821 protein-coding genes, 11 tRNA genes, 1 other RNA gene and 19 pseudogenes (2 of these 852 only partly in view) are annotated in these 908,837 nt (G+C 66.9%); 373 read left to right on the forward strand and 479 right to left on the reverse strand.

The window, feature by feature from the left end; genetic code table 11:
• The 3 genes in view from pqqC to pqqA are tightly spaced (at most 44 nt apart) and all read right to left on the reverse strand, a layout consistent with a single transcriptional unit that may run on beyond the window.
• Positions 1-709: the 5' portion of a pyrroloquinoline-quinone synthase PqqC gene (gene pqqC, locus PHLH3_RS20795; protein ID WP_021222616.1), read on the reverse strand. The gene continues 44 nt to the left of window position 1, outside the view; 709 of the gene's 753 nt are visible here — the first part of the coding sequence; it begins with the start codon at positions 707-709; its stop codon lies beyond the left edge, outside the window.
• A gap of 29 nt (positions 710-738) precedes the next feature.
• Positions 739-1,653 (reverse strand): pyrroloquinoline quinone biosynthesis protein PqqB, encoded by a 915-nt coding sequence (pqqB, locus tag PHLH3_RS20800; RefSeq protein ID WP_213625619.1) that lies wholly within the window; start codon positions 1,651-1,653, stop codon positions 739-741.
• Between the two features lie 44 nt (positions 1,654-1,697).
• Positions 1,698-1,769: a pyrroloquinoline quinone precursor peptide PqqA gene (gene pqqA, locus PHLH3_RS20805; RefSeq protein ID WP_003243383.1), complete on the reverse strand. Its 72-nt coding sequence runs from the start codon at positions 1,767-1,769 to the stop codon at positions 1,698-1,700.
• A 408-nt stretch (positions 1,770-2,177) separates the two neighbouring features.
• Here pqqA and PHLH3_RS20810 point away from each other — a divergent pair, with 408 nt between their 5' ends.
• Positions 2,178-4,127 carry a sigma-54-dependent Fis family transcriptional regulator gene (locus PHLH3_RS20810; protein WP_213625620.1) on the forward strand — a complete coding sequence of 650 codons (1,950 nt, stop codon included), beginning with the start codon at positions 2,178-2,180 and terminating at the stop codon, positions 4,125-4,127.
• Positions 4,128-4,190: 63 nt separating this feature from the next.
• On the opposite strand, the gene aldA is transcribed toward PHLH3_RS20810, so the two are convergent.
• From aldA to pedF, 15 genes and pseudogenes are all read right to left on the reverse strand, one after another.
• Complete coding sequence (aldA, locus tag PHLH3_RS20815; RefSeq protein ID WP_213625621.1) at positions 4,191-5,627, reverse strand: aldehyde dehydrogenase; 1,437 nt, start codon at positions 5,625-5,627, stop codon at positions 4,191-4,193.
• 59 nt (positions 5,628-5,686) lie between these two features.
• On the reverse strand, positions 5,687-7,855 hold the full coding sequence (locus tag PHLH3_RS20820; protein WP_213625622.1) for a PQQ-dependent dehydrogenase, methanol/ethanol family: 2,169 nt from the start codon (positions 7,853-7,855) through the stop codon (positions 5,687-5,689).
• A 645-nt stretch (positions 7,856-8,500) separates the two neighbouring features.
• Positions 8,501-10,021, reverse strand: a complete 1,521-nt coding sequence (locus PHLH3_RS20825) for an aldehyde dehydrogenase family protein (RefSeq protein WP_213625623.1) — start codon at positions 10,019-10,021, stop codon at positions 8,501-8,503.
• 279 nt (positions 10,022-10,300) lie between these two features.
• Positions 10,301-11,860 (reverse strand): methyl-accepting chemotaxis protein, encoded by a 1,560-nt coding sequence (locus tag PHLH3_RS20830; protein ID WP_213625624.1) that lies wholly within the window; start codon positions 11,858-11,860, stop codon positions 10,301-10,303.
• A gap of 264 nt (positions 11,861-12,124) precedes the next feature.
• A complete protein-coding gene (locus PHLH3_RS20835) occupies positions 12,125-12,868 on the reverse strand; it encodes a SapC family protein (protein WP_213625625.1) in 744 nt (247 codons plus the stop codon).
• A 29-nt stretch (positions 12,869-12,897) separates the two neighbouring features.
• Positions 12,898-14,535 (reverse strand): ShlB/FhaC/HecB family hemolysin secretion/activation protein, encoded by a 1,638-nt coding sequence (locus PHLH3_RS20840; protein WP_213625626.1) that lies wholly within the window; start codon positions 14,533-14,535, stop codon positions 12,898-12,900.
• Between the two features lie 2 nt (positions 14,536-14,537).
• On the reverse strand, positions 14,538-29,837 hold the full coding sequence (locus PHLH3_RS20845; RefSeq protein ID WP_348529849.1) for a hypothetical protein: 15,300 nt from the start codon (positions 29,835-29,837) through the stop codon (positions 14,538-14,540).
• Entirely contained in the window at positions 29,834-33,739 is a 3,906-nt protein-coding gene (locus tag PHLH3_RS30485) for a leukotoxin LktA family filamentous adhesin (protein ID WP_244862919.1), read from the reverse strand. Before PHLH3_RS30485 ends, PHLH3_RS20845 begins: the two co-directional genes overlap by 4 nt.
• Before the next feature lie 113 nt (positions 33,740-33,852).
• Positions 33,853-34,581 (reverse strand): response regulator transcription factor, encoded by a 729-nt coding sequence (locus PHLH3_RS20850; RefSeq protein WP_213625628.1) that lies wholly within the window; start codon positions 34,579-34,581, stop codon positions 33,853-33,855.
• Between the two features lie 65 nt (positions 34,582-34,646).
• Positions 34,647-37,355 (reverse strand): ATP-binding protein, encoded by a 2,709-nt coding sequence (locus PHLH3_RS20855; protein WP_213625629.1) that lies wholly within the window; start codon positions 37,353-37,355, stop codon positions 34,647-34,649.
• A gap of 142 nt (positions 37,356-37,497) precedes the next feature.
• Positions 37,498-39,275 (reverse strand): annotated as a pseudogene (locus PHLH3_RS20860) (PQQ-dependent methanol/ethanol family dehydrogenase).
• Positions 39,276-39,681: 406 nt separating this feature from the next.
• Positions 39,682-40,608 carry a quinoprotein relay system zinc metallohydrolase 1 gene (locus tag PHLH3_RS20865; RefSeq protein ID WP_213625630.1) on the reverse strand — a complete coding sequence of 309 codons (927 nt, stop codon included), beginning with the start codon at positions 40,606-40,608 and terminating at the stop codon, positions 39,682-39,684.
• A gap of 2 nt (positions 40,609-40,610) precedes the next feature.
• Positions 40,611-41,366 carry a quinoprotein dehydrogenase-associated SoxYZ-like carrier gene (locus PHLH3_RS20870; protein ID WP_213625631.1) on the reverse strand — a complete coding sequence of 252 codons (756 nt, stop codon included), beginning with the start codon at positions 41,364-41,366 and terminating at the stop codon, positions 40,611-40,613.
• Positions 41,367-41,397: 31 nt separating this feature from the next.
• Complete coding sequence (locus PHLH3_RS20875) at positions 41,398-42,276, reverse strand: transporter substrate-binding domain-containing protein (RefSeq protein ID WP_213625632.1); 879 nt, start codon at positions 42,274-42,276, stop codon at positions 41,398-41,400.
• 5 nt (positions 42,277-42,281) lie between these two features.
• Positions 42,282-42,719, reverse strand: coding sequence for a cytochrome c-550 PedF (gene pedF, locus PHLH3_RS20880; protein WP_173172415.1), 438 nt, complete (start codon positions 42,717-42,719; stop codon positions 42,282-42,284).
• Between the two features lie 309 nt (positions 42,720-43,028).
• Here pedF and exaA point away from each other — a divergent pair, with 309 nt between their 5' ends.
• From exaA to PHLH3_RS30705, 3 genes are all read left to right on the forward strand, one after another.
• Entirely contained in the window at positions 43,029-44,900 is a 1,872-nt protein-coding gene (gene exaA / locus PHLH3_RS20885; RefSeq protein ID WP_213625633.1) for a quinoprotein ethanol dehydrogenase, read from the forward strand.
• A 57-nt stretch (positions 44,901-44,957) separates the two neighbouring features.
• A complete protein-coding gene (locus PHLH3_RS20890; protein WP_213625634.1) occupies positions 44,958-45,638 on the forward strand; it encodes a pentapeptide repeat-containing protein in 681 nt (226 codons plus the stop codon).
• A 134-nt stretch (positions 45,639-45,772) separates the two neighbouring features.
• Positions 45,773-47,089, forward strand: coding sequence for a PAS domain-containing methyl-accepting chemotaxis protein (locus PHLH3_RS30705; RefSeq protein ID WP_213625635.1), 1,317 nt, complete (start codon positions 45,773-45,775; stop codon positions 47,087-47,089).
• Positions 47,090-47,565: 476 nt separating this feature from the next.
• Here the strand turns inward: PHLH3_RS30705 and PHLH3_RS20900 are convergent, their stop codons facing one another.
• Both PHLH3_RS20900 and PHLH3_RS20905 read right to left on the reverse strand, forming a co-directional pair.
• Positions 47,566-48,201 carry a response regulator transcription factor gene (locus PHLH3_RS20900; RefSeq protein WP_173172407.1) on the reverse strand — a complete coding sequence of 212 codons (636 nt, stop codon included), beginning with the start codon at positions 48,199-48,201 and terminating at the stop codon, positions 47,566-47,568.
• A gap of 19 nt (positions 48,202-48,220) precedes the next feature.
• Entirely contained in the window at positions 48,221-49,471 is a 1,251-nt protein-coding gene (locus PHLH3_RS20905) for a HAMP domain-containing sensor histidine kinase (RefSeq protein ID WP_213625636.1), read from the reverse strand.
• Between the two features lie 272 nt (positions 49,472-49,743).
• Between PHLH3_RS20905 and PHLH3_RS20910 the strand changes: the two genes are divergently transcribed.
• From PHLH3_RS20910 to PHLH3_RS20940, 7 genes are all read left to right on the forward strand, one after another.
• On the forward strand, positions 49,744-50,958 hold the full coding sequence (locus PHLH3_RS20910) for an ABC transporter substrate-binding protein (protein WP_213625637.1): 1,215 nt from the start codon (positions 49,744-49,746) through the stop codon (positions 50,956-50,958).
• Between the two features lie 23 nt (positions 50,959-50,981).
• Positions 50,982-51,950 (forward strand): YVTN family beta-propeller repeat protein, encoded by a 969-nt coding sequence (locus PHLH3_RS20915; RefSeq protein WP_213630635.1) that lies wholly within the window; start codon positions 50,982-50,984, stop codon positions 51,948-51,950.
• Positions 51,947-52,678 (forward strand): ABC transporter ATP-binding protein, encoded by a 732-nt coding sequence (locus tag PHLH3_RS20920; protein WP_213625638.1) that lies wholly within the window; start codon positions 51,947-51,949, stop codon positions 52,676-52,678. The genes PHLH3_RS20915 and PHLH3_RS20920 overlap by 4 nt, the downstream gene beginning before the upstream one ends.
• Positions 52,675-53,472, forward strand: a complete 798-nt coding sequence (locus PHLH3_RS20925) for an ABC transporter permease (protein WP_213625639.1) — start codon at positions 52,675-52,677, stop codon at positions 53,470-53,472. The genes PHLH3_RS20920 and PHLH3_RS20925 overlap by 4 nt, the downstream gene beginning before the upstream one ends.
• A 107-nt stretch (positions 53,473-53,579) precedes the next feature.
• Positions 53,580-54,125 (forward strand): PQQ-dependent catabolism-associated CXXCW motif protein, encoded by a 546-nt coding sequence (locus PHLH3_RS20930; RefSeq protein WP_244862920.1) that lies wholly within the window; start codon positions 53,580-53,582, stop codon positions 54,123-54,125.
• 49 nt (positions 54,126-54,174) lie between these two features.
• Complete coding sequence (agmR, locus tag PHLH3_RS20935; RefSeq protein ID WP_173172393.1) at positions 54,175-54,840, forward strand: response regulator AgmR; 666 nt, start codon at positions 54,175-54,177, stop codon at positions 54,838-54,840.
• A 111-nt stretch (positions 54,841-54,951) separates the two neighbouring features.
• Entirely contained in the window at positions 54,952-55,479 is a 528-nt protein-coding gene (locus PHLH3_RS20940; RefSeq protein WP_213625641.1) for a transposase, read from the forward strand.
• A 545-nt stretch (positions 55,480-56,024) separates the two neighbouring features.
• On the opposite strand, the gene nahK is transcribed toward PHLH3_RS20940, so the two are convergent.
• The 4 genes from nahK to pqqF form a co-directional block, all read right to left on the reverse strand.
• Positions 56,025-58,661 carry a hybrid sensor histidine kinase/response regulator NahK/ErcS' gene (gene nahK / locus PHLH3_RS20945; protein WP_213625642.1) on the reverse strand — a complete coding sequence of 879 codons (2,637 nt, stop codon included), beginning with the start codon at positions 58,659-58,661 and terminating at the stop codon, positions 56,025-56,027.
• Entirely contained in the window at positions 58,591-59,754 is a 1,164-nt protein-coding gene (gene nosP, locus PHLH3_RS20950; RefSeq protein WP_213625643.1) for a nitric oxide-sensing protein NosP, read from the reverse strand. Before nosP ends, nahK begins: the two co-directional genes overlap by 71 nt.
• A gap of 469 nt (positions 59,755-60,223) precedes the next feature.
• Positions 60,224-61,405, reverse strand: coding sequence for a porin (locus PHLH3_RS20955; protein WP_213625644.1), 1,182 nt, complete (start codon positions 61,403-61,405; stop codon positions 60,224-60,226).
• 276 nt (positions 61,406-61,681) lie between these two features.
• On the reverse strand, positions 61,682-64,153 hold the full coding sequence (gene pqqF, locus PHLH3_RS20960) for a pyrroloquinoline quinone biosynthesis protein PqqF (RefSeq protein WP_213625645.1): 2,472 nt from the start codon (positions 64,151-64,153) through the stop codon (positions 61,682-61,684).
• A 373-nt stretch (positions 64,154-64,526) separates the two neighbouring features.
• Between pqqF and PHLH3_RS20965 the strand changes: the two genes are divergently transcribed.
• A complete protein-coding gene (locus tag PHLH3_RS20965) occupies positions 64,527-65,024 on the forward strand; it encodes a DUF2165 domain-containing protein (protein ID WP_213630636.1) in 498 nt (165 codons plus the stop codon).
• A gap of 57 nt (positions 65,025-65,081) precedes the next feature.
• Here PHLH3_RS20965 and PHLH3_RS20970 read toward each other — a convergent pair.
• Positions 65,082-65,158: transfer RNA gene (locus tag PHLH3_RS20970), tRNA-Arg, on the reverse strand.
• A 119-nt stretch (positions 65,159-65,277) separates the two neighbouring features.
• Here PHLH3_RS20970 and PHLH3_RS20975 point away from each other — a divergent pair.
• A complete protein-coding gene (locus PHLH3_RS20975; RefSeq protein WP_244862921.1) occupies positions 65,278-65,754 on the forward strand; it encodes a GNAT family N-acetyltransferase in 477 nt (158 codons plus the stop codon).
• Between the two features lie 75 nt (positions 65,755-65,829).
• On the opposite strand, the gene PHLH3_RS20980 is transcribed toward PHLH3_RS20975, so the two are convergent.
• Positions 65,830-66,885 (reverse strand): Glu/Leu/Phe/Val dehydrogenase, encoded by a 1,056-nt coding sequence (locus tag PHLH3_RS20980; RefSeq protein ID WP_213625647.1) that lies wholly within the window; start codon positions 66,883-66,885, stop codon positions 65,830-65,832.
• A gap of 73 nt (positions 66,886-66,958) precedes the next feature.
• Positions 66,959-70,426: an indolepyruvate ferredoxin oxidoreductase family protein gene (locus tag PHLH3_RS20985; protein ID WP_213625648.1), complete on the reverse strand. Its 3,468-nt coding sequence runs from the start codon at positions 70,424-70,426 to the stop codon at positions 66,959-66,961.
• Between the two features lie 198 nt (positions 70,427-70,624).
• Here PHLH3_RS20985 and PHLH3_RS20990 point away from each other — a divergent pair, with 198 nt between their 5' ends.
• The 4 genes from PHLH3_RS20990 to PHLH3_RS21005 all read left to right on the forward strand — a co-directional run bounded on the left by PHLH3_RS20990 (position 70,625) and on the right by PHLH3_RS21005 (position 71,967).
• On the forward strand, positions 70,625-71,092 hold the full coding sequence (locus PHLH3_RS20990) for an Lrp/AsnC family transcriptional regulator (RefSeq protein WP_173172375.1): 468 nt from the start codon (positions 70,625-70,627) through the stop codon (positions 71,090-71,092).
• Between the two features lie 238 nt (positions 71,093-71,330).
• On the forward strand, positions 71,331-71,567 hold the full coding sequence (locus PHLH3_RS20995; RefSeq protein WP_146603018.1) for a hypothetical protein: 237 nt from the start codon (positions 71,331-71,333) through the stop codon (positions 71,565-71,567).
• A gap of 9 nt (positions 71,568-71,576) precedes the next feature.
• Entirely contained in the window at positions 71,577-71,753 is a 177-nt protein-coding gene (locus PHLH3_RS21000; protein WP_213625649.1) for a hypothetical protein, read from the forward strand.
• Between the two features lie 28 nt (positions 71,754-71,781).
• The gene (locus PHLH3_RS21005) at positions 71,782-71,967 is read left to right on the forward strand and encodes a PA3371 family protein (RefSeq protein WP_213625650.1); all 186 of its coding nucleotides are present in this window, start codon (positions 71,782-71,784) and stop codon (positions 71,965-71,967) included.
• Position 71,968: 1 nt separating this feature from the next.
• On the opposite strand, the gene phnN is transcribed toward PHLH3_RS21005, so the two are convergent.
• Positions 71,969-72,532, reverse strand: a complete 564-nt coding sequence (gene phnN, locus PHLH3_RS21010) for a phosphonate metabolism protein/1,5-bisphosphokinase (PRPP-forming) PhnN (protein ID WP_213625651.1) — start codon at positions 72,530-72,532, stop codon at positions 71,969-71,971.
• Positions 72,533-73,054: 522 nt separating this feature from the next.
• Between phnN and PHLH3_RS21015 the strand changes: the two genes are divergently transcribed.
• Positions 73,055-73,381: an Arc family DNA-binding protein gene (locus PHLH3_RS21015; RefSeq protein ID WP_031287390.1), complete on the forward strand. Its 327-nt coding sequence runs from the start codon at positions 73,055-73,057 to the stop codon at positions 73,379-73,381.
• 123 nt (positions 73,382-73,504) lie between these two features.
• Here PHLH3_RS21015 and mgtE read toward each other — a convergent pair whose 3' ends face one another.
• Entirely contained in the window at positions 73,505-74,947 is a 1,443-nt protein-coding gene (mgtE, locus tag PHLH3_RS21020; RefSeq protein ID WP_173172367.1) for a magnesium transporter, read from the reverse strand.
• A gap of 316 nt (positions 74,948-75,263) precedes the next feature.
• On the opposite strand from mgtE, the gene PHLH3_RS21025 reads away from it, so the two are divergent.
• Entirely contained in the window at positions 75,264-75,773 is a 510-nt protein-coding gene (locus tag PHLH3_RS21025; RefSeq protein WP_213625652.1) for a DUF4124 domain-containing protein, read from the forward strand.
• Between the two features lie 297 nt (positions 75,774-76,070).
• Here the strand turns inward: PHLH3_RS21025 and PHLH3_RS21030 are convergent, their stop codons facing one another.
• The 22 genes from PHLH3_RS21030 to PHLH3_RS21135 all read right to left on the reverse strand — a co-directional run bounded on the left by PHLH3_RS21030 (position 76,071) and on the right by PHLH3_RS21135 (position 93,733).
• Complete coding sequence (locus tag PHLH3_RS21030; protein ID WP_213625653.1) at positions 76,071-76,454, reverse strand: hypothetical protein; 384 nt, start codon at positions 76,452-76,454, stop codon at positions 76,071-76,073.
• Positions 76,451-77,080: a glycoside hydrolase family 19 protein gene (locus tag PHLH3_RS21035; RefSeq protein ID WP_213625654.1), complete on the reverse strand. Its 630-nt coding sequence runs from the start codon at positions 77,078-77,080 to the stop codon at positions 76,451-76,453. The genes PHLH3_RS21030 and PHLH3_RS21035 overlap by 4 nt, the downstream gene beginning before the upstream one ends.
• Positions 77,081-77,187: 107 nt before the next feature.
• Positions 77,188-78,495 carry a hypothetical protein gene (locus PHLH3_RS21040; protein ID WP_213625655.1) on the reverse strand — a complete coding sequence of 436 codons (1,308 nt, stop codon included), beginning with the start codon at positions 78,493-78,495 and terminating at the stop codon, positions 77,188-77,190.
• Between the two features lie 348 nt (positions 78,496-78,843).
• Positions 78,844-80,649 carry a hypothetical protein gene (locus tag PHLH3_RS30500; RefSeq protein ID WP_244862922.1) on the reverse strand — a complete coding sequence of 602 codons (1,806 nt, stop codon included), beginning with the start codon at positions 80,647-80,649 and terminating at the stop codon, positions 78,844-78,846.
• Between the two features lie 240 nt (positions 80,650-80,889).
• Complete coding sequence (locus PHLH3_RS21050) at positions 80,890-81,387, reverse strand: DUF4376 domain-containing protein (protein WP_213625656.1); 498 nt, start codon at positions 81,385-81,387, stop codon at positions 80,890-80,892.
• On the reverse strand, positions 81,387-82,976 hold the full coding sequence (locus PHLH3_RS21055; RefSeq protein WP_213625657.1) for a phage tail protein: 1,590 nt from the start codon (positions 82,974-82,976) through the stop codon (positions 81,387-81,389). The genes PHLH3_RS21050 and PHLH3_RS21055 overlap by 1 nt, the downstream gene beginning before the upstream one ends.
• On the reverse strand, positions 82,973-83,611 hold the full coding sequence (locus tag PHLH3_RS21060) for a DUF2612 domain-containing protein (RefSeq protein WP_213625658.1): 639 nt from the start codon (positions 83,609-83,611) through the stop codon (positions 82,973-82,975). Before PHLH3_RS21060 ends, PHLH3_RS21055 begins: the two co-directional genes overlap by 4 nt.
• Positions 83,608-84,753, reverse strand: a complete 1,146-nt coding sequence (locus PHLH3_RS21065; RefSeq protein ID WP_213625659.1) for a baseplate J/gp47 family protein — start codon at positions 84,751-84,753, stop codon at positions 83,608-83,610. The genes PHLH3_RS21060 and PHLH3_RS21065 overlap by 4 nt, the downstream gene beginning before the upstream one ends.
• A 65-nt stretch (positions 84,754-84,818) precedes the next feature.
• Positions 84,819-85,172, reverse strand: coding sequence for a hypothetical protein (locus PHLH3_RS21070; RefSeq protein WP_213625660.1), 354 nt, complete (start codon positions 85,170-85,172; stop codon positions 84,819-84,821).
• Positions 85,173-85,182: 10 nt separating this feature from the next.
• Positions 85,183-85,824 carry a Gp138 family membrane-puncturing spike protein gene (locus PHLH3_RS21075; RefSeq protein ID WP_173172340.1) on the reverse strand — a complete coding sequence of 214 codons (642 nt, stop codon included), beginning with the start codon at positions 85,822-85,824 and terminating at the stop codon, positions 85,183-85,185.
• Positions 85,817-86,677 (reverse strand): hypothetical protein, encoded by an 861-nt coding sequence (locus tag PHLH3_RS21080; RefSeq protein ID WP_213625661.1) that lies wholly within the window; start codon positions 86,675-86,677, stop codon positions 85,817-85,819. Before PHLH3_RS21080 ends, PHLH3_RS21075 begins: the two co-directional genes overlap by 8 nt.
• Entirely contained in the window at positions 86,674-86,991 is a 318-nt protein-coding gene (locus PHLH3_RS21085; RefSeq protein WP_173172336.1) for a hypothetical protein, read from the reverse strand. The genes PHLH3_RS21080 and PHLH3_RS21085 overlap by 4 nt, the downstream gene beginning before the upstream one ends.
• On the reverse strand, positions 86,988-87,740 hold the full coding sequence (locus tag PHLH3_RS21090) for a phage baseplate protein (RefSeq protein ID WP_213625662.1): 753 nt from the start codon (positions 87,738-87,740) through the stop codon (positions 86,988-86,990). The genes PHLH3_RS21085 and PHLH3_RS21090 overlap by 4 nt, the downstream gene beginning before the upstream one ends.
• A gap of 15 nt (positions 87,741-87,755) precedes the next feature.
• Positions 87,756-89,174, reverse strand: coding sequence for a hypothetical protein (locus PHLH3_RS21095; RefSeq protein ID WP_213625663.1), 1,419 nt, complete (start codon positions 89,172-89,174; stop codon positions 87,756-87,758).
• 16 nt (positions 89,175-89,190) lie between these two features.
• Positions 89,191-89,355, reverse strand: a complete 165-nt coding sequence (locus tag PHLH3_RS21100) for a hypothetical protein (RefSeq protein ID WP_173171722.1) — start codon at positions 89,353-89,355, stop codon at positions 89,191-89,193.
• Positions 89,352-89,759: a phage tail assembly chaperone gene (locus PHLH3_RS21105; protein ID WP_173172329.1), complete on the reverse strand. Its 408-nt coding sequence runs from the start codon at positions 89,757-89,759 to the stop codon at positions 89,352-89,354. Before PHLH3_RS21105 ends, PHLH3_RS21100 begins: the two co-directional genes overlap by 4 nt.
• A 2-nt stretch (positions 89,760-89,761) precedes the next feature.
• The gene (locus tag PHLH3_RS21110; RefSeq protein ID WP_213625664.1) at positions 89,762-90,193 is read right to left on the reverse strand and encodes a phage protein; all 432 of its coding nucleotides are present in this window, start codon (positions 90,191-90,193) and stop codon (positions 89,762-89,764) included.
• A 62-nt stretch (positions 90,194-90,255) separates the two neighbouring features.
• Entirely contained in the window at positions 90,256-91,755 is a 1,500-nt protein-coding gene (locus PHLH3_RS21115; RefSeq protein WP_213625665.1) for a DUF3383 domain-containing protein, read from the reverse strand.
• A gap of 1 nt (position 91,756) precedes the next feature.
• A complete protein-coding gene (locus PHLH3_RS21120) occupies positions 91,757-92,290 on the reverse strand; it encodes a hypothetical protein (protein ID WP_213625666.1) in 534 nt (177 codons plus the stop codon).
• Between the two features lie 100 nt (positions 92,291-92,390).
• Positions 92,391-92,666, reverse strand: a complete 276-nt coding sequence (locus PHLH3_RS21125; RefSeq protein WP_213625667.1) for a phage holin family protein — start codon at positions 92,664-92,666, stop codon at positions 92,391-92,393.
• Entirely contained in the window at positions 92,659-93,033 is a 375-nt protein-coding gene (locus PHLH3_RS21130; RefSeq protein WP_111261889.1) for a putative holin, read from the reverse strand. Before PHLH3_RS21130 ends, PHLH3_RS21125 begins: the two co-directional genes overlap by 8 nt.
• 169 nt (positions 93,034-93,202) lie before the next feature.
• A complete protein-coding gene (locus tag PHLH3_RS21135; RefSeq protein ID WP_213625668.1) occupies positions 93,203-93,733 on the reverse strand; it encodes a hypothetical protein in 531 nt (176 codons plus the stop codon).
• Between the two features lie 189 nt (positions 93,734-93,922).
• On the opposite strand from PHLH3_RS21135, the pseudogene PHLH3_RS21140 reads away from it, so the two are divergent.
• Positions 93,923-94,632 (forward strand): annotated as a pseudogene (locus PHLH3_RS21140) (helix-turn-helix transcriptional regulator).
• A gap of 264 nt (positions 94,633-94,896) precedes the next feature.
• Here the strand turns inward: PHLH3_RS21140 and PHLH3_RS21145 are convergent.
• The 15 genes from PHLH3_RS21145 to PHLH3_RS21215 form a co-directional block, all read right to left on the reverse strand.
• Positions 94,897-94,973, reverse strand: a tRNA-Arg gene (locus PHLH3_RS21145).
• A 73-nt stretch (positions 94,974-95,046) separates the two neighbouring features.
• Positions 95,047-95,123, reverse strand: a tRNA-Arg gene (locus PHLH3_RS21150).
• Positions 95,124-95,230: 107 nt separating this feature from the next.
• Positions 95,231-95,321, reverse strand: a tRNA-Ser gene (locus PHLH3_RS21155).
• A gap of 61 nt (positions 95,322-95,382) precedes the next feature.
• Positions 95,383-95,568, reverse strand: coding sequence for a carbon storage regulator CsrA (csrA, locus tag PHLH3_RS21160; protein WP_003283978.1), 186 nt, complete (start codon positions 95,566-95,568; stop codon positions 95,383-95,385).
• A gap of 188 nt (positions 95,569-95,756) precedes the next feature.
• Positions 95,757-96,992 carry an aspartate kinase gene (locus PHLH3_RS21165; protein WP_111261886.1) on the reverse strand — a complete coding sequence of 412 codons (1,236 nt, stop codon included), beginning with the start codon at positions 96,990-96,992 and terminating at the stop codon, positions 95,757-95,759.
• Positions 96,993-97,093: 101 nt separating this feature from the next.
• The gene (gene alaS / locus PHLH3_RS21170) at positions 97,094-99,715 is read right to left on the reverse strand and encodes an alanine--tRNA ligase (RefSeq protein WP_213625669.1); all 2,622 of its coding nucleotides are present in this window, start codon (positions 99,713-99,715) and stop codon (positions 97,094-97,096) included.
• Positions 99,716-99,836: 121 nt separating this feature from the next.
• Positions 99,837-100,841 carry a low-specificity L-threonine aldolase gene (gene ltaE / locus PHLH3_RS21175; protein WP_213625670.1) on the reverse strand — a complete coding sequence of 335 codons (1,005 nt, stop codon included), beginning with the start codon at positions 100,839-100,841 and terminating at the stop codon, positions 99,837-99,839.
• A gap of 127 nt (positions 100,842-100,968) precedes the next feature.
• Complete coding sequence (gene astE, locus PHLH3_RS21180) at positions 100,969-101,970, reverse strand: succinylglutamate desuccinylase (RefSeq protein WP_213625671.1); 1,002 nt, start codon at positions 101,968-101,970, stop codon at positions 100,969-100,971.
• A gap of 10 nt (positions 101,971-101,980) precedes the next feature.
• Positions 101,981-102,277 carry a hypothetical protein gene (locus tag PHLH3_RS21185; RefSeq protein ID WP_021218473.1) on the reverse strand — a complete coding sequence of 99 codons (297 nt, stop codon included), beginning with the start codon at positions 102,275-102,277 and terminating at the stop codon, positions 101,981-101,983.
• Positions 102,278-102,361: 84 nt separating this feature from the next.
• Positions 102,362-103,708: an N-succinylarginine dihydrolase gene (gene astB / locus PHLH3_RS21190; RefSeq protein ID WP_213625672.1), complete on the reverse strand. Its 1,347-nt coding sequence runs from the start codon at positions 103,706-103,708 to the stop codon at positions 102,362-102,364.
• On the reverse strand, positions 103,705-105,168 hold the full coding sequence (astD, locus tag PHLH3_RS21195; protein WP_213625673.1) for a succinylglutamate-semialdehyde dehydrogenase: 1,464 nt from the start codon (positions 105,166-105,168) through the stop codon (positions 103,705-103,707). The genes astB and astD overlap by 4 nt, the downstream gene beginning before the upstream one ends.
• Complete coding sequence (gene astA / locus PHLH3_RS21200; RefSeq protein WP_213625674.1) at positions 105,165-106,190, reverse strand: arginine N-succinyltransferase; 1,026 nt, start codon at positions 106,188-106,190, stop codon at positions 105,165-105,167. Before astA ends, astD begins: the two co-directional genes overlap by 4 nt.
• A gap of 77 nt (positions 106,191-106,267) precedes the next feature.
• The gene (aruF, locus tag PHLH3_RS21205; RefSeq protein WP_111261879.1) at positions 106,268-107,284 is read right to left on the reverse strand and encodes an arginine/ornithine succinyltransferase subunit alpha; all 1,017 of its coding nucleotides are present in this window, start codon (positions 107,282-107,284) and stop codon (positions 106,268-106,270) included.
• Positions 107,285-107,432: 148 nt separating this feature from the next.
• Positions 107,433-108,653 (reverse strand): aspartate aminotransferase family protein, encoded by a 1,221-nt coding sequence (locus PHLH3_RS21210; RefSeq protein WP_213625675.1) that lies wholly within the window; start codon positions 108,651-108,653, stop codon positions 107,433-107,435.
• Between the two features lie 346 nt (positions 108,654-108,999).
• Positions 109,000-109,458, reverse strand: coding sequence for a GNAT family N-acetyltransferase (locus PHLH3_RS21215; RefSeq protein ID WP_213625676.1), 459 nt, complete (start codon positions 109,456-109,458; stop codon positions 109,000-109,002).
• A gap of 165 nt (positions 109,459-109,623) precedes the next feature.
• On the opposite strand from PHLH3_RS21215, the gene PHLH3_RS21220 reads away from it, so the two are divergent.
• Entirely contained in the window at positions 109,624-111,120 is a 1,497-nt protein-coding gene (locus PHLH3_RS21220; RefSeq protein WP_213625677.1) for a PLP-dependent aminotransferase family protein, read from the forward strand.
• A 107-nt stretch (positions 111,121-111,227) separates the two neighbouring features.
• On the opposite strand, the gene argR is transcribed toward PHLH3_RS21220, so the two are convergent.
• The 7 genes from argR to acs form a co-directional block, all read right to left on the reverse strand.
• On the reverse strand, positions 111,228-112,208 hold the full coding sequence (gene argR, locus PHLH3_RS21225) for a transcriptional regulator ArgR (RefSeq protein ID WP_213625678.1): 981 nt from the start codon (positions 112,206-112,208) through the stop codon (positions 111,228-111,230).
• A 30-nt stretch (positions 112,209-112,238) separates the two neighbouring features.
• Positions 112,239-113,003 carry an ABC transporter ATP-binding protein gene (locus PHLH3_RS21230; protein WP_021218464.1) on the reverse strand — a complete coding sequence of 255 codons (765 nt, stop codon included), beginning with the start codon at positions 113,001-113,003 and terminating at the stop codon, positions 112,239-112,241.
• 24 nt (positions 113,004-113,027) lie between these two features.
• A complete protein-coding gene (locus PHLH3_RS21235; protein ID WP_213625679.1) occupies positions 113,028-114,140 on the reverse strand; it encodes a succinylglutamate desuccinylase/aspartoacylase family protein in 1,113 nt (370 codons plus the stop codon).
• Between the two features lie 3 nt (positions 114,141-114,143).
• Positions 114,144-114,842: an ABC transporter permease gene (locus tag PHLH3_RS21240; protein ID WP_111261873.1), complete on the reverse strand. Its 699-nt coding sequence runs from the start codon at positions 114,840-114,842 to the stop codon at positions 114,144-114,146.
• Positions 114,843-114,858: 16 nt separating this feature from the next.
• Complete coding sequence (locus PHLH3_RS21245) at positions 114,859-115,548, reverse strand: ABC transporter permease (RefSeq protein WP_111261872.1); 690 nt, start codon at positions 115,546-115,548, stop codon at positions 114,859-114,861.
• A gap of 222 nt (positions 115,549-115,770) precedes the next feature.
• Positions 115,771-116,553: an ABC transporter substrate-binding protein gene (locus tag PHLH3_RS21250; RefSeq protein ID WP_021218460.1), complete on the reverse strand. Its 783-nt coding sequence runs from the start codon at positions 116,551-116,553 to the stop codon at positions 115,771-115,773.
• Between the two features lie 652 nt (positions 116,554-117,205).
• Positions 117,206-119,161: an acetate--CoA ligase gene (acs, locus tag PHLH3_RS21255; protein WP_213625680.1), complete on the reverse strand. Its 1,956-nt coding sequence runs from the start codon at positions 119,159-119,161 to the stop codon at positions 117,206-117,208.
• A gap of 550 nt (positions 119,162-119,711) precedes the next feature.
• On the opposite strand from acs, the gene PHLH3_RS21260 reads away from it, so the two are divergent.
• On the forward strand, positions 119,712-120,068 hold the full coding sequence (locus tag PHLH3_RS21260) for a multidrug efflux SMR transporter (RefSeq protein WP_213625681.1): 357 nt from the start codon (positions 119,712-119,714) through the stop codon (positions 120,066-120,068).
• Positions 120,065-120,394 carry a multidrug/spermidine efflux SMR transporter subunit MdtI gene (gene mdtI / locus PHLH3_RS21265; RefSeq protein ID WP_213625682.1) on the forward strand — a complete coding sequence of 110 codons (330 nt, stop codon included), beginning with the start codon at positions 120,065-120,067 and terminating at the stop codon, positions 120,392-120,394. Before PHLH3_RS21260 ends, mdtI begins: the two co-directional genes overlap by 4 nt.
• Before the next feature lie 290 nt (positions 120,395-120,684).
• Here mdtI and PHLH3_RS21270 read toward each other — a convergent pair whose 3' ends face one another.
• Positions 120,685-122,244 (reverse strand): sigma-54-dependent transcriptional regulator, encoded by a 1,560-nt coding sequence (locus PHLH3_RS21270; RefSeq protein ID WP_213625683.1) that lies wholly within the window; start codon positions 122,242-122,244, stop codon positions 120,685-120,687.
• A gap of 257 nt (positions 122,245-122,501) precedes the next feature.
• Between PHLH3_RS21270 and phhA the strand changes: the two genes are divergently transcribed.
• The 3 genes from phhA to PHLH3_RS21285 all read left to right on the forward strand — a co-directional run bounded on the left by phhA (position 122,502) and on the right by PHLH3_RS21285 (position 124,906).
• Positions 122,502-123,293: a phenylalanine 4-monooxygenase gene (gene phhA / locus PHLH3_RS21275; protein WP_111261866.1), complete on the forward strand. Its 792-nt coding sequence runs from the start codon at positions 122,502-122,504 to the stop codon at positions 123,291-123,293.
• A 66-nt stretch (positions 123,294-123,359) separates the two neighbouring features.
• Entirely contained in the window at positions 123,360-123,716 is a 357-nt protein-coding gene (locus PHLH3_RS21280) for a 4a-hydroxytetrahydrobiopterin dehydratase (protein WP_213625684.1), read from the forward strand.
• Positions 123,713-124,906 (forward strand): amino acid aminotransferase, encoded by a 1,194-nt coding sequence (locus PHLH3_RS21285; protein WP_213625685.1) that lies wholly within the window; start codon positions 123,713-123,715, stop codon positions 124,904-124,906. Before PHLH3_RS21280 ends, PHLH3_RS21285 begins: the two co-directional genes overlap by 4 nt.
• A gap of 65 nt (positions 124,907-124,971) precedes the next feature.
• Here PHLH3_RS21285 and PHLH3_RS21290 read toward each other — a convergent pair whose 3' ends face one another.
• From PHLH3_RS21290 to PHLH3_RS21305, 4 genes are all read right to left on the reverse strand, one after another.
• Complete coding sequence (locus PHLH3_RS21290) at positions 124,972-125,904, reverse strand: AEC family transporter (protein ID WP_213625686.1); 933 nt, start codon at positions 125,902-125,904, stop codon at positions 124,972-124,974.
• Positions 125,905-126,059: 155 nt separating this feature from the next.
• Entirely contained in the window at positions 126,060-126,473 is a 414-nt protein-coding gene (gene arfB, locus PHLH3_RS21295; protein ID WP_213625687.1) for an alternative ribosome rescue aminoacyl-tRNA hydrolase ArfB, read from the reverse strand.
• A 92-nt stretch (positions 126,474-126,565) separates the two neighbouring features.
• Positions 126,566-127,207 (reverse strand): response regulator transcription factor, encoded by a 642-nt coding sequence (locus PHLH3_RS21300; RefSeq protein ID WP_213625688.1) that lies wholly within the window; start codon positions 127,205-127,207, stop codon positions 126,566-126,568.
• Positions 127,208-127,230: 23 nt separating this feature from the next.
• The gene (locus tag PHLH3_RS21305) at positions 127,231-129,480 is read right to left on the reverse strand and encodes a PAS domain S-box protein (RefSeq protein ID WP_213625689.1); all 2,250 of its coding nucleotides are present in this window, start codon (positions 129,478-129,480) and stop codon (positions 127,231-127,233) included.
• A 229-nt stretch (positions 129,481-129,709) separates the two neighbouring features.
• On the opposite strand from PHLH3_RS21305, the gene PHLH3_RS21310 reads away from it, so the two are divergent.
• From PHLH3_RS21310 to PHLH3_RS21340, 7 genes are all read left to right on the forward strand, one after another.
• The gene (locus PHLH3_RS21310; protein WP_213625690.1) at positions 129,710-131,332 is read left to right on the forward strand and encodes an acyl-CoA synthetase; all 1,623 of its coding nucleotides are present in this window, start codon (positions 129,710-129,712) and stop codon (positions 131,330-131,332) included.
• Positions 131,333-131,427: 95 nt separating this feature from the next.
• Positions 131,428-131,754 carry a DUF485 domain-containing protein gene (locus PHLH3_RS21315; protein WP_213625691.1) on the forward strand — a complete coding sequence of 109 codons (327 nt, stop codon included), beginning with the start codon at positions 131,428-131,430 and terminating at the stop codon, positions 131,752-131,754.
• Positions 131,754-133,412 (forward strand): cation acetate symporter, encoded by a 1,659-nt coding sequence (locus tag PHLH3_RS21320; protein ID WP_213630638.1) that lies wholly within the window; start codon positions 131,754-131,756, stop codon positions 133,410-133,412. The genes PHLH3_RS21315 and PHLH3_RS21320 overlap by 1 nt, the downstream gene beginning before the upstream one ends.
• Before the next feature lie 100 nt (positions 133,413-133,512).
• Entirely contained in the window at positions 133,513-135,282 is a 1,770-nt protein-coding gene (locus tag PHLH3_RS21325) for an acyl-CoA dehydrogenase C-terminal domain-containing protein (protein ID WP_213625692.1), read from the forward strand.
• Between the two features lie 89 nt (positions 135,283-135,371).
• The gene (locus PHLH3_RS21330) at positions 135,372-136,553 is read left to right on the forward strand and encodes an acetyl-CoA C-acetyltransferase (protein ID WP_213625693.1); all 1,182 of its coding nucleotides are present in this window, start codon (positions 135,372-135,374) and stop codon (positions 136,551-136,553) included.
• Positions 136,554-136,633: 80 nt separating this feature from the next.
• Positions 136,634-137,902, forward strand: a complete 1,269-nt coding sequence (locus PHLH3_RS21335) for an OprD family porin (RefSeq protein WP_213625694.1) — start codon at positions 136,634-136,636, stop codon at positions 137,900-137,902.
• Positions 137,903-138,062: 160 nt separating this feature from the next.
• Positions 138,063-139,670, forward strand: coding sequence for a methyl-accepting chemotaxis protein (locus PHLH3_RS21340; protein WP_213625695.1), 1,608 nt, complete (start codon positions 138,063-138,065; stop codon positions 139,668-139,670).
• A 463-nt stretch (positions 139,671-140,133) separates the two neighbouring features.
• Here PHLH3_RS21340 and PHLH3_RS21345 read toward each other — a convergent pair whose 3' ends face one another.
• From PHLH3_RS21345 to PHLH3_RS21380, 8 genes and pseudogenes are all read right to left on the reverse strand, one after another.
• Entirely contained in the window at positions 140,134-141,240 is a 1,107-nt protein-coding gene (locus tag PHLH3_RS21345) for a hypothetical protein (RefSeq protein ID WP_213625696.1), read from the reverse strand.
• Between the two features lie 142 nt (positions 141,241-141,382).
• The gene (locus tag PHLH3_RS21350; protein ID WP_213625697.1) at positions 141,383-142,426 is read right to left on the reverse strand and encodes a hypothetical protein; all 1,044 of its coding nucleotides are present in this window, start codon (positions 142,424-142,426) and stop codon (positions 141,383-141,385) included.
• Positions 142,427-142,520: 94 nt separating this feature from the next.
• On the reverse strand, positions 142,521-143,930 hold the full coding sequence (locus PHLH3_RS21355; RefSeq protein WP_213625698.1) for an amino acid permease: 1,410 nt from the start codon (positions 143,928-143,930) through the stop codon (positions 142,521-142,523).
• Between the two features lie 485 nt (positions 143,931-144,415).
• Positions 144,416-146,197 (reverse strand): ABC transporter ATP-binding protein, encoded by a 1,782-nt coding sequence (locus PHLH3_RS21360; protein ID WP_213625699.1) that lies wholly within the window; start codon positions 146,195-146,197, stop codon positions 144,416-144,418.
• Positions 146,190-146,792, reverse strand: coding sequence for a DsbA family protein (locus PHLH3_RS21365; protein WP_213630640.1), 603 nt, complete (start codon positions 146,790-146,792; stop codon positions 146,190-146,192). The genes PHLH3_RS21360 and PHLH3_RS21365 overlap by 8 nt, the downstream gene beginning before the upstream one ends.
• Positions 146,793-146,836: 44 nt before the next feature.
• Positions 146,837-147,772, reverse strand: a complete 936-nt coding sequence (locus PHLH3_RS21370) for a rhodanese-related sulfurtransferase (RefSeq protein WP_213625700.1) — start codon at positions 147,770-147,772, stop codon at positions 146,837-146,839.
• 248 nt (positions 147,773-148,020) lie between these two features.
• Positions 148,021-148,325: pseudogene (locus tag PHLH3_RS21375) on the reverse strand (BolA/IbaG family iron-sulfur metabolism protein).
• 12 nt (positions 148,326-148,337) lie between these two features.
• Complete coding sequence (locus tag PHLH3_RS21380; protein WP_043247034.1) at positions 148,338-148,847, reverse strand: DUF2059 domain-containing protein; 510 nt, start codon at positions 148,845-148,847, stop codon at positions 148,338-148,340.
• 303 nt (positions 148,848-149,150) lie between these two features.
• Here PHLH3_RS21380 and PHLH3_RS21385 point away from each other — a divergent pair, with 303 nt between their 5' ends.
• The 3 genes from PHLH3_RS21385 to PHLH3_RS21395 all read left to right on the forward strand — a co-directional run bounded on the left by PHLH3_RS21385 (position 149,151) and on the right by PHLH3_RS21395 (position 152,241).
• Complete coding sequence (locus PHLH3_RS21385) at positions 149,151-150,164, forward strand: DUF2804 domain-containing protein (RefSeq protein ID WP_213625701.1); 1,014 nt, start codon at positions 149,151-149,153, stop codon at positions 150,162-150,164.
• A gap of 72 nt (positions 150,165-150,236) precedes the next feature.
• On the forward strand, positions 150,237-151,631 hold the full coding sequence (locus tag PHLH3_RS21390; protein ID WP_043247029.1) for a class II fumarate hydratase: 1,395 nt from the start codon (positions 150,237-150,239) through the stop codon (positions 151,629-151,631).
• Positions 151,624-152,241 carry an NAD(P)H-dependent oxidoreductase gene (locus PHLH3_RS21395; protein ID WP_173172258.1) on the forward strand — a complete coding sequence of 206 codons (618 nt, stop codon included), beginning with the start codon at positions 151,624-151,626 and terminating at the stop codon, positions 152,239-152,241. The genes PHLH3_RS21390 and PHLH3_RS21395 overlap by 8 nt, the downstream gene beginning before the upstream one ends.
• 157 nt (positions 152,242-152,398) lie before the next feature.
• On the opposite strand, the pseudogene PHLH3_RS21400 reads toward PHLH3_RS21395, so the two are convergent.
• Positions 152,399-153,351: pseudogene (locus PHLH3_RS21400) on the reverse strand (DMT family transporter).
• Positions 153,352-153,633: 282 nt separating this feature from the next.
• On the opposite strand from PHLH3_RS21400, the gene PHLH3_RS21405 reads away from it, so the two are divergent.
• The gene (locus tag PHLH3_RS21405; protein ID WP_173172254.1) at positions 153,634-153,840 is read left to right on the forward strand and encodes a DUF6316 family protein; all 207 of its coding nucleotides are present in this window, start codon (positions 153,634-153,636) and stop codon (positions 153,838-153,840) included.
• 642 nt (positions 153,841-154,482) lie between these two features.
• Here PHLH3_RS21405 and PHLH3_RS21410 read toward each other — a convergent pair.
• The gene (locus tag PHLH3_RS21410) at positions 154,483-155,667 is read right to left on the reverse strand and encodes a thiolase family protein (protein ID WP_043247020.1); all 1,185 of its coding nucleotides are present in this window, start codon (positions 155,665-155,667) and stop codon (positions 154,483-154,485) included.
• 123 nt (positions 155,668-155,790) lie between these two features.
• A complete protein-coding gene (gene pap / locus PHLH3_RS21415; protein ID WP_213625702.1) occupies positions 155,791-157,278 on the reverse strand; it encodes a polyphosphate:AMP phosphotransferase in 1,488 nt (495 codons plus the stop codon).
• 233 nt (positions 157,279-157,511) lie between these two features.
• Here pap and mnmC point away from each other — a divergent pair, with 233 nt between their 5' ends.
• The 10 genes from mnmC to PHLH3_RS21465 all read left to right on the forward strand — a co-directional run bounded on the left by mnmC (position 157,512) and on the right by PHLH3_RS21465 (position 169,939).
• Positions 157,512-159,473 carry a bifunctional tRNA (5-methylaminomethyl-2-thiouridine)(34)-methyltransferase MnmD/FAD-dependent 5-carboxymethylaminomethyl-2-thiouridine(34) oxidoreductase MnmC gene (gene mnmC, locus PHLH3_RS21420; protein WP_213625703.1) on the forward strand — a complete coding sequence of 654 codons (1,962 nt, stop codon included), beginning with the start codon at positions 157,512-157,514 and terminating at the stop codon, positions 159,471-159,473.
• A 142-nt stretch (positions 159,474-159,615) separates the two neighbouring features.
• The gene (locus PHLH3_RS21425; protein ID WP_213625704.1) at positions 159,616-159,882 is read left to right on the forward strand and encodes a metal-sensing transcriptional repressor; all 267 of its coding nucleotides are present in this window, start codon (positions 159,616-159,618) and stop codon (positions 159,880-159,882) included.
• 25 nt (positions 159,883-159,907) lie between these two features.
• Entirely contained in the window at positions 159,908-160,447 is a 540-nt protein-coding gene (locus tag PHLH3_RS21430) for a rhodanese-like domain-containing protein (protein ID WP_213625705.1), read from the forward strand.
• Positions 160,447-161,184, forward strand: coding sequence for a sulfite exporter TauE/SafE family protein (locus tag PHLH3_RS21435; protein ID WP_213625706.1), 738 nt, complete (start codon positions 160,447-160,449; stop codon positions 161,182-161,184). The genes PHLH3_RS21430 and PHLH3_RS21435 overlap by 1 nt, the downstream gene beginning before the upstream one ends.
• Before the next feature lie 12 nt (positions 161,185-161,196).
• Positions 161,197-161,895: an MBL fold metallo-hydrolase gene (locus tag PHLH3_RS21440; RefSeq protein ID WP_213625707.1), complete on the forward strand. Its 699-nt coding sequence runs from the start codon at positions 161,197-161,199 to the stop codon at positions 161,893-161,895.
• A gap of 135 nt (positions 161,896-162,030) precedes the next feature.
• A complete protein-coding gene (locus PHLH3_RS21445; RefSeq protein WP_213625708.1) occupies positions 162,031-163,800 on the forward strand; it encodes an N-acetylglutaminylglutamine amidotransferase in 1,770 nt (589 codons plus the stop codon).
• Positions 163,801-163,813: 13 nt separating this feature from the next.
• Positions 163,814-165,571 (forward strand): N-acetylglutaminylglutamine synthetase, encoded by a 1,758-nt coding sequence (gene ngg / locus PHLH3_RS21450; RefSeq protein ID WP_213625709.1) that lies wholly within the window; start codon positions 163,814-163,816, stop codon positions 165,569-165,571.
• Positions 165,572-165,612: 41 nt separating this feature from the next.
• Positions 165,613-166,809, forward strand: coding sequence for an osmoprotectant NAGGN system M42 family peptidase (locus PHLH3_RS21455; protein ID WP_173172237.1), 1,197 nt, complete (start codon positions 165,613-165,615; stop codon positions 166,807-166,809).
• A 62-nt stretch (positions 166,810-166,871) separates the two neighbouring features.
• Positions 166,872-169,628, forward strand: a complete 2,757-nt coding sequence (locus PHLH3_RS21460) for a hybrid sensor histidine kinase/response regulator (RefSeq protein WP_213625710.1) — start codon at positions 166,872-166,874, stop codon at positions 169,626-169,628.
• A 68-nt stretch (positions 169,629-169,696) separates the two neighbouring features.
• A complete protein-coding gene (locus PHLH3_RS21465) occupies positions 169,697-169,939 on the forward strand; it encodes a YheU family protein (RefSeq protein ID WP_173172233.1) in 243 nt (80 codons plus the stop codon).
• A 39-nt stretch (positions 169,940-169,978) separates the two neighbouring features.
• On the opposite strand, the gene PHLH3_RS21470 is transcribed toward PHLH3_RS21465, so the two are convergent.
• From PHLH3_RS21470 to PHLH3_RS21490, 5 genes are all read right to left on the reverse strand, one after another.
• Positions 169,979-170,389 (reverse strand): VOC family protein, encoded by a 411-nt coding sequence (locus PHLH3_RS21470; RefSeq protein ID WP_213625711.1) that lies wholly within the window; start codon positions 170,387-170,389, stop codon positions 169,979-169,981.
• A 10-nt stretch (positions 170,390-170,399) separates the two neighbouring features.
• Entirely contained in the window at positions 170,400-170,831 is a 432-nt protein-coding gene (locus PHLH3_RS21475) for a YciI family protein (protein WP_213625712.1), read from the reverse strand.
• A gap of 300 nt (positions 170,832-171,131) precedes the next feature.
• On the reverse strand, positions 171,132-172,448 hold the full coding sequence (locus PHLH3_RS21480; protein WP_213630642.1) for an ATP-binding protein: 1,317 nt from the start codon (positions 172,446-172,448) through the stop codon (positions 171,132-171,134).
• 53 nt (positions 172,449-172,501) lie between these two features.
• A complete protein-coding gene (locus tag PHLH3_RS21485; RefSeq protein WP_213625713.1) occupies positions 172,502-173,179 on the reverse strand; it encodes a response regulator in 678 nt (225 codons plus the stop codon).
• Positions 173,180-173,233: 54 nt separating this feature from the next.
• Positions 173,234-173,839, reverse strand: coding sequence for an outer membrane beta-barrel protein (locus PHLH3_RS21490; RefSeq protein WP_173172225.1), 606 nt, complete (start codon positions 173,837-173,839; stop codon positions 173,234-173,236).
• A gap of 429 nt (positions 173,840-174,268) precedes the next feature.
• Between PHLH3_RS21490 and PHLH3_RS21495 the strand changes: the two genes are divergently transcribed.
• Complete coding sequence (locus PHLH3_RS21495; RefSeq protein WP_213625714.1) at positions 174,269-174,988, forward strand: 4'-phosphopantetheinyl transferase superfamily protein; 720 nt, start codon at positions 174,269-174,271, stop codon at positions 174,986-174,988.
• Between the two features lie 199 nt (positions 174,989-175,187).
• On the opposite strand, the gene PHLH3_RS21500 is transcribed toward PHLH3_RS21495, so the two are convergent.
• The 3 genes from PHLH3_RS21500 to PHLH3_RS21510 all read right to left on the reverse strand — a co-directional run bounded on the left by PHLH3_RS21500 (position 175,188) and on the right by PHLH3_RS21510 (position 178,139).
• On the reverse strand, positions 175,188-176,807 hold the full coding sequence (locus PHLH3_RS21500; protein WP_213625715.1) for an ATP-binding protein: 1,620 nt from the start codon (positions 176,805-176,807) through the stop codon (positions 175,188-175,190).
• Positions 176,804-177,346 carry a GNAT family protein gene (locus PHLH3_RS21505; RefSeq protein WP_173172219.1) on the reverse strand — a complete coding sequence of 181 codons (543 nt, stop codon included), beginning with the start codon at positions 177,344-177,346 and terminating at the stop codon, positions 176,804-176,806. Before PHLH3_RS21505 ends, PHLH3_RS21500 begins: the two co-directional genes overlap by 4 nt.
• A 67-nt stretch (positions 177,347-177,413) precedes the next feature.
• Positions 177,414-178,139: a response regulator gene (locus PHLH3_RS21510; protein ID WP_213625716.1), complete on the reverse strand. Its 726-nt coding sequence runs from the start codon at positions 178,137-178,139 to the stop codon at positions 177,414-177,416.
• Positions 178,140-178,852: 713 nt separating this feature from the next.
• Between PHLH3_RS21510 and PHLH3_RS21515 the strand changes: the two genes are divergently transcribed.
• From PHLH3_RS21515 to PHLH3_RS21540, 6 genes are all read left to right on the forward strand, one after another.
• Positions 178,853-181,741 (forward strand): ribonucleoside-diphosphate reductase subunit alpha, encoded by a 2,889-nt coding sequence (locus PHLH3_RS21515; protein WP_213625717.1) that lies wholly within the window; start codon positions 178,853-178,855, stop codon positions 181,739-181,741.
• Between the two features lie 432 nt (positions 181,742-182,173).
• Complete coding sequence (locus tag PHLH3_RS21520) at positions 182,174-183,430, forward strand: ribonucleotide-diphosphate reductase subunit beta (protein ID WP_111263367.1); 1,257 nt, start codon at positions 182,174-182,176, stop codon at positions 183,428-183,430.
• A gap of 150 nt (positions 183,431-183,580) precedes the next feature.
• Positions 183,581-184,186, forward strand: a complete 606-nt coding sequence (locus PHLH3_RS21525; protein ID WP_213625718.1) for a hypothetical protein — start codon at positions 183,581-183,583, stop codon at positions 184,184-184,186.
• 9 nt (positions 184,187-184,195) lie between these two features.
• The gene (locus PHLH3_RS21530) at positions 184,196-184,936 is read left to right on the forward strand and encodes a DUF4145 domain-containing protein (RefSeq protein ID WP_213625719.1); all 741 of its coding nucleotides are present in this window, start codon (positions 184,196-184,198) and stop codon (positions 184,934-184,936) included.
• A 117-nt stretch (positions 184,937-185,053) separates the two neighbouring features.
• Complete coding sequence (locus PHLH3_RS21535) at positions 185,054-185,587, forward strand: transposase (RefSeq protein ID WP_213625720.1); 534 nt, start codon at positions 185,054-185,056, stop codon at positions 185,585-185,587.
• Positions 185,588-185,952: 365 nt separating this feature from the next.
• Entirely contained in the window at positions 185,953-186,450 is a 498-nt protein-coding gene (locus PHLH3_RS21540) for a BRO family protein (RefSeq protein WP_244862923.1), read from the forward strand.
• 42 nt (positions 186,451-186,492) lie between these two features.
• Here PHLH3_RS21540 and PHLH3_RS21545 read toward each other — a convergent pair whose 3' ends face one another.
• A complete protein-coding gene (locus PHLH3_RS21545; protein ID WP_173172207.1) occupies positions 186,493-186,897 on the reverse strand; it encodes a hypothetical protein in 405 nt (134 codons plus the stop codon).
• 267 nt (positions 186,898-187,164) lie between these two features.
• On the opposite strand from PHLH3_RS21545, the gene PHLH3_RS21550 reads away from it, so the two are divergent.
• The 9 genes from PHLH3_RS21550 to PHLH3_RS21590 all read left to right on the forward strand — a co-directional run bounded on the left by PHLH3_RS21550 (position 187,165) and on the right by PHLH3_RS21590 (position 196,197).
• Positions 187,165-187,482 carry a hypothetical protein gene (locus PHLH3_RS21550; protein WP_244862924.1) on the forward strand — a complete coding sequence of 106 codons (318 nt, stop codon included), beginning with the start codon at positions 187,165-187,167 and terminating at the stop codon, positions 187,480-187,482.
• Between the two features lie 832 nt (positions 187,483-188,314).
• Entirely contained in the window at positions 188,315-189,232 is a 918-nt protein-coding gene (locus tag PHLH3_RS21555) for a LysR family transcriptional regulator (protein WP_213625722.1), read from the forward strand.
• Between the two features lie 25 nt (positions 189,233-189,257).
• The gene (locus PHLH3_RS21560) at positions 189,258-190,613 is read left to right on the forward strand and encodes a PAS domain-containing methyl-accepting chemotaxis protein (protein WP_213625723.1); all 1,356 of its coding nucleotides are present in this window, start codon (positions 189,258-189,260) and stop codon (positions 190,611-190,613) included.
• Between the two features lie 345 nt (positions 190,614-190,958).
• Positions 190,959-192,659 (forward strand): sulfate adenylyltransferase, encoded by a 1,701-nt coding sequence (locus tag PHLH3_RS21565; RefSeq protein ID WP_213625724.1) that lies wholly within the window; start codon positions 190,959-190,961, stop codon positions 192,657-192,659.
• A gap of 170 nt (positions 192,660-192,829) precedes the next feature.
• Positions 192,830-193,360 carry a DUF3455 domain-containing protein gene (locus PHLH3_RS21570; protein WP_213625725.1) on the forward strand — a complete coding sequence of 177 codons (531 nt, stop codon included), beginning with the start codon at positions 192,830-192,832 and terminating at the stop codon, positions 193,358-193,360.
• 89 nt (positions 193,361-193,449) lie between these two features.
• On the forward strand, positions 193,450-193,998 hold the full coding sequence (locus PHLH3_RS21575) for a sigma-70 family RNA polymerase sigma factor (RefSeq protein ID WP_173172197.1): 549 nt from the start codon (positions 193,450-193,452) through the stop codon (positions 193,996-193,998).
• On the forward strand, positions 193,995-194,717 hold the full coding sequence (locus tag PHLH3_RS21580; RefSeq protein WP_213625726.1) for an anti-sigma factor: 723 nt from the start codon (positions 193,995-193,997) through the stop codon (positions 194,715-194,717). Before PHLH3_RS21575 ends, PHLH3_RS21580 begins: the two co-directional genes overlap by 4 nt.
• A gap of 251 nt (positions 194,718-194,968) precedes the next feature.
• The gene (locus tag PHLH3_RS21585) at positions 194,969-195,757 is read left to right on the forward strand and encodes an ATP-grasp domain-containing protein (protein WP_213625727.1); all 789 of its coding nucleotides are present in this window, start codon (positions 194,969-194,971) and stop codon (positions 195,755-195,757) included.
• A gap of 74 nt (positions 195,758-195,831) precedes the next feature.
• Positions 195,832-196,197 carry a hypothetical protein gene (locus PHLH3_RS21590; RefSeq protein WP_213625728.1) on the forward strand — a complete coding sequence of 122 codons (366 nt, stop codon included), beginning with the start codon at positions 195,832-195,834 and terminating at the stop codon, positions 196,195-196,197.
• 15 nt (positions 196,198-196,212) lie between these two features.
• Here PHLH3_RS21590 and PHLH3_RS21595 read toward each other — a convergent pair.
• The 4 genes and pseudogenes from PHLH3_RS21595 to PHLH3_RS21615 form a co-directional block, all read right to left on the reverse strand.
• Positions 196,213-196,641: pseudogene (locus PHLH3_RS21595) on the reverse strand (hypothetical protein).
• A gap of 150 nt (positions 196,642-196,791) precedes the next feature.
• A complete protein-coding gene (locus PHLH3_RS21600) occupies positions 196,792-197,274 on the reverse strand; it encodes a hypothetical protein (RefSeq protein ID WP_213625729.1) in 483 nt (160 codons plus the stop codon).
• The gene (locus PHLH3_RS21605; RefSeq protein WP_213625730.1) at positions 197,275-198,117 is read right to left on the reverse strand and encodes a hypothetical protein; all 843 of its coding nucleotides are present in this window, start codon (positions 198,115-198,117) and stop codon (positions 197,275-197,277) included.
• Between the two features lie 178 nt (positions 198,118-198,295).
• Positions 198,296-199,354, reverse strand: coding sequence for a radical SAM protein (locus tag PHLH3_RS21615; protein WP_213625732.1), 1,059 nt, complete (start codon positions 199,352-199,354; stop codon positions 198,296-198,298).
• A gap of 363 nt (positions 199,355-199,717) precedes the next feature.
• Between PHLH3_RS21615 and PHLH3_RS21620 the strand changes: the two genes are divergently transcribed.
• A complete protein-coding gene (locus PHLH3_RS21620) occupies positions 199,718-200,395 on the forward strand; it encodes a hypothetical protein (RefSeq protein WP_213625733.1) in 678 nt (225 codons plus the stop codon).
• Here PHLH3_RS21620 and PHLH3_RS21625 read toward each other — a convergent pair.
• From PHLH3_RS21625 to PHLH3_RS21635, 3 genes are read right to left on the reverse strand one after another with little or no spacing between them, the layout of a single operon-like run.
• Positions 200,376-200,753, reverse strand: coding sequence for a VOC family protein (locus PHLH3_RS21625; protein WP_213625734.1), 378 nt, complete (start codon positions 200,751-200,753; stop codon positions 200,376-200,378). The two genes, PHLH3_RS21620 and PHLH3_RS21625, sit on opposite strands and share 20 nt — an antisense overlap.
• A 41-nt stretch (positions 200,754-200,794) precedes the next feature.
• Complete coding sequence (locus PHLH3_RS21630; protein WP_213625735.1) at positions 200,795-201,340, reverse strand: hypothetical protein; 546 nt, start codon at positions 201,338-201,340, stop codon at positions 200,795-200,797.
• Positions 201,341-201,372: 32 nt separating this feature from the next.
• The gene (locus PHLH3_RS21635) at positions 201,373-201,966 is read right to left on the reverse strand and encodes an RDD family protein (RefSeq protein WP_213625736.1); all 594 of its coding nucleotides are present in this window, start codon (positions 201,964-201,966) and stop codon (positions 201,373-201,375) included.
• Between the two features lie 211 nt (positions 201,967-202,177).
• On the opposite strand from PHLH3_RS21635, the gene PHLH3_RS21640 reads away from it, so the two are divergent.
• The 3 genes from PHLH3_RS21640 (at position 202,178) to PHLH3_RS21650 (ending at position 204,651) form a co-directional block, all read left to right on the forward strand.
• The gene (locus PHLH3_RS21640; protein ID WP_111264052.1) at positions 202,178-202,618 is read left to right on the forward strand and encodes a DUF2846 domain-containing protein; all 441 of its coding nucleotides are present in this window, start codon (positions 202,178-202,180) and stop codon (positions 202,616-202,618) included.
• Positions 202,619-202,743: 125 nt separating this feature from the next.
• Positions 202,744-203,628: a LysR substrate-binding domain-containing protein gene (locus PHLH3_RS21645; protein ID WP_213625737.1), complete on the forward strand. Its 885-nt coding sequence runs from the start codon at positions 202,744-202,746 to the stop codon at positions 203,626-203,628.
• A 186-nt stretch (positions 203,629-203,814) separates the two neighbouring features.
• Positions 203,815-204,651: a bifunctional allantoicase/(S)-ureidoglycine aminohydrolase gene (locus PHLH3_RS21650; protein ID WP_213625738.1), complete on the forward strand. Its 837-nt coding sequence runs from the start codon at positions 203,815-203,817 to the stop codon at positions 204,649-204,651.
• Positions 204,652-204,780: 129 nt separating this feature from the next.
• Here PHLH3_RS21650 and PHLH3_RS21655 read toward each other — a convergent pair whose 3' ends face one another.
• A complete protein-coding gene (locus PHLH3_RS21655; RefSeq protein WP_213625739.1) occupies positions 204,781-205,560 on the reverse strand; it encodes an NAD(P)H-dependent oxidoreductase in 780 nt (259 codons plus the stop codon).
• Between the two features lie 84 nt (positions 205,561-205,644).
• Between PHLH3_RS21655 and PHLH3_RS21660 the strand changes: the two genes are divergently transcribed.
• From PHLH3_RS21660 to PHLH3_RS21670, 3 genes and pseudogenes are all read left to right on the forward strand, one after another.
• A complete protein-coding gene (locus PHLH3_RS21660) occupies positions 205,645-206,538 on the forward strand; it encodes a LysR family transcriptional regulator (RefSeq protein ID WP_213625740.1) in 894 nt (297 codons plus the stop codon).
• Between the two features lie 239 nt (positions 206,539-206,777).
• The gene (locus PHLH3_RS21665; protein ID WP_213625741.1) at positions 206,778-207,821 is read left to right on the forward strand and encodes a hypothetical protein; all 1,044 of its coding nucleotides are present in this window, start codon (positions 206,778-206,780) and stop codon (positions 207,819-207,821) included.
• Between the two features lie 200 nt (positions 207,822-208,021).
• A pseudogene (locus tag PHLH3_RS21670) lies at positions 208,022-209,952 on the forward strand (alkaline phosphatase family protein).
• An 82-nt stretch (positions 209,953-210,034) separates the two neighbouring features.
• On the opposite strand, the gene PHLH3_RS21675 reads toward PHLH3_RS21670, so the two are convergent.
• On the reverse strand, positions 210,035-210,886 hold the full coding sequence (locus PHLH3_RS21675) for a CAP domain-containing protein (RefSeq protein ID WP_213625742.1): 852 nt from the start codon (positions 210,884-210,886) through the stop codon (positions 210,035-210,037).
• Between the two features lie 232 nt (positions 210,887-211,118).
• On the opposite strand from PHLH3_RS21675, the gene PHLH3_RS21680 reads away from it, so the two are divergent.
• Positions 211,119-211,520, forward strand: a complete 402-nt coding sequence (locus PHLH3_RS21680; protein ID WP_173172172.1) for a hypothetical protein — start codon at positions 211,119-211,121, stop codon at positions 211,518-211,520.
• 102 nt (positions 211,521-211,622) lie between these two features.
• Positions 211,623-212,021 (forward strand): hypothetical protein, encoded by a 399-nt coding sequence (locus PHLH3_RS21685; RefSeq protein ID WP_213625743.1) that lies wholly within the window; start codon positions 211,623-211,625, stop codon positions 212,019-212,021.
• 1 nt (position 212,022) lies between these two features.
• On the opposite strand, the gene PHLH3_RS21690 is transcribed toward PHLH3_RS21685, so the two are convergent.
• Both PHLH3_RS21690 and PHLH3_RS21695 read right to left on the reverse strand, forming a co-directional pair.
• Entirely contained in the window at positions 212,023-212,367 is a 345-nt protein-coding gene (locus PHLH3_RS21690; RefSeq protein WP_213625744.1) for a hypothetical protein, read from the reverse strand.
• A gap of 69 nt (positions 212,368-212,436) precedes the next feature.
• Entirely contained in the window at positions 212,437-212,853 is a 417-nt protein-coding gene (locus PHLH3_RS21695) for a group II truncated hemoglobin (protein ID WP_228723481.1), read from the reverse strand.
• A 155-nt stretch (positions 212,854-213,008) separates the two neighbouring features.
• Between PHLH3_RS21695 and PHLH3_RS21700 the strand changes: the two genes are divergently transcribed.
• The 5 genes from PHLH3_RS21700 to PHLH3_RS21720 all read left to right on the forward strand — a co-directional run bounded on the left by PHLH3_RS21700 (position 213,009) and on the right by PHLH3_RS21720 (position 216,164).
• Positions 213,009-213,425, forward strand: a complete 417-nt coding sequence (locus tag PHLH3_RS21700; protein WP_213625746.1) for a MerR family transcriptional regulator — start codon at positions 213,009-213,011, stop codon at positions 213,423-213,425.
• Between the two features lie 58 nt (positions 213,426-213,483).
• Positions 213,484-214,065 carry an NAD(P)H-dependent oxidoreductase gene (locus PHLH3_RS21705; protein ID WP_213625747.1) on the forward strand — a complete coding sequence of 194 codons (582 nt, stop codon included), beginning with the start codon at positions 213,484-213,486 and terminating at the stop codon, positions 214,063-214,065.
• A 115-nt stretch (positions 214,066-214,180) separates the two neighbouring features.
• Positions 214,181-214,969, forward strand: coding sequence for an SDR family oxidoreductase (locus PHLH3_RS21710; RefSeq protein ID WP_213625748.1), 789 nt, complete (start codon positions 214,181-214,183; stop codon positions 214,967-214,969).
• Positions 214,970-215,233: 264 nt separating this feature from the next.
• The gene (locus PHLH3_RS21715; protein ID WP_173172160.1) at positions 215,234-215,935 is read left to right on the forward strand and encodes a YebC/PmpR family DNA-binding transcriptional regulator; all 702 of its coding nucleotides are present in this window, start codon (positions 215,234-215,236) and stop codon (positions 215,933-215,935) included.
• Positions 215,936-215,939: 4 nt separating this feature from the next.
• Complete coding sequence (locus PHLH3_RS21720; protein WP_173172158.1) at positions 215,940-216,164, forward strand: hypothetical protein; 225 nt, start codon at positions 215,940-215,942, stop codon at positions 216,162-216,164.
• A 173-nt stretch (positions 216,165-216,337) separates the two neighbouring features.
• Here the strand turns inward: PHLH3_RS21720 and PHLH3_RS21725 are convergent, their stop codons facing one another.
• The 15 genes and pseudogenes from PHLH3_RS21725 to PHLH3_RS21790 all read right to left on the reverse strand — a co-directional run bounded on the left by PHLH3_RS21725 (position 216,338) and on the right by PHLH3_RS21790 (position 235,440).
• Positions 216,338-217,840, reverse strand: coding sequence for a TolC family protein (locus PHLH3_RS21725; RefSeq protein ID WP_213625749.1), 1,503 nt, complete (start codon positions 217,838-217,840; stop codon positions 216,338-216,340).
• Positions 217,841-217,890: 50 nt separating this feature from the next.
• On the reverse strand, positions 217,891-221,982 hold the full coding sequence (locus PHLH3_RS21730; RefSeq protein WP_244862925.1) for an Ig-like domain-containing protein: 4,092 nt from the start codon (positions 221,980-221,982) through the stop codon (positions 217,891-217,893).
• A complete protein-coding gene (locus PHLH3_RS30710) occupies positions 221,979-223,643 on the reverse strand; it encodes an autotransporter-associated beta strand repeat-containing protein (protein WP_280527438.1) in 1,665 nt (554 codons plus the stop codon). Before PHLH3_RS30710 ends, PHLH3_RS21730 begins: the two co-directional genes overlap by 4 nt.
• Before the next feature lie 17 nt (positions 223,644-223,660).
• Positions 223,661-225,247 carry a DUF4347 domain-containing protein gene (locus PHLH3_RS30715; RefSeq protein WP_213625750.1) on the reverse strand — a complete coding sequence of 529 codons (1,587 nt, stop codon included), beginning with the start codon at positions 225,245-225,247 and terminating at the stop codon, positions 223,661-223,663.
• Between the two features lie 41 nt (positions 225,248-225,288).
• Entirely contained in the window at positions 225,289-226,152 is an 864-nt protein-coding gene (locus PHLH3_RS21740) for a sulfotransferase (protein ID WP_213630646.1), read from the reverse strand.
• Between the two features lie 85 nt (positions 226,153-226,237).
• On the reverse strand, positions 226,238-226,813 hold the full coding sequence (locus tag PHLH3_RS21745; protein ID WP_244862926.1) for a tail fiber protein: 576 nt from the start codon (positions 226,811-226,813) through the stop codon (positions 226,238-226,240).
• 74 nt (positions 226,814-226,887) lie between these two features.
• Complete coding sequence (locus PHLH3_RS21750) at positions 226,888-227,196, reverse strand: hypothetical protein (RefSeq protein ID WP_213625751.1); 309 nt, start codon at positions 227,194-227,196, stop codon at positions 226,888-226,890.
• Positions 227,197-227,206: 10 nt separating this feature from the next.
• Positions 227,207-227,731: a GNAT family N-acetyltransferase gene (locus PHLH3_RS21755; RefSeq protein ID WP_213625752.1), complete on the reverse strand. Its 525-nt coding sequence runs from the start codon at positions 227,729-227,731 to the stop codon at positions 227,207-227,209.
• 143 nt (positions 227,732-227,874) lie between these two features.
• The gene (locus tag PHLH3_RS21760; RefSeq protein WP_213625753.1) at positions 227,875-228,843 is read right to left on the reverse strand and encodes a sulfotransferase family protein; all 969 of its coding nucleotides are present in this window, start codon (positions 228,841-228,843) and stop codon (positions 227,875-227,877) included.
• The gene (locus PHLH3_RS21765; RefSeq protein WP_213625754.1) at positions 228,840-229,640 is read right to left on the reverse strand and encodes an aspartyl/asparaginyl beta-hydroxylase domain-containing protein; all 801 of its coding nucleotides are present in this window, start codon (positions 229,638-229,640) and stop codon (positions 228,840-228,842) included. Before PHLH3_RS21765 ends, PHLH3_RS21760 begins: the two co-directional genes overlap by 4 nt.
• A 22-nt stretch (positions 229,641-229,662) precedes the next feature.
• Positions 229,663-231,758: pseudogene (locus PHLH3_RS21770) on the reverse strand (HlyD family efflux transporter periplasmic adaptor subunit).
• Positions 231,755-233,074, reverse strand: a complete 1,320-nt coding sequence (locus PHLH3_RS21775) for an HlyD family efflux transporter periplasmic adaptor subunit (protein ID WP_213625755.1) — start codon at positions 233,072-233,074, stop codon at positions 231,755-231,757. Before PHLH3_RS21775 ends, PHLH3_RS21770 begins: the two are co-directional and overlap by 4 nt.
• Positions 233,071-233,850 (reverse strand): efflux RND transporter periplasmic adaptor subunit, encoded by a 780-nt coding sequence (locus PHLH3_RS21780; RefSeq protein ID WP_213625756.1) that lies wholly within the window; start codon positions 233,848-233,850, stop codon positions 233,071-233,073. The genes PHLH3_RS21775 and PHLH3_RS21780 overlap by 4 nt, the downstream gene beginning before the upstream one ends.
• Positions 233,851-234,070: 220 nt before the next feature.
• Positions 234,071-234,892, reverse strand: a complete 822-nt coding sequence (locus PHLH3_RS21785) for an aldo/keto reductase (protein WP_213625757.1) — start codon at positions 234,890-234,892, stop codon at positions 234,071-234,073.
• A gap of 11 nt (positions 234,893-234,903) precedes the next feature.
• Complete coding sequence (locus tag PHLH3_RS21790; protein WP_213625758.1) at positions 234,904-235,440, reverse strand: cysteine hydrolase family protein; 537 nt, start codon at positions 235,438-235,440, stop codon at positions 234,904-234,906.
• A gap of 189 nt (positions 235,441-235,629) precedes the next feature.
• Here PHLH3_RS21790 and PHLH3_RS21795 point away from each other — a divergent pair, with 189 nt between their 5' ends.
• Entirely contained in the window at positions 235,630-236,808 is a 1,179-nt protein-coding gene (locus tag PHLH3_RS21795) for an OpgC domain-containing protein (protein WP_213625759.1), read from the forward strand.
• Here the strand turns inward: PHLH3_RS21795 and PHLH3_RS21800 are convergent.
• On the reverse strand, positions 236,799-237,473 hold the full coding sequence (locus PHLH3_RS21800; protein ID WP_213625760.1) for a class I SAM-dependent methyltransferase: 675 nt from the start codon (positions 237,471-237,473) through the stop codon (positions 236,799-236,801). The two genes, PHLH3_RS21795 and PHLH3_RS21800, sit on opposite strands and share 10 nt — an antisense overlap.
• Before the next feature lie 222 nt (positions 237,474-237,695).
• Between PHLH3_RS21800 and PHLH3_RS21805 the strand changes: the two genes are divergently transcribed.
• Entirely contained in the window at positions 237,696-240,680 is a 2,985-nt protein-coding gene (locus PHLH3_RS21805; RefSeq protein WP_244863093.1) for a transglycosylase domain-containing protein, read from the forward strand.
• A 4-nt stretch (positions 240,681-240,684) separates the two neighbouring features.
• Here the strand turns inward: PHLH3_RS21805 and PHLH3_RS21810 are convergent, their stop codons facing one another.
• The 3 genes from PHLH3_RS21810 to PHLH3_RS21820 form a co-directional block, all read right to left on the reverse strand.
• Complete coding sequence (locus tag PHLH3_RS21810; protein WP_021222097.1) at positions 240,685-240,903, reverse strand: VF530 family protein; 219 nt, start codon at positions 240,901-240,903, stop codon at positions 240,685-240,687.
• Positions 240,904-241,212: 309 nt separating this feature from the next.
• The gene (locus PHLH3_RS21815) at positions 241,213-241,518 is read right to left on the reverse strand and encodes a multidrug efflux SMR transporter (protein WP_213625762.1); all 306 of its coding nucleotides are present in this window, start codon (positions 241,516-241,518) and stop codon (positions 241,213-241,215) included.
• A 10-nt stretch (positions 241,519-241,528) separates the two neighbouring features.
• A complete protein-coding gene (locus PHLH3_RS21820; protein WP_213625763.1) occupies positions 241,529-242,167 on the reverse strand; it encodes an NAD(P)H-dependent oxidoreductase in 639 nt (212 codons plus the stop codon).
• 137 nt (positions 242,168-242,304) lie between these two features.
• On the opposite strand from PHLH3_RS21820, the gene PHLH3_RS21825 reads away from it, so the two are divergent.
• From PHLH3_RS21825 to dctM, 4 genes are all read left to right on the forward strand, one after another.
• The gene (locus tag PHLH3_RS21825; protein WP_213625764.1) at positions 242,305-243,201 is read left to right on the forward strand and encodes a LysR substrate-binding domain-containing protein; all 897 of its coding nucleotides are present in this window, start codon (positions 242,305-242,307) and stop codon (positions 243,199-243,201) included.
• Positions 243,202-243,518: 317 nt separating this feature from the next.
• Positions 243,519-244,514, forward strand: coding sequence for a C4-dicarboxylate TRAP substrate-binding protein DctP (gene dctP / locus PHLH3_RS21830; protein WP_213625765.1), 996 nt, complete (start codon positions 243,519-243,521; stop codon positions 244,512-244,514).
• A 61-nt stretch (positions 244,515-244,575) separates the two neighbouring features.
• A complete protein-coding gene (locus tag PHLH3_RS21835; RefSeq protein WP_213625766.1) occupies positions 244,576-245,208 on the forward strand; it encodes a TRAP transporter small permease in 633 nt (210 codons plus the stop codon).
• Entirely contained in the window at positions 245,205-246,488 is a 1,284-nt protein-coding gene (gene dctM / locus PHLH3_RS21840) for a C4-dicarboxylate TRAP transporter large permease protein DctM (RefSeq protein ID WP_213625767.1), read from the forward strand. Before PHLH3_RS21835 ends, dctM begins: the two co-directional genes overlap by 4 nt.
• A 447-nt stretch (positions 246,489-246,935) precedes the next feature.
• On the opposite strand, the gene putP is transcribed toward dctM, so the two are convergent.
• The 6 genes from putP to PHLH3_RS21870 all read right to left on the reverse strand — a co-directional run bounded on the left by putP (position 246,936) and on the right by PHLH3_RS21870 (position 254,020).
• Positions 246,936-248,429 (reverse strand): sodium/proline symporter PutP, encoded by a 1,494-nt coding sequence (gene putP, locus PHLH3_RS21845; protein ID WP_213625768.1) that lies wholly within the window; start codon positions 248,427-248,429, stop codon positions 246,936-246,938.
• A gap of 406 nt (positions 248,430-248,835) precedes the next feature.
• Positions 248,836-249,258, reverse strand: coding sequence for a group 1 truncated hemoglobin (locus tag PHLH3_RS21850; RefSeq protein WP_213625769.1), 423 nt, complete (start codon positions 249,256-249,258; stop codon positions 248,836-248,838).
• A gap of 1 nt (position 249,259) precedes the next feature.
• Positions 249,260-250,114, reverse strand: coding sequence for a DUF3034 family protein (locus PHLH3_RS21855; protein WP_213625770.1), 855 nt, complete (start codon positions 250,112-250,114; stop codon positions 249,260-249,262).
• A gap of 2 nt (positions 250,115-250,116) precedes the next feature.
• Entirely contained in the window at positions 250,117-252,453 is a 2,337-nt protein-coding gene (locus tag PHLH3_RS21860) for an EAL domain-containing protein (protein WP_213625771.1), read from the reverse strand.
• On the reverse strand, positions 252,440-253,126 hold the full coding sequence (locus tag PHLH3_RS21865) for a methylamine utilization protein (RefSeq protein ID WP_244862927.1): 687 nt from the start codon (positions 253,124-253,126) through the stop codon (positions 252,440-252,442). Before PHLH3_RS21865 ends, PHLH3_RS21860 begins: the two co-directional genes overlap by 14 nt.
• 141 nt (positions 253,127-253,267) lie before the next feature.
• The gene (locus PHLH3_RS21870) at positions 253,268-254,020 is read right to left on the reverse strand and encodes an AraC family transcriptional regulator (RefSeq protein WP_213625772.1); all 753 of its coding nucleotides are present in this window, start codon (positions 254,018-254,020) and stop codon (positions 253,268-253,270) included.
• A 167-nt stretch (positions 254,021-254,187) separates the two neighbouring features.
• Here PHLH3_RS21870 and lon point away from each other — a divergent pair, with 167 nt between their 5' ends.
• Together lon and PHLH3_RS21880 are read left to right on the forward strand one after the other, a co-directional pair.
• Complete coding sequence (gene lon, locus PHLH3_RS21875) at positions 254,188-256,587, forward strand: endopeptidase La (RefSeq protein ID WP_213625773.1); 2,400 nt, start codon at positions 254,188-254,190, stop codon at positions 256,585-256,587.
• Positions 256,588-256,658: 71 nt separating this feature from the next.
• Positions 256,659-257,057, forward strand: coding sequence for a protease inhibitor I42 family protein (locus PHLH3_RS21880; protein ID WP_173172108.1), 399 nt, complete (start codon positions 256,659-256,661; stop codon positions 257,055-257,057).
• 71 nt (positions 257,058-257,128) lie between these two features.
• Here the strand turns inward: PHLH3_RS21880 and PHLH3_RS21885 are convergent, their stop codons facing one another.
• The gene (locus PHLH3_RS21885; RefSeq protein WP_213625774.1) at positions 257,129-258,826 is read right to left on the reverse strand and encodes a diguanylate cyclase; all 1,698 of its coding nucleotides are present in this window, start codon (positions 258,824-258,826) and stop codon (positions 257,129-257,131) included.
• A 177-nt stretch (positions 258,827-259,003) separates the two neighbouring features.
• Here PHLH3_RS21885 and PHLH3_RS21890 point away from each other — a divergent pair, with 177 nt between their 5' ends.
• From PHLH3_RS21890 to cmoB, 3 genes are read left to right on the forward strand one after another with little or no spacing between them, the layout of a single operon-like run.
• Positions 259,004-259,645 (forward strand): lysoplasmalogenase, encoded by a 642-nt coding sequence (locus tag PHLH3_RS21890; RefSeq protein ID WP_213625775.1) that lies wholly within the window; start codon positions 259,004-259,006, stop codon positions 259,643-259,645.
• A gap of 52 nt (positions 259,646-259,697) precedes the next feature.
• On the forward strand, positions 259,698-260,474 hold the full coding sequence (gene cmoA, locus PHLH3_RS21895) for a carboxy-S-adenosyl-L-methionine synthase CmoA (protein WP_213625776.1): 777 nt from the start codon (positions 259,698-259,700) through the stop codon (positions 260,472-260,474).
• Positions 260,471-261,439, forward strand: coding sequence for a tRNA 5-methoxyuridine(34)/uridine 5-oxyacetic acid(34) synthase CmoB (gene cmoB / locus PHLH3_RS21900; RefSeq protein ID WP_213625777.1), 969 nt, complete (start codon positions 260,471-260,473; stop codon positions 261,437-261,439). The genes cmoA and cmoB overlap by 4 nt, the downstream gene beginning before the upstream one ends.
• A 317-nt stretch (positions 261,440-261,756) precedes the next feature.
• Here the strand turns inward: cmoB and pdxJ are convergent, their stop codons facing one another.
• The 11 genes from pdxJ to rpoE all read right to left on the reverse strand — a co-directional run bounded on the left by pdxJ (position 261,757) and on the right by rpoE (position 271,902).
• The gene (gene pdxJ / locus PHLH3_RS21905) at positions 261,757-262,515 is read right to left on the reverse strand and encodes a pyridoxine 5'-phosphate synthase (RefSeq protein ID WP_213625778.1); all 759 of its coding nucleotides are present in this window, start codon (positions 262,513-262,515) and stop codon (positions 261,757-261,759) included.
• Positions 262,508-263,206, reverse strand: a complete 699-nt coding sequence (gene recO, locus PHLH3_RS21910; RefSeq protein ID WP_173172095.1) for a DNA repair protein RecO — start codon at positions 263,204-263,206, stop codon at positions 262,508-262,510. The genes pdxJ and recO overlap by 8 nt, the downstream gene beginning before the upstream one ends.
• Before the next feature lie 3 nt (positions 263,207-263,209).
• Entirely contained in the window at positions 263,210-264,112 is a 903-nt protein-coding gene (era, locus tag PHLH3_RS21915) for a GTPase Era (protein ID WP_111260519.1), read from the reverse strand.
• Complete coding sequence (gene rnc / locus PHLH3_RS21920) at positions 264,105-264,794, reverse strand: ribonuclease III (RefSeq protein ID WP_111260518.1); 690 nt, start codon at positions 264,792-264,794, stop codon at positions 264,105-264,107. The genes era and rnc overlap by 8 nt, the downstream gene beginning before the upstream one ends.
• Positions 264,791-265,168, reverse strand: coding sequence for a DUF4845 domain-containing protein (locus PHLH3_RS21925; protein ID WP_213625779.1), 378 nt, complete (start codon positions 265,166-265,168; stop codon positions 264,791-264,793). Before PHLH3_RS21925 ends, rnc begins: the two co-directional genes overlap by 4 nt.
• 110 nt (positions 265,169-265,278) lie before the next feature.
• Complete coding sequence (lepB, locus tag PHLH3_RS21930; protein ID WP_111260516.1) at positions 265,279-266,133, reverse strand: signal peptidase I; 855 nt, start codon at positions 266,131-266,133, stop codon at positions 265,279-265,281.
• 5 nt (positions 266,134-266,138) lie between these two features.
• Entirely contained in the window at positions 266,139-267,938 is a 1,800-nt protein-coding gene (gene lepA, locus PHLH3_RS21935; protein ID WP_111260515.1) for a translation elongation factor 4, read from the reverse strand.
• Positions 267,939-268,089: 151 nt separating this feature from the next.
• On the reverse strand, positions 268,090-269,517 hold the full coding sequence (locus PHLH3_RS21940) for a DegQ family serine endoprotease (RefSeq protein WP_178082926.1): 1,428 nt from the start codon (positions 269,515-269,517) through the stop codon (positions 268,090-268,092).
• A 213-nt stretch (positions 269,518-269,730) separates the two neighbouring features.
• The gene (locus tag PHLH3_RS21945) at positions 269,731-270,690 is read right to left on the reverse strand and encodes a MucB/RseB C-terminal domain-containing protein (RefSeq protein WP_213625780.1); all 960 of its coding nucleotides are present in this window, start codon (positions 270,688-270,690) and stop codon (positions 269,731-269,733) included.
• Between the two features lie 8 nt (positions 270,691-270,698).
• Positions 270,699-271,289, reverse strand: coding sequence for an RseA family anti-sigma factor (locus tag PHLH3_RS21950; RefSeq protein WP_213625781.1), 591 nt, complete (start codon positions 271,287-271,289; stop codon positions 270,699-270,701).
• A 31-nt stretch (positions 271,290-271,320) separates the two neighbouring features.
• Complete coding sequence (gene rpoE, locus PHLH3_RS21955; protein WP_021221243.1) at positions 271,321-271,902, reverse strand: RNA polymerase sigma factor RpoE; 582 nt, start codon at positions 271,900-271,902, stop codon at positions 271,321-271,323.
• A 372-nt stretch (positions 271,903-272,274) separates the two neighbouring features.
• Here rpoE and nadB point away from each other — a divergent pair, with 372 nt between their 5' ends.
• A complete protein-coding gene (gene nadB, locus PHLH3_RS21960) occupies positions 272,275-273,891 on the forward strand; it encodes an L-aspartate oxidase (protein ID WP_213625782.1) in 1,617 nt (538 codons plus the stop codon).
• Here nadB and PHLH3_RS21965 read toward each other — a convergent pair.
• Positions 273,860-274,312 (reverse strand): protein YgfX, encoded by a 453-nt coding sequence (locus tag PHLH3_RS21965; RefSeq protein WP_213625783.1) that lies wholly within the window; start codon positions 274,310-274,312, stop codon positions 273,860-273,862. The genes nadB and PHLH3_RS21965 overlap by 32 nt on opposite strands.
• On the reverse strand, positions 274,296-274,550 hold the full coding sequence (locus PHLH3_RS21970) for a succinate dehydrogenase assembly factor 2 (RefSeq protein WP_173172079.1): 255 nt from the start codon (positions 274,548-274,550) through the stop codon (positions 274,296-274,298). The genes PHLH3_RS21965 and PHLH3_RS21970 overlap by 17 nt, the downstream gene beginning before the upstream one ends.
• 120 nt (positions 274,551-274,670) lie before the next feature.
• On the opposite strand from PHLH3_RS21970, the gene PHLH3_RS21975 reads away from it, so the two are divergent.
• The 3 genes from PHLH3_RS21975 to PHLH3_RS21985 all read left to right on the forward strand — a co-directional run bounded on the left by PHLH3_RS21975 (position 274,671) and on the right by PHLH3_RS21985 (position 277,311).
• The gene (locus PHLH3_RS21975) at positions 274,671-275,612 is read left to right on the forward strand and encodes a folate-binding protein (RefSeq protein WP_213625784.1); all 942 of its coding nucleotides are present in this window, start codon (positions 274,671-274,673) and stop codon (positions 275,610-275,612) included.
• Positions 275,613-275,648: 36 nt separating this feature from the next.
• Positions 275,649-276,485 (forward strand): HDOD domain-containing protein, encoded by an 837-nt coding sequence (locus PHLH3_RS21980; protein ID WP_213625785.1) that lies wholly within the window; start codon positions 275,649-275,651, stop codon positions 276,483-276,485.
• Between the two features lie 70 nt (positions 276,486-276,555).
• Positions 276,556-277,311: a transporter substrate-binding domain-containing protein gene (locus PHLH3_RS21985; RefSeq protein WP_213625786.1), complete on the forward strand. Its 756-nt coding sequence runs from the start codon at positions 276,556-276,558 to the stop codon at positions 277,309-277,311.
• On the opposite strand, the pseudogene PHLH3_RS21990 reads toward PHLH3_RS21985, so the two are convergent.
• Both PHLH3_RS21990 and PHLH3_RS21995 read right to left on the reverse strand, forming a co-directional pair.
• A pseudogene (locus PHLH3_RS21990) lies at positions 277,308-278,692 on the reverse strand (sensor histidine kinase). The gene PHLH3_RS21985 and the pseudogene PHLH3_RS21990 overlap by 4 nt on opposite strands.
• The gene (locus PHLH3_RS21995; RefSeq protein ID WP_173172071.1) at positions 278,685-279,356 is read right to left on the reverse strand and encodes a response regulator; all 672 of its coding nucleotides are present in this window, start codon (positions 279,354-279,356) and stop codon (positions 278,685-278,687) included. The pseudogene PHLH3_RS21990 and the gene PHLH3_RS21995 overlap by 8 nt, the downstream one beginning before the upstream one ends.
• A 202-nt stretch (positions 279,357-279,558) precedes the next feature.
• On the opposite strand from PHLH3_RS21995, the gene PHLH3_RS22000 reads away from it, so the two are divergent.
• The 6 genes from PHLH3_RS22000 to PHLH3_RS22025 all read left to right on the forward strand — a co-directional run bounded on the left by PHLH3_RS22000 (position 279,559) and on the right by PHLH3_RS22025 (position 285,895).
• Positions 279,559-280,824, forward strand: coding sequence for an OprD family porin (locus tag PHLH3_RS22000; RefSeq protein ID WP_213625787.1), 1,266 nt, complete (start codon positions 279,559-279,561; stop codon positions 280,822-280,824).
• Positions 280,825-280,854: 30 nt separating this feature from the next.
• Positions 280,855-281,832 (forward strand): tripartite tricarboxylate transporter substrate binding protein, encoded by a 978-nt coding sequence (locus PHLH3_RS22005; RefSeq protein WP_213625788.1) that lies wholly within the window; start codon positions 280,855-280,857, stop codon positions 281,830-281,832.
• Positions 281,833-281,905: 73 nt separating this feature from the next.
• Positions 281,906-282,361: a tripartite tricarboxylate transporter TctB family protein gene (locus PHLH3_RS22010; protein ID WP_213625789.1), complete on the forward strand. Its 456-nt coding sequence runs from the start codon at positions 281,906-281,908 to the stop codon at positions 282,359-282,361.
• A gap of 4 nt (positions 282,362-282,365) precedes the next feature.
• Positions 282,366-283,880, forward strand: a complete 1,515-nt coding sequence (locus PHLH3_RS22015; protein ID WP_213625790.1) for a tripartite tricarboxylate transporter permease — start codon at positions 282,366-282,368, stop codon at positions 283,878-283,880.
• Positions 283,873-284,904, forward strand: coding sequence for an AbrB family transcriptional regulator (locus PHLH3_RS22020; protein ID WP_213625791.1), 1,032 nt, complete (start codon positions 283,873-283,875; stop codon positions 284,902-284,904). The genes PHLH3_RS22015 and PHLH3_RS22020 overlap by 8 nt, the downstream gene beginning before the upstream one ends.
• 124 nt (positions 284,905-285,028) lie before the next feature.
• Entirely contained in the window at positions 285,029-285,895 is an 867-nt protein-coding gene (locus tag PHLH3_RS22025; protein ID WP_213625792.1) for a DUF6279 family lipoprotein, read from the forward strand.
• 8 nt (positions 285,896-285,903) lie between these two features.
• On the opposite strand, the gene PHLH3_RS22030 is transcribed toward PHLH3_RS22025, so the two are convergent.
• Positions 285,904-286,443, reverse strand: a complete 540-nt coding sequence (locus PHLH3_RS22030) for a hypothetical protein (protein WP_244862928.1) — start codon at positions 286,441-286,443, stop codon at positions 285,904-285,906.
• Between the two features lie 107 nt (positions 286,444-286,550).
• Positions 286,551-287,246: a uracil-DNA glycosylase gene (gene ung / locus PHLH3_RS22035; protein ID WP_213625793.1), complete on the reverse strand. Its 696-nt coding sequence runs from the start codon at positions 287,244-287,246 to the stop codon at positions 286,551-286,553.
• A gap of 125 nt (positions 287,247-287,371) precedes the next feature.
• Between ung and PHLH3_RS22040 the strand changes: the two genes are divergently transcribed.
• Entirely contained in the window at positions 287,372-288,223 is an 852-nt protein-coding gene (locus PHLH3_RS22040; RefSeq protein WP_213625794.1) for an HDOD domain-containing protein, read from the forward strand.
• Between the two features lie 6 nt (positions 288,224-288,229).
• On the opposite strand, the gene PHLH3_RS22045 is transcribed toward PHLH3_RS22040, so the two are convergent.
• Positions 288,230-289,111 (reverse strand): AraC family transcriptional regulator, encoded by an 882-nt coding sequence (locus tag PHLH3_RS22045; RefSeq protein ID WP_111260495.1) that lies wholly within the window; start codon positions 289,109-289,111, stop codon positions 288,230-288,232.
• 131 nt (positions 289,112-289,242) lie between these two features.
• Here PHLH3_RS22045 and PHLH3_RS22050 point away from each other — a divergent pair, with 131 nt between their 5' ends.
• The 6 genes from PHLH3_RS22050 to mmsB all read left to right on the forward strand — a co-directional run bounded on the left by PHLH3_RS22050 (position 289,243) and on the right by mmsB (position 296,136).
• Positions 289,243-290,736 carry a CoA-acylating methylmalonate-semialdehyde dehydrogenase gene (locus PHLH3_RS22050; protein WP_173172053.1) on the forward strand — a complete coding sequence of 498 codons (1,494 nt, stop codon included), beginning with the start codon at positions 289,243-289,245 and terminating at the stop codon, positions 290,734-290,736.
• Positions 290,737-290,827: 91 nt separating this feature from the next.
• Positions 290,828-292,075 (forward strand): ABC transporter substrate-binding protein, encoded by a 1,248-nt coding sequence (locus tag PHLH3_RS22055; RefSeq protein WP_213625795.1) that lies wholly within the window; start codon positions 290,828-290,830, stop codon positions 292,073-292,075.
• 6 nt (positions 292,076-292,081) lie between these two features.
• A complete protein-coding gene (locus PHLH3_RS22060; RefSeq protein WP_213625796.1) occupies positions 292,082-293,245 on the forward strand; it encodes an isobutyryl-CoA dehydrogenase in 1,164 nt (387 codons plus the stop codon).
• A gap of 10 nt (positions 293,246-293,255) precedes the next feature.
• Positions 293,256-294,074, forward strand: a complete 819-nt coding sequence (locus PHLH3_RS22065) for an enoyl-CoA hydratase (RefSeq protein ID WP_173172046.1) — start codon at positions 293,256-293,258, stop codon at positions 294,072-294,074.
• A 35-nt stretch (positions 294,075-294,109) separates the two neighbouring features.
• Positions 294,110-295,213 carry an enoyl-CoA hydratase/isomerase family protein gene (locus PHLH3_RS22070; protein ID WP_213625797.1) on the forward strand — a complete coding sequence of 368 codons (1,104 nt, stop codon included), beginning with the start codon at positions 294,110-294,112 and terminating at the stop codon, positions 295,211-295,213.
• Positions 295,214-295,242: 29 nt separating this feature from the next.
• On the forward strand, positions 295,243-296,136 hold the full coding sequence (gene mmsB / locus PHLH3_RS22075) for a 3-hydroxyisobutyrate dehydrogenase (RefSeq protein WP_213625798.1): 894 nt from the start codon (positions 295,243-295,245) through the stop codon (positions 296,134-296,136).
• Positions 296,137-296,389: 253 nt separating this feature from the next.
• Here mmsB and PHLH3_RS22080 read toward each other — a convergent pair whose 3' ends face one another.
• The 8 genes and pseudogenes from PHLH3_RS22080 to PHLH3_RS22115 all read right to left on the reverse strand — a co-directional run bounded on the left by PHLH3_RS22080 (position 296,390) and on the right by PHLH3_RS22115 (position 302,856).
• On the reverse strand, positions 296,390-296,815 hold the full coding sequence (locus PHLH3_RS22080) for an organic hydroperoxide resistance protein (protein ID WP_173172040.1): 426 nt from the start codon (positions 296,813-296,815) through the stop codon (positions 296,390-296,392).
• 227 nt (positions 296,816-297,042) lie between these two features.
• Positions 297,043-298,557, reverse strand: coding sequence for a sensor domain-containing diguanylate cyclase (locus PHLH3_RS22085; RefSeq protein WP_213625799.1), 1,515 nt, complete (start codon positions 298,555-298,557; stop codon positions 297,043-297,045).
• Between the two features lie 241 nt (positions 298,558-298,798).
• Complete coding sequence (locus PHLH3_RS22090) at positions 298,799-299,107, reverse strand: hypothetical protein (RefSeq protein WP_173172035.1); 309 nt, start codon at positions 299,105-299,107, stop codon at positions 298,799-298,801.
• A gap of 135 nt (positions 299,108-299,242) precedes the next feature.
• Positions 299,243-299,575, reverse strand: coding sequence for a YnfA family protein (locus PHLH3_RS22095; protein ID WP_173172033.1), 333 nt, complete (start codon positions 299,573-299,575; stop codon positions 299,243-299,245).
• A 58-nt stretch (positions 299,576-299,633) separates the two neighbouring features.
• Positions 299,634-300,061: pseudogene (locus tag PHLH3_RS22100) on the reverse strand (hypothetical protein).
• 80 nt (positions 300,062-300,141) lie between these two features.
• Positions 300,142-301,272, reverse strand: a complete 1,131-nt coding sequence (locus PHLH3_RS22105) for an MFS transporter (RefSeq protein ID WP_244862929.1) — start codon at positions 301,270-301,272, stop codon at positions 300,142-300,144.
• Positions 301,273-301,535: 263 nt separating this feature from the next.
• Positions 301,536-302,348, reverse strand: a complete 813-nt coding sequence (locus PHLH3_RS22110; protein ID WP_213625801.1) for an SDR family oxidoreductase — start codon at positions 302,346-302,348, stop codon at positions 301,536-301,538.
• Positions 302,349-302,484: 136 nt separating this feature from the next.
• Positions 302,485-302,856 carry a DUF2784 domain-containing protein gene (locus PHLH3_RS22115; RefSeq protein ID WP_213625802.1) on the reverse strand — a complete coding sequence of 124 codons (372 nt, stop codon included), beginning with the start codon at positions 302,854-302,856 and terminating at the stop codon, positions 302,485-302,487.
• A 225-nt stretch (positions 302,857-303,081) separates the two neighbouring features.
• Here PHLH3_RS22115 and PHLH3_RS22120 point away from each other — a divergent pair, with 225 nt between their 5' ends.
• Positions 303,082-303,240 (forward strand): DUF3309 family protein, encoded by a 159-nt coding sequence (locus tag PHLH3_RS22120; protein WP_021221276.1) that lies wholly within the window; start codon positions 303,082-303,084, stop codon positions 303,238-303,240.
• Positions 303,241-303,482: 242 nt separating this feature from the next.
• Here PHLH3_RS22120 and PHLH3_RS22125 read toward each other — a convergent pair whose 3' ends face one another.
• A complete protein-coding gene (locus PHLH3_RS22125; protein ID WP_213625803.1) occupies positions 303,483-305,150 on the reverse strand; it encodes a cation acetate symporter in 1,668 nt (555 codons plus the stop codon).
• Positions 305,147-305,458, reverse strand: coding sequence for a DUF485 domain-containing protein (locus PHLH3_RS22130; RefSeq protein WP_021221278.1), 312 nt, complete (start codon positions 305,456-305,458; stop codon positions 305,147-305,149). Before PHLH3_RS22130 ends, PHLH3_RS22125 begins: the two co-directional genes overlap by 4 nt.
• Positions 305,459-305,686: 228 nt before the next feature.
• Between PHLH3_RS22130 and PHLH3_RS22135 the strand changes: the two are divergent.
• A pseudogene (locus PHLH3_RS22135) lies at positions 305,687-305,901 on the forward strand (DUF2061 domain-containing protein).
• A gap of 115 nt (positions 305,902-306,016) precedes the next feature.
• Positions 306,017-307,567, forward strand: coding sequence for a beta (1-6) glucans synthase (locus PHLH3_RS22140; RefSeq protein WP_173172025.1), 1,551 nt, complete (start codon positions 306,017-306,019; stop codon positions 307,565-307,567).
• 277 nt (positions 307,568-307,844) lie between these two features.
• Here the strand turns inward: PHLH3_RS22140 and PHLH3_RS22145 are convergent, their stop codons facing one another.
• A complete protein-coding gene (locus PHLH3_RS22145) occupies positions 307,845-308,225 on the reverse strand; it encodes a hypothetical protein (protein ID WP_111260477.1) in 381 nt (126 codons plus the stop codon).
• Positions 308,226-308,462: 237 nt separating this feature from the next.
• On the opposite strand from PHLH3_RS22145, the gene PHLH3_RS22150 reads away from it, so the two are divergent.
• From PHLH3_RS22150 to PHLH3_RS22160, 3 genes are all read left to right on the forward strand, one after another.
• On the forward strand, positions 308,463-309,758 hold the full coding sequence (locus tag PHLH3_RS22150) for a serine/threonine protein kinase (protein WP_173172023.1): 1,296 nt from the start codon (positions 308,463-308,465) through the stop codon (positions 309,756-309,758).
• 19 nt (positions 309,759-309,777) lie between these two features.
• Entirely contained in the window at positions 309,778-310,518 is a 741-nt protein-coding gene (locus tag PHLH3_RS22155; protein ID WP_228723643.1) for a VacJ family lipoprotein, read from the forward strand.
• 137 nt (positions 310,519-310,655) lie between these two features.
• Entirely contained in the window at positions 310,656-311,504 is an 849-nt protein-coding gene (locus tag PHLH3_RS22160; RefSeq protein WP_213625804.1) for a pirin family protein, read from the forward strand.
• On the opposite strand, the gene PHLH3_RS22165 is transcribed toward PHLH3_RS22160, so the two are convergent.
• Positions 311,501-312,697, reverse strand: a complete 1,197-nt coding sequence (locus PHLH3_RS22165; RefSeq protein WP_213625805.1) for a patatin-like phospholipase family protein — start codon at positions 312,695-312,697, stop codon at positions 311,501-311,503. The genes PHLH3_RS22160 and PHLH3_RS22165 overlap by 4 nt on opposite strands.
• Before the next feature lie 55 nt (positions 312,698-312,752).
• Entirely contained in the window at positions 312,753-313,673 is a 921-nt protein-coding gene (locus PHLH3_RS22170; protein ID WP_213625806.1) for a lipid A biosynthesis lauroyl acyltransferase, read from the reverse strand.
• 142 nt (positions 313,674-313,815) lie between these two features.
• Here PHLH3_RS22170 and minC point away from each other — a divergent pair, with 142 nt between their 5' ends.
• From minC to lpcA, 7 genes are all read left to right on the forward strand, one after another.
• Positions 313,816-314,562: a septum site-determining protein MinC gene (gene minC, locus PHLH3_RS22175; RefSeq protein WP_111260471.1), complete on the forward strand. Its 747-nt coding sequence runs from the start codon at positions 313,816-313,818 to the stop codon at positions 314,560-314,562.
• A gap of 100 nt (positions 314,563-314,662) precedes the next feature.
• Entirely contained in the window at positions 314,663-315,478 is an 816-nt protein-coding gene (gene minD / locus PHLH3_RS22180; RefSeq protein ID WP_111260470.1) for a septum site-determining protein MinD, read from the forward strand.
• Positions 315,475-315,729: a cell division topological specificity factor MinE gene (minE, locus tag PHLH3_RS22185; RefSeq protein WP_069559735.1), complete on the forward strand. Its 255-nt coding sequence runs from the start codon at positions 315,475-315,477 to the stop codon at positions 315,727-315,729. The genes minD and minE overlap by 4 nt, the downstream gene beginning before the upstream one ends.
• 58 nt (positions 315,730-315,787) lie before the next feature.
• Positions 315,788-316,423, forward strand: a complete 636-nt coding sequence (locus tag PHLH3_RS22190; protein ID WP_173172012.1) for an RluA family pseudouridine synthase — start codon at positions 315,788-315,790, stop codon at positions 316,421-316,423.
• Between the two features lie 4 nt (positions 316,424-316,427).
• The gene (locus PHLH3_RS22195; RefSeq protein WP_213625807.1) at positions 316,428-317,003 is read left to right on the forward strand and encodes a class I SAM-dependent methyltransferase; all 576 of its coding nucleotides are present in this window, start codon (positions 316,428-316,430) and stop codon (positions 317,001-317,003) included.
• A gap of 112 nt (positions 317,004-317,115) precedes the next feature.
• A complete protein-coding gene (locus PHLH3_RS22200) occupies positions 317,116-318,405 on the forward strand; it encodes a M18 family aminopeptidase (RefSeq protein ID WP_213625808.1) in 1,290 nt (429 codons plus the stop codon).
• Positions 318,406-318,419: 14 nt separating this feature from the next.
• On the forward strand, positions 318,420-319,007 hold the full coding sequence (gene lpcA, locus PHLH3_RS22205) for a D-sedoheptulose 7-phosphate isomerase (RefSeq protein ID WP_213625809.1): 588 nt from the start codon (positions 318,420-318,422) through the stop codon (positions 319,005-319,007).
• 180 nt (positions 319,008-319,187) lie between these two features.
• Here the strand turns inward: lpcA and PHLH3_RS22210 are convergent, their stop codons facing one another.
• The gene (locus tag PHLH3_RS22210) at positions 319,188-319,904 is read right to left on the reverse strand and encodes a UTRA domain-containing protein (protein ID WP_213625810.1); all 717 of its coding nucleotides are present in this window, start codon (positions 319,902-319,904) and stop codon (positions 319,188-319,190) included.
• A gap of 300 nt (positions 319,905-320,204) precedes the next feature.
• On the opposite strand from PHLH3_RS22210, the gene PHLH3_RS22215 reads away from it, so the two are divergent.
• Genes PHLH3_RS22215 through PHLH3_RS22240 form a run of 6 tightly spaced genes read left to right on the forward strand, consistent with a single transcriptional unit; the run spans position 320,205 to position 325,389 of the window.
• A complete protein-coding gene (locus tag PHLH3_RS22215) occupies positions 320,205-321,263 on the forward strand; it encodes an ABC transporter substrate-binding protein (protein WP_111260464.1) in 1,059 nt (352 codons plus the stop codon).
• A 57-nt stretch (positions 321,264-321,320) separates the two neighbouring features.
• Positions 321,321-322,127: an alkaline phosphatase family protein gene (locus tag PHLH3_RS22220; RefSeq protein WP_213625811.1), complete on the forward strand. Its 807-nt coding sequence runs from the start codon at positions 321,321-321,323 to the stop codon at positions 322,125-322,127.
• A complete protein-coding gene (locus tag PHLH3_RS22225) occupies positions 322,124-322,966 on the forward strand; it encodes an ABC transporter permease subunit (protein WP_173172000.1) in 843 nt (280 codons plus the stop codon). Before PHLH3_RS22220 ends, PHLH3_RS22225 begins: the two co-directional genes overlap by 4 nt.
• Complete coding sequence (locus PHLH3_RS22230; protein WP_213625812.1) at positions 322,953-323,750, forward strand: ABC transporter permease; 798 nt, start codon at positions 322,953-322,955, stop codon at positions 323,748-323,750. Before PHLH3_RS22225 ends, PHLH3_RS22230 begins: the two co-directional genes overlap by 14 nt.
• Positions 323,747-324,736 carry an ABC transporter ATP-binding protein gene (locus tag PHLH3_RS22235; RefSeq protein WP_213625813.1) on the forward strand — a complete coding sequence of 330 codons (990 nt, stop codon included), beginning with the start codon at positions 323,747-323,749 and terminating at the stop codon, positions 324,734-324,736. Before PHLH3_RS22230 ends, PHLH3_RS22235 begins: the two co-directional genes overlap by 4 nt.
• Complete coding sequence (locus PHLH3_RS22240) at positions 324,736-325,389, forward strand: HAD family hydrolase (protein ID WP_213625814.1); 654 nt, start codon at positions 324,736-324,738, stop codon at positions 325,387-325,389. Before PHLH3_RS22235 ends, PHLH3_RS22240 begins: the two co-directional genes overlap by 1 nt.
• A 34-nt stretch (positions 325,390-325,423) precedes the next feature.
• On the opposite strand, the gene PHLH3_RS22245 is transcribed toward PHLH3_RS22240, so the two are convergent.
• Complete coding sequence (locus PHLH3_RS22245; RefSeq protein WP_213625815.1) at positions 325,424-325,909, reverse strand: GNAT family N-acetyltransferase; 486 nt, start codon at positions 325,907-325,909, stop codon at positions 325,424-325,426.
• Positions 325,910-326,032: 123 nt separating this feature from the next.
• On the opposite strand from PHLH3_RS22245, the gene PHLH3_RS22250 reads away from it, so the two are divergent.
• Positions 326,033-326,425: a VOC family protein gene (locus PHLH3_RS22250; protein WP_213625816.1), complete on the forward strand. Its 393-nt coding sequence runs from the start codon at positions 326,033-326,035 to the stop codon at positions 326,423-326,425.
• 3 nt (positions 326,426-326,428) lie between these two features.
• Here PHLH3_RS22250 and PHLH3_RS22255 read toward each other — a convergent pair whose 3' ends face one another.
• Positions 326,429-326,611: a hypothetical protein gene (locus PHLH3_RS22255; protein ID WP_173171988.1), complete on the reverse strand. Its 183-nt coding sequence runs from the start codon at positions 326,609-326,611 to the stop codon at positions 326,429-326,431.
• Positions 326,612-326,622: 11 nt separating this feature from the next.
• Positions 326,623-326,865, reverse strand: a complete 243-nt coding sequence (locus PHLH3_RS22260) for a DUF465 domain-containing protein (RefSeq protein ID WP_213625817.1) — start codon at positions 326,863-326,865, stop codon at positions 326,623-326,625.
• A gap of 132 nt (positions 326,866-326,997) precedes the next feature.
• Here PHLH3_RS22260 and PHLH3_RS22265 point away from each other — a divergent pair, with 132 nt between their 5' ends.
• Positions 326,998-327,549 carry an RNA 2'-phosphotransferase gene (locus PHLH3_RS22265; protein WP_213625818.1) on the forward strand — a complete coding sequence of 184 codons (552 nt, stop codon included), beginning with the start codon at positions 326,998-327,000 and terminating at the stop codon, positions 327,547-327,549.
• A 90-nt stretch (positions 327,550-327,639) separates the two neighbouring features.
• Here the strand turns inward: PHLH3_RS22265 and ahpF are convergent, their stop codons facing one another.
• From ahpF to PHLH3_RS22280, 3 genes are all read right to left on the reverse strand, one after another.
• A complete protein-coding gene (ahpF, locus tag PHLH3_RS22270) occupies positions 327,640-329,196 on the reverse strand; it encodes an alkyl hydroperoxide reductase subunit F (protein ID WP_213625819.1) in 1,557 nt (518 codons plus the stop codon).
• 138 nt (positions 329,197-329,334) lie between these two features.
• On the reverse strand, positions 329,335-329,898 hold the full coding sequence (gene ahpC, locus PHLH3_RS22275; RefSeq protein WP_021221309.1) for an alkyl hydroperoxide reductase subunit C: 564 nt from the start codon (positions 329,896-329,898) through the stop codon (positions 329,335-329,337).
• Positions 329,899-330,093: 195 nt separating this feature from the next.
• Complete coding sequence (locus PHLH3_RS22280) at positions 330,094-331,056, reverse strand: NAD(P)H-quinone oxidoreductase (protein ID WP_213625820.1); 963 nt, start codon at positions 331,054-331,056, stop codon at positions 330,094-330,096.
• Positions 331,057-331,184: 128 nt separating this feature from the next.
• Here PHLH3_RS22280 and PHLH3_RS22285 point away from each other — a divergent pair, with 128 nt between their 5' ends.
• Positions 331,185-333,269, forward strand: a complete 2,085-nt coding sequence (locus PHLH3_RS22285; RefSeq protein ID WP_111260453.1) for a carboxy terminal-processing peptidase — start codon at positions 331,185-331,187, stop codon at positions 333,267-333,269.
• A gap of 92 nt (positions 333,270-333,361) precedes the next feature.
• Positions 333,362-335,107, forward strand: a complete 1,746-nt coding sequence (locus PHLH3_RS22290; protein WP_213625821.1) for a bifunctional diguanylate cyclase/phosphodiesterase — start codon at positions 333,362-333,364, stop codon at positions 335,105-335,107.
• Positions 335,108-335,131: 24 nt separating this feature from the next.
• Here the strand turns inward: PHLH3_RS22290 and PHLH3_RS22295 are convergent, their stop codons facing one another.
• From PHLH3_RS22295 to PHLH3_RS22325, 7 genes are all read right to left on the reverse strand, one after another.
• Positions 335,132-335,602, reverse strand: a complete 471-nt coding sequence (locus tag PHLH3_RS22295; RefSeq protein ID WP_213625822.1) for a sel1 repeat family protein — start codon at positions 335,600-335,602, stop codon at positions 335,132-335,134.
• Complete coding sequence (locus tag PHLH3_RS22300; protein WP_111260450.1) at positions 335,602-335,967, reverse strand: hypothetical protein; 366 nt, start codon at positions 335,965-335,967, stop codon at positions 335,602-335,604. Before PHLH3_RS22300 ends, PHLH3_RS22295 begins: the two co-directional genes overlap by 1 nt.
• Positions 335,964-336,278, reverse strand: coding sequence for a helix-turn-helix transcriptional regulator (locus PHLH3_RS22305; protein ID WP_173171974.1), 315 nt, complete (start codon positions 336,276-336,278; stop codon positions 335,964-335,966). The genes PHLH3_RS22300 and PHLH3_RS22305 overlap by 4 nt, the downstream gene beginning before the upstream one ends.
• A 135-nt stretch (positions 336,279-336,413) precedes the next feature.
• A complete protein-coding gene (locus tag PHLH3_RS22310; RefSeq protein ID WP_213625823.1) occupies positions 336,414-336,857 on the reverse strand; it encodes a YkvA family protein in 444 nt (147 codons plus the stop codon).
• 395 nt (positions 336,858-337,252) lie between these two features.
• On the reverse strand, positions 337,253-337,963 hold the full coding sequence (locus tag PHLH3_RS22315; protein ID WP_111260447.1) for an FKBP-type peptidyl-prolyl cis-trans isomerase: 711 nt from the start codon (positions 337,961-337,963) through the stop codon (positions 337,253-337,255).
• 241 nt (positions 337,964-338,204) lie between these two features.
• Positions 338,205-338,281 (reverse strand) — tRNA-Asp (locus PHLH3_RS22320).
• A gap of 15 nt (positions 338,282-338,296) precedes the next feature.
• Positions 338,297-338,372: transfer RNA gene (locus tag PHLH3_RS22325), tRNA-Val, on the reverse strand.
• A gap of 159 nt (positions 338,373-338,531) precedes the next feature.
• Between PHLH3_RS22325 and rdgC the strand changes: the two genes are divergently transcribed.
• The 3 genes from rdgC to sugE all read left to right on the forward strand — a co-directional run bounded on the left by rdgC (position 338,532) and on the right by sugE (position 340,914).
• Positions 338,532-339,452 (forward strand): recombination-associated protein RdgC, encoded by a 921-nt coding sequence (gene rdgC / locus PHLH3_RS22330; protein WP_173171970.1) that lies wholly within the window; start codon positions 338,532-338,534, stop codon positions 339,450-339,452.
• A gap of 52 nt (positions 339,453-339,504) precedes the next feature.
• Complete coding sequence (locus tag PHLH3_RS22335) at positions 339,505-340,452, forward strand: bile acid:sodium symporter family protein (protein ID WP_213625824.1); 948 nt, start codon at positions 339,505-339,507, stop codon at positions 340,450-340,452.
• A gap of 147 nt (positions 340,453-340,599) precedes the next feature.
• Complete coding sequence (sugE, locus tag PHLH3_RS22340; RefSeq protein ID WP_173171966.1) at positions 340,600-340,914, forward strand: quaternary ammonium compound efflux SMR transporter SugE; 315 nt, start codon at positions 340,600-340,602, stop codon at positions 340,912-340,914.
• A 63-nt stretch (positions 340,915-340,977) separates the two neighbouring features.
• On the opposite strand, the gene PHLH3_RS22345 is transcribed toward sugE, so the two are convergent.
• The 5 genes from PHLH3_RS22345 to PHLH3_RS22365 all read right to left on the reverse strand — a co-directional run bounded on the left by PHLH3_RS22345 (position 340,978) and on the right by PHLH3_RS22365 (position 345,493).
• The gene (locus tag PHLH3_RS22345; RefSeq protein WP_213625825.1) at positions 340,978-342,852 is read right to left on the reverse strand and encodes an MFS transporter; all 1,875 of its coding nucleotides are present in this window, start codon (positions 342,850-342,852) and stop codon (positions 340,978-340,980) included.
• Between the two features lie 152 nt (positions 342,853-343,004).
• Positions 343,005-343,334: an AzlD domain-containing protein gene (locus tag PHLH3_RS22350; protein WP_213625826.1), complete on the reverse strand. Its 330-nt coding sequence runs from the start codon at positions 343,332-343,334 to the stop codon at positions 343,005-343,007.
• Positions 343,334-344,047, reverse strand: a complete 714-nt coding sequence (locus tag PHLH3_RS22355; protein WP_213625827.1) for an AzlC family ABC transporter permease — start codon at positions 344,045-344,047, stop codon at positions 343,334-343,336. Before PHLH3_RS22355 ends, PHLH3_RS22350 begins: the two co-directional genes overlap by 1 nt.
• 37 nt (positions 344,048-344,084) lie before the next feature.
• Positions 344,085-344,927 carry an AraC family transcriptional regulator gene (locus tag PHLH3_RS22360; protein ID WP_213625828.1) on the reverse strand — a complete coding sequence of 281 codons (843 nt, stop codon included), beginning with the start codon at positions 344,925-344,927 and terminating at the stop codon, positions 344,085-344,087.
• Positions 344,924-345,493 carry a GNAT family protein gene (locus tag PHLH3_RS22365; protein ID WP_213625829.1) on the reverse strand — a complete coding sequence of 190 codons (570 nt, stop codon included), beginning with the start codon at positions 345,491-345,493 and terminating at the stop codon, positions 344,924-344,926. Before PHLH3_RS22365 ends, PHLH3_RS22360 begins: the two co-directional genes overlap by 4 nt.
• 251 nt (positions 345,494-345,744) lie before the next feature.
• Here PHLH3_RS22365 and PHLH3_RS22370 point away from each other — a divergent pair, with 251 nt between their 5' ends.
• Positions 345,745-349,221 carry a NahK/ErcS family hybrid sensor histidine kinase/response regulator gene (locus tag PHLH3_RS22370; protein ID WP_213625830.1) on the forward strand — a complete coding sequence of 1,159 codons (3,477 nt, stop codon included), beginning with the start codon at positions 345,745-345,747 and terminating at the stop codon, positions 349,219-349,221.
• A gap of 165 nt (positions 349,222-349,386) precedes the next feature.
• Positions 349,387-350,589, forward strand: coding sequence for a GGDEF domain-containing protein (locus PHLH3_RS22375; RefSeq protein WP_213625831.1), 1,203 nt, complete (start codon positions 349,387-349,389; stop codon positions 350,587-350,589).
• A 9-nt stretch (positions 350,590-350,598) separates the two neighbouring features.
• Here the strand turns inward: PHLH3_RS22375 and PHLH3_RS22380 are convergent, their stop codons facing one another.
• Positions 350,599-351,411, reverse strand: coding sequence for a MerR family transcriptional regulator (locus PHLH3_RS22380; RefSeq protein ID WP_213625832.1), 813 nt, complete (start codon positions 351,409-351,411; stop codon positions 350,599-350,601).
• Between the two features lie 312 nt (positions 351,412-351,723).
• Here PHLH3_RS22380 and PHLH3_RS22385 point away from each other — a divergent pair, with 312 nt between their 5' ends.
• Both PHLH3_RS22385 and PHLH3_RS22390 read left to right on the forward strand, forming a co-directional pair.
• Complete coding sequence (locus tag PHLH3_RS22385) at positions 351,724-352,638, forward strand: alpha/beta fold hydrolase (RefSeq protein ID WP_213625833.1); 915 nt, start codon at positions 351,724-351,726, stop codon at positions 352,636-352,638.
• Entirely contained in the window at positions 352,635-353,519 is an 885-nt protein-coding gene (locus PHLH3_RS22390; protein ID WP_213625834.1) for a metal-dependent hydrolase, read from the forward strand. The genes PHLH3_RS22385 and PHLH3_RS22390 overlap by 4 nt, the downstream gene beginning before the upstream one ends.
• 69 nt (positions 353,520-353,588) lie before the next feature.
• Here PHLH3_RS22390 and rmuC read toward each other — a convergent pair whose 3' ends face one another.
• The 5 genes from rmuC to PHLH3_RS22415 all read right to left on the reverse strand — a co-directional run bounded on the left by rmuC (position 353,589) and on the right by PHLH3_RS22415 (position 358,082).
• A complete protein-coding gene (gene rmuC, locus PHLH3_RS22395; RefSeq protein WP_244863094.1) occupies positions 353,589-354,953 on the reverse strand; it encodes a DNA recombination protein RmuC in 1,365 nt (454 codons plus the stop codon).
• A gap of 163 nt (positions 354,954-355,116) precedes the next feature.
• Positions 355,117-355,524 carry an SEL1-like repeat protein gene (locus PHLH3_RS22400; RefSeq protein WP_111264581.1) on the reverse strand — a complete coding sequence of 136 codons (408 nt, stop codon included), beginning with the start codon at positions 355,522-355,524 and terminating at the stop codon, positions 355,117-355,119.
• 347 nt (positions 355,525-355,871) lie between these two features.
• Positions 355,872-356,927, reverse strand: a complete 1,056-nt coding sequence (locus PHLH3_RS22405; protein ID WP_213625836.1) for an AraC family transcriptional regulator — start codon at positions 356,925-356,927, stop codon at positions 355,872-355,874.
• On the reverse strand, positions 356,924-357,676 hold the full coding sequence (locus PHLH3_RS22410) for an RES family NAD+ phosphorylase (protein WP_213625837.1): 753 nt from the start codon (positions 357,674-357,676) through the stop codon (positions 356,924-356,926). The genes PHLH3_RS22405 and PHLH3_RS22410 overlap by 4 nt, the downstream gene beginning before the upstream one ends.
• 34 nt (positions 357,677-357,710) lie before the next feature.
• A complete protein-coding gene (locus tag PHLH3_RS22415; RefSeq protein WP_111264584.1) occupies positions 357,711-358,082 on the reverse strand; it encodes an antitoxin Xre/MbcA/ParS toxin-binding domain-containing protein in 372 nt (123 codons plus the stop codon).
• Positions 358,083-358,205: 123 nt separating this feature from the next.
• Between PHLH3_RS22415 and PHLH3_RS22420 the strand changes: the two genes are divergently transcribed.
• From PHLH3_RS22420 to PHLH3_RS30520, 3 genes are all read left to right on the forward strand, one after another.
• A complete protein-coding gene (locus PHLH3_RS22420) occupies positions 358,206-358,688 on the forward strand; it encodes a transcription elongation factor GreAB (protein ID WP_213625838.1) in 483 nt (160 codons plus the stop codon).
• 51 nt (positions 358,689-358,739) lie between these two features.
• Positions 358,740-359,141, forward strand: coding sequence for a hypothetical protein (locus PHLH3_RS22425; protein WP_213625839.1), 402 nt, complete (start codon positions 358,740-358,742; stop codon positions 359,139-359,141).
• A 193-nt stretch (positions 359,142-359,334) separates the two neighbouring features.
• On the forward strand, positions 359,335-359,520 hold the full coding sequence (locus PHLH3_RS30520; RefSeq protein ID WP_244862930.1) for a hypothetical protein: 186 nt from the start codon (positions 359,335-359,337) through the stop codon (positions 359,518-359,520).
• Between the two features lie 23 nt (positions 359,521-359,543).
• On the opposite strand, the gene PHLH3_RS22430 is transcribed toward PHLH3_RS30520, so the two are convergent.
• The gene (locus PHLH3_RS22430; RefSeq protein WP_213625840.1) at positions 359,544-359,993 is read right to left on the reverse strand and encodes a S24 family peptidase; all 450 of its coding nucleotides are present in this window, start codon (positions 359,991-359,993) and stop codon (positions 359,544-359,546) included.
• Positions 359,994-360,094: 101 nt separating this feature from the next.
• A complete protein-coding gene (locus PHLH3_RS22435; protein WP_213625841.1) occupies positions 360,095-361,693 on the reverse strand; it encodes a M28 family metallopeptidase in 1,599 nt (532 codons plus the stop codon).
• A gap of 507 nt (positions 361,694-362,200) precedes the next feature.
• Here PHLH3_RS22435 and PHLH3_RS22440 point away from each other — a divergent pair.
• Positions 362,201-362,752, forward strand: a complete 552-nt coding sequence (locus PHLH3_RS22440; RefSeq protein ID WP_213625842.1) for a GNAT family N-acetyltransferase — start codon at positions 362,201-362,203, stop codon at positions 362,750-362,752.
• Positions 362,753-362,930: 178 nt separating this feature from the next.
• On the opposite strand, the gene PHLH3_RS22445 is transcribed toward PHLH3_RS22440, so the two are convergent.
• Positions 362,931-363,170 (reverse strand): DNA-binding protein, encoded by a 240-nt coding sequence (locus PHLH3_RS22445; RefSeq protein WP_081672337.1) that lies wholly within the window; start codon positions 363,168-363,170, stop codon positions 362,931-362,933.
• 171 nt (positions 363,171-363,341) lie between these two features.
• On the opposite strand from PHLH3_RS22445, the gene PHLH3_RS22450 reads away from it, so the two are divergent.
• The gene (locus PHLH3_RS22450) at positions 363,342-363,698 is read left to right on the forward strand and encodes a hypothetical protein (RefSeq protein WP_244862931.1); all 357 of its coding nucleotides are present in this window, start codon (positions 363,342-363,344) and stop codon (positions 363,696-363,698) included.
• 46 nt (positions 363,699-363,744) lie between these two features.
• Here PHLH3_RS22450 and PHLH3_RS22455 read toward each other — a convergent pair.
• The 4 genes from PHLH3_RS22455 to dapA all read right to left on the reverse strand — a co-directional run bounded on the left by PHLH3_RS22455 (position 363,745) and on the right by dapA (position 366,961).
• Positions 363,745-363,834, reverse strand: a tRNA-Ser gene (locus PHLH3_RS22455).
• A gap of 114 nt (positions 363,835-363,948) precedes the next feature.
• Positions 363,949-364,818, reverse strand: coding sequence for a phosphoribosylaminoimidazolesuccinocarboxamide synthase (locus PHLH3_RS22460; protein ID WP_111263824.1), 870 nt, complete (start codon positions 364,816-364,818; stop codon positions 363,949-363,951).
• 130 nt (positions 364,819-364,948) lie between these two features.
• A complete protein-coding gene (bamC, locus tag PHLH3_RS22465; protein WP_173171913.1) occupies positions 364,949-366,064 on the reverse strand; it encodes an outer membrane protein assembly factor BamC in 1,116 nt (371 codons plus the stop codon).
• 18 nt (positions 366,065-366,082) lie between these two features.
• Positions 366,083-366,961 (reverse strand): 4-hydroxy-tetrahydrodipicolinate synthase, encoded by an 879-nt coding sequence (gene dapA, locus PHLH3_RS22470; protein ID WP_111263826.1) that lies wholly within the window; start codon positions 366,959-366,961, stop codon positions 366,083-366,085.
• 167 nt (positions 366,962-367,128) lie between these two features.
• On the opposite strand from dapA, the gene PHLH3_RS22475 reads away from it, so the two are divergent.
• Both PHLH3_RS22475 and PHLH3_RS22480 read left to right on the forward strand, forming a co-directional pair.
• Positions 367,129-367,686, forward strand: a complete 558-nt coding sequence (locus PHLH3_RS22475; RefSeq protein ID WP_213625843.1) for a glycine cleavage system protein R — start codon at positions 367,129-367,131, stop codon at positions 367,684-367,686.
• Between the two features lie 10 nt (positions 367,687-367,696).
• The gene (locus PHLH3_RS22480) at positions 367,697-368,170 is read left to right on the forward strand and encodes a peroxiredoxin (protein WP_173171911.1); all 474 of its coding nucleotides are present in this window, start codon (positions 367,697-367,699) and stop codon (positions 368,168-368,170) included.
• Positions 368,171-368,222: 52 nt separating this feature from the next.
• Here the strand turns inward: PHLH3_RS22480 and PHLH3_RS22485 are convergent, their stop codons facing one another.
• Both PHLH3_RS22485 and PHLH3_RS22490 read right to left on the reverse strand, forming a co-directional pair.
• On the reverse strand, positions 368,223-369,302 hold the full coding sequence (locus PHLH3_RS22485) for an AI-2E family transporter (RefSeq protein WP_213625844.1): 1,080 nt from the start codon (positions 369,300-369,302) through the stop codon (positions 368,223-368,225).
• A 32-nt stretch (positions 369,303-369,334) separates the two neighbouring features.
• On the reverse strand, positions 369,335-369,586 hold the full coding sequence (locus tag PHLH3_RS22490; RefSeq protein ID WP_213625845.1) for a sulfurtransferase TusA family protein: 252 nt from the start codon (positions 369,584-369,586) through the stop codon (positions 369,335-369,337).
• Positions 369,587-369,691: 105 nt separating this feature from the next.
• Between PHLH3_RS22490 and PHLH3_RS22495 the strand changes: the two genes are divergently transcribed.
• On the forward strand, positions 369,692-371,125 hold the full coding sequence (locus PHLH3_RS22495) for a M48 family metalloprotease (protein WP_173171905.1): 1,434 nt from the start codon (positions 369,692-369,694) through the stop codon (positions 371,123-371,125).
• A gap of 55 nt (positions 371,126-371,180) precedes the next feature.
• Here the strand turns inward: PHLH3_RS22495 and nadA are convergent, their stop codons facing one another.
• The 16 genes from nadA to aspS all read right to left on the reverse strand — a co-directional run bounded on the left by nadA (position 371,181) and on the right by aspS (position 384,322).
• Positions 371,181-372,239: a quinolinate synthase NadA gene (nadA, locus tag PHLH3_RS22500; protein WP_111263832.1), complete on the reverse strand. Its 1,059-nt coding sequence runs from the start codon at positions 372,237-372,239 to the stop codon at positions 371,181-371,183.
• Positions 372,240-372,470: 231 nt separating this feature from the next.
• Positions 372,471-372,546: transfer RNA gene (locus PHLH3_RS22505), tRNA-Lys, on the reverse strand.
• A gap of 59 nt (positions 372,547-372,605) precedes the next feature.
• Positions 372,606-373,280, reverse strand: a complete 675-nt coding sequence (gene queC / locus PHLH3_RS22510; RefSeq protein WP_213625846.1) for a 7-cyano-7-deazaguanine synthase QueC — start codon at positions 373,278-373,280, stop codon at positions 372,606-372,608.
• Between the two features lies 1 nt (position 373,281).
• A complete protein-coding gene (gene queE, locus PHLH3_RS22515) occupies positions 373,282-373,929 on the reverse strand; it encodes a 7-carboxy-7-deazaguanine synthase QueE (RefSeq protein WP_213625847.1) in 648 nt (215 codons plus the stop codon).
• 126 nt (positions 373,930-374,055) lie between these two features.
• Positions 374,056-374,877, reverse strand: coding sequence for a tol-pal system protein YbgF (gene ybgF, locus PHLH3_RS22520; RefSeq protein WP_173171897.1), 822 nt, complete (start codon positions 374,875-374,877; stop codon positions 374,056-374,058).
• Between the two features lie 6 nt (positions 374,878-374,883).
• Complete coding sequence (gene pal, locus PHLH3_RS22525; RefSeq protein ID WP_111263836.1) at positions 374,884-375,381, reverse strand: peptidoglycan-associated lipoprotein Pal; 498 nt, start codon at positions 375,379-375,381, stop codon at positions 374,884-374,886.
• Between the two features lie 55 nt (positions 375,382-375,436).
• A complete protein-coding gene (tolB, locus tag PHLH3_RS22530) occupies positions 375,437-376,738 on the reverse strand; it encodes a Tol-Pal system beta propeller repeat protein TolB (protein ID WP_213625848.1) in 1,302 nt (433 codons plus the stop codon).
• Positions 376,735-377,739 carry a cell envelope integrity protein TolA gene (gene tolA, locus PHLH3_RS22535; RefSeq protein ID WP_213625849.1) on the reverse strand — a complete coding sequence of 335 codons (1,005 nt, stop codon included), beginning with the start codon at positions 377,737-377,739 and terminating at the stop codon, positions 376,735-376,737. Before tolA ends, tolB begins: the two co-directional genes overlap by 4 nt.
• A complete protein-coding gene (tolR, locus tag PHLH3_RS22540; protein WP_111263839.1) occupies positions 377,739-378,197 on the reverse strand; it encodes a protein TolR in 459 nt (152 codons plus the stop codon). Before tolR ends, tolA begins: the two co-directional genes overlap by 1 nt.
• A 33-nt stretch (positions 378,198-378,230) precedes the next feature.
• Complete coding sequence (gene tolQ / locus PHLH3_RS22545; protein WP_111263840.1) at positions 378,231-378,926, reverse strand: protein TolQ; 696 nt, start codon at positions 378,924-378,926, stop codon at positions 378,231-378,233.
• Between the two features lie 2 nt (positions 378,927-378,928).
• Positions 378,929-379,375, reverse strand: a complete 447-nt coding sequence (ybgC, locus tag PHLH3_RS22550; protein ID WP_111263841.1) for a tol-pal system-associated acyl-CoA thioesterase — start codon at positions 379,373-379,375, stop codon at positions 378,929-378,931.
• A 90-nt stretch (positions 379,376-379,465) separates the two neighbouring features.
• Positions 379,466-380,518: a Holliday junction branch migration DNA helicase RuvB gene (ruvB, locus tag PHLH3_RS22555; protein WP_213625850.1), complete on the reverse strand. Its 1,053-nt coding sequence runs from the start codon at positions 380,516-380,518 to the stop codon at positions 379,466-379,468.
• A 6-nt stretch (positions 380,519-380,524) separates the two neighbouring features.
• A complete protein-coding gene (gene ruvA, locus PHLH3_RS22560) occupies positions 380,525-381,127 on the reverse strand; it encodes a Holliday junction branch migration protein RuvA (RefSeq protein ID WP_111263843.1) in 603 nt (200 codons plus the stop codon).
• A 21-nt stretch (positions 381,128-381,148) separates the two neighbouring features.
• A complete protein-coding gene (gene ruvC, locus PHLH3_RS22565) occupies positions 381,149-381,673 on the reverse strand; it encodes a crossover junction endodeoxyribonuclease RuvC (RefSeq protein ID WP_111263844.1) in 525 nt (174 codons plus the stop codon).
• Positions 381,674-381,734: 61 nt separating this feature from the next.
• A complete protein-coding gene (locus PHLH3_RS22570; RefSeq protein WP_111263845.1) occupies positions 381,735-382,484 on the reverse strand; it encodes a YebC/PmpR family DNA-binding transcriptional regulator in 750 nt (249 codons plus the stop codon).
• A gap of 62 nt (positions 382,485-382,546) precedes the next feature.
• Positions 382,547-384,322, reverse strand: a complete 1,776-nt coding sequence (aspS, locus tag PHLH3_RS22575; RefSeq protein WP_173171884.1) for an aspartate--tRNA ligase — start codon at positions 384,320-384,322, stop codon at positions 382,547-382,549.
• A 224-nt stretch (positions 384,323-384,546) separates the two neighbouring features.
• Between aspS and PHLH3_RS22580 the strand changes: the two genes are divergently transcribed.
• The 6 genes and pseudogenes from PHLH3_RS22580 (at position 384,547) to PHLH3_RS22600 (ending at position 389,098) form a co-directional block, all read left to right on the forward strand.
• Positions 384,547-385,653 carry an HD domain-containing phosphohydrolase gene (locus tag PHLH3_RS22580; protein ID WP_213625851.1) on the forward strand — a complete coding sequence of 369 codons (1,107 nt, stop codon included), beginning with the start codon at positions 384,547-384,549 and terminating at the stop codon, positions 385,651-385,653.
• A gap of 86 nt (positions 385,654-385,739) precedes the next feature.
• The gene (locus PHLH3_RS22585; RefSeq protein WP_213625852.1) at positions 385,740-386,558 is read left to right on the forward strand and encodes an SDR family NAD(P)-dependent oxidoreductase; all 819 of its coding nucleotides are present in this window, start codon (positions 385,740-385,742) and stop codon (positions 386,556-386,558) included.
• 134 nt (positions 386,559-386,692) lie between these two features.
• A complete protein-coding gene (locus PHLH3_RS22590; protein ID WP_111263849.1) occupies positions 386,693-387,163 on the forward strand; it encodes a Dps family protein in 471 nt (156 codons plus the stop codon).
• Between the two features lie 104 nt (positions 387,164-387,267).
• Entirely contained in the window at positions 387,268-388,335 is a 1,068-nt protein-coding gene (locus PHLH3_RS22595) for a GGDEF domain-containing protein (protein WP_173171878.1), read from the forward strand.
• 160 nt (positions 388,336-388,495) lie between these two features.
• Positions 388,496-388,819: pseudogene (locus PHLH3_RS30720) on the forward strand (cold shock domain-containing protein membrane protein); the annotation flags it as partial.
• 54 nt (positions 388,820-388,873) lie between these two features.
• Positions 388,874-389,098, forward strand: a complete 225-nt coding sequence (locus PHLH3_RS22600) for a cold-shock protein (protein ID WP_164488216.1) — start codon at positions 388,874-388,876, stop codon at positions 389,096-389,098.
• Positions 389,099-389,146: 48 nt separating this feature from the next.
• Here PHLH3_RS22600 and PHLH3_RS22605 read toward each other — a convergent pair whose 3' ends face one another.
• Both PHLH3_RS22605 and PHLH3_RS22610 read right to left on the reverse strand, forming a co-directional pair.
• The gene (locus tag PHLH3_RS22605) at positions 389,147-389,353 is read right to left on the reverse strand and encodes a SlyX family protein (RefSeq protein ID WP_213625853.1); all 207 of its coding nucleotides are present in this window, start codon (positions 389,351-389,353) and stop codon (positions 389,147-389,149) included.
• A complete protein-coding gene (locus tag PHLH3_RS22610) occupies positions 389,350-389,781 on the reverse strand; it encodes an HIT domain-containing protein (RefSeq protein ID WP_213625854.1) in 432 nt (143 codons plus the stop codon). The genes PHLH3_RS22605 and PHLH3_RS22610 overlap by 4 nt, the downstream gene beginning before the upstream one ends.
• Before the next feature lie 813 nt (positions 389,782-390,594).
• Here PHLH3_RS22610 and PHLH3_RS22615 point away from each other — a divergent pair.
• Positions 390,595-391,986, forward strand: a complete 1,392-nt coding sequence (locus tag PHLH3_RS22615; protein WP_213625855.1) for an OprD family porin — start codon at positions 390,595-390,597, stop codon at positions 391,984-391,986.
• A gap of 117 nt (positions 391,987-392,103) precedes the next feature.
• Here the strand turns inward: PHLH3_RS22615 and PHLH3_RS22620 are convergent, their stop codons facing one another.
• Positions 392,104-392,511 carry a PaaI family thioesterase gene (locus PHLH3_RS22620; protein WP_213630655.1) on the reverse strand — a complete coding sequence of 136 codons (408 nt, stop codon included), beginning with the start codon at positions 392,509-392,511 and terminating at the stop codon, positions 392,104-392,106.
• A 115-nt stretch (positions 392,512-392,626) separates the two neighbouring features.
• Between PHLH3_RS22620 and PHLH3_RS22625 the strand changes: the two genes are divergently transcribed.
• From PHLH3_RS22625 to PHLH3_RS22635, 3 genes are read left to right on the forward strand one after another with little or no spacing between them, the layout of a single operon-like run.
• Positions 392,627-394,342 (forward strand): proline--tRNA ligase, encoded by a 1,716-nt coding sequence (locus tag PHLH3_RS22625; protein WP_213625856.1) that lies wholly within the window; start codon positions 392,627-392,629, stop codon positions 394,340-394,342.
• A gap of 10 nt (positions 394,343-394,352) precedes the next feature.
• Positions 394,353-395,309, forward strand: coding sequence for a hypothetical protein (locus PHLH3_RS22630; protein WP_213625857.1), 957 nt, complete (start codon positions 394,353-394,355; stop codon positions 395,307-395,309).
• A 7-nt stretch (positions 395,310-395,316) separates the two neighbouring features.
• The gene (locus tag PHLH3_RS22635; RefSeq protein ID WP_213625858.1) at positions 395,317-395,895 is read left to right on the forward strand and encodes a lytic transglycosylase domain-containing protein; all 579 of its coding nucleotides are present in this window, start codon (positions 395,317-395,319) and stop codon (positions 395,893-395,895) included.
• On the opposite strand, the gene PHLH3_RS22640 is transcribed toward PHLH3_RS22635, so the two are convergent.
• Positions 395,892-396,167, reverse strand: coding sequence for an acylphosphatase (locus PHLH3_RS22640; protein ID WP_213625859.1), 276 nt, complete (start codon positions 396,165-396,167; stop codon positions 395,892-395,894). The two genes, PHLH3_RS22635 and PHLH3_RS22640, sit on opposite strands and share 4 nt — an antisense overlap.
• A 2-nt stretch (positions 396,168-396,169) precedes the next feature.
• A complete protein-coding gene (locus tag PHLH3_RS22645; protein WP_213625860.1) occupies positions 396,170-396,649 on the reverse strand; it encodes a TlpA disulfide reductase family protein in 480 nt (159 codons plus the stop codon).
• A 30-nt stretch (positions 396,650-396,679) separates the two neighbouring features.
• On the opposite strand from PHLH3_RS22645, the gene PHLH3_RS22650 reads away from it, so the two are divergent.
• Together PHLH3_RS22650 and PHLH3_RS22655 are read left to right on the forward strand one after the other, a co-directional pair.
• On the forward strand, positions 396,680-398,089 hold the full coding sequence (locus tag PHLH3_RS22650; RefSeq protein WP_213625861.1) for a PilZ domain-containing protein: 1,410 nt from the start codon (positions 396,680-396,682) through the stop codon (positions 398,087-398,089).
• 127 nt (positions 398,090-398,216) lie between these two features.
• A complete protein-coding gene (locus tag PHLH3_RS22655) occupies positions 398,217-398,609 on the forward strand; it encodes a hypothetical protein (RefSeq protein ID WP_213625862.1) in 393 nt (130 codons plus the stop codon).
• 61 nt (positions 398,610-398,670) lie between these two features.
• On the opposite strand, the gene PHLH3_RS30820 is transcribed toward PHLH3_RS22655, so the two are convergent.
• On the reverse strand, positions 398,671-398,868 hold the full coding sequence (locus tag PHLH3_RS30820; RefSeq protein WP_111261707.1) for a hypothetical protein: 198 nt from the start codon (positions 398,866-398,868) through the stop codon (positions 398,671-398,673).
• Positions 398,869-399,035: 167 nt separating this feature from the next.
• Positions 399,036-400,256 (reverse strand): YihY family inner membrane protein, encoded by a 1,221-nt coding sequence (locus PHLH3_RS22665; protein ID WP_213625863.1) that lies wholly within the window; start codon positions 400,254-400,256, stop codon positions 399,036-399,038.
• Positions 400,257-400,372: 116 nt separating this feature from the next.
• Here PHLH3_RS22665 and arsC point away from each other — a divergent pair, with 116 nt between their 5' ends.
• Genes arsC through PHLH3_RS22680 form a run of 3 tightly spaced genes read left to right on the forward strand, consistent with a single transcriptional unit; the run spans position 400,373 to position 401,731 of the window.
• On the forward strand, positions 400,373-400,726 hold the full coding sequence (arsC, locus tag PHLH3_RS22670) for an arsenate reductase (glutaredoxin) (protein WP_173171860.1): 354 nt from the start codon (positions 400,373-400,375) through the stop codon (positions 400,724-400,726).
• The gene (gene wrbA, locus PHLH3_RS22675; protein WP_213625864.1) at positions 400,723-401,328 is read left to right on the forward strand and encodes an NAD(P)H:quinone oxidoreductase; all 606 of its coding nucleotides are present in this window, start codon (positions 400,723-400,725) and stop codon (positions 401,326-401,328) included. Before arsC ends, wrbA begins: the two co-directional genes overlap by 4 nt.
• Positions 401,321-401,731, forward strand: coding sequence for a DUF2069 domain-containing protein (locus PHLH3_RS22680; RefSeq protein ID WP_173171858.1), 411 nt, complete (start codon positions 401,321-401,323; stop codon positions 401,729-401,731). The genes wrbA and PHLH3_RS22680 overlap by 8 nt, the downstream gene beginning before the upstream one ends.
• Before the next feature lie 39 nt (positions 401,732-401,770).
• Here PHLH3_RS22680 and hda read toward each other — a convergent pair whose 3' ends face one another.
• From hda to PHLH3_RS22695, 3 genes are read right to left on the reverse strand one after another with little or no spacing between them, the layout of a single operon-like run.
• Complete coding sequence (gene hda, locus PHLH3_RS22685; protein WP_213625865.1) at positions 401,771-402,475, reverse strand: DnaA regulatory inactivator Hda; 705 nt, start codon at positions 402,473-402,475, stop codon at positions 401,771-401,773.
• A complete protein-coding gene (locus PHLH3_RS22690; RefSeq protein WP_173171853.1) occupies positions 402,472-403,566 on the reverse strand; it encodes an AI-2E family transporter in 1,095 nt (364 codons plus the stop codon). Before PHLH3_RS22690 ends, hda begins: the two co-directional genes overlap by 4 nt.
• 44 nt (positions 403,567-403,610) lie before the next feature.
• Positions 403,611-404,648 (reverse strand): DUF2066 domain-containing protein, encoded by a 1,038-nt coding sequence (locus tag PHLH3_RS22695; RefSeq protein ID WP_213625866.1) that lies wholly within the window; start codon positions 404,646-404,648, stop codon positions 403,611-403,613.
• A 241-nt stretch (positions 404,649-404,889) separates the two neighbouring features.
• Here PHLH3_RS22695 and purM point away from each other — a divergent pair, with 241 nt between their 5' ends.
• The 4 genes from purM (at position 404,890) to PHLH3_RS22715 (ending at position 407,732) form a co-directional block, all read left to right on the forward strand.
• Entirely contained in the window at positions 404,890-405,948 is a 1,059-nt protein-coding gene (purM, locus tag PHLH3_RS22700) for a phosphoribosylformylglycinamidine cyclo-ligase (RefSeq protein ID WP_173171849.1), read from the forward strand.
• On the forward strand, positions 405,948-406,598 hold the full coding sequence (gene purN, locus PHLH3_RS22705; protein ID WP_173171847.1) for a phosphoribosylglycinamide formyltransferase: 651 nt from the start codon (positions 405,948-405,950) through the stop codon (positions 406,596-406,598). The genes purM and purN overlap by 1 nt, the downstream gene beginning before the upstream one ends.
• A 12-nt stretch (positions 406,599-406,610) precedes the next feature.
• Complete coding sequence (locus PHLH3_RS22710; RefSeq protein ID WP_213625867.1) at positions 406,611-407,324, forward strand: DUF3108 domain-containing protein; 714 nt, start codon at positions 406,611-406,613, stop codon at positions 407,322-407,324.
• 135 nt (positions 407,325-407,459) lie between these two features.
• Positions 407,460-407,732, forward strand: a complete 273-nt coding sequence (locus PHLH3_RS22715) for a Rho-binding antiterminator (RefSeq protein WP_173171843.1) — start codon at positions 407,460-407,462, stop codon at positions 407,730-407,732.
• Positions 407,733-407,905: 173 nt separating this feature from the next.
• Here the strand turns inward: PHLH3_RS22715 and PHLH3_RS22720 are convergent, their stop codons facing one another.
• From PHLH3_RS22720 to PHLH3_RS22750, 7 genes are all read right to left on the reverse strand, one after another.
• Positions 407,906-408,445 carry a DUF2058 domain-containing protein gene (locus PHLH3_RS22720; RefSeq protein WP_111261719.1) on the reverse strand — a complete coding sequence of 180 codons (540 nt, stop codon included), beginning with the start codon at positions 408,443-408,445 and terminating at the stop codon, positions 407,906-407,908.
• Between the two features lie 20 nt (positions 408,446-408,465).
• Entirely contained in the window at positions 408,466-409,296 is an 831-nt protein-coding gene (mazG, locus tag PHLH3_RS22725) for a nucleoside triphosphate pyrophosphohydrolase (RefSeq protein WP_173171841.1), read from the reverse strand.
• A 148-nt stretch (positions 409,297-409,444) separates the two neighbouring features.
• Positions 409,445-411,694, reverse strand: a complete 2,250-nt coding sequence (relA, locus tag PHLH3_RS22730) for a GTP diphosphokinase (protein WP_111261721.1) — start codon at positions 411,692-411,694, stop codon at positions 409,445-409,447.
• A gap of 83 nt (positions 411,695-411,777) precedes the next feature.
• On the reverse strand, positions 411,778-413,133 hold the full coding sequence (rlmD, locus tag PHLH3_RS22735; protein ID WP_213625868.1) for a 23S rRNA (uracil(1939)-C(5))-methyltransferase RlmD: 1,356 nt from the start codon (positions 413,131-413,133) through the stop codon (positions 411,778-411,780).
• A complete protein-coding gene (locus PHLH3_RS22740; protein WP_213625869.1) occupies positions 413,120-413,320 on the reverse strand; it encodes a hypothetical protein in 201 nt (66 codons plus the stop codon). The genes rlmD and PHLH3_RS22740 overlap by 14 nt, the downstream gene beginning before the upstream one ends.
• The gene (gene cysM, locus PHLH3_RS22745; protein WP_213625870.1) at positions 413,317-414,219 is read right to left on the reverse strand and encodes a cysteine synthase CysM; all 903 of its coding nucleotides are present in this window, start codon (positions 414,217-414,219) and stop codon (positions 413,317-413,319) included. Before cysM ends, PHLH3_RS22740 begins: the two co-directional genes overlap by 4 nt.
• Positions 414,220-414,464: 245 nt before the next feature.
• Entirely contained in the window at positions 414,465-416,789 is a 2,325-nt protein-coding gene (locus tag PHLH3_RS22750) for a TonB-dependent siderophore receptor (protein WP_213625871.1), read from the reverse strand.
• Positions 416,790-416,996: 207 nt separating this feature from the next.
• On the opposite strand from PHLH3_RS22750, the gene PHLH3_RS22755 reads away from it, so the two are divergent.
• Both PHLH3_RS22755 and PHLH3_RS22760 read left to right on the forward strand, forming a co-directional pair.
• Entirely contained in the window at positions 416,997-417,677 is a 681-nt protein-coding gene (locus PHLH3_RS22755; RefSeq protein WP_213625872.1) for a Fe2+-dependent dioxygenase, read from the forward strand.
• Position 417,678: 1 nt separating this feature from the next.
• On the forward strand, positions 417,679-418,497 hold the full coding sequence (locus PHLH3_RS22760) for a tetratricopeptide repeat protein (protein WP_213625873.1): 819 nt from the start codon (positions 417,679-417,681) through the stop codon (positions 418,495-418,497).
• A 74-nt stretch (positions 418,498-418,571) separates the two neighbouring features.
• On the opposite strand, the gene PHLH3_RS22765 is transcribed toward PHLH3_RS22760, so the two are convergent.
• Both PHLH3_RS22765 and PHLH3_RS22770 read right to left on the reverse strand, forming a co-directional pair.
• Positions 418,572-419,930 (reverse strand): sensor histidine kinase, encoded by a 1,359-nt coding sequence (locus PHLH3_RS22765; RefSeq protein ID WP_213625874.1) that lies wholly within the window; start codon positions 419,928-419,930, stop codon positions 418,572-418,574.
• Positions 419,930-420,640 carry a response regulator transcription factor gene (locus tag PHLH3_RS22770; protein WP_213625875.1) on the reverse strand — a complete coding sequence of 237 codons (711 nt, stop codon included), beginning with the start codon at positions 420,638-420,640 and terminating at the stop codon, positions 419,930-419,932. The genes PHLH3_RS22765 and PHLH3_RS22770 overlap by 1 nt, the downstream gene beginning before the upstream one ends.
• A 160-nt stretch (positions 420,641-420,800) precedes the next feature.
• Between PHLH3_RS22770 and PHLH3_RS22775 the strand changes: the two genes are divergently transcribed.
• From PHLH3_RS22775 to PHLH3_RS22790, 4 genes are all read left to right on the forward strand, one after another.
• Positions 420,801-423,560: a response regulator gene (locus tag PHLH3_RS22775; protein ID WP_213625876.1), complete on the forward strand. Its 2,760-nt coding sequence runs from the start codon at positions 420,801-420,803 to the stop codon at positions 423,558-423,560.
• Positions 423,561-423,626: 66 nt separating this feature from the next.
• Positions 423,627-424,610 carry a 2-hydroxyacid dehydrogenase gene (locus PHLH3_RS22780; protein ID WP_213625877.1) on the forward strand — a complete coding sequence of 328 codons (984 nt, stop codon included), beginning with the start codon at positions 423,627-423,629 and terminating at the stop codon, positions 424,608-424,610.
• A 35-nt stretch (positions 424,611-424,645) separates the two neighbouring features.
• The gene (locus PHLH3_RS22785; protein WP_213625878.1) at positions 424,646-425,083 is read left to right on the forward strand and encodes a hypothetical protein; all 438 of its coding nucleotides are present in this window, start codon (positions 424,646-424,648) and stop codon (positions 425,081-425,083) included.
• Positions 425,080-425,484 carry an META domain-containing protein gene (locus PHLH3_RS22790; RefSeq protein ID WP_213625879.1) on the forward strand — a complete coding sequence of 135 codons (405 nt, stop codon included), beginning with the start codon at positions 425,080-425,082 and terminating at the stop codon, positions 425,482-425,484. Before PHLH3_RS22785 ends, PHLH3_RS22790 begins: the two co-directional genes overlap by 4 nt.
• A 3-nt stretch (positions 425,485-425,487) precedes the next feature.
• Here the strand turns inward: PHLH3_RS22790 and dinB are convergent, their stop codons facing one another.
• Complete coding sequence (dinB, locus tag PHLH3_RS22795; protein WP_213625880.1) at positions 425,488-426,543, reverse strand: DNA polymerase IV; 1,056 nt, start codon at positions 426,541-426,543, stop codon at positions 425,488-425,490.
• Between the two features lie 112 nt (positions 426,544-426,655).
• A complete protein-coding gene (locus tag PHLH3_RS22800) occupies positions 426,656-427,144 on the reverse strand; it encodes a hypothetical protein (RefSeq protein ID WP_213625881.1) in 489 nt (162 codons plus the stop codon).
• A 429-nt stretch (positions 427,145-427,573) separates the two neighbouring features.
• On the opposite strand from PHLH3_RS22800, the gene PHLH3_RS22805 reads away from it, so the two are divergent.
• The 4 genes from PHLH3_RS22805 (at position 427,574) to PHLH3_RS22820 (ending at position 432,411) form a co-directional block, all read left to right on the forward strand.
• A tRNA-Met gene (locus PHLH3_RS22805) sits at positions 427,574-427,650 on the forward strand.
• A 171-nt stretch (positions 427,651-427,821) separates the two neighbouring features.
• A complete protein-coding gene (gene mprF / locus PHLH3_RS22810) occupies positions 427,822-430,470 on the forward strand; it encodes a bifunctional lysylphosphatidylglycerol flippase/synthetase MprF (RefSeq protein ID WP_213625882.1) in 2,649 nt (882 codons plus the stop codon).
• Positions 430,471-430,477: 7 nt separating this feature from the next.
• A complete protein-coding gene (locus PHLH3_RS22815; protein WP_213625883.1) occupies positions 430,478-431,740 on the forward strand; it encodes an AcvB/VirJ family lysyl-phosphatidylglycerol hydrolase in 1,263 nt (420 codons plus the stop codon).
• Between the two features lie 128 nt (positions 431,741-431,868).
• Positions 431,869-432,411, forward strand: coding sequence for a cytochrome b (locus PHLH3_RS22820; protein WP_173171809.1), 543 nt, complete (start codon positions 431,869-431,871; stop codon positions 432,409-432,411).
• A gap of 102 nt (positions 432,412-432,513) precedes the next feature.
• On the opposite strand, the gene PHLH3_RS22825 is transcribed toward PHLH3_RS22820, so the two are convergent.
• On the reverse strand, positions 432,514-434,418 hold the full coding sequence (locus PHLH3_RS22825) for a potassium transporter Kup (protein ID WP_213625884.1): 1,905 nt from the start codon (positions 434,416-434,418) through the stop codon (positions 432,514-432,516).
• Between the two features lie 244 nt (positions 434,419-434,662).
• Here PHLH3_RS22825 and rimO point away from each other — a divergent pair, with 244 nt between their 5' ends.
• The 6 genes from rimO (at position 434,663) to tsaA (ending at position 439,218) form a co-directional block, all read left to right on the forward strand.
• Complete coding sequence (gene rimO, locus PHLH3_RS22830; protein ID WP_213625885.1) at positions 434,663-435,985, forward strand: 30S ribosomal protein S12 methylthiotransferase RimO; 1,323 nt, start codon at positions 434,663-434,665, stop codon at positions 435,983-435,985.
• Between the two features lie 183 nt (positions 435,986-436,168).
• Complete coding sequence (locus PHLH3_RS22835; protein ID WP_213625886.1) at positions 436,169-436,693, forward strand: hypothetical protein; 525 nt, start codon at positions 436,169-436,171, stop codon at positions 436,691-436,693.
• A 14-nt stretch (positions 436,694-436,707) separates the two neighbouring features.
• Positions 436,708-437,337, forward strand: coding sequence for a glutathione S-transferase (locus tag PHLH3_RS22840; RefSeq protein WP_213625887.1), 630 nt, complete (start codon positions 436,708-436,710; stop codon positions 437,335-437,337).
• A gap of 105 nt (positions 437,338-437,442) precedes the next feature.
• A complete protein-coding gene (locus PHLH3_RS22845) occupies positions 437,443-438,213 on the forward strand; it encodes an SDR family oxidoreductase (protein WP_213625888.1) in 771 nt (256 codons plus the stop codon).
• Between the two features lie 92 nt (positions 438,214-438,305).
• On the forward strand, positions 438,306-438,512 hold the full coding sequence (locus PHLH3_RS22850; RefSeq protein ID WP_173171797.1) for a hypothetical protein: 207 nt from the start codon (positions 438,306-438,308) through the stop codon (positions 438,510-438,512).
• Positions 438,513-438,522: 10 nt separating this feature from the next.
• The gene (gene tsaA, locus PHLH3_RS22855) at positions 438,523-439,218 is read left to right on the forward strand and encodes a tRNA (N6-threonylcarbamoyladenosine(37)-N6)-methyltransferase TrmO (RefSeq protein WP_213625889.1); all 696 of its coding nucleotides are present in this window, start codon (positions 438,523-438,525) and stop codon (positions 439,216-439,218) included.
• 7 nt (positions 439,219-439,225) lie between these two features.
• On the opposite strand, the gene PHLH3_RS22860 is transcribed toward tsaA, so the two are convergent.
• Positions 439,226-439,528: a putative quinol monooxygenase gene (locus PHLH3_RS22860; RefSeq protein ID WP_213625890.1), complete on the reverse strand. Its 303-nt coding sequence runs from the start codon at positions 439,526-439,528 to the stop codon at positions 439,226-439,228.
• Between the two features lie 59 nt (positions 439,529-439,587).
• Here PHLH3_RS22860 and PHLH3_RS22865 point away from each other — a divergent pair, with 59 nt between their 5' ends.
• The gene (locus PHLH3_RS22865) at positions 439,588-440,001 is read left to right on the forward strand and encodes a VOC family protein (protein ID WP_213625891.1); all 414 of its coding nucleotides are present in this window, start codon (positions 439,588-439,590) and stop codon (positions 439,999-440,001) included.
• A 98-nt stretch (positions 440,002-440,099) separates the two neighbouring features.
• Here PHLH3_RS22865 and fpr read toward each other — a convergent pair whose 3' ends face one another.
• A complete protein-coding gene (fpr, locus tag PHLH3_RS22870) occupies positions 440,100-440,879 on the reverse strand; it encodes a ferredoxin-NADP reductase (protein WP_111261748.1) in 780 nt (259 codons plus the stop codon).
• 123 nt (positions 440,880-441,002) lie between these two features.
• Here fpr and PHLH3_RS22875 point away from each other — a divergent pair, with 123 nt between their 5' ends.
• Positions 441,003-441,929, forward strand: coding sequence for a LysR family transcriptional regulator (locus PHLH3_RS22875; RefSeq protein ID WP_173171789.1), 927 nt, complete (start codon positions 441,003-441,005; stop codon positions 441,927-441,929).
• On the opposite strand, the gene PHLH3_RS22880 is transcribed toward PHLH3_RS22875, so the two are convergent.
• Positions 441,930-442,298, reverse strand: coding sequence for a diacylglycerol kinase (locus PHLH3_RS22880; protein WP_213625892.1), 369 nt, complete (start codon positions 442,296-442,298; stop codon positions 441,930-441,932).
• 73 nt (positions 442,299-442,371) lie between these two features.
• Positions 442,372-443,022 (reverse strand): response regulator transcription factor ErdR, encoded by a 651-nt coding sequence (gene erdR / locus PHLH3_RS22885; protein ID WP_111261750.1) that lies wholly within the window; start codon positions 443,020-443,022, stop codon positions 442,372-442,374.
• A 201-nt stretch (positions 443,023-443,223) separates the two neighbouring features.
• Here erdR and PHLH3_RS22890 point away from each other — a divergent pair, with 201 nt between their 5' ends.
• A complete protein-coding gene (locus tag PHLH3_RS22890) occupies positions 443,224-444,135 on the forward strand; it encodes a DMT family transporter (RefSeq protein ID WP_213625893.1) in 912 nt (303 codons plus the stop codon).
• On the opposite strand, the gene PHLH3_RS22895 is transcribed toward PHLH3_RS22890, so the two are convergent.
• From PHLH3_RS22895 to PHLH3_RS22905, 3 genes are all read right to left on the reverse strand, one after another.
• On the reverse strand, positions 444,126-444,839 hold the full coding sequence (locus tag PHLH3_RS22895) for a tRNA-uridine aminocarboxypropyltransferase (protein WP_213625894.1): 714 nt from the start codon (positions 444,837-444,839) through the stop codon (positions 444,126-444,128). The genes PHLH3_RS22890 and PHLH3_RS22895 overlap by 10 nt on opposite strands.
• Entirely contained in the window at positions 444,836-445,747 is a 912-nt protein-coding gene (locus tag PHLH3_RS22900; RefSeq protein ID WP_213625895.1) for a carbon-nitrogen hydrolase family protein, read from the reverse strand. The genes PHLH3_RS22895 and PHLH3_RS22900 overlap by 4 nt, the downstream gene beginning before the upstream one ends.
• 93 nt (positions 445,748-445,840) lie before the next feature.
• A complete protein-coding gene (locus PHLH3_RS22905) occupies positions 445,841-447,541 on the reverse strand; it encodes an OmpP1/FadL family transporter (RefSeq protein ID WP_173171777.1) in 1,701 nt (566 codons plus the stop codon).
• Between the two features lie 714 nt (positions 447,542-448,255).
• Between PHLH3_RS22905 and PHLH3_RS22910 the strand changes: the two genes are divergently transcribed.
• Positions 448,256-448,672 carry a quorum-sensing-regulated virulence factor family protein gene (locus PHLH3_RS22910; protein WP_173171775.1) on the forward strand — a complete coding sequence of 139 codons (417 nt, stop codon included), beginning with the start codon at positions 448,256-448,258 and terminating at the stop codon, positions 448,670-448,672.
• A 9-nt stretch (positions 448,673-448,681) separates the two neighbouring features.
• Here PHLH3_RS22910 and PHLH3_RS22915 read toward each other — a convergent pair whose 3' ends face one another.
• Positions 448,682-448,876, reverse strand: coding sequence for a hypothetical protein (locus PHLH3_RS22915; protein ID WP_111261756.1), 195 nt, complete (start codon positions 448,874-448,876; stop codon positions 448,682-448,684).
• 364 nt (positions 448,877-449,240) lie between these two features.
• On the opposite strand from PHLH3_RS22915, the gene PHLH3_RS22920 reads away from it, so the two are divergent.
• On the forward strand, positions 449,241-450,320 hold the full coding sequence (locus tag PHLH3_RS22920) for a TIGR00730 family Rossman fold protein (protein ID WP_213625896.1): 1,080 nt from the start codon (positions 449,241-449,243) through the stop codon (positions 450,318-450,320).
• Between the two features lie 51 nt (positions 450,321-450,371).
• Here PHLH3_RS22920 and recX read toward each other — a convergent pair whose 3' ends face one another.
• The 3 genes from recX to PHLH3_RS22935 form a co-directional block, all read right to left on the reverse strand.
• Positions 450,372-450,839, reverse strand: a complete 468-nt coding sequence (gene recX, locus PHLH3_RS22925) for a recombination regulator RecX (protein WP_173171771.1) — start codon at positions 450,837-450,839, stop codon at positions 450,372-450,374.
• A 5-nt stretch (positions 450,840-450,844) separates the two neighbouring features.
• Positions 450,845-451,894 carry a recombinase RecA gene (gene recA / locus PHLH3_RS22930; RefSeq protein WP_111261759.1) on the reverse strand — a complete coding sequence of 350 codons (1,050 nt, stop codon included), beginning with the start codon at positions 451,892-451,894 and terminating at the stop codon, positions 450,845-450,847.
• Between the two features lie 85 nt (positions 451,895-451,979).
• Positions 451,980-452,492: a CinA family protein gene (locus PHLH3_RS22935; RefSeq protein ID WP_213625897.1), complete on the reverse strand. Its 513-nt coding sequence runs from the start codon at positions 452,490-452,492 to the stop codon at positions 451,980-451,982.
• A gap of 129 nt (positions 452,493-452,621) precedes the next feature.
• Between PHLH3_RS22935 and mutS the strand changes: the two genes are divergently transcribed.
• Positions 452,622-455,201 carry a DNA mismatch repair protein MutS gene (gene mutS / locus PHLH3_RS22940; protein WP_213625898.1) on the forward strand — a complete coding sequence of 860 codons (2,580 nt, stop codon included), beginning with the start codon at positions 452,622-452,624 and terminating at the stop codon, positions 455,199-455,201.
• Between the two features lie 138 nt (positions 455,202-455,339).
• The gene (gene fdxA, locus PHLH3_RS22945) at positions 455,340-455,663 is read left to right on the forward strand and encodes a ferredoxin FdxA (RefSeq protein WP_111261643.1); all 324 of its coding nucleotides are present in this window, start codon (positions 455,340-455,342) and stop codon (positions 455,661-455,663) included.
• A gap of 476 nt (positions 455,664-456,139) precedes the next feature.
• Here fdxA and rpoS read toward each other — a convergent pair whose 3' ends face one another.
• The 8 genes from rpoS to PHLH3_RS22985 all read right to left on the reverse strand — a co-directional run bounded on the left by rpoS (position 456,140) and on the right by PHLH3_RS22985 (position 463,418).
• A complete protein-coding gene (gene rpoS, locus PHLH3_RS22950) occupies positions 456,140-457,144 on the reverse strand; it encodes an RNA polymerase sigma factor RpoS (protein ID WP_213625899.1) in 1,005 nt (334 codons plus the stop codon).
• Positions 457,145-457,247: 103 nt separating this feature from the next.
• On the reverse strand, positions 457,248-458,114 hold the full coding sequence (locus PHLH3_RS22955) for a peptidoglycan DD-metalloendopeptidase family protein (RefSeq protein WP_213625900.1): 867 nt from the start codon (positions 458,112-458,114) through the stop codon (positions 457,248-457,250).
• Between the two features lie 202 nt (positions 458,115-458,316).
• Positions 458,317-458,952, reverse strand: a complete 636-nt coding sequence (locus tag PHLH3_RS22960) for a protein-L-isoaspartate(D-aspartate) O-methyltransferase (protein ID WP_173172433.1) — start codon at positions 458,950-458,952, stop codon at positions 458,317-458,319.
• A 41-nt stretch (positions 458,953-458,993) separates the two neighbouring features.
• The gene (surE, locus tag PHLH3_RS22965) at positions 458,994-459,743 is read right to left on the reverse strand and encodes a 5'/3'-nucleotidase SurE (protein ID WP_111261647.1); all 750 of its coding nucleotides are present in this window, start codon (positions 459,741-459,743) and stop codon (positions 458,994-458,996) included.
• Positions 459,731-460,789: a tRNA pseudouridine(13) synthase TruD gene (truD, locus tag PHLH3_RS22970; RefSeq protein WP_213625901.1), complete on the reverse strand. Its 1,059-nt coding sequence runs from the start codon at positions 460,787-460,789 to the stop codon at positions 459,731-459,733. The genes surE and truD overlap by 13 nt, the downstream gene beginning before the upstream one ends.
• The gene (gene ispF, locus PHLH3_RS22975; RefSeq protein ID WP_173171759.1) at positions 460,786-461,259 is read right to left on the reverse strand and encodes a 2-C-methyl-D-erythritol 2,4-cyclodiphosphate synthase; all 474 of its coding nucleotides are present in this window, start codon (positions 461,257-461,259) and stop codon (positions 460,786-460,788) included. The genes truD and ispF overlap by 4 nt, the downstream gene beginning before the upstream one ends.
• Before the next feature lie 133 nt (positions 461,260-461,392).
• Positions 461,393-462,238, reverse strand: coding sequence for an S-formylglutathione hydrolase (gene fghA, locus PHLH3_RS22980; RefSeq protein WP_213625902.1), 846 nt, complete (start codon positions 462,236-462,238; stop codon positions 461,393-461,395).
• Between the two features lie 67 nt (positions 462,239-462,305).
• On the reverse strand, positions 462,306-463,418 hold the full coding sequence (locus PHLH3_RS22985; RefSeq protein ID WP_111261651.1) for an S-(hydroxymethyl)glutathione dehydrogenase/class III alcohol dehydrogenase: 1,113 nt from the start codon (positions 463,416-463,418) through the stop codon (positions 462,306-462,308).
• 104 nt (positions 463,419-463,522) lie between these two features.
• On the opposite strand from PHLH3_RS22985, the gene PHLH3_RS22990 reads away from it, so the two are divergent.
• Positions 463,523-464,434 carry a LysR substrate-binding domain-containing protein gene (locus tag PHLH3_RS22990; RefSeq protein WP_213625903.1) on the forward strand — a complete coding sequence of 304 codons (912 nt, stop codon included), beginning with the start codon at positions 463,523-463,525 and terminating at the stop codon, positions 464,432-464,434.
• Here the strand turns inward: PHLH3_RS22990 and ispD are convergent.
• The 23 genes from ispD to rpsB all read right to left on the reverse strand — a co-directional run bounded on the left by ispD (position 464,410) and on the right by rpsB (position 490,026).
• Positions 464,410-465,120: a 2-C-methyl-D-erythritol 4-phosphate cytidylyltransferase gene (gene ispD / locus PHLH3_RS22995; protein ID WP_173171753.1), complete on the reverse strand. Its 711-nt coding sequence runs from the start codon at positions 465,118-465,120 to the stop codon at positions 464,410-464,412. The genes PHLH3_RS22990 and ispD overlap by 25 nt on opposite strands.
• Positions 465,117-465,398, reverse strand: coding sequence for a cell division protein FtsB (ftsB, locus tag PHLH3_RS23000; RefSeq protein WP_111261654.1), 282 nt, complete (start codon positions 465,396-465,398; stop codon positions 465,117-465,119). The genes ispD and ftsB overlap by 4 nt, the downstream gene beginning before the upstream one ends.
• A 60-nt stretch (positions 465,399-465,458) precedes the next feature.
• The gene (eno, locus tag PHLH3_RS23005; RefSeq protein WP_213625904.1) at positions 465,459-466,748 is read right to left on the reverse strand and encodes a phosphopyruvate hydratase; all 1,290 of its coding nucleotides are present in this window, start codon (positions 466,746-466,748) and stop codon (positions 465,459-465,461) included.
• Between the two features lie 147 nt (positions 466,749-466,895).
• Positions 466,896-467,738 carry a 3-deoxy-8-phosphooctulonate synthase gene (kdsA, locus tag PHLH3_RS23010; RefSeq protein ID WP_213625905.1) on the reverse strand — a complete coding sequence of 281 codons (843 nt, stop codon included), beginning with the start codon at positions 467,736-467,738 and terminating at the stop codon, positions 466,896-466,898.
• A gap of 3 nt (positions 467,739-467,741) precedes the next feature.
• A complete protein-coding gene (locus tag PHLH3_RS23015; protein ID WP_213625906.1) occupies positions 467,742-469,373 on the reverse strand; it encodes a CTP synthase in 1,632 nt (543 codons plus the stop codon).
• Positions 469,374-469,538: 165 nt separating this feature from the next.
• Positions 469,539-470,852, reverse strand: coding sequence for a tRNA lysidine(34) synthetase TilS (gene tilS / locus PHLH3_RS23020; RefSeq protein ID WP_244863095.1), 1,314 nt, complete (start codon positions 470,850-470,852; stop codon positions 469,539-469,541).
• Positions 470,853-470,898: 46 nt separating this feature from the next.
• Positions 470,899-471,849 (reverse strand): acetyl-CoA carboxylase carboxyl transferase subunit alpha, encoded by a 951-nt coding sequence (gene accA / locus PHLH3_RS23025; protein ID WP_111261658.1) that lies wholly within the window; start codon positions 471,847-471,849, stop codon positions 470,899-470,901.
• Between the two features lie 109 nt (positions 471,850-471,958).
• Positions 471,959-475,483: a DNA polymerase III subunit alpha gene (gene dnaE, locus PHLH3_RS23030; protein WP_213625908.1), complete on the reverse strand. Its 3,525-nt coding sequence runs from the start codon at positions 475,481-475,483 to the stop codon at positions 471,959-471,961.
• Positions 475,484-475,624: 141 nt separating this feature from the next.
• On the reverse strand, positions 475,625-476,227 hold the full coding sequence (gene rnhB, locus PHLH3_RS23035; RefSeq protein ID WP_213625909.1) for a ribonuclease HII: 603 nt from the start codon (positions 476,225-476,227) through the stop codon (positions 475,625-475,627).
• Complete coding sequence (lpxB, locus tag PHLH3_RS23040; protein WP_213625910.1) at positions 476,227-477,360, reverse strand: lipid-A-disaccharide synthase; 1,134 nt, start codon at positions 477,358-477,360, stop codon at positions 476,227-476,229. The genes rnhB and lpxB overlap by 1 nt, the downstream gene beginning before the upstream one ends.
• Before the next feature lie 4 nt (positions 477,361-477,364).
• Entirely contained in the window at positions 477,365-478,141 is a 777-nt protein-coding gene (gene lpxA / locus PHLH3_RS23045) for an acyl-ACP--UDP-N-acetylglucosamine O-acyltransferase (RefSeq protein WP_111261662.1), read from the reverse strand.
• A complete protein-coding gene (fabZ, locus tag PHLH3_RS23050) occupies positions 478,138-478,578 on the reverse strand; it encodes a 3-hydroxyacyl-ACP dehydratase FabZ (protein WP_031287666.1) in 441 nt (146 codons plus the stop codon). Before fabZ ends, lpxA begins: the two co-directional genes overlap by 4 nt.
• 48 nt (positions 478,579-478,626) lie before the next feature.
• A complete protein-coding gene (gene lpxD, locus PHLH3_RS23055; RefSeq protein ID WP_173171738.1) occupies positions 478,627-479,685 on the reverse strand; it encodes a UDP-3-O-(3-hydroxymyristoyl)glucosamine N-acyltransferase in 1,059 nt (352 codons plus the stop codon).
• Between the two features lies 1 nt (position 479,686).
• A complete protein-coding gene (locus tag PHLH3_RS23060; protein ID WP_031287668.1) occupies positions 479,687-480,190 on the reverse strand; it encodes an OmpH family outer membrane protein in 504 nt (167 codons plus the stop codon).
• Positions 480,191-480,233: 43 nt separating this feature from the next.
• Positions 480,234-482,585, reverse strand: coding sequence for an outer membrane protein assembly factor BamA (bamA, locus tag PHLH3_RS23065; RefSeq protein ID WP_111261664.1), 2,352 nt, complete (start codon positions 482,583-482,585; stop codon positions 480,234-480,236).
• A 74-nt stretch (positions 482,586-482,659) separates the two neighbouring features.
• Positions 482,660-484,009, reverse strand: a complete 1,350-nt coding sequence (gene rseP, locus PHLH3_RS23070) for an RIP metalloprotease RseP (RefSeq protein ID WP_213625911.1) — start codon at positions 484,007-484,009, stop codon at positions 482,660-482,662.
• 15 nt (positions 484,010-484,024) lie between these two features.
• Positions 484,025-485,215, reverse strand: a complete 1,191-nt coding sequence (gene ispC / locus PHLH3_RS23075; RefSeq protein ID WP_213625912.1) for a 1-deoxy-D-xylulose-5-phosphate reductoisomerase — start codon at positions 485,213-485,215, stop codon at positions 484,025-484,027.
• Positions 485,212-486,027: a phosphatidate cytidylyltransferase gene (locus tag PHLH3_RS23080; RefSeq protein WP_213625913.1), complete on the reverse strand. Its 816-nt coding sequence runs from the start codon at positions 486,025-486,027 to the stop codon at positions 485,212-485,214. Before PHLH3_RS23080 ends, ispC begins: the two co-directional genes overlap by 4 nt.
• A gap of 2 nt (positions 486,028-486,029) precedes the next feature.
• Positions 486,030-486,776: a polyprenyl diphosphate synthase gene (gene uppS / locus PHLH3_RS23085; protein ID WP_111261668.1), complete on the reverse strand. Its 747-nt coding sequence runs from the start codon at positions 486,774-486,776 to the stop codon at positions 486,030-486,032.
• Positions 486,777-486,787: 11 nt separating this feature from the next.
• A complete protein-coding gene (frr, locus tag PHLH3_RS23090; RefSeq protein WP_213625914.1) occupies positions 486,788-487,345 on the reverse strand; it encodes a ribosome recycling factor in 558 nt (185 codons plus the stop codon).
• Positions 487,342-488,085 (reverse strand): UMP kinase, encoded by a 744-nt coding sequence (gene pyrH / locus PHLH3_RS23095; protein ID WP_111261670.1) that lies wholly within the window; start codon positions 488,083-488,085, stop codon positions 487,342-487,344. Before pyrH ends, frr begins: the two co-directional genes overlap by 4 nt.
• 201 nt (positions 488,086-488,286) lie before the next feature.
• Positions 488,287-489,156 carry a translation elongation factor Ts gene (tsf, locus tag PHLH3_RS23100; RefSeq protein ID WP_173171730.1) on the reverse strand — a complete coding sequence of 290 codons (870 nt, stop codon included), beginning with the start codon at positions 489,154-489,156 and terminating at the stop codon, positions 488,287-488,289.
• Positions 489,157-489,282: 126 nt separating this feature from the next.
• Positions 489,283-490,026: a 30S ribosomal protein S2 gene (rpsB, locus tag PHLH3_RS23105; RefSeq protein WP_111261672.1), complete on the reverse strand. Its 744-nt coding sequence runs from the start codon at positions 490,024-490,026 to the stop codon at positions 489,283-489,285.
• A gap of 268 nt (positions 490,027-490,294) precedes the next feature.
• On the opposite strand from rpsB, the gene map reads away from it, so the two are divergent.
• The 7 genes from map (at position 490,295) to PHLH3_RS23140 (ending at position 498,347) form a co-directional block, all read left to right on the forward strand.
• Complete coding sequence (map, locus tag PHLH3_RS23110) at positions 490,295-491,077, forward strand: type I methionyl aminopeptidase (RefSeq protein ID WP_111261673.1); 783 nt, start codon at positions 490,295-490,297, stop codon at positions 491,075-491,077.
• Positions 491,078-491,115: 38 nt separating this feature from the next.
• Complete coding sequence (locus PHLH3_RS23115; protein WP_213625915.1) at positions 491,116-493,818, forward strand: [protein-PII] uridylyltransferase; 2,703 nt, start codon at positions 491,116-491,118, stop codon at positions 493,816-493,818.
• Positions 493,819-493,858: 40 nt separating this feature from the next.
• A complete protein-coding gene (dapC, locus tag PHLH3_RS23120; RefSeq protein WP_213625916.1) occupies positions 493,859-495,052 on the forward strand; it encodes a succinyldiaminopimelate transaminase in 1,194 nt (397 codons plus the stop codon).
• Between the two features lie 152 nt (positions 495,053-495,204).
• Positions 495,205-495,552: an ArsC family reductase gene (locus PHLH3_RS23125; RefSeq protein ID WP_213625917.1), complete on the forward strand. Its 348-nt coding sequence runs from the start codon at positions 495,205-495,207 to the stop codon at positions 495,550-495,552.
• A gap of 78 nt (positions 495,553-495,630) precedes the next feature.
• Positions 495,631-496,665 (forward strand): 2,3,4,5-tetrahydropyridine-2,6-dicarboxylate N-succinyltransferase, encoded by a 1,035-nt coding sequence (gene dapD / locus PHLH3_RS23130; protein ID WP_213625918.1) that lies wholly within the window; start codon positions 495,631-495,633, stop codon positions 496,663-496,665.
• A 75-nt stretch (positions 496,666-496,740) separates the two neighbouring features.
• A complete protein-coding gene (locus PHLH3_RS23135) occupies positions 496,741-497,946 on the forward strand; it encodes a cysteine desulfurase (RefSeq protein ID WP_213625919.1) in 1,206 nt (401 codons plus the stop codon).
• Positions 497,943-498,347, forward strand: a complete 405-nt coding sequence (locus tag PHLH3_RS23140) for a SufE family protein (protein ID WP_213625920.1) — start codon at positions 497,943-497,945, stop codon at positions 498,345-498,347. The genes PHLH3_RS23135 and PHLH3_RS23140 overlap by 4 nt, the downstream gene beginning before the upstream one ends.
• Positions 498,348-498,552: 205 nt before the next feature.
• On the opposite strand, the gene tcdA is transcribed toward PHLH3_RS23140, so the two are convergent.
• Positions 498,553-499,356, reverse strand: a complete 804-nt coding sequence (gene tcdA / locus PHLH3_RS23145; protein ID WP_213625921.1) for a tRNA cyclic N6-threonylcarbamoyladenosine(37) synthase TcdA — start codon at positions 499,354-499,356, stop codon at positions 498,553-498,555.
• A 153-nt stretch (positions 499,357-499,509) separates the two neighbouring features.
• Between tcdA and PHLH3_RS23150 the strand changes: the two genes are divergently transcribed.
• From PHLH3_RS23150 to PHLH3_RS23170, 5 genes and pseudogenes are all read left to right on the forward strand, one after another.
• Positions 499,510-500,658 (forward strand): iron-containing alcohol dehydrogenase, encoded by a 1,149-nt coding sequence (locus PHLH3_RS23150; RefSeq protein WP_213625922.1) that lies wholly within the window; start codon positions 499,510-499,512, stop codon positions 500,656-500,658.
• Positions 500,659-500,879: 221 nt separating this feature from the next.
• Positions 500,880-503,470, forward strand: a pseudogene (locus PHLH3_RS23155) (glycosyltransferase).
• 94 nt (positions 503,471-503,564) lie between these two features.
• The gene (dapE, locus tag PHLH3_RS23160) at positions 503,565-504,704 is read left to right on the forward strand and encodes a succinyl-diaminopimelate desuccinylase (protein ID WP_213625923.1); all 1,140 of its coding nucleotides are present in this window, start codon (positions 503,565-503,567) and stop codon (positions 504,702-504,704) included.
• A gap of 2 nt (positions 504,705-504,706) precedes the next feature.
• Positions 504,707-505,510, forward strand: coding sequence for a putative RNA methyltransferase (locus PHLH3_RS23165; protein WP_213625924.1), 804 nt, complete (start codon positions 504,707-504,709; stop codon positions 505,508-505,510).
• Positions 505,511-505,519: 9 nt separating this feature from the next.
• Positions 505,520-505,891 (forward strand): hypothetical protein, encoded by a 372-nt coding sequence (locus PHLH3_RS23170; RefSeq protein WP_111261685.1) that lies wholly within the window; start codon positions 505,520-505,522, stop codon positions 505,889-505,891.
• Between the two features lie 69 nt (positions 505,892-505,960).
• On the opposite strand, the gene PHLH3_RS23175 is transcribed toward PHLH3_RS23170, so the two are convergent.
• The 5 genes from PHLH3_RS23175 to PHLH3_RS23195 all read right to left on the reverse strand — a co-directional run bounded on the left by PHLH3_RS23175 (position 505,961) and on the right by PHLH3_RS23195 (position 510,985).
• Positions 505,961-506,170: a cold-shock protein gene (locus tag PHLH3_RS23175; protein ID WP_111261686.1), complete on the reverse strand. Its 210-nt coding sequence runs from the start codon at positions 506,168-506,170 to the stop codon at positions 505,961-505,963.
• A gap of 329 nt (positions 506,171-506,499) precedes the next feature.
• A complete protein-coding gene (locus PHLH3_RS23180; RefSeq protein ID WP_213625925.1) occupies positions 506,500-507,480 on the reverse strand; it encodes a DUF4340 domain-containing protein in 981 nt (326 codons plus the stop codon).
• 13 nt (positions 507,481-507,493) lie between these two features.
• Positions 507,494-509,329, reverse strand: coding sequence for a Gldg family protein (locus PHLH3_RS23185; protein ID WP_213625926.1), 1,836 nt, complete (start codon positions 509,327-509,329; stop codon positions 507,494-507,496).
• A 1-nt stretch (position 509,330) separates the two neighbouring features.
• Positions 509,331-510,065 (reverse strand): ABC transporter permease subunit, encoded by a 735-nt coding sequence (locus PHLH3_RS23190; protein ID WP_213625927.1) that lies wholly within the window; start codon positions 510,063-510,065, stop codon positions 509,331-509,333.
• The gene (locus PHLH3_RS23195) at positions 510,062-510,985 is read right to left on the reverse strand and encodes an ATP-binding cassette domain-containing protein (protein WP_213625928.1); all 924 of its coding nucleotides are present in this window, start codon (positions 510,983-510,985) and stop codon (positions 510,062-510,064) included. The genes PHLH3_RS23190 and PHLH3_RS23195 overlap by 4 nt, the downstream gene beginning before the upstream one ends.
• A 227-nt stretch (positions 510,986-511,212) precedes the next feature.
• Here PHLH3_RS23195 and plsB point away from each other — a divergent pair, with 227 nt between their 5' ends.
• From plsB to PHLH3_RS23220, 5 genes are all read left to right on the forward strand, one after another.
• On the forward strand, positions 511,213-513,711 hold the full coding sequence (plsB, locus tag PHLH3_RS23200; RefSeq protein WP_213625929.1) for a glycerol-3-phosphate 1-O-acyltransferase PlsB: 2,499 nt from the start codon (positions 511,213-511,215) through the stop codon (positions 513,709-513,711).
• A 164-nt stretch (positions 513,712-513,875) separates the two neighbouring features.
• On the forward strand, positions 513,876-514,139 hold the full coding sequence (locus tag PHLH3_RS23205) for a hypothetical protein (RefSeq protein ID WP_213625930.1): 264 nt from the start codon (positions 513,876-513,878) through the stop codon (positions 514,137-514,139).
• A complete protein-coding gene (locus PHLH3_RS23210) occupies positions 514,136-514,636 on the forward strand; it encodes a hypothetical protein (protein ID WP_213625931.1) in 501 nt (166 codons plus the stop codon). The genes PHLH3_RS23205 and PHLH3_RS23210 overlap by 4 nt, the downstream gene beginning before the upstream one ends.
• 83 nt (positions 514,637-514,719) lie before the next feature.
• On the forward strand, positions 514,720-515,118 hold the full coding sequence (locus tag PHLH3_RS23215; RefSeq protein WP_213625932.1) for a YbaY family lipoprotein: 399 nt from the start codon (positions 514,720-514,722) through the stop codon (positions 515,116-515,118).
• Positions 515,119-515,148: 30 nt separating this feature from the next.
• On the forward strand, positions 515,149-515,826 hold the full coding sequence (locus tag PHLH3_RS23220) for a DUF4197 domain-containing protein (RefSeq protein WP_213625933.1): 678 nt from the start codon (positions 515,149-515,151) through the stop codon (positions 515,824-515,826).
• 246 nt (positions 515,827-516,072) lie between these two features.
• Here PHLH3_RS23220 and PHLH3_RS23225 read toward each other — a convergent pair whose 3' ends face one another.
• Positions 516,073-517,233 (reverse strand): SRPBCC family protein, encoded by a 1,161-nt coding sequence (locus tag PHLH3_RS23225; protein ID WP_213625934.1) that lies wholly within the window; start codon positions 517,231-517,233, stop codon positions 516,073-516,075.
• 21 nt (positions 517,234-517,254) lie between these two features.
• The gene (locus PHLH3_RS23230) at positions 517,255-517,857 is read right to left on the reverse strand and encodes a TetR/AcrR family transcriptional regulator (RefSeq protein WP_213625935.1); all 603 of its coding nucleotides are present in this window, start codon (positions 517,855-517,857) and stop codon (positions 517,255-517,257) included.
• A 101-nt stretch (positions 517,858-517,958) separates the two neighbouring features.
• On the opposite strand from PHLH3_RS23230, the gene PHLH3_RS23235 reads away from it, so the two are divergent.
• Together PHLH3_RS23235 and PHLH3_RS23240 are read left to right on the forward strand one after the other, a co-directional pair.
• The gene (locus PHLH3_RS23235; RefSeq protein WP_111261698.1) at positions 517,959-518,792 is read left to right on the forward strand and encodes a crotonase/enoyl-CoA hydratase family protein; all 834 of its coding nucleotides are present in this window, start codon (positions 517,959-517,961) and stop codon (positions 518,790-518,792) included.
• Positions 518,793-518,827: 35 nt separating this feature from the next.
• Entirely contained in the window at positions 518,828-520,600 is a 1,773-nt protein-coding gene (locus PHLH3_RS23240) for an AMP-dependent synthetase/ligase (protein ID WP_213625936.1), read from the forward strand.
• Between the two features lie 147 nt (positions 520,601-520,747).
• Here the strand turns inward: PHLH3_RS23240 and PHLH3_RS23245 are convergent, their stop codons facing one another.
• The gene (locus tag PHLH3_RS23245; protein ID WP_213625937.1) at positions 520,748-523,819 is read right to left on the reverse strand and encodes an efflux RND transporter permease subunit; all 3,072 of its coding nucleotides are present in this window, start codon (positions 523,817-523,819) and stop codon (positions 520,748-520,750) included.
• A 6-nt stretch (positions 523,820-523,825) separates the two neighbouring features.
• Positions 523,826-524,929 (reverse strand): efflux RND transporter periplasmic adaptor subunit, encoded by a 1,104-nt coding sequence (locus PHLH3_RS23250; protein WP_213625938.1) that lies wholly within the window; start codon positions 524,927-524,929, stop codon positions 523,826-523,828.
• A 92-nt stretch (positions 524,930-525,021) separates the two neighbouring features.
• On the opposite strand from PHLH3_RS23250, the gene PHLH3_RS23255 reads away from it, so the two are divergent.
• A complete protein-coding gene (locus PHLH3_RS23255; protein WP_213625939.1) occupies positions 525,022-525,681 on the forward strand; it encodes a TetR/AcrR family transcriptional regulator in 660 nt (219 codons plus the stop codon).
• Here PHLH3_RS23255 and PHLH3_RS23260 read toward each other — a convergent pair.
• From PHLH3_RS23260 to ppc, 9 genes are all read right to left on the reverse strand, one after another.
• Positions 525,659-526,936, reverse strand: a complete 1,278-nt coding sequence (locus PHLH3_RS23260; protein WP_213625940.1) for a cytochrome P450 — start codon at positions 526,934-526,936, stop codon at positions 525,659-525,661. The genes PHLH3_RS23255 and PHLH3_RS23260 overlap by 23 nt on opposite strands.
• A 19-nt stretch (positions 526,937-526,955) precedes the next feature.
• Entirely contained in the window at positions 526,956-527,738 is a 783-nt protein-coding gene (locus PHLH3_RS23265; protein ID WP_213625941.1) for a class I SAM-dependent methyltransferase, read from the reverse strand.
• Positions 527,739-527,809: 71 nt separating this feature from the next.
• Positions 527,810-528,499 (reverse strand): extensin family protein, encoded by a 690-nt coding sequence (locus tag PHLH3_RS23270; RefSeq protein WP_213625942.1) that lies wholly within the window; start codon positions 528,497-528,499, stop codon positions 527,810-527,812.
• A gap of 10 nt (positions 528,500-528,509) precedes the next feature.
• The gene (locus tag PHLH3_RS23275; RefSeq protein WP_213625943.1) at positions 528,510-529,337 is read right to left on the reverse strand and encodes an isocitrate lyase/phosphoenolpyruvate mutase family protein; all 828 of its coding nucleotides are present in this window, start codon (positions 529,335-529,337) and stop codon (positions 528,510-528,512) included.
• 61 nt (positions 529,338-529,398) lie between these two features.
• Complete coding sequence (locus tag PHLH3_RS23280) at positions 529,399-530,259, reverse strand: DUF72 domain-containing protein (RefSeq protein WP_213625944.1); 861 nt, start codon at positions 530,257-530,259, stop codon at positions 529,399-529,401.
• Positions 530,259-530,600 carry a hypothetical protein gene (locus PHLH3_RS23285; protein ID WP_213625945.1) on the reverse strand — a complete coding sequence of 114 codons (342 nt, stop codon included), beginning with the start codon at positions 530,598-530,600 and terminating at the stop codon, positions 530,259-530,261. The genes PHLH3_RS23280 and PHLH3_RS23285 overlap by 1 nt, the downstream gene beginning before the upstream one ends.
• Before the next feature lie 109 nt (positions 530,601-530,709).
• Positions 530,710-531,390, reverse strand: a complete 681-nt coding sequence (tsaB, locus tag PHLH3_RS23290; RefSeq protein ID WP_213625946.1) for a tRNA (adenosine(37)-N6)-threonylcarbamoyltransferase complex dimerization subunit type 1 TsaB — start codon at positions 531,388-531,390, stop codon at positions 530,710-530,712.
• Between the two features lie 88 nt (positions 531,391-531,478).
• A complete protein-coding gene (gene adk / locus PHLH3_RS23295) occupies positions 531,479-532,126 on the reverse strand; it encodes an adenylate kinase (RefSeq protein ID WP_111262289.1) in 648 nt (215 codons plus the stop codon).
• A gap of 156 nt (positions 532,127-532,282) precedes the next feature.
• Entirely contained in the window at positions 532,283-534,919 is a 2,637-nt protein-coding gene (ppc, locus tag PHLH3_RS23300) for a phosphoenolpyruvate carboxylase (RefSeq protein ID WP_213625947.1), read from the reverse strand.
• Between the two features lie 201 nt (positions 534,920-535,120).
• On the opposite strand from ppc, the gene PHLH3_RS23305 reads away from it, so the two are divergent.
• From PHLH3_RS23305 to PHLH3_RS23320, 4 genes are all read left to right on the forward strand, one after another.
• Complete coding sequence (locus PHLH3_RS23305; protein ID WP_213625948.1) at positions 535,121-535,465, forward strand: pilin assembly protein; 345 nt, start codon at positions 535,121-535,123, stop codon at positions 535,463-535,465.
• Between the two features lie 309 nt (positions 535,466-535,774).
• Entirely contained in the window at positions 535,775-536,185 is a 411-nt protein-coding gene (locus PHLH3_RS23310) for a DUF4398 domain-containing protein (protein WP_213625949.1), read from the forward strand.
• Between the two features lie 41 nt (positions 536,186-536,226).
• Positions 536,227-537,006, forward strand: coding sequence for an OmpA family protein (locus PHLH3_RS23315; protein WP_213625950.1), 780 nt, complete (start codon positions 536,227-536,229; stop codon positions 537,004-537,006).
• Positions 537,007-537,140: 134 nt separating this feature from the next.
• Positions 537,141-537,878, forward strand: coding sequence for a hypothetical protein (locus PHLH3_RS23320; protein WP_213625951.1), 738 nt, complete (start codon positions 537,141-537,143; stop codon positions 537,876-537,878).
• Between the two features lie 166 nt (positions 537,879-538,044).
• On the opposite strand, the gene cadR is transcribed toward PHLH3_RS23320, so the two are convergent.
• Positions 538,045-538,512, reverse strand: coding sequence for a Cd(II)/Pb(II)-responsive transcriptional regulator (gene cadR, locus PHLH3_RS23325; RefSeq protein WP_213625952.1), 468 nt, complete (start codon positions 538,510-538,512; stop codon positions 538,045-538,047).
• Positions 538,513-538,721: 209 nt separating this feature from the next.
• Here cadR and PHLH3_RS23330 point away from each other — a divergent pair, with 209 nt between their 5' ends.
• Complete coding sequence (locus PHLH3_RS23330) at positions 538,722-540,848, forward strand: heavy metal translocating P-type ATPase (RefSeq protein WP_244863096.1); 2,127 nt, start codon at positions 538,722-538,724, stop codon at positions 540,846-540,848.
• A 195-nt stretch (positions 540,849-541,043) separates the two neighbouring features.
• On the opposite strand, the gene PHLH3_RS23335 is transcribed toward PHLH3_RS23330, so the two are convergent.
• The 11 genes from PHLH3_RS23335 to PHLH3_RS23385 all read right to left on the reverse strand — a co-directional run bounded on the left by PHLH3_RS23335 (position 541,044) and on the right by PHLH3_RS23385 (position 552,541).
• Positions 541,044-541,544 (reverse strand): O-acetyl-ADP-ribose deacetylase, encoded by a 501-nt coding sequence (locus tag PHLH3_RS23335; protein WP_213625954.1) that lies wholly within the window; start codon positions 541,542-541,544, stop codon positions 541,044-541,046.
• 7 nt (positions 541,545-541,551) lie between these two features.
• Positions 541,552-541,875, reverse strand: coding sequence for a hypothetical protein (locus PHLH3_RS23340; protein WP_111262298.1), 324 nt, complete (start codon positions 541,873-541,875; stop codon positions 541,552-541,554).
• Positions 541,872-542,753, reverse strand: a complete 882-nt coding sequence (locus tag PHLH3_RS23345; protein WP_213625955.1) for an alpha/beta hydrolase — start codon at positions 542,751-542,753, stop codon at positions 541,872-541,874. The genes PHLH3_RS23340 and PHLH3_RS23345 overlap by 4 nt, the downstream gene beginning before the upstream one ends.
• On the reverse strand, positions 542,750-543,496 hold the full coding sequence (locus tag PHLH3_RS23350; RefSeq protein ID WP_213625956.1) for a TIGR00266 family protein: 747 nt from the start codon (positions 543,494-543,496) through the stop codon (positions 542,750-542,752). The genes PHLH3_RS23345 and PHLH3_RS23350 overlap by 4 nt, the downstream gene beginning before the upstream one ends.
• 94 nt (positions 543,497-543,590) lie before the next feature.
• Positions 543,591-544,886: a flavohemoglobin expression-modulating QEGLA motif protein gene (locus PHLH3_RS23355; RefSeq protein WP_213625957.1), complete on the reverse strand. Its 1,296-nt coding sequence runs from the start codon at positions 544,884-544,886 to the stop codon at positions 543,591-543,593.
• A 2-nt stretch (positions 544,887-544,888) separates the two neighbouring features.
• The gene (locus PHLH3_RS23360; protein WP_213625958.1) at positions 544,889-545,443 is read right to left on the reverse strand and encodes a hypothetical protein; all 555 of its coding nucleotides are present in this window, start codon (positions 545,441-545,443) and stop codon (positions 544,889-544,891) included.
• A 70-nt stretch (positions 545,444-545,513) separates the two neighbouring features.
• A complete protein-coding gene (locus tag PHLH3_RS23365) occupies positions 545,514-546,227 on the reverse strand; it encodes a TetR family transcriptional regulator (RefSeq protein ID WP_173176089.1) in 714 nt (237 codons plus the stop codon).
• A gap of 114 nt (positions 546,228-546,341) precedes the next feature.
• Positions 546,342-547,847 carry a lysine--tRNA ligase gene (gene lysS / locus PHLH3_RS23370; RefSeq protein WP_173176087.1) on the reverse strand — a complete coding sequence of 502 codons (1,506 nt, stop codon included), beginning with the start codon at positions 547,845-547,847 and terminating at the stop codon, positions 546,342-546,344.
• Between the two features lie 125 nt (positions 547,848-547,972).
• Positions 547,973-549,068 (reverse strand): peptide chain release factor 2 gene (gene prfB, locus PHLH3_RS23375; protein ID WP_173176085.1). Its coding sequence is split into 2 segments (ribosomal slippage): positions 547,973-548,995 and positions 548,997-549,068, totalling 1,095 coding nucleotides; the frame shifts between segments, so codons are not numbered across the junction.
• Between the two features lie 93 nt (positions 549,069-549,161).
• Positions 549,162-550,505: an exosortase Q gene (xrtQ, locus tag PHLH3_RS23380; RefSeq protein WP_213625959.1), complete on the reverse strand. Its 1,344-nt coding sequence runs from the start codon at positions 550,503-550,505 to the stop codon at positions 549,162-549,164.
• Entirely contained in the window at positions 550,502-552,541 is a 2,040-nt protein-coding gene (locus PHLH3_RS23385; RefSeq protein WP_213625960.1) for a VIT and VWA domain-containing protein, read from the reverse strand. Before PHLH3_RS23385 ends, xrtQ begins: the two co-directional genes overlap by 4 nt.
• 156 nt (positions 552,542-552,697) lie before the next feature.
• On the opposite strand from PHLH3_RS23385, the gene PHLH3_RS30725 reads away from it, so the two are divergent.
• Positions 552,698-552,832, forward strand: coding sequence for a hypothetical protein (locus tag PHLH3_RS30725; protein ID WP_280527439.1), 135 nt, complete (start codon positions 552,698-552,700; stop codon positions 552,830-552,832).
• Between the two features lie 123 nt (positions 552,833-552,955).
• Here PHLH3_RS30725 and PHLH3_RS23390 read toward each other — a convergent pair whose 3' ends face one another.
• The 8 genes from PHLH3_RS23390 to PHLH3_RS23425 all read right to left on the reverse strand — a co-directional run bounded on the left by PHLH3_RS23390 (position 552,956) and on the right by PHLH3_RS23425 (position 562,535).
• Entirely contained in the window at positions 552,956-553,984 is a 1,029-nt protein-coding gene (locus PHLH3_RS23390) for a diguanylate cyclase (RefSeq protein ID WP_213625961.1), read from the reverse strand.
• 130 nt (positions 553,985-554,114) lie between these two features.
• On the reverse strand, positions 554,115-555,104 hold the full coding sequence (locus PHLH3_RS23395) for a chemotaxis response regulator protein-glutamate methylesterase (RefSeq protein ID WP_213625962.1): 990 nt from the start codon (positions 555,102-555,104) through the stop codon (positions 554,115-554,117).
• Positions 555,101-557,374: a hybrid sensor histidine kinase/response regulator gene (locus tag PHLH3_RS23400; protein ID WP_213625963.1), complete on the reverse strand. Its 2,274-nt coding sequence runs from the start codon at positions 557,372-557,374 to the stop codon at positions 555,101-555,103. Before PHLH3_RS23400 ends, PHLH3_RS23395 begins: the two co-directional genes overlap by 4 nt.
• On the reverse strand, positions 557,371-558,054 hold the full coding sequence (locus PHLH3_RS23405; RefSeq protein ID WP_213625964.1) for a chemotaxis protein CheW: 684 nt from the start codon (positions 558,052-558,054) through the stop codon (positions 557,371-557,373). Before PHLH3_RS23405 ends, PHLH3_RS23400 begins: the two co-directional genes overlap by 4 nt.
• Positions 558,044-559,291, reverse strand: coding sequence for a protein-glutamate O-methyltransferase CheR (locus PHLH3_RS23410; protein WP_213625965.1), 1,248 nt, complete (start codon positions 559,289-559,291; stop codon positions 558,044-558,046). The genes PHLH3_RS23405 and PHLH3_RS23410 overlap by 11 nt, the downstream gene beginning before the upstream one ends.
• On the reverse strand, positions 559,288-559,779 hold the full coding sequence (locus PHLH3_RS23415) for a chemotaxis protein CheW (protein WP_213625966.1): 492 nt from the start codon (positions 559,777-559,779) through the stop codon (positions 559,288-559,290). The genes PHLH3_RS23410 and PHLH3_RS23415 overlap by 4 nt, the downstream gene beginning before the upstream one ends.
• A gap of 1 nt (position 559,780) precedes the next feature.
• Positions 559,781-561,400: a methyl-accepting chemotaxis protein gene (locus PHLH3_RS23420; protein ID WP_213625967.1), complete on the reverse strand. Its 1,620-nt coding sequence runs from the start codon at positions 561,398-561,400 to the stop codon at positions 559,781-559,783.
• Positions 561,401-561,824: 424 nt separating this feature from the next.
• Positions 561,825-562,535: a tellurite resistance TerB family protein gene (locus PHLH3_RS23425; RefSeq protein ID WP_213625968.1), complete on the reverse strand. Its 711-nt coding sequence runs from the start codon at positions 562,533-562,535 to the stop codon at positions 561,825-561,827.
• Positions 562,536-562,966: 431 nt separating this feature from the next.
• Here PHLH3_RS23425 and PHLH3_RS23430 point away from each other — a divergent pair, with 431 nt between their 5' ends.
• The 10 genes from PHLH3_RS23430 to PHLH3_RS23475 all read left to right on the forward strand — a co-directional run bounded on the left by PHLH3_RS23430 (position 562,967) and on the right by PHLH3_RS23475 (position 573,982).
• Positions 562,967-563,878 carry a LysR family transcriptional regulator gene (locus PHLH3_RS23430; RefSeq protein WP_213625969.1) on the forward strand — a complete coding sequence of 304 codons (912 nt, stop codon included), beginning with the start codon at positions 562,967-562,969 and terminating at the stop codon, positions 563,876-563,878.
• A gap of 104 nt (positions 563,879-563,982) precedes the next feature.
• Entirely contained in the window at positions 563,983-565,488 is a 1,506-nt protein-coding gene (locus PHLH3_RS23435) for a gamma-aminobutyraldehyde dehydrogenase (protein WP_213625970.1), read from the forward strand.
• A gap of 77 nt (positions 565,489-565,565) precedes the next feature.
• Entirely contained in the window at positions 565,566-566,717 is a 1,152-nt protein-coding gene (gene ydcS, locus PHLH3_RS23440) for a putative ABC transporter substrate-binding protein YdcS (protein ID WP_213625971.1), read from the forward strand.
• A 61-nt stretch (positions 566,718-566,778) separates the two neighbouring features.
• Positions 566,779-566,853: non-coding RNA, sX9 sRNA (locus PHLH3_RS23445), on the forward strand.
• Positions 566,854-567,002: 149 nt separating this feature from the next.
• Positions 567,003-568,031 carry an ABC transporter ATP-binding protein gene (locus PHLH3_RS23450; RefSeq protein WP_213625972.1) on the forward strand — a complete coding sequence of 343 codons (1,029 nt, stop codon included), beginning with the start codon at positions 567,003-567,005 and terminating at the stop codon, positions 568,029-568,031.
• Position 568,032: 1 nt separating this feature from the next.
• Positions 568,033-568,983, forward strand: a complete 951-nt coding sequence (locus PHLH3_RS23455; protein ID WP_213625973.1) for an ABC transporter permease — start codon at positions 568,033-568,035, stop codon at positions 568,981-568,983.
• Complete coding sequence (locus PHLH3_RS23460) at positions 568,973-569,779, forward strand: ABC transporter permease (RefSeq protein WP_021217182.1); 807 nt, start codon at positions 568,973-568,975, stop codon at positions 569,777-569,779. Before PHLH3_RS23455 ends, PHLH3_RS23460 begins: the two co-directional genes overlap by 11 nt.
• A gap of 70 nt (positions 569,780-569,849) precedes the next feature.
• Positions 569,850-571,274: a gamma-aminobutyraldehyde dehydrogenase gene (locus PHLH3_RS23465; protein WP_213625974.1), complete on the forward strand. Its 1,425-nt coding sequence runs from the start codon at positions 569,850-569,852 to the stop codon at positions 571,272-571,274.
• A 300-nt stretch (positions 571,275-571,574) separates the two neighbouring features.
• Complete coding sequence (locus PHLH3_RS23470; protein WP_213625975.1) at positions 571,575-572,051, forward strand: ester cyclase; 477 nt, start codon at positions 571,575-571,577, stop codon at positions 572,049-572,051.
• Positions 572,052-572,119: 68 nt separating this feature from the next.
• Positions 572,120-573,982 carry an NAD(P)/FAD-dependent oxidoreductase gene (locus tag PHLH3_RS23475; RefSeq protein WP_213625976.1) on the forward strand — a complete coding sequence of 621 codons (1,863 nt, stop codon included), beginning with the start codon at positions 572,120-572,122 and terminating at the stop codon, positions 573,980-573,982.
• A 78-nt stretch (positions 573,983-574,060) separates the two neighbouring features.
• On the opposite strand, the gene PHLH3_RS23480 is transcribed toward PHLH3_RS23475, so the two are convergent.
• A complete protein-coding gene (locus PHLH3_RS23480; protein WP_213625977.1) occupies positions 574,061-574,630 on the reverse strand; it encodes a hypothetical protein in 570 nt (189 codons plus the stop codon).
• A 112-nt stretch (positions 574,631-574,742) separates the two neighbouring features.
• On the opposite strand from PHLH3_RS23480, the gene PHLH3_RS23485 reads away from it, so the two are divergent.
• From PHLH3_RS23485 to PHLH3_RS23500, 4 genes are all read left to right on the forward strand, one after another.
• Positions 574,743-575,243 (forward strand): LEA type 2 family protein, encoded by a 501-nt coding sequence (locus PHLH3_RS23485; RefSeq protein WP_173176037.1) that lies wholly within the window; start codon positions 574,743-574,745, stop codon positions 575,241-575,243.
• Positions 575,244-575,250: 7 nt separating this feature from the next.
• On the forward strand, positions 575,251-575,454 hold the full coding sequence (locus tag PHLH3_RS23490) for an SEC-C metal-binding domain-containing protein (RefSeq protein ID WP_173176035.1): 204 nt from the start codon (positions 575,251-575,253) through the stop codon (positions 575,452-575,454).
• Positions 575,455-575,550: 96 nt separating this feature from the next.
• Positions 575,551-576,201, forward strand: a complete 651-nt coding sequence (locus tag PHLH3_RS23495; RefSeq protein WP_213625978.1) for a glutathione binding-like protein — start codon at positions 575,551-575,553, stop codon at positions 576,199-576,201.
• Between the two features lie 83 nt (positions 576,202-576,284).
• Positions 576,285-578,825, forward strand: coding sequence for a penicillin acylase family protein (locus PHLH3_RS23500; RefSeq protein WP_213625979.1), 2,541 nt, complete (start codon positions 576,285-576,287; stop codon positions 578,823-578,825).
• Positions 578,826-579,127: 302 nt separating this feature from the next.
• Here the strand turns inward: PHLH3_RS23500 and PHLH3_RS23505 are convergent, their stop codons facing one another.
• Positions 579,128-580,285 (reverse strand): sterol desaturase family protein, encoded by a 1,158-nt coding sequence (locus PHLH3_RS23505; RefSeq protein ID WP_213625980.1) that lies wholly within the window; start codon positions 580,283-580,285, stop codon positions 579,128-579,130.
• A 191-nt stretch (positions 580,286-580,476) separates the two neighbouring features.
• Here PHLH3_RS23505 and PHLH3_RS23510 point away from each other — a divergent pair, with 191 nt between their 5' ends.
• From PHLH3_RS23510 to pdeM, 4 genes are read left to right on the forward strand one after another with little or no spacing between them, the layout of a single operon-like run.
• The gene (locus PHLH3_RS23510; RefSeq protein ID WP_213625981.1) at positions 580,477-581,493 is read left to right on the forward strand and encodes a ligase-associated DNA damage response exonuclease; all 1,017 of its coding nucleotides are present in this window, start codon (positions 580,477-580,479) and stop codon (positions 581,491-581,493) included.
• Positions 581,490-583,154: an ATP-dependent DNA ligase gene (locus tag PHLH3_RS23515; RefSeq protein ID WP_213625982.1), complete on the forward strand. Its 1,665-nt coding sequence runs from the start codon at positions 581,490-581,492 to the stop codon at positions 583,152-583,154. The genes PHLH3_RS23510 and PHLH3_RS23515 overlap by 4 nt, the downstream gene beginning before the upstream one ends.
• Positions 583,151-585,646, forward strand: a complete 2,496-nt coding sequence (locus tag PHLH3_RS23520; RefSeq protein WP_213625983.1) for a ligase-associated DNA damage response DEXH box helicase — start codon at positions 583,151-583,153, stop codon at positions 585,644-585,646. Before PHLH3_RS23515 ends, PHLH3_RS23520 begins: the two co-directional genes overlap by 4 nt.
• Positions 585,643-586,305, forward strand: coding sequence for a ligase-associated DNA damage response endonuclease PdeM (pdeM, locus tag PHLH3_RS23525; protein WP_213625984.1), 663 nt, complete (start codon positions 585,643-585,645; stop codon positions 586,303-586,305). Before PHLH3_RS23520 ends, pdeM begins: the two co-directional genes overlap by 4 nt.
• Positions 586,306-586,472: 167 nt before the next feature.
• On the opposite strand, the gene PHLH3_RS23530 is transcribed toward pdeM, so the two are convergent.
• A complete protein-coding gene (locus PHLH3_RS23530) occupies positions 586,473-587,153 on the reverse strand; it encodes an NUDIX domain-containing protein (RefSeq protein WP_213625985.1) in 681 nt (226 codons plus the stop codon).
• Positions 587,150-587,755, reverse strand: coding sequence for an adenylyltransferase/cytidyltransferase family protein (locus PHLH3_RS23535; RefSeq protein ID WP_213625986.1), 606 nt, complete (start codon positions 587,753-587,755; stop codon positions 587,150-587,152). Before PHLH3_RS23535 ends, PHLH3_RS23530 begins: the two co-directional genes overlap by 4 nt.
• Before the next feature lie 89 nt (positions 587,756-587,844).
• Between PHLH3_RS23535 and PHLH3_RS23540 the strand changes: the two genes are divergently transcribed.
• The 3 genes from PHLH3_RS23540 to nadE are packed head-to-tail and all read left to right on the forward strand — an operon-like array spanning position 587,845 to position 590,543.
• Positions 587,845-588,492 carry an isochorismatase family protein gene (locus PHLH3_RS23540; RefSeq protein ID WP_213625987.1) on the forward strand — a complete coding sequence of 216 codons (648 nt, stop codon included), beginning with the start codon at positions 587,845-587,847 and terminating at the stop codon, positions 588,490-588,492.
• A gap of 2 nt (positions 588,493-588,494) precedes the next feature.
• Positions 588,495-589,700 carry a nicotinate phosphoribosyltransferase gene (pncB, locus tag PHLH3_RS23545; RefSeq protein ID WP_213625988.1) on the forward strand — a complete coding sequence of 402 codons (1,206 nt, stop codon included), beginning with the start codon at positions 588,495-588,497 and terminating at the stop codon, positions 589,698-589,700.
• A 15-nt stretch (positions 589,701-589,715) separates the two neighbouring features.
• Positions 589,716-590,543 carry an ammonia-dependent NAD(+) synthetase gene (gene nadE / locus PHLH3_RS23550; protein ID WP_173176010.1) on the forward strand — a complete coding sequence of 276 codons (828 nt, stop codon included), beginning with the start codon at positions 589,716-589,718 and terminating at the stop codon, positions 590,541-590,543.
• Between the two features lie 4 nt (positions 590,544-590,547).
• On the opposite strand, the gene PHLH3_RS23555 is transcribed toward nadE, so the two are convergent.
• From PHLH3_RS23555 to dcd, 3 genes are all read right to left on the reverse strand, one after another.
• Entirely contained in the window at positions 590,548-590,751 is a 204-nt protein-coding gene (locus tag PHLH3_RS23555; protein ID WP_213630748.1) for a hypothetical protein, read from the reverse strand.
• A gap of 133 nt (positions 590,752-590,884) precedes the next feature.
• Positions 590,885-591,433 carry a hypothetical protein gene (locus tag PHLH3_RS23560; protein WP_244862932.1) on the reverse strand — a complete coding sequence of 183 codons (549 nt, stop codon included), beginning with the start codon at positions 591,431-591,433 and terminating at the stop codon, positions 590,885-590,887.
• A 74-nt stretch (positions 591,434-591,507) separates the two neighbouring features.
• On the reverse strand, positions 591,508-592,074 hold the full coding sequence (gene dcd / locus PHLH3_RS23565; RefSeq protein ID WP_016491514.1) for a dCTP deaminase: 567 nt from the start codon (positions 592,072-592,074) through the stop codon (positions 591,508-591,510).
• A 174-nt stretch (positions 592,075-592,248) separates the two neighbouring features.
• Between dcd and PHLH3_RS23570 the strand changes: the two genes are divergently transcribed.
• Positions 592,249-593,001 carry a hypothetical protein gene (locus PHLH3_RS23570; protein WP_213625989.1) on the forward strand — a complete coding sequence of 251 codons (753 nt, stop codon included), beginning with the start codon at positions 592,249-592,251 and terminating at the stop codon, positions 592,999-593,001.
• Between the two features lie 20 nt (positions 593,002-593,021).
• Here the strand turns inward: PHLH3_RS23570 and apbC are convergent, their stop codons facing one another.
• Entirely contained in the window at positions 593,022-594,113 is a 1,092-nt protein-coding gene (apbC, locus tag PHLH3_RS23575; protein WP_213625990.1) for an iron-sulfur cluster carrier protein ApbC, read from the reverse strand.
• Positions 594,114-594,243: 130 nt separating this feature from the next.
• Between apbC and metG the strand changes: the two genes are divergently transcribed.
• From metG to PHLH3_RS23620, 9 genes are all read left to right on the forward strand, one after another.
• Entirely contained in the window at positions 594,244-596,280 is a 2,037-nt protein-coding gene (gene metG, locus PHLH3_RS23580; RefSeq protein WP_173175995.1) for a methionine--tRNA ligase, read from the forward strand.
• 97 nt (positions 596,281-596,377) lie between these two features.
• Positions 596,378-597,187 (forward strand): DUF4349 domain-containing protein, encoded by an 810-nt coding sequence (locus PHLH3_RS23585; RefSeq protein WP_213625991.1) that lies wholly within the window; start codon positions 596,378-596,380, stop codon positions 597,185-597,187.
• Positions 597,188-597,288: 101 nt separating this feature from the next.
• Positions 597,289-597,840 carry an Rnf-Nqr domain containing protein gene (locus PHLH3_RS23590; protein WP_213625992.1) on the forward strand — a complete coding sequence of 184 codons (552 nt, stop codon included), beginning with the start codon at positions 597,289-597,291 and terminating at the stop codon, positions 597,838-597,840.
• Positions 597,837-599,216: an electron transport complex subunit RsxB gene (rsxB, locus tag PHLH3_RS23595; protein WP_213625993.1), complete on the forward strand. Its 1,380-nt coding sequence runs from the start codon at positions 597,837-597,839 to the stop codon at positions 599,214-599,216. Before PHLH3_RS23590 ends, rsxB begins: the two co-directional genes overlap by 4 nt.
• On the forward strand, positions 599,213-600,214 hold the full coding sequence (locus PHLH3_RS23600) for an RnfABCDGE type electron transport complex subunit D (protein ID WP_213625994.1): 1,002 nt from the start codon (positions 599,213-599,215) through the stop codon (positions 600,212-600,214). The genes rsxB and PHLH3_RS23600 overlap by 4 nt, the downstream gene beginning before the upstream one ends.
• Positions 600,211-600,813: an RnfABCDGE type electron transport complex subunit G gene (locus PHLH3_RS23605; protein ID WP_213625995.1), complete on the forward strand. Its 603-nt coding sequence runs from the start codon at positions 600,211-600,213 to the stop codon at positions 600,811-600,813. The genes PHLH3_RS23600 and PHLH3_RS23605 overlap by 4 nt, the downstream gene beginning before the upstream one ends.
• A complete protein-coding gene (locus tag PHLH3_RS23610; RefSeq protein ID WP_213625996.1) occupies positions 600,810-601,355 on the forward strand; it encodes an Rnf-Nqr domain containing protein in 546 nt (181 codons plus the stop codon). The genes PHLH3_RS23605 and PHLH3_RS23610 overlap by 4 nt, the downstream gene beginning before the upstream one ends.
• A 16-nt stretch (positions 601,356-601,371) precedes the next feature.
• Entirely contained in the window at positions 601,372-602,010 is a 639-nt protein-coding gene (nth, locus tag PHLH3_RS23615) for an endonuclease III (RefSeq protein WP_213625997.1), read from the forward strand.
• A 107-nt stretch (positions 602,011-602,117) separates the two neighbouring features.
• The gene (locus tag PHLH3_RS23620) at positions 602,118-602,297 is read left to right on the forward strand and encodes a hypothetical protein (RefSeq protein ID WP_173175969.1); all 180 of its coding nucleotides are present in this window, start codon (positions 602,118-602,120) and stop codon (positions 602,295-602,297) included.
• Positions 602,298-602,497: 200 nt separating this feature from the next.
• Here PHLH3_RS23620 and gloA read toward each other — a convergent pair whose 3' ends face one another.
• The 3 genes from gloA to PHLH3_RS23635 form a co-directional block, all read right to left on the reverse strand.
• Positions 602,498-602,890: a lactoylglutathione lyase gene (gene gloA / locus PHLH3_RS23625; protein ID WP_213625998.1), complete on the reverse strand. Its 393-nt coding sequence runs from the start codon at positions 602,888-602,890 to the stop codon at positions 602,498-602,500.
• 122 nt (positions 602,891-603,012) lie between these two features.
• Entirely contained in the window at positions 603,013-604,230 is a 1,218-nt protein-coding gene (locus PHLH3_RS23630) for an argininosuccinate synthase (RefSeq protein WP_173175965.1), read from the reverse strand.
• A gap of 127 nt (positions 604,231-604,357) precedes the next feature.
• On the reverse strand, positions 604,358-605,296 hold the full coding sequence (locus tag PHLH3_RS23635; protein WP_173176267.1) for an OmpA family protein: 939 nt from the start codon (positions 605,294-605,296) through the stop codon (positions 604,358-604,360).
• Positions 605,297-605,523: 227 nt separating this feature from the next.
• Between PHLH3_RS23635 and pyrC the strand changes: the two genes are divergently transcribed.
• The 4 genes from pyrC to bfr all read left to right on the forward strand — a co-directional run bounded on the left by pyrC (position 605,524) and on the right by bfr (position 608,371).
• Entirely contained in the window at positions 605,524-606,570 is a 1,047-nt protein-coding gene (gene pyrC, locus PHLH3_RS23640; protein ID WP_213625999.1) for a dihydroorotase, read from the forward strand.
• Positions 606,567-607,241: a ribonuclease T gene (gene rnt / locus PHLH3_RS23645; RefSeq protein WP_173175961.1), complete on the forward strand. Its 675-nt coding sequence runs from the start codon at positions 606,567-606,569 to the stop codon at positions 607,239-607,241. Before pyrC ends, rnt begins: the two co-directional genes overlap by 4 nt.
• A gap of 242 nt (positions 607,242-607,483) precedes the next feature.
• Positions 607,484-607,702, forward strand: a complete 219-nt coding sequence (locus PHLH3_RS23650; protein WP_111261086.1) for a bacterioferritin-associated ferredoxin — start codon at positions 607,484-607,486, stop codon at positions 607,700-607,702.
• 198 nt (positions 607,703-607,900) lie between these two features.
• A complete protein-coding gene (gene bfr, locus PHLH3_RS23655; RefSeq protein ID WP_173175959.1) occupies positions 607,901-608,371 on the forward strand; it encodes a bacterioferritin in 471 nt (156 codons plus the stop codon).
• Positions 608,372-608,428: 57 nt separating this feature from the next.
• Here bfr and grxD read toward each other — a convergent pair whose 3' ends face one another.
• The 3 genes from grxD to PHLH3_RS23670 all read right to left on the reverse strand — a co-directional run bounded on the left by grxD (position 608,429) and on the right by PHLH3_RS23670 (position 611,537).
• Positions 608,429-608,758, reverse strand: a complete 330-nt coding sequence (grxD, locus tag PHLH3_RS23660; RefSeq protein ID WP_111261104.1) for a Grx4 family monothiol glutaredoxin — start codon at positions 608,756-608,758, stop codon at positions 608,429-608,431.
• A gap of 95 nt (positions 608,759-608,853) precedes the next feature.
• Complete coding sequence (locus PHLH3_RS23665; protein ID WP_213626000.1) at positions 608,854-610,962, reverse strand: molybdopterin oxidoreductase family protein; 2,109 nt, start codon at positions 610,960-610,962, stop codon at positions 608,854-608,856.
• Between the two features lie 137 nt (positions 610,963-611,099).
• A complete protein-coding gene (locus tag PHLH3_RS23670; protein WP_111261083.1) occupies positions 611,100-611,537 on the reverse strand; it encodes a hypothetical protein in 438 nt (145 codons plus the stop codon).
• A 475-nt stretch (positions 611,538-612,012) separates the two neighbouring features.
• Here PHLH3_RS23670 and argF point away from each other — a divergent pair, with 475 nt between their 5' ends.
• Both argF and PHLH3_RS23680 read left to right on the forward strand, forming a co-directional pair.
• Positions 612,013-612,930: an ornithine carbamoyltransferase gene (gene argF / locus PHLH3_RS23675; RefSeq protein WP_111261082.1), complete on the forward strand. Its 918-nt coding sequence runs from the start codon at positions 612,013-612,015 to the stop codon at positions 612,928-612,930.
• The gene (locus tag PHLH3_RS23680) at positions 612,927-614,033 is read left to right on the forward strand and encodes an ABC transporter ATP-binding protein (RefSeq protein WP_213626001.1); all 1,107 of its coding nucleotides are present in this window, start codon (positions 612,927-612,929) and stop codon (positions 614,031-614,033) included. The genes argF and PHLH3_RS23680 overlap by 4 nt, the downstream gene beginning before the upstream one ends.
• Here PHLH3_RS23680 and PHLH3_RS23685 read toward each other — a convergent pair.
• The 4 genes from PHLH3_RS23685 to ybaK form a co-directional block, all read right to left on the reverse strand.
• Positions 614,015-615,085: a GGDEF domain-containing protein gene (locus tag PHLH3_RS23685; RefSeq protein ID WP_213626002.1), complete on the reverse strand. Its 1,071-nt coding sequence runs from the start codon at positions 615,083-615,085 to the stop codon at positions 614,015-614,017. The two genes, PHLH3_RS23680 and PHLH3_RS23685, sit on opposite strands and share 19 nt — an antisense overlap.
• A gap of 64 nt (positions 615,086-615,149) precedes the next feature.
• Positions 615,150-615,941: a transporter substrate-binding domain-containing protein gene (locus tag PHLH3_RS23690; protein ID WP_213626003.1), complete on the reverse strand. Its 792-nt coding sequence runs from the start codon at positions 615,939-615,941 to the stop codon at positions 615,150-615,152.
• Positions 615,942-615,980: 39 nt separating this feature from the next.
• The gene (gene glpK, locus PHLH3_RS23695; RefSeq protein ID WP_213626004.1) at positions 615,981-617,477 is read right to left on the reverse strand and encodes a glycerol kinase GlpK; all 1,497 of its coding nucleotides are present in this window, start codon (positions 617,475-617,477) and stop codon (positions 615,981-615,983) included.
• A 30-nt stretch (positions 617,478-617,507) separates the two neighbouring features.
• Entirely contained in the window at positions 617,508-617,978 is a 471-nt protein-coding gene (gene ybaK / locus PHLH3_RS23700; RefSeq protein ID WP_213626005.1) for a Cys-tRNA(Pro) deacylase, read from the reverse strand.
• A gap of 106 nt (positions 617,979-618,084) precedes the next feature.
• Here ybaK and PHLH3_RS23705 point away from each other — a divergent pair, with 106 nt between their 5' ends.
• Together PHLH3_RS23705 and glpD are read left to right on the forward strand one after the other, a co-directional pair.
• The gene (locus PHLH3_RS23705) at positions 618,085-618,843 is read left to right on the forward strand and encodes a DeoR family transcriptional regulator (RefSeq protein WP_111261076.1); all 759 of its coding nucleotides are present in this window, start codon (positions 618,085-618,087) and stop codon (positions 618,841-618,843) included.
• Between the two features lie 135 nt (positions 618,844-618,978).
• Positions 618,979-620,505 (forward strand): glycerol-3-phosphate dehydrogenase, encoded by a 1,527-nt coding sequence (glpD, locus tag PHLH3_RS23710; protein WP_173175935.1) that lies wholly within the window; start codon positions 618,979-618,981, stop codon positions 620,503-620,505.
• Positions 620,506-620,629: 124 nt separating this feature from the next.
• Here glpD and PHLH3_RS23715 read toward each other — a convergent pair whose 3' ends face one another.
• Positions 620,630-621,622: an alpha/beta hydrolase gene (locus PHLH3_RS23715; RefSeq protein ID WP_173175933.1), complete on the reverse strand. Its 993-nt coding sequence runs from the start codon at positions 621,620-621,622 to the stop codon at positions 620,630-620,632.
• Positions 621,623-621,997: 375 nt separating this feature from the next.
• Here PHLH3_RS23715 and glyA point away from each other — a divergent pair, with 375 nt between their 5' ends.
• Together glyA and metR are read left to right on the forward strand one after the other, a co-directional pair.
• On the forward strand, positions 621,998-623,254 hold the full coding sequence (glyA, locus tag PHLH3_RS23720) for a serine hydroxymethyltransferase (protein ID WP_213626006.1): 1,257 nt from the start codon (positions 621,998-622,000) through the stop codon (positions 623,252-623,254).
• 144 nt (positions 623,255-623,398) lie between these two features.
• Complete coding sequence (gene metR, locus PHLH3_RS23725) at positions 623,399-624,316, forward strand: transcriptional regulator MetR (protein WP_213626007.1); 918 nt, start codon at positions 623,399-623,401, stop codon at positions 624,314-624,316.
• Between the two features lie 520 nt (positions 624,317-624,836).
• Here the strand turns inward: metR and PHLH3_RS23730 are convergent.
• The 7 genes and pseudogenes from PHLH3_RS23730 to PHLH3_RS23755 all read right to left on the reverse strand — a co-directional run bounded on the left by PHLH3_RS23730 (position 624,837) and on the right by PHLH3_RS23755 (position 631,693).
• Positions 624,837-626,093: an OprD family porin gene (locus PHLH3_RS23730; protein WP_213626008.1), complete on the reverse strand. Its 1,257-nt coding sequence runs from the start codon at positions 626,091-626,093 to the stop codon at positions 624,837-624,839.
• Positions 626,094-626,147: 54 nt separating this feature from the next.
• Complete coding sequence (locus tag PHLH3_RS30730) at positions 626,148-626,273, reverse strand: hypothetical protein (protein WP_213630659.1); 126 nt, start codon at positions 626,271-626,273, stop codon at positions 626,148-626,150.
• 10 nt (positions 626,274-626,283) lie between these two features.
• A pseudogene (locus PHLH3_RS30530) lies at positions 626,284-626,388 on the reverse strand (hypothetical protein); the annotation flags it as partial.
• A complete protein-coding gene (locus tag PHLH3_RS23740) occupies positions 626,388-627,917 on the reverse strand; it encodes a 3-hydroxyacyl-CoA dehydrogenase (RefSeq protein WP_213626009.1) in 1,530 nt (509 codons plus the stop codon). The gene PHLH3_RS23740 and the pseudogene PHLH3_RS30530, both read right to left, overlap by 1 nt.
• The gene (locus tag PHLH3_RS23745; RefSeq protein WP_213626010.1) at positions 627,914-628,711 is read right to left on the reverse strand and encodes an enoyl-CoA hydratase-related protein; all 798 of its coding nucleotides are present in this window, start codon (positions 628,709-628,711) and stop codon (positions 627,914-627,916) included. The genes PHLH3_RS23740 and PHLH3_RS23745 overlap by 4 nt, the downstream gene beginning before the upstream one ends.
• Before the next feature lie 44 nt (positions 628,712-628,755).
• Positions 628,756-629,952, reverse strand: a complete 1,197-nt coding sequence (locus PHLH3_RS23750; protein ID WP_213626011.1) for a CaiB/BaiF CoA-transferase family protein — start codon at positions 629,950-629,952, stop codon at positions 628,756-628,758.
• A gap of 16 nt (positions 629,953-629,968) precedes the next feature.
• Complete coding sequence (locus tag PHLH3_RS23755) at positions 629,969-631,693, reverse strand: acyl-CoA dehydrogenase family protein (protein ID WP_213626012.1); 1,725 nt, start codon at positions 631,691-631,693, stop codon at positions 629,969-629,971.
• A gap of 110 nt (positions 631,694-631,803) precedes the next feature.
• Between PHLH3_RS23755 and PHLH3_RS23760 the strand changes: the two genes are divergently transcribed.
• Positions 631,804-632,712, forward strand: coding sequence for a LysR family transcriptional regulator (locus PHLH3_RS23760; protein ID WP_213626013.1), 909 nt, complete (start codon positions 631,804-631,806; stop codon positions 632,710-632,712).
• Positions 632,713-632,866: 154 nt separating this feature from the next.
• Positions 632,867-634,249 (forward strand): MFS transporter, encoded by a 1,383-nt coding sequence (locus PHLH3_RS23765; RefSeq protein WP_213626014.1) that lies wholly within the window; start codon positions 632,867-632,869, stop codon positions 634,247-634,249.
• 191 nt (positions 634,250-634,440) lie between these two features.
• Here the strand turns inward: PHLH3_RS23765 and PHLH3_RS23770 are convergent, their stop codons facing one another.
• From PHLH3_RS23770 to PHLH3_RS23780, 3 genes are all read right to left on the reverse strand, one after another.
• Positions 634,441-635,517, reverse strand: a complete 1,077-nt coding sequence (locus PHLH3_RS23770) for a trifunctional transcriptional activator/DNA repair protein Ada/methylated-DNA--[protein]-cysteine S-methyltransferase (protein ID WP_213626015.1) — start codon at positions 635,515-635,517, stop codon at positions 634,441-634,443.
• Between the two features lie 128 nt (positions 635,518-635,645).
• Complete coding sequence (locus PHLH3_RS23775; RefSeq protein WP_213626016.1) at positions 635,646-636,968, reverse strand: APC family permease; 1,323 nt, start codon at positions 636,966-636,968, stop codon at positions 635,646-635,648.
• Positions 636,969-637,085: 117 nt separating this feature from the next.
• The gene (locus PHLH3_RS23780) at positions 637,086-637,901 is read right to left on the reverse strand and encodes a carbon-nitrogen hydrolase family protein (protein ID WP_213626017.1); all 816 of its coding nucleotides are present in this window, start codon (positions 637,899-637,901) and stop codon (positions 637,086-637,088) included.
• 150 nt (positions 637,902-638,051) lie between these two features.
• Between PHLH3_RS23780 and PHLH3_RS23785 the strand changes: the two genes are divergently transcribed.
• Positions 638,052-638,840 (forward strand): helix-turn-helix transcriptional regulator, encoded by a 789-nt coding sequence (locus PHLH3_RS23785; protein ID WP_213626018.1) that lies wholly within the window; start codon positions 638,052-638,054, stop codon positions 638,838-638,840.
• Positions 638,841-639,268: 428 nt separating this feature from the next.
• Here PHLH3_RS23785 and PHLH3_RS23790 read toward each other — a convergent pair whose 3' ends face one another.
• From PHLH3_RS23790 to pcsA, 4 genes are all read right to left on the reverse strand, one after another.
• Positions 639,269-640,579: an FAD-binding oxidoreductase gene (locus PHLH3_RS23790; RefSeq protein ID WP_173173078.1), complete on the reverse strand. Its 1,311-nt coding sequence runs from the start codon at positions 640,577-640,579 to the stop codon at positions 639,269-639,271.
• Positions 640,580-640,677: 98 nt separating this feature from the next.
• Positions 640,678-642,042 (reverse strand): glutamine synthetase family protein, encoded by a 1,365-nt coding sequence (locus tag PHLH3_RS23795; RefSeq protein WP_213626019.1) that lies wholly within the window; start codon positions 642,040-642,042, stop codon positions 640,678-640,680.
• 528 nt (positions 642,043-642,570) lie between these two features.
• Complete coding sequence (locus PHLH3_RS23800; RefSeq protein WP_111261059.1) at positions 642,571-643,107, reverse strand: hypothetical protein; 537 nt, start codon at positions 643,105-643,107, stop codon at positions 642,571-642,573.
• A 135-nt stretch (positions 643,108-643,242) separates the two neighbouring features.
• Entirely contained in the window at positions 643,243-643,965 is a 723-nt protein-coding gene (gene pcsA / locus PHLH3_RS23805) for a phosphatidylcholine synthase (protein ID WP_213626020.1), read from the reverse strand.
• A 322-nt stretch (positions 643,966-644,287) separates the two neighbouring features.
• On the opposite strand from pcsA, the gene PHLH3_RS23810 reads away from it, so the two are divergent.
• From PHLH3_RS23810 to PHLH3_RS23830, 5 genes are all read left to right on the forward strand, one after another.
• Positions 644,288-644,494 (forward strand): cysteine-rich CWC family protein, encoded by a 207-nt coding sequence (locus tag PHLH3_RS23810; protein WP_213626021.1) that lies wholly within the window; start codon positions 644,288-644,290, stop codon positions 644,492-644,494.
• On the forward strand, positions 644,494-645,186 hold the full coding sequence (locus PHLH3_RS23815; RefSeq protein ID WP_213626022.1) for a 16S rRNA pseudouridine(516) synthase: 693 nt from the start codon (positions 644,494-644,496) through the stop codon (positions 645,184-645,186). The genes PHLH3_RS23810 and PHLH3_RS23815 overlap by 1 nt, the downstream gene beginning before the upstream one ends.
• A 483-nt stretch (positions 645,187-645,669) precedes the next feature.
• Entirely contained in the window at positions 645,670-646,554 is an 885-nt protein-coding gene (locus tag PHLH3_RS23820; RefSeq protein ID WP_213626023.1) for an alpha/beta hydrolase, read from the forward strand.
• A gap of 122 nt (positions 646,555-646,676) precedes the next feature.
• A tRNA-Gly gene (locus PHLH3_RS23825) sits at positions 646,677-646,750 on the forward strand.
• Between the two features lie 424 nt (positions 646,751-647,174).
• Positions 647,175-647,690, forward strand: a complete 516-nt coding sequence (locus PHLH3_RS23830) for a hypothetical protein (protein WP_213626024.1) — start codon at positions 647,175-647,177, stop codon at positions 647,688-647,690.
• A 160-nt stretch (positions 647,691-647,850) separates the two neighbouring features.
• Here the strand turns inward: PHLH3_RS23830 and PHLH3_RS23835 are convergent, their stop codons facing one another.
• Positions 647,851-649,575, reverse strand: coding sequence for a diguanylate cyclase (locus PHLH3_RS23835; protein ID WP_213626025.1), 1,725 nt, complete (start codon positions 649,573-649,575; stop codon positions 647,851-647,853).
• Between the two features lie 2 nt (positions 649,576-649,577).
• On the reverse strand, positions 649,578-650,528 hold the full coding sequence (locus PHLH3_RS23840) for an extracellular solute-binding protein (RefSeq protein WP_244862933.1): 951 nt from the start codon (positions 650,526-650,528) through the stop codon (positions 649,578-649,580).
• Positions 650,529-651,162: 634 nt separating this feature from the next.
• On the opposite strand from PHLH3_RS23840, the gene PHLH3_RS23845 reads away from it, so the two are divergent.
• Entirely contained in the window at positions 651,163-652,872 is a 1,710-nt protein-coding gene (locus tag PHLH3_RS23845; RefSeq protein WP_213626027.1) for an amidase, read from the forward strand.
• Between the two features lie 105 nt (positions 652,873-652,977).
• Complete coding sequence (locus tag PHLH3_RS23850; protein ID WP_213630661.1) at positions 652,978-653,892, forward strand: ADP-ribosylglycohydrolase family protein; 915 nt, start codon at positions 652,978-652,980, stop codon at positions 653,890-653,892.
• On the opposite strand, the gene PHLH3_RS23855 is transcribed toward PHLH3_RS23850, so the two are convergent.
• Positions 653,889-654,266 carry a hypothetical protein gene (locus PHLH3_RS23855; protein ID WP_213626028.1) on the reverse strand — a complete coding sequence of 126 codons (378 nt, stop codon included), beginning with the start codon at positions 654,264-654,266 and terminating at the stop codon, positions 653,889-653,891. The two genes, PHLH3_RS23850 and PHLH3_RS23855, sit on opposite strands and share 4 nt — an antisense overlap.
• A 35-nt stretch (positions 654,267-654,301) precedes the next feature.
• Positions 654,302-654,712, reverse strand: a complete 411-nt coding sequence (locus PHLH3_RS23860) for a hypothetical protein (RefSeq protein ID WP_213626029.1) — start codon at positions 654,710-654,712, stop codon at positions 654,302-654,304.
• Positions 654,713-654,796: 84 nt separating this feature from the next.
• Between PHLH3_RS23860 and PHLH3_RS23865 the strand changes: the two genes are divergently transcribed.
• Positions 654,797-655,210: a hypothetical protein gene (locus tag PHLH3_RS23865; RefSeq protein WP_213626030.1), complete on the forward strand. Its 414-nt coding sequence runs from the start codon at positions 654,797-654,799 to the stop codon at positions 655,208-655,210.
• 164 nt (positions 655,211-655,374) lie between these two features.
• Here PHLH3_RS23865 and PHLH3_RS23870 read toward each other — a convergent pair whose 3' ends face one another.
• Complete coding sequence (locus PHLH3_RS23870; protein WP_213626031.1) at positions 655,375-655,809, reverse strand: MerR family transcriptional regulator; 435 nt, start codon at positions 655,807-655,809, stop codon at positions 655,375-655,377.
• Positions 655,810-655,931: 122 nt separating this feature from the next.
• Here PHLH3_RS23870 and PHLH3_RS23875 point away from each other — a divergent pair, with 122 nt between their 5' ends.
• Positions 655,932-657,164: an NADH:flavin oxidoreductase/NADH oxidase family protein gene (locus PHLH3_RS23875; protein WP_213626032.1), complete on the forward strand. Its 1,233-nt coding sequence runs from the start codon at positions 655,932-655,934 to the stop codon at positions 657,162-657,164.
• Between the two features lie 65 nt (positions 657,165-657,229).
• Here PHLH3_RS23875 and PHLH3_RS23880 read toward each other — a convergent pair whose 3' ends face one another.
• The 7 genes from PHLH3_RS23880 to gstA all read right to left on the reverse strand — a co-directional run bounded on the left by PHLH3_RS23880 (position 657,230) and on the right by gstA (position 665,672).
• A complete protein-coding gene (locus PHLH3_RS23880; RefSeq protein WP_213626033.1) occupies positions 657,230-657,874 on the reverse strand; it encodes a biliverdin-producing heme oxygenase in 645 nt (214 codons plus the stop codon).
• Positions 657,871-660,258, reverse strand: coding sequence for a hybrid sensor histidine kinase/response regulator (locus PHLH3_RS23885; RefSeq protein WP_213626034.1), 2,388 nt, complete (start codon positions 660,256-660,258; stop codon positions 657,871-657,873). The genes PHLH3_RS23880 and PHLH3_RS23885 overlap by 4 nt, the downstream gene beginning before the upstream one ends.
• Before the next feature lie 64 nt (positions 660,259-660,322).
• Entirely contained in the window at positions 660,323-660,784 is a 462-nt protein-coding gene (locus tag PHLH3_RS23890) for a response regulator (RefSeq protein ID WP_213626035.1), read from the reverse strand.
• A gap of 9 nt (positions 660,785-660,793) precedes the next feature.
• A complete protein-coding gene (locus PHLH3_RS23895) occupies positions 660,794-663,061 on the reverse strand; it encodes an ATP-binding protein (protein WP_244862934.1) in 2,268 nt (755 codons plus the stop codon).
• A gap of 269 nt (positions 663,062-663,330) precedes the next feature.
• Complete coding sequence (locus tag PHLH3_RS23900; protein WP_213626037.1) at positions 663,331-663,690, reverse strand: DUF3509 domain-containing protein; 360 nt, start codon at positions 663,688-663,690, stop codon at positions 663,331-663,333.
• 275 nt (positions 663,691-663,965) lie between these two features.
• Entirely contained in the window at positions 663,966-664,994 is a 1,029-nt protein-coding gene (locus tag PHLH3_RS23905; protein WP_213626038.1) for an AraC family transcriptional regulator, read from the reverse strand.
• Between the two features lie 75 nt (positions 664,995-665,069).
• The gene (gstA, locus tag PHLH3_RS23910; RefSeq protein ID WP_213626039.1) at positions 665,070-665,672 is read right to left on the reverse strand and encodes a glutathione transferase GstA; all 603 of its coding nucleotides are present in this window, start codon (positions 665,670-665,672) and stop codon (positions 665,070-665,072) included.
• Positions 665,673-665,795: 123 nt separating this feature from the next.
• Here gstA and PHLH3_RS23915 point away from each other — a divergent pair, with 123 nt between their 5' ends.
• Entirely contained in the window at positions 665,796-666,134 is a 339-nt protein-coding gene (locus tag PHLH3_RS23915; RefSeq protein ID WP_213626040.1) for a helix-turn-helix domain-containing protein, read from the forward strand.
• Between the two features lie 205 nt (positions 666,135-666,339).
• Here PHLH3_RS23915 and PHLH3_RS23920 read toward each other — a convergent pair whose 3' ends face one another.
• A complete protein-coding gene (locus tag PHLH3_RS23920; protein WP_213626041.1) occupies positions 666,340-667,371 on the reverse strand; it encodes an ABC transporter substrate-binding protein in 1,032 nt (343 codons plus the stop codon).
• 367 nt (positions 667,372-667,738) lie between these two features.
• On the opposite strand from PHLH3_RS23920, the gene PHLH3_RS23925 reads away from it, so the two are divergent.
• Positions 667,739-668,764 carry a pyridoxamine 5'-phosphate oxidase family protein gene (locus PHLH3_RS23925; RefSeq protein ID WP_213626042.1) on the forward strand — a complete coding sequence of 342 codons (1,026 nt, stop codon included), beginning with the start codon at positions 667,739-667,741 and terminating at the stop codon, positions 668,762-668,764.
• A 90-nt stretch (positions 668,765-668,854) separates the two neighbouring features.
• The gene (locus PHLH3_RS23930) at positions 668,855-669,727 is read left to right on the forward strand and encodes a WYL domain-containing protein (RefSeq protein ID WP_213630663.1); all 873 of its coding nucleotides are present in this window, start codon (positions 668,855-668,857) and stop codon (positions 669,725-669,727) included.
• Between the two features lie 48 nt (positions 669,728-669,775).
• On the opposite strand, the gene PHLH3_RS23935 is transcribed toward PHLH3_RS23930, so the two are convergent.
• The 3 genes from PHLH3_RS23935 to PHLH3_RS23945 form a co-directional block, all read right to left on the reverse strand.
• Positions 669,776-670,633, reverse strand: a complete 858-nt coding sequence (locus PHLH3_RS23935; RefSeq protein WP_213626043.1) for a nitrilase family protein — start codon at positions 670,631-670,633, stop codon at positions 669,776-669,778.
• Positions 670,630-672,069 carry a cytosine permease gene (locus PHLH3_RS23940; RefSeq protein WP_213626044.1) on the reverse strand — a complete coding sequence of 480 codons (1,440 nt, stop codon included), beginning with the start codon at positions 672,067-672,069 and terminating at the stop codon, positions 670,630-670,632. Before PHLH3_RS23940 ends, PHLH3_RS23935 begins: the two co-directional genes overlap by 4 nt.
• A 263-nt stretch (positions 672,070-672,332) precedes the next feature.
• Positions 672,333-674,444, reverse strand: coding sequence for a hypothetical protein (locus PHLH3_RS23945; RefSeq protein ID WP_213626045.1), 2,112 nt, complete (start codon positions 674,442-674,444; stop codon positions 672,333-672,335).
• Between the two features lie 311 nt (positions 674,445-674,755).
• Here PHLH3_RS23945 and PHLH3_RS23950 point away from each other — a divergent pair, with 311 nt between their 5' ends.
• Positions 674,756-675,346: a hypothetical protein gene (locus PHLH3_RS23950; protein ID WP_213626046.1), complete on the forward strand. Its 591-nt coding sequence runs from the start codon at positions 674,756-674,758 to the stop codon at positions 675,344-675,346.
• A 59-nt stretch (positions 675,347-675,405) separates the two neighbouring features.
• Here PHLH3_RS23950 and PHLH3_RS23955 read toward each other — a convergent pair whose 3' ends face one another.
• Both PHLH3_RS23955 and PHLH3_RS23960 read right to left on the reverse strand, forming a co-directional pair.
• Positions 675,406-676,452 carry a hypothetical protein gene (locus PHLH3_RS23955; protein WP_213626047.1) on the reverse strand — a complete coding sequence of 349 codons (1,047 nt, stop codon included), beginning with the start codon at positions 676,450-676,452 and terminating at the stop codon, positions 675,406-675,408.
• Positions 676,453-676,519: 67 nt separating this feature from the next.
• Positions 676,520-677,344, reverse strand: coding sequence for a tetratricopeptide repeat protein (locus tag PHLH3_RS23960; protein ID WP_213626048.1), 825 nt, complete (start codon positions 677,342-677,344; stop codon positions 676,520-676,522).
• A gap of 108 nt (positions 677,345-677,452) precedes the next feature.
• Here PHLH3_RS23960 and PHLH3_RS23965 point away from each other — a divergent pair, with 108 nt between their 5' ends.
• The 4 genes from PHLH3_RS23965 (at position 677,453) to PHLH3_RS23980 (ending at position 679,503) form a co-directional block, all read left to right on the forward strand.
• Positions 677,453-678,508 (forward strand): WYL domain-containing protein, encoded by a 1,056-nt coding sequence (locus tag PHLH3_RS23965; protein ID WP_213626049.1) that lies wholly within the window; start codon positions 677,453-677,455, stop codon positions 678,506-678,508.
• A 62-nt stretch (positions 678,509-678,570) separates the two neighbouring features.
• Positions 678,571-678,735, forward strand: a complete 165-nt coding sequence (locus PHLH3_RS23970) for a hypothetical protein (protein ID WP_164488215.1) — start codon at positions 678,571-678,573, stop codon at positions 678,733-678,735.
• A 7-nt stretch (positions 678,736-678,742) separates the two neighbouring features.
• Positions 678,743-679,204 (forward strand): hypothetical protein, encoded by a 462-nt coding sequence (locus PHLH3_RS23975; RefSeq protein ID WP_213626050.1) that lies wholly within the window; start codon positions 678,743-678,745, stop codon positions 679,202-679,204.
• Positions 679,201-679,503, forward strand: coding sequence for a DUF1883 domain-containing protein (locus PHLH3_RS23980; protein ID WP_111261014.1), 303 nt, complete (start codon positions 679,201-679,203; stop codon positions 679,501-679,503). The genes PHLH3_RS23975 and PHLH3_RS23980 overlap by 4 nt, the downstream gene beginning before the upstream one ends.
• A 497-nt stretch (positions 679,504-680,000) precedes the next feature.
• Here the strand turns inward: PHLH3_RS23980 and PHLH3_RS23985 are convergent, their stop codons facing one another.
• The 4 genes from PHLH3_RS23985 to PHLH3_RS24000 are packed head-to-tail and all read right to left on the reverse strand — an operon-like array spanning position 680,001 to position 684,223.
• Entirely contained in the window at positions 680,001-681,128 is a 1,128-nt protein-coding gene (locus tag PHLH3_RS23985) for an agmatine deiminase family protein (protein ID WP_213626051.1), read from the reverse strand.
• Between the two features lie 29 nt (positions 681,129-681,157).
• Positions 681,158-682,252, reverse strand: a complete 1,095-nt coding sequence (locus PHLH3_RS23990; RefSeq protein WP_213626052.1) for an extracellular solute-binding protein — start codon at positions 682,250-682,252, stop codon at positions 681,158-681,160.
• A 2-nt stretch (positions 682,253-682,254) separates the two neighbouring features.
• Positions 682,255-683,166 (reverse strand): N-carbamoylputrescine amidase, encoded by a 912-nt coding sequence (gene aguB, locus PHLH3_RS23995; protein ID WP_213626053.1) that lies wholly within the window; start codon positions 683,164-683,166, stop codon positions 682,255-682,257.
• Position 683,167: 1 nt separating this feature from the next.
• The gene (locus tag PHLH3_RS24000) at positions 683,168-684,223 is read right to left on the reverse strand and encodes an agmatine deiminase family protein (protein ID WP_213626054.1); all 1,056 of its coding nucleotides are present in this window, start codon (positions 684,221-684,223) and stop codon (positions 683,168-683,170) included.
• A 134-nt stretch (positions 684,224-684,357) separates the two neighbouring features.
• Between PHLH3_RS24000 and PHLH3_RS24005 the strand changes: the two genes are divergently transcribed.
• The 4 genes from PHLH3_RS24005 to PHLH3_RS24020 all read left to right on the forward strand — a co-directional run bounded on the left by PHLH3_RS24005 (position 684,358) and on the right by PHLH3_RS24020 (position 687,489).
• On the forward strand, positions 684,358-685,233 hold the full coding sequence (locus tag PHLH3_RS24005) for a LysR substrate-binding domain-containing protein (protein WP_213626055.1): 876 nt from the start codon (positions 684,358-684,360) through the stop codon (positions 685,231-685,233).
• 224 nt (positions 685,234-685,457) lie between these two features.
• The gene (locus tag PHLH3_RS24010; protein WP_213626056.1) at positions 685,458-686,636 is read left to right on the forward strand and encodes a PepSY domain-containing protein; all 1,179 of its coding nucleotides are present in this window, start codon (positions 685,458-685,460) and stop codon (positions 686,634-686,636) included.
• Entirely contained in the window at positions 686,633-687,172 is a 540-nt protein-coding gene (locus tag PHLH3_RS24015) for a thiamine pyrophosphate-binding protein (protein WP_213626057.1), read from the forward strand. Before PHLH3_RS24010 ends, PHLH3_RS24015 begins: the two co-directional genes overlap by 4 nt.
• Positions 687,169-687,489: a hypothetical protein gene (locus tag PHLH3_RS24020; protein ID WP_213626058.1), complete on the forward strand. Its 321-nt coding sequence runs from the start codon at positions 687,169-687,171 to the stop codon at positions 687,487-687,489. The genes PHLH3_RS24015 and PHLH3_RS24020 overlap by 4 nt, the downstream gene beginning before the upstream one ends.
• A 377-nt stretch (positions 687,490-687,866) precedes the next feature.
• On the opposite strand, the gene PHLH3_RS24025 is transcribed toward PHLH3_RS24020, so the two are convergent.
• From PHLH3_RS24025 to PHLH3_RS24035, 3 genes are all read right to left on the reverse strand, one after another.
• Complete coding sequence (locus tag PHLH3_RS24025) at positions 687,867-690,311, reverse strand: TonB-dependent siderophore receptor (protein ID WP_213626059.1); 2,445 nt, start codon at positions 690,309-690,311, stop codon at positions 687,867-687,869.
• A 235-nt stretch (positions 690,312-690,546) separates the two neighbouring features.
• Complete coding sequence (locus tag PHLH3_RS24030) at positions 690,547-691,521, reverse strand: FecR family protein (RefSeq protein ID WP_213626060.1); 975 nt, start codon at positions 691,519-691,521, stop codon at positions 690,547-690,549.
• Positions 691,518-692,030, reverse strand: coding sequence for a sigma-70 family RNA polymerase sigma factor (locus PHLH3_RS24035; protein WP_244862935.1), 513 nt, complete (start codon positions 692,028-692,030; stop codon positions 691,518-691,520). Before PHLH3_RS24035 ends, PHLH3_RS24030 begins: the two co-directional genes overlap by 4 nt.
• 202 nt (positions 692,031-692,232) lie before the next feature.
• Between PHLH3_RS24035 and PHLH3_RS24040 the strand changes: the two genes are divergently transcribed.
• From PHLH3_RS24040 to PHLH3_RS24100, 13 genes are all read left to right on the forward strand, one after another.
• Positions 692,233-692,766, forward strand: coding sequence for a sigma-70 family RNA polymerase sigma factor (locus PHLH3_RS24040; protein WP_213626062.1), 534 nt, complete (start codon positions 692,233-692,235; stop codon positions 692,764-692,766).
• Positions 692,763-693,728, forward strand: coding sequence for a FecR domain-containing protein (locus PHLH3_RS24045; RefSeq protein WP_244862936.1), 966 nt, complete (start codon positions 692,763-692,765; stop codon positions 693,726-693,728). The genes PHLH3_RS24040 and PHLH3_RS24045 overlap by 4 nt, the downstream gene beginning before the upstream one ends.
• Before the next feature lie 106 nt (positions 693,729-693,834).
• Complete coding sequence (locus PHLH3_RS24050; RefSeq protein ID WP_213626063.1) at positions 693,835-696,282, forward strand: TonB-dependent siderophore receptor; 2,448 nt, start codon at positions 693,835-693,837, stop codon at positions 696,280-696,282.
• Positions 696,283-696,407: 125 nt separating this feature from the next.
• Positions 696,408-697,157: a tetratricopeptide repeat protein gene (locus PHLH3_RS24055; protein WP_213626064.1), complete on the forward strand. Its 750-nt coding sequence runs from the start codon at positions 696,408-696,410 to the stop codon at positions 697,155-697,157.
• Positions 697,158-697,270: 113 nt separating this feature from the next.
• Positions 697,271-698,233 carry a LysR substrate-binding domain-containing protein gene (locus tag PHLH3_RS24060; RefSeq protein WP_213626065.1) on the forward strand — a complete coding sequence of 321 codons (963 nt, stop codon included), beginning with the start codon at positions 697,271-697,273 and terminating at the stop codon, positions 698,231-698,233.
• Between the two features lie 278 nt (positions 698,234-698,511).
• Entirely contained in the window at positions 698,512-699,966 is a 1,455-nt protein-coding gene (locus PHLH3_RS24065) for a 2-hydroxymuconic semialdehyde dehydrogenase (protein WP_213630667.1), read from the forward strand.
• 14 nt (positions 699,967-699,980) lie between these two features.
• On the forward strand, positions 699,981-700,793 hold the full coding sequence (locus PHLH3_RS24070) for a fumarylacetoacetate hydrolase family protein (protein WP_213626066.1): 813 nt from the start codon (positions 699,981-699,983) through the stop codon (positions 700,791-700,793).
• 11 nt (positions 700,794-700,804) lie between these two features.
• A complete protein-coding gene (locus tag PHLH3_RS24075) occupies positions 700,805-701,746 on the forward strand; it encodes an acetaldehyde dehydrogenase (acetylating) (RefSeq protein ID WP_213626067.1) in 942 nt (313 codons plus the stop codon).
• Between the two features lie 10 nt (positions 701,747-701,756).
• Complete coding sequence (gene dmpG, locus PHLH3_RS24080; protein WP_213626068.1) at positions 701,757-702,794, forward strand: 4-hydroxy-2-oxovalerate aldolase; 1,038 nt, start codon at positions 701,757-701,759, stop codon at positions 702,792-702,794.
• Positions 702,791-703,591, forward strand: coding sequence for a fumarylacetoacetate hydrolase family protein (locus PHLH3_RS24085; RefSeq protein ID WP_213626069.1), 801 nt, complete (start codon positions 702,791-702,793; stop codon positions 703,589-703,591). Before dmpG ends, PHLH3_RS24085 begins: the two co-directional genes overlap by 4 nt.
• Positions 703,588-704,013 (forward strand): RidA family protein, encoded by a 426-nt coding sequence (locus PHLH3_RS24090; protein WP_213626070.1) that lies wholly within the window; start codon positions 703,588-703,590, stop codon positions 704,011-704,013. Before PHLH3_RS24085 ends, PHLH3_RS24090 begins: the two co-directional genes overlap by 4 nt.
• Before the next feature lie 10 nt (positions 704,014-704,023).
• Positions 704,024-704,596, forward strand: a complete 573-nt coding sequence (locus tag PHLH3_RS24095) for a 3-hydroxyanthranilate 3,4-dioxygenase (protein ID WP_213626071.1) — start codon at positions 704,024-704,026, stop codon at positions 704,594-704,596.
• A complete protein-coding gene (locus PHLH3_RS24100; protein ID WP_213626072.1) occupies positions 704,593-705,579 on the forward strand; it encodes an amidohydrolase family protein in 987 nt (328 codons plus the stop codon). The genes PHLH3_RS24095 and PHLH3_RS24100 overlap by 4 nt, the downstream gene beginning before the upstream one ends.
• 577 nt (positions 705,580-706,156) lie before the next feature.
• Here the strand turns inward: PHLH3_RS24100 and PHLH3_RS24105 are convergent.
• From PHLH3_RS24105 to kynU, 5 genes are all read right to left on the reverse strand, one after another.
• Positions 706,157-707,182, reverse strand: coding sequence for a porin (locus tag PHLH3_RS24105; protein WP_213626073.1), 1,026 nt, complete (start codon positions 707,180-707,182; stop codon positions 706,157-706,159).
• Between the two features lie 100 nt (positions 707,183-707,282).
• Positions 707,283-709,043 carry a hypothetical protein gene (locus PHLH3_RS24110; protein ID WP_213626074.1) on the reverse strand — a complete coding sequence of 587 codons (1,761 nt, stop codon included), beginning with the start codon at positions 709,041-709,043 and terminating at the stop codon, positions 707,283-707,285.
• A gap of 90 nt (positions 709,044-709,133) precedes the next feature.
• The gene (locus PHLH3_RS24115) at positions 709,134-710,453 is read right to left on the reverse strand and encodes an OprD family porin (protein WP_213626075.1); all 1,320 of its coding nucleotides are present in this window, start codon (positions 710,451-710,453) and stop codon (positions 709,134-709,136) included.
• A 127-nt stretch (positions 710,454-710,580) separates the two neighbouring features.
• Positions 710,581-711,996 carry an amino acid permease gene (locus PHLH3_RS24120; protein WP_213626076.1) on the reverse strand — a complete coding sequence of 472 codons (1,416 nt, stop codon included), beginning with the start codon at positions 711,994-711,996 and terminating at the stop codon, positions 710,581-710,583.
• Positions 711,997-712,026: 30 nt separating this feature from the next.
• The gene (gene kynU, locus PHLH3_RS24125; protein ID WP_213626077.1) at positions 712,027-713,271 is read right to left on the reverse strand and encodes a kynureninase; all 1,245 of its coding nucleotides are present in this window, start codon (positions 713,269-713,271) and stop codon (positions 712,027-712,029) included.
• Positions 713,272-713,528: 257 nt separating this feature from the next.
• Between kynU and PHLH3_RS30735 the strand changes: the two genes are divergently transcribed.
• From PHLH3_RS30735 to PHLH3_RS24135, 3 genes are all read left to right on the forward strand, one after another.
• Complete coding sequence (locus tag PHLH3_RS30735) at positions 713,529-713,663, forward strand: hypothetical protein (RefSeq protein ID WP_280527440.1); 135 nt, start codon at positions 713,529-713,531, stop codon at positions 713,661-713,663.
• A 104-nt stretch (positions 713,664-713,767) separates the two neighbouring features.
• Positions 713,768-714,124, forward strand: coding sequence for a CidA/LrgA family protein (locus PHLH3_RS24130; protein ID WP_213626078.1), 357 nt, complete (start codon positions 713,768-713,770; stop codon positions 714,122-714,124).
• Positions 714,121-714,819, forward strand: coding sequence for an LrgB family protein (locus tag PHLH3_RS24135; protein ID WP_213626079.1), 699 nt, complete (start codon positions 714,121-714,123; stop codon positions 714,817-714,819). The genes PHLH3_RS24130 and PHLH3_RS24135 overlap by 4 nt, the downstream gene beginning before the upstream one ends.
• 290 nt (positions 714,820-715,109) lie before the next feature.
• Here PHLH3_RS24135 and pbpG read toward each other — a convergent pair whose 3' ends face one another.
• The gene (gene pbpG / locus PHLH3_RS24140; protein WP_213626080.1) at positions 715,110-716,042 is read right to left on the reverse strand and encodes a D-alanyl-D-alanine endopeptidase; all 933 of its coding nucleotides are present in this window, start codon (positions 716,040-716,042) and stop codon (positions 715,110-715,112) included.
• A gap of 393 nt (positions 716,043-716,435) precedes the next feature.
• Positions 716,436-716,780 carry a hypothetical protein gene (locus PHLH3_RS24145; RefSeq protein WP_213626081.1) on the reverse strand — a complete coding sequence of 115 codons (345 nt, stop codon included), beginning with the start codon at positions 716,778-716,780 and terminating at the stop codon, positions 716,436-716,438.
• Between the two features lie 1,017 nt (positions 716,781-717,797).
• Between PHLH3_RS24145 and PHLH3_RS24150 the strand changes: the two genes are divergently transcribed.
• From PHLH3_RS24150 to PHLH3_RS24160, 3 genes are all read left to right on the forward strand, one after another.
• Entirely contained in the window at positions 717,798-718,265 is a 468-nt protein-coding gene (locus PHLH3_RS24150) for a BRO family protein (RefSeq protein ID WP_213626082.1), read from the forward strand.
• On the forward strand, positions 718,262-718,513 hold the full coding sequence (locus PHLH3_RS24155) for a hypothetical protein (protein ID WP_213626083.1): 252 nt from the start codon (positions 718,262-718,264) through the stop codon (positions 718,511-718,513). Before PHLH3_RS24150 ends, PHLH3_RS24155 begins: the two co-directional genes overlap by 4 nt.
• Before the next feature lie 718 nt (positions 718,514-719,231).
• Positions 719,232-719,819 carry a sigma-70 family RNA polymerase sigma factor gene (locus PHLH3_RS24160; RefSeq protein ID WP_213626084.1) on the forward strand — a complete coding sequence of 196 codons (588 nt, stop codon included), beginning with the start codon at positions 719,232-719,234 and terminating at the stop codon, positions 719,817-719,819.
• Between the two features lie 42 nt (positions 719,820-719,861).
• Here the strand turns inward: PHLH3_RS24160 and PHLH3_RS24165 are convergent, their stop codons facing one another.
• A complete protein-coding gene (locus PHLH3_RS24165; protein WP_213626085.1) occupies positions 719,862-720,530 on the reverse strand; it encodes an EndoU domain-containing protein in 669 nt (222 codons plus the stop codon).
• A 188-nt stretch (positions 720,531-720,718) separates the two neighbouring features.
• On the opposite strand from PHLH3_RS24165, the gene PHLH3_RS24170 reads away from it, so the two are divergent.
• The 4 genes from PHLH3_RS24170 (at position 720,719) to PHLH3_RS24185 (ending at position 723,413) form a co-directional block, all read left to right on the forward strand.
• On the forward strand, positions 720,719-721,342 hold the full coding sequence (locus PHLH3_RS24170) for a hypothetical protein (protein WP_213626086.1): 624 nt from the start codon (positions 720,719-720,721) through the stop codon (positions 721,340-721,342).
• 190 nt (positions 721,343-721,532) lie between these two features.
• Positions 721,533-722,156 carry a hypothetical protein gene (locus PHLH3_RS24175; RefSeq protein ID WP_213626087.1) on the forward strand — a complete coding sequence of 208 codons (624 nt, stop codon included), beginning with the start codon at positions 721,533-721,535 and terminating at the stop codon, positions 722,154-722,156.
• A 191-nt stretch (positions 722,157-722,347) separates the two neighbouring features.
• Positions 722,348-722,974 carry a hypothetical protein gene (locus PHLH3_RS24180; protein ID WP_213626088.1) on the forward strand — a complete coding sequence of 209 codons (627 nt, stop codon included), beginning with the start codon at positions 722,348-722,350 and terminating at the stop codon, positions 722,972-722,974.
• A 133-nt stretch (positions 722,975-723,107) separates the two neighbouring features.
• Positions 723,108-723,413 carry a hypothetical protein gene (locus tag PHLH3_RS24185; protein WP_213626089.1) on the forward strand — a complete coding sequence of 102 codons (306 nt, stop codon included), beginning with the start codon at positions 723,108-723,110 and terminating at the stop codon, positions 723,411-723,413.
• A gap of 66 nt (positions 723,414-723,479) precedes the next feature.
• Here the strand turns inward: PHLH3_RS24185 and thrC are convergent, their stop codons facing one another.
• From thrC to xerD, 4 genes are all read right to left on the reverse strand, one after another.
• Entirely contained in the window at positions 723,480-724,889 is a 1,410-nt protein-coding gene (gene thrC / locus PHLH3_RS24190) for a threonine synthase (RefSeq protein WP_213626090.1), read from the reverse strand.
• A 96-nt stretch (positions 724,890-724,985) separates the two neighbouring features.
• Positions 724,986-726,290: a homoserine dehydrogenase gene (locus PHLH3_RS24195; protein ID WP_173172979.1), complete on the reverse strand. Its 1,305-nt coding sequence runs from the start codon at positions 726,288-726,290 to the stop codon at positions 724,986-724,988.
• Between the two features lie 122 nt (positions 726,291-726,412).
• The gene (locus tag PHLH3_RS24200; protein WP_111263577.1) at positions 726,413-727,141 is read right to left on the reverse strand and encodes a thioredoxin fold domain-containing protein; all 729 of its coding nucleotides are present in this window, start codon (positions 727,139-727,141) and stop codon (positions 726,413-726,415) included.
• A 142-nt stretch (positions 727,142-727,283) separates the two neighbouring features.
• On the reverse strand, positions 727,284-728,180 hold the full coding sequence (xerD, locus tag PHLH3_RS24205; RefSeq protein ID WP_173172977.1) for a site-specific tyrosine recombinase XerD: 897 nt from the start codon (positions 728,178-728,180) through the stop codon (positions 727,284-727,286).
• A 76-nt stretch (positions 728,181-728,256) separates the two neighbouring features.
• Between xerD and PHLH3_RS24210 the strand changes: the two genes are divergently transcribed.
• Together PHLH3_RS24210 and PHLH3_RS24215 are read left to right on the forward strand one after the other, a co-directional pair.
• Positions 728,257-730,089, forward strand: coding sequence for a sodium:proton antiporter (locus tag PHLH3_RS24210; protein WP_213626091.1), 1,833 nt, complete (start codon positions 728,257-728,259; stop codon positions 730,087-730,089).
• A gap of 101 nt (positions 730,090-730,190) precedes the next feature.
• Complete coding sequence (locus PHLH3_RS24215) at positions 730,191-730,865, forward strand: hypothetical protein (protein WP_213626092.1); 675 nt, start codon at positions 730,191-730,193, stop codon at positions 730,863-730,865.
• A gap of 32 nt (positions 730,866-730,897) precedes the next feature.
• Here the strand turns inward: PHLH3_RS24215 and PHLH3_RS24220 are convergent, their stop codons facing one another.
• Positions 730,898-731,329: an acyl-CoA thioesterase gene (locus PHLH3_RS24220; RefSeq protein WP_213626093.1), complete on the reverse strand. Its 432-nt coding sequence runs from the start codon at positions 731,327-731,329 to the stop codon at positions 730,898-730,900.
• A 458-nt stretch (positions 731,330-731,787) separates the two neighbouring features.
• Between PHLH3_RS24220 and PHLH3_RS24225 the strand changes: the two genes are divergently transcribed.
• On the forward strand, positions 731,788-735,417 hold the full coding sequence (locus PHLH3_RS24225; RefSeq protein ID WP_213626094.1) for a transporter substrate-binding domain-containing protein: 3,630 nt from the start codon (positions 731,788-731,790) through the stop codon (positions 735,415-735,417).
• Between the two features lie 161 nt (positions 735,418-735,578).
• Here PHLH3_RS24225 and rplS read toward each other — a convergent pair whose 3' ends face one another.
• From rplS to ffh, 5 genes are all read right to left on the reverse strand, one after another.
• A complete protein-coding gene (gene rplS, locus PHLH3_RS24230; protein WP_111263571.1) occupies positions 735,579-735,929 on the reverse strand; it encodes a 50S ribosomal protein L19 in 351 nt (116 codons plus the stop codon).
• Positions 735,930-735,971: 42 nt separating this feature from the next.
• On the reverse strand, positions 735,972-736,724 hold the full coding sequence (gene trmD, locus PHLH3_RS24235) for a tRNA (guanosine(37)-N1)-methyltransferase TrmD (RefSeq protein WP_213626095.1): 753 nt from the start codon (positions 736,722-736,724) through the stop codon (positions 735,972-735,974).
• 10 nt (positions 736,725-736,734) lie between these two features.
• Entirely contained in the window at positions 736,735-737,271 is a 537-nt protein-coding gene (gene rimM / locus PHLH3_RS24240; RefSeq protein WP_111263570.1) for a ribosome maturation factor RimM, read from the reverse strand.
• Between the two features lie 8 nt (positions 737,272-737,279).
• The gene (gene rpsP, locus PHLH3_RS24245) at positions 737,280-737,531 is read right to left on the reverse strand and encodes a 30S ribosomal protein S16 (protein ID WP_021220791.1); all 252 of its coding nucleotides are present in this window, start codon (positions 737,529-737,531) and stop codon (positions 737,280-737,282) included.
• 204 nt (positions 737,532-737,735) lie between these two features.
• Positions 737,736-739,112: a signal recognition particle protein gene (gene ffh / locus PHLH3_RS24250; RefSeq protein ID WP_111263568.1), complete on the reverse strand. Its 1,377-nt coding sequence runs from the start codon at positions 739,110-739,112 to the stop codon at positions 737,736-737,738.
• 157 nt (positions 739,113-739,269) lie between these two features.
• Here ffh and PHLH3_RS24255 point away from each other — a divergent pair, with 157 nt between their 5' ends.
• From PHLH3_RS24255 to PHLH3_RS24265, 3 genes and pseudogenes are all read left to right on the forward strand, one after another.
• Positions 739,270-740,070 (forward strand): inner membrane protein YpjD, encoded by an 801-nt coding sequence (locus PHLH3_RS24255; protein ID WP_213626096.1) that lies wholly within the window; start codon positions 739,270-739,272, stop codon positions 740,068-740,070.
• Between the two features lie 160 nt (positions 740,071-740,230).
• A pseudogene (locus tag PHLH3_RS24260) lies at positions 740,231-740,893 on the forward strand (transporter associated domain-containing protein); the annotation flags it as partial.
• Positions 740,894-741,180: 287 nt separating this feature from the next.
• Positions 741,181-742,494 carry an MFS transporter gene (locus PHLH3_RS24265; RefSeq protein WP_213626098.1) on the forward strand — a complete coding sequence of 438 codons (1,314 nt, stop codon included), beginning with the start codon at positions 741,181-741,183 and terminating at the stop codon, positions 742,492-742,494.
• Between the two features lie 4 nt (positions 742,495-742,498).
• Here the strand turns inward: PHLH3_RS24265 and PHLH3_RS24270 are convergent, their stop codons facing one another.
• From PHLH3_RS24270 to PHLH3_RS24290, 5 genes are all read right to left on the reverse strand, one after another.
• Positions 742,499-743,275 (reverse strand): SGNH/GDSL hydrolase family protein, encoded by a 777-nt coding sequence (locus PHLH3_RS24270; protein WP_213626099.1) that lies wholly within the window; start codon positions 743,273-743,275, stop codon positions 742,499-742,501.
• Positions 743,272-744,453: a formate-dependent phosphoribosylglycinamide formyltransferase gene (purT, locus tag PHLH3_RS24275; RefSeq protein WP_213626100.1), complete on the reverse strand. Its 1,182-nt coding sequence runs from the start codon at positions 744,451-744,453 to the stop codon at positions 743,272-743,274. Before purT ends, PHLH3_RS24270 begins: the two co-directional genes overlap by 4 nt.
• 62 nt (positions 744,454-744,515) lie before the next feature.
• A complete protein-coding gene (locus tag PHLH3_RS24280) occupies positions 744,516-744,716 on the reverse strand; it encodes a DUF1289 domain-containing protein (RefSeq protein ID WP_213626101.1) in 201 nt (66 codons plus the stop codon).
• Positions 744,716-745,240 (reverse strand): gamma carbonic anhydrase family protein, encoded by a 525-nt coding sequence (locus PHLH3_RS24285; RefSeq protein WP_173172946.1) that lies wholly within the window; start codon positions 745,238-745,240, stop codon positions 744,716-744,718. Before PHLH3_RS24285 ends, PHLH3_RS24280 begins: the two co-directional genes overlap by 1 nt.
• A 22-nt stretch (positions 745,241-745,262) precedes the next feature.
• Positions 745,263-745,865 carry a CoA pyrophosphatase gene (locus tag PHLH3_RS24290; RefSeq protein WP_173172944.1) on the reverse strand — a complete coding sequence of 201 codons (603 nt, stop codon included), beginning with the start codon at positions 745,863-745,865 and terminating at the stop codon, positions 745,263-745,265.
• 147 nt (positions 745,866-746,012) lie between these two features.
• Between PHLH3_RS24290 and PHLH3_RS24295 the strand changes: the two genes are divergently transcribed.
• The 3 genes from PHLH3_RS24295 to PHLH3_RS24305 all read left to right on the forward strand — a co-directional run bounded on the left by PHLH3_RS24295 (position 746,013) and on the right by PHLH3_RS24305 (position 748,441).
• Entirely contained in the window at positions 746,013-746,567 is a 555-nt protein-coding gene (locus PHLH3_RS24295) for an NUDIX hydrolase (RefSeq protein ID WP_173172942.1), read from the forward strand.
• 40 nt (positions 746,568-746,607) lie between these two features.
• Positions 746,608-747,111, forward strand: a complete 504-nt coding sequence (locus PHLH3_RS24300; protein WP_213626102.1) for a L,D-transpeptidase family protein — start codon at positions 746,608-746,610, stop codon at positions 747,109-747,111.
• Positions 747,112-747,218: 107 nt separating this feature from the next.
• Positions 747,219-748,441 (forward strand): IS3 family transposase gene (locus tag PHLH3_RS24305; protein WP_213626103.1). Its coding sequence is split into 2 segments (ribosomal slippage): positions 747,219-747,582 and positions 747,582-748,441, totalling 1,224 coding nucleotides; the frame shifts between segments, so codons are not numbered across the junction.
• Between the two features lie 109 nt (positions 748,442-748,550).
• On the opposite strand, the gene PHLH3_RS24310 is transcribed toward PHLH3_RS24305, so the two are convergent.
• From PHLH3_RS24310 to purL, 3 genes are all read right to left on the reverse strand, one after another.
• Positions 748,551-748,868, reverse strand: coding sequence for a YqfO family protein (locus PHLH3_RS24310; RefSeq protein WP_111263558.1), 318 nt, complete (start codon positions 748,866-748,868; stop codon positions 748,551-748,553).
• A gap of 224 nt (positions 748,869-749,092) precedes the next feature.
• Positions 749,093-749,407, reverse strand: coding sequence for a CDGSH iron-sulfur domain-containing protein (locus PHLH3_RS24315; RefSeq protein WP_213626104.1), 315 nt, complete (start codon positions 749,405-749,407; stop codon positions 749,093-749,095).
• Positions 749,385-753,281, reverse strand: a complete 3,897-nt coding sequence (gene purL, locus PHLH3_RS24320) for a phosphoribosylformylglycinamidine synthase (RefSeq protein WP_213626105.1) — start codon at positions 753,279-753,281, stop codon at positions 749,385-749,387. Before purL ends, PHLH3_RS24315 begins: the two co-directional genes overlap by 23 nt.
• 222 nt (positions 753,282-753,503) lie before the next feature.
• Between purL and mltF the strand changes: the two genes are divergently transcribed.
• A complete protein-coding gene (gene mltF, locus PHLH3_RS24325; RefSeq protein WP_213626106.1) occupies positions 753,504-754,961 on the forward strand; it encodes a membrane-bound lytic murein transglycosylase MltF in 1,458 nt (485 codons plus the stop codon).
• Between the two features lie 18 nt (positions 754,962-754,979).
• Here mltF and tadA read toward each other — a convergent pair whose 3' ends face one another.
• From tadA to PHLH3_RS24360, 7 genes are all read right to left on the reverse strand, one after another.
• Entirely contained in the window at positions 754,980-755,465 is a 486-nt protein-coding gene (gene tadA, locus PHLH3_RS24330; protein WP_213626107.1) for a tRNA adenosine(34) deaminase TadA, read from the reverse strand.
• Between the two features lies 1 nt (position 755,466).
• Positions 755,467-756,831 (reverse strand): multicopper oxidase family protein, encoded by a 1,365-nt coding sequence (locus PHLH3_RS24335; protein ID WP_213626108.1) that lies wholly within the window; start codon positions 756,829-756,831, stop codon positions 755,467-755,469.
• Between the two features lie 169 nt (positions 756,832-757,000).
• The gene (locus PHLH3_RS24340; RefSeq protein WP_173172928.1) at positions 757,001-758,581 is read right to left on the reverse strand and encodes an iron ABC transporter permease; all 1,581 of its coding nucleotides are present in this window, start codon (positions 758,579-758,581) and stop codon (positions 757,001-757,003) included.
• Positions 758,581-759,600, reverse strand: a complete 1,020-nt coding sequence (locus PHLH3_RS24345) for an extracellular solute-binding protein (protein WP_213626109.1) — start codon at positions 759,598-759,600, stop codon at positions 758,581-758,583. The genes PHLH3_RS24340 and PHLH3_RS24345 overlap by 1 nt, the downstream gene beginning before the upstream one ends.
• A gap of 180 nt (positions 759,601-759,780) precedes the next feature.
• Positions 759,781-761,361, reverse strand: a complete 1,581-nt coding sequence (guaA, locus tag PHLH3_RS24350; protein WP_213626110.1) for a glutamine-hydrolyzing GMP synthase — start codon at positions 761,359-761,361, stop codon at positions 759,781-759,783.
• A 112-nt stretch (positions 761,362-761,473) separates the two neighbouring features.
• A complete protein-coding gene (guaB, locus tag PHLH3_RS24355) occupies positions 761,474-762,943 on the reverse strand; it encodes an IMP dehydrogenase (RefSeq protein ID WP_111263549.1) in 1,470 nt (489 codons plus the stop codon).
• A 161-nt stretch (positions 762,944-763,104) separates the two neighbouring features.
• Complete coding sequence (locus PHLH3_RS24360) at positions 763,105-763,878, reverse strand: sulfite exporter TauE/SafE family protein (protein WP_213626111.1); 774 nt, start codon at positions 763,876-763,878, stop codon at positions 763,105-763,107.
• Between the two features lie 109 nt (positions 763,879-763,987).
• Here PHLH3_RS24360 and PHLH3_RS24365 point away from each other — a divergent pair, with 109 nt between their 5' ends.
• From PHLH3_RS24365 to leuA, 7 genes are all read left to right on the forward strand, one after another.
• Positions 763,988-764,905 carry a LysR family transcriptional regulator gene (locus PHLH3_RS24365; RefSeq protein ID WP_213626112.1) on the forward strand — a complete coding sequence of 306 codons (918 nt, stop codon included), beginning with the start codon at positions 763,988-763,990 and terminating at the stop codon, positions 764,903-764,905.
• A 53-nt stretch (positions 764,906-764,958) separates the two neighbouring features.
• Positions 764,959-765,510, forward strand: coding sequence for a sugar ABC transporter ATPase (locus PHLH3_RS24370; RefSeq protein WP_213626113.1), 552 nt, complete (start codon positions 764,959-764,961; stop codon positions 765,508-765,510).
• Positions 765,511-765,557: 47 nt separating this feature from the next.
• The gene (xseA, locus tag PHLH3_RS24375; RefSeq protein ID WP_213626114.1) at positions 765,558-766,937 is read left to right on the forward strand and encodes an exodeoxyribonuclease VII large subunit; all 1,380 of its coding nucleotides are present in this window, start codon (positions 765,558-765,560) and stop codon (positions 766,935-766,937) included.
• Positions 766,938-766,940: 3 nt separating this feature from the next.
• Positions 766,941-767,762 (forward strand): peptidoglycan DD-metalloendopeptidase family protein, encoded by an 822-nt coding sequence (locus PHLH3_RS24380; protein WP_213626115.1) that lies wholly within the window; start codon positions 766,941-766,943, stop codon positions 767,760-767,762.
• Between the two features lie 153 nt (positions 767,763-767,915).
• Entirely contained in the window at positions 767,916-769,199 is a 1,284-nt protein-coding gene (locus PHLH3_RS24385) for a mechanosensitive ion channel family protein (RefSeq protein ID WP_213626116.1), read from the forward strand.
• 83 nt (positions 769,200-769,282) lie between these two features.
• Positions 769,283-770,953: a flagellinolysin gene (locus PHLH3_RS24390; protein WP_213626117.1), complete on the forward strand. Its 1,671-nt coding sequence runs from the start codon at positions 769,283-769,285 to the stop codon at positions 770,951-770,953.
• Between the two features lie 284 nt (positions 770,954-771,237).
• Entirely contained in the window at positions 771,238-772,908 is a 1,671-nt protein-coding gene (gene leuA, locus PHLH3_RS24395) for a 2-isopropylmalate synthase (protein ID WP_213626118.1), read from the forward strand.
• A 65-nt stretch (positions 772,909-772,973) separates the two neighbouring features.
• On the opposite strand, the gene PHLH3_RS24400 is transcribed toward leuA, so the two are convergent.
• Positions 772,974-773,339 carry a helix-turn-helix domain-containing protein gene (locus PHLH3_RS24400; RefSeq protein ID WP_111263286.1) on the reverse strand — a complete coding sequence of 122 codons (366 nt, stop codon included), beginning with the start codon at positions 773,337-773,339 and terminating at the stop codon, positions 772,974-772,976.
• A 115-nt stretch (positions 773,340-773,454) separates the two neighbouring features.
• Between PHLH3_RS24400 and PHLH3_RS24405 the strand changes: the two genes are divergently transcribed.
• Positions 773,455-774,558, forward strand: coding sequence for an alkene reductase (locus PHLH3_RS24405; RefSeq protein ID WP_213626119.1), 1,104 nt, complete (start codon positions 773,455-773,457; stop codon positions 774,556-774,558).
• 54 nt (positions 774,559-774,612) lie between these two features.
• On the opposite strand, the gene PHLH3_RS24410 is transcribed toward PHLH3_RS24405, so the two are convergent.
• The 23 genes from PHLH3_RS24410 to trmJ form a co-directional block, all read right to left on the reverse strand.
• A complete protein-coding gene (locus PHLH3_RS24410; RefSeq protein ID WP_213626120.1) occupies positions 774,613-775,077 on the reverse strand; it encodes a hypothetical protein in 465 nt (154 codons plus the stop codon).
• A 116-nt stretch (positions 775,078-775,193) separates the two neighbouring features.
• Positions 775,194-778,118 carry a discoidin domain-containing protein gene (locus PHLH3_RS24415; RefSeq protein ID WP_213626121.1) on the reverse strand — a complete coding sequence of 975 codons (2,925 nt, stop codon included), beginning with the start codon at positions 778,116-778,118 and terminating at the stop codon, positions 775,194-775,196.
• A 308-nt stretch (positions 778,119-778,426) separates the two neighbouring features.
• On the reverse strand, positions 778,427-779,221 hold the full coding sequence (locus PHLH3_RS24420) for an amidohydrolase (protein ID WP_213626122.1): 795 nt from the start codon (positions 779,219-779,221) through the stop codon (positions 778,427-778,429).
• Positions 779,209-780,357 (reverse strand): pyridoxal phosphate-dependent aminotransferase, encoded by a 1,149-nt coding sequence (locus PHLH3_RS24425; protein WP_213626123.1) that lies wholly within the window; start codon positions 780,355-780,357, stop codon positions 779,209-779,211. Before PHLH3_RS24425 ends, PHLH3_RS24420 begins: the two co-directional genes overlap by 13 nt.
• Before the next feature lie 152 nt (positions 780,358-780,509).
• Positions 780,510-781,985, reverse strand: a complete 1,476-nt coding sequence (gene der / locus PHLH3_RS24430) for a ribosome biogenesis GTPase Der (protein WP_111263280.1) — start codon at positions 781,983-781,985, stop codon at positions 780,510-780,512.
• Positions 781,986-782,066: 81 nt separating this feature from the next.
• Entirely contained in the window at positions 782,067-783,218 is a 1,152-nt protein-coding gene (gene bamB / locus PHLH3_RS24435) for an outer membrane protein assembly factor BamB (protein WP_111263279.1), read from the reverse strand.
• Positions 783,211-783,855: a YfgM family protein gene (locus PHLH3_RS24440; protein WP_173172890.1), complete on the reverse strand. Its 645-nt coding sequence runs from the start codon at positions 783,853-783,855 to the stop codon at positions 783,211-783,213. The genes bamB and PHLH3_RS24440 overlap by 8 nt, the downstream gene beginning before the upstream one ends.
• 25 nt (positions 783,856-783,880) lie before the next feature.
• On the reverse strand, positions 783,881-785,170 hold the full coding sequence (gene hisS / locus PHLH3_RS24445; protein WP_173172888.1) for a histidine--tRNA ligase: 1,290 nt from the start codon (positions 785,168-785,170) through the stop codon (positions 783,881-783,883).
• 12 nt (positions 785,171-785,182) lie between these two features.
• Positions 785,183-786,295 carry a flavodoxin-dependent (E)-4-hydroxy-3-methylbut-2-enyl-diphosphate synthase gene (gene ispG / locus PHLH3_RS24450; protein WP_173172886.1) on the reverse strand — a complete coding sequence of 371 codons (1,113 nt, stop codon included), beginning with the start codon at positions 786,293-786,295 and terminating at the stop codon, positions 785,183-785,185.
• A gap of 3 nt (positions 786,296-786,298) precedes the next feature.
• Positions 786,299-787,330: a RodZ family helix-turn-helix domain-containing protein gene (locus tag PHLH3_RS24455; RefSeq protein WP_213626124.1), complete on the reverse strand. Its 1,032-nt coding sequence runs from the start codon at positions 787,328-787,330 to the stop codon at positions 786,299-786,301.
• The gene (gene pilW, locus PHLH3_RS24460) at positions 787,327-788,082 is read right to left on the reverse strand and encodes a type IV pilus biogenesis/stability protein PilW (protein ID WP_213626125.1); all 756 of its coding nucleotides are present in this window, start codon (positions 788,080-788,082) and stop codon (positions 787,327-787,329) included. Before pilW ends, PHLH3_RS24455 begins: the two co-directional genes overlap by 4 nt.
• Positions 788,083-788,095: 13 nt before the next feature.
• Positions 788,096-789,244, reverse strand: coding sequence for a 23S rRNA (adenine(2503)-C(2))-methyltransferase RlmN (gene rlmN, locus PHLH3_RS24465; protein ID WP_173172880.1), 1,149 nt, complete (start codon positions 789,242-789,244; stop codon positions 788,096-788,098).
• Between the two features lie 24 nt (positions 789,245-789,268).
• Complete coding sequence (gene ndk, locus PHLH3_RS24470) at positions 789,269-789,700, reverse strand: nucleoside-diphosphate kinase (protein ID WP_111263272.1); 432 nt, start codon at positions 789,698-789,700, stop codon at positions 789,269-789,271.
• Positions 789,701-789,793: 93 nt separating this feature from the next.
• Positions 789,794-789,994, reverse strand: a complete 201-nt coding sequence (iscX, locus tag PHLH3_RS24475; RefSeq protein ID WP_111263271.1) for a Fe-S cluster assembly protein IscX — start codon at positions 789,992-789,994, stop codon at positions 789,794-789,796.
• Between the two features lie 9 nt (positions 789,995-790,003).
• Positions 790,004-790,342, reverse strand: coding sequence for an ISC system 2Fe-2S type ferredoxin (gene fdx / locus PHLH3_RS24480; RefSeq protein ID WP_111263270.1), 339 nt, complete (start codon positions 790,340-790,342; stop codon positions 790,004-790,006).
• 3 nt (positions 790,343-790,345) lie between these two features.
• Positions 790,346-792,205 carry a Fe-S protein assembly chaperone HscA gene (gene hscA / locus PHLH3_RS24485; protein ID WP_213626126.1) on the reverse strand — a complete coding sequence of 620 codons (1,860 nt, stop codon included), beginning with the start codon at positions 792,203-792,205 and terminating at the stop codon, positions 790,346-790,348.
• A gap of 48 nt (positions 792,206-792,253) precedes the next feature.
• The gene (hscB, locus tag PHLH3_RS24490) at positions 792,254-792,775 is read right to left on the reverse strand and encodes a co-chaperone HscB (RefSeq protein ID WP_213626127.1); all 522 of its coding nucleotides are present in this window, start codon (positions 792,773-792,775) and stop codon (positions 792,254-792,256) included.
• Positions 792,776-792,783: 8 nt separating this feature from the next.
• Entirely contained in the window at positions 792,784-793,107 is a 324-nt protein-coding gene (gene iscA / locus PHLH3_RS24495; protein WP_111263267.1) for an iron-sulfur cluster assembly protein IscA, read from the reverse strand.
• 25 nt (positions 793,108-793,132) lie between these two features.
• Positions 793,133-793,519: a Fe-S cluster assembly scaffold IscU gene (gene iscU, locus PHLH3_RS24500; RefSeq protein ID WP_021220845.1), complete on the reverse strand. Its 387-nt coding sequence runs from the start codon at positions 793,517-793,519 to the stop codon at positions 793,133-793,135.
• Between the two features lie 31 nt (positions 793,520-793,550).
• On the reverse strand, positions 793,551-794,765 hold the full coding sequence (locus PHLH3_RS24505; RefSeq protein WP_111263266.1) for an IscS subfamily cysteine desulfurase: 1,215 nt from the start codon (positions 794,763-794,765) through the stop codon (positions 793,551-793,553).
• 30 nt (positions 794,766-794,795) lie between these two features.
• Positions 794,796-795,302: a Fe-S cluster assembly transcriptional regulator IscR gene (gene iscR, locus PHLH3_RS24510; RefSeq protein WP_111263265.1), complete on the reverse strand. Its 507-nt coding sequence runs from the start codon at positions 795,300-795,302 to the stop codon at positions 794,796-794,798.
• A gap of 137 nt (positions 795,303-795,439) precedes the next feature.
• Positions 795,440-796,216, reverse strand: a complete 777-nt coding sequence (gene cysE / locus PHLH3_RS24515; RefSeq protein WP_213626128.1) for a serine O-acetyltransferase — start codon at positions 796,214-796,216, stop codon at positions 795,440-795,442.
• Entirely contained in the window at positions 796,216-796,989 is a 774-nt protein-coding gene (gene trmJ, locus PHLH3_RS24520; protein WP_213626129.1) for a tRNA (cytosine(32)/uridine(32)-2'-O)-methyltransferase TrmJ, read from the reverse strand. The genes cysE and trmJ overlap by 1 nt, the downstream gene beginning before the upstream one ends.
• A gap of 146 nt (positions 796,990-797,135) precedes the next feature.
• On the opposite strand from trmJ, the gene suhB reads away from it, so the two are divergent.
• Positions 797,136-797,951, forward strand: a complete 816-nt coding sequence (suhB, locus tag PHLH3_RS24525; RefSeq protein WP_173172866.1) for an inositol-phosphate phosphatase — start codon at positions 797,136-797,138, stop codon at positions 797,949-797,951.
• 93 nt (positions 797,952-798,044) lie between these two features.
• Here suhB and PHLH3_RS24530 read toward each other — a convergent pair whose 3' ends face one another.
• The 6 genes from PHLH3_RS24530 to queA all read right to left on the reverse strand — a co-directional run bounded on the left by PHLH3_RS24530 (position 798,045) and on the right by queA (position 804,214).
• The gene (locus tag PHLH3_RS24530) at positions 798,045-798,599 is read right to left on the reverse strand and encodes a glycine zipper 2TM domain-containing protein (protein ID WP_111263297.1); all 555 of its coding nucleotides are present in this window, start codon (positions 798,597-798,599) and stop codon (positions 798,045-798,047) included.
• A gap of 191 nt (positions 798,600-798,790) precedes the next feature.
• A complete protein-coding gene (gene secF / locus PHLH3_RS24535) occupies positions 798,791-799,702 on the reverse strand; it encodes a protein translocase subunit SecF (RefSeq protein WP_213630669.1) in 912 nt (303 codons plus the stop codon).
• Positions 799,703-799,712: 10 nt separating this feature from the next.
• Positions 799,713-801,575, reverse strand: a complete 1,863-nt coding sequence (gene secD, locus PHLH3_RS24540) for a protein translocase subunit SecD (protein WP_213626130.1) — start codon at positions 801,573-801,575, stop codon at positions 799,713-799,715.
• Positions 801,576-801,636: 61 nt separating this feature from the next.
• On the reverse strand, positions 801,637-801,978 hold the full coding sequence (yajC, locus tag PHLH3_RS24545; RefSeq protein ID WP_111263259.1) for a preprotein translocase subunit YajC: 342 nt from the start codon (positions 801,976-801,978) through the stop codon (positions 801,637-801,639).
• A gap of 56 nt (positions 801,979-802,034) precedes the next feature.
• Entirely contained in the window at positions 802,035-803,150 is a 1,116-nt protein-coding gene (tgt, locus tag PHLH3_RS24550) for a tRNA guanosine(34) transglycosylase Tgt (RefSeq protein WP_213630671.1), read from the reverse strand.
• Positions 803,151-803,164: 14 nt separating this feature from the next.
• Positions 803,165-804,214 (reverse strand): tRNA preQ1(34) S-adenosylmethionine ribosyltransferase-isomerase QueA, encoded by a 1,050-nt coding sequence (gene queA, locus PHLH3_RS24555; RefSeq protein WP_213626131.1) that lies wholly within the window; start codon positions 804,212-804,214, stop codon positions 803,165-803,167.
• Positions 804,215-804,322: 108 nt separating this feature from the next.
• On the opposite strand from queA, the gene PHLH3_RS24560 reads away from it, so the two are divergent.
• From PHLH3_RS24560 to PHLH3_RS24570, 3 genes are all read left to right on the forward strand, one after another.
• Positions 804,323-804,409, forward strand: a tRNA-Leu gene (locus PHLH3_RS24560).
• Between the two features lie 344 nt (positions 804,410-804,753).
• The gene (locus tag PHLH3_RS24565) at positions 804,754-804,966 is read left to right on the forward strand and encodes a cold-shock protein (RefSeq protein ID WP_003459665.1); all 213 of its coding nucleotides are present in this window, start codon (positions 804,754-804,756) and stop codon (positions 804,964-804,966) included.
• A gap of 112 nt (positions 804,967-805,078) precedes the next feature.
• Positions 805,079-805,576 carry an RDD family protein gene (locus PHLH3_RS24570; protein WP_213626132.1) on the forward strand — a complete coding sequence of 166 codons (498 nt, stop codon included), beginning with the start codon at positions 805,079-805,081 and terminating at the stop codon, positions 805,574-805,576.
• Positions 805,577-805,638: 62 nt separating this feature from the next.
• Here PHLH3_RS24570 and lptG read toward each other — a convergent pair whose 3' ends face one another.
• Positions 805,639-806,700: an LPS export ABC transporter permease LptG gene (lptG, locus tag PHLH3_RS24575; RefSeq protein ID WP_111263255.1), complete on the reverse strand. Its 1,062-nt coding sequence runs from the start codon at positions 806,698-806,700 to the stop codon at positions 805,639-805,641.
• On the reverse strand, positions 806,693-807,811 hold the full coding sequence (gene lptF / locus PHLH3_RS24580) for an LPS export ABC transporter permease LptF (RefSeq protein ID WP_173172856.1): 1,119 nt from the start codon (positions 807,809-807,811) through the stop codon (positions 806,693-806,695). Before lptF ends, lptG begins: the two co-directional genes overlap by 8 nt.
• Before the next feature lie 143 nt (positions 807,812-807,954).
• Here lptF and PHLH3_RS24585 point away from each other — a divergent pair, with 143 nt between their 5' ends.
• The 8 genes from PHLH3_RS24585 (at position 807,955) to rlmF (ending at position 817,172) form a co-directional block, all read left to right on the forward strand.
• On the forward strand, positions 807,955-809,439 hold the full coding sequence (locus tag PHLH3_RS24585; RefSeq protein WP_213626133.1) for a leucyl aminopeptidase: 1,485 nt from the start codon (positions 807,955-807,957) through the stop codon (positions 809,437-809,439).
• Between the two features lie 63 nt (positions 809,440-809,502).
• Positions 809,503-809,922, forward strand: a complete 420-nt coding sequence (locus tag PHLH3_RS24590; protein ID WP_173172852.1) for a DNA polymerase III subunit chi — start codon at positions 809,503-809,505, stop codon at positions 809,920-809,922.
• 9 nt (positions 809,923-809,931) lie between these two features.
• Positions 809,932-810,405, forward strand: a complete 474-nt coding sequence (locus PHLH3_RS24595) for a DNA polymerase III subunit chi (RefSeq protein ID WP_213626134.1) — start codon at positions 809,932-809,934, stop codon at positions 810,403-810,405.
• Positions 810,406-810,513: 108 nt separating this feature from the next.
• The gene (locus PHLH3_RS24600) at positions 810,514-813,345 is read left to right on the forward strand and encodes a valine--tRNA ligase (protein WP_213626135.1); all 2,832 of its coding nucleotides are present in this window, start codon (positions 810,514-810,516) and stop codon (positions 813,343-813,345) included.
• Between the two features lie 55 nt (positions 813,346-813,400).
• Positions 813,401-813,850, forward strand: coding sequence for a hypothetical protein (locus tag PHLH3_RS24605; RefSeq protein WP_213626136.1), 450 nt, complete (start codon positions 813,401-813,403; stop codon positions 813,848-813,850).
• A 13-nt stretch (positions 813,851-813,863) separates the two neighbouring features.
• Positions 813,864-814,160: a winged helix-turn-helix domain-containing protein gene (locus PHLH3_RS24610; RefSeq protein ID WP_213626137.1), complete on the forward strand. Its 297-nt coding sequence runs from the start codon at positions 813,864-813,866 to the stop codon at positions 814,158-814,160.
• Between the two features lie 108 nt (positions 814,161-814,268).
• Positions 814,269-816,098 carry an SLC13 family permease gene (locus PHLH3_RS24615; protein WP_213626138.1) on the forward strand — a complete coding sequence of 610 codons (1,830 nt, stop codon included), beginning with the start codon at positions 814,269-814,271 and terminating at the stop codon, positions 816,096-816,098.
• A gap of 78 nt (positions 816,099-816,176) precedes the next feature.
• Positions 816,177-817,172 carry a 23S rRNA (adenine(1618)-N(6))-methyltransferase RlmF gene (gene rlmF / locus PHLH3_RS24620; protein ID WP_213626139.1) on the forward strand — a complete coding sequence of 332 codons (996 nt, stop codon included), beginning with the start codon at positions 816,177-816,179 and terminating at the stop codon, positions 817,170-817,172.
• 129 nt (positions 817,173-817,301) lie between these two features.
• Here the strand turns inward: rlmF and PHLH3_RS24625 are convergent.
• Positions 817,302-818,827, reverse strand: a pseudogene (locus PHLH3_RS24625) (MFS transporter).
• 110 nt (positions 818,828-818,937) lie between these two features.
• Between PHLH3_RS24625 and PHLH3_RS24630 the strand changes: the two are divergent.
• The gene (locus PHLH3_RS24630; protein WP_213626140.1) at positions 818,938-819,837 is read left to right on the forward strand and encodes a LysR family transcriptional regulator; all 900 of its coding nucleotides are present in this window, start codon (positions 818,938-818,940) and stop codon (positions 819,835-819,837) included.
• A 108-nt stretch (positions 819,838-819,945) separates the two neighbouring features.
• Here PHLH3_RS24630 and PHLH3_RS30825 read toward each other — a convergent pair whose 3' ends face one another.
• From PHLH3_RS30825 to sbcD, 3 genes and pseudogenes are all read right to left on the reverse strand, one after another.
• A complete protein-coding gene (locus tag PHLH3_RS30825; protein WP_348529823.1) occupies positions 819,946-821,616 on the reverse strand; it encodes an SbcC/MukB-like Walker B domain-containing protein in 1,671 nt (556 codons plus the stop codon).
• A 1,118-nt stretch (positions 821,617-822,734) separates the two neighbouring features.
• Positions 822,735-823,397, reverse strand: a pseudogene (locus PHLH3_RS30830) (AAA family ATPase); the annotation flags it as partial.
• A gap of 60 nt (positions 823,398-823,457) precedes the next feature.
• The gene (gene sbcD, locus PHLH3_RS24640; protein WP_213626141.1) at positions 823,458-824,678 is read right to left on the reverse strand and encodes an exonuclease subunit SbcD; all 1,221 of its coding nucleotides are present in this window, start codon (positions 824,676-824,678) and stop codon (positions 823,458-823,460) included.
• 123 nt (positions 824,679-824,801) lie between these two features.
• Between sbcD and PHLH3_RS24645 the strand changes: the two genes are divergently transcribed.
• Positions 824,802-826,130, forward strand: a complete 1,329-nt coding sequence (locus PHLH3_RS24645) for a TAXI family TRAP transporter solute-binding subunit (RefSeq protein WP_213626142.1) — start codon at positions 824,802-824,804, stop codon at positions 826,128-826,130.
• A gap of 8 nt (positions 826,131-826,138) precedes the next feature.
• On the opposite strand, the gene PHLH3_RS24650 is transcribed toward PHLH3_RS24645, so the two are convergent.
• On the reverse strand, positions 826,139-831,106 hold the full coding sequence (locus PHLH3_RS24650; RefSeq protein ID WP_213626143.1) for a tetratricopeptide repeat protein: 4,968 nt from the start codon (positions 831,104-831,106) through the stop codon (positions 826,139-826,141).
• A gap of 173 nt (positions 831,107-831,279) precedes the next feature.
• Between PHLH3_RS24650 and yejK the strand changes: the two genes are divergently transcribed.
• Positions 831,280-832,287, forward strand: coding sequence for a nucleoid-associated protein YejK (gene yejK / locus PHLH3_RS24655; protein ID WP_173172825.1), 1,008 nt, complete (start codon positions 831,280-831,282; stop codon positions 832,285-832,287).
• A gap of 57 nt (positions 832,288-832,344) precedes the next feature.
• On the opposite strand, the gene PHLH3_RS24660 is transcribed toward yejK, so the two are convergent.
• The 4 genes from PHLH3_RS24660 to PHLH3_RS24675 all read right to left on the reverse strand — a co-directional run bounded on the left by PHLH3_RS24660 (position 832,345) and on the right by PHLH3_RS24675 (position 834,888).
• Complete coding sequence (locus tag PHLH3_RS24660; RefSeq protein WP_213626144.1) at positions 832,345-833,280, reverse strand: glutathione S-transferase family protein; 936 nt, start codon at positions 833,278-833,280, stop codon at positions 832,345-832,347.
• 52 nt (positions 833,281-833,332) lie between these two features.
• A complete protein-coding gene (locus PHLH3_RS24665) occupies positions 833,333-833,641 on the reverse strand; it encodes a GIY-YIG nuclease family protein (RefSeq protein ID WP_213626145.1) in 309 nt (102 codons plus the stop codon).
• Positions 833,638-834,336 carry a glutathione S-transferase family protein gene (locus PHLH3_RS24670; protein WP_213626146.1) on the reverse strand — a complete coding sequence of 233 codons (699 nt, stop codon included), beginning with the start codon at positions 834,334-834,336 and terminating at the stop codon, positions 833,638-833,640. The genes PHLH3_RS24665 and PHLH3_RS24670 overlap by 4 nt, the downstream gene beginning before the upstream one ends.
• 81 nt (positions 834,337-834,417) lie before the next feature.
• On the reverse strand, positions 834,418-834,888 hold the full coding sequence (locus PHLH3_RS24675; RefSeq protein WP_213626147.1) for a nuclear transport factor 2 family protein: 471 nt from the start codon (positions 834,886-834,888) through the stop codon (positions 834,418-834,420).
• A 116-nt stretch (positions 834,889-835,004) separates the two neighbouring features.
• Here PHLH3_RS24675 and PHLH3_RS24680 point away from each other — a divergent pair, with 116 nt between their 5' ends.
• The gene (locus PHLH3_RS24680; RefSeq protein ID WP_213626148.1) at positions 835,005-835,955 is read left to right on the forward strand and encodes a helix-turn-helix domain-containing protein; all 951 of its coding nucleotides are present in this window, start codon (positions 835,005-835,007) and stop codon (positions 835,953-835,955) included.
• A 452-nt stretch (positions 835,956-836,407) separates the two neighbouring features.
• Here the strand turns inward: PHLH3_RS24680 and PHLH3_RS24685 are convergent, their stop codons facing one another.
• The 4 genes from PHLH3_RS24685 to PHLH3_RS24700 form a co-directional block, all read right to left on the reverse strand.
• Complete coding sequence (locus tag PHLH3_RS24685) at positions 836,408-837,169, reverse strand: amino acid ABC transporter ATP-binding protein (RefSeq protein WP_111263764.1); 762 nt, start codon at positions 837,167-837,169, stop codon at positions 836,408-836,410.
• A 13-nt stretch (positions 837,170-837,182) separates the two neighbouring features.
• Complete coding sequence (locus tag PHLH3_RS24690; RefSeq protein WP_173172815.1) at positions 837,183-838,277, reverse strand: amino acid ABC transporter permease; 1,095 nt, start codon at positions 838,275-838,277, stop codon at positions 837,183-837,185.
• 10 nt (positions 838,278-838,287) lie between these two features.
• The gene (locus PHLH3_RS24695) at positions 838,288-839,472 is read right to left on the reverse strand and encodes an amino acid ABC transporter permease (protein WP_213626149.1); all 1,185 of its coding nucleotides are present in this window, start codon (positions 839,470-839,472) and stop codon (positions 838,288-838,290) included.
• 63 nt (positions 839,473-839,535) lie between these two features.
• Positions 839,536-840,564 (reverse strand): amino acid ABC transporter substrate-binding protein, encoded by a 1,029-nt coding sequence (locus tag PHLH3_RS24700; RefSeq protein WP_111263767.1) that lies wholly within the window; start codon positions 840,562-840,564, stop codon positions 839,536-839,538.
• Between the two features lie 474 nt (positions 840,565-841,038).
• Between PHLH3_RS24700 and PHLH3_RS24705 the strand changes: the two genes are divergently transcribed.
• The 8 genes from PHLH3_RS24705 (at position 841,039) to PHLH3_RS24740 (ending at position 850,814) form a co-directional block, all read left to right on the forward strand.
• A complete protein-coding gene (locus PHLH3_RS24705; RefSeq protein ID WP_213626150.1) occupies positions 841,039-841,698 on the forward strand; it encodes an alpha/beta hydrolase in 660 nt (219 codons plus the stop codon).
• Between the two features lie 27 nt (positions 841,699-841,725).
• Entirely contained in the window at positions 841,726-843,633 is a 1,908-nt protein-coding gene (locus PHLH3_RS24710) for an acyl-CoA synthetase (protein ID WP_213626151.1), read from the forward strand.
• 293 nt (positions 843,634-843,926) lie between these two features.
• On the forward strand, positions 843,927-844,865 hold the full coding sequence (locus PHLH3_RS24715) for a GGDEF domain-containing protein (protein ID WP_111263770.1): 939 nt from the start codon (positions 843,927-843,929) through the stop codon (positions 844,863-844,865).
• Between the two features lie 74 nt (positions 844,866-844,939).
• Positions 844,940-846,100: a dipeptidase gene (locus PHLH3_RS24720; protein WP_213626152.1), complete on the forward strand. Its 1,161-nt coding sequence runs from the start codon at positions 844,940-844,942 to the stop codon at positions 846,098-846,100.
• Positions 846,101-846,258: 158 nt separating this feature from the next.
• On the forward strand, positions 846,259-847,737 hold the full coding sequence (rhlB, locus tag PHLH3_RS24725; protein WP_213626153.1) for an ATP-dependent RNA helicase RhlB: 1,479 nt from the start codon (positions 846,259-846,261) through the stop codon (positions 847,735-847,737).
• A gap of 284 nt (positions 847,738-848,021) precedes the next feature.
• Positions 848,022-848,978 (forward strand): ornithine cyclodeaminase family protein, encoded by a 957-nt coding sequence (locus tag PHLH3_RS24730; RefSeq protein WP_213626154.1) that lies wholly within the window; start codon positions 848,022-848,024, stop codon positions 848,976-848,978.
• Positions 848,975-850,099, forward strand: a complete 1,125-nt coding sequence (locus tag PHLH3_RS24735; RefSeq protein WP_213626155.1) for an FAD-binding oxidoreductase — start codon at positions 848,975-848,977, stop codon at positions 850,097-850,099. Before PHLH3_RS24730 ends, PHLH3_RS24735 begins: the two co-directional genes overlap by 4 nt.
• 73 nt (positions 850,100-850,172) lie before the next feature.
• A complete protein-coding gene (locus PHLH3_RS24740; RefSeq protein ID WP_213626156.1) occupies positions 850,173-850,814 on the forward strand; it encodes a transcriptional regulator in 642 nt (213 codons plus the stop codon).
• Positions 850,815-851,036: 222 nt separating this feature from the next.
• Here the strand turns inward: PHLH3_RS24740 and PHLH3_RS24745 are convergent, their stop codons facing one another.
• Entirely contained in the window at positions 851,037-851,813 is a 777-nt protein-coding gene (locus PHLH3_RS24745; protein WP_213626157.1) for an ABC transporter substrate-binding protein, read from the reverse strand.
• 322 nt (positions 851,814-852,135) lie between these two features.
• Between PHLH3_RS24745 and PHLH3_RS24750 the strand changes: the two genes are divergently transcribed.
• From PHLH3_RS24750 to PHLH3_RS24760, 3 genes are all read left to right on the forward strand, one after another.
• The gene (locus tag PHLH3_RS24750) at positions 852,136-852,300 is read left to right on the forward strand and encodes a hypothetical protein (RefSeq protein ID WP_173172795.1); all 165 of its coding nucleotides are present in this window, start codon (positions 852,136-852,138) and stop codon (positions 852,298-852,300) included.
• A 67-nt stretch (positions 852,301-852,367) separates the two neighbouring features.
• Positions 852,368-852,619 (forward strand): type II toxin-antitoxin system Phd/YefM family antitoxin, encoded by a 252-nt coding sequence (locus tag PHLH3_RS24755; RefSeq protein WP_213626158.1) that lies wholly within the window; start codon positions 852,368-852,370, stop codon positions 852,617-852,619.
• A complete protein-coding gene (locus PHLH3_RS24760) occupies positions 852,619-853,041 on the forward strand; it encodes a type II toxin-antitoxin system VapC family toxin (protein ID WP_213626159.1) in 423 nt (140 codons plus the stop codon). The genes PHLH3_RS24755 and PHLH3_RS24760 overlap by 1 nt, the downstream gene beginning before the upstream one ends.
• Before the next feature lie 6 nt (positions 853,042-853,047).
• On the opposite strand, the pseudogene moaE reads toward PHLH3_RS24760, so the two are convergent.
• The 6 genes and pseudogenes from moaE to PHLH3_RS24790 form a co-directional block, all read right to left on the reverse strand.
• Positions 853,048-853,499, reverse strand: a pseudogene (gene moaE / locus PHLH3_RS24765) (molybdopterin synthase catalytic subunit MoaE).
• 2 nt (positions 853,500-853,501) lie between these two features.
• Positions 853,502-853,750: a MoaD/ThiS family protein gene (locus PHLH3_RS24770; protein ID WP_213626160.1), complete on the reverse strand. Its 249-nt coding sequence runs from the start codon at positions 853,748-853,750 to the stop codon at positions 853,502-853,504.
• A gap of 2 nt (positions 853,751-853,752) precedes the next feature.
• Positions 853,753-854,223 (reverse strand): cyclic pyranopterin monophosphate synthase MoaC, encoded by a 471-nt coding sequence (gene moaC, locus PHLH3_RS24775; RefSeq protein ID WP_213626161.1) that lies wholly within the window; start codon positions 854,221-854,223, stop codon positions 853,753-853,755.
• A 116-nt stretch (positions 854,224-854,339) separates the two neighbouring features.
• The gene (locus PHLH3_RS24780; RefSeq protein ID WP_213626162.1) at positions 854,340-855,731 is read right to left on the reverse strand and encodes a PhoH family protein; all 1,392 of its coding nucleotides are present in this window, start codon (positions 855,729-855,731) and stop codon (positions 854,340-854,342) included.
• Between the two features lie 331 nt (positions 855,732-856,062).
• The gene (locus PHLH3_RS24785) at positions 856,063-857,193 is read right to left on the reverse strand and encodes a polysaccharide deacetylase family protein (protein WP_213626163.1); all 1,131 of its coding nucleotides are present in this window, start codon (positions 857,191-857,193) and stop codon (positions 856,063-856,065) included.
• Positions 857,194-857,249: 56 nt separating this feature from the next.
• Positions 857,250-858,416, reverse strand: coding sequence for a tetratricopeptide repeat protein (locus tag PHLH3_RS24790; RefSeq protein WP_244863097.1), 1,167 nt, complete (start codon positions 858,414-858,416; stop codon positions 857,250-857,252).
• Positions 858,417-858,741: 325 nt separating this feature from the next.
• Here PHLH3_RS24790 and yaaA point away from each other — a divergent pair, with 325 nt between their 5' ends.
• The 19 genes and pseudogenes from yaaA to PHLH3_RS24885 all read left to right on the forward strand — a co-directional run bounded on the left by yaaA (position 858,742) and on the right by PHLH3_RS24885 (position 880,472).
• Entirely contained in the window at positions 858,742-859,521 is a 780-nt protein-coding gene (yaaA, locus tag PHLH3_RS24795) for a peroxide stress protein YaaA (protein WP_173172778.1), read from the forward strand.
• Positions 859,522-860,267: 746 nt separating this feature from the next.
• A complete protein-coding gene (gene algD, locus PHLH3_RS24800) occupies positions 860,268-861,578 on the forward strand; it encodes a GDP-mannose 6-dehydrogenase (protein ID WP_213626165.1) in 1,311 nt (436 codons plus the stop codon).
• A 116-nt stretch (positions 861,579-861,694) separates the two neighbouring features.
• A complete protein-coding gene (gene alg8, locus PHLH3_RS24805) occupies positions 861,695-863,176 on the forward strand; it encodes a mannuronan synthase (RefSeq protein WP_213626166.1) in 1,482 nt (493 codons plus the stop codon).
• 26 nt (positions 863,177-863,202) lie between these two features.
• Entirely contained in the window at positions 863,203-864,372 is a 1,170-nt protein-coding gene (locus PHLH3_RS24810; protein WP_111260088.1) for an alginate biosynthesis protein Alg44, read from the forward strand.
• Between the two features lie 40 nt (positions 864,373-864,412).
• Positions 864,413-865,762, forward strand: a complete 1,350-nt coding sequence (algK, locus tag PHLH3_RS24815; protein ID WP_213630673.1) for an alginate biosynthesis TPR repeat lipoprotein AlgK — start codon at positions 864,413-864,415, stop codon at positions 865,760-865,762.
• Between the two features lie 10 nt (positions 865,763-865,772).
• On the forward strand, positions 865,773-867,224 hold the full coding sequence (locus PHLH3_RS24820; protein ID WP_213626167.1) for an alginate export family protein: 1,452 nt from the start codon (positions 865,773-865,775) through the stop codon (positions 867,222-867,224).
• Positions 867,225-867,252: 28 nt separating this feature from the next.
• A complete protein-coding gene (algG, locus tag PHLH3_RS24825; RefSeq protein WP_213626168.1) occupies positions 867,253-868,812 on the forward strand; it encodes a mannuronan 5-epimerase AlgG in 1,560 nt (519 codons plus the stop codon).
• 11 nt (positions 868,813-868,823) lie between these two features.
• Positions 868,824-870,254 (forward strand): alginate O-acetyltransferase, encoded by a 1,431-nt coding sequence (locus tag PHLH3_RS24830; protein ID WP_213626169.1) that lies wholly within the window; start codon positions 868,824-868,826, stop codon positions 870,252-870,254.
• Positions 870,255-870,268: 14 nt separating this feature from the next.
• On the forward strand, positions 870,269-871,375 hold the full coding sequence (locus PHLH3_RS24835; RefSeq protein ID WP_173172768.1) for a mannuronate-specific alginate lyase: 1,107 nt from the start codon (positions 870,269-870,271) through the stop codon (positions 871,373-871,375).
• Positions 871,376-871,547: 172 nt separating this feature from the next.
• On the forward strand, positions 871,548-873,104 hold the full coding sequence (locus tag PHLH3_RS24840) for an MBOAT family protein (protein ID WP_173172765.1): 1,557 nt from the start codon (positions 871,548-871,550) through the stop codon (positions 873,102-873,104).
• Between the two features lie 11 nt (positions 873,105-873,115).
• On the forward strand, positions 873,116-874,264 hold the full coding sequence (locus PHLH3_RS24845) for an alginate O-acetyltransferase (protein WP_213626170.1): 1,149 nt from the start codon (positions 873,116-873,118) through the stop codon (positions 874,262-874,264).
• Positions 874,265-874,350: 86 nt separating this feature from the next.
• Entirely contained in the window at positions 874,351-874,995 is a 645-nt protein-coding gene (locus PHLH3_RS24850; protein ID WP_173172761.1) for an alginate O-acetyltransferase AlgF, read from the forward strand.
• 140 nt (positions 874,996-875,135) lie between these two features.
• Entirely contained in the window at positions 875,136-876,581 is a 1,446-nt protein-coding gene (locus PHLH3_RS24855; protein ID WP_213626171.1) for a mannose-1-phosphate guanylyltransferase/mannose-6-phosphate isomerase, read from the forward strand.
• A gap of 167 nt (positions 876,582-876,748) precedes the next feature.
• Entirely contained in the window at positions 876,749-877,213 is a 465-nt protein-coding gene (locus PHLH3_RS24860; protein WP_173172757.1) for a multidrug transporter, read from the forward strand.
• Between the two features lie 54 nt (positions 877,214-877,267).
• Positions 877,268-878,107, forward strand: coding sequence for an SDR family oxidoreductase (locus PHLH3_RS24865; protein WP_213626172.1), 840 nt, complete (start codon positions 877,268-877,270; stop codon positions 878,105-878,107).
• 23 nt (positions 878,108-878,130) lie between these two features.
• Positions 878,131-878,451: pseudogene (locus PHLH3_RS24870) on the forward strand (hypothetical protein); the annotation flags it as partial.
• A gap of 202 nt (positions 878,452-878,653) precedes the next feature.
• On the forward strand, positions 878,654-879,385 hold the full coding sequence (locus tag PHLH3_RS24875; protein ID WP_213626173.1) for a hypothetical protein: 732 nt from the start codon (positions 878,654-878,656) through the stop codon (positions 879,383-879,385).
• A gap of 255 nt (positions 879,386-879,640) precedes the next feature.
• Complete coding sequence (locus PHLH3_RS24880) at positions 879,641-880,177, forward strand: GNAT family N-acetyltransferase (RefSeq protein ID WP_213626174.1); 537 nt, start codon at positions 879,641-879,643, stop codon at positions 880,175-880,177.
• 58 nt (positions 880,178-880,235) lie between these two features.
• Positions 880,236-880,472 (forward strand): hypothetical protein, encoded by a 237-nt coding sequence (locus PHLH3_RS24885; protein ID WP_213626175.1) that lies wholly within the window; start codon positions 880,236-880,238, stop codon positions 880,470-880,472.
• Here the strand turns inward: PHLH3_RS24885 and PHLH3_RS24890 are convergent.
• Positions 880,469-880,786, reverse strand: a complete 318-nt coding sequence (locus PHLH3_RS24890) for a cupin (RefSeq protein WP_213626176.1) — start codon at positions 880,784-880,786, stop codon at positions 880,469-880,471. The two genes, PHLH3_RS24885 and PHLH3_RS24890, sit on opposite strands and share 4 nt — an antisense overlap.
• Entirely contained in the window at positions 880,783-881,688 is a 906-nt protein-coding gene (locus PHLH3_RS24895; RefSeq protein ID WP_213626177.1) for a DMT family transporter, read from the reverse strand. The genes PHLH3_RS24890 and PHLH3_RS24895 overlap by 4 nt, the downstream gene beginning before the upstream one ends.
• Before the next feature lie 150 nt (positions 881,689-881,838).
• On the opposite strand from PHLH3_RS24895, the gene PHLH3_RS24900 reads away from it, so the two are divergent.
• Positions 881,839-882,711: an AraC family transcriptional regulator gene (locus PHLH3_RS24900; protein WP_173172747.1), complete on the forward strand. Its 873-nt coding sequence runs from the start codon at positions 881,839-881,841 to the stop codon at positions 882,709-882,711.
• Positions 882,712-882,869: 158 nt separating this feature from the next.
• On the opposite strand, the pseudogene PHLH3_RS24905 reads toward PHLH3_RS24900, so the two are convergent.
• Together PHLH3_RS24905 and PHLH3_RS24910 are read right to left on the reverse strand one after the other, a co-directional pair.
• Positions 882,870-883,825: pseudogene (locus PHLH3_RS24905) on the reverse strand (PA2778 family cysteine peptidase).
• A complete protein-coding gene (locus tag PHLH3_RS24910) occupies positions 883,825-884,223 on the reverse strand; it encodes a PA2779 family protein (protein ID WP_173172743.1) in 399 nt (132 codons plus the stop codon). The pseudogene PHLH3_RS24905 and the gene PHLH3_RS24910 overlap by 1 nt, the downstream one beginning before the upstream one ends.
• 150 nt (positions 884,224-884,373) lie before the next feature.
• On the opposite strand from PHLH3_RS24910, the gene PHLH3_RS24915 reads away from it, so the two are divergent.
• The 4 genes from PHLH3_RS24915 (at position 884,374) to PHLH3_RS24930 (ending at position 889,165) form a co-directional block, all read left to right on the forward strand.
• Complete coding sequence (locus PHLH3_RS24915; protein WP_213626178.1) at positions 884,374-884,883, forward strand: sigma-70 family RNA polymerase sigma factor; 510 nt, start codon at positions 884,374-884,376, stop codon at positions 884,881-884,883.
• Positions 884,883-885,845, forward strand: a complete 963-nt coding sequence (locus PHLH3_RS24920) for a FecR domain-containing protein (protein WP_213626179.1) — start codon at positions 884,883-884,885, stop codon at positions 885,843-885,845. The genes PHLH3_RS24915 and PHLH3_RS24920 overlap by 1 nt, the downstream gene beginning before the upstream one ends.
• Before the next feature lie 108 nt (positions 885,846-885,953).
• Positions 885,954-888,497: a TonB-dependent receptor gene (locus PHLH3_RS24925; RefSeq protein ID WP_244862937.1), complete on the forward strand. Its 2,544-nt coding sequence runs from the start codon at positions 885,954-885,956 to the stop codon at positions 888,495-888,497.
• A gap of 344 nt (positions 888,498-888,841) precedes the next feature.
• A complete protein-coding gene (locus tag PHLH3_RS24930) occupies positions 888,842-889,165 on the forward strand; it encodes a DUF3509 domain-containing protein (RefSeq protein WP_111260067.1) in 324 nt (107 codons plus the stop codon).
• Between the two features lie 22 nt (positions 889,166-889,187).
• Here PHLH3_RS24930 and PHLH3_RS24935 read toward each other — a convergent pair whose 3' ends face one another.
• Positions 889,188-889,679, reverse strand: coding sequence for a phosphate-starvation-inducible PsiE family protein (locus PHLH3_RS24935; RefSeq protein WP_173172735.1), 492 nt, complete (start codon positions 889,677-889,679; stop codon positions 889,188-889,190).
• 269 nt (positions 889,680-889,948) lie between these two features.
• Here PHLH3_RS24935 and PHLH3_RS24940 point away from each other — a divergent pair, with 269 nt between their 5' ends.
• From PHLH3_RS24940 to PHLH3_RS24950, 3 genes are all read left to right on the forward strand, one after another.
• Positions 889,949-890,212 carry a YebG family protein gene (locus tag PHLH3_RS24940; RefSeq protein WP_213626180.1) on the forward strand — a complete coding sequence of 88 codons (264 nt, stop codon included), beginning with the start codon at positions 889,949-889,951 and terminating at the stop codon, positions 890,210-890,212.
• A gap of 168 nt (positions 890,213-890,380) precedes the next feature.
• Positions 890,381-891,265 (forward strand): sterol desaturase family protein, encoded by an 885-nt coding sequence (locus PHLH3_RS24945; protein ID WP_213626181.1) that lies wholly within the window; start codon positions 890,381-890,383, stop codon positions 891,263-891,265.
• 198 nt (positions 891,266-891,463) lie between these two features.
• Positions 891,464-892,111, forward strand: coding sequence for a transglycosylase domain-containing protein (locus PHLH3_RS24950; RefSeq protein ID WP_213626182.1), 648 nt, complete (start codon positions 891,464-891,466; stop codon positions 892,109-892,111).
• 277 nt (positions 892,112-892,388) lie between these two features.
• On the opposite strand, the gene PHLH3_RS24955 is transcribed toward PHLH3_RS24950, so the two are convergent.
• The 10 genes from PHLH3_RS24955 to PHLH3_RS25000 all read right to left on the reverse strand — a co-directional run bounded on the left by PHLH3_RS24955 (position 892,389) and on the right by PHLH3_RS25000 (position 904,849).
• The gene (locus PHLH3_RS24955) at positions 892,389-893,069 is read right to left on the reverse strand and encodes an AraC family transcriptional regulator (protein ID WP_213626183.1); all 681 of its coding nucleotides are present in this window, start codon (positions 893,067-893,069) and stop codon (positions 892,389-892,391) included.
• 787 nt (positions 893,070-893,856) lie between these two features.
• Positions 893,857-894,960 (reverse strand): two-component system response regulator, encoded by a 1,104-nt coding sequence (locus PHLH3_RS24960; RefSeq protein WP_173172722.1) that lies wholly within the window; start codon positions 894,958-894,960, stop codon positions 893,857-893,859.
• Between the two features lie 11 nt (positions 894,961-894,971).
• Positions 894,972-897,641, reverse strand: a complete 2,670-nt coding sequence (locus PHLH3_RS24965) for a hybrid sensor histidine kinase/response regulator (protein WP_213626184.1) — start codon at positions 897,639-897,641, stop codon at positions 894,972-894,974.
• Positions 897,642-898,706 (reverse strand): ATP-binding SpoIIE family protein phosphatase, encoded by a 1,065-nt coding sequence (locus tag PHLH3_RS24970; protein WP_213626185.1) that lies wholly within the window; start codon positions 898,704-898,706, stop codon positions 897,642-897,644.
• Positions 898,707-898,709: 3 nt separating this feature from the next.
• Entirely contained in the window at positions 898,710-899,084 is a 375-nt protein-coding gene (locus PHLH3_RS24975; RefSeq protein WP_213626186.1) for a hypothetical protein, read from the reverse strand.
• Between the two features lie 9 nt (positions 899,085-899,093).
• Positions 899,094-900,230, reverse strand: a complete 1,137-nt coding sequence (locus PHLH3_RS24980; RefSeq protein WP_213626187.1) for a PAS domain-containing protein — start codon at positions 900,228-900,230, stop codon at positions 899,094-899,096.
• A 267-nt stretch (positions 900,231-900,497) separates the two neighbouring features.
• A complete protein-coding gene (locus PHLH3_RS24985) occupies positions 900,498-901,604 on the reverse strand; it encodes a dihydrolipoamide acetyltransferase family protein (RefSeq protein ID WP_213626188.1) in 1,107 nt (368 codons plus the stop codon).
• Positions 901,605-901,622: 18 nt separating this feature from the next.
• On the reverse strand, positions 901,623-902,621 hold the full coding sequence (locus tag PHLH3_RS24990; RefSeq protein ID WP_213626189.1) for an alpha-ketoacid dehydrogenase subunit beta: 999 nt from the start codon (positions 902,619-902,621) through the stop codon (positions 901,623-901,625).
• Positions 902,614-903,708, reverse strand: coding sequence for a pyruvate dehydrogenase (acetyl-transferring) E1 component subunit alpha (gene pdhA / locus PHLH3_RS24995; protein ID WP_213626190.1), 1,095 nt, complete (start codon positions 903,706-903,708; stop codon positions 902,614-902,616). Before pdhA ends, PHLH3_RS24990 begins: the two co-directional genes overlap by 8 nt.
• Before the next feature lie 121 nt (positions 903,709-903,829).
• Complete coding sequence (locus PHLH3_RS25000) at positions 903,830-904,849, reverse strand: Glu/Leu/Phe/Val dehydrogenase dimerization domain-containing protein (RefSeq protein WP_213626191.1); 1,020 nt, start codon at positions 904,847-904,849, stop codon at positions 903,830-903,832.
• A 123-nt stretch (positions 904,850-904,972) separates the two neighbouring features.
• On the opposite strand from PHLH3_RS25000, the gene PHLH3_RS25005 reads away from it, so the two are divergent.
• Positions 904,973-905,782, forward strand: coding sequence for a transglutaminase family protein (locus PHLH3_RS25005; RefSeq protein ID WP_213626192.1), 810 nt, complete (start codon positions 904,973-904,975; stop codon positions 905,780-905,782).
• A gap of 199 nt (positions 905,783-905,981) precedes the next feature.
• Here the strand turns inward: PHLH3_RS25005 and PHLH3_RS25010 are convergent, their stop codons facing one another.
• Positions 905,982-908,531 carry a LuxR C-terminal-related transcriptional regulator gene (locus PHLH3_RS25010; RefSeq protein ID WP_213626193.1) on the reverse strand — a complete coding sequence of 850 codons (2,550 nt, stop codon included), beginning with the start codon at positions 908,529-908,531 and terminating at the stop codon, positions 905,982-905,984.
• Positions 908,532-908,717: 186 nt separating this feature from the next.
• Positions 908,718-908,837, reverse strand: partial view of a DUF1329 domain-containing protein gene (locus tag PHLH3_RS25015; protein WP_173172700.1) — the 3' portion only. 1,248 nt of this gene lie beyond the right edge of the window; only the last 120 of its 1,368 coding nucleotides appear in the window; its start codon lies beyond the right edge, outside the window — the gene reads right to left on this strand; its stop codon occupies positions 908,718-908,720.

The raw sequence follows: 908,837 nt of genomic DNA on the forward strand, positions 1-908,837 counted from the left end.
TGTGGTACGGCGGGCGCTCCAGCTCGTAGGCCATGCTCATGGCATCGAGCATGCTCCACAGCACGTCGAGCTTGAACTGCAGGATCTCCAGCATGCGCTGTTGGGCCTCGACCGTGCGGTAGTGCGCGAGGGTGATGCGCAGGCCATGCTCCACGTCGCGCCGAGCCTGGGACAGGCGCGAGCGGAAGTAGTCGTAGCCGGCCGGGTCGATCCAGGGGTAGTGGGTGGGCCAGGCATCGAGGCGCGACTGGTGGATCTGCGGCGCGAAGAGCTCGGTCAGCGAGCTGCTCGCCGCCTCCTGCCAGCTGGCGCGGCGGGCGAAGTTGACGTAGGCGTCCACGGCGAAGCGCACGCCCGGCAGCACCAGTTCCTGGGACAGCACCTGCTCACGGTCCAGCCCCACCGCCTCGGCGAGTCGCAGCCAGGCCTCGATACCGCCCGCCTCGCCCGGCGCGCCGTCGTGGTCCTGGATGCGCTGGATCCACTCGCGGCGGGTGTCGCGGTCCGGGCAGTTGGCGAGGATCGCCGCATCCTTCAGCGGGATGCACACCTGGTAGTAGAAGCGGTTGGCCACCCAGCCCTGGATCTGCTCGCGGCTGGCGCGGCCCTGGTACATCGCCACATGGAAGGGATGGTGGATGTGGTAATAGGCGCCCTTGGCGCGCAGCGCCTGTTCGAATTGCTCGGGACTCATGGCGGTCTGTTGCATGGACAGCTCCTCGTTGTTCGGGCCGGCGCTCAGAGGCGGATGGCCATGCCATCGCAGGCCACTTCGATGCCGCGCGCGTCCAGTTCGGCGCGCTCGGCGGAATCGGCATCGAGGATGGGGTTGGTGTTGTTGATGTGAATGAGCACCCGGCGCTTGTCCTGCAGGCCGTCGAGCACCTCCAGCATGCCGCCGGGGCCGCTCTGCGGCAGGTGGCCCATCTCGCTGCCGAGCTTGTCGCCCACCTCGCACACGCGCATCTCGTCGTCGCGCCACAGGGTTCCGTCCACCAGCAGGCAATCGGCGCGGCGCATCCAGCCCTGCAGCGCCTCGTCCACCTGCCCCAGGCCCGGCGCGTAGAACAGCGAGCCGCCGGTGCGCAGGTCCTCGACGAACAGGCCGATGTTGTCGCCCGGGTGCGGGTTGCCCCGGTGCGGCGAATAGGGCGGCGCGCTGCTGCGCAGGGCGATGGCGGTGAAGCGCAGCCCCGGGCAGGCGGGAACGGTGAAGGGCTCGCCGTCCAGGGCGATGGGGTTCCAGGACAGGCCGCCGTTCCAGTGCTGCAGCATGGTGAACAGCGGGAAGCCGCTGGTCAGGTCCTGGTGGACCATCTCCGTGCACCACACCGAATGCGGGCAGCCCTCGCGCAGGGTCAGGAGGCCGGTGACATGGTCGATCTGGCTGTCCATCAGCAGCACGGCGGCGATGGCCGTGTCGCGCAGGCGCCGGGCCGGCTGCAACGCCGGGAAGGCCTCGATCTGCGCGCGGATGTCGGGGGAGGCATTGCACAGCACCCAGTTCACCCCATCATCGCTCAGGGCGATGGAGGACTGGGTACGCGCTTCGGCGTTCAGGGTGCCGGCACGCAGGCCGGCGCAATTGCGGCAGTTGCAGTTCCACTGCGGAAAGCCCCCGCCGGCGGCGGAGCCGAGAATCTGGATATGCATGGGAACCCCTGGCGGGAAGCCCCGGCGAACCGGGGCAAGGACGATCAGCGGTTGGCGAAGTACATGGTCACTTCGAAGCCAATGCGCAGGTCGGTATAGGCGGGTTTAGTCCACATGGGTCGATCCTCTTCTTATTGCGCCGGAGAATTCCGGCAGGTTTGAGTTAACCACCAGGCCCGGTACCCCCGAATGCTACTTTCGAACGAGTTCCGGTCCTGATTTGGTAGCGTGCGTGCGACAGCTGTGCGCCCGCCCGCTACAGCTGTCGCATTCCTGCGACGGCTGCCCATGCGCCGCGCATGGTGCGGCCCGGCGACGAGGCGCCCTGGGCCGGGCCTTGCGGCGGCGTCGAATGCTTCGGGCATGTGCCTTGCTGTCTCCATGCCACCTCCGACGGATGGATAACGGCGGGCGGCTGCCCTGCGGTCTATGGTTGGAGCGTCCGGCCGGGCTACCGGTTCGACAAAAACAACAAGACGCCGAGGCGCGCCCCCAGGGGCCGCCAGCGGCCAACGGGAGTGCCTATGACCTTGCATGCCTCGGAGACCAGCGCCAGCGAACTCGCGGCCTTCGTCGACCATCATTTTTCCGGACGCGGCATCCGCCCCGACGGGCTGATCGCCCAGTCCTGGTACCGCAGCGTCACCCAGCACCGCCTCAACCCGAGCGGGCGCGGCGAGAAGAACATCCTCACCGCCGCCGAGATCCGCCAGCACCAGGCCCAGCACCAGGAATACCTGGCCATCGCCAGCCAGGGCGTCACCGGCCTCGCCCGCCGCGTGGTGCAGGCCGGCTTCGCGGTGCTGCTCAGCGACGAGGACGGCATCACCCTCGATGCCCGACTGCCCGCCGAGCGCGACCGCTACACCCAGTCCGGCCTGATCGTCGGCGCGCGCTGGGACGAGTCCGTGGTCGGCACCAACGGCATCGGCACCGCCCTGGCGGCCGGCCAGGCACTGACCATCCACCGCCAGGAACACTTCCTCGCGGCCAACGCGCGGCTGAGCTGCTCGGTCTCGCCGATCTTCGACGCCCAGGGCCATTTGCGCGGCTGCCTCAACGCCACCTGCCTGAACAGCGACGGGCCCAAGGAGGCGCAGTACCTGACCCTGCAACTGGTGATCATGTATGCCCGGCTGATCGAGAACGCCCACTTCCGCCAGAGCTACCGCGACCGCCTGACCCTGGCCATCAAGCCCCGCGACGACATCACCGACCTGGCCAACGAACAGCTGCTGGCCCTCGACGAGCAGGGACGGGTGATCGGCGCCAACCGCGCGGCCTTCGTCGCCTACGAGGAAGACCCGGGCAGCCCCCTGCTCGGCCGGCGCATCGACAGCCTGTTGCCGGCCAATGTCGACGAGTTGCTCAGCCTCACCAGCGGCGGCGCCCGTGGCGTGCGCCTGCGCGCCCTGCAGGGCGAGGCCCTGGTGGACGTCGGCCTGCGCATCCCCGCCGGGCACCTGCGCCCGGCCACGCCCGCGCCACAGGTGCGCACGCCGGCCAGCGAGCACCCCGGCCTGGAACGCCTCGGCGGCAGCGACGCGCAGTTGCAGCAAGGCGTGCGGCGCATCCGCAAGGTGATCGACAAGGGCATCCCCATCCTCGTCACCGGCGAGACCGGCACCGGCAAGGAGGCCTTCGCCCGCGCCATCCACCAGGCCAGCGCCCGTCGCGCGGGGCCCTTCGTGGCGCTCAATTGCGCGGCCATCCCCGAGACGCTGATCGAGAGCGAGCTGTTCGGCTACCGCGGCGGCAGCTTCACCGGCGCCAGCAAGAAGGGCATGAAGGGCAAGCTGGAACTGGCCAACGGCGGCACCCTGTTCCTCGACGAGATCGGCGACATGCCCGCCCACCTGCAGACGCGCCTGCTGCGCGTGCTGGCCGAGCGCGAGATCTTCCCCCTGGGCGCCGAGACGCCGGTGCCGCTGGATGTGCAGGTGGTCTCCGCCACCCACCAGGACCTGGCCGGGATGATCCAGGCCAAGGCGTTCCGCGAAGACCTGTTCTACCGCCTCAGCGGCATGACCCTTTCCCTGCCGGCCCTGCGCGAGCGCAGCGACCGCGCCGAGCTGATCGACGCCCTGCTCGCCACCCAGCCCGGCGCCGAAGGGCTGCGCCTGGATGATGCGGCCCGCCAGCGCCTGCTCGCCCATCCCTGGCCGGGCAATATCCGCCAGTTGCTCAATGCCCTGCGCTACGCCGTGGCCCTGGCCGAGGATGGCGTGGTCGACTGCGATTGCCTGCCCGCCGAGCTGCATCAGGCCGCCTTCCCCGTGCCGCCGGTCAGCCGCGCCGAACCCGCCAGCCTCGCCGACCAGCTGGGCGACGACGAGGCCCGCCACCTGCTGGCCACCCTGCGCCAGCACCGCTGGAACATCAGCGCGGCGGCCGACGCCAGCGGCATTTCCCGTTCCACGCTGTACCGCAAGATGAAGAAGCACGGCATCGTCCAGCCCAATGAAATGTTCTGACCCGTAGGGGCGAATTCATTCGCGATCGGGCGTGACGGCAAACACCGCCGCCACGCCTGCCCCTCACTCCTGGATGTACACCACATGGGTGTGGGTGAACTCGTACAGCCCGTGCTTGCCGTCCGCGCCGCCGATGCCGGATTTGCGCGTGCCGGCGTGGTAGCCCTGCATGGCCTCGAAGTTCTCGCGGTTGACGTAGGTTTCGCCGAAGTCGATCTCGCGGCTGGCCTTGAGCGCCGCACCGAGGCTGCGGGTGTAGATCGATGAGGTCAGGCCGTACTCGCTGTCGTTGGCCAGGGCGATGGCTTCGTCGAGGTCGTCGACGATCTGGATCGGCAGCACCGGGCCGAAGATCTCCTTGCGCATGATCTCCATGTCCGCCTTGCAGCCAGCGAGCACCGTGGGCTGGTAGTGGAAGCCCTTGCCCTTGTCGGCCACGGCGCCGCCGGTCACCACCTGGGCGCCCTGGCCCTGGGCGGTGCGCACCATCTGCGCAACCTTGTCCAGGCCGGCCTGGTTGATCAGCGGGCCCATGTCCAGCTCGGCGTCCTCCGAGGGGTCGCCATAGCGGGTGGCGGCCATGGCCGAGGCGATCCTGTCGATGAAGGCATCGGCCACCTTGCGCTCCACGTAGACGCGCTCGGCGCAGTTGCACACCTGCCCGGTGTTGATCACCCGCGAGGCGGTGATGGCGGTCACCGCCAGGTCCAGGTCGGCATCGGCGAGGACGATGGCCGGGGCCTTGCCGCCCAGCTCCAGGTTGAGCTTGGTGATGTTCGGCGCGGCGGCGGCCATGATCCGCGCGCCGGTGCCGACGCTGCCGGTGAAGCTGATCAGGTCCACCCCGGCATGGCTGGTGAGGCTGTGGCCGACGCTGGCACCGCGCCCGCCGACGACGTTGAACACGCCGCTGGGCAGGTCGGTCTCGGCCACCAGGCGGGCGAATTCGTAGCAGTTGATCGGCGTCTCTTCGCTGGGCTTGATGACGATGGTGTTGCCGGTCAGCAGGGCCGGCGCCATCTTCCTCGCGATGAGGAAGAACGGGAAGTTCCACGGCAGGATGCCAGCCACCACGCCCAGCGGCTTGCGCAGTAGGAACACGTGCTCGTTGACCCGGTCGCTGGTCAGCACCTCGCCTTCCAGGCGCCGTGCCCACTCGGCCATGTAGTCCAGGTAGTCGGCGGTGAAGTCGACTTCCACCCGCGCCAGCGACGGGACCTTGCCCTGCTCGCGGGTGATGATCCGCGCCAGGCGCTCGGCGTTGGCGCGCACCTTGGTGGCGATCTGGCGCAGGTAGCCGGCGCGTTCGATGGCGGGCTTCGCGGCCCAGGCCTTCTGCGCGCCACGGGCGGCGGCGATGGCGCGCTCCACCTGCTCGACGGGGGATTCCGGCACCCGTGCCAGCAGCTCGGCGTTGGCCGGGTTGTGCACCTCGATGTGCTGGTCGCTGCCGACGAAGGCGTTGGCGATGTAGTTCTGGTAGAGGGGGGTCTCGGTCATGGTCGCTCTCGCTTGCTTTCAGGGAGGGGAACGGGCGGGCATCCGGCCCGCCCGGCGGATCACTTGGCGCTGAAGCGCGTCCAGGCGTCGCCTTCCTGCTTCAGGTCATGGGCGCGCTTGATCAGGTACTGGTGGATCTGCTCGACCTCGGCGGCGTTGAAGGCCTCGGCGAAGGACGGCATGCCGTCGGGCACGCGACCGCCGTAGAGGATGCCGAGGAACATCTGGTGCTTCTCGGTCGTCAGCTTGCGCAGGTCCGGCAGCACGCCGCCGCTCACCGCATGGATGCCGTGGCACTGCGAGCAATGGCCGTCGTAGAGCTTGGCGCCGGCCTCCACATCCGCGGCGCTGGCGGTCAGCGGCGGCGGCTCCGGGGCGTCGGCCGGCGGTGCCGGTTCCTGCAGCTTGGCGGTGCCGCCGAGCTTGTAGGTCAGCACCTGGGAGAAGGGCTGCACGCCAGCGCGCAGGGACAGGGCCCCGGCGAAGGTGGAGAAGGCGCCGCCCCAGCCGGCCATGAAGGTCACGTACTGCTCGCCGTCGACGCTGTAGGTCACCGGTGCCGCCATCACGCCGCTGGCAGCGGGCTGCTCCCAGAGCTTCTTGCCGCTGTCGGCGGCGTAGGCGATCACCCGGCCATCGGCGCTGCCCTCGAACACCAGGTTGCCCGCCGTGCTCAGGGTGCCGCCGTTGAAGATGGTGACGTAGGGCACTTCCCAGGCCGGTTCCTGCTTCACCGGGTCCCAGGCGATCAGCTTGCCGGACCAGGTCTTGGCCATCTCCAGCAGGCCGTCCGGGCCCTCGGGCATCATCCCGGTCTTCAGGCCCAGCTGGTACATGCTCTTGAACGGGTTGCGCCTGGGCGCGTCCGGGATGTGCTCGTAGTAGGCCGACATGATGTGCGCCGGGATGTACACCAGCCCGGTGTCGGGGTTGTAGGACATCGGGTGCCAGTCATGGGCGCCCCAGAAGGCCGGCGTCACCAGGTTGCGCTTGCCGTTCTTCCAGTAGGCGGCGTTCTCCTCGTCGACGATGGGCCGGCCGGTCTTCATGTCCATGCCCTTGGTCCAGTTCTGCGGCACGATGCCCTTGGCCGAGAGCAACTCGCCGGTGGCGCGGTCGATGACGTAGAAGAAGCCGTTCTTCGGCGCCTGCATCAGCACCTTGCGCGGCTTCCCCTCGATGGGCAGCTCGGCGAGGATCATGTGCTGGGTGGCGGTGAAGTCCCAGGCATCGCCGGGGGTGGTCTGGTAGTGCCAGGCGTATTCGCCGGTGTCGGCGTTGACCGCGACTATGGAGGACAGGAACAGGTTGTCGCCCTTGGCCTGGCTGCGCCATTTCGGGTCCCACAGCGAGCCGTTGCCGACGCCGATGTAGAGCAGGTTGAGCTCCGGGTCGAAGGCGAACGAGTCCCAGGCGGTGCCGCCGCCACCCTGCTCGACGAAGGCGTCGCCGTGCCAGGTCTTGCGGGCGATCTCCATGGCCTTGTCTTCCGGCGGCAGCTTGGGGTCGCCCGGCACGGTGAAGAAGCGCCAGGCCTGCTTGCCGGTCTCGGCGTCGTAGGCGGTGACGTAGCCGCGCACGCCGAACTCGGCGCCGCCGTTGCCGATGATCACCTTGCCGTTCACCACGCGTGGCGCGCCGGTGATGGTGTAGCTGCGCGTCTTGTCGTTGCGCGTGTCCACCGACCACACGCGCGTGCCGGTCTTGGCGTCGATGGCCTCCAGGCGGCCGTCGAGCACGCCGACGTAGACCTTGTCCTTCCACACCGCCACACCCCGGTTCACCGCGTCGCAGCAGGCCTCGCCGGCGCGATTGCGGTCCGATTGCGGGTCGTACTTCCACAGCAACTTGCCGTTGCGCGCATCCAGGGCGTAGACCACCGAGAACGGCCCGGTGGTGTACATCACCCCGTCGACCACGATGGGCGTGGCTTCGACGCCGCGATCCAGGTCCAGCTTGTAGCTCCAGGCCAGGCCGAGCTTGCCGACGTTGCCGTCGTTGATGGCCTTCAACGGGCTGTAGCGCTGCTCGTCGTAGGTGCGCCCGTGGCTCATCCAGTTACCGGGCTCCTGGTCGGCGGCGATGATGCGCTTGCCGTCCACGTCCGCCGCCCACGCGGCCGAGGAACAGGCCACGCCCAGGGCGATGGCGGCGATCAGGTGCTTGAGGGTCGAGGCGGTGGGCGGCGGCTCCCAGCCTCCGCTGCGTTGCAGGCCGATGTGCTTCATCAGTGGGTCTCCGATTCTTATTAGGGCCGCGGCCTCGCGCCACGGTCCCAGCCCTATCGCAATGGCTGTGCCAGCGTTGCGCTGGATGGCTGCAGGGCCCGTGGCAGAGGGGTTTGGCGGCTTGATCGGAGAGGCGCCCTCAATCTCCCTGGGCGGGCAGATGTCGCAGGTGCGGGACAGGCGCAATGGGAGGTGGAACAGCTGTGTCAGGGTCCGGATGACACAGCGGGGTCATCGCGAAACGGGATCGCCATGGATCTCCGGCGAGCTCGCTTGGTGGATGAAAAGAGCGTCATCCACCCTACGAATCACCGCGCCCGAACCGACCTCGGCGGTGATCGGAATGTAGGGTGGACCGCGCTTCATCGGTCCACCATTGCGGAGCTCGGCCGAGCCCCGAAAGGTGGCCTGTGGGAGCGGCTTCAGCCGCGAAAGACCTGCCGCCAGCACGGTGCTTCGAGTGGCCGGATGCGCCATCGCGAATGAATTCGCTCCCACACGGTGGATTCGCATGAGCAAAAAAAACGGCCCCGAAGGGCCGTGGCTCGACACTCATCCGCCCGCCGGAGTGTGCAGCTTGCGCGGGGGTTGGTGGTCGACAAGGGGATTCGGCCCGCAGGCGGCGGGCCGGTCCAGGCTCGGGGATCAGAAGAAGCCCAGGGGGTTGATGTCGTAGCTCACCAGCAGGTTCTTGGTCTGCTGGTAGTGGTCGAGCATCATCTTGTGGGTCTCGCGGCCGACGCCGGATTTCTTGTAGCCACCGAAGGCGGCGTGGGCCGGGTACAGGTGGTAGCAGTTGGTCCACACGCGGCCGGCCTTGATGCCACGGCCCATGCGGTAGGCGCGGTTGATGTCGCGGGTCCACAGGCCGGCGCCGAGGCCGAACTCGGTGTCGTTGGCGATCGCCAGGGCTTCCGCCTCGTCCTTGAAGGTGGTGACGCCGACCACCGGGCCGAAGATCTCTTCCTGGAACACGCGCATCTTGTTGTGGCCTTTCAGCAGGGTCGGCTGGATGTAGTAGCCGCTGGCGAGATCGCCACCCAGGCGCTCGGAAGCACCGCCGGCGAGCAGCTCGGCACCCTCCTGCTGGGCGATGTCGAGGTAGCTGAGGATCTTGTCGTACTGCTGCTCGGAGGCCTGGGCGCCGACCATGGTGTCGGTGTCCAGCGGGTTGCCGCGCTTGATCGCCTTGATCTTCTTCATCACCTCGACCATGAACGGCTCGAAGATCGACTCCTGCACCAGCGCCCGCGACGGGCAGGTGCACACTTCGCCCTGGTTGAAGAAGGCCAGCACCAGGCCCTCGGCGGCCTTCTCGATGAAGGCAGGCTCTGCCTGCATGATGTCTTCGAAGAAGATGTTCGGGCTCTTGCCGCCCAGCTCGACGGTGGACGGAATGATGTTCTCCGCCGCGCAATGCATGATGTGCGCGCCCACCGGGGTGGAGCCGGTGAAGGCGATCTTGGCGATGCGCTTGCTGGTGGCCAGGGCCTGGCCCGCTTCCTTGCCGAAGCCCTGGACGATGTTGAGCACGCCCGGGGGCAGCAGGTCGCTGATGATCTCGGCCAGCACCATGATCGACAGCGGGGTCTGCTCGGCGGGTTTCAGCACCACGCAGTTGCCGGCGGCCAGGGCCGGGGCCAGCTTCCAGGCGGCCATCAGCAGCGGGAAGTTCCACGGGATGATCTGCCCGACCACACCCAGCGGCTCGTGGAAGTGGTAGGCGGCGGTGTGTTCGTTGATCTCGGCGGCGGAACCTTCCTGGGCGCGGATGCAGCCGGCGAAGTAGCGGAAATGGTCGGCGGCCAGCGGCACGTCGGCGTTCAGCGTCTCGCGCACGGCCTTGCCGTTGTCCCAGGTCTCGGTGACGGCGAGCACTTCCAGGTTCGCTTCGATGCGGTCGGCGATTTTCAGCAGGATCAGCGCGCGGTCCTGCACGGAGGTCTTGCCCCAGGCATCGGCGGCGGCGTGGGCGGCGTCCAGCGCGCGGTCGATGTCGGCGGCGTCGGAGCGGGGGAATTCGGCGATCACCTCGCCATTGACCGGCGAGGTATTGGTGAAGTACTGCCCGGCCAGCGGCGCGACGAACTCGCCGTTGATGAAGTTGCCGTAGCGCGGCTTGAAGGTGACGACGGCGCCAGGGGTACCCGGTTGCGCATAGATCATGACGATGGCCTCTCTTGTCGGTGCCCGGCCGAGACGTGGCCGGGTGATGGGCCGATCTTAGTCAGCGCCCCGGAGCCCCCGGAATGCCCCCATGGAAGCGATGCCTTACTCATTTGGTAGTAGATGCAGCGGACGGTTCGAGGCCTCTGCCATCGGCGTTACGGCCTGATCACATCGCCCCGTGGGTTGGGCTGAGGCACGAAGCCCGACATGACGCGGCCCAGGCATTGCATCGTTGGGCCTCGCTACGCTCGGCGCCAACCTACGGACCGTGCGGGCTCAGCCCTGCTCGGGGCGGTAGCCCAGGCGCAGGCCGCCCCAGTGGCGGCCACGGATGTAGATCGGCACCGAGAGGTCGTGCATCAGCTCGCCGGTGTCGCGGGTGTAGGTCTGCAGCAGCAGCGGCTTCTGGTGGCTGCCGCAGCGGATGCCGGTGCGGTCGCTGAACTTGCGCTTGCTGCGGCTGCGCAGCATGTCCACCTGCGGATCGCCGACGGGCGGGTGGGCGAAGGCCTGGTTGTGGGTGGGCACGTAGCCTTCGGGGGTGCAGGCGATGGCGAAGACCAGGCCCTCGTGGCGCTTGAGCAACGGCTCCTGGATCGCCGGCAGCACCTGGTCGGCGTAGCTGTCGAAGCGGGTGCGGAACTTGGGCGGCGCCGTGTTGGGCACCGCCTGGTAGTGGCGGTCGAAGAGATCCTCCAGCCCCACCCTGCCCTGCTCGATGTCCGCCTCGAAGCGCCGGGCGATCTGCTCGGCGCCTTCGCGCGCCAGGTCGTAGACGCGCTGGTGGTAGTCATCCAGGCCGACTTCGGCGAGGCGCTCGCTGATGGTCTCCGCCTGGCCCTCCAGTTGCACCGCCGCCTCGGCCAGGCGCTGGGTCTGCTGGTCGCTGATGCCCAGGTCGCTGCGCACCTGGTCGACGGCGGCGAACAGGCTGGTGAGCTGCTCGCGGTTGGTCTCGGCGCCGCTGGCGATGGCGCCGATCTGCTCCTCCACGCCCACCGCCAGGCCGGCGATGCTTTCCAGGTGATGGCCGGTGAGCTCGACCTGGGCGACACCCTCGTCCAGCTCGGTGGACAGGCGCTCGATCTGCGCCACCACCTCGGCGGTCTGCCGCTGGATGTCGGCGACCATCTGCCCCACCTCCTCCGTGGCGCTGGCCGTGCGCCCGGCCAGGCCGCGCACCTCGTCGGCGACCACGGCGAAACCGCGCCCGTGTTCCCCGGCCCGCGCCGCCTCGATGGCGGCGTTGAGCGCCAGGAGGTTGGTCTGGCTGGCGACCGACTGGATCACCGATGTCACCCGCTGGATCTCCTCGCTGCGCTGGCTGAGGGTGGCGATCAGCTCACGGCTGTCGCGAGCGCGGGCATTGAGGGCGTGCATGCGTTCGATGGCACTGCGCAGCACCTCGCGCCCGGCCTCGCTGCTCTGCCGCGCCTCGCGGGCGGAGGCCTGGGCCTCCAGGCTGAGTCGCGTGGTGGCCTCCTCGGTATCGATCATCACCTCGGCGCTGGCGACGATGCGCGCGGCGGCGTCCAGCTGCGACTCCAGGCGCTCGCCCAACTGCTTCACCGAATAGGCCACGCCTGCGGCGGACAGCGCGTTGTGGCTGGTGGTGAAGGACAACTCGCGGGTCAGGCGGGCGATGTCCGTGCCCGCCTGCGCCGGTGCCTCGGCAGCCGCCCGGCGGCTGGCCAGCCGCGGCAACCAAGGCACGACGACCAGGCCCGCGAGCGCGACGGCCCAGGGCAGCCAGGCGAGGTGGATGGCGAGCAGCAGGATGGCGGCAAGCAGGGATTGAGCGCAGGCGAGCGCGACGGGCAGGCGGGACGACGACATCGGAGCACCTCGTGCAGCACCGGCCGATGACGCCTCCCCGGCAGGGATGGAGGCCGGCAGTGTCTTTTGATTGGTGCCCGCATTAAATCCCTCCATCGCGGGGCTGCACAGCCTGGCCGCCTAGCCATTTAGTCTTAGTACGACATGGCGAAAGGCGTGGCATGGGCCTGGCCATGGGGAGTAGCGCGGCGTTGCTCCACGCAGGTGCAACGGCCGCTCCGGCCTGGCGGGACGGCCGCCAGGCCAGGCGGCCGGCCAACACCATCAGTGGGTCACGACCTCGGCGGGCTCGCGGCGCTTCAGGTAGTTGTCGAAGAGCTGGTTGGCGTTGCCCAGCGACATCAGGTGCGCGTAGATCCAGCCCAGGAAGCCACTGCGGTGCAGGTCCAGGACCTGCTCATCCGCCAGCGCCAGGAACTTCTCCTCATCCACCGCCAGGAAATCGCTCAGCACGAAGCTCTCGCCACTGGAATGGGACAGTTTGATGGCACGCGGGCTGAGCAGTTCGAGGGCGTGCAGCTTCTCGACGAACGCACGGGTCCGCTCCATCTCTGCCGTGAAGTTCTGCAGGAACTGGATCATTTCATCCAGGTAGTCGCTGTTGCGCCCTTGCTCGTCGAACAGGTCCTTGCCCTGCTCTTCGCTCCAGCCGGTGAAGGCCGCGTCGAAGCACACGGTGAAGTTGCTGGCTTCGTCCTGCGCCAGGACGAAGGGGTAGCGGCGGATGAACGCCGGGATGTAGGTGTTGGCCTGCCAGCGCTGCTCATCGTCGAGGTAGCCGTTGTGCCCCTCCTTCAGCCCCAGCAGCGCGATCGGCGTGGCCTGGCTGCCCTCGCCGATGAACACCAGCGGGTAGTGGCGCGCCGCCTGGAAGAACTCCAGGCCGGCGACCGGCACCAGGTGGGTGGACGCGGCGAAGTCGCAGTTCTCCGACTGCTGCAGCTTGAGCGCCTGGTGCTGCTCGCGGTTGAGGGCCTGGATATCCTTGTAAAGCAACAGCGTGGTCATCTTGGTTCTCCGTTCTATCGATTGAGGGGTCAACGCAGGACAATCTGGGCCAGCACCTGTCCGCTGTCCTGGTCGGGCACCACATCCTTGAGTGTGTTGGCCGCGACCAGGCTCAGGCTCAGGTGCCGGCCCCAGTTGAAATTCAGGCCCACACCCACGCTTTGCAGGTCGATGTCGGCGATGCCGAGCTCCATGGCCCGGCCGTAGTCGAAGAAGACGAAGGGCTGCCAGCGCTCGCTCGGTCGCCACCAGGCCTCCAGGTTCAGCGTCGCCCCCTGGGGCGAGGAGATCACCCCTGGGTCGTAGCCGCGGACACTGCTGATGCCGCCGAACTGGTAGAACAGCGACGCCGGCAGCGCCTGGGTATCGCTGGCGAACTGCCAGCCGAACCGCCCCACCAGCTCATACCGCTCGCCCAAAGCGCGGGACAGGTAGCCCTGGCCGTTGAGCAGGCCGTAGCTACCCCCGTCCCCGCTCACGGCGTTGTCCACCTTCGCCTGGCGGACGCGCTGTTCGTAGCGCAGGTACCAGGGCGCGGAGCGGTACTCCACCTGGCCGCGCAGGAAGCCTTCCCGGGTATCCACCTCGCTCAGGGTGAAGCCCTCGATGGTGTTCTCGGAGCGCTGCTGGTTGTAGCCGACGCCCCCCTGCAGGACCCAGTGCTCGTCCAGCCACCAGGGTTGGTCGAAGCCCAGCGTCCAGGTCCTGGACTCGCCCTCGATGTTCAGTGCGGCCAGCGGCCCCTCCTCGACGGTCATGCTGTTGCCACCCACCTCGCCATAGGCGACACCGTTCCAGCGATTGACCGGGCGGCTGTAGCGCAGGCTGCCGTACTGCGACCCGGAGGTCGCCACCAGCAACAGGTTGAGGGCGTCGGCGGCACCGGTCGGCGAGAACCAGGTCAGGCTGCCGCCGTACTGCTCGCGGCCGGTGCCCTCGTTCCCGTAGTTGTTGGCGAACAGGCTCCATTGCAGGCTGTCGGGCTCGAAGGCCTCCAGCTCGACCGATGTGGTGCCGAACCGTGCGCCCGGCGCCAGGCTGGCCGTCACCTGGGGGCCGGGCGTGGTCGCGTTGAAGCGCTGGATGGCATTCATCAGGGCCGGGCTGTCCAGGGTCGTGCCCGGTTCGACATGCAGGCGCCGATCATAGAATGCATCGTCCACCCGGCGCGGGCCGCCCTTCCAGGAAACCTGGTCGACCTTGGCCTCCACCAGCACGATGCGAAGCTGGCCGCCCTCCAGGCTCTGCGCAGGGATCAGGGCGCGGGCCGTCAGTTGCCCGCGCGCCTCGTACAGCTCGTTGATCTCCCTGAGCAGGCGGTTCAGGTCCTCGAAGCCAATCTCGCGCCCGACATAGTGCCGCGCCATGGCCTCCAGTTGCTCGCGCGGCAGGTACTCGGAGGCGTTGAAGCCGATGCCGGAGAGGACAAAGCGTTCCCCACCCTCCGACAGCCGCTGGACCTCCGGTTCGTCGCCCCGCAGCGCCGGCACCTGGGTACGCCGCGCGCGCTCCTCGATACGCCGTTGCTGCTGGATCTGCTCGATCTGCTCGCGCTGCAGGTTGGGGTTCACCAACCCCGGCACCTGGGGCGCGATCGTTTCGGCCAGGGCCGGCAAGGGCCCGGCGGCCAGGCCCGTCAGCAACAGCCAGGAACAGCGACGGGTCATGCTTACAACGCCCAATGTGCCACCTCGTTTCCTTCCAGCCGTTCATCGGCTACATCGATGTTGATACGGGTATCCAGGGGGACCTGGCTCCAGCTCGGCGCCCAGGCGGTGACCACCGCGCCCCGCAGGCGGGCGGCTTCCAGCAGGGACGCGAGGCGTGCCAGGGTGAGCCCGGACGACAGGTGCTGCTCGGCATAGCGGGCCGCCGTGATGCCCTCGTACGGCACCCCTTCGCCCTCATGGCTCGCGCTGAAGTTGGGTACGACCACCTGATGGGTCAGCTTGCGGTGCAGCACATAGGCGTTGGTGCTCGACAACAGGCTGTCCTGCTTCAGGCTGAACGCCTTGTCCAGTTCGTACAGCTGGATATCGGCGTCCGCCATGTAGCTCGGGCTGGCGTTGTCCATGCGCACCCGGGCCAGGGGCGTGAGCAGCTCCAGGCGCTCGACGCCACGCGCGTCGCGCAAATCGACCCGGGCCGCCGTGGTGTCGATCAGCGCATCGGCCACCTGCAGTCGCGGCGCCACGATATCGGCAGCCTCCAGGCGCAATGCCAACCTGTCCGCCACCCGCCCATCGCGGCTGCCTTCGGCCCAGAGGTCGAGTTGGCCGCTGCCGGTATGCCGTCCATAGAGCTGGCTGTCCCGTGCATGCAGATCCAGTCGCTGGCCGATCCCGGCATCCGCCACGCGGACGAGATCGCCGGCCCACAGGCTCAGTGTCGGTGCCTCGGCCCGCTCCAGGCGGATGCTGGAGGCGACCACCGAGCCCTCTCTCACGCCGGCGCGAAGCACGGCCCCCTGTTCGGCGACCAGCTGGGTTCCGCGGATGTCCAGCATGCCGTCCAGCAGGGCCTGCCCCTTCGCCAGCAGGCGCTCGAAGAAGATGCCCTCCTCGGCCGACCAGCGCTGGGCGCCCCCACTGCGGCTGGTGGCCACGCGAATCAGGCCGCGGGACAGCAGGTCCACGGAACGAGCGGCCGCCAGGTCGCCCAGCAGCAGGCTCGCACCTTCTGCCTGGATGCGCCCGTTGCGGCTCTCCACCTCGGCCACCTCGACGTCGCCAGCCGCCGCCAGGATGATGTCACCTGCGATCGAACGGCCATCGTGCAGGCCGGTGGAGGTGATGCGACTCACGCGCACGTCCCCCTTTTCCGCCTTGAGCAGGACGTTGCCACCGGCCTCGACGAACCGCTCGATATTGATCGAGCCGCCCGAATTGATGCTGACGTCGCGCCCCGCCCGGACGCCCTGCAGCGCGACCTTGCCGGCAATGTCGAAGCGCAGGTCGCGACCGGCTTCGGCGACCCCGGTGATGTCCAGGTCACCGCCCACGCCGACCACGAGGTCACGCCCGGCCTTCAGCGAATAAGTGCCGCCAAACAGCACCTTGGGCAGGCTCAGGTCACCGCTGGCGATCACGCCGATGTCACGCTTGGCCTCCACCACCTGGGCGAACACATCGCCGTGGCCCCGGCTGGCATCGCCGCTGGCCTGCAGGAAGACATCCTCCCCGAGGCTCGCGACCCGGCCGAAGCGCAGGTTCCGGCCCAGCATGCGCAGCTCCAGTTGCGCCTCGGCGTTGCCGCCGAGCACATCGCCGTCCGCCTGCACCAGCAGGTTGCCGCCGCTCGCGAGGTGAGTCGCGACCAGGCTTTGCGGGTCACTCGGGTCCACGCCCTGGCCGAACCGCACGTTGCCCAGGCTGCCGGCCGCGGTCACCAGGCTCATGTCGCCGCCGCTGCGCCCCTGTTTCAGCACCAGGTCGCCACGGGTGGAAACCCTGAACAGGCCGGCTGCGCTAGCGCGCCCGAGTTCAGCGCTGGCAGCGCTCAGCTCCAGGTTCTGCAGGCGGCTGTGCAGTTCATCCGCGGCGAAGTGGCGCGCTGCCTCGACGCGGACCGCGCCGGTGGCGCTTTCCAGCCGACCGAAATCGCCACTGCCAATGTCGGCCGTCAGGTCGCCCTGCACCTGGGCGTCAGCGCCCTGCCAATCCCCCAGGCCCTCGAGCTGCAGCGCGCGCGCCACGACCAGCGAACCGAAGCGCAGGCTGCCCGCGCCCCCCGCATGCAGCAGTCCGGCATTGCCAGCGACGCGGGCATGCTCCAACAGCAGGTCGTGGTCGACGCGCACCTGAAGGTCGCCATCGATATCCATCTCCCCAAGCCGCGACGCATTGCCGGCCTGCACTCGCGCCCCCTTGGCCTGCAAACGCTGCAGAGCCAGGTCACCAGTCAGCTCGATGGCGGTGTCCTCGCCCGTGCGGACATTGTCGATCCGTGCCGAGGTACCTCGCAGGTGCAGACGGCCACCTGCATCGAGGTCACCGAGCAGCAGTACGTCGCGCAGCGACATGTCCGCCGCACCGCCGACCTTGGCCGCGCCGATCTCGCTGCGGCCCGCATCCAGTGTCCAGCCGCCGGTGGCGTCCAGGCGTCCCAGGTTCAGGGTGCCGGCCAGGGTCTGCCTGACCTGCCCCGCCACGCTGGCCGTGCCGACCCGCGCCGCGCCGGCCTGCAGCGTCCAGTCGCCGGCCGCCTGCAGGTCCTGTTGGTCCAGGGCCCCGCTCAGCACCTGCTGCACCGCGCCCTGTACGGCCGCACGGGTCACCTGGGCATCGGTGCCGCGCAGGTTCCAGCCCTGCCCTGCCTCCAGGCTGCCGAGTCGCAGGCCGTCGCGCAGGGTCATGTCCACCGCTCCGCCGACCTTTGCGGAAACGATCTCGCTGCGACCCGCGTCCAGGGTCCAGCCGCCGGTGGCGTCCAGGCGTTCGAGGTCGAGGGCGCCGGCCAGGGTCTGCCTGACCTCCCCGTTGACGCTGGCGCTGCCGAGACGCGCCGAGGCGGCCTGAAGCGTCCAGCCGCCGCCGGCCAGCAGCTCCTGTTGGTCCAGCGCGCCGCTCAGCACCTGCTGCACCGCGCCCCGTACATCCGCACGGGTGACCAGGGCGTCGGTGCCACGCAGGGTCCAGCCCTGCCCTGCCTCCAGGCTGCCGAGTCGCAGGCCGTCGCGCAGCGTCATGTCCACCGCACCACCGACCTTGGCCGCGCCGATCTCGCTGCGTCCCGCATCCAGGGTCCAGCCGCCGGTGGCGTCCAGGCGTTCGAGGTCGAGGGTACCGGCCAGGGTCTGCCTGACCTCCCCGGTGACGCTGGCGCTGCCGAGACGCGCCGAGGCGGCCTGCAGCGTCCAGTCGCCGCCGACGTACAAAGCGTCTGCCTGCAGGTCGCCATCATGGGACTGCACCAGCGCACCACCGAACTTCGCGGTCCCGAGGGTCGCGGAAGCACTGTGCAGGTCGCCGGTGCCGGCGACGTCCAGCTCGCCGACGCGCAGCTGCCCGGCCAGCTGAGCCCGGAGGCCGCCGAGGTGGCTGCGCAGGGTGTCGATGCCAAGCGCGTCGCCCGCCAGGTCCAGATCCCGCTGGGCGCTCAGCGCACCCAGTTCGACCCGGCCATTGCCGCGCAGCTGAACGCCGTCACCACTGCTCACCTGATCGAGCTTCAGGTTGCCCAGGGAACGCAGCCACTGACCTGCACCGCTTTCCAGGCGGCCGCCCTGGATGCCGGCCGCCAGGGCCAGGTACAGCGCCCCGGTGGCGCTGTCCACCTCGAGGCGCCGGGCCGCCAACTCGATGCCCTGGGCCAGCGAGCCGATGTCGCCAAGGGCGGAGAGCCGCAGCACGCCGTCGGCCTGCCAGCGGCTGCCAGCGGCGAGCCCGGACAGGCTGGCGGCCTGGATATTCAGGTCGCCGCTTGCGATGGTCACATCGCCCAGCCACACGTCGCCGCCACTGGTGAGGCTCATGCCGTGGCGGGCCTGCAGGCTGGCACCATCGACCGTCGACCAGCCACCGGCGATGTCCGCCACCAGGCCGCCGAGTTGCCACTGGCCACCCTGGTGCAACTCGCCGACCTGAGCCAGGTCGAGCGTGCCGTCCACGCTCAGGGTGCCCAGGCGCAATACGCCCGGTTGACTGGCGAGGCCCTGCAAGCCACCGAGCCAGGCGTCGCCGCCCAGGTCCAGGTTGATCTGCTGCGAGGCGGAACCGTTGCCCAGTTGCAGCCGCTGCCCGACTGCACCGGTGGTGCCGCTGACCTTGAGATCGATCTGGCCGCCCAACAGGTTCTCGCCCAGCTGGCTGGCCGAACGCAGGTTGCCCAGCACCTGCAGCGACAGGCGCTCGACGCCGGTCAGGCGATCGAGGCTGAGGTCGCCGTGCTGGACCAGGTCCAGCAACCGTGCCCGGGCGGTGAGGTCTCCGGTGACCGCCAGGTTCAGTGCCTGCTTGCCACCGATGGCGCCGCCGGTCGCCTCCAGGGTCACGTCGTGGCCACGGATCACCACCTTGTCGCCATTGGCGCTCTCGATGCTGCCATCGGTCTTCAGGCTGATGCTGCGGCCGTCGAGGGCGAAGACGTTGAAGTCCTGGTCGCCGCCGAGGAACAGGTCGCTCTGGGCCGTGGCGGTCAGGGTGCCACTGGCCTTGACGTTGACATCGTCGCGTTGCGCGACCCGGATCAGCAGCGGGTTGCCGGCATCGAACTCGATGTCGTCGCGCTCGGCGGACGCCAGGGCGGCGCGCTGCTCGTTGGTGAGCGAGGCGGTCTTGCTCAGGTCGATGACGATCGCATCCGCCTTGAGGCGACCGATGCGCGACGCCTCCAGGGTGACATTGCGCCCTTCGATGTTATTGGCCTCGCGTACCACCGAGCCGCCGTCGTCCCGCCGCAGCAGGCTGGCGGCGATGGAGTAGCGCAACTGGTCCTCGCTCCACGTGGCCGTCTGCTCGAGGCTCCTGAGCTCGGCATCCTGCAGCTGATAGGTGAAGTTCGGGTCGTAGGTGGTTCCGCCGTAGGTGGCATGCAGCGCCTGGTAGTCGGCCATGCGCCGGGCCTCCTCGCTGGCGATCCGCTGCTCGCTCCAGCCCAGGCCTGCCAGTTGCTCGCGCTGGCCGGCGCTGAAGGCGGCCTGGCTCGCGTCGAACGCCACCTCGCCCCCCTGGCGCAGGCGCCAGTACTGGGCATAGCGTTGCTGCCCGGCCTTGATCAGGGCGCCGCGCTGCTGCGCCATGGCCTCCTCGGCCGCGCTTCCGGTCAGCCCCATGCTGGTCCAGAGCCGCTGCAGCTCATCGAGCGCACGGTCGTCGTAGCCCAGTTCGCTGTTGCCGTCGTAGAGGTTGCCCGAGGCGACCTTGACCCAGACGTCGCCACCGGCCTTGAGCTGGTCCAGCCAGAGGTCGCCACCCACTTCCTCGAGCTGGATGTCCCCCACCGCGCTGGCACGCACCAGTCCTTTGGCGTCGTTGCCCGAGTCCAGGCGCAAGGCATGGCCGACGGTGCCGACGCTGCCATGGGTGGAGACCAGTTCGATGTCGTTGCCGGTGATGGTCATGCCGGCCATCCCGAGGATATCGCCCTGGGCACTCAAGCTGAGGTGCTCGCCTCCGGCACTCAGACGGCTGAGATTGACTCCGCCATTGAGCGCCTTCAGGTCGATGCTGCCGTGCACGCTGGATGCACCCAGGCTTCGAGACGCCTCGACGCGCAGCGCCTGCTCGCGACTGCCGATGGACTGGCCGGCCTGCAGTTCCAGATCCCGCGCTGCGATCACCAGGTTGTCGCTGTTCTGTTGCAGGTCGCCATCGACCTTGATCGAGGTACTGCCGTTGAGGTTGTAAAGCGAACCTCGAAGGGTGACCCCTCCTTTGGAGATGAGGTCGATCAACCCGCTTTCGCTGCCGATGAAACTGATGTCGATCGGTCGGTCCGCCTGCACCGCATAGCGATTGACCTCCTTGCTGCCCGAGCTGTAGACGGAGGTCTTCGTAGTCCGGTAGATCTGGCACCAGATGAAATGGACCTGGCAGTAGCCGCCGCTGTACTCGTTGATCTTCACCGGGTCCTTGGTGGTGTAGGTTTCGTTGACGCGTGCGATCTCACCTTCGCCAAGCCCGACGCGGAAGGCCGCCAGGATCGAGTTATCCGGGTCCTCCTCCGCCAGGCGCAGCGCCTGCTCGCGGACCAGGGCGTTGAGATTGTCGTCATCGACGAAGCGGTAATTGCGGATCAGGTTCTTGTCGATCCTGTACAGCCCGTTGGTAGAGCCCATGTACTCGGCGCCCGGGATCGCCGAACTCTGGCCCTTGACCACCTTTTCCCAGGCCAGGGTGCCGTCGCCCGTGGGAATGAAGCCCCAGAAGGCGTCCCAGTACTCCTCGCGCGTAGTGGTGGTGCTGTCGTCACGCCCGGTCAACCAGACGTATGAACGTCCCGCCGTCGTGTTGTAGACGGCACTGCGCCCGTCGCTGGAGCCCTTGAGGGTCAGGGGGCCATTGCTCCAGCCTTCGTAGCGCTGCACCTGCTCGCCAACGCGCGTGTAGACGGTGGACCAGAGCCGATCGCCGCCGATCTGCTGGCCACTCTCGCCGCGGCCGAGGTCGTTGAGACGCAGGGTGCCCTCGATGCCGCTGCCCAGATCGAACCCGGATATCTCCAGGCGGCGACTGGTGTTGTTGGTGACATGCACCTGGCTGAATCCATCGAGCACCTTCAGTTGGCCCTTGCCGGTGCTGAGGATGTGACCGGTCAGCTCCATATAGCCACCACCCACCTGCACCGGGTCCAGTACGATGCTGTTGCTGTCGTAATCCCAGGCGTAGCCGAGGGTGCCGCTGCGGGCGTCGGTCTGTACCAGTTGCAGCCGGTTGCCGACGGCCAGGGAACGCAGGCTGTCGATATTGGCGAAGCGCGATTCGTCGATGGTCACGCGCCAGTCCGCCACGCCACTCTGGATCAGGCCGTTGATGTTCAGGTACAGCGCGTTGATCACCACGTTCTGCCCGGCGACGGTGGCGGAACCGTTGTTGTAGAGGGTGCTGCCGTTGTTGTTGCTGGCCGGGTCCCCACCGATGTGCACGAATGCATTGGGGTTGTTCAGCACGAAGTCCTGCCCGGCGCTGAGGCTGAGCTTCTGCGCGCGTATGTCGGCGTTGGCGTAGATGCTTCCGTACTTGGCGGTGAGCTCGATCTCACCGCGCTTGTTGAGCAGACTGCCGTTCACGTAGATGTCCGCCGCGGGCATGCTCAGCCCGGAAACATCCTTGGGGTTGTCGGCGGGGTTGCGCAGGTTCTGCACCAGAATACGAGGGGCCGCCGAGTTCTCGGCGACCGTCACGCGGCTGAAGGACACCGCCCCCATGCCAGGCTTGTTGGCATTTCGGATGCTGCCGACACCGGACATCTTCGCGCCATTGAAAAGCAGCTGGCCGCCGACATGATCGGGGATCTCCAGCCCCTTCAGACTGAGGAAGGCCTCGCTGTTGTTGATGATCTCGATCCTGGCGTCACCCGGCGCGTTAAGCGTCCCGCTACCGACCAGCGCGTCACCCTGGACCAGGATATTGCCCGGCTTGGCCAGCACGGGGTCGATCTCCAGCAGCCAGATCTTCAGCCCCTGGGGCAGTGTGCCCTCGCCGGAGATCGCACCGGGCTTGGCCACGCCCGTACCGCCGATCTGTTCGTAGAGCCGGGCCAGGGTCTTGTTCAGCAGCGTGCGCTCGGCCTCGAAGGCCGCACGCTCGACGGCGGAGATGCCGTAGTTGGACAGGCGATCGTTCAACTCCTGCAAACGCCGGGTGAGCAGTTGCGAGTACTCGCCCTGGCTCAGGGTCCAGGTGATGCCGTCGCTGGCCTCCTGCATCACCGGCACCACGGTCAGGGTGCCCTGCGTGGAGGCATTGAGGCTGGCCGGGTCCACTTCCTTGCCATCGAGCAGATACTTCAGCCCGCTGATCACCAGCTTGCGCTGGCTGTAGACGCCGGCGTCGAGCTGGCCGTCGATGCGCACCAGGCCCTGCGCCTCGTTGCGCGTGCCGCCACCGGTGATGTCCAGCGATACCTGGCCGACGATCGCCCCCAGCAGGTCCGCCGCGGCCTGTCGATAGAGGTCCCTGCCCACGCCCTTGCCAGAGAGCACGCCCTGGCCCTGGCCGGCATACGCATGGATGTCACCCACGCTGCGCAGGCCGCTGCCGGCCTCCACCTGCAGGTTGCTGCTGCGGATGTATTCCGCCGCCGCTGCGGGGTCCGTCACCACCGGGAAGGCGGTGTTGTTCCACAGGTCGGTGCGTGCGGTGAGTTCGGCACGGTTGACCGCGCCGTCCAGGCCATGGCCGGCCAGCAGGCGCAGGTCGCCGTAGGCGAACAACGCCGCGTTGCCACGTACCTGGGCCAGGTAGTCGGCCTTCACCCGGGCCAGGCTGCTGCCGCTGGCAGCGCCTGCGGCACCGTAGGTCTTGGCATTGGCGTTGCTGTCGATGGCATAGGCGCCACTGGCCGCGAGCACCAGGTCACCGACGCTGTAGAGGTCCGACCGTTCACCGATCCGGGCCTCGGCGTTGCTCTTGAGCACATCGATCGACGACTCGGCCCTGGCGATGCTGATAGCGCCGCCACTGTCGAGCTTGACCCGGTCGTAGGCGTCCACCCGGTTGAATGCCTGGACCTCCAGCTTCTGCGGGTTGCGCCAATCGCCCTCCACGCGCAACCGCACATCGTTGCCGACCAGGCTGCGGGTATCCAGGGCAATGGAGGTGAGGCTGCGCGCCGCCGCCGCATCCAGCACGCCGCCGGAGCCGGACTGCACGTTGTAGGCCGTCGCCTGGGGCTTGCTCACCAGCGCGCGTGCGCTCTGGCTGTAGCCCTGGCTCTCGATCCGGGCGCCGTCCAGCAGCAGCGCGCTGGTGGCCAGGTCGAGATCGTTCTGTGCATGGGCGCCGCTCACCCCGAGCAGCGCCGCGCTGGTGCTGTCGACGAAGCTGTTGAAGCGTGACTGCTGCAGCGCACTGAGCGCCAGGCTGCCGACCTTCATCACGCCGTCCTGGGCACCGCGTGCCCACAGGCTGGCAAGGGTGCGGCTGCTGTCGGACGTCTTGCCGACGGCGGCGGCGCCACTGACCAGGCCGCCCTGCCCGGCCCGGGCCTCGGCCTGGTTGTCCTGGCTGCCCAGGGCGCTGATCTTCACGCTGCCCAGGGCGCTTTCGAAATGCCCGGCCACCTCGGCCAGGGTCTGCGACTGGGACAGGGCCTGCGCCACCGTAGCGCCCAGGGCCAGCAGGCCGCCGAGCTTGCCATCGGCATGGGCACGCTGGCGAACGTCGGTCTCGGCCAGGAAGGTCCAGTTGCCCCCCGCCGTGCCACCGAAACGGCTGCTCGCATCGGTATGCAGCAATGCCTTGCTCAGGGAACGGGCCGTGGCCACGGCGGCATTGGCCGAGATGCCCACGCCACCCGCCAGGCTGTGCGCCTTGACGTTGGAACTGTCGTTATCGCCATCACGCAGCACCCGGCTGCGTAGCTGTCCCTGGGTTGCGGCGAGATGCACATCGCTGCCCACGCCCAGCTCCGCGACCGCGCTATTGAGGCTGTCCACCAGGCTGCCGCCCGCCGACAGCAGGCCGCCCAGTGCATAACCCTCGCTGCTGGCCTGCAGGCGGCTGCGCACCTGGGCATCCAGGTCGAGCGCCTGCGTGGCGATCAGCGCCGCACCGCGCCCCACCATCAGCTTCGCCTGGGAGGCATCGCGCGCCAGCAGCACCACGGCGTTCAAGCCGCCCAGGATGCCGCCGCTGCTCCCCCAGCCCTGCACCTTGACCGGCCCCGCCGCCAGGGCGGAAAGCAGGACATTGCCGGCGCGCAGCGCGGCATTCGCCGCCACATCGAGGCTGACGCGGCTGTCATGGGCCGCCACCCCGAGCACCAGGCCGGCCCCCGCCAGGCCGCCCACCGCCAGGCCGGAAGCCTGGACATCCAGCGCCTGCGTATCGACGGCCCGGCCCTCGATGTCGCCGCTGACCTGTACCGCCCCACCCAAGGACGCACTCACGCCGTTGTTGAGCACCGCGGCCGCCACTGCGCCACCCACCGCCCCCAGCGCGGCGGCCTGGCCGCTCAAGGCGTGGACGAACATCGCGTGGGTGTAATCGCCATCCTGCCTGGCGATGGCCTTGTCGCTGGCGGCAGCCCGGATCGCCAGGCTGGCGGCCTTGAGGTTGCCGTTCAACAGCTGCGCGACCACCTGGGCATTGGAGAGGCTGAACGCCATGGCCGCACCGTAGGCACCGCCGGCGAGGCCGGCACTGCCGGCCTGGTTGCGACTGGCGAGGCGGTCTTCGGCCGTCACCCGCGCAGCGCCGCTGAGGCTGACCTGGCTGTCGCTGACACGCGCCACGGTTTCGTGGGTGCGCGGGGTGTTGCCCCGCAACCGGTCACTGACGGTGACGGTGGAGCTGGCATTGACGCGGGCCAGGTCCTGGTCGTCCTTCACGCTGACGCGGACATAGCCCTGGCTTGCAGCGTCCCAGACCACCTCCTCGTGGCTCAGCTCCGCGACCTGTCCCTTGCCGGTGATCGTGTCGAGGCTGGCGAGCGTGCCCTTGCCGTCCTTGTCCAGATAGCTCAGCGGGTCCACGGCCGCGTCGCCGGTGCCGACCTGGGTGGCGCCACTGCCCAGTAGCAGCAGGCCGATGCTGCCGCTGAGGCTGGCGAAACCGAGGCCGCCCGAGGTCGTCAACAGCTCGGCATACCCTTCACGCAGCGCGTCCACCGCCAGCGAGGCGGCCTGCACGCTGCTGCGATCGAGCAGCGCACGGGTGGCGCTGTTGGCCACGACCACGTTGGCCGAGGCCCCCAGTGCGGCCGCACCGACCACGCCCGAGCCGACGTTGCCGGTCACCCGCAGGTTGTCATGGGCGACGATGTTCAGGTCCCCCAACGGGTTGGCCGCGGTACCGAACTGAGCCTGGCCCGCTCCCGCCTCCGTGGTGGTTTCAACGACCTGCACCAGAGCCGAACCGGCAACGGCACCACCGCCTGCCGCCGCCCCTACCAGGCTGCTATGGAGCTCGCTCGTGCCAGTGGCCAGCACGCTGGCCGACCCGGCACGTACCCGGGTGTCGGCCAGGCTGTCCGGCGCACCGGGAGCCTCGCCGACCCAGGCACGGGTCAGCGCCTGGTCGAGCACCAGGCCGAAGTTGGCGCCCACGCCCACCAGGCCGCCCGCCAGGGCCAGTGCATTGGCACTGAACTGCTGCAGCGCATCGGCGCTCACCCGCAGGCTGCCAACGTCCAGGTCGCTGCCCTTGTCCACCCGCGCCTCGGTGGTGCCCTTGGCGATGATCAGTGCCACGTTGCCGGCGCCGCCCACGATGGCGCCCGCCGCGCTGGCCAGGACGGTGCTGGCGAACTGGGTGGAGCCGGCACGCACCTCGGTCGCTCCGCGACTCGATACCCGCGCGCTGCTGATGACGGCCTGGGTCTGGCGCTGGATGACGGTGCTGTCCAGCGCACCGGCCACCGCCGCAACCCCGAGGCTTAGAGCCCCGCTGGCCAGGTAGCCTGAGCTCAGCGCATGGCTGGCGGCACCCACCAGCACCTGCTGGGCGGCATCGGCGCCGTCGGCCTGGTTGATCTGGGCGGACTCGATGCTGGCGCGGGTGACCCCGCCGATCACGTTGCTGTTACCCAGTGCCGCGACCGAAGCGCTGTACAGCGGCACGAAGGAAACCGACCCCGCCGCCGCCAGTTGGCCCACCTGCTGGACGGAGCTGGCTTGCACGGCCAGCCCGCGGAACTGCCGGGACCCCAGGGCGAGGCCGGGAATGGGGTTGAACTGTTCGGCGTTGCTCCACAGGCGCGCATCCTTGCTGGGGCCGTTGAGCAGCACACCGTTATCGATCGTCGCGGCACCGCCCAGCGCGAGGGCGCTGACGCGGGTTTCCGCGCCGGTTATCCCGGCGGTGGTGCTGCTCTCGATGACGTTGACCGTGGCGGAGCCGCCGACAGACGCGGTGCCGCTGCCCATGAAGGCACCGGCCGCGCCGCTGATCTGGTCGGTGGTGCGGGCCGATACGCCGACGTTGTTGCGGGCCAGGACCCAGGCGCCCTGTTCGATGAAGGCCCGGGCGGAACTCTGGATGACGTTGGTGGCGGCCGACCCGCCGACCGAAGCGGTGGAGGACACCGCACCACTGATGGATGCCGAGCGGATGGTGGCGGCGGAGTGCGCATCCAGGCTCAGGTCGCTCAGGCTCCAGCCCTGTGTGCCGTTGTGCCCGAGCAACCGGGCCTCCACCTGGCTGGCCACACGGTTGACCGAAGTCGCCACGCCCACGGCAGCCGTCCCTGCACCGGCAGCGCCGCCGGACAGCGCCGCGATGCTGGAGCGATCCTCCGCCTTGACCTTGAGCACACCGGCCACGCCGGCGCTGCCATCGATCTGCGCGCGCGTCACCGCGCCGATGTTGTTGCTCGCGTTGGAGAGCGCGGCGGCTCCCGAGCCGCCGACGCTACCGCTGACCGCCAGCGTACGGATGCTGCCGTCGGTAACGGCCGAGACCTCGACCGACGATGTGCCGGCATCCACCATGCTTGCGCGAACCCGCGCGATGCGTTGCTGCTCGATGGTGCTGATGGCGACCGCGCCGGCGCCGGCACCGCTGCCGCCGACCTGCAGGTTGCCGGCCCCGGTGTAGATATCGGCCGCGCCCTCGCTGACGCTGATCTTCACCCCGCTGGCGCCGGACACCGTGCTGTCGTCCAGGCTGGCCCGCTCCTCGCCCTTGATCACGTTGATCGCCAGGGACGCGCCCACCGCCGCCGAACCGGCACCGGCGCCACCAATGGCCAGGGAGCGGATTCCCGAGGACCCGCCGCTGAGCAGACTCAGCTTGCCGCCGAGCTGCAGGGTGCTGTCGCTGACCTGCGCGATGCGTTGCGCCAGGATCACGTTGTTGGCGTTGGCCACGCCGACCGAGACGTTGCCGGCGCCGCCGACCGAGCCGGCCAGGCTCCAGATCTCGCGGTTGCCGCGGCTCGCATTCAACTCCAGGCTGCCCACCTCCAGGTGGCTGGCGCTGATACCGGCCTTCTCGCCCCCTTCGATCACGTTGCTGGTGGAGGAGCCGGAGATCGCCGCCGTGCTGGCTCCGGCACCGGACACCGCGGCGGCGTAGATGGCCTGGTCGAGGCTCGCGCTCAGCGCAGCGCTGGAGAAACCCTTGATATCGCCCCTGTCGATGGAAGCGCTGCGCTGGGCACCGATCCGGTTCACGGAAAACGCCCCGCCCACGCCGGTATTGCCCGAGCCAGTCACCTGGCCGGAAAGCGAGGCGATCAACATCCCCTGGCCCTGGGCCGCATCCAGCGTCAGGGCCTTGCCACTGCCGCTGGTGCGCAGATAGCCCCCGGATATGGCGACGTTGTCGCTGCCATCGATGTTGTTCACGACCACCGAGCCGCCGACGCCGGCCGTGCTGCCACCGACGGCGTTGACGCCTACGCCCCAGATCTGGCCATCGAGCCCCGACGACAGCTTCGCCGAGCCGGTGAGTTCGACATCGCTGTCACTCAGCGACGCCTGGCGCGTCGCCTCGATGAGGTTGATGGCGATGGCCGAGCCGACCCCGGTATTGCTGCCGCTGGCCGCCAGATTGAAGGCCAGCGAGCCGATCAGCGCGCCCTGCCCGGCCTGGCTCGTGCGGATGACCAGGTCGTCGGCGCCCACCCGGGCGTTGCGCAGCAGGGCCTGGGTGGAGTCGGCGATGCGGTTGAAGGTCAGCGCGCCGCCCACCGCGACATTGCCCGAGGTGACCGCCGCCGAGATCGCGGCGCTGATGATGCGGCTCTGCTGCGCCGCGTCCAGGGTCAGGTCGCCCCCCAGCTGGTAGCGCCCTTTCTCCAGCAGGGCCTCGACCCGCTGTTGCATGTCGCTGATGCCCACGGCGCCGCCGACGGCGGTCGAGCCGCTGCTGCCGGTGATGTTGCCGGCCAGGGAGTACTGGCCACCGCTGCGCTCGGCGCTGATGCCGAGGTTCCTCGCCTTGAGGGTGCGGTCGCCCATGTCCAGCCCGGCGAGCACGGTGCCGCGCCCGATCAGCGCGGTGGCCGAACCGGACACGCCAGCCTCGGCGCTGCCGGCCCCGGATACCGCGGCGGCCAGCACATCGGCGCTGTGCCGGGCGGCGATGGTCAGGTCGCCACTGAGATCGACCTGGCTGTTGGCCAGCTTCGCGGTGTAGCCACTGCCGGCGTAGACCAGCGCGAGGGAGCCCCCCACGCCAGCCTTGCCACCCGACGCCCCGAGGCTGCCGGCCACGGCCAGCACCGCCTCGCCGGCGATATCGCCGTCGAACAGGTCACCGGGGCCCTGCTTGCCGTTGAGCAGGTCCTTGTCCACATCGCCCTTGACCTGGATGGCGGAGACGGTCGTGCCGCCGCCCAGGTCCAGGCCGCTGTCCAGCAGCGTCGCATCCGCTGCGCCGGCGAACCGGGCGTCCAGCGCGGAAGCGCCGGAAACGCTCTGTGCGGTCAGGTTCAACGCGCCGCCCTGCAACGACGACAGCACGGGGCTGCCGCCCCCCGTGGGCGAATAGGCGTCGATGCGCCCCTTGACCTGGTTGGCCAGCACCAGCGCCAGCAACGATCCCGCCCCCGCGCCGCTGTCACTGCCGGTGCTGACGGCACCGGCCAGGGCGCCGGCCAGCACTCGCGAGGCGCTGGCGGCGGCGACATCCATGCGCGCGAAGTGGCTGGCGCTGCTGCCCAGCCACTCGGCGGCCAGGTCATTGGCCAGCACGCCCACCACCAGCGAGCCGCCGGCGCTGCCGCCATTGCCCTTGCTGCCGGCGAAGGCGCCACCGCCGAGCATGACCCGGGCCCGATCGTAGGCGCTCACCTCGATGCTGCCGGGTGCCGCCTGGCGTTGTTCCACCTGGCTGTTCTCCACCACGGCACGCGTGCGGTTGCCCATGTAGGCGGCGGAGCCGGAGAGCGCCACCGCCACGTTGGTCTCGCTGCCCGCCGTGGCTGCGGCCAGGCCCAGGCCGATGGCGATCTGGTCGCCGGCGCCGAGAGCCTGGACCTGGAGCAGGTCGTTGCCACGCAGCAGGACGTTGCCGACACGGGCATCGGTGTCGTTCATCAGGTGGTTGTAGGCCAGCGCGCCGGATAGCGCGGAGCTCGACTCGCTCTTCTGCTTGCCGGCGAGGGTCAGCGCCCCGGCCCCCGAGCCGCTGAACTGATGGGTCTGGTTGAGCGCCAGGACCTGTACCTTGCTGCCGCCCTGAGCCGGGTCGCGCGGGTCGAGGACGATATCGCCGAGATCGGCACGGCTGCGCTGGCGCGAAACGTTGATGCTGCTCGAGCCGGCCGCGGCGATGGAAAAGCCCTTGCCCTGCCCGCCGGAGTCACTGCCGCCGCCGTCCGGACCGGAGCCGGCATCCTGCTTGCCGAACAGCTTCTTCATGCTGTCCCAGCCGCTGGCGATCTTCGAGGGCGCCTCGCTGACCACATCCTTGACCTTGCCAGCCGCGCCGGCCAGGGAGCTGAGGGCCGGGGTGACGTTGACCACGCCCAGGGTGATGGATTGCAGCAGCGCCTGGCCGAAGCTGTCAGCCAGCTCGACCGTGGGCTTGCCGATGTCTCCGGCCTTCTTGGTGGCGTCCTCCTGCTGCTTCTTCTCTTCCTTGCCCTTGGCCACGGCACCGGCGATGGCGAATGCACCGCTCTGTCCGGAGCTGAGCGCCTGCACATCCAGTACATTGGCCTTCCAGGCCCCCTGCCGCTGGCATCGAGCCCCTGGCCCATCACCATGGGACGCCAGTTGAGGTTGTTCCCCACCAGCGCATTGACGTCGGTGGTCAGCACATTGAGCGCCAGTCCGCCGCCAACCCCGGCTCCCGCGCCAAAAGCCACGGCACCGGATGCGGTCCACAGGCCCAGGCGGTGCTCTGCCTGCACGCCGACCCGCCCCGCCTCGACGCTGGCGGTGTTGTGGATGGAGGCGTTGACGGTGGAGGCCAGGGTATTGGCCACCGCCGCGCCATTGGCCGCCGCGCTGACGCCCGAGCCTGCCGAGGGGCTGATCGCGAGGATCAGGTCGTCCTGCAGCGCCTGGACCTGGACACCAGCGGCCTTGACCACGGACTGCGCACCGATGCCCGCCACCGCCTTGCTGGAAACGGTCTGCACGTTGAGCGCTCCGCCCAGGGCCGTGGGTTTGCCGTCCGAGGGCGACGCCGCCTCGCCACCGACGCTGGTGCCGAACAGGAACATGCCGATATTGCCGGCGATGGCCAGTTGCCCGAGCTGGTTGCCCGCGGCCACGGTAATGGGTTGCGCCCAGTCCCAGCGACGGTCGCTGGCCATGGCGCTGAGCGGGATCAGTTGGCCATTGCCGTCACGGCGCTCCGCCAGCCTGGCCAGCGGGCTGCTCTGCCAGGCCTGCTCGCTGGTGGCCAGAGCATCCAGTCGCACCTTGTCACCGACCCAGGCGCGGGTATCCACCAGGTTGGTGAGCACCGACACGGAGCCGGTGATCGCCAGTTCGTCGGAGGTGCCCTGGGAGTTGGCGTATTGCGTCGAGAACCCGCCCGCCAGGTCGTTGGGCCAGCCTTTGAGGCTGATCATCCGCTTGCCGATGTCGCTCAGCGAACTCCAGCGATCGAACCCGTTCAGGCTGAGCGGCTGGATGTAGTTGGCGCCGATGCCGATCCGTTGCGCGCTGACCTGGGCGCCATCCCCCACCAGCGCGCGGGTACCCTGGTTGAGCGTGGCGATCGCCACCGCCATGCTCAGGGAGTAGTCGTTCTGGTCCGAGCCGCGCTTGGAACCATTGACCGTGCTGTTGGACAGGTTGTGCAGGTTGCGGATCTCCTGCAGCGCGGTGTGGCTGAGGTCGCCGCTGAGGCTCAGTTGGCTGCCCTTGCCGATGCTGGCCTCGGCCTGCTGGTCGCTGACGACCAGGGCGAGGGAGGCGGCGAGGCGGAACTTGCTGTCGCTGGGCTGGGTCGGATTGACGTCCTTGAACTTGCTCAGGACAAAGTTCTTGATCGGGTCGACCGTGCCGATGGCGCGGAACTTGATGAAGTCCGCCAGGCTCTTGCCGGCTTGCGAGGTGGCCTCGTTGTGCTGCCGGGACACCAGGTTGGTCGCACTGATTTCGAGGTTGCGAGCACCGCTCAGGTTGGCATCGAATGCCGCGCGGGTGTTGCTGTCGAGCACACTCAGGGCGAGCACCGCCCCGCCTGCGGCACCGTTGCCGATGGATTTGAAACTGGCCGTGTTGCTGATGTCCTGTTCGCTGAGCGCCAGCACGCTGACGTCGCCACGGGTGTTCAGCGAGGCGCCGGCGTTCACCTGCGCGGTGGTGGTCAGTGCCGTATTGGCCATGGCGGCGGCGAAGCCGGTGGTAGTCACCGGTTTGCCCTCGGCGTCATGGCCGTTGGAGGCCTCGGCCTTCACGTCCAGCCTGTTCTCGCTGTGGGCCTGCACGGCGATGCCCTGCCCGCCCTTGAGCACCGCCCCCGACTTGATCTCGACGCGGGTCGCCCCGCTGATGCGCCCGAAGGCGACACCGGCGTTGAACGGGATCAGGCTCTGCACCACGGGAATGGAGAAGCTTTCGGTTCCCACGTTGCGGGTGCTGTCGGCCTTGACCAGCAGGGAGCGGCTGGCCTGCAGGCTGGCGCCGTCGAGCACCTCGACCGTGGAGTCGGCCTGGGCGATGGAGACCGCCAGGAAGGGGATGAGCGCCGTCAGCTCGCTGAAGTCGGCCGGATCGGCGCCAAGGGCCTTGAGCTGGTCGGGATTGTTCAGTGAACCGATGCCGGTGATCGGGTTGATGAGGTCGCCGATGACCTTGCCCCAGGCCGCCTCGTCGGACCAGCCGTTCTCGTTCTTGATGCGCAGCACGTCCGCCTTGATCGCGGCGCTGTCGAACAGCGTGCCGAGCAGCGACGGGTCGACCACGGCCACGGCATTGCTGGCCAGGCTGATGTCGTTGCCCTTGAGGGTGCCCGCCACCTTCACGCTGGCATCGGCGGCGGAATAGCCCCCCAGTTGCCGGCTGATCGCCGTGGCGCTGACCTTGATGTCGCCCTGCCTGGATTCCTCGGCATGGCTGGCATCGAGCACTGCACCCTTCTCGATGTTGACGCTGGCCACGCCCCGCTCCGGCGCCAGCAAGGAGTTGGGCTGTTTGCTCAGCCTGTCGGTGAGCTCGGCGACCGTCCGGACCTGGTCGCCTTCGCAGAAGGTGCAACCGCCATCGCTGACGGCGCTGACCTGGATGTCCCCCGAGCGGCCGGCACCGCTGGCGCGGGTGCTCAGGGTCGAGCCCGTGCGCAAATTGACGGTGCTGGCTTCAAGGGCGATCTTGCCGCCGTTCTTGCCGGCAGCGCCCTGGGTGGAGATGTTGGCGGTCGCGGTGAGCTCCAGGCTCTGGCCGCCGGACACCGAAACGTTGGCGCCGCTGCCGTCCGCCATCAGGGCCGCGAGTTCGCCGGATACCGTCGCCGAATCGCGTCCGATGATGCGCACGGCGCCATCGGCGCGCGCCACGGCCTGCCCCACCGCAAGGCCCTCGGTGTTCACCGTGCCGCGGAACACCGCGTCGGCGATTTCCTTGCCACCTTCGATGCGGGCGCCATTGGCCACGACGGCGGCGGCGCCGAAGATGTTGACCGACCCGACCGCGTTGACCCGTCCCTTGATCTCCACCTTGCCGCGATCGGTACCGGGAAGGTCGGTGAGCGTGCCGGCTTCGTTGTAGAGGCCGTTGCGCAGATCGTCCACGAGTCGCGCCGTGCCATCCGCCGACAGTGTGCCGACGGCACTGGAGAGCTGCTGCATCTGCTGGGTGGAAGGCGTGGTGATGGTCAGGCTGCCAACGTTGACCACGCCACCGGCCCCCACCACCAGGCCATGGGGGTCGGCGAAGAGGATATTGCCGCCGATGCGATTGCCATCGGTCAGTACGCCGTTGAGGGTGCCGTTGATGACGACGCGCGAGTCGTGCACCAGATTCACCAGGTTGCTGGCGCCACCGGGCACGTAGAGGTTGACGGTATTGCCGCTGCCCACCTGGAAGTGGCTGAAGGAGTTGAAGCCGGTCTGGCCGCGGACCGTTCCGGTCGTGATGTCCGTCACCGAGCCCTTGGTGGCGATATTGGTCGCCGTGCCGGCGTAGTGGATGACGGTGTCGCCGACCAGGTAGGAGCCTCCCGCCGCGACGATGTTGTTCGATTCGGCCCAGGCCGACGGCACGCCCATGCCGACGAGGATGGCCGCCGCGATGCGGGTTGGCTGGAAGCGCTGGCTCGGAAGAACGCGGGGTGTCGTACTGGGGGAGAAGCGCTCGACCGGCATGCTGGACCTCACTGTCACGAAAGGAAATTTCACGGATGGTGAATTTTCACTATTCGCTATAAGCGAGGGCTAGGAGACGCCATTCATGCTTGTGAATGGCCGTTCATACCGGCTTATTGAGCGGGGCGGCTGCCGATCTCTTCGTCGGTCGCCAGTCTGTAACCCTTGCCGTAGACGGTCAGGATGAGTTGTGGCCGGTTGGCGTTGACCTCCAGCTTGCGACGCAGGCGTACCACGAGCGCATCCACGGTGCGCACATCGACCTGCTCGTCCGCGTCCTGGCCACGCCGCACGCAGTGGAGCAGGTCATGGCGGCTGATGGCGTTGCCCCGCCGCTCGATCAGGCCGATCAGGAGGGCGAACTCACCGGGCGTGAGGTTCACGTCCTGGCCCTGCGGGTCGTAGATGCGCCGGCGCAGCAGGTCCACGCGAAAGCGCCCCAGGTGCAGGTTGAAGTCGCTGCCCCGCTCTCCCCCGCCGCAGCGACGCAGCAGGCTGCGCACCTGGGCCTGGAGGATGTTCAGGTTGAGGGGTTTGGTGAGGTAGCAATCGGCACCGGCATCGAGGCCCACGACACGGTCGTAGTCCTCGTCGCGCACCGTCACCAGGATGATGCCGAGCTGCGGGTGGCGGCGGCGAAGCTGCGCCGTGACGGTCAGCCCATCCAGGTCGGGAAGGCCGATGTCCAGCAGCACCAGCGCCGGATTCTCGACCTGCACCAGCTCCAGGCATTGCCACCCCGAACCGGTGGCATGCACCTCGTACCCCGCGCTCTGCAGGTAGAGCACCATCATGTCGCGGATCTCGGGAGCATCCTCTACCACTAACAGCTTGTCGGCCATCGACTCTCGATTCCCTGTTTCGGACCGGCGCGGATTCTGACTCAAAGCGACGGCGGGTTGCCACCTCATGCGTCAGTTCGCCTCATGGCGGCCTCGGCCATTAGCTGGTTCTCGAGCAGCACCAGGTGGCGGTCGAGCGTCTCCAGCAACGCCGGTATCTGCTCCATACGACTCGTGCGCTCTGCCGCCCGGGCCAACTGATCGAGCCCGAAGTTGAGCGTGCTGCCCCGCAAGCGATGGCAGAGCGCTTCCAGTTGTTCGGTGCCCCGCTCACCGCCCGGCAACGAGACGAGCGACGCCCGTATCTCGCGCAACGAGGTACACAGGGTCGGCAGGAGGCGGTCGAACAGCGCGGCGCCGAGCCAGCCGCGCAGCATCGCGATGCGCTCCCGGGAGATTTCCTCGGCCTGCAGCCCCGCCACCGGGGCAGGCGACTCCCAGCGTTCCAGGACGGCCAGCAAGGCCTCGCGATGCAGGGGTTTGGCCAGCACGCCAGCCAGGCCGGCCTCCCGGCACTGCTGCGGATCGAGGTCACCCGCGTTGGCGGTCAGGGCCACGAGCAGCGGCCCGGGCTCGCGGGCCCCTTCGAGGATCCTGCGGCTGGCGGCGAGGCCGTCGATGTCGGGCAGGCGCATGTCCATCAGTACCAGGTCGTAGGGGGCAGCCAGGCACGCCGCGACCGCTTCCAGGCCGGAGCTGGCCGCGCCGACCTGGCAGCCCCAGCTCTGCAGCAACTCGGCGGTCACCAGGCGGCTGACCTCCACGTCTTCAACCAGCAGCACGCGCATGCCCTGCAGCAGGGCGACATCGTCCTCGCCCGGCGCGGGCTCATTGGCCTCCGGCCACGGCAGTGCCAGGCGGATGGCGGTGCCGCGTCCGGGCGCACTGTCCAGGGTCAGTTGCACGCCGATCAGGGCGGCCAGCCGGGCGCTGATGTAGAGGCCCAGGCCGATGCCGGGCCGGTCGGAAAGCGGGTCCCGCACGAAGGCATCGAAGATGGTGGCCTGCAGTTCGGGGCGGATACCGGGCCCGGTGTCCCTGACCTCGATGGCGAGGCCCTCGCCGACCTTGTCCAGGCGGATGACCACCTCCCCGCTCTCGGTGAACTTCAGGGCATTGCCCAGCAGGTTGAACAGGATCTGCCGCAGGGGCTTCGGATTGCCCAGCACGAAGGCCGGCAGGCCACCCGCGCAGGCGGTCGACAGCCGCAGGGCGCGTGCCTCGGCCTGGGGCTGGAAGATCGCGGCGCACTCCTCCACCAGGCGCTCGGGGGAAAAGGCCTGGGCCGGGGGCAACTCGAGCTTCTCCGCGCGGCTGAGCAGCATCAGGCCGTCCAGCACGTCGGTAAGGCTCTGCGCCGCGCTCTGCACCGTCTCGATGCGCCGCTGCTGGCGGCCGTCCAACCCGTCCCGGTTGAGAAGCTGGAGGTGCCCCTGGATGGCCACCAATGGCGTACGCAGCTCGTGGCTGAGCATCGCCTGGCGCTCCAGCGACTGCTGCGCCTCGTGCAGCGCCTGGTCGCGGGCCACGGCCAGTGCCCGGGTGCGCTCGTCGACCCGTGCCTCCAGCGAGGCGTTGAGGCGCTGGAGATCGTCGCGCAACTGGTTGCTGCGTTGGAGCGCGGCGATGACCCGGCTGCCCACAACCAGGCCGTGGGAAAGGAGGAAGAACAGCACGCCCACCGGGATGAGGTTGAGCGTCGAGACGCTGAAGGAATACATCAGCAGGTCGTTGATGATGGTGGCATCCATCACGATCATCCCCAGCAGCACGCCCATGGCGCCCGCCCTGCGGCGCCTGGCGGCCAGCAGCAGGGCGCCGAGGAAGTACAGCTCGCTGAGCAGCAGCCACAGGGCACAGGGGTCACGCAGCAGGGTGAAGAAGGACGCGGGCAGCAGCAGCGTCAGGGCGGCACCGAGCACACCCACCCAGGCCATCAGCGCCACGACCCGCCGGGACAGCTCCCCAGGGAACAGGCGCAGCAGGAGGAAACCGTAGGCCGGCGCGAAAAGGTGCCCGGACAGGTACTCGATGCGATAGATCCAGAGCGCCGGCCATTCGAGGTAGTGGTCCAGCAGCTCACCGCTGGAGGCAGCGCGCATCCCGGCCAGCACCAGCATGGCGGCCAGCGGCGCACCGCCCAGCGAGCGAGCCGCGCTGCGATCGAGCAGGCCCATGAACAGCGCCATCATGAAGGCCGCGCCGACGGTCAGCAGGTAGAGGGCGCGCTGCCGGCTCGCGTCCATCTGCAGCGTCTGCAGGGTGCCGGCCCTGACGGCCATATCGATGCCACCCTCGTGGTGGAAGTGGTTGGACAGCTCGATGCGGATATCCACCTGCGCGTGCCCCAGGGGCAGGGGCACGATGGCCGATTGCAGGCGTGGCACCTCGTCCTCGGCATCGCCCGGCCGCCCACGCTCCAGCACCAGGGCACCGTCGACCCAGATCCGCGCCGCCGACTTGAAGTCGTCGAAGTACAGCGCGAGCTGGCGGGTATGAGCGGGCAGCATCAGTTGGCCACGCAGCTCCACCCGGCCGAACCCCGCCTCCCCCCAGAACGTCGGGGCGCCCTTGCCCCAGGTGAAGGGGATGCGCACCTGCTGCTCGGCGCGCTCCGGCTCGATCCAGGTCAGTCGCCAATCACCATCCAGCGCGTGCATGGGCTGCAGCTCCGGGTTCCAGTCACGCAGGTCGATGGGCACGGAGGCCTGCGCCGGCAGGGCGAGCAGCCACGACAGCAGGAAGAGGCAGGGAAGCAGGCTTAGACGGATCACGAGCGAGGCGCTCCTCGGGACGAGAGGCCGGCACGCAGCGCTGACGGCGGGGAGCGCAGTCTAGGGGATCAGGAGGCAGGCTGTGAATCCGTCCTGTCGGGGCGGGCAGAGCGCGGCGGCACCGGGCCGCCGCGCTCGTCAATCAGCGCTTGGCCACCAGGTCCTTCGGCAGCTTGAAGGTCCAGATCATGCCGCCCTGGTCCAGGTCCTTGATGCGCTTGGCCACCTCGCCCCCCACAGCGGCACGGCACCACCCCAGCCGGACACCACGGTGACGTACTGCTCGCCGTCCATTTCCCAGGTGACAGGGGATGCGATCACGCCGGAGCCGGTGTTGAACTCATAGAGTTTCTTGCCGGTCCTGGCGTCGAAGGCCATGAGGAAGCCTTCCGGGTTGCCGGTGAACACCAGGTTGCCCTTGGTGGCCAGCACGCCGCCCCACAGCGGCGCATAGTTCTGGTAGCGCCAGACCTCCTTGCCGGTCTTCGGGTCGATGGCGCGCAGCACGCCGATGTAGTCCTCGTTCAGCGGCTTGATGGTGAAGCCCGCGCCCAGGTAGGCCGCGCCCTTCTTGTAGGTCACGCCCTCGTTCCACATGTCCATGCCCCACTCGTTGGAGGGCACGTAGAACAGGCCGGTGTCCTGGCTGTAGGCCATGGGCATCCAGTTCTTGCCGCCGAGGAAGGACGGCGCCACGAACACCGAGGTGCCCTTCTTCGCGTCACCCGGGGCACCGGGGCGGTGGGCGTCGTCGTAGATGGGCCGGCCGTTCTTGTCCAGGCCCTTGGCCCAGGTGACCTTGTCGACGAAGGGGAAGCCACGGATGAACTTGCCGTTGGTGCGGTCGAGCACATAGAAGAAGCCGTTGCGGTCGGCGGTGCCGGCGGCCTTGATGGTCTTGCCGCCGTCCTGGTAGTCGAAGGAAACCAGTTCGTTGACGCCGTCGTAGTCCCAACCGTCGTGCGGGGTGGTCTGGAAGTGCCACTTGATCGAACCGTCCTCGGGGTTCAGCGCCAGGCGCGAGGAGGAGAACAGGTTGTCGCCGGGGCGCAGGTGGGAGTTCCACGGCGAGGGGTTGCCGGTGCCGATGAACAGCGAATCGGTGCTCGGGTCGTAATAGCCGCCCAGCCAGGGGGCGGCGCCGCCGGTCTTCCACAGGTCGCCCGGCCAGGTCTTGCCCGCTTCGCCACCGGAGATGCCGTTCTCGATCGCCTTGCCGTCCTTGTAGACGTAGCCCATGTGGCCTTCCACGGTGGGGCGGCTCCACAGCAGGTTGCCGGTGGTGGGGTCATAGGCCTCGATCTTGCCGACCACGCCGAACTCGCCGCCGGCGACGCCTGTGATCAGCTTGCCCTTGGCGATCAGCGGCGCGGCGGAGATGGAGTAGCCGGCCTTGTAGTCGGCCACGGTCTTCTTCCACACCACCTTGCCGGTGTCCTTGTTCAGCGCCACCAGCTTGGCGTCGAGGGTGCCGAAGATCACCAGGTCGCCGTACAGGGCCACGCCCCGGTTGATCACGTCGCAGCAGGGCATGATGCCGTCGGGCAGGCGCGCGTCGTACTGCCAGAGCTTCTTGCCGGTGCGCGCGTCGGCGGCGAACACCCGCGAGTAGGAGGCGGTGACGTACATCACGCCGTCCTTGATCAGCGGCTGCGCCTGCTGGCCACGCTGCTTCTCGCCACCGAAGGACAGCGCCCAGACCGGGCGCAGTTCCTTGACGTTGTCGGTGTTCAGCGTGTCCAGCGTGCTGTAGCGCTGGCCCTGCTGGTTGAGGCCGTTGACCACGATCTGGTCATTGCGCTTGCCGGCATCGCTGATGTCCTGGTCGGTGACGCCCGCCCAGGCAGACAGGCTGGCGAGGGTCATGGCGGCGAACAGCGCCGTGCGGACGAAAGGCTGGGTGAAACCGGTGGGGTTCATTGCGGCTACCTCTGCGGGCTTGTTGTTGTCATCCGGGAAAATTTCCCGGTCTGCCGCGAATTCTTGGTGCGCCCGCCCTCCCCGCCAATTCACCTCAGTGCGGAGATTCGTAGTTCCTTGGTAGCAATACCGGGCCGCACGGTTCGAGGGGCGCAAGGGGAGGCGCAGGGTGGGCGTGGGTGAGTGGGTGGGCGTAGGGTGGGCTTCAGCCCACCGCTGCCAGGCCCAGGCAACGAACGATCGGGCATGACGACGTGCCCCACTCGACTCCGCCTGGTGGAGGTAAAGAGCGACCTCCACCCTACGCCCCGGGGGTACGCCTGCGCTGGGGGGGAACGCAGAACAGCCAGGGTGGACAATGCTTCACCCGTCCACCCTGCGGAGCGCGTCGTGGCACCGCTGCGCCTCACTCAGCCAATGGCAGGCGCTCGCGCTCGTAGCGCGGGTAGAGGTGGCTGACGCTGCGCACCAGCTCGTAGCGGGTCAGGCTGATGCCGGCGAAGCGCTCGGGGATGGGCGCGCGGATGAGTTCGTTCATCTCCGCGCCGCGTTTGGCGCCGTCACGCAACAGGCCGTCGAGCCAGCCGAGGTAGTCGCGCATCTGGGCGAAGATCGCGTCGTCGCGGGCCACCGGGCCGTGGCCGGGCACCAGCAGTTTCCAGGGCAGCGCCTGGAGCTGGTCGAGGTCGGCGAGCCAGGTGTCCAGCCCCGGGCTGTTGGGGGTGGTGAGGGCGCGCTGGTAGAACAGCAGGTCGCCGCCGAAGAGCACGCCGGTGCGCTCGTCGAGGATCGCCAGGTCCGCCCCGGTGTGGCCGCGCAGGGCCAGCAACCGCAGTGGGTGGCCGCCGATGGCGAGGGTGCCGGGCGTGACCGCCTCGTTGGGCAGCAGCACCTCGGTGCCGCGCATCCAGTCGCCCACCAGGCGATACATGTTCTCGGCCATGGCATCGCCCTGCTGGCGCAGCAGTTCGGTGGTGCCGGGCAAGGCGGCGATGGGCACGTCGGCGAAGGCCTGGTTGCCCAGCGCGTGGTCCGGGTGGTGGTGGGTGATCAGCACCCGCTTCACCGGTTGTGGGGTGACCCGTGCGATGGCCTGGCGCATCGCCTCGCCGTAGCGCCTGGAGGGGCCGCTGTCGATCACCACCACGCCGTCGTCGGTGACGATGAAGGCGGTGTTGACCACGTTGCCGCCGTTGCCTGCCGCGAAGTTGTCGGTGCTGCCTTCCAGCAGCCAGGTGCCCTCGGCTATCTGCCGGGGTTGCAGGTGGTAGTCGAGTTCAGCGCGAGACAGCAAGGGCAGCACGACGAGGAAAACCAGCACGAGCAGGCGCATGCCTAGAGCCCTCCTTCGAATTCGTTGCCGTTGTTGTCGCGCAGCCACAGGCGGGCGCCTTCGTGGCCCTTCACGTCCAGGCTGATGGTGGGGTTCTCGGCCACGGCCGGGAACAGCTCCAGGGTCGCCAGGGGCTTGCCGGCGGCGTCGCGCAGTTCGGCCTGGTTGAGGAAGAACTCGGGGATGCCGCCCACCAGGCCGTTGTCCATCGGGTGGTCGACGCGCAGGCGCAGGCGTTCGTCGTCACCCAGGGGGAAGCGCGCGGCATGGATCTGCCCCAGGCGATCCTCCCAGCCGGGTTGCGCGCGCACCACGCTGGGCGCGGTGCAGCCGCCGCCGGCGGCATCGATCCAGGCCGAGCCGATGTGCCACACCCCATCCTCGGTCAGCGCCGCCGCGCGGATCGGCGTGGCCTGCTCGATGCGGATGCGGATCGCCACCACCGGCAACACGGCATCGCCGGGGCGGAAGTCGAACACACGGGGAATGGGATTGAGCTCGGCCCAGGCCATGAGCCGCGTCACCTTGCCCGGCAGTGCCCGGGCGTCCACCTGGATCGGCACCTGGCGGGCGTCCTCGGCGAAGGGCGGCGCCTGCAGCTGCACGCGATCGTCGAAGACGAAGGGCGCGCCATCGAGGATGCGCTGGTGGTGGAATTCCCACATCACCGAGGGCATCGGGTCCTTGCCCGGGTCGGGCGCGGCGAGGGCCTGCGTCCCCAGGCACAGCCCCAGCAACAGCGTATTCAGGTGGCGCATGGCGGTTCTCCCTGGCAGGCCGGGGCCCGCCTCATTGCACGTCCTGGTAGAGGCCGGGCAGCTCGTAGGTCAGCCCGTAGCGGGCGTAGAGGGTGGACAGACGGCCATCGCGGACCATCGCCTCCACTTCCATGTCCAGCGCGTTGGAAAGCTGGCGGTTGGACTCGTGCACCGCCATGCCGATGTCCCACAGGGGCTGGCCGAGGTTGGGGTAGGTGTTGTCGGAGGACTTCAGCGCCGGGTCGGCGGCCTCGTGCAGCAGCCACTGCAGCTCGCCGCGCAGGGCCATCACCGCATCCACCTCGGCGCCCCGCATGGCGGCGAAGGCGGCGGCCGGGCTCGGGTAGTGGCGGGTGTTGGCACTGAGCTGGCCGTTGAACACCGAGGTCAGGTAAAAGGACGGCACGCTCTCCAGCTCGACGCCGATGGGGTGCAGGCGGAACACGCCGATGCTGTCCACCACCGGCAGGCGCCGGGTGTCGTGCACCAGGTGCCAGCGCTCGCGCTGGTAGGGGGCGAAGATCACCACCTGTTCGTTGACCAGCTCGCCCACGTCGTTGCGCCGCGCCGTGTAGTCACGGTCGTAGGGCACGCGCAGCATCACGTCGGCGAGCAATTTGGGGCGCAGGTAATGGCCCTTCCAGATGTAGTTGCGCAGGTCGTCGTCGAGCTTCTCGCCGGGGGTCACCCAGATCAGCTCGGCCTTGAGCCCCAGCGCGGCGGCCAGGGCATTGGCCAGGTCGACGTCGACGCCGCGGGCCTGGCCGTCCTGCTGGAAGCTGTAGGGCGGGAAGTTCTCGTAGACCGCGACCTTGAGCACCCCGGAGGCGACGATGTCGTCATAGGGGCGTACCTGCGCCTGCGCCAGCGGCAGGCACAGCAACCAGCACAGCAGGGCGAGCAGGCGCATGGCGATCACTCTTCGACGTGGACGCTTTCCAGGTAGGAGCGGATGGCCCAGAGCGCTTCCTGGCTGAGGAAGTCGGCCATCTTCGGCATGTACACCGCGCCGTCGCGCACCGCGCCGTTGATCACGCGCTCCTTGAACCACTCGTCGCCGTCGGCGCTGATTTCGAGCAGGCGCAGGTCGGGGGCGATGCCGCCGGACTTGGCTTCCAGGCCGTGGCAACGCGCGCAGTTCTGGTTGTAGGCCGAGGCGCCGATCTCCACCGCCAGGGCGTTCTTCTCATAGGGCGCGCGATAGGGGTTGGTATCGCGCCATTCCTTGCCCAGGGGCTCCAGGCCATCGGTATTGACGGCCTGCGGCACGACATCACCATGGGCCAGGGCAAGACCGGTGAGGCTCAGACCGGCAAGGAACATCAGGCCACGCAGGGCGTTGTGCTTATTCATGACTTCCATCCTCTTCGAGATGCTGGGCAGGGCGAACGCTCGGCAGGAGCGTGGTGACGAGGATGGTAAGGAGCGCCCGACCGGGGCCGAATGCTGCTTTGGTGGTCGCGCCCTACTCCCTTGGTAGCAAGCCGGGCGGAGGTGTATCGAGGCGCTTTGGCAGCGGTTCCAAGTCATGCCCGCACTGGGAAGTTTTCCCGGCAAGCGCGGGAGTTTTTCCGTATCCCGCAGGCGGTGGCGCTTCCAGTATTCGAAGCGCCAGGACGCCAGGTGGCGCACTGGTCCACAACGACCACGGGAACCGCACACATGACAACAAGATCGCACCCCCAACCTGCCAGCCCGCTCAGCCTCGCAATCAGGGGCCTCCTGCTCGCCGGCGGCCTCGCCGCCAGCGCCGGCGCCTTCGCCGCCAACGTGACCTGGGAAGACATCGCCAACGACCATGTCTCGGTCAAGGACGTGCTGCAGTACGGCATGGGCACCAACGCCCAGCGCTGGAGCCCCCTGGCCCAGGTCAACGACCAGAACGTGTTCAAGCTGGTACCGGCCTGGTCCTACTCCTTCGGCGACGAGAAGCAGCGTGGCCAGGAATCCCAGGCGATCGTGCGCGACGGGGTGATCTACGTCACCGCGTCCTATTCCCGCGTGTTCGCCCTCGACGCCAAGACCGGCAAGCGCCTGTGGGTCTACAACCACCGCCTGCCCGACGACATCCGCCCCTGCTGCGACGTGGTCAACCGTGGCGCCGCCATCTACGGCGACAAGATCTTCTTCGGCACCCTGGACGGCCGCCTGGTGGCGCTGAACAAGGACACCGGCAAGGTGGTGTGGAACAAGAAGTTCGGCGATCACACCGCCGGCTACACCATGACCGGCGCCCCGACCCTCATCAAGGACCAGAAGACCGGCAAGACCCTGCTGATCCACGGCAGCTCAGGCGACGAATTCGGCGTGGTCGGCCAGCTGTTCGCCCGCGACCCGGACACCGGCGAGGAAGTCTGGATGCGCCCCTTCGTCGAGGGCCACATGGGCCGCCTCAACGGCAAGGACAGCACCCCGACGGGCGATGTGAAGGCCCCCTCCTGGCCGGACGACAAGAACTCCCCCACCGGCAAGGTGGAAGCCTGGAGCCACGGCGGCGGCGCCCCCTGGCAGAGCGCCAGCTTCGACGCCGAGACCAACACCATCATCGTCGGTGCCGGCAACCCCGGCCCCTGGAACACCTGGGCGCGCACCGCCAAGGGCGGCAACCCGCACGACTACGACAGCCTCTACACCTCCGGCCAGGTGGGCGTGGACCCGAGCACCGGCGAGGTGAAGTGGTTCTACCAGCACACCCCGAACGACGCCTGGGACTTCTCCGGCAACAACGAGCTGGTGCTGTTCGACTACAAGGGCAAGGACGGCAAGACGGTGAAGGCCACCGCCCACGCCGACCGCAACGGCTTCTTCTATGTGGTCGACCGCACCAACGGCAAGCTGCAGAACGCCTTCCCCTTCGTCGACAACATCACCTGGGCCAGCCACATCGACCTCAAGACCGGCCGCCCGGTGGAGAACGAAGGCCAGCGCCCGCCGCTGCCCGAGCCGGGCCAGAAGCACGGCAAGGCGGTCGAGGTCTCCCCGCCCTTCCTCGGCGGCAAGAACTGGAACCCGATGGCCTACAGCCAGGACACCGGCCTGTTCTACGTACCGGCCAACAACTGGAAGGAGGACTACTGGACCGAGGAGGTGAACTACAAGAAGGGCTCCGCCTACCTGGGGATGGGCTTCCGCATCAAGCGCATGTACGACGACCACGTCGGCAGCCTGCGCGCCATGGACCCGACCACCGGCAAGGTGGTGTGGGAGCACAACGAGCACCTGCCGCTGTGGGCCGGCGTGCTGGCCACCAAGGGCAACCTGGTGTTCACCGGCACCGGCGACGGCTTCTTCAAGGCCTTCGACGCGAAAACCGGCAAGGAGCTGTGGAAGTTCCAGACCGGCAGCGGCATCGTCTCCCCGCCCATCACCTGGGAGCAGGACGGCGAGCAGTACATCGGCGTGACCGTCGGCTATGGCGGCGCCGTGCCCCTGTGGGGCGGCGACATGGCCGAGCTGACCAAGCCGGTGGCCCAGGGCGGCTCGTTCTGGGTGTTCAAGCTGCCCAGCTGGGACAACAAGACCGCCAGCCGCTGACCCTCCCCGGCGCGCCTGCGGGCGCGCCGACTCCCCGCCACGCACCAGGAGCCGTCCATGAACTACCTGCCCATGTTCCTCCCCCTGCTGATGCTGGTCGTCGGGCTCGCCTGGGCCCAGGCCCCCGCCCCGCAAGCCGAAACCGACACCCTGGACACCGTAAAGGTGATCGATGGCTGCCGCCTGGAACCGCAAAGCCAGTGCCCCGGCGCCGACCTGCGCAATGCCGACCTGCGCAACCTCGACCTGCACAAGATCAACCTGGCCGGGGCCGACCTCTCCGGCGCAGACCTGCGCCACGCCAACCTCGACCTGGCCAACCTGGAGAAGGCCAGGCTGGTGGGTGCCAACCTGACCCGCGCCAGCCTGCAGCAGAGCAACCTGCGCGTGGCCGACCTCAGCGGCGCCCGCCTGGTGGCGGTGCAGGGCTGGGGCCTGTTCGGCCAGGGCGCGCAATTCAAGGGTGCCGACCTGACCGCCGCCTACCTGGAGTTCGCCCGCCTGTCCGGCGCCAGGCTGCACGATGCCAACCTCAGCGCCGCCGACCTGGAAATGACCTGGCTCAGCCGCGCCGACCTCAAGGGCGCCCACCTCAACGACGCGAATCTGCAGGAAGCCAAGCTGGGCGACGCCAACCTGGAGAACGCCGACCTCAGCGGTGCACGCCGCCATTACGCCTCGTTCCAGGGCGTGAACATGGAAGGCTGCCGGGAGTGCCCGATCGACTGGGAAAAATGATGTCCAGGCAGAGCGCGTCTACACTCCAGAAGCCGCGTCCTGCCGGATTCCTCGCGTGTCGAACTCAAGAAAGAGCCGGCAGGGTCGATGTGCTGATCAAGCGGTTTCACACTCTCAGCCAACGGGTTCCGACCATGTTCAACACGCGCTTGAAAAAGGAGCTGGAGCAGCTTCGGGAGGAAAACGCCCGAGCCCAGCAGATCAAGGAATCCATCTACCAGGAAATGCTGGTGATGGAGATCGACCTCCAGGGTCGCATCCTGTCCGTCAACGACAACTTCCTCGACGAGCTGCATTACCGCCATGACAACGTCATCGGCCGCACGCTCGAAGAGCTCATACCCCAGACCTTCCATCGCGACCCCAACTACCTGAAGATGCGCCAGGGCCTGGCCAATGGCGAGCACTTCAACGGCGCGTACCGGCTGCTCCGTGGCGACGGCCGCGAGGCCTGGCTGCGCTGCATCTGGCAACCGATCAGGGATGGGCGCGGGCAGATCCAGAGCGTCGTGCTGTGCGCCAACGACCTGACCCGGACCATCGAGACCGCCAAGGAGCACGAAGGCCTGATCAACGCCCTGCTGCGCTCCACCGCGGTCATCGAGTTCAACCTCAAGGGCGAGGTGCTCAACGCCAACCACCGCTTCCTCGACGCCATGGGCTACCGCCTGGAGCAGATCAGGGGCAAGCACCACAGCATCTTCTGCGAACCTGAGGAATCCAGCTCCCCCGCCTACCGGGAGTTCTGGGCCAAGCTGCTGCGCGGCGAGTTCGTCGTCGGCCGCTTCAAGCGCATCGACGCCCACGGCCGCGAAGTCTGGCTGGAGGCTTCCTACAACCCGGTGCACGACACCAACGACCAGCTCTACAAGGTGGTGAAGTTCGCCACCGTGATCACCGACCAGGTGAACCAGGAGCAGGCCGTCGCCGAGGCGGCGAACATCGCCTACAGCACGTCCCAGCAGACCGACGCCACGGCGCAGAAAGGCGCCTCGGTGGTCAGCCAGACGGTCAACGTCATGCGCCTGATCACCAGCCAGGTGCAGGAAGCGGCCGAAGGCATCGAGGCGCTGGACAAGCAGTCGCAGCTGATCAGCTCGATCATCAAGACCATCAGCGGCATCGCCTCGCAGACCAACCTGCTGGCCCTCAACGCCGCCATCGAGGCGGCCCGCGCGGGCGAACAGGGCCGCGGCTTCGCCGTGGTCGCCGACGAAGTGCGCCAGCTCGCCGGGCGCACCAGCCAGGCGGCGGAGGAAATAGTCGAGGTCGTGCAGCAGAACCAGAGCCTGGCCCAGGCGGCAGTGGACAGCATGTCCAGCAGCCGCCAGCACGCCGAGGAGGGGCTGAACCTGGCCAACGAGGCGGGCTCGGTGATCGTCGAGATCCAGGACGGCGCCCAGCGCGTGGTCAGCGCCGTGGGGCAGTTCGCGAGTCAATTGAAGGGGTGAAGCGGAAACGACCTGTCAGGAGCCGTGGCGGCGCTGAGCGCCGCCCCTGCAGCCATCAGACAGAGGTGTGTGGTTTCAAGCGCGACGGCAGGGGTGACCCCGACGGCTCTGTCTGCCTTAGCTACTGAGGACTCAACGAAAAAGCTCACGCACACTGCTTTCCGGGCATTTATGGCGCCTTGTCACGCCCACCGCATGGGTTTCGCTTCGCTCTACCCATCCTACGAAAGCCGCCATCCGCAGCGTACATCCGGCGGTGATGCGCACATCAAGGTGAAGCATTGGGCACGATGTTGGAGCAGCCCACTGCTCCAACGTCTTCGCCGGACTCTTCATCGGGGTACACATCACGCTCGGGGCGCAATGGCTGGCGTAGGGTGGCGTAGAGCGAAGCGAAACCCACGCGGTGGTGACAGGGCACCCAGAGCCAATGAATTCGCCCCTACACCGGTGAAACTGCAGGGCGCCCTGCCCCCTCACCCCACCCGCAACACCCCGGTATCGATGGCCAGGTGCACCAGCTCCGCCTGGGAGCTGACCTGCAGCTTGTTCTTCAGCATCGTCAGGTAGTTGGACACCGTCTTGGCGCTGATGCACAGGTGCTCGGCGATGCTGCGTGCGGGCATGCCGCGGGCGAGCATGGTGAAGATCTCCAGCTCGCGCTGGGTCATGCCGGAGAGACGCGGGTCGCCGGCCTGGTGCGCCGGGTGGCAGGCGAGCTGGGTGGCCAGGGGCTGTTCGATGTAGGCGTGCCCGGCGAGGATGCGCCGCACCGCTTCCACCAGCACCTCGGGCGCGGAGTTCTTGGTGATGTAGCCGGCGGCACCGGCGTCCAGGGCCTGGCGTACCAGGGGCAGCTCGTCGTGCATGCTGAAGAACAGCACGCGCAGCTGCGGCAGGCGCTGGCGCAGCCGGCGGGTGGTCTCCAGGCCGCTGATGCCCGGCAGCGAGAGGTCCATCACCACCAGGTTGGGGATGCTGTCCTGCACCAGTTGCAGGGCCTGCTCGCCGCTGGCCGCCTCGCTCACCTCCACCTCGGGCAGCAGGCCGCGCAGCAGGCTGGCGTAGCCCTGGCGCACCACGGAATGGTCGTCCACCAGCAGGATCTTCATCGCAGGTTCTCCAGGTTGTTCAGGCTTCGCCCAGGGGAATGCTCAGGCGTACCAGCCAGCCACTGCCGGCACGGGTGCGCAGGCGCAGGTCGCCGCCCAGGCAGCGCGCCCGCTCCAGCATGGAACGCAGGCCGATGCCGGGCCGTGGCGGCTGCACGGCGCCCCGGCCGTTGTCGCCCACCAGCAGGCGCAGGCGCCGGCCACGGCGCTCCAGGCGCACGCTCACCGCACTGGCGTCGGCGTGGCGGGCGACGTTGGTCAAGGCTTCCTGCAACAGGCGGTAGAGATGGGCCTGGTCGGCGGCGGGCAGCACCGGCAGGTCCTCGCCCAGGTGCAAGGTGCAGTCGACGCCCTGGGCGCTGCGCCACTGCTCGGTGAGCAGCGCGACGGCCTCGCCCAGTTGCAGGCGCTCCAGGACCACCGGATAGAGGTCGCGTACCAGCGCGCGGAAGCTGTCCTGCATGCGCTGGCAGTTGTCCTCCAGGCTGCGCAGGGTGGCACCGGCGCCCGGCGCCTGGCCGGTCATGGAGCGCAACAGCAGCAGTTGCGCGCGGATGCCGGCGAGGTACTGGCCGATGTCGTCGTGCAGGGCGAGGGCCAGGTGCTTGCGCTCGTGCTCCTGCAGCGCCAGCAGGGCGCGGGTCAGTTCGGCGTTGTCGTTGCGCACCTGCTCCAGGGTGCTGGCCATCTCGTTGAAGTGGCCGGCCAGCAGGCGTGCCTCGTGCAGCGAATGCTGGTCAAGGCGCACCGCCAGGCGGCCACGGGCGATCTCATCGAAGCCGGCGCGCAGTTCGTCCAGCACCCGCAGGCCCCGGCGTACCGCGACGCGGATGGCCAGCAGGCTGAGGCCCAGGGCCAGGCCGAACAGCACCAGCAGCTGGATGAGGGAATCCTCGACTTCGTCCATCTCGTCCGCCGGGTCGACGCTGATCAGCACGCGCCGGCCATCGTCCAGCTGCAGCGGCTCGCCGTACTGCTCGGCGGGCGGGAACAGCCGCGCACCGAGCCAGGCGTCCAGGCCGCGCGGTTGCGGGGGCGTCTCGCCCTGCCAGTGGATGCGCACATGGCGCAGGCCCCGCGCCAGCGCCGACTCCAGCGCCCTGGGGTCGCGCCGGGCGGCCTCGTGCAGGTACTCGACCACCGCGCGCGCGGCGATCATCTCGCGTTGCACGTCCTGGCTGGCCTGGCGCAGCAGCACCCCGGTGCAGACCAGGGTCACCGCGGCGAAGAACAGCACCACCAGCAGGTTGATGCGGCCGAGGGTGCTCATCGCCCGGCGCCTGTCGCAGCCGCCGGTCGCGGGGAGGGGGATGGGCGAAAGCCATCCACGCCGATCAGGCTGAGGATCAGCAGCACGGGCAGCATCAGGGTCTTGAGCACACGCATGGCCGGGCCTCCCGGTCTCGTTCTTGTGCCTCCATGCTAGGGCCTGGGGCGGGCGGCCGGGTTACTACCTTGGTACTGCCCCGGCGCTACTTTCTGCATATTTCCCAGGGCTCGGGGCGGCCCTAGGCTGGCGCTACAAGAACGGGAGCCCCCGCCATGCGTCACCTTGCGCCCTATGCCCTGACCTACCTGCTGGCCCTGGCCGCCGCCGCGCTGCTGGCCAACCACGCCGTCGCCGCCGAGGCGCGCCAGCCGCTGGAGGTGCGCATCGGCTATCTCGGCTACAGCCCCGACCCGGGGCCGCTGCTCTCCAACGTCATCCCCGAGCCCCGCGACGCCGGCCTGCGCGGCGCCGAGCTGGCGACCACCGACAACAACAGCACCGGGCGCTTCCTCAAGCAGCGCTACCAGTTGCTGGCGACCAACGCCGAGACCGAAGCCGGGCTGCTGGAGGCCGCCCGCCAGCAACATGCCGAGGGCCTGCGCCTGTTCGTGGTCAATGCCCCGGCGCCGCTGCTGCGCCAGCTGTCGGCGGCGCTGCCGGACAGCCTGCTGTTCAACGCCGGCGCCGCCGACGACGCCCTGCGCACCGACGCCTGCCTGCCCAACGTGCTGCACAGCCTGCCCAGCCGCGCCATGCTCGCCGACGCCCTGGTGCAGTTCCTCGCCCTGCGCCAGTGGAAGCGCTGGCTGCTGGTGGTCGGCCAGCGCCCCGAGGACCAGGCCTACGCCGCCGCCCTGCGCCGCGCCGCCGGGCGCTTCGGCCTGAAGATCATCGGCGAGAAGCCCTGGACCTTCGACAACGAACAGCGCCGCAGCGCCCAGGCCGACATGCCGCTGTTCACCCAGGCCGACGACTATGACGGCGTACTGGTGGCCGACGAGCGCGGCGACTTCGGCGAATACCTGCCCTACAACACCTGGCTGCCGCGCCCGGTGGCCGGCACCCAGGGCCTGGTGCCCACGGGCTGGCACAAGACGGTGGAAACCTACGGCGCGGCGCAATTGCAGAAGCGCTTCGAGGCCCTCACCGGGCGCTGGATGAACGACCGCGACTTCGCCGCCTGGGTGGCCGTGCGCAGCATCGCCAGCGCGGTGACCCGCCTGGGCGCCACCGACGCCGCCGCGATCCGCACCCTGGAGCTGTCGCCGGACCTGCCCCTGGACGGCTTCAAGGGCCGCAAGCTGAGCTACCGGCCCTGGGACGGCCAGTTGCGCCAGCCCATCGAGCTGATCCAGCCGCGGGCGCTGATCAGCACCTCGCCCCAGGACGGCTTCCTCCACCCCTTCAGCGAACTCGACACCCTCGGCCACGACGCGCCGGAGAGCCGCTGCCGCCTGGCCGAGGTTGCCCTGGAAGCCACGCCATGAACGCCAAGAACAAGGACCCCGCCATGCCCCGCCTCCCCCTTACTCTGCTCGGCGCCGCGCTGCTGCTGGCCAGCGGCGCCACCTTCGCCGCCACCGCTTATGTGTCCAACGAGAAGGACAACGCCATCAGCGTGATCGACATGGACACACTGACGGTCACCGCCAGCCTGCCGGTGGGCAAGCGCCCGCGCGGCCTGGCGCTGTCCAGCGACAACAGGCTGCTGTACATCTGCGCCAGCGATTCGGACACCGTGCAGGTGATGGACCTGGCCACGCGGCAGATCATCAAGGAGCTGCCCTCCGGCGCCGACCCCGAGCAGTTCGCCCTGCACCCCAACGACCGCTGGCTGTACATCTCCAACGAGGACGATGCGCTGGTCACGGTGGTCGACACCCAGAGCAGCCAGGTGCTGGCGCAGATCGACGTCGGCGTGGAGCCCGAGGGCATGGCGGTGAGCCCGGACGGCAAGTGGGCGATCAACACCAGCGAGACCACCAACATGCTGCACTGGATCGACACCTCGACCCAGACGCTGGTGGACAACACCCTGGTGGACCAGCGCCCGCGCCACGTGGAGTTCGACCACGATGGCAAGCGCCTGTGGGCCTCGGCGGAGATCGGCGGCACCGTCACCGTGGTCGACGTGGCCACGCGCAGCATCCAGAAGACCCTGCGCTTCCAGATCAAGGGCGTGCACCCGGACAAGGTGCAACCGGTGGGGGTCAAGCTGACCCGCGACGGCCGCTACGCCTTCGTCGCCCTGGGCCCGGCCAACCATGTGGCGGTGGTGGATGCCAGGACCCTGGAGGTGCTCGACTACCTGCTGGTGGGCCGGCGCGTCTGGCACCTGGCCTTCAGCCCCGACGAGAAGACCCTGCTGGCCACAAACGGCATCAGCGGCGACGTCTCGGTGATCGACGTCGACAGCCTCAAGGTGACCCGGTCGATCAAGGTCGGCCGCTACCCCTGGGGCGTGGTGGTCGCCCCATGAACGCCCTGGACGTGGAAGGCCTGGGCTTCGACTACGGCCCACGGCGCGCGCTGGACGGCGTGAGCTTCGCCCTGGAGCCGGGCCGCTTCACCGCGCTGCTGGGGCCCAACGGCGCCGGCAAGTCCACCCTGGTGGCGCTGCTCAGCCGCCTCTACGACCTGCAGCGCGGCGACATCCGCGTCGCCGGCCACTCCCTGCGCCGGCAGCCGCGCCTGGCCCTGCGCCAGCTCGGCGTGGTGTTCCAGCAGAGCACCCTGGACCTCGACCTCTCGGTGGAGCAGAACCTGCGCTACCACGCCGCCCTGCACGGCATGCCGCGCCAGCTGGCAGCAGCGCGCATCGACCAGGAGCTGGCGCGCCAGGGCCTGGGCGAACGCCGCCGCGACAGCGTGCGTGCCCTCAACGGCGGCCACCGCCGGCGCGTGGAGATCGCCCGTGCCCTGCTCCACCGCCCTCGCCTGCTGCTGCTCGACGAGGCCAGCGTCGGCCTCGACCCGGCCAGCCGCCAGGCCCTCAACCACCACGTGCGCCAGCTGTGCGACGACGAAGGCCTGAGCGTGCTGTGGACCACCCACCTGCTGGACGAAGTACGCGGCGAGGACGCCCTGCTGGTGCTCGACCAGGGCCGCCTGGTGGCCTCGGGCACCGCCGGCGAGCTGAGTGCGGCGCATGGCGGCGGCCTGGCCGGTGCCTTCGGCGAGCTCACCCGGCCGAGGGCGCGGGCATGAACGCCAATGCCTACTGGCAGTGCCTGCGCGGCATCGTCGGGCGCGAATGGCTGCGCTTCGTGCTGCAGCGCTCACGCTTTCTCAGCGCCCTGGTGCGGCCGCTGCTGTGGCTGCTGGTGTTCGCCGCCGGGTTCCGCGCGGCGCTGGGCATCGCCATCATCGACCCGTACGCCACCTACATCACCTACGAGACCTACATCGTCCCGGGGCTGGCCTGCATGATCCTGCTGTTCAACGGCATGCAGGGCTCGCTGTCGATGGTCTACGACCGCGAGATGGGCAGCATGCGCGTATTGCTCACCAGTCCCCTGCCGCGCCCCTTCCTGCTGGGTGCCAAGCTGCTGGCCACGGCGCTGGTGTCGCTGCTGCAGGTGTATGCCTTCCTCGCCATCGCCTGGCTCTACGGCGTGCAGCCACCGGCCTGGGGCCTGCTCGCCGCCCTGCCCGCGCTGCTGCTGGCGGCGCTGCTGCTCAGTGCCCTGGGGCTCCTGCTGTCGAACTTCATCCGCCAGCTGGAGAACTTCGCCGGGGTGATGAATTTCGTGATCTTCCCGCTGTTCTTCCTCTCCTCGGCGCTCTACCCCTTGTGGAAAATGCGCGAGGCCAGCGAGTGGCTGTACTGGCTGTGCGCGGCCAACCCCTTCAGCCACGCGGTGGAGCTGGTGCGCTTCGCTCTTTACGAGCGGCTCAATCCGCTGGCCCTGGGCGTCTGCCTGGGCCTGACGCTGGTCTTCGCGGTGGCGGCGGTGGTCAGCTTCAACCCACAGCACGCGGCGCTGCGCCGGGCCGGCTGAGGCGGGGAAACTACTACTTTGGTACGGGTTTCCCTCTCCAACGTAGGATTTCCAAAGGCGCGCGGCTGGCTTGTAATGCGGGCCATAAGAATAAAGAGATGCCTGCCATGCGAGTCCTCATCGCCTCACTGCTGTGCCTGCCCCTCCTGTTCCCGGCCGCCGTCCGGGCCGACGCCGAGCCATCGCTGTTCTCCGCCGACGGCTACCGCACCGACCGCTACCGCAGCCCCACGCCCGCCGAGGCCGACCACGCCCGCACCCTCGACACCCCCGGCCTGCGCGAGCTGCTGGCACGCGACCCGCGCACGAAGCTCATCGACGTCTACCGCCGCCAGTTCCTCGAAGGCCGCTTCATCGCCGACGAACCCCACGCCAACCTGCCCGGCAGCCTGTGGCTGGCCAATACCGGCAACGGCGAGCTGGATGCCCGCTGGCTGGCCTACTTCGCCGACAACCTGCGCAAGGCCAGCCAGGGTGACCTGCAGTGGCCGCTGGTCTTCTACTGCCGTTCCGACTGCTGGTTGAGCTGGAACGCGCAACGGCGTGCGCACGCGCTGGGCTACCGCAATCTCTACTGGTACCGTGACGGCATCGACGCCTGGGAACAGGCCGGCCTGCCGCTGCAACCCGCCGAGCCCGTGCCCCTGCCCTGAATCCGCGCCCGACAGCCCCTCCATAATCAGAACAATGAGGTGAATGGCCATGTACAAGATCCTGATCGCCGACGATCACCCCCTGTTCCGCGAGGCCATCCACAACGTCATCAGCGACGGCTTCCCCGACAGCGAAGTGATGGAGACCGCCGACCTCGACAGCGCCCTGGGCTTGACCCAGGAACACGACGACCTCGACCTCATCCTGCTCGACCTGAACATGCCCGGCATGCACGGCCTCAACGGCCTGATCAACCTGCGCAACGAGGCGCCGACCATCCCGGTGGTGATCGTCTCCGCCGAGCAGGACAAGCAGATCGTCCTGCAGGCGATCACCTACGGCGCGGTGGGTTTCATCACCAAGTCCTCGCCACGGGCGCAGATGACCGAGGCCATCGAGCAGATCCTCAACGGCAACGTCTACCTGCCCTCGGACATCATCCGCACCCAGAAGAGCTCGCCCCGGCGCAACCACCAGGACGAGCACGGCATCCCCCCGGAACTGCTCCAGGCGCTGACCCGCAAGCAACTGCTGGTGCTCGAGCGCATGACCAAGGGCGAGTCGAACAAGCAGATCGCCTACAACCTCGACATCGCCGAAACCACGGTCAAGGCCCACGTCTCCGCTATCCTGCGCAAGCTCAACGTGCACAACCGCGTGCAGGCGATCCTCTGCGCGGGGGATATCGACTTCGCGGCGTACTTGCGGCGCTAGGGGTCGTCCGGCCGACAGCGCAGCCGGAGCTTTCACCCGGGCCGGCGCGCCCCACCGCGCCCCGCGCCGCCCTACCCTGCCGAGCTTCGACGCTTGCAGGGAATCCCGGGAATGTCGCGCTACCTCCGCTCGCAGCGAGCCGGCTCGTACTACTTCTTCACACTCATCACCGCAAAGCGCCGGCCGCTCCTGACCGAGCCCTCGGTACGCCAAGCGTTGCGCAATGCGATCCAGGCGGTGCGGCTCGAACAGCCGTTCCGCATCCACGGCTGGGTGCTGCTGCCGGATCACCTGCATTGCCTCTGGGAGCTGCCGCCCGGTGATACCGACTTCGCGCGGCGCTGGTCGATCATCAAGCGCAAGGTCAGCCAATCGGTTCACCTGCCACCCACTTCGAATAGCCGGGTCGCACGACGTGAGTCCGGGTTCTGGCAACGACGCTTCTGGGAACACGGCATACGCGATGCGGACGACTACCGACGGCATATGGATTACCTGCACTGGAACCCGGTGAAGCACGGCCTGGTCACCCGGGTGGCCGACTGGCCCTGGTCCAGCTTCCACCGCCTGGTGCGCGAAGGCCTCTACCCGACGGGTTGGGGAGATGCCGGAGAGCAGGATGGGGATTTTGGCGAGTAGCACGGGGCCTTTCGGAGATCGCCGGACAGGCCGAGCGCGGGATCGGTGCGCGCAGCACACCCTACAAGAGCAGATGGATGCGCGGGATCGGCCCGATGCTCGCGGCTAGCGTCGTAGGGTGTGCCGTGCGCACCTCAAAAGGTCGGATCGGCACGGAGCCTGTCGGAGATTGCCGGACGTGCCGAGCACGGGATCGGTGCGCGCAGCACACCCTACAAGAGCAGATGGATGCGCGGGATCGGCCCGATGCACGCGGCTCGGTCGTAGGGTGTGCCGTGCGCACCTCAGAAGGTCGGATCGGCACGGAGCCTTTCGGAGATCGCCGGACAGGCCGAGCGCGGGATCGGTGCGCGCAGCACACCCTACAAGAGCAGATTGATGCGCGGGATCGGCCCGATGCTCGGCCGTAGGATGTGCCGTACGCACCTCGATGGTCAGGGCAGCAGGAGGCTGTGGGTGTGCGCCGGACAGGCCCAGCGCGGGATCGGTGCGCGCAGCACACCCTACAAGAGCGGATCGACGCGCGAGGGTTGGCAGTGTGCCCCTCACCCACCCCGCTCGATCAGGTGGTTCATCGCGGCCTTGAGCTTCATCGGGCGGACGGGTTTGTGCATCAGGGTGTGGCCGAGTTCGCGCATCTGCTGGCGCAGTTCGTTGCTGTAGTTGGCGGTGATCATCAGGGCGGGCAAGGCGGTACCGCGGCGGGCGTTGATGCTGGCGACGGCGTCGACGCCGTTGTGGCCGTTGTCCAGGTGGTAGTCGGCGATCAGCAGGTCGGCGTCGGCGTGGTAGTTGTCCACCTGGCGGGCGAGGTCTTCTTCCGAGAGCGCGGTGACCACCTGGCAGCCCCAGCCTTCGAGCAGGGTGCGCATGCCGGCGCAGATGGCCGCGTCGTTGTCCAGCACCCACACCCGCGAGCCACGCAGGCGCTCCACGAGCATTTCGGGGGTGCTCGCTTCCACCCGCGCCTTGGGTGCGCGCTTGGCCAGGGGCACCTCGACGCAGAAGCGTGAGCCCTGGCCGAGGCGCGAGCGCACCTGGATGCGGTGGCCGAGCATGCCGGCGATCTTGTCGACGATGGCCAGGCCCAGACCCAGGCCCCGGTCCTGCTTGGGCCGCTGCGAGTCGCCGCGCTTGAACTCCTGGAAGATCTCCTTGAGCTTGTCGTCGGCGATGCCGATGCCGCTGTCCCAGACCTCGATCGACAGGCTTTGCCGGTGCCGCCGGCAGCCCAGCAGCACGCGGCCGCTGGGGGTGTAGCGGATGGCGTTGCTGAGCAGGTTGCGCAGGATGCGCGCCAGCAGCTGGATGTCGCTGCGCACCAGCGCCGAGCTGGGCACGAAGTGCAGGCTCAGCCCCTCGCTGGCGGCCGCCTGGCGGAATTCCACGGCGAGGTTGTCGAGCAGCTCGCTGACGGCGAAGGGCGCGATGTCGGGCTTGATCACCCCGGCGTCGAGCTTGGAGATGTCCACCAGGGTGCCCAGCAGGCTTTCCACGTCATCCAGCGAGTTGCTGATGTTGCGCACCAGCGTCGTGCTCACCGCCTGCTCGCGCTGCTCCTGCAGGGCGCTGGTGAACAGCCGGGCGGCGTTCAGGGGTTGCAGCAGGTCGTGGCTGACGGCGGCGAGGAACTTGGTCTTCGACAGGTTGGCCTGCTCGGCCTCGCGCTTGGCCTCGCGCAGGCGCAGTTCCACCTGGCTGCGCTCGCCGATCTCGCGCAGCAGTTGCTCGTTGAGCTGGGTGAGCTCGGCGGTGCGTTCGCGCACCCGCTGCTCCAGGTTCTGGTAGGCCAGGTGCAGGGCCTCGGCGGTGCGCCGGCGCTCGGTGATGTCGCGGATCAGCACGAAGATGCCGACCACCTCGCCGCTTGCCAGGCGGTTGGGCACGTAGGAGCGCAGCATGTAGCGCTCCTGGCCGTTGAGGTTGGTCTCGGCCACTTCGAAGGTGACGCTTTCGCCGGAGAGCGCCCGCTCCACATAGGGCTCCAGGCGCCGCCAGTGTTCCTCGCTGTGCACCTCGCGCAGGCGCTGGCCGAGCATGCCGCCGCGCGGCCAGCGGTACCACTCCTCGTAGACCTTGTTGGTGAACTCGTAGACCAGCTCGGCGTTGAGGTAGGCGATCAGCGCCGGCACGTGGTCGGTGATCAGGCGGATCCAGCGTTCGCTCTCGGCCAGTGCCTCGGCGTGGCGGTAGCGCTCGGTGATGTCGGTGAAGGTGTTGACGAAGCCGCCGGTGGGCAGCGCGTGGGTGCGCACTTCGAGCATGCGGCCGTCGAACAGGCGCTGTTCCAGCTCGCGCACGGGGCGGCCGTTGGCGTCGCGGGTCTGCGGGGTGAGCAGCGCCAGCTCGCTGTCGGCCATGACTTCGGCGAAGGACCGGTGCGCCTGGATCGGCGCCAGCCCGCAGAGCTCGAGGAAGCGGTGGTTCCACAGCTCCAGGGTGCCTTCGGCGCCGACCATGGCCATGCCCTGGGACAGGTTGTCCACGGCGCGCTGCAGCAGGCGCGATTTCTGCGCCAGGGCCTGCTCGCGGCGCATGGTTTCGCTGATCTTCAGGTCGGTGATGTCGGTGTAGAGGATCACCAGCCCGCCCTCGCGGGTGGGCCGTTCGCTGACCTGCACCCAGCGCCCGTCCTGCAGGCGGTAGAGGCTGTGCTCGTTGTCGCTGCTGCGCTGCTCTTCGACGATCAGCCCGGTGCTTTCGGCCAGGCGCTTGATCTCCGAGAGCCGGGTGCCGCTGATGATGCGCGCGCGGCTGTTGGCCCAGAAGGACTTGAAGCGACTGTTGAACAGGACGATACGCTGCTCCCTGTCGAACAGCACGAAGGCGTCGGAAATGCTTTCGATGGCGTCCACCAGGTGCTGGTGGGCCGTCTCGGCGCGCAGCCGGGCGTCGCTGAGCAGCTGGTTGCTGGCCTTGAGTTCGGACATCGCCTGATTCAGCGCGTCGGTGCGCTCGCGCACCTGCTCGGCCAGCACCACCGAGTGCTGGAAGGCGGCGTAGGCGTCGTCGCGGCGGGCGGCGCTGGATTCGACCCGCTCGATCAGCGCGGCGTTGATCCGCCGCAGCTTGTGGTTCTCGCCCTCCAGCCGGGCGATGCGCGCTTCGTAGTCAGCGACCTGCATCGCCTGGGCGGCGTCCGATGGCGACACCGGTGAAGGTCTGGTTGATGTGCATGCCATTGAACTGTTCCCCGTAGGTGTTGAAGCCGATCACGCGCTGGCGACGGAGGAACTCGCCGGTCTGCTCGACGCCGCCATCGCTCTCGATTTCCAGGCGGCGCAGGAAGCAGTCGCAGCCGATGGTCAGCAGCGGCGGGCCGAGGCGCTGCTCCAGGCGCTGGAACAGGGCCTGCAGGTTGGGCAAAAGCGGCCCCGGGCGCATGCCGGTGAGGACGATGCCGTTCTCCACGGCGCAGTAGAAGCTGAGGCTGAGGTCGTCGTTGACCCGCTGGATGGAGCGCACGTAGTACTGGTCGTTGACCCGCACGGCCAGCGGGTGGGCGGCGAACAGGCGGTGGTCCAGGGCCTCCAGCGGCACGCCGATCCACTGGGCGTACTCCTGGGCGGCGGGCTCGGCATTGAGTTCGAAGACGCGGCGGCTGGCGCTGTCGGCGCGGGTGACCACCAGCTTCTCGTCGCTGGGCAGGATGTGGTGGGTGCTGAAGACCTCGAAATCCAGCTGGGTGTTGACCAGCACCACCACCGCCGCGCCAGTGTGGAACTGGCCGCCGTGGTAGACGTGGGTGTGGGTCAGGTGGTTGTCGTCACCGGCCGAGCCGCCGAAGTGCGGGATGCTGCCGAAGGCGGCGCCGAGGGCGGCGAGCACCACTTCCTCGCGGCTGGAGAGGCCGTCCAGCAGGGTTAGGGCGAAGCTGTGGTCCTTGATCGGCGCCAGGGAGTTGCTGCGGCAGTCACTGACCAGGCGTTCCACCAGTTGCTGGGCGTCGATCAGGCTGAAACGCTCCATCTCGTCGATCAGCGCGCTGCCGATGGAGAAGCTGCGGTAGTCGAAGCCCACCGCGCTGACGCAGCCGCGCCCGTAGCCATTGGGGGTGATTTCGCCTGCGCTGGTGCAGCCCACCAGCTCGATGCCGCCGAAATACTGCTCCAGCGCCGCGCCCAGGGCCGGCAGGTCGTATTCCGCCGAGCAGAAGAACAGCACGAAGCCCAGGTGCGGGTGGATCAGCTGGCGCGCCAGGTCCTGGGCCACGGCCTCGGCGTCGGTGGCGCTGGACATGGCGGTGACCACGCCCTCGTCCTGATGCTGTTGCATGGTGCGCCTCGCGAATGGGCCTGCAGTTGCTGTGGATTCTACGGAGCGGTCCGGGGCCGCCCCATCCTTCTTGGGTAGCGGCGGGCTCGTCCGAAGGGATGAGGCAGCACTGACAATTGCGTTCGGCCTCGGGGAGCGGCCCGGCCACTCATTCGGCCCTGGATGGGTGTGCGCGGGATCTTCGAGGTGCGCGCGGCACGCCCCATGCGGGGCTGCGAGCTCTTCGCAGGGTGGGCGCCTTCGAAGGTGCATCAGGCATCAGGAGGTGCCACGGCCCGGCTCCGCCTGGTGGAGGTAAAAAGCGACCTCCACCCTACGCAGCGGTCGCGTCCATCGGTGGCATGACGCTTTCTGCAGCCCGCCAGGGCAGGAGCGAATTCATTGGCGAAACCGCTCCCCACAAGACGCAAAAAAGGCGGGAGGCATGCGCCTTCCCGCCAAACACAAGGGAGCAAGACAGGGTGGAGCGTTACCAGTTGAGCACGACGCCGAGGGCGACGGTGTCGGTGTCTTCGTTCTGTGCGGAGCCGGCGTGGCCGTCGATCTCGAACTGGTTGTATTCGGCGACCAGCTTGAGGTTGTCGTTGACGTCGTGGAACAGGGCGATGCCACGGGTCTCGTAGTCGGCACCGGTGTTCACCGCGCCGTTGCCGTCGTCCTTGGTCTTGCCGTAGGACAGCGCCAGGCGGTTCTTGCCGAAGCGGTAGGAGCCCTGCAGCAGGTAGCCGTCGCTGTCGACTTCACGCAGGGTCGCCTCGCCGGCGTTGTTGGTGAAGAAGGGGTTGATGCCCTTGGCCTGGAAGCCGGAGGCGACCACCGAGAAGGCACCCATCTTCGCCTGCACGCCGTAGCCCAGGCCCTTGGAGGTGACGCTGTCGACCGCCGGGTCGGTGTTGTCCGAGGTCTGGTAGCCGCCGTTGAGCCAGGAGTAGATCTGCGCGCCGCCCAGTGCGAACTCGTAGGTGAGTTCGGATTCGAAGCGCGGGTTCTCCTGGTAGGCCTTGCCGGTGGGGCTGTCGTCGTTGGTGTCCACCGGGTCCATGATGCCGACCGCCAGGCGCAGGCCGTCGCTCTTGGGGCTGCGGTAGGTGATCTGCGAGGTGGGGAACGGATAGGGGTAGCCGCTGCCGATGTTGCCGAAGGAGACGCCGCCGCCGTCCACCAGGCCGAGGGTGTCGCTGACCTGGCCGTAGCCGGCGAGCATCTCGTCGAGGAGGATGTTGGAGCGGGCGAACAGGCCGAAGTCCTTGCCCACCAGCACCTCGCCCCAGTCGCTGCCGACGGTGCCGTAGAACTGGCGGACGTCGATGGCGGTGTCGGTGCCGTTGGTCTCGCTGTCGTTGATGGTCACCCAGAAGGAGGCGCGGGCACCGAGCTTGAGGTCATCCACCTGCTTGCCCATGTTGAAGCCGATCCAGTTGGGCAAAAAGCCCATCTTCACCCGCGACTGGCGACGGTCGAACTGCTCGCCTTCGCGGTCGACGTCGCTGTTGACGTAGAAGGCGTTGACGTAGCCGTCGGTGGAGAAGGTGGTGTCGTCCTTGTCGTAGAGGACGATCTCGGCCTTGGCCTGTTCCATGACGGCCAGGGCCAGGCCGGTGGTGAGGGCGAGGGGCAGGAATCCGATGGTGACGTTCTTGTTGTTGTACATGGCGCTCTCCGCTGGGTGGGACGACTCGCTCGAGCCGTGACGGAGGCGATTATCGAAACGCCGGAACGCCCGCCATATGCGGCCTTGGCGCTGTTTCGCCGATGCTTTGGCGGGCCCTGTACGACCTTGGCGGGAAGATGCGGGCCGCCCCCCTCGGCGGTAGCGGGGCGCAAGTCGCAACGGACGGACGAGGCCGGCGGCACGACCTGGGAAGGGGGTCGTACCGCTGCCTTGGTAGGGGATTGGGAGGCTGTGGCGACGCGAAAGGAGGAGGTATCAGTGCCAGCGCGAGTCGGGGCGCGCAGCGTTGGCGAGCGCCAGCCAGCCGCCACGGGCCTGCTGCAGGGCCTCCAGGGCGGCGAGCAGGTCGTCGCGGCCGGCCTGTTCGAGGGCATCGGCGACGCGGTCGGGCCAGTCGGGGGCGCGTCCGGCCAGGTGCAGGTTCCAGGCACGCTCGGCCGCGTCCCCATCGCCGCTGCGCAGCTGTGCCAGCAGGGCCTGGCGCGGGGCCTCGCCGTCCTTCAACGCCTCGTCCAGGCCGGCGAGGAACGCCTCGATGTGCCCGAGGACCTGCGCCACGGTGGCGCTGGGCGACTGCACGCCGAACAGCAGGCCGGCGCGGCCGTTGATCAGGCGGAAGCCGGAGAACACGGCGTAGCCCAGCTGCAGTTCGCTGCGCAGGCGCTGGTAGAAGCCCGCCTCCAGGCAGCGCGCCAGCCACTGCCAGGTGGCTTCGGTCTGCGCCTGGCGATCGGGCAGCGGGCAGAACAGCAGCAGGGCGGCATCGCCCTGCACCGCCACCGGGTACCAACGCCGCGTGGCGATGGGGGCCGCCGGGGCATGGCCGTCGAGACGCCGCCCGGGCACACCGCGCAAGACGCCGGCCAGAACCTGGCGCGGGTGCTCGTCGAGGCCCACCGCCATGACCTCCCAGGCGGTGCGCGCCCAGAAGTGGCCCAGGCGTGCGGGGGAGACCGGCTCGTCATCCGGACGGGGCTGCGCGACGGCATCCAGGCGATCCGGTAACCCGCGCAACAACTGGCGGATCGGCAGCTCGCCGGCCTCGCGGTTGAGCCAGGCGCGGTGCAGGCGCCGCCCCTGTTCACAGGCGGCCAGGGGCGGTTCGAACAGGGTCTTGAGTACCGCGTCGAGCACCGGCGGCAGCAATCCGGCGGCACCGCGCAGGCTCAGCCGCCAGTCGCGGCCCTGTTCGCTGAAATCGATGGCGACGCCCTGCTGCTGGGCACGGCTCTGGGTCGCCCGCAACGCACGCTGCAAGGCCTGGTAGAAGCCGCCGTCGACAGGCTCGGCCGGCAGGCGCCAGCGCAGGAACAGCGCCGCGCGATCGGGCTCGCCCCAGTGGTGCAATAGCGGTACGTCATCTGCTGCCGCCCGTGCAGCCGGGCCCTGGAACGGGCTTAACATGGGCGCACCGGCGAAGCGCCAGCGGACGTCGATGGCCGGCCAGGGGGGGATGCTCTCCTCTTCCAGCTCTAGAAGGAAGCCGGCCACCTGCACGCGGCCGGCGACCGCCGCCTCGCTGGCGAACAGGCGGATCAGCCGGGGCGGCGTGAGCTGCGCGAGCAGGCGGGAGAAATCGCGCGCCTCCAGCGGCGCTGGCGGGTCCCAGCCACGCTCCAGCAGGCTGCGCGCCTGCTCCAGCGGCGCCGGACGGGCATGGCCGGCACTGGCCTGGTGGCGGGCCAGGAGGTCGCGCCAGGGCTCCTGCTCGCGCAGGGCCGCCAGCCAGTGGAACAGCGCCGCTTCCAGGCGCGCGCGGCTTTCAGGACGGGCGTCGGCGAGGGCCAGGTCCAGCACCAGCAGCGCCTGGCCCTGGTCGAGATGGGGCACGAGCAGTTGCAATCCATCGCACAGGCCCTGCTCGACGAGCCAGGCCTGCAGGCTGCCCTCGGCCTCGTCCTGCAGCAGTTCGCGCAGCACCTCCAGCGCCTGGGGCAAGGCGGCCGGCTGGCCCTCCAGGGCGAAAGCCAGCCAGCTGCGCGCCGCGCCGGGCAGGCACATGCGCAGGCTGTGGCTGACCAGCGGCAGCAATGCGGGCGCCGGGGGCGGGGCGGCAGGCGCACCGCCGGGCAGCGAACCCGCGAGGCGCTGCGCGAGCCCCGCGAGCTCGTCCAGTGATTGAGGCCCGAGCAGCACCAGGCGCATGCGCGCGCCCTGGTAGTGGGCCTGGTGGAAGGCGGCCAGTCCGGCCTGGAACGCCGGGTCCTCCACCGCCAGGCTGTCGCGGTCGCCGGCATGGAAGTCGGCCAGCGGGTGCCCCGGCGCCAGCGCCGCCGCGAGCGCGGACTGGGCCAGGGTCCAGGTGTCGCGGGCGCGCGCCAGGTACTCGGCCTGCAGCACCTCGCGCTCGCGCAGCTGCGCGTCGATCGCCAGTTGCGGCGCGCCGAGCATGTCCACGAGCCGCGCCAGGCCGGCCTCCAGGCGCGCGGGCGGCAGCTCGAAGAAGAAGTCGGTGTGGCGGGCCTGGGTGCTGGCGTTGAGGCGCCCGCCGCAGGCCTGGACGAAGGGCATGAGCCGCTGCTGGTCGGGGTAGCGCACGCCACCGAGGAACAGCAGGTGTTCGAGAAAATGCGCAAGCCCGGGCCATTCGCGTGGCTCGTCATGGCTGCCGGCGGCCACCCGCAGCGCCGCCGCCGCCCGCTGCGCGCCGGGCACGTGGCGCAGCAGCACGGCGAGGCCGTTGTCGAGGAGCAGGGAACGGCTGGCGGGGTCGGGAACGGGCGTCATCCGGGCACCATGGAAAGTTTCGCTCAGCATCCTCAAGACCAGCCCTCGCGGCAATGGTTCTTTCGTTCAGCCGAACCGCCCCCGATCGATTGACCGCAGCATGCGGATGCATCGAGAATCCGCGCTCCTTCCCGTGCGGCGTTCCATCCAGCCGGGTTGCCGTGCTTCCCGGTACGGCGCCGGCCTCAGGTCCTCCAGTCCCGATCTCCGCACCTCGGCGCCCCCATGCGCCCCTTCGCCTGGCCCGCCCAGGCATACGACCCCGACCAGAGCCCGTCGCCGCGCGCGGCCCGGCCTCGCCCTGCCCGCTGCGTGCCGGGCGGGACGGCTGCGCACGCGATCCGGTTCGCCATTTGCAGGAAACACTACGATGATCACGATCCGCCTTTCCAAAGCCCTCATGGTGCTGGCCATGGCCTTCTTCGCCTCGCTGGTGGCCTTCAACAACGTCACCGACTACGGCACCAACTTCGCCTTCGTCCACCACGTGTTCCTCATGGACACCACCTTCCCCGGCAACCAGCTGATGTACCGCGCCATCGAGACGCCCTGGGTCCACCACGCCGGCTACCTCGGCATCATCGCCCTGGAAACCACCACCGCCCTGCTCTGCTGGGTCGGCGGCCTGCACCTGCTGCGGGCGCGCAAGGCCGATGCCGCCGGTTTCCGCGCGTCCAAGCGCTGGGCCGTCGCCGGCCTGACGCTGGGCTTCCTCACCTGGCAGGTGGCGTTCATGTCGGTGGGCGGGGAATGGTTCGGCATGTGGATGTCGGAGCAGTGGAACGGCGTGCCGGACGCCTTCCGTTTCTTCATCACCCTGCTGGCGGTGCTGATCTACCTGACCTTGCCCAATGACGGCGGCGAGGCCTGAGCCCTGCGGCCATGAAAAAGCCCCGCCAGCTTGCGCTGTGCGGGGCTTCGGTATTCATGGTGTCCCAGAGTGGGCTCGAACCACCAACCTTCCCCTTAGGAGGGGGATGCTCTATCCAATTGAGCTACTGAGACGGCACGCACGACGGGCAGTCGATGCGAACGGGCGGCATGTTAACGGCGCTTGCGCGTTTTGTCATGCCACTGCCACGGCACTGCACCATACTTCCGCAAAAATCAGAGGGACCTTCGCCATGCCCCAGCCACTCCCGCAGCTCCTGCCCGACTCCCCCTTCACCACCGTGACCCTGCGCGCCGCCAGCCCGGCGGATGCACCGGCGCTGGCCGCCCTGCTGCACCAGCTGGGCGAGGATGAGTCGCGCCCCGACCACGCGCTGCTGGCCTTGCGCCTCGCGGAGCTGCCCAGTGGCCGCGAGGTGGTGGTGGCGGAGCGTGACGGGCGCCTGCTGGGCACCTGCACGGTGATCCTGGTGGAGCACCTGGCGCACAACTTCGCGCGCTCGGCGATCGTCGAGGACGTGGTGGTGGGCAAGGACGCGCGCGGCCTGGGCATCGGCCAGGCGCTGATGGACAAGGCCGCCGAACGCGGCCGTGCCTGGGGTTGCTACAAGCTGGTGCTGTCCAGCGGGCAGAGCCGCGAGGCGGCCCATCGCTTCTATGAGTCGCTGGGCTACAAGCCCCACGGGATCAGCCTGTACCTGGATATCTGAGCCTTTTTCCGGCGGGGCCCGCGTTCACGGGAATGACGCTCGCCGGAGCCGACATTCCCGTGAAGCCACGCGCCTTTACACGCGCCCGAAACGCTCTTCGGCGAGGCGGTCGGCGACATCGGTGGTGGTGCGTCCTTCCTGGTCGGCGCGGGTGAAGATCTGCCGCAGGGTGTTGCCGATGCCTTCGATGTGCGCCTTCAGCTCGGCCGCGCTGCCGCCGCTGCGCTCGAAGTAGACGTCGATGATGCCGCCGGCATTGATGGCGTAGTCCGGCGCGTAGAGGCAGCCGTTGCGCTTGAGCTCCTCGGCCAGTTGCGCGTCGGCCAGCTGGTTGTTGGCGGCGCCGGCGATGATCGGCACGCGCAGCGCTTCCAGGCTCTGCGGGTTGATGATGCCGCCCATGGCGCAGGGCGCGAAGACATCGACGTCCAGCCCATAGATCTCGTGCTGCCCGACGGCCTTGGCCCCCAGTTGCTCGACGGCACGGCGCACGTTGGTTTCGACGATGTCGGTCACCCACAGCTCGGCGCCGGCCTGGCGCAGCAGGCTGGCGAGGTGGAAGCCGACCTGGCCGACGCCCTGGATGGCGACGCGCAGGCCCTTGAGGTCGTCGCGGCGCAGGCGATGCTTGACCGCCACCTGGATGCCGATAAATACCCCGTAGGCGGTGGACGGCGACGGGTCGCCGCTGCGCACGCCGCCATCGAAGGCTTCGCGCTGGTTGGCGCCGGCCACGTGGCGGCTGCGCTCGGCCATGATCTGCATCTCGGCCGGGCCGGTGCCGGAGTCGGCGGCGGTGATGTAGCGCCCGCCGAGGCTGTCGACGAAGTCCCCCATGGCCTGGAACAGCGTTTCGCTCTTGCCCGTGTGCGGGTCGCCGATGATCACGGCCTTGCCGCCGCCGAGGGGCAGGTTGGCGAGGGCGGACTTGTAGGTCATGCCGCGGGACAGGCGCAGCACGTCACGCAGGGCCTGCTCGTCGTTGGCGTAGTTCCACATGCGGCAGCCACCGAGGGCGGGGCCGAGGTGGGTGTTGTGGATGGCGATGATGGCCTTGAGGCCGGATGCCTTGTCGTGACCGAAGACGACCTGTTCGTGGCCATCGAATTCGACGTGGGAGAAGACGGACATGGTTTACCTCTGCATGCGTTTGTCTGGGTGAACGCCGGCCTTCCCCCATGGGAAGGCCGGCGATGGGAAGGTGTCAGGCGGCGGAGTCGAACAGGCGCACGACCTTGATCTCGGTAGCCAGCAGCTGGGCGCGCAGTTGCGCCTCGTGCTCGCGGACCTTGGCCAGGGCCTTCTCCTTGACGTGGCCGTAGCCACGGATCTGCTCCGGCAGTTCGGCGATGGCCACGGCGACGCGGTAGTTGTCGCCACGCAGGTGGGCGAGCACGGCTTCGACGTTGTCTTCGTAGCGGACGATCAGCTCGCGCTCCAGGCGCCGTTCCTCGCTGTAGGCGAAGGGGTCCAGCGCGCTGCCACGCAGGAACCTGAACGTGGCCAGCAGGCCGAAGGCCTTGAGCATCCACGGGCCGAAGCTGCGCTTGCGCGGTTGCCCGGTGGCGGGGTCGCGCTTGGCCAGCCAGGACGGCGCCAGGTGGAACTGCAGGCGGTAGTCGCCGCTGAACTGGGCGCGCAGGCGCTTGCGGAACTCGCCGTCGCTGTAGAGGCGCGCCACTTCGTACTCGTCCTTGTAGGCGAGGACCTTGAAGTAGTAGCGGGCGACGGCTTCGGTGAGTTCCTTGCCGGCGCTTTCATCGACCCGGCGCACGCGCTCGACCAGGTCGCTGTAGCGCTTGGCGTAGCCGGCGTCCTGGTAAGCGGTGAGGAAGTCGACGCGGAAGCGGATGATCTCCTCGAGGCTCTCGCAGGGCTTGGCTTCGGCCACTTCCGGCGCGGCGAGCTTCTCCACCGCCGCCAGGTCGTGGGCGGCGCGGCGACCCCAGAGGAAGGCTTCGCAGTTGAGCTTCACCGCCACGCCGTTGAGCTGGATGGCCTTCTCGATGGCTTCGGCGGAAACCGGCACGAGCCCGCGCTGGTAGGCGTAGCCGAGCATGAAGAGGTTGGTGGCGATGCTGTCGCCGAGCAGGCGGGTGGCCAGGCGGGTAGCGTCGATGAAGTGGGTCTTGTCGGCACCGACGGCCTCCACCAGCGCCTGTTGCATGGCCTGGCCGGGGACCTGGGCGTCCGGGTTGCGGGTGAACTCGGCGGTGGCGGCCTCGTGGCTGTTGACCACGGCGGTGGCGATGCGCTCGTTGAGCTTGGCCAGGGCCTCTTCGCTGGCGGCGACCACCAGGTCGCAGCCGAGCAGCAGGTCGGTCTCGCCGGCGGCGATGCGCACGGCGTAGATGTCGTCCTGCCTGGCGGCGATGCGGATGTGGGTGATCACCGGACCGAACTTCTGCGCCAGGCCGGCCTGGTCGAGCACGCTGCAGCCCTTGCCTTCGATGTGGGCGGCCATGCCCAGCAGGGCGCCGACGGTGGTCACGCCGCTGCCACCGACGCCGGGCAGGAGGATGTTCCAGGGGCGCTCGAGGCTCGGCTGGCGCGGCTCGGGCAGCACGGCGAACAGGGCGCCGCTGCCGACCGCCTCGGGCTTGCGCAGCTCGCCGCCGTGGACGGTGACGAAGCTGGGGCAGAAGCCTTCGAGGCAGGAGAAGTCCTTGTTGCAGGCGTTCTGGTCGATCTCGCGCTTGCGCCCCAGCTCGGTCTCCAGCGGCAGCACGGAGAGGCAGTTGGACTTGACGCTGCAGTCGCCGCAACCCTCGCACACGGCGGGGTTGATGAAGGCACGCTTGGCCGGGTCGACGAGCTTGCCGCGCTTGCGACGGCGGCGTTTCTCGGTGGCGCAGGTCTGGTCGTAGATGATCACCGAGACGCCCTTGAACTCGCGCAGCTCGCGCTGCACGGCGTCCAGCTCGCGGCGGTGGTGGAAGGTGACGATGGGCGCGAAGGTGGCGCGGGTGGGGTACTTCTCGGGTTCGTCGGTGACCAGGGCGATGCGTTTGACGCCCTCGGCGAAGACCTGCTGGCTGAGCTGGTCGACCCGCAGTTCGCCGTCGATGGGCTGGCCGCCGGTCATGGCCACGGCGTCGTTGTAGAGGATCTTGTAGGTGATGTTGACCCCGGCGGCCACGGCGGCGCGCAGGGCCAGCTGGCCGGAGTGGAAGTAGGTGCCGTCGCCGAGGTTCTGGAAGATGTGCGGGGTGTCGGTGAAGGGGGCCTGGCCGATCCAGGTGGCGCCCTCCCCGCCCATCTGGGTGAAGGTGTCGGTGTTGCGGTCCATCCACTGGGTCATGTAGTGGCAGCCGATGCCACCCTGGGCGCGGCTGCCTTCGGGCAGCTTGGTGGAGGTGTTGTGCGGGCAGCCGGAGCAGAAGTGCGGGGTGCGCACGGTCTTGTGCTTGGGCTCCGCGAGGGCCTTTTCCTTGGCGGCGAGGAAGGCCAGGCGCGATTCGATCTGCTCGCTGGAGTAGATGGGCGCCAGGCGCCTGGCGATGACGCGGGCGATCATCGCGGGGGTCAGCTCGCTGAGGTTGGGCAGGAGGGAGTTGCCCTCCTCGTCGAATTCGCCGACCACGCGCGGACGCTTGTCCACCGGCCAGTTGTAGAGCTGGCCGGTGAGCTGGTCCTCGATGATGCTGCGCTTCTCCTCGACCACGAGGATTTCGTCCAGGCCTTCGGCGAACTGGTGCACGGAGACCGGCTCGAGCGGCCAGCTCATGCCGATCTTCAGCACGCGCAGGCCGACCCTGGCGCAGAGTTCGTCGTCCAGGCCGAGGTCCACCAGGGCCTGGCGCACGTCGAGGTAGGACTTGCCGGTGGTGATGATGCCCAGGCGCGGGTTGGGCGAGTCGAGCTTGACCTGGTTGAGGTCGTTGGCCAGGGCGAAGGCGCGGGCGGCGTAGATCTTGTAGGTGTTGAGGCGTTTTTCCTGGGCCAGCGGCGGGTCGGGCCAGCGGATGTGCACGCCGTCCTCGGGAAGGACGAAGTCGGTCGGGATCTTCACGTCGATGCGCAGTGGGTCGACGTCCACCACGCTGGAGGAGTCGACGTTCTCGGCGATGGTCTTGAGCGCCACCCAGCAGCCGCTGTAGCGCGAGAGTTCCCAGCCGATGATGCCGTAGTCGAGGATTTCCTGGACGTTGGCCGGGTTGAGCACAGGGATGGAGGCGGCGATAAAGGCGTGCTCGCTCTGGTTGGCGATGCTGGAGGACTTGCAGCCGTGGTCGTCGCCGGCCAGCAGCAGCACGCCACCATGGGGGGACACGCCGGCGGAGTTGCCGTGCTTGAAGACGTCGCCGCAGCGGTCCACGCCCGGGCCCTTGCCGTACCACATGGAGAACACGCCGTCGTAGCGCGCGCCGGGGAACAGGCTGGTCTGCTGGCTGCCCCACACGGCGGTGGCGGCGAGCTCTTCGTTGACGCCCGGCTGGAAGTGGATGTGGTTTTCCTGGAGGAAGGACTTGGCCTCCCAGAGGCTCTTGTCGAGGTTGCCGAGGGGCGAACCACGATAGCCGGAGATGAAGCAGGCGGTGTTCAGGCCATGGGCCGCATCGCGTTGCTTCTGCAGCATCGGCAGGCGGGTGAGCGCCTGGGTGCCGGTGAGGTACAGATGACCGGTTGCAAGCCGGTACTTGTCATCCAGGCGGATCTCGGCCAGAGACATGCGGGCGCTCCTTTTATTTTTATGGCGACCAGGATGGCTACGGTTAGCGCCATCCTCCTGTCCCGCGGCAGGATCACCGCCCGGGACGCATGCTCAATAATCTGACTGAAGGGTTCTGCTTTTTTCTTTCTATTTTCGGGCCCGAATGCCAATACTGCGCATGATCCTTCCAACAAGAACAAGATTGCGGACTTATTCATGCACAACCCTCTGAGCCCTATCGATCGCAAGATCCTCCGCCTGCTGCAACACAATGCCGATCTGTCGGCTGCCGAAGTGGCCGAGAAGGTGGAGCTGTCCCAGTCGCCCTGCTGGCGCCGCATCAACCGCATGCAGGAGGACGGGCTGATCGAGCGCAAGGTCGCGCTGCTCAACCCCAGGTTGCTGGGGTTCTCCATCACCGTGTTCGTCAACATCAAGCTCTCGGCCCACGGGCGCAACAACCTGACCGAGTTCGAGGAAGCCATCGTCGGCTACCCGGAGGTGCTTGAGTGCTACACCATGGCCGGTGGTTCGGATTACCTGCTGAAGGTGGTGGCGCGGGATATCGGCAGCTACGAGCGCTTCCTGCGGGACCAGCTGCTGCAGCGCCCGCACGTGCTGGAAGCGCATTCGAACATCGCCATGAGCGAGGTGAAGCGCACGACCGAGCTGCCGCTGGACTGAACGCTCGCGCCCCCATTCCAGAGCGCTTGGTGCCGGAACAAGCGAAGCGGCGCAGACCCTGCCGTCCGGCACCCGTGCAATTTGCAATGGGCAAAAAACGGGTGCCTTGCAAAGTGCACGGAAAGCACCCTGTCGACCATATACAACTAATTGATTTTAAAAGGATTTTTAAATATTCGAGCTTGGCATGACACCTGCTCTATTCCAGTCATGAGAATTCTGGATGCGAGCCCCGATCATGAACAGTGTCATCACGCTCCTCGCAGCAACCGTATTGACGCTCCTGGCAGCCAGCGCCTTCGCCGCCCTTCAGAGCAACCAGCAGCAACAGGCCGTGAAACATCTGGTCGAGCGTATCAACCCGACGCCGGTGCAATTCGAATACGCCACCCAGTCCGGCGACCAGAAGCCGAAGGTGCGCCAGCTGCAGAGCAGCGAGTGGCAACCTCGCCCCGCCCAACGCCTGTCGTTCTGAGCGCCCGGCATGGACATGACCGCGTGGGGGATGGTGTTTCCGGGGTTGATCCTGCTGCTGGCGGCGGGGACCTGCGGAGCGCTTTGGGTGATCGATCGCATCACCGATCAGGGTCTGGCGGAAGAACAGCAAGCAGAGCGTGATCGGGACGAGCGCATCACCAGTTACTACGACCCTTTCTTTTAAATATCCCTATGTCGGCAAGGAGATAGAGATGTCGAAGTCAGCCGTGCTGTTCCTGATCATCAGCCTGCTGCTCACCCTGACCCTGTGGCTCGAACCCTGGCAGGCCACGTGGCCGGCCGCAGCCGTGAAGGTGGCGCTGGGCGCCAGCGGGGTGCTGCTGCTGGTGGCACTGATGGTGGGCAAGCGGGTGAAGTTCGACCCGGTATTGCGCTGATTCAGGACCGAGGCTGGTCGAGCAGTTGCAGCAGGCGTTGCAGGGTCTGCTCGAGGGGGCCGGAGTTGTCGAGGATCGACAGGGCGGCACCACCCTCCTCCCGCAGGGACTCGGTGAAGCGGGCGTTGCGTGCCAGGCGCGCCTCTATCTCCTCGGCGGGCTCGCGCCCCCGGGCCTGCAGGCGCCGGCGCAGGACGTCCATCTCCACCGTCAACAGGATGGCCTGCAGGTCCGGATAGCGCTTCAGGGCCTCCCCCAGATAACCCCTGGAGCCATTGACCAGGACGTCCTCCCCCGCTGCCAGCCACTCATCTATCTGCGCCGGGATGCCATACGACAGCCCGTTGGCGTGCCAGCTCATGGCGAAGGCGCCGCTCCGCTCCATCTGCGCGAAGCGCTCGGGGCTCACCGCCTCCGCCGCCTCGCCCACCGCCTCGGCCGAGCGGGTGATCACGCGCCGCACGATGTGGCAGCCACTCCTGGAGAGCGGCTCGCGGGCGGCATCGAGCAGGCTGTCCTTGCCTGAGCCTGAGGGTCCGATGAGATAGATCAGCCTGCCTTTCATCTGCTTACCTGGAAGTTCATCCGCTGCGATCGCCGCCTGTTGCACGGCGGACGCCACATTACCCGGAAAGCATTGCAGTTTGGAGCACCCGAATGCCCCGGCAACACCTACCGGACGTCGCACAGTAGCGAATTGCCAGTGCTGGCTTTATGGAGGCGCGCTACGCTTTGCACAACGAATCCTGACGTACCAGAAGCCCGGCCCAGAGCGCTGGATGTGCCGTCGCGCACGAAATCGGCAACCTTCTGCAACGGAGCGGGGAATTTTTCCCTCCTACCGCATTCATATGGGAGCCTTTTGCATATTCACTCGCATTTCGGACAACTGGTGCTGGCAAAAAGCCGCTACCCAGCGCACAATGCGACACAGATTTGACGTCAAGGAACCGTTTAGGTGACTGCAAGGTCATAATGACGCCAATCGCGATGAATGGTTGAACGACTGATGCTAAAGATGGTCAAACCGGTGACAATCACATAGCTCATTGCCAGCATCGCTCCCTGAACTAACCGGTTTAAATGTATGCGCCCTATGAAACAGGCTATTTACTCCAGCCGCACAGCTGACAAATTCGTCGTCCGTCTGCCCGAAGGCATGCGCGAGCGCATCGCCGATGTGGCGCGTAACCATCACCGCAGCATGAACTCCGAGATCATCGCCCGCCTCGAGCAGAGCATGCTCCAGGAAGGCGCTCTGGACGAAGGTTTGTCCATGCGCTTGGACAGCCCAGAGCTGTCGTTGCACGAGCGCGAACTGCTGCAACGCTTCCGCCAGCTTTCCCGTCGCCAGCAGAATGCGCTGGTTGCGTTGATCGCCCACGATGCCGAACTCGCCGCCGAAGAAGCCTGAGTTCGCAGCACGTCGATTGAGAGCCGCCCCCTGAGGCGGCTTTTTCTTGCCCGCGATTTGGCGTTCACCCGCCGGAAAGCAAAAGGCCCCGCAGATGCGGGGCCTTGGGCATGACAACGAGCTCTAGAGCAGGAAGACGGTCGCGAGCCCCAGGAAGATGAAGAAGCCGCCGCTGTCGGTCATGGCGGTGATCATCACGCTGGACCCCATGGCAGGGTCCCGCCCCAGGCGAACCAGGGTCATCGGGATCAGCACGCCCATCAGGGCGGCAAGCAGCAGGTTGAGCGTCATCGCTCCAGTCATCACCGCCCCCAGGGACCAGCTGTCATAGAGGTAATAGGCGACCAGGCCGATCACTCCACCCCACACCAGGCCGTTGACCAACGCCACGGCCAGCTCCTTGCGCATCAGGCGCGAGGTGTTGCCAGTGCTGACCTGGTCCAGCGCCATGGCGCGGACGATCATGGTGATGGTCTGGTTGCCGGAGTTGCCGCCGATGCCCGCCACGATGGGCATCAGTGCCGCCAATGCCACCAGCTTCTCGATCGAGCCTTCGAACAGGCCGATCACCCGCGAAGCGATGAAGGCGGTGACCAGGTTGACGGCCAGCCAGGCCCAGCGGTTGCCGACCGATTTCCACACCGAGGCGAAGATGTCTTCCTCCTCGCGCAGACCGGCCATGTTCAGGACTTCCGTCTCGCTCTCCTCACGGATCAGGTCGACGATCTCGTCGATGGTCAGGCGGCCGATCAGCTTGCCGTTCTTGTCCACCACCGGCGCAGAAATCAGGTCGTAGCGCTCGAACGCCTGGGCGGCGTCGTAGGCATCCTCGTCCGGGTGGAAGCTCACCGGATCGCTGGCCATCACCTCGGCGACCTGCTTGTCGGGGTCATTCACCAACAGGCGCTTGATCGGCAGCACACCCTTGAGGATGCCGTCGTAATCCACCACGAAGAGCTTGTCGGTATGGCCCGGCAACTCCTTGAGACGACGCAGGTAGCGCAGCACCACTTCCAGGGTCACGTCCTCACGGATGGTGACCATCTCGAAGTCCATCAGCGCACCCACCTGGTCCTCTTCATAGGACAGGGCGGAACGCACGCGCTCGCGCTGCTGGGCGTCCAGCGTCTCCATCAGCTCGTGGATCACATCGCGAGGCAGCTCGGGCGCGAGGTCGGCCAGCTCGTCCGCGTCCATCTCCTTGGCGGCGGCGAGCAGCTCGTGATCGTCCATGTCGGCGATCAGGTTCTCGCGGACCGCGTCCGAGACTTCAAGGAGGATGTCGCCGTCGCGCTCGGCCTTGACCAGTTGCCAGACGGTCAGGCGATCGTCGAGCGGCAGGGCTTCGAGGATGTGGGCGATGTCGGCCGGGTGCAGCTCATCGAGCTTGCGTTGCAGCTCGGCGAGGTTCTGGCGATGGACGAGGTTCTCGACGAGATCCTGGTGCTGGCCTTCCTGACGGTGGGTCAGGTCTTCGACCAGCTTGTGCCGATGCAGCAGATCGACCACCTGAGCGAGGCGGTCCTGCAGGCTTTCTTGCGACTTTCTTACTTCTACTTCGGTCATAGCGCGCTCCACCCCCAGTGGCGGCGCACGCCAAGGAGGGTCAATCAGTCAATACGCGATCGTGCAAATGCGGTGTTGAGTAACTACTGGGTAAGTCCATGAGGGGTGTCCAAAAGCCTCGGCGAGGCTGACTGCGCAATGATAACACCGGACGGTCATTTTGCGCGTTACAAAATCGTGGCTAGAACAATCGCTTGCGATGCAAAGCTGAGATCGCTTTCACCTTCCGTACGACGCCGGTGCCCTCCATGGAGACACCGTTAGGAAGAAATTAAAGCAGATACCTTCGGAGGCTACCGTCACGGAGGACATCGCCATGCGCACCCCGCTCTGCACACTGCCGCTTCTGCTCTATATCGCCCTCGAAAGCCCGCTGCTGGCGGCCTCCATCTACCGCTGCGAGGACGCACACGGGCACGTCACCTTCACCCAGTTGGGTTGCCCCGATGACGAACTGGTGGAAGTGCGGGAACGAATCGAATCCATGCAGGACAGCCAGGCGCTGTTGCCACCGGCGAAGGTGGAACGGATAACGCGAAGCACACGGAAGGAACAGGCCGAGAAGCCCAGGGAAATAGAAGTAGTTGGGGAGAGACAGGATGGCTGCGGCAACCGCATCGTCGGCCAGGAACGGCGCCAGGCGATGGTGCGCAAGCAGGTAAGGACGGGCATGACCCGGAGCGACGTGGACAGCATGCTGGGCAAGCCGGACAAGATCAGCCGTACCAACGGACAGACCCGCTATCACTATGTCGCGAAGAAGGGAAAAGGACGCAGCCAGCTCGTCACGTTCGACGAGCATGACTGCGTTAAAGGCGGGCGCTGAAACAGCGCCCGAAAGGAAGGGAAAACGAGCCCTGTCGGGCTCAGCGGCAAGCCCCGAGTGCGGCCAGCAGCTCACGCTCGTAACCGATGCGTTGCAGCCGTTCAGCACGCAGGACCTTCATCTATTGGTCGATCGGCGCATCCAGCGCCAGCGAGTCGACCGCAAAGGCAGGGACAGCAGGGAGCGTGACCGCACAGGCGACCATCACCGGCACCTTCACCTCGACGAGACCGGCCACGCGAGGCTCATCGGAGGCACAACCAGACAACACGACGAGCACTGATAACCCGGCGAACCTCATTGCCCGCGCTCCCGTTTCAGTTCATCGGCAAAAGCCCGCCGCGCCGACTCGCAGGCATCGACACCCACCAGCGGCGGCTCCAGCATCACCCGGGCCGCCGCAGCGTAGTCCTGTCGTGCCATCTGGGCGGCCCGGGCCTGCAACTGCTCGACCTGACGAGCCCTGTCCGCCGCCCGGGCTTCCAGCTCGGCTACAGCGGCATTCTGCTTTTGCAGCGCTAGCAGGCTGGTCTCGGCGCCGCTACGGGACTCGGCCAACTGCCGGCCCAGCTCCTCCAGTTGCGGACGATAGATACAAGCGGCACCCCAGGCCCCCAGCCCGACGAGCAACATCGCCATCCACCACAACGCCAGCCATTTCCAGAGAGCGACCGGGCTCATTCCAGTGCCTCCCTGGCCTTGAGCCAAAGCGCCTTGCGCTCGGCCAAGCCATTCAGCCCGCCGTTGATTCGGCGGGTGATGCCTTCCAAGTCGCCGGCATCGGCCAGAGCATTCAGGCCATTGGATTGCCAGAACCAGGCGGCGGACAACACCGCCGGCTCCGGTTGCAACAGTAGATCCGGCTGCTCCTGCAGCGGCAGGCACAAGGCCTCCCCGCAACGCTGGTACATGCCACGCCCGGTGATCTGCAACAGCCCCCTGCCCCGATAACGCCAACCATCACCCGACTCCTCCGAGCCATTGCCCATGCGATTGGCATAGACATGATTGGCGATCACCACCGGCCGCCTCTGGTAGGCACGCGCCAGCGCATTGGGTTGCCCATCGTCACTCCGGAACCGTCCGGGCCAGGTGGTCGCAAGGCCTGCTGCGCTGTAGTTGAGGTTCTCCGCAAGACGGGAGAAGCCAGCGGACTCGTGGGCGCACTGGGCCAGGAAGGCGGATTGGCGGGCTGCGGTTGAGATGGAGAAGAGCGGCAGAGCCTGTTCAAGGGCAGAGATGAAAACGCCCGCATCGGGGCGGGCGTTAGGAGATAACTGCAGTAGAAGATTTTCAATTTTTCTCATGTTTCAATAAACGCCCCTCATGGTACATATCTGCCCAAAACTAAGGACTACTGATCAATAAATCAGAATTCATTACCACCACTAAGAGTGTGTAACGCATAACTACCTCAGTACCCGATTGCGAACCAGTGATAACCAATGGAAGGCATGTTGGTTCCATAGCCGTTTAATCGAAATTGTGCAGTACTCACCTTTTGTGCGCCAGCAGTGACAAAATAACCCGCCCCTGATTGCCCACCGTCCGCGGTTACGGAAACATTCATATTGAGATTCGGGAAGGGGATAGGAAACGTAATAAGTGCAGTCAAGTCGTCAAGGGAACCACTGTAGTAACCCCACTGGAAAATCACCCCTCCAAGCCATGAAGGAAAAGAGATATAGCCGTTGACACCAAGGCTCGCAGAAAATCCTGCCCGCAGTTTCTTGGGCGTGACTGTGGTTGCATCGTCCGTGCCAGCGTTGGTCTGTGCCTGAGTTGCAATCTTAGCTATGCCAAGCACTGACTCGGTTGCCTGAACAAGCCGAACATAGATCGCTTGAGCGACTCGTAATGGCGTCATCGGCTTGAAGTTATCGGAGCCAGCCTCCGCTTCGGCTTGGGTAGCAGTACTGATACCGTAATCGGCCAATGTGCCTGGGTTATTACCCGCAGTTATGCGGCCGTAGCGATCCACTGTAAGCGATCGATAGGTACCAGGATCAACTCCGGTGTAGCCCGCCACCATTTCGAAAGCAAGGCCAGTTGAGCCCAAGACAATTGGTCCGTCGGTTGCCAGTTGCCAGAGGCTATTGAGCTGGGAGTTTCCGCTCTCGATATGAATCAGCATCCCTGGTTGAACTTTGTTACTGCTGTCAGCGTCACTAGCACGAACCCAAGCAGTTGAGGACACCACATAAATCCCGTTGGCCGCCTCCAGATTCTGATTTTTTACTAGAACCCTGTCGCCATCGAGCACATTAATTCCGTCAATAGTCTGCAAGCCATTCAAGTTGAGGTTTGCGGTACTGGCCGCTCGTACTCGGACCTTTACTCCAATGCCTCCTAACTGCTCTTGGATCAGCGTAACCAAGGCATCTCGGTTCAGCGCAGTCTCCACCCAGTCCGAAGGAGTCTGAGAAGGTCTCTTCCCGGAGCTACTGACCTTGGCTTTCCAAACCTTGTCGCTCTCTTGCACATGAGCACCTATCGGGTAGTCCTCTGTTGGCGACCATTCGGAAATGCCCTTCTGCAATAGATAACGAACAGCCTCATCATTGCGCTTGAACAGCGCGTTGAACCACTCCATCGGCGGAATGCCATCGGTCTGGTCGAAAGCAATGCCCCAGCCACGGGCGATATCAGGGAAGTTTTCCAACTCCCCAGGCTTGGCCCCCGAGGCGAAGACCGTCTCGTTAGGGCGATTGTATTGAGTCATGGATAAAACCTCGTTCGATTCGTTTGCTAGAAAACCACCCGGCGATTGGCCGGGCGGCTGAGCGGTGCCTCCCCTCTTGTGGGTTCGGTCTGCCGCTCGGAAATAAAGGTGGTCAGTCACCCCACCGAAAACGAATCGACGAATTCCATGTCTTCGATACAAGTCGGCAACGAGCCGGTCAGTAAAGAAAACGGCCCGCCAGAAAGCGGGCCGGAAACAAGCACTGAATCAGTCAGTCGCATGCGATTGCATCGACTGAACGAAAACTTCGCGCTTTTAGGATAATTGCTGGTAGCACCAACCAAATCCGGTCACAAGCGCTTTAAAGACCTGGGACGAATCAAATCACTATATGAACTTGGCTCTCGATGGGTAAGCCACGGAGCGCGGTCGGGTCTCTGGGCCAGTACGGGGAGCTCCACTGTATCCATCTGTCACAGGGTCCCCCGTGCTGATGATGTTGTAGTTGCCATTCGTTCCAGATCCATTGCCGTTCCAGTTGCCTGGCGAACCATTGAGAGAAGTACCGGGTCTCGAGCCATGCCAGTGACCTTGCATCGAATCGCTTTCGCTACTCCCGGAAACTCGCCCAGCCACTATCAGCTTCACCACTGCCACCGTTGCAGTTGCATTGGTCGAGAGCGTAATGCTGCTGCCTGCAATGGAGGTTACCGTTGCACCAGCTGGTATACCGCTGCCACTAACAGACATGCCAACTGCAACAACACCTGCTGTCGAAAAAGATGCAATGGTTGGGCTGCCGATAGTGAGATTGCCAGTGGCAAAAGACTGATCGACCCCACGCCCCTCATCCAATCCACGCAAGAACTCGCCACGCAAGTCCGGTAGACGAAATGTCGTTGATCCGTCTCCACTGGTCCATCCGCCCTCCATACCTACTCGCCAAGGTTCGCCCACGAGCATTCCCGACTGCTGAGCATGATCCCAAAGCCACGGCCACTCAGCCCGACTAAGCAAACTGCCATTCAGCGCGCCATAACCACCAGGAAGAATCAGCGTACTGGTATCGAACACCGGTCGTCCCAGTGGGGTGTTGTCCAACCGATCCAAGGGGTACCAGCTCCCCGCCCCATCGCTGCGCAGATGCCAGTAATCTCCTGCGCCCATCAACACGAAGAACGAATATCCCGCGCTGTTGAGGTGCGTGTGGAAACGCACCCGGTCACCATTGGCGGCTTGTACCACCAGCCGGTTTCCGCTGTTGTCCTGGCGGCGAACGATCACGTCCACGACACCGAGGGCGGAGTTGGAAGCGGGCAGGGTAATGGTGCGGGCCGCCGCGCTGGCGTCAATCACTACGAGACTCATCTGGCTGCCGGCCAGGGTGGTATCCGTGCTGAGCGTGACCACCTGCCGCGGTGCGCCACCAATCACCATGCCACGGTTGTTCACCGTAACGATGTCGTAGCTACCGGCCGTGACAAGGTTGCGTCCGAAGATCATCTCGAAGCCGAGTGCCGTGGTGCCAAGGTTGATGGGGCCGTCAGTGACCAATTGCCAAACGCTGTCCGCCTGGCTGCTGCCCTGCTCCACCGCGACCATTAGGCCGGGGGTCATCTCGGCCGTGGTATCAGCATCCGTGGAGCGGCTCCAGGCACCGGTGGTGACAACATAGATACCGTTGTCCTTACCAGCCGCCTGGTTTTTCACAAGCACACGGTCGCCCGCCACCAAGTTGATGCCATCAATCACCTGCAACCCGCTAAGACCGAGGTTCGCAGTACTGGCCACGCGCACCCGCCCCTTGATACCGATGCCTCCCAGCTGATCCTGGATGAGGGCATTCACCGCATCACTGGTCATGGCCGTCTCGATCCATTCACCAGTGCCAAGGGACGGCCGCTTGCCAACATTCGCCGCCTTCGCCTTCCACACCTTGCCGCCCTCCTGCACATGGGCGTCAACCGGGTAGTCCTCGGTGTTGGACCACTCGGAAATCCCGCGTTGCAGCAGATAGCGCACGGCTTCGTCGCTGCGCTTGAACAAGGCGTTGAACCATTCCATTGGCGGAATGCCGGTGGTCTGGTCGAAGGTCACCCCCCAGCCTCGAGTGATATCGGGGAAGTTTTCCAGCTCTCCGGGTTTGGCACCCGAAGCAAAGACCATCTCGTTGGGGCGATTGTATTGAGTCATGGGTAAACCTCGTTCGATTCGTTTGCTAGAAAACCACCGGTGGTCACCAGGTGGCTGAACGGCGCCGGCCCTATCGGGATTCGGTCTGCCGCCCGGAAATAAAGGTGGTCAGGTGCCCCACCGAAAACGAACCAACGAACGCCAAGCCTTCGATACAAAACCGACAACGAGTCGGTCGGAAAGAAAACGGCCCGCGAAGTGCGGGCCGCAAATAAGCGTTACATCAGCCGATCAGGCCTATCACGGCCACCATTTGCCATCGGCGTAGTCACCGGGGATCGCCTCCATATCCTTCAACTGGCGCCCCGCATGGATAAGTGCCTGCTTGCGAGCAATCACTACCTTGCCAAGATCCACGACAGTCGGGGCATCCATGGGCACCAGGCTGTTGTCGGCCGCGATCCAGGTGAAGTCCTGGTTCGGATCCGACCAGCGCAGATTACCCGGCTGGGCGCCGCCGGCCACGGCCATGAAAGCCAGCTGGGCAGCCCCGATAATGTTCTCGTGATCACTCGGCCTGGACTGGAACAGGGCGCCCTGGAACTCGAACCCAGCAGTCATGCGACGGTCACGCTCGACATCTACATCGGCTGCAGTCGGCTGCCGGACCGGGCTGATATGCAACTCGACTTCAGCGGCGGTCATGGGTACCAGTTCCTTGCTGATCAGGTGATCCTGGGAACCGTCTTTTTCGTAGGCGAAAACCTCGCCACTCTGGGTATTTCGAAAGAATTTCATTAGCGAAGCTCCGCCCAAACTGCGTTCAAGTTGTTAGTCCATGCAATTGAATAGGTGCCCCCATTAGGCACAACGAATGCCGCATGAAATCCGTTCGGGATTATCGACACGCCATTGCAGATCACGGTTATACCGCCCGTACTAATGCTTGCCTGCACGAATATCGGCCGCCCGGTCGTGTTTGTATAAGTCGTACCTGAAACTCGGCTAGCGGTCAGGTTCTGCCATGTTTGACCATCGCCCAAGGGGCGTGGCCGGGCTTCCAGAGACTCCATGCGTGTCACCAAGGACGCGTAAGCGGAGGCTAGAGCCAAAGCATCGACACTTCCGGCATTGGTGACGCTGCCAGCCAGTTTGATGACCCAACAACCCGTGACGTTAAGCGGGCGAGTTTCAGCTCCACCGGTAGGCTTAGTGTTTGCCCATACTTTATCCGCCCCAGCAGGCATCCCAACGGAGCCATAGGCAGTACTGCCAGCACCATAACTCCCACCGTACGACCCAGACACATGATCGTGACTCCTGATTTCATCTGCCTGAATAGCACCCGATACTGCCGCTGAAAGAGCACCGTCACCTCTCAGAAATACTGCCCCCAGAGACCCCACCGCCTTGCCGTTGTAATCCGGCACACGGAAAGTAGTAACGCTGTCGCCTGAGGTATAGCGACCACGCTCCGTCGGCGTTGACTGCCAAGCCGACTCTGCGATGGTTGGCACCTGAGCCGCTACGATGCCCGCCCAGGCGTCAGGGTAGGTTGCCCGGGATAACGCCTGGCCGTCAGCGGGCACCCACCCCACAGGAACGGATGCTCGATAAGGCCACCACATGACGGAAAATAAAGGCTGAGCCGCGTCCGAAGCCCCCGCCGGCGTCAGCAACACCTGCAGCGAAGCATTCGCCGCCGGCACGCCACCCGCCCCACCGACATGGGTAACCGGCACCGAGCGATAGGTCCCGCTGTCCACCAGTTCCCCGGTGACACGGAAACGCTGGACCACACTGCCGCCATCGCGACTCTGGAAGCAGATGGTGTCCCCGGCCCGCAGGATGCTGAGGCCCCGGCTGTAGTCCAGCCCTTCGTTGCTGGACTTGGCGATCAGCAGCGCCGTGGCATTGGCCGGAGTTGAATTATTCAACGCGAGGTAGCCGTTGGCCGGAGCGCCAGAGGTTGCAGCGCTCCACAGCCATTGGCCGAAGTTCAGGGTCCCGCCCCCTAGCTGCTCCTGAATCAGTGTCTTCAGGGCATCACGGGTCAGCGCCGTCTCCACCCACTCGGTGGGGTTGATCGACGGCCGCTTACCAACGTTCGCCGCCTTCGCCTTCCACACCTTGCCGCCCTCCTGCACGTGGGCACCGGTCGGGTAGTCCTCGGTGGTGGACCACTCGCCGATGCCGCGTTGCAGCAGGTAGCGCACGGCTTCATCGCTGCGCTTGAACAGGGCGTTGAACCATTCCATCGGCGGAACGCCGGTGGTCTGGTCGAAGGTCACCCCCCAGCCGCGGGGGATGTCGGGGAAGCTCTGGAGCTCGCCCGGCTTGGCGCCGGAAGCGAAGACCAGTTCGTCGGGACGGGTGTATTGCGTCATAGGAACCTCGCGAATTTTCCTTGGTTGAAGCCGAGGGCGCCCGGGGCGCCACGGAAGCCGAATGCCCGCTGGGGCACTGCGACGTAGAACTGGATGCGGACACCGGCCGGGCGCGGCAGGATGTCCAGGGTGTTCAGCGCATAGCGCTTGAAGTCGCTGACCTGGTCGGTGCGGATGACCACCGTCAGGCTCATGTCGTACTGGTCGAAGACCACCGTTTCGCTGCTGAAGATGAAGCGCAGCGCCGCGCTGATGTCTTCGATGGTGCCGAGCTGGTAGTTGCGGGCGATGCGGCAGCGGATGAGGAAGCGGTAGTCGTCGTCATCGAGCACCGCCGAGTCGCCGAGCGGGTCGCCCATGCGGTACCACTTGCCCTTGCCGAAGCCCTTGGCGCCGGCCACGTCCTGGAAGCCGAACAGGCTGCGCGGGGCCAGGCCGGGGAGCACCCGGCCCTGGCCGACATGCTTGCCGACCAGGTCGAGGTTCACGCCTTCGGCGTTGTCGATGTCCAGTGCCTCGGGGAGCGCCGCCAGCCCTTGCCAGGTATCGCCGAACTGTCGCGAGAGCAGTTCGGCGGTGGCGGCGGCCCGGGGCTTGCCCTGGTACTGCCAGATCAGCAGGCGGTCGTAGCTCATAGCACCACCACTTCGATGTCGGCCTGGGCGAAGCGGGCCCGTTCACGCACGCCGACGACGATGTTGTCCGCCGCCAGGGCGCCGCCGCGACGGCCGATCTTCAGCTGCTCGACCCAGAAGCCCTGCACCGTGTTGATCGGGCTGTAGAGCCGGGAGAGCTGCACGTCCTGGCCGATGCGGAAGTCCAGCTGAGACAGCTGGGCCTTGATCGCGGCGACGTCGATGGCGGTGAATTCGGCGTCCCGGCGCAGCTGGACGAAGGCCTTGCAGTCCACCATCGCCGGGCGGTCGAAGCGGATCAGGCGGTTCACGCCCTGCCCGTCCACCACGGTGCGCGACTGCTGGCCCATGAGGCCGGTGCCGGCGGGCTTGCGCAGGAAGATCGCCTGGGCGATGGCCTGCTCCTCGCCGCCATCGACGATCAGGTTGAGGCTGTGGCCCGGCACGCCGTCCGCGTCCGGGGTGGAGCCGGTGTTCTCCAGCCCCACAACCTGGCGCACGTCGGCCAGTTGCAGCAGGGCCGCCACCAGGCCGTCGAGGCTGTTCTGCGCCGGGCGGGCGCGGCTGCGGTAGAAGCGCGCCCGCAGTTCCGGGTCGGTCTCCTCTTCCGCGCCCACTTCGGCGGCGGCCAGGCTGGTGGCGGTGTCCCAGCCCAGCACCAGCGTCTCGATGGCGAGTGCGCTGTTGGCGGGCAGGTTGAAGGCGCCGAGCAGTTCGCTGCGCAGGTCGGCGCGTGCCGAACCATCGGCGCCCAGGGTGGTGTCGGCGACCAGCAGCCAGCGGCCGCGGTTGATGTCCCGCAGCACGGAGCCGGCGGGAATCAGGGTGCCGGCGCGACCGGTGAGGGCGGCGCCACGCAGGTAGCTGTAGCGTGCCTGGCGCCGGGTCAGGCCGGCGTAGGCGACCCGCTGCTCCAGCCAGGCTCCGCTGGCGTGGTCCGGGTCCAGGGCGCGGTAGGTGACCTCGCCCAGCTCTTCCAGGTCGGCGCGGATCTGGGCGATCAGCCCGAGCATCTGGCCGTCCGGGCTGTCGGGGGCAAGGTCGATGTCGTTGCCATAGATGGCACGGAAACCCTGGTCCAGATCCGCAAGGATGCTGTCCAGGCGTTCACCGACATAGCCCTTGTTGGTCAGTTGTCCCATGTTGGTTCTCCAAAGAAAAAGCCCCACGCGAGGTGGGGCTTCGGTATGACGGCGGCTGCGGCCGGTCAGCGCTGGACGCTGGCGCTCAGGCGGGTGCCCTGGCTGTCACGCAGGGTCACGGCGATGCCGAGGCGCCTGTCGTCGGGCGTTTCGCTGATCTGGAAGTCCAGGATCTCGCTCACGCCCTCGGTGGTCAGGATGCAGCGCTTGATGTCCACCTCGATCTGCGCCAGGTCCGCCGGCCGCTCCATGCGGGGCAGCCAGGGCAGGCCGTGCTCCAGGTCGAGGAACCAGTCGCCGCTGAAGGAGCGCAGGCGCGTACACACGCGCTGCGCCACGCATTCGCTGCCGTCGGCGTAGTTATTGCGGCCCTGGCCGAAGGTCCAGTCGCCGTCCTTGTCTATTCGTCTCACTCTCATTGTCATGTCCTCATTGCGGCACGCCGGTGACGGCGGGGCCGGCCATGACCTGGCCGTGCAGGTGGCGCTCCAGGCTGATGCCGTTGGAGACCACGTCGCCCTTGCCGGTCATGCCGGCCTCGAACACCACCGGGCACTTGATCAGCACCTTGGCGCCGTCCAGCGTCAGGGTGCCGCCCTCGTCCAGGCGCACGTAGGCGGAGCCGTCCAGCCGGCGCAATTCCACCGCGTCGGTGGCGAAGGCCGGGACGACCTGGGGCAGCGAGCTGATGCCCATGATCGCCACGGCGTCGGACAGGTCGTGCTGGCGATAGTCCAGCGGCTCCGAGGAGCCGCCCGACTGCCACCAGCCATCGATGCAGCGTTCGTTGAACACCAGCAGGCACTCATCGCCCGGCTTGACCGGGAAGGTCAGCACGAAGCCGCCGCCCCGGGGAAATTGCACCGGCACGTCCGGCAGCAGCGGCAATGCCTGGCGCGAGCCATCCATGAGCTGCTGCTCGATCATCGGTTGCACGCTGGCCACCTGGCGCGCAGCGTCGAAGGCGACGATGCGGCCGGGCAGCGCTGTGTGCAGGCGCTTGAGACGGGCGTCGATGGTGGAGCGGTTGGCCTTGTCCATCGACGGGGTCTGCCAGTCGTAGTTACCCATTGCCCTTGCCTCCCTTGCCGGTCTTGGCGGCGTCCTTCTTCTGGAATTCGCCGCCGATCACCGACAGCACGCAGTACCAGTCCTTCTCCATCACGTCGCCCTTGCTGTTGATGGCGACGATCTTGTAGTCGCCGTCGTAGCGCGATTCGATGGATTTGACCCGCACCGTGCCGCCGATCCGGGGGGCCGGGTCGATCAGGCAGGTCAGCTCCAGCCCGCCGCCCTTGATTTCCTTGGGCGCACCGATCAACCCGGTCTCCTGGGACAGGAACACGGCCTGGTCGTCGAGCACGTAGCCGGCGGGAAGCAGCAGCAGGTCGCCATCCTGAATCGACCAGTCGGCGCCCTGCTCCGCCGCCACTTCGCTCAGCACGTCGCGGCTCAGGCCGGAGAGCACCTTGCCCCGGGGCAACGGGCGCTGCCTGGGCAGGACGATCTGTCCGGGCGCCGTGCCGGTCATGCTGGCCACGGCGACCTTCACGTGGTCGTCCGCCGTACTGCCGGCGGCCAGGGTGGTACTCACCCGTGCCTGGCGCATGTCCGTGTCACCGGTGTTGCAGGTGAGGACGATGACGTTGTCCAGCTCCTTGCGCTCCAGCGCCACGGCGGTGATATCACCGGCATAGAGCAGGCGCAGTTCGCTGTAGCCGGCCCACATCCAGACCTTGTGGAAGTCGCTGCCGTAGAGCCATTCGCGGTGCTCGCGGTTGAGGTTCCAGATGCGGATCTCGGCCTTGTTGGGGGTCTCGGCGATGTCCTTGGTGAATTCGAACGCCACCCGCAGGCTGTCGATCACCAGGCCGTTCTCCTCGCTGCCCAGTACCAGGCGGTATTGCCGGCCGAACTGCCTCATGGCTGCACCTCCGACTTCTCGCCGATGTAGAGCAGGCAGCGGCTGCCCATGTCATTCCCGCCCATGGGATCGAGCCCGACGCCACTGAGGTCGTCGAGCCAGAGGAAGAACGGCAGGGTGGTGCGCCAGAGCATCGGCACGCCGACCACCAGGGTCAGGCCCTGGGCCAGCCAGGTGTTGTCGGACTCATCCAGCAGATCGAGGGCCCAATGGTCGCCGATGCTGTTGTAGCGCAGGGTCAGGCGCAGGCGCCGCCCGGCGAAATCGAAGCTCTGTTCCTGGAGCGGTTCGCTGCTGATGGGGATTCGCTTCATAGCAAGATCCTCTTCATCGCGTGCAAAAAGCTCTCATTGCGCGCATCGGCCTTGGGCGTGGTCTTGCCCTGGGGTTTCTTCGCGGCGCCCTGCTTTTCACTGCGGCCGGAACGCTCGGTACCGGCAGCCGGTGTGACCACGCCGTTGATGACACGGGTTTCCACCACCAGCACCTCACGCAGGGTCAGGTCCAGCTCGATGGCACCGTCGAGTGTCTGTGTGGCCGCAATGGTGCTCAGCAGCATGTTCTTGTACAGGTAGAAGCCGGTCTGCACCTGCAGCAACTCACCGGCCTTCTGCGTGTCCAGCAGGCATTGGTAGATCTGCTGCAGCCGTGACTGGCTGGGCGAGCTGTCGAAGCGCGACAAGGGCTGGGACTCCAGCATCCAGGGTGCCAGGGGCCGGGCCTTGGTGGCATCCGCCAGGGGTTCCAGCCAGCTTTTCAGTTCGCGCTTGGCACGGCTCTCGCCCTGCGGGGTGCGGGGCGAGAGCAGGCCAGGCAGGATGTTGTCGAGAAACCCTTTGCCATTGCGTACCCCCGGCATGCTGTCGATGGCCAGACTGGCCAGCGGGTCGTAGTGCTCGACCACGATGCCCTTGATGACCAGGTTGCGGGGTTGCACGTAGGCGTGGTCGGCGATGTTGGCACCGCTCTCCACCGGGTTCTCGGTGATCTTGAGTTCTGATTTATGTGTTTCGCTTATCACCGCATCGAGCCTCAAGGTTCCGATGCGACGGTTGATCAGCATGACCATTGATTCACCTCACTGCCTAATTTCGCTGCTGTTGTTGTGGGTGGTCAGGCGTTGCTGGTTGCGTGCGACCTGCTCGGCCACCTCGAAGCCGATGGCACGCGAGTCATCTCCGCTCACGTGAACGGTGACGGTCTGGTTGTAGCTGTTGTTGCTCGCCGGGGCCGTCAGCGGCACCGCGCCCACGCCAGCGCCCAGAGCTGCGCGGCTCTGAGCGTCCTGTACACCGGCAACCAGTTGTGGCGCGCCGGTCTTGTCCGAACCGGAGCTGAAGAAGTCGGTGATGCCGGAAAAGAGGCCACCCGACTTCTCGGCCGGCGCCCCCTCCTTCGGCTCCTCTTCCGAGCCACCGAAGCCAACGGCAGAAGCAACCTTCTTGATCGCGCCACCGATCACCTCGAACTGCACCTTCAAACCCTCGATCCAGCCATCGAAGGCCTTCTTCATGCCGGCGAAGTCACCGTTGAACAGGGCGATAACCCCTCTGATGAGGTTGAGCATATTGCTGATGCTGGCCCCGATCACCGTCATCAGGCCTTCGCCGAAGGCAATGACGGTCTCGCCGTTTTCCGCCCAGAACGCGGCGAACTGCGCCTTGAACTCGGTCAGCACCGCGTTGACGGCACGCAAACCCTTGGCGAATGGCGACCAGAACTCGCCGAGGGCCGACTCGCCACCGTCGAGGTAGGTCATGAAGTCATCCACCAGGGCGATCACCACCACCAGGGCGGCGGCGACCCACATGATGGGGTTGGCGGCGAAGGCCAGGATGCTGGCGCGACCGACCCAGCCCAGCGCGGCGCCGAGCAGGGTCAAGGCGGATTCCCAGCCGACGGTGGCCTGCACCACGGCATCCACGCCGCGGGCGAAATTCACCACCGCGTCGATGCCCTCGCCGACCAGCGTCATGGTCTTCAGCAGGCCATCGGCAATCAGTTCCTTGTTGGCGTCCACCAGCGCCAGGAAGCGATCGGCCAGGTGTGTGAGCTGCGGCGCCACGCCGAGCGCGACCCGGACCCGGACCGCTTCGAGCACCTTGTCGAGACGCTCCAGGCCGCCCTTGTAGCGCTCAGCCACCTGGGCCTGCTCGTCGGTCACCGCGCCCAGTGCATCCGGGCCGGCCTTGAGGCCACTCAGGCTATCCATGGACGAGGACACGAAGTCGAAGAGCTTGGACGCCATGGTGGAAAGACCGCCCGCCAACTTCGATGTGCCGCCCGAAACCTCTTCGACCTTGGCCTGCACCTGGGTGAGGGTGTCGATGTAGGTAATGTTGTTCTGGGTGTTGGTGGTCAGCGCGTTGCTGGTGATCTCCACCTTCTGTTTCAGGTTGGTGACGAAGTTCATCTCTTGCATCAGCGTATTGCTGATGACCAACAGCTCCTGCCTCAGCGAATTGCTGATCTGCTGCAAGCCCAGAGAGAACTCCATGCTGAGTTGTTCGATATCACTTGCCATTGGCCTGCCTCTCATGGGCCTGACGCTGTGCGTCGTCCCACTCCGCTATCGCATCGTGGAAGTCGCACAGGTCGGCCAGGGTGTAGAGCGCGCGCAGCTCATGCAGGGTGCAGAGCTGGCGCATGACAGGGGTGAAGAGGAACCAGTCGGTCACTCCGCCTTGGCCGGCACCGGCAGAATCGCCGACAGGGCGGGTACGGCGGCGGCGAAAAAATCGGCGAACTGGTATTTCACCCCCTCGATCAGCAGCGGCAGCAGGTGGCCGCGATGCTGGTTGAAATGCGCGTCGGCACGGTCGGCCAGGCGGAAGGCCGCACCGTCTGCGGGCTGCACGTTGACCTGCTGGATCACCAGCGCCTCGATTTCCGCCACCACCGGATCGCCCAGGTTGGCGAGGATGGCGCCGATGGCCAGGGACTCACCGCCCTCGCCACGCTTGATCTCGATGCCCTGCAGCAGGCGCGCAGCCTTCTTCAGGGCGTTCCAGGCCGGCATGGCGTTGGCCGGGCGCATGAGGTAGGTGATGCCATCCAGGTTGATGCGATGTTCGGCGTTCATGTTCAGGCGACCCCTTGTTCCAGGCTGACGTTGGCGCGTTCGAAGACGATGACCCACTGGGTGTCGTTGGCTTCACTGCCACGGGTCACTTCGGGACGCGTGGTGAAAAAGCCCTTGGTGGCGCTGATCAGGTCTTCGTTGAGCAAGTCGCGCACTTCCAGGGTCAGCGGCACGAAGGCCTTGAGGTTGCCGTCCTGCAGGGCGCGCAGGCCGTTGAGGTACTTGTTGTCCGCCGAATGCTGCTTGAGCTTCAGGGTCAGGGTCGCGGAGCGGTCGTTGTTGGCGACGAACACGCCGCTGCCGTTGCTGCCCATCTTCAGGGTGCCGGCGGCGTTGTTGAAGGCCAGCTTGAGGGCGTCGGCGCCGGTGGCCCAGTCGCGGATCTCGTAGCCGTTGATCAGGACGGACAGTTGGTTCTGGTCATAGATAGCCATGGAAAATCTCCGGAAAAGAAAAGGCCCCGTCGAAGGGGCCGAAAAATGGGTTGGCGAAGCGATCAGCGATCGAAGTTGACCAGCACGTCCACCGAGTGCACGGCGCCGGCCATCTTCAGGGCCACCTGGATCGGCGGCGCCTTGCGCTGCTCGCGGTCGGAGGTGGACAGGTTGTCGACGCTGTCGGCCCAGACGTAGAAGCCTTCGTCGAGGCGCTCGCCGCTGACGAGGTTGCCGAAGGGGTCGCCGTTCCATACGCCGGGGGCGAAGGCGCCGTTGTTCACGCCTTCGCGGCAGACCTTGCGCACCGAGGCGAGCAGGCGGGCCACGCCCGCGTCGGTCAGCGGCACCTTGCCCGGGGAGCGGTACAGGGTGGCGAAGACTTCCTTCTGCACGGCATCGACATACCAGTCGAGGATGTGCACTTCATCGAAGAAGCGACCGCCGATGACGGTGCCTTCGGCGACCATCGCCGACTCGTCGAAGTAGGTGTAGAAGTTCAGGCCCAGCTTGCGGCACTTGTCGGCCTCGGTGAGGGTCAGGTTGTCCGCGCTGATGCCGGGCAGCTGCTTGAACTTCATGGTCAGGGTGGAGTTGTTGGCGGCGAAGTTCACCGACAGCGCACGGGCCAGCCAGCTGTTCACCGCATAGGGGTCGTTCTTGTCGAAGACCGCGACGGTGCGATGGCTCTGGCGTTCCACCAGGCGCTTGAAGGGGTTGCTGGCGACGTTCTCCAGGTGGCTCGGGTTCTGGGTGGTGACGCCGAAGACCTTCTTGTCGGCGGCCAGTACCCAGGCGGAGGCCTGCTCGATCTCGTCGTCGGTCAGGGATGCGGCGACGGTGGCGGCGTACCAGCCGGCGTTGGCGTCGAGCAGCGCGGCGAAGGCCTGCGGCAGGGACTGCGCGGCGAGCACCAGGGCATCGGCACCGGCGATCTTCTGCGCCATGCCGTTCTCCAGGCGCAGCAGGCCGCCGAGGTAGGTGCCGGTGGCGCCGAGGTCCTGGGCGAAGCCGATGGCCTTGGCGGCGCCGGCGACATCGGCGTCGAGGATGAAGCGGTTGGCGACGGCGTCGTAACGGCAGCTGACGGCCTGGGCGGTCAGCTTGGCGTCGATCAGCGCGGCGATGGCGGCGAAGTCGGCGGCGGCGCTGAAGTTCAGGCCGGTGACGTCCTGGCGCACACCGTCGACGGTGATGGACAGCTGGCCGGCGCTCACCGCCTTCAGCTGGTCGAGGGTGGCCAGCAGCGGGGTGCCGTTGATGGCGGCCTTGACCGCCGGCACGTTGCGGGTCGACTTCAGCCAGCGCGCCACCAGCAGTTGCTTGGGTCGCGGGCTCTGGGCGAAGAAGGCGCGGGCGGCGATGGCGGTCTGCGAGGAGCTGCCGAAGGCGGCCTCCACTTCGGCCTGGCCGGCGCAGCTGATGTACAGGGTCGACGCGTCGATGAAGACGTTGCCGGCCTCGGGGGTGAACAGGGCCAGTTGGCCGAAGTCGCGGCGCGGGGTGGATACCGGCTGCACGTTGAGTTGTACGTTTACGATCTGCGAAAGCGGAAGGGACATATCAGGTCTCCGTTGGATTCACTGTAAGGGTGGCGGTGAGGCCCGTATCGGTGTGGGCGGTCACCACCGAGGAAGCGATGTGTTTCTGTTCCAGGGTCACGCGGTGGTCGTGGCCGAGGACGAGGTCGAGGCGCGCCTGTTCCCGGGCGACGCCCGCCTCGACGCTGGAAAGGTTTTCGATCGGCGCCAGGCGCAGCAGCGCGACACCGAGGCGCCGCAAGCGGTCCTGGGCGAGGCTCGACTGCAACACCGAGCGGGCGTCGTGGATCAGGTCGAGGGCGCCGGTACCGAAGCCGACGAGGCCGAAGGTGGTCTCGCAGCTGGTGACGACGGTTTCCCGTTCGTTGTTGCCATTGAACTCGCGGCGGGACTTGCCCTGTTCCGCCGACTGCGTTTCACGCAGGCTGGCGTAGAGGCCGGACGGCGGTGCAGCTGCCTGGTCCGCCGCGATCAGCGCGCCGACCGGCAGTTCGAGCAGGCCGCGCAAGGCCTCGCGCAGGGCGGCGACATCCAGCCGCGTGGCGGTGATGGTCATTGAGTCCTCCTGGTGGATGGTCGCGACCCGGCGAGCGACGCGCAGGGATGCGCGCCGCTGCCTCTCGGGTCGCGGTGGATAGATTGGAAACTGAGGGCGATCAGCCCAGGTGCAGGATCCGCGCGAGATTGCCGCGGGCCCGGAGCACCAGGAACAGCAGGATCAGCAGGACGCCGAGCATCCAGGGCGAGAGGTGCTCGCCCTGGTAGCGCCCGATGGCGATGGTCAGCGCCTGGCAGCCCGTGCAGAGCGCCAACAGGTAGGCGCAGAGTGAAACGCCGGGGCGGAAGCGTGAGCCACGCCGCCGGTAGGTCAGCAGTCGCAAGCAGATCGCCGCGCAGACCACGAGGGTGCCGGTGGCCAATGGATCATCCATCCTTGCCTCCCGCTCCGCGCCGCAGGATCGTCCGCAACCAGGACGGCAGCTGACCGCCGCGCATCCATTCCAGCAGGCCGACGCCCGCCGTCACGCAGAGCGTCGCGGCGACGAAGGCGACCGCCCCGCTGGTCTGCGAAATACCGCGACTGACCGCCTCGACGGCGGTGTAGTAACCGCCGACCCAGGACACCAGCAGGTAGCCCACACGGGTAAGCGGTTGATAGTCACGGGCGAACACTACGAAGAAGATCGCGCCGCCGAAGCCGCCGATCAGTGCATTGCCATCGACACCGGGCACGATCATCGCGACACCGGCGCCAGCCACCCCGCCTGCCATGGCGACCGCAATACTTGGCTCGGTCATGGGAGACTCCTTTCTTGAAGGCCGTGCGGTTTTCGCCAGGCCCAGAAACGCCGAAGCCCGCGATGTGCGGGCTTCAGTTGGTTTGATTTCGATCTTGGAGCTATCTTACCTTTAGCGTCCCATATCGTCAATATGGGAAAAGCCATTTTTTAAAAGAAATTTTTCCTCCTCAATGTGCAATCACGATCCCCGCGCTGGACATGGGTGCTTCCAGGCGCGCCACGGCATCACGCAGCTTGCCGGCAACCTTGGTGCGCCAGTCCTGGTCCCAGCGATGCAGGGTGCTCCTGGACAGGCCGGTGAGCCGCTCGACCTCGCGGATGCTGTGCGGCGGGCGACGGAACATGCGCATCAACAGTGCGAGGGCAGCACGCTGTTCGGCCGAGTCCGCCTGCGGGCGAAGCCAGTCGCGCAGGGCGGCGATCGCCACCACGAAATCACGGCCATGCGCGTACTCGGCCTGCACCACCGCCAGTTCCAGCGGGTGTTCGGCCAGCAGGCGCTGGGCGAAGCGGATGGTCATCACCGACTGCGCCTGCCACTCGTGCGGGCTCAAGCCGCTGGGCAGCTTGCTGACGAAGCTGGTATCGAAACGTTCGCGCAGCACGTCGATGGCCATCGCCGTCGACGAACGCGGGCCGGCCTTGTGCTCAGCCATCCAGTAAGCAACCGCCAGCGCCTGTTCTGTAGTCTGGAACATTGTATTTTCCCTTCCCATGGGCCGACCCCTGGCCGGCTGAACGATGAAAGCCGCCCCGCTCCGCCGCTCGCCGAGTCGCCTTGGGACTCGATGCGCCGCTGCGGGACAGCCGAATTCTGGTGCCAATTATATAGGAGTATCTATATTTATGCACTTGCATTGACATAGGTCCGCCCTTATTCTGCGCCCATGGAACTCAAAGACCGCATCAAGGCCGCCCGCAAGCACGCCAACCTGAGCCAGGTACAGCTCGCAAGCGCAGCCGGCATGACACAGACCTCTATATCCGACCTGGAACGCGGCAAATCGCGCGCGACCAGCTTCGCCACCCAGATCGCCACCATCTGCGGCGTCAGCCCACGCTGGCTCGCGGAAGGCCGTGGAGAGATGCTGGAGGGCCGGATGAATCGACAACCTGGCAATGCGGACTGGTTCGGCGGCGTGGAGTCCTGGGACGACGACACGCCACTGGATGCCGACGAGATCGAGCTGCCCTTCTACAAGGAGGTGGAGCTGTCCGGCGGCAAGGGCAGCACGGTCGTGCTGCAGACCACCGGCCGCAAGCTGCGCTTCGGCAAATACTCGCTGCGCAAGAAGAACATTGATGCCGCCAGCGCGGCCTGCGTGACGGTAAACGGCAACAGCATGGAGCCCGTCCTGCCCGACGGCAGCACCGTGGGCGTCGACACCAGCGCACGCACCATCAAGGATGGCGACATGTACGCCTTCGACCATGACGGCCAGCTGCGCGTGAAGCTGCTCTACCGCCTCCCGGGGGCGGCCTGCGCGTGCGCAGCTTCAACAGCGACGAGCACCCCGACGAACGCTACGAGGCCAGCGAAGCCAACGAGCACATCAACATCATCGGCCGGGTGTTCTGGTACTCCGTGCTGCTCTGAGCCCCCCTCCCTCTTACGCAAAGCCCGGCGAATGCCGGGCTTTTTTCATTACCGGGCCCTGCCCCATCAGCCCACGCAGCAACGTGCCCCAGAGAGCCCTGGAGACCGAGAGGAGGGAGGGTTTGTAGCTTTCGGCTTGCAGCTTGCAGCTTGCAGCTTGCAGCTTGCAGCTGCCAGATCATCCGACCCGACCGCGGATCATTGCCAGCCCTTTTTCAGACACAAAGAAAAAGGGCCTGCATTGCTGCAGGCCCTTCTCTTGTATGGCGCACTCAGGAGGATTCGAACCTCCGACCGCCCGGTTCGTAGCCGGGTACTCTATCCAGCTGAGCTATGAGTGCGTTTCGGTGGTTTTAGACCAGATCACCACTGGTTTACTGCCCGATGCGCCGACCTTGATCGTCGCATCCTATATGGCGCACTCAGGAGGATTCGAACCTCCGACCGCCCGGTTCGTAGCCGGGTACTCTATCCAGCTGAGCTATGAGTGCGTGTAGGGCGCGCATTATAGAGAATCTCAAACCTTCGTCAACTGCTTTTTCGATAACTTTCAACAACTTACCGAACTAACCGCTGACATCTCTATAACGCTTAATAATGGCGGAGAAGGGGGGATTCGAACCCCCGACACCCTTTTGAGGTGTACTCCCTTAGCAGGGGAGCGCCTTCGGCCACTCGGCCACCTCTCCGCAACACGGGGCGCATGATATCCATGTTTTCCCCGTTTGCAAAGCAAAAAATGCAGAAAAATTAGTGGCTTGGTTCCTGGTCTTTCTCTTTCTGTATGCGCTGGTAAATCTCTTCACGGTGCACGGCTACCTCCTTCGGGGCGTTGACGCCAATGCGCACCTGATTACCTTTCACGCCTAACACGGTGACAGTGACGTCGTCACCCACCATCAGGGTCTCTCCGACCCGGCGAGTCAGAATCAGCATTCCTTTCTCCTCACGGATTTAATGTTCAGGGACAAAAACAGTCTGCAAAAAAGAAATGGTATCGACCCCATGCGTTATCAAGGGGCCTCCACCCAAGTATTGACCAGCACTGGCAAAAGGAAAGTTCCAACAGTACTGACCAAAAACGACAAAAGGCGCGGGGTGAGCCGCGCCTTTCGTTATATGCCTCACTCGCCCTGTCGGGCGGGTGCGTCGAGCTCGAAGGCGGTATGGAGGGCGCGCACGGCCAGCTCGAGGTACTTCTCCTCGATCACCACGGACACCTTGATCTCGGAAGTCGAGATCATCTGGATATTGATGGTTTCCTTGGCCAGGGCTTCGAACATGCGGCTGGCGACGCCTGCGTGGGAGCGCATGCCGACACCGACGATGGAGACCTTGGCGATCTTGGTGTCGCCGCTGACTTCACGGGCGCCGATCTCGCGAGCGGTCTGCTCCAGCACCTGCAGCGCGTTCTGGTAGTCGTTGCGGTGCACGGTGAAGGTGAAATCGGTGGTGTTATCGTGCGCGACGTTCTGCACGATCATGTCCACTTCGATATTGGCAGCGCTGATCGGCCCGAGGATCTTGAAGGCAACGCCGGGAGTATCCGGTACGCCACGGATGGTCAGCTTGGCTTCGTCGCGATTGAAGGCGATGCCGGAGATGATCGGCTGTTCCATGGATTCCTCTTCATCAAGGGTAATGAGGGTGCCCGGACCCTCCTGGAAGCTGTGCAGCACGCGCAGCGGGACGTTGTACTTGCCGGCGAACTCCACCGAACGGATCTGCAGCACCTTGGAACCGAGGCTGGCCATTTCCAGCATCTCCTCGAAGGTGATCTTGTCCAGGCGCTTGGCCTGGGGCACGACGCGCGGATCGGTGGTGTAGACGCCATCTACATCGGTATAGATCTGGCACTCATCGGCCTTCAGCGCCGCCGCCAGGGCCACGCCGGTGGTGTCGGAGCCGCCACGGCCGAGGGTGGTGATGTTGCCGTGCTCGTCCACGCCCTGGAAGCCGGCGACCACGACCACGCGACCCGCCTTGAGGTCGCTGCGGATCTTCTGGTCGTCGATCTGCAGGATGCGGGCCTTGTTGTGCGCGCTGTCGGTGAGGATGCGCACCTGGTTGCCGGTATAGGAAACCGCCGGCACACCGCGCTTGATCAGCGCCATGGCCAGCAGGGCAATGGTCACCTGCTCGCCGGTGGAAACCATCACGTCCAGTTCGCGCGGCACCGGCTTATCGCTGATCTGCTTGGCCAGGTCGATGAGACGGTTGGTCTCGCCGCTCATGGCGGAAACCACCACCACGATGTCGTCGCCGCCTTCGCGGAATTTCTTGACCTTCTCGGCCACCTGCTCGATGCGCTCGACGGTGCCGACCGAGGTCCCCCCAAACTTCTGTACGATCAAAGCCATTTCAAAAGCCGCCTAATCCCGTGAAGGGCGCCCATTAAACAATCAACGCAGAACACTGCCAAGGCCCGCCGGGCGTGGGGCGGGCCGTTGGCGGCGGGGTCTTACAAACCCTGCTCGACGAACGGTACGGCCAGGGCCAGGGCCTGCTCCAGGGCCGCGGCGTCGGTACCGCCGCCACGGGCCATGTCAGGACGACCACCACCCTTGCCGCCGACCGCAGCCGCGGCCTGCTTCATCAGATCGCCGGCCTTGAGTTGGCCGGTCAGGTCCTGGGTGACACCGGCGACCAGTGTCACCTTGCCCTCCAGCGCGCCGCCGAGCAGGATCACCGCGCGGCCGAGCTTGTTCTTCAACTGGTCGACCAGCGCCAGCAGCGCGTCGCCGTCCAGGTCCAGGCGTGCAGCCAGGACCTTCACACCCTTGACGTCGACGGCCGAAGCCGCGAGGTCGTTGCCGGCAGCGCTGGCCGCCTTGGCCTTGAGCTGGTCCAGCTCCTTCTCCAGCTGGCGGTTGCGCTCCAGCAGGGCGGAGAGCTTGTCCAGCAGGTTGTCGCGACTGCCCTTGACCAGGCCGGCCGCTTCCTTGAGCTGCTCCTCGGCGCCGTTCAGGTAGGCCAGCGCTGCCGCACCGGTCACCGCCTCGATGCGACGCACGCCGGCGGCCACGCCGCCTTCGCTGGTGATCTTGAACAGGCCGATGTCGCCGGTGCGGGACACGTGGGTACCGCCGCACAGCTCGACGGAGAAGCCGTCGCCCATGCTCAGCACGCGCACCTGGTCACCGTACTTCTCGCCAAACAGCGCCATGGCGCCCTTGGCCTTGGCGGTCTCGATATCGGTTTCCTCGGTATCGACCGCGCTGTTCTTGCGGATCTCGGCGTTGACGATGTCTTCCAGCGCCTTCAGTTGCTCGGGCTTGATCGCCTCGAAATGGCTGAAGTCGAAACGCAGGCGCTGGCTGTCCACCAGGGAGCCCTTCTGTTGTACGTGCTCGCCCAGCACCTGGCGCAGCGCAGCGTGCAGCAGGTGGGTGGCCGAGTGGTTGAGCGCGGTGGCCTGCCGTACGTCACCTGCCACTTCGGCCTTGACCGAAGCGCCGGCGCTCAGGCTGCCCTGGGCGACCACGCCGTGGTGCAGGAAGGCACCGCCGGCCTTGGTGGTGTCGCGCACGTCGAAGCGCACGCCGGCGCCTTCCAGGTAGCCGCAGTCACCGACCTGGCCACCGGACTCGGCGTAGAACGGGGTCTGGTCGAGGACAACGACGCCCTCCTCGCCTTCCTTCAGGCTGTCGACCGCCTGGCCGTCCTTGAACAGCGCGACGATCTGGCCGGAGCCGGAATGCCCCTGGTAGCCGAGGAAGCGGGTCTCGCCCTCGACCTTGACCAGGCTGTTGTAGTCCATGCCGAAGGCACTGGAGGCACGGGAGAGCTCGCGCTGCTTCTCCATCTCGCGCTCGAAGCCTTCCTCGTCGATGGTCAGCTCGCGTTCGCGGGCGATGTCGGCGGTCAGGTCCGCAGGGAAGCCGTAGGTATCGTACAACTTGAACACCACATCGCCCGGGATGACGCTGCCGGAGAGGCCGGCCAGATCCTGCTCGAGGATCTTCAGGCCATTCTCCAGGGTCTTGGCGAACTGCTCTTCCTCGGTCTTGAGCACGCGCTCGATGTGTTCCTGTTGCTGCTTGAGCTCGGGGAAGGCGTCGCCCATCTCGCCAACCAGCGCGGCGACGATCTGGTGGAAGAAGGTACCCTTCGCGCCCAGCTTGTTACCGTGGCGGCAGGCGCGGCGGATGATGCGGCGCAGCACGTAGCCACGGCCTTCGTTGGACGGCAGTACGCCGTCGGCGATCAGGAAGGAGCAGGAACGGATGTGGTCGGCGACCACCTTCAGCGAAGCCTGGCCTTCGTTGGCGCAACCGATGGCCTTGGCCGCGGCGTTCAACAGGCTCTGGAACAGGTCGATCTCGTAGTTCGAGTTCACGTGCTGCAGCACGGCGCTGACGCGCTCCAGGCCCATGCCGGTGTCCACGCTCGGTGCCGGCAGCGGGTGCATCACGCCGTCCGCAGTGCGGTTGAACTGCATGAAGACGTTGTTCCAGATCTCGATGTAGCGGTCGCCGTCCTCTTCCGGGGAACCGGGCGGGCCGCCCCAGATGTCCGGGCCGTGATCGTAGAAGATCTCGGTGCAGGGGCCGCAGGGGCCGGTGTCGCCCATCGCCCAGAAATTGTCGGAGGCGTACGGCGCGCCCTTGTTGTCGCCGATGCGGACCATGCGCTCGGCGGGGACGCCGACTTCCTGGGTCCAGATGTCGTAGGCCTCGTCGTCGCTGGCGTAGACCGTGACCCAGAGCTTCTCCTTGGGCAGGTTCAGCCACTTGTCCGAGGTCAAAAATTCCCAGGCGTAGGTGATGGCGTCACGCTTGAAATAGTCGCCGAAGCTGAAGTTGCCCAGCATCTCGAAGAATGTGTGGTGGCGCGCGGTGTAGCCGACATTGTCCAGGTCGTTGTGCTTGCCGCCGGCGCGTACGCACTTCTGGCTGGTGGTGGCACGGGTGTAGGCGCGCTTTTCCAGGCCGAGGAAGCAGTCCTTGAACTGGTTCATGCCGGCGTTGGTGAACAGCAGGGTCGGGTCGTTGCCCGGGATCAGGGAGCTGGAGGCCACACGGGTGTGCCCCTTCTCTTCGAAGAAGCTCAGGAAGGCTTCACGGATTTGAGCGCTTTTCATAGGTTCTTCCACGGAAACTGCGGCCACGAATCGCCGGCAAAGGGCCGCATTATATAGGCCCTGTGCCTGCGGGATAGTGCCTTTATGCGATAGAAAGCGACTATCGAACGCTATCGGGTAATCAGCTGCGACGAAACTCGGCGAACGCCTCGATAACCCGCTCGATGCCGGCGGCGTCGACGTCCAGGTGGGTGACCATGCGCAGGCGCGGCGCCGCACTGAGGAGGATGCCCCGCTCGGCCATGAACGCCTTGAGCGCCGGCGCCTGCGAGCCCAGATCAACATAGACCATGTTGCTCTGCACCGGCTCCACGCCGTAGCCCAGTTCGGCCAACCCGGCGCCCAGGCGCGCGGCGTTGGCATGGTCGTCCGCCAGGCGCTGCACCTGGTGATCCAGGGCGTAGAGGCCGGCTGCGGCCAGCAACCCGGCCTGGCGCATGCCGCCACCGACCATCTTGCGCAGGCGCCGGGCCTTGGCGATCAGTGCCGCGCTGCCACAGAGCACCGAGCCGATCGGGGCGCCCAGGCCCTTGGACAGGCACACCGAAACCGAATCGAAGTGACGGGTGATCTCGCGGGCATCCACGCCCTGCTTCACCGCCGCGTTGTACAGGCGGGCGCCGTCCAGGTGCAGCGCCAGGCCGCGACGGCGGGTCATCTCGCGGGCCGCCGCCAGGTATTCCAGGGGCAGGACCTTGCCCTGCATGGTGTTCTCCAGCGCCAGCAGGCGGGTGCGGGCGAAGTGGAAATCGTCCTGCTTGATCGCCGCCTCGACCTTCGCCAGGTCGAGGGAGCCATCCGCTTCACCATCGATGGGCTGCGGCTGGATCGACCCGAGCACCGCCGCACCACCGCCCTCGTACTTATAGGTGTGGGCCTGCTGGCCGACGATGTATTCGTCGCCGCGTTCGCAATGGGCCATCAGCCCCAGCAGGTTGCTCATGGTGCCGGTGGGCACGAAGAGCGCGGCCTCGAAGCCCAGGCGCTCGGCGAGCGTGGCCTCCAGGCGGTTGACGGTGGGGTCTTCGCCATAGACGTCATCACCCAGCGGCGCCGCCTGCATGGCATCGCGCATGCCGGGCGTGGGTTGGGTGACGGTATCGCTGCGCAGGTCTATGACGGCCATCTCGGGGCTCCTTGGCTGGGTAAGGGAACGACCCTAAAGGAGCGCGGCGGGAGGAGCAAGGGGGAGCGAAACGTCCTTCGGCAAGCCGTAGCCCGGGCATCAGCCCGGGAACGAGACGCGCATTGGATCAGTCGACCTCGGCGGGAACGATGAGGATGCCGGCGCGCAGGCCGTTCTTCACCTTCGGATTGGGGAAGATGATGCGCGCGCCCTCCTCCTCGATCACCCAGCGGGTGCCGGCGATGTCGTCGGCCAGCAGGTAGCCGACCGGCAGCTCGCTGAAGTTCTCGATGTCCGTCGGCAGGTGCAGCTGGAAGGCATCGCTGTGCTTGATCACCTCGCGGGAAACGGCGAACAGCTGCAATGGGCCGAGGTCCTCGCCCTCGCCTTCCGGTTCCGCGCCCTCCACCAGCAGGCGCAGACGCGCCTCCAGCAGGTCGAGGTTGACCTGGCCGTTCTGGCCGAACGGGCGCGCCTTGCCCAGCTCCAGGGTGAACGCCTCGGCGTCCAGGCTGGCATAGGTGTAGGAGCTGAAGGTGATGCCGGTCTTGTTCTGCAGCAGCACCGCCTCGATGCCGGCGGCACCCAGGCGCGCCAGCTCGCGACGGGAGTGCTCGCGCCCTTCCTTGTACGGGTAGAGGGCGAACTGCTCGATCTTCGAGCCCCGGATGGCGGTGTGCAGGTCGTAATGCAGGCGGGTACGGCCCGGCTTGATGAAGAACGCCGCGGCCAGGCGCTCCAGCTCGTTGGCGCGCATGGCCTCGAAGCCGCTGGTCTGCTCGTGGCGGCCATTGAACAGGCGGTTGATGTCCTGCTCGACATAGCGTTCGCCGCGACGCATGGCCTCGGGGTTGCCGAGCAGGAAGAGAATGCGCGAGCGGGGCTTGAGCTCGCCCCGGGCGACACCCTGCAGCAGGCGGTCGAGCAGCTCGATCGGCGCCGTCTCGTTGCCATGGATGCCGGCGGAGAGCAGCAGGTCCATGCCATTGTCGGCATGGACGGGCGGGGTGACTTCCAGGGCCCCCTCGCCCAGCCAGTGCAGGCGGGCGCCCTCGGCGGTCAGTTGAATCTTCTCGGTCGGCTCGCGGCCGGCCAGGGTCAGTTCAAGCAGTTTGCCAAGGGCCAACATCCGCGCGTCCTCAATGATCGTGGTTGCAGTCCGGGCCATGCACATGCCCGTCCTCGTCGTCATCACCGGCATCGGCCGGCTCCATCTCCAGCTGCAGGCTGACCAGGTTGGTCGCCAGCGGGCGCAGCAGCAGGTTGGCGTACTCGGTATCGCCTTCCTCGACATCGACACCGATCAGCAGCTGGCCGTTGCCGGCGGTCTGGATCCAGACCTCCTTGCCCTGCCACATCACCGCGAAGCGGGTGCAGGAGGTTTCGAGCTGGGTACCGTCGGTGTCTTCGAGGATGAGTTGCAGGGCGTCGGACATTTAATAAAGCTCCAAGTCGTAAGCGACAAGCGGCAAGTGTAGGCGGCGGCTTCTACTTGAAGCTTGTCGCTTGGCGCTTGCCGCTCAATTCAGTTGAAACGGATAAACGGCGCCCAGTTTAAGGATCTGCGTCAGCTCATCCAATGCCGTGCGGCATTCGGTGAGCAATTGTGGATCAGCCAGGTCGGTTTCGCTCAGGCGGTCGCGGTAGTGCTTCTCCACCCAGGCGGTCAGGGTGTCGTAGAGCGAGGGGGTGAGGATGACGCCCTGGTTGACCGCTGCCAGTTCGTTGTCCTTGAGCGCCACGCGCAGGCGCAGGCATGCCGGGCCGCCGCCGTTCTGCATGCTCTGCTTGAGGTCGAAGACCTTCACCTCGCGGATCGGGCCGTCCTCGGCGGTGAGGGTCTGCAGGTAGCTCCACACCCGCGCGTTGTTGCGGCACTCCTCCGGGACGATCAGCAGCATGCTGCCATCGGCGCGGCTGAGCAGCTGGCTGTTGAACAGGTAGGAACGCACGGCGTCCTCCACCGTCACCGCCGCACGCGGTACGCACACGGCCTGGAAGCGGCCACCGACGCGGCCCAGCTTGTCGTGCAACTCGGCCAGCACCTTGTCGGTATCGAGGAAGGCGTCCTCGTGGTGGAACAGCACCTCGCCATTGCCCACCGCGATCACGTCGTTGTGGAACACGCCCTGGTCGATCACCGCCGGGTTCTGCTGGGCGTAGACCACGCCGGCCTCGCTCAGCCCATGCAGGCGCGCGACGGCCTGGCTGGCCTCCAGGGTCTGCCGCGCCGGGTAGCGCGAGGGCGCCGGGAAGCGGCTGTCGAAGGCGCTGCGGCCGAACACGAAGAACTCCACGCCGGCCTCGCCATAGCCCTTGCAGAAACGGGTGTGGTTGGCCGCACCTTCGTCACCGAACTGCGCCACCGCCGGCAGCGCGGCGTGGTGGGCGAAGTGGCGCTCGTCGGCGAACATCGCCCCCAGCACGCGGCTGGTGGTGGGGTGCTCGATGCTGCGGTGGAACTTGCAGTTGAGGTTGGCCGCGGTGAAGTGCACGCGGCCGTCCGCGGTATCGGCGCTGGGGCTGACGGTGCAGGCGTTGGCGGTCCACATGCTCGATGCCGAACTGCAGGCGGCCAGCAGCGGCATGGCGTCACGGGCGGCCTTCTCGATCACCTGGGCGTCGGTCCCGGCGAAGCCGAGGCTGCGCAGCGCAGCGACGTTGGGGCGCTCCTGCGGGGCGAGCACGCCCTGCTGGAAGCCCATCTCCATCAGCGCCTTCATCTTCGCCAGGCCCTGCAGGGCGGCTTCCTTCGGGCTGGAGACGGCCTGGCTGTTGCTCTGCGACGCCACGTTGCCGTAGGACAGGCCGCCGTAGTTGTGGGTCGGGCCGACCAGACCGTCGAAGTTCACTTCATGGGCGCTCATAGGCTGACTCCAGGCGTCAGGGTTGCAGGCAGGGCAAGGGTTTCGCTTTCCAGCGAGGCGACCGGGTAGGCGCAGTAGTCAGCGGCGTAGTAGGCGCTGGCGCGGTGGTTGCCCGACGCGCCGATGCCCCCGAAGGGTGCGCTGCTCGCGGCCCCGGTCAGTTGTTTGTTCCAGTTGACGATGCCGGCGCGGCTCTCGATGAAGAAGCGCTGGTACAGCTCGCGGGAGTCCGAGAGCAGGCCGGCGGCCAGGCCGTACTGGGTGGCGTTGGCCTCGGCCACGGCAGCGTCGAAATCGGCGTAGCGGATCACCTGCAGCAGCGGGCCGAAGAACTCTTCGTCCGGGCGCTCGGCCACGGCGGTGACGTCGAGGATGCCGGGGGTCAGCAGCGCGGCGGTCTCCAGCGGCTGGGACATGGCCAGCAGCGCCGTGGCGCCCTGGGCGATCAGGTGCTCCTGGGCCTTGAGCAGGTGGCGCGCGGCGTCCAGGGAGATCACCGAGCCCATGAAGGGTGCCGGCTGGGCGTCGAAGGCACCGACCTGGATGCTCGCCGCCACCGCCACCAGGCGCGCCAGCAGCGCGTCGCCCCAGGCGCCGACCGGCACCAGCAGGCGGCGGGCGCAGGTGCAGCGCTGGCCGGCGGAGATGAAGGCGGACTGGATGATGGTGTAGACGGCCGCGTCGACATCGGCCACCTCGTCCACCACCAGCGGGTTGTTGCCACCCATCTCCAGCGCCAGGATCTTGTCCGGGCGGCCGGCGAACTGCTGGTGCAGCAGGTTGCCGGTGCGGCTTGAGCCGGTGAAGAACAGGCCGTCGATGCCGGCGCTCGCGGCCAGGGCGATGCCGGTCTCGCGGGCGCCCTGCACCAGGTTGAGCACGCCGGCGGGCAGGCCCGCCTCGATCCAGCACTTGACCGTCAGCTCGGCCACCTTGGGGGTCAGCTCGCTGGGCTTGAACACCACGGCATTGCCGGCCAGCAGCGCGGGCACGATGTGGCCGTTTGGCAGGTGGCCGGGGAAGTTGTAGGGGCCGAACACGGCGACCACGCCGTGGGGCTTGTGGCGCAGCACGGCCGTGGCGTCGACCAGCGGGCCGCTCTTCTCGCCGGTGCGCTCGCGGTAGCTCTGGATGGAGATGGCGACCTTGTTGACCATGGTGGTCACCTCGGTGGCCGACTCCCACAAGGGCTTGCCGGTCTCCTCGCCGATGCAGCGGGCCAGCTCGTCGGCGCGGGTCTTGAGGGTGGCGGCGAAGCGCTCGAGAACGGCGATGCGCGCATCCAGGCTCAGACGGGCCCAGGCCGGGAAAGCGGCGCGGGCGGCGGCCACGGCGGCTTCGACCTGCTCGGCGCTGGCGCCCTGGCCGCTCCATACGGATTCCTGGGTGACCGGGTTCAGCGAGTCGAAGGCCTCGCCCTGCCCGGCCTGCCAGGCGCCTGCGATGTAATGGGTGCTCATTTGACGGACTCCTTGGCCGACAGCGGCACGGCGCGGACCGAAGCGCCAGCCGAGAGTTTCAGGCGCTTGGCGGTATCGGCATCGACCACCAGGGTGCCGGCGGCCAGGCGGGCCGGGGCGGCGGTGATGCGGCAATCCTCGCGCTTGCGGTTGTGGATCAGGTACGGCGTGGCATCGTCGCCCGGCGTGCCCACGGCCAGCACCAGCGCCTGGCTGTCCTGCACGGCACGGATCTTCGCGGTCTGGCATTCGATGGCCGGGCCGGCGTCGAAGATGTCGACGTAGCCCTGGAAGCTGAAGCCCTCGCCCTTGAGCATGGCCAGCGCCGGCTCGGTGTCGGCGTGCACGCGGCCGATGACATCGCGCGCCGCCTCGGAGAGGAAGCAGGTGTAGAGCGGGAACTTGGGCATCAGCTCGGCGATGAAGGCCTTGTTGCCGACGCCGGTGAGGTAGTCCGCGCGGGAGAATTCCATCTTGAAGAAATGCCGGCCCAGGCTCTCCCAGAACGGCGAGACACCGTGCTCGTCGGACATGCCGCGCATCTCGGCGATCACCTTGTCGCCGAACAGCTCGGGGAACTCGGCGATGAACAGGAAGCGTGCCTTGGACAGCAGGCGGCCGTTGAGGCCGGTGCGGTAGCCGGCGTGCAGGAACAGCGAGCACAGCTCGGAGTTGCCGGTCAGGTCGTTGGCCAGGAACAGGGTGGGGATCTGCCGGTGGATGTTCAGCTCCTGCGAGGCGCTGACGGTGAGCCCGACACGGTAGTTGTACCAGGGCTCGCGCAGGCCGACGGCGCCGGCCACGGCGGAGATGCCCACCACCTTGCCGTCGTCGTCCTCGAGTACGAACAGGTAGTCCGCATCACCCCGCTCGGCTTGGCCGCTGAAGGCCTTCTCCGCCCAGCCCACGCGATGCGCCAGGCGCTCCTCGTTGGCCGGAAGGGTGGTGAGGCCGGCACCGGTGCTGCGCGCCAGGTCGATCAGGGCAGGCAGGTCGGCGCTGCGTACGGGACGAACGATCATAGAGACTCCGTTAGAGCTGCAAGCTTCAAGCGGCAAGCTGCAAGTCGGGCGGCAGGGCCCCCGCTTGGCGCTTCGGTTTAAATCGCTACCAGGCGCACGCTGGCGCCTTCACCCACACCGAGGGCTTCGGCGATCTCCAGGCTGAGTTCCACCGGCTTGCCGGGCACCCAGTCGAGGTCGGCCACCAGGGCACGGAAGTCCTGCAGCAGGCCGTTGCTCACCAGGTACTGGCGGCCCCCCTTCTGCTGCTCGCCGATGCGCACCGGCACGACACGGCTCTGGGCGATGGAGCGGATGCCGGAGGTGCGTGCGTGCAGGGTCGGGCCGCCATCGAAGATGTCGATGTAGTTGTCGGTCTCGAAGCCTTCGCGCATCAGGATGTCGAAGGTGATCTGCGCGCGCGGGTGCACCTGGCCCATGGATTCCTGGGCCTCGTCCGGCAGCAGCGGCACGTAGATGGGGTAGTTGGGCATCAGCTCGGCGAGGAAGGTGCGGCTCTTCAGGCCCGACAGGCGCTCCGCCTCGATGTAGTTCAGGTCGAAGAAGTTGCGGCCCACGGCGTTCCAGAACGGCGACTCGCCCTCGTCGTCGCTGTAGCCGACGATCTCCACCACCACCGCATCGGCAAAGCGCTCCGGGTGGCTGGCCATGAACATCAGGCGCGCCCGGGAGTTGAGCTCGGCGCTGGCGGTGCCCACCAGCTCGCGCTGCACGTAGAAGCTGGTCAGCAGGCTGTTGCCGGTGAGGTCGTGGCACAGCGAGAGGACGTGGATCTTGTTGTGGATCTTCAGCTCGCGCGAGGCGTGGACGAAGGTCTCGTTGCGGAAGCTGTAGAAGGGCTCGGAGAAGCCCGCCGAGGCGACGATGGCCGAGCAGCCGACCAGGCGGCCGGTCTCGGTGTCTTCGAGGACGAAGAAATAGCTCTCCTCGCCGTTGAAGCTGACTTCGGCGGCGAACGAGGCTTCCGAGGCAGCGATCTTCTCGCCGAGGCGCTCGGCGTCGTCCGGCAGCGAAGTGACACCAACGGGGCTGTCCGCAGCCAGGCGCTGAACATCGGCAAGGTCGGCCATTTGCGCGGGGCGCATCACCAGCATGGTGTCACTCCTTCAATAAAGGCTCCGGACAACCCATGCACGGTCGGCCGGAGAAAACGACGACCAACGGCCGCCGATCACGCATGAAAAACGTTCATCCCTGGAATCGGAACCGCGGCACAGCCCTGTGCCGCGTATCGCCCTGGCCTCAGGCCTGGGTCAGCTTGGCCACGGCGCGCTCGAAGCGATCCAGGCCCTCGTCGATGTCGGCATCCGGGATCACCAGGCTGGGCGCGAAACGCACCACGTCCGGGCCGGCCTGCAGCACCATCACCGATTCCTTCTCGGCGGCGTTGAGCACGTCCTTGGCCTTGCCCTTCCAGGCATCAGACAGGGCCGCACCGATCAACAGGCCGAGGCCACGCACTTCGGTGAAGATGCCGTACTTCCGGCCGATCGCCTCGAGGCGGGTCTTGAAGCGGTCGTGCTTGGCGTTGATGCCGCTGAGCACTTCCGGGGTGTTGATCACGTCCAGCACGGCCTCGGCCACGGCACTGGCCAGCGGGTTGCCGCCGTAGGTGGTGCCGTGGGTGCCCACCACCAGGTGCTTGGCGATCTCGGTGGTGGTCAGCATGGCGCCGATGGGGAAGCCGCCGCCCAGGCTCTTGGCGCTGGAGAGGATGTCCGGGGTGACGCCGTAGTTCTGGTAGGCGAACAGCTTGCCGCTGCGGCCCATGCCGCTCTGCACTTCGTCGAACACCAGCAGCGCGTTGTGCTCGTCGCACAGCTTGCGCGCGCCTTCCAGGTAGGCCTGGGTGGCCGGCAGCACGCCGCCTTCGCCCTGCACGGGCTCGAGCACCACGGCGCAGGTCTTGTCGGAGATGGCGGCCTTCAGCGCGTCCAGGTCATTGAAGGGCACATGGGTGATGCCCTCCACCTTGGGGCCGAAGCCGTCGGAATACTTGGGCTGGCCACCGACGGTCACGGTGAACAGGGTGCGGCCGTGGAAGCTGTTGGTGGCCGAGATGATCTCGTGCTTCTGCGGGCCATAGACGTCATGGGCGTAGCGACGGGCCAGCTTGAACGCGGCCTCGTTGGCCTCGGCGCCGGAGTTGGCGAGGAACACGCGCTCGGCGAAGGTGGCGGCCACCAGCTTCTTGGCCAGGCGCAGGGCCGGCTCGTTGGTGAAGACGTTGGAGACGTGCCAGATCTTGTTGGCCTGGTCGGTCAGCGCCTTGACCAGCGCCGGGTGAGCATGGCCGAGGGAGTTCACGGCGATACCGCCGGCGAAATCGATCAGTTCGCGGCCACTCTGGTCCCAGACTCGCGAACCCTCGCCACGGACGGGAATGAAGGCGGCGGGTGCGTAGTTGGGAACCATCACCTGATCGAAATCGGCGCGCTCGACCTGCGCATGCTCAACGGACATCAGTTTCTCCTGCCATGGACGGCTAGTGATGAAAGGATTGTAGGGACAGATTCGGGGTTGGCATTGCCGCCAAGCGACAACTTCTTACAGCGCCAACCCGCGAAAATCCGAGGCTTTCGGAAATGCGACAGAAAGCTTCGGGAAGGCGCAGTTTAAACGCGGATCGCCACGGGACGCACGAGGCGCAGCGCATCGGTCAGCGGATGACCGGCGGGGCTTGGAGGGCGACGCGAATGGCGATCGGCAACTGCCGGAACCGGACGGTTCCGGCTTACTCGCAAGGGCTGCTTGCGCAGACCCGTGGCGCGGAGCCCGAGCGGGCTCCGCGACGGGGACCTTCCGGCCGCTAGAGCGCCATCCGGTACTCGATCACGCCCGGCCGCTCGGCGATCCAGTCATACAGCCGCTGGGCGGTCGTGTTGGTTTCCTGGGTGTGCCAGTACAGCCTGTCGCACTGCTTTTCCCGGGCCTGCCCCTGCACGTACTCGATGAGCGCCTTGCCGATCTTCTGGCCACGCACGCTGGGCGATACGTAGAGATCCTCCAGGTAGCAGAAGTCGTTCAACGCCCAGGTCGAGCGGTGGAAGACGAAATGGACGAAGCCATGGATGCGCTCACCGTCCGTGGCGACGGCGCAATGGACCGGCTCGTCGCCATCGAAGAACCGCGCCCAGGTCGCCCGGGTGGTCTCCGCGCCCAGGTCCACGGCATAGAACGCCTGGTACTTGTCCCAGTACCCGGCCCATTTCTCGAAGTCCTCCGCCACCACGGGGCGTACCGATATGAGTTGCTGCACAGCTGTCATGGAAATGCTCCTGTCTTGATCCGGCGGGCCTCTCCCCCGGAACCGCAGGTCAACCACCGGAGCCGGCGCCCTCTGCGCCGGCCCTGCCAGGCTTGACCAGAACGGTTTTATAGCGCCCCATTGGCCGGATTATCCCCGCCAATGAATGCATCAAGAGCAGACCAATTGTTCAAGAACGCCCTGCTGGAATCGGTCAAGGCCCGCCTGGCCCATCCGGAACTTCGCCCCCTGCCCCTGCACGCGCGGATCCAGCGCACCCTCCGCCAACTGATACTGGACGGCGCCCTGGCGTCGGGCACGCCGCTGCCCGCCTCACGCCAGCTGGCCAGCTCCCTCGGCGTTTCCCGCGACACCATCGAGGCCGCCTACGGCCAGCTGCATGCCGAAGGCTTCATCGAGCGCCGCGTCGGCAGTGGCAGCTTCGTCGCCGAGGCCACCCGGCTGTCACCCGGCAGGCCTGCCCGCCGTGCGCGCAAGGCGTCGGAGGATGGGGCCGGCCTCAGCCAGCGCGGCCAGGCCATGGCGCGCCAGGGCGGCGTGCGCGAACACCTCGCGCCCCGTCCGTTCGCCCACGGCGTGCCCGAGACGCGCACATTCCCCCTGCAGACATGGGAGCGCCTGCAACGCCAGGCGCTCAAGGAATACGGCTCGAAGGCCCTGCTGCATGGCGACCCCCAGGGGCTGGAGCCGCTTCGCCGCGCCATCGCCGACTACGTCAACCTGGAGCGCGGCGCCCGCACCACGGCGGACCAGGTGCTGGTGCTCACCAGCTCGCAGCAGGCGCTGGGGCTGTGCGCCAAGGTGCTGCTGGACGCGGGCGAGCGGATCTTCGTCGAAGACCCGGTGTACTACGGTGCGCGCAAGGCCTTCGAGGCGGCGGGCCTGGTTTGCCAGGCCGTCCCCGTCGACGCGAACGGCCTGCAGGTCGACCGGCTCCTGACCCACCCGCACCCCGCCCGGGCAGTGTACCTGACGCCCTCCCACCAGTTTCCGTCCGGCGCGACCCTGTCCCTAGAACGACGCCTGGCACTGATCGAATGGGCCAAGCGGGAACGGGTCTGGATCATCGAGGACGACTACGACAGCGAGTTCCACTACGCGGGCCGGCCCACCGCCTGCGTCCAGGGCCTGGACGCGCACGAGCGGACGCTCTACATCGGTACTTTCACCAAGTCGCTGTTCCCGGGGCTGCGCATCGGCTACCTGGTGCTGCCGCCGGCCCTGGTGGAACCCATGACCACCGCCCGCTCCCTGCAGGACGGCCATACCGCCTCCATCGCCCAGCTGACACTGGCGCGCTTCATCAGCGGCGGGCACTTCGGCGCCTACGTCCGCGGCATGCGCACCCTCTATGCCGAGCGCCTGGCCCTCCTCGCGGAGCTGCTGGAAAAGAGACTGAGCGCGGTGATCGAACCCCGCGTTCCGGCCGGAGGGCTGCAAATGCCCTGCCTGCTCACCGGGGACCTGCCCGAAGCCACCGCCGTCGCCGCTGCGCGCCACGCGGGCATCGACCTGCTGGGGCTGAGCGGGCTCTATGTCGAACGCCCGGCGCAGCCGGGCTTCCTCATGGGCTTCGCGGCCTACACCCCGGAAGAACTCAAGCGCGCGGTCACCACGCTGGAACGCTGCCTGCTCCCCCCCGCCGCACCTGAGTTCTCGTAGGTTGGCGCCAAGCGCAGCGCGGCCCAACAGGCCGATGCATCAGGGTGAGCGAAGAAAGGGGAAAGGACGAACACCAGGCAGGCACGACGCCCACCCGGTGCTCGTGCTCAACCGCGCTCGGCGAGTGCCGGCTGGTTGTCGAAGGGGCCGCCGCTGCGCCGCTGGTTGCGGTCTTCGCGGGGCGTGACGCCGAAGAAGTTGCGGTAGGCGCTGGAGAAGTGCGGGCCGGAGGAGAAGCCGCAGGACAGGCCGATCTGGATGATCGACTTGCTGGTCTGCATCAGCATCTGCCGGGCCTTGTTCAGGCGCAGCTCCAGGTAGTACTGGCTGGGCACCCGGTTGAGGTACTGCTTGAAGATGCGCTCCAGCTGGCGACGCGACACGCATACGTGCTGGGCGATCTCGTCGGTGGTCAGCGGCTCCTCGATGTTGGCCTCCATCAGCAACACCGCCTGGGTGAGCTTCGGGTGGCTGGAGCCGAGGCGGTTCTGCAGCGGGATGCGCTGGCGCTCGCCGCCCTCGCGGATGCGCTCCACCACCAGCTCCTCGGAGACCGCGCCCGCCAGCTCGGCGCCGTGATCGCGCGCCAGCACCGCCAGCAGCAGGTCGAGGACCGAAAGGCCGCCACAGGCGCTGAGGCGATCACGGTCCCAGTCGAACAGGTGGCTGGTGGCGATGACCTTGGGGAAGCGCTCGGTGAAGTCGTCCTGCCAGCGCCAGTGCACCGCCGCGCGGTAACCGTCGAGCAAGCCGAGCTGGGCCAGCGGATAGACCCCCGCCGACAGGCCGCCGATCACGCAGCCGGCACGCACCAGTTGCTTGATCGCCCCCGACAGCGCGGCGGACATCGGCGCGGGCGGCTCGTCAGCCAGCAGGAACAGGCGGGTAAGCCCTTCGAGCCGGCCGGTCCAGGCCTCGCCGGGCAGGCGCCAGGCACCCTCGGAGGGCGCCTCGGCCTGGAGGAAATGCAGCTCGTAGACCACTTCGGGGTGCAGCCTCTGGGCGACACGAAGTGCTTCCTCGGCCAGCGCCAGGGTCATGGCCTTGGTGCCGGGCCAGAGGAGAAAACCGATTCGATGGGCAGTCATGGCAGGCAGCTTAGCCGCAGTTGGCATTAATTACTTCAGGCTCCCCGAGAGGAACTGCTTGAGGCGCTCGGATTGCGGATTGGCCAACACTTCGCGCGGGCAACCGGTCTCCTCGACCACACCCTTGTGCAGGAAGATCAGCTGGTTGGAGACCTCGCGGGCGAAGCCCATCTCGTGGGTCACCACCACCATGGTGCGGCCTTCGGTGGCCAGGTCCTTCATCACCTTGAGCACCTCGCCCACCAGCTCGGGGTCGAGCGCGGACGTGGGCTCGTCGAACAGCATCACCTCGGGCTCCACCGCCAGCGCACGGGCGATGGCCACACGCTGCTGCTCGCCGCCGGACATGTGCGCCGGGTAGGCGTCCTTGCGATGGGCGACGCCCACCTTGGCCAGGTAGTGCTCGGCCTTCTCGATGGCTTCCTTCTTCGGCACGCCGAGCACATGCACGGGCGCCTCGATGACGTTCTCCAGGGCGCTCATGTGCGACCACAGGTTGAAGTGCTGGAACACCATCGCCAGGCGCGAGCGCATGCGCTGCAGCTGCTTGGGCTCGGCCGCCTTGAGGCCGCCATCGCGGTTGGCCACCAGCTTCAGCTCCTCGCCGTTGAGCAGGATCTTGCCGCCATGGGGCTGCTCGAGCATGTTGATGCAGCGCAGGAAGGTGCTCTTGCCCGAGCCGCTCGAGCCGATGATGCTGATCACATCGCCCGCCTTGGCCGCCAGGGAAACGCCCTTGAGGACTTCATGGCTGCCGTAGCGCTTGTGCAGGTCTTGGACTTCCAGTTTGTACATGGTCTCGGTCTCGATGCGAATGGATCAGTCGCTCAACAAGCGTCCCTGACGAATGGGTACATGGCCGGCCACCTTGGCCAGCCACAGTCCGGGCTGCGCGAAACGCAGGCGTTCGCGCACGTACAGCACGCCGCGGGTGGAGGCACGCACCACGCTGTGGCGGTCGCTCAAGGGGTCGATCACCTCGAACAGCGGATCACCCGCCTCGACCAGCGCCCCCACCGGCTGCAGGAAACTCACCACCCCGGCATGGGGGGCACAGGCGTATTCGGCGCCCTCGAAGGGCGTCACCTCGCAACCGGGCGCAGGGGCCGGCGGCCAGTCGCCGCCGATCAGTCCCTGCCCGGCGAGGAAAGCGAGGATGGCCTCGCAACTGGCTTCGGCGCGCTCACGCTCGGTGTCGGCCATGCCGCCCAGCTCCACGGTCGCCGCCACGCCGGCCAGCGGAATGGCGCAATCGGGGAAGCGACGCTGCAGGCGCAGCCAGGCCATGGAGCAGGCCTCGTCGAACGAACTGCCGCCGGAATCCTCGGCCACCAGCATGGCGCCGGCACCCAGGCGCGCGGCCAGCGGGCGGAAGGCTTCCGCCTGCTGGGGAATCATGTAGAGGTGCACCACCGCATCGAAGTCGCAATGCAGGTCGAGCACCAGATCGGCGTCGCAGGCGTGGCGCAGCAGCAGGCGCTGCAGGCCCTGGAGCTCGGAGGCGGCCGGCGCCAGGCCATCCAGGGCGACCTGCATGGCGTTGCGGATCGACCGCACGTTGGCCGCCACGTCACTGCCCAGGCGGCCCTCCAGCATCGGTGCCACCAGCTCGGCCAGGTCGGCGAAGCCACGGTTGAAGTTCTTGCCGCTGGCGAGCTCGAAACGCCCCAGGTGGTTGGCCTGGAGCATCTGCCCGAGGCCGATGGGGTTGGCCACGGGCACCAGCTCGATCACACCGGCCAGGCGCCCTTCGGCCTCCAGCTCGGCCAGGCGCTTCTTCAGCTCCACCGCCACGCGCATGCCCGGCAGCTCGTCGGCGTGCAACGAGGCCTGGATATAGGCCTTGCGCTCGCCCGAGCCGAAACGGAAGACCGCCAGCTCGCGGCGGGTGCCGGGAATGCCCCAGGGCAGGAGGTGGTCGATGCGCTGCATGGGTCAGGCCTTGCGCGGGGCCAGGTAGGCCAGCCAGCGGCGCTCGGCCAGCTTGAACAGGCGCACCAGGATGAAGGTCAGGCACAGGTAGAACAGGCCGGCGGTGATGAACGCCTCGAACGGCAGGTAGTACTGCGAGTTCACGGTGCGCGCCGCGCCGGTGATGTCGATCAGGGTGACGATGGAGGCGAGGCTGGTGGTGTGCAGCATCATGATCACCTCGTTGCTGTACTGCGGCAGCGCACGGCGCAGGGCCGAGGGCAGCAGGATGCGGCGGTACAGCTTGGCCCGCGACATGCCGATGGCCTTGGCCGCCTCGATCTCGCCGTGGGGCGTGGCGCGGATGCTGCCGGCGAGGATCTCGGCCGTGTAGGCGCTGGTGTTGATGGCGAAGGCCAGGCAGGCGCAGAAGGTCGCGTTGGACAGGTAGGGCCACAGGGCGCTCTCGCGAACCCAGGCGAACTGCGCCAGGCCGTAGTAGATGAGGAACAGCTGCACCAGCATCGGGGTGCCGCGGATGACGTAGGTGTAGAGCCAGGCCGGGAAGTTGATCGCCGGCTGCTTGGAGACCCGCATCAGCGCCAGGGGCACGGCCGCCAGCAGGCCCAGGGCGAGGGAGATCGCCAGGAGCTTGAGGGTGACCAGCACACCACCGAAGTAGAGCGGCAGGTTTTCCAGGATGACGTTGTAGTCGAAGATCACGCGTGCGCCCTCTTGATCACAGCTCGGCGGCCTTGATGCCGGCGGAATAGCGTTTTTCCAGGAAGCGCAGGGCCAGCAGGGAAACGCTGGTCAGCACCAGGTAGAGCGCGGCCACGGCCAGGTAGAAGGTGAAGGGCTCGCGGGTCGCGTCCGCGGCGCTCTTGGCCTTGAACATCATGTCCTGCAGGCCGACCACCGAGACCAGCGCGGTGGCCTTGGTCAGCACCAGCCAGTTGTTGGTGAAGCCGGGGATGGCCAGGCGGATCATCTGCGGCACCAGCACGCGGAAGAACACCTGGCGGCCGCTCATGCCGTAGGCGAAGCCGGCTTCGCCCTGCCCCTTGGGGATGGCCATGAAGGCGCCACGGAAGGTCTCGGACAGGTAGGCACCGAAGATGAAGCCCAGGGTGAAGACCCCGGACCAGAACGGGTCGAGGTCGATGTAGTCCTCGTAGCCGACCATGGGCGCGACCATGTTCACCACCTGCTGGCCGCCGTAGAAGATCAGCAGGATCAGCACCAGGTCGGGAATGCCGCGGATCACCGTGGCATAGGTCTCGCCCAGCAGCGCCAGCCAGCGCACCGGCGACAGGCGGAACGCCGCGCCGACCAGGCCCAGGACGATGGCCATGGACATGGACGACAGGGCCAGCAGAAGGGTGAGCCAGGCACCATCGAGAATGGTCGAGCCGTAGCCGTTGAGCATGTTCAGGTCCTCATGCAGCGCCCCGGATGGAACCGGACAGCACCGCTGCAACGAAAAAGTGGCACAACCTGCAGGTTAGCCGCGAACCGTGGAGCCTGGCGTCGCGGCGCTGCGGTCGCTCGCTGGCGACCTCAACGTCCTGGTTGTGCCACTTCCGGGGAATGGCAACCCGTATCAAGGCACCGAGAAACCGGGCAGGGCCTCAGTGACTCGGAGTCTCGATCAGTTGCCGTACACGTCGAACTGGAAGTACTTGTCCTGCACTTCCTTGTACTTGCCGTTGGCGCGGATGGCGGCAATGGCGGCGGTGATCTTGTCGGCCAGGGCCTTGTCGCCCTTGCGCACGGCGATGCCGGCGCCCTCACCGAAGTACTTCGGATCGGTGTAGTCCGGGCCCACCAGGGCGAAGCCCTTGCCAGCCTCGGTCTTGAGGAAACCGTCATCGATGTTCACGGCATCGGCCAGGGTCGCGTCGAGGCGGCCGGAGGTCATGTCGAGGAACACTTCGTTCTGCGAGCTGTAGCGCACCACTTCGATACCAGCCGGTGCATACACCTCGGTGGCGAAGCGGTCGTAGGTGCTGGCGCGCTGCACACCGACCTTCTTGCCTTTCAGGTCGACCAGCGGGTCGTTGATCACGGTGCCGGCCTTCATCGCCAGCTTGATCGGGGTCTGGTAGTACTTGCCGGTGAAGTCCACGGACTTCTTGCGCTCATCGGTGATGGTCATCGACGACAGGATGGCGTCGAACTTGCGCACCTTGAGGGCCGGGATCAGGCCATCGAACTCCTGCTCGATCCACTTGCACTCGACCTTCATCTCGGCGCACAGGGCGTTGCCGATGTCGTAGTCGAAGCCGGTGATCTTGCCGTCCGGAGTCTTGTAGGCGAAGGGCGGGTAGGCCGCCTCGATACCGATGCGCAGGGGTTTGGCTTCATCGGCCACAGCAGCCAGCGGCGACAACAGGGAAAGCGCCATGGCGCCGAGAAGTGCGATCTTCTTCATCTTTTGACTCCTACGAATGGGTATGGCTTCTGCTGGCAGAGTGAGGGTATGCCCAGGCCTTGCGATGAATTGTAGAAAGAGGCGCCGGGTTTACCTTGATCGATCTCAGGGAAAATGGCCTTGGCCGGGTGAGCGGCATTCTAGCGACAGCCCTAAAGTCGATATTTCTTCAATGCGACAACAAATTACAAAAGGCCAGGACGGCCCGGGGAGGGAGGTTGACAGCTCCTCATGAATATGCAAGGAGCAGAAAGACAATCAACCGATTGAAAAAGCAATTACCGCGCCATAAATTCGCCAACCCTTGTAGTACAAGGCTTACATCTTCTTTCTTATTTTCTGAACAGCCATTTCCACGCACCGTTTCGAGGCGAAGTGTTTCCACTCGCCCCGTTTCGGCGCGGCGCGTAACAACCCCGGCGTTACCCTGACCGGTCGGTCCCGCCCCTTTCCGTATAAAGTCGCTTCGCCGATATAAATCAGTCGCTTGGCGCTTCCGGAACCTGGATTTCCCGGTGCGAGGCACGCGCCGGACGAGCAGAAAACACACCTCGCCCCGTCACCCCGCGAAGCCCTCCCCCGGCAGGAACGAAAACGCCCCGCCGCGGCTTGTGGCCGGGGCGGGGCGTGGGTGTTGCGCGCGGGCGCCGGGTCAGGCGGCCTGCATGGTGCGGTGGGTGTCGATGAGGTGCTGCACCACGCCAGGATCGGCCAGCGTGGAGATGTCGCCGAGGGTGTCGTACTCGGCCACGGCGATCTTGCGCAGGATGCGGCGCATGATCTTGCCGGAGCGGGTCTTGGGCAGGCCGGGTGCCCACTGGATCACGTCCGGCGTGGCGATGGGGCCGATCTCGCGGCGCACCCACTGCTTCAGTTCCTGGCGCAACGCTTCGGAGGACTCCACGCCCGCGTTGAGGGTGACGTACACGTAGATGCCCTGCCCCTTGATGTCGTGGGGGACGCCGACCACGGCAGCCTCGGCGACTTTCGGGTGGGCGACCATCGCGCTCTCGATCTCGGCGGTGCCCATGCGGTGGCCGGAGACGTTGAGCACATCGTCGACGCGGCCGGTGATCCAGTAGTAGCCGTCCTCGTCGCGACGGGCACCGTCACCGGTGAAGTACATGCCCTTGAAGGTCTTGAAGTAGGTGTCGACGAAGCGGTCGTGATCGCCGTACAGGGTACGGGCCTGGCCCGGCCAGGAGTCGATGATCACCAGGTTGCCTTCGGCGGCGCCCTCGATCAGGTTGCCCAGGTTGTCCACCAGGGCCGGCTGCACGCCGAAGAAGGGCCGCGCGGCGGAGCCCGGCTTCAGGGCGTGGGCCCCCGGCAGCGGGGTCATCAGGCAGGCGCCGGTCTCGGTCTGCCACCAGGTGTCGACGATCGGGCAGCGGGACTGGCCGACGTTCTCGTAGTACCAGTGCCAGGCTTCCGGGTTGATCGGCTCGCCCACCGAACCCAGCAGGCGCAGGCTGGAGCCGTCGGCACCGGCCACGGCGGCCTTGCCCTCGGCCATCATCGCGCGGATGGCGGTGGGGGCGGTGTAGAGGATGTTGACCTTGTGCTTGTCGATGATCTTGGCGACGCGGCTGACGTCCGGGTAGTTCGGCACGCCTTCGAACATCAGGGTGGTGGCGCCGTTGGACAGCGGCCCGTACACCAGGTAGGTGTGGCCGGTGACCCAGCCGATGTCGGCGGTGCACCAGAAGACTTCGCCCGGGCGGTAGTCGAACACGCGCTCGTGGGTCAGCGAGGCGTAGACCAGGTAGCCGCCGGTGGTGTGCAGCACGCCCTTGGGCTTACCGGTGGAGCCGGAGGTGTAGAGGATGAACAGCGGGTCCTCGGCGCCCATTTCCTTCGGCAGGCACTGGCTGGAGGCGACCTTCATCAGGTCCTCGTACCAGACGTCGCGGTGCGGGTTCCACTTGATGTCCGAACCGGTGCGCTTGACCACGATCAGCTTCTGCACGCTGCTGGTCTCGGGGTTGGTCAGGGCGTCGTCGACATTGGCTTTCAGTGCGGTCTTCTTGCCGCCGCGCAGGCCTTCGTCGGCGGTGATCACCACCTTGGACCTGCAGTCGATGATGCGACCGGCCAGGGCCTCGGGCGAGAAGCCGCCGAAGACCACGGAATGGATGGCGCCGATGCGGGTACAGGCCAGCATGGCCACCACCGCCTCGGGGATCATCGGCATGTAGATGGTGACCACGTCACCGCGGTGCACATCCTGGCCGCGCAGGGCGTTGGCGAACTTGCACACTTCGGCGTGCAGTTCGCGGTAGGTGATGTTGCGGTGCTCGGACGGGTCGTCGCCTTCCCAGATGATCGCCAACTGGTCGCCACGCTCGGCGAGGTGACGGTCCAGGCAGTTGGCGGAGAGGTTGAGGGTGCCGTCGGCGAACCACTTGATGTCGACGTGGTGGTCGTCGAAGGAGGTCTGCTTGACCTTGGTGAACGGCTTGATCCAGTCGATGCGCTGAGCCTGCTCGCGCCAGAAGCCGTCGGGGTTGATCACCGACTGCTGGTACATGGCCTTGTAGGTCGCCTCGTTGGTCAGCGACTTCTCAGCCACCTCGGGACGCACCGGATACAGTGAAGCAGCACTCATGTCTCATACCTCGACGGGTAGTTGTTTTTGTATGCCGCCTTTTGTATCCCCCGCCTCCCTGTGGGGCCATTCGACCATGGTCTTACCGCATACGGACTATGGTCTAAGGCCGTCGCAGAGCCCTCGCGGCCAGGCCCTGCCCAGGCGGGCGCACGGGTCGACGGCACGCCCCCTTCGGCGTTGCCGGGCAGCGGCCGGACGCATGAAAATGAACATAAAAACGAACGGACGTTTTCATGCACACGCCACCACGCCTGCCAAAAACCGCGAATACAGGCCGAAACATTTAGCCAAAACCTATCAATTGGCTTTATTCGATTCCAAATGGTAATTTTGTGTTCATTATGTCGAACACAAAGCCTTACTCCCTGCACTTCTCCCGCCTGGTGTCCCGCGAAGGACACTGGACCGGCGACCTCTAGCGCCCTCCCCCTCGACCACCGCTGGCCGCGCCGGGATTCCACGAAAATGACCCCGCGCTGGCCAACCACCGAGACTCCCTGGCGTCCGTCCCGATGACGACGCCCCTGCATGCCCATGGGAGGGCACCATGCGTTCCTGGTTCTACCTGCTCACGGCGATCTTCTTTGAAGTCGTCGGCACCACCTCGATGAAATTCGCCACCGAATACGCACCCCTGCTCGGCTACCTCGCGATGTACGTGCTGATCGGCCTGTCCTACTTCTTCCTCGCCCTGGCGGTGAAGCGCGTCCCGGTTGGCGTCGCCTATGCGCTGTGGGAAGGCATCGGCATCGTCCTGATCACCGCCGTCAGCGTCGCCTGGCTGGGCGAGAGCCTCGGCCTGGCCAAGGCGCTCGGCCTGGCCGTGATCATCGTCGGCATCCTGCTGATCAAGTTCGGCACCCGCACCGAGCCCGTGGTCCTCGGCCAGGAGGTGGCAGCATGAACGGCGTGACCTGGATCCATTTCGCCTGGCTGGGCGTGGCCATCGCCCTGGAAGTGCTGGCCAACGTCCTGCTCAAGTACTCCGACGGCTTCCGTCGCCGCGTGCTCGGCGCCGTCTCCATCCTCTGCATCCTGGCGGCCTTCACCGCACTGGCCCAGGCAGTGCGCGGCATCGACCTGTCACTGGCGTACGCCATCTGGGGCGGCTTCGGCATCCTCGCCACGGTCGCCATGGGCTGGGCACTGTTCGGCCAGCGCCTGGCCTGGAAGGGCTGGCTCGGCCTGGTCATGCTGGTGCTGGGAATGGGCCTGCTGAAACTGGCGTGACCAGTCCCTCTGCCAAGGGGCAAATCGCAGGCAAAAAAATGGGCGACCCTCGGGTCGCCCGTTCAATCATTCCGGGAGAGGAATGTAGAAACGCTTGTGTCCGCATCACGCAAGATTCAGACAGCGCCTTTTTTACCCGCCCGCCTGCCCCCGGGCCATTGCACCAAGGTCTAACAGGCCGTTGGAACCTGGACGGCAGCCGAGACGAACCGACCGGGAGCGCAGATCACCGGGCATCTTGCGGGCGCTTCCAACGCCGCAGCGGCAACGCAATGGGTTTCAACAACCCGCTAGGTCTCCTCGCGCCCCAGCCCGTGCTGGCGCAGCTTGTTGGCGATGGTGGTGTGCGACACGCCCAGGCGCTTGCCCAGCTGGCGGCTGCTCGGATGGTCGGCGAACAGGCGTTCGAGCACCGCCTTCTCGAAACGCCCGAGGATGGCCTCCAGCCCGCCATCCAGGGAGAAGTCCCCCAGCGGCTGCGGCGCGCCGTAGTCCGGCAGGCGGATGTGCTCGGCCTTCACCGTGCCCCCCTCGCACAGGGAAACGGCCTGGAACAGCACGTTCTCCAACTGCCGCACGTTGCCCGGCCAGTGGTAATGGCCAAGCCGCTCCAGGGCCTGGGGCGCCAGGCGGGGCAAGGCGCAGCCGATCTGCCGGCTGGCCGAGTCGAGGAAGTGCTCCACCAGCGGCCCCAGCCCGTCCAGGCACTCGCGCAGCGGCGGGATGTGCAGCGACAGCACGTTGAGGCGGTGATAGAGGTCCTGGCGGAACTCGCCCCGGGCGCAGAGCTCCGAGAGGTCCACCTGGGTCGCGCAGATCACCCGCACGTCCAGGTACACCTCCTCGTCACTGCCCACGCGGCGGAAGCAGCCGTCCTGGAGGAAACGCAGCAACTTGGCCTGCAGGCGCGGGCTCATCTCGCCGACGCCATCGAGGAACAGCGTGCCGCCGGCGGTCAGCTCCAGCAGGCCGAGCTTGCCTTCCGGGCGCGCGCCCTCGAAGGCGCCGGGGCCGTAGCCGAACAGCTCGGTCTCGGCCATGGACTCAGGCAGGCCGGCGCAGTTCAGCGCCATGAAGGGCGATTGCCCGCGCGGGCTCGCCAGGTGACAGGCGCGGGCCAGCAGCTCCTTGCCGGTGCCGGTCTCGCCCTCGATCAGCAGCGGCGCGTCCAGGGGCGCCATGCGCCGGGCCTCGCGCACCACGGCGGCCATCACCCGCGAACTCTGGAAGATGCTGTCGAAGCCGCGCAGCTCCTGCTTGCGCACGTGGTAGATGCGCTCGCCCACGCGGTCCGCGCGGTGCAGGGTGAGCACCGCGCCGGCCAATGCTTCGCTCTCGTCGTGCTCGGATTGCAGCGGCGCGATATCGGCGAGGAACACATCGCCCTTGACCTTCACCCGCAGGCCGTTGATGCGCGCCTTGTTGGCCCGCACCAGCTCCGGCAGGTCGAAATCCTCGGTGTAGCGCGACAGCGGGATGCCCGGCACCTCGTCCACGCGCACGCCAAGCAGCTGCGCGGCGGCACGGTTGGCGGCGACGATGGAGCCGCCCATGTCGATGGACAGCACCGGGAACTCCAGGGCCCCGAGCAGCGCGTTCAGCTCCAGGTGGCGACGCTCGCTGGGCATCAGCCCCACGCGCTTGACGCCGAAGACCCCGGGAATGCCCTCGAGCTTCGGTCGCAGCGATTGCAGTTGAAGGTTGATCAGGTTCGGGCAGAGCAGGTAGATCGCGTTGCCCTGGTCGCCGCCGACTTCGCCGCGGTTGACGTTGATGCCGTAGTCGACGAGCAGGTTGAGGATGTCGCGCAGGATGCCTACGCGGTTCTGGCAATGGACTTTGATACGCATGCGGCACCCCGGAACGGGTTCTTGTCTGGGGCGCGGGTCTGAAAATCAGCGTCCTGCCCGATTTTTCCGTCAAGAATATGTGACGACTTACCCCACCAGCAAGGCGGCTCCGCCTGATTCCGCCCCCTACGTAAACATTTCTTTACGAAAATTACGCCCTCACCCCGGCCGCTACAGCCGCCACCGGGCTGCGCGCTGCAGGGTTCCGGGTTATCCATGGTCCAACACAACAACGAAGCCCCGCCCCAGGAGGCCGAATGAAAACCACGCAATACGTGGCCCGCGAGCCGGACGAGAACGACTTCATCCACTACCCGGACAGCGAGCACCAGGTGTGGAACACCCTGATCACCCGCCAGCTCAAGGTGATCGAAGGGCGCGCCTGCCAGGAGTACCTGGACGGCATCGAGCGCCTCGCCCTCCCCCACGACCGCATTCCCCAGCTGGGCGAGATCAACCGGGTGCTGCAGGCCGCCACCGGCTGGCGCGTCGCCCGCGTCCCGGCACTGATCCCCTTCCAGACCTTCTTCGAGCTGCTGGCCAGCCAGCAATTCCCGGTGGCCACCTTCATCCGCACGCCGGAAGAGCTGGACTACCTGCAGGAGCCGGACATCTTCCACGAGATCTTCGGCCACTGCCCGCTGCTGACCAACCCCTGGTTCGCCGAATTCACCCACACCTACGGCAAGCTCGGCCTCAAGGCCACCAAGGAGGAGCGCGTCTACCTCGCCCGCCTCTACTGGATGACCATCGAGTTCGGCCTGGTGGAAACCGCACAGGGCCGGCGCATCTACGGCGGCGGCATCCTCTCCTCGCCGAAGGAGACCGTCTACAGTCTTTCCGGCGAGCCCGAGCACCAGGCATTCGACCCGCTGGAATGCATGCGCACCCCGTACCGCATCGATATCCTGCAGCCGCTCTACTTCGTGCTGCCGGAGCTCAAGCGCCTGTTCGAGCTGGCCCACGAGGACATCATGGCGCTGGTGCACCAGGCCATGGCCCTCGGCCTGCACGCGCCGAAGTTCCCGCCCAAGCCCAAGGCGGCCTGAACCCCTTTCCCGCCGGTTGGCGCCACGAACCGCACCGACCGGCCAACCCTCTACCTGGAGAACCCCATGACCGCACTGTCCCAAGCCCATTGCGAAGCCTGTCGCGCCGACGCGCCCAAGGTCTCCGAGGCCGAACTGGCCGAACTGCTCAAGCAGATCCCCGACTGGAACATCGAAGTCCGCGACGGAATCATGCAGCTGGAGAAGGTCTACCGCTTCAAGAACTTCCGCTACGCCCTGGCCTTCACCAACGCGGTGGGCGCCATCGCCGAGGAAGAAGGCCACCACCCGGGCCTGCTCACCGAATGGGGCAAGGTCACCGTCACCTGGTGGAGCCACGAGGCCAAGGGCCTTCACCGCAACGACTTCATCATGTCCGCCCGCACCGACGAGGTGGCCGAACGCGCCGAGGGCCGCAAATGAGCCATTTCGCACCGGTCGGGCGCGTGCCCGGCGACCCCATCCTCGGCCTGATCGAGGCCCATCGCGCGGACCCGAATCCGGCCAAGATCGACCTCGGCGTGGGCGTCTACAAGGACAGCCAGGGCCTGACCCCCATCCCCCGTGCGGTGAAGCTCGCCGAGCAGCGCCTGGTGGACGTGCAGCGCACCAAGACCTACATCGGCGGCCACGGTGACGCCGCCTTCGGCCGCCTGCTGGGCGAGCTGGTGCTGGGCGCGGGCTCGCCGCTGCTGACCGGCCAGCGTGCCGGCGTGACCCAGACTCCGGGCGGCACCGGTGCCCTGCGCCTGGCGGCCGAGTTCATCGCCCGCTGCCTGCCGGGCCGGGGCGTCTGGGTCAGCGACCCGACTTGGCCGATCCACGAGACCCTGTTCGCCGCCAGCGGCCTGGCCGTGCACCACTATCCCTACGTCGGCGCCGACAACCGCCTCGACCTCGACGGCATGCTCGCCGCCCTGGAACAGGTGCCGGAAGGCGACGTGGTGTTGCTGCACGCCTGCTGCCACAACCCCACCGGTTTCGACCTGGGCCACCACGACTGGCAGCGGGTGCTGGAGATCGTCCGCGCGCGCCGCCTGCTGCCGCTGCTGGACTTCGCCTACCAGGGCTTCGGCGACGGCCTGGAACAGGACGCCTGGGCCGTGCGCCTGTTCGCCGAATCGCTGCCGGAAGTGCTGATCACCAGTTCCTGCTCGAAGAACTTCGGCCTCTACTGCGAGCGCACCGGCGCCCTGGTCGTCTGCGCCGCCAGAGCCGATCAGCTCGTCGACGTACGCAGCCAACTGGCCTTCATCGCCCGCAACCTCTGGTCCACCCCGCCGGACCATGGCGCGGCGGTGGTCGCCACCATCCTCGGCGATGCCGAACTGAAGGCCGTGTGGCTGGAAGAACTGGACGCCATGCGCCGCCGCGTCGCCGAACTGCGCGCCGGCCTGGTGGAGGCCCTAACGCCCCACGGCCTGGCCGAGCGCTTCGCCCACATCGCCCGCCAGCGCGGCATGTTCTCCTACACCGGCCTCAGCAGCGATCAGGTGGCCCGGCTGCGCAGCGAGTCCAGCGTGTACATGGTCAGCAGCGGCCGCGCCAACATCGCCGGCCTCGACGCCTCGCGCCTGGGCGACCTGGCCCAGGCGATCGCACGGGTGTGCTGAAAGGCCTCTCCCTCCCCGCCCCTCGTCCCTGACGGGGGGCGGCGGAGCGGCCTGGCATCGGTCGCTCAGCGCTGCAACAGCGCGATGGCCAGGCTGAGGCCGAAGAACGACAGCACGGTGGCCATCACCAGGGTCGCCGCACAGCGCGCCTCCAGGCCGAAGCGCATGCCCACCAGCGGGTAGATGCTCATCATCGGCGCACAGGCGAAGAGGATGCCCGTCACCCTCAGCAGCGGATCCACCGGCGGCAGCAGCCAGAACAACGCCGCCACCGCCAGCGGGTGCAGGGCCAGCTTGCCCAGGCTGATGGCCGCCATGTCCGGCAGCAGGCCGCCCAGGCGCACGCCATGCAGGGTGCCGCCGATGACGAAGAGCGCGGCCGGCGCCGAGGCCATCGCCAGCATGTCCACCACCTTCGCCGGCACGGCTGGCAGGCGCAGCCCCAGCAGCGACAGGCCGACACCCACCAGCATCGCCAGGATCAGCGGGTTGCGCGCCAGGCGCCCGAGGGTGCCGCGCAGGGTGTTCCACAGCCCGCCCCCGCGCTGCTGCGCCGACTCGGCCAGGGCCAGCGCCAAGGGGATCATCAGCAGGTTCTCCACCACCATGTTCAGGGCCAGGCCGAGCACCGCCGTGGGCCCCGCCACCATCACCACCACCGGGTAGCCGACGAAGCCGCTGTTGGAGGCCGACATGCCCAGCCCGGCGATGGCGGCATCCGCCAGGCCGCGCCCGCGCACGAAACGGAAATACGCCAGCCCCAGGCCGAACACACCCAGCGAGCCCAGGCCGTAGGCCAGCAGGTACCAGGGGTTGAACACCTCGCCGATGGGCCGCTCGGCCAGCGCCTTGATCACCAGCGCCGGCAGCGCGAAGTTGAGCACGAAGACACCGATGCCGCGCACCTGCTCGCGGCTGACCAGCCCGCCCCGCGAGGCGATGTAGCCCAGGCCGATGATCAGGAAGACGGGCGCGGTGAGGGTGATGACGTCGAGCAACGGGGGCCTCGCGGGATGGCATTGGAGTGGGTGCCAGTATCCGCCAGCGGGCCTCGGCAAGGCGCGGGGCGAACGGCGGCTGGAACGCGAAATCCGCCGATAATCGCCCGGCTTCGACATCGGCGGCTGGCAGGCCGCAGCGGCAGCGCAGCCGGCTAGTAGTCGACCTTGCCGCGACCGGCCTTGATCGCCCCGCGCTTGGACTTGCCATCCAGGCGCCGGGCCTTCGAGCCCAGGGTCGGCCGCGTCGGGCGGCGCTTCTTCTCCACCTTGCCGGCGCTGCGGATCAGCTCCGCCAGGCGCTCCAGGGCATCGGCGCGGTTCTGCTCCTGGGTCCGGTACTGCTGGGCCTTGATGATGATCACGCCCTCGCCGGTGATGCGGCTGTCGCGCAGCGCCAGCAGGCGCTCCTTGTAGAACGGCGGCAGCGACGAGGCCTGGATGTCGAAGCGCAGGTGCATCGCGCTGGACACCTTGTTGACGTTCTGCCCGCCGGCGCCCTGGGCGCGGATGGCGGTCAGTTCGATTTCATCGTCGGGCAGATGGACGCTGTTGGAGATCAGCAACATGGCACGGGCCGGATAGCGGAAAGAGCGACAGGATAGCGCCGCAGCCCGGTGAAAGCTCCCCGACCACAGAAGGCATGCCCCGGGCCGCACCTTTACGATGGCCTCAGGCAGAGCGGGTCGACGAGGTCGGCCACGATTGCCATGCCAACCAGATCAGCAAGACGCTCAGCCTGCATGCGCTTCATCACCCGGGCGCGATAGAGGTCGACCGTCTTGATGCTGATATCCAGCTGTTCGGCGACCTCCCGATTGGTGTAGCCCCTGACCAGCGGCAGGAAGACATCGCGTTCGCGTGGCGTCAGGCTGGCCAGGCGCTCCTGCAACTCGCTCTGGCCATCGCCGTGCGAGCGCTTGCGTTCGGAGCTGCTCAAGGCCTGCTGCACGCTATCGAGCAGCAGTTGTTCGTTATAGGGCTTTTCGATGAAGTCGCGAGCGCCGGCCTTGAACGCCCTCACCACGATGGGCACATCGGCATGCCCGCTGACGAAAATGACGGGCAGCTCGATCCCGCGGGCACGCATTTCCTCCTGCACGTTCAACCCCCCCATGCCGGGCATGCGCACGTCCAGCAGAACACAGGCATTGAGCCTGGCGTCGCAAGCTTCGAGGAACGCTCGGCCACTGGTGAACGGCAGCGCCTGCAGGCCCACCGACTCCAACAGCCAGACGGTCGAGTCCAGCATCCCCTGATCATCGTCCACCACATACACGACCTGCTTGGTGGCAGTTGTCATTACATCGCTCCTCATTGTTGTTATCACTGCTGGGGTAGCCGGCAACGCATCAGCAATCCGCCACCCTCCAACCGCTCGCCGACCAGGGCGCCGCCAAAACCTTCGACAATGCTGCGACTCATCGACAGCCCCAGCCCGAGCCCATCCGGCTTGCTGGTGTAGAACGGGGTGAAGATGCGCTCCAGCTCGTCTTCGCCGAGCCCGGGGCCCTGGTCGCGAACGCAGACCTCCACCCCGCCGCCTGCCTGGCCGGCCAGCAGCACGATCCGCGAGGCACGGCCCGGATGGGCATCCCGGTTGGCATCGATGGCATTGCGCAAGAGATTCAGGAGTACCTGTTCGAGCAGGACTCGATCGGCGTAGACGGGCGGAAGATTGTCCGGCAATTGCTCTTCGATCACCACCTGGCAGGCAGAGGCCTCCCAGGCGCACAGGCGCACGGATTCGCGCGCCACCTCGGCCACGTCCAGAGCCTGCATGCGCCGCTGCCCCTTACGGAGGAAGCCGCGAAGGCGCTTGATGACCTCGGAGGCGTGATTGGCATGCTCGGTGATGCGCTCCAGCCCCTGCGCCACCCGGTCGGCTGCCTGGGGATTGCTGTCCAGGGCATGCAGGTAGCGCTGGCTGGCGCTGGCGTAATTGACCACCGCCGCCAGTGGCTGATTGATCTCGTGGGCGATACCGGATGCCAATTCGCCCAACGTGACCAGCCGCGCCGTGTGCGCCAGTTCGTCCTGATGACGACGCTGCTGCGCCTCGCGCAGCTCACGCTCGGTCATGTCCCGCGCCACCAGCGAGTAGTACCGCTCGCCGCCGGCCACCCGATGAGCCAGCAGCACGAGGGACACCGGCACCGACGCCCCGCCGGATGACGGCTGCAGGCGGGAGTCGGCACTCCAGACACCTGTCTGCTCGGCCTTCTCGCGCCCTGCCTGCAAGCGCAGGAGGTCGTCCGGGGCGAACAGCTCGCTGAGCAAGGGCATGGGCTGCTGCTCATCCAGCTGCAGCGTATGGCGCGCCGCCGGGTTGAGGTAGGTGACCCGCTCGTCCGCGTCGATGAACAGCACCGGGTCCGTATTGGCTTCAACCACTTCGGCCAGGCGACGCTTGTTCTCCTCGGCCTGCACCCGCGCGGTGATGTCGCGCGAGACGCTGACCACCTCCACGACCGCTCCGGTGTAGGTCTCGCGGATGGCCCGACTGGCCGTTTCAAACCACAGGTAACGGCCGTCACGGTGGCGGATACGGTAGGTCATCGTGTGGTAGCCATCGGTCTCCAGCGCATCACGAGCGCGCTGGATCGACCTGGCCAGATCGTGGCCATGGAACAGGCCTTGAGCGAACGTTCCCCGGAGCTCCTCCGGCCAGTAGCCGAGCAATGTCCAGGAGGCCGGCGAGGCGTCGAGGAATCGGCCATCCGGGGTGTGTCGGGAGATGACGTCGGTGGTGTTCTCGGTGATCAGGCGGTACAGGCGCCTTGCCCTGGCGGCTTCCCGCTCGGCCAGCACCTGCTCCGTGGCTTCGCGGCAGCGCGCCAGCACGCGCTGTTCCTGAGGGTCCGGCACGAAGGTCCAGATCAGGATGCGCCCGTCGAACTGCGCCTCGACATCCTCGATGGCTCGGCATTGCTCGAGGCATGCGCGCACCAGCGAGACATGGTTGACCGGCAGGAAGCGCACGACCGAACCAGGTGGCTGATCGGCCAGCAGCGCCAGCAAGGCCGCATTGAGCTCCAGCGGGTCGCCGTTGGAGGCCAGCAACAGACTCGGCTGTGGGTCATGCCCCAGCAGCGGCGAAGCCCGCAGCAGGCTGCTGGCGGTCGCCAGCAGGGTCGAGAGCAGCTCGTGCAACCAGCCCTGCCAATCCAGGCTGACGCCTTCGCGCGCCTCCACCAGCAGCAGGCCGGGCTGGCCAGGCTGCAGGGCCAGGTCGAACACCTGCCCATGGCTGATCGCTGCACGGCGCAGGCGCCCGGACAGCCAGCAGTCGAGCCCGCGCACCTCATCCAGGCTCAGCCTGCCGGCCTGGGCCAATGCGTCGAAGAGTGGCTGGTCACTGGCCTGCATGGGGTCGCCCAGGCCGGGAGGCAGGTGCTGCCCACTGCCTTCGTGACCGTAGATACCCACCTTTTCCAGCCAGCTCAGGTAGTAGACCTGTTGCACTTCGGGGCGGCCGCGCAAGGCACGGCACAAGGCATCGGCTCTAGCAGCCAACGGCACGCCTTCGCGCTGCAGGCGCAACCAGGTATGCAGGCGGACCGGATTCGGGCTCATCAGGGACTCCAGGCGAAAACGGCGACAGCATATATCCCAATCACCCGATCAGGCTCGATGTCTCGGCTATAAACCCGAATAATATAGTATATATACCATACGACTCAGGTATTACTTCCATATTCAATTCGAGTTGTTATATAAAATATGGCAATGATCTGCCGCCCGCCCCCTGACAGGCGGATGATGCAGACCAACAGAGCTAACAATCAGCCACCGGATGCCCAGCATGTCGATCTTCGAACAGGGTCTCGCCCCTGCTGCCGTGAACCACATCGCCCTGTCGCCGCTCAGCTTCATCGAGCGCACCGCCAGCGTCTATCCCGATTACCCGGCCGTGGTCCACGGTTCGATCCGCCGTACATGGGCAGAAACCTACAGCCGTTGCCGGCGCCTGGCCTCTGCCCTGGCCGGGCGCGGTATCGGCAAGGGAGACACGGTGGCGGTGATGCTGCCGAACATTCCCGCCATGCTCGAGGCGCACTTCGGGGTGCCGATGATTGGCGCGGTGCTCAACACCCTCAACGTGCGCCTGGATGCGGAGGCCATCGCCTTCATGCTGCAGCACGGCGAGGCCAAGGTGGTGATCGCCGACCGCGAATTCTTCGACGTGATCCACGCCGCCATCGGCATGCTCGATCACCCGCCGCTGGTCATCGATGTCGACGACCCGGAGTACGGTGAAAGCCAGGCCGTGAGCGACCTGGATTACGAAGCCTTCCTCGCGGAGGGCGATCCCGACTTCGCCTGGCAATGGCCGGAAGACGAATGGCAGGCGATCAGCCTCAACTACACCTCCGGCACCACCGGCAACCCCAAGGGGGTGGTCTATCACCACCGCGGCGCCTACCTGAACGCCCTGGGCAACCAGATGACCTGGGCCATGGGCAACCACCCGGTCTACCTGTGGACGCTGCCGATGTTTCACTGCAACGGCTGGTGCTACCCGTGGACGATCACCGCGCTCGCCGGCGTTCACGTCTTCCTGCGTCGCGTCGACCCGCAGAAGATCCTGACCCTGATCCGTGACGAGCAGGTGACCCACCTGTGCGGCGCGCCCATCGTGCTCAACGCCCTGGTCAACATGCCGGCCGAAGCCAAGGCCGCTATCGATCACCCCGTCAATGCGATGGTCGCCGGGGCCGCGCCACCGGCCAAAGTGATAGGGGCCGTGGAGGAAATGGGCATTCGCGTCACCCACGTCTATGGACTCACCGAGGTGTATGGCCCGGTGACGCTGTGCGCCTGGCATGCGGAATGGGACGCCCTGCCGCTGGAGCGGCGTGCCGAGATCAAAGCCCGCCAGGGCGTCCGCTACCCGACCCTCGAGGGGGTGATGGTCGGTGACCCGAAAACGCTGGAACCGACCCCGCGCGACGGCCAGACCATCGGCGAGATATTCATGCGGGGCAACACGGTGATGAAGGGCTACCTGAAGAACCCCAGCGCCACGGCAGAGGCGTTCGAGGGCGGCTGGTTCCACACCGGCGACCTCGCCGTCTGCCACCCGGACGGCTATGTGGAAATCAAGGATCGCCTGAAGGACATCATCATTTCCGGTGGCGAGAATATTTCCACCATCGAACTCGAAGGCGTGATCTACCGCCACCCCGCCGTCCTGGAGGCGGCTGTGGTAGCCCGCCCGGACGAGAAGTGGGGCGAGACGCCCTGTGCGTTCGTCACCCTCAAGGCCACCCACCCGAACGTGCGCGAGAGCGACATCATCGGCTTCTGCCGTGATCACCTGGCCGGCTTCAAGGTGCCCCGCACCGTGATCTTCACCGACCTCCCGAAAACCTCGACCGGGAAGATCCAGAAGTACGTCCTGCGCGATATCGCCAAGGCCCTCTAGACACTCGCGACTCTGACAAGGCGACGGATTGATTTCCGTCGCCCTGGCGCCCTGCGCCTGAAAAACGGGCAACAACAAAAACAAGGAGCCACACCATGACCCCCACCGAACTCTCCCATGCGCAGCATTGCGAACGTATTCGCGCGAACCCGACATTTCAGCAACTGGTGCGCAGTCGCTCGCGCCTGGCCTGGTCGTTGAGCGCCGCCGTCCTGGGTGCCTATTACCTGTTCATGCTGGTGGTCGCCTTCCACCCGGCCACGCTGCATAGCCCCCTGGGCGAAGGTCGCCAACTGACCGTGGGCATCCCCGTGGCGACCGCGATCATCGTGCTGTCCTGGCTGTGCACCGGTTGGTACGTCTACCGCTCCAACACCCGGTTCGACGCCCTCAGCGCCGAGTTCATGAAGGAGCTGAAATGATGCGGCCGCGCACCTTTGGCCTGGCGTGCCTGTTCCTCGCCCCCATCAGCGCTTTCGCCGCCCCCCTGGTTGCGGAGAAACAACCGATCAACCTGCACGCGATCGCCATGTTCTTCGTGTTCGTCATGGGCACGCTGGCGATCACCTGGTGGGCCGCGCGGCAGACCCGGTCGACCTCGGACTTCTACACCGCAGGAGGCGGCATCAGCGGGTTCCAGAACGGCCTGGCGATCGCGGGTGACTACATGTCCGCCGCTACGCTGCTGGGCTTGTCGAGCCTGGTGTTCGCCAAGGGGTACGACGGCTTCGTCTATACCGTGGCGTTCTTCGTCGGATGGCCGATCATCACCTTCCTCATGGCCGAACGCCTGCGCAATCTCGGTCGCTTCACCTTCGCCGACATCGTTTCCTATCGCCTCGATCAGTCAAGGATCCGAACGTTCGCAGCCCTGGGCTCGCTGACCGTGGTGTGCTGTTACCTGGTGGTGCAGATGGTCGGCGCGGGTCAGTTGATCAAGCTGCTGTTCGGCCTCGAATACACCACCGCGGTGATGGTGGTCGGTGTGCTCATGCTGGTCTACGTGATCTTCGGCGGCATGATCGCCACCACCTGGGTACAGATCATCAAGGCGGTCCTGCTGCTTGCCGGGGGCACGACCCTGGCCGGGCTTTCGCTGTCCAAGTTCGGGTTCAGCCTGGAGAACCTGGCCACCCGAGCGGTGGACGCCCACGCCCTGGGCTGGAACATCATGGGGCCAGGTTCCATGCTGGCCGACCCGATCAACGCGGCCTCCCTGTCGCTTGGCCTGGTGTTCGGCATCGCCGGCCTGCCGCATATCCTGATGCGCTTCTTCACCGTGCCCAACGCCAAGGAAGCCCGCAAGTCGGTGTTCTACGCCACCGGCTTCATCGGCTTCTTCTTCCTGGTCGTCATGGTGCTGGGGTACAGCGCCATCGTCATCGTCGGCACCGACCCGCAGTTCTTCGTCGGCGGAGATATCAAAGGCGCCCTGATCGGCGGCGGCAACATGGTTGCCATGCACCTGGCGAAGGCCGTAGGCGGCAACCTGTTCCTCGGTTTCCTTTCTGCGGTGGCCTTCGCCACCATCCTGGCGGTGGTCTCGGGCCTCGCCCTGGCAGGCGCCTCGGCCATCTCCCATGACCTCTACGCCACCGTGCTGAAGAAAGGCGCCGCAACGGAAGCGCAAGAGATGCGCGTAACCCGCATCGCGACCGTTTGCCTGGGCATCGTCGCAATCGGCCTGGGCATCCTCTTCGAGAAGCAGAACGTCGCGTTCCTCGTCGGCCTGACCTTCGGTATCGCCGCCTCGACCAATTTCCCCGTCCTGATCATGGCCATGTACTGGAAGGACCTGACCACGCGCGGCGCCTTGGCGGGCGGATTCGTGGGGCTGCTGACCGCCCTGGTGCTGGTGATCCTGTCGCCTGCGGTGTGGGTATCGGTACTGGGCAATGCCACGGCGATCTACCCCTACGACCACCCTGCCCTGTTCTCCATGCCGCTGGCGTTTCTCGTCATCGTGGTGGTTTCCAAGCTGGATCGCAGCGCCCGGGCCGCCCGTGAGCGTGCTGCATTCGATGACCAGTTCGTGCGCGCCCAGACCGGTCTGGGGGCCGCTGCCGCCGCCAGCCACTGAACAGGAAAACTCCAGAGGGTGGTTGCTCGTTGGCCACCCGACCTTACGAGCCGCGTACGCGCGGCTCCTTTTTACACCCCGCGCCTGAACGAGGTTACCGATGCCCGAGTACAACGCCCCCCTGCGCGACCTGCGCTTCGTCCTCCACGAGGTGTTCGACGCCCCACGCCTGTGGGCACGCCTGCCGGCCCTGGCCGAGACGGTCGACGGCGAGACCGCCGATGCCATCCTGGAAGAAGCCGCCAAGGTCACCGGCAGCCTGATCGCCCCGCTCAACCGCAGCGGCGATGAGGAAGGTGCACAGTGGGCCAACGGTGCCGTCAGCACGCCGGCCGGCTTCAAGCAGGCCTATGCCACCTACATCGAAGGCGGCTGGGTCGGCCTGTCGGGCAACCCGCAGTACGGCGGCATGGGCATGCCCAAGATGCTCGCCGTGCAGTTCGAGGAAATGCTCTACGCCGCCGGCTCCAGCTTTGCCCTGTATTCGGCGTTGAGTTCCGGCGCCTGCCTGGCCATCGACGCCCATGCCAGCGAAACGCTGAAGAACACCTACCTGCCGCCCATGTACGAAGGCCGCTGGGCAGGCTCCATGTGCCTGACCGAAGCGCATGCCGGCACCGACCTGGGCATCATCCGGACCCGCGCGCAGCCCCAGGCCAACGGCAGCTACGCCATCACCGGGAGCAAGATCTTCATCACCGGCGGCGAGCAGGACCTGACCGAAAACATCATCCACCTGGTGCTGGCCAAGTTGCCGGATGCACCCGCCGGGCCGAAAGGCATCTCGCTGTTCCTCGTGCCGAAGATCAAGGTCGACGCCGACGGTTCGCTGGGGGCGGCCAATGCCGTGAGTTGCGGCTCCATCGAGCACAAGATGGGCATCAAGGCCTCGGCCACCTGCGTGATGAACTTCGAGGGTGCCGAAGGCTACCTGATCGGCGAGGAGAACAAGGGCCTGGCTGCCATGTTCACCATGATGAACTACGAGCGGCTGTCGATCGGTATCCAGGGTATCGGTTGCGCGGAGGCTTCGTACCAGAGCGCCGTCAGCTACGCCCGGGAGCGCATCCAGAGTCGCGCCCCCGGGGGCCCCCAGCAGCAGGACAAACTGGCCGACCCGATCATCGTGCACCCGGATGTGCGCCGCATGCTGCTCTCGATCAAGGCGATGACCGAGGGCGGCCGCGCCTTCGCCTGCTACGTCGGCCAGCAACTGGATCTCAGCAAATTCAGCGACGACGCGGCCGAGAAGCAGGCCGCCGAGAACCTGGTTGCGCTGCTCACGCCCGTGGCCAAGGCCTTCTTCACCGACAGCGGCCTGGAAAGCACGGTACACGGCCAGCAGGTGTTCGGCGGGCACGGCTACATCCGTGAGTGGGGGCAGGAGCAACTCGTACGCGACGTGCGCATCGCCCAGATCTACGAAGGCACCAACGGCATCCAGGCCCTCGATCTGCTCGGCCGCAAGGTCGTCGCCAACGGGGGCGCGGCCCTGCTGCAGTTCACCCGCGAGATCCGCGCCTTCGCCCAGGCCGACGTACCGCATCGCGACGCCCTGCTCGATGCGGTGCAGCGCCTGGAAGACACCGCCGCCTGGCTGCTTCAGCAGGCCAGGGACAACCCCAATGAAGTCGGTGCCGCCTCGGTGGAGTTCCTGCACCTGTTCGGCTACGTCGCCTATGCCTGGCTGTGGTCGCGCATGGCCCAGGTGGCGCTGAGCAAGCGCGGCGAAGACGAGGCCTTCTATGGCGCCAAACTCGCGACTGCGGACTTCTATTTCCGCCGCCTGCTGCCACGGATCCTGAGCCTGGAGGCCACCATCCGTGCCGGTAGTGAGCCCTTGTTCGGCCTCGACGCCGACCAGTTCTGACGATTGAGCGTTACGCGGCCTCGCCTCTGGGGTCCGCGTTTTTTCTTCGCAATCCAGCCCACAGGGTGGATCGCAATACAGGAGTGTTTATGCGTGATGTCGTGATTGTCGCTGCCACCCGCACCGCCATTGGCGCGTTCCAGGGCAGCTTGGCACGGGTTCCTGCGGTGGAACTCGGGGCAACGGTCATACGCAGCCTGCTCGCCCGGGCCGCTCTCGACGGTGCAGTGGTCGACGAGGTGATCATGGGGCACGTGCTCACCGCCGGTGCGGGGCAGAACACCGCGAGACAGGCCGCGCTCAAGGCCGGCCTGCCGCACACCGTGCCGGCGATGACCCTGAACAAGGTCTGCGGCTCGGGCCTCAAGGCGGTGCAGCTGGGCTACCAGGCCATTGCCTGCGGTGATGCCGAGGTGATCATTGCCGGTGGGCAGGAAAGCATGAGCCTGGCGCCCTACGTCATTCCCCAGGCGCGTACCGGGCTGCGCATGGGGCACCAGCAGGTGATCGACACGATGATCCAGGATGGCCTGTGGGATGCGTTCAACGATTACCACATGGGTATCACGGCCGAAAACCTGGCCGAACAGTACGGGATCTGCCGTGACGAGCAGGACATCTTCGCGGCCACCTCGCAGCGACGTGCGAGCGCGGCCATCGACAGCGGCCGCTTCGATGCGGAAATCACCCCGGTGCAGGTTCCCCAGCCCAAGGGCGAGCCGATCGTTTTCGCCCGTGACGAGCAGCCGCGCGACGGCACCACACACGCCAGCCTGGGCAAGCTGCGCGCGGTGTTCAAAGCCGATGGCAGCGTCACGGCAGGCAACTCATCGACGCTCAATGACGGCGCCGCCGCCGTGGTGCTGATGAGCGCCGACAAGGCCGCGGCGCTGGGCCTGCCGACGATGGCCCGTGTCGTCGCTGCCGCCGGGGCGGGTGTCGACCCGGCGATCATGGGGGTCGGCCCGGTCTTCGCCACCTGCAAGGTGCTGGAAAAGGCCGGCTGGCAGCTCGAGGACGTAGACCTCATCGAGGCCAACGAAGCCTTCGCCGCCCAGGCCCTGGCCGTTGCCCGCGAGCTGCGCTGGGACAGCGCCAAGGTCAACGTCAATGGCGGCGCCATCGCCCTGGGCCACCCGATTGGCGCCTCCGGCTGCCGAATCCTGGTCACCCTGCTGCACGAAATGCAGCGCAGTGGCGCGCGCAAAGGCCTGGCCACGCTCTGTGTCGGCGGTGGCCAGGGCATCGCACTCGCCGTCCAGCGCGACTAGCAAAACCAACCCCCTCGCGCCCGGCCCTCACCGGGCGTGCGGGACCGTCGTTCCTCCAATAAAAACAAAAGGACTTCACCATGCATCACAGACCACGCCAACTGCCTCGCCTGCTGCTGGCCGCGGGCATCACGAGCCTCGGTGTCCCGGCCCATGCCGCCTTCCTCGAAGAGAGCAAGGCCAGCCTGGAACTGCGCAACTTCTACTTCAACCGCGACTTCCGCCAGGAAGGCGCCCCCCAAGCGAAGGCCGAAGAGTGGGCGCAGGGCTTTCTGCTGCGCTACGAATCCGGTTTCACCGACGGCACCGTCGGTGTCGGGGTCGATGCCATCGGCCTGCTCGGGGTCAAGCTCGACTCCAGCCCCGAACGCGCGGGCACCGGGCTGCTCCAGCGGGATCGAGAAGCGCCACGGCGCGCCCAGGACGCCTACTCCGACCTGGGGCTGACGGCCAAATTGCGCGCCTCCCAGAGCGTTCTGAAAATCGGCACCCTGACCCCCAAGCTGCCCGTATTGATGCCCAACGACTCACGCCTGCTGCCGCAGACCTTTCGCGGGGGCCAGCTGAACATGCGCGAGATCGAAGGGCTGACCCTCGACACGGGGCGCCTCACCCAGGTCAACCAACGGGACTCCAGCGACCATGAAGACATGGCCGTCACCACGGCCGTCGGTGTGAAGGGCATTCGCACGCGCCATGGCACGAGCGATGCGTTCGACTTCGCCAGCCTCACTTACGCCTGGAACAACAACCTGAGCACCGGCTACAGCTACGGCGCCCTGGACAATATCTATCGTCAGCACTACGTGACGCTCAACCATGTCCTGGCGCTCGACGGTGGCCAGTCGTTGAAGAGCGATATCCGCTTCGCCCGCTCCACGGGCGATGGCGGGAGCAACGTCGACAACCGCGCGCTCGGCGCCCTGTTCACCTACGGTATCGGCGGTCATGCAGTTGGCGTCGGCTATCAGCGCATGAGCGGCGATACCGGGTTTGCCTACATCAACGGCGCGGATGCGTACCTGGTCAACTTCGTGCAGATCGGAGACTTCGCCAGCAAGGATGAAACCTCCTGGCAGGCCCGCTACGACTTCAACTTCGCCGCGCTCGGCATTCCGGGCCTGACCTTCATGACCCGCTACCTCAGCGGCGACGGCGTCGATCTGGGCGCCGGCAAGCCGGAGGGCCGCGAATGGGAACGCGACACCGACATCGCGTACGTATTCCAGGAGGGGCCGCTGAAGAATCTCGGCGTCAAATGGCGCAATGCAACGGTCAGGTCCACGCACTTTGGCAATGACCTGGACGAAAACCGCCTGATCCTCAGCTACAGCATTGCGCTCTGGTGACACGCCGGCCGCTCGAAGAGTGGTAACGAGCGGATCGTTATCACTCGCGGGAATCGTAGCTGGAACTGCCCTGGCGCCGAGCTGCAACGCATGCCCGTGATGCCTTATTGCGCCGCTGGGCTACGCTTTAGCAGCCAGTCTGTGCCTAGGGAGGAACGGCATGAACATTCGCCAGAAAATGGTTGCTTCAGGAGCCATCAGCGTCATCGCCGCCGCCCTGCTCGGCGGCATCGGCTTCTTGGGCCAGACCCGCCTCGCCGACGCGCTGGCCGAGAACGAGCTGAGCGTCAGCGCGCTGCGCAACCACCTGGAGGGCGACATGATGCACGACGCCCTGCGTGCCGACGTGCTTGCCGCCTTCGTCGCCGAACCGGGCGACAGCGCTGCAGCCAACCAGGTGCGCCAGGACCTCAAGGAGCACAGCGACTGGTTCCGCAAGGCCATGAGCGAGAACGCCAGCCTACCCCTGAGTGCGGACATCAAGCGCGCCATCGGCGATTCGCAGCCGGCGCTGGAGTCCTATATCACCGCCGCCGAGAAGATCATCGACCACGCCTTGCGCGACCCGGCCGCGGCCCGCGCCGAATTGCCGGCCTTCAATACCACCTTCGGCGAACTGGAAGAACGCAACGAAGCCCTCAGCAGCCTGATCGAGAGGCACGCTAAAGAAGCGCGCGACGCCAGCGAGGCCGCGGTGAGCCAGGCGGCCATGTGGCTGGTCGGCGGCATCCTCGTCGTCTGCCTGGCGTTGTGCCTGGCCACCAGCCAACTGATGCGCACCGTGCTGCGCCCGCTGGAGAAGACCGTCGCCGCTGCCCGCGCGATCGCCCAGGGCAACCTGCGCAACGTCATCAGCGTCGACAGCAATGACGAGGCCGGCCAGTTGCAGCAGGCGCTGGCGGACATGCAGAACAACCTGCGCCAGATGATCGCCGACATCCGCCAGGAGAGCGAGGAACTGCGGGGCACGGCGCACACCCTCAGCGATACTTCGCGCGGCATCGTCGACGGCGCCAGCGAGCAGGCCGACAGCGCCACCAGCATGGCCGCGGCGATGGAGGAAATGATCGCCAACATCGCCCAGATCGCCGAGCACGCGCGCAACGCCCAGGGCATCTCCGCGCACTCCGAAGGCCTGGCCAGCAATGGCGGCCAGGTGATCCTCGGCGTCGTCGACGGCATGAACCGCATCGCCGACGCGGTGAACAGCTCATCCAGCACCATCACCGCGCTGGGCCGCTCCTCGGAGGAGATCCACTCCATCATCCAGGTGATCAAGAGCATCGCCGAGCAGACCAACCTGCTGGCGCTCAACGCCGCCATCGAAGCCGCGCGGGCCGGCGAGGCGGGTCGCGGCTTCGCCGTGGTGGCCGACGAAGTGCGCAACCTCGCGGCACGCACGGCGCAGTCCACCCAGGAAATCACCGGCATGATCGAACGCATCCGCGAAAGCACCGAACAGGCAGTCAGCAGCATGCAGACCGGGGTGACGCGGGTGAACGACGGCGTCTCCCTGGCGACCCAGGCCGGCACCTCCATCAGCGAGATCCGCAACGGCGCCCACCGCGCTGCCGAGGTGGTCGAGGAGATTTCCCAGACCATCGACGAGCAATCGCGGGCCAGCAGCGAGGTGGCCCAGCGGGTGGAGACCATCGCCCGCATGTCGCGGCAGAACACCGAGGCGATGCACGAGCTGGCCGACGCCGCGCAACGCCTCGACAACGTGGCCGAGGCCATGCAGTCCTCGGTGGCGCGCTTCCAGGTGTGAGCGCGCCTCCGTAGGAGCGAACTTGGTGGCTAGGTCTGCGTTGCCAGAAGATTCCGAGTCCAGCTGATTGCCGAGTTCTGCTGATACTAAAGGGGGCATTTGGCCGCTGCTCCAACCTCTGCGCCAGCATCTTCATCGATGTGCGTATCGCGCTCGGGGCGCAGCGGCATCCGTAGGGTGGCGTAGAGCGAAGCGAAACCCACGCGGTGGGCGTGCCAGGGAGCCGTGTATGCCCGGAAAGCACCGTGCTTGAGGCTTCGCATCACGCTCACAACAGCAAACGCAGACAGAGCCAATTCATTCGCCCCCCCATCGCGCGACCGTAGGCCGGGTGAAACCCGCGATCCTCGATGCGACCTGCCGTCGAGTTGTCCCCGACCTACGCTGCATGCCCCCAGACGAAAAACGACCAGGCCGCCCGAAGGCGGCCTGGTCGTTTCATGGTGCTGCGCAGCACCGGGGCTCAACCGGCGGCCTGCACCGCCTCCAGCAGCGTCGGCAGCGGCAGCGCCTGGGCGGCCGAGATGGTCAGGGCCACGCGACTGCCGGCGGCACCGACCCACTGGCCGAGGCTTTGCTCGGGCATCTGCATGGCGTTGAACTGGGCGTCCAGCCGCTTCAGGTCACCCGCCGCCTCGATGGCCGAGTGCAGCGCCTTCGGGTCCATGGCCTGGGCGGTGTTGACGCTGATGGCGGTGTTGATACCGGCCGCATCCACCGTCTGCTGCAAGTTGCCGAACGGCAGCTCGGCGCCGTTGAACTCGACGCTGAAACGCTTGGTGTTGGCGGTCGCGTTGATGCTCAGCAGCAACGCCCCCGCGCCCATCGCCTGTGCGGTGTTGACCTTGATGTGGGTATTGGTGCCAGCGGCTTCGATGGCAGCGAGCAGGCCCTTGTCATCGAGCTGGCCGCCATGGAATGACAGCGCCAGGTGGGTGCCATCGCCTGCGGCCTGCATGACCGCCTGCAGGGTTTCGTCCTTGACGGCCTGGGCCGAGTTGATGCCGATGGCGGTGCTGCCGGCGGCTCGCTCGACGGCCTGGAGAACGTTCGCCTCCAGCAGTTGCGCGCCGTTGAACTCCACGCCCAGCCCACCTTCCCGGGACGCGGCATCGATGATGCCGAGCAGGCGTCCGATGGGCACCGCGTGACCCGCATTGATGTCGATGCCGACCTGGCGCCCGGCGGCGTCGACCAGTTGGCGCAGAGCCTCGTCATCGGCTTGCGCGCCATTGAAGCTGACCTTCACCTGCTTGCCGTGGCCGGCGGCGTTGATGACCGCGAGCAGTGCGCTGGTGTTGACGTTCTGGCCCTTGCCGATCTCGATGGCGGTGCGCTCGCCAGCGAAGCTGGTGGCCTGTTGCAGGTTGCGCGGGGTCAGCCGGGCGCCATCGAAGCCCAGCACCAGTTGCTTGTCGCTGCCGGCGGCGCTGACCACCGAGAGCAGGTCACCGATGTCCAGGCCGTGGGCGGCGTTGAAGGCGATGGTGGTGTTGTCGCCCGCCGCCTGGATGACCTGGCGCAGGACGTTGATACCGACGGATGCGTCGAATTGCAGAGCAAGCTTCATCTGGGGACTCCTTCTGGCTTCCTCCTCGGGGCGACGGACAACCATAACGTCCGTCCCCGGCAGGGCAAGGCCAGGGGATGCCCAGGATGCGAGGGGGGATTCGGAGAACGCCGACATCCACAGGGGCAATCGTCGTAGGCCATCACTCCCAGACGTCGTTCACCCCCATCCGCTCGTTGCCTTCACGCCCCAGCTCACGCCCATCGCGTGCCTGCACCAGCGACTGTCCGAACTCAACCTGTTCACCATTCACGCGGTTGTGGGCCGGGGCGTCGCGGGTCGGGCTGAGCAACAGGCGCTGCTGGTCGAGGTGGCGCACGCGGGTGCCGGCGGGGTAGTCCCAGTCGCCCAGCGCGTACGGCGCGGCCAATCGCCCATCCCAGCGCAGCAGGTTGCGGTCGCCATCGAGCATCAGGTTCAGCTCCAGCAGGCTCATGCCCTCCAGCGGCAGCGGCCCGGCGCTGTCGGAAACCCGCAGGGTCCAGCCGTAACCGTTGCCGTAGACCAGGCTGCCCAGCGGCCACTCCAACCCGAACAGCCGGCTGCCGGGCACCAGCGGGCAACGGTCGAAGCGCCAGCGCGACGGCTGCAAACGCTCCTCGATCTCGCGGCGGTACTCCACCCAGTCGTTGCCCGCGCAGGGCCAGCCCTCGACGACGCTGTCCTGCACCAGGCGCATGCGCGAGAACGAGTGGTGCAGCGGCAGCTCCATGGCGTCCACCTCCAGGCCCAGCACGCGCTGCGGCCTGGGCAGCCAGGCCTCGATCAGGCTGTCCAGGCCGTGGGGCTGCGGCTGGTCCTGCCAGTCCAGGGGCTCGAAGGTATCCAGGCGCACCTGGCTGCCGGCGGGGAACAGCAGCTCGCCCAGTTGCAGGTCCTGCACGAGGCGCGGGTTGAGGGCGTCGTGCCTGGCCTGCATCTCGGCTTCCATCTGCCGCTCCTGCCAGAGAATCAGCACGCCCAGCGCGGCGAAGCACATCAGCAGGACGCCCAGCACGCCATAGCGCCAGGGCCGTGCCAGGACGTGACCACGCGAGCGCGGCAACGCCAGCGCCAGCGACAGGGCCAGCAGCCCGGGCACGGACAGCACGGCCAGCAGCACGGCGATGCCGAAGATCAGGATGAACGTGGGATCGGGGCCGAAGATCATTGCGGATGCACCCTCCATGGACAGGCGGCGCGACATGCTCGCAGATCGCCCGGCAGCGCGCCACGCCCGGTGCGCGCCGCCCATGAAAAGGCCCGGCGCGAAGGCCGGGCCCGGGTGATGCGTGGCGAGGTCAGCCGGCGGCGCAGGCCTGTTTGGCCCGCGCGGCGCTGGACAGCTTCAGGCGGTAGCAGCCCGCCATCACCAGCAGCCACACCGGAATGGCGTAGACCGACACCTGGATACCGGGGATCAGCAGCATCACGCCGAGGATGAAGACCACGAAGGCCAGGCACAGCCAGTTGCCGTAGGGCGACCAGAGGGCGCGGAAGGCGGTGCGGGTGCCCTGACGGTCCATGTGCTGGCGGAACTTGAGGTGCGAGTAGCTGATCATCGCCCAGTTGATCACCAGCGCCGCCACCACCAGCGACATCAACAGCTCCAGCGCGTTGTGCGGCACCACGTAGTTCACCACCACGGAGAGGAAGGTCACCAGCGCCGAGACCACCAGCGCACGCACCGGCACGCCGCGCTTGTCGACCCGCGCCAGGGACTTCGGCGCATCGCCCTGCTCCGCCAGGCCGACCAGCATGCGGCCGTTGCAGTAGGTGCCGCTGTTGTAGACCGAGAGCGCCGCAGTGAGCACCACGAAGTTCAGCAGGTGGGCGGCGGCGTCGCTGCCGATCAGCGCGAAGATCTTCACGAACGGGCTGCCGCTGTAGGGATCGCCGGCGCTGTTGATGCTGGCCAGCAGCGCGTCCCAGGGGCTCAGCGAGAGCAGCACCACCAGGGCGCCAACGTAGAAGATGAGGATGCGCCAGATCACCTGGTTGATCGCCTTGGGGATCACCTGGCCGGGCTTCTCGGCCTCGGCGGCGGTGAAGCCGAGCATCTCCAGCCCACCGAAGGAGAACATGATGAAGGCCATCGCCATCACCAGCCCGCCGACGCCGTTGGGGAAGAAGCCGCCATGGGCCCAGAGGTTGGACACGGTCGCCTGCTCGCCGCCGGAGCCGCTGAACAGCAGCCAGCAGCCGAGCACGATCATGCCGACGATGGCCACCACCTTGATCATGGCGAACCAGAACTCGGCCTCGCCGAACAGCTTCACGTTGGCCAGGTTGATGGCGTTGACCAGCACGAAGAAGGCCGCCGCCGTCGCCCAGGTGGGCACCTCGGGCCACCAGAAGTGGATGTACTTGCCCACGGCGGTGAGTTCGGACATGCCGACCAGGATGTACAGCACCCAGCAGTTCCAGCCCGAGAGGAAGCCGGCGAAGCCGCCCCAGTACGTGTGGGCGAAATGGCTGAAGGAGCCGGCGACCGGCTCGGCGACGATCATCTCGCCGAGCTGGCGCATGATCAGGAAGGCGATGAAGCCGCAGATGGCGTAGCCGAGGATCATCGACGGGCCGGCGGACTTGAGCACCCCGGCCGAGCCGAGGAAGAGCCCGGTGCCGATGGCGCCCCCGAGGGCGATCAGCTGGATGTGGCGATTCTTCAGGCCGCGCTGGAGCGTGCCCTGGGATTGCATGTCGTGCATGGCGTCACCTTTTGTTGTTTTCGTGACGAAAATCGGACCCGCAGCGCTTGTGGCGCGACGGAATGGCAAGGCGGGTGGACCTTTCAGCGGGCGTCGGGCGGCACCTCCCCGGGGGAACGGAGGGGACGGGCACGACGCGTCGCGTTGACAGGGATGCACGCCGGGGCCGGCAGGTCACAGGCGGTGGCGGATACGGGGAGGCCGGGCGCACGGGCGCCCGGTTGCAAGGCTGGGGTCATCGAGGACCTCCGGGTGTTGTTGTCATGGGCGTGCTCGATGGCCGGCACGCGTGGCGGGGCCATCACACCCGCCCGGGCGCCGCGAGACAAGGCACAGTTGCGTGCCGAAACTGTGTGGGCCGAGCCGGGCGGCGGAAGCTTTTCCTTACGCCTGCGGCGCCCCCGCGGCCGGCGCGGGCCCGGCGGGCGTTGGCGTCATGAATTGTTGACAGCGCGGTGCGCCGGCTTGACGCGGCGGCACCGGGCTCAGTGCTGCAGATGGCCGTAGAGCTTGGCGTAGAGCCCGCCGTCGGCGATCAGGCGCTGGTGGTCGCCATCCTCGGCGATGTGCCCGCCGTCGAACACCAGCACCCGGTCCGCCTGCTTAACCGCCGACAGGCGGTGGGCGATGATCAGCGTGGTGCGCCCCTCGAGGAAGCGCGCCAGGGCCTGGTGCAGGGCGTACTCGGTGGCGGCGTCGAGGGCAGAGGTGGCTTCGTCGAGGATCACCACGCGCGGGTCCGCCAGCACCATGCGCGCGATCGCCAGGCGCTGGCGCTGGCCACCGGAGAGGCGCACGCCGGAACGGCCGACCACGCTGTCCAGACCCTGCGGCAGCGCGCGGATGGTGTCGGCCAGTTGGGCGATCTCCAGCGCACGCCAGCAGGCCTCGTCGCTGCGCTCGCGGCCCAGGGTGAGGTTGGCGCGCACGCTGTCGTTGAACAGCGCCGGGTGCTGCAGCACCACCGCGACGTTCTCGCGCACGCGCTCCAGGCCGATCTCCTCCAGGCTGGCGCCGCCGAAGCGGATGGTCCCGGCCTGGGGGCTGTAGAGGCCCAGCAGCAGTTGCACCAGGGTGCTCTTGCCGCCACCGCTGGCGCCGACGATGGCGACCTTCTCGCCAGGGGCGATGGACAGGTCGAGGCCATCGAGCACCGGCTCGTCGCGGCCATAGCCGAAGCGCAGCCCTTCCACCTGCACGCCCACCGTGTCGCGCCCGGCGAAGGGGTCGACACGGCCGGCGTACTGCGGCTCGTCGGCACGCGCCAGCAGCTCGTTGATGCGCGCCAGGGCACCACCGGCGGCGTAGTAGGAATACTGCAGGCCGAGCAGCTGCTCCACCGGGCCGATCATGAACCAGAGGTAGCTGAACACCGCCAGCATCTGGCCGATGGACAGGTCCGAGAACAGCACGGTGAGCATGGCCGCGGCGCGGAACACGTCGATGCCGAACTGGAACAGCAGGCCGCTGGTGCGCCCGGCGGCATCGCTCTTCCACTGCGAGGCGACGGCGTAGTCACGCACCTCCTTCGCGCGCAGGCCGAGGCGACCGAGGAAGAAGCCCTGGCGGTTGCCGGCGCGCACTTCCTGGATGGCTTCCAGGGTCTCGGTCAGCGCCTGGGTGAAGCGCGAGGTGCTGTCGTTCTCCAGCTTCTTCAGGTGCTTCACACGCTTGCCCAGTTGCACCGTGGACCAGATGACCAGCGGGTTGAACAGCAGGATCAGCAGCGCCAGCTTCCAGTGCATCCACACCAGGATGCCGGCGGTGCCGGCGAGGGTGAGCATGGCCACCAGGAAGCGGCTCAGGGTCTCGCCGATGAATTTGTCGAGGGTGTCCAGGTCGGTGACCAGGTGGGCGGAGACGGTGCCGCCGCCCAGGCTCTCGTACTCGCCCAGGGAGATGCGCTTGAGGCGTTCGATCAGGCGGATGCGCAGGCGGTAGACGATGTCCTTCGACAGCCGCGCGAACAGCCGCGCCTGCAGCACGTTGAACACCAGCGCCAGGCTGCGCAGCAGCAGGGTGGTGACCAGCATCAGGCCGATGTAGCCGGCGGCCACCTGCCAGCCGTCGGGCAGGAAGTGGTCCATGAACTTCAGTGCGGCGTCGCCCTGCCTGAGCAGCACCTCGTCCACCAAGAGCGGCAGCAACAAAGGGATCGGCACGCTGCAGAGGGTGGCCAGCACCGCCACCAGGTTGGCCAGCCACAGGGCCTTGCGATGGCGCAGGGCGAGGCGGCGGATCTCCGCCCAGCTCAGGCGGTCAGGCATGGGTCGCGCGCTCCAGCCAGCGGGCCAGCAGCGGCGCGAGCTCCTCCAGGCCCTGGTAGCCGTTGGTCAGCAGCGCCAGCTGGCCGTCGCGCTCGGCGAGCAGCGTGGGGAAGCCGGCGATGCCCAGGTCCTGCACCCAGGTGAAGTCCTCGGCGGTGGCCTGGTGCGCGGCGGCGCCATCGAAGGCCTCGGCGAACTCGATGCGCGGGATGCCGGCCGTCTCGGCCAGCGCCACCAGCACCGCCGCCTGGGTCACGTCGCGGCCCTCGGCGTAGAAGGCGTGCTGGATCAGCTTGACCAGCGGCCAGGTCGCCTCCTCGTGCAGGCTGCGAGCGGCCACCAGCGCACGGCACACCGGCTCGGTGTCGTAGACGAAGCCGTCCGGCAGCGCCCCGTCGAAACGGAAGGGCTGGCCGGTGGCGTCACGCACCGCGTGCCAGTGCTCGAGGATGTAGCGCCGGGTGTTGGGATCGAGCGAGGCACCCTGCCCGGTACGCAGGCCACCAGCCACCAGGTGCATGGGCACGCCGGCCGCGCGGGCCTGCTCGGCGAGGGCGTCGGCGACCGGGGCGAACCCCCAGCACCAGGAGCACATCGGGTCCATCACGTAGAGCAGGCGGGTCCTGGCCATCGTTTCTCTCAACTCTCCATGGGCTGGCGCGGGTTGCGACCGATCGGGTGCGGCAGGTTGCGCTGCCTGGCCAGTTCGATCTGCTTCTGCCGCTCACGGGCACCGGCGCGGGTCTTCTCGCTCAGGCTGTCCCAGCAATGCGGGCAACTGATGCCGGGGGCGTAATGGGGCGACTGGCGATCCTCGACCGAGATCGGGTTGCGGCAGGCGTGGCACTGGTCGAAGTCGCCTTCGGAAAGATCGTGGCGCACGGTGACGCGGTTGTCGAAGACGAAGCAGTCCCCGCGCCAGAGGGTCTCGGCCTCGGGCACCTCTTCCAGGTACTTGAGGATGCCGCCCTTGAGGTGGAAGACCTCCTCGAAGCCCTCACCCAGCATGTAGGCCGAGGCCTTCTCGCAGCGGATGCCGCCGGTGCAGAACATCGCGACCTTCTTGTGCACAGCCGGGTCGTAGTGCTGGCGGATGTAGTCGGGAAACTCGCGGAAGGACTTGGTCTTCGGATCGACCGCGCCCTCGAAGGTGCCGATGGCCACTTCATAGTCGTTGCGGGTGTCGATCAGCAGCACCTCGGGGTCGCTGATCAGGGCATTCCAGTCCTGCGGCTCGACATAGGTGCCGACGCGCTGGTTGGGATCGACGCCGGGCACGCCCAGGGTGACGATCTCCTTCTTCAGCTTGACCTTGGTGCGGTAGAACGGCTGCTCGTCGCAGTAGGACTCCTTGTGGTCGAGGTCGGCGAAGCGCGGGTCGACCTTGAGCCAGGCCAGCAGCGCATCGATGCCCTCGCGCGTGCCGGAGACGGTACCGTTGATGCCCTCCTCCGCCAGCAGCAGCGTGCCCTTGATGTCGTTCTCGAGCAGGGTCTTGAGCAGGGGTTCGCGCAGGGCAACGTAATCTTTCAGGGAGACGAACTTGTAGAGCGCCGCGACGACGATCCGGGACATGGGGACTTCCTCCAGTGGTCGCCCACGCAAAGGGCGGACCGGGTAACAGAAACGACAGCGCCGGCTGGGCCGGCGCTGGGGGCGGATTCTAGCAAAAAGCGCAACCGGACGGCTGCGTGAAAAGGTCTCAGGCGACTTGCGGCGCTGGCGCCAAGGCCCCTGTGGGAGCGAATTCATTGGCGATGACCGCGACGCCGGCCTTCGCGGTTGAAACCGCTCCCACAAAGAGCATCAGGGCACCTGCGGCCTCAATGATCGTGCTTGCTGCCACCCTTGCAGGTGGGCGAATCCGGCACGGCGCCTTGCGCGGCCCACTCCTCGGGGTGTAGGTGTGCAGGGCCAGGGCATGGAACTGCCCCATCAGCTCACCCAGCGAGCCATAGGCCTTCTGGTGCCGCTTGACCGCGTTGAGCCCGGCGAACACCGGGCTGACGATCACCGCCTTGTAGTGGGTCTCCAGGCCGCGGCTGTGCATGTGGCTCTCGTCCAGCACCTCCAGGTGCTGGGGCTCGAGGGCCGCGAACGCGGCGAGGATTCGATCACGCATGCTCATGCAGGGCTCCGCTTACTTCTTCTTCTGGTCCTTGGGGGCCAGTTCGCTGGTCATGTCGGCCAGCAGCTTGTTCACTTCCGGCACGGCCGCTTCCAGGCGCGACTGGGTCAGTTGGGCGGACTGCGCGGTGAGGGTCGGCATCTTTTCCAGCACCTTCTTGCCCAGGGGCGATTCGTAGAAGGCGATCAGGTCCTTCAGCTCCGGCTCGGTGAAGTTGGTGGTGTAGATCTTCACCAGCTCGGGCTTGAGCTTGTCCCAGCCCACGGCCTTGTCGAGGGCGGTGTTGGCCTTGGCCTGGTAGCTCTCCAGCGCGGCTTTCTTGTCCGCCGGCGCGCCGCTCTGCTCGAAGCGCTGGGCGAACATCTGCTGCACCTGGCCGTAGACCGGCACGGTGAGCTTGTCGGCGTGGGCGAGCTTGAGGAAGCGCTCAGCGTTGGCGGCATGACTGGCGGCATCGGCCAGCGCCTGGCCACTGGCGCAGGCGATCAGGACGGCGGTGCAAAGTACGCGAAGCTTGGTCATCGGTATTCCTTTGTCTGAGCGGTTACGGGGGTCACCCGAGGGCGGATCATTCTGCGCCCGAGCCCATGGGGAGCTCAAGCGACGAGGACGTGTGCCGGATCACGGCCGAACTGTGGATGGGTGCACTCCAACGGTCTATTGTCAAAATGCCATCACTTGCTCATGCTAGCGGCCTCTGGGCATCCTTGCGCGTCAATAAAACGCTGTCAGCCCACCGACACATCGCCCCTTTGGGCCACCTGTCGCGCGCAATGTTCCCTCGCCCCCGAAATTGGAAGCTGCATCCCTACATGGACGTGTCCGATGACTAGCCACATCTCCGCACTGGTGCCGCACGGGTCGGCGACGTTGTGCGACCCCCAGGGCCGGCTGGACCCGTCCGCCATCGGCTGGTCGAACCGCCCGCGCCTGGACTGCGCGATGCCCGGCAACGTCGGCCGGCGCAAGCGCTGGAACCACTGGTGCATCACCACCCCGCAGTGGGTGCTGTCGCTGACGCTCGCCGACCTCGACTACATCGGCTATTGCGGCGCCTACTTCCTCGACATGGAAACCGGCCTCGCGGTGAATCACTCCCAGTTGCGCCTGCTCGGCCGAGGCTGCCGCCTGCCCGACACGCCCCTGGAGAGCTACGAATTCCAGCACCCGCGCCTGCACCTGAAAGTGGATGAGCACCCCGGACGGGCACGCATCACCGTCGCCGTGCCCGATATCGGTGGCCAGCCGCTGCAGGCCGCGCTCGACGTGCTGCGCCCGCTGCACCTGGATTCGGTGAACCTCGTCGCCCCCTTCCCCGGTCGCGGCTTCCACGCCAGCAGCCGCCAGCTCGGCCTGCCCGCCAGCGGCAGCGTGCAACTGGGCAACCGCCATTTCGACTGCCAGGCCGGACAGAGCTTCGCCGCCCTCGACTTCGGCCGTGGCGTCTGGCCCCTGCACAGCCAGTGGACCCGCGCCGCCTTTGCCACCAGCGGCGGCATCGCCGGCAACTTCGGAGCCGGCTGGACCGACGCCAGCGGCCTGACCGAGAACGCCCTGTGGTTCGGCGGCGAGCTGTCCAAGCTGGACCGCCCGGTGCGCATCGAACAGGCCCAGAGCAACCCTCTCGCGCCCTGGCAGCTGGGCACCGAATGCAACCGCGTGCAGCTCACCTTCACCCCGCGCCAGCTGCACCAGGCCAACCCCCGCCTCGGGCCGCTCTACGCCGACACCCGCCAGTGGTTCGGCCGCTTCGACGGCGTGCTGCGCGGCCCCACCGGCGAACGCGTGCCGGTGGACAACGCCATGGGCTGGCTCGGCACCACCCACGCACGCTGGTAATAGCGCCACGGCGGAACCCCATGCTCCATCCGCGGCCTAAACTGCGGAAAATCCTTTCTGGAGCATGTGCAAATGAGCCGTACCGAAACAGACAGCCTGGGGCCAGTCGAAGTCGCCGAAGACGCCTACTGGGGCGCCCAGACCCAGCGCTCGCTGGAGAACTTCGCCATCGGCGTCGAACGCATGCCGCTGGCGGTGGTGCACGGCCTGGCCCTGATCAAGAAGGCCGCCGCGCGGGTCAACGGCCGCAACGGCACCGTCTCCCCGGACATCGCCCGGCTCATCGAACAGGCGGCTGACGAAGTGCTCGCCCACCGCCACGACGACCAGTTCCCCCTGGTGGTGTGGCAGACCGGCAGCGGCACCCAGAGCAACATGAACGTCAACGAGGTCATCGCCGGTCGCGCCAACGAACTGGCCGGCGGCCAGCGCGGCGGCAAGAGCCCGGTGCACCCGAACGACCACGTCAACCACGCGCAGAGCTCCAACGACAGCTTCCCCACCGCCATGCACATCGCCGTGGCCCGGGCGGTGAACGACGAGCTGCTGCCGGCCCTCGCCGAACTCACCGGCGGCCTCGCCGAGCAGGCCGCGCGGCATGCCCACCTGGTGAAGACCGGGCGCACCCACATGATGGACGCCACGCCCATCACCTTCGGCCAGGAGCTCTCCGCCTTCGTTGCCCAGCTCGACTACGCCGAGCGCGCCATCCGCAACGCCCTGCCGGCGGTCTACCAACTGGCCCAGGGCGGTACCGCCGTCGGCACCGGGCTCAACGCGCCCCACGGTTTCGCCGAGGCCATGGCGGCCGAGCTGGCGGCGCTGGCCGGGCTGCCCTTCGTCTCCGCCCCCAACAAGTTCGCCGCCCTCGCCGGGCACGAGCCGCTGGTGGCGCTCTCCGGTGCGCTCAAGACCCTCGCCGTGGCGCTGATGAAGATCGCCAACGACCTGCGCCTGCTGGGCTCCGGCCCCCGTGGCGGCCTGGCGGAAGTGAGGCTGCCGGCCAACGAGCCGGGCAGCTCGATCATGCCCGGCAAGGTCAACCCGACCCAGTGCGAGGCGCTGTCGATGCTCGCCTGCCAGGTGATCGGCAACGACACCACCATCAGCCTCGCCGCGAGCCAGGGCCACCTGCAGCTCAACGTGTTCAAGCCGGTGATCGCCCACAACCTGCTGCAGTCCATCCGCCTGCTGGCCGACGGCTCGCGCAACTTCCAGCGCCACTGCGTGGCCGGCATGGAGCCCGACGCGGCGCGCATGGCCGAGCACCTGGAGCGTGGGCTGATGCTGGTCACCGCACTCAACACCCACATCGGCTACGACAAGGCCGCGCAGATCGCCAAGAAGGCCTACGGCGAGGGCACCACCCTGCGCGAGGCGGCGCTGGCGCTGGGCTTCGTCAGCGCCGAGGACTTCGACGCCTGGGTCCGCCCGGAAACCATGCTGGAGGCCGGCCAGCATGGTTGAAGCCACCAAGCACGGCGCCACGCCCCTGGAAGGCGACGGCAAGCGCATCCTCATGATCTTCGGTTCGCCCAAGGACAACAGCCTGTGCAACGCCCTTGGCGAAGCCTATGCCCAGGGCGCCCGCAGCGAAGGCCACGTGGTGCGCCTGCTCAAGCTCGGCGAGATGGCGTTCGACCCGGTGCTGCACCAAGGCTACGACCAGAGCCAGGCCCTGGAGCCGGACCTGCTGGAGGCCCAGCGGCAGATCCATTGGGCCGAGCATCTGGTGTTCGTCTACCCGGTCTGGTGGGGCGGCGTGCCGGCCCTGCTCAAGGGCTTCTTCGACCGCGTATTCCTCCCCGGTTTCGCCTTCCGCTACCGCGGCGTGCGCTCCTGGGAAAAGTTGCTGGAAGGCCGCACCGCCGACCTGCTGGTGACCCTGGACACGCCGCCCTGGTACTTCCGCTGGATCTACGGCGCCCCCGGGCACCGGCAGATGACCCGCACCATACTAGGCTTCTGCGGCATCAAGACCCGCCGCCTGGCCGAATTCGCCCCGGTTCGCTCCTCCTCCGAGGAACAGCGCCAGGCCTGGCTGCGCAAGGCGGAAACCCTGGGGACCCGCAACTAGCGCGGCGTAGGTTGGCGCCGAGCGCAGCGAGGCCCAACGATAGGCGTTTCAGGATGCAAACGTAGCCCGGGCTACAGCCCGGTAAAGCGGCGGCGCGGAGCGCCGCTGGGCGACTGAAGTCGCCCCTGCGGTCGCCCCCATGTGCCCCTGTGAGCCGTTACAGCGCGCGGGCCTGGCGCGCCTTCCAGCTGCGCACCAGCGAGGGCGCGAGGGCGGTCAGCGCGGAGCCCAGCACCACCAGCAGCGCGCCGCCGTAGGCGATGCCATTGAGCTGCTCGGGCACCACGTGGTCGGGCCAGAGGCTGGCGGCCAGGGCCACCGAGGCGAAGGTCACCAGCGGGGTGATGGCCAGGGTCGCGCTGACCCGCGAAGCCTCCCAGTGGGCCAGGGCCTCGGCGAAGGCGCCATAGGCCACCAGGGTGTTCAGGCAGCAGGCCAGCAGCAGCCAGCCCTGCAGCGGCGACAGCTGCAGCGCCTCCAGCGGCGCCACCCAGGGCGTCAGCAACGCGGCGCAGCCGAGGTAGATCACCATCATCACCTGCATGGAATTCCACACTGTCAGCAGCTGCTTCTGCGCCAGCCCGTAGAAGGTCCAGACGAAGGCCGCCGCCAGCACGATGAGCACCCCGGTGGTGTAGGTGCCGAGGGAGGTGAGCAGCTCATCCAGGCGCTGGTTGAAGAACAGCCCGAAGCCCAGCACCAGCACCGCCAGCCCGAGCGCCTGGCCGAGGCTGAAGCTCTCCTTGAAGATGAACAGGCTGCCGATCAGGAACAGGATCGGCGCCACCTGGATCACCAGTTGCGTGGTGCCGGGGCTGAGCATCTTCAGGCCGATCAGGTAGAGCACGTAGTTGCCCAGCAGCCCGGCGATGGCCAGCGCCACCAGAGCGCCCCCTTGCGCCCCAGTGGCTTGAAGCGCGGCAGCCGGCGGGTAGCGGCGAGCCAGACGAACAGCAGCGAGCCGGAAACCAGCAGGCGAAACCAGGTGACGGTCACCGGGTCCATCACCTTCAGCACTTCCTTGAGTTTGATCGGCAGGATGCCCCAGAGCACGGCGGTGACCAGGGCGAGGAACAGGCCGTAGAGCCAACGGCCGGAAGAAATGTGCATGGAGACCTCGAAGCGGAAGGGACCCGGCCGGCAAGGCGGCGGGCCGCTCATTCTAGAACCTGCCCCGTGGCGCACACAGCGACAATTGCCGGCGCGAGCGGCGCTCAACTGTACCGGTCGGAGCAGCGCCACGCGTCAGCTTTCCAGCGTCATTTTTATGGAAATGCCGCGAACGGTGGCGATCAGGCGCCGATTCGTACCGTCCATCGCCTGAGCGCGCAGGCACCGGGACGCGGATTAGACTCAAAGATCATCCGACCCATTCACCCCGGAGTAATCAGCATGTTCGGGCAACGCACCGTGGACGCCGCAGCCGGCACCCATTACCGCAGCGACCGCGTCAGCGCGGTGAATGGGCAGTACTTCTTCGCCACCCGCGAAGGCACCCTGGAAGGCCCCTACTTCACCCGCGCCGACGCCGAGCGCGAGATCGCCTTCTACATCCGCCGCATGATGCAGGCCGACGACATCATCGCCAGCCGCCTCTGAGCGCCGCGAGCACGACCGCTGCGCAGGGTGGAGGTCGCCTTTCACCTCCACCAGGCGAGTCTTCCCGTGACGCCGCATCGATGGGTTTCGCGCAGCTCTACCCATCCTACGAAAGCACGCCCTCGCCCCAGCTCATCGCGAATGAATTCGCTCCCACGGGGGCAGCGCTGCGCGCCGCTTGGCGACTGAAGTCGCCCCTACAGGAAATGCCGCTCCAGCGCTGGGACGATGACCGCTGCGTAGGGTGGAGGTCGCCTTTCACCTCCACCAGACGAGGTCGAGCGCGGCGCCGCATCGATGGGTTTTGCGCAGCGCTCCCATTCCACGAAGAGCACGCCCTCGCCCCGGCTCATCGCGAATGAATTCGCTCCCACGGGGCAGCGCTGCGCGCCGCTTGGCGACTGAAGTCGCCTCTACAGGAAATGCCGATCCAGCGCTGGGGCGATGACCGCTGCGTAGGGTGGAGGTCGCTTTTCACCTCCACCAGACGAGCTCGAGCGCGGCGCCGCATCGACGGGTTTCGCGCAGCGCCCCCATTCCACGAAGAGCACGCCCCCGCCCAGGGTGCGCAGCGCGCAAAAGAAAACCCGCAGCGGTCAGGCCGTTGCGGGTTTTCCATTCCAGCGTCGTGCGGTATGCGGATCAGCGCACCGCTTCGAACAGCCCGGTGGCGCCCATGCCGCCGCCCACGCACATGGTGACGATGCCGTAGCGCTTGCCCTGGCGCTGCAGCTCGCGCACCAGGTGGCCGACCTGGCGCGAACCGGTCATGCCGAAGGGGTGGCCGATGGAGATCGAACCGCCGTTGACGTTGTACTTCTCGTTGTCGATACCCAGGTGGTCGCGGGCATACAGGCACTGCGAGGCGAAGGCTTCGTTCAGTTCCCACAGGTCGATGTCGTCCACCGACAAGCCGCGTGCCTTGAGCAGCTTGGGCACCGAGTACACCGGGCCGATGCCCATCTCGTCCGGCTCGCAGCCGGCCACGGTGAAACCACGGAAGAAGGCGCGCGGCTTGAGGCCCAGCTCGATGGCCTTGTCCAGGCTCATCAGCAGGGTCATGGAGGCGCCGTCGGACAGCTGCGAGGAGTTGCCGGCGGTGACCGAACCGTCCTCGGAGAACACCGGCTTCAGCGAGGCCAGGCCCTCCAGGGTGGTGTCGGCGCGGTTGCAGTCGTCGCGGTCGACCACGCCCTCGAGAATCTTCTTCTCGCCGGTGGCCTTGTCCTCGACGCCGTACTTCACGTTCATCGGCACGATCTCGTCGTCGAACAGGCCGGCGGCCTGGGCGCGGGCGGTGCGCTGCTGGCTCTGCAGGGCGTACAGGTCCTGCGCCTCGCGGCTGACGTTGTAGCGGCGCGCGACGATCTCGGCGGTCTGCCCCATCGGGTAGTAGATGCCGGGGTGTTCCAGCTTCAGGCGCGGGTTGACGAAGTTGTCCTGGTTGATGCTTTTCAGCGTCAGGGTGATGGACTCGACGCCGCCGGCGACCATCACGTCGCTGCAACCGGAGGCGATCTGGTTGGCGGCGATGGCGATGGCCTGGAGGCCCGAGGAGCAGTAGCGGTTCAGGGTCATGCCGGCGACGCCGATGCCCAGGCCGGACAGCACGGCCACGTTGCGGCCGATGTTGTGGCCCTGGGCGCCTTCGTTGGAGCCGGCGCCGACGACGCAGTCGTCCACCAGTGCCGGGTCCAGGTCGTTGCGCGCCAGGAGGGCGTTCACGCAGTGGGCGGCCATGTCGTCCGGCCGGGTCATGTTGAACTTGCCACGGAAGGACTTGGCCAGGCCGGTCCGAACGCTGTCGACTATCACCACTTCACGCATGACGCACCTCTTCTTGTCGGTTTGAGGACGGGTGTCCATTGACGATGGCGCGAGGATAAATCCACCCAATGTCCGTGGGCGACGATCATTCATCCTGCGTATGCGCGGCCATCGCCCGCCGGTTCAGCCCTTCTTGAACGCCCTCTCCAGCGCCTCGTTGATGGTGCGCAGCACCTTCACCCGTGCGAAGCGCTTGTCATTGGCCTCGACCAGGGTCCAGGGCGCCAGCTCGGTGCTGGTGCGATCCACCATGTCGCCCACCGCATCGACGTAGAGGTCCCATTTGTCCCGGTTGCGCCAATCCTCCTCGGTGATCTTGTAGCGCTTGAACGAGGTTTCCTCACGCTCCTTGAAACGCGCCATCTGCTCGTCCTTGTCGATCGACAGCCAGAACTTCACCACGACGATGCCGTAGTTGTGCAGTTGTTCCTCGAAGTCGTTGATCTCGCTGTAGGCGCGCAGCCAGTCGGCCTCGGAGCAGAAGCCCTCGACCCGCTCCACCAGCACGCGGCCGTACCAGGAGCGGTCGAAGATGGTGAACTGCCGGCGCGGCGGAACGTGCCGCCAGAAGCGCCACAGGTACGGCTGGGCGCGCTCCTCCTCGGTGGGTGCGGCGATGGGCACGGTGCGGTACTGGCGCGGGTCGAGGGCGCCGGTGACGCGGCGGATGGCGCCCCCCTTGCCCGCCGCGTCGTTGCCCTCGAACACCGCCATCAGCGCGTGCTCGCGGAAGCGCTTGTCACGCATCAGCCCGGCCAGGCGTGCCTGCTCGGTGGCCAGTTGCTCCTTGTAGTCGTCCTTGCCGAGCTTCAGGCTCAGGTCGAGGCTGTCGAGCAGGCTGCGGTCATCCAGGCTGGAGATCAGCGGCGCCGCGTGGGGCTGGGGGATCGCTCGATCCTTGCGCTTGAGCGCGGCTTGCAGGCCTTCGAGGATGATGCGGCCGACACTGAGGCTGCGGTAGTTCTCGTCGATGCCCTCGATCACGTACCAGGGCGCGTAGTCACGGCTGGTGCGGCGCAGCATGCGCTCGCCGAAACGCACGAAGCGGTCGTAGGTCTCGCTCTGCTTCCAGTCCAGCGGGTTGAGCTTCCAACTGCGCTGCGGGTCCTTGTCCAGGTCCTTGAGGCGCTGCTTGAGCTGCTTCTTGGACAGGTGGAACCAGAACTTGAAGATCAACGCGCCTTCGTCGCAGAGCATGCGTTCGAAGCGCTCGGCGGACTCGATGGCCTGGTCGAAGCGCGCGTCCTTGATATCCCCCTCGACGCGCGCATGGAGCATCTGGCTGTACCAGTTGCCGAAGAAGATGCCGGTCTGCCCCTTGGCCGGCAACTTGCGCCAGAAGCGCCACTGCGGCGGACGTGACAGCTCCTCGTCGGTGGGCATGAGGAAGCTCTCGACATGGATCAGGCGCGGGTCCATCCACTCGTTGAGCAGCTTAACCGTCTCGCCCTTGCCGGCCCCTTCGACGCCGTTGATCAGGATGATCACTGGGAAACGCGCCTGCTGCTTGAGCTCGAACTGCGCCTCCAGCAGCGCCTCGCGCAATTCCAGCACGGCCTTGTCGTAGGTTTCCTTGTCGATGGAATGACCGATTTCCGCAGATTCGAACATGCGACTCTCCCTGGTTGGTGGAGAAAAAATAGCGGAAGACGCAGCGCTGCGGGGTGAAAGATTCGACAGAGTCGCGAGGCACTCCCACGCCGGCCCCCACAACGGCCCCGGAGGATCGGGCACTACACGCGAATCCTCCAACTCCTCGCCCACCGCCCCGAGCGTCCCCCTGTCGCACGCGCCGCGGCACCGCGATCGGCTACTATTCGCGCTTCGTTCCGCCGGGGTCCTCCATGTCCGATTTCCATCACGCACTGCTCGACTGGGATGAGCAGGGCCAGCCGCTGTCGCGCGAGTTCGACGACGTCTATTTCTCCCCCACCTCGGGCATCGACGAGACCCGCCACGTGTTCCTCGACGGCAACGACCTGCCGCGCCGCTTCGCCGAACTCGGTGCCGACGGGCGCCTGGTGGTGGGCGAGACGGGCTTCGGCACCGGGCTCAATTTCCTCTGCACCTGGCAACTCTTCGAGGCGCACGCGCCGGCCGATGCGCGGCTGCACTTCGTCAGCGTCGAGAAATTCCCCCTGGCCCGCGACGACCTGGCCCGCGCCCTGGTGCTGTGGCCGCAGCTGGCGCCGTTCGCCGACGCACTGCTGAACCAGTACCGCGCCATCAACCCCGGTTTCCAGCGCCTGTCGTTCGCCGGCGGCCGCGTGACGCTGACGCTGCTGGTGGGCGACGCACTGCAATGCCTGCCCGAACTGGACGCACGCATCGACGCCTGGTTCCTCGACGGCTTCGCCCCGGCGAAGAACCCGCACATGTGGTCCCCCGAACTGTTCGCCCAACTGGCACGGCTCAGCGCGCCGGGCGCCACGCTCGCCACCTTCACCAGCGCCGGCTTCGTGCGTCGTGCACTCAAGGAAGCGGGCTTCCAGATTCGCCGCGCCAAAGGCTTCGGCAACAAATGGCACATGAGCAAGGGGCACTTCATCGGCGAGCCCGCGCACGCCGACAAACCCTGGTTCGCACGACCCGCACCGCAGGTGGGCGAGCGCCAGGCACTGGTGATAGGTGCCGGCCTCGCCGGCTGCGCCAGTGCCGCCAGCCTGGCCGCACGTGGCTGGCAGGTCACCTTGCTGGAACGCCACGCCGGCGTCGCCGAAGAAGCCTCCGGCAACCCCCAGGGAGTGCTCTACCTCAAGCTTTCCGCCCACGGCACCGCACTGTCGCGGCTGATCGTCAGCGGCTTCGGCCACACCCGCCGCCTGGTCCAGCACCTGCAGCCGGACCAGGACTGGCAAGGCTGCGGCGTGCTGCAACTGGCCTTCGAAGCCAAGGAAGCCGAGCGCCAGGCGCGCCTCGCCGAAGCCTTCCCCGCCGGCCTGCTGCGCCACCTCGACCGCGAGCAGGCCGAAGCCGTCGCCGGCATTCCCCTGCCCGCCGGGGGGCTGTTCTACCCCGAGGCCGGCTGGGTGCACCCACCCGCCCTGTGCCGCTGGCTGGCCGCCCGGCCCGGCATCCGCCTGCTGCCCCACAGCGAGGCCCTGCAACTGCGCCGCGAGAACGGCCGATGGCAGGCCCTGGATGGCGAGCGGGTGATCGCCGAGGCACCGGTCGCGGTGCTCGCCGGCGCCGCCGAGATCCTGCGCTTTCCCCAGGCCGCCGGGATGCAGCTCAAGCGCATCCGTGGGCAGATCACCCGCCTGCCGGCGACCGAGGGCAGCCGCACCCTGGCGACCGTGGTCTGTGCCGAAGGCTACGTGGCGCCGGTGCGCAACGACGAGCACACCCTGGGCGCCAGCTTCGACTTCCACAGCCAGGACCTGGCCCCCACCACCGCCGAACACGCCGGCAACCTCGACCTGCTGCGGGAGATTTCCCCCGACCTGGCCGAGCGCCTGCAGGCCGACCGGCTCGACCCCGCCGTGCTCGAAGGCCGCGCCGCCTTCCGCTGCACCACACCCGACTACCTGCCACTGGTGGGCCCGCTGTGCGATGCCGACGCCTTCGCCGAGGCCTATGCGGTGCTCGGCCGCGACGCGCGCCAGGTGCCGGACGTGCCCGCGCCCTGGCTCGATGGCCTCTACGTCAACAGCGGCCATGGCTCGCGCGGGCTGATCACCGCGCCGCTGGCCGGCGAGCTGCTGGCCGCCTGGCTGGAGGGCGAGCCGCTGCCCGTGCCCCGCGACGTCGCCGAAGCCTGCCACCCCAACCGCTTCCCCCTGCGCCGCCTGGTGCGCGGGCGCTAGCCGCCTGCCGATCCGCCAGGCGGCAACGCGCCGCAGCTGACAACCCGACGAGTCGCTCCTATACTCCCCCCGGTATAAACCCCAGGGGAGTACCCGCCATGCCCATCACCCTCCATCCGCGCCCGGCACGAGCGATGGCGCCATGAGCGGCCCCACGCAGGAACGCCAGGACGCCATGCTCAAGCGCCTGGCACGGGTCGAGGGGCAGGTACGCGGCATCCAGGCGATGATCCGTCGCGGCGAGCCCTGCGAGGCCATCGCGCAGCAGTTCTCGGCCGCCCGCAAGGCGCTCGACAAGGCCTACCAGGAGATGCTCGCCTGCCTGGTCGAGGAAACCGTGCTCGACCCGGATCGCGACGATGCCGAGACCCTGGCGCGCGTGCGCGCGATCTTCACCAAGTACACCTGACATATACTCCTGGGGAGTACCCGACATGAACGACGCCATCCGCCTGATCGACGCGCCGCGCTTCGCCGAACTGCACCAGCGGGGAGGCGCCCGCTTCCTCGTCGACGTGCGCAGCCCGGCGGAATACCGCGCCGGGCACATCGCCGGTGCCCGCAACGAACCGCTGGGCAACCTGGACCCCGCCCGCCTGGCCGAGCGCCTGCGTGGCGAAGGCCTCGGCAGCGGCGACGAGCTCTACCTGATCTGCCAGAAGGGCCAGCGTGCGCGCCAGGCGGCCGAGCGCCTTAGCGCCCTGCTGCCGGGCGTGCAGGTGATCGAGGGTGGCACCGATGCCTGCCTGGCCTGCGGCATGCCCCGCGAAGGCAGCGGCGGCGGCCTGGAGTTGCAGCGCCAGGTGCAGATCAGCGCCGGCAGCCTGGTGCTGCTGGGTGTCGTCCTCGGCACCTGGCTGCATCCCGGCTGGTACCTGCTGAGCGGCTTCGTCGGCGCCGGCCTCACCTTCGCCGGGCTGAGCGGGACCTGCGGCCTGGCCCTGGTGCTCGCCCGCATGCCCTGGAACCGCTGATGCTTCTCGAAGCCCTCGCCATCGGCACCTTGCTCGGCCTGCTGCTCGGGCTGACCGGCGCAGGTGGCTCGCTGGTGGCCCTGCCCTTGCTGCTCAGCCTGCACCTGCCGCTGCGCGACGCGGTCGGCGTGAGCCTCGGCGCGGTGGCCCTCACCGCCCTGGTCGGCACCGTGCTGCGCCTGCGCCAGGGCCTGGTGGCCTGGCCCCCGGTGCTGCTGCTCGCCGCCACCGGCCTGCCCGGCAACGCACTGGGCCAGTGGCTCGGGCACTGGGTGCCGGAGGGCCTGCTGATCACCGGCTTCTGCCTGCTGGTGCTGTGGTCCGCCTGGCGCCTGTGGCACGGCGCCGAGCGGCCGCGCGCCGGCACGGGCCCCTTCCGTTACCTCCCTTTGCTGGCCATCGGTCTGGGCGTGGGCGTGTTGTCGGGACTGATGGGCGTCGGCGGCGGCTTCCTGGTGGTTCCGGCGCTACTCTGGTTCACGCCGCTCTCGGTACTGGCCGCCACCGCTACGTCCATGGCGGTGGTCGTGGTGGTGTCCGGCGGTGGCTTCCTGCTCTACCTGGGGCAGGCCCAGCCCCCGGCGCTGCTGCTCGGTGCCCTGGCAGTCGGCGGCGCGCTCGGCATGCTGGTCGGCAACCGCCTGGCGTACCGCCTGGGCGGCCCGGCACTGCAACGCCTGTTCGCGGTGCTGCTGGTGATCACCAGCCTGTCGGTGGCCCTGCAGAAACTGATCTGAGGAGATTGCACCATGCTGCTGCGCCAACTCTTCGATGCCGAAAGCTCCACCTACACCTACCTGCTCGCCGACGCCGGCGAGGCGGTGCTGATCGACCCGGTGAAGGAACAGCTCGACGCCTACCTGCGCCTGCTCGACGAACTCGGGCTGCGCCTGGTGCTGGCGCTCGATACCCACACCCATGCCGACCACATCACCGCCCTGGGCGACCTGCGCGAGGCCACCGGCTGCCAGAGCGGATTCGGCGCCGAAAGCGGCAGCACCTGCGCCAGCTTCACCTTCGCCGACGGCACGCGCCTGCGCTTCGGCACGCGCGAGCTGATCGCCTGGTACACCCCCGGGCACACTGCGGACTCCTACTGCTTCCTGCTGCCCGCCAGCCCCGCCGACGGCACTCCGGCGCGGGTGTTCACCGGCGATACGCTGCTGATCCGCGGCACCGGGCGTACCGACTTCCAGAACGGCGACGCGCGCGCCCAGTGGGCCAGCCTGCAGCGCCTGCTGGCGCTGGCCGGCGACACCGAGGTGTGCCCCGGCCACGACTACCGCGGCTGGACGCGTTCGAGCATCGCCGAGGAACGTGCCCACAACCCGCGCCTGCAGGTGGCGGACGCCGAGGCCTATGCGGCGCTGATGGCCAGCCTGCGCCTGCCCAACCCGCGCATGATGGACATCGCCGTGCCCGCCAACCGCGCCTGCGGCCGCCCCTGAGGCGCGCCCCACGGCCAGAAAGCGCCCCTTCTCCTAATAACTATTTGATCTAAACCATCGGCAAAGTTACCGGTCGGACTCTTACTGCCCGCATAAAGCGGGTGGTATCCCCAACGGCAGAACCGGTAAGGAACTATGTGCGGCATTTCTGGAGAGTTACGCTTCGACAAGCGACCCGCCGACCTGGCAGCGGTCGAACGCATCACCCATCACCTCGCCCCTCGCGGCCCCGACGCCTGGGGTTTCCACAGCCAGGGCCCCGTTGCCCTGGGCCACCGCAGGCTGAAGATCATGGACCTGTCCGACGGCTCGGCGCAGCCGATGGTCGAACCCGACCTGGGCCTGGCGATGAGCTTCAACGGCGCCATCTACAACTTCCCCGAGCTGCGTGAAGAGCTGCAGGCCCTCGGTTATCGCTTCCGCTCCGGCGGCGACACCGAGGTGCTGGCCAAGGCCTGGCACGCCTGGGGCAAGGACATGCTGCCCAAGCTCAACGGCATGTTCGCCCTGGGCATCTGGGAGCCGGGCAGCCAGCGCCTGTTCCTGGCCCGCGACCGCCTCGGCATCAAGCCCCTGTACCTGTCGCGCACCGCCAGCCGCCTGCGCTTCGCCTCCAGCCTGCCGGCGCTGCTCAAGGGCGGCGACATCGACGGCACCCTGGACGCCGAGGCGCTCAACCACTACCTCAGCTTCCATGCCGTGGTGCCGGCGCCGCGCACCCTGGTCAAGGGCATCGAGAAGCTGCCGCCGGCCAGCTGGATGATGATCGACGCCGAGGGCAATACCGACCAGGGCACCTGGTGGACCCTCGACTACGGCCACTGCGCCGAGGAAGCCGGGCTGCAGCTGGCCGACTGGCGCGACCTGCTGCTGGGCAGCCTGCGTGACGCCGTATCCGTGCGCCAGCGCGCGGCCCGCGAAGTGGGCGTGCTGCTCTCCGGCGGTGTCGACTCCAGCCTGCTGGTGGGCCTGCTGGCCGAAGCCGGCGTCGAGGACCTGCTGACCTTCTCCATCGGCTTCCAGGATGCCGGCGGCGAACGCGGCGACGAATTCGAATACTCCGACCTCATCGCCCGCCGCTATGGCACCCGCCATCACCAGCTGCGGGTCGGCGAGCACGAGATCATCGAGCAGTTGCCGGCGGCCTTCCGCGCCATGAGCGAGCCGATGGTCAGCCACGACTGCATCGCCTTCTACCTGCTCTCCCGCGAGGTCTCGAAACACTGCAAGGTGGTGCAGAGCGGCCAGGGCGCCGACGAGCTGTTCGGCGGCTACCACTGGTACCCGCCGCTGGCCGACACGACCGACCCCTTCGCCACCTACCGCGCGGGGTTCTTCGACCGCAGCCACGCCGACTACCGCGACACCGTGCAGCCGGCCTGGCTCACCGGGGACGTGGCCGGCGACTTCGTCCGCGAACACTTCGCCCGCCCCGGCGCCGAGGACCCGGTCGACAAGGCCCTGCGCCTGGACAGCACCATCATGCTGGTGGACGACCCGGTCAAACGCGTCGACAACATGACCATGGCCTGGGGCCTGGAAGCGCGGGTGCCCTTCCTCGACTACCGCGTGGTCGAGCTTTCCGCGCGCATCCCCTCGCGCTTCAAGCTGGGCGATGGCGGCAAGCAGGTGCTCAAGGAAGTCGCCCGCCAGGTCATCCCCCACGAGGTGATCGACCGGCCCAAGGGCTACTTCCCCGTGCCCGGCCTCAAGCACCTGCAGGGCAAGACCCGCGACTGGGTGCGCGAGCTGCTGCTGGACCCGAGCCAGGATCGCGGCCTGTTCAACGCCGCCACCCTCGAACGCCTGCTGGCCAACCCCGGCGAAGACCTGACCCCGCTGCGCGGCTCCAAGCTGTGGCAGATGGCGGCGCTCAACCTCTGGCTCAACGAGCAGGGACTCTAAGGAGAGATTCGCGATGAAATTCTTTACCAGCCAGCAGTACGTGCAGAGCCAGCGTCTGCTGCGCGGCCAGGCGCCCTCCTACGAGCGCCTGCAGGCACGCCTGGCGGAAGAGCACAAGGACGAACAGGCCGAGCAGGTCCAGGTGCTGCATTGCGGCTGGGGCCGCCTGCTGCTGGGCCACACCTACCCGGACCCGGCGAGCCTGGCCCGCGAGCTGCTGGCCGAAAGCCCCGGCGAACGCGACATCGCCCTTTACGTGGCCGCGCCCCAGCAGGTGCTGGCCCAGGCCCCGCAGCAGCTGTTCCTCGACCCCTCCGACACCCTGCGCCTGTGGTTCACCGACTACCGCCCGGCGCGTCGGGCCTTCAGGGGTTTTCGCATCCGTCGCGCCCACAGCGAGGAGGACTGGCAGGCCATCAGCCAGCTGTACCGCAGCCGGGGCATGCTGCCGGTGGACCATGACGCCATAACCCCGCGCCACCAGGGCGGCCCGGTGTACTGGCTGGCCGAGGACTCGGCGAGCAGCCAGGTGGTCGGCAGCGTGATGGGCCTCAACCACCGCAAGGCCTTCCACGACCCGGAGGGCGGCTCCAGCCTCTGGTGCCTGGCGGTGGACCCGCAATGCAACCGCCCCGGCGTCGGCGAGGCGCTGGTGCGCCACCTCATCGAGCACTTCATGAGCCGTGGCCTGGCCTACCTCGACCTCTCGGTGCTGCACGACAACCGCCAGGCCAAGGCGCTGTACTCGAAACTCGGCTTCCGCGACCTGCCAACCTTCGCCATCAAGCGCAAGAACGGCATCAACCAGACGCTGTTCCTCGGCCCCGGCCCGGAGGAGGACCTCAACCCCTACGCGCGCATCATCGTCGACGAGGCCCACCGCCGCGGCATCGAGGTGCGCGTCGACGACGCCCGCGCGGGGCTCTTCAGCCTCAGCCAGGGCGGGCGCAGCGTGCGCTGCCGCGAATCGCTGTCGGACATGACCAGCGCCGTCAGCATGACCCTGTGCCAGGACAAGACCCTCACCCACAGCACCCTGGCCCGCGCCGGCCTCAGCCTGCCGGCGCAGCGCCTGGCCGGCACGCCGGAGGAGAACGCCGCCTTCCTCGCCGAACATGGCGCCCTGGTGGTCAAGCCGGTGGACGGCGAGCAGGGCAATGGCGTGGCGGTGAACCTGCGCAGCGCCGCCGAGGTGGAAGCGGCCATCGACAACGCCCGGCGCTTCGACAGCCGCGTGCTGCTGGAGAGCTTCCACCAGGGCCACGACCTGCGCATCGTGGTGATCGGCTATGAAGTGGTCGCGGCGGCGATCCGTCGCCCGGCGGAGATCGTCGGCGACGGCCAGCGCAGCATCCGCTCGCTGATCGAGGCGCAGAGCCGCAGGCGCCAGGCCGCCACCGGGGGCGAAAGCCGCATCCCCCTCGACGACGAGACCGAACGCACCCTCAGGGACGCCGGCTACGGCTACGACGACGTGCTGCCCGAGGGCACCCACCTCGCCGTGCGCCGCACCGCCAACCTGCACACCGGCGGCACCCTGGAGGACGTCACCGGCATCCTCCACCCGAGCCTGGGCGAGGCGGCCGTGCGCGCCGCCCGCGCGCTGGGCATCCCGGTGGTGGGGCTGGACCTGCTGGTGCCCGCCGCCGACCAGCCCGACTACGTGTTCATCGAAGCCAACGAGCGGGTCGGCCTGGCCAACCACCAGCCGCAGCCCACCGCCGAGCGCTTCATCGACCTGCTGTTCCCCCTCAGCCAGCCGCTGTCCTGAGCCCCGGGCCCACGGGCCCGGTTTCTCGCCAAGGAGACGCCATGACTGCCAGAAAACTTCCCGAACCGGACATGAACTACCTGCGCCAGGTGCTCCTGGAGATGCTCGCCATCCCCAGCCCCACCGGCTTCACCGACACCATCGTGCGCTACGTCGCCGAGCGCCTGGAGGAGATGGGCATCCCCTTCGAGCTGACCCGTCGCGGCACCATCCGCGCCACCCTGCTGGGCCGGCAGAAGAGCCCCGACCGCGCCGTGGCGGCGCACCTGGACACCATTGGCGGCATCGTCCGCCAGATCAAGGACAACGGCCGCCTGGCCCTGGCCCCGGTGGGCTGCTGGTCCAGCCGCTTCGCCGAAGGCAGCCGCGTCAGCGTGTTCACCGACACCGGGGTGATCCGCGGCAGCGTGCTGCCGCTGCTCGCCTCGGGCCACGCCTTCAACACCGAGGTGGACAGCATGCCGATCAGCTGGGACCACATCGAACTGCGCCTGGACGCCTACAGCTCGACCCGCGCCGACTGCGAGTCCCTCGGCGTGTGCATCGGCGACTTCGTCGCCTTCGACCCGCTGCCCGAGTTCACCGAGAGCGGCCACATCAGCGCCCGCCACCTCGACGACAAGGCCGGCGTCGCCGCGCTGCTCACCGCGCTCAAGGGCATCACCGAGGCCAAGCTGGTGCCGCCCATCGACTGCCACCCGCTGTTCACCATCACCGAGGAGATCGGCTCCGGTTCCGCCGGGGCGCTGCCGTGGGACGTCAGCGAATTCGTCGGCATCGACATCGCCCCGGTCGCCCCCGGCCAGCAGTCCAGCGAGCACGCCGTCAGCGTCGCCCTGCAGGATTCCGCCGGTCCCTACGACTACCACCTCTCGCGGCACCTGCTGAAGCTCGCCGAGAAGAACGTCATACCCGTCCGTCGCGACCTGTTCCGCTACTACCACAGCGATGCCCAGTCGGCGATCGCCGCCGGCCACGATACCCGGGCCGCCCTCCTCGCCTTCGGCTGCGACGCCACCCACGGCTACGAGCGCACCCACATCGACAGCCTGGAAGCCATGACCCGCCTGCTGGGCGCCTACATGATGAGCCCGCCGGTGTTCGCCAGCGACGCCGACGCCGCGCAGAACTCCCTGGAGCCGTTCAGCCATCAGCTGGAACACACCGCGCAGATGGAAAACGACACCCGCGTACCGACTGTCGGAAGTCTCGTCGGCAAGGGCGAAAGCGACGCTTGAAGGCCACCTCACATAAAGGCAAAGTGCCAGGCCACGGGTGATAAAAACAATGGGGTGAAAGGATGCCTCGCCTCTGTCTGGCGCTCTTGCTGTTCTGCCTCACCGGCCAGGTCTGGGCGCTGCAAAGCGCGCCCCTGGACCGCGAGGACCTGCGCCTGTCGCTGAGCCCCTTCATGGGCTACCTGGAAGACCCCGAGGGCAAGCTGCAGCTCGCCGACCTGCGCCAGTTGCCGGACGAGGCCTTCACCCCGGTGCACGGCGAACACGCCAACATGGGCAAGAACAGCTCGGTCTGGTGGTTCAAGGTGCGCCTGGTCAACAGCCGCCAGCACCCGCTGTCGGGCTACCTGGAAGCCAACTACCCGCTGCTCGACCACATCAAGGTCTTCCTCTTCGAACCCGACGGCCACCTGCAGGAGCAGGAGAGCGGCGACAGCTTCGCCTTCGCCCAGCGCCCGGTGCAGGTGCGCAACTTCTGGTTCCCCCTCGACCTGCAGCCCGGCACCAACACCCTGCTGCTGCGGGTGGAAAGCACCAGCACCCTCTTCGTGCCGCTGTTCTTCAGCACCTACGGCGCCAGCGCGGCGGCGCAGGAAAACCTCATGGGGTTCAACGGCGCCTTCTACGGCGTGCTGTTCGCCATGTTCTTCTACAACCTGTTCCTCTACATCTCGCTGCGCGAGTCGGCCTACCTCTGGTACCTGGCCTACAACCTCAACGTCGGCCTGCTGGCCGCCTGCTTCGACGGCATGCTGTTCAAGCTGCTGCCCGAGCACGTGGCCTTCCAGTCGGTGAGCATCTACATCCTCATGTACCTGCACTGCCTCACCGCCGTGCAGTTCAGCCGCCACTTCCTCCACGCCAAGCAGTATTTCCCGCGCCTGGACACGGCGCTGCGGATGGCGATGCTGGCGACCCTGGCGGTGTTCGTCTCGGCGCCGGTGATCGGCCTGCAGGCCTGGAACATCCTCGCCAGCCTCACCGTCTCGGCCGTCTCGCTGCTGCTGCTCCTGGCCGGCATCTACGTCTGGCGCCGGGGCGTGCGCTACGGCTCCTACTACACCCTGGCCTGGGGCATCCTGCTGTTCGCCTTCATCCAGGCCACCACCGGCTCGCTGGGCGTGGAGGTGCTGGGCATCTTCGGCGCCACCGTGGTGAAGATCGGCGTGACCATCGAGCTGATCACCCTCTCCATCGGCCTCGCCGACCGCATCAACACCCTCAAGGAAGAAGGCTTCCGCTCGCGCCAGGCCGCCGAGCAGGCGCACGTCGAGAGCCGCGCCAAGAGCCGCTTCCTGGCCAAGATGAGCCACGAGATCCGCACCCCGCTCAACGGTGTGCTGGGCATGCTGCAACTGCTCAAGGAAACCCCGCTGGACCGCAGCCAGCGCTTCTACGTCGACACCATCTCCAGCTCCGGCAGCGCCCTGATGGCGGTGATCAACGACATCCTCGACTACGCCCGCATCGAGTCCGGCAAGCTGACCCTGGAACACATCGAGTTCGACCTGGAGCAACTGCTCTCCGACACCCTCAGCCTGTTCACCGCCCAGGCCCTGGACAAGCGCCTGCGCCTCTACATCAGCCTGGAGAGCGGCGTGCCGAGGCGCATCAAGGGCGACCCCACGCGCCTCAAGCAGGTGCTGATGAACCTCTTGAGCAACGCCCTCAAGTTCACCGCCGAGGGCCATGTGGCGCTGAACGTCTGCCGCCGCTCCAACTCCCTGGGCGAGCCGCACCTGATCTTCGCCATTAGCGACAGCGGCATCGGCATCCGCAACGAGGCGCTGTCCCAGCTGTTCGACTCCTTCGCCCAGGGCGACTCCAGCACCACCCGCCGCTACGGCGGCAGCGGCCTGGGCCTGGCCATCAGCAAGGAGCTGGTGGAAATGATGGGCGGGCGGATCGAAGTGCAGAGCACCCCGGGCCAGGGCACCCGCTTCGCCTTCGACATGCCCCTGCAGGAAGGCACCGAGGAAGACGACGAACTGCTGCGCCTGCTCAAGGGCAAGACCGCCCTGCTCACCTCCCTCGACGGCCTCGGCCTCGACGCCCTGAGCCGCCTGCTGGGCCGCTGGGGCATGCGCACCGAGCGCTGCCAGACCCCCGAGCGCCTGCACGAATACCTCGACGACTTCGCCGTGCCGCCGCTGCTGGTGCTGGTGGCGCCCTGGCCGGGCAGCGCCGCGCACTGGCTCGATTCCCTGCGCCCGCGCCTGGAACCGGGGCAGCGCATCCTCCTGCTGTGCCCGCCCGAGCAGTGCCAGAACCTGCCCCAGAGCAACGGCCTGCGCCTGATCGCCATGGCCCAGCCGCTGGCCGTGGTGCCCCTGCGTGAAGCCCTCGCCGACCTCTACCAGGAGCGCCGCCAGGAGCCGCGCCCGATCCTCAGCGAGGCCTTCAGCGACGCGGGCTCGGCGCCCTGCATCCTGGTCGCCGAGGACAACCCGGTGAACCAGCTGGTGGTGCAGGGCTTCCTGCGCAAGCGTGGCTACCGCGTGCGCACCGTGGCCAACGGCGTGGCGGCGGTGAACGAATACGAGCGCGACCCGGCGGGCGTGCAGCTGATCCTGATGGATTGCGAGATGCCGGAGATGGACGGCTTCGAGGCGACCAGGCGCATCCGCCAGTTCGAGCGCAGCCGCCAGCTGCCGGCGGTGCCCATCGTCGCGCTGACCGCGCACATCCTCGACGAACACCGCGACGCCGGCGCCGAGGCCGGCATGGACGACTTCCTCGGCAAGCCGCTGGACAGCGCCCTGCTCTTCGCCACCCTCGACCGCCTGCTGGTGCGCCAGGGCCAGGAGCACTCGGCCTGAGGCGACGCCCGCGCATGGCGTCGCGGCGGCCATCGCGCTAGGATCGCCGCCTGCCCCCGAGGTCCATCATGCTGATTCCCCACCACCTGCTCGAAGCCGACACCCTGACCCGCCTGATCGAGGACTTCGTCACCCGCGACGGCACCGACAACGGCGACGAGACCCCGTTGGAAACCCGCGTCGCCCGCGTGCGCCACGCCCTGGAAAAGAAGCAGGCGGTGATCGTCTTCGACCCCGACAGCCAGCAATGCCAGCTGATGCTGCGCAGCGAAGTGCCGAAGGAGTTGCTCGAGTCCGGCGAAGACGAGTAGCCCCACGAGGCGGAGCCCGGCCCCGCCCCGTGGCGCGCCTTACCGGTCCTTCTCGCAGTTGACCATCCACGGCACGCCGAAGCGGTCTTCGAACATGCCGAAGCGGGCGGCCCAGAAGGTCGCCTCCAGCGGCATCTGCACCTTGCCACCGGCCGAGAGCGCGGCGAACACCCGCTCGGCTTCCTTGATGGAATCGACGTTGAGCGACACCGAGCAACCGCGGATGCCGTCGTAGGGGTGTTCCGGCGTGGTGTCCGAGGCCATCAGCGATTGGTCGCCGAGGCAAAGGCAGGCGTGGATGGCGCGGTCGTGGAACTGCGCGGGCACGTGCTCGGCCGCCGGGGATTCGCCGAAACTCATCACCTGCAGCTCGCCGCCCAGGGTCTGGTGGTAGAACTCGAAGGCCTCGCGGCAGTTGCCGGCGAAGATCAGGTAGGCGTTGATTCGCATGGTCGTCTCCCTACTGCGGCTTGCCGGTGGCCATCTGGGCGCGCTGGCGTTCTTCCTGCTCACGCAGCTCGGGCGTGAATTCGGCGCCGAAGTCCTCGGCGGTGAAGATCTGGCGGATCTCGATGTCCGAGTCCCCGGTCATCGGGTTGGGGCAACGCTTGACCCACTCGATGGCCTTCTCCAGGGATTCCACTTCCCAGATCCAGTAGCCGGCGACCAGCTCGCGGGTCTCGGCGAAGGGGCCGTCGGTCACCGTGCGGCTGCTGCCGGAGAAGGTCACCCGCGCGCCCCGGGAACTGGGGTGCAGCCCTTCGCCCGCCTGCATGATGCCGGCGTCGATCAGCTCCTGGTTGTACGCGCCCATCGCGGCGAGCAGCGCCTCGCTGGGCATTTCGCCGGCTTCGGATTCCTTCGTTGCCTTGACCATCACCATGAATCGCATCGTGTCGCTCCTTCTGTCAGGTTTCATGCCCGCCAGGCTGGCGGTTCTGTCCATTAGTCGAACGGGCTTCGCCGGTTTCGACAGCCCCTCGAAGAAAATTCGCGCGCATCGGCTCCCGCATGGATGCACGCGGGCGCGGAGGCGAATCACAGCTTAGTGGGTGTTGGGAATCACGCAGCTGACAGGAGGGTCGGAACGCCGGAAGGCGCTCCGTGGATGCGCGATTGGAGCCTCCTGCCAGCGCCGCGAACGTCCGCCGCCAGGAAACCAGCCGGATGAGCGGGGAAAACCCGCCATCCCTCAGTGCAACGGCAGGCGGATGCGGAACTCGGCACCACCGAGGCTTGAGTCGTCCAGCGCCAGCTCGCCGTCGAAGCTCTCGACGATGTCGCGGACCACGGCGGTGCCGATGCCCTGTCCGGGGTGCTGGGCGTCGAGGCGCTCGCCGCGCTTGAGGATGCGCGCACGCTGGTCCACCGGCACGCCGGGGCCGTCGTCCTCCACGCGCAGCTCGCAGAAGCCGGCACCCTGCACGGCGCTGACGCGGATGCGCCCGAGGCACAGGCGGTAGGCGTTCTCCAGCAGGTTGCCAAGCAGCTCCAGCAAGGCGCCCTGCTCCACCGGCACCTCGAGGGTGGGCTCGAAGGCGCGTTCGACCTGCACCTTCTTGTCGCGGTAGACCTTGTCCAGCGCCTCGCAGAGCAGGTCGAGCAGCGGCGCCAGGCGCACGCGGTGGCGCACCAGGCCGCTCTTGCGCAGGGTGGCGCGCTGCAACTGGTAGTCGACCTGCTGGCTCATGCGCTCGATCTGGCTGCGCAGCACGTGCGCCTGCTCGGGGTTGGCCGACTTGTTGATGGTCTCGCTGACGCCCTGCAGCACCGAGAGCGGGGTCTTCAGGCTGTGGGCCAGGTCGTCGAGGGAATTGCGGTAGCGCTCGCGCTGCTGGCGTTCGCTTTCCAGCAGGCGGTTGAGCGAGCCGGTCAGGCGCAGCAGTTCGCGCGGGTGCTCCTCGCTGAGGGAATCGCGGGCGCCGGCTTCCACCTGGTCCAGCTCCTCGCTGAGCCGGCGCAGGCTGCGAAAACCCCAGGTGAGGCCGAACCAGAGCAGGGTCAGGAGCAGCAGGAGCGCGGCACCGAGCCAGAGGTAGAGCTGGTGGACGAAGCCGTCGTGCATCACCTGGTAGTCGCTCATCGGCTGCATGGTGACCACGCTGAAGGCGGCGGCCTGGCCGCGCAGCAGGTCGATCTCCACGTCGTAGACGAAGAACTCGCGGCCGCGCGTGTCGTGCACGCGGGTGAACTCGTGGCCGCGGCCGTCATAGCGCGGCTCGTAGTGCACGCTCTCGTCGGTGGAGGAGCGCGACTGCCAGACCAGCCGGCCGTCGCTGTCGTAGATGTAGCCGAGCTGCGTGGCGTCGAGGTTGTCGAATTCCTCGTCGGGCAGCTTGTCCGGCATGTCCAGGCGCCCGTCGACGATGCGCGCGGCGGCGATCAGGGCACTGGCGTCGGCGGCCAGGCGCTTCTCGATGGCCTGGTCGAGGGCGTAGTCGAAGGCGCTGCGCAGCAGGGGCAGCAGCACCAGCATGAACAGCACCGCGAGCGCGGTGGCGCCCAGCATCAGGCGCAGGCGCAGGGAGAACCCGGCGCGGCGGCGGGGGCCGGCGGTGCGACTCAACGGCAGCGCTCGGTGAACAGGTAGCCCTGGCCGCGCACCGTCTCGATGGGCTTGAAGCCGTGCTCGCCTTCCAGCTTGCGACGGATACGGCCCACCAGCACCTCGATGACGTTGGGGTCGCGCTCCTCGTCTCCGGGATACAGCTGCTCCATCAGCCGCTCCTTGGCCACCACCTGCTGGTGATGACGCATGAGGTATTCGAGGATGCGGTATTCGTAGGCGGTCAGCGCCATGGGTGCGCCGTCGACCTGCGCCTGCTTGCGGTTGAGGTCGAGCAGCAAGGGGCCGGCCTCGATGGTGGACTGGACGAAGCCCGAGGAGCGCCGCAACAGGGCATTGAGGCGCGCCTCCAGCTCCTCGAACTGGAACGGCTTGACCACGTAGTCGTCGGCACCGGCGGCCAGGCCTTCGACCTTGTCCTGCCAGTTGCCGCGCGCGGTGAGTATGAGGATGGGAAAAACCTTGTCGCTGCTGCGCAGCTGGCGGATGAGGTCCAGGCCGCTCATGCCGGGCAGGCCCAGGTCGATCACCGCCAGGTCGTGGTGGTACTCCTTGGCGCGGTACAGCGCCTCTTCGGCATCGGCCACCGCGTCGACCACATGCCCCTGCTCGCCGAGGCGCGTATGGAGGTGATGGCGCAGCAGCGCCTCGTCTTCCACAACCAGCAATTTCATCTGCATTTCCTCAGGCAAGGGCCGGGCACTGGGCCCGGCCGTGCGTGGCACTGGTCAGAACTTGTAGCTGGCGCCCAGGTAGGCCTGCGAGCTGCTGTGCAGGTCCAGCGAGCCGAGCTTGTCGCCGCCATGGGGCGCGACTTCGGTACTGGCGTTGGTGCGCAGGTAACGATAGCCGGCCTCGATGGAGGTGTTCTTGTTCAGCTGCTGGAGGATACCGGCCTGCAGGCCCGCTGCGTAGCCGATGTCGCTGTCGCGGCGCATGCCGGTACCGTCCTGCTCCAGCTTGACCAGGCCGAGGGTGGCGCCACCGAACAGCTTGGTGTTGTTGTCACCCAGGGGCAGGAAGACGTCGTAGCTGCCGAGCAGGTTCTGCTGGCGCAGCTTGTTGCCGCGGTCGGTGTCCGAGAAGTTCTCGTAGGTGGCGTAGTAGCGGCCGTTGTCATCCATCTGGCCGGCGCGCACGCCCCAGGTCCCGGTCTTGTGGATCACCTTGTCCAGGCTCGGGTCACCCAGGTTGGCATTGAGCGCCGAGGAGTTCTGGATGTTGTTGTTGGTCTGGCCCCAGGTGAGGCCGATGAACGGGTCGGCGGCCTGGGCGGACGCAGCGGCGAAGGTCAGGCCGGCGGCGATGAAGAGGGGGTTCAGGATGGCTTTCATGAGGCGTTCCTCCGATGGATTTCGATTCGTGCTTGAACACGGGAGCCATCTTGCCGGCGGGGCACTGAACAGCCCCTGAACCCCCGCTGAACCTCGGCTGAACGACCTGCAATGGACGCAAGGACGCGCGCGGGGTTCGGCACACACCGCCATCCCCGCGAACGCGGGGACCCACTGAACGCGCCGCCCCGGGGCAAAAAAAAACGGGAGCCCCCACAAGGGCTCCCGTTCTCGATTCAGAGAAAACGCCCGGAGTCGACCAGTGGCCAGGACTCCAAGCTACAACCTCACCTGCGTTCCAGAAGAAACGCGACGCTAGTCTGGCAAATAGGCCGCCAGGCATCCGTTTAGCTTTGGTAACCCGATTGCAAACATATGTAACCGGCGCGGGCGCTGGCTCCGGCCGGGCCGGCACGGCAAAATGCGCCCATGACGCCTTCCCTCCCCGCTTTCTGCACCCCGCTGGATGCCGATTGGCCCTTCGCCACGGCGCTGCCCGGCATCGCCCTGCGCGCCTGTCGCTTCGACCCGGCGCAGCTCGCCGACCACGACTTCGACCGTTGCGCCATCGCGGCGCCCGCCAATATCCAGTGCTCGGTGGCCAAGCGCCGCGCCGAGTACCTGGCCGGCCGTCTCTGTGCCCGCGCGGCGCTGCTGCCGCTGACCGGCCGGGCGGAGGTGCCGGGCACGGGCGAGGACCGCGCGCCGGTCTGGCCGACGGGCATCAGCGGCTCCATCACCCACGGCGCCGGCTGGGCTGCGGCCCTGGTGGCGCGCAAGGCGGACTGGCGCGGCCTGGGCCTGGACATGGAGCAACGCCTGGAAACCGGGCGCGCCCTGCGCCTGGCCGAGGAAATCCTCACCCCCGCCGAGCTGCAACGCCTCGCCCTGCTTCCCGCCGAAGAACAGGCCGAGCGCGTGACCCTGACCTTCTCCCTCAAGGAAAGCCTGTTCAAGGCGCTCTACCCGCTGGTGGGCAAGCGCTTCTACTTCCACGACGCCGAGCTGCTGGCGGTGGACGACAGCGCGCGGACGGCACGCCTCGGGCTGCTGATCGACCTGGCTGGGGAGTGGATGACGGGCAGCGAGCTGGAGGGGCATTTCCAGCTGTATGACGACCGCCTGCTGAGCCTGGTGGCGGTGCGCTGAGCCGTCTAGATCAGGTCTCGACGTAGGATGGGTCGGGCGGCGTTCCGCGAGGTACGAAACCCATCGCTTCGGAGTGATGGGTTTCGCGGAGCTCTACCCATCCTACGTATTGAACACCCGTAGGTTGGTGCCGAGCGCAGCGAGGCCCAACGGTGCAACGCCCGACGTCGCTGCGTTGGGCTTCGTACCTCAGCCCAACCTACGGGGCTAGATCCCCATCGCCCTGGCGGCGGGGCCAGACCAGGCTGAAGCGCGCGCCGCCGAGGGTGTCGCTGCGGCCGATCTGTGCGCGGCCGGCGTGCCAGTAGATGATCCGCCGCACGATGGAGAGCCCCAGGCCATGGCCGCCGGAGGCGCGGGTGCGGCTGTCGTCGAGGCGCAGGAAGGGGGTGAAGATGCGCTCCCAGTGGCTTTCCGGCACGCCGGGGCCGTCGTCCTCGACATCGATACGGCAGCGCTTGTGGCCGATCTGGTAGCTCAGCCGCACGCGCGCTTCGGCGTGGCGCATGGCGTTGCTCACCAGGTTCTGCAGGGCGCGGTGCAGGTAGCGCGGCTCGGCCTCGACCCAGGCACCCTCGCCGCTCGCGGTGAGGCACTGGCCGCGCTCCACGCGCACGGCGACGCGCAGCGGGGCGAGCTCGGCGATCACCTGGTCGAACAGTGCATCGAGGTCCACGCGCTGGAAGTTCAGCGCCGGCGTGCCCTGCTCCAGGCGGGCGTAGGTCAGCATCTCGTCCACCAGCTTGTCGAGTTCCTGGATGTCGCCGTCCATGCCCTCCATGTACTTGCGCCGGGCGTTCTCGGTCTCCGCGTCGGCGATCATCTCCAGGCCGAAGCGCAGGCGCGCCACCGGCGTGCGCAACTCGTGGGAGACCGCGCGCACCAGCTCGCGCTGCACCGACAGCAACTGCTGCAACTGCTCGGCCATGCCGTTGAACGCGGCGGCCAGGCGCCCCACCGAGTCGGCGCCCCTGGCCGGCACGCGGGCGTCCAGCTTGCCGTGGGCGATCCGCGTGGCCGCCGCCTCAAGCCCCAGCAGGCGGCGCTCTAGCTGGCGCACCAGCAGGTAGATGGTGAGGCCGATGAAGCTCAGGCCGAGCAGGCCGATCAGCACCAGCAGCTCCGGCGGATAGGGGTTCATCAGGTACAGCGGGCCGATCTCCAGCACCCAGGGCGTGTCGACGATGCCGGCGAAGATGCGCACCGAATCGCCGCCCTTGCCCAGGGCCATCACCGTGTCGCCCTCGTCCACGCGGCGACGCTGGTCTTCATCGAGGTCGGCGTCCTTGAGGGTGATCAGGTGCAGGTCGAAGCCGAACTGCTTGCCCTCCTTCAATGCCGCCAGGCGCTGGGGCTGCTCGCGCACCGGGAAGCGCACCAGCTCGTCGATCAACAGGTAGACGGTGGCGCGCGCCAGCTGCTCGCTGATCTGCTGCACCTCGCCGGTGAGCACCAGGTGCTCCTGCTCGCTCACCAGGCTGTAGACCTTGGCGGCGTGGGGGCCGGTCTGCTCCACCAGCACCTGCTTGCGCAGCACGCGGCTGCGCACGCCGCTGTCGAGGCGGTCCTCGTCCAGGTCCTGCAGCGCCAGGGGGATGCCCATCAGCCGGCTCCAGAGCACCAGGGCGCGGCGCCGCTCGATGGCGGTCATGGGTTCGAGGTTGTCGGACATCAGGCGGAAGGTGCCGCGCGCCAGGCTCTCGCGGTACTGGTCGGCGCGCACCTCGTTGACCTGGTGGAAGGTGAACACGCCCAAAAGCGCCACCAGCACCAGGGTGATCAACAGCCCGCCGTAGATACGCAGGAAGATCGAGTTCATCGCCGCTCCCCGGGGCGGTCGAGCAGGCCGAAGCAATCCAGGCTGAGGTAGCGGCCGTCCTTGTACTCGCACTCGCGGCGCACGCCTTCGTGGACGAAGCCCAGGCGTCGCAGCAGGCCGCTGCTGGCCGCGTTGTCGGTGTCCACCACCGCCTCGATGCGGTGCAGGCGCATGGCATCGAAGCCGTGGCCGATCGCCGCCTCCAGGCATTCGCGCATCACCCCGCCGCGCCAGTGCTCGGGCATCAGCCAGTAGCCGAGCTCCGCGCGGCGATGGCCGTGGTCCCAATCGTGGTAACCGCAGGCGCCGAGCAGGTGCTGGGGATCATCGCGGTTGCAGATGCCCCACCAGATGCCGGTGCGCTCGCGAACCAGCGAGCGGTACCAGTCCATCTGCACCCGGGTGGCCTCCAGGCTGTCGTAGGAGACGCCGTAGTAACGGATCACATCCGGGTGGGAGAGGCCCAGGAAGATGGCGCGGGTGTCGGCCGGGCCAATCTCCCGCAGGCGGAATCGGGTGGTTTCGAGGGTGGGGAACATGGCGCTCTCGGCTGGACGATGGGCACCGTCATCCGAAGCCGGGCGGCACCGCATCCTTATATAGGGTTCAAAGCAGGCCTTCGGCCGCCTCCCTGACGAAAAGATAGCCCTTGCTGCGCACCGTCTTGATCAGGCGCGGGTGCATGGGGTCGTCGCCGATCTTCGGGCGGATGCGCGAGATGCGCACGTCGATGGAACGGTCCTGACCGTCGTACTCGATGCCGCGCAGGGCGTTGAAGATCTCCTCGCGCGAGAGGATGCGCCCGGCGTTGGCCGCCAGCAGCCAGAGCAGGTCGAACTCTGCGCTGGTCAGCTCGATGCTGCGCTCGTTGAGCCAGGCCTCGCGCATGGCGTTGTCGATCACCAGCGGGCCGAACTCCAGGCGCCGCACATTCTCCTCGACGGGCTCGGACAGGCCGCCCTCGCTGCGCCGCAGCAGCGCGCGGATGCGCGCCAGCAGCACGCGCGGGCGCACCGGCTTGCACACGTAGTCGTCCGCGCCCATCTCCAGGCCCAGCACCTGGTCCATGTCGTCGGTGCGCGCGGTGAGCATGAGGATGGGGCCCTCATAGCGGCCACGGACCTTGCGGCAGATGGACAGGCCATCCTCGCCGGGCAGCATGAGGTCGAGCACCACAAGGTCGGGCTGCTCCTTGAGAATGCGCGCCACGGCCTGGCCACCATCGGACTCGATGGCCACTTTCAGGCCGTTGCCCTCGAGGTATTCCCGGGTCAGCTCGGCCAGTCGTTGGTCGTCCTCGACGATGAGGATGCGCCAGGATTCTTGCTCCACCACGTACTCCTAATGAACTGCATCAAGGCCGTGAAACGGCGGCATTGTAGCAACGCCCCGCATTCTGCACAGTGCATGCCAAAAACCCCACGAAACACTAGATATTGTGTTAGCTTGCGCACAGCCCGACATCCTCGGAACAGCCCGTTCCAGAGTGTCGCAGCCGCGACGAACGGCGTACGCCAGGCCCCACGAGGGCTACCGCAAACTCTCCCCGCCTCACCCACAATTCACCCACAAGTTATCCACAGCTTTTCCAGTTCCCCTCGCCTTGCAATACCCCCAAGAGCGCATTATCTTGTACCCCCATCACGCCAGACCCCTACATATTGGGTTTGGCTAGATCACGGGGCACAATCAGAATCAAGCACGAAATGCCTTTTTCCAGGCTTCGAACCCCGTGATCCATTAGGAGTCCAACCCGCTGCGCGGCCCCGACCGACAGTGCCGGCCCGGGACACGAATGACGTGACTGGAACCGGAAGAAAGGTGTACCACCCCAGGGTGACGCACCACTAGGTATTGTGTTTGTCGCTGCGCCTTAACACAGCGACCTTAGACTTGCTGGGCCAGGGAGGCATTCGAGTCCCCTGCCCTTCCTGCCTTGTAGTAAGCGCCACGAACCCGGCCCCGGCCGAGCCAGCGGCGTTTGTAAAACGGAATGACGGACGCTCACGCGCCCGACTCAACAAATAGAGAACATGGAGACCCCCATGCAGACCGAAACCACTCGCGAGAACCCGCAGGCCAACGCGCCGCAGGCAGCCGATTCCACCCAGGATCTGGCCGCCACCGCGCCCGGCCAGCTGCGCGTGATCAAACGCAACGGTACCGTCGTGCCCTACACCGACGACAAGATCACCGTTGCCATCACCAAGGCGTTCCTCGCCGTGGAAGGCGGTACTGCCGCTGCCTCTTCGCGTATCCATGAAACCGTCGCGCGCCTGACCGAACAGGTCACCGCCACCTTCAAGCGTCGCATGCCCTCGGGCGGCACCATCCACATCGAAGAGATCCAGGACCAGGTCGAACTGAGCCTGATGCGCGCCGGCGAGCAGAAAGTCGCCCGTGACTACGTCCTGTACCGCGAATCCCGCGCCCAGGCCCGCAAGAGCGGCGCCGCCGAGATCGCCCAGCCGCACCCGAGCATCCGCGTGACCCGCGCCGACGGCAGCGTCGTTCCGCTCGACCTGGGCCGCCTCAACACCATCATCAGCGAAGCCTGCGAAGGCCTGGCCGAAGTCGATGGCGCCCTGATCCAGCGCGAAACCCTGAAGAACCTCTACGACGGCGTGGCCGAGAAAGACGTCAACACCGCCCTGGTGATGACCGCCCGCACCCTGGTGGAGCGCGAGCCGAACTACTCCTACGTCACCGCCCGCCTGCTGATGGACACCCTGCGTGCCGAAGGCCTGGGCTTCCTCGGCGTGGCCGAGAGCGCCACCCACCACGAGATGGCCGAGCTGTACGCCAAGGCCCTGCCGGCCTACGTCGAGAAAGGCGCCGAGTTCGAGCTGCTCGACCCGCAACTGAAGACCTACGACCTGGAGAAACTGGGCCGCGCGCTGAACCACGAGCGTGACCAGCAGTTCACCTACCTGGGCCTGCAGACCCTGTACGACCGCTACTTCATCCACAAGGACGGCATCCGCTTCGAACTGCCGCAGATCTTCTTCATGCGCGTGGCCATGGGCCTGGCCATCGAAGAGAAGAAGGACCGTGAAGAGCGCGCCATCGAGTTCTACAACCTGCTGTCGTCCTTCGACTACATGAGCTCCACCCCGACCCTGTTCAACGCCGGTACCCTGCGTCCGCAGCTCTCCAGCTGCTACCTGACCACCGTCCCGGATGACCTCTCGGGCATCTACAGCGCCATCCACGACAACGCCATGCTGTCCAAATTCGCCGGTGGCCTGGGCAACGACTGGACCCCGGTCCGCGCGCTGGGCTCCTACATCAAGGGCACCAACGGCAAGTCCCAGGGCGTCGTGCCCTTCCTGAAAGTGGTCAACGACACCGCCGTCGCCGTGAACCAGGGTGGCAAGCGCAAGGGCGCCGTCTGCGCGTACCTCGAAACCTGGCACATGGACATCGAAGAGTTCATCGAGCTGCGCAAGAACACCGGTGACGACCGCCGCCGTACCCACGACATGAACACCGCGAACTGGATTCCGGACCTGTTCATGAAGCGCGTATTCGACGACGGCCCCTGGACCCTGTTCTCCCCGTCCGACGTGCCCGACCTGCACGACCTGACCGGCAAGGCCTTCGAAGAGCGCTACGAGTACTACGAAGCCATGGCCGGCTACGGCAAGATCAAGCTGCACAAGACCATCGCCGCCAAGGACCTGTGGCGCAAGATGCTCTCCATGCTCTTCGAGACCGGCCACCCGTGGCTGACCTTCAAGGACCCGTGCAACCTGCGCAGCCCGCAGCAGCACGTGGGCGTGGTCCACAGCTCCAACCTGTGCACCGAGATCACCCTGAACACCAACAAGGACGAGATCGCCGTGTGCAACCTGGGTTCCGTGAACCTGGTGAACCACATCGTCGACGGCAAGCTGGACACCGCCAAGCTCGCCAAGACCGTCAAGACCGCCGTACGCATGCTCGATAACGTCATCGACATCAACTACTACTCGGTCCCGCAGGCGAAGAACTCCAACCTCAAGCACCGCCCGGTCGGCCTCGGCATCATGGGCTTCCAGGACGCGCTGTACCTGCAGCACATCCCCTACGGTTCCGACGCCGCCATCGACTTCGCCGACAAGTCCATGGAAGCCATCAGCTACTACGCCATCCAGGCGTCGTGCGACCTGGCCGACGAGCGCGGTTCCTACGAGACCTTCGACGGCTCGCTGTGGAGCAAGGGCATCCTGCCGCTGGACTCCCAGCAGATCCTCATCGAGGCCCGTGGCCAGAAGTACATCGACGTCGACCTGACCGAGTCCCTCGACTGGGCCCCGGTACGTGCTCGCGTACAGAAAGGCATCCGCAACTCCAACATCATGGCCATCGCACCGACCGCCACCATCGCCAACATCACCGGCGTGTCGCAGTCGATCGAACCGACCTACCAGAACCTGTACGTGAAATCGAACCTCTCCGGCGAATTCACCGTGATCAACCCCTACCTGGTTCGCGACCTCAAGGCCCGCGGCCTGTGGGACCCGGTCATGGTCAACGACCTGAAGTACTACGACGGCTCCGTGCAGCAGATCGAACGCATCCCGCAGGACCTCAAGGACCTGTACGCCACCGCGTTCGAAGTGGAAACCAAGTGGATCGTCGACGCCGCCAGCCGTCGCCAGAAGTGGATCGACCAGGCCCAGTCCCTGAACCTCTACATCGCCGGCGCCTCGGGCAAGAAACTCGATGTCACCTACCGCATGGCTTGGTACCGTGGCCTGAAAACCACCTACTACCTCCGTGCCCTGGCTGCCACCAGCACCGAGAAGTCCACCATCAACACCGGCAAGCTCAACGCGGTTTCCTCCGGTAGCGATGAAGGCTTCAGCGCAGCGCCCGCCGCCGCGCCGGTACCGGCACCCGTGCCGCAAGCGTGCTCCATCGATAACCCCGACTGCGAAGCCTGTCAGTGACAGGTAACGCGCGAATCTGAGCGGCGCCCGCGTTGTTGCCGGGCCGCTCCGGCTCCTCACGTACGGTCGTACGCTCCGGGGCCAGAGCAACCCGGCGCCTAGCGCTCACTCGCTCAGCTTCACGCTGGATCGCAAAAGCCCTCTCCCTTCGGGGAGAGGAGCTCAAGCAGTAAAAGCACCACCCGAATTTTCATGGCCGCTCCCTTATAGGGAGAAGCCACACGCGCAGGCCCAGGCCGCGCAGCAAGACCGAACACCGTCAACCGCGAACGCGGCATCCACTGGGCAGCTGACACAGACGCCCGTGACCAGGCCCCGGCACGACCGGGAGCGGACAAGCAGTTCGGCAGTAGAAAGCTTCAGCGTGCACACACCCACGCACCAATTACCCAGGCCGGCAGAGAACGGCCGAAAAACCAGGAGAGAGGACAGATGCTCAGCTGGGACGAATTCGACAAAGAAGACGCCGCCGCACCCGCCGCCGCCCAACCCAACGCCGCGACCAACGCCGCAGCCGCTGCCGGCGCCGACAAGCTCGATGACGAGGCCGCCGGCTCCGTACAGGACGCCCGCGCCGTATCCGCCGCTGACTCCGACGCCGTCGCCCGCGCCAAGAAGGCCCTCGACGCCCTCGACATCCAGGAAGGCCTGGACGACCTCGAAGGCGCCTCCGCGCGCGTACAGGTCGGCGACAAGCAGATGATCAACGCCCGCGCCGACCTCAACCAGCTCGTACCCTTCAAGTACGACTGGGCCTGGCAGAAGTATCTGGATGGTTGCGCCAACCACTGGATGCCGCAGGAAGTGAACATGAACGCCGACATCGCTCTGTGGAAGAGCAAGGACGGCCTCAGCGAAGACGAGCGCCGCATCGTCATGCGCAACCTCGGCTTCTTCTCCACCGCCGACTCCCTGGTCGCCAACAACCTGGTGCTGGCCGTCTACCGCCTCATCACCAACCCCGAATGCCGCCAGTACATCCTGCGCCAGGCCTTCGAAGAAGCGATCCACACCCACGCCTACCAGTACTGCATCGAGTCGCTGGGCATGGACGAGGGCGAGATCTTCAACATGTACCACGAGATCCCGAGCGTCGCTAAGAAGGCGTCCTGGGGCCTCAAGTACACCCGCTCCATCTCCGACCCCGAGTTCAAGACCGGCACCCCGGAGACCGACCGCCAGTTCCTGCGCAACCTCATCGCCTACTACTGCGTACTGGAAGGCATCTTCTTCTACTGCGGCTTCACCCAGATCCTCTCCATGGGCCGCCGCAACAAGATGACCGGCACCGCCGAGCAGTTCCAATACATCCTGCGCGACGAATCCATGCACCTGAACTTCGGCATCGACGTGATCAACCAGATCAAGATCGAAAACCCGCACCTGTGGGATGCCGCCATGAAGGACGAAGCCACCCAGATGATCCTCCAGGGCACCCAACTGGAAATCGAATACGCACGCGACACCATGCCGCGCGGCGTACTGGGCATGAACGCCGCGATGATGGAGGACTACCTCAAGTTCATCGCCAACCGCCGCCTCACCCAGATCGGCCTGAAAGAGGAATACCCGGGCACCACCAACCCGTTCCCCTGGATGAGCGAAATCATGGACCTGAAGAAAGAGAAGAACTTCTTCGAAACTCGCGTCATCGAGTACCAGACCGGCGGTGCGCTGAGCTGGGATTGATAGAGATTAAAGAAAAAAGTAGTCAAGACCATTAGAAACGCTGTAACCCGAAATGGAATGTTGGGGCAGTGAAAAAGACAGAAGCCCCGTCCTTAGCACGGGGCTTTTTTCTTTCCGTATTGAGTTAGTTTTCTAAACGGAGATACCAATATGATTACGAAACTTAAAATCGACCTTAAAGCTGGGCAATTAGAAGCAGAAGGAAGCGAAGAGTTTGTAGGGAAGCTATATGCAGACTTCATAGCAACGTTGAAACCTTCAGCGACCCCAACCCCAGTTGACTATTTAGCATCTTCCTCAACGACTCCGGTGTCAGACGCTGAAATCTCCAGCCCGGCAACTCATACTCGGCAAAAGAGCAAGCAATCAAGCAAGGGAAACTCACAGCCGCGATCAAAGTCAAAATCCAAAAGAGATCCTGAACTCATTAAAAATCTTGACTTATTCGGTGGCGAAAGCAACGTCTCGCTAAAAGATTTCTGCTCGAAATATGAGCATAAAACCAATTTTGAAAGAAATCTAATATTCTCCTATTACTTAAAAAACATACTAAATCTCGAAACGATAACAACAGACCATATTTTCACCTGCTATCGTCATATAGGTCATAAACTCCCTAAGGCCCTTGAGCAAAGCCTGCGTGATACAGCAAGCGACAAGGGATGGATTGACGCAGACAACTTGGAGGACATTACCGTTTCTATTGCGGGAATTAACCATATCGAGCATGACCTTCCAAAATCAAACGAACAATAATAAATAATCATGAAACTAGAAACGTTTTCTGCAACTGTAGAACTCACAAACAAGAGTGAACTAGAACGAGTAACCTTCTTAGCATTCTACTTTCAAGCAAATAAAGATCAGCCAGAATTCACTATCCCCGACATCTCCTTAATACTAACCAGCCTTGGCTTTGCCAAACCAAACCCTAGCAGGCTCAAGTCAAATATAGAAAAATCAAAGAGCTTTATTAAAGGCACAAGACCAAATAGCTTTAGGCTTTCAGCAAAAAAACTTGCCGCACTAAGAGCGGAACTACCAAATATTTCAGAATCAGAAGAAATAATCTCAGACGACTCATTAATACCAGAAATACTCTTTTCAGAGACAAAGAGGCAATACCTAATAAAATCAGCGCAACAGATAAACTCTGCATATGAGCACAACTTATTTGATGCTTGCGCATTAATGATGAGAAGGCTACTAGAAATACTATTAATTCACTGCTTTGAGCACAAAAAAATAGAGGACCAGATAAAAGACGAAGACGGAAACTACCAGAACCTAAAGACACTGATCAATAAAGCAATATCAAAACCAGAGATAAAACTATCTCAAGAAGCCAAAAAAGAAATAGATAAATTTAGAGAACTAGGAAATCTCTCAGCACACCGAGTTCGATATAACTGCAGACGAAATGATATACAGCCATTCAGAATAGAATACCGAGCCATAGTCGAAGAGCTATTGTATGAGAGTGGACTACTAGATAAGAGCAAATGAAAAACCCACAACTAACCTTATATCTACTTGATACAGGAGTAGGTTATGTAGGGTGGATGACGCTCTTCTCATCCACCAGCTCTTCCACCCGCAACACCAATGGCTCAAGGAGGGGTCATGTCCAACTACCGTCGCGCCCGGATGCGCGGGGGCACCTACTTCTTCACCGTCAACCTGCGTAACCGGCACAGCGACCTGCTGGTCCGCGAAATCCACCTGCTGCGCGCCGTGGTACAGGCGGTCAAACACCGCCGCCCCTTCCATATCGATGCCTGGGTCGTGCTCCCCGAACACATGCACTGCCTCTGGACCCTGCCACCGGGCGACGACGACTTCGCCATGCGCTGGCGCTCCATCAAATTCGCCTTCTCCAAACGCCTGGCCGACACCGAATCCCGCACCGAGGCTCAACGCACCCGGGGCGAGCGCGGCATCTGGCAACGCCGCTATTGGGAACACCTGATCCGCGACGACCTCGATTACCAACGGCATTTCGATTACATCCACATTAACCCGGTGAAACACGGCCATGTGCGGCGGGTGTGCGATTGGCCGTATTCGAGTTTTCACCGGGCGGTGCGGGATGGCCTCTATCCGGTGGATTGGGCCGGCGATGGCGTGGTGGACGACGCTATTCGCTGGGGAGAATAAGGGTGGGATGGGCCTCGCCTGGTGGATGAAAAGAGCGTCATCCACCCTACCCCACCTTCACGTTTCGGCCTGGCCGATCAGCCCTTTCCCACGCGGTAACTGCATTGCCACTTTCCGGGTGCGCCCATAGCCTCCGTACCCGGCGCCTAAGAAACGCCCATCAAGCAGCGGTCCACCGCTCCCGAAAGTTCAGCGGCTTTTTTGTGCTCGCGGCATACTCGCGCACGCAAAAATCTCTGTTATGTCGGGAGTGGACTAATACAAGACCTGAAAGGGGAATACGTCCGGCCCTCTGCTTGGGGTTTTCTTAACTCCCGACGCCAGCAGCCCTAAGAAAGCTGCTTCATCAAGCAGAGGTAATGGATATGCCTGACTCCCTCCACCCCCAACCCGATCAAGAAATCCTCATCCCCACCCTCTTCACCCGCCACAAGCGCCTGCTGCGCGCCGTGTTGCTGGAAGACCAACCCTGGTTCGTGGTCACCGACCTGGCCCGGCTGATGAACCACCCGCCCCTGGCCGAGCGCCTGCCGCACAACCTGGATGACGACCAGATGCAGATCGCCTGGATACGCAACGGCCATGGCGACTTCAAGTGCGAATGGCTGGTGAGCGAATCCGGCGCCTATGCCGCGCTGATCCACTACTACCACCCGGAAAACCGCTGCATCCGCCAATGGATCACCCAGCAGGTGATCCCCTGCCTGCGTGCCGAGCAGCCCCAGGTCGGCCACTGGCCCGTCCGCTCGGTGGCGCAGTGGATGGGGCAGGAGCTGCAGGTGCTGCACTGGCAGGACGTGGTCTGGCTGCCCCTCGAAGACTGCCCACGCCTGCTGCCCCGGCCGCCCCACGTGATCGGCTAGCACGACCGAGGGCTGGAGGTTCCAGCCCTCATCCACCGCCCCTCAGAGCGTGATGGCGGTGGCCGGATAGAACAGCACGTTGAGCCCGAAGAGGATCATCCAGAAGCCGATCTCCAGCGTCTCGGTGATCGGCTGGATGCGCCGGATCGCGCCATACACATGCACCACGAACATCAGCGTGAAGACCAGGAACAGCAAATCGAACGCATAGCTGTACCCGGTGCCCGTGGTAACGGCACGCAGCATGGCCAGCTCGATGATCAGGATGAACGCCCCCAGGCAGCGGCCGAAGTAGATCGCCAGGTGCTGGTGCTCCGGAATTCTCCAGCGCATGAGTCGGGCCCAGGCGATGGGGGCAACGAAGATGGGCAGGGCGAAGAAGAGCGTCGTCACGATCATCAGCGTGGCGAGGTATTCCCGGCTGTATGGCGCGTAGTAACCAAGCATCACAGAACTCCTTGTTCCGTTGCCGCACAGGGCATCGTTATTGTTTTGAGGCGCGTCTTGCCAGCGGAAGAATCGGGATGCGGGGAGCGGCGGGTCAAGGAATTCGCGGGATGGCAGTACCAAGGAAGGTGGCAGCGGCAAGAGGGATGAGGACCTAAGTCGCAACGAGCCCGAGGCACCTTCGCCCCTGCCCGGCGCCCCGGCTGATGACGTACCCATCGCCGCTTCGTACTATCCCGCTCCCCGATTCATCGCCAAGGAATGCATGTGGAGAACAGGACCCGGCGTTGGCCAAAGACACTCGCGCTCAGCCTGGTGACCGCCACGCTTCTGGTTGCCTGGCTCACCACCGGCGTCTACAAGACGCGCTTCGCCGAGGACAACCGCCTGGTCTTCTTCATCAAGCAGCAGCCCTCCTTCCAGGTGGCATTCGTGAACCCCTTCGCCACCGATGCCGACAGCAAGCCCCTCAGCCGGTTGAGCGCGCAGGAGCGGCAGGAGGTGATCGACTACTGCCGCTATCGCCTGGGGATCGAAACCCAATTGAAGACGCAGCAGGAGCTGGATAGCTGCGAGCGACCCTAGCGACCGCTCACTGTCGAAACGCTCATTTGAGCCTGGAAAACCACGTCCCTAGGGCGTGGTCATGAGCCATTGGCTCTGCCTGTGATGATTTGCATTGAGAGCCCGGCAGGATGAACGCGTGTCGTAGGGTGTGCCGTGCGCACCTCCGCGCGGTGCTTCCGGCGAGTCCGAGGTGCGCGCAGCACACCCTACGTCCAGCGTGAGCGGCAGCTGCATGCTCCGAGGTCTGATTGCGCACCCGTCTTGGGGGCCAGACGCAAAGCCAGGTCCTAAGAACGTGGCTTTTTACTCACACCCCGGCCTCAGCGAGGGCCGGCCGCACCGCCGGTCGGCGCACCTCCGCCAGCAGCAGGCAGGGGCTGCGGCACGAAACGATACTGTATAACATTCACAACCTGTTCCCGGACGTTGACCACCACCTCTGCACAGATCGCAGGAGGCGGTGGTTTTTTCGTGGGCGCTGGAGGGGGCATGTCCATACACGAGGTTCGCTTTATTACCTGATAACAAGTAAGGGCAATACAGCGATATGGAAGTGTCTTGCAAAAATGAAAGAGTGTTTGCCGATTTTTACGGTTCCACCCCCTATGACAACGTTGCTAGATTGGAATCGCGGCCCGACGAACGGAATAACCAATCAACTAAAAGGCGGCCTCGAACCCACGCAGCCCTTCATACAGGAGACATCGCTTCCACCTGATTCATCCGCATGACCTTGCAGCCTGATGAGATACACCGCCGTACTGGAGAATCATAAGAACAACAAGGGCCGACATTAAACATCCCCGATATCGAGGGATATAAAAATATCAACAGCCTTGTGAATACAGCCATGCTAAGTGAAGTAGATCTTTTTGTAACACTGGTTCGCACAGGCAGCCTGGCTAAAGCGGGAAAACTACTCGGCATGCCCGCAAGCACGCTGAGCAGGCGGCTCCAGGCCTTCGAGAAACGGTTGGGGACCACGCTGTTCTTCAGGTCGACCAAGGCACTTCGGTGCACCTGCGATGGTGAAAGTCTCTATGCCCTGTGCAAGGACAGTATCGATCAACTGAATATCGCGCTGACCTCCATCAAGCAGGAAAGGGTGGAACTCATTGGAAAAGTCCGTATTCAATTACCCAGCAGTTTCGTCGATTGCAGTGAAAGCCATTCCATACTTGATCTATTGGGTATCTACCCCGGTATTCGGGTCGAACTTCTGATCAATGATCAGGAGCCCGATTTCATCGTCGAAGGTATCGATCTTCTTATTCATGTGGGTGAACTCAAGAACACTGCCTGCGTGACCAAGAAACTCTTCGATACGGAACTGGGGCTCTTTGCAACGGCGAAGTACCTGGCGTTGAAAGGCCAGCCCGATACGGTGGATGCACTGGTGGCGCACGAGGTTCTGCACGACGACAGCCGCAAGGAGTACGTGCTCCACAACCAGAACGGCCCCCCGTTGCCCGTGCGCCACCAGGAGCGCCTGCTGACCCGCTCCAGCCTGATGCTGATGCAGGCCACGCTCAACGGCATGGGCATCGGCCTGCTGCCCTTGAAACTGGCACGGCGCCACCTGGACAGCGGCGCGCTGGTCAGGGTGCTGCCCCAGTTCTCGACGGCAGGTCGATCGGTCTACATCTCCTACCTCAGCTCGCGCTCACTCTCAGCCTGCGCGCGGGCGGTGCTGGACAAGACACTCGCCCTCGCCTACGTGCCGCTTCCACGTGAAGCGGCGCAGACAACCCCCGCAGATAACGACTGAGGCTCGGAGCCCAGGGAGTCTTGCCATGTTCAGTTTCACTTCGCCTGGAAAAAAGGTCCTTGCAGAGCTGCTCGGCACGCTCGAGCGGTCGGAGGACAACCTCTCGGCCATCGATCGCGCCGCCGGGATGATCGAATTCCTGCCGGACGGCACCGTGATAGGGGTCAATTCCAACTTCCTGACGCTGTTCCACTACTCGCTCGAACAGGTCATCGGCAAACACCATCGGATGTTCTGCTCCCCGGCGCTGGTGCGCACGCCGGAATACGAGCAACTGTGGGCGACCCTGCGCAGCGGGCAGCTGGTGAAGGGCGTCTTCCAGCGCCGCGACAGCCGTGGCGGGAACATCTGGCTGGAGGCCTGCTACAGCCCGGTGCTGAGCAAGGGCAAGGTCACCCGCATCCTCAAGCTGGCCTACGACATCACCGCGCGGGTCGAGCAGGACGCCGACGTCCACTCGCGGCTCAAGGCGCTGAACCGTTCGATGGCCATCGTGGAGTTCACGCCGACGGGCAACGTGATCGATGCCAACCAGAAATTCCTCCTCGCCATGGGCTATTCGCTGCAGGAGGTGCGCGGCAAGAGCCACCGCATGTTCTGCGAGGCGGGCTACGTGCAGAGCGCGGAATACAGCCAGCTGTGGTCGCAGCTGAACCAGGGCCAGTTCTTCTCCGGGCAGTACAAGCGCCTGCGCAAGAACGGCTCCATCGTATGGCTGGAGGCGACCTACAACCCGGTCTTCAATGCCGAGGGCGAACTGGTGAAGGTGGTGAAGTTCGCCTCCGACATCACCGAGCGCGTGGAGAAGTACGAGCAGGATTCACGCAGCGCCAGCACGGCGTACCACATCTCGATGGAGACCGAGCGGGTGGCCGAGAACGGTTCGGAGATCATCCACAGCGCCGCCCGGGAGATGCGCGGCCTCGCCGAGGACGTGAACGCCTCAACCGCCTTCGTGGAACAACTCGGGGCCCGCTCGGAGCGCATCACCGCCATCGTCAACACCATCCGCAGCATCGCTGACCAGACCAACCTGCTGGCGCTGAACGCGGCCATCGAGGCGGCTCGTGCGGGTGACCAGGGGCGGGGCTTCGCGGTGGTGGCCGATGAGGTGCGCCAGCTGGCAGGACGCACCAGCAGCGCGACGACCGAGATCGCGGAAATGATCGGGATGATCCTCTCCGAGACCCGCCAGGCGGTGGACAGCATGAAGAGCACGCTGCAACGCGCCGAGGCGGGCATGGCCCTGGCCGACCAGGCCGGCGTGGTGGTGGAGCAGATCCGCCAGGGCACCAATGACGCGGTGCAGGCGGTCAGCATGTTCGCCAACCTGCTGGACGCATCGGAGGTGAAATCCGGGGCCTGGCAAGCCCAGGCCTGATGGCCACGCCTGTTCCATTGGCAAGCAGCCACTGCGCTGCTGCCCGGGCCTGACGGTCCGGGCAGCGGCGGCCGTTTCACCTGCGCTCGATGGCGCAGCCTGCCGACCGCCAGGCCCAGCCGGCCCGGCAGACGCCCCGTTCGACACTTCCAGACTTTCCCCACAGGGCAACGACCTTGTCCGCCGCAGCCCCCCGCCAATACCGTTCAGCCAGCCCGTTGCGCCCACGGGCTGACCCGACGGCCGCCGTGACCGGCCCTGTCCTACCCCTAATACGCGGCACAGTGCGACCCGTTCGACGGTCATGCGACGGTCGAGCGAAGCCCGAGCCGAGCAGGAGGAAACATGGAACTCGCCTTCGATCGCTACCCCCAGCAGCCCCACGGTGGAACCCTGGTCAACCAGGTGGTGCCCGCCGACCGAGTACGGGCAGAAATTGCGCGGGCACGCGCCTTGCCGTCGATCCGCATCGACCTGGAGGCGGTGATCACCATCGAGATGATCACCACCGGCGTGCTCTCGCCCAACAGGGGCTTCATGAACCAGGCCGACTACCTGTCGGTGCTGGGCAATGGCCGGCTGGCCAACGGCGTGGTGTGGCCGGTGCCGCTGAGTTTCGCGCCGGTGGGCGAGCGCAACCGCGAGGTGATCGCCGCCCTGGCGCTGGGCGATGAAGTGGCCCTGATCGACGAGCGCAACGAGCCGGTGGCCACCCTCGCCATCGAGGACATCTTCGATTACGACAAGGAGGAGCGCGCCCGCCAGTTGTTCGGCACCACCGACCGCAACCACCCGGGGGTGGACGCCATCCACCGGCGCATGGGCGATGTGGCCCTGGGTGGCCCGCTGCAGCTGCTGCAACGGGTCGACTGGGGCCCCTTCGAATCATTGCGCCTGGAGCCCCGGGACACCTGGAAGCGCTTCTACGAGGAGCGCGGCTTCCGCTCCGTGGCCGGCTTCATCACCGGCGCCAACCCGCTGCACCGCGGCCACGAATACATCCACCGCAACGCCCTGGAAGGCATCGACGGCCTGCTGCTGCAGCCGCTGGTGGAAATGGCCAAGCGTGAATACGTGCGCCACGAGTACCGCATGCAGGCCTACCGCAACGTGCTGGAAACCTACTACCCGAAGGACCGCGCCATGCTCTCGCCGCTGCGGGTCACCTACATCTTCGCCGGCCCCCGGGAGACGGTGCTGCACGCCCTGATCATGAAGAACTACGGCTGCACCCACGCGCTGATCGGCCGCGACCACGCGGGCATCGGCAGCTACTACGACAAGTACGCCAGCCACAGCATCTTCGACCAGTTCACCCCGGAGGAGCTGGGCATCGAGGTGCGCCTGTTCCACGAGGTGTTCTACTGCGTGCGCTGCGCCAGCCACGCCACGACCGAAACCTGCCCCCACGACGAGCGCTACCGGCTGAACATCTCCGGCACCGGCATCCGCGAGATGCTGCGCCACGGCCTGGTGCCGCCCAAGGAGGTGGTGCGCCCGGAGTCGGCCCTGGCGGCCATGCAGGGCATCCAGCCCAAGGGCCTTGGGGACGACGGCGAAGGCACCCTGCCCGTGGCCAAGGTGATCCAGAGCCTGTTCCCCTTCTACTCCCGCTTCACCCGTCTGGGCGGCGCACCGCGCGCGCAACCCCTGGAAGCGGACGCCCTCACCGTGCGCGACCTGGAGCTGGCCTGCCACGAGGCGCGCGCTCACACAGGCGATGTCTACGACGGCGTCTACCGCGAGTACACCGCCCTGCTGGACCACAACCGCAGCCTGCAGCCGGCCTGGGTGGAGGACGCGCGCGACGCCCTGCACCGGCAGCAGCGGCGCCTGCTCGATGACCTGGACGAGAAATTCAGCCAGGCGCCGGAACTGGCGTCCGACGAGTTCATGTACCAGGGCCAGGCGGAGGTGCAGCAGGAAGTGAGCGCCGCCCGTGCGCTGCTCGACGACATCCCGGCGGCGGTGGATGCCAATCGCCTGGCCAACCGCACCTGGAACAGCCTGCCCTACCCCCGCTATCGCGGCGCCGACGACGCCTGAACCCACGCCCCACGGCAGCGCTGCCCATGGCTGCCCTGGGGCACTGGGGTGAACGCCCCCCTCCGTTCGAAAAAATTTTTCCGGACGTGCATCCGGAACGATTCCTGGCGGGTAGTACAGATGGGCAGCCCGTATCTGCCCCTTTTGACTACCTATCAGGAGATCGCCCCATGAACGCAAAAACTGCCAGTTGCCTGCTCAGCGGCCTCGTCATGTGCGTCGCCATGCAGAACCTCAGCGCCCAGACGGCCTTGCCCGACGCCGTGAAAGTGCCCGATGGCCACAAGGTCCTGCTCGAAACCGTCGGCGTGGGCGAAATCACCTACGAATGCCGCGACAAGGCAGGTGCGCCAGGCCAGACCGAGTGGTTTTTCGTCGGCCCCAAGGCCGTGCTCAATGACCGGGCCGGAAAGCCGGTAGGAGACTACTTCGGGCCGCCTGCCACCTGGCAGGCCCGTGACGGGTCGAAGATCACCGGGACGCAGGTGGCGATCGCGCCAGCCGGAACGGGCGACATCCCGTACCAGTTGGTCAAGGCCAATCCCGCTGAAGGGAAAGGAGCCATGAGCGGCGTCAGCTTCGTGCAGCGCCTGGCGACCCGGGGTGGCGTCGCGCCCAGCGATACCTGCGCCGCCGAGAACAAGGGCCAGCGGCAGGTCGTCAAGTACCAGGCCGACTACCTATTCTGGGGGGCCAACTGAGCTCGCCCGGGCAGGCGCGAGGCGAGCCGTCGGCTACGCTCAACGACACACCCCGGCCAGACGGGCCGGGGCACCCTCGAGCGCAGAAAGTGGATCAGCCTGTCAGTGCCTTCGATTACCAAAGCCACCTCGACGCCTGCGCCCGAGGTGAGCGGCCGGCCTTGCGGGCGCTCTACGATCAGGAAGGTGCGCGTCTGCTCGGCGTGGCTCGCCGCATCGTGCGGGACGACGCCCTGGCCGAAGACATCGTGCACGATGCCTTCATCCGTATCTGGACGCGCGCTGCCAGCTTCGACCCGGCGCGTGGCTCCGCGCGCGGCTGGATCTACAGCATCACGCGGAACCTGGCGCTGAACCATATCCGCGATGGTGCCCGGGAGGCGCCCCTGGACGATGCTGGCGCGGCGGTGCTGCACGCGCAGGTGGCGGAGGTGGACGACAGCCTGGCGGGGCACGGTTCGGCCAGGATTCATCAATGCCTGGGGCAGTTGGAGCCGGCGCGGCGGCGCTGCATCCTGCATGCCTACGTCGACGGCTGCACGCACGCCGAAATCGCCGTCCTGCTCGGCGCGCCCTTGGGCACGGTCAAGGCGTGGATCAAGCGCAGCCTGGCGGCGCTGCGGGAGTGCATGGGATGAACACCGAGCACAATGGCACCGGCCCCGAAGACCTGGACACCCTCGCCGGCGAATATGTACTGGGCAGCCTGCCGGCCAGCCAGTGGCATGCCGTGCATGAGCGCCTCAAGCACGACGCCGATCTGCGTTCGGCCGTGGCTGCCTGGGAAAACCGCCTGCTGGAGCTGACCGCGATCGTCGAGCCGAAAACCCCCAGCCCACGCCTGTGGAGCCGGGTATCCCGCACCCTGGACGAGCAGCTCGATGGTGACATGACGACACCGAGGCAGGTGGCCGTGCCTTGGCACCGGCGCTTGGGCGTATGGCGGGGCCTGGCGGGCGCCGGGCTGGCCGCAAGCCTGGTGCTGGCGACGATGCTGCTGACGACCAGCGCGCCGCGCATCACCTACATGGTGGTGCTGGTGGCCCCCACCGACCAGACCCCCGGCTGGGTGGTGCAGGCCAGCGACAGCCGCAGTGTCCAGCTGATCCCCCTCGGGCATGGCGAGGTTCCGGGCGACAAGGTGCTGCAGTTCTGGACCAAGGCGGAGGGGTGGCAAGCGCCGGTATCCCTCGGCCTGGTCAAGCCTGGCGCGCAACTCAGCGTGCCCCTCGATCAGTTGCCGCCGCTGGAGCCCAGCCAGTTGTTCGAGCTGACCCTGGAAAACCCGGGGGGCTCCACCACGGGCCGGCCGATGGGGCCCGTTCAGTTCATTGGTCGGGCGGTGAAGGTCATCTAGCGGATTCAACCCTCTGTAAAATAAGTGGTTCACGACCAAGGCGGCACTCGTGAACTCCTTCGCCACCGATGCCGACAGCAAGCCCCTCAGCACGCGAACGAACAGGAGCGGCAGGAGGTGATCGGCTACTGCCGGTAATACCCGGGTATCGAAACGAAACTGAAGAATCAGGAAGCGTTGGATAGCTGCAGATAACGCTGCCCCTGTACCTTGCCGACCTGCTACTCGACGCAACTGACGGAATGGACGCCATGCACCTGCTCTACCCCTCATCACCCGATAACCCAAACATCCCGGACGAGACCTTTGCCGAAGAGTTTGCAGCGGCCAAGGCGGCCGGCCTCGGTTGCTCGCTGTTCTCCTGCGAGGAGCTGGAGCTGCAACGCTTCAAACCGAAGCCGGCCCTCGAAGAAGGGGCCCGCGTCCTGTACCGCGGCTGGATGCTGACGCCGGCCGCCTACAGCTACCTGCATGCGTCCATCGTCAGCAGAGGCGCCATTCCCGTCACCAGCCCGGCGCAGTATCGGCATTGCCACCATCTGCCCGAGTGGTATCCACAATGCCGGGACCTCACGCCCGCCACCCTGGTGCTTCCACGTGACGCCGACTTCGCCGCCGCATTGGCCAATGCGGGCTGGTCCGCCTGCCTCGTGAAGGACTACGTGAAATCACTGACCACCCAGCGCGGTTCCATCGCCCGCAGTGCGGACGAAGTGGTCGAGATACTTGCGCTCATCGAACGCTACCGCGGCGAGCTGGAAGGCGGCGTGTGCCTGAGGGAATTCGAACCCCTGATTCCGGAAACGGAAGAGCGCTATTTCGTCCTCGACGGCCGCGCCTATGGCCGAACCGATGAGGTGCCGCCTCTCGTCCAGGAGATCACTCAACGCGTGCCCTGCCCCTTCTTCTCGGTCGACCTGGTGGCCTCTGAGTCCGGCGCTCTGCGCCTGGTGGAGCTGGGTGATGGGCAGGTCTCCGACCGCAAGCAATGGCCGGAGGAACGCTTTGTGGCGATGTTGTGCTCAGCGGTCTCGACTTGAGCCCGCCGCGAAGCCAAGAGCCCCAGACCGAGACCATTCAGGACGCAGTATCCAAGGCCCCCATGAACCCCCGATTGACTTTTCTGCTGGCACTGTTGGCTCTCTGCCCCGCCGCAGCCAATGCCGAATGCGTCGCGGTGTTCTGGATACCGTTCGACGCGGAGCTCTACTCACCGGAAAGCGAGGCCACCCTCGAAGAGCGGGCGTTCGAGCGAACCTCCATTCCTCTGGCCATGGCCAAGAGGCTGAGCCCCGCTGATGCTTCGTCGAGTGCCGTCCGCGAATACGATCCGCATAACACCCGAGCGCTGATAAAGGTCCGCGATAACCCCGTCTTCATCGACCGTTTTGGATGGACCAGACAGGGAGAGCGCTACGGCAAGATCGCCATCAGCCAGATTGAAGATGCGTTGTCTTCCAACTGCTCCGACGTGCCCTAGCCGCGTGGATCGTCCCTACTTTCTCGCCAGGAACACCGCCAACGCCGCAAAACGTCTGCGCGCCTCCCACGCGAACAAGCGATTGGCCAGCGGATTGAGCAGTACGCCCAGCCAAGGCGGTCGCAGCGTCAGGCTGAAGCTGTAGATCAGCTCGGAGCGCCCTCTTCGATATCGCGGTGGCGCATCGACGCCGCCCACGACTCGAACAGCCCAGTCGGCTCCACCAGCATGGCCGCCGCCACCTTGCCCCGGCTGGTAGTTCACGAAGCGGGTACGCATCGCCAGCAGGCGCTTCCAGCCCTTGCCCCGGTTGAAGGAAACCGCGCCGATGGAGGGGTGGCTGTCACCCGTTTCCATATGCGCGACGGCCAGCAAGGTGTTCCACTGCAACCGCACACGGTGGTTATGAAAGGCTTCGAAGGTGGCGTCGGCGGAGGCCGGCATGACCAGGATGAATCGGTTGTCACTCACGAAATGGGCGCCTAAGGAAAGCCAGCGGCCTAGAGTCAAGAAGAGGCCTTCACAGTGAACTGCATCTGCCAAACGAAGCGACGCCCTCAGTTCATGACCGATAGGCGTCACGTCCGTGGGCAGTCAGGAAGCAAGCGCTTTCAAAGAGGCAGCAACATCGCTGTCCACACAGAGGACCGTCGTTCCCTTCTGCTGTATGCAGGCCTTCCGTTCCCCCGTGGTAAGGAAGAAAACCTTGCGTCCTTCGAGCCTGAACCAGCCCGCGCGAAAGCCATAAGTGGCGATGCCATTCAATCGAACGCTGCTCTCCATCGCGTCCCTGTCTATCGGCTGAACCTTGAGTCCCTCGATTGGCCACGAAGCGCCGTAGAACCCGGACCGCACATGAAGTACCCCCTTATCCACATACACCTTGCCCCCCGCCTGGAAGACCAGGTACCCCTGCAGCAACGCGTAGAGAACGCCCCCAACCAAAACACTCTTCAAGCTGATGCTCTTGCTGATCAACAGGTCTGCACCCAGCATCACCGCCACTGGCAATACTGCGATCAGCAGGCTGTTCAACAGCATTGATTTGAAACTGAGAGAAACAGTCACCACGTCCATTCAGATACCTGCCATTCGATAGGTGATGCCACACAGAAGATCGAGAGCTTGTTTTCTCCCGGCTCTCGGCAAACTGATCACTCCAAGTTCATGTGCCGCATAGGCGCAGGCGATCACCTCTTTCCTGACCTGCCTTCGCAGCCCTTGAGATAACAACTGGCTATTGCCGTTTACCTGTGCCAACCGCACGGCAGCACTTTCCACATCAAGCATCTGGCCTGGCTGGATCCCATGGCAGCCTCCGCAATTGCTCCCCCCTCCTCCACCAGTACGGACGGCTACGTTGACAATAACGCTGAGTTGAACAGCAAGATTCACCCCTATCGCGACGTTGACTGCTGCTACTACGTACGTCGCGACACCGACTGCAACCACAGCGATTGCAACGGCCCCAACAGCGGCACGAGCCACTGGGACGTCGAGGGATCGCCGCTGCAAGGAGCTACCCTCACCCTTTGGGGTAAGGATCGCCTTTAGCTTCTGAAGATCACTGGCATATTTACTCTCCAGCATCTGCTCAGGCACCGACCGAGTCAGAAGCCCTTGCAGGTCTTCAGGATCGGAATTCAGCAGATCGTTCACTCGCTGGCGAATCTTGGAGGAAGCAGCAAAAATCCCCATCTCATTGAGCCTGCCGAGGTAGCGGGAATAGTCCCCGTCCTTACTGGCTGCGCGCACAATTGGATCTTGGCTGGCCAACAGCAACTGCTCCTCAACCGAGCGAGGAGCGATCAGTTGCTCTGGTATACCCATTCGTTCAAGGAGCGCACTTCGGTTCGAATAGAACTCGCTGGCCAGCACTGCATCCTTACTCACAGCGGACCAGAGACGAGTGAAATCCACTACATCCTCCCAGACACCAAGAGGCACTTACCCTCTTGACATAAGCAATCGCAATCTATTGTCGCCACCCGAATCTCTAGCGATTATCGAGCCTGGAGTACCATACAAACGATTACTGGCTTTAACCTCTGGAAGGGTGAACGCAACACTTCCCAATGCTGCACCCTTCATGAAATCTCTACGACGCATTGGCTGTCACCTCCCTGTGGCTATCGCACTGAATCAAACTCTGAGAATAAAAAGCACGAAGCACGCGCCCCATGTGGTTTCCATACTCAGATTTTATGGACTCACGCAAACGCTCATCCTGATGAAGCAGAGCACAGGCTTGGCAAGGATGAACGATGTGCTCCAAAGAACTGATACCTGCCGACGCGCTGAGTATTTTTAATATGCGATAAGGGCCATCAACCTTTATCCAAATTTTCAAGAAATCCCGTACTTGCGAAAAATACACAACCTCAAGTGCGTGCTTGCTGAAGCTTCCTAGCTTCATTTCGGGAATGTGCTCAAACGTAAGCCCGCAACAACCGGAAATTTCCTTATTAGGAGTTATCACGCAGTTCTCTAAAACCTGATCACAGCCCTGAAGAAGCATATCTTCTCGATTGGAGAATACTTTCCTCATAGTGCTGCCTGCATGAAATGGCATCCAGCTGTTTACCTGCAACTTCACAAGCCCCGCCTCAATAAATGGCTTCAGTTCCTCATCAGCTTTTACTTGGCTAATCACTTCGCTCTTGCCTGAGTCTTGCTCAATGGTAATTACGCAAAATATTCCATTCTCCGCCACGGCCTTGGCGGCATTGACAACCGAGGCTACGGGGACCCACTCGGCATGATCGACACCTGTACTCAGGTTGATCTCATTCAGCCCCGAAGCAGACAGTCTTCTTGCCACTCTCGTCGCCGAAGAGTGAGTCTTCCCCCAATACCCATTTGTCACGCAGCGACTAAGCAGCCCCAATTGTTGAACGTGATCCAGGGAGGCAAACAAATCCTCTCCCAGCAGAAGTGGCTCCCCACCACTAAACACAACAAGACGCAAGCCAGGAAACACCTGCCACGCTTGATCAATGAAACTGGCTATCTCTTCGAAAGATAATTTTGCAGATAGCGTCGGATTGCATTCGAAACAGCAATCCCGACACTGAGCATTGCACTTGTATGTCGTTATCACCGTCAGCGTATGCGGAAAGACATCCCAGTAACCTTCTGGAACCCATGGCTGATCCATATCGAGTCTCCAAACAAACAATGAATGACAATCATTGTCATCTCTGGAACCAATGTCGACTCAAGGAAAAGCAGCTGAGTAGCGCTTGAAAAAACAATAACAAGTCTGGAATAAGGCTTACCTAACGTGAAATCCGTATCAAAAGAAACAGCCTACAGTTTAAAAGGAACCATTCATGGATCATGAGAAACCATTCATCGTCACCTTATAGAAATTACTGACTACCTTTTTCTTATGATCTATTAATTTCGCAAGACAGCACCGAAAACTTTATTGCATTACTCTAGGTAATGCGTAGGATCGTTCACTTTCATACCTACGATATTTCTCCAAACCAATCCCTGTATTTAAAGTGACAGACGAGTGCTGAACCTGAACAAGAACACCGGAAGAGGTACCTGGCGATCCATAGGTCAACGCATGCAGGGCTTGCAGGTTCAGTCCATCCCCATCGCAGGTAAGTCCATTGAACTCATCACCACAAAATTGGACGGTACCGCCTACCAGATAGGCCGCATCCATACCGAGAATGCCTTCGTGGTGAAGAAAGGGGTCCTGTCACTGCTGTACGTGAGGCCGGACTACAGGGGATACCGCCGGACAGCCGGCCTGGTTTTCGCTCCCTGCTCCTGGAAGGTCGACTACGACCATGCGCTGAGCAGGAACCTCGCCAGCCAGCTGGGCTACACCTACGTGCTGATGCTGCGGGTGGTACCAAGAATCAACCGCTCGCACGGCCACCTCGAACGAAAACTGAAGGAGAGCGAGGAGGTGCCGGGCATCTGCTTCGCCGATGAACGAATCCGGGGCAAATGGATGGGGCGCTCGGCAAGCAGGCTGCTGACGCCTCCGAGCGCCTTCTCACCTCATCAGACGACCCAGTACGAGCTGACGTTGCGTCAGGCCGGCCAATGGGGCTTTGCGATGGGGGTGGAGGATGACGACAGGGACATTCCCGGCCTCAAGCTGATTGCCGATTTCGGTGCCCCTGCGCTCCTATCAGCCCAGACTCCAATCGCTCTTAGTGAGAACCGCGACTAAGCCCCCGCTGCCGCAGCCCAATGCAATTGCCCCAAGGGTCGCGCACCTGGCAGATGCGGTCGCCATCCCCCAGTGCCAATGGCCCTCGGTACAACGGCGCGCCCAGTTGGCCCAAGCGCAGCACTTCGGCATCCAGATCATCCACCGCCCAATAGACGACGGTGCCCGCCGCGCCGCTGGCGACCTTCTCGTCGGCGTTGACGATCTCCAGCACCACGCCGCCCATCTCCAGATGCCCGTAGTCATCCGTCGATGGCAGCACAGGCTTCGCCTCGGGAAAGGCGCGCTGGTACCAGTCGGTGGCTGCACGCCAGTCACCGACGTGCAGCAGGATCGAGAGGATGCGGCGCTCAAGCATGGCGCGTGACCAGACAGATAAAGGATGCGAGAGGGTTCAAGTCAGGCAGAGACGAGCTTTTCCCTGACCTTATCCTTGAAGCCTTTCAGGTAAAAGGCATCGCCCTCCACTCGCTCCACGGAAATCTTCCGCATGTCCTTCATCGTTACCGCGAACAACGCGAATAGGAGCGAGCCGAATATCAGACCCGAGAGCGGCAAATTGAATTGCCCTGTATTCGCGCTTATTCGCAGAACAAGTGCCAGCACGAAGACCACCAGGGTCGCTCTCAACACCCAGGTCCAGAACGCCTTTTTCTTCAGGCAGCTCGCGCACTGGCTGTACGAAATATCCAGCCGCTTCCGGGATATGAAATAGGCCGCAATCAACGCCAGGGGGCTGAGCAGCAGCCACAGGAACGTCAAAGGGCTCACGTAGTTGATCCGGGTCGAAACTGCTTCAAGCTCCGTGTCCGTCGCACAGCTGATGCACACGCATGGCAGTGCTGCGTTGTTGTTCACTTTCAGGAGTTTTCCAACCCAAACGCCCCCACTCTGCTGAGCGAGGGATGACTGGGGCGGCGAGTAAGGCGACTGCGGGTTCATCATGACTCCCTTTTTCATGACTCTGAATGATCGGATCAGGCCCTGACCACGATGGTCCGCGCCGCATGATCGCCAAGCCGCTGGCGTCGCTGTCCGAAGACAAAGACCACGTCGAAAATGCCCAGCAGGCCTACCAACCCCCGCAGGCAGGATTTGTGCAATTCGCAGGGCGCACCGGTCTCGCTGTCGACGACGCGGATCTTGAGCAGGCGCTTGCCGATGCCCTGTCCATTGAACCCGTCCTTGGCCAGCAGGTAGCCGAACAGCAGCAGCATGCCGACCTTGCCGACGGTGTCCTGGGTGCCGCTGTGGTGAGCGGTCAGGAATTCGATGGCAATACTGATCGCGGCCAGCACCAGCAAGGCCAGCCAGAAATCGAGCTGCGATGCCGCCAGCCTCGCCCAGAGCGGGGCGAGTTGCAGGTCGAGCGGTTCACGCCGAACCGCGTTGGATGCAGGAAGTTGTCGCGGCACGGCACGCTCGCCCGGGGTCGATTCCCGCTCTGCAAGCACACTGCGGATGACCCGCTCGGCCACCTCGGTCAACCCACCCTGCTCAAGCAGATCGACCAGGACCTCCGTCCGTCTTCCGCTGTAGGTTTCTCGCAAGCGCGCTTCGGTTGCATCCATTTCAGACTTCCTTGTGATCGACAGGGGGTGGATTCTGTGTCGCCGCCACTTCAGTCGTCAATTACCGCAAAAAGACCGGATATCGCTGCAAACGACCTCGCCATATGCGACCCATCACCACTCATCCTTGCACTCTCCATCGGTCTCGATAAAGTAGCGAAGCGGCGAAATGACATCACCGCAAGAACCTTCACTCAGGAACGAGTAATCCATGACCAAGATCATGATGTGCACAGCGGCGCTGGCAGTTGCGCTGCTCTCCGGTTGCGCTTCGGTACCGATGGAATCCCCCGAAAAAGACGCAGCCCTCAAAGCCTTCCCGAACCCGCCGCAGGACCAGTCTGCGGTCTACATCTTCCGCGACACGTCCTTGGGCGCTGCGCTGAAGAAGACCGTGAAGATCGATGACAAGGTGATCGGGGAAACCGCACCCAACACCTATTTCTACCGTCTGATCACCCCGGGCGCGCACGTGTTGTCGACCGAGTCCGAGTTCGGTGACAACACCCTCAACCTCAGTGCCCAGCCCGGCAAGAACCACTACGTACGCCAGTCCATCCGGATCGGTGTGTTCGCCGGCGGCGCCACCCTGAGCGAAGTCTCCGAGTCCGAAGGCAAGAAGGCCGTGGCCGACACCAAGCTGGCCCGCTGAAAACCCCGTGGATGGGGTCGGCAATCGACTCCATCCACAGCCTGCTTGCACCCCTCCCTCATCGTTGCCCCCCGTTCTCCAAGCTGCTAAAAGCCCTCATCCCCATTTAAAAGATGAATACCACCATGGACCACAGTGACCGATCGAATAGTCGCGTGTTCGAGCTCGACCTGCTCCGCGCCATGGTCGCGGTGGCCGATTGCGGCAGCTTCACCACGGCGGCCAGCCGGCTTAACTCCACCCAGTCCACCGTCAGCCAGAAGATCCGCCGGCTGGAGGAGATGGCTGGGCACCGCCTGCTGGAGCGTGGCAACCGCGATGTGCTGCCCACCGAAGCCGGCGAGACGCTGCTGGGCTACGCGCGGCGCATGCTGGCGCTGAACGACGAGCTGCAGGAGGCGCTGTCCGGGGCCACGGTGGCGCTGACGGTGCGCATCGGCGTGCCGGACGACTTCGCCACGGGGCGCACCACCCTGCAGTTGGCGGCGTTCAACCGGCATTACCCGCAGGTGAAGCTGGAAGTCACCAGCGGCCTGAGCCGCGACCTGTCCGCCAGCTACGACCGTGGCGAGCTGGACCTGGTGCTGCTCAAGCAGCGGCAGAACGCCCGCGAGGCGGTGGCCTGCTGGCCGGAGAAGACGCGCTGGGTGGACAGCGCCAGGAACCCCTGCATCGACCTCGACCCGCTGCCCATCGTCACCTTCCCCCCGCGCGGGGTGTACCGCGACGAGATGATCGCGGCGCTGGAGGCGGTGGGCCGGCGCTGGCACATCAGTTTCACCAGTTCGAGCCTGTCGGGCATCCAGTCGGCCATCGCCGATGGCATGGGCATCGGCCTGCTGCCGCAGCGGGCGGTAACGGCGGACCACGCCGTGCTGGCCAAAAAAGCTGGGCTACCCTCGGTGGACGCGTTCGAGGTGGCGCTGCTGCATCGCCCGGCGGCGGACCCGATGGTGAAGGAACTGGCACGTGTGCTGTCACGGGTGCTGGCGCAGGATACGAAAGGCTGACGGACACCCCGCTCGCATTCGAAAAACGAATACAGCGGATTCCAACATTTAATTTGTGCATGTAAAGGCCGCTGGATATCGTGCTCTCCAGCGACGGCCACCGCCCCACGGGCGCGCCGCTCCGCACCATTGCTCACCACGGCGCCGCACGCGCCGGGCAGCAAGACAACAATGAGGAAATACCCCATGGCCAAATCCACCTATTACGCGCCGCACGGCGGGCACCCGGCACAGACCGAGCTGCTCACCGACCGCGCCATGTTCACCGAAGCCTATGCCGTGATCCCCAAGGGCGTGATGCGTGACATCGTCACCAGCCACCTGCCCTTCTGGGACAACATGCGCATGTGGGTCATCGCCCGCCCGCTGTCCGGCTTCGCCGAGACCTTCTCCCAGTACATCGTCGAGCTGGCCCCCCAGGGCGGCAGCGACAAGCCCGAGCAGGACGTCAACGCCGAAGCGGTGCTGTTCATCGTCGAAGGCGAACTGACCCTGACCCTGCAAGGCCAGGTGCACACCATGCAACCGGGCGGCTATGCGTTCATTCCGCCGGGCGCCGACTACAAGGTGCGCAACACCAGCGGCCAGCACACCCGCTTCCACTGGATCCGCAAGCACTACCAGAAGGTCGACGGCGTACCGCTGCCGGACGCCTTCGTCACCAACGAGCAGGACATCGAGCCGCGCGTGATGCCGGACACCGAAGGCCGCTGGAGCACCACCCGCTTCGTCGACATGGCCGACATGCGCCATGACATGCACGTGAACATCGTCAACTTCGAGCCGGGCGGCGTGATCCCCTTCGCCGAAACCCACGTGATGGAGCACGGCCTGTACGTGCTGGAAGGCAAGGCCGTCTACCGCCTGAACCAGGACTGGGTCGAGGTGGAAGCCGGTGACTTCATGTGGCTGCGCGCCTTCTGCCCGCAGGCCTGCTACTCCGGTGGCCCGGGTCGCTTCCGCTACCTGCTGTACAAGGATGTGAACCGCCACATGCGCCTGACCCTCAACCAGGCCCATTGATCCAAACGACGGGAGCCCAGCGCTCCCGTCGTCGTTTCTGCCCTCCGTATTTCTGTGGGAGCGAATTCATTCGCGAAGGGCCGGCATGGCGTCCACCGTTGCTGCCGATCCAACCTCGCCCCACCTGGCCTACCGCTTCACATGCGCCGCGAACCCCGTCTCCCCTGGCGCCACATCGGGCTTCAAGGTCAGCGCGGGAATCTCGTAGTCCCCGCCGTTCTGCTGGCGATAGGCGATGGGCGCGGTGCTCCAAAGATCGTCCAGCCGTTGCCCCAGTTCCTCCTGGATGCTGGCGAAGCGAGCCGCGTCGACCCGGCTGGTGCGGTGCACCACGAAGGGCGGCAGCACGTCGAAGCCGGGGTAATGCAGGATGCCGTGCTGGATGGGGAACAGCAGGTCGTCCAACGGGCCATTGATGCCGCGCTCGCTGTAGTGGGAATCCCAGCCGCCGGTGGTGACCAGCAGCATCGCCCGCTTGCCCGCCATCGACCCCTCGCCGTAGCGGTTGCCCCAGCGCACGTCCGAATGCTCGCCCACGCCATAGGCGAAGCCATAGGCGTACACCCGGTCGACCCAGCCCTTGAGGATCGCCGGCATCGAGAACCACCAGAGCGGGAACTGCAGGATCAGCGCATCGGCCCAGCGCAGCTTGTCCTGCTCGGCGGCGATGTCCGCGCTCTGGCGGCCGCTGGCGAAGGCGCGCCTGGAGTCCTGCGAGGCATCGAAGCGCGCCTCGGGGTCGCGGTCCAGGCTGTCGCCGGCATCGATGGGCGCCTTCCAGAGCATCGCGTACAGGTCGGACACCTGCACCGCATGGCCGGCGGCCTCCAGGCGCTGCACGGTGAAATCCTTCAGCGCGCCGTTCAGCGAGCGGGGTTCGGGGTGGGCGAAAACGATCAGGACATTCATGGCAAACCTCCATAACGGGATGAGCGCAGGATGGTGGCCCGCCAGGTATTTTGGAAATGAATAACCCATATTCCAGGTATGCGAATGAATAATCTCAGGCGTCTGGACCTCAACCTCCTGGTGACCCTCGACGTGCTGCTCGCCGAGCACAACGTCACCCGCGCCGCCGAGCGCCTGAATTTTTCCCAGCCCTCGGTGAGCGTGCACCTGGCCAAGCTGCGGGAAATCTTCGACGACCCGCTGCTGCTGCCCGGCCCGCGCGGCATGCGCCCCACCGCCCGCGCCGAGGAACTGCGCGAGCCCTTGCGCCAGGCTCTGGAAGCACTGGAGCGCGCCGTGGCCCCGGCCAGCCCCTTCGACCCGGCCCAGGCGCGGGATACCTGGCGCGTCGCCGCCACCGACTACGGCGAATCGGCCATCCTCCTGCCCGTCCTCGCCGGCCTGCGCGCCGCAGCCCCCGGCACCCGCATCGCCGTGGTCGAGATGGCGCCCTCGCGCATCGCCAGGCAGGCGGAAATCGGCGACATCGACCTCGCCTTCCACACCGTCGAAGGCTCGCCCCTCAACCTGCGCCGCCGCACCCTGTTCGCCGAGCGCTACGTGCTCGCCGGCCGCGCCGGCCACCCGCGCCTGAAGCGCCGCCCGACGCTGAAGCAGTTCTGCACCCTCGACCAGGTGATCGTCTCCCCCGATGGCGGCGGCTTCTCCGGCGTTACCGACGCGGTCCTCGCCGAGCACGGCCTGGAGCGCCGCGTGGTGCTCTCGGTGCCGCACTTCCTGTTCCTGCGCTCGGTGCTGGAAAGCACCGACCTGGTGGCCATGCTCCCCGAACGCCTGGTGGGCAACAGCGGCACCCTGCAAGTGGTCGACGCCCCGCTGGAAGTCCCCGGCTACGAGATGGCCATGCTCTGGCACGAACGCTCCCACCGCGACCCCGCGCACCAGTGGCTGCGGGAGCAGATCGTCAGAGCGGTCTGATCGTTGGGGAGAACTCATTAGCCCAGCAGCCCAGCGAACCCCTTCGCGAATGAATTCGCTCCCACAACGGTGCCTACCTGTGGGAGCGAATTCATTCGCGATGCCTGTAGGTCGGGTGCAACCCGACACCTGCGACGCAAGGTGCTCGCGGGTTTCACCCGCCCTACGGACTGGGATGACAGTACCGGGATGGCTCCGTACCATGCCGGGCACGCCATTCCCCAGCTCAAGGAAGACTTATGGAAAAGTGGAGCGATCGTCCTGCATCGGACGATCACCTGGAGACGCTTATTGAAAGGGCTTATGTGATTCTCAAGCCCATCGTGCCTCAACTTGCCAAGTTCGCACCGCCGGTAATCGGCTTCTCGCTCTTCCTGCTCTATTTCCAGTCCAACAATTTCTACCCTAACTTCGACCTGATGCAGTTCTCGTCCTTGCTGCTCAGCGCCAGTGGAGTTGGCTTCGCGATCATCGGTTTCATTTTTCTAGCCTTGTTACTACCGGGGCAGTGGATATTCCACGGGTTCATGAATATCTCGGTTATCCGCGACAAACTCTTGGTCTGGCTGCCGGACACACCCAACGTAAAAATCTTCTGGATGCTAGGGATGATTTTCCTAGCGCCCTACTGCCTGAGTTCTCTGCTGCTTTCGTTCGTGTTGATCCAATTTCCTGACATGTACTTTTTCAGTTTCATTGGGGGAAGTCTGCTAATCACTCTGGTATGCGGGATCGCCATACAGCTTCAATTCAAGCTGCCCAGATTTTCATTCTGTCGCTACGTCCTCCATGCATGGGTGCCGGTGATGGCGGTTAACGTCCTGGCGTTTTCATTGGTCGTCGACACCTTGGACTTGATAGGAAAGCTCGACGGAGAAGCGCTCCAGATACTGGCAATTTTTCTCATTCCTCTGATGTGCTGCGTAGTAACTGCGTTTTGTTCAGCCCTGAGCATCGCAGGCATCAAATACACCGCCCCCTTCTCCCTATTCTTCGCTTTGCTGATTGCCTTCTACAGCGGCATCCTCGCCGGCCTCCCCGACCGCGTCATGCAGCAACTTGGCCTGGGTAACTACAAAGCCCAGAGCGTGCTGTTCAACCCGGACTACTGCCAAGATGAAATGCCCGAGTGGCTGGGGCTCGGATCGAACTGCAGCCTGAAAGACGTCCACGTCATCTGGGGCCTGGGCGAGACCTACAGCTTCCTGATCGAGCACGACGGGAAACAGCGCCAGATCCAGGTTCCCTCACAAGACATCAAGGCCATCGTGCGCGAACGCTGAAGCCACACCCTGTAGGGGCGAATTCATTCGCCCAAGGCGCGCGCAGCGCGCCCTCCCGTAGGAGCGAATTCATTCGCGATCGGCCTATCCGGCAGAACTGAACCCTGTCACGCCCGCTAACAGAACAGCAGCGCCTCCGGTTCAGCCATCCGGGCAGTCGCGCTATTCTTCCGCGCTTGTCCACCCGATACCCTTCGCCGATGCCCTCACCCCCGCTCGCCATGCCCGATCACCTTCCGCCCGTTCTCGCCGGCCCCATGCTGCGGCGGCTGGAGGCGCAGCGCGTGGTGCTGTGGCTGGTGGCCAGCCGCGAGCTGGCGCTGAGCCTGCACCTGGCCGTCGACGGCAACGCCCGCGATCACCGCCTCGATGGCGAGGCCTGCCAGGTGATACCGCTGGGACGGCACGCCTTCCTGCACCTGGTCGACCTGCGCCTGGATACGCCCCTGCCCTGCGACCGGCAGATCGACTACGACCTGCGCTTCGATGGCCAGGGCATCGCCCAGTGGGCGCCGCACCTGCTGTATGGCGAGGCGCGGCAGCCGGGCTTCGTGCTGCGCTCGCGCATCGACCAGCTGCTCCACGGTTCCTGCCGCAAGCCCCATCACCCGGCGGCGGAGGGCCTGCTCTGCGCGGACCGCCTGCTGGCCGCGCAGCCCGAGCCGGAACAGCGCCCGGCGCTGTTGTTGCTCAGCGGCGACCAGGTCTACGCCGACGACGTGGCCGGGCCGATGCTGCGCGCCATCCACCAGCTGATCACCCGCCTCGGGCTGTTCGACGAGCGCCTGGACGGTGCCGTGGTCGACGACAGCCAGGCCCTCTACCGACACCCGGCCAGCTACTACCGGCGCGCCGACCTGCTGCCGGCGCTGGAGAGCAACGAGACGCTGCGCGAGCGCTTCTTCGGTGGCTCGAAGAAACCCATCTTCACCAGCAGCAACGCCGACAACCACCTGGTGACCCTGGCCGAGGTGCTGGCCATGTACCTGCTGGTGTGGTCACCGGTGCCCTGGACGCTGCTGGAGACGGAAATGCCGTCGCTGCCGGTGGACAAGGTCGAGCGCTACCAGCTGGAGCGCCAGCGCCTGGAAGCCTTCCGCGAGGGCCTGCCGGGCGCGGCGCGGGTATTGGCCCACCTGCCGACGCTGATGATCTTCGATGACCACGACATCACCGACGACTGGAACCTCTCCGCCCAGTGGGAGCAGACCGCCTACGGCCACCCCTTCTCCAAGCGCATCATCGGCAACGCGCTGCTCGCCTACCTGCTCTGCCAGGGCTGGGGCAACGACCCGGACGCCTTCGCCCAGGTGCTGCCGAAGATCCAGGCGCTCACCACCGGCGCGCAGGCGGACGGCCACCTCGACAGCCCGATGCTGGACGACCTGATCGACGAACTGCTGGCCTTCAACCACTGGCAATACACGCTGCCCACCACGCCGGCGCTGGTGGTGCTGGACACCCGCACGCGCCGCTGGCGCAGCGAAATGAACCTCAAGCGGCCCTCCGGCCTGCTGGACTGGGAAGCGCTGAGCGAGTTGCAGCAGGAGCTGCTCGACCACCCGTCGGCCATCATCGTCTCGCCCGCGCCGGTGTTCGGCGTGAAGCTGATCGAAACGGTGCAGAAGGTCTTCAGCTGGCTGGGCCACCCGTTGCTGGTGGACGCGGAGAACTGGATGGCCCATCGCGGCGCGGCCCAGGTGATCCTCAACATCTTCCGCCACTCGCGCACGCCGGGCAGCTACGTGATCCTCTCGGGGACGTGCACTACTCCTTCGTCTACGAGGTGTTGATCCGCCACCGCAAGCAGGGCCCGCGCATCTGGCAGATCACCAGCAGCGGCGTGAAGAACGAGTTCCCCCGGCGCCTGCTGGACGTCTTCGACCGCCTCAACCGCTGGCTCTACTCGCCCCATTCGCCGCTCAACTGGTTCACCAAGCGCCGGCGCATGCAGGTGGTGCCGCGCACCCCGGCCCACAGCAAGGCGGGCGAACGCCTGTGGAATTCGGCCGGCCTCGGCCAGGTGTTCTTCGATGCACAGGGCCGCCCGGCGCGCATCTTCCAGCTCAACGCCGACGGCAGCGAGGCCACCGAATTCCTCGACGAGCGCGACGGCCCGGGCCGCGCCTGATCGCCTGTAGCCCGGGCTTCAGCCCGGGGAAGGTCGCGGCTCACGGAGGGAGGCCCTCAGGCAGGGCCCCGGGTCGACCTCGTCACTGCGTCCCGAACATCGCCGTCCAGTAGATGCCCGCATCACTCTTCGGGTCCACGGCATAGCCCGCGCCCAACTCGCGGTACTGCGGGTTCATCAGGTTGGCGCAATGGCCGGGGCTGGCCAGCCAGCCGTCGAGCACCTTGCGCGTGCTGTCCTGGCCGGCGGCGATGTTCTCGCCGATCAGCTGGCCGACATAGCCCGCCAGCTCGGCGCGGTCGCCGGGGGTGCGGCCGTCGCGGCCCTTGTGATCGAAATAGTTCTGGTTGGCCATGGAACGTGCGTGGCCCTCGGCGGCGGTGGCCAGGGTGGCGTTCCAGGCCAGCGGCGTGGTGGCGGCGAAGGCCTGGCCGCCGCACTGGCGGGGCTGGGCGCGTACCGCGTTGATCTGCTCCAGCAGCGTCTGCCCTTCCTTCTCCCACTTGCCCAGGGCGGCAGCCAGCAGCGGCCGGGCGAGGACGATGCGCCAGTCGCGCTCCTCGCGGCTCACGCCGACGTCGACGAACTGCGGGTCGAGCAGCACGTGGCAGAAGCTCTCCTGCAGGGCCCCCATGGCGGACTTGGCGTCACGCGGGCCGGAGAGGCTGATGGCCTGCACGTTGACCATGGGATAGGACGACTGCGCCAGCGCCTGTTGCAGGTCGCCGATGCTGCTGGCCGAAAGCACCAGGCGCGGGTCCGCCGCCAGCGGCGGCAGCTCCAGGGACGCCTCGCCCGCACAGCTCTGCACCTGGCTGCGGTACAGGTTGATCGATTCGACCAGTTGCGACTCCTCGCTGGCCGCAGCGTGGGTGGCCACGGCCACCCCGAACGCCAACGCCGCGAGCCGCGACACGCGATGCATGCCCCCCATGGAAACCTCCCTCACCTGATAGCGCTCGTGATGCGCGATTCCAATCCGTCCGGCGCAATGCGATATCACCCCTGGAGCGCCCCAGCCTGCTTGAACAGGCCGCCGGGACGCAAGGCCGTCAGGCCCGAATACCCCGGTTGGACAACCCCGGCGGGAAAATGTGCAGCACGATGCCATCGCTCGGTACTTACGGCCATACGCAAGCACGCCGGCCTGTCGCTATGATCGATGCATGACGCCATCCATCCCCCTGCGCAACCCCTGCCCGCCCGGCACCTGTATCTGCGAGCGCGACCAGTTGCTGGACGCGCCCGGCGCCGACCTGCGCATCCTGCGCCTCACGCGCCAGGAAGAACTGCGCCTGCTCGACCGGCTGGAGAACATCACCAGCCTCGACGACCTCGGGCGGATGCAGCAGAAGATGTTCGAGCAGCTCGGCATCCGCCTGGCCATCGCCCCCGGCTTCAACGAGGTGCGCAGCGGGCGCGGCATCGAGATCGACATCGCCGAGCAGGCCGGCCTCTGCCGCAAGACCCGCCAGTCCATCCCCGCCGCCATCCGCCGCGGCCTGGAGAGGAACCCGGACGTCCTCTTCGCCCTGCTCAACGCCCACGACCTGCTGCGGGATGCGTGAGGCTCACGCCTCGAATTGCGGGTGATTCCCGGCTCTGCAATCATTGCCCGCCGTTTTTCAGCAGACCTGGCGACGGACGCCCCGCCCACACAAGGATGTGCAATGCGCTACCCACTGACGCCCTACGTGCTGAGCTTCGCCGCGTGCGCTTTTATCCTGGTCCTGCTGGGCATGGTCGGCGTGATCGGCATCGCCCGCAGAAACCCGCATTACAAGGCCCTGTGGCTTTCCCTCTTCAGTGTCGGCGCGGCCTACCTGGTGGCCATCGCACTGCTGGTGGTCAGCGGCCTGCTGCTGGAGGACATGGACCCGCGACTGGACCATCCCTTCGCATTCGCCTGCGCCACGCTCACCACTGTATTCGCGGCCGGTACGCTGCGCTGGCGAATCAGTCCACTCAAGGCCCTGCTTCACCTGTTGCCGAGCCTGTTGTCCTTCACCATCGCCTACGTGCCGGCGCTGTTCATTTACGGCTGTGCCACAACGCCCGTCTGCCTGTGAATCACGCCGGCACGAACGGCTCCACCGAAACCACCTGGTAGTCATAGCGCTCGCCGCGCTCGTTGCGGACCAGCGCCTCGCCGGGGACGATGCGGCGGCCGTAGAGGTCGATCAGGGTGCGGGTGTCGTCCAGGGCGCCCCAGTCCATAAGCGCCTCGGTCTCGGAGTATTCCTCCAGCACGAAGGGGTAGCGCACGTACATGCGGTCTTCGTCGTCGTAGTCCTTCACGTAGCCGAAGGCTTCGACGGTCTTCGCGATGCTCATGTCATCGGCCTGCAGGGCGACGATCACCAGGGTCTGTCTTTCGTCTTCGGCCCATTGGGCGACGATGCGTACGGGTTTCATGGGGACCTCGATGGGTAGTGGCCAGGGCGGCCGGGGAAGTATGGATGGCGGCGGATGACGGGCAAGCCGTCAGCCGTGGCGGTTGCGGCTGGCCTGCACCACGCGCCCGGCGGGGATGCGCAGCTGGGCCAGCAGGTAGTCGGCGAATTCGCTGGAGTAGCCCTGCAGCGCGATCGCCCGCTCCATGCACAGCAGCCAGGCGGCGCTGCGGGCTTCGTCGATCGGCCATTGGGCGTGGAAGGCGGGGATGGCGATGGAGCCGTACTTCTCGCTGAACAGGCGCGGCCCGCCGAGCCACCCGCTGAGGAAGCTGGCGAGCTTGTCCCGCGACAGTTCCAGGCTCTCCGGGTGCATGCCGCGCAGGTCGCGGGCTTCCGGCAGTTCATCCATCAGCCGGTAGAAGTCGTCGACCAGGCGACGCAGGCCGTCGATGCCGCCGGCGGCCTGGTAGGAGGCATCGCCGACGCCGAAGGGTGGGTTGCTCAAGGCTCGGACTCCTCGAAAAAGGCGGCATTGTAGCGACCGCCCCCGCCACTGCCGAGGCCCGCCTCGCGCGCCGGATGGTCGCAGCCACAAGCCCCCCATTGAACCGCACCCCATCGCGCATTACCGTCCCCTCTTCCACGTCACGGGGACTCACCATGCACATCGGCGAACTCGCCCGGCGCACGGGCGCCAGCGCCAAGGCCATCCGCCTCTATGAAGAGCAGGGCCTGCTCGGCCCGGTGCCGCGCCAGGGCGTCTACCGCCTCTATGGCGAGCGTCACCTGCAGCAGGTGCTGCTGATCCGCCAGGCGCAGTCGGTGGGCTTCCGCCTGGCCGAACTGCATCCGCTGCTGGCCGGTGGCGCCGAGCCCGACTGGCCCGAGCTGTACCAGCGCCTGCTGGACAAACGTGCCGCCCTGCGCGCGGAGATCCGCCGCCTGCAATGCCTGGATGCGCAGCTGGGCCGCATAGGCGAGGAAATCCACGCCTGCATCGCCGGCCAGCCCCCGGCCGACGAGACCCTTTGCGCGGCCAATCCCGCCGAGCGCAGCGCCCTGTTGCAACAGGCTTGACTCTGCCCCTAGGGGCAGACGCCAGACTGCCGCCTTTCCTTCTACAGGCAGGTGGCCCATGGCAACGAAACGCGTCCTGGTGGTACTCGGGCATCCCTCTGGCGACAGCTATTGCGCGGCACTGGCGCAGGCCTATGCAGGGGCCGCGCAGGCGGCCGGGCATGACGTGCGCACGCTGCACCTGCACCAGCTGGACTTCGACCCCATCCTCCACGAGGGCTACCGGCGCATCCAGCCGCTGGAGCCGGACCTGCTGCAGGCCCAGGAGGCGATCACCTGGGCCGAGCACCTGTGCTTCGCCTACCCCATCTGGTGGGGCGGCGTGCCGGCGCTGTTCAAGGGCTTTCTCGACCGCATCCTGTTGCCGGGCTTCGCCTTCGCCTACCGCGACGGCAACCCCTTCCCCGCGCGGCTGCTCAAGGGGCGCTCGGCGCATCAGCTGGTCAGCCTCGACACCCCGCCCTGGTACTTCCGCTGGGTCTACCGGGCACCGGGACTGAACCAGATGGAGCGCACCACGCTGAAGTTCTGCGGCATCGCCCCGGTACGCACCCTGGCACTGGGGCCGATCAGGGGCGCCAGCGAGCGGCGCCTGGCCGGCTGGCTGGACGATGCGCGCCAGCTGGCGGGGCGGATCTGAGCGGCAGGCGTGCCCGGCACAGGCCCTGAGGGTCCCGGGCTGAAGCCCGGGCCAGGGCGCGGGGCGAGGAAAGCGTCTATACCCAAGTACCGCTCCCTCAACCCTCGGAGGCAACATGAACTTCAACCTGACCAACAAGCGCGCCCTGGTCTCGGGCTCCACCAAGGGCATCGGCTTCGCCATCGCCACCGGGCTCGCCCGCGAAGGTGCGCGGGTCATCCTCAACGGCCGCAGCCAGGGCTCGGTGGACGAGGCCATCGCCCGCCTGCTCGCCCAGCAGCCCGACGCCCGGGTCGAAGGCTTCGCCGGCGACCTCACGCAGCCCGAGCAGGTCGCCCGGCTGGTGCAGCACCACCCGGAGGTGGACGTGCTGGTGAACAACCTGGGCATCTTCGATCCCAAGCCCTTCGACGAGATACCCGACGAGGACTGGCAGCGCTTCTTCGATACCAACGTCATGTCCGGCGTGCGCCTGACCCGCGCCTACCTGGCCGGCATGAAGACGCGCAACTGGGGTCGCGTGGTGTTCATCAGCAGCGAGAGCGGCGTACAGATCCCGGTGGAGATGATCCACTACGGCGTCACCAAGACCGCACAGCTGGGCCTCTCCCGCGGGCTGGCCGAGACCTGCGCCGGCACCGGGGTCACGGTCAACGCCGTGCTGCCCGGCCCGACCCACTCCGAGGGCGTGGGCGAGTTCGTCGACAAGCTCTCCGGCGGCCAGAGCTTCGAGTCCTTCGAGCAGGAGTTCTTCGCCAGTGCCCGCCCCAGCTCACTGCTCAAGCGCTTCGCCCGCCCGGAGGAAGTGGCCAACCTGGTGGTCTACGTCTGCTCCGAGGCGTCCTCGGCGACCAATGGCGCCGCCCTGCGTGTGGATGGCGGCGTGGTGCGTTCAGCGTTTTGAAGGGAAAGTGCCTGCGCTCGGTGATGCTTCGTTAAAAAACGGTTCGGAATGCTCATTTACAGCTCGTAGACTCCGCTTCCTCACCGTTTTTTGCCTCGCCTGACCTTCGCTCGGCGACTTTCCGTCGAGTTTGGTTGCGGCGCCGGGTGCGACCCCACCGACCGGCGCCGCAACTGGCAGGCGAACCCGAGTGCCCGGTAGAATCGCCCTCCTGTCACGAGCGGGCACCGGCCCGCTCCCCGTGCAACCTGCGAGAGAACCGCCATGGGCGCCCAGTGGAAAGCCAAACCCAAAGAAGCCGCCGCCAACGCCCGAGGAAAGATCTTCGGCAAGCTGGTGAAGGAAATCATGATCGCCGCGCGCAACGGCGCCGACCCGGACATGAACCCCAAGCTGCGCCTCGCCGTGCACCAGGCCAAGAAGGCCTCGATGCCCAAGGACACCCTGGAGCGCGCCATCAAGAAAGGTGCCGGCCTCACCGGTGAAGTGGTCAACTACGAGCGCACCCTCTACGAGGGCTTCGCCCCGCACCGCGTGCCGGTGATCGTCGAGTGCCTGACCGACAACCTCAACCGCACCGTCGCCGAGATCCGCGTGCTGTTCCGCAAGGGCCAGCTGGGCACCTCCGGCTCCGTGTCCTGGGACTTCGACCACCTGGGCATGATCGAGGCCGAGCCGAACGGCGCCGATGCCGACCCGGAACTGGCCGCCATCGAAGCCGGCGCCCAGGATTTCGAAGCCGGTGACGAAGGCAGCACCTTCTACACCGACCCCACCGACCTGGACGCCGTGTGCAAGGCGCTGCCGGAGTTCGGCTTCACCGTGGCCTCGGCCAACCTCGGCTACAAGGCGAAGAACCCGGTCGCCCTGTCCGGTGCCGAGCTGGAAGAAGTCGAAGCCTTCCTCGACGCCCTCGACAACCACGACGACGTGCAGAACATCTACGTCGGCCTGCAGGCCAACTGAGCCCATGGGCCGCGAACGCTTCCACCAGGACAACGCCGAACGCGCCCTCGCCGACGCGCTGCGCCTGCTGGAGCAGCGCGCGGTCCTCGGCCCGCGCTGGCTGGCCTGGGTCGCCACCGAGCTCTACCAGCTCAAGCCCCCGGAATACGCCGCCATGGTCCGCCGCGAGCTGGAACGCCTCAGCACCGCCCAGCGCCTGTTCGAGGAACAGGCGCAGAGCGTTCACTGAGCGGCTGCTCGGCTCTCTCGCCCTTCCCTTTAGTGGATCCCCGCGTTCGCGAGGATGACGGGGTGTGGGTAGTCCCGAACCACTCCGTCACCCCCGCGCACGCGGGGGGCCACTGAACGACCACGCGCCCATGAAAAAAGGGGCCGAAGCCCCTTTTCCCAGCGAACCGCGCGTTACTTCGCGGTGCCGATATCGCCGCTTTCCCAACGCGATTCGCTGTTGGCCAGCGCCCCGGCGATGGTCGACAGGTTGGCGTCCGGCAGCGCGTCCGGCAGCGGGTCGACACCGGCGCTGATGAACAGCTGGCTGTAGGCGTTGCGCAGGTCGGCATAGGACAGGTCGCGCTTGAGCTGCGCCTGCAGGGTGTTGAGCTCGCCCTGGATCAGCTCCAACTCGCCGATGCTCTGGGTGCTGTAGCGATTGCGCAGTTGCTCGGCGATCTGCCCGTCCAGGTCAGCCAGTTGCTGGCTGGTCTGGAACTGGCGCTGGGCCTCGTGGAAGTTGGCGTTGGCCACGTACAGCTGGGCCAGCACCGCCATGGACATCGCCTGGCGACGGGCTGCCGCCACGTTCTCGCCGGCCTTGGCGACGTCGATGGCCGCTGGCGCCGAGAGCACGTTGAACAGGTTCCAGGTCACCTTCACGCCATAGTCGGCCCAGCTCTGGTTCACCAGGAAGCTGTTGCTGTCGTAGTGGCCGCCGGCGGAGAACTCCAGGCCGGGCAGCAGGCGCAGCATGGCCTTGCGGGTTTCGGCAGCGCTGATGCGCGCCTGGTAGTCCTGCTCGCGCAGCTCGGGGCGGCTGGCCAGGGCCTGCTGCTCCAGCTGGGTGAAATCGACCTTGAGCTCGGGCACGTTGTAGGTGTCGGAGGAGGCGAGCTGGTAGTCGGTGTTCAACGGCAGGTTGATCAGCGCGGCCAGCTCGGTCTTGGCCAGGGTCAGGGCGCGGCGCTGCTCTTCCAGCTGGCGGGTGGCCTCGATCAGCGCGCGCTGGTAGCTGAGCACCTGCACGGTGTCGCCGATGCGCTGGCGGCTCATGTCGCGGCTGTCGGTACGGGCCTTGTCGACGCGGCTCATCAGGCTGTCGATCTGCTTGAGCAGGCGTTCGGCGGCCACGGCGCGCCAGTAGGCGGAGCGCACGTCCTGGGTGATGGTGTGGATGACCTTGCGGCGGCGCTCTTCGACGATCAGGCGCTGGTCGGCCTGCTGCTTGGCGCTCATGTAGCTGACGCCGAAGTCGAGCACGTTCCACACCATGGTCAGGTCCGCCACGCCACGGTCGCGATCCTGGGAGGTCGAGGGTTCCAGCGACTGGGTGCCGGTCTCGATGCTCTGGCTGCTGGAGGCGCTGACGTTGTTGCGCCCCGCATAGCCGGCGGACAGCGCCATGCGCGGCAGCATGTCGAAGCTGGCCAGGTCGATCTGACGCTCGGCCATGGCCTGCTCCATCACCTTCAGGCGCGCCTCGAGGTTGTACTTCACGGCGCGGGCCATGGCCTGGTGCAGGGTCAGCGGGCCGGACAAGGGTTCCTGGCCCTTGAACATGGCCTGCAGGTCGGTGCGGGCGCGCTCCTCGCTCACGCTCTTGTCGATGGGCTGCGTCGTCACGGCGCAGCCGCTGATTGCCAATGCCAGCAGGCTGGCGGCGAATACCTTGTACTTGTTGTGGTTGGTCATCCTTGTGCCGCCCCCTGGTACGGCTGGTAATTGGATTTCCCTGACTCGGTTCAACCCTGGGCTGCCGCCCCCGCGACCTGGCCCAGGGCCTGTGCCAGCTGGCGCACCTGGCGCTGCTCGGCTTCCTTCATCTCATGCAGCTGCTGGCCGAGGGTGGGCGCGCCGAAGCTGCGTCCGCCCTGCCCGTTGCCGCGTTGCTTGTCGAAGATCTTCTCGTTGCTTTCCTGCGGCTTGTCCTTGCTGAACAGGCCGGAGAAGGTGCTGGCGCCGAACACGCCGCCATCCCCGCCACCGAAGCCGAGGAAGCCCGCACCACCGCCATCGCCACCGCTGTCGCTGCTGGCGAACACCTGGGCGATGAAGCTGGGCGCCAGGGCGCCGTTGTTGATGAAGATGTTGCCCACGGTGGGAATGCCACTGCCGAGGGTCGGTTGCTCGAAGAGCGGCGGCGGCAGCAGCGGCGAGGTGGTGGTCGAGGGCGGCGGCGCGCTGGGCACGGTGGGCTGCAGCGGCGCCGAAGTGTCGATCGGCGTGGTCACCGGCGGGTTGGCGCGGAACTCCGGATCGCCGTTGTCCAGCGAGCCGATCTGGTAGCCGATGGTGGAGTAGGAGTCGACCATCGCGCTGCCCGGGACGTCGGTGATGCCGGCACCTGCTGCCTGCAATGACAGGCCCAGGCTGCCCTGGCCGGTGACGCCGCTGACGGTGATGCGATAGGTGTTGGGGCTCAGTTGCACCAGGGATTGCAGGGTGCCGCTGGCGCTGCCGCCGGTGAGCAGGGCGAAGTCGTTCAGGTCCACCCCGGTGACGTCTTCGCTGAAGGTGACGGTGAAGCTCACCGAGCTGTTGGTGGTGGGCGAGGTGCCGTCCAGGGCGATGTTGGTGACCCGTGGCGGTACCGCATCCACCAGCACGGCGCTGGTGTCGCCGACGCTGTTGAGGGTGGTGGTCACGTCGTTGCCGGCGGCATCGCGCAGGGTGCCGCCGTGGGCGTCGATCGCGCCGCCGACGCTGATCCCGTTGGCGTCCGCCTGGCCGCTGGCGACCGTCAGGCGGAACACCAGGGCGACGCCGCCCGAGCCGCTGACGTAGTCGGCATAGACGGTGCCGCCGGTGTCCAGGGTGATGGCCAGGCGCGGCGTGCCGCCGGTGGTGTCGACGATCACGGCTTCGTCGAAGTTCACCGTGAAGTCGAGGGTGTTGCCGGTCAGGTAGGTACCGTTGGCCGGCACGCCGACGGAGGTGACGGTCGGGGCGCGGCTGTCGATGGCGTAGTTGTTGGAGTCGGTGGTGCCGGTGCCGGTGTTGCCCGCGGCATCGGTGTAACCGGTGTTATCCAGGGTGATCAGGTTGGTCGGGTCGGTGACGTTGGCGCTCGGCGTCAGGGTCGCGGTCCAGGTCAGGCCGCCATCGCTGCTGCTGAGGTTGCTCAGCGCGCCGTTGGCCACGCTGAAGTCCGCCGTGGTCAGCCCGCTCACCGCCTCGCTGAAGGTGATGGTGACAGTGGTGCCCTGCCCCGCCTTCAGCGCGGTGTCGGTGACCACGATGGTCGCCGTCGGGCGCTGGCTGTCGATGGCGTAGTTGTTGGAGTCGGTGCTGCCGCTGCCGGCGTTGCCGGCGGCATCGGTGTAGCCGGTGTTGTCCAGGGTGATCAGGTTGCTGGTGTCGCTGACGTTGTTGCCGGGCGTCAGGGTAGCGGTCCAGGTGATGCCGCCGTCGCTGGAGCTGAGACCGCTCAGGCTGCCGTTGTCCACGCTGAAGTCCGCCGTGGTCAGCCCGCTCACCGCCTCGTTGAAGGTGATGGTGACCGTGGTGGTCTGGCCGGCCTTCAGCGCCGTGTCGGTGACCACGACGGTGGCGGTCGGGCGCTGGGTGTCGATGGCGTAGTTGCCCGAGTCGGTGGTGCCGCTGCCGACGTTGCCCGCCAGGTCCATCACCCCGGAGTTGTTCAGGGTGATGATGTTGGTGGCGTCGCTGACGTTGGCGCCCGGGGTGAAGGTGGCGGTCCAGGTGAGACCGCCGTCGGCACTGTTCAGACCCGAGAGTGAGCCGCCGGACACTGCGAAGTCCGCCGTGTCCAGGCCCACCACCCGCTCTGCGAAGGTGATGGTGACGGTGGCGGTCTCGCCGATGCGCAGGGCCGTGTCGCTGAGGGTGATGCTGGTGGCTGCCGGGCGCACGCCGTCCACCACCAGGGCCTTGTTGGCGCCCAGGGAGCCGGCGGCACCGGGGGTTGGCAGGGTGAGGATGGCGTTCTGGTTGGCGCCGTCCTGGATGGTGCCGCCATTCAGGCTCAGGGCCGATGTGGAGGCATAGTCGAGGTCGGCGGAACTGTCGCCGGCCTGCACGGTGTAGCTGAAGGTCAGGGTGTCGGTGCCCGAGCCGGAAAGGTAGTTGAGCACCCGGTCGGTGGTGCCGGTCTCCAGGGTCAGTGTCGGGGTGCCGGTCACGTTCACCGCGTTGTCGAAGCGCACGGTGACGGTGATGACGTCACCGATCTTGTAGGTGCCGTTGGCGGTGCTGGACGAGACGCTGGTGACGGTCGGCGCGATGGGAGCGGTCAGGCTCAGGTCGTTGCCGCTGCCACCGATGTAGCTGGTGGTCAGCTCGGTGCCATTGCCTGCCGCGTTGAACTTGCCGCCCTCGCTGACGCCGCTGAAGGTGCCGGTCACGGCATCGGCGGCGTCGTTGACGATCACCGTGTAGCTGTCGCCGCTGCCGGCCGCGTAGCCGTGGGTGACCGCCAGGGTGGCACCGGAGACGTCGACGGTGCCGTTGACCACCACCCGGTCGTAGCCGGTGCCGGCGGTGGTGCCGTTGATGTCCAGGGCCAGGGTGCTGCCCGAGGCCAGGGTCAGGTTGCCGTTGACCGTCAGGGTGCCGGCGCCGCCGTTGCCCGGGGAGAGGGTGCCGCCGCTCTGCACGGTGACATCGCCACCCAGGGTGCCGCCGCCCGCCAGGGTCGCGCCGCTGGCCACGGTGGTGGCGCTGTTGGTGCTGCCGTTGACCACCAGGGTGCCCGCCGCCACGGTGGTGGCCCCGCTGTTGGTGTTGCTGCCGGAGAGGGTCAGGTTGCTGGCGCCGGTCTTGGTCAGGCTGCCGGGGCCGCCGATGACGCCGGACAGGGTGGCTGCTGCGCCGGCATTGACGGTGACCAGGCCGGTCAGCGCCAGGGCGTTGTCGATGGTGGTGTTGCCGGTGATCTGCAGGGTGGTGCCGTTGGCCAGGTTGAGGGCGCCGCTGCCCAGGTTGGCGTCGGCGGCGATGCTCAAGGTGCCAGCGCTGACGGTGGTGCTGCCGCTGTAGGTATTGCTGCCGGTGAGGGTCAGCACGGCGCTGCCGATCTTGCGCAGATTGTTGCTGCCGCTGATGACGCCGGAGAGCGTGGTGTCAGCGGCGGTGTCCACCGTGGCGTTGCCGCTGAGGGCGATGGCGTTGTCGATGGTCCCGGCGCTGGTGACCGCCAGGGTCGAGCCGCTGGCCAGGGTCAGGGTGCCGCTGCCCAGGTTGGCGTCGCTGGCCACGCTGAGGGTGCCGGCACTGACCGTGGTGGCGCCGTAGGTGTTGGTGCCGGAGAGGGTCAGGGTCGAAGCCCCGGCCTTGGTCAGGGTGAAGGCACCGCTGATCACCCCGGACAGGGTGGCGTTGGCCGCTGCACTGACCGTGGCATCACCAGCGAGGACGATGGCGTTGTCGACGGTGGTGGCGCCGGTGAGTGCCAGGGTGGTGCCGGCGGCCAGGTTGACCGCGCCCGAGCCCAGGTTGCCGTCACTGCTCACGCTCAGGGTGCCGGCACTCACGTAGGTGGCGCCGTAGCTGTTGCTGCCGGACAGGGTCAAGTTGCCGCTGCCGGTCTTCGTCAGGTCGTAGGCACCGCTGATGGCGCCGCTGAGGGTGACGGCGCTGCTGTTGCCGATGCTGCTGTTGCCGGTCAGGACGATGGCGTTGTCGATGGTGGTGGCGCCCGAGACATCGAGCACGGCCCCACCCGCCAGGTTGACGGCCCCGCTGCCCAGGTTGCCGTCGCCGGCGATCGACAGGGTGCCGCCGGAGACGGTGGTGGTGCCGCCATAGCTGTTGCTGCCGGACAGGGTCAGGATGCCGCTGCCCTGCTTGACCAGCGAGCCGGTGCCGGAGATCACCCCGGCGACGTTGGTGGAGGTGTTGTCCCCCCGGCGGTGAGGGTGTAGCTGCCCAGCTGGATGCTGGCGCTGACGTTGTTGCTCGCCAGGCTGCCGATGGTCTGGTTCGAGAGCAGCGTCAGGACGCTGTTGCCGTTGACCCGCACGACGTTGTTGTCGGCCATGGAGGCGTCGCCACTGAGCTTCAGCCAGCCGTAGTTGGCCAGCAGGGTGGCACCGGTGTAGGTGTTGGTGCCGGAAAGCGTGGTCGAGTAGGTGGCGGAACTGCCCTGGGTGAAGGTGACCCCACCGGTGCCGCTGATGGCGCCGGAGAAGGTGGTGTCCGCCGTCTGGGTGCTGGTGAGACTGAAACTGCCGAGCGTCACCGAACCGGCACCGGAGAGGTTGCCGATCGCCTCGTTGCCGGCCAGGGCCAGGGTGGCGCCTGCGGCGACGGACACGCTGCTGTTGGTGGAGATCGCATCGCCGCCACTGACCGTCAGGGTGCCCGCGCTGATGGTGGTGGCGCCGCTGAAGGTATTGCCGGGACCGGAGAGGGTCAGATTGCCCGCCCCGGCCTTGGTCAGGGCGCCGCTGCCGGCGATGACGCTGCTGATGGTGGCGGTGTCGCCCGCACCATGGGTGAAGGTCTGGGTGGTGCCGCCGCCCAGGGTGATGGTGCCGCCGGTGAGGATCAGGCCGCTGGCCTGGTCCATGTCGAGGGTCAGGCTTTCGTTGATCGACACGGCGTTGAGGTTCAGCGTCTGGCCGGCCAGGTTGCTGGCGAAGACGATGGTCTGGGTGCCGGTGCTGTCGGCCGCGGCGATGGCGACGGCCTCGCTGAAGCTCGTACCGTTGCTGGCGTCGATGGTCGCGGTGTCGCTGGTATTGGTGACATAGATGAGGTCAGTGGCCACCGTGACGTTGGCCGTGGCACTGGCGCCGGCACCGTCGTTGAGGGTGACCTTGACGTTGGCGTCGCCGGCCGGCGTGTCGTTGCTGTAGGTGATGCGATGCGCCACGTCGTTGACCAGCGCGGTGGTCGCCGCCGTGCCGCTGCTGGTGAAGGTGATGGTCAGCACGCCGCCGGTGTTGGTGAAGGTGGCGAATGTCAGCCCGCCCGACTGCAGGTTGCTGCCGCTGACGGTGAACAGCGCACCTGCGGTGTCGAAGCCAAGTAAGTCGGTGCCCACCGCCGTGCCGTTGCGCTGAATCACCAGGCTGGCACCGGACCAGTCGCCGTTGCCCCCGTTCAACGCGCCCAGCTCGGCATCGGCCAGGCTTGCGTTGCCGCCCACATCAAGGCGCACGGTATTGCCCGCACCGCCCCAGGCGACGCTGTCGCCGTTGAGGTTGCCGAGGGTCGGCGCGGCGTTGGGGTTGTAGTTGGTATCGGTGGTGCCGCCATTGGTGGTGTAGATGGTCGAGGTGGACGCGCCGTTGGCACCGTTGACGTTCGCGCCGCCGGCCGCCTTGCCACCCAGGCCACCCGCGCCGACGTTGCCGGTTGAGAGGCTCGTGAAGCTGGTGTTGTCCATGCGCACGGTACCGCCGGCGTTCCAGATGGCACCGACCCCGGCACCGCCCGCTCCCCCATTGCCCACCCGGTTGCCAGGCCCCGTGGCTGCGTCGCTGGAGACACCGCCACCGCCGCCGCCACCAGCCCCCAGGTTGTTGGTCACGCTGCTGTTGACGATGGTCAGGATGCCGCTGCTGGCGTTGTAGATGCCCCCCGCGGCGGCGCCCCCTTGCCGCCGACGGCGGCAACACCGCCGCCGCCACCACCGCCGCCAATGCTGGTGCTGCCGTTGTTGGCCGACCCACCCCCACCCCCTGCGGTGTAGCCGAGGGTGTTGTTGCCATCACCGCTGTAGCTGCCCCCAGCGCCGCCAGCCGCACCGCCGCCACGTCCCCCGAAGGAGCTGGTACCGCCCGCGCCATTGCCCCCGCTGATGCCGGAAGCGGGCGTGGGCGAGACGCCGGCGCCAGCACTGGTACCGCCGGAGCCGCCGGGTGTCGTCCCGAAACCACCGCCGCCACCACCGCCGCCGCCGTAGTAGCCACCGGAGTCGCCACCACCACCCCCGCCACCGGACGCCTTGTTGCCGGTAATGGTGCTGTTGGTGATGGTCAGTACACCCGCGTTGTAGATACCGGCCCCCACGCTGTCGGGTGCGGCCGAGCTCTCGTTGCCACCGTTGCCGACGACCAGGCCATTGCGGATGGTGATGTTGTCCAGCGCGACCTTGGAGTTGGCGCCGCTGGTGTTCACGTCAAGAATCCGAGCCTTGTTGGCCCCGTCGATGGTGAAGCCACCGCCAACGATCTGCAGGGTGTGGCCGTCGGTGACATGGATGGAAATGGTGTCGTTGAAGCCGGTAAAGGTGATGTTGCCGGTGAGGGTGATCACATCGTCGACGTTGTCGGCAACGCCCGTGGCGATGGCGTTATTCAGGTCGGCGATGTTGTTCACCGCCGTGGTCACCAGCAGGTGGTCGTACCCGCCCAGGCGCGACAGGTTCAGGGCACTGCTGGCCGCGATCTGGCCGGTGGCGATCTCCAGGTCCCAGTCACCGCCCTTGACGCTGCCGCCTGTGTTGTCGTCGGAAGCGGCGATGTCCGCCCCGGTCATGTCGGCCAGTTTCGAGACGAAGGCGTGGCCTTCGCTGCCTGCCCCCACTTCGCAGCCGTAGAGGAGGATGTCGCCCTCGGCGGTCAGCGCCTTGCCGATGGTGGAAAGCTGGGTGGCGTATTGCCCGAGGTTGCCTTCGAACAGCGGGCCGTTGCCCAGCAGCAGCACCCCGGAATCGCCGTGGGAAATGATGTGGATGGCGTCGATGCCGGTGCGGCCGGCCAGGGCGTCGGCAATCTGCTGCACCCCGTCCTTGTTGGTGGACAGCAACACCACCTCGGCATTGGGCGAGACGGCCTTGAGCAGCTCCTGGTAGTTCGGCGCGCGGGTGTCGACGAAGACGATTTCCTTGCGCACGCCGTTCTGCCCGTCGGTCACCGGGCTGGCCTGCAGGTCCTGGGTGCCGTGGCTGTTGTCGGCGGTGCCGGCATGGCTGCTGTCGCTGGCGCCGGTGTCATGGGCCGCGTCGGCCGCCGTGTGGGCGGAGGTCGCCGCCGAGGCGGCGGTATCGGCAACCGTCGCGGCCACCGCGCCGTCGAACATCATGCGCGGCTCCAGCGCACTGATCAGCGGCAGCGGGCACGCCAGGGGCGCAGCCTCCGCACCCTTGGCCTTGCCGTTGCGACCTGCCTTCTTCGAATGACCCCAGCCCATGACCTCTACCTCCTCGTTCCGGCGCCCGCCTCGGCGGGTGCTCAGTTGCGTTCTTGTTCCAGGGCCCGGGCATCCCGGGTGGTCCTGATCACATGGGCCTCGCTGTTGCGCGAGTCCTTCCAGAAATCCAGTTGCGCATACTGCTCGAACAAATCCGGCGGCAGCAGGGTGCGCCGCGCCGCCACTTCGACCTTGGGCCGCACCTTGTGCAGGCCGCGCAGGCCCAGGGCCTGGTCGAACTCCGGGGCGTCGTACTCGACATGCTCGAAGTCGTGCTCGAACCAGGGTTCGCCGAGGAACTCGTAGACCAGCCGCAGCACCCGCTCGGGCGTGGCCACCAGCAGGTCGTAGTCCACCAGCAGCAGGGAGCGGGCGTGCTCGCCGTAATAGGCATCCTTGAGCGCCGACCAGGGCAGGCCCACCAGGCGGTTGCGCTGGGCCAGGGTCTCGACCCGGCTGTAGACGGTGTTGCGCTCGTTGTCGTCGTTGAACAGCTTGGTGATCTCGTACGGGTTGGCGCGGTAGAGCCGCTCGATGCTGTCCATCACCCAGGCGACGTTGCGCACGCAGGCGATCACCTTGGCCTGGGGGAACAGGTCCAGCAGGGCCGGCAGGCGGGCGCACCAATGGCGGTTGGTGTCGAAGATCACGTCCCGCCCGGCCTGGTCCGCGTAGTAGCTGCTGAACAGGCCGGCGAGCAGGCGCTTGCGCTGCTCCTGGGTCACCACCGGGCCGAACTCGCTGTCGGCGCCGAACTGCTTGAGCAGGGCCGAGAAGAAGCTGCCCACCGGGCTGGTCATGCCGGCGTGGAAGCGCGGGTTCTGCCGCAGCAGAGCCGCCAGCAGCGTGGACCCCGAGCGTGGCAGCCCCGAGATGAAGTGATAGGTGGGTGATGGATGGGCCATGGTCTGCGTGTACGTCTGCCTGTCGATGAGTCTCTGTCCGATCACGGAGCCGCCGGTGCCGCGAGGCACCGGCGGCGCAGGTTCATCAGTTGCGGGAGGGGAAGACCCCTTCCATCGCAATGATGAAGTTGATCCCGAGATAGGGGTTGCGGATGCCCACCGGCTGGCTGCCGCCGGCGACCTGCACCGTCACGTTGACGGTGCTGGGGTTGGTCAGCGGAACCGGATTCGCCATCGCGGTCGACCAGATGGCCGCCGCAGAGGCCGACCCGCCGACGGACCCACCCAGTACGGAGTTGGTGGCGCTCGGAACCAGTGCCGGGCTGGTCGGCGTGCCGGCAGCGGAAATCGTGCTGGTGCCGGTGGCGACGTGGGTGTGCATCGGCATCTGGGTCTGGAGCAGGGTGACGCTCTCGGTGCCGCCGACCTCGCCGAGGTCGATCATCGAGAGGCCCGGCCCCTGGAACTGGCCGACCGGCGAGCGGCCGCGCAGATCCGGCAGGCCGTAGGTGGTCTGGCCGTTACCGCCGTAGACGGTGCCCAACAGGGAAAACAGTGCGGTGTTCTGCGAAATCGCCATGGTCTGCCCCATGCAGAACGCATAGCCACGGGGGGCGAAATTGCCACCGAACATCTTGATCTCACCGATGAAAGGATCCACGTGTTGACTCTCCTCTGGCTCTGGTTTGGCGCGCCCGAATGGCTCGGCCGCGTTTACGTGCTTATTGTTATGGGTTATGCCGGCCGGTCGGTGTGGAACACGGCCTGGAGTACGGGGCGCCCGTCCGGGGTGGGCATTGCGGGGGTCAACAGCAGCGCCCAGCCCTCCTCCCCCGGCAGGCCCAGGCGGTAGACGTCCTGGGGCAGGCTGCATTGGGCGGGCAGGGCGAAATGGGCGTGGTAGCACTGGTGCCGAGGGGTCATGCCGGTGCCCTCCTCGACGGCGAGCAATTCGATGGGCAGCACCTGCTCCGGCGACAGCCAGAGGTGGAAAGGCTGGCCGACGGTCTCGGCGAGCAGCGCGAAGGAAGGCATCGGATGCATGGGCAATTCCTCAGGACAGGCCGGCCGGACGCCGCACAGGCGCGGCCACGGCCTGCGGACGGCGAGGGGCGCGGCGCAACTTCAGGTACACACCGTTCTCGCCCACCACTTCGAAGCCATGGCGGCTGTAGAGATGCTGGGCCGGGTTGTAGGACTCCACGTGCAGCCCCGCGCTGAGGCCTTCACGGTCGGCCCGTTCGAGAAAGCGGCCTAGCAGCTCGCCGCCTATGCCACGGCCACAGGCCTCGGGCAACAGGGCCAGGTCGATGATTTGCAGGTGGGTGTCGGTCCACAGCAGGTAGGCCCGGCCTACGGGCTGGCCGGCCTCTTCGATGACGTATTGCTCGGCGTCGGCGTAATGCGCCTGGTAGTAGCCGCACTGGGCCTCGAACTGCTGGTCGAGGAAGCGCTCGCAGCCCGCCTGGTCCCAGGGGGTGTGCTGCATCTCGTGGGCACGGGTGGTGCCGTACAGCGCCCGCAGGAAGGCGCGATCGGCCAGCGTTGCCAAGCGGAGGTTCAAGGTATGGAAAGACATACGACGTGCATCCTTGCTGGCCCGGGGAAAGAGCCTACAACTGTGGTTACAGTTTCCCTGCGCAGAGCATAGACGAGGATTTCAGTTGGCCACCATCGAAAAATCGCCGTTCGGCGGTTTCTGCGATGAATGTGAAGCGGCATTCACAAGTGGCGAGGTGAAAACGCCTCCAGCGCCTCGAAGGGCGCCCTCGCCCAGCGCTCCACAGCCGCCCGCGTGGCCTCGTCCGCCTCGTTGCGCTTGGCCTCGCCATCGGCACGGAAGGCCTGCCCCGGGCGCTTGGCATCACGCCCGGCCACGGCCTGCAGGTGCGGCACGGCGGCCGGGTCGATGCCCAGCAGCGATCCCAGGCGGCCCCAGAGGGCGTCGGGCAGCTCGCGGTAGTTCAGGGCCACCGCCTCGCCGGCCGAGCACAGGCCGAGCCCGGCCTGCAGCAGGTGGCCGACCATCCAGGCGAGGTAGTCGCCGGGGGCCAGCGCCTGCCGACCGGGCAGGCCGTCCAGCCCGGACGGGCCGAGCAGCCCGGGGACAGCGTGCAGCCCGGGCTGGCGCCGCTGGGACACCACCACCTCCAGCGGGTCGCGGTAGAGGAACAGGCACGGCACCCCGGGATAGAGCCGGCGCAGCAGCCGGGCCTCGAACAGGTTCCAGGCGTCCAGCTTCACCACCAGGCGGGTTTCGTCGCCGCAGCGCCGTTGGCCATAGGCCGAGAACAAGGCGCGCACCGCGTCCGCCTGCCAGGAGGAGGCCGTGGGGTCGCGGTGGTGCGCGCGCAGCAGGGCATCCAGCGGCGGCGGCTCGGACAGCACCACGTGCCCGGGCAGGGCTCGCAGCAACTGCGCCAGCAGGGTGGAGCCGCAGCGAGAGGTGTGGAACACCAGCAGCGAAGGTTCCAGCCCGGGGCTGCGGGCCTGCCAGTCGAACAACGCGTCCAGGCCGGTCTGGCGCCGCAGGGCCAGGTTGAACGGCAGGCGCAGCGCCTCGTCCACGTCGTCGCTGAAGAAGGGCCGGACCAGGGGCGTGGCGCCGAACCACGCCCAGTCCAGCTGCCAGCGGCCACCCTGCTCGAAGGCACGGATCGGCAGCCACTCGGTGAAATCCAGCGGGGTCATCGCACGCTCCATTGCCGGCTCCAGGCCTGTCGTCCCTGGCGCATGGCCATGCGCACGTCCGCCTCGCCGAACACCAGCCCGAGGCCCTGGCCGGCGGCCACCGCCTCGCGGCAGAAGTCGGTGGGATCGGTGATCAGCTGCAGCGCATGGGCCAGTTCCGGGCGCTGCTGCACCTGCTCGTTGAACGCGGTGAAGGCGCGCACGCCCCGGCTCGGCTGCAGCTCCGGCGTGGTCGGCAACCCGTCGGAGAGGGCCTCGCGCAGGCGCGTATCCATCATGCAATCCAGCACCAGGTGGATGCGCGGGCCCGGGCCGGGGTTGTCCACCCGGTGCGGGCGGGACAGGTCGATGAACCAGCATTCCCCCGGCGCCATCGGCACCTGCCGGCCGTCCACCAGGAACTCCACCCCGGGCGGGCTGAGCAGCGGCACGTGCAGGCGCAGCGGCCCTTCCGGCGCGCCCAGGTCGGGGTCGCAGTGCTCGCGGATGCTGGCGCCGGCGCCCAGGCGCAGCAGGCGCGCGCTGCGCAGGCCCTCGCCGAACCGCTCGATCGCCGCCTGCCAGGCCGGATCGGCCGCGCACAGGGCGCTGCGGGCGATCGGGCCGAAGCCCGGCGCCAGGGGGATCGGCGCGTCCACCGCTGCCACCAGGTCGATGCCGCTCCAGTCGCCCTGGTAGTAGGCGGTGTTGAAATGCGCCACCCAGGCCGTCGGGTCGATCCGCTCCAGGGCCGCCAGCAGCGGCGCCAGGTCGAAACGCCAGGGCAGGCGGGAACAGATCGGCAGGGTTACGTCCATGGAACCTTCCTTGGCAGATGGGCTAGAAACCGCTTTCCCTGACACCCAGGGCCGCCATGCGGCGCCAGGCGAAGCCCAGCAGCGACTGCCGGCTGCCCTCCAGCACCACCACGCCACGCAGTGGCTGGTCGGGGGGCGGCAGGTCCTGCAGCAGGCTGAGGCGCACGCCGTACTGGGCCTGCACCGGCTCGGCGCGCTGCTGGGCATTGCGCCGCACGGCCACCTGGCCGTGGTGGTCGGAGGCCAGCGCCTCCAGTTCGAGGAAGGCGACGCCGGTGGTGTCCACTTCGTCCAGGCGCACCGGCAGGGCCGGCCGCGCCGGGTCGTCGGCGATGAAACGGCCCTCGGTGCCCGGCTCCACGCGCCAGAGGTTTTCCTCGGCCAGGTAGCCGCGCAGGCGCAGCCCGGGGGCGATCACCCGGGCCAGGGTCTCGCCGCTGTGCAGCCAGCGACCCACTATCAGGTCCGGCGGCAGGTCGCGCACCACGCCGGCCAGGGGCGCACGCAGCTGCAGGCGCTCGCGCTGGGCGGCCAGGCCGCGGTACTCGGCCACGGCCTCGGCCAGTTGCTGCTCGATCACCCCGGTCTCGGCGGCGGTCTCGCTGCGCCCGGCCTGGCGTCGCAGCTGCAACTGGAGGATGTCGATCTCGCGGCGGACGATGCCCTGGCGCGCGTCCAGGTCAGGGGACTCCAGCTCCACCAGCAGGGCGCCCTGCTCCACCGTGTCGCCGTCCTTCACCCGCACCGCCTTGACCCGCGCACCGATGGGCGCGTGCAGGGTGCCGGTGCGCGCGGCCTCCAGCATGGCCGGCACGTCCACGGCGTTGCGCCAGGGCACCAGCAGCGCCAGCAGCACCAGCCCCAGGGCCGAGCCGGTGAGCAGCACCTTGCGCGGGTCGGCCTGGTCGCGGCGCCGCCACCACTCGCCGAACTCCTTCCAGATCGGCAGGCCGATGAACCACACCAGTTCCACCAGCATGAGGAAGATGCCCAGCACCTTGAAGAACAGGTGGTACACCGTCAGCGCGATGCCGAAGAACAGCGCCGCACGCCAGATCCAGGCCCCGTAGCCCCACACCAGCAGGCGCCGGCGCATGGCCTCGGGCCAGGGCTCGGGGGCCGGTTCGGCGTAGCCGAACAGCGCCTCGCGCAGGCGCCAGCGGCACAGGGCGAAGGCGCGGTTCTGCAGGTTCTCCACCTCCCACAGGTCACTGAGCAGGAAGTAGCCGTCGAAGCGCATGAAGGGGTTGAGGTTGATCGCCAGGGTGGTGATCCAGGTGGCGCTGGCCAGCATGAAGGCGGCGGTACGCGCCGGGCCGTCCGGCAGCAGCGACCAGGCCAGCAGCGCCAGCACCGCCAGCAGCAGCTCGGCCAGCACCCCGCCGGCGCCGATCAGCAGGCGCGAGCGGCGGTCCTGCACCCGCCAGGCGTCGCTGACGTCGGTGTAGAACATCGGCAGCAGCACCATGAAGGCCAGGCCCATGCTCTGCACCCGGCACCCCGCGCGCTTGGCCATGAAGGCATGGCCGAACTCGTGGCAGAGCTTGGCGAAGGTCAGGGCGATGCCGAAGGCCAGGGCGCCCCCGAAGCTGAACAGGTGCGGGAAGGTGGCGAGGAAACGCTCCCAGTCCCGCGCCACCAGGAACAGCCCGAACAGCAGGATCACCGGCAGCCCGCGTCGCAGCAGCCAGGGGCCGTTGCGCTCCAGCACCGGCCAGGCGCGGTTGAGGAAACGATCCGGCCGCCACAGCGGGATGCGGAAGAACAGGTACTGGTGCAGCACCTGCTGCCACAGGCTGTGGCGCGTGCTGGCGACCTTGAGGGCATAGCTGGCGCGCTGCTCCGGGTCGAGGGCAGCGATCAGGTCGTGCCCGCGCAGAAAGCGCAGCATCTGCTCCAGCTCGCCGGCCCCCAGGGGCGCGCCCGGCTCGGCGTTGGCGGCCGCCAGCACTTGCTGGGGCTCCCCCGCGACCAATGGCGCAGCAGGCGGACGGCGGCGGCGCCGAGCTTGAAATAGCGGCCACGCAGGGGGTCGGCCAGGGTCCATTGCGGCGCCCCGTCACGATCCGGGGCGGCGGGCGACAGCTGCAGGTCGGAGCGCAGGGCGGGCAGCATCAGAACCCCAGGCCCTGGCGCAGCGCGGCCAGGGGCCGGCGCAACAGGTAGTAGGCCAGCGGCGCGCGGTCACCGAACAGCTTGGCGGTGCCACGCAGGCCGATGCGGGGCGGGGCATCGGCGAAGGCGGCATCGAGGCGATAGGCCAGTTGCCCGGCGGCGGTGGCCTGGGCCTCGTAGGCGGCACGTTCCAGGCGCGCGTCGTGGCGGTTGAGCGGGTCGCTGTCGAGGAACAGCGCCACCTCGGCGCCGGGTTGCAGGGCGATGGCGTCACCCACCGGCAGCTCGATGCGCAGCTCGGCCTGGGCCGGGTCGGCGATCTGCATCAGCCGCTCGCCGGTCTGCACCGGCTTGCCGGTGAGGCGCTCGGCATCGGCGAACACGGCGATGCCGGCGCGCTCGGCGCGGACTTCACTGCGGGCGAGCAACTGCCTGGCGTAGTCGCGCTCGGCGCGCTTCTGTTCCACGCGGGCGGCCAGCAGGTCGATACGGGCGCTGGATTCGGCATCGGCGAAGGCGCGCTGGCTGTTGGCCTTCAGCTCCGCCTCGGCCACCCCCAGGGCGCGCTCGGCGACATCGGCCTGGGCCTTGAGGGTGGTGGCGTCGAAGCGCACCAGCAGGTCGCCGGCGGCGACGCTCTGGTTGGGTTTGACGAGGAATTCGGCGATCACCCCATCCAGCGGCGCGGCCACCACGCGGCCGCCCTGGGGCACCACTTCGGCGGGCGCCAGCACCGATTGGCGCACCGGCACCAGCAGCACCAGGGCCAGCGCGCCGGCCAGGGCCAGGAGCTTCTTCTTCGGCCAGCGCAGGCGCCAGGGCTTGCGCGGCTGCAGGGCCAGCCAGGCGTGCGCGTAGGTGTCGCCGAGCTGCACCAGCAGGGCCTGCTCGGCCTCGCTCCAGGGGGTGTCGCGGGCGATCCAAAGGCCGCCGAAGACCTCGCCCTGGCGATCCTTCAACGGCAGCCAGAAGGCGTGGGCGGCGGACAGCGCCTGCCAGTCCTCGCGGCTGCTCTCGTCCAGGCTGCCGGGGTCGACGACGCCGGGCTCGCCCAGCTGGCCCGCAGCCAGGCGCTGGGCCGCCGCACGCTCGACGAAGGCGACGAAGGGGGCATTGGGTTCCACCACGCTGATGCCGGTGAGCGCGCGGACCTTGCCGGTGATCAGCAGCGCGGCATGGCGGTAGCCGAACACGCCCTGGCCGTCGTTGACCATGGCGAAGGCCAGCTGCGAGGAGGTCCCGGCCTTGCGGGCCTGGGCCTGGAGGCCGAGGAAGACCGCGAAGACGCGCTCGGCGAAGCCGGGCACCGGTGCGTTCATCGCGCCTCCGGGAAGCGCGCGCTGCCGCTCATTCCGGCCAGCAGGCCAGGCGCGTCGTCGGGCAGGCCACCGATCAGCAGCAAGGTCTGGCTGCCTTCGTCGATGCGCGCGCCGAGGCGCTTGACCGTGGCCTTGAGCGCCTTGCCGGTCTCGTCGGGTACGAATTCGAAGGGTTCACCGGGCTTGAGCGCGCCGAGCCAGCGGGATGGCACCAAGAGGTGGATCTCCAGGGTGCGGTTGTCCACCACCTCCAGCAGAGGCGCGCCGCTGGGCACGCTTTCGTGGGGCTGCACGCGACGCGAGACCACCTGGCCATCGAAGGGCGCCTTCACCTGGCAGCGTTGCACCTGCACCTGGTAGACCTGGGCCTCCGCCTGGGACTGCGCCTGGCGCGCCTCGGCCAGGGCCACCTCGAAGCGGCCGACGGAATTGAGCGCGGCCAGCTGCTGCTTGTTCTTCAACTCTTCGCGGGCGGCACGGGTGGCGGCGTTGGCGGCATTGAGCTGGGCCTGGTAGGCGGCGCAGTCGAAGCGCACCAGCACCTCGCCCTTCTTGAAGGCCTGGCCTTCGGCATAGGGCATCTCGGTGATGCGCCCGGCCAGCTCGCTGGCCAGCACGGCCTGGTCACGAGCGCGCAACACGCCACGGGCGGCGCTGCCGGGGGTGGCGGATGCAGCGGGCGCATCGAGCAGGGGGTCCGGCGCCGGCACCTCCTGAGCACCCGCGCTCATCGCCAAACCCATCAGTCCGACCAACGTCCACAGCATGCGATTCATAACAATCCTTCCCTGGGTCACAGACCCGCGAGTCTATTGGAGCTGTAGGACAATAGGAATCTAGGTGACGGGCGCTTCTACGGATATTGGCCGGATAGGACCCGGAGGCACCGCAATGCATCCGTAGGTCGGGCCGAGATCAGAAGCCCAACGCGCCGAAGCCGGCTCCTGCGCCGTTGGGCCTCGCTGCGCCCGGCGCCAACCTACGGTGCGAAGCGGGTCAGACCATGTCCAGTCGCTGCTTGCGCGTCGGCGCCGGGTAGGCGCGGTCGATCAGGGCGAGGTCGTCGGCACTCAGGCGCAACTCGCCGGCGCGGGCGTTCTGCCGGATGTGCACGGGATCGACCGCCTTGGGGATGACGATCAAGCCGTCCTGGCGCAACGCCCAGGCCAGGGCGACCTGCGCCGGGGTGGCCTCGTGGCGGCGGGCGACTTCGACGAGCGCCGCGTCACGCAGCAGGCTGCCGCCCTGCCCCACCGGGCAGTAGGCCATGAGCGGCATGCGCTGGCGTTGCTGGCTGGGCAGCAGGTCGAACTCGATGCCGCGCGACTCGGGGTTGTACAGCACCTGGTTGGCGGCGCAGCCAGCGGGCAGGCCCTGCATGTCGGCCAGGTCGAAGTTGGAGACGCCCCAGCGCAGGATCTTGCCCTGCTCGCGCAGGCGCTCGAAGCCCTCCACCGTTTCCTCCAGCGGATGCTCGCCCGGCCAGTGCAGCAGGTAGAGGTCGATGCGGTCGGTGCCCAGGCGCCTGAGGCTGCGTTCGCAGGCCTGTTCGACGCCCGTGCGGCTGGCGTTCCACGGGTAGACCTTGCTGACCAGGAAGACCTGCTCGCGATGCCCCGCGATGGCCTCGCCCACCACCTGCTCCGCGCCGCCCTCGGCATACATCTCGGCGGTGTCGATCAGGCTCATGCCCAGTTCCAGGCCCTGGCGCAGTGCGGCGACTTCGCGGGCGCGCTGCTCGGGGCGCTCGCCCATGTGCCAGGTGCCCTGGCCGATGGCGGGCACGGCGGCGCCGTCGGGGAAGGTGATGCTGCCCATGGTGGTTCTCCTCAGAAGTGAATCTCTTCGGCCTGCTGCAGGCGCAGCGGGTTCCGTGGCTGGATGAATTCGCCCCAGATCCAGTTGTGGTGGGCGACTATCGCCTCGGCACTCTGGTGCGGCCGGTCGCGGGTGGTGTGCGCGTCGCTGGCCAGGATGACGTTGAAGCCCTCGCTGGCGGCGCGGCGGATGGAGGTATCGACGCAGAATTCGGTGGCATAGCCGGTCACCACAAGATCGGTGACGTAGAGCTTGTCCAGGGTGGATTTCAGCTCGGTCTCGAAGAAGGCGTCGCAGGCGGTCTTGCGCAGCACCCAGTCGTTGTCGCCTCGTTCCAGGCCCGGATGCAGCTGCCAGCCGATGCAGCCGGGCTCCAGCTCGCTGCCGGGCTCGCCGTCGTGCTGCACGTAGATCACCGGCACGCCGGCGCTGCGTGCGCGGTCGGCCAGGCGGTTGATCCGCTCCAGCACCTGCCCGGCGCGCCAGGGCTCGGGGGTGGTGAGGAACAGCCCCGCCTGCATGTCCACGACCAGCAATGCCTTGCTCATTTCCACTCCTTGAATGCACGCATCGAAACGCGCGGATAGTGCGGCTTCCCGCCGCTTCGGTAAAGCCGTGCGTCGGGGCGGCCACGACCGTTTGTCTTGCATGGGGAAACTCGCTCCGGGGCCGCAGTCAGAACCATCAGGACCCACCGCTCGCCCACTCCGGGCGGGACTTGCCGCGAGTAAGCCGCCATGCAGACAGGACGCGACCTGCGTATCGATTTCTTCCGAGGGCTGGCCCTGGTGTTCATCTTCTGGGACCACATCCCGCACAACCCTCTAGGGCAGGTCACGCCACGCAACTTCGGTTTCAGCGACGCGGCGGAGATCTTCGTCTTCCTCGCCGGCTACGCGGCCGTGCTCGCCTACGGCAAGTTGCTGCTGCGCGACGGCTACGCTGTGGCCTGCCTGCGCGTACTGCGCCGCGTGTGGGTGCTGTACGTCGCCCACATCTTCCTGCTCGCCGTGCTGATGGGCGTGGTGTTCTACACCAACAACCACGTGGACAGCCGCAACTTCATCAACGAGATGGGCCTGGACTACTTCCTCGCCAACCCGCAACAGGCACTGATCGACGAGCTGCTGCTGCGCTTCAAGCCCAACCTGATGGACCCGCTGCCACTGTACGTCGTGCTGCTGGCCGGGCTGCCGCTGATCCTGCCGCTGCTGATGCGCTGGAGCTACGCCGCCCTTGCGCTCTCGGGGGCGTTGTACCTGTGCGCGCCCTGGTGGAACCTCAGCTCCCACCCGGGCGGCGAATGGTTCTTCAACCCGCTGGCCTGGCAATTCCTCTTCGTGCTCGGCGGCGTCGCCGCGCGCCATGCCCAGGCCCGCCCGGCCGATGCGCCGCCGGCCACCTGGAAGTCGCCGCTGTTCTTCGCCGCCGCCGGCTACCTGGTGTTCAGCGCCGTGGTCGCCCTCAGCTGGAAAGCGCCGGGCCTGCATGACGCCTGGATGCCGAAGTGGCTGGGCGATGTGCTCTATCCGCTGGACAAGACCGATCTCTCGCCCCTGCGCCTGCTGCATTTCCTCGCCCTCGCCCACTGCGTGGCCGTGCTGCTGCCGCGCACGGACTGGCTGACCCGCTGGCCGGCCCGCGAGGTGTGCCGCATGGGCATGCATTCGCTGGAAGTGTTCTGCCTCAGCGTGCTGCTGGCGCCGCTGGCCGATGCCATCGCCACGCTCTACGCGCTCGATGCGGTGGGCCAGGTGGCCCTGGCCTGCGCCGGGGTGCTGCTGATGTCGGCCCTTGCGGCCTGGCTGGACCTGAGCAACCGCCTCAACCAACGCAAGCCGCCGAAGGCCACGCCGGTGCGCCTGGCCAACCCGGGCTACGGGGTACCCCGCACCTTCTACCGCATTCAGCCCTGAGGCCGGGCGATCAACAGCAGCGACAGCGGCAGGCCGCTGCCGGGGTGGCGGGGCTCGTGCAGCGCTTCCAGCACCAGGCCGCTGCGCCCCAGCAACGCCAGCCAGGATTCCAGGGTGCGGAAGTACCACGGCATCGGCTCGGTGAAGGCGCCCTCGAAGGCGGCGAAGGTCTCCAGGCGCCAGCCATCGCGATAGCCCTCCTCGCCAGCGGCGCTCCAGGGGTGGACGGTCTGCAGCAGCAGGGCGCCGCCGGGCGCCAGGGCCCGGGTGATCGCCGCCAGCAGCGGCTGCAGGTCCTCGTCCAGCAAGGCGAAATTGCACACCACGGCATCGAAGCGGCCGAAGCGCAGGGGCTGTTCGGCGAGGCCCTGGTAGTCCCAGCATTCGAAACGGCCGCCGGCTGCCCGGGCCAGCTCCACCAGCGCGGGCGACGCGTCCACGCCCAGCGCTCCGATGCCCCGCTCGCCCAGCGCGCGGCACAGCCAGCCCTCGCCGCAACCCAGGTCCAGCACCCGCTGCGGGGCGCGCGCGTCGATCGCCTCGAGCATCGCCCGGTCGGTCGCCACGCGGCGACTCTCGATGCGTCCGCCACGGACGGCGTCGCTCCAGGCGGCGGCGTTGGCGCGCCAGCTGCGCTCGATCTGCTGCCGGTTATCGTCTGACATGGCTGTTCGCCTCGTATTCCGTCGTTTCGGAGCGCTCTCCGGCTCCCACCTACTACGCTTTGTACAAGAGCGGTAACGCGCCAGCCAGGCCATCCGATCATGGGCGTTTTATGGCAAACCGACGCATCGTCCACCCAGGTACCCAAAGGTAGCCTCGAAGACGTGACCTCGCGCTCCCGTCGCCCCCGCCGCAAGAAACACCGCCTGGCGTTCTGGAGCTTCATGCTCGTGTCCGCCGCCGCTCTCGGCTACGCCGCCCGCGAGGAAATGCGCAGCTCCTGGCTGCAGTCCCGGGAAATCAGCCGCTACGCCGCCACCCTCACCTACCGCCTCGACGAAGGCCCCAGCGACGCCATCCTGTACCCCCACGACGGCCCCTTCGACAAGCGCCTGGGCTACGCCTACCTGCCGCAGATGCTGCAGCGCCTCGACGCGCGCGGCTATGCCATCCGCCGGCAGGTGCGTTTCTCCCCGGCGCTGATGGACTACAGCCGCCATGGCCTGTTCCCGCCGTACCGGGAGAAGGTCCAGGCGGGCATCGACATCGCCGACTGCCGGGGCGAGCCGCTGTACCGCTTCAGCTACCCGCAACAGCTGTATGCCGGCTTCTCCGCCATCCCGCCGCTGCTCACCAGCAGCCTGCTGTTCATCGAGAACCGCCAACTGCTGGCCGACCAGCCCCTGGCCAACCCGGCGGTGGACTGGCCGCGCTTCGTCAAGGCGGCGCTGACCCAGGCCGGCAAGGTGCTCGACATGCCCGGCCAGAGCGCCGGCGGCAGCACCCTGGCGACCCAGCTGGAAAAGTACCGCCACTCGCCCTCCGGCCTCACCCTCTCGGCGGGCGAGAAGATCCGCCAGATGGCCTCGGCCAGCGTGCGCGCCTACCAGGGCGGCCCCGAGACCCTGGCCGCTCGCCAGCGCGTGGTGCTCGACTACCTCAACAGCGTGCCGCTCTCCGCGGTGCCGGGCCACGGCGAGGTGCACGGCATGGCCGATGGCTTGCGGGTCTGGTACGGCGCCGACTTCGAACGCACCAACCGCCTCCTCGCCGAGGACCAGGAAGAGCCCGAGCGCCTGCAGGCGCGGGGCCAGGCGCTGCGAGAGGTGGTGTCGCTGATGATCGCCCAGCGTCGGCCCTCCTTTTACCTGGCACGCGGGCGCGAGGAGCTGGAGGCGCTGACCGACAGCCACCTGCGCCTGCTGGGCAACGCCGGCGTACTGCGCCCGGCCCTGGGCCGGGCGGCGCTGGAGGCGCGCCTGGTCTTCCGTGACCTGCAGCAGGAGCCGGCGCTTTCGCGCATCGAAGGCAACAAGGGCGTCAGCCTGGCGCGGGCGCGCCTGTCGAGCCTGCTGCAGATGCCGCTGTACGACCTCGACCGCCTCGACCTCGCCGCCAGCAGCAGCCTGCAGGGGGAGCTGCAGCAGGCCGTCACCACCTACCTGCACGACCTCGCCGAACCGGCGTTCGCCGAGCAGGCCGGGCTGTTCGGTGAGCGCCTGCTGTCGCCGGAGAAGACCCGCGAGGTGCGCTACAGCTTCACCCTTTTCGAGCGCACCCCCTCGGGCAACCAGGTGCGCGTGCAGACCGACAACACCGACCAGCCCTTCGACATCAACGAGGGCAGCAAGCTGGAGTTGGGCTCCACCGCCAAGCTGCGGGTGCTGGCCACCTACCTCGACTACATCGCCGCGCTGCACGCGCGCTACGGCGAGATGCCGGCGGCGGAGCTGCGCAAGGTGCGGGTCGACCCCCTGGACGCACTGAGCCGCTGGGCCCTGGACTACCTGGCCGGCGCCAGCGACCGCAGCCTGGCGCCGATGCTGGCGGCGGCGCTGGACCGCACCTACTCGGCCAGCCCCTTCGAGAGTTTCTTCACCGGCGGCGGGCTGCACACCTTCAGCAACTTCCGCAAGGAGGACAACGGCCGCAACCCGACCCTGCGCGACGCCCTGCGCGAGTCGATCAACCTGCCCTTCGTGCGCCTGTTGCGCGACATCGTGCGCCACGACATCTACCGCCCCGACGGCGGCAAGGTGGCGCTGCTGTCCGACGACAAGGACCCACGCCGCCAGGGCTACCTGGACCTGTTCGTCTCCCGCGAGAGCCAGACCTACCTGCTGCGCTTCTGGAACAAGTACAAGGGCAAGGACGCCGACGAGCGCATGGCCACCTTCCTCGACGGCCTGCGCCCCTGGGCCTCGCGCCTCGCCGCCATCCACCGCTACCTGCAACCCCAGGCCGACCGCGACACCTTCGCCGCCTTCATGCGCGAGCGCCTGCCCAACGAAGCGCTGGGCGACAAGCGCCTCGACCAGCTGTACGACCGCTACGGCCCCGGCGCCTTCAACCTCAACGACCAGGGCTACGTGGCGCGGGTGCACCCGCTGGAGCTGTGGTTGCTGGCCTACCTGCAGGGGCACCCGCAGGCGACCTACCGCGAGGCGGTGGAAGCCAGCGGCGGACCGCGCAGCGAGGTGTATGGCTGGCTGTTCAAGTCGCAGCGCAAGAACGCGCGGGACAAGCGCATCCGCATCATGCTGGAGGTGGAAGCCTTCCTCGACATCCACCAGCAGTGGCGCCAGCTGGGCTACCCGTTCGACCACCTGGTGCCGTCGCTGGCCACCGCGCTGGGCAGTTCCGGCGACCGCCCGGCGGCGCTGGCGGAACTGATGGGGATCATCGTCAACGACGGCGTACGCCTGCCCACGGTGCGCATCGACCGCCTGCACTTCGCCGCCGACACGCCCTACGAAACCCAGCTCAGCCATGCGGCGGTGCCGGGCAAGCGGGTGATGGCCTCGGAAGTGGCGACGGCGCTGCGCGAGGCGCTCTCGCAGGTGGTGGACGCCGGCACCGCGCGGCGCCTGCAGGGCACCTTCACCCAGCCCGACGGCAAGCCGCTGGTGATGGGCGGCAAGACCGGCACCGGCGACAACCGCCTGCAGACCGTGGGGCGCGGCGGCCAGGTGATCAGCTCCAAGGCGCTGAACCGCACCGCCACCTTCGTCTTCTACCTGGGGCCCCGGCACTTCGGCACGCTGACCGCCTACGTGGCGGGCAGCCAGGCCTCGAACTTCCGCTTCACTTCGGCGCTGCCGGTGCAGGTGATGAAGGGCATGGCACCCATCCTCCAGCCCTACCTGGAACCCGGCCGCGCCACCCTGTGCCAGATGCCGGAAGCCTCGGTGCAGGCCAGCCGGCTCTGAGGGCTCACTCCTGGCGGCGACGCACGTCGATGAACAGCGACTCGACCTTCTCCCGCGCCCAGGGCGTCTTGCGCAGGAAGGTCAGGCTCGACTTGATGCTCGGGTCGCTCTTGAAGCAGCGGATATCGATGCGCTTGGCCAGGCCGTCCCAACCGTACTTGGCGACCAGCTCTTCGAGGATCTTCGCCAGGGTCATGCCGTGCAGGGGGTCTTGGGAGCTCACGTAAAGGCCTCGATGGGGTGGGAAAGCGTGGCAGCTTAGGGCAATGGCAACGCCTTGCGAAGGGCCGATGCACAGGAACCTTCGTAGGGGCGACTTCAGTCGCCAAGCGGCGCGCAGCACCGCCCTCGTGGGAGCGAATTCATTCGCGATGCCTTGCGCTTTCGTAGGATGGCGTAGAGCGAAGCGAAACCCATCGATGCGGTGTTTCACGCCCCCCGGCGTGCCGCGCTCGACTCCGTCTGGTGGAGGTGAAAAGCGACCTCCACCCTACACACCGGTGGAGCCCATCCGCCGCCCCGGGCTTCCGTATCACTTCAACCCCGCCACCCCGGCGATGATCAGCGCCACCGACAGCAGCTTTACCGGGGTGATGGACTCGCCCAGCAGCGCCACGCCGAGGATGACGGTGCCGAGGGTGCCGATGGCGGTCCAGATCGGGTAGGCGACGCTCACCGGCAGCACGCGCATGGCCAGGGTCAGGAAGTAGATGCCGGCGATGGCCGCCAGCACCACCAGGGCGCTGGGCAGCGGTTGGGTGAAGCCGTTGGCGTACTTCATGCTCATGGCGAAGAGCACTTCGAAGAACGCCGCGATCAGCAGGAACAGCCAGGCCATGGCGACCTCCTCAGAAGACCTCGGCCAGTTCCACCAGGGCGCGCTCGGCACGCTGGTAGGACTGCTGGAAGGCGTCGCCGCCGAACTCGTCGTTCTCCACCGCCACCACGCTGACGTCGGTGATGCCGATGTAGCCCAGCACGTCGCGCAGGTAGGTGTCGGCGTGGTTCATGTGGGCATTGGCACCGCCGGGGCCGTAGCCGTGGTCGCCACGGGTGGTGATGATCAGCGCCTTGCGCCCCAGCACCAGCGGCGTGTAGGGGTTGCCCGGGCGGCTCGGGTCGAAGTCGAAGGTGCGGCGGATGCGCACGATCTGGTCGACCCAGGCCTTGACCCCGCTGGGCACGCCGAAGTTGTACATGGGCGCGGCGATCACCAGGCGGTCGGCGGCGAACAGCTCGTCCACCAGCAGGTCGCTGAGGGCCAGGTCGGCCTTCATCACCTCGGTGCGCTGCTCGGGTTCGGGGTGGAAGGCGGCGGCGATCCAGCCTTCGGTGACCGCCGGGATGGGCGAGCGGCCGACTTCGCGGCGCACCACCTGGCGGTCGGCGTCCCGGCCCTGCCAGGCGGTGAGGAAAGCCTCCTGCAGGCGCCGCGAGTGGGAACGCTCGCCACGGGGGCTGCCCTGGATGGAAAGAATACGACTCATCTGTAGCTCCTGCTTCCGGTTGTCTTCATCAAGCCAGTGACCGGCCTGAACACAGGAACTAAGCTAGGGCCAGCCGTATTTCCGGACAAATGACCCTTAGTTCACCAGGATGAATCCATTTCATCCGTGGAGCCCAGATGTTCGCCAACCTGCCCCTGACCGCCCTGCGCACCTTCGAGTCCGCCGCCCGCCTGCTGAGCTTCAAGGCCGCCGCCGAGGAACTGGCGGTGACGCCGACGGCGGTGTCCCACCAGATCCGCAGCCTGGAAGGCTGGCTCGGTGTGCCGCTGTTCGAGCGCCTGCCCCGCAGCGTGCGCCTGACCGACTGTGGCCAGCAGCTGTTCGGCAGCCTGCACGGGGCGCTGCTGGACGTGACCCAGACCCTCGACCAGTTGCGCCCGCAACGCAGCGGCGGCCAGTTGACCCTCTCCACCACGCCGGCCTTCGCCGCGCTCTGGCTGATTCCCCGGCTGGGGCGCTTCTACGCCGCCCACCCGGCCATCAGCCTGCGCCTGGACACCCGCAATACCCTGGTGGACCTGCACCAGGACGCCAGTGTCGACCTGGTGATCCGCTACGGCACCACGCACTACCCCAGCCTGCACAGCCAGTGCCTGCTCGACGAGTGCTTCGGCGTCTACGGCGCCCCGGCCCTGGTCGCCAGCCTGGGCAGGGCGGTGCCGACGCTGATCACCATCCGCTGGCACAACGCGCAGCTCTATGAACTGGGCTGGAAGGCCTGGTGCCAGGCCGCCGGTGAGGAGCACCTGCTGGAAACCGCGGCGCAACGCGAATACGCGGAGGAGCACTACGCCCTGCAAGCCGCCATCGCCGGCCAGGGGCTGGTGCTGGCGAGCTCCATCCTGGTCTCCGAGAGCGTCGCCAACGGCCTGCTGGTGCCCTACCGGCCGGAGATCAGCGTCGAGGGCGCGGGCTATTCCACCCTCTGCGTCCCCGGCCGCGAGCGGCACCCACCGGTGAAGGCGTTCTTCGACTGGTTGAGCCGCGAATGCGGTTCGATACGGCCGCACTGACCCCGCTTGCACGGGCGGCCACGGCAGGCGCCGGACACGGCGGATTTCCGCCACCAAATCGCGACAAATGGGCGGTTTTTCGCCATTTCCAACCCGCCCGGTTTCGCGGCCAAACGCCTCGAGGCCCGAGCCTCCGGCCCTACCCGCGCGTCTGGTACGGGACTTGCCATCGGATCGCCAGCGAGCCGACAAGAACAAGACTGGCCGTGATCCGGGTACTGACCGCTTTCCCTCTGGCCAGCGCCTAGACTTGCTCTTGTCAGCCGTAGTAGCGCTCCCCGCGCATGGATCTGCTTACAACTACAAGAGGAAGTCCCATGTTCAAACCCACGTTAAAAGCGCTCGCCTGCGCACTCGCCCTGGGTGCCGCCAGCCTGGCGCACGCTGCCGACCCCATCGTCATCAAGTTCTCCCACGTCGTCGCCGAACACACGCCCAAGGGCCAGGGCGCGCTGCTGTTCAAGAAGCTCGCGGAGGAGCGCCTGGCCGGCAAGGTCAAGGTCGAGGTCTACCCGAACTCCTCGCTCTTCGGCGACGGCAAGGAAATGGAGGCGCTGCTGCTGGGCGACGTGCAGATGATCGCGCCGTCGCTGGCCAAGTTCGAGCAGTACACCAAGCAGGTGCAGCTGTTCGACCTGCCCTTCCTGTTCAACGACATCCAGGCCGTCGACCGCTTCCAGCTCAGCCCCGAGGGCCAGGGCCTGCTGAAGTCCATGGAAAGCAAGAACATCACCGGGCTGGGCTACTGGCACAACGGCATGAAGCAGCTCTCGGCCAACAAGCCCCTGCGCGAACCCAAGGACGCGCGCGGCCTGAAGTTCCGCGTGCAGGCCTCCGCCGTGCTCGAGGAGCAGTTCAAGGCCGTGCGCGCCAACCCGCGCAAGATGAGCTTCGCCGAGGTCTACCAGGGCCTGCAGACCGGCGTGGTCAACGGCGCCGAGAACCCCTGGTCGAACATCTACTCGCAGAAGATGCATGAAGTGCAGAAGTACATCACCGAGTCCAACCACGGTGTGCTCGACTACATGCTGATCACCAACACCAAGTTCTGGAACGGCCTGCCGCCGGATGTGCGCAGCGAGCTGGAGAAGATCACCCAGGAAGTCACCGCCGAGGTGAACAAGCAGGCCGAGGCCCTCAACCAGGGCGACAAGCAGCGCATCATCGAGGCCAAGACCAGCGAGATCATCGAGCTCACCCCCGAGCAGCGCAACGAGTGGCGCGACGCGATGAAGCCGGTGTGGAAGAAGTTCGAAGGCGAGATCGGCGCCGACCTGATCAAGGCAGCCGAAGCGGCCAACCAGGCCCAGTAAACGCCGGCCGGCGCGGGCCCACCGCGCCGGCACCGCTTCCATAGCTCGGGAGACGCCATCCATGAACACCCTAAGGCGCGTCTGGGACCACTTCGAGGAAGGCTTCATCGCCTTCCTCCTGGCGGCCATGACGCTGGTCACCTTCGTCTACGTGATCCTCAACAACCTCTACACCCTGTTCTACAGCCTCGCCGACCGCTGGGAGGGCGCGAGCGAGCGGCTCTTCGCCATCGGCGACAGCATCATGGGCATGGCCCAGGCCATGACCTGGAGCACCTCGCTGACCAAGGCCCTGTTCGCCTGGCTGATCTTCTTCGGCCTCTCCTATGGCGTGCGCACCGCCGGCCACATCGGCGTCGACGCCCTGGTCAGGCTCACCCCTCGCAAGGTCCAACGCATCATCGGCGTCATCGCCTGCCTCTGCTGCCTGGCCTACGCCGGCCTGCTGGGCGTGGCCAGCTTCGAGTGGGTGCAGACCCTGTTCACCGCCGCCATCGGCGCGGAAGACCTCGGCCACTACGGCGTCATGCAATGGCATATCGCGCTTATCGTGCCGCTCGGCTTCGCCATGGTGTTCATCCGCTACGGCGAAATCCTCGTGCGCCTGCTGCAGAACCGGCAGACCGGGCTCGGCCTGGCCGACGAAGCTGCCGATGCGCTGAAACTCACCGAGCACGAGGAAGGCAAGCAATGACCATCCTGTTCCTCTTCCTGCTGCTGTTCCTGCTGATGTTCATCGGCGTGCCCATCGCCATTTCCCTGGGCCTGGCGGGCTCGGTGACCATCATGCTGTTCAGCCCCGACTCGGTGCGCTCGCTGGCGATCAAGCTGTTCGAGACCTCCGAGCACTACACCCTGCTGGCCATCCCCTTCTTCCTGCTGGCCGGCGCCTTCATGACCACCGGCGGCGTGGCCAAGCGCCTGATCGACTTCGCCAACGCCTGCGTCGGCCACATCCGTGGCGGCCTCGCCATCGCGGCGGTGCTGGCGTGCATGCTGTTCGCCGCACTCTCGGGCTCCAGCCCCGCCACGGTGGCCGCGGTGGGCTCCATCGCCATCGCCGGCATGGTGCGCTCCGGCTACCCGCAGGCGTTCGGCGCCGGCATCGTGTGCAACGCCGGCACCCTGGGCATCCTCATCCCGCCGTCCATCGTGATGGTGGTCTACGCCGCCGCCACCGAAACCTCGGTGGGCAAGCTGTTCATGGCCGGCGTCGTCCCCGGCCTGCTGCTGGGCGTGGTGCTGATGGTGGCGATCTACATCATCGCGGTGAAGAAGAACCTGCCGGCGATGCCCCGCGCCACCTTCCGCGAATGGCTCAGCGCCGCGCGCAAGGCGATCTGGGGCCTGCTGCTGATGGTGATCATCCTCGGCGGCATCTACTCCGGCATGTTCACCCCCACCGAGGCCGCTGCCGTGGCCGCCGTCTATTCGGCCTTCATCGCCCTGTTCGTCTACAAGGACATGAAGCTCAGCGAGGCGCCGAAGGTGCTGCTGGAGTCGGGCAAGCTGTCGATCATGCTGATGTTCATCATCGCCAACGCCATGCTCTTCGCCCACGTGCTGACCACCGAGCAACTGCCCCAGCAGATCACCGCCTGGGTCATCGAAGCGGGGCTCACCCCCTTCATGTTCCTGCTCATGGTCAACATCGTGCTGCTGGTGGCCGGCGCCTTCATGGAGCCCTCGGCGATCATCCTGATCCTCGCGCCCATCCTCTTCCCCATCGCCATGAAGCTGGGCATCGACCCGATCCACCTCGGCATCATCATGGTCGTGAACATGGAGATCGGCCTGATCACCCCGCCCGTGGGGCTCAACCTGTTCGTCACCTCCGCGGTGACGGGCATGCCGCTCACCTCCACCATCCGCGCCGCCATGCCCTGGCTGATGATCCTGCTGGTCTTCCTGCTGTTCATCACCTACGTGCCCTGGATTTCCCTGGCACTGCCTACCTGGCTGGGCATGAACTGATCATCCGCGATACGACCAGGCCCGGCCCTGTGCCGGGCCCTTCCCTTCCACTACGTGCAACTCGCCCCGCCTCAGTGGGGCGGGGATCTCTGCGGGCATAAAAAAGTCACTGTCTGCGTCATCTGTTGCGGGCTCAACGAACAAGCTCAAGCACGTTGCCTTCAGGGTATTCCCACCGCGTGGGTTTCGCTTCGCTCTACACCACCCTACGGAAACCGCTTCGCCCCGAGCGTGATGCGCACATCGATGATCAAGCGAGGGACTCGCCTGGAGAGGGGCGAAACCGGAAGCCCCAACGGAACTCTGCAATCGGCTGAACTGGAAATCTCCCAGCAACACCTGATGCAGACACCGCTAAAAAAAACGGCCCAGGTCCGAGGACGAGGGCCGTTGAAGCACTATCAAACTCTTCGCTGCCCGGGCTCTGCGGCCCGGGCGCTCTAGGCATCAGGCGCTGGCGTCCTGGTATTCCTTCTCGGCTTCGTCGAAGCGCTTGATCATCGCGGCGGAGGGGCCGTTGCCGATGCGGCTGAAGATCAGGATGCCGAGGGTGGCGAGGATGAAGCCCGGGATGATTTCGTACAGGCCGGTCCAGCCGAGGAGGTTCTTCCACAGGATCACGGTGACGGCGCCCAGCATCATGCCCGCCAGGGCACCGTTGCGGGTCATGCCCTTCCACACCAGGGAGAGGATCACCACCGGGCCGAAGGCGGCACCGAAGCCGGCCCAGGCGTAGGACACCAGGCCCAGCACCTTGCTCTCGGGGTTGGAGGCGATGGCGATGGCGATCACGGCCACCAGCAGCACCATGGCGCGGCCGACCCAGACCAGTTCGTTCTGGCTGGCGTTCTTGCGGAAGAAGGCCTTGTAGAAGTCTTCGGTCAGGGCACTGGAGCACACCAGCAGCTGGCAGCTCAGGGTGGACATCACGGCCGCCAGGATGGCGGACAGCAGCACGCCGGCAACCCAGGGGTTGAACAGCAGCTTGGCCAGTTCGATGAACACGCGCTCGGGGTTGGCGGTGACCGGGCCGGCCACTTCCGGGTGAGCGGAGAAGTAGGCGATGCCGAAGAAGCCGACGGCGACCGCGCCGCCCAGGCAGGCGATCATCCAGGTCATGGAGATGCGGCGGGCGTTGGGGATGGACTTCACCGAATCGGCGGCCATGAAGCGCGCCAGGATGTGCGGCTGGCCGAAGTAGCCCAGGCCCCAGGCCATCAGCGAGATCACGCCGATGAAGGTGGCGCCCTTGAGCATGTCGAAGTGGGCGGCGTCCTGCAGCTCGATGGCAGCGAAGGTCGGCTCGATGCCGCCGTTGATCATCATCACCACGACGGGGGTGAGGATCAGGGCGAAGATCATCAGGGTCGCCTGCACGGTGTCGGTCCAGCTCACCGCCAGGAAGCCACCGACGAAGGTGTAGGCGATGGTGGCGGCGGCACCGGCCCACAGCGCGGTCTCGTAGGACAGGCCGAAGGTGCTTTCGAACAGGCGGGCGCCGGCGACGATGCCGGAGGCGCAGTAGATGGTGAAGAACACCAGGATCACCACGGCGGAGAAGATGCGCAGTACGCGGCTGTTGTCTTCGAAGCGGTTGGTGAAGAAGTCCGGCAGGGTCAGGGCGTTGCCGTTGTGCTCGGTCTGCACGCGCAGGCGGCCGGCCACCAGCAGCCAGTTCAGGTAGGCACCGACGATCAGGCCGATGGCGATCCAGGCCTCGGACAGGCCGGAGAGGTAGATGGCGCCCGGCAGGCCCATCAGCAGCCAGCCGCTCATGTCGGAAGCGCCGGCCGACAGCGCGGTGACGAAGCTGCCGAGGCTGCGGCCACCGAGGATGTAGTCGGAAAGGTTGTTGGTGGAGCGATAGGCCGCGAAGCCGATCAGCACCATGGCAGCGATATAGATCACGAAGGTGATCAGCATCGGGTTGCTCATACTCATTGGGGGTCTCCCCTGTCGTTTGTTGTTATTGAGACGCGACGGGTATTCCGCATCTCTCTGGTTGGCATTTGGCAGTTGCTCGTGGCAATTACCGATTGGTTTGCGGGCCCGGCGCAACCCTTGGGGTGCAACCTCTGCCCGTCATCGGTGCTCAGGCGTCAGGCCTCGCCGCAGGACGAGACGCCAAGCCACCCGGACTGCACCGGGTCGTCCTGGTCCGGTCTGGCTACGTCGGATCGCCTCCCGGTCAAGTGTCGACCCGGGCGCGCGAAAGGGACAGCGGAATGTAGAGAGCGCAGGCCGCCTTTTCTTTCGAAAAGCTCCGGAGTTATTGCCAAATCCTCCGACTGTCCGACAAGACGTGCAACCCGGTTGCACCACAAGGTGCAACCACCGCTCTGCAATGCTACCTGTGGATGACCTGACCGCGCATCGGAGCGAGGCGCGCGAGCAGGCGATTCTGCGTGCGGCTGGCGATGCCCTCGGCATCCATGGCGTCCTGCAGGTTTTCGACCAGGGCGTTGAAGTCGCTTTCGGTGAGCTGCTGGCCCTTGTGGCTCTCCTCCATGCTGTCGCCGGTGTACCGGCAGGGGCCGCCGGCCTCGACGCAGAACTGCTCCACCAGCTTGTCGCGCAGGCGTTCGATGTCGATGTTGCGGAAGTGCTCGACGATGCGCGGGTCCCTGGCGATGTTCAGCAACATGCCTTCGACGATGCGGGTGATGCCGGCCTTGCCACCCAGGTCCTGGTAGAGGCTGTCGTCCCTGGGCGGCTGCTGGGCACAGGCGGCCACCAGGACCAGGGCGGCGGCGATGAGCAGGCGGCGCATGTCAGAAGCTCCCCTGCACGGACAGGTAGACGCCGTCCTGGTGGTCGAGGGTGGCGATCTCGCCGAGGCGCGCATAGGCCAGCACCACCGCCAGGTTCTTGTTGGGGAAGTAGCCGATGAACAGGTCCGCCCAGTCGCTTTCACCCGCGAAGCTCAGGTTGTCGGGCTTTTCCCGATATTCGATGCCAACGGCCCAGTGGCGGTCGGGCAGCACGGCGATGGCGCCTTCCTTGAGCAGCGAGTGCTCGTCACGCCGGTCACCGCCGAAGCCCAGCAGGCCCAGTTCGTTGGCCCGGCTGTAGCGCAGCCCGCCATTGAGCAGCAGGTTGTAGCCGAAGGCGCCGCCGAGGATGAGGCGACTCACGGCGAGGTAGCCCTCGGTGTCTTCGTCGCGCCGGGCGCCCACCAGGGAGGGGATGAGGAAGTCCTTCTGCCGCTTGTATTGCAGGCCCAGGGACACCTGCGGCAGCGGGTCGTAGATCAGGTCGCCGAACAGCCGCACCTTGAGCCCGACCACATCCTGACTGAGGGTGTTCTCCGGCAACGACAGGTCGCGGGCCAGGGTGCCGAGGTCGAAGCGCTGGCGGGCGTAGGACAGCTCCAAGCGGTTGTCCCAGGAGGCGGCTACCCCGGCGGCGTCGAGGCGGTAGTCGCCGGTCTCGACACGGGTGGCGAAGGCCGTGGCGCCCCACTCGCCCTTCTCGCCATAGCCGGCCAGCACCGCCCAGGGGGTGATGCCGCCGCCGGCGGAGCCTTCGATGCTGGTGGCGCCGCCGGTGGCCAGCAGGCGCCCCTCGCCGGCGATCGCAACCACGGGCAGGGACAGGGCTATGAGCAGGACGAGGTATCGGTTCATGGTCAGTGCACCGCGGCGACGGGTGAGCGCAGTGGCTGGGCGATCCAGGCCTCGAAGGCGCTGGCCGACAGCGGCCGGCTGATCAGGTAGCCCTGGGCGGTGTCGCAGCGCCAGCGTTCGAGCAGGCGCAGGCTGTGGGCATGCTCGACGCCCTCGGCGACCACCTTGAGGCCGAGGCTGTGGCTCATCTCGATGGTGGAGCGAACGATCACCGCGTCCTCGCTGGTCTCGTCCAGCTCGCGGATGAAGGACTGGTCGATCTTCAACTCCTGCACCGGCATGCTCTTGAGCTGCGCGAGGGAGGAGTAGCCGGTGCCGAAATCGTCCACCGACAGGCTGATGCCCAGGTCGCGCAGGCCGTCGAGCACACGGAGCGCCTGCACGGGGTCGGCCATGACCGCGCTTTCGGTGATCTCGAAGACCACCTGCCCGGGGTGCACGCGGTAGTTGCGCAGCAGCGCCGACACCCGCTCGACCAGGTCGCGGCTCATCAGGTCGTCGGCGGAGATGTTCAGCGAGACCTGCAGATCGAGCCCCCGCCCCGCCCATTCCTGGAGCTGGCGCAGCACTTCTTCGATGACCCAGGCGGTGAGCGACTGGATGCTGCCGGTGCGCTCGGCCAGCGGGATGAATTCCCCGGGCGAGACCATGCCCAGGTGCCGGTGCTGCCAGCGCAGCAGCGCCTCGGCCTGGAGCACCCGGCCTTCGGCGATGTCGAGCTTGGGCTGGTAGTGCAGCACCAGCTCGCCGCGCCCGGCGGCATGGCGCAGGTCGCGGATCAGCACCACCTGGCGTTGCTGGGCGTCGTCACGGCCCTGCTGGTAGAGCTGCAGGTGGCCGGGCGCCTGGGCGGCGTCCTGCATGGCGATGCTGGCGCGACGCAGCAGTTCGTCCGGCGTGCCGCCGTCGGTGGGGTAGCAGGCGATGCCGATGCGCGAGTCGATGGCGACGTCGAGGCTGCCGATGCGCAGGGGCCGGAGCAGCAGTTGCTGGAGCTTGTCCGCCGCGGCCACCGCGCTGTCGCGGTCGGCGCCCTCGAGCAGCAGGAGGAATTCGTCGGCCACCAGGCGCGCCAGGCTGTCGCCGGGCCGCAGGGTGGCCTGCAGGCGCCGGCAGATCTGCTGCAGGGCCAGGTCGCCGCCGCCTGGCCCGCAGGCTTCGTTGACCGCGCGGAAGTTACCGATGCCCAGGTGCAGCAGCGCGGTGGGACGTGCAGCGGTGATGGCGCTGCCCAGCCGGTCGAGCGCCAGGGCGCGATTGGGCAGACCGGTGAGCGGATCGTGCAGGGCGTTGTGGGCAAGCTGGCGCTCGCGCTCGGCGATATCCTCGCGCATGCGGTTGATCGCGCCGGCCAGTTGCCCGAGCTCGTCGGAGCGATCCAGTTCGATGACGCTCTGGTAGTCGCCTTCGCCGATGCGCCGGGTGGCGAGGGCTAGTTGCCTTACCGGTTGCGATACGCTGCGGGCCAGCAGCAACGCGCCGGCGAGGGAGCCGAGCAGCGCGCAGAGGGCGATCAGCAGGATGTCCCGATCCAGAGGTGCGAAGGCCTGCTGTGCCTGCTCCAGGGATTTGTGCAGTAGCAGCAGCACCTGGTAGTCCGAGCCACTGGACAGCACCATGCGACGATCCATGTAGCGCCGTTCGCCGATGCGCAGGATGTCGCCATCGCTGGCCTTGATCTCGCCCCTGAGCTCCTGCTCGATGTCGCCCGACAAGGTGCTGAGCCAGATGTCCGGCTTGCCCGCCTGCGTCGCCACCAGGCTCATGTCGAGGTGGGTGAGTTCACGCATCTCGCTGGCGAAGTCGGCGTCCAGGCGGAAGCCCATCACCACGCGAGCGATGGGTATGGGCGCGGTGACATTGGCCTCTACCAGCAAGTAGATATCGTCGTCGATGGGTTGCAGGAGGCCCTGCCCGCCGTTGCGCTGGTGCTCCTGCATCAGTTCGGCGAGGCGCGCGGAAGAGTCGCTTCCGAGCCGCTCGGCGGTGGAGACCTGCAGCTTGCCATCCATGCCCAGGAGCATCACCGCGCCGGCGTTGATGCGGGCACCGGAGTTGCCCAGGGCGGAGCGAATGGTTTGCTCGTCACCACTGGCGACGGCTTCCTTGAAGCCGAAGTCGGCCGCCAGCACCTGGACGGCGTCGTGCAACTGGCGACTGCGCAACTCCAGCAGGCGGACGAACACCCGTCCGCCGATGTCCAGCTCCTCGCGCGCCTGGGCCTGCACGGCGGCGCCGGTGGCGGCCTTGAAGGCGAAGTACAACGCGCCGACCACCACCAGCAGGAGCAGGATGAGTACGCAGGCGATGCGCGCCTGGAAGCTGTTACTGAGCCTCACCCGTGGCCCTCTTGAATGCGTCGCCGAAGCCCTTTTCCGCCGGTGCCGGGGGTTGTGCGGCGGGCGCGCCCTGCAGCGTCAGCGGGAACCGCTGCTTAAGGCCCGTGGCCGTGATCTCGATCTCCCCCGCCGCGACCGGCAGCATGCCGGCGACCTGGGGGTGCCACAGGCTGGCGACATAGCGCCCCGGTGGCAGGTCGAGACTGAGACGGCCGGCATCATCGCTGACGACGAAGAAGGGATCGTCGGTGATGTAGACGTAGCCGAGCATCCAGTCATGGATGTTGCAGCCGAGCACCACCACGCCGGGCTTGTCGAACACCACGGGCGTAGACGGCGTGCCCTGGTAGAGGCGCAGCTCGAAGCGCTTGGCAGGTGAGAAGGAGTAGACGTGGTGGCGGATGTTGTCGCTGTTGGGGAAGCTCACCGCGGTGCCGGTATGCACAGCCAGCACGTAGGGGGCGAATTGCTTGTCGCGCTGGTCCATCACGCCCGTGTCGGGGATGGCGGCGCTGCCCGAAGGACCCTTCAGGCTGAGCACCGCATTGCCCAGGGGCTGGCCATGGCCGTCGACCACCTCGCCCTGCAGGGTCGCCGCCGAGAGTGTGCCGCCCAGGCAGCACAAAAGACCGATCAGGCCCACCCCGGGGGCCCATGGAGTGACGCGCAGCATGTCGTCTTCCACCCTTTCAACGGCCGGCGGGGGCCGGCTCGTGCGCCATGCCCCTGGCCTGTGCGAACCAGTTGGATTGCAGATTAGCTGATCGGCGGAACTTCACGCGGCCGGCGGAAGCAACTGGCCATCACCTTCGCTTCAGTGGCCGCTGCGCAGGCGCCGGGGGGTGAGGCCGAGGTAGCGGCGCATGGCGTTGGTCAGTGCGCTCTGGCTGGAAAAGCCGCATTCCTCGGCGATGCGCACCAGCGCCAGGTCGCTTTCGCGCAGCAGCCTGGCGGCGCGATCGAGGCGGGTCTTGAGCAGGTACTGGTGGGGACTCAGGCCCACGCTGTCCTTGAACTGGGCATGGAAATGGCTGGGACTGAGGCAGGCGACCTGGGCCAGTTCGGCGACGCTGATGCGCCGCGCCAGGTTCTGTCGGATGTGCTCATCGAGGGGTTCGAGGTCGAGCCCACCGACCGGGCGCCGGGGCGAGTCGCCGAACAGGCGCAGATGCAGCGCCCGCAGCAGCACGCCGCCCAGTGAGCGGGCGAGGATCGGGTCGCTGCCGTAGCGCGCCAGCTCGGCGCCGGCGTAGCTCAGGAGGTTCTGGAAATCGGCGTCCAGCTCGGGGTAGCGCGGGGTCTCGAACAGGCGCACGAGCAGTTCGCGGTCTTCGCTGCTGGTGCCCTGCTCGTCCAGGTCGAGGATCAGCATGCGGTTCTCGCCCATGCCGGCGAACTGGTGTTCGGCATCCCCCGGCACCAGGCAGGCGCGCATGCGGCAGACCTCGCCGCCCCGGCCGTTCACCTCGAACTCGGCGCGGCCAGCCAGGGACATCACCAGTTGGTGATGACCGTGGGCGTGGGCGTGGGCCTGTTCATCGAGGCGCAGGAGGCGGGCAACTAGCATGGCGGGTCGTGGTCAGAATTTGCGCATTTTAGGCAAGTGGCCAGCCGTTGCCCAGCACCGCCGGGCAGCACGAGGGCGACCCACGCGCTTGAAAAGCCCGCGATACAGCCCCATCTGCCTCACATGCCCCGACCACACGCCTTCAATTCCCAGCTACCAGGTGCCCAATGAGCGATCAGGACATCAACGCCGATCTGGTCGAAGAAGCGACCGCCCCGCACAGCACAGGCCTGGTCCTGCCCGGACAGACATTGCCGGACACGGTCTACATCATTCCCATCCACAACCGCCCGTTCTTCCCGGCCCAGGTGTTGCCGGTGATCGTCAACGAGGAGCCCTGGGCCGAGACCCTGGAACTGGTGGCCAAGACCGACCATCACTGCCTGGCGCTGTTCTTCATGGAGAACCCGCCGGAGGACCCGCGCCACTTCGACCCGTCCACCCTGCCGGAACACGGCACCCTGGTGCGCGTGCACCACGCCAGCCGCGAGGGCGGCAAGCTGCAGTTCGTCGCCCAGGGCCTGTCGCGGGTGCGCATCCGGGGCTGGCTCAAGCGCCATCGCCCGCCCTACCTGGTGGAGGTGGACTACCCACGCAACCCGGCGGACCAGCGCGACGAGGTGAAGGCCTACGGGATGGCGCTGATCAACGCCATCAAGGAGCTGCTGCCGCTCAACCCGCTGTACAGCGAGGAGCTGAAGAACTACCTCAACCGCTTCAGTCCCAACGACCCCTCGCCGCTCACCGACTTCGCCGCCGCGCTGACCAGCGCCCCGGCCAGGGAGCTGCAGGAGGTGCTGGACACGGTGCCGGTGCTCAAGCGCATGGAGAAGGTGCTGCCGCTGTTGCGCAAGGAAGTGGAGGTGGCGCGCCTGCAGAGCGAGCTCTCCGCCGAGGTGAACCGTAAGATCGGCCAGCACCAGCGCGAGTTCTTCCTCAAGGAGCAGCTGAAGATCATCCAGCAGGAGCTGGGCATCACCAAGGACGACCGCAGCGCCGACGCCGAGCAGTTCCAGCAGCGCCTGGCGGGCAAGGTCCTGCCGGAGCAGGCGAAGAAGCGCATAGACGAGGAGCTGAACAAGCTGTCGATCCTCGAGACCGGCTCGCCGGAATATGCGGTGACGCGCAACTACCTGGACTGGGCCACGAGCGTGCCCTGGGGCGTGTACGGCAAGGACAAGCTCGACCTCGGCCATGCGCGCAAGGTGCTCGATGCGCACCACGCGGGGCTCGACGACATCAAGAACCGCATCCTCGAATTCCTCGCCGTCGGCGCCTTCAAGGGCGAGATCGCCGGCTCCATCGTGCTGCTGGTGGGCCCGCCCGGCGTGGGCAAGACCAGCATCGGCAAGTCCATCGCCGAATCCCTGGGGCGCCCCTTCTACCGCTTCAGCGTCGGCGGCATGCGTGACGAGGCCGAGATCAAGGGCCACCGCCGCACCTACATCGGCGCCCTGCCCGGCAAGCTGGTGCAGGCGCTGAAGGAAGTGGAGGTGATGAACCCGGTGATCATGCTCGACGAGATCGACAAGCTCGGCGCCAGCTACCAGGGCGACCCGGCGTCGGCGTTGCTGGAGACGCTGGACCCGGAGCAGAACGTCGAGTTCCTCGACCACTACCTGGACCTGCGCATGGACCTGTCCAAGGTGCTGTTCGTGTGCACTGCCAATACCCTGGATTCCATCCCCGGGCCCCTGCTGGACCGCATGGAGGTGATCCGCCTGTCCGGCTACATCACCGAGGAGAAGCACGCCATCGCCAAGCGCCACCTGTGGCCACGCCTGCTGGAGCGCACCGGGGTGCCGAAGGAGCGCCTGTCGATCACCGACGGCGCGCTGACCGCGGTGATCGAGGGCTACGCCCGCGAGGCCGGGGTGCGCCAGCTGGAGAAGCAGTTGGGCAAGATCATCCGCAAGTCGGTGGTCAGGCTGCTGGAGGACCCGGCGACCAGGATCAAGGTTGCGCAGAAGGACCTGGAACCCTTCCTCGGCATGCCGCCGTTCCGCAAGGAGCAGTTGCTCTCGGGCACCGGCGTGATCACCGGGCTGGCCTGGACCAGCATGGGCGGCGCCACGCTGCCGATCGAGGCGACACGCATCCATACGCTGAACCGCGGTTTCAAGCTCACCGGCCAGTTGGGCGAGGTGATGAAGGAGTCGGCCGAGATCGCCTACAGCTACATCAGTTCGAACCTGAAGAAGTTCGGGGGCGACGCCGGCTTCTTCGACCAGGCCTTCGTCCACCTCCACGTACCGGAAGGCGCCACGCCCAAGGATGGCCCCAGCGCCGGCATCACCATGGCCAGCGCCCTGCTCTCCCTGGCCCGCGACCAGGCACCGAAGAAGGGCGTGGCCATGACCGGCGAGCTGACCCTCACCGGCCAGGTGCTACCCATCGGCGGGGTGCGCGAGAAAGTGATCGCCGCGCGGCGACAGAAGATCTTCGAACTGGTCATCCCTGAGGCCAACCGCGGCTCCTACGAGGAATTGCCGGACTACCTGCGCGAGGGCATGACGGTGCATTTCGCCCGACGCTTCTCCGATGTGGCCAGGGTGCTCTTCGGCTGATCCCTGCGGTGCCTACCCAGGGGCCGGAGCAGCGGATATGCTGCTCCGGCCCTTGAACGACGGAGCCGTCCATGAAACCTGCCCGCCTTCCCCGCCTGCTGCTGCCCGCCGCCCTGGTGCTGCTGGCCGCGTGCGCCCACGAATCCACCAGCCTGGTGGTGCAGAAACAGAGCAGTTGCCCCATCGAGCTGGACAAGGGCCAGTTGCTGGTCCTGACCCTGCCGAGCAATCCCACCACGGGTTTCCGCTGGGTGGTGAAGGACGCCGCGCCAGGCGTGCTGCGCAGCCTCGGCCCTGAGGTGTACGACACGCCGGAGGAAGCCGGCCTGGTGGGCGGCGCCGGTGAATCCACCTGGCGCTTCAACGCCGCGCAGAGCGGCGAAGGTCGTCTGCTGCTGGTCTACCAGCGCCCCTGGGAAGCCGACGTAGCGCCGGAGCAGACCTTCGATTGCAAGGTCAGCGTCGACTGACCGCGAGGGCCCGCGACCTGGCGGGCCCTGCAGGCGAAACACTCACAATCCCACGATGCCCACCGCCGGGCCTAGGACTCGGCGGTGATGCTGTGCTGGCCGCGCAAGCCCTGGTACAGGCACAGCTGGTTGCGGCCGGCGCGCTTGGCCTGGTACAGCGCACTGTCGGCAGCGTGCAGCAGCGCATCGGCACCTTCGCCATCGGCGGGGAAGCAAGCCAGGCCCAGGGAAATGGCGATGGGCCCCAGGGGCTGGCCGCCGTAGCGGATCTGCAGGCGCGTGACCCCGAGACGGAGCGCCTCGCAGCGATCGATGGCATCTTCGAGGCTGATCTCCGGCATCACCAGGGCGAACTCCTCGCCGCCGTAGCGGCAGGCCAGGTCGCTGGAGCGCACGTGGCGCTTCATTTCGAGCGCCAGGTGGCGCAGGACGAGGTCGCCTGCTTCGTGCCCGAAGGTGTCGTTGAAGCGTTTGAAGTGGTCCACATCCAGCAGGACGACGATCACCGGTGACTGCTTGCGACCGGCACGCAGCAGTTCGCGGCGCAGGGTCTCGTCGAGGAAGCGGCGGTTGTGCAGGCCGGTCAGGGCGTCCATCACCGACTGCTGGCGCAGGCTCTCACGCAGGCTGAGGTTGGCCACGCCCAGGGACACCTGCTCGGCGAAGGCTTCGGCCAGCTCCAGGTCGGCGCCCCCGCCGCACAGGGTCATCACCCCCAGGGGTTCGCCCTGGGCCATCAGGGGCACGCAGAGCGACCCGTTCCGGGCCAGGTGACGTTCGTGCAGGTGCGGGCAGACCAGGTCCTTGTCCACGTCCAGCACCAGGTGGCTCTGCCCGCGACGGATGGCCCAGCAGTCGTCGGGCTCGAACAGCTCGACGCTGCCGGCCTCCCAGCCGCCCCAGCGGCCGGCTTCTTCGAGTACGTCCCGTGAGGGGTGGTAGAGGTGCAGGCAACCGTCGCTCTGCGGGAACAGCTGGCCGGCGAAGCGGCTGATGATGCCGAAGCACTCGTCGAACTCGTTCACCGAATGCAGGGCACCGGCCATGCGGCTCAACAAAGATATCTGGTGGTTGCGCAGCTCCACACGCTGCATGCCCAGGCTCAGTTGTTCGCTGAGCATGTCCTGGGCGAGACGGGCTTCACGTCCCTCGCGCAGCATGCGGAAGGTGAAGTGGAAGAGCAGCGCGATCACCAGCAGGTCCAGCAGGGTGATCAACCCCAGCATCGCCATCCCGGCCCAGCCGCGCCATTCGATCTCCTGCTTGGCCAACAGCACGCGCTGCTCGACCACCCCCTGCATCTCGCCGAGGCGCAGGCGGATCGCATCCATCAGTTGCTTGCCCTTGCCGGTGCCGACCAGCTCGCTGGCGGCGGCCAGCCCTTCGCTGCGGCGCAACTCGATGACCCGGGCGAAGAACGCGCGCTGCTCGGCGATCAGGCCGGTGAGCAGCTGCAGGTCGTCGAACAGTTCGTCGCCAACCAAGGTGACGCGGAAGCGCGCCATGTCCTTGTCGACATCGCCGTAGCCCTGGTAGAGCGGGGTCAGGTAGTCGTCGCGGCCGGTCAAGGCGAATCCGCGCTGGCCGGTTTCGCCATCCTTGAGGGACGAAAGGAGGTCGGCCAGCTCACGCCCCATGTGTTCATGCCGCTCCAGCTGGCGCTCGGCGCCGCCGACCCAGCGGGTTGTGGCCAGCGGCAGCACGATATTCAGGACCAGCATGCCGATCGCCAGCAGGAATCCGGCCTGCAGGCGCGTCACCGTCTTCATCACTTCGTTGTCCTCGTGGCGGGTTGCGTTTTTCAGTCTAGCGGCGCAATCGGCGACTGCCCCTGGCGTTTTGCGCCTGGAGCCCGATCGTGGCGATGCGCACAGTGGTCCGAGGCTGCCAAGGCCACCGCGAGTCGCCGGAAGGCGGCCGCGCACCAACCATTCAAGGAGTTTCCCATGCAGTGGCTGTTGATCGGGCTGGCCGGCGCGCTGGCCTACCTCTACGGCGATGCCAACGACCTGGCCACGCTGTGCCTGTGGACCAAGCCGGTGCCCATCCTCGCCCTCCTCGCCTGGCTGTTGCGCAGCGCCGCACCCGGCCGCTATCGACACTGGGTCGCAGTGGGCCTGCTGCTGTGCCTGGCCGGCGACATGCTCCTGCAATGGTCGCCGGACTTCTTCGTCTTCGGCCTGGCGGCCTTCCTGCTCGGCCACCTGGCCTATATCGGCGCCTACCTGTCCGACACCCGGCACCTGGCGCCCCTGGCGCTGCTGCTGGCGGTGCTGTTCGGTGCCGGAATGTTCGCGTCGCTGGCCCGTGGCGGCCTCGGCGGCCTGCTGGTGCCGGTGGCGCTCTATGCCCTGACCATCAGCGCGATGCTCTGGCGCGCCCTGGCCCGCCTGGGCACCCGCGGGCCGGGGCGGCGTTCGGTGCGGGTCGCGGCGCTGGGGGCGCTGTGCTTCGTGGTCTCGGACAGCCTGCTGGGGATCAATCGCTTCGTGACGCCCTTCGAGGCGGCCGGGCTGGCCATCATGCTCACCTACTGGCTGGGGCAACTGGGCATCGTCGCCTCGGCGGTGCTGCACGGGCGACGCTGATTTTCGACCGATCGGCACGCCGGGATTCTGGCCGGGCGCGGTCTTGGCTAGAATGCCGGCCTTTCCACCAGTTGGTACCGGCCCCGTGAAGCACAACCCCGATCGCATCTACGCCACGCCTCAGGCACAAGTCACCGACTTCGCGTTCAACGAGGACGTGGTCAAGGTGTTCCCGGACATGATCAAGCGCTCGGTGCCGGGCTACCCGACCATCGTCGAGAACATCGGCGTGCTGGCCGCCCGCTTCGCGCAACCCAATACCCGCCTGTACGACCTCGGCGCCTCCCTCGGCGCGGTGACCCAGGCCCTGCGCCGCCACGTGCGCAGCGAAGGCTGCCGGGTGCTGGCCGTGGACAACTCCGCGGCGATGGTCGAGCGCTGCCGCGAATACCTGCATGCCCAGGACTCGATGTACCAGGAGCTGCTGCCGGTGGAAGTCCTGGAGGCCGACATCCTCGCCCTGGACTTCGAGCCCGCCTCCCTGGTGGCGATGAACTTCACCCTGCAGTTCGTCGCCCGCGAGGACCGCCAGGCCCTGCTGGCGCGCATCCGCCAGGCGCTGCTGCCAGGTGGCGCGCTGATCCTCTCGGAGAAACTGCGCTTCAACGACGCGGCGGAGCACGAGTTGCTCACCGACCTGCACATCGACTTCAAGCGTGCCAACGGCTACAGCGAGCTGGAAATCGCCCAGAAACGCAGCGCCCTGGAGAACGTGATGCGCCCGGACAGCCTGGAGGAACACCGCGAGCGCCTGCTGGCGGCCGGTTTCTCCCGCGTGGTGCCCTGGTTCCAGTGCCTCAACTTCGCTTCGCTGATCGCCCTGCCATGATCCGTACGCTCGACCTCGACGCCCTGCAGCAGACGCTGATGGGCACCCCGCTGCAGGACTGGGCCGCCGACCTGCCCGCCCAACTCGACGCCAAGCTGGCCGTCGGCCACGGTGACCTGGCGCGCTGGGGCGCGGCGGTGGAGGCCCTGCCCGCGCTGACCCCGACCAGCGTGGAACTGGCCCGGCGCTTCGCCCTCGACGGACCCTGCGACGACGCCACCCGTGCCACGCTGAAGACGGCCCTGCAAGGGCTGATCCCCTGGCGCAAGGGGCCCTTCGAGCTATTCGGCGTGCACGTCGACACCGAATGGCGCTCGGACTGGAAATGGACACGGGTCTCGCCGCACCTCGACCTGCGCGGCAAGCGCGTGCTGGATGTGGGCTGCGGCAATGGCTACTACCAGTGGCGCATGCTCGGCGCCGGTGCCGAGAGCGTGGTGGGTATCGACCCCAACTGGCTGTTCTTCTGCCAGTTCCTGGCGATGAAGCGCTTCCTGCCGGACCTGCCCGCCTGGCACCTGCCCCTGGCCCTGGAAGAGCTGCCGGCCAGGCTGGAGGGCTTCGACACGGTGTTCTCCATGGGCGTGCTCTATCACCGTCGCTCCCCCATCGACCACCTGTTCGACCTCAAGGACTGCCTGGTGCGTGGCGGCGAGCTGGTGCTGGAAACCCTGGTGGTGGAAGGCGACGCCCAGCAGGTGCTGGTGCCCGAGGACCGCTATGCGCAGATGCGCAACGTGTGGTTCCTGCCATCGGTGCCGGCGCTGGAACTGTGGCTGCGCCGCGCAGGCTTCGTCGATGTGCGCTGCGTGGACGTCAGCGTCACCAGCGTCGAAGAGCAGCGCAGCACCGAGTGGATGCGCTTCCAGTCACTGCCCGAGTTCCTCGACCCCGCCGACCACAGCCGCACGATCGAGGGGCTCCCTGCCCCGGCACGGGCGGTGGTGGTCGCGAGGAAGCCGTAGCTGCAAGCTGCAAGCTGCAAGCTGCAAGCTGCAAGCTGCAAGCTGCAAGCTGCAAGCTGCAAGCTGCAAAAGCCTGGGGGATCGACGGAAGTCGTCAACGCCCGGACTTATTTATTTTCACGGCCCGGGCGTAGGGTGGACCACGCTTCACCGGTCCACCATTTCGGAGTGATATCGAACCGCGACCGCGTGGATTTCGCTCCGTTCTACCCACCCTGCGGACTGCAAGCCGCAAGCGCATGAGTAGCGGCTGAGCCCTTACCCGATAACGGAGCCGCCCCAACAAACGAAGCTCCGTCCAAACGCGGATGCAGCCCTTATCTTGCGGCTTGAGGCTTGCCGCTTGCCGCTTGAATCAACCCCTTCATCTCCACCACCGCCTGCTTGAAGCCGACGAACAGCGCGTGTGCCACCAGGGCATGGCCGATGTTCAGTTCGTTGATGCCGGGGATGGCGGCCACCGGCTCGACGTTGTGGTAGTGCAGGCCATGGCCGGCATTGACCACCAGGCCCAGCTTCAGGCCCAGGGCCACGCCTTCACGGATGCGCTGCAGCTCACGGGCGGCCTCTTCAGGGGTGTGGGCGTCGGCATAGCGGCCGGTGTGCAGCTCGATGGCCGGGGCACCGACGCGATGGGATGCTTCGATCTGCGCCGGGTCGGCGTCGATGAACAGGGAGACCTCGCTGCCCAGGCGCGCCAGGCGCTCGACCGCGGCCTTGATCCGCGCTTCCTGCCCGGCGACATCGAGACCGCCTTCGGTGGTCAGTTCCTGGCGGGTCTCCGGGACCAGGCAGACATGTTCGGGGCGGATTTCCTCGGCGAAGGCGAGCATGTCCTCGGTCACGCCCATCTCGAAGTTCATGCGGGTCTGCATGACCTCCTTGAGTACGCGCACGTCGCGTTCCTGGATGTGCCGGCGATCCTCGCGCAGGTGCACGGTGATGCCGTCGGCGCCTGCCTCCTCGGCATCCAGGGCGGCCTTCACCGGGTCCGGATAGCGGGTGCCACGGGCCTGGCGCAGGGTGGCGACGTGGTCGATGTTGACGCCGAGCAGAACACGGTTGGCTTCAGTCACGGGAAGGTTCCTTGATCGTCATGAAGAGTTCGCGGCTGGCCAGTGGCCGTCCGCCGAGATGGGGCGCCAGGGCCTGGCGCATCAGGCGCTTGGCCGCAGCGAGGGCGCCGGGGGCACTCCAGTCGGCCTCGGCCAGGGCCAGCAGCTCGGCGCCCTGGAACAGGCCAGGCTGCAACTGCCCGACGGGCTCCAGGCCGGCGTCGGGCAGCAGGCGGTAGATGCCACTGGCGAGGATGGGCGCGCCGCTGAGGTCCAGGTCCAGCGCGAAACCATAGCCCAGCTCGTCCAGCAGGCGCCATTCGAAGGCGCGCAGCAGCGGCTCCAGCGGCCGGCCGGCGGCCAGGGCCTGGAGGGTGGCGGCATAGTGCTCGAACAGCGCGGGGTGCGGCGCTTCGGCCGGCAGCAGGCGGATGGTCAGTTCATTGAGGTAGAGGCCGCTGAAGAGGGCCTCGCCGGTGAGGAAGTGGGGGATGCCGGCACCTTCCAGACGCCCCACGTTCTTCAGGTCGCCGCGGCCGCGGAATTCGACCTCCAGCGGCACGAAGGGCCGGGCCAGGGTCCCGGCCTTGCCCCGCGCGCCCCGCAGGACGGCGCGCAGGCGCCCTTCCGGGGTGAGGAAATCCACCAGTGCGCTGCTTTCGCGGTAGGCCCTGCTATGCAGCACGAAGGCCGGTTGCGCACAGGTCTGCATCGGTTACTGGTCGTTGTAGCCCAGGGAACGCAGGGCACGCTCGTCGTCGGACCAGCCGCCCTTCACCTTGACCCAGAGGTTGAGCATGACCTTGGAGTCGAATAGCACCTCCATGTCCTTGCGCGCCTCCTGGCCGATGCGTTTGATGCGCTCGCCACCGTCGCCGATGATGATTTTCTTCTGGCCGTCGCGCTCCACCAGGATCAGCGCGTGGATATGGAGGATGCGGCCTTCCTGCTTGAACTCCTCGATCTCAACGGTGATCTGGTAGGGCAGTTCGGCACCCAGCTGGCGCATGATCTTCTCGCGCACGAGTTCGGCGGCGAGGAAGCGGCTGCTGCGGTCGGTGATCTGGTCTTCGGGGAAGAAGTGCTCGCCCTCGGGCAAGCGCTCGGCGACCAGGCGCTCGAGGGTGTCGAGGTTGTGCCCCTGCTGGGCGGAGATGGGTACCACCTCGGCGTTGGGCAGTTGCTCCTGGAGCCAGGCCAGGTGCGGCATCAGGTCGGCCTTGTCGTCCAGGCGGTCGGTCTTGTTGATGGCCAGGATCACCGGGCCCTGGACGTACTGGACGCGTTCGAGCACCAGTTGGTCCTCGTCGGTCCAACGGTTGCGGTCCACCACGAAGATCACCACGTCGACGTCCTTGAGGGCGGCCGAGGCGGTCTTGTTCATGTAGCGGTTGAGCGCTTTCTCGTTGTTCTTGTGCAGGCCGGGGGTGTCGACGTAGACGGCCTGGACCTCGCCCTCGGTCTTGATACCGAGCATGTTGTGGCGGGTGGTCTGGGGCTTGCGCGAGGTGATCGCGAGCTTCTGCCCGAGGATGTGGTTGAGCAGCGTGGACTTGCCGACGTTGGGACGCCCGACGATAGCCACGTAGCCGCAGCGCGGGTTGTTCGATTCAGTCATGGCCGTTCTCCACGCCCAGGGCCACCAGTGCCGCCGCCGCCGCCACCTGTTCGGCGATGCGTCGGCTGGCACCTTGGCCTCGGGTCTTGTCATTCAGCAGGGCAACTTCGCACTCGACGAAGAAGGTGCGGCAATGGGGCTCGCCCTGGATATCCACCACTTCATAGCGGGGCAGTTCGCAGGCCCGCGACTGGAGGAATTCCTGCAGGCGGGTCTTGGGGTCCTTGTTGGTATCGACCAGCGTCAGGCCTTCCAACTCGTTGTGCAGCCAGGCCAGCACGCGCTCGCGCGCGCAATCCATGCCGGCATCGAGGTAGATGGCCCCGATCAGCGCTTCCAGCGCATCGGCGAGAATGGACTCGCGGCGGAAACCACCGCTCTTCAGCTCGCCGGAGCCCAGGCGCAGGTATTCGCCCAGCTCGAAGCCCCTGGCCAGCAGGGCCAGGGTCTCGCCCTTGACCAGGCGGGCGCGCAGGCGCGAGAGCTGGCCTTCACGCGCCTGGGGGAAACGCTCGTAGAGCGCCTCGCCGGCGACGAAGTTGAGGATGGCATCACCGAGGAACTCCAGGCGCTCGTTGTTGCGCCCGGCGAAGCTGCGATGGGTCAGGGCCAGGGTCATCAGACCCTGGTCCTGGAAGGTGTAGCCGAGCTGACGCTCGAGACGGCTGAGGGATACGCTCACGGGACTCGCACACGGAATTCTTTGTCGAAGTGCACCACCAGGTCGAGGTTCTCGATCAGCGGCTCGCGTTTTTCGTATTTCAGCGTGGCATAGAAGTCGTTGTTCTCGACCTTGACCTGCAGGGCCTTCTCCAGATCGATGTCGCGGATGCTGTTGACCATCATGCCCTTGCGCACGTAGTCCAGGAAATCGCGCGGCGTGGATATGGCCTGGCCTTTCTCGTTCTCAACGGACTTGATGAGCTTCTCGAGCGCGTAGTAATCCATGTAGTGCGGAATGATCTTGAAGGCGGTACTGGCCAGGAACGCCACGATGGCCAGGACAACCAGCCAGCCCAGTATCGACAAGCCCCTCTGCGAATGCGCAAACGTCATGATGACCTCAATGTCAGTGTTGTTATGCGGGCCGGCTGGCCCGTTGCAAGACTATATATAGCGGGCGGCGCTGCGTTGAACAGCGCCGCAAAAGCGAAAGTCGGCAAGCCTCAGTGAATGAGGCCTACGCGGGAGAAGTTGGGCAGGTTGTTCATCTTCGGGTCCGGCCAGCTCATCCACACGGCGAAGGCCTTGCCGACGATGTTGCGGTCAGGAACCATGCCGAGCAGGTCCTTGGGAATGTTGGGGTCGTTCCAGTAGCGACTGTCGTTCGAGTTGTCGCGGTTGTCGCCCATCATGAAGTAATGCCCTTGCGGCACCACCCATTCCTTGCCCGGCTCCATGCGGTAGCGCTTCATTTCCTTGCGGATCAGGTGCTCGGCCTCGCCCAGCTTCTCCTCGTAGAGACGGGAGCTGCCCAGGGTGCCGGGCTCGTCGCCGACCAGTTTCTCGGCCACCTGCTCGCCATTGACGGTCAGGCGCTTGTCGCTGCTGTAGGCGATGCGGTCGCCCGGCAGGCCGACCACGCGCTTGATGTAGTTGATGTTCGGGTCGCTGGGGTAGCGGAACACCATGACATCACCGCGCTGCGGGTCGCCGACTTCGATCACCTTGGTGTCCACCACCGGCAGGCGTATGCCGTAGGCGAACTTGTTGACCAGGATGAAATCCCCTACTTCCAGGGTCGGTTTCATCGACCCGGACGGAATCTGGAAGGGCTCGACCAGGAACGACCGCAGCACCAGCACGATGGCCAGCACCGGGAAGAAGGACTTGCCGTATTCCACCAGCAAGGGCTCCTTGTCGAGCTTTTCCATCACCTCCGGGTCGGGCTCGCTGACTTGCCCCTGGTAGGCGGCAATCGCGGAGCGCCGGCGCGGAGCCAGCAGAACCAGATCGATGAGAGCGAGCACGCCGCAGACAGCCACGGCGAGAACCAACAGAAGCGGGAAATTGATCGACATAGACCCTAGCTATCCACTTTGAGCACTGCGAGGAAGGCTTCCTGTGGAATCTCCACACTGCCGACCTGCTTCATCCTTTTCTTACCGGCCTTCTGCTTTTCCAGCAGCTTCTTCTTACGGCTCACGTCGCCACCGTAGCATTTGGCCAGAACGTTCTTCCTGAGCGCCTTGACGGTAGTACGCGCGACGATCTGACCACCGATCGCCGCCTGGATCGCCACGTCGAACATCTGCCGTGGGATCAGTTCCTTCATCTTCTCGGTCAGCGCGCGGCCTTTGTAGTGGGCCTGGTCGCGGTGCACGATGAGCGCCAGGGCATCGACCTTCTCGCCGTTGATCAACACGTCCAGCTTGACCAGGTTGGCCGACTGGAAACGGTCGAAGCTGTAATCCAGGGACGCATAGCCACGGCTCACGGATTTCAGGCGGTCGAAGAAATCGAGTACCACTTCGTTCATCGGCAGGTCGTAGCAAACCTGAACCTGGCTGCTGAGGAATTGCATGTCGCGCTGCACGCCACGCTTCTCGATGCACAGGGTGATGACGTTGCCCAGGTGTTCCTGGGGCACGAGGATGTTGGCACGCACGATGGGCTCGCGCATGTCCTCGATGAACGAGAGGTCGGGCAGCTTGGACGGGTTGTCGACGTAGATCGTCTCGCCGTTCTTCTGCACCACTTCGAAGATAACGGTGGGCGCGGTGGTGATCAGGTCCAGGTCGTACTCGCGCTCCAGGCGCTCCTGGATGATCTCCATGTGCAGCATGCCGAGGAAGCCGATGCGGAAGCCGAAGCCCAGGGCCTCGGAGCTTTCCGGCTCGTACTGCAGGGCGGCATCGTTCAGGGTCAGCTTCTGCAGCGCTTCGCGGAAGTCCTCGAAGTCGTCGGAGCTGACCGGGAACAAGCCGGCGTAGACCTGCGGCTTGATGCGCTGGAAGCCCGGCAGCACATCGACATCCGGGGTGTTGGACAGGGTCAGGGTGTCGCCCACGGGGGCACCGAGGATGTCCTTGATGCCGGCGATGATGAAGCCCACTTCACCGGCCTTGAGGTCGGCCATCTCGGTGTGCTTGGGGGTGAAGACGCCGACGCTGTCCACCTGGTGGATCTTGCCGGTGGATTTCACCAGGATCTTGTCGCCCTTCTTCACCCGGCCGTGCTTGACGCGTACCAGCGAGACCACGCCCAGGTAGTTGTCGAACCAGGAGTCGATGATCAGCGCCTGCAGCGGCGCGTCGATCTCGCCTTCGGGCGGCGGGATGACCTTGACCAGTTGCTCGAGCACGTCGATCACGCCCATGCCGCTCTTGGCGCTGCACGGCACCGCGTCGGTGGCGTCGATGCCGATGATGTGCTCGATCTCTTCCTTGACCCGCTCGGGCTCGGCCTGGGGCAGGTCCATCTTGTTCAGGACCGGCATCACTTCCAGGCCCTGCTCGATGGCGGTGTAGCAGTTGGCGACCGACTGCGCCTCGACGCCCTGGCCGGCATCCACCACCAGCAGCGCGCCTTCGCAGGCGGCCAGCGAGCGGCTGACTTCATAGGTGAAGTCGACGTGGCCGGGGGTATCGATGAAATTCAACTGGTAGGTCTTACCATCCTGCGACTTGTAGTGCAGGGTCACGCTGTGGGCCTTGATGGTGATGCCGCGCTCGCGTTCCAGGTCCATGGAGTCCAGCACCTGGGCCTCCATCTCGCGATCGGACAGGCCGCCGCACATCTGGATGAAGCGGTCGGCCAGGGTCGACTTGCCATGGTCGATGTGGGCGATGATCGAAAAATTGCGGATATGACTCAGGTCACTCACGGGGTCGACACTCGAAAAAAGCCGCAAGCCGGTTGCTTGCCGAAAAATAGCCGGGGAGTTTACCTGATCGGCAGCGCGGGCGTCACGCCCGCATGGCGGAGCGCAGGCATGAAAAAGGGCGACCCGGGTCGCCCTTTTTCAGTGCATCGGATTACTCCGAAAGCTTGAAGGTGATGAAGCTGGCACGGCCCTGGCGCAGCACGCGCATGGACACGGAGCGGTTCTTCGGCAACTCCTTGGCTACCTTGGCGAAGGTCTGCACCGAGTCGATGGACTGGTTGTTCAGGTGGCTGATCACGTCACCCGGACGCAGGCCCATCAGGGCGGCCGGGCCGTCCTGGACTTCCCTGATCACTACACCACCCTTGATGTCGAGGCTCTTCTTCTGCTCGGCGGACAGTTCGGCGACCAGCACGCCCAGGCGGTTGCTGCTGCGCTCGGCACCTTGCGGCGCGCCGGTGGAGGTCACTTCCTCCCCATCTTCGGGCAGGGAGCCGATGGTCAGCGCCAGCTTCTTGCGCGACCCCTCGCGGACCACGTCGAGGTCGATCTTGCTACCCGGCTTGAGGGCACCGACCAGATGCGGCAGGTCGGCGGACATGACGATCGGCTGGCCATTCATGCTGAGGATGACGTCGCCGACCTGGAGGCCGCCCTTGGCTGCAGGACCGTCGTCGAGCACCTGGGCCACCAGGGCACCTGCGGGTTTGTCCAGGCCGAAGGATTCGGCCAGGTCCTTGTTCACTTCCTGAATCACCACACCGAGCCAGCCACGGCTGACCTTGCCCTCGGCCTTGAGCTGGTCGGCGACGCTCATGGCGACGTCGATCGGGATGGCGAAGGACAGCCCCATGAAGCCACCGGAGCGGGTGAAGATCTGCGAGTTGATGCCCACGACCTCGCCATCCAGGTTGAACAGGGGGCCACCGGAGTTACCCGGGTTGATGGCCACGTCGGTCTGGATGAAGGGCACGTAGTTCTCGTTCGGCAGGCTGCGCCCCTTGGCGCTGACGATACCGGCGGTCACCGAGTGGTCGAAGCCGAAGGGGGAGCCGATGGCCAGCACCCAGCTGCCGACCTTCAGGGCGTCGGACTTGCCGAGCTTGACGATGGGCAGGTCCTTGCCTTCGACCTTGAGCAGGGCCACGTCGGTGCGCGCGTCGGCACCGATCAGCTTGGCTTCGAGCTCGCTGCGGTCGGACAGGCGCACGATGATCTCGTCGGCGTCGGCCACCACATGGTTGTTGGTCAGGACGTAGCCGTCCTTGGAGATGATGAAACCCGAACCCAGGGATTGCGCCTCGCGCTGGCGACCACCGCCCGGGTTACGCGGCATCTGCGGCATGCTGCGCTCGAAGAACTCGCGGAGCATGGGCGGCAGGCCTTCAAGGTCGGGCATGGCCTGGTTGCCGGCGACGGCGCGATCCGGAAGCTTCTGCCGCGTACTGATGTTGACGACCGCCGGAGAGGCCTCCTCCACCAGCGGGGTGAAGTCGGGCAGCTCCGCCCGGGCGACAAGGGTTTGACCGAGCAGCAGCAGGGCCGCGACCGCGGACATGCAGGATTTCATGCTTAGCATCGACATACAGCTCCCGTCATGAAACGAGGAATGTGAACCCGTCACGAGCCGACCGGCCCGGCGGGCAAACGCAATTCGGGCCGGGGGAATGCCCCCAGCCCGATACACCATAAACAAGAATTCGCTTGCGGGGACCAACGCCGAGGAGCGATCAGCCCATGAACCCTGACGGGCTCGCATGGACATGGCTGCTCCGCCCCGGCGTCGTTCAATTCACTGGGCCGCCTGGGGGGCTGCGGTTCCGGCCGTACGCATAGACAACGCAATGCGCTCCGCAGTTCCCACGGGGATTTCGCCAACCACAGTCACCATCACGTCACCTTCGCTGGTGCCGAGCCGACGGGATACGGCAACAGTCGGACCGAGCTCGACACGCACATCTTCCACAGACGCACCGTGCAGGGGCTCGAGGAAGACAGAGAAGCGCGCCAGGCCATCGCCATAGAGCAGGCAGGCCACCGGATCCGTCGATACCGGGCTGCGACGCTGGACCGCACTGGTCAGGGCGAACCCTTCCGGCAACCAATCGGAGCGCCAGGCGCTGGCCAGGGCCTTGGGCGCCTCGGCGTAGCGTACGGGCTCACAGCCCTGCCCCGCCTGGAGCTGGCTGTCACTGGGTGCTTGCGTGGTGTCGATCTGGGTGAACTGGAAACGCTCCAGCAGCATGCCCTTCTCATTGAGCATCAATGACTTGAGCGGCAGGCCGGTCTCCCGGTCCAGATGCAACTCGAAGCCGTACCGATGCTGGTCGCGCGGGTTGAGTGAGAGCACCACGGCCTGGCGCCCCGCCACTCGCGACTCGCCCACCAGGCTCAGGTCATAGGACTTTGCCACCTGGGCGACATCGAGATCACGGGCCGGCCAGACCTGGCCGTCGACCATCTGGTCGGAAAGCGCCCCACTCACACATTCGGTACGTCCATCCACACGGAGGATTTCCTGGGCGGGCCCATCGAGCTGCTGCAGCCTTTCACGCACCTTGCCGGCATCGACGCGATGCCAGACCTGATGGGTGGAGAAGCTGCCGCTTCGTTCATAGACGAAGGTGCCCTGGAAATTCTGCCGCTGCTCGGCGTCAGCGAGTCGCTTCAGCCAGTCCTGAGCATCGGCGGCGTGGGCGGCCTGAACCAGCCAACCACCGCCGAGCAACACGAAAAGTGGAAATGCGCGCATGTTTCTCCTTAGCGGCTTTCCAGGCTGGCGGCACGCGCATAGGGCAGCGCACTGTCGGTCCCACTCATGGCGGCCTGCTGGGCATGCTGGCGCAGGTAGGCCGGCAGGCGCTGATCGTGCCAACCCGAGGTCGCTTGCGCGGCACCAGACAGCGGCGGACGCACGCCTTGGGAGTCAGTGCTGTAACCGGCAAGAACGGTGTCCTTGCTGGCTTGCGGCGCACTGATCACCGGCTGCGGAGCGCTTTGCTGGGCCAGCTGCTGGGCGCCCACCTCGTCCTGGTTGTACATACGCACACCAGCGAGCACGGCCAGCGTCACCGAAGCGGCAACCGCCAGGCGGCCAAGGCTGCGCCAAGGACCGCGAGCGGCCTGGGCCGGCAGCGCCTCATCAGCCAGCGCGGCGGAAACCGCGGCGGCGATGTCGAGGCGCGGCTCGATCAGTTCCTTGTGCATAACGGCACGCGCTATCTGGTAGCGAGACCAGGTGGAACGGAGCTCCTCATCGCCGCTGGACGCGAGCACACGTCGCAACTCCAGTTCATCCGCTTCGTTATCCATTACCGCGGACAGCGATTCCTGCAGGGCTTCACGACTCATGGCGATTCCTCTCTTAGCTGTCGCCGCTGTCTCAGGATTCCTGCAACAAAGGTTGCAGGGCTTTATCTATAGCTTCTCGCGCCCTGAAAATACGCGAGCGAACCGTACCAACCGGACATTGCATGACGCTGGCAATGTCCTCGTAACTCAGACCATCGAATTCACGTAAAGTCAGCGCAGTACGCAAATCTTCCGGCAATTGCTGGATGGTCCGATGGACGGTGCCTTCGATCTCATCCCGCAGCAATGCCCGTTCCGGTGATTCGTTGTCCTTGAGGGCATGGTCGCCATCGTAGAACTCCGCATCCTCGGCACTCACATCGCTATCCGGCGGGCGCCGACCGCGCGCCACCAGATGGTTCTTCGCCGTGTTGATGGCGATGCGGTACAGCCATGTGTAGAAAGCGCTGTCACCGCGAAAATTCCCAAGTGCGCGATAGGCCTTGATGAAGGCCTCCTGAGCAACATCCTGAGCTTCCTGGGCGTCGTGGACGAATCGCACGATCAGACCCAGAATCTTGTGCTGATACTTCAGCACCAGAAGATCGAAAGCTCGTTTGTCGCCTCGCTGCACCCGTTCGACCAGTTGCTGATCCTGTTCCTGGGTTAGCATGGACACTCCTCGTTGGAGCTCGAGGGGCACTGCGCCAGCCAGTGGATCGGCTTGCCAAAATAGACTCGGGCGTTGCGCAAAAGTTCTCCCCTCCAAGCAAGCTTCCTACAAGACTGTTTCCGTCTTGCACGGAATCGCGCAGCAGAGCACTGGCCACTGCTGCGCGGATAATTTTTCGCCTGATTTGCCGCTGCCAGGAACGCAGGAAACGCTCCGCGGCACAACTCAACAAGCACGTCACCTCATGTGCGACGGAGGTAAGAAACCAGGGGGACTAAGAAAGTTCCCGGGATTCTCTGCCGGACATAAGCCCGCTATTGTGCCGCCCACCCCCTCTATATACTAGTGGCCGCATTTTCGCGGGATCCCGACATGAGCCAACACTTTCAGCACGACGTCTTGGTGATCGGCAGCGGTGCCGCCGGCCTCACCCTGGCGCTGACGTTGCCCGAGCACCTGCGCATCGCAGTCTTGAGTAAAGGCGACCTTTCCAACGGGTCAACCTACTGGGCACAAGGGGGTGTGGCGGCGGTCCTGGACGACACCGACACCGTCGATTCCCATGTCGAGGACACCCTCGTCGCCGGCGCCGGCCTGTGCCGGGAAGACGCCGTGCGCTTCACCGTCGAGAACAGCCGCCAGGCGATCCAATGGCTGATCGACCAGGGGGTGCCCTTCACCCGCGAGGACGAAAACGCCCGCGAGGACGGTGGCTTCGAATTCCACCTGACCCGGGAGGGCGGCCACAGCCATCGGCGCATCATCCACGCCGCCGACGCCACTGGCGCTGCCATCTTCAACACCCTGCTGGAACAGGCTAGTCGGCGCCCGAACATCGAACTGCTGGAACAGCGCGTCGCCGTCGACCTGATCACCGAGCGCAAGCTCGGCCTCGAGGGGCATCGCTGCCTCGGCGCCTACGTGCTCAACCGCGCCAGTGGCGAAGTCGACACCTATGGCGCCCGCTTCACCGCCCTCGCCTCCGGCGGCGCGGCCAAGGTCTACCTCTATACCAGCAACCCCGACGGCGCCTGTGGCGACGGCATCGCCATGGCCTGGCGCGCCGGCTGCCGGGTGGGCAACCTGGAGTTCAACCAGTTCCACCCCACCTGCCTCTACCACCCGCAGGCCAAGAGCTTCCTCATCACCGAAGCGGTGCGCGGCGAGGGCGGCCTGCTCAAGCTGCCCAACGGTGAACGCTTCATGCAGCGCTTCGACCCCCGTGCCGAACTGGCCCCGCGCGACATCGTCGCCCGCGCCATCGACCACGAGATGAAGCGCCTGGGCATCGACTGCGTCTACCTGGACATCAGCCACAAGCCGGCCGAGTTCGTCAAAAGCCACTTCCCGACCGTCTACGAGCGCTGCCTGGACTTCGGCATCGACATCACCCGCCAGCCGATCCCGGTGGTACCCGCCGCCCACTACACCTGCGGCGGCGTGGTGGTCGACCGCGATGGCCACACCGACATCCCCGGCCTCTATGCCATCGGCGAGACCAGCTTCACCGGCCTGCACGGCGCCAACCGCATGGCCAGCAACTCGCTGCTGGAGTGCTTCGTCTACGCCCGCGCCGCGGCCCACGACATGCTCGCCCAGCTCGACACCATCCCCCTGCCCGCCCGTCTCCCGGCCTGGGACGCCAGCCAGGTCACCGACTCGGACGAGGACGTGATCATCGCGCACAACTGGGACGAACTGCGGCGATTCATGTGGGACTACGTCGGAATCGTGCGCACCAACAAGCGCCTGCAACGCGCCCAGCACCGGGTGCGCCTGCTGCTCAGCGAGATCGACGAGTTCTATTCCAACTACAAGGTCAGCCGCGACCTGATCGAGCTGCGCAACCTGGCCCAGGTCGCCGAGCTGATGATCGAGTCGGCCATGCAACGCCGCGAAAGCCGCGGCCTGCACTACACGCTCGATTATCCCGACCAGTTGCCCGAGGCCCGCGACACTATCCTGGCGCCACCCATCTATGGCGATTGAAGCGCAGGTGCACGCGCAGGCGCCTGTGGCTCCGCTCATCCAGTGAATCCGCGGGGATGCACAGGCCCCGTGTCATGATCGCGCCCTCGGGGCGATAGACCAGCAACACCGCCATCGGCAACGCCAGGCTGTCGGGACTCAGGCGCACGGCACACCATTGCCCGTCGTGGCGCCGCAGCCGCCAGCCGTCGGCATCCAGGCGCAAACCCCGGATGGATGAGGCGGACGCCAGCAGCACCTGGCGCGGCAGTGTCCAGGCCGCATGGGCCAGGCAGGCGAACAGGCAAGCGAGCTGTGCCCACCGGGGCAGCTCGGCACAGGCCACGGCGACCAATGCCAGGGAGAACAGCGACAGGTAGAGCACCAGCAGGCGCCGCGAAGGGCGCCAGTGGCATTCGAAGGCGCTACTTGGGCTGGACACGGTCCAGGATCATTTTCACCATGTACCGCAGGTCGGAATCTTCCGGCTCACCGCGTTGCATGAACCAGCCGAACATGTCCTGGTCCTCGCATTCGAGCAGCTTGCGGAAGCGCGCCTGGTCCGCCTCATCGAGGCTGGGGTACACCTCCCGGACGAAAGGTACCAGCAGCACATCGAGCTCCAGCATGCCGCGGCGGCTGTGCCAGAAGAGTCGGTTCAGTTCAGTTGCGTCGGCCATCAGAGCGCCTCCAGGGAAGAGGCCGGCATTATAACGACCCGAGCCGCATGCGGCACCCGCTGACAACCGGCATGGCGGGCTCTATCATGACGCCCCAGACCCCCACTCCTGCGAACACCGATGGCCGACTCAGCATTCTTCTGCCCGCTCACCCACGAAGGCCTGCTCGCCGTACGTGGCGTGGACGCCGCCAAGTTCCTCCAGGGCCAGGTCACCTGCAACCTCGCCTACCTCGACGAGCGCACCACCAGCCTCGGTGCGCGCTGCACCCCCAAGGGCCGCATGGTTTCCAGCTTCCGCATACTCTCCGAAGGCGACGGCTTCCTGCTGGCGCTCGACGCGGCGCTGCTGGAAGCGCAACTGGCGGACCTGAAGAAATACGCCGTGTTCTCCAAGTCCACCCTCGGTGACGAAACCCCCGACTGGGTGCGCTTCGGCCTCGCCCGGGGCGACGACGTGCTGCTGGGCCTGGGCCTCGAACTGCCGCAGGACGCCGACAGCATCACCCGCGCCAATGGCCTGATCGCCCTGCGCCTGTCCGACGGCCGCAGCGAACTATGGGCCCCTCGCGCTGAGGCTGACGCCCTGCGCACCCGCCTGGCCGCGCACCTGCCCGAGGCGCCCCTGGACGCCTGGCTGCTCGCACAGGTCCGCGCCGGCGTGGGCCAGGTCTTCGCCGCCACCCGCGAGCTGTTCATCCCGCAGATGATCAACCTCCAGGCCGTCGGCGGCGTCAGCTTCAAGAAGGGCTGCTACACCGGGCAGGAAATCGTCGCCCGCATGCAGTACCTGGGCAAGCTCAAGCGCCGCCTGCAACGCCTCGCCCTACCCGCAGGGGAGCGCCCGGCGCCGGGCACCGAACTCTTCTCCCCCGTGCATTCGAGCAGTGTGGGCGAGGTGGTGCTGGCCGCACCGGCAGAAACGGGATTCGAATTGCTCGCCGTACTCCAGGAAGATGCGGTGAATGACGGACGGATCCACCTGAAGGCGGCCGACGGCCCAACCCTCGACCTGCTGACACTGCCCTACACCCTGGATGCCGACCGCGAGATTCAGCGCTAGACAGCACCGGCCCGTCCCCTTTTCAAGAGAGCATCCATGAGCAAGCTTGCAGAACGCGTTCAACAAGACCTGATCAACGCCATCGACAACGACGAACTGGTCCTGCCCACCCTTCCCGAAGTCGCGCTCAAGGTGCGCGAAGCCGCCGAAGACCCGGATGTCAGCATCCCGGCCCTGTCCAAGGTGATCGGCAACGACGCCGCCCTCACCGCGCGCATCATCAAGGTGGTGAACAGCCCGCTGCTGCGTACCAACAAGGAAATCACCGACCTGCAGATGGCCATCAGCCGTCTCGGCATCAACTACACCTGCAACCTGGCCACGGGCCTGGCCATGGAGCAGATGTTCCAGGCCACCTCCGATGTGGTCGACCGCAAGATGCGCGAAGTGTGGAACAAGAGCACCGAGATCGCCGGCATCTGCCACGTGCTCTGCCGCCACTACACCCGCCTCGCCCCGGACCAGGCGACCCTGGCCGGCCTGGTGCACCAGATCGGTGTGCTGCCGATCCTCACCTACGCCGAGGAACACTACGAGCTGCTGGCCGACTCCATCAGCCTCAACCACGTGATCGAGCGCATCCACCCGATCATCGGCGACCGCATCCTGCGTGCCTGGGAATTCCCCGAACCGATCGCCCAGGTCCCGAGCCAGTTCCTCGACTTCACCCGCAACTCGCCCAAGGTCGACTACGTCGATATCGTCCAGGTCGCCACCCTGCAAAGCTACCTGGGCAGCGAGCACCCCTATACCCAGCTCGACTGGAGCCAGATCCCGGCGTTCGCCAAGCTGGGCCTCGACCCGCAGGTGGACATGCAGGCCGACGAAGACCTCTCCGCCGCCATGGAAGCGGCCATGGGCATGCTGCAGTAATACAGCTGCAACGCGCATCCGCGAAAACGTCGCTAGACTCCGGGCATTCCGGAGTCCAAGGAAGTCACGGATGCGCGCCCTACTCCTGTTCCTCTCCCTCTGCCTGAGCGGCGCTTGCGCCGCCCAGGAGCTGCGCCTCACCAATGGTGAATGGGCGCCCTATCTCGGCGAGAAGCTGCCTCACCAGGGCGTGGCCTCGCGCATCGTCGCCGAAGCGTTCGCCCTTGAAGGGATCCACGTGCGCTGGGAGTTCTACCCCTGGGCCCGCGCCCTGTATCTGGCCGAACGCGGCGAGCGCGACGGCAGCGCGGTCTGGCTTCGCAACGCCGAGCGCGACGCACGCTTCTTCGTCAGCGACCCGGTGATCGAGAGCGGCTACTACCTGTTCCACCGCAAGGACCTGCCGCTCGACTGGCGGCGGGTCGAAGACCTCGCCGGCCTGCGCCTCGGTGCCACCCTCGGCTACGACTACGGCGAGGCCTTCCAGCGCGCCGAGGCCGAAGGGCGCCTACGGGTGCAGCGCCTGCCCAGCGAGGAACAGGGCCTGCGCATGCTGCTGGCCGGGCGTATCGACGTATTCCCGGTGGACAAGATCGTCGCCATCGCCATGCTCCAGGACAACTTCACCAGCGCCGAACGTGCTCGCGTCAGCTTCCACGCCCAACCGCTGCGCAGCGACACCCTGCATCTGCTGCTGTCGCGTTCCGACCCGGCCAATGCCGAACGCATCACCCGTTTCAACCGGGGCCTGGCCCACCTGCGCGACAGCGGCAAAATCGCCCGCTACCTGCTCGAAGCCCAGCAGCCGCTGAGCATGCTGCCCTAGGCCGACGGGAAGCTCACCCGCACCCGCAAGCCACCCGAGATGCCGTCATGCAGGCTGATCTCCGCCAGGTGTGCCCGGCAGATTTCCCCGACTATCGCCAGCCCCAGCCCCGCGCCGCTGGCCTGCGACGAACGCCGGTAGAAGCGCTCGAATACCTTGTCGCGGTCCTCGGCGGGGATGCCGCTGCCATCGTCTTCCACCTCCAGCACCGCCGGCGCCAGCACCCGCAGGGTCACATTGCCGCCCTTGGGCGTATGCGCCAGGGCGTTGTCCACCAGGTTGCTGAGCAGCTCGTTGAGCAGCGTCGGCTCGCCCATCACCCAGGCCATGTCCTCCGCCTCCAGGGCCAGGGCGATGCCCCGCGCATGGGCCAGCGGCGCCAGGGCCATGCCCAGCTCACGGGCCAGGGCGCCCAGCTCGATGCGCTCGGCCCCACCCTCGGCGATGGCCCGCGCACCGCTCTCGATGCGTGCCAGGGACAACAGCTGGTTGGCCAGATGGGTCAGCCGGTCGGTGTTGGCGGCGGTGTCCTCCAGGGTGCGATACCACTGCGCAGGCTCCCGCTCGCGCAACCCCAGCTCCACCCGCGCCTTGAGCGCCGCCAGCGGCGTGCGCAACTCGTGGGAGGCATCGGCGATGAAATCCGCCTGGCGCTGGAACAGCCCGCGCAGGCGCTCGGTGAACTGGTTCAGCGCATCCACCAGCGGCTTCAGCTCGGTCTGCACCGCCACCACCGGCAGCGGGCGCAGGTCATCGGCCTGGCGCTCCTCCACGGCGTTGCGCAGCTGGTTCAGCGGGCGCAGGGCCGCGCTCACCACCATCCACACCAGCCCCAGGGCAGCCAGCGACATCACCGCCAGACGCCACAGAGTGTCCACCAGCAACCCCCGCGCCAGGCGCTCGCGGGCCTCCTCGGTCTCGGCCACGCGGATTTCCGCCATGCCGTTGATGCTCTCCTCGCTCACCGGCCGCAGCAGGCTCACCACGCGCACGTCGACGCCGTCGTAGCGCGCATCGTAGAAGCGCGCCAGGGCCGGGTAGTCGTCGGTGCGCGGCGTCCCCTGGGCGGGCCGGGCAGGTTCTCGTAGCCGGAAACCAGTTTCCCCTCGATGTCGGTCACCTGGTAGAAGATGCGCCCCGCGCTGTCGTAGGCAAAGGTGTCCAGGGCCACATAGGGCACATCGGCCTTGAGCCGCCCGTCAGCCTCGTAGAGCCCGGCGGAAATGGCCCGCGCCGAAGCCAGCAGGGTGCGGTCATAGGCGGTGTCGGCGGCGTCGCGGGCATTGAAGTAGGCAGTCAGGCTACCGATCAGCAACAGCACCGCAAGCAGCGCGGCCAGGCGCCGCAGCAGCCGTCCGCGCAGGCTGCCGGCCTCACGCATCCTGGTGTTCCAGCAGGTAGCCGAGGCCACGGAAGGTGACGATGCGCACCGCACTGCCTTCCAGCTTCTTGCGCAGGCGGTGGATGTAGATCTCGATGGCGTCCGGGCTCGCCTCCTGGTCCAGGCCGAACACCTGGGAAGCCAGCTGCTCCTTGCTCATCACCCGCCCCGGGCGGGCGATCAGCACCTCCAGCACCGCCTGCTCGCGGGAGGTGAGCGTCAGCACCTCGTCGTCCAGGCTGAAGCGCCGGGTGCCCAGGTCGTAGAGCAACGGACCGCAGCGCTGCTGCTGCTCACCACCGAGCACACTGCGCCGCAACAGCGCCTTGACCCGCGCCTCCAGCTCGGACAGCTCGAAGGGCTTGGCCAGGTAGTCGTCCGCGCCGAGGTTGAGGCCATGCACCCGGTCCTTCACCTCGCCACGCGCGGTGAGCATCAGCACCGGCAGCGTCTTGCCCCGCCCGCGCAGGCGCGCCAGCACCTCGAAGCCGTCCAGGCGCGGCAGCCCCACGTCGAGCACCGCCAGGGCGTAGTCCTCGCTGGCCAGGGCCAGGTCGGCGGCCACGCCGTCGTGCAGCACATCCACCGTCCAGCCCACGGCCTTGAAGGCCTGGGCGACGCTCTCGGCCAGTTGGGGGTGGTCTTCGACCAGCAGGATTCGCAAGGCGGTGTACTCCGGAAGGCAGCGATCGGGCTGAAGTGTAACGGCCGGAAAGCCGCTGTGAATGACACCGGAGATTTCTTTCACGTTGAAAGCCTGGCGAAAGTTTCAGGCCCTAGCATCCGGCCAGGGTGGCAAGAACCACCCGCAGACGCAGGCTCCTGGTCGGGCCCGCGCTAACAAAAACAAGAATTGGAGACCAACGATGCTCACTGCCTCCCGGCAGGCGCTGCCGCCTGTTCGCACCCTCACCCTCGCCCTCGCAGGCTGCACCCTCGCCCCCTTCGCCCAGGCCGACTTCCTCAAGGACAGCTCGGCGACCCTGGAAGCCCGCAACATCTACCTGAACCGCGATTTCCGTGACGGCGACGGCCAGTCCCGCCGCGACGAATGGGCCCAGGGCTTCATCCTCAACATCGAATCCGGCTACACCGAAGGCACCGTCGGCTTCGGCCTGGACGCCCTCGGCATGCTCGGCATCAAGCTCGATTCCGGTCGCGGCCAGAGCGGCACCGACCTGCTGCCGGTGCAGGACGACGGCGGCACCCCGGACGAATACGGCAAGCTCGGCCTCACCGCCAAGGTGCGCTTCTCCAGGAGCGAACTGCGCCTGGGCAGCCACATCCCCGAACTGCCGGTGGTCAAGGCCAGCGACAGCCGCATCCTGCCCCAGGTGTTCGAGGGCGGATTGCTCACCTCCAAGGAGATCGAAGGCCTCAGCTTCACCGGCGGTCGCCTGCGCGAGGTCAAGGACCGCGCCTCGACCAACTCCGAAGACATCGCCCTGAACAACAAGAACCGCCGCTTCGCCAGCGCTGCCAGCGGTTCGCACTTCGACCTCGCCGGCGCCGACTACGCCTTCAGCAAGCAGCTCACCGGGCGCTACTACTTCGCCGAGCTGGACGACGTCTACCGCCAGCACTTCTTCGGTCTGCTCGCCGCCCAGCCCCTGGGCGCCGGCACCCTCAGCGCCGACCTGCGCTACGCCATCAGCGACGACAGCGGCCGCGCCGACGCGGGCAAGGTGGACAACCGCGCGCTCAACGGCATGCTCAGCTACGGCCAGGGCAGCCACAAGGTCGGCCTCGGCTACCAGCGCATGAGCGGCGACACCGGCTTCGCCTACGTCGATGGCAGCGACCCCTTCCTGGTCAACTTCGTGCAGATCAACGACTTCGCCAACGCCGACCAGCGCTCCTGGCAGGCCCGCTACGACCTGGACTTCGCCGCCATGGGCGTGCCCGGCCTGAGCTTCATGACCCGCTACATCACCAGCGACAACGCCCAGGTCACCAACAGCGCCGAGGAAGGCCGCGAGTGGGAGCGCGACGTCGAGTTCAAATACGTGGTGCAGAGCGGCACGCTCAAGGACCTCACCTTCCGTGCCCGCCACGCCGGTTTCCGTTCCACCTTCGCCCGTGACGCGGACGAGCTGCGCCTGATCGTCAGCTACGCCCTGCCGATCTGGTGATCCACAATAAGACTCCACAGGAGAACACCGATGAAGATCGCCCTCACCCGCCTCGCCCTGCTCGCCACCGGCCTGCTGCTCTCCAGCCAACTGCTGGCCGAGCCCAAGCGCCCCGAGTGCATCGCCCCGGCCGCCCCCGGCGGCGGCTTCGACCTCACCTGCAAGCTGGCGCAGAGCGCCCTGATGGACGCCAAGCTGCTGAGCAAGCCGATGCGCGTCACCTACATGCCCGGCGGCGTCGGCGCGGTGGCCTACAACGCCGTGGTCGCCCAGCGCCCCAGTGACGCCGGCACCATCACCGCCTGGTCCAGCGGCTCGCTGCTCAACCTCGCCCAGGGCAAGTTCGGTCGCTTCGACGAGAACGCCGTGCGCTGGCTGGCCGGCATCGGCACCAGCTACGGCGCCATCGCCGTGCGCAACGACTCGCCCTACAAGAACCTCGACGACCTGGTCAAGGCCCTCAAGGCCGACCCGGGCAGGGTGGTGATCGGCTCCTCCGGCACCGTCGGCAGCCAGGACTGGATGCAGACCGCCCTCCTGGCCAAGGCCGCCGGTATCGACCCGCGCAACCTGCGCTACGTGGCCCTGGAAGGCGGCGGCGAGATCGCCACCGCCCTGCTCGGCGGGCACATCCAGGTCGGCAGCACCGACATCTCCGACTCCATGCCGCACATCCTCGCCGGCAACATGCGCATCCTCGCCGTGCTCTCCGACGAGCGCCTGCCCGGTGACGACAAGTCGGGCATCCCCACCGCCAAGGAACAGGGCTACGACATCACCTGGCCGGTGGTGCGCGGCTTCTACCTGGGGCCCAAGGTCAGCGACGAGGACTACGCCTGGTGGAAGGCCGCCTTCGACCAGCTACTGGCCTCCGAGGACTTCGTCAAGCTGCGCGACCAGCGCGAGCTGTTCCCCTTCGCCATGACCGGCCCGGAACTGGACGCCTACGTGAAGACGCGGGTCGCCCAGTACAAGCAGATGGCCCAGGAATTCGGCCTGACACAGTAAGGCTCACCTCCGCAGCCGGCTGAGCGCCCCCGCCAGCCGGCCCTCCGCGCCTTCGACCCGCGAGGAATTCACCATGCTTTTTCAACGCCTGTTCAGTCTGGGCTGGCTCGCTGCATGCCTGGTTTTTGCCGTGCTGGCCTGGGACTACCACGCCGCGTTCTCCTACGAGCCGGTCGGCCCGCGTGCCTTCCCCCTGCTGATGCTGGGGCTGATGGCCGCCGCGCTGGTCTGGCTGACGCTGCGCCCCACACCGGTGGCGCACCAGCACGACGAGCAACCGCTGGACGCCGCCACGCTGCGCAAGGTGGCCGCCTGCATCGCCCTGCTCGTCATCTACGCCGGGCTCTTCGAGCCGCTGGGCTTCATCCTCTCCAGCAGCCTCGTCGGCGTCTTCATGGCGCGTCTCTATGGCGGCCGCTGGCTGCCCAGTGCCATCGCCGCGCTGCTGATCAGCGCCGGCCTCTACCTGCTGTTCGACAAGACCCTGGACGTGCCGCTGCCGCTGGGCGTCCTCGACTTCCTGGAGTGATGACATGGAAACCTTGAGCTACCTGGGCCAGGGCTTCGGCGTTGCCCTTTCCCCCTACAACCTGGTCACCGCGCTGATCGGCACCCTGATCGGCACCATCGTCGGCCTGCTGCCGGGCCTCGGCCCGATCAACGGCGTGGCCCTGCTGATCCCCGTGGCCTTCGCCCTCGGCCTGCCGCCGGAGTCGGCGCTGATCCTGCTGGCGGCCGTGTACCTGGGCTGCGAGTACGGCGGGCGCATCAGCTCCATCCTGCTGAACATCCCCGGCGAAGCCTCCACCGTGATGACCACCCTCGACGGCTACCCCATGGCCCGCCAGGGCCTGGCCGGCGTGGCCCTGTCGCTGTCGGCCTGGAGCTCCTTCATCGGTGCCTTCATCGCCACCTGCGGCATGGTGCTGTTCGCCCCGCTGCTGGCCAAGTGGGCCATCGCCTTCGGCCCGGCGGAGTACTTCGTGCTGATGGTCTTCGCCATCGTCGCCCTGGGCGGCATGGCCGGCGACCGCCCGATGAAGACCTTCATCGCCGCCCTGCTCGGCCTGTTCCTCTCCACCATCGGCATCGACGCCAACAGCGGCGTGTACCGCTTCACCTTCGACAGCATCCATGTCGCCGACGGCATCCAGTTCGTCGTGCTGGTGCTGGGCCTGTTCTCGGTGAGCGAGATCCTCCTGCTGCTGGAGAAGACCCACCACGGCCACGTCGCGGTGAAGGCCACCGGGCGCATGCTGTTCAACCTCAAGGAGGCCGCCTCGGTCGCCGTGGTCAACCTGCGTTGCGGGGTGATGGGCTTCATCCTCGGCGTGCTGCCGGGCGCCGGCGCCACCCTGGCCAGCGCCGTGGCCTACATGACCGAGAAAAAGCTCGCCGGCGACTCCGGCAAGTTCGGCCAGGGCGACATGCGCGGCCTGGCGGCCCCGGAAACCGCCATCGGCGCCTCCGCCTGCGGCGCCATGGTGCCGATGCTGACCCTGGGCGTCCCCGGCTCCGGCACCACTGCGGTGATGATCGGCGCGCTGACCCTGTACAACATCACCCCCGGGCCGATGCTGTTCCAGCAGCAGCCGGATATCGTCTGGGGCCTGATCGCCTCGCTGTTCATCGCCAACCTCATGCTGGTGATCCTCAACATCCCGATGATCCGGCTGTTCACCCGCATCCTCAACGTGCCCAACTGGGTGCTGGTGCCGGTGATCGCCATCATCACCTCCATCGGCGTCTACGCCGTGCACGCCACCACCTTCGACCTGTTCCTGATGGTCGCCATCGGCATCTTCGGCTACATCCTGCGCAAGCTGGACTTCCCCCTCTCGCCGCTGCTGCTGGGCTTCATCCTCGGCGGGCTGATGGAACAGAACCTGCGCCGCGCGCTGTCCATCTCCAATGGCGAGCTGGGCATCCTCTGGTCCAGCCCCATCACCCTCGGCACCTGGGCCCTGGTGCTGGTGATGCTGGCCCTGCCTCTGGTGCGCATCTGGCGCCGTCGCGCTGCCCGTCGCCAGGCCCTGGCCGATGCGTGATGGCTGGCGCGGCTGGTGGGCGACGCCCCTGGTGGGCGCGGCGGGCGGGCTGCTCGCCAGCCTCGCCCACTGGCCGCTGCCCTGGATGATCGGCGCCCTGGTGGCGGTCATCCTGTTCCGCTGCGCCACCCCCTGGCAGATCCGTGACCTGCCGGGGGGACGCAAGACCGGCCAATGGATCATCGGCATCGGCATCGGCCTGCACTTCTCCCCCGCCGTGGTGGAGCAGGTGCTGGCGCACTTCTGGCTGATCCTCTTCGGCGCGCTGTTCACCACCCTTTCCAGCGTCGCCGCCGTGTGGCTGCTGCGGCGCACCGGGGAAGACCCGGCCACCGCCTTCTTCTCCAGCATGCCCGGCGGCTCCGGGGAAATGGTCAACCTCGGCCTGCGCAACGGCGCGTCCCCCAGCCGCGTGGCGGCCGGGCAGAGCCTGCGCGTGGTGGCCGTGGTGCTCTGCGTGCCGGCGGTGTTCAAGCTGCTGCTGGGCGAGGGCCCGGCGCTGCACCCGGCGGCACCGGTGGACTGGGCCTGGCTGGCCCTGCTGGTGCCCGCCGGCGGGTTGCTGGCCCTGCTCTGGCAACGCCTGCGCCAACCCAACCCCTGGCTGTTCGGCCCGCTGCTGGTCAGCGCCGGCGCCAGCATCCTCTGCGACCTGCACCTGGGCCTGCCGCCCGGTGCCAGCCAGGTCGGCCAGTTGCTGATCGGCAGCGGCCTGGGTTGCCACTTCGACCGCGCCTTCTTCCGCCGCGCCCCCAGCTTCCTCGCCCGCACCCTGCTGGGCACGGCCCTGATGATCGGCGCCGCCACCCTGTGTGCCCTCGGCCTGGGCTGGCTCACCGCACTGGACATCCGCTCGCTGACCCTCGGCATGATGCCCGGCGGTATCGCCGAGATGAGCCTCACCGCCGAGACCCTGCAGCTCTCCGTGCCCCTGGTCACCGCCTTGCAGGTGCTGCGCCTGCTGCTGGTGCTGTTCCTCGCCGAACCCGTCTACCGCCGCTGGCGCCAGCGCGCTTGCCCATAGGTTGGCGCCGAGTGCAGCGAGGCCCGACAGCGGCCATTTGATTAACGGATATGTCCCCACGCTCCGCTTGGCGGGGGCCCTGCCCTATCCTCTGCCCATCGCCTGCCGCCGACGGTAATCCCCCATGCCACGTCCGCGCCCCAACCGCACCACCCGCTGGCTGCCGCTCCTGGTGCTGCTGCTGACCCTCGGCGCCTGCAGCCGGCTGGACCTCGCCTACCGCAACCTCGACTGGCTCATCCCCTGGTCCATCGCCGACTACGTGAGCCTCGACAAGAGCCAGCGCACCTGGCTCGAACCGCGCATCCAGGCGCACCTGCGCTGGCATTGCAGCACCCAGCTGCCGCGCTACGCCGCCTGGCTGCAGGAGGTGGAGCGCCTGGGCCAGGCCGACCACCTGGACGCCGACGCCTTGCTCGGCCACATGCAGGGCTTCAAGGAGGCGGTCGACGCCGTCGCCGTGGAGATCACCCCGACCACCGTCACCTTGCTGCAGGGCCTCGACGCCAGGCAGGTGGAGGAGCTGAACGCCTCGCTGGACGAGAAGGAGCGCGCGCTGCGCAAGGAACACCTGATCCCTCGCGACGAACAGGTCGAGCAACGCCGCGAACGCATGGAGAAACGCCTCAAACCCTGGTTCGGCAAGCTCTCCGCGCAGCAACGGGCGAAGGTCGATGCCTGGGCCGAGAACCTGGGCGACAGCAATGCGCTGTGGGTCGACAACCGCAAGCTCTGGCAATCAGCCCTGCGCGACGCCCTCGCCGAACGTGACGGCGCGGGCTTCGCACCGCGTATCGCCGCCCTGCTGCAAGAGCGGGAGGCGTTCTGGAGCGAGGCCTACCGGGCCCACTTCGAGCGGGGCCAGGTCGCCCTGTCGCAACTACTCGCCGACCTGTTCAACGACGCCAGCGCCAGCCAGCGCGAGCGCTTGCGCACCCGGCTGCAGGACCTGCGGCAGGACATCCAGCAGTTGCAGTGCCCGACGGCCTGAGCCCCGGCTCAGCCGCGCAGGCGCGCGCCGACCCAGGCCAGCACCGCCGACGCCAGGCACAGGTGAAAGAAATCGACCCGGGGCACGCCCAGCCAGTCGCCCTGGGTACCGATCACCAGCCCCGCCAACAGGAACGCCAGCGAACCGGCCACCGCCAGCGCCCAGCGTCGTGAGCGCCCCGGCCAGGCCAGCGCCAGCAGGGCCAGGGCATTGCCCACCAGCGCCACGGGGGGCGGCGCCAGCAGCATCGCCGCCGCCAGGGCCAGCACCGCCAGGTGACGCGACGCGCCCCGCAGCCAGACGAAGGCGATCAACGGCAGGCCGATGCGCGAAGACATGAAAGCCAGTTGACGGTGCACCTCGTCGAGGACGCCGAGCCCCGCATAGAGCGCAGCCCCGGCCAGCGCCGCCAGCGCCATCGAGACGAAGCCCGCCGCGCGCCAGCCCTGACGCTTGCGGCCGTGGAGCCAGGCGGCCAGGAGGCAGGCGCTGGCCAGCAGCAGCTCGCCGCCGACATGGAGGATCAGCATCGGGGTGGAAGCGGGCATGGGGCGTCCTGTCGTGGGCCGTTGAGGATGCCCGGCAGGCTATAGCGAGGGGTGATCCGACGCATGGCGGCTCACGCCAAAGCGCGCGACGCCATGCGCCAGTGCCGTCAGAGCGGCGGCACGCTCCAGTCGATGGGCGCCAGGCCGTGCTGTTCGAGGAACTTGTTGCAGCGGCTGAAGTGACCGTTGCCGAGGAAGCCGCGGTAGGCCGAGAGCGGCGAAGGGTGGGCGGAACGCAGCACCAGGTGCTTGGTGGAATCGATCAGGCGCTGCTTGCTCTGCGCGTGGGAACCCCACAGCAGGAACACCAGGTTGGGCTGGTGCGCGCTGACGACCTCGATCACCCGGTCGGTGAACGGCTGCCAGCCCTGGTTGGCGTGGGACCCGGCTCGGGCCTGCTCCACGGTCAGCGAGGTGTTGAGCAGCAGCACGCCCTGCTCGGCCCAGCTCTGCAGGTGGCCGTGGTCGGGCATGTCGATGTTCAGGTCGCGCTTGAGCTCCTTGTAGATGTTCAGGAGCGACGGCGGGATGGGCACGCCCGGCTGCACCGAGAAGCACAGCCCATGGGCCTGGCCGGGGCCGTGGTAGGGGTCCTGGCCGATGATCACCACCTTCACCTCATCCAGCGGGGTGGAGTTCAGCGCGTTGAAGATCAAGGGGCCGGGCGGGAATATCACCTTGCCGGCGGCCTTCTCGGCGCGCAGGAACTCACCCAGCGCCTTCATGTAGGGCTTGTCAAACTCATCGCGCAGGGCATCTTTCCAGCCCGCTTCGAGCTTTATCCGATCAACGGTCTCGGTCATGTCTCTTCCAGTTCTCTGGCGCCTTGCGGCGCGGATGAGGCGGGCGAAGGCCGCTCAATGGTCGGGCACCCTAAAAAATGCCCTCTACTCTTGTCAATCAAGGTGGAACATGGAGAACCCATCCGATGGACAACCGCCACGATGGCCTGAAGTTCTCGCTCTACAGCAGCTTCCTCAAGGGCAACGCCAAGGTGCCGCAGATGCCGGAGACCTCGCTGCGCCTGCGCAAGCTGCTGGCCTCCGAGCATGCCTCGCTGGAACAGGTCACACGCCTGCTGCACAGCAACCCGCCGCTCGCCGCCTACCTGCTGCAATTCGCCGAGACCCCGATGCTGCGCAACCTGCGCCAGGGCGTGAACCTGCAAGAGGTCATCTCGCGACTGGGCATGCAACGCCTGAACAACCTGGTGCTCAGTTTCGCCATCCAGCATCTGTTCACCAGCCAGGACCCGGCCCTGCAGAAGGTCTTCCGCGCCCGCTGGAATGCCGCCCTGCTCTGCGCCGCCCACAGCGCCTGCCTGGCCCAACTGCTGACAAGCCTGCCGCTGGAGGACGCCTTGCTCGCCGGCCTGGTGCAGGACATCGGCAGCCTGCCGCTGCTCGACGAGCTGGAGCGCTGGCCCGACGTCTCACGCGCTGAGGACGACCTGCAACGCCTCTGCGACCAGCTTTCAGCGGATGTCGGGGTGATCGTGCTCACCAGCTGGAAGCTGCCGCCGCAGCTCATCGACTGCGCGCGCAACCGCAGCGAATGGTGTCGCGCGCACAAGGACACGGCGGACCTGGTGGACGTGGTGCAGGTCGCCCGCCAGTTGGCCGCGCGGGAACTCGACGATGAACAGCTGGTGCAGCTACCCGCCTGGCAGCGCCTGCTGGGGGAGCGCCTCGACAGCCTGCCGCCTGAGGCGGTGCGCACGGAGCTCGCCAGCGAGGTGGGCTTCTGGTTCAAGCTGCTCGGCGGCAAGGGCCACGCCTGAGACGCATCAGCCCTGGTGCAACGCCCGGTAGTGGCTGGGCGCCATGCCCACCACCTTGCGGAACAGCCGCGAGAAGTAATAGACGTCCTCGTAGCCCAGTTGCTCGGCGATCTGGCGGATGCCCTGGTCGCCCTCGTCGAGCAGGCGGCAGGCATGGGCCATCTTCAGCTGGATGAAATCCTGGATCGGCGCGTGCCCGGTGAGCGCACGGTAGGTCTTGGCGAAGTGGAAGCGCGACAGCTTGAACTGCGCGGCCAGTTGGTCGAGGTTGAGGCTGTCGTGAAGGTGCGCGCGCATCACCGCCTGCACTGCGTCGATGTCCAGCACCCGCCCGGACTTCAGCACCCCACGCGCCGGCAAAACGGCGAGCGAGGTCAGCAGGGTCTGCAACTGGTGCGCGGCATGCACGAAATGCAGCGGGGCGAGGCCGTGGCGGCGCAGCCCCAGCAGCGCGTCGAAGTCCGCCAGCAGGCGCGGCTGGGCGCCGATGCGACGCAGGCCGGCCGGCCCCAGCGGGCGCAGGAAGTCCTCCACCAGTTCCCCCTCGAAGTGCACCCAGTAGATGCTCCAGGGCCGCTGCGGGTCGGCGCCATAGGCGTGCATGCGCCCGCGGGGCAGCAGCAACAGGTCGCCGCCAACCACGTCGAATCGTCCATCCCCGGTCTCCAGCCAGCCTTGCCCGGCACGGCAGTAGATGAGCAGGTGATCGTCCGGCGCCAGGCGCAGCATGCGGTGCCCCCCGGCCTCCGGATAGAACCCCAGGGCCAGGGGGTAACAGCCCGCCGTCAGCGGGTTGCGCGCCAGCATGCGACGCAGGCGCGGCGGCGTGGTGAAGCGCACGCCATTGGCCGGCAGCGGCCAGTTGGAGGTTTCCACGGAGCGGCTCATGGTTGTTCTTGTGTCGGCCTGCAATCACAAGATCGTCCATCCAGCCGACAAGATCGTCAATCCACATCCGCCGTGCGTGCCGCTATAACGGCAAGAAAACAACAAGACGCCCGGCACGGGTGGAGGACGAGATGACCAGGACGATTCCGCAACTGATCGATGGCCAGTGGCGCGACAGCCGCTCCCGCGAACTGATCGAAGTCACCGACCCCGCGACCCAGGCCGTGCTGGCCCTGGCGCCCAAGGCGACGCCCGAGGAAATCGAGGCCGCCATCGCCAGCGCCAAGCAGGCCTTCACCAGCTGGCGCGAGGTGCCGGTGCCGGAACGGGCGCGGCTGATGCTGCGCTACCAGCACCTGCTCAAGGAGCACCACGACGAGCTGGCGGAGATCCTCGCCAGCGAAACCGGCAAGACCTTCGCCGACGCCAAGGGCGACGTCTGGCGCGGCATCGAAGTGGCCGAGCACGCCGCCAACATCGCCAGCCTGATGATGGGCGAGACGGTGGAGAACGTGGCCCGCGAGATCGACACCGCCAGCTGGATCCAGCCGCTGGGCGTGTGCGTCGGCATCACCCCGTTCAACTTCCCGGCGATGATCCCCCTGTGGATGTTTCCCCTGGCCATCGCCTGCGGCAACACCTTCATCCTCAAGCCCTCCGAGCAGGACCCGCTGACCCCCAACCGCCTCGCCGAGCTGTTCCTGGAAGCCGGCGCGCCCAAGGGCGTGCTGCAGGTGCTGCACGGCGGCCGCGAACAGGTGGACGCCCTGCTCACCCACCCGGACATCCGCGCCATCTCCTTCGTCGGCTCGGTGCCGGTGGGCCAGCACATCTACCGCACCGGCACCGCCCACCTCAAGCGCGTGCAGGCCTTCGCCGGGGCCAAGAACCACATGGTGGTCATGCCCGACGCCAACAAGGACCAGGTCCTCAGCAACCTGCTGGGCGCCAGTTGCGGTGCCGCCGGCCAGCGCTGCATGGCCATCAGCGTGGCGGTGTTCGTCGGCGCCGCGCGGGAGTGGATTCCCGAACTGGCCGCGCAGATGGCCGAGCTCAAGCCCGGTCACTGGCAGGACGCCCACGCCGCCTACGGCCCGCTGATCAGCCAGCAGGCCAAGCAGCGCGTGCAGCGGCTGATCGCCGAGGGCAAGGCCGAAGGCGCCGAATGCCTGCTGGACGGCTCGCACTGCGAGGTGGCGGGCTTCCCCGACGGCAACTGGCTGGGCCCGACCCTGTTCCGTGGCGTGACCACCAGGATGGGCCTGTACCGCGAGGAGATCTTCGGCCCGGTGCTGGCCTGCATGGAGGTGGACGACCTCGATGCCGCCATCGAGCTGGTCAACGCCAGCCCCTACGGCAACGGCACCAGCATCTTCACCCGCTCCGGCGGCGCCGCGCGGCACTTCCAGCATGCGGTGGAGGTTGGCCAGGTGGGCATCAACGTGCCGATCCCGGTGCCGCTGCCGTTCTTCTCCTTCACCGGCTGGAAGGGCTCCTTCTACGGCGACCTGCACGCCTATGGCAAGCAGGCGGTGCGCTTCTACACCGAGACCAAGACGGTCACCAGCCGCTGGTTCGACGACAGCCCGGTGAGCGGGCCGAACATGACCATCCAGCTGAAGTAGCAACGACCGAGCGTTGTTAGACGAAAAGGGAATCTCAACCCATCCGAGACCGGCGTAAAAGGTTGTTCCACAACAACAAGGAGGAACACCCATGCGCCGATTGACTGCCACCCTGGCCCTCTGGGCCGGGATCACCGCCTGTGCGCAGGCTGCCGAGCCCATCACCCTGGGGCTCAACTACCCGCGCACCGGCTCATACAAGGAAGAGGGATTGGCGCAGATGCGTGGAGCCCTGCTGGCCATCGACGAAATCAACGCCACCGGCGGCGTGCTCGGCCGGCCCTTGCGCCTGTCCGGCAAGGATTCCGCCTCGCGCCCGGAAAAGGCGGTGAAGAACGTCGACACGCTGGCCGCCGAAGGCGCGGTGATGCTCTTCGGCGGGGCCTCCAGCGCGGTGGCCATCGCCGCCGGCGAGCGCGCCCGTGACCACGGCCTGCTGTACTTCGGCACCCTCACCTATTCCAACGACACCACCGGCAAGAACGGCCACCGCTACATGTTCCGCGAGTGCAACAACGCCTGGATGAGCGCCAAGGTGCTCGGCCAGTACCTGAACAAGACCCTGCCCGACAAACGCTACTTCTACGTCACCGCCGACTACACCTGGGGCCATACCACCGAGGCCTCGCTGCGCCAGGCCACCGCCAGCGAAGACGCCGCCCGCCACGCCGGCGTGCGGGTACCCTTCCCCGGCGCGCGCCTGACCGACTACCAGGACGCCCTGACCCAGGCCGCCGCCAGCGATGCCCAGGTGCTGGCCCTGGTGCTGTTCGGCGAGGACCTGGTGCGCGCCATGCGCATCGCCCGGGACATGGGCCTGACGACGCGCATGCAGATCGTCGCGCCGAACCTGACCCAGGGCATCATCGAGCAGGCCGGCCCCGACCTGATGCAGGGCGTGCTCGGCACCGAGCCCTGGACCTGGCGTGTGCCGGAGCTGGAGAAATCCCAGCGTGGCATGGCCTTCGTCGAAGCCTTCAAGGCGCGCTACCAGATGTACCCCTCCAGCTCTGCCGCCTCGGCCTACAGCATCGTCCAGCAATGGGCCGATGCCGCCAGACGCAGCGGCAGCCTCGGCAGCGAGGCGCTGATCAAGGCGCTGGAAGGCCACTCCTACAGCCTGCTGAAGGACGAACAGCAGTGGCGCGCCTTCGATCACCAGAACCTTCAGACGGTCTATGCGGTACGGGTGAAGACCCGTGACGAGGTGCTCAAGGACCCGCTCAAGCAGGACTACTTCGAAATCGTCGACCGCCTCGACGCCAGCGCCGCCCTCCCCAGCCTCGCCGACTGGCAGGCCGAACGGCGCGCCGGCAACCAACCCCCGACCTTGCAATGAGATGCCATGGACTTCGAACCCACCGATGAACAACGCCTGCTGGTGCATAGCGCCGCCGCCTTCGCCCGCCACGAGCTGGCGCCGGGCGCGGCGGACTGGGATCGCGACCACCACTTCCCGGTCGAGGTGATCCGCCGAGCCGCCGAGCAGGGCTACCTGGGGCTCTACATCGCCGAGGAGGATGGCGGGCTGGGCCTGTCCCGCCTTTCCGCCTCGCTGATCTTCGAGCAGCTGGCGGCCGGCTGCGTGGCCACCACCGCCTACCTGACCATCCACAACATGGCCGCCTGGATGCTCGCCTCCTTCGCCGACGCCGCGCTCAAGGCCCAGTGGCTGCCGGGCCTGCTGGACGGCCGGCTGCTGGCCTCCTACTGCCTCACCGAGCCGGACGCCGGCTCCGACGCCGCGCACCTGCGCACCCGGGCGCGCCGTGATGGCGACGACTACGTGCTCGATGGCAGCAAGTGCTTCATCTCCGGCGCCGGCAGCACCCAGGTGCTGATCGTGATGGCGCGCACCGGCGAGGACGGCGCCAGGGGCATCTCCTGCTTCCTGGTGCCGGCCGACGCCGAGGGCATCCGCTACGGGCGCAACGAAGACAAGATGGGCTGGCGCGCCCAGCCGACCCGCACCATCGCCTTCGAGGGCGTGCGGATCCCCGCCGGCAACCGCATCGGCCCGGAAGGCCAGGGCTTCGTCTACGCCATGAAGGGCCTGGACGGCGGGCGCCTGAACATCGCCAGTTGCTCCCTGGGCGCGGCCCAGGCGGCGCTGGAACAGAGCCTGCGCTACGTCGAGGAACGCAAGCAGTTCGGCAAGCCCCTGGCTGAGTTCCAGGCCCTGCAGTTCAAGCTCGCCGACATGCTCACCGCGCTCACCGCCAGCCGGCAGATGGTGCGCCTGGCCGCCCATCGCCTGGACCAGCGCCACGCCGAGGCGAGCCTCTACTGCGCCATGGCCAAGCGCTTCGCCACCGACCAGTGCTTCGACATCTGCAACGATGCACTGCAACTCCATGGTGGCTATGGCTATCTGAATGACTACCCTCTGGAGCGCTGGGTGCGCGATACCCGCGTCCACCAGATACTCGAAGGCACCAACGAGATCATGCGCGTCATCGTGGCGCGCCGTTTACTGGAACAGGGCGGCACACTCGACCGCCTGCTGTAAGGAGCACCCCATGAGCACTGCCGTAGAGCCGTACCAACCCGGCGTTTTCGACCTGACCCACAAGCTGACCGTGGAGAAGCACGGCCATACCGCACTGATCACCATCAACCATCCGCCGGCCAACACCTGGGACCGCGACTCGCTGATCGGCCTCAAGCAGGTGATCGAGCACCTCAACCACGACGACGACATCTACGCCCTGGTGGTGACCGGCCAGGGGCCGAAGTTCTTCAGCGCCGGCGCCGACCTCAACCTCTTCGCCGACGGCGACAAGGCCCGCGCCCGCGAGATGGCACGGCGCTTCGGCGAAGCCTTCGAGACCCTGCGCGACTTCCGTGGCGTCTCCATCGCCGCGATCAACGGCTATGCCATGGGCGGCGGCCTGGAATGCGCCCTGGCCTGCGACATCCGCATCGCCGAGCGCCAGTCGATGATGGCCCTGCCGGAGGCCACCGTGGGCCTGCTGCCCTGCGCCGGCGGCACCCAGGCGCTGCCCTGGCTGGTGGGCGAGGGCTGGGCCAAGCGCATGATCCTCTGCGGCGAGCGCGTGGACGCCGAGACCGCCCTGCGCATCGGCCTGGTGGAGCAGGTGGTGGACACCGGCGAAGCCCGGGGAGCCGCCCTGCTGCTGGCCGCCAAGGTGGCGCGGCAGAGCCCGGTGGCGGTGCGCACCATCAAGCCGCTGATCGAAGGCGCGCGCCAGCGCGGGCCGAACACCTGGCTGCCGGAGGAGCGCGAACGCTTCGTCGACCTGTTCGACGCCGACGACACCCGTGAGGGTGTCAACGCCTTCCTCGAGAAGCGCGACCCGCAATGGCGCAACCGCTGAGCGACCCGCGACGAGACCCAGGTTAGGGAGAAACGATGAATATCCAGTTCGAAGAACGCGTCGGCCTGCACGGCGCCCGCATCGGCATCGCCAGCCTCGATGCCGAGGGCAGCCTCAACGCCCTGAGCCTGCCGATGATCGAGGCACTCGATGCGAAACTGCACCAGTGGCAAGACGACCCGGAGTTCGTCTGCGTGCTGCTGCGCGGCAACGGCCCGCGCGCGTTCTGCGCCGGCGGCGACGTGCGCAAGCTGGTGGAGGCCTGTCGCGAGCACCCGGGCGAGGTGCCGCCGCTGGCGTCGCGCTTCTTCGCCCACGAGTACCGCCTCGACCACCGCATCCACACCTATCCCAAGCCGCTGATCTGCTGGGCCCACGGCCACGTGCTGGGTGGCGGCATGGGCCTGATGCAGGGCGCGTCCATCCGCATCGTCACCCCTTCCAGCCGCCTGGGCATGCCGGAGATCAACATCGGCCTGTACCCGGACGTGGGTGGCAGCTGGTTCCTCGCCCGCCTGCCCGGGCGCCTGGGGCTGTTCCTCGGCCTCACCGCCAGCGCCATCAACGCCCGTGACGCCCTGGACCTGAACCTCGCCGACCGCTTCCTGCTGGACGACCAGCAAGCCGCGCTGCTCGACGGTCTGGTGCAACTGAACTGGCGCGAGCAGCCCGGCGCGCAGCTCACCAGCCTGCTGCAATCCCTGGAGCACCAGGCCCGCGACCAGTTGCCGGACGCCCAGTGGCTGCCGCGCCGCGCCCGCATCGACGCCCTGCTGGATGTGGCCGACCTGCCGGCCGCCTGGAAGGCCATCACCGCGCTGCAGCACGAGGACGACGCCCTCCTCGCCCGCGCCGCCAAGACCCTCGCCGGTGGCTGCCCGCTCACCGCGCACCTGGTATGGGAGCAGATCCGCCGCGCCCGGTACCTGTCCCTGGGCGATGTATTCCGCATGGAATACGCCATGAGCCTGAACTGCTGCCGCCACCCGGAATTCCCCGAAGGCGTGCGTGCACGGCTGATCGACAAGGACAACGCACCGCGCTGGCACTGGCCCGATGTCGCCGCCATCCCCCGCGCGGTGATCGAGGCGCACTTCGCAGCGGTCTGGGATGGCCCGCATCCACTCGCAGCGCTCTAGCCCATTGGCAACGGCCAAGGAGAACAACAATGAAAAAGATCGCCTTCATCGGCCTCGGCAACATGGGCCTGCCGATGGCCCGCAACCTGCTCAAGGCCGGCCATGAACTCAAGGTCTTCGACCTGGTGCAGGCCGCGGTGGACGAACTGGTGGCCGAAGGCGCCAAGGCCGCCAACGACGCCCACGACGCGGTCTCCGGCGTCGACCTGGTGGTGAGCATGCTGCCCGCCAGCCGCCATGTGGAGGGCCTCTACCTGGGCGACGACGGCCTGCTCGCCTTCATCCGCGCCGGCACCCTGGTGCTGGAATGCTCGACCATCTCCCCCGACGCCGCGCGCAAGGTGCATGCCCGGGCCAAGGCGCTGGGCATCGACCTGCTGGATGCGCCGGTCTCCGGCGGCACCGCCGGCGCCGCCGCCGGCACCCTGACCTTCATGGTCGGCGGGGACGGCAAGACCCTGGAAAAGGCCCGGCCGGTACTGGCGGCCATGGGCAAGAACATCTTCCACGCCGGCCCCGAGGGCGCCGGCCAGGTGGCCAAGGTGTGCAACAACCAGGTGTTGGCGGTGCAGATGATCGCCACCGCCGAAGCCATGGCCCTGGGCGTGGCCAACGGCCTCGACCCAAGCGCGCTGGCGGAGATCATGCGCCAGAGCTCGGGTGGCAACTGGGTGCTGGAGCGCTACAACCCCTGGCCCGGCGTGATGGCCAACGCCCCCGCGAGCAACGGCTACCAGGGCGGTTTCATGGCCGAGCTGATGGCCAAGGACCTGGGCCTGGCCCAGGAAGCCGCGCAGCTGACCCAGAACAGCACCCCCATGGGTGCCCTGGCGCTGCAGCTCTACAAGATGCTGCTGAAACAGGGCAAGGGCCGCCAGGACTTCTCGGTGGTGCAGCAACTGTTCACCGAACCGGAGGCCTGACCACGCCCGACCGCAACGAACAGAGGGCGCCTGTAGGGGCGATTTCAATCGCCCATGGGCCGCACAGCGGCCCCAGCGGTGCGCCGCCCTTCAAGCCTGCCCAAGCGTTGCACCCTCCTCCCTGTAGGAGCGAATTCATTCGCGATGAATCCATCCGCAAGCACCACGCCCCAAGATTGAAAAGGCCACCGACACGTCAGCCAGGCAAACGCAAAAAGGGCCCCGAGGGGCCCTTTTGCATTCCACCGTCGTCTCAGACCAGGGTCAGGGTGACGTCGATGTTGCCGCGGGTGGCGTTGGAGTACGGGCAGACGATGTGGGCCTTGTCGATCAGCTCACGTGCCTTGTCCTTGTCCATGCCCGGCAGGCTGATCTGCAGCTCCACCTCGATGCCGAAGCCGGTGGGGATGGCGCCGATGCCGACGATGCCTTCGATGGAAGCGTCCGCCGGGACGGCGTACTTGTCACGGGCGCCGACGAACTTGATCGCACCGAGGAAGCAGGCCGAGTAGCCGGCGGCGAACAGTTGCTCGGGGTTGGTGCCTGCGCCGCCCGCGCCGCCCAGCTCACGCGGGGTGGTCAGCGAGACGTCGAGGACGCCGTCGGAGGAAATGGCGCGGCCTTCACGGCCACCGGTGGCTTCAGCATAGGCGCGGTACAGGACGTTTTCGATGCTCATGATGTGTTCCTCTTGATAGCGATTGGGGGTTATTTGGTTCGCTGTAGATTTGTGCGCTAAGCGATTCCATGGAGCGAACATTAGTGCGCTTTTATTTTGCGCGCAATATTTATTTCAAGATGAATTGGGAATAATCCTGCCAGATTCCGGGCATAAGCACGCTTGGCGGGGGCTGGCGCCGGGATCGAGGCGCATCGGGGCGAGGGGATTGGAGGCGCGAGGCGTCTTCAGCCGAAGCTGCGGACCTTGTTGCGCCCGGAATGCTTGGCGGCGTAGAGCGCCGAATCCGCGCTCTGGATGAGCGTTTCCGGGAGGTCGCCGGGCCTGGGGATCATGCTGTGGATACCGATGCTCACCGTGACCACCCCCGCCTGGGCGCTGAGGTGCTCGATCTGCTTCATCTCCACAGCCTCGCGTACGCTCTCGGCGATCACCTGGGCGCCGGCCGGCGCGGTGTGCGGCAGGATGATGGCGAACTCCTCGCCACCGTAGCGAGCGATCAGGTCGGTCGAGCGGATCTTGATCACCTTCAGCGCCTCGCTCACCGCCTTGAGGCAGAGATCGCCGGCGCGGTGGCCGTAGGTGTCGTTGAACAGCTTGAAGTTGTCGACATCGATCATCAGCAGGGAAATGGGCTGGCGGATGATCGCTGCGCGCTGGAATTCCTCGAAGAGGGTCTTGTCGAACTGCCGCCGATTGGCGATGCCGGTGAGTGCGTCGATGGCCGCCAGCTGCGACAGCTCCTCGTTCTCCAGCTGGATGCTGCGCGCCGCCAGCAGGCGCTCCCGGGTACGTCGCACCAGCACCAGCCCGATGATCACCAGCGCCAGCACCAGTGCCGTCACCAGGGTCACCAGCACCACCGCCTTGTCTCGCCACTCGGTGAGCACTTCGCTCTTCTGCATCGCCGCCACCACCAGCAGCGGGTAGCCGTCCAGCACCCGGTAGGCGTATACGCGCTCGCGGCCATCGAGGCTGGAAAGGCCCGAGCCGGTGCCCACCGGCGAGTTCTTCAAATCATCCATGAACAGCGGGCTGTCATGCAGGTTGCCGGTGCCCGGTTCCATGAACGGCCGCCGCACCACCAGCGTGCCGTCGTTCTCGGCGAGCAGGATGGCGCCGTTGCGGCCGATGTCGAAGTCCTTGTAGAAGGCGTTGAAATAGCTGATGCGGATGGTCGCCAGCACCACGCCGTCGAATTCGCCATGCCGGCCGTTGATGCGCCGCGAGATGGGCATGACCCATTCGCCCGTGGAGCGGCTCTGCACCGGCGAGCTGACCTCGATGTCGCGGCTCACCGAGTTGAGGTGATGCTGGAAGTACTCCTGGTCGGTGTTGCGGGTGGTCGGTGACGGCGGCGCGCTGGTGTAGTGGGTCCAGCGGCCTTCGCGGTCGAACACGTAGATGCCGGACAACTGCTGGGCCCGCAGCTTGTAGGCGTTGATCAGGCCGTCGATGCCCTGGAGGTCGCCGGCGTCGCGGCTCTCCAGCAGGTAGACCAGGCCGCTGAGGATCAGGTCGGCCTCCTTGATGGTTTCCTCGGCGTGCTGGGATACCGAATAGGCCAGGTTGGCGTTGGACTTGTCCGCCTCGGACAGGTAGTGCGAGCGGGAATCGAGCACCTGGTAGAGATTGACGCCGATGGCCACCGCGCCGCCGAACAGGATCAGGAAGTAGGCCAGCCAGAGGGCCAGGCGCGTTCGCAGGAACGGCGCGAGGCGTTTGGCTTCTACGTTCTCCATCCCTCGCTCCTCTGTGGGCCGGCAGAACCGGGCGGCTGTCGTTGCGGGTGGTTGCGACGGCCTCAGGGCATCAGACAGAAAGCTTAGCCAGGGGTGCCGGGGCAGGCAGATATGACGCGGCAGGGGCACGGGATTTCAAAGTGCCACTACGGAGGCGCGATGCTACGCGATTGCGCGCGGGCGCACACCCTCGCAGGTGGCCGGTCAATGATGAAAATCGGGTACAGCGGGGCGTGTGGCGCTAGAAGCCGGCGCGGGCCAGCGCCAGGTTGAGCGCCAGTGGATGATGGCCTTGGCAATGCAGTACGCCGTGCTCGTCGACCACGCCGAGGCCGAAGGCTTCGTTCGTTTCCTCGAAGAAGAGGAAACCGCCGGGCAGCTCGGCGACCACCAGGACCTGCTCCAGCTCGCCGTAACGCAACCGGGGATGGGCAGTGAAGGGAACGCGACAGGCGGCGAACACCACCTGCTGGGCAGGGGAACAGTCGTGCAGCTGCTGGTGGACCAGGTTCTTCAGTTCGGCGGCGGAAATGCTCTGACAAGTATCCATGGCGGGTCCGTCCTGTTCTTGTTGGGTAACCGGGCCTGGCGAAAGGATGATCGAGACCGAGGACGAAAATCTAGCAGCCCGGGTGCGCCTTGCCACCCCCATCTGTATCAGGATTCGACGAAAGCACGCATCGCCTCAACTCTGGGGGAAGCGCGGCCCCAGCAGGATGACCAGTGCCCCCGCGACACAGAGCGCCGCGCCCAGCCAGTCGCTGGCCAGCGGGCGCGTGCGCTCCACCAGGCCCAGCCAGAGCAGCGAGGTGATGATGTAGATGCCGCCGTAGGCCGCATAGGCGCGCCCGGCGTAGGCCGCCTCGACGCGGGTCAGCAACAGCGCGAAGCACAGCAGGCTGAACAGGCCGGGGGCGATCCACCAGGCGCTGCGGTCGAGGCGCAGCCACATGAAGAAGGCGTAGCAGCCGGCGATCTCGAACAGTGCGGCGAGGAAGAACCAGAGGTAGTTGAGCATGGTGGATGTCCTCGTCGAACCCGATGGGCACAGCGCTTTCCGGGGCACGCAGCGGCGGTCAGCCGCGCAGCGCGCCCTCGCGCTCCCAGGCGCAGCGCACGCGCAGGTTGGCTTCCTGGGGGCTGTGGAAACCCTGCTCGCTTTCCCAGCGGAAGGTGTGGGTGCCGTTGAGCTCGGTTTCCAGGTGCACCACCGCGCTGCCCCAGTAGAGCTGCTTGAGCAGGGCCTCGAACTGCTGCACCCAGAGGTTCCACTCGTACTCCACCGCGGCGTAGCTGGCACCGAAGTGGATCACCTGGGTCTGGTAGAGCCCCTGCCCGGGTGGGCACTGAAGGAGAACATCTCGCGCCCGAGGAAGGGCCAGATGTCGCCGGCGGGCAGGCTTTCGATGACACGGCGGTTGGTCGCGCGGCGCAGTTGCCGCACCTCGTCGTCGTCCGACGGCCAGTCGCGGATGCAGCCATAGACGATGGATTCTGAGTCCACGCGAGCACTCCAGGAAAACAGTGGCAGCCTTCTATCACAGGGCTGCCAGGCAGGAAAGGAATTGCCGCTGATTTCCGCGATCAGGCCTTGCGGCGCCCCAGCATCCAGGCCAGCACGCACATGGTCACCGCCAGGCCGGTGAAGACCATGAAGGGCAACCGGTAGTTGCCCGCCAGGTCGCGACCGAGGCCGGCGAGCACCGGCGTCAGGCTGCCAAGGCTGTAGCCGGCGAAGAGCATCATCGCCGTCCAGCGGCTCACCGCCAGCGAGGTGTGCACCTCATAGAGCGGCAGCACCATTGAAAGGGCGAAGGAACCGGACAGCCCCAGTCCCAGCAGCACCGCCCAGACCTCGGGGTACAGGCCGGGGGCGAAGGTGATCATCCCCAGGCACAGCGAGCTGGTGATGCCGCAGCCGAGCAGCAGCTGGTAGCGGTTGTCGTAGCGCTGGGCCAGCCACGGCAGAATGAAGGCACTGGGCAGTCCCACCAGCATGAACAGGCTGAACAGGCTGTTGCTGCGCAGCACGCTGAAGCCGGCCTCGTGGTAGCGCGCCACCAGCCAGGTGGTGAGGGCGTAGAACAGCCCGGCCTGGATGGCGAAGAAGGCGGTGATCAGCCAGGCGCGCGGCTCGCCCCAGGGCAGCCCGCCGGAGCCGCCGGCCTCGCTGGCCGTCTCCGCATGGTTGGGCAGGCACAGCCAGAGCACAGTCGCCGCCAACGCCGGCAAGGCCCAGAACGCCAGGCCCATCGACCACTGGTTGGCCAGCGCCTGGGTCACCGGCTCGGTGAGCACCGCGCCGGACGCGCCACCGATCGTCATGCTCAGGGAATACCAGGCGACCACGCGGCCGACCCGGTCATGGAAGTGGCGCTTGATGAAGCCCGACACCAAGGGCCCGGCAATGGCGATGCCGGCCCCCAGCAGCACCGCGCTGCCGATCAGCACCGCGCTGGCGTGCCCGGCCACGCGAACACCGCAGGCGATGACGATGAGCAGCAGGCACAGGCCGATCACCCGCTCCAGGCCGAAGCGCATGGCCAGGCGCGGCGCCAGGGGCGCCAGCAGGCCCATGCACAGCACCGGCAGCGCGGTGGTGAGGCTGATCAGCCCACGGCTCAGGTCGAGTTCGCTGGCGATGCGTTCGATCAAGGGGGCGAGGGAGGTGATGCCGGGGCGCAGGTTGATCGCGGCCAGCACCAGAGCCAGCATGAAAAGGGCTCGGGAAGCAGGTTTCACAAGGAGTCCAGATAGTCGTTGGCGTGCACGCCGGGGGTGCAACCCTACTCCGCGAAAGCGCAGCCGGGCAAGACGTGGGCGGGCATAAATTGACCGGACGGACAGAAAATACAGGACCGCGCAGGGCACTTTCCTGAAAGACCGATCGCGAATGAATTCGCTCCGGCGGCGGCGCGCCGCATGGCCTGGAAGCCGCTGTGCCGGCCCCGCAATCGCAGGGCCGGTCACCGCACGCATCAAGCCTGCTGGCGGCCCTTGGCGCGCATCTTGTCCGACATGCTGGCCATCTCGTCGTAGAGCATCTGCGGGTTCTTCTGCTTCACCGCCCAGGCCATGCGGCCCTGTTCGTGGGGCAGGATCATGAAGGTGCCGGCAGCCACTTCGTCGAAGATGTAGTCGGCGATATCGGCCGCGCTGATCGGCGAGCTTTCCAGCAGCTTGCCCACTTGCTGCTTCATGGCCGGGGTCGGGCCACGGAAGGAGTCCAGCAGGTTGGTCTGGAAGAACGACGGGCAGACCACGTGGACGCCGATGCCTTCCTGCTTGAGTTCTATCAGCAGGCTTTCCGACAGTGCCACCACACCGGCCTTGGCCACGTTGTAGTTGCTCATCGCCGGGCCCTGCATCAGAGCGGCCATGGAGGCGATGTTGACGATGCGGCCCTTGCTGCGCTGCAGCAGCGGCAGGAAGGCCTTGCAGCCCTTGACCACGCCCATCAGGTTGATCGCGATCTGCCAGTCCCAGTCCTCCAGGGACAGTTCCTCGAAGAAGCCGCCGGAGGCGACACCCGCGTTGTTGACGATGATGTCGATGCCGCCGAGCTTCTGCTCGCAGGCCTGGGCGAAGGCGGTGAGCTGGCTGTAGTCGCGCACGTCGCAGCGCTGGGTGAAGCCGTCGCCGCCCGCTTCGCGAACCAGTGCCAGGGTTTCCGCGAGCCCGGGCTCATTGACGTCGGAAAGGGCCAGCTTGCTGCCTTCGCGGGCCCAGCGCAGGGCGATCTCACGGCCCAGACCGGAGCCAGCGCCGGTGATCATGATGCGGTTCTGCATGGTGAGGTTGCCTTCTTGGTATGTGCGTTGGTGCCCGCAGTTTAGCGAGGCGCCATGCGCCGCAGCGCGAAATCAGGGCGCTGAATGACGGGGGCAAATCAATGCATCGACGCCTTGCGCAGCCCCTCGCCAGGCGCTAGCGCGAACGACGCAGCACGCGCGCCAGGAGAAGGCCGTACACGAGCAGGTTGAGTCCGACGACGATGCCACCGAGCCAGAGCTGGATGCCCGGCGTCAGGCCCGCCGGGTAGTTCACCGGCAGCACGTGGTGCTCGATGAAACCGCCCTGGTAGCCCTGCTCACCGGCCGCGCGACGCAACGAATTCTCCAGCGGCGTGAGTGGACAGATCAGATGCAGCCACTCGACGGTCACCCCCCAGCAGACGGCGGGCAGGTGCAACAGCGCCACCTTCGGCCAACGCAGAACCAGCAGTCCACCGAGCAGGACGAACAGGATGAAGCCCATGTGGAAGAGCACCACCGCGTCTGCGGCAATCCGGTAGAGCATCCTGCTGTCTCCATTTCATGCGGCTACCGCCCCTAACTTCCGATAGTCGGTAACCCTTTGTTTTTACTGGTCAAAAGCGCCCACGCAAGAATCTTTCATGAACCTTTGCAAATCAGGCGAAGTCGGAATTTACAGGAGCGGCCACAGGTTCTGCATGCAGCGATGCACGCGCCTTGCGGCCGCACCGGGACGTCCAAGAATAAGGTCCATAGAAGGAGTTCCACCATGGGTATCAGTACCATTCTGCTCGTCATCCTGATCCTGCTGCTCATTGGCGGCCTGCCGGTGTTCCCCCACTCCCGTGGCTGGGGTTACGGCCCCTCGGGCATCATCGGCACCCTGCTGATCATCCTGCTGGTGCTGATGATACTGGGCAGGATCTGAGCACCGCTCTCTCACGGGCCACGTTGGCGGATGTGGTCTGTGGGGCGAGCGACCGCCCCTCTCCTCTTTATCCCTTTCCCTCGCAAGCCCTTTGCCGCACTCGCGGACCATCGGCGCCTTCCACTGCCCCATTCCTGACCGAGCGTCTTCGCAGGCGGGCCCCATTGCTCCCTAGCGGAACCGCGCGCCCAACAAAAAGGGCAGCCCGAAGGCTGCCCAATGTGCACGGAGTCTTGCGTGGATCAGTGGGCGACGGCGCCGCTGGCACCCAGGCCGGTCTGCGAACGTACGAACTGCGGGAAGAAGCGTGCGCGTTCCTCGTCGGCCGCGGCGGACTTGTCGGTGATGGAGAAGAACCAGATACCCACGAAGGCCACGAGGATCGAGAACAGCGCCGGGTACTCGTAGGGGTAGATGGCTTCGGCATGACCGAGGATCTGCACCCAGATGGTCGGGCCGAGGATCATCAGGCCAACCGCGGTGACCAGGCCCAGCCAGCCGCCGATCATGGCGCCACGGGTGGTCAGCTTCTTCCAGTACATGGAGAGGATCAGCACCGGGAAGTTGCAGCTCGCCGCGATGGAGAAGGCCAGGCCGACCATGAAGGCGATGTTCTGCTTCTCGAACAGGATGCCCAGGCCGATGGCCAGGACGCCGAGCGCGACGGTGGTGATCTTCGATACGCGCAGCTCATCCTTCTCGTTGGCCTTGCCTTTCTTGAACACCGAGGCGTACAGGTCATGGGAGACCGCCGAGGCACCGGCCAGGGTCAGGCCGGCGACCACCGCGAGGATGGTGGCGAAGGCCACGGCCGAGATGAAGCCGAGGAACAGGCTGCCGCCCACGGCATTGGCCAGGTGCACCGCCGCCATGTTGTTGCCGCCCAGCAGTGCGCCGGTGGCGTCCTTGAAGGCCGGGTTGGTGCTGACCAGCAGGATCGCGCCGAAGCCGATGATGAAGGTCAGGATGTAGAAGTAGCCGATGAAGCCGGTGGCGAAGAACACCGATTTACGGGCTTCCTTGGCATCGCTGACGGTGAAGAAGCGCATCAGGATGTGCGGCAGGCCGGCGGTGCCGAACATCAGCGCCAGGCCGAGGGAGATCGCCGAGATCGGGTCCTTGACCAGGCCGCCGGGGCTCATGATGGCCTCGCCTTTGGGGTGGACCTTGATGGCCTCGCTGAACAGCATGCCGATGTCGAAGTTGACGTGCTTGAGCACCATGATCGCCATGAAGGAGGCACCGGACAGCAGCATCACCGCCTTGATGATCTGCACCCAGGTGGTGGCCAGCATGCCGCCGAACAGCACGTACAGCACCATCAGCACACCGACCAGCACCACGGCCACGTGGTAGTTCAGGCCGAACAGCAGCTCGATCAGCTTGCCGGCACCGACCATCTGCGCGATCAGGTAGAAGGCCACCACCACCAGCGAACCGCAGGCGGACAGGGTGCGGATTTCCTTCTGCTTGAGGCGGTAGGAGGCAACGTCGGCGAAGGTGTACTTGCCCAGGTTGCGCAGGCGCTCGGCGATCAGGAAGAGGATCACCGGCCAGCCGACGAGGAAGCCGATCGAGTAGATCAGGCCGTCGTAGCCGGAGGTGTAGACCAGGGCGGAAATACCCAGGAAGGAGGCCGCGGACATGTAGTCACCGGCGATCGCCAGGCCGTTCTGGAAACCGGTGATGCTGCCGCCGGCGGTATAGAAGTCGGCGGTCGACTTGCTGCGCTTGGACGCCCAGTAGGTGATGTAGAGGGTGAAGCCGACGAAGGCCACGAACATGACGATGGCGGAGACGTTCAGCGGCTGGCGCTGCACGTCGCCTTCCAGCGCACCGGCGGCCCACAGGGCCGGCGCCACGGCCATCAGGCCGACGATGCCGCAGATGGAGAGAATGCGCGCGATCATTGCTGCGCCTCCTTGAGGACTTCACGGTTCAGGCGGTCGAACTCACCATTGGCGCGGCGCACGTAGATGCCGGTGAGCACGAAGGCGGAGACGATCAGGCCGACGCCGATCGGGATGCCCCAGGTGATGGAGGAGCCCGGGCTGAGCTTGGTGCCGAGCACCTGGGGCTCGAAGGCGATGAGCAGGATGAAGGCCAGGTACAGGCCCAGCATGATGGCGGAGAGAATCCAGGCGAAGCGTTCGCGCTTGGCGACCAACTCCTGGAAGCGCGGATTCTCGTGAATCCGCTGGTAGATGCTGTCGTTCATTGTTGTTGTCCTCTACACAGCACGTTAGTGGTGAAAACAACTCTAGAACGCTCGTACACACGCAACAGACGACCTTAGTCGTAGCGCCGGCGCATTCTCGACCAAGGTCGTAGATGGCTCATAAAGCGGATCTATCGACACTATTTCCGATGCAAATTTCCTTGCATGGACGAGGCCCCCTAATCTGCACGCAACCAGGAATCATTCCCATCAACGGGGAGACCCATCATGCTCAAGACCGCAACCTTCACCGTCATGCACTTCGCCATCGCCTTCAGCGTCGCCTACGCGCTCACCGGCAGCGTGGCCATCGGCGGGCTGGTGGCCATCGTCGAGCCGCTGGTCAACTCCGTGTCCACGAAAAACTCTGGAAGCGCTTCGAGAAGGCCAAGGCCGAAGGCACTGGCACGCAGCGGCACAACTGGCTGCACCAGCACGCCTGACGCGAACGGCAGCCCGGTAATGCGCTGAAACCAGTTCACAGGGGGTCAGCGCATTCCTACCTAAGCCTTGAATCCGCTAAGATGCGCGGCTTTGCCGCCACGCGCACCTAGCCCAATGAGCCCGACCAGCCGATTCCCCGTTCTGCCCTACCTGCTCGCCTCGATCGCCGCCCTGTTGCTGCTCGCCGCCCTCTGGTACGGCCAGGGCAAGCCGGTGATCCTGCCCGACGCGGCGACCCCGACGCACAAGCTGCAGTGCGCCTCCTACAGCCCGTTCGACAAGGACCAGTCGCCCTTCGACCAGCCCTTCGTGCTGCGCCCAGAGCGCATGGACGCGGACCTGGAACTGCTCGCCACCCGCTTCCATTGCGTGCGCACCTACTCCATGACCGGCCTCGAGGCCATCCCGGAGCTGGCCCGCAAGCACGGCCTGAAGCTGATGCTCGGCGCCTGGGTCAACGGCAACCCGGTGGACACCGGCAAGGAAATCGATGCGTTGATCAAGGCCGCCAACGCCAACCCCGACGTGGTCGAGGCGGTGATCGTCGGCAACGAGACCCTGCTGCGCAAGGAAGTCACCGGCGCCCAGCTGGCCAGGCTGATCGGCCAGGTGAAGGCCCAGGTCAAGCAGCCGGTCACCTATGCGGACGTGTGGGAGTTCTGGCTCAAGCACCCCGAGGTCGCCCCGGCCGTGGACTTCCTCACCATCCACCTGCTGCCCTACTGGGAAGACGACCCGGCCGGCATCGACGAGGCACTGGCACACGTGCGGGACATCCGCGAGGAGTTCGGCAAGCGCTTCGCCCCCAAGGACATCATGATCGGCGAGACCGGCTGGCCCAGCGAAGGCCGCCAGCGCGAGACCGCCCTGCCCAGCCGCGTCAACGAGGCGCTGTTCATCCGTGGCTTCGTGCACATGGCCGAGGAAAACGGCTGGCGCTACAACCTGATCGAAGCCTTCGACCAGCCCTGGAAGCGCGAGAGCGAAGGCGCCGTCGGCGGCTACTGGGGCCTGTTCAGCGCCGACCGCACGGAGAAGGGCGTGCTCGCCGGCCCCGTCTCCAACCTGCCGAACTGGCCGCTGTGGCTGGGCGTCAGCGGGCTCATCTTCGTCTTCACCCTGGCGCTGGCCGGGCGCCCCGCCTCCAGCCGTGCCGCCTTCCTGCTGCCGCTGCTGGCCGCGCTCGGCGCCGGTTGCATCGGCATGTGGGCGGAACTGGCGCGCATCACCGCCCGCTTCGCCGGGGAGTGGGCCTGGGCGGCCTTCATCGTCGGCCTCAACCTGGTGGTGCTGGCCCATGGCGCCCTGGCCCTGTCGACCCGCGAAGGCGCCCGTGGCCGCCTGTTCGCCTGGCTCGACGCCCGCGCCGCCTGGTGGCTGTGCGCCGCCGGCTTCGCCGGTGCCGTGCTGATGCTGGCCCTGGTATTCGACGCCCGCTACCGCAGCTTCCCCAGCGCCGCGCTGCTGCTGCCAGCGGTGGTCTACCTGTGCCGCCCGGTGAAGGCGCCGCGCCGCGAGATCGCCCTGCTGGCGCTGTTCGTCGGCCTGGGCATCATCCCGCAGCTGGTCGAGGAGACCCTGGGCAACATCCAGGCGATCGGCTGGGCCGCTACCGCCCTGCTGCTGACCCTCGCCCTGATCCGCAGCCTGCGCCTCGGCCGCTAGGACAGGTGCAACGAAAAAGGGATGCCTCGGCATCCCTTTTTTATTGCCCACGACAACCGATTCGCCTCCGTGGGAGCGGTTTCAACCGCGATGCAGCGGGCACGGCCTTTCGCGAATGAATTCGCTCCCACCGGGGATGCAGGTTGGGCTGAGGTACGAAGCCCAGCATGGCAAGGTTGGGCTGTGCATCGTTGGGCCTCGCTACGCTCGGCGCCAACCTGCGAAAGCGCAGGCGAAAAAGGACGCCGAAGCGTCCTTTTCATTCCCCACCCGGCACTCAGGCGATGCTCAGCCCGCCGCGCGGGGCGCGCACCAGACGCAGGGCGGCGATGACGATGGCGAACACGCCGAGGCTGGCGCTGTAGAGAACCAGGGCCGGCAAGGCGAAGAGCATGGCGGCCACACCCAGGCCCCAACCGGCACGGCCGGGCACGAAGAAGGCGATCAGCGACAGCACCAGGGCGCTCCAGGCGATGACGCGGAAGTGGATCAGCAGGCCGAGGCCGGCGCGCAGTTCGCACTCCCAGCGCTGGGCGTTCTCGGCGCACAGGCCGACCCACTGGCCGTCCTCCATGAGTGCGTAGCGCAGGCCATAGCTGGCCGCCAGCCAGAGCGACAGGACCACCAGCAGGATGATCAGGGGCAGACGGCGTGACATGGTTCTCTCCGAAGAATTGAAAGCGGCGCCAAGGATAAACGCACGCTCGCCTTATGCAAGACAAAGTCTGTAAACGGCGCTAACAAGACATCTGGACCCGCCGTTGCGCCGGGTGCATGCTGTCCGGCGCCACGGGTGAAGGCATTTCGCCTTCCCTCGCGGCACTTTGGCGAGCCCGCACTTGTCATAGCATCGGTATCCCCTCAGCCCGACTTCCTGCAAAGGGACTTGAACCTCATGCTCCGTTTCCGCTTCGCTGCCTTCCTGGGCAGCCTGCTACTGAGTGCCCCGCTGTGGGCGGCCGATATAGAGGCCGCCGGCTATGGCTTCCCGCTGACCAACCCGTTCGAAGCCACCATCGCCACCACCCCGCCGGAGCTGCGTCCGGACCTGCCCGCCGATGACGACATCGACCAGGCCGACTACGACCTCAAGCTGCGCCCGGAGCGCGAGTTCAAGCTGCCGGACAACTTCTGGCCGGTGAAGACCCTGCGCTACCGCCTGGCCCAGCAGGATCACCCCGCCCCGCTGATCTTCATCATCGCCGGCACCGGTGCGCACTACTCCAGCACCCTGACCGAGTACCTGAAGCGGCTGTTCTACGGCGCCGGCTTCCACGTGGTGCAGCTGTCCTCGCCCACCAGCTACGACTTCATGGCCGCCGCCTCGCGCTTCGCCACGCCGGGCCTCTCCAACGAGGACGCCGACGACCTCTACCGGGTGATGCAGGCCGTGCGCGCCCAGCATCCGAAGCTGCCGGTCACCGAGTACCACCTCACCGGCTACAGCCTCGGCGCCCTCAACGCCGCCTTCGTCAGCAAGCTCGACGAGACCCGCCGCAGCTTCAACTTCAAGCGCGTGCTGCTGCTCAACCCGCCGGTGAACCTGTACACCTCCATCAGCAACCTCGACCGCCTGGTGCAGACGCGGGTCAAGGGCATCGACGACAACACCACCTTCTACCAGGTGGTGCTGGGCAAGCTGACCCGCTACTTCCAGCAGCGCGGCTACGTCGACCTCAACGACGCCCTGCTCTATGACTTCCAGCAATCCAAGCAGAAGCTCTCGGACGAGCAGATGGCGATGCTGATCGGCACCTCCTTCCGCTTCTCCTCCTCGGACATCGCCTTCACCTCGGACCTGATCAACCGCCGCGGCCTGATCACCCCGGTCAAGCTGCCGATCACCGAGGGCACGAGCCTCACGCCCTTCTTCAAGCGCGCCTTGCAGTGCGACTTCGACTGCTACATCACCGAGCAGCTGATCCCCTTCTGGCGCGCCCGCTTCGACGGCGGCAGCCTGACCCAGCTGATCAACCAGGTGAGCCTGTACGCGCTGGAGGACTACCTGAAGCAGAGCAGGAAGATCGCCGTCATGCACAACGCCGACGACGTCATCCTCGGCCCCGGCGACCTGGGCTTCCTGCGTCGCACCTTCGGCGACCGCCTGACCGTCTACCCCCTCGGCGGCCATTGCGGCAACCTCAACTACCGCGTCAACAGCGACGCCATGCTGGAGTTCTTCCGTGGCTAAGCACGCCCTCCTCCTCGCCCTGCTGCTGGCCAGCGCCCCTCTTCTCGCCGATGAGCGCCAGGAGCCGGACGGCTTCACCGAGCCGCTCCAGCGGCTGCAGTTCAACCCCGGGCTCGACCAGCGCGAATTCGAGCGCTCCACCTTCGATGCCCTGGAGGTGTACGACCCGCTGGAGTCCTGGAACCGGCGCGTGTACCACTTCAACTACCGCTTCGACCAGTGGGTGTTCCTGCCCGTGGTGCGCGGCTACACCTACGTCACCCCCGGCTTCGTGCGCAGCGGCGTGAGCAACTTCTTCAGCAACCTCGGAGACGTGCCCAACCTGCTCAACAGCCTGTTGCAGTTCAAGGGCCAGCGCTCGATGGAGGTCACCGGGCGCCTGCTGCTCAACACCACCATCGGTGTCGCCGGGCTGTGGGACCCGGCGACCCTGATGGGCCTGCCCAAGCAGAGCGAGGACTTTGGCCAGACCCTGGGCTTCTATGGCGTCGGCGGCGGTCCCTACCTGATGCTGCCGATCCTCGGCCCCTCCAACCTGCGCGACACCACGGGCCTGGTGGTCGACTATGTGGCGGACAACCAGATCAACTTCCTCAACGTCCCCGAAGTCAGCAGCGACCACCCGGAGATCACCGCCCTGCGCATCGTGGACAAGCGCTACACCACGAACTTCCGCTACGGCCAGCTCAACTCGCCCTTCGAGTACGAGAAGATCCGCTACGTCTACACCGAGTCACGCAAGCTGCAGATCGCCGAGTAAGAATGGCGCCGCAGGCCCCGGAACCTGGCCTGCGGCGCCAAACCCATCCAGCAATTCGATCAGAAGTACGCAAAATCACGCACCATCCATCCGATTCCTTGGATTAGCATCGCGCCATCCATTTCCAAGGAGGCCCCATGAGCACCTACCGCCAGATCATCGAACAACGCCCCGGCCAACCGGCTTCCGATGGCGCTGGGGTCAACCTGATCCGCGTCTTCGCCGAACAGGGCATCCCGCGCTTCGACCCCTTCCTGATGCTCGACGAATTCGGCTCGGCCAACCCGGACGACTACGTCGCCGGCTTCCCGCCCCACCCCCACCGGGGCTTCGAGACCATCACCTACATGATCGAGGGGCGCATGCGCCACGAAGATCACCTGGGCAACGTCGGCCTGCTGGAAAACGGTGGCGTGCAATGGATGACCGCCGCGCGCGGCATCATCCACAGCGAGATGCCGGAGCAGGAGCAAGGCGTGATGCGCGGCTTCCAGATCTGGCTCAACCTGCCGGGCAAGGACAAGCTGGGTGACCCGGGCTACCGCGACTTCGCCCCGGGCGAGATCCCGCGGCTGCGCACCTCGGGCGGCGTCGATGCGCTGGTGATCGCCGGGCGCTTCGACGACGGCGAGGTGCAGCAGGACGGCGCCGTGCAACGCCCGCACACCGAACCGCAACTCTTCGACCTGCAATTGCAGGCCGGTGGGCGCGTGGCCCCGCGCCTGGCGGATGGCTTGCGGGTGATGCTCTACGTCTACGAGGGCGAGGTGCACGTCAACGGCAACCCGGTGCCCAAGGGTCGCCTGGTGCGCCTGTCCGAACAGGGTGCAGTGGAACTGGCCAGCGCCGGGGGCGCCCGGGTGCTGCTGCTCGCCGGCCGCCCGCTGGGGGAACCCATCGTGCAGTACGGCCCCTTCGTGATGAACACCCGCGAGGAGATCGAACAGGCCCTGCGCGATTACCGCGACGGTCGTCTCGCAGGCTAGTAGGTCACCGGCGCCGGCAACACAGACGCGGCTCCCAGGCCGAGGAACGCCTGCAGGTCGGCCTTCTGCGCCATGGCGTCCTGGTAGCCCAGCTCGATCAGCTCGTTGCAGTAGCCGGGCTCGAACAGCAGGTAGCTGATCACCCCGGCGCCGCTGGCCTTGGTCGCCCCCGGCCCACGCAGGAAGGTGCGGATCGCCCGAGGCATTTCCCGTCGATGGCGTGCGGCGATGGTGTCCAGCGGCCGGCTCGGCGAAATCACCAGCACGTCCACGGGCTTCAAGCCGAGGTTGCGCGGGCGCTGCCCGGCGGGGATCGCCTGGCTCAGCTGGTTGATGCGCTCGAGCAGCTCGATGTCGCTTTCCAGGTTGTCGATGAAGGTGCTGTTGAGCATGTGCCCGCCGATCTGCGCCAGGCTCGGCGGGTTGCCGGTGCTGGCACGGACCACGCCATCGTTGACGTTGCCCACCCGCGGGTTGCCGCTCACCCCCACCACCAGGATGCGATTGGCGCCCAGGTGCAGCGCCGGGCTGATGGGCGCCGACTGGCGCACCGCGCCGTCGCCGAAGTATTCGCGGTTGATCCGCACCGGCGGGAAGATCAGCGGGATGGCGGCGCTGGCCAGCAGGTGGTCCAGGCCCAGGCGGGTCGGCACGCCGACGCGGCGATGACGGAACCAGGGGTCGATGGTGGCGCGGCCCTGGTAGAAGGTCACCGCCTGGCCGGACTCGTAGCCGAAAGCGGTCACCGCCACCGCCCGCAGCTGGCGCAGGCGCACGGCGGCGGCGATGCCGGTGAAGTCCAGCTCACGCTCGAGCAGGCCGCGCAGGGGGCTGTTGTCCAGCAGCGCCACCGGCGCGTGGCGGTTCATCCCCAGCAGGCTGTGACCGAGGAAGCGCGCGCTCTGGCGCAGCACACCGGGCCAGTCGCTGCGGTACACCTGGTGGGTGTGGAAGCCTTGCCAGACGGCGGTGAGGCGGCGGATCGCCTCGCTGAAATGCAGGGCGCCGCAGGCCAGGCCAACGGCGTTGATGGCGCCGGCGGAGGTGCCGACGATCACCGGGAAGGGGTTGTGCATGGCATCGGGCAGCAGGTCGGCGATAGCCGCCAGCACGCCCACCTGGTAAGCCGCTCGCGCACCGCCGCCCGAGAGGATGAGACCGGTCACGGGCTTGGCTGCGGCGAGTTCACTCATGGAGGGCTTCCGAGGTTTTTTCGCGAGTATAGGGCCCGGGTGCAGGCGGCGCTGCTCAGTAGAGCTTCGGCTCGCCTTCCGGCCGGGTCTTGAAGCGGCGATGGGCCCAGAGGTACTGCTCGGGCAGGCGGCTCACCGCCTGCTCGATCCACTGGTTGATGCGCAGGCAATCGGCTTCCTCGCTTTCGCCGGGGAAATCGGCCAGCGGCGGGTGGATCACCAGACGGTAGCCGGAGCCGTCGGCCAGGCGCTCCTGGGTGAAGGGCAGCACCCGCGCGCGACCCAGGCGGGCGAACTTGGTGGTGGCGGTGACGGTGGCGGCGGTGATGCCGAACAGCGGCACGAACAGGCTCTGCTTGCGGCCGTAGTCCTGGTCCGGCGCATACCAGATGGCGCGCCCGGCGCGCAGCACCTTGAGCATGGCGCGCACGTCCTCGCGCTCGATGGCAGTGGCGTCGAGGTTGTGGCGCTCGCGTCCCTGGCGCTGGACGAAGTCGAACAGCGGGTTCTTGTGCTCGCGGTACATGCCGTCGATGGTGTGCACCTGGCCGAGCAGCGCGGCGCCGATCTCCAGGGTGGTGAAGTGCAGTGCCATGAGGATCACGCCCTGGCCTTCCGCCTGGGCCTGGCGCAAGTGCTCCAGGCCTTCTATATGGGCGAGCTTGCGCAAGCGCGCGGCCGGCCACCACCAGCTCATGGCCATCTCGAAGAAGGCGATGCCGGTGGAGGCGAAGTTCTCCCTGAGCAGGCGCTCGCGCTCGGCGACGGACAACGCGGGGAAACACAGCTCCAGGTTGCGCCGGACGATGTGGCGACGCGAACCGGCGACCCGCTGCATCGACGCGCCCAGGACCCGACCCAGTCGCAACAGGACGGGGTACGGCAGCTGGACGATCAGCCACAGCACCGCCAGGCCCAGCCACAGGGGCCAGAAGCGCGGGTGGAGAAAGGCAGCGCGGAAGCGGGGACGTTGCATCGGTGGGTCCGTAGGGCTGTATGGGCAAAGGCCGGCATTCTACAGAATTAGCCGTCGGCCGGCGCCCATCCCGGGCCGCGCTTCTTGCGACGGCCCGGCGATCTCGCTATAAGTCCTGCCCACCAGACCCTGCAGAACGACCATGAGCCAAGCTGACCTCCTCGACCAAGATCCCGTGTTCCAGCTCAAGGGCAGCATGCTCGCCATCACCGTGATGGAACTGGCGCACAACGACCTCGAACGCCTCGACCGGCAACTGGCCGAAAAGGTCGCCCAGGCCCCCAACTTCTTCCAGAACACCCCGCTGGTGATGGCCCTGGACAAGCTGCCGGCCAGTGAAGGCCAACTGGACCTCGTCGCCCTCCTCGACGTCTGCCGCCGGCACGGCCTGCGCACCCTGGCCATCCGCGCCAACCGCGACCAGGACATCGCCGCCGCCAACGCCCTCGACATCCCCGTGCTGCCGCCCTCGGGTGCCCGCGAGCGGGTCATCGACCCGGTGGAGCCGGGCGCGAAGAAAGTCGAGAAGGCCCCTGAAAAACCCGCCGAACCCGTGAGCCGCCCGACCAAGGTGGTAACCACGCCGGTGCGCGGCGGCCAGCAGATCTACGCCCCCGGCGGCGACCTGGTGGTGGTCGCCCCCGTGAGCCCCGGCGCGGAACTTCTCGCCGACGGCAACATCCATGTGTACGGTCCCATGCGCGGCAGGGCGCTGGCCGGCATCAAGGGCGACACCAAGGCCCGGATCTTCTGCCAGCAACTGGCCGCCGAACTGGTCTCGGTGGCCGGCCAGTACAAGGTCGCCGAAGACCTCCGCCGCGAGCCGCTCTGGGGGCATTCGGTGCAGGTCAGCCTGTCGGGAGACGTGTTGAACATCACCCGTCTTTAACGGATACTGCCGCGAATTTTCAGGGACCTGAACGGGAGCCAGGACGGCCGATCAAAGGCCTGCAAGTTCCCGATTTTCTTATTATTTGGGGTGAATCACCTTGGCCAAGATCCTCGTTGTCACGTCCGGCAAGGGTGGCGTGGGCAAAACCACCACCAGCGCCGCCATCGGCACCGGCCTCGCTCTGCGCGGGCACAAAACCGTCATCGTCGACTTCGACGTCGGCCTGCGTAATCTCGACCTCATCATGGGCTGCGAACGCCGCGTGGTGTACGACTTCGTCAACGTCATCAACGGCGAAGCGACCCTGACCCAGGCCCTGATCAAGGACAAGCGCCTCGAGAACCTCTACGTCCTGGCCGCCAGCCAGACCCGCGACAAGGATGCGCTGACCCTCGAAGGCGTCGGCAAGGTCATCGAAGAACTGGCGCAGAACTTCGAATACGTCGTCTGCGACTCCCCCGCCGGCATCGAGAAAGGTGCCCATCTGGCCATGTACTACGCCGATGAGGCGATCGTCGTGACCAACCCGGAAGTCTCCTCGGTACGCGACTCCGACCGCATGCTCGGCCTGCTGGCCAGCAAGTCGCGCCGCGCCGAGAAGGGCGAGGACCCGATCAAGGAGCGCTTGCTGCTCACCCGCTACAACCCGGAGCGCGTCACCAAGGGCGAAATGCTCGGTGTCGAGGACGTCGAGGAAATCCTCGCCATCCACCTGCTCGGTGTCATCCCGGAATCCCAGGCGGTGCTCAAGGCATCCAACCAGGGGGTTCCGGTCATCCTCGACGAGCAGAGCGACGCCGGCCAGGCGTACAGCGATGCTGTCGATCGCCTGCTCGGCAAGGAACTGCCCCACCGGTTCCTCGACGTTCAGAAGAAAGGACTCTTGCAACGCCTTTTTGGAGGCCGTGAATGAATATTCTTGACTTCTTTCGCGAGCGGAAGAAGCAGAACAGCGCTTCGATCGCTAAAGAACGACTCCAGATCATCGTCGCCCACGAGCGCGGCCAGCGCAGCCAGCCGGACTACCTCCCGGCCCTGCAGAAGGAACTGGTCGAGGTGATCCGCAAGTACGTCAACATCGACCAGGACCAGGTCCAGGTCATGCTCGAGGACCAGGGCAACTGCTCCATCCTCGAGTTGAACATCACCCTGCCCGATCGCTGATCGGGTTGCGGTGCCAGACGGCGGCCTCGGCCGCCGTCGTCATTTCCGGAACAGACCCATGCCCCTCTCGCAGATCCAGATACTCCACCAGGACCCGGCCTTCCTGGTCATCAACAAGCCGACCCTGCTGCTTTCCGTGCCGGGCCGCGCCGATGACAACAAGGACTGCCTGATCACCCGCCTGCAGGAGAACGGCTACCCGGAAGCCCTCATCGTCCACCGCCTGGACTGGGAAACCTCGGGCATCATCCTCCTGGCCCGCAATCCCGACAGCCACCGCGAGCTGTCCCGCCAGTTCCACGACCGCGAGACCGAGAAGGCCTACACCGCGCTCTGCTGGGGCCAGCCCGAACAGGACAGCGGCCGTATCGAACTGCCCCTGCGCTACGACCCGCCGACCAAGCCGCGCCACGTCGTCGACCACGAGCAGGGCCGCCACGCCCTGACCTTCTGGCGCGTGCTGGAGCGTTGCGGCAACCACTGCCGCGTCGAGCTGACCCCCATCACCGGCCGCTCCCACCAGTTGCGCGTGCACATGCTCTCCATCGGCCATCCGTTGCTGGGCGATCGCCTCTACGCCCACGAAGAAGCGCTGGCGGCCCACGAGCGCCTGTGCCTGCACGCCAGCATGCTCGCCTTCAGCCACCCGGTGACCGGCGAGCGCCTGCGCTTCGAATGCCCGGCGCCGTTCTGAGGCGATGACCGACAGCCTCTACTACGACCGCACCCAGGGCGCCCCGCCCTGGCCGGCCCTGCTGATGGCGATCGAAGCCCTTGGCCGCCCGGGCACGCGCGGCATCGACCTGGGCTGCGGCGCCGGTCGCGACACCCTGGAAATGCTCCGTCGTGGCTGGGAAGTTCTGGCCATCGACCGCGCCCCCGAAGCCATCGAACGCCTGCTCGGCCAGGTGACGTCCGAGCAACTGCCGCGCCTGCAGGCGCTCTGCGCCCGCTTCGAGGAGTGCGAACTGCCGCCAGCGGACATCATCAACAGCGCCTTCGCCCTACCCTTCTGCCACCCCGACCACTTCCCCGTCCTGTGGCAGCGCATCGATGGCGCCCTCGCGGGCGGCGGCCTGTTCTGCGGCAATTTCTTCGGAGAGCGGGACGAATGGGCTGGCCCGGAACTCAGCATCCTCGGCGATGACGAGGTACGCGGCCTGTTCACCGGCTGGGAGCTGCTGCACTTCGAGGTGATCGACCGTGAAGGCTCCACCGCCCGGGGACGCACCAAGCGCTGGCACCTGTTCTCGGTGGTCGCGCGGCACCCTTGAGACCTCACCCGGCCGGCACTATGGCCGCCTTAGTGAAAATTCGCCGGCCTGCGCCTCCTAATCACCGAGCCCGATGCGATAAACTCCGGCCCACTGCCGCCTGGAGTCCGATATGCGCGAAGAGTTGAACCAGGGCCTGATCGATTTCCTCAAGGCCTCTCCCACCCCGTTCCACGCCACCCGCAGCCTGGCCCAGCGCCTGGAAGCCGCGGGCTATGTGCACCTCGACGAGCGCGACGCCTGGCGCGCCGAGGCCGGTGGGCGCTACTACGTGACCCGCAACGATTCCTCGCTGATCGCCGTCCGCCTCGGCAAGCGCCCGATGCTCGACGGCGGCCTGCGCCTGGTCGGTGCCCACACCGACAGCCCCGGCCTGCGCGTGAAACCCAACCCCGAACTGCATCGCCAGGGCTTCTGGCAGCTGGGCGTCGAAGTCTATGGCGGAGCCCTGCTGGCCCCCTGGTTCGACCGCGACCTCTCGCTCGCGGGCCGCGTCACCTACCGCGCCGCCGGCAAGGTGGAAAGCCAGCTGGTGGATTTCCAGGCGCCCATCGCCGTGATCCCCAACCTGGCCATCCACCTCAACCGTGAGGCCAACCAGGGCTGGGCCATCAACGCGCAGACCGAACTGCCGCCGATCCTGGCCCAGTTGGCCACCGGCGAGACCCGCGAATTCCGCGACCTGCTGGCCGAGCAACTGACGCTGGAACACGGCGTCAACGCGGATGCGGTGCTGGACTATGAACTGAGCTTCTACGACACCCAGAGCGCCGCCGTGATCGGCCTCGGCGGCGACTTCATCGCCGGGGCGCGCCTGGACAACCTGCTCTCCTGCTACGCCGGCCTGCAGGCCCTGCTGGCCGCCGAGGGCGACGAGAGCTGCGTGCTGGTCTGCACCGACCACGAGGAAGTGGGCTCCTGCTCCGCCTGTGGCGCCGACGGCCCGTTCCTGGAGCAGGTCCTGCGCCGCCTGATGCCCGAAGGCGACACCTTCACCCGCATCGTCCAGCGCTCGCTGCTGGTTTCCGCCGACAACGCCCACGGCGTGCACCCGAACTACGCCGACAAGCACGACGGCAATCACGGGCCCAAGCTCAACGCCGGCCCGGTGATCAAGATCAACAGCAACCAGCGCTACGCCACCAACAGCGAGACCGCCGGCTTCTTCCGCCACCTGTGCCTGGAAAACGAAGTGCCGGTGCAGAGCTTCGTCACCCGCAGCGACATGGGATGCGGCTCCACCATCGGCCCGATCACCGCCAGCCAGCTGGGCGTGCGCACCGTTGACATCGGCCTGCCGACCTTCGCCATGCACTCCATCCGCGAACTGGCCGGCAGCCATGACCTCGCCCACCTGGTGAAGGTGCTGGCCGCCTTCTACTCCAGCCACGACCTGCCTTGAACGGAGACAGCCGCATGCTCAGCCACATCCGCAACAGCCTCGAGGAAGCCCGGTCGGCGCTGGACAACTTCATCGCCAACGAGCAGGCCCTGCGCAGCATCGAGCGCGCGGCGGAACTGCTGGTGAAAAGCTTCGAGAACAAGGGCAAGGCCTTCTCCTGCGGCAATGGCGGCTCCATGTGCGACGCCATGCATTTCGCCGAGGAACTGACCGGGCGCTACCGCAGGAACCGCCCGGGCATCGCCGCCATCTCCATCAGCGATGCCAGCCATATCAGCTGCGTGGCCAACGACTTCGGCTACGACCACATCTTCTCGCGCTACATCGAGTCCCACGGCCGCGAAGGCGACGTGCTGCTGGCCTTCAGCACCAGCGGCAGGAGCCCCAACGTGATCAAGGCCGCCGAAGCCGCCAAGGCGCTCGGGGTGAAGGTCATCGCCCTCACCGGCAAACCGGGCTCCGCCCTGGAAGCGCTCGCCGACGTATGCATCTGCGCCCCCGGCGGCGACTTCGCCGACCGCGTGCAGGAGCTGCACATCAAGGTGGTGCACATCCTCATCGAGCTGGTCGAGCGCAGGCTCGCGCCTGAGAATTACGCTTAGAAGCAGCCGCAAGCGACAAGCCTCAAGCGGCAAGAACGATCGTGCAGGGGCGAACTCATTCGCCCAGCGGGCCGCAGGCCCGCCCTTCCCTCCAGTTCCCGGGCTGAAGCCCGGGCTACTCATACAGCTCCCCCTTCGCTCCACCACTTGCAGCTTGAAGCTTGCCGCTTGTAGCTGCCCTCACTCCGGCACCTCCACGCTCACGTGAATCGCATCGTGCCGCCAGAACTCCAGGTCGCAGTCGATCAGGCGACCGTGCTGGTCGCGGTTGACGCGGGTGATGCGCAGCGCCGGGCTGCCGGGGGCGACCTTCAGGGTCGAGGCGGCTTCCGGGTGCAGCGCCGTCGGCACCATGTCGAAGCGCACGCGGCCGTAGCGGATGCCGTACTCGCTGCCATAGAGGTCGGTCAATGAGCGGGTCAGGTCGAAATGGAGGATGCCGGGGAAGTACTGCGGGTTGAGGTAGTGCTCGACATAGAGCACCAGGCGCCCGTCGATGCGCCGGGCGCGGCGGATCTGGTAGACGCTCGACAGCGCCGGCAGCTCCAGCAGCTCGCAGATTTCCACCGTGGCCGGCATCAGCCGCGCGCTCAGCACTTCGGTGGCCGGCACCCGGCCCTGTTCGCCGACCATGGCGTGGAAGTGGCTGCGGATCAGCGGGTTGTAGGCCACCCGAGGCGGCGAGACGAACCAGCCACGACGCTCCTCGCGGTAAATCAGCCCCTGCGCCTCCAACTGGCCGAGCGCCTCGCGCAGGGTGATACGGGTGGTGTCGAACAGCTCGCTCAACTTGCGTTCGGCCGGCAGCTTGCCACCCAGCGGCAGCAGGCCGTGCTCGATCTGCTCCTGCAGTGCGCGGCAGATGGCGGTAACGGTACGGGGCGCCTCATCGCGCATCGAAAGACTCCAATCTGGAATAGACCAGCACCATAAAAGTGCGACGCTGGCGGTGGTGTGACCATGCTATGCAGCCTAGATGACTGTCCCGTGACAGCACGCCTGACTTGCACGCTGCATGCCAGCGCACCCTTGTGACGCCCGCCACATCGGACCTCCGGCCATGGTCTACGCTTGCTGTCGCCGGAAGAACGGGGCCCGCGGCATCGCGCGGTGCAATCAAACCGTCATCTAGGGCCTTTAGATTGGCCTGGTTGTTGCTGATCTAGACCAATACCCAACCCTGCTAAGGAGCTTCATATGAAACGCCTGCTGCTGGCTTCACTGATTGGAACCACCCTGGCCCTGAGCACCCAGGCCATGGCGGATGACGCCGCGCTCAAGACCCTCGAGGAGGCCGCCCGCAAGGAAGGCGCGGTGAACAGCGTGGGCATGCCCGACAGCTGGGCGAACTGGAAGGACACCTGGGTCGACCTGGAGAAGAAGTACGGCCTCAAGCACATGGACACCGACATGAGCTCGGCGCAGGAAATCGCCAAGTTCGCGGCCGAGAAGGACAACGCCACCGCCGACATCGGCGACGTCGGCGCGGCCTTCGGCCCCATTGCCACCCAGCAGGGCGTCACCCAGCCCTACAAGCCGAGCACTTGGGAGCAGGTCCCGGAATGGGCCAAGGACAAGGACGGCCACTGGGCCCTCGCCTATACCGGCTCCATCGCCTTCATCATCAACAAGCAACTGGTGAAGGAGCCGCCGAAATCCTGGGCCGACCTGGAGAAAGGCAAGTACAAGGTCGCCATCGGTGATGTCAGCGCCGCCGCCCAGGCGGTCAACGGCGTCCTCGCCGCCGCCATCGCCAAGGGCGGTGACGAGAAGAACATCCAGCCGGGCCTGGATCTCTTCGCCAAGATCGCCGAGCAGGGCCGCCTGTCCCTGTCCAACCCGACCATCCAGACCCTGGAGAAGGGCGAAGTGGAAGTCGGCATCGTCTGGGACTTCAACGGCCTGTCCTACCGCGACCAGATCGACCCCAGCCGCTTCGAGGTGCTGATCCCCTCCGACGGTTCGGTGATCTCCGGCTACACCACCATCATCAACAAGTACGCCAAGCACCCGAACGCCGCCAAGCTGGCCCGCGAATACATCTTCAGCGACGCCGGCCAGATCAACCTGGCCAAGGGCAACGCCCGTCCGATCCGCGCCGAGCACCTGACCCTGCCGGCCGAGGTGCAGGCCAAGCTGCTGCCCAACGAGCAGTACGCCAAGGTCAAGCCGATCAAGGACGCCAAGGCCTGGGAAGAAACCTCCAAGGCCCTGCCGGGCCTGTGGCAGGAAAACGTCATCATCAACATGGAATAACGAGCGAAAACCGGGCGCCGGCCTCTGCCGGCGCCTCGTCGCTTCCGGGGCCCGCCCATGAACCGAAAAGCCATACTGGTCCTGCTCGACGGCCTCGGCCACAGCGTCGCCCGCCACGCGATGGGCCACCTGCACGCTTACTGCGCCGCCGGCCGGGCCGCCTACTACCGGCTCGAATGCGAGCTGCCCGCGCTGTCCCGCCCGCTCTACGAATGCATCCTCACCGGGGTGCCGCCCATCGACAGCGGCATCGTGCACAACGATGTCTCGCGCCTGTCCAACCAGCGCAGCGTCTTCCACTACGCCCGCGCTGCCGGCCGCAGCACCGCCGCCGCCGCGTACCACTGGGTCAGCGAGCTGTACAACCGCACCCCCTTCGACCCCGCCCGCGACCGCCACACCGATGCCCCCGAGCTGCCCATCCAGCACGGCCACTTCTACTGGGCGGACCACTACCCGGACGCGCACCTGTTCGCCGACGCCGAGAGCCTGCGCCTGCGCCACGCGCCGGACCTGCTGCTGGTGCACCCGATGAACATCGACGACGCCGGCCACAAGCACGGCCTCGACACCCCGCAATACCGCAATGCCGCGCGCATGGCCGACGTGATCCTCGCCGAGTACCTGCAACGCTGGCTCGACGCCGGCTACCAGGTGCTGGTGACCGCCGACCACGGCATGAACGCCGACCGCTCCCACAACGGCCTGCTGCCGGAGGAGCGCGAGGTGCCGCTGTTCGTCCTCGGTGACGCCTTCAGCCTCGATGCCGGCGCGCAACCGATACAGACCGAGCTCTGCGGCACCCTCTGCGAACTGCTCGGCGTGCCCCACGACAAACCCTTCTGCCGGGAGCTGTTGAAGTGAATTCAGCCAACCGCGGCAAATGGCTGGCCCTGCTGTGCCTGCTGCCATTCGCCCTCTTCTTCGTCGCCTTCCAGATCGCCCCGCTGGCCTGGGTGGCGATCAACAGCCTGAACAGCCCCGAAGGCTGGGGCCTGGGCAACTACGCCAAGGTGTTCGCCTCGAAGTTCTACCTGCAGGCGATCAAGCACAGCCTGCAGATCTCCTTCTGGTCGAGCCTGATCGGCATCCTCATCGCCATCCTCGGCAGCTACTCGCTGCGCCAGGTGGACAGCCGCCTGCGCGACTTCGTCATGGCCTTCTCCAACATGACCAGCAACTTCGCCGGCGTGCCCCTGGCCTTCGCCTTCATCATCCTGCTGGGCTTCAACGGCGCGCTGACCCTGCTGCTCAAGCAGAGCGGCCTGATCGAGGACTTCAACCTCTACTCCAAGACCGGCCTGATCGTGCTCTACACCTATTTCCAGATCCCCCTCGGCGTTCTGCTGCTCTACCCCGCCTTCGACGCCCTGCGCGAGGACTGGCGCGAATCCGCCTCGCTGCTCGGAGCCAGCACCTGGGACTTCTGGCGGCACATCGGCCTGCCGGTGCTGACCCCGGCACTGCTGGGCACCTTCATCATCCTGCTGGCCAATGCCCTGGGCGCCTACGCCACCGTCTACGCCCTGACCACCGGCAACTTCAACGTGCTGCCGATCCGCATCGCCGCCATGGTCGCCGGCGACATCGCGCTGAACCCCAACCTCGCCAGCGCCCTGGCCATGGTGCTGGTGGGCCTGATGGCGCTGATCACCATCGTCCACCAGTGGCTGCTGAAGAGGAGCTACCATGTCGCGCGCTGAAGCCCCCGCCGCCAGCCTCTACCACCGCATCGTGGTCTGGCTGCTGTTCCTGATCCTGCTGCTGCCGCTGGCCGGCACCCTGCTGTACTCGCTGTCCACCAGCTGGTCGGCGACCATCCTGCCCGACGGCCTGACCTTCAAGTGGTACCTGGCGCTGTGGAGCGACGCCCGTTTCCTCACCGCCTTCGGCCAGTCGCTGCTGGTGTGCTTCGGCGCCCTGGCGCTGTCGGTGGTGCTGATCCTGCCGCTGCTGTTCGTGGTGCACTACCACTTCCCGAAGCTGGACGCGCTGATGAACATCCTCATCCTGCTGCCCTTCGCGGTGCCGCCGGTGGTGTCCTCGGTGGGCCTGCTGCAGCTCTACGGCTCGGGCCCGCTGGCCATGGTCGGCACGCCGTGGATCCTGATCGGCTGCTACTTCACCGTCGCCCTGCCGTTCATGTACCGCGCCATCACCAACAACCTCCAGGCGATCAACCTGCGCGATTTGATGGACGCTGCCCACCTGCTCGGCGCCAGCACCTGGAAGGCCGCGCTGCTGGTGGTGCTGCCCAACCTGCGCAAGGGCCTGATGGTCTCGCTGTTCCTGTCGTTCTCCTTCCTCTTCGGCGAGTTCGTCTTCGCCAACCTGCTGGTGGGCACGCGCTACGAGACCCTGCAGGTCTACCTGAACAACATGAAGAACAGCAGCGGCCACTTCAACAGCGCCCTGGTGATCTCCTACTTCTTCTTCGTGCTGCTGTTCACCTGGGCAGCCAACCGCCTGAACAAGGACAAGACATGAGCTTCCTGAGCATCAAGGGCCTGCACAAGCATTACGGCTCGACCCCCATCTTCAGCGACATCGACTGCGAGATCGGCAAGGGCGAGTTCGTCACCCTGCTCGGCCCTTCCGGCTGCGGCAAGTCCACCCTGCTGCGCTGCATCGCCGGCCTCACCGAAGTCAACGGCGGGCAGATCCTCCTCGACGGCCAGGACCTGGTGCCGCTGTCGCCGCAGAAGCGCGGCATCGGCATGGTGTTCCAGAGCTATGCGCTGTTCCCCAACATGACCGCCGCGCAGAACGTCGCCTTCGGCCTGCGCATGCAGAAGACCAGCAAGGAAGACAGCGCCCGCCGCGTGCAGGAAGCCCTGGCCATGGTCGAGCTGGACAGGTACGCCGACCGCTACCCGCACCAGCTCTCCGGCGGCCAGTGCCAGCGCGTGGCCCTGGCCCGCTCCCTGGTCACCCGCCCGCGCCTGCTGCTGCTCGACGAGCCGCTCTCGGCCCTGGACGCTCGCATCCGCAAGCACCTGCGCGAACAGATCCGCAGCATCCAGCAGGAACTGGGGCTGACCACCATCTTCGTTACCCACGACCAGGAGGAGGCGCTGACCCTGTCCGACCGCATCTTCCTGATGAACGCCGGACGCATCGTCCAGAGCGGCGACGCCGAAACGCTGTACACCGCGCCGGTGGACGCCTTCGCCGCCGGCTTCATCGGCAACTACAACCTGCTGGAAGCCGAAGACGCGACGCGGCTGCTGGCACGCCCGGTGGCCAGCCGTATCGCCATACGCCCGGAAGCCATCTCGCTGAGCAGCGACGGTGCCATCGAGGCACAGGTGCGCGGCCACAGCCTGCTGGGCAACGTCATCCGCTATCGCGTGGAGGCGCGGGGCGTGGAACTGGTGGTGGACGTGCTCAACCGCAGCGCCGATGACCTGCACGGCAAGGGCCAGCGCATCGGCCTGTCCATCGACGACAACGCGATCCGGGAGGTGGCGTGATGACCCTGGCGATCTTCGACCTCGACGACACCCTCATCGACGGCGACTGCGCGAGCCTGTGGAGCGAGCACATGGCCGCCATCGGCTGGGTGGACGGCGAATCCTTCGTCAGGAAGGACCACGAACTGATGGCGCTCTACGCCGAAGGCAAGCTGGCGATGGAGGACTACATGGCCTTCAGTCTGTCGCCCCTGGTGGGTCGCACGCCCGAGGAGGTGGCCTTCGTCGTCGAGCCCTTCGTCGAGGACGTGATCGAGCCGATCTTCCACAGCGACGCCACCCGCTGCCTGGCCAGCCACCGCGAGGCCGGCGACCGCATCCTGGTGATCTCCGCCTCGGCGCATTTCCTGGTCAGCGCCATCGCCGCACGGTTGAAGATCGACGAGGTACTGGCCATCGACCTGGAGGAACGGCACGGCCACTACAGCGGCAACACCCGTGGCGTGCTCACCTACCGCGAAGGCAAGGTCACCCGCCTGCACGAGTGGCTGGCGGCCGAAGGCGAAAGCCTCGACGGCGCCTACTTCTACTCCGACTCGCGCAACGACCTGCCGCTGCTAAAGCTGGTCAGCAACCCCCGCGTGGTCAACCCCGACCCCGCCCTGCGCGAACATGCCGAGCAGGCGGGCTGGCCGATCCTCGAATGGCGCTGACCCTTGCCGCGCCAGTGCCGCAGGGCAGTGAGACTCAACGGTCCCCGTGGGCGAATGCCCTGAGTTCGTCCCCGGCCATGCGGTAGCGCACCCATTCGTCCTGGGGGCTGGCGCCGATGGAGCGGTAGAACTGGATGGCGGGCTCGTTCCAGTCCAGCACGCTCCACTCCAGGCGGCCGCAGCCGCTGTCGCAGGCCAGGCGCGCGAGGTGGCGCAGCAGGGCCTTGCCGGCGCCCACGCCGCGTTGCTGCGGGGAGACGTAGAGGTCTTCCAGGTACATGCCCTTGCGGCCCAGCCAGGTGGAGTAGCTGTAGAAATACACGGCGAAGCCGATGGGCTGGCCATCCAGTTCGCAGATCAGCGCGTGGGCCGGGGTCGCGCCTTCGAACAGGCTCTGTTCGATGTCGGCCACCGTGGCGAGCACTTCGTGTTCGGCCTTTTCATAGATGGCCAACTCGGTGATGAAGGCGAGGATCTGGCTGGCATCGCTGCGCACGGCTTCGCGGATATGAAGGCTCACGGGAACTCCTTGTCGATGAACGTCGGCGCCTGGGCGCGAGGGCGAACATGCTAGGCGCCTGCTGGTTTCCACGAAAGGGGGACGCGCATAATCGGCGCTCGCCAACCGCCCGGAGAGCCCCTCATGCTGTCTCACGTCTGCATCGGCACCAATGATTTCTCCCGCGCCCTGGCGTTCTACACGCCGCTGATGAAGGCACTGGGTCTGCCGCAGAAATTCTGTGACCCGTCACGACCCTGGGCGGGCTGGATGCCGGCGGATGCGCCACGCCCGCTGCTGGTGCTGGGTACGCCGTTCGACGGTGAAGCGGCGACGGTGGGCAATGGCCAGATGGTCGCGCTGCTGGCACCGGATCGCGCCAGCGTGGACCAGTGCCACGCCCTGGCACTGGCCAACGGGGGACGCTGCGAAGGCGCCCCCGGCCTGCGTCCGCACTACCACCCCGACTACTACGGCGCCTATTTCCGCGATCCCGATGGCAACAAGCTGTGCGTGTGCTGCCACCGGGCCGAATGACGCTCAAGGCACGGTGTTGTCGCCCTCGCCGGGCAGTTCCGGTTCATGGTGACGGGGGCGCAGCTCGGGTTCGGGGTCGCGGGGCTTCTGCAGGCGCTCCACCTCGGCGTCGATCTCCGCCTCCTCGTCCGGGGTGATCTCCGGCAGTTCGCCGTCTTCGGTGACGCTGGGATCGCTGTCGATCATGGGGTGCCTCCTCAGGTGCCGTATTTCAGGTACTGGACGATGCGGTCCTTGGCCAGCAGGCGCTCGGCCTTGAGGGTGTGCAGCGCTTCGTCGGAGACCCCGAGGCCAGCGTTGGAACCCAGCTCCACCAGCTTGAGGTCGGCCGATTCGTAGTCGTCGATCAGGCGCACCAGCTTGCGGTCCTCGCGCTTGCGCCGCTCCAGCTCGCGGGCGTCGACTCCGATGTCCTGGCTCAGGTCATGTTTGACGGGCATGTTCCACCTCGCTTTTTCCATGGGTGTCAGGAGTTGTGAGGAACGCCTGCGGCGAAGGTTCGAGGTATTTGGTCGGCCACGCCGCCGTGGCAGAATCGCCCCCTCAACCACGCAGAAGGCAGGAGCCTGACCATGAGCGATGCACAGGAAGTCGAGATCAGCCGCTTTCTCAGCTTTGTGCTGAGGCACAAGCCCGAGGCCATCGGCCTGCAGCTGGACAGCGAGGGCTGGGCCGATGTCGAGGCGCTGATCACCGGGGCGGTGCGCGCGGGCAAGGACCTCGACGAAAGGACGATCCGCCGCGTGGTGGACGGGAACGACAAGAAGCGCTTCGCACTCTCCGAGGATGGCCGCCGCATCCGCGCCGTGCAGGGCCATTCGAGCGCATCGGTGCAGCGGCAGTACGAAACGGTGGTACCGCCGCAGCGGCTGTTCCACGGCACCGCCAGCCGCTTTCTCGACAGCATCCTGCAGAAGGGACTGATCGCCGGTTCGCGCCACCACGTGCACCTTTCCACGGACCGTGAGACGGCCACCCAGGTCGGCGAGCGCTATGGCGAGCCGGTCATCCTGGAAGTGGACGCCCGCGCCATGCACGAAGACGGTTTCGCCTTCCACCAGGCGGAGAATGGCGTATGGCTGACAGCGCGGGTGCCGGTGGCGTACCTGAAGCGGGAAGAATGAACGGCAGCTCGCTCTTCCCGGGAGCCCCGATGAAAGCGCTCCATTGAAAAAGGCAGCCCGAGGGCTGCCTTTTTCGTGGAGCGGGGTGGATCAGCTGGTACGGATCAGGTGGTCGAAGGCGCTCAGGGAGGCCTTGGCACCTTCGCCCACGGCGATGACGATCTGCTTGTAGGGCACGGTGGTCACGTCACCGGCGGCGAACACGCCGGGCAGCGAGGTCTCGCCACGGGCGTCGACGATGATCTCGCCACGCTGGCTCAGCTCGACGGTGCCTTTGAGCCAGTCGCTGTTGGGCAGCAGGCCGATCTGCACGAAGATGCCTTCCAGTTCCAGGGCCTTGAACTCGTCGGAGTTGCGGTCCTTGTAGGTCAGGCCGGTGACCTTCTGGCCGTCGCCCTTCACTTCGCTGGTCAGTGCACTGGTGACGATGTCGACGTTGGAGAGGCTGCGCAGTTTCTTCTGCAGCACGGCGTCGGCACGCAGTTGGCTGTCGAACTCGATCAGCGTCACGTGGGCGACGATACCGGCCAGGTCGATGGCCGCTTCCACGCCGGAGTTGCCGCCGCCGATCACCGCCACGCGCTTGCCCTTGAACAGCGGGCCGTCGCAGTGCGGGCAGTAGGCGACGCCACGGCCGCGGTATTCCTGCTCGCCGGGCACGTTCATCTCGCGCCAGCGGGCACCGGTGGAGAGGATCACGGTCTTGGCCTTGAGGCTGGCTCCGCTCTCGAACTTCACTTCGTGCAGGCCGCCTTCGGCCTTGGCCGGGATCAGCTGGCTGGCGCGCTGCAGGTTCATGATGTCGACGTCGTACTGCTTGACGTGCTCTTCCAGCGCGCGGGCCAGTTTCGGGCCTTCGGTCTCCTGCACGGAGATGAAGTTCTCGATGGCCATGGTGTCCAGCACCTGGCCGCCGAAGCGCTCGGCCGCAACGCCGGTACGGATGCCCTTGCGAGCGGCGTAGATGGCAGCCGAAGCCCCGGCCGGGCCACCGCCGATCACCAGGACGTCGAAGGCGTCCTTGGCATTGAGTTTCTCGGCGTCACGGGCGGAGGCACCGGTGTCGATCTTGGCGAGGATTTCCTCCACGCCCATGCGGCCCTGGCTGAACAGTTCGCCATTCAGGTAGATGCTCGGCACCGACATGATCTGGCGTTGCTCGACCTCATCCTGGAACAGCGCGCCGTCGATGGCGACGTGGCGGATGTTGGGGTTGAGCACGGCCATGAGGTTCAGCGCCTGGACCACGTCCGGGCAGTTCTGGCAGGACAGCGAGAAGTAGGTTTCGAAGTTGAACTCGCCCTGGATGCCCTTGACCTGCTCGATCACGTCGGCTTCGAGCTTGGAGGGGTGGCCGCCGACCTGCAGCAGCGCCAGGACCAGGGAGGTGAATTCGTGGCCCATGGGGATGCCGGCGAAACGCAGGCTGATATCCGCACCGGGGCGCTGCAGCGAGAAGGAAGGCGTGCGGGCGTCGCCACCGTCTTCGCGCAGGGTGATCTTGTCGGTCAGGCCGACGATGTCATGCAGCAGGTCGCGCAGCTCCTTCGATTTGTCGCTGTCATCGAGGGACGCGACGATCTCGAACGGCTGGGTGACCTTTTCCAGATAGGCCTTCAACTGGGTCTTAAGATTGGCGTCCAACATGATTCGGCTCCTGCTTGTTTCGGGCAAAGGGGACCCCGCGGCGAGCGCATGCGCGCCCGCCCTGCTCGCTCGGATTCGGGCTTTTGCAGGGTGGCCGGCCTGGGGCCGACCACCGGGGGGAGGTACTGCGGGTACTGCTTAGATCTTGCCAACCAGGTCCAGGGACGGAGCGAGGGTTTTCTCGCCTTCCTTCCACTTGGCCGGGCAGACTTCGCCCGGGTGGGCGGCGGTGTACTGGGCAGCTTTCAGCTTGCGCAGGGTCTCGCCGACGTCACGGGCGATCTCGTTGGAGTGGATTTCAACGGTCTTGATGATGCCTTCCGGGTTGATCACGAAGGTGCCGCGCAGGGCCAGGCCTTCTTCCGGGATGTGCACGCCGAACGCGTTGGTCAGCTGGTGGGTCGGGTCACCGATCAGCGGGAACTGGGCCTTGCCGACTGCCGGGGAAGTCTCGTGCCACACCTTGTGGGAGAAGTGGGTGTCGGTGGTCACGATGTAGACCTCGGTACCGGCCTTCTGGAATTCGCCGTAGTTGTTGGCGGCGTCTTCGATCTCGGTGGGGCAGTTGAAGGTGAAGGCTGCCGGCATGAAGATCAGTACCGACCACTTGCCCTTGAGGGATTCTTCGGTGACTTCGATGAACTTGCCGTTGTGGAAAGCGTTGACCTTGAAAGGTTGAACTGCGGTGTTGATCAGAGACATCGAGTGGTCCTCTATCTATGGGGTTGGAAGTTCGGGTCAAGAATTTACCCGACGAATACTAGGCGGTCAGCCCGTAAAGAGCTTATTGATTGAGGGCATCGCCATCATTGCTTTCCTAAATCGATCCTGGAAAGCCGCTACAGCCCAGTAGCCACGCGGCCTTGCGCGCGGCTACCGGAGCGAGGGGAGCCTGGATCAGGCCAGGGACTCGTCGAGCAGGACGACTACTTTACCGGAAACCTGGTTGCTGCCGAGGGCCGCGAAGGCCGCTTCCACGTCCTTGGCGGCGAAGCTGCGCTCCAGCTGGGGCTTCAGGCGGCCCTCGCCGAACAGGGGCCAGGCGTGCTGCCCCAGGTCGCGCAGCAGGTCGGCCTTGAAGGCGTCGTCGCGGTTGCGCAGCGTGGAGCCGATCAGCTGGATGCGCTTGCCCAGCACCAGCGCCATGTCCAGCTCGGCCTGGCGCCCGCCCATGAGGCCGATGTTGACCCAGCGACCGTCGCGGGCCAGCAGCTCCAGGTTCAGCGCCGCATAGTTGCCACCGACAGGATCGAGGATGACGTCGAAGGGGGCGAAGTCGCGCAGGCTCTCCAGCGCTTCGCCACGCAACACGCCCCCCTGTGCGCCGAGGCTTTCGCAATAGGCCAGGCGCTCGGCGGAACCGACGCTGACCCAGACGGGACTGCCGAACGCCTTGCACAGCTGGATGGCGGCGGAACCGACACCACTCGCACCGGCATGCAGCAGCACCTTCTCGCCGGGCTTGAGGCCCGCCAGCTGGAACAGGTTGAGCCAGGCGGTGGCGTAGACCTCGGGCAGCGCGGCCCCTTCGGCCAGGCTGAGGCCCTCGGGAACCGGCAGCACGTGGCCGGCATCCACCACCACTTCCTCGGCCATGCCGCCGCCGGCCAGCAGCGCACAGACACGGTCACCGACCTGCCATGCCGCACCCGCGCCCACCTCGGTGATCACCCCGGAGCATTCGAGGCCGATGATGTCGCTGGCACCCGGCGGCGGCGGGTAATGGCCCGCTGCCTGCAACAGGTCGGCGCGGTTCAGACCCGCTGCCGCCACACGAATGCGGACCTGCCCCACATCACAGCCAGGAACCGGGCGTTCAGCCCATTCCACGCGCCCTTCAACGCCTTGCAATGCTTTCACGCTGCCTCCATAGTGACCCAGGACTCGCCCGGCGGCTGACCGCCGGGCTTTTGCTTTGCGCCGATGGAACCCGGCGCCCTCAAATACGGCCTAATATGCGTTATCACCTCCCCCGACGTCGACTCAGCATGAAGCGTTCACTGATCTGCTCCGCCCTTGCGTTTGTATTCAGCATCAGCGTCCTGCCGCTGCATGCGTCCACCACCTCGGCAAGCGACAGCTGGGACTCGATCCAGCCCGACCGTGAGCAGGTGATAGCCAGCCTCAACGTGGTGGAGCTGCTCAAGCGCCACCATTACAACAAGCCGCCGCTCAACGATGAGCGCTCGGTGAAGATCTACGAGGGCTACCTCAAGCTTCTCGACCCGGCGAAGATGTATTTCACCGCCGGCGACATCGCCGAATTCAACCAGTGGAAGACACAGTTCGACGACTTCCTCAAGAGCGGCGACCTGGACCCGGGCTTCACCATCTACAAGCGTCATCTGGACCGCCTCAAGGAGCGCCTGGACTTCGCCCTGGCCATGCTCGACAAGGGCGTGGACAAGATCGACTTCAGCGTCGACGAGAGCCTCGAGACCGATCGCGAGAAAGCCACCTGGGCCAAGGACCGCGCCGCCCTCGATGACCTCTGGCGCAAGCGCGTGAAGGACGAGGTCCTGCGCCTGAAGATCGCCAACAAGGAGCCGAAGGCGATCCAGGAGCTGCTGGTCAAGCGCTACAAGAACCAGCTCTCGCGCCTCGAACAGACCCGTGGCGAGGACGTGTTCCAGGCCTACATCAATGCCTTCGCGCAGACCTACGACCCGCACACCCAGTACCTCTCCCCGGACAACGCGGAGAACTTCGACATCAACATGAGCCTGTCGCTGGAAGGCATCGGCGCGGTGCTGCAGAGCGACAACGAGCATGTGAAGGTGGTGCGCCTGGTCCCTGCCGGCCCTGCCGAGAAGAGCAAGCAGATCGCTCCGGCCGACAAGATCGTCGGCGTCGCCCAGGGCAACGGTGAGATGGTCGACGTGATCGGCTGGCGCCTGGACGAAGTGGTGAAGCTGATCCGCGGCCCGAAAGGCTCGGTCGTGCGCCTGGAAGTGGTCCCCGCGAACAACGCCCCCAACGACCAGAGCAGCAAGATAGTCTCCATCACCCGGGAAGCAGTGAAGCTCGAAGAGCAGGCCGCGAAGAAATCCGTGCTCAACCTCGAGCATGACGGCCATGCCTTCAAACTCGGCGTGATCGAAGTGCCGGCTTTCTACCTCGACTTCAAGGCGTTCCGTGCCGGCGACCCCGAGTACAAGAGCACCACGCGCGATGTGAAGAAACTCCTCGGCGAACTGCAGAAGGAGAAGGTCGACGGCGTGGTGATCGACCTGCGCAACAACGGCGGCGGCTCCCTGCAGGAAGCCACCGAGCTGACCGGCCTGTTCATCGACCAGGGCCCGACCGTGCTGGTGCGCAATAGCGACGGCCGCGTCGACGTGCTGGCCGACGAGAACACCGGCATCTTCTACAAGGGCCCGATGGCCGTGCTGGTCAACCGCCTGTCCGCCTCGGCCTCGGAGATCTTCGCCGGCGCCATGCAGGACTATCACCGCGCACTGATCATCGGTGGCCAGACCTTCGGCAAGGGCACCGTGCAGACCATCCAGCCGCTCAACCATGGCGAGCTGAAGCTGACCCTGGCCAAGTTCTACCGCGTCTCCGGCCAGAGCACCCAGCATCAGGGCGTGATCCCCGACATCGAGTACCCCTCGGTGGTCGACACCAAGGAAATCGGCGAAAGCGCGCTGCCCGAGGCCATGCCCTGGGACAGCATCCGCCCGGCGATCAAGCCGGAGGTCGACCCCTTCAAGCCCTTCCTCGCCGAGCTCAAGGCCCGTCACGATTCGCGCACCGCGCACAATCCCGACTTCGTCTACAGCCGCGAGCGCCTGGCCCTGGCCCAGAAGCTGATGAAGGAAACCACCATCACCCTCAACGAGGCCAAGCGCCGCGCCCAGCAGGCGGACATCGAGTCCAAGCAGCTGGCGATGGAGAACAGCCGTCGCAAGGGCAAGGGCGAGGAACCTCTGAAGGAGCTGAAGAAGGAAGACGAGGACGCGCTGCCGCTGGACGATGACAAGACCAAGCCGGAAGACGACGCCTACCTGACCGAGACCGGGCAGATCCTGCTCGACTACCTGGGTCTGAACTCGGCAGTGGCCAAGCACTGACCGAACGTCATCAGAACGTCACGAAATCGTCGTGAAATGCAGGGGCCGCTTATGCGGCCCCTTGCTTTTGAGCCGCATTCACGAGAGCCAACATGACAGTCACCGAGCAGTTGAGCGCACTGGGCCACATCCTCGCTCACGGCGACCTGAACAGCCTTTTCCAGCCGATCATCTCGCTTTCCGAACGCCGCATCCTCGGCTACGAGGCCCTCACCCGAGGCCCCTCGAACAGCCCCCTGCACTCACCCGTCACCCTGTTCGCCGTCGCGCGCCACGCGGGCCGCCTGAGCGAACTGGAGATGGCCTGCCGCAAGCGCGCCTGTACGCGCTTCCACGAGCTCAAGCTCGACGGCAAGCTGTTCCTCAACGTGTCCCCTGAATCCCTGCTCGACCCCGCCCACCAGCCGGGGCGCACGCTGCAGTTGCTGCAGGCCTTCGGCATCCCGCCGAGCCAGGTGGTGATCGAGCTGACCGAACACGCCCCGACCGAAGACTTCGGCCTGCTCGACACCGCCCTGCACCACTACCGCGCCATGGGCTTCTCCATCGCCCTGGACGACCTCGGCGCCGGCTACTCCAGCCTGCGCCTGTGGTCGGAGCTGCGTCCCGACTACGTGAAGATCGACCGCCACTTCATCGACGGCATCCACCAGGACGCGGTGAAGCGCGAGTTCGTCGGTTCCATCCTGAAGATGGCCAAGGCTTCCCGCGCCCAGGTGATCGCCGAGGGCATCGAGCTGCCGGAAGAACTGGCCGTGCTCGCCGAAATGGGCCTGGACCTGGTGCAGGGCTACCTGCTCTGCCGCCCCCAGGAACAACCTCCCCGCGACGCCCGCCCGTTGTTGCCACAGCTGGAAAGCAGCGGCACGCTCGCCGAGGAAGGCTCCGACCTGCAGGCCCTGCTCAACGAGCAGGCGGCAGTGGACCAGAACACCCCGATCGCCGAAGTCCTCGAAGCCTTCCGTGCCCAGGCCAATCTCAACTCCCTGGCCGTGCTCGACGCCCAGCAGCAGCCGGTGGGCATCGTCCACCGCCACCTGCTTTCCGATGCCCTGCTCAAGCCCTTCGCCACCGACCTGTTCGCCCGCAAACCGATCAGCCGGCTGATGAGCGACGACTTCCTCGCCGTCGAGCTGTGCCAGTCGCTGCAACAGGTCAGCCGCCTGCTCACCAGCCGCGCACGCCAGCGCATCGAAGAGGACTTCATCATCGTCTCCGAAGGCCGTTACCAGGGCCTGGGAAGAGTGATCGACGTACTCAAGCTGATCACCGAAATGAAGATCCAGCAGGCCCGTCATGCCAACCCGCTGACCCTGCTGCCGGGCAACGTCCCCATCCAGCAATGCCTGGCGCGGCTGCTCCAGCAGGGCCGTACGGCGATGATCTGCTACGTGGACATCGACAGCTTCAAGCCCTTCAACGACCTCTACGGCTACGCCAAGGGCGATGAAGTGCTGCTGTGCCTGGCGCAGTGCCTGAACGAGCGCGTCGACCCGGCACGGGACTTCGTCGGCCATATCGGCGGCGACGACTTCATGCTGGTACTGGGTTCGGAAGACTGGCGCGCCAAGCTCAATCACCTGCTGGAAGACTTCCAGGGACAGTGCCGGCGTTTCTACCGCACCGACCACCTGCAGGCCGGCTGCTTCATCGCCCACAACCGCCATGGCGAGCGCGAGGAGTTTCCGCTGCTGTCATTGTCGATCGGCGTGGTCAACCTGCGCGCCGAAGCCTGCAGCCATCTGGACGCCAGCCAGCTCGCGGCGCTCGCCTCGGAAGCCAAGCGCCACGCCAAGGCGGTGCCCGGCTATAGCCTGCACATCATCGATGCGGCCTGAAACGGCGCGAGGGACAAGCCGGGATCAGAAGCCCAGGCGCGCGGCGCTGGCGGCCATGCGCTCGGCGGCAGCCGGGTCGGGCGCCAGGCCCGGCCCACCCTCGCGGTAGAGATCAGCCAGGCGCTTGGCAGCCAGGGGGTGCCCGGCCGACTCGGCGAGCGCCCACCACGAAGCCGCTTCGGCTGCATCGGGCGGGTTGCGGGTATCACCTGCCAACGCCAGCACCCCGAGTTGATAGCAAGACTTGCCATCACCGGCGCGGGCCGCCAGGCGCAGCATGCGGATGCCCTCCTCCCGCGCCCCGAAGCCCTGCCCACGGTGCAACAGGAGATGACCGTAGAAGCTCTGCGCGGCGACATCCCCCAGATTGGCCAGGCGCGCGTACTGACCCTGCATCCAGTTCCACGCCCGCGGCTGCTTGACCAAGGCAGGCCAACGCAGCAGCCAGCGCGCAACGAGATAGCCGACGCGAGCGCGCATCTTCCAATGCAGCATCAGGTTTCCTCGGGGTAGGTGAACTCGAATACCCGCACCACTTCGGCCGCATGCCAGGACGCGGCGGCGATGCCATCCGGCGGCCCGGAGAAGCGACCCAGGCGCACCACGCACTCGAAGAAGCCGGTACGCGGCAGGCGGCTGGCCCCCTGGCTGATCACCAGGGAGCTGCGCAGCGGACGCTCGGCACGGGCGTCCAGTGCGGCAAGGTGCTCCAGGGCGGCGGTAAGGGTCTGCATGGCGGGGGTAGGCAGTTGGAGGCGCTCCACCAGGGCGCGGTAGGTCAGCAGATGGCGCTGCCGGCGGGCATCTTCCAGCTCACCCAGCAGGGCCTGCCAGTGCTGGCGGCTGATGCGCACGCTCAAGATTCCGCCTCCCAGCCCGCGACACCGAGGACACGTGCCAGCGAACGCTTGATCGCGGCATCCGGCTCGCGCTCGCCGCTCTCGATCAGGCCCAGGTAGACGGGGCTGATGCCGACCGCCCGGGCGACTTGTTCAAGGCTTTGCCCCTGCTCCTCACGCAGCGCCTGCAACTGCGAGAACGAAGGGGCGGAGACGGCGCCGGTGGGCGCCTGGGTGGCTTGTCCGGCAGCCTGTAGCAGTGCCTGGTAATCAGCCCAGGGCAACACCGCGTACTCTGCTTCACCGTCACGCATGATCACTTGCACGTTCATTGCAACTCCCGTGGACAGCAGTGCCGACAGCTTCAGCACTTTCCTTGCAGATCGCCATATTAACAGGGCGAATCGGCCTCCGGGGGCCATCAGTGAGCACGCAGCAAAACCGTGATCGTGCGCGCTTTTCCAGCCTCAGAGCACGTCTTCCAAGGCCTCTTCGCGCGCAGGGATGCGATCGAGGGACGCCGTCACATCAGGCATCTGTGCATCGCGCCAGGAGCGGAAAGCATCCAGCTCGGCGCTCCAGGTCTTCAGCACCCAGGCGAGAACGCCCAGGTCATCGATCAGGCCGACGCCCAGCACCCAGTCGGGGATGGCGTCAACGGGCGTGAGGAAATACACCAGCCCGGCGACGATCGAGAGAAACGCCTTCGGACTGATATCGCGGTAATGGCCACGCAGGCGTGCTACGCATAGCGCCAGTAACACCTGCAGGTCTTCCTTCACCGCGCCCAGGCGGCCGCTCTGCCTCGCGCTTTTTCGGGTCACCGCGAGCAGCAGCGCAGGCAGCCGCCCGCGCGCCAGGAAACGACGTGCAATGGGCAGGTAACGCTCCAGATTCCAGGGGGCTTTCATGGTCGCTCCTCGTTGAACCGCATGGGAACGGGGCTATCGGGGGTTACCCACAGAAGCTGTGGATAACCTTGTTGACAGATTATTGCCGAAACCTGCGAAAGCCCGTCATACCTGGCTTTGCTACAGATCGGCGATTTTTTGGCCAGGCCAAAAAGATCAACGAAATCAACTGGTTGAAAATCAGCCAGAGCCTGCGACAGCGCACCGCAGTGACAAGGCCCGTGGCTGCCTGGTCATGTGCATAACCGTAACACCGTCCACGTCCGCCACCTTCGTTCAGACCCATGAGTCAGGCCCTGGTTCGCTCTTCGACCTGCGTATAGCGGCAGGCATTCATGTCGCTGCAGAAATGAAAACGCCCCGCACGAGGCGGGGCGTTTCAGGGGACGTTCGGCTTACTGCTGCGGGGCGGCAGCCGGGTCCTTGATGCCGATCAGCTCCAGGTCGAACACCAGGACGGAGTTCGCCGGGATCGCCGGGCTCGGGCTTTGCTCGCCATAGGCCAGCTCGCTCGGGATGTAGAGCTTGTACTTCTCGCCGACATGCATCAGTTGCAGGCCTTCGACCCAGCCCGGGATTACGCCGTTGACCGGCAGGTCGATCGGGCTGCCACGCTGGATGGAGCTGTCGAAGACGGTGCCGTCGGTCAGCTTGCCTTCGTAGTGGACGGTCACCACATCGGTCGCCTTGGGCTGAGCGCCATCGGCCTTCTTCACGACTTCGTACTGCAGGCCGGAAGCGGTGGTGGTCACGCCTTCACGCTTGCCGTTCTCTTCGAGGAACTTCTTGCCCGCCTTGGCGGATTCCTCGTTGATCTTGACCATGCGCTCTTCGGCACGCTTCTGCAGGAAGGCGAAGGCTTCGACCAGCTCATCGTCCTTCAGGCGTTGCTCTTTCTTGCCGATGGCATCTTCGATGCCCTGGGCGACAGCTTTGGAATCCAGGTCATCCATGCCTTCCTGGGCCAGGCTCTTGCCCATGTTCAGGCCGATGCCGTAGGAGGCTTTCTGTGCCGGGGTCTTGAGCTCGACGCTGGTCTGCGAGTCGCAGCCAGCGAGCACCAGGCCCACCAGAGCCACAGCCGCCGCCAAACGATGTTGTTTCATGCTGATTCCTTGTCTGTCCGCCGTGAAGGCTTGTTCTATGAAGCCGCGAGCTTAGCAGGCCCCCGCGACCAGTGGCTATGGGCATATAGGATCAATCGGCAGGCAATTAGTTCAGCGCTGCCCGCCAGGAAAATGCATGAAATAACTGCATGTTTGCGCAACGCGGCGAGGGTTGGGGACGGGACTTTTTCGCGGGCAAAGAAAAGCCCTCAGGTATCGCTACCTGAGGGCTTTCCGTATATGGCGCAGCGGACGGGACTCGAACCCGCGACCCCCGGCGTGACAGGCCGGTATTCTAACCGACTGAACTACCGCTGCGCGTTACTGCGAGATTGGTGGGTGATGACGGGATCGAACCGCCGACCCTCTGCTTGTAAGGCAGATGCTCTCCCGGCTGAGCTAATCACCCTTCACTCTCGAAGTGGGGCGCATTCTAGAGAGGTATCCCTACCCTGGCAAGCCCCTTTTGAAAAAAAATTTGCTAGCCGTTCCAAAGGCTTAGCGCAGGGTTGGCCTGAGTGCTCCGGGGGAGAATAATGCGCGCTTTGTGTCCGGAGAGAATTCCCCCATGTGGTTCCGTAACCTGCTCGTCTACCGCCTCACCCAGGATGTGCCCTTCGACGCCGAGGCCCTGGAAGCCGCGCTGGCCACCAAGCCGGCCCGCCCCTGCGCCAGCCAGGAACTGACCACCTACGGCTTCGTCGCCCCCTTCGGCAAAGGCGCCGATGCGCCCCTCGTGCACGTCAGTGAAGGCTTCCTGCTGGTCGCCGCACGCAAGGAGGAACGCATCCTCCCCGGCAGCGTGGTGCGTGACGCCCTGAAGGAGAAGGTCGACGAGATCGAAGCCGAGCAGATGCGCAAGGTCTACAAGAAGGAGCGCGACCAGCTCAAGGACGAAATCGTCCAGACCTTCCTGCCCCGCGCCTTCATCCGCAAGTCGGCCACCTTCGCCGCCATCGCCCCCGCCCAGGGCCTGATCCTGGTCGACGCCTCCAGCCCGAAGCGTGCCGAAGACCTGCTGTCCACCCTGCGCGAGGCCATCGGCTCCCTGCCCGTGCGCCCGGTCTCGGTGAAGATCGCCCCCACCGCCACCCTCACCGAGTGGGTCAAGACCCAGGAAGCCGCCAAGGACTTCTACGTGCTCGACGAGTGCGAGCTGCGCGATACCGATGAAGACGGCGGCGTGGTCCGCTGCAAGCGCCAGGACCTGACCAGCGACGAGATCCAGCTGCACCTGTCTTCCGGCAAGCTGGTCACCCAGCTGTCCCTGGCCTGGCAGGACAAACTGTCCTTCGTGCTCGACGACAAGCTGGTGGTCAAGCGCCTGCGCTTCGAAGACCTGCTGCAGGAGAAGGCCGAGCAGGATGGCGGCGACGACTCCCTGAGCCAGCTCGACGCCAGCTTCACCCTGATGATGCTGACCCTCGTCGAGTTCCTGCCCCAGTTGATCGAAGCCCTCGGCGGCGAAGAGATCCCCCAGGGCGTCTGACGCCGCCCCGCGCCCGGCGGCTGCCGGGCGCCTTTTCCCCTAAGGAACGAGCATGCGCGCACTGGCCGCCCTGAGCCGCTTCGTCGGCAATACCTTCGCCCTCTGGATCCTGCTGTTCGCCCTGCTGGCCTTCTACCAGCCGGCCTGGTTCCTCCCCCTGGCGAAATGGATAGTGCCGCTGCTCGGCCTGATCATGTTCGGCATGGGCCTGACCCTGAAGACCGAAGACTTCCGCGAGGTGGCGCGCCGCCCCCTGCGCGTGCTGATCGGCGTGCTCGCCCAGTTCCTGATCATGCCCGGCCTCGCCTGGCTGCTGTGCCAGGTGTTGCGCCTACCGCCGGAGGTTGCCGTTGGCGTGATCCTGGTGGGCTGCTGCCCCGGCGGCACCGCCTCCAACGTGATGACCTGGTTCGCCCGTGGCGACCTGGCCCTATCCGTCGCCATCACCGCGGTCACCACGCTGCTCGCCCCGCTGGTCACCCCGGCGCTGATCTGGATGCTGGCCTCGGCCTGGCTACCGGTGCAGTTCGGCGCACTGTTCATGTCGATCCTCCAGGTGGTGCTGCTGCCCATCGCCCTCGGCCTCATCGCCCAGCGCCTGCTCGGCGTCCGCGTGCGCCACCTGGTGGAGGTGCTGCCCCTTGTCTCGGTGGTGAGCATCGTCATCATCGTCGCTGCAGTGGTTGCCGCCAGCCAGGCGAAGATCGCCGAGTCCGGCCTTCTGATCATGGCCGTGGTGGTGCTGCACAACGGCCTCGGCCTGGCCCTGGGCTACCTCGCCGGCAAGCTCTTCGGTATGCCGCTGGCCCAGCGCAAGACGCTCGCCATCGAGGTCGGCATGCAAAACTCCGGCCTCGGCGCCGCGTTGGCCAGCGCTCACTTCTCGCCGCTGGCGGCGGTACCCAGCGCGTTGTTCAGCGTCTGGCACAACCTCTCGGGCTCCCTGCTCGCCGCCCTATTCCGACGCATGAAGGATGAATCCGACAAGCCCGCCGACTGACGTCTGTCAGGCCGCCCGTCCCGCACAACTTGTCCGGGCGGCCAGGATGTGCAAAATACTGCGCAGCGCAGGGACGGCCCTGCCACTCATCGAGTGACCATCCCGGGGACGGCCCCGATCCAATCCGTCATACCTTTGGAGGTCACCATGTCCTGGATCATCCTGTTCTTCGCCGGCCTGTTCGAGGTGGGCTGGGCCGTCGGCCTGAAATACACCGAAGGCTTCACCCGCCCACTGCCCACCGCGCTCACCGTGCTGGCCATGGCCATCAGCCTGGGCCTGCTCGGCATGGCCATGAAGCACCTGCCGCTGGGCACCGCCTATGCGATCTGGACCGGTATCGGCGCCGTCGGCACCGTGATCGCCGGCGTGATCCTCTTCGGCGAATCCGTCGCGCTGATGCGCCTGGGCAGTGTCGCGCTGATCATCTGCGGCCTGATCGGCCTGAAGGTCAGCACCTGACTCACAGCCGCGCCCCCATGAAAAAGCCCGCCATTGCGGCGGGCTTTTTCGTTGCGATGCGACCTAGCGCAGGTCGCCACGCAGGGCCGTGACCTGGGCCTGCAGGCTCAGGCGGTCGACCGTCTCCGGCGCCAGCGGCGCGCCGGCCACCAGGTTGATGCGCGACCAGAAGCGCTTGAACAGGCCCTTGCCCGGATCACGGCTGAAGAAGCTGCCCCACAGTCCCTGCAGCGCCATCGGGATCACCGGCACCGGGTTCTGTTCGAGGATGCGCTCGACCCCGTTCTTGAACTCGTTGATCTCGCCGTCCGTGGTCAGCTTGCCCTCGGGGAAGATGCACACCACTTCACCGGCCTTCAGGTACTCGTCGATCTTCTTGAAGGCGCGGTCGTAGACCAGCAGGTCCTCGCTGCGCCCGGCGATGGGCACGGTGCCGGCGGTACGAAAGATGAAGTTGAGCACCGGCAGGTTGTAGATCTTGTAGTACATGACGAAGCGCACCGGCCGCCGCACCGCGCCACCGATCAGCAGCGCGTCGACGAAGGACACGTGGTTGCACACCAGCACCGCCGGGCCCTCCTCCGGGATGGCGTCCAGGCCCTTGTGCTCGACGCGGTACATCGAGTGGCCCAGCAGCCAGATGAGGAAGCGCATGCTGAACTCGGGGACGATCTTGAAGATGTAGCTGTTCACCGCGATGTTCATCAGCGACACCACCAGGAACAGCTGCGGGATCGACAGCCCGGCGACGCTCAGGAACAGGATCGAGGCGATGGCCGAAACCACCATGAACAGAGCGTTGAGGATGTTGTTGGCGGCGATCACCCGCGCCCGCTCGTTCTCGGCGGTGCGCGACTGGATCAGCGCGTACAGCGGCACGATGTAGAAGCCGCCGAACAGGCCGATGCCGAAGATGTCGGCGAGGATCAGCCAGGCCTGCGGCACGCTGATCACCGCCAGCCAGTCATGGGGCGCAGCGGCCTGCGGGAAGCCGCCCGAATGCCACCAGAGCAGGATGCCGAAGACGGTCAGGCCGATGGAGCCGAAGGGCACCAGGCCGATCTCCACCTTGCCACCGGACAGGCGCTCGCAAAGCATCGAGCCCATCGCGATGCCTATCGAGAACACCGTGAGGATCAGCGTGACCACACTCTCGTCGCCGAACAGCAGGTCCTTGGAATAGGCCGGGATCTGCGTCAGGTACACGGCGCCGAGGAACCAGAACCAGGAGTTGCCCACCAGCGAGCGCGACACCGAGGGACGCTGGCCCAGGCCCAGACGCAGGATCACCCAGGACTGGCTGAAGATGTTCCAGTCCAGCTTCAGCTCCGGCATCGCCGCCGCCGCGCGGGGAATGCCGCGGCTGGCCAGGTAGCCGAGGGACGCGGTGATCAGGATGGCAGCGGCGACGATCGGCTCGTAGCGCTCGGTGGACATCATGATCCCGGCACCGATGGTGCCCGCGAGGATGGCCAGGAAGGTGCCCATCTCCACCAGCGCGTTGCCTCCCACCAGCTCCTGCTCGCGCAGGGCCTGGGGCAGGATCGAGTACTTCACCGGGCCGAACAGTGCCGAGTGGGTGCCCATGGCGAACAGCGCCGCCAGCAGCAGCCAAAGGTTATCGAGGAAGAAGCCCAGTGCGCCCACTGCCATGATCCCCACTTCGGCCAGCTTGATGGCGCGGATCAGCGAGTCCTTGGCGAACTTCTCGCCGAACTGCCCGCCCAGGGCGGAGAAGAGGAAGAACGGCAGGATGAACAGCAGGGCGCAGAGGTTGACGTAGATGGTCTTGTCGCCGGAGATCGCCAGCTTGTAGAGGATGGCGAGGATCAGCGACTGCTTGAAGATGTTGTCGTTGAAGGCGCCGAGCAGCTGCGTCACGAAGAACGGCAGGAAACGTCGCGTGCCCAGCAGGGCGAATTGCGAATGTTGGCTCATCTTCCTTGGTACCTGGTAGTGGCTGGGGTGAAGCCGGTGCGCGAGGCACGTCGCTGATTTGACAGCAACTGGCCAGCCCCAGGCCACACCTTGAGACGAAAAATGCCGAATCCCCACGCAAAAAGGGCGCCTTTCGCGGCGCCCTCTTCCCCTCAGATCGGCAGCTGCCCCAGCCCCCAGCGCAAGGCGAAGAACAGCAGCAACCCGCCGAGGATGGTCGCCAGCAGGTGGCGGGTGACGGCAGCGATGAGGATGCAGCCGAGCCCCGCCAGCAGGTAGGCGTTGTCCAGCGCCAGCGCCGCATGCTCGCCGTCGGGCATCACCATGCCGGGCACCACGATGGCGGTGAGCACCGCGGTCGGCACGTAGTGCAGCCCCTGGCGCACCAGCGGCGGGAAGCGCAGGTCCGGCCAGGCGAAGAGGCTGTAGCGGATGGCGAAGGTGATCGCGGTCATGCCGAGGATCAGCAGCCAGGTTTCCATCAGAGCACCTCCTCGAGCTGGCCCAGGCGATAGCGCCGCTCCAGCACCACGCCGACGACGATGCCGCTCAACGCCGCCGCCATCAGCCCGAGCTTGTAGGGCAGCGCGTGGCACAGCAGCGCCACGGCCCCGGCCACCAGTGCCGCCGCCACCTGTGGGCGGTTGCGCAACATGGGCACGACGATGCCGATGAAGGTCGCCAGCATGGCGAAATCCAGCCCCCAGGCCGCGAGATTGGGCACGGCCCGACCGAAGACCACGCCCACCAGGGTGCACAACTGCCAGTTGACGTACATGGCCAGCGCCGCGCCGAGGAAATACCAGTGCTTGTGCGGCGAGGCATCGGTCTCGGCGTAGCGGTGCTGTACCACGGCGAAGGCCTCGTCGGTCAGCCAGAAGGCCAGGGGCATGCGCCAGCGCTTGGGCAGGTGGCTGACGAAGGGTTGCAGGCTGGCGCTGTACAGCGCGTGGCGCAGGTTGACCACCAGGGTGGTCAGCAACACCACCGCAACTCCGGTACCGCTGGCGAGCAGGGTGATGGCGATGAACTGCGCGGAACCGGCGAACACCAGCAGCGACATGCCGAGGGTCTGCCAGGCATCGAGCCCGGCCCCGGCGGCGAGGGTGCCGAAGATGATGCCGAAGGGCATGGCGCCGATGAGCATCGGCACCATATCGCGCCAGGCGCGGACGAATTCGGTTGAGCGGGACATGGATTCTCCTTGTCCGCGCAGCTTAGCGGGGCGCCTGTCAGCAGGTCTTGAACGATCTTGCGCAGGCGCTGCGGTACTCGCCCGGACCGACCCCGTAAGCCTGCTTGAACTGGCGGGTCAGGTGGCTCTGGTCGGCGAAGCCCAGTTGCATCGCTACCGGCAGCGGCGCGTAGCCTTCGCGCAGCAGCGCCCGAGCCTGCTCCAGGCGACGCTGTTTCAGCCAGGCGTGGGGCGGCAACCCGGTGGCCCGGCGGAACACCCGGGCGAAATGGAACGGCGACAGCCCAACCAGGGCGGCCAGTTCCTCCAGGGATGGCGGCGAGGCCAGGCGCGCCGCCAGCACTTCGCGGGCCAGCGCCACGGCATGGGGCTCCTGCCCTGCCGGCCGGGGCGCACCAATGCGCGCGTGGCGGCTGAACAGCAGCAAGATCGCCTCGCGCCAGGCCACCTGCTGCTCGAGGGCGGAGGCGTTGCGCTCCAGCAGGCGGTGCAGGTCGAGGAAGCGGCGGGTCACCTCGGGATCGTGCAGCACGCTGTCGGCGAAGGTGGGCAGGCCGCCGGTGGCGATCTCCAGTTCGCCCAGCACCTCGGTCACCCGGTGCAGGTCGGGGTAGAAGCCGCGGTAGCGCCACCCTTCCTCGTGGGCCTTGGAGCCCGTATGCAGCTCGTCCGGGTTGATCAGCACCATGCTGCCGACGGCAGCCAGGTGGTCGCTACCGCGGTGGCGGAAGCGCTGGGCGCCGGATTCGAGGACGGTGAAGACGTAGCCCTCGTGCACATGGGGCGAGAAACGCTGCTCGATGTAGCGCGCGTGCAGGAGTTCGACCCCGCCCAGCGCGCTGGCCTGCCAGAAGCGCGTCAGCTCGCCACCCGCGCTCATTGGCTGAAAGAGGCTTCCAGGGCCTGCTTCACGGCCGGCCACTCATGGTCGGTGATGCTGTAGAGCACGCTGTCGTCGAGGCGCCCGTCCGCCAGGCGGCGATGGTTGCGCAGGACGCCTTCGCGCTGGGCACCGAGTTTCTCGATGGCCTTCTGCGAGCGCAGGTTGCTGCCGGCGGTCTTCAGTTGCACGCGCACCACCTGCCACTCCTCGAAGGCATGGCGCAGCATCAGGTACTTGATCGAGGCATTGAGGCCGCTGGCGTGCTCGCTGCGGGCCAGCCAGGTCCAGCCGATCTCCACGGCCGGCAGCGCGGGCATGAAATCGGCGAAGCGGCTGGTACCCACCAGGCGATCGCCCAGGCGGATGGCGAACACCACGGCCCGGCCTTCACGCTGCTCGGCCAGGCCCTGGCGGTACCAGTCCGGGCGCAGCGGGCCGCTCATGTAGACCAGCTCATCGCGATTGGCCTCGGCCAGCGCCGAAAGTTCGGTGATGTCGGCCTCCCCCAGCGGCTCGAGGCGCAAGGCGCCGCGCTGCAGGATGACCGGTTGCGGATTGAACATCTGCGCCTCCTCAGGCGAAAGACCCCTGCTGATCAGAGCGTCCGGGCACCCGGAAGTGCCCTGCAGGGCGCCGGCCCGGACACCTGGAGGTCCGCCGGCGAGGCTGCCAAGCTAGCAGCCCCGCCGGCGAGGCTCAACCCCGCCTGCGACCTTGGTCGCAGCCGCCTGACGGACAACCGGCTTTGGTGCGAAACTGCCGCTTCGGGACACAGGCGGGCGCCCCCGTCCGCCGCCTTCACTCCGGAGTCTGCATGTCGTTGTCCAGCGGGCTGATCGCCGCGGTCGCCCTTCTCTATATGGCCGTGCTGTTCGCCATCGCCTTCTACGGCGACCGCCGCCGCGCGCCGATGCCGCCCAGGGGCCGCGCCCTGGTCTACAGCCTGTCGCTGGCGGTGTACTGCACCAGCTGGACCTTCTTCGGCGCGGTCGGCCAGGCCGCCGGCCAGCTCTGGGCCTTCCTGCCGATCTACCTCGGCCCCATCCTGCTGATGGTCTTCGCGCCCTGGGTGCTGCAGAAGATGGTGCTGATCAGCAAGCAGGAGAACATCACCTCCATCGCCGACTTCATCGCCGCGCGCTACGGCAAGTCCCAGGCCCTGGCGGTGGTGGTGGCGCTGATCTGCCTGGTCAGCGTGCTGCCCTACATCGCCTTGCAGCTCAAGGGCATCGTCCTCGGCGTCAACCTGCTGGTCGGCTCCGGCGCGGAATCCACCGGCACCCGCGCCCAGGACACGGCGCTCATCGTGTCCCTGGTGCTGGCGCTGTTCACCATTCTCTTCGGCACCCGCAACCTCGACGCCACCGAGCACCACCGGGGCATGGTCCTGGCCATCTCGTTCGAGTCGCTGGTCAAGCTGCTGGCCTTCCTCGCGGTGGGCACCTTCGTCAGCTTCAGCCTGTTCGACGGCTTCGACGACCTGACCATGCGCGCCATGCAGGCCACCCACCTGGAGAGCTTCTGGCTGCAGCCGGTGGACTGGCCGACCCTGATCGTGCAGACCGGCGTGGCGATGATCGCCTTCGTCTGCCTGCCCCGGCAGTTCCACGTCTCGGTGGTGGAGAACATCGAACCCCGCGACCTGCGCACCGCGCGCTGGGTGTTCCCGCTCTACCTGGGGCTGGCGGCGCTGTTCGTGGTGCCCATCGCCCTGGCCGGCAAGATGCTGCTGCCCGCCGGCGTGATGCCCGACTCCTTCGTCATCAGCCTGCCGCTCGCCGAGGCCCATCCGTCCCTCGCCCTGCTGGCCTTCATCGGCGGTGCCTCGGCCGCCACCGGCATGGTGATAGTCGAGGCCGTGGCGCTCTCGACCATGGTCTCCAACGACATGCTGCTGCCCTGGCTGCTGCGCCGGCAGAGCGCCGAACGCCCCTTCGAGGTATTCCGCCACTGGATGCTCTCGGTGCGCCGCATCAGCATCGTGGTGATCATCCTCCTGGGCTATGTCAGCTACCGCCTGCTGGGCTCCACGGCGAGCCTGGCGACCATCGGCCAGATCGCCTTCGCCGCCATCGCCCAGCTCGGCCCGGCCATGGCCGGCGCCCTGTACTGGAAGCAGGCCAACCGCCGCGGCGTGTTCGCCGGCCTCGCCACCGGCGCCCTGCTCTGGGCCTACACCCTGGTGCTGCCGCAGGTGGCGCGCGGGCTCGGCTGGCCGCTGGAGGCCTTCCCCGGCCTCGCCGGGCTGATGGCCAACCCGCTGAACCTGCCCATCGACCCGCAGACCCAGGGCGTGGTGCTGTCGCTGGCCGGCAACTGGCTGCTGTTCGCCTGGGTCTCGGTGTTCTCCCGCACCCGGGTCTCCGAGCACTGGCAGGCCAGCCGCTTCATCGGCCAGATCGTCTCGGCCCGGCCGAGCAACCGCTCGCTGCTGGCGGTGCAGGTGGAAGACCTGCTGATGCTCGCCGCGCGCTTCGTCGGCGAGGAGCGCGCACGGCAGAGCTTCGTGCGCTTCGCCTATCGCCAGGGCACCAGCTTCAACCCGGTGCAGAACGCCAACCAGGACTGGATCACCCACACCGAGCGCCTGCTCGCCGGCGTGCTGGGCGCCTCCTCCGCGCGCGCAGTGGTGAAGGCCGCCATCGAAGGCCGCGAGATGCAGGTGGAGGACGTCGTGCGCATCGTCGACGAAGCCTCCGAGGTGCTGCAGTTCAACCGCGCGTTGCTGCAGGGGGCCATCGAGAACATCACCCAGGGCATCAGCGTGGTCGACCAGTCACTGCGCCTGGTCGCCTGGAACCGCCGCTACCTGGAGCTGTTCGACTATCCCGAAGGCCTGATCAGCGTCGGCCGGCCCATCGCCGACATCATCCGCTACAACGCCGAACGCGGCCTGTGCGGGCCGGGCGATGCCGAGGCCCACGTCTCGCGCCGGCTGTTCTGGATGCGCCAGGGCAACGCCCACACCTCCGAGCGGCTGTTCCCCAACGGCCGGGTCATCGAGCTGATCGGCAACCCCATGCCCGGTGGCGGCTTCGTCATGAGCTTCACCGACATCACCGCGTTCCGCGAAGCCGAGAAGGCCCTCAAGGAAGCCAACGAAGGCCTGGAACAACGCGTCATCGACCGCACCCTCGAACTGTCCCAGCTCAACCAGGCGCTGATCGAAGCCAAGGGCACCGCCGAGGCGGCGAACCAGTCGAAGACGCGCTTCCTCGCCGCCGTCAGCCACGACCTGATGCAGCCGCTGAACGCCGCCCGGTTGTTCTCCGCCGCCCTCGCCCACCAGCAGGACGCGCTGCCGACGGAGTCCCGCGAGCTGGTGGGCCACCTCGACAGCGCGTTGCGCTCGGCAGAGGACCTGATCACCGATCTCCTGGACATCTCGCGCCTGGAAAGCGGCCGCATCACTCCCGACCGCGCCGCCTTCCCCCTGGCCTCGCTGTACGACGCCCTCGGCGCCGAATTCAAGGCACTGGCCCAGGAACAGGGCGTGGATTTCCGCGTCAGCGGCAGCAAGCTGCGCATCGAGAGCGACATGAAACTGTTGCGCCGCGTGCTGCAGAACTTCCTCACCAACGCCTTCCGCTACGCCAAGGGCCATGTGCTGCTGGGCGTGCGTCGCGAGGGTGGACTGTTGCGCCTGGAGGTCTGGGACCGCGGCCCCGGCATCCCCGAAGACAAGCGCAAGGTGATCTTCGAAGAGTTCAAGCGCCTGGACAGCCACCAGACCCGCGCCGAGAAAGGCCTGGGCCTGGGCCTGGCCATCGCCGACGGCCTCTGCCGCGTGCTCGGCCACCCCCTGGAAGTGCGCTCCTGGCCTGGCAAGGGCAGCGTGTTCAGCGTCAGCGTGCCCCTGGCGCGCACCCCGGCTCCCTCCCCGGTGGCTGTGCCGAAGGAAACCAACGGCCATGCCCTCGATGGCACCCAAGTGCTGTGCATCGACAACGAGGACAGCATCCTCACCGGCATGCACAGCCTGCTCTCACGCTGGGGCTGCCAGGTGTGGACGGCGCGCAACCGTCTGGAATGCGAACACCTGCTGGCCGAGGACGTGCGTCCGCAACTGGCGCTGGTGGACTACCACCTCGACGAGGGAGAAACCGGCACCGAACTGATGGCCTGGCTGCGCACCCGCCTCGGCGCCCCGGTGCCGGGCGTGGTGATCAGCGCCGACGCCCGCGCCGAACTGGTGGCCGAGGTCCATGCCGCCGGCCTGGACTACCTGGCCAAACCGGTCAAGCCCGCCGCGCTGCGCGCCCTGCTCAGCCGGCACCTTGTGCTGCGCTGAGCGCGAAGCCATCGCGTCGGATGCTACGGGCCATACCCAACGGCGGATGTAACTACGCTCTACCCACCCTCGTCGATAGGCCGCTGTTCTCCTCGGCGATGCGGGACGGTATAAGGAAGCCTTGGCGCACCCTGCCGCCAGGCCGTCATGCCAGGAGCCATCGCAATGAATCTTTCCAGTGGGTCGGGCCCGGTGCCGACCCACCTTCCCGAGCGCCCGGCCGAGGACTATCTCGCCGAACGGGTCGCCACGCTGTTCTCCACCAGCCCCTCGACTGCGGTTGGCAACGTCTTCTCCGGCTCCATGGTGTTCGGCGTCTACCACGCCAGCGCGCCGATACGCGGGCTGTGCATCTGGCTCGCCGTGCTGGTGGTGCTGATGGTCGTGCGCCTGTCCCTGGTGCGCGCCTGGCGCCGCGACCCGCAACGCTTCCCGCCACTGACCTGGGCACGCATGACCATGTGCCAGTGCGGCGCGGTCGGCCTCGCCTGGGGCATCGGCGCCATCTGGCTGATGGGCTACGGCACGCCCTACGAGGACGTGATCTTCGGCTGCATCGCCCTCGCCTCGGTGATGGTGGCGATGAGCAACGTCTCCTACTGGCCCGCACACCTGGCCTTCCACGTGCCGATGTTCTTCTTCCTCGGCATCGCCTACGGGCGAGACCCGGAACCCCAGGCGATGTACCTCGCCGTCTCCGCCTGGGTGGTCTGCCCCTTCATCGCCGAGATGGGCCGGCGCCTGCAGATCCGCTTCAACGAGGCCCTGAAGCTGGCCTGGGAGCACCAGGTGCTGGCGCACAAGTACGCCCTGGCCAACCAGGAGCTGGCGATCCTCAGCCGCACCGATGACCTGACCCGCATCGCCAACAAGCGTCACCTCGACGAGACCCTCAGGCGCGAATGGCACCGCTGCGCGCGCAACCATGAGTACCTCGGCGTACTGATGCTCGATATCGATCACTTCAAGCTCTACAACGACAGCTACGGCCACCTCGCCGGCGACACGTGCATCCGCCAGGTGGCCGAGGCGATGCGTGCCAGCATCCGCGAACACTGCGATTTCGTCGCCCGATTCGGCGGCGAGGAGTTCACCGTGGTGATGCCGGGGGCCGACCTGGAAACCGCCAGCGCCATCGCCGAGCGCATCCGCGCGGCCGTGGAAGCTCTTCACCTGCCCCACGCCGGGGCCGAGCGCGGCTACCTGACCGTGAGCATCGGCGTCGCCTCCACCGAACAGGGCACGGCGATCAGCGAGGAAGCCCTGGTGGGCAATGCGGACGTTGCGCTATACGCCGCCAAGCACGGCGGCCGCAACCGGGTGGAAGCCTTCCGCGGGCAATCGACCCTCCTCGCGCCGGCGACCTGAGGCAGCCCCTCAGCCCTTCAGGAAGCCCCTGAGCAGCTCGCCAACCCGGCCGCCCAGCTCCTGGTTGGCCGAAAGTTGCAGCCCGCGCGCCAACTCGCTGTCCACCACCTGCTCCACCAGCGGCCGCAGTGCCAGCAACTGGCGGTTGAGGCCTTCCAGTTCGGCGACGTGGGGCAGGCTGGTGCTGAGCAGCGGGTTGACCAGGTGATCGACGATCATCCGCACGATGCCCTCCGCCACCGGCTCCACCTGCTGGCGGATCGTGGCGAACTGCTCCAGCAGCACCAGCAGCGGAATGCCCGAGCGGTGCAGTTGCACGCCGGCGTTGAAGATGCGCGGGTTGAGCACCCGCAGGTGGTCACCGGCGAATTCGATCAGGCCCAGCGCCTGTGCGATGTCCATGGCCTCGTCGGTGAGCTCGTCGCCGAACAGCACCTGCACTTCGTCGAAGCCCAGGGGCGTGGGCTCCAGCTGCGCCCAGTCGCCGACTATGGCCTGCTCCAGGCCCAATACGTGGGCCAGGTCGCGGCCCTGTTCCCAGGCCTCGAACAGCTCGCGGATGCTGGCGATGCTGTAGCCACGCTCCAGCAACTGGCCGATCAGGCGCAGGCGCGCGAGGTGCTCGCCGCTGTAGATGCCCACGCGCCCGCGGCGCTCGGGCGGCGGCAGCAGCCCGCGATCCTGGTAGGCACGCAGGTTGCGCACGGTGGTGCCGGCCTCGCGGGCCAGCTCGTCGACCGTGTATTCCTCGCCCGGAACGGGCTCGGGGATGTGCGGCGCCTGGGCCAGCAGCCGCTGCAGGAAGGTAGGGGGATTCTTCATGGGCGGATCATATCCCCGCGCCTCGGCGGCCAACAACAGCGCATCCGGAAGCCCAACCTATGGCTGGACCTGCTGGCTAGCGGCGCCCGCCGAAAGCCGCTTTCGGCCCGTCGAGCCGCCTGCCACGGTGCTTTGCGCGCGACGGTAACGCGGTAACAGCCATCCCGTGGATCAGGGCTGGGCGTCTGGCCAGTCCCGCCTCCCTGGCCGACAATCGATGACATCGAACGATGTAACGATTTCGGCCAGCAGGAGATCCGCCATGCCCGCCTTCCCCACGCCCACCCTCCCCTCGCGCCAGGGGGCGAACTGATGAACGCGCCCCTCGGCCTCGAACCCCAGCGCATCACCGTGCAGGGCGATGGCGTGCGCCTCGCCACCTATCAATGGGGCAATGCCAAGGGACCGACCCTGCTGCTGGTGCACGGCTACCCGGACAGCCACGAAGTCTGGCTACCGCTGGTGCGCGAGCTGGCGGCGGACTACCGCATCATCGCCTACGACGTGCGCGGCGCCGGCGCATCCGAAGTGCCACCGCGTATCCGCGACTACCGCCTGCCGCGCCTGGCCAATGACCTGGAAGCGGTGATCCGTGCCCTCAGCCCGGATCGCCGGGTGCACCTGGTGGCCCACGACTGGGGGTCGATCCAGAGCTGGGAGGCGGTGACCGAACCGCGCATCCAGCCGCTGCTGGCGTCCTATACCAGCATCTCCGGCCCCTGCCTCGACCACGTCGGCCACTGGATGCGCAGCAGGCTGCGGGAGAGGCGCGCCGGGGCCTACCTGCAGATGCTCGGGCAACTGCTGAGCTCCTGGTACATCGCCTTCTTCCACACCCCGCTGCTACCGGAACTCACCTGGCGCCTGGGGCTCGCCCGTGCCTGGCCGGGCCTGCTGCGCCGCATCGAGGGCGTGGCCAGGCCTCACGTCAGCAGCACCCAGCTCGCCGACGGCCAGCACGGCGTGCGGCTCTACCGCGCCAACTTCATCAGCAGCCTGTTCCGCCCGCGCGAGCGCCACACGGACGTGCCGGTGCACCTGGTCATCCCGACCCGCGACCGCTTCGTGCGGCCGCAGCTGTTCGAGGAGCTGACCCGCTGGGCGCCGACCCTGTGGCGCCGTGAAGTGCGCGCCGGGCACTGGCAACTGCTGGCCGAACCCCAGCGCCTGGCGCTGTGGCTGCGCGAATTCGTCGACCGCGAGGAACCGGCCAGGAGAGCCTCATGAACCCGCCACATCACCGCCTCGAACAGCGCAAGGTGCGCTTCGACTTCGCCGATACGCCGCTGCACTGGGTGCCGGGCGAGCCCGAGGCCTCGCACATCATGAACAGCCTGCACCTGATCCTGCCGGCCGGTGAATTCTGGTTCTGCCGCGTGTACAACAAGGCCCTGCCGCTGGTGAGCGACCCGCTGCTGGCCGAAGACGTGCGTGGCTTCGTGCGCCAGGAGGCGCAACACGCCCGTGCCCACGACAGCGCATTGAAACCCTACCTGGAACGCCACGGGCTGGACCCGACGCCGGTGACCGCCGGCATCCATCGCCTGTTCGACAAGGTGCTCTGCGACCATCCCCTGGGCGAAAACCGCCTGAGCCACTCCCTGCAAGGCTGGTGGTTGCGCCAGCGCGTCGGCCTGATCGCCGCCGTGGAGCATTTCACCTGCGTGCTGGGCAACTGGATCATCACCACCCGCAGCCTCGACCAGGCCGACCCGGTGATGCTCGACCTGCTGCGCTGGCACGGCGCCGAAGAGGTGGAGCACCGTTGCGTCGCCCATGACCTGCACGTGCACCTGGGCGGTAGCGCACTGGCGCGGGGGTTCTACATGGTGGTGGCCTGCATCGCGCTGATCACGCTGTTCAGCGTCGGCTCCGCCAGCCTGATGCGCCAGGACCCCGCAACCGCCAAGCGCGCCGGCTTCCTGCGTCACTGGCGGCGACTGGGCGCCCGCGACAAGCTGCCCACGCCCGGCAGCATCGGCCGCGCGGTGCTGCGCTACTACCAACCGGGCTTCCACCCTCACGGGGAAGGCGACCTGGCGGTGGCGCTGGACTACCTGGAGCGCTCGCCGGCGGCCCGGCGCGCAGCGGCGGAGCCAGCCTCCTAGCAGACCACTCGGGCGCTCAGCAGGCCGGTGCCGGCGAGCGAGGCCCGGCAACGGGCCAGAACGGAGGCATCACTCGTCCAGCTCATCCGGCAGCGGCAGCCCCGCCGCGCGCTCGAGCAGCTCGCCAGGCAGGCTCTTGCTGGCGCGGGCACCGAGCAGCTTGATGTTCTCGGCGCGGCTGACGAGGTTGCCGCGCCCCTCCACCAGCTTGTTGCGGGCGGCGGCGTAGGCCTTGTCCAGCTGTTGCAGGCGGCTGCCCATCTCGTCCAGGTCCTGCACGAAGGCGACGAACTTGTCGTAGAGGGCGCCGGCGCGCTCGGCGATCTCGCGGGCGTTCTGGCTCTGCCGCTCCTGGCGCCAGAGGCTGTCGATCACCCGCAGGGTAGCCAGCAGCGTGGTCGGGCTGACGATGACGATGTGCTGGTCGTAGGCCTCCTGGAACAAGCCCGGATCGGCCTGCAGGGCGGCGGCGAAGGCCGCTTCGATCGGTACGAACAGCAGCACGAAGTCCAGGCTGTGCAGCCCTTCCAGTCGCTGGTAGTCCTTCACCGAAAGGCCCTTGAGGTGGTTGCGCAAGGACATCACGTGCTGCTTCAGCGCCTGGGCGCGGACGGCCTCGTCCTCGGCGGCGATCAGCACCTGGTAGGCGGTGAGGCTGACCTTGGAGTCCACCACCACTTGCTTGTCGCCGGGCAGCTGGATCAGTACGTCGGGCTGGAAGCGCTGGCCATCGGCGCTGGTCAGGCTGACCTGGGTCTGGTACTCGCGGCCCTTCTCCAGGCCGGCATGCTCCAGCACCCGCTCCAGCACCAGTTCGCCCCAGTTGCCCTGGGTCTTCTGGCCCTTGAGCGCGCGGGTGAGGTGGGTGGCCTCGTCACCCAGGCGCTGGTTGAGTTGCTGCAGGCGCTCCAGCTCCTTGCCCAGGGAGAAGCGCTCGCGCGCCTCCTGCTGATAACTCTCCTCGACGCGCTTCTCGAACGCCTGGATGCGCTCCTTCAATGGGTCGAGCATCTGCCCCAGGCGCTGCTGGCTGCTCTCGGCGAAGCGCTGCTCGCGCTCATCGAAGATCTTCCCGGCCAGCTCGGCGAACTGCGCACGCAGGTCATCGCGAGCCGCCTGCAGGTCGGCCAGGCGCTGGGCGTGCGATTCCTGCTGCTCACGCAGCTCGGCGGCCAGGGCGGCACGCTCGCTGTCCAGGCGGCGCAGCTCGCCTTCCTTGCGCTCGCGCTCCTCGCTCCAGGCGGCCAGCGCCTCACGGCCCGCCTTGCGCTCGGCACCGAGCAGCTCGGACTCGCGGCGCAAGGCGGCCAGTTCGGCCTGCTGGGCGGCGTTGTGCTGGGTGAGTTCACGGATTTCCGTACGGCTGTCGTCGAGCTGGGCACCGAGCCCGTCCTGGGCCATCTGGGCGATGGCCAGGCGCTCGTCGAGGAGCATGCGCTCGACGTCGGCGGCGGCGATGCGGCGTTGCAGGTGCCAGGCCAGGCCCAACAGGGGGACGGCGGCGAGCGCGAGGCCGATCAGCAGATTGGGCAAGTCGAGGGGCATGGAAGGCTCCGCGGGAGGGTGCCGGGCAGTATACCCAGCGCCCACGCGGCGGTCAGGCGCCGGGCAGGCGGCTCAGCAGGCGCTTGGCTTCGTGGGAACCCTGGGCGGCGGCCTGCTCCAGCCAGTGGCAGGCCTGCTGCATGTCCTGGGTACGGGGCTGCACATAGAGGCGGCCCAGTTCGAGCTGGGCGCGGCGGTCGCCGGCGCGGGCGGCCTGGCGCAGCATGTCGAAGCCGATGCGGCGGTCACGGGTGTTGCCGCAGTCGCGGCAGAGCATCTGCCCGAGGCGACTCTGGGCGGCTACCACGCCTTGGCGAGCAGGCTGCTTGAGCAGCTTGCCGGCCAGGCGCTTGACGCTGGCGGCCTGGCCGAGGCGCGGGTTGTCGAGCAACCAGAGGGCCACGCGCAGGGGCAGGCGCTGGTTGTGCTGGGACGTTTCGGCGAGAGCTCTGGACTTCATGTAAAGGGTGTGGAGGCCGGAAAGGCGCGCAACTCTACTCCTTTTTTTCCACAGGTAAAGTCTTGCCAAGCCTGTGAGTGGCGTTCTAGAGCAAGCGCTTGGGACAATCCACAGAAGCTGTGGATAACTCTGTGGGAAAGGTCATTGAAATGCCCTTCGAAGCCGATGAAACGGGCGCCTCCTGCAAATTGGCGATTTTTTCACCAACCTGAAAACCCTTTATTTTTCATTGCTTTAAAAAAGCGGTACGAAAAATCAAGCGTTTACGGGCGAATGTGACTGCGAAATGACAAGGTGCTTCGCCATTGTGCACAACTCATTGCTGTCAACCCCCTGAATGCCCCGTTTCAGGGCGCCGCAGCGCATTTTTGCCGGCGAAAGTCCGTAGGCGCTGTGCCCGTCCAGCGACGAAAGGCTCGGGAGAAGGAGCTCTGCTCGGCAAAGCCCAGCAGGTAGGCGATCTCCAGCAAGGCGAAGTCGGTGTGCTGCAGGTAGAGCTGCGCCAGGTCCTTGCGAACCTCGTCCAGCAAGGTGGGCAGGGCCAGCGCCGAGTCCCCCAACCGGCGACGCAGGACGCGCGTGCTGAGCCCCAGGCGCCCCGCCACATCATCGAGGCCGACCTGCCCCTGCGCCAGGCCGGTGCAAAGCGCGGCCCGGATTTCGTTGGCGAGATTGGCGTCGAGACGGTACGCGGCCAGGCAGGCATCGCCCTGGGCGTCCATCAAGGCGCGCAAATGCGGGTCGGCCTCGCGCAGCGGCATCTGCAACAGGGCCTTGTCGAACACCACGGCATGGCGGGCACAACCGCCCTGCACGGGGCAACCCAGGACGTCGGCGTAGGCCTCCTTCCCGGCTTCGAGGTGATGACGGAACTCCACCCGCACCGGCTGCGCACGCTCCTCGCTCAACCAACGGCCGAACGCCAGCCAGCCGGCCAGGGCCATCTCCACAGCCTGGCGAGGCACCCAGGGCAACGCGCGTGGCCGCCAGGTCAGGGCGACGAACTCGCCCTCCTCTTCCAGCCGGGTTTCCCCGATGTCCCAGACCAGTTGTTCGAAGCGCTGCAGGCGCGTGATGGCCTCGCCCAGGGTGGCGCAGCTCATGGCCGAGTAGCCCAGCACATGGAAGGAGCGAGGGCGCACGGCGAGCCCCAGGCGCATGCCGATCAGCGCATCACCGGCGAGGCGCTCAGCCTGAAGCAGGAGGGCGAAAGCCTTGAACAGCGGCAGGCGGTAGCCCGGCAGCGCCAATTGCTCCGCCTGGATATCCACCGCCCGCAGCAACGCGTCGACATCCAGCCCACGTTCGCCAGCGGCGGGCAGCAGCGACTCGACGTAGCTCGCGGCGATACCGGCGGGCGATGCGACCAGGGCCAGCAGCCGCTGGGGCCAGGACTCGGTCATGCCGGCTGTGGCAGGTGGCCGTCGATCAGGAACTGCGTCATGCGGAACAGGCGCGGTGTATCCGGCGCCTGGGCATGCTTGAAGGCGACGTACTCGGCGGTGGTCTCGCAGAGCCAGGGCGTGAGGTTGCGTGGTCGCCGCTCGGTGAAGGCCTCGGGGGTGAACAGGGCGATGTTGGTGCCCTGCAGCGGGCAGCGCGCGGAGCGGTACTCGAAGGCCTCCACGCCCGCGGCACGCATGGCCGCGCCGAGCGCCTGGCTGGCGCGGTAGTCAACCGGGTCGGCCAGTGCCTGAGCGTGACGATCGAACGGCGGCAATTGCAGCTGCACGCCACGCTCCACCTGGAAACGCGCCTCGAAGGAGGAATGCTCGGACAGGATGCGCCCGCTGGGGGGCGGCACGGCCATGCCGCTCCACAGGACGAAGCGGTAGAACGCCCCCTCGGCCATGGCGGTCTCCAGGCGCGAGGCGGCGTAGAACAGGCTCGGCTCGTGGACGGTGCCGAAGCGCGACCCCCAGCGCAGCGGCGGGTAGCGGAACGGGGTCTTGAGCAGGTAGTGCAGCGGCTCGGCGCTCCTGGGCAACGGCGGCTTGCTGGTCTCGATGAGTTCCTCCAGCAACGCCTGTTCGGCGAGGTTGTCCACCAGCTGCAGGGTCGCCACCTGCTCCTGGCTCTCCACCAGCCGCACCAGGCGGCCACGCAGGGGCCCGATGTGTTGCGGGCCCTGGCAGGTCGTCCAGATATCCATGTCCAGCCTTCCTTCGTTGTTGTTGTCAGGGCGATCAGATCTTGCCGCGTATGGCGTCCAGGTACTCCACCACCCTCACCAGACCCTGCACCTGGCCCATCAGTTCGAGGGGAACGGCGCCCAGGTGGCGGTTCTCGGTGCGCAGGAAGTGGCGCATGTCGTCGAGGTTGCCGCCGAACAGGGCGAACAATGCGCGGTAGGCGCGAATCAGCAGCAGCGCGAGCTCGCCGGTCTTGCTCTGCGGACGGATGCCGCCGCTGTCCGCCCAGCGGGTGATGGCGGTGCGGTGCACACCGACGATGTCGGCCAGTTGCTGCTGGGTCAGCCCGAGTTGCTCGCGGGTATTGAGCAGGGCCTTGGCCAGGACGGCATCGGGATCGAGAGTGGGACGGCTGAGGGCGCTCATGGATTTCCTCCGTGCGTTTGCATCAATATAAAGCAAATATGATGCAAATACACAAATTACAATCCTCTCCTCTTCTGGTGACTCCACCCGTAGAATGCGGCCTTTGCCAGCAGGGTCCTCGCCATGGACAAAGCCCGTATCCAGCATCTGATCATCGCCAAGCTCTCGGACGACCTGGAGCTGCTGCAACGTGCTGCGCAGACGGCCTACGAAGCGGCGACCCATGAAGAGAACGTCGCCGAGAACAAGTACGACACGCTGGGGCTGGAGGCATCCTATCTGGCGACCGGACAGGCCCGCCGCGCCGCCGAGATCAAGCAGGCGATCAGCCTGTTCCAGGGCCTGGCGCTGCGTGATCACGACCCGGCACAGGGCATCCAGCTCAGCGCCCTGGTGCGGCTGGGCGTGGAAAGCGGTGGCGAGCAGCTACTCTTTCTCGGCCCGGAAGCCGCCGGCCTGAAGGTTGCGACCGAGGATGGAGACATCACCGTGATCACCCCGCGCTCCCCCCTCGGCCAGGCTCTGCTGGGCAAGGGCGCCGGCGCCGAGATCACCCTGGCGATCGGCGGCACCGAGCAATGGTACGAGGTGATCGACGCCCACTGAGAGCGGACGCGCCACGTCCTGATCGGCCCATCGACCCTGTGAGGAGGTTCCATGCCCGCTCGAAAACGCACGCTTCACATCAGCCTCGACCCGGTGAAACTGGTGCTGTGCATCGCCTTGGGCATCTGGCTCGGCTGCCTCGCCGTCGCCGCCACCGCCTGGTTCGGCTATCGGCACCTGGTGGGCGCTGCCTGGGAGCAGGTCGGCCAGGGCACCACGGCGCCCCTGGGCTCGCCGATAGGCCCTCAGCCTGCCCCTGTCCCTGCCCCTCAGGACAATGCGCAGATGTTCGAGCGCTACCAGCAGAACCAGAGCGCGACCCAACAGCGCGACAATGCCCGTATCGAAGAGGCTGAACGCCTGGCCAGCCCCAAATGCCAGTTCTGGACCGCCCAGCTGCGCAACGCTCCCAACGAGAAGGCGCGGCAGAACGTGGAGCGCTTCTGCAACTGAACCCGCCCTGACCGCACGTCATCCGATCAGCACTTTATGCCGCTCGCGCTGCCGAAGTTTTCAAGCACCTGCGCATCCCGTCCGATGAAGAAGCTGGCCAGCCAACCGAAGGCGGGGCCTGTCAGGGAAGCGTCACGGATGCCGGACTAAACTCCAGTTGTGTGCCCATTTGCGGGCACCGAGGCGGTTAGCGATGAGTCCTGAAGCCTTTATCGTGTTGTTGATCCTGGGTTGGCTGCTGGTAGCCGTTGCGATGCTCTGGGCCATGCTCAGAATCACCCAACACCACCATCACCCCACGACCCGAGCGCCTCGCCAGCCCGTGGAACGCCCGGTGAACGAGCACAAGGCCAGGCAGGCGACCGCTCCTCATCACTAAGCCCCTATCTGCTCGCACCCGCGTCATGCCAGTGGTTGCCAGCGCTGCGGACGGCAGAAGCTGTGGGTGACGACACCCCGGATCATCCAGTCCTGCCCGGGCGAAAGCCTCAGCGCCGGATAGCGGGCGTTCTCCGCCACGAGCACGCGCTGGCCGTCTTCGTGACGCAGGCGGCGTATGTAGAAATCCCCATCGATCACCGCCACCACCAGGCTGCCATCGGTTGCTACACGTGCGCGATCGGCCAGCAGCAGGTCCCCTGGGGCGAGGCCGATGCCCTCCATGCTGTCGTCTTCCAGACGGACGGTTAGGGTCTGTGGGATATCGATGCCCAGCAGCTCGTCCAGGCTCAGGCAGCCGTCGAGGCGCAGGCGAACCGGGCCTTTCGCATCGTTTTCATCGATGCCGAGGGTGTAGAGCGGGAGCTTGCTGAATGACGGCCCCAGACGGCCGATGATGCGGACATTACCCATGGCGGCGCCTCCTGATACTGTTTTTATATACAGTATTTGTGCGCTCGATTTTCGTCAACGGGGAGCTTGCGCCGGCGGGCCGGCGCAAGACCCGTCAGGCGTTACTTGATGTAGGCATCACCCCAGCGTTCGACGTTGCGCACGCTGGCTTTGCGCAGCGCGGTGCCCTGGGCTTTCTTCGCAGCGGCGATCTCGTCGTCGATGATCTTGGTCGAGATCGACAGCCAACTGGTGGCGAAGGCCATCGCATCGCCGTTGATCTCCAGCGCGTCCAGATCGATGTTCGCCGTGTTGTCGCAAGCGTTGTGGTAGCAGGGATCGAAGGGCTGGCCCGCCGCACCGCCATATTTCTGCGCCTGCTCCTCGGTCTTGATGTCCTCGGCGCCGGTGAACAGGCCACCGAAGGCGATGCCATCCTCGAAGAACTGCGCATAGTCGGAGCGGAAGTCGATCTCGGTCCCCTCGAACTGCGCGCGACGCAGCTTGAAGTAGGCTTCGAACAGGTGCTCGATCGCGGCCGAACCGGGCGGGCCCTGCAGACCGAAGGAAGAACCGTCGCCGTCATAGATGAAGTTCGCGTAGTTCGGCGAACCGATCATGTCGAAGTTCAGGTAGGCCTTGATCTTCTTCTTCTCCTCGGGAGTGAGGTTGTTGACGTAGTAGGTCGAGCCCACCAGCCCGGACTCCTCGGCGCCCCACCAGGCGAAGCGGATCTTGTTCAACGGATAGGCCTTGCGCAGCAGCACGGCCATCTCCAGCAGCGCGGCACTGCCGGAACCGTTGTCGTTGATGCCGGGGCCCTCGAATACCGAGTCCAGGTGCGCGCCCACCATCACGACGTTCTTCGGATTGCCGTAGCGGGTCTCGGCGACCAGGTTGTATGTCTGGGTCTTCGAGCGCACCACATCGACGACCATGCGCAGCTGCAGGCCTGCCGTGCCGGCCCAGGCCGCGCCATTGTCGTAGGTGGCGAAGATCACCGGGATGCCACCTTCGTAGCCATCGCCCAGGGTCACGTTCTCCAGGCCCTTGCGGTCATCCGTGTTGCCCTGGTTGAAGATGATCACCCCCGCTGCACCAGCCGCGGCGGCGTTCTCGGCCTTGATCTCGAAGTTGCAGGTACCGCGCTGGATCAGTGCGATGGAGCCGCTGGGGAAGTTGGCGAAGTCCTCCGCCTCGCACCCGCTGGAGGAGGTGTTGCCCGCCCCCAGCGCCACGTCCACGGGCACCACCGGTGCACTCACATCACCGGCCTCGCTCTGCGAGAGGTAGGTGAAGTCAGTCTCCCAGACATAGCTGCCGGGGGTCGGCGTGATCGCATTCAGGGTACCCGGCCCTTTGGGGTAGTAGGCGGTGAAGGGGAACGGCTGCACCGTCACCTTGTAGCCGGCCTTCTGCAGGGTCTTCTTCACGTAGTCGATGGACGCCTGGTAGCCCGGCTGACCGGCTGCCCGATTGCCATCGTTGAGGCTGGCGATGTCCTGCAGCGCCTGGAGCCGGGTGAAGACGTTGCTCGCCTGCAGGCAGCGCGGCAGCCCGAGCGGCGTGCCCACCAGCAGCGGCGAATTGCAGATGGAGGGGTTGGGTTTGCCGGGACTCCAGAATTCCTTGAATTCGGCGTCTGCGGCGGGGCTTGCAAGGGATGCCGTGGAAACGGCGAACGCGAGGGAACCGACAACACGTCTGAAATTATTTTTCATGCTGACTCCAATCCTTTTGAAGTGGTTGTAGGCAGGCCTGAAATGGCATTGCGCCACTGTCCGGTACTTCATCCTTCGGACGGCCTAAAACCTAGACTGGAGGGTGTAGCCGGGGTTCTTCGCGCGTGACGGGAAAAACGTGCGCCTTGTCGCTTTTTCGATACAAAAAGGCGCAAGTTGCGACGAACGTGTCGGAAAACGAATCCATTTTGATATCAATCAAATGTCTTGTGGCCATCACTTCCTAAACATTGAGGGTGAGCTACGCGGCAACGGCTCCGAAGGACCACGGAGCACCGAAGAAGGACTCATGGGCCTTGCTTGACCAGGTACCAATCTGTGGCCCTTGAGCTCCTGCTCGGCACGACGGTGTCGTCCGCGTAGGCGCAAGCCCCAATAGAGGCCTTGTACAGCGGCAGTGCCTCGATCTCGCTGGCTTCCTGCTCGGTTTTCAGCCGGGCGCGCTACCATCCCGGCCCTACACCCTGGATCAACTGCAGGAATCCCATGAGCAGCCCCCCGGACATCACCCTTCACACCTCCCCGGTAGCCGATTCGGCCCTCGACTTCGTGTTCATCTTCGAGCGGCGGCAGGTAGTGGACCGGGTCATTCGCTTGCAGGCGGGCCGCGCGGTGGAGAGCGCCGATCCCTTCATCGACGACTGGTCCCCGGCCGAACGTCAGGAAGTGAAGGACACGCTGCGGGCCGCTCTGGCCAACGGCGGCATGGTCTGCCTGGCGACCCGTCTGGGGCGGGTCGTCGGCTTCGCCTGTGTGGACGGCGCGCCTATAGAACCCACCGGGCGCTACCGGCCATTGAAGGAGTTCCATGTCGAGGCCACCGAGCGTGGCAGGGGCGTCGGGCGCCTGCTGTTCGCCCGCTGTCTCGAAGAGGCCCGCCACAAGGGCATCGAGCGCCTGTATGTCTCGTCCCACTCGGCGAGGGAGACGGTGCGGTTCTACCAGCGCCAGGGTTGTGTGGATGCGCAGTGGTTGTGGCCGGAGCAGGTGGCGCGGGAGCCTTGCGACTATCCGATGGAGTACGAGGTAGGGGGATGAGCAGCCCTGCCTGTCTGGCATCCCCTTGCCCATGAACCTGGCGAGACACGGCATCCGCGATTCAGGGATGCGCTGACTTTCGTCCGGTCTCAACTGCTGGAAGCTCGACTGGAGAAGCCAGGCGCTTAGGCAGAAGCGATGCGGCGCTGGGCGGAAAGCTGCGGGACACAGCCCGTGGTCACTCGGCGCTGGATGGCGATAAATCTGGATGGGTGTCGTCATAGGCCGGGCTTGTCTGCCCGATCTCGGGTGCAATCTGGCCGCAAGCCAGCCAGAACGCGTACTGGGGATAGGCCTTCACAAGCACGTCGATCTCTTCCGTGCTGACTCTCACCGCGCCTTTGCTGACGCTCCGCCAACGGTCGTGGTTGCCTCCACCCAGTTCACTGGCCTTTTTCGGTCCCAGCCGCTTGATCAACGCTCGTGCTCTATCGCCCGCTGTCTGCATAAAACATCTTCGACCTTAATTCTGGGCAATAACTTCCCAGAACATGATTTCGTGGGATATAGTTCACCCGTGGGAAATAGTTACCCAAGAGACAAAGGCGTGCAGGCCTTCGAAATAGCCACGGATAGTGACGGAATAGGCATGGAACGGGAAGACCCCTTGCCGGCGGCACTGGCTGCTTTGCCGTCAGCGGCTGGCACTGGAGTGGAAAGCATGAGCGAGCGACCTGTGGACACCAGAACGGCACTGGCAAACCTGGGGCAGACGATGGTGATGGAGCTGCACTGGGAAGAGGTGCCGCATCCGCTGTTCTGCTGCTACCACATCGTGGGCGTGGTGGTGCCGGTGGAGGGGATTTGCGAGGAGGGCTACTTCCTGGTGAAGAACGCGCTGGCGCCGGGCCCGTTCCCGGATGAGCTGTTCTGGTCGGACATCCGCCGGATGAAGGTGCTGGTACAGCGCCCCCTGCCAGCACCAGGCGCGCGCGGGCATGCCTGAAAGCACAAAGCCCCTGGCTCTCGCGAACCAGGGGCTTTGCTGTGTATGGCGGGAAGATAGGGATTTGAACCCTAGGTGCCATTGCTGACACAACGGATTTCGAATCCGTCCCGTTCGGCCACTCCGGCATCTTCCCGAACGGCGCGCATGATACCAGCTGAAAAGCGATTGGCGAAGCCCGCCGTGGCAATTTTTTCGCGTGCATTCAGATGCTTGCGTATTGCCCCGGCCGGCAGCCCCGCTGCCGGGGTCAGGCGGTGAGCTTGGTCAGGGCCTCGCGGTACTTGTCGGCGGTCTTCTGTGCGACGTCGGCGGGTACGGCGGGGGCTGGCGGCTCCTTGTTCCAGCCGGTGGACTCGAGCCAGTCGCGGACGAACTGCTTGTCGAAGCTGGGCGGGTTGGTGCCTTCGACATAGCTTTCCACCGGCCAGAAGCGGCTGGAGTCAGGGGTCAGCACTTCGTCCATCAGGGTCAGGGTACCGTCTTCGTCGATGCCGAATTCGAATTTGGTGTCGGCGATGATGATGCCGCGAGTGGCGGCGTACTCGACAGCAGTGCTGTAGAGGGCGATGGCGGTATCGCGGACCTTGGCGGCCAGTTCCTTGCCGATGATGGCTTCGCACTGCTCGAAGGAGATGTTCTCGTCATGGTCGCCGACAGCGGCCTTGGTCGAGGGGGTGAAGATCGGCTGGGGCAGCTTGGAGGCTTCCTTGAGGCCGGCGGGCAGCTGGATGCCGCAGACGGTGCCGGTCTTCTGGTATTCCTTCCAGCCCGAACCAACGATGTAGCCGCGCACGATGGCTTCGACGGCCACTGGCTTGAGGCGCTTGGCGACCACGGCGCGGCCTTCCACGAGCGGCAGCTCGGCGGCGGGCACCACGTCCTCGACCTTGTCGCCGGTGAAGTGATTGGGCACCACGTCGGCCAGCTTGTCGAACCAGAAGTTGGAGATGGCGGTGAGGATCTTGCCCTTGTCCGGGATCGGCTGCTCGAGGATGACGTCGAAGGCCGAGAGCCTGTCGGTGGCGACCATGAGCATGCGCTTGGCATCGATCTCATAGAGGTCGCGGACTTTGCCGGAGTAGATCTTCTTCAGGCTCAGGGTGCTGGGAGTGGTCATGTCGATTTTCCGCCTCTGTTAAACGAAACAGGCGAAACCTGCGGGGTTTCGCCTATTGTCTCGCCGCCGCGCCCTGCGGCGCGTCGGCTGGAGCCGGGTGGAGGTCAACCGCCACCCGGTCGGTCCGGCCTCAGCCGAGGTTTTCCTGGATCAGGCCCAGCACGCGGCGCGCCACATCAGCAGGTGCCACGGTGTTGATGTCCTTCTCCACGGTGACCTGGACGCTGTCACCGACGCGGGTCAGGCGAACCTGGTAGCGCTCGGCACGGGCCTCGATCTCTTCCTTGCTCGGCGCGCTGCCCCACAGGCGGCTGAAGAAGCCAGGCTCCTGGTCCTTCTCCGCGCCCTCGGCGAGGTTGATGTAGTACACGCCCAGGCTGCGGTTGATGTCGTCGACGCGGACATCCGCCACTTCCAGGGCACGACCGACGCTGGACCAGGAACGGTCGAAGTCGGCACCCAGGTTGAGGATCGGGTTGCCACTGCCGTCCTCGGACAGGGTCACGCGGCTCGGCGCATCGAAGTCGCGGGCAGCCAGCAGGGAAACGGAACCACCCTGCTCGGCGCTGCGCGCCATGCTGGCGAGCATTTCGTCCATCAGCGCAGCCTCGAGGCTGGGGCTGTCGGAGCGGCTCGGCCAACCGGTATCGGCGCTGCTGCCTGCCGGGCGGGTGGTGGTGAGGACGAAGATCTCGCTGGTATTGCGCTGCACGCCCGGCTCGATACGCACACGGGCACGCACTTCGCTGTCGGGCTCGACACCGCTCACACGGCTGCCGAGGCGGCGTGCGAGGGGCGCGGAGAGCTGGTCGAGGCGCTGCCAGGCGGTGCTGAACTCGCCGGTCTGCGGACGCTCGTCGACGACCTTGAAGCCGCCGTCCTCGAAGAACTGGCGAGCCACCGGCCAGACCTCGGCCGGGATGCGCTGGGCAACCACCCAGCGCGAGTCGCCGCTCTTCTGCAGGCTGTAGTCGCTGACCTCACCCTTGACTTGCAGGGGCTGCGGGCGCGGGACTTCGTAGTCGGCGTCGCTGCGGCTGTCGGCGACGTTCATCGGCACCGGCAGCAACGGGTCAAGGCGTTTGGATTGGGCATCCGGAGGCAACTGCATGGGCGCGGTCTGGCGCGCTTCCAGGTAGTCGTTGCCGCGGTCGCGGAAGTAGCCATTTTCGCCCCAGAGCCAGCCGCAGCCGCTGGTGCTGGAGATCATCAGGGCGAGAGCGGAGAGTCCGGCCAGTCGCTTCATGCGTAGTAATTCCTCGGATTAAGCCAATACACCGGACTGGCGGAGCGCCTGACGCAGCGGTTCGTGGCAACGCGGGCTGAGCCACGTCAGCGGCAGGCGGATGCCGTCGGGCATCAGGCCCATCTCGTGCAGGGCCCACTTCACCGGGATCGGGTTCGATTCGATGAACAGCGCCTTGTGCAGCGGCATCAGCTTGTCGTTGATCGCGCGAGCGGTCTCGGCATCGCCACGCATGGCAGCGGCGCAGAGGTCGGCCATCTCGCGGGGCGCGACGTTGGCGGTCACGGAAATGTTGCCCTTGCCGCCCATGAGCATCAGCTCGACGGCGGTGGCATCGTCACCGGAGTAGACGAGGAAGTCCTTGCTCACGCGATCCAGGACTTCCTGGCCGCGCTTGAGGTCGCCGGTGGCTTCCTTGATACCGATGATGTTGGAGATCTTCGCCAGGCGCTCGACGGTCTCGGGCAGCATGTCGCAGACGGTGCGGCCAGGGACGTTGTAGAGGATCTGCGGAATCGCGACGGATTCGGCGATGTGGCGGAAATGCTGGTACAGGCCTTCCTGGGTCGGCTTGTTGTAGTACGGGGTCACCAGCAGGCAGGCATCGGCGCCCACGTTCTTGGCGGCGGCGGTGAGGTCGACGGACTCGCGGGTGGAGTTTCCACCGGTGCCGGCGATGACCGGGATGCGGCCATTGACCTGATCCACCACGCGGCGGATGACTTCGATGTGTTCGTTCACATCCAGCGTCGCGGATTCACCCGTGGTGCCGACTGCGACTATGGCGTTGGTGCCTTCCTGCAGGTGGAAATCCACCAGCTTGGTCAGACTCGCCCAGTCCAGTTGACCTTGTGCATCCATGGGCGTGACCAGTGCCACCATACTGCCCGCAATCATGCAACCGCTCCTGCCGGAAAAAGAGAGCCGTAATGGTACTGGTGCCCATTGCCCAGCACAAGCTGACGAGGGCGCCTCAAGCATTCCCCTCGGCAGCGCTTTTCGCTAACCTCTCCGCTTTGATCGACGCGGCTTTGGCCGCCCTCCCCTCGCTTTAGGAATGCTGCATGTCCACCACCCCGCCCCGCGAACAATTCCTTGTGATCAGCGCCCTTGGCGTCAACCCCATGGAGCTGACCAATGTGCTGTGCCGAGCCAGCCAGGAAAACCGCTGCGCCGTGGTCAGCAGCCGCCTGACTCGCCACGGCGAATACAGCGCACTGGTGTTGCAGGTATCCGGCAGCTGGGATGCGCTGGCCCGCCTGGAGGCAGGCCTGCCGGCCCTGTCCAAGCGCCACGAATTCACCTTCCAGGTAACCCGCAGCGGCGCGCTGGAGCCACGCCCGCAATCGCTGCCCTACGTGGCCTACGTCAGCGCGGCCTACCGCCCGGACATCCTCAATGAGCTGTGCCAGTTCTTCATCGACCACCGTGTCGAGCTTGAGAACCTCACCTGCGACACCTACCAGGCGCCGCAGACCATGAGCACCATGCTCAACGCCACCATCACCGTGACATTGCCCGCCGGCACCCAGATCAGCTGGCTGCGCGATCAGTTCCTCGACTTCGCCGATGCGCTGAACCTCGACGCCCTGATCGAGCCCTGGCGCCCGCAACATCCGTAAGGAGCAAGACATGGCCGTAGCAATCGACCAACCGGTAGCCGACTTCACCGCCCCCGCCACCAGCGGCCAGCAGGTGACGCTCTCCGCCCTGAAAGGCAAGCAGGTCGTCCTGTATTTCTACCCCAAGGACAGCACCCCCGGCTGCACCACCGAAGGCCAGGGCTTCCGCGACCAGCACGGGGCCTTCGCTGCCGCCAATACCGTGATCTTCGGCGTCTCCCGCGACGGCCTGAAGTCCCACGAGAACTTCAAGTGCAAGCAGGAGTTCCCCTTCGAGCTGATCTCCGACAAGGACGAAGCGGTCTGCCAGTTGTTCGACGTGATCAAGCTGAAGAAGCTCTATGGCAAGGAATACATGGGCGTCGACCGCAGCACCTTCCTCATCGACAAGAACGGTGTGCTGCGTCAGGAATGGCGTGGCGTGAAGGTTCCGGGCCACGTGGATGCCGTGCTCGCGGCCGCCCAGGCGCTGAACAAGGGCTGACCCGCCCCGCCGCAATGAACGAAGGCCGCGAAAGCGGCCTTTTTCATGCCCGTCACATCAGCGGCGACGGCCCGTCCCTCAGTGGTCCGCTGCGCGGCCAGGCATCGAGCACGGCCTTGAACAGCGTCGCCAGGGGAATCGCGAAGAAAATGCCCCAGAAGCCCCAGAGACCTCCGAACAGCAGCACGGCACAGATGATGGCCACCGGGTGCAGGTTGACCGCCTCGGAGAACAGCAGCGGCACCAGGATGTTGCCATCCAGCGCCTGGATCACCCCGTAGACCACCATCAGGTAGATGAACTGGTCGCCCCAGCCCCACTGGAACAACGCGATCAGCGCCACCGGGACGGTCACCACCACCGCGCCGATGTAGGGCACCACTACCGACAAGCCGACCAGCAATGCCAGCAACGCCGAATAGTTGAGCCCGAGGGATACGAAGGCGACGTAGGTGACACCGCCACAGATGACGATTTCGATCACCTTGCCGCGGATGTAGTTGGCGATCTGCTGGTTCATCTCCTGCCACACCTGGGTCATGAGCGCGCGCTCGCGAGGCAGGTAGCCGCTCAGCCAGCGCAGGATCAGCTCGCGGTCCTTGAGGAAGAAGAACACCAGGATCGGCACCAGTACCAAGTAGATCATCAGGTTGACCACCAGCGGCAGGCTGGAGAGGGAGAAGGTCAGCGCCCACTGGCCGAACTTGCCGACCTCGCTGCGGGTCACCTCGATGGCGTTGAGCACCTGCTCGTCGGTCACCAGGTGCGGGTAGCGCTCGGGCAGCAACAGAAGCAGCGACTGCCATTCGCCGAGCATGCGCGGCAGCTCCTTGAACAGGGTGCTGAGCTGTTGCCACAACAGCGGCATCAGCACCACCAGGAACAGCGCCAGGGCCCCGATGAACAGGGCGAAGACCAGCCACACGGCCAGCGTTTGCGGCATGCGCAGGCGTTCGAGGAAATTCACCACTCCCTGCATCAGGAAGGCCAGGACCAACCCTGCCAGGACCGGCGCCAGCATGTTGCCTAGGGTGAGGACCAGGGTAAAACCCAGGACCAGGAAGACCGCCAGCACCACCGCTTCTTCATCGGAGAAGTAGCGCTGCACCCAGTCGCGAAGCACCTTGAACATCGGAGTTCCTTGGTAAGCGTAAGCAGGGAGATTCAGGCCTTGCGCAGCCAGTAGCGATAGGTGCCGCCCTGCTCTTCCTCGTGCAGCAGCACGTGGCCGGCAAGGCGGGCGAAGGCACGGAAATCGCGTTGCGAACCGGCATCGGTAGCAGTGACCTTGAGTACCGCGCCGCTGGGCAGGCGGTTGAGTTCCAGCTTGGCCTTGAGCAGCGGCAACGGACAGTTCAGCCCGCTGGCGTCCAGCTCGGCGTCGAAGGTATCGGGGCGGCCGGCGGCGTCAGTCATGAGTGTTCTCCAAGAGGGCGCCTAGGATACAGAAGCCCGCACAACCCTGGCCAGCCGACCGGGCAGGAGGCTACAGTTAGCGCTTTGCCGACAAGAGCCCTGTGCATGAATCCGCTGCGCCCCACTCTGCTGACGCTTGCCTGCCTCCTTGCATCGCCCGTGATGGCCGATGACCTGCCGTCCCTCGGCGACTCCAGTTCGGCCATCGTCTCTCCGGAGCAGGAACACCAACTGGGCCGCGCCTGGCTGAGCCTGTTGCGCGGCCAGGTGGAGCAACTCTCGGACCCGCAGCTCAAGGACTACGTCGAGACCAGCGTCTACCGCCTGGCCGAAACCAGCCAGTTGCAGGACCGCCGCCTGGAATTCGTGCTGCTCAAGAGCCCGCAGCTCAACGCCTTCGCCGCCCCGGGCGGGATAGTCGGGGTCAACGGCGGCCTGTTCCTCTATGCCCCCAACGAAGCCGAATACGCCTCGGTGCTGGCCCACGAACTGGCGCACCTTTCGCAGCGCCACTTCGCGCGCGGCATCGAAGCCCAGCAACGCATGCAGATCCCGGTGATGGCGGCGATGCTCGCCGGCATCGTCGCGGCGGCGGCCGGCGCCGGTGACGCAGGCATGGCGGCGATCATGTCGACCCAGGCCGCGGCGATCCAGGAGCAACGTCGCTTCTCCCGGCAGAACGAACAGGAAGCAGATCGCATCGGCCTGCTCAACCTGGAGAAGGCCGGCTACGACCCCCGGGCCATGCCGAACATGTTCGAGCGCTTGATGCGCCAGTACCGCTACGACTCCAAGCCACCGGAATTCCTCCTCACCCACCCGGTCACCGAGTCGCGTATCGCCGACACCCGCAACCGCGCCGAACAGCTGCCGCCGGGCGGCGTCGAGAACAGCCTGCGCTACCAGTTGATGCGCGCCCGCGTGCAGCTGATGTTCGAGGAGACCCCGGGGATCTCGGCCAAGCGCTTCCGCGCCCAGCTCGATGCCGATCCCAAGCTGGATGCCGCCCGCTATGGCCTGGCCATCGCGCAGATCAAGAACGGGCAGCTCAACGAAGCACGCGAAGCCCTTGCGCAGCTGCTGGCCAAGGCCCCCAACGAGATCGTATACAACCTGGCGCAGGTCGACCTGGACATCACCGCCAACCGCCTGCAGGACGCCCAGCAACGCGTCGACCGGCTGCTCGGCCTGTACCCCAACAACTACCCGCTCAAGCAGGCGCGCAGCGACCTGATGCTCAAGCTGAACAAGCCCCAGGAAGCGGAGAAGATCCTCGACGGCCTGATCAAGAGCCGCCCGAACGATCCGGACGTCTGGTACCAGGTGGCCGAGGTGCGTGGCCTCGCCGGCAACACCATCGGCCTGCACCAGGCGCGCGCCGAGTTCTTCGCCCTGGTCGGCGACTACGACCAGGCCATCGAGCAGCTGGATTTCGCCAAGCGCCGCGCGACCAACAACTTCCCGCTCGCCTCGCGCATCGATGCACGCCAGCAGGAAATGATCGAGCAGCAGAAGACCATCAAGAAGATGATGCGGTGACGCAAGCCGCCCATGAAAAAGCCCGGACATGTCCGGGCTTTTTTTTGCGTGCCGATCAGGCGTTGCCGGCGAGCTTCAACCGCGCGGCCTGGGTGAAGTCGAGCATGCGCTTGAGCGGCTTGACCGCGCGCGGCACCAGCGCGGCATCGACGAATATCTCGTTGCTGCCCTCGCGCAGGCACTGCAGGGTGCGCTCCAGGGTGTTCATGGCCATCCAGGGGCAGTGCGCGCAGCTGCGGCACGCCGCCCCATTGCCGGCGGTGGGCGCTTCGATGAACTGCTTGTCCGGGCACAGCTGCTGCATCTTGTAGAAGATGCCGCGATCGGTAGCGACGATGAACATCTTGTTCGGCAGCGTCTGCGCAGCCTTGATCAGCTGGCTGGTGGAACCCACCGCATCGGCGAGCTCGATGACCGCCTCGGGCGATTCCGGATGGACCAGGATGGCGGCCTCCGGATAGAGCGCCTTCATGTCTTCGAGCTGCTTGGCCTTGAACTCCTCGTGAACGATGCAGGCTCCGTCCCAGAGCAGCATGTCGGCACCGGTCTCGCGCTGGATGTAGCGTCCCAGGTGCTGGTCCGGCGCCCAGATGATCTTCTCGCCGTTGTCCATCAGGCTCTCGACGATTTCCAGCGCGCAGCTGGAGGTCACCACCCAGTCGGCCCTCGCCTTCACCGCCGCGGAGGTATTGGCATAGACGACGACGGTACGCTCCGGGTGCTGGTCGCAGAATGCCGAGAACTCATCCACCGGGCAGCCCAGGTCCAGGGAGCAGGTCGCTTCCAGGGTCGGCATCAGCACGCGCTTCTCGGGATTGAGGATCTTCGCGGTCTCGCCCATGAAGCGTACGCCAGCCACCAGGACCGTCTGCGCCTCGTGCTGGTTGCCGAAGCGGGCCATCTCCAGGGAATCGGACACGCAACCGCCGGTTTCCTCGGCCAGGGCCTGGATCACCGGATCGCAATAGTAGTGGGCCACCAGAACGGCGTTCTGCGCCTTCAGTTCGGCTGCGATCTGCGCCCGGAGCTGCGCCTCTTCATCGGCAGTCAGTTGCCGGGGCTGCTTCGCGGCGAGATGGGCCTGGACGAGAAAACGTTCGGAGAGATGGGACATGTCTGCTGGACCTGCGAGCGCGTTGCGCGAAAGCCTGTTGGGTCACCGCCCGCCGGGCCAGGGGCCACGCGGATCGGGGCGCGGATGATAACGCAGATTAACGCCATTGGGCATGGCAGCGGGAGGGGCTGCGCCCTCCGCGGTCACCGCGCTCGACTTTCCTGCGGGCAAACGAAAAGCGGGAAGACCTTTCGATCTTCCCGCTTCCGTTGCTCCTCGCGGAGCCTTGTATGGTGGGTCGTGTAGGATTCGAACCTACGACCAATTGGTTAAAAGCCAACTGCTCTACCGACTGAGCTAACGACCCGACGCGGAGCGCATAATACTGATTTTATTCAGGAATTCAACACCCCACCGTAAAAAAAATCAGAAATATCTCGTAGGATCCTGCACGCCAGCGGCCGCGAAGCCATCCGCACGTAGCCTGCAGCTGTCGCATTTGCGGCAGGCGCGGCCCTCGTCATCGGCCTGGTAGCAGGACACCGTCAAAGCGTAGTCGACCCCAAGCCTGACGCCCGCCTGGACGATCTGCGCCTTGCTGAGGTTCTGCAATGGCGCCTGCATGCGGAAGCCATCACCCTCGACGCCAGCCTTGGTCGCAAGGTTGGCCATGCGCTCGAAGGCCTCGACGAACTCGGGGCGGCAATCCGGGTAGCCGGAGTAATCCACCGCGTTGACGCCGATGAAGATATCCCGCGCACCGAGCACTTCCGCCCAGCCCAGGGCGAGGGACAGGAATACGGTGTTGCGCGCCGGCACGTAGGTGACCGGGATGCCTTCGGTAGGCGCCTCCGGCACGGCGATGCTGCTGTCGGTCAGGGCCGAGCCGCCGATGCCGTTCAGGTCGAGACCTATGACCTTGTGCTCTACCACGCCCAGTTGCCTGGCTACGCGGTCGGCCGCCTGCAGCTCGGCACGATGACGCTGGCCGTAGTCGAAGCTCATGGTGTAGCAGGCATAGCCTTCGGCACGCGCCATGGCCACGACCGTGGCGGAGTCCAGGCCGCCGGAGAGGAGGATTACCGCTTTCTTGTCGCTCATATCAGTGTCCCGGCTCGTCGTTCCAGAGAATCTTGTGCAATTGCAGCTGCAGCCGTACCGGCAGGTTGTCGGCCACTATCCAGTCGGCGAGGTTCCGCGCGCTCACCTGCTGGTGGCTGGGCGAGAACAGCACCTCGCCCGCGCGTTGCTCCAACCGGTACTCGATCAGCTTGGAGACGGCCCAGTCGTAATCCTCGCGGGAGCAGATGACGAACTTCACCTGGTCGTTGCGGGTCAGCTGGGCGATGTTCTCGTAGCGATTGCGGGCAAGCTCGGCGGAGCCTGGCGTCTTCAGGTCGACGACACGGCTGACGCGCGTATCCACGGCCGAGATGTCCAGGGCGCCGCTGGTTTCCAGCGACACCTCGTAGCCGGCGTCGCAGAGCCGTTGCAGAAGCGGGATGCAGTTGGGCTGCGCCAGCGGCTCGCCGCCCGTCACACAGACGTAGCGGGGCTTGTAGGCAGCCACCTGGGCGAGGATGTCATCCAGGGTGTGGAGTTGGCCGCCATTGAAGGCATAGGCGGTGTCGCAATACTGGCAGCGCAGGGGACAGCCGGTCAGGCGCACGAATACCGTCGGCAAGCCGGCGGTACGCGTCTCCCCCTGCAGCGAGTAGAAGATCTCGGTCAGTCGCAGGGTCTGTTGCATAGGGGCCACGGGCGTAACGGCTAAACAGGCCATCCGCCTCCGTTGCTGGAAGAAGAGTCAGAGGGCGGCGATTCTAACGAAAAAACCCGCGACAGGCGCGGGTTTCTCGATGCTCGGAGGCGTGGATCAGGGCAGGCGCTGGAGATCCCGCTGCGCCAGCTGGGCGGCGGAGCTGCCCGGGTACTGTGCGACGACCTGCTTGAGGATGCCCTTGGCCTTGTCGGTATTGCCCAGGCGCTGCTCGACGTCAGCGAGCTTGTAGAGGGAATCCGGCACCTTGGCGTGCTGCGGATAGACCTGGCTGACCTTGGCGAAAGCCTGGCCGGCGCCCTGCAGATCACCCTTGGCGAGATTGACTTCGCCCAGCCAGTATTGCGCGTTGCCGGCGTACTGGCTGCTGGGGTACTTGCGCAGGAATGCGCCGAAAGCCTGGCTGGCCTTGTCGAAGTCCTTGGCCTTGATCAGGTCGAAGGCAGCGTCGTAGTAGAGCTTTTCCTTCGCCGGATCGCCCGGTTCGGTGCTGGCGGCCGGCTGCTGGGCCGGTGCCGAGGGAGTGCCGGCGGCGTTGATCGCGCCATCGGCAGGGGAATTCTGTTGTGCGGCTGGTGCGCCCGCTGCGCCCGCATTCAAGCGGCTGTCCAGATCCTGATAGCGCTCCAGCGACTCGCGCTTGAGCTGCTCGATCTGGTTCTGCTGTTCTTCCACCATCCCACGCAGGCGGGCGGTCTCTTCCTGCATCTGCTGCAGTTGCATGAACAGCTCGCCTTGCGCGGACACCGGGGCCGAAGCCCCGGATCCGGCATAGGCGCCAGTCGTGCCATAACCAGCGGGCGGGTAACTGTTGCCGTAACCGGCATCGTTTCCGTCCACCACGGGAACCTCAGCAAAGGCAGCCAGGGGCAGGCTGCTGAGGGCCAATACAGTCAAAGCACGACGGCACTTACGCATATCGAATTACTTACGCAGTTCGACGCGACGGTTCTGAGCCCAGGACTGCTCGTCGTTGCCAGTGGCAACCGGACGCTCTTCGCCGTAGGAAACCAGTTCCAGCTGAGCCGGGGAAACGCCCTGCAGAACCAGGTAGCGCTGAACGGCCTTGGCACGACGCTCGCCCAGAGCCATGTTGTACTCGCGGGTGCCGCGCTCGTCGGTGTGGCCTTCCAGAACGACGCGAGCGCCGTTGCCTTTCAGGTCCTTGGCGTGTACGTCCAGAGCGCGCATGGCTTCCGGCTTCAGGTCGGAGCTGTCGTACTCGAAGTAGAAGGTGGTGATGGCGCGCAGAGCGGCTTCTTCGCTCAGGCTGCCGTCAACACCGCTGTTGCCGCTGTTGTAGCCAGCGTTCGGGTCTACAGCGCCCTGACCGGAATCGTCGCCGCCCTTGGAGGAGCAACCAACTGCAACAGCCATGGCCAGAGCCAGAGCAGCGAACTTACCGAATTTGATCATTTCCATCATGTAACTCCTAATGAGCCCCAGTGTGTTTAGCAAAACAAAAGTGGATACCGCGTCAGTTCAGGTACGGCGACCAGGACGGTTCGCGGATATCGCCTTGAACGGTTGGAATCGGGAGTCGCACGCGCCCGTTTGTGGACACGAGCATCAGCACTCCCCGGCCCTGCTGGCGGGTGGCGTAGATTAGCATGGTGCCGTTTGGCGCAACAGTGGGCGAGTCATCCAGAGTGGTGCCGGAAAGGATGCGCGGAGCACCGCCACGGACCAGGTCCAGGGCCGCCACCTTGAAGTTGGTGAAGCCATCCTGGCGATGGATCATCACCAGGGTCTTCTCGTCAGCCGAGAGCTTCGGGTTGGCGTTGTAGTTGCCGACGAAGGTCACGCGCTGCGGCTCGCCGCCGTTGATGTTGGTCTTGTAGATCTGCGGCTTGCCGGCACGATCCGAGGTGAAATAGATGGTCTGGCCATCTGCGCCCCAGAAAGGTTCGGTGTCGATCGCCATGTGGTTGGTGACGCGGCGCAGCTGGCGGCTGCCCAGGTCCATCACGTAGATCTCCGGGTTGCCGTCCTTGGACAGCACGAACGCAAGGCGATTGCCTTCGGGCGACCAGGCCGGCGCGCCGTTCAGGCCCTCGAAGTTGGTGATCTGCTCACGGCGACCGGTGTCGATGTGCTGGATGAAGATGCGCGGGCGCTTCTGCTCGAAGGAGACATAGGCGATGCGGCGGCCGTCCGGTGCGTAGCGCGGCGAGAGGATCGGCTCACGGGACTGCAGCAGGGTCACGGCGCGCTGGCCATCGTAGTCCGAGCGCTGCAGGGTATAGCGCGTGTTGTTCACCGAGAAACGCTCGGCGGTCACGTACAGCATGCGGGTGGAGAACGCACCCTTCACGCCGGTGAGCTTCTCGAAGGACTGGTCGGCCACGTAGTGCGCCATGTCGCGCAGCTGGTCGGTGGAGCCGCTGACGCTGCCGGCGAACACCTGCTGCTCGGTGGCGACGTTGAACAGGGCGAACTGCACCTGCAGGCGACCACCGGCCGGGGCGATGCTGCCCACCAGGACGTACTGGGCGCCCAGGGCCTTCCAGTCGCGGTAGATCACTTCGCTCGCCTGGGTCGGCAGGCTGATCATGTTCTGCCGCGGGATGGGCTCGAAGAAGCCGGAGTTGCGCAGGTCATTGCCGATGATGTCGGACATGTCCTCGGGCAGGACGTTGCCGCCCTGCCAGCCGAAGGGCACCACCGCGATGGGGGTTGCGCTGTCCCGACCACCCGTAATCAGGAGCGGATCAGCGGCCTGCACGGCACCGACCAGCATGGTCAGGCCGAGCAGGACGATACGAATCAGAGTGTTCACAGACCTAAATCCTCCGGTTTGAAGACGACGCGACGCTGCCTGTACATCCTGTCAAAGGTAGCGCGATCCAATTGTTGCATTTCGGGGATGCGCCCTACGCTGCGCACCGCGGCCACCGCGGAGCTGTCGAAGGGCCCATCGCCACTTGAACGAGTGACGCTGGCGTTGGTGATAGTGCCGTCGGGCAACATCTGAATCAGCAACTCGACGCTCATGCCCGGGCGGGTCGACAGCGGCTTCTGCCAGTTCTCGCTGATCAGCTTGATGATCAGGTCGTCCAGGCTGCCGGCAACCTGGTCGCCCACCTCGTCGGCCAGGGTCTGCTCACGCTCGACAGTGTCGGACAGCAGGTCAGCGAGAGCGGCGGCCTTCTTGTCCTCGGTCGATTTGCGCTTGGCCTCCTCCGCTGCCTTTTTCTTCGCGGCTTCGGCGGCGGCCTTCTTCTTCGCATCCTCGGCAGCCTTCTTCTTCGCGGCCTCGGCTGCAGCTTTCTTCTTCGCCTCTTCAGCGGCTTTCTTCTTGGCCTCGTCGGCAGCCTTCTTCTTGGCTTCCTCTTCCGCCTTCTTCTTGGCGATGTCGGCCTGTTGCTTCTTGGCTTCCTCGGCCTTCTTGGCGTCATCCGCCTTCTTCGCCTCGGCTGCCTCTTCCGCTTTTCGAGCCTCCTCGGCTTTCTTTTGTTCCGCCGCCTTGGCCGCAGCGACCTTCTGCTGCTCCAGCTTCTGCTGCTCGGCCTTCTTCTGCTCCATCTGTTCGGTTTCGTACTGCGGAGCGGCGGCTTTCTTGGCTTCGCCAGCGATCTTCTGGTTGGTCTGGGTGGTCGCCTGGCTCTGCGATTTCAGCTGATAGAGCGTCGCCTGCACGATCGGGCGCGCTGGCGGCAGTTCAGGGGTGAAGGCGAAGCTGACGAACAGCGTGCCGAAGATCAGCACGTGCAGGCCTATGGCCCAGACCGCGGGCCAGAAATAGCTTTCCGATGGGGAGCGTTCGCTCTGCTGCTGCATCAGGGCGCCTCGGTGATCAGCCCGACATTACCCACGCCGGCCTGCTGCAGGCCGCCCATGACGGCCATCACGGAGCCGTAGTCGACGGCTTTGTCACCCCGGACGAAGACCTGGACCTTCTTACCCTGGCTGGTGTTCTGGCTCATGATCGCGGTGACCGCTTGCACCAGTTGCGGCAGCGTGCTGGACGTCTCGCTGGCCTTGCCCTGGTCCGGGTCCACTTCCTCGCCCATGTTCCAGTAGTAGCTCTTGTCGGCCTTGATCGAGATGGTCAGGACGCGAGAGTCGTTGTCCTGCGGCAGCGCCTCGCTGGACACCTTCGGCAGGTCGACCTTGACGCCCTGGTTGAGCATGGGCGCAGTCACCATGAAGATGACCAGCAGCACCAGCATCACATCGATGTAGGGCACCACGTTCATCTCGGCGACCGGCTTGCGTTTTTGGCGAATTCTGGCCATGGCGTGAAACCTGTCCTCTATTGAACCTGCGTCTTATTCGTCGCTGGTGTGCACTTTGCGGTGCAGGATGGCCTGGAACTCGTCGGCGAAGGTGTAGTAGCGACTGATCAGGGTCTCACCACGAGCTGCGAAACGGTTGTACGCAATGACCGCCGGGATCGCCGCGAACAGGCCGATGGCAGTGGCGATCAGCGCTTCGGCGATGCCGGGAGCCACGGTAGCCAGAGTGGCCTGCTGCACCTGGGCCAGACCACGGAAGGAGTTCATGATCCCCCAGACGGTACCGAACAGGCCGATGTAGGGGCTGGTGGAACCGACGGTGGCGAGGAACGGCAGGCTCTGCTCGAGCTTTTCCTCCTCACGGGAAATGGCGACGCGCATGGCACGAGCCACGCCTTCCATCACCGCATCCGGATCGACGCCGGGCTGCTGGCGCAGGCGGGAGAACTCCTTGAAGCCGGCGCGGAAGATCTGCTCGACGCCGGAATCCGGGTCGGGGTTGCTGCCGGCCTGGCGATACAGCTTGGACAGATCGATGCCCGACCAGAAGCGCTCCTCGAAGGTCTCGAGGGACTTCTTCGCCGCGCGCAGCAGGTTGCTGCGCTGGAAAATCATGATCCACGAGGTGACCGAAGCGGCCACCAGAGTGAGCATGACCAGTTGCACCACGATGCTGGCGTTGCTGATCAGGCTCCACATGGAGGTATGGTCGACGACGTTGGCTTCCACGCTTAGTCTCCTGCAGGGGGTTGGCCCGGTACGGCGGCGAAGGCTGAACGCAGCGCTTCGGGGATCGCCCGGGGTTTCAAACTGTCGGCGCGCACACAGGCCACCAGGAACTGCCCTTCACAGAGCAGCGCATCATCCGTAGCCCGCCTCACCTGTTGACGAAAGCGCAGGCTGGCACGGTTCAATTCGATCACTTCGGCGCTGATGGTCAGCTCGTCGTCGAGCCGGGCGGGAGCGTGGTAACGCGCCTCGGCCGAATGCACGACGAAGAGCAGGTTCTCCCCTACCAGCTCGGACTGGGCAAAACCCAGGCTTCGCAGGCACTCGGTGCGAGCCCGCTCCATGAACTTGAGGTAGTTGACGTAATAGACGATGCCACCGGCATCGGTGTCTTCGTAATAGACGCGGCTCCGATGCACGAAAGGCTGGGCCCCATTTTGCGCGCGCATACTCTAGTGCTTACTCCAAAGGTTGCCAATCAGGCCGGGCACTGTTTTTTCACCCCCAGCGCCCGCCGCTCGGTTCGACAGCGATTTCCCCTATTCGTCCCCCACCCCGAACAAATCGTCGGTGGGTGACTCGGCCATGCGCTTGGGCAGGTTCAAGCCGAAGTGCAGGTAGGCGTGTCGGGTGACCACGCGCCCACGGGGGGTGCGCATGATGTAGCCCTGCTGGATCAGGTAGGGCTCCAGCACATCCTCGATGGTGTGGCGCTCCTCGCTGATCGCAGCGGCCAGGTTGTCGATGCCCACCGGGCCACCGTCGAACTTGTCGATCATCGCCAGCAGCAGACGCCTGTCCTGGTGGTCGAAGCCACGCTCGTCGACATCCAGCAGGTTCAGCGCCTGGTCGGCGATCACCCGCGTGATCTGGCCCTTGCCACGCACTTCCGCGAAATCGCGCACGCGGCGCAGCAGGCGGTTGGCGATGCGCGGGGTGCCACGGGCACGACGGGCGATTTCGAAGGCTCCCTCGGGCTCGATGTGCAGCCCCAGGATGCCGGCGGAACGGGTGACGATGCTGGTCAGGTCCTGGGTGCTGTAGAACTCCAGGCGCTGGACGATGCCGAAACGGTCGCGCAGCGGGTTGGTCAGCATGCCGGCGCGCGTAGTGGCGCCGACTAGGGTGAAGGGCGGCAGGTCGAGCTTGATCGAACGAGCCGCAGGGCCTTCGCCGATCATGATGTCGAGCTGGAAGTCCTCCATCGCCGGGTACAGCACCTCTTCGACGATGGGCGACAAACGGTGGATTTCGTCGACGAAAAGCACGTCGCCGGACTCCAGGTTGGTCAAGAGCGCAGCCAGGTCACCGGGGCGCTCCAGCACCGGGCCGGACGTGCTCTTGATCGATACCCCCATTTCCTGGGCGATGATGTTGGCCAGGGTGGTCTTGCCGAGGCCCGGCGGGCCGAAGATCAGCGTGTGGTCGAGAGCCTCGTTGCGCCCGCGGGCCGCCTGGATGAACAGCTCCATCTGCTCGCGCACGGTGGGCTGGCCCACGTAGTCGGCAAGGCTCAGCGGGCGGATGGCGCGGTCCAGCTGCTCGTCGCGGTCGCGGCTGCTGGCGGTTATCAGGCGGTCTGCTTCGATCATGCGGTGTTACACCATTCCTTTCAGGGCGCGGCGGATCAGTTCTTCGCTGGACAGCCCTTCTTCCTTGATGGCGGCAACGGCACGGCTGGCTTCCTGGGGCTTGAAGCCCAGGGATATCAAGGCGCTCAGCGCATCACTCTCGGCGCTGGAAACCTTGGCGTTGAGCGGTTCGACCACCAGGGTGGAAATGCTCGGCATGGTTTCCCAGGCCTTGAAGCGGTCCTTCAGCTCCACCAGCAGGCGCTCGGCGGTCTTCTTGCCGACACCCGGGATCTTCACCAGGGTCGAGGTGTCCTGGGCCTGCACGCAACGCACCAGCTCGTCCACTTCCAGCCCGGACATCAGCGCCAGGGCCAGCTTGGGGCCGACGCCATTGAGGCGGATCAGCTCGCGGAACAGTTCGCGCTCGCGCTTCTCGAAGAAGCCGTAGAGCAGGTGCGCGTCCTCGCGCACCACCAGATGGGTGTGCAGGGTCACGGGCTCGCCGGTCGAGGGCAGGCGGTAGAGGGTGGTCATGGGCACTTCCAGCTCGTAGCCGACGCCATTGACATCGAGAATCAGGTGCGGCGGCTGTTTTTCCGCCAGGGTGCCACGCAAACGTCCAATCACGAAGTGCGTCCTTATATGGGGTTACAAACGGAGCCGTCCGCCGCGGCGCTTGGCGGTGGCGAGGCCGTGCGGGATCAGGCTCTGCCGGTGATGCGCATGGCACAGGGCGATGGCCAGGGCATCCGAGGCGTCGATCTGGGGCTTCTGCACCAGCTTGAGCAGGTGCATGACCATCATCTGCACCTGCTGCTTGTCGGCGCCACCGGTGCCGGCGATGGCCTGCTTGACCTGGCTGGCGCTGTACTCGGCCACCTCCAGCCCCTCCTCGCTCGCGGCGACGATGGCGGCGCCACGGGCCTGGCCCAGTTTGAGCGCGGAGTCGGCGTTGCGCGCCATGAAGACCTTCTCGATGCCCATGGTCACCGGCCCGTAGGTCTGGATGACCTCGCGCACGCCACGGAAGACGATCAGCAGGCGCTCCTGCAACTCGCCACTGCCGGTGCGGATGCAGCCGGACGCGACGTATTCACAACCGCGCCCGGTGTCGCGGACCACGCCGTAACCGGTGATGCGCGAACCAGGGTCGATACCGAGGATGAGGGTCATTGCAGCTCTATATCAGGTGCCCAAGTAAAAAAGCCGAAGCGTCCGCTCCGGCTTTTTCGTGTCAGCCCAGCTGGGCCATCACATCGTCGGGAATGTCCACGTTGCTGTAGACGTTCTGCACGTCGTCCAGGTCCTCGAGCATGTCGATGAGCTTCATCACCTTCTGCGCGGTTTCCAGGTCGGTGATGGGCGCGGTGATCGAGGGGATCATCGCCACTTCAGCCTCGTCGCCCTTGAAACCGGCGGCGGTGAGCGCTTCGTTGACACTGAGGAAGTCGGCGAACGAGGTGTAGACCTCCACCGAACCGTCGTCCGCTGCGACCACGTCGTCGGCGCCCGCTTCCAGGGCCGCTTCCATCAGGGCGTCTTCGTTCACGCCAGGGGCGTAGCTGATCTGACCCTTGCGATCGAACATGTAGGCCACCGAACCATCGGTACCGAGGTTGCCGCCGCACTTGCTGAATGCGTGTCGCACTTCGGCGGCGGTGCGGTTGCGGTTGTCGGTCATGGCTTCGACGATGATCGCCACGCCGCTCGGCGCGTAACCCTCGTAGCTCAGCTCGACCATGTTGTCGGCTTCGTTGGAACCGGCGCCGCGGGCGATCGCGCGATCGATGGTGTCGCGGGTCATGTTGGCGGTGAGCGCCTTGTCCACGGCCAGGCGCAGACGCGGGTTGTCCGCCGGGTTGCCGCCGCCGTGCTTGGCCGCGACGGTCAGCTCACGGATGAGCTTGGTGAAGATCTTGCCGCGCTTGGCGTCCTGACGCTCCTTGCGGTGCTTGATGTTGGCCCATTTGGAATGACCCGCCATAACTGACTCCGTGCTTTCTGGTGGCGGCGGCGCATCGGGCGCCGCCGTCGGGGTGGAACGATTTACTCGGCCTTGGGCTGTTCGCGCAGGCGGATGTGCAGCTCGCGCAGTGCCTTGCCATCCACGGTGCCCGGCGCCTGGGTCATGACGTCACCGGCGCTCTGGGTTTTCGGGAAGGCGATCACTTCGCGGATCGAGGCGGCGCCGGTCATCAGCATGACCAGGCGATCGAGGCCGAAGGCCAGGCCGCCGTGCGGCGGGGCGCCGTACTTCAGCGCGTCGAGGAGGAAGCCGAACTTCTCTTCCTGCTCGGCATCGTCGATGCCCAGTACGCGGAACACCGCCTGCTGCATGGACTTGTCGTGGATGCGGATGGAGCCGCCGCCCAGTTCGGTGCCGTTGAGCACCATGTCGTAGGCACGGGACAGCTTGCCGGCCGGGTTGGCCTCCAGCTCCTCCGGGGTGCACTTGGGCGCGGTGAACGGGTGGTGCAGCGAGGTCAGGCTGCCGTCGTCGTTCTCTTCGAACATCGGGAAGTCCACGACCCACATCGGCGCCCACTCCTTGGTGAGCAGGTTGAGGTCATGGCCGACCTTGATGCGCAGCGCACCCAGGGCGTCGCAGACGACCTTGGCCTTGTCGGCGCCGAAGAACACGATGTCGCCATCGACCGCACCGACGCGGTCGAGGATCACGTTCAGGTTGGGCTCGGCGATGTTCTTGACGATCGGCGACTGCAGGCCGTCAACGCCCTTGGCGCGCTCGTTGACCTTGATGTAGGCCAGGCCCTTGGCGCCATAGATGCCGACGAACTTGGTGTAGTCGTCGATCTGCTTGCGCGGCATGCTCGCGCCGCCCGGCACGCGCAGCGCGGCGACACGGCCCTTCGGATCGTTGGCAGGGCCGGAGAAGACCTTGAACTCGACGTCTTTCAGTTGATCGGCGACATCGACCAGTTCCAGCGGGATGCGCAGGTCGGGCTTGTCCGAACCGTAGCGGCGCATGGCTTCCTCGAAGGGCATGTGCGGGAACTCGTCGAACTCGACGTCGAGGACTTCCTTGAATAGCTGGCGCACCATCTTCTCGGTAATGGCGATGATGTCGCTCTCGTCGAGGAAGCTAGTCTCGATGTCGATCTGGGTGAATTCCGGCTGGCGGTCGGCACGCAGGTCTTCGTCGCGGAAGCACTTGGCGATCTGGTAGTAGCGATCGAAGCCGGCAACCATCAGCAGTTGCTTGAACAACTGGGGCGATTGCGGCAGGGCGAAGAAGTTGCCCGGGTAGGTACGGCTCGGCACCAGGTAATCACGCGCACCTTCCGGAGTCGGACGACCGAGGATCGGGGTCTCGACATCGAGGAAGCCGTTCTCGTCCAGGTAGCGGCGGATGCTGCTGGTGATGCGCGCACGCAGCTTCAGCTTGGCGGCCATTTCCGGGCGACGCAGGTCGATGAAGCGATAACGCAGGCGGGTCTCTTCGCCGACGTCGGAGTATTCGTCCAGTGGGAAGGGCGGAGTCTCGGCCTGGTTGAGGACCTCGAGCTCGTAGCCCAGCACTTCGATGGCGCCGGATGCCATGTTGGCGTTGACGGCGCCAGCCGGGCGCGGACGCACCTTGCCGGTGACCTTGACGACGTATTCGCTGCGCACGCGGTCGGCCTTGGCGAAGGTCTCGGCGCGATCCGGGTCGAACACGACCTGGGCCAGGCCTTCACGATCACGGATGTCGAGGAAGATGACCCCGCCGTGGTCACGGCGACGGTGGACCCAGCCGCAAAGGGTGATTTCCTGGCCGTCCAGGCTCTCGTTCAGTTGGCCGCAATAGTGGCTGCGCATCATGGTCGTGTTTCGCTTCTCTTGAGTCTTGAATTCGTCGGGCCGCCAGTGTGCGTGCCGTCGATGACCGCGGGCGGGCGGTGAATCGCCGCCGGGCATCGGGACCACACTGCCGCAGGCCGGGGACCGGTGGCAAAGGGGCGGATTATATATGGTTAATCGATACCGCGCAGCCGCCCGCCGGAAGCCTTTCTATACTCAAGAGCCCAAGCCCGTGGAGGACGCCCATGGCCACGCCGCGCCCCGTCGACATCACCGCAGACCTCCTGGATGACTTCCGCCAGGAAACCCGCGAACAGTTCTCCCGCTGCGAGCACCTGCTGATCGAGCTGGAACGTCACCCCGATGACGACGAACGCCTGCGCGAACTGTTCCGCCTGGTGCACACGCTCAAGGGCAACCTCGGCTACGTCGGCCTGGACCGCCTGAACATCCTGCCGCAGGCCCTGGAGGATGTGCTCGCCAGGCTGCGCGAGGGCAGCCTGGCCTTCGACAGCCTGCTGGGCGACATCCTCCTGCTGCTGCAGGACCGCCTGCGCGCGCAGATCGAGCAGGCGCTGAGCGGCGACACCCGGGAGCAGGAGGATGTACGCCCGCTGAGCAAGGCCCTCAGGACCCTGGCCAGCGCCCCCGCCCAACGCCAGGCGGAACTGCGCAGCGCCCTGCTGCACCGGCTGGACCCAAGCACCCGCCTGCTGCCCCCGGAACCCGAGGCGAAGAGCGACGGTCCCTTGGCTCGCCACGACCTGGAGGACGAGCCCGACCTGCGTTTTTTCGTCGAACTCATGGCCGCGGCGGAGAACCGCTCGCGCTTCTGGCTGGGCCGTGGCCAGCGCCAGCTGGAACTCGCCCTGGCGATGAACGAGCGCGCCGGGCGCCCCGTATCGCCCCGCCAGTTGGCCGCCGCCGTGTGCCTGCACGACCTGGGCATGGCGCTGCTGCCACTGGAACTGCTGCACAAGCAGGAACCCCTGAACCATGACGAGCGCCGGCGCATGCAATCCCACCCGCGCATGGGGGCGGAACTGCTCAAGCGCATGCCGCAATGGGAGGACGCCGCCGAGATCATCCTGCAGCACCAGGAGCACGCCGACGGCAGCGGCTACCCCAAGGGCCTGCGCGAAACGGAGATCAGCCCCGGCGCACTGATCCTGAACATCGTCGACACCTTCGACGCCCGCACCCACGAGCGGGCCCACCAGACCCTGAGCAAGCGCCCGCTGCTGCGCGCCATCCTCGAAATCAACGGCCTGGGCGGCAGCCAGTTCAGCGCCTACTGGGTCGACATCTTCAATCTCTGCCTGCAGGAAGACCCCACCCTCGCCCACCTTTGACTCGGTTGTCGCCCCTACGGCGCCTGACTAAGCTGCCCACGCAGCCCGACCACTCGCGGCGGGGCAGAATGAATCGAGGAGTCCAGATGCAGGCGCTAGCAGGGAAGGTCGCGGTGGTGACGGGGGCGGGATCGGGCATCGGCCGGGCACTGGCCCACCAACTGGCTGCCGAGGGCTGCCACCTGGCGCTGGCGGATCTTGATCGGGAAAATCTCGCCGAAGTCGCCCGGGAACTCGACCGCCACGACCTCAAGATCACCACCCACCTCCTGGACGTGGCCGAGCGCGCAGCGGTCTATGCCTTCGCCGACGAGGTGCTCGCGGCGCACGGCAGCGTGCAACTGGTGATCAACAATGCAGGCGTCGCCCTCTCGCAGACCGTCGCGGAACTGCGTTACGACGACTTCGAATGGATCATGGGCATCAACTTCTGGGGCGTGGTGCATGGCACCAAGGCCTTCCTGCCCCACCTGCTGAAGAACAACGAAGGGCAGATCGTCAACGTCTCCAGCATCTTCGGCATCATCAGCCTGCCCACCCAGGGTGCCTACAACGCCAGCAAGTTCGCCGTGCGCGGCTTCACCGAAGCCCTGCGTCAGGAACTGGCGCACACCGGCGTACGCGCCAGCTGCGTGCACCCCGGCGGCATCCGCACCAACATCGCCAGGGCCGCGCGCTTCTACCAGGGCCCGGATGGGCGCCAGGATGCCGCCCGCGCCGCCGCGCAGTTCGACAAGGTGGCCCGCACGACGCCCGAGGAAGCGGCCCGGGTGATCATCGAAGGCATCCGGCGGCAGCGCCCGCGCATTCTCATCGGGGCCGACGCGCGCCTGCTCGACCGCATCCAGCGGCTGCTACCGGCCGGCTATCCACGCGTCCTGGCAAGACTGCTCGGCCGCCGTTGAACCTCCCGGCGATCGATAGCCTCAAAGCATCGCAACGATTGACACACGCCAGGATCGACCCTGGGGCGCTCTATGCTAGGCTCTGCCGCATCACGGGCCCCAGCCAGGCCCCGGCCACTGAGAGGAGTAAAGGCATGGAAATCAATATCGGAATCGCCGAACAGGATCGCGCCGCGATCGCCGAGGGCCTGTCCCGCCTGCTGGCGGACACCTACACCCTCTACCTCAAGACCCACAACTTCCATTGGAACGTCACCGGGCCGATGTTCAACACCCTGCACCTGATGTTCGAAGGGCAGTACACCGAACTGGCGCTGGCCGTGGACTCCATCGCCGAGCGCATCCGTGCACTGGGCTTCCCGGCACCCGGCACCTACGCCGCCTACGCGCGCCTGTCGTCGATCAAGGAAGAGGAAGGCGTACCGTCTTCGGACGACATGATCCGCCAGCTGGTCCAGGGCCAGGAGGCCGTCGTGCGCACCGCTCGCGGCATCTTCCCGCTGCTGGACAAGGTCAGCGACGAGCCGACTGCCGACCTGCTCACCCAGCGCATGCAGGTCCATGAGAAGACCGCCTGGATGCTGCGCAGCCTGCTCGCCAGCTGACCCTGACGGACGCGTGCAAAGGCCCGGTTCTCCGGGCCTTTCGCTATGCGCAAAAGCCGGCCTGAACTATGCTCTGGCAATCCGCTCCCGACACAGTGACGCGAATGAGTCAGCCGCCGAAACCTCCCCTGCTCATCGAGCTATTCCCCGAAGAAACCCGCGAGGCAGCCGAGTTGCTCAAGCAGGCGGTCCCCCTCATGGTGCGCCACGACATTCCGCCGAATCCCGTCCACTACGCGCTCTGGTACACCTACAGCAAAGGCCTGGAGCCCGACCTCAACCGGCGCCTGGACAAGATCGTCAAGGACTTCGACAGCTTCCCGCCCGACTCGGCCATCAAGCTGTTCCGCGACTACATCATCCGCGGAGAGCTCGACGCCGCCCGCGCCGGGCAGCAACAGGTCATCGAACTGGTCGACGACATCGAGTCCGGCGTGAGCCGCAGCGTGGTGGGCAGCACCGCCTATCAGCACAGCCTCACCCTCGGCCTCGCCGCGCTGCACGATCCGATCATCGACGACCTGCCCAGCGTCCTCGGTGAACTGCAACAGAGCACCCAGCTGATGCAGGAGCAGCAGGAGCAGTTCCTCTACCGCCTGCGTGCCGCCCAGTCGGAGATCCAGAACCTGCGCAACCAGCTGGAGAAAGCGCAGATGGCAGCGACCCTGGACAGCCTGACCCAGGTGTTCAACCGCCACGCCTTCACCCGACTGCTGGAGCAGGCCCTGGCCAGCACCCATGAAGGGCTGGCCCTGGTGATGCTGGATATCGACCACTTCAAGCAGTTCAACGACCATTTCGGTCACCCGCTGGGGGACCGCGTGCTGCAGCATGTCGGCCAGTTGCTGCGCGAACTCCTGCCACCCCGTGCCATGGCGGCACGCTACGGCGGTGAGGAGTTCTGCGTGGTACTGCGGGATTGCCACGACCTGGCCACCGCCCACCAGTTCGCCGAAACCCTGCGCCAGAAATTCCAGGCCCTGCGGGTGAAGGTACGCCGCACGGACCAGATCCTCGACACCATCACCGCCAGCTTCGGCCTGGCCCTGGCAGAGCCCGGCGACAACCTTGAAAGCCTGCTGACCCGCGCGGACGATGCGCTCTACCAGGCCAAGCGCAATGGCCGCAACCAGGTCCATCCGCAAGCCCCGGAAGCGGCCCTAACCGCTTGATTTGAGTAGCCCTCCTCTTTGCTGTTAAATACGGCCCGGTGCTCCCGGCCTCAAGTTGCCGAGGCCCGGAAACGACCGCCCAGCCCAGCCCTCCCTTCACCTGGATACGCTACTGGACGGTCTTTCCGACGTGAGCGTTATCAAGGTGAGTCCATTGAACATGTTGAAGATCGTCCATCTGCTGACGGGCGCTGCCGCCCTGCTGTTGTCCTTCATTCCCAGCCTGCGAACCGATGCCCTGCCCTACCTGCAACAACCCGATGCCATCTACCTGGCGCTGCTCGGTGCGCTCAACCTGCTACTCGCACCGGTAGTGCCTACCTGGGCCAAGGGCCTGCACAACCAGCTGCAGGGCGTCGTCTCCGCCCTGCTGGTCCTGGCCGTCGTGCTGCAGACCCTCATCCTGCTGGCGCCGCTGTCCACCATCGGCGACCAGCCCGCCATCCTGCTCAGCCTGCTGGCCGTCATCGCCGCCGTCCTGCTGCACCTGGCGATCAACCTGCGCAAGGTCACCCAGGCCGCACCGCTGCCCCAGGACATGTCCAACCGTGAGACGGGCACGGTGAAGTGGTTCAACACGTCCAAGGGCTTCGGCTTCATCTCCCGCGACTCCGGCGATGACATCTTCGTGCACTTCCGTGCCATTCGCGGCGAAGGCCACCGCGTACTGATCGAAGGCCAGCGCGTGGAGTTCTCCGTCATGCAGCGCGACAAGGGCCTGCAAGCCGAGGATGTGATCGCCGCGCTGCCCGGCCGCCGCTGAATCCGGCAGTAAAGAAAAGCCCGCCAGATGGCGGGCTTTTTCATGCCTTCAATAATGAGGGGGCGGTGCCTCTTCCTCACCGCCGCCGAATTGACCGAGCAGTTCCTCCTGGCGCTTGGCCAGCGCGGCAAGCTGGAGCTGCAGACGCTCGACCACCCGCTGCTGCGCTACCAGCACGTCGTTGAACGCCTGGATGGTGTCGTCCTGGAAAGCCAGGCGGGTCTCCAGTTCGTTGATACGTGCTTCCAGGCTCATGGCTCGACCTCCGCGAAGCGAAAATCTCCGGTCAGCACCAGGCGCAGCCTGGCCATCACCTCAGCGACCTGCTCCAGCGAATAGGGCTGTGCCGGATGGCGGCCCCAGACCGGAGCCGGCCAGGCGGCATCCTCGCGACGCCGCACGATGACATGCATGTGCAACTGGCTCACGACGTTGCCGAGGGTGGCGACGTTCATCTTGTCGGCACCGAAGCTGTCCTTGAGCACCTCCGCCAAGCGCGTGGTTTCGTTCCAGAGGCGAAGCTGATCGTCGGCGTCGAGCTGGAACAGCTCGCTGACCTCCTCGCGACGGGGCACGAGGATGAACCAGGGGTAGTGCGAGTCATTCATCAGCAGCAGGCGGCACAGGGGGAAATCCCCCACCGGCAGGCAATCCTGCTGCAGTCTCTGATCCAGGGCGAACATAGCGACCTCTCCTGTTCTACCGGGGGTGAGCCCCGAGCTTAGTCCCGCCCCGGCGACAGGCAAAGCTGAACGACGAGGTGGAAAACGGCGCGCAGGATACCCAAGGAATCCGGGCAGCGGAATCATCGCAACGCCTTCCTCTATATAGAGGCAGAGCCGATGCGTTCCGAAAGTGCGCACCGGTTACGGTGACGCACCAAAATCGCCCACCCACACCCCGACCGTTACCCACCTTCACACTCGCACCACGACGGAGCACGGGCCTAGCCGACACGGCGTGACGCCGCAACCCCCGAAAAGCACAAAAAGGCCGCCCAACCGGCCGTTCGCCAGCCACCACGGCAGAGCGAGCCGGATGAGGATGCCGCTCAGGAACACGCCATCCGTCTCACGCCGATAAATTTTCCTGGCGACAACCCCACTTTGAGCACGGTTGTTGCTTTAGACCGGACAAGGTCGCAGCAGGCACTAACGCGTGCATGCGCACCGCCTTCGGAGTGCTGCCAGAAGGCTGTCGAACAGCCATCGGAAGCGCACAACCAATGAAGGACGGAAGTGCAGGCTTAGTTGCCCTAAGTGCCTGGCCAGACCGCATAAAAATACGAAACGAAGGGATTGCAAGGCGAAAACTACGAATATGCGACATGCTCACACCGAATTTGCGACATGGCCGTGAAGATTTCGTAAGGAATAGAGTTGAACTATCGCCAACATAGACGTCGTGCTATAAGTTAGCGCCGACACAAAAAGAAAGAACCGCCTTCCATATATAAGAAAGCGGCGAGAATCTTCAAAACCAAAGGAGCAATCACAATGCAAGTGATGAAGTGGAGCGCACTGGCCCTGGCCGTGACCGCCGGTACCACCCAACTGGCATTCGCCAGCGCCCAGGACGAGTCCAAGGGCTTCGTGGAAGACAGCAAGCTGTCCGTTCTGAACAAGAACTACGCCTTCTACCGTGACTTCCGTAACAACGGCGTCAACAACGGCGGCAGCGCTACCAACCAGAACTACCGTAACGAGTGGGCCCACGGCATCCTGGCCAACTACCAGTCGGGCTACACCCAAGGTACCGTTGGCTTCGGCGTTGATGCTCATGGCGCGCTGGGTATCAAACTCAACAGCGGTGGCGGCACTTCCGGCACCGGCCTGATGCCGATCGGCAGCGATGGCAAAGCCCAGGATGATTACTCGTACGCTGGCGGCGCCGTAAAGGTTCGCGTATCCAATACCGAACTGAAATACGGCAACCTGATTCCGACCGCCCCGGTCTTCGCCACTGGTACCGCACGCCTGTTCCCGGGCAGCGCCGAAGGCTTTCAAATCCTGAGCAGTGAGGTTGAAGGCCTTTCCATCGACGCGGGTCACTTCACCTCGATTCGCGATGGCAGTGCATCAACCAATCGCGATGGCAAGATCAACCTTGCCTATGGCGGCGGCTCAAATGCCAATGCACTGAATGGCCCCGTCGTGATTGATGCTAAGAGCGCAGATTATCTCGGCGGCTCTTACACCGTGAACGATCAGCTGTCTGTCAGCCTGTACGGTGTTGAGCTGGAGGATATCTATCGCCAGTACTACGGCAACGTGAATTACAGCCTGCCGCTGGCTGAAGATCAGGCACTTGGCTTCGATTTCAACATTTATCGCACCACCGATGAAGGCAGCGCAAAAGCTGGTGACATCTCCAACACCGCCTTCTCTCTGGCTGCCTCTTACTCAATTGGCGCCCATAAGCTAACTCTGGCTCACCAACGCGTAAATGGTGATGAGCCCTTTGACTACATCCTGATGGATGGTCAAAACTCCGGCGACTCCATTTTCCTCGCAAACTCCGTTCAGTACTCCGACTTCAACGCTCCAAATGAGCGTTCCTGGCAGGTCCGCTATGACCTGAACATGGCAACTCTTGGGGTTCCTGGCCTTAGCTTCATGGCTCGCTACATCACCGGTAGCCACGCTGACGGGACCAGTGCTGATCCTACTGGCGCATATGCAGGCGCCTTCGGCAATGATGGTAAAGAGTGGGAGCGCGACATCGAAGCCAAGTATGTAGTCCAAGAGGGACCTGCTAAGGATCTGTCCTTCCGCATTCGCCATGCGTCGTGGCGCGCCAACAACGACATGGGCGGCTTCTACTCCAGCGGCAGCAGCGCTATTGACGAAGTCCGCGTCATCACCGAGTACCCGCTGGACATCCTGTAATACAGGACCAGCTGTTACTTCGATACAAAGAGCCCGGCTTATGCCGGGCTCTTTCTTTATATATGCCTACGCACGCGTAGTTGAAAGCTATCACCAACTAAAAACTTGTCATATCGGTCAGAGTGGCAACGCATAAGTCCCGGTTACATGGGCTACCAACTCTTCCTCCATCCCCTGCGAATATAGCGACACCTCACACACCGCCTGCCTCCTGCTCAACCTGAGTATCCGAGCCTCCGCCATCAGGTCCAGCGGCTGTGGCCGGGCCAGGAAGTTGATATTGAGGTTGCTGGTCACGGCCATCTCCACCCGACCGAGGCGACCCAGCACCACCGCGTACATCGCCGCATCGGCCAGCGCCATGAGGGTCGGGCCGGAAAGCGTGCCGCCCGGGCGCACCAATTTGGGCTGGAACGGGACCCGCGCCAGTGCACCCGTCGCGTCCAGGCGCTCGATACGCAAGTCGATATCCTCCGCCATCGGCACCCCCGTGCGGATCAATGCCTCCACCTGCCCAGCACTCAAACCGCCCATCGCCCCTCCCCTTTCCGATTACCGGGCCGCAACCTGTACGCGCCCCAACGAGCGCCGTACAATGCCGAGCCAATAAAACCCATCGCAACCGACGAAACGGCCAAACATGCGTACCAGTCAGTACCTGCTCTCCACCCTGAAGGAAACCCCCACCGACGCGGTGGTGATCAGTCATCAGCTGCTGCTGCGCGCGGGCATGATCCGCAAGCTGGCCTCCGGTCTCTACACCTGGCTGCCGATGGGCCTGCGCGCGCTGCGCAAGGCCGAGGCGATCGTACGTGAGGAAATGAACGCCGCCGGCGCCCTCGAGGTGCTGATGCCGGCCATCCAGCCCGCCGAGCTCTGGCAGGAATCCGGTCGTTGGGAACAGTACGGTCCCGAGCTGCTGCGCCTGAAGGACCGTCACGGCCGCGACTTCTGCGTCGGCCCGACCCACGAGGAAGTGATCACCGACCTCGCGCGCAACGAGCTGAACAGCTACAAGCAGCTGCCGATCAACCTGTACCAGGTACAGACCAAGTTCCGCGACGAAATCCGTCCGCGCTTCGGCCTGATGCGCGGCCGCGAATTCATCATGAAGGACGCCTACTCCTTCCACAGCACCCAGGAATCCCTGCAGGAAACCTACGACGTGATGTACGGCGCCTACTGCAAGGTCTTCACCCGCCTGGGCCTGAACTTCCGCCCCGTGCAGGCCGACAACGGCTCCATCGGCGGCAGCGGCTCCCATGAATTCCACGTACTCGCCGAATCGGGCGAGGACGACATCGTCTTCAGCGACAGCTCCGACTACGCCGCCAACATCGAGAAGGCCGAAGCCGTACCGCGTGAAACCGCTCGTGGTGCCGCCACCGAGGAACTGCGCCTGGTCGACACCCCCGATACCAAGACCATCGCAGCCTTGGTCGAGAAGTTCGGCCTGCCCATCGAGAAAACCATCAAGACCCTGGTCGTCCACGGCGCCGAGGAAGGCACGCTGGTCGCCCTGATCGTCCGTGGCGACCACGAGCTGAACGAAATCAAGGCCTCCAACCAGGCCCTGGTCGCCAGCCCCCTGGTATTCGCCAGCGAAGAAGAACTGCGTGCCGCCATCGGCGCCGGTGCCGGCTCCCTCGGCCCGCTGAACCTGCCGATGCCCTGCATCGTCGACCGTTCCGTAGCCCTGATGAGCGACTTCGCCATCGGCGCCAACGTCGACGACAAGCACTACTTCGGCGTCAACTGGGAGCGCGACCTGCCCCTGCCGGAAGTCGCCGACCTGCGCAACGTCGTCGCCGGTGACCCCAGCCCTGATGGCAAAGGCACCCTGGTGATCAAGCGTGGCATCGAAGTGGGCCATATCTTCCAGCTCGGCACCAAGTACAGCGAGGCGATGAAGCTCAGCGTGCTCGGTGAGAACGGCAAGCCCGTCACCCTGATCATGGGCTGCTACGGCATCGGCGTTTCCCGCGTCGTGGCCGCCGCCATCGAGCAGAGCTACGACGAGCGCGGCATCCTCTGGCCGGACGCCCTGGCGCCCTTCCAGGTCGCCCTGGTGCCGCTCAAGTACGAGACGCCGGCGGTCAAGGAAGCCACCGACAAGCTCTATGCCGACCTCACCGCCGCCGGCATCGAAGTGCTGCTGGACGACCGCGACAAGAAGACCAGCCCCGGCGTGAAATTCGCCGACATGGAGCTGATTGGCATCCCCCACCGCATCGTGGTGAGTGAGCGCGGCCTGGCCGAAGGCAACCTGGAATACAAGAGCCGCCGCGAGACCGATAGCCAGGCTGTCGCCGTCGACGAGGTTCTGTCCTACATCACAGCACGCGTCCGTCGCTGATCGAGAAGAAATGTTCAAGCGTAGTTCCATCCGCCTCACCGGCGCCGCCCTCAGCGGCGCCCTCTTCCTCAGCGGCTGCGCCAACCACCTGCCCCAACGGGCCGAACACGAGGAGCGCGTCGAGCGCAAGCTGCTGAGCCATGAGCTGCAGATCGACGTCGGCGAGCCACGTGTGCTGGAACTGCCGCAACGCCGCGTGCGTGTGAACGAACAGAAGACCTTCGAGGTGACCGAGTTCGAAGTCACCCGTCGCTACGACCGCTACACGCCCTACCAGCCCTGGCGCGAGATCTACGAGATCCCGCTGGGCGCCGTGGCCGTGGTGGCCGGTGTCGGTGCCAACGTGCTCAACGTGGTGCTTCTGGGCAGCCTGCCCGATACCGCGACCAAGGACTGGATCAGCTACGGTTTCGCCGGCCTCAATCCCTTCATGAACGTCGAGTCCAATGGCCGCTCCGAACAGAACCTGGCCGATATCGACGAGCAGCAGCGCGACAAGCGCGTCGAATACTCCAGCCTGCCCTGGGCCGAGCGCCCGGTGCTGGTGACCGCCGGCAAGCAGAGCAACGAGCTGCTCACCGACCGCCACGGCGTCTTGCGCCTGAACCTGCTCGATGGCCCCTTCGCCGAGCAGGACACCAGCCGCATCGGCAAGCTGCTGCTCAGTGTGGAAGACCCGCTCGACGGCACCCGCTCCGAATCCAGCCTGATGGTCAGCCGCTCCCTGCGCGGCAAGCTGCAGGAAGCCCACGCACTGATCTTCGAGGACCTGGAAGACGATGAAGTGCCGCAGTGGGTGCATCGGGTCAAGCGCCTGTCCGAGCTGGGCCTCGAAGAGGAAGCCAGCGAGTTGGAACAGAGCCTGATCGAGCTGACCCGCAACGACCCCGAGCTGCAGCAGGAATTCCTCAAGGCCTTGATGAAGGACGCAGGGCGCCTGGCCGCCGACCCCGGCGAAAGCGACTGACCCCAGCATGCCCGCGCCCTGGCCAACGCTGCTCCTCAGCGGCCTGCTGGCGCTGGCGGCCCCCGCCTTCGGCAGCCTGCGCCAGGCGCCGGAGCCCGAACTGCGGCAATTGCTGCAACGCACGGTCGCCGAGGCCGACAGCTTCGGCGATCGATTCGACGCCGAAGTCTGGCTGCTCGACATGTCCACCCGCCTGAAGCGCTACGTGCCCGACCCGGCCGAGCGCCTGGAACTGCTCAGGCAGGTGCACCACGAGGCGAGCAAGGCCGGCCTCAGGCCGGACCTGGTGCTGGCGCTGATCCATACGGAAAGCCGTTTCGACCGTTTCGCCATCTCCGCAGTGGGCGCCCAGGGCATGATGCAGGTGATGCCCTTCTGGAAGGCCGAGCTGGGCCGCCCCCAGGACAACCTCACCGACAACGCCACCAACCTGCGCTACGGCTGCACCATCCTGAGCTACTACCTGAAGAAGGAACGGGGGGACATCAACCGGGCACTGGCGCGCTACAACGGCAGCCTCGGCGAAAGCTGGTACCCGGCCAAGGTGGTCGGGCTGTGGCAGGACATCTGGTACGTACGCCCCTAGCGGCGCACGATGAAACCGGCGATCCCTTGCAAGGGCTGCTCTTGCAGCTCGACCGCCGTCACCTTCGCCCCGCCGGGGCCCTGCTCGAGCCAGGCGGCCAGTTCGCGCACCGCCGGTTCCTCCCCCTCGAACAGCACCTCCACGCGGCCGTCCGCCAGGTTGCGCACCCAGCCATCCAGATCGAGGCGGTCCGCCTGATCCTGGGTCGACTGGCGGTAGGAGACACCCTGGACCTTGCCGCTGACATAGCCGTGCAGACAGATGCGCGCCATGCTCATTCCCCTTCCTTCAGAGCGGCCAGGCGCTCGTTGAGTCCGGCGGCGGTCTGCTCCCCCATCAGGCGCTCGCGCACCTTGCCCTGGGGATCGATGATATAGGTCACCGGCAATGCCTCGCTGCGCGGCAGTTGGTAGCGCTCCGCGGGGTCCTGGGCGAGTACCGTGAAGGTGATGCCCATCTGCTTCGCCGCCTTCTCCAGTTCGGCCCCCTGCAGGCCGTCGAAGTTCACGCCCAGTATGCGTACGCCCTTGCCCTCGGACTGGCCGGCCAACGCGTTGAGCTCGGGGATCTCCGTGCGGCAGGGGCCACACCACTCCGCCCAGTAATTAATCACCAACCACTGGTTTTCGAGGCCGGCAGTCGCTACCTTCTGTCCATGTTGGTCGAGGCCGATATCGTCCGAACAGCCTCCCAGCAACAGCCCGGCACCCATGAGAATGAGCGCCCCGAAAACAGCCTGGAGTCGTGATCCCATGCAATCGATCCTCGTATATGCAGGGTTGATATGACGCTGGATGCCCTGTGCCTGGAAGTGCCGGACATCCTCGAAGAGGACACCCCTATCCTGGCGGGCCTGAACCAGTTCCTCGCCGACGCCCGCCAGCAGCCGCAGGACGGCGCATTGCAGCAGGTGCTCGGCCAGCTGTTCCGGCTCAATCGAAGTGCGGTGACCTTACTCGAAAGACAGCGCGCGCTGCAAAGCTTCAGCGAGGAATACCGCCACTACGCCACGGCCTATGAGCACGGCGCCCTGCCGCCGATGCTGTTCCTGCGCCTGTGCAGTGAACTGGCCGCCGGCTTCAAGCGCCTGCTGCTGCAGATCCTCCAGGGTCGCCAGCCCTCGCTGCCGCACCTGGCCTGGTGCCTGTACATGGCCCAGCACTTCATCGCGCAGACGCTGATGCGCCACTACCAGCACTACCAGGAGCCGCCCGGCGCGCTGTGGCGCGACAGCCACTTGCTGTACTGGATCGGCGAGCACCAGGGCTGCCTGGACGAGCCGGTCGCCGCCGCTTTCCGCCCGGTCCCGGCCAGCACCCTGCGTGGCCTCTACCAGCAGGTGCTGCTGCTGGCCCTGAGCAACCCCTTCCACCTCACCGAGGGCGAGTGCACCCTGCTGTTCGGCGCCCTCGCGCCCCTGGCCGGGCTGGCCCACCTGCTGCCCTGGGACCAGGAAGACGAGAGCGAGGGCCCGACCATCGACCTCACCGACGCACAGCCCTACGTACCTTACGATCGCCAGCAGGCGCTGACCGGCGGCCCCTACCTGCGTCGCCTGGAACTGGGCCCGTTGCTGATCGCCCTGCACGAACCCGCGCCCCTGCGCAGCGCCGCCGAGCACGACCTGCTGGAACGCGTGAGGCAGAACTGGCTGGGACGCCAGCAGCGTCGCCACCCCCGCACCGAATACGAAGGTTCCTGCAGCATGGTGGTAGGCCTGCCCGCCATCCATGCCCAGCTGCTGGCACAACGTCCGGTCAGCCTCGATGCGCAGATGCTCGACGCCAGCGCCGGCGGCGCCCGCCTGCTGTGCCACTCGGACCAGGGCCCGCAACTGCCGGTAGGCCAACTGACCCTGCTGCTCAACAGCGGCACCCCGACGCTGGCCCTGGTGCGCTGGCGACACACCAACCAGGAAGGCCTGCACCTGGGCCTGCGCTACCTCAAGGGCCTGCCGCGCCCGGTCTGGCTGCGCCGCGCCCCCAATTCGCAGACCCACCCCGGCGTACTGCAGAGCACCCCCGCCCCCGGCAACGGCTGGCACCACGGCCTGTGGCTGCCGAAGGACCAGTTCGTCAGCGGCGAACACCTCTGGCTGCAACTCGCCAGCGTGCACAACCAGGCCATCCTGCCGCTACCCGAGCCCAACCTCAGCACCTCGATGGTCACGCGCTATCCGCTGAAAATGGCCTGATCGGCGAAAGTGCGAGACCGGTCACGCCGCCCATCGGCCAAGCGCACAGTTTCGTCCGCGTGCCCTCCTTATAATTCCCCGCACTAACCGTACGAACGTACCGCTATCAGCCTGGAAATATCGCCCAATGTCCCAGAACCAAGACAAGCTGATCGGCCCCGTGCCTTCCCGCATCGTCGAGGCGGCTCGCCTGATCGTCACCCCCTATGAAGGGCGGGTCGCCGAGTTCAACGTCGCCGCCTGGCTGCAACTGCCAGGCCTGGCCAACCTGCCGGTGTCGCTGATGATCAACTACCGCGACGGCGAGATCCGCCGCGAAGTCTCGGTGGACCACGGCAAGGTCAACGCCCACGGCAAGATCCTGCTCTCGGGCATCGCCCGCATGACGGTCAAGCACAAGATCGAAGACATGCAGGTCCGCCTGAGATCGGCGGTGTCCGTCCAGGGCCTGCTGGTGGAGGAGCTCTTCGTCCAGGCCGTGGAGCAGGCCGGAGCCGACAGCCGCCAAGCCCTCGCCTGAGCACACCAGGCTGCAACGAAAAACCCCGCGCCTGTCGCGGGGTTTTTCATTGGCGTTCGGCTCAGGCGCGCGCAGCGCCGTTGCTTGGGGTGGGCGGCTCCTGGTCCTCGTCCCGACGGGCTTCGGGCACGGGGGTGGGCGGCACCAGGGATTCGGGCCATTGCGAGAACTGCAGGCCGGTGATCCGGTTCAGACGCTCGAGCGCCTCCTGCGGATCACGCTCATGAAGATGGACGACTTTGCCCTTGGCCTTGCTCATAGAACACATACTTCCTTGGCTAATCCCTGTCTGATAGCAGAGTGACAGCAGACTCTGCCTGAGATTGCCAGAAACGTGCCACATTCTGCCAGCAGCGCCTTCGGGCCCTGGCAGCGGCCCTGTCGCTGGGGAGCCGCTGGCAATGTGCCGCAAACTGCCTTTTTTTGTCACTCGGGCGCAGGGCGCAGCCAGCCGGCCAGGCTCCCGTCGAACAAGGCCTGTTGCTCCTGGTGCAACCCCTCCAGCGCGGCCTTCAACGGTGGGTACCAGGCCTCGTCCAGATGCGCCGGCAGTTGCGATGGGCGCGGCAACGGCCAGGGGCAATGGCTGAGCAGCTGGTGCAGGCTGTAGTGGTTCAGGTCACGCGACAGCACCCATGAGCCGCCTCCCACGCGGCAGGCCAGGTGCTGGCTTTCGAGCAGCTCCATCAGCTCCAGCCACTCATCCTCTGGCAGCAGCCAGCCGGCACGTTGCGCATCCAGGTGCCGCGTGGGCAGGCCTCGCTGCTGGCGGTCGTGCATGACCCGCAGCACGCCCATCAGCACCAACAGGCGCGGCATCGCCTGGCGCCGCCAGTGGCGTGAGCTGGTGAGGTTGCATACCAGCTCCGCGCCGAACAGCACGATGAGCCAGGACACGTAGATCCACAGCAGGAACAGCGGCACCGTGGCGAAGGCACCGTAGATCAGCTGGTAGCCCGGGAAGAAGCTCACGTAGAGGCCGAACAGCGCCTTCGCCGACTCGAACAGCAGCGCGGTGAAAGCGCCCCCGGTCAATGCATGGCGCAGCGGTACACGGGCATTGGGCACCGCCGCGTAGAGCAGCGTGAACGCCGCCACGTTGAACAGCAGCGGCGTGAAGCCGAGGAGGATGCGGGTGCCGGCGATCTCGTTGAGGCTGGAAAGCATCGACAGCGAGGTGATGTAGGTGCTCACCGCGAACCCCGTCCCCAGCAGCAGCGGCCCCAGGCTGAGAATGGCCCAGTACAGGAGGAAGCTGGACACCCCGCGCCGTGGCTGGCGCACCCGCCAGATGGTGTTGAAGGCCTTCTCGATGGTCACCAGCATGGTGAAGGCCGTCACCGCCAGCAGCGCCACGCCCACCCAGGTTAGGTGCCGCGCCTGCAGCGTGAAGCCCTGCAGGTATTCCTGCACCGCCTCGCCGGTCGATGGCACGAAGTTGTGGAAGATGAAGCGCTGGATCTGCTCGCCCATGCCCTGGAAGGCCGGGATCGCCGAGAGCATGGTGAAGGTTACCGTCATGATCGGCACCACGGCGAACAGGCTGGTGTAGGTCAGCGCTGCAGCGCTGTTGAAACCGTGGTCGCTGATGAAGCGATGCAACAGGAAGCGCCAGAACTCTTCCACGTCTTTGATGCGTTGGCGCATTCCATCTCCTTAATGCTGGGTGCCCTGTCCGCCGGCCGACTCGACACGCAAGGTTCAGGCCTGCGCCCGGACGCGGTTAGAATAGCCGCCTCCCACAAGGCCTTGCGACCCCCGCCATGACCGAAATGACGCTGTATCACAATCCCCGCTGCTCGAAATCCCGCGGCGCCCTGGAACTGCTCGAGGCGCGAGGCCTCTCGCCGCATATCGTGCGCTACCTGGAAACCCCGCCGAGCGTCAGCGAGATCGAGACCCTGCTGCGCCGCCTCGGCATCGGCGCCCGCCAGTTGCTGCGTACCGGCGAGGACGACTACAAGGCGCTCGGCCTGGATGACACCCAACTCGACGACGCCGCGCTGATCGCCGCCATGCATGCCCACCCCAAGCTGATCGAGCGCCCCATCCTGGTGGTCGGCGAGAAGGCCGTGATCGGTCGCCCGCCGGAGAAGGTCCTGGAGATCCTGCCTTGAGCACGCCCTACATCCTGGTTCTCTACTACAGCCGCCATGGCGCCACCGAACAGATGGCCCGGCAGATCGCCCGTGGCGTGGAGCTGGGCGGCATGGAGGCGCGCCTGCGCACCGTGCCCGCCGTCTCCAGCGAATGCGAGGCGGTGGCCAGCGACATCCCCGCCGACGGCCCGCTCTACGCCAGCCTCGACGACCTGAAGAACTGCGCCGGCCTCGCGCTCGGCAGCCCGACGCGCTTCGGCAACATGGCCGCGCCGATGAAGTATTTCCTCGACGGCACCAGCAGCCTCTGGCTCAGCGGCGAACTGGTCGGCAAGCCGGCCGGCGTCTTCACCTCCACCGCCAGCCTGCACGGCGGGCAGGAGACCACCCTGCTGTCCATGCTCCTGCCGCTGCTGCACCACGGCATGCTGGTCACCGGCCTGCCCTACAGTGAACCGGCCCTGCTATCCACCAGCGGCGGCGGCACCCCCTACGGCCCCAGCCACTACGCCGGTGCCGACGGCAAGCGCACCCTCGACGAACACGAAACCACCCTTTGCCGCGCCCTGGGCCAACGCCTGGCCACGACGGCGATCCGCCTGGAGAAGCCCCGTGGCTAAGAAACCCAAAGTGCTCCCCGAACTGGACTGGCTCGCCCCGCGCCTGGCCATCAGCCGAGCCCTCAGCCTCATCGCCTTCTTCGGCCTGGCCCTGCTGCTGGTGGTCTGGACCCTGGTGTACGCCGAACTCAACGGCGCCCGCCCCTGGGTGGTACTGAGCATCGAGCTGCTGCCACTGGCGCTGCTGGCGCCGGGCATGGTCCTCGGCAACGCCCGCGCGCATGCCTGGGCCTGCTTCGTGATCAACCTGTACTTCATCCAGGGCGTGCTGGCGGCCACCGACCCGAACCGCGCGCTGTTCGGCTGGCTGATGGGCGGGCTGAGCCTGCTGCTGTTCTGCGCCGCGCTGCTCTACACGCGCTGGCGCTTCCAGTACAACCGCAAGCTGGCCGGGGAAAACTGAGCAGGGACGCGAAGCGGCGCGGCCAGGGCCGCGCCGGGTTCACCAGCCCAGGGTTTCCTTGAGGAAGGGGATGGTGAGCTTGCGCTGGGCCTGCAGGGAGGCCTGATCGAGACGTTCGAGCAAGTCGAACAGGGCGCTCATGCTGCGCGAGCCGCGGGTGAGGATGAAGCGCCCGACCTCGTCGGTCAGGTGCAGGCCACGGCGCGAGGCACGCAGTTGCAGGGCGCGCAGCTTGTCCTCGTCGGACAGCGACTGCAGCTGGAAGATCAGCGCCAGGGTCAGGCGCGACTTCAGGTCCGGCAACTTCACCGCCAGCTCCCGCGGCGCGGTATTGGCCGCCAGCAGCAGCTTGCGACCCGAATCACGCAGGCGGTTGAACAGGTGGAACAGTGCCTCCTCCCAGTCCGTGCGCCCGGCGACCGCATCCAGATCATCGAGGCAGACCAGTTCGCACTGCTCCAGGTTGTCGAGGATCGCCGTCCCGTATGGCGCCAGCTCCGCCAGCGGCAGGTAGACCGCCTGCTCGCCCCGCTGCTCGAAGCGCAGGCAGGCCGCCTGCTGCAGGTGGCTGCGACCGACGCCCTCCCCGCCCCAGAGGTAGATCAGGCTTTCGGTCCAACCGGCATCGGCCTCGCAGAGGCGCTCGACATAGCCGAGTGCCGCGGCGTTGGCGCCGGGGTAGTAGTTGGCAAATGTCGCGTCGTCACGCAGGCGGATGCCGAGGGGAAGCTGAATGGGTTTCATGCCGAGTCGCTGGGTTCGTCGGAACCGCTGCCGGTCTCTCCGTAAAGTTGGGAAAGTTTATAGAAATCATGCGCATGGCGCAGCAAAACCATGATCACGGCGGCAACCGGCAGTGCCAGCAGCACACCGGTGAAACCGAACAGCTGGCCACCGGCGAGGATGGCGAAGATCACCGCCACCGGATGCAGGCCGATGCGATCGCCCACCAGCAGCGGGGTCAGCAGCATGCCCTCGAGCAACTGGCCGACGCCGAACACCACCGCGACGCCGATCAGCGGATACAGGTCGAAGCCGCTGAACTGGAACAGCGCGGCCGCCACGGCGGCGCCGAAGCCGACCACGAAGCCCATGTAGGGGACGATGCTGGCGAGCCCGGCGAGCAGACCGATCAGCAGCCCGAGATCGAGCCCGATGGCCATCAGGCCCACGGCGTAGATGGTCCCCAGCGCCAGCATCACCAGCAACTGGCCACGGATGAAGGCGCCGAGCACCTCGTGGCACTCACCGGCGAGCTTCACCACCAGCCCCTCGCGGGCACGCGGCAGGAGCCCGCGGAGCTTGGCGACCATCAGGTCCCAGTCGCGCAACAGGTAGAAGCCGACCACCGGGATCAACAGCAGGTTGCCGACCCAGCCCACCAGCGCCAGGCCCGAGGCGGTGGCGCTGGCCAGCAGCACGCCGACCACGTCGGTGGTCTGGCCCAGGTGGCCGCTGATCACTTCCTTGAGCTTGTCGAAACGCCAGAACCCCTGTGGTAGGCCCAGCTTGGCTTGCACCCAGGGCAGCGCGCTGTTCTGCAGCCAGTCGAGCATCTGCGGCGCCAGCTCGTAGAGGCGCACCAGCTGGCGGCCGAGCATGGGCACCAGCACCAGCAGCAGGGCCAGGAGGATCAGGCTGAACAGGGTGAATACCGCCACCACGCCCCAGGTGCGCGACAGTCCCAGGCGCTCGAGGCGATCCACCAGCGGATCGCCCAGGTACGCCAGGAGCATGCCGATCAGGAAGGGGGACAGGATCGGGTGCAGCAGGTACAGCAGCCAGCACAGGAGCAGGACGCCCCCCAGCCAGAGCCAGCGACGCGAATCGGTCATGGAGAAACCTCAGCCTTGAGTTGCGGGAGCGGCCGTCCGGGCCCTCACCAATGGAATCGCAATACCGGGTCGCGCGGCTGCACCTGCGGCGCCGCCCCCGGGGTGGCCGGAGCCTGGCCGGCATCCACCGGAGCGGCTTCGGGAGCGGACTCCTGCAGGCCGCTCAGGGCCAGCTGGGCACGCAGCTGTTCGCTGCTGGCGTTGATCTGGTAGCGCAGCAGGTCGCCCTCGACCTGCACCAGGCGGGCGCCGAAAGGCTCAAGCGCGCGGGACAGTTCGGCGTAGCGCGCGAGATCGGCGCCCTTCACTTCCAAGACCTGGCTCTGGCCGACACCCGCCGCCACGACGAAGCGCGGCGCCAGGCGCTGGCTCACGGCGAGCAGCACGGCGTCGGCGACGGCGGCCTGGTCGGCTCCCTCGACGTTGCCCTGGTCGCGGTTGTCGCCCAGCCACAGGTGCCACTGGGCCTTCCACTTGCCATCGGCCTCGCTGGCCAGCACGGCGAGCAGGGCGTCGGCGGAATAGCGCTCGGAGGCCGGACGCAGCGCCTCCGGGTCGGTCGCCACCAGGGTCTCGGGCGTGGCCACCAGCTGTTCGCTGAGATCCGCCAGCGGCAGGCGCAGGGGCAGGCCACGGTGCTGGGCGGCATCACGCAGCGGCTTGGCCGCCTCCTGGGCATCCCCCACCAGGCTCGCGCCGTCGCTGCCCTGGTTCAGCCACCAGGCGAGGATCGCCGGGCGATTGGCGCCCCACAGCGGAACGCCGGCCTGGCGCAGGGTGCGCTCGGTGGTCACCGGGTCGAAGTCCACCAGCAGGGACTGGCCCTCGTAGCCGAACTGGCTGATCAATTGCTGCGGATTCTTGCGCGCCTCGGCCAGGGCCGGGTTATCCAGCGCCTTGGCATCGCCCGCGAGGCGGATGACCAGGGTCTCCAGGGCGCGGTTCAGGGCCTGGTCACGCTCGGCCGGCTGCTGCGAGGCGACGGGTTCGCGCACCTGGTAGAGGCCGCCGACCGTTTCGGCGAAGGCCGACAGGCTGGACAACGGCAGGCAGACCATGAGCAGGCGGGCGATCAGGCGCATTGGGACTCTCGACATTCTGTTGGACGGCGGCTGGCCGCGAGTGAAGGGCTATACCTTAAACAGGCCCAACCTCACCGGCAACGGGCCGGATACCGGGCGAGCACTTATTTGAACGCTTTTCGCCAACACCGACCGCTGCCGATGGCCGCTGTGGGTCAAGCCTGATAAAATCGCGCGCCTTCGCAAACCGGCAGCCAGACTTGCCGGTCGATCCTCGAATTTCCCCTATAGGCCTGGATTTATGAGCAAGCAACCCTCCCTGAGCTACAAGGACGCTGGTGTGGACATCGACGCGGGCGAAGCCCTGGTCGAACGCATCAAAGGCGTGGCCAAGCGCACCGCGCGCCCTGAAGTGATGGGCGGCCTGGGTGGCTTCGGCGCCCTCTGCGAAATCCCGGCCGGCTACAAGCAGCCCGTGCTGGTCTCCGGCACCGACGGCGTCGGCACCAAGCTGCGCCTGGCGCTGAACCTGAACAAGCACGACAGCATCGGCCAGGACCTGGTCGCCATGTGCGTGAACGACCTGGTCGTCTGTGGTGCCGAGCCGCTGTTCTTCCTCGACTACTACGCCACCGGCAAGCTCAACGTCGACGTGGCCGCCACCGTGGTCACCGGCATCGGTGCCGGCTGCGAACTGGCCGGCTGCTCCCTGGTGGGTGGCGAGACCGCCGAAATGCCCGGCATGTACGAAGGCGAGGACTACGACCTGGCCGGCTTCTGCGTCGGCGTGGTGGAAAAGGCCGAGATCATCGATGGCTCCAAGGTTGCCACCGGTGACACCCTGATCGCCCTGCCCTCCTCCGGCCCGCACTCCAACGGCTACTCGCTGATCCGCAAGATCATCGAAGTCAGCGGTGCCGACATCGAGAACGTGCAGCTCGACGGCAAGCCCCTGGCCGACCTGCTGATGGCGCCGACCCGTATCTACGTGAAGCCGCTGCTCAAGCTGATCAAGGACACCGGCGCGGTGAAGGCCATGGCCCACATCACCGGCGGCGGCCTGACCGAGAACATCCCGCGCGTCCTGCCCGAAGGCGCCCAGGCGGTGATCGACGTCGCCAGCTGGACCCGCCCGGCCGTCTTCGACTGGCTGCAGGAGAAGGGCAACGTCGACGAGCGCGAGATGCACCGCGTCCTCAACTGCGGCGTCGGCATGGTCATCTGCATCGCCCCCGAGCAGGTCGAGGTGGCCCTGGAAACCCTGCGCGCCGCCGGCGAGCAGCCCTGGGTCATCGGCCAGATCGCCGCAGGCGCCGAAGGCAGCGAACGCGTCGTCCTGAACAACCTGAAAAGCCACTGATGTCCGACCGCTGTGATGTGGTGGTGCTGATCTCCGGTTCCGGCAGCAACCTCCAGGCCCTGATCGACAGCAGCTCCAACGCCGACAGCCCGGCACGCATCCGCGCGGTGATATCCAACCGCGCCGATGCCTACGGGCTGGAGCGCGCCCGCCAGGCGGGGATCGCCACCCGGGTGCTCGACCACACGCAGTACGCAGGCCGCGAAGCCTTCGATGCGGCGCTGGTCGAGGCCATCGACGCCTACGCACCACGCCTGGTGCTGCTGGCGGGCTTCATGCGCATCCTCACCCCCGGCTTCGTGCGCCACTACCAGGGGCGCCTGCTCAATATCCACCCGTCCCTGCTGCCCCTGCACAAGGGCCTGCACACCCACCAGCGTGCGCTGGAAGCCGGCGATGCGGAGCACGGCTGCAGCGTGCATTTCGTCACCGAGGAACTCGATGGAGGCCCTCTGGTCGTACAGGCGGTAATCCCGGTAGAGTCTGGCGATACGCCGGAAAGCCTGGCCAGACGGGTGCATGCCGAGGAACACCGTATCTACCCGCTGGCCATGCGCTGGTTCGCCGAAGGTCGCCTGCACCTGGGCGAGCAAGGCGCGCTACTGGATGGCCAAGCGCTGCCCCCCTGCGGGCAGCAACTGCGTAACTAGGAGATTTTGCCGATGCGTCGTGCCCTGTTGTTGCTCCTCGCCCTGTTCACCCTGCCGGTCACGGCGGCCGAGCTGAAGCCCTTCGAGGCCAGCTACACCGCCGACTGGAAGACGATGCCCATCAGCGGCACCGCCGGGCGCAGCCTGAAGAAACTGGACGATGGCCGCTGGCAGCTGGATTTCGAGGCCTCCATGCTGGTGGCCAGCCTCACCGAAACGAGCGTGTTCCGCCTGGAGAACAATGCCTTCCTGCCGCAGACCTACCGCTTCAACCGCAGCGGCCTGGGCAAGAGCAAGCAGATCGAGCTGGATTTCGACTGGGGCGAGAAGCAGGTGATCGGCAGCGATCGCGGCAATCAGGTGCGCGTACCGCTCAACCGTGGCCTGGTGGACAAGTCCACCTACCAGTTGGTGCTCCAGCACGACGTCGCCGCCGGCAAGAAGAGCATGAGCTACCAGGTGATCGACGGCGACGAGGTCGAGACCTACGACTTCCGCGTGCTCGGCGAGGAGAAGGTGGAAACCAAGGCCGGCACGGTCGACGCCATCAAGGTCGAGCGCGTGCGCGACCCCACCCAGAGCAACCGCAAGACCATGCTCTGGTTCGCCAAGGACTGGGGCTACCTGCTGGTGCGCCTGAACCAGGTGGAGAAGGACGGCAAGGAATACCAGATCATGCTCAAGGAAGGCACGGTCGACGGCCGCAAGGTCGAAGGCGCCCAGTAAGGCGCAAGCGACACCGAGAAGCCGGGCCGATGCCCGGCTTTTTCATGCCCTTACATAAGGTGGGCTGGCAGCGTGGCGGCGGGGGTATAGGATGATCGGACCCCTGGATCGAGACTCCCGCCCGAGGAGGCCGAGATGAGCCAATACCTGCCCCTGTCCTGCGAGCTCTACGACTTCATCGAGATCGCCTGCATGCACCGCTATCAATTGCTGATCGAGCTGGACGACGGCGCCAGCCTCGAAGCCCGTGCGGTGAGTACCGAAACCACGCCGGCAAAGGAAGAGTTCTTCATCGTCCAGGGCGAAACCGGTCGCGAGCGCCTGCGCCTGGACCACATCGCCGCCATCACCCCGCTGACCGAAGGCGCGAGCTTCGGCCGGGTACTGCTGGGCAACCAGATCTGCTGATGATCCACCTCCCTGGCTGTAGTCGGGTTACAGGCCATGGATCCCTGTAGGTCGGATGCAACCCGACAAGCAGCGAACACCGGGCCCCGCGAGCTTCATCCGCCCTACTGCCGACTCCAGGCACCCATGAAAAAGCCGGGCATCGCCCGGCTTCCTTCATACCCGTCCCGCACTCACCACATCAGGTCGTCCGGCACCTTGTAGGCGGCGTAGGGATCGTCCGCATCCGCTTCCTCGGTGGGGGTGTTGAGCAGCAGGATGCGGCGCGGATCGCGCTCCTGGATACGCAGCGCCGCGTCACGCGGGATGATCTCGTAGCCTCCGCCGTGCTGGACGATGGCCAGGGAGCCACGGCTCAGCTTGTCGCGGACCATGTCATTGACGGCGATGCGCTTGACCTTCTTGTCGTCGACGAAGTTGTAGTAGTCCTCGGTGGTCAGCTTGGGCAGGCGCGAACTCTCGATGAGCTGCTTGATCTGCGCCGACCGGGCCTTCTGCTCGGCCTTCTCCTGCTGCTGGCGGTTCAGCTCCTGGTCCCGGGCGACTTTCTCGGCCTGGGCCTTGAGAGCGGCCTGGCGCTGGGAATCGTCCTTCTCGACCTGGTTCTTCTTCTCCAGGCGCTGCTGCTTCTGCTGTTGCTTGCCGGCCTGCTTGACCTGCTTTTCATTGACCAGCCCGGCTTTCAGCAGTTGGTCACGGAGGGAAAGGCTCATGGGTAATTCAGTCTCTCTGCTTAGCAGCCAAGGGCGGCTTTTTCCTGTTTCTTGGCTTCGCCCCACAGGGCATCCAGTTCGTCCAGGGTGCAATCTTCGATGGGACGACCCGCTTCGCGCAATGCCTGTTCGATGAATCGGAAGCGCCGCTCGAATTTACCGTTGGCCGAGCGCAGGGCGGTTTCCGGGTCCACCTTCAGATGGCGCGCCAGGTTGACCACCACGAACAGCAGGTCGCCGATCTCATCGGCCACGGCGGCAGGGTCGTTGTCGGCCATCGCCTCCAGCACCTCGTCCAGCTCCTCGCGGACCTTGTCCACCACCGGCAGCGCCTCGGGCCAGTCGAAACCGACCTGGGCGGCGCGCTTCTGCAGCTTGGCGGCGCGGCTCAGGGCGGGCAGCACGGCGGGTACGTCATCCAGCAGGGACAGCTGCTCGGGTGCTGCGGCCTTCTCGGCGCGCTCCTCGGCCTTGATCGCCTCCCAGCGCTGCTTGATGGCAGCCTCTTCCAGGCGTGCCATGTCCGGCGCGCCGTACAGGTCGCCATCGGGGAACACGTGAGGGTGGCGACGTACCAGCTTGCGGGTGATGGCATCGACGACGGTGGCGAACTCGAAGCGGCCCTCCTCCCGCGCCAGCTGGCTGTAGTAGACGACCTGGAACAGCAGGTCGCCCAGCTCGCCCGGCAGTTGCTCGAAATCGCCCCGCTCGATGGCATCGGCCACCTCGTAGGCTTCCTCGATGGTGTGCGGGACGATGGTCGCGTAATCCTGCTTCAGGTCCCAGGGGCAGCCGTACTGCGGGTCACGCAGCCGGGCCATCAGGTGCAGCAGATCATTGAGTTGGTACATGACAGGTCCGATGATTTATGCCCGACACGACCTGAGCGTCGCGAGCGAAGGGCTGGCTAGGCGGAATGGGGCCGGAAAAGCGGAGTTGGCTAGTGCCAATGAGCATTTTCCGGTCCCTTTCCAACAACGCCAGACCGAGCGCAGCAGCTCAGGCGGCGCGGTTACGGCGGGCTTCGATGATATTCGGCAGCTGCGAGATACGCGCCAGCAGACGCCCCAGCGCATCCAGCCCGGGGATTTCGATGGTCAGCAGCATGGAGGCGGTGTTGTCTTCCTTGTTCGAGCGGGTGTTCACCGCCAGCACGTTGATACGCTCGTTGAGCAGCACCTGGGAAACGTCGCGCAGCAGGCCGGACCGGTCGTACGCCTTGATGACGATATCCACCGGGTAGGTCTGCACCGGCACCGGGCCCCAACTGACCTGGATCATCCGCTCCGGCTCGCGACCCGCCAGTTGCAGCGCCGAGGCGCAGTCCTGGCGGTGGATGCTGACGCCGCGACCGAGAGTGATGTAGCCGACGATCGGATCACCCGGCAGCGGCTGGCAGCAGCCGGCCATCTGGGTGAGCAGGTTGCCGACGCCCTGGATCTGCACATCGCCACGCTTGCCCGGCTTGTGCTGCCCGGCGACGCGACGGGGGATCAGCTCCAGCTGTTCGCTGCTGCCACGCTCCGGCTCCACCAGTTGCTGCGCACAATTGACCACATGGGCCAGGCGCAGGTCTCCGGCGCCCAGGGCGGCATGCATGTCCTCGGCGGTACGCAGGTTGCACTTCTCGGCGAGCTTCTCGAAATCCACCGGCGGCAGCGCCAGGCGTGCCAGCTCGCGCTCGAGCATGGCCTTGCCGGCGGCGACGTTCTGGTCTCGCGCCTGCAGCTTGAACCAGTGGACGATCTTCGCCCGCGCCCGCGAGGTAGTGATATAGCCCAGGTTGGGGTTGAGCCAGTCACGGCTGGGCGAACCCTGCTTGCCGGTGATGATCTCCACCTGCTCGCCGGTCTGCAGGCTGTAGTTCAGCGGCACGATGCGGCCGTTGATCTTGGCGCCCCGGCAGTTGTGGCCGATCTCGGTGTGTACGCGGTAGGCGAAGTCCAGCGGCGTCGCGCCCTTGGGCAGGTCGATGGCGTGGCCATCGGGGGTGAAGACGTAGACGCGGTCGGGCTCGATATCCACCCGCAGCTGTTCGGCCAGCCCGCCGATGTCGCCCAGTTCCTCGTGCCACTCCAGCACTTGGCGCAGCCAGGAGATCTTCTCTTCGTAGTGGTTGGAGCTGGACTTGACGTCGGTGCCCTTGTAGCGCCAGTGGGCGCAGACGCCCAGCTCGGCTTCCTCGTGCATGGCGTGGGTGCGGATCTGCACCTCCAGCACCTTGCCGTCCGGGCCGATCACCGCCGTGTGCAGGGAGCGGTAGCCGTTCTCCTTGGGGTTGGCGATGTAGTCGTCGAATTCCTTGGGGATGTGCCGCCACAGGGTGTGCACGATGCCGAGCGCGGTGTAGCAGTCGCGCACCTCCGGCACCAGCACGCGCACGGCGCGCACGTCGTAGATCTGGCTGAACTGCAGGCCCTTGCGCTGCATCTTCCGCCAGATGGAATAAATGTGCTTGGCGCGACCGCTGATGTCGGACTTGATGCCCGTGGCGGCCAGTTCCTCGCGCAGCTGGTTCATCACATCGGCGATGTACTGCTCGCGATCCAGGCGGCGCTCATGCAGCAGCTTGGCGATCTGCTTGTACTGGTCAGGCTCCAGGTAGCGGAAAGACAGGTCCTCCAGCTCCCACTTGATATGGCCGATGCCCAGGCGATGGGCCAGGGGCGCGTAGATGTCGAAGACCTCGCGGGCGACGCGGTGGCGCTTCTCGTCGTCGGCGTTCTTGACCTCGCGGATGGCGCAGGTCCGTTCGGCCAGCTTGATCAGCGCGACGCGCACGTCGTCGACCATGGCCACCAGCATCTTGCGCAGGTTCTCCACCTGCGCCTGGGTGCCCAGCACCAGGGAATGACGCGGGTTGAGGCTGGCGCTGATCGCGGCCATGCGCAGCACGCCCTCAATGAGCTTGGCCACCACCGGGCCGAAGCGCTGGTTGACGTCGGCGAGCTGGATCTTGCCCTCGCGCACGCCGCGGTAGATGACTGCCGCCACCAGGGACTCCTGGTCCAGCTTGAGGTCGGCGAGGATCTCGGCGATCTCCAGGCCGGTCTGGAAACTGGAGGTGCCCTCGGCCCAGAGGTTCTGCGCGGCGTTGGCCTGCTGCTCGGAGTCCCGGGCGAATTCGCAGGCCTGTTTCAGCACCTCGCGGTCCAACACCGGATCGAGACTGAGGACATGGTCCAGCCACGCCTCGAGGTTGATACTGCCGTCGGTGTTGACCGGCTGTTGCGCTCTGACCTGTACCATCTTGCCTTACCTTCCCTACGACGTACGCCCGTCACGCCGAATGTTCGCCAGCCTCTCTGGGCCAGTCGGATTACGCGAGCATCCTAGCCCGCCTCGAATAACGCCATGGCCTCGACATGGGCCGTCTGCGGAAACATGTCGAGGATGCCGGCTCTCCTGAGCCGATAACCCTGCCGGACCAGCTCGGCACTGTCGCGTGCCAGCGTCGCCGGGTTGCAGGACACATACACCACGCGTTTCGCGCCGAGCCCGCCCAGGTGGCGGGCGACCTCGAAAGCGCCGTCGCGCGGCGGGTCCAGCAGCACTGCATCGAACCCCTGCCGGGCCCACCGGGCCTCGGCCAGCGGCTTCGACAAGTCGGCCTGGAAAAAGTGCGCATTCTCCAGACCATTGATTACCGCATTGCCACGGGCGCGTTCGACCATGGCGTCCACACCTTCCACCGCCACCACCTCGCGCACCTGGCGCGCCAGCGGCAGGGCGAAATTACCGAGCCCGCAGAACAGGTCCAGCACCCGCTCGGACGCCTGCGGTGCCAACCAGTCTAGCGCCTGGGCGACCATCGCCTCGTTGACCGGCGCATTGACCTGGACGAAATCACCCGGCCGGTATTCCAGTTCCAGGCCCCACTGTTCCAAACGGTAACCCAGGCGCATGGCCGGGTCGTCCGCGTGCGGCTCGCCCGCACCGTGCAACCACAGCTGGGCCTGGTGTTCGGCGCAGAAATGCCGCAGGCGCTGCAGGTCCGCCTCACCCAGTGGCTGGATGTGGCGCAGCAGCAGCGACGAGGCATTGCCGTGAAAGAGCTCGACATGACCGAGGGCTTGCGGCCTTTCCAGGCTGCGCAGCAGTTGCGGTAACGCACGGACGATCGACTGCAAGGGCTGTACCAGCACGAGGCAGTCATCGATGCCGATGATGGTCTGGCTGGCGGCGGCGCGGAAGCCGACGTCCAGGCGCGCGGCCTTGGCGTCCCAGCGCACGGCGATGCGGGCGCGGCGGCGGTAGGCGAACTCCGGCCCCACCAGCGGTGCGGCCCAAGCCTCGGGCTCGAGCCCGGCGACGCGCGACAACTGCTCGGCCAGCGTGCGCTGTTTCAGGGCGAGCTGCTCGGCATGGGGCAGGTGCTGCAGGGTGCAGCCGCCGCACTGGCCGGCATGGGCACAGGGCTCGGCACGCCGCAGCGGGCTGGCCACCAGCACCTTCTCCGCGCGTGCCTCGACGATCTGGGCGCGGGCGCCGAGTACACGGGCCTCGACCTGCTCGTCCGCCAGCGCACCGGAAACGAACCAGGTACGCCCTTCGACGAAGGCGATGCCACGGCCGTCGTTGGCCAGGCGCTCGATGGACAGGCGCTGCTTCTTGCCGGTCGGCACCTGCTGCGTCGAGCGCGTGCCGCCACTGGGCTGGAAGCGCAGGCCGCCGCTACGCTTGGCCATGTTTCACATCCTTGGGCAGATACCAGGAGCGCTGCAGCAGGGCCGACGGCGCATAGCGGGAAACGGACGCAGCGGCGCCCAGGGCGAGGCCCCGGCTGGTGCCACACACGGGGTGCAGGTGGATGCGATAGGCGCGCAGCGAGTAGCGGCCTGCACAGCCATCGGGACGGGGAATGACGAGTCTCACGGGATCGGGTCGTACACGCCGGTGGACAGGTAGCGGTCGCCGCGATCGCAGATGATCGCCACCATCACCGCGTTCTCCACCTCGCGGGACAGGCGCAGCATGGCCGCCACCGAGCCGCCGGAGGACACGCCACAGAAGATGCCTTCCTCGCGGGCCAGTCGGCGCATGGTCTGCTCCGCCTCGACCTGGGCCATGTCGACGACGCGATCGACGCGGTCGGCCTGGTAGATCTTCGGCAGGTATTGCTCGGGCCAGCGACGGATGCCGGGGATGGCCGAGCCTTCCTGGGGCTGCAGGCCGACGATCTGGATAGCGGGGTTCTGCTCCTTGAGGTAGCGCGAGGTGCCCATGATGGTGCCGGTGGTGCCCATCGAGCTGATGAAGTGGGTGATGGTGCCCTGGGTCTGGCGCCAGATCTCGGGGCCCGTGCCGACGTAGTGGGCCTCGGGGTTATCGCCATTGGCGAACTGGTCCAGCACCTTGCCGCGGCCTTCGGCCTGCATGCGCTCGGCCAGGTCGCGGGCGCCCTCCATGCCCTCCTCCTTGCTGACGATGATCAGCTCGGCGCCATAGGCGGTCATCGCCGCCTTGCGCTCGGCACTCATGTTGTCCGGCATGATCAGGACCATCTTGTAGCCCTTGATCGCCGCCGCCATGGCCAGCGCGATGCCGGTGTTGCCCGAGGTCGCCTCGATCAGGGTGTCACCGGGCTGGATGGCACCGCGCAGTTCGGCGCGGGTGATCATCGACAGGGCCGGGCGGTCCTTCACGGAACCGGCGGGGTTGTTGCCTTCGAGCTTGACCAGGAGGGTGTTGCTGGTGGCTCCGCCCAGGCGCTGCAGGCGCACCAGCGGAGTGTTGCCGATGCAGTCGGCGATGGTTGGGTACTGCAGGGTCATGGCGGGGGTTCGCAATCCAGACGCAGGGGTGCACATGATACCGGCAAACCGGCGATGGCCATATCGCGGGAAGGTGTCGCGTTATGCCATGAGGCTATATGCATGGAACCGACGGCTATTGCAGGGCCGGTCCGGCCCGCGTCGCGACCCCGTCCCTCCTTATATAGGTACGCGAGAACGACGAAGCCCCGGCAGCGATCGCGACCGGGGCTCCATGGCCTGGCGGAGCGGCAGGGCCGCGCCGATCAGAAGTGGAAGTTGGTGCTGAGCAGCGCCGTACGACCCGCCGCCTGGTTGGCGAAGTGGGTGGTGAAGGCCTTGTCGTAGTAGGTCTCGTCGGTGAGGTTCTGCACGTTCAGCTGCAGGTCGACGTTCTTGGTCAGCTGGTAGGCCGCCATCGCGTCGTAGCGCCAGTAGGACGGGACGTACACGGAGTTGTTGTTGTCGCCGAACACATCATCCACGTAGAAGGCACCGGCGCCGAGGGTCAGCTTCGGCAGTACCTGGTAGGTGGTCCAAAGGCTGAAGCTGTTCTTCGGCGTATTGGGCATCTCGTTGCCCTTGGCCGCGTTGACGGTGCTGGTCACCAGGCCCGTACGGTTGCCCACGGCACCCGGGTCGACCAGCTCACTGTCCAGGTAGCTGTAGCCGGCGAAGACCTGCCACTTGTCGGTGATCTTGCCGCTGGCGGTCACCTCGAGGCCGTCGACGCGGGTCTTGCCGGCGTTCTCGTAGGTGTAGTTGCTCACCAGGACGCGGGTGTTTTCCTTCTCGGTGCGGAAGATCGCGGCGGTCAGCGACAGGCGCTCATCGAGCAGGTCCCACTTGGTGCCCAGCTCGTAGTTGGTGGTCTCTTCCGGCTCCAGGTCGCTGACGATACTGGTCGGCGTGCCCACGGACGTCGGCAGGGCGTTGCCTTCCGTGCCCTCGCCCAGCATGGAGCCCGGCGGCGTCGCGGACGTGGCGTAGGAGGCATAGATGCTGCCGTTGCTGGCCGGCTTCCATACCAGGCCCACCTGGTAGTTGACGAACTCGGCGGTATCGGACGCCTTGAAGGTGGTGGCGCCAGCGGCGGACTTGGTCCTGGACTCGGTCTGGAAGTTGTCGTAGCGCAGGCCCAGGTTGAGGATCCACTGCGGGTCCAGCTCGATGCTGTCGAAGGCGTAGAGCGCACGGGTATCGCCGGTGGTGACGGTGGCGGCGTAGTTGCGCGCGACGCTGCCGGCCCAGGGGTCGTCCGGGTTGGGATTGCCCAGCGAGGTGCAGTTGTAGCCGGTGCCGGCACCCGTGGTCGGGCAGTTCAGGTTGCCGGTCCCCACCGAGTTGGCGACCGTGTAGGAAGAGCGATCGGACTCCTCGCGGGACAGCTCGATGCCCGTGGAGAAACTGTGCTTGAGCCCGGCCAGCTGGAAATCGCCGAACAGGTCGGTCTGGTTGGTGGTGGTGGCGGTGTTGCTCACACGGCTGTTGGCGCGGCGCCAGACGGTGCCATTGATCACGTTGCCCTTGCTGTCGTCCGGCTGGGTCAGGATGTAGTCCTGCATGCTGTTGCCGTGGCGCAGGGTGTTCTTGAGGGTCAGCGAATCGGTCAGGTCGTGCTCGATGGCGATGGTCGCGATGTCCGCCCGGGTCTTGCGGAAGTCGCGGCTGGTCAGGCCATAGAAGTTGCTGCTGTCGCCGCCGTCGACGGGTTTGTCCGGGCTGCCCGCGGTGTGGGTGGTGCCCACCGAGTAGCCGTAGGGGATGCCCGAGTCCGGCAGGTCGTCGCTTTCCATGTGATAGAAGTCGAGGTTCACGCGGGTGTCGGTGCCGAGGCCGAAGGCCAGCGACGGGGCCACGCCCCAGCGGTCGTAGTTGACCTTGTCGCGACCGGCGACATTGCTCTCGTGGCTCATCAGGTTGAGGCGGAACGCGGCGGTGTCGAGGAACTGCTGGTTGATGTCGGCGGTGTAGCGCTGGGTCTGGTCGGAACCCCAGGTGAAGCCACCGTCGATGGAATCACCGAGGTGCGCCTTCTTGGTCACCAGGTTGAGGCTGCCACCGGCCGAGCCACGGCCACCGAAGGACGAGTTCGGCCCCTTGCTCACCTCGATGGACTCGATGGCGAAGATCTCGCGGGTCTGCGAACCGGTGTCGCGCACGCCATCGAGGTAGGTATCGGACTGGGCGTCGAAGCCGCGGATGAAGGGACGATCGCCCTGGGGGTTGCCGCCCTCGCCCGCCCCCATGGTGATACCGGGCACGGTGCGCAACGCGTCCTGCAGGCTCAGCGCGCCGGTGTCCTTGATCACCTGCTGCGGAACCACGGTCACGGAGCGCGGCGTGTCCACCAGCGGCGCGGTGTACTTCTGCGAGGCGGAGCGCTGGACCTGGTAGTCCTCGCCCCCGATCTGCTCACCGACCACCGAGGTGGCATCGAGCGAGATCACGCCGTCCTGTTCGCCGTCCTTCTTCTCCGCTTGCGCGGCATGGGCAACCGGCGCCAGGGAGGCGGCCGAGAGGGCAACGCCGATGGCGGATGCCAGCAGGCGCTGGGCAGAAGCGGTGGATTCGAGTGACTGACGCGACATCGTTTTCCCTCCCCAGGGATCTCAGAGGCCGCGGAATCTATTTCAAAACGTTTACACTATCAATTGCCATATATTCTCATTTGCATCTTTTTTACAAACTTTACACTCGTCCGCGCAGGCCGTCGGCAGGCCCGGCAAATCCCCTTGCCAGCAACAAATGTAAATCACTACCATTTGCGCTTTTTTCCCATCCGGAGGCCCCAGACCATGCTCCTGCGCATACCCGGTGTATTCACGCCCGAAGAGGCCGCCCGCATCCGCGAAGCGCTGGAACAGGCCGACTGGGCGGATGGCCGCGTCACCGCCGGGCACCAGTCGGCGAAGGCCAAGCACAACGAGCAACTGGTGGAAGGCCATCCCCTGGCGAAGGAAATCAGCGCGGCGATGCTGCAGCGCCTGTGGACCCACCCGCTGTTCGTCTCCGCCGTGCTGCCGCTTAAGGTCTTCCCGCCCCTGTTCAACCGCTACACGGGCGGTGGCACCTTCGACTACCACATCGACAACGCCATCCGCCGCATCCAGGGCAGCCCCGAGCAGGTCCGCACCGACGTCTCCGCCACGCTGTTCTTCAGCGAACCGGATAGCTACGACGGCGGCGAACTGGTGATCCAGGACACCTACGGCACCCAGCGCGTGAAGTTCGCCGCCGGAGACCTGGTCATCTACCCCTCCACCAGCCTGCACAAGGTGGAGCCCGTGACCCGGGGCGCACGCATCGCCTCGTTCTTCTGGACCCAGAGCATGGTCCGCGACGACGGCCAGCGCACCCTGCTCTACGAGATGGACCAGGCGATCCAGAGCCTGGCCCGCGACGTACCCGAACACCCCGCGCTGATCCAGCTCACCGGCACCTACCACAACCTGCTGCGGCGCTGGGCGGACACCTGAAATGCACGTCACCCTCAGGCGCACCGAAACCCTCAGCGTTGAAGAATTGCGCGAGCGGCTGGCCAGCGACCCTCGCCAGGCCGCACGGATCATCCTCGGTGCCGCCCGCGACGGCATGACCGATGCGCAGACGCTGCTGGGGCAGATCCTCCTCGATGGCAAGGGCATCGAGAAAGACCCGGCCCTGGCCCGCGCCTGGTTCCGCATCGCCGCCGACAACGGCGACGCCATGGCGCGCAACATGCTCGGCCGCTGCCTGGAGCACGGCTGGGGCGGTGACGTCGACCTGGTGGAAGCCGCCAACCAGTACCGGCAGGCCATCGCCAGTGGGCTCGACTGGGCCCTGTACAACTACGCGGGCCTTCTGGCCACCGGACGCGGCGTCGAGCTCGACCAGGCGGCCGCCTTCGCCCTCTACCTGCAGGCGGCCGAAGCCGGGCACGCCAAGTCGATGAACCTGGTGGGGCGCTATTTCGAAGAGGGCATCGCCGTGCCACGCGATGCCGGAATCGCCCTGGACTGGTACCGGCGCTCGGCCGAGGCCGGCGACTTCCGCGGCCAGTTCAGCTATGCCGCGGTACTGGCGGCCCAGGGGCGGATCGAAGAGGCCCTGGACTGGCTGCGACGCTCGCTGGCCGCCGGCAATCTCAACTTCCTCCGCACCAGCCGTGCCAGCCTGGCCCAGGCCAGCGACCCGCGCATACGGGCCCTGGCCGGCGACTTCCACCAGCGCGCGAGCGAACTCGGCGACGACAGCGACCACCAGGCCCAGCAGCGTTTCCTGGCCCAGGGCGGCGACGGTATGAATATTCTCAACTAGATCGGCCGCCCCCCTTTCAGGGAGACATTCGGATGACCGCCAAGAAGCCTCGGGGCGCGAGTCCTATGGCGTTCTTAGCCCGAACCCGAGGCGCCGCCCGGCCAGGCTTGCAGGCACATGTGCAAGCCCAGCCCCGGATCCAGGTTGCGCGCCCACAGTCGGCCGCCCTGAAGTTCGATGGCGCTGCGTGCGATGCTCAGCCCCAGGCCGAAACCGCCATCGCCGGGCCGCGCCTCGTCGAGCCGGGAGAAGGGTTCGAAGATCAGCTCCAGGTGTTCTTCCGCCACCCCAGGCCCCTGGTCGTGGAGGCACAGCAGCCAGTGCTCGCCCTCCTGGTGGCCGGACAGCGTGACCAGCCCGCCCGCAGGTGAATGGCGGATGGCATTGCGCAGCATGTTCTCCAGGGCCTGGGCCAGGCTGTTGAGGTGGGCCTTGACCACGCACCGCTCATCCAGCTCGAAACGCAGTTGCTCCCGGGGCCATCCCGTCTCGAAACAGGCGTCTTCCGTGAGCACGTCCCAGAGTGGCCGCAACGGCACCGCCTCCTGGGGGAAATGCGGGCGCTCGGAATCCATCCAGGCCAGCTCCAGGGTGTTTTCCACCAGTTGCTGCATCACGCCGATCTCGCGCTCCAGGCGCTGGCGCAGCGCCGGCAGGTCGTCCTCGCGCTCGCTGGCCGCACGCAGGCGGCTGAGCGGGGTCCGCAGTTCGTGAGAGAGGTCGCTGAGCAGCCGGCGCTGGTAGACCACGGTGCCTTGCAGGCGATCGGCCATGTGATCGAAGGCCCGGCCCAGCTCTCCGAGCTCGTCCCGCCGCGAAACGAAGGGTTCGCCCAGACGCGCGCCGAGGTCGTCCGCCTTCAGCGAATTGGCCTGTTCGCGCAGGCGCGCCAGCGGGGCGATGAACAGCCGGTAGAGCAGCATGCACAGCAGCAGGGCGAGCAGCCCGGGCACCACCTTCTGGGCGATGAAGAACAACAGCGGCCGTGGGCCCCAGGGGCTGAAGCGTTGCGGCAGGAGCATCACCAGCTGCCCGTCCTGGCCCTCGAAGGGAATGCTCAGCGTGCGGGGTTCCGGCGTCTGCCGCCCCATCGGCCACTCCAGTTGCCGCATGAAGCCCAGGCGACGGCGCTGCTCCTCGCTGACCGGGCGGCTGCCCAGGGGGAACAGGTGCTGGTCGAGCACCAGCACCCAGCTGCCCTCGCGGCGCTCCAGGTCGACCTGGAAGGCATCGACGCCGGCCCGTCCTCCTTCACGCCAGGCCTGCTCGGCCTCACGGGCGTAGCCGCGCAGGGTCGTGCGCGCCGTGTCGGACAGGTAGGAGGTGCGTTCGCCGATGAGCTGACCGAACGACAGCGTCAGGGCGATCATCACCAGGCAGAAGCCGACGAGGATGATCGCCAGCTTCCAGAACAGCGAATGGCGACCGGGCATCAGCCTTTCCCGCTGGTGAGCACGTAGCCCTTGCCCCAGACGGTCTCCAGCCGCCACTCGGCATAGCCGAGCCGCGCCAGTTTGCGACGGATGTGGCTGACGTGCATGTCCAGGCTGCGGTCGTGCTGCGAGTAGGCGCGGTGCAGCACGTGCTGGTAGAGGAACGCCTTGCTCTGCGCCTCCTCCATGTGCCGCGAGAAGGTGACCAGCAGGCGGTACTCGGTGGGCGTGAGTTCGGCCCAGCGCCCGCGATAGCTGATATCCGAGCGCCCTTCGTCGAACTTCAGCTCCAGCGCATCGCTGGGCGGTTCCGGTTCACGCCGTTCGTAGGCTACGCGACGCAGCACGGCATCCACCCGCACCTGCATCTCCGCCATGCTGAACGGCTTGGGCAGGTAGTCGTCCGCCCCCTGGCTGAAGCCGGCGATGCGGTCCTGCTCGGCGCCCAGCGCGGACATCAGGATCACCGGCACGCGGCGGCGGCGGCGCAGCTCGGCGAGCACCTCCAGGCCGCTGCGCCCGGGCAGCAGGATGTCCATGAGGATCAGGTCGAAATCCTCGGCGCAGGCCAGGCCCAGGGCCTCTTCGCCGTCCCGCCGCAAGGTCACGTCGAACCCCCGGCGACCGAGGTGATCGCAGAGATGGGAGGCCAGGACGGGGTCGTCCTCGATGGCGAGGATGCGGGCGCTCGGGGGGATACTGACGTTCATGGAATCACCAGCAAATGCGAATTATTCGTTAATAGAGTCGCATTCTGGCAAATCGCCGCCTGGATTCCCATATCACCGCCTGGATTCCCGCCTATAAGCGGGAGGATTCCGACCGGCCGAATCGCTACACTTCCGGCATTCACTGACCGAAGGAACGAGCGTGTACAAGGATCTAGGCATCAAGGGCCGCGTTCTGCTGCTCACCCTGCTGCCCACCAGCCTGCTGGCCCTGGTGCTGGGCGGCTACTTCATCTGGGCGCAGCTTTCCGACATGCAGGCGCAGCTGCTGCAGCGCGGCCAGATGATCGCCGAGCAACTGGCCCCCCTGGCGGCGCCGGCCCTGGTCCGTGGCGACGCGGTGCTGCTGGAGCGCATCGCCGACCACGCGCTGGACCAGCCCGACGTGCGCGCCGTGAGCTTCCTCAGCCTGGAACGCGCACGCCTCGCCCACGCCGGGCCGAGCATGCTCAACGGCACGCCCGACAGCGACGGCAGCCACCTCAGCCTGACCAGCAACACCGATGCAACGCGCTTCATGCAGCCGGTGTTCGAACGCCACCGCGTGCTTTCCGGCGACACCGCCAAGCTGGGCGACGACCAGCTGCTGGGCTGGGTCGAGCTGGAGATGTCGCACCACGGCACGCTGCTCAAGGGCTATCGCAGCCTGTTCGCCAGCCTGCTGCTGATCACCGCCGGCCTCGCCGTCACCGCGCTGCTCGCCCTGCGCATGAGCCACCAGATCAACGAGCCGCTGCGGCGCATCAAACAGGGCGTCGCGCTGCTCAAGGAAGGTCGCCTGGAAACCCGCCTGCCGCAGCTCGGCAACCACGAGATGGACGAGCTGGCCGGGGGCATCAACCGCATGGCCGAGGCGCTGCAGAGCGCCCAGGAAGAACTGCAGCACAACATCGACCAGGCCACCGAGGACGTCCGCCAGAACCTGGAGACCATCGAGATCCAGAACATCGAGCTGGACCTGGCGCGCAAGGAGGCCCTGGAGGCGAGCCGGATCAAGTCCGAGTTCCTCGCCAACATGAGCCACGAGATCCGCACCCCGCTCAACGGCATCCTCGGCTTCACCAACCTGCTGCAGAAGAGCGAGCTGTCGCCGCGCCAGCAGGACTACCTGTCGACCATCGAGAAGTCCGCCGACAACCTGCTGGGGATCATCAACGAGATCCTCGACTTCTCGAAGATCGAGGCCGGCAAGCTGGTGCTGGAGAACATCCCCTTCAACCTGCGCGACCTGATCCAGGACACCCTGACCATCCTCGCCCCCGCCGCCCACGAGAAGCGCCTGGAACTGGTCAGCCTGGTCTACCGCGACACCCCGCTACAGCTGGTGGGCGACCCCCTGCGCCTCAAGCAGGTGCTGACCAACCTGGTGAGCAACGCCATCAAGTTCACCCGCGAGGGCACCATCGCCGTGCGCGCGATGCTCGAGGACGACAGCGATGCCGACCTGGTGCAACTGCGCATCAGCGTGCAGGACACCGGCATCGGCCTTTCCGACGAGGACCTGCGCGCCCTGTTCCAGGCCTTCAGCCAGGCCGACAACTCGTTGTCGCGCCAGGCCGGCGGCACCGGCCTGGGGCTGGTCATCTCCAAGCGCCTGATCGAGCAGATGGGCGGCGAGATAGGCGTGGCCAGCACCCCGGGCGAAGGCTCCGAGTTCTGGATCAGCGTCAGCCTGCCCAAGGCCCGCGACGATGCCGACGACCTGCCCAAGGCCCTGCTCGCCGGGCGCTACGCCGCAGTGTTCGAGCCCCAGGAACTGGCCCGCCAGGCGCTGCACCACCAGCTCGAGGACTGCGGCCTGGAGGTGCAGGACTACCCGAGCCTGGAGGCCTTGCTGGAGGCGGTCGAGACCCAGCGCAACGGCACCCGCGCCATCGGCTTCGCGGTCATGGGCGTGACCGCCCGCGACCTGCCGCCGGATCGCCTCAGCCAGTACATCTGGGAACTGGACCAGCTGGGCTGCAAGAGCCTGGTGCTCTGCCCCACCACCGAGCAGGCGCTGTATCACCAGGTGCTGCCCGACTCGCACAACCAGTTGCAGGCCAAGCCGGCGTGCACGCGCAAGCTGCACCGTGCCCTCACCGGCCTGGTCAGTCCGCGCCAGCAGCCGCGCCTGGAGGCACCGCAGCCACAGAGCACGCGCGCGCCGAAGATCCTCTGCGTCGACGACAACCCGGCCAACCTGCTGCTGGTCGAGACCCTGCTCGGCGACATGGGCGCCCAGGTGACCGCGGTGGACAGTGGCTATGCCGCCGTCGAGGCCGCGCAGCAGCACAACTTCGACCTGATCCTCATGGACGTGCAAATGCCCGGCATGGACGGGCGCCAGGCCACCGAGGAAATCCGCCGCCTGGAAGCCGGCAGCGAATTGAGCCCGGTGCCCATCGTCGCCCTCACCGCCCACGCCCTGGCCAACGAGAAACGCGCCCTGTTGCAAGGCGGCATGGACGACTACCTGACCAAGCCCATCGGCGAGCGCCAACTGGCCCAGGTGGTGCTCAAGTGGACCGGCCTGGTCCTGCACAGCCCGGCCCCCGAGCGAGGCGCCGAGCACCCGGCCAACGAGGATGAACCGAGCGTGCTGGACCCGGAGGAAGGCCTGCGCCTGGCCGCCGGCAAGGCCGATCTCGCCGCCGACATGCTGGCGATGCTGCTGGCCTCCCTCGCAGCGGACCGCCAGGCCATCCGCCAGGCGCTGGACAGCGACGACCACGCGACCCTGCTGGAGCGCGTCCACCGCCTGCACGGCGCCACCCGCTATTGCGGCGTGCCACAGTTGCGCGCGGCCTGCCAGCGCAGCGAAACCCTGCTCAAGAAGAACGACCCGGCCTATCGCCAGGCGCTCGACGAGCTCGACGTGGCCATCGTCCGCCTGGCCGGGGAAACGCGGGTGAACGCTTGAACTGACCTGATGCAGGGCGCCTCTTCCCCGGCGGTCTAGAATGGCCGGGGAATAAAAGGAGAGCCCATGCGCACCATTCTTTTCAGCAGCCAGAACTATGACCGCGACAGCTTCCTCGGCGCCGCGGCAGGCATCGAGCTGCATTTCCAGCCGGCACGGCTGACCCTCGACACCACGGCCCTGGCCAATGGCTTCGACGTGGTCTGCGCCTTCATCAACGACGACCTGTCCGCGCCGGTGCTGGAGCACCTGGTGGCGGGCGGCACGCGCCTGATCGCCCTGCGCTCGGCCGGCTACAACCACGTCGACCTCACGGCAGCCCGCGCGCTCGGCCTCACCGTCGTGCGGGTGCCGGCCTACTCGCCCCACGCGGTCGCCGAACATGCGGTGGCATTGATCCTCGCCCTCAACCGGCGCCTTCACCGCGCCTACAACCGTACCCGCGAAGGCGACTTCAGCCTGCACGGCCTCACCGGCTTCGACCTGGTGGGCAAACGCGTGGGCGTGGTCGGCACCGGGCAGATCGGCGAGACCTTCGCCCGCATCATGGCCGGCTTCGGCTGCCAGCTGCTGGCCTACGACCCCTTCCCCAACCCGGCCGTGGAAGCCATGGGGGCACGCTACCTGCCACTGGACCTGCTGCTCGCCGAGAGCGACATCATCAGCCTGCACTGCCCGCTCAACGACGCCACCCGCTACCTGATCAACGCCGACAGCCTGCAGCACATGAAGCCCGGCGCGATGCTCATCAACACCGGCCGCGGCGCGCTGGTGGAAACCCCGGCGCTGATCGAGGCGCTGAAGAGCGGCCAGCTCGGCTACCTGGGCCTGGACGTCTATGAAGAGGAGGCCAACCTGTTCTTCGAAGACCGCTCCGACCTGCCGTTGCAGGACGACGTGCTGGCCCGGCTGCTGACCTTCCCCAACGTCATCGTCACGGCGCACCAGGCCTTCCTCACCCGCGAGGCGCTGGCGGCCATCGCCCGCACCACGCTGGACAACATCGCCGCCTGGGCCGCCGGGCGGCCGTGCAACCAGGTCGACGCCTAGGCCGTGATAGGATGCGCGGCGTTTCTGGAGGACCTATGGCCGAACACGATTTCCGTTACAACCTGCTCAACCCCGCCCACACCCTCAGCGAGTGCCGTGCGCTCGCTCCGGGCCGCTATCAGGTCACCGGCACCGGGGGCTCGATCCAGAATGGCGACACCCTGGTCGTCACCCTCAAGGGCAGCCGCGACCTGGCGATGCGCCTGGAGGTGGAGAAGGTCCGCCACCTGATCAACCCGCCCGGCCAGTGGCTGGCGGTGGCCAAGGGCCCGGTCTTCAAGGAACTGTCCATCCTCAACTGGCACGTGGACTGCGACGCCTGCGCCAAGCGCCTGGACTTCGAGTTCGCCGTCGACTCCAGCCTCGGCAAGAGCGCGCAGGCACCGGCCGCGGAAGCCCGCATCGCCGAGCTGGGCTGGTTGAACAGGGAAGACAAGCACCTCTGCCCGAAATGCCGTCAGGAGACCCCATGAACCGCAACGCAATCAGTGCCGCCGTCGGCGCCCTGGCCCTGGTGGGCTGCGCCAGCGAAGGCCCGAGCATCGAGACCGAACGTACCTACCAGGTGGAGTGGATCGGCGAACGCCCGCTGATCGACAATAGCCACCTGACCATCACCCTGGGCCGCGACGGCCGTGCCTATGGCAATGGCGGCTGCAACCACTGGTTCGCCTCCTACGAGCTGAAGGACGACAGGATCAGCTTCGGTCCGGTCGGCAGCACCCGCAAGATGTGCGCACCGGCTTTGATGGAGCAGGAACAGCGCTTCCTCGATGCCCTGCCGGGCGTGCAGCGCTGGGACTTCTCGGCGATCGAGCAACTGCGCCTGTGGCCCGCCGAAGGCAAGCCGCTGCGCCTGTGGCCGGAACGCTGAGTTTCAGAAAAGCTTGAGCTGCTCGGCGACGCCCTGCAGATCCTGCAGGCGCACGCCGATGCCGATCAGCCGCACCGGCTTGTCACCCCGGGCGAACGCCGCGCCCAGCAACAGCCTGTAGCTGTCCAGGTCACGCCCAGCACCGGACTGCTCCAGGGTGGTCTGGGCGAAGTCGTGGAACTTCAGCTTCACGAAAGGCTTGCCGGGCTTATAGCTGGCGTCGAGCCGTTGCAGGCGCCGCTGCAGCTCCTCGTAGAGCTCCGGCAGGCGCTCCAGGCAGGTGCCCAGGTCGGGCAGGTCCTGATCGAAGGTGTTCTCCACACTCAACGACTGACGGCGGCTGTCCACCTGCACCGCGCGCTCGTCGATACCCCGCGCCAAGCCGTACAGGCGCTCGCCGAAACTGCCGAACTCGCGGGCCAGGGCCAGGCGACTCCATTCGCGCAGGTCCGCGCAACTGATCACGCCGAGGCGGCCGAGCTTGTCCGCCGTCACCTTGCCCACGCCATGCAGCTTGCTCACCGGCAGCTGGGCGACGAAGTCGTCCACCTGGTCGGGCGTGATCACGAAGAGGCCGTCGGGCTTGCGCCAGTCGCTGGCGATCTTGGCCAGGAACTTGTTCGGTGCCACCCCGGCGGAAACGGTGATGCGCAGCTCCTGCCACACCCGCCGGCGGATCTCCTGGGCGATGCGCGTGGCGCTGCCACTGAAGTGCTGGCTCGCGGATACGTCGAGATAGGCCTCGTCGAGGGACAGCGGCTCGATGATCTCGGTGAAATCACGAAGGATGGCGTGGATCTCCCGCGATGCCTCGCGGTAGGCGTCGAAGCGCGGCCGCACGATCAGCAAATCCGGGCACAGCTTCAACGCATGGTGCGACGACATGGCCGAACGCACGCCATAGGCGCGCGCCTCGTAGTTGCAGGTGGCGATCACCCCGCGCCGGTCCGCCGAGCCGCCGACCGCCAGGGGACGGCCGGCCAGCGACGGGTCGTCGCGCATCTCGATGGCTGCATAGAAGCAGTCGCAATCGATGTGGATGATCTTCCTTTGACTCATGGACGCCTGGTTACCGGTGGAGCGAAGGAAGCACGCTCGGGCGGGCGGATGCCGCCGGGGGAGCCTCCACGGACGGGAGGCGGGCAAGTCTAGCCGATTTGCCAGGCGGGTTTCAGCGGCCGGATGTGCTCACGACCTGGGCGGCCCGGGCGTGATGCTCCGGCCAGAGCTCGGGCCGTGGGTCGGGGGTGCGCCAGGTCCTTATATAGAGGTCCCAGGACGCCTCCACCTCATCGAGCGCAGGCAGACGCGCCGGGTCGCTCCACAGCAAAAGCCGCGCGAAAGCGGCTGCGAGCGTATCGTCATGCCCCAGCGCAACGCGAACCCGCTCATCCACCGGCGGCACCTGGCGGGCGTCGCATACCTCGACGGCGACATCCCGGGTCACCGGGCAGCGTAGGACGAAGTGGACCATTTCATCGGGCGACTCCGATTGCCAATAGCTGTGAGGCCCGCCCGTGACCAACGGGCGCTTCTCCAGGCCGCTTTCCTGCAAGGCGATGGCGAGCAGCATCAACTGCGCCTCGGGGCTGTTCATCTCATCGGGCAGCAGGGCCAGGGCCGGCTCGATGACGAGGCGGCTGAAGGAATCGAGCGTCATGGGAACTCCGGAACGAAACGCCCCGTGGAACGAGGCGCGACCAACGCGGATGGGGCACCACCGGCACCCCGTTGAAGCGCAGCAGTATCGCCGGGGCCCAAATCTCTACAACGGACGCGTGGCGGAATCAGCCCGAGCCTACCGGTGTCTGGAACTCTCCTACAGCGTCTCCCCGTTACGCTCGTCCAGCGGCCAGGAAATGGACCTCCTGCCGCCCTCGGGCCCGGTTCCCCGTTCCGGGCCCGAGGTTCATCCGGCCCATTCCCGCACCTGCGCACCTCGCCCCGAAAAGCCTGAAGAACCCCGCCCGGCAGGGGCTGGAGGACTATCTGACCACCCGGATCACGCCAAGCATCTGAAGAAAAAACACTTTTTTCTCAATCAGGCGTTGACAGGGTGAATTAAATCGCTAGAATGCCGACCCACAGACGCGGGATGGAGCAGTCTGGTAGCTCGTCGGGCTCATAACCCGAAGGTCGTTGGTTCAAATCCAGCTCCCGCAACCAAATACGGAAAGGCCACTCGAAAGAGTGGCCTTTTTCGTTTGGGCGTCTTTTCTTAGGCTGAAGCCGCCCGCCCCTCAGTCAGGCCATGCGCCAAGGAAAATATTGCATTACAGGGCTTGGAACTTGCCCGCGCTGCCCACATCCTGTGGCGCACATTGCATGAGGTGCTCGATGCGCGCCAACCCCACCGTTGAAAATCCGCTCCCCGACGATTCCACGCTGCAGGACGAACCCGCGCAACTGCGCTGGCTCGATCGCATAAGCGCCTACCGACAGCCCATCGGGCTGGCCTTCACCCTTCTTCTGTTCACCATCGGCCTGGTCGCCTGCTGGCACCTGCTGCGCGAGCTCGACCCCGACGCGCTGCGCACGGCCGTGCGTGATGTACCCGGCACCAGCCTGCTGATGGCCATTGGCGCCACGGCGATCGGCTTCATCGCGCTGATGGGTTACGAGTGGTCCGGCTGCCGCTTCGCCGGGGTCAAGCTGCCCTTCCCGCGCATGGCCCTCGGCAGTTTCTGCGCCACGGGCATCGGCAACGCCATCGGCCTCTCGGTGATCACCGGGGGCTCGGTGCGCTACCGCCTCTATAGCCGCGACAACGTCGGCACCGGCGATATCGCCCGCATCACCCTGTTCGCCAGCCTGGCCCTGGGCAGCGCCCTGCCCCCCCTGGCCGCCGTGGCGGCGCTGAGTGACCTGCCCGCAGCCGCCCAGGCCTTGCGCATCTCCACCAGCCTGGTGGCGATCATCGCCAGCGCCGTGCTCGCCGCCACCGTCATCGCCGTGGTCTGGCTGTCGCGCCTGCGCGAGCCGGTGGCGCCGACACCGGGTTGCGTGAACATCCGCATCGGCCACCGCACCCTGCGCCTGCCGGGCCTGCAGTTGTCCGCACTGCAGCTGGTGATCACCCTGGTCGACGTCTGCGCCGCCGCTGCCGTGCTCTATGTACTGCTGCCGGAAGCGCCGCCTCTGGGCGCCTTCTTGCTGGTCTACCTGCTGGCCCTGGCAGCCGGCGTGCTCAGCCATGTGCCGGGCGGTGTCGGCGTGTTCGAGGCCGTGCTGCTGGCGGCCTTCGCGGGGCAACTCGGTGCAGCGCCCCTGGCCGCCGCCCTGCTGCTCTATCGCCTCATCTATGTGGGCCTGCCGCTGATCCTCGCCTGCCTGCTGCTGCTGGCGAACGAGGCGCAACGCTTCCTGCCCGCCGGGCGCCAGGCGGTGCGCGCCGCCTCCGGCCTGGCCGCGCCGGTGCTGTCGCTGATGGTGTTCCTCTCTGGCGTGGTGCTGCTGTTCTCCGGTGCCACCCCGGCCATCGACACCCGCCTGGAGCACCTGAGTTTCCTCATCCCCCATCGCCTGATCGACGCCTCGCACCTGGCCGCCAGCCTGGTGGGCGTGCTCTGCCTGCTGCTCGCCCATGGCCTGCGCCGGCGCCTGTCGGCAGCCTGGGCGCTGACGGTGGTGCTGCTGCTCGCCGGTGCCGGGCTGTCGATGCTCAAGGGCTTCGACTGGGAAGAGGCCAGCCTGCTGGTGCTCACCGCGACCCTCCTGGCGATGTTCCGCAATGCCTTCTATCGCCCCAGCCGCCTGCTGGAGATGCCTTTCTCGCCGGTCAACCTGGGCGCCAGCGCCTGCGTACTGGCCGCGTCGCTGTGGCTGATGTTCTTCGCCTATCAGGACGTGCCCTACAGCCATGAACTGTTCTGGCAGTTCGCCGTGGACGCCGACGCCCCGCGCACCCTACGTGCGACCCTGGGCAGCGGCCTGCTGCTGGCGGGCCTGGCGCTGATCTGGCTGCTGCGGCCGGTCCCCCTGGTGATCCACGAGCCCACCGAGGAGGAACTGCTCAAGGCCGCCGATATCGTCAAGGCATCCGGCCAGCCCGACGGCGGCCTGGTGCTCACCGGCGACAAGGCGCTGCTGTTCCACCCCGAGGAGGACGCCTTCCTGATGTTCGCCCGCCGCGGGCGCAGCCTGGTGGCGCTGTTCGACCCCATCGGCAAGGCCAACCACCGTGCCGAGCTGATCTGGCAGTTCCGCGACCTCTGCGACGTGCACCATGCGCGCCCAGTGTTCTACCAGGTACGTGCGGAGAACCTGCCGTACTACATGGATATCGGCCTCAGCGCCCTGAAGCTCGGCGAAGAGGCGCGGGTCGACCTGCGCCGCTTCGACCTGGAAGCCAAGAACAAGGCCATGAAGGACCTGCGCTACACCCTCAGCCGGGGCCAGCGCGACGGCCTGTCGATGGAGATATTCGACGCCGGGCTGGCGCCGCTGGATGCGCTGCGGGCCATCTCCGAAGCCTGGATGCAGGGCAAGCAGGTGCGCGAGAAGGGCTTCTCCCTGGGCCGTTTCGACCCCGACTACCTCAAGCACTTCCGCATCGCCGTGGTCTTCTTCGAAGGCAAGCCCATGGCCTTCGCCAACCTGCTGGAGACCAGCAGCAGCGAACTGGCCAGCCTGGACCTGATGCGCGTGCACCCCGAGGCGCCCAAGCTGACCATGGAGTTCCTCATGCTCAACCTGCTGCTGCACTTCAAGGAGCGCGGGCACGAGCGCTTCAGCCTCGGCATGGTGCCCCTGGCCGGCCTACAGCCGCGCCGCGGCGCGCCGCTGACCCAGCGCCTGGGGGCCCTGGTGTTCCGCCGTGGCGAGCAGTTCTACAACTTCCAGGGCCTGCGCCGCTTCAAGGACAAGTTCCAGCCCGAGTGGGAGCCGCGCTACATGGCGGTGCCTGCGGGCCTCGACCCGCTGGTGGCGCTGGCCGATACCGCCGCGCTCATCGCCGGCGGCTTCACCGGACTGGTCAAACGCTGAGGGAACCATGCTCAAACGCAACTGGAAGCGCATCCTGGTCGTCGCCGTCCTCTTCGCCATCGGCATCGGCCTGCTGCTCTGGAGCCGCCACGCGCCCCAGGCCAGGGTCGAGCAGAAGCGCCTGGCGGATGGCAGCTCCGCGACGCTGGCGAGCCCACCGGCGGACGCCAAGGCACGGGTACTGGTCCTGGTGGATCGCGACCAGCAACTGAAGGAAGCCGAACTGCTGGCCCTGGCCCACGACGGTGCGGCGCGCATCGTCCAGCTCGCCCTGCCGGCCAATGATTGCGATGCCCAGCAGCACCTGCTCCAGAACGCGCGGGAGCTGCTCCAGGGCGAACCCACCCTGGTGGCGGGCATAGGCCCGGGAGCCGCCTTCGCCTGGCGGTGGCTGGCCGGCCAGGACAAGGACGAGGCACGCGCCCTGTCCATCGACTTCAGCCTGGAACACGCCGACTGCCCGACCCCGCTGCCCAAGGCCGCCCCCCACGGCCACTGGACCATCGCCTGGAACGACAACCCGGACGACCCCAGTGCCGCCTTCGCCCGGGACCAGGCCAACGCCGACACCAGCATCAGCGACTACGACACCACCCTGCCCCAGTTGCTCGACGAGCAGTTGCGCGCCCTGCTGCAAGGCGAAGGCACGCCGATGCCGGTGGTCGAGGTGCCCGCCGCCAAGCCCTCCTCCACCGTCACCCTGTTCTATTCGGGTGACGGCGGCTGGCGTGACCTGGACCGCGCCGTGGCCGAGGAAATGGCCAAGCGCGACCACTCGGTGGTCGGCATCGATGCGCTGCGCTACTTCTGGCAGCACAAGAGCCCCGAGCAGGGCGCCGCCGACCTCAGCCGCCTGATGAAGCAGTACCGCGAGAAGTGGGGGGCCCAGCGCTTCGTGCTGGCGGGCTACTCCTTCGGTGCCGATGTGCTGCCGGCCTTCTACAACCGCCTGCCCAAGGCCGACCAGCAGCAAGTGGACGCCGTCCTCCTGCTGGCGCTGGCGCGCAGTGGTAGCTTCGAGATCGAGGTGCAGGGCTGGCTCGGCAAGGCCGGCCAGGAAGCGCCCACCGGCCCGGAACTGATCAAGCTGCCGGCCGAGAAGGTGCTCTGCGTCTATGGCAAGGAAGAGGCCAGCGAGAGCGGCTGCACCCAGCCCGGCGCCCCAGGCGAAGTGCTGGCGCTGCCCGGCGGCCACCACTACGACGAAAACTACCCCGCCCTGGCGCAGCGCCTGGTCGCCGCCATCGCCAAGCGCCAGCCCGCCCCATGACGCCGCCTGCCCGCTACCCGCCAGGTAGCGGGCAGCACGACGCTTGATCTGCTTCATTTTCACTTAAGCCACGGCCGCTAAACTGGGGACAAGCCCGCCGCTACGATGCGGGACAACAAGGAGCCGTGATGACCACCCCAACGTCCCGCTACGGGAAACTCTCAATCGCACTGCATTGGTTGATGCTGCTGCTGATCGCCGCCGTCTACGCCACCATCGAGCTGAAGGGCAACTTTCCCAAGGGCAGCGAAACCCGCGAACTGCTCAAGCAATGGCACTTCATGCTGGGCCTCTCGGTGTTCGCCCTGGTACTGGTGCGCATCGCCGCACGCTTCCTCTCACCCACCCCGCCGATCACCCCGAACCCGCCGGCCTGGCAGAACGCCCTGGCCAAGCTCGCGCACCTGGCGCTGTACGGCCTGATGCTGGGCCTGCCGCTGGCGGGCTGGCTGATCCTCAGCGCTGCCGGCAAGCCGATCCCCTTCTTCGGTTTCGAGCTGCCGCCGCTGATCGACAAGAATCCCGACCTCGCCGGGCAGATCAAGGAGGTGCACGAGACCGTGGCCGTGCTCGGCTACTGGCTGATCGGCCTGCATGCGGCGGCGGCCTTGTTCCACCACTTCATCAGCAAGGACGACACCGTGCGGCGCATGCTGCCGGGGCGGAATTGAGTCCTGCCCTGGGGGCCCGAGCACGGCCCGCAGGCTGATCCCATCCATGAAAAAGCCCGGGCATGCCCGGGCTTCTTTCGTCGTGGCGAACCCCGTCGGCGGCTAGATCTCTACCTGGGTGCCGAGCTCGATCACGCGGTTGAGCGGCAGGTTGAAGTAGCGCAGGTTGCCGTTGGCGTTCTTCAGCAGGAAGGCGAACAGGGCCTCGCGCCAGCGCGCCATGCCGATCAGCTTGGACGGGATCACCGTCTCGCGGCTGAGGAAGTAGGTGGTGCGCATGGGGCTGAAATCCAGGTCGTTGAGGTGGCACAGCTTCAGGGCCTGGGGGATGTCCGGGTCCTCGATGAAACCGAAGTGCAGCACCACGCGGAAGAAGCCCTCGCCATAGGCGTCCACCTCGAAGCGTCGCTCCGGAGGAACCCTCGGGCTGTCTTCGTTGACCACGGTGAGCAGGACCACCTGCTCGTGCAGCACCTGGTTGTGCAGCAGGTTGTGCAACAGCGCGTGGGGCACGGCATCGGAGCGCGCGGTGAGGAACACGGCGGTGCCCTGCACGCGGTGCGGTGGCTGCGAGCGAATGCTGGCGATGAACAGCGGCAGGGGCAGCGAACCCTCGTCGAGACGATCCACCAACAACTGGCGACCCCGCTTCCAGGTGGTCATCAGGATGAACAGCGCGAGGCCGGCGATGACCGGGAAGGCGCCGCCCTGGACCACCTTGGGCAGGTTGGCGGCGAAGAACAGCGCATCCACCAGCAGCATCAGCAGGAAGAACGGGACGACCAGCCACAGCGGCCATTTCCATAGCAGCCAGATCACCACGCCCATCAGCAGGGTGGTCATCAGCATGGTGCCGGTCACCGCCACGCCATAGGCCGAGGCCAGCGCCGCCGAGGACTCGAAGCCCAGCACCAGCAGCACCACGCCGACCATCAGCGCCCAATTCACCGCCGGGATGTAGATCTGCCCCTGCTCCTGGCTGGAGGTGTGCTGGATGAACATGCGCGGCACGTAGCCGAGCTGGATCGCCTGGCGGGTCAGCGAGAAGGCGCCCGAAATCACCGCTTGGGAGGCGATGACGGTCGCCGCCGTGGACAGCGCCACCATCGGCAGCAGGGCCCATCCGGGGGCCGTCAGGTAGAAGGGGTTACGTGCAGCCTCCGGGTTGACCAGGATGGTCGCGCCCTGGCCGAAGTAGTTCAGCACCAGCGCCGGCAGCACCAGGGCGAACCAGGCGCGGGCGATGGGCTTGCGGCCGAAGTGGCCCATGTCGGCGTACAACGCCTCGGCACCGGTCAGCGCCAGCACCGTGGCGCCGAGGATGGCGACGCCTATGCCGGGGTGGGAGACGAAGAAATTGATCGCCCAGGTCGGGCTCATCGCCTTGAGCACTTCCGGCTCCTGCGATACGCCATAGATGCCCAGGGCCGCGAGGGCGAGGAACCAGGCCACCATCACCGGGCCGAACAGGATGCCGATACGCGCCGTGCCATGCTTCTGGATGAGGAACAGGCCGACCAGCACCACCAGCGACATCGGCACCACCCAGTGCTCCAGGCCGTCGAAGGCGATCTCCAGGCCCTCGATGGCGGAAAGCACCGAGATCGCCGGGGTGATCATGCTGTCGCCGTAGAACAGCGCAGCGCCGATAAGGCCGGCGATCACCACCATCGCCTGCAGGCGACGGCGCCCGGTGGCGGCACGGCGGGCCAGCGCGGACAGCGCCATCACCCCGCCCTCGCCCTGGTTGTCGGCGCGCAGCACGAAGATCACGTACTTGATCGACACCACCCAGATCAGCGACCAGAAGATCAGCGACAGCACGCCGAGCACGCCATCGTGGTTGGCCTGCACGCCATAACCGCCGATGAAGACCTCCTTCAGGGTGTACAGGGGGCTGGTGCCGATATCGCCATAGCAGACGCCCACGGCGCCTGCCATCAGGCCGATCGCGGAGCTGGAATGGGGCTGCTCATGCTCAACGGTGCCGGCGCTTGCATCGGACATGTAACAAGATTCCTCGAAAAAATTCCGCGCATCCTGCTCCGACCCATTCGTCGATGCAAGAGTCGGGCGGTGTCGTCCTGACTGACTATAGAGCCTGCCCCCTACAATTACCGGGTATCACGAGCCTTGACCGGCCTGCGACAGCTTGTCCCAAAGAAGCTGGTCAAGTGCGCGGGCTGCCGCTAGAATTGCGCACTTTTTGATCAGAGGCACCCAGCGAGGTGCCCTTCGAGGTTAGTCGCCAATGTCCACCGCAACGCCCAAAGTCGGTTTCGTATCCCTTGGTTGCCCAAAAGCCACGGTCGACTCCGAACGCATCCTCACCCAGCTGCGCATGGAAGGGTACGAAATCGTCCCGACCTACCAGGATGCCGACGTCGTGGTGGTCAACACCTGCGGCTTCATCGACAGCGCCAAGGCCGAGTCCCTGGACGTGATCGGTGAAGCCATCGCCGAGAACGGCAAGGTCATCGTCACCGGCTGCATGGGCGTGGCCGAGGACAGCATCCGCAACGTGCACCCCAGCGTGCTAGCCGTCACCGGCCCGCAGCAGTACGAGCAGGTGGTCAACGCAGTGCACGAGGTGGTCCCGCCGAAAGCCGAGCACAACCCGCTGATCGACCTGGTGCCGCCGCAAGGCATCAAGCTGACCCCCCGCCACTACGCGTACCTGAAGATTTCCGAAGGCTGCAACCACACCTGCAGCTTCTGCATCATCCCGTCCATGCGCGGCAAGCTGGTCAGCCGCCCGGTGGGTGACGTGCTGAGCGAAGCCGAGCGCCTGGTCAAGGCCGGTGTGAAGGAGCTGCTGGTGATCTCCCAGGACACCAGCGCCTACGGCGTCGACGTCAAGTACAAGACCGACTTCTGGAACGGCCAGCCGGTGAAGACCCGCATGCTGGAGCTGTGCCAGGCGCTGTCGAGCATGGGCGTGTGGGTGCGCCTGCACTACGTCTACCCGTACCCGAACGTCGACGACGTGATCCCACTGATGGCCGCCGGCAAGCTGCTGCCCTACCTGGACATCCCCTTCCAGCACGCCAGCCCGAAGGTGCTCAAGGCCATGAAGCGCCCGGCCTTCGAGGACAAGACCCTGGCGCGCATCAAGAAGTGGCGCGAGATCTGCCCCGAGCTGACCATCCGCTCCACCTTCATCGTCGGCTTCCCCGGCGAGACCGAGGAAGACTTCCAGTACCTGCTCGACTGGCTGAGCGAAGCCCAGCTGGATCGCGTCGGCTGCTTCCAGTACTCCCCGGTCGAAGGCGCCCCGGCCAACGACCTGGGCCTGGAGCCAGTGCCGGACGACATCAAGCAGGAGCGCTGGGAGCGCTTCATGGCGCACCAGCAGGCGATCTCCGCCGAGCGCCTGCAGCTGAAGATCGGCAAGGAGATCGAAGTGCTGATCGACGAAGTGGACGAGCAAGGCGCGGTCGGCCGCTCCTTCGCCGATGCCCCGGAGATCGACGGCAGCGTGTTCATCGACAGCACCGACCTGAAGCCAGGCGACAAGGTGATGGTCCGCGTGGTCGATGCCGACGAGTACGACCTCTGGGCCGAGCGCGTCTGAGCCAGCCCTGAGCCATGAAGAAGCCCCGCCGATGCGGGGCTTTTTCATGGGTGGCGGAAAACCGGGCTGAAGTCCGGGCGGCGGTGGGATGTGGTTGGCATTGGCTGGCGCCCGCTGTCGGCTCGACCTTGCACCCCGGCGAGACTGGCCTATACAGGAAGCTCTCGACCAAGGAAGACCCACATGCCGAAGATGAACCACCAGGACGCCCACGAGCTGATCGCCACCCTGCGCTACGCCGTCAACGAGTCCTTCGAGAAGAACCAGAAGCTCTCGAACTTCGACCCCGAGGCCCACAACCTGTGCATCGCCCACTGCACCTTCAACGACGCCCCGCCGCTGAACCTGTTCTCCTTCTCGGCCATGAGCTCCTTCAGCAAGACGGCGCTTAACAAGCTGGTGCACGAGTGGGGCGTGGAATTCGTACCGGACGTGGCGACCCATATCCGCACCTTCGCCTGCGGCGGCATGGGCCAGTTCCACACCGAGCCCCGGCTGATCAACTACATCCATGGGCGCCCGGGCTTCATCGGCCACCTCACCGACGTGACCCTGGTCAGCGAGATCGACTGCTGCGGCACCTGCGTGCCCTACAGCATCAACGCCTTCAAGCAGACCTTCACCGACGTGCAGGTGCACATCATCGAACTGGGCATGAAACCCAGCCTGGGGATCGGCCCGCAATACGGCTACGCCCACCTCTACTGATCGCGAGACCTGCCATGAGCCGCCACGTCACCCTCTTCCACTGCCCGCACACCCGCTCCTCCGGCGTCCTCACCCTGCTGGAGGAGCTGGGCGCCGATTACGACCTGCACCTGATGAACATGCACAAGGGCGAGCAGCGACAGCCCGCCTACCTGGCGATCAACCCGATGGGCAAGGTGCCGGCCCTCCGCCATGGGGAAACCATCATCACCGAGCAGGTCGCGGTCTACCTGTATCTCGCCGACCTGTATGCCGATGCCGGGCTCACGCCGTCGCTGGACAGCCCGCAGCGCGGTACCTTCCTGCGCTGGATGGTGTTCTCCGGCACCTGCTTCGAACCGGCGGTGGTGGACCACGCGCTGCAACGCGCGCCCGTTGAGCCCTCCCGCTCGCCCTACGGCGATTTCGCCACCGTGCTCGATACCCTGGCCGAGCACCTGCAAGGGCGGACCTGGATGCTGGGAGACAGCTACAGCGTCGCCGACGTGCTCTGGGGCACCGCGCTGAACTGGACCATGGCCTTCGGACTGATCCCCGAGCGGCCCGTGTTCCGCGCCTACGTCGAGCGCTTCCTCGCCCGCCCCGCGGTGCAACGGGCCAGGGCCAAGGACGTCGCGCTCGCCGAGAGCCAGAAGGCGGAATGAGGCGAAACGGCGGAATGCCGGCGCATTCCGCCCCTCGATAATGCCGCCGCGTGAGGCGGCGCCAGGCTAGGGTATCGACCTCACCCGATCAGCGACGAGGTTTCCATGCATCACTACTTCAGCCTCCAGGGCCGCACCGCCCTGGTGACCGGCGGCACCCGCGGCATCGGCAGGATGATCGCCCAGGGCTTCCTCGAAGCCGGCGCCCGCGTGTTCATCTGTGCCCGCAACGCCGAGGCCTGCGCCGAGACCGCGGCCGAGCTTTCCGCCTACGGCGAGTGCATCGGCCTGGCCGCCGACCTCTCCAGCGAGGAAGGCGCCAAGGCCCTGGCAAACGAGCTGGCCGGGCGCATCGAGCACCTCGACATCCTGGTCAACAACGCCGGCACCACATGGGGTGCCCCCCTGGAAAGCTACCCGGTCAAGGGCTGGGAAAAGGTCATGCAGCTCAACGTCACCTCGGTGTTCAGCTGCATCCAGCAACTGCTGCCGTTGCTGCGCAAGGCCGGCAGCGCGCAGAGCCCGGCGCGGGTGATCAACATCGGCTCGGTGGCCGGCATCAGCTCCCTGGGCGAACAGGCCTACGCCTACGGCCCGAGCAAGGCGGCGCTGCACCAGCTCTCGCGCATGCTGGCCAAGGAGCTGGTGGCCGACCATATCAACGTCAACGTGATCGCCCCCGGCCGCTTCCCCAGCAAGATGACCCAGTTCATCGCCAACGACAGCGAGGCCCTGGCCGCCGACGTCGCGCATATCCCCATGAAGCGCTGGGGCCGCGCGGAAGAGATGTCGGCCCTGGCCCTGAGCCTGGCCAGCACCGCCGGCGCCTACATGACCGGCAACATCATCCCCATCGACGGCGGCTTCCACCTCTGACGACACTGCGCAGGCCGCCGGGCAACGGCGGCTTGCGCAAGGCGCCACCGGGGCGCTAGGGTAGCCGCGCCACCGCCCCGGATACCCGCACCATGCGCCTGTTCACCCTGCTCCTTTCGCTCGCCCTCGTCGCCCCGGCCTTCGCCGCGCCGGCGCCGTTCTACCTCTGGCAGAGCAAGCAGGATGGCCGCTACAGCTGCGCCCAGGTGCAACCTGGCGAAGGCTGGCTGCGCCACAGCGGGCCCTATCGCGACGCCGGTTGCCGGGTCCCCCTCGACGCTCCGATCCGCAGCCGCTGAGCCCATCGTCATGCCGCATTCCGTCTCGCCCGTGGGCATCGTTCGCTCCTGCTTCAAGGAAAAATTCGCCATCCCCCGCCAGCCGCACCTGGCGCCCGCCGCGCGTGGCGTGCTGGAACTGCTGTCGCCCTTCGACAGCGGCGATGCCGTGCAGGGGCTGGAGGAGGTCAGCCACGTCTGGCTGCTGTTCCTCTTCCACCAGGCGCTGGAAGACAAGCCGCGCCTGAAGGTGCGCCCGCCCAGGTTGGGCGGCAACCGTTCCCTGGGGGTGTTCGCCACGCGCTCGACCCACAGGCCCAACGGCATCGGCCAGTCGGTGGTGAAGCTGGACAAGGTCGAGCCCGGTCGCCTCTGGCTCTCGGGCATCGACCTGCTGGACGGCACCCCGGTCCTGGACATCAAGCCCTATGTCCCCTACGTCGACCGCCAGGACGGCGCGACCAACCGCATCGCCGAGGCGGCGCCGGAGCCGATACCGGTGGTGTGGGTGGAAGGTGCGCTGGTGCTGGCCCGCGAACACGCTCTGCGCCTGGGCGAGCCGCTGGTGGAGCTGATCGAGCAGTGCCTGGCCCAGGACCCGCGCCCGGCCTACCAGCAGCCGGAGCCGGAACGCCGCTACGGTGCGCGCCTATGGGACCTGGACGTGCGCTGGCACTACCCGCGCCCGGGGCTGATCCGCGTGCTGGAAATCAGCCCTTCGGCCTGAACGCCCCCTAACGGGCCGCGTTGAGCGCCAGCACATCCGCCTCGATGACGTCCTGCTGGACGATCAGCGGGTTCACCAGCGGGCGGCTGGCGAGAAAGTGCGGTGTCTCCATATGCGCGTCGAAGGCCGCCTCGTCGGTGTAGACCTCGTAAAGCCATACCAAGTCCGGGTCGCTGCGATCCCGCACTACATCGAACACCAGGCAGCCCGGCTCATCACGCACGGAGGCGGCGGCGTTGACGCGCATGGCATCCATGAAGGCGTCAAGGCTGCCTGGCTTGAGCTGGGTCTTGAGCAGAAGACAATACACGTTGGATTCCTTTTGTTTTATATTTCCATGAAATTGTATACAAAAAAGGAATCCTGCTCATGCCTGTCCGTCCGAGCCGCCTCAATGGTCTTCGCCACCTGGCGATCGTGGTCCCCAACCTCGAGGAGTGCGAGCGCTTCTACGTGGACATCCTGGGGATGCAGGTGCTCAACCGTGCCAACGAAGACCTGGTCTACCTCACCTGCGGCAACGACAACCTTTCCCTGGGCCGCTCCGACGTGCCCAGCAGCGGCGTGCAGGCGGTGGACCACTACGGCTTCGTGGTGGACAGCCTGGAGGAGCTAGGCGCCTGGTACGACTACCTCAAGGCCAGCGGCGTGACCCTGCTCGACCGCCCCTTCGCCCATGGCGACGGCGCCCACAGCTTCCACGTGCTGGACCCGGCGGGTAACAAGATCCAGCCGATCTACCACCCGGCGATCTCCGGACAGCGCTTCGGCTCGCCGCTCTGACCGTATTCGGTAGGTCCCCGCGTCTGCGGGATGACGGCCGGATCGCGGAAACGAAAAAGCCCGCCAATCGGCGGGCTTTCTCATGAAGCTGGCAGCGCTTACTTCTCGACGAATGCACGCTCGATCAGGTAGTCGCCGGGTTCGCGCATGCGCGGGGAGATCTTCAGGCCGAAGCTGTCGAGGACCTGGCTGGTCTCGTCGAGCATGCTCGGGCTGCCGCAGATCATCGCGCGGTCGTCCTGCGGGTTGATCGGCGGCAGGCCGATGTCGGTGAACAGCTTGCCGCTGCGCATCAGGTCGGTCAGGCGGCCCTGGTTCTCGAAGGGCTCGCGGGTGACGGTGGGGTAGTAGATCAGCTTGTCACGCAGTGCTTCGCCGAAGAACTCGTTCTGCGGCAAGTGCTCGGTGATGAACTCGCGGTAGGCGACTTCGTTCACGTAGCGCACGCCGTGGACCAGGATCACCTTCTCGAAGCGCTCGTAGGTCTCCGGGTCCTGGATCACGCTCATGAAGGGCGCGAGGCCGGTGCCGGTGCTCAGCAGGTACAGGTGCTTGCCGGGGTTGAGGTCGTCGAGCACCAGCGTGCCGGTGGGCTTCTTGCTGATGATGATCTCGTCGCCTTCCTTCAGGTGCTGCAGCTGGGAGGTCAGCGGGCCGTCCGGCACCTTGATGCTGAAGAACTCCAGGTGCTCTTCCCAGTTGGGGCTGGCGATGGAATACGCACGCATGAGCGGGCGGCCGTTGGGCTGCTGCAGGCCGATCATGACGAACTGGCCGTTCTCGAAGCGCAGGCCCGGGTCGCGGGTGCACTTGAAGCTGAACAGCGTGTCGTTCCAGTGGTGAACGCTGAGGACGCGCTCGGAGTTCATGTTGCTCATTTACGGGGGCTCCGAAAATTTGGATGTCGCCAGCGCCTCGGGGCGCAATTGCGCGACATTGTATTGATAGCCACAATATCTGTTAACTGGATTATCAAGATATAGGTTATCGGTTATATCGATATGCGATTCACACTCCGTCAACTCCAGGTATTCGTCAGCGTCGCCCAGCAGGGCAGCGTCTCCCGTGCCGCCGAATCGCTATCGCTGTCGCAGTCCGCTGCAAGCACCTCGCTGACCGAGCTGGAGCGGCAATCCGGCTGCCAGCTGTTCGATCGCGTCGGCAAGCGCCTCAGCCTCAACGCCCTGGGCCACCAGTTGCTGCCCCAGGCCGTGGGGCTGCTGGACCAGGCCCGGGAGATCGAGGCGCTGCTCAACGGCAAGAGCGGCTTCGGCTCCCTCGCAGTCGGCGCCACGCTCACGGTGGGCAATTACCTGGCGACGCTGCTGATCGGCAGCTTCATGCAACGCCACCCGGAGTGCCAGGTGAGGCTGCATGTGCAGAACACGATGAATATCGTCCAGCAGATCGCCCACTACGAACTTGATCTGGGTCTAATCGAAGGCGATTGCCAGCATCCGGATATCGAGGTCCTGCCTTGGGTGGAGGACGAACTCGTGGTGTTCTGCGCCCCCGGCCATCGCCTGGCCGAGAGCGGCCAGGCCTCGCTGGAGGAACTCAGCCGCGAGGCCTGGATCCTCCGCGAGCAGGGCTCCGGCACGCGCCTGACCTTCGACCAGGCCATGCGTCACCACCCCACCCCGCTGAACATCCGCCTGGAGCTGGAGCACACCGAAGCGATCAAACGTGCCGTGGAGTCGGGGCTGGGCATCAGCTGCATCTCGCGGCTGGCGCTGCGCGACGCCTTCCGCCGGGGCAGCCTGGTGCCGCTGGAGACGCCGGGGATCGACCTGCGCCGGCAGTTCTACTTCATCTGGCACCGGCAGAAGTACCAGACCGCGGCGATGCGTGAATTCCTCGACCAGTGCCGCGAACTGACGGCGGGCGTGCAACGCAGCGACCAGATCGTGCTGCCATCGATCGCCTGATCAACCCAGGAGGATGGTGGCCCAGACGGCGGCGATCAGGCTCAGGGCGACGAACTGGGCAGCGCTGCCCATGTCCTTGGCGTTCTTCGACAGTGGGTGGCGATCCAGGGAGATGCGGTCGATGGCCGCCTCCACCGCCGAATTGAGCAGCTCGACGATCAGCGCCAGCAGGCACGCGGCGATCATCAGCGCACGCTCGCCACGGCTGACGTCGAGGAAGAAGGTGACAGGGATCAGCACGGCGTTGAGCAGCACCAGCTGGCGGAACGCGGCTTCGCCGGTGAAGGCAGCGCGCATGCCGTCCAGGGAATAGCCGGCGGCATTGAGGATACGCTTGAGGCCGGTCTGGCCCTTGAATGGCGATGACATAGAGGCGGGACTGCTTGGTAAGGAGGCCGCAGGCTAACCCGCGACGAATCAAATTTGCGTGAAAACCGCCGGCTCAGGCCGAGGGAATCGATTCCATCTGTTGCAACAGCAATGCGGCCTGGGTGCGGGTGCGCACGCCGAGCTTGCGGAAGATCGCGGTGACGTGGGCCTTGACGGTAGCCTCGGACACGCTGAGCTCGAAGGCGATCTGCTTGTTCAGCAAGCCCTCGCAGACCATGGTCAAGACGCGGAACTGCTGCGGGGTCAGGCTGGCGAGGCCGGCGCTGGCCGCCTTGGCCTCGGCGGAAACCGCAACGCTTTCCTCCACCTGCGGCGGCCACCAGGCATCCCCATCGAGCACCGCGCGCACGGCGCTCTGGATCACTTCCAGGGGGCTGGACTTGGGGATGAAACCGCTGGCGCCGAATTCGCGGGAGCGGACCACCACGGCCGCCTCTTCCTGGGCGGAAATCATCACCACGGGAATCTGCGGGTACTGCCCTCGCAACAGCACCAGGCCGGAGAAACCGTAGGCGCCGGGCATGTTCAGGTCGAGCAGGACGAGGTCCCAGTCGGCCTTTTCAGCCAGGCGCGATTCGAGTTCGGCGATGCTGGCCACCTCGACCAGCCGCACATCCGGGCCGAGACCGAGGGTCAGGGCCTGGTGCAAGGCACTGCGGAACAACGGGTGATCATCGGCGATGAGGATTTCGTATGCGGCCATGGGCGAGTCCTTTTTCTTGTGGGCCCAGAGATGCTGCCGATCCTGTCGGAAACACCCGGCACGGGGGAGGTGCCGCCTCTGCCAAGCCCTGAATGCTTACGGGTTGGCCGTAAAGCGGCGCCCAGCATGCCGACCCGCAACGGGGTGGTCAAGCAGGCATCTTTACGGCAAAGTCTGCGCCTTTGCCCGTCGAGAATCACCATGCGAAGCCATGCCCTGCGCGCCGATATCCTGATGCTGATCACCGCCGCCATCTGGGGTGCCGCATTCGTCGCCCAACGGCTGGGCATGGATGCCGTCGGGCCCTTCCTCTATACAGGCCTGCGCTTCACCCTCGGCGCCCTGGTGCTGCTGCCACTGCTGTTCCTGCTGCCACGCCCGGCACCGAAAGCGCCACTGAACCGGGGCATGCTGCTGGGCGGCGTGCTCATGGGCCTGGCCCTGTCGCTGGGCATCAACCTGCAGCAGGTCGGCCTGCTGTTCACCAGCGTGACCAACTCGGGCTTCATCACCGGGCTGTACGTGATCATCGTGCCGCTGCTCGGGCTGCTGCTGGGGCACCGCACCGGCACGGGTACCTGGCTGGGCGCCGCGATGGCGGTGGCCGGAATGTTCCTGCTCAGCGTCGGTGACGGCTTCCAGGTCGCCTCGGGAGACTGGCTGCAGCTGGCCGGCGCCTTCGTCTGGGGCGTGCATGTACTGCTGGTGGGCTTCTTCGCCAGCCGCTACGACCCGATCCGCCTGGCCATCCTGCAGTTCATCACCTGCGCGGTGATCAGCATGGTGCTGGCGCTGTTGCTGGAGGAGATCCGCCTCGACGCCATCCTCACCGCCGGCCCGGCGATCCTCTACGGCGGCGTCATTGCCGTGGCCATCGGCTACACCCTGCAGGTGGTGGCACAGAAACACGCGATCGCCTCCCACGCGGCGATCATCCTCTCCCTGGAGGCGGTCTTCGCCGCCATCGCCGGCGCCCTGCTGCTGGACGAGTCGCTGCATGCCCGTGGCTACCTGGGCTGCGGGCTGATGTTCGTCGGCATGCTGGTGGCGCAGCTCTGGCCGCAACCGAAGGTCGCGGCCGAGCGCGCGGAGGCTGCGCCCGCTCAGAGATAGGGCACGAGCGCCTGGTGCGCAGGGCTGGCGAGGTCCAGCGGCAAGGCACGCTTGGCGCCGATGTAGTGCTCGGTGAAGACATCCAGGTAGGCATTGAGCGCCCCCGCGGCGCGTTCGTCGCCGGCCAGCTCCAGGCACAGCGCGGCCACTTCCGCGGTGCACAGGTGCTCGTCGCGGTTGGAGCGGCGCAGGCGGTAGCGGGAGATCTGCTCCGGCTGCAGGCTGAGCACCGGGAAGCGATCCAGGTAGGGACTCTTGCGGAACATCTTGCGGGCTTCGTTCCAGGTGGCGTCGAGCAGGATGAACAGCGGGCGCTTGCCCTCCTCCACCTGCACATCACTGACCACCCGCGACTGCGGCTCGACGTACTCCCCGGGGAATACCAGGTACGGCTGCCATTGCGGGTCGTCGAGCAAGGTGATGATCGCCGGGTCGACTTCGGTGCGTGACCAACTGAAGGCACTGGTGTCGGCCACTGTGTCGGCGATCAGCCAGCCGGTGTTGCTGGGTTTCATCGGCTCCGAGTAGTACATGAACAGGCACATGCCGGAGCGGGCCTCCACCTGTGGGCGCAGGGTGCAGAAACAGTAGGGGGCGATCACCCGGCAACCCGGGCAGCGTGGCGAGCGGGCACCACGGGCGACAAAGGGGCGGGTACTGCGCGCCAGCAGCTCGGCGCGCAGGCGGGAAACGGCGTGACTCATCGGATAGCGGTCCAGGACAACTGATAGAGATCGCGACGCCGGTCCTGGCCGTTACGCACGGCGCCCGCCTCGCGCAGTTGCGCGAGGCGGGCGAGATCCAGGTCGGCGATCGCGAAGGATTCGATATTGGCATCCGCCTGGGCCAGTACGGCATCGGGCGGGAATGGCAGGTCGGCCGGGCTGAAGATCGCCGACTGGCTGTACTGGGTGTCGACGTTGTCCACCCCGCGCAACAGGCCAACGCCGCCGGCGATGGCGACGTAGCACTCGTTCTCCACCGCCCGCGCCTGGGCACAGAGGCGCACACGCAGGTAGCCGTGGCGGGTGTCGGTCCAGAACGGCACGAGGAGTATCTCCAGCCCCTGCTCGCGCAGCAGACGGGGCAGCTCGGGGAACTCCACGTCGTAGCAGACGAGGATGCCGACGCGGCCCACGTCGCTGTCGAACACCTGCAGGCTGTTGCCACCCTCGAGCCCCCAGGCCTCACGCTCGTTGGGGGTGATGTGCAGCTTGGGCTGGCGGTCCTGGCTGCCATCGCGGTGGCACAGCCAGCTCATGTTGAGCATGCGCCCGCCCTCCTCCAGCGGCAGGCTGCCCGGGCAGAGGTTGACCCGGTAGCGCTGGGCCAGGCGCGAGAACGCGGCCAGCAGCGGCTCGGTGTACTCGGCGAGCTTGCGCATCTGCGCCGGGCCCTGGGCGAAGCGCGCGCCCTTGAGCAGGTTGACGTGGAAGAACTCGGGGAACACCGCCAGCTCGACGCCATAGCCGGCGAGGGTCGCCACCGTGTGTTCCAGGGCCTCCAGCAGGGCCGGCAGCTCGCTGCTCTGGCCGAGCGCCCACTGCACGGTGGCGACACGCACGGGGCGACGTTGCTGGGCGAGCGGCAGGGCGGTTTCCGGGCCTGGCATGGCGGGCTCCTGAAGGTCGGGGGAATGCCGCGCAGTTTACCTGCGCCGCCACGGAAAAGGGCGGCCGCCGCCGCCCTTCCGTCACACCTCGCCTCAGAAGGTGTGGTTGAGTGCCAGGCCGATGAAGTGGATCTGGGTCTTGTACTCGCCCTTGTAGTTGCCACCGTTGCCGGTGCAGCGCACGCCGCTGTCGACATACAGGCCGCCGCTGCCGGGCACCCAGCCGGCCGGGGAGCAGTTGTCGGTGTAGTCCATCTTGCCGGTGTCGAACTGCACGAAGCTGTAGGCGAGGTCCACCGACGTGTCCTTGAACAGCTTGTAGTTGGCGCCGAAGGACAGCCAGTAGCGATCCGCGTCGGGGAAGCCCGGGTGGCGGGTGGTGGAGCCGCTGACCGGGCTCTTGTCGTAGGCGACACCGGTGCGCAGCAGCAGGTCGTCGCTGTACTGGTAGTTCATCCCCAGGGAGATCTTGTAGGTGTCGTTCCAGTCCTGCTTGACGCTGAGGTCGCCCTCGGTGACGCCATTGAAGTAGGGGTAACCGGCAACCTGGTCGAGCCCCACGCCGATGGTGCCCAGGCGCGAGTGGCGGGTCCAGGTCACGTCGGCCATCAGCGCGACCTTGTCGTTGAGCTGATGGAAGGCGTTGATGGACAGCGACTCGGGGGTGTCGATCGAGGTGCTGGCGTTGGAGTTGGGGTGCAAGCGGGTGGCGGCGAAGTCGCCGGGGTTGATCCAGTTGGCAGGATCGAGCACCTGCTCCAGCGCGTCCTGCGGCGGCAGCGTGATGATCCCGAGGTCGATCCCGCCGCTCAGGTCGGTCGTCGGAGAAGGCACGGCCCCCTGGACACCGGCGAAGCTCCACTTCGACTCACCTTCCAGGGTGTGCTTGATGTGGGAACGGTAGGAGATGCCGAAGCGGGTGAATTCGGTCGGCTCCCACAGGTACCCGATGTTCCAGCCGAAGCCCCAGTCATCGCCCTTGGCGCGGAAATAGCCGTCGCCCTGGACGTTGTCAGCGAAGTTGGAGGCCACGCAATCCACGAAGGAGTCGCCTGTCTGCCCGTCGCAGCTACTGATTTCGGTGGGCACGTTGACGCCATAGAGCAGCGGGATCGCGAACTGCCCGAGAGGCGACGCGGCCAGTTCGGTGACATCCTGGTTGGCGGCGACGAACTGCCCGGCCAACTGCCGTGAAGCGCCCTTCACATCGGCCGCGCCACGCTGGATCGACTTGATGTACTGGGCCGAGACACCGAAGCCGATGCTGTGATGCTCGTTGAAGCGGTAGGCGATGCTGGGGTTGAAGTTGACCGTCTCCAGGCTCGCCGACTGGATGCCGTAGCGGCCGCTCCAGTCCTCTTCGTAATCCAGCTTGGCGCCATAGGGCACGAAGATCCCCAGCCCGACCGTGACCTGGTCGTTGATCTGCTTGGAGAAGTAGAAGTTCGGCGCCGCGGCGGCGTCCGGCAGGTAGGAACCGGCATCGCCATCACCCGTGCCGGTGGGGTTGCCGAACACGTCGGTCGAGCCCTTGTCCTCGTATTCGCCCTTGGGGAGCAGGATGCTCAGCCCGCTGGTCATCTGGGTGCCCTTGAGGCGGGCGAGCCCGGCGGGGTTGTAGAAGATCACCGAGGGATCGGCGGCTTCCGCGCCATTGGCATGGGCAGTGCCCTGGGCAGAGACGGATTGCGAACCGAAGTGATACCCGGACGCCAGGACCGGGGGGGTGAATGTAAGCACCAGGCTGCCGCCGCAGAACGCGGTGAGCCAGCCGGCAGGACGAGTTATTGTCATTGTTCTCGACTCCCAACTTTTTTGACGGAGCCTCTCGGCACCGTTGAAGCAGCTTTCCTCTTTGGCCGGCACGCAAGTGTTTCCGGGGTTTTGGCAGGCCAACCTCACTGGGACGCCGGGGACGTCCGCTTTTTTGTGACAGTCCGTGTTTTCCACGCTATCCCCGACCTTTAGTCGTGGTGACCCGCCAGGTCGCGCGGTGCGGTAACACCCCGGGGCGGAGTCTCCAAAAGGCCGGCCTGAATCGCCGTTTCGCTTATCCGGCAAGGCGTTGCGCGGTATGCCCAGCCAAAGCGGCTGGGCGATCCACCGAGCGTTGGCATGCGTGTTACCGATCGTCCCGCCGGCCGGGACTCGCTCCTCGCAGCGGGCTCGCGGCAGCCATCATTTCGCCGCTACGCGCGACGGCGCGAAGAATCGGGAAAGGAGCGCGTTGGCTGGCCAGTCGCCATCCGCCCCTGAAGGGACAGACCGGCCAGGCGGCAATTGATTCAAGCGATGGATTTCGCGGCGATCGCCACAAGGGTTGGATGCACACCGCTACATGAGGAAGAAACCAGGCGAGGCGGGGTCTGCGGGGGCGGATCGATTGCCTCTTGATCTGCCAGCCGCGCTTGTTCAGGATGCGCCGACGATAACGCCGGACGATTTCAGGTCGCCGCTGAACACCGGCGCCGACCTCGGGTCAAAGGCTGCCAACCGTTGGAGATTTTCATGTCACGCCCCCTCGCAATCGCCCTCGTACTCGCCCTGCCCTTCACTGTCCAGGCTGCCTCGCTGAAGGACTTCGAGCTGACCAAAATGCTGGAAAAAGTGGCCGAGGAAAGCAGCGTCGGGACGCCGCGCGCGATCAACGAGGACATCCTGGACCAGGGTTACACCGTCTCGGGGGCCGAACTGGTGAACCATCTCAGCGTGCGCGAGGCCCACGCGGCGCAGATGCGCGCCAATCCGGACTCCATGCGCGCACAACTGGCCAACAGCGTGTGCCGCAACAACGGCTATCGCCAGTTGCTGGCACGCGGCGCAGCACTGCGCTACGAGTTCAGCGAGTACAAGACCAATCGCCCGATCAGCAACGAGCGCTTCACCGCCTCCGATTGCGGCCTGAGCACCGCACCGGCCAAGTAGGCCCGGCGCTCAGTCTTCGGCGGCGCGTCGCTGCTCGTCATCGGCGCGCAGCTCCGCCAGCAATGCTTCCATATAGCGCGAGCGCCGCAGGCCGCCGTCCAGGCGTCGCTGGCATTCCTCCTCCAGACTGAGGCCATTGGTGTAGGCGGCCTGTTGCAACATGCGATACAGCTCGAGGTCGATCTCCAGACTCAACTTGGGCATGCCTGCCCCTCCCTCCGTATATCCCTAGACGGCACGGACCGATCCGCTGGCCCGAACCTCCCTTGTCCTCGGCTTGCCGATACCTGCAGGTTAGGCGAGGCATGGCACATCTCCACCGCTGCAAAGGGCGGCGCCGACAGATTCCGACAAGCGCGACCGATAGCCACGGCGAAACAATTGCGCTCCTATGCTTCTGGTATCGACGGACGCCCGCTGGCAAACGACCGGGGGCTGAAGCAAGCTGTATTCCAGCGCTCGCAGGGCGCGCGGATGCGCCTGTGACGTCGATGACGCTCGACGCGATTCGCCCGCCGGCAATGGTGGCTCGAGGATCGCGATGCAGTTGATGAGCAAGGAGAACGCTATGCCTTACGAACCGGACGACTACCTGTCGAGACACTTCCAGACCAGCGGGATCGACCTCAACCAGAAGGTCGACGAACTGGTCAACCTTACGGTCCCGGGCGACAGCCGCAACCTCGCGCTGTACCGGGAAATGGTGATCACCGTGGTGCGCATGGCCCAGGCCGACCGCAACCGCTGGGACGCCAAGATCATGCTGCAGACGCTCCGCGAGATGGAGCACGCCTTCAGCGTCCTCGAACAGTTCAAGCGGCGCCGCAAGGTCACCGTGTTCGGCTCGGCACGTACGCCGGTCGAACATCCCATCTACGAGCTTGCGCGCCAACTGGGCAGGGAACTGGCCAAGCTCGACCTGATGGTGATCACCGGGGCCGGCGGCGGCATCATGGCCGCCGCACACGAAGGTGCGGGGTTGGAGAACAGCCTCGGACTCAACATCACGCTCCCCTTCGAACAGCACGCCAACGCCACGGTGGACGGCACGGATAACCTGCTGTCGTTCCACTTCTTCTTCGTGCGCAAGCTGTTCTTCGTCAAGGAGGCGGATGCGCTGGTGCTTTGCCCGGGCGGCTTCGGCACCCTCGACGAGGCCCTGGAAGTGATGACCCTGGTTCAGACCGGCAAGAGCCCGCTGGTGCCGATCGTGCTGCTCGATGAGCCGAACGGCAGCTACTGGAAGGAGGCGCTGGATTTCCTCCATCGCCAGCTGGAGCAGAACCGCTACATCCTGCCCACCGACATGAAGCTGATGCGGCTGGTCCACAGCGCCGAAGAAGCTGCCGATGAAATTGCGCGCTTCTACGGCAACTACCACTCCAGCCGCTGGCTAAAGGGCAGCTTCCTGATCCGCATGAATCACGGCCTGACCGAACCTGCGCTGGCGGAAATCCGAGAAACCTTCGCGGACCTGTGCCTGCAAGGCAGCTTCGAGCAAAGGCCCCATTGCGAGTCGGAGAAGGACGAGCCGGAGTTCTGCGATCTCATCCGCCTGGCGTTCACCTTCAACGGACGCGACCACGGGCGCCTGCGCGAACTGATCGACTTCATCAACGAACCGCAGCACTGGGCAACGCACGCCTGAGCCCCAATCCGACGGCCATGCGCGAACGCGCATGGCCCGAGTGGCGGGCAATCAGTCGTCGAGGGATGCGCCGCGCAGCAGGCGGCTGATCATGTCCATGGAATAACCACGGTAGGCGAGATAGCGGCCCTGCTTGGCACGCTCACGAGCATCGGCAGGTCGTTCGCCGCCGAACTTGCGCAACCAGACGTCACGCAGATGACTGCCCCAATCGACATCCGCCTCGCGCAGGGCGGCCTCGATTCCATCCCTGGCCAGGCCACGCTGAGCGAGATCTTCACGAATGCGCTGCGGCCCATAGCCTGCACGGGCACGGCTGGCCACGAAGCTTTCCAGGTAACGGGACTCATCGAGCAGGCCCTCGTCCGCAAGGCGGTCGAGGGCGCTGTCGATCAGTTCGGGAAGAGCCCCCCGTTGACGCAGCTTGCGCGTCAACTCGACCCGCCCATGTTCTCGTCTCGCCAGGAGGTCCATGGCGGCCCGCCGCACAGCGGCGGGGCTGTCGAGCACGATGGGCACGGGGTTTAGAAGTCGGCTTCGGTTTCGGCGACTTCGCTGGTGGCAGCGGATTCGCCCTTGATGGCATCACGATTGAGCAACTGCTCGCGGATCAGCTTCTCGATGGCCTTGCCTACTTCAGGGTTGTCTTCCAGGTACTTGGCGGAATTGGCCTTGCCCTGGCCGATCTTGTTGCCCTGGTAGCTGTACCAGGCACCAGACTTCTCCAGGATGCCCTGCTGCACGCCGAGGTCGATGATCTCGCCGTTGCGGTAGATGCCCTTGCCATAAAGAATCTGGAACTCGGCCTGACGGAAGGGCGGAGCGACCTTGTTCTTCACGACCTTGACGCGGGTTTCGCTGCCCACCACTTCCTCGCCCTCTTTCACCGCGCCGATACGGCGGATGTCGAGGCGGACGGAGGCGTAGAACTTCAGCGCGTTACCACCGGTGGTGGTTTCCGGGCTGCCGAACATCACGCCGATCTTCATGCGGATTTGGTTGATGAAGATGACCAGGCAGTTGGCGTTCTTGATGTTGCCGGTGATCTTGCGCAGCGCCTGGGACATCAGGCGGGCCTGCAGGCCGACGTGGGAATCCCCCATCTCGCCTTCGATCTCGGCCTTGGGCACCAGGGCGGCCACGGAGTCGACGATGATCACGTCGACTGCATTGGAACGCACCAGCATGTCGGTGATTTCCAGCGCCTGCTCGCCGGTATCCGGCTGGGAAACCAGCAGGTCATCGACATTCACGCCCAGTTTGCCGGCGTAGTCGGGGTCCAGCGCGTGCTCGGCGTCGACGAATGCGCAAGTGGCACCCGCCTTCTGGGCTTCAGCGATCACGGACAGGGTCATGGTGGTCTTGCCCGAGGATTCCGGACCGTATATTTCCACGATACGGCCCTTGGGCAGGCCACCGATGCCGAGCGCGATATCCAGGCCGAGGGAGCCGGTGGAGATGGCCGGAATGGCCTGGCGATCGTGATCGCCCATGCGCATTACGGCGCCCTTGCCGAACTGTTTCTCGATCTGGCCCAGGGCAGCCGCCAAAGCACGCTTCTTGTTCTCGTCCATTGAAGTCCTCGCTAATCAAGAGGGCCTGACGGCCACCAACAACTGTATAAGTAGCCAGTATTATTCCATAGGGCAAGTCGCGCGCCTACCCCTCGGACGCTTTTTCTCCTGCAGCTAGTCGGATCATCCCATCCAGGGCCTTGGCCACCGTCTGCTGGCGGACCGACTGGCGATCACCCTCGAACTGGCAGCGGCACGACTGGATGGAACCACCATCGGCCCAGGCCAGCCAGACGGTGCCGACCGGTTTCTCCAGCGAACCGCCATCCGGCCCAGCGACGCCGCTGACCGCCACCGCGAAACGCGCACCGCTGGCCGCCTGGGCGCCCTGCACCATGGCTTCGACGACTTCGCGACTGACCGCGCCGACGCGACCGAACAGCTCCTGCGCAACCCCCAGCTGGCGGGACTTCTGGGCATTGGAATAGGTGATGTAGCCCGCCTCGAACCAGGCCGAGCTCCCGGGGATACGGGTGATCGCTTCGGCAATGCCGCCCCCCGTGCAGGATTCGGCGGTTGTCACCTGGGCATCGATGAGGCGTAGTTGCTCACCGAGGCGCGCGGCCAGTTCGGTCAGTCGTGAATCGATATCGGACATGTGCACTCCGGGGTTAAAGCGGGCAAGCGGGATACCGTACACTAGCGCCTTTTGCGCGCAAGGCCGGGCATCTTCGCCCTCCTGCCGAACGTCCTTGCCGCCCCACTTTCAAGACAGATGCGCTGACCGATGGCCAAAGATACCCAGGACCTCTCCGACCACACCCCGATGATGCAGCAGTACTGGCGGCTGAAGAACCAGCACCCGGACCAGCTGATGTTCTATCGCATGGGTGACTTCTACGAGATCTTCTACGAAGACGCCAAGAAAGCCGCCAAGCTCCTCGACATCACCCTCACCGCCCGCGGCCAATCGGCCGGCAAGGCGATCCCCATGGCAGGCATCCCCTTCCATTCGGTGGAGGGCTACCTGGCCAAGCTGGTGAAACTCGGCGAGTCGGTGGTCATCTGCGAGCAGATCGGCGATCCGGCCACCAGCAAAGGCCCCGTGGAGCGCCAGGTGGTGCGCATCATCACCCCCGGTACGATCAGCGATGAGGCGCTGCTGGATGAGCGGCGCGACAACCTGATCGGAGCGGTACTCGGTGATGAGCGCCTGTTCGGGCTGGCGGTGCTGGACATCACCAGCGGCCGCTTCAGCGTGCAGGAGATCAAGGGCTGGGAGAACCTGCTGGCCGAACTCGAGCGCATTAACCCCGCCGAGCTGCTGATCCCCGACGACTGGCCCCAGGGCCTGCCGGCCGAGAAGCGCCGTGGCGTACGTCGCCGCGCGCCCTGGGACTTCGACCGTGACTCGGCCCGCAAGAGCCTGTGCCAGCAGTTCGGCGTACAGGATCTGAAGGGCTTCGGTTGCGAGAACCTGACACTGGCGATCGGAGCCGCCGGCTGCCTGCTCGGCTACGCCAAGGAAACCCAACGCACCGCCCTGCCGCACCTGCGCAGCCTGCGCCATGATCGCCTCGACGACACGGTGATCCTGGACGGTGCCAGCCGCCGTAACCTGGAGCTGGACATCAACCTCGCAGGCGGACGCGACAACACGCTGCAATCGGTAGTCGACCGCTGCCAGACCGCCATGGGCAGCCGCCTGCTGAGCCGCTGGCTGAACCGCCCGCTGCGTGATCGCGCCGTACTGGAAGCACGCCAGGACTCCATCAGTTGCCTGCTGGAACGCTACCGCTTCGAAGGCCTGCAGCCACAGTTGAAGGAAATCGGCGACGTGGAGCGCATTCTCGCCCGAGTCGGCCTGCGCAACGCCCGTCCCCGCGACCTGGCCCGTCTGCGCGACGCCCTGGCGGCACTGCCCGAGCTGCAGAGCGCCATGACCGACCTGGAGGCACCGCATCTGGGAACCCTGGCCACCAGTATCCGCACCTATCCGGAGCTGGCGGACCTGCTGGCCAGCGCCATCATCGAGACACCGCCTGCGGTGATCCGTGACGGTGGTGTGATCAAGACAGGCTACGACGCCGAACTGGACGAGTTGCAGGCGCTCAGCGAGAACGCCGGCCAGTACCTGATGGACCTCGAAACACGCGAGAAGGCACGCACCGGCCTGCCCAACCTCAAGGTCGGCTACAACCGTATCCACGGCTACTACATCGAACTGCCCCGGGTGCAAGCCGAGCAGGCGCCCGCCGATTACATCCGCCGCCAGACCCTCAAGGGCGCGGAGCGCTTCATCACCCCCGAGCTCAAGGCATTCGAGGACAAGGCCCTCTCCGCAAAGAGCCGCGCCCTGGCCCGCGAGAAGATGCTCTATGAGGACCTGCTGGAACAACTGATCGAGCAACTGGCGCCCCTGCAGGACACTGCGGCCGCCCTGGCCGAACTGGACGTACTGAGCAACCTAGCCGAGCGCGCCCTGAACCTGGACCTGAACCGCCCCCGCTTCGTCGAAGAGCCCTGCATGCGCATCGTGCAAGGTCGCCACCCGGTGGTGGAGCAGGTGCTGGAAACCCCGTTCGTGGCCAACGACCTGTCTCTGGACGATGCCACCCGCATGCTGATCATCACCGGCCCGAACATGGGCGGTAAATCGACCTACATGCGCCAGACAGCCCTGATCGTCCTGCTGGCGCACATCGGCAGCTTCGTGCCAGCGGCCAGTTGCGAACTGTCGCCCGTGGACCGCATCTTCACCCGTATCGGCTCCAGCGACGATCTGGCCGGCGGCCGCTCTACCTTCATGGTGGAGATGAGCGAAACCGCCAACATCCTGCACAACGCGACCGACAGCAGCCTGGTGCTGATGGACGAAGTGGGCCGTGGCACCAGTACCTTTGACGGCCTGTCGCTGGCGTGGGCTGCAGCTGAACACCTGGCACGCCTGCGTGCCTATACGCTGTTCGCCACTCACTACTTCGAGCTCACTGTGCTGCCGGAAAGCGAGCCGGTGGTGGCCAACGTGCACCTCAATGCCACCGAGCACAACGAGCGCATCGTCTTCCTGCATCACGTCCTGCCCGGCCCGGCGAGCCAGAGCTACGGCCTCGCGGTCGCACAACTGGCCGGCGTACCGGCAGACGTGATCCTCCGTGCACGCGAGCATCTGGCGCGACTGGAAACCACCAGCCTGCCCCATGAAGCACCGAAAGCCGCACCCGGCCAGCCGGCACCGCCCATGCAGAGCGACATGTTCGCAAGCCTGCCGCACCCGGTGCTCGACGAGCTGGCGAAGTTGCAACCGGACGACCTGACCCCACGCCGCGCGCTGGAGTTGTTATATACATTCAAGGCACGAATCTAACGCCATCGCGCACAAGCTGTTAGAATCCCGCGCGCTCTGGACGAGCTCCGGCCGCCAGCCTGAGTCGGGGACGCCATCCAGAGCCGGGAAACCTCTATAGCCAGGGTTTCCGAGCCGCCGCTGAGGAGAGAACTAGAAATGACCTTCGTCGTCACCGACAACTGCATCAAATGCAAATACACCGACTGTGTGGAAGTCTGTCCGGTGGACTGCTTCTACGAAGGCCCGAACTTCCTGGTCATTCACCCGGACGAGTGCATCGACTGCGCACTCTGCGAACCCGAGTGCCCGGCCCAAGCCATCTTCTCCGAAGATGAAGTACCGGAAGACATGCAGGAGTTCATCGAACTCAACCGCGATCTGGCGGAAGTCTGGCCGAACATCACCGAAAAGAAAGAAGCTCTGGCAGATGCCGAAGAGTGGGATGGCGTGAAAGGCAAGCTCCCCCAACTGGAGCGCTGATCGCGCATCAAGCAAAAGGCCCGCAATCGCGGGCCTTTGTTTTTGCGGGCAAAAAAAAGGGGCGGTTGCCCGCCCACTCTTTTGTCCCTATCCCTTCACTTCCCTTTCATCATCCTGATGAGCCACATCCAGTGACGCTCCTGACCGATTTCCGTATCGGCCCGCAACATTCCATGTTGCATGGGGCTGATGATAGCGATTCCCGGCCTGCCAACAAGGGCACCTACCGATGCGGGTCTTGGTGAACTCAATCAGCAATTAAAATAAAAACCTTAAAAATCAATAATATAAAAAATCAGCTCACGCACTTCGGCCCCGATTTCCACTCACTTTTGACCTTTAACGCTTACAGCAAATGTAAGCAAATACTTACATGACCTTTTTTTGAACAAAGATGTAGCGCTTCGATTTTCCGGCTTAAGAAGTTCCAAAACGAAGAAACCCGGCCTTAGCCGGGTTTCCCTAAACGACCTCCCTTACTGAAACAGCGCGTCGCTCGACAAGCCGTTCTTCTCCAGGATTTCCCGAAGCCGTTTCAAGGCCTCCACCTGGATCTGCCGCACCCGCTCCCGGGTCAGGCCTATTTCCTGGCCGACTTCCTCGAGCGTGCAGCTTTCATGGCCACGCAGGCCGAAGCGACGCACCACTACTTCACGCTGTTTGTCCGTCAGCTCCGACAACCACTGATCGATGCTCTGCGACAGATCGTCGTCCTGCAGCAACTCACAGGGATCGGTCGGACGGTCGTCGGTGAGCGTGTCGAGCAGCGTCTTGTCCGAATCCGGCCCCAGGGAAACGTCCACTGAAGTGACCCGTTCGTTCAAGCCGAGCATCCGCTTCACCTCGTCCACCGGCTTTTCGAGCAGGTTGGCGATTTCTTCCGCAGAGGGCTCGTGATCGAGCTTGTGGGTCAGCTCCCGCGCAGCGCGCAGGTAGACGTTGAGTTCCTTGACGACGTGGATCGGCAGCCGGATTGTCCGGGTCTGATTCATGATCGCGCGTTCGATGGTCTGGCGGATCCACCAGGTAGCGTAGGTGGAGAAGCGGAAACCCCGCTCCGGGTCGAACTTTTCGACTGCCCTGATCAACCCGAGGTTGCCTTCTTCGATCAGGTCCAGCAGGGAGAGCCCCCGGTTTACATAACGACGGGCGATCTTGACCACCAGTCGCAGGTTGCTCTCGATCATGCGTTTGCGCCCGGCAGGATCACCTCGCTGCGCCAGGCGCGCGAAATGTACTTCTTCTTCCGGAGTCAGGAGGGGGGAAAAGCCGATTTCGTTGAGGTATAGCTGGGTCGCGTCGAGGGCGCGGGTGTAGTCGATGTACTTGTGCTGTTTGAGTGAGCTTGACTGCTTGGCCCTGCTGCTCGGGGCAGGTGCGTCCTGCTCCTCGGACAGCGAATCGTCCATGCCGACGCCCGGCTCCAAAAGGAGCAATTCGTCGTCGACGTCAAACTCCGGCGCTTCTTTATTGAGTGCCATTGTTGTTGTCCCTTGCTGAGTTCGACAACAAGCTCTGACGACGCCATTTCCCTGGCTACGCCTGAGCCCGTCCATCCCACGAGGGTGACGGGCTGACGTCGGATCAACGACGGGGCAGATATTGCAGGGGATCTACAGGCTTACCTTGGCGGCGAATTTCAAAGTGAAGCTTCACCCGGTCAGTACCCGTTGAGCCCATCTCTGCAATGGTCTGTCCGACCTTGACCTGCTGTCCTTCCCGTACCAGCAACCTGCGGTTGTGGCCGTAGGCGCTTACGTAGGTATCGCTGTGTTTGATGATTACCAATTCGCCGTAGCCCCGTAATCCACTTCCGGCGTATACAACCGAACCATCTGACGCAGCTAAAACAGGCTGGCCTAATTCACCTGCTATATCAATCCCTTTATTCAAACTACCGTTTGAGGAAAAACGACCGATCATCGCGCCGTTCGCAGGCCACGCCCAGCCAGTTGCAGAGCGGGTTACAGGCAGGGTCGGCGTCGTTGCCGGCGTGGTCGCGACAGGGGGTTGGGCCGGAGTGACAGGCTTGGTCGGCTGGCCCTGCACCGGCTGGCTGGTGGCCGGTTGCCTGCTCGGCGGCGCGGTGACGACCGGAGCGGTAGCGACGGTACGCACCGGTGCGGAATTGGACTGGCCATCGAAACGGATGGTCTGCCCCGGACGGATCACATAGGGCGCGGGAATATTGTTTCGCGCAGCCAGGGCTTTCCAGTCCCAGCCGAAGCGGAAGGCGATGGAGTAAAGAGTGTCACCGCGCTGTACGCGGTACTGGCCAGTGGTCACCGGTTGACGTTGCTGGGTGCTCACGGCGCGGCCGTTGCGATCGACCACCTGGACACCACCGGGCGGTGAGCTCGCGCAGCCCGCCAGCAACAAGCCAACGGCCACGACGGACAGCAGTCCATGCGCGCTTCCCATGCTGATCCTCTGCCGAATGGCCAGGCTCATTCCTGTCCCCTTTCCCAATGCCCCAAGGTCGTGCGTATTGTGCCGATTATATCGTTCAGGACCAGTTACCCATTGCTCATCTCGGGTTGGCCACCAGGGCACGAGGCCATAGCAACGTATCGCCGTGCCTGCCAATCAGAAAGTCGATCGGCGTACAGGTTCCCCGCGGCCAGGTGGATGGTGCGCCGACGCGTCCGTCCGCTCAGGCCAGCGGCCCGTTGAGCAGCGGAACGAAACGGACGGCGTCCAGCACATGGCGCGAGAAGCCATGCTCCTCGCGGATGATCAGCATCAGTTGCTGGACATCGCCCGCGCCGACCGGGATCACCAGACGCCCGCCAGGGGCCAGTTGATCCAGCAGCGCCTGCGGCACTTCGGCGGCGCCGGCGGTGACGATGATGCCGTTGTAGGGTGCCAGCGCCGACCAGCCCTCCCAGCCGTCTCCCCAGCGGAACACGACGTTGCGCAGGTTGAGTTCGACCAGGCGCTCCTTGGCGCGGTCCTGCAGGCTCTGGATGCGCTCGACGGAGAACACCCGCTCCACCAGCTGCGCCAGGATGGCGGTCTGGTAGCCGGAGCCCGTGCCGATCTCCAGCACCTTGTCCAGCGGCCCGGCAGCGAGCAGCAGCTCGCTCATCCGCGCCACCATGTAGGGCTGGGAAATGGTCTGGTTGTGGCCGATGGGCAGTGCCGTGTCTTCATAGGCGCGATGCGCCAGCGCCTCGTCGACGAACAGGTGCCGCGGCGTACGACGGATGGTTTCCAGCACATGGGCGTTGGACAGCCCCTCTTCATAGAGGCGCTGGATCAGGCGCTCACGGGTGCGCTGGGAGGTCATGCCGATGCCCCGGCGCAGCAGGTCGTCCTGTTCGCGAGCCATCAGAACAGCCTCCCCAGCCAGCCCTCGAGGCTGTCCAGCCCCTGGGTGAAGGTGCGGTCCAGCTGCAACGGCGTGATCGAGACGTAGCCCTGCATCACGGCATGGAAATCGGTACCCGGGCCGCCATCCTCGGCATCGCCGGCCACGGCGATCCAGTAGCCCTCCTTGCCACGCGGGTTGACCACCTTGACCGGCGCCGCGGCCCGGGCGCGATGGCCCAGGCGGGTCACCTGCACGCCACGGATATGGTCCAGCGGCAGGTTGGGGATGTTCACGTTGAGCACGGTGCGCGGCGGCAGGTCGAGCTGCGCATGGCCTTCGACCAGCTTGCGAGCGAAATGCGCAGCGGTGGCGAGGTTGTCCGACTGGCGCGAAAGCAGCGAGAAGGCGAATGCCGGCAGATCGAGGAAGCGCCCTTCCAGCGCAGCCGCGACCGTCCCCGAATACAACACGTCGTCGCCGAGATTGGCGCCCAGGTTGATCCCGGACACCACCATGTCGGGCGTCTGCTCCAGCAGGCCGTTGAGCCCCAGGTGGACGCAATCGGTGGGCGTGCCGTTGATACTGATATAGCCGTTATCCAGGCGATGCGGGCATAGCGGACGATCCAGGGTCAGCGAGCTACTCGCGCCGCTCTTGTCCTGGTCGGGGGCAATGACCACGCACTCGGCATAATCCTCGAGCGCAGCATGCAGGGCGGCGATGCCGGGTGCATTCACCCCGTCGTCGTTGGAAATCAGAATACGCATGGGTTGTCCGTCTGCCCCGCCGGCACCAGATCGACAAGCTCGCGAACCACTGCGGTAGCGAAGCATCCAGCCGGCAGGACGAATTCCAGTTGCAGAACGTCAGGCTCGGGATAATGCCACGTAAGGCCGCCGATGGGGAGGCGGAGGATGCGCCGTTCGTGCGCCATGCCCGCATCCGCGAGCCAGTCGCGCAGCGCCGGCTCGGCATCGGCCAGCGCCTGCTCCAGGGCACCCGTTGCGCCGCCGGCAGGGGACGGCCCGGAACCCCACAGCGCGCCGGTCGGATGCAGGTCGAGAATCTCCAGGCGGGGGTCGCGGCACTCCTCCTCGCCCGCCATGAAGAAGCTGCGCTTGTCGGTGAAGGCCAGCAGGTCGCCGACCTCGGCACGGTTCCAGTTGCCCTTGGCCACCCGCTCGGCGAGCACCCGGTTGAACAGGTAGCTGCGCCCGGCCGATAGCAGCCGAGAGCGGACGTTGCGCTGTTCCGGCAACTCACGACGGCTGGCGAAAGCACGGGCATCGACGACATTGCCGCCGTCATGGCCGAAGCGCTGCGAGCCGAAGTAGTTGGGCACACCGCCGGCCGCCATCGCCTTGAGCCGGACATCGAGCGCCTCGTGGTCGGCGACCAGACGCGTGAGGCGCAGGGTGAAGCCATTGGCCGAATGCGCGCCCCGCTGCAGCTTGCGCTTGTGGCGCACGCTCTTGAGGATGCGCAGGCTGGGGTTCTCGGCGGCGGAGAGGTCCGGATCGGCCTTGCCCGGCAGGTGCAGGCTGAACCACTGGCGGGTCAGCGCCTGGCGGTCCTTCAGGCCGGCATAGCTGATGGTCCGGACCGGCACGCCGGCTGCACGGGCCAGGCGCCGGGCAGCTTCCTCGGTGTTCAGCTCACGCTTCTCCACCCAGAGCCATAGGTGCTCGCCTTCGCCGGCGAGAGGGATGTCCAGCACTTCGTCGACCTGGAAGTCCTCGGCGATCGCCTTGAGCACGGCCTGGCCGAGTACCTCCCCGTAGGCACGTGGCCCCAGCAGTTCGAACTCGTTCATGCGCTCAGCAGCAGGGCCACCGCATGCACGGCGATGCCCTCCTCGCGACCGGTGAAGCCGAGCTTCTCGGTGGTGGTGGCCTTGACGTTGACCTGGTCCAGTTCGACACCGAGATCCTCGGCGATCAATGCACGCATGGTCTCGATGTGCGGGGCCATCTTCGGCGCCTGGGCGACGATGGTGGCGTCCACGTTGCCGACCTTCCAGCCCTTGTTGCGCACCTGCACCAGCACATGCCGCAGCAGCGCGCGGCTGTCGGCGCCCTTGAACTGCGGATCGGTATCCGGGAAGTGCTTGCCGATGTCGCCCAGCGCAGCGGCACCCAGCAGCGCGTCGGAGAGCGCGTGCAGCAGCACGTCACCGTCGGAGTGGGCGATGAGCCCGAACTTGTGAGGGATGCGCACGCCGCCCAGGGTGATGAAGTCCCCCTCGCCGAAACGATGCACGTCGTAACCGTGGCCAATTCGCATAGTCAGAAAAACGCCCTGAAAAGTCAGGGCGCGATTCTAACTGAAAGCGAAAGCTGGAAGCTGGAAGCTGGAAGCTGGAAGCCAGCAGGCAATCACGCCGGCTTCCAGAGCTCAGGCCTCAACCCCTAATTCATCAGCCTTCAAGTGCGGCAGCGTGGTGCCGCAGGTGGTCGTCGATGAAGCTGGCGATGAAGTAATAGCTGTGGTCGTAGCCCGGCTGCATGCGCAGTGTCAGCGGGTGGCCGGCGGCCTTGGCGGCAGCCTGCAAGGCCTCGGGCTTGAGCTGGTTGACCAGGAAATCGTCACGATCACCCTGGTCCACCAGGATCGGCAGGCGCTCGCCGGCATCGCCGATAAGCGCACAGGCATCCCACTCGCGCCAGCGCGAACGGTCCTCGCCCAGATAGCGGGACAGCGCCTTCTCGCCCCAGGGGCAGGCCATCGGGTTGACGATGGGCGCGAAGGCCGACAGCGACTGGTAGCGGCCCGGGTTGCGCAGCGCACAGACCAGCGCACCGTGGCCGCCCATGGAGTGCCCGCTGATGCCGCGCTTGTCCGAGACCGGGAAATTGGCCTCGATCAGCGCCGGCAACTCCTGCACCACGTAGTCGTGCATGCGGTAGTTGCGCGCCCAGGGCTCCTGGGTGGCGTTGACGTAGAAGCCGGCACCCAGCCCGAAGTCCCAGCCACCGTCCGGATCGCCCGGCACATCGGCGCCGCGCGGGCTGGTATCCGGGGCGACGATGATCAACCCGAGCTCGGCGGCCAGCCGATGGGCACCGGCCTTCTGCATGAAGTTCTCGTCGGTGCAGGTCAGCCCCGACAGCCAGTAGAGCACCGGCAGCTTCGCGCCCTGCTCCGCCTGGGGCGGCAGGTAGACGGCGAAGACCATGTCGCAGTTAAGTGCGTTCGAGCGATGGCGATAGCGCTTGTGCCAACCGCCGAAGCTCTTGTTGCTGGAAACGATTTCAAGGGTCATGGGGCCCTCCGGGCAGCCACAAGCCACAAGCGGCAAGAGAAGACGTACAACTTGCGGCTTGCGCTTATCAGTAATGAATGACGGTGCGGATGCTCTTGCCTTCGTGCATCAGGTCGAAGGCTTCGTTGATGCGGTCCAGCCCCATGGTGTGGGTGATGAAGGTGTCCAGCGGGATCTCGCCCTTCTCGGCCTTCTCCACATAGCTCGGCAGCTCGGTGCGGCCTTTTACGCCGCCGAAGGCCGAACCGCGCCACACGCGGCCGGTCACCAATTGGAAGGGACGGGTGCTGATCTCCTGGCCGGCACCGGCGACGCCGATGATCACCGACTCGCCCCAGCCCTTGTGCGCACATTCGAGGGCCGCGCGCATGAGTTGCACGTTGCCGACGCACTCGAAGGAGTAGTCGACGCCGCCATCGGTCAGCTCGATCACCACGTCCTGGATCGGCTTGTCGTGATCCTTCGGATTGATGAAGTCGGTCGCACCCAGCTCACGGGCCACGTCGAACTTGGCCGGGTTGATGTCGATGGCGATGATGCGCGAGGCCTTGGCCATCTTGGCGCCGATGATCGCCGCCAGGCCGATGCCGCCGAGGCCGAAGATAGCCACGGTGGCGCCCTCCTCGACCTTGGCCGTGTTGAGTACGGCACCGATACCGGTGGTGACACCGCAGCCCAGCAGGCAGACCTTCTCCAGCGGCGCTTCCTTGGGAATCTTCGCCAGGGAGATTTCCGGCACCACGGTGTACTCGGAGAAGGTCGAGGTACCCATGTAGTGGTAGATCGGCTGGCCGTTGTAGGAGAAGCGGCTGGTGCCGTCGGGCATCAGGCCCTTGCCCTGGGTGGCGCGCACCTTCTGGCACAGGTTGGTCTTGCCGGACTTGCAGAACTTGCACTCGCGGCACTCGGCCGTATAGAGCGGGATCACGTGGTCGCCCACGGCAAGGGAGGTCACGCCCTCGCCCACCGCCTCGACGATGCCACCCCCCTCATGGCCGAGGATGCAAGGAAACACGCCCTCGGAATCCGCCCCGGAGAGGGTGTAGGCATCGGTATGGCAGACACCGGTGGCGACGATACGTACCAGCACCTCGCCGGCTTTCGGCGGCGCAACGTCCACTTCGACGATCTGCAGGGGTTTGCCGGCCTCGAAGGCAACGGCGGCGCGCGACTTGATCATGGTGACTCTCCAGCGGATTTGACGATGGCCGAGAGTGTAGATGAGCCGCCAATGGTAAATAATCAGCCACAAAGCAAAACTTTATTGCTGTACAGGGATAATCCATGAGCCGTTGGGAAGGGTTGGACGAATTCATCGCCGTGGCCGAAACAGGCCGCTTCACCGCTGCCGCCGAACGCCTGGGGCTGTCGTCGTCCCACGTGAGCCGCCAGGTGGCGCGACTGGAGGAGCGGCTGCAGACGCGCCTCTTCTACCGCAGCACGCGCAGGGTGGCACTGACCGAGGCCGGGCAGACCTTCCTGCAGCACTGCCAGCGGCTGGTGGACGCACGCGACGAAGCCCTGCGCGCGGTCAACGACCTCACCGGCGAGCCCAAGGGGCTACTGCGCATGACCTGCGCCGTCGCCTATGGAGAGCGCTTCATCGTGCCGCTGGTGAACCAGTTCATGGCCCGCCATCCGCAGCTGCGGGTGGAGATCGAGCTGAGCAACCGGCCACTCGACCTGGTCCACGAGGGGCTGGACCTGGCGATCCGCCTCGGTCGCCTGCAGGACTCTCGACTGGTCGCCACCCGGCTGGCTCCACGGGTCATGTACCTGTGCGCCGCCCCCTCCTATCTCGAGCGTTATGGTCGCCCCCACAGCCTCTCCGAGCTCGGCCGGCACAACTGCCTGATCGGCAGTTCGGACCAATGGGGCTTCCTCGCGGAGGGACGGGAACAGACGGTGCGGGTGCAGGGCAACTGGCGGTGCAACAGCGGCGAGGCGGTGCTGGATGCGGCGCTGCGCGGCTTCGGCCTGTGCCAGCTGCCGGACTACTACGTGCTGGAGCACCTGCGGGCCGGCAGGCTGGTCTCCCTGCTGGAACAGCACCAGCCGCCGAATACCGCGGTCTGGGCGATCTATCCACAGCAGCGCCACCTGTCACCCAAGGTGCGCCAGTTGGTGGACCTGTTGAAGGAAGGCCTGGCGAAGCACCCGGCCTATCGCGATCAGTGCCTGCCGGCCCAGCGCTGACGTAGCCAGTCGAGGTCTTCCGGGCGGGTGACCTTGAGGTTGTCGGCGCGCCCTTCGACCAGGCGTGGCGCCTGCCCCGACCACTCGATGGCCGAAGCCTCGTCGGTGATGGCGACGCCCGAGACCAGGGCATCGGCCAGGGAGCGATGCAAGGTGCCGAAGCGGAACATCTGCGGCGTGTAGGCCTGCCAGATGACACTGCGGTCCACCGTCTCGGCCACACGCCCATCGGGCCCGGCGCGCTTCAGCGTGTCGCGTGCGGGCACCGCCAGCAGGCCACCGACGGCGTCATCGGCCAGTTCGGCCAGGAGCAGGTCGAGGTCGGTGCGGGCCAGGTTGGGCCGCGCCGCGTCGTGCACCAGCACCCAGTCGCTCGGGCGCGCGCCGAGTTCATCCAGGCGCAGCAGGGCCTTGAGCACCGTGTCAGCACGCTCCTTGCCGCCGTCCACGCGCTCGATACGCGGGTCTCCGGCGCAAGCCAGCGCAGGCCAGTACGGATCGTCGACGGAGAGGCCGACCACCACGCGCCTGAGGCTGGGATGATCGAGAAAGCAGGCGAGGCTGTGTTCGAGAATGGTCCGCCCGGCCAGCTCCAGGTATTGCTTGGGGCGGTCGGCACGCATGCGGGCCCCGACACCGGCGGCAGGGATCACGGCCCAGAAGGCGGGGAGCTCGGGAGTCGTCATTCGGCCAACTGATAGAGGGTCTCGCCCTCCTTGACCATGCCCAGTTCGTGGCGCGCACGCTCTTCCACGGTCTCCATGCCCTTCTTCAGCTCGGAAACCTCGGCCTCGAGGATGCGGTTGCGTTCCAGCAGGCGTTCGTTCTCGCCCTTCTGGTCGGCGATCTGCCGCTCGAGATCCGTCACCTGCGCAAGGCTGCCGTCACCCACCCACAGGCGATACTGCAACCCGGCCAGGGCCAGGATCAGTACGACGAACAACCAGTAAGGGGATTTGGCCATCGAAAGAGAAGTTTCCATACGAAAAGGGCAGCTTTCGCTGCCCTTTTTATCATCCCCGGCTTAGCCGCGGAACTCGGCACGACCACGGTAAGGCGCCTTTCCGCCCAGTTGCTCTTCGATACGCAGCAGCTGGTTGTACTTGGACACGCGGTCGGAACGGCACAGGGAGCCGGTCTTGATCTGGCCGGCGGCGGTACCAACGGCCAGGTCGGCGATGGTGCTGTCCTCGGTCTCGCCGGAGCGGTGGGAAATCACCGCGGTGAAGCCGGCGGCCTTGGCCATCTGGATGGCTTCCAGGGTCTCGGTCAGCGAGCCGATCTGGTTGAACTTGATCAGGATCGAGTTGCCGATGCCTTTCTCGATGCCTTCCTTGAGGATCTTGGTGTTGGTCACGAACAGGTCGTCACCCACCAGCTGGATCTTCTCGCCGATCTTGTCGGTGAGGATTTTCCAGCCGGCCCAATCGGACTCGTCCAGGCCGTCTTCGATCGAGATGATCGGGAAGCGCTCGGTCAGGCCTTTCAGGTAGTCGGCGAAGCCTTCGGCATCGAACGACTTGCCTTCGCCGGACAGGTTGTACTTGCCGTCTTCGAAGAACTCGCTGGCAGCGCAGTCCAGGGCCAGGGTCACGTCGGTGCCCAGCTTGTAGCCGGCATTGGCGACGGCTTCAGCGATGGCGGCCAGGGCGTCTTCGTTGGAGGTCAGGTTCGGCGCGAAGCCGCCTTCGTCACCCACGGCGGTGCTCAGGCCACGGGCCTTCAGCACGGCCTTGAGGTGATGGAAGATCTCGGTGCCCATGCGCAGGCCGTCGGAGAAGGTCTTGGCGCCAACCGGCTGGACCATGAACTCCTGGATGTCGACGTTGTTATCGGCATGCTCGCCGCCGTTGATGATGTTCATCATCGGAACCGGCATGGAGTACTGGCCGGGGGTGCCATTGAGGTTGGCGATGTGCGCGTACAGCGGCAGGTCCTGGTCCTGGGCAGCGGCCTTGGCGGCGGCGAGGGACACGGCGAGGATGGCATTGGCACCCAGCTTGGCTTTGTTGTCGGTGCCGTCGAGGGCGATCATCGCGTGGTCGAGCGCCTTCTGGTCAACCGGGTCCTTGCCCAGCAGCAGGTCGCGGATCGGGCCGTTGATGTTGGCGACGGCCTTCAGCACGCCCTTGCCCATGTAGCGGCTCTTGTCGCCATCGCGCAGCTCGAGTGCCTCGCGGGAACCGGTGGAGGCACCGGACGGCGCGCATGCGCTGCCAACGATACCGTTGTCCAGGATCACATCCGCCTCGACGGTGGGGTTACCGCGGGAATCCAGGACTTCACGGCCCTTGATGTCGACGATCTTTGCCATTGTTGTTAGCACTCCAAAGTTGACGATGACGCTGCAGCGGAATTAGAGGGGCGGCGCGGGCAGACGTTCGATTCGGCAGGTCTCACCACAAGCCTGACTGCTCGGTCAGATTACGCGCGCCCGGCACTTTACCGGAGATTTGCCCGTTCAGGCAGTCTCGATCGGCGGAAAACTCTTGACCAGGTCGTCCAGCTGCTTGAGCTGGCTGAGGAACGGCTCCAGCTTGTCCAGGCGCAGGGCACAAGGGCCGTCGCACTTGGCGTTGTCCGGGTCCGGGTGCGCCTCCAGGAACAGGCCGGCGAGGCCCTGGCTCATGCCGGCCTTGGCCAGGTCGGTGACCTGGGCGCGGCGGCCACCGGCGGAATCGGCGCGCCCACCCGGCATTTGCAGGGCATGGGTGACGTCGAAGAACACCGGGTACTGGAACTGTTTCATGATGCCGAAGCCGAGCATGTCCACCACCAGGTTGTTGTACCCGAAGGAGGAGCCGCGCTCGCAAAGGATCAGCTGGTCATTTCCGGCTTCCTCGCACTTGGTCAGGATGTGTTTCATCTCCTGGGGCGCGAGGAACTGGGCTTTCTTGATGTTGATCACCGCACCGGTCTTAGCCATCGCCACGACCAGGTCGGTCTGGCGGGAGAGGAAAGCCGGCAGCTGGATGATGTCGCAGACCTCGGCTACCGGGGCAGCCTGGTGCGGCTCGTGCACGTCGGTGATGACCGGCACGCCGAAGGCCTTCTTCACGTCCTCGAAGATCTTCATGCCCTCTTCCAGCCCCGGGCCGCGGAAGGAGTTGATGGAGGAGCGGTTGGCCTTGTCGAAGCTGGCCTTGAACACGTAGGGGATGCCGAGCTTGTCGGTGACCTTGACGTACTCCTCGCACACCTTCATCGCCAGGTCACGGGACTCCAGCACGTTCATGCCGCCGAACAGCACGAAGGGCTTGTCGTTGGCGATCTCGATGTCGCCAACGCGGATGATCTTTGCCATGGGTCAGGCCTTCTTCGCTTTCTGCGCCAGGGCGGCGTTGACGAAGCCGCTGAACAGCGGATGGCCGTAACGCGGCGTGGAGGTGAACTCCGGGTGGAACTGGCAGGCGACGAACCACGGATGGTCCGGGGACTCGACCACTTCGACCAGCGCGCCGTCGCCGGAGCGACCGGTGATCTTCAGGCCGGCTTCCTGCAGTTGCGGCAGCAGGTTGTTGTTCACCTCATAGCGATGGCGGTGGCGCTCGACGATCTCGTCCTTGCCGTAGCAGGCGTGTACCAGGGAGCCCGGCTCCAGCTGGCAGGCCTGGGCGCCCAGGCGCATGGTGCCGCCGAGGTCGGAGGCTTCGGTGCGGATCTCGGTGGCGCCGGTGGCGTCTTCCCATTCGGTGATCAGGCCCACGACCGGATGGCCGCTGGCCTTGTCGAACTCGGTGGAGTTGGCGTCGGTCCAGCCCAGCACGTTGCGGGCGAACTCGATGACCGCCACCTGCATGCCGAGGCAGATGCCGAGGTAGGGGATCTTATTCTCGCGGGCGTATTTGACGGTGGTGATCTTGCCTTCCACGCCGCGCAGGCCGAAGCCGCCCGGAACCAGGATGGCGTCGACGCCTTCCAGCAGGCTGGTGCCCTGGTTCTCGATGTCTTCGGAGTCGATGTAGCGCAGGTTCACCTTGGTGCGGTTCTGGATGCCGGCGTGGCTCATCGCCTCGATCAGCGACTTGTACGCGTCCAGCAGCTCCATGTACTTGCCGACCATGGCGATGGTGACTTCCTTCTCCGGGTTCAGCTTGGCATCGACGACGCGATCCCACTCGGAGAGGTCGGCACCGCCACACTGCAGGCCGAAACGCTCGACGACGAAGTCGTCCAGGCCCTGGGCGTGCAGCACGGAAGGAATGCGGTAGATGGTGTCGACGTCCTGCAGGGCGATGACCGCGCGCTCTTCCACGTTGGTGAACAGCGCGATCTTGCGACGCGAGGACAGGTCGACTTCATGGTCGGAGCGGCAGATCAGCACGTCGGGCTGCAGGCCGATGGAGCGCAGCTCCTTAACCGAGTGCTGGGTCGGCTTGGTCTTGGTCTCGCCAGCGGTGGCGATGTAGGGGACCAGGGTCAGGTGCATCAACATGGCGCGCTTGGCGCCCACTTCCACGCGCAGTTGGCGAATGGCCTCGAGGAAGGGCTGGGACTCGATGTCGCCCACGGTACCGCCGATCTCGACCATCGCCACGTCGGCGTCGCCAGCACCCTTGATGATGCGGCGCTTGATCTCGTCGGTGATGTGCGGGATGACCTGGATCGTGGCACCCAGGTAGTCACCACGGCGCTCCTTGCGCAGCACGTCCTCGTAGACGCGGCCGGTGGTGAAGTTGTTGTTCTGGGTCATGGTGGTGCGCACGAAGCGCTCGTAGTGGCCCAGGTCGAGGTCGGTTTCGGCACCGTCCTCGGTGACGAACACTTCACCGTGCTGGAAGGGACTCATGGTGCCGGGATCGACGTTGATGTACGGATCCAGCTTGAGCATGGTGACCTTCAGCCCCCGCGCTTCCAGAATGGCGGCCAAGGATGCCGAGGCGATGCCTTTCCCCAATGAAGAAACAACACCACCCGTGACGAAGATGTAGCGCGTCATGAAAAACCCTAGAAGTCTGCGTTTAGGCGGAAGGCCGCCGGGGAGAGCGAAGTAAGGCCGAAGCCTGCAATCTGGAACAGTGCCAAAACGGCAAACTCCCGCCGACTCCGAAGGAATCGGCAAGAGCTCTGTAAGACGGGAGCGTAGTCTACCGGAAAGACCCTTTCAGCTCAAACCTTGGTCATTCGTCGGCGGTGTCCAGCGCAGTCGCCAGCGCGCATCCACAGGCCCGGCAAGGCCTGGAAGGTTGGCCACGGCGAGCAGTTCCGGGCCGCGATAGAGCAGCGGCAGACGCCCGCGCACGAAGGCCGGAAGGCCACTCTCGTTGAGCAGCCGCTTGAGCTCGCGACGCCCACGCCCCGGCACGTCCAGCACCTCTCCGCCCTGGCGGTAGCGCACCTCCAGAGGACCTTCCGGCGGCGCGCCGGCGATCTGCAAACGGCCATTGCCGGGCAGTTCGAGTGCCTGCCCGGGCTCGGCCCAGCGCACGCTGCCCGCCCCGGGGCTCGACCAGTGGCCGGGCAGCCACCACAGCCGTCCGTCGGCGCGCCGCAGGTCGCCCCCCGCCAGCCTCCATACGGGGCTCGCGCTGGCGCCGGCATCGCGCAGGTCGTCCCAGCCAGCCCAGTGATCGCTGTCCGGCATCGCGGTGAAGCCGGCCATCCAGTGGCGCAGGGCATTGCGCTGGCGGGCCGGCGACAGGCCCATCAACGGGGCCAGCTCCAGGGATGGCAGCCGCAGCCAGGGAAAGGCGCTGTCGGTCCGCGCGGCCTGCAAGTCCAGTTGCGCCAATTCGCCGAGCAACGCCTCGCCCTCGGCCAGGTGCTCGGCGCTGCGGGTGATGCTTTCCACGGCCCGGGGCCATCGCTGGGTGAGTGCCGGCATGATCCGGCGACGCAGGTAGTTGCGGGAGAAATCGGTGTCGCCGTTGGACGGGTCCTCGACCCACTCCACACCCAGCTCGCGGGCGCAGGCCTCGAGTTCCGAGCGAGACATCCGCAACAGCGGGCGCAGCAGGACGCCCTCGCCCAGCGCCCGACTGGCGGGCATGCCGGCCAGGCCACGCACCCCGGCTCCCCGCAGCAGGCGGAACAGCAGGGTCTCTGCCTGGTCGTCACGGTGCTGGGCGCTCATCAGCACCTCGTCCGCCCCAAGCCGTGCGACGAAGGCCGCGTAGCGGGCATCGCGGGCGGCGCGCTCCAGGCTGTTGCCCTGGGACACCTGCACCCGCGCCACCAGCAAGGGCACGCCGAGGCCGTCGCAGGTCCGCTGGCAATGCGCGGGCCAGGCCTCAGCAGCAGGCTGCAGGCCGTGGTGGACATGGATGGCGGACAAGGGAGGCAGGCTCTCGCGCCGGGTGAGACGTACCAGGAGGTGCAGCAGGACGGTGGAATCCAGGCCTCCGGAGAAGGCCACCCGCCAGGCGGGTGCCGTACGCCAAGGAGCGACGGCGGCCAGCAAGGCGGATTCGAGCTTCAGGACGAGCGCGCGAGCCGGTTCGGCCACGCGCCCGCCCTCGTGGCCGTCAGGCCACGCCATAGCTCATCAGGCGCTCGTAGCGGCGAGCCAGCAGGTCGTCGGTATCGAGCTTGCCGAGGGCCTGCAGCTGCGAGGTCAGCTCGGCACGGATGGACGCAGCGGCGACGGCCGGATCGCGATGGGCACCGCCCAGCGGCTCGGCAATCACCTTGTCGACGATGCCCAGGCCTTTCAGGCGCTCGGCGGTGATGCCCATCGCCTCGGCGGCATCCGGCGCCTTCTCGGCGGTCTTCCACAGGATGGAGGCGCAGCCTTCCGGCGAGATCACCGAATAGGTGGAGTACTGCAGCATGTTCAGACGGTCGCAGACGCCGATGGCCAGCGCACCACCGGAACCACCCTCGCCGATGACGGTGGCGATAATCGGGGTCTTCAGGCGCGCCATGACGCGCAGGTTCCAGGCGATCGCCTCGCTCTGGCCACGCTCCTCGGCATCGATGCCCGGGTAGGCGCCGGGGGTGTCGATGAAGGTGAGGATCGGCATCTTGAAGCGCTCGGCCATCTCCATCAGGCGGCAGGCCTTGCGATAGCCCTCGGGGCGCGGCATGCCGAAGTTGCGGCGGACCTTCTCGCGCACTTCACGGCCTTTCTGGTGGCCGATGACCATCACCGGCTGGTCGTCCAGGCGGGCAACGCCACCGACCAGCGCCGCGTCGTCGGAGAAGTGGCGGTCGCCATGCAGCTCGTCGAACTCGGTGAAGATGTGCTCGATGTAGTCGAGGGTGTAGGGGCGGCGCGGATGGCGTGCCAGCTGGGCGATCTGCCAGCTGGTCAGGTTGCCGAAGATGCTTTCGGTGAGCGCGCTGCTCTTCTCCTGCAGGCGGGAGATCTCGTCGGTGATGTTCAGCGCGTTGTCGTTGCCGACCAGGCGCAGCTCCTCGATCTTGGCTTGCAGGTCAGCGATCGGCTGTTCGAAATCCAGAAAATTCGGGTTCATAGGCTTCCGTCGTGCGCGTGGGGCCAGGCGGCTGGTTCCATTTGGCGCCCTACCTTAAAGGAAGGGCGCGTGTGGGTCGAGAAACGGGAGCGGCGATGCGCTCCTCGCTTCAGCGGTAGTGCAGGAAGACGTTGTCGCGCCCGAACTGGTCACGCAATGCCTGAATCAAAGCGTCAGCGGGATCGATCCGCCACTGCTCGCCGAACTGCAGCAACGCCTTGGCACTCGCTCCACTGTAGTCCAGCGTGATCGGGCAGGAGCCGCGATGGCGATTGCACAGCTCCGCCAGCCAGCGCAGGCGGTCACCCTGGAGAGCGCTGTGGTCGACCTTCATGCGCAGGCTCTCGGCCAGGCCGGTGCGGGCCTCTTCCAGGCTCATCACGCGCTTGGCGCGCAGGCGCAGGCCGCCGGAGAAGTCGTCGTGGCTGACCTCGCCCTCGACCACCACCAGCGCATCGGTCTGCAGCAGCGCGCTGGCGGAGTTGAAGGCATCGGCGAACAGCGACGCCTCGATGCGCCCGGAGCGGTCGTCGAGGGTGATGAAGCCCATCTTGTCGCCCTTCTTGTTCTTCATCACCCGCAGGTTGACGATCAGGCCGGCGATGGTCTGGGTATCACGCGCGGGCTTCAGCTCGACGATGCGCTGGCGGGCGAAGCGACGCACCTCGCCCTCGTACTCGTCGATCGGGTGCCCGGTGAGGTAGATCCCCAGGGCATCCTTCTCGCCCTTGAGCCGCTCCTTCAGGGACAGCTCCTTGGCGTTGCGGTGGTTGGCGTACATGTCCGCCTCGGGTTCGGCGAACAGGCCGCCGAACAGGTCCATGTGCCCGCTGTCGTGGCTGCGCGCGGTCTGCTCCGCGGCCTGGATGGCCTCCTCCATGGACGCCAGCAGCACCGCCCGGTTGCGGTCGATGCCGGCCTGGTAGGCCTTGGGCTCTTCGCTGAAGAACGGGCCCAGGCGATCCAGTGCACCACCGCGGATCAGGGCGTCCAGGGTGCGCTTGTTGACGCGCTTGAGGTCGATGCGGTTGCAGAAATCGAAGAGATCCTTGAACGGGCCACCTTCGGCGCGGCATTCGGTGATCGCCTCCACCGGGCCCTCGCCCACGCCCTTGATCGCGCCGAGGCCGTAGATGATCTGTCCGGCGTCGTCGACGGTGAAGCGGTATTCGGAGTTGTTCACATCCGGTGCCACGATCCGCAGCTTCATGTTCCGGCACTCTTCGATCAGCGTCACCACCTTGTCGGTGTTGTGCATGTCCGCCGTGAGTACCGCGGCCATGAAGGGCGACGGGAAGTGCGCCTTGAGCCAGGCGGTCTGGTAGGAGACCCAGCCGTAGGCGGCGGAGTGGGACTTGTTGAAGCCGTAGCCGGCGAACTTCTCCACCAGGTCGAAGATGTTGCCCGACAGGTTCGGGTCGATGCCGTTGCTGGAGCAGCCCTCGATGAAGCCGCCACGCTGCTTGGCCATCTCCTCGGGCTTCTTCTTGCCCATCGCGCGGCGCAGCATGTCTGCGCCGCCAAGGGTGTAGCCCGCCATCACCTGGGCGATCTGCATCACCTGCTCCTGGTACAGGATGATGCCGTAGGTGGGCTTGAGCACCGGCTCGAGGCCGGCGTACTGGTAGTCCGGGTGCGGGTAGGAGAGCTCGGCACGGCCGTGCTTGCGGTTGATGAAGTCGTCCACCATGCCCGATTGCAGCGGCCCCGGACGGAACAGCGCCACGAGGGCGATCATGTCTTCCAGGCAGTCGGGCTTGAGCTTCTTGATCAGCTCCTTCATGCCGCGGGATTCGAGCTGGAAGACCGCGGTGGTCTCCGCCTTCTGCAGCATGTCGTAGGTTTTCTTGTCATCCAGCGGGATGCGGTCGATGTCCACCAGCGGCAGGCCTTTCTTCTCCTGCTCGCGGTTGATCATCTCCATGGCCCACTTGATGATCGTCAGCGTCCGCAGGCCGAGGAAGTCGAACTTCACCAGGCCGGCCGCCTCCACGTCATCCTTGTCGAACTGGGTCACCAGGCCACCGCCCTCCTCGTCGCACGCGATGGGCGAGAAGTCGGTGAGCTTGGTCGGGGCGATCACCACGCCGCCGGCGTGCTTGCCGGTACCGCGGGTGATGCCTTCGAGCTTCAGGGCCATGTCCCAGATTTCCTGGGCTTCCTCGTCGGCCTTGAGGAAGTCGCGCAGCGCCTCCTCCTGGTTGTAGGCCGCCTCCAGGGTCATGCCCACTTCGAACGGGATCATCTTCGACAGGCGATCGGCCAGGCCGTAGGACTTGCCCTGCACTCGCGCCACGTCGCGCACCACCGCCTTCGCCGCCATGGAGCCGAAGGTGATGATCTGGCTCACCGCATTGCGCCCGTACTTGTCGGCCACGTAGTCGATCACGCGGTCACGGCCGTCCATGCAGAAGTCGACGTCGAAGTCGGGCATGGAGACCCGTTCGGGGTTGAGGAAGCGTTCGAACAGCAGGTCGTAGGCCAGCGGGTCGAGGTCGGTGATCTTCAGCACGTAGGCGACCAGCGAACCGGCGCCCGAGCCCCGCCCCGGGCCCACCGGCACGCCGTTGTTCTTCGCCCACTGGATGAAGTCGGCAACGATCAGGAAGTAGCCGGGGAAGCCCATCTGGATGATGGTGCCCAGCTCGAACTCCAGGCGGTCGATGTAGAGCTGGCGCTTCTCCTCGTAGTCCGGGGTCGTCTCCTTCGGCCAGAGCACCGCCAGGCGCTCCTCCAGGCCTTCATAGGAAGCGTGACGCAGGTAGTCATCGATACCCATGCCGTTGGGCGTCGGGAAGTCGGGCAGGAAGTGCTTGCCCAGCTGGACTTCGATGTTGCAGCGCTTGGCGATCTCGACGGTGTTCTGCAGCGCCTCGGGGATGTCGGCGAACAGCTCGGCCATCTCCTCGGGGGTCTTCAGGTACTGCTGGTCGGAGAAGTTGCGCGGGCGGCGCGGGTCGTCGAGGACACGGCCCTCGCCGATGCATACGCGGGTCTCGTGGGCCTCGAAATCGCCCGGCTTGATGAAGCGCACGTCGTTGGTGGCCACCAGCGCCGCGCCGCAACGATCGGCCAGGGCGACGGCGGCATGCACGTGCTCCTCGTCGTTGACCCGGGCGGTGCGCTGCAACTCCAGGTAGAAGCGATCGGGGAAGACGGCCTGCCACTCGGCCAGCAGCGCCTCGGCGCCGGCCTGGTCGCCGCTGAGCAAGGCCATGCCGATCTCGCCTTCCTTGGAGCCCGACAGGGCGATCAGGCCTTCGGCGGCCTCCTTCACCCATTCGCGCTGGATGATCACCAGGTCATTGCTCTGGCCTTCGGACCAGCCCCGGGACACCAGCTCGGTAAGGTTGCGGTAGCCCTTGGCATTCATCACCAGCAGGGTCATGCGCGTCAGTGGCCCGTCCTCGTAGGGGCTGGCAAGCCAGATGTCGGCACCGCAGATGGGCTTGACGCCCCCACCCATGGCGGCCTTGTAGAACTTCACCAGCGAGCACATGTTGCTCTGGTCGGTGATCGCCACGGCGGGCATCCCGGCGCTCGCCACGGCCTTGACCAGCGGCTTGACCCGCACCAGGCCGTCGACGAGTGAATATTCGGAATGCAGACGGAGATGGACGAAGGCGACAGTCATGGCGGTCCTATAGAAAACGCAAAAACGGCAAGGCCGGGATTGTACAGCGGAAGCGGCAGCTGGCTTCAAGTCGGGAACGGCCGGTCGCCGGCACGAACGCCGGCAGGCCGATGAAACGGTGCCCGGGAGGGCCGGAAGGAATCAGTCGACGCCTTCGATCACCGCCCGGACCGGGGCGAAGGAGCGCCTGTGGATGGGCGTCGCGCCCAGGCGTCGCAAGGCTTCCAGGTGCACCGGCGTCGGGTAGCCCTTGTGCCCGCCCATGCCGTAGCCCGGGTAGAGCGCGTCGAGCGCCTGCATCTCGCGGTCGCGGCTGACCTTGGCCAGGATCGACGCAGCGGCGATGGCCGGCACCTTGGCGTCACCCTGGATCACCGGCGCGCTGGGCACCGCCAGTTTCGGGCAGCGGTTGCCGTCGATCAGCGCCAGCTTCGGGGTGACAGCGAGGCCTTCGACCGCGCGCTGCATGGCCAGCATGGTCGCGTGGAGGATGTTGAGGCGGTCGATCTCCTCCACCTCGGCCCGAGCGATGCACCAGGCGAGGGCCTTCTCGCGGATCTCGTCGAACAGCGCCTCGCGACGCGCTTCGCTGAGCTTCTTGGAATCGTTGAGGCCGAGGATGGGACGGGCCGGATCGAGGATCACCGCAGCGGTGACCACCGGACCACAGAGCGGGCCGCGACCGACCTCGTCGACGCCGGCCACCAGTTCCTCCACCAGGGTGAAATCCAGTCCGAGCTGCATCAGCGAGTCCCTATCAGGTCGAGCACCGCGCCCGCGGCTTCCTTGGAAGCATCGAGGCGCAAGGTACGGTGGATGCGATCAAAGCCTTCGGTCTGCACGTCCCCGCCGTCGAGCAGCGGCACAAGGGTCTGGGCCAGCGCCTCGGGCGTCGCGGCGTCCTGCAGCAGTTCGGGCACCAGCAGGCGCTGCGCCAGCAGGTTGGGCAAGGAGACGTAGGGGCTCTTCACCAGGCGCTTGAGAATCCGATAAGTCATGGGCGCGACCTTGTAGGCCACCACCATGGGGCGCTTGTACAGCAGCGCTTCCAGGGTCGCCGTGCCCGAGGCGATCAGCACCGCGTCGCAGGCAGCAAGGGCCTGGTGCGAGCGGCCGTCCAGCAGGGTCAGCGGCAGGTTGCGGCCGGCGAGCATCTGCTCCAGCTGCTGGCGCCGCGCTGGGCTGGCACAGGGCAGCACGAAATGCAGGCCCGGGCGCATCGAGCGCATGCGCTCGGCGGCGTCGAGGAACAGGCTGCCGAGGCGACCGACCTCGCCACCACGGCTGCCGGGCATCAGCGCCACCAGGGCGGCGCCGTCCGGCACCCCGATGGCGGTGCGAGCCGCAGCGCGGTCGGCTTCCAGCGGAATGGTGTCCGCCAGCGGATGGCCGACGAAGCGCACCGGCACCTGGTGGGCCTCATAGAACTGCGCCTCGAAGGGGAACAGGGTGAGCATCAGGTCGCAGCCTTCGCGGATCTTCAGCACGCGCTTCTGCCGCCAGGCCCAGACGGAGGGGCTGACGTAATGCACGGTGCGGATGCCGGCGCGGCGTAGCTTGAGTTCGACGCCCAGGTTGAAATCCGGGGCATCGATGCCGATGAAGACGTCCGGGCGGGCGTCGATCAGGGTGGCGATCAGGCGCTTGCGGCGACTCAGCAGTTCGGGCAGGCGGCCGAGCACTTCGACCAGCCCCATCACCGCGAGACGCTCCATGGGGAAATAGGAAGCCAGGCCCTCCGCTTCCATCAGCGGACCACCCACGCCAATGAACTCGGCATCGGGATGACGGGCCTTGAGGGCTTGCATGAGGCCGGAGCCTAGGATGTCGCCGGACGCCTCGCCGGCGACCAGCGCGATGCGCAATGGACGGGTCATGAGATCAGCGCGTGATGCCGCGGGTCGAGGACTGGATCGAGTCGCGGAACACCGCGACCTCGGGGAATTGCGCGGAGGATTCGGCGAGTTCGGCCAGCGCCTGCTCGACGGTCAGGCCCTGACGGTAGACGACCTTGTAGGCCCGACGCAGGGCCTGGATCGCCTCGGCGGAAAAACCACGGCGGCGCATGCCTTCGAAGTTCATGCTGCGCGCCTCGGCCGGGTTGCCGAAGACGGTCACGTAGGCAGGTACGTCCTTGCCGATGGCGGTACCCATGCCGGAGAAGCTGTGGGCGCCGATGCGGCAGAACTGGTGCACCAGGGTGAAGCCGGAGAGGATCGCCCAGTCGTCCACGTGGACATGGCCCGCCAGCGCCGTGTTGTTGACCAGGATGCAGTGGTTGGCGATGACGCTGTCATGACCGATATGCACGTAGGCCATCAGCAGGTTGTGGTCGCCGATGGTGGTCTCGGAGCGATCCTGGACGGTGCCACGGTGGATGGTCACACCTTCGCGGATCACATTGTGGTCACCGATGACCAGGCGGGTGGGTTCACCCTTGTACTTCAGGTCAGGCGTGTCCTCACCTACCGAGGAGAACTGGTAGATACGGTTGTGCCTGCCGATGCGCGTGGGGCCCTTGATGACCACATGGGGGCCGACCACGCTACCCTCGCCGATTTCCACATCGGGTCCGATGATCGACCAGGGGCCGACCTGGACGTCATCCGCCAGCCGGGCTGACGGATCGATGATGGCGCGAGGGTCGATCAAACTCATAATTTGCGTTCCGCACAGATGATTTCAGCCGAGCAGACTTCCTTGCCATCGACGCTGGCCTGGCACTCGAACTTCCAGATGCTGCGCTTTACGCTGCGGAAGCTGGCTTCGAGGATCAACTGGTCACCCGGCAGCACAGGCTGGCGGAAGCGCAGCTTGTCCGAGCCGACGAAGTAGTACAGGGTGCCGTCGGCAGGCTTCACGTCGAGCATCTTGAAGCCGAGGATGCCGGCGGCCTGGGCCATCGCCTCGATGATCAGCACACCCGGCATGATCGGGTGTTCGGGGAAGTGGCCGTTGAAGAATGGCTCGTTGATGCTGACATTCTTGTAGGCGCGAATGCGCTTGCCCTCGATATCCAGATCCACGACCCGATCCACAAGAAGGAAAGGGTAGCGGTGCGGCAGGTATTCGCGAATCTCGTTGATGTCCATCATTTTCCTGGAGCCTTAAAAGGGGATTGGGGATGCGCGGCGCTGCGCGGGTCACGCATCAGATGAAGCATCCCCGCCCGGGGTCACTGACGCCAGGCGCTTTTCCAGCTGCTGCAGACGACGCGCCATGTCATCCAGCTGGCGAATCCTGGCTGCGCTCTTCTTCCACTCCGCCGCAGGTTGCATGGCGGTACCGGAGGAATAGGCACCAGGCTCGGTAATGGAACGGGTCACCATGGTCATGCCGGTGACGAACACGCCATCGCAGACCTCGATATGCCCGACCATGCCGACGCCGCCTGCAATCATGCAGTTGCGGCCGATCTTGGTACTGCCGGAAATACCCACGCAGCCGGCCATGGCGGTGTTGTCACCGACCTGGACGTTGTGGGCGATCATGATCTGGTTGTCCAGCTTCACGCCGTTGCCGATCAGGGTGTCGGCCAGGGCGCCACGGTCGATGGTGGTGTTGGCACCGACCTCGACATCGTCGCCCAGGGTGACACCGCCGATCTGCGCGATCTTCTGCCAGACCCCCTTCTCGTTGGCGAAGCCAAAGCCCTCGCCACCGATCACGGCACCCGACTGGATGACCACGCGCTTGCCGATACGCACGTCGTGGTAGAGCGTTACGCGGGGCGCCAGCCAGCCGCCCTCGCCTATCACGCTGCGTGCGCCCACGACGCTGTACGCGCCGATGGTGACACCGGCGCCGATCTGTGCACCGGACTCGATCACCACGCCAGGCCCGATGCTTGCCGACGGATCGACCTTGGCATCGGGGGCGACCACTGCACTCGGATGGATGCCAGGCGCGGCGACGGGCCTGGGATCGAACAGGTGGGAGAGCCGGGCATAGGCCAGGTAGGGATTGGGTACCAGCAGCGCATCACCGGCGAAGCCTTCGGCATCGGCCGGAGTCAGCAGTACGGCGGCGGCACGGGTATCGGCGAGGAACTTGCGGTACTGCGGGTTGGCCAGGAAGGTCAACTGGTCGGGACCAGCGTCCTGCAGCGTAGCCAACCCGGAGACAACCCTGGTCTCGTCGCCACGCAGGGTGGCGTCGAGACGCTCGGCCAACTGGCCGAGGGTGAAGGTCGCGACGGTCATATCAGCGCAGTTGATTCATGCGCTCGATGACCTGGCGAGTGATGTCGTACTGAGGCTTGACATCGATCACCGCACCGCGCTCCAGCACCAGGTCGTAGCTGCCCTTCTTCAGGACTTCTTCGACGGCCTGGTCCAGCTTCGGCTTCAGTTGCTTGAGCATTTCGCGGTCGGCAACGGCCTTGGCTTCGTTCAGTTCCTTGGACTGGAACTGGAAGTCACGGGCTTTCTGCTTGAACTCGAGCTCCAGGCGCTCACGCTCGGCCTGCTGCATCTTCTCGCCTTCCTTGACCAGGCGATCCTGGATGCGCTTGGCATCGCTTTCCAGGGTCTTGAGCTTGGTCAGCTGGGGGCCGAACTTCTTCTCGGCATCCACGGCGTACTTCTTCGCCGAATCCGATTCGAGGAGCGCCATCTGATAGTTCAGTACCGCAACTTTCATCTCGGCAAAAGCCGGAGAGGCCATCAGGGCCGCGGCAACCAGAACGATTTGAGTCAACTTACGCACGATGCACTCCTGCAACAAACACTGTTGTCTTCTTGATCAGCAATTAGAAAGTCTGGCCCAGGGAGAACTGGAATACCTGGGTGTCGGCATTGTCCGGCTTCTTCACCGGCATGCCCAGGCTGAAGCTCAACGGCCCCAGCGCGGTGATCCAGGTCAGCCCCACACCCACGGAGCTGGCGAGATCGCCTGCGTTGATGCTGCTGCAGTTGGTCGCGGTGGACGAGCAACTGGTGTCGAACACGTTACCCACATCCCAGAACAGCACGGTACGCAACTGGCGCTGGTCCTTGACGAAGGGCAGCGGGAACAGCAGCTCCACACCGCCCTGCACCAGAACGTTGCCACCGAAGGGCAGCGGGTCCTGGTCCGGGTCGGCGATGGTGCCGGGGTTGCGACCGGTACTCGGGGTGCTGCGCGGGCCCAGGCTGCTGTCCTCGAAGCCACGCACCGAGTTGAAGCCGCCGGCGAAGTAGTGCTCGTAGAACGGCAGCTCGGAGGTGGAGCCGTAGCTGTCGCCGTAGCCCAGCTCGGTGTGCCAGCGCAGCGCGGTGCTCTGGCTCAGCGGGGTGAACAATTGGGCGCGGTAGTCGAGCTTGAAGAACGACAGGTCGCTGCCCGGCAGCGTGCTTTCCAGCACCAGGCTCTGGGAATGGCCACGGTTGGCCAGCACGCCACGGTTCAGGGTCGATTCGGACCAGCCGATGGAACCCTTGAAGTTCAGGTACTTGTCGCCTTCCTGACGGATGAAGTCGAAGATCTCGTCGACGGTGTAGCGGCCGGTGCCGATCTCGTCCTGCTGCACGGTCAGGCCGAAGGTCAGGCGCGAGGTCTCGTTGATCGGATAGCCGACGCTCACGCCGCCACCGAGGCTGTCCACCGAGTAGCTGGATACGTCGACATCAAGATCGTCGTAGTCGGTGGTGCGGTAGAAGGCGTTGTAGCCCAGGCTCACGCCGTCGACGGTCCAGTAGGGGTCGACGAAGCCGAAGTTGTAGCGGGTCTGGTACTCGGAACGGGTCAGGCCGATGCTGACCTTGTTGCCGGTACCGAGGAAGTTGTTCTGGCTGATCGAGCCGCCGAGGATCAGGCCCGCGCTCTGCGCGAAGCCGACACTGGCGGTGATGGAGCCGGAAGGCTGCTCTTCGACGCTGTAGTTGACGTCGACCTGGTCGTCGGTGCCCGGCACCTGCGGGGTCTCGACGTTGACTTCCTTGAAGAAGCCCAGACGTTCCAGGCGGGTCTTGGACTGGTCGATCAGGTAGGTCGAGGCCCAACCACCTTCCATCTGGCGCATTTCGCGGCGCAGCACTTCGTCCTCGGACTTGGTGTTGCCACGGAAGTTGATGCGGTTGACGTAGGCGCGCTTGCCCGGATCGACGGCGAAGGTCACGGAGACGGTGTGATCCTCGTCGTGGGCCTGGGGCACGCCGTTGACGTTGGCGAAGGTGTAGCCCTCGTTACCCAGGCGGCGGGTGATCAGCTCGGATGTGGTGGTCATGATCTTGCGGGAGAAGACCTGCCCTTCCTTCACCAGAAGCAGCGACTTGACCTCTTCTTCCGGCACCTTCAGGTCGCCGGAGAGCTTCACGTCGCGGATGGTGTATTTCTCGCCTTCGTCGACGTTGACGGTGACGTAGACGTGCTTCTTGTCCGGGGTGATGGATACCTGGGTGGAGGAGATATCCATGTTGATGTAGCCGCGGTCCAGGTAGTAGGAGCGCAGGCGCTCAAGGTCACCGGAAAGCTTCTCGCGGGCATACTTGTCATCGTTCTTGAAGAACGACAGCCAGTTGGTGGTCTTCAGCTCGAAGAGGCCGATGAGGTCCTCATCGGGGAATACGGTGTTGCCCACCACGTTGATGTGCTGGATGGCGGCGACCGTGCCTTCGTTGATGTTGATCTTCAGCGCGACGCGGTTGCGCGGTTGCGGGATCACCTCGGCTTCGATCTCGGCGGAGTAGCGGCCCTGGGCCACGTACTGGCGCTGCAGCTCGTTGCGCACGCCTTCGAGGGTCGCGCGCTGGAAGATCTCGCCTTCGGAGAGGCCGGACTGCTTCAGGCCCTTGAGCAGGTCTTCGCTGGTGATGGCCTTGTTGCCTTCGATCTCGATGCTGGAAATCGACGGGCGCTCGACCACACTGATCACCAGGACACCACCATCGCGGCCGAGCTGGATGTCCTGGAAGAAACCGGTCTTGAACAGGGCGCGAGTGGCTTCAACCAAGCGGCGGTCATCCGCCTGATCGCCGACGTTGAGCGGCAGAGCACCGAACACGCTGCCGGCGGATACCCGCTGCAGGCCGTTTACGCGGATGTCGGAGATGGTGAAGGACTCGGCGTGAACTTCGCCGATCATGAGTGCGGCGAGCACCGCAGTTAGCAACAGGCGTTTCATGAAGTCCTTTTTTATTCCAACTGATAATAAGGAATCTGCCGCGAAGGGCGGCAGATCCGGAATTCAGCGACGCGTTACAGACGGCCCAGATCGTTCACCAAGGCCAAGAGCATGACCCCGACGACAAGACTGATGCCGATCTGTACCCCCCAAGCTTGCACCCGCTCTGACAGTGGTCGTCCACGCGCCCATTCGATCAGGTAGAACAGCAGGTGCCCCCCGTCCAGGACGGGAATTGGCAACAGATTGAGAACCCCCAGGCTTATGCTCAGGTAGGCCAGGAAATTCAGGAAATCCCCCACGCCGGACTGGGCTGAAGCGCCCGCCACTTTAGCAATGGTTATCGGCCCGCTCAAGTTTTTTACCGAGAGCTCGCCGAGCAACATTTTCTTTAGGGAATCCAGAGTTAGCAGGCTCATGGACCAGGTCCGCGCCGCTGCCTCGCCGACCGCATCGAGCGGGCCGAAGCTCACCTCGCGCAGCATCTCGGCCGGCCACTCACCCGCCTTGACGCCGGCACCGAGGAAGCCGCTGCGGGCGTCACCCTCGCCACGCGCCCCCAGGGTGACGGGAATTTCGGCGACCTGCCCCTCACGCTCGTAGCTCACCGTGATGCGCTGGCCCGGGCGGCTGCGGACGAAATCCACCAGCTGCTGCCAGTCGTCCATCGCCTGCCCATCGAGGGCCCGGATGCGATCGCCCGGGCGCAGCCCGGCGGCCTGGGCCGGACCCTCCGGCACCTCGTCCAGCAGCGGCGGCATGGCTGGACGCCACGGCCGGATGCCCAGCGAACCGATGGGATCTGGTTCGTCAGCGCCTTTCAGCCAGTCGTTGAGCTGCAGGCGCAGCGGGGTCTCGGCAGTCGAGCCCTGGCTGCGCACCACCAGGTTCAGATCGCCGCTCTCGCCGAGACGACGCACCAGCTGCAGGTTGACGCCGCCCCAGCCGGTGACGGCCTTGCCATCGACGGAAAGGATTTCCTGCCCGACCTGCAGGCCGGCCTGCGCGGCGATGCTGTCGGCGGCAACGGAGCCCACTACCGGACGCACCTGCTGCGTGCCCAGCATGGCCAGGATCCAGAAGAACAGCAGCGCGAGGAGGAAGTTGGCGATGGGCCCGGCGGCGACGATGGCAATGCGCTGCCCCACGGGCTTGCGATTGAACGAACGGTCGAGCTCCGCAGCGGGCACTTCGGCCTCGCGCTCGTCGAGCATCTTCACGTAGCCGCCCAGGGGGATGGCGGCGATCACGAACTCGGTGCCATGGCGGTCATGCCAGCGGACCAGCGGGGTACCGAAACCGACGGAGAACCGCAGCACCTTGACGCCGCAGCGGCGAGCGACCCAGAAGTGGCCGAACTCGTGGAAGGTGACCAGCACCCCCAATGCCACCAGGGTGCCCAAGACCATGTATAGCGCGCTCATCGAGAACCTCCGGGCTCAACGCCCGTGACGGGCCAACCAATCATGCGCCGCAGCGCGTGCGCGGGCGTCCGCGAGCAGCACGGCGTCCAGCGTTTCGACCGCCAGCACCGATTCGCGGTTCAGCACCTCGTCGATGATACTCGCGATCTCAGTGAAGCGAATGCGCCGCTCGAGGAAGGCCGCGACAGCCACCTCGTTGGCGGCATTGAGCATCGCCGGGGCACTGCCACCCGCCTCCGCCGCCTGTCGCGCCAGGCGCAGGCAGGGGAATCGCGTCTCGTCGGGCTCCTGGAAATCCAGCCGACCGATACGGAAAAGGTCCAGCGCAGAGACCCCCGAATCGATGCGCTCCGGCCAGGCCAGGGCATGGGCGATAGGCGTGCGCATGTCGGGGTTGCCCAATTGGGCGAGCACCGAACCATCGACGTAATCGACCAGGGAATGAATGACGCTCTGGGGGTGGATCACCACCTCGACCTGGGACGGGCTCGCATCGAACAGCCAGCAGGCTTCGATCAGCTCGAGCCCCTTGTTCATCATGCTCGCCGAATCCACGGAGATTTTCCGCCCCATGGACCAGTTGGGATGGGCGCAGGCCTGTTCGGGGCTCACCTCATGCAGCACATCCAGCGAGGTTTCGCGGAACGGGCCGCCGGATGCGGTGAGGAGGATGCGCCGTACGCCGACCTGCGCGAGGCCACGGGAATAGTCCCCCGGCAGGCACTGGAAGATCGCGTTGTGCTCGCTGTCGATGGGTAGCAGCACCGCCCCACTGTGCCGCACCGCCTGGATGAACAGCGCCCCGGACATCACCAGGGCTTCCTTGTTGGCCAGCAGCACGCGCTTGCCGGCCTCGACGGCTGCCAGGGTCGGCTTGAGGCCGGCCGCGCCGACGATGGCGGCCATGACCGCATCGACCTCGGGATGGGACGCGACCTCGCAAAGCCCGCCCTCCCCCACCAACACCTCCGTGGTCAGGCCGGCACCCTGGAGCCCGGCCTGCAGGTGGCGGGCGGACTCCTGGTCAGGCACCACGGCATAGCGCGGACGGTGCCGCAGGCACAGGGCCTGCAACTCGGACAGGCGGGAGAAACCGCTCAGGGCGAAAGCTTCATAGCGCAGAGGATGGCGCGCGATGACATCCAGGGTGCTGAGGCCGATGGAACCGGTGGCTCCCAGCACGGTGATGCGTTGCGGACGGCTCACAGACTGCCCCAGCCGGCGACCCACAGCAGCGCAGCGAACATCGGGATGGCGGCGGTGAGGCTGTCGATACGGTCGAGCACGCCACCATGGCCAGGCAGCAGGTTGCTGCTGTCCTTGATGCCGGACTGGCGCTTGAACATGCTTTCGGTGAGGTCGCCCACCACCGAGATCAGCACCACCAGCGCGGCGCCGAGCAACCCGGCGAGCAGCACGCCGCCGTCCCAGCCGCGGAAGATGCCCACGCCCAGGGTGATCAGCAGGCTGGTGCACAGGCCGCCAATGAGGCCTTCCCAGCTCTTGCCGGGGCTGACCGCAGGGGCCAGCTTGCGCTTGCCGAAGGCCTTGCCGGAAAAATAGGCGCCGATATCAGCGGCCCAGACCAGCACCATCACGGCGAGGATCAGCCAGTTCGCCAGCGGCCACTGCTTGAACAGCACCAGCCCCTGCCAGGCCGGCAGGAGGATCAGCAGGCCGATCACGAGCTTGCCGGCGGAGCCACCCCAGTAGCGGCTGGAGCCCGGATAGCCGAGCACCAGCAAGGTCGCGGCCAGCCACCAGAGGATGCCGACGGCCAGGACCCAGGGCGCCAGGGCCGGCACCTGGTAGAGACCGAACAGCAGGGCCGCGACCAGCGCGGCGTAGCCGACACGGGCGGGCTGGGCGTCGAAGCCGGCGAGGCGCGCCCATTCCCAGCCTCCGAGGCTGACCACCAGGCCGATGAACAGCGCGAAAGCGCCGCCATCGAGCAGGAAGAAACCTCCCAGCGCGATGGGCAGGAGCACCAGCGCGGTGATGATTCGTTGTTTGAGCATCGTTAACGGGCCTCGGCTTCTATCTGTTCGCTGGTCTTGCCGAAGCGGCGCTGGCGCGTGGCGTAGTCGCCCAGGGCCTTGCGCATGGCTTCGTGCTTGAAGTCGGGCCAGAACAGATCGGAGAAATACAGCTCGGCATAGGCCAGCTGCCAGAGCAGGAAGTTGCTGATGCGATGCTCGCCCCCGGTGCGGATGCACAGATCGGGCAGCGGCAGGTCGCCGGTGGCCAGGCAGTTCTGCAGCAGCCCGGGCGTGATCTCGTCCACCTGCAGGTGCCCGGCCTGGACTTCACGGGCCAGGCGCTGGGCGGCCTGGGTGATGTCCCATTGGCCACCGTAGTTGGCGGCGATCTGCAGGGTGAAGCGGTGCTCGCCAGCGGTCAGCAACTCGGCTTCGCGCATGGCGGCCTGCAACTCGGGATGGAACCGCGAACGGTCACCGATGATGCGCAGGCGGATCTGGTTGTCGTTCAGGCGCCGCGCCTCCCGGCGCAGGGCCGAGAGGAACAGCTCCATCAGCGCGCCGACCTCCTCGGCCGGACGCTGCCAGTTCTCACTGGAGAAAGCGAAGAGCGTGAGCACCTCGACACCCGCCTCGGCGCACACCTCGATCACCGCACGGACGGCATCGACACCGGCCTTGTGACCGGCGACGCCCGGCAGCAGGCGCTTCTTGGCCCAGCGATTGTTGCCATCCATGATGATCGCCACATGACGCGGGATCGCTGGAGAAACGCCTTTCTTGTCCATATGGGGTGCCGTCAGACAGCCATCAGGTCGTTTTCTTTGGTTTCCAGGCCCTTGTCGACCTCAGCGACGAACTTGTCGGTCAGCTTCTGCACATCATCGGCAGCGCGACGCTCGTCGTCCTCGCTGATTTCCTTTTCCTTCACCAGGTCCTTCAGTTGCGCCAGGGCATCGCGGCGGATGTTGCGCACGGCGATACGGGCGTTCTCGGCTTCAGCGCGGGCCTGCTTGGTGTAGCCCTTGCGGGTTTCCTCGGTCAGGGCCGGCATCGGGACGCGGATGGTGGTGCCGGCGGTGGCCGGGTTGAGGCCGAGGTCGGAGGTCATGATGGCCTTCTCGACCGCCTGGATCATGCTCTTGTCGAACACGGTCAGGGCCAGGGTACGGGAGTCCTCGGCCGTCACGTTGGCCACCTGGCGCAGCGGGGTATCGACGCCGTAGTAGGACACCATCACGCTGTCCAGGATGCTCGGATGTGCACGGCCGGTACGGATCTTGGCGAAGGCATGGCCCAGGGACTCCAGGGTCTTGGTCATGCGCTCCTGCGCGTCCTTCTTGATCTCGTTGATCATTGCTCGCCCTCCTCGATCAGGGTTCCTTCGGCGCCACCCACAACGATGTTCAGCAGGGCACCGGGTTTGTTCATGTTGAAGACCCGCAGCGGCATCTTCTGGTCACGGCACAGGCAAATCGCCGTCAAGTCCATCACGCCCAGCTTGCGATCCAGCACCTCGTCATAGGTGAGATGCTCGAACTTCTCGGCGTTCGGGTCCTTGAAGGGGTCGGCAGTGTACACGCCATCCACCTTGGTGGCTTTCAATACCACGTCGGCGTCGATCTCGATCGCACGCAGGCAGGCGGCCGAGTCGGTGGTGAAGAACGGGTTGCCGGTACCGGCGGAGAAGATCACCACTTCGCCGCTCTTGAGGTGGCGCATGGCCTTGCGGCGGTCGTAGTGGTCGGTCACGCCGACCATGGAAATGGCCGACATCACCAGCGCGGGGATATTGGAACGCTCAAGCGCGTCGCGCATGGCCAGGCCGTTCATCACGGTGGCCAGCATGCCCATGTGGTCGCCGGTGACCCGATCCATGCCGGCCGCGCTGAGGGCCGCGCCACGGAACAGGTTGCCGCCGCCGATGACCAGGCCGACCTGGACGCCGATGCCGACCAGTTGACCGATTTCCAGAGCCATGCGGTCCAGGACCTTCGGGTCGATCCCGAACTCCTCGGACCCCATCAGGGCTTCGCCGCTGAGTTTGAGCAGAATGCGTTTATAGCGAGGTTGGCGACCACTCACCTGCTGAGCCATTACGAGTTCTCCTGCGGCGCATTGAATTCATGGAGCACGGGGCTCCGCTGTCCTGGAGCGTAGCTTCGACTACGCACGCGGCACTTGGTGCCCGCCTGGCGGACATGGCCACGGAAACCGCCCCGAAAGGGTTCCCCAGTTTGACGAAGAGGCCGCGCGCGTTAGCGGGCAGCCTCTTGCGGGGCGACAGCCTAGGCCGTCTTACTGCTTGGTTGCAGCGACTTGTGCAGCAACTTCGGCAGCGAAGTCCACTTCGACCTTCTCGATGCCTTCGCCTACTTCGTAGCGAACGAAGGAAACGATTTCGGCACCGGCTTTCTTGGCCAGGTCACCGACCTTGACTTCCGGATCCTTGACGAACGGCTGCTCGACCAGGCTGGCTTCGGCGAGGAACTTGGCGATACGGCCCTTGACCATGTTCTCGACGATGTTTTCCGGCTTGCCGGCGATCTTGTCGGCGTTCAGTGCCAGGAAGATTTCCTTTTCCTTGGCAACGGCTTCTTCGGAAACCTGGGAAGCGTTGAGGAACTGCGGGTTGCTGGCAGCCACGTGCATGGCGATGTCGCGAGCCAGCTCGACGCTGCCGCCTTTGAGGCTAACCAGGACGCCGATGCGGTGGCCGTGCAGGTAGGCACCCACGACATCACCCTCGACGCGGGTCAGGCGACGGATGTTGACGTTTTCGCCAGTCTTGGAAACCAGGGCCAGGCGAGCTTCTTCGCGGGAGGCAACCAGCGGAGCGGCGTCGGTCAGCTTCTCTTCGAAAGCCTGCTCGATGGTGGCGGCGACGAAGTTCTTGAAGTCGTCCTGCAGAGCCAGGAAGTCGGTCTGGGAGTTGACTTCGATGATCACGGCGGCCTTGTTGTCGGCAGCGACCTTGACGGCGATGGCGCCTTCGGCGGCGATGTTGCCGGACTTCTTGGCGGCCTTGATGGCACCAGCGGCGCGCATGTCGTCGATGGCCTTCTCGATGTCGCCATCGGCGGCGGTCAGGGCCTTCTTGCAATCCATCATGCCCAGGCCGGTACGCTCGCGCAGTTCTTTAACCAGGGCTGCAGTAATCTCTGCCATGTTCGCAATCCTCTTGAATAGGTTTTCAACCATTCAGCCCGGCATTCCGGGCAGACAATATCGGAGGTGGCAAAAAGGGGGCCTAGCCCCCTTCTTGCGCACCGGGTAACGCTAAGCGCGCTGGCCTCAGCCTTCGGCAGCCTCGGAAGCGGCAGCTTCTTCGACGAACTCGTCAGCACCGCCGTTGGCGTTCTGACGGCCACGCAGCACGGCGTCGGCCATGGCACCCAGGTACAGCTGAACGGCGCGGATGGCGTCGTCGTTACCCGGGATGATGTAGTCAACGCCTTCCGGGCTGCTGTTGGTATCGACAACGCCGATGACCGGGATGCCCAGCTTGTTGGCTTCGGTGATAGCGATGCGCTCGTGGTCGACGTCGATCACGAACAGAGCGTCCGGCAGGCCGCCCATGTCCTTGATGCCACCCAGGCTGCGTTCCAGTTTTTCCAGATCGCGGGTGCGCATCAGCGCTTCTTTCTTGGTCAGCTTGGTGAAAGTGCCGTCCTGAGCCTGGGTTTCCAGGTCGCGCAGGCGCTTGATCGACTGACGGATGGTCTTGTAGTTGGTCAGCATGCCGCCGAGCCAGCGGTGATCGACGTACGGGGAGCCGCAACGAGCAGCTTCTTCGCGGACGATCTTGCCAGCGGAACGCTTGGTGCCGACGAACAGAACCTTGTTCTTGCCTGCAGCCAGTTTTTCAACGAAGGACAGGGCCTCGTTGAACATCGGCAGGGTTTTTTCCAGGTTGATGATGTGGATCTTGTTACGCGCGCCGAAAATGAACTTGCCCATTTTCGGGTTCCAGTAACGGGTCTGGTGGCCGAAGTGCACACCGGCCTTCAGCATATCGCGCATGTTGACTTGGGACATGATAGTTCCTTGATAAGTCGGGTTAGGCCTCCACGCATCCCAATCTCCAACCCTTGCGGGCACCCAGGAAATCGTGTCGATACGTGTGTGGGTTCGAGCCTTGCGGGCAGAGTGCCCGTAAAGCGGCGCGTTTTATAGCACAAAAAACTACTCGAAGCTATAAGCTCAAAACCCGAAGCGAGACTCTCCGGGCGCTCTTCCGGCTTCAAGCTTCGGGCTTCCAGCTGTTAAGATTGCGCTCTTTATATAGAAACGCTCGAGAACCGCCATGACCGTGACCATCAAGACGCCCGCAGAAATCGAAAAGATGCGCGTGGCAGGCCGCCTGGCCGCCGAAGTCCTGGAGATGATCGGCGAGCACGTCAAACCCGGTGTCACCACCGAAGAGCTCGACCGTATCTGCCACGACTACATCGTCAACGTGCAGAAGGCGATTCCCGCCCCGCTCAACTACAAGGGCTTCCCCAAGTCCATCTGCACCTCGATCAACCACGTGGTCTGCCACGGCATCCCCAACGAGAAGCCGCTGAAGGATGGCGACACGCTGAACATCGACGTGACCGTCATCAAGGACGGCTACCACGGCGACACCAGCCGCATGTTCCATGTCGGCAAGGTACCGGTCTGGGCCGAGCGCCTGTCCCAGGTGACCCAGGAGTGCATGTACAAGGCCATCCAGCTGGTCAGGCCGGGCTGCCGCCTGGGCGATATCGGCGAAGTGATCCAGAAGCACGCCGAGAAGAACGGTTTCTCGGTGGTGCGCGAATTCTGCGGCCACGGCATCGGTGCGGTGTTCCATGAAGAGCCGCAGATCCTCCACTACGGTCGCGCCGGCACCGGGATGGAACTCAAGGCCGGGATGACCTTCACCATCGAGCCGATGATCAACCAGGGCCGTGCCGAGACCAAGGTACTGGGCGACGGCTGGACCGCCATCACCAAGGACCGCAAGCTCTCCGCGCAGTGGGAACACACGCTGATGGTGACCGAGACCGGCTACGAGATCTTCACCCTGCGCAGCGACGACACCATTCCCCGGGTTTCCGCCTGAGTCCCGACAACGCCCCACAGATATAAGGAAGGCGACCGATGCCGCAGGTGGATCCCGAACTGTTCGACCGCGGCCAGTTCCAGGCCGAACTGGCGCTGAAATCCAGCCCCATCGCCGCCTTCAAGAAAGCCATCCGCCAGGCCAAGGAAGTCCTCGACACCCGCTTCGCCAATGGCCGCGACATCCGCCGCCTGGTCGAGGACCGCGCCTGGTTCGTCGACCAGATCCTGCGCGCCGCCTGGGAGCGCTTCGACTGGAGCGAGGACGCCGACATCGCCCTGCTGGCGGTCGGCGGCTACGGCCGTGGCGAGCTGCACCCCTACTCGGACATCGACCTGCTGATCCTCCTGGACAGCGCCGACCATGAGACCTTCCGCGAATCCATCGAAGGCTTCCTCACCCTGCTCTGGGACATCGGCCTGGAAGTCGGGCAGAGCGTGCGCTCGGTGGACGAATGCGCCGAGGAGGCCCGCGCCGACCTGACGGTGATCACCAACCTGATGGAAAGCCGCACCATAGCCGGCCCGGAAAGCCTGCGCAGGCGCATGCAGGACGTCACCAGCCCCGAGCGCATGTGGCCGAGCAAGGACTTCTTCCTCGCCAAGCGCCAGGAGCGCAAGGCCCGCCACGCCAAGTACAACGACACCGAATACAACCTGGAACCCAACGTGAAGGGTTCCCCCGGCGGCCTGCGCGACATCCAGACCATCCTCTGGGTCGCCCGCCGCCAGTTCGGCAGCCTCAACCTGCACGCCCTGGTCAAGGAAGGCTTCCTCGTGGAGAGCGAATGCAGCGTGCTCGCCTCCAGCCAGGAGTTCCTCTGGAAGGTGCGCTACGCCCTGCACATGCTCGCCGGCCGCGCCGAGGACCGCCTGCTGTTCGACCACCAGCGCAAGCTGGCTGGCCTGCTGGGCTTCCAGGGCGACGACGCCAAGCAGGCCATCGAGCACTTCATGCAGAAGTACTACCGCGTGGTGATGGGCGTCGCCGAGCTCAGCGACCTGATCAACCAGCACTTCGAGGAAGTCATCCTGCGCAGCGCCGGCTCCTCGCCCGCGCAACCGCTGAACAGCCGCTTCCAGCTGCGCGACGGCTACATCGAAGTCACCCATCCCAACGTCTTCAAGCGCACCCCCTTCGCCCTGCTGGAGATCTTCGTGCTGATGGCCCAGCACCCGGATATCAAGGGCGTGCGCGCCGACACCATCCGCCTGCTGCGCGACAGCCGCCACCTCATCGACGACGACTTCCGCAGCGACATCCGCAACACCAGCCTGTTCATCGAGCTGTTCAAGTCGTCCCAGGGCATCCACCGCAACCTGCGGCGGATGAACCGCTACGGCATCCTCGGCCGCTACCTGCCAGAGTTCGGCCACATCATCGGGCAGATGCAGCACGACCTGTTCCACATCTATACGGTCGACGCCCACACGCTCAACCTGATCAAACACCTGCGCAAGCTGAAGTGGCCGGAGCTGGCGGAGAAATTCCCCCTCGCCAGCAAGGTCATCGACAAGCTGCCCAAGCCCGAGCTGATCTACATCGCCGGCCTCTACCACGACATTGGCAAGGGCCGCGGCGGCGACCATTCCGAGCTCGGCGCCGTCGACGCCGAAGCCTTCTGCGCCCGCCACCAGCTGCCGGCCTGGGACTCGCGCCTGGTCACCTGGCTGGTGCAGAACCACCTGGTGATGTCCACCACCGCCCAGCGCAAGGACCTCTCCGACCCGCAGGTGATCTTCGACTTCGCCCAGCTGGTGGGCGACCAGACTCACCTCGACTACCTCTACGTGCTCACCGTGGCCGACATCAACGCCACCAACCCGAGCCTGTGGAACTCCTGGCGCGCCAGCCTGCTGCGCCAGCTCTACACCGAGACCAAGCGCGCCCTGCGCCGCGGCCTGGAGAACCCGCTGGACCGCGAAGAGCAGATCCGCCAGACCCAGACCGCCGCCATCGACATCCTCGTGCGCAACGGCATCGACCAGGACGATGCCGAGCAGCTCTGGTCCCAGCTCGGCGACGACTACTTCCTGCGCCATACCGCCAACGACGTCGCCTGGCACACCGAAGCCATCCTCCAGCACCCGGCCGGCAACGACCCGCTGGTGCTGATCAAGGAAACCACCCAGCGCGAGTTCGAGGGTGCCACCCAGATCTTCATCTACGCCCCCGACCAGCACGACTTCTTCGCCGTGACCGTGGCCGCGATGAGCCAGCTCAACCTCAACATTCACGACGCGCGGATCATCACCTCCACCAGCCAGTTCACCCTCGACACCTACATCGTGCTCGACACCGCCGGCGGCTCCATCGGCGACAACCCGGCCCGGGTGAAGGAAATCCGCGAGGGCCTGATCGGAGCGCTGAAGAACCCCGACGAGTACCCGGCCATCATCCAGCGCCGCGTGCCGCGCCAGCTCAAGCACTTCGCCTTCCCGCCCCAGGTGACCATCTCCAACGATGCCCAGCGCCCGGTCACCGTGCTCGAAGTGATCGCACCCGACCGCCCCGGCCTGCTGGCGCGCATCGGGCGCATCTTCCTCGACTTCGACCTGTCGCTGCAGAACGCCAAGATCGCCACCCTCGGCGAGCGGGTGGAAGACGTGTTCTTCGTCACCGACGCCGACAACCAGCCCCTGGCCGACCCCGAGCTCTGCCAGCGCCTGCAGGCGGCCATCGTCTCGCAGCTGTCCGAAGCCAACGCCCAGGGCGTTGACCCCACCCGAATCAGTATCTGAGCGCGCCCGTGCAGCCGCTCGCAGTAGCCAGGAACGACGCATGAACGACGCTCTGAACCACCTGCAGCCCTACCCCTTCGAGAAGCTCCGCGCCCTGCTCGGCGGCGTGCAACCGGCCGACAAGAAGGCCATCGCCCTGTCCATCGGCGAACCCAAGCACCGCTCGCCGGACTTCGTCGCCAAGGCCCTGGCCGACAGCCTCGACCAGATGGCCGTGTACCCCACCACCCTGGGCGTCCCCGCCCTGCGCGAAGCCATCGCCGCCTGGTGCGAGCGGCGCTTCAAGGTGCCCGCCGGCTGGCTCGACGCCGCCCGCCACGTGCTGCCGGTCAACGGCACCCGCGAGGCGCTGTTCGCCTTCACCCAGACCGTGGTCAACCGCGCCGACCAGGGCCTGGTCGTCAGCCCGAACCCCTTCTACCAGATCTATGAAGGCGCGGCCCTGCTGGCCGGCGCCGAGCCGCACTACCTGCCGTGCCTCGCCGAGAACGGCTTCAATCCCGACTTCGACGCCGTGCCGGCCGAGGTCTGGCAGCGCTGCCAGATCCTCTTCCTCTGCTCCCCGGGCAACCCCACCGGCGCCCTGGTCCCGGTCGAGCAACTGAAGAAGCTGATCGCCCTGGCCGACGAGCATGACTTCGTCATCGCCGCCGACGAGTGCTACAGCGAACTGTACTTCGACGAAGCCAACCCGCCGGCCGGCCTGCTCACCGCCTGCGCCGAGCTGGGCCGCAGCGACTTCGCCCGCTGCGTGGTGTTCCACAGCCTGTCCAAGCGCTCCAACCTGCCGGGCCTGCGCTCCGGCTTCGTCGCCGGTGACGCCGCCATCCTCAAGGCCTTCCTGCTGTACCGCACCTACCACGGCTGCGCCATGCCCGTGCAGACCCAACTGGCCAGCATCGCCGCCTGGAACGACGAAGCCCACGTGCGCGCCAACCGCGACCTGTACCGCGAGAAATACGACGCCGTGCTCGACATCCTCGGCGGCGTGCTCGACGTGCAACGCCCGGACGGCGGCTTCTACCTGTGGGCCAAGACCCCGGTGGACGACCAGACCTTCACCCGCGACCTCTTCGCCCGCGAGCACGTCACCGTGGTGCCGGGCTCCTACCTCTCCCGCGAAGTGAACGGCTTCAACCCCGGCGCCGGTCGCGTGCGCATGGCCCTGGTCGCACCGCTCGCCGAGTGCATCGAAGCCGCCGAGCGCATCCGCGACTTCGTCCGCAGCCTCTGAGCCCAGGGCCCGCCAGGCGGGCCCTTCGGCCCTGACGACACGGGGCGCCGCTCCGGCGCCCCATCGGGCAATCCCGCGTGGCATAATCGCCGACCGACGTCGCGCGGCCACTGGCTGCGCGGCCCTTGCCTCACGTGAATCCGAGCTGCCCCATGACCATCACCCTCTACGGCATCAAGGCCTGCGACACCATGAAGAAAGCCCGTACCTGGCTCGACGAGCAGGGCGTGAGCTACGACTTCCACGATTACAAGACCGCCGCCATCGACCGCGCCAATCTGCAGAAATGGTGTGCCGAACACGGTTGGGAAACCGTCCTCAACCGTGCCGGCACCACCTTCCGCAAGCTCGATGACGCGCAGAAGGCCGATCTCGACCAGGACAAGGCCATCGAACTGATGCTCGCCCAGCCGTCGATGATCAAGCGCCCGGTGCTCGACCTGGGCAACCGCACCCTGGTCGGCTTCAAGCCCGATCTCTACGCCGCCGCGTTCAATTGAGCGACCCCGGACGCGGCACAGCCCGGCAAGCCATCGACCGGACCGCCTGATCCAACCTATTCAGCAAGAGGAATTCCCATGTCCACCCAACTCTTCAGCGTCGCTTTCGGCGTCGGCACCCAGAACCGCCAGGGCAACTGGCTGGAAGTCTTCTACGCCCAGCCCCTGCTCAAGCCCGCCGCGCAACTGGTCGAGGCCATCACCCCGATCCTCGGCTACAGCGCCGGCAACCAGGCCATCGCCTTCACCAATACCCAGGCCGCCGACCTGGCCACCGCCCTGAAGGAAATCGACCCGGCCCAGTCTGCCCTGCTGACCCGCCTGGCCGAGAGCCAGAAGCCGCTGGTCGCCACCCTGCTGGCCGAAGACGCCGCCCTGACCTCCACCCCCGAGGCCTACCTCAAGCTGCACCTGCTGTCCCACCGCCTGGCCAAACCCCACGGCCTGAACCTGACCGGCATCTTCCCGCTGCTGCCCAACGTCGCCTGGACCAGCCACGGCGCCGTCGACCTCGCCGAACTGGCCGAGCGCCAGCTGGAAGCGCGCCTGAAGGGCGAGCTGCTGGAAGTCTTCTCCGTGGACAAGTTCCCGAAGATGACCGACTACGTGGTGCCAGCCGGCGTGCGCATCGCCGACAGCGCCCGCGTGCGCCTGGGGGCGTACGTGGGTGAAGGCACCACCGTAATGCACGAGGGCTTCATCAACTTCAACGCCGGCACCGAAGGCCCGGGCATGATCGAAGGCCGCGTCTCCGCAGGCGTCTTCGTCGGCAAGGGTTCGGACCTGGGCGGCGGCTGCTCCACCATGGGCACCCTGTCCGGTGGCGGCAACATCGTCATCGCCGTAGGCGAAGGCTGCCTGATCGGCGCCAACGCCGGCATCGGCATCCCGCTGGGCGACCGCAACATCGTCGAAGCCGGCCTGTACATCACCGCCGGCACCAAGGTCGCCCTGCTGGACGACCAGAACGCCCTGGTGAAAGTGGTCAAGGCCCGCGACCTGGCCGGCCAGCCCGACCTGCTGTTCCGCCGCAACTCGCAGAACGGCGCCGTCGAGTGCAAGACCAACAAGACCGCCATCGAGCTGAACGAAGCGCTGCACGCGCATAACTGACAGGAGCAGCGCCAAGCTGCAAGCCGCAAGCGGTGCCCCCTTGCGGTTCCGCTTGCAGCTTGAAGCTTGTGGCTTATGGCTCTTACCTCTCCCTGGCGCTCCGACTTCCCCGCCCTCTCGGCCCTCGACGCCGAGGGGCAGACCTACCTCGACAGCGCCGCCACCTCGCAGAAGCCCCAGGTCGTGCTCGACGCCCTGCTCGGCTACTACGCCAGCGGGGCGGCCAATGTGCACCGCGCCCAGCACCTGCCGGGCGAGCGCGCCACGCGGGCCTTCGAAGGCAGCCGTACGCGCGTCGCCCACTGGCTGAACGCCGCCCATCCGGCGCAGATCGTCTTCACCCGGGGCGCCACCGAGGCGTTCAACCTGCTGGCCTATGGGCTGGAGCGGCAGTTCGCACCTGGCGAGCGCATCGTCATCAGCGCCCTGGAACACCACGCCAACCTGTTGCCCTGGCAGCAACTGGCGCGCCGCCGCCAGCTCGAGCTGGTGGTGCTGCCCCTGGATGCACGCGGTGACATCGACCTCGACCAGGCACGCCGGCTGATCGACTCCCGCACCTGCCTGCTGGCCGTCAGCCAGCTGTCCAACGTGCTCGGTCGCTGGCAACCCCTCGGCGAACTGCTGGCCATGGCCCGCCAGCAAGGCGCGCTGACCGTGGTGGATGGCGCGCAGGGCGTGGTGCATGGCCGCCATGACGTGCAGGCCCTGGGCTGCGACTTCTATGTATTCTCCGGTCACAAGCTCTACGGGCCGGAAGGCGTCGGCGTGCTCTACGGCAAGGCGGACGCCCTCGCCCGCCTCGATCACTGGCAGTTCGGCGGCGAGATGGTCCATCGCGCCGACTACCACGACGCCGACTTCCATGGCGCCCCGCTCGGCTTCGAAGCCGGCACCCCGGCCATCGCCCCGGTGATCGGGCTCGGCGCCGCGCTCGACTACCTCGGCAGCCTCGACGCCGCCGCCGTCACCGCCCACGAGACCGTGCTCCACGCCAAGCTCATGGCCGGCCTCGCCGCCCGCGACGGCGTGCGCCTGGTGGGCGATCCCCAGGTGGCGCTCGCCTGCTTCGGCGTCGATGGCGTGCACAACGCCGACCTCGCCCACCTGCTCACCGAACAGGGCATCGCCGTGCGCGCCGGGCACCACTGCGCCATGCCGCTCTACAAGGGGCTCGGGCTCGGCGGGGCGATCCGCGTGTCGCTCGGCCTCTACAACGACAGCGCCGACCTGGAGCGCCTCTTCGTTGCCCTGGACAAAGCCCTGGAGCTGCTGCGATGAGCCTGCCACCCGCAGCCGCCGAAGCCCTCGCCGCCTTCACCGATGCCGGCAGCTGGGAACAGCGCGCCCGCCTGCTGATGCAGTGGGGCGAACGCCTGGAGCCCCTGAGCGACGCCGAGCGCAGCGAAGCCAACCGCGTGCACGGTTGCGAGAGCCAAGTCTGGCTGGTGGAGGACATAAAGGAAGGGCGCCGCCACTTCCGCGCCGCCAGCGATGCGCGGCTGATCCGCGGCCTGCTGGCCGTGCTGCTGGTGCGCGTCCAGGGCCTGCCGGCGGAAGAGCTGGCCACCCTCGATCTTGCCGACTGGTTCACCCAGCTCGGCCTCGCCCGCCAGCTTTCACCGTCCCGCAGCAACGGCCTCAAGGCGGTGCTCGACAGGATGCGCACGGCCGCGCCGTGAGGGGCGGGTCAATGAATCCGCTCGCGCCTGTAGGAGCGAGCTCTGCTCGCGAAGCCTTCGGCCCTCGTAGCCAGGCGCACCTATGGCGCTACGGGCGACTCCAAAGGTGGACCGGTGGAGCGTGGTCCACCCTACGCACGGTGTTGTGCGATGGCCGCGGTTGTAGGAGCGAATTCATTCGCGATGAAGCCCTCGAAATAGCGCCTTAACCCGCCACCCGCTCCGACGGCCGCCGCGCACCGGCCACCAGCTTGTCCACCGTCTTCGCCGCAGCGGCCATGCCGAAGCTGGCGGTGACCATCATCACCGCGCCGAAGCCACCGGCGCAGTCCAGCTTCACACCCTCGCCGACGAAGCTCTTCTGCTGGCACACCGAACCGTCGGGCTTGGGGTAGCGCAGCTGTTCGGTGGAGAACACGCAGGGCACGCTGTAGGTGCGCCCCGGCGTGCGGGAGAAGTTGTAGTCACGGCGCAGCATGGAGCGCACCTTGGCCGCCAGCGGATCGTTGAAGGTCTTGTTCAGGTCGGTGACCTGGATCTGCGTCGGGTCCACCTGGCCTCCGGCGCCGCCGGTGGTGACGATCTGGATCTTGCGCCGCTTGCACCAGGCGATCAGCGCCGCCTTGGCCGCCACGCTGTCGATGCAGTCGATCACCGCATCCAGCTCCGGGGTGATGTACTCGGCCATGGTCTCGCGGGTGACGAAGTCCGCCACCGCGTGCACCACGCAGGCCGGGTTGATGGCGCGGATGCGTTCGGCCATCACCTCCACCTTGGCCCGCCCCACGGCGCCCTCGATGGCATGCACCTGGCGGTTGGTGTTGGTGATGCAGACATCGTCCAGGTCGAACAGCGAGATCTCGCCCACGCCGGACCGCGCCAGCGCCTCGGCCGCCCAGGAGCCGACCCCGCCGATGCCGACCACCGCCACGTGCGCCGCCTGCAGGCGCGCCGCGCCCTCCAGCCCATAGAGGCGGGCGATGCCACCGAAACGTTCGTCTGTACTCATGCCTCGCTCCCAACTCGCCAGCCACCTGGCCGGGCGCGCATTATAGGAAGCGTCGACCGCCATCCCAAGCCCGACGCCGCTGAATGGCGGGCCATAGATCGCCCCGCAGCCCTCCAGCGCTATAGTCGGCCGATAACAAAAAGGGAGCCCAGCATGCGCAACTTCAGCTTCTACAACCCTACCCGCATCCACTTCGGCGAAGGCCAGATCGACAAGCTAGCCCGGGAGATCCCCGCCGGCAGCCGGGTGCTGGTCACCCACGGCGGCGGCAGCATCTTCCAGAACGGCGTCTGGCAGCAGGTGGAGCAGGCGCTGGCCGGCTACACCCTCACCCGCTTCGCCGGCATAGAGGCCAACCCGCAGTTCGACACCCTGGTGAAGGCGGTGGAGCTGGGCCGTCGCGAAGGCTGCGACTTCATCCTGGCCGTCGGCGGCGGCTCGGTGATCGACGGCAGCAAGTTCATCGCCGCCGCGCTGTGCCACGCAGGCGACCCGCTCGACCTGCTCACCGGCACCCGGGCCAAGGCGGCCCTGCCCCTGGGCTGCGTGCTGACCCTCGCCGCCACCGGTTCGGAGAGCAACCCCCACGGCGTGGTCACCCACGTGGCGCGCCAGGAGAAGCTGCCCTTCTCCAGCCCGCTGCTGTATCCGCGCTTCGCCATCCTCGACCCGCGCACCACCTTCAGCCTGCCGGCCCGGCAGATCGGCAACGGCGTGGTCGACGCCTTCGTCCACACCCTGGAGCAGTACCTCACCTACCCCGCCGATGCGCCCCTGCAGGACCGCCAGGCCGAAGGCCTGCTGCTGACCCTGATAGAGGAAGGCCCCAAGGCCCTGGCCAACCCCGAGGACTACGCGGTGCGCGCCAACCTCATGTGGTGCGCCACCCAGGCGCTCAACGGCCTGCTCGGCTGCGGCGTCCCGCAGGACTGGGCGACCCACATGATCGGCCACGAACTCACCGCGCTGTATCACCTCGACCACGCCCAGACCCTGGCCGTGGTGCTGCCGGCCATGCTGGCGGAACGGCGCGAGCCCAAGCGCGCCAAGCTGATCCAGTACGCCGAGCGCGTCTGGGGCATCGAGGGCGACGAGGAGGCGAAGATCGACGGCGCCATCGCCGCCACCCGCGACTTCTTCCAGGCCCTGGGCGTGCCCACCCGCCTCGCCGACCACGGGCTGGACGCCGAGGCCATCCCCCAGGTGCTGGCGCAGCTGCAGCGCCACGGCATGACCGCCCTCAGCGAACGCCGCGACCTCGACCTGGACGCCAGCGAGCGCATCCTGCTGCGTGCGCTGTAGTCCGCGTCATATCGGGCCCGACACTAAGCCCCCGGCGGGCCCGGCAAATCCCCGCGAACTTCTCCGCCCCCCCAGGGACAAAGCCTGTGTGCAATGGCCGGCGGGCACGGCTATCGTTCGTACACAATCTATACAGTCGCCGGACGCCGGAGTAGCATGCGCGCCGACCAGCGCTCGCTGGCGCTATCTCCCCGTTCCACGCTTCGGAACCTGAAATCCCTATGCCATCGCGTAAATTTGGACTCAACCTGGTGGTCTTCGTGGCGGTCGCCGCGTTGTTCACCGGAATCTGGGCGCTCTACAACCGTCCCGTCAGCGCTCCGGACTGGCCGGAGCAGATCTCCGGCTACTCCTACTCGCCGTTCCGCGTGGACCAGAACCCGCAGCAGAACCGCTACCCCACCGACGAGCAGATCCGTGAAGACCTGGAACTGCTGAGCAAGCAGACCGACAACATCCGCACCTACTCGGTGGACGGCACCCTGGCCGACATCCCGCGCATCGCCGAGGAGTTCGGCCTGCGCGTGACCCTCGGCATCTGGATCAGCCCGGACGAGGCGCGCAACGAGCGCGAGATCACCAAGGCCATCGAGATCGCCAACACCTCGCGCAGCGTCGTCCGCGTGGTGGTGGGCAACGAAGCGCTGTTCCGCCGCGAGATCAGCCGCAAGGACCTTTCCGTCTACCTCGACCGCGTACGCGCCGCGGTGAAGGTGCCGGTGACCACCTCCGAGCAGTGGCACATCTGGCTGAAGTACCCGGAGCTGGCCAACCACGTCGACCTGATCGCCTCCCACGTCCTGCCCTACTGGGAATTCATCCCCATGGAGGACTCCACCCAATTCGTGCTCGACCGCGCCAAGGACCTGAAGAAGGCCTTCCCGAAGAAGCCACTGCTGCTGTCCGAGGTGGGCTGGCCGAGCAACGGCCGCATGCGCGGCGGTGCCGACGCCTCCCAGGCCGACCAGGCCATCTACCTGCGCACCCTGGTCAACGCCCTCAACGCCCAGGGCTACAACTACTTCGTGATCGAAGCCTTCGACCAGCCGTGGAAGGCCAGTGACGAAGGCTCGGTGGGCGCCTACTGGGGTGTCTGGAACCTCGAGCGCCAGCCCAAGTTCAACTTCGAAGGCCCGGTGATCGCCATCCCGCAATGGCGCATGCTGGCCGTCGCCTCGGTGGTCATGGCCCTGCTGGCCCTGGCCCTGATGCTCATCGACGGTAGCGCCCTGCGCCAGCGCGGCCGCACCTTCCTCACCTTCGTCGCCTTCGCCGGCGGCTCGGTGCTGGTGTGGATCGCCTACGACTACAGCCAGCAGTACAGCACCTGGTTCAGCCTCACGGTCGGCGTGCTCCTGGGCATCGGTGCCCTGGGCGTGTTCATCGTGCTGCTGACCGAGGCCCACGAACTGGCGGAGGCGGTCTGGGTGCGCTCGCGCCGCCGGCCGTTCCTGCCGGTGATCGGCGACTCGGCCTACCGGCCCAAGGTGTCGATCCACGTGCCCTGCTACAACGAGCCGCCGGAGATGGTCAAACAGACCCTCGACGCCCTCGCCGCACTCGACTATCCGGACTACGAAGTCCTGATCATCGACAACAACACCAAGGACCCGGCGGTCTGGGAGCCGGTGCAGGCCTACTGCGAACAGCTCGGCCCGCGCTTCCGCTTCTTCCACGTGGCCCCGCTCGCCGGCTTCAAGGGCGGCGCGCTGAACTACATCCTGCCGCACACCGCCCCGACGCCGAAGTCGTGGCGGTGATCGACTCCGACTACTGCGTGAACCCCAACTGGCTCAAGCACATGGTCCCGCACTTCGCCGATCCGTCGATCGCCGTGGTGCAGTCGCCGCAGGACTACCGCGACGGCAAGGAAAACACCTTCAAGAAGCTCTGCTACGCCGAGTACAAGGGCTTCTTCCACATCGGCATGGTGACCCGCAACGACCGCAACGCGATCATCCAGCACGGCACCATGACCATGATCCGCCGCACCGTGATGGACGAACTGCAATGGGCCGACTGGACCATCTGCGAGGACGCCGAGCTCGGCCTGCGCGTGTTCGAGAAGGGCTACGCCGCCGCCTACGCCCATGACAGCTTCGGCCAGGGCCTGATGCCGGACACCTTCATCGACTACAAGAAGCAGCGTTTCCGCTGGGCCTACGGCGCCATCCAGATCATGAAGGGGCACGCCCGCAGCCTGTTCCTGGGCAAGGACTCCGAGCTCAAGCGGGGCCAGCGCTACCACTTCATCGCCGGCTGGCTGCCGTGGATCGCCGACGGCCTGAACATCTTCTTCACCATCGGTGCGCTGCTCTGGTCGGCCGCGATGATCATCGTGCCGCAGCGGGTCGACCCGCCGCTGCTGATCTTCGCCATCCCGCCGCTGGCGCTGTTCTTCTTCAAGGTGGCGAAGATCGTGTTCCTCTACCAGCGCGCCGTCGGCGTCAACCTGAAGGACGCGTTCTGCGCCGCGGTGGCGGGCCTGGCCCTGTCGCACACCATCGCCAAGGCGGTGCTGTACGGCTTCTTCACCACCAGCATCCCGTTCTTCCGCACGCCGAAGATGCGCAGCAACCACGGCCTGATGATGGCCCTGGCCGAAGCCCGCGAAGAGGTCTTCGTGATGCTCCTGCTGTGGGGCGCGGCCATCGGCATCGGCATCGTCCAGGGCCTGCCCAGCGCCGACGTGAAGTTCTGGGTGGCCATGCTGCTGGTGCAGTCGCTGCCCTACCTCGCCGCGCTGATCATGGCGCTGCTCTCCTCGGCGCCCAAGCCGCTGGAACACCCCCAACAGGAGGCTGCGGCCTGACCCGCTGCGGGTGACCTAAACGGCGGCCAATGGCCGCCGTTTATGTTTTAAGATGTCGTCCTTTTCACGCCTTGCCGCCTTTCCGGAGCCCCGCATGACCGCCCTGTCCCCCACCCTCGAGCTCGCCTGCGACCTCATCCGCCGCCCCTCGGTCACACCGGTCGACGAAGGCTGCCAGGAGCTGATGATGCGCCGCCTGGAGGCCGTCGGCTTCCGCATCGAGCGCATGCGCATCGAGGACGTGGAGAACTTCTGGGCCATCCGTGGCGGCGAAGGCCCCGTGCTGTGCTTCGCCGGCCATACCGACGTGGTCCCGACCGGCCCGCTGCAGGCCTGGCAGCACCAGCCCTTCGACGCCAAGATCGACGAGCACGGCATGCTGTGCGGCCGCGGCGCCGCCGACATGAAGGGCAGCCTCGCGTCGATGATCATCGCCGTCGAGCGCTTCGTCGCCGCGCACCCTGGCCACAAGGGCGCCATCGCCTTCCTCATCACCAGCGACGAGGAAGGCCCTGCGCACCATGGCACCAAGGCCGTGGTCGAGCGCCTGGCCGCCCGTGGCGAGCGCCTGGACTGGTGCATCGTCGGCGAGCCCTCCAGCACCACCCTGGTGGGCGACGTGGTGAAGAACGGTCGCCGTGGCTCCCTTGGCGCCACCCTCACCGTGCGCGGCGTGCAAGGGCACGTGGCCTACCCGCACCTGGCGAAGAACCCGATCCACCTGGCCGCCCCGGCCCTGGCGGAACTCGCCGCCGAACACTGGGATGACGGCAATGCCTTCTTCCCGCCGACCAGCTTCCAGGTCTCCAACCTCAATGCCGGCACCGGCGCCACCAACGTGATCCCCGGCGAGCTGGTGGCGGTGTTCAACTTCCGCTTCTCCACCGAGTCCACGGTCGAAGGCCTGCAGCAGCGGGTCAACGCCATTCTCGACAAGCACGGCCTGGACTATCACGTGGAGTGGGCCCTGTCCGGCCTGCCGTTCCTCACCGAACCGGGCGAACTGCTCGACGCGGTGGCCGCCAGCATCAAGGCGGTGACTGGTCGCGAGACCACGCCCTCCACCAGCGGCGGCACCTCCGACGGACGCTTTATCGCCACCATGGGCACCCAGGTGGTGGAACTCGGCCCGGTCAACGCCACCATCCACCAGGTCAACGAGCGCGTGCTGGCCAGCGACCTCGACCTGCTGAGCGACATCTACGAACAGACCCTCGTGCGACTGCTGGCCTGATCATGCTCACCTGCCCCATCTGCCAGGCGCCGCTCTCCACCCTGGACAACGGCGTCGCCTGCCCGGCCAACCACCGCTTCGACCGCGCCCGCCAGGGTTACCTGAACCTGCTGCCGGTGCAGCACAAGAACAGCCGTGACCCGGGTGACAACGCCGCCATGGTCGAGGCCCGCCGGCGCTTCCTCGAAGGCGGCCACTACGCGCCGCTGGCCGCGCGCCTGGCCCAGCTGGCCGCAGGACGCAGCCCGGCGCGCTGGCTGGATATCGGCTGCGGCGAGGGCTACTACACCGCGCAGATCGCCGACGCCCTGCCCACCGCCGATGGCTACGGCCTGGACATATCCCGCGAGGCGGTGAAGCGCGCCTGCCGCCGCGCCCCCGGCCTGACCTGGCTGGTGGCGAGCATGGCCCGCGTGCCCCTGGCCGACGCCAGCTGCCAGCTGCTGGCCAGCGTCTTCAGCCCGCTGGACTGGCAGGAAGCCCGCCGCCTGCTCGCCCCCGGCGGTGGCCTGCTGCGCATGGGCCCGACCCGCGGCCACCTGATGCAGCTGCGCGAACGCCTCTATGACGAGGTGCGCGACTACGACGACGAGAAGCACCTGTCGCTGATCCCCGAGGGCATGACGCTGGCCCACAGCGAAACCCTCGAGTTCGACCTGCACCTGGCCAGCAGCGAGGCCCGTGCCGACCTCCTCGCCATGACGCCCCACGGCTGGCGCGCCAGCGCCGAACGCCGTGCCGCCGTGATCAAGGACGCCTTCGAAGTGACGGTCTCCATACGCTACGATTGGATCGTCAGAAACTAGGACCCCGCCATGCGCCAACCCGATATCGAGATCTACCTGAAGGACGCCGACCAGGATGCCGTCGCCACCTGGCTGGCGCAGGCCCTGGGCCCCTGCTCGCCCTGGCAGCAGAAGGGACAGACCTTCAAATGCGACGCCGGTGGCGTTCCCGTGACCTGGCTGCCGCGCGCCGTGGGCAAGTGGCACAGCCTGCTGCTGGAAAGCGACACGACGCCCTGGGAGGACGACCTCGGCTGCGCGCTGGCGGCCTTCGCCGCACTGGGTGTGGAAATCCGCTGCGCACCGGGCGGCTGGCAGGAAGAGGAAGGCGAGGAAGATGCAGATCGCTGGATCAAGGTCAACGCCGCAGGCGCCAACGAGTTCATCTGGCGCACCGAATAGGCGCAGCGCCCGGCGCGGTATCGCAGAAAACAAAAGGCCCGTCATCGACGGGCCTTTTGTCTGGAGTCGTCAGACTCTGGAGACGTCTTCCGCCTGCAGGCCTTTCTGCCCCTGGATCACCGCGAATTCCACTTTCTGGCCTTCGACCAGGGAACGGTGCCCCTCGCCGCGGATAGCACGGTAGTGAACGAATACATCCGGACCGCTTTCGCGCTGAATGAATCCATAGCCTTTAGCGTCATTGAACCACTTGACGGTTCCGACCTCACGATCAGCCATTACTACTCTCTCCAAACTCGCAATTTTTGTTGTTTGCCTCTTATTCAAGAGGCTTGGACGGTTAGGCAAGGACGTTCTTCTTCTTATATCCGACCGCAGTCCAGAGAGGCGTGGGCGGGTATTACGAATGGCGTTCTTTTAACCACCGCGACCGGAGTATACGACAGGAAATGCTACAGAAAAGCACTTTTTTCCGGCACCGTGAAAGGGCCGGCTGGCAGGGCTTCCACGCCCTTTTATGGGTCTTTCGGGTCACATAATGGGGCACTCCCGGAGCCGACGAAAAGCAACTTGCAAACGCCTGTCGCCCGCCCCGGTAGTTGCCTTCGTCACTTCGCTGAAATGAGGTCTTCGAGCGTCTTCGCCAACGCCTGGTATTGGAACGCCTCGATGCGATAAGCCCAGTCGAGACGCCCCGCTACTTGTTCGCCGTCGAACTTTTCCTTGCGTTTCAACTGCATCCAGTACTGCTCGCCCTGCGCCTGGACCACGCCCTCGAGCTGGCCACCGGTGAAGTTCCGCAGGCTGAACTGCAGCAGCGGCCTGTCCTTGAACTGCACCTGATCCAGCGGTGCGGCATCGGCGAACTCCAGGCTGGCGAACAGCGTCGCCATGCCGTTGGCCGCTGCCTCGTAGGCCAGCTTGCGACCGGCCGGCAATTGGCGGACCTTGAGGTTCGGCTCGCCCTCGGCGTCGCGATAGACCGTCAGCGCCTTGCCCTGGCGGAGGGTCACCTCCACCTGGCGCACGCTGTCGAACGGGATGCGGGTGATACGCCGGTCCAGCCAGCCGAGCTCGGTCTCCGGCATCACGATGCGCCGGTCGACCAGCCAGCTCTGTGCCTGGTCGGCCAGGCGTACAAGCTGCCCCTTGCCCTGCTGGCCAGGCTTGCCCACCAGCAACACCTGCTCGGGCAGGTGTTCGCCCTGGAGCGTCACGCGGATGCCCTGGCCCTCGCCCTTGTCCGCCAGGCCGAGCTGGCCGTGCAGCTCGACCCTGGCGGTGCGCGCCTCCACCTCACGGGCCTCGCCCAGCGCCCTCAGCAGGTCGGCGACCGGCTTGGCGGCCGCCGGGTAGCCAGCCTTGTCGGGCAACGTCCAGACGCCGTCCTGGCGTGCCAGGCGCAGCACCGGCTGGCCGGGGCGCTGCACCTCGATGCGCTCCACCTCGGCGAGCCGGCCCTGCAGGGCCGGCAGCAGCGGCGACGGCCCCTTGGCCGCCAGCGGCTCGGGGGTCCGGTGCAGGCCGACATAGGCCAGCACCAGGGCAACGGCCACGAGGGCCAGGAACAACAGGGCCTTGCGTCCCATCAGGCTTCTCTCCTCAGGCCCGGCGACGACGCCAGAACCACAGCAGCAGTACGCCCAGGGTCAGTACCAGCGGCACCAGGGCGATGTTGATGAACTTGAGGGTACGGCCGAGCTTCTCGATATCGGCGTTGAGCTGGTAGTTGACCTCGCGCAGCTCCTTGCGGATGCGCACCTTCTCCTGCATGAACTGCTGCAGGGTGGCCTGCTGCTCGGGGGTCAGCTCCAGGGCCTTGGTCGGGTCCTGGTTCTTCTGCAGGCTGGCCAGCTTCTCCTCGGTGTCGGCCAGGCGCTGCTGCAGCACCTGCTCCTGCTCGCGGAAGCGTGTTTCCGCCTCGCGCTGCAGCGACTCGACCACGGTGAAGGGCCGGGTGAAGCGGCCACGGGAGCGCACGCTGATCAGCGCCTCTGAACCGGCGAGGTTGTCCAGGGCGTTGATGGCGAAGCCGGAGTTGTCGGCCCAGGGTTGCGGCACGCGCTGGCCGAAGAAGTCCTGCACCTGCACCCACATGCGGTCGCTGAGCATGTCGGTGTCGGCGACCACGATGACGTTGATGTTGTCCGCCGACTTGAGCCCGTCCTTGCGACCCTCGATGCCATCGGGGAAAGCGCTTTGCGCAGGCCCGCCGATCCGCGCGGCGATGGCGTAGCGATCACCACTGGGCTTGAGCTCGCGCATCAGCACGTCGGGGTTGCGCAGCATGGCGAAACGCTCGGCGTCGAAGGGCATGGCGTACTCCGAGCTCTGGATCAGCGGCACGAAGTGGGTCTTCGCCCCCTCCAGCGGGCGCAGGATGCCGGCCGTGGCGATGGTGACCGTCTCCAGGTTCGCGGTGGCGATGTCGCTGGCGTCCAGGGCTTTCTTCGGCAGGCTCAGCCAACCGACGTGACGCGCCGGACGCTGGCCCTCGCCCATGCTCACCGACATGGCGTAGGCACCATCACCCACCACCTTGCCGGGCACCATCTCCAGGCCCCAGGCCTTGAACAGCTCGGGAAGGTCGGAGGCCTTGTCCTCGCCCCCCATTTCGCCGGGCATCTGCATGCCGTGGTCGGCTTCGCTGTAGGGGTCGACGAAGACCAGCAGCTTGCCGCCGCGCAGGACGAACTGGTCGATGGCGTACCGGGTCTGCTGCGGCAGGTTCTTCGGGTGCACCAGCAACAGCACCGAGACCTTGTCGGGAATCTGGTCGACGCTGGGCTTGACGCTCTCGATCTGGAACAGCTGGCGGATCTCCTCCATCACCATCCAGGGCTGGCTTGGCTGGCGGGTCTGCATGTCGAAGCCACCGTTGATGGGCAGCCCCGACATGACCCCGACCACGGGCCGCTGCGGCTTGGCCAGGCTCTGCACCAGGCGGCTGATCTCGTATTCGAGGAACTCCTCCTGGTCGAGCGGGAAGAACGGGATGATCTGCCGGTCATCGACCGCGTTGGTGCCGGCCAGGCCGAAGTAGATCGAGTCGCCGCCCTGCTGCAGCGGGATCGCCTGCAGGCCGAATTCGGCTGCCTTGTCCTCGTCCTCGGAAAAGGGCTCGGGATCCACGATGTGCAGCTTGATCTTGCCGTCCGCCGCCTGGGCGTAGGCCTTGAGCATCTCCTCCACGCGCTTGGCGTAGTTGCGCAGCACGACCAGGTCCTTGGCGGACTTGTCGGAGTAGAAGAAGTACAGGTTGATGGGCTCGTCCAGCTCCCCGAGGATCTGCCGGGTGCCGTCGGAGATGGTGTAGAGCTTCTGCTCGGTGAGGTCGAGCCGGGCGTTGGTCAGCGCCAGCCCGGAGACCATGTTGAACGCCAGGAAGGCCAGGGCGATGAGCAGCAGGCCCGCGCTGGAATACATCAGTTTCTTCATGTCAGTCGGCCTTCTTCAGATCGACCACCACGGCGGTGGCGGCCAGCCACGCGGCGATCAGGGTGACGAAATACAGCAGGTCGCGCGCATCGATCACGCCCTTGCTGATGGCCTCGAAGCGGGTCAGGAAGCTCAGCGAGGCGACCGCGTCCAGCAGCCATTGCGGGGCCCAGGCGCTGAAGGCGTCGAGCACCAGCGGGAAGCCGCTGACGATGAACAGGAAACACATGACCACGGCGAGGATGAAGGCGATCACCTGGTTCTTGGCCAGGGCCGACATGCACGAGCCGATGGCCAGGTACGCCCCCGCCAGCAGCCAGCTGCCGATGTAGCCGGTGACGATGGCGCCGTTGTCCGGCTCGCCCAGGTAGTTGACGGTGAGCACCATGGGGAAGGTCAGCAGCAGCGCCAGGCCGGCAAAGGCCCAGGCAGCGAGGAACTTGCCGGTGACCGCCTCGAATCGGGTGATCGGCAGGGTCATCAGCAGCTCAATGGAGCCGGACTTGCGCTCCTCCGCCCACAGGCGCATGGCGATGGCGGGCACCAGGAACAGGTAGAGCCAGGGGTGGAAGTTGAAGAAGGGCGCCAGGCTCGCCTGGCCGCTCTCGAAGAAACCGCCCAGGTAGAAGGTGAAGACCCCGGACAGCACCAGGAAGATCACGATGAACACATAGGCCAGCGGCGTGGCGAAGTAGCTCGCCAGCTCGCGCTTGAATATGACCGGCAACTGCTTCATGCCGCTTCTCCCCGGGTCAGGCTGCGGAACACTTCATCCAGGCGGCCCCGCTCGACATCCAGCTCCTTGACCTTCCAGCCACGCTGGTGGATCAGTTGGTTGACCTGCGGGAAGATCACCTCGCCGGGCTTGGCCAGCACCGTCAGGCCGCCGCCCAGGGGGTTCTCCTCGACACCGGCGACGCCCGGCAGTACCGCCAGGGCCAGCGCATCCAGGGGCTCGTCGGCCACCAGAGTCACCGCCTGGTGGTAGCGCGAACGGCTCTCCAGCTCATACGGCGTGCCATCGGCCACCAGCTTGCCGGCGGCGATCACCACCGCGCGGGTGCACACCGCCGCCACCTCTTCGAGGATGTGGGTGGAAATGATCACGATCTTGTCCTGCGCCAGGCTCTGGATCAGTTGCCGCACCTGGTGCTTCTGGTTGGGATCGAGGCCATCGGTGGGCTCGTCGAGGATCAGCACGCGCGGATCGTGGAGGATGGCCTGGGCCAGCCCCACGCGGCGCTTGAAGCCCTTGGACAGAGTCTCGATGGACTGCCCCAGGACCTTGTCCAGCTCCACCAGGCCGGCGGCGCGGGACACCCGCTCCCGCTTCTCGGCACCGCGGAAGCCGCGCACCTCGGCGATGAATTCGAGGAAGCCGCGCACCGTCATGTCGCCATAGCAGGGCGCACCCTCGGGCAGGTAGCCGATCTGCCGCTGGGCCTTGAGGGTCTGGGTCTGGACGTCGAAGCCGAGGACGGTCGCGGTGCCGGAGGTCGGCGCGAGGAACCCGGTGAGCATCTTCATGGTGGTGGACTTGCCGGCGCCGTTCGGGCCGAGGAAGCCGAGCACTTCCCCCGGTTCGACGCCGAAGGACAGGCCGTCGACGACGGTGTGCTGTGCGAAACGCTTGGTCAGTTGTTTTATTTCGATCATGGCCTCTACCCCAAAGGGAAAAGCCCCCGGCCATGCGGGCCGCGGGGGCCTTGCAAACGCCGGCGGAATATAAGGAGTCCCCCGGCGGCAATGCAAGACAGCAGAAGATTCCGCAAGTTTCGCGATCAGCCCCTCGATTTCGGACAGTCAGAGGCTTTTTGCGACCCGGTGGCGAATACGGCAAACTAGCCGCCCCGAGCATTCGCTCGTTCGACTACAGACTTCGTATGACCCGCTCGCCCTTCCGCCGCCTGGCCTTCGGTACCCTGCGCCGCCTCCTCTACCTGTGGGTGCGCTCGGAGACCATCAACCAGTCCGCCTTCACCCTCAAGCTCGACCGCAGCAAGCCGGTGCTCTATGTGCTCCAGCAACCCTCGGCCAGCGACCTGGCGGTGGTGGACCGGGAATGCACCAAGGCCGGACTGCCCCGCCCGGTGCTGCCGGTGGCGGTGGGGGACACCCTGGAACCCGCGGCCTTTTTCTACCTGACCCCCGAGCCCGGCTGGTTCGGCGGCCAGGACAAGCGCGGCACCTCGCCGACCCTGGTGCGGGTGCTCGACGCCATCCAGCAGCACGCCGTGGATGACGCGCAGATCATTCCGGTCACCGTGTTCTGGGGCCAGTCCCCGGACCGCGAAACCAGCCCCTGGAAGCTGCTGTTCGCCGACAGCTGGGCCGTCACCGGACGCCTGCGCAAACTGGTCAGTATCCTCATCCTCGGGCGCAAGACCCGCGTGCAGTTCTCCGCCCCGATCCACCTGCGCGAGCTGATCGCCCAGGACAAGGGCCCGGAACGCACCCAGCGCATGGTGCAACGCATCCTGCGGGTGCACTTCCGTAACCAGAAGACCGCGGTAATCGGCCCGGACCTCTCCCATCGCCGCAACCTGGTGAAGGGGCTGGTGCACTCGGACCTGGTGCGCCAGGCCATCGCCGAGGAAGCCGAGCGCGAGAAGATCAGCCCGGCCAAGGCCGAGGCCCAGGCGCTGAAGTACGGCAACGAGATCGCCTCGGACTTCGCCTATACCGCCATCCGCTTCCTCGAAGTGGTGCTGTCCTGGTTCTGGAACAAGCTCTACGAGGGCATCAAGGTCAACCACATCGAAGGCGTGCAGGACATCGCCCAGGGCCACGAGGTCATCTACGTGCCCTGCCACCGCAGCCACATCGACTACCTGCTGCTCTCCTACCTGCTGTTCCGCAACGGCCTGACCCCGCCGCACATCGCCGCCGGCATCAATCTCAACATGCCGGTGATCGGCGGCCTGCTGCGCCGGGGCGGCGCCTTCTTCATGCGCCGTACCTTCAAGGGCAACCCGCTCTACACCGCGGTGTTCAACGAATACCTGCACACCCTGTTCAGCCGTGGCTTCCCGGTGGAGTACTTCGTCGAGGGCGGGCGTTCGCGCACCGGACGCATGCTCCACCCCAAGACCGGCATGCTGGCCATCACCCTGCGCAGCTTCTTGCGCTCCTCACGCCTGCCCGTGGTATTCGTCCCGGTCTACATCGGCTACGAACGCGTGCTGGAAGGCCGCACCTACCTGGGCGAGCTGCGTGGCGCGAGCAAGAAGAAGGAATCGATCTTCGACATCTTCAAAGTCATCGGCGCCCTGAAGCTGCGCTTCGGCAGCGTTGCGGTGAACTTCGGCGAGCCCATCAAACTGGCCGAGTTCCTCGACCAGGAGCAGCCCAACTGGCGTGAGCAGGAGCTGGGCCCGCAGTTCCGGCCGCAATGGCTCAACGAGACCACCAACCGCCTGGCCACCCGCGTCGCCCGCCACCTCAACGACGCGGCGGCGATCAACCCGGTCAACCTGGTCGCCCTGGCGCTGCTTTCCACCAGCCGCCTGGCGCTGGACGAACGTGCCCTCACCCGCGTGCTCGACCTCTACCTGGCCCTGCTGCGCGCAGTGCCCTACTCGCCCCACGCCACCCTGCCGGAAGGCGATGGCCAGGCGCTGATCCAGTACGTGCAGAGCATGAACCTGCTCGCCGAGCAGAAGGACGCCCTGGGCAAGATCCTCTATCTGGACGAGCAGAACGCCGTCCTGATGACCTACTACCGCAACAACGTGCTGCACATCTTCGCCCTGCCGGCGCTGCTCGCGAGCTTCTTCCAGAGCAGCGGACGCAGCAGCCGCGAGCAGATCCTGCGCTACACCCGCGCCCTTTACCCCTACCTGCAGGCCGAGCTGTTCATCCGCTGGAACCTGGACGAGCTGGACACCGTGGTCGACCAGTGGCTGGCCGCCTTCGTCGACCAGGGGTTGCTGAAGTTCGAGAACGACACCTACGTGCGTCCCGCACCCAGCTCGCGCCAGTTCGTGCTGCTGACCCTGCTCTCGCGTGCCATCGCCCAGACCCTGCAGCGCTTCTACATGGCCATCGCCCTGCTGCTCAACGCCGGGCAGAACCAACTGACGGCCGAAGAGCTCGAGGACCTGTGCACCGTGATGGCCCAGCGCCTGTCCATCCTCCACGGCCTCAACGCCCCGGAGTTCTTCGACAAGAGCCTGTTCCGCCACTTCATCCAGACCCTGCTCGACCAGCGCGTACTGCGCCAGGACGAAGCCGGCAAGCTCAGCTACCACCCCGCCCTGGGGGATCTTGCCGAGGGCGCCGCCAAGCGCGTGCTGCCGGCGGAGATCCGCCTGTCGATCCGCCAGGTCGCGCTGGAACGCCAGGGCGAAGCCGAGACCGAAGCGCCGGTCGACGCGGGTTGATCCCCTGGCCGGCCCCGCCCGGGGCCGGCCCCCTCCTCCTCCGAACATTTAGGGAACTCGCCTACACGCCGCTGGGGAGCGTGCCGAACGGCCTCCTCGTGCCCGCTCAGTACCATGGCCGGCCTGCGCCCAGCAGGACTCCTTCCACGAGGACGATGCCGACCATGCTGCTCAGATCAATCCCCATCCAGAACGCCGACGGCCAGGCGCTCAACGCCGCCATCCTATGCTGTTTCGGGATCGCCGCCCTGGAGCGCGACTTCCTTCTCTATACCCTCGATGAACCCCAGCCCGGCCGCCGCTGCAAGGCCTACATCGCCGAACTCACCCTCCACCCCGAGGGCTACAGCCTGAACGCCATCGAGGACCACCACTGGAGCCAGGTGAAACGGGTGCTCAAGGCGCTGACCCGGGAGCGCTCCTCATGAGCCCGCGCCAGCACGCGCTGGAATTCCACCTGCTGAACCTTAAGGCGCTGCCGCTGATCCAGCCCCTGGAACCGAGCCGCGTGGAGGAGCACCGCACGGTGCTGCTCGACCGCGACGCGCTGGAGCGGCTCATGGCAGTCACCGGCAAGGCCCATCGCGAGCAGGAGCACGGCACCTGGAACATCGCCGCGGCGCCAGGCAAGGCCGCGCCGCCCGCGGCAAGCGGCCGCGCGGCGCACCTGCAGCGCCTGGAAAGCGAGCTCGTCCAGCGCATGGAGCGGCTCCAGCAACAGGCCCGCGAACTGGCCAGGCGCGAAGCGGAACTGGAGCGCCGGGAATCCAGCCTGGCCGAGCGCGAGGCGGCGCAGCGCCAGCGTGGCCGGAGCATGGCGCAGCGACTGGAGCAACTGGTCAGCGCCCAGCGGCGCCTCCGGGAACTCAGCCGCGCGCTGCAGGAGCGAGCGCCGGCCTCGAAGGCCTACACCGACGGTGGATGATCCGAACCGGGCGCACGGGTGCTGTACCCCCGCGCCCTCGCTTCTATAGTGTGTCTATCGCCGCCAACGGACCACGAGGCCCCATGAAATCGCCCAGCCTGCTGCTCGCCAGCGCCTTGCTCGTCGCCTGCACCACCGTCCAGCCACCGTCCCAGGAGCACCTGAACGGCGAGGTCTACTACCTGCAACGCAGCGCCCTGCCGCCGGACGCCACCTTGCGTGTCTCGCTGCAGGATGTCTCGCTGGCCGACGCCCCCGCCCGTGAACTGGCCTACCAGCAGGGCCGCGTCGAGGGGCAGGCGCCCCTGCCCTTCCAGCTCAGCTACGACCCGGCCAACCTGCAGCCCGGCCACAGCTACGCGGTGAGCGCCCGCATCGAGCGCGACGGCAAGCTGCTGTTCATCAGCACCGGGCGCCACTCGGTTAAACTCGACGGCAGCGACCCGCAGCCCCTGCGCATCAAGGTCGACGCCGTTCCCTGACAACCGCTTTCCCGCCACAAGGATGCCGCCATGTTCCGACTCACCACCCTGGTCGCCGGCCTCGCCCTCTCCGCCAGCGCCTTCGCCCTCTCCCTCAGCGACCTCAGCCAGCAGGACGCCAGTGGCGGCCTCAAGGACGCCCTCACCCAGGGCGCCAAGGTCGCCGTGCAGCAGCTCGGCAAGCCGGGCGGCTTCAGCGAGAACCCCAAGGTGCGCATCGAGCTGCCGGGCAAGCTCGGCAAGGCCGCCAAGACCATGAAGATGATGGGCATGGGTGCCCAGGTCGACCAACTGGAAGCCAGCATGAACAAGGCCGCCGAAGCGGCGGTGCCGGAAGCCCAGGCGCTGCTGGTGGACGCGGTGAAGAAGATGACCGTGCAGGACGCCAAGGGCATCCTCTCCGGCCCCGAGGATTCCGCGACCCAGTACCTGAACAAGACCAGCCGCGAACAACTGCGCGCCAGGTTCCTGCCCATCGTCAAGAAGGCGACCGACCAGGTCGGCCTGGCCAAGCAGTACAACAGCTTCGCCGGCCAGGCCGCGAGCTTCGGCGTGGTCGACGCCAAGAGCGCCAACATCGAGAGCTACGTGACCGAGGAAGCCCTCGACGGCCTGTTCAAGATGATCGCCGAGCAGGAGGCCAGCATCCGCAAGAACCCCGCTGCCGCAGCCACCGGCCTGGCGAAGAAGGTCTTCGGCGTGCTCTGAGCCTCGGCCCGAAACGAAAAAGCCCGGCCATGCGCCGGGCTTTTTCATGCATCCGTAGGTTGGCGCCGAGCGCAGCGAGGCCCAACGGACAAACATCCGAGACTGCCTAGTGGCCTGATCGCGAATGAATTCGCTCCCACAAAGGCAGGCTCATCACCGCTGTGCAGGGTGGAGGTCGCTCTTTACCTCCACCAGGCGGAGTCGAACGCGGCACAGGTTCATGCCTGGACTCCACCGCGCACGCGATCAAACCCGCCCCACCACGGCCACCCGCACATCCCCCAGCGCCTCGTCCAGGCCCTGGTGGAACCAGCGCAACGCCTGTTCGTAGCGCCCATGCCAGAGGCGGTCGCTGGCGCCGGCGCGGATGCCTTCCTGCACCCGCGCGGCCATGGCGAAGTCTTCCTCCAGGGCCGCATAGAGGATCTCGTTGTTCTTCTCGAAATAGCGCTGGGCCTTCTCCGTCACCGGTTCCTCGGCCAGCAGCGTGTGGCCAAGCACCCGTGTCGCCAGCGGGCCATCGGGGAACACGCTGGAGAAGTCGATGTGGTCCGGCTCCACCAACACCAGGGTGTTGGGCCAGAGGAAATACAGCAGGTTGCCGTGGCGGCGCAGGTCCCACTCGGATTCGGGCCGCGCCTGCACCTCGCGCAGGTTGCGCTTCACGTAGTAGTTGCGGATGTGCCGGCCGAAACGCTCGAACAGCCCCAGGTTTGGCCAGAACAGGTGGTCGATCGTGGCCTGGTGCGCCTTGGCCACATGGTAGTTCTCCAGGAAGGTGTCGATGGTCAGCTTCCAGTTCACCGGCCGGCGGATGTCGCGCGGGTCGAAGACCACGTGGTCGTCCAGGCCGAAGCTTACGAAATCGGCCATCAGCTCGGGGCCGAAGAACGCCGGCATGTCCAATGCCGGGCCCGGCGAGTGCCGCGCCCAGATGGCACCGAAACACTCGGCCACCGGCACCTCGGTGAGGTTCAGGCAGCCGCGCTCGACGCCCTCGAACCCGTAGCCGTGGGGGATGCCGCGCAACTGCCCGTCCGGGTTGTAGGCCCAGGCGTGGTAGGGGCAGACGAAGACCCGGTTGGCCCCATCGGGCTCGGCCACCAGTTGCGTGCCACGGTGCTTGCAGACGTTGAGAAAGCCGCGCAGCCGCCCGGCCTCGTCACGCACCAGCAGCAGCGGCGCCAACAGGTCGCGGGTGATGAAGCGCCCCGCCGCCACCTCGCTGGAGCGCGCCACCAGCAGTGGCTCGCGGCGCAAAACCTCGTCCCGCTCACGCCGATGGCGCGCCTCGTCGAGGTAGCTGTCCACCGCCAGGGACGAGGGCATCTCCAGGCAATCGGAAACGCCCTGTTCGGCCAGCGCCAATGCCTTCCTCAGCAATTCAACCTGGGTCGCGTGCTGCATGCCTGCCTCTTCTTCTTGTCGTCATGTCGGCTGGAGTGGCGCCAGGGCGCCACGGATGAAATGCCAGAGCTGCCGTGACAGCTGCTCCGCCGGCGGACGCGGCGAGCGGCCAAGCGCCTCCAGCAACGCCTGGTGCATGCCGCCGAGGATCATCGCCGAGACCAGCTCCGGGTCGAGGCCCGCATTCAGCTGCCCGGCGGCCTGGCCACGACGGATGTTGTCGGCACCCTGGCGAACGTTCTCGGTGATGCGCCGGGCCTCCAGCGCGGCCACCTCCGGCTCCCGCGCCAGGCTCACCAACAGCAGCGGTGCCAGGGGCTCGGCATAGAAGAACTGCACCGCGCGGCGCACCCGTTGCTCCTCGCGGCTGCACCAGTCCTCGGCGCCCGGCAGCGGATCGGCCGCCATCACCTCGGCCTGGTAGCGGTCGTGGAAGTCCTCCGCCACCGCCGCCAGCAGCCCGGCGCGGGAGGCGAAGTAACGGTAGATCAGGCCGACCGAGACGCCGGCCCGCTCCGCCACGCGCCCCACCTCAAGGCCGCCACCGAGTTCGAGCAACTCGTCACGGGCGGCGTCCAGCAGGCTGGTGCGGGTTCTCTGGGCCTTGGGGGAAAGATCGGTCATGGGGTTCTCTATAAAGCGCTGGACAGAAAAAGTGAATTCAGTTTACTTATTTCTCCCGACACGCCAAGCCCCGATCCAATAAAAACCAACGGAGCATTCCCATGACCGACTCCACCGTCCACTACGCGGTCGACGGCCGCATCGCCACCCTCACCCTGAACAGGCCGGAGCGTCTCAACGCCATCGACGACCGCCTGCCCGCCGACCTGGAAGCCGCCGTGCTGCGCGCCAACGCCGACGACGCCGTGCACGTCATCGTCCTCACCGGGGCCGGGCGGGGCTTCTGCAGCGGCTACGACCTGAAGTTCTTCGCCGAGAACCCGCGCGGCATCTACGGCAGCCAGGAAATGCCCTGGGACCCGATGGTCGACTACGCGCTGATGAAGAAGAACACCGAGCACTTCATGAGCCTGTTCCGCAGCTACAAGCCGGTGATCGCCAAGGTGCACGGCCCGGCGGTGGCCGGAGGCAGCGACATCGCCCTGTGCTGCGACCTGATCCTGATGGCCGACGAGGCGGTGATCGGCTACCCGCCGGCGCGGGTCTGGGGCTGCCCGACCACGGCGATGTGGGTCTACCGACTGGGCCCGGAGAAGGCCAAGCGCATGCTGCTGACAGGCGACCTCATCGACGGCCGCGAAGCCCAGCGCCTGGGCCTGGTCTACCAGAGCGTGCCGCTGGCCGAACTGGACGCGGCAGTGCAAGCACTGACCGCGCGCATGCAGGGCATCCCCCGCAACCAGCTGATGATGCAGAAGCTGATGATCAACCAGGCCTTCCACAACATGGGCCTGGAAACCACGCAGATGTTCGCCACACTCTTCGACGGCATCACCCGCCACAGCCCGGAGGGCGTGCGCTTCAAGGCGCGTTGCGAGGAAGTCGGGTTCGCCCAGGCGGTGAAGGAGCGCGACTCGGGCCAGCCCATTCCCTGAGCCCCCCGCCGTCCCACGAGTACAGGAGGTGTTCGATGACGACGCAACAACCGCCGGCCGATCTTCCCAGCATCCCCGCCCTCCTCGCCTGGCGCGCCGAGCGCACGCCAGACTGGCCCGCCGCCCAGGTGCGCCACGCCGATGCCTGGCGCAGCCTCGACTGGGGCGAAGTGGCCCACCGCAGCGAGGCCCTGGCCAGGGCCCTGGTCGCCGCCGGTGTCGACCCCGGTGACCGCGTGGCGATCTGGAGCCGCACCCGCCTGGAGTGGAGCCTGCTGGATTTCGCCGTACTCATGGCCGGCGCCACCAGCGTCGGCCTCTACCCGAGCCTCACCCCGGCCCAGGCGACCCAGCAGTTGCAGCGTGCCAGCTGCCGGCTGCTGTTCGTCGAGCGACCGGCACAGGCACAGGGCCTGGCCTTGCCGGGCCTGCGCGTCGTCGCCATCGACGGCGATGGGCCCGCGGGCCTGGACGCCTTCATCGCCGCAGGCGACGACGTACCGGCCGATCAGATTCGTCGACGCTGGCAGGCACTGGACCGCACGTCCCTGGCCAACCTGGTGTTCACCTCCGGTACCACGGGCGAGCCCAAGGCGGCCATGCTCGGCCACGGCAACCTCCTCGCCGCCATCGCCGCCTACCAGTTGCCACCGCAGCGCTACACCGGGCTCGCCTTCCTGCCCATGGCCCATGTCGGCGAACGGGTGATCGGCCAGTACCAGCGCCTCTGGTGCGGCGCCCAGGCCGCCTACGTGCCGGACATCAACGACGTGCCCCGGGCCATCGCCGAGGTACAGCCGGACTTCTTCGGCAGCGTGCCTCGGCTCTTCGAGAAGCTGCACGGGGCGGTCATGGCCCAGCGTGAAGCCCTCTCGCCCGGCAAACGCCGCGTACTCGACTGGGCGTTGCGCACCGGCGCCCGCCAGCGCGGTGGCCTGCGCCTGCTGCTGGCCCGGCGCCTGGTACTGGATGGCCTGCGCCAGCGCCTGTTCGGCGCGCGCATCCGCGCCCTGGTCAGCGGTGGCGCCCCACTCGATGCCGAACTGGTGGCCTTCTTCACCGCCCTCGGCGTGCCGCTCTGCGAAGGCTGGGGCATGTCCGAGTCCACCGCCTTCCTCACCAGCAACGAAGCCGGGTTGGCCAAGGCCGGCTCGGTGGGCCGCCCCCTGCCAGGCGTCGAGGTGCGCATCGCCGATGACGGCGAGGTGCTGGTGCGCGGGCCGCAGGTGTTCCAGGGCTATTTCCAGCAACCGGAGAAGACCGCCGAGGCCTTCACCCTCGACGGCTGGCTGCGCACCGGCGACCTGGGCCGGCTGGACGCCGCCGGCCACCTCTGGCTGACCGGGCGCAAGAAGGAGCTGATCATCACCGCCGGCGGCAAGAACATCGCGCCGACGCCCATCGAGGCGCGCCTCAGGCAGCATCCCCTGGTGGAGCAGGCCCTGGTGCACGGCGACCGCCGCAAGCACCTCAGCGCCCTCCTCGCCCTGGAGCCGCAAAGCCTGGCCCTCTGGGCGAAACGCCAGGGACTGGCGGGCGACGCCGAGGCCTGGCTGCAGGCACCGGCGCTGCTGGCGGAGCTGCAGGGGCACGTCGATACGATCAACGCCGAGCTGTCGCAGGTGGAGCGGATCAAGGCCTGGGCGCTGCTGCCGCGCCTGCTCAGCCAGGAACAGGACGAACTGACGCCCACGCAGAAGCTCAAGCGCCCGGTGGTGGAGCGCAACTTCGCATCGCTGCTGGATGGCATGTATGAGGAGAGCCCCTACGGGGCGCTGTCCAGTGGGTCCCCGCCTTCGCGGGGATGACGGCGACATGAACGGATGGATTGAAGCCCAACGCGCAGTGCCGGGGCTGGCATCGCAACGTTGGGCTTCGTACTTCAGCCCAACCCACGGCCCGTCGGAACCGTAGGATGGGTAGAGCGCAGCGAGCCCAGGCGGATGGCCTTTCCGTCAGGCCCTGGGCACTTCCTTGACCCGGAACCAGGCCGCGTAGAGCGCCGGCAGGAACAGCAGGGTCAGCGCGGTGGCGACGATCAGGCCGCCCATGATGGCCACCGCCATCGGGCCGAAGAACACGCTGCGCGACAGCGGGATCATCGCCAGTACCGCCGCCAGGGCGGTGAGCACGATGGGTCGGAAGCGGCGCACCGTGGCTTCGATGATCGCGTGCCACTTGTCCAGGCCGGCGGCGATGTCCTGCTCGATCTGGTCCACCAGGATCACCGAGTTGCGCATGATCATCCCCGCCAGGGCGATGGTGCCGAGCATGGCCACGAAGCCGAACGGCTGGCGGAACACAAGCAGGAACAGGGTCACCCCGATCAGCCCCAGGGGCGCGGTGAGGAACACCATCGCCGAGCGCGAGAAGCTCTTGAGCTGCAGCATCAGCAGCGTCAGCACCACGACGATGAACAGCGGCACACCGGCATTCACCGATTTCTGGCCACGGGCCGAGTCCTCCACCGTGCCGCCCACGTCCAGCAGGTAGCCATCGGGCAGTTCGGCGCGGATCGGCTCCAGGGTCGGCAGGATCTGCGTCACCAGGCTGGCCGGCAGCGACTTGTCGTAGATGTCGGCGCGCACGGTCACCGTCGGCAGGCGGTTGCGGTGCCAGATGATGCCTTCCTCGAAGCCGTATTCCAGGGTGGCGATCTGCGACAGAGGCACGCTCTTGCCGCTGTCGGTGGGCACCGCCAGGCTCGGCAGCAGGGCCAGCTCCTGGCGCTCGCGCGGGGTGCCGCGCAGGAGGATGTCGATCAGCTCGTTGTCCTCGCGGAACTGGCTGACCGTGGAGCCGGTGAGGGAGCTCTGCAGGAAGCGCGACAGGTCGGCGGTGCTCACGCCCAGGGCACGGGCGCGGTCCTGGTCGATGTTCAGGCGCACCACCTTGCTCGGCTCCTCCCAGTCCAGGTGCACGTTCACCACGTGGGGGTTCTCGCGCACCTTGTCGGCCACCTTGCGCGCGTAGGCGCGGACCTCGTCGATGTGCTCGCCGGAAACGCGGAACTGCACCGGGTACCCCACCGGCGGGCCGTTCTCCAGGCGCGAGACGCGGGTGCGCAGGCTGGGGAACTCGTCGTTGAGGGTCTGGATCAGCCAGCTGCGCAGGGCCTCGCGGTCCTCGATGGTCTTGGCCAGCACCACGAACTGGGCGAAGCTCGCCGCCGGCAGTTGCTGGTCCAACGGCAGGTAGAAGCGCGGCGAACCGGTGCCCACATAGGCCACGTAGTTGTCCACACCCGGGTGCTCCTTGATCAGCTTCTCCAGGCGCGTCACCTCGGCCTCGGTGTTGCTCAGCGAAGAGCCCTCGCCCAGCTTGAGGTCGACCATCAGCTCCAGGCGCCCGGAGGCCGGGAAGAACTGCTGGGGCACGAAACGGAACAGGGCGATGGAGGCCACGAAGGCCACCAGGGTGAGGACGATCACCGTCTTGCGCCGGCGCACGCACCACTCGACCACGCGGCGTACGCGCTGGTAGAACGGCGTCGCGTAGGGATCGTGGGCACCGCTGCCGCCGTGTTTCTCGGCGTGGCGCTTGGCCAGGTCGGGCAGCAGCCGGTCACCCAGGTAGGGCACGAACACCACGGCGGCGACCCAGGACACCAGCAGGGCGATGGTCACCACCTGGAAGATCGAACGGGTGTACTCGCCGGTGCCCGATTGCGCGGTGGCGATGGGCAGGAAGCCGGCAGCGGTGATCAGGGTGCCGGTGAGCATGGGGAAGGCCGTGCTGGTCCAGGCGTAGCTGGCCGCCTTGAGCCGGTCATAGCCCTGCTCCATCTTGATGGCCATCATCTCCACCGCGATGATCGCGTCGTCCACCAAGAGGCCCAGCGCCAGCACCAGCGCGCCGAGGGAAATCTTGTGCAGGCCGATGCCCAGGTAGTACATGGCGGCGAAGGTCATCGCCAGCACCAGCGGGATCGACAACGCCACCACCAGGCCGGTGCGCAGGCCCAGGGAGAAGAAGCTCACCAGCAGCACGATGATCAGCGCCTCGGTGAGCACGCGGACGAACTCGCCCACGCCGGTCTTAACCGCCGCCGGCTGGTCGGAGACCTTGCGCAGCTGCATGCCGGCCGGGAGGGTTTCCTGCAGGCGGGCGAACTCGCCCTCCAGGGCCTGGCCGAGGATCAGGATGTCGCCACCCGCCTTCATCGAGACCGCGAGGCCGATGGCGTTCTCGCCCATGAAGCGCATGCGCGGCGCCGGCGGGTCGTTGAAGCCGCGATGCACGTCGGCGACGTCGCCGATACGGAAAGTGCGGTCACCCACGCGGATGGGGAAGTCGCGGATCTCCTTCACCGAATCGAAGCGCCCGCTGACGCGAAGCTGCACGCGGTCGCTGGCCGTCTCGAAGAAGCCGGCGGCGGCCACCGCGTTCTGCTCCTCCAGCGCCTGCTGCACGGCGGCCAGCGGCAGGCCGAGGGTGGCGGCCTTGGTATTGGAGAGTTCGATCCAGATCTTCTCGTCCTGCAGCCCGAGCAGCTCGACCTTGCCCACGTCCTTGACCCGCTGCAGCTGCAGCTGGATGCGGTCGGCGTAGTCCTTGAGCACGGCGTAGTCGAAGCCCTCGCCGGTCAGCGCATAGATGTTGCCGAAGGTGGTGCCGAACTCGTCGTTGAAGAACGGCCCCTGGATACCCTGGGGCAAGGTGTGGCGGATGTCGCTGACCTTCTTGCGCACCTGGTACCAGAGCTCGGGGATCTGTGCCGAGTGCATGGAGTCACGGGCGAGGAACGTCACCTGGGATTCGCCCGGACGGGAGAAGGAGATGATCTTGTCGTACTCGCCGGTCTCCATGAGCTTCTTTTCGATGCGCTCGGTGACCTGGCGGGAGACCTCCTCGGCACTGGCGCCGGGCCAGTTGGTGCGGATCACCATGGCCTTGAAGGTGAAGGGCGGGTCTTCGCTCTGACCCAGCTTGGTGTAGGAGATGGCGCCGACTATGCCCAGCAACAGCATGACGTAGAGGACGATCTGACGGTTCTTCAGCGCCCAGGCGGAAAGGTTGAAGTTCACTCGGCCCTACTCCTTGGCGATCAGCTTCACCGCGCGGTTGGCGCGGTCCACGGGGCGGACTTCCTGGCCTTCGCGCAGCACCTGGACACCAGCTGCGACGACCCAGTCCTCGGGCTTCAGGCCTTCGAGCACCGGCACCCGGTCCTCGCCGTAGGGGCCGACGCGCACGGGGCGGCGTTCGATCTTCGAGCTGTCCGGGTTCACCACCCAGACGTAAGGCGCACCGGCCTCGGCGGTGAGCGCCGAGAGCGGCACCGAGAGCGGCACCTCGCCGTTGGCCTGGATGTACACGCGGGCGCTCTGGCCCAGCTCGGCGGGCACCTCGCCGGCGGTGAAGGCGATGCGCGCGGCGAAGGTACGCGACTGCTGGTCGGCGGCCGGCGAGAGTTCGCGGATGCGCCCGGGGAAGCGCTTGTCGGGTTGCGACCAGAGTTCGACGGCGACCTGCTGGCCGACCTTGATGCGGTCGATGGCATGCTCCGGCAGGCTGATCAGCACTTCGCGCTCGCCGTCGGCGGCCAGGGTGAAGACGGTCTGCCCGGCCGCCACCACCTGGCCCACCTCGGCGCGACGGGTGGCGATCACGCCGTTCTGCGAAGCACGCAGCACGGCGTAGCCCGCCTGGTTGCTGGCGACGTTGTATTCGGCCTGGATCTGTTTCACCCGCGCTTCGCCTGAGCGGTACTGGTTCTCGACGTTGTCGAACTGCGACTGGCTGATCAGCTTGCGGTCCAGCAGCGTCTTGTAGCGGTCGCGCTCGGCACGCACCAGCTTGAGGTTGGCCTCGGCGGCGGCGACCTGGGCGCGGGAGGCTTCCAGTTGCAGGCGCACGTCCTGAGGGTCGAGCTCGGCCAGGGGCTGCTCGGCCTTGACCCGGTCGCCCACCTCCACCAGGCGGCGGGTGATCTTGCCGCCGATGCGGAAGGCCAGTTCCGGCTCCAGCCTGGCGCGCACTTCGCCCGGGTAGGTCACCATCGCGTCGCCGGCGGGCTGCGGTTGCACCACCATGGCCGGGCGTATCGATTGCTGGACGGTCTCGTCATTGCCGCAGGCACCGACGAGCAAAGAGAGTGTCAGAGGCAGAGCGAGGGGCAGGACATGGCGGAACATGGTGTATGACCTTTCGCGAAGTGCTGTTGGAATATTTATACTGCCGGGTATAGTAAAAATAGCAAACTCACCAGTCCAGTATTTAAACGCGAATGTCAGACAAATCTTTACAAGCCAGCGGCCCCGGTCGCCCGAAGGACCCCGCCAAGCGCGCGGCGATCCTCGAGGCGGCCAAGTCGCTGTTCCTCAGCAAGGGCTACGACGGCAGCAGCATGGACGCCATCGCCGCCGAGGCCGGGGTCTCCAAGCTCACCGTGTACAGCCATTTCACCGACAAGGAGACGCTGTTCTCCGCGGCGGTGAAGGCCAAGTGCATGGAGCAGCTGCCGGAGCTGCTGTTCGAACTGCCCCTGGGTGGGACCATCGAGACTGTGCTACGCAACATCGGCATGGGTTTCCAGGCGCTGATCAACAGCAGCGAATCCATCGAGCTGCACCGCCTGATGGTGACCCTGGGCAACCAGGACCCGAAGCTCTCGAAGCTGTTCTTCGATGCCGGCCCGCAGCAGATCCTCAACGAGATGGAGCGCTTGCTGATCCAGGCGGACAAGGCTGGCAAGCTGCGCATCGACAAGCCGATCAACGCCGCCGAGCACTTCTTCTGCCTGATCAAGGGCGGGCAGAACTTCCGCCTGCTGATCGGCTGCGGCGCGCCGCTGGAGGGCGAAGAGGCCGAGCAGCACGTGCAGGAAGTGGTGGAGCTGTTCCTCCGCGCCTACGGCACGGGGATCACCCCCGCCGCACGAACCTGACCCGTGCACGCCTGGGCCGCAGGGAGAACCAGCCCTGCGGCTCCACCGGGCCGAGCGGCTCGACGTCCCAGTGCTCGACCCACCAGGCCAGCGACACCGCCAGGTCCATCATCGCCATCGCCGTGCCCGGGCAGGCGCGATCCCCCAGTCCGAAGGGGAAGTAGGCGCCCTTCGGCCAGGTCGAAGGCTCGATGAAGCGCTGCGGGCGAAATTCCAGTGGCGCCTCGAACCAGCGCGGGTCGCGATGGGTGATCCAGCTCGACAGCATGACGATGTCGCCCTTCTTCAGCGCCTGGCCGAACACCTCCACATCCGCCGTGAGCTGCCGGGGCACCAGCCCGTAGGCCGGCGGGTAGATGCGCAGGCTCTCCTGGATCACCGCCCGCAGCAGCGGGCACTGGCGCAGGTCGGCCATGCCCTGCACCTGGCTCCAGTCCAGGCCCTTGAGTTCGCCCCGCAGCGCCTCGCGCACCGCCGGGTTCTGCGCCAGCAACAGCTGTGCCCAGGTCAGGGTGGCGCCGGTGGACTGGTGCCCCGCCATCAGCAAGGTGGCCAGCTCGTCGCGCTGCATCGCCAGGGGGCGCGTCGACTGCTCGGCGCACCGCCCCACCACATCCTGCAGCTGCGCCAGCGCCCAGCGCTTGCGCGGGCACAGCTTGCTGGGAAACCAGTGCCCCAGGGGGATGCCGGTGCTGGTTTCCAGCAGCGCCACCCGCGACAGCAGGCGCACCGCGCGGGCCACGCGGAAGGCGTCGTTCTCCAGGTCGATATCGAAGAGCGCACGCCCGGTGAGGGTGACGCTGTAGGCGGCCATTTCCAGGTCGAGATCACGCTCGGCGCCATCCTCGATGCCTTCGCCCCAGCGCTCCGCCAGGCGCAGGATCTCGCCCGGCGCGGGCGCGGCGATATGCGGCCGCACCTCCTTGCGCCGTTCACGGGCCGGCTCGCCCTCGCGCATCATGAAACTGCGCCCGTTCCACTGGCGCATCATGCACAGGCTGGGCTCCCAGCGTTTCAGGTGCTCGCGGTGATCGACCATCAGCTCCTGCACCGCCCGGGGGTGGAACAGGCACCAGAGCCGGCTCAGCCCCATGCGCGTGACCGCCATGTCCGGCTGCTCGGCGTGCACGTTCTGCAGCCAGGCCAGCGGGTCGCGTTGCATCGCCAGCCAGTGGCGGGCGCCGGCGCGGTCATCACCGACCCAGGGCAGTTGCGCCAGGGTGCGGCGGATGGGGCAGCGGATGGCGTCGTCCATGGAGTCCCTTCCCTTGCGATCAGCCCTTGCTCAGGGCCTTCTTCGGATAGATGTCGTAGCGGCTGGACTTGCCCTCCAGTGCGTAGCTGGGCTTGGTCCCCTCGATGATCGGCGCCTTGCGCGGGCGCTTCACCACCACCCGGTGGGTCGCCAGTGCCAGGGCGGCGGCGAGCAGCGCCGGGGCGTCCAGGTCGTCGCCCACCAGCGGGCGGAACAGGCGCATTTCCTTCTTCACCAGCGCACTCTTGTCTCGGTGCGGGAACATCGGGTCGAGGTAGATCACCTGGGGGGCCTCGCCCTGCCAGCCCTGCATCAGTTCGATGGCGTTGCCGGTGTGCAGGCGCATGCGGGCGGCGATGAGCGCCACCTCGGCATCGTCGCAGGCGCGGGCCAGGCCATCTTCCAGCAGCGCCGCGACCAGCGGCTGGCGCTCGATCAGGTCCATCTCGCAGCCCAGGCTGGCGAGCACGAAGGCGTCACGGCCGAGCCCGGCGGTGGCATCCAGCACCTGCGGGCGGATGCCCGGCTGCACGCCCACCGCCTTGGCGATCATCTGCCCGGCGCCACCGCCGAACTGGCGACGATGGGCCGCCGCGCCTTCGACGAAGTCGACCCGCACCGGGCCCGGCGCCTGGGGCGACAGGTCCACCAGCTGCAGGCCCTCGTCACCCAGCTGCAGGGCGAAATCCGCCTCGCCATCCTGGGGCAGCCCGAGCCGCGCCGCCCACTCGGCCGCGCGCGCCTGGTGCTGCGGCGCCAACGCGTCGACACGTACCCGGGCCTGTTCCCGCTCATCGCTCATCGATCGAATCCGTTGTTCCAAGATGGGCGGCATTTTGCCAGAGCGCAGCGCCAGGCGCCCGTGCACGGCACTCAGCGGCACATGCGCAGCAGGCCCATGTCGACATGGAAGTGATCCCGGTGCGCAGCGTTGTAGTCCGGCCCCAGGGTGGTGTTGAAGTGCTCGCAGGCGGCATCGCGCACCCGGCGCAGAAAGCGCGCCTCGGTGTCGTCGCCGGTCCAGTCGCGGGCCACGCTGATGCGACGGCCATCGGCCAGGCGGAAACCGGCGATATCCAGGGCATTGGCCGAGGCGTGCTGGCTGCGACGCTGGGTGCCGCCGATGTTGCGGCAGGCGAAGCTGCCCAGGTGATCGATGCGCGCCACCGGCTGGCCGTAGAGCTCGCGGGCGACGGGTTGCAGCCCGTGGCGTTCGAACAGGGCGAAGGCCACGGCCACCTCGCAGGTGGCGATGAAGCTGCTGCTGAAGGCCAGGTCCGAGCCGCTGAGGCGCACGCTGTTCTCGATGGGGCAACCGGCTGCCGGCGAGCTGTCCGGCAGCGCCGCGTACTTCAGGCTGGAGGTCTGCAATGCCTGGTGGCACAGCGCCGGGTCGGCCTGCAGGCGCATCAGCTTGAAGGGCGTCAGCAGGTTGGGCGCCTCGCGCACATCCAGCGGCGCCCAGGGGTCCCAGCGCGGCGGCGGCGTCACCCACTTCTGGTACACCGCCAGCGGTGCACCGAGCACCAGCAGCAGGACCAGCCAGGGGACCAGCCGGCGCACGCGCACCCGTTCAGCCCCTGAACAGGTCGTTGATGCGGTCGAAGGGCATGGCCCGCTGGGTGGCCGTGAGATCACCGCAGAGCAGGTCCTCAGCCGCGCGGAAGAACGCGCCGTAGGCGACCCGCGCCAGGTTGGAGCCCAGGCTGACGCGCTTGACGCCGAGCTCGGCCAACTCCGCCAGGCCCACCTTCAAGGCGGGCGACCCCACCAGCAGGTTGACCGGCTTGGGCGCCACCGCGCGCACCACTTCGACGATCTGCTCGCGGGTGTTCAGCCCCGGCGCGTAGAGCACATCGGCACCGGCCTCGGCATAGGCCACCAGGCGGCGGATGGTGTCGTCCAGGTCGGGGCGGCCGTGGAGGAAGTTCTCCGCACGGGCGGCGAAGGTGAAGGGGAACGGCAGGCGGCGCGCCGCCTCCACCGAGGCGCGCACGCGCTCGACGGCCAGTTCGAAGGGGTAGATGGGCGCATCGGCGCGGCCGCTGGCGTCTTCGATCGAGCCGCCTACCAGGCCGACCTCGGCGGCGAGGCGGAGGGTCTCGGCGCAGGCCTCCGGGCTGTCGCCGTAGCCGTTCTCCAGGTCCGCGGCCACCGGCAGCGATGTGGCTTCGACGATGGCGCGGGCGTTGGCCATCGCCTCGTCGCGGCTCACCGCGCCTTCGGCGTCACGCCGGCCCAGGGAGAAGGCCAGCCCGGCACTGGTGGTGGCCAGGGCTCGGCAGCCCAGGGCGGCGAGCATTTTCGCCGACCCGGCATCCCAGGGGTTCGGCAATACGAGAAGTCCATCGCCCTGGTGCAGGGCGCGGAAGGTTTCGGCACGTTGGGCCTGGTTCGGCATGGCATCACTCCCTCGTTGCAAAGGCCCGACCTTAACCCGCGCCTTGGGGAAAGTGACAGCGTCAGAGCAGGTCGAGTTGCGTCGATTCCGCCTCGAAGGCGCTCTCGGCCAAGGCCGGCAGGCCCGGCAGGCGGCTCATCAGCCCGGCATGGAAGCGCTGCGCCTGGGCGGCGGCGAGGTGGTTGTCGGGGGTGTGCAGGAAGACATGGGGCACCAGGCCCTCGCCTATCCAGTCGGCCACCTTGTCCAGCCAGGGATCGAGGTAGCGCTGGTTGGCGTCGAGGTCCGGACCACCGATGAAGCGCACCTGGGGGGACGCGCTGAAAGCGGTCGGGCGCACCGGCACGCGGGGCTTCTTCGATTGTGCGTGGAGCACGGCCGGGTCGTCGGATTCGCAGGCGAACAGGGCCCGCGAGTCCAGGCAGATGCGTTCCACCCCACGCGCGTGGAGCAGGCGGTTGAGGGCCTTCTCCTCCTCGCCCCGGGCGAAGAACGCGGCGTTGCGCACCTCCACGGCGATGGCGCGGTGGGAAAAGGTGTCCAGCCAGTCCGCCAGCTCGCCCAGGCGCTGCGGCCCGAAGCTCGCCGGCAGTTGCAGCCAGAGCGGTGCCACGCGCGTACCCAGGGGCTCGAGCAGGCGCAGGAACTCACCGGTGGCGCCGATGCGGTCGCGCAGGTCGCCCTCGTGGCTGATGTCACGCGGGAGCTTGGCGCAGAAGCGGAAATGCCCGGGCATGCGTTCGGCCCACAGCTGCAGCGTGGCAACGGAGGGCCTGGCGTAGAAGGTGGTGTTGCCTTCCACCGCATTGAACACGCGGGCGTAGTGTTCGAGGGTATCGGCGGGGCGTACGTCGGCGGGATAGAAGCTGCCGCGCCAGGCGGGCTCGTTCCAGGACGGGCAGCCGAGGAAGTACGGCAGCATCAGGCGTAGAGATCGAGCCCGAGCACTTCCGGCGCGTCGGTCTCCGACGCGAAGCTGGCGGTGGAGGCGTAGCTGGCGATGGCCTGGTTGGCGCGGTTGCTCAGGTTGCGCTGCTGCGCGATGTCCTGGGGGCGGGCCGGCAGGCTGTTGCTGCTGGCGTTGCTGGCCTCGACCTTGCGCGGCTGGGCGGTCTGCTCGAAGCCCTGGGTGCTGGCCGGGGTGGCCGGCACGTCGCGTCGGCTCTCGACCTCACGCTGCACCTCGCGGAAAGCCGTGTTCGCGCTGCCCTGGCGGGGGCTGCGATCCAGCGAGATGGATGAGGTGAAGCCGTCGATGCGCATCAAGGGAAGTCAGGCAGGAAAAGGGATCGGCGAATGGGGTGGAATCTAGCCGGACATCCAGGGATTTTCAATCGTCCCTGACGCCCGGCACTGCCGGTGGTCAGCCCGCTCAGCGGGGCGCCTTGGGCGTGGCGACGTTGTCGCGCAGGTAAACCGGCTGCGCTTCGTCGGCCACCACCGCTTCGCCGCGGGCCCAGGCGAAGGCGGCCAGGGCCAGCAGGTCCTGGGCGTGGGGCAGCAGGTCGGGCGCCTGGCCGCTGACCGCCACCGGGAGGCGGGCGGCGAAGGTGCCCCAGCCGGTGCCGGCACCGAACCACTCGCCCTGGGCGTCGCGGGGCAGCGCCGCGCGCTCGGGCGGCAGCACCGCCTCGCTGCCGGCCAGGCGCATCTCGCCGGCGTCCAGGCGGTAGCAGCCCCAGTAGACCTCATCCATGCGCGCGTCGATGGCGGCGGCCACTTGGTCGACGCCCTGCTCGCGATGGGCACGCTGGGCCAGCACGGCGAGGTTGGAAACCGGCAGCACCGGGCGATCGAGGGCGAAGGCCAGGCCCTGGACCACGCCGACGGCGATACGCACGCCGGTGAAGGCACCAGGGCCACGGCCGAAGGCGATGGCATCGAGGGCGGACAGGCCGACACCGGCCTCGGCCAGCAGGTCCTGGATCATCGGCAGCAGGCGCTGGGCATGCTGGCGCGGGATCACCTCGTAGTGACTGAGCACGCGGCCGTCATGCAACAGGGCGACGGAACAGGCTTCGGTGGCGGTATCCAGGGCCAGCAAGGTGGTCATCGGTGCATCCAGGTGGGTCGAAAAAGGCGCGCATTATAAACGCCAACGGCCCGCAAGCGGGCCGTTGGTCGAATCGATCGTCGTTCGATCAGGAAAGCGCGGCGAACACCTTGGCGGTGATCTCTTCCACGCTGCCCACGCCAGCGATGGCGCTGTACTTCGGGGTGCCCTGGGCGGCCGACAGCTTCTGGTAGAAGTCCACCAGCGGCTTGGTCTGCGAGTGATAGACGGACAGGCGATGACGCACGGTCTCTTCCTTGTCGTCGTCGCGCTGGATCAGGTCCTCGCCGGTTTCGTCGTCCTTGCCGGCGACCTTGGGCGGGTTGTGCTCGGTGTGGTAGACGCGACCCGAGGCCGGGTGCACACGGCGACCGGCGATGCGGCCGACGATCTCTTCGTCGTCCACGGCGATCTCGACCACGTGGTCGATGGCGACGCCGGCGTCCTTCAGGGCTTCAGCCTGGGGGATGGTGCGCGGGAAGCCGTCGAAGAGGAAGCCGTTGGCGCAGTCGGGTTGGGCGATGCGCTCCTTGACCAGGTTGATGATCAGGTCATCGGAAACCAGTCCGCCGGCATCCATCACGCTCTTGGCCTTCAGGCCGAGCTCGGTGCCCGCCTTGACCGCTGCGCGCAGCATGTCGCCGGTGGAGATTTGCGGAATAGCGAATTTCTTGGTGATGAAACCAGCCTGGGTACCTTTTCCGGCACCGGGCGCCCCCAGCAGAATCACGCGCATCGATGTGCTCCTCAAGATTGTTTTGAAGTCTCGGATTCGCCTCTTGGGGCCAATCTCAGTATCGGGTTTCGGCGTCGTTGAGCGGCCAAAAGGTTGATCAAGATACACAGCACCCCTATGCCGCACAAGCCACCGAAAGTCGGATAAGAAGCCCCTTCAGCCGGTGTTCCTGAGCCCCGCCGCGATACCCGCCACACTCACCAGCAACGCCTGTTCCAGGGGGCCTTCGGCAGCGTTTTCCGCGCGCCTGGAACGGGCCAGAAGCTCCGTCTGGAGCAGGTGCAACGGGTCGAGGTAGGTGTTGCGCACACTGATGGCCTCACGGGTCTCCGGACTGGACGCCAGCAGCTCGGACTGACCGGTCAGGCCTAGTACGGTCGTACAGGCCTGCGACAATAGGTCGCGTAGATGCGCACCCAGCGGCAACAGCCGCTCTTCCACCAGCCGCATGTCATAGCGTTCGGCGATGGTGGCATCGGCCTTGGCCAGGACCATTTCCAGCATGTCGATGCGGGTGGCGAAGAACGGCCAGTGCTCGCGCATCTCCTGCAGCAGCGCCATCTCGCCCCGTTCCACCGCGTTGCGCAACGCACGCTCCCAGCCCAGCCAGGCCGGCAGCATCAGCCGGGTCTGTGTCCAGGCGAAGATCCAGGGGATCGCCCGCAGGCTTTCCACGCCACCGGCGCGGCGCTTGGCCGGGCGGCTGCCCAGGGGCAGGCGCCCCAGCTCCTGCTCGGGCGTGGCCTGGCGGAAGTACTCGACGAATTGCGGATGCTCGCGCACCACCGCGCGGTAGCCGGCCACGCCTTCGCCGGCCAGGCGGTCCATCGCCGCGCGCCATGCGGGCTCGGGTTGCGGTGGCGGCAACAGGGTCGCCTCCAGCACGGCGGCCAGGTAGAGGTTGAGGTTCTGCACGGCGATGTCCGGCAGGCCGAACTTGAAGCGGATCATCTCGCCCTGCTCGGTGGTGCGGAAACGCCCTGCCACCGAGCCCGGCGGTTGCGACAGGATCGCCGCGTGGGCCGGGCCGCCGCCACGCCCGACGGTGCCGCCTCGGCCATGGAACAGCAGCAACTCGACCTGGTGCCGGCGGCAGGTTTCCACCAGCGCCTCCTGCGCGCGGTACTGGGCCCAGGCGGCGGCCGTGGTGCCGGCGTCCTTGGCCGAGTCGGAATAGCCGATCATCACCTCCTGCGGGCCATGCAGGCGTGAGCGGTAGCCGGGCAGCCCGAGCAGCCGCTCGATGGCCGGTGCGGCGTTGTCGAGGTCCGCGAGGGTCTCGAACAGCGGCACCACGCGGATCGGCCGTTGCAGCCCGGCCTCCTTCAGCAGCAGTTGCACGGCCAGCACATCGGACGGCGCACCAGCCATGGAGATGACGTAGGAGCCCAGGGACGCCGCCGGCGCCGCAGCCACCACGCGGCAGGTGGCGAGCACTTCGGCGGTGTCGGCGGACGGCCGGAAGTGCGGCGGCAGCAGCGGCCGGCGGTTGTCCAGCTCGCGCTGGAGGAAGGCCAGGCGCGCGTCTTCGTCCCAGGCCGCGTAGTCGCCCAGGCCGAGGTAGTCGGTGATCTCCGCCAGGGCCGCACGGTGGCGCGCGGAGTCCTGGCGCACGTCGAGGCGGACCAGGAACAGCCCGAAGCACGCCGCCCGGCGCAAGCAGTCGAGCAAGGCACCGTCGGCGATCACGCCCATGCCACAGGCGTGCAACGAGTGGTAGCAGAGCTCCAGGGGTTCGAGCAGTTGCTGGTTGTCCTGCAGCACCTCGGGGCCGGGCGCCACCTCGCCCTGCAACGCCGCCTGGGCCCAGGCCCGGGTCGCCCGCAGGCGCTCGCGCAGCTGCTTGAGCAGGGCGCGATAGGGCTCCGGATGCACGCCCACCCGCACGCGCAACTCATCACTGGCCTGGTGCATGGAAAGCTCGGCGGCCAGGTGGTCGACATCGCGCAGGTAGAGATCGGCGGCCATCCAGCGCGCCAGCAGCAGCACCTCGCGGCTCACCGCCGCGGTGACGTTGGGGTTGCCGTCGCGATCGCCGCCCATCCACGAGGCGAAGCGCACCGGTGCGGCGGAGAGCGGCAGGTGCAGGCCGGTGGCGGCGAACAGCGCGCGGTCGGTCTGGCGGAGGAATTCCGGCAGCGCCTGCCAGAGGGAATGCTCGATCACCGCGAAGCCCCACTTGGCTTCGTCCACCGGCGTCGGCCGGCTGCGGCGGATCTCGTCGGTGAACCAGGCCTCGGCGATCAGCCGCTCCAGCGCGGTATGCACCCGCGCCCGCTCGCCCTCGCTGAGGTCGCCGTGGTCCTGGGCCGCCAGCTGCGCGGCCATGGCGTCGTATTTCTGGATCAGCGTGCGCCGCGCCACCTCGGTCGGATGCGCGGTCAGCACCAGCTCGATGTCCAGCCGCGCCACCTGCCGCGCCAGCTGCTCCGGCGAATGGCCGGCGGCGCCCAGGCGCTGCAACAGCTCGGGCAGCACGCGGTTCTCGAAGAGTTCGGGTTCCTGCGGCCCACGCCGGCGGATACGGTGGTACTGCTCGGCGATGTTGGCCAGGTTGAGGAACTGGTTGAAGGCACGGGCCACCGGCAGCAGTTCGTCGGCCGTGAGCCCGTCGAGCGCCTCGTTGAGCTGCTGCTCGCCCTGCCGTGAGCCCTTGCGGGCCGCCTTGGCGCCCTTGCGGATGCGCTCAATCTTGTCCAGGAAGGCCTCGCCCTGCTGGGCGCGGATGGTGTTGCCCAGCAATTCGCCGAGCAGGTGAACGTCTTCGCGCAGGCGTGCGTCGATTTCCGCCATGACAGGCTCCCCAGAGAGATGTCGAGCGTCCAGAGTGCCGAGGGCGCCATCGACTTACAAGGGTGCGACGCCATGCCGCTGCATGGCCCCCGGCGAGCTAGGCTCAAAGCAGGCGGGCACCAGAAGTGCCCGCCGGCCGACGGTCTACGCCGCCGACCTCCAGCAGATGCCCGCCACGAGCGGGCCCGGCACGAGGTGACCATGAAGATCCGCGAACTGATCCGCCATTGGGAAAGCAACGCCAAGGGTCGCCTGACCCGCAGCCGCTACAACATCCACCTGGACGTGGAATCCGCGGCGCGACTCGCCGCCCTCAACGAGATGTACCCCAAGCGCAGTATCGAGGAGCTCCTGGGCGAACTGCTCGGCTGCGCCCTCGAAGAACTCGAGGCCAGCCTGCCCTACGTCAAGGGCAGCCAGGTGGTGGCGACCGACGAGCAGGGCGACCCGCTCTTCGAGGACATCGGCCCCACGCCACGCTTCCTCGCCCTTTCACGCAAGCACCTGCGCCTGCTCGAACAGCAGCAGGGCAGCATCGAGCACTGACGTTCCCGAACCCGGCCCCCGCAACGGGGGCCGCTTCAACTTCCTCGCCATCCTCCCGCACAGGCTCGCACGGCTCGAACACCGTGCCAGCGCCTCCATCTCTCGGCCGCAGGCCTTGCGCTGCGGGGCTTCCAGCCATTCTCCGTAAATTTTATTGAACATTTTCGAAAAGCGCCCTGTCACAAAAGACAAGCCAGCGCATCAACCATTGATCGGCGAATTTTTGGCGGAAAATCGTCGATTTAGCGGTCAAAAGCATGCACCTGGTAGGCAAGTTGCCATGAGAAACGAAATGGCGTGGTATTTCCAATGGAGCTGAACATCATGAAGACAAGCCCTGCTGTAACGATTCGCAGAACAGTCATGACCGCCCTGGTAGCAGGCGGCACCGTGCTGCTCGCCGGTTGCGCCGGCAATCCGCCCACCGAGCAGTTCGCCGTGACCAACACCGTGGTCAAGAGCGCCGTCAGCGCGGGTGCCCCGCAATACGCGCCGGTCGAGATGAAGACCGCCCAGGACAAACTGGCCCAGGCCGAAAACCTGCTGCGTGAAGAGCGTTACGACGAAGCCCGCCGCATCGCCGAGCAGGCCGAGTGGGACGCCCGTGTCGCCGAGCGCAAGGCCCTGGCCACCAAGGCCCAGAAAACCCTGGACGACGCCCAGAAGGGCGTCCAGCAGATTCGCGAGGAAGGCTCGCGCCAGCCGATCATTCTGCAGTGATCCGCGCCGCCCTCTTTCCGCATCGATAAGGATGATCCGTCATGAACAAGCTGATCACAGTTTCCGCCCTCTCCGTACTCAGCCTGGCGCTGGTGGCCTGCGCCTCCAAGCCCAACCCCAACCTTGACCAGGCCCGCAGCAACTATTCCGAGCTGCAGGCCGAGCCGCAAGCCAGCACCCTGGCCGCGCTGGAAACCAAGGAAGCCGGCGACATGCTGAGCCGTGCCGAGCAGGCCTACGCCGACAAGCAGGACCAGGTGCAGGTCGACCAGCTCGCCTACCTCACCAACCAGCGCGTCGAACTGGCCCGCCAGACCATCAAGCAGAAGGCCGCCGAAGAGGCCCTGGCCAACGCGCCGGCCCAGCGCACCCAAGCCCAGCTGGATGCCCGCAACCAGCAGGTGGACGTGCTGGTCAACCAGCTCAAGGCCAAGCAGACCGACCGTGGCCAGGTGGTGACCCTGGGCGACGTGCTGTTCGAAGTGGACCGTGCCGAGCTGACCCCCAACGGCATGAACAACGTCCAGCAACTGGGCAACTTCCTGGTGCAGAACCCGGATCGCCAGGTGGTGGTGGAAGGCTTCACCGACAACACCGGCACCGTCGACCACAACCTGCGCCTGTCCCAGGCCCGCGCCGACTCGGTACGTCGCGCCCTGGTGGCCATGGGCGTGAACCCGACGCGGGTCACCACCCACGGTTTCGGCAAGGACTACCCGGTGGCCAGCAATGACACCGCCTCGTCCCGCTCGCTGAACCGCCGCGTGGAAGTGACCATCGCCAACGGTCCCGGCCCGGTCGCCCCGCGCGCCGCGCTCTGATCCGTCGCCAACGGAAAAGCCCGCCGCCAGGCGGGCTTTTTTGTGCGCGACTTGGCGCCACGCCGATCACCGCTCCCGCAAAACCGGCCGCCTCGCTAGAATGCATGCCCATCGCCTTCCGGAGATCAGCGACCATGTCGCCCACCCCACCTCCACGTCATTTCCTGGCACTCGCCCTGTGCGCCGCCCTGCCCTTCGCCGCGCAGGCACAGGCGACACGCTTCGACGGCTATGAAGCCTTCTACCGCTCCCTCGGCGACAACACCTTCGAAGGCCCCGGCAGCCCGCTTCACCTGGCCTGCACCGAGGCGCAGCAGTGCCTGTGGGTCAACGCCATGGCGGCAGCGGTGAAGCGCTACGACTCCGAGCTATGGAGCATACCGGGCGAGCTGCCGGACGCGGCTCCGGCCGGCATGCCCGAGATCGCCTTCGACGGCCAGCGCCTGGACATCGGCGAACGCCACTGGCTACTGGGCGAAGCCGTCGAGCTCGCCCCGGCGCAATGGCGAGTCGGGGCGTCGATGGACCCGGAGGGGCTCTACGGCATCACGGCCTGGCGTAGAGGTGAAGCCTATTGCCTGGAGCTGCCCGCCAAGGGCAACGGCCGCGCCGACCGCTACACCCAGGTCCTGCTGGTGCACGATCAGGCGCTCTACGACCTGCCACCACTGTTCGCATCCTGTGCGGCAGTGCGCGAAGCCCCCCAGGGCGGCTTCCTCTACCCGGACAACGTCTACCTCGAAGAAACCGTCGATAACGAGCCGATTGGCCTGCGGGTGGACTACCTGCAACCCGGCAGCAAGACACCCGCGGAACACCATCGCCTGCAGTTCCCCGATCCACAGAACCCCTTCGTGTTCGAAGTCCGGTAGCCCGAGGATGGCGGTGCTGCGCACCGCTTGGCGAATGAAGTCGCCCCTACAAAGAGCCTGCCGAGCCATCGCATGGACATGACCGCTGTGAAGGGTGGATGACGCTCTTTTCATCCACCAGGCGCAATCGTGTGCGGCACACCGTTGCAGAGGAAACGCCGCGCCCTCAATGCCGCTTGTGCACCCCCGGCACATGCAGGTGCCCCGCCTCGGCGCAGGAATCGGAAATCACGCTCGGCGGCGCCGGCTGCTCCAGTTCGCGGAGGATGCCGCAGGACTCGCTGCTGCCGGCGGTCTGGCAATGGGCACGCAGCTGGCGCAGTTGCTCCTGCAGCGAACGCAGCTCGGCGATGCGCACCTCCACATGGTGGATATGCTCGTCGATCAGCCGGTTGGCGGCGGTGCAGTCCGCCTCGGGGCTGTCGCGCAGGCGCAGCAGTTCGCGGATCTCCTGCTGGGTCATGTCCAGCGAACGGCAATGGCGGATGAAGGCCAGGCGCTCGACATGCGCCTGGGTGTACTGGCGGTAGTTGCCCTCGCTGCGGGCAGGCTCGGGCAAAAGGCCTTCGCGCTCGTAGTAGCGGATGGTTTCCACCGGGCAGTCGGTCAGTCCCGCCAGCTCGCCGATCTTCATCGTTCCATTCCCCTGCTTGACTCTGTAGTTGCTACAGGGTGTGCAATGAGCACCATTCCCGTCAATGGAGTCCCGCGATGAGCAAGGACAACTGCTGCAACCACGACCATTCGAGCCTGGCCGGCAGCCCGGCGCGGCACGAACATGGCCACGGGCACGATCACGATCACGATCACGATCATGGCCATGCTCGCGCGCAGCCTGCCGAGATGAAGGATGCGACCGATTCGCCGCTCGGCGAGCTGCGCTGGAGCAGCCTGCGCATCGAGGCCATGGACTGCCCCACCGAGGAGCGCCTGCTGCGCGACGCACTCGGCAAGGTCGCGGCCATCGAGGCGCTGGAATTCAACCTGATGCAACGCGTGCTGAAGGTGCAGCACCGCTTCGCCGAGCTGGCGCCGTTGCAGAAACTGGTGGCCCAACTGGGCATGCAGGCCGAACCGCTGGACACCGCCGCACCACCTGCCAGGGCCGCCGACAAACCCTGGTGGCCGCTGGCCCTGGCCGGCGTCGCCGCACTGGCCGCCGAGGCCTGCGAATGGTTCGGCTTCGGGCCCGCCTGGCTGGAGGCCGCCCTGGCGCTGCTGGCCATCGTCACCGCCGGCCTGCCCACCTACCGCAAGGGCTGGATCGCCCTGAAGAACCTCAACCTCAACATCAACGCACTGATGAGCATCGCCGTGACCGGCGCCATGCTGATCGGCCAGTGGCCGGAAGCGGCCATGGTCAGCGTGCTGTTCGCCCTCGCCGAGCTGATCGAGGCCAAGTCGCTGGACCGCGCGCGCAACGCCATCCGTGGCCTGCTCGACCTCGCCCCGCAGCAGGCCACCGTGCTGGTGGACGGCCAGTGGCGGGAAATCCCGGCCAGCGACGTAGGCCCCGACGCCCGGGTGCGGGTGCGCCCCGGCGAACGCATCGCCCTGGACGGCGAGTTGCTGGCCGGCCGCTCCGGCGTCAACCAGGCGCCCATCACCGGCGAGAGCCTGCCGGTGGACAAGGAGCCGGGCGACCCGCTGTTCGCCGGCACCATCAATGGTGAAGGCGAGCTGGAATACCGCGTCACCCGTGCCGCCAACGACAGCACCCTGGCGCGCATCATCCATGCGGTGGAAGAGGCCCAGGGCACCCGCGCGCCGACCCAGCGCTTCGTCGACAGCTTCTCGCGCATCTACACCCCCACGGTGTTCGCCCTGGCGTTGCTCACCGCCGTGCTGCCGCCGCTGCTGATGCAGGGCGCCTGGCTCGACTGGGTGTACCGCGCCCTGGTGCTGCTGGTGATCGCCTGCCCCTGCGCCCTGGTGATCTCCACCCCGGTGACCCTGGTCAGCGGCCTGGCCGCCGCCGCGCGCCGTGGCGTGCTGGTCAAGGGCGGCGTGTTCCTGGAAATGGGCCGCCAACTGGCCTGGGTCGCCCTCGACAAGACCGGCACCCTCACCGAAGGCCGCCCGCAGCAGACCGACTACCTGCCCCTGCGCGAGGGCGCCGGCCGCGACCCGCGCCGTCTCGCCGCCAGCCTCGCCGCCCGCTCGGACCACCCGGTGTCGCAGGCCCTGGCCCGCGCGGCGGAAACCGACGGCATCGCCCTGTATGGCGTCGACGAGCTGGCCGCGCTGCCGGGGCGCGGGGTCCGGGGCGTGATCGATGGCCAGCCCTACCACCTCGGCAACCACCGCCTGGTGGAAGAACTGGGCCTGTGCTCGACGACCTTGGAAATGCGCCTGGATATCCTCGAGCGCGAAGGCAAGACCGCCATCGTCCTGCTCGACGCCGAAGGCCCGCTGGCGCTGTTCGCGGTGGCCGACGGCGTGCGCGAGACCAGCCGCGAAGCGGTGACCGAGCTGCACGAACTGGGCGTACGCACCCTGATGCTGACCGGCGACAACCCGCACACCGCCGCCGCCATCGCCGCCCAGGTGGGCATAGATGAAGCCCTGGGCAACCTGTTGCCCGAGGACAAGCTGCGCGAAGTGGAACGGCGCCAGCAGGGCGGCCAGCGCATCGGCATGGTCGGCGACGGCATCAACGACGCGCCCGCCCTGGCCCGCGCCGACATCGGCTTCGCCATGGGCGCCGCCGGCACCGACACCGCCATCGAGACCGCCGGCGTGGCGCTGATGGACGACGACCTGCGCAAGCTGCCGCTGTTCATCCGCCTCTCGCGCCGTACCCACGCGGTGCTGGTGCAGAACATCGTCCTCGCGCTGGGCATCAAGGCCCTGTTCCTCGCCCTCACCCTGGCCGGCATGGGCACCCTGTGGATGGCCGTGTTCGCCGACATGGGCGCGAGCCTGCTGGTGGTGTTCAACGGATTGCGGTTGCTGCGCGGGGCGCGCTGAGCGAATGGCGGCGCTGCGCGCCGCTTGGCGACTAAAGTCGCCCCTGCAACAGCAGCCGGCCCCGCCGTAGGGGCATGACCGCTGCGTAGGGTGGAGGTCGCTTTTTACCTCCACCACGCGGCGACAGGATCGGCACGGGTCATGCCAGTTGCGCAGCCCGGGCTCCACCAGGCGGAGCCCGGGTCAGCCGCCGGCTCAGGCCAGGGCTTCGCGGTAGAGGCGCGCCATGTCCTCGGAGAAGGCCACCAGCACCGCCCGCTGCAGGGTGCTGCCGGCCGGGCGCGGGCGGCGCAGCTCGGCGATGGCGACCTGCGCGGCGGCGTGCAGTGGATAGCCGTAGATGCCGCAGCTGATGGCCGGGAAGGCGATGCTGGCCAGACCTTCGGCCTCGGCCAGGGCCAGGCTGTTGCGGTAGCAGCCGGCGAGCAGCTCGGGCTCGCCATTGTCGCCCCCGCGCCAGACCGGCCCGACCGTGTGGATCACGAAGCGCGCCGGCAGGCGGAAGCCCGGGGTGATGCGCGCCTCGCCCGTGGGGCAGCCGCCGACGATGCGGCAGTGGGCGACGAGTTCCGGCCCCGCCGCGCGGTGGATCGCGCCATCGACGCCACCGCCGCCGAGCAGGGAGGAATTGGCCGCGTTGACGATGGCGTCCACGTCCAGGTGGGTGATGTCGCCCTGCCAGACCTCGATCTTCATCGCGTCCTCACTTGACCTCTTGCGGGGTCTCCTGGCCCATGCAGCGCACGGCCTGCTTCTTGTTGTTCACCAGCACGCCGGTCAGGCCCTTCTGCTCGGTGTCGAACAGCACCAGGACGCCATCGATGCACTGGGCGACCTGGGTGGCCGGGGTCAGGGAAATCTTGTAGTCCTCGCCCGGGATGGTCTTGAGCATGGTGAAGTCGGACAGCAGCAGCGCATCTTCCGGTTTGGCGAAGTGCAGGTAGCCGTAGTACCAGAGGACCATCACGGTGCCGATGATGGTGCCGACGCCGGTGAGGATCAGCGGGATGGGGTTGCGTTCGCTCATTGGGGACTCTCTGTATTCGGGACTTCAGCCAGCCGTCGCAGCCCGACGAAACCTTTCGGGTCTTCGAGGTAGCGCAGCATCACCTCCCGCCAGGTGGGGTCGGCGAAGGTCTGCACATGGCCACCGCGAGTCGGCTGGAACACCCGCGGCGGCGGCGCAGCTTGATACAAGCGCACGCCGTTGGAAAGAGGCACCACCGGGTCGTCGATGCTGTGGTAGATCAGCATCGGCAAGCCTTGCAGCGTGGAAATCGCGCCGATCGCGCTGTCGCCATCAGGCACCAGCCAGGACAGCGGCACCTGGAGCGGCCAGGTTAACCAGCCATTGCCCAGGGTGAATTGAGCCACGTCACGGTAACTGGCCGGCACGCCGTCGAGCACCAGGGCGCGCAGCTGGGCGCGGCGCTCGGGGTGTTCGCCCAGGTAATGCACCGCCAGGGCGCCACCGAGGCTCTGGCCGAGCAGCACCAGGGGCTTGCCGCTCACCTCGGGGGCCTGGTCGAGCCAGGCGAAGGCGGCGTCGATGTCCTGGTAGACCGCCGGCAGCGAGGCGCTGCCCTCGGAGCGGCCGTAGCCCCGGTAGTCCAGTAGCAGCACCTGGTAGCCCTGCTCGGGCAACCACCAGCTGCCACCCAGGTGCGAGGCGACGTTGCCGCCGTTGCCGTGCAGGTGCAGCACCGTGCCCTTGACCGCCTTGCCCGGCGCCGCCGGCAGCCACCAGCCGTGCAGCCGCACGCCATCGGCGGTGAGCAGTTGGACGTCGCGGTAGGCCAGGCCGGCGCGCTCCGGGGTGAAGGGCAGCTGGCGCTCGGGGTAGAACAGCAACCCGCTGCAGCCCTGCAGCAACAGGAGCAGCAGCAGGACGCCGGGACGGATCACTTGCCGCCGGCGCGGGTTTCCTCGCGCGCCTTGAAGGTGGCTTCGTAGATGCGCTCGGCCAGGCGCGAGAACGGCAGGCTCTGGATCCACACCGTGCCGGTGCCCTTGAGGGTCGCCAGGAGGATGCCCTCGCCGCCGAAGAGCATGCTCTTCAGCCCGCCGGCCAGGCCGATGTCGTAGTCGATGCCGCTGGTGAAGGCCACCAGGCAGCCGGTGTCCAGGCGCAGGGTCTCGTTGTTCAGCTCCTTGCGGATCACCGTGCCGCCGGCATGCACGAAGGCCAGCCCATCGCCTTCGAGCTTCTGCAGGATGAAGCCCTCGCCCCCGAAGAACCCGGCACCGATGCGCTTGTTGAAGGCGATGCCGATCTGGGTGCCGTGGGCGGCGCAGAGGAAGGCGTCCTTCTGGCACACCAGGCGCCCGCCGACCTGGGCGAGGTCGATGGGCACCACCGTGCCCGGGTAGGGCGCGGCGAAACCGACCCGCTGCTGGCCGCGTCCTTCGTTGGTGAAATGGGTCATGAACAGCGACTCGCCGGTGAGCAGGCGCTTGCCCGCTCCCCACAGCTTGCCCAGCACGCCGCTGGAAGAGCCGTCGCCCATGCGCGCCTCGAAGCGGATGCCTTCGGTCATGTAGTTCATCGCCCCGGCTTCGGCGATCACCGTTTCCTGCGGGTCGAGGATGATCTCCACGGTCTGCGCCGAAGCGCCGAGGATTTCGTAGTCGAGTTGATGGCTGGGCATGTGGGAACCTTCGGTTGGCTGCAAGCTGCAAGCTTCAAGCGGCAAGAGCACCAGGGATTCGCCCCTTGCGGCTTGTCGCTTGCAGCTTGCCGCTCTAGAGAATATTCGCGTAATCCGCCTCGATGCGGTCCAGGCTCAGGTGGTTGAGGAAGTTGGAGAAGCACATCCAGGCCGACAGCGCGTTGAGGTCGCGGAACTGCGGCGGCAGGTACTTGGGCGGTGCCACCAGGCCTTCGTCCACCAGTTGGCGCAGGGTGCGCATGTCTTCCAGGGTGGTCTTGCCGCAGAACAGCAGCGGGATCTGCTCCAGCTTGCCCTTGCGCACGGCGAGCTGGATGTAGTTGTAGATCATGATGAAGCCCTTCAGGTAGGACAGGTCCTTGGTGAAGGGCAGGCCGTCCGGCGAGGAGCCGCGGAACACCCGGCTGGCGCTGCCGTAGCTCTCGGCCATGCCGTAGCCCTGCTCGCGGTAGAAGTGGTAGACCTCGAGGAAGTCGGCCCCCTCCTCCGCCATGTGGATGGCGCGGGTGCGGTTGGTGAGCTTGCGCAGGCGCGTGGGGTAGGAGGCGAAGGCGATCACCTCCATGAGGATGGCCAGGCCTTCCTGTGTCACGGTGGAGGACGGCGGGCCCTTGGCCAGGAAGGTACAGATCGGCTGGTTCTGCCCGTTGAGCGTGGTGCCGACGTGCACCAGGCCCTCGTGCACTTCCAGGGCGCGCACGTCGCGCTCGTTGAACATGGCGTCGGCGCGCACCTTGATGTAGTCGGCACCTGCGGCGGCGTCGGCGACGATGCCGTCGGACTCGAACACGCGGATGGTGTCGTCGCCCTCGCCGAACACCGCGCTCAGGCGGCTCTGCAGCATGGCCACGGCGTCCTTGGCCGTGAGCGTCTTCGGCTCGTCCTTGAGGTCGCCCCGGTCGTCGATCTTGTTCAGGTAGTCCGAGAGCATCAGCCCCAGGTCGGAAAGGGTCGGGTCACCGGCATGGAAGGCGTCGGTGGCGGCGCCGTAGAGTTCCTGGGAGATCAACCCAAAGTCTGCGGTGCCGCGCGCTTCGAGCATGCGGATCACCATGCGGTATTCCTTGCACATGCGCCGCATGATCTGCCCCACCGGGTTGAACTGCCCCAGTTGGCGGGTGATGTCGCGCTCGATGTTCTGGAATTCCAGCTTCTTCGCCGAGGAGTCGAAGGCCAGCGGCCGGCTCTCGTAGTAGGCGCGGTCCACCTCGGGCATGGCCTTGCCCTTGTGCTTGAGAAAGCCCTGGCGAACGCTGTCGTCCCACTTGATGGCATCCAGCACGCGGATCGGCGTCTGCGCGTGGACGATGCGGTCGGACAGGGTGCGGACGATGTTCTGGTAGTCGTCGGGCAGTTTGCGCCGGCTCATGCTCACTCCTCGGTGGAACGCTGGTAACGCGCCACCTCGACGAAGACGTCGGAGTTGGCCGGGTCGTCCAGCCAGGCCTGGATCTTCTCCCAGGGCGTGGTCAGCAACACACCGTCACCGTCGGGCATCTCCACGCTGGCGCCTTCGAAGGTGCCGTGCTCCAGCTCCTGCTGCAGGCGTTCGACATCGAGGTTGTAGACCACCAGTTCGTTGTCGGTGGTCAGCTCGAAGCCGGCGACCGCGAAGTTGGCGCCCCACTTTTTCGGCAGCCCGGCGGAGAGGTACCAGCGGCGGCCGTGGTGGGCGACGGTGAAGCCGTATTCCTGGAGGCTGTCGAGGTTGTCCTTGCTGCCCTCGTAGGAGCGGGCCTTGTAGAGGTTGGAGCCGGCGCGGCTGATCTCCAGGTAGAGGCGTTCGCCCCATTCGTCCTTGCGCGTCCAGTCCCCCAAAAGCGGGATCGGTGCCGGCTCGTGGGCCGGGATCGGGTCCCGCAAGGTGACCAGGCACCCGCTCAATAGCAGGAAGGACAGGGCGACCAATGCGCGCCAGGGTTTCATTTCGCTCTCCTTGTGACCATGAAAAACCCCGCAAGACAGGTGGCCTGAATGCGGGGTCTCGTACCGTGTCCTAGAGCCCCATCACCAGATAGAGGTAGCGCTTGAGCACGGCTCGCATCTCGTCGATATCGAGGTTGTCCACCCCATCGAGCAGGCCCTGATATTCCATCCGCAGAATGATGGCCGTCAACACCTTGGCGTCCTCCGCCGGCTCATCCGAACCCAGCACCTGGAAGAAGTGCTCGGCGCCCTGGGAGAGGATTCCGCGATGGGCGTCGGCCAGCGGCCGCAGGCCCTGGTTGATCAGCGCCTCCTGGCGGAACGCCTGCTCGGCCAGCAGCTGCACGCGGTTCTCGATCAGCTGGCGGCGCACGTACTGGATCGCCATCTCGACGATCTCGTCGGTCATCTGCCGCCGCGAGGCGCCGTCGCGGCTCAGTGCCGCCGCCATGCCCTGCAGGTCACCCTCGACGCTGCCCCAGAACGCGGCCATGGCTTCGGCGCTGCGTTCGACGAACTGGGCGAAGGTGTCGGTGATCAGGTCGTTGATGTCCTTGAAATAGTAGGTGGTGGCCGAGAGCGGCACTTCCGCCTCCGCCGCCACCGCGCGGTGCCGCACCGCGCGCACGCCGTCGCGCACGATGATGCGCATGGCGGCATCGAGGATCGCCTGGCGGCGTTGCTCGCTGCCCTGCCGGCTGGCCTTGCGACCCTGGTACTGGACACTTTCGGCGAGGGCGCTGGCCGCCTGGGCGGCGCTGTCGCTACGGGACGACTTGGGCAAGATTCATGGACCTCCGGGTTCGGCTGGGATGCAAGACAGTTTTGACCATTTATCCGGCTATTCAACTCATCGCCGGCCAAGAAAAAACCGCCCGAAGGCGGCTTTTCTCACACGTCAGGCCTGGGGCCGCATATGCGGGAACAGGATGACGTCACGAATAGACGGCGAATTGGTCAGCAACATCACCAGGCGATCGATACCGATGCCCTCGCCCGCGGTGGGCGGCATGCCGTACTCCAGCGCGTTGACGAAGTCGGCGTCGTAGTGCATCGCCTCGTCGTCACCGGCGTCCTTCTCCTTGACCTGCAGCATGAAGCGCTCGGCCTGGTCTTCGGCGTCGTTGAGCTCGGAGTAGGCGTTGGCGATCTCGCGGCCACCGATGAACAGCTCGAAGCGGTCGGTGACGCTCGGGTCCTGGTCGTTGCGGCGGGCCAGCGGGGAGACCTCGAAGGGGTACTGGGTGATGAAGTGCGGCTGCTCCAGCTTGCTCTCCACCAGCTCCTCGAAAATCATCACCTGCAGCTTGCCCAGGCCTTCGTGGCCGAGGACCTTGGCGCCGGCGGCCTTGGCGATGGCGCGGGCCTTCTCGACGTCGTTGAGGTCGGCGGCGGTGATCTCCGGGTTGTACTTGAGGATGGCGTCGAACACGGACAGGCGGGCGAAGGGCTCGCCGAAGTGGAACACCTTGTCGCCGTAGGGCACGTCGGTGCTGCCGAGCACGGCCTGGGCCAGCTCGCGGAACAGCTCCTCGGTCAGGTCCATGTTGTCTTCGTAGTCGGCGTAGGCCTGGTAGAACTCGAGCATGGTGAACTCGGGGTTGTGCCGGGTCGAGACGCCTTCGTTACGGAAGTTGCGGTTGATCTCGAAGACCTTCTCGAAGCCACCGACCACCAGGCGCTTGAGGTACAGCTCCGGCGCGATGCGCAGGAACATGGCCATGTCCAGGGCGTTGTGGTGGGTTTCGAAGGGCTTGGCCGCCGCGCCGCCGGGGATGGTCTGCAGCATCGGGGTTTCCACTTCGAGGAAACCGCGCTCGGACAGGAAGCGGCGGATGTGGGCGATGACCTGGGAGCGCACGCGGAAGGTGTGGCGGGTTTCCTCGTTGACGATCAGGTCGACGTAGCGCTGGCGGTAGCGCTGCTCGGTGTCGGTCAGGCCGTGGTGCTTGTCCGGCAGCGGGCGCAGGGACTTGGTCAGCAGGCGCACGCTGGTCATGTCGACGTACAGGTCGCCCTTGCCGGAACGGGCCACGGTGCCCTCGGCGCCGATGATGTCGCCCAGGTCCCAGGTCTTGATCTCGGCCAGGGTCTCTTCCGGCAGGGTCTTGCGGTTCACGTAGACCTGCAGGCGGCTGGTGCTGTCCTGCAGGACGATGAAGGAACCGCGGTTGAGCATGATGCGACCGGCGACCTTGACCGGGATGGCTGCGGCTTCCAGCTCTTCCTTGGTCTTGTCCGCGTACTGTTTCTGCAGGTCCGCGAAGTAGGCGTCGCGGCGGAAGTCGTTGGGGAAGGCGATGGCCTTGGCCTCGCGCACGGCGGCAAGCTTTTCCTTGCGCTGGGCGATCAGCTTGTTCTCTTCCTGTTGCAGTTCGTGCTGGTCGGGTTGTTGGTCGCTCATGGTCTTGGTGGTTCCTGCTTCGGCGTTTTGGCGCCTGGTGAAAAGTTATCGCTTGGCAAGGGCTGTGAAGGGAGGGCGGGCGCAGGTCAGGTGCTATCAACGCAGCCCGACCAGGCCCGGCCGTCTCAGAGACCCTGCTTGAGGCTCGCTTCGAGGTACTCGTTCAGATCGCCGTCCAGCACCTTGTCGCAGTCGCTGCGCTCGACGCCGGTCCGCAGGTCCTTGATGCGCGACTGGTCGAGCACGTAGGAACGGATCTGGTGGCCCCAGCCGATATCGGACTTGGTGTCTTCCAGCGCCTGGGAGGCGGCGGTGCGCTTCTGCATCTCCTGCTCGTACAACCGGGCCCGCAGCATCTTCATGGCGGTGTCCTTGTTGGCGTGCTGGGAGCGTTCGTTCTGGCACGCGACCACGGTGTTGGTCGGTACGTGGGTGATACGTACCGCCGAGTCGGTGGTGTTCACGTGCTGGCCGCCGGCGCCGGAGGAGCGGTAGGTGTCGATCCGCAGGTCAGCCGGGTTGATCTCGATCTCGATGTTGTCGTCGATCTCGGGGGAGACGAACACTGCGGTGAACGAGGTGTGGCGACGGTTGCCGGAGTCGAACGGGCTCTTGCGCACCAGGCGGTGCACGCCGATCTCGGTACGCAGCCAACCGAAGGCGTACTCGCCCTTGATGTGCACGGTGGCGCCCTTGATGCCGGCGACTTCGCCCTCGGACAGCTCAACGATCTCGGCGGCGAAGCCGTTCTTGTCGGCCCAGCGCAGGTACATGCGCAGCAGCATGTTGGCCCAGTCCTGGGCCTCGGTGCCGCCGGAACCGGCCTGGATGTCGAGGTAGGCGTTGTTGGGGTCCATCTCGCCGCTGAACATGCGGCGGAACTCGAGCTTCTCGAGGATCTCGCGCAGGCGTTCGACTTCGGCGGCGACGTCGTTCACGGCGCCTTCGTCGTTCTCCTCGACCGCCATGTCGAGCAGGTCGCGGGAGTCGGCCAGGCCGCCGGTCAGCTCATCCAGGGTCTCGACGATCTGCGCCAGTTGCGAGCGCTCGCGGCCGAGATTCTGGGCGTACTCCGGGTTGTTCCAGACGTTGGGGTCTTCGAGTTCGCGGTTTACTTCGACGAGACGATCATGCTTGTGATCGTAGTCAAAGATACCCCCGAATGGTCTGGGTGCGGTCGGAGAGGTCCTTGATGCTGTTCAGGATCGGGTTGATTTCCATGGCTGGAAGCGCTCTCAGGCAAAACTTTCGGAAAAGCCGGCGAGTATACCCGACTCGAAACCGGCCGGGCAGCCCGCCCGACCACTGTCCGCGCTAGAGCGCCTCGGCCACCGTCACCGCCCGCCAGGGGCCGGTGGAGCGGCCGCTGAGCGCCGCCCAGTACCAGGCGGAATTGTCGCTGAAGCTCTGCCCGGCGGCGTCTTCGATGTACTCGCAGACCTGCTGCGCAGGACCCCGCCCCTCGGCGACGAAACAGCGCTGCAGCCCGCCATTGCCGGGTCGCTGGCGCAAGGCGATGGCGCGTATCACGTAACCCAGGCCCTGGTAGCAGTCGGCAGCGGGGTGCAGCTTGCGCGTGGGCGCCGTGACATGGCGCAGGGTGACCACCCGCGAGCCCGTGCTGAAGCGGGCGATGGCGCCGGGGAACTGCTCGGCGAAGCGTTGCTCGACCTTCGACAGCGCCAGGGGCCGCAGCCGTTCGCCGTCGAAGCGCTGCGGCCATTCGACGAAGGCCGACGCGGGGGATGCCTCCACCACAGCCCGCCCCGGCAACGACGCCAGCCCCAGCAACAGGAACGCCCCGGCCACCAGGGCGCCGCCCCGCCAGGGCGACGCCGTGGCCACGCTCGCCACCGGCAGCGGCACGCCTGCGCCCTGCCCCGCCGCCACGGTACGCAGCACCAGCGCGCAGACGCCGACGAACACCACGAGCCCGGTGGCCTCGTGCATCCAGCCGGGCCAGAGCGCCTGACCGGTCTCCTGCAGCACCAGCAGGGTGTTGCGCAGGCTGTTGCCTCCCAGCACCAGCAGCCCGATCCACGGCAGGCGTCGCAAGAGTTGCCCGTCGCCGAGGCGCAGCCAGGCGGCGGTGGCGAAGGCCGTGAAGTAGGCCACCCAGGCCATGTGCACGCCCGAGCAGGGCGCATCCACCATCACCAGTTGCCCGCCCACTTCCAGCGCCGTGCCCTCGCGCAGCACCTCCAGCCCCAGCCCGCGCAGCAGCCAGAGGCTGGCTTCGGCGGTGACCAGGCGCAGCGGATAGCCGGCGAAGAACTGCAGCGACGAGAGGATCGGCAGCGCCAGCAAGCCCAGCCCCAGCCATGCCAGCACAGGCTGGCCCGGGCGGCGCAACGCCAGGGTGGTGGCGATCACCGCCAGCACCGCGAGCACGCCACGCCCCAGCGCCGGAATCAGCGCGCTGCCGAGGAGCGCCAGCCCCGCCAGCCCCAGCGACACCAGCAACCACCCGCGCCGGGGCACCGCCAGGAAGGCCCGGCGCTCACGCCCCAGCCCCAGCAGCAGGGCGATCAGCGCAACCACCCCGTAGGGGTCGTCCGAGCCATCGCCCATGCGCCGCAGGCTCCACAGCCACACCGGCCACAGCGCCAGCACCGGTGGCAGCAGCCAGGCCCAGCCCGGCAGCGCGCGGGCCTTCACCCCCGCACCTGGCGGCGCGTCGCCCAGCCCATGCCCAGCAGGGCCAGTGCCAGCATCGCCCAGGTGCCCGGCTCCGGTGTGCTCGATACCTGCAGACCGGCGGTGGCGGGGGCCGGGCTGGCGGTGCCGATGGCCTGGGCGCTCACCCCCTGGGGCAACGGCAGCGGCTGCTTGACCGTGGTGCTGCCGGCGGGGTCGGGGTTGCGCACCACCTGGTCCACCGCGATGAACGAGGTGTAGGGGGTCAGCAGGCTGTACTTCAGGCCGAGGTCGAGGATCTGCTGGCTGTAGCCGAAGCCGCCGTCCAGGCTTTCCTGGTCCACCAGCGAGGCGATGCGGTGCCGTGCCCAGAGATGGGTCAGCGCCTGGTCGCCCTCGATCACCTTGCCCGCCTCGATCGGCACCTCGGTGCGCCACGGGCCGCTGGCAGCGATGCCTTCGGCCTGCAGCACGCCACGGGGCTCGCCGCGCCACTTGCCGAACATCACCAGCGGACGCTGGGCGAACAGGTCCGGCAGCGCCACCGGTTCGACGTCGTAGGTTTCCAGGCCGCTGAACGACAGCTTCGGGTGCACCAGCACGGGCGAGTCGATCATCCGCCGCAGGCGGTCGGCCTCGGCCTGCGCCGAGCTGTCGTCGAGCACCACGAAGGGCTCGCCCTGCCCGGCCCGCGCCAGAGCCTCGATCAGCTCGCGGTTGACCGAACTGCCGATGCCGAAGGCGAACAGGTTGGCCTTGCTGAGGTTCTTGCGCACCAGCTCGAAGGCCTCGGTCTCCACCTCCACGTAGCCGTCGGTGACCACCACGAAGCTACGCGACCGCTCGGCATCCGCCGGCATCGCCAGCGCCTGGCGCAAGGCCGGCAGCAGCTCGGTGCCGCCGCTGCCCATCTGGGTGTCGAGCATCGCCAGCGCCTGCTCGATGTTGGCCCGGGTCGCCGGCTGCGATTGCGGCGCCAGCAGGCTGCTGCTGCCGGAGAACAGCAGCACGTTGAAGCTGTCCATCGGCCGCAGGCCGCCGATCAGGCGGCGCAGCAGGACCTTGGTGGTATCCAGCGGGAAGCCGTGCATGGAGCCGGAGATATCCACCACGAAGATGTACTCGCGCGGCACGATGCTGCCGGGCTTGACCGCGGCCGGCGGCGCCACCATGGCCAGGAAGAAGTTCTCCTCGGCGCCACGGGCGAGCAGCACGCCGCTCTCGAACACCTCGCTGCCCAGGCGGTAGTCGAGGATGAAGTCGCGGTTGTTGCCCGGCTCCTGCCCGTCCTCCAGGGTCACCCGGGTGTGCCGCGGCGCGACCGTCTGCCGGAGGATGCGATGGGTGCGCGAGGCGACCTCGCCGATGGCGGTGGGCGACTGCAGGTCGACCTGCATCGAGAAGGTGCTACGACCAGGGTCGCCCTCGGCCAGGTGCGGCGTGGAGCTCCACGCCTCGGCCTTGTGGCTCTCCTGCCCCGGCGCGCCGTTGTAGCGCGGCCCGACCACGGTGGGGAACACGAAGTGGTAGGTGCCGTCGGTGGGCAGCAGCAGCTCGGTGTAGCGCAGCTCCACGTCCACCACGTCGCCCGGGAGGATATTGGCCACACTCATCTGGAACACATTGGCGCGCTCCTGCTCCAGCAGCGCGGCGGTCTTGCCTGCGCTCTTCGCCTCCTGGTACTCGCGCTGGGCGCTCTGCTTCTCGCGGATCTGCGCCTGCAGCTCACGGTCGCCCAGGCGCACGGTCATGCCGTGCACCGCCGCACGGGTGGAGCCGGGGAACACATAGCGCGCCTCCAGGGCTCGCGAGCCCTCGTTGCGGTACTGCTGGATGACCTTGACGTTGGCGATCACGCCCAGCACCTGCACCTCCACGCGGGTGGATTTAAGCGGCAGGCCGTCGACGCCCGGCTCGGCGTTGTCCACGGCGAAATAGGGGCTTTCGCCACGCTCCGAGGCCTCCTCGGCCAGGCACGGCGACACGCCGGCCAGGGTGAGGAACAGCGCCAGCAGCCAACGGCCGGGCGAGAGGGAAAGCAGGGGCAGGCGATACATGCGGCGCACTCCGGGAAAAGGTTCGTGCAGCCATGCTCCCGCCCCCGTGTGGACGCAGTTTGCAGCGCCCGTGGAGATTGTGTGGAAATACGTCACCGCTGCTGAGCGAGGCGACCCTTGCGACCGACAGTCGTCGCCCCGCCCCGCAGACGCCCCATGCAAGCCGCGCACAGCCTGCGCAGACGCATCGCCCTGCTGGGCGATGCCCTGGAGCTGGGCGGCCAGGCGCTTTATCGCGCGCTTGGCACGAGGGACGAAACCTTAGGCGCTCAGCCCGAGCGTCCGGCCTGAGAGACAAGGGGATAGAGGGAAGGCCGTTCGCGAATGAACTCGTTCCTGCCGGAGCGGCGCTTGGCGTCTGACGTGGCCTCTACAACAAGCGAAGCGCGACTGCCCGGCCGCGCTCAGGAATACTCATGCGCCGGGCGCATCGGCAGCCAGCCCCACCTGGTTGCGGCCGTTGTTCTTGGCCAAGTACAACCCCTGGTCGGCACGGTCGACCAGCATCAGCGAAACCTGGCCCGCCTTGGGCGTGAGGGTTGAAACGCCGATGCTGACGCTCAGCGAAGCCCCGTCCTGGGGCAGGTCATGAGGGATGCCGAGTGCCTCCACCGCACGCCGTACCTTTTCAGCCAGCAGGCGTGCGCCACCGCTGGAAGTGCCCGGCAGGACCATGGCGAACTCCTCGCCGCCATAACGCGCGGCCATGTCGGAGGAGCGCGTGCAGGACTCGCGCAGGGTCTCGGCCACGCGGCGCAGGGCGTCATCCCCGGCGACATGGCCGAAGTGATCGTTGTAGCCCTTGAAATAGTCCACATCGATCATCAGCAGGGACAACGAGGTCTGCTCGCGGAAGGCACGGCGCCATTCCATTTCGAGGTACTCGTCGAAGTGACGGCGGTTGGACAGGCCGGTGAGGCCGTCGGAGTTCATCAGCCGCTGCAGCACCAGGTTGGCCTCCAGCAACTGCTGCTGGCTCTCGCGCAGGGCACGGTAGGCCTCGTCGCGCTGTTGCAGGGCGAGATAGGAACGCGAGTGATAGCGGATACGCGCCACCAGCTCGATGGAGTCGGGCAGCTTGACCAGGTAGTCGTTGGCACCGGCGGCGAATGCGGTGCTCTTGACCGCCGCATCATCGCGAGTGGACAGCACGATGATCGGTACATCGCGCAGTTCGGCGGCGGCTCGATAGTCGGCCAGCAGACTGATGCCGTCGACGCCGGGCATCACCAGGTCCTGGAGGATCACCGTCGGCCGTATCTGGCGGGCCACCTCGACGGCCGTCTGCGGGTCCGCACAGAAATGGAAGTCGATTCCGGCCTCATCGGCCAGGGCGCGGCGCAACGCCTCGCCGATCATCGCCTGATCATCGACCAGCAGCACCATCACCTTGTTTTCGGTAATCGAGTGCATTTCGGCCTGATTGCGATAGGGGTAATGCATAACGTTCTCCGGGCCCACTGGCCTTGCGCGACACGCACACTACATCGAGGTGCGCGGCCCATGATAATGCGTGTCACGGGTAGGCCGCCGTCAAAAAATATGTCACCCCGGGTAGCGCCCCGGGCAGCCGTCATCGCGAGAACGCTTCCACGAGCCTCGGTGCGATCCGCTGCAAGGGCAGGATTTCCACGGCGGCATCCAGCGCTGCCGCCGCCTTGGGCATGCCGTATACGGCGCTGCTCGCCTGGTCCTGGGCAATGGTGAGAAAGCCCCGATCACGCATGGCCTTGAGCCCCTGCGCACCATCACGGCCCATGCCGGTGAGCAACACGCCCACCGCGTCGCCCCGCCAATGCGCCACCAGGCTGTCGAAGAACACGTCGATGGAAGGCCGGTAGACGTGGCTGCGAGGCTCCTCGGTATAGGCCAGCTCACCATTGCGCAGCAGGCGCATGTGGTTATTGGTGCCCGCCAGCATCACGTGGCCGGGTTGCGGCTGTTCGCCCTCGCGAGCCAGGCGTACCGGCAGGCTGGACTCGCTGCCCAGCCACTCGGCCATGCCGGCGGCGAAGGTCTCGTCGACGTGCTGCACCAGCATCACCGCCGGCGCGAAGTCGGCGGGCAGTTGCTTGAGCAACTGCGCCAGGGACGCGGGCCCGCCGGCCGAGGCACCGATGGCCACCAACTGCCGACACGGAGGCTCGCGGACCTTGCGGTTCCCCACGCGCTGCCCGATCAACCAGCCTATGTTCTGGATCTTGCGCAGCAGTGCCGAGGCATCGCGCTCGTGGTCGCCACCCAGTGCGGGCGTGTCCACGGCGTCCAGCGCCCCCTGCCCCATCGCCTCGAAAACACGGTGGATGTTCTGCTCCTTGTCGACCGTGACGATGAGGATCGCGCAAGGCGACTGAGCCATGATCCGCCGGGTCGCCTCGGTGCCGTCCATCTCGGGCATCAGCAGATCCATCAGCACCAGGTCCGGGGTGTCCTCCTGGCAGTAGCGCACCGCCTCGACGCCGTTGCCCGCGATCCAGACGATCTGGTGAGCAGGTTCCCGGGCCAGCGCACGGCGCAGCGCCTCGACGGCCAGGGGCATGTCGTTGGCGATTCCTATCCTCATCCCTGTGCCTCTCCGATCAGCACGACCACCGCGTCCAGCAACGCTTCGTCATGGAAACTGGCCTTGGCCAGATAATAGTCGGCACCGGCATCCAGGCCACGGCGGCGGTCTTCTTCACGGTCCTTGTAGGACACCACCATCACCGGCAGCGATTGCAGCCGACTGTCACGACGCACCAGGGTCACCAGTTCGATCCCGTCCATGCGCGGCATGTCGATGTCGGTGATCAGCAGGTCGAAGGCTTCCGCGCGCAACGCGTTCCAGCCGTCCATGCCATCCACCGCCACCGCCACCTCGTAGCCGCGACCGAGCAGCAGCTTGCGCTCGAGCTCGCGCACGGTGAGCGAGTCATCCACCACCAGCACACGCTTGCGGCGATGGCCGGCGCCTTGCCGGGTCGAGCCGCCGACGCGCTCCAGGCGACCGCTGCCAAGCAGCTTGCCGACCGACTTGAGCATGTCCTCGACATCGAGGATCAGCACCGGCGTGCCATCGTCCAGCAGCGCACCGGCGGAGACGTCCCGGACCTTGCCCAGGCGCGGGTCCAGCGGCATCACCACAAGGGTGCGCTCGCCGATGAAGCGATCGACGACGATGCCGTAGAGCGCCTCACGCTCCCGCACCAGCACCACCGCCAGTCCGTCCTCGCCGGCAGTGCCCTCCGGACGCTGCAACACCTGACTGGCGGCTACCAGGCCGACATGCCGCTCCTCATGCCAGAAATGTTGACGGCCTTCGAGCTGCACCAGCGCCTCGGCGGGCACGCGGGTCATGCGTTCGATGTGGGCCAGAGGGAAGGCGTAGGCCTCGCCGCCGATATCCACCACCAGACTGCGCACCACCGACAGGGTCAACGGCACCTCCAGGTGAAAACGGGTGCCTTCGCCCTGGCGTTGCTCCATGCGCACGCCACCGCGCAGTTGGCGAACCATGTGCTGCACGGCATCCAGCCCGACGCCGCGACCGGACACCTCGGTGACCTGATCACGCATGCTGAAGCCGGGCAGGAAGAGGAACGCCAGCAGTTCCTCCTCGCTGAGCAGTGCGCCGGTATCGGCGTTGGCGAAACCCCGTTCGATGACTGCCGCGCGCAGACGCTCCAGGTCGACGCCAGCGCCATCGTCGCGCAGTTCCAGCACCAGCATGCCGGCGTGATGGCGCGCGCTCAGGAGGATGCACCCTTCCTCGGGCTTGCCGCGGCCGATCCGCTGCGCGGGGCTTTCGATGCCATGGTCCACGGCATTGCGCAGCAGGTGGGTGAGCGGCGCTTCGAGCTTCTCCAGCACGTCGCGGTCGACCTGGGTGTTCTCGCCTTCGATATCCAGGCGCACCTGCTTGCCGAGGGAACGGCCGAGATCACGCAGCATGCGCGCCTGGCCGGTCAGCACGTCGGCGAACGGGCGCATGCGCGAGGCCAGCGCGGCGTCGTACATCAACTGCGCGCGCTGGCCGCCCTGCCAGCCGAATTCATCGAGGTCGGCCATGTGCCGGGCGAGCATCTGCTGGCACTCACCGAGCAACTGCCGGGCCTCGGCGAGCATGGCGCGGGAGGGAGCGTCCATGGCATCGTCCTGCACCGCCTCGCGTACCCCGTCGAGAGTCCGCGCCGCATTGGCCTGCAGGCGCTTGAGGCGTTGCAACGCATCGCCCAGGGGCTTGATGCGCTGGAACTCCACCAATGACTTGCTGGAGATGTCCAGCAGGTGATCGAGGCGCTCGGCGCTCACCCGCAGAACCCGGTCGCGGCTCTCTCCAGCCGATGGAGCGGATGCCACGGGCTCCTCCTCGGGCGGAACCACGGCGGGCGGCCCAGCGGGTTCGGCAGCGGGCTCGTGACGGGCCACCGGCTCGCGGGGGGCCATGCGCTGCCCGCTGGCGAGGCCCTGCAGGCGCTCCACCAGGGCATCTATATCCGCACGACCGTCCTTGCCAGCCCAATCGACGCCAGCCGCGGACCCCAGGCGCAGCAGCAGGTCGGACCCCTGCAGCAACGCGTCGACATGCTCGGATTGCAGCTGCAGGCGGCCCTCCTGAGCGCCCACCAGGCAGTCCTCCATCACGTGGGCGATGCGCACACCAGCCTCGATGCCGACGATACGCGCAGCCCCCTTGAGCGAGTGGGCGGCGCGCATGCAGGCTTCGAGCTGGTCGGCCTGACGCGGGTTGCGCTCCAGCACCATCAGCCCGCTGCTGAGTACCTGGGTCTGTGCCTCGGCCTCCAGCTTGAACAGCTCCAGCAGCGACGCGTCGCGCATCTGGTCCGGCGTCATCCGAGGCTCCTGGCGATGGCCTGCTGCAACATTGCGTCGTCCAGCAGGGTGATACTGCGCCCTCGCCACTGCACCACGCCGGCGGCGAAGGGCCGGGCTACCTGGGCAGCGCCGCGGCCACCCTCCAACACGGCGCGCAGGGGAATGGCATGGATCCCGTCGACCTCATCCACCGGCGCCACCACGGGGCCATCCGCGCTGGCGACGATCAGCATGCGCGGCACCACGCGGCGCTCCGGTGCAACGCCACCCCCCGGCTCCAGGCCGAGCACTTCCACCAGCGACAGGCAGGCCACCAGGGCGCCGCGCACGTTGGTCACGCCAAGCAGGCCCAGGGAGCGCTGGTGCGGCAGGGAGTGGATCAGCGACTGCGGCGCCACTTCGACCAGCTGTCGCGTGGCGAGCCCCAGCCAGGCATCGCCAAGGCGGAAGACCAGAGTCGAGCGGGTCTCGCCGAGATCTTCTTCAACGGGCGCCTGCTCCTCCTCCATCTCGCGATGCAGTGCATAGCGGTCCAGCAGCCGGGTGGCCGCCGCCGCATGCACCTCGCAGTTGCGGCAGTGGATATGGTCCTGCAGGCGTTCGCAGCTCTTGTCGCCGTGCACGCCGATACGGTTCCAGCAGTCGTCGATGGGTGCCTGCGCGCTTTCGTCCAGGCTTACGACGCGGCTATCGATCATGGTCGTTCACTCCACGGCTGGCACGCTCTTGCAACCGCCGGGCACCCGCCAGGTCGCCGCGCGCGGCGAGCAGCGCCGCCAGGTGGGCCAGGGCCTCGGCATGACCGGGCTCCAGGTAGAGGGTCTTGCGGTAGTAGTCCTGCGCCTCGCGCTGCTGGCCGGCCACATCGCAGAGCAGGCCAAGCCAGTAGAACACCGCCGCCGACGGACCATGAGCAGCCAGGTGGCGCTCGCAGGCGGCGCGGGCCTCGACGCTGCTACCGGCGTTGGCCAGCCGGGCGATCTCCAACAGCTCGCCAGCGGCCTCCTGGCCGCGTGCGACCGGTGCCGGGCGCGGGGCAACGGGCGTCGGGCGGAACGCTGGCGGGGCAGCCCTTCGGGGGGCTGGGGCAGGCGCCGGAGCGGAAGCGACCCGTGGACTCGGCGCGACGGCGCGCGGCGCCCTGGCCACGCCCGGCAGGAACACGAAGGACTGTGGCAAATCCAAAGCACGCATGCCGTCCTGGCTCAGCAGGCTGGCTTCGGCGGGGCCGACGAACAGCGCTCCGTCGGGACACATCAGACGCTTGAGCACCGCCAGCACCTGGCTCTGGGTGGGCCGGTCGAAGTAGATCAGCAGGTTGCGGCAGAACACGAAGTCATAGGGCGCCTCGCCCGCCAACAGGCCCGGCCCCAGCAAATTGCCATGGCGGAAGTTCACCTTGCGCCGGACCTGCTCGGTGAGGACGTGGCCCTCCTCGACGGGCAGGAAGTGGCGATCGCGGAAGCCCAGCTCCTCGCCACGGAACGAGTTGCGCCCGTAGACGGCCTGGCGCGCGCGCTCCAGCACCTTCTCGCTGACGTCCAGCGCATCCACCTGGAACAGTGCCGGGGCAAAGCCCGCATCGAGCAGTGCCATGACGATGGAGTACGGCTCCTCGCCACTGGAGCAGGGCAGGCTCAGCACCCGCAGCGGGCGCCCGGAGGCGAGGCGCGGCAGGCGCTCGAAGGCCAGCCGGGCCAGGGCCACGAAAGACTCGGGGTAGCGGAAGAACCAGGTCTCGGGAACCACGACGGCCTCGACCAGGGCCTGCTGCTCACCGTGGGACGACTCCAGGCTCAGCCAGTACTCGTCCACGTCCCGGCAACCACTGGCCTGCATGCGCAGGTGTATGGCGCGCTCCACCAGCTCGCGGCCGACCGAGTCGACGTCAAGGCCGATGCGCTCCTTGAGCAGACGCTCGAAGCGCGGGGTCATGATGTGGCCTCCGCATCGGCCGGGAACAGCAGCGCGCGTGCCTCTTCACCGAGCAGCTCGGCGACCTCGACACGCTGCACCAGTCCTTGGGTGCTGCGCAACACCGGCCCCAGGTAGCGCGCTTCGCCCCCATCCAGCCCGTAGTCCTGGAACTCCTCGGGTTGGCAGCGCAGGGTCTCGGTGGCCTGCTCCAGGACCAGGCCGAGACTGTGCCCGGCGTAGCGCACCATCACCAGTCGGGTGCTGGTACGCGGGCGGGCGGGCTCGCCGAAAGCCAGGGCGCCGAGATCCAGAACCGGCACCGGCGCACCGCGCCAGTCGAAAACGCCAGCCACCCAGGCAGGCGCCTCGGGCAGGCGCTTGAGACGGCGCAGGGGCATCACCTCCAGCACGTCGCGTACGTCCAGGGCATAGCGGTCGCTGCCCATGCCGAACAGCAGGTAGAGCTGCCCACGACGGGGCTGCTGGCCAGTCGCGCGGGTCGTCATCTCAGACCTTGAAGCGGCTGACGCCGGCCCGCAGGCCCTGGGCGACGTGGTTGAGCTCATCGATCGCGGAGCTGGCCTGACGCAAGGACTCCACCGTCTGCCCCGAAGCCTCGCCCAGCTGCACCAGGGCCTGGTTGATCTGTTCGGCGCCGGTGGATTGCGCCTGCATGCCTTCGTTGACCATCTGCACACGCGGCGCCAGGGCCTGCACCTGCTGGATGATCTGCGACAGCTGCTCGCCGACCTGGCCGACCTCGGACATGCCGCGGCGCACCTCCTCGGAGAACTTGTCCATGCCCATCACCCCGGCCGAGACGGCAGACTGGATCTCGCGCACCATCTGTTCGATGTCGTAGGTGGCCACGGCCGTCTGGTCGGCCAGGCGGCGCACCTCGGTCGCCACCACGGCGAACCCGCGGCCGTACTCGCCGGCCTTCTCCGCCTCGATGGCGGCGTTGAGGGACAGCAGGTTGGTCTGGTCGGCGACCTTGACGATGGTGGTGACCACCTGATTGATGTTGCCGGCCTTCTCGTTGAGGATCGCCAGCTTGGCGTTGACCAGGTCGGCGGCGCCCATCACCTGGTGCATGGTCTCCTCCATTCGCGCCAGACCCAGCTGGCCGGAGCCGGCCAGGGTGGAGGTCTGCTCGGCGGCGCCGGAAACCTCGGTCATGGTGCGCACCAGGTCCCGCGACGTGGCGGCGATCTCACGTGAAGTGGCCCCGATCTCCGTAGTGGTGGCAGCCGTCTCAGTGGCGGTGGCCTGCTGCTGGCGCGTCGTCGCGGCGATCTCGGTCACCGAAGTGGTGACCTGCACCGATGAGCGCTGAGCCTGGGATACCAGGCTCTTCAACTCCTCCGCCATGCTGTTGAAACCGGTCTCGATGGAGTCGAACTCATCCTTGCGCCCGAGGTGCAGGCGCGCGGTGAGATCGCCCGAGGCGAGCGCCTGGAGGTTCTGCACCACACGCTGCACCGGCTCGGTGATGGCACGCACCAGCAGCGCCCCACAGACGAAGGCGGCGGCGATGGCCAGGAGCACCGAGACGATCATGCTCAGCTCCGCATTGCGCACGGCGTCGACAATGTCGCCGGTCGCCCCCTCAGCGGTCTTGCGGTTGTAGCTGATGAGTTCGGTGAGGCCGTTGCGGCCTTCGTTCCATATCTTGGTCAGGTCATCGGTGAGCAGCGAGCGGGCTTCGCCCAGCCGCTTCTGCTGGTGCAGCTCGATGACCGTGGAGAGGACCGCGTCATAGCGCTTGCGGCTCTGGTTGAAGTTTTCCAGGAGCGTCTCGTCGTTGCTGTCACTGATGGTCTTGCGGTACTCCGCCAGGGCAGCATCGAGCCTCTCGTCCAGCAGGCGCAGCTTGTCCTGATCCACCTTCTCCAGCGGTTGGTCGGAGGCGCCTACGCGCTCCAGGGTCTGGATGAACACGTCGGTCCAGGCGCTGCGCACCTGGGTGATGAGGAACATGCCGGGCATGGCGTTATCCGCCAGGCGCTCCGCCCCCTTCTGCACCGTGAACAAGCGCACATAGGACGCGATGGCCATCAGCAGCATGATCGCGATGATGATGGCGAAACTCGCCTGGATTCGTAGCCGCACCGACCAGTTCTTCACGTAGACCCCCGCTTGTCAAACCCTGTCGTTTACCGCGCCGGACATCGCGCGCGTCGTCATTGAGCGGCGACTCTAGAGACTCGCCCCACGTCCTTGCAAGACAAAGCGCAACGGGGCATCAGCCCTTTGGCGGGCCCGCCTGGAAGTCTGGCAGAAACGAGAAATTGTGCTGGGCGTGTTGGGAGGATGGGCGGCGCCACAGCCGAGCGAGGACATCGGTGTTCGGCGAGCACCGCGAAGCCCATCATGGGGTGCCAGGGCCCGGCTTCGCCCGGTGGAGGTAAAGGGCGACCTCCACCCGACGCAGCGGTCGTGTCCATTCGGCGGACGGTGCGGGGGCGACTTCAGCCGCCCAACGGCGCACAGCGACACCCTGTAGGAGCGAATTCATTCGCGATCGGACGTGCAGGCAGTCTGCAGGGACCTAGCTGACCTGCAATTCCTGGCGGACCTGGCTTTCCAGCTCGGTCTTCAGGTCGGGGTCGAGCTTGAGCTGGCGGGCCAGTTCGTCGAGGTAGGCGCGCTCCATGAAGTGCTCCTCATCCACCATCAGCACGCTGGCGAGGTACATCTCCGCCGCCATTTCCGGCGTGCATGCGGCGCGGGCCACATCGGCGGGGTCCAGCGGCTTGTTCAGCTCCAGTTCAAGCCAGGAGCGCAGCTCGGCATCCTGGGTCAGCTTGCCCAGCTCGCCCTCGATCAGTTGGCGCTCGCGGGCATCGACATGACCATCGGCCTTCGCCGCCGCCACCAGCGCCTTGAGGACGGCCTGGCTGTGCTGCTCGGCCTGGGGCGCAGGCAGGCGATCGAGGGTCTGCGGCTCGCCCTGGGGCGCCCCCGCCTGCTTGGCCTGCCAGTTGCCATAGGCCTTGTAGGCCAGCACGCCGAGTGCGGCCAGGCCGCCATAGGTCAGCGCCTTGCCGCCGAGCTTGCGCGCACTCTTGTTGCCCAGCAGCAGGCCCAGCGCACCGGCCGCCAGCGCGCCGCCACCGGCACCACCGAGCAGGCTGCCGAGGTTGCCGCCCACGCCGCCGGAGCCACCGCCTGCGAAGCCGCCGGACTTGCCACCGGTCTTCTGTTGCAGCAGGTCCTGGCCGGATTTGAGCAGTTGATCGAGCAATCCACGGGTGTTCATCACAACCTCCTTCGGTGGGCGAATCTTCTGATGGACTGCACTCTAGCCGCCGAGTTTCCGAGCACGTAAGCGCCGGATTGCTTCGGGATATTGCCGCTGGGCCGGGAGCCCCCGTCCGATGAATCGGCACAAGGCATATGTCGGATGCGGGGCGTACCTGAAGCCTGCAACCGCGCTCCGTTCATACCGGCATACACCGAGTCCGTAGGGTGGGTAGAGCGAAGCGAAACCCACGCGGTGGAGGTAGCAACCTCCTCATTCAGCCCCGCCACCGTGCCCGGCTGTAGAGCTTCGCGAGCAGAGCTCACTCCTACAGGGAGGGAGGGGAGCGTGGCTTTATCGTGCCGGCATTCGATAAAAAAGAATCCCCCACTCGATTTTCGATAAACCATACTGTCGCTCGGCATTTTCCACCTGCGGAACCCCGCCCCATGATGACCCTGCGCCAGATCCGCCACTTCATCGCCGTCGCCGAGACGGGCTCCATCTCCGCCGCCGCCCAGGCGGTCTTCATCTCCCAGTCCACCCTGACCCTGGCCATCCAGCAGCTGGAGGAGGAGATCGGCGTCAGCCTGTTCAACCGCCACGCCAAGGGCATGTCCCTGACCCACCAAGGCCACCAGTTCCTGCGCCAGGCGCACCTGATCCTGGCGACCGTGGACAACGCCAAGCGCAGCCTGCAGCAGAGCACCGACCAGGTGGCCGGCAGCCTCACCATCGGCGTGACCAGCCTGGTCGCCGGCTATTACCTGGCCGACCTGATCACTCGCTTCCAGCGCGCCTACCCCAACGTGAAGACCCGCGTGGTGGAGGACGAGCGCCCCTACATCGAGCACCTGCTGGTGAGCGGCGAGATCGATGTCGGTGTGCTGATCCTCTCCAACCTGGAAGACCGCCACGCCCTGCAGACCGAGGTGCTGACCCACTCGCCCCACCGTCTCTGGCTGCCGGCCCAGCACCCGCTGCTGGAGCACGACAGCATCAGCCTGGCGGACGTCGCCAGCGAGCCGCTGATCCAGCTAAACGCCGACGAGATGGGCCTGCACACCCAGCGCATCTGGTCCCGCGCCGGCCTCACGCCCCAGGTGACCCTGCGTACCGCCTCGGTGGAAGCGGTGCGCAGCCTGGTGGCGGCCGGGCTCGGCCTGTCGATCCAGCCGGACATGACCTACCGCCCCTGGTCCCTGGAGGGCGACATCATCGAGGCGCGCCCGCTGGTGGACCTGGGCGAACCGCTGGACGTGGGCCTGGCCTGGCGTCGCGGCACCGCGCGGCCGCCGCTGGTGGACCCCTTCCTCACCCTGGCCCGCGAACAGCCGAACGCCCGCAAGCCTTCGATTTAATCGAACGCCGCTTTCAATATTTAGAATTTGTCGACCTCAAGCCCGCCCACTAGGCTCTGCTTCCTATAAACAGAGTCATGCCGGGCGCCGCCAGGAGCACCGCCATGACTGAAGAACAAAAACCCAGGAAGAAAAGAGCCTCGAAGATGGCCGGCACTGCGAGCACGCCCACCCTGCATTCCCATTTGCTGATCGATGGCCGGCTGGTCATCGGTGAAGGCCTGGTCGAGCCCATCCTCAACCCCGCCACCGGGGAAACCCTGATCGCCATCGCCGAGGCCTCCATCGAGCAGGTGGAAGCCGCCGTCCTCGCCGCGCACAAGGCCTTCGCCGGCTGGTCCCGCACCACCCCCGCGCAACGCGCCGCCGCCCTGCTGGCCATCGCCGACGCGGTCGAGGCCAACGCCGAGCAACTGGCCCGCCTGGAATCGCTGAACTGCGGCAAGCCGCTGCACCTGGCGCGCCAGGACGACATCCCCGCCACCGCCGACGTGTTCCGCTTCTTCGCCGGCGCCGTGCGCTGCCAGCAGGGCCAGCTCGCCGGGGAGTACGTGCCCGGCCACACCAGCATGGTGCGCCGCGACCCGGTGGGCGTGGTCGCCTCCATCGCGCCCTGGAACTACCCCCTGATGATGGCCGCCTGGAAGATCGCCCCGGCGCTGGCGGCCGGCAACACCCTGGTGTTCAAGCCCTCCGAACACACCCCGCTGTCGATTCTGGCCCTGGCCCCGGCCCTGGCGGAGATCCTCCCGGCCGGGGTGATCAACATCGTCTCCGGCGGTGGCGAAGGCGTCGGTAGCCACCTGGTCAGCCACCCCAGGGTGCGCATGGTCTCGCTCACCGGCGACATCGTCACCGGGCAGAAGATCCTCCAGACCGCCGCCCGCACGCTCAAGCGCACCCACCTGGAACTGGGCGGCAAGGCCCCGGTGATCGTCTGCAACGACGCCGACCTCGAAGCCGTGGTCCAGGGCGTGCGTGCCTATGGCTACTACAACGCCGGGCAGGACTGCACCGCCGCCTGCCGCATCTATGCCCAGGCCGGCATCCACGACCGCCTCGTCAGCGAGCTGGGCGACGCCGTGGCCAGCCTGCGCTTCGCCCGCAAGCGCGACCAGGACAACGAGATCGGCCCGCTGATCAGCTCGCGCCAGCGCGACCGCGTGGCCAGCTTCGTCGAGCGCGCCCTCGGCCAGCCGCACATCGAGCGCGTCACCGGTGCCGCCGTGCATTCCGGCGCCGGCTTCTACTACCAGCCCACCCTGCTGGCCGGCTGCAAGCAGGGCGACGAGATCGTCCAGCGCGAAGTGTTCGGCCCGGTGGTGACCGTGACCCGCTTCGACCAGCTCGACCAGGCGCTGGACTGGGCCAACGACTCCGAGTACGGCCTGGCCTCCTCGGTGTGGACGCAGAACCTCGACAAGGCCTTCCAGCTGGCCAACCGCCTGCAGTACGGCTGCACCTGGATCAACACCCATTTCACCCTGGCCAGCGAGATGCCCCATGGCGGGCTGAAGCGCTCCGGCTATGGCAAGGACCTGTCCAGCGACTCGTTGCAGGACTACAGCGTGGTGCGCCACATCATGGCGCGCCACGGCCAGGACTTCTAAAACAACAAAGGCCGGAAGGCCCGCGAAACGACGTTCAACTGCCCCGACCAATAACTAGTCAACAAGAGGGAACATCAATGTCCGCGCGCAAAACCGCTCTGCTCAGTGCGCTTACCACCGCCCTGCTGGCCAGCGCCAGCCTGCAGGCCGCCGAGCCCCTGAAACAAGTCGGCACTGGCGAAGGCCAGCTCGACATCATCGCCTGGCCGGGCTACATCGAACGCGGCCAGACCGACAAGAACTACGACTGGGTCAGCCAGTTCGAGCAGGACAGCGGCTGCAAGGTCAACGTCAAGACCGCCGCCACCTCCGACGAGATGGTCAGCCTCATGGCCAAGGGTGGCTACGACCTGGTCACCGCCTCGGGCGACGCCTCGCTGCGCCTGATCTACGGCAAGCGCGTGCAGCCGATCAACACCGCGCTGATCCCCAACTGGAAGAACCTCGACGAGCGCCTGAAGGACGCGCCCTGGTACACGGTGGACGGCCAGCACTACGGCTCGCCCTACCAGTGGGGCCCGAACGTGCTGATGTACAACACCAACACCTTCAAGGAAGCCCCCACCAGCTGGGCGACCCTCTTCGAGGCCCAGGACCTGCCCGACGGCAAGGCCAACAAGGGTCGCGTGCAGGCCTATGACGGCCCGATCTACATCGCCGACGCCGCCCTCTACCTGAAGGCCACCCAGCCGGCCCTGGGCATCCAGGACCCCTACGAGCTGAACGAGGCGCAGTACGCCGCCGTGCTCGACCTGCTGCGCAAGCAGCACGCGCTGATCCACCGCTACTGGCACGACACCACGGTGCAGATGAGCGACTTCAAGAACGAAGGCGTGGTCGCCTCCAGCGCCTGGCCCTACCAGGTCAACGCCCTGCAGCTGGAGAAGCAGCCGATCGCCTCCGTGGTACCGAAGGAAGGCGCCACCGGCTGGGCCGACACCACCATGCTGCACGCCGAGGCCAAGCACCCCAACTGCGCCTACAAGTGGATGAACTGGTCCCTGGAACCCAAGGTCCAGGGTGACGTCGCCGCCTGGTTCGGCTCCCTCCCTGCCGTTCCCGCCGGCTGCAAGGCCAGCGAGCTGCTCGGCGCCGAAGGCTGTGCCACCAACGGCTTCGACAACTTCGACAAGATCGCCTTCTGGAAGACCCCGCAGGCCCAGGGCGGCAAGTTCGTGCCCTATAGCCGATGGACCCAGGACTATATCGCCATCATGGGCGGCCGCTGAAAAACACTCAGCCCGCTGCTGCGCGTGCCTGATCCGTGTTCGGGCAGTGCTCGGAATCCTCACGTACGGTCGTACGCTCCGGTTCCTGTGCGCTGGCCAACCACGGCTGAGGCCCGCTCGCGACGTGGGCTGAACGTTTTTTCCAGCCTCTTTCGAAGTGCCTCCCTCTCCTTGCAGGAGACGGGGGATAGATGAACAGCAGTACCTGAAGTTTTCCCCTCGCCTGCGGGCGGGGGGCCGTTTCGCCACACCTGCACCCTTTTCGCTTTACCGGAGCACCGCACCATGACGCTTGCAGTCCAGTTCACCCAGGTTTCCCGTCTCTTCGGCGAGGTCAAGGCCGTCGACCGGGTATCCATCGATATCCAGGACGGCGAGTTCTTTTCCATGCTCGGCCCATCCGGTTCCGGCAAGACCACCTGCCTGCGCCTGATCGCCGGCTTCGAGCAGCCCAGCTCGGGTTCCATCCGCATCCATGGCGAGGAGGCCGCCGGCCTGCCGCCCTACCAGCGCGACGTCAATACCGTGTTCCAGGACTACGCGCTGTTCCCCCACATGAACGTGCGTGACAACGTCGCCTATGGCCTGAAGGTCAAGGGCGTCGGCAAGTCCGAGCGCCTGAACCGCGCCGAAGAGGCCCTGGGCATGGTGGCCCTAGCCGGCTACGGCGACCGCAAGCCGGCGCAGCTCTCCGGTGGCCAGCGCCAGCGCGTGGCCCTGGCCCGCGCCCTGGTCAACCGCCCCCGCGTGCTGCTGCTGGACGAACCCCTGGGCGCACTGGACCTGAAGCTGCGCGAGCAGATGCAGAGCGAGCTGAAGAAGCTGCAGCGCCAGCTGGGCATCACCTTCATCTTCGTCACCCACGACCAGAGCGAGGCGCTGTCGATGTCCGACCGCGTGGCAGTGTTCAACAAGGGCCGCATCGAGCAGGTCGACACCCCGCGCAACCTCTACATGCAGCCGGCCACGCCCTTCGTCGCCGAGTTCGTCGGCACCTCCAACGTGCTGCGCGGTGCCGTGGCCCTGGAGCTGACCGGCAACGAGCAGCCCTTCTCCATCCGCCCCGAGCACATCCGCTTCGCCACCGGCGAGGCCGCCCTGGCCGGCGAGGTGCAGATCAGCGGCCTGCTGCACGATATCCAGTACCAGGGCGCCGCCACCCGCTACGAGCTGCGCCTGGATAACGGCCAGAACCTGTGCATCAGCCAGGCCAACAACCAGTGGCAGGCCGCCGCGCCGTCGTTCCAGCCGGGCGAACGCATCACCGTGCGCTGGGCGCGCGAGGCCATGGTGCAACTGAGCGAGGGCGTGTGACATGAACGCGACCCTCACCGCCCAGGCACAGGCCGCCCCCAGCGGGGCCATGCGGCGCCTGTCCAACCTGCTCTACCGCCGGCCGACGCTGTACCTGTCGATGCTGCTGATCCCGCCGCTGCTGTGGTTCGGCGCCATCTACCTGGGCTCGTTGCTGAGCCTCTTGTGGCAGGGCTTCTACACCTTCGACGACTTCACCATGGCGGTGTCCACGGACCTGACCCTGGCGAACTTCTCGGCGCTGTTCCAGGCCGCCAACTTCGACATCATCCAGCGCACCCTGGCCATGGCCGTGGCGGTGTCGATCGCCAGCGGCATGCTGGCCTTCCCCATCGCCTACTACATGGCGCGCTATACCACGGGCAAGACCAAGGCGTTCTTCTACATCGCGGTGATGATGCCCATGTGGGCCAGCTACATCGTCAAGGCCTACGCCTGGACCCTGCTGCTGGCCAAGGGCGGCGTGGCCCAGTGGTTCGTCCAGCAGTTCGGACTGGAGCCGGTGCTGCAGTTCATCCTCGGCATCCCCGGCGTCGGCGGCAGCACCTTGTCCACTTCGCACCTGGGACGCTTCCTGGTGTTCGTCTACATCTGGCTGCCGTTCATGATCCTGCCGATCCAGGCCTCCCTGGAGCGCCTGCCGCCGAACCTGCTGCAAGCCTCTGCCGACCTCGGTGCCAAGCCCCGCCAGACCTTCCTGCAGGTGGTGCTGCCGCTGTCGATCCCGGGCATCGCCGCCGGCTCGATCTTCACCTTCAGCCTGACCCTGGGCGACTTCATCGTGCCGCAACTGGTGGGCCCGCCCGGCTACTTCATCGGCAGCATGGTCTACGCCCAGCAGGGTGCCATCGGCAACATGCCCATGGCCGCCGCCTTCACCCTGGTGCCGATCGTGCTGATCGCCGTGTACCTCTCCATCGTCAAACGTCTGGGGGCATTCGATGCACTCTGAGAAAGCTTCCTGGGGCCTGAAAGCGGCCGCCTGGGGCGGGCTGGTGTTCCTGCACTTCCCGATCCTGATCATCTTCCTCTACGCCTTCAACACCGAGGACGCGGCCTTCAGCTTCCCGCCCAAGGGCTTCACCCTGCACTGGTTCAGCGTGGCCTTCGCCCGCGAGGACGTGCTGGAGTCGATCAAGCTGTCGCTGCAGGTCGCCTGCGTCGCCACGCTGATCGCCATGGTGCTCGGCACCCTGGCCTCGGCGGCGCTGTACCGGCGCAGCTTCTTCGGCAAGGAGAGCATCTCGCTGATGCTGATCCTGCCCATCGCCCTGCCCGGCATCATCACCGGCATCGCGCTGCTCTCGGCGTTCAAGAGCCTGGGCCTGGAGCCGGGGCTGCTGACCATCATCATCGGCCACGCCACCTTCTGCGTGGTGATCGTCCACAACAACGTGATCGCGCGTTTCCGGCGCATCTCCCACAGCCTCATCGAAGCCTCGATGGACCTGGGCGCCGACGGCTGGCAGACCTTCCGCTACATCATCCTGCCGAACCTCGGCTCGGCCCTGCTGGCGGGCGGCATGCTGGCCTTCGCGCTGTCCTTCGACGAGATCATCGTCACCACCTTCACCGCCGGCCACGAACGCACCCTGCCGCTGTGGCTGCTCAACCAGCTCAGCCGCCCGCGCGATGTGCCGGTCACCAACGTCGTCGCCATGCTGGTGATGCTGGTGACCATGCTGCCGATCCTCGGCGCCTACTACCTGACCAAGGGTGGCGAAGGCGTGGCCGGCAGCGGCAAGTGACACACCGCCCCCGTCACGACGGCGGGGGCCTCAACCCCGGATTCGCGAAACCCCGACTGGAGGATTCACCATGCAGACCAAACTCCTGATCAACGGCCAACTGGTCGCCGGCGAAGGCGCCGCGCAAGCCGTGCTCAACCCCGCCCGTGGCACCACCCTGGTGGACATCCCCGAAGCCAGCGAGGCCCAGGTCGACGCCGCCGTGCGCGCCGCCGACGCCGCCTTCGACGCCTGGTCGCAGACCTCGCCCAAGGACCGCTCCGCCCTGCTGCTCAAGCTCGCCGACCGCATCGACGCCGGCGCCGAGGAGCTGGCGCGCCTGGAATCGGACAACTGCGGCAAGCCCTACGCGGCCGCGCTGAACGACGAGCTGCCCGCCGTCGCCGACGTGTTCCGCTTCTTCGCCGGTGCCAGCCGCTGCATGAGCGGTTCCGCCGCCGGTGAATACCTGCCCGGCCACACCTCGATGATCCGCCGCGACCCGGTGGGCGTCATCGCCTCCATCGCGCCCTGGAACTACCCGCTGATGATGGCCGCGTGGAAGCTCGGCCCGGCACTGGCCGCCGGCAACACCGTGGTGCTCAAGCCCTCCGAGCAGACCCCGCTGACCGCGCTGAAGCTGGCCGAGTACCTGGCCGAGATCTTCCCCGCCGGCGTGGTCAACATCGTCTTCGGCCGCGGCCCCAGCGTCGGCGAGCCGCTGACCACCCACCCCAAGGTGCGCATGGTCTCGCTCACCGGCTCGGTGGCCACCGGCTCGCGCATCATCGCCGGCACCGCCGACACCGTTAAGCGCATGCACATGGAACTGGGCGGCAAGGCCCCGGTGATCATCTTCGACGACGCCGACATCGACGCCGCCGTGGAAGGCATCCGCACCTTCGGCTTCTACAACGCCGGCCAGGACTGCACCGCCGCCTGCCGCATCTACGCGCAGAAGGGCATCTACGAGAAGTTCGTCGAGAAGCTCGGCGCCGCCGTCTCCACCATCAAGTACGGCCTGCAGGACGACGCCGGCACCGAGCTCGGCCCGCTGATCACCGAGCAGCACCGCGAGCGCGTGGCCGGCTTCGTCGAGCGCGCCGCCGCCCAGCCGCACATCCGCATCGTTACCGGTGGCAAGAAGGTCGAAGGCCCCGGCTTCTTCTTCGAGCCCACGGTGATCGCCGATGCCCGCCAGGACGACGAGATCGTGCGCCGCGAAGTCTTCGGCCCGGTGGTCTCGGTCACAGCCTTCGACGACGAGGCGCAGGTGCTGGCCTGGGCCAACGACTCCGACTACGGCCTGGCCTCCTCCCTATGGACCGCCGACGTCGGCCGCGCCCACCGCCTCTCCGCGCGCCTGCAGTACGGCTGCACCTGGGTCAACACCCACTTCATGCTGGTCAGCGAGATGCCCCACGGCGGCGTGAAGCTGTCGGGCTACGGCAAGGACATGTCGATGTACGGATTGGAGGATTACACCGCCATCCGCCACGTCATGTTCAAACACTGACCCTGAGCTGTTGCGCTAGGCCAGGCGTTGTTGGAAGCCGGCTCGAAATGCTCATGTACAAACGTACATTCCGCTTTCTCGCCGTCTTCCGCCTAGCCTGGCCGTCGCTCACGACGCTCAGCCACTCAGCGCTCCGCACGCTTTTTTTGTGGGAGCGAATTCATTCGCGATCCGGCCCGCAGGGCCGGCAGGTAAACGGCTGGCCGCTGCGCGGCTTTCGTGAATGAATTCGCTCCCACAGATCCCTGCTCACCACAGGCTCCGCTTCAAACCGCTGCACCCCACCCCAGGAGAACCGAAATGCGAACCACCCTGCGTAGTTTCAGCTTCATCCTGCTGTGCGCCGCCACCGGCCTGGCCCAGGCCGCCGGTGATGCAAGGTCCGTCGTCGAGGGCTACATGGCCGCCTGGAATGCCCACGATGCGGACAAGGCCGCAACCTTCCTCGCCGAGGATGCGGAATACTTCGACGCCACCGTCGGCACCCCGCAGAAAGGCAAGGCCGCCGCCCGCGACAACGTCATCAAGGTGTTCATCGGCGCGGTGCCGGACCTGAAATGGAAGATGACCAGCGAGCCCATCGTCGGGCCCGACGGCATCGCCTTCCAGTGGGAGTTCAGCGGCACCAACAGCGGCGCCTGGGGCGCGGAAACCCCGGCCACGAACAAGGCCCTGAAGTTCGAAGGGGTCAGCTTCGTGCGCATCAAGGACGGCAAGATCGCCTACCAGGGCGACTACTACGACGCCCTCGGCTTCAATAAGCAACTGGGCTGGTAAGCCCGACGTGACGCCCGGCACGACCCGGGCGCCATGCATAAAAAACGACAACGCCTTGCAGGTACACCATGACCATCACCCGCCGCGACTTCCTCAACGGCGCTGCCCTCGCCATCGGCGCCGGACTCACTCCGCTGCAGCTGCTCCAGGCCGCCCCCTCCGGCCGCTACTACCCGCCCGCCCTCACCGGCCTGCGCGGTAGCCACCCCGGCGCCTTCGAGGTGGCGCACCAGATGGGCTGGGAAAAGAAGGTGTTCGATACCGACGGTCTGAAGATCGAGGAGGAATACGACCTGGTGGTGGTCGGCGGCGGCATCAGCGGCCTCGCCGCGGCCTGGTTCTACCGCCAGAAGCACCCGCAGGCGCGCGTGCTCATCGTCGAGAACCACGACGACTTCGGCGGCCACGCCAAGCGCAACGAATTCCAGGCCGGCGGACGGATGATCCTCGGCTACGGCGGCAGCGAAGCCTTCCAGTCGCCCAAGAGCCTCTACAGCAAGGAGGTCAACGGCCTGCTCAAGCAGCTGGGCGTAGACATCGACCGCTTCGAGACCGCCTTCGACCGCGACTTCTACCCGGGCCTGGGCCTGTCGCGCGGGGTGTTCTTCGACAAGGCCGGCTTCGGCCAGGACAAGCTGGTGACCGGCGACCCGACGCCGATGGTGGCCGACGACATCGCCCCGGAAAAACTCAACGCCCGCAGCTGGCGCGCCTTCATCGAGGACTTCCCGCTGCCGGAGGCCGATCGCCAGGCGTTGATCGACCTGCACGAGGCACCGCGCGACTACCTCGCCGGCAAGAGCCGCGAGGAGAAGGAAGACCACCTGGCCAAGACCAGCTACCAGGACTTCCTGCACAAGGACGTGGGCCTGAGCGAGGCGGCCACCCGCTATTTCCTCGCCCGCACCAACGATTTCTCGGCCCTGAGCATCGACGCCGTGGCCGCCGCCGACGCCTACTCGGTGGGCTTCCCCGGCTTCGCCGCCATGGACCTCTCCCCCGTCAGCGAAGAGGCCAAGGCGGAGATGGAAGAGCCGTACATCTACCACTTCCCGGACGGCAACGCGTCCCTGGCGCGCCTGCTGGTGCGCGGGTTGATCCCGGCCGTGGCAGCGGGCAAGGGCATGGACGACATCGTCCTCGCCGACTTCGACTACGCCCAGCTCGACCAGCCGGGCAGCCCGGTGCGCCTGCGCCTGAACAGCACCGTGGTCAGCGTGCGCAACCGCGACGGCGGCGTGGACGTCGGCTACAGCCGTGGCGGCCAGCTGCACCGGGTACGCGGCAAGCACACGGTGCTGGCCTGCTACAACATGATCATCCCCTACATCCTGCGCGACCTCTCCGCCGAGCAGGCCCACGCGCTGTCGCAGAACGTGAAGTTCCCGCTGGTGTACACCAAGGTGGTGATCCGCAACTGGCAGAGCTTCCGCAAGCTCGGCGTGCACGAGATCTACGCGCCGAACCAGCCCTACAGCCGGGTCAAGCTCGACTACCCGGTGGACATCGGCGGCTACCGCCACCCACGCGACCCGAACCAGCCCATCGGCCTGCACATGGTCCACGTGCCCACCAGCCCGAACATGGGCATGGACGCCCGCACCCAGGCGCGGGTCGGTCGCACCAAGCTCTACGGCATGAGCTTCGAGCAGATGGAGACGGCCATCCGCGACCAGCTCCAGGCCATGCTCGGCCCGGCCGGCTTCGACCATCAGAAGGACATCCTCGGCATCACCGTGAACCGCTGGTCCCATGGCTACGCCTATTTCGCCAACAGCCTGTTCGACGACGAAGACGAGAGCGAGAAGCTGATGAACCTGGCGCGCACCCAGGTCGGCAACGTCACCATCGCCAACTCCGACGCGGCCTGGAGCGCCTACGCCCATGCCGCCATCGACGAGGCCTGGAGGGCAGTGGGCGAGCTGGGCTGACGCCGCGCCGAAGGCGGGGATGCCCAGGCCACAGATGAAAAAGCCCGCCGATCGGCGGGCTTTTTCATGGGCGGGCACTCACTCCTGTATGCGCAGGTGCGAGGTATCCGGCGGCGGCGCGGCCGGGGCGGCCTTGGCCTGGCCCATGTCGCTGCCCACCGGCGCCAGGCTGAACTGGCTCAGGTCGACCTTGGGCGCCTGCGCCTCGGCCTTGGCGTCCTGCAGGTCCGCCCCCACCGGAGCGATGCCGAAGTCCGGCGCGTCCACCTCGGCGAACGCCGCCATGTATTCGTCACGCGGCGCCACTTTCAGGCGCCCAACCGGAGCGCCCTCCCCGGCCGGCTGGGCCACCGGGGCGCGCGGCGCGGCGACCGGCTCCTGCACGGGCGGCGGCGCCAGCTCCACTTCCTCGATCTCGACGTCCATCGACACCACGTCCACCACCGCACCGGCACGCTCAAGCGTTGCACGATATTTCTCGGCGGCGGCCTCATCGAGGTTGTTCTTGATCACGATGCGCCTGCCGGAAAACAGCATGGCGATGCGTTGCGCGTCAGCCTGGAAGAGCTTGGCCATGTTGGCCTGCACCAGCTCCAGCCGGGCTCCCGGAACCAGTTGGCCGGAGAAAGCGATCTCGTAGCGGCTCATGGTCACACTCCTGTCCGAAACAGACCGCAGTATGGCGCAGGTTTTTTTCTGCAAACAACAAGTTGCAGCCAAGCAGTTGCTTGTTACACTTGAGCGTCGATGGAGTAATGCAATGTTTTCTCAGGCGCAAACGATAAGAATTCTCAGCCTAATGATGTTACTGGCCCTCCCTCTTTCGGGCCTGACGGGATGTTCCACCTGGATGACCGGCGGCTTCCGCGATCCGGACGTACGGCTGGTCAAGGTCGATGTGATCAAGGCGAAACTCCTCGAGCAGCAGTTCCTGCTGCGCTTTCGCGTGGACAACCCCAACGACGTCAGCCTGCCCGTCCGCGGCCTGGTCTATACCGTCCACCTCAACGACGTGAAGCTCGCCTCCGGCGAGTCCAGCACCTGGTTCACCGTGCCCGCCAATGGCCACGAGACCTTCGATGTCCCGGTGCGCACCAACCTCTGGCGCCACATGAAGTACATCGTCAAGCTCCTGGAGAAGCCCGACGAGCCGATCCACTACCGCCTCGAAGGCGAGGTGAAGACCGGCCTGATGTTCGGCAAGAGCGTGCACCTCTCGCGCAATGGCGAGATAATCCCGGGCAACTACATCCCGGAGTGACCTTTCCATGAGTCAAGAACCCCATGTCCATGGCCCCGACTGCAACCACGACCATGATCATGACCACCACCACGATCACGGCCATGTGCACGGCCCGCACTGCAACCACGGCCCGCAGGAGCCGGTGCGCAACCCGCTGAAGGAAGTGGGCCGCAACGATCCCTGCCCCTGTGGCAGCGCGAAGAAATTCAAGAAATGCCACGGCGCCTGATCCGCGCCAGTGCAACCAAGGCCCGTCTAGCACGGGCCTTTTCGTTGGCGTGGGGAATCCTTTAGGCTGGCCGCCCGCATCCTGAGGAGTCCCACCATGATCGACCTCTACTACTGGACCACCCCCAACGGCCACAAGATCACGCTGTTCCTCGAGGAGACCGGCCTCCCCTACCGGATCCACCCCATCAACATCGGCAAGGACGAGCAGTTCCAGCCGAGCTTCCTCAAGATCGCCCCGAACAACCGCATCCCCGCCATCGTCGACCACGCCCCGGCGGACGGCGGCGAGCCGCTATCGCTGTTCGAGTCCGGCGCCATCCTGCTCTACCTCGCCGAGAAGACCGGGCGCTTCATCCCCGCCGACCTGCGCGGTCGCGAAGAAACCCTGCAGTGGCTGTTCTGGCAGATGGGCGGCCTCGGCCCGATGGCCGGGCAGAACCACCACTTCAACCGCTTCGCCCCGGAGAAGGTGCCCTACGCCATCCAGCGCTACGTGAAGGAGACCGCCCGCCTCTACGGCGTGCTCGACAAGCGCCTGGCCGACCGCCCCTTCGTCGCCGGCGCCGAGTACGGCATCGCCGACATGGCAATCTATCCCTGGATCGTCCCGCACACCTACCAGGAACAGGACCTCGACGACTTCCCCAACCTCAAGCGCTGGTTCCACAGCATCCAGGCCCGCCCGGCCACGATCCGCGCCTATGAACTGGTGGAAAAGATCAACCCCGCCGCCGCTAAAAAGTAGGGCCAACGGCGCTTGCGCAGTGCGAGGCCGCTCTCTAACGTAGCGCGTTTGAAAACCGCCGCCTCTTCGGGAGATACCGCTCCATGGCCTCGCCTGCGCCCAAGCGCTTCCTGCCTCGTTTCTGCCTGGCCGCCGCCCTCGGCGCCATGGTCGCGCTGACCGGTTGCCAGTCCTGGCTCGACAGCCGCTATTCCGACAGCCTGCCCCCCACCTCCGGCTTCAAGCCGGTCAAGGGCCTGGCGCAGAGCGTCTCCATCCGCCGCAACCCGCTGGGCATGCCGCTGATCGAGACCACCACCTTCCACGACGCCCTGTTCGCCATGGGCTACGTGCACGCCTCCGACCGCCTCAGCCAGATGGTCGGCCTGCGCCTCATGGCCGAAGGTCGCCTGGCCGAGATGGCCGGCCCCGGCGTGCTGGAGGTCGATCGCTTCATGCGCGCGGTGAACCTGCGCAAGAGCGCGGACATCCTCTACAAGAACGCCTCCCCGCGCCTGAAGTCCTTCTTCGAGGTCTACGCGCGCGGCGTCAACGCCTACCTCTTCCAGTACCGCGACAAGCTGCCGATGGACCTCGCCGAGTCCGGCTACAAGCCCGCCTACTGGAAACCCGAGGACTCGGTGCTGGTCTTCAGCCTGCTCAACTTCGGCCTGGCGGTGAACCTGCAGGAAGAGATCGCCTCGCTGGTCATGGCGCAGAAGGTCGGGGCCGACAAGGTCGCCTGGCTGCTGCCCACCTACCCGGACGAGGACCTGCCCTTCGACGAAGCCGACAAGCTCAAGGGCCTCAACCTCGGCGGGCAGATCCAGGGCCTCGCCGCCATCGACCAGGCCGCCGGGCAACTGGCGGGCCTGAACATGCTCGGCGTCGCCGCCTCCAACAACTGGGCCATCGCCCCCCAGCGCACGCGCAACGGCAAGAGCATCCTCGCCAACGACACCCACCTGCCGCTGGCCATGCCCTCGTACTGGAACTTCATGCAGATCCGCTCGCCGAAGTTCCAGGCCGCAGGCGTCACCATCGCCGGCGTGCCCGCCGTGGTCGCCGGCTTCAACGGCAAGCTGGCCTGGGGCATGACCATGGTCATGGCCGACAACCAGGACCTCTACCTGGAAAAGGTCAAGCGCGAGGGCAACCGCCTCTACTACCTCGCCGACGGCAAATGGCAGCCGGCCATCGAGCGCAACGAGACCTTCTTCATCAAGGGCGAGCGGCCGATCCGCGAAACCCTCTACGAGACCCGCCACGGCCCGCTGCTCAACTCCGTGCTCGGCCAGCGCAAGCACCCGCTGCAGCCCCTGGAGATGAAGAGCGGCCTGGGCATCGCCCTGAAGACCGCGCAGTTCGAAAACGACCAGACCCTGGACGCCTTCTTCGACCTGTCCCGCGCGCAATCCGTCGAGCAGGCCAGCGAGGCGACGCGCTCGATCCGCGCCATCGGCCTCAACCTGCTCACCGCCGATGCCCAGCACATCGCCTGGCAGGTCACCGGCCGCTACCCCAACCGTCGCGAAGGCCGTGGCCTGATGCCCTCCCCCGGCTGGGACAGCCGCTACGACTGGGACGGTTTCGCCGACCCCATGCTGCACCCCTATGACCAGGACCCGACCCAGGGCTGGCTCGGCACAGCCAACCACCGCACCGTGCAGGGCGGCTATGGGGTGCAGCTGTCCAATTCCTGGTTCTACCCGGAGCGGGCCGAGCGCATCGCCGAGCTCGCCGGCAGCGGCAAGCACGACACCCGCAGCACCATCGCCATGCAGTACGACCAGACCACGCCCTTCGCCGCCAAGCTCAAGGCGATGTTCGAAGACCCGGCCATGGCCCAGCCGCTGAAGAAGGCCATCGACGCCCTGCCCGCGGCCGAGCGCGACAAGGCCCGTGAAGCCCTGAGCCGCCTGCTGGCCTTCGATGGCGACCTGCGCCCGACCTCGGCCGATGCGGTGTTCTACGAAGCCTTCCTGCAGGAAAGCGCCAGGCAGATCTTCCAGGACGAACTCGGCCCCGAAGGCAGCCCGGCCTGGCAGGCCCTGGTGGAGACCGCCAACCTCTCCTACTCCGCCCAGGCCGACCACCTGCTGGGCCGCGCCGACAGCCCGTTCTGGGACGACGTGCGCACAGCGCAGAAGGAAGACAAGCCCGCCATCCTCGCCCGCAGCCTGGCCGCCGCCGTCAGCTTCGCCGAAGGCAAGCTCGGCACCGACCGCAAGACCTGGCAGTGGGGCAAGCTGCACAGCTACACCTGGGCCACCGAAACCACCAGGCTCGCGCCCTTCATGAGCGCCAGCCAGCGCACCGGGATCAACGCCATCCAGGGCTACCTGGACCGTGGCCCCTACCCGGCCGGCGGCGACATGAACACGCTGAACGTCTCGGCCTACGAGTGGGGCAACGACTTCGACACCTGGCTGATCCCGGCCATGCGCATCATCGTCGACTTCGGCCAGCCGGAACCCATGATCGGGCTCAACAGCTCCGGCCAGTCCGGCAACCCGGCCAGCCCCAACTACGCCGACGGCATCGACGCCTGGCTCAAGGCCCGCTACATGAGCTTCCCCTTCCAGTCGCGGAACCTCGACAAGGTCTACGGCACCAAGCGGCTGATGCTCACCCCGCAAAAATGATCGCCCGGGGCGGGAACTAACCGCCCCGGCACTGTCTATGTAAGCGGACTTACTCCATAGATCACATCATTTCAGGGCGCCCTCACCGGCGCCCTTTCTTTTGCCCGCGAAAAGCCTCGTAGGTTGGGCTGAGGCACGAAGCCCAACGCACCGGAGCCCGTCCCAGCCGCGATGTCGGGCCTCGCCGGCTCGGCGCCAACCTACGGACGTAGCCCGGGCTTCAGCCCGGGAATCGGCAAAAAGGGAAAGGGGAAGAATCAGAAGCAGCGGCCCATGCATTGCACATGGGCCGCCATCGAAGGTCAGGACGCCTTCGGCTTCACCGGTGCCTTGGGCTCCGGCTTCTGGAAGGGGTACAGGTGCTGGCGCAGGATGCCGTCCGGCAGCGGCTTGCCGAACACGCCATAACGGGTCGGCCACTCCTTGGGCGGCAGCTTGAAGGTGCCGAACAGCATGTCGACGATCGGCAGGTGGATCGCGTAGTTCTTGTAGATGTAGTCCGGGTGCCGGGCGTGGTGCCAGTGGTGGTAGCGCGGCAGCACCAGCAGGTAGTTCAGCCAGCCGCCGTCGATGCGCACGTTGGCGTGGGCCAGCACCGCCTGCACGCCCACCAGGATCACGTAGGCATTCATCGCCTGGGGCGAGAAGCCCATCAGCATCAGCGGCACCAGCACCCCGGTACGGGTCAGCAGGATCTCCACGAAGTGGATGCGCGAGCCGGCCAGCCAGTCCATCGCCGTGCTCGAGTGGTGCACCGCATGGAAGCGCCACAGCCAGGGCACCACGTGGTACAGGCGGTGCAGCCAGTACTGGCCCAGGTCCGCCACCAGCACCGCGAGGATGAACTGCAGCCAGATCGGCAGCGACTGCACGCCCGCCTGGAAGGCCGGCGACACCGCCCAGCCCCCCAGCAGCGTGGACGAGGCGGTGACGAAGATCAGGATGAACTGCACCAGCATGTGGCTGACGAAGAAGTACGCCAGGTCCGTGCGCCAGTGGGGGCGCAGGATGTTCTGCTGCGGGTCCTTGGCGTAGAGCTTCTCCAGCGGGATGAACACGATGGCCGAGACCAGCAGCGCCAGCACGAACCAGTCCAGCCCCAGGGAATAGGGGGTCTGGCCGATGGTCTCGAACTGGATGTTGGTGCCGCCGAGGAACACCGCCAGGCCCGAGGCGGCGATGCCGGTGAAGCCCAGCCGCTTGCGGCGGTTGAGCAGGATGTTGAGCGTGCCCAGGGAGAACGACGCCACCAGCCCCACCAGCAGCATGCTGCGGGCGAACTGCTCGCTGTAGACCTTGCGGAACTCGGCGAAGGTCAGCCATTCGGGGAACAGGAAACACAGCACCGCGCAGAGGCTGAGCAGCCCCAGCGCCGCGGAAAGATAACCGCTGATACGCCCCTCGCCGATCCGGAACGGATCATGACCGTGGCGCTGGAAATAGGCCTTGATCGCCTGCATTCGCACATCCTCCATGAAGTCGGCAGAAAAGCCGCTCCCGATCTTGACGTCCACACCCCGTTCCAGGCCACCTGTTCCGACGAACACCCGGGACTTCCGTGACCTGTGTCGCGATCCCGAGGCGAACTTGCCAGCCGAACCAACCGAACCCGACCATGCTCATAGACATGAGCCCACAACGAGGCAACCCCATGGACCTGGTCGTCGCGAGGCCCGAAGGCCTCTACTGTCCGCCCGGTGACTTCTACATCGACCCCTGGAAACCGGTGGAACGTGCCGTCATCACCCACGGCCACGGCGACCACGCGCGCACCGGCAGCGGCCATTACCTGGCGACCAGCGCCGGCGCCGGCATCCTGCGTGCACGCCTCGGCGACATCCGCCTGCAGACCCTCGACTACGGCGAGCGCCTGGAGCACGGCGGCGTCACCCTCAGCCTGCATCCGGCCGGCCACGTGCTCGGCTCGGCCCAGGTGCGCCTGGAGTACCGGGGCGAAGTGTGGGTGGCCTCCGGCGACTACAAGACCGAGGCCGACGGCACCTGCGCGCCCTTCGAGCCGGTGCGCTGCCACTGCTTCATCACCGAATCCACCTTCGGCCTGCCCATCTACCGCTGGCAGCCGCAAGCCGCCCTGTTCGCCGAGATCGACGCCTGGTGGCGCGCCAACCAGGCCGCCGGGCGCGCCAGCGTGCTGTTCTGCTACGCCTTCGGCAAGGCCCAGCGCATCCTCCACGGCATCGACGCAAGCATCGGCCCGATCCTCGTCCACGGCGCCATGGAGCCGCTCAACCGGGTCTACCGCGAAGCCGGCGTCGCCCTGCCGCAAACCCGCTACGCCGGCGACATCGCCCGCAACGACCCACTGCTGCGCCAGGCCTTGGTCATGGCCCCGCCCTCCGCCGGCGGCAGTACCTGGATGCGCCGCTTCGGCGATTACAGCGACGCCTTCGCCAGCGGCTGGATGATGCTGCGCGGCACCCGCAGGCGGCGCGGCGTGGACCGCGGCTTCGTGCTCTCCGACCACGCCGACTGGCCCGGCCTGCTCTGGGCCATCGAGCAGAGCGGTGCCGAGCGGGTGTTCGTCACCCATGGCTCGGTCAACGTGCTGGTGCGCTACCTCAGCGAACAGGGCCTGGACGCCCAGGCCTTCAGCACCGAATACGGCGACGAGGACGAACCGGCCAGCGCCCCGGAGGCGACCCCGTGAAGGACTTCGCCGAGCTCTACGGTCGCCTCGACGCCAGCACCTCCAGCAACGCCAAGCTGGCCGCCCTGCAGGACTACTTCGCCAGCGCCACGCCCGAGGACGCCGCCTGGGCGGTGTACTTCCTCAGCGGTGGCAAGCCGCGCCAGCTGGTGCCGGTGCGGCAGCTGCGGGAGATCACCCTGGCCATCACCGGCCTGCCCGACTGGCTGTTCGAGGAGAGCTACCAGGCGGTGGGCGATCTGGCCGAAACCATTTCCCTGCTGCTGCCGCCCAGCGTCCAGCGTTCCGAAGAGGGCCTCGCCACCTGGGTCGAGGAGCACCTGCTGCCCCTGCGCGGGCTGCCCCCGGCGGAACTCGCCGCCCGCCTGCCACCGCTCTGGGCGCGCCTCGACCGCCTCAGCCTGCTGGTGTGCCTGAAGCTGGTCACCGGCGCCTTCCGGGTCGGCGTCTCGCGCCTGCTGGTCACCCGCGCCCTGGCCAACCTCGCCGGCCTCGACCCCAAGCGCGTCGCCCAGCGCCTGGTCGGCTACACCGACGCCTCGCGCCCGCCCAGCGCCCAGGGCTACGCCCGGCTCATCGCCGAACAGAGCGAGGCCGAGCACCTGGAACGCGGCGGCCTGCCCTACCCCTTCTTCCTCGCCCACCCGCTGCAGGCAGAGGTCGGCGCCTTCGCCGACCTGCTCGGCCCGCCGACGGACTGGCTGGTCGAATGGAAGTGGGACGGCATCCGCGCCCAGCTGGTACGCCGCGACGGCCACCTGTGGATCTGGTCGCGGGGCGAGGAGCTGGTCAGCGAACGCTTCCCCGAACTGCACGGCCTGGCCCATGCACTGCCAGAAGGCACGGTGATCGACGGCGAGATCCTGGTGTGGAAGGACGGCCGCGTGCAGCCCTTCGCCCTGCTGCAGCAACGCATCGGCCGCAAGCGCCTGACGCGCAAGGTGCTCGACGACGCCCCCGTGCGCCTGGTGGCCTACGACCTGCTGGAGTGGCGTGGCGAGGACTGGCGCCAGCGCCCCCTGGCCGAGCGCCGCGAACGCCTGGAACTGTTGCTGGAGGAAGTGGGCGACCCGGTGCTGGAACTGTCCCCCGAGGTGCACGGCGAAGACTGGCATGACCTCGCCCGCCAGCGCGAGGGCGCCCGCGCCCTCGGCGTCGAAGGGATGATGCTCAAGGCCCGCGACGCGCTCTACGGCGTCGGCCGCACCAAGGACCAGGGCACCTGGTGGAAATGGAAGCTCGACCCCTACAGCGTCGACGCCGTGCTGATCTACGCCCAGCGTGGCCACGGCCGCCGCGCCAACCTCTACACCGACTTCACCTTCGCCGTCTGGGATGGCGACGACGCCACCGCCGAGCGCGCCCTGGTGCCCTTCGCCAAGGCCTACTCGGGCCTCACGGACGAAGAAATGCGCCAGGTCGACGCCATCATCCGCCGCACCACGGTGGAGAAATTCGGCCCGGTGCGCAGCGTCACCCCGACCCTGGTGTTCGAACTGGGCTTCGAAGGCATCGCCCTGTCCAGGCGCCACAAGAGCGGCGTCGCCGTGCGCTTCCCGCGCATGCTGCGCTGGCGCCGCGACAAGCCGGTGGCCGAGGCCGACACCCTCGCCAGCCTCCAGGCACTGCTCACCGATGCCCCGCCGGAGCCCGAGGCTTGAGCCGCGCGCCCCGTCCCTCCTCGCGCTGGTTCGACAGCCGCGGCTGGCGCCCCTTCAGCTTCCAGAAGGCACTCTGGCGCGCCGTCGCCCAGGGCCGCTCCGGCCTGCTCCACGCCACCACCGGCGCCGGCAAGACCTACGCCGCCTGGTTCGCCGCGCTCGATTTGCTGGCCGGCGCCGCCCCCACCCGCAAGGCACCTGGCAAGGGCCAGGTGCTGCCGCTCTCGGTGCTGTGGATAACCCCCATGCGCGCCCTGGCGGCCGACACCGCCCGCGCCCTGCAGGCGCCCATCGACGAACTCGGCCTGCCCTGGAGCCTGGGCCTGCGCACGGGCGACACCGGCAGCGCCGAGCGGGCCCGGCAATCGCGCAACCTGCCCAGCGTGCTGGTCACCACGCCGGAAAGCCTGACCCTGCTGCTGACCCGCGCCGACGCCGCCCAGGCCTTCGCCGGGCTGCGCATGGTGGTGGTCGACGAATGGCACGAGTTGCTCGGCAACAAGCGCGGCGTGCAGCTGCAACTGGCCCTGGCGCGGTTGCGCCTGTGGAACCCCACGCTCGCCACCTGGGGCCTCTCCGCCACCCTCGGCAACCTGGACCATGCGCTGCAGGTGCTGGTGCCCGGCGGCGACGGCCTGCTCCTGCAGGGCGAACAACGCAAGCGCCTGGAGGTGGACACCCTGCTGCCGGCCAACGTCGAGCGCTTCCCCTGGGCCGGGCACATGGGCCTGCGCATGCTGCCGCAGGTGGTCGCGGAGCTGGAGTCCAGCGCCAGCAGCCTGGTGTTCACCAACACCCGCGCGCAGTCCGAAGCCTGGTACCAGGCCCTGCTGGCGGCGCGGCCGGACTGGGCCGGGCTGATCGCCCTGCACCATGGCTCGCTGTCCCGCGAGGTGCGCGAGTGGGTCGAGAACGGCCTCAAGCAGGGCCGGCTCAAGGCGGTGGTGTGCACCTCCAGCCTCGACCTGGGGGTCGATTTCCTCCCCGTGGAGCGGGTGCTCCAGGTGGGCACCGCCAAGGGCGTGGCGCGGCTGATGCAACGGGCCGGCCGCTCCGGCCACGCACCGGGCCGCGCCTCGCGGGTGACCCTGGTGCCCACCCACAGCCTGGAACTGGTGGAGGCGGTGGCCGCGCGCCAGGCCATCGCCGAGCGCCGTATCGAAGCGCGCCTGAGCCCGGAGAAGCCGCTGGACGTGCTGGTCCAGCACCTGGTCAGCATGGCCCTGGGCGGTGGCTTCACGTCCGCGGCGATGCTCGCCGAGGTGCGCAGCTGCTGGGCCTACCGCGCCCTGGGCGACGACGAATGGGCCTGGGCCCTGGCCTTCATCCGCCACGGCGGACACTCCCTCACCGCCTACCCCGAATACCGCCGCGCCGAGCCCGACGGCGCCGGCCATTGGCACGTGCCCAGCGCGCAACTGGCGCGGCGGCACCGGCAGAGCATCGGCACCATCGTCAGCGACGCCAGCCTGCAGGTGCGTTTCTGGGGCAAGGGCGGCGCGGCCGGCTCCCTGGGCAGCATCGAGGAAGGCTTCATCTCGCGCCTGCGCCCGGGAGACGCCTTCCTCTTCGCCGGCCGCCCGCTGGAACTGGTGCGGGTCGAGGACATGACCGCCTACGTGCGCCGCAGCACCGCACGCAAGGCCGCCATCCCGCGCTGGAATGGCGGGCGCATGCCGCTTTCCAGCGAACTGGCCGACGCCCTGGTTCACCAGTTGGGCGAAGCCGCGCGAGGCCATTACGACAGCCCGGAGCTGAAGCTGACCCGGCCGCTGCTGGAGCTGCAGCAGGCCTGGTCGGCGCTGCCCGACGAGCACAGCCTGCTGGCCGAGCGGTTGAAGAGCCGCGAAGGCTGGCACCTGTTCCTCTACCCCTTCGCCGGCCGCCAGGTGCACCTCGGGCTGGCCAGCCTGCTGGCCTGGCGCCTGGCCCGGCAGCGCCCGGTGAGCTTCTCCATCGCCGTCAACGACTACGGCCTGGAGCTGCTGGCGGCCACCGAGGTGGACTGGGCCGAGTGCCTGCGTCCCGAACTGTTCAGCGAGCACGCGCTGCTCGACGACCTGCTGCACAGCCTCAATGCCAGCGAGCTGTCGCGCCGGCGCTTCCGCGAGATCGCCCGCATCTCCGGGCTGGTGTTCGCCGGCCGCCCCGGCGCCAGCAAGAGCGCGCGCCAGCTGCAGGCTTCCAGCGGGCTGTTCTTCGATGTGTTCCGCCAGTACGACCCGGACAACCTGCTGCTGCACCAGGCCCGCGAGGAAGTGCTGCGCCAGGAACTGGACCTGCCGCGCCTGGAGGATTGCCTGCGGCGCATCCGCGAGCGCGAACTGCGCCTGGTGGAGGTGCCACGCCCGACACCGCTGGCCTTCCCGCTGCTGGTGGAACGCTTCCGCGAAGGCCTGAGCAGCGAGAAGCTGGCCGACCGCATCGCGCGCATGGTCGAGCAACTGGAACGCGCCGCCGACAGGCCGCCACGCCGGAGCCGCGCGCGATGAGGGCCGCACTGGAGGTGGCGCTGGCCGGCACCCGCGTCCTGCTGCTGGCCGACCGCGCGCTGTACTGGCCCGAGGAAGGCTGCCTGCTGGTGGCCGATATCCATTTCGGCAAGGCCGCCAGCTTCCGCCGCCTCGGCCAGCCGGTGCCCAGCGGCACCACGGCGGCGAACCTGCGCCGCCTGGACAACCTGCTGCACGAACACGGCTGCCGCCGGCTGGTGTTCCTCGGCGACTTCCTGCATGCCCGCCAGGGCGCAGACGCCCCCCTGTGGCCGGCGCTGGCTGCCTGGCGGGCCGGCCATCCGGAGCTCTCCATCGACCTGGTACGCGGCAACCACGACCGCCATGCCGGCGACCCGCCCGCTGCCCTCGGCTTCACCCTGCACCACGAGCCGCTGGCCCTCGGCCCCTTCGCCCTGCAGCACGAGCCCGAGCCGCACCCGGCACTGCACGTGCTGGCCGGCCACCTGCACCCGACCTTCCGCCTGCGCGGAGCCGGTCGCCAAAGCCTGCGCCTGCCCTGCTTCCACCTGGGCGAAAACCTGAGCCTACTGCCGGCCTTCGGTGAGTTCACCGGCGGCATGGAGCAGGCCAGCGCAACGGGTTCACGGATCTTCGTCTGCGGCGACGGCGGCGTCTGGCCCGCCCGCCATAGTTGATCGCCGCCTGGCTTGTTCGCCATCCATTAGCCGCAGGATGTCGACTTTTTTGCTGTTTTTCTGAACTTACACGCCAGGCAACACTCAGAACCTATGCATTGTTCATTGCTCCCTGGCGCCCACGTTGGCGCCTATTTTTTTGCCCGGAATTCGCCCTGGCCGCGCTATCAGGACAGCACGCTGCGGTCGAAGGTGAACACGCCGCCTTCCGCCGGGCGGTGCTCCAGCACCTTCTGCGGGCGGCCCATCTTCGGGTGGTTGTGTTCGCCGGTATCCAGCACCCAGCCCTGCCCCTTCATCTTCTCCAGGCGCCCGCGCAGGGTGGTGTGCTGCACCGCCTGGCCGAGGCAGGCCTGGAAGGCGCCCAGGGCTTCGGTGACGGTGAAGCGCCGGGGCAGCAGGTGCAGCGGCAGGGAGGTGTAGACCGACTTGCCGGCCAGCCGCTCGCGGGCCTGGCGCACCAGCTGGTCGTGGTCGAAGGGCAAGCCACTGGCCTCGTCCAGCGGCAGGAAGCGCAGGTCCGCGTTACTCAGTTGCGTGTCGGGCTCCAGCAGGGCGAGGTAGAAGGTCGACAGCGACCAGCCGCGCGGGTCGCGCCGGGCGTTGCCCACGGTGGCCACCTGTTCCAGGTGCTGCGGGCGCACCCGTGCCTTCTCCGCCAGGGCCCGGGTGGCGGCGGCGTCCAGGTCGGCGTCGTCGCAGCGGCCGTTGACCAGCACACCCGGCAGCGCCCATTCGCCCTCGAAGGGCGCCTGGGCCCGGCGGATCAGCAGCAGCTCCAGCCCCTGGGCCTCGTTCAGGCGCAGCGCCACGATGTCGACGCTGGCCAGTACCTGTGCAGAACTCATTGCAGCTCCCTATAGATATCCAGTTCACCCTGCACTTCCGGCAGGCACCAGGCCGGCGGCAGCGCCAGGCCCTCGCGCAGGTGCAGGCGGATGGCCGAACTGTGCAACAGCAGCGTCTCGTCCGCCACCAGCAGGCCGAAGCGCTCGCGCAGCTCCGCCCCGCGATGGAAGCCCGCCACCTGGGGCAGGTTGTCTTCGCCGATGACCAGGGCGATGTCCTCCGGCATCACGCCGTGCTCCGCGGCCAGCGCCTGCAGGAGGTCGTAGCTGTACACGGCCGCTGCGCCGGGCGCCAGCCGCGCCTCGATGGGGTCGCAGCGTACCCGCGCCGGGTCGATGCGCGCCGCCAGGCGCTCCAGCCAGGCACAGCGCAGGGCGAAATCGACCATGCGCTTGCCGTGGGCGTGGCGGTGGCTGGGCACCAGCAGCACCTGCTCGGCGCGCTCCAGTACCCGGCGCACCACGCTTTCATGGCCCGGATGGGGCGGGTCGAAGGCACCGCCGTACACCGCCAGGCGGAAGCGCACCGGGGCCGGAGACGCGCTGCCTGCCGGGTAGGCCCGCAGGCTGGGATCGGGAAAATCCTGCCGACTGTTTCTCATCGCTGTCCTCCTGCGATCAAAGAGTGCTTGACGACATATTACACGAGATGGAATATGTAGCCAGCCGCAACCGAACGAGGAACGCAGCCATGAAAATCGCCAGCTTCGATGTCGACGCCCAGAAAGGCTTCACCCCCCTCTGCCCCGCCGAACTCCCGGTGCCGGGCGGCGACGAGATCGCAGCGCACCTGAACCTGCTGGCCCGCCGCGCCGAACTGCGCATCGGCAGCAAGGACGCCCACAGCCCGCAGGCCGCCTGGGTCGTGCCCAGCCACGCCGAGATGCTCGCACCGCTGCCCCTGGCTAATGCCGACATCACCTGGGTCAGCCACTGCGTACCGGGCACCGCAGGCTTCGAGCTGCTGGACGAGCTGCCCCAGCCGCTGGACTACGACTACTTCGTGTGGAAGGGCGTGGAGCCCGACCTGCACCCCTACGGCGCCTGCTACCACGACCTGGCCGAGCGCCGCAGCACCGGGGTGATCGAATTCCTCCGGCAGAACGCGGTCAGCCATGTACTGGTGGGCGGCCTGGCGCTGGACTACTGCGTGAAGACCACCGCGCTGCAACTGCGTCGCGCCGGCTTTGCGGTTATCGTCTACCTCCCGGCGTGCCGGGCAATCGCCGAAGCCACGGCACAAGCCGCGCAACTGCAGATGAACGAGCTGGGCATCACGCTGTGCGCCAGCGAGGCCGAACTGGACGCCTTGCTGAACAGCATCGAGAAGGAGAGCTGATCATGGCCGAGAGCGTGTTTTCCGACCGCATCGTGCAGAACCTGCTGGACACCGACTTCTACAAGCTGACCATGATGCAGGCGGTGCTGCACAACTACCCCAACGCCGAGGTGGAGTGGGAATTCCGCTGCCGCAACGCCGAGGACCTCAAGCCCTACCTGGCGGAGATCCGCTACCAGATCGAGCGCCTGACGGAAATTTCCATCACCGCCGACCAGCTGGCCTTCCTGGAGCGCATCCCCTTCATCAAGCCGGACTTCACCCGCTTCCTCAGCCTGTTCCGCTTCAACATGCGCTACGTCCAGGCCGGCATCGAGGACGACCAGCTGTGCATCCGCCTGCGCGGCCCCTGGCTGCACGTGATCCTCTTCGAGATCCCGCTGCTGGCCATCGTCAGCGAGGTGCGCAACCGCTACCGCTACCGCGAGGTGATCCTCGAGCAGGCCAGCGAGCGCCTGTACCAGAAGCTCGACTGGCTCAAGGGCGAAGCCAGCGCCAGCGAGCTGGCGGGCTTCCAGATCGCCGACTTCGGCACCCGCCGGCGCTTCTCCTACCGGGTGCAGGAAGAGATGGTGCACATCCTCAAGCGCGACTTCCCGGGGCGCTTCGTCGGCACCAGCAACGTGCACCTGGCCCGCGAGTTCGACATCAAGCCCATCGGCACCATGGCCCACGAATGGCTGATGTCCCACCAGCAGCTGGGCCCGCGCCTGATCGACAGCCAGATCGCCGCGCTGGACTGCTGGGTCCGCGAGTACCGGGGCCTGCTCGGCATCGCCCTGACCGACTGCATCACCACCGATGCCTTCCTCAAGGACTTCGACCTGTACTTCGCCAAGCTCTTCGACGGGCTGCGCCACGACTCCGGCGACCCGCTGGAATGGGCCGAGAAGTGCATCCGCCACTATGAAAGGCTCGGTATAGACCCGCAGACCAAGACCCTCGTATTCTCCGACGGCCTCGACCTGCCAAAGGCGCTGGAGCTGTATCGCGCCCTGCACGGTCGTATCCACTTAAGCTTCGGTATCGGGACCAACCTGACCTGCGACATCCCCGGTGTCGTGCCCATGAACATCGTGATCAAGATGACCGCCTGCAACGGCCAGCCGGTGGCGAAGATCTCCGATACCCCGGGCAAGACCCAGTGCCGCGACGAGAACTTCGTCGCCTACCTGAAACACGTATTTCGCGTATCAGACGCGCGCTAGCGCCGAGGAACCATCATGAGCAATCGCCAGAAAGAGATAGCCGCCGCCCTGGACGTGGTACCCCCCTTCGCCGACGAGGCCGCCCTGCAGGCCGAGATCGAGCGGCGCAAGGCGTTCATCAAGACCTGCCTGCGCAACGCGCGGCTCAAGGTGCTGGTGCTGGGCATCAGCGGTGGCGTGGATTCGCTGACCGCCGGCCGCCTGGCCCAGCTGACGGTGGAGGAGCTGCGCGCCGAGACCGGCGACCCGGACTATCGCTTCATCGCCGTGCGCCTGCCGCACAACACCCAGCACGACGAGCACGATGCCCAGGAGTCGCTGAAATTCATCCGCGCCGATGTCGAGGACACGGTGAACATCGCCAACAGCGTGATCGGCCTCGGTGAGCAGGTCACCCACCTGCAGGCGCTGAGCGACGCCCGCCGCGATTTCGTGGTCGGCAACATCAAGGCGCGTATCCGCATGGTCGCGCAGTTCGCCATCGCCAACGCCAACAACGGCCTGGTGATCGGCACCGACCACGCCGCCGAGGCGGTGATGGGCTTCTTCACCAAGTTCGGCGACGGCGCCTGCGACCTGGCACCGCTCTCCGGCTTGGTGAAGAACCAGGTGCGCGCCATCGCCCGCTACCTGGGTGCGCCGGACAACCTGGTGCAGAAGGTGCCGACCGCCGACCTCGAAGAGCTGCGCCCCGGCAAGCCGGACGAAGAGGCCCATGGCGTCAGCTACGCCGAGATCGACGCCTTCCTGCACGGCGAGACCGTGCGCCAGGAGGCCTACGACATCATCGTGCGCACCTACGACGCCACCCAGCACAAGCGCGACCTACCGCTGGTGCCCTGAGGCGCTACACCACGGGTGCGGGCGGCGGCTGGTCGGGAAGGGTCGGTTCGCCCGGCTCGTGGGGCTGGGTGGGTTCGCCCGGTTCCTCGGGGCTGTCCGGCCCCGGCACCTGTTGCAGCACCAGCGACGGGTCGCTGCGGGCGAGAATGGCGTCCACCAGTGCGCTGGCACTGGGCGTCAGGGCTTCGATGATGATCTGGGAGCGCATGGCAATCCTCCGGCGTTCACAGTGGCTTCAAGCATTAGAGCCCCGCATCAATCGAAGAATTCCGCTTATATCCGTCCCCGCCGACCTGTAGCCCGGCTTCAGCCGTCAAAGGCTTCGCGAGCAGAGCTCGCTCCTACGGGCGGTCGTTGAAGTGCACGGTGATGGAGACCAGCACCGGCTGGTCCTCGTCGCCCTGGCGGTACTCCGGCTCGAAGCCATAGCCGAGCCAGACCTCGCTGCCATTCTTCACCACCAGGTCCGAACGCTCGTCGCCAGTGCCTTCCAGCCCCTGCAGCCAGGGGCCCGTCTCTTCGCGACGCTGGCCCAGGCGCAACTGGCCATCCAGGCTGAAACGCCAGTTCGCGCCGCGCTCGCCCACGCCTTGCATCCAGCCGAGGAACAGACTGTCGTTGTAGCCGCCCAGCTCCCAGCAGCGCGCTTCGCGCAGGCGGTCGCCGAGGAACACCAGCATCATCGAATTGCCATACAGCAGCCCGCGCCGCTTGCCGTACATCGGCAGCTCGGCCGTCGGCGGGCCCAGGCGCTCGACGAACTGCGCGCGGGTGGCCGTGGCGGGCAGGCCGAAGGCCTCGGTGCCGCTGACCACGTTGAGCTCCTCGGCCCGCAGCAGCGCGCAGAAGCCGAGGCCCAGGATGAACAGGACAGGTTTGAGCAGGTTCATTCGTCAGTTCCCTTGACTGGAGAGAGGCATGAAAAAGCCGGGCAAGGGCCCGGCTCTCTGGTGTGGCAGGTGACTCAGGCCTTGGGCAGGGTGACGCCGGTCTGGCCCTGGTACTTGCCGCCGCGGTCGCGGTAGGAGACTTCGCAGGCTTCGTCCGACTGCAGGAAAAGCATCTGCGCCACGCCTTCGTGGGCGTAGATCTTCGCCGGCAGGTTGGTGGTGTTGGAGAACTCCAGGGTCACGTGGCCTTCCCACTCCGGTTCCAGCGGGGTGACGTTGACGATGATGCCGCAGCGCGCGTAGGTGCTCTTGCCCAGGCAGATGGTCAGCACGTCACGCGGGATGCGGAAGTACTCGACGGTGCGGGCCAGGGCGAAAGAGTTCGGCGGGATGATGCAGACGTCGCTGTTGATGTCGACGAAGCTCTTCTCGTCGAAGTTCTTCGGGTCGACCACGGCGGAGTGGATGTTGGTGAAGACCTTGAACTCGGCCGCGCAGCGCACGTCGTAGCCGTAGCTGGACACCCCATAGGAAATCACCCGGCTGTCGTCCGCGCCGCGCACCTGGCGCTCGACGAAGGGCTCGATCATCCCGTGTTCCTGGGCCATGCGGCGAATCCACTTGTCCGATTTGATGCTCATGGCGGGGGTCCTGTGAAGGTGAAAAATGATCGCGAATCTTACCGGGCGCGGGCCTTTCGGGCAAAGGGCAGCGACCGGGAGCGTGCCCTGGCGCCCAGTGCCGCCGAGCGGGGCTTGTGGCGATGCCGCCGAGTGCGCCACTGTTGGCCCGCCCTTGTGGAGAAAGGACCCACCATGACCCCCTGGCTGATCATCCCCGGCCTGTTCTTCGCCGTCTTTTCCTTCTCGTTCTTCAAGCGCCGCCGCGCAAGCGGCCGGGAACGCTTCATCCGCGAGTTCCGCCCGGCGCCCTGGCTGTTCGACGAACTGCGCAAACGCCATCCGCAGCTGAGCCTGGAAGACTGCATGCTGGTGAGCGCCGGCCTGCGCCAGTACTTCCTCTGCTACCTCAAGAGCGGCTACGGCTACGTCTCCATGCCCTCCCAGGTGGTGGACGACCTGTGGCACGCCTTCATCCTCGACACCCGCGAATACAAGCGCTTCTGCCAGCAGGCCTTCGGCCGCTTCCTGCACCACCGCCCGGCGCGCACCCTCTCGGGCAACGCCCGCCAGGCCGACGCCGGCCTGCGCCGCTGCTGGTGGTACGCCTGCGAACAGGAACGCATCGACCCGCAGCGGCCCGGCCGCGTGCCGCTGCTGTTCGACCTGGACAGCCGCCTGGGCATCGTCGGCGGCTTCCTCTATGTCGCCGACTGCAAGGGCGTACGGCGCAACGACGGCGGCGACTCGGGCAGCGGCGTCATCTACTGCGGCGGGGACTTCGTCGGCAGCGACTCGGGCTACGGCTCCAGCGACTTCGGCGACGGCAGCGGCACGGGCGGCAGCCATCACGGCAGCGATTCATCGAGCGATGGGGGCGGTTCGGACGGCGGCGGGGACAGTGGAGGCGGATGCGGCGGAGGGTGTGGCGGCGGTGGGGGCGATTGAGCCCCCACCGCTGTGCGACATCAGTCGTCGCTGATGGTGATGGTCGGCATGGCACCGGCGCCCATGCCGGACTGCGCGATGCGCGCGCCGACGCAGCGCGCCATTTCCTGGTAGATCATGGCGATCTGGCTTTCCGGGTCGGCGACGGTGGTCGGCTTGCCGCCATCGGATTGCATGCGGATGGCCATGGACAGCGGCAGGGAGGCCAGCAGGTCGACGCCGTACTGGGCCGCCAGCTTCTCGCCGCCGCCTTCGCCGAACAGGTGCTCGGCATGGCCGCAGTTGGAGCAGATGTGCACGGCCATGTTCTCCACCACGCCCAGCACCGGGATGTTGACCTTGCGGAACATCTCCACGCCCTTCTTCGCGTCCAGCAGGGCCAGGTCCTGCGGGGTGGTGACGATCACGCTGCCGGCCACCGGCACCTTCTGCGCCAGGGTCAGCTGGATGTCGCCGGTGCCCGGGGGCATGTCCACCACCAGGTAGTCGAGGTCGTCCCAGGCGGTCTGGGTGATCAGCTGGATCAGCGCGCCGGAGACCATCGGGCCACGCCACACCACCGGCGTGTTGTCATCGGTGAGGAAGGCCATGGACATGACCTCCACGCCGAGGGACTTGATCGGCACGAAGAACTTCTGGTCGCGTACCTCGGGGCGGGTGCCCTCGGCGATGCCGAACATGATGCCCTGGCTCGGGCCGTAGATATCGGCGTCGAGGATGCCCACGCGGGCGCCTTCACGGGCCAGCGCCAGCGCCAGGTTGGCGGCAGTGGTGGACTTGCCCACACCGCCCTTGCCCGAGGCCACGGCGATCACGTTCTTGACGTTGGCCAGGGCCGGCACCTGGGCCTGGGCCTTGTGCGGCTCGATCACGCAGTCGACCTCGACCTTGGCCGAGTCGATGCCGTCCTGGTTCTCCAGGGCCATCTGCAGCATCTGCGCCCAGCCGCTCTTGAACAGGCCGGCGGCGTAGCCCAATTCCAGGCGTACGTGGACCTTGCCGCCCTGGATGTCGACCTCGCGCAGGCAGCCGGCGCTGACCGGGTCCTGGCCAAGGTGGGGATCGGTGAACTGGCGAAGCGTGGCTTCCACCACGGCGCGGGTGACAGGCATGGAAAACTCCGGGAAAAGACCGAGCGAAACAGGCGGGCATCTTAACCCAAAGCCCATGCAACAGATGAAAATGCCCCGCCGCGCCTATATAGTTACCGACTTTCCCGTGTTCCCAGTGCAGCCGATCACCATGACCGAAGCCCGCAAGATCCTCGTCACCAGCGCCCTCCCCTATGCCAACGGTTCCATCCACCTCGGGCATATGGTCGAGTACATCCAGACCGACATCTGGGTGCGCTTCCAGAAGATGCGCGGCAACCAGGCCATCTACGTCTGCGCCGACGACGCCCACGGTTCGGCCATCATGCTGCGCGCCGAGAAGGAGGGCATCACCTCCGAGCAGCTGATCGACAACGTGCGCGCCGAGCACACCACCGATTTCGCCGACTTCCTGGTGGAGTTCGACAACTACCATTCGACCCACTCGGACGAGAACCGTGTGCTGTCCAGCAGCATCTACACCAAGCTGCGCGACGCCGGTCACATCGCCACCCGCCCGGTGACCCAGTACTTCGACCCGGACAAGCAGATGTTCCTGGCCGACCGCTTCATCAAGGGCACCTGCCCGAAATGCGCGGCCGAAGACCAGTACGGCGACAACTGCGAGTCCTGCGGCGCCACCTATTCGCCCACCGAGCTGAAGAACCCCAAGTCGGCCATCTCCGGCGCCACGCCGGTGCTCAAGGAGTCGCTGCACTACTTCTTCAAGCTGCCCGACTTCGACGCCATGCTGAAACAGTGGACCCGCAGCGGCGCCCTGCAGGAGTCGGTGGCCAACAAGATCGCCGAATGGCTGGACGCCGGCCTGCAGGAGTGGGACATCAGCCGTGACGCCCCCTACTTCGGCTTCGAGATCCCCGACGCCCCGGGCAAGTACTTCTACGTGTGGCTGGACGCCCCCATCGGCTACATGGCCAGCTTCCAGAACCTCTGCGCGCGCCGTCCGGAGCTGGACTTCGACGCCTTCTGGGGCAAGGACTCCAGCGCCGAGCTGTACCACTTCATCGGCAAGGACATCGTCAACTTCCATGCCCTGTTCTGGCCCGCCATGCTCGAAGGCGCCGGCTACCGCAAGCCGACCGCGCTCAACGTGCACGGCTACCTGACGGTGAACGGGCAGAAGATGTCCAAGTCCCGCGGCACCTTCATCAAGGCGCGCACCTACCTCGACCACCTGAGCCCGGAATACCTGCGCTACTACTACGCGGCCAAGCTGGGCCGCGGCGTGGACGACCTCGACCTGAACCTCGAGGACTTCGTGCAGAAGGTGAACTCCGACCTGGTGGGCAAGGTGGTCAACATCGCCAGCCGCTGCGCCGGTTTCATCCACAAGGGCAACGCCGGCCGCCTGGTGGCCGCCAATGCCGCGCCCGAGCTGTTCGCCGAGTTCAAGGCCGCTGCGCCGAGCATCGCCGAGGCCTTCGAGAACCGTGACTTCGCCCGCGCCATGCGCGAGATCATGGCCCTGGCCGACCGTGCCAACGCCTGGATCGCCGACAAGGCGCCCTGGGCCCTGGCCAAGCAGGAAGGCAAGCAGGACGAGGTGCAGGCCGTCTGCGCCGCAGGCGTCAACCTGTTCCGCCAGTTGGTGATCTTCCTCAAGCCGGTGCTGCCGAACCTCTCCGCCGCTGCCGAGCAGTTCCTCAACGTCGCCCCGCTGAGCTGGGCCGACCACGAGACGCTGCTGGCCGACCACCAACTGAACGCCTTCACCCCGCTGATGACCCGCATCGAGCCGGCGAAGATCGAAGCCATGGTCGCCGCGTCCAAGGAAGACCTGGCCGCCGCCGCACCGGCCCCCGCCGGCAACGGCGAGCTGACCAAGGACCCGCTGGCCGCCGAGATCGGCTTCGACGCCTTCGCCGCCGTCGACCTGCGCATCGCGCTGATCGAGAAGGCCGAGTTCGTCGAAGGGGCCGACAAGCTGCTGCGCCTGTCCCTGGATATCGGCGACCAGAAGCGCAACGTGTTCTCCGGCATCAAGAGCGCCTACCCGGACCCGAGCAAGCTCGAAGGCCGCCTGACCCTGTACGTGGCCAACCTGGCCGCGCGCAAGATGAAGTTCGGCGTCTCCGAAGGCATGGTCCTGGCCGCCGGCCCCGGTGGCGAGGAGATCTACCTGCTCAGCCCCGACAGCGGCGCCAAGCCCGGCCAGCGCGTGAAGTAGGCACGCTGTCCCTCACGAAGCGCCTGCCCGCTCACCGGCCAGGCGCTTCGTCGTTTCAGGAACCGACAAACCACGCGACACCACGCAAGGAACGCACATGATCAAGCACTGGACCCTGCCCCTGCTGCTGGCCCTCACCGCCCTGGCTGGCTGCTCCGAATCGAGCAAGGGAGGTGATGCGGGAGGCGCAGCCGCCTTCAGGGGCGAAGCCTCGAAACCCGGCGCCTTCCTCGCCTACGAGCACCAGGTCTCCATCCACCTCGCCGCCGACAAGGTTGCCCCGCGCCTGGCCGCCGCCCGGGAAGCCTGCAATGACGGCCGCTTCGGCACCTGCGACCTGCTGGCCATCGAGCAGAGCCAGGGCGGCTACCGCGCCGGCCAGCTGGTGCTGCGCATCGTCCCCGAAGGCGTGGAGAAGATGGTCGCCCTGGCGGCCGAGGGCGGCACGCTGGAAAGCCGCAACACCCGCGCCGAGGACCTGGCCCAGGCCGTGGGCGACAACGCCCGCACCCGCGAGCGCCTGGAGCGCCAGTACAAGACCCTGGAAGCGTTCCAGGGGCGCAAGGACCTGGCCGTCGCCGACCTGCTGGCCCTGGCCCGGGAAATGGCCGAGCTGGAGGTGCAGCTGGCCGCCACCGCCCAGGAATCCGCCCAGCAGCAGCGCCGCATCGCCACCAACCTGCTGACCCTGGACTTCACCACCGACCAGCAGCGCCCGAGCCGCCTGTCGCGCATCGGCGATGCCGCCGCCGGCCTGCTGGACAACGCCACCGAGGGCACAGCCCAGGCCCTGGAGATGCTCGGCTACGGCATCCCCTTCGTGATCATCCTCTTCCCCCTGGCGCTGCTGGTGCGCTGGCTGTGGCGCAAATCCACGCGTCGCGGCAAGGCCGCCGCCCAGCCCTGAGCTAGCCTTGCTGACAAGGGCCGCGACCGCGCGGCCCTGTACCGCTCCGGCGGCATCCCGGATAATGCGCGGCCTTTTCGATAGACCCGACGCCCCTGACCATGACTGATTTCATCCTCGCCCTGCTCGGCGCAGCGCTGGTCAACAACCTGATTCTCGTCCTGCCCCTGGGCACCGACGCCCTGCGCCAGCCCCGCAGCCGCAGCCTGGCGCTGGCCGGCGGCCTGCTGCTGGCACTCGCCACGCCGCTGGCCTGGGCGCTGGACCGGCTGCTCGCGCCCCTGGGCCTCGGCTACCTGGGCATCGCCCTGTTCATCCCCGCCCTGCTGCCGCTGGCCTGGGCGAGCCTCGCCCTGCTCGCCCGCGCAGCGCCGCGCCTGCCCCGCGACGGCCTGCTGCCCCTGCTGCTGGGCAACGGCGCGGCACTGGGCGCCATGCTGCTGGCCGCTGCCGGTGATTTCACCAGCGCCATCGGCCTGGGCATCGGCGGCGGCATCGGCTTCTGGGTCGCCCTGCGCCTGTTCGACGACCTGTTGCAGCGTGTGGAGGCGGCCGACGTGCCCGCGCCCTTCCGCGGCCTGCCGGTGATGCTCGTCTGCGCCGGGCTGATGGGCGTTGCCCTGCTCGGCTTCAACGGCATGGTGGCGGCATGAACCAGGCCGCGCTGGTCGAGCGCCTCGATGCCCTGCTGCCGCAGACCCAATGCGGAAAATGCGGCCACCCCGGCTGCAAGCCCTACGCCGAAGGCATGGCCCGGGGCGAGGCGATCAACAAGTGCCCGCCCGGCGGCAACGCCACCATCATCGCCCTGGCCGATCTGCTGCACGTGCCGGCCCTGCCCCTGGAGGCGCCCGGCGGCCCGGTGCCGCCACAGCTGGCGTTCATCCGCGAGGCCGAGTGCATCGGCTGCACCAAGTGCATCCAGGCGTGCCCGGTGGACGCCATCGTCGGTGCCGCCAAGCAGATGCATACGGTGATCGCCGACGAATGCACCGGCTGCGAGCTGTGCGTCGCCCCTTGCCCGGTGGACTGCATCGACATCCTGCCCCTGGCGGAGCCCGCTGCCAGCCTGCAGCGCCAGCACGCCGACCAGTTCCGCCGCCGCTACGAACAACGCAACCGCCGCCTCGCCCGTGACGAAGCCCGCCGCCTGGCAGAGCGCGAAGCCCGTGCCGCCAGGGCCGCCCAGGCACAGGCGCGGCAGCAGGCCGCGGCCACCCCGGACCCGGTGCAGGCCGCCATCGAGCGGGTCAAGGCACAGAAGGCCGCCGCCGGCACCCAGACCGACCTGCAGAAGCGCCTGAAGATCGAGGCCGCGCAGGCCCGGGTCGCCCTGGCCAAGGCCGAGAAGCAGCTGGAGGTCTATGGCACCTCCGACATCGCCGCCCAGGTGCAAGCGCTGCGCGTCGCCAACGCCAGGGCACAGGCCGCGCTGGAAGCCGCCAACCAGGCACCGGTGGCGGCCTTCGACGAAGCCGCCTACAAGAAGGCCAAGATCGCCGCTGCCATGGGCCGCACCCAGCTGGCCAAGGCGGAGAAGGCCTTCGGCGATGAGCCGACGCCCGAGCAACGCGCCCAACTGGAGGAGCTGCGTGGCGTCGTGACCCAGGCCGAAGCCGAGCTGGATCGCCTGCAGGGCGCCCAGGCCGCCGCCGCCCCCACGCCGGGCATGGCCGCGCTGAAGCAGGCGAAGATCGCCCTGGTCAGCCGCCGCGCCGAACTGCGCAGCGCCGAGGCGCGGGGCGCGACCGAAACGGAGCTGGGCCCCCTGCGCCAGGCCCTGGCCGATGCCGAGCAGGCACTGCACGCCGCCGAGGACGCCAGCGGCAAGACCCCGCCGGACCTGCAACGCATCGACAAGAACCCCATCGACCCGGCCCTGCGCGCCCTGAAGACCGAGCTGGCCATGGCCCGCGCCGAGGTGAGCAAGCTGGAACGTCGCCAGCCCGTCGACGAACAGGCACTGACCCGCGCCCGTGAACGCCTGGAGCGCGCCCAGGCGCAGCTCGACGGGCACGCGGCATCATGACCGAGCAGCCCGGCTTCGACCCGCGCCCAGGCATGCGCCTGGTGTTGCTGGCCTGCCTGCCGGGCCTGTTCGCACTGCTCTGGCAATACGGCTGCGGCACCCTGGTGCAACTGGCCATCGCCATCCCCACGGCGCTGGCCTGCGAGGCGCTGGTCCGGCACTTGCGCAACCAGCGCATCGCCCCGACCGACGCCTTGTTCGGCCTGGCGCCCCTGGCCGAGGGCGGCGCCCTGGTCACCGCCGTGCTGCTGGCGCTGGCGCTGCCTCCCTACGCGCCCTGGTGGCTGGCGCTGTGTGCAAGCGCGAGCGCCATCCTGCTCGGCAAGTCGCTGTTCGGCGGCTTCGGCCACAACCCCTTCAACCCGGCGATGCTCGGCTTCGCCCTCGCCCTGCTGGCCTTCCCCGCACAGTTCACCCACTGGCCCGCCGCAGGTCATGTCCATGGACTCTGGGCCACAGCGCACCAGGTGTTCGGCATCGGCGACGGCCTGGTGGACGGCTGGAGCCAGGCCACGGTGCTGGACAGCCTGCGCCACAACGATCGCCTGACCATCGACGAGCTGTTCGCCAGTCACAATGCCTTCGGGGGCGTCGGCGGGCGCGGAGTCGAGTGGGTCAACCTGGCCTTCCTCGCGGGCGGCCTGTTGCTGCTGCAGCAGCGGGTGATCCGCTGGCACGCGCCCGTGGGCCTGCTCGCCGCACTGTTCGTCATCGCGCTGCTGTGCTGGAACGGCAGCGGTTCGGACTCCAACGGCTCGCCGCTGCTGCACCTGTTCTCCGGCGCCACCATGCTCGGCGCCTTCTTCATCGTCACCGAGCCGGTCTCCGGCCCCTCCAGCGACCGTGCGCGCCTGCTGTTCGGGGTCGGCGTCGGCCTGCTGGTCTATGCGATCCGCACCTGGGGCGGCTACCCGGACGGGCTGGCCTTCGCGGTACTGGCCATGAACCTGCTGGTGCCGACACTGGAACGCCTGGCGGCGTGGAGCGAACGCCGATGAACGGCCGCGCCCTGGTGACGCTGCTGGCCCTGGCGCTGGCGGGAACCGCCCTGCTGGTCGCCCTGCAGCTGGGCCTCGCCCCGCGCATCGACGAGGCGCGCCAGGCGGCCGAGGAGCGCGCGCTGCTCGACCTGCTGCCGCCCGGCAGCTATGACAATCACCCCTTGCGCGAGCCCGTCGCCCTCCCGGATGCCGAAGCCCTGGGCCGCCCGGCGCCCGGCTCGGCGTGGCGGGCCCGCCGCGAGGGCCAGGTGGTGGCGCTGCTCCTGCCCGTCACGGGGCAAGGGTACGAAGGCCCGATCCGCCTGCTGCTGGCCATCGCCCCGGACGGCCGCCTGTTACGCAGCAAGGTGCTGGAGCACCGCGAGACCGCCGGTATCGGCGATCGCATCGAACCCTCACGCAGCCCCTGGCTGGCGAGCCTGGACGGCGTCTCGCTCGGCGCCCGGCCCGGGGAATGGCGGGTCAGGGCCGATGGCGGCGGATTCGACCAGATCGCCGGTGCCACCCTCACCTCGCGTGCCGTGCTCGCCGCGACCCAGCAGGGGTTGCGCTACTTCGACAGCCATCGCGAGCACTTGCTGGGAGCGGCGCCATGAAGCCCGTGGGCCCCCTGCCGCTGCTCTGCCTGGCGCCGCTGCTGGGCACCAGCGACCTGCTGGTCAAGGCGCTGGGCATCACCCTGGTCGCCCTGCCGCTGCTGACGCTATTCGGCGCGGCGCTGCCCACCCTGCGCCGGCTGCTCCAGGGGCGCGCCCTGTGGCTCGGCGCCTCGCTGCTCGCCGGCGCGCTGATAGGCGCCGCGCAGTTGCTGATGCAGGCCGCAGCGTTCGAACTGCTGCGCGCGCTCGGCCCCTTCCTCGCCTTGCTGGCGTTGCCCTGCCTGCTGCTGGTGGCGCACGAGCCGGCCGGCCCTGGCATGGGCCTGCGCCAGGGGCTGGTGTTCGCGTCGTTCGCCCTGGCACTGGGCGCGCTGCGGGAACTGCTCGGCCATGCCAGCCTGCTGGCCCATGGCGAGTGGCTGGGCCTCGGAGCCCTGCACTGGCAGGCCGCGGCCGATGGCCTGCCGCTCTTCGCCTCGGCACCGGGAGGCCTTATCCTCCTCGGCCTGCTCCTGGCGCTAGCGCGCCTCAAACCCTAATCAGAAGCCCTCGACCATGAATGCCGCCAAACGCCTGGAAATCTTCCGCCGCCTGCATGAGGACAACCCCGAGCCCAAGACCGAGCTGGCCTATTCCTCGCCCTTCGAACTGCTGATCGCGGTGATCCTCTCCGCCCAGGCCACCGATGTCGGGGTGAACAAGGCCACGGCCAGGCTGTTCCCGGTGGCCAACACGCCGGAAGCCATTCATGCGCTGGGTGTGGAGGGGCTGTCGGAGTACATCAAGACCATCGGCCTCTACAACAGCAAGGCTAAGAACGTCATCGAGACCTGCCGCATCCTCGTCGAGAAGCACGGCAGCCAGGTGCCGCAGGAGCGCGAGGCGCTGGAGGCCCTGCCCGGCGTCGGTCGCAAGACCGCCAACGTGGTGCTCAACACGGCCTTCCGCCAGTTGGCCATGGCGGTGGACACGCACATCTTCCGCGTCAGCAACCGCACCGGCATCGCCCCCGGCAAGAACGTGCTGGAGGTGGAGAAGAAGCTGCTCAAATTCGTACCAAGGGATTACCTGCTCGACGCCCACCACTGGCTGATCCTGCATGGCCGCTACGTCTGCGTGGCCCGCAAGCCGCGCTGCGGCGCGTGCCGGATCGAGGACCTGTGCGAATACAAGGCGAAAACCTCGGACGATTGAAGCTTCATTGAATCGCCCAATGTTTCGATTGAAAAAATCTTTTTTACCGGCTCCGGCTTTGTCGCTATAAGGTGCGCCAATAGCGCCCCGCATCGTGGAGTGACCGTATGAGCACAGGCAAAGAAGAGATCGAGACCGAGGAAGACTTCGTCGCCGAAGACAGCGATGAAGGCGAAACTCCCGTCGAAGTTGCCAAGACCAACCTGACCAAGCGCCGCATCATCGACAACTACCTGGAAGAGCGCCGCCTGCAGAAGCAGTTGTCCGATTACGATTTCGACTTCTGATCTGTGAAGCCGCCCGAAAGCCCCGCCGATGCGGGGCTTTTTGTTGGCCGGGTTTCACACCCCGCAGGTCGGCGCCGGGCCGGCGAGGCCCAACGCCGAGGGCCGAGGGCCGAACATGGACGCATTGGGCTTCGTGCCTCTCCCCAACCTGCAGACGGAAAAAAGCCCCGCATCGGCGGGGCTTTTCAGGCTCTGGCGGCTCAGTCGTTGCGCGAGGGCGAGAGCAGTTCGATCTTGTAGCCGTCCGGGTCTTCGACGAAGGCCAGGATGCTGGTGCCGTGCTTCATCGGACCCGGCTCGCGGGTAATCTTGCCGCCACGGGCGCGGATGTCTTCGCAGGCCTTGTAGACATCGGCCACTTCCAGGGCGATATGGCCGTAGCCGGTGCCCAGCTCGTACTTGTCCACACCCCAGTTGTAGGTCAGCTCGATGACGCTGTTCTCGGCCTCGTTGCCGTAGCCGACGAAGGCCAGGGTGAACTGGCCGTCCGGGTAGTCCTTGCGACGCAGCAGGGTCATGCCCAGGACTTCGGTGTAGAAGGCGATGGATTTGTCCATGTCGCCGACGCGCAGCATGGTATGCAGCAGTCGCATCTCGGTTTCTCCTCATTGGCTTGAAACGACAAGCCCCGGCTCGTGACCGGGGCTTGGAAGGCAGCTTAAAGCCGGAAGCCCGAAGCGGGAAGTCTTCCCGCTTCAGGCTCTCGGCTTCCAGCTCAGAACAGCTTGCGACCCTTGCCGGCGGCGATGCGCATGCGCAGGGCGTTGAGCTTGATGAAGCCCGCCGCGTCCGCCTGGTTGTAGGCGCCGCCGTCTTCCTCGAAGGTCGCGATGTTGGCGTCGAACAGCGAGTCGTCGGACTTGCGGCCGACCACGATGACGTTGCCCTTGTAGAGCTTCAGGCGCACGACGCCGTTCACGTTGCTCTGGGAGGCGTCGATCATCTGCTGCAGCATCAGGCGCTCGGGGCTCCACCAGTAGCCGGTGTAGATCAGGCTAGCGTACTTGGGCATCAGCTCGTCTTTCAGGTGGGCCACTTCACGGTCCAGGGTGATGGACTCGATGGCGCGGTGGGCGCGCAGCATGATGGTGCCGCCGGGGGTCTCGTAGCAGCCACGGGACTTCATGCCGACGTAGCGGTTCTCGACGATGTCGAGGCGGCCGATGCCATTCTCGCCGCCGATGCGGTTCAGCTCGGTCAGCACCTGGGCCGGGGTCATGTCCTTGCCGTCGATGGCGACGATGTCACCGGCGCGGTAGGTGAGTTCGATGTAGGTCGGGGTGTCCGGCGCCGCTTCCGGCGACTTGGTCCACTTCCACATGTCCTCTTCGTGCTCGGTCCAGGTGTCTTCCAGCACGCCGCCTTCATAGGAGATGTGCAGCAGGTTGGCGTCCATGGAGTACGGGGACTTCTTCTTGCCGTGGCGCTCGATCGGGATGGCGTGCTTCTCGGCGTAGTCCATCAGCTTCTCGCGGGACAGCAGGTCCCACTCGCGCCAGGGGGCGATCACCTTCACGCCCGGCTTCAGCGCGTAGGCGCCCAGCTCGAAGCGGACCTGGTCGTTACCCTTGCCGGTGGCGCCATGGGAAATGGCGTCGGCGCCGGTCTCGTTGGCGATCTCGATCAGGCGCTTGGCGATCAGCGGGCGGGCGATGGAGGTACCCAGCAGGTACTCGCCTTCGTAGATGGTGTTGGCGCGGAACATCGGGAAGACGAAGTCGCGGACGAATTCTTCGCGCAGGTCGTCGATGTAGATTTCCTTGACGCCCATGGCCTGGGCCTTGGCGCGGGCCGGTTCGACCTCTTCGCCCTGACCGAGGTCGGCGGTGAAGGTCACCACTTCGCAGTTATAGGTGTCTTGCAGCCACTTGAGGATTACCGAGGTGTCCAGGCCACCGGAATACGCCAGGACAACCTTCTTCACGTCCGCCATGCCATCAACTCCACGGGGTTGTACGAAAAACCCGTGATTCTACTGACCCTGGCGGCCAAATTACAGTGGCGCGACAGGCAATGACGACCAAGCGACAGATTCTTTCGTCGAATCGACCTGAACGGAATCAGGAAGCAGCGCCCTGGGTGGCCTTGTCGGCCTCGGGGATGATCGGCGCGGGAGCGGCTGCGGGGGCTTCTGCAGGAGGCGCCTCGGCCTCGCGGGACAGGCTGAGGGTGACGCGGCGGTTCTTCGCGCGGTTGGCTTCGTTGTTGTTGGGCACCAACGGGTAGCGCTCGCCGTGGAAGCGCATGACCATGTGCGACTCGGGAATGCCGTTGGCCTTGAAGTAGTCGTACACGGCCAGGGCGCGGCGGCGCGACAGGTCGCGGTTGGTCAGGCGGTTGCCGGCGTTGTCGGAATGGCCGTCGATTTCGAGGTGATTGACGCTGGGATCGGCCTTCAGGTAGTCGAGGATGATCTCCAGCCGGGCCCGCGCCATCTCGTCCAGCGCCGTGCCGCCGCCGGCGAAGCCGACCTGGGCATTCTTGATCTGGTCGAAGTTGACCGGCAGCAGCTTGGTCGTGCAGGCGAGGTAGTCGTTGTAGGCCTTGTTGAACTTCACCGGCAACAGGCGCACCTCGATGGCATCGCCCCCCTGCAGGGTGCGGTGGCGCACCAGCGGGCTACGCCCTTCCAGCAGGCCGGCGAGCAGGCGACCGCCCTGGAGCTGGGAACTGTTGAAGGGCACATCGCCATTGCCGACGCTGACCGCGCCGAGGTTGATGTCGCCGCGTCCTGGCTGCCAGGGCGCGGCGGCGGCCAGCAGGGTGGCGGAGCCTGCGCCCAGCCAGCGCTCGCGGGCCTTGATGCGGAACGTCACCTGTTCGCCCGCGCGACGTACGAACTCGCCGCTGCCGAAATCGGTGATCGGTTGCGACAGGCGGCATTCGAACTTGTCCCCCTCGACCGTCCATTCGGCCTTCTCCAGGCGCGTCTGGAAGGTAATGGCCATGGCCGGAAGGCTGGCGAACAGGCTGAGCAGGGCGACATAGCGCTGGCGCACGGCGGCGGGCTCCACGGAGAAATTTCTGCACTCCCCAGGGCTATCGGTGGCGTCGGGTAAAACTTGAGTGGATTCGACGCATGCCCTTGTAGGAGAAGGCCAGCGGTGGCGCCCTCCCCCGTCACATCGTGAAAAGCCGCCGACGCCCTGAAACACAAGCCCCGCGTGCCCCGAAAAAGCTTTTCCGGTAGCATGCACGACGAGTTTTGCCCGCCTGGAAGCCCCCCATGTCCGACCGTTTGACCTTGCTGCGCCCCGACGACTGGCACATCCATCTGCGCGATGGTGCCGTGCTGTCCAACACAGTCGCCGATGCCGCGCGCACCTTTGGCCGCGCCATCATCATGCCCAACCTGGTGCCACCGGTGCGCAACGCCGAAGAGGCCGACGGCTATCGCCAGCGCATCCTCGCCGCACGCCCGGCCGGCAGCCGCTTCGAGCCGCTGATGGTGCTCTACCTCACCGATCGCACCAGCCCCGAGGACATCCGTGCGGCCAAGGCTTCCGGCTTCGTGCATGCTGCCAAGCTCTACCCGGCCGGCGCGACCACCAACTCGGATTCGGGCGTGACCCGCATCGACACGATCTTCCCGGCCCTGGAAGCCATGGCCGAGGTCGGCATGCTGCTGCTGGTGCACGGCGAGGTCACCCGCAGCGAAATCGACGTGTTCGACCGCGAGAAGGTCTTCATCGATGAGCACCTGCGTCGCGTGGTCGAGCGCTTCCCGACCCTGAAGGTGGTCTTCGAGCACATCACCACCCGCGATGCCGTGCAGTTCGTGGAATCGGCCTCGGCCAACGTCGGTGCCACCATCACCGCCCACCACCTGCTGTACAACCGCAACCACATGCTGGTCGGCGGCATCCGCCCGCACTTCTATTGCCTGCCGATCCTCAAGCGCAACGTGCACCAGGAAGCCCTGCTGGACGCAGCCACCGGTGGCGGCGAGCGCTTCTTCCTCGGCACCGACTCGGCACCGCATGCCAAGCACGCGAAGGAAGCGGCCTGCGGTTGCGCCGGCTGCTACACCGCCTACGCCGCCATCGAGCTCTATGCCGAAGCCTTCGAACAGCGCAACGCGCTGGACAAGCTGGAAGCCTTCGCCAGCAAGAACGGCCCGGACTTCTACGGCCTGCCGCGCAACACCGACACCATCACCCTGGTCCGTGAAGAATGGACCGCCCCTGCGAGCCTGCCGCTCGGCGAGCAGACCGTGATCCCGCTGCGCGCTGGCGAGACGCTGCGCTGGCGCCTGCTGGAGGACAACGCGTGAGCGAAGACCTGTACGACGAAGAGCTCGACGGCAGCCTGCCGCAAGGTCCCCGCCACCCGATGGCCGCCCGCTTCCGCGGCTACCTGCCGGTGGTGGTGGATGTCGAGACCGGCGGCTTCAATGCGGCCACCGACGCCCTGCTGGAGATCGCGGCGACCACCATCGCCATGGACGAACAGGGCTTCCTCTACCCGGATCACACCCACTTCTTCCGCGTCGAGCCCTTCGAGGGCGCCAACATCGAACAGGCGGCGCTGGAGTTCACCGGCATCAAGCTCGACCACCCGCTGCGCATGGCGGTTAGCGAGGAGCACGCGCTGAACGAAATCTTCCGGGGCCTGCGCAAGTCGATCAAGGCGAGCGGCTGCAAGCGCGCCATCCTCGTGGGGCACAACAGCAGCTTCGACCTGGGCTTCCTCAACGCGGCGGTGAACCGCACCGGGATCAAGCGCAACCCTTTCCACCCCTTCTCCAGCTTCGACACCGCGACCCTCGCGGGCCTCGCCTACGGCCAGACCGTACTGGCGAAAGCCTGCCAGGTGGCCGGCATCGAATTCGACGGCCGCGAAGCCCACTCCGCGCGCTACGACACCGAGAAGACCGCCGAGCTGTTCTGCGGCATCGTCAACCGCTGGAAGGAGATGGGCGGCTGGATGGAGGACGACGACTGACGTCCCCGCCTCAACGTCCTCTATATAAGGAAGCCCGGCCGATGCCGGGTTTTCTTTTGTCTGGATTCGACCCCTCTCGCCACCGAGCAGCAAGACGCTGCGTCCTCCCACTATCGGCCTGGAACCAGCCGCCCCCTCGGAAACGCTCTGGGACGGGGCCTGACGGACGGACTTTGACAATCATTCTCATTCTGATTAGTATCGCTTTCCATCAAGCCCACAACCGAGCATTGAGCCCACCCATGTACGTCTGTCTCTGCCAAGGTGTCACTGACGGCCACATTCGTGATGCGATCTATGAAGGCTGCTGCAGCTACCGCGAGGTCCGCGAGACCCTCGGCGTCGGCACCCAATGCGGCAAGTGCGCCTGCCTCGCCAAGCAGGTCGTGCGTGAAACCCTCTCGGACGTACGGAGCAGCCAGGCGTCCCTCGCCTACCCCGCGAGTTTCGTGCCTGCGTGAGTTGAACAAGTTTTGAAGAACCGGACCTGGCGTCCGGTTTTTTTATGCCTGCAATTCAAGCAGTTAGCGCCAAGACGCGGAATCTAAACATTCTTATTCACATTCAAATTATCTTACATATCAATAACTTACGTTGACTTTGCCGGGCAACTGGATAAAATTCGACCACTTACACCCATTTGCACGGCAGGACTCCACATGAAAGGCGACAAGAAAGTCATCCAGCATCTCAACAAGATCCTCGGCAACGAACTTGTGGCCATCAACCAGTACTTCCTGCACGCGCGCATGTACGAGGACTGGGGCCTGGAGAAACTCGGCAAGCACGAGTACCACGAGTCCATCGACGAGATGAAGCACGCCGACAAGCTCATCAAGCGCATCCTCTTCCTGGAAGGCATTCCCAACCTGCAGGACCTGGGCAAGCTGATGATCGGCGAGAACACCAAGGAAATGCTCGCCAGCGACCTGAAGCTGGAGCTCAACGCCATCCCGGACCTGAAAGCCGCCATCGCCTACTGCGAGAGCGTCGGTGACTACGGCAGCCGCGAACTGCTGGAAGACATCCTCGAATCCGAGGAAGAGCACGTCGACTGGCTGGAGACCCAGCTGGGCCTGATCGAGAAGGTCGGCCTGGAGAACTACCTGCAGTCGCAGATGGACGAGTAAGACGTCCGGACATGAAAAAGCCCCGCATCGGCGGGGCTTTTCTTTTGCAGCGGGGAATCAGGCGCTGGCTTTCTTGCTCACCGCGTCCTTGATCAGCTGCTGCAGCTCACCCTTCTCGAACATCTCGGCGAGGATGTCGCTGCCGCCGACCAGTTCGCCATTCACCCACAGCTGGGGGAAGGTCGGCCAGTTGGCGTAGGTGGGCAGGTTGGCGCGGATTTCCGGGTTCTGCAGGATGTCGACGTAGGCGAATTTCTCGCCACAGCCCATGACGACCTGAGCGGCACGTGCCGAGAAGCCGCACTGGGGCGCATTCGGCGAGCCTTTCATGTACAGCAGTACGGTGTTGTTGGCGATCTGCTCTTTGATGGTTTCGATGATATCCATGGCTACCTCGGCTGAACGTTCCGACTCGTCGGTCGGCAGGATGGCGGCATTGTAACGGAAGTCCGAGCTCAACGCTCGGACTTGCCCCGCGACATTCAGGCCGCCACCACCTCCACCGGCACGCCATTGAGTGCGGCGTTGCCGGAGACCGCATCCAGATACCGCTCGTCGGTCAGGTCGTTGGCACTGGCCCCCGGCTGCTCGCTGGCGATGCCCATCATCACGCCCGGGCGCGCATGCCCCCAGCCGTGGGGCAGGCTGACGACGCCGGCCATCATCTCCTCGCTGGCCGCCACCTCGACCTCGATCATCCCGACCCGCGAACGCACCTTCACCCGCTGGCCATCGACCAGCCCACGACGCTCCAGGTCGCCTGGGTTCATCAGCAGCTGGTGACGCGGCTTGCCCTTCACCAGCCGGTGGTAGTTGTGCATCCAGGAGTTGTTGCTGCGTACGTGACGGCGGCCGATCAGCACCAGCCCGCCTTCCTCGGGTGCGGCCTGCGTGGCGAAGCGGGCCAGGTCGTCGAGGAAGATCGAGGGGGCTGCGACCACCCGCTTGTCGGTTGTTTTCAGGCGACCCGCCAGGTTGGGCTTGAGCGCGCCCAGGTCCAGCCCGTGGGGGAACTCGCCCAGGCGCTGGACGGACAGCTTGTGCTCGGAACGATCGCCATAGGGGCCGAAGCGCAGGCCCATGTCGATCATCTGCCTGGGCTCCAGGGTCGGCTTCAGCTCCACGCCGGTACGCGCCGCGAACGTCTTGGCCAGGCCGACGAAGATCTCCCAGTCATGCAATGCACCCTGGGGCTTGGCCAGCACCGGCTCGTTGAAGCGGGTGACGTTACGCACGGCGAAGAGGTTGAAGGTGGTGTCGTAGTGATCATGTTCCAGCGGCGCGGTGGGCGGCAGGATCAGGTCGGCGTAGCGCGTCGTCTCGTTGATGTAGAGGTCGATGCTGAGCATGAACTCCAGCCCGTCGAGGGCCTGTTCGAGGCGTCGCCCGTTGGGAGTGGACAGCACCGGATTGCCGGCGACCGTCACCAACGCGCGGATCTGCCCCTCACCCGGGGTCAGCATCTCCTCGGCCAGGGCCGAGACGGGCAGCTCGCCACCGTACTCCGGCAGCCCGGAGACGCGACTCTGCCAGCGGTTGAAATGACCGCCCGAAGTGGTTGCGACCAGGTCCACGGCCGGCTCCGTGCAGAGGACACCGCCGACGCTGTCGACGTTGCCGGTGACCAGGTTGATCACCTGGATCAGCCACTGGCAAAGGCTGCCGAAGGCCTGGGTGGAAACCCCCATGCGCCCGTAGCAGACGGCGCTCCCGGCAGCGGCGAAGTCACGCGCCAGCTGGCGGATGGCGGCGGGATCGATGCCGCAACGCGGGCCCATGGCCTCGGCGGTGAACGCGGCGATGGCACGGCGGACCTCGTCCAGCCCGTCGACCGCCAGGTGCGTCGGACGGCCAAGCCCCTCTTCGAACAGGGTGTTGAGCAATGCCAGCAGCAGCGCTGCATCCTGCCCCGGCCGCACGAACAGGTGCTGGTCGGCGATGGCGGCCGTCTCGCTGCGACGCGGGTCCACCACCACCAGGCGGCCGCCGCGCGCCTTGATGGCCTTCAGGCGCTTCTCCACGTCGGGCACGGTCATGATGCTGCCGTTGGACGCCAGCGGGTTGCCGCCGAGGATCAGCATGAAATCGGTGTGGTCGATGTCGGGGATGGGAATCAGCAGGCCGTGGCCGTACATCTGCTGGCTCACCAGGTGGTGGGGCAACTGGTCCACGGAGGTGGCGGAGAAGCGGCTGCGGGTCTTCAGCAGGCCCAGGAAGTAGTTGCTATGGGTCATCAACCCATAGTTGTGCACGCTCGGGTTGCCCTGGTACACGGCCACTGCGTTATTGCCGTGGCGCGCCTGGATGTCGGCCATGCGCTCCGCCACCAGTGCGAACGCCTCGTCCCAGCCGATGGGTTGCCACTCGCTGCCGGCGCGGCGCATGGGCTGGCGCAGGCGGTCGGGGTCGTTCTGGATGTCCTGAAGGGCAACGGCCTTGGGACAGATGTGGCCACGGCTGAAGCTGTCCTGGGCATCCCCCTTGATGGACAGGATGTGCCGGGAGCCATCTTCCCGATCCTCGGTTTCGATGGTCAGCCCGCAGATGGCTTCGCAGAGATGGCATGCACGGTGGTGAACGGACTTGGTCATGGCCTTGCCTCATGTTCTTGTGTCGAGACGACCGGTCGGGTCGCAAGGGTAGAACTATGGAAGCAGATCGATCGGTCGGCCAGTAGATTCAATGATATGAATCGGCAGGCATCAGGCCTGCCGATTCGCTTCGCGGGTCAGCGGATGGACTGGATGGTGCCCTTGTTGCCGGTCACCTTGGCGCTCACTTTCTTGAAGACGAAATAGTCCTGGATGGTGAGCTCGTAGCGCGGCGCCACGATCAGGTCGGCACCGGAGGATTTGACGGCCTTGAACGCGGCAGCGGATTTCACCGCCGAGATGGGATCGGGCCCGAAAGGCAGGCTGCCACCGGCATCACCGCCGTAGACCACGCCATCAGCGAACTGGGAGTCGCCGCCGAACTGCAGGAAGTGGAACAGGATGTTCACTTCGGACTGGCCACTGATCGGCTCGCCTACCGCCACGTCGGCCTTCAGGCCGGTCTTGACGTTGCCGTTGAGCGGTGAGCTCGGCTGGCTGACGTTGTAGCTGCTGCAACCGGTCATACCGGCGATTGCGACGACCAGGGCGGCAGGTACGAGGAACTTCTTCATTGGTATCTCCATGATCAGAACATGCTGGCCGGACCCAACATCCATAGGCGGGCCCCGCCCCCGAAACCGGATGATTTCGAGGCGGCACAAGCTAGCAACGCACCCTGCGTCACATAAGTTCATGCAGGCTGATTTGTCCTCTGGAAATTTCCCAAACCCCACCTTTTCGCCGAATTTCCTCGCATTGGGCCAGGCGTTCGTGCCACCCGGTCCGGCCGCTATCCCTGGCAGCACTCTCTGCTTAACGCTCAGGATGGTTTCCGCCCCGCCCCTCGACCAGACACCGAAGAAGACGCCCGCACACCTCTGGCACGGGCCCTTCGAGGCACTGGTTGGCAGAGTGCGACAATTCCTTATAAGATCGCGCCTCCCCCTATTCCGTCGCCCCGTGCGGCTTAGCCCGCCGGTCCCGCCTGCTTTTCCCTGAAAAAACCGACCAGGACCCGCGGCCAGAGGCAAAAAAAGGTAGTCAGCAATGAGCGCAAGGCACTTTCTCTCCCTGATGGATTGCACCCCCCAGGAGCTGAGCAGCCTGATCCGTCGAGCCATCGAGCTGAAGGACCTGCGCCACCGAGGCGTCCCCTACGAGCCCCTGAAAAGCCGCGTGCTGGGCATGATCTTCGAGAAGGCCTCCACCCGCACCCGCCTCTCCTTCGAGGCCGGCATGATCCAGCTCGGCGGCCAGGCTATCTTCCTCTCGCCCCGCGACACGCAGCTGGGCCGGGGCGAGCCGATCAGCGACTGCGCCATCGTCATGTCGCGCATGCTCGATGCGGTGATGATCCGCACCTTCGCCCACAGCAAGCTGGTGGAATTCGCCGCCAACTCGCGCGTTCCGGTGATCAACGGCCTGTCCGACGACCTGCACCCCTGCCAGTTGCTGGCCGACATGCAGACCTTCCAGGAACACCGCGGCGCCATCCAGGGCAAGACCGTGGCCTGGATCGGCGATGGCAACAACATGTGCAACACCTATATAGAAGCGGCGATCCAGTTCGACTTCCGCCTCAACGTCGCCTGCCCCGAGGGCTTCGAGCCCAACCCGGCGTTCCTCGCCCAGGCCGGCGACCGCGTGCAGGTGATGCGCGACCCGCGTGAAGCGGTACGCGGCGCCCACCTGGTGAGCACCGACGTCTGGACCTCCATGGGCCAGGAAGAGGAGACCGCGCGGCGCCTGGCGCTGTTCAAGCCCTACCAGGTGAACCAGGCGCTGCTTGCGCTGGCCGATGAAGCGGTTATCTTCATGCACTGCCTGCCGGCGCACCGGGGCGAGGAAATCAGCATGGACCTGCTCGACGACCCGCGTTCCGTGGCCTGGGACCAGGCAGAAAACCGTCTGCATGCGCAAAAGGCGCTGCTGGAACTCCTCGTCGAACACGCGTCCCGAGCATGAGCCACGAACTGCTTCTAAACCTGCGCAACCTGAGCTGCGGCTACCAGGACCAGCGCGTCGTACAGAACCTCAACCTGCACCTCAACGCCGGCGACATCGGATGCCTGCTGGGGCCGTCCGGATGCGGCAAGACCACCACCCTGCGCGCCATCGCCGGCTTCGAACCCGTGTTCGAAGGCGAGATAGTGCTGGCCGGCGAGGTGATCTCCAGGGCCGGCTTCACCCTGGCCCCGGAAAAGCGCCGCATCGGCATGGTGTTCCAGGACTACGCGCTGTTCCCCCACCTCACGGTGGAGGAGAACGTCGCCTTCGGCATCCGCAAGCACCCCGAGCGCGAGCGCATCACCGGCGAGCTGCTGGAGCTGGTCAAGCTCGGCCACCTCGCCAAGCGCTACCCCAACGAGCTCTCCGGCGGCCAGCAGCAACGCGTGTCCCTGGCCCGCGCCCTGGCGCCGGAGCCGGCGCTGCTGCTGCTCGACGAGCCCTTCTCCAACCTCGACGGCGAGCTGCGCCGCCGCCTCAGCCATGAGGTGCGCGACATCCTCAAGGCCCGCGGCACCAGCGCCGTGCTGGTGACCCACGACCAGGAAGAGGCCTTCGCGGTCAGCGACCAGGTGGGCGTGTTCAACAACGGCAACCTGGAGCAGTGGGACACCCCCTACAACCTCTACCACGAGCCGGCGACCCCCTTCGTCGCCAGCTTCGTCGGCCAGGGCTACTTCATCCGTGGCCAGCAGGTCTGCCCGGATACGGTCCAGACCGAGCTCGGGGTGATCAGCGGCAACCGTGCCTACGCCTGGCCGGAAGGCAGCGCGGTGGACGTGCTGCTGCGCCCGGACGACATCGTCCCGGCGCCCGATGGCACGCTCAGGGCATTGGTGACCGGCAAGACCTTCCTCGGCGCCGCCACCCTCTACCGCCTGCAACTGCCCACCGGCACCCAGCTGGAAGCCATCTTCCCCAGCCATGCCGACCACCAGCCCGGCCAGCACGTGGGCATCCGCGTGGCCGCCGACCACCTGGTGGTGTTCCCCGCCAACGGCAGCGTCGCCACCCAGGCCGTGCAGGACGCGGGCGTGCGCCGCTACAGCACGGCGAGCTGATCGCGGCCGCTGTGCTTGGCCTCATAGAGCGCCATGTCGACCCGCAGCAGGCTGTCTTCCCAGGACTCGCCGGGCCGATAGGCGCTGACCCCGAGGGACAGCGTCAGCTTCAGGCCCGGGCATTCATCCCAGTGCGCGGCGCGCACCTTGGCCTGCAAGCGCTCCAGCATCACCTCGGCGCCCGCCTCGTTGGTGCGTGAAAGCACCAGCAGGAACTCCTCGCCGCCCAGCCGCGCGACGAAGTCCACGTCCCTCACCGAGTCCTGGAGCATCTTCGACAATTGGCGCAGCACCGCGTCGCCACAGCCGTGGCCATAGCGATCGTTGACGTTCTTGAAGTAGTCCAGGTCCACCAGGCAGAGCACGAAGCCATAGTCGCCACGATCGGCCAGGGCCTTCTGCTGGGCCAGGATATCCTTGGTGAAACGGCGGTTGTAGAGCCCAGTGAGCTCATCGGTGATGGCCAGCTTCTGGATGCTTTCCAAAGCCACGCGCAGGTCGTTGTTGCGCTGCACCAGGCTGCGCCGCAGGCCGTTCATCTCCAGCGAAAGCAGGCCGACGCCGGTCAGCAGCACGAAGAACTCCACCGCCTGGATCGCCTCGCTGTGCAGGTCGAGTTCCCGCCTCGAGGCGACCAGCGAGCTGATGAGCAGGGCGTAGCACACAGCGGTCAGCAGGATCACCAGCAGGAAGCCGCGCAACTGCAGGCGGAAGGTGCCGAACATCAGCACCAGCAGCACCGTCATCAAAAACAGCAGGCGCAGCTCGCCGGCATGGTAGGCGGTGGCGAAGATCACGCAGATCGCCCAGCTCATCAGCGGCAGCGTCAGGCTGGGATCGTGGAAGCGCAGGTTGAGGTTGCTGCGCACCAGGGCCATGAACGCCAGGCAACTGAGCCCGACCAGGCCCGTGAGCATGAGCATGCCGCCCAGGCTCAGGCCCAGGTAGCCGGCGGCGTGCGCCGACCAGCACAACAGCAGGAACAACAACGATGCACCGCTGGCCAGCGATACCCTTCGCAGGCGCAACAGCTGATGTCGGGAGGGCTGCATGGGCTCCCCTTTCTTGGCGATGAATGGCCGGGAGTATAGACAGGCGTCGTGATCCCGCCGCCAATCAGGGCGTGGTCACGCCATAGCTGCGCATCAGCGCATCCAGCCGGCCCGAAGCCCGATAGCGCTGCAGCCCCTCCTCGAACAGGGCGTTGTAGCGTGCGCTGGCCTCGATGGCGGGGGAAAACGCCAGGTAGATGGGCACATCCGGGGCGCGGCAGCCCGCCGCCTGCAGGCGATCCTGCTGACGGGTGCGGGCCAGCAGGTTCTCCATCACCCAGCTGTTCTCCACCGTGGCGTCGAGGCGCCCGAAGCGCACCTTCTCCACGTTCATCTCCAGAGCCTGCTCGCCCGAAACCACCTGCACCCGGTCGCCTTTCGCGCGGTGCAGGCGGACGTAGGCATCGATCTCCTGCCCATAGCTGTAGCTGTTGATGGTGCCCAGGCGCACCTGCGCGAGCGAACCCAGCCCCTGGTAGCGCCAGGACGCCCCCTGGGCGACGTAGAAGCACATGCGCGAGATGCCCGGCGCCGTGGGCGTGTAGAGGAAATCGGGAGCGTCCTGGATACCGGCGCCGATCACCGCATTGAGCTTGCCGGTGCGGGCATCGCTGATGGCGCGCGCCCAGTTGACCACCCGGTACTCAACCTGGATGCCGGACTCGGCGAAGATGTCCCGCGCCAGCTCGACGAAGATGCCCGGCTTGGCCGAGCCGGGCGCGCAGTTGATCGGGCACCAGATATCGCCGGCAATGACCAGCGTCTCGGCACGCACGGGGCCGATGGCGAACAACGCGGCCAGCCCGAAGGCCAGGCCGCGCGCACGGCGATGACGGAAAGCATCCCTGAAATACACGTAGAACTCCCTGTGTTGCGACCAACTCCAGCGTGCAGCTTACGCCTCGCTGGCCTCGCTGCGTACCCGCTTGACGGCATCCAGCCATCCTTCGTAAAGCCTGGCCCGGTGCGCGCTCGCCATGTGCGGGGTGAAACGCTGCTGGCGATGCCAGTGACGGGCGATCTCGTCGAGGTCGCGGTACAGCCCCGCCTTCAGGCCCGCCAGGTAGGCGGCGCCCAGGGCGGTGGTCTCGGTGACCTCGGGGCGTTCCACCGCCACACCGAGGATATCGGCGAGGAACTGCATCACCCAGTTGTTCTCCACCATGCCGCCGTCCACCCGCAGCGCGCTGGGCGCCGCCGCGCCATCCTGGCTCATGGCTTCGAGCAGGTCGCGGGTCTGGTAGCAGACCGACTGCAGGCCGGCGGTGACGATTTCCTTGATCCCGGTGTCGCGGGTCAGGCCGAAGATCGCGCCACGTGCACGCGGGTCCCAGTAAGGTGCGCCCAGGCCGGTGAAGGCCGGCACCAGGTAGACGCCGCAGGCATCGCCGGTCTGCTCGGCCAGCGCCTCGGTATCGCGGGCATGGCTGATCAGCTTGATGCCGTCGCGCAGCCATTGCACCGCCGCGCCGGCGACGAAGATGCTGCCTTCCACCGCGTAGGTGACCTTGCCGTCCAGGCGGTAGCCGACCGTGGTCAGGAGGCGGTTGCGCGAGGTGACGGGCGTCTCGCCGGTGTTCTGGATCAGGAAGCAGCCGGTGCCGTAGGTGCTCTTGACCATGCCCGGCTGGAAGCAGGCCTGGCCGATCAGCGCGGCCTGCTGGTCGCCGGCCATGCCCAGCACCGGAATCGCGGCGCCCAGCAGCGGCGCCTCGGTGGTACCGAAGTCGGCGGCGCTGTCGAGCACCTCGGGCAGCAGGCTGGCGGGGATCTCGAACAGCTTGAGCAGCGCCTCGTCCCACTGCTGGGTGTGGATGTTGAAGAGCATGGTCCGCGACGCATTGGTGGCGTCGGTGCGGTGCGCCTTGCCGCCGGTCAGCCGCCACAGCAGGAAGCAGTCGACGGTGCCGAAGCGCAGCTCGCCCTTCTCCGCGCGTTCGCGGGCACCCGGCACGTTGTCAAGGATCCAGCGCAGCTTGGTGGCGGAGAAATAGGGGTCGATCAGCAGGCCGGTACGGCGCGACACCTCGTCCTCGTGGCCGGCCTCCTTCATCGTCGAGCAATAGTCGGCGGTGCGCCGGTCCTGCCAGACGATGGCCGGGTGGATCGGCGTGCCGGTCGCGGCGTCCCACACCAGGGTGGTCTCGCGCTGGTTGGTGATGCCGATGGCGGCGATCTCGGACGCGGGCATCCCGCTCTTCTGGATCGCCTCGCGGCAGACCTTGAGCGTGGTCAGCCAGATTTCCTCGCCGTCATGCTCGACCCAGCCGTCCTTGGGGAAGTACTGCTTGAACTCCTGCTGAGCGCGCGCAACGGGCAGGCCCTGGGCGCTGAAGACGATGGCACGACTGCTGGTCGTGCCCTGATCAATGGCAAGTAGGTACTGGGCCATATGCAGGCTTCCTTGTTGTTATGGGGGGCGTCACTCGCGGCCGATCGCCGCGAACTGCGCCTGGGTGTGCTGGGCCAGGGTGTCCGCACTCAGCTCGACCTCCAGGCCACGCCGGCCGGCGCTGACATGGATGGTCGGGTGCGAACGGGCCGATTCGTCGATGAAGGTGCGCAGGCGCTTCTTCTGCCCCAGCGGGCTGATGCCGCCCACCAGGTAACCGGTGGCGCGCTGGGCTGCGTCCGCCGCCGCCATGTCCGCCTTCTTGGCCCCGGCCGCATGGGCCAGCGCCTTCAGGTCGAGGGTCCCGGCCACCGGCACCACGGCCACCAGCAGCTCGCCCTTCTCGGTGGCGGCCAGCAGCGTCTTGAACACCCGCGCCGGGTCCAGGCCGAGCTTCTCGGCCGCTTCCAGCCCGTAGGAAGGCGCCTTGGGATCGTGGGTGTAGCTGAGCACCCTGTGCTCGGCCTTGGCTTTCTTCAGCAGATCGATGGCAGGCGTCATGTTCGATAGTGAAAACAGGAGGGCGAATTGGGCGTACCTTAGCTGAAAAGTCGCCGTTCGGCAGCACGCCGCTATAATGCGCGACAAAAATCCGGAAGCCCTCCCCATGACCTTGGCGCCCCGCCAGCAGGAAATCCTCGACCTCGCCCGCGACCGCGGCTACGTCAGCATCGACGAGCTGGCCCAGGCCTTCGCCGTGACCCCCCAGACCATCCGCCGCGACATCAACCAGCTCGCCGAGCAGGGCCTGCTGCGGCGCACCCACGGCGGCGCCGCCAGCGAGGCGTCGAGCATCCAGAACACCGCCTACGCCATGCGCGCCGGACAGATGCGCGACGAGAAGCAGCGCATCGCCGAAGCCGTGGCGGCACTGATCCCGGACCACGCCTCGCTATTCATCAACATCGGCACCACCACCGAGGCCATCGCCCGGGAACTGCTGGGCCACAAGGGCCTGAAGGTGATCACCAACAACCTGCACGTGGCCGCGCAACTGGCCGACCGCCCGGACTTCGAGGTGCTGGTGGCCGGCGGCACGGTGCGCAGCGACGGCGGCATCGTCGGCCAGTCGGCGGTGGACTTCATCCAGCAGTTCAAGGTGGACTTCGCCATCGTCGGCATCAGCGGCATCGACGACGACGGCAGCCTGCTGGATTTCGACTACCAGGAAGTGCGCGTCTCCCAGGCCATCATCGACAACGCCCGCCAGGTCCTGCTGGCCGCCGACTCCAGCAAGTTCGGCCGCAACGCCGTGGTCCGCCTGGGCTCCATCGCCCTGGTCGACCGCATGATCACCGACCACGCGCCCTCCCCCGCCCTGGCCCGCCTGATGGCCGAGCACAAGGTCCACCTCGACCTGGTCTGAGCCACCCCACCGGCCAATTCCTTTCGTCGCCCACCCGCCGGCCACCACGCCGGCGGGCTGGCGGTTTCATGCGTATTCGTCTAGCATTTTTCGAAAACGAACATACAAAGTTCACTTTCGACTTCCGGTGCCCGCATGAACCCTCCGATGAGCCGCAAATCGCCCATTTCCGAAGTCTATGACCTCGCCGTCGTCGGCGGCGGCATCAATGGTGTGGGCATCGCCGCCGATGCGGCGGGCCGTGGACTGTCCGTTTTCCTTTGCGAAAAGGACGACCTCGCCCAACACACCTCCTCCGCCAGCAGCAAGCTGATCCACGGCGGCCTGCGCTACCTGGAGCACTATGAATTCCGCCTGGTGCGCGAGGCCCTGGCCGAGCGCGAGGTGCTGCTGGCCAAGGCGCCGCACATCGTCCGCCCCATGCGCTTCGTGCTGCCGCACCGCCCGCACCTGCGCCCCGCCTGGATGATCCGCGCCGGCCTGTTCCTCTACGACCACCTCGGCAAGCGCGAGAAGCTGCCGGGTTCGCGCGGCCTGAAGTTCGGCGCCGGCAGCCCGCTGAAGGCGGACATCGCCCGGGGTTTCGAATATTCCGACTGCTGGGTCGACGACGCCCGCCTGGTGGTACTCAACGCCATGGCCGCCCGCGAGCACGGTGCCCATGTCCACACCCGTACCCGCTGCGTCAGCGCCCGTCGCAGCAAGGGCCTGTGGCACATCCACCTGGAGCGCGCCGACGGCACCCTGCTGTCGATCCGCGCCCGCGCCCTGGTCAACGCCGCCGGCCCCTGGGTCGCGAAGTTCATCAAGGACGACCTCAAGCAGAAATCGCCCTACGGCATCCGCCTGATCCAGGGCAGCCACATCGTCGTGCCGAGGCTGTACGAGGGTGAACACGCCTACATCCTGCAGAACGAGGATCGGCGCATCGTCTTCGCCATCCCCTACCTCGAGCGCTTCACCCTGATCGGCACCACCGACCGCGAATACCAGGGCGACCCGGCCAAGGTGGCCATCAGCGCCGAGGAAACCGCCTACCTGCTGGACGTGGTCAACCGCCACTTCAAGCAACAGATCGGCGAGAAGGACATCTTGCGCACCTACTCCGGCGTCCGCCCGCTGTGCGATGACGAGTCGGACGACCCGTCCGCCGTCACCCGCGACTACACCCTGTCCCTGGAGGCCCATCCGGGCGAGGCACCGCTGCTCTCGGTGTTCGGCGGCAAGCTCACCACCTACCGCAAGCTGGCCGAATCCGCCCTGGCCCAGCTGGCGCCCTTCTTCCCCAACGCCAAGCCGAGCTGGACCGCCAGCCAGCCGCTCCCCGGCGGGGAACAGATGAACAGCCAGGCCGAACTGGCCGAAGCCCTGTGCAACCGTTTCGGCTGGCTGCCCGACAGCCTGGCGCGGCGCTGGGCCGGCACCTACGGCAGCCGCACCTGGGCGCTGCTGGACGGCGTGCAGAACCTCACCGACCTGGGCGAACACCTGGGCAGTGGCCTGTACACGCGTGAAGTGGATTACCTGTGCCGCGAGGAGTGGGCCACCGGCCTGGACGACATCCTCTGGCGCCGCACCAAGCTCGGCCTGTTCATGACCCCCGGCCAGCAGGAGCGCCTCGCCCAGTACCTGCTCAACCGCCCCAAGGCCGACGCCGCCTGACCTGATCCCAGGTCCACGCTGCGACCCGGGCTGAAGCCCGGGCTACCCAGTAGTCCGGGATGCGGCTCGCCACCACCCCCACACCGTCATCCCCGCGAACGCGGGGACCCACTGAACAAAGCCCTCACAGCTGCGCCACGTGCCCATCCACCTGCCGATGGGCCAGCAGGTGCGGCAGTACCGCCGCCAGCAGGGGCTCCTTGAAAGCCTCCTGGAAGCGATGGGCCAGGCCCGGGATCAGCTTCAGCTCCGACCCCTTGATATGCGCCGCCACATGCACGCCATGCATCACCGGCAGCAACGGATCGGCGGTGCCGTGCACCACCAGGGTCGGCACGCTCAGGCGGTTGAGCATCTCCACCCGGCTCGGCTCGGCGAGGATCGCCAGCATCTGCCGCTGCACCCCCTCGGGGTTGAAGGCGCGGTCATAGGCCCGCGCAGCCTGTTGCAGCAGTTGCGCACGGTCATCGGCCACCTCCGGGCTGCCCAGTGCGGCCAGCAGATCGGCCTGCTGCTCCAGCGCCACCTCGCGGCTCGGCGCCTCGCGACGGGCCAGCAGGGCGATCAGCGCATGGCTCGGAGCCGGCAGCCCCTGGGCGCCGGAACTGGTCATCACCAGGGTCAGGCTCAGCACCCGTTCCGGCGCGATATCGGCCACATGCTGGGCGATCATCCCGCCCATGCTCGCGCCCAGTACATGGGCCTGGCGGATGTTCAGGGCGTCCATCAGGCTCAGCGCGTCCCCCGCCATGTCACGCAGGCTGTAGGGCGCCTGCACCGGGAAGCCCAGGCGGTAGCGCAGCGCCTCGTAGGTCAGGTTGGCGGCAGGTTCAGGGTGACTCCAGGCGGACAGGCCGACATCGCGGTTGTCATAGCGGATCACCCGGAACCCCCGCTCGCAGAGCGCCGCCACCACCTCGTCCGGCCAGTGGATGAGCTGCCCGCCCAGCCCCATGATCAGCAGCAGGGCCGGGTCCTTTTCCTCGCCGATGCTCTGGTAGGCCAGGCGCACCTCGCCCAGGTGCACGGTCTCCGTCGGCACCTGCGTATCGCAGCGCGCAGAGGCAAAAGCTGGCAGGCCGCACAGCAAGGCGGCGAGAAAAATGAAAAGGCGCATGGTGAAAATCCAGAACGCAAAACCCCAGTGAAACGCGATTCTGATGAATCCCTTTCGCTCGCACTGCCACACAACCGTGACAATTTCATGAAGGGCGCCCAACGGTCGTTGCAGGCTCGTGCATGGGCCCTTCCCAGGCGCCTCGTATCGATTTCATTCCGGCGTATCGACAACGCTACAGCGGCTGCGGGCCATGGCAGCCGTGAGTCTGACCGCCACCGGGCCGACCCGGTTCGGACGGCTGTAGCGAAATCCCTACAGCGGCGCCGCAGCGCAGGGCCGGCCCAACGAGCAACCCATTGATAAACCTGGCTTTCCCGGCACTGGCACCGCCCTTGCTACCGTTCTCCCCAGGACCATGACCGAGGACGTCCCATGTTCAGCAAGCACGACCAGATCCAGGGCTACGACGACGAACTGTTCAGCGCCATGCAGGAAGAGGAGCGCCGCCAGGAAGACCACATCGAGCTGATCGCCTCCGAGAACTACACCAGCCAGCGGGTGATGCAGGCCCAGGGCAGCGGCCTGACCAACAAGTACGCCGAGGGCTACCCGGGCAAGCGCTACTACGGTGGCTGCGAGTACGTCGACAAGGTCGAGCAACTGGCCATCGACCGCGCCAAGGCCCTGTTCGGCGCCGACTACGCCAACGTCCAGCCGCACTCCGGCTCCTCCGCCAACGCCGCCGTCTACCTGGCGCTGATCAATGCCGGCGACACCATCCTCGGCATGAGCCTGGCCCACGGCGGCCACCTGACCCACGGTGCCAAGGTGTCGTCCTCCGGCAAGCTCTACAACGCGGTGCAGTACGGCATCGACACCAGCACCGGGCTGATCGACTACGACGAGGTCGAGCGCCTGGCCGTCGAGCACAAGCCGAAGATGATCGTCGCCGGCTTCTCCGCCTATTCGAAGACCCTCGACTTCCCGCGCTTCCGCGCCATCGCCGACAAGGTCGGGGCACTGCTGTTCGTCGACATGGCCCACGTCGCCGGCCTGGTCGCCGCTGGCCTGTACCCCAACCCGCTGCCCTACGCCGACGTGGTCACCACCACCACCCACAAGACCCTGCGCGGCCCGCGCGGCGGCCTGATCCTGGCGCGCAAGAACGAGGAGATCGAGAAGAAGCTCAACTCCGCCGTCTTTCCCGGTGCCCAGGGCGGCCCGCTGATGCACGTCATCGCCGGCAAGGCGGTGTGCTTCAAGGAGGCTTTGGAGCCCGGCTTCAAGACCTACCAGGCGCAGGTGATCAAGAACGCCCAGGCCATGGCCAAGGTATTCATCGAGCGCGGCTTCGACGTGGTCTCCGGCGGCACCGACAACCACCTGTTCCTGGTCAGCCTGATCAAGCAGGGCCTGACCGGCAAGGACGCCGACGCCGCCCTGGGCCGCGCCGGCATCACCGTGAACAAGAACGCCGTGCCCAACGACCCGCAATCGCCCTTCGTCACCTCCGGCGTGCGCATCGGCACCCCGGCCATCACCACCCGTGGCTTCAAGGAAGAGCAGAGCGTCGCGCTGGCCGGCTGGATCTGCGACATCCTCGACCACCTCGGCGACGCCGATGTCGAGGCCCAGGTCGCCAGGCAGGTGGCGGCCCTGTGCGCGGACTTCCCCGTCTATCGCGGCTGATCCCGGCCCGGACACAAGGCGGCCCCAGGGCCGCCTTTTTCATGCCCTGCGCGCACCGCCAGGCGCCTCTCGACAGCCGCCCATCCATGAGGGAGACTCAACTTCCTTTCGACCGCCGCGAATTTCATTCATAGAGCCGCCATCATGCTGGAACTGCGCCATCTCAAGACCCTGCACGCCCTGCGCGAAGCCGACAGCCTGGTGGAGGCCGCCGAGCGCCTGCACCTCACCCAGTCGGCCCTCTCCCACCAGTTCAAGGAGCTGGAGGAGCGCCTCGGCATGCAGCTGTTCGTGCGCAAGACCAAGCCGGTGCGCTTCACCAGCGCCGGCCTGCGCCTGCTGCAACTGGCCGACTCGCTGCTGCCACAGCTGCGTGCCGCCGAGCGCGACATCGCGCGGCTGGCCGGCGGCACTGCCGGTCGCCTGCACATGGCCATCGAATGCCACAGCTGCTTCCAGTGGCTTATGCCGACCATCGACCAGTTCCGCGACGCCTGGCCGGAAGTGGAGCTGGACCTGGCCTCGGGCTTCTCCTTCGCCCCGCTGCCGGCCCTGGCCCGGGGCGACCTCGACCTGGTGGTGACCGCCGACCCCATCGACCTGCCCGGCATCACCTACGTGCCGTTGTTCACCTATGAGGCCCTGCTGGCCGTGGCCAACCAGCACCCTCTCGCGAGCAGGCCCCACGTGGTGCCCGAGGACCTGGAGACGGAAACCCTGATCACCTACCCGGTGGAACGCGACCGCCTGGACATCTTCACCCGCTTCCTCGAACCCGCCGACATCGAACCCGCCCAGGTGCGCACCTCGGAACTCACGGTGATGATGATGCAGCTGGTCGCCAGCGGCCGTGGCGTGTGCTGCCTGCCCAACTGGGCCCTGCACGAATACAGCTCGCGCGGCTACGTCACCGCCAAGCGCCTCGGCGAGAAATCCCTCTACGCCACCCTCCATGCCGCCATCCGCTCGGACATGCTCGACGCCCCCTTCATGCGCGACTTCCTCCTCACCGCCAAGGACACCTCCTTCGCCACCCTCGAAGGCGTCAGCGCCGCACGCTGATGCCCCCGTTGGGCGAGCTCATTCGCCCAACGTTGCGGCACCTACCCACCCAACCTGTGGGAGCGAATTCATTCGCGAAGGAGCCGCAGGCTTCACCCGCCCCACCCCCACAAGCACAACCCTGTAGGGGCGACTTCAGTCGCCAAGCGGCGCACAGCACCGCCAAGGGCTTCGCGAGCAAAGCTCGCTCCTACCAGGTGGCACATGCCAGTTCTGTGGGAGCGAATTCATTCGCGAAGGAGCCGTAGGCTTCACCCGCCCCACCCCCACAAGCACAACCCTGTAGGGGCGACTTCAGTCGCCAAGCGGTGCACAGCACCGCCACAAGCTTCGCGAGCAGAGCTCGCTCCTACCAAGTGGCACTTGCCAGTCCTGTGGGAGCGAATTCATTCGCGATGGCCCTCTCCAGCGCCAAGAACCGACAGGCAATCCTCCGGCCTGCTTTCGCGAATGAATTCGCTCCCACGACATCCCCGGCCTGCCCGTAGCCCGGGCTTCAGCCCGGGGAGGCAACAGCCGCTCAGAACAACGCCAGGCTGTAGCTCAGGATCACCCGGTTCTCGTCCACGCCCCGGCCCACGCTGGTGCGGTAGACGGAATTGCGCCAGGTCAGCCCCAGATCCTTGAGCGGGCCGCTCTGCACCACATACTTGATGTCGGTGTCGCGCTCCCATCCGTCCACCGAGCGACCGTCACCCAGTTCACCATCCCGGGCCTTGAAATAGCGGGTCATCAGCGACAGGCCCGGCACGCCAAGGGCAGCGAAGTCGCAGTCGTAGCGCAGTTGCCAGGAGCGCTCGCCACGCTCGGCGAAGTCGTAGTACTGGCCGAAGTTCACCAGGTAGGCATCAGCCCCCTGTACATAGGGGAAGGCGGTACGGCCACTCATGCGCTGCAGACCCAGGCCCAGTGCATGGCCATCGTGGCGACGGTAGGTGATCAGGCCACCGACCGAGCGGTTGTCGATCTCGCGGCGCCAGCCGGTGCCGGCATCGCGGCTGTCGAACAGGCGCAGGTCCAGCTCCAGGCGGTCCTCGCCCAGGGGCACGCGGCCCTTGAGGCCGAAGAAGTCCTGGCGGTAGATGTCCTCCAGTTCGGCATGGTGGTAGCTCAGCGTCCAGCCGGGGCGTGCCTCCCAGTCGAAGCCGGCCAGATCCAGATGCCCGGCACGGGGCCCGGCGGTGAAGCGCTTGTTGCGGTTGTACAGGGCCAGGTCGCTGCGCCCGCCCTCGTTGCGCTGGCTCACCTCGTCCAGCCGCGCCAGGGTGAAGCCCAGGCCCTCCCATTCGCGGGATTCCACCAGGCCGCCATGGAAAGTCTGCGGGAACAGCCGGCCATTGTTCGGCTGCAGGGTGGGCAGCCTGGGCACCAGGGCGCCGAGTTTCAGTTCGCTGCGCGAGACCCGGGCCTTGAGGGTGCCGTCGATCCGGCCGTAGTCATCGGCGGCGCGGCCATCGTCCTGCACCGCCAGCAACCCGGTGCCGGCGCGGCCCTTGCCGGAATCCAGCTTCAGCCCCAGGCGCCCCATGGCGTCGAGGCCGAAACCGACGGTGCCTGTGGTGTAGCCGGAGCGGTAGTCGAGGAGGAAGCCCTGGGCCCATTCCTCGTGCAGCGAGTCGCCCGCGCCCTCACGGAAATCGCGGTTCATATAGAAGTTGCGCATCTGCAGAGTGGCGCTGGAGCCCTCGATGAAACCATCGGCGGCCAGGGCCCAGGGGGCCGCGCCGCCCAGCAGCAGGGCAATAAGTGCAGCGGGGTGTTTCTTGTTGTTATGCATGGTGCTCTCCAAGGCTCGGGCGCGCCGGCTGGCGCGCCCTCCATCACGAAGCGCTCAGGTGCGCTCCAGGACCACGGCCACGCCCTGGCCCCGCCCCACACAGAGGCTGACCACGGCGTAGCGCAGGTTCTTGCGTTGCAGGGTGCGGCAGGCGGTCAGCGCCAGGCGCGCGCGAAGCAGTCATCACCGGCATCAGCAGGCCGCCGGCCAGGTCATCCGGGCGGACCTGGGCCAGGGCACCGCCGTGGCGGCCGAAAGGCGTGCGCAGGCCGCCATAGATATAGGCATCGAGCATCAGCGTTCTCCCTGGAAAGATGCATCGGTATGCAGGAGGGACAGGCCCAGCCGCGCGCGACGGCGCAGCCAGGGGCTGGGGCGGTAGCGCGGATCACCGCTGAGGGCATGCAGGCGCTGGAGGATCGACAGCACCCGCGCCGGCCCCAAGTGGTCGCCCCAGGCCAGCGGGCCCTGTGGATAACCGAGGCCAAGGCGCACGGCCAGGTCGATATCGGTGGGTGCGGCGATGCCTTGCTGGGCGATGTCGCAGGCCAGGTTGACGATGCCGGCCAGGGTGCGCTGGACCACGAAGCCCGCGCTGTCGCGGATCACCGTGACCCTGGCGCCATCGGCCGCGAACAACGCCCGCGCGGCTCCAAGGCAGTCCGCCCGGGTGGCGGGCGTTGGCATCAGGCAGCGGTGCGAGGCCAGCTCCGCCAGGGCGTCGAAGGCCACCACGCGCGTGGGGTCGAGCTCGAAGCGCAGCGCCGCCTCGGTGGCATCCAGGCCCAGGGGCGCGAGCAGGCAGAGCGCTTCGGCGGAAGGCCGCGCGCCCTCCTCCAGCTCCGCGCCCAGTCCGCTCAGCCAGGGGCGCAATATCGCGGCGTCGAAGCCCTCGTCCAGCCCCAGCCACACCGGCATCCGCGGGCCGATGGCGCACGGTTGCGGAACCGGCTCGGCAACCGCCGGATAGCGATGGAAACCATGCCCGCTCTTGCGTCCCAGATAGCCGGCGGCCAGGCGCTGGCGCAGCAGCGGGTGCGGGCGGTAGCGCGGCTCCTCGTAGAACTGCCGGTAGATGGATTCCATCACCGGCACGCCGACATCCAGCCCCACCAGGTCCATCAGCTCGAAAGGCCCCATGGGGAAGCCCGCGCCATCGCGCAACAAGGCGTCCACCTCGGCGGGCCCGGTCACGCACTCGGCGAGGATGCGCAACGCTTCGGTGCCATAGGCCCGGCCCGCGTGGTTGACCAGGAAGCCCGGCGAATCCTGCGCCCGCACCGGCTCGTGCCCCAGCTGCCGCACCAGCGCCAGCAGGCGTTCGAGGACAGCTTCATGGGTCGCCAGGCCGGGGATGACCTCCACCAGGCGCATGCGCGGCACGGGGTTGAAGAAGTGCAGCCCGGCGACCCGCCCGGGGTCATCGCAGGCCGAGGCGATGGCGGTGATCGACAGCGACGAGGTGTTGCTGGCGAGAATCGCCTCGCCCTCCAGCAGCGCCTCCAACTGGCGGAACAGCGCCTGCTTGGCGGCCAGGTCCTCGACTATCGCCTCGACCACCAACTGGCAGCCGACCAGGTCCTGCAGCGTTTCCACCGGCCGCAGTGCCGCCCTGGACTGCTCCAGCTGCGCGTCGCTGACCCGGCCCTTGTCCCGCTGTTTCTCCAGCGCGGCGACGATGCGCTCCCGGGCCTGTGCCGAGGCGCCAGGGCGTGCGTCATGCAGGCGCACCTGCAAGCCCGCGCTGGCCGCCAGCTGGGCGATGCCCTGGCCCATGGCGCCGCAGCCGACCACACCGAGCCGGGTGATCTCGAACCCGTTCATCGGCCCCGGTACTCCGGCTCGCGCTTCTCGAGAAAGGCGCGCATGCCCTCCTTCTGGTCATGGCTGTCGAACAGCAACTGGAACGCCTGGCGCTCGAGCAGCAACGCGCTTTCCAGGGGCAGGTCGGCGCCATCACGGACCACCGCTTTGATCTGCGCCACGGCCAGCGCCGGCAGGCGGGCGATCTCCCCGGCCAGCGCCAGCGCGCGGGGCAGTGCGTCCTCCTCCGCCACCTCGCTGGCCAGGCCCATCGCCAGGGCCTCCTCGGCCCCCACCAGGCAGCCGGTCAGCAGCAGGCGCAGGGCCTGGTACTTGCCCACCGCGCGCACCAGGCGCTGGGTGCCGCCGGCGCCGGGCATGATGCCCAGGCGCACCTCGGGCTGGCCGAAGCGCGCCGTGGCGCCGGCGACGATCAGGTCGGCAAGCAGGGCCAGCTCGCAGCCGCCACCCAGGGCCAGGCCGTTGACCGCCGCGATGATCGGCTTGCGGCATTGCGCCAGGGCCTGCCAGTAGCGCTCCACGCGCCGTTGCTGGACCTGCAGCGGGCCGGCTTCCAGCAGTTCGCCGAGGTCCGCTCCGGCGGCGAACACGGTGGGGCCGCCGCTGATGACGATGACCCGCACCGACGGGTCCTCGTCCAGCCCCTGCACCGTCTCGGCCAGGGTGCGACGCAACGCCAGGTCCAGGGCATTGCGCAGCGCCGGTCGATCGAGGGTGAGCAGGACGATGCCGGCGCCGGGGTGTTCGAGCCGCAGCGGCGGCTCCGGGCAAAAGCGTTCTTCATGGACCGTCATGACGATCTCCGTTGTGTCCTGTCTGCGGGGAAGCGGGAGGTGCGTCAGCCGCGCACGATCCCGCGTTGGATCAGGTCGTCGACCTGACCGGCGTCCAGGCCGAGGCCCTCGAGCAGCTCGCGGCTGTGCTGGCCCAGACCCGGTGGCGGGCTGCGGTACTGCGCCGGGGTGCGCGAAAGCTTCACCGGCGAGGCGACACCGCGGTAATCACCCAGCTCCACCAGCATTTCCCGGTGGCGGGTGTGCGGATGGGCGATGGCCTGGTCCACAGTCACCACCGCGCCGCAAGGCACGCCCAGGCGGATCAGCGCCTCGGTCAGGGACGGGCCGTCGTGGCTGGCGAGATGGCCTTCGAGTGCCGTCTTCAGCGCCTGGCGGTGCACCGAGCGACTGCCGTTGTCGGCGAAGCGCGGGTCGTCCAGCAGGGCCTCGGCGCCCAGGTGCTCGCAGAGCCGGGCGAACTGGCGGTCGTTGCCCACGGCGAGGAAGATCGGCTCGCCGCCGGTGCGGTAGCTGTCGTAGGGGGCGATGTTGGGGTGGGCGTTGCCGCTGCGCGGGTTCACCCGGCCCGAGCCGAAGTAGTTGGGCAGATGCGGGTGCAGGAGCGACAGGCCGCAGTCGTAGAGGGTGATGTCCACGGACTGCCCGCGCCCGCTGCGCTGCCGCTCGTGCAGCGCGAGGAGGATGCCGGCCAGGGCGTTGAGCCCGGTGGCCATGTCCACCACCGGCAGGCCGACCCGCAGCGGCCCGCCGTCGGCCTCGCCGTTCACGCTCATCAGGCCGGCCATGGCCTGGATCGCCGCGTCGTAGCCGGGCAGCCCGCCGAGCGGGCCGTCGGCGCCGAAGCCGGAGACCGCGCAGTGGATCAGCCGGGGAAAGCGCTCGGCCAGCACCTCGGCATAGCCGATGCCCCAGCGCTCCAGGGTGCCGGGCTTGAAGTTCTCCAGCAGCACGTCGGCGCCTTCCAGCAGGCGCAGCAGCAGCTGGCGGCCCTCGGGCTGGGCGAGGTCCACCACCAGTCCCTTCTTGTTGCGGTTGATGCCACGGAAATAGGAAGCCGTGTCGCCCTCGAAGGGCGGGCCCCAGCCCCGGGTCTCGTCACCGGCCGGGGGTTCCAGCTTGATCACCTCGGCGCCGTGGTCGGCCAGGGCCTGGGAGCAGTAGGGGCCACCCAGGACGCGGCTGAGGTCGAGAACGCGGATGCCGTGCAAGGCGCCCCGAGGGGCTGTCGTTGTGGTCATGGTCAGGGCTCCGCGATCAGTGGGGCAGCAGGCGCAGGGCGTCGTCCAGGCTAAGCGGGCCTTCGGCCAGCAGGGCCGGCAGCAGCGCATCGCCGGCATCCGCCTCGGCCGCCAGGGGGTCGCGGGGCAGCACGCGGTGGCGCAGCACCAGCAAGGCCAGGGCCAGGCGCCGGTGGTTGGGGGCCAGGCGCGCGCCCTCCCAGGCCAGGGCGATGGCCGTGGCGACGTGATAGAGCGCGCTGCCGGCCTGGCGCACCTGCTGGTGGCGGCGGGCCTCGGCGACCTCGGCCATCAGCGCGACGGCCTTGTCCAGGCTGCTGCGCAGCAGCGCATCGGCGGCGGCAGGCAGGGCCGCCTCATCGAGCAGGCCGCGCAGGTGGCGGGCCAGGGGCTCCAGGGCGCCTTCGCGGGTCACGGCGCGGGCGATGTCCAGCGCCACGATGTTGCTGGTGCCCTCCCAGATCGAGCCCAGGTGGGCGTCGCGCACCAGGCGGGCGTCGCTCCATTCCTCGATGTAGCCGACGCCACCGCGCACCTCCATGGCGTCGCCGGTGGCACGGCGGGCATCACGGCAGGCGCGGAACTTGATCAGCGGGGTGAGGATGCGCACGCACTGCTGCGCCTCGCGGTCGCCGGCATCGGCACGGGGCAGCAGGGTGGCGATCTGCATGAACAGGGAACGCGCCTGCTCGGCGGGCAGCATCAGCTTGAGCAACTGGCGCTGCATCAGCGGCATGTCCACCAGGCGCTTGCCGAAGGCCTGGCGCTGGCGGGCGACGAACAGCGCCTCGTTGAGCCCCCGGCGCATCAGCCCGGCGGCCCGCACGCCGTTGGACAGGCGCGACATGTTGACCATGTCGGCCATCTGCTGGAAGCCGCGTCCGACCTCGCCGATCAGGTAGGCGGTGGCGCCTTCCAGGGTGATCTCGCCGCTGGCCATGGAGCGGGTGCCGAGCTTGTCCTTCAGGCGCACGATGCGGTACGCGTTGCGGCTGCCATCGGGCCGGTGCCTGGGCAGCAGGAACAGGCTGACGCCTGCCATGCCCTCGGGGGCGTCCTCGGGCCGGGCGAGCACCATGGCGAGGTCGGCGTCGGGGTTGGAGCAGAACCACTTGTCGCCGTGCAGGGTCCAGGCCCCGTCCTTCTGCCGCGCCACGGTGCGGATGCGCGCCACGTCGGAGCCGGCGGCCTGCTCGGTCATGAACATGGCGCCCTGGTAGAGGCTGTCGAAGTCCCGCGAGGTGAGGCTCGGCAGGTAGCGCTCCACCAGCTCCGGTGCGCCGTACTTGCGCAGGGTGCGGGTGAGGGAGTCGGTCATGCTCACCGGGCAGCAGAGGCCGAACTCGGCCTGCACGAACAGGTAGGTCAGCGCGTACTTGACCAGCGGCGGCGGGCCGTCGGCCACGTGGCTCATGGAGGCCAGGCCCAGCTCGGCGTAGGCCACCCGCTCCAGGGCCACGTAGTCAGGGTGCTTGAGGATGCGCTGGCGGTCCTCGCCGCGCCGGGTGCGGCTGGCCAGCACCGGCGGGTTCTTGTCCGCCGAGAGCGCCAGGGTGTCCAGCTCGCCGCCGGCGCGTGCGCCAAGCGCCTGCAGGCGCGGCAGCCAGGGCGCCAGGACCGCCGGCGGCAGGTAGAGGGACAGCAGGCGGGCGAGCTCGGGGTCGACGTCGAACAGGTTCATCCCACTGCTGTCGGGGATGTTCAGTTCATCGATGACGGGGCGTTCGATCAGGGCGTTCATGGCGTCACTCCTTCGTGTCGTGCGCCGAGACTAAGAAGCCCTACGATAAGTATCCAATAGAATAAAAAGCCCATACGATAAGAAAATCATATCGTTGAAGGGAGCACCGGATGGACCTCAAGCAGCTTCGCTACTTCATCGCCGTCGCCGAGGAACTGCACTTCGGCCGCGCCGCCGCGCGCCTGTTCATCTCCCAGCCGGCGCTCTCCTTCGACATCAAGAAGCTGGAGGAGCAGCTGGGCGTGCAACTGCTGGCGCGCACCAACAAATCGGTGAAGCTCACCGCCCCCGGCCAGGTGCTGCTGGAGGAGGCCCGCAGCCTGCTGCAACAGGCCGAGCAGGCACGGCGCCTGACGTTGCGCTCGGCCCAGGGGGCGCTGGGCCGGCTGCGCGTGGGGTTCGTCAGCTCGATGCTCTATCGCGGCCTGCCGGCGGCGGTGCGCGGCTTCGAGGCGGAGCACCCGGGCATGGAGGTGGTGCTGCAGGAGATGAACAGCGCCGAGCAGGCCCTGGCGCTGCAGCGCGGGCAGATCGACATCGGCTTCATCCATCGCGGCCCCCTGGCGGCAGGGCTGCGCTCCGAGGCCCTGCTGGCCGAACCCTTCCTCTGCTGCCTGCCGCCCGGGCACCCCCTGGCGGGTGCCGAGCGCATCGACCTGGCCGAACTGCGCGACGATCCGTTCATCCTCTTCCCGCGCCCGGCGGCGCCGCACTACCACGACCTGATCATCGCCTGCTGCGTGGGGGCCGGCTTCAGCCCGCAGATCCGCCATGAAGCGCGGCTGTGGCAGACCATAGTCGCCATGGTGGCGCAGGGCATGGGCGTCGCGCTGTTGCCGGCGTCCCTGTGCCGCGCCTGGCCGGGTGTCGTCGGCGTCCCCCTGCAGCAGGAAGGCGCACTGTCGGAAATCCATGCCCTGCTCGGCGAGGAGAACGCCCCCGAGGCGGCACACGCCTTCCTCGCGCGCCTGCAACGGCAACTGGCAGGCGACGATACGGATTCCGTTATCGCGCCATAAGAACAAACGACTATTGATTTGCCGCCCGCGCTCCTAGACTCCGGCTCGACTCGAGTCTCAAGCCATGCGCCAGCCCGCCCCGCCACGCCCCTTGCCTCTGTCGGCGGGGTGGCCGCTGGTTCGCCAGATAAAAACAACAAGAGAGGTGGAGTCCATGAACCACGCCCTGCACCCGGACGAACGGGAACAGCATCGCAAGGCCCGCAAGGCGGGCATCGCTTCCTTCATCGGCACCACCATCGAGTGGTACGACTTCTACATCTACGGCCTGGCCGCCGCGCTGGTGTTCGGCAAGGTGTTCTTCCCCGCCGACATGGACCCGGGCGTCGCCACCCTGCTGTCCTTCGCCACGCTCTGGTCCGGCTTCATCGCCCGGCCCCTGGGCGGCATCATCTTCGGCCACCTGGGCGACCGCATCGGCCGCAAGACGACCCTGGTGATCACCCTGGTGATGATGGGCCTGGCCACCACCGGCATCGGCCTGCTGCCCACCTATGCACAGATCGGCATCTGGGCGCCGGTGACGCTGGTGTGCCTGCGGGTGATCCAGGGCATCGCCGTCGGCGGCGAGTGGGGTGGCGCCATCCTCATCGCCAGCGAGAGCGCGCCCAAGGGCAAGGGCATCCTCTACGCCGCCTTCGCCCAGCAGGGCTCGCCCACCGGCAACCTGCTGGCGACCCTGGCCTTCTTCGCCCTGAGCAGCCTGCCGATGCCGGACTTCCTGCAATGGGGCTGGCGCATTCCCTTCCTGCTTTCGGCGGCGCTGGTGATCGTCGGCATGGTGATCCGCCTGACCCTGGAAGAGTCGGCGGACATGCAGCGGCTGATGCGCGAGAAGAAGACCGCCAAGCTGCCGATCCTCGAAGTGCTGCGCAAGCACTGGCTGGTGGTGCTGCTGGGCGCGGGGACGCTGCCGGTGATCCACGTCACCTACTTCAAGAGCACCTTCGCCCTGTCCTGGGCCACCAAGACCCTGGGCTACAGCCAGAGCACCTTCCTCAGCATCATCGTCATCGCGCTGGTGGTGCAGTTCATCAGCCAGCCCATCGGCGCGCTGCTGACCACCCGCATCGACATGCGCAAGGCGGTGGCGATCATGGTGCTGCCGGAGTTCATCCTGATGCCGGCGATGTTCTTCGCCGTGGAGACCAACGTGTACTGGATCGCCGCCGTCGGCATGTGCCTGGCGACCATCCCCCACGCCATGTTCTACGGCGCCATCGGCGGCATCCTGGCCCGCGCCTTCCCCACCCGGGTGCGCTACTCCGGCCTGTCGCTGGCCTACCAGCTGTGCTCCCTGCTGGTGGGCGGCGGCACCCCGCTGCTGGCCCAGTGGATCCTCAACTCCACCGGCAGCATCGTCGGCGTGGCCATCGCCTCGGCGTTCTATGCGGTGGTGTCGCTGGTCTGCACCCTGGCCCTGCTGCGCATCACCGGCCACCACGCCAGCGAACTCTCCACCGCCGAGCGGGACAATGGCGAACCGGATGCCCAGGCCGAGCCCCGCAGCACCATCGGCCAGACCAACCCGGCCTGACTCTCCCCCTCAAACCCGCGTGCACGCCACGCGGGTTGCACCCGCCCTGCAGCGGCACAGACCCGTGTAGGGGCGAATTCATTCGCCCAGCAGTGCGCAGCACTGCCAGAAGCTTCGCGAGCAGAGCTCGCTCCTACAACAACCCGCACGCCCCTACAACGATCCCCGGCCGCCCCCCCGTAGCCCGGGCTTCAGCCCGGGACCGCGCGGCCCATCCGCCGCTCGTGCTCGATCAGCCAGCGCTTGCGCCACAGCCCACCGCCGTAGCCGGTGAGGGAGCCGTCGGAGCCGATGATGCGGTGGCAGGGGATGACGATGGCGATCTGGTTGGTGCCGTTGGCACGGGCGACGGCGCGTACCGACGAGGGCGAGCCGATGGCGCGGGCCAGGTCGGCATAGCTGCAGGTGACGCCGAAGGGAATCTCGCGCAGGGCCTGCCACACACTGCGGGTGAAGGCCGAGGCGCCCATGGCCAGCGGCGTGGCGAAGACCACCGGCTCGCCGGCGAAGTAGCGCGAGAGCTCCGCCTCGATCTGGTCGATGGGGGCGAAGCGGCCGAAGCCGATGCGGGTGCCGGTGAGCTTCTGCAGGTTCTTCAGCTCGTTGGCCAGCGCCGGCCGGTCGAAGAACTCCAGCAGGTGCAGGGACTGCGCATCCGCCACGGCCAGCATCACGCCAAGGGGCGTTTCCAGCCAGTCGGCCTTGAGCAGCTCACGCCCGCGCAGGTGCGACGGCGGTTCGCCCAGCAGGCGGGTGAAGGCGCTGCGGAAGCCGCTGTCGGAGTCGAAGCTGGCGGTCACCTGGGCGTCCACCACCCGTGCCCCGGCGGACAGCTGCGCCAGGCCCTGGCCGATGCGGCGCAGGCGGGCCATTTCCAGGAAGGTCACGCCGAAATGGCGCTTGAAGGCACGGCGCACCGTGGAGGGGTCGTGGCCGAGGGCGACGAGGTCGCCTTCCAGCCAGCGCCTCTCCTGGTCCTGCTCCAGCAGCGCGACCAGCTCCTTGACCAGCGGCTCCCGGGCGCCCACCTGGTCCAGCGGGCGGCAGCGCAGGCAGGGCCGGAAACCCGCCTCGACACAGGCCTTGATGCTGCCGAAGAACACCGAGTTCTCCCGCTTGGGCTTGCGCGCGGCGCAGGTCAGGCGGCAGAACACCCCGGTGCTCTTGACCCCGACGAAGGCAAAGCCCTCATAGGCCGGGTCGCGCTCCAGCAGCGCCTGGTAGAGGGTCTCGTCATCGGGTAGCGAATCGAACAGCGGGGCATCCATGGCCGGCTCCAGAACCGTGGGAAAAAGAGCGCCCACTTTATGCCAGGAAACCGTCCTGTGCCGCCTTGGATCGGGCGTCCATTCCACGGGGCGGGCGAGCAGGATACCCGCCCTCCCCGACGCGGCCGTCAGGCCTCTTCGAAGTGCAACTCCGGCGGCTGGCGACGGAAGCCGCCGGTGAGCCAGGCGAGGTAGATCACCCCCAGGGCCAGCCAGGACAGGCCGAGGATGATCGCCAGGTGATCGAGGCTGATCATCAGCCACAGGGTGGAGACCATGCCGATCAGCGGGCAGACCACGAACAGCAGCGCCTCGCGCGGGCCGCGCCGATCGCTGCGCAGCCAGTAGTGGAAGATCACCGAGAGGTTCACCAGGCTGAAGGCCAGGAAGGCGCCGAAGTTGATGAAGGAGGTGGAGGTGGTCACGTCCATCTCCAGCGCCAGCAGGGCCACCACGCCGCACAGCACGATGCTGCCCACCGGGGTGCCGAAGCGCTCACTGAGGCGGCCAAACAGGGATTGCGGCAGCACGCCGTCGCGGCCCATGGCGAACAGCAGGCGCGAGGCGCTGGCCTGGGCGGAGAGGCCCGAGGTGAACTGGCCGACGATCAGGCCGATGAGGAACACCGAGACGAACACATCGCCGCCGATGTTGCGGGCGATCTCGTAGGCCGCCGAGTCCGCGCTCTGGAACTCGATGGAGGGGTGCGCCAGCTGCACGAAGTAGGAGGTGGCGATGAAGATCAGCCCGCCGATCAGGGTGATCAGCAGGATCGCTTTGGGAATGGTCCGGCGCGGGTCACGGGTCTCTTCGGTGAGGGTGCTCACCGCATCGAAGCCGAGGAAGGAATAGCAGGCGATGGCGGCGCCACTCATCACCAGCGGCAGGTTCAGGCCCTCGCCGACGAAGGGCGCCAGGGACCACAGCGGCTTGCTCGCATCGCCCAGCACGTAGTGCACGCAGAGCGCGACGAAGGCCAGCAGCACCAGGAACTGCACCAGCACCAGCGCGCCGTTGACGGTCTTGGCCAGCTTGAGCCCGACCACGTTGATGGCCGTGGTGACGCCGATGAAGGCCAGCACCCAGAGCGCCTGGGGCACGTCGGGGAAGGCCGAGTGCAGGTAGGCCGCGCCGATCAGCCAGATGGCCATGGGCAGGAACAGGTAGTCCAGCAGCACCGCCCAGCCGGCGAGGAAGCCCAGCTTGGGGCTGATGGATTTGCGCACGTAGGTGTAGGCCGAGCCGGCCACCGGGAAGGCGGCGGCCATCCGCGCGTAGCTCAGCGCGGTGAACAGCATGGCCAGGGACGCGGCCACGTAGGCGGCGGGCACCAGGCCCTGGGTGACGTCGGCGAGGATGCCGAAGGTGCCGAGGACGATGATCGGGGTCATGTACGCGATGCCGAACAGCACCACGGACCCCAGCGACAGGGTGCGCTGAAGACGAGCCATTACTGCTACTCCGAATTGTTGATTGTTATGGCAGAGCCGAAGTCGGCGAAGGTGGAGCGACCGCGTCCCTGGGGATGCGGCTACGCGGGCGCCTCGGGGGCGCCCGTCGAATCGGGATCAGGGGATCAGCAGCTCGCGGCGGCCGGCGGCGTGCTCGCGCATCTCGCCCGGCAGCACCATGCGGCGGTCGTCGAGGTAGCGGTAGTCGCTGCGGGCGGCGGCGATCTGGCCGAGGTCCAGCTCGATGATCTGCCGGCACTCCTCGCGCCCGGCCTCCAGCAGCAGGCGGCCGAAGGGGTCGACCACGGCGCTGCCACCGGCGAATACCAGGTCGCCATCCCCCTCGCCCACGCGGTTCACCATCACGGCGAAGGCCTGGTTCTCCATGGCGCGGCCCATGATGGCGGTGCGGTGGGTGGGGCCGTAGGGGTCCATGTTGCCGTTGGTGACGATGATCAGCTCGGCGCCGAGCTGGCCAAGGGCGCGGGCGCTCTCGGGGAACTCGATGTCGAAGCAGATCAGCAGGCCCACGCGCACGCCCTTGTACAGGCAGGTGGCGTAGCGGTCGCCGGGGGTGAAGATGCCGCGGTCGGAGGCCCACAGGTGGGTCTTGCGGTACGTCAGGGCGATGCCTTCGGGGGTGATCAGCAGCGTGGTGTTGTAGTAGGTGCCGGCGTCGTTCTCGGCGATGCCGATGGCCACGGCAACGTCGCGCTCGCGGGCGGCGCGCTGAACGGCCTGGACGGTGGGGCCATCCAGTGGTTCGGCGACGGCGGCGATGTTCTCGGCGGTGGGGAAGCCCATCAGGTGGGTCTCCGGGAACACCACCAGGTCGGTGTCGGTGGCGCAGGCGGCGATGGCTTCCAGGGCGCGGGCGAGGTTGTGGGCGGTATCGCCGTCACGACCGGCCAACTGGACGAGTTCGACCTTCATGGGGACTCCTGTTTCTTGTCGTTGCACGAGACCTGCTGGCGCAAACCGGTCAGAATGCGCGCTGCGTCGGTCCCGGTGTTCGCGCAGTATGGAACCGCCGGCGCCTTCGGTGAAATCACGCCCGCGTGGTAACCCATCAGGGGTAGAAGCATGACGTTGAGCCTGCAGGACATCGCCTGGCACCGCTCGGTGGGGCAACTGATCGAGTCGCTGGACGCCCCGGGTTTCTGGGTGGCGCTGGTGCGCACCCTCGGCCAGTACGTGCCCCATGACAGTTGGGTGGCGCTGCTGTTCAGCGAAGGCCGGCCCCTGGTGTGCGCCGAATGCCCGGGCGAGGACGGCGAGCCGGACCTGCTGTTCCAGGACTACCTGGACGGCCTCTACCTGCTGGACCCCTTCTACATCCACAGCCGCGAAAGCAACCGTGGCGGCCTGCTGCGCCTGGCCGACGTGGCGCCGGAATGCTTCGAGCAGACCGACTACTACCAGCGCTACCACCGACTCAACGTGGTGACCGACGAGTTGCAGTTCAACGTGCCGCTAGAGGGCGGGCGCACCCTGTGCCTGTCCCTCGGCTCGCGCCAGGCCTTCACCCCCGAGCAGATCGCCCTGCTGAGCCTGGTGGAACCCTGGGTGGTGGGGCTGATGCGCCAGCGCCTGGCCTTCGAGGCCGAACGCCTGGCCAGCACCCCGCAACCGGCGCCGAACTGGGAGGTGCAGCTGGACCAGGTGGGCCAGCAGGTGGAAAGCGCCCTCACCGCCCGCGAGCTGGAAGTCGCCCGGCTGATGCTCAGCGGCTGCTCCAGCAAGGAAGTGGCGCGCAAGCTGGCCATCTCGGCGGAGACGGTGAAGGTCCACCGCAAGCACATCTACGCCAAGCTTGGGATCAAGTCGCAGTCGGAGCTGTTCTCGCTGTTCCTCAAGGCGCAGCGGGGGTAAACCGCAGGAGCGAGGGGAGCGCTGCGCGCTCCTTGGCGAATGAATTCGCCCCTACAGATACCGTGCCCCGTGGGAGCGAATTCATTCGCGATCAAGCCAGGCGCCACCAAGCTTCGCGGTTGAAACCGCTCCCACAAACAGCGTCGGCGGCCCTTGCCGGGCGTAGGGTGGACCGCGCTTCATCGGTCCACCGTCGGGGCCAACCGCAACACGGATGGTGGACGTAAAAGCGACGTCCACCCAACCCGGCTACAGACATCGTGCCCTGTGGGAGCGACTTCATTCGCGGCCAAGCCAGGCGCCACCGAACTTCGCGGTTGAAACCGCTCCCACAGGGAGCAGGCACAGTCCCCGTAGGATGGGATGAGCTCGGCGAATCCCATGCGGCCAGCACGGGCTACCCGGGCTGAAGCCCGGGCTACGGGGCCTTAGCGGAGTTTTTCCAGCATCTGGTAGTACCACATGCCCACTGCCAGCATCGGGTTGCCGAACACGTCGCCCATGGGGACCTTGATGTGCGAGCAGTCGGCGAAGGTGTCGTAGTGGCCGAGGCTGCCGGTCATGGCCTGGGCCATGATCTCGCCCATGATGTGGGTGGTGGCGATGCCGTGGCCGGAATAGCCCTGGCAGTACCAGACGTTGGGCGAGAGCTTGCCCAGCTGCGGGATGCGGTTGATGACGATGCCCATGGCGCAGCTCCACTGGTAATCGATCTCGATGCCCTTGAGCGCGGGGAAGGTGCGTTCGATGGCCGGGCGCAGCTCGCCGGCGATGTCCCGCGAGTCACGCCCGGAGTAGTTGGCGCCACCGCCCAGCAGCAGGCGCTTGTCGGCGGTGAGGCGGTAGTAGTCGAGCACGAAGCGGCAGTCGTAGACGGCCAGGTCCTGGGGGTTGATGCGCTCCGCCAGCTCGCCCAGCGGGCGGGTGGTGACGATGCCGCCCATGGCCGGGAATATCATGCCCTTGAGCTTCTTCGGTTCCAGCTTGTGGTAGACGTCGCCGGCCAGCAGCACCTGGCGGGCGTTGATGCGGCCCTGGGCGGTGACCACCGCCGGGCGCTCGCCGTGGATGATCTCCAGCACCTCGGAGTGCTCGAAGATCATCGCCCCCAGGCTCTCGGCCGCGCGGGCCTCGCCGATGCACAGGTTGAGCGGGTGCAGGTGCATGTTGCGGGTGTTCTTCAGCGCGCCCAGGTACAGGTCGCTCTCCAGGTGCTGGCGCACGCCGGCGGCATCGAGCAGGGTCACGTCGTCGCCCATGCCCCGGCGCTGGGCCTCCTCGAAGGATTCGCGCAGCTCGTCGATATGGGCGGGCTTCATCGCCGCATGCAGGTGGCCGTGCTTGAGGTCGCAGGCGATGCCGTACTTCTCCACCCGGCTCTTGATGATCGCGTGGCCGCGCCAGCGCAGGTGCCAGATGAAGTCGTCCACCTCCGCCCCCAGGCGCTTGCGCATCTGCTTGCGCATGGCGCCGTCGCCCGAGAGGCTGCCGGTGACCTGGCCGCCGTTGCGGCCGGTGGCGCCCCAGCCGATCTTCTTCGCTTCCACCAGGGCGACCTTGAGGCCGCGCTCGGCCAGCTCGACGGCGGTGGCGACACCGGTGAAGCCGCCGCCGATGATCACCACGTCGGCCTCCACCGTGCCCTGCAGGGTGGGGTAGTCGGTTTCGGCATTGAGGGTGGCGGTGTAGTAGGAGGCGCAGCGCTCGGCGCTGGGCGTGGTCTTCAGTGCGACGTTCATCTTGGTTTCCTGCGAGGCCCTCGGGGGCCCTCTCCGTACGAATCTGTTTACCGGGCCCCTGCACTCGCAGGGACGACGGGCCGGGCGCTGCCGCGGGATCAGGCCTGGTTCAGGTACCAGCGCCAGTCCTGCTCGCCGACCTCGGCCATGAACTGGCGGTACTCGGCGCGCTTCACCGCGAGGTAGACGCCGAGGAACTCCGCGCCCAGGGCCTCGCGGGCCCAGCCGGAGTTCTCCAGGGCCTGCAGCGCGGTCAGCCAGTCGGTCGGCAGCAGCTCCTCGGCCTGTGCATAACCGTTGCCCTCGATCGGTTCGCCCGGGTCGATCTCGTCGCGGATGCCGCGATGGATGGCGGCGAGGATGGCGGCCGCCGCGAGGTAGGGGTTGGCGTCGGCACCGCAGATGCGGTGTTCGATGTGGCGGGTATAGGCCGGGCCACCGGGCACGCGCAGGCTGACGGTGCGGTTGTCCACACCCCAGGTCGGCGCCAGGGGCGCGTAGCTGTTGGCCTGGAAGCGGCGGTAGGAGTTGGCGTTGGGGCAGAACAGCAGCAGCGAATCGAGCAGCGAGGCAAGCATGCCGCCCACGGCCAGGCGCAGTTGCGGGGTGCCGGCCGGGTCTTCGCTGGCGAACAGGTTGCGGCCCTCGGCGTCGGCCAGGCTGACATGCATGTGCATGCCGGTGCCGGCCAGGTGATCGAAGGGCTTGGCCATGAAGCAGGCCTGCATGCCATGGGCATTGGCCACGCCCTTGACCAGGCGCTTGTAGCGCACGGCCTGGTCCATGGCCTCCAGCGCGTCACCGTGTTCCAGGGTGATCTCCACCTGGCCGGGCGCGTATTCGGAAATGGCGGTGCGGGCGGGAATGCCCTGGGCCTTGCAGGCGGCATAGAGGTCGGCGAGGAAAGGCTCGATCTGTTCCAGCTCGCGCAGGCCGTAGACCTGGGTGGTGCGCGGGCGACGACCGTCGCCGTCCAGCGCCGGTTGCGGGCGGCCCTGGGCATCGGGCTTCTGGTCCAGCAGGTAGAACTCCAGCTCACAGGCCATCACGGGGTGGAAGCCGTCGGCCTTGAGGCGCTCGATCACCTCGATCAGCACGTGGCGCGGGTCGGCGATGGCGGCGGGCATGCCTTCGCTCGGGTGCATGCTGACCTGCACGGCGGCGGTGGGCATGCGACGCCAGGGCAGGCGCACCAGGCTGCCGGCCAGCGGGTAGGCGCGGCAGTCGATGTCGCCCACGTCCCAGACCAGGCCGGAGTTCTCCACATCGTCGCCATTGAGGGTGAGGCCGAGAATGGTGCTCGGCAGCGGCCGGCCGCTCTTGTACACGGCGAGCAGCTCGTCACGGTGCAGCAGCTTGCCCCGTGGCACGCCATTGGCGTCGAGGATAAACAGCTCGAAGGCGTCGATATCGGGGTTCTGGTCGAGAAAGTCTCGGGCTTCCTGCTCTGTGGCGAATTTCATCTGGCTCTCTTCAGCGCCGCATCGGGCGCACGTGATGATCCCGGGCAAGGCCATGCAAACACTGTGCAGGCGTGCGTTCGGGAGCGGGTCGTCGCGTGACGGACGGCGGCCAGGGGAGTGGCCGGTCCGGAATCAGAAGGGAGCAGCGTCCGGCGGGCGCGCGTGGCGGCAGTGCCAGAGGGCCCAGAAGGCCAGTTCGAGGGGAAGGGAGACGCTGGGCTGGCCCGGCCACCGACGCTCGCACCCAATACCGTGCCCCGCCGGTGCGGCGAGGGGCTCGGAGGGTGCGATCAGCGACGGGGGAAAACCCATTGAAAGAGGCCTGGATATGGAATGGCACGAGCCTCGCACGCCACGATGGGTGCTTAAAATCCAGTTTTTTCTATCTTTGGTTAATCAGGCGCTAAACAAATGAACGGCGGGATTCGCGGAGGCCCGGTGCACGTGTGGGAGCGGTTGCAACCGCGAAAACCCAGGCACCGAGCCCGATCGCGAATGAATTCGCCCCCACGAAAGGGCAGGCGGGACTCAGTCGTCGTCCTGCGCGCCCTTCATGGATTCGTAGACCTCCACGGCGTCGATCTGCAGCTCGTCAGCCAGCTCCAGCACGCGGGCCACGTCCTGCTTGTAGACCAGCACGGCCTGGAGGATGTCGTCTTCCATCGGGTCGCTGAAGCCCACCAGAACGTAGCCGCCCTTTTCCGGGTAGAGAGCGCTGAGCTGGACCTGGATGCGGTGCATGGCACGCAGCGGGTCGACCTTCTTCAGCTGCTTGGGCTGGATGTTGAAGCTCACCTCGGGACCGAAGGAGGCGATGATCTGCGCCAGCAGGTCCGGGTAGTCGTCGGCATGGAAGAGCACGGTCTCCGGCAGGCTGCCGACCACCACCCATTCGCCCAGGGGGATGGTGAAGCTGTCGTCGTAGTTGATGTCCGGGTTGGCGGCGAGGAAGGCCTCGGGATCGGCATAGGCCTGGGCGGCTTCGTCGGCGATCTTGTCGATTTCCTCATCCGACATGCAGCCCGAGCTGATTTTGGTGATGAGTTCGATCAGCTGCGTTTTCATCTGGAAAGGGTCCTGCGGGTGGGAAACAAGGCGTGAAGGATATAGGCAAGTCACCTTGCCGGCCATGCGAGCCCGGCTCGTCGCGCCCACAAAAAAGCCCGTCGCGAGGACGGGCTCTTGTGCAGCGGTCGCGGATCAGGCGCGCAGCTTGCCGCGCCAGTCCATCAGGCTGCGCCACAGGCAGACGCCGACGAAGTAGGCCGAGGACAGGCCCCAGAGGGCGACCATCATGGACTTCAGGTCAGGGTACTGGATGATCAGGAACATGCTGCTGAGCATCCACACGAAGGTCACGGTGATGTTCAGCGGCATCAGCTTGCGCACGCGGAAGGGGTGCAGGAACTTCAGCTTGGTCAGCGTCAGCGCGGCCAGCACGCAGATGATAGCGAAGCTCGCCACCGGCGGCAGGTCGATCAGGTACAGGTACAGCGCCACCACGTTCCAGGCGGCCGGGAAGCCGACGAAGTAGTTGTCGCTGCTCTTCATGTTCAGGTTGCAGAAGCAGAACAGCGACGACACCAGGATCAGGCTCACGGTGGGCAGCACGGTGTAGTCGGGCAGCGGCACGTAGCGGTAGATGAAGAGCGCGGGGATGAATACGTAGGTCAGGTAGTCGATGACCAGGTCGAGGGTGGAACCATCGAAGTTCGGCAGCATGGTGCTGGTCTGGACCTTGCGCGCGAAGCTGCCGTCCAGGCCGTCCACCAGCAGGGCGGCGCCGAGCCAGAGCAGGCAGTCGCGGGGCTGGTTGTCGAACAGAGCGAGGATGGCCATCAGGGCCAGTACCACGCCGGTGGCGGTCACGCCATGAGCGGACCAGGCCTTGGCCTTGTTGACCGTATTGATTTGAGTGGACACGTGCGTCTCTATTCCGCTGAGTGGGTGACGATAATCCGTAGACAACTGGATTTTCTTACGCGTTCATCAGATAACACTGACGAAGATGCGCACAATGCCGAAAATTCTACTCGTTGCGCTACTAATTCGCTGCTAGGCCATTCACAAGCGACGGCGATTTCCTCTGCCAAGCGCCCCGTTCCTTCCAGCCGCACGGCTCTGCAATGGGCTTCGGGCCCGGTGGCACCGCTTATCGTATCGGTCCACGTCCGTCCCCGTCGGCTTGCATCGGCCGCCGACGCGCTGCACCCTAGCGACCTTTCCCACAGCCCCCGCTACCGGCATGAACCAGGCCCCCGACCCTTCGCGCTGCCCGCTCTGCGGCCTGGCCAACGACTGCGCCGAATCATCCGCCAGCGGCCAGCCCTGCTGGTGCTTGCACACCCCGATCGACCCCGAGGCGTTGCGCCGCATCCCGCTGGACGCCCAGGGCAAGGCCTGCCTCTGCCCCCGCTGCGCCGGCCTGCTGACGCCCGAAGAGCCGACCTGATGCGCCTCGACCGCCTGCTCGGCAACCTTCCCGACCTCAACCGCCAGGCCGCGCGCCGGCAACTGGCCACCGGGCACGTGCGGGTCAACGGCGTCGTGGCCACCGACGGCAGCCTCGAAGTGCGGGTGTTCGACCGCGTCACCCTCGACGAACGCGAAGTGCAGCCCGGCAAGCCGGCGCGCTACTTCATGCTGCACAAGCCCGCCGGCTGGGTCAGTGCCACCGAGCACCCCGAACACCCCACGGTGCTCGACCTGCTCGAGGAGCCCGACAAGCACGAGCTGCACCTGGGCGGGCGCCTCGACCTCACCACCACCGGGCTGCTGCTGATCACCAACGATGGCCTCTGGTCGCGCCGCCTCACCCTGCCGCAGACCAAGCAGCCCAAGGTCTACTACGTGGAAACCGAGCAGGAGATCGACCCGGCCTGCATCGACGCCTTCGCCCAGGGCCTCTACTTCGCCTACGAGGACCTCACCACCCGCCCCGCGCAGCTGGAGATCCTCGCCCCCCGCGCAGCGCGGCTGACCTTGCACGAAGGCCGCTACCACCAGGTCAAGCGCATGTTCGGCCACTTCCGGAACAAGGTGCTGCGCCTGCACCGCGAGAGCATGGGCGCCCTGCCCCTCGACCCGGCCCTGCAACCCGGGCAGTACCGCGCCCTGACGGCGGAAGAGATCGCCCTCTTCTGAGCACCGATGGCCGGCCGCCAGCGAACTGCAACGCCCACCGCGCCAACGGCTCGGAACGTGACCGGAAACGGTGCTCCGGCGGCCGGGCGCGTAACAGAGCGGCAGCCTTTTCTTCACGACCCGACGGGCTGCACGGAAAAAGTGCCGATTCGCGCTTGCGGGGGTCATGGGTGTCTGCTTGAATCCAAACCGTAGGTCAGAGTGTGACCAATGAGTCATTCCAGCCTTCCAAGCGATCCGCAACACCCCGGCCTCACCCGCCGACATAGGTTTCCTGCCTGGTCAAAGTGCACTTCCGGCCCCTGCAAAGGGCGCTGGCAGCCCCGCTCTTTTTCGACCTAAGTTATTGAAAAATAAATAATTCCAAAAAAACCGCCTGACATTCTCTTGTCATCTCCAGGCGTTTATCTGACTGCCCGAATGCTCCGCGAACGAAGCTCCTCGCCTCGTCCGCACGACCCACTTGCGCCAGGAGGAAACGACATGAGGGCACAGACCCAGGTCGTCACGATCGACAGGAAGTACAAGGTACACACGGAGTTCTACGGCAACCCTCAAGCCAGCCGCACGATCATTCTGGTCAACGGCTCGCTGGCCACCACAGCCTCGTTCGCGCAAACGGTGAAGTACCTGCAACCGCAGTTCAACGTGGTGCTCTACGACCAGCCCTACGCCGGCCGCTCCAAGCCCCACAACGACCACAGCCGGCCGATCACCAAGGAAACCGAGGCGGAGATCCTCCTCGAACTCATCGAGCACTACCAGGCGGACTACCTCTCGTCCTTCTCCTGGGGCGGCGTCGCCACCCTGCTCGCCCTCGGCCAGAGCCCAGCGCGGATCAAGAAGGCGGTGATCAACTCCTTCTCGCCGATCCTCAACGAGCCGATGCTCGACTACATGAAGAACGGCATGAACTACCTGCAGGCCGTGGATCGCGAGAACGTCGGCGCCCTGGTCAACGACACCATCGGCCGCTACCTGCCGACGCTGTTCAAGCGTTTCAACCACAAGCACGTCGCCAGCCTCGACGAGCACGAATACCGGCAGATGCACTTCCACATCCGCCAGGTGCTGTCGCTGGACGCCAACTGCTACGTCGATTGCCTCAAGGCGGTGGATATCCCGCTGCTGTTCATCAACGGCGAGCACGATGTCTACACATCCCCCAAGGACGCCAGGCTGTTCGCCGAGCACGTGCGTGATTGCCAGTTCGCCACCATCCGCAACGCCGGCCACTTCATCGACATCGAACACAAGGCCGGCTGGCTGCAGACCCAGCAGGTGTTGCTGGGCTTCCTCAACGCCCCCGCCAGCACCCAGCAACCACGTCACCTGCAACCGCAGCCCACCCAGGCGATGGCCGTCTGACCGCCCCGCGCAGGCCCCCGCAACGGGGGCTTCCACCCCCCGTCGTCGAGAAGAAGCGTGCATCAAGTGCATGACCGGGCTTCATTTCGGCCAAGGCTTCTGGTAAAAAGGCGGCCTTGAAAGCGGGCGTCGTATAATGGCATTACCTGAGCTTCCCAAGCTCATGACGAGGGTTCGATTCCCTTCGCCCGCTCCAGACATAGAAAGGCCCGCAGTCTCATCGAGATGCGGGCCTTTTGCTTTCCAGCTCCCGTAGGTTGGCGCCGAGCGCAGCGAGGCCCAACAGTGCGAGGCTCGGCAATATCACGTTGGGCTTAGCACGCTCATCACCAACCTATCCCCCACCGCATCGCGATAAGGCACCATCCGAATCGTGCGGATATCGGAAAAGAACACCTCATCCGGGATACGCGATCTGTCGTTTGAGTCCGTGGTCAGGAAGCAGCCCTGTTCTTAGAGATCCTCCACGGAGCTTTCCGTTCAAATGCACAGATCGTTTCTACCTGTACGGCCTTATTGCAAATCGGACAAACTAGCCACGCTTGCGGAGAGGAAAATCCGAATCGATCGCACTGACGCCGACTGAAAAACCACCATGTGAAGGCAGGATGCCAATGGATATGTACAAGAAGCGCGCCCTCCGAGAGAGCTCCCTACCCGTGGTTTGTCTCAAGTCCGCCATGATCTTTGCAGTGATCGGCCCTTTAGTAGCTTGCGGCATCATTTGCCTCACGATCGCCTTCAGCGGCAATGAGGCAGGTTTCCTGCTCAGCCTGATGAAAGCCGTCCTGTCGATGCTCATTGGTTTGCCGCTGGCCTATACAACCGGGCTCATACCGGCCTTTATCACCGGCACCCTGTATGCACTGCTGTTCGCAAAGCCACTCAAAGGCCGATGGCAGGCGCTGAGTCTGAGAGTGCTTGCTGGCGCCACAATCGGTGGTGCAGTCAGTGCCGGCTACTACTCCGCCACGTTCCGCGTCTGGCCAGATCAGTTGCTCAAGCTCGAATTTGGATCAGCCCTGGTGATGGCAAGCCTCTGCACTGGGGGCATCGTTGCCCTGTTGGCCAGGGGACGACTGGGTGAGAGCATCTTCTATGAAAAGATCCCGCCCACGAACGCTCGCCATTCCTGACACCTGATTCGCGAAGAGCTCAAAATCTGCACCAAGTTGCCCGCTCTCAGCTCTGTAACCTTCGCGGTTCCACACCGAGGTCCAGGGGGGGAAGGCTCAGCGAAGCCACGTTGGGCTTCGCACGCTCAGCACCAACCTAGGCCCTCTCGCGGCCTGCACTTCACTCCGGCGCCGCCCCCGCCCGGACCTTCCGCCCCTCCAGCTTGGTCCGGTACATCGCGTTGTCCGCATGCAGCATCAGCGCCTCGGCGGTGGTGCCGTCCTGGGGGTAGATGCTCAGGCCGATGCTGGCGCCGATCTCCAGGGGGCGGCCCTTCACGGTGATGGGGTCGGCCAGGGCCGTGAGGATCTTGTTCACGACGGCCTTGGCAGCGGCGGCAATGTCCTCGCCCTGGATCAGCACCACGAATTCGTCGCCGCCGAGCCGCGCCACCAGGTCGCCGCTGCGCACTGCACCGCGCAGGCGCCGGGCGACGACGATGAGCACCTCGTCGCCTACCGAGTGGCCCATGTCGTCGTTGATCTTCTTGAAGTCGTCGAGGTCGATGAACAGCACCGCCAGCTCGTCGCCGCCTTCGCCCACGGTGCAGATGGCGCGCTGCAACTGCTGGAAGAACTGCCGCCGGTTGGGCAGGTCGGTGAGCGAGTCGTGGTCGGCCAGGTGCCGCAGCTCCTGCTGGTTGCGGCTCATCATTTCCATGTGCGACTTCAGTTCGCGCCGCATCAGGTCGAAGCCGCGGGCCAGCACGCCGATCTCGTCCTTGCGGGCGATGGGCAGCGCGACGTCGTGCATGTGCTCGGTCTGGAAGCTGCGCGCCGCGTGGCTGAGCATCTGCAGCGGCCGGGTCAGGGCGCGGGAGAAGAGCACCGCCAGCACCAGGGCCAGCACGCTGAACACCAGCACCATCTGGATGATGCTGCGACCCAGCGAGCGCCCGCTGCCGAGCACGTCCTCCAGCGGGCGCGACAGGCCGAGCACGACGAACTGGTCCTCCCCGTTGAGGCCGAACGGCTTGCGCACGAAGGCCATGATCTTGCCCTCCGCCCGGGTCGGCGCATCCAGGCCGTTGACCAGCACGCTGGGTGCCTGGCGGCTCAGCAGCTGCTGGGTATCGGCGAAGCTGTCCTGGATGAGGATGCGCCGCCCCTTGTCGAATCCGAAGGCCATCGCCGGTACGGGGTGCACGAGGAAGTCGCCCCACTGGTTGGCCAGGTACAGCTGGTGCCCCTGCGGCAGGTCCGCCTCCAGCTGTTCGAGGAAGCGCTTGAGGTCGACGTTGATGACCACCACCCCCTGCACCACCCCGTCCTTTCCGGCCACGGGCGTGGCCACGCGCAGGGTCGGGGCGCCGTCGGCCGAATGGGCGCCGCGCTCGTGGTTGACCGTGATGGGCGCGAGGTACACCTGCCCCGGCTTGAGCAGCAGCGTTTCGAACACGTAGGGGAAATGGCCCTTCTCCTGCAGCAGCAAGCCGTCCACCTCGATCATCCGCTGGCCGTCGCGATCGAAGCGGATCACCTCGATGCCATGGTTCTGGCGGCTGATCAGGCGCACCTGGGAATACTGCGGATGCAGGCGCATCACCGTGGCGAAGACACCGGCCAGGTGCGGCTTGGCACCGGTATCGCCCGGTAGCGAGCCGAGGCTGGCGACCAACGCGCTGGAAGGCATGTCGGCCAGGGTCAGGGCGTCCGCGTCGATGTCGCTCAGCAACGAGGACAGGCGCTGGCCGAGCAGCTCGGTGGAGGTCAGCAGGTTGCCTTCGGCTTCCTTGACCAGCAGCGCCTGGTTGGCCGAATAAGAGAAATAGCCGGTGATCCCCGAGGAGAGGATGCCGATGCAGGCGAGCAGGATCGACAGCTTGACGGTCAGGCCCATGCGCATGGCTAGAACCTCTCCTCCCGGTCACCGGACACGATGCGGCTCCACAGCGCCTCGCGGCGCCCCACGTCCTCCACCGGCTGCAGCCAGATGAGCCGCGCATCCCCGGCCGGCTCCGTGGGCACCTCGCTGGTGTTGGCCAGGCCCTGGCGCTCGCTCAGCAGCCTGCCGACCCGGGGTTCGAGCATGTAGTCGATCCAGGCCAGTGCCAGTTCGCGATTGGTGGCGGTGCGCGTCATGGCCCAGCAGTCCAGCCAGGCGATGGCCCCCTCGTCGGGGATCACATAGCCCACGTCGGCACCCGCCTGGCGCAGTTGCGTCACCTGCTGCATGCCGTAGTTGGCGAACAGCAGCGCCGCCTTGTGTCGCAGGAAGAGGTCGGTCGCCTCCTCCGGCAGGCTGTAGTACGCCAGCAGGTTGCGGCGCAGGGCCACCAGTTGCCCGGTCACCCGGCGGAAGTCATCGGTCCGCAGGTGGAAGGGGTCGGCCAGCCCCAGCGTCAACGCGGTGAAGGAGAAGTTGTGCTGCGCGCTGTTGAAGGCCAGCACCTTGCCCTGGTAGCGCGGGTTCCACATCTCCGCCATCGAGCGCGGTGGCACCGGCACCTGCTGGCGGTCGTAGATCAGCCCCATCGCCGCGTAGGTAAAGGGGACCGCATACACCTGCCCTTCGCGGATCAGCCCTTCGATGGATTCGAGGTCCTGGAAGCGCGGCAACTGGTGGCGGGTGTTGGGCAGGCGGGCGAGGTCCAGCGGTTGCAGCATGCCGTTGTGGTAGTAGCGCTGGATCTCGGCGGTGTTGGCGGCGAGCACGTCGAACAGCTCGCCGTCCTGCGCGTGCAGCTTGTCCCAGAGCGATTCGTCGGAATCCACCAGGGTCACCACCACCTTCACCTGGTGCTGCTGCTCGAACGTCTTCACCACATCCGCATCGGCGTAGCCCGGCCAGGCCAGCACGTGCAATACCTCACCGTCCGCCGCCGAGGCCGGCAACGTGGTGCACAAGGCACAAAGAACCCAGAACCAACAGAGTCCGCGCATATCCCCGCCCTGGACGGAATTCGAAGGATGAAACGATTCCGAAGCATGAATCGACAGCACCCGCCCAGGCGTCCTCGCACCGGAACGGGAGTTGCCCCTCGAACCTGACAAAACCGGGCGACCGGCCTGCTCGCCCTGGCCGGATTGGAACCGTCGCTTCGGATTACTCCACAGCATAGCGATGGCGCATGGCGTTTTGCTGGGAGATATGGCCAAAAGCCGCCATCGGCACGGAGGATCGGACAAACGGAGAGCAACGACACCCCAGCAGCACCGTGCAGGTCGCATCCCGGCCCTGTGATCGCCATGACGGGGCACGAGGATCGGGCAACGATGGGACGTCCGTACCCGCTTCATGCCCGGCGGCACAGGCGCACAGGCTGGCGATTCCTCTGCCACCGACTTGGTGGCTAAATAGGCCCCCTGTGAACGCCACCGACCAGGCCGCGCGTCCAACCCGTCGCACACGCATTGAAACGAGGACCGTCATGAAAACCGGTTTTGCACGCCTCATCTCCTCCCAGCCCCAGCAGCGCCCGGGGGTGGACGCATGATCGAAGTCACCGAAGTCCCCATTGCCGAGCTGCGCGCCGCGCTCGAATCCGGCCGTACCACAGCCGTCGAACTGGTCCAGGCCTACTTCGCCCGCATCGACGCCTACGACGGGCAGGACACCGCCACCGCCCTCAACGCCGTGGTCGTGCGCAACCCCGAGGCCCTGGAAGAGGCGCGCGCCTCCGACGCCCGTCGTGCCAAGGGCGAAACCCTCGGCCCGCTGGACGGCATCCCCTACACCGCCAAGGACAGCTACCTGGTGAAAGGCCTCACCGCCGCCTCCGGCAGCCCGGCCTTCGCCGAACTGGTCGCCCAGCGCGACGCCTTCACCATCGAACGCCTGCGCGCCGCCGGAGCCATCTGCCTGGGCAAGACCAACATGCCGCCCATGGCCAATGGCGGCATGCAGCGTGGGGTCTACGGCCGGGCGGAAAGCCCCTATAACGCCGCCTACCTCACCGCGCCCTTCGCCTCCGGCTCCTCCAACGGCGCCGGCACCGCCACGGCCGCGAGCTTCGCCGCCTTCGGCCTGGCCGAGGAGACCTGGTCGAGCGGCCGCGGCCCCGCCTCCAACAACGGCCTGTGCGCCTACACGCCGTCTCGCGGGGTGATCTCCGTGCGCGGCAACTGGCCGCTGACGCCGACCATGGACGTCGTCGTGCCCTACGCCCGCACCATGGCGGACCTGCTCGAAGTGCTCGATGTGGTGGTCGCCGATGATGCCGACACCCGTGGCGACCTGTGGCGCCTGCAGCCCTGGGTGCCGATCCCCGCCGCCTCCAGCGTGCGCCCCGCCTCCTACCTGGAGCTGGCGGCGAAGCCCGAGGCGCTGGCCGGCAAGCGCCTCGGCGTGCCGCGCATGTTCATCAACGCCGACCCGGAGGCGGGCACCAGCGAAGCCCCCGGCATCGGCGGCCCGACCGGCCAGCGCATCAACACCCGCGCCTCGGTGATCGACCTGTGGAACGCCGCCCGCCAGGCCCTCGAAGCCGCCGGCGCCGAGGTGATCGAGGTCGACTTCCCGCTGGTCTCCAACTGCGAGGGCGACCGCCCCGGCGCGCCCACCGTGTTCAACCGCGGGCTGGTGTCCAGGGAATTCCTCCACCACGAGCTCTGGGACCTCTCCGCCTGGGCCTTCGACGACTTCCTCCGCGCCAACGGCGACCCCAGGCTCAACCGCCTGGTGGACGTCGACGGGCCGAAGATCTTCCCCCACGACCCGGGCACCCTGCCCAACCGCGAGGGCGACCTGGCGGCGGGCATGGACGAATACGTGAAGATGGCCGAGCGCGGCATCACGCCGTGGGACCAGATCCCTACCCTGCCCGACGGCCTGCGCGGCCTGGAGCAGACCCGCCGCATCGACCTCGAAGAATGGATGGACCGCCTGGGGCTCGACGCCGTGCTGTTCCCCACCGTCGCCGATGTGGGCCCGGCCGACGCCGACGTGAACCCCGAATCCGCCGACATCGCCTGGAGCAACGGCGTCTGGGTCGCCAACGGCAACCTCGCCATCCGCCACCTGGGCGTGCCCACGGTCACCGTGCCCATGGGCGTGATGGCCGACATCGGCATGCCCGTCGGCCTGACCTTCGCCGGTCGCGCCTACGACGACTCGACGCTGCTGCACCTCGCCTCGGCCTACGAGGCCACCGGCAGCAAGCGCCTGGTGCCGCCGCGCACCCCGCCGCTGGCCCGCAGCTGACGGAACGGCGGGATCGGGGCTGCACGCACCGATCCCGCCCCCTCATCGCTAAGGCACTTGCCCCAGGCCCGGCCCTGGAGTACCAATCAGGTCCGCCACAGGGATATACACATGGACCTACTGGATCGCTACAAGGGATGCCTGCTCGGCCTGGCCAGCGGTGACGCCGTCGGCACCACCCTCGAATTCTTCCCGCCCGGCACCTTCAAGCCCATCGCCGACATGAACGGCGGTGGCCCCTTCGCCCTGGCGCCGGGCCAATGGACCGACGACACCTCAATGGCCCTCTGCCTCGCCGAAAGCCTGCTGGAGAAGAACGGCTTCGACGCCGCCGACCAGATGACCCGCTACCTCAACTGGTGGCAATGGGGCTACTGGAGCTCCACCGGGCAATGCTTCGACATCGGCACCACCATCCGCGAGGCGCTGACCCGCTTCCAGCAAACCGGCGATCCCCTCGCCGGCTCCAGCGAACCGGACACCGCCGGCAACGGCTCGCTGATGCGCCTCGCCCCGGTGGTGATGTACTACTTCCCCCGCCAGGAGGACGTCGCCCACTTCGCCCAGCAGAGCTCGCGCACCACCCATGGCGCCGCCGAAGCCATCGAAGCCTGCAAGCTCCTGGCCCAGGTCATCGCCAATGCCCTGGCCGGCAAGTCCCGCGACCAACTGCTCGACGCCTCCCCCGTCCTCTACCTGCAACCGGCCATCCGCGACCTGGCCGAGGGCAGCTTCATCGGCAAGCCTCGCGAGCAGATACGCGGCACGGGCTATTGCGTCGCCTCGCTGGAAGCCGCGCTCTGGTGCTTCTGGTCCACCGACTCCTTCGAAGCCGCCGTGCTCGAAGCCGCCAACCTGGGTGACGACGCCGACACCACCGCCGCCATCGTCGGCCAGGTCGCCGGCGCCTACTACGGCAAGCCCGGCATCCCGGCCAAATGGCTCGGCAAGCTGCACCAGGGGGATGAGATCGAGAAGATTGCAGAAGGGTTGTATCGGGCGGCGATCAGCCGCGCTTAGGAGCGCTCTGCGTCCAGCCGACCATGGCTGTGGTAGTTGATGAAGTCGTACATGACCGGGCTGAGTTCTTCCTGCGCAACGACACGCCAGATCCGCTTCTCTCCCAGCACAGGTACAAGCCGCTTGATGAGTTCCTGCGCAGCGTTGTGGTTGCCTTTGTGCAACCAGTGCACGAGAAGGCTTTCGCTTTCCTGCCTGGAAAGCCTCGCCCCCTGAACCAACAGGAGCGTAAAGCGGAAATTCAACGGCCAAAGCTGTTTGAGGAATTCCAGTTTTTCCGTACTGAGCAGCTCCGCCAACCAGCGCCGGACATGCTTGTCCGTCGCGGCATTTCTTTTCGCCACCTGTTCCGGTGTGTAAAGAGGCTCGTTCAAATGCATCTCCTAGGCCACAACGGAGTGAGGCTGTCCTATTTCCTGGGCTCAGGGCACGCCGTGGACTCCCCCGGCTTGAGCACGAACGTCGGATAGGCCTCGAAATCATCGCCATTGCTGAAGGTGGTGGCCTGGGTCTCGTAGCCCCGGCTCTTCACGCACCAGTTCCAGAAGAACTCCTGCGCGCCGTGGATCACGAAGAACTCGAGGCGGAAATCCTTCACCTTGTAGAAGGTCGCGAGGCCCGCCGGGTCGGTCATCGCCGTCGCCCTGAACTGCTCACGGCCGTATGGATAGGCGCTGCTGATCAACACCACCTCCGCCGACTCCAGCGGCTGGCCCTGCTCGTTGTGCACCTGTGCCTCGGCATAGGGCTGGAGGGTCTTGTAGACGGGGACGCAGGCGCAGAGGGTGGTGAAAGCGATGGCTGTAAGCAGGCTTTTCATCCACTTAAGATCCATTCGAAGGCGTACCTTTGACACAGCGTTCCAAAGTAATAACAGTCGTCCGACGAGAAAAATGAGCTAGCGATGTACTTAGTAGAAATAAACCAAAACCGCCCCGACTTCAGGGTATTCATCGACCTGCTCTACGGTGCGAGGCGCGATGTCGATACGGATGGCGACGCCAACCCCGTCTACAGCCGAACCTGGACGCATCTCTACCTGGCGGATCGCGAGAGCGACGACCCTCCAGTGGATATCTCTGAACTGGAAGGGCGACCCGGCGTCTACGTGGTGGAGTCTGAGTCCGAGCGCCTCATGCAGCTATGTGCGCTTTACCTGTTCATGAAATGCGGTAGCTCGCTGGTCCAGAACTCACACGCGCTTACGGTTGATGAAATCTCGGCACTCAAGGCTCGGTATAGCTTGGAGTTATCCCGAGCGGACGCAGCGTTGTGGCATGCCTCATCTGCTGATCTCCCATACCCGAACAGTAGATAACCATGCGCTGGCTCACGATTCCGGCATCGGCCCTTTTCGGCATCAGTTGTCTACAAGGCTCTGACTTTCTTCAGTAAGGCGAAACTGCGTGCACAGTTCGTCCGCTCCCTTGGCGAGACTTGGAGCTGCTGTGGTGGGCTCAAGCCCACCCTACGGCTGTGTCATCACGACGCCGCTTCCTTCGTCCCCTTCCCGTTGCGCTCCCGCCATTGATCCATCACGCGCTTGGCATTTTCCGCGCAGTCCATGCCTTCGGGCTTGCCCTCGATGCTGGCGATGGTCTGCAAGAGGCGTTCGCGGCTTTGCGCCAGGCGCTGCTGGACGATCTCTATCTCCGTGACCTTGGCCCGCAGGCCTGCCAGCAGGCGGTCATGGTCACCGATGCGCAGGTCGGCGCCGGGCATCAGGCTGCGCATCTCCTCCAGGCTGAAGCCCGCCTGTTGGCCGCAGCCGATGATTTCCAGCACGTGCAGGGTCTCTTCCGGGTAGTCGCGGTAGCCATTGCCCAGGCGCTGGGCGCGGATCAGCCCGCTGGCCTCGTAGAAGCGGATGCGCGAGGCGGCGAGGCCGCTGCGCTTGGCGAGTTCGCCGATTTTCATTTTCCGGGTGCTCCCCTATTGACCTTGAAGTTGACTTTAACCTTAGCCTTTGCGACGACACAGCCCCCGCCGCGCGCCGCTCAAAACCGAGCCGACGACCGGCCCCCCACCCGGAGAGCCCCATGTCGCCCTTCCAGCCCCTGCAACTGCCCAATGGCACCGCCATCCCCAACCGCATCGCCAAGGCGGCGATGGAGGAAAACCTCGCCCACCCGGACCAGACCCCATCCGACGAGCTGCTGCGTCTCTACCGCGCCTGGGCGGAGGGCGGCGCCGGCCTGCTGCTGACCGGCAACGTGATGGTGGACGCCCGCGCCATGACCGGCCCCGGCGGCGTGGTGCTGGAGGAAGGCCAGAAGCTGGAGCGCTTCCGCGAATGGGCGCGCATCGGCCGTGCCCAGGGCGCGCAGTTCTGGATGCAGATCAACCACCCCGGCCGGCAGATGCAGGCCAACCTCGGCCAGCCCACTGTCGCCCCCTCCGCCGTGGCGCTGGAGATGGGCGGACTGTCGAAGATGTTCCCGGTGCCCAAGCCGCTGGACGAAGCGGAGATCGCCGCGCTGATCCAGCGCTTCGCCCGCACCGCGGTGCTCGCCGAGCAGGCCGGCTTCACCGGCGTGCAGGTCCACGCCGCCCACGGTTACCTGCTGAGCCAGTTCCTCTCGCCCCTGAGCAACCGCCGCGAAGACCGCTGGGGCGGCTCGCTGGAGAACCGCGCGCGCTTCCTGCTGGAGGTTGTGAAGGCGGTGCGTGCCCAGGTTTCGCCCGGTTTCTGCGTGGCGGTGAAACTCAACTCTGCTGACTTCCAGCGCGGCGGCTTCGAGCCGAGCGACGCGCGCCAGGTGGTGCTCTGGCTCAATGAACTGGACGTCGACCTGGTGGAGCTTTCCGGCGGCAGCTACGAGGCGCCGGCCATGCAGGGCGACGCCCGTGACGGCCGCACCCTCGCCCGTGAAGCCTATTTCCTCGAGTTCGCCCAGGAGATCGCCGCCATTGCGCGCATGCCGGTGATGGTCACCGGCGGCATCCGCCGGCTGCCGGTGGTGGAACAGGTGCTCGCCAGCGGCGTGGCCATGGCCGGTATCGGCACCGCCCTGGCCGTCGACCCCGCCCTGCCCCGCCGCTGGCGCAACGGCGAGACGAGGGCCAGCGCCGAACTGCCGCCGATCCGCTGGAAGCGCAAGGCCCTGGCCGCGCTGGCCTACATGGCCCTGGTGAAACTCCAGATGCGCCGCCTGGCCGCCGGCAGCCAACCGAACCCGAACGCATCGCCACTCAAGGCGCTGCTGAACGAGCAATGGAAAACCCTGGGCCGCACACGCCAGTACAAGAAGCAGATGAGCAACCGCGCCTGATCGCCGGTCGGTGGCCCCCGCGTTCGCGAGGGTGACGGAGCGAGTGAGGAAGTTTGCAGAACCCGTCATTCCCGCGAACGCGAGGGTCCACTGAATGATGCGTGGCGCGGGCAGTGCGTAGGGTGGCGGTCGCTTTCCACCTCCACCGGCGCTGCCACGTCGGGCCTTGCGGGTGGGCGGGTTGCGGCGAGAAAGGTGCGGAAGCCGAGTTCGACGCCGGTGCGCAGCGCCTCGGGGTCCAGCTGGCCGTGCCGTTCTTCCAGGCGCCGCAGGAAGCCGGGCCAGAGTGGCAGGCCGTCACCGTGGCCCAGGTAGCACAGTGCGGTGGCGGCGCCCGGCCAGCCGGCCTGGCGGACTCGGCTGGCGAGCAGGCGGGAGCCGAGGCGCGAGCCTTCGAGCACATAGGCCAGGCCCCAGAGCGTGCCGGCGTCCGCCGTCAGCACCACGGCGGCGGTTTCCGGGATGGGCAGGTGCAAGGCTTGCAGGTCGCGGCACAGGGCTTCGCGGCGGCGGCGTTCCGGCCAGTCGTCCAGCAGCCGCTCGATGCCCGCCGCCTCCATGGCCGGTTCCAGCGCCAGGAGGGCGCGGGCGTGGGCCTGGAGGAAATCGCCATAGCCGCTGCGGCTTTCCAGGCAGTAGGCCGAATAGGCGCAATCGACCCGCGCGTGCCAATGGGCGCCCGCGTCCCGCAGGAACTGGCGAAGGCTCATGCGACGTGACGCTTCAGGGCGGCGCTGAGCTTGGTGGCCAGCTCGTCGTCACGGAAGGGCTTCTGCACGATCACGCTGTCGCTCACGTCCAGGTCATTCAGTTCGGCGTAGCCGGTGATGTACAGCACCGGCAGCGCCGGGTAGCGCTGCCGGGCCTGGCGCGCGAGCTCGGCACCGTTGAGGCTGGGCATGGCGAAGTCGGTCAGCAGCAGGTCGACGCCCTCGTCGAGCAGTTCCAGCGCACGGGCACCGCTTTGCGCTTCGCGCACCCGGTAGCCGAGCGCATCGAGCAGGGAGGCGGTCACTTCGCGCACGTTGTCATCGTCGTCCACGAGCAGGATGGTGCGCTGCGGCCCCTCCAGCGGCGGCTCGGCAGGCAGATGCAGCTCGGCCGGCGCCTCGCCGGCATCCGTCTGGATGCAGGGCAGGAAGACCTTGACCGTGGTGCCCTGCCCCTCGCAGGTCTCGATGCTGACGCCGCCGCCGGACTGCTTGGCGAAGCCGAACACCTGGGCCAGGCCGAGCCCGGAACCCTTGCCCACCTCCTTGGTGGTGAAGAACGGCTCGAAGGCCTTGGCCAGCACCTCATCGCCCATGCCACTGCCCGTATCGGTGATCGCCAGCACCACGTAGGGGCCGGGCTCAGGATCTTCCGGGCGTTGCGGCGCCTGGCTGACGACCTGGTTGGAGGTGCTCAGGCGCAGGGTGCCGCCGGCGGGCATTGCATCGCGTGCGTTGATCGCCAGGTTGAGGATGATCATCTCGGTCTGGGTCGGGTCGACCAGCGCGCGCCACAGGTCGGGCGCGGTATCGGTGTCGATCCAGATGGAGCCGCCGAGGGTGCGCTGCAGCATGTCGAGCAGGCCGCGCACCGTGTCGTTGAGGTTCACCTCCACCGGTTCCAGACGCTGGCGCCGGGCGAAAGCGAGCAACTGGCCGGTGAGCTTGGCACCCCGCTCGCCGGCCTCCTTGATGTTCTGCAGGCGGCCCTGGGAGCGCTCGAAGTTGCCGCGCGCCAGGTCACGTTCGAGGAAGGTGGTGCTGGCCAGGATCACCGTCAGCAGGTTGTTGAAGTCATGGGCCACGCCGGCGGTGAGCTGGCCGACCGCTTCCAGGCGCTGCAGCTGCTGCAGCGCCGCCTCGACGCGCTCGCGCTCGCGGATCTGCTCGCGAAGCTGGGCGTTGGCGCTGGCCAGCTCGTCCATCACCGCGCGCTCGCTGGTGATGTCGCGCACGGCGGCGTACATCAGCCCTTCGTCGGGAACGATGGTCCAGGACAGCCAGCGGTACTCCCCGTCCTTGTGGCGCATGCGGTTGACGAAGCGCGTGGAGACGTTGCCGTTGGCGATGTTCTCGGCCTCGCGCAGGGTGGCGTCGATGTCGTCCGGGTGGATCAGCTGCCAGAGCTGCACGCGGGTCAGCTGCTGGCGGGTGAGCCCGAGGGTTTCCTCCCAGGCCGGGTTGAGGGCGATGGGCGTCATGTCGAAGCGCAGCACCGCCAGCAGCTCGCGGGACAGCTCCCAGGTGCGGTCACGCTCGCGGGTGCGCCGCTCGACACGCTCGCCGAGCATCTCGTTGAGGCGTTGCAGGGCTTCGGTGGCGTACTTCTGCTCGCTGATGTCCTGCAGCACGCCGATGAAGCGCACGCAGCGGCCTTCCTCGAAGAAGGCGCGGCCGCTGGTCTGCACCCAGCGCTCGCGGCCGCCGGGCAGCTGCAGGCGGTATTCGGCCTGGTAGTCGTTGCCGCTGTCGTTGGACAGCGCCTCGTTCATCCGGCGCTCCAGCAGCGGCCGGTCCTTCGGGTGGCAGCGATCGAGGAAGGTGCGCAGGCTGATCTCGGCATCCTGCGGCAGTTCGTAGAGCGCCTTGCAGCGCTCGTCCCAGATCACCCGGTCATCCTCGGGCTGGTAGTCCCACATGCCCATGCGTGCCGAGTCGATGGCCAGGCGCGCACGCACCTCGACCTCCATCAGCGCCTCTTCGGCCATGAGCCGGCGCTTGCGCTCGTGCACCTCGGCGAGCGCGCGGGTCACCGCCTTGGGCAGCAGGCTGAGGTTCTGCTTGAGCACATAGTCGATGGCGCCCTGGCGCATCATCTCCACCGCGTGCTCTTCGCCGAAGACGCCGGAGAGGAAGATGAATGGCGTTTTCGGGGCCAGGCGCCGCGCCACTTCCAGGGCCTGGGCGCCCGAGGAACCGGGGAGGATGAAGTCGCAGAGGATCAGGTCGTACTGGGTGCGCAGCAGCGCTTCCTCGACGCCCCGATGGTTGTAGACCAGAGTGGACTCCACCAGCAGGCCGCTACGCTCCAGGGTCAGCAGGGCCAACTCGGCATCGCGCGAACTGTCTTCGACTAACAGCAGGTTCAAAGGCTTTTGCGGCATGGACAGTCGTCGTCATTCCCTGTTGCCCGGCGATCGGCGGCCGGGGCGTGGCTGTGGTCGCGGCTCAGGAGCCCGGGCGGCGCTGGAGGCGCAGCGAGCCGGGCGGCGGTTCGTTGAGCACGGCCCAGAAGATGCCCAGGTCGGAGATCGCCGCGACGAATTCCTTGAATTCGACCGGCTTCACCACATAGGCGTTCACTCCCAGCTCGTAGGCGCGCTGCAGGTCGGGCTCCTCCCGCGAGGAGGTGAGCATGACGATGGGGATGCTGCGCAGCTCGGGGGTGTCGCGCACGGCCTTGAGAACCTCCAGGCCGTCGATCTTCGGCAGCTTGAGGTCCAGCAGCATCACCGCCGGGTTGCCGTCGGCGCGCTGGGCGTGCTCGTTGCGGCGGAACAGGTAATCCAGCGCCTCGGCACCGTCGCGCAGGACGATCACGTCGTTGGCCAGCTGGCTGCGTTCCAGGGCCACGAGGGTCAGCTCAAGGTCCCGGGGGTTGTCTTCGATCAGCAGGATGGGTTTGAGCATCATCGATCCTCATGCATTCCTTGACGGTACTTCCAGCCCACGCAGGGGCAGTGAGAAAAAGAAAGTGGCGCCTTCGTCGACCCGGCCTTCGGCCCACACACGGCCATCGTGGCGCTCGATGATGCGACGCACGCTGGCCAGGCCGATGCCGGTGCCTTCGAACTCCTCCATGCGGTGCAGGCGCTGGAACACACCGAACAGCTTGCCGGCGTATTCCATGTCGAAGCCCACGCCGTTGTCGCTCACGGCGACAATCACCTCGTCGCCCTCGAACCGCGCGCTCACCTCGATGATCGCGGGGTTGCGGTCGCGGCTGTACTTGACGGCGTTGGCCAGCAGGTTGCGCATCGCCAGGTGGAGGAATGCGGCGTCGGCGATTATCACCGGCAGGCCGTCCATTCGCCATTCGATTCGGCGCCCTTCCACGTCCGGTGCCATCTCGTTGCGGATGGCTTCCACCAGCGCCTGCAGGTCGACATCGGAGAAGCGCAGCGCCGCGCGGCCCATCTGCGAGAAGCTCAGCAGGTTGTCCACCAGGGTGCCGGCGAAACGCGCCGACTCGCCGATGTGATCGAGAAAACGCAGGCCACGTTCCGACAGCCGCCCGCCCTCGAACTCCCCCAGCAGCTCGGCGTAGCCGGCGATGTGCCGCAGCGGGGCGCGCAGGTCATGGGAAACGCTGTAGGAGAAGGCTTCCAGCTCCTTGTTGGACTTTTTCAGCTCGCCCGCCAGCTGCGCCATCTCCTCGGCCTTGCGCAGGACGATGCCGAGCACCGCCGAACGCAGTTCGGTCACACCCTCGATCTCCAGCGGATCCCAGGGCGCGCAGAAGCCCTTCACCGTTTCCTGCCAACGCTCGAAGCTGTTGCGGGGGTTGAGCGCGCCCCCCGGGCCGATGCTTTTCTCCGGCCTGCCCGCCCATTCGACGGTGCGCACCTGCTCGGGGCGGAACCACAGCAGGTAGTGGGAATGGATCTTCGAGATGGCCACCGCCAGCACGCCACCTGCGTGCGCGGCCAGCTCGGGGAGCTCGTCGATGTCGCGGCCGACGTTGTCGGTGTGGAACACCTCCGGTCCGCCGCGCTTGGCCAGCCAGTGCACCAGGGCGTTGACCTGCGCACGAGGCGGTGTCTGCCCCACCAGGTCGCAGTCGGCCGCGGAAATGATCGCCGCGCCACTGGCCCGGGCGAAGTCGAGCAGGGCATCGGGCAGGGCCAGCAGGCCGGCGGCAACGCTGTCGCGATCAGCCATGGCCGAAAGCAGGCGCACGATGTGCTGGCGCAGGCCGAGCAGGCGCTGGGTCTGGCCGTGTGCCTCGCGGGTCTCGATCTGCAGCGACAGCACGCTGCCCAGCAGCTCGCAGGCGGTGCGTGTCTGGAAGCCTACCGCGCGAGGCCGCTCGTCATGGCAGGAGATCAGGCCCCAGAGCTGGCCGCGCACGACGATGGAAATCGACATCGACGCCAGGGTGCCCATGTTGCGCATGTACTGCAGGTGCACCGGGGAGACGCTGCGCAGGGCCGAGAAGCTGAGATCAAGCGGCTTGCCGCTCAGCGGGTTGTCCTGGGGTCGCAGGGGCGAAGGCCGGTAGTTGGCGTCCTCGATCACGCGGATGCGGTTGGCGCAATAGAGCGCACGGGCCTGCTGGGGGATGTCCGAGGCGGGGAAGCACAGGCCGAGGTAGCGCGGGTAGCCGGGGTCGGCCTCCTCCGCCAGCACCAGGCCGTTGCCTTCGGCGTCGAAGGAATAGGCCTTGACCCGGCCGAAACCGGTGACGCGCTTGACCTCCTCCACCGCGCGCCGGCAGAGCGCCTCGACGCTATCGGACTCCTGCAGGCGGCTGATGAAGCTGCGCACCAGCGGATAGAAATTGCCGTAGGCGGTGACTATGTCGCTGACCGGCTCGAACTCCGCGATCAACACGCCGTCCCAGCGGTGCGCCATCATCGCGATCGGCTGGCCCGCACGGCTGCCGATGGCGAAATGCACGTCGCCGAGATGGAAGGGATTGGTCTCGTCGTCCGCCAGGGTGGCCAGGCGCGCCAGCAACGGCGGCACATCCGCCAGCAGCTCATCGAGGTGGCGGCCGAGCAGGTCCTCGACCGCCAGCCCCAACCACTCGCGCACATTCTCGCTGGCCTGCACGACGCGGCCAGCGGCCTCGTCGAACACCAGCATGAAGCCGTGCGGCTGGATGCTGCCGGGGATGTGGATGGGCTCCCGGGCGCAGTTCTCGCTCGCGTTGGCCAAGGCCTCGTCGCTGTCGCTGGGTATCAAGAACGATCTCCTTCGATGCACCACTGCCGACCCTCGCAAGGGTGAGCGCCGAATATTCGGCACCCTGCAGCCACGCATTCCATTGATGTCAGGGAGGCGAAACCGCCGGTGTCTGCCATCGACCAGGTCGACGGCCAGCGGGATTGATCGCCTCGCTTATCATGAAGGATTGAACGCCTGGAACGTGAAAAATTCCCAAAAACTCATTCGCTTCCAGCGACGGAAGGTCAGCGGTACCGCCGATCACCGGGGACCGGCGGCCGCTGCAATCAGCCTGCGACGGCGCGACGGCCAGCCATGCGCTCCAGCTTGCGACGCTCGACCAGGGTCTTGGCGGCGGTCATCTGGATCGGGCCGCCGGTGAAGGTCGGCAGGTCACGGCTCAGCCAGATGTTGCCTTCGCCTTTCCAGGTCACCTCGCCGGAGGCCAGCTTCATCTCGCGCATCACATCGCGAATCAACCCGCGCACGCGCTCCTTGCAGAACACGGCATCGCTCTGGATGGCCTTGCTCATGGTCGTCTCGCCCTGCTTGCCGAGGGTGAGCAGCAGCATGCCGTCGGGACGGGGGCGGATGGAAACCTCGTAGCCGGGGAATGCGTCGAAGAATTCTTTGATGGCGATCTGCATTGTTCTGCTCCCTGATATTTTTCTTTGAGCTCTTCCCATTGCACCCGCTGTGCCAGTTGAGCCATACGAAAAAAATCATACAAATCAGATAGTTAAATCTAATAGCCATCAAAGTGCTACTTGCATATTGCACGATGCCACCGACCGAGCCTTGCAATCTGCACTGAACTTTTGGAGGGGCAGCCACGTTTCGCTCGAACCAGCGGCCGAGAACGCGGTCGTCCCTTGCGCTGGCAGGAGGGGGAAGCGGTGCCCAGGTGAGCGCCGCCGTTGCGTCATTCGACGGGAGACAGCCTTCTCGCCGCACCGGGCGAATGGCCGAACCAGCGGCGGAAGGCGCGGTGGAACGTGCTCACATCCTTGAAACCCAAGGCCTCGCTGATCGCCTGCAGCGGCACGCCGTCACGCACCTGCTGCAGGGCCAGGCGACTGCGCTCCTGCTCCAGCAGCGCGGTGAAGCTGGTGCCCTGCTCGCGCAGGCGCCGGTAGAGTGTCGGCCGGCTGAGGTGCAGGGCGGCGCAGAGCGCCTCGATGCCCGGGCCGCCGACGAGATCGGCGCGGATCATCAGGCGTACGCGCTCGGCCAGGTCGCCCTCGGCCCGCAGCTGCTCCAGGGCCGCCTGCGCACGCGCCTCCAGCAACGCCTTGAGGTAGGGGTTGGCACTGCGGACCGGGCTGGCCACCTGCTCGCGCGACAGGTACACGCGGTTCGCCACGCAGCCGAACTGCACGGCGGTGCCGAACGCCTCGGCGAAGTGCGCGGCATGGGCCGGACGCGGACAGGCGAATTCGACCCGCTGCGGCACGAAGTCCTCCCCGGCCAGCTCCCGCCCCCAGCGCACCAGCGCCGCCAGGCTGCGCTCCACCGCCGCCTGTGGATAACCGCGCCCGGCGACGAACTCCAGTTCGAGGCACAGGCCGCCCTGTGCATCGCGTGCGCTCCAGCGTTCGGACGGGTTCATCAGCGCGCCATGGCGCAGGAAGGTCGACAGCGCCTCGCCCACCGATGCGCACTGGAACAGCAGGCTGGCCAGCAGGCCACGCCGCTCGGGGTTGAAGGCCTGCCCGATCAGCAGGCCGACCTGCGGCAACGCCGGGTTGCTCGCCGCCAACTGCCACAACCCCAGCAACAGGCCCTCGTCCAGGCGCTGCTCCTGCAACGGCGCGGCGGGATCGCAACGCCCCAGCAGCACCTCGCGGGACAGGCCGGCCATCTGCAACTGCGCAGCGTCGACGGCACCCAGTTGCAGCAGCAGGTCATGCAGGTCGAGCACCGCCAGGGCGGAGACGCGGGTTGGGCTCATGGCAGGCATTCCTTTTTCCTGCACGGACAGTAACCGCTCAACCGCAGGCACCGCCAGCGGCTGCGGTCGAGCGCCTCACGCCGCCTCGGCACGTATCGCGGCCTGCACCCGGGGCCGCTCTGAGATGCGCGCACGGAAGGCCGCGAGCGCCGGCCAGTGCGCCAGGTCGATGGCGAAGAAATCCACCCAGCCGAGCACGGTGAACAGGTAGGCGTCGGCCACGCCGAAGCGGTTGCCCAGCAGGTAGTCGGCCTGGCCCAGCGTGGCTTCCAGGTAGTCGAAGCGCTTGAACAGACGCGCGCGGAAGATCGCCTTCACCTCCTCCGGGATCGCCGCATTGAACAGCGGGCTCATGCCGGCGTGGATTTCCCCGGAGATGAAATTCAGCCACTCCTGCAGGCGCACCCGCTGCAGCGTGCCGTTGGCCGGCGCGAGCCCCGCCTCCGGGCGCAGGTCGGCCAGGTACTGGACGATGGCGGTGCCTTCGGTGAGCACCTCGCCATTGTCCAGCTCCAGCGCGGCGACATAGCCCTTGGGGTTGATGGCGAGGAAATCGTCGCCGTGCTCGGTGAGCTTGGTGCGGTTATCCACACGGACCGCCTCGAACGGCAGGCCCAGCTCCAGCAGCACGATATGGGGCGACAGTGAACAGGTACGGGGGGCGTAGTACAGCTTCATGGCGACTCCTTGCTCAGGCCACCTCCACGATGGAGGCGCGGCAGGAGTATCGACGCAGCGGTTCTCTTTTTGAAGAAGGGAGAAATCTGTAGCTTAGGTACACAAAATATACCTGGAGCCCCCATGAAGAAGAACGTATCCGGCTGCTCGGTCGAGGAAGCCATGCACCTGCTCGGCGGGCGCTGGCGCCTGCTGCTGGTGTCCTACCTGCTGGATGGCCCCAAGCGCTTCAACGACCTGCGCCGCGACATCCCGCACATCTCCCAGCGCATGCTCACCCTCGACCTTCGCGCCCTCGAAGAAGCCGGCATGGTGCTGCGCACCGTCTACCCGGAAGTGCCGGTGCGGGTGCAATACCAGCTCACCGAAGACGGCCAGCGCCTGCGCAAGGTGGTGGAGGTGATCAAGGAATTCGGCCTCTGGCTCAAGGCCCGGCACACGACCGACGCCCCCCAACCGTAGGGTGGACGACGCTTCACCCGTCCACCATTCGCGCCCACATGCTGCCCAGGTTGTAGCCCGGCTTCAGCCCGGGGATGCAGGCAACTCTGCTCCCGGGCTGAAGCCCGGGCTACGCGGCCACAAGCATTCGTACCCACATGAAGCACCGCTGGTGGAGGTGAAGAGCGACCTCCACCCTACACACAGACCAGTTCCGTGCGGGGGATCAGTTCTTCACCCAGTTCTCGAAGCGCTGCTCCAGCTCGCCGTGGGCGGCCCAGAACTTCACGCTCATCGGCAGGGCGCCGCTGATGTTCTGCGGGGCGGTGGGCAGGGTGGCGGCGATGGCGGGGTCGATCATGGCGATCGCCTTGTTGTTCACCGGGGCGTAGGAGATGCCCTCGGCGAAGGCCTTCTGCCGCTCCGGCTGGGTGGTGAAGGTGACGAAGGTCCTGGCCAGGTCGCCCTTCCACGAGCCCTTGGGCAGGGCCCAGTAGTCGAAGTCGTAGATGCTGCCGGTCCAGACCATGGCCAGGGAGCGGGTTTCCTTCTGCGCGGTGGCGATACGGCCGTTGTAGGCGGCGCTCATGGCCACCTTGCCGTCCTGCAGGGCCCGCACCGGTTCGGCGCCGGCCTTCCACCAGACGACGCTGGACTTGATCTCGTCGAGCTTGCGGAAGGCGCGTTCGACCCCGGCCGGGGTGTCCAGCACCTGGTAGACGTCCTGCGGCGCGACGCCGTCGGCCATCAGGGCGAACTCCAGGTTGTACTTGGCGCCATGGCGCAGGCCGCGCTTGCCCGGGTACTTGCGCAGGTCCCAGAAATCGCCCCAGCCGGTGGGTGCGCTCTTGATCTTCGCCGAATCGTAGGCGAGCACCGTGGACCAGACGAAGATACCGACGCCGCAGGGCTGGAGCGTGCCGGGCACGAAGTCGGCGGGGTTGCCAAGCAGGGCCGGGTCGAGCTTCTCGAACAGCCCCTCCTCGCAGCCGCGGGCCAGTTCCGGTGCTTCCATCTCCACCACGTCCCAGGTCACGTGGCTGAGTTCGACCATGTGCTTGAGCTTGTCGAGGTCGCCGTTGTACGAGCCGTGCACCACGGCGTTGCCGGTGCTCGCCTTGAAGGGCTTGAAGAAGGCCTCCTTCTGCACATCCTTGTTGGCGCCCCCGAAGGTGATCACGGTGACGAAGTCCGCCGAGGCGGGCAGGCTGGCGCAGGCCAGGAGAAGACCGAGGGCACGTCGTACAGCAACATCCATGGAGCATTCCTTATTGTCGATTGGCGGTGTGGCCACGGGTCGACCGTGGCGCTGCCCGGATTCTCACAGTGCCCCTTGGTTGCCAGGTGCGCGGCAGCGACATGACGCTGCCTCCCACCGCCCCTGGCAGGCACCGGGTCCGGATCTGCCGCACAGTCTGAACGCAACGCGCGTCACACATATTGCTTTCCGTCACAGTGGCGATCGCTTCACAGGCTCTGGGACGAGCGTTTCAGGTTATCGGGGACGGCCGTTTCACCCGCGCGGACGATTGCAACCGAACGCCATGTCGATTGAAACCAGGCGCCATGCCCTCCCGGCCCGGGCGGCCCTAGCATCGGGTCATCACCCCATGAGGAGTTGCCGCATGTCCCGCCACCGCATCGAATCCCTCGGCGCCCTGCGCACGCTGATCGCCGAACCGCCCGCCCTGATGAAGAAGCGCCTGCAACCGGTGATCGACCCCCACTGCCTGACGCTCATCCGCAACGCCAGTGTCTGCGCCGTCGGCCTGGCCGGTGCCGACAGCGACATCGCCTTCCTCGACCTGCAGAGTACGCCGGTGATCCTGGCCGAAGGCAAGCGCATCCGGCTGGCCTGGCCCGCCGCCCTGCCCCTGAAGGAGTACGGGGCCTCCAGGGCCTGCAGCCTGCTCTTCATCCTGCCGGGCATCGGCTTCGCCCTGCGTGCCAACGGTCGCGGCCAGCCGCTGCGGGAAGAGGCCGGCACCTGCCTGGAGTTCGAGGCCGACGCCCTGTTCCTGCATTGCTCGCGGGCCATGGTGCGCGCGGACTTCTGGACCGCGCGGGAAGACCCGGGCGGCTGGCCGGCGGAACGCGGCGAAGGGGCGTTGTCACAGGCCGCGCGGGCCTTCCTCGCCCGCTCGCCCTACCTGCTGATGCTGACCCGCAACGCCGAGGGGGCCACCGAGCTCTCGCCCCGGGGCGACCCGGAAGGCTTCATCGGGCTCATCGACCCGCAGCGGCTGCTGATCCCCGAACGCCCGGGCAACAAGGTGGCGGTGTCGCTCAGCAACATCCTCGCCTGCGACGAACTGAAGCTGGCCTTCCTGCTGCCGGGCTCGGCAACGGTGCTCAGCGTCACCGGCCGCGCGCAGGTGAGCGCCGACCCGCAGCTGCTCGGCCCGCTCTCGGTGAACGGCAAGGCCCCGGTGCTGGGCACCCTGGTGGAGGTGGAGCGCTTCGCCTTCGTCGAGGCGCCCGAGCTGGTCGACGCCGGCCTGTGGCGCGCGGAAACCCACCTGGCGCCGACGGCCATTCCCTCCTTCCCGAAGATGCTCGCCGAGCACATGAACGGCACCGGCCTGCTGGGCAAGGCCACCACCCTGGTGGTGGATGCGGTGGTCAGGCACGACCTCAAGCACCTCTATTGACGGGCCTTCCAGCCGCCCGACGCGTCATGTCGCCTTATTGGACATATCCATGCACCTGACCTATACCCAAGGCTCCCTCCCGTCAGGTGCATCGCCATGAAGCGCTCCATCGACCACGTCCGCTGGGACCTCGCCCAGCGCTACCGGCTCATCGAAACCGTAGCCTGGTGGGAAGGCCGGCTGACCACCAACCACCTGATGCAGAGCTTCGGCATCAGCCGCCAGCAGGCCTCCAAGGACATCAACGCCTACCTCAACGAGCACGCGCCGAAGAACCTGGTCTACGACAAGCACCTCAAGGGCTACAAACCCGGCAAGGGCTTCCGCCCGCTGTTCATCGACGGCAGCGCCAGTGCCTATTTGCACCTGCTGGACCAGAACCGCGAGCGCTCGCCGCACATCGAGGGCCTGGCCCTGGCCTACGCCCACACCGAGGTGCTGCGGGTGCCGGACCGCAGCATCCGCCCCGAGGTGTTGCGCCCCATCCTCCAGGCCTGCCGCGAAGGCCTGCGCCTGGAAACCGAGTACGTATCCCTGGCCCACCCGGAATCGGAGATCCGCGTCATCGCCCCGCACACCCTGGTGTTCACCGGCATGCGCTGGCACGTGCGCGCCTACTGCGAGAAGAACCGCGACTACCGCGACTTCGTGCTCAGCCGCTTCCGTGGCGAGCCGGACCTGATGGACGAGTCCGCCCAGGGCCGCGACGCGGACGAAGGCTGGATGACGGCGGTGGAGGTGATCCTCGCCCCCGATGGACGGCTGAAGCCCGCGCAGCAGGCGATCATCGAGGCGGACTACGGCATGCAGGACGGCCAGTTGGTCATCCACAGCCGCGGCGCCCTGGTGCAATACGTGCTGCAGCGCTACCAGATCGATCCGAACAAGGTGCAGGCCAAGCCGGTGGCGCAACAGATCGTGGTCGCCAACCTGGAAGAACTCGGCCGCTGGCTCTACAGCTGAGCATTCTTTCCCGGGCTGAAGCCCGGGGGGCACCCTCTAGCCTGGGCTTCAGCCCAGGGCCTTCCCCTGCACAGCCAACAGCCCGGAATAAAGCTCCGGCCGCCGGTCGCCATGCACATCGTTGCGGGCGCTGATGCGCTTGTCCCGCGCAGCGCCCAGGTCCAGCTCCGCCAGCAGCAGTTGCTCGCCCCCCTCGCCCGCCGGCCCGGCTTGTGGATAACCGTCGGCATCGACGATCACCGAGCCCTCCACCCAGTCCACGCCCCGCTCATGGCCGTGGCGATCGCAGGCGGCGATGGTCATCCGGTTCACCGCCGCATCGGCCTGCACCCGCACCACTTCCCCAGGGCGCTCGGCGACCGGGCGCGGGCCCCGTGGCCAGTTCACCGGCGCACAGAGCAACTGGGCACCGGCCAGCGCGGGCAGGCGCACCCATTCGGGGAACTCGAGGTCGTAGCAGATCATCACCGCGAGTCGCCCGAAGGCCGTGTCCACCACCGGGGGCGGGGCATCGCCGGGCGTGAAGATCGCCTTCTCGCCATCCCACAGGTGCGCCTTGCGGTACACCGCGCGCACCCCGCTGGCATCCACCAGCGCCGCGCTGTTGGCCAGGGTGCCGTCATCGCGCAATTCGCAGAAGCCGCCCACCAGCACGATGCCCAGCTCGGCGGCCAGGGCCGTCCACAGCGTGATGCCGGGGCCGTCCAGCGGCTCGGCCAGGGCCCGGGCCTCGGCAGGGTCGCGGAACAGGTAACCGCTCTGCACCAGCTCCGGCAGCACCACCACCTGCGCGCCCAGGCTCGCCGCCCGGCGGGTGACGCGCTCGACGAGCGCACGGTTGAACGCCAGCTCGCCAATGCGCGGGGCGACCTGGCAGCAGGCCACGTTAACCTTCATCGTCGTCATGCCAGCGGCCCTCCTCGCTCCAGTTGTTGCTGATCCGCTTCCGCCAGCCGGCGCTCGGCGGCCAGGTCCAGCTTCCGGGCCAGCAGCCAGTAGCTCAGGCCGGACACCGGCAGGCCCACCGCGAAGGCGATGTCCGCACCGCCCAGGGCGGCCGTGGCGGGGCCGGTCCAGAAACCCAGCGCCATGAACGGCACCATCGCCAGCAGCCCGAGCCCATAGGCCAGCAGCCCGGCGACCGACCAGCCGCGATAGAGGCCCTGCGGGTTGAAGATCTCGCTGATCGCGTAGTGCCCGCGCCGCACCAGGTAGAAGTCCACCAGGTTGACCGCCGTCCAGGGCACCAGGAAGTACAGCATCAGCAGGACGAAGGTGTTGAAGCTACCCAGGTAGCTCTCGGGGATCAGCCGCGCCACCACCAGCACGATGAGGGCGATCACGCCGATGCCGGCCACCCGCAGGCGCAGGGTCGGCTTCACCCGGGCGAAGGCGTCGATGGCGCTGAGGCTGGTGAGCATCGCGCCATAGCAGTTCACCGCCATGATGCCCACCAGTGCCGGCACGGCGATGAGCACGGTGAAGGTGCCGAAGCCCGCGAACAGCCGGTTGCCGATCTCGCGGATGCTGCCGATGGCGTCCGGCGCCGGCAGGGCCGAGGCGATGAAGGCCCCCAGGGACATCAGCCACAGCGCCGAGCCGCCGGCGCCGAGATAGGTCCAGAAGATCACCCGGCGCGGCGGCGTATCGTGGGGCAGGTAGCGCGAATAGTCCGAGACGTACACCGAGTAGCTGATCTGGTAGCCGGCCGCCGCCGAGAGCTGCACCAGGAACGCGCTCCAGGAGAACCCCGCCGGCGCCAGGGCCGCATCGGCCTGCAGCTCGGTGACGGCGAAGAGGGTGAGCACGCCGAACACCGCGATCATCAGGTAGGTCAGCCAGCGCTGCACGGTGTGCAGCAGGTCGTGCCCGACGATCGCCAGCAGCACCGCCAGGCCCACCAGCAGCACGTACCAGGGCATGCGCGCGCCGGGCAGCACGGTGTTGATCGCATCGGTGGCGAGGATGACGTTGAACACGTTGAAACCGATGTACACGCCGACCACCGCGATGAAGGGCACCACCGCGCCGCGCAGGCCGAACTGCGCCCGCGACTGGATCATCTGCGGCAGCCCCATGCGCGGCCCCTGGTTGGCGTGGAAAGCCATGAAGAAGGTGCCGATGCAGACACCGATCAGGATCGCCAGAACCGAGCCCGGCACGCCCAGGCCCAGGGCAGGCCCGGTGAAACCGGTGACCAGGGTGGTGAGCACGAAATTGCCGGTGAACCAGAACGGCCCCTGGTGCCAGACCTTGCCGTGGCGCTCGCTGCGCGGCACGTAGTCGATGGAGCGCACCTCGATCTTAGGGCGCGGTGCTTGGGTGTGCGGGGTGTTGTCCATGTGAATGCCTCATCCGGAACGTGAAGGCGCAACGCCGGGTGGCGCGCGGTGAAGGTCACGGGTTGCGGATCAGGCAGGCGGGATGTCGCAGGAGATGGGCAGGTGGTCCATGGGGTGCCTCGGCTTGTTGTAGTCGTTATGGCGCCGACTCTAGCCAAGGGTGACGCGGGGAAACATATGACAAATCAAATACTTGGTTGATGAATCTGGCAACTATCGTGGTGGCCGGCCCGGAGCGCCACGGCGGCGCCCCGGGCCTGGGTTCAGCCCTGCTGGCTTTCCATGTAGCGGATCAGCAACGCCTCCAGCGCTTCGTCCATCTGCTGCCTGTAAGCATCGAAGCCATCACGGGCGAAGTCATCCAGCTTGCGGCTCAGCCCCAGCGCTTCCTCCTTGCTGGCGAACTGTGTCTCCACAGCCCGGTAGATGGCGAAGGTGAAGTTACCGGCCAGGTCCTCCAGGTCGCCATTGGCGATGTTCATGCCCATGCGCCGGCAAGTGAGCTGGAAGTCCTTCATCTGTTCGGATTCGGCGACCTGCTCCATGGGCCGGGCCACGCTGCGCAGGGTCTTGCGCCCACCGTCCACGCCCTGCTGCACATAAGGGACGATCAGCGCGCTGAGCAGCGGGTAGAGCAGCTCGGCGGTCTGGTCCTCGTCGAAGCCGGCCTGCTCGCGCAGCATGTGGCTCATCGAGGCAATGGCGTAGCCCAGCCCCAACAGCGTGGTTTCGTCACTGGCCAGTGCCGCCTGCTCGTTGCCGCTCAACGCCTCGCCCAGGGCACGGGCGACGAAGCGCGGCACCTGCATGGCGCCGGCCAGCACGCCCATGCCGAACTGAATGGTATGGAACTGCTCCAGCCCTTGCTGGAATTCCTCGCTGTCGCGTTGCCGGGCGCTGGCGCTGCGGGCGTGGGCCTGGAACTGCTCGAGGTACTGCTGCCCCTCCTCCAGCTTCTGGTTGAACAGCGAAGAGCGCTGGATCGGTGTCGGTTCGCTGCGCCTGGCGAAGCTGGACAGGCTCTTCGCCGAGCCGGGGCTCGCCGGCTCCGGCGCCTCCAGCAGTTCGCCCTGCAGTTCCGGGCCAATGACGCGGTCGATGATCTTGTCGCGGTTGCTGATCATGAACTGCACGAACACCTGCTCCCTCAGCGCCAGGCGCACCACGCTCGGCAGGAAGGCATAGAGGTACACCGCGAACTTCTCAATGTTCTCGTCGTTGCGCAGGGCGGCGAGGGAAGCTTCGCCGGTCTTTTCCTTGAGTAGCGGGATGATCTTCGATTTGTTCTGCTCGATGGCGTTGGCGATGAAGCCGAACAACTTCTCGCTGGCCCTGGAGTCCTTGCCCTTGGCGTCCTCCGCCACGACCTCCGGCTGCGCCTCGGCCAGGGCCTGCACCGCCGGCACCGACATGCTCTGCTCCACCTCGCTGGACAGCTGCACCTGCTGCTCGACGGCGGGCGCGGCCACGCTCACCGGTGCCGCAACCGCCTTGGCCGCCGGCGCGGGCTGATCGGCAAGCTGGCCCTGCAAGTCCTGCAGGCAGTCGTTGATGGTGTCGAAGAAGTCCCCCAGCTCGGCCTCGCCCAGTTGCGTCAGTTGGGCGATCTCGCGCTGGTTGACGAAGACCTTGCGCTTGCTGATGGCGATGCCGGTGAGGAACTTCCAGAAGAACAGGCGCGGCGAATCCATCATCATCTTCATGGCGATCCGCGTGTCGCCGATCAGCATCCCCTCCTTGGCGCCACCGAACAGGGTGTCGTCGACCAGCACGATCACCTCGTCCGCCGTCATGCCGTTGCCATAGGACGCCAGGGCCGCCTGCAGCTTCTTCGGCGGAATGTTCGGCGCCACGAAGACCTTGTCGGACTCGATACGCAAGGCGCACTCGCGCACGTAACCGATCAGCACCGCCAACTGCTCGGCCGGCAATTCCCCGGTGGCCTTCGGCGCTGCCTCCACCGGCGCGGCAAGCGGCTTGCCGGGCGCATCGGCCTGCCCGCCCAGCCACTCGGCCAGCACCTCGAAGCAAGCGGCCAGGTCACGCTTGTCGGGCATGTTGAATTTCAGCACGTCACGGCCGTTGACGAAGGCGCGCTGGTCGCGGGACTGGACCAGCTTGATCTCGATGAACAGGTACTCGGTGGGCTCCGCGAAGGGCTCGCGGAAGAGGAGACGGTCGGAACAGATCAGGCAGCCATCCTTGCCGCTGCCGAACATGGTGTTGTCGATCAGGGCCACGACCTCACGCGGATCACCCCTGAACTTGAATGCCTCGATGGCGTTGCTCAGCAGCTTGGGAGGAATCCCCGGGGCCAGGTGGATGCGGCTGCAACTGCTGAAATTCTTCTGCCGGTAGAACTCGACCAACGACATACAACGTCTCCTTCAGGTCCTTGAAGCCCACGTTTCCCGTGGGCATCGACAACGCCCGCCAGGCACTCGCCATCCCGTAAAGCCCGAGATAGAGCGCCCGAAATCTTGATTCAGAAATGCACAAGAACATCAGACTGCCTGGATGGCCATCATCGCGACATTATCCGTTAGTCCCCTGGCGGGTAAAGCATTGTCAGGTTTGGCTGATGACACTCCATAGCGACATGTAGCCAGCCGCGAGTCTTTTCTTACATGTCCATTTCGTTGTCATATGGCCTCATCACCACACCACCGACGCAAAGGGAATTGCCATGAGCGTGATCATCGAAAGCCAGCCATTGCAGCCCCTGGAGCCCGTGCTCCGCACCTGGGTCGAATGCGTCAGGCAGTACGTCGCCGTCTGGGGCGGCGAGGACCTGCCCTACTGGTACAACGAGCAGTCCAACGTCAGCGTGCTCTGTGGCGCTGCCTGGCGCGCGGGCTGGACCGCGCTGGAGGAATACCAGGTGGGCAGGATCGGTGACGAGGCCGAATACGGCGCGGGGCGCAACGACCTGTATATCGCCAACGACGAGCACGGTTTCTGCATCGAAGCCAAGGTGGCCTACCTGGAAATCACCGACCTGACCGCTGCGGGCACCTTGCTGGCGGCCCGCTGCGCACTGGCGACAGCCGATGCGCGCTCGGCGGATATCGAGGGCCACAAGGTCGGTGCGGTTTTCGCCATCCCCTATCGCCAGGGCGCGCAGGCGAGCCAGGAAGAACAGCAGGCCTTCATCGACTGGCTGGAGGAAAAGCACTTCGCCGCGCTGGCCTGGGTGCAGCCGGACACGGAGCCGAACCTGCGCAGCCACGACGACAGGCACTACCCACTGGCGGCCCTGGTGCTGCTGAACGCCTGATCCAGCGTCGGTGGAGCGGGATGCGGAGGGCCGCAACGGCGCAGCCCTCCGCGAAGCCGTCAGTAGCCTTCCATGAACAGCACGGCTTCCAGTTCACGCAGGGTGTACTTGCCGTCCTCACCGTTGAGCGCGGAGAGAATCCGCTTCGACAGCAGGTTGGCGTCCAGCTGCGCCTGCCAGGAGGTGTAGGCGTTCTTCCAGTAGCTGCGGGTAGCGCGCGGGCGGGAGCCACCCCGGCCGGCCACGGTACCCAGGGCCGGGTACTGCTGCTTGAAGTCGGCCAGCTCGCCGTCGTCCAGCACCGCTTCGGCAATGGACACCAGGGCGGTGGCGACCCGCGAATCGAAGATCACGAAGTCGTCCGGGTAGAAGATCGCGTAGAGCTTGGTCCAGGCGCTGTTCATCGCTGCGGGGCTGGAAGGCTTTTGCTTCCGGGCTTCACCGAGGTTATGCACAACCACGGCGGCGTCCTGGGTGGGTAGCTTCACCCCGCCCCAGTCGCAGATGTCCTGGAACAGCGCCAACACAGCGGCAGCGTTGCCGGCGAGGTTGACGCTCAGGGCGCGGGCACGGCCGACGAAGGCATTCAGGGTCGTCGCGGTGGCGAGGTAATCGACGCTTGGGCTCGGCCAGAAGTAGCTGCCAAGCCGCGCAGCGAAACCTTCTACCGGCTGGGCAGGGTGCAACGCGCGGCGACGGCGGTCGAAGATCTGGAACGGCACCTGCGCCAGGTAATCGGCGAAGCGGGCTTCGGCAGGGCCACCTGCGGCAACGACCGGAGTCGGGGCCGAAGCCTGCTCCTCATGCCTCAGCAGCTCCTCGCCCTCCTCCAGCGCCAGCACGCGGTACAGCCCACGGGCGACCTTGCGATAACGCGGCGTCTCGCCGCGCTTGACCCAGTAGCCGCTGTCCTCGGCGCGGTTGGCCATCTCGGTGGTGATGTGGCTTTCGCTGAAGAACTCGAAGCCGACGCGGAAGCGCTCCACCTTCTCCTCGCCATCGAGCACCTCGACACGGCGCTCGTCCCCCAGCAGGTCGGTCGCCCGCAGTTCCATGGCCAGGCGGCCGTTGACGATCTCCAGAACGATCGAATCATGCAGCGTCATATCCCCTCCCCTTGCTCCATCGAAAACCGCACCCGACACCGGGCACGAAAGAACTCCAGCCTCCCGCTCACCCCACCCACAACCCGGCGCCTTCGTCCGCGTCGTCCAGCGTCTTCATCTCCCGTGCCAGGCTGCTGCCCATGCGCAGGGCGTGGTCGCGCCAGAGGCGGTAAAGATATCGCTGCGGGTCGTGAAACCTGAAGCCACCGGCGAAGAAATGCACCAGCCGCTCGGCCGCCACCATGCAGCCCTGTGCGGCGGCCACCTGCAGCCACCAGGTGCCCTGCATCGCGTCCACGCAGCCGACCTCCTCGTCCAGCAACAGGCAGCCCAGGGCGAGCGCCGCCTCACCATCCCCCTCGCTGGCCGCGCGCCGGTACCACTCGGCAGCGCGGACCGGATCGGCGCAGCCCTCGCGCGCCCGCTCTTCCAGCAGGCCGCCCAGCGCCCGCGCCGCCGGGATCACGCCGCGCTCCCAGGCCAGTTCGTAGTAATCGGCCGCCAGCGCCAGGCCGACCGTCACGCCCTTGCCGTAGCAGTACTGCTCGCCCAGGTTGAACAGCGCCTGGTCCGAGCCCAGGGCCACGGCGAGCTTGAACAGGCGGTGGGCCTTGCCCGGGTCGGCCGGCAACCAGCGCCCGTTCAGCCAGAGCCAGCCGAGGTCGTTGAGCGCGTCCGCGTCCTCGGCCAGCGCCTGTTGCCTCAGTCGGGCGTAGTGGCTGCGCGCGGCGTCGACACCCTCGCAGTCGCTCAGCAGGTCGTTCACCCCCGAGGCCGCCAGGCCGATGCCGGCATAGAAGCGCAGCAGTCCGTCCGGCGTCTCGATCGCCAGGCGCCCGGCCGGGGGCAGCAGGTATTCCAGCAGGCTGATGACGCGGGCGGAGCTCGACATGCTCGGTTCCTGATTCGGTTTCATCGTCCGTGCCACTAGGCAGCACGTTTTCCATGGCGCTAGTATCCACGGCCGAACGACAACCTATGTCGCACGAGGACGCCACCGATGCCCGCCCGATCCCCACGCCCGAACGCCGTCGTCACCCTGGAGCGCCGCAACCGGGTGCTGGCCGAGATCGCCGCCACCGAAAAGCCGGGCCTCGACGCGGCGACCCTGCACGAGCGGCTGCAACAGCAGTGCGCCGTCAGCCTGCGCACCGTGCAACGCGACCTGGAGCTGCTGGCAGCCGACGGCGCCATCGCCTCCGACAACAACCATGCGCAGCCACGCTGGAGGCTGGCCAAGGGCGCGCGCCTGCCCGCTACCAGGGTGCAGGCCAAGCCGCTGGACAGCCACGAGCTGAAGTCCGCGCGGGTGGCGCTGAGCATCGTCACCCTCTATGAACAGGCCAGCCACCTGCTGCACCGCGCCGCACTGGACGACCTGCACGAGCAGTACCTGCGCTCGCGGGAGGTGCTCGACAAGTTCCAGCGCCACGAGGGGCGCTGGCTGGGCAAGGTGGTGAGCGGCTCGCAACAACTGCAGCTGCGCCAGGCGCCGATCGACGAAACCGTGCTGCGTGAAATCCAGCTGGCGCTGCTGGAGGGCTACCCGCTGGAGGCGCTCTACTACTCGCGGCGCAGCGCCAGCGAACAGCACATGCAGCTCAATCCCCTTGGCCTGTCCTACCGGGATTCGAGCATCTACCTGATCTGCACCAAGGTCGGCGAGACCAGGGTGCGCACTCTGCCACTGCAGCGCTTTCGCAGCGTCACGCCAAAGAGATCCCGCAGCGTCCAGATACCGCCAGGCTTCGATCTGCAAGCCCACGCACGCCAGGAAACCCTGCTCGAGCCCGAGCCGATCCTTCTGAAGCTGCGCATCAACGCTGCGCTGCGGGAGCGCCTGGACGCCACCGAGACCCCACTGGCCGATGATCAGCGCCTCTCGCCCCTGGAGAATGGGTGGTGGCTGCTGGAATGCGAGATGGCCCATACCCGCGAGTTGCAATGGTGGATCCTCGCCCACGGCGCCACCGTGGAGGTGCTGGAGCCGCACGCGCTGCGCCAGGCCATCGCCCAGTGCGCGCGGGAGATGGCAGGCTTCTACGCCGACACCTGACGACACAGGCTGTCGTGCGGTCCCCCTAGGCTGGGCTCCTCATCACCGAGGAGATCGCTTCCATGCACAGCTATTCCGCCTTCCTGCAACGCGTCCAGCCGGGCGCCGGCCCGCGCGCCAACTTCAGCCTCATCGTCCAGGCGGTGAGTTCGGACATGGCGCGCATCACCGCCGAGGCCCAGTACCCGGGCTACAAGTGCATCAACGCGCCGACGCGACAGCGCTGAGCCCCTCGTGGCCGGAGACTATCTCTACCACTGCTACAACAGCGATTGCGCCGCGCCGGCCCCGGCCTGCGGCGTGATCGCCCGCCACCACTACAGCGACAGTTTCGATATCGCCCGCCATGCCCTGCGCATGAGCCGTGGTGCGTACCTGGAACAAGCGCTGGCGGGGCTGGATGGCGCGCTGTGCTGGCACGGGCACCGCCCGGTGGTGCTGTTGGTGGAGGCGGGGGCGCAGATGACCCTGGGCGACTACCGCCGGGCCTGGTGCTGGCTGGAGGAGCGCCTGGTGGCGCAGGTGCAGCGGCGCGTGGCGCTGAGGCTGGAGAGCATGCACAGGGAATTCAGACTGTGGCTGTTCGAGCCCGGATACCCGCCTTACGGTGGCGAGACGACGGCAGGCCGAGAGTTGCAAGGCCCCGCCGTGATATCGTTGCGCCTTTCGCTTTACCAGTTCCGGAGCGGTACATGAAGTTCATCCACCAGCGCGAACACCTCAACGAAGGCGACATCGTGGTCATCGAGTGCTCGCAGGTCTGCAACATCCGCCTGATGAGCGACGCGAACTTTCGCAGTTTCAAGAATGGTGGGCGCCACACCTACCACGGCGGCGCCTTCGACAAGTTCCCGGCGCGCATCACCGTGCCCAGCACCGGCTACTGGAACATCACCCTCGATGCGGTGACGCGCCGGGCCATCAGCGTGACGCGCAAACCGACCTTCACCCACAAGATCAAGTTCGTGCGCCGCTCGCCTTCCGACATGGCCTGACGGCCGCCTCAACCGCGCAGGCCGCGCTCGGCCGGGCCGTAGGCCAGCCAGGCGAGGCCCAGCATGGCGCCCAGCACCAGGGCGCTGCTGGCGAGGTTTTCCACAATCAGTTCGATCGACAACATGTCCGGGCTCCCCAGAAGTTGATTCGGCATCTGGGAAGCACGCTATGTCGTGTTTGTTTACATGTCCATGTGTCAACTTTTCGCACGTAAACAAATGGAGCGGGTGTGAGGGAAGCCAGGCGTAAAAGCGGGCGAATGAATTCGCCCCCAACAGGCCCCGCACACGGACGGTAGGATGGCGTAGAGCGCAGCGAAACCCATCACCGGCCTTGCACCCGCCCCGTAGGGGCGACTTCAGTCGCCAAGCAGCCCGCAGGGCTGCCACAGCGGTGCCCCCCGGCGGCCTCGCACGGTGGATGAAAAGAGCGTCATCCGCCCTAACCCCTGCTCAGATCCGTAGCCCGGGAGCCCATCAAGACCGCAACCGCCGGCCTACACCTTCGGCTGATGGCAGGTGACGCAATGGATGCCGCCACCGCCCGCGGCGACCGCGTCGATGTTGATCTGCACCACCTTGCGCCCCGGGTAGAGCCGGGTGAGCAGGTCGCGGCAGAAGGCATCGGCGCTGGCATCACCGAACTGCGGGGCGATCACCGCGCCGTTGACCGGGTAGTAGTTGATGTAGCCGGGGGCGAAGTCCGGGTTGTCGCGGGTGAAGCGGTTGTTGCGCAGGGTGCGGGGTGGCGGCAGGGTGTGGACCTGCAGCTTGCGCCCGTCGGCGTCGGTGGCCTTGTTGAGGATCTCCAGGTGCTTGCGGGTCACCGCGTAGTCGTAGGACTGCGGGTCGTTGTCGAGGTTGGCGATCACCACCCCGGGCTTGACGAAGCGCGCGTAGAAGTCGACGTGGGCGTCGGTGATGTCCTTGCCCTTGATGCCGGGCAGCCAGATGATCTTGCGCAGGCCGAGGTTGCTCATAAGCTCGGCCTCCACCTGCGCCTTGCTCATGCCGGGGTTGCGGTTGCCGTTGATCCAGCAGCTCTCGGTCATGATGCCGGTGCCGGCGCCATCCACCTCGATGCCGCCGCCCTCGCCGGTGAGCTGGCTGGCGATGTAGCTGGCGTCGGCGTCGTAGCTCACTTCCCCCGCCACCTCGCCGTCCTTGGCGTGCTGCTGCTTGTTGCCCCAGCCGTTGAAGTTGAAGTCCACCAGGCCCAGGCCGCCCTGCCCGTCCACCACGAAGGTGCCGCCGATGTCGCGCATCCACACGTCGTCCAGGGGCATCTCGACGAAGCGGGTGTTGCGCGTGCCGCACTTCTGCCTGGCCAGGCTCGCCTGGCCGGGGCGGTGCAGCACCACCACCGGCTCGTAGGTGGCGATGGTGCGGGCGATCAGGCCGATGCAGTCCTGCACGTCGGCGGTGAAGTCCTCCCAGATGGCGGCCTGGGCGCCGAAGCTGACATAGCTGCAGGCGTGCACGCCGTTCTCGTCCGGCATGCGCCAGGCGCCGCCCCGCAGGGCCGCCTGGGCGCGCACCGGCGAGATTCCGAGCCCGAGGCTGGTGACCGCGCCGAGGCCGGCGACGGCGGTGAGGTGCTTGATGAAGTCACGACGCGAAGGCATGGCAGTGCTCCAGGGCGCGGGGCGCCGGTTCAGTGGGTGGAGGTCTTGAACTTGGTCCAGGCACGCATGCGGGCCCGCATGTCGCGCTGGGGGATGTCGCGGCCCGGGATCAGCCGGGCGTAGGCGGCATCGTCGACGTAGATGTCCGGGTTGCCGCGCATGTCGGCATCCACCATCGGCCGCGCCTTGGCGCTGGAGGTGGGGTAGCCGGTGAAGTTGCTGATGGCGGCCATGTTTTCCGGGCGCATCACGAAGTTGATGAAGGCAAAGGCGTATTCCGGGTGCCGGGCGTCGGCGGGAATGGCCATGGTGTCCATCCATACCGTGGTGCCCTCGCGGGGGATGCGGTACTGGAAGTCCACCGGCTTGCCCGCCGCAGCCGCCGCGCGCTGCGACTGGGTGACGTCGCCGCTGTAGCCCAATGACAGGCAGAGGTTGCCGTTCACCAGGTCGGTGACCGGCTGCGACTGGAACTTGCGGATGTACGGCTTGATCGCGCTTAGCAACCCGGTGGCGGCCGCCAGGTCCTCGGCCTTGGCGCTGCGCGGGTCGCGGCCGAGGTAGTTGAGGACCACGGCGAGCACCTCGTCGGGCGAGTCGATCACCGAGATGCCGCAGTCGGCGAAGCGCGCGGCCAGCTCCGGCTTGAACAGCAGGTCGAGGCTGTTCACCGGCGCGTCGGCCTGGCGCTGGGCGATCATCGCGGTGTTGTAGGTGATGCCGATGGTGCCCCAGGTGTAGGGCACCACGGCGTGGCGCGAGTAGGGATAGCGAGTCTGCAGGCGCTTGAGACCGGGCTCGATGTCGTCCAGCGCGGTGAGCTTGCTCTCGTCGAGCTTCTGCAGGGCCCCAGCGCGCATCAGCCGCTCGGCCACGGTGTCGCCGGGGAACACCAGGTCGTAGCCGCTGTTGCCGGCCATCAGCTTGGCTTCCAGGGTCTCGCTGCCATCCATCACGTCATAGACGACCTGGATGCCGGTCTCGGCGGTGAAGCGGCTGAGGGTGTCCTCGGCGAAGTAGTCCGCCCAGTTGTACAGACGCAGGATCTTCTCCTCGGCCTGGGCACTGCCGGCCAGGCAGGCCAGGGCGGCGGCGGTGACGAACAGCGATCGGAAGGCGCGCATGCTCAGGCTCCTCGGGTGTTCTGCCAGGTGACGTGGGTGCGCTGGCCGTCGAGGCCGAGCATCGGGCCGTACATCTCCGGGCGGCGGTCGCGGTAGATGCCCCAGGCGAGGCGTTCCTCGGCCATGGCATCGAGGTCCAGCGCCTGCAGCAGCACCGTGGTGCCTTCACGGTCGGCCTCGGCCAGCAACGTGCCCTTGTGGTCGCAGATGAAGGAGGAGCCGTAGAAGCTCATCTGCAATTCCGGGTCCGTGGTCGCCACCTCGCGGCCGACGCGGTTGGCCGCCACCACCGGGAGGAGGTTGGCGGCGGCGTGGCCGCGCATGGTCATCTGCCAGTGGTCGCGCGAATCCAGGCCCTGGGCGCCGGGTTCGGAGCCGATGGCGGTGGGGAACAACAGCACCTCGGCACCCTGCAAGGCCAGGCAGCGCGCGGTCTCGGGGAACCACTGGTCCCAGCATATACCCACGCCGAGGCGGCCGTGGGCGGTGTCCCAGACGCGGAAACCGGTGTCGCCGGGGCTGAAGTATTCCTTCTCCTGGTAGCCGATGGCGTTGGGGATGTGGGTCTTGCGGTAGACGCCCAGCAGGCGTCCGTCGGCATCGGCCATGGCCAGGGAATTGAAGAAGGCGTTGCCGGCACGCTCGAACCAGCTCAGCGGCAGGACCACGCCCAGCTCCCCGGCGAGGTCGGCGAAGCGCGCCAGCACCTGGCTCTGCGCGTATTCCTCGGCCAGCGCCAGGTGCCGGTGGTTCTGCTCGATGCAGAAGTAGGGGGTGGCGAACAGCTCCTGCAGCAGGATCACCTGGGCGCCCCGGGCGGCGGCCTCGCGGACCAGGCGCTCGGCCTGGTCGAGGTTGCGCGCGAGGTTCCAGCTGCAGGGCATCTGGGTGGTGGCGACGGTCAGCTTGGCCATCTCACATCCCCTTCAGCGGCCAGGCCGGCTGCTGCTGGGTGATGCAATGCACCCCGCCGCCGCCGTGGGCCAGCTGGTTGATGCGCACCGGCACCACGTCGCGGCCGGGGAAGGCCAGGCGCAGGGTGGCGGCGGCCTCGTCGTCGGCATCGATGCCGTAGGCCGGCATGATGATCGCGCCGTTGGCGATGTAGAAGTTGGTGTAGGAGGCGCAGAACACTTCGGCCTCGGTGTCCACCGCGTCGCTGGCCTCGAACAGTTCGAGCATCTCGAGATGGCGGCCCCGGGCGTCGGTGGCCAGCTCCAGGGCACGGCGGTTCTCCCGCACCACCTCGGCGTAGACCGAGCTCAGGTCACGGGTGGCATCCACCAGCAACGCGCCGGGGCGGGCGAAAGCGCAAACGCCGTCGACGTGGCCGTCGGTCATGTCGCCGGTGACGTGGTCCGGGTCGCCCGGCAGCCAGATGGTCTTCTTCACGCCCAACAGGCGGGTGAAGATCGCCTCCACCTCGGCCTTGCTGATGCCCGCGTTGCGGTTGGCGTTGAGCAGCACCGACTCGGTGGTGATCAGGGTGCCGTCGCCGTCGACGTGGATGGCGCCGCCCTCGTTGCTCAACGCAGTGCCGAAGCACTCCAACCCCAGGTGGTTGAGCACGCGGCGCGCCAGGCCTTCATCCAGGTCATGGGCCGACTTGCCGCCCCAGGCGTTGAAGCGCCAGCTGACGCCCGCCACGCCCAGTTGCGGGTGGCAGACGAAGCTCGGGCCGGAATCGCGGCACCAGCTGTCGTCGACCGCCAGCGGCAGCAGCTCGACGCCCGGGCCGCAGAGGGCGCGGGCACGCTCCACGGCGCTCGGGTCCACCACCATCTTCACCGGCTCGAAGCGGGCGATGGCGTTGGCGACGCGGGCGAAATCCTCCTGCACCGCAGCCAGGGTCACGCCCCAGCCGGCTTCCCAGAGCGGCTGGTTGTGCGGCCAGACCATCCAGGTGGCGGCGTGATGGGACCATTCGGCGGGCATGACCCAGCCGCTCTGCTGCGCGTGTTGCTGCTGCATGACGATTGCCTTCAGTTAAGTTTTAGTTATCACTGAAAACCGCGACCGCGGTAATGGAAGCCATGCTAGGCCTGTGAAATAGGCGCAACAAACGATAGATTTTCCACACTTATGATCAGACAGGCTTATCAGAAATGCTCAAGCACTGGCCCCCGCTGAACGCCCTGCGCGGCTTCGAAGCCGCCGCCCGCCTCGGCAGCTTCCACAAGGCCGCCGAAGAGCTGCACCTCACCCAGTCGGCCATCAGCCAGCAGATCCGCAGCCTCGAAGGCTTCCTCGAGCAGCCGCTGTTCCACCGCAACGGCCGCAGCGTCGCCCTCACCGATGCCGGGCACGACCTGCTCGGCACCACCCAGGCGCTGCTGCAGCAACTGGCCGTGGGCATCCGTCGGCTGGACCAGTACCGCAAGCCCAACCAACTGGTGGTCAACACCAGCCCGGCCTTCGCCCGCCACTGGCTGGTGCCGCGCCTGGGCGGCTTCCGCCAGCAGCACCCGGAAGTGGACCTGTGGCTGTTCACCACCGACGAGCCACCGGATATGGCCACCCAGACCATCGACATCGCCGTGCGCGACGACATCACCGCCCAGGCCGAATGCAGCTTCCGCGTGCTCCACGCCGATCGCCTCTACCCCGCCTGCCACCCGGCGCTGCTGGCCACCCCGGCGGCGCAGCGCACCACCCTGCACGGCGAGCGGGAGATGGACTGGAGCCACTGGGCGCTGGAAGCGGGTATCGACGTCGGCCAGCAGAGCAGCGGGCTCAACTTCTCCGACCCCGGCCTACTGCTGGACGCCGCCTGCGACGGCCTCGGCATCGCCCTGGTCAGCCGCCTGCTGGCGCGCAAGGCGCGCGCCGAGAAGCGCCTGCAACCCTTGGTGGAGCAGACCATCCGCGGCCCCAACTGGGCCTGGCTGATCCACCGCGACAGCGAACCCAGCCCGCTGACCCGCAGCTTCGGCGACTGGCTGCTGGAACAGCTGGAAGACGATGTGGAATCGATGGGCTAGACGACCCTCCGTCGGACGGAAACATTTTCTTGCATCTGCAGTTGCGGGTTTTGCCCCTCTCGTCCGTCCTGAATGTAACGCCCCCTCGATTTCGAGATGCCGTTTCCCTGGTTACACCCGCCAGCCCCCTTGGGCCGGTGGGTGCCTTTCCATGGGCCGGGCGTGACCGTACCCGTGACCGGCCGAGGCCGGAGCCCCTGATTCCGCTACCCAGATCGTTGCCAATGTCGAAGAAGTCCCGTTCGAAAACCTGGTTCCTGGTCCACAGCTGGCTGGCGTTGCCCATCTGGTTCTTCGTGTTCCTGGTATGCATCACCGGCACCCTCGCGGTGCTCAGCGAGGAGATCGTCTGGCTCGCCAATCCCGATGTGCGCGCCACCGCGCCCACGGATGACGCCCGGCCGCTGGGCTACGACCAGATACTCGCCGCCATCGAGAAGCAGGATCCCACCGCCGATGTGGAATGGCTGGCCATGCCGGAGGAGCGTCACTTCGCCCTGACCGCCGCGGTGACCTACCCCGACACCCGCACCGCGACCCTGTACGTGAACCCCTACACGGGCCAGGTCCAGGGCAGCAGCCCGCTGTTCGACTTCCGCCAGTTCACCCGCGCCCTGCACGGCTGGTGGCTGGTGCCCTTCACCAACGGTTACAGCTGGGGCTGGTACCTGGTGTCGCTGCTGGGCCTGCCGATGCTCGCCTCGCTGGTCACCGGGCTGGTGGTCTACAAGCGCTTCTGGCGCGGCTTCCTCAAGCCGACGCTGCGCTTCAACCAGGGCGCGCGCATCTTCTGGGGCGACTTCCATCGCCTGTCGGGCATCTGGTCGATCTGGTTCATCGCGGTGATCTCCATCACCGGCGTGTGGTTCCTGATCCGCGCCATCCTCGCCGATACGCATGTCTCCATCTCCAGCGCCGGGCTGCCTACGCTGATCCCGCGTGACGATGTCCCCCTGGTGCAACCCGGCCAGCCGGTGCCGCGCGTGAGCACGGACCAGGCGGTAGCCACCGCCACGCGGACCATTCCCGGCTTCGAGGTAAGCTTCGTGATGTTCTCCCCGGACGCCTACACACCGATGGAAGTCGGCGGTCGCGGCTGGTACCCGCTGATGTTCCAGACCGCCGAACTCAACCCCTATACGGGTGAACTGGTGGGCTCGCGCCTGCTCGCCGACCGTACGCCGCTGGAGTTCGTCACTGAATCCATGCGCCCGCTGCACACCGGTGACTTCGGCGGCATCTGGGTGAAGATGATCTGGTTCGTCTTCGGCCTGCTGCTGAGCATGATGGTGCTCAGCGGCCTGCTCATCTGGAGCAAGCGCACGGTGATCGCCACCGCCAAGGCGATGAAACGCCACCCCCGCCAGACACCCGTCACCCCCGCCCTGGAAGCGACCGAATGAGCAACGCAGCCCTGATTCCCCAGTCCCGCCTCAAGCGCCAGTGGCTGAAGTGGCGCTTCCACCTCAGCGCGCTGCTGGTGCTGGTGCCGCTGGGCTTCATGCCCGCCTACTTCCATGACGTCAGCCTCGACCGTGGCCTGCAGGGCCTGGGCGAGCGGGTGATCGGCCAGTACCCGGTCGGCCCCTGGACCGCGCGCATCGCCGAATGGGAGTTGCACGACCCGCAGCGCGACGGCAAGGCCGGCTACATGAAGGAGATCACCCTCGCCTTCTGCGCAGACTGCATCGACCAGGTGAAAGCCGCCTACCTGCGCATCGGCAAGCCACGCAGCCTGCGCGCCGCCGGCTCGCTGCTCTCCGGCAGCCCCTACCGCCTGTTCGCCGAGGTGCGCATCCCGCCGGGCACCACCGCCGACGATGCCCTGTGGCTGACGGTGGAGGGCTGGGACGGCAGCGTCCACCAGGCCTCCATCCCCCTGAAGGACGTCTCGCCGTCGATGATCGAATGGCTGGCCCGCAATGGAGACAAGCTGTGAAGCCCCTTTTCCCCGCCCTGCTGGCGAGCGCCCTGGCACTCGCCGCCCCCGCCTGCCTCGCCCACAACGCCTTCGTCGAGTGCGAAGCCGTCGACGAAGGCCGGATCCGCTGCACCGGCGGCCTCTCCGACGGCAGCGCCGCCCCGGGCGTGACCCTGGACGTGATCGGCTACGACGAGCGCGTGCTGGTCAACGGCCAGCTCGGCGACGACTCGCGCTTCACCTTCCCCCGCCCGAACGGCGAGTTCTACGTCCTCCTCGACCTCGGCGCCGGCCACACCGCCGAGCTGGACTACAAGCAGATCAAGGGGCTCTGAGGCCGCGTAAACGCTGGGCTGAAGCGGAGCGCCGCCCGGCCGACTCGGTGCCCACCGGCGGCACCGCTGGTGGATGAAAAGAGCGCCATCCACCCTACCCACGGCCCAACTCAGCACGCGCCAGCCGTAGGGGGGACGACGCTTCACCCGTCCACCAAGCGTGCCCACCGGCGACACCGCTGGTGGATGAAAAGAGCGCCATCCTCCCTACCCACGGACCAACTCCGTGCGCGCCAGCCGCAGGGTGGACGACGCTCCACCCGTCCACCAAGCGAACTCACCGGCGGCACCGCTGGTGGAGGTAAAGAGCGACCTCCACCCTACGCACAGCGTCACGCCGTAGCCCGGGCTCCGCCCCGGGGCCTGGTCGGCTGTGATCAATACTCCCAGCGCAACGAAGCGGTCAGGCTGCGCGGCTCGCCGTAGAGGTCGCTGTAGACGCTGGTGCTCGCGTAGTACGCCTTGTCGAACAGGTTGTCGACGTTGAGCGTGCCGGTGAAGTGCTCGCCGAAGCGGTAGCGCGCCAGCAGGTCCACCAGGGCGTAGCTGCCCTGCTTGGCTTGCAGGGTGGTGCCGGGGATCACCTGGGTATTGCCGTAGCGGGTCGCGCTTTCCCAGCGCACGCCACCGCCGAGGGTGAGGCGGTTCAGGTCCCCGGTCAGGTCGTAGGTGCTGAACAGCTTCACGTTGTTCCGGGGGAAACCGACGTTCACGTCCACGCCCTGCGGGTAGTAGGTGTTCACGTGGCTGTATGCCGCCTGCACCTGCCAGCCCGGCAGCAGCTCGCCGGCGACTTCCAGCTCCAGCCCCTTGATCTTGATGTTCGCGGGGCGCACCAGCTCGTTGTCGAAAGCGTCGTACAGCCCGGTGCCGACGGCGTAGTTGCTCAGCTTGGACTCGAACAGCGCGGCGCTGAGATTGAGCCGGCCGTCGTAATACTCGCCCTTGGCCCCGACCTCGTAGCTCTCGCCCTCGGTGGGGTCCATGAAGGTGCCTTCGAGGGTCCGGCTCGATTGCGGCTTGTAGATGCTGGTGTAGCTGGCATAGACCGAGTGGTTGTCGTCCAGGTCGTAGACCAGGCCGGCATAGGGAGTGACTTCGCCGTGCTCGCGCTTCTTCAGGGAGGTCGGATCGTAGCCGTAGTAGGCGGAGCTCTGGTCGACCTTGAAGTAGCTCAGGCGGCTGCCGAGGATCAGCGACAGGCCATCGGTGAGCGTGAAGCGGGCCGTGCTGTACGCCGCATACTGGCGCTGGCTGTACTCCAGATCGCCAATGCGGTTGAACGGCGGCTTGGAGATGTCGCCACGCCATTGGTAGACGTCGGGAATGGCCGGGTTCCAGCCGCTGCCACTGCGATCCACCCACAGCGGGTAGGCTCCGGTGTTGCTGCGGTAGCGCATGGCGCTGGCACCGACCACCAGCTCGTGCTCGCGGCCGAACAGGCTGAAGGGGCCGGATGCGTATGCGTCCACCGAGTTCTGCTCGGGCTTGCTCGGCCACTTGGCGAAATACAGGTTGGTGCCCGCGCCGGTCTGCTGGTCGGGGTAACCGTTGCTGCTGAACCAGCCGTACTCGACGTCGTTGTCGTCACGGACGTTGGTGACGGCGACCTTGGCCATCCAGGCGTTGTCGAAGCGATGCTCGTAGGTGCCGAAGATCGAGGTGCGCTGGCGATCCGCGTGGCTCCAGTCGGCGGCCGAGTTGAAGGAGCGCTTGAAGTCGGTGCGCTGGCCATTGCTGTAGAACGCCGGGAAGCCGAAGTAGCCGCAGGCATCGCAGTTGCGCACCTGGTAGTCGATGCCGAAGCTGACGGTATCGCGCTCGCCGAGGTCCGCCTCGACGACGCCATAGGCCACCCGACGCTCGGTGCTGAGGCGATCGGTGAAGGAATTGGCGGTCTGGTAGGCGGCCACCAACCGGCCGCGCAACGTGCCCTCCTGATTCATCGGGCCCGACACGTCGAACTCGGAGCGGTAGTTGTCCCAGGAGCCGGCGCTGCCCTGGATCGAGGCCGCGAACTCGCGGGTCGGGCGCTTGCGCACCATGTTGATGGTGGCGGACGGCTGGCCGATGCCGCTGAGCAGGCCCGTTGCGCCGCGCACGATCTCGACCCGGTCATACACCGCCATGTCGTTGGACTGGCTGCTCATCGAGGGCTCGAACACCGTCGGGATGCCATCGACCTGGAAGTTCTCGATCTTCATGCCACGGGAAAAGATGCCCACCTCCTCGTCGGAGGAGTTGCTCTTTTTCTTGTAGAGCACGCCCGGGGCCTGGGTGAGGACGTCTTCCAGGCTGACCATCTTCTGGTCGCGGATGCGCTGGCTGGTGATCACGCTGACCGACTGCGGCGTCTCGCGCAGGGACAGCGGCAGCTTGGTCGCGGTGCGGGTCGAACCGGTGGTGTAGGAGCCGGTGCCCTCGGTGGTATCGCCCAGCAACGAGGAGGAGATGGTCGTCGCCCCCAGCTCCAGGGCGCCTTCGGCTGGCGCCGGGATCAATGACAGCGTGCCGCTGGCGGTCACCACCAGCGACAACCCACTCCCCGCCAACGCCTGCTGCACCGCCTGCTCCGCCGTGAACTGCCCGTGCACCGCCGGGGCCCGCTTGCCGCTGATCAGCGCCGGGTCGGCCGAGAGGGTGCGGCCGCTCTCGCGGGAGATGCGCGCCAGGGTCTCGCCCAGCGGGCCGGTGGGAATGTCATAGCTGCGCACGGCAACCTGGCTGCTGCCGGATTCGGCCTGGGCCACGAGTGGCTGGCCAGCGCTGGCGAACGCGATCGCCAGGGCCAGCAGGCCAGGGCGCAGAAGGGGGGACGACATGTGGGGCTCCTTGTTCCGTGTGTCGGGTTTGCCCTATCCATGTCCAACGAGCCGGGGAAACCCCTCATCGTTCCTGAGAATTTTTTCCATTTGTTGGCGAGGCGGTTTCAGTGGGTCCCCGCGTTCGCGGGGATGACGGTGCCTGCGTGCACACAGGCGGCACTGCCGGTGGATGAAAAGAGCGCCATCCACGCTACGCACGGCGCCAATCCGTGAACGCGGGCACGATGCGCGATCAGGCGCGGTCGATCAGCGTCAGCCAGGGCCCGAAGCGACGCACACGCACCGGCATGGTCTCGGCCAGGGATTGCAGGGTGGCGCCGCTGTCGTCCAGAGGGAACACACCGAACACCCGCACCTGCGCGGCCTCCGGGCTGATGCGCAGCAGGCCGCGATGGTAGGGGCGCAGCGCCTCGACCAGGTGCCCCAGGGGCTCGTCATCGACTTCCACGCGCCCGTCCACCCACGCCGCTCGGGTCAGCAGGCTGGCGCTGGCGGGCTGGATGCCGGCGGCGCCGAACCAGGCCGCGTGGCCTTCACCCAGCTCGCCCTGGCGCCCGTCGAGGCAGTCGATGCGCACGCTGTGCTCCTGCACGCAGACCAGGCTGCGCGCCTCTTCCTGGCGGACCAGGAAGCGCGTGCCCAACGCTCGTACTTCGCCCTGGGCGGTGGCGATGATGAAGGGCCGCGCAGCATCGGCGGCTACCGTCACCAGCACCTCGCCCTCACGCAGGCGCAGCAACCGGCGCGAGCCATCGAAGCGGATATCCACCGCGCTGCGGGCATTGAGGACCAGGCGGCTGCCGTCAGCCAGTCGCAGCGTGCGGCGCTCGCCGGTGGCGGTGTGCACATCGGCGGTGAGGCCCGTCACCGGGGTCACGCGGTTGACCAGCGCAGCACTGCCAGCCCCCAGCACCAGCAACGCCAGGCCGCCGCGCAGGAGCTTGCGCCGCTGCGGCGAATCAGGGGCCGAGAGCGCCCGGCTGGCGGCCCGCAACTGCCCCGGGCTGCGCCCTTCGGCGCCCTGCAGGTCGGCCAGCGGCTGTTGCAGCAGGCCGCTGACCCGTTGCCAGGCGAGCAGGTGTGCCGGGTCGTCGGCCAGCCAGCGCTTGAAGTCCTGGCGGTCGTGGTTGGTCACGCGGCCGGGGTCCAGGCGCAGCATCCAGTCGATCGCGGTGCGGGTGTGCGGGTCGAGTTCGGCGTGGCTCATGGCAGCTCCGGGTGGGCGCTGAGGCAATGCACGAAGGCACGGCGCAGGTCGCGTTCGACCGTGGCCAGGGACACCCCCAGGAGGTCGGCTATCGCCTGCTGCGGCAAGCCTTCGAGACGGTTGAGCAGAAAGGCGCGGCGCACCCGCTGCGGCAAGCCGTCGAGCAGCCGGTCGATGGCGTCGAGGGCCTCGCTCACCAGGGCGATGTCCTCCTCCGAGGGGGCGAAGCGCTCGGGCAACTCCGCGAGGGCCTCCAGGTACGCGCGCTCCACCTTGCGCCGCCGCCAGAAGCTGGACAGCAGGCGCCGGGCCAGTGTGCCGAGGAAGGCGCGCGGCTCCTCCAACTGCCCCAGCTGGCGCGAGGCCATGGCCCGCATGAAGGTGTCCTGGGTCAGGTCGGCGGCATCCTGCGGGCAGCGCAGCTGGCGATACAGCCAGGCGCGCAGCCAGCGGTGGTTCTCGCTGTAGAGCGTCGCCAGGGAAGCGTTGAGGTCCGGAGATGTGGCCACGTGGGAAGATCCCGGGATCAAATAAGAATAAGTCGCATTATTGTTGATTGCCGCCCCAACTGGCAATGCCCACGAATGGACAGAAGCCGCAATCATCCTGCGCCTTGTCGACCGTACGAATTGCCAGCGGGGACCTGTACGACTAATATGCGAATCCTTCTCATCTGCATTCATCCCGCCCTGCCCTGACGGTACCCAACAGATGTCGACCCTCGACGAGTCCTACCAACGCCAGGTGCAGCACTATTACGTCGAGCACCACGGCTGGATACGCGCCTGGCTGCAACGCAAGCTGGGCAATGCCTGCGACGCCGCCGACCTCGCCCACGATGTGTTCCTGCGCCTGCTGAGCAGGCCGCGCCGGTTCGACAGCGACACCCACGCCCGCGCCTACCTCAGCGCCATGTCCCGCCATGTGTGTGTGGACTTCTGGCGGCGCCAGCAGGTGGAACGTGCCTGGGCGGAGGTACTGGCCGGCCAGCCCGAAGCGGTGGCACCTTCCGAGGAGCACCGCGCTCTGGTGCTGGAGGCGCTGCAGCAGGTACACAGCATGCTCGCCAGCCTGCCGCCAAAGGTCGCCGAGGCCTTTCTCCTGGCCCAGGTCCAGGGCCTGGGCTACCGCGCCATCGCCGAGCGGCTGGGGGTTTCCGAGCGCACCGTCACCAGCTACATGGCCCAGGCGATGCTGCAGTGCCTGCTGCTGGAAGCCGAGCTCGACGAGGTACTGGCCCCGTGACCCCGCTCAAACCCGACCACGCCATCCTGCAGCAGGCCGCCCACTGGTACGCCGAGCTCAGCGCCGAGGCGGCCGACGAAGGCACCCGCGCCGCCTGGCTGCAATGGCACGGGCAGAGCGAGATGCATCGCCAGGCCTGGCTCTACGTCGAGCGCATCAGCCAGCGCTTCGCCCCGCTGCAAGGCGACGGCGAGCTGACCCTGCAAACGCTCAAGGGCGCCCGCCGCGCCCAGCAGTCGCGGCGCCAGGCACTGCGCACCCTGGCCGTCCTCTGCGGCGGCAGCCTGCTCGGCTGGGCCGGCTGGCGCGGCACCCCGCTGCCGGGACTGGTGGCGAGCTGGCGCGCCGACTACCGCAGCGCCACCGGCGAGGTGCGCGAATTCACCCTGGACGACGGCAGCCGCGTCTGGCTCAACAGCGCCAGTGCCCTGGGCGTCGACCTGCAAGCCGACCTGCGTCTGCTGCGCCTGGTGGCCGGCGAGGTACTGATCGACACCCATCACGACAGCCGCCCCTTCGTCATCACCACCGCCGAAGGCCGCCTGCGCGCACTGGGTACGCGCTTCAGCGTGCAACAGCAGGAAGGCCGCACGCGCCTCAACGTCTTCGAGGGCGCGGTGGAAGTGCGCAACGCCTCCGGCGAGCTGCGCGTCGCCCAGGCTGGCGAGCAACTGGCCTTCGACGCCCAGGCCATCGGCACCCTGCAACCCGCCAGCCAGGGCCGGCAGAGCTGGAGCCAGGGCATCCTGCTGGCCAGCGACATGCCGCTGTCGGCCTTCGTCGAAGAACTGGCCAGCCACCGTCACGGCCACCTCGGCGTGGCCCCGTCGGTCGCCCACCTGCGGGTGACCGGCACCTTCCCCCTGCATGACGGCGACCAGGCCCTGGCGATGCTCGAGGACGTCCTGCCTATCCGCATCCGCCGCACCCTGCCCTGGTGGCAGTCCGTGGAAGCGCGCTGACCGCAGGATTCGAAAAAATTTCGCATTCGCGTTTCCGGTTTTTCCTTCTCATCCGAATTAGCTGGTGACAACGGCTTTGTGCCCCCTCCAACGACAAGGAAAAGACATGTCACCGCGCCTCTCCCGTTTCCCGCTGCGCCCCCTCTCGCTGGCCACTGCGCTGGCCCTCGCCGCCGCCCTCCCCACCACGCCGGTGATCGCCTCCGAGCAGGTGCAGGACCAGCAGTTCGACATTCCCGCCGGCCCCCTGGCCGACCAGCTCAACCACTTCGCCGTGCAGACCGGCATCTACCTGGCCGCCGACGGCGCCCTCACTGCGGGCAAGCAGAGCCCGGCACTGCGAGGGCGCTACAGCGTGGAGCAGGCACTGGGCATCCTCCTCCGCGACAGCGACCTGCAGGCCCTGCGCACCGGTGCCGGCCGCTACCAGTTGCAGCCGCGCAGCGAAGACGGCGGCCTGCAACTGGACGCCACGCGTATCCAGGGCAGCAGCTACCAGGAAAACGCCTGGGGACCGGTGCAGGGCTACGTCGCCACCCGTAGCGGCACCGGCACCAAGACCGACACGCCGCTGCTGGAAATCCCCCAGACCATCAACGTCATCACCGCCGACGAAATCAAGGCGCGCGGTGCGCAGAGCGTCACCGAAGCCCTGCGCTATACCGCCGGCATGACCGGCGGCGGCTTCTCCGACCGGGTGAAGATCTTCGACGAGCCCACCTCGCGCGGTTACCTGCCGACCCCGCTCTACCTCGACGGCCTGCACCTGCCCTACGGCGGCGGCAGCACTGGCGGAGCCCTGCAGATCGAGCCCTACTCGCTGGAACGCATCGAAGTGATGAAGGGCCCCTCCTCGGTGCTCTACGGCCAGAACCAGCCCGGTGGCATGATCAACATGGTCAGCAAGCGCCCCACCGCCACGCCGTTGCACCAGATCCAGCTCGGCACCGGCAGCTACGACCGCAAGAGCGCGGCCTTCGACCTGGGCGGCCCGCTGGACGAACAGGGCCGGTTCCTCTATCGCCTCACCGGCCTGGCCAACGACGCCAACTCGGAGATCGACTACGTCGAGCAGAAGCGCCTGTTCATCGCCCCGAGCCTGACCTGGCTGGCCAGCGACGACACCACCCTGACGCTTTACGCACAACTGCAGAAGGACAAGGGCGTGCCCGAGGCCCAGGGCCTGCCCAGCGAAGGCACGGTGTTCGCCAACCCCAACGGGCGCATCGACCGCGACCGTTTTCTCGGCGAGCCCGCCGTCAACGACTACCACCGCACGCAATACGCCCTGGGCTACGAGCTGAGCCACCGCCTCGATGACGTCTGGACGCTCAGGCAGAACACCCGCTACGCCTACGTCGACGACCACTACACCGCGCCGCTGCACGGCTACCGTTTCGTCGCCAACCCGGTCACCGGCGCCAACGACAAGCGCTACCAGACTCGCTACGGCGTCGACTGGGCGCAGAAGAACAAGGTCCTCGGCGTGGATAACATCGCCCAGGCACAGTTCGACACCGGCGCCGCCGGCCACACCCTGCTCATCGGCCTGGACTACTACCACTTCAACTCGAAGTTCGACGGCCAGTACGACTACAACCCGCCGATCATCGATCTGTTCGGCCCGGTCTACGGCCAGCCGCTGAGGTTCGGCAACCGCTACACCTGGGACAACACCATCACCCAGACCGGCCTCTACATGCAGGACCAGATCAAGCTGGACCAGTGGATCCTCACACTCGGCGGGCGCTACGACTGGGCCGAGACCGACAACCGCGCACCGCTGCGAGGCACCCACAGCAACGTCAAGGACGAAGCCTTCACCGGTCGCGCCGGCCTCACCTACCTGTTCGACAATGGCCTGGCGCCCTATGTCAGCTACTCGGAATCCTTCCTCCCGCAGACCGGCACCGACGCCACCAGCAAGCCTTTCGAGCCCTCCACCGGCAAGCAGTACGAAGCGGGCGTGAAGTACCAGCCCAGCGGGCAGGAAAGTTTCATCCAGCTCTCGGTCTACGAGCTGGAGCAGGAAAACATCCTCACCACCGACCTCGCCAACCCCGGCTTCAACGCCCAGACCGGAGCCATCCGTTCCCAGGGCATCGAGCTGGAAGGCAAGGCCGCGCTCACCGAAAACCTCAACCTGATCGCCTCGGTCTCGCGCAACGACATCGAGTACACCAAGGACAACGACGGCCGCAAAGGCCGCCACCCGGCCAGCAACCCGCCGCTGACCGCCTCGCTCTGGAGCGACTACCGCTACATAGGCGACGGCCCGCTGTCAGGCCTCGGCGCCGGACTCGGGGCCCGCTACGTGCGCGGCAGCTATGGCGACGACTACGAAGGCTCGTTCCAGATCCCGTCCTACACCGTCTACGACGCGGCCGTGACCTATGACTTCGAGCACTCGGCGCTGCGCCTGAAGGGCGTGAAGCTCGCGGTGAACGTCGAGAACCTCACCGACAAGACCTACGTGGCCAGCTGCCGCAGCATCTGGGACTGCTACTACGGCCAGGGCCGTACCGTGGTCTCCAGCCTCAGCTACGACTGGTAAACGCCCGGCACACAACGTGACCGGCGCCACAGCCGGCCACCTGACAAGCGCACGGCGGCGTGATTTCATAGGCGCCCGCCCTCCCCGGGCGGCGCCTATCGACTCTCCAAGGGACTGGAACCGCCATGCCATTGCTCGCCCTGCTCGTCATCGCCTGCCAGGTCACCTGCGGCCTTCATGTCGTCCGCAGCGGGCAGGAGCGCTACTGGCTGTACCTGATCATCGCGCTGCCGGGCCTGGGCTGCCTGATCTACTTCCTCGGCATCATGCTCCCCGACCTGCTCGGCAGCCGCACCGGGCGTCGCACCGTCAACCGCCTGCACGACAAGCTCGACCCCGAGCGCCACCTGCGCACCCTGCGTGACGAACTGGACCTGCGCGACACTCGCGAAACCCGCGTGCAACTGGCCGAAGAACTGCTGCGCCTGGGCCAGGCCGCAGACGCCGCCAGCCACTACCAGGCCGCCCTGCGCGGCATCCACGCGCAAGCACCGGACATCCTCCTCGGCCTCGCCCAGGCGCAGTTCGCCGAGGGCGACGCGCAGGCCTGCCGCGACACCCTTGACCGGTTGATCGAACACAACCCCGACTACCGCTCCGCCGACGGCCACCTGCTCTACGCCCGCGCCCTGGAAGCCCTGGGCGACACCATGAAGGCGGAAGAGGAATACCGCGCGCTGTCGAGCTACTACGCCGGCCCCGAGGCCAACTACCGCTACGCCCTGATGCTGCGCCAGCTGGGCCGCCAGCGCGAAGCGCGCGAGCTGCTGGAGCAGATCCAGAACTACGCCCGCCGCTCCCCCAGGCACTACCGCAACCTGCACGGCGAATGGCTCGACCTGAGCCGCGATGCGCTGCGCGAGATGCAGTCCTGAGGGTCACGCAACAGCGTTTCACCCCGCGATCCCCATCGCCCGCTCATCCCCGCTTTTGATTACCATGCGGTGCTTTGCGCATCCCACCGCCCTTTGACCCGTCGAGGCACCGCATGAAATTCACCCCCATGTCCGTGGCGCGGAAGCTCAAGTTCTACCAACTGGTGGTGTTCGACCAGGTGCTGCAGAGCGGCTCGCTGCTGCGCGCGGCCCAGGCGCTGAACCTGACCCAGCCGGCGGTGACCAAGATCATCCACGAGCTGGAGTCCTACTTCGACGCGCCACTGCTGATTCGTGGAAACCGTGGGGTCACCGCCACCGAACTGGGCGAGCTGGTGGTGCGCCGAGCCAAATCGCTGCTGGCCGAACTACGCTCGCTGACCGACGAGGTCAACGCCTTCCAGGAGGGCACCTCCGGGCATGTCATGGTCGGCACCCTGATCTCCGCATCCAGCTCGTTGCTGCCGCGCGCCATGCAACTGCTCAAGCAACGCGCCCCCAGCGTGCTGGTGTCCCTGCGCGTGGGGCAGATGGACCAGTTGTTCCCGGCCCTGGCGGTGGGCGAGGTGGACCTGGTAGTGGGCCGCGTCCCGGACGACTGGGGCTGGCGCAACGAGTCGCCGATGCTGGAAGTGGAAGTGCTCTACGGCGAAGCCCTGTGCGTGGTCGCCGGCGCCCAGCACCCGCTGCTGGGGCGCTCGCCGGTGAGCCTGGCGGACCTGCACGACTACCCCTGGGTGCTGCCGACCCGCGACTCGCTGCTGCGCCGCACCGCTGACCGACTGTTCGCCGAAGCGGACCTGAACACCCCGGCCAACGTGGTCGAATCCCTGTCGATCCTCACCAACATCAGCCTCATGCAGGATCAGCAAACCGTCGCCCTGATGCCCTTCGAGGCCACCCGCCAATTCGCCGACGCCGGCATGCTGCGCGCCTTCGACCTGGGCACCCCGCTGCAATTCGGCGACATCGGCTACTTCCATGCCGCCAACCGCGACCTCGGCCCCGCTGCCCGCCTGTTCCGCGAATGCCTGGAACAGGCCAGCCGCGAGCATGACCAGGGTGCGCCGGCCTGATCGTCGCGGCGGCTTTCGTAGGATGGCGTAGAGCGAAGCGAAACCCATGGGATGGGGTGCACCGGACTCCATCGATGGCACCGAGCCAGGGCAGCCCTGCGGGCTGCTGGGCGAATGAATTCGCCCCTACGGTCCTGCCGCACCGGTGTGCCGTGATCGGGGCTGGCCAGCTATTCCAAAGCAGAATAGTCAACCTCAAGGCTTTCATTATTCCCTTATAGGCGCCTTCCCTAGACTCCTCCGAAATCCAAGAATCGGAGGCTGTCGTGTCCACTCCCCTGCCCTTGCTGCGCCATTTCATCGCGGGCGAATTCGTCGCCAGTGACAAGACCTTCCCCAATGTTTCGCCCATCGACGGGCGCGTCCTGAGCCAGGTCTGCGAAGCCGACGCCGGCCAGGTGGAGCGCGCCGTCGCTGCCGCCAAGGCCGCGCAGGAAGGGCCCTGGGCCGACTTCAGCCCGAGCCAGCGTGCCGACATGCTGATGCGCATCGCCGATGGCATCGAACGCCGCTTCGAGGAATTCGTCGCCGCCGAAGTGGCCGACACCGGGCGCCCGGTGCAGCAGGCGCGCACCCTGGACATCGCCCGGGGTGTGCACAACTTCCGCACCTTCGCCGAACTGGTGCGCCAGGCCGGCAGCGAGTTCTTCGAGATGCGCGCCGCCGACGGCAGCGAGGTGTTCAGCTACACCGTGCGCAAGCCCCACGGCGTGGTGGCGATCATCTCGCCGTGGAACCTGCCGATGCTGCTGCTCACCTGGAAGGTCGCCCCGGCCCTGGCCTGCGGCAACTCGGTGGTGGTCAAGCCGTCGGAAGATTCGCCCTCCAGCGCCAGCCTGCTGGCCGAGGTGATGCAGGAAGCCGGGCTGCCCGCCGGCGTGTTCAACCTGGTGCACGGCTTCGGCCCCAACTCCGCAGGGGAATTCCTCACCCGTAACCCGGATGTCGATGCCATCACCTTCACCGGTGAATCGCGCACCGGCGCCACCATCATGAAAGCCGCCGCCGAGGGCGTGCGCGACGTGTCCTTCGAGCTGGGCGGCAAGAACGCCGCGGTGGTCTTCGCCGACTGCGATTTCGACGCGGCGGTGGCCGGCGTGCTGCGCTCCAGCTTCACCAATTCCGGCCAGGTCTGCCTGTGCTCGGAGCGGGTCTATGTCGAGCGGCCGATCTACGAGCGCTTCGTCGCCGCCATGAAGGCCGGCGCCGAGAAGCTGAAGATCGGCTACCCCGACGAAGACGGCGTCAACATGGGCTCACTGATCTCCCACAAGCACCGCGACAAGGTGCTCGGCTACTTCGAACTGGCCCGCAGCGAAGGCGCCGTCGAAGTCACCGGTGGCGGCGTGCCGGTGTTCGGCGACGAGCGCGACAACGGAGCCTACGTGCAGCCGACCATCTGGACCGGCCTCGGCGACGACGCCCGCTGCGTGCGTGAAGAAGTGTTCGGCCCGGTCTGCCACATCGCCCCTTTCGACAGCGAGGACGAGGTGGTGCGCCGCGTCAACGACTCCGCCTACGGCCTGGCCACCGCACTGTGGACCCGTGACCTGAAGCGCGCGCACAAGGTGTCGCGGCGCTTCCACGTGGGCATGGTCTGGGTCAACACCTGGTTTCTCCGCGACCTGCGCACGCCCTTCGGCGGCGCGCGGCTGTCCGGCCTCGGCCGCGAGGGCGGCCGCCATTCCCTGGATTTCTACTCCGAGATCACCACCATCTGCGTCAACGCCTGAGCGGGAGCCCCACCATGCATGCAGCACTCATCGAAGCAGCCAGCCGCCTGCGCCAGGCGGAACGCAGCGGTAAGCCCTGCGCCCCGGTGCGCGACCTGATCGCCAGCACCCTGGCCGACGACCCGACCCAGGACCCGGTCGCCCTCGCCTACGCCGTCCAGCGCTACAACACCCTGGCCGCCATCGACGCCGGCCTGCGCCCGGTGGGCCACAAGATCGGCCTGACCTCCCACGCCGTGCAGAAGCAGCTGGGTGTCGACCAGCCGGACTTCGGCCTGCTGTTCGCCGAGCGGGCCCGTGGCGACGGCCAGCCCATCGCCTGGGACGACACCCTGCAACCCAAGGTTGAAGCGGAGATCGCCCTGGTGCTGGAACACGACCTGTGCTTCGAGCGCCATACCGTGGCCGACCTGATCCGCGCCACCGCCTTCGCCTTGCCGGCCATCGAAGTGGTCGGCAGCCGCATCGCAAACTGGGACATCCGCCTGGTGGACACCATCGCCGACAACGCCTCCTCCGGCCTGTTCGTGCTCGGCAGCCGCCCGGTGACCCTCGACAAGCTGGACCTGGTGCGCTGCGGCATGAGCATGACCCTGCGCGGCGAACCGGTGTCGGTGGGCGCCGGTGCGGCGTGCATGGACAACCCGCTGAACGCCGCGCTGTGGCTGGCCGACACCATGGTCCGCCACGGTGCACCGCTGCGTGCCGGCGACATCCTCCTCACCGGTGCGCTGGGGCCGATGGTCGCCGTGCAGCCGGGCGACAGCTTCACCGCGCACATCCAGGGCCTGGGCAGCGTCACCGCCGCCTTCGCTGCCGCGCACTGACCGGAGCCCCCATGAACAGACAGAAACTCAAAGCCGCGATCATCGGCTCGGGCAACATCGGCACCGACCTGATGATCAAGATCCTGCGCAACGCCCAGCACCTGGAAATCGCCGCCATGGTCGGCATCGATCCGGCCTCCGACGGCCTGGCCCGTGCCGCCCGACTGGGCGTCGCCACCACCCACGAGGGCGTCGAGGGCCTGACCCGCCTGCCGCAATTCGCCGAGATCGACTTCGTCTTCGACGCCACCAGCGCCACCGCCCATGTGCAGAACGACGCCTACCTGCGCCACGTGAAGCCCGGCATCCGCCTGATCGACCTGACCCCGGCGGCCATCGGCCCCTACTGCGTGCCGGTGGTCAACCTGGAGCAGAACCTCCAGCAAGCCAACGTCAACATGGTCACCTGCGGTGGCCAGGCCACCATCCCGATGGTCGCCGCGGTGTCCCGCGTGGCCCGCGTGCACTACGCCGAGATCATCGCCTCCATCGCCAGCAAATCTGCCGGCCCCGGCACCCGCGCCAACATCGACGAGTTCACCGAGACCACCTCCAAGGCCATCGAAGTGATAGGCGGCGCGGCCAAGGGCAAGGCGATCATCATCATGAACCCGGCCGAGCCGCCGCTGATCATGCGCGACACCGTCTACGTGCTCAGCGAAGCCGTGGACCCGGAGCACGTCGCCGCCTCAATCGAAGAAATGGTCGCCGCCGTGCAGGCCTATGTGCCGGGCTACCGCCTCAAGCAGCGTGTGCAGTTCGAGGTGATACCCGAGTCGGCACCGCTGACCATCCCCGGCCACGGCCGCTTCAGCGGGTTGAAGACCTCGGTGTTCCTCGAAGTGGAGGGCGCCGCCCATTACCTGCCGAGCTACGCCGGCAACCTCGACATCATGACCTCCGCCGCGCTGGCCACCGCCGAACGCATGGCGCAGTCGCTGCTGAACCGCTGAGGAGCCCGCCATGACCGCCACCTCCGGCAACAAGCTGTACATCTCCGACGTGACCCTGCGCGACGGCATGCACGCCATCCGCCACCAGTACTCGCTGGAGCAGGTGCAGACCATCGCCCGCGCCCTGGACCAGGCCCGCGTCGACTCCATCGAGATCGCCCACGGCGACGGCCTGCAGGGCTCGTCCTTCAACTACGGCTTCGGCGCCCACACCGACCTGGAGTGGATCGAAGCCGCCGCCGACGTGTTGCAGCACGCGCGCATCGCCACCCTGCTGCTGCCAGGCATCGGCACGGTTCATGACCTCAAGGCCGCCCACGCCGCCGGCGCCCGGGTCGTCCGCGTGGCCACCCACTGCACCGAGGCGGATGTCTCGCGCCAGCACATCGAATACGCCCGCCAGCTGGGCATGGACACCGTCGGCTTCCTGATGATGAGCCACATGCAGACGCCCGACGGCCTCGCCCGCCAGGCCAAGCTCATGGAAAGCTACGGCGCCACCTGCATCTACGTGGTCGATTCCGGCGGCGCCATGGGCATGCAGGACATCCGCGAGCGCTTCCGCGCACTGAAGGCCGTGCTCGACCCGGCCACCGCCACCGGCATCCACGCCCACCACAACCTCTCCCTCGGCGTGGCCAACTCCATCGCCGCCGTCGAGGAGGGCTGCGACCGCATCGACGCCAGCCTGGCCGGCATGGGCGCCGGCGCCGGCAACGCGCCGCTGGAGGTGTTCATCGCCGCCGCCGAGCGCCTGGGCTGGAACCACGGCACCGACCTGCTGGCGCTGATGGACGCCGCCGACGACATCGTCCGCCCGCTGCAGGACCGCCCCGTGCGCGTGGACCGCGAAACCCTCGCCCTGGGCTATGCCGGCGTGTACTCCAGCTTCCTGCGCCACGCCGAGGTGGCCGCCGCCCGCTACGGGCTGAAGACCGTGGACATCCTCGTCGAGCTGGGCCAGCGCCGCATGGTCGGCGGCCAGGAAGACATGATCGTCGACGTCGCCCTCGACCTTCTCGCCCGCCGCCAGGAGCCGCGCCCATGAGCACCGATATCGCCCGCATCGCCACCGCCCTCGACCGCGCCGCCCGCCAGGCCGAGCCGCTTGCGCAGTTCAGCACCAGCAGCCCGTTCAGCCTCGACGAGGCCTACCTGATCCAGCGCGCCTCCATGGCCCGCCGCTACGCCGATGGCGAACGCATGGTCGGGGTGAAGCTGGGCTTCACCAGCCGCGCCAAGATGATCCAGATGGGCGTCGACAGCCTGATCTGGGGTTGGCTCACCGACGCCATGCTGGAAGAGGACGGCGGCGTGGTGGACCTGGCCCGCTTCATCCATCCGCGCGCCGAGCCGGAGGTGTGCTTCGTCACCCGCCGCGCGATCGAGCGCCCGCTGACCCAGCTGGAGGCGGCCGACTACCTGGAGGCCGTGGCCCCGGCCATCGAGATCATCGATTCGCGCTACCAGGCCTTCAAGTTCAGCCTGGAGGACGTGGTGGCCGACAACTGCTCCTCGTCCGGCCTGGTGGTCGGCGCCTGGTCGCGAGACTTCGCCGGGCTTGCCAACGCCGGCGTGCTGATGCGCATCGACGGCCGCTTGGTGCAGGCCGGCTCCACCGCCGCGATCCTCGGCCACCCGCTGCGCAGCCTGGTGCAGGCCTCGCAACTGCTGGCCCGCGCCGAGATCGTCCTGCCCGCCGGCAGCCTGATCATGGCCGGCGCCGCCACTGCCGCCGAGGCCCTGACCCCCGGCGCCCACATCAGCGTGGAAATCGCCGGCTACGGCGAATGCGGCTTCACCTGCGGCACCGCCCGCGACTCGCAACAAGGAACCCGAGCATGAGCGACAACCGATCCACAGTCGTGGCCGGCAAGGCCACCCCGCGCGGGCGCTTCCCGCACATCAAGCGCGCCGGCGACTTCCTCTACGTATCCGGCACCAGCTCGCGGCGCCCGGACAATAGCTTCGACGGCGTGGAAGTGGACGTCATGGGCACCACCAACCTGGACATCCGCGCCCAGACGCGCGCGGTGATCGAGAACATCCGCGACATCCTCGCCAGCGAAAATGCGACCTTGCAGAACCTGGTGGAGATCAGCACCTTCCTGGTCGACATGAACGACTTCGGCCCATACAACCAGGTCTACGCCGAGTACTTCGACGAGAGCGGCCCGACCCGCACCACCGTTGCCGTGCACCAGTTGCCGCACCCGCACCTGCGCATCGAAATCAAGGCCGTGGCCTACGCCCCGCTCAATCGCTGAGAACAACAAGATGGACAAACACCACTTCAGCCCGCCGCTCAACTTCAACCGCTGGATCGACGAGCACGCGCACCTGCTCAAACCGCCCGTGGGCAACCAGCAGGTGTGGCAGGACGCCGACTTCATGGTCACGGTGGTCGGTGGCCCGAACCAGCGCACCGACTTCCACGACGACCCGGTGGAAGAGTTCTTCTACCAGTTCAAGGGCAACGCCTACCTGAACATCTGGGACCGTGGCCGCTACGAGCGCATCGACCTGCGCGAGGGCGACATCTACCTGATGGCGCCCCATGTCATCCATTCCCCGCAGCGCCCCGAGCCCGGCAGCCTGTGCCTGGTGATCGAGCGCCAGCGCCCCGCCGGCCTGCACGACGCACTGCAATGGTCCTGCGCCCACTGCGGCACGCTGATCAAACGCTACGAGATGCAGTTGCAAAGCATCGTCAACGACCTGCCCCCGGTGTACGAGCAGTTCTACGCCACCAGCGACGCCGAGCGCCGCTGCGGCGAATGCGGCGAGATCCACCCCGGCCGTGACTGGCAGACCTGGCACCGGACCCTGGAGGCGGCAGCCCGAGCATGAAAATCGATATCCACTCGCACTTCTTCCCCGCCATCACCCGCGAGGAAGCCGCGCGCCTCAACCCCGAGCGTGCGCCCTGGCTGCACAGCGAAGGCCGCAGCGGCCAGATCATGGTCGGCGACAAGCCCTTCCGCCCGGTGCACGACGTGCTCTGGGACCCGGCCCGGCGCATCGAGCACCTCGACGAGCAGGGCCTGGACGTACAGGTCATGTGCGCCACCCCGGTGATGTTCGCCTACGACGCGCCCATCGAACGCGCCCTGCCCTGGGCCCAGTTGATGAACGACCGCGCACTGGAGATGACCGCCCGCGCACCGGACCGTCTCAAGGTGCTGGCCCAGGTGCCGCTGCAGGACATCGACGCCGCCTGCCGCGAGGCCAGCCGCGCCGTGGCCGCCGGCCACGTCGGCGTACAGATCGGCAACCACGTGGGCAACCACGACCTGGACCACGACAACCTGGTGACCTTCCTCAGCCATTGCGCCCACGACAACATCCCGGTGCTGGTGCACCCCTGGGACATGATGGGCGGCGAGCGCATGCGCAAATGGATGCTGCCCTGGCTGGTGGCGATGCCGGCGGAAACCCAGCTGGGCATCCTCTCGCTGATCCTCTCCGGCGCCTTCGAGCGCATCCCCGAGTCGCTGCGCATCTGCTTCGCCCATGGCGGCGGCGGTTTCACCTTCCTCCTCGGCCGCGTCGACAACGCCTGGCGCCACCGCGACATCGTCCGCGAGGACTGCCCGCAACTGCCCTCGAGCTACGTGAAGCGCTTCTTCGTCGACTCCGCCGTGTTCGACCCGCGCGCCCTGCAACTGCTGGTGGACGTGATGGGCCCGGACCGGGTGATGCTCGGCTCCGACTCGCCCTTCCCCCTGGGCGAACAGCGCATCGGCTCCGGTGTGCTCGAACACCCCGGCCTCGACGCCAGCGACAAGGCACGCATCTGCGCCGGCAACGCCCGGGAGTTCTTCGGCATCTGACCGCAACACCTCATCACGCCTCCTTCTCAGGCCCTGGTCCGCATAGTCGGACCGGGGCTTTTTTGTGAGCGTGGTTTCCGTAGGGCGGGTGAAACCCGCGACACCCCGCACCGCCTGTGCAGCATGGGTTTCGCTTCGCTCTACCCATCCTACGAACTGCATCCCGATCAGCCCCGGGGCTGAACCGGACGCGAACTCGAACCGTAGGATGGCGTAGAGCGCAGCGAAACCCATCACCACCAAGCCCCAACCACGGCCCCTCGGCTCGGCCCCGCGTACCACCAATCGGCCTTGCCGGCGGGCATCGTGCGTCCACAGGCATCGCATGGTTTCGCTCCGCTCGCGGAACACCATCCGGCCCATCCTGCGAACAGGTGAGGTCCGATCGCGAATGAATTCGCTCCCACAGGAGCGGCGGCGCTGCGCGTCGCTTGGCGACTGAAGTCGCCCCTACGAAAACCGCCCAGCATCACCGTCATTCCCGCGAACGCGGGGTTCCATTCGGCGGGCCCGACGCCCGGGCAATAAAAAACCCGCGACAGCGTCCTGTCGCGGGTGGGGGTGTATCGAGCCGGGGCTAGAACTTGAAGCGCACGCCGAGTTGCATGCCTTCGGGGTTTTCGTCGGCGAGCGGGCTTTCCAGGTTCCAGCTGATGGGGTAACGCACATCCGAGTCGCGCTTGTGATGGATGTAGGCGTAGACGCCGTAGAGGTCGATGTTCTCGTCGTAGTTGTAGATGTAGCCGAGGTTGACGCCGGCGGCGTCGCTGAGGGCTTCGTCCTTGCGGTCGTCCTTGTAGATCAGGCTGACGGCGACGTTGTGCTTGTTGCCGAAGTTGTGCCGCAGGCCGAGCTGCAGGTCGCTGCCGTTGGATTCGAAATCCACCCAGGGCGCATAGGCGTAGTAGCCGGTGTAGCGGTGGTAGACGGCGGTGAGGTCGGTCTTGCCCATGCTGTACACCGCCGTCAGGTAGAGGTCGGTGGCGTACTCCATGCTGTCCTTGTCCCAGAGGTTGCGCTGGTACTTGCGGTCCAGGGCGCCGGAGAAGTACCAGGGGCTGTCGGCCCAGTAGTCCAGCGCCACGCTGTAGACGCGGCCGTCGCGGCTGCCGTCCTTCTCGCCCTGGGTGGCCATGCCGCGGAACTCGAAGCCCTCGATGCGCGGGCTGATGTACATCAGCGAGCGGTCTTCACGCCAGGGCGCATAGAACACGCTGACGTTGTTGATCAGGCTGTATTCGTTGCCGAACAGCGGGTCGGCGTAGCCGTAGGCGTTGGCCGAGGGCGTGTCCTGCCGCCCGGCGCTGAGGGTGCCCCAGCGCTTGGAGATGATCTGGGCGTAGGCTTCGCGCTTGCCCATGTCGTCATCGGAATGGGGGTTGTACATCGCCTCGTAGACGCCCTTCACCGAGAGGTCGTCGGTGAGCGCCTGGTCCGCCTTGAACTGGATGCGGTTGGCGCTGAGACCGGCACCGGTGACCCGCTCCACGGTATCCCCCCCTGAGGTGGCCACCTCGTAGGTGACGTCGATGATCCCGGATATCTCGATTCCCGCGAAGGCGTGCCCGCTCACAAGCGGAAGTGCGAGTAGAAGTTTGCGCATGGGTTGCTCCGATCGAACAGGGTGAGCACGCGGCGGCCATCTCCCCGCCGCCGCGCGCTCCATTTTTCTTATTGGGTTTTGTTGTTATGGAGCCGCAGGTTCAGTCCCTGGACGGCCAGGGTTTCTTCGGTGCATCGAAGCTCGGCGTGCCCAGCAGCGGCGTCGACAATGCGTAGAAGCCGTGGTTGGTGAAGACCCAGATCAGGTTGCGGTCGTACTCGGTGTAGGCGCTGTGGGTCAGGTTGCCGACGGCGTAGCTGGCCACGTTCCTGGTGTCGAAGGGGGGCACGAAGTAGGCGCCGATGGTGGGCTTGGCCGGGTCACGCACGTCGAACACCTGCACGCCGGCGTTGTAGAACGCGTACGGCAGGATGCCCTCGCGGGAGACGCCGGGCTGGGTGTAGTAGCCGGTGCGCTTGGGCCCGAAGCTGCCCTTGCGCTGGCAGAAGTCGGTGAAGGCGGCATCGGCCGGCGGCGTCGGGCGTGGCAGCACGTGCTTGATGGCGGGCTTGGCCGGGTTGCTCACGTCCACCGCGTAGATGTCCTTGTAGGCCTCGTAGCAGTCCTCGGACAGCGGGTAGCCGCTGAAGTACACGAGCCCGGTCTTCTCCACCTGGGAGACGTCGATGTTGTCGCCCTCGGTGCCGGCCACGCTCACCGGAAAGTCCACGTGCCCGACCACCTTCATCGCCTTCGAGTCGGTGATGTCGACGACGTAGAGGCCCATGCCGCCCATGGCCGCGTAGCCGTACTTGCCGCCCTGCTCCACCGGCCTGGGAATGAACAGCGACATGCGCGCGCCCATCCAGGAGGCGCGGTTGCCGGCGCGCGGGTTGGCCTTGAACACGGCTTCGTGCTCGGGGTCGCCGACGATCTGGCCGGGCACGGTGAGCACGTCCAGCAGCTTGGGATCGGCGGGGTTGGACATGTCCCAGGACTGGTAGCCGGCGTTGTACAGGTCGTTGGGGTATTCGGTGAGGGCGTACTTGTCGCTGGGCGCGGCCGCCACGTACATCACGTCGCCGCCGAAGTAGGCCGGGATGTCACGCACGCCGGAGCCTTCCTGCTCGCCGATGGGCGCGTTGGGGTGCTCGATGTCGGTGGTGCGGGTGGCGATCAGCTTCCAGTCCGCCGGCAGCGGGCCGTTCATCTCGTAGACCTTGAAGCCCTTGAGGTGCTTGGACTTGCGGATGGCCTCGACCTTGTCCGGCTCGCGGTACTTGTCTTCCAGCACGCCGAAGCGACGCACCTCGAAGGACTGCACCATGATGTTCTTGCCCAGCTTCTTGTTCCACTGGATGGAGGCCGCGCCGAACATGTCGTCCGCCGGGTAGGGGTTCTGCTCCTCGCCCGGGCCGTTCGGGCCCCAGGTCTCGCCCCGGGTGAGCAGCAGCTTCACGTCCTTGGGATGGGTGATGTCGAAGATCTTCAGGCTGCGGCGCACGTACTGGTACAGGTAGCGCTTGCCGTCGAAGTCGACGATGTTCTGCCAGGTGTGGAAGGGCTCGACCACGATCGGGTAATAGGCCTCCACCTTCATGTTCTTGATGTAGGACTTGCTGTCCCAGTAGTCGAGCTGGCCGGCGAAGGGCTGGCCGCCGTGGGAGAAGGGCGTGGCCGCCGGGTGGGTGAAGACGCCCGTCTTCTTGTCCAGGCCGTAGCTGCCCGGCGCCGGTTCCGGCGGGGTCCTGTCCGGCGAGAGCTCGGTCTGCCGCTTCACATAGGGGTCGACGATGTTGATCGGGCCGTGTTCCTCGGCACGGGCATAGCCGCCCAGCAATATGCCGACGATCACGGACGCCGCCACGCCAGTCTGGATGAATGGAACGCGAGCCTTGGTAGGGAGCAGCCTTGTTTTCATTGTTCACTCCGTCAGTTGTGCCCAGGTGGGCAGTGCTTGCCATTGCAGAAATCGCTGTCTGTGAAGCGCCCGGCCAGGTAGGGCGGCCGGTCAGAACAGGTCGATGGGGTAGTCGGTGATCAGGCGGAAGTCATCGAGATCGCCCGAGCCCTGGTCGCGGTCGGCGCGGTGCCAGGCCTGCCGCGCGCGCAGGCTCAGGCCCTTGGCCGGCCCGGCCTGGACCACGTAGCGCAGCTCCAGGTTGGTTTCGCGGTGCTCGCCGTTGGCGCCGTAGCGACCGGCGTAGGGGCTGCCGGCGGGAATGTGGCTGCCATCGATGCCCCAGCCGCGCACATGGCGGGCCATCAGCGTCAGGCCGGGCATGCCGTAGCGCTCCAGCGCCAGGTCGTAGCGCACTTGCCAGGAGCGCTCGTTGGGGCCGTTGAAGTCGGCGAACTGGGCGGCGTTGGGCAGGTAGATCGAAGCCCCCTGGTCACGCCCGTTGCGGCCATTGCGATCGTTGTCGCCAACACCGAGGTAGTCGAACGGCGTATCGCCGCCCACCCGTTGCAGCCCCAGCAGCCAGCGGTGCGCGCCACAGCGCAGCCAGGCGGCGGCGCCCAGGGTGGTGTTGTCGATCTCGCCGGCCCGTGCCTGGCCGCTGTCGGTGGTGCGGTAGAGGGTCAGCGCCAGGCCCAATTCGCGGTCGCCGGGCAATGCGTGGCGGCCGTCGAGGTTGGCGTAGTACTGGTTCCAGATGTCCTTGAAGCGCGCGCCATAGAGGCTGACGCCCAGGCCCGGGCCCACCTGGTAGCGGCCGCCGAGGTAGTCGGCGCTGGGGGTGGTGACGCCCGCCATCACCGCCCAGAGGTCGCCGTCGCCATTGGTGGTCACCGGGCTGGTGGACGAGGTGAAGTGCCCGGCCTGCAGGTCGAGCCCCTCGATCTCCTGGCTGACCAGGGAAATGCCGGTGGCGGTCTGCGGCACGATGCGGAAGTGGCTGACGCCGAACACCGGGGTGTCGGGGCGCTGCTCGCCGAGCTTCAGCACGCTGCGCGAGTAGCGCAGCTTCAGTGCGGCGCCGGCCTTGGCGTATTCGTCGGCGGGCTGGCCGTCGTCATGCACCGGCAGGTTGCCGGTGCCGGTCTTGTCCGCCGGCGCATCGAGCTTCAGCCCGAGGTAGGCGAAGCCGTCGAGGCCGACTCCGAAGGTGCCTTCGGTGAAGCCGGAGGCGTACTGGGCGACGAAGCCCTGGGTCCAGTCGCGGGCGTCGCGGCGGCCATCTTCCTTGCTGCGGTTGAAGTAGGAGTTGCGCAGCAACAGGGTCGCCTGGCTGCCGGCGACGAAGCCCGGCGCCGGCTCGCTCGCCGCAAGGGCGGGCGGGCAGGCACAGGCGGCCAGCAGGAATGCCGGGAGGGTTCTGCGCAACATGGTTCGAGCCTCGTGAATTCTTGTTGTTCTTCGCGGCACGCCCTATCCCGGGGCGCGCGCAGGCACCGGCCCACGGCGGGTGGGCGCTGTTGCCATCAGGGGGTGCGGGCCGTCCCTGGCCCGGGGATCAACGCTGGATCGGCAGCGGCTTGGGCGCGTCGCCTTCGAGCGGCGCCCGTTGCCGGAAGCGCAGGGCGTAGATCAGCAGGATCACCGCGAGGAACGGCAGGCCGCACAGCAGGGTGGGCGCGAACTCCTCGGTGAACAGCGTGGTGACCATCAGCGCCAGCATCAGCAGCAGGCCGGCGAGGCTGGTCCAGGGGTAGCCCCAGAGCTTGAACGCCAGGGGCTGACCGCCCTGGCGGCGACGGAAGAACAGGTGGGTGAGGAAGATGCCCGCCCAGGTGAACATTGCGCCGAACATGGCGATCGACATCATCAGGGTGAAGGCCTTTTCCGGGTACGCCAGGTACAGCAGGGTGGCCAGGGCGATGCCCACCGAAGAAAGCAGCAGCGCCGGCAGCGGTACGCCCTTGCCGCTCAGGGTGCCGAACACCCGGGGCGCCTGGCCGGCCCGGGACAGGCTGAACATCAGGCGGGTGGTGATGTACAGCTGGCTGTTCATCGCCGACAGCGCCGCGATCAGGATCACCGCGTTGAACACCGCGCCCGCATAGGGCACGCCGGTGACTTCCATCACCGTGACGAAGGGGCTCTGGCCGCCGTTGTTCTGGCCCCAGGGCACGATGGCCAGGACCAGGGCGATGGTCAGCAGGTAGAACACCACCAGGCGCACCACGGTGATGCGGAAGGCACGGGTTACCGCGCTTTGCGGGTCCTTCGCCTCACCGGCGGCGACAGCGATCATCTCGATGCTGAGGTAGCTGAAGAAGGCCACGATCACCGCCACCCAGGTGCCCCACAGGCCGTTGGGGAAGAAGCCGCGGTCGTTGCTGTAGTTGGCGAAGCCGATGGCGGAATCCGCCGGCGCGCCGTAGACCACCCAGGCGCCGAGCAGGATGAAGACCACGATGGCGCACAGCTTGAGCAGCGAGAACACGTACTCGATGGCGCCGAACACCTTGACGCTGAAGGCGTTGGCCAGGATCAGCGCCACCGAGAAGGCCACCATCCAGTAGCCGCCCGGCACTTCGGGGTACCAGTACTTCATGTACATGGCCGCAGCGGTGATCTCGGTGCCCACCGCAAACACGATGGACGACCAGTAGGCGTAGCGGATGGCGAAGCCGAAGCCGGGTGACACGTAGAACTCGGCGAAGGAACCGAACGAGCCCGAAGTGGGGTGGCGCGCGGTCATTTCCGCCAGGCAGCCCATCAGCAGCAGGGCGATCAGCGCGCCGATGCCGTAGCTGACCAGCACGCTGGGCCCGGCGAAGCCGATGGCGAAACCACTGCCGAGGAACAGGCCGGTGCCGATGGCGCCACCGATGGCGATCATCGACAGCTGCCCGCTGGTGAGGCTCTGCCTGAGGCCTTTTTCCCGGTCTACCAATTGTTCGAATGAGCTTGTTGTTTTTGTCATCGCATTCTTGCTCCAGGGTTTGGCGGGAAGTCAGGTCACCGATTTGCGGGCCAGGAACTCCGGGCGGTCCCATTCTTTTCGTTCGAGGATTTCACGCAGTGCCGCCACGCATTCCCAGACGTCCTGGTAGCGCGTGTAGAGGGGGGTGAAGCCGAAGCGCAGGATGTCCGGCGCGCGGAAGTCGCCGACGATGCCGCGGGCGATCAGCGCCTGCATCACCGGGTAGGCGTCGGCGTGGGCCAGGGACACCTGGCTTCCGCGCTGCTCGGCGTCGCGCGGGGTGCGCAGCTCGATGCCCAGGCCTTGCAGCTCCTGGTCGCAGAGCTGGATGAAGAGGTTGCACAGGGCCACGCTCTTGGCGCGCAGGGCCTGCATGTCGACGTCTTCGAACACCTCCAGCGCCGCCTCCAGGGCCAGCACGCCGAGCTGCGGGGCGGTGCCCACCAGCATGCGGTCGATGGTGGCGTGGGGCGCGTAGTCGTGGCTGAAGTCGAAGGGTTTGGCGTGGCCGTGCCAGCCGGTCAGCGGCTGGCGCACCTGGGCGATGTGGCGCTCGGCGACGAAGACGAAGGCCGGCGCGCCGGGGCCGCCATTGAGGTACTTGTAGCCGCAGCCCACGGCGAAGTCGGCGTTGGCGCCGTTCAGCTCGATGGGCATGGCGCCGGCCGAGTGGCACAGGTCCCACACCACCAGGGCGCCGACTTCATGGGCGCGGGCGGTGATGGCGGCCATGTCGTAGCGGCGGCCGGATTTGAAGTTCACGTGGGTCAGGGACAGGATCGCCACGCTCTCGTCGAGGGCGTCGAGCACCGCGTCCGGCTCGACGCAGCGCAGCTCGCAGCCGGTCAGCTCGGCCACGCCATCGGCGATGTAGACGTCGGTGGGGAAGTTGCCGCGCTCGGCCAGGATCACCTTGCGCGAGGGCTGCATGCGGGTGGCGGCGACCAGCACCTTGAACAGGTTGATGGAGGTGGAGTCGGCCACTATCACCTCATGGGCCTGGGCACCGATCAGCCGGGCGATCTTGCCGCCGGTGCGCTGCGGGGCCGGGTACCAGTCGGCGTCGTTCCAGGAGCGGATCAGGCCATGGGCCCATTCCTCGCGCATCACCCGGTCGATGCGCGCCGGCACATGGGCCGGCATCGCGCCCAGGGAGTTGCCGTCGAGGTAGATCTCATTGGGCGGGAGGTCGAAACGGGCGCGGAATTCACTCATTCCGTCCTCGTTGTCGAGGCGCACGAAATCATCGCGGGTTAGGGGGGCGCTGCTGGACATGGCGATTCCTTGACTGCTTGTTCTTATCGGTTGCCACAGGTGCCGGCGCGGGTCCGGGGCACCTGTTCGCATTGGAGTGAGCGGATGCTACCCCTCAGTGGCCATTACCCGAAAATAGAAATGCCCGAAGCAACTATTCCGAGCCGTTATAGCCAAAGGCTACGGCTGGCACGCTGGAAAACACCCTCGACTGCACCTGTTCAAAGCCCATCCGGGCAGCTAGCGTGGAACGCTCGCCTCACTGCCCCGGGGAACTCATGGATCCGGAGTCGCTGCACATCCTGCTCGTCGTAATGGCCGCGATCGGCGTCCATCTCGGCGTGCGCTGGTACATCGTCCGCGCACTGGCGCCGGAGGAAGAGCCCGGCAGCGAGGACGACTGGCTGGCCTGACGCGCCGCCTGCTCCGTATTTCAGGTCCGTATCTGGCGCTGTTTCCTGCGTCGCGCCGCTCCCATAGTGACCAGCCCTCGACTCGTCACTCGGAAGGCGTCGCCATGCTGCGCGGGATGTTCCACCTGCTTTCGTTCCTGCTCCTGGGCTCGGCCCTCAATCACTTCCTCTTCCCGCTGTTGCCGGGGCCGGTGCTCGGCCTGCTCCTGTTGCTGGCGTTCCTGGTGATCCGTGGCGAAGTGCCGGCGGCACTGGGGGATGCCAGCGGCCATCTGCTCAAGTACTTGCCGTTGCTGCTGGTGCCGCCGGCGGTGGGGATCATGCTGCACGTCGAGACCATCGGCCGGGACTTCTGGGCCATCGCCGCCGCGTTGGTGGGCTCCCTGCTGGTGGGCATCCCGCTGACCGGCTGGCTGATGCAGGCGTTGGTCCGCCGCAGCCGCGAGGCTCACCCGTCATGAGCGCCGCGCTGCTGCCCGGCGTCAGCGACCACCCGCTGTTCCACCTCGCCCTGACCCTGGGCGCCTACCAGCTGGCGCTGCTGCTGTTCGAGAAGACCCGCTCGGTACTGGCACAGCCGGTGCTGGTGGCGACCCTGCTGGTGGTCGCCGCCCTGCTCGCCTGCGGCATCGACTACGCCACCTACCGCAGCGCCTCGAGCATGCTCTGGCTGCTGCTGGGCCCGGCGACCGTCGCCCTGGCGGTGCCGCTGTACCTGAACCTGCCGCGCATCCGCCAGCTGTTCTGGCCGGTGCTCATCGCGCTGGCCGTGGGCGGCACGGTGACGCTGGCGCTGACCCTGCTGCTGGCCCACCTGCTCGGCGCCGGCCACGCGATGCTGATGACCCTGGCGCCGAAGTCGGTGACCTCGCCCATCGCCATCCTGGTGGCCGAGCAACTGGGCGGCAGCGCCTCCCTCACAGCCGTCTTCGTGATGATCACCGGCGTGCTCGGCGCGGCCCTGGGCCCGGCCCTGTTGCGCCTGGCGCGGGTCACCCACCCCGCCGCGCGCGGTCTCGCCCTCGGCCTCAGCGCCCACGCCGTGGGCACCGCCCAGGCGCTGCAGGAAAGCAGCGAGACGGGCGCCTTCGCGGCCCTCGCCATGAGCCTGGCGGGCGTGGCGACCGCGGTGCTGTTGCCGGTGTTGTTGGGGTGAGGTGCCGGGCTGCACAGGCCAGGATCAATAGGCGCAGAAATCCGCGTTCGTAGAACGTGGATCTACTTTTGGCTCCACGGGAAGCACAGCCAGACCTCGGAGCATGCAGCCGCTGCTCACTCCACACGTAGGGTGTGCTGCGCGCACCTAGGCTTCACCGGAGGCACCGAGCGGCGGTGCGCACGGCACACCTTACGGCACGAGTTCGTCCTTCAGAGACAGAGCCGATGACTCATGACCACGCCCTAAGGACGTGGTTGCCCAAGCCCAATGGAAGACGACGCGCCGGATCAGTTCGGCGTGGCGACCATCTGCTGCTTGCGCGCGCTGTCCTTCTGCTGGCGGTAGGCCTTGGCCGCGACGGGGATGGGGCCGCTCTTGCCGGTTTCCACCCAGCGGCGCATGCGCGTGGCATCGGCGAAGTGGGTGTACTTGCCGAAAGCGTCGAGCAGCACCATGGCCACCTGCTGGTTGCCCATGCGGGTGCGCATCACCAGGCAATGGCCGGCCTCGTCGGTGAAGCCGGTCTTGGTCAGCTCGATGTTCCAGTCGGCCTTGCGGGTCAGGTGGTTGGTGTTGCTGAAGCCCAGGCTGTAGCGCGGCTTGACGAAGGTGATGGTCTTTTCCTTGGTGGTGCTGAGCTCGCTGAGCAGCGGGTACTTGCGGCTCTCGACCAGCAGTTGCACCAGGTCGCGGGCGGTGGAGACGTTGTTCAGCGACAGGCCGGTGGGCTCCACGTAGCGGGTGTGCTTCATGCCCAGGGCGCGGGCCTTGGCGTTCATCGCGGCGATGAAGGCGCCATAGCCGCCCGGGTAGTGGTGGGCCAGGGTCGCGGCGGCGCGGTTCTCGGAGGACATCAGCGTCATCAGCAGCATGTCGTGGCGGGTGGCCTGGCTACCCAGGCGCACGCGCGAGTACACGCCCTTCATTTCCCTGGTCTGGCTGATGTCCACGTCGATGACTTCGCTCATCGACTGCTTGGCATCGAGCACCACGAGGGCGGTCATCAGCTTGGTGACCGAGGCGATGGGCACCACCAGGTCGGGGTTGTTGGAATAGATGACCTTGTTGGTCTTCAGGTCCAGCAGCATGGCGCTGCCGGAAGCGAGTTGCAGCTGCGCCGGGTCGCGCAGGGGCGAGGGGTTCTGGGCGTTGGCGGGGCTGGCCAGCGCCAGGCTGGTGCAGAGGAACAGGGCCTTGAAAAGCGAGGTTCGGATTTTCACGTGACGGACTACCGGATGAAGATTGGAATGAAGATCGCCGTTGCGAACTGGTCGACATTATAGAGAACAAAAAGCCCGCCAATTCAGCCCCCGGCGCTCGCCCGCAGGCTTTTTTTCACAGCCTGTTCGCGGCGGGAGGGGCAAGCGAAACGGGGGGGCGGGGCAGAGGTGCCACCGGGAGAAAACGATCGCGAATGAATTCGCTCCCACAGGAGCGGCAGGGACATGACCAATGTGTAGGGTGGATGGCGCTTTTTTCATCCACCAGCGACGCCCGGCATGACCTCGATTGGTCGGCCGATGAAGCGCGGTCCACCCTGGGCTGCGGGTACACCCGCGATAGGTCGGCGGCCCGGCATCGCGAATGAATTCGCTCCCAGGGACAACGACGGATCACTCCCGCCGGTAGTACTGCGTGGTGCCCTGCCCCGGCACCCGCTCGATGATCAGGCCGTTGGGGTATTCGGTGGTCTGGCGGATGCCGCCCCGCTGCTGGATGTCCTGGCTGCTGTAGCCGGAGCTGCTGCGGGTGGAGTTGATGTCGCTGGGCACGCGCTGACCGCCGTACACGTCGTAGCTCTGGCTGCGCTGGTAGGTGTCGACGCTGCCGCTGGCGCCGGGGCTGACGTAGGTCTTGGGGATGACGCGGATGGTCTGCTGCCCGTTCGGTTCGGCGGCCAGCGCGGGGATCGCGCCGCTCGCCACCAGGGCCAGCAGCGCACAACGGAAGAGCTTCATGGCCATACCTCGCTGAGGGTTGGGTACCGATGATACGTCCGTTGGGCAACCGCTCCATGGCTTGGGTTCGGGGCCATGGCGGGTTTCGGATCAATGGTGGGAAAGGCACGCTGGCCGGAATCCTTGGCCAAGGCTGAAGCCCAAGCTACGCCCTGGCTCCAGTCACCCCATTGGACTAGAGCCTTTCATAGACCACTTCAAAGCCAGCCCCCAGCTCCTCTTGGATAACCGCGAGCAGAGCCTCGGCGGCATCGTCAAATGCCCTGGACTCGACCGCGTCCCAAGGGCTTGGATCTGTTGGAGAGCCCCAGGCCAGAGCTGTGTCGTGCCAGCGTGTCATCTCGCCTAGACGCTCAAGGGTAGCGGCGCTCAATGGAAGCCTCTCTTCGATTGATCCCACCGAAAATTCTGCTAACGCAGCCTCATTCCCGCACCACAATGCGCCGCCTCCCCACTCAAACATCAAACGTATGCGAAACCGTTCGGCCATATGTCTTCCGGACATCCAGTGAAAAAGCCATATCGGGGGTTAGCTACTCAGAAACTCATTATTGTCTTTTTGACTATCTGCTTTGAGCCTGACGGGCAACTTGGAGCCAATAGTCATTGACCCTGAATCACGGCTGCTGGCCGATAACTGCCAGTCGCGAGCAGCAGAGTCATCAGCTGTTGGTTTGATTCACCCGCGTGATCCATCCGGCGAACCACTGCCACACCCTTGCCCTCCCACTCCCTCCTCCCTATCCTCCCCCAGCCACGGTAAAACCCGTGGCCGGGTTTGACAGCCCGATGCAAAGGCGCGATTGCGCCGCAAGGTGCATGCGAAGAACGGCGAACGTTCTTTGCAGGCTCTTGCTCGCATGCAGTTTTCCACTGCATGGCTCTATGGCAGATCGCGTGGGGAGACCCTCGGGTCTGCCGGCTCCTTTGCCCGGTCTGTCAACCCTGCGCGATCTGCCACCCTTCGAATGACAGCGAATGGTGGCAGCTGATGAACTCAGCAAAGGACTATTCGCCATGAAAAACGCTTTCACCCCCCTCGTTTTCTATCACCACCACCAACGCCTGCGCGCCGTGATGGTCGACAACCAGCCCTGGTTCGTCGCCCATGATTTCGCGCAGTTGATCGGCCTCGCCGATGCCCTCCCCTTGCTCCCGGCCCTGGAGCCTCACCAGCAGCAAACCCTCGCCCTCTGCTACACCGACGGCTTCCATGAAGAGGTGGTGGTGATCAGCGATATCGGCGCCTATCGGGCGCTGTTCCAGTTCGGCACGCCCAGGCACGGCAATGTGGGCCGCTGGGTGAACGAGGTGCTGGTGCCGACGCTGCATGACTATCACCGCACGCCCGATGCGGCACCCATTCGCGAAACGCTGATCTACGAGGGCCGGCAGTTGGGTGTAGTGCGCTGGCAGGGTGAGTTGTGGGTGGCCTGGCGGGATTTGCCGCTGTTCATGGCCGGCGGCCAGGAGGTGTCGGTATGAGCCAGGAGGTTGCGGAACGCCGGCTGCGGCAGTGGGTGGATCGGATGGAGTCGCGGTTGAACACCGTGCATGTGATCGCCGAGATCATCCGGGACAACGCAGGCCTGCGCGAGGGCATCCCAGGGCCCTACCTGGATGAGGTCGGCGAAGGCGCCTTGATGGATGCGATGGTGGACCTGTGCCGCAGCAACCAGCAGGAGTTCTGGCAATTGATGAAGCTGGAGCAGCTGGCGCTGTGGAAGAGCTGACCTGAGCCGGGCCCCTCCCGGCGTCGGGAGGGGCCTTTGGGGCAACGGGGTTGCCCCTGGGCGATTGAAAACGCCCCTAGGGGTGTATGCCGGGTGGATCGTGAGGGTGGGAGGTCTCTCGCGAATGAACTCGCTCAGGCGGTGGGCAGCCCAAGTCCAGCAGGCCTTTAGCGAGGAGCGCCCTGGCGATGCGTTGAACGCATGCGCCTGGCACGGCCAAGGTCGTCGAGCCGCTTGACCGTCGAAGGCCGCGAAGCCCTGTAGCGCCCCCGACAGCTCATGGCGATGGACGACTCGAACTGCGCCTTGCCGGCCATTTCCCGGCCGCAGGCAGCAACGTCGTCGCGATCCGCACGCTCCAGCCGGTTGCGGTAGGCGCGTTCAAGGCACCGCCGTTCGACCGTGCCCTCCCCCAGTCTGCCGAAGCTCCAGGCCGTCCCGCCGATGCTGGAGCACGCCATGGACAGCGCTCCGGCTGTCCTCCCGCCAGGCGGCCCGCAGGCCTAGGCCATCACCCTCGACCCGCCGCTCGTGCGCCCCGCCACGGCCTTCTTGCACCCGCTCCTGAAATGCCCTCCCCTGTCGCCCGGCCCGATCAGCCCGCCGGCTAGAAACCGCTTCACAAACCCGGGCACGCCTTCGTCCTGCTTGCTTCGACCGGTCTGGCAAGGACTGCCAGTGCAGCACCTCCGCCCCCGGCGTTTAGAAGGATCACGGAATGATTATGGCGAGCAACCTGGACGCGAGCCTGGAGCAAGGCACGCAGAGGACACTGCTATGGAAATTTCTCATCGACCACGAACCGCTGATGCGCAAGCGCTGCCAGCAATTGACGCGCAACCCGCAGGACGCCGAGGACGCGCTCAGCGAGTTGCGCCTGCGCCTGTTCACCCTGCTCTTGCGCGAACCGGGGCGGCTGGACGGCATCGACAATGTGCCGGCCTGGCTGCGCCGGGTGGCCAGCAACCATTGCATCGACCGGCTGCGCAGCACGCCGCTCACCTGCAACCTGGACTGGCTCGACCAGCAACTGCACGACAACGCGGCCTGGCAGCCGCACCAGTTGGGCCCGGAGCGCCAGGCCTGCCTGCAGGAGGCGGTGGAGGTGCTGGACAAGGCGCTGAACCGGCTGCCGCCCAACCTCGGCCAGGCCCTGGAACAGCACTGCATCTGCGGTGTGGAGTACGTGGAACTGGCGAGCCTGCTGCACGTCAGCGAACCCAACCTGCGCAAGCGCGTGCAACTGGCACGCCGGCAATTGCGCGATTGGCTCGGCGCCCTGTGCGAGGCGGGTAACGAAGGCTGAGCCGCTGGACAGGAGGCCCGCCCCAAGGGGCGGGCCGAACGATCAGAAGTTGCCGATCGGGTAGGCGGTATTGAGGAACCAGAGGCCACCGATCTGGTTGACGTAGCCGCCGATGGTGAAGGGAGTGCCCGCCTCACCGACGCAGTAGCCCGCCGCCGCCACCGAGGGGGCCGAAGGGCCGGTGAAGAAGTTGGCGCCGGCGCCCGGGCCGATGGCCTGGAACGGGTGGGTGTAGGCGTAGCGGACCGATTCGATCACCTGCTGCTGGGTGCAGCTGTCGGGGTAGAAGGTCGAGGCACCGGGCGGAGGCGCCTTCAAGACCATGGCCCCAGCGCCATTGACGATCTGCACCCCCAGCCCGCGATAGCGATAGGGAGCGGGATGCGCCGCGCCCGGCTGCACGAAGAACTGCTGCCCGGCGGTGATCTGCGCGGCGAAGGGTGCCATCGGCCCCACGCCCACGCGTGGGTCGTGGCTGTTGGGTCGCGAGTGGAAGCCCACCGCGTTCCCCGCGCCGTTGATCTCGCCGCAGAAGATGTGGCGCTGGTTGATCTGCGGGTTCATCCGGCTGTTGGCGAGCCCCGCGCCCATCTGCACCGGCAGCGGGTTGACCCCGGGTGCACCGGGCGCGCAGTTGATCTGGGCGAGCGCCGGCACGCTGCAGCAGGCAGCCAGCAACCCCAGGGGCAAGGTTTTCTTGAAGCATTCCATGGCGAATCTCCTTCATCTGTCTGGGCGGTAGGTGCCCAGCAGCAATGACGGGAGGCCGCCGCATCCGTGACGCCGGACCGGCGCACGGCGCCAGCGCAATGCAGCGTTCACAGGCCGGCGGATGGGCCGTCATGGAAACAGGCCCGGACAGGTGTCGGGGCCGTAACGGAACCAAGGAGAAAGGAACCATGACCACTTTCAACGTGAACTTCGCCGTGGACGACATGGAGGGCAAGACCGTGCTGGTCTTCCTCAAGCCGCAGAACCCGCAGCGCGACTACCGCGTCCACGCCTGGCAGGTGCTCACCGGGTCGGCCGGCGCCACGGAGTCCTTCGACTACGAGGCGGAGATCGAGACGGACGTGAGCAGCCTCGGCGAGAAGGCCGGCAACCAGATCATCTCCGGGCGCCGCGCCATCCTGCCCGGCCAACTGCTGCAGGCAGTCAGCCCCAGCGGCCTGTCGCCGCAGCTGGAACCGGCGTCCACTTCGCTGGCGCTGGAGAAGCTGACGCCCCAGCAGTGCGGCGTGATCAACAAGACCAACCCGTACACCCAGTTCGACAGCAACTGGTACGTCAACGGCCGCCCGGTGGTGACCATGCCCAAGGTGGACTCGCGCATGACCGTGAGCTTCGAGTACGAGCCCAACTTCTACTTCATGGTCGCCACCCCGCCCATGATCGGGCAGACCTACATCGTGCAGAACTTCTCGGACATGACCCGCTACGTGGCACCCATCACCGCCACCGAGGTGGACGTGACCCTGACCCGCCCGAACGGCCTGTGGACCTTCGACTTCCTCGCCCGCTGACCCGCGCGCAATCCGCAGCAAAGGAGCCCCCGGCGAGCGATCGCCGGGGGCTTTTGGTTAAAACGGCTTCCGGGCTGAAGCCCGGGCTACGGCGCTCACAATTACTCGGCAAAACGGTTATTCCTGTTCCATTATCAACGCCTGCAACGGCATTCGCTGGGGCATCCAGGGAACCAAGGAGACAGGGACCATGACCAGATTCAACGTGAATTTCGCCGTCGATGACATGGAGGGCAAGGCCGTGCTGGTCTTCCTCAAGCCGCAGAACCCGCAGCGCGACTACCGCATCCACGCCTGGCAGGTGCTCGACGGCGCGGCCGGGTCGACCGAGTCGTTCGACTACGAGCCACAGATCGAAACCGACGTTTCCAGCTATGGAGAGAGGGCCAGCAGCCTGATCGTTTCCGAGCGCAGGGCCGTCATGCCGGGTAACTTGTTGCAGGCCGTCTGCCCGAGCAACCTGTCGCCGCATCTGGAACCCGCTCCCCGTTCGTTGGCCGAGGAAAAGCTCACCCCTCAGCAGTGCGGCGTGATCAACAAGACCAACCCCTTCATCCAGTTCGACAGCAACTGGTACGTCAACGGCCGCCCGGTGGTAACGATGCCCAAGGTGGACTCGCGCATGACCGTAACTTTCGAGTACGAACCCAACTTCTACTTCCTGGTGGCCCCGCCGCCTATGATGGGGCAGACCTACATCGTTCAGAACTTCTCGGACATGACCCAATACGTGGTGCCCATCCCTGCCACCGAAGTGGACGTGACCCTCATCCGCCCGAACGGGCTGTGGACCTTCGACTTCCTCGCCCGCTGACCCGCGCGCAATCCGCAGCAAAGGAGCCCCCGGCGAGCGATCGCCGGGGGCTTTTTCGTCGGGCAGGCTCCCGGGCTGAAGCCCGGGCTACGATGCGCACAATTACTCGGCAAAGTGGCCGTTCCTGCTCCATCATCAACGCCAGCCCAGGCAGGGGCCGGGGCGACGACGGAACCAAGGAGACAGGGACCATGATCAATTTCAACGTGCATTTCGATGTAGAGGACATGGAGGGGAAAACCGTTCTGGTCTTCCTCAAGCCGCAGAACCCTCAGCGCGACTACGACATCCATGCCTGGCGGGTGCTGACCGGTTCGGCGGGGTCCACGGAGCAATTCAGCTACGAGGACCAGATCGAGACCGATCTCTCCAGCTCGGGCGATACCCCGGATGAGCAGATCATCTCCGCACGCGTGGCCGTCCAGCCCGGCCAGTTGCTGCAGGCGGTCAGCCCCGGCGGGCTTTCTCCGCACCTGCAACCGGCACCGACATCGCTGGCGCAGCAAAAGCTCACCCCGCAGCAGTGCGGCGTGATCAACCAGACCAACCCCTTCATCCAGTTCACCTGCAACTGGTATGTCGGCGGCCATCCGGTGGTGAGCATGCCCAAGGTGGACCTGAACATGACGGTGAGCTTCGAGATGGTGCCGGGCCAGTTCTACTTCATGGTGGCCTCCGCACCGCTGGCGGGGCAGACCTATATCGTGCAGAACTTCTCGGACATGACCCAGTACGTGGCGCCCATCACCGCCACCGAAGTGGACGTGAACCTCACCCGCCCTGGCGGCTTGTGGACCTTCGAATTCAGCGCCAGCTGAAGCGGCCCGGCGAGCGATCGCGGGGCTTGCCGGTTGCATCTGTGAACGGCCATCAATCGGCAATGGGGCGGGGACTGGCCCATGATCAGTGCCCGCCCCGTGAAGGGGCTCGATGGACATGGGAAGCAGGGATATGAAATACCAAATCGAGATCCGCAATGAGAGCCCGCTGGACAAGGATTTTATGTTCTTCCAGAAAATCCCCCACGGGCAGAACGACCCTCTGAGCACCGCCTGGAAGGTGATCAACGAAACGCGGCCCACCCTCAGGGAGATCGACTACCGTATCGACTTCAATATCCATCCGTCCTACAACCCCGGCAAAGTGCCTGTGCTCGCACCGGTGGACGGGACACCGTGGGTGATCTCGTTCCAGCCGGAGAACGGTATGCCGACGTTGCCGGAACAGGACGCGGAGGGGAAAGAGAGCAGCGACTGACCCGGGCGGGAGAAACGAAAAAGCCCCTGGCGATCACTCGCCAGGGGCTTTTCATTGCCGCTTAGGTCAGAGCGGCTTGCCGCGGTTGCCGTGGGCGGCGACGAAGCCCTGGATGGTCTTCAGGTCGTTGGCCAGGACGGTGCAGCGCTCCTCGCGCTGGAACAGGTCGGAGAGGTGCGGCGGCAGGGCCGGGACCGCTTCGATGCCGGCCTTCTCCACCGCTTCCGGGAACTTGACCGGGTGCGCGGTGCCGAGGGTGACCATGGGGATGGACGGGCTGCGGCGGCATTCACGCGCGGCGCGGACGCCGATGGCGGTGTGCGGGTCCAGCAGCTCGCCACATTCCGCGTAGACCTCGGCGATGGTTTCGCAGGTCTGCTCGTCGGTGACGGCGAGGGAGTCGAACAGCTTGCGCGCTTCGGTCCAGCGGTCTTGCTCGACGCTGAAGCCGCCGCCCTGGCGGAAGGTGTCCATCAGGCCGGCGATGGCGGCGCCGTTGCGGCCGTGCAGGTCGAACAGCAGGCGCTCGAAGTTGGACGAGACCATGATGTCCATGGAGGGCGACAGGGTCGGGTGCAGGGTGTCCTTGACGTACTGGTTGCCGCTCATGAAGCGGTGCAGGATGTCGTTGCGGTTGGTGGCGACGATCAGCTGGCTGATCGGCAGGCCCATGTTGCGCGCCAGGTAGCCGGCGAAGATGTCGCCGAAGTTGCCGGTGGGCACGGAGAAGGCCACGGAGCGGGCCGGGCCACCGAGCTGCAGGGCCGCGTGGAAGTAGTAGACGATCTGGGCCATGATCCGCGCCCAGTTGATCGAGTTGACCGCGACCAGGCGGGTGCCCTTGAGGAAGCCCTGGTCGGCGAAGCTCGCCTTGACCATCTCCTGGCAGTCGTCGAAGTTGCCTTCCACGGCGATGTTGTGGATGTTCTCGCCGAGGATGGTGGTCATCTGCCGGCGCTGCACCTCGGACACACGGTTGTGCGGGTGCATGATGAATATGTCGACGTGCTCGCAGGCCTTGCAGCCTTCGATGGCGGCCGAACCGGTGTCACCGGAGGTGGCGCCCATGATCACGACGCGCTCGCCGCGCTTGGACAGCACGTGGTCGAGCAGGCGGCCCAGCAGCTGCAGGGCGAAATCCTTGAAGGCCAGGGTCGGGCCGTGGAACAGCTCCAGCACCCATTCGTTGCCGTTCAGCTGGCGCAGCGGCGCCACGGCATTGTGGGCGAAGACGCCGTAGGTCTCCTCGAGGATCTTCTTGAAGTCGGCGTCATTGATGCTGCCGGCAACGAACGGGCGCATCACGCGGAAGGCCAGCTCGTGGTACGGCAGGCCGGACCAGGAGGCGATCTCCTCGACGGTGAAGCGCGGCAGGTTTTCCGGTACGTAGAGGCCGCCGTCGGTGGCGAGGCCGGCCAGCAGCACGTCTTCGAAGTTCAGGGCCGGGGCCTGGCCGCGGGTACTGATATAGCGCATGGGTACAAACCTTCGGTTTGAGCGGCAAGCTGCAAGTTTCAAGCTGCAAGCGGTACGCCCACTTGCGGCTTATGGCTTGGAGCTTCCCGCTCCAAATTAATTGAGCTGTTCGACGCGGATGCGGACTACGCTGCCGGCCACGTCGTCGAGGGCTTCCAGTGCGGCGATGGCGTCGTTAACGCGCGCTTCGACGACCCGGTGGGTAACCAGGATCATCGGCACCAGTCCGTCCTGCTCTTCGACTTCCTTCTGCATGATGGATTCGATGTTGATGCCGCGCTCGGACAGGATGGTGGCCACCTGGGCCAGTACGCCCGGGTGGTCCTTGGCCTGGATGCGCAGGTAGTAGGCGCTCTCGCAGGCGTCGATCGGGAGGATCGGGTGGTCGGACAGCGAATCCGGCTGGAAGGCCAGGTGCGGTACGTGGTTCTCCGGGTCGGCGGTCAGCGCGCGGACCACGTCGACCACGTCGGCGACCACGGCGGAGGCGGTGGGCTCCATGCCGGCGCCGGGGCCGTAGTAGAGGGTGCTGCCGGCGGCGTCGCCGTTGACCATGACGGCGTTCATCACGCCGTTGACGTTGGCGATGAGGCGGTCGGCCGGGATCAGGGTCGGGTGCACGCGCAGCTCGATGCCCTTGTCGGTACGACGGGCCACGCCCAGGTGCTTGATGCGGTAGCCCAGGGCCTCGGCGTAGTTGACGTCAGCGCTGGTGAGCCTGGAGATGCCTTCGGTGTAGGCCTTGTCGAACTGCAGCGGGATGCCGAAGGCGATGGAGGCGAGGATGGTCAGCTTGTGGGCGGCATCGATGCCTTCGACGTCGAAGGTCGGGTCGGCTTCGGCGTAGCCCAGTGCTTGCGCTTCCTTGAGCACGTCGTCGAAGGCACGGCCTTTCTCGCGCATCTCGGTGAGGATGAAGTTGCCGGTGCCGTTGATGATGCCGGCCAGCCAGTTGATGCGGTTGGCGGACAGGCCCTCGCGGATCGCCTTGATCACCGGGATGCCACCGGCGACAGCGGCCTCGAAGGCGACGATGACGCCCTTCTCGCGCGCCTTGGCGAAGATCTCGTTGCCGTGCACGGCGATCAGCGCCTTGTTGGCGGTGACCACGTGCTTGCCGTTGTCGATGGCCTTGAGCACCAGGTCGCGGGCCAGGGTGTAGCCACCGATCAGTTCGATGACGATGTCGATTTCCGGGTTGTCGACCAGCTCGAAGATGTCTGCGGTGATGGGGGTGGTACCGGTTTCACACTTCGGATTGGGGCGACGGGCGGCAATCTGGGCAACCTCGATTCCACGCCCGGCACGGCGGGCGATCTCCTCGGCGTTGCGTTTGAGTACGTTGAAGGTGCCGCCACCGACGGTCCCCAGGCCACAGATGCCTACTTTTACCGGCTTCACGCTGAACTCCCCATCTTCACTGCGAAAAACGGCCGGGCATGGTCCCGGCCGTGGAAAAGAGCCGCACTTTACGAAGCGGCTGATTTTTGGTCAATCGATGTGATGCGCGCCGGGAGCCCGTGTTACTTGGCTTCCAGGGCGATCTTGGCCAGCTGCGGAGCCGGTTGGTAGCCCGGGATCATCTGGCCGTTGCCGAGGACGATGGCCGGCGTGCCGTTGACGCCGATCATCTGGCCCAGCTCGAACTGCTTGGCCACCGGGTTGTTGCAGGTGGCGGCAGGGAGTTCCTCGCGGGACTTGGCCTTGTTCATCGCGGCCTGGCGGTCCTTGCTGCACCAGACGCTGACCAGGCTGTTGTAGCCGTGGCTGCCGATGCCCTGGCGCGGGAAGGCGACGTAGCGCACCTCGATGCCGCGGCGGTTGAGCTCGGGCACTTCGCTGTGCAGTTTCTGGCAGTAGCCGCAATCGGTGTCGGTGAACACGGTGATGTGCGCCTTGGCCGGCTCCTTGGGCGCGAAGACCACCATCTCGCTCTCGGGGATGGCGTTGATCTCCTTGGCGATGGAGCGGCTTTCGGACTGCTCGGTGAGGTTCACCGGCTTGCCGTCCTTCACATGATAGAGGTAGCCCTGCATCAGGTACTGGCCGTCGGCGCTGGTGTAGAGCATGCGACCGCCCTTGAGTTGCACCTGGTAGATGCCGCTCATGGGGCTTTCACCGATGGATTCGATGGGCAGGCCCAGCTCGAGGCCGTCGAGGGTCTTGCGGATGGCCTGGTCCGGATCGTCGGCAAGGCTGAAGGTGCTGACCAGGCCAAGGGCCATGGCTGCGAAAAGTCGGGTCACGCGCATGGTTACTCCTGTGGAGCGGCGACATTCGGGCGGATGCCGAAGATTATCACAGAAGCCCCGCGGCACCGCGCCAGAGAGCCGAACGGAGGTACGGCGGGGATGTCCGGTGCGCGCAGGGGGCCAATCGGGCGGGACGCGCGGCTCAGCCACGAGGATGGTGCTGGGCGTGCAGGTCCTTGAGCCGCGCCTGGGCGATGTGGGTGTAGATCTGCGTGGTGGACAGGTCGGTGTGCCCCAGCAGCATCTGCACCACGCGCAGGTCGGCGCCGTGGTTGAGCAGGTGGGTGGCGAAGGCGTGGCGCAGGGTGTGGGGCGACAGCGACTTGGCGATACCGGCGACCTTGGCCTGGTGCTTGATGCGGTACCAGAAGGTCTGCCGGGTCATCTGCTCGCCACGCTGGCTGGGGAAGAGCACGTCGCTGGGCTTGCCGTCGAGCAGGAAGGGCCGCGACTCGCGGACGTAGCGCTCGATCCAGGCGATGGCTTCCTCGCCCAGCGGGACCAGGCGTTCCTTGCTGCCCTTGCCGAAGACCTTGACCACGCCCTGGCGCAGGTTGACCTGCTCCAGGGTCAGCCCCACCAGCTCGCTGACCCGCAGGCCGCAGGCATAGAGGACCTCGAGCATGGCGCGATCGCGCAGGCCGATGGGGTCGTCCAGCTCCGGGGCATCCAGCAGCGCTTCGACGTCGGCCTCGGACAGCGACTTGGGCAGCGGCCGCCCGAGCAGCGGCAGGTCCACCTGCAGGGTCGGGTCCTCGGCTATCAGGCCCTCGGCCAGGAGAAAACGATAGAAGCCACGCGCACCGGAGAGGAAGCGTGCGGTGGAGCGCGCCTTGTAGCCCTGTTCGAGGCGCCAGGCCAGGTGGTCGAGGATCAGGTCGCGACCGGCGTGCTGCAGGCTGGCTCCGCGCTCCACCGCCCAGGCGTTGAAGTGCGCCAGGTCGCTGCGGTAGGCGGAACGGGTATGGGGCGAGAGGCCTTTTTCCAGCCACAGGGCGTCGAGGAAACGGTCGATCAGGGGGTGGTCGAGGGCAGGCATGGCGGAACGCTGACGGGATGAACGGCGTCTAGTCTTCCACAAGCGTCCCGCCCTTCACCAGCGACAAGGAGTCCTGATGGACGAAACCGCAATCCTCCTCGCCCTCGGCGGCATCGGCCTGGCCGCCCTCGGCAGCCAGTGGCTGGCCTGGCGCCTGCGCCTGCCGGCCATCCTCTTCCTGCTGCTTTCGGGCATTCTCGCCGGGCCGGTGCTGGGGGTGCTGGACCCGCAGGCGCTGTTCGGCCCGCTGCTGTTCCCCCTCACCTCCCTGGCAGTGGCGCTGATCCTCTTCGAAGGCAGCCTGACGCTGCACCTCTCCGAGTGGAAGGAAATCGGCACCGTGGTGCGCCGCATGGTCACCCTGGGCGCGCTGGTGACCTGGGCGGTGATCGCGCTGGCAACGCACCTGCTGCTGGGCTTCGCCTGGGACCTGGCGCTGCTGTTCGGCTCGCTGACGCTGGTCACCGGGCCGACGGTGATCGTGCCGATGCTTCGCGTGGTGCGCCCGCGCAGCTCCATCGCCAACATCCTGCGCTGGGAAGGCATCGTCATCGACCCCATCGGCGCGCTGCTGGCGGTGGTGGTGTTCAGCTTCATCGTCAGCCGCGACCAGGGCGGCTGGAGCCAGAGCCTGGCGACCTTCGCCAGCGTGATCGCCTGCGGCTGCCTGCTCGGTGCATTCGGCGGCTGGGCCTTCGGTACGGTGCTGCGGCGCCACTGGCTGCCCGAGTACCTGCAGAACCTCGCGGCCCTGGCCGCAGTGCTGGGCGTGTTCATCGGCGCCAACCTGCTGGTGCACGAATCCGGCCTGCTGGCGGTGACGGTGATGGGCATGGGCCTGGCCAACATGCGCGGAGTGGATATCAAGCCGATCCTGCACTTCAAGGAGAACCTCAGCGTGCTGCTGATCTCCGGGCTGTTCATCCTCCTCGCCGCGCGCCTCGACCTGGCGGCGCTGATCGCCCTGGGGCCGGCGACGCTGGTGCTGCTGGCGGTGATCCAGTTCATCGCGCGGCCGCTGAACGTGGCGCTCTGCACCCTCGGCTCGCCCCTGGGCTGGCGCGAGCGCGCGCTGCTGGCCTGGATCGCGCCGCGGGGAATCGTCGCCGCGGCGGTGTCGGCGATCTTCGCCCTGCGCCTGCAGCAGCACGGCAATGACCAGGCCCACCTGCTGGTGCCGCTGACCTTCCTGGTGATCATCGGCACCGTGGTGCTGCAGAGCGCCACGGCCCGCCCGCTGGCGCGCCTGCTGAAGGTCGCGGAGCCGGCCCCGGCGGGCTTCCTCATCATCGGCGCCAACCCCGTGGCACGGGAGATCGGCAAGGCGCTGCAGCAACTGGGCAGCCGCGTGCTGCTCACCGATTCCAGCTGGGAGAACATCCGCGCCGCACGCATGGACAACCTGCCCACCTATTTCGGCAACCCCACCTCGCAGCACGCCGACGCGCACCTCGACCTGGTCGGGCTTGGCCACCTGCTGGCGCTCTCCCCTTCCAGCGAGATGAACGCCCTGGCCTGCATGCGCTTCCGTCACGACTTCCCCGCCCTGCGCCGCTTCACGCTGCCCAGCGGCGCGGAGAGCCGGCGCACCGACAAGCACCGGGCCAGCGACCAGGTGCGCGGGCGGCCGCTGGGCTCGCCGGCACTGAGCTACCCGCAGTTCGCCAGCAAGCTCAGCCGGGGCGCGGAGATCCGCACGACCACCCTGACCACGAGCTTCGACTGGAACGCCTACCGGGCCCTGAACGGCGACCAGGCGGTGCTGCTGCTGGCCCGTGACCCGCGCGGCTGGGTGCACCTGGCGAGCGCGGAGGCGCCCCTGAAACCGGAGGCCGGCTGGAGCCTGGTGGCGCTGGTCGAGAAAGACGGCCAGGCGGCTGCGAGGCACGGCGAGGAGGCTACGTCCTAGGCACATGGACAGGCGGTCATGTAAGCCTATCCTTTGTTTGGTGACAGCCTCTTCCTACGGGAGGATGATTTCACCTTGCCACCACTCCACCGGTCACCCCCATGTCCAATCAGCAGAAATCACGCCTTGGCCAGATCCTGGTCAACAAGGGACTGATCACCAGCCAGCAGCTGGACGCTGCCATCAAACTCCAGCTGACCAGCAACAAGCGTCTCGGCGAGGTGCTGATCGAACAGGGCCTGCTGAGCCGCCGGCAACTCGACCGGGCCTTGAAGAAACAGAGCAATCTGCGCCTCGCCGCGACCCTGGTAGCAGCGCTGATGAGCCCCTTCCAGATGGCCAGCGCCGACATCCAGCAGACACCCAGCGCCATCAGCCAGCAGCACACGCCCAAGGGCCTGCGCCCGCTGAGCGACGCCGAGATGAGCGATGTGAGCGCCCAGGGCCTGGATGAGGTGCTGCAGGGTCTGTTCGTGCAGGCCGAAGGCGGTGACGGCATCGCCACGGTGAAGGCCTTGAGCCGCCTGGTGATGCCGGTGCTCGACAGCCTGGAAGCCGAAACCTCGATGAAGGACGTGGTCTACGACACCCGCCACATGCGCTCGACCGTCAACCCCGACGGCTCGATCAACGTGCGCCTGCCCAGCTCCATCGGCGAGCTGCGCTTCGACAATGTGCGGGTCGCCGGCGCGCCGCAGGGCCAGAGCTTCGGCAGCCTGACCCTGAGCAACATCGACCTCTCCCAGGCCTCGCTGAAGATCGCCCTGCGGCACTGACGGTACCGCCGACCGGGACGGGTTAGCGTGCCTCAGGCAGCCTCTTCGGCGGCGACCGCCGATTCCGGCAATACCGGAACCGGACGCTTCTGGTCGTCGATGGCGACGAAGCTGAACACGCCGGTAATGGCCTTCTCGCGGCCGTTCTCGTACATGCTCTCGACGAACACCTCGACCTCGACCTTGAGGCTGGTGTTGCCAACCTTCACCACGCGCCCGACCAGCTCGACGATGGAACCGGCGGGAATAGGGTGCTTGAAATCGATGCGATCGGTGGAAACCGTCACCAGCGGCAGGCGGCAGAAGCGCGTCGCGCAGATGAAGGACACCTCGTCCATCCAGGCCAGCGCCGTGCCGCCGAACAGGGTGTTGTGGTGGTTGGTGGTCGGCGGGAACACCGCCTTGGTCACGCGGCTTTCGGACAAGGCTGTGCGCCGGGCGATTTCTTGCTCTCTCGGGGTCATGCCACTACTACCTGAATGAAACCCAATGTGGCTGCCACCCGTGCGGTGTCTGTTGTCGTTGTTGTGCGCGGTCGGACGGGCAGATCGGTTCCCGATGGCCGCAGTTGACGGCCATTTCGTGGGAAAAGCCGTGGGGCGTGCCCCTGCGGCGGCGCGATTATTCCACAGCCCGCTCCACCCCGCAGCCTCACCTCTCGTACTCCGCGCCAGGGCGAAAGGGCCTTTCGCGCCTCGCTCACCGCTCCCTTCCCGGAAAGGCAACGCCCCTGGATGCCGGCGACCCCAGAGCCCTGCCCATCGGCCTTCAGAGCATCCCTTGTAGGAACCATGCGCAACCACCTGGGGACATTTCCCAAGCAGCATTTGCGGTGGCTCCAGCGTGAGCGGAATGGGCTATTTTCCGCTGCCACCCCAGTTCGACCCGGCGGTTCCCGCAACCCCGCCAATAAGGAAGCCCCATGCACAGAACGCGACTCGCCCGCACGCTGCCAGGCGTCCTCGTCGGCGTGCTCCTCGCCGGGCTGACAGCGAACCTCCCGGCCGGGGAACAACTCCCCCTCCTCGGCCGCCCCCTGGCCACCGATGCCAAGGCCGAACTGGATCTCGAGGACTGGCGCTGGTTGCGGGACAAGCGCGAGCTGCGCCTGGGCATCGGCAACGACCTGCCGCCGTTCGACATCACCACCAGCGGGCGGGATTTCGAGGGCCTCACCGCCGATGTCGCCGGGGTCATCGCCGACAAGCTCGGCATCGACATCAGGGTATTGCGCTACTCCAGCCGGGAAGAGGCACTGCGGGCCCTGGAAGAGGGCCGTGTCGACCTGCTCAGCGCTTCCAACTCGTTCGAGACGAACAACCGCCAGTTGCTGCTCAGCGACACCTACGCACCCGACCAGCCGGTGCTGGTCAGCCGCGACGACGAGCGCCGGCCGCTGTCACCGGGATTGGTGGGCATGCACCTGGTGATGTCCGCCGACTACCAGCCGGTGGAGCGGATCCGCGCCCACTATCCGTTGGCGCGGGTCAGCACCGCGGTCGACCCCCGCTCCGCCCTGCGCGCGGTGGCCCTGGGCCGCGCCGATCTGTACCTGGGCGACCTGGTGGTGGCGAACTACCTGCTCAACCAGAGCCAGGCCGGCCCCCTGCGACTCGCCGGCTACAGCAAGATACCCAGCGGCGGGTTCGGCTTCGCCATGCGCAATGACCAGCCGGAACTGCGCAAGGTGGTGAACGCCGCGCTGGCCAGCATCCCGCCGGAACGCCAGAGCGAACTGCTCAAGCGCTGGAGCGGTGGCAACGGCCCGCTGCTGTCGGACGCAAGCCTGGTGTTCACCCAGCAGGAGCAGCGCTGGCTGCTGCAGCATCCGGTGCTGCGCATCGCCACCTTCGGCAACCTGTCGCCTGTGAGCTTCTTCGACAGCGATGGCAACTACCACGGCATCACCGCCGACGTGCTGGACCAGGTGCGCATGCGCACCGGGCTGCGCTTCGAGATCATCCGCACCAGCAGCCAGAAGGAGATGATTGAGAAGCTCAGGTCCGGCGAGGCCGACCTGATAGGCGCACTGAACCCGGCGATCGAGAACGTGCAGGGGCTGGCCTTCACACGTCCCTACATGAACGCGGGACTGGTCATCGTGAGCCGCCGCGACAACGTCGATTCGGCGGAGCTGGAATCGCTGGACGGCAAGCGCATCGCAACGCCCCGCGACCCGCGACTGCACCAATGGCTCCACGAGCACTACCCCCGTGCCGTACCCGTGGAGCTGGACTCGATGCATGAGGCGCTGACGCTAACGGCCGAGGGCAAAGTCGATGCCAGCATCATTCCGGGCACCGTGGCCGAGCATCTGGTGCAGCGCTTCTTCGACGAGCAGCTGTGGATATCCGACGTGGTGCCGCAGTTGCTCGAAGCCACCGCCTTCGCGCTCAGGCGCGGTGACCTGGAGCTGCTGTCGGTACTGGACAAGACGCTGGTCAACATCCCACCGGACGAACTGGGGGTACTGGTCAACCAGCGCTGGCGCTCCACGGTGGAGGTGGCCAGGCCGACCTGGCGCGACTACGAGCGGCTCATCTACCAGGTGGGGGGCGTGGTCGGGCTGCTGCTGAGTGTGTCGCTGGTCTGGAACATCTACCTGCGTCGCCAGATGCAGCTGAGGGCGGCCGCCGAGCATGCGCTGAACGACCAGTTGCAGTTGATGGAGACCCTGATCAACGGGACCCCGCACCCCATCTATGTACGCGATCGCGACAACCGCCTCCTGTTGTGCAACGACAACTACCTGGCAGCACTCTCCATCGACCGCGAAAAGGCGATCGGAGCGCTGCCGCTGGAGGGCATCTTCGACGACGACGGTTGCACCCCGCATCTGCTGGAGGACTACCGTCGCGTGATGGAAAGCGGAGAAAGCCTGCAAGCCGACCGCCGGCTGAAGCATCCAGACGGGCCATTCAGCATCTTTCACTGGATCGAGCCCTTCCGCGACTCCCGGGGCATCATCCGGGGCGTGGTCGCCGGCTGGATCGACATAACCGAACGCCTGCGCCTGGTGGCCGACCTGCAGGAGGCGAAGGAACGTGCCGATGAAGCCAGCCGCGCCAAGAGCACGTTCCTCGCGACCATGAGCCATGAGATTCGCACGCCGATGAACGCGGTGATCGGCATGCTCGAACTGGCCTTGCAGCGCGCCGACCAGGGGCAGTTGGACCGCCCGGCCATCGAGATCGCCCACGACTCGGCCAATGGCCTGCTGGAGCTGATCGGCAACATCCTCGACATCGCCCGCATCGAATCCGGTCGCCTGACACTCAGCCCAGTTCGCTGCAACCTGCGCGAACAGGTGGAGGACGTGGTACGCGTCTTCGACGGCCTGGCTCGGCAGAAGAACCTCTCCCTGGAACTGGAGTTCGACCCGAGGGCTTGCGTCGAGGTACTGCTGGACCCGGTGCGTTTCAAGCAGGTGCTCTCCAACCTGGTGAGCAACGCCATCAAGTTCACCGAGCGCGGCCGGGTAGGCCTGCGGATATCCGGACAGCCCTGCCAGGACAAACGCCTGGAGCTGACCGTGCAGGTTGAGGACAGCGGCCCGGGCATCGAGCCGGATGAGCTCGCTCAGCTGTTCCAGCCCTTCAGCCAGGGGCGCCACCAGGGCACCAATACATTGGGCGGAACCGGACTGGGGCTGGTCATCAGCCGGACACTCTGCGAAATGATGGGCGGCAGCATCGACATGTCCAGCAAGCCCGGCAAAGGCACCTGCGTGACGGTGCAACTGACCCTGCAGGTGCTCACCCCCCTGCCCCGCATCGACATGCCATCGGTTGCACGGATCACCGCTCCCGAGCGACGCCTCGACATCCTGGTGGTGGACGATCACCCGGCCAACCGCGAGTTGCTCAAGCAGCAATTGCTCTTTCTCGGCCACCGGGTCTGCGACGCCCAGGATGGCGCCGGCGGGCTGGAGCTCTGGCAACGGCAGCGCTTCGACCTTGTGATCAGCGATTGCAACATGCCGGTCATGAACGGCTACGACCTGGCCCGCGCGGTGCGCCAGCAGGAACGGCGCGACGCGCTGGCACCCTGCCGCTTCATCGGCTACACCGCCAACGCACAGAACGAGGAACACGAGCGATGCCGCCAGGCGGGCATGGATGCCTGCCTGTTCAAGCCCATCAGCCTGGCTGACCTGGCCGCCCTGCTGGCCGGCATGGAGCCGCAGGCCAAGGTTCCCGAACCCTTGCCCTCTCCCTGCGACCTGCGGGAGTTCGAGTACCTGGCCGGCCGCGACCCGGCGCTGCGCACCCGCCTGCTGGACACGCTGCTGCGCAGCAACCAGAGCGATCTGGCGTTGATGCGGGACTTCATCGACAAGGGCGACAGGCCGGCGATCGCAGAGGTGGCGCACAAGATCAAGGGGGCCGCGAAGATCGTCCAGGCACATCCCCTGATCAGCCATTGCGAGGCACTGGAAGCCTTGTGCGAAAACCACGCGAGCGATGACGCGCTGGCCGCGCAGTTCACCGAGCTGCAATTCGAGCTGGAACGCCTGGAATGCTGCCTGGCGGAAGTCATGGACAACGCTTGAGCCCCGAACCGCAACCCAGGGCAGGCGTGATCGGGCGCAGGCTCGGACGGCACGCCTGGCTGCCCTCGCACAGCAGAGGCTCGACGGGCGAGCCGACTTTCCCGCGCCCAATGAAAAGCCCGCCGCGGTTTCCCGGGGCGGGCTTCTGAGGGAAGCGGTACTTAGACCAGCTTCTCCTTGATGCGAGCTGCCTTGCCGGACAGGTCGCGGAGGTAGTACAGCTTGGCCTTGCGCACGTCACCGCGGCGCTTGACGCTCAGGCTGTCGACCAGCGGGGAGTAGGTCTGGAAGGTACGCTCTACGCCAACGCCGTTGGAGATCTTGCGCACGGTGAAAGCACTGTTCAGGCCGCGGTTGCGCTTGGCGATGACAACACCTTCGAAGGCCTGCAGACGCTGACGGTCGCCTTCCTTCACTTTCACTTGCACGATCACGGTGTCGCCGGGGGCGAAAGCCGGGATCTCTTTGTTCATTTGTTCAGCTTCGAGTTGCTGAATGATCTTGTTGGTCATCGCTGCGCTCCTAAGACAAGCCGCCGGCCTGCCATCGATACGTTAACTATCGTCCCGCTGGCGGATGTATTCCGCCAACAGCTTCTTCTCTTCTCCAGAAAGCGAGCGGCTATCCAGAAGATCGGCACGACGTTCCCAGGTCCGACCAAGGGACTGCTGCAAACGCCAACGCCGGATGTGTTCGTGGTTGCCACTGAGCAACACATCGGGAACACGTTTGTCCGCATACACCTCGGGTCGGGTGTAGTGCGGGCAATCGAGGAGACCGTCCGTGAAGGAGTCTTCCTCTGCGGAGTCCGCATGGCCCAGCGCGCCGGGCAACAACCGCGTCACCGCGTCGATCAGCACCATTGCCGGCAGCTCACCGCCGGACAATACGTAGTCGCCAATCGACCATTCCTCGTCGACGTGCTCTTCGATGAAGCGCTCGTCGATACCTTCGTAGCGACCGGCGATCAGAATCAGGGATTCCGACTGGACCAGTTCGCGCACGGCCTCCTGCTTGAGCTGGCGGCCCTGCGGCGAAAGGTAGATCACCTTCGCCTGCTCCCCTGCCGATGCCTTGGCTGCTGCCAGGGCCCGCTCGAGGGGCTGTATCTTCATCACCATCCCCGGGCCACCGCCGAAGGGCCGGTCGTCCACCGTCTGGTGGCGGTCCTCGGTGAAGGTCCGCGGGTTCCAGCAGGTCAGCTTGAGCAGACCCTGCTTTACCGCTCGGCTGGTGATGCCGTATTCGCTGATGGCGGCGAACATCTCCGGAAAGATGCTGATGACCTCGACCTGCATGCTTTTCATGTCATGCAGCTCAGAAGTCAGCGTCCCAGTCCACCCGCATCTCGCCTGTTTCCAGGTCGATCGCCAGCACGCATTGCTCCGTATAGGGCAACAGGCGCTCACGGTCATCGAGGCTGCCGGTGCAGGGCTTGACCACCATCACATCGTTGGCGCCGGTCTCCAGCAGATGATCGACCTTGCCGAGCAGTTGCCCTTGCTGGTCGATGACCTTGAGACCTTCCAACTGATGCCAGTAGTACTCGTCATCACTGAGTTCCGGCAGCTCGCTGCGGGGCACGCAAATGTCGAAGCCCGCGTAAGTACGAGCGACTTCGCGATCATCGAGACCCTTCAGCTTTGCCACCAGGACCTTGCCATGCAAGCGTCCACTGGCCAATTCGACCTGCTTTACCTCGTTGTCACGCCTGAGCGTCCAACGGCGGTAATCGAGCACGTTATCCAGCGGGTCGGTAAAGGAATACACCTTCACCTCGCCACGTACGCCATGCACCGAGAAAATCTTGCCGAGAACGATGAGATCCTCGGCCTGTGCCGGCGTCGTGCTCATAAAGTTGCTTAGGCAGCAGCCTTGGCAGCTTCCTTCAGCAGCTGAGCAACGCGCTCAGACGGCTGGGCGCCCTGGCTCAGCCAGTAGGTGGCGCGCTCCTGGTTCACGGAGAGCTTCACTTCAGCACCCGAGGCGACCGGGTTGAAGAAGCCGATACGCTCTACGAAGCGACCGTCGCGCGCATTGCGGCTGTTGGTCACGGTCAGGTGATAGAAGGGGCGCTTCTTGGAGCCGCCACGAGCAAGACGGATGGTTACCATTGAACTTCGTTCCTATAGTCGGTGCTTTTCAAGCTGTGCACACACATGGGCCATGGGCCCGAAAGGCCGTATATTCTAAGGATTATCCGGCCGATTGCAAATCTCTTTTGCGAGCCACCTGTCGGTGGCCGCTGCAAGCCACAGGTTTCAAGCCACCAGGCGCTCAAGAGCCACCCGCCGGCCATCGCCTCGCGCGCCTTTCAATCACATCTTCGGCATGCCGCCGCCGGGGAACATGCCACCCATGCCGCGCATCATCTTGGCCATGCCGCCCTTGGCGGTGACCTTCTTCATCATCTTCTGCATCTGCTTGTGCTGCTTGATGAGGCGGCCGACATCCTGCACCTGGGTGCCGGAGCCGAGCGCGATGCGGCGCTTGCGCGAGCCACTGATGACTTCCGGGTCGCGGCGCTCGGCGGGGGTCATCGAGTTGATGATGGCCTCCATCTGCTTGAACTGCTTCTCCGCCGCGCCCTGGGCGTTGCCCATCTGCGCCAGGTTGACGCCACCGAGCATCGGCAGCTTGTCCATGAGGCCGCCCAGGCCGCCCATGTTCTTCATCTGCTGCAGCTGGTCACGGAAGTCCTCGAGGTCGAAGCCCTTGCCCTTCTTGATCTTCTTCGCGAGCTTCTCGGCCTTGTCGCGATCCATGTTCTGCTCGGCCTGCTCGATCAGGCTGAGCACGTCACCCATGCCGAGGATGCGCGAGGCGATGCGGTCCGGATGGAAGGGATCGAGCGCTTCGCTCTTCTCGCCCATGCCGAGGAACTTGATCGGCTTGCCGGTGATGGCGCGCACCGACAGCGCGGCACCGCCACGGGCGTCACCGTCGACCTTGGTCAGCACGACACCGGTCAGCGGCAGCGCCTCGCCGAAGGCCTTGGCGGTGTTGGCGGCGTCCTGGCCGGTCATGGCGTCGACCACGAACAGCGTCTCGACGGGCTTGATCGCGGCATGCAGCGCCTGGATCTCGGCCATCATCTCGCCGTCGATGTGCAGGCGACCGGCGGTGTCCACCAGCACCACGTCGATGAATTTCAGCTTGGCCTCGCGGATCGCCGCCTCGGCGATGTCCACCGGCTTCTGGCTGATGTCGGAGGGGAAGAAGGTCACGCCGATATCGGCGGCCAGGGTTTCCAGCTGCTTGATCGCCGCGGGACGGTAGACGTCGGCCGAGACCACCAGCACGGACTTCTTCTTGCGCTCCTTGAGGAAGCGCGCCAGCTTGCCGACGGTGGTGGTCTTGCCCGCGCCCTGCAGGCCGGCCATGAGCACGACGGCGGGCGGCGCGGCGGCCAGGGACAGGTCCTCGTTGGCCGCGCCCATCAGCTCGATCAGCTCGGCCTGGACGATCTTCACGAAAGCCTGGCCCGGCGTCAGGCTCTTCGACACCTCGGTGCCGACGGCGCGCTCCTTGACCTTGTTGACGAAGTCCTTGACCACCGGCAGGGCGACGTCGGCCTCGAGCAGGGCCATGCGGACTTCGCGCAGGGTGTCCTTGATGTTGTCCTCGGTCAGCTTGGCCTTGCCGGTGACATGGCGCAGCGTCTGTGAGAGGCGGTCTGTAAGATTTTCGAACATGCACGTTCCTTTCAGGTTCGTCCGAACCGAGGGTGAGCTTGCGGCAAGCGGCGGATTATAGCGAAGTGCGGGCTGCGCCGACACCGCCTGCGGTCTTTCGTGAGCGCCCCCATCTGTGCCAAACTCAGCGCCTTTCGGGCTTGCCTTACAAGGACTTATGCACCCTCTGCTGCCCAGCCTCCTGGCTGCCTTCCTCTACGCGGGCGCCACCACCTACCAGGGCCTGCGCCTTCGCCAGCGCGCCGCGCCGGACAAACGCCTGCTCGTGTCGCTCGGCGCCCTGGCACTCGTCGCCCACGCGTTCAGCCTATATATCCAGCTGATCACACCGGTGGGCCTGACCCTCGACTTCTTCAACGCCGCCAGCCTGATCGCCGCCGCCGTGATCCTCCTCACACTGCTGGCCATCTCGCGGATACCGGTGGAGAACCTGCTCCTGCTGCTTCTACCACTGGGGCTGCTGACGGTGCTCCTGGCCGCCTTCGCCCCCTCCGGGACGGTGCAGGCGATCGATGAGGAGCCCGGCATCCTGGCGCACATCCTGCTGTCGATCCTGGCCTACGGCATGCTCACCATCGCCGTGTTCCAGTCGCTGCTGCTGCTGCTCCAGGACCACCAGCTCAAGCACAAGCATCCCTCCGGGCTGATCCGCAACTTCCCGGCGCTGCAGACGATGGAGAGCCTGCTGTTCGGCTTCCTCTGGGCCGGCTGGGCCCTGCTGTCGCTGTCGCTGATCTCCGGCTGGCTGTTCGTCGAGAACCTGTTCGCCCAGCACCTGGCCCACAAGACCATCCTGTCGTGCATCGCCTGGGTGGTATTCGCCGTGCTGCTGTGGGGCCGCCACCAGTTGGGCTGGCGCGGACACAAGGCCATCCGCTGGACCCTGGCGGGCTTCTGCCTGCTGATGCTCGCCTACTTCGGCAGCAAGCTGGTCCGCGAATTCATCCTGCACATCTGAGATGCCCATCGACGGATTCACCGCCGGCCTGCTGCTCGGGCTGTTGCTCGCCTGCCTCGCCGGCTCGGTGCTGGCCTGGAGCCTGTCGCGCCGGCGCCGCCAGCCGGTGCAGGTCGACCCCGAAGCAACGCCACGCCTGCCCTCCACGCTGACCGAGGCCCTGCAACGCGTCACCATCGCCGCGATCATGGTCCCGCGCAGCGAGATCCAGGGCGTCGACATCAGCCAGCCGCCGGAGCGCATCCTCGAGCAGTTGCGCACCGCCACCCACACGCGCCTGCCGGTGTACCGCGAGGACATCAATCAGATCGAGGGCATCCTGCATATCCGCCAGGTCGCCCGCCTGCTGCCCCAGGACGGTGTCAGCGCCGAAGACCTGCTGGCGGCCTGCCGCGAGACCTACTTCGTGCCGGAAAGCACCCCGCTGCTCACGCAGCTGGTGAACTTCCAGAAGGAACAACGCCGCGTCGGCATCGTGGTCGACGAATACGGCGACGTGATCGGCCTGGTCAGCCTGGAGGACATCTTCCAGGAGCTGATCGGCGAGTTCGGCAGCCTTGATGACCTTGCCCCCAACCCGGCGATCCAGCCCCAGGAAGACGGCCGCTTCGAGCTGGACGGTTCCCTGCACCTGCGCGAACTCAACCGCGTGCTCGGCTGGCACCTGCCCTGCGAGGGGCCCAAGACCCTCAATGGCCTGATCACCGAAGCCCTGGAGCAGATTCCCGACGCCAGTGTGTGCCTGAAGATCGGCCCCTACCGCCTGGAGATCCTGCAGTCCGGCGAGAACCGCGTGCAGCGCGTGCTGGCCTGGCGCGCCTGAGCCTCCCACGGCCCTGGCCGAGGCCCCTTGCCGTGGTTTTCCAGCGCTTTCTATAATCCGCCCGGGCCCACCCCGCCCATCCGGCCGCCGCGGCTACCCGCCCACGCGCCACCGGCCAGCCAGCGGCCGCCTGAGAACCACCTGCCACGGCCCCACAGGCCCGTCCGCAGCCCGCAAGGCCCCTGATCCGGCGACCCGCCGTATCACCCCCTTCCCTCAGCACAACACGACAGCCACGAGATTACGTCGGGCCGTGATGGCCGCGACGACCGACAGGGGACCAACAGATGACCACCGCCACCTTGAGCGACAGCGCAGGCGCGCCAGCGGCCAATTCGCCAGCCCGCGTCGCCACCGCCAGCTTCATCGGCACCGCCATCGAGTTCTACGACTTCTATATCTACGCCACGGCTGCGGCCCTGGTGATCGGCCCGGTGTTCTTCCCGCAGACATCCGGCACCGCACAGATGCTCTCGGCCTTCCTCACCTTCGGCATCGCCTTCCTCGCCCGGCCACTGGGTTCGGCGCTGTTCGGCCACTTCGGCGACCGTATCGGGCGCAAGTCGACGCTGGTGGCCTCGCTGCTGCTGATGGGCGCCTCCACCACGCTGATCGGCGTACTGCCGGGCTACGACGCCATCGGTGCCTGGGCACCGATCCTGCTGTGCCTGTTGCGCTTCGGCCAGGGCCTGGGCCTGGGCGGTGAATGGGGCGGCGCAGCCCTGCTGGCCACCGAGAACGCCCCGCCCGGCAAGCGCGCCTGGTTCGGCATGTTCCCGCAACTCGGCCCGTCGATCGGCTTCCTCGCCGCCAATGGCCTGTTCCTCACCCTGGCCCTGAGCCTGAGCGACGAGCAGTTCCGCGCCTGGGGCTGGCGCATCCCCTTCCTGCTCAGCGCCGTATTGGTGCTGGTCGGCCTCTACGTGCGCCTGAAGCTGGCGGAGACGCCCGTCTTCGCCAAGGCCATGGCCCAGCAGGAGCGGGTGAAGATGCCGGTGATCGAAGCCTTCGGCAGCCACTGGCGCCCGATCGTCCTCGGCGCCCTGGCGATGGTGGTGTGCTACGCGCTGTTCTACATCTCCACCGTGTTCTCCCTCAGCCACGGCGTCGCCAGCCTCGGCTACAGCCGCGAAAGCTTCCTCGGCATGCTCTGCTTCGCGGTGCTGTTCATGGCGGCGGCCACCCCGCTCTCGGCCTGGCTGAGCGACCGCTTCGGGCGCAGGCCGGTGCTGATCGTGGGCTGCTCGCTGGCGATCCTCTCCGGCTTCGCCATGCAGCCACTGCTGACCCAGGGCTCGACCTTCTCGGTCACCCTGTTCCTCAGCATCGAACTGTTCCTGATGGGCGTGACCTTCGCCCCGATGGGGGCGCTGCTGCCGGAGCTGTTCCCCACCCACGTGCGCTACACCGGTGCCTCGGCGGCGTACAACCTCGGCGGCATCGTCGGGGCGTCGGTCGCGCCCTTCTTCGCCCAGAAGCTGGTGGCCATGGGCGGGCTCTCCTGGGTCGGCGGCTATGTATCGGCTGCGGCGGCGCTCAGCCTGCTGGCGGTGCTGTGCCTCAAGGAAACCCGCGACGGCGACCTCGGCGCGGTGCGCTGAAACCTCAGGCTCCTGCCGCTTCCTCGAGGAGTCGGCAGTCGGCCCGCCCCACCCTCCCCGCCCGCACGATCCACTCTGCCAGCAAACCGCCCCAGACACGACAGCCCAGCTGCGAGGGGTGGTAGCCGTCCATGGCCAGGAAATCCGCCTGCATGGCGATGGACGCGGCACAGTGCTCGGCGTCCAGCTCCTCGGCCAGCGTGCGCACCTGCTCATCGAGCAGCCGCGCGCGCCAGCCCAGCAGGCGACGCAGCAGCCAGGGCAAGGCGCTGAAGTGCTGCAGCGGCGGGACGGCTGCGAACACCACCTGGGTGCCGCGCTCGATGAAGGGTGACGCCAGCCGCCGCAGGGACTCGCGCCAGTCGCGGGTGGAGCTGAAGTGGGTGGTGTCGTTGACGCCGAAGACCAGCAGCAGCAGGTCCACGGGCTCGTTCCGCACCTGCGGCAGCAGGCGCTCGCAGGCCTCGCCCGCAGTGATGCCGTTCTCGCCACAGGCACGCCAGGCGACGGGGCGCTGCAACTGCTGTGAAAGAGCGGTCGCCAGTTGCCCCGGCAATGCCAGTTGCAGGCAGGAGACACCGACACCAGCGACCGTGGATTCGCCGATCAGCAAAACGCGCAGGGGCTCGCCCGGATAGTCCGCGCCCGCCAGCCCGTGGTCAGGACCGGCGGCGGGAGACAGGCGCAGGGCGGTGCGCCTGGTATACAGGGCCTGGGGCAGTACCAGGGGCATCAGCGCCAGCGCCGATGCCCACCAGAGCAACCCGGCCCCTCGGCTCACAGCTTGACGTCGACGGCCTGGGCCGCGCGGGTCGCCTTGGCGCGGGCCAGGTCGGTGGACTCGTCCCGGGCCAGGGCCACGCCGAGGCGGCGCTGGCCATCCACCGCCGGCTTGCCGAACAGGCGCAGAGCGGTGTCAGGCTCGGCGAGGGCGGCCGAGAGGTTGCCGAAGCTCATCTCGGTGGACTTGCCTTCCACCAGGATCACCGCCGAGGCGGACGGGCCCGACTGGCGGATCACCGGGATCGGCAGGCCGAGGATGGCACGGGCGTGCAGGGCGAACTCGGAGAGTTCCTGGGAGATCAGGGTGACCAGGCCGGTGTCGTGCGGGCGCGGCGACACTTCGCTGAACCATACCTGGTCCCCCTTGATGAACAGCTCCACGCCGAACAGCCCGCGACCACCGAGTGCCTCGGTCACGGCCTTGGCCACGCGCTCGGACTCGGCCAGGGCCTTGGGGCTCATCGCCTGGGGCTGCCAGGACTCGTGGTAGTCGCCCTTCACCTGGCGGTGGCCGATGGGTGCGCAGAAGGTGGTACCCCCGACGTGGCGCACGGTGAGCAGGGTGATTTCGTATTCGAAGTCGATGAAGCCCTCGACTATCACGCGGCCCTTGCCGGCACGGCCGCCTTCCTGGGCGTAGTCCCAGGCGTACTGCAGGTCGTCGTCGCTCTTGAGCACCGACTGGCCCTTGCCGGAGGAACTCATGATCGGCTTGACCACGCAGGGGTAGCCGACGCTGGCGACGGCGGCGCGGTAGTCCTCGAAAGTGTCGGCGAAGTGGTAGGGCGAGGTCGGCAGGCCCAGTTCCTCGGCCGCCAGGCGGCGGATGCCCTCGCGGTTCATGGTCAGCTGCGCGGCGCGGGCGGTGGGGATCACGGTGTAGCCTTCGGCCTCCAGCTCCACCAGGGTCGCGGTGGCGATGGCCTCGATCTCCGGCACGATGTAGTGCGGCTTCTCCAGCTCGATGACCCGGCGCAGGGCCTCGCCGTCGAGCATGCTGATGACGTGGCTGCGATGGGCGACCTGCATGGCCGGCGCGTTCTCGTAGCGATCGACGGCGATCACCTCGACGCCCAGGCGCTGTAGCTCGATCACCACTTCCTTGCCCAGCTCGCCAGAGCCGCAAAGCAGTACACGGGTCGCGCTCGGCGACAGCGGGGTTCCAATACGGGGCATCGGTGTTTCCTCGAAAGATGAAAGGTATTCACGCGGCCGGCGACCGAGGGCCGCCGGCTTCTTCAATGGGGCTGGATCAGGAACTGGCCACCGGCCCGCGCGCGCTCCATGCAGCGCACCAGCACCTCGCGGCGCTCGGTGTTGTCCATGCGGCCCCAGCGGGTGATCTCCTCGACGCTGCGTTGGCAGCCGGTGCAGATGTCGTCATCGTCCAGCGCGCAGACATGCACGCAGGGCGAGGCGACGGGGCGTTCGCGTTCCATCAGTCTTCCTGTTCGACCAGTTCCCGTGCATAACGCTGGGCGTTGTGCACGTAGTGAGCGGCGCTGCCCTCGAGCATCTTCTTCTGCTGCTCGGTCAGCTCGCGGACTATTTTACCGGGCGAGCCCATCACCAGCGAGCCGTCTGGGATTTCCTTGCCCTCGGGGATCAGGGCGTTGGCGCCGATGATGCAGTACTTGCCGATCCTGGCACCGTTGAGGATCACCGCGTTGATGCCGATGAGGCTGTAGTCGCCGACGGTGCAGCCGTGGAGCATGGCGTTGTGGCCGATGGTGACGCCTTTGCCGATGTTCAGCGGGAAGCCCATGTCGGTGTGCATGACGGTGCCATCCTGCACGTTGCTGTTCTCGCCGATATGGATGAGTTCGTTATCACCACGCAGCACGGCGCCGAACCAGACACTGGCTCCGGCATCCAGGCGGACCTTGCCGATCACCGCTGCGTCGGGGGCGATCCAGCTCTCGGGATGGGTTTCGACACGGGCATTGCCCAGGCGGTATTTCATCAGGCGCTCCTCGAAACGGGGCTCAGTTGAGTTTGACGAAGGTAGCCGGCGGCTCGCGCATCTCGATGCCGGCATCGAAGACCAGGTTGACCAGCTCCACCACCATGATCGCGGTGAGGCCCCAGATCTTGTACTGGCCGAACTGGTAGCTGGGCACGTACCAGCTCTGGCCGAGGTAGTCGATGCGGTGGGTCATCTCGCGCGGGTCGCTGCGGAAGAACTCCAGGGGCACGCTGAAGACCGAGTCGATCTCGCCGTCGTTGGCCTTGTACTCCACGTAGTCGGGCACGAAGCCGACGTAGGGCGTGACCTGGATGCCATGGCGCGAGACCAGGGTACTGAGCGGGCCGATGACCTCGACCAGGCCGGGCGGCAGGCCGATCTCCTCCTCCGCCTCGCGCAGGGCGGTGTGGATCAGGTCGCGGTCCTCGGGGTCGCGACGGCCACCTGGGAAGGCCACCTCGCCACCGTGGGTGGACAGGCCGCTGGCGCGCAGGGTGAGCACCAGCTCGGGTTCGGCGCTGCGGGTGATGGGCACCAGCACCGCCGCCTCGGGGAAGGAGCGGTCGGTCACCAGCGTCTTCGGGGAATAGCTCCGCACGCGGCGGTGCAGGTCATCCAACATGGATATTCTCGGCTTTTATTCTGCCGGGCATCATGGCACGAACCCGCAGGCCGCCCAACCCCCGAGCCGACGTTCGCAGCCCCCGTCCCGCTTGCCGTGGGGCCCCCAGCCGCGCCAAGATTGCGCCCTCGACCCCGAGGATTCCCGATGAAGTTCTGCAGCCAGTGCGGCGGCCCCGTGATCCAGCGCATCCCCGAAGGCGACAACCGCCTGCGCCATGTCTGCGAGCTATGCCACACCATTCATTACCTGAACCCGCGCATCGTCGCCGGCTGCGTGCCGGTCTGGGGCGAGCAGGTGCTGCTGTGCCGCCGCGCCATCGAGCCGCGCAAGGGCTACTGGACCCTGCCCGCCGGCTTCATGGAGAACGGCGAGACCATGGAACAGGCCGCCGCGCGTGAAACCGCCGAGGAAGCCTGCGCACGGGTACGCGACCTGCAGCTGTACACCCTGTTCGACCTGCCGCACATCAGCCAGGTCTACACCTTCTTCCTCGCCCAGCTGGTCGACCTGGACTTCGCCGCCGGCGAGGAAAGCCTCGAAGTGAAGCTGTTCCACGAACGTGACATCCCTTGGTCCGAGCTGGCTTTTCCGACTGTCGGACGTACCTTAGAATGCTACTTCGCCGACCGTATCGAGCAGGTCTATCCGGTCCGCAACGAGCCGTTGGCACCCTTGCTGGCCTACTACAAGAAAGCCTGAACGCACTGCCGAATTCGAACACTCTGGGGATGCTGTAGAAATGCGCTGGTTGCTCCTTGCCTTCATCTTTTGCTTTACCTCCCTGTCCCACGCCAGCGCCGCCCCCAGCCTCGAAGGCAAGGGCATCGACAAGGTGCTGGTGGTCAAATCCGAGCGCAAGTTGTTGCTGATGAACCGCGGCAACATCCTCAAGAGCTACCGCATCTCCCTGGGCAAGCAGCCCAAGGGGCCGAAATTGCGCGAAGGCGACCAGCGCACGCCCGAGGGCTTCTACTGGATCGACTGGCGCAAGACCAGCGACAAGTACAACCTGGCGATGCACATCTCCTACCCCAATGCCCGCGACTCCCTGCAGGCGCGCCAGAAGGGCGTGCCCGCCGGGGGCATGATCATGATCCACGGCACCCCGCTGGACGAGGAATACCCCGAGTGGTACTTCCACACCCTGGACTGGACCGAGGGCTGCATCGCCATGAAGAACGCCGACATGCGCGAGATATGGAACCTGGTGAAGGACGGCACGCTGATCGAGATCCGCCCCTGAGGGACCGAACGGCAGGCATGAAAAGGCGCCCCAGGGCGCCTTTTTTCATTCAGTTGTCCCGTCCTGAATAAGGTTTACACCTTCGCCCTTATTTCAGGAGAACCCCGATGGCAGAAGGTATCCGTCGCAGTCAGCGTGATTACACGCAGGCTTTTAAACTGGCAGTGGTCGATCAGGTCGAAAAAGGCGAAATGAGCTACAAGGAGGCTCAGGCTCGCTACGGCATCCAGGGCCGATCGACGGTGCTGGTGTGGTTACGCAAGCATGGCCGGCAGGACTGGAGTCAGGGAGCTTCCATTCGATCCGCCAGGAGCAAGCCGATGTCCGAACCCAACCTGCCACTGACGCCGGAGCAGCGCATCAAGGAGCTGGAGCAGCAGCTGGAAGTCATGAGCCAGAAGGCCCAGTTCTTCGAGGCGGTCGTGACTGTACTGAAGAACGACTACGGCGTATCCGTTGTAAAAAAGCGTCCCGGCAAGTCCTCACGCAAAGGCAAGTCCCGGCGCTGAGCGTTAGCAGGGCTTGCCAGTTCATGGGCTTGAGTCGCCAAGCCTATTACCAGCGCAACCGCTCGGCGGACCGGCGTTCCGAGCAAGATTCGCTGATTGCCCAGGTCGTGCGTGAGGTACGGATGCGGCAGCCCCGTCTGGGAACGCGCAAGTTGCATTTTTTGCTGCAGGATCAGGCCAGGATCGCGTTCCATGTGGGCCGGGATCGCCTGTTTAGGGTGCTGGCGGAGCATCGCCTGCTGGTCAAACCCAAGCGGGCGTATCACAAGACCACCCACAGCTTTCACCGGTTCTATCGTCATCCGAATCTGCTCAAGCCAGGGCCACAGCAGGTGTTGCCCTACGCCCCGGAACAGGTATGGGTGGCGGACATCACCTATTTGCCGAGCCAGAGCGGTCCGCTGTACCTGAGCCTGGTCACCGATGCCTATTCGCGCAAGATCGTCGGCCATCACGTCCACGACAGCCTGCATGCCGAGTCGGTGGCCCGAGCCTACAGCCAGGCGCTGCGGTACCGCACGACGCGGAATCCCCTGGTGCATCACTCCGACCGAGGCATCCAGTACTGCTCGGAGCTGTACCAGCGCCTGCACGCGCAGCACGGGGCAACCTGCTCGATGACCGATGGTTACGACTGTTACCAGAATGCGCTGGCTGAGCGCGTCAACGGCATCCTGAAGAACGAGTTGCTGGAGCACCCTCCCACCGACCTCGGACAGGCGCGCCGCATGGTGCGCGAAGCCGTCGATATCTATAACCGGGAGCGGCCTCACCTGGCTCTGAAATACAAAACACCCGATGCGGTACATCGGACGTTTTGAGGTCTGGAGCCTGGCCTGAAAGGTGTAAACCTATTTCAGGACTAGACAAGTGGTTCCCCGCGTGGGAGGATGGCGGGGAACAGCCCCGCACGCCGCGAGGGTGGGCGACTCAGAACACCAGGTCGGACAGGCGCCAGACCTCATAGGCCGGCGTCTCGTAGGGATGCGCCTGCTTGAGGGCGCGCACGGCATCGTGGATCAGCTCGTCGGCGACGACCATCTCCACCTTCCACTCGGACACATGCTCCACCCGGCCCACCTCGCCGATGAAGGGGTCGGCTTCGGCCAGGGGACGGAACTGGCCCTGGCCCAGGCTCTGCCAGCAGCAACTGTCATAGGCACCGATTCGGCCACCACCCGCCGCGAAGACCGCTTTCTTGACCGGCTCGAGATGGGACTCCGGAACGTAGAAGCACAGCTTGTACATCAATCACTCCACAGGCAATTACAGGCTGGACGCTAGTGGCCAGATGATGCCATCGGAAGATGGCACTTCGCCAATACTTTGTCGCGACCAGCGTCACGATACCGGCATTCGACTGGCTACCGGTCGAAGTGTTCAGCGCCGCCATAGAGCAGTTGGCCATAAGCGGGGCCGGCCTGAGCGCCCCGAGCGGAGCGCGATGGAGCCGGGACGAGCCAGGCTTGCGGTCAGCCGCCCTGCCAGAACCGACGCCACTTGTCCTTCAGCGAAGGCGCGGCGCGGGCGTGGCTGCCGTCGCAATACGGCAAGCGTTGCGACAGGCCGCAGCGGCAGAGGATGAGCAGTTGCTGGCGTTCGATGTGAAGCGAGAGGCCCTGCCGGCAGTCGCCTGGGCAATCGGGAAGCCGGGGCGAGTGCCCGCAGCGGCAAAGCAGGAGGGTGGCGCCGGGTTCGACCCGGCGCACCTCCGGTAGCGAAGCGCCCTCCCCCGTATCCGGAAGCGGGCGCTCGCCGGCGTCGTCAGTCGACCCAGACGCGGGCATTGCGGAACATGCGCAGCCAGCCGCCGTCTTCCTGCCACTCGTCAGGGCGCCAGGAGTTCTGCACGGCACGGAACACGCGCTCCGGGTGCGGCATCATGATGGTCACGCGACCATCGCGGCTGGTGAGGCCGGTGATGCCACGGGGCGAGCCGTTCGGGTTGGCCGGATAGCTCTCGGTGACCTTGCCGTGGTTGTCGACGAAGCGCATGGCCACGCAACCGGACAGGTCGGCTTCCAGCAGGGCTTCCTCGCTCTCGAACTCGGCATGGCCTTCGCCGTGGGCGATGGCGATGGGCATGCGCGAGCCGGCCATGCCGCGCAGGAAGATCGACGCCGACTCCTGCACCTGGACCATGGCCACGCGGGCCTCGAACTGCTCGGAGCGGTTGCGCACGAAGTGCGGCCAGAACTCGCTGCCCGGGATCAGCTCGTGCAGGTTGGACATCATCTGGCAACCGTTGCACACGCCGAGGGCGAAGCTGTCCTTGCGCTCGAAGAAGGCCTGGAAGCCGTCACGGGCACGGGCGTTGAACAGCACCGACTTGGCCCAGCCCTCACCGGCACCGAGCACGTCGCCGTAGGAGAAGCCGCCGCAGGCCACCAGGCCCTTGAACTCTTCCAGGCTGACGCGGCCGGCGAGGATGTCGCTCATGTGCACATCGATGGCGGCGAAGCCGGCACGGTCGAAGGCGGCCGCCATCTCGACCTGGCCGTTGACGCCCTGCTCACGCAGCACGGCGACCTTGGGACGCGCGCCCTTCTTTATATAGGGAGCGGCGATGTCCTGGTTGACATCGAAGCTGAGCTTCACCGACAGGCCGGGGTTGTCTTCGTCCAGCAGGACGTCGAACTCCTGGTCGGCACAGGCGGCGTTGTCGCGCAGGCGCTGGATCTGGTAGCTGGTCTCGGTCCACTGGCGCTGCAGCATGCGGCGCTCACCGGCGAACACCGGCTCGCCGTTGAAGGCGATGGCGACGTCGGCACCATTGACCGGCTGGCCGATGACGGCCACGCAGTCGCCCAGGCCGGCGGCGCTGAACTGGGCCAGCACTTCCGCGGTGGCGCCCTGCTGGACCTGGATGACCGCACCCAGCTCTTCGTTGAACAGCACGGCCGCCAGTTCGTCGGCGGAATCGGCCAGGGCATCGAGTTGCAGGTCGAGGCCGCAATGACCGGCGAAGGCCATTTCCAGCACGGTGGTCAGCAGGCCGCCGTCGGAACGGTCGTGGTAGGCCAGCAGCAGGCCATCCTGGTTCAGGCCCTGGATCACGGCGAAGAAGGCCTTGAGGTCTTCGGCATCGTCGACGTCCGGCACGGCCTGGCCGAGCTTGGCGTAGGTCTGGGCGAGGATCGAGCCACCCATGCGGTTCTGGCCACGGCCGAGGTCGACCAGGATCAGGTCGGTCTCGCCCTTGTCCAGGCGCAGTTGCGGGTTGAGGGTGCGGCGTACGTCCTGCACCGGGGCGAAGCCGGAGATCACCAGGGACAGGGGCGAGGTCACGGACTTGTCCACGCCCTCGTCCTGCCAGCGGGTCTTCATGGACATGGAGTCCTTGCCCACCGGGATGGTGATGCCCAGCGCCGGGCACAGCTCCATGCCCACGGCCTTGACCGTGTCGTACAGGCGCGCGTCCTCGCCCGGGTGGCCAGCGGCGGCCATCCAGTTGGCGGACAGGCGGATGTCGGAAATCTTCTCGATGCGTGCCGCCGCCAGGTTGGTGATGGTCTCGCCGACCGCCATGCGGCCCGAGGCCGGGGCGTCCAGCAGGGCCAGCGGGGTGCGCTCGCCCATGGCCATCGCCTCGCCGGTGTAGACGTCGAAGCTGGTGGCGGTGACGGCGCAGTCGGCCACCGGCACCTGCCACGGGCCGACCATCTGGTCGCGAGCCACGAGGCCGGTGATGGTGCGGTCGCCGATGGTGATCAGGAAGCTCTTGCTGGCCACGGCCGGGTGGTGCAGCACACGGCTGACCGCGTCGGCGATGTCGACACGGGCGGCGTCGAAGTCATCGCCCTGCTCGGCTTCGCGGGTCACGCTGCGGTGCATGCGCGGCGGCTTGCCCAGCAGGACGTTGAGCGGCATGTCCACCGGCTTGTTGCCGAAGTGGCTGTCGGCGACGGTCAGGTGCGGCTCCTCGATGGCCTCGCCGACCACCGCGAAGGGGCAGCGCTCGCGTTCGCAGATGGCCTTGAAGCGCTCGAAGTCGGCGGCGTCCACCGACATCACGTAGCGTTCCTGGGACTCGTTGCACCAGATTTCCAGCGGGCTCATGCCCGGCTCGTCGTTGGGCACGGCGCGCAGTTCGAAACGGCCGCCGCGGCCACCGTCGTTGATCAGTTCCGGCAGGGCGTTGGAAATGCCGCCGGCACCCACGTCATGGATGAACTTGATGGGGTTCTCGGCACCCAGCTGCCAGCAGCGGTCGATCACTTCCTGGCAACGGCGCTCCATTTCCGGGTTGTCGCGCTGCACGGAGGCGAAGTCCAGGTCGGCGGAACTGGCACCGGTGGCCATGGAGGAAGCGGCACCACCGCCCAGGCCGATGAGCATGGCCGGGCCACCGAGGACGATCAGCTTGGCGCCGACCGAGATCTCGCCTTTCTGCACGTGCTCGGCGCGGATGTTGCCCATGCCGCCGGCGAGCATGATCGGCTTGTGGTAGCCGCGCACTTCTTCACCGTGGGGGGTGTCGATGGCCTGCTCGAAGGTACGGAAGTAGCCGTTCAGCGCGGGACGGCCGAACTCGTTGTTGAACGCGGCGCCGCCCAGCGGGCCCTCGATCATGATGTCCAGCGCGGTGACGATGCGCTCGGGCTTGCCATAGGGCTTCTCCCAGGGCTGCTCGAAACCGGGGATCTGCAGGTTGGAGACGGTGAAGCCGGTCAGGCCCGCCTTGGGCTTGGCACCACGGCCGGTGGCCCCTTCGTCGCGGATCTCGCCGCCGGAGCCGGTGGAAGCACCGGGGAAGGGAGCGATGGCGGTCGGGTGGTTGTGGGTCTCCACCTTCATCAGGATGTGCACCGGCTCCTCGGTCGCGCCGTACTGGCGGGTTTCCGGGTTGGGGAAGAAGCGCCCGGCAGTGAAGCCCTCGATGACCGACGCGTTGTCCTTGTAGGCGGACAGCACGCCTTCGCGGTTCATCTCGTAGGTGTTCTTGATCATGCCGAACAGGCTCTTCTCCTGCGCCTGGCCGTCGATGTCCCAGCTGGCGTTGAAGATCTTGTGGCGGCAGTGCTCGGAGTTGGCCTGGGCGAACATCATCAGCTCGACGTCATGGGGGTTGCGCCCCATCTCGTTGAAGCTCTTCACCAGGTAGTCGATCTCGTCGTCGGCCAGGGCCAGGCCCAGCTCGACGTTGGCGCGGGCCAGGGCATCGCGGCCGCCGCCGAGGATGTCGACCACGGTCAGCGCCTTGGGCTGCGCGTGGCTGAACAGGCCCGAGGCCTCTTCCAGGGCGCCCAGCACCAGTTGGGTCATGCGGTCATGCAGCGCGCTGGCGATCAGTTGCGCCTCGGCGTCGGAGAACTGGCCGGCGACGTAGTAGGCGATGCCGCGCTCGATGCGCTCGATCTTGGCCAGGCCGCAGTTGCGGGCGATGTCGGTGGCCTTGCTCGACCAGGGCGAGATGGTGCCCAAGCGCGGCAGCACCAGGAACAGGCGGCCGGACGGCTCCTGCACCGGGACGCTGGGCCCGTACTTGAGCAGGCGCGCCAGGACCTTTTCCTCGTCGGCGGTAAGAACGCCGGTGACTTCGGCAAAGTGGGCGAACTCGGCGTAAAGACCGGTGACGGCGGGAACCTTCTGGGTCAGTTGCTCGAGCAGTTTGCCGTGGCGAAAGGCGGAAAGGGCGGGGGCACCGCGCAGGATCAACATCTTCTGGACAGCCTCTGGGAAGGGGTGTGCTTAGAGGCCGTGCATTCTAGCGCAAAGCGCCTGGTTCCGGCACCCGTGCCGTACCGCTCGAAGCGGCCTTCCGAGGAGCGGCAGGGCGAGCGCGCACCGGCCGCAAACGCCCACCCCCGGGGCCTGCAGCTAGCAGAGAAGATTTCCACTGTCGAGATATGGCAAGGATCGGGGTTTGCGTATACTGCGCCGATGTTCACCCCACCCGTGTTCCGCAAGCGTCGTGCCTTCTGGCTATTGGCGACCGGAATCCTCCTGCTGCTCGGAGGCTGCAAACAGCCGTCCACCCTCGAGCGCATTCAGGAGGAGGGTGTGCTACGCGTGGTCACCCGCAACAGCCCGGCCACCTATTTCCAGGACCGCAACGGCGAAACCGGCTTCGAGTACGAACTGGTGAAACGCTTCGCCGACGACCTGGGCGTCGAGCTGCAGATCGAGACGGCCGACAACCTCGACGACCTCTTCGCCCGCCTCGGCCAGGCCAATGGCCCGGTGCTCGCCGCCGCCGGCCTCGTGGCCAGCGATGCGCGCCAGCACGAGTCGCGCTTCTCCCACCCGTACCTGGAAGTCACGCCGCAGGTCATCTACCGCAATGGCGAGCGCCGCCCCACCCGCCCGGAAGACCTCGTCGGCCAGCGCATCCTGGTGCTCAAGGGCAGCAGCCATGCCGAGCAACTGGCCGCGCTCAAGGTGCAGTACCCGGAGCTGAAGTACGAGGAATCCGACGAAGTGGAGATCGTCGACCTGCTGCGCATGGTCGACGAAGGGCAGATCGACCTGACCCTGGTGGACTCCAACGAGCTGGCGATGAACCAGGTGTACTTCCCCAACGTGCGCGTCGCCTTCGACCTGGGCGATGCCAGCAACCTGGCCTGGGCCGTCGCGCCCGGCGAGGACGACAGCCTGCTCGACGAGGTCAACGGCTTCCTCGACAAGGCCAAGGAAAACGGCACCCTGCAGCGCCTCAAGGATCGCTACTACGGCCATGTCGACGTGCTCGGCTACGTCGGCGCCTACACCTTCGCCAAGCACCTGCAGCAGCGCCTACCCAAGTACGAGCAGCACTTCCGCCAGGCCTCCCAGGACAACCAGGTGGACTGGCGCCTGCTGGCCGCCATCGGCTACCAGGAATCCCTCTGGCAACCGACCGCCACCTCCAAGACCGGCGTGCGCGGCCTGATGATGCTGACCCAGGACACCGCCAAGGCCATGGGCGTGGCCAACCGCCTGGACCCCAAGCAGAGCATCGTCGGCGGCAGCAAGTACTTCGGCATGATCAAGCAGGGGCTGGCCGATGAGCTGGTGGAGCCGGACCGCACCTGGTTCGCCCTGGCCGCCTACAACATCGGCATCGCCCACCTGGGGGACGCGCGCAAGCTGGCCGAGGCCGAGGGCCTGAACCCGAACAAGTGGCTGGACGTGAAGCAGATGCTGCCGCGCCTGTCGCAGAAACAGTGGTACCGCAAGACCCGCTACGGCTATGCCCGTGGCGGCGAGACCGTGCACTTCGTGCAGAACATCCGCCGCTACTACGACATCCTCACCTGGGTGACCCAGCCGCAGATGGAAGGCTCGCAGGTGGCCGAGAGCAACCTGCACGTCCCCGGCATCGACAAGCGCAAACCCAGCGAAGACACCCCGCCGCTCTGACCGCGCACGACGCGTCCTTCAGCCCTTCAGCGAACGCCGCGCCCTGAAGAACTCGCTGAGGATCGCGCCGCACTCCCCCGCCAGCACCCCGCCCTCCACCAGCACCCGGTGGTTGAGGAAGTCCTGGGTGAAGAACTGGCCCCGGCTGATCGCCACGCCCGCCTTGGGCTCGGTGGCGCCATAGACCACGCGCGCTACCCGCGAATGGACGATGAGCCCGGCGCACATGCTGCAGGGCTCCAGGGTCACGTACAGCGTACTGCCCACCAGCCGATAGTTTTCCAGCGCCAGCGCCGCATCGCGGATGGCGACCATCTCGGCGTGGGCACTGGGGTCGTGCCGTGAGATCGGGCAGTTGAAGCCGCGCCCGATCACCCGGCCGTCCTGCACCAGCACCGCGCCGACCGGCACCTCGCCCAGGGCCGCGCCCTCTGCGGCGAGCGCCAGGGCCTCGCGCATGAAGTCCTCGTCACGGCTGCGGTCGACGATCATCGGCTGGCGCATCTCAGGCCACCTCGATCGCGGCCATCAGGCCGGTCTCCATGTGGTCGATGACGTGGCAGTGGAACATCCACACGCCGGGGTTATCGGCCACCAGGGCGATGCGCGCGGTCTCGTTCTTGCCCAGCAGGTAGGTGTCGGTGAAGTAGGGGACGATGTCCTTGCGGTCCGAGCCGATCACCTTGAAAGCCATGCCGTGCAGGTGGATCGGGTGCAGGTACTGGGCCATGTTGCGCAGCTCGAAGATGTAGTGGCCGCCCTTCTTCAACGTGGCGATGGGGCGATCGGCGCAGGTCTTGTCCTGGATGTCCCAGGCCTTGCCGTTGATCTGCCAGTAGTTGCTCGGCCGACCGGCGGCGCTGGTCAGGGTCGCCGCCCATTCGAACTTGAAGCTGAGGGTCTCGGCCTTCTCCAGGTCCGGCTCCGGCACCGGGTTGGCCGGCAGCGCGGGCGGCCAGTCGCCGGCCGGCTCCTGGCTCGCCACGCTCTTGAGCGTCGCCAGGCGCAGCGGCCCGTTGCGCAGCGGCAGTTCCTGGCCGGCGGCGGGCACCTTGAGCGCCAGCTCGATGCGCATGCCCGGGCCGAGCCAGTACTCCTTGCCCAGCTCGCGCGGTGCGATGGGGTGGCCGTCCAGGGAATAGATGCGCACCTCCGCGCCCGGCATGTTCAGCCGGTAGGTGATGGTGCTGTCGAGGTTCAGCACGCGCAGGCGCACCACCTGCCCGGCGGGCAGCTCCAGGGTCGGTGCCGGCGTGCCGTTGATGGTGGTCAGGCGCCCACGGGTGCCTTCGCGAGCTGCCTCGCGGGGCACGCTGAACTGGGTGAAGGCGCCCTCCTCGTCCACGTGCCAGGTCTTCAGGCTGAGCACGCGCTCGTGACGGAAGCCGCTGGGCTCGCGCTCCTCGACGATCAACGGGCCGACCAGGCCGCGCCCCAGCTGCTCGGCGCTGGACAGGTGCGGGTGGTACCAGAAGCTGCCGGCGTCATCGGTGCGGAAGCGGTAGTCGAAGTATTCGCCCGGCAGCACCGGCAGCTGCGAGACATAGGGCACGCCGTCCATCTCCAGGGGCAGGCGGATGCCGTGCCAGTGGATGGTGGTGGGCTCGTCGAGCTTGTTGATGAAGCGCACGCTCAGCCAGTCGCCCTGGCGTGAACGCAGCTCCACGCCCGGCGCCTGGCCGCCGTAGGCCCAGGCCGGGGTGACGTGGCCGGACACCAGTTCGAGGTCCAGCGGCGCGGCGATCAGCTCGTAGTCGTGGGTCTTGGCATCGAGGTTGCGGCCCAGCCAGTAGCGGGTGCCGCCGGCGCCGAGGCCGACCACGCCGAGGCCGACCAGGCCGCCGAGAATCTGTCTGCGGGTGAATGACACGGAATCCAGGCTCCTGTGAGTAATGCTTCGCGGGGCCATCAGGCGGTGCGTTGTCGCTCTGCGGCGACAGGAAGGGCCGGCCTGCATGGGCCGGCTCACGGGTGGCACATTCTGGCACAGCCCCCTTGCATCAGGGCAGCGCCGGGCCGTGGCCAGATGCCACAGCCGCCTAGCGGTTGCGCCCCAGGTAGGCGCGGGTGGTCAGCAGGTACACCGGCAGCCCGGAAACCAGCACGATCAGCGCGGCATAGGGCGCGGCGGCGGCGTACTCCAGGTTGGCGGTGTGCGACCACACGGCGGTGGCCAGGGTGTCCAGGCCGGTGGGGCCGAGGATCAGGGTGGCCGTCAGCTCCTTCATGCAGTCGAGGAACACCAGCACGAAACCGGCACCGATGGCCGGGAAGATGATCGGCAGGGTCACCCGGAAGAAGGCCCTGAGCGGCGTCTGCCCGAGGGTGCGCGCGGCCTCCTCCAGCTGCGGCGAGGCTTTCTCCAGCGCCACGCGGATCGGCGACTGGGCCATGGGCATGAACAGCAGGGCATAGGCCACCAGCAGCAGCAGCGTGGTCTGGTACAGCGCCGGCGCATAACCCAGGGCGAAGAACACCAGGGACAGCGCGATCACCAGCCCCGGCAACGCGTGCAGCAGGAAAGGCAGGCGCTCGGCCAGGCGCGCGAGACGCCCGTGGTAGCGCACCACCACCAGCCCCACCGGCAATGCCAGCAGGCAACTGATCAGCGCGCCGCCGAAGGACAGGTAGAGCGACGAACCCAGGGTGCGCAGGATATCCATCAGCGGGAAAGCGGCCGAGCTGCCCTCGTGGATCCAGAAGCCGAGCATGGCCAGCGGCGTGCCCGAGCCGACCACCACCAGCGCCACCAGCAGCGCCTGGATCGGCCAGTCCCACAGGCCCAGGCGCACCGGCGCGGTACGCCGCGCCACGCCTTGCCCGGTACGGGCGAAACCGCGCCCGCGCAGGCGCAGCTCCATGCCCATCATCAGCATGCACAGGGCCAGCAGCAGCGCCGAGAGCATCGCCGCGTTGGCGTTGCTGAATTCCAGCTCGAACTGCTGGTAGATGGCCGTGGTGAAGGTCTGGTAGCGCATGATCGACGGCGCGCCGAACTCCACCAGCATGTGCAGCGCCACCAGCAGCCCGGTGCCCATCAGGGTCGGGCGCAACAGCGGCAGGGTGACCCGCCAGAACACCTGGCGCCGGGTGTAGCCGAGCATGCGCGCGGACTCCTCCAGCGCCGGGTCGAGGTTGCGCAGGGTCGCCACCACCGGCAGGTAGATCAACGGGTACTTGGACAGGATCATCACCAGCGCCGTGCCGCCGAGGCCTTCGAACACCGGGCTGATGGAAATCCACGAGAAGCCGGCGACGAAGGCCGGGATCGCGAACGGCAGGCACAGCAGCACGTTCCACTGGCGACGCCAGCGCAGGTCGCTGCGTTCCACCAACCAGGCCAGGGCCAGGCCGAGCAGCACGCAACCGGCGGTCACCAGCACCATCAGCTTCATGGTGTTGGCCAGCAGGTGGAACACGAAGGGGCGCCACAGCAGCTGCCAGGCGGTGTGCCAGCCGGATTCCCAGCTGCGCACGGCGACGTAGAACAGGGGCAGCGCGGCGACCAGCAGCAAAGCCAGGACCGGCACCTGCAGCCAGATGGGCGGGGTGCGGCGACGGCGGCCGAAGGGTTTCGACGTGGAGGCCGCCAGGGCCGGGTCCAGGACTTCGGATTGCATCAGTTCAGCCCGACCTCGCGCTCCAGTTCCAGGGCGTCCTCGGCCAGGCCGATGTCGGCGGCGGTGAGCTTGGGCGGGCGCAGCTGGTCATAGGGCTTGAGCAGCGGGTCGGCCGGCACCTTCTGGTTCACCGGGTACTCGGCGGACTGGCTGAGGATGGCCTTCTGGCCCTCTTCGCTGAGCATGAAGGCGACGAACTGCTGGGCCTCCTTCGGGTGCTTGCTGGCCTTCACCACCGCCACGCCGGACACGCTGGCCAGGCCACCGGCATCGCCGTCGGCGAAGTAGTGCAGCTTGCTCTTGAGCTCGCCCTTCTCCTTCTTCAGGGCCATCCAGTAGTAGCTGTTGATCAGTGCGGCGGCGACTTCGCCGTTCTCCACCGCCTTCATGGCGATCACGTTGTTGGTGTAGGTGGAGCCGAAGGCCTTGAGGCCGGTCAACCACTCCTCGGCCTTCTCGCGGCCCTGGAGCTTGATGATCGCGGCCACCTGGCCGAGGAACTCACCGCTGCTGGGCACGAAGGCGATCTTGCCGCTCCACTCAGGGTCGGCCACCTCGAGCACGCTCTGCGGCAGGGGCTGGTCGCCCAGCTCCTCGGGGTTGTAGGCCAGCACGCGCACGCGCGAGGTGACGCCGATCCAGTTGCCGGCGGGGTCGGCGAACTGCGGCTCGACCTGCTTCAGGGCGCTGTCGTCCACCTTGGCCAGCAGGCCCTGGCCCGCCAGCTTGATCAGCGGCGGCGCCTCTTCGGTGTAGATGATGTCGGCGGGCGAGCGCTCGCCTTCCTCGGCGATCTGGTTGGCCAACTGGCCACCACCGCCCTTGCGGATGCGCACCTGGATGCCGGTGGCTTTGGTGAAGGCCTCGGCGACGGCCTTGCCGGTCGCTTCGTGCTGCCCGTTGTACAGAGTCAGGGTCACTGCGTCGTCGGCCCGGGCCACCATGGGCAGCAGCAGGCCGAGGGACAGAACACCCGCGCAGCAGGCGCGGGCCAACGCAGTTACGAGACGTGCCGACATAAGCCACTCCTATCAACTCAGCAATAATCGGAAACGATTATACGGACCAACTGCGCTTCATTCTCAAGAAAAGGCTGCGACAGGTTGCTGCGGCAGATGAGAGGAAGCCGGGGCAGATATGAAAAAGGCGCGGACCGCATGCGGTCCGCGCCTCCGACGCTTGCCTTCAGGCGCGCGCCGTCATTCCCACTCGATGGTCGCCGGTGGCTTGCTCGACACGTCGTAGGTGACGCGGGAGATGCCTTCGATCTCGTTGATGATGCGGTTGGAGACCTTCTCCAGCAGCTCGTAGGGCAGGTGCGCCCAGCGCGCGGTCATGAAGTCGATGGTTTCCACGGCACGCAGGGCGACGACCCAGGCGTAGCGACGGCCGTCACCGACCACGCCGACCGATTTCACCGGCTGGAACACCACGAAGGCCTGGCTGGTCTTGTGGTACCAGTCGAAGGCACGCAGCTCCTCGATGAAGATGTGGTCTGCGCGGCGCAGCAGGTCGGCGTACTCCTTCTTCACCTCGCCGAGGATGCGCACGCCCAGGCCCGGGCCCGGGAACGGGTGGCGGTAGACCATGTCGTAGGGCAGGCCCAGTTCGAGGCCGATCTTGCGCACCTCGTCCTTGAACAGCTCGCGCAGCGGCTCGACCAGCTCGAACTGCATGTCTTCCGGCAGGCCGCCGACGTTGTGGTGGGACTTGATCACGTGGGCCTTGCCGGTCTTGGCGCCAGCCGACTCGATCACGTCGGGATAGATGGTGCCCTGGGCGAGGAACTTCACGTCCTTGAGCTTGGTGGCTTCCTCGTCGAACACCTGGATGAAGGTGCGACCGATGATCTTGCGCTTCTCTTCCGGGTCGGAGACACCGGCCAGGCGGCCCAGGAACAGTTCCTCGGCGTTGGCGCGGATCACCTTGACGCCCATGTTCTCGGCGAACATGGCCATCACCTGGTCACCCTCGTGCAGGCGCAGCAGGCCATTGTCGACGAAGACGCAGGTCAGCTGGTCGCCGATGGCCTTGTGCAGCAGGGCCGCGACCACGGAGGAGTCGACACCGCCGGACAGGCCCAGCAGCACCTTGTTGCTGCCCACCTGGGCGCGCACGGTGGCGATGGCGTCGTTGACGATGTTGGAGGGGGTCCACAGGGCTTCGCAGCCGCAGATCTCCAGCACGAAGCGGGAGAGGATGCGACCGCCCTGCTTGGTGTGGGTCACTTCCGGGTGGAACTGCACGCCGTAGTAGGCGCGGCTGTCATCGGCCATGGCGGCGATCGGGCAGCTCGGGGTGCTGGCGAGGATGTGGAAACCCTCGGGCATGGCGGTGACCTTGTCGCCGTGGCTCATCCACACGTCGAGGCCGAGCACGCCGTCAGCGTCGACGTGATCTTCGATGCCGTCGAGCAGGCGGGCCTTGCCGACCACGTCGACACGGGCGTAGCCGAATTCACGCAGGTCGGAACCCTGGACCTTGCCGCCGAGCTGCTCGGCCATGGTCTGCATGCCGTAGCAGATGCCGAACAGCGGGACGTTGAGATCGAACACCGCCTGCGGCGCGCGCGGGCTGTTGGCCTCGTGCACCGACTCCGGGCCGCCGGCGAGGATGATGCCCTTCGGCGCGAAGGCGCGGATGGCATCGTTTTCCATGTCGAACGGGTGGATCTCGCAATACACGCCGATCTCGCGCACGCGGCGGGCGATCAGCTGGGTGTACTGGGAGCCGAAGTCGAGGATCAGGATGCGGTGGGCGTGGATATCTTGATTAGCCATGAGCTTTCCTTCGGAAAGAGCTTGAAGCTGAAAGCCAGAAGCTGGAAGTGCAGGGCGAAAGTCATGCTTCCGTCCTCCAGCTTCCAGCTTCCAGCACCTGTTACGCGGCCCCTTAACCTACGCGGTAGTTGGGCGCCTCTTTGGTGATCTGCACGTCATGCACATGGGACTCGGCCATGCCGGCACCGGTGATGCGCACGAACTCCGGCTTGGTGCGCATCTCCTCGATAGTGGCGCAGCCGGTGTAGCCCATGGAGGCGCGCAGGCCGCCCATCAGCTGGTGGACGATCGCGGACATGGCGCCCTTGTAGGGCACGCGGCCTTCGATGCCTTCCGGGACGAGCTTCTCGGCACCGGCCGAGGAGTCCTGGAAGTAGCGATCGGAAGAGCCCTGGGCCTGGGCCATCGCACCCAGCGAACCCATGCCGCGGTAGGCCTTGTAGGAACGGCCCTGGAACAGCTCGACCTCGCCCGGTGCCTCTTCGGTACCGGCCAGCATGGAGCCGATCATCACGGCCGAGGCGCCGGCAACGATGGCCTTGGACAGGTCGCCGGAGAAGCGGATGCCGCCGTCGGCGATCAGCGGGACGCCGGTGCCGGCCAGGGCGGCGGCGACGTTGGCGACCGCGGAGATCTGCGGCACGCCGACGCCGGCGACGATGCGGGTGGTGCAGATGGAGCCCGGGCCGATGCCGACCTTGACCGCATCGGCGCCCGCTTCGGCCAGGGCCTTGGCGGCTTCGCCGGTGGCGATGTTGCCGCCGATCACCTGGACTTCGGGGAAGGTCTGCTTGACCCAGCGGACGCGGTCGATCACGCCCTTGGAGTGGCCGTGGGCGGTGTCGACGATGATCACGTCGACGCCGGCGTTGACCAGCGCGGTGACGCGGTCACCGGTATCGGCGCCGGTACCGACGGCAGCGCCGACGCGCAGGCGACCCTGGTCGTCCTTGCTGGCCAGCGGGTAGGCCTTGGCTTTCTCGATGTCCTTGACGGTCATCATGCCCTTCAGGCTGAAGGCGTCGTCGACGATCAGGACCTTCTCGATGCGGTGCTTGTGCAGCAGCTCGCGGACGGTGTTCTTGTCGGCGCCCTCCTTGACGGTGACGAGGCGCTCCTTCGGCGTCATCACCTCGCGGACGCGGGCGTCCAGGCGGTTCTCGAAGCGCACGTCGCGGGAGGTGACGATGCCCACCAGGTCACCGTTGGACAGCACCGGCACGCCGGAGATGTTGTGCTGGCGGGTCAGCTCGAACAGGTCGCGCACGGTGGCGTCGGCCTCGATGGTGATCGGGTCCTTGACCACGCCGGCCTCGAACTTCTTCACCTTGCGGACCTCGGCGGCCTGCTGCTCGATGGTCATGTTCTTGTGGATGATGCCGATGCCGCCTTCCTGCGCCATGGCGATGGCCAGGCGGGCTTCGGTCACGGTGTCCATCGCAGCGGACAGCAGGGGGATGTTCAGTTCGATGCCGCGCGTCAGGCGGGTCTTGAGGCTGACGTCCTTCGGCAGGACCTCGGAATACCCCGGGATCAGGAGTACGTCGTCGAAGGTGAGGGCTTCTTGGCTGATGCGCAGCATGGCGGGGCTCCCAGGCGGGAAAATTGGAAGCGCGGCATTATATCTCAGCTGTGATGGCGCGCTCAATGCGGCTGTAGCACCGTCGAGCGCTGCCCGGGTACTTTTTTTGCAGGGCCTGGTTCTGCCGCGAGCCGGCCCCACGCAACGGGAGCCGGCGGCGCTCATGCCGCCAGGTAACGCCACACCAGCGCCATGCCGCTGCACAGCACCAACCAGGTGACCAGGCGCACGAAGGCCTCGCGGGAGAGACGCAGGGTCAGGCGCCGCCCTGTCCATAGTCCCAGCGCCATGGCCGGCAACAGGCACAGGGCGAGCAGCAGGATCTGCCGGTCGGCGTAGAGCCCCGCGATGACGAACAACCCCAGGCGCACCAGGGTGCTGCAGCCGATCAACGCGCTCTGGGTGGCCCGGATCTGCTCCTTGGCCTGCAGGCGGCCGCTCAGGTAGAGCGCATAAAGGAAGCCGCCACTGCCGAACAGCGCCCCGAAGGTGCCGCCGAAGACGCCGAAAGGCACCACCCAGAAGGGCTTCATCGGAGCCTGCCGCACCGGCTGCAGGAACAGCGACCAGATGGCATAGGCGCAGACGAACAGGCCGAACAGCAGCATCAGCAGTTCGGCATCCAGGTTCACCAGCCCGTAGGCACCGATGGCGCAGCCCAGCGCCATGCAGGGCAGCAACCGGCGCAGCTCGGTGCCGGCCACCGCGCGCCGGGCAGACAGCCAGCTACCGGCGGAGGCGACGAAATCCAGCAGCACCAGCAGCGGGATGATCCGCGCCATGGGCAGGCTGCCCACCAGCAGCGGCCCGGCCACCAGCGCCGTGCCGAAGCCGGCGATACCGAACACCACGTAGGCCAGGGCGATGGCGCCGGCGATCAACAACCAGTCGGTCGGCGAGAACGGCAGGAGGGCGAACAGGCTTGCGAAACTCATGGAACGGCGCTCGGCAGGGGAAGGCCTCCAATCTAGCGAGCGCAGCGGGCACGGGACCAATACAATCCACGCCCTCATCCCATCTCCAAAAAGCATGGTAGGAGCCTCCGTGATCTCATTACGACAACTGCGCACCTTCATCGCGATCGTCGAGAGCGGCAGCTTCAGCCGTGCCGCAGAACGCCTGTTCATCGCCCAGTCGGCCCTTAGCCGGCAGATGCGCGAGCTGGAGACCCACCTGGCCACCCCCTTGCTGGAGCGCGGCCCCCGCCAGGTCGAGCTGACACCGGCAGGGCGCGCCTTCCACCCATTGGCGCAACGGCTGCTGCAGGACCTGGAAGCCGCCGGCAACCTGGCCCGCCAGGTCGGCCAGGGCCAGCACGGCACCCTGCGCCTCAGCCATTCCAGCTCGGTCCCCCTGGCCGCACCGCTGCAGGCGCCCCTGCGCAGCTACCTGGACCTGCACCCGGGGGTGAACCTGGAAATCGTCCAGCAATCCTCCGAGCAACAGCTGGCCGACCTGCAGGAAGGCCGCCTGGATGTCTGCCTGCTGCGCCTGCCGGTGCTGCGCCAGTACCCCGGCCTCGCCCTGCAGCCGCTGTACCGCGAAGCCCTGCTGATCGCCGTCGCCGCCGACCATCCGCTGGCCGCCGAGGGACGCCCGGTCGCCCTCGCCCGCCTGGCGGACGAACCCTTCGTCTCGGTGCCGCACATGCAGCGCGGCGGCCTGAGCTACCGCGCCGCCGAGCTGTGCCTGCGCCAGGGCTTCTTCCCCCGCGCGGCCCGCGCCGTATCGCGCAAGACCAGCCAGCTGCAGCTGATCGAAGCCGGTATCGGCGTCGCCCTGGTACCGGCCTCGATGCGCGCCATCGCCCCGGCCGGGGTGCGCTTCCTGGCCCTGGCCGAGGCCGATTGCGACAGCGAGGTGGCCCTGGCCTGGCGCCATGGCGATAGCCCCCTGAGCCTGGGCCTGGTGGAACACTTCCGCCTGCAACTGGGCGAAGCCGATCCGTCGCCTCGAGGTTGACGGCGGCAGGCCGACGGTTAAGCTGCGCGGCCCCCGATCCATCGGAGCACCCCGTGGAAACCCGTCAGCTGATCCTCGTCCCGCAGATCTCCAGCGTGCCCGGCCATCACGCCCAGGCAGGCCGCATGCTGCGCTGGCTGGTCCGCCAGGACGTGGTCGAAGCCCTGCCCAGTGCCTTCGCTCGCGGCGGCAACCGCATGGTCCACGCCCTCGCGCCGGGGGCCCGCAAGGTCGCCGAACACCCCGGGCACGTGCCCCTGGGCCAGCCACGCACCGGCCTGGAGATCGTCGACAAGCGCTGCATCTATACCCCTGCGCGCGGTTTTCTCGGCGAGGCCGGCTGCCCGGACTGCCGCCGCGAGATCGGCGAGCCGCTGTTCGAAAGCCTGGAGAACTGGTGGCCGGGCGAGACCGACAACTTCACCTGCCCCGAATGTGGCTTCGAGGACGACATCAACGGCTTCCTCTTCCTCCAGCCCTGTGGCTTCTCCAACCTGGCGTTCATCTTCAATGGCTGCACCGAGGCCGGCTTCGATCGCGCCTTCCTCGCCGCCTTCGCCGATCGCCTCGGCTACCCCGTGCGCGTGGTGCGGGTGGAAGACTGAACCGCGCGCATTGAGCGCGGGCCTTCGCCGCCCGTATCATGCCGCCCATGTTCAAAGACCCCTTCCAACGGCTCGGCCTCGACCGCGAGGTGCTGACCGTCAGCCAGCTCAACCAGCGTGCCCGCCACCTGCTGGAGGACGTGTTCCCCCAGGTCTGGGTGGAAGGCGAGATCTCCAACCTGGCCAAGCCCGCTTCCGGCCACCTCTACTTCACCCTCAAGGACAGCCAGGCCCAGGTGCGCTGCGCGCTGTTCCGGCAGAACGCCGCCAAGGTGCGCCAGGCACTGCGTGACGGCCTGGCGGTGAAGGTGCGCGGCAAGGTCTCGCTGTTCGAGGGCCGTGGCGACTACCAGTTGATCGCCGACACCGTGGAGCCCGCCGGCGACGGCGCCCTGCGCCTGGCCTTCGAGGCACTGAAGGAAAAGCTCGCCGCCGAGGGCCTGTTCGACGCCGGGTCCAAGCGCCCGCTGCCCGTCCACCCGCAACGCATCGGCATCGTCAGCTCGCCCACGGGCGCGGTGATCCGCGACATCGTCAGCGTGTTCCGCCGCCGCGCCCCACAGGTGGAACTGACCCTGGTGCCCACCGCCGTGCAGGGCCGCGAGGCCACCGCGCAGATCGTCCGCGCCATCGAGCGGGCCGATGCCCAGGGCTTCGACGCGCTGATCCTCGCCCGTGGCGGCGGCTCGCTGGAAGACCTCTGGTGCTTCAACGAGGAAGCCGTGGCCCGCGCCGTGGCGGCCTGCCGTACCCCCATCGTCAGCGCCGTGGGTCACGAGACGGACGTCTCCATCGCCGACTTCGTCGCCGACGTCCGCGCGCCCACGCCCTCCGCTGCCGCCGAACTCCTGGCCCCGGACTCCAGCAACCTGCGCCAGCGCCTGGAGAGCCTGCAGCGACGCCTGGTGCTGCGCATGCAGCAACAGATCGCCCATCACCACCTGCGCGTCGATGGCCTGGCCCGTCGCCTGCGCCACCCGGGCGAGCGCCTGCGCCAGCAGGCCCAGCGCCTCGACGACCTGGAAATGCGCCTGCAGCGCGCCCTCGACCGCCAGCTGAGCACCCGTAGGGAACGCTTCGCGCGCCTGGAGACGCGCCTGGCCGCGCAACACCCCGGCCGCGCCCTGAGCCTGTTGCGCCAGCGCCTGGATAGCCTCGCCGCGCGCCTGCCCCGTGCGATGCAGGAAGGCCTCAAGGAACGCCGCCTGCAGCTGCAGAGCCAGGTGCAGACGCTCAATGTGGTCAGCCCGCTGGCGACCCTCGGCCGGGGCTACAGCATCCTGCTCGACGAGCGTGGCCAGGCCATCCGCAACGCCGCCCAGACCCGCCCCGGCCAGCGCCTCAAGGCCCGGCTGGGTGAGGGCGAGCTCGACGTGCGGGTCGAAGACAACCACCTCACCCCGGTCACCCTCTCCCTGCTGGATTGACAGATGCGCCTGCTGCTCGCCCTGCTCCTCGCCGTCACCCTCCCCGTCCAGGCCGAAGGCTTCATCAGCCGCCTGCTGAACAAACCGGTGCCCGGCGGCGTCGCCGTGGTGCAGCTGGGCCAGGGTGCCCAGGCACCGACGGCGCGCTTCCAGGACAAGCCGGTGCTGGTGGTCAAGGAGGAAGGCCGCGACTGGATCGCCATCGTCGGCATCCCGCTCGGCACCCCGGCCGGCACCCAGCAGGTGAAGGTGAACGATGGCCGCAGCCTGGCCTTCAGCGTCGGCAAGAAGCATTACAAGGAACAGCGCATCACCTTGAAGAACACCCGCCAGGTGAACCCACTGCCCGAGGACCTCAAGCGCATCGACCGCGAACTGGCCGAGCAGACCCGCGCCTACCGCAGCTTCACCCCGGGCACGCCGAGCAACCTGCTGTTCGACAAGCCGGTGAACGGGCCGCTCTCCAGCCCCTTCGGCCTGCGCCGCTTCTTCAATGGCGAGGAACGCAACCCGCATTCGGGCCTGGACTTCGCCGTGGGTGCCGGCACACCGATCAAGGCCCCGGCGGCAGGCAAGGTGGTGCTCATCGGCGACTACTTCTTCAACGGCAAGACGGTGTTCGTCGACCACGGCCAGGGGCTGATCAGCATGTTCTGCCACATGTCGAAGGTGGACGTGAAACTCGGCCAGCAGCTGCCGCGCGGCGGCGTGGTCGGGCGTGTCGGTGCCACCGGCCGGGCCACAGGGCCGCACATGCACTGGAACGTCAGCCTCAACGACGTACGCGTCGACCCGGCCATCTTCATCGGGGCCTTCAAGCCCTGACGACGGGCACGGGGCGACCCGAGCCCGGCGCCGCCATACAACTCCCCTTACAGACGCCGCCTGGGCCGTGCGGCGCATTTTTGCTAAGGTCCGCCAGCTCCGGAGGCCCGCCTCAACGGCCGGCCCGATCACACCGCTGACATGGAGCCGCATATGCCCCACGAGCTGGCAACCTGGATGGACTGGCTGAACGGCCACCCCGAACTCCTCACCCTCTGCGCCTCCACCCTGCTGGTGCTGGGCGCGTGGCTGGCCAACTGGATGGTCAAGCGCATCCTCGTGCGCGGCCTCTATCGCCTGGTCGCCACCGGTCTGAACGGCGGTGCGAAGCTGCAGGACCACGGCATGATCAAGCGCCTGGCCAACGTCGTGCCGGCCCTGGTGCTGGCCAGCGGGGTCAAGGTCATCCCGGGCCTGCCGACGTCCCTGGTGACGGTGGTCACCAATGTCTGCGCCGCCTTCATCATCCTCACCCTCGCCCTGGCCCTGAGCGCGGTGCTGGATATCGTCAACGGCCTCTACCAGCGCCGCCCCGACGCCCACCTGCGGCCGATCAAGGGCTACCTGCAGGTGCTGAAGATCGCCGTGTTCGCCATCGCCGCCATCCTCATGGTGGCCAGCCTGATCGACCGCTCGCCGCTGATCCTGCTCTCCGGCCTCGGCGCCATGGCCGCGGTGCTGATGCTGATCTTCCAGGACACCCTGCTATCGCTGGTGGCCAGCGTGCAGATCACCTCCAACGACATCATCCGCGTCGGTGACTGGGTGGAGATGCCCCAGCTCAACGCCGATGGTGATGTGATCGACATCGCCCTGCACACGGTGAAGGTGCAGAACTGGGACAAGACCATCACCACCATCCCCACCAAGCGCTTCATCACCGACTCGTTCAAGAACTGGCGCGGCATGCAGGAATCCGGCGGCCGGCGCATCAAGCGCAGCCTGTTCCTCGACCAGAACAGCGTGCACTTCCTCGATGCCGACGAACTGGCCCGGCTGCACCGCTTCCGCCTGCTCGACGGCTACCTCAAGGCCAAGGAGAGCGAGCTGCTCAGCTGGAACGCGCAACTGGACGAGTCCAGCCGCCTGCCGATCAACAGCCGCCAGTTGACCAACATCGGCACCTTCCGCGCCTACGTGGAGAACTACCTGCGCCACAGCGGCGACATCCGCCAGGACATGACCCTGCTGGTGCGGCAGATGGCGCCCACTGCCGACGGCCTGCCGCTGGAGCTCTACTGCTTCACCAGCACCACCGCCTGGGCGCGCTACGAGGCCATCCAGTCGGACATCTTCGACCACCTGCTGGCGATCCTCCCGGAGTTCGGCCTGCGCGTGTTCCAACACCCGAGCGGAGCCGACATGCGCGAGCTGCGGCTGCCCGCACAATCGCCACAGGCCACGCCCGCCGCAGCCTTCGACCACTCGTCGGGCTGAAACCGCAGCGGCATCAAGAAGCCAGTACGCCCGCCGATGCAGTGTCGATACCGGAATTTCCGGTAGTGCGAGCGAGAGACAGGATGCTGACGGTCAATACCAACATCGCCTCCTCGTTCACGCGAAGACAGTTGAGCACCACGGACAATGCACTGGGCAAGACCTTGCAGCGCCTGTCGACCGGCCAGCGCATCAACAGCGCCAAGGACGACGCCGCCGGCCTGCAGATCTCCAATGCCCTGACATCCCAGGTGCGCGGGCTCAACGTCGCCACGCGGAACGCGAATGACGGCATGTCGATGCTGCAGGTGGGGGAAGGTGCGCTGCAAAGCGTGACGTCCGCGCTGCAGCGCATCCGCACGCTCGGCCTGCAGGCCATGAACGGCTCCAACTCCGAGACCGACCGCGCCGCACTGAACCAGGAGGCGCAGAAGCTCCTGGAGGAGATCAACCGGGTCAACGAGACCACCACCTTCGGTGGCCGCAAGATCTTCAGCCAGGACAGCGGCTCGCAGCTGGGCAAGCTCGACGAGCGCGCGGTGCTCAATTCGCTCAAGGGCTTCTGGATCAGCGAGGGCGAGCAGCGCGTCTTCGACGCCTACGGGATCAAGGCCGACGGCGCCACGCTGAAGATCACCCTGAGCAACGACCCGTCCAGCACCACCCTGGCCTCGGTCGCAGGTTCCCCCGGCGCCGGTGGCAAGTACTACAACCAGGTGCTCGACGTGAACATGGCCTACTTCGATGGGTCGAGCCTGCCCAACGGCGGCAACAACCCCGGCCAGTACACCGACCGCGTCCTCGCCCACGAGATGACCCACGCGGTGATGGGCCGGGCGATGAACTTCAACGCCCTGCCCGGCTGGTTCAAGGAAGGCACGGCGGAGGCGGTGCAGGGTGCCGACGAGCGCCTGCGCAGCGACATCGCCGCCAGCAGCATCGGCGCGGTGGTCGGCGCCTTCGGCGGCATCGGCAGCAGCGCCGGCTATTCCGCCTCCTACGCCGCGGTGCGCTACATGCACGCGCAGATCAAGGCCGCCGGCGGCAACGGCATCAAGGACGTGATGCAGTACCTGGCCGGCCACGCCAACTCCACCCTCGACGACGCCCTGGCCAACGCCAGCCATGGCGCCTTCGCCAGCGCCGCCGACTTCGGCACCCAGTTCTCCGCCAATGGCGCGGCCTTCATCGCCGGGATGGACCTGACCAACGAGGACACCGGCGCCATCGGCGGCTTCGATGCCGACGGCGGCGATGTGCTCACCGCCGAGGACGTGTTGCCCAACCGCGGCACCGGTACGCCCGGCTCCCTGGGCTTCAAGCTGGAAGAGCCCAAGCTGTTCGATGCCAACGCCACCGGTGGAGGCGTGCAGACCTCGCTGCAGGTCGGCGCCAACGCCTGGGAAACCATCGACGTCGGCCTCGCCTCCTTCAACACCGGAGCGATGGCGCTGAACAACGTCAACCTGATCAAGACCCCGGGCCTCGCGGTGATGGACATCGACGACGCCCTCGCCTACGTGGACCGCCAGCGTGCGTACATGGGCGCCATCCAGAACCGCCTGGACAACACGGTCAGCAACCTGCAGAACATCTCCGAGAACGCCAGCGCCAGCCGCTCGCGCATCACCGATGCCGACTTCGCCGCCGAATCGGCCACCCTCGCCTCGAAGCAGATCCTCCGGCAGGCGGCGCAGAGCATGCTGGTGCAAGCCAACCAGATGCCCCAGGCCGTACTCTCGCTCCTGGGCTGACGCGCAATTCCCGCTACATTTCGCCGCTACCCGAGCAAAAAACCATCGCTCAGATCCGACCAACGCACGAAATCACCAATTTTCCGACAAGCCTTGCCATATTCAACCCAAGCCAATAGGGTTGTCGGCATGAAAACCGCTCACACCCTCATCCTCCTGCGCCAACACGCCTGCCTACGCCTGGTCAGCCCACGACTGCGTAGCTGAATCGCGACGCCCCGCTCCACCCCGCATTTCATTTGGCCGGCCGCCGTCATCAGGCCCATCAGAACAAGGATTGCCCCATGAGCATGCTCAAAGACCCGTCTCGCAAATACCGCGCCTTCCCCGCCATCAACCTGCCCGACCGCACCTGGCCGTCGAAGACCATCACCGAGGTGCCGATCTGGTGCAGCTCCGACCTGCGCGACGGCAACCAGTCGCTGATCGAGCCGATGGACGCGCAGAAGAAGATGCGTTTCTTCAAGACCCTGGTGCAGGTGGGCCTGAAGGAAATCGAAGTGGCCTTCCCCTCCGCCTCGCAGACCGACTTCGACTTCGTCCGCGAACTGATCGAGAACGGCCATATCCCTGATGACGTGACCATCCAGGTGCTGACCCAGGCCCGCGAAGACCTGATCACCCGCACCTTCGAATCCCTGAAGGGCGCGAAGAAGGCCATCGTCCACGTCTACAACGCCACCGCGCCGTCCTTCCGCCGCATCGTCTTCAACCAGGACCGCCAGGGCGTGATCGACATCGCCACCGGCGCCGCCCGCCTGATCAAGCAGCTCGCCGCCAGGCAGCCCGAGACCCAGTGGACGTTCCAGTACTCGCCGGAAATCTTCAGCTCCACCGAGCAGGACTTCTCCCTGGAGGTGTGCAACGCGGTGATCGACGTCTGGGAACCGACCCCGGCCAACAAGATCATCCTCAACCTGCCCGCCACCGTTGAGTGCGCCACGCCGAACGTCTACGCCGACCAGATCGAATGGTTCGGCCGCCACATCAACAAGCGCGACAGCGTGATCATCAGCCTGCACACCCACAACGACCGTGGCACCGGCGTGGCCGCCACCGAGTTGGGCCTGATGGCTGGCGCCGACCGCGTCGAAGGCTGCCTGTTCGGCAACGGCGAGCGCACCGGCAACGTCGACCTGGTGACCCTGGCGCTGAACATGTACACCCAGGGCCTGCACCCGAAGCTGGACTTCTCCGACATCGACGCCGTGCGCAAGGTGGTCGAGGAGTGCAACCAGCTGCCGGTCCATCCGCGCCACCCCTACGTGGGTGACCTGGTGCACACCGCCTTCTCCGGCTCCCACCAGGACGCCATCCGCAAGGGCTTCGCCCAGCAGCAGGACGGCGCGCTCTGGGAAGTGCCCTACCTGCCGATCGACCCGGCCGATATCGGCCGCAGCTACGAGGCGGTCATCCGCGTCAACAGCCAGTCGGGCAAGGGCGGCATCACCTTCCTCCTGGAGCAGGAGTACGGCATCAGCCTGCCGCGCCGCATGCAGATCGAGTTCAGCCAGGTGGTGCAGCGCGAGACCGATCGCCTCGGCCTCGAAATGACCGCCGAGCAGATCTACAAGCTGCTCGACAGCGAGTACCTGCAGGCCACCACGCCCTACACCCTGAAAGGCCATCGCCTGCAGGAAGAGAACGGCACCAGCGCGGTGGACATCGAAGTCCAGGTCAAGGGCGAGACCCAGCACCTGCGCGGCATGGGCAAGGGTCCGCTGGAGGCCCTGGTGGCCAGCCTGCCGGTGAAGGTGGAGATCATGGACTACTCCGAGCACGCCATCGGTGGCGGCGCCAACGCCAAGGCCGCCGCCTATATCGAGCTGCGCCTGGAAGGGGGCCGCGCGCTGCACGGCATCGGCATCGACGAGAACATCACCACCGCCAGCTTCCGGGCCTTGTTCAGCGCCCTCAACCGCGCCCTGAGCCAGACCGAAGCCGAAGCGGCCTGAGGCTCGCTACGAAAAGAAAACCCCGCCTCGGCGGGGTTTTCCTTTTGTGGCAGGACGAGCGTCGGCTACCCCTGCTGCTGCCAGTGGCAGCGGCCCCAGGCGCACATCGCCTCCAGCACCGGCTGCAGGCTCGCGCCGTGCTCGGTGAGGCGGTACTCCACACGCGGCGGCACCTCGGCGAACACGGTGCGCGAGAGCACGCCGTCATGCTCCAGCTCGCGCAGCTGCTGGGTCAGCATCTTCTCGGTGATGCCCGGTACGCGGCGCTTGAGCTCGGAGAAGCGCAGCGCCTCCTTCATCAGGTGATAAACCAGCAGCGACTTCCACTTGCCGCCGATCACGTCCAGCGTCACCTCCACCGGCGTGTTGTAGACCTTGTCGCCCGAAACCAGGCGCTTGGTTTCGGTGGTGATCGGCTCGTGCTCGCTCACATTGCTTACCCATCAGTAAGTGACTGCTGGAATCGTACGTACTTGTCAGCCAGATTGCCACCGGCATAATCGACCGCCACATTCATGCCGAATGCAGCCGATGGAGATCGAACCGATGACCACACGCAACCTGTTCCAGCCCACCCGCCTGGGCAGCCTCGAGCTTCCCAACGCGGTGGTGATGGCGCCCCTCACCCGCCAGCGCAGCCTGCAACCCGGCAACATCCCCAGCGAACTCAACGCCACCTATTACGCCCAGCGCGCCAGCGCCGGCCTGATCATCAGCGAGGCCACCCAGGTCTGCCCCGAAGGCCAGGGCTACGCCTGGACTCCCGGCATCCACAGCGCCGAGCAGGTCGAGGGCTGGAAGAAGGTCACCCGTGCGGTGCACGACGAGGGCGGCCGCATCGTCCTGCAACTCTGGCACGTGGGGCGCATCTCCCACCCGCTGCTGCAGCCGGGCGGCGTCGATCCCGTCGCCCCGTCCGCCATCCAGGCCAAGGCCGACTGCTATGTGCAGGAAGCCGATGGCAGCCACCACCGCGAGCCCACCGCCAAGCCGCGCGCCCTGGCGCTCGATGAAATTCCCGGCGTGGTCGCCGCCTACGCCCAGGGTGCGGCCAACGCCCTGCGAGCCGGCTTCGACGGCGTCGAAGTGCACGCGGCCAACGGCTACCTGCTGGACCAGTTCCTCTGCTCCGGCAGCAACCAGCGCACCGATACCTACGGCGGCTCCGCGGCCAACCGCGCGCGCCTGGTACTGCAGGTGGTCGATGCCGTGATCGCCACCACCGGCGACAGCGGCCGCGTGGGCGTGCGCATCTCGCCGATGGGCACCTTCGGCGACATCAGCGACGCCAACCCGCGCGAGACCTTCGGCTACCTGGTGGAGCAACTGAACAGCCGCAACCTCGCCTACCTGCACATCAACAAGCCGGACTGGCTGGGCGGCACCTTCGAGGGCTTCGACGACCTGCTGCGCGAACTGCGCGACCGCTACCAGGGCAGGATCATCCTCGCCGGCGGCCTGGACAGCGGCAGTGCCGAGCAGGCCCTGGCCAGCGGCCTCGCCGATGCCGTGGCCTTCGGCCGGCCCTACATCGCCAACCCCGACCTGGTCGAGCGCTTGCGCCAGGGCGCCGCTCTCAACCAGCCGGACGCCAACACCTTCTACGGCGGCGCCGAAGCCGGCTATACCGACTACCCGACGCTGGGGTGACGGGCGCAGGAACGAAAACGCCGGGCATCGCCCGGCGTTTTTCATGGCAGCGGCTCAGACGAGCCCGAACAGCAGCAGGATCGGCACCAGGGCGACGATGAACGCCAGCATGAACAGCAGGCCGACCCCCACGCTCCGCCACAACGAGAAGAACGCGCCACTGGCGGCCTTGTGCCGATCCAGTTGCGTGCCGAACAACTGCCGCGCATAGGCGTTCATCGCCATCACCTGGACCACGCCGAAGACGATGGCGGGGACGTTCTCCGGCAACAGTGCACCGGCGACGATTATCGCGATGAAGAAGCCGATCGAGACGGCCCACAGCTTCCCGGTCTCGCCACCCCGGCCCATGGCCTTGAGGTTGGCGGCGGTGACATAGGCCCCGGCCAGTGGCGTGCCGAAGAAGGTGGCCAGGCCGACGCCGGGGATGCTGTAGAGGCGCAGGTGCTCGCTGCCGGTCTTCGGTGCGAGCAACTCGGCGGTGGGGGTCTGGAAGGGGTTTTCGGCTTCCGTGCTCATGTCGGGCTCCTTGAGGCAACGCAGAAGAGAGAGGCAGGACCGCCATGATACGGAGCCGCCCGGCAACCGGCGACCCCGCATGAACGACGGCCAGCAGCAGCCGGCCGCCAGGTCCGTCAGTTGCAGGCGCCCTCGTCGCGCCAGACCTTGCCGCTACCGTCCGGGCCGGTGAACTCGGGCTTGCCCGGCTCGGAACCGCGGTTCCACCAGCGTGCGGTGTAGAGACGGCCCCCGCGGGTCGCCTCGCTACCTTCCCAGTAGGCCTCGCCAGCGCTCCACGGTTTGGCGCAGCTGGTACCCGGCTGCTCGCTGGCCTGGGCGCCGACCTTCACATCGTGGGTGCGCGTGGCCTCTTTCTGCCCGTTGCCCAGGGTCAGGGTGAAGCGGTAGGACACATCCTTGTCCTGCGTCGGCGCCACGAACGTCAGGTTGGCACCGCTCGCCTTGAAGGGAACCTGCGGGCTCACCCCCCAGCGGTAGGTCAACGGCAGGCCGGCCGGATCGGTCGAGGCGGCGGCACTCAGGCGGACCTCGCTGCCTGCAACGGCAGTAGAAGGCCCGGAGATGTGCGCCACGGGCGGCAGCACGGCTGGAGGGGTGGAAGGCGTCTCGTTGCTGGCACCACTGCAGGCCCCCAGGTCCCGCCAGACCTTGCCGCTGCCATCCGGCCCGGTAGACGCCGGGTTACCCGGCTCGCTACCCCGGGTCCACCAGCGCGCCTCATAAGCGCGCCCCTTCCTCTGCACCTTGCTGCCCGACACGTAGTCGGAGGTCGCGCTCCACTCGGGATGGCAGGTCGGTGAACTCGCGATGCCGGCCTTCACCAGCACCGGATGGGTCTTGCGCACCGTGTGCTTGCCGTTGCTCACAGCCAGCTCGAAGGTGTAGCGGGTGTCCCTGTCGAGCGCCGGTGCCTTGAAAGAGACCCGTGGGCCGTCATAGGTGAAGTCCAGCCTGGGCGAGGCCGACCAGGTGTAGCTGAGCACGCTGCCTTGCGGGTCGCTGGAGGCGGAGGCATCCAGCCGGACCGTGTCGCCGGCGCTGGCGGATGCCGGGCCGGCGATCTGGGCTACCGGCGGCAAGAAGGTGGCGACCGGTTTCAGGCTGGCCAGCTTGACCAGGTTGTCTGCGCTGAACTGGCCCTCGGCCAACAGGGTCCAGTCGCCGTCGGGCCGGTCGCTGGCATGCACTTCGTAATCCTTGATATTGCCGAAGAGGCCGTTGGCCTGGCGCGGCAGGTAGTGCAGCTGGGAAAAGCGCTCGCGCGCGCCAAGATCGATGACGAAGTCGTACGGATAGCGCTCCTTGGACGAGGAATACCAGTAGGTACCGCTCCCCCCGTCGATGGCGTTCTCAGGCTTGTAGCCCTTGGACGAGATCACCCGCCATTGCTCGCGGGGCAACGAGCGCCCATCGGCCCTGGCCAGGTGGAGCTCGGCGATGCTGGCGGCGTTGCCCCCCTCTATCGCCGACTTGGCGACCAGACGCAGGTAACGCGCCTCGACCGTGTCCTGCTGCCTCGCGAACGCATGGCCCTCGAGAACCTGGTCGGTCGCCGTACGGTTGTCCTGCACCCTCATGGCCAGGTACCAGCGCCCGGGCCTTGGGTCCTTGACGCCCAGGGCCACGCCAGCCGCCATGATCGAACGCTCGTCGAACTGCGTGGCGGTCGGCTGCTGGCCATAACGGAGGTAGAGCTGGATGCGACCGTGTATCTCGTGATCCGCACCATGGTTGGCGGTGAACGCCAGGCGCTCGGTACCTGCCGGCACATCGATGGGGAAGTGCCGCCATTCGTTCCTGCCGAGCGTGACGCGCTCTTCCAGGAACCGGGTGGCACGCTCGGTTTCCAGAGGCACCACCGAGGGGCTGTAGGCGGACATGCGCGCGCTGTTCTCACGCCAGAGGCGGGCGACGTCGGCCATTTCCGGATGCCCCAGGGGCACGCCCTGCCGATCCCTCAGATCCGGGTTGGAGAAGTAGTTGACCTGGTTGCCGCACATGATGGTCCCGACACGACCGTTGTGATAGCCGTAGTGGTGGCCATCGCCTTCCGGGCAGTGGTTGGCACCGATGTTGTGCCCGACTTCGTGGCGGAACGTGGTGGGCGAGGTGATCACGTTGATGGAGTAGCGGCCCCGGATGTTGCCCCAACCCAGCATGGTGTCCTCGCCCGGGATGCCTCTGAAGAAGCCGGTGACCAGGTCGGGCCCGTACTGGCGCATGCCGTCGGCGAACAGCGCGTTCAGCTTGTGGAGCGTTTCCCGGGTGATGGCATGTTCGCCGTCGATCACCTGGGTGCCCACGAGGCGGAGGCGCACGCCCTCGACCCTGGAGTTCTTCAGCGCCAGGTTGACCGAGGCGATCTGCGCCAGTGCATAGGCCTCGTGGTCGCCGATGTACTCGACGGCATTGCGCGAGAACCCGGCCAGGACGTCGACGACGACCTCCCCCTCGGCGTTGCGATCGATCAGGAAGCTGCGAGCCCCTGAAAAGGACTCCACTGCCTGGGGCAGGTCGGCGTCCGCATCCTCGACGTAGTCACGCGAGGCAGGGGGATGGGTGTGACTTGCGTCGTGGCGCGTGAGGGTCTGCCTTCCCGACGCGTCACCCCGGATGACGATGTTGGACTCGGGCAGCAGGGCCACGAAACTGCCGTCCTCGCGGGCGACCACGATGACGTCATCGACGGCCTGGAGTGCACGCGCGCCCGAGCCGGAGAATGCCCCGCCGGTGTAGACCTTCAGGTCACCGAATGCCTCGGCGCCATCCAGGGCCAGGCCGGACAGGCTGAGCCCCGTGACACTGCGCAGCTGTTCGGTGCCACTGGGCGTAACGGCGCTCAAGGCCCGCACGGACGTGAGGCTGGGAAGTTCGATGAAATGCCCCGTCTGGGTGCCCAGCACGTGAGCGGCGGGAGCGTCGGTCGGGGAATGGCCCGAGTGGGCCTGGGCGGACAGGGGCAACAAAGCCGCCAGGCCAAGGCTGGCGATCCAGGTGCGAGTGGAACGACTGAGTGGATTCAAGCGGAACGTCGGCATGGAAAAATCCTGGTCAGCAGCAAGCCCCTGCGAATGCTTCACAGTGCAGCGAGCCAAGGGATTGATGGAGCGTGTTGTTGCCGGCGCGGCCATGCTAGGGGCAAGGCACGGGGAAAGGAAAAAAACGCAGCGCAATTCAGACGCGTCCTAGGCTCCGGACAAAGAGCAGACGGCGTCGAGGAGAGTTTGGAGCCGATCCATTGGCTGGACGGCCAGGAGGTGACCCCCACCGGCAGCCGGCAGGGGCGCAGAAGGTTCGGACGCAGGAGCGGAACCCGGTGCCTCCGGGTTCCGGATGAGCGGGGGAATCAGGGGAGCAGTGCGAAGCCGTCCGCATCCAGGTGCGCGGGGAAGCGCTCGCGGTAACCGGCCAGGCCGCCGGCGGCGAGGGAAACCCGGAACACGCCGTCCCGCGCGCCGGCATCGAGCAGCGTCTCGCCCTGGAAGTCCAGGACCTGGCTGTCTCCGCTGTAGGGGTGGCCCTTGCCGTCCTCACCCACGCGGTTCACCGCCGCCACGTAGCAGAGGTTCTCGATGGCGCGCGCCGGCAGCAGGCGATTCCAGTGATGGCGACGCGCGGCGGGCCAGTTGGCGGTATAGAGCAACAGGTCGGTGTCGTGGGGATCACGGCTCCAGACCGGGAAGCGCAGGTCGTAGCAGACCAGCGGGCGCACCCGCCAGCCCTTGACCTCGAACAGCGCCTGGGCCTCGCCCGGCGTGTAGTGCTTGTGCTCGCCGGCCATGCGGAACAGATGGCGCTTGTCGTAGTGCAGCATCTCGCCGTCGGGGCGCGCCCAGAGCAGGCGGTTGCGGTGGCTGCCGTCGGCGGCGCGGATGATCACGCTGCCGGTCACCACCGCGTCGAGACGGCGGGCCTGCTCGCGCAGCCAGGCGTAGCTGGGGCCCTCCTCCTCTTCGGCGAGGGCGGCCGACTCCATGGAGAAACCGGTGGTGAACATCTCCGGCAGCACGATCAGGTCGGCGCCACGGGCTTGCTCCAGCAGGGTCTCGAAGTGCCTGTGGTTGGCGTCGGCGTCGTGCCAGGCCAGGGTGGTCTGCACCAGGGCCAGCTGCAGGTCGGGCAATGAACTCAGATCGCGCATAGCTTCTCCGCTGCCTGGCGCAGCGTCTCCTCTCGTTTGGCGAAGCAGAAGCGCACCAGGCGCAGGTCGCGCGGGGCGCTCTGGTAGAACACCGACACGGGAATGGCGGCCACGCCGTGTTCACGGGTCAGCCATTGGGCCATGGCCACATCGTCCAGCTCGGGGCGGATGGCGCTGTAGTCGACCAGTTGGAAATAGGTACCGGCGGCGCGGGTGAAACCGCAGCGCGATCCACCCAGCAGGTCGCAGAACAGGTCGCGCTTGGCCTGGTAGAAACCGGGCAGCTCGGTGAGGTGCTCGGGGTGGTCGGCCATGAAGTCGGCCAGTGCCCACTGCAACGGCGTGACGCCGCAGAAGTTGACGTACTGGTGCACCTTGCGCAGCTCGGCGGAGAGGGCCGGCGGCGCGACCACGTAGCCGGTCTTCCAGCCGGTGACGTGGTAGGTCTTGCCGAAGGAGCTGACCACGAAGGCGCGTGCATAGAGCTCGTCGTGGGACAGCACGCTCACATGGGCCTGGCCGTCGAACACCAGGTGCTCATAGACCTCGTCGGATACCAGGTAGATGTCGCGGCCACGGATCAGCGCCGCCAACTGGTCCAGCTCGGCACGGGAGATCAATGCGCCGCTGGGATTGTGCGGGCTGTTGAGGATGATCATCCGGGTGCGCTCGCTGAGCGCGTCGGTCATGCGCTGCCAGTCGATGGCGAAGCCCGGCAGGGCCAGGGGCACATGCACGCAACGGCCGCCGGCCAGCTCCACCGAAGGCTCGTAGCTGTCATAGCAGGGGTCGAGGACGATGACCTCGTCACCGGCGCGCACCACGGCCTGGATCGCGCAGAAGATCGCCTCGGTGGCGCCGGGAGTGACCGTGACCTCGCTATCGACATCCACCTGGCGGCCATAGAAGGCCCGGACCTTGGCCGCCACCTGCTGGCGCAGTGCGGGCAGGCCGGTCATGGGGGCGTACTGGTTGTGGCCGGCGCCGATATGACGGGCCACCGCATCGCACAGCGCGGCGGGCGCGGAGAAATCCGGGAAGCCCTGGGACAGGTTGATGGCGCCGGTTTCGGCGGCGAGCTGGGACATGCGGGTGAAGATGGTGGTGCCGACGTTGGGCAACTTGCTGGCGATCATTTCTTCAGGCTGCTGGCGACTGGGGATGGCGCTAGCTTAAGGCCTGGCGGGCTCACGACCAAGATGGAAGCAGGCGTTGCGGCAGGGCGCCGACGGCCACCGCCTGGAACGAAAGAGGGCGCCCATGGGCGCCCTCTGGCGGTTGCACGGAATCAGCGTTTGTCGCGACGCTTCTTCTCGGCCTTCTTGTGGTGCGACATGAGGCGGCGCTTCTTGTTCACCTGGCGGTCGGTCAGGGTGTTCTTCTTGCCTTCGAAGGGGTTGTCGCCCCCCTTGTACTCGATGCGGATCGGCGTACCCACCAGCTTCAGCACGCGCCGGTAGGTGTTCTCCAGGTAGCGCGAGTAGGACTTGGGGACCGACTCGACCTGGTTGCCGTGGATCACGATCAGCGGCGGGTTGGCACCACCGAGGTGGGCATAGCGCAGCTTGATGCGGCGACCGTTGACCAAAGGCGGCTGGTGCTCCTGCACCGCGCCTTCGAGGATCTGGGTCAGGCGGCTGGTGGGCCAGCGGGTGATGGCGGACTTGAAGGAGGCCTGAACCGACTTGTACAGGTTGCCCACACCGGTGCCATGCAGCGCGGAGATGAAGTGGATGTCGGCGAAGTCGACGAAGAACAGCCGGCGCTCCAGCTCGGTCTTCACGTAGTCGCGCTCGCCCGACTCCATGCCGTCCCACTTGTTCAGGGCGATGACCAGTGCGCGACCGGTTTCCAGTACGAAGCCCAGCAGGTTGAGGTCGTGCTCGACCACGCCTTCGCGGGCATCCATGACGAAGATCACCACGTTGGCGTCCTGGATCGCCTGCAGCGTCTTGACCACGGAGAACTTCTCCACGGCCTCGAAGATCTTGCCGCGACGGCGCACGCCGGCGGTGTCGATCAGGGTGTATTTCTCTTCGTTGCGCTCGAAGGGAATGTAGATGCTGTCGCGCGTGGTGCCGGCCTGGTCATAGACGATGACCCGCTCCTCGCCGAGCATGCGGTTGACCAGCGTCGACTTGCCGACGTTGGGGCGACCGATGATGGCGATCTTGATCCCGTCCTTCTCGCTCGGCCCGGGAATGCGGCTCTGCTCCTCGCCTTCGGCGACGTCCTCGGCCTGCGCGGCGGCGTCTTCCTCGACCGCATCGTCGCGGGGGAAGTCACCCAGGGCCTCCTGCAGCATCTGGCTGATGCCGCGGCCATGGGCGGCGGCGATGGGCAGGGCGTCGCCCAGGCCCAGCGGGCTGAACTCGGCGCGGGCGAGATCGGGGTCGATGGTGTCGACCTTGTTCGCCACCAGGTAGGTCTTCTTGTTGCGCTTGCGCAGGTGTTCCGCGATCGACTGGTCGGCGGCGCTCATGCCGGCGCGGGAGTCGACCATGAACAGCACCGCATCGGCCTCTTCGATGGCCTGCAGGGACTGTTCGGCCATCTTCGCGTCGATGCCCTGCTCGTCACCCGAGATACCGCCGGTATCGATGACGATGAAGGTGCGGCCGTTCCACTTCGCCTCACCGTACTGGCGATCACGGGTCAGACCGGCATACTCCGCGACGATGGCGTCGCGGGTCTTGGTCAGGCGGTTGAACAGGGTGGACTTGCCGACGTTCGGGCGGCCCACCAGGGCAATTACGGGAACCATGAGGCTCTCCACTATTCGTTATTTCAGAAAACACAACGGCCGCTGCCGTCGGACGGCAGCGGCCGGACACTATTTTTCAGCTTAGCGGATGGTCAGCGCGACCAGCTTCCCGCCATTGCCGAAGGCGTACAGCATGTCGCCGATCACCAGCGGACGCGCACGCAGGCCGTCGCCGTCGATCTTCTCGCGGCCGACGAAGTGGCCATCCACCTGGCTGAGCAGGTGCAGGTAGCCTTCGAAGTCGCCGACAGCCACGTAGCTGGAGAACACTTCCGGCGCCGATAGCTGGCGACGGGCCAGGGAGTCGTTGCTCCACAGCGCCGAGGACGAACGCTCGTCGATGCCTTCGACGGTGCCGCTGGCCTGGCTCACGTAGACGTTGCCGAAGCCCTGGGCGACGCCCACGTAGCTGGAAGCCTCGCGCTGCCAGAGCACGCGGCCGCTGTCCAGGTCGAGGCCGGCGACGCGACCCTGGTAGGTGGCGACGTACAGGGTGCCGCCGGACAGCAGCAGGCCACCGTCGATGTCGACCACGCGATCCAGCTCGGAGCGGCCTTGCGGCACGGCCACGCGCTGTTCCCACACCGGCAGGCCACGCTGCACGTCCACGGCGATGACCTTGCCGGAGGACAGGCCGGCCACGGCCAGGCGGTTGGTCACGATCGGCGCGCCTGTGCCACGCAGCGTCAGCACGGCCGGGGTGTTCTCGTAGATCCAGCGCTGGTTGCCGGTCGCGGCATCGAAGCCGAACAGGGTGTCGTTCTGGGTCTGCACCACCACCACGTCACCGTTGGTGGCCGGCGGGGCGAGGACTTCGCCGTTGACCCGGGCACGCCATTTTTCTTCGCCGTTGCTGGCGTCGAGGGCGATCACCTCGCCTTTCAGGGTGCCGACCAGCACCAGGCCGTAGCCCGCGCCGACCGCGCCGGACACCGGCAGGTCCAGCTCCTGCTCCCACAGCTTGTCGCCGCTCATGCGGTCGATGGCGACCACCAGGCCTTCGACGTCACCGGCATAGATCACGTCGCCGTCGACGGCGGGAACCAGCATGTTGTAGGACTCGCCCTGGCCTTCGCCGATGGAGCGGCTCCAGACTTCCTTGAGCTGAACTTCCTCGGTGATGTCGGGCAGTTCGGCAGGCGGCAGTTCCTTCTTGCTATTGCTGCTGCAACCCGCGGCCAGAACGGCCAGGGCCAGCAGTGCGGCAAATTTCCAGCGCATCACGTCACGCATCCCCTTTGGCCAGGTCGTCGAGCTTCATCTGCAAGCCACCGACCGCTGCGTCTTCCGTCAGCGCGGCCTTGGCCTTCTCATAGGCGGCATGCGCCTCGTCGGAACGACCCAGTTGTACCAGCAGGTCGCCTTTCAATTCTTCACGGCTGGCCAGGAAGGCCTTGCCGGCATCGCCCTCGAGCAGCTTCAGGGCGTCGTCGACCTTGCCCTGGGCGGCCAGGACACGGGCCAGGCGCTGGCGCGCCAGCTCACCGAGGGTGGCGTCGGCAGGCTTGTCCACCACGGCCTTGAGTTCGGCCGCGGCGTCATCGAGCTTGCCGGATTCGACCGCCACCTTGGCGACGAACAGGCTGCCGTACTGGGCGTAGTGGGTGCCGCCGAAGTCAGTCTTCAGCTTGGTGGCCAGCTCGGCGACCTTGCCGGCATCGGGCTTGCCGGACGGGTTGAGCGCGGTCTCCAGCAATTGCTGGTAGACCTGGGACGCGCCCTGGGCCTGGTTGGTCTGGTGCTTCTGCCAGGCCTGCCAACCGAAGACCACCACCAGCGCGAGGGCGCCGCCGGTGAGCAGGGGCTTGCCATTGCGCTGCCACCAATCCTTGATCGCCGCCAGCTCTTCATCTTCGGTACGCGTGCTCACCCCAATACTCCTATGTTCTAAAGGCTCAAGCCTGATCGATGCAGGCCGCCAGGCGCTCTGCGAGAGCGTCCCAGGCGATGTTCTGTTGTTCGCTGTCGTCGCGCAGGGGTTTGAAACCTACCACGCGGTTGGCCAGTTCGTCCTCACCCAGGATCAGGGCGAAGCGCGCGCCGCTCTTGTCGGCTTTCTTGAACTGGCTCTTGAAGCTGCCGGCACCGGAATTGACCAGCATGCGCAGGCCGGGAACGGCATCGCGCAGTTGCTCGGCCAGGGCCAGGGCGGCGAGCTCGGCGGGTTCGCCGAAGGCGCAGATGTAGGCATGCGCGGGAGCGCTGAGCTCGGCCGGGACCAGGTCCAGGGTTTCCAGCAGCAGCACCAGGCGCTCGACGCCCATGGCGAAGCCGACACCCGGGGTCGGCTTGCCACCGAACTGGGTGATCAGGCCGTCATAGCGGCCACCGCCGCAGACGGTGCCCTGGGAGCCGAGCTTGTCGGTGACCCACTCGAAGGCGGTGCGGCTGTAGTAGTCCAGGCCGCGGACCAGCTTCTGGTTGATCTCGTAGCGGATGCCGACCGCGTCGAGGCGCGCCTTGAGCCCCTCGAAGTGGGCCACGGATTCGGCGTCCAGGTAGTCGTGCAGGCGCGGGGCGTCGACCAGCAGGGCTTGGGTTTCCGGCACCTTGCTGTCGAGGATTCGCAGCGGGTTGGTGGTCATGCGCCGCTGGCTGTCTTCGTCGAGACGGTCGAAACGCTCCTGCAGGTAGGCCACCAGGGCGTCGCGATAGGCGACACGGGCCTCGCTGGAGCCCAGGCTGTTGAGCTGCAGGGTCACGGCGTCGCCGAGACCGAGCTTCTTCCACAGGCGCCAGGTGAGCACGATCAGCTCGGCATCGATGTCCGGACCGGGCAGGTTGAAGACTTCCACGCCGATCTGGTGGAACTGGCGGTAGCGGCCTTTCTGCGGTTTCTCGTAGCGGAACATCGGGCCCGCGTACCACAGCTTCTGCACCTGGCCGCCGCCGGTCATGCCGTGCTCCAGCACGGCACGCACGCAACCCGCGGTGCCTTCGGGGCGCAGGGTCAGGGACTCTTCGTTGCGGTCGAGGAAGGTGTACATCTCCTTGTCGACCACATCGGTGCCCTCGCCGATGCCGCGGGCAAAGAGTTCGGTGAACTCGAGGATCGGCAGGCGGATCTCGCGGTAGCCGTAGCTGTCCAGCAGGTCTGCCAGGGTGCGTTCCAGGTAACGCCAGGCAGGGGTCTGCTCCGGCAGGATGTCGTTCATGCCACGAATGGCTTGCAGCGTCTTGCTCACTCGGAATCCTTATCAGCTGCGGGCGATGACGGCCGCGTCAGCTTCGACCTTTTCGGCCGCTTTGCGGCGGATCAGCTTTTCCAGCTCTTCCACCAGGTTGTCATTGTTCAGCTTCTGCGCCGGCTTGCCGTCGATGTAGATGAGGTTGTTCGGCGTGCCGCCGGTCAGCCCCACATGGGCTTCCTTGGCTTCGCCGGGCCCGTTCACCACGCAGCCGATCACGGCGACGTCCAGCGGGACCAGCAGGTCCTCGAGGCGGCCTTCCAGTTCGTTCATGGTCTTGACCACGTCGAAGTTCTGCCGCGAGCAGCTCGGGCAGGCGATGAAGTTGATGCCACGGGAACGCAGGCGCAGGGACTTGAGGATGTCGTAGCCGACCTTGATCTCTTCCACCGGGTCGGCGGCCAGCGAGATGCGGATGGTATCGCCGATCCCGTCGGCGAGCAGCATGCCCAGGCCCACGGCAGACTTCACGGTGCCGGAGCGCAGGCCGCCGGCTTCGGTGATGCCCAGGTGCAGCGGCTGGACGATCTGGGTGGCCAGCAGGCGGTAGGCTTCCACCGCCATGAACACGTCGGACGCCTTGACGCTGACCTTGAAGTCCTGGAAGTCCAGGCGGTCCAGGTGCTCGACATGGCGCAGCGCGGACTCCACCAGGGCTTGCGGGGTGGGCTCGCCGTACTTCTTCTGCAGGTCCTTTTCCAGCGAGCCGGCGTTGACGCCGATGCGGATCGGGATGCCACGGTCACGGGCGGCATCTACCACGGCACGCACGCGGTCTTCACGGCCGATGTTGCCCGGGTTGATGCGCAGGCAGTCGACGCCCAGCTCCGCCACGCGCAGGGCGATGGTGTAGTCGAAGTGGATGTCGGCGACCAGGGGAACGCGGACCTGCTGCTTGATCTTGCCGAAGGCCTCGGCGGCCTCCATGTCCGGCACCGAGACGCGGACGATATCGGCGCCCGCCTCTTCCAGCCGGCGGATCTGGCCGACGGTGGCGGCGACGTCGCAGGTATCGGTGTTGGTCATGCTCTGGACGGCGATCGGGGCGTCGCCGCCCACGGGCACGGAGCCGACCCAGATCTTGCGGGACTGGCGGCGTTTGATCGGGGATTCGCAATGCATGGCTTATTGCCCCAGTTTCAGGCGAGCGGTCTCACCGTGGGTGTAGGGCGCCACATCGACGGCCTGGCCGTTGTAGCTGACCTGGGCGCCACGGGCGTAACCCAGGCGCAGCTCGAACGGCGGCCTGCCGGCCAGCTCGACCGATTCGCCGCTGCGCTTGAGGGCGCTGAGCAGGACCTTGCCATCGGCATCGGTCACCTGGGTCCAGCAATTGGCGACGAACTGGATGCGCACCAGGCCCTGCCCGGCGGCAGCAACCACCGGAGCCTGCGCAGGTGCGGCAGGCGCGGTGGCGGCAGGAGCCGTGGGCGCGGCAGGCGCTACGGGAGCGGCCGGAGTGGTGGCCGTGGCGACGCTCGGTGCAACGGGGGCACTGGCAGCCGGCGCACTGGACTGGGGCAGGGCCTGGACCGGCGCGGTGGAGGCGGCGGACGGAGGCGTGCCTTCCGGCTGCGCGGCGACCTCGGGGGAGAGTTCGCCCGGGGCGCCCTCCTCGCCCTGCTGGGCCTCGACGACCGCCTGGTCCTCGGGTTCGTCCAGCGGGTGGATCTGGGTGGTGCCGTCGGCGCTCTCGACCTCGACGTGCTCCATGCTGATGTCGGCGGTTTCACCGCTGCGGCGCTCGGCCTGGTCCTGCCACCAGAGGAAGCCGATGACGCCGAGGACCAGCAGGATGGCGAAGCTGACGAAGCGCAGGACGCTCTGCGACAGACGCACGGGCTCCTCGATGCGACCCAGGCTGTGGACGTTGCTGCCGGTGGCGTCGGTGCCGGTATAAAGGTCGAAGTCGGTCACCAGACGCGCCTGGTCCATGCCCAGCAGCTTGGCGTAGGCACGGATGTAGCCACGGGCGAAGGTGTGGCCGGGCAACTGGTCGAAAGAGCCCGCTTCGAGCTGGCGCAGGGCCTGTTCGGTCAGGTTCAGCTGTCGGGCGACCTCGGCAAGGCTCAGGTCCTTGCTTTCACGCGCCTGACGCAGGGTCTCGCCTGGGTTGGCACGGGTCGCCGCGGCAATTTCGGGTTGCGACGCTTTCATCTTTGCTCCGACAGGTATTGCTGGTATTCCGGCGTGCCGGGATAGAGTCGTTTGAGTTGCAGGCCCAGGCTCGCCGCCTGGTCGCGGTCATCGAACACGGTAGCCAGACGGGTGCCGAGCAGAAGGCTGCGGGCAGTCTGGGGGGCGATCTTGCTGTAGCGGTCGTAGTACTCACGCGCCGGGACGTACTGCTTCTCGGCATAAGACAGGTCCGCCATCTCCAGCAGCGCCACCGGCTGCTGGCGGTTGAGGCGCAGGGACTTGTCGAAGTGCTGCTTGGCCAGGTCCGGGCGGTTCATCCGCAGGGCGGTCAGGCCAAGGTTCTCGAATACGCGGGAGCGCTCGGGGTAGAGGCTGTCTTCGGCAGCCTGTTCGAAGCGCTTGTAGGCTTCCTCGTAGCGTTTCTGCTCGTAGAGGAAACCACCGTAGTTGTTGAGGATGCGCGAATCGGTGCGCGAGGACAGGGCCTTGCGGAAATGCTCGTCGGCGAGCTTGGGTTCCATTTCGGTCTGGAACACCAGGGCCAGCGCGGCGTTGGCGTCGGCGCTGGAGGAGTCGAGTTCCAGGGCCTTGCGCAGGGGCACCTTAGCGCGCTCGGCGGCCCCCTGGGACAGGTAGCCGATACCCAGCTGGATGTAGGCATCGCGGGCCTTGTCGCGGCCTTCCGCGGTCTTCATCGGGTCAACGGAGCCAGTGGACACACAGCCCACCAGGCTGGCGAAAACGAGAAGCAGCGCGGGGCGCAAGGTCATGGATGTCCTCTCTTCAGTTTCGGTTGGCAGCGTTCTGCGGTGCGTCGCCATCGCCATTGAGCTGGCGCACGGCGATGTAGCGCTCGCTGCGACGGGTACGATCCTGGACCTGGCCGACCAACTGGCCGCAGGCGGCATCGATGTCATCGCCGCGCGTGGTGCGCACGGTGACGTTGTGCCCGGCCTTGTGGAGCATGTCCTGGAAGCGACGAATGGCATTATTGCTCGGTCGCTCGTACCCCGAGAAAGGGAAGGGATTAAACGGAATCAGGTTGATCTTGCAAGGAAAATCCTTGAGGAGTGCGATCATCTGCTCAGCGTGGGCCGGCTGATCGTTCACATCCTTGAGCAGGGTGTATTCGATGGTCAGGAAACGCTTCTCGCCCAGGCGGGAGATGTAGCGGTTGCAGGCCTCGAGCACCACCGCCAGGGGGTACTTCTTGTTGATCGGCACCAGCTGGTTGCGCAACTCGTCGTTCGGTGCGTGCAGCGACAGCGCCAGGGACACGTCGGTGACTTCGGCGAGCTTGTCGATCATCGGCGCGACGCCGGAGGTGGACAGGGTCACCTTGCGCTTGGAAATGCCGTAGCCGAGGTCGTCCATCATGATGTTCATGGCGGCGACCACGTTGTCGAAGTTCAGCAGCGGCTCGCCCATGCCCATCATCACCACGTTGGTGATGGCGCGGTCGATCTTGGCCGGGACGGTCCCGAAGGACTTGTTGGCGATCCAGACCTGGCCGATGACTTCGGCCGCGGTGAGGTCGCTGTTGAAACCCTGCTTGCCGGTGGAGCAGAAGCTGCAGTCCAGCGCGCAGCCCGCCTGGGAGGAGACGCAGAGGGTGCCGCGCCCGCCTTGCGGGATGTACACGGTCTCGACGCAGCTGCCGGACGCCACGCGCACCACCCACTTGCGGGTGCCGTCGCTGGAGATGTCCTGGCTGACGATCTCGGGACCGCGAATCTCGGCAGAGGCCTTGAGCTTGTCGCGCAAGGCCTTGCCGATATTGCTCATGGCGTCGAAGTCATCGACGCCAAAGTGGTGAATCCATTTCATCACCTGTCCGGCACGGAAACGCTTCTCCCCGATGGATTCGAAGAAGCTCTCCAGTTGCGGCTGGGTCAGGCCCAGCAGGTTAACTTTACCGGTGGATTCAGTCATGGCTTCACCCTCGTGCCTTCGCTATCAGCGAATACGAGCGCACACCTCGGTGGCGGCGAAGAAGTAGGCGATCTCGCGAGCAGCGGAAGCCTCGGAGTCGGAACCGTGTACGGCGTTTTCGTCGATGGAGACGGCGAAGTCGGCACGGATAGTGCCGGCGTCGGCTTTCTTCGGGTCGGTAGCGCCCATCAGTTCACGGTTCTTGGCAATGGCGCCTTCGCCTTCCAGCACCTGCACGACGACCGGGCCGGAGGTCATGAAGGAAACCAGATCCTTGAAGAAGGGACGCTCTTTGTGCTCGGCGTAGAAGCCACCGGCTTCGCGCTCGGAGAGCTGGACCATCTTGGCGGCAACGACGCTCAGGCCGGCTTTTTCGAAACGGGTGACGATCTCGCCAACCACGTTCTTGGCAACGGCATCGGGCTTGATGATGGACAGGGTACGTTCAACGGCCATGTGAAACTCCAGAAATCAGGATTAAAGCGAAAAATTAAACCCGCGAATTATACGCGGGTTCCTGTTAAATGCGTAGGGTCAGCAGACCGGGCTTCAGTCGGCTTCTTCGATCCAGGCCGCCTGGATGGCTTCGAGGACCTTCTCGCCGCCACGCTGGCTGTCGTCATCGAACTCCGGCAGGCTCACGACCCAGTTATGCAGGTCGACGAAGTTGACGTAGCGCGGGTCAACCTCAGGCTTGCTCTCGGCCAGCTGGATGGCGATCTCCAGGACATCGACCCATTTGAGACTCATGCTCGTTCCTCAGTGCTTTTCAGAAACCTGGTTGAGAGTGTACTTGGGAATCTCCACGACGAGATCGACCTCCCCCACGACCGCCTGGCAGGACAGTCGCGACTCGGCTTCCAGGCCCCAGGCCTTGTCCAGCATGTCGTCCTCGAGTTCGTCGGACGCTTCGAGGGAGTTGAATCCCTCGCGCACCACGACGTGGCAGGTGGTGCAGGCGCAGGACATCTCGCAGGCGTGCTCGATCTCCAGGCCGTTGCGCATGGCCGCGGCGATGATGGTTTCGCCCGGCTGGGCCTCGACCACCATCCCTTCAGGGCAGTGCTCGGCGTTGGGCAGAAATACGATCTGCGGCATCAGTCATTCCTCGATTTCATTCAGTCGGCGGCCCGCCAGGGCGGCCTTGACGCTGGCATCCATGCGCCGGGCCGCGAAGGCGTCGGTCACCTGGGTCAGCCGCTTGGTTTGCTGTTCGATGGCAGCGCCGTCGGTACCCGCCAACAGACCCTGCAGCTGCTCCAGCTGGTAGTCGATGGCGATGCGCTCCTCGGCGCTGAGCAATGCGTCGCCGTCGGCCTGCAGCGCCGCCTGCACGGCTTCGATAAGGCGCTGGGCGTCGACCTGCTGCTCGCGCAGGGCGCGGGCGGCCTTGTCGTCACCGGCGTACTGGAAGGAGTCCTGCAGCATGCGGGTAATTTCGCCATCGGTCAGGCCGTAGGACGGTTTGACCTGGATGCTCGCCTCGACACCGGAGGAGGTCTCGCTGGCGGTCACGCCCAGCAGGCCATCGGCGTCCACCTGGAAGGTCACGCGGATCTTCGCGGCGCCAGCCACCATGGGCGGGATACCACGCAATTCGAAACGGGCCAGGGACCGGCAGTCCTTGATCAGCTCGCGCTCACCCTGGAGCACGTGGATCATCATGGCGGTCTGGCCGTCCTTGTAGGTGGTGAACTCCTGGGCACGGGCGACGGGAATGGTGGTGTTGCGCGGAATCACCTTCTCCATCAGGCCACCCATGGTTTCGAGCCCAAGGGACAGCGGGATCACGTCCAGCAGCAGCAACTCTTCGCCGCGCTTGTTACCCGCCAGGGTGTCCGCCTGCACGGCGGCGCCGATGGCGACGACCTGGTCGGGATCGATGTCGGTCAGGGGCTGACGGGAAAAAAGCTCGCCGACCGCCTCGCGCACCCGCGGCACACGGGTGGAACCCCCCACCATGACCACCGCCTCGACCTCGTCGAGCTCGATGCCGGCATCGCGCACGGCACGGCGACAGGCCTTGAGGCTGCGAGCCACCATGGGCTCGATGAGTTCATCGAAGCGGGCACGGGTCAGCTGGCCCGACCACTGCGCATAGCGCACCTCGACCGCATCGGCAGAGGTCAGCGCTTCCTTGGCGGCGCAAGCGGCCTCCAGCAGGCTGCGCTGGGCGCCCGGATCCAGGTCGGCGGAAAGGCCGGCCTGTTCGACGATCCAGCCCGCCAGGGCATGGTCGAAATCATCCCCGCCCAGGGCACTGTCGCCACCGGTGGCCATGACTTCGAAGACGCCACGGGTCAAGCGCAGGATGGAAATATCGAAGGTACCGCCACCCAGGTCATAGATGGCCACGACGCCTTCGGCCTGCTTGTCCAGCCCGTAGGCCACGGCAGCGGCAGTGGGCTCGTTGAGCAGACGCAGGACATTCAGGCCGGCGAGGCGCGCGGCATCCTTGGTGGCCTGGCGCTGGGCATCGTCGAAATAGGCGGGAACGGTGATCACCGCACCGACCAGCTCGCCACCCAGGGTGGCTTCGGCGCGCTGGCGCAAGGCACGGAGGATTTCAGCGGAGACCTCCACAGGGCTCTTGGCACCCTGCACGGTCTCGATGAACGGCATGTGCGACTCGCCGGTGGTGAAGCGATAGGGGAGCTGCTCGCCCAGTTGCTTCACATCCTCGAGGCCGCGCCCCATGAAGCGCTTGACCGACAGGACGGTGTTGAGGGGATCGGCGGATGCGGCGTCCTTGGCCGAGCGGCCGACTTCGACGCGATCGGCGTGATAGCGCACGGCGGACGGCATGATGACCTGGCCGTCGGCATCGGCGAGCGGCGCGGAAACGCCACTGCGAACGGCGGCTACCAGGGAATTCGTGGTGCCCAGGTCGATACCCACCGCCAGGCGGCGCTGGTGCGGTTTGGGGCTCTGTCCGGGTTCGGCGATCTGCAGTAGGGCCATGCTTGTCTGTTTTTCAGGCACACCACCGTCCATGTGGCGATGCGCGGGTTAGTCGTCGAGGCGCTCTTCCAATTGGCGCACTTCGTGAGTCAGCTTGTCGAGGAACTGCATCCGGCGCACCAGGCGCTCGGCTTCCTCGCGACGGGCATCGTCGCTCCAGCAGGCAGAGAAAGCCTGGTCCAGATCGGCCTGGGCCAGCTTGAGTCGCCGCTTGAAGGTCGCTACACCGGGCAGGTCCGCGCTGTCCTGCAACTCCTCGAGCTCTTCCCGCCACTGCATCTGCTGCAGCAGGAAATCGGGGTCCTTGACGGTCGCCTCGAGTGGCAGCTCGTGCCCACGGACGGCCAGCAGGTAGCGCGCCCGACGGGGCGCACTCTTCAGCGTCTGGTAAGCCTCGTTCAATTGCGCCGCGTGCTCCACCGCCAGGCGCTGCTCACGCTCGGAGGCGTCGACGAAGCGATCCGGGTGAGCATTGCGCGCCAGCTCGCGATAGCGAGACGCCAATTGGTCGAGATCGAGGTCGAAGCCGGGCTTCAGGTCGAACAATGCGAAATGACAGGGGGTACCCACGGAACGCCTCAGACGTTGAAGCTCTCGCCGCAACCACACTCGCCGCGAACGTTAGGGTTGTTGAACTTGAACCCCTCGTTGAGGCCTTCCCGGACGAAGTCCAGCTCGGTGCCGTCGAGGTAGGCCAGGCTCTTCGGGTCGATGATCACCTTCACGCCGAAGCTTTCAAAGACCATGTCCTCGCCCGCCAACTCATCGACGAACTCCAGGACATAGGCCAGGCCGGAACAACCCGTGGTGCGGACACCCAGGCGGATACCTTCACCCTTGCCGCGCCCCTCTAGGGAGCGGCGCACGTGATCGGCGGCGGAAGCGGTCATGCTGATGGCCATAGCGACTCCTTACTCGGTCGAGCGGTTAGAGCAGACCCTTCTTCTGCTTGTAGTCCTGGACAGCCGCCTTGATGGCGTCCTCGGCCAGGACCGAGCAGTGGATCTTCACCGGCGGCAGCGCCAGTTCTTCGGCAATGGTGGTGTTCTTGATCGCAGCGGCTTCGTCCAGGGTCTTGCCCTTCATCCACTCGGTGGCGAGGGAGCTGGAGGCGATGGCCGAACCGCAGCCGTAGGTCTTGAACTTGGCGTCTTCGATGACGCCCTGCTCGTTGACCTTGATCTGCAGGCGCATCACGTCGCCGCACGCCGGAGCTCCGACCATGCCGGTACCGACATCGGGATCTTCAGCGTCGAGCTTGCCGACGTTGCGCGGGTTTTCGTAGTGGTCGATGACCTTTTCGCTGTATGCCATGGTGCTTATTCCTCACTCATCAGGGGTGGCGTCAGTGCGCCTGCCATTCGACCGTCGAGAGGTCGACGCCCTCTTTGTACATATCCCACAGCGGGGACAATTCACGGAGCTTGTCTACGGCTTCACGGACCTTGCTGGCGGCGTAATCCACTTCTTCTTCGGTGGTGAAGCGGCCAAAGGTGAAACGGATGGAGCTGTGCGCCAACTCGTCGTTGCGGCCCAGTGCGCGCAGCACGTAGGACGGCTCGAGAGAGGCGGAGGTGCAGGCCGAGCCCGAGGAGACCGCGAGGTCCTTGAGGGCCATGATCAGCGATTCGCCTTCGACGTAGTTGAAGCTGATGTTCAGGTTGTGCGGCACGCGGGAGGTGGCGCTACCGTTGAGGTAGAGCTCTTCCATGCCATCCACGGCAGCCCAGAAGCGGTCCGCCAGCGCCTTGATGCGCTGGTTCTCGGAGGCCATTTCCTGCTTGGCGATGTGGAAGGCTTCACCCATGCCGACGATCTGGTGGGTGGCGAGGGTGCCGGAACGCATGCCGCGCTCATGACCACCACCGTGCATCAGGGCCTCCAGGCGCACGCGCGGCTTGCGGCGTACGTAGAGGGCACCGATCCCCTTGGGACCGTAGGTCTTGTGGGCGGAGAAGGACATCAGGTCGACCTTCAGCTTGTCCAGGTCTATCTCGACCTTGCCGGTGGACTGGGCCGCGTCGACATGGAACAGGATGCCGCGGGCACGGGTCAGTTCGCCGATGGCCGCGATGTCGTTGATAGTGCCGATCTCGTTGTTCACGTGCATCACCGACACCAGGATGGTGTCTTCGCGCAGGGCCGCTTCGACCATGGCGGGAGTGATCAGGCCATCTTCGCCCGGCTCGATGTAGGTGACTTCGAAGCCTTCGCGCTCGAGTTGGCGAGTAGTATCCAGGACCGCCTTGTGCTCGATCTTGGAGGTGACGATGTGCTTGCCCTTGGTGTGGTAGAAGTGCGCCACACCCTTGATGGCCAGGTTGTCGGACTCGGTGGCACCGGAGGTCCAGACGATCTCGCGCGGGTCGGCATTGACCAGTTCGGCCACCTGGCGACGGGCGTTCTCGACCGCTTCCTCGGCCCTCCAGCCGAACACGTGGGAACGCGAGGCCGGGTTGCCGAAGTTGCCATCGACCAACAGGCAGTCGCTCATCTTCTGCGCAACCCGCGGGTCCACTGGCGTCGTGGCGGAGTAGTCCAGGTAAATCGGCAATTTCATCGGTTATCTCCTATCAGGCGGGCGCCCTGCTCATTCGATGGCGGACACTTCAATCTTTTCTGAACGCGGCATCCTGCCACCGAGGCGGCGCTGGTCATGGCGCTCGTTCTGGCGCTGGGCCACCTCTTGGACTTCATTGCGGGCGACGATGTCGCTCAGGCTGATGCTGCTGAGGAACTCGTGGATCTGCATGCTCAGGTCATCCCACAGGTGGTGGGTCAGGCAGGCGCCTCCGGAGGAGTCGCAATTGCCCTGCCCCTGGCAGCGCGTGACGTCGACCGACTCGTTGACGGCATCGATGACCTGGGCCACGTAGATGCTGCCCACATCGCGGGACAACTGGTAGCCGCCACCCGGACCACGAACACTGCTGACCAGGTTGCCACGGCGCAACTTGGCGAAAAGCTGTTCGAGATAGGAAAGGGAGATGCCCTGACGCTCGGAAATATCAGCCAGAGAAACCGGACCTTGCTGCGAATGCAAAGCCAGGTCGAGCATGGCTGTGACGGCGTAGCGGCCTTTGGTGGTCAAGCGCATGGGGATTCCACGGTTCGCTGATTTGCCAGCGAGTATGCTATTCCCGACTATTCAAGTCAACTATAAGACCTATCAAAATAGTCGGATTTAGCAGATACAGGGGCGCGCATGATATCAGAAACGCACCACCACGCCTATCAGGCCGCTGGCGGGCGCGCTTCGTCCTTCACCCCCTCGAAGTCCTCCTCCCGGAGCTCCGGCAAGGCACTGGCGCAGTAGTCGCTCCCCAACGCGGTGAGCGCCCTGCACATACCCTCGAGCCGCTCGTCCACCGCGTGGACATGGTCGAGCAACTGACCGATCGCGCGCGCCACGGGGTCCGGCATGTCCTGGCCGACACCATAGGCATCGAACCCGAACTTCTCGGCAATCGCCTGGCGCTTCGCTGTCTTCTCGGGATCTTCCTTGACGATGATCCGCCCCGGAATCCCCACGGCGGTGGCCCCCGCAGGCACCGCCTTGGTCACCACGGCATTGGAGCCGATCTTGGCACCGGCCCCGACCGTGAACGGACCGAGCACCTTGGCTCCCGCCCCGACCACCACGCCATCCTCCAGCGTCGGATGGCGCTTGCCGGCATTCCAGCTGGTGCCGCCCAGCGTCACCCCCTGGTAGAGCGTCACGTCGTTGCCGATCTCGGCGGTCTCGCCGATGACGATGCCCATGCCGTGGTCGATGAAGAAGCGCCGGCCGATACGCGCCCCCGGGTGGATCTCGATGCCGGTCATCCAGCGGCCGAAGTTCGACACCAGTCGCGCCAGCCACTTCCAGCCGGCCAGCCACAGGGCATGCGCCAGCCGGTGCAGCCAGATGGCGTGCAGGCCGGGGTAACAGGTGAGCACCTCGAAGGCATTGCGCGCAGCTGGATCACGGTGGAATACGCTCTGAATGTCTTCTCGCATGCGTTCGAACATCACTTCTCTCTCCGCTTCTGGATCTCTCCACGCGCCGCCTTCTGGGTTTCCGTCAGGATGCCGCGCAGGATATTCATCTCGAGCTTGCTGATCGCACTGCGCCCATAAAGGCGGCGCAGCCGGGACATCAGGTGGCGAGGCCGCTCAGGATCGAGGAAGCCGATCTCCACCAGGGTGCGCTCGAGGTGGCCGAAGAACAGCTCCAGCTCATCCACCGTCACCGGCTGGAGGTTTTCCTCGGCAGTCAGCTCGACCTTCTCCATCTTGGTCGGCTTGCCCTGTACGGCGAGCCACGCCATGCGCGCCTCGTAGGTCAGCACCTGGACGGCAGCCGCCAGGTTTAGCGAGCCGAACGTGGGATCGGACGGGATGTGAACATGGAACTGACAGCGCTGCAGCTCTTCATTGGTCAGGCCGGCGTATTCGCGACCGAACACCAGCGCCACCTCGGAACCGCCCTCGACCTGCTCGACACAGCTCGTCCCGCACTCACGGGGATCGAGCAACGGCCAGGGGATATGACGATCACGCGCACTGGTGCCGTAGACCAGGCTGCAGCCGATCAACGCCTCTTCCAGGGTCGCAACGACCTGCGCGGACTCGAGGATGTCATCGGCCCCGGAGGCACGCGCCCAGGCTTCCTGGTGCGGGAATTGCTCGGGCGCGACCAGTACCAGGCGCGACAACCCCATGTTCTTCATGGCACGCGCCGCCCCACCGATATTGCCGGGGTGGCTGGTGCCGACCAGGACCACGCGAATGTTTTGCAGCAAGGCGCTGGCTCCAAACCTAGACTTCAGGGCGTGAAATCTTACAGAAGCACTTGGTCAAACGCCATGAAACCGCCGGCCTGCACTTCATGAACCACGCTTTTCTGTTAGTATGTCCGGCTTTCTTTAACGACCCAGGTGACTCCCCCATGCAGCCTATGCTGAATATCGCCCTGCGCGCCGCTCGCAGCGCCGGTGAATTGATCTTCCGCTCCATCGAGCGCCTGGACGTGATTTCGGTGAACGAGAAGGACGCCAAGGACTACGTCACCGAGGTCGACCGCGCCGCCGAAGAAACCATCATCCAGGCCCTGCGCAAGGCCTATCCGACCCACAGCATCCTCGGCGAAGAAGGCGGCTCCATCGCCGGCACCGGCGAAGGCGCCGACTACCAGTGGATCATCGACCCGCTGGACGGCACCACCAACTTCATCCGCGGCGTACCGCACTTCGCCGTGAGCATCGCCTGCAAATACAAGGGTCGTTTGGAACACGCCGTGGTACTCGATCCGGTGCGCCAGGAAGAGTTCACCGCCAGCCGCGGCCGTGGCGCCGCCCTCAATGGCCGCCGCCTGCGCGTCAGCCCGCGTAAGAGCCTGGAAGGCGCCCTCCTGGGCACCGGCTTCCCCTTCCGCGACAGCCAGCTGGACAACCTCGACAACTACCTGAACATGTTCCGCAGCCTGGTCGGCCAGACCGCCGGCATCCGCCGCGCCGGCTCCGCCAGCCTGGACCTGGCCTATGTCGCCGCTGGCCGCTTCGATGCCTTCTGGGAATTCGGCCTGTCGGAGTGGGACATGGCCGCTGGCGCCCTGCTGGTGCAGGAAGCGGGCGGCCTGGTGAGCGACTTCACCGGTGCCCACGACTTCCTCGAGAAAGGCCACATCGTCGCGGGCAACACCAAGTGCTTCAAGGCCGTGCTGACTGCCATCCAGCCGCACCTGCCGCCGTCACTGAAGCGCTGATACGCTCGCGTTACGAAGAACCCGGCCTGGCGCCGGGTTTTTCATGCCCACGAAAAAGGCGCCCGGAGGCGCCTTCTTCATTTCATCCGGCGATCACTGCTGGATGCCAGCCTGACGCTGGGTCAGCACCAGACGACCTTCCTTGGTGACCGGAATCTGCGCACCCGGATCATGATCCATGCGCACCTGGTTCACCTTGCCATCCAACTGGTATTGCACGTCGTAGGCGACGACCTTCTCGTTGGTCTCCTGGACGGTGTTGCAACGGGTTTCGGTGGTGGTGTAGGTGTCGCTGTTCTGCATGTGTTCCTGCACCTTGTTGCCGGCATAGCCACCACCCACGGCACCTGCGACCGTAGCGATCTTCTTGCCGTTGCCACCGCCGATCTGGTTGCCCAGCAGGCCACCCGCTACCGCACCCAGTACGGTACCGGCGATCTGGTGCTGGTCCTGGACCGGCTTCTGCCGGGTCACGGCGACGTCCTTGCAGACCTCACGCGGGGTCTTGAAGGTTTCCTTGACCGGCTGCACCGCGAGCACCTCGGCATATTCGGGGCCATTACCCACAAGACTGTAGGTAGCGACAGCGCCACCGGCGGTTACACCGACCGCACCCAAAACGGCGCCGACGAGCATCGACTTGTTCACATGGACCTCCTGGTTCATCAACCGGCGCATCTGCGCCCTACTCCCTGCCTTGGAGTACAGACTTTTTCCCGAGTTCCCGTAGGCCCTATCCGACAACAGCGAGTGGGACGACCATCACAAGCCTGCCGCAACTCGGGCTCCGGGAATGAAAAAGCCCGCAGAAGCGGGCTTTTCCAATCGAGCCTCAGGGCTCAGGGACGGTCATCCGCCTCGGCGGTCACGGCCGGAGGAATCAGGTCCTCCGAGCTCAGGCCCAGCCAGATCAGCACCGGGGCACTGATGTAGATCGAGGAATAGGTACCCACGACCACACCCACCAGCAGTGCGACCGCGAAGCCGTGCAGGCTGTCGCCACCGAACACCAGCAGCGCGACCAGGGCCAGCGCGGTGGAGGTCGAGGTGGCGATGGTACGCAACAGGGTCTGGGTGCACGAGACGTCGATGTTCTCGATCAGGTCGGCCTTGCGCAGTACGCGGAAGTTCTCGCGGATACGGTCGAAGATGATGATGGTGTCGTTCAGCGAGTAACCGATCATCGCCAGCACCGCCGCCAGCACGGTCAGGTCGAACGGCAACTGGAAGAACGCGAGGATGCCGAGGGTGACGATCACGTCGTGCACCAGGGAGGCGACCGCGCCGACGCCGAACTTCCACTGGAAGCGGAAGGCCAGGTACAGGAGGATGCCGCCAAGCGCAAGCAGCATGGCGAGACCACCCTGGTCACGCAGTTCTTCGCCCACCTGCGGGCCGACGAACTCGACACGCTTGACCACGAACTGACTCTCGGCGTCGATCTTGCGCAGGGACGCGGCGACCTGGTTACCCAGCTGGGGGTCTTCACCCGCCAGGCGCACCAGCACATCGGTGCTGGCACCAAAGCTCTGCACAACGGCATCGCGGTAGCCGGCCTGACCCAGCTCTTCCTTGATCAGCTCAAGGTTGGCGGGCTTCTCGTAAGCCAGCTCGATCAGGGTGCCGCCGGTGAAGTCCAAACCGAAGTTCAGGCCCTTCATGAACAGCGCACCGATACCGACAAGGCTGATGACGACGGTGACGGCGAACGCAAAATTGCGGATCGCCATGAAGCGGATGGTTGACTTGATCATGGCTGCCTCAGATCCACAGTTTCTTGAAGTTACGGCCACCGAAGATCAGGTTGACCAGACCACGGGTGAACATGATCGCGGTGAACATCGAGGTGACGATACCCAGCGACATGGTGACGGCGAAGCCCTTGATCGGGCCGGTGCCCAGCGCGAAGAGGATGCCGCCCACCAGCAGGGTGGTCAGGTTGGAGTCGATGATCGCCGCATAGGCACGGTCGAAGCCCTCGTGGATGGCACGCTGCACGGACATGCCATTGGCCAGCTCCTCGCGTATCCGCGAGTAGATCAGCACGTTGGCGTCCACCGCCATGCCCAGGGTCAGCACGATACCCGCGATGCCCGGCAGGGTGAGGGTCGCGCCGATCGCGGACATCAGCCCCACCAGCAGGGCCAGGTTGAAGGCCAGGGCAACGGTCGCCAGCACGCCGAAGAAACGGTAGATGGCGATGATGAACAGCGAGACGAAGATCATCGCCCACTCGGTGGACTCGATGCCCTTGACGATGTTCTCGGCACCCAGGCTCGGGCCGATGGTGCGCTCTTCGGCGAAGTACATCGGCGCGGCCAGGCCGCCGGCGCGCAGCAGCAGGGCCAGTTCGGAGGACTCGCCCTGGCCGTTCAGGCCGGTGATGCGGAACTGGCTGCCCAGTGGCGACTGGATGGTCGCCAGGCTGATGATCTTCTTCTCTTCCTTGAAGCTCTGGATTGCAACTTCCTGCTCGACACCGTCGACCACCTGCTTGGCGTAGCGGGTCAACGGACGCTGCTCGATGAAGATCACCGCCATGCTGCGACCGACGTTGTTGCGGGTGGCGCGGTTCATCAGTTCGCCACCGTGGCCATCCAGACGGATGTTCACTTGCGGACGGCCATTCTCGTCGTAGCTGGCCTGGGCATCGGTGACCTGGTCACCGGTGATGATCAGGCTGCGCTCCAGCGGCACGGGCGGACGCCCCGGCTCACGGAATTCGAAGGACTCGGTGCTGGCCTTGCTGGCATCGGGTGCGGCGGCGAGGCGGAATTCGAGGTTGGCGGTCTTGCCCAGGATGCGCTTGGCTTCGGCAGTGTCCTGCACGCCCGGCAGCTCGACCACGATTCGGTTGGCGCCCTGGCGCTGCACCAGCGGCTCGGAGACACCCAGCTCGTTCACACGGTTGCGGACGGTGGTCAGGTTCTGCTTGATCGAGTATTCGCGGATCTCGGTCAGCTTGGCCTGGGTCAGGGTCAGGCTCATCACCTGCTGGTCGCCACGCTCGGCGGTCTTCAAGTCGAAGTCGGTAAAGGATTTGCGGATCAGCGACTGGGCCTTTTCCAGCGACTCCTGGTCGCTGAAGCCAAGCTGGAAGCCATTGTCGATGCCCGGCAGGCTGCGATAGCGCACGCGCTCCTTGCGCAGCAGGGTGCGGACTTCGCCCTCGTAGATCTTCACGCGGGCGGATACGGCTTTCTCCATGTCCACTTCCAGCAGGAAGTGAACGCCACCGGAGAGGTCGAGGCCGAGCTTCATCGGCGTCGCATGCACGCTGCGCAGCCAGTCCGGCGTGGTCGGTGCCAAGTTGAGCGCGACCACGTAGTCGTCCCCCAGAACCTTGCGCACGACATCCTTGGCCGGCAGTTGATCGCCCAGCTTCGTCAGGCGCAGCAGGCCGCCGCGCTCGCTGACGCTAGCACTTTTCACCTCGATCCCGGCCTGCTTGAGAGCAGCCACGGAGCGGTCGAGATCGCCCTGCTGGATTTTCAGCGCCGTACTGTTGCCGGATACCTGGATGGCCGGGTCATCGGGGTAGAGGTTGGGAGCGGAATAAACCAGGCCGAGGGCGAGAACCGCCAGGATCAGCAGATATTTCCACAGAGGGTATTTGTTGAGCATGACACCGCCCGTTATGACGCGGGGCGCCTTAGGCGCCCCGTGAATGGTGAAGAACGAATCGTTAGATGGCTTTCAGCGTGCCTTTCGGCAGCGTGGCCGCGATGGCGACCTTCTGGATCTTCAGTTCGACGGTATCGGAAACCTCGATGACCACGAAGTCATCGGAAACCTTGACCACCTTGCCCGCAATACCGCCGGAGGTGACCACTTCGTCGCCCTTCTGCAGGTTGCCCAGCAGGTTCTTGTGTTCCTTGGCGCGCTTGGACTGGGGACGCCAGATCATCAGGTAGAAGATGACCAGGAAACCAATCAGGAAAACCCACTCAAAGCCGGTGCCGGCGGGACCAGCGGCGGCTGCCGGGGCAGCGGCGTCGGCATAGGCGGCGGGAATCAGAAAGCTCATGTAGCACTCCTGTTGCGAAAATACGAAGAATGTTCAGCTCTATATATGCGGCGTTATCAGTCCAGGGGCGGTGTCGGTAGTCCGCGCCGGGCATAGAAGGCATCGACAAAGGCGGCCAATTTACCCTGTTGGATTGCCTCGCGCAAACCAGCCATAAGGCGCTGGTAATGCCGCAAGTTGTGGATTGTATTCAACATGCTGCCGAGCATTTCGCCGCATTTGTCCAGATGGTGCAGATAGGCCCTGGAGAAATGTTTGCAGGTGTAACAGTCGCAGCTCGGATCCAGCGGAGAATCATCGTGCTTGTGCACCGAGTTGCGGATCTTCAGCACCCCGGTCTCGACGAAAAGGTGGCCGTTGCGCGCGTTGCGGGTGGGCATCACGCAGTCGAACATATCGACGCCGCGCCGCACGCCCTCCACCAGGTCCTCCGGCTTGCCGACACCCATCAGGTAGCGCGGCTTGTCGGCCGGCATCTGCGCCGGCAGGTAGTCGAGTACACGGATCATTTCTTCCTTGGGCTCCCCCACCGACAGCCCGCCGATGGCCAGGCCGTCGAAGCCGATCCGGTCCAGCCCCTCTAGCGAACGCATGCGCAACTCTTCATGCATGCCGCCCTGGACGATGCCGAACAGCGCGGCGGTGCTTTCGTCGTGGGCGGCCTTGGAACGGCCGGCCCAGCGCAGCGACAGCTCCATGGAGCGCCTGGCCACGTCGAAATCCGCCGGATAGGGCGTGCATTCGTCGAAGATCATCACGATGTCGGAACCGAGGTCGCGCTGCACCTGCATCGACTCCTCGGGCCCCATGAATACCTTGGCGCCGTCGACTGGGGAGGCGAAGGTCACGCCCTCCTCCTTGATCTTGCGCATCGCGCCCAGGCTGAACACCTGGAAACCGCCCGAGTCGGTGAGGATCGGGCCCTGCCACTGCATGAAGTCGTGCAGGTCGCCGTGACGCTTGATCACTTCCATGCCCGGACGCAGCCAGAGGTGGAAGGTGTTGCCGAGGATGATCTGCGCGCCGATGGCTTCGATGTCGCGCGGCAACATGCCCTTCACCGTCCCATAGGTGCCCACCGGCATGAAGGCCGGCGTCTCGACCACGCCACGGGGGAAGGTCAGGCGGCCACGACGGGCCTTGCCTTCGGTGGCCAGCAATTCGAAGGTCATGCGGCAAGTGCGTGTCATGCTTGGTCCTCGGGCCCGCGCGGTGCGGGGTTGCGGGTGATGAACATGGCATCACCGTAACTGAAGAAGCGATAGCCCTGCTCGACCGCCGCCGCGTAGGCGGCCATGGTCTCCGGGTAGCCGGCGAAGGCGGACACCAGCATCAGCAGGGTGGATTCGGGAAGATGGAAATTGGTCACCAGGGCATCCACCACATGGAACGGCTTGCCCGGGTAGATGAAGATGTCGGTATCGCCACTGAAGGGCTTGAGCGTACCGTCCCGCGCGGCGCTTTCCAGCGAGCGCACGCTGGTAGTGCCTACGGCGATCACCCGCCCCCCTCGCGCACGGCAGGCGGCCACTGCATCCACGACCTCCTGGTCGACCTGGAGCCACTCGCGATGCATGTGGTGCTCTTCGATACGCTCGACACGAACCGGCTGGAAGGTGCCGGCGCCGACGTGCAGGGTGACGAAGGCCGTCTCGACGCCCTTGGCCGCGATGGACTCCAGCAGCGCCTCGTCGAAATGCAGCCCGGCCGTGGGCGCCGCAACGGCACCGGCATGGCGTGCATAGACAGTCTGGTAGCGCTCGCGATCGGCATCCTCGTCCGGCCTGTCTATATAAGGAGGCAATGGCATGTGCCCGAGGCGATCGAGCAAGGGCAGCACCTCTTCGGCGAAGCCCAGCTCGAACAGCGCATCGTGCCGCGCGAGCATGGTCGCCTCGGCGCCACCGTCGATGAGGAGGGTCGAACCCGGCTTGGGCGACTTGCTCGAACGCACATGGGCGAGCACGCGGTGGCTGTCCAGCACGCGCTCCACGAGGATTTCCAGCTTGCCGCCTGACGCTTTCTGGCCGAACAGGCGCGCCGGGATGACCCGGGTGTTGTTGAACACCATCAGGTCTCCGGGACGCAGGTAGCCCAGCAGGTCGGCGAAACCCTTGTGGGCGAGTTCGCCCGTAGGGCCGTCCAGCACCAGCAGGCGGCTGGCGCGGCGCTCGCTCAGGGGATGGCGGGCGATGAGGTGCTCGGGGAGCTCGAAGTGGAAGTCGGCAACGCGCATGGTGGGGGTCGTCTCGCAGGGGCGCGAATATTAACGGAAATGCGGAAATCTGACCACGCGGGCGGATTGACCCGCCTCGGTCGCCTCCCTATACTGCGCCGCCATCGTGCCCCGGTGGCGGAATCGGTAGACGCGGCGGATTCAAAATCCGTTTCTGGCGACAGAGTGAGAGTTCGAGTCTCTCCCGGGGCACCACGACTCCAGCAAGCCCTCGTACTCGACGAGCTTGCAGCTCTCCGCAACAGCTTTTCATCCTCCTGTTGCGTCCTTTTTCCAGATGCAGTGCATCAGCATTGGAAATCTTCCCAAACCCCGCCTAGCATTGAGCTTTCGGGGGGTTGGCAATTCAAAGAAAGTTAGCGTAGAGTGTGCGCACTGTGTTTGCATGGGTCGCTGTTGAATCGTGACCTGGTGCAGTAGATCCTACAGATCCGCTACATCCCGCTCGACTTCTCTTACTCTCTGCAACCAGTTCCAGCCCTCTATGCTTTAAGAAAAGCAAGAGGCTGTCATCAACTCTAGTTTCAAGGAAATAAGACATGTCGAATCGTCAAAACGGCACCGTTAAGTGGTTCAACGACGAGAAGGGTTTTGGTTTCATCACCCCCGAAAGCGGTCCGGATCTGTTCGTGCACTTCCGCGCAATCGAAGGTAACGGCTTCAAGAGCCTGAAAGAAGGCCAGAAAGTCAGCTTCGTCGCTGTGCAAGGTCAAAAAGGCATGCAGGCCGACCAGGTTCAAGTCCTGGGCTAAGCCTCCTGCTTGAAAGAACCCCTGATGGAAACATCAGGGGTTTTTTTATGCCCGTGATTCCGTAGACCCCAGCCTTTAGAATGTCGCAACCCCACGTTTGCAAGGGCTTTCCATGCCGAACCCGAAACTGCGCCCCGAAGGCGACTTCCCCGTCGCCGGGCCGATCCGTCGCTTCGCCGCGATCTTCTATGACTTCCTTCTCTGCGTGGCCCTGATGATGGTGGTCACCCTCTTCTACCAGCAGGCGATACTGCGCGCGATCTTCGGCGGCGATCGCCTGCGACAGATGGCCGAGCAGGGCGCGCTGATCGGCGACCCCATACTCTCCAGCCTGCTGTTCCTCAGCCTGTTCGCCTTCTTCAGCAAGTTCTGGATGCGCGGCGGCCAGACCCTCGGCATGCAGGTCTGGGGCGTGCGCATCCAGAACCGCGACGGCTCGGCCATCAGCCTGTGGCAGGCGCTGTTGCGCTTCGTGGTCGCCATCGGCTCCTGGCTGTGCTTCGGCCTCGGCTTCCTGTGGATGATCGTCGACAAGCAGAAACGCAGCTGGCACGACATGTACTCCGACAGCCAGGTGGTGCAACTGCCGAAGAACATCCACAAGAAGTAGCGCCACCCGAATCGCACCCAAGAAAAAGCCGGCTCGCAGCCGGCTTTTTCGTACCCGGGGACCTACCCCGCACGCCTGAGCAGCAGCACGCCAGCCAGCGCGCAAATCCCCGCCGGGATCAGCACCGCCAGCAGCGGCGAGAACCCGAACACCAGGCTGGATGGCCCGAGCAGGTCCTGGCTGATGCGCACCACGAAGCCGATCACCACGCCGGTGAACACGCGCTGCCCCAGCGTCACCGAGCGCAGCGGGCCGAAGATGAAGGAGATCGCCATCAGCACCAGCGCGCCGGTGACCAGCGGCTGCAGCACCTTGGTCCAGAACGCCAGCCAGTAGCGGCCATTGTTCAGCCCCTGGTCCGCCAGGTAATGGGTGTAGCGCCAGAGCCCGGTGATCGACAGCGCCTCAGGCTCCATCGCCACGGTGCCCAGCAGTTGCGGGCTCAGCTCGATGTCCCAGCGCTCGTTCGGCGACTCGATCACCTCGGTGTGGTCGCCACGGAAGTAGGTCGTGGAAACGTCCTCCAGCTGCCAGTGATCGGTCTGGTACATGGCGCGACGGGCGAAGCTCGCCGACTGCATGCGGCGCTCGCCATCGAAGTCGTAGCGGGTCACGCCATAGAGCACGCCATTGGGCTGCACGGCGTTGATGTGCACGTACTGGTTGCCCTGGCGATGCCACTGGCCGCGCTTCGCGCTCTGCGCCTCGCCGCCGCCCTGCGCCAGCGCACGATTGCCCTGCGCCAGGTTCTCGCTCCACGGCGCGACGTATTCACCGATCAGCACGCCCACCAGCATCAACACCAGCAGCGGCTTCATCACCGCCCAGACGATGCGCCCGATGGAGACGCCAGCCGCCCGCATGATGGTCAGCTCGCTGCTGCTGGCCAGGCCGCCGAGGCCGATCAGGCTGCCGATCAGCGCCGCCATCGGCAGCATCTCGTAGATGCGCCGCGGCGTGGTCATGAGTACATAAACGGCCGCCTCCATGACCCCATAGGAGCCGTCGACGTCGCCCAGCTCGTCGATGAAGGCGAACAGCAGCGCCAGCCCGACTATCACCCCCAGCACCGCGAGGATGCCGAAGAACACGCTGGTGCCGATATAACGATCCAACCTAACCATGGGCCACCTCACGGGCATCACGACGAGCTGCCCACTTCAGCCGCAACGGCTCCCAGTAAAGCAATGACAGGCCGACCAGCAGGAACATCCCGTGCACCCACCAGAGGCCGAGCGCCATGGGGATCTTGCCCTTGTCCAGCTGGCCGCGCGCAGCGATCAGCAGGGACAGGTAGGCCATATAAAGGAGGATCGCCGGCAGCAGCTTGAGGAAGCGGCCCTGGCGCGGATTGACCCGCGACAGCGGCACCGCCAGCAGGGTCACCACGAACACCAGCAGCGGGATGGAAATGCGCCACTGCAGCTCGGCCTGGTAACGCGGGTTGTCGCTGCCGATCAGCTCGGACGTCGGGATCGCCTCGCGCTCGCCGATCTCACCGCTGATCTCCGGCTTGGGCAGGAGGATGCCGTAGGTCTCGTACTTGATCGCGCGATAGTCGGCCTTGCCCGGGTTGCCGTCGTAGCGGTAGCCGTTCTCCAGGATCAGGTAGCGGCTGCCATCCTCGTGGATGACCTGGCGGCCCTTCTCCGCCACCAGCACGCCGATGCCGCGCTCCTTGTTGTTCTGCGACAGGCGCTTCTCGGAGATGAACACCCCGCCCAGCTCGCCACGATCGGCCGACAGGCTCTCGGTGTAGGTCACCCGCGTACCGTTCTTCATGGTCTGGAAGCGGCCGGGCACCAGCGTGTCGAACTCGGTCAGCGCGTCCTGCTCGTTGAGGATCCGCGCCACCTGCGCCACGCCCTGCGGCGCCAGGCCCAGGCTCAGCCAGGCGACCAGCAGCGCCACCAGGGTGGCCGGCGCCAGGCTGTAGGCCATCAGGCGCTGCTGGCTCATGCCGGTGGCGGCGAGCACGGTCATCTCGCTGTCCAGGTAGAGCCGGCCGTACGCCAGGAGGAAGCCCAGGAACAGGCCCAGCGGCAGGATCAGCTCGAGGAAGCCCGGCAGGCGGAACCCCATGATCAAAAACAGCACCCCCGGGTCCAGGACGCCTTGCGCGGCCTGGGCCAGATACTTGATGAAACGACCACTCATGATGATCACCAGCAGCACCGCACTCACGGCGCTGAGGGTGACAAGGACTTCACGGGACAGATAACGGAAGACAATCAAACCAGACACTCCAGGGTTGTCAGGCTCAGGCGGCTACGCTCAAACTAGCCGCTTTGTGGCCAGCCCGCCGAACCGGCGGACCACTGAAAAATGGCCGGCATTATATCCTGCAATCCCGACTCTTTGTCTTGGGGACATACGTCATGGAATTCCTCGTCAAAAGCGCTCGCCCGGAAACCCTGAAAACCGCCACCCTGGTCGTCGCCGTCGGCGAAGGCCGCAAACTGGGTGCCGCTGCCAGCGCACTGGATGGCGCCACCGGTGGCGCCATCGCCGCCCTGCTCAAGCGTGGCGACCTCGCCGGCAAGGTCGGCCAGACCTTGCTGCTGCACAGCCTGCCCAACCTCAAGGCCGAACGCGTGCTGCTGGTAGGCGTGGGCAAGGAGCGCGAACTCGGCGACCGCCAGTTCCGCAAGGTGGTCGCCGCCGTCAACGCCGTGCTCAAGGGCCTCGGCGGCAGCGATGCGGTACTGGCCCTGGGCGAACTCGCCGTGAAGGGCCGTGACGCCTATGGCAAGGCGCGCCTGCTGGTGGAGACCCTGGCCGACGGCACCTACCGCTTCGATCGCTTCAAGAGCACCAAGGCCGATGCGCCGGTCCTGAAGAAGATCACCCTGCTGGCCGAGAAGGCCGAGCTCGCCGACGTCGAGCGTGGCAGCGCCCATGCCCGGGCCATCGCCACCGGCATGGCCTTCACCAAGGACCTCGGCAACCTGCCGCCGAACCTCTGCCACCCCAGCTTCCTCGCCGAGGAAGCCAAGGCCCTGGCCAAGGCCCACAAGAACCTCAAGGTCGAGGTGCTGGACGAGAAGAAGCTCAAGGAGCTCGGCGCCGGTGCCTTCCTCGCCGTCGCCCAGGGCAGCGACCAGCCGCCGCGGATGATCGTGCTCCACTACCAGGGCGGCAAGAAGGACGATAAACCCTACGCCCTGGTCGGCAAGGGCATCACCTTCGACACCGGCGGCATCAGCATCAAGCCCGCCGCCGGCATGGACGAGATGAAGTACGACATGTGCGGCGCAGCCAGCGTGCTCGGGACCTTCCGTGCCCTGGTCGAGCTGCAGCTGCCGATCAACGTCGTCGGCCTGCTGGCCTGCGCCGAGAACATGCCCAGCGGCGGCGCCACCCGCCCCGGCGACATCGTCACCACCATGAGCGGCCAGACCGTCGAGATCCTCAACACCGACGCCGAAGGCCGCCTGGTGCTGTGCGACACCCTCACCTACGCCGAGCGCTTCAAGCCCCAGGCGGTGATCGACGTCGCCACCCTCACCGGCGCCTGCATCGTCGCCCTGGGCAGCAACGTCTCCGGCCTGATGGGCAACAACGAGACCCTGGTGAAGCAGATCCTCAAGGCTGGCGAATACGCCGACGACCGCGCCTGGCAACTGCCGCTGTTCGACGAATACCAGGAGCAGCTCGACAGCCCCTTCGCCGACATCGCCAACATCGGCGGCCCCAAGGCCGGCACCATCACCGCCGGCTGCTTCCTGTCGCGCTTCGCCAAGAAATTCCACTGGGCCCACCTCGACATCGCCGGCACCGCCTGGGTCAGCGGCGGCAAGGACAAGGGCGCCACCGGTCGTCCGGTGCCCCTGCTCACCCAGTACCTGCTGGACCGCGTGTAAACTGCCGCACCGCCCGGCGGCGCAGGCCGCCGGGCACCCGCCTCACCTCAGGAACACCCAGCCATGACCCGCGTCGAGTTCTACGTCCTTTCCTCCAGCACCCCGGCGGACCGCCTGCGCGCCGCCTGCCAGCTGGCGAGCAAGGCCTGGCGCCACGGCCTGCCGGTGTTCGTGCGCTGCGCCGACAAGGCCCAGGGCGCCGAGCTGGACGACCTGCTGTGGCGCTTCAAGGCCGAGACCTTCATCCCCCACGGCCTGCACGAAGACGACCCGCAGGCGCCGGTGGTGATCGGTGGCGACGAGCAGCCCGAGGCCGCCCAGGGCCTGCTGATCAACCTCGACGCCAGCCTCTCGCCGCACCTCGAGCGTTTCAGCCGCATCATCGAGATCGTCAACCAGGAGCCGGCCCTGCTGGCCGCCTGCCGTGAGAATTTCCGTACCTACCGCCAGCGCGGCTATGATCCAAAGCGAGTCGAACTCTAAGCACGCCCCATGGACAACTCCAGACCGCCGCAAAAGCCCGCACACCTGCTGGACGACCTCGAATCGATCCGCGCCCTGCTCGACGAACACACCAGCAGCGAGCCGCCCCTGCTCACCGAGTCCGTCGACCCGGACAGCATCCCCCTGCTCTCCGAGATCGTCGAAGCGCCGCCCTTCGAGCTGCCCCCACGGGGCAACGAGCCCATCGCACCCAGCCCGGCCCCGGCCCCCAGCGTGCAGCCCACGCCCCCGCCGCGTGCCGAGCAGCCGGCGCAGACGCCCCTGCAGGGCGCCCTGCAACGCAGCGCCGAAGCCGCCAGCGCCCAGGAATTCAGCCGCCTGGACACCGAGCTGCGCGCCGCCGCGCAACTCATCCTGCAAGACGTCATCGACGACTTCGTCCCGCAGATAGAAGCCGAGCTCAAGCGCCGCCTCAGCGCCCGCCTGACCCGCCTCCTGCCCCAGCCGCCCCGCCGCGGCTGAGTCGCACGCCACTCGCCCCCTGCCCCGCTGCCCGCGCTTGGGGCTTGTAGCCGCAGCCGCTATACTCGGCGGCTTTCCGATCAGTTGCCGACACGGTCCCGCCGCACCATGGACAAGACCTACCAGCCCCACGCCATCGAATCCTCCTGGTACCAGACCTGGGAGAAGAACAACTACTTCGCCCCGCAAGGTTCCGGCGAGCCCTACACCATCATGATCCCGCCGCCGAACGTCACCGGCAGCCTGCACATGGGTCATGGCTTCAACAACGCCATCATGGACGCGCTGATCCGCTTCCGCCGCATGCAGGGTCGCAACACCCTTTGGCAGCCGGGCACCGACCACGCCGGCATCGCCACCCAGATGGTGGTGGAGCGCCAGCTGGCCGCCCAGGGCGTCGACCGCCACGACCTCGGCCGCGAGAAGTTCCTCGAGAAGGTCTGGGAGTGGAAGGAACAGTCCGGCGGCACCATCACCCGCCAGATCCGTCGCCTCGGCTCCTCCGTCGACTGGTCGCGCGAGCGCTTCACCATGGACGACGGCCTCTCCGAAGCGGTCAAGGAAGCCTTCGTACGCCTGCACGACGACGGCCTGATCTACCGCGGCAAGCGCCTGGTCAACTGGGACACCAAGTTCCACACCGCCATCTCCGACCTCGAAGTGGAAAGCCACGACGAGAAGGGCCACCTGTGGAACCTGCGCTACCCGCTGGCCGACGGCCTGAAGACCGCCGACGGCAAGGACCACCTGGTGGTCGCCACCACCCGCCCGGAAACCCTGCTGGGCGACAGCGCCGTCGCCGTGCACCCGGAAGACGAGCGCTACAAGGCCCTGATCGGCAAGTTCGTCGTCCTGCCCCTGGTCGGCCGCCGCATCCCCATCGTCGCCGATGACTACTGCGACCCCGAGTTCGGCACCGGCTGCGTGAAGATCACCCCGGCCCACGACTTCAACGACTACGAAGTCGGCAAGCGCCACGACCTGCCGCTGATCAACATCTTCGACAAGAACGCCGCCGTGCTCGCCACCGCCCAGGTGTTCCACCTCGACGGCAGCGTCAACGACGCCTTCGACGGCAGCCTGCCCGCCGCCTACGCCGGCCTCGACCGCTTCGAGGCGCGCAAGCGCATCGTCGCCGACATCGAAGCCCTCGGCCTGCTGGAGAAGATCGACGACCACGCCCTCAAGGTGCCCAAGGGCGACCGTTCCGGCACCGTCATCGAGCCCTGGCTGACCGACCAGTGGTACGTCTCCACCAAGCCGCTGGCCGAGAAGGCCATCGCCGTGGTCGAGAGCGGCGAGATCCAGTTCGTGCCCAAGCAGTACGAGAACATGTACTTCAGCTGGATGCGCGACATCCAGGACTGGTGCATCAGCCGCCAGCTCTGGTGGGGCCATCGCATCCCCGCCTGGTACGACGAAGCCGGCAACGTCTACGTCGGCCGCGACGAGGCCGAGGTACGCGCCAAGCACAACCTGGGCGACACCGCCCTGCGCCAGGACGATGACGTCCTCGACACCTGGTTCAGCTCGGGCCTGTGGACCTTCTCCACCCTGGGCTGGCCGGAACAGACCGACTTCCTCAAGACCTTCCACCCCACCGACGTGCTGGTCACCGGCTTCGACATCATCTTCTTCTGGGTCGCCCGGATGATCATGCTGTCCACCCACCTGACCGGGCAGATCCCGTTCAAGACCGTGTACGTCCACGGCCTGGTGCGCGACGGCCAGGGCCAGAAGATGTCCAAGTCCAAAGGCAACGTCCTCGACCCGCTGGACATCGTCGACGGCATCACCCTCGATGCGCTGCTGGAGAAACGCACCAGCGGCATGATGCAGCCCAAGCTGGCCGAGAAGATCACCAAGCAGACCCGCGCCGAGTTCCCCGACGGCATCAACAGCTTCGGCACCGACGCCTTGCGCTTCACCTTCTGCTCGCTGGCCTCCACCGGCCGCGACATCAAGTTCGACATGGGCCGCGTCGAGGGCTACCGCAACTTCTGCAACAAGCTGTGGAACGCCGCCAACTTCGTCACCGAGAACACCGATGGCCAGGACACCGGCGTCAACGGTGAAGCCGTCGAGCTGTCCTCCGTCGACCGCTGGATCATCTCCCAGCTGCAGCGCACCGAAGCCGAAGTCACCCGCCACCTCGACGCCTTCCGCTTCGACCTGGCCACCCAGGCCCTCTACGAGTTCGTCTGGGACGAGTACTGCTCCTGGTACCTCGAGCTGGTCAAGCCGGTGCTGTGGGACGAGAACGCCCCGATCGAGCGCCAGCGTGGCACCCGCCGCACCCTGGTGCGCGTGCTGGAGGTCATCCTGCGCCTGGCCCACCCGTTCATGCCCTTCATCACCGAAGAGATCTGGCAGCGCATCAAGGCCCAGGCCGGCGTCAGCGGCGACACCCTGATGCTGCAACCCTGGCCGGTGGCCAACGAGGCCCGCATCGACGCCGCCGCCGAAGACGACATCGAATGGGTCAAGACCCTGATGCTCGGCGTGCGCCAGATCCGCGGCGAGATGAAGATCTCCATGGCCAAGCGCATCGACGTGGTCCTGGCCAACGCCAATGCCGAAGACCTGCGCCGCCTCGCCGACAACGGCCCGCTGCTGAACAAGCTGGCCAAGTTCGAATCGGTCCGCGTCCTCGCAGCCGGCGAAGAAGCCCCCATGTCCGCCACCGCCCTGGTCGGTGACATGCAGGTGCTGGTGCCCATGGCCGGCCTGATCGACAAGGAGGCCGAACTGGCGCGCCTGGACAAGGAAATCCAGCGCCTGGACGGCGAAGTGAAGCGCGTCGGCGGCAAGCTCGCCAACGAAGGCTTCGTCGCCAAGGCCCCGGCCGAGGTGCTCGACAAGGAGCGCGCCAAGCTCGCCGAGGCCGAACAGGCCCTGGCCAAGCTGGCCGAGCAGCGCGAGAAAATCGCCAACCTGTAAGCCCCCAAGGCCCGCCACCCGGCGGGCCTTGTTCTTTCATAGGGAAATGGAAGACATGCCCATCGAACTGCGTTTCGAATCCCACCTCGCGGTCAGCCCCGGCCAGGCCTGGAGCTGGATCACCGACGTCGACCGCCTGCGCGAGGAAATGCGCCCCTGGCTGCGCATGAGCGTGCCCGCCGGCGTCCGCAACCTCGAAGACCTCGCCGTCCAGCCCGGCGAACCCCTGTTCACCAGCCACCTCTGGCTGTTCGGCGTCCTGCCGCTGGGCACCTCACGACTGACCCTGCGCGAACTCACCCCCGGCGTCGGCTTCGTCGAGGAGTCCCCCATGACCGGCATGCGCCTGTGGCGCCACGAACGCCGCCTGGAACAAAGCGCCAGCGGCACCCGGGTCATCGACCAGCTCACCGTCGCGCCCCTGTTCGGCACCCGGCTGGTCCGGCTGTTCCTGCGCCTGTTCTTCGCCAACCGCCACCGCGTCCTGCGCCGTCGCGCGCCCTGACCCCGGAGCCCCCATGGAAACCAGCAAGACCAAGACCAGCTTCTACCGCCGCCTCTACGTCGCCTGGCTGATCGACAGCGGCACCGCCGCCAGCGTCCCCGCCCTGATGGACGCCACCGGCATGCCCCGCCGCACCGCCCAGGACACCCTCGCCGCCCTCGCCGACCTGGACATCGACTGCCAGTTCCAGCAGGACGCAGGCGCCCGCAACAACGCCGGCCACTACGTGATCCGCGACTGGGGCGCCATCGACAAGACCTGGATCGCCGCCAACCTGCAGCAGATCAAGACCACCCTCGGCTACCCCTGACAGAATCCCGCCGTAAACGGTCGTAGCCCGGGCTTCAGCCCGGAACCCCCTCCGGGTTGAAGTCCGGGCTACGGTGCAAAGGCCACACCCCATCCAGGAGCCCCCGCCATGACCCCGCAACTCATCTGGGTACTCGGCCTGCTGCTGGTGGTCGTCACCCTCTTCGTGCGCAACCGCCCGCGCATGGACGCCGTCGCCCTGCTGGCCCTCGTGGCCCTGGTGCTCAGCGGCGTGCTCGGCACCGAACAGGCCCTGGCCGGCTTCAGCGACCCCAGCGTCGTGTTGATCGCCGCGCTGTTCATCATCGGCGACGGCCTGGTGCGCACCGGCATCGCCTACCGCCTGGGCGACGCGCTGGTGGCCCGCGCCGGTAGCAGCGAAACCCGCCTGCTGGTGCTGCTCATGCTCAGCGTCGCCGGGCTCGGCTCGGTGATGAGCTCCACCGGCGTGGTCGCCATCTTCATCCCGGTCGTGCTCGGCGTCGCCGCGCGGCTGAAGATCCCACCGGCGCGGCTGATGATGCCGCTGGCCTTCGCCGGCCTCATCAGCGGCATGCTCACCCTGGTGGCCACGCCGCCGAACATGGTGGTGCACAGCGAACTGCGCCGCGCCGGCTTTGACGGCTTCGGCTTCTTCGGCCCCACGCCCATCGGCCTCGCCGTGCTGGTCCTGGGCGTGCTCTACATGCTCGCCGCCAGCCGCTGGCTCGGCCGCGCAGGCGGTGACGGCACCACCACGGCGCCGCGCCTGACCCTCGCCGACCTGGCCGGCGCCTACCACCTCAGCGAGCGCGAAAGACGCCTGCGGGTACGCGCCGACTCGCCGCTCGCGCGGCAGGCCCTGAACGAGCTCGAGCTGCGCCGCGAGTACGGCATCAACGTCATCGCCGTCGAGCGCCAGCGCAAGTTCCGCACCCTGCTGCTCATGGCCACCGGCAACACCCAGCTGGAACCCGGCGACGTGCTGCTGGTGGACCTCGCCAGCCCGGCCATCGGCCTGCTCGGCGCCTACCACGCACTCGGCCTGGAGCCCATGCCGCTCAATGCCTCCTACTACAGCCTGCACGCCCACCAGCTGGGCCTGGCCGAAGTCGCGCTGCCGCCCGAGTCGGAGCTGCCGGGCAAGACCATCCAGGAACTGGGCTTCCGCAGCCGCCACCGCCTCAACGTCGTCGGCCTGCGTCGCCATGGCCGCCCCCTCGATGGCGTGCTGGTGGACGAGAAGCTCAAGGGCTCCGACACCCTGCTGGTGGCGGGCGAATGGAAGGACATCCACCGCCTGCAGGCCCAGGGCCGCGACTTCCTGGTGCTGAGCCTGCCCGCCGAGGTGGACGAGGTGGCGCCCACCGCGCACAAGGCACCCCACGCCCTGCTCAGCCTGGCGGTGATGGTGATCCTGATGGTCAGCGGCCTGGTGCCCAACGTCATGGCCGCGCTGGTGGGTTGCCTGCTGATGGGCGCCTTCCGCTGCATCGACCTGGACAGCGCCTACCGCGCCATCCACTGGCCCACCCTGATCCTCATCGTCGGCATGCTGCCCTTCGCCCACGCCCTGCAGCAGACCGGCGGCATCGACCTCGCCGTACAGGGCCTGGTGGCGTTGCTGGGCGATGCCGCACCGCGCCTGGTGATCGCCGCGCTGTTCGTACTCACCGCAGTGATCGGCCTGTTCATCTCCAACACCGCCACCGCCGTGCTCATGGCGCCGGTGGCCATCGCCACCGCCCAGCAGCTCGGCGTCTCGCCGCAGCCCTTCGCCATGACCGTGGCCCTGGCCGCCTCCGCCGCCTTCATGACGCCCATCTCCTCGCCGGTGAACACCCTGGTGCTCGGCCCCGGCCAGTACCGCTTCGGTGACTTCGTCCGCGTCGGCGTGCCCTTCACCCTGCTGGTGATGGCCGTCACCGTGCTCCTGGTGCCCTGGCTCCTGCCCTTCTGACCGGTCGCCGGCGGCGGCTGGCCAAACCCGCCCGGTTGTGAATAATGCGCCCCTGCCCCTCCACCCCGGACCTTCGCCATGCCCAGCAAACCGCCCAGCAAGACCGCACCGGCCAAGCCGTCCGACGGGGGCAAGGCGCCACTGCACCCGCGCAATCGCCACCAGGGCCGCTACGACTTCCCCGCGCTGATCGAAGGCAGCCCCGAGCTGGGTGCGTTCGTCATCACCAACCCCTACGGCAAGCCGAGCATCGACTTCGCCAACCCCGAGGCGGTGAAGGTCTTCAACCGCGCGCTGCTCAAGCAGTTCTACGGCATCCGCCAGTGGGACATCCCCGCCGGCTACCTGTGCCCGCCCATCCCCGGGCGCGCCGACTACCTGCACCACCTGGCCGACCTGCTCGGCGCCGCCCACGACGGCGTGATTCCCAGGGGCCCCGCCCTGCGCGGGCTGGACATCGGCGTCGGCGCCAACTGCATCTACCCGCTGATCGGCCACCACGACTACGGCTGGCGCTTCGTCGGTGCCGACATCGACCCGCAGTCCCTGGACTCCGCCACCGCCATCCTTGCCGCCAACCCGCAATACGAGGGCGCCATCGAACTGCGCCGCCAGGAAAACCCGCAGCACATCTTCCAGGGCCTGGTGCAGGCCGACGAGCGCTTCGACTTCACCCTGTGCAACCCGCCCTTCCACGCCTCCCTCGACGAAGCCCGCAGCGGCAGCACGCGCAAATGGAAGAGCCTCGGCAAGCAGGACCCCAGCCGCACGCTGCCGGTGCTCAACTTCGGCGGCCAGTCCAACGAACTGCATTGCGAAGGCGGTGAAGCCGCCTTCATCGCGCGCATGGCCGAGGAAAGCGCCGCCTTCGGCCAGCAGGTGTTCTGGTTCAGCACCCTGGTGTCCAAGATCGGCAACGTCACGCCGCTGCAAGAGCGCCTCAAGGCCCTCGGTGCCACCGACATCCGCGTCGTGCACATGGCCCAGGGCCAGAAGCAGAGCCGCTTCGTCGCCTGGACCTACCTCCAGAAGAACCAGCGCCGCGCCTGGCGCAAGGAACGCTGGCCCGCCTGACCAACACTCGCCCTTGCAGGGGCGAGTTCATTCGCCAAGGAGCGCGCAGCGCTCCCCGCGACGCCCCTCTTGGGCGTTACCGGCCACACCGACGGTGGACCGATGAAGCGCGGTCCACCCTACGCACGGCTACGCCTCACAAGGCACCTCGGCCAACGCCTCCACCTCATGGGTGCGCACCTTGCCCAGCAGCATGAACACCAGCACCGCCGTCAGCCCGGTGATCGCCGCCAGCACCTGCAACAGGGTACGGAACGCCGCGTCATAACCCGGCTGCAACGCTGCCCTGTCCACCCCGAGCAGCGCCGCCGCCCGGGCCAGGTCACCCATGGCCGCATGCCCGGCGGCACCGATGACCTGGGCCGACGACGCACCCGATGCCGGTAGCGCCGCGACGACCAGTGCCGCCAGCAGCGCACCGACCAGTGCGATGGCCACGCCGTCGCCGGACACCCGCACGGTGTTGAAGATGCCCGTGGCCATGCCCGCCCGCTCCTTCTCCACCACGCTCACCGCCAGCCCGTCCATCAGCCCCCAGGGCAGGCCGATGCCCACGCCCACCACCAGCATCGGCAGCAGCAGCGCCTGCGGCCCGGACGCCAGCGCCACGCTCATCCACAACAGCCCGAGCGCGTTCAGCGCCAGGCCCAGCGCCGACAGCAGCCCGGCGGTGAACCAGCGCGACAGCAACGCCGCCAGCATCGGCACCACCATCAAGGGCGCCGACAGCGCGATCATCAGTTGCCCGGCCTGCACCGCGCTCAGGCCATCGGCACCGATGAAGCGCCCCGGCAGCAGCACGATCAGCACCACGAAGGCGAAGGCCGGCGACGCGCCCAGCAGCTGCACCCCGGCGAATTGCGCGCGACGGAACAGGCCCAGCTCCAGCATCGGCCGGGCCACGCGCCGCTCGATCACCACGAAGGCCACCAGCAACGCCAGGCTGCCCCACAGCGAGACCTGCACCAGCGGGTGCGACCAGCCGTGCTCCGGCGCCAGCAGGGTGCCGCAGGTGAACAGCGTGAGCATCGCGGTGAAGCTGATCGCCCCGGCCAGTCCAGGCCCTGGGCGTTGGGGTCGCGGCTTTCGCGGGCGCAGATCGAGACCAGCAGTGCGCCGGCGACGCCGATCAGGGCTGGCAGCAGGAACACCATGCGCCAGCCCAGGCTGTCGCTCAGCAGGCCGGCCAGCAAGGGGCCGAACGCCAGCCCCAGGCCGAAGGTGGTGCCCAGCAGGCTGAACACCCGGGTGCGGATCGGGCCGTGGAACTCCTGGGCCAGCGCAGCCATGGCCCCGGCGAAGGCGGCGGAACCGCCGAGGCCCTGGAGCACACGCAGCAGGTCGAACACCAGCACCGTGGGCGCGAGGGGGATCACCAGGGTCACCGCCGCGAACAGCCCCAGGCCTACCCGCCACACGCGCTTGCGTCCATGGATGTCGGCCAGGCTGCCGGCCGCCATCATCGCGCTGCCGTAGGCGAGGATGTAGCCGTTGGTGATCCAGCCGAGTTCCGCCGCCGAGCCACCCAGGGCCTGGCTGATGGCCGGCAGCACCACCGCCGGGCCGGTGAAGCACAGCGGGATCAGCACCGCCGTCAGGCAGGCGGCCAGCAGCAGCCAGCGGCGTGCGCCGGCGGTAAGGGATGAGTCGGTCATGTCGAAGGCTCCGCAAGAAAAGTCGGAGCAGGCTACGGCGGCGGGAATTACGGAAAAACAGGCTAGTATTCCGCACTTAACGGAATCCTGAGTCCGCAATCGGAAACCCCATGGAAAGCCTCAACCGCCTCGCCCTCTTCGTCCAGGTCACCGAAAGCCAGAGCTTCGTCGCCGCCGGTCGCGTGCTGGGCATCTCCGCCTCGGCGGTGGGCAAGGGCATCGCCCGCCTGGAACAGCACCTGGGCGTCCGCCTGTTCCACCGCAACACCCGCAGCATCAACCTCACGGTGGAAGGCGCGCTGTTCCTCGAACGCTGCCGGCGCATCCTCGGCGAGCTGGAGGCAGCCGAGCACGAGCTGTCGCAGAACACCCAGGAGCCCAGCGGTCGCCTGCGGGTCAGCCTGCCTTTGGTGCTGGGCCTGTTCCCGGTGGTGCTGCCAGCCTTCATGCGCCGCTATCCCGGCATCGAACTGGACCTGGACTTCAGCGACCGCCTGGTGGACGTGATCGAGGAAGGCTTCGACGTGGTGGTGCGCAGCGGCATCCCCGAGGACTCGCGCCTGCGTGCCCGCCAGCTCGGGGCCTTCCACCTGCAACTGGTGGGCTCCCCCGCCTACTTCGCCGCCCATGGCACGCCACGGGTGCCGGCCGACCTGGAGCAGCACGCCTGCCTGCACTACAAGTTCCCCAGCACCGGCAAACTGCAGAAATGGCCCCTGCTGCTCTCACCCGGCGAAAGCGAGCCCCAGCTGCCCACCACCCTGGTGTGCAACCACGCCGACACGCTGATCCGCGTCGCCAGCGAAGGCATGGGCATCACCTGCCTGCCCGACTTCGCCATCCGCGACGCCCTGGCCAGCGGCCAGTTGCAGACGGTGCTCGAAGACCGCAACCAGCATGCCGGCCACTTCCGCGCCCTGTGGCCCTGCTACAAGCAGATGCCCGCCAAGCTGCGGGTGTTCGTCGACTTCCTCGCCGAGCACCTGTTCCTCGACCAGAGCCAGGCGTGAGCGCGGCAAACCGCTCTCTGTAGGGGCGACTTCAGTCGCCAAGGAGCGCGCAGCGGTCCCATCACCGCATGGGTTTAGCTGCGCTCGCGGAACGCCGCCCGACCCATCCTACAAGGCGAAGCGCGCATCCAGTCGGCTGTAGCCCATGCCCACGCCCTTGTGCACCTTGAGCTGCACCGGGATGCGCTCCTTGAGCGCTTCGACGTGGCTGATCACACCGATCATCTTGCCGCTGGCGTTTAGCGCGTCCAGGGCATCGAGGGCCACTTCCAGGGTCTCGCCGTCGAGGGTGCCGAAGCCCTCGTCGAGGAACAGCGAATCGATGCTGGTCTTGTGGCTGACCAGGTCGGACAGCGCCAGCGCCAGCGCCAGGCTCACCAGGAAGCTTTCGCCGCCAGACAGGGTGCGGCAGTCCCGGGCGGCATCGGCCTGCCAGGTGTCCACCACTTCCAGCTCCAGCTCGCCCAGGGCGCGGCGGCGCAGCTGGTAACGGCCGTGCAGGCGCTCCAGCTGCTGGTTGGCCAGGTGGATCAGGTGATCCAGGGTCAGCCCCTGGGCGAAACGACGGTACTTGGCGCCGTCGGCCGAACCGATCAGCCCGTTGAGCCGTTGCCAGAGATCACAGGCGCCTTCCTGGGCGGCGATCTCGGCGAACAGCGCCTGCTGGTTCTGCCGGCGCTGCTCGTCGCCGCTCAGTTGCCCGCGCAGCTCGCCCTGGCGCTGGGCCAGTTCGCGCAACTGCAGTTGCAGCGCTTGCAACTGCTCATCCAGCTCCGCCAGGGCCAGCTCGGTCTGTGGCGTCGCCTGCAATGCCGCCAGGCTCTGCCGGGCCGAGGCTTCCAGGGCCTGGGCTTCGGTCCAGGCCTTCTCCAGGCGCGCCTTGAGGGTAAGCAATTGGTTGCGCGCGTCCTCGTCCAGCAGCGCGGCGAGGTACTGCACCTCATCGGCGAAGGGGCTCTGCGCCAACGCCTGTTCCCAGGCGGCACGCTGGGCGTCGAGCGAGGCACGCGCGGCCTCCAGTTGCTCGACCAGGCTGTGCTCGCGCCCGCCCAGGGCCTGGCTGCGTTCCTGGGCCAGCGCCAGCCGCTGCTCGGCCTGCTCCAGGGCGGTGGCGGGGTTATCCACAGGGGCCAGGGGCTCGCCATCGGCCTGGCCGAGCGCGCTCCAACGCTGCTGCCAGCGGTCGGCAGCGCCCTGGGCCGCGTGCAGCTCCGCCAGGAGCACCTGTTCGTCCCGCTCCAGCCGCTGTTGCCGGGCCTGGGCCTCGCGCCAGGTGCGTACCTCCGCCTCGCGCTCATCCAGCCAGCCCTCGCTGTCCTCGGGCAGGGCATGGCCGAACTCGGCCAGGGCCGCGCCCAGCTCGGCGTCCTGGCGGGCCTGCTGCATCTGGAGCTGGCCCAGTTGCCCGGTGTTCTCCGCTTCGCGGCGGCGCAACGCGTCCTGTTCCTGAAGGGCCAGGGCGTGCCCCTGGGCGGCTTCCAGCTGCTGGCGCTGCGCCTGCTCGCGCTGGGCACGGGCGCCTTCGAGGGCCTGCTTGAGGCCATCCAGTTCCCCCAGGCTGCGTTGCAGGGCGGCGAGCTCCGCCTGTTGCTGCGCCTGGGCCTCCGCCAAGGCCTGGGCATCGGCCAGGGGCCGGCCCAATGCCGCGCAGTGCTGCTGCCACTGCGCCTGCACCTGATGCAATTCGTCCTGCAGGCGTTGCGCCTCCTGCTGCCGCTGGCGCAGTTGCGCCTCCAGCGCGGCCAGCTCGTCACGCAGGGCTTCGCCGCGCTCGCGCACCTGGTCCTGTTCGGCACGCTTGGCCTGCAGCGCGGCCTGGGTGTCGGAGACATCCAGCGCTCGGTAGGCCTCGATCGCCGGGTGTTCATGGGAGCCGCACAGCGGGCAGGCTTCCCCGGCTGCAGGGCGGCGCGGTGGGCTTCGAGCTTGAGGATGCGCTGCTCCTGCTCCAGCAGCTTTTCCTTGTCCTGGATCTGTTGCTTGAGGTCGGTGAACTGCAAGCGCAGAGCGTCCCGCGCCGCCGCCTTCTCCACCTGCGCACGGTCGTCGGTTTCGATGCCGCCCCGTGCGGCGGCCAGTTGCCGCTCCAGGCGCGTGCGGGTGTCCGCCAGTTGCTGCAGGCGGGCGAGTTGGTGGCCCTGGTCGCTGAGGCGCTGCCAGCGCTCGCGCAGGGCGGCTTCGGATTGGCCGGCCAGCAGCGCATCGAGCGCGGCCTGGGGTTGCGCTTCGCCGTCGCGGGCGCGCTCCAGGCGCTGCTCGCTTTCACCCAGCGCGGCCTGCAAGCGGGCGATGCGTTGCGCCAAGTGCTCCGCGTCCTGGCGTTCCTGCTGCTGGCGCGCCAGCGACTGGGCGATGGCCTGCGCCAGGTTGCGACGCGCGCCGAGCTGCTCGCGCCAGGCGCCCAGGCGCTCGCCGAGCAGGCCGTGTTGCGGATTGGCCGCCAGTTGCGCCTCCACCTGCCGGCGCTGATCGACCAAGGCATCGCGCCGTTCGGCAAGGGCCATCGCCCGCTGCTGGCTGTAGCCACGCGCCTGCCACAGGCCGTCGGCCACCTCGCGCGCGACCTGGGCCTTCTGTTCGCGCATCTGGGCCAGGGCCGTGGTGGCCTCCGTGACCGCCTGCCCGGCCCGTTGCCAATCGCGGTGCTGCGGGCGCAGGCGTTCGGCCGGCTCGCTGGCGGCCAGGCGCAGCAATTGCGGGCCGGCCTGCTCCAGTGCTTGCCGGGCATCCTGGCCCTGCTGCACGGCGGCGAGCTGGCGCGCCTCGGCGCCGGCCAGGGCTTCACGCCACTGGCGCTGGCGCTGCAGGCTGTCCTGCTGGCCGAGCAGTGCCGCTTCACGATCGGTGAGTTCGGTGAGTTCGTCCTGCAACTGCTGGCGCCGCTCCTCGCCCAGCAACTCGACGCCCTCAGCCCGCGCGCGCAGCTGGCCCAGGGCGGCTTCGGCCCCCTTGGTGCGCTGGTAGACGCGCTGGGAGATCAGCCCATACACCTCGGTGCCGGTCAGCTCCTCCAGCAGCGCGGCGCGATCGTTAGCACTGGCTTCGAGGAAGGCGGCGAACCCGCCCTGGGCCAGCAGCATGGACTTGGTGAAGCGCTCGAAATCCAGCCCGGTGAGGCTTTCGGTCTGGCGCAGCTTGTCGTTGATCTTGTCGGTGAGGATCTCGCCATCGGCGATGCGCGCCAGCTCCACCTTCGGCGCCTGCAGGCCGCCATCGACCTTGTCGCGGGCACGGCGCTGGCTCCAGAAGGCGCGGTAGCCCACACCCTTCACCTCGAACTCCACCTCGGCCAGGCAGTCGGCGGTGTGGCGGGTCATCAGCTCGTTGACCGTGGCGGAGACGCTGCTCATGCGCGGGGTGCGGTGATAGAGCGCCAGGCAGATGGCGTCCAGCAGCGTGGTCTTGCCGGCACCGGTGGGGCCGGTGATGGCGAACAGGCCGTTGCCGGCGAAGGGCTCGCCGGTGAAGTCGATCTTCCACTCGCCCTTGAGGGAGTTGAGGTTCTTCAGGCGCAGGCTGAGGATTTTCATGCAGAAGCCGCCAGGGGATGGGAGCGGCATTCTGGCATTCTCCGCCCGCCCTTGCAGGCCCGGCGGCGATAGCGGGATCTACCCCGGCGTTCAGTTGCGCTCGCTGCGGACCTCTTCCAGAACGCCACGGTGCAGGTCCCGCAGGCGCCGGGCCTGGTCCTCGTCCAGCTGCTCCAGCTCCAGGCGGCGTACGAACACGTCCTCGGCGCTGAGCTCGTCCAGCGTTTCGCGTGCGGCGCCCAGCAGGGCCGGAGCCAGGCCGGCACGCTCGCGGCGCAGGCGCAGCACCTCCACCGGCAGGCCTTCGCACAGGGCGGCGACGCGGCCTTGCAGGTCGCTCAGGTAGTCGTCCGTGCTCACCTGCACCTCCAGCCAGACGGGCCGCTCGGGCGTGCCCCGGCGGGCCTGCTCGGCGATGGCGCCGGCCAGCTCGGCCAGGGCGCCCCGCACGCTGGCCAGGGGCTGGAAACAGGGCACCGGCAAGGGCGTGACGCTACGCAGGCCCTCGCCATCCACCTCCACCAACAGCACTTCCTTGGCCTGCCCGGCCTCGTCGAAGGACAGCGGGATGGGCGAGCCGCTGTAGCGGATGTGCTCCAGGCCGCCGACCTTCTGCGGCCTGTGGATATGCCCCAGGGCGATGTAGGCGGCGGGCGGGAAGGCGCTGGTGGGGAAGGCCTCCAGGGCACCGACGTAGATTTCCCGCACCGACTCGCTGGCGCTGGCACCGACCGTGGTCAGGTGGCCCGTGGCGAGGATCGGCAAGCCGCCGCCCAGCGCGTCGCGGCGCTGCTCGGCCAGCGCGAACAGCTGGGCGTAGTGGGCCTGGATCGCCTGCTGCAGGGACAGCTGCTTGTCCGCCGCGCTCTGCCCGGCCTGGCTCTGCAACACGTCGCGGGCACGCACGAAGGGGATGGCGCAAAGCACCGCACCCGGCTCGCCATCACGGCCGTGCAGCACCAGAACCTGGTCCTGCGGGTCGGCGGCGACGCCCGGCACCACGCGCGTGCCCAGGGCCGCCAGCAAGGCCTGGCTCTCGCCGAGCATGGCGGGCGAGTCATGGTTGCCGCCCAGCACCACCAGTTGCGCACCGGCGTCGCGCAGGTCGATGACGAAGCGGTTGTACTGCTCGCGGGCGTAGCTGGGCGGCGCGCCGGTGTCGAACACGTCGCCCGCCACCAGCACCGCGTCCACCCGGTGCTCGCGCACCTGCTCCAGCAGCCAGGCGCAGAAGGCCTGGTGCTCGGCCTGGCGGGTCTTGCCCATGAAATGCTGGCCGAGATGCCAGTCGGAGCTGTGCAGGATGCGCATCGGGTCTGTCACTTGTCGCGGGGAACGGGAAGGCGGCCACCTTGTCATTTACCGGCACCGGGAGGCAACCGCCGCTGCGCCAGTGGCTATCCTTCCCCTCAATTCCCCGCCCCAAGGACTCCCATGCCAAGGTTCCTGAAAGACCTGAAGATCATGCTGCTGGCCAACCTCTGGACCGTGCCCGTGGTGGCCGCGCTGGTGGGCGCGGTGTTCTATTTCGTCGCCCCGCCGCCGCCCATGCACGCGACCCTGGCCACCGGCGGCGCCAACGGCGGCTACGCGCTGTTCGCCGAGAAGCTCAAGGAGGAACTGGCGCACCAGGGCTTCACCCTGGAGCTGGTGCCCAGCGGCGGCTCCCTGGACAACCTCGGCAAGCTGCAGCGCGGCGAGGTGCAGATGGCCCTGGTGCAGAGCGGCCAGGAGCTGACCCTGCCGGCGCGTGAGCGCGAACGCCTGCACGGCCTCGGGGTGATGTACCAGGAGCCGCTGTGGCTGTTCAAACGCAAGGACGTGGACATCGACGCCATGGGCGACCTGCTGCAGCTGCGGGTCGCCATCGGCACGCCCAACAGCGGCACCCGCGCCATCGCCGCGGCGCTGCTGCAGGCCAACCGGATCGAGCCGGAGGGCTACCCGCAGGCCTGGCAGGCATTCAGCGGCACCCGCGCCGCCGACGCGCTGATCGCCGGCGAGCTGGACGCGGCCTTCTTCGTCGGCCCGGCGGAGAACGCCGTGGTGCAGCGCCTGGCCGCGCGCAGCGAGCTGGACCTGGTGAGCCTGCGCCGCAGCGCCGCCTACCGCGCGCGCCTGCCCTACCTGACAAAGCTTGAAGTGGGCGAAGGCCTGCTCAACCTCGCCAGCAACAGCCCCTCGCGGGACATCCTCACCCTGGGCCCGGTGGCCACCCTGGTGGCCAACGACGAATTCCATCCTTCGCTGACCCCGCTGATCCTCGAAGCCGCCCGCGAGGTGATGAAGAACGGCAGCCTGCTCGACCCCGCCGGCCGCTACCCCGCCGCCCAGCCGATGACCCTCTCGACGCTGGACGAGGCGGCCTACTACTACAAGAACGGCCTGCCGATCCTGCAACGCTACCTGCCCTTCCGCATCGCCTCCCTGGCGGACCGCTACATCATCCTGCTGATCCCGCTGCTGGTGGTGATGTTCCCGCTGTTCAAGGCCGTGGGCCCGGTGTATCGCTGGCGCATCCGCGCGCGCATCTACCGCTGGTACAAGTACCTGCGCGATATCGACCGCAAGCTGGACGCCGGCACCCTGCGCGAGGAGCTGGACGGCGAGATCGGCAAGCTGGAGGAACTGGAGGACCAACTGGCCAAGGTGGACGTGCCGCTCTCCTACTCCAACGAGCTGTACGACCTGCACGTGCACCTGCGCTACGTGATCGAGCGGCTCCAGGCGCTGAAGGCCAGGAGCCGCGAAGACGAAGCCTGAACGGGACCTCAGAAGCGCAGTTGCAGGTAGCGCAGCGGCGCCAGCCAGGCCGGGGTCGCCGGGCCGAAGGCCAGGACCTTCGCCAGGTGCCGGCGCAGGCGCCAGTAGGAGCCGTGCTCGCTGCCCTTGGCCACCGCGCGCGCGGTGCGGAAGTGCGCCACGGCAACGCCGCTGCCGCCTTCCCGCGAGGCGGCGGTGAAGCCTTCCAGCAGGTGCTGCATGCAACGGAAGAAGGGCCGCGGCTGCGCCCCCTGCAGGCGCTCCAGCCAGCCTTCCACGGCCTCCAGGTCACCGGCCATGGCCGCATCGACGCCCAGCCAGACCATGGCGTCGTGGTTCTGCGGGTCGCGCTCCAGGGACAGCCGCGACACCGCTGCCGCATGCCCATCCAGCTCGCGCGCACGCAGGCCCAGCGCCAGGTTGTCCAGGCCCCAGGCCGGCGCCTGCGGGTTCCGCTCCCAGTCCGAGAGCCAGTCGAACATCAGCTCGTAGCGTTCCTGGTTGACCATCGCGTAACTGGCCATGCCCCAGATCACCCCGTCGCTGCGGATCGCCTCGCGGCTGGCCTCAAGCGCGTCCACCAGCAGCCGGCTGGCGTTCTTGCGGTTGGCCAGCAGCTCCAGCATGGCATGCTTGCCGGCATGCTGCGGATCGTTCTCCAGCAGGCGCAGGAAACCCTTCCAAAGCGAGCCCGGCATCCAGCGGCCGTCTTCGCGTCGCAGCCAGTACAAGGCGGCGGCGTAATGCAGGGAGCCGTCGGCGACACCCGCCTCGAGGTTTTCCCACAGCAGCGTGTCCTTGTCCGGTTGGCCGAGGATCTTCAGCACTTCCGACCAGGCCTCGACCACGCCGCCGTCACGGCACAGCGGATGCAGCACACGACGCTTGAGCGCCTCGTCGGCCCGAGGCACGGCGAAGCGCAGGGCGCGGATCAGCACGGAGGATTGGCTGGACGCCTCCAGCAGCCGCTCCAGCACCTCGCGCGTGGCCTCGACCGTGCCGTGCTCGAGCAGCAGGTCGAACGCGTGCAGGCCGGCGAAGGTGTAGCAGGCGTCCAGCTCGTAGGCACGGAGGAAGGACGGCAGCGCCTCCTCGCCCTTGCCATCGAGCCACAGGGCGTGGCCGAGGAAGCCATGGGCGATGGCCTGGCGGGGTTCCAGGCGCACCATCTCGCGGGCCGACTCCACGTAGGCGGCATAGTCGCCGGCGTCGTCCTGCCAGTCGGCCAGGGTGCGCCAGCCATCGAAGAAGGCCGGCTGGCGCTCCAGCAGCTGGCGCAGCTCGGCCAGGGCGCTGGGCAGGTCCTTTTCCTCGCGCGTGGCGCGGGGGCCGAACAGGGCCAGGTCGGGGGGTGTCGCACCGCCCCAGCAGGGCGCATCCAGCAGCTGGCGCAGTTCGTCGAAGCGCCCCGCGGCCAGCAGCCCCTCGGCCAGCTGGGTGTTGGCGCTGCGGTGGCGTGGGCTCAGTCCCAGGGCCTGGCGCAATGCCGGCTCCCTGGCCTCGAAGCCCTCTTCCTGCTCGGCCAGCGCCAGCCAGGCGTCGGCGTCGCCGGCGCGCAGGCGGGTCAGTTCACGGGCCAGTTCCAGGGGGCGCGCGGGCGTCTCCAGGGCGGCGCTGTAGCGGCGCAACTGGTTCCATACCCAGCCGTTGCCGGGCTCCTCACGCAGCACCTTCTCCGCCTCGATGGCCCCTTCGCCCGGGTTGTCGCGCTCGCCCAGCACGTAGCCCAGGTAGGCACGCAGCTCGGTGTTGTCGGGGGTGCGGGCGAGCACGCTGCGCAGCAACTGCTCGGCCTCCTCCAGGTCGGCGCCCTCGTCGAGCAGGCTCTCGACGTAGAGGCGCACGCTGCGTGTCCACAGCGGGTTGATGCGGAAGCTCTCGCGCAGGGTCTCGCGGCACTCGGCGTACTGCTTCTGGCTGCTTTGCAGCTGGGCGCGCTCCAGGGCCAGGCGCGGCATCAGCGGGAAGCGCTCGATGGCCGATTGCAGCAGGTTCTCGGCCTGCTCCGGGTGGCCCATCTCGGCCTGCTGGGCGGCGACCACCACCCACAGTTGCCAGAGGTCGGCACGCTGTTGCAGGGCCTCGCTCAACTGCTCCAGCAGCACCTGCGGCTCCAGCAGCCTGCGCGCCTGCTCCGGGTAGGCCAGCCAGCCGTCGCCGAAGGTGACCTGGGCCACCAGCTGGCGGTGGATGAAGTCGAGATCGTCCAGGGCCTCGCCCTGGGTGGTGCAGGTTTCCAGCAGCATGTTGCTGGCGTAGTCATTGTCGGCGGAGCGTTCCAGCGCCTCGCGGAAGGCGGCGCGGGCGGCCTCGCGCTGGCCGCCCTGGAGCAGCACGAAGCCACGCGTGGAATAGCTGCTGGAGCTGCGCGGGTCGGTGCGCCGGGCCTGCTCGCAGAACTCCAGGGCCTCTTCGTGGCGGCCGAGGCGCGCCAGGGTCACGGCCAGTTCGCGGATCGCCCAGGCGTACTCCGGGTGGCTGGCCAGCAGGCGCCGCAGGGCGAGCTCGGCGTCTTCCAGGGAACGGCGCTGGGCACGTTCCACCGCCAGCTCGGCGATGCCACAGTGGTGGGGAAAACGTTCGGCCAGTGCCTCGACATAGGCGTCCACCGCCTCTTCGCCGGCGCTCTGGCGCAGCAGTTGCACCTGCATGCGGTGCAGGCTCATGTTCAGCGGGTCCAGCTCCACCGCCTCGCGGCACCAGGCCAGGGCGCGCTGGGTGTCGCCATCGCTGCGCTGGCTATGCAGCACGGCGGCGCGCAGCCAGGTGCCCCGGCGGCTCACCGGCTCGGCGCGGCGCAGCATGGCCTCGTTCAGCTCCAGCTCGCCGTGGCGACCGTAGAAGTCGGCGAGGTTGAGCAGCAGCGCCGGGTCCTGGGGGCGGCGCTCCAGGGCCTGTTCGAGGATCTGCCGGCATTGCAGCGGATCGGACAGCTCCTCGATGAATTCGCAGAGGGTCAGGGTCGGACCGGCGGCCAGGGCGCCGAGGCGCGCCTGGCGCTGGCGCAGGAACTCCAGGCCCGCTTCGGTGCGGCCCAGGCAGCGCAGGGCACGGAAGTACTGGCTGCTGTAGCCCTCGTTGGTGTCGTGCAGGCACGCGGCGATGCGGTACAGCTCGCAGGCCTGCTCGCGGCTGCCTTCGTTCCAGCGCAGGCTGGCCAGCTCGTTCCAGGCCTGGGCATGCCCCGGCGCCTGGCGCAGGGCGCGGCCCAGCAGGTGGCGCGCGGTATCCAGCTGGCTGCCGTCCTCCACCAGGAGGCTGGTGTAGCGCACCAGGATGCCGGCGTCGCTCCAGCGCGCCTGGCAATGGCCGGCCAGCCAGTCCAGCTGCTGTTCGCGGGCGTGCAGGTGGGCCAGGGAGGTGGATTTGGACAGGATCAGGTTGGCATCGTCGGGGAAGCGCTCCAGCAGCGCTTCGGTGGCCTCCAGCACCTGCGCCTCGCGCCCGTCGTACCAGCCCAGGGTGCGCTGGCCCTGGAGCGTCAGGCGGTGCCCCGGCGCCTGCTCGCGCAGGGCCTCGAACGCGGCCAGGGCCTCTTCGCGGTCATGCACCTCCAGGGCGCTGACCAGGCGGTAGTAGAGGTCCCAGGTCGCATGCTCCGGCAGCTCCAGGCCGTCCAGCCGATGGGCTTCCTCGGGCGGCAGCAGGAGCAGGCCGCGTGGCCCCGACGCGCGCTGGGCCTGGTACAGGCCTTCGGCGATGCTCTCGCCGAACTGCGCCTGGCCGGGGTCGCGGATCAGCACGGTGCCACGGGGCTCGTCGTAGCCGACCACCGCCTGCAGGTGGCCGCTGCCGGTGTATTGCAGGGACAGGGTGAAGGGCAGGCCGCGATCGATCAGCGCGCGGCTGGTGGCCCAGTCGACGGTGAACTCGCGCACCAGCCAGCCGTTGCGCTCGGCCCAGGCGCGCTCGGCGTGGTAGGAGGTGCCGTCGTAGCAGATCTCCTCGGCCACCTCCAGGTGCGCCACGGGGCGGCCCCAGTAGGTGGAGAGCGCGGTCAGGGTGGCGGGAACGCAGGTCATGTGGTGCTGGCGGACGAAGGTGACCGGCAGCAGGACGCGACCGCCCTTCGGTTCCGCCAGGCGCTCGGCGACCATCGTGTAGAAGGGGCTCTGCGCCTCCAGGGCCAGGGCCCGGCCCCGCTCGTGGTCACCGCGCAGGCAGGCGATGTCGCAACGCCGGCCGGCGTACCAGCCGCGCATGCCCTTCTCCAGCAGCAGCGCCAGCTCCAGGGAGCGCTCGATCAGGCGCTCGGCCTCGTCCAGTTCCTCGCGCTCGACCAGCAGGTCGATCAGCTGCGCGCAGAGCCCGGCGCTCTCCATCCGCCCGGTGGCGTCCAGCAGGCGGGTACGGGCGGCCTCCTCGCGCCCCAGCTGCAGTTCGAGCTGGGCGGCCTGCAGGGTCGCGGAGCGGAAGTCGGGGAGCAGCGCCAGGGCGTCCTCGCAAAGCTCCAGCGCCTCGGCGTAGCGGTCTTCCTGCTCCAGGCTGTAGGAGCGCTCCACCAGCAGCCAGGGATCGTTGGTGCCCAGTCGCATGGCCGCGTCGTGCAGCTCGGCGCTGCGGCCGAAGTCACGCAGCAGCGCCCGCAGGTAGCCCTGGAACGACAGCCATTCGGCGCGCAGGCCGGGCTCTTCCGGCAACCAGTCGGAAAAGCGCTGGAGGAATTCCCAGGCGCGGTACTGGCCACGGCGCGCCAGCAGGAAGCGGGCGTAGCGCAGGCGCGCCTCGGCGGCCTCCGGGTAGCGGCGGTAGCCCAGCCAGGCGAGGGCATCGCCCAGGCGCGGGGCACCGAGTTGCGCAACCAGGCGCGAGGCCAGCGCCATGGCGGCGGCACCGCGCCAGTGGCGGTAGTCGCCGAGTTCGGTGGCCCTGGCGTGGGCCCGGAGGAACAGGCCGCGGTCGGCCAGCGCCTCGAGGGCGTGGATGGACTCGGCGTCGACCGTGGGCAGGGGCGTATCGAGGATCAGGCTGGACATCGGAACCATCCTTGGTCATTGCAGCGGGAATGGCGTCACTTTAGGGATGCGCGGGCCCGGCAACAAGCGATCGGGTCACAAGGTCCCTCATCCCGGCCGAGGCTGAGGTAAACTCTGCGGCCTGCCGGGCGAGCCACCCGCGCGCCCTTATCCACAGCTTCACAGGTACGCCCATGCCGATCCGCCACTGCATCGTCCACCTCATCGACAAGAAGCCCGATGGCAGCGCCGCCGTGCTCCATGCACGCGACAGCGAGCTGGGCGAATCCAAGGCCATCGAGAACCTGCTGGCCGATCTCAACGAGAGCTACAACGCCAAGCAGGGCAAGGCCTGGGGCCTGTTCCACGAGGAGTCCGGCGCCTACCCCTTCAGCGGCTGGCTCAAGGACTACATGGAGGGCGGTCGCGACTTCACCGCCTTCAGCCGCGAGGCGGTGGCGCACCTGCAGAAGCTGATGGAGGAGTCCAACCTCTCCACCGGCGGCCACGTGCTCTTCGCCCATTACCAGCAGGGCATGACCGACTACCTGGCCATCGCCCTGCTGCACCACAGCGAAGGCGTCACCGTCACCGACGCGCTGGACCTGGCGCCGGCCCGCCACCTGGACCTGGGCCAGTTGCACCTGGCCGCCCGGATCAACATTTCCGAGTGGCGCAACAACGCGCAGTCCAAGCAGTACATCTCCTTCATCAAGGGCAAGAACGGCAAGAAGGTCTCGGACTACTTCCGCGACTTCATCGGCTGCCAGGAAGGCGTCGACGCGCCGAGCGAGACCCGCACCCTGCTCAAGGCCTTCAGCGACTTCGTCGAGCACGAGGACTTCGCCGAGGAGCAGGCCCGCGAGAAGACCAAGACCCTGGTGGACTACGCCAGCACCCAGGCCAAGCTGGGCGAGCCGATCACCCTGCAGGAGCTGTCCGGGCTGATCGACGAGGACCGCCCGCGCGCCTTCTACGAGCACATCCGCAACAAGGACTACGGCCTGTCGCCGGAAATCCCGCCGGACAAGCGCACCCTCAGCCAGTTCCAGCGTTTCACCGGCCGCGCCGAGGGCCTGTCGATCAGCTTCGAGGCCCACCTGCTGGGCTCGAAGATCGAGTACGACGAGGGCCGCGACATGCTGATCATCCGCCAGGTCCCGACCCAGCTGAAGGACCAGCTCAAGCGCCGCAAGGACTGAAGTCCGCCGTAACGAAAAAGCCCGGCCAAATGCCGGGCTTTTTTGTGCGCCTGCGGATCAGCGCGCCTCGATACGGAAGCCGACACGCGGGAAGTGCACGTGCACCACGCCGGCACGCTCGTCCTCGCGACGCAGGATCAGCTCCTCGCGGCCGGCGAACACCAGCTCGCCCTCCACCGGGTCGACGCCGTAGTCGGTGGCGGCGATGGCCACCTTCTGCCCGGCGGTGAAGCCGTTGGCGTCGAAGAAGGGCTCGTCCGGCAGCGCTACCGGCTCTGCGGCGCGGGCGATCTCGATGGCCTCGGCGGCGCTCAGCTCGCTGGAGGCACCATGGCCGAAGCCGAGCACCCGGCCCAGCCAGGCGGCGACCGCCGGGTAGTCGTCCACCAGCGGCGCGGTGATCGGGGTGGCCTTGAGGAACCACAGGCAGTGGGCCAGGGAGAAGTCGGCCACGCTCGGCTCGCCGAACAGGAAGTCACCCTCCTCGCGGGCCAGTTGCTGCTCCAGGCGCGCCATGAAGGTCGGCCAGTTGTGCTTGGCCACCTCGGCGGGCAGCCGCGTGGTGGTGCCGCCGCTGAACAGCCCGGCGCGGTCGGCGATGAAGGCCTTGATCGCCTCGGGCGGCAGCTTGCCGAAGCGCACGGCGATGGATTCGGGCTGGAACACCAGGCTCACCGCGTGCTGGAAGATCACCGAATCCACCCAGTGGCAGAAGCTCGCCACGTTGAATTCCAGGCCCGGCGGGATCAGCGCCGGCACGGCCTTCTCCGCTTCGAGGCGGCGGGCGATCAGCGCGGTGTCGCAATAGATGTCGGCGCCGATCTGCAGCACCGGGGTCTTGCGGTAGCCTCCGGTCAGGGGCATCAGGTCCGGCTTGGGCATCAGCGGCGGAATGTGCACCGAACGCCAGGACAGCTGCTTGAAGCCCAGCAGCAGGCGGGCCTTCTCGGCGAAGGGGGACGTCGGGTAGTGGTGCAGGATCAACTCGTGCATGTCGGGCTCCTTATCGTTCTTGTCAGGGTGGGCAGCTTAGCCGCCCTCGGGTTCAGGGCCTATCCAGCGGCGCTGATACCACGCCATCAGCAGCCGCTATGTAGGCTGCGGCCAAGGCTTCCTTGGCGGACTTGCGCAAGAGCTTGATGGCGCGCTCGCGGCGCAGGGCATCGCCCTTGCCGGCGCAGGCCTCGATGTAGACCAGCGCCTGGGCCGGGCTGGAATGGAAGAAACGCGCGCCCTTGCCGCTCTGGTGCTGGGCGAAACGGCGCTGCGGGTCGTCGCTGATGCCGCAGTAGAGCGCGCCGTTGGCGGCACGCACCAGGTAGACGAACCAGGGACGCGGTGGAGCCTCGCTCATGCCCAGGCCACCGTGCGCATGCGCTGGCAGTAATCGACCAGGCGCGGGTACTCGCGGGCCAGGCGGTTGAGCGGGGTTTCCAGGGTGCACTGCACCAGGTTGGCCAGCAGCCCGTAGGCCGAGGCATCGGCGCTGCAGGGGCGCGCACCGCCGAAGAAGGTGTCGTCGCCGAGCAGGTCGGTGAGGCCTTGCAGGTCCTCGCGGGCGAACACCAGCAGTTCTTCCCGATCATGCCGGCCGAGGCCCTGGGCCAACAGGTCGCGGCGGACCTTGCGACGCACCAGCGGCGGCACCAGGCGCCCGGCCAGCGGGCCGAGGTTGCCGAAGAAGGCCTGGCGGGTCTGCGCCCAGCCCTCCTCCTCCAGCCAGCGGAAATACACCAGCAGCCAGTAGAGGTGTTCGTCGCAGAGGCGGGTGACGGCCAGGGCGCGACCACGGCCGGCGTCGTCGAGGTGCTCGTCCAGCTGCAGGTGCAGGCGTTCGGTGAGCACCCGCTGGATGATCGCGGTATCGGCGATCAGCTCGCCGTCGAAGTCGATGTAGGGCAGCTTGCCCTTGGGGCCGCGCCGGGGGTCCATCAGGGTCTGCGCCTGGTACTGCACCCGTGCCAGGCGCAGGAAGGTCTCCAGCTTGAGGCAGAAGGGGCTGGCATTGGGCACGTCGAACCCGGCGGGGAACTGGAACAGCCTGATCATGATGGGCACCGGCGAGAGAGTCGCCGGCGAGCTTAGGCAATATTGCGCGGCGCAGCCACCAGCCAATGGCCGGCAGCGGGTTCAGCGTTGCGCACGAAATGCCGCCAGGCCTCGGGCCGCCTGCTGTCGGATGGCGTTCTGCACCGGCGGCAGCCAGCCCAGCAGCAGGCCCTTGGCGCCCAGCGCCTGGCGGGCCCAGCGCCACAGGTCGAAGCTGTCGCGGTGCTCGACGATCAGGCCGTCCTCGAAGCGGAAGCACGCCTCGATGCGGTTGACCACGGTGCGCCCGGTCTGGCTGAAGAGGTAGGTGGCGACCCAACGCGCGCGGCCCTCGTGGTCATCGGCCTCGACGCCATCGAACGTCAGCGAGAAGGCCTGGGCGCGGCTGGCCAGCATGCGCCACATGTCGGCGGCCTCGCTGCCGCGCAGGTCGGTGAACACCGGGTCGGCGAAGCGTACGTCGGCGGCGTAGCAGGCGGCCATGGTCTCGGCGTCCAGGACCTGGAAGGCGCGGTAGAAGCGTTCGATGAGGGCGGCGTTGGGATGGCTCATGGCGAGGCTCGTGGCGATTGGGGTGAGGAGAGTATCGACGGCTTTCCGCCGGGCGGCGATTGGCTGCATCGCCAACTTTGTGGCAATAATCGCCACCCTTTACGGAGGCCCACCCGATGATCCGCATCGCCTTGCTGGTCTGCCCACAGACGGTCTGCTCCAGCCTGGCCATGGCCGACGACGCCTTCCGCCTGGCCAACACCCTGGCCGGTGAGGCGCTGTTCGAGGTGCTGCGGGTCAGCCGCGATGGCCAGCCGGTGGACCTGGGCATGGCCAGCATCCGCGTCGACGGCGACCTGGCCCTGGCCGCCGGGGCCCGCCTGGTGATGCTGCCCGCCACCGGCAGCGCGGTGGAGTGCAGCATCGCCGGCAACACGGAGCTCCTGGCCTGGCTGGCGCAGCGCCCGGCCACCCAGCAGGTGGCCAGCCTGTGCAGCAGCGCCTTCCTGCTCGGCGCCGCCGGCCTGCTCGACGGCCGTCGTGCCACCACCCATTGGGCGCTGGCCGGCGCCTTCCGCCAGCGCTTCCCGCAGGTGCGCCTGCAACCCGATGAGTTGCTCACCGAGGACGGCAACCTGTTCTGCTCCGGTGGTGCCCAGGCCGGGCTCGACCTGTGCCTGCACCTGATTGCCTGGCACGGCGGCGACTGGCTGGCGCAGCGGGTGGCCGGTACGCTGGTGTTCGACCGCGAGCGTGGCCGCCAGTCACGCTTCACCCCGCTGCTGCCGGACGTGCCGGGAGACGCGCAGCTCGGCCCGCTGCTGGCCTGGCTGCAACGCCACCACGCCGAGCCCATCGACCTCAATGGCCTGGCCGAACGCGCGCACTGCTCCACCCGCACCCTGCTGCGGCGCTTTCGCACCGCCACCGGCCTGACGCCGAACGACTACGTGCAGCGCCTGCGCATCGCCGCCGCCCAGTCCGCCCTGCGCAACCCCTCGCGCTCCCTGGAGCAGGTGGCGCAACAGGTGGGCTACGCCGACCGCGCCACCTTCGCCAAGCTGTTCAAGCAGCTGTGCGGGGAGACGCCGGGGGCGTTCCGCCGGCGCTTGCGCGAGCAGCCGTAGCCTCACGCGTTCGCACACCTGGGCGACTGAAGTCGCTCCTACAGGTCATGCAGCAACGTCCGGGCCGTAGGAGCGAGCTCTGCTCGCGAAGCTTTATATGCCTGGTACGTTGCCTCGCTCCTCGGTACGGCAGCCTGCGATCAGTGCAATACCGTAGCCCGTGCTTCAGCGCGGGAACGGCGTGGCCGGCATTCCCGGACTGAAGTCCGGGCAAGGGGCTCGATTTCTCGCATCGATGCACGCACGGCTTTTCGTAGGATGTGTCGGGCGGCGTTCCGCGAGCGGAGCGAAACCCATGCTGTGAATGCGTCAGGAGTCCATCAATGCCCGGAAAGCACCGCGCTTGCACTTCTGAGTGGAATCCACAACGGCCAATGCAGACATCGCCATTGAAATCACCCCGTCGGACATGAAAAAGGGGCCCGAAGGCCCCTTTCGTCATGCGCTGGCGATCAGTGCAGGATCTGCCCGAGGAACAGCTTGGTGCGCTCGTTCTGCGGGTTGTCGAAGAACGCGTTGGGTTCGTTCTGCTCGACGATCTCGCCCTTGTCCATGAAGATCACCCGGTCCGCCACGGTGCGGGCGAAGCCCATCTCATGGGTCACGCAGAGCATGGTCATGCCGTCCTGGGCGAGGCCGACCATGGTGTCGAGCACTTCCTTCACCATCTCGGGGTCGAGGGCGGAGGTGGGTTCGTCGAACAGCATGATCTTCGGCTTCATGCACAAGGCACGGGCGATGGCCACGCGCTGCTGCTGGCCGCCGGAGAGCTGGCCAGGGAACTTGTTGGCCTGCTCGGGGATGCGCACTCGCTCCAGGTAGTGCATGGCGATTTCCTCGGCCTTGCGCTTGGGCAGCTTGCGCACCCACATGGGCGCCAGGGTGCAGTTCTGCAGCACGGTGAGGTGCGGGAACAGGTTGAAGTGCTGGAACACCATGCCCACTTCGCGGCGGATCGCCTCGATCTGCTTGAGGTCGTTGGTCAGCTCGGTGCCGTCGACGATGATCCGCCCCTGCTGGTGTTCTTCCAGCCGGTTGATGCAGCGGATGGTGGTCGACTTGCCGGAGCCGGACGGGCCGCAGAGGACGATGCGCTCGCCCTGCTTGACGTTCAGGTTGATGTCCTTGAGCACGTGGAACTGCCCGTACCACTTGTTCACGCCCTGCAGCTGGATGATCGGCGCAGCGGCGTCTTTCTGGATGGCTTCACTCATTCGAATCTCTCTCCTAACGCTTGTGCCCGGTGTTCAGCTTCTGTTCGAGGCGCATGGAATAGCGCGACATGCTGAAGCAGAAGATCCAGTAGACCAGGGCGGCGAATACGTAGCCTTCGGTGGACATGCCCAGCCATTTCGGGTCGGTGGTCGCCTGCTTGATGCTGTTGAGCAGGTCGAACAGGCCGATGATGATCACAAGGCTGGTGTCCTTGAACAGGGCGATGAAGGTGTTGACGATGCCGGGGATGACCATCTTCAGGGCCTGCGGCAGGATCACCAGCGCGGTGCTGCGCCAGTAGCCCAGGCCGAGGCCGGCGGCGGCTTCGTACTGGCCCTTGGGGATGGCCTGCAGGCCACCACGGACCACTTCGGCGATATAGGCCGCCTCGAAGAAGATCACCATCACCAGGGCGCGCAGCAGCTTGTCGAGGTTCATGCCCTCGGGCAGGAACAGCGGCAGCATCACCGAGGACATGAACAGCACGGTGATCAGCGGCACGCCGCGCCAGAACTCGATGAAGGTCACGCAGATGACCTTGATCGCCGGCAGCTTCGAACGCCGGCCGAGCGCCAGCAGGATGCCCAGCGGCAACGCACCGGCGATGCCCACGTAGGCGATCACCAGGGTCAGCATCAGGCCGCCCCAGCGGCTGGTCGACACTTCCTGCAGCCCCAGCCCGCCATGCAGCAGCCAGAAGGCCAGCAGCGGGTAGAGGATCAGGAAGCCGATGCCGTAGAAGGCCTTGTGCGGGGTGCGCTTGAGGAACAGCGGCGCCACGCCGATGATCGCCAGCCACACGGTGACATCCACGCGCCAGCGCAGCTCGCTGGGGTAGAAGCCGTACATGAACTGGCCGAAGCGCTGCTGCACGAAGACCCAGCAGGCGCCCTCGCCGGTGCAGTCGGCACGGGTGGTGCCGGTCCAGGTGGCGTGGATGAAGGCCCAGTTGAGGATGGGCGGGATGATCAGCCACAGCAGGTACAGCGACAGTGCGGTGAGCACCACGTGCAGCGGGCTGGCGAACAGGTTGTGACGCAGCCAGGCGACCGGGCCCACCACTGTGCTGGGTGGCGGCTGGTCGGGCTTGAAGGTATGCGATGTCATGTCAGTGCCCTCACCGCTCGATCAGCGCGATGCGCTTGTTGTACCAGTTCATCAGCAGGGAAATGCTGATGCTGATGGCCAGGTAGACGCTCATGGTGATCGCCATGACCTCGATGGCCTGGCCGGTCTGGTTGAGCGTGGTACCGGCGAACAGCGAGACCATGTCCGGGTAGCCGATGCCGGCGGCCAGGGACGAGTTCTTCGCCAGGTTCAGGTACTGGCTGGTGAGCGGCGGGATGATCACCCGCAGGGCCTGCGGCACGATGACCAGGCGCAGCGTCTGCCCGGGGCGGATGCCCAGGGAGTGCGCCGCCTCGGTCTGGCCGTGGCTGACCGACTGGATGCCGGCGCGCACCGTCTCGCCGATGAAGGCGGCGGTGTAGATCGACAGCGCCAGCATCAGGGCGATCAGCTCGGGGATGACCACCCAGCCACCCCGGAAGTTGAAGCCGGTCAGTTGCGGCACTTCCCAGTGGAAGGGGCTGCCCAGCACCAGGGCCGAGAGGCCGGGCACCAGCATCAGGATGGCGATGGAGCTCAGCAGCACGGGGAAGCGCTGACCGGTCTCGTGGCGACGCGCACGGGCCCAGCGCCACAGCACGACGATGGCCACCACCGACAGCGCGACGGCGATCAGGAAGGGCCAGAAGCCCTCGGCCATGTTCGGCGACGGCATGTACAGGCCGCGGTTGTTGATGAAGAAGGTGTCGCCGAAGTTCATGCTCTGCCGCGGGCCCGGCATGGGCAGCATCACGGCGAAGTACCAGAAGAAGATCTGCAGCAGCGGCGGGATGTTGCGGAAGGTCTCGATGTAGACCGTCGCCAGCTTGCGGATCAGCCAGTTGGGCGACAGCCGCGCGACACCGAGGATGAAGCCGAGGATGGTCGCCAGGATGATGCCGACCACGGTCACCAGCAGCGTGTTGAGCAGGCCGATGAAGAAGACGCGACCGTAGGTGTCGCTTTCCTTGTAGTCGATCAGGTGCTGGGAGATGCCGAAGCCGGCGCTCTGGTCGAGGAAGCCGAAGCCGGAGATGATCCCGCGCTTCTCGAGGTTGACCTGGGTGTTGTGGAAGAGGAACCAGCCGAACGCCACGACGGCGACTACGGCGATGATCTGGAATAGCCACGCGCGCGTCTGCGGGTCGGTCAGGACCGATCCACGGACACGCGGGGCTTGGGAAGTTTTCTGCATGACAGCCCTCGTCGGTTGGAACTGGACGCTACCGCCCGCATCCGCGGGCGGCAGCGTGGTGGGTCAGCGCACCGGCGGTGCGTACTGCAGACCACCCTTGTTCCACAGGGCGTTGAGACCGCGTTCGATCTTCAGCTCGCTGCCGGCACCGACGTTGCGATCGAAGATCTCGGCATAGTTGCCGACCTGCTTGACGATCTGCACGGCCCAGTCTTTGGGCAGCTTCAGATCCTTGCCGAAGTCACCCTCGGCACCCAGCAGGCGAGCCACGTCCGGGTTCTTGGTGGACTTGGCGGTTTCCACGACGTTCTTCGAGTCGACGCCGAGCTCTTCAGCGTTCAACTGGGCGAACAGGCTCCAGCGCACGATGTCGAACCACTCCTCGTCACCCTGGCGAACGGCTGGGCCGAGGGGTTCCTTGGAGATGACTTCCGGCAGCACCACGTACTCGTCCGGCGCGGCCAGCTTGATGCGCTGGGCGTAGAGCTGCGACTGGTCGGAGGTCAGCACGTCGCAACGGCCCGATTCCAGCGACTTCGCGCTCTCGTCGGAGGTGTCATAGGTGATGGGGGTGTACTTCAGGCCGTTGGCGCGGAAGTAGTCGGCCAGGTTCAGCTCGGTGGTGGTGCCGGCCTGGATGCAGACGGTGGCGCCATCGAGTTCCTTGGCGCTGGAGACGCCGAGCTTCTTGTTCACCAAAAAGCCCTGGCCGTCGTAGTAGGTCACGCCGGTGAAGTTCAGGCCCATCGCCGCGTCGCGGGAGCTGGTCCAGGTGGTGTTGCGGGAGAGGATGTCCACTTCGCCGGACTGCAGCGCGGTGAAACGCTCCTTGGCGGTGAGCGGGCTGAACTTGACCTTGCTCGCATCACCGAACACGGCCGCCGCTACGGCGCGGCAGATGTCGACGTCGATACCTTTGTATTCGCCCTTGGAGTCGGCGTAGGAAAAGCCCGGGAGGCCGTCACTGATGCCGCACTGCACGTAGCCTTTCTTCTTGACCGCATCCAGGGTGGCGCCCGCCTGAGCGAAGCCGCTGACACCGAGAACAGCTGCCGCAGTCAGCACAGCCAGGGTGGATTTCACCATCTTCATCAAAACCTCCAGTTGCTTTTTTTTGTGTTGGAGTCTCGGTCCTACCGCCGTACCCTCGTGAGGCAGGTTCAACCGCGCGAAACGACGGTCAACCGGGGAATCGGACCTAAGGAGGAAGTCTAGTTGGCGCTGCTCCGCGCGCCACCGGCCTCCCTCCTCGCCCATTGGTCGAATGGGCTGGAGACGGATTTTCGACCACCGTCACGTCGGGAACGTGCCACCGGTCGTTTGCAAGGCGCCGACCTGGATCGACGCCCAACCCGTTGAACGCCCCGCGAAGTGTTACCGCTGCGCAGGCCGCTTATTAAGTCTGCAGCTGTTTAGCAATCCCCGTACCAGCACAGTGCCTGTATGACGGTTCCGACAGGTCAATAGGGAAAGTTTTGTTGGTGCGACATATTTTTCACAGATAGACCACATCACCGCCCGGCGCCAGCACCGTTTTGGTGCGAACGCCCCGAATTGGAGCCACACATGAGTAATCCGTTGATTCTGGAGCCCACACAAGCAGCCGATGCGTGCGTCATCTGGTTGCACGGCCTGGGGGCGGACCGCTATGACTTCCTGCCGGTGGCCGAGGCGCTGCAGGAACTGCTGGCCACCACCCGCTTCATCATGCCCCAGGCCCCCACCCGCGCCGTGACCATCAATGGCGGCTACGCCATGCCCTCCTGGTACGACATCCTCGCCATGAGCCCCGCACGGGCCATCGACCAGGCGCAGCTGGAGCAATCGGCACAGAGCGTGATCGCGCTGATCGAGGCCCAGCGCGACGCCGGCATCGACCCGGCGCGCATCGTCCTCGCCGGCTTCTCCCAGGGCGGCGCCGTGGTGCTGCACACCGGCCTGCTGCGCTGGGAAGGCCCCCTCGGCGGGGTGCTGGCGCTTTCCACCTACGCACCGACCTTCGGCGACACCCTGGCGCTGTCGGATACAAAACTACAACTGCCGGTTTTCAGCCTGCATGGCACCTTCGACGACGTGGTGCCGCTGGCCATGGGCCGCGCCGCACACGACAAGCTCGCCGCCGCCGGCGTTCCGGTGCAGTGGCAGGACTACCCGATGGGCCACGAAGTGCTGCCGGAGGAAATCCGCGATATCGGCGCCTGGCTGAGCGCACGACTGGCCCGTTGACCCGTCAACCCACAACAAGAATTGGCCATGACCCAGACTCCCGTACCGCCCATCACCTCCCTGCGCGACATAGAGCTGATCGAGCAGGTCTCGCTGCAGCAACGCGGCATGCCGGACAGCACCTATGAACTGATCCGCCAGAGCGCCCGGCGCGCCCCGGACGCCATCGCCATGACCTTCCTCATGCAGGGCACGGCCGATGAGGCGCCCTGGCAGCTGAGCTACGGCGAGCTGCTGGCGCAGGTCACGCGCACCGCGAACGCCTTCCACCGCCTGGGCGTGCGGCCCGGCAAGGCGGTGTCGTTCCTGCTGCCCAACCTGCCGCACACCCACTTCACCCTGTGGGGCGGCGAGGCGGCGGGCATCGTCAACGCCATCAACCCGCTGCTCGACCCCGAGCACATCGCCGAACTGGTGCGCGCCGCCGATTCCGAGGTGCTGGTGACCCTGGCGCCCTTCCCCGGCACCGACCTGTGGGACAAGGTCGCCGGCCTGCGCGACGAGCTGCCGGGCCTCAAGGCCATCGTCACGGTCGATCTGGCCAACTACCTGCCCGAGCCCCAGCGCAGCGGCCTCAAGGCCCAGCGCGGCGCCCTGCCGGAAGGGGTGCTGGACTTCGACGAGCTGATCGCCGGCTGCCCCGCCGACCACCTGGAAAGCGGCCGGGTCATCTCCCCCGACGACATCGCCTCCTATTTCCACACCGGCGGCACCACCGGCACGCCGAAACTCGCGCCGCACAGCCACCGCAACGAGGTGGCGATGGCGATGATCCTCGCCTACACCATCAACCTCGGCCCGGACGACGTGACCCTCTGCGGCCTGCCGCTGTTCCACGTCAACGGCGTGATGGTCACCGGCCTCGCCCCCTTCTTCAGTGGCGCGCAGGTCCTGCTGGCCACGCCCCAGGGCTACCGCAACACCGCGCTGATCCAGAACTTCTGGACGATCATCGAGCGCTACCGGGTGAGCTTCTTCAGCGGCGTGCCCACCATCTATGCCGGGCTCTTGCAGGTGCCCAGCGAGGGCCACGACCTCTCCAGCCTGCGCTACGCCCTGTGCGGCGCGGCACCGATGCCGGTGGAGCTGATCCGCCAGTTCGAAGCCAAGACCGGCCTCACCCTGATCGAGGGCTACGGCCTCACCGAGGGCACCTGCGGCAGCTGCGGCAACCCCAGCGCGGGCGAACGCCGGCCAGGCTCCATCGGCCTGCGCATGCCCTACTGCGAAGTGGCGATCAAGGTGCTCGACGAACAGGGCGCCTTCCTCCGCGATGCGCGGGCCAACGAGATCGGCAACGTCTGCCTGCGCGGCATCACCGTGTTCAAGGGCTACCTGCAGGCTGGCAAGAACGCCGGCATCTGGGTGGATGGCGACTGGTTCAACACCGGCGACCTGGGCCGCATGGACGCCGACGGCTACATCTGGCTCACCGGCCGCAGCAAGGACCTGATCATCCGTGGCGGCCACAACATCGACCCGCAGATGATCGAGGAAGCCCTCCACGGCCACCCCGCCGTGGCCATGGCCGCCGCCGTCGGCAAGCCCGACGAGAAAGCCGGCGAGCTGCCGGTGGTCTACGTCCAGCTCAAGCCCGGCCAGCAGGCCAGCGAGGCCGAGCTGCTGGCCCACGCCGCCGACCACGTGCCGGAGCGCGCGGCGGTGCCCAAGGACGTGTGGATCATCGACGCGCTGCCGGTCACGGCGGTGGGCAAGACCTTCAAGCCGACCCTGCGCCACGACGCCATCCGCCGGGTCTTCGAGCAGGTGCTGGCGCCGCTGGCACCCGGCCTCAGCGTCGAGGTGCGTGCCGACGACCGCCACGGCCAGCTCGCCCATATCCGCGTGCCCGACCTGCATGACCAGCGCCGCTCCGCCCTGGAGCAACGGCTGGCCGGTTTCGCCGTGCGCTACGAGCTGCACCAGGAGTCCTGAAGCCTCACGCCCCCGGCGCGCAGCCGGGGGCAAAATCCCCCGCGAGGCCCGTCCCAGGGCCTCTGCCGGTCCGCCCGAGCGAGACCACATCCGCATAAATGCACATTGTCCGACACGATTGCCCGGGAATGTGACGCTGCTACTGTTTCCAAACCACTGGTCGGCCTACCTTGCGCCAAGCATTGAAAGCCGTTGGGGGCGGGCATAAGGTCGATGACGGTTTTCAACGCAAAGACATGGAGTGTTTTGCGATGCCAGCTCACCAAGTTGCTACCCCAGGTCAGATGTAGCCCATGAAGAATGCGCACTGGCAGGCCGATCCACAGCTGCTCGGACGTCAGCGACTGTTCCAGAACGTCGCCGCCAACAACCTGCAGCAGATCCTGCAGGAGTTCGCCGCCTGCGACCTGGAAAAGGGCGAAGTCCTGCTCTCCCCCTTCAACCGCAACCAGTACCTGTACCTGCTGCTCGACGGCCAGCTGCAGGTCTACCTGGGTTCGCTCGACAACCAGCCGATGTCCACCCTGGAAGCCGGTGATTGCGCGGGCGAGATCAGCTTCATCGACAACGACCACCCTTCCGCCTACGTGGTCGCCACGCGCCCCAGCACCGTCCTGCGCCTGCACCGCGAGGCGCTGTCCAAGCTGTTCCAGCAGTCGCCGCAGATGATGCAGAACCTCCTGGAGCTGCTCTGCGAGCGCGTGCGCACCGGCAACCGGATCATTCTCGACACCGAGCAGAACGCCAACGTCGACACCCTCACCGGCCTCTACAACCGGCGCTGGCTGGAACACATCTACGAGCGCGAGAGCACCCGCTGTGCCTTCAATGGCCATCCCATGTGCCTGCTTATGCTCGATGTCGACCATTTCAAGGCCTACAACGACCGCCACGGCCACCTGGCCGGCGACTACGCCCTGTGCCTGGTGGCCCACACCCTGCGCAACCAGCTGCGGCCCAAGGACAGCATGGCTCGCTTCGGCGGCGAGGAATTCGTCATCCTGCTGCCCGAGATCGCCGTGGAGGAGGCCCGCAACATCGGCGAAAGGCTGCGCATGAGCCTGGAGCAAGTGCCCTCCTTCTATTCACCGGTGGGGATCCTGCCCGGCGTCACGGTTTCCATCGGCCTGACCCAGATGCAGCCCAAGGACGACCTGCAGGACCTCATCGCCCGCGCCGACGCCGCCCTCTATAAGGCCAAGTTGCAGGGACGTAACTGCCTTAACGGCTAAGCCCTGCTGCAGCGCGGCGAGGGCCTTGCTAGAGTTCCGGGCCACTACAACAACGAAGCCCGGAAGCTCCCTCAATGCGCAAACTCCTGATCCTGCTGGTACTGATCGTGATCGGCCTGGCGGTGTTCTTCACCTTGCCCAGCGTGCTCGACCGGCGGATGAACAGCGTCGAGTCCCCCGCTCCCTACCCGGCCAGCGAGGCCGCCAACAAACTGCACGAGAAACTGTTCATCGCCGACCTGCACGACGATGCCCTGCTCTGGCAGCGCGACCTGCTGGAACGCCACGACTTCGGCCACAGCGACCTGCCGCGCCTGCTCGAAGGCAAGGTCGCGCTGCAGGTGTTCTCCACCGTCACCAAGACCCCGCGCGGCATCAACTACGACAGGAACGACGCCGACAGCGACAACATCACCGTGCTCGCCATGGCCCAGCGCTGGCCGCCACGCACCTGGAGCAGCCTGCTGGAACGCGCGCTGTACCAGGGCGAGAAGCTCGCCGCGGCGGCCAGAGGCAGCGACGGCAAGCTGGTGCAGGTGCGCACCCGCGCCGACCTCGAGACCTTCATCGCCGCCTGGAAGAAGGACCCGAACCGCGTCGCCGCGATCCTCGCCACCGAAGGCCTGCACCCGCTGGAAGGCAAGATCGAGAACGTCGACCGCCTGTATGACGCGGGCTTCCGCATCACCGGGCTGACCCACTTCTTCGACAACGAGATCGGTGGCTCCGCGCACGGCATGGAGAAAGGCGGCCTGACCCGCTTCGGTCGCCGCGTGGTGGCCCACCTGGAAGAGAAGAAGATGATCATCGACCTGGCCCACGCCTCGCGCGCGCTGATCGACGACGTGTTGGAGATGGCCGAGCGCCCGGTACTGGTTTCCCACGGCGGTGTCGAAGGCACCTGCCCCGGCCCGCGCAACCTCAGCGACGACCACGTCAGGCGCATCGCCGCCACCGGCGGGGTGATCGGCATCGGCTACTGGGAAACCGCCGTCTGCGACACCTCGGTCAAGGCCATCGTCAAAGCCATCCGCTACACCAGCGACCTCGCGGGCGTCGACCATGTTGCCCTGGGCTCGGACTTCGACGGCACCATCCATGCGCCCTTCGACACCACCGGCCTGCCCCAGCTGACCCAGGGCCTGCAGGAAGCCGGCTACAGCGAGAGCGATATCGCCAAGATCATGGGCGGCAACGTCCAGCGCCTGCTCCTGGCGAGCCTGCCCACCGAGTGACGTCCCACGCGCCGCCCCCAGGGGCGGCGCCTCCCTGTAGCCCCGAAAGGCCCGGAACAGAGCGGCTGCCCACGACAATCCGCCAGGGCACTTCGCCGCGATGACATCTTGCTTTACACTGGCGCCCGTTCATTCCTTAACCAATCGACGAGATGACCGTGCTCAAAGCACTCAAAAAAATCTTTGGCAAGGGCGAAGAGCCCGTCTCCGGCGTCGCCCCGACCGCCCCGGCCACCCAGGCCCCGACTCGCACCGAGAGCGAGAAACGCCCCGCCCAGCCCAAGAAGGCGCCGCGCGCCCCGGCTGAAAAACCCTCCACCCCCGCCGCTGCCGAGCCGGCCCCCCGCGCCGAGAAGAAGCCCCGCAGCGACAAGCCCCGGACAGACAAGCCGCGCCGCGAGCGCCCGGCCAAACCGGTGGACACCTGGAAGCTGGAAGACTTCGTGGTGGAGCCGATGGAAGGCAAGACCCGCTTCCACGACTTCAAGCTGGCACCGACCCTGATGCACGCCATCCACGACCTGGGCTTCCCCTACTGCACGCCGATCCAGGCGGGCGTACTGGGCTTCACCCTCAAGGGCCAGGACGCCATCGGCCGCGCCCAGACCGGCACCGGCAAGACCGCCGCCTTCCTGATCTCGATCATCACCCAGCTGCTGCAGACCCCGCCGCCGAAAGAGCGCTACATGGGCGAGCCCCGCGCGCTGATCATCGCGCCGACCCGCGAGCTGGTGGTGCAGATCGCCAAGGACGCCCAGGCCCTGACCAAGTACACCGGCCTGAACGTCATGAGCTTCGTCGGCGGCATGGACTTCGACAAGCAGCTCAAGCAGCTGGAGTCGCGCTTCTGCGACATCCTCGTGGCCACCCCCGGCCGCCTGCTGGACTTCAACCAGCGCGGCGACGTGCACCTGGACATGGTCGAGGTGATGGTGCTGGACGAAGCCGACCGCATGCTCGACATGGGCTTCATCCCGCAGGTCCGCCAGATCATCCGCCAGACCCCGCCCAAGGGTGAGCGCCAGACCCTGCTGTTCTCGGCCACCTTCACCGATGACGTGATGAACCTCGCCAAGCAGTGGACCGTTGAACCGGCCATCGTCGAGATCGAGCCGGAGAACGTCGCCAGCGACACCGTCGAGCAGCACGTCTACGCCGTCGCCGGCAGCGACAAGTACAAGCTGCTCTACAACCTGGTCGCCCAGAACAACTGGGAACGGGTGATGGTCTTCGCCAACCGCAAGGACGAGGTGCGCCGCATCGAGGAACGCCTGACCAAGGACGGCATCAGCGCCGCCCAGATGTCCGGCGACGTGCCCCAGCACAAGCGCATCAAGACCCTGGAAGGCTTCCGCGAAGGCAAGATCCGCGTACTGGTCGCCACCGACGTCGCCGGCCGCGGCATCCACGTCGACGCCATCAGCCACGTGATCAACTTCACCCTGCCGGAAGACCCGGACGACTACGTGCACCGCATCGGCCGTACCGGCCGTGCCGGCACCAGCGGCACCTCCATCAGCTTCGCCGGCGAGGACGATGCCTTCGCCCTGCCGCCGATCGAGGAACTGCTGGGTCGCAAGATCAACTGCGAAACCCCGCCCGCCGAGCTGCTCAAGCCGGTGCCGCGCAAGCACTGATCGCAACGGTCGCGCACAGAAAAGGCGAAGCCCCCGGGCTTCGCCTTTTTCATTTCCGCCCCACACATCAGCAGGCACAGGCCGAGCGGGGCGTAGGGTGGGCGCAGGGTGGGCCGGGCGGCGCTCCGCTTCAGCCCACCGCCTCTCCTTTCCCCCAAGACAACCTTCCCCCTCGCAGAAAGAATTTCACCCAGGCGCCATTTCCTTGCGCCCTGTCGCCCGCCCCTTGCCGATCAAGACAATAAATTCCAATATGGACAAATTGTTTATATCGGAGCCCCACCATGTCCAGCGTCCTTCCCCTGGTCGTCCCTTCTGCCGAAGCCGAACGCCTGCTGCAACGCATCGACGTGCAGGACGCCCTGCGCCGCATGTTCCTAGACCTCGCCGCCGGTGACGCGGTGCAACCGGCGCAGCAACTGGTGGAGTTCCCCGGTGGCGGCGACTTCATCAACTACCTCGGCGTGCTGGCCCGCGAGCAGGTCTACGGGGTCAAGACCTCGCCCTACCTGCCGCGCCCCGATGGCGCCGTGGTCACCGCCTGGACCCTGCTGATGTCCATGGCCAGCGGCCAGCCGCTGATGCTCTGCGACGCCGCCGCCCTGACCACCGAACGCACCGCCGCCACCACCGCCGTGGCGGTCGATGCCCTGGCCCCGGCCGGCGTCACGCAGCTGGCTGTGATCGGCAGCGGCGCAGTAGCCCGCGCGCACATCCGTCATTGCCTGGCCCTGCGCCCCTGGCAGCAGGTGCGCGTGTACTCACCACGCCTCCAGCCCGACAGCGAGCGTGCCGAAGGCCTGCGTGCCCTCGACCCGCGCGTGGAAGTCTGCGCCACCCAGGACGCCGCCCTGGCCGACGCCGAGGTGATCCTGCTGTGCACCTCGTCCGCCGCCCCGGTGCTGGACCCACGCCAGCTCGGCCGCGCCACGCTGGTCACCTCCATCAGCACCAACGCCCCGCGCGCCCATGAAGTGCCGCCCCAGGCCCTGGCGGAAATGGACGTCTATTGCGACTACCGCGCCACCACGCCCGGCAGCGCCGGCGAGATGCGCATCGCCGCCGAACAGCACGGCTGGAACCTCGACGCACTGCGCGGCGACCTGCCCGAACTGCTCGCCGACCGCGCACCGCGCCCCGACTACAGGCGTCCGGTATTCTTCCGCTCCATCGGCCTCGGCCTCGAAGACGTCGCCCTGGCCAACGCGCTCTATCACCTCAAGTGCGAGGAATCGGCATGAACCAGGTGGACTTCATCATCATCGGTGCGGGCATCGCCGGCGCCTCCACCGGCTACTGGCTGTCCCGCCAGGGCAAGGTCGCCGTGCTGGAGCGCGAGGAGCACCCCGGCTACCACTCCACCGGCCGCTCCGCCGCGCTCTACACCGTCGCCTACGGTACGCCCCAGGTGCGCGCCCTGACCGGCGCCAGCCGGGCCTTCTTCGACAACCCGCCGCAAGGCTTCAGCGAGCACCCCATCCTCACGCCCCGGGGCGAGATGGTGGTGGACTTCAGCGACGACCCGGATGAATTGCGCCGCCAGTTCGACAGCGCCCGCGAAAGCGTTCCCGAGGTGCAACTGCTGGACGCCGACCAGGCCTGCGCCCTGGTGCCCGTGCTGCGCCGGGAAAAGGTCTTCGGCGCCATGCTCGACCCCAGCGCCGCCGACATCGACACCGACGCCCTGCACCAGGGTTACCTGCGTGGCATCCGCCGCAACGGCGGCAGCGTGCACACCGGCCATGAAGTGCGGGCCATCAGCCGCGAGGCGGACCTGTGGCGCGTCACCACCAGCCAGGGCGAGTTCACCGCGCCCGTGCTGGTCAACGCCGCCGGGGCCTGGTGCGACGGCCTCGCCACCCTCGCCGGCGTGCGCCCGCTGGGCCTGCAACCGAAACGCCGCGCAGCCTTCATCTTCGCCGCGCCGGAAGGCCTCGACAGCCATGCCTGGCCGGCGCTGGTGAGCCTGGACGAATCCTTCTACTTCAAGCCCGACGCCGGCATGCTGCTGGGCTCGCCGGCCAACGCCGACCCGGTGGACGCCCACGACGTGCAGCCCGAGGAGCTGGACATCGCCCTGGGCATCTACCAGATCGAGGAGCACACCCACATGAGCATCCGCCGCCCCGCCCGGACCTGGGCCGGGCTGCGCTCGTTCTTCGCCGACGGCGACCTGGTGGCCGGCTACGACGACCAGGCGCCGGGCTTCTTCTGGGTCGCAGGCCAGGGCGGCTACGGCATCCAGACCTCGGCCGCCATGGGCGAGGCCAGTGCCAGCCTGATCCTGCGCCAGCCGCTGCCGGAACACCTGGGCCGCTTCGGCCTGAGTGCGGCGATGCTCTCCCCGGCCCGCCTCAGGTGACGCCTGGCGCGCTTTGCGCCACACTCGCCCGGCCGCGCCAAGGGGGCGCGGCCAAGCCTTTGCGGAGCCTTCCATGACGCCTCGTCCCGATCCGGCATTCGACAACTTCCGGGCCATAGCCGACGGCATCGCCACCCTGTTCTTCCCCCACGCCGAGGTGGTGGTGCATGACCTGCGCACGCAGAAGGTCGCCTACATCGCCAACAACATCTCCAAGCGCAGCATCGGCGACGACGCAGCCCTGGAAGACATGCTCGAGGATGGCGGCGAGGAGCGGAACATCGGCCCCTACGAGAAGCTCAACTGGGACGGGCAGAAGATCCGCTCCGTCAGCACCGTGCTGCAGGACGCCAGGGGCAAGCCGCTGGCAGTGCTGTGCATCAACCTCAACATCTCGCTGTTCGAGAGCGCCAAGGCGGCCCTGGACCTGTTCCTCGCCCCGGGCAAGCTGATCCCCCAGCCCGACGCGCTGTTCCGCGACGACTGGCAGGAACGCATCAACACCTTCCTGCACAACTGGATGCGCCAGCGCCAGCTCGGCCTCAACCTGCTCAGCCGCGAGCACAAGCGCGAGCTGGTCCTGGCCCTGCACGCCGAGGGTGCCTTCAAGGGCAAGAGCGCGGCCAACTATGTCGCCAACGTCCTCAACATGGGTCGCGCCACCGTCTACAAGCACCTGCGCGAACTGAAGGAAGAACCCGAAAACGAGATGTAGGGGGGGCGAATTCATTCGCCCAGCGGTGCCGCGCACCGCCCACTCCAGGCGATCTCGAAACTGCCGGGTTGCACCCGACCTACGGCCCACACCCTGTGGGAGCGAATTCATTCGCGCTCGGGCCCACCGGCAAGCATTGGGCGCCCCCAATGCAGGGTCCCGGTGGGGGGGTCAAATCCGCGGCAGAAGCCAGGGCGGCACATCGCACCGCCCCGTTCCACCTCAATCCCCGTAGATGTCGAAGTCGAAGTACTTGGCCTGGATCTTCTGGTAGGTGCCATTGGCGCGCAGGGCGGTGATGGCCGCATCCAGCTTGTCGCGCAGCTCGGCATCGCCCTTGCGCACGGCGATGCCGGCGCCCTCGCCGAAGTAGTGCGGGTCCTTCAGCGCCGGGCCGACGAACTCGTAGTCCTTGCCGTTATCCGTCTTGAGGAAGCCCTCGTTGAGCGGGAAGGCGTCGGCCAGCACGGCATCCAGGCGCCCGGAGAGCAGGTCCAGGTAGATCTCGTTCTGGGTGCTGTAGCGCACCACCTTCACGCCCTTGGGCTCGAGCACCTCGGTGGCGAAACGGTCGGTGGTGGTGGAACGCTGGGTGCCGACGGTCTTGCCCACCAGCTGGGCGAAGTCATCGCTCACCGCACTGCCCTTCTTCATCGCCAGGCGCGCGGGGCTGTAATAGTACTTGTGGGTGAAATCCACCGACTTGCGACGCTCGTCGGTGATGGTCATGGACGACAGGATGGCATCCACCTTCTTCACCTTCAGCGAGGGGATCAGGCCATCGAACTCCTGTTCGATCCACTGGCACTTGACCTTCATCTCCTCGCACAGCGCATTGCCGATGTCGTAGTCGAACCCCTCGATCTGCCCTGCCGGGGTCTTGTAGGCGAACGGCGGATAGGCGGCCTCGATCCCCAGGCGCAGGGGCTTGTCGGCGGCGAACAGGCTGGATGCCACGAGGCTCAAGGCGATACCGCCGAGCAGTACGATTTTCTTCATGGTGCGACTCCCGCGATGCATAGCTGGGCCCGCCAGGACGGTGGGCCGGTTCGTGTGGGCGTTGATGGAGGGCAGAGAAGCGCAGCCGGAAGGACTCCAGCCGCCGAGTGGACCGCGATCGAGAAAGGTAGCGTGCATGGCGCAGCCCTGTTTTGTACTTATTTGTCCACTCTGGACTTATCCGTACAAATCGTCAATCGCCGTCCAGCTCATTTCCACGCCCCGAAGGCCGCGCCGATCCAACGCAAATGACCCGCGTCAGCACGCGGGAGCGCAGCGGCAACTAGTCTGGAATCAGGCCCCGGACGCAATGGAGAACGGCATGGACAACGTGCACATCATGATCGGCCTGCTCGTCGCAGGCTTCCTCATGCTCGGCATCGGCTTCAGCAACCGCGAGAGGGAATGGGGGGTCTGGTTGACAGGCCTGGGCACGGCCTCGATGTTCGCGCCCATCCTGTTGAAGATGTATATCGAGCTGGGCTGAGCCTTTCGGGCTACGACCAACGAACCCATGTAGTAACATCTCTACATTTCTTCGGAGGACGATTCCCATGCCTACCACCCTCTCCAGCCGCGAGTTCAACCAGGACACCAGCGGCGCCAAGAAGGCAGCCCTGTCCGGCCCGGTATTCATAACGGATCGCGGCAGGCCCTCCCACGTACTGATGAGCATCGAGGACTACCAGGCCCTCGCCGGTCACCAGGCGAGCATCGTCGAGTTGCTGGCCATGCCCGCCGACGCCGAGGTGGAGTTCGACCCGCCCCGCGCCCAGATCAATCACAAACCGGCGGACCTCGACTGATGTTCCTGCTCGATACCAATGTCGTCTCCGAGCTGCGCAAGGCCCGCCAGGGCCGTGCCGATCCCGGCGTGATCACCTGGTCCGGTTCGGTGAACGCCAAGACGCTCTACCTTTCGGCCATCAGCCTGATGGAACTGGAAACCGGTGTGCTGGGCATCGAGCGCAAGGATGCCGCCCAGGGTACGCTGCTGCGTACCTGGCTGAACCAGCAGGTGCTGCCCGGTTTCGCCGGCCGGGTACTCGCGGTGGACGCCACCGTCGCGCTGGCCTGTGCGCGCCTGCATGTGCCGGACCGGAAAAGCGAGCGGGATGCGCTGATCGCCGCCACCGCCCTGGTCCATGGACTGACGGTGGTGACGCGCAACCTTGCGGACTTCGAAGGCACGGGCGTGCCGTTGATCAATCCCTGGAGCCAGGGCTGATGTAACTCAGCCTTCCCAGCGCCTCGCCGCCACCTGGTCGCTGCAGCGCCCTTCGACCCAGCGCGGGCCTTCGGCGGTGTCTTCCTTCTTCCAGAAGGGGCGCGGGTCTTGAGGTAGTCCATGATGAAGTTACAGGCGTCGAACGCCGCCTGGCGGTGGGCGCTGGCGGTGCCGACGAAGACGATCGGCTCGCCCGGTTCCAGGCGTCCGATGCGGTGGAGGATGTCGACCCTGAGCAGCGGCCAGCGCTGCCGCGCCTCCGTGGCGATCTTCTCCAGGGCCTTCTCGGTCATGCCCGGGTAGTGTTCGAGGAACATCCCGGAAACATCCTGGCCCTCGTTGAAGTCGCGCACATAGCCGACGAAGCCGACCACCGCGCCGACGCCGACGTTGGCCGCATGCAGGGCGTTCAGCTCGGTGCCGGGGTCGAAGGCCGCGGCCTGTACGCGAATGCCCATGCTCAGCCCCCGGTCACGGTGGGGAAGAAGGCGACCTCGTCGCCATCGGCCAGCGCCTCGTCGAGGCTGCACAGCTCCTGGTTGCGGGCGCACATCAGGTTCTGCTCGTCGAGCACCTCCCACACGCCGCCACGGCCCAGAAGGCGGCGGCGCAGGTCATCCAGCTTCGCGAACGCCGGGTCCCAGGCGAGCTGCTCGCCATCGAGGCCGAGCGCTTCACGGTAACGGGCGAAATACTGCACGCGAATCATCTTCACTCCCCGGCCTGGTAATGGCCGCTCTTGCCGCCGAGCTTTTCCAGCAGGCGGACGCTTTCGATGGTCATGCCGCGATCCACCGCCTTGCACATGTCGTAGAGGGTCAGGGCGGCGACGCTGGCGGCGGTCAGCGCTTCCATTTCCACCCCGGTCTGCCCGGCCAGCTTGCAGCGGGCGACGATGCGCACCGCGTCGTCGCCCTCGGCGCTGAGTTCGACCTTGACGCTGGTGAGCATCAGCGGGTGGCACAGGGGGATCAGGTCCGAGGTCTTCTTCGCCGCCTGGATGCCGGCGATGCGCGCCACGGCGAACACGTCGCCCTTGGGGTGGCCGCCGGACTGGATCAAGGCGAGGGTTTCGGGGCGCATGCGCACCCGCGCTTCGGCCGTCGCCTCACGGGCGGTCACCGCTTTTTCGGTGACGTCGACCATGCTGGCGCGGCCTTGGGAATCGAGATGGGTCAACACGGCTTGGCTCCTCTGGCGGGCACCACGAAAGGGCCCGCAGGAAGCGGATTGTATACAAATCCCAGGATTATCGAAGGCCTTTCGCCGGGCGGATCGCTCCGCCCGGCGGCCGTTCGTCACATGTGGGTTTCGGCGTATTCCGCCAGCACCGAGCGGGGCACGCCCTGCAGGGTGATGTGCACGCCATGGGGGAAGTCCTTGAAGCGCTCGGTGAGGTAGGTCAGGCCGGAGCTGGGTGCGGACAGGTAGGGGGTGTCGATCTGCGCCAGGTTGCCCAGGCAGATCACCTTCGAGCCGGTGCCGGCACGGGTGATGATGGTCTTCATCTGGTGCGGCGTGAGGTTCTGGCACTCGTCGATCAGGATCAGGCTCTGCTGGAAGCTGCGCCCGCGTATGTAGTTGAGGGATTTGAACTGCAGCGGCACCTTGCTGAGGATGTAGTCGACGCTGCCGTGGGTGCTCTCGTCGTCCATGTGCAGGGCTTCGAGGTTGTCGGTGATGGCGCCCAGCCAGGGCTCCATCTTCTCGGCCTCGGTGCCGGGCAGGAAGCCGATCTCCTGGTCCAGCCCCTGCACGCTGCGGGTGGCGATGATGCGCCGGTAGCGCTTGCTGACCATGGTCTGCTCGATGGCCGCCGCCAGCGCCAGGATGGTCTTGCCGGAACCCGCCGCGCCCGAGAGGTTGACCAGGTGGATGTCCGGGTCGAGCAAGGCGAACAGCGCCAGGGCCTGGTAGATGTCACGCGGGCGCAGGCCCCAGGCTTCCTGGTGCAGCAAGGGTTCCTGGTGCAGGTCGAGGATCAGCAGCTCATCGGCCTTGATGCCCTTGATCCAGCCGACGAAACCCTGCTCGTCGACGATGAACTCGTTGACGTGGACCGCCGGCAGGTTGTCGGTGAGTTGCACGCGATGCCAGGTGCGGCCGTGGTCCTGGCGGGTCTCCACCTTGCTCACGCGGTCCCAGAAGGAGCCCGGCATGGTGTGGTAGCCACGGGAGAGCAGTGAGACATCATCGACCAGTTGGTCGGTGTGGTAATCCTCCGAATCGATGCCACAGGCACGCGCCTTCAGGCGCATGTTGATGTCCTTGGTCACCAGCACCACGGCCATGCCCGGGCGGCGTGTCTTCAATTCCACCAGTTGGTTGATGATCTTGTTGTCGTTCAGGTCTTCGGGCAGCCAGGTGATGGGGGCTGCGCTCTTGCTCATGAGTATCGAGAGGAAGCCGCAGGGGCCGCTCTTTTCCCGCTGGATAGGTACGCCGTGCTCCACCTGCTCGGGCGTCGCTCCGCCCAGGATCTTGTCGATCAGCCGGATGGCCTGGCGGCATTCGGCGGCTACGCCTTGCTTGCCCGTCTTCAGCTTGTCGAGTTCCTCCAGCACGGTCATGGGGATGGCCACGTGGTGTTCTTCGAAGTTCAGGAGGGCGTTGGGATCGTGGATCAGAACGTTGGTATCGAGGGCGTAGAGGGTTGGAGCGGTGGGGCGGGCGCGTCCGTGATCATCCATACTCGGTCACCTTCTTGTCGGTCCGGGCGACGGAATGCCATGACGGCTCTCCGCCGAGGAAGGACCACCGTCCCCATCTGGCCGGGTCATGCCGGTCGCCAAGGGAGCCCGAGAAGCAGAGGTGAGGGCCTGGGGCCGCCACCTGTCTTCAGGATTCGGCGGTCTGGTTCGTTAATAACCCAATACGGATGACAGAAAAAAGTACTTTTTCACCGCCGGCCGCTTTTTTTTCCAGGCGACGAAAAACCCTTGGCGCCATCCCTGGCCGTCGCTAAAGTCGAAAGTCCTGTCACCGCTCTTCCCGCGTTCCGACCGCCCCGGTCACCCTTCCCTACCGATACGCCCGACAATCTTCCCAGGTCAGCCCCGCCGCGCCGGTTTGCGCGTGCAGCCAGGGCACCGCCGTCTGCGCCTTGGCGTGGATGTCGTGGAAGAGGATCACGCCACGCCGCCACAGCAGCATCAGGCTGAGCACGCGCTGGCCGGCCACATCGCCGCTGATGCGGGCGTTCCAGTCCTGGGAATCGATGTTCCACAGCGCCACGCGCAGCCCCTGCCCGGCGAAGAAGGCGCCGCTGTCGGCCTGGCGCTGGCCATAGGGCGGGCGGAACAGTGGAACGGCCTTGTCCGGCAGCGCCTTGCCCAGCAGCGCCTGCACGCGTGTCACCGAGTCCTGCCACTGATCCCAGCTGGCGTGGGACTTGTGCTCCCAACCGTGGGAGGCGACGCACTGGCCGGCATAGAGCGCGTTCAGCGCCTCGGGCGAGGTCTTCTGCAGGCGCGCCTGCAGGCTCTGGCCGAGGACGAAGAAGGTGCCGTTGACGCCGTTCTCCCGCAGCCAGGTGGTGATGCGGTCGCTGTGGCCGCCCACCGGCGCCGGGCCATCGTCGAAGGTCAGCAGGAAGTGCCGGTCCGCCAGCTCCTCGCCGTTGCGCTCCTGCGCGGAGAACAGGCCGATCTCGCTGCTGATCCGGGGGAACAGCGCGGCCAGGCGCATCTCCTCGTCGAGGTAGACCTGGTGGAAGCGGCGACTGGCCTCGGCCCAGGCGAAGAAGGGCGAATCCGGCGCCACATCGAAGTGCTTCGCCTGCTCGCGCAGCGCAGCCTCGTCGCTCGCCGGCGGGCAGAAGGGGCTGGCCGCCGAGCAGCCCTGGCTGGCCAGCCGATAGTTATCCACAAGGCGCGCCCAGAAATGCCTGCGCACCGTATCGATCCCGTCGAGGTTGACCGCCTTCAGGTCCAGGCGCCGCTGCCAGGCGCCGGCATCCAGCGTCTCGCTCTGCAGCAGGGCCTGGGCGAACACCAAGATCTCCGCCCGCGAGGCATCGTCGAAGGCCGCCGGGCTGTCCAGCGCGGCGGGCCAGGTACTGCGGTCGAGGGTGGCGACCGCCCGAGGGCCGGCGGCCTGCGCCACGCCTGCGCCAAGGGCCAGGACGAGCCCCAGGGAAATGACTCTGAACATGAACCTGCACTCCAATGAAAAACGCGCCCCGGAGGGCGCGCTGGTGTCGGGGAAGATCAGTGGCGATCCTGGACCCGCTGGATCGCCTTGTCGTACACCGGGTTGGCCTTCTGCTCCTTGGCCAGGTGGTAATGGCGCAGGGCGTCGTCGAACTGTTCGGCCTCTTCATAGATGCGCGCGATGTTGTAGTAGGAGCTGGCACGCACGGTGGCCGCGCTGGCCCCGCTGGCCAGGGCGATGGCCTTGCGGTTGGCCCAGATGGCCTCGGCGGTGCGGCCGGCCTTCTGGTAGGCCAGGCCCAGGTTGCTATAGGCCTGGCCGAAGTTGGCATTGAGTTCGATGGCCTGGCGATAGAGGTCGATGGCCTGGTCCAGCTTGCCGTCGTGGTAGGCGGCTTCGCCCTGCTTGTTCAGCGCCTTGGCGTCGCCCTGGGCGGCCTGGGTCACGGCCTGGGCGGCCACGTCCTGGCCATTGCCCAGCAGCGGCTCGATGTCGCCGAGCACGTAGTTGGCGTCCTCGGCCTTGCTGCCTTCGAGGGTGTTGATGTCCTGGAAGTCGCCGTTTCCGGACAGGCGGAACACCTTCCACAGGTTGCCGCGCTGGTCCTTCGGCACGTAGTAGGTGCGCACCAGGGACTGGCCGACATAGACGAAGACCTTGGCCTGGCTGGCCGACAGCGCCTTGGACGACGGGTTGTTGATGTTGGTGAAGTCATGCACCGCGTACACATAGCTCTCGCCGAAGCGCTTCTTGTGCAGGGTGATGGTTTCCGGGCCGAAGCTGTCGGTGTCGTCCACGTCCAGGTCGGCGTCGGTGCCTTCCTTGGCGTCGAAATAGATGTGGTTGCCGGGGAAGGCGATGTGCGAATCGAGGTCCGCCGGGGTCTCGCCCCAGCTCAGCACGATGCGCATGCCGTCCAGGTCCTGCATCACCGGGCTCACCGCGTAGGTCATGCCCTTGCACGGGCACTTGGCGACGAGGTTGGAATAGCCGGGCTTCTTGATGATCAGCAGGCTGTCGGCGTCGTCGGCGAAGGCGCTGTCCAGGGTCACCTGGCCCTGCGCGTCGGTCTTGCCGCTGGCGGTCTGCGCGCCGTTCTTCTGCACCAGCACCTCGGCGCCTTCGATCTTCTGGTCCTTGACCACGGCGCTGAGCACTTCGATGGGCAACTGCTCGGCCTGGGCCAGGGCGGCGCTGGAACCCAACAGCAGGGATAGGGCGATACGCGAGAGGGTCTTCACTGCGACCTCCTTGTCAAAGTGGATGAGAGGGGGCCGGCGGAGGCGCCGGGCGTCGCACTATAGCGCAACGCCCCGGGCGCCGGATGTGATGCGTGGCAACCGGGCGAGGGAAATGGCTCGGACAGCGGTGGACCCGAGCCCACCCTGCGGCAGAGCCGCATAGCGATGCCGCCTATCCCTATGGAAAGCCTGCGCGCAGCGAGACACCGGCCCTCGCGGGACGCACTGAAAGCGTCAATCGTCCCCATAGGTGGAGCCCACCGCCGCAAATCCCTAGAATCGCCGCATTCCCGTAGGAGACGATTCGATGCTGCTGGTGATTTCCCCCGCCAAGACCCTGGACTACGAAACCCCGCCGGTGACCCCGCGCCACACCCTGCCCCAGCACCTGGACCACGCCCAGGAACTGATCCAGCAACTGCGCACCCTGGCCCCGAGCGATATCGCCGAGCTCATGCACCTGTCCGACAAGCTCGCCGGCCTCAACGCCGCGCGCTATGGCAGCTGGCACCCGGCGTTCACCCCCGAGAACGCCAAGCAGGCGCTGCTGGCCTTCAAGGGCGACGTCTATACCGGGCTCGACGCCGAGAGCTTCGCCGAGGCGGACTTCGACTTCGCCCAGCGCCACCTGCGCATGCTCTCCGGCCTCTACGGTCTGCTGCGCCCACTGGACCTGATGCAGCCCTACCGCCTGGAGATGGGCACCAAGCTGGCCAACGCCCGGGGCAAGGACCTCTACGCCTTCTGGGGCGATCGCATCAGCACCTGGCTCAACCAGGCACTGGCCGAACAGGGCGACGACATCCTGCTCAACCTCGCCTCCAACGAATACTTCAGCTCGGTGAAGCGCAAGGCCCTCGATGCCCGCATCATCGACACCGAATTCAAGGACCTGAAGAACGGCCAGTACAAGATCATCAGCTTCTACGCCAAGAAGGCCCGCGGCCTCATGGCCCGCTACGTGATCAAGGAACGCCTGACCGACCCGCAAGGCCTGAAGGACTTCGACTACCAGGGCTATCGATACAGCGCCGAAGCCTCCTCGCCGGACAAGCTGGTATTCCTCCGCGACACCCCGCAGGACTGATTTCCCCGCCTCGTTTACCACCACAACCTGCCATTGGTTGGGCGGCTCCGCTGCGAGTCGTCCAATCGGCGAAGTTTCCTCCTCCCGCCACTTCTGCGCGCCGGCCCGGTGCCATCACCTTTGATCGCCGCTGGAACTAACGTACCGCCTGCCTCACAACGGGCCAGGGAACTTCCGCGCCGTTGTGTAAACAGCGCGCAGGCTCTAGCACGGGCGATAGCGAACTACCGCTGCACTTCCACCCATTAAATACAGGGAACTTTTTCGGCGCGTTGAAACACCCGAAGTTTGCCATCAAGGTGCAATTACAAATGCCCGTAGTCGATGAATTGCAACAAATCAAATTGATGACGAACGGTAGGAACTATCCGAAAACCCGAACACTCATAACCCCGACGCTTAATTCTTCACGCAATATTTCAGCGTGATTCCAAACTGCCCCCATGTATCGGAATGCTCCGAGGGGGAAGTTGTGCGCCAGAAACGAAACAGGCGAACTAAGAGGAGAAGTTGGACACAGGATCGACTGACAAGAACCAGGGACAAGAGCCAGTAAGGTAATCAGTCCAGGAAACCTTGGAGCCAGCGAATTCACAGGCTCCGCTTCAGGTACCCGCAGTTTCGGTGCCAGGTGTTTGTCATGCCTGCACGCAGCTGAAAGTTACGAATTGAATGTAACGGCTGCAAAACGGAAGTGGCGATTATGCCACCAATTAACAGCGTGCTAAATGGATGAGGTGAATGCGATGCGTATCAGCATCTTTGGTTTGGGCTATGTCGGTGCAGTATGTGCCGGTTGCCTGTCGGCTCGTGGTCATGAAGTTGTCGGTGTAGACGTCTCCACCACCAAGATCGACCTGATCAACAACGGGAAGTCCCCCATCGTCGAACCCGGACTCGAAGAGCTCCTGCAGCAAGGCCGCAAGACCGGCCGCCTGCGCGGCACCACCGATGTCGCCGCCGCGGTCCGCGACACCGAAGTCTCCTTCATCTGCGTCGGCACCCCGAGCAAGAAGAACGGCGACCTGGAACTGGACTACATCGAAGGCGTCTGCCGCGAGATCGGTTTCGCCCTGCGCGACAAGTCCGAGCGCCACACCGTCGTCGTCCGCAGCACCGTGCTGCCGGGCACCGTGATGAACGTGGTCATCCCGATCATCGAGGACTGCTCCGGCAAGAAGGCCGGCGAAGACTTCGGCGTCGCGGTGAACCCCGAGTTCCTGCGCGAAAGCACCGCGATCAAGGACTACGACTTCCCGCCCATGACCGTCATCGGCGAACTGGACAAGGCCTCCGGCGACCTGCTGGAAACCCTGTACCGCGAACTCGACGCACCGATCATCCGCAAGGAAGTCCAGGTCGCCGAGATGATCAAGTACACCTGCAACGTCTGGCACGCCGCCAAGGTCACCTTCGCCAACGAGATCGGCAACATCGCCAAGGCGGTGGGTGTCGACGGCCGCGAAGTGATGGACGTGATCTGCCAGGACCACAAGCTCAACCTCTCCAAGTACTACATGCGCCCCGGCTTCGCCTTCGGCGGCTCCTGCCTGCCCAAGGACGTGCGCGCCCTGAACTACCGCGCCAGCTCCCTGGACGTCGAGGCCCCGCTGATCGGCTCGCTGATGCGCAGCAATGCCTACCAGGTGCAGAAGGCCTTCGACATCATCGCCGCCCAGGACAAGCGCAAGGTCGCCCTGCTCGGCCTGTCCTTCAAGGCCGGCACCGACGACCTGCGCGAGAGCCCCCTGGTCGAACTGGCCGAGATGCTCATCGGCAAGGGCTTTGACCTGCGCATCTACGACCGCAACGTCGAGTACGCACGCGTGCACGGCGCCAACAAGGACTACATCGAATCGAAGATTCCCCATGTGTCCTCCCTGCTCGACAGCGACTTCGACGGCGTGGTCGGCGATGCCGACGTCATCGTCCTCGGCAACCGCGACGAGCTCTTCGCTCCGCTGGCGCAACGGGCGCCCGAAGGCAAGCGCGTGATCGACCTGGTGGGCTTCATGCCCAAGGCGACCAACGCACAGGCCGAAGGCATCTGCTGGTAATCCCGGACACCAGCTTCTAAGCGCAACGCAAGTGATGAACCTCGGGTCGGCGAACAACAAGAAGCCGCGCCCACGCCCGGGGTTTGTCCGGCGCCAACGACGGAATGGATAAACGTATGGACAAGCTCAAGCTAAGCCTCAACGAGGCGGCGGGTTGGCTTTTCTACCTGACGGGCCTGGGGCTGCTCGCACTGGCCCTGCCCAAGTCGGTCTTCGACCCCGACTCCAAGCATTTCCTGCTGCTGATCGGCCTGGTCGGCATCTGGCGCTACTCCATGGGCGGCCTGCATTTCATCCGCGGCATGCTGTTCCTCTATGTGGTCTACCCGCACTACCGGCGCAAGGTCCGCAAGCTGGGCGAAGCGGCGGACCCGTCCCACGTGTTCCTGCTGGTGACGAGCTTTCGCATCGACGCGCTGACCACCGCCATGGTCTACCGCTCGGTGATCCAGGAAGCGATCGACTGCGGCTACCCCACCACCGTGGTGTGCTCGATCGTCGAGCTGTCCGATGAACTCCTGGTCAAGGGCCTGTGGGCGAAGATGAACCCGCCCCAGCACGTCACCCTCGACTTCGTGCGCATCCCCGGCACCGGCAAGCGCGATGGCCTGGCCTATGGCTTCCGTGCCATCTCCCGGCGCCTGCCGGACGAGAACGCCGTGGTCGCCGTGGTCGACGGCGACACCGTGCTCGCCGAAGGCGTGGTGAAGAAGACCGTGCCCTGGTTCAAGCTCTTCCCCAATGTCGGCGGCCTCACCACCAACGAGTTCTGCGAGGTGCGTGGCAGCTACATCATGTCCGAGTGGCACAAGCTGCGCTTCGCCCAGCGCCACATCAACATGTGCTCCATGGCGCTCTCCAAGCGGGTGCTGACCATGACCGGGCGCATGTCGGTGTTCCGCGCCAAGGTCGTGACCGACCCGGACTTCATCGCCGACGTGGAAAGCGACCACCTGGACCACTGGCGCCTCGGCCGCTTCCAGTTCCTCACCGGTGACGACAAGTCCAGCTGGTACAGCCTGATGCGCCTGGGCTACGACACCTTCTACGTGCCGGACGCGGCGATCAACACCGTCGAGCACCCGCCGGAGAAGAGCTTCATCAAGGCCAGCCGCAAGCTGATGTTCCGCTGGTACGGCAACAACCTGCGGCAGAACTCCCGGGCCCTGCGCCTGGGGCCGAGCCGCCTGGGCTGGTTTACCACCCTGGTGCTCAGCGACCAGCGCGTATCGATGTGGACCTGCCTGCTGGGCCTGGCCGTCGCCATCATCGCCAGCATCAAGTACAGCATCGCCTACCTGCTCGTGTACCTGCTGTGGATCGGTCTCACCCGCTTCATCCTCACCCTGCTGCTGAGCGTTTCAGGGCACCACATAGGGCCGGCCTACCCGCTGATCCTCTATTACAACCAGATCGTCGGCGCCCTGGTGAAGATCTACGTCTTCTTCCGCCTGGACCAGCAGTCCTGGACGCGCCAGAACACCAAGCTCAACCGTGATCTCGCCAGCTTCACGCGCTGGTTCAACACCTGGTCCTCACGCGCCATGACCTTCACCGCAACCAGCGTATTCGTCGCCACGCTGATGGCGTTCGTGTGACAGAACTTGAATAGGAAATCCAAGCCATGAATACAGCCGTCAACGTCAATGTGGTGCACGAATCCGAAGCCCAGCGCCAGCACGCCCGGGTCAAGATACCGGCCAAGATCCGCTACCTGGCCAACAACGAACGGGTCGAGCACCGCCTGCTCGACCTCTCCGCCGGTGGCTTCTCCTTCCAGACCGGGCCCAAGCACCGCGCCCAGGTCGGCGACTACCACCAGGGCCGCATGCTGTTCCAGCTGGACAGCCTGACCCTGGGCCTGGACGTCGAATTCCAGGTGCGCACCGTGGACCTGGACAGCGGCCGCGCCGGCTGCCAGTTCCACAGCCTCAAGCCGCGCGACATCGCCACCCTGCGCTACCTGATCAGCGCCCACCTGTCCGGTGAGGTGATCAGCGCCGGCGACATGCTCAACACCCTGCAGCGCGAGAACTTCACCAAGCCGCGCAAGAACGGTGGCAACGGTGGCGGCATGGGCGTGTTCGGCCGCCTCAAGGCGGTGACCTTCAGCGCCGGCCTGTTCATCGTCGGCCTGGCCGCCTTCGGCTTCATCTTCAAGTCCCTGTACGGCCTGTACTTCGTGACCCACGCCGAGTCCGGCATGGTCGCCGTGCCCAGCATGCAGGTCACCATGCCCCGCGAAGGCACCGTGCAGAGCCTGATCGGCGGCGAAGGCACCACCGTGGACAAGGGCGCCCCCATCGCCTCCTTCTCCGCCACCATGCTGGAGATGCTCAAGGGCCACCTGACCGACGACCAGCTCACCCCGGCCAACGTCGAGGAACTGTTCGGCAAGCAGATGAAAGGCACCCTGACCAGCCCCTGCAACTGCAAGGTGGCGCGCCAGCTGGTCGCCGACGGCCAGTTCGCCGGCAAGGGCGACGTCATCTTCGAACTGGTGCCCCAGGACTTCGAAGCCACCGTCAGCGCCCGCTTCCCCTACCGCAACTTCGCCCAGGCCAAGCCCGGCGCCAGCGTCACCTTCCAGGTGGCCGGCGAAGACAGCCCGCGCCACGGCAAGATCATCAGCAGCAGCCTGATCGACAGCGGCCTGTCCTCCGACATCCGCGTGGTGATCCAGCCCGACCAGACCCTGGACAGCAAGCTCGCCGGCCAGCCGGTGGAAGTCAGCATCGATCGTGGCCCGTCCTTCGACTGGATGATCGACCGCGCCCTGGCGGCCGGTTTCTGAGGAGGGACCCGCAGTGGCGACATTCCCATCCCGTTACCTGATGCTCGGCGCCGCGGTCGCGCTGGCCGGCTGTGCCGGCCTGCCCGACCAACGCCTGGCCAACGAAGCGCTCAAGCGTGGCGACACCGCCACCGCCGAGCGCAACTACCGCCAGCTGGCGGACCTGGGCTACGTCAGTGCCCAGGTCGGCCTCGCCGACCTGCAGGTCAACAGCGGTGACCCGGAGCAGATGCGCCAGGCCGAGCAGATCTACCGCCAGGCCATGGACGAGTCCCCGCGCGCCAAGGCCCGCCTCGGCAAGCTGCTGGCGCGCAAGCCCGACGCCACCCCGGCCGAGCGCCAGGAAGCGGCCAAGCTGCTGGATGAAGCCTTCAAGGCCGGCGAGCCTAGCAGCCTGCTGCCCCTGGTGATGCTCTACCTGACCTTCCCGCAGGACTTCCCCGGCGTGAACGTGCAGCAGCGCATCGCCCAGTGGCGCGCCGACGGCCAGCCCGAAGCCGAGCTGGCGCAGATCCTCTTCTATCGGAGCCAGGGCACCTACGACCAGCACCTGGGCGAGATCGAGGACATCTGCAAGCGCACCCTGGCCCAGGCCGACGTCTGCTACGTCGAGCTCGCCACCGTGTACCAGAAGCAGGGCAACGCCGAGGAACAGAAGGCCCTGGTCGCCCAGCTGATGAACGGCTACCACGCAGGCGTCATTCCCGCCCAGCGCGTGGACTCGGTGGCCCAGGTGCTGGCCGACGCCGAGCTCGGCGGCAAGCCCGACGAAGGCAAGGCCCAGGAAATGCTCGAAGAGATCGCCCCGGCCTACCCCGCCGCCTGGGTCAGCCTCGCCAAGCTGCTCTACGAGTACCCGGGCCTGGGCGACATCGACAAGATGATGGAGTACCTCGACCACGGCCGCGAAGCCGCACTGCCGCGCGCCGAGCTGCTGCTGGGCCGCCTCTACTACGAAGGCAAGCTGCTGCCGCAGGACCCGCGCAAGGCCGAGGAACACCTGATGAAGGCCGCGCCCACCGAGCCGGCCGCCAACTACCTGCTGGGGCAGATCTACGTCCGCGGCTACCTCGGCGACATCTACCCGGACAAGGCGCTGGACTACCTGCTGAGCGCCGCGCGCAGCGGCCAGATCAACGCCGACTTCGCCCTCGGCCAGATGTTCGCCCAGGGCAAGGGCATCCAGCCCAACCTGGTCAACGCCTACGTCTTCAGCCAGCTCGCGCTGCCCAAGAACACACCCCAGGCCACCGAACTGGCCCAGGCGGTGGAACAACAACTGCAGCCTGCGGAACGCGCCCGGGCCGAGCAGCTGCTGCGCGAGGAGCGTCAGCTCCGCGGCGCGGCCCTGCAGGACGCCGCCCAGATGCAAGCCATGCAGACCCCTTGAAGGAACCGCTATGAAATTCAATCTCTGGACGAACGCCAGCCTGGGCCTGGGCATCACGCTGATCACCGCGAGCAGCGCCTTCGCCGTGCAGATGAGTGACAAGAACTTCGGCCTCGACATCAAGATCACCGCGCAGTCCGAAGACGACCGCGACCTCGGCACCCAGAAGGGCGGCGACGTCAACGGCATCGGTCTCGACCTGCGTCCCTGGGTCTACGGCCAGCGCGGCGAGTGGAGCGCCTTCGCCATGGGCCAGGCGGTGACCGCGACCGACATCGTCGAGACCGACACTATCGAATCCAGCGACATCGACAGCGAATCCAGCCAGAACAGCGACGGCCGCGAACCCGACAAGAGCTACCTCGCCCTGCGCGAATTCTGGGTCGACTACGCCGGCCTCACCGCCTACCCGGGCGAGCACCTGCGCTTCGGCCGCCAGCGCGTGCGCAGCGAAGAAGGCACCTGGTGGGACACCAACATCGAGGCCCTGCGCTGGACCTTCGACACCACCCTGCTGACCGCCAACGTCGGCGTCGCCGAGCGCTTCAGCGAGTACCGCACCGACATCGACGAACTGGCCCCCGAGGACAAGGACCGCCAGCACTTCTTCGGCGACGTCGCCACCCAGTGGATGCCCAACCACTGGGTCGGCCTCAAGCTCCACCACAGCCGTGACAACGGCAGCCTGCCCGACAACGGCGAAGTGGTGGACCCGCTGGACAAGCGCTACACCGGCGACCTCACCTGGCTCGGCATCAATGCCGACAACGGCTTCTTCGACCGCCGCTCGCCCGAGACCCTCAACTACTGGGCCCAGGCCACCTGGCTCACCGGCGACATCGACGAACTGAACCAGACCGTGGTCGGCAACGACCGACTCGCCAACGGCTCGCGCAACGTCGACGTCGACGCCTGGGCGCTGGACCTCGGCCTGCGCTGGAACATCAACGACCAGTGGAAGGTCGGCGGTGCCTACGCCCGTGGCAGCGGCGGTGGCGACGACGACAGCTCCGAGCAGTTCCGCCAGACCGGCATGGAGAGCAACCGCTCCAACTTCACCGGCACCAACTCGCGCATGCACCGCTTCGGCGAAGCCTTCCGCGGCGAGCTGAGCAACCTCCAGGTGGGCACCGCCTTCGCCTCCTGGCAGCTGCGCGAAGACTACGACGCCAGTGTCGTCTACCACCGCTTCTGGCGTGTCGACGACAACCAGGACGTCGGCCAGGCCGGGATCATCGCCCCCCTGGAGGACGGCGAGAAGGACGTCGGCCAGGAGCTCGACTTCGTCGTCACCAAGTACTTCAAGCAGGGCCTGCTGCCGGCCTCGATGGCCGAGCACATGGACGACGCCTCCGCGCTGGTGCGTTTCCGTGGTGGCGTGTTCAAGCCGGGCGATGCCTATGGCAGCGGCACCGACTCGCTGATGCATCGCGCCTTCGTCGACTTCATCTGGCGCTTCTGAGGCCGCCATGCGCGAAGGGAGAACAGCCATGAGAAACCCCATCGGAACCCCACTGCCGCTCAGCGGAGTGGTACTTGGCGCGCTGCTCATCGCAGCGCCCTGGGCCCAGGCCGCCGAACCGGCCAAGGAGCTCAAGGAAACCAAGAACTACACCGTCACCAGCGCGCCGGTGGACCAGCTGCACCTGGACGCGCCCACGCTGCCCGACCTCTCCGGCTATACCGCCCAGGCGGTGGAAGCGAAGATCGACCGCTCGAAACAGGGCAAGGTCGTGGTGCGGCGCATGCTGCAACAGGACGCCCTGAAGGACTTCATCGGCGGCAACGAGCGCATGCGCGAATGGGTCACCCGCCAGCGCGGCATGCCCCAGGCGATCTTCATCGAGGGCGGCCACGTCACCCCCGCCGACATCGCCAGGGCCCTGCCCGACAGCCAGTTCAGCGAGACCGAGCCGGGCGTGTACATCGCCCGCCTGCCCGTGGTGGTGGCCCAGGACGCGAACCTCGAGATCGGCAAGGACACCAAGGACTTCCGCCTCTCCCAGGAGCGCGGCGCCTTCCTGGTCAACGACGGCAAGCTGTTCATCACCGGCACCCGGCTGTCCGCCTGGCGCGAGCAGGACAAGACGCCGGCGACCTTCCGCACGCCCGACGAATTCCGCCCCTTCCTAGTCTCCTGGGGCGGCAGCGAGCTGTACATCGTCGGCAGCACCGTCACCAGCCTCGGCTACAACAACTCCAAGTCCTACGGCGTCTCCATCACCCAGTACACCCCCGGCATGCACGCGCGCCTCAAGCGCCCGGAACCCACCGGCTGGCTGGTGGATTCGGAGTTCGTCGACCACTGGTACGGCTTCTACTGCTACGAGGCCCGCGATGTGGTGATCAAGGGCAACACCTACCGCGACAACATCGTCTACGGCATCGACCCGCACGACCGTTCCCACGGCCTGATCATCGCCGAGAACACCGTGTTCGGGACCAAGAAGAAGCACGGGATCATCATCTCCCGCGAGGTGGACGACAGCTGGATCATCAACAACAAGACCTACGACAACAAACTCTCGGGCATCGTCATCGACCGTAACTCGGTCAACAACCTGGTGGCCTACAACGAGGTCTACCAGAACCATGCCGACGGCATCACCCTGTACGAGAGCTCCAACAACCTGTTGTGGGGCAACAAGATCGTCAACAACCAGCGCCACGGCATCCGCCTGCGCAACAGCGTGAACATCCGCCTGTACGAGAACCTCGCCATCGCCAACGGGCTGACCGGCGTGTACGGGCACATCAAGGACCTGTCCGATACCGACCGCGACATCGAGCTCGACCCCTTCGACACCAAGGTCTCGATGATCGTGGTCGGCGGCAAGCTCGCCGGTAACGGCTCCAGCCCGCTGTCCATCGACTCGCCGCTCTCCGTGGAGCTCTACCGCGTGGAGATGCTCGCCCCGAGCAAGTCCACCGGCATCAGCTTCGCCGGCGTGCTGGGCGAGAAACAGGAAGAAATCCTCGACCTCATGGTGCGCCGCAAGAAAGCGGTGCTCATCGACCCCGTCGAAAGCCAGGCCGAACTCCAGGATTGAGGCAACAGATCATGCACAAGAACAGCACCCGTTGGTTCGCCCCCTCCGCCCTGGCCGCCGCCCTGCTGGCCGGCGCCCACACCGCCCAGGCGGCCGAACCGCAGTACAGCGTGCAGCGCACCGGTCCGCTGTGCGCCACGGCGCAGAACCCGAACACCTACAACACCAAGTACCTGAGCTTCTTCACCGCCCTGGTGCAGGCCAAGGACGACTGGTTGTTCCGCTCGCGCAACGACCTGCGCACCGACTTCGGCACCACCCCCTACGGCTACAGCGAGTTCAAGCGCCTGCGTGACGCGCTCAAGGCCAAGGGCATCGAGCTGATGGTGGTCTACCAACCCACCCGCGGGCTGATCAACCGCGAGAAGCTGACCGAGGAAGAAAAGGCCCGCTTCGACTTCGAGCTGGCGAAGAAGAACTACCTCAAGACGGTGGAAGACTTCCGCAAGACCGGCATCTGGGTCACCGACCTCTCGCCGCTGTTCGACGAGAAGGGCGTGGACACCGACTACTACTTCAAGGCCGACCACCACTGGACGCCGGCCGGCGCCGACCGCACCGCCAAGCTGGTGGCCGAGACACTGAAGGAGATGCCCGGCTTCGCCGACATCCCCAAGAAGGAGTTCTCCAGCAAGGTCGTCGGCCTGCTGCCCAAGGCCGGCACCCTGCACAAGACCGCCGGCCAGCTGTGCGGCACCACCTACGCCACCCAGTACGTCGACCGCTACGAGACCGAAGCCTCGGGCGAGGCCGGCGGCGACAGCCTGTTCGGCGACGAGTCGAACCCGCAGATCGTCCTGGTGGGCACCAGTAACAGCGGCCCGGCGTACAACTTCGGTGGCTTCCTGCAGCAGCACAGCGGCGCCGAGGTGCTCAACATGGCGGTCAGCGGCGGCGGCTTCGACAGCGCCCTGCTGCAGTACATGAGCAGCAAGGAATTCCACGAGAACCCGCCGAAGATCATCGTCTGGGAATTCGCCACCCACTACGACATGGCGCAGAAGAGCTTCTACCGCCAGGCCGTGCCGCTGGTTGACAACGGCTGCGAAGGCCGGAAGGCAGTGATGCACAACAAGGTGAAGATGAAGCCCGGCGCCAACGAAGTCTTCGTCAACGGCCAGAACGCGCCGGTGAAAGACATCCGTAGTGGCGACTACCAGGTCGACCTGACCTTCAGCGACCCGTCCGTGCACGAGTCCAAGGCCACCATCTGGTACCTCAACGGCCGCCGCGAGAACTTCAAGATCGAGCAGAGCGACCGCGTCGACACCGGTGGTCGCTATGTCTTCGAACTGCGCGACGACCCCGATTGGCGGGACCTGAACGTCCTCGCCCTGGAAATCCACAGCCCCGAAGAAATGCCGGAGAACCTCAGCGTCGACGTGACCCTGTGCAAGCGACCCGGCAACGGCGGCGACACCCTCACGGCCAAGGCCGAGTGAGGAAGGAGGTCCCCATGAAGCATCCACTCAGCCTGCTCGCACCCTGCCTGCTCGGCGGCTGCCTGCTCGTCGGCCAGGCGAGTGCCGCCGACCTGGTGCCGCCACGCGGCTACTACGCACCGGTGGATATCGACGACAAGAAGCCCGAGGCCTGCAAGGCGCCGCCGCAGCCGTACACGGCCAAGCTCGACTTCCGCAGCAAGTACGAAGGCTCGGACAAGGCCCGCGCGACCCTCAACCCGGAAGCCGAGAAGGCCTTCCGCGAGAAGACCGCCGACATCACCGAGATGGAGCGCGGCGTCAACAAGATGGTCATGGTCTACATGCGCGAAGGGCAGCGTCCGCAGCTCGAATGCGCCCTGCAGTGGATGACCAGCTGGGCCCAGGCCAACGCCCTGCTCAGCACCGAGTACAACCACACCGGCAAGTCGATCCGCAAATGGGCGCTGGGCAGCCTGTCCTCCGCCTACCTGCGGCTGAAGTTCTCCGACAGCCACCCGCTGGACGCCTACAAGAGCCAGACCCAGGTCATCGAATCCTGGTTCTCGCGCCTGGCCGACCAGACGGTGCACGACTGGAGCGGCCTGCCGCTGAAGAAGATCAACAACCACTCCTACTGGGCCGCCTGGTCGGTGATGGCCACCGCCGTCGCCACCAACCGCCGCGACCTGTTCGACTGGTCGGTGGACCAGTTCCGCGTCGCCGCCAGCCAGGTCGACCAGGACGGCTTCCTGCCCAACGAGCTCAAGCGCCGGCAACGCGCCCTCGCCTACCACAACTACAGCCTGCCGCCGCTGGCGATGATCGCCGCGTTCGCCCAGGCCAACGGCGTGGACCTGCGCGAGGAGAACAACGGTGCCCTGCGCCGCCTCGGCGAGAAGGTCATCGCCGGCGTCGACGACCAGGAGCCCTTCGACGACAGGACCGGCGAGGACCAGGACATGGACGAACTGGGGAAACACGCCAAGTTCGCCTGGCTCGAGCCCTGGTGCGCCCTCTACGGCTGCAAGCCCGACACCGTGCAGTGGAAGGACTCCATGGGCCCCTACAAGACCTTCCGCCTGGGCGGCGACATCACCCAGGTCTTCCACCCGAAGAAGGAGGGCGGCAGCGGTAGCTGATGCAGCGCCCTCCCCTTCCGGGGAGCGCCTTTGGGAATCAACCGACCGCGCAGCAGACGCGGCGGCGCAAGGATTTGAACGCCACACCCTGGGGAGGGAATGGCGGGTCGCACACCGGGCTGGAACGTCCGGCGGCGGCCCAGAAAGTTGACGTACAAGTGGAGAGACTCGGATGGTCTTTTCTTCAAACGTGTTCCTGTTCCTGTTCCTGCCGATCTTCCTCGGCTTGTACTACCTGGTCGGGACGCGCTATCGAAACCTGCTGCTGCTCGTCGCCAGCTACGTGTTCTACGCCTGGTGGCGGATCGACTTCCTCGCGCTGTTCGCGGCGGTCACGGTGTTCAACTACTGGATCGGCCTGCGCATAGGCGCCGCCGGGGTCCGCACGAAGACGGCGCAGAAATGGCTGATCCTCGGCGTGGTGGTCGACCTGTGCGTGCTGGGCTACTTCAAGTACGCCAACTTCGGCGTCGACAGCCTCAACGCCATCGTCACCTCGTTCGGCATGGAGCCCTTCGTCCTCACCCACATCCTGCTGCCGATCGGTATCTCGTTCTACATCTTCGAGTCCATCAGCTACATCATCGATGTGTACCGTGGCGACACCCCGGCGACCCACAACCTGATCGACTTCGCGGCCTTCGTGGCGATCTTCCCGCACCTGATCGCCGGCCCCGTGCTGCGCTTCCGCGACCTGGTCGACCAGTTCAACCACCGCACCCACACCGTCGACAAGTTCGCCGAGGGCTGCACCCGGTTCATGCAGGGCTTCATCAAGAAGGTCTTCATCGCCGACAGCATCGCGCCCATCGCCGACCACTGCTTCGCCCTCTCCGACCCGACCACGGGGGATGCCTGGCTCGGCGCGCTGGCCTACACCGCGCAGCTGTACTTCGACTTCTCCGGCTACAGCGACATGGCCATCGGCCTCGGCCTGATGATGGGCTTCCGCTTCATGGAGAACTTCAACCAGCCCTACATCAGCCAGTCCATCACCGAGTTCTGGCGGCGCTGGCACATCAGCCTCTCCACCTGGCTGCGCGACTACCTGTACATCAGCCTGGGCGGCAACCGCGGCACCACCTTCCAGACCTACCGCAACCTGTTCCTCACCATGTTGCTGGGCGGCCTGTGGCACGGCGCCAACTTCACCTACATCATCTGGGGCGCCTGGCACGGCATGTGGCTGGCGATCGAACGCGCCCTGGGCGTCGACGCCGCGCCGCGCGTGCTCAACCCGCTGCGCTGGGCCTTCACCTTCCTCCTGGTGGTGATCGGCTGGGTGATCTTCCGCGCCGAGAACCTCGACGTCGCCTGGCGCATGTACGCCGCCATGTTCAGCTTCGGCGAACTGGGCCTCTCCGAGCTCAACCGCGCCCAGCTGACCAGCCTGCAGATCGCCACCCTGGTGCTGGCCTACGTGGTGCTGGCCATCTTCGGCATCCGCCAGTTCTACACCAAGCCCCTGGCCGGTGCGCCCAAGGCCCGTGCCGAGGAACACATCGACGCCAACGGCCCGGCCACCGCCCAGCCGCGCACCCAGCAGGGCGGCGCCAATGACCCGGCGGCCATCGCCTACTCGCCGAGCGGCGGCCTGGTCTGGCAGCAGGCCTGGATGACCCAGCTGCCGATGCTGGCGACCCGCATCGCCCTGCTGGTGCTGTTCGCCGCCTCGATCCTGAAGCTCTCGGCGCAGAGCTTCTCCCCCTTCCTCTACTTCCAGTTCTGAGGAGCGCGACCATGAGCAGAACTGCCAACACCCTCTACATCGTCGTCTTCGCCGGCATGCTGCTGGCCCTGAGCCTGTGGTCCCTGCGCGGCATCGTCGGCTTCAGCGTCGCCAAGGAGACCACCGTGCTCAACGGCAAGCTGGCCCATGCCTTCGAGAAGCACTACGACGACCAATTCCCGATCAAGCAGATCGGCACCAACCTCTGGGCGCTGGTGGACTTCGGCCTGTTCGGCGAAGGCCGCCAGGGCGTGGTCATCGGCAAGGACGGCTGGCTGTTCTCCGACGAGGAGTTCGACCCCGTCGCCGACGGCAACCGCCACCTGCAGGAGAACCTGGCAATGATCCAGGGCGTGCGCGACGAGCTGGCCAACCGGGGCGTGACCCTGGTGCTGGCGATCGTGCCGTCCAAGTCGCGCCTGTACCCCGAGTACACCGGCGATGCCCGCCCCACCGCCCTGCGCCAGGACCTCTACGCCCAGTTCCGCGGTGCCGCGCGCAAGGCCGGGATCATCGCCCCGGACCTGCTCGGCACCCTGGAGCAGGCCAAGAGCGACGGCCAGGTCTTCCTGCGCACCGACACCCACTGGACGCCCCTGGGCGCCGAGGTGGTGGCCAACGCCCTGGGCGAGACCGTGCGCAGTGCGGCGCCGCTCTCGGGCGACGCCCAGGAGTACGTCACCGAGGCGGTGAAGAACGAGGACTACAAGGGCGACCTGACCCGCTTCCTGCCCCTGGACCCGATGTTCGAGAACCTGATGCCGGCCCCCGACAAATTGCAGAAACGCGAGACCCGGGCCGCGGTCGAAGGTGAGGCCAGCGGCGACTCCCTGTTCGCCGACAGCACCGTTCCGGTGGTGCTGGTGGGCACCAGCTACAGCGCCAACCAGAACTGGAACTTCGCCGGTGCGCTGCGCCAGTCGCTGCAACGCGACCTGGTCAACCACGCCGAGGACGGCCACGGCCCGATCCTGCCGATGCTCAAGTACCTCAAGAGCGACGAGCTGAAGAACGCCGCTCCGCAACTGGTGATCTGGGAATTCCCCGAGCGCTACCTGCCCATGCCCAACGACCTCAGCGAGTTCGACCCGCAGTGGATCGCCGAGCTGCGCAAGGGCGGCAACCCCGGCGAGCGCCTCGCGGCCACCGCCGCCAACTGAAACCCGGCAGTGAGGGCCCGCCCCGCGAGCCCTCGACGACTGTGGCCCCACCGGGCCATTTCAAGAAAGAAAGATGGAGGAACACCATGAACCGACAGAAGAAACGTAACTGGACGTCGTACGCCTGCGCCATCGCCCTGGGCCTCGCCGCCGTGCATGCACAAGCCGACGAAGGCGGGCTCTACGGGCCCCAGGCACCCAAGGGATCGGCCTTCGTCCGCGCCTACAACGCCGGCAGCAGCGAACTCAGCGTCAACGTCGGCAACACCGCGCTGAACGATGTCGCCCCGCTCGGCTCCAGCGACTTCAAGTTCCTGCCCGCAGGCAACTACAGCGCCCAGGTCGGCGCCACCAACCTGCCGGTGAAACTGGAAGCCGACCGCTACTACACCCTGGTCAACCAGCCGGGTGCCGAACCCAAGCTGGTGGAAGAGCCGCCCTTCAAGAACAAGCAGAAGGCGCTGCTGCGGGTGCAGAACCTCTCCGACGCCAAGCTCACCCTGAAGACCGCCGACGGCAAGACCGCCGTGGTCGAGGACGTGGCCGCCCAGGGCCGTGGCGAGCGCGAGATCAACCCGGTGAAGGTCAACCTCGCCCTGTTCGACGGCACCCGCAAGGTCAGTGACCTCAAGCCCGTCTCGCTGCAGCGCGGCGAAGTCGTCTGCCTCTACATCACCGGCAGCGGCGGCAAGCTCTCCCCGGTCTGGGTCAAGCGCCCGGCCGAATCCTGATGTACCCGGCCCGGGGCTCGCGCCCCGGGCGAACGCTTCGTACCCGCCGCACGAGACAGTGGGACTACAAGACAGAAATCAGTGATCGATGTGATGAGAAACCTATCCACAACCGATGAACGATTCTAGGAGATACACCCATGATTCCTGTGATCCTCTCTGGCGGTAGCGGCTCCCGACTCTGGCCCCTTTCGCGCAAGCAATACCCCAAGCAGTTCCTGGCCCTGACCGGTGACCACACCCTGTTCCAGCAGACCCTGGAACGCCTGAACTTCGACGGCATGCAGGCCCCGGTGCTGGTGGCCAACAAGGATCACCGCTTCATCGTCCAGGAGCAGCTGGACGCCATCAACGTCACCCCGCAGGCCATGCTGCTCGAACCCTTCGGCCGCAACACCGCGCCCGCCGTCGCCATCGCCGCCATGCAGCTGCTGGCCGAAGGCCGCGACGAGCTGATGCTGGTGATGCCGGCCGACCACGTGCTGGAAGACCAGCGCGCCTTCCAGCAGGCCCTGGCCCTGGCCACCATCGCCGCCGAGAAGGGCGAGATGGTGCTGTTCGGCGTGCCCGCCCTGCGCCCCGAGACCGGCTACGGCTACATCCGTGGCAAGGATTCGGCCGGCAGCCTGCCGGACGGCATCAGCCGCGTCGCCCAGTTCGTCGAGAAGCCCGATGCCGAGCGTGCCCAGCAGTACGTGGATTCCGGCGACTACTTCTGGAACAGCGGCATGTTCCTGTTCCGCGCCAGCCGCTTCCTCGACGAGCTCAAGCACCACGACGTGGACATCTACGACACCTGCCTGCTCGCCCTGGAGCGCAGCCAGCGCGACGGCACCACGGTGACCATCGACGCCGCCACCTTCGCCTGCTGCCCGGACAACTCCATCGACTACGCGGTGATGGAAAAGACCCAGCGCGCCTGCGTGGTACCGCTCTCCGCCGGCTGGAACGACGTCGGCAGCTGGAGCTCGATCTGGGAAGTGCACGAAAAGGACAAGGACGGCAACGTCACCAAGGGCGACGTGGTGGTGCACGACAGCCGCAACTGCCTGGTACACGGCAACGGCAAGCTGGTGTCGGTGATCGGCCTGGACGACATAGTCGTGGTCGAGACCAAGGACGCCATGATGATCTCCCACCGCGACAGCGTGCAGGACGTCAAGAAGCTGGTCAACGAACTGGACGCCCAGGGTCGCAGCGAGACCCAGAACCACTGCGCCGTGTACCGCCCCTGGGGCTCGTACGACTCGGTGGACATGGGCGGCCGCTTCCAGGTCAAGCACATCACCGTCAAGCCCGGCGCGCAGCTCTCGCTGCAGATGCACCACCACCGCGCCGAGCACTGGATCGTGGTATCCGGCACCGCCGAGGTGACCTGTGACGACAAGACCTTCCTGCTCACCGAGAACCAGTCGACCTACATCCCCATGACCTCGGTGCACCGCCTGACCAACCCCGGCAAGATCCCCCTGGAGATCATCGAGGTGCAGTCCGGCAGCTACCTGGGCGAGGACGACATCGAGCGCCTGGAAGACGTCTACGGCCGCAGCGACTCCGTCACCGTGAGCCATGTGACAGCACGCTGAGCCTCCTTCCCCCATCGGGAGGCCCATTCCCCCTGTGCCAGCGGGGGAATGGCGTGCGCCAACCCAAGGGGGCCCGCCGGGCCCCCGCGCCCGGCACCTCCACCCAACCGCATCGCCCCGGCGTAATGCGCTAGCATTGAGCCCCTCCAATCCCCACGGGCGTCCCCATGCTGATCGGTGCGATCCTCACCCTGACCTGGCTGATCCTGGTCATCCGCCAACCCGCCAAGGCCCTGCCCATCTCGCTGGTCGCCGTGCTCGGCATCGGCCTGGTCGCCGCCTGGGTGCTCTGGGAAGAGCGCGTGGTGGACCGCCAGCTGGCCCTGCTCGACGTCCGCGTCGCCTACGCCCCCGACGCGTGCCCCGCCGACCGCCCGCTGCAGATCCGCGTGCACAACGGCAGCAGCACCACCCTGCTGGACCTCGCCTGGGTGATCCAGGCCTACCGTCCGGGCGACGCCATCAACCTCACCCAGTCGGCCTTCGATGCCGAACGCTCACTCGGCCCGCCGCGCCTTCAGGCCGGCGCCGACTGGAGCCACTGCCTGCCCGTGCCGCCGCTGCGCAGCGGCTACCGCCCGCAGACCCTGGAGTTCCGCGCCGAGCGATTACATGGCAGATTCGCTGACTGATACGCGAACCGCCGTCCCGCCTCCATCACAACAAGACCAACAAGGAACCCAGCAATGAGCCAACCCGTCGCCCTCATCACCGGCTGCTCCAGTGGCATCGGCCGCGCCCTGGCCGATGCCTTCAAGCAGGCCGGCTACAGCGTCTGGGCCTGCGCGCGCAAGGCCAATGACGTCGACGCCCTGAACGTCGCCGGCTTCACCGGCGTGCAGCTGGACGTCAACGACGAGGCCGCGGTGGCGCAGCTGGGCGAGCGCCTGCAACGGGAGATCGGCCGCCTCGACGTGCTGGTCAACAACGCCGGCTACGGCGCCATGGGCCCGCTGCTCGACGGCGGCACCGACGCCCTGCGCCGGCAGTTCGAGACCAATGTCTTCTCCCTCATCGGCCTGACCCGCGCCTGCTTCCCCGTGCTGCGCGCCAGTCGCGGCCTGGTGGTCAACATCGGCAGCGTCTCCGGCGTGCTGGTCACCCCCTTCGCCGGCGCCTACTGCGCCTCCAAGGCCGCCGTGCACGCCCTCTCCGACGCCCTGCGCCTGGAACTCGCCCCCTTCGGCATCGACGTGATGGAAGTGCAACCCGGCGCCATCGCCTCCAGCTTCGGCGCCAACGCCAGCCGCGAGGCCGAGGCCGTGATCGCCGAAGGCTCGCCCTGGTGGCCGATCCGCGACGGCATCCGCGCCCGTGCCAAGGCCTCCCAGGACAACCCCACCCCCGCCACCGAATTCGCCCGCGACCTGCTCGCCGCCGCCCAGCGCCACCCGCGTCCACGCCTGCTGCGCCTGGGCAACGGCAGCCGTGCCCTGCCGCTGCTCGCCGCGCTGCTGCCCAAGGGCCTGCTGGAGTCGGTGCTGAAGAAGCGCTTCGGCCTCGACGTCGCCCTGGAGCGCCCGTGAACGACCCGCGCCCCGCCTTCCCGATGCGCTACGCCATCGGCGGCGTCGTGCTGGCGATGGCGCTCAACCTCGCCCTGCGCAGCCTGGTCAAGGTCGGCGGCCTGCTCGCCACCCTGATCATCGCCGGCGCCGTCGCCCTGCTGCTCGCCGGGGCCTTCCGCCTCATCCAGCGCCGCGCGCCCAGCCGCGGCGAGGCCTGGCGCATCCTCCTCGGCTACGGCGCCCTGCTCGGCGTCCTCTACCTCGGCCTGCTCGGCATGATGACCCTGCAGGACCAACCCAGCCCCATGGCCGTCTTCCTGTTCTTCCTGCACTACCTCTGCTACCCCGTCCTCGCCTGGCTCACCCTCCCCCCCGCCGCTGACCCCGCGCCGTTGGGCCTCGCTGCGCTCGGCGCCAACCTACGTCCATCCCTCCACGGGCTTCACCGTTGCGTAGGGTGAGTGCCGCTCTTCGCATCCACCAACGGGCTCTTCCCGAGCATCACGGCCTCAGGCTATAAACGCGACCTGCCGGCAAGCCCGTCGGTGGACAAGGAGCGGCAAAATGCAGGGAAGACTGACGGCGCTGGCGCTGGTGGCCGCGATGCTCGCGGGGTGCGATGCCATTGTCACAGTGGAAGGCACCATCGAACCCCGGTTGTTCGCGCGCTCCACATGCGAGTCCTTCATTCGAAACTCGACGGGGAAGTCATCCTCGTCAGAGATCCATGAGGCCACCTTTTACGACGGCATGATGGTGTCGCCATTCGGCTCCGACCTGTACACCGTCCGCGTCGACTGCAAGGCCCACGACGGCACGCTGCTGGCCAGCCGCCAGGAGATCGTGACCCTCGGTGACGACGCCTCGACGCTCTACATGGGCCTGATCAGCACGGAGCCACGCAAGGGACGGAGCCACGAGCCCGAGTGGGTCATCGCCGAGAAGGCACCGCCACCGCCGCCCGACCCCACCTGCCCTCGCCGTGAGTCACCGAGCGCCTACACCCAGGCATTCGCAGCCATCGAGCAACGCCTCGCCGAGGATGGCCAGCAGAAGGTCGCGATGAAGCGCCTGAACAGGCTGGCCCACCGTAATGGCTGGCTGCTGGTGGAGGCCGAATACGAGCGCCTTGGTCCCATGAGCTTCCTCCTCGAGCCCGCCGGCCAAGGCTACTCGGTGGCGAGCTATTACGTCGGCGCCACCCCGAAAGGCCAGCGCTACGCGCTGATCCATGAGCTGTTCCTGCGCGAAGCCCCCCAGGTGCCGCCCGACCTGCTCGCCTGCCTGCTGGACTGAGCTCTCCTCCAAGGCACGCCCCGTAGGTTGGCCCGGGCGGCGCTCCGCTGAGGCACGAAGCCGAACGCAGCGATCCCGCCCCCCCGCCCGTTGGGCCTCGCTGCGCTCGGCGCCAACCTACGTCCATCCCTCCACGGGCTTCACCGGTGTGTAGGGTGGATGCCGCTCTTTGCATCCACCATGCGATGCCCGGTCAAGCACCGCTGGGAAGCCGCCCCCACTAGAATCCTCCCTCTCACCAAAGGAACGGACACCATGCACCTGCGCCCCCTCGAACTGCCCCGCGATGCCAAAGCCCTGAGTGCCTTCGAGGCCGGCTACGACACCTCTGTCATCTACCGCGTGGAGCGGCAGGACCTGGCCTTTGCACTGGTCGAGGAACGCCGCGCCGAGCCCTTTCGCAAGCGCTACGACGCCGAGGGGTTCGCCGAGGATGTGGAGAACGCGGACTTCACCGTCGCCGCCGAAGCTGCGGACGGCAGCCTGGCCGGGTTCGCCTGCGTGCGACTGGACGAGTGGAACCGCAGCGCCGAGTTGAGCGCGCTGTTCGTCGCGCCGGCCTGCAAGGGCCGGGGACTGGGCCGGCGGTTGCTGGACCAGGCCACGGCGTTCGCCCGCAGCAGCGGCGCGCGCTGCCTGTGGCTGGAGACCCAGAGCAGCAACCACCCCGCCATCGGCTTCTACCTGAAATCCGGCTTCGCCTTCAGCGGCCTGAACACCGCGCTCTATGACCCGCGCGAGACCGCGCCCGAGGAAGTCGCACTGTTCTTCAGCCAGCCCCTGGAGACCTGAAAAACGTTGGAACCGTCGCCCTCCCCGCCTCACTAAAAAGAGAACTAGGGGGGATCCGATGGACTATCTCGACCTGCTGCAATGGCCGGCCATGCTGGTCACCGTGGCCGCCGCCTGGCTGATCGGCTCGAAGCAGCCGACACGACGCCACCTGGGTTTCTGGGTGTTCCTGGCCAGCAACGCGCTGTGGATAACCTGGGGCCTGCATGCCCAGGCCTGGGCGCTGATCGTGCTGCAACTGTGCCTGGCAGCGATGAACATGCGCGGGGCGAAGAAGGCCGACGAAGCGAGCTAGACGCTGCCTTCGCGCTCCACCGCCAGGATGCGCGCCACCCCGCGGGGGTGCGCCACGTGCTCGCAACCGGGCCCTGCATGGAACAGGTCGCCCACGCCCAGCAGCACCGCGTGTTCCTCGCCGCCCTCGCGGTAGCGCATCTCCACCTCGCCATCGAGCACCACGAAGACTTCGCTGCCGTCGTTGACGTGCCAGATGTACGGCTGGTCGGTCCAGTGCAGGCGCACCGTGGTGCCGTCGAGGTTGGCGATGTCCAGCGCGCCCCAGGCACGCTCGGCGGTGAACGCGCGACTGCGGACCACGCGCTGGCTCATGCGCGGCTCCCCAGGGGCGCGGCGGCCACCGGCGTCTTCGGCTTGCGGAACACCAGCAGGTTGCCGGCCATCACCAGTACCAGGCCGAGCAGCGCCGGGGCGGTCCAGGCATAGCCTTCGGCGAAGGCCGAGATGTTCAGCGCCACCACCGGGAACAGCACCGTGCAGTAGGCCGCGCGCTCCGGCCCCATGCGCCCCACCAGGGTCAGGTAGGCGGTGAAGCCGATCACCGAGCCGGGGATCGCCAGGTACAGCAGCGAGCCGACGTAGCGCGTGTTCCACTCCATGGCGAAGGGCGTGCCGCTGACCAGGCACCCCAGGGCCAGCAGCGAGGCGCCGTAGAACATGCCCCAGGCATTGGTGGTCAGCGGCCGGTAGCCGGCCTTCTGCTGCAGGCTGGAGAGCATGTTGCCGGCGGAGAAGCACAGCGTGCCCAGCAGCGCCAGGCCGAGGCCCAGCCAGGTTTCGCGGCTGGCCTGGTGGCCGGCCAGTTCGGGCCAGAACAGCAGCGCCAGCCCGGCCAGGCCGAGCCCGCCGCCGGCCAGCACGTTGGCGGCGATGCGCTGGCCGAAGAACACCCGCGCATTCAAGGCGTTCCACAGGGTGGCGGTGGAGAACACCACGGCGATCAGCCCGCTGGGGATCCACTGGCTGGCGGTGTAGAAGCACATGAAGTTGACGCAGAACAGGCACAGACCCTGGGCCAGACAGATCGCCTGCGCGCGACCGTCGAGCTTCTGCAGGCGGCGGCTGAGCAACAGGATGGCGAACAACACCACGGCGGCCAGGGCGAAGCGGTAGGCGATGGAAACGGGAATGGCCACCTCGCCCATCTGCAGCTTGATGGCGATCCAGGTGGTGCCCCAGATCAGGACGGTGAGCAGGTACAGCGAGAGATTCATGGCGGTCATCCGGGCGGTGCGTCGTGTGGCCAGTCTCCCGCGCAGCCCGTCGGCGCGCTTGCAAAAACTTGCGCTTATCTGCGCCGCCCCGCTGCGTCGCGCGGGCGCCCGCGCTAGCATGAACACCCAAGCCCCGCGGTTGCCCCGAGCATGTCCTCACTCCTGCAGAACCAGGTCTTCCAGTCACTCGCCAGCTCGCCCCATGCCCGTCTTGAGCATGCCGCCGAACTGGGCGATGGCATGGGCGCGGCGCTGTGGAGCAACCACCACGACGCCCGCGACTACCAGGGCACCCGCCTGCACACGCTGTCGTGCTACCTGGCCGGCGGCACCGGCACCTTCCGCCGCGAGCGCCCGGACACCAAGGGCGCCCCCGACAAGCTGTGCATCCTCCCTGCCGGGCACGAGTCCTCCTGGGTGATCAACGGCGAGATCCGCCTGGCGCACCTGTACATCGCCCCGGCGCAATTCGCCCACGCCGCCGTGACCCTGCTGGACCGCGAACCGCGCGAGCTGGAGATGCGCGAAGCGACCTTCCTCGACGACGCCGAGCAGGCCGCACGCTTCCACCGCCTGATCCGCCTGGACTGGAACGAACCCGGCGAGCGCATGCTCACCAGCAGCCTCGCCCACGAGATGCTCGGCCACACCCTGCTCACCCAGGTCGGCCTGCGCCAGGGCCCGCAGCTCAAGGGCGGCCTCGCCCCGGCCGTGCGCAAGCGGCTGATGGACTACATCGACGAACACCTGGCCGAGCCGCTGAGCCTGGGCGAACTGGCGGCCTTCTCGGCGCTCTCGGAATACCACTTCGCGCGGATGTTCCGCGAAAGCTTCGGCCTGCCGCCGCACCAGTACGTCCTCGCCCGCCGCCTGGCCCACGCCCGCCACCTGCTGGCCCGCACCGCCCTGCCCCTGGGCGACGTCGCCCTCGCCTGCGGCTTCGCCAGCGCCAGCCACTTCAGCAACCGCTTCCGCAGCGCGGTCGGTGGTACGCCCGGTGAATACCGGGCAGCGATGGGGTGAGTGATGAGCCTCCTTGTGACACCGAGGTGATGGGTTTCGCGGGGCTCTACCCATCCTACGGGTGCCACGTAATACGGCGCGCGCATCGAAGAAGACGCCCCATCCACTGAGCGATGAAGGGACGCCGCCGGGCGAATGAATTCGCCCCTACAACGAGATCATTGCCCCCCGCATGCCGGCACGGCTTCGCAACGGCCGCCGGCCTTGGCTCCGGCACCCAGCGGCGCGGCCATGCGCGCATCGTCGGGAGCCAGTTGGCGGGCGCAGGCGCGGGCCTGCTCGGCCTGGCCCGGGCAGCCGCGCTCGGCCAGCAGCTCGGAGAGGTTGAACCAGCCCAGGGCGTAGTCCGGCTTGCGGGTGATGCTCTGGCGCAGGGCCTTCTCCGCGCCCTCGCGGTCGCCCTCGGTGTAGCGCGCGTTGGCCAGGGCGAACAACGGCAAGGGCTCGCGGTACCAGTGCCCGGAAGCCGTGAGATAGGCCCGTTCGGCACGCTCGCGCTGGCCGGTCTGTTCCAGGTCGCTGGCGCCCTGCATCCAGGCCTCCAGGCGCGGCTCGGCCGGCAGTTGCTCGGGGGCAGGGTCACCACGGCCCAGCGCTCGGCGCGCGCCCAGGTGCGATCGAAACTGCGCAGGTCGGTGACCCAGCGCCGTGTGGTGGCCGAGCGCAGCACCAGCTCGTCCTTGGCGCGGTCGTAGCCGACCACCACCGCGAAGTGCCATTGCGGGTACCAGTCGAGGCCGAGGTTCTGCATCACCAGCACCGGGTTGCCCGCCGCCACCTGGGCCAGCAGGGCATCCAGGCTGTGTTGCAGCGGGTAGACCAGCATGCCGCTCTGCCGCGCTGCGGCCACCAGTTCCAGCTTGAGGCTGCCGCGCCGCTCGGGCAGGTAGACCTTGGGCACCAGCGCCTCCGGCGAGGTCGCCACGCCGCGGTGCACCAGCACCGTGGCCAGCGCAGCCGGGCCGCACTGGTAGTCCTCCTGCGGGTAGAAGGGCACGTCCGCCAGCTCGATGCGCTCGGGCAGCCGCTCGCTCTGCGGGGGCAGCAGCGGGCCGCTGGCGCAACCGGTGAGCAGTACGGCCAGGGCGAGGAGCCCCGGCCGCAGCACGCGCATCAACGGATGCACTTGATGAAGCTGAAGATGTCCGTGGCGCAGAGCATGTCGGTGATGATGAAGATCACCAGGAACAGCACGATGATGCCGACCACGCCGGCGCCGGCGGGCTCCTGCTGCAGCTGCTGGTTGAACTGCGCCAGCTCGGCCGGGGTGAGGCTGTTGATGCGCGCCTCCACCTGCTCGCGGGGCACGCCGTATTCCTGCAGCTTCTTCTGCACGTCCTGGTTGTCGAGCATGCCGCGCAGCTGCGCGCGGTCGACCTGTTGCTGCTGTTCCTGCAACGCCTGGGGCGTGCCGATCATGGCGGCCTGGGCCAGCGGCACCTGGGCGAAGAAGGTGAGTTGGCTGGCGACCAGCACGGCGGCGAGTCGGCGATGGGTGGCGGGACTGAGCATGGTGGTTCTCCTGGATCGAGTTGTTGTGATCGATTGACCCGCGCCTCGCTTCCCGGGTTCCACCCGCCGATTGCGCAACGGCCACGGCACAAATAGAATGCGAAGCATTCCTATTTGATCCATTCCCGAATCCCCCTTCCGGAGCCCTCCTTGACCAGCAGCCAGGCCGCCCCCGAGCAGGCGTTGCACAAGCTCTACAGCGACCACAGCGGCTGGCTCCGGCACTGGCTGCAACGCAAGCTCGGCTGCCCGCAGAGTGCCGCCGACCTGGCCCAGGACACCTTCCTCAAGGTGCTGCTGGGGCGCGAGGCGCACCGCATCCTCGAACCCCGGGCCTTCCTCACGACCCTCGCCAAGCGCGTGCTGGCCAACCACTACCGTCGCCAGGACATCGAGCGCGCCTACCTGCTGGCCCTCGCCGCGCTGCCGGAGGACGAGGCCCCCAGCGAGGAGGCCCGCGCCATCATCCTGGAGACCCTGGTGGAGCTGGACCGCCTGCTCGACGGCCTGCCGCCCCAGGCCAAGCAGGTCTTCCTGCTGGCCCAGGTGGACGGCTGCACCTACGCCGAGATCGCCGAGCAGCTCGGCCTCTCCCTCTCCAGCGTCAAGCGCTACATGGCCAAGGCCGCCGAGCGCTGCTACTTCGCGGAGTGCCTCTGATGGCCCTGCGCAAGAGCGGCGAGCCACGCATCGCCCCCGCCGTCGCCGCCCAGGCGGTGCAGTGGCTGGTGGAGCTGCAGGACGGCACGCCCTCGCGCCAGCGCCAGGACGACTGGCAACGCTGGCGCGCCGCCGACCCGGAGCACGAACGCGCCTGGCAGCGCATCGAGTCGGTCAACCGGGGCCTGCGCGGGTTGAACACGCCCACCGCCCTCGCCGCCCTGGATGCCCCGGCCTCACGCGGCCGGCGCGAGGCCCTGAAGCTGCTCACCCTGCTGGTGATCGCCGGTGGTGGCGCCCTGGCGATGCGGGACAGCGCCCCGATGCTGGCGCTACGCGCCGACCAGAGCACCGCCGTGGGCGAGCGCCGCCACCTGACCCTGGACGATGGCTCGACCCTGTCGCTGAACACCGACAGCGCGCTGGACATCCGCTTCGACGCCCGCCAGCGCCTGCTGCACCTGCGCCAGGGCGAGATGCTGGTGGACGCGGTGGACGAGGCACGCCCGCTGCGGGTGGAAACGCCCCAGGGTCTGGTCCTGCTCAACGGCGGTCGCCTCGCCGTGCGCCTGCAGGACAGCCGCAGCCAGGTCAGCCTGTTCGCCGGCGATGCCCAGGTGTTCAGCCATGGCCAGCGCCTGGCGTTGCACCCCGGCCAGCGCCTGGACCTGGACGCCCGTGGCAGCGGGGCGGCCCAGGCGGTGGACGAGAACAGCGTGGCCTGGATCAACGGCATGCTGGTGGCCAGTTCCATGCGCCTGGGCGACTTCCTCGCCGAACTCGGCCGCTACCGCCACGGGCGCATCGGCTGCGACCCGGCCATCGCCGACCTGCGCCTCTCCGGCACCTACCCGCTGGACCACACCGACAGCATCCTCGCCCTGCTGCCGCGCACCCTGCCGGTGGAGGTGCGCAGCGTCACCCGCTACTGGATCAGCGTGCACCCCAGGGCCGCCTCCTGAGCCGCGCACCGGCCCTGTGAAAAAAATCTCCACCGACCTGAACCTTTTTCCCGGCCTCGCGTGACAGGGAAGGCAGAACCCCCTTTCCCTCTCTCGACGAGTGCCGCCATGAACGCCGACCCGACCCTCCGCCGCTTCACCCGCACGCCCCTGGCCCGCGCCCTGCAACCGCTGCTGCTGGGCCTGAGCCTGGCCGCCGCAGGGCTGCCCACCGTCGCCGGCGCCCAGGATGCGGTGATCGGTGCCGACCAGCGCCAGGCCTTCGACATCCCGGCCGGCGCCCTGGAGCCCGCGCTCAACCGCTTCGGCCGCGAAGCCGGCGTGCTGCTGGCCTTCAGCCCGGAGCTGACCCAGGGCCGCAGCACCCAGGGCCTGAAGGGCGAGTTCGCCGTGGCCGAGGGCCTCGACCACCTGCTCGCCGGCAGCGGCCTGCGCGCCGAGTCCGCCGAAGGCGGCTTCAGCCTGCACACCGCCTCCGACGGCGCGACGCTGGAGATCGACCGCCAGGTGGTGATCGGCTCCCGCGCGCCGGTGAGCATCAGCGAGCTGCCGGGCACCGTGTGGGTAATCGACAGCCAGCAGCTGCAGGAGCAGACCAAGGCCGGCGTGCCTTTCAAGGAAGCCCTCGGCCAATTGATCCCCGGCATGGACATCGGTCCCCAGGGCCGCACCAACTACGGCCAGAACATGCGCGGCCGCAGCGCCCTGGTGATGATCGACGGCGTGTCGCTGAACAGCTCCCGGGGCATCAGCCGCCAGTTCGACTCCATCGACCCGTTCAACATCGAGCGCATCGAAGTGCTCTCCGGCGCCAGTGCCGTGTACGGCGGCGGCGCCACCGGCGGCATCATCAACATCGTCACCAAGCGCGCCGAGGCGGGCGAGGCGCGCTTCACCAGCGAAATCGGCGTGCGCAGCGGCTTCGAGACCCACCAGGACCACGACTGGCGCATGGCCCAGTCGGTCAGCGGCGGCAGCGAGCAGGTCAAGGGCCGCGTCTCGGTGGCCTACCAGAAGAACGGCGCCGCCTACGACGGCAACGGCGACCAGGTGATGCTCGACATCACCCAGACCGACCTGCAGTACAACCAGGCGGTGGACGTGATGGGCAGCCTGGACTTCGCCTTCGACAACGGCCAGACCCTGAACCTGGGCATGCAGTGGTACGACTCCGGCTACGACGGCGAGAAGGGCGTGAACCTGGGGCGCAACTTCCAGGGCCTGCGCGGCCAGACGCCCTTCGAGGTGGAAGGCGGCGCCAGCTTCGACCGCGAACCGCACACCGAGCGCCAGCAGTTCAACGCCACCTGGCACGTGCCGGAAGTGCTCGGCCACGACTTCTACCTGCAGGCCTACTACCGCAGCGAGGAAATGGCCTTCCAGCCCTACCCTTCCATCACCTTCGCCAGCGGTGCCATCGACGCCAACCGCTCCTACTATTCCGCCTCGCAGCAGGACACCGACTTCTTCGGCCTCAAGTCCGTGCTGGTCAAGGAATGGGACCGCGTCAGCCTGACCTACGGCGCCGACTTCGAGTGGGAGAGCTTCGACTCCGACCAGGCCCTGTTCAACCTCGATACCGCCGCCAACACCGGCGGGCTGGTGGCCGACGAGTACGCCCGCGTCGGCCGCTACCCGGGCATCGACACCGACAGCAAGTCGCTGTTCGCCCAAGCCAGCTGGAAGGCCACCGACGACCTGACCCTGTCCGCCGGGGTGCGCCACCAGCGCATCGGCAACGACGTCGGCTCCTTCGTCGCCGCCGCCCAGCAGATCCAGATCAGCAAGGGCAACGGCACCAGCGCCGACGCCGTGCCCGGCGGCTCGAAGGACTACCAGGTGGACCTCTACAACGTCGGCGCCGTCTACAAGCTGAGCAAGGCGCAGCAGCTCTGGGCCAACTACTCCGAGGGCTTCGAGTTGCCCGACCCGGCCAAGTACTACGGCCAGGGCAGCTACACCCTGGTGGGCAACCACTGGACCCTGGGCCGCCACGTCAACGTCGAGGACTCGGCCCTGGACGGCATCAAGACCAAGCAGGTGGAGCTCGGCTGGCGCCACTACGCCGACGGCCTGGACGCCCAGCTGGCGGCCTTCTACGCCTGGTCGGACAAGAGCATCACCTACAACCGCACCACCCTGCTGGTGGAGCAGCTGGACAACAAGAAGCGCAACTACGGCCTGGAGGGCCAGGCCACCTACTGGCTGGACGACAACTGGCAGATCGGCACCAGCGCCCTGGCCATCCGCTCCCAGCAGAAGATCGCCCAGCGCTGGCAGAAGCAGGACGTCACCGCCGCCAGCCCATCCAAGCTCACCGCCTTCGCCGGCTGGCAGGACGGCGAGACCAGCCTGCGCCTGCAGGCCGTGCGCAGCTTCAACCTCAGCGACGACGGCAACGTCCTGGCCAGCGGCACCTTCGACGGCAACGACCACAGGATCGACGGCTACACCACCTTCGACCTGCTGGGCAGCCAGGCGCTGCCGGTGGGCACGCTGAATTTCGGCATCCAGAACCTGCTGGACAAGGACTACACCACAGTCTGGGGCCAGCGCGCCCAGGTGTTCTACGGCACCAACGCCACCGCCGACCTGTTCGACTACCACGGCCGTGGCCGCACCTACAGCCTGAGCTACAGCGTCGAGTTCTGAGCCGCCTGGCCCCGCCCCCGGACTGAAGTCCGGGCGGCATCGCCCTCGGTGCGCAGGGTGGACCGCGCTTCATCGGTCCACCGCCGCTGCGGGAGCGGATTCATCCGCGACGAAGCCGAACGCCCGCACCGTAGCCCGGGCTTCAGCCCGGGAAGGAAATCCCCGGCGAACCCGGACCGAAGTCCGGGCTACCCCCTCATCGGAGACTCCTGACCGAACGACCCGGATTTGGCCGTTTGCGACAGGCGTCGTGAAACCGGCTTTCCGTTCGTCCAATGGGATCGAACTTTGCAGAGCCAGCCTCAGTCAATCGCTCCATGCGTCAACAACTCAGGTAGCTCGCCATGTACAACCCCTTTCAGATTCTGACCGACGCCTTCCAGGCCGATTACCGGGTCAACCTCAGCCTGGAGCGCCTGGACGGCAACATCATGCTCACCCTGGCCGATGAGACCGGCGTGGTCGCGCGGCGCATGATCAGCCCCGCGCAGCGCAACGATCCGAAGCGCCTGGAGCGGGTGATCGAAAGCATCCGTTTTGGCATCGCCATCGAAAAAGGGCACAACGTCGGGGAAATGCTCAGCGCGATGACGGGAGGCAAGGCCCTCCCCACGCTGGTCGAGCGCCAGCCCGGCCGAGTCACCGGCCCCCTCGCCGTCGGTATCTGAGCGCCCTCACGGGCGCTCGTGCTCAGGCTTCCTCTTCGCCACCGCGCGCCACCTGCAGGCGCCGCCTCGGGTTCACGCTGTCACTGGCCTCCGAGGGGAATCGCGACGAGGCGAAACGCACCACCAGGATCGACAACGCCAGCAGCAGGATCGCACCGCAGACATACACGATGCTCTCGTCAGGGCGGTTATGGTGCGAAACGTCGGAGATCAAGAGGCGCGTCAGCGCGGTGATCGCCACGTAGATCAGAAAGCGCACCGGCATGTGGTTGGTCTTGAAGTAGATCCCCACCATCGCCCCCAGCTCCAGGTAGATGAACAACAGCAGGATGTCATCCACCGTGATGTGCCCCTTCTCCACCATCCCCAGGAACGCCACCACCGCCGCCCAGGCGGTGATCCCGCCGATGGCGAACAGCGCCAGGTAGTGGAAGCTCTCCACCAGCAGGTTGCCCAGCGACTCGGCCAGCCCGTGCACGTTGCCGCGCAGCTCTTCAGCCCATTTGATTTTCACGATCCAGCTCCTCGGTACGTCTTGGTGGCGATGGTGCATCACCGGGATGACGATCCGACCTTGCAGGATGAAGGCCAGCTGTCCCGGCCCAATGAGATGCGCGGGTGCGACCGGACGCCACGAGACAGGTTGTCGCAGGGGCCGACGAGCAGCAGGACGTTGTGGCTGGCATGGCCTATGAATGACATCTGTTGACGGAGAAATCCGACCCATATACTGTACGCACATCCAGTATCTTACAGACCGATTTCAAAGGTGAGAGGTGATGAATGGCCGTCGAAGTGGTGTACCGCAGCAGCCGCGACCCGGAGCGCTTGTTCATGGATAAAGCCGAAGCCGACCGTTACGACAAGATGCTCGAACTGGCCGAGTCCCTGGCCAACGTCCTGCACAAGGCCGTGCCTTCGCTGAGTGAACAGCAGGTCGAGGACCTGGGCATCTACATGGCGCGCAACCGCGACATCTTCGCCCGCGCCTTCAAGAACCAACCCGATGCCCTCGCCGAACTGGACGCCGTCCCCGCCGAGGAATGACCCGAACACCCCTCATTGCAGGCATGCCCGTCCTGCACCGAGCCCGCTGCCCCAGCGGGCTTTTTTTATGCTTCGCGAAAGAACGCGCGGGCCGCTTGCGCCGTTTGTTCAAGCGCCCGGTGGCTGCCCGCCGCCAAGCTGGAGGCTCGATATTCAGGAGCTTCCACCATGCGATCAGTGTTCGCCCGCCTCTACGCCCCCGGTTTTCTCTTCGGCTTCCTCGCCCTGGCCCTGTGGATGAGCGAGCGCCTGCCGCTACCCTGGCTGCTGGCACTGGTGCCGGTCGCCGTTGCCGCCTCCCTCATCGCGGAAGCCTCGATGCCCTATGAAAGGGCCTGGAACCACAGCCACCACGACCGCCTGCGCGATGCCCTGCACGCCGTGGTCAACGAAGCGCTCAACTGCCTCGGCATACTGGCGATCCCCCTGAGTGCGGCGCTACTCCCCGACGCCGGGCTCTGGCCCCGTGACTGGCCGCTGGCGCTGCAACTGCTGGCCGCCATCATCGTCGCGGACCTGGGCATCACCCTCATGCACTACGCCAGCCACCGGGTGGGTTTCCTCTGGCGCCTGCACGCCGTGCACCACAGCGTGAAACGCATGTATGGCTTCAACGGCCTGATGAAGCACCCGCTGCACCTGGGCTGCGAGGCCCTGGCCGGCACCCTGCCGCTGTTGCTGCTGGGCATGCCGGAACGGGTCGCCGCCCTCCTCGCCCTGGCCATCACCCTGCAGCTGCTGCTCCAGCACAGCAATGTCGACATGCGCATCGGCGCCCTGCGCCACCTGTTCGCCTGGGCGCCGGTGCACCGCTTCCACCACATGAAGTACGGCCGCGCGGGCGACGTGAACTTCGCCCTGTTCCTCAGCATCTGGGACCGCCTGCTCGGCACCGCCTTCCACAGCGACTACCGCATGCACGGCGACGACCTGGGCATCGGCAGCCGCCCCGACTACCCCGACGCCTACCTCGCGCAACTGGCCGAACCCTTCCGCAAAAGCCCAGCCCAACACCCCAGCCCGGAAGTGCCGCAGGAATTGATGCGTTCATAGACCGCCGAACTCCACACAGGAGCCTGTAGGGGCTGTAGGGGCGACTTCAGTCGCCAAGGGCAGCGCAGTGGCCCCAATACCCCAAAAGCGGGCGAATGAATTCGCCCCTACACCGCTGCAGCCGGCAGCAATAGCGCTCCGCCGTGCCCTGTAGGGGCGACCTCCCTTAGGATGCGCATTCGTACACAGGGATGAACGATGCAAACACGAACCTACACACCCGCCTCGATTGCCAGGGCCTGCGCACGCTGGCTCTTCCGGCTGCTGCTCGTGCTACTGCTCATACCGGTGGGCGCCTACCTGGTCTTCGTGGTCACCCGTTTCCTGCCGGTCAAGTCGGAGCTGGATGCGAGCCTGGTGCCTTACCAGGGGCCGGCGCCGCACCTGCGGATGCTGAGGGGCCTCGTATGGGCAAACGTCCAGGGCAATCCCGCACGTCCCACCCCTGTTCATTGGTTGGATGGGCCGGACGCAAGGATCACCGGGCTGGTCGCACGTTTCATCACGGCCAAGGACGATCTCTACCGCTCCAGTCTGTGGCGCCATCTGGATGGCATCGCATGGCAACTGTCGCTGAATATCAGTTACGACCACGAGGCCATGGCGGCCCTGTGGAGTGCACAGGCCCTCTCACCTGCGGGAACGGGGCTGGAAGCGGCCGCCTTGCACTACTTCGAACGCCCTCTTCGCGAGCTGGGTTGCCATGACCTGGCGGCGTTGGTGGTGATGGTTCGCGCCCCCAGACGCTTCGTCCCAGGCTCGGAGGCTTCGGAGCGTCTCATCCACCGGACAGGCCTGGAGGCCGCCTGTGGACAACCGGTAACGGACAGCGCAGACGCATCGTAAAGCGGGTGAACCCCGCGAGCCCCATGATCACACCGCATGAAATCCCACCCTACGATTGCGCCGTTCCCCTGTAGGGGCGACTTCAGTCGCCAAGGGCAGCGCAGCGGCCCTCATGCCCAAAAGCGGGCGAATGAATTCGCCCCTACACCGCTGCAGCCGGCAGCAATGCGGCTTCGCCGTAGGGTGGGCCGGGCGGCGTTCCGCTTCAGCCCACCAACACAGCACCGCGTGGGCTGAAGCCCACCCTACGATTGCGCCGTGCCCTGTAGGGGCGACTTCAGTCGCCCAGCAGGCGCAGTTGCAGGTTGCCGAGGTTGCGGTCGGCGCGGATGCCGAAGGTGGCGCGCATGGTGCGGGAGAAGTGCGCGGCGTCGGCGAAGCCGGCGCCATGGGCAGCCAGGGTGAGGGACTGGCCTTCCAGCGCCAGGCGCACGGCGAGGCGCAGCCGGCGCCAGAGCACCAGGCGGCGGACCGACAGACCGACCTGCTCGCCGAACAGGCGCTCCAGCTGGCTGAGGGAGAGGCAGGCGCGGCTGGCCAGGGCCTGGGCGCTGACCTTGTCGGCCAGCAGTTCGTCCACCTCGTCCAGGGCCCGTTGCAGGCGGGCGTCCAGCGTCGGGCGCGGCGCGGCCAGCAGGCGTTCGGCCAGGGCCTGCAGATCCGTACCGGCCTCGGCCACCAGCGCCAGCAATGCCTGCGGAGCGAAGGCCAGGGGTTCGGCATAGACGGCCAGCAGTGCCTGGCCAGGCAGGGCCAGCGCGTGCTCGCGCATGGATTCCACCAGCACCGCCTGGCCGCTCACCGACTCGCCCTCCACACGCAGATGAACCTGGGCCTCGCGGGCGAGGAGGACCTGATGGGCGTAATGGGCATGGGGACGGGTGTCGCCATTGGCGCCGTCGATCAGGCAGAAGTCGCGGGCCAGCCAGAGGGCGCCTTGCCAGGGGGATTCGATCATCGGGGGACATGTTGTCGGTTGCGGGGTGAACAGCTTCAGGGGGCGAGGCGCCAAGGGCAAGGGCCGGCGGCGATGTCGGGTTGATGCCGTCGATCACGGGGCCCTGTAGGGGCGACTTCAGTCGCCAACCGCGGCGAAGCGGCCCCTGCCCAAAAACGGGCGAATGAATTCGCCCCTACACCGGTGCAACCGGCAGCAATGGCGCTCCGTCGTAGGGTGGGCCGGGCGGCGCTCCGCTTCAGCCCACCAACACAGGCACCGCGTGGGCTGAAGCCCACCCTACGGAATGGTGTGCAGCGGCGGCTCGGCGATACGGGCCGACTTGAGGCGTTTTCCCACAGCGGGAAAGGACAATGCCCGAGGCGGGCCGATTGTTCGAGTAGCACCCCCTCCCTATCCTCCGGCGGTCGCGGTCAATCCCGCGACCGGGCGTTGACGGCCCGAAGAGATGGCGCATCGTGCCCACTGGCACATGTGGAAGGCGGCGTATGCCTTTTGTGCCTGCAAACCTCCACATAAGCTCAATGGCGGACTGCGCGGGGAGACCCTCAGGTCTGCCGGTCTACATCTCGCCGGTTCGTCAACCCCGCGTGGTCTGCCCCCCTTATCTTGACGAAACAGCCGGGCTAGGCAGGTCGCTTTTGTGGGAGCGGTTTCAACCGCGAAGGCCCGTGCGTCGGGCCTGATCGCGAATGAATTCGCTCCCACGGGGAAGACCCGTGCCGCTCGGTATTCCCCGGGCTACGGGCATGCCGCCTGCTGCGGGAGCGGTCTGGAGCCCCTTGGCCTAGTCGTCGTGGAAGCGCCGGGCGATGTCCTGGAACTGGGGGTGGATGCGGGCGAAGGCGTCGGTGATGTCCGGGTCGAAGTGGTTGCCACGCCCCGCGAGGATGATCGGCACCACGTCCTCGTGGGGCATGGCGGCCTTGTAGCAGCGCTTGCTGATGAGCGCGTCGTACACGTCGGCCAGGGCCATCAGCCGCGCGGAAAGGGGGATATCGTCACCGGCCAGCCCGCTCGGGTAGCCGCTGCCGTCCCATTTCTCATGGTGGTGGCAGGCGATCTCCTTGGCCAGGCGCAGGAACTCCACTTCCACCCCCAGGGCCTCCTCGGCGTGGACGATGGCTTCCTTGCCCAGGATGGGGTGGTTCTTCATCTGGGCGAATTCCTCGGGCTCCAGCTTGCCGGGCTTGAGCAGGATCCGGTCCGGCACGCCGACCTTGCCGATGTCGTGCAGGGGGGCGGACTTGAACAGCAGGTCGATGGTCTTGGGCGTGAGTTCATCCTGGAAGCGCGGGTGGTCGCACAGCTCCTCCGCCAGCAGCTTCACGTAGTGCTGGGTGCGCAGGATGTGGTTGCCGGTCTCGTTGTCGCGGGTTTCGGCGAGGGAGGCGAGGGAGTGGATGGTGATGTTCTGGATCAGCTCGTTCTCCCGGGTGCGCCGCTCCACCTCCTGTTCGAGGTAGGCGTTCTGGTTGTAGAGCAGGTCCCGCGCGGTCTTCAGCTCCAGGTGGTTGCGCACCCGGGCGAGGACGATGGCGGGGGTGATGGGCTTGTGGATGTAGTCCACGGCGCCGAGGGCCAGCCCGTGGGCCTCGGCGCTCTCCTCCACCTGGGCGGTGAGGAAGATCACCGGCACGCCGCGCGCCTGGGGGATTTCCTGCAGCGCCTGCATCACCTGGTAGCCGTCCATGTGGGGCATCACCACGTCGAGGAGGATGAGGTCCACCCGGGTGCCCGAGGTGAGGATGTCCAGGGCCCGCTGGCCATTGATGGCGACCTTGACCCGGTAGTGGGGCCCCAGCAGGGCGCTGAGCAGCGAGAGGTTCTCCGGCGTGTCGTCGACCACCAGCAGGGTGGGTTTGCTGTCGGGATCCATCAGGTTGAGCATCGAAGGTGACCTCACTCCATATTGAACAGGTCGGGCCTGGCGGCCCGGAGCTCGTGCAGATGTGCCAGGGCATCGGTGAAGCGGAACTGCGTCATGGCCTCCGCCATGGCCGGCGCAGCCCCGCCCAAGGCATCGTCGAGCGATGGCCGGTGCTGCTGGAACAGGGCCAGGGCATCGGCGTCGTCATCGGCCAGCAGGGCCGTCAGCCGTGCCAGCAGGCCGGGCATGTCGGGTGCCTCCTGCCCGGCCGGGGTGGCGTCCTCCGCCGGCAGCAGCGCCTGCAGGCCCTCGGCCAGGCGCTGTTGCAGCTGCACGCCTTCCTCGGCCAGGGGCAGCAGGCCGCCGAGGTCTTGCTGCCCGGCCAGGGCGCCTTCGAGCCGGGCGGAGAGTTCCCGCAGCGACTCGGCGCCCAGGGTGGCGGCGATGCCCTTGAGGGTGTGGGCGTGACGGTGCGCCTCCTCCCGCTGGCCGGCCCGCAGGGCGGCGACCAGGTTCTGCATGGGCTGGCTGCCCTGGCGGGCGAAGCTGCGCAGCAGGTCCTCGTACCACTGCCAGTTGTGCATCAGGCGCTGCAGCGCCGTCTCGGCGTTCAGGCCCAGCGCCTGCAGCGGCCCCAGCCAATGCGCCGGCGAGGCCGGTTCCGGGGCCGGCGGCTCGCTCGGCGCCTCGGCCTGGTGGGCGAAGGCGGGAAGCCAGCGCAGCAGGGCGGCATAGAGTTTCTCGGGGTCGATGGGCTTGGCGATGTGGTCGTCCATGCCGGCCTCCAGGCAGCGCTCGCGGTCGCCGGCCATGGCGTTGGCCGTCATCGCCAGGATCGGGATGCGCGCCCCACCCTGCTCGCGCTCGCGCAGGCAGCGGGTCGCGGCCAGCCCGTCCATCACCGGCATCTGCATGTCCATGAGGATCAGGTCGACGGGCACCTTGGCGGCCATCTCCACCGCAATGGCGCCGTTCTCGGCCACCACGACCTCGGCGCCGACCAGCCGCAGCAGCCCCTTGGCGACCTGCTGGTTCAGCTCGTTGTCCTCGGCCAGGAGAATCCTCGCGCCGTCGAAACGCTGGGGCACGGGCGGGCCGGCGCTGCGCTGCGGCAGGGAGGTCGCCTGCTGGCCGAACAGGCCGATGAGGGTGTCGAACAGCACGGAGGCGCACACCGGCTTGACCAGCACCCGGTCGAATCCGGCGCCTTCGGCCTCGCGGAACACCTGTTCGCGGCCGTAGCCGGTGACCATGATGCGGTAGGGTCGGCTGGTCATGCCGCGCGCGATGAGCCGGCGCCCGGTCTCGATGCCATCGAGCCCCGGCATGTGCCAGTCCAGCAGCACCACGTCGTAGGGGCGCCCGTCCTGCTCGGCGGCAGCGATCATCTGCAGCGCCTGCTGGCCCGACTCGGCCGTGTCCACGGCGAAGGTCATGCTGCCGAGCAGGGTGGCGAGGATGTTGCGCGCGCTGGCGCTGTCGTCCACCACCAGCATGCGCCGGCCGCGCAGGTCCAGGCTCGGCAGGTAGCGGGCTCGTCGCCGCCCCCGGCCGAGCCGGGCGGTGAACCAGAAGGTGCTGCCCTGGCCCGGCTCGCTGTGCACGCCCACCTCGCCCCCCATCAGTTCCGCCAGGCGCCGCGAGATGGCCAGGCCGAGGCCCGTGCCGCCGTATTTGCGGGTGGTGGAGGTGTCGGCCTGCTGGAAGGACTGGAACAGCCGCTGCTGCTGCTCCTGGCTCATGCCGATGCCGGTGTCCTGTACGGAGAAATGCAGCAGGACCTCCTCCGGCCAGGTCTCCAGGCAGCACACCTTGACCAGGATTTCGCCCTGCTCGGTGAACTTGACCGCGTTGTTGGCGTAGTTGATCAGGATCTGCCCCAGGCGCAGCGGGTCGCCCTGCAACAGCGTGTCCAATCGATGGTCGATCTCGAACAGCAGTTCGATGCCCTTGGCCTCGGCCTTCTCTCCCACCAGGGTGGCGAGGTTCTCCAGCACGTGGTCGAGGTCGAACTCGATGCGTTCCAGGTCCAGCTTGCCGGCCTCGATCTTCGAGAAATCGAGGATGTCGTTGATGATCCCCAGCAGGTGCTGGGCCGAGCGCTGGATCTTGCTGAGGTAGTCGAACTGCTGCGGGTCGAGGGGGCTCTGCAGGGCGAGGTGCGCCATGCCGAGGATGGCGTTCATCGGCGTGCGGATCTCGTGGCTCATGTTGGCGAGGAAATCGCTCTTGGCCCGGGTGGCGCTTTCCGCCAGGACATAGGCCTGCTCCAGCTCCTGGTTCTTGGCCTGCATCAGGGCGAACAGTTCGTCGCGGGAAGGCTCGGCGAACTGCTGGCGCATGCGCTGCTGCAACTCGGCATCGGGCCAGCGTGGCAGCCGGCAGGACAGGGCGAGGCTGTTCTCCGCCAGGACGAGCAGGCGGACACCGCCCTGCACGGCCCCGGGCAGCGGGGGCTGCAGCGGCTGGTCCGCCGACAGGCCGAGCCCCAGCTCCTGGGTCCTGTCGTCCAGCCACAGTTGCAGGCGCAGGGCGGGTACGGTGGCCGCCAGTTGGCGCACCAGCTCGGAGGTGGTGCTCGCCAGCGGCGCCAGGAAGGTGGGGTGCGGGTCGATGCAGGCGAGCACCTGCGCGACCTTGCGCCGGGCCGCCAACGCGGCGGCCGGGCCATCGAGGGTGATGTCGCCGACCACGTGCCGCATCTAGCCGCCCTCGCCTGCCAGCACGCGCAGTACGATGCAGCTCGCATCGTCGGTGCTGCGCCCGCTGTGGGTGATGACCTGGCGAGCCAGGGCCGCAGGATCGGCGCCCAGGTCGAGCAGGCCGTCGCGCAGGTTCAGCGTCTCGCTGACCCCGTCGGAATACAGCATCACGACATCCCCGGAATCGATCGGCTGGCGTTGCAGCAGAGGCGTGGGATAGCGCTCGCCGAGCACGCCATCGCGGGAGACGCCGCGCCAGGCCTCGCGCCCGCGCAGGCAGATGCGGGTGTTGCCGATGCCGGCATAGCTCAGCTCGCCGCGCTCGCCGTTGACCAGCGCCACGCCGGCCGCCGCGCCACGGGTGCCGATGCAGTGCTGGTGCAAAAGCTGCAGCAGGCGGGTGGGCTCCTGCTCCGGGGTCTGCTGCAAAACCGCCTCGAGGGCATGGGCCAGCTGGTGGGCCGAGGCGCCATGGCCGCTGACGTCGATCAGCACCAGCGACACCCCGTCCGGCCCCGCCCGCATGAAGGCCAGGTCACCGGAAACGCGCTCCGGGTGGCAGGGGCGGTTCTCGCTGGCCCATTCCAGTTGCAGGCCCTCCCGCCCCGCGCCCGGCACCGGCAGGGAGAGGCGCGCGGTATTAGGGGCGGGCCCCAGCCACTTGCGCGCCAGTACCTGCGTACCGCCCTCCGGCGGCAGGGTGATGGACAGCTCTGACATCATCCGTCGCACGCCGGGCAGCCCAAGTCCCAGGGTGCCCGAGGTGCTGTAGTGGTCCTGCACGGCCTTGTCCACGTCCGGGATGCCGGGGCCCTGGTCACGGGCGACGATGTCGATGCAGGGGCGCCCTTCGGCCTGGTTGAGGGCCAGCGTCACCTCGCCCTTCACCGCGTACTTGAGGATGTTGCTGCCAAGCTCGGACACCACGGTGGAGAGCATCGCGCGGTCGACCTCGGACAGGCCGGCAAGGAAGGGCAGCCGGCGCACCGACATCACCGCCAGGTGCAGGTCCACGTCGTGGCGCAACGGGTAGCGTGCCTCCCTGGCGTCCCGTTCCCCGGCCATGGCCTAGGCCGCTCCCTTGCAGCTGCGCGCGTGGGCCAGGGCGTCGTCCATGTCGATGAAGCAGCGCAACGGCCCGGGGTCGGCATCGGCCAATGCGAGGAAGGCAGCGATCCCGGGATTCAGGCCGACCAGCAGGCAGTTCGCGCCGAGCAGGCGGCACACGTCGGCCACCTTGCGCACTTCCTTGAACTCGTGGTGGTCGAGCAGCGTGACCGCCGAGAAATCCAGCACCACGGCATGCTGGCGCCCCGAGAGCAGGCGTTGCGACAGCACCTGCGTGAAGCGCTGCATGCCCTCGTCGCCCAGGTCCGGGCGCATGCTGACGACGATGCAATCGGCGACGTCGGCGATGCCCAGGTCGTTGCTTTCCAGCTCCATGACCGCCTCCTAGAGCGCGGACCCGACTCGCTTGAGGGCGATCTCGAAGGCGTCGCGCAGGGTGGCGGTGGTGCGGATGTCGCCCACCGAGACGCCCAGCTCCACCATGGTCCGGGCGATGGCCGGGGAGACCCCGGAGATGATCGCCTCGCAGCCCATGAACTGGGTGGCCTTGGTGATCTTGATCAGCTGGTTGGCGACGCCGGTGTCCACCGTGGCGACGCCGGCGATGTCCAGCACGAAGACCCGGGCACGGGTCTCGGCGATCTTGGTCAGCGACTTGTTCATGACATCGGCGGTGCGCATGGAGTCGATGATGCCCACCAGCGGCAGGAGGAGGATGCCGTCCCAGATGGGGGTGACCGGGGTGGACATTTCCTGCAGCGACTTGTGCAGTTCCTCGCGCACCCGGGCCGCTTCCTCGGCCTCCTCCATCGCCTGCTTGAGGCGGCGGTTCTGCTCCACCTGGGCGGTGATGTCGGTGGCGAACTTGACGATCTTGCAGGGCTTGCGATCCAGGTCCAGCACCGGGTTGTAGGAGCCCTGGATCCAGACCTCGTGCCCGTCCTTGGCCACCCGGCAGAACTCGCCAGCCAGGTATTCGCCGCGCCGCAGGGTGTCCCAGAAGGCGCGGTAGTCCGCCGACTGGGCGTAGTCCGGGTCCACCAGGAGGCGGTGGTGCTGGCCCTTCAACTCCTCCAACTGGTAGCCCACGGTCTCCAGGAAGCGCGGGTTGGCGTCGAGGATGGTGCCGTCCAGAGCGAACTCCACCTTGCCCATGACCCGGCTGAGAGCGTCGATCTGGCCTTCGAAGTTGGCGGCGAGCTGCTTCTGCTCGGTCAGGTCGATGGCGTATTCGACAATGCGCTGGGTGCGGCCCTCGGCATCGCGCAACGGGCAACAGCCGCCACGCAGCCAGACGTCCCGCCCCTGGCTGTCGCGGTAGTGGAGCTCCCCTTCCCATGCCTGGCCGTTGCGCAGGGCTTCCCAGAGCGCCTCGTAGGCGGCGGTGGTGCCCTCTTCCGGTGGCAGCAGGATGCGATGGTGCTGACCTTGCAGGTCGCCCAGGTCGTACCCCGTGATACGGAGGAAGTGTGGATTGGCGTCCAGTATCCGCCCGTCCGGGGAGACCTCCAACCGGGTCATCACCTGATCGACGGCGCCCAACTGGGCCTGAGCAAAGGCAAAAGCAGAAGCAGAGTCGAACTGATCAGAGGAAGCTTGAACGTCCATGGTCTCTCCGACAGGAAGAGGTGTTGACTCAGGGCTACAGGAGTTATAGCCCAGCGGCAGCGATTGCGAGGGGGCAGCGCCGACCGCCCGACCGGCGCTTCGCCGGGGGCGATGGAACAGGCCCTGGATCGGGGCGCGCGGTGCTGGGTCGCCCCGTCCCTGGGGCGCGAGGGGTCAGGGTCAGGGTTGCTCCAGCGCCACCACCAGGGCCTTGAGGAAGCGCGCGGCCTCGCCACCGGTGACGGCGCGGTGGTCGAAGGTCAGCGACAGCGGCAGGATCGGGTGCACCGCCGGCTTGCCCTCCCAGGCCACCACTTCGTCGCGGATGCCACCCGCACCGATGATCGCCACCTGGGGCGGCACCACCACGGGGTTGGCGTAGCGGCCGAACAAGGTGCCGAAGTTGGACAGGGTGATAGTCGCGCCCATCATTTCCTGCGGCGGGATGGAGCGCGCCTGGACGTCCGCGCGCAGCCGCGCCATGCCGGCCTTGAGGTCTTCGGCGCTGCGCCCGCCGACATCCCGCAGCACCGGGACGAACAGGCCGTCGGGGGTGTCGACGGCGATGCCGAGGTCGAGCTTGTCGTGCCGGCGGATGGACAGCACGCGACCGTCGAACCAGCTGTTGAGGATGGGCTCCACCTCGCAGGCGGCGGCGATGGCCTTGCCGAGGCGGATCAACGGGTCGCGCGCCAGCGCCCAGCGGTGCAGGTCGGCGTCGCCGTAGATCGTCACCGGCACCACTTCGGCGTGGGAGCGGGCCATGTTGATCGCCATGCTGCGGCGCACCCCGCGCAGGCGTTCGCCACCGAAGCGGTCGCGGGCGCTCTGCGCGGCGGCCTCGACATCGGCCCGGGTGACCAGGCCTTCCGCGCCGCTGCCCTGCAAACCGGCCAGCTCGACGCCCAGCCGTTGCGCCAGCTGGCGCACCGCCGGGGTGGCGCGGGGGGCGAGGTGTTCGCGGGTGGAGGGGGCGGCGCCGACGAAGAAGGCATCGGCCCGGGCATCGCCACCGCCCTCCAGGCGGCCGACCACGGTCCCGGCGTCGCTGTCCTCGCCTTCGTAGGCCAGCAGCGGCTCGCCAACGTGGAGGATGTCGCCCTCGCGGCCGAACAGCTTGGCCACCACGCCGTCCTGGGGCGCGGGGATGTCCACCAGGGCCTTGGCGGTCTCCACCGAGACCACCAGCTGGTCGGCGTGCACGCTGTCGCCGGCCTTGATGTGCCACTCGACGATCTCGGCCTCCTGCAGGCCTTCGCCGAGGTCGGGCAGTTTGAAATGCTTCATGGTCGTCTCCTCGGCTCGTCAGGCGTAGTCCAGCACCAGTTCACAGGCCGCGAGGATGTCCTCGGGGCTGGGGATGTAGAGCTGCTCCAGGCGGTAAAGGGGCGGCGGGATGTCCGGCGCGGTGACGCGCTGGATCGGCGCCTGCAAATCGAGCAATGCCCGTTCGTAGAGACTGGCGGCGATCTCCGCGCCCACCCCGCAGGAGCGCGGTGCCTCGTGCACGATCACGCAGCGCCCGGTCTTGCGCACCGAGGCTTCGAGGGTGTCGAGGTCCAGGGGCTTGATGCAGGCGACATCGATCACCTCGGCGCTGATGCCCTGCTCCTCCAGGCGCTGGGCGGCCTGCAGGGTCTCGTGGACGCTGGCGCCCCAGCTGACGAGGGTGATGTCGCTGCCCTCGCGCAGGGTGAAGCAGCTGTCCAGGGGCAGGCGCTGGCCGTCGTCCACCAGGGGTTGCGGGTTCATCCGGTACAGCCGCGTGGGTTCGAGAAAGACCACCGGGTCCGGGTCGTCGATGGCCGCCAGCAGCAGGCCGTAGGCGCGGGCCGGCGATGAGGGGATGACCACGCGCACGCCGGGGATCTGGGCGAAGATCGCCTCGGTGCTCTCGCTGTGGTGCTCCGGCGCGCGGATGCCGGCGCCCATGGGGCTGCGCAGCACCATGGAGCAGCCGAGGCGGCCCCGGGTGCGGTTGCGCATGCGGCTGGCGTGGGACACCAGGTGCTCCATGGCGGCGTAGATGAAGCCGAGGAACTGGATCTCCATCACCGGCTTCAGGCCCTGGGCGGCCATGCCGACGCAGAGCCCGGCGATCATGGTTTCCGCCAGCGGCGTGTCGATCACCCGCTTGAAGCCGAAGGCCTCGCGCAGGCCGAGGGTGGCACGGAACACGCCGCCGTTGACGCCGACGTCCTCGCCCAGCACGACGACGTTCTCGTCCTCTTGCATGGCGCGATGCAGGGCCAGGTTGACGGCCTCCAGCAGGGCGCGCCTTTCCAGGGTCACGGGCTTATTCATGGCGGTTCACCTCGCGGCGGGCGGCACGCTCCAGGAGCATTTCGCGCTGCTCGGACAGGGGCGCCGGCCAGCGGGCATAGACATGGTCGATGACGGATTCCACCGGCTGGGTGCCGGCCGACTCGAAGCGCTCCACCGCCGCCTGGACCTCCTTCTGGCACTCGGCGATCAGCGCCTGCTCGCGGCCCTCGTCCCACACCGCGCTGGCGGCGAGGTAGGCCTGCAGGCGCTTGATGGGTTCCTCCTGCCAGGCCTTCTTCACCTCGTCGGCGCTGCGGTAGCGGGTGGCGTCGTCGGCGGTGGTGTGGTCGCCCAGGCGGTAGCTGATGCATTCCAGCAGCACCGGGCCCTTGCCGTGGCGGGCCCGGTCCAGCGCCGCACGCATGCGGTCGTAGACGGCGAGCATGTCGTTGCCATCCACCTGCTCGCCGGGGAAGCCGGCGCCGATGGCTTTCTGCGCCAGGGTGGCGGCGCCGCACTGGATGCTGCGCGGCACCGAGATGGCCCACTGGTTGTTGTTGACCACGAAGACCATGGGCAGCTGCCAGGCACCGGCGACGTTGAGGGCTTCGAGGAAGTCGCCCTTGCTGGTGGCGCCGTCGCCGCAGGTGGTGACGGCGACACGGTGCTGGCCACGGATCTTGAACGCGGTGGCCACCCCGCAGGCATGCAGGGCCTGGGTGGCGATGGGCACGCAGAGCGGGAAATCCTGCGCCACCGCCGGGTCGGCATAGGCGCTGCCGCGTTCGTCGCCGCCCCAGTAGAGGAGGATTTCTTCCATGCGCACGCCGCGCATGAGCTGCACGGCGGTGTCGCGGTAGTAGGGCACCAGCACGTCCTCCTCGCGCATCAGGCTGCCGATGGCGACGCCGATCGCCTCCTGGCCGAGGGTCGGCGCGTAGGTGCCGATGCGGCCGGTGCGCTGCAGGGCCACGGCCTTCTGGTCGAACAGGCGGGTCAGGACCATCTGCCGATAGAGCCGGGTGAGCAGGTCGAGGTCGTCGGCCCAGGCGGGCAGCTCGCCGAGCAGGCGCCCCTCGGGGTCCAGGTGGCGCGTGTAGGGGATGTCGATCCGTGGGTTGTGCATGTCACTCCTCCTCACCTCGTGGGTGCTTCAAGGGTGGCGGCGTTCGTGGCGCCGCATGGGGGACGGTGGGCCGGATCACGGGCCTGGTCCCGGCTCCCGCGACGGGCGCGGGAGGCCCTGCTCAACGGTAGAGCAGGCGCTCCGCCAGGGCATCGGCGACGCGCGCGGGTGAACGCTTGTCGGCCTGGGCGTGGGCGTAGATTTCGGTCAGGCGCTGACCGATGCGCGACAGGTGCGCGGTGATGGCGGGCAGCTCGTCACCCTTGTGCCTGAGGGCGACGTAGATGAGCCCGCCGGAATTGATCACGTAGTCGGGGGCGTAGAGGATGCCGCGGGCCTCCAGCCCGTCGGCGCTGTCGGCGCTGGCCAACTGGTTATTCGCCGCTCCCGCCACCGCCGCGCAACGCAGCTGGGGGATGGTCTGCGGGTTGAGCACGCCACCCAGGCCACAGGGCGCGAGGATGTCGCAGGGCGTGGTGAGCAGCGCTTCGCTGGCCACCGGCTGGGCGCCCAACTGCTCCACCGCCAGTTGCACGCGACCGGGGTCGAGGTCGCTGACCAGCAGCTCGGCGCCGGCCGCCGCCAGTTGCTCGGCCAGGGCGAAGCCGACGTTGCCGAGCCCCTGGATGGCCACGCGCAGGCCTTCGAGGTCGTCGCTGCCGAGGCGCGCCCGGGCGCTGGCGCGGATGCCGGCGAACACGCCCATGGCGGTGTGCGGCGAGGGGTCGCCGGCGGAGCTGGTGCTGGTGACGTGGCGGGTCTGTTGGGCGATGCAGTCCATGTCGGCGCTGGAGGTGCCGCTGTCCACCGCGGTGATGTAGCGCCCGCCCAGGGACTCGATCATGCGGCCGAAGGCTTCGAACAGCGCGGCGCGGTTATCCACATGGGCGGGGCGCATGATCACCGCCTTGCCACCGCCCTGCTCGAGGCCGGCGAGCGCGGCCTTGTAGCTCATGCCCTGGGCGAGGCGGATGGCGTCGCGGATGGCGCTTTCTTCATTGGGGTAGGCCAGGTATCGGCAGCCACCCAGCGCCGGGCCGAGCCGGGTGTCGTGGATGGCGATGACGGCGCGGAGCCCGGTGACCGGGTCCTGGGCGAGGTGCAGCGCTTCGAGCCGCGCGGCCTCCATCATGCTGAACATGGCGAGCCCCTTGCTGACTTTAGGAGCCAGTATAGGCGTCAGCCGCCGCAGCGGGTCGCCGCCCGCCCACTGGACGAAAATCCAGGGGCCGGCTACAAACCTGAGGCGAACTGGAGATGTCTCATGACCCCCCGCCAACACTGCCTCGCCTGCCTTGAAGCCGACCCGCCCGCGACCCTGGAAGCGGCGTTCTGGATCGCCGCCGAGCATGACCCGGCGGTGAACCCGGCGACGCTGATGCGCGATGTCGCCGGCCTCGCCCAGCAGGTGGCCGCCGGCCTGCCGCAACTCCCGGCGATGGAGCTGGCGCAACCGCTGTTGCGCCGCCTGAGCGAGCTGGACTTCAACGAGGACGACGACCAGCCGCTGCGCCCCCGTGCCGCGCTGCTGGACCAGGTGTTGCTGCGCCGCCGCGGGCAGCCGTTGTCCCTCGCCCTGCTGGCCCTGGAGCTGGCCCGGCGCCTGGACGTGCCGCTGGTGGGGGTGAACTTCCCCGGGCACTTCCTGTTGCGCGTGCCCGGTGCCGATCACCTGCTCGATCCCTGCGGCGGCCGCCGCCTCTACACCCGCGACTGCCGCGAGCTGCTGCTGCGTACCCTGGGCCCCAAGGCCGAACTCCAGGCCGGCCACCTGCAACCCTGCGACGCCCGCGAGCAGCTGCAACGGCTGTCACGCAACCTGCGCCAGCTGCACCTGCAGGCCGAGAAGCCGCTGGAAGCCTTGAAAGACGCCGAGCGGGTGCTGGAACTGGGCGTTGCCAACCTGGTGGACCACCTGGCCCGCGCCGATATCTACAAGCAGCTGGAGTGCCCCCAGGCCGAACGCTTCGACCTGCAACGCGCCCTGCTGCTCTGCGAAGACCCGGCCCAGCGCCTGCTGCTGACCCAGCGCCTGGAACAGCTGGGGCACGAGGCGACGCCGGCCTTGCATTGACGGCGGGCTGTCGCTTCGGGGTGATGGGTTTCGCTTCGCTCTACCCATCCTACGAACTGCACGCCGCTTGGCGACTGAAGTCGCCCCTACAGAAAGCAGCGGTGGGCTGAAGCCCACCCTACGCCCCCCTACTCCACCCTGTGCGCTGAGTAGGATGGGTAGAGCCCCATCTCCCTTCTCCAACGACCACGCGGCCGGACTACATCAACCCCAGCGCCTTGGCGTGGGCGACCGCCTGGGTGCGGCGCTTGACGCCGAGCTTGCCGTTGATGCGCCGGGCATGGGTCTTGACGGTGTGCAGGGAGATGAACAGGCGCTCGGCGATTTCCTGGTTGGAGCTGCCCTGGGCGATCAGCCCGAGCACTTCCAGCTCGCGCTGGCTCAACGGGCCACCGGCGAGGCTGTCGTCGGGCGCCTCGCCCGGGTCCATGTCCAGCGCCTTGAGCATGGCCGGCTGGCGCAACTGCAGCTCGCGCAGGGGCTGTTGCAGGTTGAACTGTTCGGCCAGGGTCAGGCCGTCGCGCAGGGTGGCGGCGGCCTGGGCCAGGTCGCCACCGAGGTATTCCGCCTCGGCCAGGGCCAGGTGGATTTCCACTTCCAGGGCGTGCATGCCGTTCTCCCGGGCCTTGTGCAACTGGCCCAGCAGGCGCTGGCGGGCGTTGAAGGCCTCGCCTTCGTAGAGCTCGGCCAGGGCCAGCTGCCACTCGATGCGCGGGATCAGGTCGAGGGTCGCCGGCGGTGGCTGCACCGCGTTCTCGCCACGGAAGTGCCGCAGCACCCGCAGCAGCGCGTGGCGGGCCTGGCCGGCACGGCCCTGCATCAGCAGCAGGCTGCTGCTGACCTGCAGGAGCACGGCACGGTAGACCCGCTCGGGGATGTGGCGCATCTGCATCAGCCGCTCGGCTTCGCGCAGGCGGTCGAAGGCGCGGTCGAACTCGCGGCGGTTGGCGTCCAGCGTGGCCAGGCCGAGGTAGCCGAACAGGGCACGGTAATCGCCGCAGTTGCGCGCTTCCTGCAGCCCGTACTGGTAGTGCTTGCGGGCCTCCTCGTCACGCCCCTGGCGCAGGGCCAGGCGCCCGCGACGCAAGGCCAGGCGGCCGAGCAGCGGGCTGGCGTTGCGGCCCTGCCCCATGAGGAATTCCTGGGCGCGTTCGAGTACCGCGTCGGCGCGCAGCAGGGCGCCGCGATGCTCCAGCAGCTGCGAGTGGTCCAGTTCGAGGAAGGCCTCCAGCAGCAGGCTGCCGTGGCTGCGCGCCAGCAGCAGGGCTTCGCGGCTCAGTTCCTGGGCGGCGTCCAGGTCGCCGGCCAGCAATGCCTGCTGGGTGAGGCCGGAATAGCAGATCAGCTTCTGCTCCCAGGCGTCGTCGCCCAGGGTCGCCAACGCCTCGGTCAGGTGCAGGCGCGCGCCGGGGCCGTCGCCCTGCAGGTGGGCGAGCAGGCCGTACTGGGCCTGCCAATAGGCCACCAGCTCGCGCTGCCGCTCGGCATCGGGCTGGGGCAGGAAGCGGTCCTGTTCGGCGATGCACTGGGCGGCCTCGTCGAGCTTGCCGGAGAACAGCAGCGCACCGGCCAAGAGGCGCAGGGAATGCGGGGAGACCAGCAGCAGCCCCTCCTCCACTTCCTTGTGCAGGCGCAGCAGCAGGGCGACGTTGCGCCCCTGGAACAGGTGCTGGACGCCGAAGTGCTGCAGCAGGCTCACGGCGGCTTCGGGCTGTTCGGCTTCCAGCGCATGCTCGGCGGCGGCCTGCCAGTCGCCTTCGGCGGCGAACCACTGGCAGGCGCGCAGGTGCCAGCCGCGCCCGGAGTGGGCGTCGCGGTTGCGCATCTGCATGGCCAGCGGGGCGAAGATGCGGAACCAGCCGGGGGCGTCGCCCAGGGGCTCGACGAAGCTGCCCAGGGCGTCGAGGTCGCGCAGCAGGCGGGCGCCTTCGCCGGGGCCGAAGAGGTGTTCGCACAGGGCGGCATTGAAGCGCGGCAGGTGGGCGAGGGCGAGCCAGGCCTCGGCCTGCTCGGGGCCGAGGCCGGCGAAGAGTTCGTGGTCGAGGTAGGCGGCCAGGGTGGCGGAATGGCCGCCGCGCTGCAGCGGGTCGGCGAAGCCCCAGTCCACCGGTTCCAGCAGCGCCATGCGCACCCCGGCGCACCAGCCGCCGGTGCTTTCCAGCAGGCGCGCCGGTGCATCGTTGGGCCAGCCGTGGCGCGACGGCTCCAGCAGCCGGGCCAGTTCCTCGGCCTCCAGCGCCAGGGCGGCGGCGTCCAGCTCCAGCAGCTCGCCGTCGATCAGGAGGCGCGGCAGGTTGCAGGCCGGGCGCCGCCGGCCGCTGATCCACCAGCGCAGCGCCGGGCTGCTGGTGGTCAGCAGGCGGTCGAGGCAGGCATCGAGTTCGGGGTTGGGCTGGCGGCAATAGTCGTCGAGGATGATCCAGCCGGGCGTCGTCCACTGGGCCAGGGCGCGCTGCACGCTGGTCTCGTCCGACTCCTCCAGCCCCATGACCGCCGCGAGGCCGGCACACAAGCCCGCCGGCGAGAGGGCCACGCCTCCCAGCGGCAACCAGTGCACCGAATGATCGGCTGGGCAGCGCTGCACGCATTCCATCAGCAACACGCTCTTGCCACTGCCGGCGGGGGCGCAGAGCAGGCGCAGGCGCGCCGAGGAGGCGACCAGGGCGTCGCACAGGCGCGGCCGCGGGACATGCAGCGCAGGCAGGCGCGGCAGGTAGGCGTGGGAATCGAAACGGGTCATGGCGGACATGCGGCACGCCTCAGTTGTTCTTGTTCGGGCTGCTCGGGGCGCCAGCCTAGGCCTCTGCGGCGCGCACCTTGAAGGATCATTCAGGGCACTGATCCACGCTCATAAAAAAGGCGGCCAAAGGCCGCCTCGCAAGGGAGCGTCACGACAACAAGATAGGAACACGCACATCCCTGTGCGTGTGGGGCATCAGCGCACGCCGGCGTTGCGCAGGGCGGCCGGGGTGTAGTCGGCGGCCTTGCCGACGAAGCCGAATTCGAAGCTGTGCTTCTCTTCGTTCTTCATGCCCAGGGCCAGGTAGCGGCCGGC

This window comes from Pseudomonas sp. Pc102 (assembly GCF_018408275.1).
Taxonomy (GTDB): Bacteria; Pseudomonadota; Gammaproteobacteria; order Pseudomonadales; family Pseudomonadaceae; genus Metapseudomonas; species Metapseudomonas tohonis.

Coding starts and splice junctions, on each gene's coding strand:
- pqqB (WP_213625619.1), bottom strand. CDS start 1,653: ATGCATATCCAGATTCTCGGCTCCGCCGCCGGCGGGGGCTTTCCGCAG.
- PHLH3_RS20810 (WP_213625620.1), top strand. CDS start 2,178: ATGACCTTGCATGCCTCGGAGACCAGCGCCAGCGAACTCGCGGCCTTC.
- aldA (WP_213625621.1), bottom strand. CDS start 5,627: ATGACCGAGACCCCCCTCTACCAGAACTACATCGCCAACGCCTTCGTC.
- PHLH3_RS20820 (WP_213625622.1), bottom strand. CDS start 7,855: ATGAAGCACATCGGCCTGCAACGCAGCGGAGGCTGGGAGCCGCCGCCC.
- PHLH3_RS20825 (WP_213625623.1), bottom strand. CDS start 10,021: ATGATCTATGCGCAACCGGGTACCCCTGGCGCCGTCGTCACCTTCAAG.
- PHLH3_RS20830 (WP_213625624.1), bottom strand. CDS start 11,860: ATGTCGTCGTCCCGCCTGCCCGTCGCGCTCGCCTGCGCTCAATCCCTG.
- PHLH3_RS20835 (WP_213625625.1), bottom strand. CDS start 12,868: ATGACCACGCTGTTGCTTTACAAGGATATCCAGGCCCTCAACCGCGAG.
- PHLH3_RS20840 (WP_213625626.1), bottom strand. CDS start 14,535: ATGACCCGTCGCTGTTCCTGGCTGTTGCTGACGGGCCTGGCCGCCGGG.
- PHLH3_RS20845 (WP_348529849.1), bottom strand. CDS start 29,837: ATGAAGAAGCTGTTCGGCAAGCAGGATGCCGGCTCCGGTCCGGACGGC.
- PHLH3_RS30485 (WP_244862919.1), bottom strand. CDS start 33,739: ATGCCGGTCGAGCGCTTCTCCCCCAGTACGACACCCCGCGTTCTTCCG.
- PHLH3_RS20850 (WP_213625628.1), bottom strand. CDS start 34,581: ATGGCCGACAAGCTGTTAGTGGTAGAGGATGCTCCCGAGATCCGCGAC.
- PHLH3_RS20865 (WP_213625630.1), bottom strand. CDS start 40,608: ATGCGCCTGCTCGTGCTGGTTTTCCTCGTCGTGCTGCCCTTGCTGTCT.
- PHLH3_RS20870 (WP_213625631.1), bottom strand. CDS start 41,366: ATGCGCCACCTGAATACGCTGTTGCTGGGGCTGTGCCTGGGGACGCAG.
- PHLH3_RS20875 (WP_213625632.1), bottom strand. CDS start 42,276: ATGCGCCTGCTCGCCCTGCTGTGCTGGTTGCTGTGCCTGCCGCTGGCG.
- pedF (WP_173172415.1), bottom strand. CDS start 42,719: ATGAATAAGCACAACGCCCTGCGTGGCCTGATGTTCCTTGCCGGTCTG.
- exaA (WP_213625633.1), top strand. CDS start 43,029: ATGACAACAAGATCGCACCCCCAACCTGCCAGCCCGCTCAGCCTCGCA.
- PHLH3_RS20890 (WP_213625634.1), top strand. CDS start 44,958: ATGAACTACCTGCCCATGTTCCTCCCCCTGCTGATGCTGGTCGTCGGG.
- PHLH3_RS30705 (WP_213625635.1), top strand. CDS start 45,773: ATGTTCAACACGCGCTTGAAAAAGGAGCTGGAGCAGCTTCGGGAGGAA.
- PHLH3_RS20900 (WP_173172407.1), bottom strand. CDS start 48,201: ATGAAGATCCTGCTGGTGGACGACCATTCCGTGGTGCGCCAGGGCTAC.
- PHLH3_RS20905 (WP_213625636.1), bottom strand. CDS start 49,471: ATGAGCACCCTCGGCCGCATCAACCTGCTGGTGGTGCTGTTCTTCGCC.
- PHLH3_RS20910 (WP_213625637.1), top strand. CDS start 49,744: ATGCGTCACCTTGCGCCCTATGCCCTGACCTACCTGCTGGCCCTGGCC.
- PHLH3_RS20915 (WP_213630635.1), top strand. CDS start 50,982: ATGCCCCGCCTCCCCCTTACTCTGCTCGGCGCCGCGCTGCTGCTGGCC.
- PHLH3_RS20920 (WP_213625638.1), top strand. CDS start 51,947: ATGAACGCCCTGGACGTGGAAGGCCTGGGCTTCGACTACGGCCCACGG.
- PHLH3_RS20925 (WP_213625639.1), top strand. CDS start 52,675: ATGAACGCCAATGCCTACTGGCAGTGCCTGCGCGGCATCGTCGGGCGC.
- PHLH3_RS20930 (WP_244862920.1), top strand. CDS start 53,580: ATGCGAGTCCTCATCGCCTCACTGCTGTGCCTGCCCCTCCTGTTCCCG.
- agmR (WP_173172393.1), top strand. CDS start 54,175: ATGTACAAGATCCTGATCGCCGACGATCACCCCCTGTTCCGCGAGGCC.
- PHLH3_RS20940 (WP_213625641.1), top strand. CDS start 54,952: ATGTCGCGCTACCTCCGCTCGCAGCGAGCCGGCTCGTACTACTTCTTC.
- nahK (WP_213625642.1), bottom strand. CDS start 58,661: ATGGCATGCACATCAACCAGACCTTCACCGGTGTCGCCATCGGACGCC.
- nosP (WP_213625643.1), bottom strand. CDS start 59,754: ATGCAACAGCATCAGGACGAGGGCGTGGTCACCGCCATGTCCAGCGCC.
- PHLH3_RS20955 (WP_213625644.1), bottom strand. CDS start 61,405: ATGTACAACAACAAGAACGTCACCATCGGATTCCTGCCCCTCGCCCTC.
- pqqF (WP_213625645.1), bottom strand. CDS start 64,153: ATGACGCCCGTTCCCGACCCCGCCAGCCGTTCCCTGCTCCTCGACAAC.
- PHLH3_RS20975 (WP_244862921.1), top strand. CDS start 65,278: ATGCCCCAGCCACTCCCGCAGCTCCTGCCCGACTCCCCCTTCACCACC.
- PHLH3_RS20980 (WP_213625647.1), bottom strand. CDS start 66,885: ATGTCCGTCTTCTCCCACGTCGAATTCGATGGCCACGAACAGGTCGTC.
- PHLH3_RS20985 (WP_213625648.1), bottom strand. CDS start 70,426: ATGTCTCTGGCCGAGATCCGCCTGGATGACAAGTACCGGCTTGCAACC.
- PHLH3_RS20990 (WP_173172375.1), top strand. CDS start 70,625: ATGCACAACCCTCTGAGCCCTATCGATCGCAAGATCCTCCGCCTGCTG.
- PHLH3_RS20995 (WP_146603018.1), top strand. CDS start 71,331: ATGAACAGTGTCATCACGCTCCTCGCAGCAACCGTATTGACGCTCCTG.
- PHLH3_RS21000 (WP_213625649.1), top strand. CDS start 71,577: ATGGACATGACCGCGTGGGGGATGGTGTTTCCGGGGTTGATCCTGCTG.
- PHLH3_RS21005 (WP_213625650.1), top strand. CDS start 71,782: ATGTCGAAGTCAGCCGTGCTGTTCCTGATCATCAGCCTGCTGCTCACC.
- phnN (WP_213625651.1), bottom strand. CDS start 72,532: ATGAAAGGCAGGCTGATCTATCTCATCGGACCCTCAGGCTCAGGCAAG.
- PHLH3_RS21015 (WP_031287390.1), top strand. CDS start 73,055: ATGCGCCCTATGAAACAGGCTATTTACTCCAGCCGCACAGCTGACAAA.
- mgtE (WP_173172367.1), bottom strand. CDS start 74,947: ATGACCGAAGTAGAAGTAAGAAAGTCGCAAGAAAGCCTGCAGGACCGC.
- PHLH3_RS21025 (WP_213625652.1), top strand. CDS start 75,264: ATGCGCACCCCGCTCTGCACACTGCCGCTTCTGCTCTATATCGCCCTC.
- PHLH3_RS21030 (WP_213625653.1), bottom strand. CDS start 76,454: ATGAGCCCGGTCGCTCTCTGGAAATGGCTGGCGTTGTGGTGGATGGCG.
- PHLH3_RS21035 (WP_213625654.1), bottom strand. CDS start 77,080: ATGAGAAAAATTGAAAATCTTCTACTGCAGTTATCTCCTAACGCCCGC.
- PHLH3_RS21040 (WP_213625655.1), bottom strand. CDS start 78,495: ATGACTCAATACAATCGCCCTAACGAGACGGTCTTCGCCTCGGGGGCC.
- PHLH3_RS30500 (WP_244862922.1), bottom strand. CDS start 80,649: ATGACTCAATACAATCGCCCCAACGAGATGGTCTTTGCTTCGGGTGCC.
- PHLH3_RS21050 (WP_213625656.1), bottom strand. CDS start 81,387: ATGAAATTCTTTCGAAATACCCAGAGTGGCGAGGTTTTCGCCTACGAA.
- PHLH3_RS21055 (WP_213625657.1), bottom strand. CDS start 82,976: ATGACGCAATACACCCGTCCCGACGAACTGGTCTTCGCTTCCGGCGCC.
- PHLH3_RS21060 (WP_213625658.1), bottom strand. CDS start 83,611: ATGAGCTACGACCGCCTGCTGATCTGGCAGTACCAGGGCAAGCCCCGG.
- PHLH3_RS21065 (WP_213625659.1), bottom strand. CDS start 84,753: ATGGGACAACTGACCAACAAGGGCTATGTCGGTGAACGCCTGGACAGC.
- PHLH3_RS21070 (WP_213625660.1), bottom strand. CDS start 85,172: ATGAGAGTGAGACGAATAGACAAGGACGGCGACTGGACCTTCGGCCAG.
- PHLH3_RS21075 (WP_173172340.1), bottom strand. CDS start 85,824: ATGGGTAACTACGACTGGCAGACCCCGTCGATGGACAAGGCCAACCGC.
- PHLH3_RS21080 (WP_213625661.1), bottom strand. CDS start 86,677: ATGAGGCAGTTCGGCCGGCAATACCGCCTGGTACTGGGCAGCGAGGAG.
- PHLH3_RS21085 (WP_173172336.1), bottom strand. CDS start 86,991: ATGAAGCGAATCCCCATCAGCAGCGAACCGCTCCAGGAACAGAGCTTC.
- PHLH3_RS21090 (WP_213625662.1), bottom strand. CDS start 87,740: ATGCTGATCAACCGTCGCATCGGAACCTTGAGGCTCGATGCGGTGATA.
- PHLH3_RS21095 (WP_213625663.1), bottom strand. CDS start 89,174: ATGGAGTTCTCTCTGGGCTTGCAGCAGATCAGCAATTCGCTGAGGCAG.
- PHLH3_RS21105 (WP_173172329.1), bottom strand. CDS start 89,759: ATGAACGCCGAACATCGCATCAACCTGGATGGCATCACCTACCTCATG.
- PHLH3_RS21110 (WP_213625664.1), bottom strand. CDS start 90,193: ATGGCTATCTATGACCAGAACCAACTGTCCGTCCTGATCAACGGCTAC.
- PHLH3_RS21115 (WP_213625665.1), bottom strand. CDS start 91,755: ATGTCCCTTCCGCTTTCGCAGATCGTAAACGTACAACTCAACGTGCAG.
- PHLH3_RS21120 (WP_213625666.1), bottom strand. CDS start 92,290: ATGACCATCACCGCCACGCGGCTGGATGTCGCCGCCCTGCGCGAGGCC.
- PHLH3_RS21125 (WP_213625667.1), bottom strand. CDS start 92,666: ATGGATGATCCATTGGCCACCGGCACCCTCGTGGTCTGCGCGGCGATC.
- PHLH3_RS21130 (WP_111261889.1), bottom strand. CDS start 93,033: ATGACCGAGCCAAGTATTGCGGTCGCCATGGCAGGCGGGGTGGCTGGC.
- PHLH3_RS21135 (WP_213625668.1), bottom strand. CDS start 93,733: ATGTTCCAGACTACAGAACAGGCGCTGGCGGTTGCTTACTGGATGGCT.
- csrA (WP_003283978.1), bottom strand. CDS start 95,568: ATGCTGATTCTGACTCGCCGGGTCGGAGAGACCCTGATGGTGGGTGAC.
- PHLH3_RS21165 (WP_111261886.1), bottom strand. CDS start 96,992: ATGGCTTTGATCGTACAGAAGTTTGGGGGGACCTCGGTCGGCACCGTC.
- alaS (WP_213625669.1), bottom strand. CDS start 99,715: ATGAAAAGCGCTCAAATCCGTGAAGCCTTCCTGAGCTTCTTCGAAGAG.
- ltaE (WP_213625670.1), bottom strand. CDS start 100,841: ATGGCCGTCATAGACCTGCGCAGCGATACCGTCACCCAACCCACGCCC.
- astE (WP_213625671.1), bottom strand. CDS start 101,970: ATGTTGGCCCTTGGCAAACTGCTTGAACTGACCCTGGCCGGCCGCGAG.
- PHLH3_RS21185 (WP_021218473.1), bottom strand. CDS start 102,277: ATGTCCGACGCCCTGCAACTCATCCTCGAAGACACCGACGGTACCCAG.
- astB (WP_213625672.1), bottom strand. CDS start 103,708: ATGAGCGCCCATGAAGTGAACTTCGACGGTCTGGTCGGCCCGACCCAC.
- astD (WP_213625673.1), bottom strand. CDS start 105,168: ATGAGCACCCATTACATCGCAGGCGCCTGGCAGGCCGGGCAGGGCGAG.
- astA (WP_213625674.1), bottom strand. CDS start 106,190: ATGATCGTTCGTCCCGTACGCAGCGCCGACCTGCCTGCCCTGATCGAC.
- aruF (WP_111261879.1), bottom strand. CDS start 107,284: ATGCTGGTGATGCGCCCCGCGCAAATGGCCGACCTTGCCGATGTTCAG.
- PHLH3_RS21210 (WP_213625675.1), bottom strand. CDS start 108,653: ATGTCCGTTGAGCATGCGCAGGTCGAGCGCGCCGATTTCGATCAGGTG.
- PHLH3_RS21215 (WP_213625676.1), bottom strand. CDS start 109,458: ATGACAGCTGTGCAGCAACTCATATCGGTACGCCCCGTGGTGGCGGAG.
- argR (WP_213625678.1), bottom strand. CDS start 112,208: ATGACTGCCCATCGAATCGGTTTTCTCCTCTGGCCCGGCACCAAGGCC.
- PHLH3_RS21230 (WP_021218464.1), bottom strand. CDS start 113,003: ATGTACAAACTGGAAGTCCAAGACCTGCACAAGCGCTACGGCAGCCAT.
- PHLH3_RS21235 (WP_213625679.1), bottom strand. CDS start 114,140: ATGCAGCGCATCGACCACCTCCTGCCCTGGGGCATTCCCGGCACCCGC.
- PHLH3_RS21245 (WP_111261872.1), bottom strand. CDS start 115,548: ATGCTCAACGGCTACGGCTCGACCATTCTCGATGGTGCCTGGCTCACC.
- PHLH3_RS21250 (WP_021218460.1), bottom strand. CDS start 116,553: ATGAAGAAGATCGCACTTCTCGGCGCCATGGCGCTTTCCCTGTTGTCG.
- acs (WP_213625680.1), bottom strand. CDS start 119,161: ATGAGTGCTGCTTCACTGTATCCGGTGCGTCCCGAGGTGGCTGAGAAG.
- PHLH3_RS21260 (WP_213625681.1), top strand. CDS start 119,712: ATGCGTTCCTGGTTCTACCTGCTCACGGCGATCTTCTTTGAAGTCGTC.
- mdtI (WP_213625682.1), top strand. CDS start 120,065: ATGAACGGCGTGACCTGGATCCATTTCGCCTGGCTGGGCGTGGCCATC.
- PHLH3_RS21270 (WP_213625683.1), bottom strand. CDS start 122,244: ATGCGTATCAAAGTCCATTGCCAGAACCGCGTAGGCATCCTGCGCGAC.
- phhA (WP_111261866.1), top strand. CDS start 122,502: ATGAAAACCACGCAATACGTGGCCCGCGAGCCGGACGAGAACGACTTC.
- PHLH3_RS21280 (WP_213625684.1), top strand. CDS start 123,360: ATGACCGCACTGTCCCAAGCCCATTGCGAAGCCTGTCGCGCCGACGCG.
- PHLH3_RS21285 (WP_213625685.1), top strand. CDS start 123,713: ATGAGCCATTTCGCACCGGTCGGGCGCGTGCCCGGCGACCCCATCCTC.
- arfB (WP_213625687.1), bottom strand. CDS start 126,473: ATGTTGCTGATCTCCAACAGCGTCCATCTGCCCGACGATGAAATCGAA.
- PHLH3_RS21300 (WP_213625688.1), bottom strand. CDS start 127,207: ATGACAACTGCCACCAAGCAGGTCGTGTATGTGGTGGACGATGATCAG.
- PHLH3_RS21305 (WP_213625689.1), bottom strand. CDS start 129,480: ATGAGCCCGAATCCGGTCCGCCTGCATACCTGGTTGCGCCTGCAGCGC.
- PHLH3_RS21310 (WP_213625690.1), top strand. CDS start 129,710: ATGTCGATCTTCGAACAGGGTCTCGCCCCTGCTGCCGTGAACCACATC.
- PHLH3_RS21315 (WP_213625691.1), top strand. CDS start 131,428: ATGACCCCCACCGAACTCTCCCATGCGCAGCATTGCGAACGTATTCGC.
- PHLH3_RS21320 (WP_213630638.1), top strand. CDS start 131,754: ATGCGGCCGCGCACCTTTGGCCTGGCGTGCCTGTTCCTCGCCCCCATC.
- PHLH3_RS21325 (WP_213625692.1), top strand. CDS start 133,513: ATGCCCGAGTACAACGCCCCCCTGCGCGACCTGCGCTTCGTCCTCCAC.
- PHLH3_RS21330 (WP_213625693.1), top strand. CDS start 135,372: ATGCGTGATGTCGTGATTGTCGCTGCCACCCGCACCGCCATTGGCGCG.
- PHLH3_RS21335 (WP_213625694.1), top strand. CDS start 136,634: ATGCATCACAGACCACGCCAACTGCCTCGCCTGCTGCTGGCCGCGGGC.
- PHLH3_RS21340 (WP_213625695.1), top strand. CDS start 138,063: ATGAACATTCGCCAGAAAATGGTTGCTTCAGGAGCCATCAGCGTCATC.
- PHLH3_RS21345 (WP_213625696.1), bottom strand. CDS start 141,240: ATGAAGCTTGCTCTGCAATTCGACGCATCCGTCGGTATCAACGTCCTG.
- PHLH3_RS21350 (WP_213625697.1), bottom strand. CDS start 142,426: ATGTCGCGCCGCCTGTCCATGGAGGGTGCATCCGCAATGATCTTCGGC.
- PHLH3_RS21355 (WP_213625698.1), bottom strand. CDS start 143,930: ATGCACGACATGCAATCCCAGGGCACGCTCCAGCGCGGCCTGAAGAAT.
- PHLH3_RS21360 (WP_213625699.1), bottom strand. CDS start 146,197: ATGCCTGACCGCCTGAGCTGGGCGGAGATCCGCCGCCTCGCCCTGCGC.
- PHLH3_RS21365 (WP_213630640.1), bottom strand. CDS start 146,792: ATGTGCTCCTGGTGCTGGGGGTTCGCCCCGGTCGCCGACGCCCTCGCC.
- PHLH3_RS21370 (WP_213625700.1), bottom strand. CDS start 147,772: ATGTCCCGGATCGTCGTCGCGGCGCTCTACAAGTTCGTCTCCCTGAAA.
- PHLH3_RS21380 (WP_043247034.1), bottom strand. CDS start 148,847: ATGACCAAGCTTCGCGTACTTTGCACCGCCGTCCTGATCGCCTGCGCC.
- PHLH3_RS21385 (WP_213625701.1), top strand. CDS start 149,151: ATGACTAGCCACATCTCCGCACTGGTGCCGCACGGGTCGGCGACGTTG.
- PHLH3_RS21390 (WP_043247029.1), top strand. CDS start 150,237: ATGAGCCGTACCGAAACAGACAGCCTGGGGCCAGTCGAAGTCGCCGAA.
- PHLH3_RS21395 (WP_173172258.1), top strand. CDS start 151,624: ATGGTTGAAGCCACCAAGCACGGCGCCACGCCCCTGGAAGGCGACGGC.
- PHLH3_RS21405 (WP_173172254.1), top strand. CDS start 153,634: ATGTTCGGGCAACGCACCGTGGACGCCGCAGCCGGCACCCATTACCGC.
- PHLH3_RS21410 (WP_043247020.1), bottom strand. CDS start 155,667: ATGCGTGAAGTGGTGATAGTCGACAGCGTTCGGACCGGCCTGGCCAAG.
- pap (WP_213625702.1), bottom strand. CDS start 157,278: ATGTTCGAATCTGCGGAAATCGGTCATTCCATCGACAAGGAAACCTAC.
- mnmC (WP_213625703.1), top strand. CDS start 157,512: ATGTCCGATTTCCATCACGCACTGCTCGACTGGGATGAGCAGGGCCAG.
- PHLH3_RS21425 (WP_213625704.1), top strand. CDS start 159,616: ATGAGCGGCCCCACGCAGGAACGCCAGGACGCCATGCTCAAGCGCCTG.
- PHLH3_RS21430 (WP_213625705.1), top strand. CDS start 159,908: ATGAACGACGCCATCCGCCTGATCGACGCGCCGCGCTTCGCCGAACTG.
- PHLH3_RS21435 (WP_213625706.1), top strand. CDS start 160,447: ATGCTTCTCGAAGCCCTCGCCATCGGCACCTTGCTCGGCCTGCTGCTC.
- PHLH3_RS21440 (WP_213625707.1), top strand. CDS start 161,197: ATGCTGCTGCGCCAACTCTTCGATGCCGAAAGCTCCACCTACACCTAC.
- PHLH3_RS21445 (WP_213625708.1), top strand. CDS start 162,031: ATGTGCGGCATTTCTGGAGAGTTACGCTTCGACAAGCGACCCGCCGAC.
- ngg (WP_213625709.1), top strand. CDS start 163,814: ATGAAATTCTTTACCAGCCAGCAGTACGTGCAGAGCCAGCGTCTGCTG.
- PHLH3_RS21455 (WP_173172237.1), top strand. CDS start 165,613: ATGACTGCCAGAAAACTTCCCGAACCGGACATGAACTACCTGCGCCAG.
- PHLH3_RS21460 (WP_213625710.1), top strand. CDS start 166,872: ATGCCTCGCCTCTGTCTGGCGCTCTTGCTGTTCTGCCTCACCGGCCAG.
- PHLH3_RS21465 (WP_173172233.1), top strand. CDS start 169,697: ATGCTGATTCCCCACCACCTGCTCGAAGCCGACACCCTGACCCGCCTG.
- PHLH3_RS21470 (WP_213625711.1), bottom strand. CDS start 170,389: ATGCGAATCAACGCCTACCTGATCTTCGCCGGCAACTGCCGCGAGGCC.
- PHLH3_RS21475 (WP_213625712.1), bottom strand. CDS start 170,831: ATGCGATTCATGGTGATGGTCAAGGCAACGAAGGAATCCGAAGCCGGC.
- PHLH3_RS21480 (WP_213630642.1), bottom strand. CDS start 172,448: ATGCTGGGCGCCACCGCGCTCGCGGTGCTGTTCATGCTGGTGCTGCTG.
- PHLH3_RS21485 (WP_213625713.1), bottom strand. CDS start 173,179: ATGAAATTGCTGGTTGTGGAAGACGAGGCGCTGCTGCGCCATCACCTC.
- PHLH3_RS21490 (WP_173172225.1), bottom strand. CDS start 173,839: ATGAAAGCCATCCTGAACCCCCTCTTCATCGCCGCCGGCCTGACCTTC.
- PHLH3_RS21495 (WP_213625714.1), top strand. CDS start 174,269: ATGACGCCTTCCCTCCCCGCTTTCTGCACCCCGCTGGATGCCGATTGG.
- PHLH3_RS21500 (WP_213625715.1), bottom strand. CDS start 176,807: ATGAACTCGATCTTCCTGCGTATCTACGGCGGGCTGTTGATCACCCTG.
- PHLH3_RS21505 (WP_173172219.1), bottom strand. CDS start 177,346: ATGTTCCCCACCCTCGAAACCACCCGATTCCGCCTGCGGGAGATTGGC.
- PHLH3_RS21515 (WP_213625717.1), top strand. CDS start 178,853: ATGCAGACCGAAACCACTCGCGAGAACCCGCAGGCCAACGCGCCGCAG.
- PHLH3_RS21520 (WP_111263367.1), top strand. CDS start 182,174: ATGCTCAGCTGGGACGAATTCGACAAAGAAGACGCCGCCGCACCCGCC.
- PHLH3_RS21525 (WP_213625718.1), top strand. CDS start 183,581: ATGATTACGAAACTTAAAATCGACCTTAAAGCTGGGCAATTAGAAGCA.
- PHLH3_RS21530 (WP_213625719.1), top strand. CDS start 184,196: ATGAAACTAGAAACGTTTTCTGCAACTGTAGAACTCACAAACAAGAGT.
- PHLH3_RS21535 (WP_213625720.1), top strand. CDS start 185,054: ATGTCCAACTACCGTCGCGCCCGGATGCGCGGGGGCACCTACTTCTTC.
- PHLH3_RS21540 (WP_244862923.1), top strand. CDS start 185,953: ATGCCTGACTCCCTCCACCCCCAACCCGATCAAGAAATCCTCATCCCC.
- PHLH3_RS21545 (WP_173172207.1), bottom strand. CDS start 186,897: ATGCTTGGTTACTACGCGCCATACAGCCGGGAATACCTCGCCACGCTG.
- PHLH3_RS21555 (WP_213625722.1), top strand. CDS start 188,315: ATGCTAAGTGAAGTAGATCTTTTTGTAACACTGGTTCGCACAGGCAGC.
- PHLH3_RS21560 (WP_213625723.1), top strand. CDS start 189,258: ATGTTCAGTTTCACTTCGCCTGGAAAAAAGGTCCTTGCAGAGCTGCTC.
- PHLH3_RS21565 (WP_213625724.1), top strand. CDS start 190,959: ATGGAACTCGCCTTCGATCGCTACCCCCAGCAGCCCCACGGTGGAACC.
- PHLH3_RS21570 (WP_213625725.1), top strand. CDS start 192,830: ATGAACGCAAAAACTGCCAGTTGCCTGCTCAGCGGCCTCGTCATGTGC.
- PHLH3_RS21580 (WP_213625726.1), top strand. CDS start 193,995: ATGAACACCGAGCACAATGGCACCGGCCCCGAAGACCTGGACACCCTC.
- PHLH3_RS21585 (WP_213625727.1), top strand. CDS start 194,969: ATGCACCTGCTCTACCCCTCATCACCCGATAACCCAAACATCCCGGAC.
- PHLH3_RS21600 (WP_213625729.1), bottom strand. CDS start 197,274: ATGGACGTGGTGACTGTTTCTCTCAGTTTCAAATCAATGCTGTTGAAC.
- PHLH3_RS21615 (WP_213625732.1), bottom strand. CDS start 199,354: ATGGATCAGCCATGGGTTCCAGAAGGTTACTGGGATGTCTTTCCGCAT.
- PHLH3_RS21625 (WP_213625734.1), bottom strand. CDS start 200,753: ATGCTTGAGCGCCGCATCCTCTCGATCCTGCTGCACGTCGGTGACTGG.
- PHLH3_RS21630 (WP_213625735.1), bottom strand. CDS start 201,340: ATGATGAACCCGCAGTCGCCTTACTCGCCGCCCCAGTCATCCCTCGCT.
- PHLH3_RS21635 (WP_213625736.1), bottom strand. CDS start 201,966: ATGGATGCAACCGAAGCGCGCTTGCGAGAAACCTACAGCGGAAGACGG.
- PHLH3_RS21640 (WP_111264052.1), top strand. CDS start 202,178: ATGACCAAGATCATGATGTGCACAGCGGCGCTGGCAGTTGCGCTGCTC.
- PHLH3_RS21645 (WP_213625737.1), top strand. CDS start 202,744: ATGGACCACAGTGACCGATCGAATAGTCGCGTGTTCGAGCTCGACCTG.
- PHLH3_RS21650 (WP_213625738.1), top strand. CDS start 203,815: ATGGCCAAATCCACCTATTACGCGCCGCACGGCGGGCACCCGGCACAG.
- PHLH3_RS21655 (WP_213625739.1), bottom strand. CDS start 205,560: ATGAATGTCCTGATCGTTTTCGCCCACCCCGAACCCCGCTCGCTGAAC.
- PHLH3_RS21660 (WP_213625740.1), top strand. CDS start 205,645: ATGAATAATCTCAGGCGTCTGGACCTCAACCTCCTGGTGACCCTCGAC.
- PHLH3_RS21665 (WP_213625741.1), top strand. CDS start 206,778: ATGGAAAAGTGGAGCGATCGTCCTGCATCGGACGATCACCTGGAGACG.
- PHLH3_RS21675 (WP_213625742.1), bottom strand. CDS start 210,886: ATGGGGGGCATGCATCGCGTGTCGCGGCTCGCGGCGTTGGCGTTCGGG.
- PHLH3_RS21680 (WP_173172172.1), top strand. CDS start 211,119: ATGACGCCATCCATCCCCCTGCGCAACCCCTGCCCGCCCGGCACCTGT.
- PHLH3_RS21685 (WP_213625743.1), top strand. CDS start 211,623: ATGCGCTACCCACTGACGCCCTACGTGCTGAGCTTCGCCGCGTGCGCT.
- PHLH3_RS21690 (WP_213625744.1), bottom strand. CDS start 212,367: ATGAAACCCGTACGCATCGTCGCCCAATGGGCCGAAGACGAAAGACAG.
- PHLH3_RS21700 (WP_213625746.1), top strand. CDS start 213,009: ATGCACATCGGCGAACTCGCCCGGCGCACGGGCGCCAGCGCCAAGGCC.
- PHLH3_RS21705 (WP_213625747.1), top strand. CDS start 213,484: ATGGCAACGAAACGCGTCCTGGTGGTACTCGGGCATCCCTCTGGCGAC.
- PHLH3_RS21710 (WP_213625748.1), top strand. CDS start 214,181: ATGAACTTCAACCTGACCAACAAGCGCGCCCTGGTCTCGGGCTCCACC.
- PHLH3_RS21715 (WP_173172160.1), top strand. CDS start 215,234: ATGGGCGCCCAGTGGAAAGCCAAACCCAAAGAAGCCGCCGCCAACGCC.
- PHLH3_RS21720 (WP_173172158.1), top strand. CDS start 215,940: ATGGGCCGCGAACGCTTCCACCAGGACAACGCCGAACGCGCCCTCGCC.
- PHLH3_RS21725 (WP_213625749.1), bottom strand. CDS start 217,840: ATGACCAACCACAACAAGTACAAGGTATTCGCCGCCAGCCTGCTGGCA.
- PHLH3_RS30715 (WP_213625750.1), bottom strand. CDS start 225,247: ATGGGCTGGGGTCATTCGAAGAAGGCAGGTCGCAACGGCAAGGCCAAG.
- PHLH3_RS21740 (WP_213630646.1), bottom strand. CDS start 226,152: ATGGCCCATCCATCACCCACCTATCACTTCATCTCGGGGCTGCCACGC.
- PHLH3_RS21750 (WP_213625751.1), bottom strand. CDS start 227,196: ATGCATCCGATGCCTTCCTTCGCGCTGCTCGCCGAGACCGTCGGCCAG.
- PHLH3_RS21755 (WP_213625752.1), bottom strand. CDS start 227,731: ATGTCTTTCCATACCTTGAACCTCCGCTTGGCAACGCTGGCCGATCGC.
- PHLH3_RS21760 (WP_213625753.1), bottom strand. CDS start 228,843: ATGACCCCGCTGGATTTCACCGAGTGGCTGCCGATCCGTGCCTTCGAG.
- PHLH3_RS21765 (WP_213625754.1), bottom strand. CDS start 229,640: ATGGACGTAACCCTGCCGATCTGTTCCCGCCTGCCCTGGCGTTTCGAC.
- PHLH3_RS21775 (WP_213625755.1), bottom strand. CDS start 233,074: ATGAACGCACCGGTGCCCGGCTTCGCCGAGCGCGTCTTCGCGGTCTTC.
- PHLH3_RS21780 (WP_213625756.1), bottom strand. CDS start 233,850: ATGAATCGCATGCTGTGGACGTTGGTCGGACTGATGGGTTTGGCGATG.
- PHLH3_RS21785 (WP_213625757.1), bottom strand. CDS start 234,892: ATGGGCAGCATCACCTTCCCCGACGGCGCCGCCGTGCCCGCCATCGGC.
- PHLH3_RS21790 (WP_213625758.1), bottom strand. CDS start 235,440: ATGAGCAAGGCATTGCTGGTCGTGGACATGCAGGCGGGGCTGTTCCTC.
- PHLH3_RS21795 (WP_213625759.1), top strand. CDS start 235,630: ATGCAGACAGGACGCGACCTGCGTATCGATTTCTTCCGAGGGCTGGCC.
- PHLH3_RS21800 (WP_213625760.1), bottom strand. CDS start 237,473: ATGTCAGACGATAACCGGCAGCAGATCGAGCGCAGCTGGCGCGCCAAC.
- PHLH3_RS21805 (WP_244863093.1), top strand. CDS start 237,696: ATGCTCGTGTCCGCCGCCGCTCTCGGCTACGCCGCCCGCGAGGAAATG.
- PHLH3_RS21815 (WP_213625762.1), bottom strand. CDS start 241,518: ATGGCCTGGCTGTTCCTGCTGATCGCGGCGTTCTTCGAAGTGCTCTTC.
- PHLH3_RS21820 (WP_213625763.1), bottom strand. CDS start 242,167: ATGAGTCGTATTCTTTCCATCCAGGGCAGCCCCCGTGGCGAGCGTTCC.
- PHLH3_RS21825 (WP_213625764.1), top strand. CDS start 242,305: ATGTTCGCCAACCTGCCCCTGACCGCCCTGCGCACCTTCGAGTCCGCC.
- dctP (WP_213625765.1), top strand. CDS start 243,519: ATGTTCAAACCCACGTTAAAAGCGCTCGCCTGCGCACTCGCCCTGGGT.
- PHLH3_RS21835 (WP_213625766.1), top strand. CDS start 244,576: ATGAACACCCTAAGGCGCGTCTGGGACCACTTCGAGGAAGGCTTCATC.
- dctM (WP_213625767.1), top strand. CDS start 245,205: ATGACCATCCTGTTCCTCTTCCTGCTGCTGTTCCTGCTGATGTTCATC.
- putP (WP_213625768.1), bottom strand. CDS start 248,429: ATGAGTATGAGCAACCCGATGCTGATCACCTTCGTGATCTATATCGCT.
- PHLH3_RS21850 (WP_213625769.1), bottom strand. CDS start 249,258: ATGCGCCGCCTGCTCATCGCCGCCGCCCTGGTCCTGGTGGCCGCCTGT.
- PHLH3_RS21855 (WP_213625770.1), bottom strand. CDS start 250,114: ATGAACCGATACCTCGTCCTGCTCATAGCCCTGTCCCTGCCCGTGGTT.
- PHLH3_RS21865 (WP_244862927.1), bottom strand. CDS start 253,126: ATGCTGCGCGTCACTCCATGGGCCCCCGGGGTGGGCCTGATCGGTCTT.
- PHLH3_RS21870 (WP_213625772.1), bottom strand. CDS start 254,020: ATGCTAGTTGCCCGCCTCCTGCGCCTCGATGAACAGGCCCACGCCCAC.
- lon (WP_213625773.1), top strand. CDS start 254,188: ATGAGCGATCAGGACATCAACGCCGATCTGGTCGAAGAAGCGACCGCC.
- PHLH3_RS21880 (WP_173172108.1), top strand. CDS start 256,659: ATGAAACCTGCCCGCCTTCCCCGCCTGCTGCTGCCCGCCGCCCTGGTG.
- PHLH3_RS21885 (WP_213625774.1), bottom strand. CDS start 258,826: ATGAAGACGGTGACGCGCCTGCAGGCCGGATTCCTGCTGGCGATCGGC.
- PHLH3_RS21890 (WP_213625775.1), top strand. CDS start 259,004: ATGCAGTGGCTGTTGATCGGGCTGGCCGGCGCGCTGGCCTACCTCTAC.
- cmoA (WP_213625776.1), top strand. CDS start 259,698: ATGCCGGCCTTTCCACCAGTTGGTACCGGCCCCGTGAAGCACAACCCC.
- cmoB (WP_213625777.1), top strand. CDS start 260,471: ATGATCCGTACGCTCGACCTCGACGCCCTGCAGCAGACGCTGATGGGC.
- recO (WP_173172095.1), bottom strand. CDS start 263,206: ATGCAGACCTGTGCGCAACCGGCCTTCGTGCTGCATAGCAGGGCCTAC.
- era (WP_111260519.1), bottom strand. CDS start 264,112: ATGACTGAATCGAACAACCCGCGCTGCGGCTACGTGGCTATCGTCGGG.
- PHLH3_RS21925 (WP_213625779.1), bottom strand. CDS start 265,168: ATGACGTTTGCGCATTCGCAGAGGGGCTTGTCGATACTGGGCTGGCTG.
- lepB (WP_111260516.1), bottom strand. CDS start 266,133: ATGTCGATCAATTTCCCGCTTCTGTTGGTTCTCGCCGTGGCTGTCTGC.
- PHLH3_RS21940 (WP_178082926.1), bottom strand. CDS start 269,517: ATGCTAAGCATGAAATCCTGCATGTCCGCGGTCGCGGCCCTGCTGCTG.
- PHLH3_RS21945 (WP_213625780.1), bottom strand. CDS start 270,690: ATGCGCGCATTTCCACTTTTCGTGTTGCTCGGCGGTGGTTGGCTGGTT.
- PHLH3_RS21950 (WP_213625781.1), bottom strand. CDS start 271,289: ATGAGTCGTGAAGCCCTGCAGGAATCGCTGTCCGCGGTAATGGATAAC.
- rpoE (WP_021221243.1), bottom strand. CDS start 271,902: ATGCTAACCCAGGAACAGGATCAGCAACTGGTCGAACGGGTGCAGCGA.
- nadB (WP_213625782.1), top strand. CDS start 272,275: ATGAGCCAACACTTTCAGCACGACGTCTTGGTGATCGGCAGCGGTGCC.
- PHLH3_RS21970 (WP_173172079.1), bottom strand. CDS start 274,550: ATGGCCGACGCAACTGAACTGAACCGACTCTTCTGGCACAGCCGCCGC.
- PHLH3_RS21975 (WP_213625784.1), top strand. CDS start 274,671: ATGGCCGACTCAGCATTCTTCTGCCCGCTCACCCACGAAGGCCTGCTC.
- PHLH3_RS21980 (WP_213625785.1), top strand. CDS start 275,649: ATGAGCAAGCTTGCAGAACGCGTTCAACAAGACCTGATCAACGCCATC.
- PHLH3_RS21985 (WP_213625786.1), top strand. CDS start 276,556: ATGCGCGCCCTACTCCTGTTCCTCTCCCTCTGCCTGAGCGGCGCTTGC.
- PHLH3_RS22000 (WP_213625787.1), top strand. CDS start 279,559: ATGCTCACTGCCTCCCGGCAGGCGCTGCCGCCTGTTCGCACCCTCACC.
- PHLH3_RS22005 (WP_213625788.1), top strand. CDS start 280,855: ATGAAGATCGCCCTCACCCGCCTCGCCCTGCTCGCCACCGGCCTGCTG.
- PHLH3_RS22010 (WP_213625789.1), top strand. CDS start 281,906: ATGCTTTTTCAACGCCTGTTCAGTCTGGGCTGGCTCGCTGCATGCCTG.
- PHLH3_RS22015 (WP_213625790.1), top strand. CDS start 282,366: ATGGAAACCTTGAGCTACCTGGGCCAGGGCTTCGGCGTTGCCCTTTCC.
- PHLH3_RS22020 (WP_213625791.1), top strand. CDS start 283,873: ATGCGTGATGGCTGGCGCGGCTGGTGGGCGACGCCCCTGGTGGGCGCG.
- PHLH3_RS22025 (WP_213625792.1), top strand. CDS start 285,029: ATGCCACGTCCGCGCCCCAACCGCACCACCCGCTGGCTGCCGCTCCTG.
- PHLH3_RS22030 (WP_244862928.1), bottom strand. CDS start 286,443: ATGCCCGCTTCCACCCCGATGCTGATCCTCCATGTCGGCGGCGAGCTG.
- ung (WP_213625793.1), bottom strand. CDS start 287,246: ATGACCGAGACCGTTGATCGGATAAAGCTCGAAGCGGGCTGGAAAGAT.
- PHLH3_RS22040 (WP_213625794.1), top strand. CDS start 287,372: ATGGACAACCGCCACGATGGCCTGAAGTTCTCGCTCTACAGCAGCTTC.
- PHLH3_RS22045 (WP_111260495.1), bottom strand. CDS start 289,111: ATGAGCCGCTCCGTGGAAACCTCCAACTGGCCGCTGCCGGCCAATGGC.
- PHLH3_RS22050 (WP_173172053.1), top strand. CDS start 289,243: ATGACCAGGACGATTCCGCAACTGATCGATGGCCAGTGGCGCGACAGC.
- PHLH3_RS22055 (WP_213625795.1), top strand. CDS start 290,828: ATGCGCCGATTGACTGCCACCCTGGCCCTCTGGGCCGGGATCACCGCC.
- PHLH3_RS22060 (WP_213625796.1), top strand. CDS start 292,082: ATGGACTTCGAACCCACCGATGAACAACGCCTGCTGGTGCATAGCGCC.
- PHLH3_RS22065 (WP_173172046.1), top strand. CDS start 293,256: ATGAGCACTGCCGTAGAGCCGTACCAACCCGGCGTTTTCGACCTGACC.
- PHLH3_RS22070 (WP_213625797.1), top strand. CDS start 294,110: ATGAATATCCAGTTCGAAGAACGCGTCGGCCTGCACGGCGCCCGCATC.
- mmsB (WP_213625798.1), top strand. CDS start 295,243: ATGAAAAAGATCGCCTTCATCGGCCTCGGCAACATGGGCCTGCCGATG.
- PHLH3_RS22080 (WP_173172040.1), bottom strand. CDS start 296,815: ATGAGCATCGAAAACGTCCTGTACCGCGCCTATGCTGAAGCCACCGGT.
- PHLH3_RS22085 (WP_213625799.1), bottom strand. CDS start 298,557: ATGGAGAACGTAGAAGCCAAACGCCTCGCGCCGTTCCTGCGAACGCGC.
- PHLH3_RS22090 (WP_173172035.1), bottom strand. CDS start 299,107: ATGGATACTTGTCAGAGCATTTCCGCCGCCGAACTGAAGAACCTGGTC.
- PHLH3_RS22095 (WP_173172033.1), bottom strand. CDS start 299,575: ATGCTCAACTACCTCTGGTTCTTCCTCGCCGCACTGTTCGAGATCGCC.
- PHLH3_RS22105 (WP_244862929.1), bottom strand. CDS start 301,272: ATGCTGGCTCTGGTGCTGGCCGCGATCAACCTGCGCCCCGGCATCACC.
- PHLH3_RS22110 (WP_213625801.1), bottom strand. CDS start 302,348: ATGCAGAACCGCATCATGATCACCGGCGCTGGCTCCGGTCTGGGCCGT.
- PHLH3_RS22115 (WP_213625802.1), bottom strand. CDS start 302,856: ATGCTCTACCGGATTGCCGCAGACGCGGTGGTGCTCTTCCACATGGGC.
- PHLH3_RS22120 (WP_021221276.1), top strand. CDS start 303,082: ATGGGTATCAGTACCATTCTGCTCGTCATCCTGATCCTGCTGCTCATT.
- PHLH3_RS22125 (WP_213625803.1), bottom strand. CDS start 305,150: ATGATCGCGCGCATTCTCTCCATCTGCGGCATCGTCGGCCTGATGGCC.
- PHLH3_RS22130 (WP_021221278.1), bottom strand. CDS start 305,458: ATGAACGACAGCATCTACCAGCGGATTCACGAGAATCCGCGCTTCCAG.
- PHLH3_RS22140 (WP_173172025.1), top strand. CDS start 306,017: ATGAGCCCGACCAGCCGATTCCCCGTTCTGCCCTACCTGCTCGCCTCG.
- PHLH3_RS22145 (WP_111260477.1), bottom strand. CDS start 308,225: ATGTCACGCCGTCTGCCCCTGATCATCCTGCTGGTGGTCCTGTCGCTC.
- PHLH3_RS22150 (WP_173172023.1), top strand. CDS start 308,463: ATGCTCCGTTTCCGCTTCGCTGCCTTCCTGGGCAGCCTGCTACTGAGT.
- PHLH3_RS22160 (WP_213625804.1), top strand. CDS start 310,656: ATGAGCACCTACCGCCAGATCATCGAACAACGCCCCGGCCAACCGGCT.
- PHLH3_RS22165 (WP_213625805.1), bottom strand. CDS start 312,697: ATGAGTGAACTCGCCGCAGCCAAGCCCGTGACCGGTCTCATCCTCTCG.
- PHLH3_RS22170 (WP_213625806.1), bottom strand. CDS start 313,673: ATGCAACGTCCCCGCTTCCGCGCTGCCTTTCTCCACCCGCGCTTCTGG.
- minC (WP_111260471.1), top strand. CDS start 313,816: ATGAGCCAAGCTGACCTCCTCGACCAAGATCCCGTGTTCCAGCTCAAG.
- minE (WP_069559735.1), top strand. CDS start 315,475: ATGAATATTCTTGACTTCTTTCGCGAGCGGAAGAAGCAGAACAGCGCT.
- PHLH3_RS22190 (WP_173172012.1), top strand. CDS start 315,788: ATGCCCCTCTCGCAGATCCAGATACTCCACCAGGACCCGGCCTTCCTG.
- PHLH3_RS22195 (WP_213625807.1), top strand. CDS start 316,428: ATGACCGACAGCCTCTACTACGACCGCACCCAGGGCGCCCCGCCCTGG.
- PHLH3_RS22200 (WP_213625808.1), top strand. CDS start 317,116: ATGCGCGAAGAGTTGAACCAGGGCCTGATCGATTTCCTCAAGGCCTCT.
- lpcA (WP_213625809.1), top strand. CDS start 318,420: ATGCTCAGCCACATCCGCAACAGCCTCGAGGAAGCCCGGTCGGCGCTG.
- PHLH3_RS22210 (WP_213625810.1), bottom strand. CDS start 319,904: ATGCGCGATGAGGCGCCCCGTACCGTTACCGCCATCTGCCGCGCACTG.
- PHLH3_RS22215 (WP_111260464.1), top strand. CDS start 320,205: ATGAAACGCCTGCTGCTGGCTTCACTGATTGGAACCACCCTGGCCCTG.
- PHLH3_RS22220 (WP_213625811.1), top strand. CDS start 321,321: ATGAACCGAAAAGCCATACTGGTCCTGCTCGACGGCCTCGGCCACAGC.
- PHLH3_RS22230 (WP_213625812.1), top strand. CDS start 322,953: ATGTCGCGCGCTGAAGCCCCCGCCGCCAGCCTCTACCACCGCATCGTG.
- PHLH3_RS22235 (WP_213625813.1), top strand. CDS start 323,747: ATGAGCTTCCTGAGCATCAAGGGCCTGCACAAGCATTACGGCTCGACC.
- PHLH3_RS22240 (WP_213625814.1), top strand. CDS start 324,736: ATGACCCTGGCGATCTTCGACCTCGACGACACCCTCATCGACGGCGAC.
- PHLH3_RS22250 (WP_213625816.1), top strand. CDS start 326,033: ATGCTGTCTCACGTCTGCATCGGCACCAATGATTTCTCCCGCGCCCTG.
- PHLH3_RS22255 (WP_173171988.1), bottom strand. CDS start 326,611: ATGATCGACAGCGATCCCAGCGTCACCGAAGACGGCGAACTGCCGGAG.
- PHLH3_RS22260 (WP_213625817.1), bottom strand. CDS start 326,865: ATGCCCGTCAAACATGACCTGAGCCAGGACATCGGAGTCGACGCCCGC.
- PHLH3_RS22265 (WP_213625818.1), top strand. CDS start 326,998: ATGAGCGATGCACAGGAAGTCGAGATCAGCCGCTTTCTCAGCTTTGTG.
- ahpF (WP_213625819.1), bottom strand. CDS start 329,196: ATGTTGGACGCCAATCTTAAGACCCAGTTGAAGGCCTATCTGGAAAAG.
- ahpC (WP_021221309.1), bottom strand. CDS start 329,898: ATGTCTCTGATCAACACCGCAGTTCAACCTTTCAAGGTCAACGCTTTC.
- PHLH3_RS22285 (WP_111260453.1), top strand. CDS start 331,185: ATGAAGCGTTCACTGATCTGCTCCGCCCTTGCGTTTGTATTCAGCATC.
- PHLH3_RS22290 (WP_213625821.1), top strand. CDS start 333,362: ATGACAGTCACCGAGCAGTTGAGCGCACTGGGCCACATCCTCGCTCAC.
- PHLH3_RS22295 (WP_213625822.1), bottom strand. CDS start 335,602: ATGCTGCATTGGAAGATGCGCGCTCGCGTCGGCTATCTCGTTGCGCGC.
- PHLH3_RS22305 (WP_173171974.1), bottom strand. CDS start 336,278: ATGAACGTGCAAGTGATCATGCGTGACGGTGAAGCAGAGTACGCGGTG.
- PHLH3_RS22310 (WP_213625823.1), bottom strand. CDS start 336,857: ATGAAAGCCCCCTGGAATCTGGAGCGTTACCTGCCCATTGCACGTCGT.
- PHLH3_RS22315 (WP_111260447.1), bottom strand. CDS start 337,963: ATGAAACAACATCGTTTGGCGGCGGCTGTGGCTCTGGTGGGCCTGGTG.
- rdgC (WP_173171970.1), top strand. CDS start 338,532: ATGTGGTTCCGTAACCTGCTCGTCTACCGCCTCACCCAGGATGTGCCC.
- PHLH3_RS22335 (WP_213625824.1), top strand. CDS start 339,505: ATGCGCGCACTGGCCGCCCTGAGCCGCTTCGTCGGCAATACCTTCGCC.
- sugE (WP_173171966.1), top strand. CDS start 340,600: ATGTCCTGGATCATCCTGTTCTTCGCCGGCCTGTTCGAGGTGGGCTGG.
- PHLH3_RS22345 (WP_213625825.1), bottom strand. CDS start 342,852: ATGAGCCAACATTCGCAATTCGCCCTGCTGGGCACGCGACGTTTCCTG.
- PHLH3_RS22350 (WP_213625826.1), bottom strand. CDS start 343,334: ATGGAAACCTGGCTGCTGATCCTCGGCATGACCGCGATCACCTTCGCC.
- PHLH3_RS22355 (WP_213625827.1), bottom strand. CDS start 344,047: ATGTCCCGCTCAACCGAATTCGTCCGCGCCTGGCGCGATATGGTGCCG.
- PHLH3_RS22360 (WP_213625828.1), bottom strand. CDS start 344,927: ATGAGCGCGGGTGGCGAGCTGACGCGCTTCTGGCAGGCCAGCGCGCTG.
- PHLH3_RS22365 (WP_213625829.1), bottom strand. CDS start 345,493: ATGTTCAATCCGCAACCGGTCATCCTGCAGCGCGGCGCCTTGCGCCTC.
- PHLH3_RS22370 (WP_213625830.1), top strand. CDS start 345,745: ATGTCGTTGTCCAGCGGGCTGATCGCCGCGGTCGCCCTTCTCTATATG.
- PHLH3_RS22375 (WP_213625831.1), top strand. CDS start 349,387: ATGAATCTTTCCAGTGGGTCGGGCCCGGTGCCGACCCACCTTCCCGAG.
- PHLH3_RS22380 (WP_213625832.1), bottom strand. CDS start 351,411: ATGAAGAATCCCCCTACCTTCCTGCAGCGGCTGCTGGCCCAGGCGCCG.
- PHLH3_RS22385 (WP_213625833.1), top strand. CDS start 351,724: ATGAACGCGCCCCTCGGCCTCGAACCCCAGCGCATCACCGTGCAGGGC.
- PHLH3_RS22390 (WP_213625834.1), top strand. CDS start 352,635: ATGAACCCGCCACATCACCGCCTCGAACAGCGCAAGGTGCGCTTCGAC.
- rmuC (WP_244863094.1), bottom strand. CDS start 354,953: ATGCTCCTCGACGAGCGCCTGGCCATCGCCCAGATGGCCCAGGACGGG.
- PHLH3_RS22400 (WP_111264581.1), bottom strand. CDS start 355,524: ATGAAGTCCAGAGCTCTCGCCGAAACGTCCCAGCACAACCAGCGCCTG.
- PHLH3_RS22405 (WP_213625836.1), bottom strand. CDS start 356,927: ATGACCGAGTCCTGGCCCCAGCGGCTGCTGGCCCTGGTCGCATCGCCC.
- PHLH3_RS22410 (WP_213625837.1), bottom strand. CDS start 357,676: ATGGATATCTGGACGACCTGCCAGGGCCCGCAACACATCGGGCCCCTG.
- PHLH3_RS22415 (WP_111264584.1), bottom strand. CDS start 358,082: ATGAGCGCCCTCAGCCGTCCCACTCTCGATCCCGATGCCGTCCTGGCC.
- PHLH3_RS22420 (WP_213625838.1), top strand. CDS start 358,206: ATGGACAAAGCCCGTATCCAGCATCTGATCATCGCCAAGCTCTCGGAC.
- PHLH3_RS22425 (WP_213625839.1), top strand. CDS start 358,740: ATGCCCGCTCGAAAACGCACGCTTCACATCAGCCTCGACCCGGTGAAA.
- PHLH3_RS30520 (WP_244862930.1), top strand. CDS start 359,335: ATGAGTCCTGAAGCCTTTATCGTGTTGTTGATCCTGGGTTGGCTGCTG.
- PHLH3_RS22430 (WP_213625840.1), bottom strand. CDS start 359,993: ATGGGTAATGTCCGCATCATCGGCCGTCTGGGGCCGTCATTCAGCAAG.
- PHLH3_RS22435 (WP_213625841.1), bottom strand. CDS start 361,693: ATGAAAAATAATTTCAGACGTGTTGTCGGTTCCCTCGCGTTCGCCGTT.
- PHLH3_RS22440 (WP_213625842.1), top strand. CDS start 362,201: ATGAGCAGCCCCCCGGACATCACCCTTCACACCTCCCCGGTAGCCGAT.
- PHLH3_RS22450 (WP_244862931.1), top strand. CDS start 363,342: ATGGAACGGGAAGACCCCTTGCCGGCGGCACTGGCTGCTTTGCCGTCA.
- PHLH3_RS22460 (WP_111263824.1), bottom strand. CDS start 364,818: ATGACCACTCCCAGCACCCTGAGCCTGAAGAAGATCTACTCCGGCAAA.
- bamC (WP_173171913.1), bottom strand. CDS start 366,064: ATGAAGCGACTGGCCGGACTCTCCGCTCTCGCCCTGATGATCTCCAGC.
- dapA (WP_111263826.1), bottom strand. CDS start 366,961: ATGATTGCGGGCAGTATGGTGGCACTGGTCACGCCCATGGATGCACAA.
- PHLH3_RS22475 (WP_213625843.1), top strand. CDS start 367,129: ATGTCCACCACCCCGCCCCGCGAACAATTCCTTGTGATCAGCGCCCTT.
- PHLH3_RS22480 (WP_173171911.1), top strand. CDS start 367,697: ATGGCCGTAGCAATCGACCAACCGGTAGCCGACTTCACCGCCCCCGCC.
- PHLH3_RS22485 (WP_213625844.1), bottom strand. CDS start 369,302: ATGTTCAAGGTGCTTCGCGACTGGGTGCAGCGCTACTTCTCCGATGAA.
- PHLH3_RS22490 (WP_213625845.1), bottom strand. CDS start 369,586: ATGACTGACGCCGCCGGCCGCCCCGATACCTTCGACGCCGAGCTGGAC.
- PHLH3_RS22495 (WP_173171905.1), top strand. CDS start 369,692: ATGAATCCGCTGCGCCCCACTCTGCTGACGCTTGCCTGCCTCCTTGCA.
- nadA (WP_111263832.1), bottom strand. CDS start 372,239: ATGTCCCATCTCTCCGAACGTTTTCTCGTCCAGGCCCATCTCGCCGCG.
- queC (WP_213625846.1), bottom strand. CDS start 373,280: ATGAGCGACAAGAAAGCGGTAATCCTCCTCTCCGGCGGCCTGGACTCC.
- queE (WP_213625847.1), bottom strand. CDS start 373,929: ATGCAACAGACCCTGCGACTGACCGAGATCTTCTACTCGCTGCAGGGG.
- ybgF (WP_173171897.1), bottom strand. CDS start 374,877: ATGCGTAAGTGCCGTCGTGCTTTGACTGTATTGGCCCTCAGCAGCCTG.
- pal (WP_111263836.1), bottom strand. CDS start 375,381: ATGGAAATGATCAAATTCGGTAAGTTCGCTGCTCTGGCTCTGGCCATG.
- tolA (WP_213625849.1), bottom strand. CDS start 377,739: ATGCAGCAGCAGAGCGAACGCTCCCCATCGGAAAGCTATTTCTGGCCC.
- tolR (WP_111263839.1), bottom strand. CDS start 378,197: ATGGCCAGAATTCGCCAAAAACGCAAGCCGGTCGCCGAGATGAACGTG.
- ybgC (WP_111263841.1), bottom strand. CDS start 379,375: ATGCGCGCGCAAAATGGGGCCCAGCCTTTCGTGCATCGGAGCCGCGTC.
- ruvB (WP_213625850.1), bottom strand. CDS start 380,518: ATGATCGAAGCAGACCGCCTGATAACCGCCAGCAGCCGCGACCGCGAC.
- ruvC (WP_111263844.1), bottom strand. CDS start 381,673: ATGACCCTCATCCTCGGTATCGACCCTGGTTCGCGCATCACCGGTTAC.
- PHLH3_RS22570 (WP_111263845.1), bottom strand. CDS start 382,484: ATGGCGGGTCATTCCAAATGGGCCAACATCAAGCACCGCAAGGAGCGT.
- aspS (WP_173171884.1), bottom strand. CDS start 384,322: ATGATGCGCAGCCACTATTGCGGCCAACTGAACGAGAGCCTGGACGGC.
- PHLH3_RS22580 (WP_213625851.1), top strand. CDS start 384,547: ATGGCCACGCCGCGCCCCGTCGACATCACCGCAGACCTCCTGGATGAC.
- PHLH3_RS22585 (WP_213625852.1), top strand. CDS start 385,740: ATGCAGGCGCTAGCAGGGAAGGTCGCGGTGGTGACGGGGGCGGGATCG.
- PHLH3_RS22590 (WP_111263849.1), top strand. CDS start 386,693: ATGGAAATCAATATCGGAATCGCCGAACAGGATCGCGCCGCGATCGCC.
- PHLH3_RS22595 (WP_173171878.1), top strand. CDS start 387,268: ATGAGTCAGCCGCCGAAACCTCCCCTGCTCATCGAGCTATTCCCCGAA.
- PHLH3_RS22600 (WP_164488216.1), top strand. CDS start 388,874: ATGTCCAACCGTGAGACGGGCACGGTGAAGTGGTTCAACACGTCCAAG.
- PHLH3_RS22605 (WP_213625853.1), bottom strand. CDS start 389,353: ATGAGCCTGGAAGCACGTATCAACGAACTGGAGACCCGCCTGGCTTTC.
- PHLH3_RS22610 (WP_213625854.1), bottom strand. CDS start 389,781: ATGTTCGCCCTGGATCAGAGACTGCAGCAGGATTGCCTGCCGGTGGGG.
- PHLH3_RS22615 (WP_213625855.1), top strand. CDS start 390,595: ATGCAAGTGATGAAGTGGAGCGCACTGGCCCTGGCCGTGACCGCCGGT.
- PHLH3_RS22625 (WP_213625856.1), top strand. CDS start 392,627: ATGCGTACCAGTCAGTACCTGCTCTCCACCCTGAAGGAAACCCCCACC.
- PHLH3_RS22630 (WP_213625857.1), top strand. CDS start 394,353: ATGTTCAAGCGTAGTTCCATCCGCCTCACCGGCGCCGCCCTCAGCGGC.
- PHLH3_RS22635 (WP_213625858.1), top strand. CDS start 395,317: ATGCCCGCGCCCTGGCCAACGCTGCTCCTCAGCGGCCTGCTGGCGCTG.
- PHLH3_RS22640 (WP_213625859.1), bottom strand. CDS start 396,167: ATGGCGCGCATCTGTCTGCACGGCTATGTCAGCGGCAAGGTCCAGGGT.
- PHLH3_RS22645 (WP_213625860.1), bottom strand. CDS start 396,649: ATGGGATCACGACTCCAGGCTGTTTTCGGGGCGCTCATTCTCATGGGT.
- PHLH3_RS22650 (WP_213625861.1), top strand. CDS start 396,680: ATGACGCTGGATGCCCTGTGCCTGGAAGTGCCGGACATCCTCGAAGAG.
- PHLH3_RS22655 (WP_213625862.1), top strand. CDS start 398,217: ATGTCCCAGAACCAAGACAAGCTGATCGGCCCCGTGCCTTCCCGCATC.
- PHLH3_RS30820 (WP_111261707.1), bottom strand. CDS start 398,868: ATGAGCAAGGCCAAGGGCAAAGTCGTCCATCTTCATGAGCGTGATCCG.
- PHLH3_RS22665 (WP_213625863.1), bottom strand. CDS start 400,256: ATGCGCCAACGCATCAAAGACGTGGAAGAGTTCTGGCGCTTCCTGTTG.
- arsC (WP_173171860.1), top strand. CDS start 400,373: ATGACCGAAATGACGCTGTATCACAATCCCCGCTGCTCGAAATCCCGC.
- hda (WP_213625865.1), bottom strand. CDS start 402,475: ATGAAACCCATTCAGCTTCCCCTCGGCATCCGCCTGCGTGACGACGCG.
- PHLH3_RS22690 (WP_173171853.1), bottom strand. CDS start 403,566: ATGACCGATTCGCGTCGCTGGCTCTGGCTGGGGGGCGTCCTGCTCCTG.
- PHLH3_RS22695 (WP_213625866.1), bottom strand. CDS start 404,648: ATGCGCCTGATCGCCCGCCTGCTCATGGTCTGCCTGCCGTTGTCCAGC.
- purM (WP_173171849.1), top strand. CDS start 404,890: ATGAGCAAGCAACCCTCCCTGAGCTACAAGGACGCTGGTGTGGACATC.
- purN (WP_173171847.1), top strand. CDS start 405,948: ATGTCCGACCGCTGTGATGTGGTGGTGCTGATCTCCGGTTCCGGCAGC.
- PHLH3_RS22710 (WP_213625867.1), top strand. CDS start 406,611: ATGCGTCGTGCCCTGTTGTTGCTCCTCGCCCTGTTCACCCTGCCGGTC.
- PHLH3_RS22715 (WP_173171843.1), top strand. CDS start 407,460: ATGAGCCAATACCTGCCCCTGTCCTGCGAGCTCTACGACTTCATCGAG.
- PHLH3_RS22720 (WP_111261719.1), bottom strand. CDS start 408,445: ATGAGCCTTTCCCTCCGTGACCAACTGCTGAAAGCCGGGCTGGTCAAT.
- mazG (WP_173171841.1), bottom strand. CDS start 409,296: ATGTACCAACTCAATGATCTGCTGCACCTGATGGCCCGGCTGCGTGAC.
- relA (WP_111261721.1), bottom strand. CDS start 411,694: ATGGTACAGGTCAGAGCGCAACAGCCGGTCAACACCGACGGCAGTATC.
- rlmD (WP_213625868.1), bottom strand. CDS start 413,133: ATGGCCAAGCGTAGCGGCGGCCTGCGCTTCCAGCCCAGTGGCGGCACG.
- cysM (WP_213625870.1), bottom strand. CDS start 414,219: ATGACCCTGCAGTACCCAACCATCGCCGACTGCATCGGCAACACTCCG.
- PHLH3_RS22750 (WP_213625871.1), bottom strand. CDS start 416,789: ATGTCGCGTCAGTCACTCGAATCCACCGCTTCTGCCCAGCGCCTGCTG.
- PHLH3_RS22755 (WP_213625872.1), top strand. CDS start 416,997: ATGCTCCTGCGCATACCCGGTGTATTCACGCCCGAAGAGGCCGCCCGC.
- PHLH3_RS22760 (WP_213625873.1), top strand. CDS start 417,679: ATGCACGTCACCCTCAGGCGCACCGAAACCCTCAGCGTTGAAGAATTG.
- PHLH3_RS22765 (WP_213625874.1), bottom strand. CDS start 419,930: ATGCCCGGTCGCCATTCGCTGTTCTGGAAGCTGGCGATCATCCTCGTC.
- PHLH3_RS22770 (WP_213625875.1), bottom strand. CDS start 420,640: ATGAACGTCAGTATCCCCCCGAGCGCCCGCATCCTCGCCATCGAGGAC.
- PHLH3_RS22780 (WP_213625877.1), top strand. CDS start 423,627: ATGCGCACCATTCTTTTCAGCAGCCAGAACTATGACCGCGACAGCTTC.
- PHLH3_RS22785 (WP_213625878.1), top strand. CDS start 424,646: ATGGCCGAACACGATTTCCGTTACAACCTGCTCAACCCCGCCCACACC.
- PHLH3_RS22790 (WP_213625879.1), top strand. CDS start 425,080: ATGAACCGCAACGCAATCAGTGCCGCCGTCGGCGCCCTGGCCCTGGTG.
- dinB (WP_213625880.1), bottom strand. CDS start 426,543: ATGAGTCAAAGGAAGATCATCCACATCGATTGCGACTGCTTCTATGCA.
- PHLH3_RS22800 (WP_213625881.1), bottom strand. CDS start 427,144: ATGACGCTCGATTCCTTCAGCCGCCTCGTCATCGAGCCGGCCCTGGCC.
- mprF (WP_213625882.1), top strand. CDS start 427,822: ATGCGCGCCAACCCCACCGTTGAAAATCCGCTCCCCGACGATTCCACG.
- PHLH3_RS22815 (WP_213625883.1), top strand. CDS start 430,478: ATGCTCAAACGCAACTGGAAGCGCATCCTGGTCGTCGCCGTCCTCTTC.
- PHLH3_RS22820 (WP_173171809.1), top strand. CDS start 431,869: ATGACCACCCCAACGTCCCGCTACGGGAAACTCTCAATCGCACTGCAT.
- PHLH3_RS22825 (WP_213625884.1), bottom strand. CDS start 434,418: ATGTCCGATGCAAGCGCCGGCACCGTTGAGCATGAGCAGCCCCATTCC.
- rimO (WP_213625885.1), top strand. CDS start 434,663: ATGTCCACCGCAACGCCCAAAGTCGGTTTCGTATCCCTTGGTTGCCCA.
- PHLH3_RS22835 (WP_213625886.1), top strand. CDS start 436,169: ATGCCGAAGATGAACCACCAGGACGCCCACGAGCTGATCGCCACCCTG.
- PHLH3_RS22840 (WP_213625887.1), top strand. CDS start 436,708: ATGAGCCGCCACGTCACCCTCTTCCACTGCCCGCACACCCGCTCCTCC.
- PHLH3_RS22845 (WP_213625888.1), top strand. CDS start 437,443: ATGCATCACTACTTCAGCCTCCAGGGCCGCACCGCCCTGGTGACCGGC.
- PHLH3_RS22850 (WP_173171797.1), top strand. CDS start 438,306: ATGCGCCTGTTCACCCTGCTCCTTTCGCTCGCCCTCGTCGCCCCGGCC.
- tsaA (WP_213625889.1), top strand. CDS start 438,523: ATGCCGCATTCCGTCTCGCCCGTGGGCATCGTTCGCTCCTGCTTCAAG.
- PHLH3_RS22865 (WP_213625891.1), top strand. CDS start 439,588: ATGCCTGTCCGTCCGAGCCGCCTCAATGGTCTTCGCCACCTGGCGATC.
- fpr (WP_111261748.1), bottom strand. CDS start 440,879: ATGAGCAACATGAACTCCGAGCGCGTCCTCAGCGTTCACCACTGGAAC.
- PHLH3_RS22875 (WP_173171789.1), top strand. CDS start 441,003: ATGCGATTCACACTCCGTCAACTCCAGGTATTCGTCAGCGTCGCCCAG.
- PHLH3_RS22880 (WP_213625892.1), bottom strand. CDS start 442,298: ATGTCATCGCCATTCAAGGGCCAGACCGGCCTCAAGCGTATCCTCAAT.
- erdR (WP_111261750.1), bottom strand. CDS start 443,022: ATGGCCGCATACGAAATCCTCATCGCCGATGATCACCCGTTGTTCCGC.
- PHLH3_RS22890 (WP_213625893.1), top strand. CDS start 443,224: ATGCGAAGCCATGCCCTGCGCGCCGATATCCTGATGCTGATCACCGCC.
- PHLH3_RS22895 (WP_213625894.1), bottom strand. CDS start 444,839: ATGAGTCACGCCGTTTCCCGCCTGCGCGCCGAGCTGCTGGCGCGCAGT.
- PHLH3_RS22900 (WP_213625895.1), bottom strand. CDS start 445,747: ATGCCAGGCCCGGAAACCGCCCTGCCGCTCGCCCAGCAACGTCGCCCC.
- PHLH3_RS22905 (WP_173171777.1), bottom strand. CDS start 447,541: ATGACAATAACTCGTCCTGCCGGCTGGCTCACCGCGTTCTGCGGCGGC.
- PHLH3_RS22910 (WP_173171775.1), top strand. CDS start 448,256: ATGTCACGCCCCCTCGCAATCGCCCTCGTACTCGCCCTGCCCTTCACT.
- PHLH3_RS22915 (WP_111261756.1), bottom strand. CDS start 448,876: ATGCCCAAGTTGAGTCTGGAGATCGACCTCGAGCTGTATCGCATGTTG.
- PHLH3_RS22920 (WP_213625896.1), top strand. CDS start 449,241: ATGCCTTACGAACCGGACGACTACCTGTCGAGACACTTCCAGACCAGC.
- recA (WP_111261759.1), bottom strand. CDS start 451,894: ATGGACGAGAACAAGAAGCGTGCTTTGGCGGCTGCCCTGGGCCAGATC.
- PHLH3_RS22935 (WP_213625897.1), bottom strand. CDS start 452,492: ATGTCCGATATCGATTCACGACTGACCGAACTGGCCGCGCGCCTCGGT.
- mutS (WP_213625898.1), top strand. CDS start 452,622: ATGGCCAAAGATACCCAGGACCTCTCCGACCACACCCCGATGATGCAG.
- fdxA (WP_111261643.1), top strand. CDS start 455,340: ATGACCTTCGTCGTCACCGACAACTGCATCAAATGCAAATACACCGAC.
- rpoS (WP_213625899.1), bottom strand. CDS start 457,144: ATGGCACTCAATAAAGAAGCGCCGGAGTTTGACGTCGACGACGAATTG.
- PHLH3_RS22955 (WP_213625900.1), bottom strand. CDS start 458,114: ATGAGCCTGGCCATTCGGCAGAGGATCAGCATGGGAAGCGCGCATGGA.
- PHLH3_RS22960 (WP_173172433.1), bottom strand. CDS start 458,952: ATGACCTCCCAGCGCACCCGTGAGCGCCTGATCCAGCGCCTCTATGAA.
- surE (WP_111261647.1), bottom strand. CDS start 459,743: ATGCGTATTCTGATTTCCAACGACGACGGGGTGAATGCACCCGGCATC.
- truD (WP_213625901.1), bottom strand. CDS start 460,789: ATGAACGAGTTCGAACTGCTGGGGCCACGTGCCTACGGGGAGGTACTC.
- ispF (WP_173171759.1), bottom strand. CDS start 461,259: ATGCGAATTGGCCACGGTTACGACGTGCATCGTTTCGGCGAGGGGGAC.
- fghA (WP_213625902.1), bottom strand. CDS start 462,238: ATGACCCTTGAAATCGTTTCCAGCAACAAGAGCTTCGGCGGTTGGCAC.
- PHLH3_RS22985 (WP_111261651.1), bottom strand. CDS start 463,418: ATGATCAAGTCGCGCGCCGCCGTTGCCTTCGAGGCCGGCAAACCCCTG.
- PHLH3_RS22990 (WP_213625903.1), top strand. CDS start 463,523: ATGAGCCGTTGGGAAGGGTTGGACGAATTCATCGCCGTGGCCGAAACA.
- ispD (WP_173171753.1), bottom strand. CDS start 465,120: ATGACGACTCCCGAGCTCCCCGCCTTCTGGGCCGTGATCCCTGCCGCC.
- ftsB (WP_111261654.1), bottom strand. CDS start 465,398: ATGGCCAAATCCCCTTACTGGTTGTTCGTCGTACTGATCCTGGCCCTG.
- eno (WP_213625904.1), bottom strand. CDS start 466,748: ATGGCAAAGATCGTCGACATCAAGGGCCGTGAAGTCCTGGATTCCCGC.
- kdsA (WP_213625905.1), bottom strand. CDS start 467,738: ATGGCAAAGATCATCCGCGTTGGCGACATCGAGATCGCCAACGACAAG.
- PHLH3_RS23015 (WP_213625906.1), bottom strand. CDS start 469,373: ATGACGCGCTACATCTTCGTCACGGGTGGTGTTGTTTCTTCATTGGGG.
- accA (WP_111261658.1), bottom strand. CDS start 471,849: ATGAACCCGAATTTTCTGGATTTCGAACAGCCGATCGCTGACCTGCAA.
- dnaE (WP_213625908.1), bottom strand. CDS start 475,483: ATGACTGTCGCCTTCGTCCATCTCCGTCTGCATTCCGAATATTCACTC.
- rnhB (WP_213625909.1), bottom strand. CDS start 476,227: ATGCAGCTCGGACTGGATTTCACCCTGGTGGAGGAACTGGTGGCCGGC.
- lpxB (WP_213625910.1), bottom strand. CDS start 477,360: ATGACCCGTCCATTGCGCATCGCGCTGGTCGCCGGCGAGGCGTCCGGC.
- lpxA (WP_111261662.1), bottom strand. CDS start 478,141: ATGAGTTTGATCGACCCTCGCGCCATCATCGATCCGTCAGCCCGGCTG.
- fabZ (WP_031287666.1), bottom strand. CDS start 478,578: ATGATGGACATCAACGAGATTCGCGAATACCTGCCGCACCGCTACCCT.
- lpxD (WP_173171738.1), bottom strand. CDS start 479,685: ATGACCGTCGCGACCTTCACCCTCGGCCAGTTGGCCGAGCGTCTCGAC.
- bamA (WP_111261664.1), bottom strand. CDS start 482,585: ATGAAACGCCTGTTGCTAACTGCGGTGCTCGCCGCACTCATGATCGGC.
- rseP (WP_213625911.1), bottom strand. CDS start 484,009: ATGAGCGCGCTATACATGGTCTTGGGCACCCTGGTGGCATTGGGGGTG.
- PHLH3_RS23080 (WP_213625913.1), bottom strand. CDS start 486,027: ATGCTCAAACAACGAATCATCACCGCGCTGGTGCTCCTGCCCATCGCG.
- uppS (WP_111261668.1), bottom strand. CDS start 486,776: ATGGACAAGAAAGGCGTTTCTCCAGCGATCCCGCGTCATGTGGCGATC.
- frr (WP_213625914.1), bottom strand. CDS start 487,345: ATGATCAACGAGATCAAGAAGGACGCGCAGGAGCGCATGACCAAGACC.
- pyrH (WP_111261670.1), bottom strand. CDS start 488,085: ATGGCTCAGCAGGTGAGTGGTCGCCAACCTCGCTATAAACGCATTCTG.
- tsf (WP_173171730.1), bottom strand. CDS start 489,156: ATGGCAGAGATTACTGCAGCCCTGGTTAAAGAACTGCGCGAGCGTACC.
- rpsB (WP_111261672.1), bottom strand. CDS start 490,026: ATGTCCCAAGTCAACATGCGCGATATGCTGAAGGCCGGTGTGCACTTC.
- map (WP_111261673.1), top strand. CDS start 490,295: ATGACCGTGACCATCAAGACGCCCGCAGAAATCGAAAAGATGCGCGTG.
- PHLH3_RS23115 (WP_213625915.1), top strand. CDS start 491,116: ATGCCGCAGGTGGATCCCGAACTGTTCGACCGCGGCCAGTTCCAGGCC.
- dapC (WP_213625916.1), top strand. CDS start 493,859: ATGAACGACGCTCTGAACCACCTGCAGCCCTACCCCTTCGAGAAGCTC.
- PHLH3_RS23125 (WP_213625917.1), top strand. CDS start 495,205: ATGACCATCACCCTCTACGGCATCAAGGCCTGCGACACCATGAAGAAA.
- dapD (WP_213625918.1), top strand. CDS start 495,631: ATGTCCACCCAACTCTTCAGCGTCGCTTTCGGCGTCGGCACCCAGAAC.
- PHLH3_RS23135 (WP_213625919.1), top strand. CDS start 496,741: ATGGCTCTTACCTCTCCCTGGCGCTCCGACTTCCCCGCCCTCTCGGCC.
- PHLH3_RS23140 (WP_213625920.1), top strand. CDS start 497,943: ATGAGCCTGCCACCCGCAGCCGCCGAAGCCCTCGCCGCCTTCACCGAT.
- tcdA (WP_213625921.1), bottom strand. CDS start 499,356: ATGAGTACAGACGAACGTTTCGGTGGCATCGCCCGCCTCTATGGGCTG.
- PHLH3_RS23150 (WP_213625922.1), top strand. CDS start 499,510: ATGCGCAACTTCAGCTTCTACAACCCTACCCGCATCCACTTCGGCGAA.
- dapE (WP_213625923.1), top strand. CDS start 503,565: ATGACCGCCCTGTCCCCCACCCTCGAGCTCGCCTGCGACCTCATCCGC.
- PHLH3_RS23165 (WP_213625924.1), top strand. CDS start 504,707: ATGCTCACCTGCCCCATCTGCCAGGCGCCGCTCTCCACCCTGGACAAC.
- PHLH3_RS23170 (WP_111261685.1), top strand. CDS start 505,520: ATGCGCCAACCCGATATCGAGATCTACCTGAAGGACGCCGACCAGGAT.
- PHLH3_RS23175 (WP_111261686.1), bottom strand. CDS start 506,170: ATGGCTGATCGTGAGGTCGGAACCGTCAAGTGGTTCAATGACGCTAAA.
- PHLH3_RS23180 (WP_213625925.1), bottom strand. CDS start 507,480: ATGGGACGCAAGGCCCTGTTGTTCCTGGCCCTCGTGGCCGTTGCCCTG.
- PHLH3_RS23185 (WP_213625926.1), bottom strand. CDS start 509,329: ATGAAGAAACTGATGTATTCCAGCGCGGGCCTGCTGCTCATCGCCCTG.
- PHLH3_RS23190 (WP_213625927.1), bottom strand. CDS start 510,065: ATGAAGCAGTTGCCGGTCATATTCAAGCGCGAGCTGGCGAGCTACTTC.
- PHLH3_RS23195 (WP_213625928.1), bottom strand. CDS start 510,985: ATGATCGAAATAAAACAACTGACCAAGCGTTTCGCACAGCACACCGTC.
- plsB (WP_213625929.1), top strand. CDS start 511,213: ATGACCCGCTCGCCCTTCCGCCGCCTGGCCTTCGGTACCCTGCGCCGC.
- PHLH3_RS23205 (WP_213625930.1), top strand. CDS start 513,876: ATGCTGCTCAGATCAATCCCCATCCAGAACGCCGACGGCCAGGCGCTC.
- PHLH3_RS23210 (WP_213625931.1), top strand. CDS start 514,136: ATGAGCCCGCGCCAGCACGCGCTGGAATTCCACCTGCTGAACCTTAAG.
- PHLH3_RS23215 (WP_213625932.1), top strand. CDS start 514,720: ATGAAATCGCCCAGCCTGCTGCTCGCCAGCGCCTTGCTCGTCGCCTGC.
- PHLH3_RS23220 (WP_213625933.1), top strand. CDS start 515,149: ATGTTCCGACTCACCACCCTGGTCGCCGGCCTCGCCCTCTCCGCCAGC.
- PHLH3_RS23225 (WP_213625934.1), bottom strand. CDS start 517,233: ATGCAGCACGCGACCCAGGTTGAATTGCTGAGGAAGGCATTGGCGCTG.
- PHLH3_RS23230 (WP_213625935.1), bottom strand. CDS start 517,857: ATGACCGATCTTTCCCCCAAGGCCCAGAGAACCCGCACCAGCCTGCTG.
- PHLH3_RS23235 (WP_111261698.1), top strand. CDS start 517,959: ATGACCGACTCCACCGTCCACTACGCGGTCGACGGCCGCATCGCCACC.
- PHLH3_RS23240 (WP_213625936.1), top strand. CDS start 518,828: ATGACGACGCAACAACCGCCGGCCGATCTTCCCAGCATCCCCGCCCTC.
- PHLH3_RS23250 (WP_213625938.1), bottom strand. CDS start 524,929: ATGTTCCGCCATGTCCTGCCCCTCGCTCTGCCTCTGACACTCTCTTTG.
- PHLH3_RS23255 (WP_213625939.1), top strand. CDS start 525,022: ATGTCAGACAAATCTTTACAAGCCAGCGGCCCCGGTCGCCCGAAGGAC.
- PHLH3_RS23260 (WP_213625940.1), bottom strand. CDS start 526,936: ATGGACGACGCCATCCGCTGCCCCATCCGCCGCACCCTGGCGCAACTG.
- PHLH3_RS23265 (WP_213625941.1), bottom strand. CDS start 527,738: ATGAGCGATGAGCGGGAACAGGCCCGGGTACGTGTCGACGCGTTGGCG.
- PHLH3_RS23275 (WP_213625943.1), bottom strand. CDS start 529,337: ATGCCGAACCAGGCCCAACGTGCCGAAACCTTCCGCGCCCTGCACCAG.
- PHLH3_RS23280 (WP_213625944.1), bottom strand. CDS start 530,259: ATGCTGCCGTACTTCCTCGGCTGCCCGTCCTGGAACGAGCCCGCCTGG.
- PHLH3_RS23285 (WP_213625945.1), bottom strand. CDS start 530,600: ATGCGCATCGACGGCTTCACCTCATCCATCTCGCTGGATCGCAGCCCC.
- tsaB (WP_213625946.1), bottom strand. CDS start 531,390: ATGACCACCTTGCTGGCCCTGGATACCGCCACCGAAGCCTGTTCCGTC.
- adk (WP_111262289.1), bottom strand. CDS start 532,126: ATGCGCGTGATTCTGCTGGGGGCGCCCGGTGCCGGAAAAGGTACCCAG.
- ppc (WP_213625947.1), bottom strand. CDS start 534,919: ATGGCGGAAATCGACGCACGCCTGCGCGAAGACGTTCACCTGCTCGGC.
- PHLH3_RS23305 (WP_213625948.1), top strand. CDS start 535,121: ATGAAGATCCGCGAACTGATCCGCCATTGGGAAAGCAACGCCAAGGGT.
- PHLH3_RS23310 (WP_213625949.1), top strand. CDS start 535,775: ATGGAGCTGAACATCATGAAGACAAGCCCTGCTGTAACGATTCGCAGA.
- PHLH3_RS23315 (WP_213625950.1), top strand. CDS start 536,227: ATGAACAAGCTGATCACAGTTTCCGCCCTCTCCGTACTCAGCCTGGCG.
- PHLH3_RS23320 (WP_213625951.1), top strand. CDS start 537,141: ATGTCGCCCACCCCACCTCCACGTCATTTCCTGGCACTCGCCCTGTGC.
- cadR (WP_213625952.1), bottom strand. CDS start 538,512: ATGAAGATCGGCGAGCTGGCGGGACTGACCGACTGCCCGGTGGAAACC.
- PHLH3_RS23330 (WP_244863096.1), top strand. CDS start 538,722: ATGAAGGATGCGACCGATTCGCCGCTCGGCGAGCTGCGCTGGAGCAGC.
- PHLH3_RS23335 (WP_213625954.1), bottom strand. CDS start 541,544: ATGAAGATCGAGGTCTGGCAGGGCGACATCACCCACCTGGACGTGGAC.
- PHLH3_RS23340 (WP_111262298.1), bottom strand. CDS start 541,875: ATGAGCGAACGCAACCCCATCCCGCTGATCCTCACCGGCGTCGGCACC.
- PHLH3_RS23350 (WP_213625956.1), bottom strand. CDS start 543,496: ATGCCCAGCCATCAACTCGACTACGAAATCCTCGGCGCTTCGGCGCAG.
- PHLH3_RS23355 (WP_213625957.1), bottom strand. CDS start 544,886: ATGAGCCGGCGCAAACTGCCCGACGACTACCAGAACATCGTCCGCACC.
- PHLH3_RS23360 (WP_213625958.1), bottom strand. CDS start 545,443: ATGAAACCCTGGCGCGCATTGGTCGCCCTGTCCTTCCTGCTATTGAGC.
- lysS (WP_173176087.1), bottom strand. CDS start 547,847: ATGAGCGACCAACAACCCGACCAGCACGAACTGCAACAGGAAGAGAAC.
- PHLH3_RS23385 (WP_213625960.1), bottom strand. CDS start 552,541: ATGTATCGCCTGCCCCTGCTTTCCCTCTCGCCCGGCCGTTGGCTGCTG.
- PHLH3_RS30725 (WP_280527439.1), top strand. CDS start 552,698: ATGCAAGCCGCGCACAGCCTGCGCAGACGCATCGCCCTGCTGGGCGAT.
- PHLH3_RS23390 (WP_213625961.1), bottom strand. CDS start 553,984: ATGCATTACCCCTATCGCAATCAGGCCGAAATGCACTCGATTACCGAA.
- PHLH3_RS23395 (WP_213625962.1), bottom strand. CDS start 555,104: ATGAGGATAGGAATCGCCAACGACATGCCCCTGGCCGTCGAGGCGCTG.
- PHLH3_RS23400 (WP_213625963.1), bottom strand. CDS start 557,374: ATGACGCCGGACCAGATGCGCGACGCGTCGCTGCTGGAGCTGTTCAAG.
- PHLH3_RS23405 (WP_213625964.1), bottom strand. CDS start 558,054: ATGATCGATAGCCGCGTCGTAAGCCTGGACGAAAGCGCGCAGGCACCC.
- PHLH3_RS23410 (WP_213625965.1), bottom strand. CDS start 559,291: ATGACCCCGCGCTTCGAGCGTCTGCTCAAGGAGCGCATCGGCCTTGAC.
- PHLH3_RS23415 (WP_213625966.1), bottom strand. CDS start 559,779: ATGACGACCCGCGCGACTGGCCAGCAGCCCCGTCGTGGGCAGCTCTAC.
- PHLH3_RS23425 (WP_213625968.1), bottom strand. CDS start 562,535: ATGAACACCCGTGGATTGCTCGATCAACTGCTCAAATCCGGCCAGGAC.
- PHLH3_RS23430 (WP_213625969.1), top strand. CDS start 562,967: ATGATGACCCTGCGCCAGATCCGCCACTTCATCGCCGTCGCCGAGACG.
- PHLH3_RS23435 (WP_213625970.1), top strand. CDS start 563,983: ATGACTGAAGAACAAAAACCCAGGAAGAAAAGAGCCTCGAAGATGGCC.
- ydcS (WP_213625971.1), top strand. CDS start 565,566: ATGTCCGCGCGCAAAACCGCTCTGCTCAGTGCGCTTACCACCGCCCTG.
- PHLH3_RS23450 (WP_213625972.1), top strand. CDS start 567,003: ATGACGCTTGCAGTCCAGTTCACCCAGGTTTCCCGTCTCTTCGGCGAG.
- PHLH3_RS23455 (WP_213625973.1), top strand. CDS start 568,033: ATGAACGCGACCCTCACCGCCCAGGCACAGGCCGCCCCCAGCGGGGCC.
- PHLH3_RS23460 (WP_021217182.1), top strand. CDS start 568,973: ATGCACTCTGAGAAAGCTTCCTGGGGCCTGAAAGCGGCCGCCTGGGGC.
- PHLH3_RS23465 (WP_213625974.1), top strand. CDS start 569,850: ATGCAGACCAAACTCCTGATCAACGGCCAACTGGTCGCCGGCGAAGGC.
- PHLH3_RS23470 (WP_213625975.1), top strand. CDS start 571,575: ATGCGAACCACCCTGCGTAGTTTCAGCTTCATCCTGCTGTGCGCCGCC.
- PHLH3_RS23475 (WP_213625976.1), top strand. CDS start 572,120: ATGACCATCACCCGCCGCGACTTCCTCAACGGCGCTGCCCTCGCCATC.
- PHLH3_RS23480 (WP_213625977.1), bottom strand. CDS start 574,630: ATGAGCCGCTACGAGATCGCTTTCTCCGGCCAACTGGTTCCGGGAGCC.
- PHLH3_RS23485 (WP_173176037.1), top strand. CDS start 574,743: ATGTTTTCTCAGGCGCAAACGATAAGAATTCTCAGCCTAATGATGTTA.
- PHLH3_RS23490 (WP_173176035.1), top strand. CDS start 575,251: ATGAGTCAAGAACCCCATGTCCATGGCCCCGACTGCAACCACGACCAT.
- PHLH3_RS23495 (WP_213625978.1), top strand. CDS start 575,551: ATGATCGACCTCTACTACTGGACCACCCCCAACGGCCACAAGATCACG.
- PHLH3_RS23500 (WP_213625979.1), top strand. CDS start 576,285: ATGGCCTCGCCTGCGCCCAAGCGCTTCCTGCCTCGTTTCTGCCTGGCC.
- PHLH3_RS23505 (WP_213625980.1), bottom strand. CDS start 580,285: ATGCAGGCGATCAAGGCCTATTTCCAGCGCCACGGTCATGATCCGTTC.
- PHLH3_RS23510 (WP_213625981.1), top strand. CDS start 580,477: ATGGACCTGGTCGTCGCGAGGCCCGAAGGCCTCTACTGTCCGCCCGGT.
- pdeM (WP_213625984.1), top strand. CDS start 585,643: ATGAGGGCCGCACTGGAGGTGGCGCTGGCCGGCACCCGCGTCCTGCTG.
- PHLH3_RS23530 (WP_213625985.1), bottom strand. CDS start 587,153: ATGAGTTCTGCACAGGTACTGGCCAGCGTCGACATCGTGGCGCTGCGC.
- PHLH3_RS23535 (WP_213625986.1), bottom strand. CDS start 587,755: ATGAGAAACAGTCGGCAGGATTTTCCCGATCCCAGCCTGCGGGCCTAC.
- PHLH3_RS23540 (WP_213625987.1), top strand. CDS start 587,845: ATGAAAATCGCCAGCTTCGATGTCGACGCCCAGAAAGGCTTCACCCCC.
- pncB (WP_213625988.1), top strand. CDS start 588,495: ATGGCCGAGAGCGTGTTTTCCGACCGCATCGTGCAGAACCTGCTGGAC.
- nadE (WP_173176010.1), top strand. CDS start 589,716: ATGAGCAATCGCCAGAAAGAGATAGCCGCCGCCCTGGACGTGGTACCC.
- PHLH3_RS23555 (WP_213630748.1), bottom strand. CDS start 590,751: ATGCGCTCCCAGATCATCATCGAAGCCCTGACGCCCAGTGCCAGCGCA.
- PHLH3_RS23560 (WP_244862932.1), bottom strand. CDS start 591,433: ATGAACCTGCTCAAACCTGTCCTGTTCATCCTGGGCCTCGGCTTCTGC.
- dcd (WP_016491514.1), bottom strand. CDS start 592,074: ATGAGCATCAAATCGGACAAGTGGATTCGCCGCATGGCCCAGGAACAC.
- PHLH3_RS23570 (WP_213625989.1), top strand. CDS start 592,249: ATGACCCCCTGGCTGATCATCCCCGGCCTGTTCTTCGCCGTCTTTTCC.
- apbC (WP_213625990.1), bottom strand. CDS start 594,113: ATGCCTGTCACCCGCGCCGTGGTGGAAGCCACGCTTCGCCAGTTCACC.
- metG (WP_173175995.1), top strand. CDS start 594,244: ATGACCGAAGCCCGCAAGATCCTCGTCACCAGCGCCCTCCCCTATGCC.
- PHLH3_RS23585 (WP_213625991.1), top strand. CDS start 596,378: ATGATCAAGCACTGGACCCTGCCCCTGCTGCTGGCCCTCACCGCCCTG.
- PHLH3_RS23590 (WP_213625992.1), top strand. CDS start 597,289: ATGACTGATTTCATCCTCGCCCTGCTCGGCGCAGCGCTGGTCAACAAC.
- rsxB (WP_213625993.1), top strand. CDS start 597,837: ATGAACCAGGCCGCGCTGGTCGAGCGCCTCGATGCCCTGCTGCCGCAG.
- PHLH3_RS23600 (WP_213625994.1), top strand. CDS start 599,213: ATGACCGAGCAGCCCGGCTTCGACCCGCGCCCAGGCATGCGCCTGGTG.
- PHLH3_RS23605 (WP_213625995.1), top strand. CDS start 600,211: ATGAACGGCCGCGCCCTGGTGACGCTGCTGGCCCTGGCGCTGGCGGGA.
- PHLH3_RS23610 (WP_213625996.1), top strand. CDS start 600,810: ATGAAGCCCGTGGGCCCCCTGCCGCTGCTCTGCCTGGCGCCGCTGCTG.
- nth (WP_213625997.1), top strand. CDS start 601,372: ATGAATGCCGCCAAACGCCTGGAAATCTTCCGCCGCCTGCATGAGGAC.
- PHLH3_RS23620 (WP_173175969.1), top strand. CDS start 602,118: ATGAGCACAGGCAAAGAAGAGATCGAGACCGAGGAAGACTTCGTCGCC.
- gloA (WP_213625998.1), bottom strand. CDS start 602,890: ATGCGACTGCTGCATACCATGCTGCGCGTCGGCGACATGGACAAATCC.
- PHLH3_RS23630 (WP_173175965.1), bottom strand. CDS start 604,230: ATGGCGGACGTGAAGAAGGTTGTCCTGGCGTATTCCGGTGGCCTGGAC.
- pyrC (WP_213625999.1), top strand. CDS start 605,524: ATGTCCGACCGTTTGACCTTGCTGCGCCCCGACGACTGGCACATCCAT.
- PHLH3_RS23650 (WP_111261086.1), top strand. CDS start 607,484: ATGTACGTCTGTCTCTGCCAAGGTGTCACTGACGGCCACATTCGTGAT.
- bfr (WP_173175959.1), top strand. CDS start 607,901: ATGAAAGGCGACAAGAAAGTCATCCAGCATCTCAACAAGATCCTCGGC.
- grxD (WP_111261104.1), bottom strand. CDS start 608,758: ATGGATATCATCGAAACCATCAAAGAGCAGATCGCCAACAACACCGTA.
- PHLH3_RS23665 (WP_213626000.1), bottom strand. CDS start 610,962: ATGACCAAGTCCGTTCACCACCGTGCATGCCATCTCTGCGAAGCCATC.
- PHLH3_RS23670 (WP_111261083.1), bottom strand. CDS start 611,537: ATGAAGAAGTTCCTCGTACCTGCCGCCCTGGTCGTCGCAATCGCCGGT.
- argF (WP_111261082.1), top strand. CDS start 612,013: ATGAGCGCAAGGCACTTTCTCTCCCTGATGGATTGCACCCCCCAGGAG.
- PHLH3_RS23680 (WP_213626001.1), top strand. CDS start 612,927: ATGAGCCACGAACTGCTTCTAAACCTGCGCAACCTGAGCTGCGGCTAC.
- PHLH3_RS23685 (WP_213626002.1), bottom strand. CDS start 615,085: ATGCAGCCCTCCCGACATCAGCTGTTGCGCCTGCGAAGGGTATCGCTG.
- glpK (WP_213626004.1), bottom strand. CDS start 617,477: ATGGCCCAGTACCTACTTGCCATTGATCAGGGCACGACCAGCAGTCGT.
- ybaK (WP_213626005.1), bottom strand. CDS start 617,978: ATGACGCCTGCCATCGATCTGCTGAAGAAAGCCAAGGCCGAGCACAGG.
- PHLH3_RS23705 (WP_111261076.1), top strand. CDS start 618,085: ATGACCTTGGCGCCCCGCCAGCAGGAAATCCTCGACCTCGCCCGCGAC.
- glpD (WP_173175935.1), top strand. CDS start 618,979: ATGAACCCTCCGATGAGCCGCAAATCGCCCATTTCCGAAGTCTATGAC.
- PHLH3_RS23715 (WP_173175933.1), bottom strand. CDS start 621,622: ATGCGCCTTTTCATTTTTCTCGCCGCCTTGCTGTGCGGCCTGCCAGCT.
- glyA (WP_213626006.1), top strand. CDS start 621,998: ATGTTCAGCAAGCACGACCAGATCCAGGGCTACGACGACGAACTGTTC.
- metR (WP_213626007.1), top strand. CDS start 623,399: ATGCTGGAACTGCGCCATCTCAAGACCCTGCACGCCCTGCGCGAAGCC.
- PHLH3_RS23730 (WP_213626008.1), bottom strand. CDS start 626,093: ATGCATAACAACAAGAAACACCCCGCTGCACTTATTGCCCTGCTGCTG.
- PHLH3_RS23740 (WP_213626009.1), bottom strand. CDS start 627,917: ATGAACGGGTTCGAGATCACCCGGCTCGGTGTGGTCGGCTGCGGCGCC.
- PHLH3_RS23745 (WP_213626010.1), bottom strand. CDS start 628,711: ATGACGGTCCATGAAGAACGCTTTTGCCCGGAGCCGCCGCTGCGGCTC.
- PHLH3_RS23750 (WP_213626011.1), bottom strand. CDS start 629,952: ATGACCACAACGACAGCCCCTCGGGGCGCCTTGCACGGCATCCGCGTT.
- PHLH3_RS23755 (WP_213626012.1), bottom strand. CDS start 631,693: ATGAACGCCCTGATCGAACGCCCCGTCATCGATGAACTGAACATCCCC.
- PHLH3_RS23760 (WP_213626013.1), top strand. CDS start 631,804: ATGGACCTCAAGCAGCTTCGCTACTTCATCGCCGTCGCCGAGGAACTG.
- PHLH3_RS23765 (WP_213626014.1), top strand. CDS start 632,867: ATGAACCACGCCCTGCACCCGGACGAACGGGAACAGCATCGCAAGGCC.
- PHLH3_RS23770 (WP_213626015.1), bottom strand. CDS start 635,517: ATGGATGCCCCGCTGTTCGATTCGCTACCCGATGACGAGACCCTCTAC.
- PHLH3_RS23775 (WP_213626016.1), bottom strand. CDS start 636,968: ATGGCTCGTCTTCAGCGCACCCTGTCGCTGGGGTCCGTGGTGCTGTTC.
- PHLH3_RS23780 (WP_213626017.1), bottom strand. CDS start 637,901: ATGAAGGTCGAACTCGTCCAGTTGGCCGGTCGTGACGGCGATACCGCC.
- PHLH3_RS23785 (WP_213626018.1), top strand. CDS start 638,052: ATGACGTTGAGCCTGCAGGACATCGCCTGGCACCGCTCGGTGGGGCAA.
- PHLH3_RS23790 (WP_173173078.1), bottom strand. CDS start 640,579: ATGAACGTCGCACTGAAGACCACGCCCAGCGCCGAGCGCTGCGCCTCC.
- PHLH3_RS23795 (WP_213626019.1), bottom strand. CDS start 642,042: ATGAAATTCGCCACAGAGCAGGAAGCCCGAGACTTTCTCGACCAGAAC.
- PHLH3_RS23800 (WP_111261059.1), bottom strand. CDS start 643,107: ATGAAAACGCAGCTGATCGAACTCATCACCAAAATCAGCTCGGGCTGC.
- PHLH3_RS23810 (WP_213626021.1), top strand. CDS start 644,288: ATGAACCAGGCCCCCGACCCTTCGCGCTGCCCGCTCTGCGGCCTGGCC.
- PHLH3_RS23815 (WP_213626022.1), top strand. CDS start 644,494: ATGCGCCTCGACCGCCTGCTCGGCAACCTTCCCGACCTCAACCGCCAG.
- PHLH3_RS23820 (WP_213626023.1), top strand. CDS start 645,670: ATGAGGGCACAGACCCAGGTCGTCACGATCGACAGGAAGTACAAGGTA.
- PHLH3_RS23830 (WP_213626024.1), top strand. CDS start 647,175: ATGTACAAGAAGCGCGCCCTCCGAGAGAGCTCCCTACCCGTGGTTTGT.
- PHLH3_RS23835 (WP_213626025.1), bottom strand. CDS start 649,575: ATGCGCATGGGCCTGACCGTCAAGCTGTCGATCCTGCTCGCCTGCATC.
- PHLH3_RS23845 (WP_213626027.1), top strand. CDS start 651,163: ATGATCGAAGTCACCGAAGTCCCCATTGCCGAGCTGCGCGCCGCGCTC.
- PHLH3_RS23860 (WP_213626029.1), bottom strand. CDS start 654,712: ATGAAAAGCCTGCTTACAGCCATCGCTTTCACCACCCTCTGCGCCTGC.
- PHLH3_RS23865 (WP_213626030.1), top strand. CDS start 654,797: ATGTACTTAGTAGAAATAAACCAAAACCGCCCCGACTTCAGGGTATTC.
- PHLH3_RS23870 (WP_213626031.1), bottom strand. CDS start 655,809: ATGAAAATCGGCGAACTCGCCAAGCGCAGCGGCCTCGCCGCCTCGCGC.
- PHLH3_RS23875 (WP_213626032.1), top strand. CDS start 655,932: ATGTCGCCCTTCCAGCCCCTGCAACTGCCCAATGGCACCGCCATCCCC.
- PHLH3_RS23880 (WP_213626033.1), bottom strand. CDS start 657,874: ATGAGCCTTCGCCAGTTCCTGCGGGACGCGGGCGCCCATTGGCACGCG.
- PHLH3_RS23885 (WP_213626034.1), bottom strand. CDS start 660,258: ATGCCGCAAAAGCCTTTGAACCTGCTGTTAGTCGAAGACAGTTCGCGC.
- PHLH3_RS23890 (WP_213626035.1), bottom strand. CDS start 660,784: ATGCTCAAACCCATCCTGCTGATCGAAGACAACCCCCGGGACCTTGAG.
- PHLH3_RS23900 (WP_213626037.1), bottom strand. CDS start 663,690: ATGCAGATCGCCATCAAAGAATTCTTCGACGCATTCCCCGGCTACGAG.
- PHLH3_RS23905 (WP_213626038.1), bottom strand. CDS start 664,994: ATGAGCCCAACCCGCGTCTCCGCCCTGGCGGTGCTCGACCTGCATGAC.
- gstA (WP_213626039.1), bottom strand. CDS start 665,672: ATGAAGCTGTACTACGCCCCCCGTACCTGTTCACTGTCGCCCCATATC.
- PHLH3_RS23915 (WP_213626040.1), top strand. CDS start 665,796: ATGAAGAAGAACGTATCCGGCTGCTCGGTCGAGGAAGCCATGCACCTG.
- PHLH3_RS23920 (WP_213626041.1), bottom strand. CDS start 667,371: ATGGATGTTGCTGTACGACGTGCCCTCGGTCTTCTCCTGGCCTGCGCC.
- PHLH3_RS23925 (WP_213626042.1), top strand. CDS start 667,739: ATGTCCCGCCACCGCATCGAATCCCTCGGCGCCCTGCGCACGCTGATC.
- PHLH3_RS23935 (WP_213626043.1), bottom strand. CDS start 670,633: ATGACGACGATGAAGGTTAACGTGGCCTGCTGCCAGGTCGCCCCGCGC.
- PHLH3_RS23940 (WP_213626044.1), bottom strand. CDS start 672,069: ATGGACAACACCCCGCACACCCAAGCACCGCGCCCTAAGATCGAGGTG.
- PHLH3_RS23945 (WP_213626045.1), bottom strand. CDS start 674,444: ATGTCGTTGGTCGAGTTCTACCGGCAGAAGAATTTCAGCAGTTGCAGC.
- PHLH3_RS23950 (WP_213626046.1), top strand. CDS start 674,756: ATGAGCGTGATCATCGAAAGCCAGCCATTGCAGCCCCTGGAGCCCGTG.
- PHLH3_RS23955 (WP_213626047.1), bottom strand. CDS start 676,452: ATGACGCTGCATGATTCGATCGTTCTGGAGATCGTCAACGGCCGCCTG.
- PHLH3_RS23960 (WP_213626048.1), bottom strand. CDS start 677,344: ATGTCGAGCTCCGCCCGCGTCATCAGCCTGCTGGAATACCTGCTGCCC.
- PHLH3_RS23965 (WP_213626049.1), top strand. CDS start 677,453: ATGCCCGCCCGATCCCCACGCCCGAACGCCGTCGTCACCCTGGAGCGC.
- PHLH3_RS23970 (WP_164488215.1), top strand. CDS start 678,571: ATGCACAGCTATTCCGCCTTCCTGCAACGCGTCCAGCCGGGCGCCGGC.
- PHLH3_RS23980 (WP_111261014.1), top strand. CDS start 679,201: ATGAAGTTCATCCACCAGCGCGAACACCTCAACGAAGGCGACATCGTG.
- PHLH3_RS23985 (WP_213626051.1), bottom strand. CDS start 681,128: ATGCCTTCGCGTCGTGACTTCATCAAGCACCTCACCGCCGTCGCCGGC.
- PHLH3_RS23990 (WP_213626052.1), bottom strand. CDS start 682,252: ATGCGCGCCTTCCGATCGCTGTTCGTCACCGCCGCCGCCCTGGCCTGC.
- aguB (WP_213626053.1), bottom strand. CDS start 683,166: ATGGCCAAGCTGACCGTCGCCACCACCCAGATGCCCTGCAGCTGGAAC.
- PHLH3_RS24000 (WP_213626054.1), bottom strand. CDS start 684,223: ATGCAGCAGCAACACGCGCAGCAGAGCGGCTGGGTCATGCCCGCCGAA.
- PHLH3_RS24005 (WP_213626055.1), top strand. CDS start 684,358: ATGCTCAAGCACTGGCCCCCGCTGAACGCCCTGCGCGGCTTCGAAGCC.
- PHLH3_RS24010 (WP_213626056.1), top strand. CDS start 685,458: ATGTCGAAGAAGTCCCGTTCGAAAACCTGGTTCCTGGTCCACAGCTGG.
- PHLH3_RS24015 (WP_213626057.1), top strand. CDS start 686,633: ATGAGCAACGCAGCCCTGATTCCCCAGTCCCGCCTCAAGCGCCAGTGG.
- PHLH3_RS24025 (WP_213626059.1), bottom strand. CDS start 690,311: ATGTCGTCCCCCCTTCTGCGCCCTGGCCTGCTGGCCCTGGCGATCGCG.
- PHLH3_RS24030 (WP_213626060.1), bottom strand. CDS start 691,521: ATGAGCCACGCCGAACTCGACCCGCACACCCGCACCGCGATCGACTGG.
- PHLH3_RS24040 (WP_213626062.1), top strand. CDS start 692,233: ATGTCGACCCTCGACGAGTCCTACCAACGCCAGGTGCAGCACTATTAC.
- PHLH3_RS24050 (WP_213626063.1), top strand. CDS start 693,835: ATGTCACCGCGCCTCTCCCGTTTCCCGCTGCGCCCCCTCTCGCTGGCC.
- PHLH3_RS24055 (WP_213626064.1), top strand. CDS start 696,408: ATGCCATTGCTCGCCCTGCTCGTCATCGCCTGCCAGGTCACCTGCGGC.
- PHLH3_RS24060 (WP_213626065.1), top strand. CDS start 697,271: ATGAAATTCACCCCCATGTCCGTGGCGCGGAAGCTCAAGTTCTACCAA.
- PHLH3_RS24070 (WP_213626066.1), top strand. CDS start 699,981: ATGCATGCAGCACTCATCGAAGCAGCCAGCCGCCTGCGCCAGGCGGAA.
- PHLH3_RS24075 (WP_213626067.1), top strand. CDS start 700,805: ATGAACAGACAGAAACTCAAAGCCGCGATCATCGGCTCGGGCAACATC.
- dmpG (WP_213626068.1), top strand. CDS start 701,757: ATGACCGCCACCTCCGGCAACAAGCTGTACATCTCCGACGTGACCCTG.
- PHLH3_RS24085 (WP_213626069.1), top strand. CDS start 702,791: ATGAGCACCGATATCGCCCGCATCGCCACCGCCCTCGACCGCGCCGCC.
- PHLH3_RS24090 (WP_213626070.1), top strand. CDS start 703,588: ATGAGCGACAACCGATCCACAGTCGTGGCCGGCAAGGCCACCCCGCGC.
- PHLH3_RS24095 (WP_213626071.1), top strand. CDS start 704,024: ATGGACAAACACCACTTCAGCCCGCCGCTCAACTTCAACCGCTGGATC.
- PHLH3_RS24100 (WP_213626072.1), top strand. CDS start 704,593: ATGAAAATCGATATCCACTCGCACTTCTTCCCCGCCATCACCCGCGAG.
- PHLH3_RS24105 (WP_213626073.1), bottom strand. CDS start 707,182: ATGCGCAAACTTCTACTCGCACTTCCGCTTGTGAGCGGGCACGCCTTC.
- PHLH3_RS24110 (WP_213626074.1), bottom strand. CDS start 709,043: ATGAAAACAAGGCTGCTCCCTACCAAGGCTCGCGTTCCATTCATCCAG.
- PHLH3_RS24115 (WP_213626075.1), bottom strand. CDS start 710,453: ATGTTGCGCAGAACCCTCCCGGCATTCCTGCTGGCCGCCTGTGCCTGC.
- PHLH3_RS24120 (WP_213626076.1), bottom strand. CDS start 711,996: ATGACAAAAACAACAAGCTCATTCGAACAATTGGTAGACCGGGAAAAA.
- kynU (WP_213626077.1), bottom strand. CDS start 713,271: ATGTCCAGCAGCGCCCCCCTAACCCGCGATGATTTCGTGCGCCTCGAC.
- PHLH3_RS30735 (WP_280527440.1), top strand. CDS start 713,529: ATGGATCCGGAGTCGCTGCACATCCTGCTCGTCGTAATGGCCGCGATC.
- PHLH3_RS24130 (WP_213626078.1), top strand. CDS start 713,768: ATGCTGCGCGGGATGTTCCACCTGCTTTCGTTCCTGCTCCTGGGCTCG.
- PHLH3_RS24135 (WP_213626079.1), top strand. CDS start 714,121: ATGAGCGCCGCGCTGCTGCCCGGCGTCAGCGACCACCCGCTGTTCCAC.
- PHLH3_RS24145 (WP_213626081.1), bottom strand. CDS start 716,780: ATGAAGCTCTTCCGTTGTGCGCTGCTGGCCCTGGTGGCGAGCGGCGCG.
- PHLH3_RS24150 (WP_213626082.1), top strand. CDS start 717,798: ATGAAAAACGCTTTCACCCCCCTCGTTTTCTATCACCACCACCAACGC.
- PHLH3_RS24155 (WP_213626083.1), top strand. CDS start 718,262: ATGAGCCAGGAGGTTGCGGAACGCCGGCTGCGGCAGTGGGTGGATCGG.
- PHLH3_RS24160 (WP_213626084.1), top strand. CDS start 719,232: ATGATTATGGCGAGCAACCTGGACGCGAGCCTGGAGCAAGGCACGCAG.
- PHLH3_RS24165 (WP_213626085.1), bottom strand. CDS start 720,530: ATGGAATGCTTCAAGAAAACCTTGCCCCTGGGGTTGCTGGCTGCCTGC.
- PHLH3_RS24170 (WP_213626086.1), top strand. CDS start 720,719: ATGACCACTTTCAACGTGAACTTCGCCGTGGACGACATGGAGGGCAAG.
- PHLH3_RS24175 (WP_213626087.1), top strand. CDS start 721,533: ATGACCAGATTCAACGTGAATTTCGCCGTCGATGACATGGAGGGCAAG.
- PHLH3_RS24180 (WP_213626088.1), top strand. CDS start 722,348: ATGATCAATTTCAACGTGCATTTCGATGTAGAGGACATGGAGGGGAAA.
- PHLH3_RS24185 (WP_213626089.1), top strand. CDS start 723,108: ATGAAATACCAAATCGAGATCCGCAATGAGAGCCCGCTGGACAAGGAT.
- thrC (WP_213626090.1), bottom strand. CDS start 724,889: ATGCGCTATATCAGTACCCGCGGCCAGGCCCCGGCCCTGAACTTCGAA.
- PHLH3_RS24200 (WP_111263577.1), bottom strand. CDS start 727,141: ATGCGCGTGACCCGACTTTTCGCAGCCATGGCCCTTGGCCTGGTCAGC.
- xerD (WP_173172977.1), bottom strand. CDS start 728,180: ATGCCTGCCCTCGACCACCCCCTGATCGACCGTTTCCTCGACGCCCTG.
- PHLH3_RS24210 (WP_213626091.1), top strand. CDS start 728,257: ATGGACGAAACCGCAATCCTCCTCGCCCTCGGCGGCATCGGCCTGGCC.
- PHLH3_RS24215 (WP_213626092.1), top strand. CDS start 730,191: ATGTCCAATCAGCAGAAATCACGCCTTGGCCAGATCCTGGTCAACAAG.
- PHLH3_RS24220 (WP_213626093.1), bottom strand. CDS start 731,329: ATGACCCCGAGAGAGCAAGAAATCGCCCGGCGCACAGCCTTGTCCGAA.
- PHLH3_RS24225 (WP_213626094.1), top strand. CDS start 731,788: ATGCACAGAACGCGACTCGCCCGCACGCTGCCAGGCGTCCTCGTCGGC.
- rplS (WP_111263571.1), bottom strand. CDS start 735,929: ATGACCAACAAGATCATTCAGCAACTCGAAGCTGAACAAATGAACAAA.
- trmD (WP_213626095.1), bottom strand. CDS start 736,724: ATGAAAAGCATGCAGGTCGAGGTCATCAGCATCTTTCCGGAGATGTTC.
- rimM (WP_111263570.1), bottom strand. CDS start 737,271: ATGAGCACGACGCCGGCACAGGCCGAGGATCTCATCGTTCTCGGCAAG.
- rpsP (WP_021220791.1), bottom strand. CDS start 737,531: ATGGTAACCATCCGTCTTGCTCGTGGCGGCTCCAAGAAGCGCCCCTTC.
- ffh (WP_111263568.1), bottom strand. CDS start 739,112: ATGTTCGAAAATCTTACAGACCGCCTCTCACAGACGCTGCGCCATGTC.
- PHLH3_RS24255 (WP_213626096.1), top strand. CDS start 739,270: ATGCACCCTCTGCTGCCCAGCCTCCTGGCTGCCTTCCTCTACGCGGGC.
- PHLH3_RS24265 (WP_213626098.1), top strand. CDS start 741,181: ATGACCACCGCCACCTTGAGCGACAGCGCAGGCGCGCCAGCGGCCAAT.
- purT (WP_213626100.1), bottom strand. CDS start 744,453: ATGCCCCGTATTGGAACCCCGCTGTCGCCGAGCGCGACCCGTGTACTG.
- PHLH3_RS24280 (WP_213626101.1), bottom strand. CDS start 744,716: ATGGAACGCGAACGCCCCGTCGCCTCGCCCTGCGTGCATGTCTGCGCG.
- PHLH3_RS24285 (WP_173172946.1), bottom strand. CDS start 745,240: ATGAAATACCGCCTGGGCAATGCCCGTGTCGAAACCCATCCCGAGAGC.
- PHLH3_RS24290 (WP_173172944.1), bottom strand. CDS start 745,865: ATGTTGGATGACCTGCACCGCCGCGTGCGGAGCTATTCCCCGAAGACG.
- PHLH3_RS24295 (WP_173172942.1), top strand. CDS start 746,013: ATGAAGTTCTGCAGCCAGTGCGGCGGCCCCGTGATCCAGCGCATCCCC.
- PHLH3_RS24300 (WP_213626102.1), top strand. CDS start 746,608: ATGCGCTGGTTGCTCCTTGCCTTCATCTTTTGCTTTACCTCCCTGTCC.
- PHLH3_RS24310 (WP_111263558.1), bottom strand. CDS start 748,868: ATGTACAAGCTGTGCTTCTACGTTCCGGAGTCCCATCTCGAGCCGGTC.
- PHLH3_RS24315 (WP_213626104.1), bottom strand. CDS start 749,407: ATGCCCGCGTCTGGGTCGACTGACGACGCCGGCGAGCGCCCGCTTCCG.
- purL (WP_213626105.1), bottom strand. CDS start 753,281: ATGTTGATCCTGCGCGGTGCCCCCGCCCTTTCCGCCTTTCGCCACGGC.
- mltF (WP_213626106.1), top strand. CDS start 753,504: ATGTTCACCCCACCCGTGTTCCGCAAGCGTCGTGCCTTCTGGCTATTG.
- tadA (WP_213626107.1), bottom strand. CDS start 755,465: ATGCGCCAGCCGATGATCGTCGACCGCAGCCGTGACGAGGACTTCATG.
- PHLH3_RS24340 (WP_173172928.1), bottom strand. CDS start 758,581: ATGCAATCCGAAGTCCTGGACCCGGCCCTGGCGGCCTCCACGTCGAAA.
- PHLH3_RS24345 (WP_213626109.1), bottom strand. CDS start 759,600: ATGTCGGCACGTCTCGTAACTGCGTTGGCCCGCGCCTGCTGCGCGGGT.
- guaA (WP_213626110.1), bottom strand. CDS start 761,361: ATGGCTAATCAAGATATCCACGCCCACCGCATCCTGATCCTCGACTTC.
- guaB (WP_111263549.1), bottom strand. CDS start 762,943: ATGCTGCGCATCAGCCAAGAAGCCCTCACCTTCGACGACGTACTCCTG.
- PHLH3_RS24360 (WP_213626111.1), bottom strand. CDS start 763,878: ATGAGTTTCGCAAGCCTGTTCGCCCTCCTGCCGTTCTCGCCGACCGAC.
- xseA (WP_213626114.1), top strand. CDS start 765,558: ATGTTCAAAGACCCCTTCCAACGGCTCGGCCTCGACCGCGAGGTGCTG.
- PHLH3_RS24380 (WP_213626115.1), top strand. CDS start 766,941: ATGCGCCTGCTGCTCGCCCTGCTCCTCGCCGTCACCCTCCCCGTCCAG.
- PHLH3_RS24385 (WP_213626116.1), top strand. CDS start 767,916: ATGCCCCACGAGCTGGCAACCTGGATGGACTGGCTGAACGGCCACCCC.
- PHLH3_RS24390 (WP_213626117.1), top strand. CDS start 769,283: ATGCTGACGGTCAATACCAACATCGCCTCCTCGTTCACGCGAAGACAG.
- leuA (WP_213626118.1), top strand. CDS start 771,238: ATGAGCATGCTCAAAGACCCGTCTCGCAAATACCGCGCCTTCCCCGCC.
- PHLH3_RS24405 (WP_213626119.1), top strand. CDS start 773,455: ATGACCACACGCAACCTGTTCCAGCCCACCCGCCTGGGCAGCCTCGAG.
- PHLH3_RS24410 (WP_213626120.1), bottom strand. CDS start 775,077: ATGAGCACGGAAGCCGAAAACCCCTTCCAGACCCCCACCGCCGAGTTG.
- PHLH3_RS24415 (WP_213626121.1), bottom strand. CDS start 778,118: ATGCCGACGTTCCGCTTGAATCCACTCAGTCGTTCCACTCGCACCTGG.
- PHLH3_RS24420 (WP_213626122.1), bottom strand. CDS start 779,221: ATGCGCGATCTGAGTTCATTGCCCGACCTGCAGCTGGCCCTGGTGCAG.
- PHLH3_RS24425 (WP_213626123.1), bottom strand. CDS start 780,357: ATGATCGCCAGCAAGTTGCCCAACGTCGGCACCACCATCTTCACCCGC.
- der (WP_111263280.1), bottom strand. CDS start 781,985: ATGGTTCCCGTAATTGCCCTGGTGGGCCGCCCGAACGTCGGCAAGTCC.
- bamB (WP_111263279.1), bottom strand. CDS start 783,218: ATGCGTGACGTGATGCGCTGGAAATTTGCCGCACTGCTGGCCCTGGCC.
- ispG (WP_173172886.1), bottom strand. CDS start 786,295: ATGCATTGCGAATCCCCGATCAAACGCCGCCAGTCCCGCAAGATCTGG.
- PHLH3_RS24455 (WP_213626124.1), bottom strand. CDS start 787,330: ATGAAAGCGTCGCAACCCGAAATTGCCGCGGCGACCCGTGCCAACCCA.
- pilW (WP_213626125.1), bottom strand. CDS start 788,082: ATGACCTTGCGCCCCGCGCTGCTTCTCGTTTTCGCCAGCCTGGTGGGC.
- rlmN (WP_173172880.1), bottom strand. CDS start 789,244: ATGACTGAATCCACCGGTAAAGTTAACCTGCTGGGCCTGACCCAGCCG.
- ndk (WP_111263272.1), bottom strand. CDS start 789,700: ATGGCCGTTGAACGTACCCTGTCCATCATCAAGCCCGATGCCGTTGCC.
- iscX (WP_111263271.1), bottom strand. CDS start 789,994: ATGAGTCTCAAATGGGTCGATGTCCTGGAGATCGCCATCCAGCTGGCC.
- fdx (WP_111263270.1), bottom strand. CDS start 790,342: ATGCCGCAGATCGTATTTCTGCCCAACGCCGAGCACTGCCCTGAAGGG.
- hscA (WP_213626126.1), bottom strand. CDS start 792,205: ATGGCCCTACTGCAGATCGCCGAACCCGGACAGAGCCCCAAACCGCAC.
- iscA (WP_111263267.1), bottom strand. CDS start 793,107: ATGGCCATCAGCATGACCGCTTCCGCCGCCGATCACGTGCGCCGCTCC.
- iscU (WP_021220845.1), bottom strand. CDS start 793,519: ATGGCATACAGCGAAAAGGTCATCGACCACTACGAAAACCCGCGCAAC.
- PHLH3_RS24505 (WP_111263266.1), bottom strand. CDS start 794,765: ATGAAATTGCCGATTTACCTGGACTACTCCGCCACGACGCCAGTGGAC.
- iscR (WP_111263265.1), bottom strand. CDS start 795,302: ATGCGCTTGACCACCAAAGGCCGCTACGCCGTCACAGCCATGCTCGAC.
- cysE (WP_213626128.1), bottom strand. CDS start 796,216: ATGTTCGAACGCATGCGAGAAGACATTCAGAGCGTATTCCACCGTGAT.
- suhB (WP_173172866.1), top strand. CDS start 797,136: ATGCAGCCTATGCTGAATATCGCCCTGCGCGCCGCTCGCAGCGCCGGT.
- secD (WP_213626130.1), bottom strand. CDS start 801,575: ATGCTCAACAAATACCCTCTGTGGAAATATCTGCTGATCCTGGCGGTT.
- yajC (WP_111263259.1), bottom strand. CDS start 801,978: ATGAGCTTTCTGATTCCCGCCGCCTATGCCGACGCCGCTGCCCCGGCA.
- tgt (WP_213630671.1), bottom strand. CDS start 803,150: ATGACCTTCGAATTGCTGGCCACCGAAGGCAAGGCCCGTCGTGGCCGC.
- queA (WP_213626131.1), bottom strand. CDS start 804,214: ATGCGCGTTGCCGACTTCCACTTCGAGCTCCCCGAGCACCTCATCGCC.
- PHLH3_RS24565 (WP_003459665.1), top strand. CDS start 804,754: ATGTCGAATCGTCAAAACGGCACCGTTAAGTGGTTCAACGACGAGAAG.
- PHLH3_RS24570 (WP_213626132.1), top strand. CDS start 805,079: ATGCCGAACCCGAAACTGCGCCCCGAAGGCGACTTCCCCGTCGCCGGG.
- lptG (WP_111263255.1), bottom strand. CDS start 806,700: ATGGTTAGGTTGGATCGTTATATCGGCACCAGCGTGTTCTTCGGCATC.
- PHLH3_RS24585 (WP_213626133.1), top strand. CDS start 807,955: ATGGAATTCCTCGTCAAAAGCGCTCGCCCGGAAACCCTGAAAACCGCC.
- PHLH3_RS24590 (WP_173172852.1), top strand. CDS start 809,503: ATGACCCGCGTCGAGTTCTACGTCCTTTCCTCCAGCACCCCGGCGGAC.
- PHLH3_RS24595 (WP_213626134.1), top strand. CDS start 809,932: ATGGACAACTCCAGACCGCCGCAAAAGCCCGCACACCTGCTGGACGAC.
- PHLH3_RS24600 (WP_213626135.1), top strand. CDS start 810,514: ATGGACAAGACCTACCAGCCCCACGCCATCGAATCCTCCTGGTACCAG.
- PHLH3_RS24605 (WP_213626136.1), top strand. CDS start 813,401: ATGCCCATCGAACTGCGTTTCGAATCCCACCTCGCGGTCAGCCCCGGC.
- PHLH3_RS24610 (WP_213626137.1), top strand. CDS start 813,864: ATGGAAACCAGCAAGACCAAGACCAGCTTCTACCGCCGCCTCTACGTC.
- PHLH3_RS24615 (WP_213626138.1), top strand. CDS start 814,269: ATGACCCCGCAACTCATCTGGGTACTCGGCCTGCTGCTGGTGGTCGTC.
- rlmF (WP_213626139.1), top strand. CDS start 816,177: ATGCCCAGCAAACCGCCCAGCAAGACCGCACCGGCCAAGCCGTCCGAC.
- PHLH3_RS24630 (WP_213626140.1), top strand. CDS start 818,938: ATGGAAAGCCTCAACCGCCTCGCCCTCTTCGTCCAGGTCACCGAAAGC.
- sbcD (WP_213626141.1), bottom strand. CDS start 824,678: ATGCGCATCCTGCACAGCTCCGACTGGCATCTCGGCCAGCATTTCATG.
- PHLH3_RS24645 (WP_213626142.1), top strand. CDS start 824,802: ATGCCAAGGTTCCTGAAAGACCTGAAGATCATGCTGCTGGCCAACCTC.
- PHLH3_RS24650 (WP_213626143.1), bottom strand. CDS start 831,106: ATGTCCAGCCTGATCCTCGATACGCCCCTGCCCACGGTCGACGCCGAG.
- yejK (WP_173172825.1), top strand. CDS start 831,280: ATGCCGATCCGCCACTGCATCGTCCACCTCATCGACAAGAAGCCCGAT.
- PHLH3_RS24660 (WP_213626144.1), bottom strand. CDS start 833,280: ATGCACGAGTTGATCCTGCACCACTACCCGACGTCCCCCTTCGCCGAG.
- PHLH3_RS24665 (WP_213626145.1), bottom strand. CDS start 833,641: ATGAGCGAGGCTCCACCGCGTCCCTGGTTCGTCTACCTGGTGCGTGCC.
- PHLH3_RS24670 (WP_213626146.1), bottom strand. CDS start 834,336: ATGATCAGGCTGTTCCAGTTCCCCGCCGGGTTCGACGTGCCCAATGCC.
- PHLH3_RS24675 (WP_213626147.1), bottom strand. CDS start 834,888: ATGAGCCATCCCAACGCCGCCCTCATCGAACGCTTCTACCGCGCCTTC.
- PHLH3_RS24680 (WP_213626148.1), top strand. CDS start 835,005: ATGATCCGCATCGCCTTGCTGGTCTGCCCACAGACGGTCTGCTCCAGC.
- PHLH3_RS24685 (WP_111263764.1), bottom strand. CDS start 837,169: ATGAGTGAAGCCATCCAGAAAGACGCCGCTGCGCCGATCATCCAGCTG.
- PHLH3_RS24690 (WP_173172815.1), bottom strand. CDS start 838,277: ATGACATCGCATACCTTCAAGCCCGACCAGCCGCCACCCAGCACAGTG.
- PHLH3_RS24695 (WP_213626149.1), bottom strand. CDS start 839,472: ATGCAGAAAACTTCCCAAGCCCCGCGTGTCCGTGGATCGGTCCTGACC.
- PHLH3_RS24700 (WP_111263767.1), bottom strand. CDS start 840,564: ATGAAGATGGTGAAATCCACCCTGGCTGTGCTGACTGCGGCAGCTGTT.
- PHLH3_RS24705 (WP_213626150.1), top strand. CDS start 841,039: ATGAGTAATCCGTTGATTCTGGAGCCCACACAAGCAGCCGATGCGTGC.
- PHLH3_RS24710 (WP_213626151.1), top strand. CDS start 841,726: ATGACCCAGACTCCCGTACCGCCCATCACCTCCCTGCGCGACATAGAG.
- PHLH3_RS24715 (WP_111263770.1), top strand. CDS start 843,927: ATGAAGAATGCGCACTGGCAGGCCGATCCACAGCTGCTCGGACGTCAG.
- PHLH3_RS24720 (WP_213626152.1), top strand. CDS start 844,940: ATGCGCAAACTCCTGATCCTGCTGGTACTGATCGTGATCGGCCTGGCG.
- PHLH3_RS24730 (WP_213626154.1), top strand. CDS start 848,022: ATGTCCAGCGTCCTTCCCCTGGTCGTCCCTTCTGCCGAAGCCGAACGC.
- PHLH3_RS24735 (WP_213626155.1), top strand. CDS start 848,975: ATGAACCAGGTGGACTTCATCATCATCGGTGCGGGCATCGCCGGCGCC.
- PHLH3_RS24740 (WP_213626156.1), top strand. CDS start 850,173: ATGACGCCTCGTCCCGATCCGGCATTCGACAACTTCCGGGCCATAGCC.
- PHLH3_RS24745 (WP_213626157.1), bottom strand. CDS start 851,813: ATGAAGAAAATCGTACTGCTCGGCGGTATCGCCTTGAGCCTCGTGGCA.
- PHLH3_RS24750 (WP_173172795.1), top strand. CDS start 852,136: ATGGACAACGTGCACATCATGATCGGCCTGCTCGTCGCAGGCTTCCTC.
- PHLH3_RS24755 (WP_213626158.1), top strand. CDS start 852,368: ATGCCTACCACCCTCTCCAGCCGCGAGTTCAACCAGGACACCAGCGGC.
- PHLH3_RS24760 (WP_213626159.1), top strand. CDS start 852,619: ATGTTCCTGCTCGATACCAATGTCGTCTCCGAGCTGCGCAAGGCCCGC.
- PHLH3_RS24770 (WP_213626160.1), bottom strand. CDS start 853,750: ATGATTCGCGTGCAGTATTTCGCCCGTTACCGTGAAGCGCTCGGCCTC.
- PHLH3_RS24780 (WP_213626162.1), bottom strand. CDS start 855,731: ATGGATGATCACGGACGCGCCCGCCCCACCGCTCCAACCCTCTACGCC.
- PHLH3_RS24785 (WP_213626163.1), bottom strand. CDS start 857,193: ATGTTCAGAGTCATTTCCCTGGGGCTCGTCCTGGCCCTTGGCGCAGGC.
- yaaA (WP_173172778.1), top strand. CDS start 858,742: ATGCTGCTGGTGATTTCCCCCGCCAAGACCCTGGACTACGAAACCCCG.
- algD (WP_213626165.1), top strand. CDS start 860,268: ATGCGTATCAGCATCTTTGGTTTGGGCTATGTCGGTGCAGTATGTGCC.
- alg8 (WP_213626166.1), top strand. CDS start 861,695: ATGGACAAGCTCAAGCTAAGCCTCAACGAGGCGGCGGGTTGGCTTTTC.
- PHLH3_RS24810 (WP_111260088.1), top strand. CDS start 863,203: ATGAATACAGCCGTCAACGTCAATGTGGTGCACGAATCCGAAGCCCAG.
- algK (WP_213630673.1), top strand. CDS start 864,413: ATGCTCGGCGCCGCGGTCGCGCTGGCCGGCTGTGCCGGCCTGCCCGAC.
- PHLH3_RS24820 (WP_213626167.1), top strand. CDS start 865,773: ATGAAATTCAATCTCTGGACGAACGCCAGCCTGGGCCTGGGCATCACG.
- algG (WP_213626168.1), top strand. CDS start 867,253: ATGAGAAACCCCATCGGAACCCCACTGCCGCTCAGCGGAGTGGTACTT.
- PHLH3_RS24830 (WP_213626169.1), top strand. CDS start 868,824: ATGCACAAGAACAGCACCCGTTGGTTCGCCCCCTCCGCCCTGGCCGCC.
- PHLH3_RS24835 (WP_173172768.1), top strand. CDS start 870,269: ATGAAGCATCCACTCAGCCTGCTCGCACCCTGCCTGCTCGGCGGCTGC.
- PHLH3_RS24840 (WP_173172765.1), top strand. CDS start 871,548: ATGGTCTTTTCTTCAAACGTGTTCCTGTTCCTGTTCCTGCCGATCTTC.
- PHLH3_RS24845 (WP_213626170.1), top strand. CDS start 873,116: ATGAGCAGAACTGCCAACACCCTCTACATCGTCGTCTTCGCCGGCATG.
- PHLH3_RS24850 (WP_173172761.1), top strand. CDS start 874,351: ATGAACCGACAGAAGAAACGTAACTGGACGTCGTACGCCTGCGCCATC.
- PHLH3_RS24855 (WP_213626171.1), top strand. CDS start 875,136: ATGATTCCTGTGATCCTCTCTGGCGGTAGCGGCTCCCGACTCTGGCCC.
- PHLH3_RS24860 (WP_173172757.1), top strand. CDS start 876,749: ATGCTGATCGGTGCGATCCTCACCCTGACCTGGCTGATCCTGGTCATC.
- PHLH3_RS24865 (WP_213626172.1), top strand. CDS start 877,268: ATGAGCCAACCCGTCGCCCTCATCACCGGCTGCTCCAGTGGCATCGGC.
- PHLH3_RS24875 (WP_213626173.1), top strand. CDS start 878,654: ATGCAGGGAAGACTGACGGCGCTGGCGCTGGTGGCCGCGATGCTCGCG.
- PHLH3_RS24880 (WP_213626174.1), top strand. CDS start 879,641: ATGCACCTGCGCCCCCTCGAACTGCCCCGCGATGCCAAAGCCCTGAGT.
- PHLH3_RS24885 (WP_213626175.1), top strand. CDS start 880,236: ATGGACTATCTCGACCTGCTGCAATGGCCGGCCATGCTGGTCACCGTG.
- PHLH3_RS24890 (WP_213626176.1), bottom strand. CDS start 880,786: ATGAGCCAGCGCGTGGTCCGCAGTCGCGCGTTCACCGCCGAGCGTGCC.
- PHLH3_RS24895 (WP_213626177.1), bottom strand. CDS start 881,688: ATGAATCTCTCGCTGTACCTGCTCACCGTCCTGATCTGGGGCACCACC.
- PHLH3_RS24900 (WP_173172747.1), top strand. CDS start 881,839: ATGTCCTCACTCCTGCAGAACCAGGTCTTCCAGTCACTCGCCAGCTCG.
- PHLH3_RS24910 (WP_173172743.1), bottom strand. CDS start 884,223: ATGCTCAGTCCCGCCACCCATCGCCGACTCGCCGCCGTGCTGGTCGCC.
- PHLH3_RS24920 (WP_213626179.1), top strand. CDS start 884,883: ATGGCCCTGCGCAAGAGCGGCGAGCCACGCATCGCCCCCGCCGTCGCC.
- PHLH3_RS24925 (WP_244862937.1), top strand. CDS start 885,954: ATGAACGCCGACCCGACCCTCCGCCGCTTCACCCGCACGCCCCTGGCC.
- PHLH3_RS24930 (WP_111260067.1), top strand. CDS start 888,842: ATGTACAACCCCTTTCAGATTCTGACCGACGCCTTCCAGGCCGATTAC.
- PHLH3_RS24940 (WP_213626180.1), top strand. CDS start 889,949: ATGGCCGTCGAAGTGGTGTACCGCAGCAGCCGCGACCCGGAGCGCTTG.
- PHLH3_RS24945 (WP_213626181.1), top strand. CDS start 890,381: ATGCGATCAGTGTTCGCCCGCCTCTACGCCCCCGGTTTTCTCTTCGGC.
- PHLH3_RS24950 (WP_213626182.1), top strand. CDS start 891,464: ATGCAAACACGAACCTACACACCCGCCTCGATTGCCAGGGCCTGCGCA.
- PHLH3_RS24955 (WP_213626183.1), bottom strand. CDS start 893,069: ATGATCGAATCCCCCTGGCAAGGCGCCCTCTGGCTGGCCCGCGACTTC.
- PHLH3_RS24960 (WP_173172722.1), bottom strand. CDS start 894,960: ATGCTCAACCTGATGGATCCCGACAGCAAACCCACCCTGCTGGTGGTC.
- PHLH3_RS24965 (WP_213626184.1), bottom strand. CDS start 897,641: ATGCGGCACGTGGTCGGCGACATCACCCTCGATGGCCCGGCCGCCGCG.
- PHLH3_RS24970 (WP_213626185.1), bottom strand. CDS start 898,706: ATGGCCGGGGAACGGGACGCCAGGGAGGCACGCTACCCGTTGCGCCAC.
- PHLH3_RS24975 (WP_213626186.1), bottom strand. CDS start 899,084: ATGGAGCTGGAAAGCAACGACCTGGGCATCGCCGACGTCGCCGATTGC.
- PHLH3_RS24980 (WP_213626187.1), bottom strand. CDS start 900,230: ATGACCCGGTTGGAGGTCTCCCCGGACGGGCGGATACTGGACGCCAAT.
- PHLH3_RS24985 (WP_213626188.1), bottom strand. CDS start 901,604: ATGAAGCATTTCAAACTGCCCGACCTCGGCGAAGGCCTGCAGGAGGCC.
- PHLH3_RS24990 (WP_213626189.1), bottom strand. CDS start 902,621: ATGAATAAGCCCGTGACCCTGGAAAGGCGCGCCCTGCTGGAGGCCGTC.
- pdhA (WP_213626190.1), bottom strand. CDS start 903,708: ATGCACAACCCACGGATCGACATCCCCTACACGCGCCACCTGGACCCC.
- PHLH3_RS25000 (WP_213626191.1), bottom strand. CDS start 904,849: ATGTTCAGCATGATGGAGGCCGCGCGGCTCGAAGCGCTGCACCTCGCC.
- PHLH3_RS25005 (WP_213626192.1), top strand. CDS start 904,973: ATGACCCCCCGCCAACACTGCCTCGCCTGCCTTGAAGCCGACCCGCCC.
- PHLH3_RS25010 (WP_213626193.1), bottom strand. CDS start 908,531: ATGTCCGCCATGACCCGTTTCGATTCCCACGCCTACCTGCCGCGCCTG.